General features: G+C 66.6%; 856 protein-coding genes, 8 tRNA genes, 11 pseudogenes and 1 riboswitch (1 of these 876 running past the window's edge). Of the genes and pseudogenes, 515 read left to right on the forward strand and 360 right to left on the reverse strand.

Translation table 11 applies throughout. The features are described 5' to 3' along the window. The 6 genes in view from GFK26_RS14610 to GFK26_RS14635 are tightly spaced (at most 53 nt apart) and all read left to right on the forward strand, a layout consistent with a single transcriptional unit that may run on beyond the window. Positions 1–333: the final stretch of an ABC transporter ATP-binding protein gene (locus GFK26_RS14610; RefSeq protein WP_101489351.1), read on the forward strand. 399 nt of this gene lie to the left of the window's left edge; 333 of the gene's 732 nt are visible here — the last part of the coding sequence; its start codon lies off the left edge, out of view; its stop codon occupies positions 331–333. Continuing rightward, positions 323–1918: an ATP-dependent acyl-CoA ligase gene (locus GFK26_RS14615; protein ID WP_153282573.1), complete on the forward strand. Its 1596-nt coding sequence runs from the start codon at positions 323–325 to the stop codon at positions 1916–1918. The genes GFK26_RS14610 and GFK26_RS14615 overlap by 11 nt, the downstream gene beginning before the upstream one ends. Before the next feature lie 5 nt (positions 1919–1923). Then, positions 1924–2673 (forward strand): SDR family NAD(P)-dependent oxidoreductase, encoded by a 750-nt coding sequence (locus GFK26_RS14620; RefSeq protein WP_153282574.1) that lies wholly within the window; start codon positions 1924–1926, stop codon positions 2671–2673. 53 nt (positions 2674–2726) lie between these two features. After that, positions 2727–3503, forward strand: a complete 777-nt coding sequence (locus GFK26_RS14625) for an SDR family NAD(P)-dependent oxidoreductase (protein ID WP_153282575.1) — start codon at positions 2727–2729, stop codon at positions 3501–3503. Further along, positions 3500–4036 (forward strand): MarR family winged helix-turn-helix transcriptional regulator, encoded by a 537-nt coding sequence (locus GFK26_RS14630; RefSeq protein ID WP_153282576.1) that lies wholly within the window; start codon positions 3500–3502, stop codon positions 4034–4036. The genes GFK26_RS14625 and GFK26_RS14630 overlap by 4 nt, the downstream gene beginning before the upstream one ends. After that, positions 4033–4500 (forward strand): acyl-CoA thioesterase, encoded by a 468-nt coding sequence (locus tag GFK26_RS14635; RefSeq protein ID WP_153282577.1) that lies wholly within the window; start codon positions 4033–4035, stop codon positions 4498–4500. The genes GFK26_RS14630 and GFK26_RS14635 overlap by 4 nt, the downstream gene beginning before the upstream one ends. Before the next feature lie 6 nt (positions 4501–4506). Here GFK26_RS14635 and GFK26_RS14640 read toward each other — a convergent pair whose 3' ends face one another. Continuing rightward, positions 4507–4923 (reverse strand): hypothetical protein, encoded by a 417-nt coding sequence (locus GFK26_RS14640; protein ID WP_153282578.1) that lies wholly within the window; start codon positions 4921–4923, stop codon positions 4507–4509. Positions 4924–4926: 3 nt separating this feature from the next. Beyond that, positions 4927–5256 (reverse strand): hypothetical protein, encoded by a 330-nt coding sequence (locus GFK26_RS14645; RefSeq protein ID WP_153282579.1) that lies wholly within the window; start codon positions 5254–5256, stop codon positions 4927–4929. Positions 5257–5540: 284 nt separating this feature from the next. Between GFK26_RS14645 and GFK26_RS14650 the strand changes: the two genes are divergently transcribed. From GFK26_RS14650 to GFK26_RS14665, 4 genes are all read left to right on the forward strand, one after another. Then, positions 5541–5617: transfer RNA gene (locus GFK26_RS14650), tRNA-Pro, on the forward strand. A gap of 148 nt (positions 5618–5765) precedes the next feature. Then, positions 5766–5978, forward strand: a complete 213-nt coding sequence (locus GFK26_RS14655) for a short-chain dehydrogenase (RefSeq protein WP_101489357.1) — start codon at positions 5766–5768, stop codon at positions 5976–5978. A 39-nt stretch (positions 5979–6017) separates the two neighbouring features. Beyond that, positions 6018–6091 (forward strand) — tRNA-His (locus tag GFK26_RS14660). Positions 6092–6134: 43 nt separating this feature from the next. Beyond that, a complete protein-coding gene (locus GFK26_RS14665) occupies positions 6135–6698 on the forward strand; it encodes an HNH endonuclease (protein ID WP_153282580.1) in 564 nt (187 codons plus the stop codon). 144 nt (positions 6699–6842) lie between these two features. On the opposite strand, the gene GFK26_RS14670 is transcribed toward GFK26_RS14665, so the two are convergent. Further along, positions 6843–7019 carry a hypothetical protein gene (locus tag GFK26_RS14670; RefSeq protein WP_153282581.1) on the reverse strand — a complete coding sequence of 59 codons (177 nt, stop codon included), beginning with the start codon at positions 7017–7019 and terminating at the stop codon, positions 6843–6845. 109 nt (positions 7020–7128) lie between these two features. On the opposite strand from GFK26_RS14670, the gene GFK26_RS14675 reads away from it, so the two are divergent. The 3 genes from GFK26_RS14675 to GFK26_RS14685 all read left to right on the forward strand — a co-directional run bounded on the left by GFK26_RS14675 (position 7129) and on the right by GFK26_RS14685 (position 8556). Then, a complete protein-coding gene (locus tag GFK26_RS14675) occupies positions 7129–7542 on the forward strand; it encodes a hypothetical protein (RefSeq protein WP_153282582.1) in 414 nt (137 codons plus the stop codon). 256 nt (positions 7543–7798) lie between these two features. After that, positions 7799–7993: a hypothetical protein gene (locus GFK26_RS14680; protein WP_194274080.1), complete on the forward strand. Its 195-nt coding sequence runs from the start codon at positions 7799–7801 to the stop codon at positions 7991–7993. 290 nt (positions 7994–8283) lie between these two features. Then, entirely contained in the window at positions 8284–8556 is a 273-nt protein-coding gene (locus GFK26_RS14685; protein WP_153282584.1) for a hypothetical protein, read from the forward strand. A 53-nt stretch (positions 8557–8609) separates the two neighbouring features. Here GFK26_RS14685 and GFK26_RS14690 read toward each other — a convergent pair whose 3' ends face one another. From GFK26_RS14690 to GFK26_RS14730, 9 genes are all read right to left on the reverse strand, one after another. After that, positions 8610–9863, reverse strand: a complete 1254-nt coding sequence (locus GFK26_RS14690) for a hypothetical protein (RefSeq protein ID WP_153282585.1) — start codon at positions 9861–9863, stop codon at positions 8610–8612. A 191-nt stretch (positions 9864–10054) separates the two neighbouring features. Continuing rightward, positions 10055–10130, reverse strand: a tRNA-Thr gene (locus GFK26_RS14695). A 25-nt stretch (positions 10131–10155) separates the two neighbouring features. Then, positions 10156–11169, reverse strand: coding sequence for a class 1 fructose-bisphosphatase (locus tag GFK26_RS14700; protein WP_153282586.1), 1014 nt, complete (start codon positions 11167–11169; stop codon positions 10156–10158). A gap of 77 nt (positions 11170–11246) precedes the next feature. Beyond that, positions 11247–12134, reverse strand: a complete 888-nt coding sequence (locus GFK26_RS14705) for a hypothetical protein (protein WP_153282587.1) — start codon at positions 12132–12134, stop codon at positions 11247–11249. Continuing rightward, on the reverse strand, positions 12100–14811 hold the full coding sequence (gene pepN / locus GFK26_RS14710; protein WP_153282588.1) for an aminopeptidase N: 2712 nt from the start codon (positions 14809–14811) through the stop codon (positions 12100–12102). Before pepN ends, GFK26_RS14705 begins: the two co-directional genes overlap by 35 nt. Beyond that, on the reverse strand, positions 14795–15484 hold the full coding sequence (locus GFK26_RS14715; RefSeq protein ID WP_153282589.1) for an HAD family hydrolase: 690 nt from the start codon (positions 15482–15484) through the stop codon (positions 14795–14797). The genes pepN and GFK26_RS14715 overlap by 17 nt, the downstream gene beginning before the upstream one ends. 3 nt (positions 15485–15487) lie before the next feature. Continuing rightward, a protein-coding gene (prfB, locus tag GFK26_RS14720) for a peptide chain release factor 2 (RefSeq protein ID WP_099791691.1) occupies positions 15488–16592 on the reverse strand; the annotation gives its coding sequence in 2 pieces (ribosomal slippage) (positions 15488–16510 and positions 16512–16592; 1104 coding nt in all). Between the two features lie 139 nt (positions 16593–16731). Next, positions 16732–17988 carry a Fic family protein gene (locus tag GFK26_RS14725; protein ID WP_228122015.1) on the reverse strand — a complete coding sequence of 419 codons (1257 nt, stop codon included), beginning with the start codon at positions 17986–17988 and terminating at the stop codon, positions 16732–16734. 156 nt (positions 17989–18144) lie between these two features. Further along, positions 18145–18960: a MetQ/NlpA family ABC transporter substrate-binding protein gene (locus tag GFK26_RS14730; protein WP_153282590.1), complete on the reverse strand. Its 816-nt coding sequence runs from the start codon at positions 18958–18960 to the stop codon at positions 18145–18147. 236 nt (positions 18961–19196) lie between these two features. On the opposite strand from GFK26_RS14730, the gene GFK26_RS14735 reads away from it, so the two are divergent. From GFK26_RS14735 to GFK26_RS14750, 4 genes are read left to right on the forward strand one after another with little or no spacing between them, the layout of a single operon-like run. Then, positions 19197–20066 (forward strand): methionine ABC transporter ATP-binding protein, encoded by an 870-nt coding sequence (locus tag GFK26_RS14735; RefSeq protein WP_153282591.1) that lies wholly within the window; start codon positions 19197–19199, stop codon positions 20064–20066. Further along, positions 20059–20721, forward strand: a complete 663-nt coding sequence (locus GFK26_RS14740; protein WP_119556563.1) for a methionine ABC transporter permease — start codon at positions 20059–20061, stop codon at positions 20719–20721. The genes GFK26_RS14735 and GFK26_RS14740 overlap by 8 nt, the downstream gene beginning before the upstream one ends. A 40-nt stretch (positions 20722–20761) precedes the next feature. Then, positions 20762–21586: a MetQ/NlpA family ABC transporter substrate-binding protein gene (locus GFK26_RS14745; RefSeq protein ID WP_101489370.1), complete on the forward strand. Its 825-nt coding sequence runs from the start codon at positions 20762–20764 to the stop codon at positions 21584–21586. Positions 21587–21618: 32 nt separating this feature from the next. Further along, positions 21619–21969 carry a hypothetical protein gene (locus GFK26_RS14750; protein WP_153282592.1) on the forward strand — a complete coding sequence of 117 codons (351 nt, stop codon included), beginning with the start codon at positions 21619–21621 and terminating at the stop codon, positions 21967–21969. A 326-nt stretch (positions 21970–22295) separates the two neighbouring features. On the opposite strand, the gene GFK26_RS14755 is transcribed toward GFK26_RS14750, so the two are convergent. Both GFK26_RS14755 and GFK26_RS14760 read right to left on the reverse strand, forming a co-directional pair. Further along, entirely contained in the window at positions 22296–23654 is a 1359-nt protein-coding gene (locus tag GFK26_RS14755; protein WP_153282593.1) for an LLM class flavin-dependent oxidoreductase, read from the reverse strand. Further along, a complete protein-coding gene (locus GFK26_RS14760) occupies positions 23651–24484 on the reverse strand; it encodes a MetQ/NlpA family ABC transporter substrate-binding protein (protein WP_153282594.1) in 834 nt (277 codons plus the stop codon). Before GFK26_RS14760 ends, GFK26_RS14755 begins: the two co-directional genes overlap by 4 nt. A gap of 132 nt (positions 24485–24616) precedes the next feature. Between GFK26_RS14760 and GFK26_RS14765 the strand changes: the two genes are divergently transcribed. Next, positions 24617–25318, forward strand: coding sequence for an aspartate/glutamate racemase family protein (locus GFK26_RS14765; RefSeq protein ID WP_153282595.1), 702 nt, complete (start codon positions 24617–24619; stop codon positions 25316–25318). On the opposite strand, the gene GFK26_RS14770 is transcribed toward GFK26_RS14765, so the two are convergent. Continuing rightward, positions 25315–26241 (reverse strand): alpha/beta fold hydrolase, encoded by a 927-nt coding sequence (locus tag GFK26_RS14770; protein WP_153282596.1) that lies wholly within the window; start codon positions 26239–26241, stop codon positions 25315–25317. The two genes, GFK26_RS14765 and GFK26_RS14770, sit on opposite strands and share 4 nt — an antisense overlap. Positions 26242–26359: 118 nt before the next feature. Between GFK26_RS14770 and GFK26_RS14775 the strand changes: the two genes are divergently transcribed. From GFK26_RS14775 to GFK26_RS14790, 4 genes are all read left to right on the forward strand, one after another. Beyond that, entirely contained in the window at positions 26360–27421 is a 1062-nt protein-coding gene (locus GFK26_RS14775) for an aldo/keto reductase (protein WP_153282597.1), read from the forward strand. A 17-nt stretch (positions 27422–27438) separates the two neighbouring features. Continuing rightward, positions 27439–27930 carry an aminoacyl-tRNA deacylase gene (locus GFK26_RS14780; RefSeq protein WP_153282598.1) on the forward strand — a complete coding sequence of 164 codons (492 nt, stop codon included), beginning with the start codon at positions 27439–27441 and terminating at the stop codon, positions 27928–27930. A gap of 70 nt (positions 27931–28000) precedes the next feature. After that, entirely contained in the window at positions 28001–28636 is a 636-nt protein-coding gene (plsY, locus tag GFK26_RS14785) for a glycerol-3-phosphate 1-O-acyltransferase PlsY (RefSeq protein ID WP_153282599.1), read from the forward strand. Positions 28637–28644: 8 nt separating this feature from the next. Beyond that, on the forward strand, positions 28645–28998 hold the full coding sequence (locus tag GFK26_RS14790; protein ID WP_070062404.1) for a RidA family protein: 354 nt from the start codon (positions 28645–28647) through the stop codon (positions 28996–28998). Positions 28999–29008: 10 nt separating this feature from the next. Here the strand turns inward: GFK26_RS14790 and GFK26_RS14795 are convergent, their stop codons facing one another. Both GFK26_RS14795 and GFK26_RS14800 read right to left on the reverse strand, forming a co-directional pair. Beyond that, the gene (locus tag GFK26_RS14795; RefSeq protein ID WP_153282600.1) at positions 29009–29650 is read right to left on the reverse strand and encodes a retropepsin-like aspartic protease family protein; all 642 of its coding nucleotides are present in this window, start codon (positions 29648–29650) and stop codon (positions 29009–29011) included. Positions 29651–29657: 7 nt separating this feature from the next. Then, positions 29658–30143 (reverse strand): YajQ family cyclic di-GMP-binding protein, encoded by a 486-nt coding sequence (locus GFK26_RS14800; protein WP_099791661.1) that lies wholly within the window; start codon positions 30141–30143, stop codon positions 29658–29660. A 43-nt stretch (positions 30144–30186) separates the two neighbouring features. On the opposite strand from GFK26_RS14800, the gene murB reads away from it, so the two are divergent. Both murB and GFK26_RS14810 read left to right on the forward strand, forming a co-directional pair. Next, positions 30187–31239 carry a UDP-N-acetylmuramate dehydrogenase gene (gene murB, locus GFK26_RS14805; RefSeq protein ID WP_153282601.1) on the forward strand — a complete coding sequence of 351 codons (1053 nt, stop codon included), beginning with the start codon at positions 30187–30189 and terminating at the stop codon, positions 31237–31239. A gap of 4 nt (positions 31240–31243) precedes the next feature. Then, a complete protein-coding gene (locus GFK26_RS14810) occupies positions 31244–32077 on the forward strand; it encodes a glycine-rich domain-containing protein (RefSeq protein WP_153282602.1) in 834 nt (277 codons plus the stop codon). 90 nt (positions 32078–32167) lie between these two features. Here GFK26_RS14810 and argG read toward each other — a convergent pair whose 3' ends face one another. The 4 genes from argG to GFK26_RS14830 all read right to left on the reverse strand — a co-directional run bounded on the left by argG (position 32168) and on the right by GFK26_RS14830 (position 35018). After that, on the reverse strand, positions 32168–33508 hold the full coding sequence (gene argG / locus GFK26_RS14815; RefSeq protein WP_099791655.1) for an argininosuccinate synthase: 1341 nt from the start codon (positions 33506–33508) through the stop codon (positions 32168–32170). Positions 33509–33523: 15 nt separating this feature from the next. Then, positions 33524–33850, reverse strand: a complete 327-nt coding sequence (locus GFK26_RS14820; RefSeq protein WP_119553910.1) for a pyrimidine/purine nucleoside phosphorylase — start codon at positions 33848–33850, stop codon at positions 33524–33526. 126 nt (positions 33851–33976) lie between these two features. Beyond that, a complete protein-coding gene (locus tag GFK26_RS14825) occupies positions 33977–34606 on the reverse strand; it encodes a hypothetical protein (protein ID WP_153282603.1) in 630 nt (209 codons plus the stop codon). Between the two features lie 58 nt (positions 34607–34664). Then, positions 34665–35018: an ArsC family reductase gene (locus tag GFK26_RS14830; protein WP_153282604.1), complete on the reverse strand. Its 354-nt coding sequence runs from the start codon at positions 35016–35018 to the stop codon at positions 34665–34667. A 36-nt stretch (positions 35019–35054) separates the two neighbouring features. Between GFK26_RS14830 and folC the strand changes: the two genes are divergently transcribed. The 18 genes and pseudogenes from folC (at position 35055) to GFK26_RS14915 (ending at position 50688) form a co-directional block, all read left to right on the forward strand. Next, positions 35055–36362 (forward strand): bifunctional tetrahydrofolate synthase/dihydrofolate synthase, encoded by a 1308-nt coding sequence (gene folC / locus GFK26_RS14835; RefSeq protein ID WP_153282605.1) that lies wholly within the window; start codon positions 35055–35057, stop codon positions 36360–36362. A gap of 72 nt (positions 36363–36434) precedes the next feature. Further along, positions 36435–37308 (forward strand): annotated as a pseudogene (locus tag GFK26_RS14840) (SPOR domain-containing protein). Between the two features lie 35 nt (positions 37309–37343). After that, positions 37344–37829: a CvpA family protein gene (locus GFK26_RS14845; RefSeq protein ID WP_056571675.1), complete on the forward strand. Its 486-nt coding sequence runs from the start codon at positions 37344–37346 to the stop codon at positions 37827–37829. A 12-nt stretch (positions 37830–37841) separates the two neighbouring features. Next, a complete protein-coding gene (purF, locus tag GFK26_RS14850) occupies positions 37842–39344 on the forward strand; it encodes an amidophosphoribosyltransferase (protein ID WP_153282606.1) in 1503 nt (500 codons plus the stop codon). A 24-nt stretch (positions 39345–39368) separates the two neighbouring features. Continuing rightward, complete coding sequence (locus GFK26_RS14855; RefSeq protein ID WP_153282607.1) at positions 39369–40592, forward strand: O-succinylhomoserine sulfhydrylase; 1224 nt, start codon at positions 39369–39371, stop codon at positions 40590–40592. A gap of 11 nt (positions 40593–40603) precedes the next feature. Further along, positions 40604–41992, forward strand: a complete 1389-nt coding sequence (gene gltX / locus GFK26_RS14860) for a glutamate--tRNA ligase (RefSeq protein ID WP_153282608.1) — start codon at positions 40604–40606, stop codon at positions 41990–41992. Between the two features lie 36 nt (positions 41993–42028). Next, positions 42029–42104: transfer RNA gene (locus GFK26_RS14865), tRNA-Ala, on the forward strand. A 51-nt stretch (positions 42105–42155) separates the two neighbouring features. Further along, positions 42156–42231, forward strand: a tRNA-Glu gene (locus tag GFK26_RS14870). 70 nt (positions 42232–42301) lie between these two features. After that, a tRNA-Asp gene (locus GFK26_RS14875) sits at positions 42302–42378 on the forward strand. A 329-nt stretch (positions 42379–42707) separates the two neighbouring features. Beyond that, entirely contained in the window at positions 42708–43022 is a 315-nt protein-coding gene (locus GFK26_RS14880) for a hypothetical protein (RefSeq protein WP_153282609.1), read from the forward strand. A gap of 120 nt (positions 43023–43142) precedes the next feature. Beyond that, entirely contained in the window at positions 43143–43649 is a 507-nt protein-coding gene (locus tag GFK26_RS34475) for a JAB domain-containing protein (RefSeq protein WP_265590141.1), read from the forward strand. A gap of 5 nt (positions 43650–43654) precedes the next feature. Continuing rightward, complete coding sequence (locus GFK26_RS34480) at positions 43655–43726, forward strand: hypothetical protein (protein WP_265590142.1); 72 nt, start codon at positions 43655–43657, stop codon at positions 43724–43726. Between the two features lie 543 nt (positions 43727–44269). Further along, positions 44270–44422: a hypothetical protein gene (locus GFK26_RS34685; protein WP_416222569.1), complete on the forward strand. Its 153-nt coding sequence runs from the start codon at positions 44270–44272 to the stop codon at positions 44420–44422. A 124-nt stretch (positions 44423–44546) separates the two neighbouring features. Then, positions 44547–45605, forward strand: a complete 1059-nt coding sequence (locus GFK26_RS14895; RefSeq protein WP_153282611.1) for a phage/plasmid replication protein, II/X family — start codon at positions 44547–44549, stop codon at positions 45603–45605. A 264-nt stretch (positions 45606–45869) separates the two neighbouring features. Then, a complete protein-coding gene (locus GFK26_RS14900) occupies positions 45870–46637 on the forward strand; it encodes a hypothetical protein (RefSeq protein WP_153282612.1) in 768 nt (255 codons plus the stop codon). A gap of 198 nt (positions 46638–46835) precedes the next feature. After that, a complete protein-coding gene (locus GFK26_RS14905; protein ID WP_153282613.1) occupies positions 46836–47504 on the forward strand; it encodes a hypothetical protein in 669 nt (222 codons plus the stop codon). Between the two features lie 524 nt (positions 47505–48028). Continuing rightward, entirely contained in the window at positions 48029–49606 is a 1578-nt protein-coding gene (locus tag GFK26_RS14910) for a hypothetical protein (protein WP_153282614.1), read from the forward strand. After that, complete coding sequence (locus GFK26_RS14915; RefSeq protein WP_153282615.1) at positions 49603–50688, forward strand: hypothetical protein; 1086 nt, start codon at positions 49603–49605, stop codon at positions 50686–50688. Before GFK26_RS14910 ends, GFK26_RS14915 begins: the two co-directional genes overlap by 4 nt. Before the next feature lie 330 nt (positions 50689–51018). Here the strand turns inward: GFK26_RS14915 and GFK26_RS14920 are convergent, their stop codons facing one another. The 8 genes from GFK26_RS14920 to GFK26_RS14955 all read right to left on the reverse strand — a co-directional run bounded on the left by GFK26_RS14920 (position 51019) and on the right by GFK26_RS14955 (position 58324). Continuing rightward, the gene (locus GFK26_RS14920; protein ID WP_228122016.1) at positions 51019–51528 is read right to left on the reverse strand and encodes a MarR family winged helix-turn-helix transcriptional regulator; all 510 of its coding nucleotides are present in this window, start codon (positions 51526–51528) and stop codon (positions 51019–51021) included. Between the two features lie 149 nt (positions 51529–51677). Then, a complete protein-coding gene (locus GFK26_RS14925) occupies positions 51678–52793 on the reverse strand; it encodes an aromatic ring-hydroxylating dioxygenase subunit alpha (RefSeq protein WP_153282617.1) in 1116 nt (371 codons plus the stop codon). 29 nt (positions 52794–52822) lie between these two features. Continuing rightward, positions 52823–53779: a PDR/VanB family oxidoreductase gene (locus GFK26_RS14930; protein ID WP_416222556.1), complete on the reverse strand. Its 957-nt coding sequence runs from the start codon at positions 53777–53779 to the stop codon at positions 52823–52825. Between the two features lie 25 nt (positions 53780–53804). Continuing rightward, positions 53805–54518 carry an ABC transporter ATP-binding protein gene (locus tag GFK26_RS14935; protein ID WP_153282619.1) on the reverse strand — a complete coding sequence of 238 codons (714 nt, stop codon included), beginning with the start codon at positions 54516–54518 and terminating at the stop codon, positions 53805–53807. A gap of 1 nt (position 54519) precedes the next feature. Then, on the reverse strand, positions 54520–55260 hold the full coding sequence (locus tag GFK26_RS14940) for an ABC transporter ATP-binding protein (protein WP_153282620.1): 741 nt from the start codon (positions 55258–55260) through the stop codon (positions 54520–54522). Continuing rightward, the gene (locus tag GFK26_RS14945) at positions 55257–56249 is read right to left on the reverse strand and encodes a branched-chain amino acid ABC transporter permease (RefSeq protein WP_194274082.1); all 993 of its coding nucleotides are present in this window, start codon (positions 56247–56249) and stop codon (positions 55257–55259) included. Before GFK26_RS14945 ends, GFK26_RS14940 begins: the two co-directional genes overlap by 4 nt. 5 nt (positions 56250–56254) lie before the next feature. After that, positions 56255–57112, reverse strand: coding sequence for a branched-chain amino acid ABC transporter permease (locus GFK26_RS14950; protein WP_095946463.1), 858 nt, complete (start codon positions 57110–57112; stop codon positions 56255–56257). A 33-nt stretch (positions 57113–57145) separates the two neighbouring features. After that, the gene (locus tag GFK26_RS14955; protein ID WP_153282622.1) at positions 57146–58324 is read right to left on the reverse strand and encodes an ABC transporter substrate-binding protein; all 1179 of its coding nucleotides are present in this window, start codon (positions 58322–58324) and stop codon (positions 57146–57148) included. Positions 58325–58506: 182 nt separating this feature from the next. On the opposite strand from GFK26_RS14955, the gene GFK26_RS14960 reads away from it, so the two are divergent. The 3 genes from GFK26_RS14960 (at position 58507) to GFK26_RS14970 (ending at position 61455) form a co-directional block, all read left to right on the forward strand. Beyond that, positions 58507–59313 carry a helix-turn-helix transcriptional regulator gene (locus GFK26_RS14960; protein ID WP_153282623.1) on the forward strand — a complete coding sequence of 269 codons (807 nt, stop codon included), beginning with the start codon at positions 58507–58509 and terminating at the stop codon, positions 59311–59313. A 92-nt stretch (positions 59314–59405) separates the two neighbouring features. Continuing rightward, on the forward strand, positions 59406–60443 hold the full coding sequence (locus GFK26_RS14965; RefSeq protein ID WP_153282624.1) for an aromatic ring-hydroxylating dioxygenase subunit alpha: 1038 nt from the start codon (positions 59406–59408) through the stop codon (positions 60441–60443). Between the two features lie 31 nt (positions 60444–60474). Next, positions 60475–61455, forward strand: a complete 981-nt coding sequence (locus GFK26_RS14970; RefSeq protein ID WP_153282625.1) for a Bug family tripartite tricarboxylate transporter substrate binding protein — start codon at positions 60475–60477, stop codon at positions 61453–61455. Between the two features lie 457 nt (positions 61456–61912). Here the strand turns inward: GFK26_RS14970 and GFK26_RS14975 are convergent, their stop codons facing one another. Beyond that, positions 61913–62845 carry a LysR substrate-binding domain-containing protein gene (locus GFK26_RS14975; RefSeq protein ID WP_153282626.1) on the reverse strand — a complete coding sequence of 311 codons (933 nt, stop codon included), beginning with the start codon at positions 62843–62845 and terminating at the stop codon, positions 61913–61915. Positions 62846–63009: 164 nt separating this feature from the next. Between GFK26_RS14975 and GFK26_RS14980 the strand changes: the two genes are divergently transcribed. Both GFK26_RS14980 and GFK26_RS14985 read left to right on the forward strand, forming a co-directional pair. Continuing rightward, positions 63010–63999 (forward strand): tripartite tricarboxylate transporter substrate binding protein, encoded by a 990-nt coding sequence (locus tag GFK26_RS14980; protein ID WP_153282627.1) that lies wholly within the window; start codon positions 63010–63012, stop codon positions 63997–63999. Positions 64000–64003: 4 nt separating this feature from the next. After that, positions 64004–65299 (forward strand): hypothetical protein, encoded by a 1296-nt coding sequence (locus tag GFK26_RS14985; protein ID WP_153282628.1) that lies wholly within the window; start codon positions 64004–64006, stop codon positions 65297–65299. A 55-nt stretch (positions 65300–65354) separates the two neighbouring features. Here the strand turns inward: GFK26_RS14985 and GFK26_RS34255 are convergent, their stop codons facing one another. Next, entirely contained in the window at positions 65355–65867 is a 513-nt protein-coding gene (locus tag GFK26_RS34255; RefSeq protein ID WP_228122017.1) for a tripartite tricarboxylate transporter substrate-binding protein, read from the reverse strand. Here GFK26_RS34255 and GFK26_RS34260 point away from each other — a divergent pair. After that, the gene (locus tag GFK26_RS34260; RefSeq protein WP_228122018.1) at positions 65778–66257 is read left to right on the forward strand and encodes a hypothetical protein; all 480 of its coding nucleotides are present in this window, start codon (positions 65778–65780) and stop codon (positions 66255–66257) included. The two genes, GFK26_RS34255 and GFK26_RS34260, sit on opposite strands and share 90 nt — an antisense overlap. A 34-nt stretch (positions 66258–66291) precedes the next feature. Further along, positions 66292–67281 (forward strand): Bug family tripartite tricarboxylate transporter substrate binding protein, encoded by a 990-nt coding sequence (locus tag GFK26_RS14995; RefSeq protein ID WP_153282630.1) that lies wholly within the window; start codon positions 66292–66294, stop codon positions 67279–67281. 341 nt (positions 67282–67622) lie between these two features. On the opposite strand, the gene GFK26_RS15000 is transcribed toward GFK26_RS14995, so the two are convergent. Continuing rightward, positions 67623–68096 (reverse strand): MarR family winged helix-turn-helix transcriptional regulator, encoded by a 474-nt coding sequence (locus GFK26_RS15000; RefSeq protein WP_153282631.1) that lies wholly within the window; start codon positions 68094–68096, stop codon positions 67623–67625. A 272-nt stretch (positions 68097–68368) separates the two neighbouring features. Here GFK26_RS15000 and GFK26_RS15005 point away from each other — a divergent pair, with 272 nt between their 5' ends. Together GFK26_RS15005 and GFK26_RS15010 are read left to right on the forward strand one after the other, a co-directional pair. Continuing rightward, positions 68369–70147: a tannase/feruloyl esterase family alpha/beta hydrolase gene (locus GFK26_RS15005; RefSeq protein WP_228122067.1), complete on the forward strand. Its 1779-nt coding sequence runs from the start codon at positions 68369–68371 to the stop codon at positions 70145–70147. A gap of 92 nt (positions 70148–70239) precedes the next feature. Beyond that, positions 70240–71577, forward strand: a complete 1338-nt coding sequence (locus tag GFK26_RS15010) for an amidohydrolase (RefSeq protein WP_153285973.1) — start codon at positions 70240–70242, stop codon at positions 71575–71577. 366 nt (positions 71578–71943) lie between these two features. Here the strand turns inward: GFK26_RS15010 and GFK26_RS15015 are convergent, their stop codons facing one another. The 3 genes from GFK26_RS15015 to phnA all read right to left on the reverse strand — a co-directional run bounded on the left by GFK26_RS15015 (position 71944) and on the right by phnA (position 75889). Beyond that, a complete protein-coding gene (locus tag GFK26_RS15015; protein ID WP_153282632.1) occupies positions 71944–73581 on the reverse strand; it encodes a Na/Pi cotransporter family protein in 1638 nt (545 codons plus the stop codon). A gap of 15 nt (positions 73582–73596) precedes the next feature. Beyond that, positions 73597–74580, reverse strand: a complete 984-nt coding sequence (locus GFK26_RS15020; protein ID WP_153282633.1) for a Bug family tripartite tricarboxylate transporter substrate binding protein — start codon at positions 74578–74580, stop codon at positions 73597–73599. Between the two features lie 82 nt (positions 74581–74662). Then, positions 74663–75889, reverse strand: a complete 1227-nt coding sequence (phnA, locus tag GFK26_RS15025; RefSeq protein WP_153282634.1) for a phosphonoacetate hydrolase — start codon at positions 75887–75889, stop codon at positions 74663–74665. 76 nt (positions 75890–75965) lie between these two features. On the opposite strand from phnA, the gene GFK26_RS15030 reads away from it, so the two are divergent. Then, a complete protein-coding gene (locus GFK26_RS15030; RefSeq protein WP_153282635.1) occupies positions 75966–76856 on the forward strand; it encodes a LysR substrate-binding domain-containing protein in 891 nt (296 codons plus the stop codon). 4 nt (positions 76857–76860) lie between these two features. Here GFK26_RS15030 and GFK26_RS34485 read toward each other — a convergent pair whose 3' ends face one another. From GFK26_RS34485 to GFK26_RS15050, 4 genes are all read right to left on the reverse strand, one after another. Further along, complete coding sequence (locus GFK26_RS34485) at positions 76861–76989, reverse strand: hypothetical protein (RefSeq protein WP_265590135.1); 129 nt, start codon at positions 76987–76989, stop codon at positions 76861–76863. A 385-nt stretch (positions 76990–77374) separates the two neighbouring features. Next, the gene (locus GFK26_RS15040; protein ID WP_153282637.1) at positions 77375–78109 is read right to left on the reverse strand and encodes an amino acid ABC transporter ATP-binding protein; all 735 of its coding nucleotides are present in this window, start codon (positions 78107–78109) and stop codon (positions 77375–77377) included. Further along, entirely contained in the window at positions 78106–79368 is a 1263-nt protein-coding gene (locus tag GFK26_RS15045) for a M20/M25/M40 family metallo-hydrolase (protein ID WP_153282638.1), read from the reverse strand. The genes GFK26_RS15040 and GFK26_RS15045 overlap by 4 nt, the downstream gene beginning before the upstream one ends. A 9-nt stretch (positions 79369–79377) precedes the next feature. Next, on the reverse strand, positions 79378–82332 hold the full coding sequence (locus GFK26_RS15050) for an FAD-dependent oxidoreductase (protein ID WP_153282639.1): 2955 nt from the start codon (positions 82330–82332) through the stop codon (positions 79378–79380). A gap of 103 nt (positions 82333–82435) precedes the next feature. On the opposite strand from GFK26_RS15050, the gene GFK26_RS15055 reads away from it, so the two are divergent. From GFK26_RS15055 to GFK26_RS15075, 5 genes are read left to right on the forward strand one after another with little or no spacing between them, the layout of a single operon-like run. After that, positions 82436–83332: a dihydrodipicolinate synthase family protein gene (locus tag GFK26_RS15055; protein ID WP_153282640.1), complete on the forward strand. Its 897-nt coding sequence runs from the start codon at positions 82436–82438 to the stop codon at positions 83330–83332. Positions 83333–83386: 54 nt separating this feature from the next. Next, complete coding sequence (locus tag GFK26_RS15060; protein WP_153282641.1) at positions 83387–84217, forward strand: ABC transporter substrate-binding protein; 831 nt, start codon at positions 83387–83389, stop codon at positions 84215–84217. A 48-nt stretch (positions 84218–84265) separates the two neighbouring features. After that, entirely contained in the window at positions 84266–84991 is a 726-nt protein-coding gene (locus tag GFK26_RS15065) for an amino acid ABC transporter permease (protein ID WP_153282642.1), read from the forward strand. Positions 84992–85004: 13 nt separating this feature from the next. Beyond that, positions 85005–86459, forward strand: a complete 1455-nt coding sequence (hydA, locus tag GFK26_RS15070; protein ID WP_153282643.1) for a dihydropyrimidinase — start codon at positions 85005–85007, stop codon at positions 86457–86459. Next, positions 86428–87216: a GntR family transcriptional regulator gene (locus tag GFK26_RS15075; protein ID WP_228122019.1), complete on the forward strand. Its 789-nt coding sequence runs from the start codon at positions 86428–86430 to the stop codon at positions 87214–87216. The genes hydA and GFK26_RS15075 overlap by 32 nt, the downstream gene beginning before the upstream one ends. Here GFK26_RS15075 and GFK26_RS15080 read toward each other — a convergent pair. Then, entirely contained in the window at positions 87183–87437 is a 255-nt protein-coding gene (locus tag GFK26_RS15080; RefSeq protein WP_153282644.1) for a lytic polysaccharide monooxygenase, read from the reverse strand. The genes GFK26_RS15075 and GFK26_RS15080 overlap by 34 nt on opposite strands. Before the next feature lie 277 nt (positions 87438–87714). Further along, entirely contained in the window at positions 87715–88458 is a 744-nt protein-coding gene (locus GFK26_RS15085) for an AraC family transcriptional regulator (protein WP_416222557.1), read from the reverse strand. A gap of 321 nt (positions 88459–88779) precedes the next feature. Between GFK26_RS15085 and GFK26_RS15090 the strand changes: the two genes are divergently transcribed. After that, entirely contained in the window at positions 88780–89172 is a 393-nt protein-coding gene (locus tag GFK26_RS15090; protein WP_228122020.1) for an ester cyclase, read from the forward strand. 44 nt (positions 89173–89216) lie between these two features. Here the strand turns inward: GFK26_RS15090 and GFK26_RS15095 are convergent, their stop codons facing one another. The 5 genes from GFK26_RS15095 to GFK26_RS15120 all read right to left on the reverse strand — a co-directional run bounded on the left by GFK26_RS15095 (position 89217) and on the right by GFK26_RS15120 (position 94956). Further along, positions 89217–89798 carry a DUF1877 family protein gene (locus GFK26_RS15095; RefSeq protein ID WP_153282647.1) on the reverse strand — a complete coding sequence of 194 codons (582 nt, stop codon included), beginning with the start codon at positions 89796–89798 and terminating at the stop codon, positions 89217–89219. Between the two features lie 250 nt (positions 89799–90048). Beyond that, complete coding sequence (locus GFK26_RS34585) at positions 90049–91854, reverse strand: cyclic nucleotide-binding domain-containing protein (RefSeq protein ID WP_322745843.1); 1806 nt, start codon at positions 91852–91854, stop codon at positions 90049–90051. A 216-nt stretch (positions 91855–92070) separates the two neighbouring features. Then, complete coding sequence (locus GFK26_RS15110; RefSeq protein ID WP_153282649.1) at positions 92071–93003, reverse strand: electron transfer flavoprotein subunit alpha/FixB family protein; 933 nt, start codon at positions 93001–93003, stop codon at positions 92071–92073. 13 nt (positions 93004–93016) lie between these two features. Beyond that, positions 93017–93766, reverse strand: a complete 750-nt coding sequence (locus GFK26_RS15115; protein ID WP_153282650.1) for an electron transfer flavoprotein subunit beta/FixA family protein — start codon at positions 93764–93766, stop codon at positions 93017–93019. 26 nt (positions 93767–93792) lie between these two features. Then, the gene (locus GFK26_RS15120) at positions 93793–94956 is read right to left on the reverse strand and encodes a CaiB/BaiF CoA transferase family protein (protein WP_153282651.1); all 1164 of its coding nucleotides are present in this window, start codon (positions 94954–94956) and stop codon (positions 93793–93795) included. Between the two features lie 225 nt (positions 94957–95181). Between GFK26_RS15120 and GFK26_RS15125 the strand changes: the two genes are divergently transcribed. Continuing rightward, positions 95182–95919 (forward strand): IclR family transcriptional regulator, encoded by a 738-nt coding sequence (locus tag GFK26_RS15125; RefSeq protein ID WP_228122021.1) that lies wholly within the window; start codon positions 95182–95184, stop codon positions 95917–95919. Positions 95920–95932: 13 nt separating this feature from the next. On the opposite strand, the gene GFK26_RS15130 is transcribed toward GFK26_RS15125, so the two are convergent. Then, the gene (locus GFK26_RS15130; protein ID WP_153282652.1) at positions 95933–96838 is read right to left on the reverse strand and encodes an HpcH/HpaI aldolase/citrate lyase family protein; all 906 of its coding nucleotides are present in this window, start codon (positions 96836–96838) and stop codon (positions 95933–95935) included. A 192-nt stretch (positions 96839–97030) separates the two neighbouring features. On the opposite strand from GFK26_RS15130, the gene GFK26_RS15135 reads away from it, so the two are divergent. The 8 genes from GFK26_RS15135 (at position 97031) to GFK26_RS15170 (ending at position 106105) form a co-directional block, all read left to right on the forward strand. Then, entirely contained in the window at positions 97031–98398 is a 1368-nt protein-coding gene (locus GFK26_RS15135) for an MmgE/PrpD family protein (RefSeq protein ID WP_228122022.1), read from the forward strand. After that, entirely contained in the window at positions 98395–98895 is a 501-nt protein-coding gene (locus GFK26_RS15140; protein WP_153282654.1) for a MaoC family dehydratase, read from the forward strand. The genes GFK26_RS15135 and GFK26_RS15140 overlap by 4 nt, the downstream gene beginning before the upstream one ends. Before the next feature lie 44 nt (positions 98896–98939). Further along, positions 98940–100136, forward strand: coding sequence for an acyl-CoA dehydrogenase family protein (locus GFK26_RS15145; RefSeq protein ID WP_416222558.1), 1197 nt, complete (start codon positions 98940–98942; stop codon positions 100134–100136). Then, positions 100133–100624 (forward strand): MaoC family dehydratase, encoded by a 492-nt coding sequence (locus tag GFK26_RS15150; RefSeq protein WP_153282656.1) that lies wholly within the window; start codon positions 100133–100135, stop codon positions 100622–100624. Before GFK26_RS15145 ends, GFK26_RS15150 begins: the two co-directional genes overlap by 4 nt. A 59-nt stretch (positions 100625–100683) precedes the next feature. Continuing rightward, positions 100684–101862, forward strand: a complete 1179-nt coding sequence (locus tag GFK26_RS15155; RefSeq protein WP_153285976.1) for a CaiB/BaiF CoA transferase family protein — start codon at positions 100684–100686, stop codon at positions 101860–101862. Positions 101863–101901: 39 nt separating this feature from the next. Beyond that, on the forward strand, positions 101902–102813 hold the full coding sequence (locus tag GFK26_RS15160) for an HpcH/HpaI aldolase/citrate lyase family protein (RefSeq protein WP_153282657.1): 912 nt from the start codon (positions 101902–101904) through the stop codon (positions 102811–102813). Positions 102814–102919: 106 nt separating this feature from the next. Continuing rightward, entirely contained in the window at positions 102920–103924 is a 1005-nt protein-coding gene (locus tag GFK26_RS15165) for a Bug family tripartite tricarboxylate transporter substrate binding protein (protein WP_194274085.1), read from the forward strand. A gap of 45 nt (positions 103925–103969) precedes the next feature. Continuing rightward, positions 103970–106105: an acetate--CoA ligase family protein gene (locus tag GFK26_RS15170; protein WP_153282659.1), complete on the forward strand. Its 2136-nt coding sequence runs from the start codon at positions 103970–103972 to the stop codon at positions 106103–106105. On the opposite strand, the gene GFK26_RS15175 is transcribed toward GFK26_RS15170, so the two are convergent. From GFK26_RS15175 to GFK26_RS15195, 5 genes are all read right to left on the reverse strand, one after another. Then, the gene (locus GFK26_RS15175) at positions 106092–106493 is read right to left on the reverse strand and encodes a Zn-ribbon domain-containing OB-fold protein (RefSeq protein ID WP_153282660.1); all 402 of its coding nucleotides are present in this window, start codon (positions 106491–106493) and stop codon (positions 106092–106094) included. The genes GFK26_RS15170 and GFK26_RS15175 overlap by 14 nt on opposite strands. A 3-nt stretch (positions 106494–106496) precedes the next feature. Beyond that, positions 106497–107666 carry a thiolase domain-containing protein gene (locus GFK26_RS15180; RefSeq protein ID WP_153282661.1) on the reverse strand — a complete coding sequence of 390 codons (1170 nt, stop codon included), beginning with the start codon at positions 107664–107666 and terminating at the stop codon, positions 106497–106499. A 61-nt stretch (positions 107667–107727) separates the two neighbouring features. After that, the gene (locus GFK26_RS15185) at positions 107728–108552 is read right to left on the reverse strand and encodes an SDR family NAD(P)-dependent oxidoreductase (protein ID WP_153282662.1); all 825 of its coding nucleotides are present in this window, start codon (positions 108550–108552) and stop codon (positions 107728–107730) included. A 30-nt stretch (positions 108553–108582) separates the two neighbouring features. After that, positions 108583–109767 (reverse strand): lipid-transfer protein, encoded by a 1185-nt coding sequence (locus GFK26_RS15190; RefSeq protein WP_153282663.1) that lies wholly within the window; start codon positions 109765–109767, stop codon positions 108583–108585. A 39-nt stretch (positions 109768–109806) separates the two neighbouring features. Beyond that, positions 109807–110946, reverse strand: coding sequence for an acyl-CoA dehydrogenase family protein (locus GFK26_RS15195; RefSeq protein WP_153282664.1), 1140 nt, complete (start codon positions 110944–110946; stop codon positions 109807–109809). A 246-nt stretch (positions 110947–111192) separates the two neighbouring features. Here GFK26_RS15195 and GFK26_RS15200 point away from each other — a divergent pair, with 246 nt between their 5' ends. From GFK26_RS15200 to GFK26_RS15215, 4 genes are all read left to right on the forward strand, one after another. Continuing rightward, positions 111193–112908 carry a long-chain fatty acid--CoA ligase gene (locus GFK26_RS15200; protein WP_153282665.1) on the forward strand — a complete coding sequence of 572 codons (1716 nt, stop codon included), beginning with the start codon at positions 111193–111195 and terminating at the stop codon, positions 112906–112908. A 162-nt stretch (positions 112909–113070) separates the two neighbouring features. Further along, positions 113071–113985, forward strand: a complete 915-nt coding sequence (locus GFK26_RS15205; protein ID WP_153282666.1) for an SDR family oxidoreductase — start codon at positions 113071–113073, stop codon at positions 113983–113985. Positions 113986–114019: 34 nt separating this feature from the next. Next, positions 114020–115252 carry an acyl-CoA dehydrogenase family protein gene (locus tag GFK26_RS15210; RefSeq protein ID WP_153282667.1) on the forward strand — a complete coding sequence of 411 codons (1233 nt, stop codon included), beginning with the start codon at positions 114020–114022 and terminating at the stop codon, positions 115250–115252. Positions 115253–115276: 24 nt separating this feature from the next. Beyond that, a complete protein-coding gene (locus tag GFK26_RS15215; RefSeq protein ID WP_153282668.1) occupies positions 115277–115744 on the forward strand; it encodes a MaoC family dehydratase in 468 nt (155 codons plus the stop codon). Here the strand turns inward: GFK26_RS15215 and GFK26_RS15220 are convergent. Then, positions 115735–118566: a LuxR C-terminal-related transcriptional regulator gene (locus GFK26_RS15220; RefSeq protein WP_153282669.1), complete on the reverse strand. Its 2832-nt coding sequence runs from the start codon at positions 118564–118566 to the stop codon at positions 115735–115737. The genes GFK26_RS15215 and GFK26_RS15220 overlap by 10 nt on opposite strands. A gap of 252 nt (positions 118567–118818) precedes the next feature. On the opposite strand from GFK26_RS15220, the gene GFK26_RS15225 reads away from it, so the two are divergent. The 4 genes from GFK26_RS15225 (at position 118819) to GFK26_RS15240 (ending at position 121823) form a co-directional block, all read left to right on the forward strand. Then, positions 118819–119259, forward strand: coding sequence for a MaoC family dehydratase N-terminal domain-containing protein (locus GFK26_RS15225; RefSeq protein WP_153282670.1), 441 nt, complete (start codon positions 118819–118821; stop codon positions 119257–119259). A 25-nt stretch (positions 119260–119284) separates the two neighbouring features. Next, on the forward strand, positions 119285–119716 hold the full coding sequence (locus tag GFK26_RS15230; RefSeq protein ID WP_153282671.1) for a MaoC family dehydratase: 432 nt from the start codon (positions 119285–119287) through the stop codon (positions 119714–119716). Between the two features lie 10 nt (positions 119717–119726). Next, positions 119727–120695, forward strand: coding sequence for a Bug family tripartite tricarboxylate transporter substrate binding protein (locus GFK26_RS15235; RefSeq protein WP_194274086.1), 969 nt, complete (start codon positions 119727–119729; stop codon positions 120693–120695). An 87-nt stretch (positions 120696–120782) separates the two neighbouring features. Further along, a complete protein-coding gene (locus GFK26_RS15240) occupies positions 120783–121823 on the forward strand; it encodes a Bug family tripartite tricarboxylate transporter substrate binding protein (RefSeq protein ID WP_153282673.1) in 1041 nt (346 codons plus the stop codon). 13 nt (positions 121824–121836) lie between these two features. On the opposite strand, the gene GFK26_RS15245 is transcribed toward GFK26_RS15240, so the two are convergent. The 4 genes from GFK26_RS15245 to GFK26_RS15260 form a co-directional block, all read right to left on the reverse strand. Further along, positions 121837–122523: an alpha/beta hydrolase gene (locus GFK26_RS15245; protein WP_153282674.1), complete on the reverse strand. Its 687-nt coding sequence runs from the start codon at positions 122521–122523 to the stop codon at positions 121837–121839. A 175-nt stretch (positions 122524–122698) separates the two neighbouring features. After that, positions 122699–123676: an AraC family transcriptional regulator gene (locus GFK26_RS15250; protein ID WP_194274087.1), complete on the reverse strand. Its 978-nt coding sequence runs from the start codon at positions 123674–123676 to the stop codon at positions 122699–122701. Between the two features lie 78 nt (positions 123677–123754). Beyond that, positions 123755–124258 (reverse strand): YybH family protein, encoded by a 504-nt coding sequence (locus GFK26_RS15255; RefSeq protein WP_153282676.1) that lies wholly within the window; start codon positions 124256–124258, stop codon positions 123755–123757. Positions 124259–124295: 37 nt separating this feature from the next. After that, positions 124296–125282, reverse strand: coding sequence for a zinc-binding dehydrogenase (locus GFK26_RS15260; protein ID WP_153282677.1), 987 nt, complete (start codon positions 125280–125282; stop codon positions 124296–124298). A 129-nt stretch (positions 125283–125411) separates the two neighbouring features. On the opposite strand from GFK26_RS15260, the gene GFK26_RS15265 reads away from it, so the two are divergent. Then, positions 125412–126293, forward strand: a complete 882-nt coding sequence (locus GFK26_RS15265; RefSeq protein WP_153282678.1) for a LysR family transcriptional regulator — start codon at positions 125412–125414, stop codon at positions 126291–126293. 15 nt (positions 126294–126308) lie between these two features. Here the strand turns inward: GFK26_RS15265 and GFK26_RS15270 are convergent, their stop codons facing one another. Further along, complete coding sequence (locus GFK26_RS15270; RefSeq protein WP_153282679.1) at positions 126309–126920, reverse strand: DUF2889 domain-containing protein; 612 nt, start codon at positions 126918–126920, stop codon at positions 126309–126311. A gap of 171 nt (positions 126921–127091) precedes the next feature. Between GFK26_RS15270 and GFK26_RS15275 the strand changes: the two genes are divergently transcribed. The 4 genes from GFK26_RS15275 to GFK26_RS15290 all read left to right on the forward strand — a co-directional run bounded on the left by GFK26_RS15275 (position 127092) and on the right by GFK26_RS15290 (position 133259). Next, a complete protein-coding gene (locus GFK26_RS15275; RefSeq protein WP_153282680.1) occupies positions 127092–128876 on the forward strand; it encodes a long-chain-fatty-acid--CoA ligase in 1785 nt (594 codons plus the stop codon). Positions 128877–128893: 17 nt separating this feature from the next. After that, positions 128894–130447: a class I adenylate-forming enzyme family protein gene (locus GFK26_RS15280; protein WP_153282681.1), complete on the forward strand. Its 1554-nt coding sequence runs from the start codon at positions 128894–128896 to the stop codon at positions 130445–130447. Positions 130448–130450: 3 nt separating this feature from the next. Continuing rightward, positions 130451–132241 (forward strand): acyl-CoA dehydrogenase, encoded by a 1791-nt coding sequence (locus tag GFK26_RS15285; RefSeq protein WP_153282682.1) that lies wholly within the window; start codon positions 130451–130453, stop codon positions 132239–132241. A 70-nt stretch (positions 132242–132311) separates the two neighbouring features. After that, the gene (locus GFK26_RS15290) at positions 132312–133259 is read left to right on the forward strand and encodes an NAD(P)H-dependent flavin oxidoreductase (RefSeq protein WP_416222570.1); all 948 of its coding nucleotides are present in this window, start codon (positions 132312–132314) and stop codon (positions 133257–133259) included. 13 nt (positions 133260–133272) lie between these two features. Here the strand turns inward: GFK26_RS15290 and GFK26_RS15295 are convergent, their stop codons facing one another. From GFK26_RS15295 to GFK26_RS15335, 9 genes are read right to left on the reverse strand one after another with little or no spacing between them, the layout of a single operon-like run. Then, complete coding sequence (locus GFK26_RS15295) at positions 133273–134061, reverse strand: crotonase/enoyl-CoA hydratase family protein (RefSeq protein ID WP_153282684.1); 789 nt, start codon at positions 134059–134061, stop codon at positions 133273–133275. Then, positions 134061–135044 carry an acyl-CoA dehydrogenase family protein gene (locus GFK26_RS15300; protein WP_153282685.1) on the reverse strand — a complete coding sequence of 328 codons (984 nt, stop codon included), beginning with the start codon at positions 135042–135044 and terminating at the stop codon, positions 134061–134063. Before GFK26_RS15300 ends, GFK26_RS15295 begins: the two co-directional genes overlap by 1 nt. A gap of 25 nt (positions 135045–135069) precedes the next feature. After that, positions 135070–136233, reverse strand: coding sequence for an acyl-CoA dehydrogenase family protein (locus GFK26_RS15305; RefSeq protein ID WP_153282686.1), 1164 nt, complete (start codon positions 136231–136233; stop codon positions 135070–135072). Between the two features lies 1 nt (position 136234). After that, positions 136235–137173 carry an SDR family oxidoreductase gene (locus tag GFK26_RS15310; RefSeq protein WP_153282687.1) on the reverse strand — a complete coding sequence of 313 codons (939 nt, stop codon included), beginning with the start codon at positions 137171–137173 and terminating at the stop codon, positions 136235–136237. 13 nt (positions 137174–137186) lie between these two features. Next, positions 137187–138173 (reverse strand): Bug family tripartite tricarboxylate transporter substrate binding protein, encoded by a 987-nt coding sequence (locus GFK26_RS15315; protein WP_153282688.1) that lies wholly within the window; start codon positions 138171–138173, stop codon positions 137187–137189. Positions 138174–138199: 26 nt separating this feature from the next. Next, a complete protein-coding gene (locus GFK26_RS15320) occupies positions 138200–139333 on the reverse strand; it encodes an acyl-CoA dehydrogenase family protein (RefSeq protein WP_153282689.1) in 1134 nt (377 codons plus the stop codon). 4 nt (positions 139334–139337) lie between these two features. Then, positions 139338–140513, reverse strand: a complete 1176-nt coding sequence (locus GFK26_RS15325) for an acyl-CoA dehydrogenase family protein (protein ID WP_153282690.1) — start codon at positions 140511–140513, stop codon at positions 139338–139340. A 1-nt stretch (position 140514) separates the two neighbouring features. Beyond that, the gene (locus GFK26_RS15330; RefSeq protein ID WP_153282691.1) at positions 140515–141702 is read right to left on the reverse strand and encodes a lipid-transfer protein; all 1188 of its coding nucleotides are present in this window, start codon (positions 141700–141702) and stop codon (positions 140515–140517) included. A 25-nt stretch (positions 141703–141727) separates the two neighbouring features. Beyond that, a complete protein-coding gene (locus GFK26_RS15335) occupies positions 141728–142867 on the reverse strand; it encodes an acyl-CoA dehydrogenase family protein (RefSeq protein ID WP_153282692.1) in 1140 nt (379 codons plus the stop codon). 96 nt (positions 142868–142963) lie between these two features. Here GFK26_RS15335 and GFK26_RS15340 point away from each other — a divergent pair, with 96 nt between their 5' ends. Next, positions 142964–145768, forward strand: coding sequence for a LuxR C-terminal-related transcriptional regulator (locus GFK26_RS15340; RefSeq protein WP_228122024.1), 2805 nt, complete (start codon positions 142964–142966; stop codon positions 145766–145768). A gap of 210 nt (positions 145769–145978) precedes the next feature. Further along, entirely contained in the window at positions 145979–146902 is a 924-nt protein-coding gene (locus GFK26_RS15345; RefSeq protein WP_153282693.1) for an AraC family transcriptional regulator, read from the forward strand. Between the two features lie 49 nt (positions 146903–146951). Here the strand turns inward: GFK26_RS15345 and GFK26_RS15350 are convergent, their stop codons facing one another. Beyond that, entirely contained in the window at positions 146952–147953 is a 1002-nt protein-coding gene (locus GFK26_RS15350) for a carbon-nitrogen hydrolase family protein (RefSeq protein ID WP_153282694.1), read from the reverse strand. Positions 147954–148208: 255 nt separating this feature from the next. Between GFK26_RS15350 and GFK26_RS15355 the strand changes: the two genes are divergently transcribed. Beyond that, entirely contained in the window at positions 148209–149789 is a 1581-nt protein-coding gene (locus tag GFK26_RS15355; protein ID WP_153282695.1) for an AMP-binding protein, read from the forward strand. 57 nt (positions 149790–149846) lie between these two features. Here the strand turns inward: GFK26_RS15355 and GFK26_RS15360 are convergent, their stop codons facing one another. The 8 genes from GFK26_RS15360 to GFK26_RS15395 form a co-directional block, all read right to left on the reverse strand. Then, positions 149847–150830: a Bug family tripartite tricarboxylate transporter substrate binding protein gene (locus GFK26_RS15360; RefSeq protein WP_153282696.1), complete on the reverse strand. Its 984-nt coding sequence runs from the start codon at positions 150828–150830 to the stop codon at positions 149847–149849. A gap of 41 nt (positions 150831–150871) precedes the next feature. After that, entirely contained in the window at positions 150872–152758 is a 1887-nt protein-coding gene (locus GFK26_RS15365) for a feruloyl-CoA synthase (RefSeq protein ID WP_153282697.1), read from the reverse strand. Positions 152759–152849: 91 nt separating this feature from the next. Next, positions 152850–153674 (reverse strand): SDR family NAD(P)-dependent oxidoreductase, encoded by an 825-nt coding sequence (locus GFK26_RS15370; protein WP_153282698.1) that lies wholly within the window; start codon positions 153672–153674, stop codon positions 152850–152852. A 40-nt stretch (positions 153675–153714) separates the two neighbouring features. Further along, positions 153715–154131 (reverse strand): MaoC family dehydratase, encoded by a 417-nt coding sequence (locus GFK26_RS15375; protein ID WP_153282699.1) that lies wholly within the window; start codon positions 154129–154131, stop codon positions 153715–153717. A gap of 17 nt (positions 154132–154148) precedes the next feature. After that, positions 154149–154589, reverse strand: coding sequence for a MaoC family dehydratase N-terminal domain-containing protein (locus GFK26_RS15380; RefSeq protein ID WP_153282700.1), 441 nt, complete (start codon positions 154587–154589; stop codon positions 154149–154151). Then, positions 154586–155776: a lipid-transfer protein gene (locus GFK26_RS15385; protein ID WP_153282701.1), complete on the reverse strand. Its 1191-nt coding sequence runs from the start codon at positions 155774–155776 to the stop codon at positions 154586–154588. Before GFK26_RS15385 ends, GFK26_RS15380 begins: the two co-directional genes overlap by 4 nt. Before the next feature lie 24 nt (positions 155777–155800). Next, positions 155801–156940 carry an acyl-CoA dehydrogenase family protein gene (locus tag GFK26_RS15390; protein WP_153282702.1) on the reverse strand — a complete coding sequence of 380 codons (1140 nt, stop codon included), beginning with the start codon at positions 156938–156940 and terminating at the stop codon, positions 155801–155803. A gap of 118 nt (positions 156941–157058) precedes the next feature. After that, a complete protein-coding gene (locus tag GFK26_RS15395) occupies positions 157059–159860 on the reverse strand; it encodes a LuxR C-terminal-related transcriptional regulator (protein WP_153282703.1) in 2802 nt (933 codons plus the stop codon). Between the two features lie 83 nt (positions 159861–159943). On the opposite strand from GFK26_RS15395, the gene GFK26_RS15400 reads away from it, so the two are divergent. The 5 genes from GFK26_RS15400 to GFK26_RS15420 all read left to right on the forward strand — a co-directional run bounded on the left by GFK26_RS15400 (position 159944) and on the right by GFK26_RS15420 (position 168309). Beyond that, complete coding sequence (locus tag GFK26_RS15400) at positions 159944–162724, forward strand: LuxR C-terminal-related transcriptional regulator (protein WP_153282704.1); 2781 nt, start codon at positions 159944–159946, stop codon at positions 162722–162724. A 127-nt stretch (positions 162725–162851) separates the two neighbouring features. Further along, the gene (locus tag GFK26_RS15405; protein ID WP_153282705.1) at positions 162852–163847 is read left to right on the forward strand and encodes a Bug family tripartite tricarboxylate transporter substrate binding protein; all 996 of its coding nucleotides are present in this window, start codon (positions 162852–162854) and stop codon (positions 163845–163847) included. 14 nt (positions 163848–163861) lie between these two features. After that, positions 163862–164716 carry an enoyl-CoA hydratase/isomerase family protein gene (locus tag GFK26_RS15410; protein ID WP_153282706.1) on the forward strand — a complete coding sequence of 285 codons (855 nt, stop codon included), beginning with the start codon at positions 163862–163864 and terminating at the stop codon, positions 164714–164716. 21 nt (positions 164717–164737) lie between these two features. Continuing rightward, a complete protein-coding gene (locus tag GFK26_RS15415; protein WP_153282707.1) occupies positions 164738–167089 on the forward strand; it encodes an acyl-CoA dehydrogenase family protein in 2352 nt (783 codons plus the stop codon). After that, entirely contained in the window at positions 167086–168309 is a 1224-nt protein-coding gene (locus GFK26_RS15420; RefSeq protein WP_153282708.1) for a CaiB/BaiF CoA transferase family protein, read from the forward strand. Before GFK26_RS15415 ends, GFK26_RS15420 begins: the two co-directional genes overlap by 4 nt. Positions 168310–168337: 28 nt before the next feature. On the opposite strand, the gene GFK26_RS15425 is transcribed toward GFK26_RS15420, so the two are convergent. Beyond that, entirely contained in the window at positions 168338–169309 is a 972-nt protein-coding gene (locus GFK26_RS15425; protein ID WP_153282709.1) for an NAD(P)H-dependent flavin oxidoreductase, read from the reverse strand. A gap of 124 nt (positions 169310–169433) precedes the next feature. Between GFK26_RS15425 and GFK26_RS15430 the strand changes: the two genes are divergently transcribed. From GFK26_RS15430 to GFK26_RS15440, 3 genes are all read left to right on the forward strand, one after another. Continuing rightward, positions 169434–170483 carry a CaiB/BaiF CoA transferase family protein gene (locus tag GFK26_RS15430; protein WP_153282710.1) on the forward strand — a complete coding sequence of 350 codons (1050 nt, stop codon included), beginning with the start codon at positions 169434–169436 and terminating at the stop codon, positions 170481–170483. Between the two features lie 386 nt (positions 170484–170869). Next, the gene (locus GFK26_RS15435) at positions 170870–171931 is read left to right on the forward strand and encodes a PIN domain-containing protein (RefSeq protein WP_153282711.1); all 1062 of its coding nucleotides are present in this window, start codon (positions 170870–170872) and stop codon (positions 171929–171931) included. A 4-nt stretch (positions 171932–171935) separates the two neighbouring features. Continuing rightward, a complete protein-coding gene (locus GFK26_RS15440; RefSeq protein ID WP_153282712.1) occupies positions 171936–174365 on the forward strand; it encodes a hypothetical protein in 2430 nt (809 codons plus the stop codon). A 280-nt stretch (positions 174366–174645) separates the two neighbouring features. Here the strand turns inward: GFK26_RS15440 and GFK26_RS15445 are convergent, their stop codons facing one another. The 8 genes and pseudogenes from GFK26_RS15445 to GFK26_RS15480 form a co-directional block, all read right to left on the reverse strand. Next, complete coding sequence (locus tag GFK26_RS15445) at positions 174646–176547, reverse strand: hypothetical protein (protein ID WP_228122025.1); 1902 nt, start codon at positions 176545–176547, stop codon at positions 174646–174648. 470 nt (positions 176548–177017) lie between these two features. Further along, positions 177018–177215 (reverse strand): annotated as a pseudogene (locus tag GFK26_RS15450) (IS66 family transposase); the annotation flags it as partial. Positions 177216–177361: 146 nt separating this feature from the next. Beyond that, complete coding sequence (locus tag GFK26_RS15455; RefSeq protein ID WP_153282714.1) at positions 177362–177955, reverse strand: hypothetical protein; 594 nt, start codon at positions 177953–177955, stop codon at positions 177362–177364. A gap of 287 nt (positions 177956–178242) precedes the next feature. Beyond that, entirely contained in the window at positions 178243–179316 is a 1074-nt protein-coding gene (locus GFK26_RS15460) for a DUF4238 domain-containing protein (protein ID WP_153282715.1), read from the reverse strand. A gap of 306 nt (positions 179317–179622) precedes the next feature. Then, positions 179623–180615 carry a hypothetical protein gene (locus GFK26_RS15465; RefSeq protein ID WP_153282716.1) on the reverse strand — a complete coding sequence of 331 codons (993 nt, stop codon included), beginning with the start codon at positions 180613–180615 and terminating at the stop codon, positions 179623–179625. A gap of 403 nt (positions 180616–181018) precedes the next feature. Continuing rightward, a complete protein-coding gene (locus GFK26_RS15470) occupies positions 181019–182347 on the reverse strand; it encodes a porin (RefSeq protein ID WP_153282717.1) in 1329 nt (442 codons plus the stop codon). 166 nt (positions 182348–182513) lie between these two features. Then, positions 182514–183746 carry a CaiB/BaiF CoA transferase family protein gene (locus tag GFK26_RS15475; RefSeq protein WP_153282718.1) on the reverse strand — a complete coding sequence of 411 codons (1233 nt, stop codon included), beginning with the start codon at positions 183744–183746 and terminating at the stop codon, positions 182514–182516. Positions 183747–183750: 4 nt separating this feature from the next. Further along, entirely contained in the window at positions 183751–184713 is a 963-nt protein-coding gene (locus GFK26_RS15480; protein WP_153282719.1) for a Bug family tripartite tricarboxylate transporter substrate binding protein, read from the reverse strand. A 95-nt stretch (positions 184714–184808) separates the two neighbouring features. On the opposite strand from GFK26_RS15480, the gene GFK26_RS15485 reads away from it, so the two are divergent. After that, positions 184809–185708 (forward strand): LysR family transcriptional regulator, encoded by a 900-nt coding sequence (locus tag GFK26_RS15485; protein WP_153282720.1) that lies wholly within the window; start codon positions 184809–184811, stop codon positions 185706–185708. Positions 185709–185834: 126 nt separating this feature from the next. Here GFK26_RS15485 and GFK26_RS15490 read toward each other — a convergent pair whose 3' ends face one another. The 16 genes from GFK26_RS15490 to GFK26_RS15570 form a co-directional block, all read right to left on the reverse strand. Further along, complete coding sequence (locus tag GFK26_RS15490) at positions 185835–185981, reverse strand: hypothetical protein (protein ID WP_153282721.1); 147 nt, start codon at positions 185979–185981, stop codon at positions 185835–185837. A 388-nt stretch (positions 185982–186369) separates the two neighbouring features. Continuing rightward, on the reverse strand, positions 186370–188046 hold the full coding sequence (locus GFK26_RS15495) for a tannase/feruloyl esterase family alpha/beta hydrolase (protein ID WP_153282722.1): 1677 nt from the start codon (positions 188044–188046) through the stop codon (positions 186370–186372). Positions 188047–188118: 72 nt separating this feature from the next. Beyond that, a complete protein-coding gene (locus tag GFK26_RS15500) occupies positions 188119–189075 on the reverse strand; it encodes a Bug family tripartite tricarboxylate transporter substrate binding protein (RefSeq protein ID WP_153282723.1) in 957 nt (318 codons plus the stop codon). A gap of 22 nt (positions 189076–189097) precedes the next feature. Next, complete coding sequence (locus GFK26_RS15505; protein WP_153282724.1) at positions 189098–189295, reverse strand: DUF2783 domain-containing protein; 198 nt, start codon at positions 189293–189295, stop codon at positions 189098–189100. A gap of 10 nt (positions 189296–189305) precedes the next feature. Next, positions 189306–191006: an FAD-dependent oxidoreductase gene (locus tag GFK26_RS15510; RefSeq protein WP_153282725.1), complete on the reverse strand. Its 1701-nt coding sequence runs from the start codon at positions 191004–191006 to the stop codon at positions 189306–189308. Between the two features lie 94 nt (positions 191007–191100). Then, a complete protein-coding gene (locus tag GFK26_RS15515; protein ID WP_153282726.1) occupies positions 191101–192060 on the reverse strand; it encodes an MBL fold metallo-hydrolase in 960 nt (319 codons plus the stop codon). 491 nt (positions 192061–192551) lie between these two features. Further along, positions 192552–193337, reverse strand: a complete 786-nt coding sequence (locus GFK26_RS15520; RefSeq protein ID WP_153282727.1) for an IclR family transcriptional regulator — start codon at positions 193335–193337, stop codon at positions 192552–192554. 4 nt (positions 193338–193341) lie between these two features. Then, positions 193342–194091: an IclR family transcriptional regulator domain-containing protein gene (locus GFK26_RS15525; protein WP_194274088.1), complete on the reverse strand. Its 750-nt coding sequence runs from the start codon at positions 194089–194091 to the stop codon at positions 193342–193344. A gap of 1150 nt (positions 194092–195241) precedes the next feature. Further along, entirely contained in the window at positions 195242–196441 is a 1200-nt protein-coding gene (locus GFK26_RS15530) for a tyrosine-type recombinase/integrase (RefSeq protein WP_153282729.1), read from the reverse strand. 1326 nt (positions 196442–197767) lie between these two features. Then, positions 197768–199078, reverse strand: coding sequence for an MSMEG_0569 family flavin-dependent oxidoreductase (locus GFK26_RS15540; protein ID WP_153282730.1), 1311 nt, complete (start codon positions 199076–199078; stop codon positions 197768–197770). A 35-nt stretch (positions 199079–199113) separates the two neighbouring features. Beyond that, positions 199114–199398: an MSMEG_0570 family nitrogen starvation response protein gene (locus tag GFK26_RS15545; protein WP_153282731.1), complete on the reverse strand. Its 285-nt coding sequence runs from the start codon at positions 199396–199398 to the stop codon at positions 199114–199116. After that, positions 199389–200387: a sll0787 family AIR synthase-like protein gene (locus GFK26_RS15550; protein WP_153282732.1), complete on the reverse strand. Its 999-nt coding sequence runs from the start codon at positions 200385–200387 to the stop codon at positions 199389–199391. Before GFK26_RS15550 ends, GFK26_RS15545 begins: the two co-directional genes overlap by 10 nt. Next, on the reverse strand, positions 200384–200944 hold the full coding sequence (locus GFK26_RS15555) for an MSMEG_0567/Sll0786 family nitrogen starvation N-acetyltransferase (RefSeq protein ID WP_153282733.1): 561 nt from the start codon (positions 200942–200944) through the stop codon (positions 200384–200386). Before GFK26_RS15555 ends, GFK26_RS15550 begins: the two co-directional genes overlap by 4 nt. Positions 200945–200946: 2 nt before the next feature. After that, positions 200947–202029 carry an MSMEG_0568 family radical SAM protein gene (locus tag GFK26_RS15560; protein ID WP_153285978.1) on the reverse strand — a complete coding sequence of 361 codons (1083 nt, stop codon included), beginning with the start codon at positions 202027–202029 and terminating at the stop codon, positions 200947–200949. Continuing rightward, positions 201992–203038: a Nit6803 family nitrilase gene (locus tag GFK26_RS15565; RefSeq protein WP_153282734.1), complete on the reverse strand. Its 1047-nt coding sequence runs from the start codon at positions 203036–203038 to the stop codon at positions 201992–201994. The genes GFK26_RS15560 and GFK26_RS15565 overlap by 38 nt, the downstream gene beginning before the upstream one ends. Before the next feature lie 15 nt (positions 203039–203053). Beyond that, a complete protein-coding gene (locus tag GFK26_RS15570; RefSeq protein WP_153282735.1) occupies positions 203054–203536 on the reverse strand; it encodes an MSMEG_0572/Sll0783 family nitrogen starvation response protein in 483 nt (160 codons plus the stop codon). 346 nt (positions 203537–203882) lie between these two features. Between GFK26_RS15570 and GFK26_RS15575 the strand changes: the two genes are divergently transcribed. After that, complete coding sequence (locus tag GFK26_RS15575; RefSeq protein ID WP_153282736.1) at positions 203883–205298, forward strand: PLP-dependent aminotransferase family protein; 1416 nt, start codon at positions 203883–203885, stop codon at positions 205296–205298. 254 nt (positions 205299–205552) lie between these two features. On the opposite strand, the pseudogene GFK26_RS15580 reads toward GFK26_RS15575, so the two are convergent. Next, positions 205553–205735: pseudogene (locus GFK26_RS15580) on the reverse strand (alpha/beta fold hydrolase); the annotation flags it as partial. A 228-nt stretch (positions 205736–205963) separates the two neighbouring features. On the opposite strand from GFK26_RS15580, the gene GFK26_RS34270 reads away from it, so the two are divergent. Together GFK26_RS34270 and GFK26_RS15585 are read left to right on the forward strand one after the other, a co-directional pair. Then, positions 205964–206266, forward strand: a complete 303-nt coding sequence (locus tag GFK26_RS34270) for a hypothetical protein (protein ID WP_228122026.1) — start codon at positions 205964–205966, stop codon at positions 206264–206266. Then, positions 206218–207753, forward strand: a complete 1536-nt coding sequence (locus GFK26_RS15585; RefSeq protein ID WP_228122027.1) for an alkaline phosphatase D family protein — start codon at positions 206218–206220, stop codon at positions 207751–207753. The genes GFK26_RS34270 and GFK26_RS15585 overlap by 49 nt, the downstream gene beginning before the upstream one ends. A 228-nt stretch (positions 207754–207981) precedes the next feature. On the opposite strand, the gene GFK26_RS15590 is transcribed toward GFK26_RS15585, so the two are convergent. The 3 genes from GFK26_RS15590 to GFK26_RS15600 all read right to left on the reverse strand — a co-directional run bounded on the left by GFK26_RS15590 (position 207982) and on the right by GFK26_RS15600 (position 210470). Continuing rightward, the gene (locus tag GFK26_RS15590) at positions 207982–208497 is read right to left on the reverse strand and encodes a hypothetical protein (protein ID WP_194274089.1); all 516 of its coding nucleotides are present in this window, start codon (positions 208495–208497) and stop codon (positions 207982–207984) included. Next, on the reverse strand, positions 208487–209437 hold the full coding sequence (locus tag GFK26_RS15595; protein ID WP_153282738.1) for a universal stress protein: 951 nt from the start codon (positions 209435–209437) through the stop codon (positions 208487–208489). The genes GFK26_RS15590 and GFK26_RS15595 overlap by 11 nt, the downstream gene beginning before the upstream one ends. Before the next feature lie 409 nt (positions 209438–209846). Continuing rightward, positions 209847–210470 (reverse strand): TetR/AcrR family transcriptional regulator, encoded by a 624-nt coding sequence (locus GFK26_RS15600; RefSeq protein WP_153282739.1) that lies wholly within the window; start codon positions 210468–210470, stop codon positions 209847–209849. 111 nt (positions 210471–210581) lie between these two features. Between GFK26_RS15600 and GFK26_RS15605 the strand changes: the two genes are divergently transcribed. Beyond that, the gene (locus GFK26_RS15605) at positions 210582–211391 is read left to right on the forward strand and encodes a siderophore-interacting protein (RefSeq protein ID WP_153282740.1); all 810 of its coding nucleotides are present in this window, start codon (positions 210582–210584) and stop codon (positions 211389–211391) included. 21 nt (positions 211392–211412) lie between these two features. Here GFK26_RS15605 and GFK26_RS15610 read toward each other — a convergent pair whose 3' ends face one another. Continuing rightward, positions 211413–212423, reverse strand: coding sequence for an AraC family transcriptional regulator (locus GFK26_RS15610; RefSeq protein ID WP_101489392.1), 1011 nt, complete (start codon positions 212421–212423; stop codon positions 211413–211415). Between the two features lie 185 nt (positions 212424–212608). Here GFK26_RS15610 and GFK26_RS15615 point away from each other — a divergent pair, with 185 nt between their 5' ends. The 5 genes and pseudogenes from GFK26_RS15615 to GFK26_RS15630 all read left to right on the forward strand — a co-directional run bounded on the left by GFK26_RS15615 (position 212609) and on the right by GFK26_RS15630 (position 217752). Then, a complete protein-coding gene (locus tag GFK26_RS15615; protein WP_153282741.1) occupies positions 212609–213403 on the forward strand; it encodes an SDR family oxidoreductase in 795 nt (264 codons plus the stop codon). A 55-nt stretch (positions 213404–213458) separates the two neighbouring features. Further along, positions 213459–214706 carry a styrene monooxygenase/indole monooxygenase family protein gene (locus tag GFK26_RS15620; RefSeq protein ID WP_153282742.1) on the forward strand — a complete coding sequence of 416 codons (1248 nt, stop codon included), beginning with the start codon at positions 213459–213461 and terminating at the stop codon, positions 214704–214706. A 13-nt stretch (positions 214707–214719) separates the two neighbouring features. Beyond that, a pseudogene (locus GFK26_RS34590) lies at positions 214720–215955 on the forward strand (styrene monooxygenase/indole monooxygenase family protein); the annotation flags it as partial. Continuing rightward, positions 215953–216453: a flavin reductase family protein gene (locus tag GFK26_RS34280; RefSeq protein ID WP_228122069.1), complete on the forward strand. Its 501-nt coding sequence runs from the start codon at positions 215953–215955 to the stop codon at positions 216451–216453. The pseudogene GFK26_RS34590 and the gene GFK26_RS34280, both read left to right, overlap by 3 nt. Before the next feature lie 51 nt (positions 216454–216504). Beyond that, positions 216505–217752: a dienelactone hydrolase family protein gene (locus tag GFK26_RS15630; protein WP_153282744.1), complete on the forward strand. Its 1248-nt coding sequence runs from the start codon at positions 216505–216507 to the stop codon at positions 217750–217752. 19 nt (positions 217753–217771) lie between these two features. Here the strand turns inward: GFK26_RS15630 and GFK26_RS15635 are convergent, their stop codons facing one another. Further along, positions 217772–218848 (reverse strand): helix-turn-helix transcriptional regulator, encoded by a 1077-nt coding sequence (locus GFK26_RS15635; RefSeq protein WP_153282745.1) that lies wholly within the window; start codon positions 218846–218848, stop codon positions 217772–217774. A 59-nt stretch (positions 218849–218907) separates the two neighbouring features. Between GFK26_RS15635 and GFK26_RS15640 the strand changes: the two genes are divergently transcribed. From GFK26_RS15640 to GFK26_RS15655, 4 genes are read left to right on the forward strand one after another with little or no spacing between them, the layout of a single operon-like run. Next, a complete protein-coding gene (locus GFK26_RS15640) occupies positions 218908–219894 on the forward strand; it encodes a Bug family tripartite tricarboxylate transporter substrate binding protein (RefSeq protein WP_153282746.1) in 987 nt (328 codons plus the stop codon). A gap of 14 nt (positions 219895–219908) precedes the next feature. Beyond that, positions 219909–220610: an aspartate/glutamate racemase family protein gene (locus GFK26_RS15645; protein WP_153282747.1), complete on the forward strand. Its 702-nt coding sequence runs from the start codon at positions 219909–219911 to the stop codon at positions 220608–220610. Between the two features lie 38 nt (positions 220611–220648). Beyond that, entirely contained in the window at positions 220649–221041 is a 393-nt protein-coding gene (locus GFK26_RS15650; RefSeq protein WP_153282748.1) for a Rid family hydrolase, read from the forward strand. Continuing rightward, positions 221038–223392, forward strand: a complete 2355-nt coding sequence (locus tag GFK26_RS15655) for a penicillin acylase family protein (protein WP_153282749.1) — start codon at positions 221038–221040, stop codon at positions 223390–223392. Before GFK26_RS15650 ends, GFK26_RS15655 begins: the two co-directional genes overlap by 4 nt. Positions 223393–223428: 36 nt before the next feature. Here the strand turns inward: GFK26_RS15655 and GFK26_RS15660 are convergent, their stop codons facing one another. The 6 genes from GFK26_RS15660 to GFK26_RS15685 all read right to left on the reverse strand — a co-directional run bounded on the left by GFK26_RS15660 (position 223429) and on the right by GFK26_RS15685 (position 227494). Then, the gene (locus tag GFK26_RS15660) at positions 223429–223788 is read right to left on the reverse strand and encodes a hypothetical protein (protein WP_153282750.1); all 360 of its coding nucleotides are present in this window, start codon (positions 223786–223788) and stop codon (positions 223429–223431) included. 111 nt (positions 223789–223899) lie between these two features. Beyond that, complete coding sequence (locus GFK26_RS15665) at positions 223900–224283, reverse strand: roadblock/LC7 domain-containing protein (RefSeq protein ID WP_101489403.1); 384 nt, start codon at positions 224281–224283, stop codon at positions 223900–223902. 48 nt (positions 224284–224331) lie between these two features. Further along, positions 224332–224856 carry a GTP-binding protein gene (locus GFK26_RS15670; RefSeq protein WP_153282751.1) on the reverse strand — a complete coding sequence of 175 codons (525 nt, stop codon included), beginning with the start codon at positions 224854–224856 and terminating at the stop codon, positions 224332–224334. Further along, the gene (locus GFK26_RS15675; RefSeq protein WP_153282752.1) at positions 224853–225569 is read right to left on the reverse strand and encodes a hypothetical protein; all 717 of its coding nucleotides are present in this window, start codon (positions 225567–225569) and stop codon (positions 224853–224855) included. Before GFK26_RS15675 ends, GFK26_RS15670 begins: the two co-directional genes overlap by 4 nt. Before the next feature lie 350 nt (positions 225570–225919). Then, positions 225920–226759, reverse strand: coding sequence for a plasmid replication/partition related protein (locus GFK26_RS15680; RefSeq protein ID WP_153282753.1), 840 nt, complete (start codon positions 226757–226759; stop codon positions 225920–225922). Between the two features lie 30 nt (positions 226760–226789). Then, entirely contained in the window at positions 226790–227494 is a 705-nt protein-coding gene (locus tag GFK26_RS15685; RefSeq protein ID WP_194274090.1) for a 4'-phosphopantetheinyl transferase family protein, read from the reverse strand. A gap of 447 nt (positions 227495–227941) precedes the next feature. On the opposite strand from GFK26_RS15685, the gene GFK26_RS15690 reads away from it, so the two are divergent. The 8 genes from GFK26_RS15690 (at position 227942) to GFK26_RS15725 (ending at position 251535) form a co-directional block, all read left to right on the forward strand. Beyond that, complete coding sequence (locus tag GFK26_RS15690; RefSeq protein ID WP_194274091.1) at positions 227942–228475, forward strand: sigma-70 family RNA polymerase sigma factor; 534 nt, start codon at positions 227942–227944, stop codon at positions 228473–228475. A 116-nt stretch (positions 228476–228591) separates the two neighbouring features. After that, entirely contained in the window at positions 228592–228828 is a 237-nt protein-coding gene (locus GFK26_RS15695; RefSeq protein ID WP_153282756.1) for a DUF4880 domain-containing protein, read from the forward strand. A 218-nt stretch (positions 228829–229046) separates the two neighbouring features. Next, the gene (locus tag GFK26_RS15700) at positions 229047–229307 is read left to right on the forward strand and encodes an MbtH family protein (protein ID WP_153282757.1); all 261 of its coding nucleotides are present in this window, start codon (positions 229047–229049) and stop codon (positions 229305–229307) included. Positions 229308–229312: 5 nt separating this feature from the next. After that, positions 229313–230056 carry a thioesterase II family protein gene (locus GFK26_RS15705; RefSeq protein WP_153282758.1) on the forward strand — a complete coding sequence of 248 codons (744 nt, stop codon included), beginning with the start codon at positions 229313–229315 and terminating at the stop codon, positions 230054–230056. Further along, a complete protein-coding gene (locus tag GFK26_RS15710) occupies positions 230053–235353 on the forward strand; it encodes a non-ribosomal peptide synthetase (protein ID WP_153282759.1) in 5301 nt (1766 codons plus the stop codon). Before GFK26_RS15705 ends, GFK26_RS15710 begins: the two co-directional genes overlap by 4 nt. Beyond that, entirely contained in the window at positions 235353–239912 is a 4560-nt protein-coding gene (locus GFK26_RS15715; protein ID WP_153282760.1) for a type I polyketide synthase, read from the forward strand. The genes GFK26_RS15710 and GFK26_RS15715 overlap by 1 nt, the downstream gene beginning before the upstream one ends. Positions 239913–239914: 2 nt before the next feature. After that, positions 239915–243280, forward strand: coding sequence for a non-ribosomal peptide synthetase (locus tag GFK26_RS15720; protein WP_153282761.1), 3366 nt, complete (start codon positions 239915–239917; stop codon positions 243278–243280). Then, positions 243280–251535: a non-ribosomal peptide synthetase gene (locus GFK26_RS15725; RefSeq protein ID WP_194274092.1), complete on the forward strand. Its 8256-nt coding sequence runs from the start codon at positions 243280–243282 to the stop codon at positions 251533–251535. The genes GFK26_RS15720 and GFK26_RS15725 overlap by 1 nt, the downstream gene beginning before the upstream one ends. Before the next feature lie 113 nt (positions 251536–251648). Here the strand turns inward: GFK26_RS15725 and GFK26_RS15730 are convergent, their stop codons facing one another. The 3 genes from GFK26_RS15730 to fhuF form a co-directional block, all read right to left on the reverse strand. Next, the gene (locus tag GFK26_RS15730) at positions 251649–253877 is read right to left on the reverse strand and encodes a TonB-dependent siderophore receptor (protein WP_153282762.1); all 2229 of its coding nucleotides are present in this window, start codon (positions 253875–253877) and stop codon (positions 251649–251651) included. A 93-nt stretch (positions 253878–253970) separates the two neighbouring features. Continuing rightward, positions 253971–254816 (reverse strand): formyltransferase family protein, encoded by an 846-nt coding sequence (locus GFK26_RS15735; RefSeq protein ID WP_153282763.1) that lies wholly within the window; start codon positions 254814–254816, stop codon positions 253971–253973. Between the two features lie 112 nt (positions 254817–254928). Beyond that, the gene (gene fhuF / locus GFK26_RS15740; RefSeq protein ID WP_228122028.1) at positions 254929–255672 is read right to left on the reverse strand and encodes a siderophore-iron reductase FhuF; all 744 of its coding nucleotides are present in this window, start codon (positions 255670–255672) and stop codon (positions 254929–254931) included. A gap of 218 nt (positions 255673–255890) precedes the next feature. Between fhuF and GFK26_RS15745 the strand changes: the two genes are divergently transcribed. From GFK26_RS15745 to GFK26_RS15755, 3 genes are read left to right on the forward strand one after another with little or no spacing between them, the layout of a single operon-like run. Beyond that, entirely contained in the window at positions 255891–257594 is a 1704-nt protein-coding gene (locus GFK26_RS15745) for a cyclic peptide export ABC transporter (RefSeq protein WP_153282764.1), read from the forward strand. A 50-nt stretch (positions 257595–257644) separates the two neighbouring features. After that, the gene (locus GFK26_RS15750) at positions 257645–258946 is read left to right on the forward strand and encodes a lysine N(6)-hydroxylase/L-ornithine N(5)-oxygenase family protein (protein WP_153282765.1); all 1302 of its coding nucleotides are present in this window, start codon (positions 257645–257647) and stop codon (positions 258944–258946) included. A 3-nt stretch (positions 258947–258949) separates the two neighbouring features. After that, a complete protein-coding gene (locus GFK26_RS15755) occupies positions 258950–259207 on the forward strand; it encodes a hypothetical protein (protein WP_228122029.1) in 258 nt (85 codons plus the stop codon). A 28-nt stretch (positions 259208–259235) separates the two neighbouring features. On the opposite strand, the gene GFK26_RS15760 is transcribed toward GFK26_RS15755, so the two are convergent. Together GFK26_RS15760 and GFK26_RS15765 are read right to left on the reverse strand one after the other, a co-directional pair. Beyond that, entirely contained in the window at positions 259236–259940 is a 705-nt protein-coding gene (locus tag GFK26_RS15760) for a glutathione S-transferase N-terminal domain-containing protein (RefSeq protein ID WP_153282766.1), read from the reverse strand. Further along, complete coding sequence (locus tag GFK26_RS15765; RefSeq protein ID WP_153282767.1) at positions 259937–260641, reverse strand: TetR/AcrR family transcriptional regulator; 705 nt, start codon at positions 260639–260641, stop codon at positions 259937–259939. Before GFK26_RS15765 ends, GFK26_RS15760 begins: the two co-directional genes overlap by 4 nt. 202 nt (positions 260642–260843) lie before the next feature. On the opposite strand from GFK26_RS15765, the gene GFK26_RS15770 reads away from it, so the two are divergent. From GFK26_RS15770 to GFK26_RS15780, 3 genes are read left to right on the forward strand one after another with little or no spacing between them, the layout of a single operon-like run. Continuing rightward, positions 260844–261647: an SDR family NAD(P)-dependent oxidoreductase gene (locus GFK26_RS15770; protein ID WP_153282768.1), complete on the forward strand. Its 804-nt coding sequence runs from the start codon at positions 260844–260846 to the stop codon at positions 261645–261647. 23 nt (positions 261648–261670) lie between these two features. Continuing rightward, positions 261671–262807 (forward strand): DUF5938 domain-containing protein, encoded by a 1137-nt coding sequence (locus GFK26_RS15775; protein WP_153282769.1) that lies wholly within the window; start codon positions 261671–261673, stop codon positions 262805–262807. Positions 262808–262812: 5 nt separating this feature from the next. Beyond that, positions 262813–264357, forward strand: a complete 1545-nt coding sequence (locus tag GFK26_RS15780) for an AMP-binding protein (protein ID WP_153282770.1) — start codon at positions 262813–262815, stop codon at positions 264355–264357. Between the two features lie 7 nt (positions 264358–264364). On the opposite strand, the gene GFK26_RS15785 is transcribed toward GFK26_RS15780, so the two are convergent. Together GFK26_RS15785 and GFK26_RS15790 are read right to left on the reverse strand one after the other, a co-directional pair. Continuing rightward, positions 264365–265903, reverse strand: coding sequence for a class I adenylate-forming enzyme family protein (locus GFK26_RS15785; protein ID WP_228122030.1), 1539 nt, complete (start codon positions 265901–265903; stop codon positions 264365–264367). Between the two features lie 183 nt (positions 265904–266086). After that, the gene (locus GFK26_RS15790) at positions 266087–266920 is read right to left on the reverse strand and encodes a hypothetical protein (RefSeq protein ID WP_153282772.1); all 834 of its coding nucleotides are present in this window, start codon (positions 266918–266920) and stop codon (positions 266087–266089) included. Between the two features lie 187 nt (positions 266921–267107). On the opposite strand from GFK26_RS15790, the gene GFK26_RS15795 reads away from it, so the two are divergent. Next, positions 267108–267761 (forward strand): DUF1345 domain-containing protein, encoded by a 654-nt coding sequence (locus tag GFK26_RS15795; protein WP_153282773.1) that lies wholly within the window; start codon positions 267108–267110, stop codon positions 267759–267761. Positions 267762–267768: 7 nt separating this feature from the next. On the opposite strand, the gene GFK26_RS15800 is transcribed toward GFK26_RS15795, so the two are convergent. The 3 genes from GFK26_RS15800 to GFK26_RS15810 form a co-directional block, all read right to left on the reverse strand. Next, entirely contained in the window at positions 267769–268731 is a 963-nt protein-coding gene (locus tag GFK26_RS15800) for a DMT family transporter (protein WP_153282774.1), read from the reverse strand. A 76-nt stretch (positions 268732–268807) separates the two neighbouring features. Then, positions 268808–269305: a methylated-DNA--[protein]-cysteine S-methyltransferase gene (locus tag GFK26_RS15805; RefSeq protein WP_153282775.1), complete on the reverse strand. Its 498-nt coding sequence runs from the start codon at positions 269303–269305 to the stop codon at positions 268808–268810. Continuing rightward, positions 269302–270909 (reverse strand): DNA-3-methyladenine glycosylase 2 family protein, encoded by a 1608-nt coding sequence (locus tag GFK26_RS15810; protein WP_153282776.1) that lies wholly within the window; start codon positions 270907–270909, stop codon positions 269302–269304. The genes GFK26_RS15805 and GFK26_RS15810 overlap by 4 nt, the downstream gene beginning before the upstream one ends. A 110-nt stretch (positions 270910–271019) precedes the next feature. On the opposite strand from GFK26_RS15810, the gene GFK26_RS15815 reads away from it, so the two are divergent. Further along, positions 271020–272402, forward strand: coding sequence for a phosphomannomutase/phosphoglucomutase (locus GFK26_RS15815; protein WP_153282777.1), 1383 nt, complete (start codon positions 271020–271022; stop codon positions 272400–272402). A 7-nt stretch (positions 272403–272409) separates the two neighbouring features. Next, positions 272410–273804 (forward strand): 3-deoxy-D-manno-octulosonic acid transferase, encoded by a 1395-nt coding sequence (locus tag GFK26_RS15820; RefSeq protein WP_153282778.1) that lies wholly within the window; start codon positions 272410–272412, stop codon positions 273802–273804. 291 nt (positions 273805–274095) lie between these two features. Here GFK26_RS15820 and GFK26_RS15825 read toward each other — a convergent pair whose 3' ends face one another. From GFK26_RS15825 to GFK26_RS15840, 4 genes are all read right to left on the reverse strand, one after another. Continuing rightward, a complete protein-coding gene (locus GFK26_RS15825; protein WP_153282779.1) occupies positions 274096–275625 on the reverse strand; it encodes a TolC family outer membrane protein in 1530 nt (509 codons plus the stop codon). 24 nt (positions 275626–275649) lie between these two features. Continuing rightward, positions 275650–276003: a rhodanese-like domain-containing protein gene (locus tag GFK26_RS15830; RefSeq protein WP_070062458.1), complete on the reverse strand. Its 354-nt coding sequence runs from the start codon at positions 276001–276003 to the stop codon at positions 275650–275652. Between the two features lie 16 nt (positions 276004–276019). Next, a complete protein-coding gene (locus tag GFK26_RS15835) occupies positions 276020–276697 on the reverse strand; it encodes a protein-L-isoaspartate O-methyltransferase family protein (RefSeq protein ID WP_153282780.1) in 678 nt (225 codons plus the stop codon). Positions 276698–276792: 95 nt separating this feature from the next. Next, the gene (locus GFK26_RS15840; RefSeq protein ID WP_153282781.1) at positions 276793–277473 is read right to left on the reverse strand and encodes a TetR/AcrR family transcriptional regulator; all 681 of its coding nucleotides are present in this window, start codon (positions 277471–277473) and stop codon (positions 276793–276795) included. Positions 277474–277578: 105 nt separating this feature from the next. Here GFK26_RS15840 and msrA point away from each other — a divergent pair, with 105 nt between their 5' ends. The 6 genes from msrA (at position 277579) to GFK26_RS15870 (ending at position 283562) form a co-directional block, all read left to right on the forward strand. Beyond that, positions 277579–278130, forward strand: coding sequence for a peptide-methionine (S)-S-oxide reductase MsrA (msrA, locus tag GFK26_RS15845; protein ID WP_153282782.1), 552 nt, complete (start codon positions 277579–277581; stop codon positions 278128–278130). 19 nt (positions 278131–278149) lie between these two features. Further along, positions 278150–278545, forward strand: a complete 396-nt coding sequence (locus GFK26_RS15850) for a hypothetical protein (protein ID WP_228122031.1) — start codon at positions 278150–278152, stop codon at positions 278543–278545. 84 nt (positions 278546–278629) lie between these two features. Continuing rightward, positions 278630–280729, forward strand: a complete 2100-nt coding sequence (locus GFK26_RS15855; RefSeq protein ID WP_153282783.1) for a TonB-dependent receptor — start codon at positions 278630–278632, stop codon at positions 280727–280729. 163 nt (positions 280730–280892) lie between these two features. Beyond that, complete coding sequence (locus tag GFK26_RS15860) at positions 280893–281840, forward strand: AEC family transporter (RefSeq protein ID WP_153282784.1); 948 nt, start codon at positions 280893–280895, stop codon at positions 281838–281840. Positions 281841–281973: 133 nt separating this feature from the next. Beyond that, entirely contained in the window at positions 281974–282351 is a 378-nt protein-coding gene (locus GFK26_RS15865) for a hypothetical protein (RefSeq protein WP_153282785.1), read from the forward strand. Continuing rightward, positions 282351–283562, forward strand: coding sequence for an OmpA family protein (locus GFK26_RS15870; RefSeq protein ID WP_153282786.1), 1212 nt, complete (start codon positions 282351–282353; stop codon positions 283560–283562). Before GFK26_RS15865 ends, GFK26_RS15870 begins: the two co-directional genes overlap by 1 nt. 7 nt (positions 283563–283569) lie before the next feature. On the opposite strand, the gene pdxH is transcribed toward GFK26_RS15870, so the two are convergent. Further along, positions 283570–284223 carry a pyridoxamine 5'-phosphate oxidase gene (pdxH, locus tag GFK26_RS15875; protein WP_153282787.1) on the reverse strand — a complete coding sequence of 218 codons (654 nt, stop codon included), beginning with the start codon at positions 284221–284223 and terminating at the stop codon, positions 283570–283572. A 29-nt stretch (positions 284224–284252) separates the two neighbouring features. On the opposite strand from pdxH, the gene GFK26_RS15880 reads away from it, so the two are divergent. Further along, a complete protein-coding gene (locus GFK26_RS15880) occupies positions 284253–284822 on the forward strand; it encodes a nucleotidyltransferase family protein (RefSeq protein ID WP_153282788.1) in 570 nt (189 codons plus the stop codon). Between the two features lie 45 nt (positions 284823–284867). On the opposite strand, the gene GFK26_RS15885 is transcribed toward GFK26_RS15880, so the two are convergent. The 3 genes from GFK26_RS15885 to GFK26_RS15895 form a co-directional block, all read right to left on the reverse strand. Continuing rightward, a complete protein-coding gene (locus GFK26_RS15885; protein ID WP_153282789.1) occupies positions 284868–286976 on the reverse strand; it encodes a hypothetical protein in 2109 nt (702 codons plus the stop codon). A 196-nt stretch (positions 286977–287172) separates the two neighbouring features. Next, entirely contained in the window at positions 287173–287712 is a 540-nt protein-coding gene (locus GFK26_RS15890; protein ID WP_153282790.1) for a superoxide dismutase family protein, read from the reverse strand. Beyond that, a complete protein-coding gene (locus tag GFK26_RS15895) occupies positions 287709–288416 on the reverse strand; it encodes a gamma-glutamylcyclotransferase (RefSeq protein ID WP_153282791.1) in 708 nt (235 codons plus the stop codon). The genes GFK26_RS15890 and GFK26_RS15895 overlap by 4 nt, the downstream gene beginning before the upstream one ends. A 135-nt stretch (positions 288417–288551) precedes the next feature. On the opposite strand from GFK26_RS15895, the gene GFK26_RS15900 reads away from it, so the two are divergent. Beyond that, positions 288552–289103, forward strand: coding sequence for an OmpA family protein (locus GFK26_RS15900; protein WP_153282792.1), 552 nt, complete (start codon positions 288552–288554; stop codon positions 289101–289103). A 52-nt stretch (positions 289104–289155) separates the two neighbouring features. Here the strand turns inward: GFK26_RS15900 and GFK26_RS15905 are convergent, their stop codons facing one another. Then, the gene (locus GFK26_RS15905) at positions 289156–290184 is read right to left on the reverse strand and encodes a LacI family DNA-binding transcriptional regulator (RefSeq protein ID WP_153282793.1); all 1029 of its coding nucleotides are present in this window, start codon (positions 290182–290184) and stop codon (positions 289156–289158) included. Positions 290185–290412: 228 nt separating this feature from the next. Here GFK26_RS15905 and GFK26_RS15910 point away from each other — a divergent pair, with 228 nt between their 5' ends. The 7 genes from GFK26_RS15910 to GFK26_RS15940 all read left to right on the forward strand — a co-directional run bounded on the left by GFK26_RS15910 (position 290413) and on the right by GFK26_RS15940 (position 297179). After that, positions 290413–290940, forward strand: coding sequence for a gluconokinase (locus GFK26_RS15910; protein WP_153282794.1), 528 nt, complete (start codon positions 290413–290415; stop codon positions 290938–290940). Next, positions 290937–291461: a TRAP transporter small permease gene (locus GFK26_RS15915; protein WP_153282795.1), complete on the forward strand. Its 525-nt coding sequence runs from the start codon at positions 290937–290939 to the stop codon at positions 291459–291461. Before GFK26_RS15910 ends, GFK26_RS15915 begins: the two co-directional genes overlap by 4 nt. 10 nt (positions 291462–291471) lie before the next feature. After that, the gene (locus GFK26_RS15920; protein WP_153282796.1) at positions 291472–292752 is read left to right on the forward strand and encodes a TRAP transporter large permease; all 1281 of its coding nucleotides are present in this window, start codon (positions 291472–291474) and stop codon (positions 292750–292752) included. A 62-nt stretch (positions 292753–292814) separates the two neighbouring features. Next, positions 292815–293822, forward strand: coding sequence for a TRAP transporter substrate-binding protein (locus GFK26_RS15925; protein ID WP_153282797.1), 1008 nt, complete (start codon positions 292815–292817; stop codon positions 293820–293822). A 116-nt stretch (positions 293823–293938) separates the two neighbouring features. Continuing rightward, a complete protein-coding gene (edd, locus tag GFK26_RS15930) occupies positions 293939–295765 on the forward strand; it encodes a phosphogluconate dehydratase (protein ID WP_153282798.1) in 1827 nt (608 codons plus the stop codon). A gap of 47 nt (positions 295766–295812) precedes the next feature. Next, the gene (eda, locus tag GFK26_RS15935; protein ID WP_101489458.1) at positions 295813–296448 is read left to right on the forward strand and encodes a bifunctional 4-hydroxy-2-oxoglutarate aldolase/2-dehydro-3-deoxy-phosphogluconate aldolase; all 636 of its coding nucleotides are present in this window, start codon (positions 295813–295815) and stop codon (positions 296446–296448) included. 2 nt (positions 296449–296450) lie between these two features. Continuing rightward, the gene (locus GFK26_RS15940) at positions 296451–297179 is read left to right on the forward strand and encodes a haloacid dehalogenase type II (RefSeq protein ID WP_153282799.1); all 729 of its coding nucleotides are present in this window, start codon (positions 296451–296453) and stop codon (positions 297177–297179) included. 9 nt (positions 297180–297188) lie between these two features. Here the strand turns inward: GFK26_RS15940 and GFK26_RS15945 are convergent, their stop codons facing one another. The 8 genes from GFK26_RS15945 to GFK26_RS15980 all read right to left on the reverse strand — a co-directional run bounded on the left by GFK26_RS15945 (position 297189) and on the right by GFK26_RS15980 (position 306028). Then, the gene (locus tag GFK26_RS15945; RefSeq protein WP_153282800.1) at positions 297189–297752 is read right to left on the reverse strand and encodes a DUF1697 domain-containing protein; all 564 of its coding nucleotides are present in this window, start codon (positions 297750–297752) and stop codon (positions 297189–297191) included. Between the two features lie 25 nt (positions 297753–297777). Then, positions 297778–298191 carry a lactoylglutathione lyase gene (gene gloA, locus GFK26_RS15950; protein WP_101489461.1) on the reverse strand — a complete coding sequence of 138 codons (414 nt, stop codon included), beginning with the start codon at positions 298189–298191 and terminating at the stop codon, positions 297778–297780. A 57-nt stretch (positions 298192–298248) separates the two neighbouring features. Then, positions 298249–298929 carry a glutathione S-transferase family protein gene (locus GFK26_RS15955; protein WP_153282801.1) on the reverse strand — a complete coding sequence of 227 codons (681 nt, stop codon included), beginning with the start codon at positions 298927–298929 and terminating at the stop codon, positions 298249–298251. A 116-nt stretch (positions 298930–299045) separates the two neighbouring features. Beyond that, entirely contained in the window at positions 299046–299741 is a 696-nt protein-coding gene (locus tag GFK26_RS15960; protein ID WP_153282802.1) for an ABC transporter ATP-binding protein, read from the reverse strand. Beyond that, positions 299738–301423, reverse strand: a complete 1686-nt coding sequence (locus tag GFK26_RS15965; protein ID WP_194274093.1) for an ABC transporter permease — start codon at positions 301421–301423, stop codon at positions 299738–299740. The genes GFK26_RS15960 and GFK26_RS15965 overlap by 4 nt, the downstream gene beginning before the upstream one ends. Positions 301424–301458: 35 nt before the next feature. Continuing rightward, positions 301459–302520: a Fe(3+) ABC transporter substrate-binding protein gene (locus GFK26_RS15970; RefSeq protein WP_153282803.1), complete on the reverse strand. Its 1062-nt coding sequence runs from the start codon at positions 302518–302520 to the stop codon at positions 301459–301461. 170 nt (positions 302521–302690) lie between these two features. Beyond that, on the reverse strand, positions 302691–305402 hold the full coding sequence (locus tag GFK26_RS15975) for a phage head spike fiber domain-containing protein (protein WP_153282804.1): 2712 nt from the start codon (positions 305400–305402) through the stop codon (positions 302691–302693). 59 nt (positions 305403–305461) lie between these two features. After that, entirely contained in the window at positions 305462–306028 is a 567-nt protein-coding gene (locus GFK26_RS15980) for a PaaI family thioesterase (protein WP_153282805.1), read from the reverse strand. A 75-nt stretch (positions 306029–306103) separates the two neighbouring features. Between GFK26_RS15980 and GFK26_RS15985 the strand changes: the two genes are divergently transcribed. The 4 genes from GFK26_RS15985 to GFK26_RS16000 all read left to right on the forward strand — a co-directional run bounded on the left by GFK26_RS15985 (position 306104) and on the right by GFK26_RS16000 (position 310186). After that, positions 306104–306559 carry a MarR family winged helix-turn-helix transcriptional regulator gene (locus GFK26_RS15985; protein WP_153282806.1) on the forward strand — a complete coding sequence of 152 codons (456 nt, stop codon included), beginning with the start codon at positions 306104–306106 and terminating at the stop codon, positions 306557–306559. Between the two features lie 130 nt (positions 306560–306689). Next, complete coding sequence (locus GFK26_RS15990) at positions 306690–308006, forward strand: MFS transporter (RefSeq protein WP_153282807.1); 1317 nt, start codon at positions 306690–306692, stop codon at positions 308004–308006. Between the two features lie 15 nt (positions 308007–308021). Continuing rightward, the gene (locus tag GFK26_RS15995; protein ID WP_153282808.1) at positions 308022–309443 is read left to right on the forward strand and encodes an MATE family efflux transporter; all 1422 of its coding nucleotides are present in this window, start codon (positions 308022–308024) and stop codon (positions 309441–309443) included. Positions 309444–309478: 35 nt separating this feature from the next. Next, the gene (locus GFK26_RS16000) at positions 309479–310186 is read left to right on the forward strand and encodes an SDR family oxidoreductase (protein ID WP_153282809.1); all 708 of its coding nucleotides are present in this window, start codon (positions 309479–309481) and stop codon (positions 310184–310186) included. Between the two features lie 6 nt (positions 310187–310192). Here GFK26_RS16000 and GFK26_RS16005 read toward each other — a convergent pair whose 3' ends face one another. From GFK26_RS16005 to GFK26_RS16025, 5 genes are all read right to left on the reverse strand, one after another. Then, positions 310193–310519, reverse strand: a complete 327-nt coding sequence (locus tag GFK26_RS16005; RefSeq protein WP_153282810.1) for a hypothetical protein — start codon at positions 310517–310519, stop codon at positions 310193–310195. Between the two features lie 113 nt (positions 310520–310632). Next, positions 310633–311370, reverse strand: a complete 738-nt coding sequence (locus GFK26_RS16010; RefSeq protein ID WP_095746253.1) for an aldolase — start codon at positions 311368–311370, stop codon at positions 310633–310635. A gap of 43 nt (positions 311371–311413) precedes the next feature. After that, the gene (locus tag GFK26_RS16015) at positions 311414–312055 is read right to left on the reverse strand and encodes a 2-dehydro-3-deoxy-6-phosphogalactonate aldolase (protein ID WP_153282811.1); all 642 of its coding nucleotides are present in this window, start codon (positions 312053–312055) and stop codon (positions 311414–311416) included. After that, positions 312052–312963: a 2-dehydro-3-deoxygalactonokinase gene (locus tag GFK26_RS16020; protein WP_153282812.1), complete on the reverse strand. Its 912-nt coding sequence runs from the start codon at positions 312961–312963 to the stop codon at positions 312052–312054. Before GFK26_RS16020 ends, GFK26_RS16015 begins: the two co-directional genes overlap by 4 nt. A gap of 283 nt (positions 312964–313246) precedes the next feature. Beyond that, entirely contained in the window at positions 313247–314986 is a 1740-nt protein-coding gene (locus GFK26_RS16025) for an IlvD/Edd family dehydratase (RefSeq protein ID WP_153282813.1), read from the reverse strand. A 214-nt stretch (positions 314987–315200) separates the two neighbouring features. Here GFK26_RS16025 and GFK26_RS16030 point away from each other — a divergent pair, with 214 nt between their 5' ends. From GFK26_RS16030 to GFK26_RS16050, 5 genes are all read left to right on the forward strand, one after another. Continuing rightward, a complete protein-coding gene (locus GFK26_RS16030) occupies positions 315201–315950 on the forward strand; it encodes a FadR/GntR family transcriptional regulator (protein ID WP_153282814.1) in 750 nt (249 codons plus the stop codon). 62 nt (positions 315951–316012) lie between these two features. Beyond that, positions 316013–316558: a TRAP transporter small permease gene (locus GFK26_RS16035; RefSeq protein ID WP_153282815.1), complete on the forward strand. Its 546-nt coding sequence runs from the start codon at positions 316013–316015 to the stop codon at positions 316556–316558. Then, positions 316555–317856: a TRAP transporter large permease gene (locus tag GFK26_RS16040; RefSeq protein ID WP_153282816.1), complete on the forward strand. Its 1302-nt coding sequence runs from the start codon at positions 316555–316557 to the stop codon at positions 317854–317856. The genes GFK26_RS16035 and GFK26_RS16040 overlap by 4 nt, the downstream gene beginning before the upstream one ends. Positions 317857–317911: 55 nt before the next feature. Then, on the forward strand, positions 317912–318922 hold the full coding sequence (locus GFK26_RS16045; protein WP_153282817.1) for a TRAP transporter substrate-binding protein: 1011 nt from the start codon (positions 317912–317914) through the stop codon (positions 318920–318922). 86 nt (positions 318923–319008) lie between these two features. Then, on the forward strand, positions 319009–320211 hold the full coding sequence (locus GFK26_RS16050) for a mandelate racemase/muconate lactonizing enzyme family protein (protein ID WP_153282818.1): 1203 nt from the start codon (positions 319009–319011) through the stop codon (positions 320209–320211). A gap of 12 nt (positions 320212–320223) precedes the next feature. Here GFK26_RS16050 and GFK26_RS16055 read toward each other — a convergent pair whose 3' ends face one another. From GFK26_RS16055 to GFK26_RS16065, 3 genes are all read right to left on the reverse strand, one after another. Then, positions 320224–321276 (reverse strand): endonuclease/exonuclease/phosphatase family protein, encoded by a 1053-nt coding sequence (locus tag GFK26_RS16055; protein WP_153282819.1) that lies wholly within the window; start codon positions 321274–321276, stop codon positions 320224–320226. Between the two features lie 90 nt (positions 321277–321366). Further along, positions 321367–322641: a hypothetical protein gene (locus GFK26_RS16060; protein ID WP_153282820.1), complete on the reverse strand. Its 1275-nt coding sequence runs from the start codon at positions 322639–322641 to the stop codon at positions 321367–321369. A 400-nt stretch (positions 322642–323041) separates the two neighbouring features. Then, positions 323042–324865 (reverse strand): DEAD/DEAH box helicase, encoded by a 1824-nt coding sequence (locus GFK26_RS16065; RefSeq protein ID WP_153282821.1) that lies wholly within the window; start codon positions 324863–324865, stop codon positions 323042–323044. A gap of 288 nt (positions 324866–325153) precedes the next feature. Between GFK26_RS16065 and ettA the strand changes: the two genes are divergently transcribed. Beyond that, positions 325154–326815, forward strand: coding sequence for an energy-dependent translational throttle protein EttA (gene ettA, locus GFK26_RS16070; protein WP_153282822.1), 1662 nt, complete (start codon positions 325154–325156; stop codon positions 326813–326815). A gap of 125 nt (positions 326816–326940) precedes the next feature. On the opposite strand, the pseudogene pabB reads toward ettA, so the two are convergent. The 3 genes and pseudogenes from pabB to GFK26_RS16085 form a co-directional block, all read right to left on the reverse strand. Further along, positions 326941–328697: pseudogene (gene pabB, locus GFK26_RS16075) on the reverse strand (aminodeoxychorismate synthase component I). Positions 328698–328710: 13 nt separating this feature from the next. After that, a complete protein-coding gene (locus GFK26_RS16080; protein ID WP_153282823.1) occupies positions 328711–330102 on the reverse strand; it encodes a TAXI family TRAP transporter solute-binding subunit in 1392 nt (463 codons plus the stop codon). A 27-nt stretch (positions 330103–330129) separates the two neighbouring features. Then, complete coding sequence (locus GFK26_RS16085) at positions 330130–331167, reverse strand: P1 family peptidase (protein ID WP_153282824.1); 1038 nt, start codon at positions 331165–331167, stop codon at positions 330130–330132. Between the two features lie 40 nt (positions 331168–331207). On the opposite strand from GFK26_RS16085, the gene GFK26_RS16090 reads away from it, so the two are divergent. Next, entirely contained in the window at positions 331208–332509 is a 1302-nt protein-coding gene (locus tag GFK26_RS16090; RefSeq protein WP_153282825.1) for an NAD(P)/FAD-dependent oxidoreductase, read from the forward strand. Positions 332510–332516: 7 nt separating this feature from the next. On the opposite strand, the gene GFK26_RS16095 is transcribed toward GFK26_RS16090, so the two are convergent. The 11 genes from GFK26_RS16095 to GFK26_RS16145 form a co-directional block, all read right to left on the reverse strand. Next, a complete protein-coding gene (locus GFK26_RS16095) occupies positions 332517–332813 on the reverse strand; it encodes a copper-binding protein (protein ID WP_416222559.1) in 297 nt (98 codons plus the stop codon). Between the two features lie 51 nt (positions 332814–332864). Further along, positions 332865–333314, reverse strand: coding sequence for a DUF411 domain-containing protein (locus GFK26_RS16100; protein ID WP_153282826.1), 450 nt, complete (start codon positions 333312–333314; stop codon positions 332865–332867). 40 nt (positions 333315–333354) lie between these two features. Continuing rightward, the gene (locus tag GFK26_RS16105) at positions 333355–333876 is read right to left on the reverse strand and encodes a cupredoxin domain-containing protein (protein ID WP_153282827.1); all 522 of its coding nucleotides are present in this window, start codon (positions 333874–333876) and stop codon (positions 333355–333357) included. A gap of 34 nt (positions 333877–333910) precedes the next feature. Next, a complete protein-coding gene (locus GFK26_RS16110; protein ID WP_153282828.1) occupies positions 333911–335299 on the reverse strand; it encodes a multicopper oxidase family protein in 1389 nt (462 codons plus the stop codon). A 1-nt stretch (position 335300) separates the two neighbouring features. Beyond that, positions 335301–336680: a TolC family protein gene (locus GFK26_RS16115; RefSeq protein ID WP_228122032.1), complete on the reverse strand. Its 1380-nt coding sequence runs from the start codon at positions 336678–336680 to the stop codon at positions 335301–335303. Between the two features lie 200 nt (positions 336681–336880). After that, positions 336881–337291, reverse strand: coding sequence for a hypothetical protein (locus tag GFK26_RS16120; RefSeq protein ID WP_153282829.1), 411 nt, complete (start codon positions 337289–337291; stop codon positions 336881–336883). Positions 337292–337330: 39 nt separating this feature from the next. Further along, positions 337331–337606, reverse strand: a complete 276-nt coding sequence (locus GFK26_RS16125; RefSeq protein ID WP_153282830.1) for a hypothetical protein — start codon at positions 337604–337606, stop codon at positions 337331–337333. Next, a complete protein-coding gene (locus GFK26_RS16130) occupies positions 337603–338610 on the reverse strand; it encodes a glycerophosphodiester phosphodiesterase (protein ID WP_153282831.1) in 1008 nt (335 codons plus the stop codon). Before GFK26_RS16130 ends, GFK26_RS16125 begins: the two co-directional genes overlap by 4 nt. Continuing rightward, complete coding sequence (locus GFK26_RS16135) at positions 338607–339188, reverse strand: DUF1439 domain-containing protein (RefSeq protein ID WP_153282832.1); 582 nt, start codon at positions 339186–339188, stop codon at positions 338607–338609. The genes GFK26_RS16130 and GFK26_RS16135 overlap by 4 nt, the downstream gene beginning before the upstream one ends. 72 nt (positions 339189–339260) lie before the next feature. Beyond that, positions 339261–339749, reverse strand: a complete 489-nt coding sequence (locus GFK26_RS16140; protein ID WP_153282833.1) for a GNAT family N-acetyltransferase — start codon at positions 339747–339749, stop codon at positions 339261–339263. A gap of 11 nt (positions 339750–339760) precedes the next feature. Then, entirely contained in the window at positions 339761–340273 is a 513-nt protein-coding gene (locus tag GFK26_RS16145) for an AAA family ATPase (RefSeq protein ID WP_153282834.1), read from the reverse strand. A 479-nt stretch (positions 340274–340752) separates the two neighbouring features. Between GFK26_RS16145 and idi the strand changes: the two genes are divergently transcribed. After that, positions 340753–341298, forward strand: a complete 546-nt coding sequence (idi, locus tag GFK26_RS16150) for an isopentenyl-diphosphate Delta-isomerase (RefSeq protein WP_153282835.1) — start codon at positions 340753–340755, stop codon at positions 341296–341298. A 366-nt stretch (positions 341299–341664) separates the two neighbouring features. Then, positions 341665–341985, forward strand: a complete 321-nt coding sequence (locus tag GFK26_RS16155) for a LysR family transcriptional regulator (RefSeq protein WP_228122034.1) — start codon at positions 341665–341667, stop codon at positions 341983–341985. Between the two features lie 23 nt (positions 341986–342008). Here GFK26_RS16155 and GFK26_RS16160 read toward each other — a convergent pair whose 3' ends face one another. The 8 genes from GFK26_RS16160 to GFK26_RS16195 all read right to left on the reverse strand — a co-directional run bounded on the left by GFK26_RS16160 (position 342009) and on the right by GFK26_RS16195 (position 349057). Then, positions 342009–342794: an amino acid ABC transporter ATP-binding protein gene (locus tag GFK26_RS16160; RefSeq protein ID WP_153282836.1), complete on the reverse strand. Its 786-nt coding sequence runs from the start codon at positions 342792–342794 to the stop codon at positions 342009–342011. After that, a complete protein-coding gene (locus GFK26_RS16165; RefSeq protein ID WP_153282837.1) occupies positions 342778–343431 on the reverse strand; it encodes an amino acid ABC transporter permease in 654 nt (217 codons plus the stop codon). Before GFK26_RS16165 ends, GFK26_RS16160 begins: the two co-directional genes overlap by 17 nt. Positions 343432–343449: 18 nt before the next feature. After that, positions 343450–344106: an amino acid ABC transporter permease gene (locus GFK26_RS16170; RefSeq protein WP_153282838.1), complete on the reverse strand. Its 657-nt coding sequence runs from the start codon at positions 344104–344106 to the stop codon at positions 343450–343452. Positions 344107–344137: 31 nt separating this feature from the next. Beyond that, on the reverse strand, positions 344138–344944 hold the full coding sequence (locus GFK26_RS16175; protein ID WP_153282839.1) for a transporter substrate-binding domain-containing protein: 807 nt from the start codon (positions 344942–344944) through the stop codon (positions 344138–344140). Continuing rightward, positions 344941–345693 carry a GntR family transcriptional regulator gene (locus GFK26_RS16180; RefSeq protein ID WP_153282840.1) on the reverse strand — a complete coding sequence of 251 codons (753 nt, stop codon included), beginning with the start codon at positions 345691–345693 and terminating at the stop codon, positions 344941–344943. The genes GFK26_RS16175 and GFK26_RS16180 overlap by 4 nt, the downstream gene beginning before the upstream one ends. A gap of 87 nt (positions 345694–345780) precedes the next feature. Beyond that, positions 345781–347115 carry an MFS transporter gene (locus GFK26_RS16185; protein ID WP_153282841.1) on the reverse strand — a complete coding sequence of 445 codons (1335 nt, stop codon included), beginning with the start codon at positions 347113–347115 and terminating at the stop codon, positions 345781–345783. Between the two features lie 43 nt (positions 347116–347158). Then, entirely contained in the window at positions 347159–348232 is a 1074-nt protein-coding gene (locus GFK26_RS16190) for a hypothetical protein (RefSeq protein WP_153282842.1), read from the reverse strand. A 324-nt stretch (positions 348233–348556) separates the two neighbouring features. Beyond that, positions 348557–349057 carry an ester cyclase gene (locus tag GFK26_RS16195; protein WP_153282843.1) on the reverse strand — a complete coding sequence of 167 codons (501 nt, stop codon included), beginning with the start codon at positions 349055–349057 and terminating at the stop codon, positions 348557–348559. A gap of 142 nt (positions 349058–349199) precedes the next feature. On the opposite strand from GFK26_RS16195, the gene GFK26_RS16200 reads away from it, so the two are divergent. Then, positions 349200–349922, forward strand: coding sequence for a Crp/Fnr family transcriptional regulator (locus tag GFK26_RS16200; RefSeq protein WP_153282844.1), 723 nt, complete (start codon positions 349200–349202; stop codon positions 349920–349922). Positions 349923–349944: 22 nt separating this feature from the next. Here the strand turns inward: GFK26_RS16200 and GFK26_RS16205 are convergent, their stop codons facing one another. From GFK26_RS16205 to GFK26_RS16215, 3 genes are all read right to left on the reverse strand, one after another. After that, the gene (locus GFK26_RS16205; protein ID WP_153282845.1) at positions 349945–350922 is read right to left on the reverse strand and encodes a Bug family tripartite tricarboxylate transporter substrate binding protein; all 978 of its coding nucleotides are present in this window, start codon (positions 350920–350922) and stop codon (positions 349945–349947) included. A gap of 41 nt (positions 350923–350963) precedes the next feature. Continuing rightward, complete coding sequence (locus GFK26_RS16210) at positions 350964–351404, reverse strand: OsmC family protein (RefSeq protein ID WP_153282846.1); 441 nt, start codon at positions 351402–351404, stop codon at positions 350964–350966. Between the two features lie 128 nt (positions 351405–351532). Continuing rightward, positions 351533–351943, reverse strand: a complete 411-nt coding sequence (locus GFK26_RS16215; RefSeq protein WP_194274094.1) for a CHRD domain-containing protein — start codon at positions 351941–351943, stop codon at positions 351533–351535. Positions 351944–352288: 345 nt separating this feature from the next. Here GFK26_RS16215 and GFK26_RS16220 point away from each other — a divergent pair, with 345 nt between their 5' ends. Then, complete coding sequence (locus GFK26_RS16220; RefSeq protein WP_153282848.1) at positions 352289–353986, forward strand: long-chain fatty acid--CoA ligase; 1698 nt, start codon at positions 352289–352291, stop codon at positions 353984–353986. A 25-nt stretch (positions 353987–354011) separates the two neighbouring features. Here the strand turns inward: GFK26_RS16220 and GFK26_RS16225 are convergent, their stop codons facing one another. Continuing rightward, complete coding sequence (locus tag GFK26_RS16225; protein ID WP_153282849.1) at positions 354012–354920, reverse strand: AraC family transcriptional regulator; 909 nt, start codon at positions 354918–354920, stop codon at positions 354012–354014. A gap of 102 nt (positions 354921–355022) precedes the next feature. Between GFK26_RS16225 and GFK26_RS16230 the strand changes: the two genes are divergently transcribed. The 7 genes from GFK26_RS16230 (at position 355023) to GFK26_RS16260 (ending at position 362359) form a co-directional block, all read left to right on the forward strand. Next, positions 355023–355766, forward strand: coding sequence for an SDR family oxidoreductase (locus tag GFK26_RS16230; protein ID WP_153282850.1), 744 nt, complete (start codon positions 355023–355025; stop codon positions 355764–355766). A gap of 105 nt (positions 355767–355871) precedes the next feature. Then, positions 355872–356375, forward strand: coding sequence for a sigma-70 family RNA polymerase sigma factor (locus tag GFK26_RS16235; RefSeq protein ID WP_153282851.1), 504 nt, complete (start codon positions 355872–355874; stop codon positions 356373–356375). Further along, positions 356372–357421, forward strand: a complete 1050-nt coding sequence (locus GFK26_RS16240; protein ID WP_228122035.1) for a FecR domain-containing protein — start codon at positions 356372–356374, stop codon at positions 357419–357421. Before GFK26_RS16235 ends, GFK26_RS16240 begins: the two co-directional genes overlap by 4 nt. Positions 357422–357494: 73 nt before the next feature. Beyond that, positions 357495–359981, forward strand: coding sequence for a ferric-rhodotorulic acid/ferric-coprogen receptor FhuE (gene fhuE, locus GFK26_RS16245; RefSeq protein ID WP_194274096.1), 2487 nt, complete (start codon positions 357495–357497; stop codon positions 359979–359981). Between the two features lie 91 nt (positions 359982–360072). Further along, positions 360073–360375 carry a DUF3649 domain-containing protein gene (locus GFK26_RS16250; RefSeq protein ID WP_153282853.1) on the forward strand — a complete coding sequence of 101 codons (303 nt, stop codon included), beginning with the start codon at positions 360073–360075 and terminating at the stop codon, positions 360373–360375. Beyond that, positions 360372–362000: a PepSY-associated TM helix domain-containing protein gene (locus GFK26_RS16255; protein WP_153282854.1), complete on the forward strand. Its 1629-nt coding sequence runs from the start codon at positions 360372–360374 to the stop codon at positions 361998–362000. Before GFK26_RS16250 ends, GFK26_RS16255 begins: the two co-directional genes overlap by 4 nt. Beyond that, positions 361997–362359: a DUF3325 domain-containing protein gene (locus GFK26_RS16260; protein WP_153282855.1), complete on the forward strand. Its 363-nt coding sequence runs from the start codon at positions 361997–361999 to the stop codon at positions 362357–362359. The genes GFK26_RS16255 and GFK26_RS16260 overlap by 4 nt, the downstream gene beginning before the upstream one ends. 18 nt (positions 362360–362377) lie before the next feature. Here GFK26_RS16260 and GFK26_RS16265 read toward each other — a convergent pair whose 3' ends face one another. The 6 genes from GFK26_RS16265 to GFK26_RS16290 form a co-directional block, all read right to left on the reverse strand. Then, positions 362378–363367 (reverse strand): Bug family tripartite tricarboxylate transporter substrate binding protein, encoded by a 990-nt coding sequence (locus tag GFK26_RS16265; RefSeq protein ID WP_153282856.1) that lies wholly within the window; start codon positions 363365–363367, stop codon positions 362378–362380. Between the two features lie 62 nt (positions 363368–363429). Continuing rightward, the gene (locus tag GFK26_RS16270; RefSeq protein WP_153282857.1) at positions 363430–363786 is read right to left on the reverse strand and encodes a cupin domain-containing protein; all 357 of its coding nucleotides are present in this window, start codon (positions 363784–363786) and stop codon (positions 363430–363432) included. Positions 363787–363807: 21 nt separating this feature from the next. After that, positions 363808–364803, reverse strand: coding sequence for a quinone oxidoreductase family protein (locus GFK26_RS16275; RefSeq protein WP_153282858.1), 996 nt, complete (start codon positions 364801–364803; stop codon positions 363808–363810). Further along, positions 364800–365708 carry a 3-keto-5-aminohexanoate cleavage protein gene (locus GFK26_RS16280; RefSeq protein WP_153282859.1) on the reverse strand — a complete coding sequence of 303 codons (909 nt, stop codon included), beginning with the start codon at positions 365706–365708 and terminating at the stop codon, positions 364800–364802. Before GFK26_RS16280 ends, GFK26_RS16275 begins: the two co-directional genes overlap by 4 nt. Continuing rightward, complete coding sequence (locus GFK26_RS16285) at positions 365705–366469, reverse strand: SDR family NAD(P)-dependent oxidoreductase (protein WP_153282860.1); 765 nt, start codon at positions 366467–366469, stop codon at positions 365705–365707. The genes GFK26_RS16280 and GFK26_RS16285 overlap by 4 nt, the downstream gene beginning before the upstream one ends. 31 nt (positions 366470–366500) lie before the next feature. Then, positions 366501–367367, reverse strand: coding sequence for a dioxygenase (locus GFK26_RS16290; protein WP_153282861.1), 867 nt, complete (start codon positions 367365–367367; stop codon positions 366501–366503). A gap of 130 nt (positions 367368–367497) precedes the next feature. Between GFK26_RS16290 and GFK26_RS16295 the strand changes: the two genes are divergently transcribed. After that, positions 367498–368529 (forward strand): LacI family DNA-binding transcriptional regulator, encoded by a 1032-nt coding sequence (locus GFK26_RS16295; RefSeq protein WP_153282862.1) that lies wholly within the window; start codon positions 367498–367500, stop codon positions 368527–368529. Between the two features lie 97 nt (positions 368530–368626). Then, positions 368627–369190, forward strand: a complete 564-nt coding sequence (locus GFK26_RS16300; RefSeq protein WP_153282863.1) for a thermonuclease family protein — start codon at positions 368627–368629, stop codon at positions 369188–369190. A gap of 30 nt (positions 369191–369220) precedes the next feature. Here GFK26_RS16300 and GFK26_RS16305 read toward each other — a convergent pair whose 3' ends face one another. Together GFK26_RS16305 and GFK26_RS16310 are read right to left on the reverse strand one after the other, a co-directional pair. Further along, positions 369221–369472 carry a hypothetical protein gene (locus tag GFK26_RS16305; protein ID WP_153282864.1) on the reverse strand — a complete coding sequence of 84 codons (252 nt, stop codon included), beginning with the start codon at positions 369470–369472 and terminating at the stop codon, positions 369221–369223. A 19-nt stretch (positions 369473–369491) separates the two neighbouring features. Continuing rightward, positions 369492–370838, reverse strand: a complete 1347-nt coding sequence (locus GFK26_RS16310) for an NAD(P)/FAD-dependent oxidoreductase (RefSeq protein ID WP_153282865.1) — start codon at positions 370836–370838, stop codon at positions 369492–369494. A gap of 138 nt (positions 370839–370976) precedes the next feature. Here GFK26_RS16310 and egtB point away from each other — a divergent pair, with 138 nt between their 5' ends. Together egtB and egtD are read left to right on the forward strand one after the other, a co-directional pair. Continuing rightward, positions 370977–372242, forward strand: a complete 1266-nt coding sequence (gene egtB / locus GFK26_RS16315) for an ergothioneine biosynthesis protein EgtB (protein ID WP_153282866.1) — start codon at positions 370977–370979, stop codon at positions 372240–372242. Between the two features lie 24 nt (positions 372243–372266). Continuing rightward, positions 372267–373268, forward strand: a complete 1002-nt coding sequence (egtD, locus tag GFK26_RS16320) for an L-histidine N(alpha)-methyltransferase (RefSeq protein ID WP_153282867.1) — start codon at positions 372267–372269, stop codon at positions 373266–373268. Positions 373269–373272: 4 nt separating this feature from the next. On the opposite strand, the gene GFK26_RS16325 is transcribed toward egtD, so the two are convergent. Genes GFK26_RS16325 through GFK26_RS16370 form a run of 10 tightly spaced genes read right to left on the reverse strand, consistent with a single transcriptional unit; the run spans position 373273 to position 384043 of the window. Next, entirely contained in the window at positions 373273–374736 is a 1464-nt protein-coding gene (locus GFK26_RS16325; protein WP_153282868.1) for an NAD-dependent succinate-semialdehyde dehydrogenase, read from the reverse strand. 12 nt (positions 374737–374748) lie between these two features. Further along, positions 374749–376020: a 4-aminobutyrate--2-oxoglutarate transaminase gene (gabT, locus tag GFK26_RS16330; protein ID WP_153282869.1), complete on the reverse strand. Its 1272-nt coding sequence runs from the start codon at positions 376018–376020 to the stop codon at positions 374749–374751. A 36-nt stretch (positions 376021–376056) separates the two neighbouring features. After that, positions 376057–377103 (reverse strand): ABC transporter permease, encoded by a 1047-nt coding sequence (locus GFK26_RS16335; RefSeq protein ID WP_153282870.1) that lies wholly within the window; start codon positions 377101–377103, stop codon positions 376057–376059. Then, complete coding sequence (locus GFK26_RS16340; RefSeq protein WP_228122036.1) at positions 377100–378608, reverse strand: sugar ABC transporter ATP-binding protein; 1509 nt, start codon at positions 378606–378608, stop codon at positions 377100–377102. The genes GFK26_RS16335 and GFK26_RS16340 overlap by 4 nt, the downstream gene beginning before the upstream one ends. Positions 378609–378615: 7 nt before the next feature. Next, positions 378616–379698 carry a TMAO reductase system periplasmic protein TorT gene (gene torT / locus GFK26_RS16345; protein ID WP_153282871.1) on the reverse strand — a complete coding sequence of 361 codons (1083 nt, stop codon included), beginning with the start codon at positions 379696–379698 and terminating at the stop codon, positions 378616–378618. A gap of 49 nt (positions 379699–379747) precedes the next feature. Then, positions 379748–380725: a biotin-dependent carboxyltransferase family protein gene (locus tag GFK26_RS16350; RefSeq protein ID WP_153282872.1), complete on the reverse strand. Its 978-nt coding sequence runs from the start codon at positions 380723–380725 to the stop codon at positions 379748–379750. Continuing rightward, positions 380715–381614: a 5-oxoprolinase subunit B family protein gene (locus GFK26_RS16355; protein ID WP_153282873.1), complete on the reverse strand. Its 900-nt coding sequence runs from the start codon at positions 381612–381614 to the stop codon at positions 380715–380717. Before GFK26_RS16355 ends, GFK26_RS16350 begins: the two co-directional genes overlap by 11 nt. Continuing rightward, positions 381611–383002: an acetyl-CoA carboxylase biotin carboxylase subunit gene (locus GFK26_RS16360; protein WP_153282874.1), complete on the reverse strand. Its 1392-nt coding sequence runs from the start codon at positions 383000–383002 to the stop codon at positions 381611–381613. The genes GFK26_RS16355 and GFK26_RS16360 overlap by 4 nt, the downstream gene beginning before the upstream one ends. 11 nt (positions 383003–383013) lie before the next feature. Beyond that, entirely contained in the window at positions 383014–383262 is a 249-nt protein-coding gene (locus tag GFK26_RS16365; RefSeq protein WP_070062539.1) for an acetyl-CoA carboxylase, read from the reverse strand. Positions 383263–383302: 40 nt separating this feature from the next. Further along, on the reverse strand, positions 383303–384043 hold the full coding sequence (locus tag GFK26_RS16370) for a 5-oxoprolinase subunit PxpA (RefSeq protein ID WP_416222571.1): 741 nt from the start codon (positions 384041–384043) through the stop codon (positions 383303–383305). A gap of 271 nt (positions 384044–384314) precedes the next feature. On the opposite strand from GFK26_RS16370, the gene GFK26_RS16375 reads away from it, so the two are divergent. The 4 genes from GFK26_RS16375 to GFK26_RS16390 all read left to right on the forward strand — a co-directional run bounded on the left by GFK26_RS16375 (position 384315) and on the right by GFK26_RS16390 (position 386983). Further along, positions 384315–385241: a LysR family transcriptional regulator gene (locus tag GFK26_RS16375; RefSeq protein WP_153282876.1), complete on the forward strand. Its 927-nt coding sequence runs from the start codon at positions 384315–384317 to the stop codon at positions 385239–385241. A 140-nt stretch (positions 385242–385381) separates the two neighbouring features. After that, a complete protein-coding gene (locus GFK26_RS16380; protein WP_056579293.1) occupies positions 385382–385666 on the forward strand; it encodes a DUF427 domain-containing protein in 285 nt (94 codons plus the stop codon). Then, positions 385663–386412, forward strand: coding sequence for a 2OG-Fe dioxygenase family protein (locus tag GFK26_RS16385; protein WP_153282877.1), 750 nt, complete (start codon positions 385663–385665; stop codon positions 386410–386412). The genes GFK26_RS16380 and GFK26_RS16385 overlap by 4 nt, the downstream gene beginning before the upstream one ends. A 130-nt stretch (positions 386413–386542) precedes the next feature. Next, entirely contained in the window at positions 386543–386983 is a 441-nt protein-coding gene (locus GFK26_RS16390) for a universal stress protein (protein WP_101489523.1), read from the forward strand. Here the strand turns inward: GFK26_RS16390 and GFK26_RS16395 are convergent. Next, a complete protein-coding gene (locus GFK26_RS16395; RefSeq protein WP_153282878.1) occupies positions 386970–387650 on the reverse strand; it encodes an RluA family pseudouridine synthase in 681 nt (226 codons plus the stop codon). The two genes, GFK26_RS16390 and GFK26_RS16395, sit on opposite strands and share 14 nt — an antisense overlap. Before the next feature lie 125 nt (positions 387651–387775). Here GFK26_RS16395 and GFK26_RS16400 point away from each other — a divergent pair, with 125 nt between their 5' ends. Beyond that, positions 387776–388972, forward strand: a complete 1197-nt coding sequence (locus GFK26_RS16400; protein WP_416222560.1) for an MFS transporter — start codon at positions 387776–387778, stop codon at positions 388970–388972. A gap of 3 nt (positions 388973–388975) precedes the next feature. On the opposite strand, the gene GFK26_RS16405 is transcribed toward GFK26_RS16400, so the two are convergent. The 3 genes from GFK26_RS16405 to GFK26_RS34030 are packed head-to-tail and all read right to left on the reverse strand — an operon-like array spanning position 388976 to position 389687. Continuing rightward, positions 388976–389260, reverse strand: a complete 285-nt coding sequence (locus GFK26_RS16405) for a 2Fe-2S iron-sulfur cluster-binding protein (RefSeq protein WP_153282880.1) — start codon at positions 389258–389260, stop codon at positions 388976–388978. Further along, positions 389257–389544 (reverse strand): VF530 family DNA-binding protein, encoded by a 288-nt coding sequence (locus GFK26_RS16410; protein ID WP_153282881.1) that lies wholly within the window; start codon positions 389542–389544, stop codon positions 389257–389259. Before GFK26_RS16410 ends, GFK26_RS16405 begins: the two co-directional genes overlap by 4 nt. Further along, the gene (locus GFK26_RS34030; RefSeq protein WP_180288555.1) at positions 389541–389687 is read right to left on the reverse strand and encodes a hypothetical protein; all 147 of its coding nucleotides are present in this window, start codon (positions 389685–389687) and stop codon (positions 389541–389543) included. Before GFK26_RS34030 ends, GFK26_RS16410 begins: the two co-directional genes overlap by 4 nt. Positions 389688–389774: 87 nt before the next feature. Between GFK26_RS34030 and GFK26_RS16415 the strand changes: the two genes are divergently transcribed. After that, complete coding sequence (locus GFK26_RS16415) at positions 389775–390293, forward strand: GNAT family N-acetyltransferase (protein WP_153282882.1); 519 nt, start codon at positions 389775–389777, stop codon at positions 390291–390293. An 89-nt stretch (positions 390294–390382) separates the two neighbouring features. Then, complete coding sequence (locus GFK26_RS16420) at positions 390383–391297, forward strand: DUF808 domain-containing protein (protein ID WP_153282883.1); 915 nt, start codon at positions 390383–390385, stop codon at positions 391295–391297. A 22-nt stretch (positions 391298–391319) separates the two neighbouring features. Here the strand turns inward: GFK26_RS16420 and GFK26_RS16425 are convergent, their stop codons facing one another. Continuing rightward, entirely contained in the window at positions 391320–391535 is a 216-nt protein-coding gene (locus GFK26_RS16425; protein WP_153282884.1) for a hypothetical protein, read from the reverse strand. 136 nt (positions 391536–391671) lie between these two features. Here GFK26_RS16425 and GFK26_RS16430 point away from each other — a divergent pair, with 136 nt between their 5' ends. Then, entirely contained in the window at positions 391672–392106 is a 435-nt protein-coding gene (locus GFK26_RS16430) for a cytochrome P450 (RefSeq protein WP_228122037.1), read from the forward strand. A gap of 78 nt (positions 392107–392184) precedes the next feature. Next, entirely contained in the window at positions 392185–392982 is a 798-nt protein-coding gene (locus GFK26_RS16435; protein WP_153282885.1) for an enoyl-CoA hydratase/isomerase family protein, read from the forward strand. Positions 392983–392998: 16 nt separating this feature from the next. Here GFK26_RS16435 and GFK26_RS16440 read toward each other — a convergent pair whose 3' ends face one another. After that, a complete protein-coding gene (locus GFK26_RS16440; protein ID WP_153282886.1) occupies positions 392999–394102 on the reverse strand; it encodes a M14 family metallopeptidase in 1104 nt (367 codons plus the stop codon). 46 nt (positions 394103–394148) lie between these two features. Then, positions 394149–395480, reverse strand: a complete 1332-nt coding sequence (locus GFK26_RS16445; protein WP_153282887.1) for an MFS transporter — start codon at positions 395478–395480, stop codon at positions 394149–394151. A gap of 131 nt (positions 395481–395611) precedes the next feature. Between GFK26_RS16445 and GFK26_RS16450 the strand changes: the two genes are divergently transcribed. Beyond that, positions 395612–396511 (forward strand): LysR substrate-binding domain-containing protein, encoded by a 900-nt coding sequence (locus GFK26_RS16450; protein ID WP_153282888.1) that lies wholly within the window; start codon positions 395612–395614, stop codon positions 396509–396511. A gap of 19 nt (positions 396512–396530) precedes the next feature. Here GFK26_RS16450 and GFK26_RS16455 read toward each other — a convergent pair whose 3' ends face one another. Continuing rightward, the gene (locus GFK26_RS16455; protein ID WP_153282889.1) at positions 396531–396848 is read right to left on the reverse strand and encodes a hypothetical protein; all 318 of its coding nucleotides are present in this window, start codon (positions 396846–396848) and stop codon (positions 396531–396533) included. Between the two features lie 256 nt (positions 396849–397104). Here GFK26_RS16455 and GFK26_RS16460 point away from each other — a divergent pair, with 256 nt between their 5' ends. Together GFK26_RS16460 and GFK26_RS16465 are read left to right on the forward strand one after the other, a co-directional pair. Beyond that, positions 397105–399216, forward strand: coding sequence for a TonB-dependent siderophore receptor (locus GFK26_RS16460; protein WP_153282890.1), 2112 nt, complete (start codon positions 397105–397107; stop codon positions 399214–399216). Between the two features lie 75 nt (positions 399217–399291). Further along, positions 399292–401688, forward strand: coding sequence for a PepSY domain-containing protein (locus GFK26_RS16465; protein WP_153282891.1), 2397 nt, complete (start codon positions 399292–399294; stop codon positions 401686–401688). Here the strand turns inward: GFK26_RS16465 and GFK26_RS16470 are convergent, their stop codons facing one another. After that, positions 401689–402348, reverse strand: a complete 660-nt coding sequence (locus tag GFK26_RS16470) for a glutathione S-transferase (protein WP_153282892.1) — start codon at positions 402346–402348, stop codon at positions 401689–401691. A gap of 91 nt (positions 402349–402439) precedes the next feature. Between GFK26_RS16470 and GFK26_RS16475 the strand changes: the two genes are divergently transcribed. Together GFK26_RS16475 and GFK26_RS16480 are read left to right on the forward strand one after the other, a co-directional pair. Then, the gene (locus GFK26_RS16475; RefSeq protein WP_153282893.1) at positions 402440–403312 is read left to right on the forward strand and encodes a helix-turn-helix transcriptional regulator; all 873 of its coding nucleotides are present in this window, start codon (positions 402440–402442) and stop codon (positions 403310–403312) included. A gap of 71 nt (positions 403313–403383) precedes the next feature. Further along, positions 403384–404295 carry an SDR family NAD(P)-dependent oxidoreductase gene (locus GFK26_RS16480; RefSeq protein WP_153282894.1) on the forward strand — a complete coding sequence of 304 codons (912 nt, stop codon included), beginning with the start codon at positions 403384–403386 and terminating at the stop codon, positions 404293–404295. Positions 404296–404301: 6 nt separating this feature from the next. Here the strand turns inward: GFK26_RS16480 and GFK26_RS16485 are convergent, their stop codons facing one another. Continuing rightward, positions 404302–404880 (reverse strand): GNAT family N-acetyltransferase, encoded by a 579-nt coding sequence (locus GFK26_RS16485; RefSeq protein WP_153282895.1) that lies wholly within the window; start codon positions 404878–404880, stop codon positions 404302–404304. A 34-nt stretch (positions 404881–404914) separates the two neighbouring features. Then, positions 404915–405331, reverse strand: a complete 417-nt coding sequence (locus GFK26_RS16490; protein WP_153282896.1) for a hypothetical protein — start codon at positions 405329–405331, stop codon at positions 404915–404917. Positions 405332–405444: 113 nt separating this feature from the next. Between GFK26_RS16490 and zigA the strand changes: the two genes are divergently transcribed. Continuing rightward, positions 405445–406638 (forward strand): zinc metallochaperone GTPase ZigA, encoded by a 1194-nt coding sequence (gene zigA, locus GFK26_RS16495; protein ID WP_153282897.1) that lies wholly within the window; start codon positions 405445–405447, stop codon positions 406636–406638. Between the two features lie 6 nt (positions 406639–406644). On the opposite strand, the gene GFK26_RS16500 is transcribed toward zigA, so the two are convergent. Both GFK26_RS16500 and GFK26_RS16505 read right to left on the reverse strand, forming a co-directional pair. Continuing rightward, positions 406645–407298, reverse strand: coding sequence for an FMN-binding negative transcriptional regulator (locus GFK26_RS16500; protein WP_153282898.1), 654 nt, complete (start codon positions 407296–407298; stop codon positions 406645–406647). 15 nt (positions 407299–407313) lie between these two features. Then, on the reverse strand, positions 407314–407703 hold the full coding sequence (locus GFK26_RS16505) for a Fur family transcriptional regulator (protein WP_228122039.1): 390 nt from the start codon (positions 407701–407703) through the stop codon (positions 407314–407316). A 262-nt stretch (positions 407704–407965) separates the two neighbouring features. Here GFK26_RS16505 and GFK26_RS16510 point away from each other — a divergent pair, with 262 nt between their 5' ends. The 5 genes from GFK26_RS16510 (at position 407966) to GFK26_RS16530 (ending at position 412297) form a co-directional block, all read left to right on the forward strand. After that, the gene (locus GFK26_RS16510; RefSeq protein ID WP_153282900.1) at positions 407966–408628 is read left to right on the forward strand and encodes an alpha/beta hydrolase; all 663 of its coding nucleotides are present in this window, start codon (positions 407966–407968) and stop codon (positions 408626–408628) included. 62 nt (positions 408629–408690) lie between these two features. After that, positions 408691–409008, forward strand: coding sequence for a putative quinol monooxygenase (locus tag GFK26_RS16515; protein WP_153282901.1), 318 nt, complete (start codon positions 408691–408693; stop codon positions 409006–409008). A 165-nt stretch (positions 409009–409173) separates the two neighbouring features. Then, positions 409174–410730, forward strand: a complete 1557-nt coding sequence (gshA, locus tag GFK26_RS16520) for a glutamate--cysteine ligase (RefSeq protein WP_153282902.1) — start codon at positions 409174–409176, stop codon at positions 410728–410730. Between the two features lie 141 nt (positions 410731–410871). Beyond that, complete coding sequence (locus GFK26_RS16525; protein ID WP_153282903.1) at positions 410872–411252, forward strand: response regulator transcription factor; 381 nt, start codon at positions 410872–410874, stop codon at positions 411250–411252. Between the two features lie 115 nt (positions 411253–411367). Then, a complete protein-coding gene (locus GFK26_RS16530) occupies positions 411368–412297 on the forward strand; it encodes an SDR family NAD(P)-dependent oxidoreductase (RefSeq protein ID WP_153282904.1) in 930 nt (309 codons plus the stop codon). A 60-nt stretch (positions 412298–412357) separates the two neighbouring features. On the opposite strand, the gene GFK26_RS16535 is transcribed toward GFK26_RS16530, so the two are convergent. The 3 genes from GFK26_RS16535 to GFK26_RS16545 form a co-directional block, all read right to left on the reverse strand. Beyond that, on the reverse strand, positions 412358–412720 hold the full coding sequence (locus GFK26_RS16535) for an HPF/RaiA family ribosome-associated protein (protein ID WP_153282905.1): 363 nt from the start codon (positions 412718–412720) through the stop codon (positions 412358–412360). Between the two features lie 105 nt (positions 412721–412825). Further along, positions 412826–413254: a CBS domain-containing protein gene (locus GFK26_RS16540; protein ID WP_153282906.1), complete on the reverse strand. Its 429-nt coding sequence runs from the start codon at positions 413252–413254 to the stop codon at positions 412826–412828. A 162-nt stretch (positions 413255–413416) separates the two neighbouring features. Beyond that, a complete protein-coding gene (locus GFK26_RS16545) occupies positions 413417–414019 on the reverse strand; it encodes a cell envelope protein SmpA (protein ID WP_153282907.1) in 603 nt (200 codons plus the stop codon). Positions 414020–414235: 216 nt separating this feature from the next. Here GFK26_RS16545 and ylqF point away from each other — a divergent pair, with 216 nt between their 5' ends. The 7 genes from ylqF (at position 414236) to GFK26_RS16580 (ending at position 421941) form a co-directional block, all read left to right on the forward strand. After that, positions 414236–415213, forward strand: a complete 978-nt coding sequence (gene ylqF / locus GFK26_RS16550) for a ribosome biogenesis GTPase YlqF (RefSeq protein ID WP_153282908.1) — start codon at positions 414236–414238, stop codon at positions 415211–415213. Between the two features lie 54 nt (positions 415214–415267). After that, on the forward strand, positions 415268–415738 hold the full coding sequence (locus tag GFK26_RS16555; protein ID WP_153282909.1) for a Fur family transcriptional regulator: 471 nt from the start codon (positions 415268–415270) through the stop codon (positions 415736–415738). Between the two features lie 104 nt (positions 415739–415842). After that, positions 415843–415992, forward strand: a complete 150-nt coding sequence (gene ykgO, locus GFK26_RS16560) for a type B 50S ribosomal protein L36 (protein ID WP_013542562.1) — start codon at positions 415843–415845, stop codon at positions 415990–415992. Positions 415993–416110: 118 nt separating this feature from the next. Further along, positions 416111–416815 (forward strand): ABC transporter ATP-binding protein, encoded by a 705-nt coding sequence (locus GFK26_RS16565; protein WP_153282910.1) that lies wholly within the window; start codon positions 416111–416113, stop codon positions 416813–416815. Between the two features lie 4 nt (positions 416816–416819). Beyond that, positions 416820–418220, forward strand: a complete 1401-nt coding sequence (locus GFK26_RS16570; RefSeq protein WP_194274097.1) for an ABC transporter permease subunit — start codon at positions 416820–416822, stop codon at positions 418218–418220. Positions 418221–418235: 15 nt separating this feature from the next. Then, on the forward strand, positions 418236–419714 hold the full coding sequence (locus GFK26_RS16575) for an ABC transporter permease subunit (protein WP_153282911.1): 1479 nt from the start codon (positions 418236–418238) through the stop codon (positions 419712–419714). A 37-nt stretch (positions 419715–419751) separates the two neighbouring features. Beyond that, on the forward strand, positions 419752–421941 hold the full coding sequence (locus GFK26_RS16580; RefSeq protein WP_153282912.1) for a TonB-dependent receptor: 2190 nt from the start codon (positions 419752–419754) through the stop codon (positions 421939–421941). 276 nt (positions 421942–422217) lie between these two features. On the opposite strand, the gene GFK26_RS16585 is transcribed toward GFK26_RS16580, so the two are convergent. Next, positions 422218–423846, reverse strand: coding sequence for a DUF4139 domain-containing protein (locus tag GFK26_RS16585; protein ID WP_153282913.1), 1629 nt, complete (start codon positions 423844–423846; stop codon positions 422218–422220). Positions 423847–424082: 236 nt separating this feature from the next. Here GFK26_RS16585 and GFK26_RS16590 point away from each other — a divergent pair, with 236 nt between their 5' ends. Beyond that, entirely contained in the window at positions 424083–424529 is a 447-nt protein-coding gene (locus tag GFK26_RS16590; RefSeq protein WP_153282914.1) for a PaaI family thioesterase, read from the forward strand. On the opposite strand, the gene GFK26_RS16595 is transcribed toward GFK26_RS16590, so the two are convergent. Then, a complete protein-coding gene (locus GFK26_RS16595) occupies positions 424447–425712 on the reverse strand; it encodes an acyltransferase family protein (RefSeq protein WP_228122040.1) in 1266 nt (421 codons plus the stop codon). The genes GFK26_RS16590 and GFK26_RS16595 overlap by 83 nt on opposite strands. Positions 425713–425858: 146 nt before the next feature. Here GFK26_RS16595 and GFK26_RS16600 point away from each other — a divergent pair, with 146 nt between their 5' ends. Continuing rightward, positions 425859–426800, forward strand: a complete 942-nt coding sequence (locus GFK26_RS16600) for a LytTR family DNA-binding domain-containing protein (protein WP_153282915.1) — start codon at positions 425859–425861, stop codon at positions 426798–426800. A 170-nt stretch (positions 426801–426970) separates the two neighbouring features. Further along, positions 426971–428173, forward strand: coding sequence for an ammonium transporter (locus GFK26_RS16605; RefSeq protein WP_153282916.1), 1203 nt, complete (start codon positions 426971–426973; stop codon positions 428171–428173). A gap of 29 nt (positions 428174–428202) precedes the next feature. Here GFK26_RS16605 and GFK26_RS16610 read toward each other — a convergent pair whose 3' ends face one another. Then, positions 428203–429360, reverse strand: coding sequence for a Fic family protein (locus GFK26_RS16610; protein ID WP_228122041.1), 1158 nt, complete (start codon positions 429358–429360; stop codon positions 428203–428205). Between the two features lie 219 nt (positions 429361–429579). On the opposite strand from GFK26_RS16610, the gene GFK26_RS16615 reads away from it, so the two are divergent. Further along, positions 429580–430434 (forward strand): succinylglutamate desuccinylase/aspartoacylase domain-containing protein, encoded by an 855-nt coding sequence (locus GFK26_RS16615; protein WP_228122042.1) that lies wholly within the window; start codon positions 429580–429582, stop codon positions 430432–430434. A gap of 17 nt (positions 430435–430451) precedes the next feature. Here GFK26_RS16615 and GFK26_RS16620 read toward each other — a convergent pair whose 3' ends face one another. Genes GFK26_RS16620 through GFK26_RS16640 form a run of 5 tightly spaced genes read right to left on the reverse strand, consistent with a single transcriptional unit; the run spans position 430452 to position 434186 of the window. Further along, positions 430452–430778, reverse strand: coding sequence for a hypothetical protein (locus GFK26_RS16620; RefSeq protein WP_153282919.1), 327 nt, complete (start codon positions 430776–430778; stop codon positions 430452–430454). A gap of 14 nt (positions 430779–430792) precedes the next feature. Beyond that, positions 430793–431701, reverse strand: a complete 909-nt coding sequence (locus GFK26_RS16625; protein ID WP_153282920.1) for a restriction endonuclease — start codon at positions 431699–431701, stop codon at positions 430793–430795. A 60-nt stretch (positions 431702–431761) separates the two neighbouring features. Further along, positions 431762–432637 (reverse strand): hypothetical protein, encoded by an 876-nt coding sequence (locus tag GFK26_RS16630; protein ID WP_153282921.1) that lies wholly within the window; start codon positions 432635–432637, stop codon positions 431762–431764. A 48-nt stretch (positions 432638–432685) separates the two neighbouring features. Beyond that, positions 432686–433582, reverse strand: a complete 897-nt coding sequence (locus tag GFK26_RS16635) for a peptidoglycan DD-metalloendopeptidase family protein (protein WP_416222561.1) — start codon at positions 433580–433582, stop codon at positions 432686–432688. Between the two features lie 43 nt (positions 433583–433625). Further along, complete coding sequence (locus tag GFK26_RS16640; protein ID WP_194274098.1) at positions 433626–434186, reverse strand: pseudouridine synthase; 561 nt, start codon at positions 434184–434186, stop codon at positions 433626–433628. A 303-nt stretch (positions 434187–434489) separates the two neighbouring features. Here GFK26_RS16640 and GFK26_RS16645 point away from each other — a divergent pair, with 303 nt between their 5' ends. Next, on the forward strand, positions 434490–434792 hold the full coding sequence (locus GFK26_RS16645) for a hypothetical protein (RefSeq protein ID WP_194274099.1): 303 nt from the start codon (positions 434490–434492) through the stop codon (positions 434790–434792). Between the two features lie 70 nt (positions 434793–434862). On the opposite strand, the gene GFK26_RS16650 is transcribed toward GFK26_RS16645, so the two are convergent. Beyond that, complete coding sequence (locus tag GFK26_RS16650; protein ID WP_153282923.1) at positions 434863–436677, reverse strand: glutamine--tRNA ligase/YqeY domain fusion protein; 1815 nt, start codon at positions 436675–436677, stop codon at positions 434863–434865. A 137-nt stretch (positions 436678–436814) separates the two neighbouring features. Here GFK26_RS16650 and GFK26_RS16655 point away from each other — a divergent pair, with 137 nt between their 5' ends. Next, positions 436815–437171 carry a hypothetical protein gene (locus tag GFK26_RS16655; protein WP_153282924.1) on the forward strand — a complete coding sequence of 119 codons (357 nt, stop codon included), beginning with the start codon at positions 436815–436817 and terminating at the stop codon, positions 437169–437171. An 80-nt stretch (positions 437172–437251) separates the two neighbouring features. Here GFK26_RS16655 and GFK26_RS16660 read toward each other — a convergent pair whose 3' ends face one another. From GFK26_RS16660 to GFK26_RS16675, 4 genes are all read right to left on the reverse strand, one after another. Beyond that, entirely contained in the window at positions 437252–438094 is an 843-nt protein-coding gene (locus tag GFK26_RS16660) for a LytR/AlgR family response regulator transcription factor (RefSeq protein WP_153282925.1), read from the reverse strand. A gap of 25 nt (positions 438095–438119) precedes the next feature. Beyond that, positions 438120–439205 (reverse strand): sensor histidine kinase, encoded by a 1086-nt coding sequence (locus GFK26_RS16665; protein ID WP_153282926.1) that lies wholly within the window; start codon positions 439203–439205, stop codon positions 438120–438122. Beyond that, positions 439205–439501: a 2TM domain-containing protein gene (locus tag GFK26_RS16670; protein WP_153282927.1), complete on the reverse strand. Its 297-nt coding sequence runs from the start codon at positions 439499–439501 to the stop codon at positions 439205–439207. Before GFK26_RS16670 ends, GFK26_RS16665 begins: the two co-directional genes overlap by 1 nt. Positions 439502–439605: 104 nt before the next feature. Beyond that, on the reverse strand, positions 439606–440127 hold the full coding sequence (locus tag GFK26_RS16675; RefSeq protein WP_153282928.1) for a DUF6622 family protein: 522 nt from the start codon (positions 440125–440127) through the stop codon (positions 439606–439608). Positions 440128–440411: 284 nt separating this feature from the next. Between GFK26_RS16675 and GFK26_RS16680 the strand changes: the two genes are divergently transcribed. From GFK26_RS16680 to GFK26_RS16695, 4 genes are all read left to right on the forward strand, one after another. Beyond that, the gene (locus tag GFK26_RS16680) at positions 440412–442061 is read left to right on the forward strand and encodes an efflux RND transporter periplasmic adaptor subunit (protein ID WP_153282929.1); all 1650 of its coding nucleotides are present in this window, start codon (positions 440412–440414) and stop codon (positions 442059–442061) included. 61 nt (positions 442062–442122) lie between these two features. Then, on the forward strand, positions 442123–445248 hold the full coding sequence (locus tag GFK26_RS16685; protein WP_153282930.1) for an efflux RND transporter permease subunit: 3126 nt from the start codon (positions 442123–442125) through the stop codon (positions 445246–445248). 757 nt (positions 445249–446005) lie between these two features. Then, positions 446006–449269, forward strand: a complete 3264-nt coding sequence (locus GFK26_RS16690) for an efflux RND transporter permease subunit (RefSeq protein ID WP_153282931.1) — start codon at positions 446006–446008, stop codon at positions 449267–449269. An 11-nt stretch (positions 449270–449280) separates the two neighbouring features. Next, on the forward strand, positions 449281–450780 hold the full coding sequence (locus GFK26_RS16695) for an efflux transporter outer membrane subunit (protein WP_153282932.1): 1500 nt from the start codon (positions 449281–449283) through the stop codon (positions 450778–450780). A 147-nt stretch (positions 450781–450927) separates the two neighbouring features. On the opposite strand, the gene GFK26_RS16700 is transcribed toward GFK26_RS16695, so the two are convergent. Continuing rightward, positions 450928–451290 carry an SPW repeat protein gene (locus GFK26_RS16700; protein ID WP_153282933.1) on the reverse strand — a complete coding sequence of 121 codons (363 nt, stop codon included), beginning with the start codon at positions 451288–451290 and terminating at the stop codon, positions 450928–450930. Between the two features lie 145 nt (positions 451291–451435). Here GFK26_RS16700 and GFK26_RS16705 point away from each other — a divergent pair, with 145 nt between their 5' ends. The 4 genes from GFK26_RS16705 to GFK26_RS16720 all read left to right on the forward strand — a co-directional run bounded on the left by GFK26_RS16705 (position 451436) and on the right by GFK26_RS16720 (position 455758). Continuing rightward, positions 451436–452020 carry a TetR/AcrR family transcriptional regulator gene (locus GFK26_RS16705; protein WP_153282934.1) on the forward strand — a complete coding sequence of 195 codons (585 nt, stop codon included), beginning with the start codon at positions 451436–451438 and terminating at the stop codon, positions 452018–452020. A gap of 65 nt (positions 452021–452085) precedes the next feature. Next, entirely contained in the window at positions 452086–454365 is a 2280-nt protein-coding gene (locus GFK26_RS16710) for a xanthine dehydrogenase family protein molybdopterin-binding subunit (RefSeq protein WP_153282935.1), read from the forward strand. Between the two features lie 26 nt (positions 454366–454391). After that, positions 454392–454862 carry a (2Fe-2S)-binding protein gene (locus tag GFK26_RS16715; protein WP_153282936.1) on the forward strand — a complete coding sequence of 157 codons (471 nt, stop codon included), beginning with the start codon at positions 454392–454394 and terminating at the stop codon, positions 454860–454862. Between the two features lie 164 nt (positions 454863–455026). Further along, on the forward strand, positions 455027–455758 hold the full coding sequence (locus GFK26_RS16720) for a GntR family transcriptional regulator (protein ID WP_153282937.1): 732 nt from the start codon (positions 455027–455029) through the stop codon (positions 455756–455758). 9 nt (positions 455759–455767) lie between these two features. Here GFK26_RS16720 and GFK26_RS16725 read toward each other — a convergent pair whose 3' ends face one another. Continuing rightward, the gene (locus GFK26_RS16725) at positions 455768–456634 is read right to left on the reverse strand and encodes a MurR/RpiR family transcriptional regulator (protein ID WP_153282938.1); all 867 of its coding nucleotides are present in this window, start codon (positions 456632–456634) and stop codon (positions 455768–455770) included. Between the two features lie 136 nt (positions 456635–456770). On the opposite strand from GFK26_RS16725, the gene GFK26_RS16730 reads away from it, so the two are divergent. The 3 genes from GFK26_RS16730 to GFK26_RS16740 are packed head-to-tail and all read left to right on the forward strand — an operon-like array spanning position 456771 to position 459747. After that, positions 456771–458105, forward strand: a complete 1335-nt coding sequence (locus GFK26_RS16730) for an aspartate aminotransferase family protein (RefSeq protein ID WP_153282939.1) — start codon at positions 456771–456773, stop codon at positions 458103–458105. Between the two features lie 50 nt (positions 458106–458155). Further along, a complete protein-coding gene (locus GFK26_RS16735) occupies positions 458156–459073 on the forward strand; it encodes a transporter substrate-binding domain-containing protein (RefSeq protein ID WP_153282940.1) in 918 nt (305 codons plus the stop codon). Between the two features lie 20 nt (positions 459074–459093). Continuing rightward, on the forward strand, positions 459094–459747 hold the full coding sequence (locus GFK26_RS16740) for an aspartate/glutamate racemase family protein (protein ID WP_153282941.1): 654 nt from the start codon (positions 459094–459096) through the stop codon (positions 459745–459747). Here GFK26_RS16740 and GFK26_RS16745 read toward each other — a convergent pair. Beyond that, positions 459739–460596 carry a hypothetical protein gene (locus tag GFK26_RS16745; RefSeq protein WP_153282942.1) on the reverse strand — a complete coding sequence of 286 codons (858 nt, stop codon included), beginning with the start codon at positions 460594–460596 and terminating at the stop codon, positions 459739–459741. The two genes, GFK26_RS16740 and GFK26_RS16745, sit on opposite strands and share 9 nt — an antisense overlap. Positions 460597–460752: 156 nt before the next feature. On the opposite strand from GFK26_RS16745, the gene GFK26_RS16750 reads away from it, so the two are divergent. After that, a complete protein-coding gene (locus GFK26_RS16750; RefSeq protein ID WP_153282943.1) occupies positions 460753–461577 on the forward strand; it encodes an undecaprenyl-diphosphate phosphatase in 825 nt (274 codons plus the stop codon). Between the two features lie 10 nt (positions 461578–461587). On the opposite strand, the gene GFK26_RS16755 is transcribed toward GFK26_RS16750, so the two are convergent. Then, a complete protein-coding gene (locus tag GFK26_RS16755) occupies positions 461588–462397 on the reverse strand; it encodes an IclR family transcriptional regulator (RefSeq protein WP_153282944.1) in 810 nt (269 codons plus the stop codon). A gap of 112 nt (positions 462398–462509) precedes the next feature. Between GFK26_RS16755 and GFK26_RS16760 the strand changes: the two genes are divergently transcribed. The 3 genes from GFK26_RS16760 (at position 462510) to azu (ending at position 466396) form a co-directional block, all read left to right on the forward strand. Next, on the forward strand, positions 462510–463484 hold the full coding sequence (locus GFK26_RS16760; protein WP_153282945.1) for a Bug family tripartite tricarboxylate transporter substrate binding protein: 975 nt from the start codon (positions 462510–462512) through the stop codon (positions 463482–463484). 10 nt (positions 463485–463494) lie between these two features. After that, positions 463495–465843: a cytochrome P450/oxidoreductase gene (locus GFK26_RS16765; protein ID WP_153282946.1), complete on the forward strand. Its 2349-nt coding sequence runs from the start codon at positions 463495–463497 to the stop codon at positions 465841–465843. 100 nt (positions 465844–465943) lie between these two features. Beyond that, positions 465944–466396 (forward strand): azurin, encoded by a 453-nt coding sequence (gene azu / locus GFK26_RS16770; RefSeq protein WP_153282947.1) that lies wholly within the window; start codon positions 465944–465946, stop codon positions 466394–466396. Here the strand turns inward: azu and GFK26_RS16775 are convergent. From GFK26_RS16775 to GFK26_RS16795, 5 genes are all read right to left on the reverse strand, one after another. Next, entirely contained in the window at positions 466389–468191 is a 1803-nt protein-coding gene (locus GFK26_RS16775; RefSeq protein ID WP_228121664.1) for a sensor histidine kinase, read from the reverse strand. The two genes, azu and GFK26_RS16775, sit on opposite strands and share 8 nt — an antisense overlap. A 38-nt stretch (positions 468192–468229) precedes the next feature. Continuing rightward, entirely contained in the window at positions 468230–468931 is a 702-nt protein-coding gene (locus GFK26_RS16780; RefSeq protein ID WP_153282949.1) for a response regulator transcription factor, read from the reverse strand. Positions 468932–469044: 113 nt separating this feature from the next. Beyond that, positions 469045–469857, reverse strand: coding sequence for an SDR family NAD(P)-dependent oxidoreductase (locus GFK26_RS16785; protein WP_153282950.1), 813 nt, complete (start codon positions 469855–469857; stop codon positions 469045–469047). Positions 469858–469959: 102 nt separating this feature from the next. Further along, positions 469960–470340, reverse strand: coding sequence for a YciI family protein (locus GFK26_RS16790; protein ID WP_153282951.1), 381 nt, complete (start codon positions 470338–470340; stop codon positions 469960–469962). Then, complete coding sequence (locus GFK26_RS16795) at positions 470322–471629, reverse strand: RNA polymerase sigma factor (protein ID WP_153282952.1); 1308 nt, start codon at positions 471627–471629, stop codon at positions 470322–470324. Before GFK26_RS16795 ends, GFK26_RS16790 begins: the two co-directional genes overlap by 19 nt. A gap of 110 nt (positions 471630–471739) precedes the next feature. Between GFK26_RS16795 and GFK26_RS16800 the strand changes: the two genes are divergently transcribed. Continuing rightward, on the forward strand, positions 471740–472264 hold the full coding sequence (locus GFK26_RS16800; RefSeq protein ID WP_153282953.1) for an MOSC domain-containing protein: 525 nt from the start codon (positions 471740–471742) through the stop codon (positions 472262–472264). Between the two features lie 8 nt (positions 472265–472272). Here the strand turns inward: GFK26_RS16800 and GFK26_RS16805 are convergent, their stop codons facing one another. From GFK26_RS16805 to mutS, 3 genes are read right to left on the reverse strand one after another with little or no spacing between them, the layout of a single operon-like run. After that, positions 472273–473079 carry an alpha/beta fold hydrolase gene (locus GFK26_RS16805; protein WP_194274127.1) on the reverse strand — a complete coding sequence of 269 codons (807 nt, stop codon included), beginning with the start codon at positions 473077–473079 and terminating at the stop codon, positions 472273–472275. Positions 473080–473081: 2 nt separating this feature from the next. Next, positions 473082–473921 carry a proteasome-type protease gene (locus GFK26_RS16810; RefSeq protein WP_153282955.1) on the reverse strand — a complete coding sequence of 280 codons (840 nt, stop codon included), beginning with the start codon at positions 473919–473921 and terminating at the stop codon, positions 473082–473084. Between the two features lie 28 nt (positions 473922–473949). Further along, positions 473950–476547, reverse strand: coding sequence for a DNA mismatch repair protein MutS (mutS, locus tag GFK26_RS16815; protein WP_194273891.1), 2598 nt, complete (start codon positions 476545–476547; stop codon positions 473950–473952). 335 nt (positions 476548–476882) lie between these two features. Here mutS and GFK26_RS16820 point away from each other — a divergent pair, with 335 nt between their 5' ends. From GFK26_RS16820 to corA, 3 genes are all read left to right on the forward strand, one after another. Further along, complete coding sequence (locus tag GFK26_RS16820) at positions 476883–477080, forward strand: polysaccharide deacetylase (RefSeq protein ID WP_153282957.1); 198 nt, start codon at positions 476883–476885, stop codon at positions 477078–477080. 132 nt (positions 477081–477212) lie between these two features. Then, positions 477213–477782: a hypothetical protein gene (locus tag GFK26_RS16825; RefSeq protein WP_228121665.1), complete on the forward strand. Its 570-nt coding sequence runs from the start codon at positions 477213–477215 to the stop codon at positions 477780–477782. Positions 477783–477815: 33 nt separating this feature from the next. Next, positions 477816–478799 carry a magnesium/cobalt transporter CorA gene (corA, locus tag GFK26_RS16830; RefSeq protein WP_153282959.1) on the forward strand — a complete coding sequence of 328 codons (984 nt, stop codon included), beginning with the start codon at positions 477816–477818 and terminating at the stop codon, positions 478797–478799. Between the two features lie 131 nt (positions 478800–478930). Here the strand turns inward: corA and GFK26_RS16835 are convergent, their stop codons facing one another. From GFK26_RS16835 to GFK26_RS16850, 4 genes are all read right to left on the reverse strand, one after another. Beyond that, positions 478931–479776 carry a siderophore-interacting protein gene (locus GFK26_RS16835; protein ID WP_153282960.1) on the reverse strand — a complete coding sequence of 282 codons (846 nt, stop codon included), beginning with the start codon at positions 479774–479776 and terminating at the stop codon, positions 478931–478933. A gap of 11 nt (positions 479777–479787) precedes the next feature. After that, complete coding sequence (locus GFK26_RS16840; RefSeq protein ID WP_153282961.1) at positions 479788–480375, reverse strand: PadR family transcriptional regulator; 588 nt, start codon at positions 480373–480375, stop codon at positions 479788–479790. Between the two features lie 119 nt (positions 480376–480494). Continuing rightward, the gene (locus GFK26_RS16845) at positions 480495–482828 is read right to left on the reverse strand and encodes a sensor histidine kinase (protein WP_153282962.1); all 2334 of its coding nucleotides are present in this window, start codon (positions 482826–482828) and stop codon (positions 480495–480497) included. Positions 482829–482834: 6 nt separating this feature from the next. Beyond that, a complete protein-coding gene (locus tag GFK26_RS16850; RefSeq protein ID WP_153282963.1) occupies positions 482835–483662 on the reverse strand; it encodes a helix-turn-helix domain-containing protein in 828 nt (275 codons plus the stop codon). A gap of 643 nt (positions 483663–484305) precedes the next feature. Here GFK26_RS16850 and GFK26_RS16855 point away from each other — a divergent pair. From GFK26_RS16855 to qatD, 12 genes are all read left to right on the forward strand, one after another. Beyond that, the gene (locus GFK26_RS16855; protein WP_153282964.1) at positions 484306–490530 is read left to right on the forward strand and encodes a tandem-95 repeat protein; all 6225 of its coding nucleotides are present in this window, start codon (positions 484306–484308) and stop codon (positions 490528–490530) included. Positions 490531–490598: 68 nt separating this feature from the next. Further along, positions 490599–491933, forward strand: coding sequence for a TolC family outer membrane protein (locus tag GFK26_RS16860; RefSeq protein WP_153282965.1), 1335 nt, complete (start codon positions 490599–490601; stop codon positions 491931–491933). After that, positions 491930–494122 carry a type I secretion system permease/ATPase gene (locus GFK26_RS16865; protein ID WP_153282966.1) on the forward strand — a complete coding sequence of 731 codons (2193 nt, stop codon included), beginning with the start codon at positions 491930–491932 and terminating at the stop codon, positions 494120–494122. The genes GFK26_RS16860 and GFK26_RS16865 overlap by 4 nt, the downstream gene beginning before the upstream one ends. Next, positions 494119–495366, forward strand: a complete 1248-nt coding sequence (locus GFK26_RS16870) for an HlyD family efflux transporter periplasmic adaptor subunit (RefSeq protein ID WP_153282967.1) — start codon at positions 494119–494121, stop codon at positions 495364–495366. The genes GFK26_RS16865 and GFK26_RS16870 overlap by 4 nt, the downstream gene beginning before the upstream one ends. Positions 495367–495430: 64 nt before the next feature. Beyond that, positions 495431–495874: an outer membrane protein assembly factor BamE domain-containing protein gene (gene bamE / locus GFK26_RS16875; protein WP_153282968.1), complete on the forward strand. Its 444-nt coding sequence runs from the start codon at positions 495431–495433 to the stop codon at positions 495872–495874. Positions 495875–495920: 46 nt separating this feature from the next. Continuing rightward, positions 495921–496310, forward strand: coding sequence for a hypothetical protein (locus GFK26_RS16880; RefSeq protein WP_153282969.1), 390 nt, complete (start codon positions 495921–495923; stop codon positions 496308–496310). Between the two features lie 292 nt (positions 496311–496602). After that, positions 496603–498264 (forward strand): sensor histidine kinase, encoded by a 1662-nt coding sequence (locus GFK26_RS16885; protein WP_153282970.1) that lies wholly within the window; start codon positions 496603–496605, stop codon positions 498262–498264. Positions 498265–498750: 486 nt separating this feature from the next. After that, positions 498751–499017, forward strand: coding sequence for a hypothetical protein (locus GFK26_RS16890; protein ID WP_153282971.1), 267 nt, complete (start codon positions 498751–498753; stop codon positions 499015–499017). Positions 499018–499357: 340 nt separating this feature from the next. Next, complete coding sequence (locus GFK26_RS16895; protein WP_153282972.1) at positions 499358–501244, forward strand: KAP family P-loop NTPase fold protein; 1887 nt, start codon at positions 499358–499360, stop codon at positions 501242–501244. A 320-nt stretch (positions 501245–501564) separates the two neighbouring features. Continuing rightward, positions 501565–502071: a Qat anti-phage system associated protein QatB gene (gene qatB, locus GFK26_RS34690; protein WP_228121666.1), complete on the forward strand. Its 507-nt coding sequence runs from the start codon at positions 501565–501567 to the stop codon at positions 502069–502071. Then, positions 502068–503354, forward strand: coding sequence for a Qat anti-phage system QueC-like protein QatC (gene qatC, locus GFK26_RS16905; RefSeq protein ID WP_153282974.1), 1287 nt, complete (start codon positions 502068–502070; stop codon positions 503352–503354). Before qatB ends, qatC begins: the two co-directional genes overlap by 4 nt. Positions 503355–503392: 38 nt before the next feature. Continuing rightward, complete coding sequence (qatD, locus tag GFK26_RS16910; protein WP_416222496.1) at positions 503393–504085, forward strand: Qat anti-phage system TatD family nuclease QatD; 693 nt, start codon at positions 503393–503395, stop codon at positions 504083–504085. 296 nt (positions 504086–504381) lie between these two features. Here qatD and GFK26_RS16915 read toward each other — a convergent pair whose 3' ends face one another. From GFK26_RS16915 to GFK26_RS16925, 3 genes are read right to left on the reverse strand one after another with little or no spacing between them, the layout of a single operon-like run. Continuing rightward, entirely contained in the window at positions 504382–505716 is a 1335-nt protein-coding gene (locus tag GFK26_RS16915) for a sulfatase (protein WP_153282976.1), read from the reverse strand. Between the two features lie 22 nt (positions 505717–505738). Then, positions 505739–506767, reverse strand: a complete 1029-nt coding sequence (locus GFK26_RS16920; protein WP_416222497.1) for a Bug family tripartite tricarboxylate transporter substrate binding protein — start codon at positions 506765–506767, stop codon at positions 505739–505741. A 29-nt stretch (positions 506768–506796) separates the two neighbouring features. Beyond that, on the reverse strand, positions 506797–507801 hold the full coding sequence (locus GFK26_RS16925) for a Bug family tripartite tricarboxylate transporter substrate binding protein (protein WP_153282977.1): 1005 nt from the start codon (positions 507799–507801) through the stop codon (positions 506797–506799). A gap of 153 nt (positions 507802–507954) precedes the next feature. On the opposite strand from GFK26_RS16925, the gene GFK26_RS16930 reads away from it, so the two are divergent. Beyond that, complete coding sequence (locus GFK26_RS16930; RefSeq protein ID WP_153282978.1) at positions 507955–508557, forward strand: MarR family winged helix-turn-helix transcriptional regulator; 603 nt, start codon at positions 507955–507957, stop codon at positions 508555–508557. Here GFK26_RS16930 and GFK26_RS16935 read toward each other — a convergent pair. After that, the gene (locus GFK26_RS16935; RefSeq protein WP_153282979.1) at positions 508529–509545 is read right to left on the reverse strand and encodes a tripartite tricarboxylate transporter substrate binding protein; all 1017 of its coding nucleotides are present in this window, start codon (positions 509543–509545) and stop codon (positions 508529–508531) included. The two genes, GFK26_RS16930 and GFK26_RS16935, sit on opposite strands and share 29 nt — an antisense overlap. A gap of 136 nt (positions 509546–509681) precedes the next feature. Between GFK26_RS16935 and pcaQ the strand changes: the two genes are divergently transcribed. The 5 genes from pcaQ to GFK26_RS16960 all read left to right on the forward strand — a co-directional run bounded on the left by pcaQ (position 509682) and on the right by GFK26_RS16960 (position 513607). Continuing rightward, positions 509682–510611: a pca operon transcription factor PcaQ gene (pcaQ, locus tag GFK26_RS16940; protein WP_153282980.1), complete on the forward strand. Its 930-nt coding sequence runs from the start codon at positions 509682–509684 to the stop codon at positions 510609–510611. 81 nt (positions 510612–510692) lie between these two features. Continuing rightward, positions 510693–511304, forward strand: a complete 612-nt coding sequence (locus tag GFK26_RS16945) for a TetR/AcrR family transcriptional regulator (protein ID WP_153282981.1) — start codon at positions 510693–510695, stop codon at positions 511302–511304. Then, positions 511301–512500 carry a DUF418 domain-containing protein gene (locus GFK26_RS16950; protein WP_153282982.1) on the forward strand — a complete coding sequence of 400 codons (1200 nt, stop codon included), beginning with the start codon at positions 511301–511303 and terminating at the stop codon, positions 512498–512500. Before GFK26_RS16945 ends, GFK26_RS16950 begins: the two co-directional genes overlap by 4 nt. A 40-nt stretch (positions 512501–512540) precedes the next feature. After that, positions 512541–513203, forward strand: a complete 663-nt coding sequence (locus GFK26_RS16955; RefSeq protein WP_194273892.1) for a suppressor of fused domain protein — start codon at positions 512541–512543, stop codon at positions 513201–513203. Between the two features lie 5 nt (positions 513204–513208). After that, positions 513209–513607, forward strand: coding sequence for a TfoX/Sxy family protein (locus GFK26_RS16960; protein ID WP_228122071.1), 399 nt, complete (start codon positions 513209–513211; stop codon positions 513605–513607). Between the two features lie 8 nt (positions 513608–513615). On the opposite strand, the gene GFK26_RS16965 is transcribed toward GFK26_RS16960, so the two are convergent. Next, positions 513616–514239, reverse strand: a complete 624-nt coding sequence (locus GFK26_RS16965) for a LysE family translocator (RefSeq protein ID WP_099791153.1) — start codon at positions 514237–514239, stop codon at positions 513616–513618. Positions 514240–514346: 107 nt separating this feature from the next. Here GFK26_RS16965 and GFK26_RS16970 point away from each other — a divergent pair, with 107 nt between their 5' ends. The 3 genes from GFK26_RS16970 to GFK26_RS16980 all read left to right on the forward strand — a co-directional run bounded on the left by GFK26_RS16970 (position 514347) and on the right by GFK26_RS16980 (position 516788). After that, entirely contained in the window at positions 514347–514805 is a 459-nt protein-coding gene (locus GFK26_RS16970) for an Lrp/AsnC family transcriptional regulator (RefSeq protein ID WP_153282984.1), read from the forward strand. A 143-nt stretch (positions 514806–514948) separates the two neighbouring features. Further along, the gene (locus GFK26_RS16975) at positions 514949–515335 is read left to right on the forward strand and encodes a DUF4148 domain-containing protein (RefSeq protein WP_153282985.1); all 387 of its coding nucleotides are present in this window, start codon (positions 514949–514951) and stop codon (positions 515333–515335) included. A gap of 289 nt (positions 515336–515624) precedes the next feature. Next, the gene (locus tag GFK26_RS16980; protein ID WP_194273893.1) at positions 515625–516788 is read left to right on the forward strand and encodes a serine hydrolase domain-containing protein; all 1164 of its coding nucleotides are present in this window, start codon (positions 515625–515627) and stop codon (positions 516786–516788) included. A gap of 103 nt (positions 516789–516891) precedes the next feature. On the opposite strand, the gene GFK26_RS16985 is transcribed toward GFK26_RS16980, so the two are convergent. From GFK26_RS16985 to GFK26_RS16995, 3 genes are read right to left on the reverse strand one after another with little or no spacing between them, the layout of a single operon-like run. Further along, on the reverse strand, positions 516892–517977 hold the full coding sequence (locus tag GFK26_RS16985; protein ID WP_153282987.1) for a mechanosensitive ion channel family protein: 1086 nt from the start codon (positions 517975–517977) through the stop codon (positions 516892–516894). Continuing rightward, positions 517977–520217 (reverse strand): FUSC family protein, encoded by a 2241-nt coding sequence (locus tag GFK26_RS16990; protein WP_153282988.1) that lies wholly within the window; start codon positions 520215–520217, stop codon positions 517977–517979. The genes GFK26_RS16985 and GFK26_RS16990 overlap by 1 nt, the downstream gene beginning before the upstream one ends. Continuing rightward, a complete protein-coding gene (locus GFK26_RS16995; protein WP_153282989.1) occupies positions 520217–521269 on the reverse strand; it encodes an inositol monophosphatase family protein in 1053 nt (350 codons plus the stop codon). The genes GFK26_RS16990 and GFK26_RS16995 overlap by 1 nt, the downstream gene beginning before the upstream one ends. A 132-nt stretch (positions 521270–521401) precedes the next feature. Between GFK26_RS16995 and GFK26_RS17000 the strand changes: the two genes are divergently transcribed. The 7 genes from GFK26_RS17000 (at position 521402) to GFK26_RS17030 (ending at position 529249) form a co-directional block, all read left to right on the forward strand. After that, on the forward strand, positions 521402–522133 hold the full coding sequence (locus tag GFK26_RS17000; RefSeq protein ID WP_101489639.1) for an RNA methyltransferase: 732 nt from the start codon (positions 521402–521404) through the stop codon (positions 522131–522133). Positions 522134–522221: 88 nt separating this feature from the next. Further along, entirely contained in the window at positions 522222–522992 is a 771-nt protein-coding gene (gene cysE, locus GFK26_RS17005) for a serine O-acetyltransferase (RefSeq protein WP_153282990.1), read from the forward strand. 91 nt (positions 522993–523083) lie between these two features. After that, complete coding sequence (locus tag GFK26_RS17010) at positions 523084–524208, forward strand: 3-deoxy-7-phosphoheptulonate synthase (protein ID WP_153282991.1); 1125 nt, start codon at positions 523084–523086, stop codon at positions 524206–524208. 473 nt (positions 524209–524681) lie between these two features. Continuing rightward, positions 524682–525143 carry a spore coat U domain-containing protein gene (locus GFK26_RS17015; RefSeq protein ID WP_228121667.1) on the forward strand — a complete coding sequence of 154 codons (462 nt, stop codon included), beginning with the start codon at positions 524682–524684 and terminating at the stop codon, positions 525141–525143. Between the two features lie 14 nt (positions 525144–525157). Beyond that, a complete protein-coding gene (locus GFK26_RS17020) occupies positions 525158–525907 on the forward strand; it encodes a molecular chaperone (RefSeq protein ID WP_228121668.1) in 750 nt (249 codons plus the stop codon). Then, positions 525864–528281, forward strand: a complete 2418-nt coding sequence (locus GFK26_RS17025; protein ID WP_153282993.1) for a fimbria/pilus outer membrane usher protein — start codon at positions 525864–525866, stop codon at positions 528279–528281. Before GFK26_RS17020 ends, GFK26_RS17025 begins: the two co-directional genes overlap by 44 nt. Then, positions 528269–529249 carry a spore coat U domain-containing protein gene (locus GFK26_RS17030; RefSeq protein ID WP_153282994.1) on the forward strand — a complete coding sequence of 327 codons (981 nt, stop codon included), beginning with the start codon at positions 528269–528271 and terminating at the stop codon, positions 529247–529249. The genes GFK26_RS17025 and GFK26_RS17030 overlap by 13 nt, the downstream gene beginning before the upstream one ends. A 49-nt stretch (positions 529250–529298) precedes the next feature. On the opposite strand, the gene cadR is transcribed toward GFK26_RS17030, so the two are convergent. Both cadR and GFK26_RS34290 read right to left on the reverse strand, forming a co-directional pair. Next, complete coding sequence (gene cadR, locus GFK26_RS17035) at positions 529299–529769, reverse strand: Cd(II)/Pb(II)-responsive transcriptional regulator (RefSeq protein ID WP_153282995.1); 471 nt, start codon at positions 529767–529769, stop codon at positions 529299–529301. Beyond that, the gene (locus GFK26_RS34290) at positions 529756–529950 is read right to left on the reverse strand and encodes a hypothetical protein (protein ID WP_228121669.1); all 195 of its coding nucleotides are present in this window, start codon (positions 529948–529950) and stop codon (positions 529756–529758) included. Before GFK26_RS34290 ends, cadR begins: the two co-directional genes overlap by 14 nt. 45 nt (positions 529951–529995) lie before the next feature. On the opposite strand from GFK26_RS34290, the gene GFK26_RS17040 reads away from it, so the two are divergent. Then, positions 529996–532167 carry a heavy metal translocating P-type ATPase gene (locus GFK26_RS17040; protein WP_228121670.1) on the forward strand — a complete coding sequence of 724 codons (2172 nt, stop codon included), beginning with the start codon at positions 529996–529998 and terminating at the stop codon, positions 532165–532167. Positions 532168–532200: 33 nt separating this feature from the next. Here GFK26_RS17040 and GFK26_RS17045 read toward each other — a convergent pair whose 3' ends face one another. After that, complete coding sequence (locus GFK26_RS17045) at positions 532201–532584, reverse strand: hypothetical protein (RefSeq protein ID WP_153282997.1); 384 nt, start codon at positions 532582–532584, stop codon at positions 532201–532203. Between the two features lie 69 nt (positions 532585–532653). Beyond that, positions 532654–533229, reverse strand: coding sequence for a carboxymuconolactone decarboxylase family protein (locus GFK26_RS17050; protein ID WP_228121671.1), 576 nt, complete (start codon positions 533227–533229; stop codon positions 532654–532656). 110 nt (positions 533230–533339) lie between these two features. Here GFK26_RS17050 and GFK26_RS17055 point away from each other — a divergent pair, with 110 nt between their 5' ends. Then, positions 533340–533663, forward strand: a complete 324-nt coding sequence (locus tag GFK26_RS17055; RefSeq protein ID WP_153282999.1) for a winged helix-turn-helix transcriptional regulator — start codon at positions 533340–533342, stop codon at positions 533661–533663. A gap of 39 nt (positions 533664–533702) precedes the next feature. Continuing rightward, entirely contained in the window at positions 533703–534953 is a 1251-nt protein-coding gene (locus GFK26_RS17060; protein WP_153283000.1) for a cation:proton antiporter, read from the forward strand. Between the two features lie 18 nt (positions 534954–534971). Here the strand turns inward: GFK26_RS17060 and GFK26_RS17065 are convergent, their stop codons facing one another. Further along, positions 534972–536297, reverse strand: a complete 1326-nt coding sequence (locus tag GFK26_RS17065) for a heavy metal sensor histidine kinase (RefSeq protein ID WP_153283001.1) — start codon at positions 536295–536297, stop codon at positions 534972–534974. After that, entirely contained in the window at positions 536294–536971 is a 678-nt protein-coding gene (locus tag GFK26_RS17070) for a heavy metal response regulator transcription factor (protein ID WP_099791124.1), read from the reverse strand. The genes GFK26_RS17065 and GFK26_RS17070 overlap by 4 nt, the downstream gene beginning before the upstream one ends. 162 nt (positions 536972–537133) lie before the next feature. Between GFK26_RS17070 and GFK26_RS17075 the strand changes: the two genes are divergently transcribed. From GFK26_RS17075 to GFK26_RS17095, 5 genes are all read left to right on the forward strand, one after another. Next, a complete protein-coding gene (locus GFK26_RS17075) occupies positions 537134–537508 on the forward strand; it encodes a hypothetical protein (RefSeq protein WP_153283002.1) in 375 nt (124 codons plus the stop codon). A 104-nt stretch (positions 537509–537612) separates the two neighbouring features. Further along, on the forward strand, positions 537613–538941 hold the full coding sequence (locus GFK26_RS17080; RefSeq protein ID WP_153283003.1) for a TolC family protein: 1329 nt from the start codon (positions 537613–537615) through the stop codon (positions 538939–538941). A gap of 27 nt (positions 538942–538968) precedes the next feature. Further along, the gene (locus tag GFK26_RS17085) at positions 538969–540351 is read left to right on the forward strand and encodes an efflux RND transporter periplasmic adaptor subunit (RefSeq protein WP_153283004.1); all 1383 of its coding nucleotides are present in this window, start codon (positions 538969–538971) and stop codon (positions 540349–540351) included. A gap of 10 nt (positions 540352–540361) precedes the next feature. Beyond that, the gene (locus GFK26_RS17090; RefSeq protein ID WP_153283005.1) at positions 540362–543580 is read left to right on the forward strand and encodes a CusA/CzcA family heavy metal efflux RND transporter; all 3219 of its coding nucleotides are present in this window, start codon (positions 540362–540364) and stop codon (positions 543578–543580) included. After that, positions 543570–544490: a cation diffusion facilitator family transporter gene (locus GFK26_RS17095; protein WP_153283006.1), complete on the forward strand. Its 921-nt coding sequence runs from the start codon at positions 543570–543572 to the stop codon at positions 544488–544490. The genes GFK26_RS17090 and GFK26_RS17095 overlap by 11 nt, the downstream gene beginning before the upstream one ends. 98 nt (positions 544491–544588) lie before the next feature. Here the strand turns inward: GFK26_RS17095 and GFK26_RS17100 are convergent, their stop codons facing one another. From GFK26_RS17100 to yjgA, 6 genes are all read right to left on the reverse strand, one after another. Beyond that, on the reverse strand, positions 544589–548143 hold the full coding sequence (locus GFK26_RS17100; protein ID WP_153283007.1) for an Ig-like domain-containing protein: 3555 nt from the start codon (positions 548141–548143) through the stop codon (positions 544589–544591). A 326-nt stretch (positions 548144–548469) separates the two neighbouring features. Then, positions 548470–553434: an Ig-like domain-containing protein gene (locus tag GFK26_RS17105; RefSeq protein WP_153283008.1), complete on the reverse strand. Its 4965-nt coding sequence runs from the start codon at positions 553432–553434 to the stop codon at positions 548470–548472. Positions 553435–553765: 331 nt separating this feature from the next. Then, positions 553766–558319: an Ig-like domain-containing protein gene (locus tag GFK26_RS17110; protein ID WP_153283009.1), complete on the reverse strand. Its 4554-nt coding sequence runs from the start codon at positions 558317–558319 to the stop codon at positions 553766–553768. 136 nt (positions 558320–558455) lie between these two features. After that, a complete protein-coding gene (locus GFK26_RS17115; RefSeq protein WP_153283010.1) occupies positions 558456–558950 on the reverse strand; it encodes a hypothetical protein in 495 nt (164 codons plus the stop codon). 84 nt (positions 558951–559034) lie between these two features. Next, the gene (gene mog, locus GFK26_RS17120; protein WP_101489663.1) at positions 559035–559625 is read right to left on the reverse strand and encodes a molybdopterin adenylyltransferase; all 591 of its coding nucleotides are present in this window, start codon (positions 559623–559625) and stop codon (positions 559035–559037) included. 158 nt (positions 559626–559783) lie between these two features. Then, positions 559784–560443 carry a ribosome biogenesis factor YjgA gene (gene yjgA, locus GFK26_RS17125; protein ID WP_101489664.1) on the reverse strand — a complete coding sequence of 220 codons (660 nt, stop codon included), beginning with the start codon at positions 560441–560443 and terminating at the stop codon, positions 559784–559786. A 98-nt stretch (positions 560444–560541) separates the two neighbouring features. Here yjgA and pmbA point away from each other — a divergent pair, with 98 nt between their 5' ends. The 11 genes from pmbA (at position 560542) to GFK26_RS17180 (ending at position 572502) form a co-directional block, all read left to right on the forward strand. Beyond that, entirely contained in the window at positions 560542–561912 is a 1371-nt protein-coding gene (pmbA, locus tag GFK26_RS17130) for a metalloprotease PmbA (protein ID WP_153283011.1), read from the forward strand. 65 nt (positions 561913–561977) lie between these two features. Beyond that, entirely contained in the window at positions 561978–562922 is a 945-nt protein-coding gene (locus GFK26_RS17135) for a helix-turn-helix domain-containing protein (RefSeq protein ID WP_153283012.1), read from the forward strand. Positions 562923–563097: 175 nt separating this feature from the next. After that, positions 563098–564369 carry an ABC transporter substrate-binding protein gene (locus GFK26_RS17140; protein ID WP_153283013.1) on the forward strand — a complete coding sequence of 424 codons (1272 nt, stop codon included), beginning with the start codon at positions 563098–563100 and terminating at the stop codon, positions 564367–564369. Between the two features lie 2 nt (positions 564370–564371). After that, entirely contained in the window at positions 564372–565241 is an 870-nt protein-coding gene (locus GFK26_RS17145; protein ID WP_153283014.1) for a carbohydrate ABC transporter permease, read from the forward strand. 11 nt (positions 565242–565252) lie between these two features. Next, complete coding sequence (locus tag GFK26_RS17150; RefSeq protein WP_228122073.1) at positions 565253–566065, forward strand: carbohydrate ABC transporter permease; 813 nt, start codon at positions 565253–565255, stop codon at positions 566063–566065. 35 nt (positions 566066–566100) lie between these two features. Further along, on the forward strand, positions 566101–567207 hold the full coding sequence (locus tag GFK26_RS17155) for an ABC transporter ATP-binding protein (protein WP_153283016.1): 1107 nt from the start codon (positions 566101–566103) through the stop codon (positions 567205–567207). 43 nt (positions 567208–567250) lie between these two features. Further along, complete coding sequence (locus GFK26_RS17160; RefSeq protein ID WP_153283017.1) at positions 567251–568300, forward strand: NAD(P)-dependent alcohol dehydrogenase; 1050 nt, start codon at positions 567251–567253, stop codon at positions 568298–568300. Between the two features lie 108 nt (positions 568301–568408). Beyond that, the gene (locus tag GFK26_RS17165; protein WP_153283018.1) at positions 568409–569236 is read left to right on the forward strand and encodes an SDR family oxidoreductase; all 828 of its coding nucleotides are present in this window, start codon (positions 568409–568411) and stop codon (positions 569234–569236) included. Further along, the gene (locus tag GFK26_RS17170) at positions 569233–570570 is read left to right on the forward strand and encodes a flavin-containing monooxygenase (protein WP_153283019.1); all 1338 of its coding nucleotides are present in this window, start codon (positions 569233–569235) and stop codon (positions 570568–570570) included. Before GFK26_RS17165 ends, GFK26_RS17170 begins: the two co-directional genes overlap by 4 nt. Before the next feature lie 34 nt (positions 570571–570604). Beyond that, positions 570605–571507, forward strand: a complete 903-nt coding sequence (locus GFK26_RS17175; RefSeq protein ID WP_153283020.1) for a bile acid:sodium symporter family protein — start codon at positions 570605–570607, stop codon at positions 571505–571507. Further along, positions 571504–572502, forward strand: a complete 999-nt coding sequence (locus GFK26_RS17180) for an SDR family oxidoreductase (protein ID WP_153283021.1) — start codon at positions 571504–571506, stop codon at positions 572500–572502. Before GFK26_RS17175 ends, GFK26_RS17180 begins: the two co-directional genes overlap by 4 nt. Here GFK26_RS17180 and GFK26_RS17185 read toward each other — a convergent pair. Then, complete coding sequence (locus GFK26_RS17185; RefSeq protein ID WP_101490286.1) at positions 572489–573400, reverse strand: LysR family transcriptional regulator; 912 nt, start codon at positions 573398–573400, stop codon at positions 572489–572491. The genes GFK26_RS17180 and GFK26_RS17185 overlap by 14 nt on opposite strands. 101 nt (positions 573401–573501) lie before the next feature. Here GFK26_RS17185 and GFK26_RS17190 point away from each other — a divergent pair, with 101 nt between their 5' ends. Continuing rightward, positions 573502–574257 carry a sulfite exporter TauE/SafE family protein gene (locus tag GFK26_RS17190; protein WP_194273894.1) on the forward strand — a complete coding sequence of 252 codons (756 nt, stop codon included), beginning with the start codon at positions 573502–573504 and terminating at the stop codon, positions 574255–574257. A 4-nt stretch (positions 574258–574261) separates the two neighbouring features. On the opposite strand, the gene GFK26_RS17195 is transcribed toward GFK26_RS17190, so the two are convergent. The 6 genes from GFK26_RS17195 to GFK26_RS17220 all read right to left on the reverse strand — a co-directional run bounded on the left by GFK26_RS17195 (position 574262) and on the right by GFK26_RS17220 (position 578905). After that, complete coding sequence (locus GFK26_RS17195; RefSeq protein ID WP_153283023.1) at positions 574262–574753, reverse strand: NUDIX domain-containing protein; 492 nt, start codon at positions 574751–574753, stop codon at positions 574262–574264. 13 nt (positions 574754–574766) lie between these two features. Next, a complete protein-coding gene (locus tag GFK26_RS17200; protein ID WP_153283024.1) occupies positions 574767–575216 on the reverse strand; it encodes a GatB/YqeY domain-containing protein in 450 nt (149 codons plus the stop codon). 110 nt (positions 575217–575326) lie between these two features. Next, a complete protein-coding gene (gene rpsU / locus GFK26_RS17205) occupies positions 575327–575539 on the reverse strand; it encodes a 30S ribosomal protein S21 (RefSeq protein ID WP_007833691.1) in 213 nt (70 codons plus the stop codon). A gap of 233 nt (positions 575540–575772) precedes the next feature. Next, a complete protein-coding gene (locus GFK26_RS17210) occupies positions 575773–576996 on the reverse strand; it encodes an NAD(P)/FAD-dependent oxidoreductase (RefSeq protein WP_153283025.1) in 1224 nt (407 codons plus the stop codon). Continuing rightward, the gene (locus tag GFK26_RS17215; RefSeq protein ID WP_153283026.1) at positions 576993–577778 is read right to left on the reverse strand and encodes a YaeF family permuted papain-like enzyme; all 786 of its coding nucleotides are present in this window, start codon (positions 577776–577778) and stop codon (positions 576993–576995) included. The genes GFK26_RS17210 and GFK26_RS17215 overlap by 4 nt, the downstream gene beginning before the upstream one ends. A 2-nt stretch (positions 577779–577780) precedes the next feature. Beyond that, positions 577781–578905 carry a sterol desaturase family protein gene (locus GFK26_RS17220; RefSeq protein WP_153283027.1) on the reverse strand — a complete coding sequence of 375 codons (1125 nt, stop codon included), beginning with the start codon at positions 578903–578905 and terminating at the stop codon, positions 577781–577783. Between the two features lie 298 nt (positions 578906–579203). Here GFK26_RS17220 and GFK26_RS17225 point away from each other — a divergent pair, with 298 nt between their 5' ends. The 8 genes from GFK26_RS17225 to GFK26_RS17260 all read left to right on the forward strand — a co-directional run bounded on the left by GFK26_RS17225 (position 579204) and on the right by GFK26_RS17260 (position 588058). Continuing rightward, on the forward strand, positions 579204–579491 hold the full coding sequence (locus GFK26_RS17225) for a DUF2282 domain-containing protein (RefSeq protein WP_153283028.1): 288 nt from the start codon (positions 579204–579206) through the stop codon (positions 579489–579491). An 18-nt stretch (positions 579492–579509) separates the two neighbouring features. Beyond that, the gene (locus GFK26_RS17230; protein WP_153283029.1) at positions 579510–580352 is read left to right on the forward strand and encodes a DUF692 domain-containing protein; all 843 of its coding nucleotides are present in this window, start codon (positions 579510–579512) and stop codon (positions 580350–580352) included. Further along, complete coding sequence (locus GFK26_RS17235) at positions 580349–581161, forward strand: putative DNA-binding domain-containing protein (protein WP_153283030.1); 813 nt, start codon at positions 580349–580351, stop codon at positions 581159–581161. The genes GFK26_RS17230 and GFK26_RS17235 overlap by 4 nt, the downstream gene beginning before the upstream one ends. Further along, the gene (locus tag GFK26_RS17240; RefSeq protein WP_153283031.1) at positions 581158–581643 is read left to right on the forward strand and encodes a DoxX family protein; all 486 of its coding nucleotides are present in this window, start codon (positions 581158–581160) and stop codon (positions 581641–581643) included. Before GFK26_RS17235 ends, GFK26_RS17240 begins: the two co-directional genes overlap by 4 nt. A 180-nt stretch (positions 581644–581823) precedes the next feature. Then, positions 581824–582090 carry a hypothetical protein gene (locus tag GFK26_RS17245; protein ID WP_228121672.1) on the forward strand — a complete coding sequence of 89 codons (267 nt, stop codon included), beginning with the start codon at positions 581824–581826 and terminating at the stop codon, positions 582088–582090. A gap of 75 nt (positions 582091–582165) precedes the next feature. Then, entirely contained in the window at positions 582166–583398 is a 1233-nt protein-coding gene (locus GFK26_RS17250) for a TolC family protein (RefSeq protein WP_153283033.1), read from the forward strand. Beyond that, positions 583395–584894: an efflux RND transporter periplasmic adaptor subunit gene (locus tag GFK26_RS17255; RefSeq protein WP_153283034.1), complete on the forward strand. Its 1500-nt coding sequence runs from the start codon at positions 583395–583397 to the stop codon at positions 584892–584894. Before GFK26_RS17250 ends, GFK26_RS17255 begins: the two co-directional genes overlap by 4 nt. Continuing rightward, on the forward strand, positions 584891–588058 hold the full coding sequence (locus GFK26_RS17260; protein WP_153283035.1) for an efflux RND transporter permease subunit: 3168 nt from the start codon (positions 584891–584893) through the stop codon (positions 588056–588058). The genes GFK26_RS17255 and GFK26_RS17260 overlap by 4 nt, the downstream gene beginning before the upstream one ends. On the opposite strand, the gene cobA is transcribed toward GFK26_RS17260, so the two are convergent. The 5 genes from cobA to nirB form a co-directional block, all read right to left on the reverse strand. Next, the gene (cobA, locus tag GFK26_RS17265; protein WP_153283036.1) at positions 588055–588861 is read right to left on the reverse strand and encodes a uroporphyrinogen-III C-methyltransferase; all 807 of its coding nucleotides are present in this window, start codon (positions 588859–588861) and stop codon (positions 588055–588057) included. The genes GFK26_RS17260 and cobA overlap by 4 nt on opposite strands. Next, positions 588858–589763 (reverse strand): DNA-binding protein YbiB, encoded by a 906-nt coding sequence (ybiB, locus tag GFK26_RS17270; protein ID WP_153283037.1) that lies wholly within the window; start codon positions 589761–589763, stop codon positions 588858–588860. Before ybiB ends, cobA begins: the two co-directional genes overlap by 4 nt. Before the next feature lie 196 nt (positions 589764–589959). Then, positions 589960–592767 (reverse strand): nitrate reductase, encoded by a 2808-nt coding sequence (locus tag GFK26_RS17275; RefSeq protein ID WP_153285996.1) that lies wholly within the window; start codon positions 592765–592767, stop codon positions 589960–589962. A gap of 81 nt (positions 592768–592848) precedes the next feature. Next, positions 592849–593244: a nitrite reductase small subunit NirD gene (nirD, locus tag GFK26_RS17280; RefSeq protein WP_153283038.1), complete on the reverse strand. Its 396-nt coding sequence runs from the start codon at positions 593242–593244 to the stop codon at positions 592849–592851. A gap of 32 nt (positions 593245–593276) precedes the next feature. Next, positions 593277–595709 carry a nitrite reductase large subunit NirB gene (nirB, locus tag GFK26_RS17285; protein WP_153283039.1) on the reverse strand — a complete coding sequence of 811 codons (2433 nt, stop codon included), beginning with the start codon at positions 595707–595709 and terminating at the stop codon, positions 593277–593279. 64 nt (positions 595710–595773) lie between these two features. Here nirB and GFK26_RS17290 point away from each other — a divergent pair, with 64 nt between their 5' ends. Further along, on the forward strand, positions 595774–597492 hold the full coding sequence (locus tag GFK26_RS17290; RefSeq protein WP_153283040.1) for a bifunctional protein-serine/threonine kinase/phosphatase: 1719 nt from the start codon (positions 595774–595776) through the stop codon (positions 597490–597492). Between the two features lie 20 nt (positions 597493–597512). On the opposite strand, the gene GFK26_RS17295 is transcribed toward GFK26_RS17290, so the two are convergent. Next, positions 597513–598781 (reverse strand): MFS transporter, encoded by a 1269-nt coding sequence (locus GFK26_RS17295; RefSeq protein ID WP_153283041.1) that lies wholly within the window; start codon positions 598779–598781, stop codon positions 597513–597515. A gap of 259 nt (positions 598782–599040) precedes the next feature. Here GFK26_RS17295 and GFK26_RS17300 point away from each other — a divergent pair, with 259 nt between their 5' ends. Further along, positions 599041–600333, forward strand: a complete 1293-nt coding sequence (locus GFK26_RS17300; protein WP_153283042.1) for a type IV pili methyl-accepting chemotaxis transducer N-terminal domain-containing protein — start codon at positions 599041–599043, stop codon at positions 600331–600333. A gap of 25 nt (positions 600334–600358) precedes the next feature. Here GFK26_RS17300 and GFK26_RS17305 read toward each other — a convergent pair whose 3' ends face one another. The 4 genes from GFK26_RS17305 to GFK26_RS17320 all read right to left on the reverse strand — a co-directional run bounded on the left by GFK26_RS17305 (position 600359) and on the right by GFK26_RS17320 (position 604940). Next, positions 600359–601168: an ABC transporter ATP-binding protein gene (locus tag GFK26_RS17305; RefSeq protein WP_153283043.1), complete on the reverse strand. Its 810-nt coding sequence runs from the start codon at positions 601166–601168 to the stop codon at positions 600359–600361. Continuing rightward, complete coding sequence (gene ntrB, locus GFK26_RS17310; protein WP_153283044.1) at positions 601165–602091, reverse strand: nitrate ABC transporter permease; 927 nt, start codon at positions 602089–602091, stop codon at positions 601165–601167. Before ntrB ends, GFK26_RS17305 begins: the two co-directional genes overlap by 4 nt. A 20-nt stretch (positions 602092–602111) precedes the next feature. After that, entirely contained in the window at positions 602112–603359 is a 1248-nt protein-coding gene (locus tag GFK26_RS17315) for a CmpA/NrtA family ABC transporter substrate-binding protein (RefSeq protein WP_153283045.1), read from the reverse strand. A 318-nt stretch (positions 603360–603677) separates the two neighbouring features. After that, on the reverse strand, positions 603678–604940 hold the full coding sequence (locus GFK26_RS17320; RefSeq protein ID WP_153283046.1) for a nitrate regulatory protein: 1263 nt from the start codon (positions 604938–604940) through the stop codon (positions 603678–603680). A gap of 100 nt (positions 604941–605040) precedes the next feature. On the opposite strand from GFK26_RS17320, the gene tsaD reads away from it, so the two are divergent. Next, positions 605041–606102: a tRNA (adenosine(37)-N6)-threonylcarbamoyltransferase complex transferase subunit TsaD gene (gene tsaD, locus GFK26_RS17325; RefSeq protein WP_153283047.1), complete on the forward strand. Its 1062-nt coding sequence runs from the start codon at positions 605041–605043 to the stop codon at positions 606100–606102. Here the strand turns inward: tsaD and GFK26_RS17330 are convergent. Together GFK26_RS17330 and GFK26_RS17335 are read right to left on the reverse strand one after the other, a co-directional pair. Then, positions 606038–606796, reverse strand: coding sequence for an alpha/beta hydrolase (locus tag GFK26_RS17330; protein WP_153283048.1), 759 nt, complete (start codon positions 606794–606796; stop codon positions 606038–606040). The genes tsaD and GFK26_RS17330 overlap by 65 nt on opposite strands. Positions 606797–606987: 191 nt before the next feature. Then, positions 606988–607359: an Hsp20/alpha crystallin family protein gene (locus GFK26_RS17335; RefSeq protein WP_153283049.1), complete on the reverse strand. Its 372-nt coding sequence runs from the start codon at positions 607357–607359 to the stop codon at positions 606988–606990. 127 nt (positions 607360–607486) lie between these two features. Here GFK26_RS17335 and GFK26_RS17340 point away from each other — a divergent pair, with 127 nt between their 5' ends. The 27 genes from GFK26_RS17340 to GFK26_RS17470 all read left to right on the forward strand — a co-directional run bounded on the left by GFK26_RS17340 (position 607487) and on the right by GFK26_RS17470 (position 633241). Beyond that, the gene (locus GFK26_RS17340) at positions 607487–608770 is read left to right on the forward strand and encodes a branched-chain amino acid ABC transporter substrate-binding protein (protein ID WP_153283050.1); all 1284 of its coding nucleotides are present in this window, start codon (positions 607487–607489) and stop codon (positions 608768–608770) included. Between the two features lie 46 nt (positions 608771–608816). Further along, a complete protein-coding gene (locus GFK26_RS17345) occupies positions 608817–609980 on the forward strand; it encodes a pyridoxal phosphate-dependent aminotransferase (protein ID WP_153283051.1) in 1164 nt (387 codons plus the stop codon). Between the two features lie 11 nt (positions 609981–609991). Then, positions 609992–610792 carry an AraC family transcriptional regulator gene (locus tag GFK26_RS17350; RefSeq protein WP_153283052.1) on the forward strand — a complete coding sequence of 267 codons (801 nt, stop codon included), beginning with the start codon at positions 609992–609994 and terminating at the stop codon, positions 610790–610792. Positions 610793–610890: 98 nt separating this feature from the next. Next, a complete protein-coding gene (locus tag GFK26_RS17355; protein ID WP_153283053.1) occupies positions 610891–611901 on the forward strand; it encodes a DMT family transporter in 1011 nt (336 codons plus the stop codon). Then, entirely contained in the window at positions 611898–612164 is a 267-nt protein-coding gene (gene rpsO, locus GFK26_RS17360) for a 30S ribosomal protein S15 (RefSeq protein ID WP_056579564.1), read from the forward strand. Before GFK26_RS17355 ends, rpsO begins: the two co-directional genes overlap by 4 nt. 204 nt (positions 612165–612368) lie before the next feature. Next, positions 612369–614696 (forward strand): polyribonucleotide nucleotidyltransferase, encoded by a 2328-nt coding sequence (gene pnp, locus GFK26_RS17365; RefSeq protein WP_153283054.1) that lies wholly within the window; start codon positions 612369–612371, stop codon positions 614694–614696. A gap of 90 nt (positions 614697–614786) precedes the next feature. Continuing rightward, positions 614787–615785 carry an NAD(P)H-quinone oxidoreductase gene (locus tag GFK26_RS17370; protein WP_153283055.1) on the forward strand — a complete coding sequence of 333 codons (999 nt, stop codon included), beginning with the start codon at positions 614787–614789 and terminating at the stop codon, positions 615783–615785. A 13-nt stretch (positions 615786–615798) separates the two neighbouring features. Further along, positions 615799–616563, forward strand: a complete 765-nt coding sequence (tpiA, locus tag GFK26_RS17375) for a triose-phosphate isomerase (RefSeq protein WP_153283056.1) — start codon at positions 615799–615801, stop codon at positions 616561–616563. Positions 616564–616601: 38 nt separating this feature from the next. Beyond that, positions 616602–617012 carry a preprotein translocase subunit SecG gene (gene secG, locus GFK26_RS17380; protein ID WP_153283057.1) on the forward strand — a complete coding sequence of 137 codons (411 nt, stop codon included), beginning with the start codon at positions 616602–616604 and terminating at the stop codon, positions 617010–617012. A 119-nt stretch (positions 617013–617131) separates the two neighbouring features. Further along, positions 617132–617216: transfer RNA gene (locus tag GFK26_RS17385), tRNA-Leu, on the forward strand. Between the two features lie 67 nt (positions 617217–617283). Then, entirely contained in the window at positions 617284–617643 is a 360-nt protein-coding gene (locus GFK26_RS17390; RefSeq protein WP_099791025.1) for an NADH-quinone oxidoreductase subunit A, read from the forward strand. Positions 617644–617658: 15 nt separating this feature from the next. Further along, a complete protein-coding gene (locus tag GFK26_RS17395) occupies positions 617659–618138 on the forward strand; it encodes a NuoB/complex I 20 kDa subunit family protein (protein WP_007837763.1) in 480 nt (159 codons plus the stop codon). 13 nt (positions 618139–618151) lie between these two features. Further along, complete coding sequence (locus GFK26_RS17400) at positions 618152–618763, forward strand: NADH-quinone oxidoreductase subunit C (RefSeq protein WP_153283058.1); 612 nt, start codon at positions 618152–618154, stop codon at positions 618761–618763. A gap of 5 nt (positions 618764–618768) precedes the next feature. Then, positions 618769–620022 (forward strand): NADH-quinone oxidoreductase subunit D, encoded by a 1254-nt coding sequence (locus tag GFK26_RS17405; protein WP_153283059.1) that lies wholly within the window; start codon positions 618769–618771, stop codon positions 620020–620022. Between the two features lie 10 nt (positions 620023–620032). Continuing rightward, positions 620033–620575, forward strand: coding sequence for an NADH-quinone oxidoreductase subunit NuoE (gene nuoE / locus GFK26_RS17410; RefSeq protein ID WP_099791019.1), 543 nt, complete (start codon positions 620033–620035; stop codon positions 620573–620575). Next, positions 620575–621915, forward strand: coding sequence for an NADH-quinone oxidoreductase subunit NuoF (nuoF, locus tag GFK26_RS17415; RefSeq protein ID WP_070063112.1), 1341 nt, complete (start codon positions 620575–620577; stop codon positions 621913–621915). Before nuoE ends, nuoF begins: the two co-directional genes overlap by 1 nt. Before the next feature lie 20 nt (positions 621916–621935). Beyond that, a complete protein-coding gene (nuoG, locus tag GFK26_RS17420) occupies positions 621936–624107 on the forward strand; it encodes an NADH-quinone oxidoreductase subunit NuoG (RefSeq protein WP_153283060.1) in 2172 nt (723 codons plus the stop codon). Further along, the gene (gene nuoH, locus GFK26_RS17425) at positions 624104–625180 is read left to right on the forward strand and encodes an NADH-quinone oxidoreductase subunit NuoH (protein WP_153283061.1); all 1077 of its coding nucleotides are present in this window, start codon (positions 624104–624106) and stop codon (positions 625178–625180) included. The genes nuoG and nuoH overlap by 4 nt, the downstream gene beginning before the upstream one ends. 18 nt (positions 625181–625198) lie before the next feature. Next, complete coding sequence (gene nuoI, locus GFK26_RS17430; protein WP_013542405.1) at positions 625199–625744, forward strand: NADH-quinone oxidoreductase subunit NuoI; 546 nt, start codon at positions 625199–625201, stop codon at positions 625742–625744. A 37-nt stretch (positions 625745–625781) separates the two neighbouring features. Continuing rightward, positions 625782–626438 carry an NADH-quinone oxidoreductase subunit J gene (locus GFK26_RS17435; RefSeq protein ID WP_099791011.1) on the forward strand — a complete coding sequence of 219 codons (657 nt, stop codon included), beginning with the start codon at positions 625782–625784 and terminating at the stop codon, positions 626436–626438. Beyond that, complete coding sequence (nuoK, locus tag GFK26_RS17440) at positions 626435–626743, forward strand: NADH-quinone oxidoreductase subunit NuoK (protein ID WP_099791009.1); 309 nt, start codon at positions 626435–626437, stop codon at positions 626741–626743. The genes GFK26_RS17435 and nuoK overlap by 4 nt, the downstream gene beginning before the upstream one ends. A 7-nt stretch (positions 626744–626750) precedes the next feature. After that, complete coding sequence (nuoL, locus tag GFK26_RS17445) at positions 626751–628805, forward strand: NADH-quinone oxidoreductase subunit L (RefSeq protein WP_153283062.1); 2055 nt, start codon at positions 626751–626753, stop codon at positions 628803–628805. Between the two features lie 25 nt (positions 628806–628830). Further along, the gene (locus GFK26_RS17450) at positions 628831–630309 is read left to right on the forward strand and encodes an NADH-quinone oxidoreductase subunit M (protein ID WP_099791005.1); all 1479 of its coding nucleotides are present in this window, start codon (positions 628831–628833) and stop codon (positions 630307–630309) included. Between the two features lie 24 nt (positions 630310–630333). Next, the gene (nuoN, locus tag GFK26_RS17455; protein ID WP_153283063.1) at positions 630334–631821 is read left to right on the forward strand and encodes an NADH-quinone oxidoreductase subunit NuoN; all 1488 of its coding nucleotides are present in this window, start codon (positions 630334–630336) and stop codon (positions 631819–631821) included. 16 nt (positions 631822–631837) lie between these two features. Next, the gene (locus GFK26_RS17460) at positions 631838–632143 is read left to right on the forward strand and encodes a DUF2818 family protein (RefSeq protein WP_101489711.1); all 306 of its coding nucleotides are present in this window, start codon (positions 631838–631840) and stop codon (positions 632141–632143) included. A 5-nt stretch (positions 632144–632148) separates the two neighbouring features. Then, positions 632149–632748, forward strand: a complete 600-nt coding sequence (locus GFK26_RS17465; RefSeq protein WP_194273896.1) for an NUDIX domain-containing protein — start codon at positions 632149–632151, stop codon at positions 632746–632748. Between the two features lie 7 nt (positions 632749–632755). After that, on the forward strand, positions 632756–633241 hold the full coding sequence (locus GFK26_RS17470) for a DUF1178 family protein (RefSeq protein ID WP_153283065.1): 486 nt from the start codon (positions 632756–632758) through the stop codon (positions 633239–633241). A gap of 18 nt (positions 633242–633259) precedes the next feature. Here GFK26_RS17470 and GFK26_RS17475 read toward each other — a convergent pair whose 3' ends face one another. Continuing rightward, positions 633260–635047 carry an ABC transporter transmembrane domain-containing protein gene (locus tag GFK26_RS17475; protein ID WP_153283066.1) on the reverse strand — a complete coding sequence of 596 codons (1788 nt, stop codon included), beginning with the start codon at positions 635045–635047 and terminating at the stop codon, positions 633260–633262. A 78-nt stretch (positions 635048–635125) separates the two neighbouring features. Between GFK26_RS17475 and GFK26_RS17480 the strand changes: the two genes are divergently transcribed. From GFK26_RS17480 to GFK26_RS17500, 5 genes are read left to right on the forward strand one after another with little or no spacing between them, the layout of a single operon-like run. Next, positions 635126–635662, forward strand: coding sequence for a MarR family winged helix-turn-helix transcriptional regulator (locus tag GFK26_RS17480; RefSeq protein WP_153283067.1), 537 nt, complete (start codon positions 635126–635128; stop codon positions 635660–635662). Further along, on the forward strand, positions 635655–637133 hold the full coding sequence (locus GFK26_RS17485) for an efflux transporter outer membrane subunit (protein WP_153283068.1): 1479 nt from the start codon (positions 635655–635657) through the stop codon (positions 637131–637133). Before GFK26_RS17480 ends, GFK26_RS17485 begins: the two co-directional genes overlap by 8 nt. A gap of 35 nt (positions 637134–637168) precedes the next feature. Continuing rightward, positions 637169–638506, forward strand: a complete 1338-nt coding sequence (locus GFK26_RS17490) for an efflux RND transporter periplasmic adaptor subunit (RefSeq protein ID WP_153283069.1) — start codon at positions 637169–637171, stop codon at positions 638504–638506. A gap of 38 nt (positions 638507–638544) precedes the next feature. After that, complete coding sequence (locus GFK26_RS17495; RefSeq protein WP_153283070.1) at positions 638545–640107, forward strand: DHA2 family efflux MFS transporter permease subunit; 1563 nt, start codon at positions 638545–638547, stop codon at positions 640105–640107. 19 nt (positions 640108–640126) lie between these two features. Beyond that, positions 640127–641038: a LysR family transcriptional regulator gene (locus GFK26_RS17500; protein WP_153283071.1), complete on the forward strand. Its 912-nt coding sequence runs from the start codon at positions 640127–640129 to the stop codon at positions 641036–641038. A gap of 6 nt (positions 641039–641044) precedes the next feature. On the opposite strand, the gene GFK26_RS17505 is transcribed toward GFK26_RS17500, so the two are convergent. The 7 genes from GFK26_RS17505 to GFK26_RS17535 all read right to left on the reverse strand — a co-directional run bounded on the left by GFK26_RS17505 (position 641045) and on the right by GFK26_RS17535 (position 649941). Continuing rightward, the gene (locus GFK26_RS17505) at positions 641045–641662 is read right to left on the reverse strand and encodes a cysteine hydrolase family protein (protein ID WP_153283072.1); all 618 of its coding nucleotides are present in this window, start codon (positions 641660–641662) and stop codon (positions 641045–641047) included. Between the two features lie 190 nt (positions 641663–641852). Next, on the reverse strand, positions 641853–643841 hold the full coding sequence (locus GFK26_RS17510; RefSeq protein WP_194273897.1) for a T6SS phospholipase effector Tle1-like catalytic domain-containing protein: 1989 nt from the start codon (positions 643839–643841) through the stop codon (positions 641853–641855). 28 nt (positions 643842–643869) lie between these two features. Further along, complete coding sequence (locus tag GFK26_RS17515) at positions 643870–644295, reverse strand: DUF3304 domain-containing protein (RefSeq protein ID WP_228121674.1); 426 nt, start codon at positions 644293–644295, stop codon at positions 643870–643872. Between the two features lie 131 nt (positions 644296–644426). Next, positions 644427–644972, reverse strand: a complete 546-nt coding sequence (locus GFK26_RS17520) for a DUF3304 domain-containing protein (RefSeq protein ID WP_153283075.1) — start codon at positions 644970–644972, stop codon at positions 644427–644429. A 25-nt stretch (positions 644973–644997) separates the two neighbouring features. After that, complete coding sequence (locus GFK26_RS17525) at positions 644998–645969, reverse strand: DUF4123 domain-containing protein (protein WP_153283076.1); 972 nt, start codon at positions 645967–645969, stop codon at positions 644998–645000. Next, positions 645969–648524, reverse strand: a complete 2556-nt coding sequence (locus tag GFK26_RS17530) for a type VI secretion system Vgr family protein (RefSeq protein ID WP_194273898.1) — start codon at positions 648522–648524, stop codon at positions 645969–645971. The genes GFK26_RS17525 and GFK26_RS17530 overlap by 1 nt, the downstream gene beginning before the upstream one ends. Positions 648525–648723: 199 nt before the next feature. Continuing rightward, complete coding sequence (locus tag GFK26_RS17535; RefSeq protein ID WP_153283078.1) at positions 648724–649941, reverse strand: AGE family epimerase/isomerase; 1218 nt, start codon at positions 649939–649941, stop codon at positions 648724–648726. A 340-nt stretch (positions 649942–650281) separates the two neighbouring features. Here GFK26_RS17535 and GFK26_RS17540 point away from each other — a divergent pair, with 340 nt between their 5' ends. From GFK26_RS17540 to GFK26_RS17575, 8 genes are all read left to right on the forward strand, one after another. Further along, complete coding sequence (locus tag GFK26_RS17540; RefSeq protein WP_099790985.1) at positions 650282–651052, forward strand: ABC transporter ATP-binding protein; 771 nt, start codon at positions 650282–650284, stop codon at positions 651050–651052. Then, a complete protein-coding gene (locus tag GFK26_RS17545; RefSeq protein ID WP_153283079.1) occupies positions 651052–651759 on the forward strand; it encodes an ABC transporter ATP-binding protein in 708 nt (235 codons plus the stop codon). Before GFK26_RS17540 ends, GFK26_RS17545 begins: the two co-directional genes overlap by 1 nt. A 37-nt stretch (positions 651760–651796) precedes the next feature. Continuing rightward, positions 651797–652996 carry an ABC transporter substrate-binding protein gene (locus GFK26_RS17550; protein ID WP_153283080.1) on the forward strand — a complete coding sequence of 400 codons (1200 nt, stop codon included), beginning with the start codon at positions 651797–651799 and terminating at the stop codon, positions 652994–652996. 31 nt (positions 652997–653027) lie between these two features. Continuing rightward, on the forward strand, positions 653028–654224 hold the full coding sequence (locus GFK26_RS17555; RefSeq protein ID WP_153283081.1) for an ABC transporter substrate-binding protein: 1197 nt from the start codon (positions 653028–653030) through the stop codon (positions 654222–654224). A 45-nt stretch (positions 654225–654269) separates the two neighbouring features. After that, positions 654270–655145, forward strand: a complete 876-nt coding sequence (locus GFK26_RS17560; RefSeq protein WP_101489724.1) for a branched-chain amino acid ABC transporter permease — start codon at positions 654270–654272, stop codon at positions 655143–655145. A 10-nt stretch (positions 655146–655155) separates the two neighbouring features. Further along, complete coding sequence (locus GFK26_RS17565) at positions 655156–656142, forward strand: branched-chain amino acid ABC transporter permease (RefSeq protein WP_194273899.1); 987 nt, start codon at positions 655156–655158, stop codon at positions 656140–656142. Positions 656143–656297: 155 nt separating this feature from the next. Continuing rightward, positions 656298–656744 carry a cupin domain-containing protein gene (locus tag GFK26_RS17570; RefSeq protein WP_153283082.1) on the forward strand — a complete coding sequence of 149 codons (447 nt, stop codon included), beginning with the start codon at positions 656298–656300 and terminating at the stop codon, positions 656742–656744. Between the two features lie 3 nt (positions 656745–656747). Beyond that, positions 656748–657641 carry a hypothetical protein gene (locus GFK26_RS17575; protein WP_228121675.1) on the forward strand — a complete coding sequence of 298 codons (894 nt, stop codon included), beginning with the start codon at positions 656748–656750 and terminating at the stop codon, positions 657639–657641. A gap of 21 nt (positions 657642–657662) precedes the next feature. Here GFK26_RS17575 and GFK26_RS17580 read toward each other — a convergent pair whose 3' ends face one another. After that, the gene (locus GFK26_RS17580) at positions 657663–658760 is read right to left on the reverse strand and encodes a lipocalin-like domain-containing protein (RefSeq protein ID WP_153283083.1); all 1098 of its coding nucleotides are present in this window, start codon (positions 658758–658760) and stop codon (positions 657663–657665) included. A 2-nt stretch (positions 658761–658762) separates the two neighbouring features. Next, positions 658763–659839 carry a PLP-dependent cysteine synthase family protein gene (locus tag GFK26_RS17585; RefSeq protein WP_153283084.1) on the reverse strand — a complete coding sequence of 359 codons (1077 nt, stop codon included), beginning with the start codon at positions 659837–659839 and terminating at the stop codon, positions 658763–658765. Positions 659840–659947: 108 nt separating this feature from the next. On the opposite strand from GFK26_RS17585, the gene GFK26_RS17590 reads away from it, so the two are divergent. Next, the gene (locus GFK26_RS17590) at positions 659948–662467 is read left to right on the forward strand and encodes a penicillin acylase family protein (RefSeq protein ID WP_153283085.1); all 2520 of its coding nucleotides are present in this window, start codon (positions 659948–659950) and stop codon (positions 662465–662467) included. Positions 662468–662491: 24 nt separating this feature from the next. On the opposite strand, the gene GFK26_RS17595 is transcribed toward GFK26_RS17590, so the two are convergent. Further along, positions 662492–665077 carry an FtsX-like permease family protein gene (locus GFK26_RS17595; RefSeq protein WP_153283086.1) on the reverse strand — a complete coding sequence of 862 codons (2586 nt, stop codon included), beginning with the start codon at positions 665075–665077 and terminating at the stop codon, positions 662492–662494. A gap of 65 nt (positions 665078–665142) precedes the next feature. Between GFK26_RS17595 and GFK26_RS17600 the strand changes: the two genes are divergently transcribed. After that, complete coding sequence (locus GFK26_RS17600) at positions 665143–666576, forward strand: serine hydrolase domain-containing protein (RefSeq protein ID WP_153283087.1); 1434 nt, start codon at positions 665143–665145, stop codon at positions 666574–666576. 5 nt (positions 666577–666581) lie between these two features. On the opposite strand, the gene GFK26_RS17605 is transcribed toward GFK26_RS17600, so the two are convergent. The 5 genes from GFK26_RS17605 to GFK26_RS17625 all read right to left on the reverse strand — a co-directional run bounded on the left by GFK26_RS17605 (position 666582) and on the right by GFK26_RS17625 (position 671309). Next, positions 666582–667814, reverse strand: coding sequence for an RNA polymerase sigma factor (locus tag GFK26_RS17605; protein WP_153283088.1), 1233 nt, complete (start codon positions 667812–667814; stop codon positions 666582–666584). Then, positions 667811–668185, reverse strand: a complete 375-nt coding sequence (locus tag GFK26_RS17610) for a YciI family protein (RefSeq protein ID WP_153283089.1) — start codon at positions 668183–668185, stop codon at positions 667811–667813. The genes GFK26_RS17605 and GFK26_RS17610 overlap by 4 nt, the downstream gene beginning before the upstream one ends. A gap of 168 nt (positions 668186–668353) precedes the next feature. After that, positions 668354–669715 carry an NAD(P)H-dependent oxidoreductase gene (locus GFK26_RS17615; RefSeq protein WP_153283090.1) on the reverse strand — a complete coding sequence of 454 codons (1362 nt, stop codon included), beginning with the start codon at positions 669713–669715 and terminating at the stop codon, positions 668354–668356. Positions 669716–669720: 5 nt separating this feature from the next. Next, the gene (locus tag GFK26_RS17620) at positions 669721–670596 is read right to left on the reverse strand and encodes a phytanoyl-CoA dioxygenase family protein (RefSeq protein WP_099790947.1); all 876 of its coding nucleotides are present in this window, start codon (positions 670594–670596) and stop codon (positions 669721–669723) included. Continuing rightward, positions 670593–671309 (reverse strand): GntR family transcriptional regulator, encoded by a 717-nt coding sequence (locus GFK26_RS17625; protein WP_153283091.1) that lies wholly within the window; start codon positions 671307–671309, stop codon positions 670593–670595. Before GFK26_RS17625 ends, GFK26_RS17620 begins: the two co-directional genes overlap by 4 nt. Before the next feature lie 115 nt (positions 671310–671424). Here GFK26_RS17625 and GFK26_RS17630 point away from each other — a divergent pair, with 115 nt between their 5' ends. Continuing rightward, a complete protein-coding gene (locus GFK26_RS17630) occupies positions 671425–672381 on the forward strand; it encodes a threo-3-hydroxy-L-aspartate ammonia-lyase (protein ID WP_153283092.1) in 957 nt (318 codons plus the stop codon). A 7-nt stretch (positions 672382–672388) separates the two neighbouring features. On the opposite strand, the gene GFK26_RS17635 is transcribed toward GFK26_RS17630, so the two are convergent. From GFK26_RS17635 to GFK26_RS17645, 3 genes are read right to left on the reverse strand one after another with little or no spacing between them, the layout of a single operon-like run. After that, on the reverse strand, positions 672389–673039 hold the full coding sequence (locus GFK26_RS17635; protein ID WP_153283093.1) for an ABC transporter ATP-binding protein: 651 nt from the start codon (positions 673037–673039) through the stop codon (positions 672389–672391). Further along, on the reverse strand, positions 673036–674037 hold the full coding sequence (gene miaA / locus GFK26_RS17640) for a tRNA (adenosine(37)-N6)-dimethylallyltransferase MiaA (protein ID WP_153283094.1): 1002 nt from the start codon (positions 674035–674037) through the stop codon (positions 673036–673038). Before miaA ends, GFK26_RS17635 begins: the two co-directional genes overlap by 4 nt. Before the next feature lie 54 nt (positions 674038–674091). Continuing rightward, positions 674092–675024, reverse strand: a complete 933-nt coding sequence (locus GFK26_RS17645) for an AraC family transcriptional regulator (RefSeq protein ID WP_153283095.1) — start codon at positions 675022–675024, stop codon at positions 674092–674094. A gap of 207 nt (positions 675025–675231) precedes the next feature. On the opposite strand from GFK26_RS17645, the gene GFK26_RS17650 reads away from it, so the two are divergent. From GFK26_RS17650 to GFK26_RS17660, 3 genes are read left to right on the forward strand one after another with little or no spacing between them, the layout of a single operon-like run. Further along, a complete protein-coding gene (locus GFK26_RS17650) occupies positions 675232–675594 on the forward strand; it encodes a c-type cytochrome (protein ID WP_153283096.1) in 363 nt (120 codons plus the stop codon). 37 nt (positions 675595–675631) lie between these two features. After that, the gene (locus tag GFK26_RS17655; RefSeq protein ID WP_153283097.1) at positions 675632–676105 is read left to right on the forward strand and encodes a (2Fe-2S)-binding protein; all 474 of its coding nucleotides are present in this window, start codon (positions 675632–675634) and stop codon (positions 676103–676105) included. Positions 676106–676114: 9 nt separating this feature from the next. Beyond that, complete coding sequence (locus GFK26_RS17660; protein WP_153283098.1) at positions 676115–678379, forward strand: xanthine dehydrogenase family protein molybdopterin-binding subunit; 2265 nt, start codon at positions 676115–676117, stop codon at positions 678377–678379. 41 nt (positions 678380–678420) lie between these two features. Here GFK26_RS17660 and GFK26_RS17665 read toward each other — a convergent pair whose 3' ends face one another. After that, positions 678421–679419 (reverse strand): alpha/beta hydrolase, encoded by a 999-nt coding sequence (locus GFK26_RS17665; protein ID WP_194273900.1) that lies wholly within the window; start codon positions 679417–679419, stop codon positions 678421–678423. 215 nt (positions 679420–679634) lie between these two features. Beyond that, complete coding sequence (locus GFK26_RS17670; RefSeq protein ID WP_153283099.1) at positions 679635–680438, reverse strand: helix-turn-helix transcriptional regulator; 804 nt, start codon at positions 680436–680438, stop codon at positions 679635–679637. A gap of 103 nt (positions 680439–680541) precedes the next feature. On the opposite strand from GFK26_RS17670, the gene GFK26_RS17675 reads away from it, so the two are divergent. Beyond that, positions 680542–682116, forward strand: coding sequence for an MFS transporter (locus GFK26_RS17675; RefSeq protein ID WP_153283100.1), 1575 nt, complete (start codon positions 680542–680544; stop codon positions 682114–682116). Here the strand turns inward: GFK26_RS17675 and mutL are convergent. Next, positions 682100–684000 (reverse strand): annotated as a pseudogene (gene mutL, locus GFK26_RS17680) (DNA mismatch repair endonuclease MutL). The gene GFK26_RS17675 and the pseudogene mutL sit on opposite strands and share 17 nt — an antisense overlap. Positions 684001–684241: 241 nt before the next feature. Here mutL and GFK26_RS17685 point away from each other — a divergent pair. The 3 genes from GFK26_RS17685 (at position 684242) to GFK26_RS17695 (ending at position 688570) form a co-directional block, all read left to right on the forward strand. Then, complete coding sequence (locus GFK26_RS17685) at positions 684242–686032, forward strand: IlvD/Edd family dehydratase (RefSeq protein ID WP_153283101.1); 1791 nt, start codon at positions 684242–684244, stop codon at positions 686030–686032. Between the two features lie 317 nt (positions 686033–686349). After that, on the forward strand, positions 686350–687171 hold the full coding sequence (locus GFK26_RS17690) for a fumarylacetoacetate hydrolase family protein (protein ID WP_153283102.1): 822 nt from the start codon (positions 686350–686352) through the stop codon (positions 687169–687171). Positions 687172–687217: 46 nt separating this feature from the next. Beyond that, the gene (locus GFK26_RS17695) at positions 687218–688570 is read left to right on the forward strand and encodes an MFS transporter (RefSeq protein WP_153283103.1); all 1353 of its coding nucleotides are present in this window, start codon (positions 687218–687220) and stop codon (positions 688568–688570) included. 6 nt (positions 688571–688576) lie between these two features. Here GFK26_RS17695 and GFK26_RS17700 read toward each other — a convergent pair whose 3' ends face one another. Together GFK26_RS17700 and GFK26_RS17705 are read right to left on the reverse strand one after the other, a co-directional pair. Further along, positions 688577–689518 carry a LysR family transcriptional regulator gene (locus tag GFK26_RS17700; RefSeq protein WP_101489750.1) on the reverse strand — a complete coding sequence of 314 codons (942 nt, stop codon included), beginning with the start codon at positions 689516–689518 and terminating at the stop codon, positions 688577–688579. Further along, positions 689515–690024, reverse strand: a complete 510-nt coding sequence (locus GFK26_RS17705) for a GNAT family N-acetyltransferase (protein ID WP_153283104.1) — start codon at positions 690022–690024, stop codon at positions 689515–689517. The genes GFK26_RS17700 and GFK26_RS17705 overlap by 4 nt, the downstream gene beginning before the upstream one ends. A 49-nt stretch (positions 690025–690073) precedes the next feature. Between GFK26_RS17705 and GFK26_RS17710 the strand changes: the two genes are divergently transcribed. Continuing rightward, on the forward strand, positions 690074–690739 hold the full coding sequence (locus tag GFK26_RS17710) for a DedA family protein (protein ID WP_101489752.1): 666 nt from the start codon (positions 690074–690076) through the stop codon (positions 690737–690739). A 72-nt stretch (positions 690740–690811) separates the two neighbouring features. Here the strand turns inward: GFK26_RS17710 and GFK26_RS17715 are convergent, their stop codons facing one another. Both GFK26_RS17715 and GFK26_RS17720 read right to left on the reverse strand, forming a co-directional pair. After that, positions 690812–691111: a glycine zipper domain-containing protein gene (locus GFK26_RS17715; RefSeq protein WP_228121676.1), complete on the reverse strand. Its 300-nt coding sequence runs from the start codon at positions 691109–691111 to the stop codon at positions 690812–690814. 158 nt (positions 691112–691269) lie between these two features. After that, positions 691270–691707, reverse strand: coding sequence for a helix-turn-helix domain-containing protein (locus GFK26_RS17720; RefSeq protein WP_153283105.1), 438 nt, complete (start codon positions 691705–691707; stop codon positions 691270–691272). An 84-nt stretch (positions 691708–691791) separates the two neighbouring features. Here GFK26_RS17720 and GFK26_RS17725 point away from each other — a divergent pair, with 84 nt between their 5' ends. Beyond that, positions 691792–692664, forward strand: coding sequence for a class I SAM-dependent methyltransferase (locus GFK26_RS17725; protein ID WP_153283106.1), 873 nt, complete (start codon positions 691792–691794; stop codon positions 692662–692664). Next, complete coding sequence (locus GFK26_RS17730) at positions 692657–693157, forward strand: DUF2938 domain-containing protein (protein WP_153283107.1); 501 nt, start codon at positions 692657–692659, stop codon at positions 693155–693157. Before GFK26_RS17725 ends, GFK26_RS17730 begins: the two co-directional genes overlap by 8 nt. 1 nt (position 693158) lies before the next feature. Here GFK26_RS17730 and GFK26_RS17735 read toward each other — a convergent pair whose 3' ends face one another. Further along, on the reverse strand, positions 693159–694652 hold the full coding sequence (locus tag GFK26_RS17735; protein WP_153283108.1) for an N-acetylmuramoyl-L-alanine amidase: 1494 nt from the start codon (positions 694650–694652) through the stop codon (positions 693159–693161). Then, complete coding sequence (gene tsaE, locus GFK26_RS17740; protein WP_153283109.1) at positions 694649–695143, reverse strand: tRNA (adenosine(37)-N6)-threonylcarbamoyltransferase complex ATPase subunit type 1 TsaE; 495 nt, start codon at positions 695141–695143, stop codon at positions 694649–694651. Before tsaE ends, GFK26_RS17735 begins: the two co-directional genes overlap by 4 nt. Here tsaE and queG point away from each other — a divergent pair. Further along, positions 695129–696190 carry a tRNA epoxyqueuosine(34) reductase QueG gene (queG, locus tag GFK26_RS17745; RefSeq protein WP_194273901.1) on the forward strand — a complete coding sequence of 354 codons (1062 nt, stop codon included), beginning with the start codon at positions 695129–695131 and terminating at the stop codon, positions 696188–696190. The genes tsaE and queG overlap by 15 nt on opposite strands. A 4-nt stretch (positions 696191–696194) precedes the next feature. Here the strand turns inward: queG and arsC are convergent, their stop codons facing one another. From arsC to GFK26_RS17815, 14 genes are all read right to left on the reverse strand, one after another. Then, a complete protein-coding gene (gene arsC, locus GFK26_RS17750) occupies positions 696195–696575 on the reverse strand; it encodes an arsenate reductase (glutaredoxin) (RefSeq protein ID WP_153283110.1) in 381 nt (126 codons plus the stop codon). A gap of 24 nt (positions 696576–696599) precedes the next feature. Then, entirely contained in the window at positions 696600–697298 is a 699-nt protein-coding gene (locus GFK26_RS17755) for a glutathione S-transferase family protein (protein WP_153283111.1), read from the reverse strand. A gap of 44 nt (positions 697299–697342) precedes the next feature. Continuing rightward, positions 697343–697855, reverse strand: a complete 513-nt coding sequence (locus tag GFK26_RS17760; RefSeq protein ID WP_070061276.1) for a 6,7-dimethyl-8-ribityllumazine synthase — start codon at positions 697853–697855, stop codon at positions 697343–697345. A gap of 115 nt (positions 697856–697970) precedes the next feature. Further along, a riboswitch (FMN riboswitch) is annotated at positions 697971–698129 on the reverse strand. A gap of 98 nt (positions 698130–698227) precedes the next feature. Beyond that, on the reverse strand, positions 698228–700408 hold the full coding sequence (locus GFK26_RS17765; RefSeq protein ID WP_153283112.1) for a TonB-dependent siderophore receptor: 2181 nt from the start codon (positions 700406–700408) through the stop codon (positions 698228–698230). 318 nt (positions 700409–700726) lie between these two features. After that, positions 700727–701821 carry a DNA glycosylase AlkZ-like family protein gene (locus GFK26_RS17770; RefSeq protein WP_153283113.1) on the reverse strand — a complete coding sequence of 365 codons (1095 nt, stop codon included), beginning with the start codon at positions 701819–701821 and terminating at the stop codon, positions 700727–700729. A gap of 232 nt (positions 701822–702053) precedes the next feature. Next, the gene (locus GFK26_RS17775) at positions 702054–702932 is read right to left on the reverse strand and encodes a sugar phosphate isomerase/epimerase family protein (protein ID WP_153283114.1); all 879 of its coding nucleotides are present in this window, start codon (positions 702930–702932) and stop codon (positions 702054–702056) included. An 8-nt stretch (positions 702933–702940) separates the two neighbouring features. Further along, the gene (locus GFK26_RS17780; protein ID WP_153283115.1) at positions 702941–704128 is read right to left on the reverse strand and encodes a dihydrodipicolinate synthase family protein; all 1188 of its coding nucleotides are present in this window, start codon (positions 704126–704128) and stop codon (positions 702941–702943) included. Positions 704129–704141: 13 nt separating this feature from the next. Then, positions 704142–705305: a Gfo/Idh/MocA family protein gene (locus GFK26_RS17785; protein WP_153283116.1), complete on the reverse strand. Its 1164-nt coding sequence runs from the start codon at positions 705303–705305 to the stop codon at positions 704142–704144. Positions 705306–705337: 32 nt separating this feature from the next. Beyond that, entirely contained in the window at positions 705338–706771 is a 1434-nt protein-coding gene (locus GFK26_RS17790; RefSeq protein ID WP_153283117.1) for an enolase C-terminal domain-like protein, read from the reverse strand. 7 nt (positions 706772–706778) lie between these two features. Next, complete coding sequence (locus tag GFK26_RS17795; protein ID WP_153283118.1) at positions 706779–707558, reverse strand: ABC transporter ATP-binding protein; 780 nt, start codon at positions 707556–707558, stop codon at positions 706779–706781. Between the two features lie 23 nt (positions 707559–707581). Next, positions 707582–708589 carry an ABC transporter substrate-binding protein gene (locus GFK26_RS17800; protein ID WP_153283119.1) on the reverse strand — a complete coding sequence of 336 codons (1008 nt, stop codon included), beginning with the start codon at positions 708587–708589 and terminating at the stop codon, positions 707582–707584. 40 nt (positions 708590–708629) lie between these two features. Further along, positions 708630–709403: an ABC transporter permease gene (locus GFK26_RS17805; RefSeq protein ID WP_153283120.1), complete on the reverse strand. Its 774-nt coding sequence runs from the start codon at positions 709401–709403 to the stop codon at positions 708630–708632. Between the two features lie 31 nt (positions 709404–709434). Continuing rightward, positions 709435–710427 carry a tripartite tricarboxylate transporter substrate binding protein gene (locus GFK26_RS17810; protein WP_153283121.1) on the reverse strand — a complete coding sequence of 331 codons (993 nt, stop codon included), beginning with the start codon at positions 710425–710427 and terminating at the stop codon, positions 709435–709437. Positions 710428–710603: 176 nt separating this feature from the next. Further along, positions 710604–711260: a TetR/AcrR family transcriptional regulator gene (locus GFK26_RS17815; RefSeq protein ID WP_153283122.1), complete on the reverse strand. Its 657-nt coding sequence runs from the start codon at positions 711258–711260 to the stop codon at positions 710604–710606. Positions 711261–711355: 95 nt separating this feature from the next. On the opposite strand from GFK26_RS17815, the gene GFK26_RS17820 reads away from it, so the two are divergent. Then, entirely contained in the window at positions 711356–713080 is a 1725-nt protein-coding gene (locus GFK26_RS17820; protein WP_153283123.1) for a thiamine pyrophosphate-binding protein, read from the forward strand. On the opposite strand, the gene GFK26_RS17825 is transcribed toward GFK26_RS17820, so the two are convergent. Further along, a complete protein-coding gene (locus GFK26_RS17825) occupies positions 713046–713339 on the reverse strand; it encodes a hypothetical protein (RefSeq protein ID WP_153283124.1) in 294 nt (97 codons plus the stop codon). The two genes, GFK26_RS17820 and GFK26_RS17825, sit on opposite strands and share 35 nt — an antisense overlap. Positions 713340–713439: 100 nt before the next feature. Between GFK26_RS17825 and GFK26_RS17830 the strand changes: the two genes are divergently transcribed. Further along, positions 713440–714201 carry an AraC family transcriptional regulator gene (locus tag GFK26_RS17830; RefSeq protein WP_153283125.1) on the forward strand — a complete coding sequence of 254 codons (762 nt, stop codon included), beginning with the start codon at positions 713440–713442 and terminating at the stop codon, positions 714199–714201. Between the two features lie 23 nt (positions 714202–714224). Here the strand turns inward: GFK26_RS17830 and GFK26_RS17835 are convergent. From GFK26_RS17835 to GFK26_RS17845, 3 genes are all read right to left on the reverse strand, one after another. After that, positions 714225–715495 (reverse strand): IS3 family transposase gene (locus GFK26_RS17835; protein ID WP_228121677.1). Its coding sequence is split into 2 segments (ribosomal slippage): positions 714225–715133 and positions 715136–715495, totalling 1269 coding nucleotides; the frame shifts between segments, so codons are not numbered across the junction. Between the two features lie 116 nt (positions 715496–715611). Beyond that, positions 715612–716061 (reverse strand): SWIB/MDM2 domain-containing protein, encoded by a 450-nt coding sequence (locus tag GFK26_RS17840; RefSeq protein WP_153283126.1) that lies wholly within the window; start codon positions 716059–716061, stop codon positions 715612–715614. Between the two features lie 155 nt (positions 716062–716216). Continuing rightward, the gene (locus GFK26_RS17845) at positions 716217–717146 is read right to left on the reverse strand and encodes a DMT family transporter (protein WP_153283127.1); all 930 of its coding nucleotides are present in this window, start codon (positions 717144–717146) and stop codon (positions 716217–716219) included. Between the two features lie 35 nt (positions 717147–717181). Between GFK26_RS17845 and GFK26_RS17850 the strand changes: the two genes are divergently transcribed. The 11 genes from GFK26_RS17850 to GFK26_RS17900 all read left to right on the forward strand — a co-directional run bounded on the left by GFK26_RS17850 (position 717182) and on the right by GFK26_RS17900 (position 727532). Then, positions 717182–717604 carry a gamma-glutamylcyclotransferase family protein gene (locus tag GFK26_RS17850; protein WP_153283128.1) on the forward strand — a complete coding sequence of 141 codons (423 nt, stop codon included), beginning with the start codon at positions 717182–717184 and terminating at the stop codon, positions 717602–717604. 205 nt (positions 717605–717809) lie between these two features. Further along, positions 717810–719141, forward strand: coding sequence for an isocitrate lyase (gene aceA, locus GFK26_RS17855; RefSeq protein WP_153283129.1), 1332 nt, complete (start codon positions 717810–717812; stop codon positions 719139–719141). A 329-nt stretch (positions 719142–719470) separates the two neighbouring features. Beyond that, positions 719471–721378, forward strand: coding sequence for a threonine--tRNA ligase (gene thrS, locus GFK26_RS17860; protein ID WP_153283130.1), 1908 nt, complete (start codon positions 719471–719473; stop codon positions 721376–721378). Positions 721379–721479: 101 nt separating this feature from the next. Further along, positions 721480–722103 carry a translation initiation factor IF-3 gene (gene infC / locus GFK26_RS17865; protein ID WP_101489776.1) on the forward strand — a complete coding sequence of 208 codons (624 nt, stop codon included), beginning with the start codon at positions 721480–721482 and terminating at the stop codon, positions 722101–722103. Between the two features lie 153 nt (positions 722104–722256). Next, a complete protein-coding gene (gene rpmI, locus GFK26_RS17870) occupies positions 722257–722460 on the forward strand; it encodes a 50S ribosomal protein L35 (protein WP_007832497.1) in 204 nt (67 codons plus the stop codon). A gap of 24 nt (positions 722461–722484) precedes the next feature. Beyond that, positions 722485–722844 (forward strand): 50S ribosomal protein L20, encoded by a 360-nt coding sequence (rplT, locus tag GFK26_RS17875; protein ID WP_007832499.1) that lies wholly within the window; start codon positions 722485–722487, stop codon positions 722842–722844. 112 nt (positions 722845–722956) lie between these two features. Beyond that, entirely contained in the window at positions 722957–724033 is a 1077-nt protein-coding gene (gene pheS, locus GFK26_RS17880) for a phenylalanine--tRNA ligase subunit alpha (RefSeq protein ID WP_153283131.1), read from the forward strand. 45 nt (positions 724034–724078) lie between these two features. Continuing rightward, entirely contained in the window at positions 724079–726520 is a 2442-nt protein-coding gene (gene pheT, locus GFK26_RS17885) for a phenylalanine--tRNA ligase subunit beta (RefSeq protein WP_153283132.1), read from the forward strand. 2 nt (positions 726521–726522) lie between these two features. Continuing rightward, complete coding sequence (locus tag GFK26_RS17890) at positions 726523–726897, forward strand: integration host factor subunit alpha (protein WP_101490294.1); 375 nt, start codon at positions 726523–726525, stop codon at positions 726895–726897. Positions 726898–726970: 73 nt separating this feature from the next. Next, positions 726971–727429 (forward strand): MerR family transcriptional regulator, encoded by a 459-nt coding sequence (locus GFK26_RS17895; protein ID WP_153286002.1) that lies wholly within the window; start codon positions 726971–726973, stop codon positions 727427–727429. A 26-nt stretch (positions 727430–727455) separates the two neighbouring features. Next, a tRNA-Pro gene (locus GFK26_RS17900) sits at positions 727456–727532 on the forward strand. A 188-nt stretch (positions 727533–727720) separates the two neighbouring features. Here the strand turns inward: GFK26_RS17900 and GFK26_RS17905 are convergent. After that, positions 727721–728242 (reverse strand): hypothetical protein, encoded by a 522-nt coding sequence (locus GFK26_RS17905; protein ID WP_153283133.1) that lies wholly within the window; start codon positions 728240–728242, stop codon positions 727721–727723. Positions 728243–728536: 294 nt separating this feature from the next. Here GFK26_RS17905 and GFK26_RS17910 point away from each other — a divergent pair, with 294 nt between their 5' ends. The 24 genes from GFK26_RS17910 to GFK26_RS18025 all read left to right on the forward strand — a co-directional run bounded on the left by GFK26_RS17910 (position 728537) and on the right by GFK26_RS18025 (position 751423). After that, the gene (locus tag GFK26_RS17910; protein ID WP_153283134.1) at positions 728537–728722 is read left to right on the forward strand and encodes a hypothetical protein; all 186 of its coding nucleotides are present in this window, start codon (positions 728537–728539) and stop codon (positions 728720–728722) included. A gap of 99 nt (positions 728723–728821) precedes the next feature. Continuing rightward, positions 728822–730150, forward strand: coding sequence for a hypothetical protein (locus GFK26_RS34600; protein WP_194273902.1), 1329 nt, complete (start codon positions 728822–728824; stop codon positions 730148–730150). Further along, positions 730036–731085, forward strand: a complete 1050-nt coding sequence (locus GFK26_RS17920) for a cobaltochelatase CobT-related protein (RefSeq protein ID WP_153283136.1) — start codon at positions 730036–730038, stop codon at positions 731083–731085. Before GFK26_RS34600 ends, GFK26_RS17920 begins: the two co-directional genes overlap by 115 nt. A gap of 101 nt (positions 731086–731186) precedes the next feature. Further along, positions 731187–732365, forward strand: a complete 1179-nt coding sequence (locus tag GFK26_RS17925; RefSeq protein ID WP_153283137.1) for an AAA family ATPase — start codon at positions 731187–731189, stop codon at positions 732363–732365. Between the two features lie 32 nt (positions 732366–732397). Continuing rightward, complete coding sequence (locus tag GFK26_RS17930) at positions 732398–733069, forward strand: hypothetical protein (RefSeq protein WP_153283138.1); 672 nt, start codon at positions 732398–732400, stop codon at positions 733067–733069. A gap of 191 nt (positions 733070–733260) precedes the next feature. Continuing rightward, complete coding sequence (locus GFK26_RS17935; RefSeq protein ID WP_153283139.1) at positions 733261–733674, forward strand: hypothetical protein; 414 nt, start codon at positions 733261–733263, stop codon at positions 733672–733674. A gap of 22 nt (positions 733675–733696) precedes the next feature. Then, on the forward strand, positions 733697–737080 hold the full coding sequence (dnaE, locus tag GFK26_RS17940) for a DNA polymerase III subunit alpha (RefSeq protein ID WP_153283140.1): 3384 nt from the start codon (positions 733697–733699) through the stop codon (positions 737078–737080). After that, positions 737077–737229: an NUMOD4 domain-containing protein gene (locus GFK26_RS34695; protein ID WP_153283141.1), complete on the forward strand. Its 153-nt coding sequence runs from the start codon at positions 737077–737079 to the stop codon at positions 737227–737229. The genes dnaE and GFK26_RS34695 overlap by 4 nt, the downstream gene beginning before the upstream one ends. Before the next feature lie 582 nt (positions 737230–737811). Next, positions 737812–738420 (forward strand): hypothetical protein, encoded by a 609-nt coding sequence (locus GFK26_RS17950; RefSeq protein ID WP_153283142.1) that lies wholly within the window; start codon positions 737812–737814, stop codon positions 738418–738420. Between the two features lie 109 nt (positions 738421–738529). Next, positions 738530–739480, forward strand: a complete 951-nt coding sequence (locus GFK26_RS17955; RefSeq protein WP_153283143.1) for a hypothetical protein — start codon at positions 738530–738532, stop codon at positions 739478–739480. Between the two features lie 63 nt (positions 739481–739543). Next, on the forward strand, positions 739544–740509 hold the full coding sequence (locus GFK26_RS17960) for a 5'-3' exonuclease H3TH domain-containing protein (RefSeq protein ID WP_153283144.1): 966 nt from the start codon (positions 739544–739546) through the stop codon (positions 740507–740509). Between the two features lie 17 nt (positions 740510–740526). Continuing rightward, positions 740527–741552, forward strand: coding sequence for an ATPase domain-containing protein (locus GFK26_RS17965; RefSeq protein ID WP_153283145.1), 1026 nt, complete (start codon positions 740527–740529; stop codon positions 741550–741552). A gap of 11 nt (positions 741553–741563) precedes the next feature. Further along, the gene (locus tag GFK26_RS17970) at positions 741564–741797 is read left to right on the forward strand and encodes a hypothetical protein (RefSeq protein ID WP_153283146.1); all 234 of its coding nucleotides are present in this window, start codon (positions 741564–741566) and stop codon (positions 741795–741797) included. A 36-nt stretch (positions 741798–741833) separates the two neighbouring features. Next, the gene (locus GFK26_RS17975; protein WP_153283147.1) at positions 741834–742202 is read left to right on the forward strand and encodes a hypothetical protein; all 369 of its coding nucleotides are present in this window, start codon (positions 741834–741836) and stop codon (positions 742200–742202) included. Next, a complete protein-coding gene (locus GFK26_RS17980; protein ID WP_153283148.1) occupies positions 742189–742455 on the forward strand; it encodes a hypothetical protein in 267 nt (88 codons plus the stop codon). Before GFK26_RS17975 ends, GFK26_RS17980 begins: the two co-directional genes overlap by 14 nt. Beyond that, positions 742448–742930: a hypothetical protein gene (locus tag GFK26_RS17985; RefSeq protein WP_153283149.1), complete on the forward strand. Its 483-nt coding sequence runs from the start codon at positions 742448–742450 to the stop codon at positions 742928–742930. Before GFK26_RS17980 ends, GFK26_RS17985 begins: the two co-directional genes overlap by 8 nt. A gap of 38 nt (positions 742931–742968) precedes the next feature. Then, positions 742969–743379 carry a cell wall hydrolase gene (locus tag GFK26_RS17990; RefSeq protein WP_153283150.1) on the forward strand — a complete coding sequence of 137 codons (411 nt, stop codon included), beginning with the start codon at positions 742969–742971 and terminating at the stop codon, positions 743377–743379. An 80-nt stretch (positions 743380–743459) separates the two neighbouring features. After that, positions 743460–744575: a metallophosphoesterase gene (locus GFK26_RS17995; protein WP_153283151.1), complete on the forward strand. Its 1116-nt coding sequence runs from the start codon at positions 743460–743462 to the stop codon at positions 744573–744575. 3 nt (positions 744576–744578) lie between these two features. Further along, a complete protein-coding gene (locus GFK26_RS18000) occupies positions 744579–746522 on the forward strand; it encodes an AAA family ATPase (protein ID WP_153283152.1) in 1944 nt (647 codons plus the stop codon). Next, positions 746513–747004, forward strand: a complete 492-nt coding sequence (locus GFK26_RS18005) for a hypothetical protein (protein ID WP_153283153.1) — start codon at positions 746513–746515, stop codon at positions 747002–747004. The genes GFK26_RS18000 and GFK26_RS18005 overlap by 10 nt, the downstream gene beginning before the upstream one ends. Beyond that, complete coding sequence (locus GFK26_RS18010) at positions 747004–747396, forward strand: hypothetical protein (RefSeq protein WP_153283154.1); 393 nt, start codon at positions 747004–747006, stop codon at positions 747394–747396. Before GFK26_RS18005 ends, GFK26_RS18010 begins: the two co-directional genes overlap by 1 nt. 19 nt (positions 747397–747415) lie before the next feature. Continuing rightward, positions 747416–748048 (forward strand): hypothetical protein, encoded by a 633-nt coding sequence (locus GFK26_RS18015; protein ID WP_153283155.1) that lies wholly within the window; start codon positions 747416–747418, stop codon positions 748046–748048. Between the two features lie 88 nt (positions 748049–748136). Continuing rightward, positions 748137–750425, forward strand: coding sequence for a ribonucleoside-diphosphate reductase subunit alpha (locus GFK26_RS18020; RefSeq protein ID WP_153283156.1), 2289 nt, complete (start codon positions 748137–748139; stop codon positions 750423–750425). A 56-nt stretch (positions 750426–750481) separates the two neighbouring features. Further along, positions 750482–751423 carry a ribonucleotide-diphosphate reductase subunit beta gene (locus GFK26_RS18025; RefSeq protein ID WP_153283157.1) on the forward strand — a complete coding sequence of 314 codons (942 nt, stop codon included), beginning with the start codon at positions 750482–750484 and terminating at the stop codon, positions 751421–751423. Positions 751424–751438: 15 nt separating this feature from the next. Here the strand turns inward: GFK26_RS18025 and GFK26_RS18030 are convergent, their stop codons facing one another. Continuing rightward, the gene (locus GFK26_RS18030; protein WP_228121678.1) at positions 751439–751906 is read right to left on the reverse strand and encodes a DUF4145 domain-containing protein; all 468 of its coding nucleotides are present in this window, start codon (positions 751904–751906) and stop codon (positions 751439–751441) included. Positions 751907–752338: 432 nt separating this feature from the next. Here GFK26_RS18030 and GFK26_RS18035 point away from each other — a divergent pair, with 432 nt between their 5' ends. Genes GFK26_RS18035 through GFK26_RS18045 form a run of 3 tightly spaced genes read left to right on the forward strand, consistent with a single transcriptional unit; the run spans position 752339 to position 753894 of the window. Beyond that, positions 752339–752719, forward strand: coding sequence for a hypothetical protein (locus tag GFK26_RS18035; RefSeq protein ID WP_153283159.1), 381 nt, complete (start codon positions 752339–752341; stop codon positions 752717–752719). Between the two features lie 15 nt (positions 752720–752734). Continuing rightward, complete coding sequence (locus GFK26_RS18040) at positions 752735–753616, forward strand: FAD-dependent thymidylate synthase (RefSeq protein ID WP_228121679.1); 882 nt, start codon at positions 752735–752737, stop codon at positions 753614–753616. Between the two features lie 11 nt (positions 753617–753627). Further along, positions 753628–753894: a hypothetical protein gene (locus tag GFK26_RS18045; RefSeq protein WP_153283160.1), complete on the forward strand. Its 267-nt coding sequence runs from the start codon at positions 753628–753630 to the stop codon at positions 753892–753894. 16 nt (positions 753895–753910) lie between these two features. Here the strand turns inward: GFK26_RS18045 and GFK26_RS18050 are convergent, their stop codons facing one another. Together GFK26_RS18050 and GFK26_RS18055 are read right to left on the reverse strand one after the other, a co-directional pair. Next, entirely contained in the window at positions 753911–754252 is a 342-nt protein-coding gene (locus tag GFK26_RS18050; protein ID WP_153283161.1) for a hypothetical protein, read from the reverse strand. A 134-nt stretch (positions 754253–754386) separates the two neighbouring features. After that, positions 754387–754923, reverse strand: a complete 537-nt coding sequence (locus tag GFK26_RS18055; protein ID WP_153283162.1) for a hypothetical protein — start codon at positions 754921–754923, stop codon at positions 754387–754389. A 212-nt stretch (positions 754924–755135) separates the two neighbouring features. On the opposite strand from GFK26_RS18055, the gene GFK26_RS18060 reads away from it, so the two are divergent. The 18 genes from GFK26_RS18060 to GFK26_RS18145 all read left to right on the forward strand — a co-directional run bounded on the left by GFK26_RS18060 (position 755136) and on the right by GFK26_RS18145 (position 763039). Then, complete coding sequence (locus GFK26_RS18060) at positions 755136–755651, forward strand: hypothetical protein (RefSeq protein WP_153283163.1); 516 nt, start codon at positions 755136–755138, stop codon at positions 755649–755651. Between the two features lie 2 nt (positions 755652–755653). Beyond that, positions 755654–756301, forward strand: a complete 648-nt coding sequence (locus tag GFK26_RS18065; RefSeq protein ID WP_153283164.1) for an AAA family ATPase — start codon at positions 755654–755656, stop codon at positions 756299–756301. Positions 756302–756401: 100 nt separating this feature from the next. Continuing rightward, positions 756402–756818, forward strand: a complete 417-nt coding sequence (locus GFK26_RS18070; protein ID WP_153283165.1) for a hypothetical protein — start codon at positions 756402–756404, stop codon at positions 756816–756818. A gap of 29 nt (positions 756819–756847) precedes the next feature. Next, the gene (locus tag GFK26_RS18075) at positions 756848–757330 is read left to right on the forward strand and encodes a hypothetical protein (RefSeq protein WP_153283166.1); all 483 of its coding nucleotides are present in this window, start codon (positions 756848–756850) and stop codon (positions 757328–757330) included. Beyond that, positions 757327–757509, forward strand: coding sequence for a hypothetical protein (locus GFK26_RS18080; protein ID WP_153283167.1), 183 nt, complete (start codon positions 757327–757329; stop codon positions 757507–757509). Before GFK26_RS18075 ends, GFK26_RS18080 begins: the two co-directional genes overlap by 4 nt. 24 nt (positions 757510–757533) lie before the next feature. After that, complete coding sequence (locus GFK26_RS18085) at positions 757534–758367, forward strand: SPFH domain-containing protein (protein WP_153283168.1); 834 nt, start codon at positions 757534–757536, stop codon at positions 758365–758367. 3 nt (positions 758368–758370) lie between these two features. After that, positions 758371–758877 carry a hypothetical protein gene (locus GFK26_RS18090; protein WP_153283169.1) on the forward strand — a complete coding sequence of 169 codons (507 nt, stop codon included), beginning with the start codon at positions 758371–758373 and terminating at the stop codon, positions 758875–758877. A 113-nt stretch (positions 758878–758990) separates the two neighbouring features. Beyond that, positions 758991–759584 carry a 3'-5' exonuclease gene (locus GFK26_RS18095; protein ID WP_153283170.1) on the forward strand — a complete coding sequence of 198 codons (594 nt, stop codon included), beginning with the start codon at positions 758991–758993 and terminating at the stop codon, positions 759582–759584. Further along, positions 759581–759880 carry a hypothetical protein gene (locus GFK26_RS18100; RefSeq protein WP_153283171.1) on the forward strand — a complete coding sequence of 100 codons (300 nt, stop codon included), beginning with the start codon at positions 759581–759583 and terminating at the stop codon, positions 759878–759880. The genes GFK26_RS18095 and GFK26_RS18100 overlap by 4 nt, the downstream gene beginning before the upstream one ends. Further along, a complete protein-coding gene (locus tag GFK26_RS18105; RefSeq protein WP_153283172.1) occupies positions 759877–760128 on the forward strand; it encodes a hypothetical protein in 252 nt (83 codons plus the stop codon). Before GFK26_RS18100 ends, GFK26_RS18105 begins: the two co-directional genes overlap by 4 nt. Continuing rightward, on the forward strand, positions 760125–760550 hold the full coding sequence (locus GFK26_RS18110; protein WP_153283173.1) for a hypothetical protein: 426 nt from the start codon (positions 760125–760127) through the stop codon (positions 760548–760550). Before GFK26_RS18105 ends, GFK26_RS18110 begins: the two co-directional genes overlap by 4 nt. Beyond that, positions 760547–760843 (forward strand): hypothetical protein, encoded by a 297-nt coding sequence (locus GFK26_RS18115; protein ID WP_153283174.1) that lies wholly within the window; start codon positions 760547–760549, stop codon positions 760841–760843. Before GFK26_RS18110 ends, GFK26_RS18115 begins: the two co-directional genes overlap by 4 nt. Next, positions 760840–761115: a hypothetical protein gene (locus GFK26_RS18120; protein ID WP_153283175.1), complete on the forward strand. Its 276-nt coding sequence runs from the start codon at positions 760840–760842 to the stop codon at positions 761113–761115. Before GFK26_RS18115 ends, GFK26_RS18120 begins: the two co-directional genes overlap by 4 nt. A 3-nt stretch (positions 761116–761118) precedes the next feature. Next, complete coding sequence (locus tag GFK26_RS18125) at positions 761119–761532, forward strand: hypothetical protein (protein ID WP_153283176.1); 414 nt, start codon at positions 761119–761121, stop codon at positions 761530–761532. Beyond that, positions 761529–762062, forward strand: a complete 534-nt coding sequence (locus GFK26_RS18130; protein WP_153283177.1) for a hypothetical protein — start codon at positions 761529–761531, stop codon at positions 762060–762062. Before GFK26_RS18125 ends, GFK26_RS18130 begins: the two co-directional genes overlap by 4 nt. Continuing rightward, on the forward strand, positions 762059–762268 hold the full coding sequence (locus tag GFK26_RS18135) for a hypothetical protein (protein ID WP_153283178.1): 210 nt from the start codon (positions 762059–762061) through the stop codon (positions 762266–762268). The genes GFK26_RS18130 and GFK26_RS18135 overlap by 4 nt, the downstream gene beginning before the upstream one ends. Further along, complete coding sequence (locus tag GFK26_RS18140) at positions 762252–762671, forward strand: hypothetical protein (protein ID WP_153283179.1); 420 nt, start codon at positions 762252–762254, stop codon at positions 762669–762671. Before GFK26_RS18135 ends, GFK26_RS18140 begins: the two co-directional genes overlap by 17 nt. Continuing rightward, the gene (locus GFK26_RS18145) at positions 762668–763039 is read left to right on the forward strand and encodes a hypothetical protein (RefSeq protein WP_153283180.1); all 372 of its coding nucleotides are present in this window, start codon (positions 762668–762670) and stop codon (positions 763037–763039) included. Before GFK26_RS18140 ends, GFK26_RS18145 begins: the two co-directional genes overlap by 4 nt. Here the strand turns inward: GFK26_RS18145 and GFK26_RS18150 are convergent. Then, positions 763036–763866 (reverse strand): restriction endonuclease, encoded by an 831-nt coding sequence (locus tag GFK26_RS18150; protein WP_153283181.1) that lies wholly within the window; start codon positions 763864–763866, stop codon positions 763036–763038. The genes GFK26_RS18145 and GFK26_RS18150 overlap by 4 nt on opposite strands. 85 nt (positions 763867–763951) lie before the next feature. Here GFK26_RS18150 and GFK26_RS18155 point away from each other — a divergent pair, with 85 nt between their 5' ends. Next, positions 763952–764281 carry an H-NS family nucleoid-associated regulatory protein gene (locus tag GFK26_RS18155; RefSeq protein WP_153283182.1) on the forward strand — a complete coding sequence of 110 codons (330 nt, stop codon included), beginning with the start codon at positions 763952–763954 and terminating at the stop codon, positions 764279–764281. Between the two features lie 10 nt (positions 764282–764291). Here GFK26_RS18155 and GFK26_RS18160 read toward each other — a convergent pair whose 3' ends face one another. The 3 genes from GFK26_RS18160 to GFK26_RS18170 are packed head-to-tail and all read right to left on the reverse strand — an operon-like array spanning position 764292 to position 766273. Further along, complete coding sequence (locus GFK26_RS18160; protein WP_153283183.1) at positions 764292–764513, reverse strand: hypothetical protein; 222 nt, start codon at positions 764511–764513, stop codon at positions 764292–764294. Positions 764514–764532: 19 nt separating this feature from the next. Next, positions 764533–765831 (reverse strand): Y-family DNA polymerase, encoded by a 1299-nt coding sequence (locus tag GFK26_RS18165; protein WP_153283184.1) that lies wholly within the window; start codon positions 765829–765831, stop codon positions 764533–764535. 1 nt (position 765832) lies between these two features. Next, on the reverse strand, positions 765833–766273 hold the full coding sequence (locus GFK26_RS18170; protein ID WP_153283185.1) for a LexA family protein: 441 nt from the start codon (positions 766271–766273) through the stop codon (positions 765833–765835). 82 nt (positions 766274–766355) lie between these two features. Between GFK26_RS18170 and GFK26_RS18175 the strand changes: the two genes are divergently transcribed. Both GFK26_RS18175 and GFK26_RS18180 read left to right on the forward strand, forming a co-directional pair. Then, positions 766356–767333: an SOS response-associated peptidase family protein gene (locus GFK26_RS18175; protein ID WP_153283186.1), complete on the forward strand. Its 978-nt coding sequence runs from the start codon at positions 766356–766358 to the stop codon at positions 767331–767333. 7 nt (positions 767334–767340) lie between these two features. Beyond that, positions 767341–767640 carry a hypothetical protein gene (locus tag GFK26_RS18180; protein WP_153283187.1) on the forward strand — a complete coding sequence of 100 codons (300 nt, stop codon included), beginning with the start codon at positions 767341–767343 and terminating at the stop codon, positions 767638–767640. On the opposite strand, the gene GFK26_RS18185 is transcribed toward GFK26_RS18180, so the two are convergent. Next, the gene (locus GFK26_RS18185) at positions 767641–767889 is read right to left on the reverse strand and encodes a hypothetical protein (RefSeq protein WP_153283188.1); all 249 of its coding nucleotides are present in this window, start codon (positions 767887–767889) and stop codon (positions 767641–767643) included. Continuing rightward, on the reverse strand, positions 767886–768062 hold the full coding sequence (locus GFK26_RS18190) for a DUF3606 domain-containing protein (RefSeq protein WP_153283189.1): 177 nt from the start codon (positions 768060–768062) through the stop codon (positions 767886–767888). The genes GFK26_RS18185 and GFK26_RS18190 overlap by 4 nt, the downstream gene beginning before the upstream one ends. A 126-nt stretch (positions 768063–768188) precedes the next feature. Here GFK26_RS18190 and GFK26_RS18195 point away from each other — a divergent pair, with 126 nt between their 5' ends. The 23 genes from GFK26_RS18195 (at position 768189) to GFK26_RS18300 (ending at position 780162) form a co-directional block, all read left to right on the forward strand. Then, complete coding sequence (locus GFK26_RS18195) at positions 768189–768818, forward strand: RNA ligase family protein (protein WP_228121680.1); 630 nt, start codon at positions 768189–768191, stop codon at positions 768816–768818. 280 nt (positions 768819–769098) lie between these two features. Further along, complete coding sequence (locus GFK26_RS18200) at positions 769099–770001, forward strand: hypothetical protein (RefSeq protein WP_153283190.1); 903 nt, start codon at positions 769099–769101, stop codon at positions 769999–770001. Between the two features lie 508 nt (positions 770002–770509). Further along, entirely contained in the window at positions 770510–770878 is a 369-nt protein-coding gene (locus tag GFK26_RS18205) for a hypothetical protein (RefSeq protein WP_153283191.1), read from the forward strand. Further along, a complete protein-coding gene (locus tag GFK26_RS18210) occupies positions 770871–771242 on the forward strand; it encodes a hypothetical protein (protein ID WP_153283192.1) in 372 nt (123 codons plus the stop codon). Before GFK26_RS18205 ends, GFK26_RS18210 begins: the two co-directional genes overlap by 8 nt. Continuing rightward, on the forward strand, positions 771235–771540 hold the full coding sequence (locus tag GFK26_RS18215; RefSeq protein ID WP_153283193.1) for a hypothetical protein: 306 nt from the start codon (positions 771235–771237) through the stop codon (positions 771538–771540). Before GFK26_RS18210 ends, GFK26_RS18215 begins: the two co-directional genes overlap by 8 nt. Further along, positions 771537–771968 (forward strand): hypothetical protein, encoded by a 432-nt coding sequence (locus GFK26_RS18220; RefSeq protein ID WP_153283194.1) that lies wholly within the window; start codon positions 771537–771539, stop codon positions 771966–771968. Before GFK26_RS18215 ends, GFK26_RS18220 begins: the two co-directional genes overlap by 4 nt. Positions 771969–772029: 61 nt before the next feature. Continuing rightward, complete coding sequence (locus tag GFK26_RS18225) at positions 772030–772440, forward strand: hypothetical protein (protein ID WP_153283195.1); 411 nt, start codon at positions 772030–772032, stop codon at positions 772438–772440. After that, complete coding sequence (locus tag GFK26_RS18230) at positions 772440–772946, forward strand: hypothetical protein (RefSeq protein ID WP_153283196.1); 507 nt, start codon at positions 772440–772442, stop codon at positions 772944–772946. The genes GFK26_RS18225 and GFK26_RS18230 overlap by 1 nt, the downstream gene beginning before the upstream one ends. Then, positions 772943–773191, forward strand: coding sequence for a hypothetical protein (locus tag GFK26_RS18235; RefSeq protein ID WP_153283197.1), 249 nt, complete (start codon positions 772943–772945; stop codon positions 773189–773191). Before GFK26_RS18230 ends, GFK26_RS18235 begins: the two co-directional genes overlap by 4 nt. After that, entirely contained in the window at positions 773188–773619 is a 432-nt protein-coding gene (locus GFK26_RS18240) for a hypothetical protein (RefSeq protein WP_153283198.1), read from the forward strand. The genes GFK26_RS18235 and GFK26_RS18240 overlap by 4 nt, the downstream gene beginning before the upstream one ends. A 255-nt stretch (positions 773620–773874) precedes the next feature. Then, complete coding sequence (locus GFK26_RS18245; protein ID WP_153283199.1) at positions 773875–775098, forward strand: RtcB family protein; 1224 nt, start codon at positions 773875–773877, stop codon at positions 775096–775098. Between the two features lie 2 nt (positions 775099–775100). After that, positions 775101–775742: an alpha-ketoglutarate-dependent dioxygenase AlkB gene (locus tag GFK26_RS18250; RefSeq protein WP_153283200.1), complete on the forward strand. Its 642-nt coding sequence runs from the start codon at positions 775101–775103 to the stop codon at positions 775740–775742. Next, positions 775739–776326: a hypothetical protein gene (locus GFK26_RS18255; RefSeq protein WP_153283201.1), complete on the forward strand. Its 588-nt coding sequence runs from the start codon at positions 775739–775741 to the stop codon at positions 776324–776326. The genes GFK26_RS18250 and GFK26_RS18255 overlap by 4 nt, the downstream gene beginning before the upstream one ends. Before the next feature lie 74 nt (positions 776327–776400). Continuing rightward, complete coding sequence (locus tag GFK26_RS34490; protein WP_265590106.1) at positions 776401–776523, forward strand: hypothetical protein; 123 nt, start codon at positions 776401–776403, stop codon at positions 776521–776523. 36 nt (positions 776524–776559) lie between these two features. Then, a complete protein-coding gene (locus GFK26_RS18260) occupies positions 776560–776952 on the forward strand; it encodes a hypothetical protein (protein WP_153283202.1) in 393 nt (130 codons plus the stop codon). Continuing rightward, on the forward strand, positions 776949–777383 hold the full coding sequence (locus GFK26_RS18265; RefSeq protein WP_153283203.1) for a DUF6876 family protein: 435 nt from the start codon (positions 776949–776951) through the stop codon (positions 777381–777383). Before GFK26_RS18260 ends, GFK26_RS18265 begins: the two co-directional genes overlap by 4 nt. Before the next feature lies 1 nt (position 777384). After that, positions 777385–777717, forward strand: a complete 333-nt coding sequence (locus GFK26_RS18270; RefSeq protein ID WP_153283204.1) for a hypothetical protein — start codon at positions 777385–777387, stop codon at positions 777715–777717. Then, positions 777717–778055, forward strand: a complete 339-nt coding sequence (locus GFK26_RS18275) for a hypothetical protein (protein WP_153283205.1) — start codon at positions 777717–777719, stop codon at positions 778053–778055. The genes GFK26_RS18270 and GFK26_RS18275 overlap by 1 nt, the downstream gene beginning before the upstream one ends. 300 nt (positions 778056–778355) lie before the next feature. Next, positions 778356–778709 (forward strand): hypothetical protein, encoded by a 354-nt coding sequence (locus tag GFK26_RS18280; protein ID WP_153283206.1) that lies wholly within the window; start codon positions 778356–778358, stop codon positions 778707–778709. Continuing rightward, a complete protein-coding gene (locus GFK26_RS18285) occupies positions 778706–778930 on the forward strand; it encodes a hypothetical protein (RefSeq protein WP_153283207.1) in 225 nt (74 codons plus the stop codon). Before GFK26_RS18280 ends, GFK26_RS18285 begins: the two co-directional genes overlap by 4 nt. Next, positions 778927–779178 (forward strand): hypothetical protein, encoded by a 252-nt coding sequence (locus tag GFK26_RS18290; protein ID WP_153283208.1) that lies wholly within the window; start codon positions 778927–778929, stop codon positions 779176–779178. The genes GFK26_RS18285 and GFK26_RS18290 overlap by 4 nt, the downstream gene beginning before the upstream one ends. After that, a complete protein-coding gene (locus GFK26_RS18295) occupies positions 779175–779870 on the forward strand; it encodes a hypothetical protein (protein WP_153283209.1) in 696 nt (231 codons plus the stop codon). Before GFK26_RS18290 ends, GFK26_RS18295 begins: the two co-directional genes overlap by 4 nt. Continuing rightward, positions 779860–780162, forward strand: coding sequence for a hypothetical protein (locus tag GFK26_RS18300; protein ID WP_153283210.1), 303 nt, complete (start codon positions 779860–779862; stop codon positions 780160–780162). The genes GFK26_RS18295 and GFK26_RS18300 overlap by 11 nt, the downstream gene beginning before the upstream one ends. Positions 780163–780792: 630 nt before the next feature. On the opposite strand, the gene GFK26_RS18305 is transcribed toward GFK26_RS18300, so the two are convergent. Beyond that, positions 780793–781464 carry a hypothetical protein gene (locus GFK26_RS18305; protein ID WP_153283211.1) on the reverse strand — a complete coding sequence of 224 codons (672 nt, stop codon included), beginning with the start codon at positions 781462–781464 and terminating at the stop codon, positions 780793–780795. A gap of 924 nt (positions 781465–782388) precedes the next feature. Here GFK26_RS18305 and GFK26_RS18310 point away from each other — a divergent pair. The 7 genes from GFK26_RS18310 (at position 782389) to GFK26_RS18340 (ending at position 786249) form a co-directional block, all read left to right on the forward strand. Further along, positions 782389–782637, forward strand: coding sequence for a hypothetical protein (locus tag GFK26_RS18310; RefSeq protein WP_153283212.1), 249 nt, complete (start codon positions 782389–782391; stop codon positions 782635–782637). Positions 782638–782812: 175 nt separating this feature from the next. Continuing rightward, on the forward strand, positions 782813–782956 hold the full coding sequence (locus GFK26_RS18315) for a hypothetical protein (protein ID WP_153283213.1): 144 nt from the start codon (positions 782813–782815) through the stop codon (positions 782954–782956). Between the two features lie 4 nt (positions 782957–782960). Continuing rightward, positions 782961–783098 (forward strand): hypothetical protein, encoded by a 138-nt coding sequence (locus GFK26_RS18320; protein ID WP_153283214.1) that lies wholly within the window; start codon positions 782961–782963, stop codon positions 783096–783098. A gap of 235 nt (positions 783099–783333) precedes the next feature. Continuing rightward, positions 783334–783507 (forward strand): hypothetical protein, encoded by a 174-nt coding sequence (locus GFK26_RS18325; protein ID WP_153283215.1) that lies wholly within the window; start codon positions 783334–783336, stop codon positions 783505–783507. 3 nt (positions 783508–783510) lie between these two features. Beyond that, the gene (locus GFK26_RS18330; protein WP_153283216.1) at positions 783511–783693 is read left to right on the forward strand and encodes a hypothetical protein; all 183 of its coding nucleotides are present in this window, start codon (positions 783511–783513) and stop codon (positions 783691–783693) included. 528 nt (positions 783694–784221) lie between these two features. After that, the gene (locus tag GFK26_RS18335) at positions 784222–784857 is read left to right on the forward strand and encodes a hypothetical protein (RefSeq protein ID WP_153283217.1); all 636 of its coding nucleotides are present in this window, start codon (positions 784222–784224) and stop codon (positions 784855–784857) included. A gap of 1107 nt (positions 784858–785964) precedes the next feature. Beyond that, complete coding sequence (locus GFK26_RS18340; protein WP_153283218.1) at positions 785965–786249, forward strand: hypothetical protein; 285 nt, start codon at positions 785965–785967, stop codon at positions 786247–786249. Positions 786250–786399: 150 nt separating this feature from the next. Here GFK26_RS18340 and GFK26_RS18345 read toward each other — a convergent pair whose 3' ends face one another. The 5 genes from GFK26_RS18345 to GFK26_RS18365 are packed head-to-tail and all read right to left on the reverse strand — an operon-like array spanning position 786400 to position 790119. Next, positions 786400–787227, reverse strand: coding sequence for a hypothetical protein (locus GFK26_RS18345; RefSeq protein WP_153283219.1), 828 nt, complete (start codon positions 787225–787227; stop codon positions 786400–786402). Further along, positions 787227–787700 carry a hypothetical protein gene (locus GFK26_RS18350; RefSeq protein ID WP_153283220.1) on the reverse strand — a complete coding sequence of 158 codons (474 nt, stop codon included), beginning with the start codon at positions 787698–787700 and terminating at the stop codon, positions 787227–787229. Before GFK26_RS18350 ends, GFK26_RS18345 begins: the two co-directional genes overlap by 1 nt. A gap of 1 nt (position 787701) precedes the next feature. After that, entirely contained in the window at positions 787702–788082 is a 381-nt protein-coding gene (locus GFK26_RS18355; RefSeq protein WP_153283221.1) for a hypothetical protein, read from the reverse strand. 17 nt (positions 788083–788099) lie between these two features. After that, positions 788100–788333, reverse strand: a complete 234-nt coding sequence (locus tag GFK26_RS18360; RefSeq protein ID WP_153283222.1) for a hypothetical protein — start codon at positions 788331–788333, stop codon at positions 788100–788102. A 37-nt stretch (positions 788334–788370) separates the two neighbouring features. Beyond that, a complete protein-coding gene (locus GFK26_RS18365; RefSeq protein ID WP_153283223.1) occupies positions 788371–790119 on the reverse strand; it encodes a DEAD/DEAH box helicase in 1749 nt (582 codons plus the stop codon). Positions 790120–790191: 72 nt separating this feature from the next. Here GFK26_RS18365 and GFK26_RS18370 point away from each other — a divergent pair, with 72 nt between their 5' ends. The 57 genes from GFK26_RS18370 to GFK26_RS18650 all read left to right on the forward strand — a co-directional run bounded on the left by GFK26_RS18370 (position 790192) and on the right by GFK26_RS18650 (position 838809). Continuing rightward, the gene (locus GFK26_RS18370) at positions 790192–790881 is read left to right on the forward strand and encodes a ParB/RepB/Spo0J family partition protein (RefSeq protein ID WP_228121681.1); all 690 of its coding nucleotides are present in this window, start codon (positions 790192–790194) and stop codon (positions 790879–790881) included. Next, positions 790878–791024, forward strand: a complete 147-nt coding sequence (locus GFK26_RS18375) for a hypothetical protein (protein ID WP_153283224.1) — start codon at positions 790878–790880, stop codon at positions 791022–791024. The genes GFK26_RS18370 and GFK26_RS18375 overlap by 4 nt, the downstream gene beginning before the upstream one ends. Then, positions 791021–791200, forward strand: a complete 180-nt coding sequence (locus GFK26_RS18380; protein ID WP_153283225.1) for a hypothetical protein — start codon at positions 791021–791023, stop codon at positions 791198–791200. Before GFK26_RS18375 ends, GFK26_RS18380 begins: the two co-directional genes overlap by 4 nt. Beyond that, positions 791197–791433 carry a hypothetical protein gene (locus GFK26_RS18385; protein WP_153283226.1) on the forward strand — a complete coding sequence of 79 codons (237 nt, stop codon included), beginning with the start codon at positions 791197–791199 and terminating at the stop codon, positions 791431–791433. The genes GFK26_RS18380 and GFK26_RS18385 overlap by 4 nt, the downstream gene beginning before the upstream one ends. Further along, complete coding sequence (locus GFK26_RS18390; RefSeq protein ID WP_153283227.1) at positions 791430–792098, forward strand: ParB/Srx family N-terminal domain-containing protein; 669 nt, start codon at positions 791430–791432, stop codon at positions 792096–792098. The genes GFK26_RS18385 and GFK26_RS18390 overlap by 4 nt, the downstream gene beginning before the upstream one ends. Before the next feature lie 81 nt (positions 792099–792179). After that, positions 792180–792386 carry a hypothetical protein gene (locus tag GFK26_RS18395; protein WP_153283228.1) on the forward strand — a complete coding sequence of 69 codons (207 nt, stop codon included), beginning with the start codon at positions 792180–792182 and terminating at the stop codon, positions 792384–792386. After that, a complete protein-coding gene (locus GFK26_RS18400; protein ID WP_153283229.1) occupies positions 792383–792718 on the forward strand; it encodes a hypothetical protein in 336 nt (111 codons plus the stop codon). Before GFK26_RS18395 ends, GFK26_RS18400 begins: the two co-directional genes overlap by 4 nt. Then, positions 792715–793431: an ATP-binding cassette domain-containing protein gene (locus tag GFK26_RS18405; RefSeq protein WP_153283230.1), complete on the forward strand. Its 717-nt coding sequence runs from the start codon at positions 792715–792717 to the stop codon at positions 793429–793431. Before GFK26_RS18400 ends, GFK26_RS18405 begins: the two co-directional genes overlap by 4 nt. Before the next feature lie 5 nt (positions 793432–793436). Continuing rightward, the gene (locus GFK26_RS18410) at positions 793437–793700 is read left to right on the forward strand and encodes a thioredoxin domain-containing protein (RefSeq protein WP_153283231.1); all 264 of its coding nucleotides are present in this window, start codon (positions 793437–793439) and stop codon (positions 793698–793700) included. Then, positions 793700–794020 carry a hypothetical protein gene (locus tag GFK26_RS18415; RefSeq protein WP_153283232.1) on the forward strand — a complete coding sequence of 107 codons (321 nt, stop codon included), beginning with the start codon at positions 793700–793702 and terminating at the stop codon, positions 794018–794020. Before GFK26_RS18410 ends, GFK26_RS18415 begins: the two co-directional genes overlap by 1 nt. Positions 794021–794084: 64 nt before the next feature. Further along, positions 794085–794948 (forward strand): hypothetical protein, encoded by an 864-nt coding sequence (locus GFK26_RS18420; protein ID WP_153283233.1) that lies wholly within the window; start codon positions 794085–794087, stop codon positions 794946–794948. Further along, complete coding sequence (locus tag GFK26_RS18425) at positions 794945–795262, forward strand: hypothetical protein (RefSeq protein ID WP_153283234.1); 318 nt, start codon at positions 794945–794947, stop codon at positions 795260–795262. The genes GFK26_RS18420 and GFK26_RS18425 overlap by 4 nt, the downstream gene beginning before the upstream one ends. A gap of 390 nt (positions 795263–795652) precedes the next feature. Further along, the gene (locus GFK26_RS18430; RefSeq protein WP_153283235.1) at positions 795653–796339 is read left to right on the forward strand and encodes a hypothetical protein; all 687 of its coding nucleotides are present in this window, start codon (positions 795653–795655) and stop codon (positions 796337–796339) included. Positions 796340–796457: 118 nt separating this feature from the next. Further along, positions 796458–797678 carry a phage terminase large subunit gene (locus GFK26_RS18435; RefSeq protein ID WP_228121682.1) on the forward strand — a complete coding sequence of 407 codons (1221 nt, stop codon included), beginning with the start codon at positions 796458–796460 and terminating at the stop codon, positions 797676–797678. Between the two features lie 43 nt (positions 797679–797721). Then, positions 797722–799257, forward strand: a complete 1536-nt coding sequence (locus tag GFK26_RS18440; protein WP_153283236.1) for a hypothetical protein — start codon at positions 797722–797724, stop codon at positions 799255–799257. 67 nt (positions 799258–799324) lie between these two features. Further along, on the forward strand, positions 799325–800224 hold the full coding sequence (locus GFK26_RS18445) for a DUF6651 domain-containing protein (protein WP_153283237.1): 900 nt from the start codon (positions 799325–799327) through the stop codon (positions 800222–800224). A gap of 47 nt (positions 800225–800271) precedes the next feature. Then, the gene (locus GFK26_RS18450; RefSeq protein WP_153283238.1) at positions 800272–801174 is read left to right on the forward strand and encodes a major capsid protein; all 903 of its coding nucleotides are present in this window, start codon (positions 800272–800274) and stop codon (positions 801172–801174) included. Between the two features lie 81 nt (positions 801175–801255). Next, positions 801256–801654 (forward strand): hypothetical protein, encoded by a 399-nt coding sequence (locus tag GFK26_RS18455; RefSeq protein ID WP_153283239.1) that lies wholly within the window; start codon positions 801256–801258, stop codon positions 801652–801654. Between the two features lie 9 nt (positions 801655–801663). Then, positions 801664–802458, forward strand: coding sequence for a hypothetical protein (locus tag GFK26_RS18460; protein WP_153283240.1), 795 nt, complete (start codon positions 801664–801666; stop codon positions 802456–802458). Next, positions 802455–802796 carry a hypothetical protein gene (locus tag GFK26_RS18465; RefSeq protein WP_153283241.1) on the forward strand — a complete coding sequence of 114 codons (342 nt, stop codon included), beginning with the start codon at positions 802455–802457 and terminating at the stop codon, positions 802794–802796. The genes GFK26_RS18460 and GFK26_RS18465 overlap by 4 nt, the downstream gene beginning before the upstream one ends. A 3-nt stretch (positions 802797–802799) precedes the next feature. Beyond that, entirely contained in the window at positions 802800–803312 is a 513-nt protein-coding gene (locus GFK26_RS18470; RefSeq protein ID WP_153283242.1) for a hypothetical protein, read from the forward strand. Beyond that, the gene (locus GFK26_RS18475; protein ID WP_153283243.1) at positions 803309–803695 is read left to right on the forward strand and encodes a minor capsid protein; all 387 of its coding nucleotides are present in this window, start codon (positions 803309–803311) and stop codon (positions 803693–803695) included. Before GFK26_RS18470 ends, GFK26_RS18475 begins: the two co-directional genes overlap by 4 nt. Positions 803696–803778: 83 nt before the next feature. Further along, positions 803779–804633 carry a hypothetical protein gene (locus GFK26_RS18480; RefSeq protein WP_153283244.1) on the forward strand — a complete coding sequence of 285 codons (855 nt, stop codon included), beginning with the start codon at positions 803779–803781 and terminating at the stop codon, positions 804631–804633. An 87-nt stretch (positions 804634–804720) separates the two neighbouring features. After that, positions 804721–805092, forward strand: coding sequence for a hypothetical protein (locus GFK26_RS18485; protein ID WP_153283245.1), 372 nt, complete (start codon positions 804721–804723; stop codon positions 805090–805092). 71 nt (positions 805093–805163) lie between these two features. Continuing rightward, on the forward strand, positions 805164–805409 hold the full coding sequence (locus GFK26_RS18490) for a hypothetical protein (RefSeq protein ID WP_153283246.1): 246 nt from the start codon (positions 805164–805166) through the stop codon (positions 805407–805409). Between the two features lie 46 nt (positions 805410–805455). After that, positions 805456–809316, forward strand: coding sequence for a tape measure protein (locus tag GFK26_RS18495; protein ID WP_153283247.1), 3861 nt, complete (start codon positions 805456–805458; stop codon positions 809314–809316). Positions 809317–809331: 15 nt separating this feature from the next. Beyond that, a complete protein-coding gene (locus GFK26_RS18500; RefSeq protein WP_153283248.1) occupies positions 809332–809706 on the forward strand; it encodes a hypothetical protein in 375 nt (124 codons plus the stop codon). 23 nt (positions 809707–809729) lie between these two features. Beyond that, the gene (locus tag GFK26_RS18505; protein ID WP_153283249.1) at positions 809730–810386 is read left to right on the forward strand and encodes a hypothetical protein; all 657 of its coding nucleotides are present in this window, start codon (positions 809730–809732) and stop codon (positions 810384–810386) included. Continuing rightward, positions 810379–810801: a C40 family peptidase gene (locus GFK26_RS18510; protein WP_153283250.1), complete on the forward strand. Its 423-nt coding sequence runs from the start codon at positions 810379–810381 to the stop codon at positions 810799–810801. Before GFK26_RS18505 ends, GFK26_RS18510 begins: the two co-directional genes overlap by 8 nt. Continuing rightward, positions 810798–819458 carry a phage tail tip fiber protein gene (locus GFK26_RS18515; protein WP_153283251.1) on the forward strand — a complete coding sequence of 2887 codons (8661 nt, stop codon included), beginning with the start codon at positions 810798–810800 and terminating at the stop codon, positions 819456–819458. The genes GFK26_RS18510 and GFK26_RS18515 overlap by 4 nt, the downstream gene beginning before the upstream one ends. Continuing rightward, the gene (locus GFK26_RS18520; RefSeq protein ID WP_153283252.1) at positions 819458–819724 is read left to right on the forward strand and encodes a hypothetical protein; all 267 of its coding nucleotides are present in this window, start codon (positions 819458–819460) and stop codon (positions 819722–819724) included. Before GFK26_RS18515 ends, GFK26_RS18520 begins: the two co-directional genes overlap by 1 nt. Before the next feature lie 3 nt (positions 819725–819727). Continuing rightward, on the forward strand, positions 819728–820399 hold the full coding sequence (locus GFK26_RS18525) for a hypothetical protein (protein ID WP_153283253.1): 672 nt from the start codon (positions 819728–819730) through the stop codon (positions 820397–820399). 58 nt (positions 820400–820457) lie between these two features. Beyond that, positions 820458–821120, forward strand: a complete 663-nt coding sequence (locus GFK26_RS18530) for a DUF4376 domain-containing protein (protein WP_153283254.1) — start codon at positions 820458–820460, stop codon at positions 821118–821120. 12 nt (positions 821121–821132) lie between these two features. Continuing rightward, positions 821133–822326 carry a phage head spike fiber domain-containing protein gene (locus GFK26_RS18535; RefSeq protein ID WP_153283255.1) on the forward strand — a complete coding sequence of 398 codons (1194 nt, stop codon included), beginning with the start codon at positions 821133–821135 and terminating at the stop codon, positions 822324–822326. Positions 822327–822328: 2 nt separating this feature from the next. Then, entirely contained in the window at positions 822329–824893 is a 2565-nt protein-coding gene (locus tag GFK26_RS18540) for a phage head spike fiber domain-containing protein (protein WP_153283256.1), read from the forward strand. 102 nt (positions 824894–824995) lie between these two features. Next, complete coding sequence (locus GFK26_RS18545) at positions 824996–825211, forward strand: holin (RefSeq protein ID WP_153283257.1); 216 nt, start codon at positions 824996–824998, stop codon at positions 825209–825211. Between the two features lie 3 nt (positions 825212–825214). Next, complete coding sequence (locus GFK26_RS18550; protein WP_153283258.1) at positions 825215–825784, forward strand: glycoside hydrolase family protein; 570 nt, start codon at positions 825215–825217, stop codon at positions 825782–825784. After that, positions 825781–826095 carry a hypothetical protein gene (locus GFK26_RS18555; RefSeq protein WP_153283259.1) on the forward strand — a complete coding sequence of 105 codons (315 nt, stop codon included), beginning with the start codon at positions 825781–825783 and terminating at the stop codon, positions 826093–826095. Before GFK26_RS18550 ends, GFK26_RS18555 begins: the two co-directional genes overlap by 4 nt. Further along, entirely contained in the window at positions 826092–826691 is a 600-nt protein-coding gene (locus tag GFK26_RS18560; protein ID WP_153283260.1) for a hypothetical protein, read from the forward strand. The genes GFK26_RS18555 and GFK26_RS18560 overlap by 4 nt, the downstream gene beginning before the upstream one ends. A gap of 39 nt (positions 826692–826730) precedes the next feature. Beyond that, positions 826731–826934 carry a hypothetical protein gene (locus GFK26_RS18565; protein WP_153283261.1) on the forward strand — a complete coding sequence of 68 codons (204 nt, stop codon included), beginning with the start codon at positions 826731–826733 and terminating at the stop codon, positions 826932–826934. Positions 826935–827020: 86 nt separating this feature from the next. Next, the gene (locus GFK26_RS18570; protein ID WP_153283262.1) at positions 827021–828250 is read left to right on the forward strand and encodes a hypothetical protein; all 1230 of its coding nucleotides are present in this window, start codon (positions 827021–827023) and stop codon (positions 828248–828250) included. 74 nt (positions 828251–828324) lie between these two features. Beyond that, positions 828325–829074 (forward strand): PhoH family protein, encoded by a 750-nt coding sequence (locus GFK26_RS18575; protein ID WP_153283263.1) that lies wholly within the window; start codon positions 828325–828327, stop codon positions 829072–829074. Further along, positions 829071–829334 (forward strand): hypothetical protein, encoded by a 264-nt coding sequence (locus tag GFK26_RS18580; RefSeq protein WP_153283264.1) that lies wholly within the window; start codon positions 829071–829073, stop codon positions 829332–829334. The genes GFK26_RS18575 and GFK26_RS18580 overlap by 4 nt, the downstream gene beginning before the upstream one ends. Positions 829335–829547: 213 nt before the next feature. Then, on the forward strand, positions 829548–830219 hold the full coding sequence (locus GFK26_RS18585) for a hypothetical protein (protein WP_153283265.1): 672 nt from the start codon (positions 829548–829550) through the stop codon (positions 830217–830219). Positions 830220–830300: 81 nt separating this feature from the next. Next, positions 830301–830645, forward strand: coding sequence for an RNA chaperone Hfq (locus tag GFK26_RS18590; protein ID WP_153283266.1), 345 nt, complete (start codon positions 830301–830303; stop codon positions 830643–830645). A gap of 3 nt (positions 830646–830648) precedes the next feature. Then, the gene (locus GFK26_RS18595) at positions 830649–832025 is read left to right on the forward strand and encodes a DnaB-like helicase C-terminal domain-containing protein (protein ID WP_153283267.1); all 1377 of its coding nucleotides are present in this window, start codon (positions 830649–830651) and stop codon (positions 832023–832025) included. A gap of 56 nt (positions 832026–832081) precedes the next feature. Beyond that, the gene (locus tag GFK26_RS18600; protein WP_153283268.1) at positions 832082–832342 is read left to right on the forward strand and encodes a hypothetical protein; all 261 of its coding nucleotides are present in this window, start codon (positions 832082–832084) and stop codon (positions 832340–832342) included. Then, on the forward strand, positions 832339–832704 hold the full coding sequence (locus GFK26_RS18605) for a hypothetical protein (RefSeq protein ID WP_153283269.1): 366 nt from the start codon (positions 832339–832341) through the stop codon (positions 832702–832704). The genes GFK26_RS18600 and GFK26_RS18605 overlap by 4 nt, the downstream gene beginning before the upstream one ends. A 191-nt stretch (positions 832705–832895) precedes the next feature. After that, on the forward strand, positions 832896–833996 hold the full coding sequence (locus GFK26_RS18610) for a DNA primase (RefSeq protein ID WP_153283270.1): 1101 nt from the start codon (positions 832896–832898) through the stop codon (positions 833994–833996). Positions 833997–834058: 62 nt separating this feature from the next. Then, a complete protein-coding gene (locus GFK26_RS18615; RefSeq protein ID WP_153283271.1) occupies positions 834059–834529 on the forward strand; it encodes a hypothetical protein in 471 nt (156 codons plus the stop codon). Between the two features lie 24 nt (positions 834530–834553). After that, complete coding sequence (locus GFK26_RS18620; protein ID WP_153283272.1) at positions 834554–835075, forward strand: hypothetical protein; 522 nt, start codon at positions 834554–834556, stop codon at positions 835073–835075. Continuing rightward, complete coding sequence (locus GFK26_RS18625) at positions 835068–835226, forward strand: hypothetical protein (RefSeq protein WP_153283273.1); 159 nt, start codon at positions 835068–835070, stop codon at positions 835224–835226. Before GFK26_RS18620 ends, GFK26_RS18625 begins: the two co-directional genes overlap by 8 nt. Further along, positions 835226–836635 carry a hypothetical protein gene (locus GFK26_RS18630; protein ID WP_153283274.1) on the forward strand — a complete coding sequence of 470 codons (1410 nt, stop codon included), beginning with the start codon at positions 835226–835228 and terminating at the stop codon, positions 836633–836635. The genes GFK26_RS18625 and GFK26_RS18630 overlap by 1 nt, the downstream gene beginning before the upstream one ends. Before the next feature lie 135 nt (positions 836636–836770). Then, complete coding sequence (locus GFK26_RS18635; protein WP_153283275.1) at positions 836771–836986, forward strand: hypothetical protein; 216 nt, start codon at positions 836771–836773, stop codon at positions 836984–836986. Positions 836987–837042: 56 nt separating this feature from the next. Further along, positions 837043–837459 (forward strand): hypothetical protein, encoded by a 417-nt coding sequence (locus GFK26_RS18640; RefSeq protein WP_153283276.1) that lies wholly within the window; start codon positions 837043–837045, stop codon positions 837457–837459. Then, complete coding sequence (locus GFK26_RS18645) at positions 837456–838100, forward strand: AAA family ATPase (RefSeq protein ID WP_153283277.1); 645 nt, start codon at positions 837456–837458, stop codon at positions 838098–838100. The genes GFK26_RS18640 and GFK26_RS18645 overlap by 4 nt, the downstream gene beginning before the upstream one ends. A 52-nt stretch (positions 838101–838152) precedes the next feature. After that, entirely contained in the window at positions 838153–838809 is a 657-nt protein-coding gene (locus tag GFK26_RS18650; RefSeq protein WP_153283278.1) for a hypothetical protein, read from the forward strand. Between the two features lie 13 nt (positions 838810–838822). On the opposite strand, the gene GFK26_RS34700 is transcribed toward GFK26_RS18650, so the two are convergent. Together GFK26_RS34700 and GFK26_RS18660 are read right to left on the reverse strand one after the other, a co-directional pair. Then, positions 838823–838948: a helix-turn-helix transcriptional regulator gene (locus tag GFK26_RS34700; protein ID WP_416222498.1), complete on the reverse strand. Its 126-nt coding sequence runs from the start codon at positions 838946–838948 to the stop codon at positions 838823–838825. 138 nt (positions 838949–839086) lie between these two features. After that, complete coding sequence (locus GFK26_RS18660) at positions 839087–840319, reverse strand: tyrosine-type recombinase/integrase (RefSeq protein ID WP_153283280.1); 1233 nt, start codon at positions 840317–840319, stop codon at positions 839087–839089. A 418-nt stretch (positions 840320–840737) separates the two neighbouring features. Between GFK26_RS18660 and GFK26_RS18665 the strand changes: the two genes are divergently transcribed. Further along, on the forward strand, positions 840738–841988 hold the full coding sequence (locus GFK26_RS18665) for a tyrosine-type recombinase/integrase (protein ID WP_153283281.1): 1251 nt from the start codon (positions 840738–840740) through the stop codon (positions 841986–841988). Positions 841989–841994: 6 nt separating this feature from the next. Further along, positions 841995–842479, forward strand: a pseudogene (locus tag GFK26_RS18670) (DUF1501 domain-containing protein); the annotation flags it as partial. 125 nt (positions 842480–842604) lie between these two features. On the opposite strand, the gene GFK26_RS18675 reads toward GFK26_RS18670, so the two are convergent. Both GFK26_RS18675 and GFK26_RS18680 read right to left on the reverse strand, forming a co-directional pair. After that, positions 842605–843540, reverse strand: coding sequence for an NADP-dependent oxidoreductase (locus GFK26_RS18675; protein ID WP_153283282.1), 936 nt, complete (start codon positions 843538–843540; stop codon positions 842605–842607). Between the two features lie 77 nt (positions 843541–843617). Beyond that, entirely contained in the window at positions 843618–844688 is a 1071-nt protein-coding gene (locus GFK26_RS18680; protein WP_153283283.1) for an alkene reductase, read from the reverse strand. A gap of 148 nt (positions 844689–844836) precedes the next feature. On the opposite strand from GFK26_RS18680, the gene GFK26_RS18685 reads away from it, so the two are divergent. Continuing rightward, positions 844837–845736: a LysR family transcriptional regulator gene (locus GFK26_RS18685; protein WP_153283284.1), complete on the forward strand. Its 900-nt coding sequence runs from the start codon at positions 844837–844839 to the stop codon at positions 845734–845736. On the opposite strand, the gene GFK26_RS18690 is transcribed toward GFK26_RS18685, so the two are convergent. The 4 genes from GFK26_RS18690 to GFK26_RS18705 all read right to left on the reverse strand — a co-directional run bounded on the left by GFK26_RS18690 (position 845729) and on the right by GFK26_RS18705 (position 851327). Then, complete coding sequence (locus GFK26_RS18690; protein WP_228121683.1) at positions 845729–847447, reverse strand: tannase/feruloyl esterase family alpha/beta hydrolase; 1719 nt, start codon at positions 847445–847447, stop codon at positions 845729–845731. The two genes, GFK26_RS18685 and GFK26_RS18690, sit on opposite strands and share 8 nt — an antisense overlap. A 135-nt stretch (positions 847448–847582) precedes the next feature. After that, entirely contained in the window at positions 847583–848386 is an 804-nt protein-coding gene (locus GFK26_RS18695; protein WP_153283285.1) for an SDR family NAD(P)-dependent oxidoreductase, read from the reverse strand. Between the two features lie 2 nt (positions 848387–848388). After that, positions 848389–850254, reverse strand: coding sequence for a TRAP transporter large permease subunit (locus GFK26_RS18700; protein ID WP_153286008.1), 1866 nt, complete (start codon positions 850252–850254; stop codon positions 848389–848391). Positions 850255–850265: 11 nt separating this feature from the next. Continuing rightward, a complete protein-coding gene (locus tag GFK26_RS18705; RefSeq protein ID WP_228121684.1) occupies positions 850266–851327 on the reverse strand; it encodes a TRAP transporter substrate-binding protein in 1062 nt (353 codons plus the stop codon). Between the two features lie 154 nt (positions 851328–851481). Here GFK26_RS18705 and GFK26_RS18710 point away from each other — a divergent pair, with 154 nt between their 5' ends. The 5 genes from GFK26_RS18710 (at position 851482) to GFK26_RS18730 (ending at position 856819) form a co-directional block, all read left to right on the forward strand. After that, complete coding sequence (locus GFK26_RS18710; RefSeq protein WP_194273906.1) at positions 851482–852297, forward strand: IclR family transcriptional regulator; 816 nt, start codon at positions 851482–851484, stop codon at positions 852295–852297. 80 nt (positions 852298–852377) lie between these two features. Then, positions 852378–853547 carry an acetyl-CoA acetyltransferase gene (locus GFK26_RS18715; RefSeq protein WP_153283287.1) on the forward strand — a complete coding sequence of 390 codons (1170 nt, stop codon included), beginning with the start codon at positions 852378–852380 and terminating at the stop codon, positions 853545–853547. 41 nt (positions 853548–853588) lie between these two features. Then, positions 853589–855187 (forward strand): acyl-CoA synthetase, encoded by a 1599-nt coding sequence (locus GFK26_RS18720; protein ID WP_153283288.1) that lies wholly within the window; start codon positions 853589–853591, stop codon positions 855185–855187. Continuing rightward, positions 855174–856055, forward strand: coding sequence for a DUF296 domain-containing protein (locus tag GFK26_RS18725; RefSeq protein ID WP_153283289.1), 882 nt, complete (start codon positions 855174–855176; stop codon positions 856053–856055). Before GFK26_RS18720 ends, GFK26_RS18725 begins: the two co-directional genes overlap by 14 nt. Next, positions 856052–856819, forward strand: coding sequence for an SDR family NAD(P)-dependent oxidoreductase (locus GFK26_RS18730; RefSeq protein ID WP_153283290.1), 768 nt, complete (start codon positions 856052–856054; stop codon positions 856817–856819). Before GFK26_RS18725 ends, GFK26_RS18730 begins: the two co-directional genes overlap by 4 nt. Positions 856820–857160: 341 nt before the next feature. Here the strand turns inward: GFK26_RS18730 and GFK26_RS34300 are convergent, their stop codons facing one another. Continuing rightward, positions 857161–858096: a helix-turn-helix transcriptional regulator gene (locus GFK26_RS34300; protein WP_228121686.1), complete on the reverse strand. Its 936-nt coding sequence runs from the start codon at positions 858094–858096 to the stop codon at positions 857161–857163. 101 nt (positions 858097–858197) lie between these two features. Further along, a complete protein-coding gene (locus GFK26_RS18740) occupies positions 858198–859427 on the reverse strand; it encodes a hypothetical protein (protein WP_153283291.1) in 1230 nt (409 codons plus the stop codon). Between the two features lie 323 nt (positions 859428–859750). Between GFK26_RS18740 and radC the strand changes: the two genes are divergently transcribed. The 6 genes and pseudogenes from radC to GFK26_RS18770 all read left to right on the forward strand — a co-directional run bounded on the left by radC (position 859751) and on the right by GFK26_RS18770 (position 865590). Beyond that, a complete protein-coding gene (radC, locus tag GFK26_RS18745) occupies positions 859751–860281 on the forward strand; it encodes a RadC family protein (RefSeq protein ID WP_153283292.1) in 531 nt (176 codons plus the stop codon). Between the two features lie 190 nt (positions 860282–860471). Next, positions 860472–860607, forward strand: a pseudogene (locus GFK26_RS34305) (JAB domain-containing protein); the annotation flags it as partial. Between the two features lie 426 nt (positions 860608–861033). Continuing rightward, the gene (locus GFK26_RS18755) at positions 861034–863067 is read left to right on the forward strand and encodes a ParB/RepB/Spo0J family partition protein (RefSeq protein WP_153283293.1); all 2034 of its coding nucleotides are present in this window, start codon (positions 861034–861036) and stop codon (positions 863065–863067) included. 288 nt (positions 863068–863355) lie between these two features. Then, the gene (locus GFK26_RS18760) at positions 863356–863817 is read left to right on the forward strand and encodes a thioesterase family protein (protein WP_153283294.1); all 462 of its coding nucleotides are present in this window, start codon (positions 863356–863358) and stop codon (positions 863815–863817) included. A 496-nt stretch (positions 863818–864313) separates the two neighbouring features. After that, on the forward strand, positions 864314–864622 hold the full coding sequence (locus GFK26_RS18765) for a DUF736 domain-containing protein (protein WP_153283295.1): 309 nt from the start codon (positions 864314–864316) through the stop codon (positions 864620–864622). A gap of 626 nt (positions 864623–865248) precedes the next feature. Continuing rightward, positions 865249–865590, forward strand: a complete 342-nt coding sequence (locus GFK26_RS18770) for a DUF2958 domain-containing protein (RefSeq protein WP_153283296.1) — start codon at positions 865249–865251, stop codon at positions 865588–865590. Between the two features lie 11 nt (positions 865591–865601). Here GFK26_RS18770 and GFK26_RS18775 read toward each other — a convergent pair whose 3' ends face one another. Further along, positions 865602–865910, reverse strand: a complete 309-nt coding sequence (locus tag GFK26_RS18775) for a helix-turn-helix domain-containing protein (RefSeq protein WP_153283297.1) — start codon at positions 865908–865910, stop codon at positions 865602–865604. 140 nt (positions 865911–866050) lie between these two features. On the opposite strand from GFK26_RS18775, the gene GFK26_RS18780 reads away from it, so the two are divergent. The 10 genes and pseudogenes from GFK26_RS18780 to GFK26_RS18820 all read left to right on the forward strand — a co-directional run bounded on the left by GFK26_RS18780 (position 866051) and on the right by GFK26_RS18820 (position 873150). Next, positions 866051–866392, forward strand: a complete 342-nt coding sequence (locus tag GFK26_RS18780; RefSeq protein ID WP_153283298.1) for a DUF2958 domain-containing protein — start codon at positions 866051–866053, stop codon at positions 866390–866392. Between the two features lie 125 nt (positions 866393–866517). Then, positions 866518–866757: a transcriptional regulator domain-containing protein gene (locus tag GFK26_RS34310; protein ID WP_228121687.1), complete on the forward strand. Its 240-nt coding sequence runs from the start codon at positions 866518–866520 to the stop codon at positions 866755–866757. A 13-nt stretch (positions 866758–866770) separates the two neighbouring features. Next, positions 866771–867310 carry a DNA -binding domain-containing protein gene (locus GFK26_RS18785; RefSeq protein ID WP_228121688.1) on the forward strand — a complete coding sequence of 180 codons (540 nt, stop codon included), beginning with the start codon at positions 866771–866773 and terminating at the stop codon, positions 867308–867310. A gap of 92 nt (positions 867311–867402) precedes the next feature. Beyond that, the gene (locus GFK26_RS18790; protein WP_153283299.1) at positions 867403–867699 is read left to right on the forward strand and encodes a helix-turn-helix transcriptional regulator; all 297 of its coding nucleotides are present in this window, start codon (positions 867403–867405) and stop codon (positions 867697–867699) included. 28 nt (positions 867700–867727) lie between these two features. Further along, a pseudogene (locus GFK26_RS18795) lies at positions 867728–868552 on the forward strand (replication initiator protein A); the annotation flags it as partial. Between the two features lie 200 nt (positions 868553–868752). Continuing rightward, positions 868753–869511, forward strand: coding sequence for a ParA family partition ATPase (gene parA, locus GFK26_RS18800; RefSeq protein WP_228121689.1), 759 nt, complete (start codon positions 868753–868755; stop codon positions 869509–869511). Continuing rightward, positions 869508–869771, forward strand: coding sequence for a chromosome partitioning protein ParB (locus GFK26_RS18805; protein ID WP_153283301.1), 264 nt, complete (start codon positions 869508–869510; stop codon positions 869769–869771). Before parA ends, GFK26_RS18805 begins: the two co-directional genes overlap by 4 nt. After that, entirely contained in the window at positions 869771–870298 is a 528-nt protein-coding gene (locus tag GFK26_RS18810) for a DUF2840 domain-containing protein (RefSeq protein WP_153286012.1), read from the forward strand. The genes GFK26_RS18805 and GFK26_RS18810 overlap by 1 nt, the downstream gene beginning before the upstream one ends. Next, positions 870295–870828: a S26 family signal peptidase gene (locus tag GFK26_RS18815; RefSeq protein WP_153283302.1), complete on the forward strand. Its 534-nt coding sequence runs from the start codon at positions 870295–870297 to the stop codon at positions 870826–870828. The genes GFK26_RS18810 and GFK26_RS18815 overlap by 4 nt, the downstream gene beginning before the upstream one ends. 375 nt (positions 870829–871203) lie before the next feature. Next, a complete protein-coding gene (locus tag GFK26_RS18820; protein WP_153283303.1) occupies positions 871204–873150 on the forward strand; it encodes a DUF3363 domain-containing protein in 1947 nt (648 codons plus the stop codon). 511 nt (positions 873151–873661) lie between these two features. On the opposite strand, the gene GFK26_RS18825 is transcribed toward GFK26_RS18820, so the two are convergent. Continuing rightward, the gene (locus GFK26_RS18825) at positions 873662–874888 is read right to left on the reverse strand and encodes an IscS subfamily cysteine desulfurase (RefSeq protein WP_153283304.1); all 1227 of its coding nucleotides are present in this window, start codon (positions 874886–874888) and stop codon (positions 873662–873664) included. Positions 874889–875042: 154 nt separating this feature from the next. Between GFK26_RS18825 and GFK26_RS18830 the strand changes: the two genes are divergently transcribed. The 10 genes from GFK26_RS18830 to GFK26_RS18875 are packed head-to-tail and all read left to right on the forward strand — an operon-like array spanning position 875043 to position 884364. Then, positions 875043–876239 carry an ABC transporter substrate-binding protein gene (locus tag GFK26_RS18830; protein ID WP_153283305.1) on the forward strand — a complete coding sequence of 399 codons (1197 nt, stop codon included), beginning with the start codon at positions 875043–875045 and terminating at the stop codon, positions 876237–876239. 58 nt (positions 876240–876297) lie between these two features. Continuing rightward, positions 876298–877167, forward strand: a complete 870-nt coding sequence (locus GFK26_RS18835; protein WP_153283306.1) for a branched-chain amino acid ABC transporter permease — start codon at positions 876298–876300, stop codon at positions 877165–877167. After that, a complete protein-coding gene (locus GFK26_RS18840) occupies positions 877167–878129 on the forward strand; it encodes a branched-chain amino acid ABC transporter permease (RefSeq protein ID WP_153283307.1) in 963 nt (320 codons plus the stop codon). The genes GFK26_RS18835 and GFK26_RS18840 overlap by 1 nt, the downstream gene beginning before the upstream one ends. Further along, the gene (locus GFK26_RS18845) at positions 878116–878868 is read left to right on the forward strand and encodes an ABC transporter ATP-binding protein (protein WP_153283308.1); all 753 of its coding nucleotides are present in this window, start codon (positions 878116–878118) and stop codon (positions 878866–878868) included. The genes GFK26_RS18840 and GFK26_RS18845 overlap by 14 nt, the downstream gene beginning before the upstream one ends. After that, positions 878861–879556 carry an ABC transporter ATP-binding protein gene (locus GFK26_RS18850; RefSeq protein WP_153283309.1) on the forward strand — a complete coding sequence of 232 codons (696 nt, stop codon included), beginning with the start codon at positions 878861–878863 and terminating at the stop codon, positions 879554–879556. Before GFK26_RS18845 ends, GFK26_RS18850 begins: the two co-directional genes overlap by 8 nt. Positions 879557–879584: 28 nt before the next feature. Beyond that, positions 879585–880358 carry an SDR family NAD(P)-dependent oxidoreductase gene (locus GFK26_RS18855; protein ID WP_153283310.1) on the forward strand — a complete coding sequence of 258 codons (774 nt, stop codon included), beginning with the start codon at positions 879585–879587 and terminating at the stop codon, positions 880356–880358. Between the two features lie 26 nt (positions 880359–880384). Continuing rightward, positions 880385–881710 carry a Rieske 2Fe-2S domain-containing protein gene (locus GFK26_RS18860; RefSeq protein ID WP_153283311.1) on the forward strand — a complete coding sequence of 442 codons (1326 nt, stop codon included), beginning with the start codon at positions 880385–880387 and terminating at the stop codon, positions 881708–881710. Positions 881711–881722: 12 nt separating this feature from the next. Beyond that, entirely contained in the window at positions 881723–882028 is a 306-nt protein-coding gene (locus tag GFK26_RS18865) for a non-heme iron oxygenase ferredoxin subunit (protein WP_153283312.1), read from the forward strand. Positions 882029–882040: 12 nt separating this feature from the next. Further along, positions 882041–883267 carry an NAD(P)/FAD-dependent oxidoreductase gene (locus tag GFK26_RS18870; protein WP_153283313.1) on the forward strand — a complete coding sequence of 409 codons (1227 nt, stop codon included), beginning with the start codon at positions 882041–882043 and terminating at the stop codon, positions 883265–883267. Beyond that, complete coding sequence (locus tag GFK26_RS18875; protein WP_153283314.1) at positions 883264–884364, forward strand: zinc-dependent alcohol dehydrogenase; 1101 nt, start codon at positions 883264–883266, stop codon at positions 884362–884364. The genes GFK26_RS18870 and GFK26_RS18875 overlap by 4 nt, the downstream gene beginning before the upstream one ends. A 280-nt stretch (positions 884365–884644) precedes the next feature. On the opposite strand, the gene GFK26_RS18880 is transcribed toward GFK26_RS18875, so the two are convergent. Together GFK26_RS18880 and GFK26_RS18885 are read right to left on the reverse strand one after the other, a co-directional pair. Next, positions 884645–885511, reverse strand: a complete 867-nt coding sequence (locus tag GFK26_RS18880) for an SDR family NAD(P)-dependent oxidoreductase (RefSeq protein ID WP_228121691.1) — start codon at positions 885509–885511, stop codon at positions 884645–884647. Continuing rightward, entirely contained in the window at positions 885508–886254 is a 747-nt protein-coding gene (locus GFK26_RS18885) for a dienelactone hydrolase family protein (protein ID WP_153283316.1), read from the reverse strand. Before GFK26_RS18885 ends, GFK26_RS18880 begins: the two co-directional genes overlap by 4 nt. An 83-nt stretch (positions 886255–886337) precedes the next feature. Here GFK26_RS18885 and GFK26_RS18890 point away from each other — a divergent pair, with 83 nt between their 5' ends. Together GFK26_RS18890 and GFK26_RS18895 are read left to right on the forward strand one after the other, a co-directional pair. Beyond that, positions 886338–887519, forward strand: coding sequence for a CaiB/BaiF CoA transferase family protein (locus GFK26_RS18890; RefSeq protein ID WP_153283317.1), 1182 nt, complete (start codon positions 886338–886340; stop codon positions 887517–887519). A gap of 41 nt (positions 887520–887560) precedes the next feature. After that, positions 887561–888319, forward strand: a complete 759-nt coding sequence (locus tag GFK26_RS18895; protein WP_153283318.1) for a citryl-CoA lyase — start codon at positions 887561–887563, stop codon at positions 888317–888319. A gap of 428 nt (positions 888320–888747) precedes the next feature. Here GFK26_RS18895 and GFK26_RS18905 read toward each other — a convergent pair. Further along, positions 888748–889680 (reverse strand): annotated as a pseudogene (locus tag GFK26_RS18905) (IS3 family transposase); the annotation flags it as partial. 66 nt (positions 889681–889746) lie between these two features. Between GFK26_RS18905 and GFK26_RS18910 the strand changes: the two are divergent. Both GFK26_RS18910 and GFK26_RS18915 read left to right on the forward strand, forming a co-directional pair. After that, positions 889747–890031, forward strand: coding sequence for a hypothetical protein (locus GFK26_RS18910; protein WP_153283320.1), 285 nt, complete (start codon positions 889747–889749; stop codon positions 890029–890031). Continuing rightward, positions 890028–891086: an IS110 family transposase gene (locus GFK26_RS18915; protein WP_153283321.1), complete on the forward strand. Its 1059-nt coding sequence runs from the start codon at positions 890028–890030 to the stop codon at positions 891084–891086. Before GFK26_RS18910 ends, GFK26_RS18915 begins: the two co-directional genes overlap by 4 nt. Positions 891087–891261: 175 nt before the next feature. Here the strand turns inward: GFK26_RS18915 and GFK26_RS18920 are convergent. The 4 genes and pseudogenes from GFK26_RS18920 to GFK26_RS18935 all read right to left on the reverse strand — a co-directional run. Then, positions 891262–891651: pseudogene (locus GFK26_RS18920) on the reverse strand (transposase); the annotation flags it as partial. Positions 891652–891867: 216 nt separating this feature from the next. Further along, a complete protein-coding gene (locus GFK26_RS18925; protein WP_228122074.1) occupies positions 891868–892773 on the reverse strand; it encodes an alpha/beta fold hydrolase in 906 nt (301 codons plus the stop codon). Between the two features lie 244 nt (positions 892774–893017). Beyond that, complete coding sequence (locus GFK26_RS18930; protein ID WP_153283323.1) at positions 893018–894649, reverse strand: flavin-containing monooxygenase; 1632 nt, start codon at positions 894647–894649, stop codon at positions 893018–893020. A gap of 89 nt (positions 894650–894738) precedes the next feature. Continuing rightward, complete coding sequence (locus GFK26_RS18935; RefSeq protein ID WP_194273907.1) at positions 894739–896115, reverse strand: MFS transporter; 1377 nt, start codon at positions 896113–896115, stop codon at positions 894739–894741. A gap of 106 nt (positions 896116–896221) precedes the next feature. On the opposite strand from GFK26_RS18935, the gene GFK26_RS18940 reads away from it, so the two are divergent. Beyond that, on the forward strand, positions 896222–896779 hold the full coding sequence (locus GFK26_RS18940; protein WP_153283325.1) for a MarR family winged helix-turn-helix transcriptional regulator: 558 nt from the start codon (positions 896222–896224) through the stop codon (positions 896777–896779). Between the two features lie 562 nt (positions 896780–897341). Here GFK26_RS18940 and GFK26_RS18945 read toward each other — a convergent pair. The 3 genes from GFK26_RS18945 to GFK26_RS18955 form a co-directional block, all read right to left on the reverse strand. Continuing rightward, entirely contained in the window at positions 897342–898307 is a 966-nt protein-coding gene (locus GFK26_RS18945; RefSeq protein WP_153283326.1) for a Bug family tripartite tricarboxylate transporter substrate binding protein, read from the reverse strand. A 444-nt stretch (positions 898308–898751) separates the two neighbouring features. Then, positions 898752–899318 (reverse strand): MarR family winged helix-turn-helix transcriptional regulator, encoded by a 567-nt coding sequence (locus tag GFK26_RS18950; RefSeq protein ID WP_153283327.1) that lies wholly within the window; start codon positions 899316–899318, stop codon positions 898752–898754. A gap of 188 nt (positions 899319–899506) precedes the next feature. Then, positions 899507–900994, reverse strand: a complete 1488-nt coding sequence (locus GFK26_RS18955) for a 4-hydroxyphenylacetate 3-hydroxylase family protein (protein ID WP_153283328.1) — start codon at positions 900992–900994, stop codon at positions 899507–899509. Between the last annotated feature and the right edge of the window lie 217 nt (positions 900995–901211).

Below are 901211 nucleotides of genomic sequence, written 5' to 3' on the forward strand. Positions count from 1 at the left end.
CGCGCCGACACGCTCTCGGGCGGCGAGCGGCAGATGCTGGCGGTGGGCCGCGCGCTCATGTCGGCACCGCGCCTCTTGATGCTCGACGAGCCCAGCCTGGGCCTGGCGCCGCTGATCGTGCGCGACATCCTCACCATCGTGCGCAAGCTGCGCGACGACGGCGTGTCGATCCTGCTGGTGGAGCAGAACGCACGCGCCGCGCTCGAAAGCTCCGACGAAGGTTATGTGCTGGAGACCGGCGAGATCGCGCTCTCCGGCGCGTCGGCCGAACTGGCCAGCGACCCGCGCGTGCAGGCCACCTACCTCGGCGGAGGCACGCACGATGACGAGTGACCCGCGCGCGGTGCCGCCGTCGCAACGCACGCTGCCCGCCATGCTGCAGCGGCAGGCCGCGCTGTTCGGCAGCCGCCCGCTGCTGCGCATCGCGGGCTGGCAATGGACGCATGCCGATGCGGCCGACGCGGCGGCCACGCGCGCCGGTGCGCTCGCACAGCACGGCGTCGCACGCGGCGACCGCATCGCCGTCATGTGCGGCAACCGCATCGAGTTTCTCGACACCTTCCTCGGCGCGGGCTGGCTCGGCGCGTCGGTCGTGCCGGTCAACACGGCGTCGATGGGGCCGCAGATCGAATACTTCCTCGCAAACAGCGAGGCGAAGCTGCTGGTGATCGAGGCCGGCTTTCTGAAGCGGCTGGCGACGGCCGACCTGGCCCGCACGGCGCTGCGCGAGGTGTGGGTGGTCGGCGCCATCGACAAGGCCGAAGCGCCATGGACACCGCCCGCCGGCGTGCGCGTGTCGGCCTACCCGCCGGGCGCGCAGGCGCTGCCGCCCGCCACGGTGCAGCCGGGCGATCCGCTCGCCATCCTCTACACCTCGGGCACCACGGGCCCGGCCAAGGGCGTCATCTGCCCGCAGGCGCAGTACTTCTGGTGGGGCGTGAACAGCGCCGAGGTGCTCGGCGTGGGCCGCGACGACGTGCTGTGCACCACGCTGCCGCTGTTCCATATCAACGCGCTCAACACCTTCGCGCAGGCCGCGCTCACCGGGGCCGAGGTGGTGTTCGAGTCGCGCTTCTCCGCTTCGGGTTTCTGGCCGGCGATGCGCGCCAACGGCGCGACCGTGGTCTACCTGCTCGGCGCGATGGTGCCGATTCTTCTGGCGCAGCCCGAAGGCGAGGGCGAGCGCCACCATCGCGTGCGTACCGGCCTCGGGCCCGGCGTGCCCGCGGCGGCGGGGCAGGCTTTCAAGGCGCGCACGGGCGTGGCATTGCTCGAAGGCTATGGCTCGACCGAGACCAACTTCGCGATCGCCACCGCGCCCGATTCGCCGCGCGGCGGTGTCATGGGCTGGCTGCGTCCCGGCTTCCAGGCCTGCGTGGCCGACGAAGACGACGTGCCGCTGCCGCCCGGCGAGGCCGGCGAGCTGCTGCTGCGTGCGGACGAGCCCTATGCCTTTGCCAGCGGCTACTTCCACATGCCCGAGAAGACCGTCGAGGCCTGGCGCAACCTGTGGTTCCACACGGGCGACCGCGTGGTGCGCGATGCCGATGGCGCGTTCCGCTTTGTCGACCGCATCAAGGACGCGATCCGCCGACGCGGCGAGAACATCTCGTCCTTCGAAGTCGAGCAGGTGCTGCTGAGCCACCCGGGCGTGGCCTCGTGCGCGGTGTATCCCGTGCGCTCCGAGCTGGCCGAAGACGAGGTGATGGCCGCACTGGTCGCGCGCGACGGCGTGGCCATCGACCCGGCCGAGCTGGCGCGTTTTTGCGAAGGCCGGCTGCCGTACTTTGCGGTGCCGCGCTACATCGACCTGCTGCCCGACCTGCCGCGCACCGAGAACGGCAAGGTGCAGAAGTTCAAGCTGCGCGAGCGCGGCGTGGGGCCGCAGACCTGGGACGGTCGGCCCGCGAAGGCCTGAGCGGCATGACGCAAGCCACGGCGCTTCCGCTGGCAGGCCGCGTGGCCTTCGTGACCGGCGCGGGGCAGGGGCTGGGCGCAGCCATCGCGCGCGGGCTGGCGCAGGCCGGCGCGCGCATCGCGTTGGCCGACATCGACGAGGCCAACGCCCAGGCCGTTGCCGCCGAGGTGAACGGCCTCGCGCTGCCGCTCGACGTGCGCGACGAGCAGGCCTTCAACAACCGCTTCGCGCAGGCCGTGGCGCACTTCGGCAGCGTCGACATCCTCGTCAACAACGCGGCGCGCACGCCGACCACGTCGCTGTGGGACATCACACCCGCCGAGTGGGACGACGTGCTTGCCATCAACCTGCGCGGCAGCTTCTTCGGCTGCCGCATCGCCGGACGCCACATGCGCGCACGCGGCGCGGGCCGCATCGTCAACCTGGCCTCGCTGGCGGGGCAGCAGGTCAGCAGCGCCACCGGCGTGCACTACGCGGCCAGCAAGGCCGGCCTGCTGGCGCTGACGCGTGCCTTTGCGCAGGAGCTGGCGCCGCACGGCGTGACCGTGAACGCGCTGGCACCCGCCGCCATCGACAGCCCCGCGCTCGCGGCGCTAGCACCCGAGCGGCAGCAGGTGCTGAAAGCCGGCATCCCGCTCGGCCGCTTCGGGCTGGCCGACGAGGTCGCCGCCGCCGTCGTCTACCTGGCCTCGCCGGCCGCGGCCTTCATGACCGGGGCGACGCTCGACCTCAACGGCGGCCGTTTCATGCGGTAGCACCACCTCGGGGCGCAAATGGCTAAAATGATTCAGAACTAAACCATTCAGGTATGCACACAAATTCGCTCACTGGCCGTCATGCCCTCGTCACCGGCGCCGCTCGCGGCATCGGCGCAGAGATCGCCCGCACCCTTGCCGCCCAGGGCGCCAAGCTGACCCTGTTGGGCCGCGATGCGCAGGCCCTGCAGCGCGTGGCCGAGACCCTGGCGGGCGGCGGCCACGGCGTGGTGGCGGCCGACGTGGCCGACCCGCAGGCCGTGCAGTCGGCCTTTGCGCAGGCGCGGGCCGAGCGCGGGGCGGTGACCGTGCTGGTCAACAACGCGGGCGCCGCCGAGAGCGCGCCGTTCCTGAAGACCTCGGTCGAGCTGTGGCAGCGCATGCTGTCGGTCAACCTCACTGGCAGCTTTTTGTGTGCGCAGGCCGCGCTGCCCGACATGCTCGACGCCGGCTGGGGCCGCATCGTCAACATCGCCAGCACGGCGGGGCAGAAGGGCTACGCCTATGTGTCGGCCTACACCGCCGCCAAGCACGGGGTGATCGGCCTCACGCGCGCGCTGGCGCTCGAAGTGGCGCGCAAGGGCATCACCGTGAACGCCGTGTGCCCCGGCTACACCGACACCGACATCCTGCGCAACAGCGTCGCCAACGTGGTCGGCAAGACCGGCCGCAGCGAAGCCGATGCGCTGGCCGAGTTCTCCAGCGTGAACCCGCAAAAGCGCATCGTGCAGCCCGCCGAAGTGGCCGACGCCGTGCGCTGGCTCTGCGGCGACGGCGCCGCGTCGGTCACCGGCCAGTCGATCTCCGTTTCCGGAGGAGAAGTCACATGAACCGCAACGATGCCTCGCATGCCGTGCTGAGCGACGCCGAAGAACTCGGCCATGAAGGCCGCGCCGGCCATGAAGACCACGCCATGCTCAAGCTGTGGCTGCGCATGCTCGCGAGCACCACGCAGATCGAAGCCGAGATCCGGCGCCGGCTGCGCGAGCGCTTCGGCATCTCGCTGGCGCGCTTCGACTACATGGCGCAGCTGTACCGTTACGAAGACGGCCTGAAGATGCGCGTGCTCTCGCGCTACCTGATGGTGACCGGCGGCAACGTCACCGGCCTGACCGACGAGCTCGAACGCGAAGGCGTGGTGGCGCGTGCGCCCAGCCCCGACGACCGCCGCGCCTGGATCGTGAGCCTTACGCCCACCGGCCGCACCGCCTTCGAAGCGATGGCCACCGAGCATGAGCAGTGGATTCTCGAGATGTTCTCGGGCCTGGACATGAAGACCGTCAAGCAGATGCACAGCCAGCTCGGGCTGCTGCGCGTGCACGTGATGCGCGGCGACGGCGCGGGCGAGGAAGCACGCGCATGAGCGGCGAGGGTGGTGGTGGTGTGGCGTTCCAGCGCCCGCGCCTGATCCGCTTTTCTGACTGCGACCCGGCGGGCATCGTCTTCTATCCGCAGTACTTCGTGATGCTCAACGGCCTGGTCGAAGACTGGGTGAGCGACGGGCTTGGCGTGGGCTACCACGCACTCATCGGCGAGCGCCGCGTCGGCCTGCCGACCGTGAAGCTCGACGCCGACTTTCGCGCCGTGAGCCGCATGGGCGACCACGTGATGCTCGGCCTTTCGGTGGCGCAACTGGGCTCGCGCTCGATCACGCTGTCGTTGCGTTGCTTCGAGCCCACCTCGGGCGAGGTGCGCATGCAGGTGCGTCAGGTGCTGGTGACGACCTCGCTCGACACCCACCGCGCCATCGCCGTGCCCGACGACATGCGCGCGGCCATCCTGCGCGATGCGCCGGCGTTGGCAGTCGACGCCGCAGACAAGGCCTGAGAAAGGCTAGGGCGCCAGCGCAGGGCCGTCGGCAGGCTCCAGCGCCTTCTTCTCTTGCGCGTGCTTCTTCAGCCAGCCGCTGAGTTCCCGCTTTCCCTTGGCATTGGCCTGTCGCCACGCGTCACGCGCGGCGGCCACGAAGCGCTCTTCCGCCGCATCGGGCGGTGCTTCTGAAGGCGGTGTGTTGTCTTCGTCGAGCCAACCGGCGGCCACGTCGCAGTGCCGTTCGATCTGCCGTGCGAGCTTGTCGCCGATGGGCCGCGCACTCTTGATCTGGCTCCACATGCTCGGAGAGATTTCGATCTTGCGTGCGAACGCCTGGTCGAGCCCCTTGGCGGGCAGGCCCGCCGCGACGGCGTCCTCGAGAAAGCGGCGATGCAGCACAAGCGCATTGCGGCGGCGCGCGACGGTGGTATGGGGCACTGTTCAAAAACAACAACAAGACAAGAAAAGATTGTCCCGGTTGTTGACGTCGCCGTAAACACTCTTTACAGTTGCCTCCAATTCACGGCACCAGCCGTCCCCTTTTTCCAACCCCTTACAGCCGACAGCGGCAATTTTTGACCAGGAACCATCGTGAACACCGCACTGACTCTCACCAGCATTCGACCCGCCTCGGGCCGACCGCTCGTGCGCGTCGGGTTCTGCCATGGTTTCGACATGCCGTCGCCCCTGTCGTTGTCTTCGCATCTGAACACCGCGTACGCCACCCAAGCCGCAGCCCGTCTGCGCGTGGGTGGTCAGTTCGAGGCTCATCAGGTGCCCCCGGGTGGAGGTCGCGCGTAGGCGCGCATCTCTCAAGCTCTCTCGCAAAGAGGCCCGGACACCGCAAGGTTCCGGGCCTTTTTGTTTTGCCGCTTTCCATTTCGGGTGTGCCTTCACCCCACCGCCAGAAATTGCCGCGTCGACGGTCTGGCGGGATGTGCATGAGTTGATCACTCCTGTGCAGCGACGTTTGACGGGGCCGCGCCCAGCGCGCGGCCCGTCGCGTGAGGACACAACCGAAATGGAAGCGCGGGCAGGCTCTTTTTGTTTTTCTTCCGTGTGTGGCGCAGCCTGGTAGCGCATCTGGTTTGGGACCAGAGGGTCGCAGGTTCAACTCCTGCCACACGGACCACGGACCACACCCGAGCGGGACCGGGCCATGCCAACGCATGGCCCGCCCGCGGAAACCGGCCGCAAAGATGGGGCGGCGCCGGAACCCGTCACCGGACATTTTTCAAGTCGTTGCTTTTATTTTTCTGTCACCCACCCAGGAGGCCCTCATGCGCAAGCGCAACACACCGATCCGGATGATCGCCGTGCACCCGTCACCGCTGCCGCGCAGGCACATGGTGTGGTCGCTGGCCCAGCGCTTTGGCGTGGGGCTCGGGCCGCGTGCCATCGCGTACCGCGCGTCGGCATTGCCAGACGGCACCGAGGCGCCACTCGACAGCCTCGACCTCGACCAGCGCGTGCGCGCGTCGGGCGAGTGGTAGCAGGCCGGCGTCTTTCGTTTCAGTTTTCTTTTTTCAATGGTGCGTGTAGCTCAATGGCAGAGCCGCGGGTTGTGGTCCCGCTGACAACGGTTCGATTCCGTTCGTGCACCCCATCCGTTCACCACCAACCATCGCCGCGAAGGGAGGCGATTCATCATGCACTCTCACGTCCTGCAACTCGATATTCAGGGCACGCCGCAAGCCTGGATCTCGCTGGAGCAGGCGGTGTTGCACTACGCCACCGGCAGTGTGGCCTGGGAAGACGGCGCGCTGCCACTGGCCACGCTGCGCGGCGGCTTCAACGTGGCGCGCGGTGTGCAGTCGCGCATCGATGTCGCGCCCATCATCGCGCTGCGCGGCGCGTCGAAGATCAACCTCTTCGACGTCGTGCCCGGCGTGACCAAGGCCAAGCTGCTGCGCCGCGACCGCCACACCTGCGCGTACTGCGCACAGGTGTTCGCCGATCGCGACCTGCAGTGCGAGCACGTCATGCCCGAGTCGCGCGGCGGCCCGTGGAGCTGGACCAACCTCGTGAGCGCCTGCGCCGTCTGCAACAACCGCAAGGCCGCACGCACGCCCGAAGAAGCGGACATGCCGCTGGTCTACCTGCCGTACGTGCCGAGCCGCTTCGAGAGCTTCCTGCTCGAAGGCCGCAACATCCGCGCGGACGTGCACGAGTGGCTGGCCAAGCGCCTGCCGCGCGGCTCGCGGCTGCAGTAGCGCCACGCGCACAAAGAGAAAAGCCCGCTGCCCGTTGAATCAACGGACGGCGGGCTTTGCCTTGTGCGGCTCGCGGTGCGCGAGCGATGCGTGTGTGGGTGAAGAACGAAGACGGGAGCGGCTTGCTTGCTTGTTTGCTTGTGTTCAGCGCCCCGCGCCGAAGAAGCTGTAGGCCACTGCGGTGGCTGCTGCGAGCCCGCCGATCAAGATGAAGAGCACCTTCGTCGTACGGCGAGGGCCGCGCCGTGAACGGGCCCAATGCTCCGGCCCGATCAGATCGATCGGAACCGTGGGTTTACCTATGTCGGATGCCTTTTCCATGCCAAGAAATATAGCGCAGGCGCCAAGGCAAGAAGTTACAACGGCCTTTTGGCCTATTCGCACCGTGGCTCCTTGCCGACACCCGGCAGAACCGGGTGAAATATTCCCCATGAACCAACAGATCATTCTCGAGAGCCTTGTCCGCGCCCTGGAGAGCTGGGTCCGCAACGCCTCTGCGGCCGAGCTGTGGCGCGTGCACCGCGAGGGCGGCCTGGGCGCATCGATCCGCACCGAAGGCGAGAGCGTCGTGCACGTGCGCATCGCGCTCGACGGCCCGCCCGATGCGCTGTCGAGCATCGGCAAGACCGACGGCCGCCTGCCCGTGACCGAAGCGTTCAGAGGCACCGCCGGCGAAGCAGGGTGGGGCAACCCGCCACCGCAAGGCAGCGCCGAGCGCGAGCAGTGGTTTCTGTCGAGCGACGTGGCGCAAGAGCAGGCGCGGCAGTACCTGTTGGCGGAGGTGGCGGCGCGACGGGATGCGTTGGTGCGGCGGGTGGAGGCGTGGGAGGCGGGTGCGGGTTGAGGCAGGTGCGCGGGCCGCAGGGCCGTTTGTTGATCGACTCGTAAAGCAATTCCGCTTGCAGCTGATGATCTCGTTCGGAACTTGAGCGGAGCGCGTAAGGTGCGCTGACCGCGCAGGAGCAATGACATGTGAGCGGTGTGCTTCAACCGCACCAAGCCCGGTGCAGTTGTCCTGTTGTTGATCCGTGCCAAGGCGAACCTTGATTCGATCTCTGGCGAAACCTTGAGGGAGTCGCGCAATGCCGCAGAAACAGCCAATGAGTGACGCCGAACTGGCTGCTTTCGAAGCAAGCCAGGACTTCGATGCGTTGCTTGCGCAGTCTGCGCGCGAGATGGGCGATGGAGCAACGTGCAAGGTCGACATGCCTGTTGTCGCTGTGCATGAGAAGGCAGGTCTTTCGCTTGAAGCACTCGCAGCGATGGACTTAGACCACAAGCCCGATGTGCTGTGAGTCGCGTGAGGTCAAGCAGCGCTTGGCTCAAACGCTGGCATCGTTGAATTCATCACGAGTACATCGCACGTTCCACAAAGTCGACGCGAGTCCTCATTTGTTCACCGTGTGAGGCTTCCGTTGATGCGCTTCTCTCCATACATTTGAAGGACCGCCGCGCCTCACGGCGGGACATCGATGCACACCGCAGCGATGTCGATGTGAGGCACAAAAGGCGACGGCCAGGGTGCGCTAACACCCTGACCGTCTGACCAAGTGACGTGCATTACTTTGGAAAGAGAGCACACCAAATGGCTGATCGAATTATCGCCGGGCGAAACGCGCCTGCATCCCACGACGTGGTCCGCCAGCCGGACGCGTCAGACATCCTAGAGAACAAGCTGACCCAGCTGCAGTCTTTGCTGAGTTGCTGTTATGGGGACGAGGGCGAGTGGTTCGAGGCGATTGGCGCAAGGCGCCGCGACAACATCATGTGGATTGCTGCGGACTTGGCTGGGGATGCGATGGAGCTTTCACAGCTACTGCTGAAAAAATCCGACGTGAACACAACGGACAAAACTTGAGCTCTGCAACCGGTGAACATGGATGTTCATCGGGTCACGGCTTGTTCTCGCTGCTAGGTGGGGAGTACGAAACGGGTCAAGTCAATTGGCTCTTCACCTTTTGATCGTCGCAGGATGTAGCTGTTCCCCTTGCGAAAAATCGTGATGTGCCAATACATGCGCGTGTCATTTGCTGTGGTTCCCATGCCATCGAGCCATGTTTCGAACTCGCTGAACGGGATGAGCAACAGGCGTTCGCTGCTTCCGCAGCCCAGAGCTACGTACGACTGAGAGTGCTCTTTCAGGAAGGCGCGCTGGTGGGGGTGAAATGCGAACCAGTAGTTTGGGCTGGTATCCGGGTTGTGCTCTTTCGAAGCGGAGCAACTGAGCGCGACGAGCTTATCGGCTGAGACATATCCAGTGCGGCTCTGGCGCACAAATGACGAGCCTAGATTCGACTGAACTCGCTGTACGCAGGCTTCCTGAAACGCGACCGGAATGAACTTACGTCCATCTTTGACAAGCGGGACGCTCTTCGTTTCTTCAATAGTTGAGCCTGCACCGTCTTCTTGTCGAATATCTTCTGCAGCCGAGAAAAGAATGTCCGCAATGGCATCAAGGCGAGTGAACTCGTGCGGAATCAGAATATTGTGTATCCGCTGAACGATCGAAGGATCCTCGACTTCTTCCTTGATAGATGCCAGTCGAGCGAGCGCGTCTACCGAGATGATTCGAATATCCCACGCATGCCTTGAACCTCTTATTTGTGCCTCAAGGTCACCCGTATCTTGTCGACCAACCACGAGCAGCATCGAAGATTTTGCTTCCGCGACAACTTCCTTATTGATCAGCGCTCTTCGATAGTTTGCGATCGTATTGAGATCGATGCGGTATGTGTCCGTCGTCTTTACTTCGGCAACGATCGCATGCCCACTCGGAAAGACCCAAAGGCCATCGAAGCCGGTGTGCTTAACCGTTCCGCGATAGCGACCATTCGTGATGTGAGCTCCCAAGCGAGCCCCAATCTCATTCACGATATCTTGTAGTGCTAGACCGGAGTCCTGAAAAGATTGCTCCAGGCATTGGTCGGCGTAGGTCAACAAGCTTGCCGACGAAACGCTGCCTAAGAAGGACCGAAATTCTGTAGAGCACGGACTGTCGTCGAGCAGGCGCCCACCACCTGCAAACGCGATCAATTGTTGAACCTGCTTATCTTTGAGCTGGTCGGGAGACGATTTCCAGAGATCAGGAAGCGGCATGAAGCAGCGGGCCCAACTGTTAGTGCGACAACATTTTTTGTTGGGGAACGTTAACAGATTCTTTCGCATGGACGCTGCCGCGGCGTAGAGCTGGGAGCGTTGATCCAGCCCGGCCTATCGCGGACCGGCGTGAGGCAGGAACTCTGGATCTTTCGCGAGTGCTTGCGCCTCCTGTTCTTGTCGAAAGTACAAAGCTCTTCGGATCGCGCATATGAGAAAAGCCCCGTTGCTATCGAGTTGATAGCAACGGGGCTTTTAATTGGTGCCGGAGAGATGAATCGAACACCCGACCTTCTCATTACGAATGAGCTGCTCTACCGACTGAGCTACACCGGCGAAGCCTCAGATTATAGCCAAGAAATCAAGGCTTCTCGGCGTGGTACTGCGTCAAACGCTCCACTTCGTGACGCGAACCCAACATCACGCTCACGCGCTCGTGCAGTTTGGTGGGCTTCAGGTCGAGGATGCGCTGCTTGCCGTTGGTGGCGGCGCCGCCGGCCTGCTCGACGAGCCAGCTCATGGGGTTGGCCTCGTACATCAGGCGCAGCTTGCCGGCCTTTTCGGGCTCGCGCTTGTCCCACGGGTACATGAAGACGCCGCCGCGCATCAGGATGCGGTGCACGTCGGCCACCATGCTGGCAATCCAGCGCATGTTGAAGTCCTTGCCGCGCGGGCCTTCCTTGCCGGCCAGGCATTCGTCGATGTAGCGCTTCATGGGCTCGTCCCAGTGGCGCATGTTGCTCATGTTGATGGCAAATTCTTTCGTATCGGCCGGAATCTGGATGTCTTCCTGCGTGAGCACGAAGCTGCCTTGCTCGCGGTCGAGCGTGAACATGGCCACGCCGTTGCCCACGGTGAGCACCAGGGTGGTCTGCGGGCCGTAGATGCAGTAGCCGGCGGCCACTTGCTGGGTGCCGGGCTGCAGAAAGTCTGCTTCCTGCACGCCGGGGGTGTCGTCGGGCTTCTTCAGCACGCTGAAGATGGTGCCGATGCTCACGTTGACGTCGATGTTGCTGCTGCCGTCGAGCGGGTCGAACATCAAGAGGTATTCGCCCTGCGGGTAGCGGTTGGGCACCACGTGGATGGTTTCCATCTCTTCGCTGGCCATGGCCGCGAGGTGGCCGCCCCATTCGTTGGCTTCAATGAGCACTTCGTTGGCGATGATGTCCAGCTTCTTCTGGATCTCGCCCTGCACGTTCTCGCTCTCGGCGGTGCCGAGCACGCCACCCAGCGCGCCCTTGTTGACGGCCTGGCTGATGCTCTTGCAGGCGCGGGCGACCACTTCGAGCAACAGGCGCAGCTGGCCGGGAATGAGGCCGTCGGCGCGTTGCTGCTCGACGAGGTAGCGGGTGAAGGAGATTTTTTGTTGAGCCATAGGTTTCTGCTTCCTGGATGGGATTCGGTTTGTCGGGTTCGACGTGACGTGTGTCGTGCGGGTGTGCGTGAGGCGCGTCAGTCGGCGTTGTTTTCGTCTTCGGGCCAGGGGGCGCCGAGGTCGTAGGCAATGCGCATCGCGATGTCGGCGGTCGCCTTGGTCAGCCCTGCCTGCAGCAGCTTGCCCTGGTCTGCCAGCCAGAGTGCGCGGCGGGTGCTGCGCTGGGTATTGGCGTCCTTGCCGCGCAGTTCCTGCTTGAGCGAAGGGCCGACGAGGTCCGCAAGGTTGACGGTCGAGCGATACGAATACTCGTGCCACAGCGTTCGCTTGTCGGGGGAGGCGATGCGCACGTTGGCGCGCACCACGGCTTCGTCCTCGTCATCGGACACGTTGGCCCAGCCTTCGACCACGGTCTGCGCGCTGTCGGGGTTGAGCGGGCTGCCCCTGAACATGCTGGAGGCAGGCTCGCGGTAGGTGGCGCCCTGGTAGTTGGGGCTGGTGCGCAATGCCTTTTCGAGGCGCGGGCTGAGCAGGGGCGCCAGCTCGTAGTTGCCCATCACCGCGAGGTAGAGGGTCGAGCGCGACTGGATCTCCTGCTGCAGCGAGTCCTGGTAGCTCTTGTTGGCCGCACCGGTCGCGCCGCCGAGGGCCATGGCGCCTAGGATGCCCACGCCGGGAATTGCCGCCATGCCGGCGCCGATGACGCGCATGCGCTTGAAGCTGGCGTCGGGGTCGCTTTCCACCTCGACGCCGATGCTCGGCACGACCACCTGCACGGTCGAGCCGGGCAGGGTGGTCAGTTGCGATTTCTTGATCCACGGCTGGCTCGTCGACCTGCCGCCGGGGCCCGCACAGCCGGCGAGCGCCGCGCAGAGCAGCAGCACCGTCGCCGTCAGTGCAAACGCCGGCCGCCGCTTGGGGCGGCGCAGCTCAATTGCCGGCGAGTGCACGCGTGACCACCTCATGCGTGTCCTTGCTCAGGTCGGGCTTGGCAGCCACGCGGGCAATCGCTTCGCGTGCGGCGCTGCGGTACGGCTCGGCCAGCTTGCTCCAGCGGTCGAGCGCGCGCGCGAGGCGGGCGGCGACCTGGGGGTTGATGGCGTCGAGCTCGATCACGCGGTCGCTCCAGAACACGTAGCCGGCTGCGTCGGCGCGGTGGAAGGCGCCGGGGTTGCCGCTGCAGTAGCTGAAGATCACGCTGCGCGCGCGGTTGGGGTTCTTCAGCGAGAAGTCGGGGTGCTTCATGAGCTGCTTCACCAGCGGCAGGATGTCGCCGCCGCGGTCGCTGGCGCCGGCCTGCAGCGAGAACCACTTGTCGATGACCAGCGCCTCGTCCTTGAACATGGCGTGGAAGCGCGCGAGCGCCTGCGCCGCCAGGGTGTGGCCCGACGACACGAGGGCGTTGAGCGCGTTGAAGCGGTCGGTCATGTTGCCCGCGTCCTTGAAGCGCTGCAGGGTCTTGCCCGGCCACACGGTGTCGCCCGAGGCGCGCGCCGCCAGGCACAGGAAGTTGAGCGCCATGCCGGCCAGCGCGCGGCGGCCCGACGAGGTCGGGTCGGGCGTGTAGGCGCCGGTGTCGTGGTTGGCTTCGTACACCTGCTCCCAGTCGGCAAAGAGGGCCGTGGCGAGCTGGGCGCGCATGGCTTCGCGCACGAGGTGCACGCGCTGCGGATCGACCACGTCGAGCTGCTCGGCGATGTAGGTTTCCGACGGCAGCGTGAGCACCAGTTCCTTGAAGGCGGCGTCGAGCTGCGGGTGGCGCAGCACGCTGCGCATGGCGTCGAGGTAGGCGTCGTTCAGCACCGGCGTGGTGTCGGTGGCGTTGGCGGCAATGGCTTGCAGCGCGGCGCGCAGACCCAGGCGCTGGCCGGCTTCCCAGCGGTTGAACGGGTCGGGGTCGTTGGCCAGCAGGGTGAGCAGCTGGGCGTCGGTGTACGCAAAGTCGAGAATCACCGGCGCGCTGAAGCCGCGCAAGATCGACGGCACGGGCTCGGCGTCCAGGCCCACGAAGGTGATCTGCTCGCCGGCGCGTGACAGCACGATGGTGCGGGTGCCGCGTGCGACATCGCTCTCGCCGTCGAGCTGCATGGGCAGTTCGCGGCCGGTGGCGGCGTCGAGCAGGCCGATGTTCATCGGAATGACGAAGGGTTCTTTTGTCTGCTGGCCCGGCGTGGGCGGGCAGCTTTGCACCACGCTCAGGGTGTAGCTGCGGTTCTGCGCGTCATACACGCCGTGCGCGGCCAGGCGGGGCGTGCCGGCCTGGCTGTACCAGCGCTTGAACTGGGGCAGCAGGCGGGCCAGTTCGGAGTCGGGGTTGGCGTCGGCAATGGCCTGGGCGAAGTCGTCGCAGGTCACGGCCTGGCCGTCGTGGCGCTCGAAGTACAGGGTGATGCCCTTTTCGAAGCCCTGGCGGCCGACCAGCGTCTGCATCATGCGAACGACCTCGGCACCCTTTTCGTAGATGGTGACGGTGTAGAAGTTGCTGATCTCGATGTAGCTGTCGGGCCGCACCGGGTGGGCCATGGGGCCGGCGTCTTCGGGGAATTGGGCGGTGCGCAGCACGCGCACGTCTTCGATGCGCTTCACTGCGCGGGCCGAGGCGTCGGCGCACAGGTCCTGGCTGAACTCCTGGTCGCGGAAGACGGTGAGGCCTTCTTTCAGCGACAGCTGGAACCAGTCGCGGCAGGTCACGCGGTCGCCGCTCCAGTTGTGGAAGTACTCGTGGCCGACCACGCTTTCGATGTTGCTGTAGTCGGCGTCGGTGGCGGTGGCCTGGTTGGCCAGAACGTACTTCGTGTTGAAGATGTTCAGGCCCTTGTTCTCCATGGCGCCCATGTTGAAGTCGCTGGTGGCCACGATCATGAAGCGGTCGAGGTCCAGCGGCAGGCCGAAGCGGGCTTCGTCCCACAGCACGGAGTTGACGAGCGAGTTCATGGCGTGCTCGGTCTTGTCGAGGTCGCCGGCGCGCACGTACACCTGCAGCAGATGCTCCTTGCCGTTGCGCGCCTTGATGCGCTGCTCGCGCGCCACGAGCTTGCCCGCCACCAGGGCGAACAGGTAGCTGGGTTTCTTGAAGGGGTCGACCCACTTGGCGAAGTGGCGGCCCTCGGGCAGCTCGCCCTGGTCGACGAGGTTGCCGTTCGACAGCAGCACCGGGTACGCGGCCTTGCTGGCGCGCAGCGTCACGGTGTACATCGCCATCACGTCGGGACGGTCGAGGAAGTAGGTGATGCGGCGGAAGCCCTCGGCCTCGCACTGCGTGAAGAAGGTGTCTTCGCTCACGAACAGGCCCATCAGCTTGGTGTTCTTGATGGGGCAGCAGGTGGTGAAGAGTTCGAGCTCGAAGGCCCCTTCTTCCGCGGACGGCAGGCCGTCCAGGACGAGTTGGTCGCCTTCCATGCGGAACGAGGCGCCCTGGCCGTTCACGAGCACGCGCGCCAGGTTGAGTTCGTCGCCGTCCAGGCGCAGCGGCTGGGCCGGCACCTCGGGGTTGCGGCGCAGCTGCATGCGGTTGAGCACGCGGGTCTTGGCGGGGTCGAGGTCGAAGGTCAGGTCGACGGTGTCGATCCAGAACGCCGGCGCGGCATAGTCTTCGCGTCGGATGGCAATGGGTTGCCCTTGGGCGTCACGCTGAAGCAGCATCGAGGGTCTCCAGAAAATTCGAATGGGCCAGTTCGTTGTAGTCGCGAACGGCGGCGATCACGTGGGGGCCGGCCAGCTCGGCGGCCGTATGGGTGCTGCACACGGCCACGGCGCGCATGCCGCCGCGGCGGGCCGCTTCGATGCCGAAGGGCGCGTCTTCAAAGACGATGCAGCGTTCGGGCGCCACGCCGATGCGGCGCGCGGCTTCCAGAAAGATCGCGGGCGTGGGCTTGCCCGAAAAGCCTTCGTCGCCACCGACGATGGCCAGCGGCAGCGGGTCCATCTTCAGGCGCGACATGGCGAACGCGATGTTGTGCCTGTCGCCGGCCGTGCCCACCGCCACCTTCAGGCCGCGTGCCACCGCGGCCTTGGCGAAGGCGGTGAAGCCCGCCACCTCGGTGAAGTTGTCGTGGAAGAGCTCGCGGTAGATCTCTTCCTTCTCGTGCACCATGGCCTGGCACTCGGCATCGGAGAGGTCGCGCTCGAACAGCTCACGCATGCTCTCGGTGCCGGTGCGGCCCGTGGTGCGCGCAAGAATTTCGCTCACGTCGAGCTTCACGCCGTGGCGCTCCGCGAACGTTACCCACGACCGCGCATGCCAGGGCATGGAGTCGATCATGGTGCCGTCCATGTCGAAGATCAGGGCTTCGACCCTGCCGGTGTTCAGGCTCATCGATCAGACGCCTTGCTTGAGCGACGCTTCAATGAACACGTCGAGGTCGCCGTCGAGCACCTTCTGCGTGGCCGAGACTTCGACGTTGGTGCGCAGGTCCTTGATGCGGCTGTTGTCCAGCACGTAGCTGCGGATCTGGTGGCCCCAGCCCACGTCGGTCTTGCTGTCCTCGAGCTTTTGCTGCTCTTCCTGGCGCTTGCGCATCTCGTGGTCGTACAGGCGCGAGCGCAGGCGCTTCCACGCCACGTCGCGGTTGCTGTGCTGGCTGCGGCCGTCCTGGCACTGCACCACGATGCCGGTCGGGATGTGCGTCAGGCGCACGGCCGAGTCGGTCTTGTTGATGTGCTGGCCGCCGGCGCCCGAGGCGCGGAAGGTGTCGGTGCGCACGTCCGAAGGGTTGATGTCGATCTCGATCGAGTCATCGATTTCGGGGTACACGAAGATCGAGGCGAAGCTGGTGTGGCGACCGCCCGACGAGTCGAACGGCGACTTGCGCACCAGGCGGTGCACGCCGGTCTCGGTGCGCAGCAGGCCGAAGGCGTAGTCGCCCTCGACCTTGATGGTCGCGCCCTTGATGCCAGCGGTGTCGCCGGGGGTTTCGTCTTCGATCTGCGTCTTGAAGCCCTTGCGCTCGGCGTACTTCAGGTACTGGCGCAGCAGCATGCTGGCCCAGTCGCAGGCCTCGGTGCCACCGGCGCCGGCCTGGATGTCGACAAAGGCGTTCAGCGGGTCGGCCGGGTTGTTGAACATCCGGCGGAATTCGAGCTGCTTGATGTCGGCTTCGAGCGTGGCGGCGTCATCGGCAATGGCCTGCAGGCCGTCCATGTCGCCGTCAGCCTTCGACATTTCGAAGAGCTCGGTGTTGTCCGACAGCCCGTTGGTGAGCCGGTCGAGCGTGACGACCACGTCGTCGAGCGACTTCTTCTCTTTGCCCAGTTCCTGGGCCTTTTTCGGGTCGTTCCAGACGTTCGGGTCTTCGAGCGATGCGTTGACTGTCCTCAGTCGTTCAGCTTTGGCATCGTAGTCAAAGATACCTCCGTAAATCGACCGTACGGACGCTCAGGTCCGCGAGCATTGCGTCGATTTGGTTGATCTGTTCTGCGTCCATGGGGTGTCCTGACTGTGTGAGGTTGGTGTTCGGGGGAACCCGTCATTTTCTCACGGGCGGAAAACGGTCCCGAACACGGTGTTATTGATTGAGCGGAAAGTCGGCGGGACCCCGGTGGGAGGTCCTCCCGGCGAGAGCCTTACTCCAGGACCGCAGCGGCCGCTTCGGGGTACAGGTTCGGGAACAGGATGCTCAGCGAGGCGAGCGGGAAACCGATGCTCAGTTCTGCGCGATGACCGTCGCTCTTCAAGAGCCCATCCTTGAGGAATCGCGAGATCACCTTTCGGCCTGTTCGCTCTTCCAGCCCGGTCATCCGGATGAATTCCCCGCGCGACACGGACCCGACGGCTGCGACCGTGTGCAGCGGAAGCAGGGCCTCCTCCCGGTATTCCGTGATGCCATCGGTGGCGCCGCGCACCAGCAAGTAGGCGCGCATGCGGTCCTTGAGCTTGGAGAGGTCGAGCATCGATGCCATGAAGTCGACCTGGTCCTCGCACAGATCCAGGAAGTAGTGGCACCACGCCCAAAGCATTTTTTCGCTCAGGTTTCCGCGGCCGTCCAGGTCTCCTTGCCTGGCGCTGTCGGCGTTGTCCAGCGTCTCGTAGTAGCGCTCACGATCGCGCGCCAGCCCGCGATTGGCAGACCACAGCCCGCCGCTGATCAGATGCAAGGCGCAGTGCGTCTGGAGCCTGACAGCGCGCCCATTGCCGTCTTCGAAGGGATGCGTCCAGGCCATTCTGTGGTGCGCCGCAGCGACCGTGTAGATCACGGCGTCGACCCCCTTGAGGCGGCCGTAGACATCGTCCATCCGCTTCAGGAATTGCGGAATCGACGCCGATGTCGGCGGTTGGTGCCGTCCCACCGCAACGTCGTGCGTGCGCAGGGCGCCCGGAATGATGATCCGGCCGTCGTCGGTCAGGCGATCTGATTCTGGGAGGCGGCTGTACAGGCTCTCGTGCGCGTGTTTGAGGAAACCGCTGCTCAGCGCACCGGCTTCGGTGGCGACGATTCCTTCCAGTTCTCGCTCGGCTTCGATATGCGCCAGTGCGACACGCTGGCGCTTGGCCACATCGGGCTTGTCCGAGAAGTCTTCCTTCAGCGCGCGCTCGATGTTCACGGGGTGGGTGCTTTGCCCCTCGATGCGGTTCGAGTAATACGAGTTCATCGACCGCACGATCTCGCGCAAGGCAGCGCGCGCTTGTGGACTCGCGGCGCTTTTCAGCGCAGACGATTTCTCGAATATCCGGCGCGTGGTCTCACCCAGTTCTCCGAGGTCTTGCGTGGGTAGCAGGGGCTCGAACTGATGGGGTTGGTCATAGACCTGCAAGGACTTCGATTTTTCGGACATGGATTCCGGTTGAAATTTATCGAAGTCTAGGTTGAAAGTGTTTTCCAATCAAATAGTTATGAGCTCTTAATGCTGGATGAATTTCCGGTTCAGATTCTGGTTTGCTTGCCGCTAGTCGAATGTCCCCGTGGTCGATAGACGCAAAAAAGCCCCCGGTGCGCGACGCGTGCGCACCGGGGGCCAGAGGGGAAATCTACCTGCCGATCAGAACGCCGGAATCAACGCCCCCTTGAACTGCGTCTCGATGAAGCTGCGCACCTCCGGCGACTGGTAGGCCGCCACGAGGCGCTTGGCCCAGGGCTTGTCCTTGTCGGCGCGGCGCACGGCGATCAGGTTGGCGTAGGGGCTCTGGGCCGATTCCTTGATGACGGCGTCTTTGCCGAACGACAGGCCGGCCTTCTCGGCGTAGTCGTTGTTGATGGCCGAAATGGTCAGGTCGTCGAGCGAGCGCGGCAGCTGGGCGGCGTCCAGCGACACCAGCTTGAGCTTCTTGGGGTTGGTCACCACGTCCAGCGGCGTGGCGTTGTTGTTCTTCACGGCCTCGGGCTTGAGGGTGATGAGCTTGGCCTGTTGCAGCAGCAGCAGGGCGCGGTTGCCGTTCGACGGGTCGTTCTGGATGCCGACCGAAGCGCCGTCGGCCAGCTGGTCGATCGACTTGAGCTTGCGCGAGTAGAAGCCCAGCGGCGCGGTGATGGTCAGGCCCACGGGCACGAGGTCGAAGCCGCGCGCCTTGATCTGGTTGTCCAGGAAGGGCTGGTGCTGGAAGGCGTTGGCGTCGAGGTCGCCGGCGGCCAGCGCCGCGTTGGGCAGCTGGTAGTCGTTGAACACCACGACCTGGACGGTCAGGCCGTCCTTGGCGGCGACCTTCTTGACCACCTCGAACACCTGCTCGGCGCTGCCGACGGAAATGCCGACCTTGACGGTGTTCTTGTTGCCCTGTGCGAAGGCGGCGCTGCCGGTGAAAAGGGCCGTGGCCAGGGTGGCGAGCACGAGGCTGCGGCGGCGGAAAGTGGAATGCATGGTGGCGCGAAATCGAAAGAAATGAAGGCGCCGAATGTGGCATTGCCGCCGCAGATCGAGAACGAACCAATCCTCATATCGATATGGCATCCACTCGACTTATGTGGTCTTTCTTATCTGATTTTTCATATAAGCACGAGCCGATTTGTTCGTTCCCTTTCGGTCTCTTTCTTTACATACTCGGCACCTTTTTGCGAACCTGCGCGATCGCGCCCTTGCGGCCCGCGCCTTCTTTCATGACCTTCCCTTCGCCTGATGCGGCACGCGGCAACGCGGCGCCGGTCATCCGTCTTCAATCGGTGCAGAAGTCGTTTGCCTTGCCCAGCGGCGAGGTGTTCGATGCCGTGCAATCGCTGTCGCTCGACATCCAGCAGGGCGACGTGTTCGGCCTGATCGGCAAGAGCGGCGCCGGCAAGTCGACGCTGCTGCGCCTCATCAACCTGCTCGAGCGGCCCGATGCGGGCCAGGTGTTCGTCGGTGGGCGCGACCTCACGACGCTCTCGCGCCGCGAGTTGCGCGACACGCGCCAGAACATCGGCATGATCTTTCAGCAGTTCAACCTGCTGCAGAACGCCACGGTGTTCGACAACGTGGCCTTCCCGCTGAAGATCCACGGCCGTCACTCCAAGGCCGAGATCAACGAGCGGGTGCGCGAATGCCTCGACCTCGTCGGCCTGGCTGAAAAGATCGACACCTACCCGGCCCAGCTCTCGGGCGGCCAGAAGCAGCGCGTGGCGATTGCGCGCGCGCTGGCGTCGCGTCCGCAGGTGCTGCTGTGCGACGAGCCCACCTCGGCGCTCGACACCGAAACCACCCGCGCGCTGCTCGAAACGCTGCGCGACATCAACCAGAAGATCGGCGTGACCATCGTGATCGTCACGCACGAGCTCTCGGTGGTCGAGGTGCTGTGCCGCAACGTGGCCATTCTCGAAAAGGGCCGCCTTATCGAGCAGTTCGCCGTCGATGCACCGAGCGAAGAGCGCAAGACCGCGCTGGGCCGCGAAATCGACGAACTGGTGCGCCGCCGCGAACGCGAAGCGCGCGAACCCGTGGCGCCGCGCGTGGCGACCGCACAGCGCAACGCGCAGGAGCTGGCCTATGTTTGAGAACATCACCCCCATCCTTCCCGAGCTGTGGACGGCCACGGGCCAGACCTTTTTGATGTTGGCCATCGGCCTGTCGGCGGCCGTGCTCATCGGCGGGCCGCTGGGCATCCTGCTGTTCCTGCTGGGGCCGGGGCAGTCGCTCGAAAACAAGCCGGCGTTCCTCGTCCTCAACTGGATCGTGAACACGGTGCGTTCCTTCCCGTTCATCATCCTGCTGGTGGCGCTGGTGCCGTTCACGCGGGTGATCGCCGGCACGTCCATCGGACCGTTGGCGGCTGCGGTGCCGCTGTCGTTCGCGGCCATTCCGTACTTTGCGCGGCTGGTCGACCAGTGCCTGCGCGAGGTGCCGCGCGGCGTGATCGAGGCGGCGCACGCCATGGGCGCCTCGGAGCTGCAGATCGTCTGGCGCGTGCTGGTGGTCGAGGCGCGCTCGGGCCTGGTGCTCGCGCTCACCGTGCTGGCCGTGAGCTTCCTGTCGTACTCGGCGATTGCCGGTGTGGTGGGCGGCGGCGGCATCGGCGACCTGGCGATCCGCTACGGCTACTACCGCTTCCAGACCGACGTGATGGTGCTCACCGTGGCGCTGCTCGTGGTGCTGGTGCAGATCCTGCAGTTCGTGGGCAACACCACGGCGCGCCGGCTCGACAAGCGTTGATGTCTCTTTCTTCTTTCCTTTCTCTTTCTCTGCTCATTCCATGAAAACCGCACTGCTGCGCCGTTCCGTCCTCGCCGTTTCCCTCGTCGCGCTGTCGCTCGGCGGCCTCTCGCTGTCGGCGCAGGCGCAAGACGCCAAGAAGAACCTCGTGATCGGCGGCACCGCCGGCTCGAACGCCGACCAGCTCAAGGCCGGCATCATTCCGATCCTCGAGAAGAAGGGCTACAAGGTGAAGCTGGTCGAGTTCAACGACTACGTGCAGCCCAACCTTGCGCTGGCCCAGGGCTCGCTCGACGCCAACTTCTTCCAGCATCGGGTCTACCTGCAGAAGTTCTCGGCCGACCAGAAGCTCGACCTCGCCGAGCTGGTGCAGGGCCCGATCGCGCCGATGGGCGTGTACTCGACCAAGCGCAAGACGCTGGCCGACGTGAAGGAAGGCGACCGCGTGACCTTGCCGAACGACCCGAGCAACCTGGCGCGCGCGCTGGTGCTGCTGGAGCAGAACAAGCTGGTCACGATCAAGGCGGGCATCGATCCGCTGCGCGCGTCCGAGAAGGACGTGGCCGAGAACCCGAAGAAGCTCAAGTTCATTCCGCTCGAGGCCGCGCAGCTGCCGCGCTCGCTGGGCGACACCGAGTACGCCATCGTCAACGGCAACTTCGCGATCTCGTCGGGCCTGAAGCTCACCGAGGCCGTGGTGCTCGAGAAGACGCCCGACTACTACCTGAATGTGGTCGCCGTGAAGAGCGCCGACAAGAACGCATCGTGGGCCAAGGACATCGCCGACGCCTACCGCTCGAAGGAATTCAAGACGGTGGTCGACAGCAAGTTCCAGGGCTACGCGAAGCCGAGCTTCCTGCAGTAATCGATCCATCACGCTTCAGCGAAGGACGCCCCATGCCCGTGCTGGCCGTATTCGATGCGCAAGCAAACTGGCGCGACACGCATGTGTGCGACGGCTGGATCACCGAGCATCTGGGGCGCCACGGCGTGCGCTGGGGGCGTGGCGATGCCGAAGGACAGCGCGTGCTTGACAGTGCGGGGCTGTTCTATCTGCCGACGGCGGATGGGTATCTTGGGTTGTTGGTCGAAGGGGGCGAGTGGGTTTCCATTCCCTCTGAAAAGCCGCATTTTTTCGATGCTGGCGAGGCAGAGTCGATTGATGGATTGCCTGATGCATTGCCGCTGTTCGAGGCCTTTGTCGAAGAAGTGCTGTCCTTGACGGGCAACGACGCGGACGACGCGTAAAGCGGGACCAGCTGCCTGCACGTTCGGCGCGGCGCGGCAAGCGCCGTGTTGCTCCTTCCCCCTTTGGGGGAAGGCGGGGATGGGGGCAGCCAGAGCGCCCGATGGATACGCCGCTTGCCCCCACCCCGCCCCTCCCCCGGAAGGGGAGGGAGAAAGTCAAAACTCAAACGCGGGCGGTGCTTCGTGCCCCGGTCTTTCTCCTTCCCCTCCCGGGGGAAGGCTGGGATGGGGGCTCGCGGCGCTTGCAAAAGCTGCGCATGTGCGAAAACCGCTTGCCCCCACCCCGACCCTCCCCCGGAAGGGGAGGGGGAAATACAGCAACGCCCTCAAGCCGCAAGCCGCTGCGCCGCGCGCACTGCAGGCCGCGCCAGCCCCAGGTGATCGCGCAACGTGCGCCCCTCGTACTCCGTGCGAAAGATCCCCCGCTTCTGCAGGATCGGCACCACGCCATCCACAAAATCCTGCAGCCCATGCGGCAGCGCATCCGGCATCAGATTGAACCCATCTGCCGCGCCACCCTTGAACCAGCGCTCGATGTCATCGGCGATCTGCTCGGGCGTGCCCACGATCACGCGGTGCCCACCGCCGCCCGCGAGCTCGCGGATCAGCTGGCGCACCGTGTAGCCGTGCGTGCGCCCGGCCGCGACCACGGCGTTGAAAAAAGTGTGGTTGCCGTTCCCATTGCCGGGCAGCGGCAGGTCGTCGGGCAGGCGCTCGTCGAGCTTGAGGCGGTCGGGCGTGATGCCCAGCGTGCCGGCCAGGCGCGTGAGGCTGTAGTCCCACGGGATCAGGTCGACCAGCGCATCGCGGCGGCGGCGCGCTTGTGCTTCCGTGGCGCCGACGATGGTGGTGAGGCCGGCAAGCACCTTCACCGCATCGGGGGCGCGACCCAGTTCGGCGGCGCGTGTCTTCAGCGCACGTGCGTAGGCCTGCGATTCTTCAAAGGACTGCGAGGCGGAGAACACGGCCTCGGCGTGGCGCGATGCGAGCTCGCGCCCGTCCGCCGAGGCGCCGGCCTGCACCAGCACCGGGTGGCCCTGCGGCGGGCGCGGCAGGTTCAACGGGCCCTGCACCGCGAAGTGCTCGCCGCGGTGCGCGAGCGCGTGCACCTTGGCCGGGTCGATGAAGCGGCCGGCGGCCTTGTCGCCGACGAAGGCGTCGTCTTCCCAGCTGTCCCACAGCGCCTTGACGATGTCGGCGAACTCCGAGGCGCGCGCGTAGCGCTTGGCATGGTCGGGCGTGGTGTCGAGGCCGAAGTTGCGGGCGGAAGGCAGGTCGGCCGTGGTCACCATGTTCCAGCCGGCGCGGCCGGCGCTCACATGGTCGAGCGTGGCGAAGCGGCGCGCGAGGTTGTAGGGCTCGTTGTAGCTGGTCGAGGCGGTCGCGATGAGGCCGATGTGCGTGGTCGCGGCGGCCACGCAGGCCAGCAGGATGGTGGGCTCCAGCGCGGTGATCGGACGGAAATGGATCTGGTCGACGATGGCCGCGTTGTCGGCCAGGAACACGGCGTCGAGCTTGGCGGCCTCGGCGATTTGCGCGGTGCGGATGTAGTGCTGGATATCGGCGAACGCCCACGGGTCGCTCTCCGGCAGGCGCCAGGCCGAGGGCACGAAGCCCGAATGCAGGATGTTGACGTTGAGGTGCAGCTGCCTGCGCGGTGCGGTGGAGTTGTTGCTGTTGCTCATTGGCTGAAATAGTCCGGCAGCCGGTAGCCCGCCCACACGGGGTTGGCCTTGAAGAACTTCTGGAACTCGGGCGACTGGTAGGCGGTGGCGATGTCCTTCGCGAACTTCGCGTGTTCGTTGCCGCGCTTCACGGCCACCACGTTGACGTAGGGCAGCGTCATGTCTTCGAGCTTCAGCGCCTCGGTGAGCTTGAGCCCCGAGGCCACGGCGAAGTTGCCCTGCACGGCCGCGAGGTCGGCGTCGGCCAGCGAGCGCGGCGCCTGCGCGGCGTCCAGCTGCACGATCTTCAGGCGCTTGGGGTTGTTCACGATGTCGCGCTCCGACACGCTCAACGGACTCACGCCCGGCTTGAGCGTGACCCAGCCGATGGCCGCGAGGATGTTGAGTGCGCGCGCCGCATTCACCGGGTCGGCGGGCAGCGTGACAGTGGCGCCGTCGGGCACGGTGTCGAGCGCCTTGTGGCGGCGCGAGTACAGGCCCATGGGCGGCGTCGGCACATGCACCACGGGCACGAGGTCGAAGCCCTGCTGCTTGTTGGTGGCGTTGAGGTACAGCGAGTGCTGGAAGATGTTGGTGTCGATTTGCCCGCGCTCCACCGCGTCGTTGGGCTGCACGCCCTGGCTGAACTCGACGTACTTGATGCTGTAGCCCAGCTTCTTCAGCTGGGGCTCGATGCCGTGGGTGAAGGCGTCGCGGTACGGGCCCGGCATGAAGCCGACGCGCAGGTCGTCCGCGTGGGCGGACACATGGAGCAACAGGCTCAGTGCGAGCCCGCCGGACAGCGGGGCAAGGCGGCGCAGCCACGAGGGCGCGCGCGAAAGGGAAGGCATGGCGACAACTCCGGGAGACGGCAAGAGGAGTCGGGCACTCTAGGACGCACGCCGCGCCGCGCGAACGAAGATTTGTGCGCTTGCATATCCGCACGCCGGATAACCCGCGCGAGCTTTTGTAGGATGCGGCGCATGACCCTGCACATCGGAATCGTCGGCTGCTCCGCCGAAGGCGCGGCCCTTTGCTACAAGACCATCTGCATCGAGGGCGCCGCGCTGCTCGGCCCGCATGCGCACCCCGAGGTGTCGATGCACACGCCCTCGCTCGCGGAGTACACGCGCTGCCTGGATGCGGGCGACCTGGCGGGCGTGGGCGAGCTGATGCTCGGCTCCGCGCACAAGCTCGCCGCGGCGGGCGCGGACTTTCTGATCTGCCCCGACAACACGATCCACCAGGCCTTCGATCACGTGGCGCCGCGTTCGCCGCGGCCCTGGCTGCACATCGCCGAGGTGGTGGCCGATGAGGCCGTGCGGCGGGGCTTTCGCCGCATCGGCATCACGGGCACGTGCTGGCTGACCGACAGCGAGGTGTATCCCGAGAAGCTCTCGGCGCGCGGCCTTGAATACGTTCGCCCCACCATCGACGAGCGCGCCGAGATCGGCCGGATCATCATGGACGAGCTGGTCTGCGGCATCTTCAAGCCCGAGGCCGTGGCGACCTTCCAGCGCGTGATGCAGCGCCTGAAGGACGAGGAGGGCTGCGACGCGGTCGTGCTCGGCTGCACCGAGATCCCGCTGATCATGAGCGACGCGAATTCGCCGCTGCCGACACTCGATTCGACGCGGCTGCTGGCGCGCGCGGCCTTGCGCCGCGCCACGCAGAAATCAAACTAGGCCAGGAAGTCTTCGATCAGCTGCGCCACGCGCTGCGGCTGGTCGTGGTGCAGCATGTGGCCCGCGTCGGCCAGCTGCTCGATGCGCACCGAGGGCACGGACTTCAGCCGCTCGTGGAACTCGGCGAGCGTGTAGCGGGCCTTCCACCAGCCGTGCAGGCTGTCGTCCGAGGCTTCGACCATCAGCGTCGGCGCGGTGATGCGCGCATAGAGCGCCAGCGTCTCGTCGACGCGGAAGATGTTGGCGTTGACGATCTTGTGCGCGGCCTCGCCGAGGATCTGCCAGCGCGTGCTGCCGTCGGCTTGGGGCTGCTGCGCCGACCAGTGGCTGGCCAGCCAGTCGGCCTTGTCTTGCGTGAGGCGCGGGTTGGTCTTCATGAGGCGGCGCGCCACGCCGTCCAACGCCGAGTAGCCCGCGAGCGCCTTCTCGCCGCGGTGCAGGCCCTTGAGCTCGTCGATCCACTGGCCGTAGCGCGCGGGCGCCTCGTCGGGCTGGCGCGCGGGCATGCCGAAGCCCTCGAGGTTGACGAGGCGGCGGATGCGCGCAGGGCGCACGCCCGCGTAGTGCATGGCGACGTTGCCGCCCATGCTGTGGCCCACGAGATCGACCGGGCGCGCATCGTCGCCTTCGCCGGCGTAGTGGTCGAGCAGCCATTCGAGGTCGGCCAGGTAGTCGGGCAGCCAGTAGTTGTCGACGCCGCCGCCGTCGGTGAGGCCGAAGCCGCGCCAGTCGGGGGCGATGATGAAACGGTCGTCCTTCAGCGCGTCGACCACGAACTGCCAGGAGGCCGCGACGTCCATCCAGCCATGCACCAGCACCAGCGGCGGGCGCTCGCTCGACGGCCGGCCCCAGAGGCGGACGTGGTAGTTCAGGTTGCGCACGGGCACGAATTCGCTGCGCGAGGGGCGGAGGGCTTGGTACATATGGCGGTCGATGATACGGAGAGGCCGCGCCGCGCGCAGTCCGCCACAGGACAGGGCGACGCTCGGTTTCTCGGCGGCAGGCCAGCGCGTGCCGTGCGGGCGCGCTAGCATTCCGCGCATGAAAAAGATTCCACTCGGTCAGAGCGACCTCCACGTCACCCCGATCTGTCTCGGCACCATGACTTTCGGCGAGCAGGTCGATGAGCCCACGGCCCACGCCGTCTTGCACCGTTCGCTCGAACGCGGCGTCGACTTCATCGACACGGCCGAGATGTACGCGGTGCCGGCAAGCAAGGAAACCTGCGGCGCGACCGAAGCCATCATCGGCAACTGGTTTGCCGCCAACCCCGGCACGCGCCAGAAGATCACGCTGGCGACCAAGGTGGCCGGCCCTTCGCGCGGCATGCCCTGGGTGCGCGAAGGCACGGGCATGACGCCGGCCGACATCGAGGCCTCGTGCCACGGCAGCCTGCGCCGCCTGCAGACCGACGTGATCGACCTGTACCAGATCCACTGGCCCGAGCGCCACGTGCCGGTGTTCGGCAACATCCACTACAACCCCGAGAAGGAAACCTCGCAGACGCCGATTCATGACCAGCTCGAAGCGCTGGGCAAGCTGGTGAAGGCGGGCAAGGTGCGCACCATCGGCCTGTCGAACGAGACGCCCTACGGCGTGCACGAGTTCGTGCGGCTGGCCGAGCAGCACGGGCTGCCGCGCGTGGTGTCGGTGCAGAACGTCTACAACCTCGTGAGCCGCGCGCACGAGAACGCGCTCGACGAGACCATGCACCGGCTGGGCGTGTCGCTGCTGGCGTATTCGCCACTGGCCTTCGGCCTGCTCACGGGCAAGTACGACCAGAGCGGCATCGAGGGTCCCGACGCGCCGAAGGGCGCGCGCATCTCGAGCTACGAGTCGGTGCGCAAGCAGCGCTGGGGCAAGCCCGACGCGTTGCGCGCAGCCAAGCGCTACAACCAGCTCGCGCGCGACCACGGCCTGAGCCCCACGCAGCTCGCGCTGGCCTTCTGCTACACCAAGTGGCAGGTGGCGAGCACGATCATCGGCGTGACCTCGGTGGCGCAGCTCGACGAAGACCTGGACGCCTACGGCACCACGCTGTCGGCCGAAGTGCTGGCCGAGATCGACAAGATCCGGCTGGACATCCGCGACCCCGCTGCCTGACCGGGGCAATTGAGCAAGTGAGCAAGAAGGCCCACGTCTCCGAAACGCCCGCGACCCAGTGGCTGCGGGCGAACCAGGTCGCCTTCACCGAGCACCCGTACGAGTACCTGGCGCACGGCGGCGCGCAGCACAGCGCGCAGGTGCTGGGCTTCGACCCGTTCACCGTGGTCAAGACGCTGGTGATGCAGGACCAGGACGCCAAGCCGCTGATCGTGCTGATGCACGGCAACCGCACGGTGTCGACCAAGAACCTCGCGCGGCAGATCGGCGCCAAGTCGGTCGAGCCCTGCAAGCCCGAAGTGGCGCAGCGCCACAGCGGCTACATGGTGGGCGGCACCTCGCCCTTTGGCACGCGGCGCGAGATGCCGGTCTACATCGAAGAGGCCATCCTCGCACTGCCGAAGATCGCGATCAATGGCGGGCGGCGCGGCTACCTCGTCGGCATCGATCCGCAGGTGTGCGTGAGTCTGCTGGGCGCCCAGCCCGTGCAATGCGCGCTGGCAGAATAGCCGGCGTTTGCTTTTTCCCGCCGGGCACGCAGCCGGCGGCGCACAACAACAAGTTCCCCGGAGACCCGCCTTGAGTTTCGATCTGCCTTCAATCATTGCCATCGTGGCGTCGTACCTGATCGGTTCGCTGTCGTTTGCGGTCATCGTGAGCAAGTCGCTCGGCATGGCCGACCCGCGCAGCTACGGCAGCGGCAACCCCGGCGCCACCAACGTGCTGCGCTCGGGCAAGAAGGGTGCGGCGCTGGCCACCTTGCTGCTCGATGCGGCGAAGGGCTGGCTGCCGGTGTTCCTCATTCGCCAGTTTGGCGCGCAGTGGGGCTTGGGCGAGGGCGTGGCGGCGCTGGCGGGCCTGGCGGCCTTCCTGGGCCACCTGTACCCGGTGTTCTTCGGCTTCCAGGGCGGCAAGGGCGTGGCGACGGCGGCCGGCGTGCTGGTGGGCATTGCGCCCTGGCTGGGGCTCGCCACGGGCGCGACCTGGCTGATCATCGCGGTCTTCTTTCGTTACTCGTCGCTGTCCTCGCTGGTGGCGGCGTTCTTTGCGCCGGCCTACTATCTGATCGGCGGCAACATCGCGTGGCCGCTCGACCGCACGGTGCTCGTCGCGATCATCGTCATGAGTCTGCTGCTGATCTGGCGGCACCGCGAAAACATCCGCCGGCTCGCGGCCGGCACGGAGTCGAAACTCGGCTCGAAGAAAAAGGCTTGAACCTCACCATGGCATCCATTACCCGCTTCCACGTCGGCCCGCGTCTGTCCGAGACCGCGGTGCACAACGGCACCATCTACCTCGCGGGCCAGGTGCCCGACGACACCACGCAGGACATCCGCGGCCAGACGGCCCAGGTGCTCGGCATGGTCGACCGCCTGCTGGCCGAGGCCGGCAGCGACAAGTCGCGCATCCTCATGACGCAGATCTTTTTGGCCGATATCGGCGACATCGGCGCCATGAACGAGGTGTGGGACGCGTGGATTCCGGCCGGCAACACGCCGCCGCGCGCAACCGTGGAGGCCAAGATGGCCAACGCGGCTTACAAGATCGAGATCGTGGTGACGGCCGCTCAGGCCTGATCACAGGAGGTCAGTACCGCTTCTCGAGAATCATCTCGTCGGCATCGCGCCGCATCGAGAAGCGATTGAGAAAGCTGTTGCCCAGCAGCACATACGGCATGGGCTGTTGCGAGACGATGGCGTCGATGTCGTAGACCTCGACGTCGCCCACGCGCACGCTTTGCAGCCGCAGTCTGTAGCCCGGGGCGTTGCCGTTGGCGGTGCGCATCTGCACCAGCTGTCCCTTGCTGTAGTCGAGCCCGATGCGCTGGGCGTCGACTGCCGACAGCGCAATGGTGGTCGCGCCCGTGTCGAGCATGAAGGTGACGGCGCGGCCGTTGATCTGGCCCTGCGTCATGTAGTGGCCCCGGCTGTCGGCCGGCAGCACGATGCGGTTGCCGCTGCTGGCAACGCCGCCCCGGCCGATGCTCACGGGCGAATCCATGCGCAGCGAAAAACGCTTGCCCGCCGATTCGACCACCGCCTGGTCGGCCAGCAGCGACACCAGCTTGACGCCCTGAAAGGTTTCCCCGACCGCCACCGTCTTGGGCGGCGCGCCGTTCACGATGAGGATGGCGCGGCTGCCGATGGAGCCGGTCAGCGTGACCGAGTCGGCGGCGTGCGCCCCCAAGGCCGCGGCCGAGCACAGCGCCGCGACGAGGAGCGCCTTCATGCGCGAATCAGTCGCGGAAGTTGTTGAAGGACACCGGCATGTCGGGCACGTCCTTCTTGATGAGGGCCATGGCGGCCTGCAGGTCGTCGCGCTTGGCGCCGGTGATGCGCACGGCATCGCCCTGGATCGCGGCCTGCACCTTGAGCTTGCTGTCCTTGATGATGCGGGTGATCTTCTTGGCCTGCTCGGTCTCGATGCCGTTCTTGATCTTGATGACCTGCTTGACCTTGTCGCCGCCCATCTTCTGGACGTCGCCCTTGTCGAGAAAGCGCACATCGACGCTGCGCTTGGTGAGCTTGCTGCGAAGGATGTCTTCGACCTGCACGAGCTGGAACTCGGCGTCGCCGATCATCGTGATCTCTTTGTCCTTGAGCTCGACGGCAGCGGCGGTGCCCTTGAAATCGAAGCGTGTGCCGATTTCCTTGGCGGTGTTTTCCACCGCATTCTTCACTTCGGGCAGATTGGGCTCGCAGACGGTATCGAAAGACGGCATGGGCACTCCTGGAGGCACGGGGACTGAATGCGACAATTCTCCCATGATCGTGGAGTCCAATGTCCCGCTGCAGCCCTACAACAGCTTCGGCATCGTCGCGCGTGCGCAGCACCTGGCGCGCATCGCCGGCGAGGCCGACCTGGTCGCGCTGCACGCCGACCCCGCCTGGCGCAATGAACCCCGTTTCGTGCTCGGCGGCGGCAGCAACATCGTGCTCACGGGCGACGTCAAGCCGCTGGTGCTGAAGGTCGAGATCAAGGGGCGCCGGCTGGTCGAGGAGACGCCGCGCGCCTGGATCGTCGAGGCCGGCGCCGGCGAAACCTGGCACGACACCGTCGAATGGATGGTGCGCAGCGGCTACCCGGGGCTCGAAAACCTGGCGCTCATCCCCGGCACCGTGGGCGGCGCGCCGGTGCAGAACATCGGCGCCTACGGCGTCGAGCTGCAGGACCGCTTCGACTCGCTCGACGCTTTCGACCTCGAAACCGGCCGCGCCTTCACGCTCGACGCCGCGCAGTGCGCCTTCGGCTACCGCGACTCGGTCTTCAAGCACGTGCGCAGCGGCCCGAACGACTTCGGCCTGGCGGGCCGCGCGGTCATCACGCGGGTGCGCTTCCGGCTGCCGAAGCCGTGGAAGCCGGTGGTCGGTTACCTCGACCTCGAACGCAAGATGGAAGAAACCGCCAACTTCACGCCCACCGCGGTCGACATCTTCGAATGGATCTGCGCCATCCGACGCGCCAAGCTGCCCGACTGGCGCGTGCTGGGCAACGCCGGCAGCTTCTTCAAGAACCCGACGGTCACGCCCGAGCAGTGCGCCGACATCATCGCGCGCGACCCCAAGATCGTGCATTACCCGATGGACGACGGCAGCATCAAGCTCGCGGCCGGCTGGCTCATCGACGCCTGCGGCTGGAAGGGCAAGTCGGTCGGCAACGCCGGCGTCTACGAAAAGCAGGCGCTGGTGCTGGTCAACCGCGGCGGCTCGGCCAACCCGGTGACCGGCGGCGAGGTGATGACGCTGGCCAAGGCGATCCAGACCAGCGTGTACGAGCGCTTCGGCATCCGGCTGGAGCCGGAGCCCGTGGTGGTCTGACGCGGTGGATCTCGACTTCCTGCACCTGAACTATCGCCGGCGCGTCGCCGCGCTGGGCTGGGCGCAGCTTGTCGTCATCGTGGCGGGCATCGCCTCGGTGTTTCTGGTGCGGGCGGGCTGGTGGGGATCGGTGCTGCTGATCCTCGCGGCCCTCTGCTTCGCGGTGCTCCTGAGCCAGATCGAACTCAGTCTGCGCCGCCAGTTCATCCGCGAGGCCCGGCTGCCGCCGTTCCTCATCGGCAAGTTGCAGCAGGCGCATCCGCAACTGAGCCGGCGCGACGCCGAGCTGGTGCTGCGCGGGTTGCGGCAGTTCTTCATGGCGCACCTGCGCAGCAACCGCAAGTTCGTCGCCATGCCTTCGCGGGTGGTCGACACGGCCTGGCACGAGTTCATCCTGCACACGCAGGGCTACCAGAACTGGTGCAAGGCGGCTTTCGGCGGCATGCTGCACCACAGCCCGGCCGAGGTGCTGGGCCAGGATGCGCGGCGCAACGACGGCCTGCGCCGCACCTGGTACTGGGCCTGCAAGGAAGAGAGCATCGACCCGCGCAATCCGGCGCGGCTGCCGCTGCTGTTTGCGCTGGACATCAAGTTCGCGATTGCGGGCGGCTTTCACTACATCGCCGATTGCCGGGCGATCGAACGTGCGACCGGCACCGACGCGCACTGCGGCACGAGCTTCGGCGATGCGTCGTCCGACGGCGGCAGCTCGGGCGATGCCGGAGGCTTCGGCGGCAGCGAGTCGGGCGGGGGCGGCGATGGCGGCTCCAGCGACGGTGGTGGCGCCTCCGATGGGGGCGGTGGATGTGGTGGCGGTTGCGGAGGCGGCGGCGACTGACGCCAGCGCACCTCCCAAAGAAAAACGGGCCGCGAGGGCCCGTTCGTCATGGCAGCCCTTGCGCGTGGCAAGGGCAGGCGGATCGCTCGATCAGCTCGCGTCGCCGTCGTTCGCCAGCTTCGGCAGCGAGGCGCCTTCGCCCGACGACAGCAGACCCACGCGGGTGTAGATCGCCAGCTTCTCGCGCGTGTCGACGATGTCCAGGTTGCGCATCGTGAGCTGGCCGATGCGGTCCAGCGGCGTGAAGGCGCCTTCGACCTTTTCCATGCTCAGGCGCTCGGGCTTGTACGTGAGGTTGGCCGACTCGGTGTTCAGGATCGAATAGTCGTTGCCGCGGCGCAGCTCGACCGTCACTTCGCCGGTGATGGCGCGCGCCACCCAGCGCTGCGCCGTCTCGCGCAGCATGATGGCTTGCGGGTCGAACCAGCGGCCCTGGTACAGCAGGCGGCCCAGGCGGCGGCCGTTGTCGCGGTACTGCTCGATGGTGTCTTCGTTGTGGATGCCGGTGACGAGGCGCTCGTAGGCGATGAACAGCAGCGCAAGGCCGGGGGCCTCGTAGATGCCGCGGCTCTTGGCCTCGATGATGCGGTTTTCGATCTGGTCGCTCATGCCCAGGCCGTGGCGCCCGCCGATGCGGTTGGCTTCGAGGATCAGGTCGACCAGGTTGGCGTAGCGCACGCCGTTCAGCGCAACGGGCACGCCTTCTTCGAAGCGCACCGAGACGGTTTCGCGCTTGACTTCGACTTCGTCCTTCCAGAAGGCCACGCCCATGATGGGCTGAACGATCTGCATGCCGCTGTTCAGGTGCTCGAGGTCCTTGGCTTCGTGGGTGGCGCCCAGCATGTTCGAGTCGGTCGAGTAGGCCTTCTCGGACGACATCTTGTAGGCGAAGCCGGCCTTCTGCATGAACGCCGACATTTCGGCGCGGCCGCCCAGCTCGTCGATGAAGACCTGGTCGAGCCAGGGCTTGTAGATCTTCAGCGCGGGGTTGGTGAGCAGGCCGTAGCGGTAGAAGCGCTCGATGTCGTTGCCCTTGTAGGTGCTGCCGTCGCCCCAGATGTGGACGTCGTCTTCCTTCATGGCCGACACCAGCATGGTGCCCGTCACGGCGCGGCCCAGCGGCGTGGTGTTGAAGTAGGTGACACCGGCGGTGGTCACGTGGAAGGCGCCGGCTTGCAGGGCGGCGATGCCTTCGTTGGCCAGCTGCACGCGGCAGTCGATCAGGCGGGCGTTCTCGGCGCCGTAGAGCATCGCCTTGCGCGGGATCTCGTCGTAATCGGGCTCGTCGGGCTGGCCGAGGTTGGCGGTGTAGGCGTAGGGGACGGCGCCCTTCAGCTTCATCCAGTGCAGCGCCGCGCTGGTGTCCAGGCCGCCCGAGAAGGCGATGCCGACCTTCTGGCCGGCGGGAACGTTTTGGAGAATGGTCGACATGTCAGGGGTTCCGTTTCAACCGAAGTGGCAGATATAGCTGTAGGGCTCGCCAGTCACGCGGATCTGGAAGCTGGAGTTGCCCGGGATGCTGAACTTCTGGCCGGGGCCCGAGGCGATCCATTCGCTGGTGCCTGCGAGCTGGTATTCGCAGCTGCCGCCGGCGCCTTCCATGATTTCAGGCGCGCCGGTGTTGAAGGTGAGGGTGGACGGCAGGATCACGCCGACCGATTTCTTAGTGCCGTCCGCCAGCGTGAGGTTGTGGCTCACGCACTTGCCGTCGAAATACACATTGGCCTTGGTGGCCACTGCGGCGCTGTTGATGGTGTCGGTAGTCGTCGTCATTGGATGGATGGCGCCGGCGCCTGCGCGTTCGGCGGATCGAGGGACGCGCCGCGGCAGCAGCACCCCCGGGGTTGGAGAAGCCCTCGATTTTAGGGGCTCGGGAGAGCCGGCCCGCCGCGGGGGAACTCAGTAGCGCCAACCGTGGCGGTGGCCGCCCCATCCGCGATGGCCACGGTAGTAGCCGCCACCGCCCCAGCCGCGCGAATAGCCCAGGTTCAGCGAGATGCCGACGGGCGGGTAGGCATAGGGCTGCGCGTACGGATACGTGTAGGCGGGCTGCACGTAGACGGGCGGGGCATACACCGGGGCCGGCTGCGTGTAGACCGGCGCCGGCGCGTTGGACACCACCACGCCGGGCTCCGGCACGACGCTGTCCCACGGGGAATTGGCACCCTGTTGATACTGCCCCTGTGGGTACTGCTGGTACGGCTCCTGGTACTGCTGGCCGTTGTTGGCCTCGACCGGATAGGGCTGCAATTGCGACTGGGGCTGGACCGGCGCGGTGGTCACGCCATAGGCGCTGGCCTGGATCGGAATGGTGGCGCCCGGCCGGCTGTTGGTGCGCGTCGTGTACTGCCGGCCCTGGTATTCGTAGGTGACGTTGTAGCTGACGTCGCTGCCGGTCGTTTCGCGGATCGGCGTGGCGGAAATCACGCGGGCCTGGACCACTTGCTGGGCCTGCGCGACGCTGGCGCCTGTGGCCAGCAGGCCGGCCGCCGACAGCCCCGTGAGGATGCGAAAAACGTGTCTGTTCATGGTGTTCTCTCCTGCAGATCGGGGTTGGAGGCCCGCCGGCGGGACGGGGTTCCGGGGTTTACACGGCGTTCACAGCCCAGCTTGGCGCGTCGAAACCGGTCGTTACGCCGGTTTTCGGGCCCCAGTCGACCACCGGCCGCTTGATCAGGCTGGGGTTGGCCAGCAGCACGGGGCGGGCCGAGGCGGCGTCGACCACGGCGTCGCGGGTGGCCTCGTCGAGCTTGCGCCAGGTGGTGCCCTTGCGGTTGACCAGCGCCTCCCAGCCGGGGGTCTTGAGCCAGCGGTCGAGTTCGGCTTCGGGCACGCCCTGTTTCTTGAAATCGTGGAAGGCGTAGGCCACGCCATGGTCGTCGAGCCAGGCGCGGGCGCGCTTGACGGTGTCGCAGTTCGGGATGCCGTATAGGGTTGTCATGGCCGCCATGATGCCGCGAGTGACGGGTCGGCGACAATGCCGGCCTCCATGGAAACCCTGAACGACTGGCTCGCGCGCGCCGAGCACCTTCATCCCGACAAGATCGAGCTCGGGCTCGATCGCGCCAAAGAAATGGCGCAGCGTCTGGGCCTGCGTTTCGACTGCCCCGTCATCACGGTGGCGGGCACCAATGGCAAGGGCTCGACCTGCGCCATGCTCGAGTCGATCCTCACGCACGCGGGTTACCGCACCGCCGTGTTCACCTCGCCGCACCTGGTGCGCTTCGAGGAGCGGTTGCGGCTCAAGGGCGAAGCGGTCGATGCTTCCAAACTGATAGCAAGCTTCGACGTGGTGGAGAAGGCGCGCGGCGACATGGCCCTGACCTACTTCGAGTTCACCACGCTCGGCATCCTGCATTGCATGATCCAGGAGAAGCCCGACGTGGCGATCCTCGAGGTCGGCCTGGGCGGCCGGCTCGACGCGGTGAACATCATCGACGCCGACTGCGCGGTCATCACCAGCATCGACCTCGACCACATCGAATACCTCGGCCCCGACCGCGAAAGCATCGGCTTCGAGAAGGCCGGCATCCTGCGCGCCGGCAAGCCGGCCATCGTGAGTGACCCGGTGCCGCCGCAAAGCGTCATCGACCACGCGAACGCCATCGGCGCCGACCTGTGGCGCTTCGGGCACGACTTCAACGTCTCGGGCGACAAGCAGCAGTGGGGCTGGTCGGGCCGCGGACGGCGCTACAGCGGGCTGGCCTATCCGGCGCTGCGCGGCGCCAACCAGTTGCTCAATGCGGCGGGCGTGCTCGCGGCGCTCGAGGCGCTGCGCCCGCAGCTGCCGATCACGGCGCAGGCCGTGCGCAACGGGCTCGCGATGGTCGAGCTGCCGGGCCGCTTCCAGATCGTGCCGGGTGAGCCCACGCTGGTGCTCGACGTGGCGCACAACGCCCACGCCGTCGCGGCGCTGGCCGAGAACCTCGACGCCATGGGTTTTTCGCCCACCACGCACGGCGTGTTCGGCGTGATGGCCGACAAGGACCTCGCGCCCATCCTCGCGCGCATCGGGCCGCTGATCGACCGCTGGTACTTCACCGACCTGCCCACGCCGCGCGCCGCCAAGGCGGCCGATCTGCTGGCCGCGTGGCAGGCGCAGAACGCGCGCGCCGACGCCTCGGGCAGCGTGCATGCGAGCCCGATGGACGCCCTGCGCGCGGCCATCGAGCAGGCAGGTGCCACTGATAGAATCGTGGTCTTCGGATCGTTCTTCACCGTGGGTGGCGTCCTCGAAAACGGCACCCCCCGGCTGCAAGCCAAACACCTGCTGCCAGGCGGCTGATCGTCGGGCTGTCCACACCCATCCGGCACCATCGGGCACCACCTCGCTGCACTCCTCCAGGGATCGAACTTCATGGCGTTTTTCAAGTTCCGCGCGCGCGGCCCACAAGGCAACGAAGGACGCAGCGCCCCCGCGGCGGTGCCGGCGGAAAGTGTCGAAACCATGCGCCGGCGTGCGCGCCATCGGCTGCTTGGCGCGGCGGTGCTGGTGCTGGTCGGCGTGATCGGCTTCCCGCTGCTGTTCGACACCCAGCCGCGCCCCGTGCCGGTCGACATCCCGATCGAGATTCCCGACCGCAACAAGGCCAAACCGCTGCCCGTGCCCGCCACGCCGGCACCCGCGACCAGCAGCGCGCCTTCTTCCTCGTCCGATGGCAGCGCCCGCGTGGCCGCGGCCTCGTCGGCCGGCGGCGTGATCACCGAGACCGCCGACGGCACCGTGATCGAGCCCGGCGCGACCGTGCCCGCCACCCCGGCAGCCCCCAAGCCCGCCGTCGAGCCGAAGAAGCCCGAACAAGCCGGAGCCGAAACCCGAGCCGAAGCCTGAGCCCAAACCGGAACCCAAGCCAGAGCCGAAAAAGCCTGAACCGAAGCCCGAGGCCAAGCCGAAGCCGGAACCCGCCAAGCCCGCCGCCAATGCCGACGACGGCGCCCGCGCCCGCGCGCTGCTCGACGGCAAGCCGCCCGCCGCCGCGCCCAAGCCGGCCGCCGACGACAACGGCCGCTTCGTCGTGCAGGTCGGCGCTTTTGCCGATGCCGACAAGGCGCGCGAAGTGCGCCAGAAGCTCGAGCGCGCCGGCCTCAAGACCTATGTGCACGTGGCCAAGACGACCGACGGCGAGCGCACGCGTGTGCGTGTCGGACCGTTCGCCTCGCGTGCCGAGGCCGAGAAGGCTGCGGACCGGGTCAAGGGCTTGTCTTTGGCCGCGGCCATCCTCACGTTGTAAGCACCGTCATCGCCCGCTGCCTGTAGCTCATTGCCGTGGCCCTGCTCGACTGGATCGCCATCGCGCTCATCGTGCTGTCGATGCTGTTCGGGCTGGTGCGCGGCCTCGTGTTCGAAGTGATTTCGCTGATCGGCTGGGTGGCCGCCTTCCTCGTGGCCCAGTGGGTGGCCTCCGACGTGGCAGCCTGGCTGCCGTTCGGCGACCCGCAGGCCACCTGGCGCTATCCGCTGGCCTTTGTGCTGGTGTTCGTGGCGGTGGCATTCGGCGTGGGGCTGGCGGCAGCCCTCACGCGCAAGTTGATCGCCGCGGTCGGCCTGCGGCCGGTGGACCGGATTTTGGGAGCAGCGTTCGGCGCGGCACGGGGGGCAGTGGCCCTGCTCGTGCTGGCGGTCGTTGTTCATTTGCTGGCGTTGAGCGACAGTGCCTGGTGGCACGAATCGCGCAGCGCCATTGTTCTCGATGCGGCATTGCAGGGCCTTAAACCCTCGCTGCCTGAAAAGTTGGCAAGCTACCTGCCCTGAGAGGAATCGTTCATGTGTGGAATCGTCGGCGTTGTCAGCAACGCACCCGTCAACCAGCTGCTCTATGACGCGCTGCTGCTGCTGCAGCACCGTGGCCAGGACGCGGCCGGCATCGTGACCTTGCTGGAACGCAAGTTCTTCATGCACAAGGCCAAGGGCATGGTGCGCGACGTGTTCCGCACCCGCAACATGCGTGCGCTGCCGGGCAACGTGGGCCTGGGCCAGGTGCGCTACCCGACCGCGGGCAACGCCTACAGCGAAGAAGAGGCGCAGCCCTTCTACGTGAATGCGCCTTTCGGCATCGTGCTCGTGCACAACGGCAACCTGACCAACGCGCATGCCCTGCGTGCGGAGCTGTTCTCCACCGACCACCGCCACACCAACACCGAGAGCGACTCCGAAGTGCTGCTCAACGTGCTGGCCCACGAAATCGAGCGTTCATCGCGCGGCGTGCCGCTGCACCCGGCCGAGGTCTTCGCCGCCGTCAAGAACGTCTACAAGCGCCTGCGCGGCTCGTACGCCGTGGTCTCGCTGATCGCCGGCCACGGCCTGCTGGCCTTCCGCGACCCCTACGGCATCCGCCCGCTGTGCATGGGCCGCAGCGCCGACGGTACCGTCATGGTGGCCAGCGAATCGGTCGCGCTCGAAGGCTCGGGCCACGTGTTCGAACGCAACATCGAGCCGGGCGAAGCCGTGTTCATCGACCTCGAAGGCAACGTGCACTCGATGCAGTGCGCCGAGGGCGCATCGCTCAACCCGTGCATCTTCGAGTTCGTGTACCTCGCGCGTCCCGACTCGGTGCTCGACGGCATCTCGGTCTACCAGGCACGCCTGAACCTCGGCGAAACGCTGGCCAAGCGCGTGGTCTCGACCGTGCCGCCAAACCAGATCGACGTGATCATTCCGATTCCCGAATCGAGCCGCCCGAGCGCCACGCAGCTCGCGCACCTGTTGGGCATTCCGTACCGCGAAGGCTTCGTGAAGAACCGCTACGTGGGTCGCACGTTCATCATGCCGGGGCAGGGCGTTCGCAAGAAGTCGGTACGCCAGAAGCTCAACGTGATCGCCAGCGAGTTCAAGGGCCGCAACGTGCTGCTGGTCGACGACTCGATCGTGCGCGGCACCACCAGCCGCGAGATCGTGCAGATGGCGCGCGACGCCGGTGCCCGCAAGGTCTACCTGGCCAGCGCCGCACCGCCGGTGCGCTACCCCAACGTCTACGGCATCGACATGCCAACCAAGGACGAACTCGTGGCGCACGACCGCACCGTCGAGGAAATCCGCGAACTCATCGGCTGCGACGCGCTGATCTACCAGGACGTCGACGCCATGAAGCGCGCCATCGGTTCGCTCAACCCGAAGCTTGCCGGTTTCGATGCCTCGTGCTTCGACGGCGTGTACGTGACGGGTGACATCGACACCGAAGCCATCTCGCGCATGAACGGCAACCGTCCGCGCATCGAGGAAAACGAAGAAGACGCTTCGCGCCTCGCCCTGCCGAACCCCAGCGAGTAAAAAAAGAAAGAAGAGAGGGCCGACGTGAGCGACAACGAACGCACCCTGCCGCCCGGCCTGCACCGCGACACCCTCGCGCTGCGCACCGGCCTGGCACCCAGCCAGCACGGCGAGCACTCGGAGGCTCTGTTCCTCACGAGCGGCTTCGTGCAGCCCGACGCCGAAACCTCGGCCCGCCGCTTCGCCGGCACCGAGGCCGGTTTCACCTACTCGCGCACGTCGAACCCCACGGTCGCCAGCTTCGAGCAGCGCCTGGCCGCGCTCGAAGGCACCGAGGCCGCCATCGGCGCCTCGACCGGCATGGGCGCGATCCTCATGATGTGCATGGGCCTGCTCAAGGCCGGCGATCACGTGATCTGCTCGCGCTCGGTGTTCGGCTCCACGCTGAACCTGTTCGGCAAGGAGTTCGCCAAGTTCGGCGTCGAGACCACCTTTGTCTCGCAGACCGACGTGACCGAATGGCGCGCGGCGCTCAAGCCCAACACCAAGCTGCTGTTCGCCGAGACCCCGACCAACCCGCTCACGGAAGTCTGCGACATCCAGGCGCTGGCCGACCTGGCCCACGGCGCGGGCGCCTTGCTCGCGGTCGACAACTGCTTCTGCACGCCGATCCTGCAGCGCCCCGCCGAACTGGGCGCGGATCTCATCATCCATTCGGGCACCAAGTACCTCGACGGCCAGGGCCGCGTGATGGCGGGCGCGATCTGTGGTCCGTCGAAGCTCATCGTCGACGTCTTCGGCCCCGTGGTGCGCACCGCCGGCATGGCGCTGTCGCCATTCAATGCATGGGTCGTGCTCAAGGGCATGGAAACGCTCGGCATCCGCATGAAGGCGCAATGCGCAAATGCAATGGCCGTGGCGCAGTGGCTCGAGCAGCAGCCCGCGGTTGCACGCGTGTACTACCCCGGTCTTGCCTCGCATGAACAGCACGAACTCGCGATGCGCCAGCAGTCGGGGCAGGGCGGGGCGGTGGTGTCGTTCGACGTGGTCGGCGACACGCCCGAAGCCGCGCGCGCCAACGCCTTCCACGTGATCAACAGCACGCGCGTGGTGAGCATCGCCACCAACCTCGGCGACACCAAGACCATCATCACGCATCCCGGCACGACCTCGCATGGCCGTCTCACCGAGGTGCAGCGCCAGGCCGCCGGCATCAGCCAGGGGCTGATTCGCCTCGCGGTCGGCCTCGAATACATCGACGACATCACGGCCGACATTTCGCGCGGCCTGAGCACCCTGACATCCTGATTCTTCATTTCATGACCGGCAAAGTTCGCACCCGCATCGCACCGTCTCCCACCGGCTTTCTTCACCTGGGCACGGCGCGCACCGCACTCTATTCGTGGGCCTATGCGCGCCACCACGGCGGCGAGTTCGTGCTGCGCATCGAGGACACCGACGTGGCCCGTTCCACGCAGGACTCGACCGACCAGATCCTTGCGTCGATGCACTGGCTGGGCCTCGACTACGACGAAGGTCCGATCTACCAGATGCAGCGCCTCGAGCGCTACCGCGAAGTCATCGCGCAGATGCTCGCGGCCGGCACGGCCTACCACTGCTACTGCACGCCGGCCGAGCTCGATGAGATGCGCGAAGCGCAACGCGCGCGCAACGAGAAGACGCTGTACGACCGCCGCTGGCGTCCGGCGCCGGGCAAGGTGCTGCCGCCCGTGCCCGAAGGCGTGCCGCCCGTGGTGCGCTTCTGCAATCCGCCCGAAGGCGACGTGACGTGGAACGACCTCGTCAAGGGCGAGATCACCATCAACAACCGCGAGATCGACGACCTCATCATCCTGCGTCCTGATGGTGTGCCGACCTACAACTTTGCGGTGGTGGTCGACGACTGGGACATGAACATCACGCACGTGTTCCGCGGCGACGAGCACATCAACAACACGCCGTGGCAGATCAACATCTTCCGCGCGCTCGGCGCACCGCTGCCTCAGTTCGGCCACGTGCCCGTGATCCTCGGCGACGACGGACAGAAGCTCTCCAAGCGCCGCGGCGCCGTGAGCGTTACCGCCTACGAAGACAACGGTTACCTGCCCGAAGCCATGCTCAATTACCTCGCGCGCCTCGGCTGGAGCCACGGCGACGACGAGCTGTTCACGCGCGAGCAGATGGTGAGCTGGTTCGACGGCACGCACCTCTCGAAGAGCCCCGCGCAGTGGGATGCAGCCAAGCTCGCGTGGGTGAACGCGCAGTACATCAAGGCCAAGAGCGGCGACGAACTCGCACCGCTTGTTGCAGCGCAGTTGCAAAAGCGAGGCATCGTCGCCGACGCGCGTTTGCCTGCGATCTGCGCACTGTTCAAAGACCGCTGCGATACGACTGTGGCGCTCGCTGGTTGGGCTGCGGCCTTTTATGCAGACATCGAAGTGAGCGATGCAGACCGCGCGCAGCACATCACCGATGCAGTGAAGCCTGCGATCGCAACGCTCGTTGAAAAATTGATGACGGTCGCCTGGGAGAGGGCCGCAATCGCAGTTATGATCAAGGAAGTCCTCGCGACACACGCGCTGAAAATGCCCGTGTTAGCGATGCCAGTACGAGTGCTTGTGATGGGAACATCGCAGACACCGTCCCTCGATTCAGTGCTCGAAATTTTTTCCCGCGAAAAAGTTATCGAGCGATTGAAAAAGGCCTGAAAAATCGGGCTATAATTCGAGGCTCGACACCCACACGGGGGTATAGCTCAGCTGGGAGAGCGCTTGCATGGCATGCAAGAGGTCATCGGTTCGATCCCGTTTACCTCCACCATCAAAGTGTCGAGAAGGTTAGAGATGCTGATCGCAGCACGTCCAAGGTTTTGACCCTATCGTCTAGAGGCCTAGGACACCACCCTTTCACGGTGGCTACCGGGGTTCGAATCCCCGTAGGGTCGCCAGTTTCACTTCGGTGAAGCAGGCACGAGTTGTCAACACTCGGTTCCGCAAGGAGCGAACGTTGATCTACCAGGAGTGGTAGTTCAGTTGGTTAGAATACCGGCCTGTCACGCCGGGGGTCGCGGGTTCGAGTCCCGTCCACTCCGCCACAAACATAAGCGCCATGCGGTTTACAGCTGCATGGCGCTTTTTTACTCCCTTTCCTACCCCCTTTTTGAGCTGGACTGGCTTGGATGGGGTTGGACGACAAGGTAGTAAAAAAGTTAGGTTGCGGGGCGGGTTGGGCGCGGTAGGAATTGCGCGCAGCAGGCTGTACTGTCTGGGAATGCCCCAGGAAAACACCACCGAGATGCAAACCCCGACAGCAGAAGGAACGGGAACACGCCGACAGCGCAAGGCTCGCAGGCGCCGAGAGGAGCCGGATGTGTTGCCGGTCGGTCGCGGAACGCGACATCTCATGCCGGAGTCGCTACGGCACATGCAAGAGCTCTTCGAGCTACTCCCCCGCTTGAAGCTGGACGCCAACGGAGATCCCGACCCGCGAGCTACCGATGGCGCAGTTCTGAATGGGCTTATTCTGCACGCGCAAGCTGCGGCTGCCGCCATGAACTTGGGCATGTCGGCGGTAGGTTCCATGATGGCCTATGCCGCGCCAGAGTGCGAGGACAAGACGATCAGCTCCGACGCGATCGAGGCGCTTGGCTGGTTGCTCGCGGAACTCGGCGCCATCACGGCGCTCATGATTCGCCTGGCCGCGCTCTGCAAGCCAGTTTCGGGGCAGGCTGCGCACTGACCGCGCGGAGCAAGGCGCCGCGTGGGTTGATCGACATTTGCGCCTCCGAATTCCCGCCCCTGATACCAATTGCTGGACAGCAGTGCGAGTGCGCTCTCCGACTGCGACCTCTTGGCCATCGTGCTCCTCACGGGCGCACCCGGAAAAAACGTTCGAGCGTTGGCGCGCGGATTGTTGGATGAGTTCGGTGACCGCGCGGGCCTCCTGTATGTGTCACCCGATCAACTCGCGCAGGTCGAGGGCTTGCGTCCTTCTTCCCGACGCGCAGAGTTGGTGACCGTGCTGGAGTTGGCGCGACGCGCGCTGTCCCAGAAGCTGCGCGAGAAGCCGATGCTGAGCACATCGAATACGGTGAAGAAGTTCCTGCAATTGCATCCGCGGCGCATCGACCACGAAGTGTTCGCCGTGACACTTCTGCGCTCGCAACAACAGTTCATCGAAATGAAGGTGCTGTTTCGCGGCACCTTGATCCAGACGGCGGTCCATCCGCGCGAGGCCGTGAAGAGGGCGATGGGAGCAACGCGGCAACCGTGGTGCTCACTCACAACTATCCCCGCGGAAACGTGCAGCTCTTCCAGAGCCGATGAGACGATCACACACGCAAGATCGATGAGCCGCTGCGCTTGATCAACGTGAGCGTTCTCGACCATGTCGTCGTTGCACGAGGCGCGGCGTACTCGATGGCGGAGATGGGAATCTTGTAGCGAAGGTGTTGAGCACGCACCGTTGCGTCTCCCCGCGTTCGAGGCGCGCCCACCATCGGATCGCGTCGACGCGAAAACAACTTCAAAAAAACCGCACAACCAGGCATGCGTGCATCGGCACGAAATGCGCTGACGTGGTTGCGCGCGCGTTCGATGCGCGCCGAAATCACCATCCGTTTTCAACGCGAATCGCACACGCTGGTCGCATCCCACGAGCGCAAGGCACGCTGCGAACACCGATGTGATCGCAGCGCGTGCGCACAGCGTTGTGCCCGATCTCGCACGCGAAATTCGAGAGCGTCGAAGGCGCTGCGAGTGGGTCAAAAAATAAATCTGCGTTTCGGAACCTCAAACTGTAAATGGGGCGTGCTCCGAATTTCGGTGCGCACAAGAAGGTTTGAAATGAACGCAAATGAAATCGCAATTCCATCTGGCCCAACCGCTCCTGGCGGAACATCGCAGCACGAAGGGCTCCCGCCGTACCTGACCATTCGGCAGGTGAGCTCCGTGACGACGCTCGCGCGCAGCTCGATCTACAACCGCATGAGCGACGCGAAAGATCCGCTTCCTCGCCCCTTGCGCGCTGGGCGTCGCGTGATGTGGAGCAGGGACGAGGTACTCCGGTACATGAAAGAGCGCTCGCGCGAGCGAGATCGTGCGGTGGCACGTCGGCAGGCCGGACCCGACCTCTCGTAATACAGCGCATCCGTGCGTATGCGTACATGCGTACATGCGTGTATGCCAGTACCAATACACGCATACGCAACGAGTACACGCATGCAATCAGTACAGATCAATCCAGAGATACGAATAGATCATCATGAAGAAGAATGCAGACATTGATAGTGCGAAGGCAAAGAGATTCCAGTCTTCGTTGTTCGATACGGTGAAGGTCAAAGTGCGGGTGAAGCACGAGAACCTCTACCTGCTGCGGCAGCAGCATCCAAAGCGCATCTTTCACAACGATGGGCACTACAAGGTGCGCGGAAAACACAAGGGCACGTTCGCCACCATCGACAACGCCGACGGAGGCGAGGCACTGTACATCGAGGCCTCAATGCCGCGGTTCCTCACGGGCCAGAACCTCGTCGGACACGAAGACCTGATGGCAGGTGCAATCGAGATGATCGGCGCGGTGCTGCGCCGTGCTCGGATCAGCCCGACGACCGAGGAGCAGCAAGCCTACCGTGCCGGTGACTTCGAGTTGCTGCGCGTCGACTACGCCAACCACCTTTGGTGTGGGTCGGCGAGGCGAGCCCAATACTTCATGGCCGCGCTGCGGCGCCACACTGTCGCCAGGTCCCAGGACTACACGGCGTACAAGAAGGAAACGCTGTATTGGCGGCAGCACTCGTCGCGCCAGACCCTGAAGGCGTACGACAAGGGCAGGCAGATCGCGAAGAAGCCGATGGGACCCCGTGTGTACGCGGCCGCTGCGCTGACAAAGAGGGCCGCTGGGTTGATCCGGTTTGAACTCACGCTGCGCGCCGACGAACTGAAGCGGCTGGGGCTGCGTGATCCCTCCGCGTGGACGGCCGACGTAGCCCGTCGCATGCTCGACGAGAAGGTGAGGGAGGTGTTGCCCACCGAAGGCCGTGTGCCGAATGAGGTGCTGTTTGGCAAGCTCTCCCGGAGCTTGCGCCAGCGGCTGGAGCTGTGGCTGCGCGGTGGGACCAACGCCTTTACCGACTACCCGGGCTCGTTCGCCAAGAGCAAGAAGGAGGTGATGGAGAAGACCGGCATCGACATCATGTCCGTAGCGACGCCGGCGCAGCAGGCGCGCGCGTTCTGCACGTTGCGCGAGATGTTCGACGAAGGGTGGGGCTACCAGTGCTGGAAGGAGAAGTGGGAGAAGATGAAGAGGGGGAAGAAGGAGTAGGGGAGTCTGTGGCGGTGAGGAGGGCGACGACGAGGACAACGGCGGGAGGTGGGGCTTCGCCGCCTCCTGTCCGCGCTGCTCCCGTTCGTCGTTGCCTTCCCACTTCATGCCTTGTCCGGTGCTGGCGCGCGCAACTGAGAAACGGCGCGGGGCGCGGAGTTGTGCGCGCTGTTCCGCTTCTGCGCGGGCTTGCCCGTGCGTTTGCCTACCAATTTGTGCCAAGCTCGCGCGATTTGCACAACAGGAGGACAAGTGAGCGCGGGAATGATGTACATCGCCAACTCGTTCAAGACGGTTGCTAGGACGCAAAGAGAACGGGGACGCTGGCCAGTAGACAACGATCCGCACTTCTGGTCGTCGCCGCCGACTTGGGGGATCTGCCGCCCGGACCTGAGGAAGAAGGCGGCGCGCGGACAAACCATCTTCTTCGTGCTTTCCAAACACGCGCAGCACCCGCAGATGATCTTCGGCTACATGAAGATCGAAGAGGTTGTGAGTCACTTGGCCGCATACCGCAAGCTGCCAGAGAAGCGTATGCGAGGGCTATGGCCTGACGGGAACATCATCGTGAATGCGGCCGGGGGCTACAACAGTCGGGATGGGGGCGTGCACGAGCACAACTTCCGAAAGATTCGCAGCAGGTACGCGGTTGGTGATCCGGCGGTATCACGATTCCTGACGCCGCAGCAGATCGCGGCGAAGGCACCGCAGTTCTTGGCCATCCTCAAGCAGATGTTCGGTGGAACGGGCGACCGCGCCATCGACTACATCTCGCGCGCGGGCAGGCAGGCGCTGACAGCGGAGCAGGTACAGGCGCTGAAGCGTTGGATCGACAGCGGGCTGCCGGACCACGACAGAGGCTTCGGCGGCGAAGAGGAGGCGCAGCCACACCGGGTGGTACGGCGCCGTTGCCAGCCTTCCATCTGCGTGCCAATGGGAGGTTGCGCGCCAACTACGTGTAGTCCAGGAAGCTGCGGTCTGCAGCTCGTCGGGCCAACGCCCCGCTGCTCACCGTGCGTGTGCCGCGCCTAGCCCCACGCCGGGGCCGCTTCAGAGGCTAGCGACTTTCATGCGCGTGCGCGTTGGCATGGCACGTCGATGCCTGCGCGGATCAAGGATCGGGAACGGGGCTCGCACCAGTGTTTAGTTTCATGCGCGCCCAACGGCAGCGAGTTTGATCGCGTGCCGCACCAGAGTCCGCGATACCTCGATCCGATTGGAGCCCTCTTCATGTCAATGTTTATCCGAGTTGCTAGCGTCTGCGATGCGCTGGAAGCGCTGTTGCCCCGGCTCTCCGTTCAGGCGGGGGAGGCCGCGCGAGCGCTACTCGCTGCAACCAGCTGCGAGGCGCGGTGCTTGTGCTTGGTGCCCATCCGGGAGGGATGCCTGACGGAGCTGTGGGCGCACTACATCTACGCGGCGGACACCTGTGAGCCGTCGAGCGTCGCAGGCGCCGATCACGATCACGGCGAAGTGGGCGCGGCGCCGGCCGCAGGCTGGATAGTGTTTCCTGGCCCCGAGGCCAAGGCGGCACAAGTACGCAGGCTTGCTCAGATTGTGGATGCCTTTCACTTCTTCGCGCCTCTGGGTGACGTGGCGGCGGAGTTGGTTGACACCGACAGGCAACTCGCCCGCACGCTCGCGGCGATTCGCCGCATTCGATCCACTCCGACAGATGAGCTGCATGGGGAAGTACTCGCACTAATCCCGCCCGCCAGCTTCAAGGCGCCTGCGCCGGGCTTCATCCGCATCGACGACCCCATGCCACCCCGGCCGCAGGGGTACCCACGGTATCGAGTCAACACGGCGCTACTGCCGAACTCCCTGTTTATGGTTCTTCATCCCCCAGGCGCAAAGGTTGAGGTTGATGCGATGTTCGGGATCATCGGCCACCTCTAGACGGCAGCGGCTTGCCCGCGCTAACCCGCTATAAGCAGGCATTTACGTGGGTTAAGGTTTGCTGAAAAGTTGGCAATAGCGCCGCCGGGTGGCTGGCGGCCTGTGGGGCGGTACGTGCTACATACCCGGACGTGAACGAAGCTTGGGGCAGAGTGAGAAAAGATCTGCGTCATGCAACGACAAACTCCGAGTGCCTGCTTCTGACTGTCAGCGGCAGTTCAAGGTTGCCGTGCGACCGACTGCTCGGTGCGCACAGCAGTCGTTCATCGTGCCGATCCGACTGCCCGAAACCTGACATTCTGGGCTGGCTGCATAGGCCTCCTCCAAGATCGCATCAGCGCAGCACCAGACAGAGCCTGCCCAGCACTACTGACTGAGTGTCCTCGACGCGCCGAGACGTCGGCCAGCCAGTTCCTGAGTGGAGGGACATCCGCAACGTCAAGTCGATCTCCGCTGCCGACTATTGCAAGAATGCCACATGCGACATAAAATGTAACAGAAAGCATCTAACAATGGAGGAGGTCATGGCAGAAAGCATCCGTACCCAGGGTGATACCGTGTGGATTAATGACGAGACCGAGCGGCTCATTCGCATCATCGAATCAAGCTCGCCGTCACATGACAACGCCAAAGTCCTAGATGACCTCCAGGCGTCGCTGCTGAACACACTGATCGGCCCGTTCGGGCTTTCGGCGGACCTGCTCGCAGATGTCGATGGCGGCAACGTGACCACGCTCAGCAATTTCGAGAAGGGAGTCACCGCCAACGCAGACGACGCTGCGCGTCGCCAGGCCTACCAGAACGCACAGACCGAAAAGTTTGACCGCAAGGACTACGACGCAGCGCGCAAGAAGGCCGAGAAACGGAAAGAGTTCTTTCAGGAAGAAGCGCCGCCAGTTGATGCGTACACCGGCAAAGAACTTCCTCGCAACGGCCAGGCGCACCGCGACCACGTCGTCTCAGCATCCGAAATCGAGCGCTCCTCGAAAGGAAATTTCGCTCAGACGCGCGATGAGCGGGTCAACACGGCCACCCATGAAAACAATCTCGTGTGGGCGGACGGGCGGATGAACCAGTCAAAAAGTGACCACAAGCTGGAGGACTGGGCAGACAAGCCGAGCTCCAAGGATCGTTCGGTTAAGAACGCCGAAGCCTTTGAGGTGGACCGCGAAAAGATGGACGAGGTGGACGCCAAGGCTCGCGAGGCCGTCGATCGAATTCAAGACCGCGCCGTTCTCAAGAAGAACGCTCAGGACCTTGCATTGCAGGGCGGGATCGAGGCCGGCAAGGTCGCACTTCGCCAGATTGTCGGATTGGCGCTTCGCAGCTTGCTCAAGGGCGTAGTCTCAGACATTCGTCAGCTTGCGCGAGACGGGCTTCGCGACATTCAAAAGATCAAGTCCGTCCTCACAGCCCGCGCAAAGGCCGTGATCGAAGAGATGAAGACCAAGTGGGCGGAATTCCTCAAAGAGGGCTTGGCCTCGGCCGTCTCCGGACTGCTCTCCAGCTTGGCAACCTTTCTCATCAACTCGTTTATCACGACCGTCAGCAATGTGGTCACGATCATTCGTGAAACGGTCGTTGCGCTTGTTCGTGCACTCAAGGTCGTCGTAGCGCCTGAGCCCGGTATGACGAAGTCTGAAATCGCGCGTGACGTACTAGCCATCATCGGTGGCGCCGCAGCCACCGTGATTGGCATCGGTGCTCAAGAAGCCATTGCCAAGATGCTTCAGACGCTCCCCCTACTCGCTCCCTTTGCTAACGAACTGGCTACGGTGATCTCCGGCGCGCTGGTAAGCGTGGGCGGCATCATTCTGCTCCTTGCCTTCGACCATCTGAAATCGAGTCTGGCATTTCGGAACAAGAAATTTGCCGACGTGCAACGCAGCAATCAAGTCACGCTCTTGAGCATGCGGCGCACGTGCTTCATGCTGGACGCATCCGAAGAGCTGATGACAAGAGCGAACGCCGAGCTTCGTCTCAGCGTCCAAACTCACACGGCGGAGCGGCAAGTCCGCGGGGCAGCCCTCGATACGTCCATCGCGGCCTACGGCAACGAAGTCGATGGTCTCGAGCAACTGCTGAAGTCGATCAAGAAATGACAGCCCTGATCCAATTAAAGCCGCCGAAAACGATAGCGCCCGCAGGCCAAGCTTCACGTCTCTTGGGCCTCGTCAAAGAGATAGAGAAAGCCGCCAAGGAAGCCAATTTCAAGGTCGCTGAAATTGAAAGCCGCGGCTTCTTCAAGAACTTGGTCACCAGCAGCCGCGATGACCTAGTCTCCACCGCCAAGTCGCAGAGCCGTATCAACGACTTGCTAGTTCGCCTAAACCAAGAGGTCCTTGCGCTCAACACGTTGGGATACGTGTACCTCGCCAGCGTTTTTGCCGAGTTCGAACGTCAGATCAACGAAGGCGTGAGAGACAGCGATGGCAAGATTCACGTGCTCTCGGAAAGTGGAAAGCGAGTTGCGAGCGCGGCCAAGGAGATGTTCAGCGCAATTCTCGATTCATCGCGTTCGACACAAGAAAAAATCGACGCGACTGCGGAAGCGGCGGATGCTCTTCGAGCGGACGTTGACCGCCTGACTGAGGGCGCACTTGCTCACTCGGAACTCATCGACGGTCTTCAAGTCGACAGCTCAACACTGCTGGAGCGCTCAGAGCGCCTGGGTGCGCTTGCCGTGCAGCAACACGGGTCGATTGAGCAACTTGCCTCCCGCGTAGAAGAAGACAGGCTGCGGGCCTCGGAAAGTGACAGCCGCATCGCGCAGACGCTCCGAAGGCTGGAGAGCGAATTTGAGCATGTCGCCGCGAGCACTGTTGCACTCCAAGATCGGACGCACTCACTTCTGGAGGCTACGTCCCGGGCGCAGGCAAGCTCAGAGGAGCATCGAGCGCTTGCCGCAGAACATTCAGAGGCGATCGTGAGGGCCGCGGAGTCTGTTCGCAAGCTCATCGCATTCGAGGGTGAGACCACGACCCAACTAGAGTTCCTGTTGAAGAGCTACAGGGGCGTCGAGCACGACGTTCCGACGCTGGCTGCACAGATGGTGAAGATGACGGCAAGCCAAGCTAACGAGAAGTCGCAGCTTCTACGGGCGATCTGGGCGCTAGGAGCTATCGTTGCTGCGCTGACAGCTTTCTGTAGCGTTCTCGCCCTCAAAACCTGGCAAATTTTGTAGAAATCAAGCGCAGGTCTGCGGTCTAGGGGAAGGCGTCCGAGAGCTGCCGTTCACCGGGGGCCGCTCCCGGCCGATAGACGCCGATCGCGCGCATCGTGCAAACGTCGGCAACCGCTGCATTGCGGTCGTACGGTCCGACTGCCGCATGTTCTAGTCGCCCCTCTTACAGCAGCACAGCATTCTTGCGAAACACGGTGCTGATCGTATTTGGTGACATGAACACGATGGCTGTCATGGAAGCGCTACGCTTGATATCCAGGAACGTGGTCATGAACTCCTAACCGGCGTTTCCTCTTGCAAAAACACCCAAATGGGGGGCGAAGAGAGTGTTCAGGACTCGGAATCCTTGGGTCCTCGCCGCTGCAATGCGTGAGGGTGGTGCCGGCTGAAATGATCGCGGGTGGCGGCCTCGACCGCCGGCAGGTTTTCGTGCAGGCGTCGCAGCAGGTCCAGCAGCACCTTGCGCTCGGCCGCCGACAGGACCGACAGGAAGGCCCGCTCGCGTTCCATGGCGATGTCCCGGATCTGGTCGTGCACGGCGCGGCCGGCCGGCGTCAGCGTCGCGATGCGGGCGCGTCCGTCCTGAGGATCGAGACTGAGTTCGATGAAGCCGCGCGCCTGCATGGTCTTGAAGCAGCGGCTCATCGAGGCCTTGTCCATGCCGATGATGCCGCAGGCCTTCTGTGCCGAGATCGAGCCTTCGATGGCCAGCAACACCAGCACCCGCCAGCTCTCGATACCGACGTCGAAGGCTGCAAGGTACGCCTGCGAAGCGCCGCTCGACAGCTTGTTGGCGATCCAGGTGAGATAGGCGGGGGCGTAGTTGTCGAGATTGATCACATCACCTGCCGCGGGCTTGGAGGCGTTCTTTCGCGCGGAGGGGGTCTTGGTACGAGGCATCGGAAGAGAACCAGAGTTGCTGCCGCCACTGTAGCTTCCCTCGGTGGTCCGCGATGGTGCCGGCATTCACCATGGAAGGTGCTGTGGACTCACGGGCTGGCCGTGTTCTGGGCATCGGTGGGCTCGGCGGCCGCCTGCTTCCTGAGCAGTTCCGCCACGATGCGCCTGGCGCGGTTGGCTCCGGCATCGACGTGAATGTCGATCCAGTTCGCCTTGTCGCCGAACGCCCGCATGTTCCGGTACTGCGCCTCGATGACAGTGCGGTCTTCATCGAAGGTGAAGGCGGTTTGCTGGACCACGGCGTCGATGTTGTCGGGCATGTCGGGATGCTTGGTGCTGGCCATGCTCCAGAAGTAGTGGCAGGTCTCGTCGGTCTCGGGCGTGATGCCGTGAAAGCCGCGCATGTGGAAGCCGCCGCGATCGGGGTCGTCGATGGCATCCGTGCCCGGCTCGACTGCGCCGGTCCAGATCCGCAGGTGCGTCACGTCGAATTCGATCTCCTGCCAGCGCTCGCACTTGTCGCCGAAGGGCCAGGCCGCACGGTAGGTGGGCGGCGGCGCCGAGTCGGGCATCAGGCGCACGACCTTGACCTGCTCGCCTTCGGAGGTCACCTTCATCGGCGCGTTCATGTGCAGCTTGGCGTCGCCGCCGATGGTCTGCAGATGGACATAGCCCAGGTGGCTCAGGTCGAGCAGGTTGTCGTGGATCAGTTGCCACGGCGATTGGTAGTGGTAGTTGCCGCTGCCGAACTTGTATCGCGGATCGTCATGGAGCGGATAGTCCGGCGCCGTGCGCGTGGGCGGGGCCGCTTCGTCGCGGGGCATCCAGATCCAGATGATCTTGTTCTTCTCGACGACGTGATAGGCCTTCACCCTGGCCTTGGACGGAACCCGCTCCTGGCCGGGAATCTCGATGCACTGCCCGCTCGGCGCGTAGAGCAGGCCGTGGTAGCCGCACCGCACGCCGGCGCTTTCGACTGTTCCGCACGACAGCGGCAGCGAGCGATGGCAGCAACGGTCTTCCAATGCCGCGACCTGTCCTTCGCCGGTGCGAAACAGCACGACCTTCTGATTCAGGAAGGTGCGCGCGACGGGCTTGTCGGTGAGCTCGGACGAGAAGCCGGCCACGTACCACTGGTCGAGCGGAAAGCGGCGGATGTCTGCGTTGTCGGCGGCGTTCTTAATGGGGATGCAGGTCGTGGTCATCGGGGGTTCTCCTTGAAGGGGCGGGCGGATCAGAGGTCGAGCACCAGCAGCGGGGACAGGGCCCGGGAGCAGCAGGGCGTGAACTGGTCGTTGGCGGCGCGCTCGGCGTCGGTGAGAAAACTGTCGCGGTGGTCGGGCGTGCCTTCCAGCACGCGCGTCAGGCACGTCCCGCACACGCCGGCTTCGCAGGAGGTCGGCACTTCAACGCCATGCGCTGCCAGCACCTCGATGACTGTCTTGCCGGCGGGCACCTGGCAGCTCAGGCCCGTGCTCGCCACGCGAATCTCGAAGCTGCCGTCCGTCGCCAGGGCCGTGGCCACGCCGGCGAAATACTCGCGGTGCAGTTGCGCCTCGGGCCAGCCGAGCGCCCTGGCGGTTTCGAGGACGTGGTCCATGAAGCCATTCGGCCCGCACACGTACAGGTGCGTGTCGCCTGCGGGCTGCGACAGCACGTGCCGGGCGTCGAACTTCTGATCCGGCACGTCGTCGGCATGGAGGACGACGCGGCGCGCGAAAGGTGCGGACGCGAGCTCGTCGAGAAACGCCATCCGGCTTGCGCTGCGGCCGCAGTAGTGCATCTCGAAATCCCGGTCTTGCGCATGCAATGCGCGCGCCATGGCCAGGATGGGCGTCACGCCGATCCCGCCGGCCAGCAGCAGGCTGCGAGGCGCGTCGACCAGGGGAAAGTGATTGCGAGGAGCGCTCACGCGCAGCACGTCACCGGTCCGAACGCTGTCGTGCATGCCGGCCGATCCTCCACGGGAGGCCGGCTCCCGCAGCACCGCGATCCGATAGCGGCCGCGTTCGGCGGGATCGTTGCTCAGCGAGTACTGGCGGATCAAGCCGGGCGCCACATGCACATCGATGTGCGCCCCCGCCGAGAAGGCGGGCAAGACGAGGTCGTCCTGCGGCACGAGTTCGAAGCTGCACACGTCGTCGGCTTCTTCGACACGCCGGGCGACGCGCAGCATCAGTTCATTCGTCATGGTGTTCATCGCGGGGTTTGCGTCTTCAGTGCACGGCCATGCCGACCCAGCGCTCCAGCGTCTGGGAGTCGTCGAGCAGCGCCGAGGCGCTGCCGCTGTGGACGACGGCACCGTGGTCCAGGATGAGCGCGCGTTCGGCGTAGCCGAGTGCCTCGTCGACCTGTTGCTCGACGATCACGACAGCGATGCCGGTGCGCTCGCTCAGGTTGTGGAAGGCCTGGAGCAGCTCCAGGCGGATCAGCGGCGCGAGGCCTTCGAGCGGTTCGTCCAACAGCAGCAGAGAAGGCTGGCCCAGCAGTGCACGGGCGACCGAAAGCATCTGTTGCTCGCCGCCCGAAAGCTGGGCGCCGCCATTGCGGCGTCGCTCGGCGAGCCGGGGAAACAGCGTGTAGGCCTCGTCCAGTGCGCTGCGCGGGCGCCGCTTGAGCCCGGCCAGCAGGTTCTCCTCGACGGTCAGCGAAGGGAAGATGTCGCGGGTCTGCGGCACGTAGCCCAGGCCGAGGTCTGCACGCTGATGCGGTGCGAGCGCGCAGATGTCCTGGCCCCTGAACCTCATGCGGCCACTGCGCAGCGGCACCAATCCCATGATGGCGCGCAGCGCAGTGGTCTTGCCGACGCCGTTGCGTCCGACCATGGCCAGGCGCTCGCGCGCCGCCATCTCGAATGAAAGGCCATTGAGCACGGTCGTGGGGCCGTAGCCGGCCACCACGTCCTCGAGTTCGAGCAGGGATTTGGGCATTTCAGTTTCCCAGGTAGGCGGCCCGCACCTTGGGGTCGCGGCGGATGTCGTCGGGAGAGCCATCGGCCAGCACGGCCCCTTCGGCCAGCACCACGATCCGGTTGGCAAAGCGGAACACGAGGTCCATGTCGTGCTCGATGATCAGCACGGCCAGGTCGCCCGGCAGCGAATCCAGCGCGGCCAGCAGACGCTCGCCGTCGCCTTTGGGCACGCCGGCCATGGGTTCGTCGAGCAGGACGACCTGCGGTCGCAGCGCCAGCGCCAGTGCCATTTCGATCAGACGCTGCTCGCCATAGGCCAGGTCCTGCGTGGCCGTGGCCGCATGGGCGCGCAGGCCGAAGCGCGTCAGGATGCCTTGCGCCTCCGCCTGCAGGGCAGGGTAGGCATCGATGCTGCGCCACATGCGGCCGGTCATTCCTTCGCGTTCGAAAAGCGCGAGTTCGATCTGCCGCTGGACAGCGATGTGCGGCGCCAGCGTCGTTATCTGGAAGGTGCGAGCCAGGCCGGCGCGCACGCGCTTGGCCTGGCTCAGCTGCGTGACGTTCTGTCCGCGCAGCCAGATCTCGCCACTGTCGGACGCGAGGACACCGCTGATCTGGTTGACGAGCGTGGTCTTGCCCGCGCCGTTGGGGCCGATCAATGCCAGCCGGTCGCCGGCCTGCAGCGCGAACGACACATGGCGCGTCACGTGAAGCCCGCCGAAGCGGTTGTTCAGTGACTTGAGTTCGAGCAGTGCACTCATCGCGCACCTCCGCTGCGGCGGCGCAACCAGGCCCAGGCCTTGGCCGGCGACACCAGGACCACCAGCATGAGCAAGGCGCCCACCACGAACAGCCAGTGGTACGGGTTGATGGAGGCCGCCGTGTGATGCAGCACCGTGAAGACCGTGGCGCCGATCAGCGCGCCGGTGAGCCGCCCGGCGCCACCCAGGATGAGCATGACCAGCGCTTCGGCGGACAGCGCGAAGGAGAGGCTGTCCATGCCGACCACGGCATTGGTCTGCGCCGACAGGGCGCCGGCGGCGCCGGCCATCGCGCCGGCCACGGTGTACAGCACCCACAGCCGCGCGAACACCGGCGTGCCCAGTGCCGCCATGCGGGCGCGGTTCTCGTGGATGCCGCGCACGGCCAGGCCGAAAGGCGAGTCGACGATTCGCCGCGCGACGTAGAAAAGCACGGCCAGCACCACCAGTGCATAAAGCGCCGCGGCGCGGCCCTCGAGATCGAATTCGAAGCGCCCCAGCAGCGGCCCCATCACGAAGCCCGACAAGCCGTCGTCGCCGCCGGTCCAGTGCCGGGCCTTCTGCGCCAGGCTCAGCAGGATCTGCGAGATCGCGACAGTCAGCATCAGGAACGTGAAGCCCTGAAAGCGCAGCAGGAACGCGCCCGACAACACGGCCAAGCCCGCGCCGGCGGCGATGCCGACCGCCAGGCCGACCAGCGGGTCTGGATGGACCTGCAGCGCGAAGATGCCCGCTGCGTAGGCGCCCATGCCGAACAGTGCGGCGTGGCCCAGTGTGGCCAGGCCTGCGACGCCCACGACCAGGTCCAGCGACAGCACGAACAGCGCGGTGATGAAGATCCGCGTCATCAGGCCCAGCTGGTCCGGCAACAAGGTGCAGGCGACCATGCCGACCAGCAACACGCCGAGAGGCGCACGCCAGGCCGGCGCGCAGCGCGGTGCCGCGGCCTGGCCAGGTGCTGCGGCGAGCACCGGAGTGAGGGTTGTCATGGTGTTCATCGTTTCAGCAGACCGTTGGGACGCCAGGCCAGGAGCAGGGCCATCGCGACAAAGAAGAACAGGCTTCCCCATTCCGACGCGAGGTACTTGCTGGCGGTCTCGATGACGCCCAGCAGCACAGCCGCCAGCAGCGACCCGGTGATGGAGCCCATGCCGCCCACGGAGACGACCACCAGGACCAGCACGAGGTACTTGAGCGCGTAGTAGGGCTCCAGCGGCATCAGTTCGGCGCCGAGAATGCCGCCCAAGCCGGCCAGCGCGGCACCCGCGGCAAAGCTCGCGCATTGCACCGTGCGGATCGGGATGCCGAGCGACGACGCGGTGCCGCTGTGGTCGACCGCCGCGCGCAGCCAGATGCCGAAGCGGGTGCACGACACCGTCCACGCGGCCAGCGCCGCCACGGCACAGCCGGCACCGATCACCAGCAGGCGTTGCGCGGGCAGGGTGCGAAAGCCCAGGTCGACTGAGCCGGAAAGAAGCGGCGGCAGCGGAATCATCTGCACCTGCGGACCGACCAGGGCATTGGTCGTGGCAATCAGCACGAAGCTCAGGCCGATCGTGAACAGCACCTGCTCGAGTTCCTTTCGACGGTACAGGTGGCGCAGCACGAGCGCTTCGAGCAAACCACCCAGCAGCGCCGTCGCCAGGACCGCGGCGGGCACCGCCAGCCAGAAGCTCCACTGCGCCTCGCGTGTGAGCAGGGCCGCGCAGTAGCCACCGACCATGGCGAAGGCACCGTGGCTGAGGTTCACGAAGCGCATCAGGCCCAGCGTGACCGACAGGCCGACCGCAATGACGAACAGCACCATGCCGTAGGCCAGCCCGTCGATGAGGATGTTGAGTAAGGTGTTCACGGGAATGTCAGAAGAGACGCGTCGCGCGCGAACTCACTTCTCCAGCCCGAAGTCGGTCTGCGCACCGAAGCTTTGCAGCTCCTTGTTGACCAGCGCGTCGCCCGCCTTCTCGACCTTGCGCAGGTACACGTTCTGCGTGATGTGCCGCGTCTTGGGGTCGATGCTCACCGGCCCGCGCGGGCTTTCCCAGGCGAGCGCGCGCGCTGCAGCCATAGCCTTGGCGCCGTCCTTCTTGCCGCCGGTGGCCTCGATCATCTTGTGGATCACGTACATGCCATCCCAGGCGCCGACCGATGCGTAATTGGCGACCGCATTCGGGTCCTGCTTCTTGAGCGCGGCGACGAACTTCCTGTTTTCGGACGAGTCGTGCGCGCCCGCGTAGTGGAAGACCGTCGTCAAACCCAGCGCAGCATCGCCGAACTTCTGCAGGTCGTACTCGTCGGTCTCGGCCGAGCCGAGGAACTGCACGCCGGCCTTGGCCAGGCCGTTCTCGTTGTAGGCCTTGACGAACCCGAGGTTCGGCGGGCCGCCCGGCAAGAAGGTGTAGACGGCCTGTGCGCCACTGGCCTTGATGCGCTGCACGAAGGGGCCGAAGTCCGTGGTGGCGATCGGCATACGGATGCTCTCGACCACGGTGCCGCCTTGCTTGGTGAACTCGCTCTTGAAGGCTGTCTCGGCGTCGATGCCGGGCCCGTAGTCGGTGACGGCGGTCACGACCTTCTTCATGTTCTGCTTGGCCGCCCACTGCGCCGCAGGAACCGTGACCTGCCACAGCGTGTAGCTCGTGCGAACGAAGTACTCGGACTTCTCGGTGATGGCGGAGGTCGCAGCGTTGAAGATGACCGTCGGCGTGCGCGACTGCTGGATCAGCGGTGCCACGGCCATGGCATTGGGCGTGAACACGAAGCCGCCGAGGTAGTCGACCTTGTCCTTGACCAGCAGCTCCTGGACCAAAGTCTTGGTCAGGGCCGGGTTGGGGCCGCCCGTGTCGCGGTAGATGAACTCGACGTTCTGGCCGGCCAGCTTGCCGCCCTGGCTTGCGACATAGGCTTGCGCCGCTGCCTTGAACAGCGAGCCGTAGTGGGCGAACGGTCCCGAGAAGGGCCCGATGATGCCGACCTTCACGTTTTGCGCCATGGCCTGGGGGGCGGCGAGCGACAGCGCAGCCGAAGCGAAGAGCGCGCACGCAAGGGCGCGACGGTGGAATTTCATCGTGTGTCTCCAGTAGTGGTTCGTGCCCGAAATGCCGCCGCGCTGGACTGTTTCGGTGGCGCTATTTTGGTTGGAATGCCAACTAGTTGCAATATCAACTATCTGGTGTTTACCCGGAGCAAAACTTCGCTGAGGGCATTCACCCTGTTGATTCGTCAGCGGCTTGCCTATATTCCGCCGTGATGGCTTCAACCTGGCTGCTCGACAATCCGCCGGCAGGGCACATGCTCGATGCCGCTGCGGTCGCGCGTTTGCTGGACGCCGGCGACGGACGCGCGCCGGCGCTCGAGATGCTCGACTTCGTGAACCACGTGGTGCCTGTCGAATACATCTCGCTTGTCGAATACGTGGACGGCGTGCCGTCCCAGGTGGAAGGCCATTCGACGGGGCGCCACCAGAACATCACGGCAGAGTGCTTCTCGCTCTACAAGAGCCGATTCCGGCAGGCCGACGAGCTCACGCGCCTGGCGACGCGCAGGGTGGGAGAAGCTTCGGTGCACGCGCCCGTGACCGCGCTGCTGTACGACGTGGCGGACATTCCCGACGCGGGGTGGCGTGACCAGATCTTCGTGGGGCGGCAACTTACCGGCCGTTTGAGCTTTCTCTATGCGCCACTGCCGCGAACGCTGTTCGCGATCAACCTCTATCGCGACCAGCACGACGGCAAGTTCGAGGAAGCCGATGTGCAACGGCTGCTGGGGCTGGCGCCGATCCTCAAGAGCGCGCACCGCAACGCGCTCTTCGCGCATCTGGCATCGCCCGACACAAGTCTGCGTGGGCGCGAAATCGAACGCGCGCTCCAGCGCACGGCGCCGCTGCTCTCGCCCCGGGAGCGCGCAGTGTGTGCGCGGATCGCTTGCGGCATCGGCATCGATGGCATCGCGGCCGAGCTGTGCATCGCGGCGTCCACCGTCGCGACGCTGCGCAAGCGCGCCTACGCCAAGCTGGCGATCCACGGGCGCCAGCAGCTCCTGCGCTTCATTCACTAGCCGTCCGACCGCGCGGCGCGTTTGTCCCCTTCTGCGGGGACAGACGGCATGGCCCGCATTTCCTACAGTGCCTGGACTTTGTGGAGACAGGCATGTGGATACGAAATTGCTGGTACGTCATTGCGTGGGAACACGAAGTTCCCGCCGAGGGCATGTTCACGCGGCGCGTGCTCAACGATCCGATCCTCGTCTATCGAACCAGCGAGGGCGGGCTGGTCGCGATGCAGGACCGCTGTTGCCATCGACAGGCGCCTCTGTCGCGCGGACGCCGTGAAGGCGACTGCGTGCGCTGCGGCTACCACGGCCTCAAGTTCGATGCCGGCGGCGTCTGCGTGGAAGCGCCGGGCCTGGCGCGCATTCCCGTCAAGGCGCGCGTGCGGACCTATCCCGTGGTCTCGCACAACAAGTGGATCTTCGTCTGGATGGGGGACCCGGCCTTGGCCGATCGAGCCTTGCTGCCCGACAACTTTTCGTGTGACCATCCCGACTGGTTGTACAAGCCCGGCTACGTGCACTACGACACGCCTTATCTGCTGGTCTGCGACAACCTGCTCGATTTCTCGCACCTGAGCTATGTGCACGAAAGCACGCTCGGCGGCTCGACGGCGATCGCGCAGGCCATTCCCACCATCGAGCCGATACCCCGCGGCATCCGCGTCACGCGCCACGTTCCGGATGTGCCGCCGTCGCCATTCTGGCAATCGTTCCAGCGCTTCGATCGGAATGTCGATCGCTACTTCATCTACGACTTCGTGCTGCCCGGCACCTTGCTGATGCGATCGGGCGGCGCGCCCGTGGGCCAGGCGGAAGGCGGCCTGCGCGGCGGCGTGCAGCTTCACAGCTGCCAGACGCTGACGCCGGAAACCGAGACCACCACGCACTACTTCTTCCAGCAGTCCCATCGCAGCAGCATCGACGACCCGGCCGTGACCGACACGATCTATCGCGGGCTCGTGAGCGCCTTCGAAGAAGACCGCGAGACGATCACGGCCCAGCATCTCAACATCGACCCCGAGGTCCCGATGCTGTTGCTCGGAATGGACCAGGCGTTGGTCCGCTATCGCCGGCTGCTGCAGCAGGAGTTCGAGCGGGAGCGCAGCGCGCCTTCGCCGGTTCGCGAAGCCGCGTAGCCCTCGGCAACACACAAAAAAGGAGATCCCGATGCGCCGCACCTTCCTGGCATTGAGCCTGACGACCGTCCTCGCCACGTTGCCCCTTGCAGGCTTAGCCCAAGGCACGTTCCCGACCAAGCCCATCCGCATCGTCGTCACCGCGCAGGCCGGTGGCGCGAATGATTTCGTGGCGAGGCTCATCGGCGAGCGCGTGGCCAAGTCCCTGGGCCAGCCGGTCGTGGTCGACAACCGGGCGGGGGCCAACGGCGCCGTCGGCTTGGGGGAGGTCGCCCGTGCCGCGCCCGACGGCTACACGATCGCCGTCACCCTCGGCGACTCGCTGATCAACAACGTCGCGCTCTACAAGAGCCTTCCCTACGATCCGCAACGCGATTTCGTCTTTCTCACCCAGGTGGTCCGCAGTCCCGCCATCCTTTCCGCCAACCTGGAACTGGGTGTGAAGCACATGGACGACTTCCGGAGGCTGGCGGCAAAGCCGGGCCAGCAGCTGAGCTACGGCACGTGGGGGCCCGGCGGCCTGGGCCACCTGGCAGGAGAGGCGCTCAATCGCAAGCTCGATGCGCGCATGGTCCATGTGCCGCAGCGCGGCGAGGCGCCCGTGATGGCCGACCTGTTGAGCAACACCGTGAGCGTCGGCCTCACCTCGGCCGGTCTCGCCCGCCAGCATGTGCAGGCAGGCAAGGTCGTGCCGCTGGCGATCATGGGGCGCGAGCGCTCTGCCGTCCTGCCGCAGGTGCCAACGATGCGCGAACTCGGTTTCGACGATCCCTTGTTCGAAGCGGCGGTCTGGATCGCTTTTGTCGCGCCGGCGAAGACGCCGCCCGCGGTGGTCGAGCGATTGACCACGGCCTTGCGCGCCGCGGCCGCGATGCCCGACGTTCAGTCGAAGATGACCGAGCGCGGCCTCGAGATGCTCAACACGACGCCCGAGCAGTTCGCTCAAAACTACAAGCGGGACTTCGACGTGATCGTCAAGCGGATGGTGGAGTTCGGCATCGAGGCGCAGTAGGTTCTTTGTCGAGAAGTAGGCAGGTGTGTTGAGGCTGCTAAGGCCACTTCAGACTGGTTGCCGACGCCCAACGCGTTGGACCAGATGGGGACTGTGGGCGATAGCACCCATTCGCGCGAGGCCAAGGAATGTCGGCACTCGCTGCAGAGCGGCCGTCGGTTGCGGCGAGCATCTACTCGTTGCGACACCACGGTCACTGACAGCTGGGTGTCTACTTGCCTGTGGTGATCGTCGGCTATACAGCAAGGCGCATCGTTGGCGGGACGGGGGGGCAGCAATGCTTCGGTGGGGCATCCGTTGCCGCTGTGTTGCATCCCGGGGGCATCAAAACCGAACCCGACCGTCACCTTGGACAGGACATGATCACTGCGATGATTGCAGATCTCCAAAGCAAGGCTGCAGCCGCCAGTGAGCCGCATTTCGCGTTCAGGTCTCGGCAAGTGGCCCGACGTGCGCGTTAGGCGCCTTCCTTGGATACCTTGCGTGCGGTGGGCATCACGAACGCCTGGAAGTAGTTCCGCAACAGCGCGGTGAACTCCTCGGCGATGGTGGACGGCGCCGACTGTGGCGAGAACGCCATCGACACCTCCACGGGGCAACGCGGCGACAGCGGAAGAATCTTCAGGTCGCGTGCGAACACGGAAGCCACGTAGGGGTTGACGATGCCCACGCCGGTGCCCTGCGCAGCCATCATGCAGATGGTGACCGAATAGGTCGTCTCGACCGTGGTGGCGCATTCGATGCGGTGCTGCTGCAGCGTGCGCAGGAACTGCTGGTGGATCTCGTCGTCGGCATTGAGCGTGAGCAGCACCTGGTGCTTCAGGTCGCGCACATGGATGCCGTCGCGGTGCGCCAGCGCATGCCCGGGATGCACGACGCACACCGCGCTGGCCTTGTGCAGCGAGACCGCTTCGAGCTGCGGGTCGTGAAAAGCGGCGGTGCTGAGCGCGACGTCGTACAGGCCGTAGAGCAGGCCTTCGCGCAAGGCATGCGTGCCGACGGTCTGCAGGTTGACGTGTACCTCGGGGTGCAGCCGAGAGAACGCATGGATCACGCCGGGCATGACGCTGAGACCGAGCGCCGGCGTGCAGCCCACGCGCAGCGACCCTGCGCCCGACTTGCGCAGCACCGCCACGCTTTGCTCGATGCGGTCCAGGCCGAGGAAGTGGCGCTGCACCGTGTCGAACAGCTGGCGCGCCTCGTGCGTGGGGCGCAGCCGCCCCTTGTGGATGTCGAACAGCTTGAGCCCGGTGGCATGCTGGATCTGCGAGAGCAGGCGGCTGACGGACGGCTGCGTGGTGTGGAGCAGGGCCGCCGCGGCGGTGGTGGTGCCGGTCTGCATCACGGCGCGAAAGGCCTCGATCTGGCGGAAGTTCAATGGTCGCGACATTCGGGGGGCTCCTGGGGCTGCACGGCGCAAGGCAGAAAGCATGGCATATCTTTTCTGCATAGCCTGTGAATGAAAATGAATTTTTCAGAATGATGCTGCGTTCCTAGACTGCGCCCTATCCACCCTCTCCATCGCGCCGTCGCGGCGCACAGCAAGGAAGACGCATGACACAGCAATGGCCCCGCAGGGCCGCCGGCCTCGGCCTTCTCGCACTGGCCCTGGGCGTCGCTTCGATGTCGCAGGCATCGCCGCCGCAGGCCTACCCCGACCGGATGATCCGGCTCGTGGTGCCCTTCACCGCCGGCGGCAGTTCCGACGTGCAGGCCCGCATGCTGGCCGACCGGCTGGGCAAGCTGTACAAGCAGTCGGTGGTGGTCGACAACAAGCCCGGCGCAGGCGGGCACATCGGCGGCAAGTTCGTGGCCGACGCACCGGCCGACGGCTACACGCTGCTGCTCGGCTCGATCGGTCTGCATGCGACCTACGGCGTGTTCAAGAAGCTGAGCTACGACCCCGCGACCGACCTGAAGGTGGTCACGGTGCTGGCCGAGATGCCGCACGTCGTGGTGGCGAACCCCGCGCTGCCCGCCAACGACCTGAAGCAGCTGGTGGCGCTGGCGCGCAAACAGCCGGACACCCTCAACTTCGGTTCGGCCGGCGTGGGCTCGTCCGTGCACATGATCGGCGAGCTGTTCAAGCTCAGCGCCAACGCACCGATCGTGCACGTGCCCTACAAGGGCAGCACCGCCGCGCTGAACGACCTGCTGGCCGGGCAGATCCAGCTGATGTTCGAGAACCCGCCGACCACGCTGGCCCACATCCGCGGCGGCAAGCTCAAGGCGCTGGCCGTGACGGGCAAGGCCCGCCTGCCGGCGCTGCCCGAGGTGCCGACCGCGATCGAGTCCGGCTTCCCGGCCTTCGAGGCCACCTCATGGACCACCGTGGCGGTGAGCGCCAAGGTGCCCGACGCCATCGCGGACAAGCTCAATGCCGACATCCGCAAGATCGTCGCCGCGCCGGAGTTCCGCAAGGGGCTGTCGGAGCAGGGCATGACGCCGGTGGCGAACACGCGAGATGTCGCAACGAAGTTCATCGCCGCCGAGAAGCAGCGCTGGGACCAGGTGATCCAGCAAGGCCGCATTGCCGCGGAGTGAGCCCATGTCGTCGAACCAACTTCTCGAGCAACCCCGGCTGGCCTCCGCATCGGCACCCTGCCGCCGCGTGGGCGATGGCGCGCAGCACCATTTCTTCGGCTACTACAACAAGAGCGCCTGGGACCGCAGCGGGCGCTACCTGCTGGCGCAGCAGGTGCCCTGGATGGACGCCGAACTCACACCGACGGCCGCCGCCCGCATCGGCTACTTCGACCTGCAGGACAACGACCGCTTCCATGCGGTCGGCGACACCACGGCGTGGAACTGGCAGATGGGCAGCCAGCTGCAGTGGCTCGACGGCGCGCCGGGGCGACAGCTGATCTACAACAGCCGCACCGGCGATGCGCAGGCGTTCTACCCCGGCTTCGGTGCCACCGTGCTCGACGTCGACACCGGCGCCAGGCGCGTGCTGCCCTTGCCGATCTACGTGGTGGCGCCCGACAGCCGCTATGCACTGAGCGTGGATTACCGGCGCCTGTACATCACGCACCCGACCATCGGCTACAGCGAAGCCGGCGGGCCGTTCGACCTGCCGCTGGCACCAGCCGACGACGGCATCCATGCGACCGACCTGGCCACGGGCGCGGCGCGGCTGCTGTTGAGCTACCAGGACCTGCGCCAGTTTCATCCGCGCGCGTCGATGGACAAGGCGATCCACTGGGTGAGCCACATCGAGATCAACCCGTCGTCCTCGCGCGTGCTGTTCCTGCACCGCTGGACCGAACGCGTCGAGGACGAGACCTGCTTTCTGCACCGACTCCTCACGATGAACCCGGACGGCTCCGACCTGCGCCTGCTGGAGTGCTCCGACCACCCGCTGCCGCAGCTCGCCGACGGCTTCGACCCCACGGCCGTGGGCACCTTCGACTACGAGAAGTCCGAATACCAGATCTCGCACCCGCTGTGGCAGGACGACGACCACATCATCGTGTGGGGCCCGCACGCCGGAAAGATCCACTACCACCTGTACCGCGACCGCGTGGGCGGGGAGGTCCGCGTGATCGGCGACGGCGTGCTGGTGGAGAACGGCCACATGACCTTCTCGCCGGTGAACAAGCGCTGGTTGCTGAGCGACACCTACCCCGACGCACAGACGCACGAGCGCGTGCTGTTCCTGTTCGACATGGAAACCGGCCGTCGCCACGACCTGGGCAGCTTCTACGCCTCGCCTGAGCTGAGCAAGGAGAACCGGTGCGACCTGCATCCGCGCTGGCGCCGCGACGGCCAGCAGGTCTGCATCGACTCCGTGCACGCGTCGCAGCGGCAGATGTACATCGTGGACGTGTCCGCGATCGTGTGAGCCCGCGGCCCCATGCATGCCGATGGCTTCGCGCATGCACTGGCCTTGGCCTTCCCTAGATCTTGATGCCCGTCGTCCGGATGAGTTTGCCGAAGTACTCGTGGTCGCGCTGCATCGCCTGCGCGAACTCCGGGGCATCCAGGTAGGCGAAGCCGAGGTTGAGTTTGTCCAGGCCCTGGCGCAACGCCGGGTCGTCGGCCGTCTTGCGTGCCACCTGGCGCAACACTTCCACCACGGCAGGCGGTGTGGCCTTGTGCACCGCCAGGCCGCGCCAGGTTCCCAATGCCAGGTCGATCTTGCGTTCCTTGAACGTCGGCACGTTGCCGAAAGCCGGGATGCGCTGGTCGGCCATGATGCCGAGCATCTTGAGTTTGCCGCCCAGCACGTGCGGGCCGACTTCGGCCGGGCTCACGTCCAGCGCATCGATGTGTCCACCGAGCAATGCCACGACGGCGGGTGCCGCTCCCGAGTACGGGACATGGTTGAACTTGATGCCCGTCTTGTCTTCGACCAGCGCCTTGGCAGCTTCGAAGGCAAGGTTGACCGGTGGTTCCGCTACGACTTCCACGTTCCCGGTGTGCTGCTGCTCGATGCGGGCGTCAAGTCGGCCTCGACCCCCGACGACGACATGGCAGGCGCCCTGCAGTTCCACAGCTGCCAGGCCATCACGCCGGAGACTGCGAAGTCGACGCACTACTTCTTCATGCAGGCCCACAACTTCCGGCTTCACGATGCCGTGGTCACCGAGTCGATCGACCAGAGCCAGAAACGGGCCTTCATTGAGGACAAGCAGATCCTCGAGGCACAGCAGCGAATGATCGACAGCTCGCCCGAGTCGCCGATGGTCGCCATGGCGGCGGACGCCGGGCTCATGCAATACCGCCGGCTGCTTGGTGAGCTGATCGACCAGGAGAACAAGACGCACGCGGTCATTCCCCTGGTGCCGCTCGCGACCTGATGTTTCGCCGACCTGCAACAACCGGAGACCCTCTATGAATTTTCCCCGCTTCAGGCACGCAGCAGCCGCGGCGTTGCTCGCGACCACCAGTGCCATGGCCTGTGCCCAGAGTGCCCAGGGTGCCCACTTTCCTGCCAAGCCGATCACGATCGTTGTGCCCTTTCCCGCCGGTGGTGTGACCGATCAACTCGCACGCGGCATCGGCCAGAAAATGTCTGAGAGCCTCAAGGTCCCGGTCGTCGTGGACAACCGGCCCGGCGCCGGCGCGCAGATTGCCGCCAATGTCGTCAAGCAAGCGCCCGCCGATGGCTATACGCTCTTCATTGGTGACATCGGCTCCTTTGCACTCAACGGGAATCTGTATGCCAGGCTGAGCTACGACCCGCTGAAAGATTTCACGCCCCTCGCTCGCCTGGCCCTCGCGCCAGCGCTTCTGGTCGTCAATGCCGACAGCCCGTACAAGGCCGCCGCTGACCTGGTCTCAGCCGTGAAGACAAAGCCGGGTGGCGTGAGCATCGCGTCGCAGAGTACGGGCTCGGGCGGGCATCTGTTCGCGGAAATGCTGCGCGACAAGACCAAGGGCTCGGTCAACCATGTGCCGTACCGAGGCTCATCGCCCGCGTTGATCGATCTGGTCGGCAACCAGGTCGAGGTCTTCTTCGATCCCATGATCACGAGCGGCCCGTTCGTCAAGGACGGCAAGCTCAGGGCACTGGCGATTGGCGCTGACAAGCGCTCGTCCCAGTTCCCGAACGTGCCCACGCTGGCCGAAGTCGGCCTGGGTGACATCAATCTGGTGGCTTGGTTCGGAATGGCCGTCAAGACCGGAACCCCGCCGGCCGTGGTCTCGGTGCTCAGCAACGAGATCGTCAAGGCCATGCACTCGCCGGAGCTCAGCAGGAAGTTCACCGACCAGGGACTGGAGGTCGCACCGATGACGCATGCGCAGTTCGGCCCGTTCGTGAAGGACGAGATCGCGCGCTGGGGTCTGGTGATTAAGAACGCCAGCATCAAGCTCGAGTAGAACGATGCTGCAGCTGCGAGTCAGTCCGAAATCGATCGGGCGCCCGGCGGATGAAAACCTGGCGTCTGGATGATGATGCAAGAGATCGTTTTCCCAATCCCGAAATGAGGACGAGAGCGAGGGGCAGTCTATGGCCGGGCCTGCCTCACGTTTCAGCCAACTGCGCTTCAGCATCGGGCACTGCGCCGCCCGTCTCATTGCAACTCAGGGCGTCCGCGGCAGTTCGAGGTGTCGGCAACTTGACGTGCGTCGGTGCCGAAGCGCCTTGTCTTGAGCGGTGCAGCGAACCTCTGTGTGCGCTACGAAGCACCTGTGTCGCTCGAGGGCGTACAGCGGCAGCACTACCCCTTGCGCTGCGCCGCGACCTTGCGCAACAGTTCCATGAGCACGGCTTGTTCCACCTTCGTGAGGTGGCGCAGAAGGTCGCTCTCCATCGTGACTGCCACGTGCAAGGTCTTTCGTACCAGCGCATCACCTTCGGGTCTGAGTTGCAGATGCTGTAGCCGCTTGTCCTGGCCACTCTGCGTTTTGACGATCCAGCCGCGTTCAGCCAGACGATCCAACAGGAGCGACATTCGCGCCGCAGTGGTGCCGAGGCTGGCGCACAACTGTTTCCCTGTCGCGCCCGGATTGGAACTCAGCAGGACGAGGATCGTGAATTCGACTTGAGAGATGTTGAAGGGCCGTCCGATCGCGCGTTGGAAGACCTTCGAACTGGGGATGCTCGCTTGAGCGATGTTGTAGCCCAGCAGGGTTTGCATCCGCGAATGGTCGAGGCCTCCCGGAAGTTCCAAGTTGTCGGTTTCGGCGGTCATCTTGGAAGTCTAAAGGCCGCCTCCTCGGGGTGCTGCCGGTGCCAGTTCCTCCGCGGGTTTTTACCCGTGCGACGGCTTGAGCAGGTCGATACATTGGTTAGTGTTGATAACTAATTTTCCGATGAAAAAATGCATATAGCCTTTCATGTTTAGGCGATATGTCGGGATTAATTGTTATTAAAAGAAAGTATCAACGAAGCACTTCGAAGATTGGTGCTCATGACCTCAAACGGAGACAAACGAAAATGACGACGACTTTTCACCCGCCCAGGATGGCGGGCGCCGTAGTGCTCGCCGCAATGACGATGACCTTGGTCGCCTGTGGAGGCGGGGGGGACACTTCTTCCCCTGGCTTCGCCTTTTTGCCACCTCTGGCAACAACACCGCCGTCATCCCCGCCCACCACGGCTGGCCCGCCTGTGGCTCCAACGGGCTTGCCGCAACTGACCGCGGCCATCGGCGCCGAGTTCAAGGGCGCATGCGGCGATCTGACCGCGTTCACCTATGACAAGGTCACCCTCACGTCTGCCACGGTGGCCGCCGCCGGTGCGCAAAAGGTCGCTGGTCGAGACATCGCGGCGCATTGCGTGGTGACGGGCAAGATGAACGAGCGCGTCAGCGCGGTGGACGGTCAGACCTACGCCATCGGCTTCCAGATGCGGTTGCCTCTGAGCTGGAATGGCCGCTACCTCTATCAAGGCAATGGCGGCACAGACGGCAGCGTCAGTGCTGCCGTGGGCAGCGTGGGAAGCGGCGGGCCGCTGACAAACGCACTGGATCGCGGCTTCGCGGTGATCTCGTCGGACGCAGGCCACAGCGCTGCGCAAAACCCGCTGTTTGGGCTGGACCCGCAGGCGCGCATTGACTACGGCTACGGCGCAGTGAAGAGCCTGACGCCGATGGCGAAGGCTTTGATCAAAGCCGCCTATGGCAAGGGACCGGACCGGTCCTATATTGGCGGCACCTCGAACGGCGGTCGGCATGCCATGGTCGCGGCGGCGCGTTTTGCGAACGACTACGACGGCGTGCTTGCGAATTCGCCAGGCTTCAATCTGCCCCGGGCGGCCGCCGCACAGTTGTACACGGCCCAGCAATTCCACAAGGTCGCCACCGACCCGCTGGACCTGGAGACGGGCTTCACGCAACAAGAGCGCAACCTCGTGGCGCAAAAAATCCTGGACAAATGCGATGCCCTCGACGGCTCGGCCGATGGCCTTGTACAGGACATCGAGGCTTGTCGTCCAGCATTCAACCTTTTCGCGGATGTGCCCACTTGCGCTGGCGCCCGGGACGGCTCATGTCTGACGGGCGCTCAGAAAAGCGCCATCGACGCGATGTACTTCGGTCCGGTCAACAGCCGTGGCGAGCGTCTGTACGCCACACAACCGTATGACCCTGGGCTGGTCGGCTCTGGGTGGGCGAGCTGGAAGTTCTCGAGTTCAGTAGGGGCGGCCCGCGACCCTGTGGCGGTGGGCATCATCTTTCAGACACCGCCGGATTCCACGATTCTGGCCGATACCCGCAGCTTCGCTTTCAACTACAACTTCGACCTCGACTTCCCCAAGCTGTTCGCTACCAATGCGACTTACACCGAGGACTCGATCTCGTTCATGACTCCGCCCAGCGCCAGCAAGCTGGGCACCTTGCGCGATCGCGGCGGCAAGATGATCGTGGTCCAGGGCGCATCGGACGGGGTGTTCTCGATCGACGATACCAAGCGTTGGTACGACGAACTCAACGCGGAGAACGAAGGCAAAGCTGCGGGGTTCGCGCGGTTCTATCGCGTGCCGGGCATGAATCACAGCAGCGGCGGCGTCTCGACCGACCAATACGATGCCCTGGCGGTGCTGGTGGACTGGGTCGAAAAAGGAATCGCACCTGACCGGATCATTGCCACCGCGCGTGGACCGGGCAATCCGGGCGGCGCGAACAGCGCAGTGCCTGCGAGTTGGACGCCTGACCGCACGCGCCCGCTCTGTCCGTATCCGCAGGTCGCGCGCTACAACGGCTCCGGCGATTCGGAACGCGCGGAGAGCTTCTCCTGCAAATGAGACGAGCGTGCGTGGCACGTGCAGGAAATGGTTGCATGCTCATCATGAACTACCGAAGAGCATCGCGGCGACACAAACCCCTTGGAGACGATATGCACCTACTCAAAAAATACCAGAGCCACGCTTTTGCCATCGCCATGGTGGCCAGCGCCACCATGGCGAGCGTTGCCGCAAGCACGGCGTTTGCACAATCCGCCAACCCGCATATCGGAGCGTTGGTCGACGGGATGTACCCCGCACTGGAGACGATCTACCGGGACATTCACGCGAACCCGGAACTCGCATTCAAGGAAACGCGCACGGCCGCAAGGCTCGCAACGGAGATGCGCAGCATCGGCTTTACCGTGACCGAGAAGGTTGGCGGCACTGGCGTCGTCGCGATCTACAAGAACGGCCCGGGCCCCACAGTACTTGTGCGCACGGAACTCGATGCACTGCCGATGGAGGAAAAGACAGGTCTGCCCTACGCCAGCAAGGTCAAGGCTGATTGGAATGGTCGCGAGACTTTCGTCGCACACAGTTGCGGACATGACATCCACATGGCGAGTTGGATCGGAACAGCACGCACACTTGTCGCACTCAAGGACCAGTGGAAGGGCACACTGATGTTTATCGGCCAACCGGCCGAGGAAGCCGGTGGTGGTGCCAAGGCCATGCTGGCCGACGGCCTGTTCACGCGTTTTCCAAAGCCCGATTTCGCATTCGCCTTGCACTCGGACCCCATGCCCCACGGCGTCCTGGGATACCGTGCCGGTGCTACGACCTCCTCTGCGGATAGCCTCGACATCACGTTCAAAGGGCGCGGCGGGCATGGCTCGGCCCCGCACAAGTCGATTGACCCGATCGTGATGGCGGCGCACTTCGTAACCGACGTGCAGAGCGTTGTCAGTCGCGAAAAGGATCCGGCCGAATTTGGCGTGGTGACGGTTGGCGCAATCCAAAGCGGCTCCGCGGGCAACATCATTCCTGATTCTGCGGAGCTCCGCGGCACGATTCGCAGCTACAAGCCCGAGGTGCGCGAAAAGATGCTGGATGGCATTCGGCGCACTGCGAAGGCCGCAGCTGCGATGGCTGGAGCGCCTGAGCCCGTGGTTGCCTTCGGAGATAGTGGATCGGCGATCGTGAATGACGAGGCCGTCGTCCAACGTACGGCCGCTGCGCTCAAGGCGCAACTGGTCACGGCAAAGGTGGTCGAGGTCCCTCCGATCACTGCGAGCGAAGATTTTTCGGAATATGTCAAAGCGGGTGTGCCGTCGATGTTCTTCTTCGTCGGAGTGAATGACCCCAGGGCCGTCGCTGAATCGTTGAAACCTGGCGGCAAGCCGGTGCCGTTCAATCACTCGCCATTTTTTGCTCCAGTGCCAGAGCCCAGCATAAAAATGGGTGTTCAGGCGATGACAACAGCTGTGTTGAGCGCGATGACCAAATGAGGATACTCACCTGAAACCTCAGGAAATCCTTCCCCCCTGTATTGCTGCAGTCGAACGCTCTCCAGGGGTTTGACTGCACCTAATGACGGGCCCTGTCGGCAGGGGGCGTATTGCCGCCCCTCCACGCGAGGCTCAGCGTGCGCCCGCAGCGGCGCTGTGGAGCGCAACGCCTAGTTCGGCGATGCCGCCCTTCGACGCGCGATGCGTTGCTGTTCGGCCAAAGTCCAGCCGAGGTCGGTCATTCGCTCCCAACAATGCTCACCCGGCCAGCTCTGGGTTCCTTCTCGTAGCGAAATCTCTACGCTTCAGCCTGCTCGAGCCCAGCGGCACCGCCGGGAAGATCTGACCGACGCAGCGTCTCTCAATCTACGGCGTTTGCGAGCCCCAGGCCGGGCTGAACGGCGCGGCCCGCTCTTCCAGCACCGCATAGCCGATCGCGCACAGGTGCGAGTGCACGCGCTGCAGCTCGCTGATCAGGTCCAGGTGCAGCCCGCTGGTGTCCACGCTTTCACGCGTGTTGCCCGCGTAGCGCACCAGGTGCGTGTTCGCAAAGGCGCGCTCGAGTTCGCGAAAGCGCTGCTCTTCATCGACCAGCTCGCGCGCATCGCGTTGCTGCCGGCCGAGGAACACGCCCAGGCTCAGGCTCAGGGTGGTCATCAAGCGCGCATGCAGTTCGTTCACCTCGGTGAGGCCGGCGACGGACATGCGCCGTCCCGGCCGGATCTTGCGCTCCTCGACATCCAGCAGCACGCGTTCCGCGATGTCGGCCACCTGTTCCATGTTGATCGCGAACGCCAAAATTTCTCCGCGTCGGCGCTGCTCGTCGAGGCTGAGGGCTTCCGGCGCCAGGCGGGCCAGATAAGCCTTGATCGCCGAGCAGAGGGTGTCGACCGTGTCGTCCAGTGCCCGCAGGCGCTCTGGCAGCCCGAGGTCGTTGTCCTGCAGCGCGGCCGGAATGCCGCGCAACATGGTCTCCACCACATCGGCCTGGTACACCGCCTCGCGCACCGCGCACGACAACGCCAGGTGCGGCGTCGGCAGCGCGCTCGCGGCAAGGTGCGGGGTGCGCGCGCCTTCCTTCGGCGCGGTGGGAGAAGGCAGGCATCGCTGAACGAATGCCGACACCTGCGTGGTGAGGCCGATGAACACCAGCGCCACCACGACGTTGAACGCGAGGTGAAAGCCCAGGATGTGCGCCGCGGCATCGGACCCCGCGGCCTCGGCCCACGCCAGCAGCGCGGGCACGAACGGCATGACCAGCGCCACGCCGCCCAGCTTGAACACCAGGTTGCCCAGCGGCACGCGGCGCGCTTCGAGCTTGGCCGTGGCCGTGGTCAGCACGCCCAGCAGCCCGCTGCCCACGTTGGCACCGAGCACCAGGCCCAGCGCGGCGCTCGCCGGCAGCAAGTCGGCGGTCGCAAGCACGGCGGTGAGCAGCACGATGGCCAGGCTGGAATAGGCCACCAGTGTCAACGCGGCGCCGACTGTGATGGCCAGTGCCACGTCACCGCCCAGGCCGGCGAGCATGCCTTGCAGCGCGCTCATGTGGGTGAGTTCCATCGTCGAGGCGCGCACCAGCTTGAGCGCCAGCATCACGAGCCCCAGGCCCACGAAGATGCGCCCCATCTCGCTCTGGCGCCGGGCCACCGTCATCACCACGCCCACCAGGATGCACAGCGGCGACAGCCACGACAGGTCGAGCGACAGCGCGAGCGCGACCAGGCTGGTGCCGATGTCGGCGCCCAGCATCATCGCCAACGCCAGCGGCAACGCTAGCACGCGCTCGGCCACGAAGGACGCGGCCATCAGCGAGGTCGCCGTGCTCGACTGCACGACCGCCGTCACGCCCAGGCCCGCTGTCAGCGCGGCAAAGCGGTTGCCGACGGCGCGTGCGAGCAGGTAGCGCAGGTTCGCGCCAAAGGCCTGCAGCACGCCGGCGCGCACGAGCTGGGTGCCCCACACCAGCAACGCGATGGCTGCAACGAGCTCAAGCAGTCGGGTCATCGTGCCGTGCGCCCCTCAATCGACCTTGACACCGGCGTTCTTGACGACCGCGCCCCAGGCCTTGAGCTCATCGCTCATGAAGCTGGCGAACTCGGCCGGTGTGCCGCCACCGGGTTCGGCACCGTCGGCAGCGAGCGTGGCGCGCAGCGCGGGACTGGCGAGTGCGGACTTCGTGGCCTCCGAGAGCTTGGCCAGCACGTCCTTCGGCGTGCCTGCAGGCGCGAGCAACCCGGCCCATGAGGTCACCGGAAAGCCCTTGATGCCGGCGTCCTGCATGGTGGGGAGTTCGGGCGATGCCGACGAGCGTGCGCCCGATGTCACCGCCAGCCCCTTGAGCTTGCCGCTGCGCGCATGGCCGATGGCGCTGGGAATGGTCTCGAAGCCGAACTGCACTTCGTTGGACATGAGCGCCAGCATGGCGGGCCCGCCGCCCTTGTAGGGCACGTGGCTGGCGTCGATCGATGCGCCGGCGCGAAAGATCTCGCCGGCCAGGTGCGCCGGCGAACCGCTGCCCGACGACGCGAAATAGGTCTTGCCCGGATTGGCCTTGGCATAGGCCACCAGCTCCTGCACGGTCGACACCTGCAGCTGCGGCGCCACGACCAGCAGCAAGGGGTACTTGGCGACCAGCGCGACCGGCTCGAAGCTCTTGACCGGATCGAACCTCAGCTTGGGATACAGGTGCGGGTTGATCGCCTGGCTGCTCACTGTGCCGAGAAACAGCGTGTAGCCGTCCGGCGCCGCGGCGGCGACGGTCTCCGCCGCGATGTTGCCTGCCGCGCCGGGCCGGTTGTCGATGACGACCGACTGCCCCAGCAGCTCGGTCATGCGCTGCGCCAGCACGCGTGCCAGCTTGTCGGTCGATCCGCCCGGCGCGAACCCCACCACCAGCCGCACGGGCTTGGTCGGATAGGACTGGGCCGCCGCGGGCAACGCGGCCCCCGCCAACAACGCGACCGGCAGGAGCGCGAGGGTGCGCCGACGAATGAAATTGAGCATGCGTGTCTCCTTGTATTTATGTGAGCGATCCGGCTCTCGGTGCTGTCGTGGGTCAGCACCGCGGAGGGGGGCGGCGCGCCGGCTAGCGCACGTGGTTCAGCGCGAGCGAGAACACGTCGAAATTGCGCAGGCGGCCCGGGGGCACGTCGTGCAACACGCGGTTGAACAACAGCGGCACGCGCTGCTCGGACAACCCGCCGTGCGAACGCAGCGGCACGGTGAGACCCGACAAGTCGTGCTTGGCGGCGGACGTGCCGAGCACCGAGAGCCGGTGCCCGAGCACCACGAGGTCGCCGATGCGGTCGGACGGCAGCTCGAAGCGCTCGCACGCGGCCTGGCGGTCGAGCACCTCCTCGACGCCGTTCAGCGCCGCAATGAGGCGCGCCACCTGCGCGGGGTCGGCACCGTCGCCCAGGTAGACCGTGGCGAACGAGCCCAGCGCACCGTGATGCACGACGTAGGGGTCGGTGATGGGCAACAGCACCCGCGCCGCGCCGGCGCCCAGCTCGCGGTCGAGTTCGTCCTGCAGGAACACGATGTTCGGCACGCCGAGCGAATCGGTCTTGGCGTTCATGCCGTGGTCGGCCGTGATGCCGATCACCGCGCCGCCCTCGTCCAAGCGAGACAGGTAGCGGTCCATCATGGCGTAGAAGCTGTTGGCGCCCTCGGTGCCGGGGGCGAACTTGTGCTGGATGTAGTCGGTGGTCGACAGGTACATCAGGTCGGGACGCACCGATTCCATGAGCGCGACGCCGGCGGCGAACACGAACTCCGACAGCTCGGCGCTGTACACCGACGGCAGCGGCATGCCCACCTTGCGCAGCAGGTCGTCGATGCCGTTGTCGGCCAGGGTCGCGGTGTCGGCCTTCTCGGCCGAGAAGCAGATGCCCTGCAGACGATGGCCGAGCAGGGAACGCAGCTTGTCCTTCGCGGTGATCACGGCCACCTTGGCGCCCGCGATGGCGGCTTCGGCCAGCAGGGTCGGGGCGCGCAGGTAGCGCGCGTCGTTCATCAGCACTTCGGCGTTCTGCTGGGCATCGAAGAAGTAGTTGCCGCAGATGCCGTGCACGCTGGGCGGCGCGCCGGTCACGATCGACAGGTTGTTCGGGTTGGTGAAGGACGGCATCACGCAGTCGCCCGACAGCACGGTGCCCTTGCGGGCCAGCGACGCAAAGAACGGCGCCACGCCGGCCTGCACGGCCTGGTTGAGGTAGTCCTGCTCGCACCCGTCGATGCAGACGATGACGGTGGGCGTGCGGGGCAGCGTGTAGCTGCGTTGGTTGACGGTGATGATGGGTTGGCGGGTCATGGATTGCAGCGTATCGTGTGAAAACTGCTGACACAATCGATAAAAAGTCGCGGATATGTGACGAAAGCTCACACCCATGCCCCATCACCTGCCCCCGCTCAACGCCCTGCGCGTCTTCGAAGTCACGGCCCGCGCGGGCAGCTTCACGGAGGCGGCCAAGGAACTCAACCTGACACACGGCGCCGTGAGCCGCCAGATCCAGCGCCTCGAAGCGGCGCTCGGCCAGACGCTGTTCCGCAAGGAGGGCCAGCGCATGGTGGCCACGGTGCATGCCAAGGCCTTCGCGCGCGAGATCAGCGCGGCCTTCGACCACATCGGCGATGCGGCGCGCCGCTACGGCCGGGCCGCGACGAGCAAGGTGATCCGCATCAACGCGCCGGCCACCTTCGCCATGCGGTGGCTGATCCCGCGCCTCGCGGCGTTTCGCGAGCGCCAGCCCGGCACCGAGGTGCGGGTGTCCACGGCGCTGAGCAGCGACCCGATGTTCCAGGGCGGCTTCGACCTGTCGATCCGGCGCGCCCCGGGCGACCAGACCCAGTTCGAGGTGATGCCGCTGTTCGCGGAAACGAGCACCGTCATCGCCAGCCCGACGCTGCTCGCGAAGCACAGGCCGCGCCGGCCGGCCGATCTGCTGAAGACCGTGTTGCTGTCCACCGAGACGCGGCCGGGCGACTGGGAAGCGTGGCTGGCGGCGGCCGGGTGCGGCGACCTGCGGCCCCTGCAGCAGCTGCGCTTCGACCACTTCTTCGTCACGCTGCAAGCGGTGGTCGATGGCATGGGCATGGGCATCGGCACCTTTCCGACGCTGTCATCGGACGAGCGGCTGGGCCGCATCGCGCGCGTCTTTCCCGAGCTGGAGATTCCGGGCGGCACCTACTTCGCGCTGTTGCCGCTGGACTCGGACAAGCCGAAGCACCTGCTCGAGTTCCTGAAATGGCTGCTCGAGTGCGCGGCGCAGGACCCGTGAGTCCTCAGCGCGGAGGTGCCCCTTGCTGCGCTGCATCGAGCACGCTGTCGAGAAACCGCTTCGCGCGGCGGACGCGCATCTTGATGAGCTGACTCACGGCGGTGCGGCCGCCCTGAATGCTGATGCCGGCCACGGTGCCGATGTCGCGCTTTCAGGGGCGTGGCCCCTGCTCGGTGCAGCCATTCTTGCGTCAATGAAAAAGGCAGCACAAAGGGTGAGCGCGAGGCGTGCTTCCAACCAGTGAGTGGCTTAGTTTGATCAGTGAAGGCTACCGCGGCGCATGGCTCTCGCGCTAGCCGCATGCGCAGCCTCCCCGAACTCTTGCGGATCGAACATCAAGATGGGGTAGGCTATCCGACCAAGAATGCCCTGAAAAGCTGGCGCCGCGAATTCGAGCAGCGGCTCTACTTCCTGTGGGCTACGGGGCCGAGTCCCCAAGTACTCGCGGGCGCAGAGGGGGGCGGCTGTCGATCCGGGGGGGCAGGTCTCGGATTTTCCGGGACCCGCCCTGCCAGCGCTCAGTGCTGGAGGATCTTCGAGAGGAACTGCTGGGCGCGGTCGGAGCGCGCGGCGGGATTGCCAAAGAACTCTTCCTTCGGGCAGTCCTCGACGATGCTGCCGCGGTCCATGAAGATCACGCGGTTGGCCACCTTGCGCGCAAAGCCCATCTCGTGCGTCACGCACATCATGGTCATTCCTTCGCAGGCCAACTGAACCATCACGTCGAGCACCTCGTTGACCATCTCCGGGTCGAGCGCAGAGGTGGGCTCGTCGAACAGCATGGCGATGGGGTCCATCGCCAGCGCGCGTGCAATGGCCACGCGCTGTTGCTGGCCGCCCGAGAGCTGCGACGGAAACTTGTGCGAATGGGCCTTCATGCCCACCCGCTCAAGCAGCGCCATGGAGCGCGCACGCGCCTCGCTTGACGAACGCTTGAGCACCTTGATTTGCGCGATCGACAGGTTCTGCTCGATCGACAGGTGAGGAAACAGTTCGAAGTGCTGGAACACCATTCCCACGCGCGAGCGCAACCGGTTGAGATCGATCTTCGGGTCGCCCACCGAGGTTCCGTCGACCGTGATGTCGCCTTTCTGGAAGGGCTCCAGCGCGTTCACGCACTTGATCAACGTGGACTTGCCCGAACCCGACGGCCCGCAGACTACGACGACTTCGCCTTTGCGGATGCTCGTCGTGCAATCGGTCAGCACTTGAAAAGCGCCGTACCACTTGCTCACTTGATTGATTTCGATCATCGGGTTTCCTTTGGCAGGGCCATGAGATGCAAAAGCGTGTGGGCGACGACGAGGGTCGCCTTGCGCAGTTCGTCGAGGGGAACGCGTTCGTCGGCGCGGTGGCCGTTGGCTTCGAGCAGCGATTCGGGGCCGGCGCCGTACATCACGGTCGGGATGCCGGCTTCGCTGTACAGGCGCGCGTCGGTGTACAGAGGTACGCCGATGGGTGTCACCGGCTTGCCCATGACCTCTGTGGCCTCGCGGCACATCAAGGCGGCGAACTCCGCCGCGCCGAGGGCGGGCGCGAACGGGCGGGCCAGCAGGATCTGCCGGATCTCGACGGTGATACCCGGCAGAGTGGCGCAGGCGTCTTCGATGACCTGTCGCAGTTCGGCCTCGACCGCTTCGGGTGCTTCCTCCGGCACGATGCGGCGGTCGATGCGCAGGCTCAGCGTGTCGGCCACCACGTTGGTGTTGATGCCGCCCTGGAGCAGGCCGACCACCATCGTTGGGTGCGTGATGCCGGGCGTCTGCGAGGGCCTGTCCACCAGCTGGTCGCGGTAGCGGTACAGCGCGGGCAGCAAGGTGGCCGCAGCCTCAATGGCATCAGCGCCCGTGTCGGGCCGAGCGGCGTGCGCCGACTTGCCCCGCAACGTCACCTCCAGGTGCAGGCAGCCGTTGTGCGCCACGACGACGTGGTGAGAAAAGGCCGCCGAGATCACGTAGTCGGGACGGCTCAGGCCCTGCGAAAGAATCCAGCCGGGTCCGGTCATGCCGCCGGTTTCTTCGTCGTAGGTCAGGTGCAGCTCGACCGTGCCGGCGAGCGGCGTGCCGCTTGCGCGCAATTGCTTCAGCGCGCGCAGTGCGAAGGTGTAGGTGGTGAAGTCCGACTTGGAAACCGCTGCACCGCGCCCGTACAGCCATCCGTCGCGCACCTCGCCGCTGTAGGGCGAGCCGGTCCAGCCGGCACCGGGCGGCACCACGTCGCCGTGCGCGTTGAGGGCGATGACCGGGCCGTCGCCGAAACGCTCGCGCACGATCAGGTTGGTCACGCTGCGCATGCCGTGCTGCTGCGCGAATTCGGTTGGCACCGCGTGGCGTTCGACCACAAAGTCCATTCCCTCGAGCAGGCGCGCCGCGACTTCGGCATGCGGCGCGCAATCGCCGGGCGGATTGTCGGAGGGGCATTGCACCAGTTGCGCCAAGGTTTGGACCTGGCTGTCGAAGTGGGTGTCGATGAATTGGCGCAGCACGTCGCGCGCCCGGGCTTGATCAGTCATGAAACTCCATCAAAGAAATCGGTCGATTCGAAAAGGCGTGATGTCGATGTCCGTGCGCCCGTGCACGATCAGGTCGGTGACCAGGCGCGCGGCGATGGGCGCCAGCGTGTAGCCGTTGGATGTGACAGCGTTGTAGAAGCCCGGTACCCCGGGCACATCTCCCAGGATGGGGGCGCCGTCGATGTTGACGTTCATGCCGGCCCAGCAGCGCACCATGTGCAGACCGCTCACGGCCGGCAGCACCTGCCGCGCGACCCACAGACCGCCCTCGATGCTGTCGCGCTCGGCGCGGTTCAGCCGCATGCCTTCATGGAACGCGGCGGTCCAGCCACCGCCGATGATCAGACCTCCGGTGGCCGCCTGCTTGAGGCTCAGGTGCCGGTCGGCATGCGCGACCAGGTGATTGACCAGCGGCGCGGCGGGCTCGGTCACGATCATCTGCAGCGGTGCGCCCTTGACGGGAATCCGCACGCCGAGCATGTCGCCCACCTTGCTGGACCATGCGCCACTGGCGTTCACCACCCGGCCGGCGTGGATGATGCCGCGCGAGGTATGGACCACGAAGCCGGCGCCGTCGCCCACCTGGCGATCGATGCGTTGCACGTCGCAGCCGCGCAGAAAGCGCGCGCCTTGCTGCTGTGCGAGGCAAGCCACGGCGTAGGTCGCGCGCAGCGGATTGATCTTGCCTTCCATGGGGCAGAGTTCGGCGCCCAGGAGCTGGGGCGACAGGGCCGGGGACAGGCGACGCAGTGTGGCTGCGTCGATCACTTGCGCGTCGATGCCGTGGCTGCGTTCCAGTGCGGCCTTGGCCTCGATGAAACGTATGCCGGCGTCGGTGTCGGCCACCATCAGTCCGCCGGTGATCTTGATCTCCAGGTCTTCGCCGCTGTCGGCCTCGATCTGCTGCCACAGCCGCACCGACATGGGGCCCAGCGGCAGCGTGGCCGCGGCCGGGCCGCCGCCTTCCTGCGCCTTGGCGCCGAAATCGAAAGACAGCAACTGCACGTGCAGGCTGCCCGCATTGGCCCCCGAGGCTTGGAGGTTGATGTCGTCGCGGTCGACCACCGTCACGTCCTGGCCGGCTTTCGACAGGTAGTGGCCCAGGCAGGAACCCAGCACGCCGGCGCCGATGACCAGCACGTCGGTGCGCACCGGGGCGTCGAAGGGGGCGTGTTCGACCGGGCGCGCAAGGTTGGGCGTGATGGCCGGCTTGTGGCCGCCCCATTCGGGCTTCTCGAAGCCCAGCGCGCCGGCCGGCACGGGCTTGGCCGGCGGGCGCGGCGCAAAGTACTGCTCGACCTCCAGCGCTCGCCCCGTCATTTCGCTCACGAGCTTGGCGGCCGTGACCGCGCAGTAGCGGCCCTGGCATCGGCCCATGCCCAGCCGTGCGTTGCGCTTGAGCGCTGCCAGTGTGTCGCGGCCCGCACGGATCTGTTCGCGCACCGAGCCGAAGCTGATTTCTTCGCAGCGGCACAGCAATGTGTCGTCGCTGATGGCCGCCAGCGCCACGGGCGGTGCCTCGTACAGCGACCAGAGCGCCTGCTGGAAGCACTCGGCCCGCTGGAGCTGAGCCGCTGTCCGGTCGGATGAGGGCGTTGGTTTTGTCAGCAGTCCAAGCTTGCGTGCCGCGGACCGCCCGGCCAGCGTGCCGCGCGCCAGTGCGACGCGCGAGCCGCCCATGTCGGCCCCGTCACCGACCACGAAGACACCGTCCAGGCTGGTGGCGCCGTCTTCGGCAGTCACTGTCGCAAGATAGCCCAGATGCCGATCGACCACGCGATGTTCGCAGCCCAGCATGCGGGCGAGTTCGGTCGATGGGATGAAGCCATAGCCCAGGCACAATGTGTCGGCCTCGAAGCGCTGTAGAGATGACGTCGGCTGGCCTTGCGCGTCCAGTTGCACGGCTTGCACGGCCGTCAGCTCGCCGTCGCCTTCGGCCCCCACCACCGCGTGGCGCCACAGCACCGGAACTTTGTGCGCGCGCAGCTGGCGCAGGTAGCCCCAGCCCTGGCGCACCAGGTCGGGGGCGGTGCGGGCGGTGGTCAGCAGGTGGCGCCAGTGGCGGGCCGACGGGCTCGCAGCCGATTCCAGCACCGCGACCACGTGCGCACCGCCGACCAGCAGTTCCGCGGCCAGTTGCAGGTTGAGCGGGCCGTTGCCTGCGATCACCACGCGCCGGCCCGGCGCCACGCGGTAGGCCCGCGCCAGCGTTTGCGCCGCGCCGGTGGTCATCACGCCGGGCAGCGTCCAGCCCGGAATGGGGACGGGCCGCTCGTAGGCACCCGGTGCGATCACGAGTTGGCGGCAACGGATATGGGTGGCCCGTCCGTCGATCAGCGCGCTGACTTCATGGGCCGAGAAGGCGGCCCAGACTTGCGCGCCCTGCGCGATGGTGACGCCGGCCGCGCGCACGTCACGCTCCAGCGCCAGGCCATTGGCGAACTGGCGATCGGCAGGGCGCGGTGCGTGGTGCGAGGGCGCCAGCGGTTTGTAGAACTGGCCACCGGCCTGCAGCCGTTCGTCGAGCACCAGCACGCTGGCGCCGGCCTGCCGCGCGGCCAGTGCCGCCGACAGGCCGGCCGGTCCGGCGCCCACCACCAGCACGTCGACGTCTTGCGCGGCCGGCTTTGCGTCGGCAGGCGGCGTCAGCGGCTGCAGCGGGTCGGCCGGCGTGCCCGCCGGCATGGCCGAGCGGATCTGCTGGCCGTCGGCCACCTTGGTCAGGCAGGCGCGCTGGCTGGCCACGCCATCGACCGTCACCAGGCAGTCGAAGCAGGCGCCCATGCCGCAATAAAGACCGCGGCGCTGGCCGTCACGCGTGTGGCGCATCTGACGAATGTGGCTAGCCGCCAGGGCGGCCGCCACGGTCTCGCCCTCGAGGCCGTCAACGGGCTGGCCGTCGTACCAGAAGCGGATCGGCCGGCCGCCGGCAGCAATGGAGCAGTGGGTCAGTCTGGCGCTCATGGGCAAGGTGCGAAGCAAAAAACTGCTTGGATATACGCAATGTATACGTATACTAATCGCACACAATCATTTCGTCATCCGATTTTTTTACAAGGACCGACCCATGACAGCGTTCCGAGGCACCTACACGGTGCTGATCACTCCCATGACTGCCGACGGAAAGCACGTGGACGTGCCTGCGCTCAAGAAGCTGGTCAATTGGCAGATCGAAGAGGGCATCCACGGGCTGATTCCGCTGGGCAGCACGGGGGAGTTCCTGTCATTGACGCCCGAGGAGCGCCAACTGGTGATCGAGACCTGCGTGCAGACGACCGCAAAACGCGTGCCTGTTTTGATCGGTACCGGCGCCGAGTGGACGGATGAGTGCGTGCGGCTCAGCCGTGAAGCCGAGAGCATGGGTGCCGACGGCGTGATGATCATTCCGCCGTTCTATAGCTCGCCCACCGACGACGAGCTGTTCGAGCACTACCGCAAGGTGGGCGAGGCGATCAACGTGCCGATCATGGTCTACAACAACCCGGCCACGGCCAATGTGGATCTCAAGCCCGAACTGGTGGCGCGCCTGTCGCGCATTGACAACTGCAAGTACATCAAGGAGTCCACGCTCGAGGTCACGCGGGTGCGCGACATCATCGAGCTGTGCGGCGACCGCATGACGGTCTTCGCGGGCATCCTCGGCTACGAGTCCTTCTGGCTGGGCGCCCAGGGCTGGGTCGCGGTGTGCTCCAACCTGATCCCGAAGATGTCGGCGCGCTTGTTCGAGCTGGTGGCCGACGAGCGCGACATGCCCGCGGCGCTCGCGCTCTACAAGCAGATGCTACCGATCGTGCGCTGGGTCGGCGGCCACCGCTATGTGGCGGCCTCCAAGGACGGCCTCTCGATGATGGGCCTGCCCGTGGGCAAGCCGCGCGCGCCGCGTCTGCCCCTGCCCGAAGCCGATGCGCTCGACCTGCGTCGCGCCCTCGACCGGCTCGGGCTGCTCGACTCCATCGCGCGTTGAGCGCCCTGCGTCTCCCGTCCCCTCTCCTCGTTCCACCTTCACCAGGAAATCACCATGAAACTGCTCCCCGCTTTCGCTTCGGTCGCTGCTCTTTTCATTCTCGGGATGGGGGGCGCAAGCGCCCAGGCCTGCAAGTCGCCGGTGCCCGACACCGCGCTGGTGAAGAAGGGCACGCTGATCATGTCGGTCAACCCGACCTTGCCGCCGATGCAGTTCGTCGACCAGACCGGTGCGCTCAAGGGCATGCGGGTTGAGTTGGGCAATGCCATCGCCAAGCGCCTGTGCCTCACGCCCGAGTACGTGCGCATCGAGTTCTCAGCCATGATCCCCGGCCTGCAGGCTGGCCGCTGGGACGTCATCAACACCGGCATCTTCTACACCGAGGAGCGCGCCAAGCTCATGCAGATGCTGCCCTACGAAGACCAGGCCATCAGCATCAGCACCGCCAAGGGCAACCCGTTGAAGATCAGCAAGCCCGAGGACCTGTCGGGCAAGAGCATCGGCGTCGAGATCGGCGGTTTCGAGGAGCGCAAGGCACGCGAACTCGACAAGCAGCTGACCGACAAGGGCCTCAAGGGCATGACCATCCGCACCTTCGAGAACTTCGCAATGGCCTACCAGTCGCTGCGCGCCGGCCAGGTCGAGGTGGCTCTGTCTATCGACTCCACCGGTGCTGAATACCAGAAGCGCGGCGACTTCGACCGTGTGCTGCACGGACTGTTCCCCACGCCGGTGGCGCTGGCCGCAAAGAACAAGGAACTGTCGATCGCGGTGGCCAAGGTACTCAACGACATGAAGGCCGATGGTTCCTTCAACAAGCTGCTCGACCAGTACGGCGTCAAGGCGACCGACGGGGCCGTGGTCGTCAAGGGCCCGGCGAGCTGAGCGCGCGGCGCTTTCCTCGTCACTGACTTCGTCAACTAAGGAACTTCCATGGGACAAGGCTGGAACTGGTCGGGCTTCTTCGACTACCTGATCAACCCGTACATCCTGAGCGGCGCGCTCACCACCTTGTGGCTGACGCTGGCGGCCATCGCAGGCGGACTGGTGGTGGGTTGCGCGCTGGCTCTGGCCCGGCTGTCGCGCCACCGCTGGCTTGCCGCGCCGGCGCATTTCTACATCTGGGTGTTCCGCGGCACGCCGCTTCTGGTGCAGCTGATCATCATCTACACCGGGCTGCCCCAGCTGGGCGTGAAGCTGTCGGTGGTGGAGTCGGCGCTGCTGGGGCTGATCCTCAACGAGGCGGCTTACCTTGCCGAAGTGGTTCGCGGCGGCATCCAGTCAGTGTCGGCCGGCCAGACCAACGCGGCGCGCGCCGTGGGCTTCAGCAGCGCTCAGAGCATGCGCTACATCGTGATGCCGCAGGCTATGCGGCTGATCATCCCGACGCTGGGCAACAGCATCAACGGGCTGCTCAAGACCACGTCGATCACCTCGGTGATCTCGATGGAGGAGCTGCTGCGCCGGACCCAGGTGCTGATCCAGGAGAAGTTCATGGTGCTGGAGCTGTTCATCGTAGCCGCCATCTACTACCTGCTCATGACCACTGTATGGGACTTCATACAGCGGCGCATCGAGCGCCACTACGGCCGTGCCTACGGCAACGCGAGCGAGCCCGCCGCAACGGTCACGACCGACGCCGTGCTCGAGCAACGCTAGCCGAAAGCCCGCCATGCAGCACTACGACCTGATCCTTCGCAACGCCGACATCGCCACCGTGGGCGATCGTTATGTGGCCGACATCGGCGTTCGCGATGGGCGCATCAGCGCGATCGCGCAGCAGCTGGATGGCAGCGCCGACCGCGAGCTCGATGCCGTCGGCCGGCTCGTCACGCCCGGCGGCGTGGACGGTCATTGCCATTTCGACCAGCCCACCAGCGACGGCTCGCGCTTCTCGGACGACTTCTTCACCGGGACGCGGTCGGCCGCCTGCGGCGGTACGACCACCGTGTTGCCGTTTGCCGCACAGCAAAAGGGCGGCAGCATCCAGGACGCCGTCGACGACTACCACCGCCGGGCCGACGACAAGGCAGTGATCGACTATGCCTTCCACCTCATCGTTGCCGATGCCACCAAGGATGTGACGCAGCGCGAGCTGCCGGCGTTGATCGAGAAGGGCTACACCTCGTTCAAGATCTACATGACCTACGAGGACCTGAAGCTGGACGATCGCCAGATCATCGAGGTGCTCGCGGTGGCGCGCCGGCAGGGCGCGATGACGATGATCCACGCCGAGAACAGCGACTGCATCGCTTGGCTCACCGAGCAGCTGCTGGACGCGGGCCTCACCGCGCCGCGCTATCACGCGAGTTCACGACCGATGGCCGTTGAGCGCGAAGCCACGCACCGGGCAATTGCGCTGGCAGAACTCATCGACACGCCGATCCTCATCGTGCATGTGTCGGGCCGCGAGGCCGTCGAGCAGATCCATTGGGCACGCGGGCGCGGGCTGCCGATCTTTGCCGAAACCTGCCCGCAGTATCTGTTCCTGAGTGCAGAAGACCTGGGCATTGATCCCGACGATCCCATGCGCGGTGCGCGCTGCATCTGCAGTCCGCCGCCGCGCGACAAAGCAAACCAACAGTTCATCTGGAACGCGCTGGCGAGCGGCCTCTTCACGGTCTTCTCGTCGGATCATGCGCCGTTCAACATCCACGGCCCCGACGGCAAGCGCGTGGCCGGCGACGACGCCTCCTTCGACCGCATCCCGAACGGCATCCCCGGCGTCGAGACGCGCATGCCGCTGCTGATGAGCGAGGGCGTGCTGGCCGGGCGCATCGACGTGCACCGCTTCGTGGAATTGACGGCGACCAACCCGGCGCGCATGTACGGCCTGTATCCGAAGAAGGGAACCATTGCCGTCGGCGGCGATGCCGACTTCGTTGTCTGGGACGTGTTCGAGCCGGGGCACGAGAAAGTCATTGCGAACGACATGCTTCATCACGCAGCCGACTACACGCCCTACGAAGGCATGCGTCTGCGCGCCTGGCCAGGAATCACGGTGTCGCGCGGGCGGGTTGTTTGGCAGGACGGCGTGTTCTCGGCCGAACCGGGCTCGGGGCAGTTCCAGTCGTGCCTGCGCCCGCGCACGCCGAATGCTGGCAGTCCGCTGGACAAGTGGCTGTGAGACCATCCAACCCACAGCGGCCAGCCTGCTAAGCTTTTCGCCACCGTCTGTGGAAACCCTTTTTTGTCGCATGCCAAGTCTTCCCAGCCCGGCCCAACCCGCCACCATCACCATCGCACCGCTCGAGGTGCGCTCTGCCAGCCTGGCCGAGCAGGCCTACGCGAGCCTGCGCACCCTGATCCTGGATCGCAAAATCTCGGCTGGCAGCCCCTTGCAGGAAGGTCGGCTGGCGGAAGAGTTGCGGATCTCGCGCACGCCGATGCGTGAGGCGCTCGTACGACTCGCCGGCGAAGGGCTGCTGGTGCGCCGTGATGCGCGCTCGTATGCCGTGCGTGCGCTGGGCACCAAGGAATACTTCGACTGCATGCGCGCGCGCGAGATCATCGAGGGCGAAGCCATCGTGCTGGCCGTCGACAAGATCAGCGACGCACAGATCGATGCCCTGGAGGCCGACCTGAAGTCCTTCGACGTCGGCGAGCACGACGAGACCGAGCACTGGCATTTCGACGACCGGTTCCACCTTATCATCTCGACGGCCAGCGGCAATGTCGTGCTGCCGCGGCTGGTCGAGGAGTTGCGTGTGAACGCACGCCTGTTCCGCCTGCACAGCCCGCTCCATCGCCAGCGAGAAAACCACGATGAGCACGGCGAGATCATTCGTGCGCTGCGCGCGCGCGACCCCGTGCTGGCGCGCGACGCCATGCGCGCACACTTGCGCAGCCTTCAAGAAGACGTCAAACGCGCGATCGTCGACTGACACCCGTCTTGCACGGCGTTGGCTTGTCCGATCTGTCGCATGGCGCTCGGTGTCGCGGGCGGCGAGGTGGTCGTTTCACCGCTGAAGCTCATCACATCGGAGCAGTTGTAGAACGCCTCCTGGCTGTCTGCGCGCTGCAACGCGGCGAACAGGGCATGGCGGCCGGTGCGGTGCATCAGGTTCAACTGATTCACGCAGCGCTTGTCGGTCAGTGTGACCACCTGGTCGCCCGCTACCGGTGCTCGCCACTTCGATGTCCGACCATTGCGGCGGACGCTCCGCGCAACCACTGTAGATGTCTTACGTCGACGCCCGGTCTAGATTGCGCGCTGTCCTTCAGTCACGACGTCTGATCGTCGCCTTCGGGCCCGTTGCTGCCACTCGCCACGCCAAAAAGCAGACATCTAGACAGCGCAGCTCGGGCTCGAACGCCAAGAGTCCGGTAGCCCGTGCGCGAGACCGAATGCAACGTCCGATCCGCGTCGTCGGGTATCGCCACTACAACGAGATATCGAACCGACGGCGGAATTCGCCTGGCGTGCATCCTTCAATGCTACGAAAGAACTTGGTGAAGTTGGTCGCCTCGTCAAAGCCAAGCTGCCGCGCGATGGCGGAAATCGGCATCTCCGTATGTACGAGCAGGCGCTTGGCTTCCAGCGCAAGGCGCGAGGCAATGAAGGCCTTTGCGCCGACGCCAGCCACCGCACTGCAGATGCGAGTGAGAGTCTTCTCAGAACATCCTATGGCATGTGCATAGCGCGAAACGTGATGCCACTGATGCACCTTCGCGTCCAAAAGCCGTTTGAAAAGGCGAAAGCGCTCCGGCGCGCCGGCCGATGTTCCAGCGGGCGGCTGTTGCTCGGTGTGAAAGATGTGCAGCCGCATCACGAGCGTTGCCAGTTCGCTCTGGAGCAGCCAGTTCAGCAGCGGTTGCCGGGCTTCAAGCGCGCACTCCTCCTCGAGCCGCGCGAGCGTGTCGGCCAAGAACCGACCCGTCGACCGATCGAGGCGCAGATGGCCAGGAAGCGCATCGATCAATTCAGGCATCTGAAGGCGTTCCTCGCCTTGCGAAGCCTGCAGCAGTTCGGGTCTGAACAGCAGAAGATTTGCGTCCCAACGGCTTCCCGGGCCGAAGCGGTGAACCTGTCCGGGCCGGATGGTCAGTAGCGATCCCGCGCCACACTCGATGTGCCTGAAGTCCACCACGGCGCGGCATTTTCCGCGTCTGACGTGCACGAACATGTGAAAGTCGTAGCGGTGGTGACGCTGAAGGTGGGCTTGAGGCACCCTTCGTCTTAAGTCCGACATGGAGAAGACCTCGAGATCCAGTGTGCTCTCGGCCGAGGGCCGATATCGGACCTGCTCGATATCGATGGGTCTCGTTCCGCGCGGCATCGACCCATTCTGTCCGATATTCACCATTCAGCAACCGACTTCGATCGTGTCGAACACGCCGGCAGCTCGAACAATATGGGTACGCGGGCACCGGGCGGCCACCAAGCCCGCGTCCCATCCTGGTAGACATTTCCGAGGCGACAGATGCAAACAACAAATCGACAGTTCATGACTCGCTTCGTGGAGTTCATCAACACAGCGGACCCGCGGCTCGCCACAGAGTTGGTTTCTCCGGACGCCGTGTTTCAAGTTCCTGGGCGCGCCGAGCCCGTGCACGGGCCACAAGGCTACCTGGAGATCATCGGGATGATGCGCGGCGGCTTCCCCGACATTCAATGGACCCTCGAGGAAACCGTCATCGAAGGTGATGTCATCGCTGCGCGATTCACGATGCGTGGGACGCATCACGGAGCTTTTTTCGGCGTGCCTCCCACCGGCAAGACGATTGCCGTGCAAGCGCTGAACATTTATCGATTATTGACCGGGAAGATCGTCTCCGAAGTGGGGCAACCGGACCTGCTCGGACTGATGCAGCAGATCGGCGCGTTGCCGCGTTCCTGAGCCCCAAGGCTGGACCAAAGGACCGCTTCTGGCCGTGAGCCGCTCTAGCCCCAGAACCACATCATCCCGAGGTTTGCGGCGCAAGCTCGGTCGAGGAAGTCGCGCAGAGACTTGATGTCAGCCTGTGCTTCCTGCGCAAGTTCGTCCTCATCACTCCCCGTCTCCAAAGCATAGGCCCGTGCCCGTTCTTCCACTGTGGGCAGGTCCAGCTCGCGCAGTGCCGCCCGGAGCTCAACTACCTCCGCCGCTCGAAAGGCGTGGGCATGCCCAACCCCCACCTCGCCAAGTTCGACCGCCAGCCCCAACATCTCTCCCCGGTAGCGGCCGCCCACATCCGGAAAGTTGGTGACGCCGTCGAGCTTGGAGGTAGTTCCGTTAAGGATGAAATAGAGCCCGCCCCTCGAGTACAGCATCGTGCACGCGGCCTCCGATTCTGGCCAGGCGCATCCGACTTCGATGTCGACCTCCGTCACGACCTCGCGGTTCGAGAACCAGGACCCGACCTTTTCAGTCGTGGTGGTCTTCGGGCGCCGACCTTCGACGAAATCGCGCGTGTGCCCGGGATTTGCTCGAAGGTGCTCCAACTGCTCATCGCTCACCGTGCACAAGCTCAGGTCGTATCCCATCGTTTTCCTTCAAATTGGGCGGCTGGTCTCAATGTCTGGTGTTGGCCGATAGTACCCATTCGCGCGAGGCCGAGGGGTGTCGGCAATCGCTGCGAAGGAGACGTTCGATCAGGTTGAGGCTTTCGCCGTACTCAAATCGATCTTCATTCGGTTCGGCCATGCTCAAGGGTAGGGGGCTCTCATGGCCTCCTCGCTGCATCGTTGTTACCGGTGCAAGCCTGGCGCAAGAGCTTTCGCCATTCGTGTTCTTCTATTCGACGTTGCGCTTCAACATCTCGAGATCGAGGATGACCATCCCGCGCGCATCGAGGCGAAGAAGGCTCTCCTTCTCCAACGTCCTGAGTGCCTTGTTGACCCGCTGACGGGATGCGCCGATCAGGCGTCCCAATTCCTCCTGCGCAAGGCCCAAATCCAAGCGGACGCCTGCTTCGTGATCTGCGACGCCACGGCGTCGCGCATGACGCATCAAGAATTTGGCGAGACGGTCGCGGACCGTCATTGTCTTCAGGTCGTCGACCGTACCGGTGAGCCCCTTGATGTATTGCGACTGTAGACGCATCAAGGCGCCATACAGTTCGACATGGGTGGCCAGGAGCGCACGGAAGTTGTCCTGGGGCATGAAGAGGACTGTGGTGTCCTCACACGCAAAATAATCATGGGCCCATTGCCCGCCGTCGAAGATCGCGATGTTGCCGAACCAGCTGCCCGGTTCCATGTAGGCGAACGTGCTGTGCCTGCCTGCACTGGTGGTGGAGCACACGCGCACGGAGCCCTTCGCGCATCCCATCCAATGGCCGTGCGGGTCGCCGCGTGCGGCAATCCGATCGCCCTCCACGAAGCGGCGTACGAAGACATTGCGAAGAATGTCGTGGCGAAGCGTTCGGGAGAGTGATGAAAACCAGCGTCCGGCGTTGATGCGCTGGCGCTCGTCGGCATGGATGGGGGACGTACTCATCTGTGAAAAGCCCTGAAGTTTTGCGTCGATGCGCGTGATCGGGTCATGCCGGCGAAGAGAACCAGGCGATACCATCGGCGTCTTCCGCCAGGCGCGCTTCTCCCTGCTGTTGCAAGTGATTGAGATAGGCCATGGCCTCGCCGGTCGCCAGTGCGTCACGAAGATCTGTGATAACTGAGCACGGGCGAACAGAGTCTGGAAGCAGTCAACCGCCCGGTGTGGCGCTTTCAGGAGCGCTCGACGCAGGCGTTCCAGTGCCTGCTTACGCTTCTGCGACAGTCGATCTAGTCTTGTGTGGAGCCCGCGAAATGGATCGTCATGCGCGGGAAGGACCAGGGCATTCGTGGGCACGTGCGTTCGCAGCTTTTCCTGCGAGGACAGCCAGCTTTCCAGCGGATCGGCCTGGGGCTCCATCGGCGACACGGAGGCGTTCGAGGAAATGAGCGGCAACACTTGGTCGCCCGAAATGAAGACGCCGAGCTCGGCACAGGGAAAGCATGCGTGCTCGGGCGAATGGCCGCTGCCGACGATCACCTGCCACGTAGTGGCACCGATACGGATCGACTCGCCGTCGCGCAGCCGGCGGTAGCTCGGCGGCAGGGGTGTCATGAGCTTCTGGGGGCGGCGCTTGAATGCACTGTACGTTTCCAGCATGGCGTCGTTCCAGCCGGCGCGCCGATAGAAGTCCAGAGCGGTGCGCAGCATCTCTTCCGTGTCCTCGTGGCCGACCACGCGCGCCTGCAGGTATTCAGCACGGGTCATCCACAAGGGGCAACCGAACTCGCGCGACGGCCAGCCGGCCATCTCGACGTGGTCCGGGTGCAGGTGCGTGCCGAAGACGCGGGTCAACGGGCGTCCTGCCAGCGGCCCCTCTGGCGCGACCAAGGTGCGCCAGAGGGCCTGGGTCTGCTCCGTGTACATGCCCGTATCGAACAACGCCCAGCCCCCACCATCGCGCACCGTCCAGACGTTGACGTGCGCCAGGGCCGTCGGCAGGGGAAGGCGAATCCACAGGACGCCGGGCGCGACCCCGTGCGCCTGTCCGGGAGCTGGGGCGCTTCCACATGGAAGCTCGAGCGTCGCGATGCGCGCGCGAGACACGGGCGCCTCAGTTGAAGGCGTTCGAGCCATGTGCTTACCTTGCAGCCTGCGTGCCTTCTGTTCGGCGCGGAGGGGGCATCGGAGCCTCGGCGTTCGCCAGCGGCGCAAGCTCTGGCGATAGCGAGCGCTGTGGGCAGAAGGTGGGAGACACTGTGGACTGCTTCTGACGAAGCTCCAGCAGGCATCTTCGCAGCAAGGCCATGCGAGCCTCGCTCCTCAAACCGCCTTCGCGAGTTCCGGCACAGCCGTGAACAGGTCGGCCACGAGGCCGTAGTCGGCCACCGAGAAGATCGGGGCTTCTTCGTCCTTGTTGATCGCGACGATGACCTTCGAGTCCTTCATGCCGGCCAAGTGCTGGATCGCGCCCGAGATGCCGGCCGCGATGTACAGCTGCGGCGCGACGATCTTGCCGGTCTGGCCCACTTGCCAGTCGTTCGGGGCGTAGCCTGCGTCGACGGCTGCGCGGCTGGCGCCGAGGCCTGCGTTCAGCTTGTCGGCCAGCGGGGCCATCACTTCGGTGAACTTCTCGGCGCTGCCCAGGGCACGGCCGCCCGAGACGATGATCTTCGCGGCGGTCAGCTCAGGACGCTCGCTCTTCGTGACTTCGCGGCCGACGAAGCTGCTCTTGCCGCTGTCAGCCACGCCTTCAGCCGTTTCGATGGCTGCGCTGCCACCCGTGGCGGCAGCTGCGTCGAAGCCGGTCGTGCGCACGGTGATCACCTTGGTGGCGTCGGTGCTCTGCACGGTGGCAATCGCGTTGCCGGCGTAGATCGGGCGCTCGAACGTGTCCGGGCTGTCGACCTTCGTGATGTCGCTGATCTGCGCCACGTCCAGCTTGGCGGCCACGCGGGGAGCCACGTTCTTGCCGTTGGCGGTCGAGGGGAACAGGATGTGGCTGTAGTTGCCGGCGATCGCCAGCACTTGGGCAGCGACGTTTTCGGCGAGGTTCTCAGCCAGCGATGCGCTGTCGGCAGCGATCACTTTGGACACGCCGGCGATCTGCGCGGCGGCCTTGGCAGCCTCTGCTGCGTTGGCCCCGGCCACGAGGATGTGGACGTCGCCACCGCAAGCCAGGGCGGCAGTCACGGTGTTGAGGGTGGCCGGCTTGATGCTGGCGTGGTCGTGTTCGGCAATGACGAGTGCGGTCATGTTCGTTTCTTCCTCAGATCACTTTGGCTTCGTTCTTGAGCTTGTCCACCAGGGTGGCAACGTCGGGCACCTTGATGCCTGCGCCACGCTTCGGCGGCTCGCTGACCTTGAGGGTCTTCAGGCGGGGCTTCACGTCCACGCCCAGGTCTTCGGGCTTGAAGACATCGAGCTGCTTCTTCTTGGCCTTCATGATGTTGGGCAGCGTGACATAGCGCGGCTCGTTCAGGCGCAGGTCGGTCGTGATGACCCCGGGCAGCGTGAGCGTCAGCGTTTCCATGCCGCCGTCGACTTCGCGTGCGACGGTGACCTTGTCGGCTGCCAGATCGACCTTCGAGGCGAAGGTGGCTTGCGGCAGATCGGCGAGTGCAGCCAGCATCTGGCCCGTTTGATTCGCGTCGTCGTCGATGGCTTGCTTGCCCAGGATGATCAGCTGGGGCTGTTCCTTGTCGACCAGCGCCTTGAGCAGCTTGGCCACAGCCAGGGGTTGCAGCTCTTCGGTGGTCTCGACCAGGATGCCGCGATCGGCGCCGATGGCCATGGCGGTGCGCAGGGTTTCCTGGCACTTGGCATCGCCGCACGAGACAGCGATGACTTCGGTCACGATGCCTTTTTCCTTCAGCCGCACCGCTTCTTCGACTGCGATCTCGTCGAAGGGGTTCATGCTCATCTTGACGTTGGACAGGTCGATGCCTGAACCGTCAGCGCGGACCTGCGCTTTGACGTTCGCGTCCAAGACGCGCTTGATTGCCACCAGTGCTTTCAAATCATTTCTCCATCAGATTGTGTTGTTCATGCATTGGGCTGAAAGCCCAGGCCGAGCTGCTGCAGGCGCTCGATCTCCTGCGCGCCGAAGCCCCAGTCGTGCAAGGCCTTCGCGCCGTGCTCGCCGCGCGCGGGTGCCGGTGCGGGTTGGGCGGAGGGCGTGGCCGAGAAGCGCGGCGCGGGGCCGGGTTGCACGACGCCGTCCACCGCGATGAAGCTGCCGCGCGCGCGGTGCTGCGGGTGGTTGGGCGCCTCTGCGAAGCCGAGCACTGGCGCCACGCAGGCATCGCTGCCTTCGAAGACGCTGCACCACGCGTCGCGGGTGCGGCTTGCGAAGGCCTGTTCGAAGGCTTCGCGCAGCCGGGGCCAACCGGCGCGGTCGTGCTGCTTGGGCAGACCTGCATCGGCGAGGTCCAGCTTGTCGAGCAGCTCGGCATAGAAGCGGGCCTCGAGGGCGCCGACGGACATGTAGTGGCCGTCGCTGGTGCGGTAGCTGTCGTACCACGGGCAGCCGCCGTCGAGCAGGTTGGTGCCTCGCTCCTCGCGCCACTTGCCGGTGGACAGCAGGCCCCAGAACACCGAACCCAGCTGTGCCGCGCCTTCGATCATGGCGGCATCGACGACCTGGCCGACGCCCCCGCGTTGCACATTCAGCAGCGCGGCCACCACGCCGAGTGCGAGCAGCATGCCGCCACCGCCATAGTCGCCCACCAGGTTCAGCGGCGGCACGGGCTTGCCGCCCTGGTTTCCGATGCCCGAGAGCACGCCCGACAGCGCGATGTAGTTGAGGTCGTGGCCGGCGCGGTCGGCCATCGGCCCGGTCTGGCCCCAGCCGGTCATGCGGCCGTAGACGAGCTTCGGGTTGCGTGCCAGCGCCACCTCGGGGCCCAGCCCCAGCCGCTCCATGGTGCCGGGGCGAAAGCCCTCGATGACCACGTCGGCGCGTGCGATCAGGTCCAGCGCCGCGGCCACGGCGTCGGGCTGCTTGAGGTCGAGCGTGACCGAACGCCGGCCGCGACCGGTGATGTCGATGCGCGGGCCTTCTGTTCGGGGAAGCCCCAGGTCTGCCGGCGGCACGGGACGATCGATGCGCAGCACGTCGGCCCCCATGTCCGCCAGGAGCATGGTGCCGAAGGGGCCGGGACCGATGGCCTCGAACTCCACCACGCGAATACCGGAAAGAACGCTCATCGAGAATCTCCAAGCCAGGTTGAACGGACCGGCGCGTCCGGCCAGAAAGGCCACGTCGGTCGATGAACAAAGTAGACCAGCGCAGGGGCGCGCAGGGGCCACCCGCATCGGGTAGGCGGCTTGGAAAGGGTCTGCGGGCTGCCGCACAATCGTTCCAGCGATCTTCGACATGAACCACCCCATCATTCCGTTCATCCAGCCCGCAGGCGGCAAGAGGGCAGTCCCATGCAAGACGGCATGGTGAAGTCCGCGGTTCGTGTCTTCGAGCTGCTCGAACTGTTCGAGGCCGAGCGCCGGCCGCTGCGGGTCGCCGACATCGTCGACAAGCTCGGCGTGCCGCAGTCCAGCGTGTCCATGCTCCTCAAGACGCTGGTGGCGCGCGGCTACATGGAGTTCGACAGCGCCCGGCGCGAGTACTGTCCGTCCGTGCGGATCGCGTTCCTCGGCGACTGGGCAACCCGCCTGCCGGCGCGGCAGGAAGCCATCCAGGACGCGATGCGGCGGCTGGCCAGCGAGACGGGCGAAACCGTGCTGCTGGGGCGCCAGAGCGGGGTGCTGATGCAGTACCTGTCCGTCCGCGAATCGCAGCATGCGCTGCGCTTTTCGCTGTCGCCCGGAACGATGCGGCCGATGCACCGGACCGCGATCGGCATCATGCTCCTGAGCCAGCGCGATGATGACCAGATCGGCCTGCTGCTGCGGCGCTACAACGCGGAGGCCGGCCGCACGGGCCCGCCCGCGCGGATTGCCGAAACGCTGCGTGCGGTCGCGTTTGCCCGCGAGCACGGGTACTACGAATCCGCCAACCTCGCGACGCCCGGCGCGGGCGTGATCGCTTCGTTGCTGCCGACGCCGATCCGCGGTCAACGGCTCGGCATCGGCGTCGGCGGGCCGCTCGAGCGCTTGCACAAGCGGCGCAGGCAACTGCTCGCCAGCCTGCTCGCGGTCGCAGGGAAGGGCTGAGCCGCCCGTCCCGTCAACGCGCCGTGGTGGCCCGTGCATCGATGGCAGACCGCACGGCCAGCAGCCGTTGTGCCTGCGCCAGGTGCAGCCGCTCCACCATCTTTCCGTTCAGGTTGATGACACCCGTCCCGGCGTGTTCCTCGCGGGCAAAGGCGGCGACGATGTCGCGGGCTTCGCTCACTGCGGATTCCGACGGCGAGAAGGCCGCGTTCGCGGGCCCGATCTGGGTGGGGTGGATCAGGGTCTTGCCATCGAAAGCCATCTTCACCGACTGTCGGGCCTCGACCTCGAAGCCGGCCGCGTCCGAGAAGTCGTTCCAGACCCCGTCGAGCGCGCGCACACCACTGCGCTTGGCCGTCAACACGACGCCCATCAACCAGGGCATCAGGTAGCGCCGGCCGTCGCCGGCAAAGACGCCGGTCTCCTTCGCGATGTCGTTGGTGCCGACGACGAGGCAATCGAGCCGAGGCGTGGCCGCCAGCCCGGCCTGGACGATGTCGTCCAGCGCGCTCAGTGCGGCAGCGGTCTCGACCATGAGCCAGAGCCGCAGGTCCTGGGCGGCGCCGTGTCGTGCGGCGGCGTCGGACAGCAACTGGACGTCGCGTGCCGAGCCGATCTTCGGCACCAGGACTGCGTCGGGCCGGCAGTACGCCACTGTGGCCATGTCCTGCTCGAACGCCGCGCTGTCGATGGCGTTGACCCGGATGACGGCCTGCTGCGGGCTCGGGCGCGCGCTGGCGAACACCTGGACGAGATGCTGGCGTGCCGTGTCCTTCATGTCCGGCGCGACCGCATCTTCCAGGTCGTAGATGACCGCATCGCAGTCGAGCGTCGTGGCCTTGGCGAGTGCGCGTGGGTTGGTGGCCGGCACATACATCGCGGAGCGAAGCGGCCTGAGGGGGAGGGCGTGGGTCGGCATGGGGGTCCGGATAAATGAGGGTTTGAACGGGGAAGAGTGTGGGCCGGATGGGCTCCTGCGCTCATCACGGATGTGATGGCGTTCGGCACCTTTCATTCATCACATATGTGATGCCTTTGCGCGAAGGACCGCTCAATACTCATCGCAACGAACCCGCGATGCGATGCACGCCGACACAGCACAAGGACGCCCGTGAAGACAGCGAAAACCGAACCCGATGACCAGATCGCCGTCACGCGACTGCTTGCGGAATGGAGCAGCGATACCCGCGACGGCGCAGTCAGCGCCACGGCCTTCGAATGGGCCCGCCATGTGATGCTCGACTGGCTCGCGGTCACCATCGCCGCAGCCAACGAGCCGCTGGTCCGGATGCTCGTGCAAACCTACGGCGGCTCCTCCGATCTGTCCTGCACCTTGCTGGCGCACGGTGCGCGTGCCAGGCCGCACGATGCGGCGCTGATCAACGGCGCGGCAGGCCATGCGCTGGACTTCGACGACGTCGCCTCGCGCATGTTCGGACATCCCAGCGTGCCAGTCGTTCCGGCCGCGCTGGCGCTGGCCCAGTCCGAAGGTGCATCCGGACGCGATCTGCTGCGCGCGCTGGTGGTAGGGCACGAGATCGAAAGCCGGCTGGGCGAGATGGTCGGGCCGAGCCACTACCTGCATGGGTTCCATGCCACTGGGACCGTCGGCACCTTCGGCGCCGCCGCCGCCTGCGCCAACCTGCTTCGACTGAACGCCGGCCAGACTGCGCACGCCCTCGGCCTGGCGGCAACGCAGGCGGCCGGACTCAAGAGCATGTTCGGGACCATGGCCAAGCCGCTGCATGCCGGCAAAGCGGCGATGAACGGGTTGATGGCGGCGCAGCTGGCCGCTCGCGGCTTCACGGCCAACGACAGTGCAATCGAATGCCTCCAGGGCTTCGCGCAGACCATGGCCCCTGAGCGCGCGCCCTTTCCGAAGCGCATCGACACCGGGGGCGGGTTTGCCATCGAGAGCACGCTGTTCAAGTACCACGCCTCCTGCTACCTCACGCACTCGGCGATCGAAGCCATCCGGCAGGCGCGGCAGCGCCACGGCATCGACCTCGATGCGATGGCGTCGATGACGATCAACGTTTCCGGCAACCACCGCGGTGTCTGCGATATCGAGGTGCCACAGACCGGGCTGAGCGTGAAGTTCTCGATCCAGCACCTCGCCGCGCTCGCGCTCGACGGCGCGAACACGGCGGCGCTCGATCTCTACATCGACGAAACGGCACGCGATGCACGCTACGTGGCGGCGCGCGACCGCATCGCCCTGGTCATGAACGAGTCTGCCGAAGACCGCAACTTCGCGAGCGTGACCTTGCGCACGCGCAGCGGGCAGACCTTCACCGAAGAAGCGAATGTCGCCGTGCCCGCCACCGACCTGCCGGCGCAATGGCAGCGGCTGCAGGTCAAGGCGCGCGCGATCGCCGAGCCGGTGATCGGCGCCGCGCGCTTCGAGCGCCTGGTCGATGCCGTCGGGGCGCTCGACCGCTCTCCTTCTCTCAACCCACTGCTGGAAGCCATTCAATGACGCCCAACGAACTCACGGTCGCGCGACTGAAGGCCGACGCGACGCGACGCGCGCGCGGCCATCGCTACGAGGACTTCGATGTCGGACGCACCTTCACCCATCACTGGGGCCGGACGGTGACCGCCGCCGACAACACCCTGTTCTCGACGCTGACCCTTCACTACAACCCGCACTACACCAGCGAGGCCTTCGCGGCGGCTCATGGGCACCCGACCACGCCGGTCAACCCGCTGCTGGTGTTCAACACGGTCTTCGGCCTGTCCGTCGAAGACCTCTCGGAAGGGGGCGGTCCGTTCCTGGGGGTCGACGAGCTGTCCTACCTGCAGCCGGTGTATCCGGGCGACACGCTCCACGCGCGTTCGGAAGTGGTCGCCGCACGGCTGGCGGGCAACCGGCCCGGCTACGGCATCGTGACGTGGCACACGCGCGGCACGAATCAACGGGGCGAGGAGGTCATTGCCTTCAAGCGTTCGAATCTGGTCAGAACGAGGAAATAAACATGTCGCAAGATGGATGGGGTTACATGACGGAGGAGCGTCGCATGATCCGCGACGCCGCGCGCGAGTTCACGATGAAGGAGGTGCTGCCGGTCGCCAACAAGCTGGATGGCCCCGACGGCGAGATCCCGATGGAACTGCGCCAGAAGATGGCGGACATGGGCTACTTCGGGATCATGATTCCCGAGGAGTACGGCGGCCTCGGCCTCGGGTACTTCGAGTACTGCCTTATCTGCGAGCAGCTGGCGCGCGGGTGGATGTCGGTCGCATCGATCGTGGCGCGGGCGCAGGGCGGCTGGATCCGGTCGACGCTATCGAAGGAGAAGCGCGCGAAGTACCTGCCGCGCGCCGTGCGTGGCGAGTTCCTCAACGCCAGTGCCTTGTCCGAGCCCGACACCGGCTCCGACCTCGCCTCGATCTCCTGCCGTGCCGTGCGTGATGGCGACGAGTGGGTGCTGAGCGGCAACAAGTACTGGTGCACGTTCGCCGACGGCGCCGACTACATCACCCTGTTCGCACGCACGAGCGCGCCGCCCAGCGCGGACAAGCGCTGGCAGGGCATCTCCTGCTTCCTGATCGAGAAGGAGCGCGGCAGCTTTCCCAAGGGCATGACCGGGTCGATGATTCCGAAGATCGGCTACTTCGGATGGAAGACCTTCGAGCTCGCGTTCGACGGCCTGCGCGTGCCGGCCGATTGCCTGGTCGGCGAGGAGGGCATGGCATTCCCCTTGATGACCAAGGGCCTGGAAGGCGCGCGCGCCCACACCGCGGCACGCGCCATCGGGCTGGCGCAAGGCGCACTCGAGGACGCGATCGCGTATGCGGGCCAGCGCAGGCAGTTCGGCATGCCCATTGCCGAGTACCAGGCCATCCGCTTCAAGATCGCCACCATGGCCACCGAGGTGGAAGCCGCCCGGCAGCTCATGTACTACGTGTGCGGCGAGATCGACAGCGGCCGCCGTTGCGACAAGGAAGCGTCCATGGCCAAGTACTTCGCGTCGGAAATGGCGGAGCGCGTGACCTCGGAGGCGCTGCAGATCTTCGGCGGGGCCGGCTACACCAAGCTCTTCCCCATCGAACGCTACTGGCGCGACGCGCGGCTCACGAAGATCTTCGAAGGCACCTCGGAGATCCAGCAGCGCATCATCGCGACCCACCTGCTGGGCAAGTCCGAGGTCGAGGCCATGATCGCGGAGCGCGCGTTCGGGCCGCAGGCCGCGCGTGGTGGAGCTGCAGCATGAAGACGGCAGAGCTCACCAGTGCCGACAACTACTTCGAAGACTTCGAAGTCGGGCTGCTGCTGCGACATGCGCGCGGCAAGACCGTGACGGAGATGGACAACGTGCTCATCACCAACATGGTGATGAACACGGCAGAAGGCCATTTCAACGAGCACGCGATGAAGCAGCAGGATGCGCGGGGCATCTTTGCGCAGCGTGTCGTGTTCGGCGGCATCAACCTGTCGATGGTGCTCGGCCTGGCGGCGCAGGACACGGCCGAGCAATGCCTGTGCGAGCTGACGCTGGACAAGATCCGCCTGTCGAATCCCGTGTTCCACGGCGACACGCTCTGTGCCTACAGCGAGGTGCTGGCGCGCAGCGACGCGGACCGCCCCGATGCCGGCATCGTCCGCTTCAGGCACTACGGCATGAACCAGGACGACAAGCTGTGCGTGGAGGCGGAGCGCACGGTCCTGCTCAAGCGCAAGAGCCACTGGGCGCACAAGTGACGGACGCGAACGCTCCCGCCGGCGCGCTCGAAGGCCTGGTCGTGCTCGACCTGACGCAGATGCTCGCCGGACCCTATGCCGCCATGATGCTGGCCGACCAGGGGGCCCACGTCATCAAGATCGAACCGCCGGGGGGCGACATGACGCGGCGCAACGGCCCGCACCTGGAGGGCGCGCTCCCCATGGCGCAGCGCGGCTTCGGCGGCTACTTCGCGTCGATCAACCGCAACAAGAGTTCGATCACGCTCGACCTGAAACAGCCGGCCGGCAAGGCCGCGCTGTTGCGGCTGGTGGAGAAGGCCGACGTGCTGGTCGAGAACTACCGCACCGGCGTGATGGAGCGCCTGGGCGTCGGCTACGACACGCTCGCGGCCGTCAACCCCCGCCTGGTGTACGCCGCGTTGCGCGGCTTCGGCGATCCGCGCAGCGGCGAAAGCCCTTACGCGACATGGCCCGCCTACGACCCCGTGGCGCAGGCGATGGGCGGCATCATGGGCATCACCGGCCCGGTGCCGGGCGGGCCTCCCACCAAGGTGGGGCCGGGTGTCGGCGACCTCATCCCCGCCACCTTCCTCGCCTTCGGCATCGCGGCGGCCTGCTGGCGCGCGCAGCGCAGCGGCAAGGGGCAGTTCGTCGACGTGGCCATGGTCGATGCGGTGCTGGCCATCTGCGAACGGCTGGTGTTCCAGTACAGCGCGGCAGCGACACCGCCCCGTCCCGAGGGCAACGGCCATCCGATGCTGTGCCCGTTCGGGCTGTTCCCCGCCAAGGATGGTTTCGTGAGCCTGGGGGTGCCGAACGACCGCTTCTGGGTGCCGTTGACGCGCCACATGGGGCAACCGGAACTGGCCACCGACCCGCGCTATGCGACCAACGAATGCCGGATGCAGCACCGGGGCGAGGTCGAGGAAATCGTCGGCGCCTGGACGGCACGCCACACCAAGGCACAGCTGTCGCAGATGCTGGGCGGCGAGATTCCCTACGGCCCGGTGTTCGACGCGGCCGACATCTTCGAGGACGCGCACTTCCGCATTCGCGAGATGCTGGTCGACACCGAGCAGCCCGGCGCATCGCGCCCGCTGACCGTGGCCGGCACGCCGATACGGATGAGCGCGACGCCCGGCGGTGTCCGGCGCCGCGCCCCGATGACCGGCGAGCACACCGACCGCATCCTGAGCGAGTTCGGCTTCGCCCCCGGCGAGATCGCGGCCCTGCGCGCCGGGCACGCGATCGATTGACCCTTGCGCATGTTGCGCATTCACCAAGGAAACACCCTCATGCAAGACCGACCCCGAAGACTCCGTCGCTGCCAGCTGTCCGTGCCCGGTTCCAGCGAAAAGATGATGCGCAAGGCCAGCGAGATGGACCTGGATTTCGTTTTCCTCGACCTGGAGGACGCGGTCGCCCCGTCGGAGAAAAGACCGGCCCGCGCCAAGATCGTGCAGGCCCTGAACACGCTGGACTGGGGCCGCACCACGCGCTGCGTGCGCATCAACGACCTCACCACCGAGTACGCGTACGAGGACATCATCGAGGTGGTCGAAGGCGCACGCGAGAACCTCGACGTGATCATGCTGCCCAAGGCCATGAGCGCGGCCGACGTGCAGTTCGTCGACAAGCTCCTCACGATGATGGAGAAGAAGCTCGGCCTCACGAAGCGCATCGGCATCGACGTGCTGATCGAGGAGGTCGAAGCCATGATGCAGGTCGAGGCCATCGCCGCGTCCACGCCCCGGCTCGAATGCCTGATCTTCGGCATGGGCGACTACTCGGCGAGCCAGGGCATCTCGATCCGCGACATCGGCGGGCCCAGCGGCTACCCGGGCGACATCTGGAACTACCAGCGCCACAAGCTCACGATCGCGGCACGCGCCCACCGGATCGACGCCGTCGACGGGCCGTACGCCGACTTCAAGAACCCCGACGCGTACCGCGAGGAATGCCGGCGCGCGATGATTCTGGGCATGGTCGGCAAGTGGGCGATCCACCCGGCGCAGGTGGCGGTGGCACAGGAAGCCTTCTCGCCTTCGGAGGTCGACGTGGCGAGGGCCCGCGACATGATCAAGGCCTACGACGAGGCCCTGGCGCAAGGCCTCGGCGCCGTGCAGTACGGGGGAAAGATGATCGACATCGCCTCGGTGCGCGTCGTGCGCAACCTCGTGGACAGGGCCGACCGGATCGGCATGTAGTCCACCCGGCGGCCCCGCGCGGCTGCCGCACACCCGGCCCTGCATGCCGCGACGCACGACGGCGTGCGGGGCCGGGTTTCCATTCGCAAACCACAGAGACACACCCATGCGCAACAGATCATCCATGCGGTCCGGCTTTCGAGCGATGGCGGCGATGCTGGCCGTGTTCGCCATCACCATCGGCACCACCAGCGCGGCACTGGCGCAGAAGCCGCCATGGCCCGCCAGGCCCATCGAGCTGATCAATCCGTTTCCCGCCGGCGGGGCGAGCGACGAGATGAGCCGCTACATCGCGCAGAAGTTGGGCGCGGAACTTGGTCAGCCCGTGCTTGTGATCAACGTCCCGGGGGCCGGCGGTTCCATCGGCATGCAGCGCCTGGCCCGGGCCCCCAAGGACGGCTACACCATCGGCCTGGCTCATTCGGGCACCCATGTCATCACGCCCCTGGTCTACGCCAAGGTCGGCTACGACCCCGTCAAGGACTTCACGCCTGTTGCCCAGCTCGTTGACTACGCCAACGTGCTCGTGGTGAATGCCAGCGGCCCCTACAAGACGCTGCAGGACCTGCTGGGCGCCGCGAAGCGGAACCCGGGTGCGATCAACTACGCCTCCGCGGGCAACGGCACGTCGAACCATCTGTCGGCCGAGATGCTGGCGGCGATGTCGGGCGTGAAGTTCACGCACATTCCTTACAAGGGCAGCGCGCCGGCCATGGTCGATGTGCTGTCGGGCACCGTGCCCTTCATGTTCGATGCGATGTCGACCTCGCTGCCGCAGATCCGGTCCGGCCGGCTGCGCGCACTGGCCACCACCGGCCGGACCCGCGAGCGCCAGCTCCCCGACGTTCCCACCGTCGGCGAGATCGTTCCAGGGTACCTCGTGGCGGGGTGGGCCGGGATCATGGCGCCGGCCGGCGTGCCGGTGGAGGTGGTCGCCCGGCTGAGCAAAGCGCTGGAGAAAGTGGTCAACACGCCGGACGCCCTGGCGTACTTCGCGTCGCGCGGCAATGTGGCCGCGTACGGCCCGCCCGCGCACCTCGCTGAACTGGTGACGCGCGACCTGCAGTTCTGGGCCCCGGTCGTCAAGGCGTCCGGCGCGAAGGTCGATTGAGCGGGCCTGCGCGCCCACCCGCATCCGTTTGAAACCCCATTCGCCATGTCAGACATCACCGCACTCCTGGAACCCCAATCCATCGTCGTCATCGGCGCCTCGGAAGATCCGACGCGCATCGGCGGACGTCCCCTGAAATACCTGCGCAGCTCGGGCTTTGCCGGTGCGGTGTACGTCGTCAATCCGAACCGCGAATCCGTCCAGGGTTTCGATTCCTACAAGAGCGTCGACAGCCTGCCCCAGGTCGTCGACCTGGCGATCATTGCGCTGCCAGCCCACCTGGCCGGCGCCGCGCTCGACGATTGCGGCCGCAAGGGCATCCGGACGGCGATCATCTTTTCTGCCGGCTTTTCCGAAACCGACGAGGCCGGCCAGCGCATGCAGACGGACATCGCCGCCCTCTCGCAGCGCCACGGAATTCGCGTGCTGGGGCCCAACTGCCTGGGGGTGTTCAATTCCCACATCGGGTTCTACGGGACCTTCACGCAGGCGCTGTCCGGCGGCTTCCTCGAACCGGGGCCCGTGGCCATCGTCAGCCAGAGCGGTGCCTGTGGCGGCCACCTGGCCTACCTGTGCCGCCAGCGGAACATCGGCATCGGCTACTGGATCACCACGGGCAACGAGGTCGACCTGGGCATCTCGGAGTGCCTCCACTGGCTGGCTTGCTCGCCGAAGGTGCGGGTGATCGTCGCCTACGCGGAAGCCGTGCGCAACGGGCCGATGTTCGTGCAGGCGCTGGAGGCTGCGCGCGCCAGGGGCAAGCCCGTCATCATCCTGAAGGTCGGGCGCTCCGTCAGCGGCGCGCGCGCCGCGGCCTCGCACACCGGGGCCCTGGCCGGCGAAGACGCCGTGTACGACGCGGTGCTCCAGCAGTACGGCGTGCACCGCGCGGGAAGCATCGAGGAGATGCTGGACATTGCCTACGCCTGCCTGGCGACGCCCACCTTCGCGAACAACCAGCTGGGGGTGTTCACCGTCTCCGGGGGCATCGGCGTGCAGATCGCGGATGCGGCGGACGAGTACGGCGTCGACGTGCCGCTGCTGGCCCCGTCGGCCCAGGACGAGATCCGCGCGCTCATTCCCTTTGCGGGCACGGCCAACCCGATCGACGTGACCGCGCAACTCACGAACGAACGCAGCCTGCTGGGCAAGTGCCTGGACATCGCACTGGCGCAAGGGCAGTTCGGTGCGCTGGTGTGCTTTCTGACGAGCTCGCCCGCATCCAGGGCCTCGGCCGACTGGCTGCTCGAAACCTTCAGCGCCATGCGCGAACGCCACCCGGACGTGCTGTGCGTGCTGTCCTTCGTCGCACCCGTGGAAACGGTCCGCGAGTTCGAGCGCCTGGGGTTCCTGGTGTTCGAAGACCCCAATCGGGCGGTGAGGGCGCTCGGTGCGCTGTCGCGCTTCGAGCGCTCGTTCGCGTCGGCACGCCTGGCGCAAGAGGACGCGGCGCTGCCGCAAGGTGGGGGGTCGCCCGGCCTGCGTGTCGATGTCTCGGACGAGCAGGCGGCCAAGCGCGTCCTCGCCGCCGCCGGCATTCCGTCGCTGCCCGAAGTGCTGGCCCCCACCGCGGCCGATGTGCGCGCGGCCGTCGAACACCTGAACCGGCCGGTCGTGCTCAAGATCGTTTCACCGGACATCCCGCACAAGACCGAAGTCCAGGGGGTGGTGCTGAACATCGACTCGCCGGACCGCGCCCACGAGGCGGCCGTGGCAATGTTCGAGCGCGTCGGTGCGTCGTGCCCCGCGGCCGAGATTCGCGGCATCCTCGTGGCGCCGATGTGCGAGCGCGGCATCGAAACCATCTGCGGCGCCTACCAGGACCCCGTGTTCGGCCCCATGGTGCTGTTCGGTCTGGGCGGCGTCCATGTCGAAGTGCTGAAGGACGTCGTGCTGCGGCGGGCACCCTTCGGTGTGCCGGAGGCCCGCGCGATGATCCGCGAGATTCGCGGCGCCGCGCTGCTCGCGGGTGTTCGCGGACAGGCCCCCTCGGACACCGAGGCGCTGGCCCGCGTGCTGGTCGCGCTGTCGGTCTTCGCTTTCGAGAACCGCGATTGGGTGGCCGAGATCGACATCAACCCCTTCGTCGTCCTGGCGGCCGGCCAAGGGGGCTTTGCGCTCGATGCATTGATCCAGACCCGAGGTCCGGACCCCTGCACCGCACCGGTCACGCGGGCGTGAACATCGGGATCGCGTGACCGCCCTCGGCGGCCTTGAAGCACACCTTCACCCGGTCGCCGATGCGCAGGGTGTCGAGGTCGCAGTCGACGATGTTGCTCAGCATCGTGACCCCTTCGTCCAGCCGGACATAGGCGATGGCATAGGGCGCAGGGTTGGCTGCGCGCGTGACGCTCACGCTGTAGATCGTGCCGAGCCCGCAGGCGGGTTGCCACTCGAGCGCATCGCTCATGCAGTAGGGGCACAGCGAGCGGGGATACCAGTGGGTCTGGCCGCAGGCAGGGCAGTGCTTGATCAGCAGGCTGCCTTCGGCGGCCGCGCGCCAGAAGGGGGCGGTGGCTGCGTCGATGATGGGCGCCGCGAGCGGGCGGTCCTGGTAGAGGGTTGTCATGGGTCAGGCCTCGCGTTCAAGAATCAATGTCGCGCTGCCGTGGCGCGACCCCAGGAGTCCACCGGTGCCCTGCGCCAGGGCCAGCGCGCAGTTCGGCACCTGCACCTTCGGGTGCGCCTCGCCGCGCAGCTGCCGCACGGCTTCGATGACCTTCGTGATGCCGCCCCGGTTGGCTGGGTGGTTGTTGCACAGGCCGCCACCATCGGTGTTGAAGGGCAGCTTGCCGATGCCGGAGATCAGGTTGCCGTCCGCGACGAAGCGTCCGCCTTCTCCCTTCTTGCAAAAGCCCAGGTCCTCGAGCTGGATCAGCACGGTGATCGTGAAGCTGTCGTAGATCGACGCGTACTGGATGTCGGCCGGCGTCAGGCCTGCTTCCGCGAAGGCGATGGGGCCCGAGATCGCAGCACCCGAATAGCTCAGGTCGACCTGTCCGTTGAGCTGGCCCTTCACCGTCTCGCCGGCGCCCAGCAGGTTGACGACCGGGCGCTTCAGCGCACGCGCGATCTCCGGCCTGACGACCAGCAGCGCGCCGCCGCCGTCGCTGACCACGCAGCAGTCGAGCTTGTGCAGCGGGTCGGACAGCAAAGGGGAGTCGAGCACGTCGCGCACAGTGACCGGCTCGCGCAGCATCGCGTGCGGGTTGTGCTGCGCATGCGCGGCCGCCGCCACCTTGATCCAGGCGAGCTGCTCGCTGGTGGTGCCGAACTCGTGCATGTGGCGGGCCGCGGCCAGCGCATACATGTTCAGGGTGAGCGGGCGGTACGGTGCCTCGAAGGCGACGTCGGGCGTCGCCGTGCTGGCCGTGCGCGGGGTCAGCCCGCTGGAGCCTTCGCTGCGGGGGCGGCCGGCTAGCGTGATCAGCGCGACATTGCACTTGCCGGCCGCAATGGCCTGCGCTGCGTGCGAGACGTGCACGAGGTAGGACGATCCGCCGGTCTCGCTCGAATCGATGTGGCGCACTTTCAGGCCGAGGTAGTCGACCATGCTGAGCACGCCGAGCCCGGGTGCGTCGCCTGCGCAGAAGTAGCCGTCCACGTCCTGCAGCGTCAGGCCGGCGTCTTCCAGTGCGCCCTTGGCGCATTCCGCATGCAGTTGCGCCACCGTCTTGTCGGGGGCTTTGCGGGTGGGGTGTTCGTAGGCGCCTGCGATGCAGGCCTGTCTCTTGATGCTCATCGGGTTCCTTCTGTGCAAAGGGTGGGCCAGGGCGTCCGCGATGGCGGGCCCTGCGCACACTTTATTGCAGGGAGCCGGCCACGGCGACGGTCTGGCCGGTGATGTAGTTCGAATCGGGCGAGCAGAACAGGTACACGCCGGCGGCGGCTTCCTCGGGCGTGCCGGCCCGTCCGAGCGGGTTGCGCTGCGCGTGGGCCTTCACGTGCCCCGGATTCAGTCCGACGCGGATGTCGCGGCCCTCGATGTGGATGGTGGCTCCGGCATCGACGTCGGCCGACGTCATGCGGGTGCGGATCAGGCCGAAGGCCACGCAGTTGACGTTCACGTTGAAGCGGCCCCACTCGCGGCTGAGCGCACGCGTCATGCCGATCACGCCGGCCTTGGCCGACGAATAGTTCATCTGGCCCGCGTTGCCGTTCAGTGCCGAGGTCGAAGAGATGTTCACGACCTTGCGGTACACCTCGCGCCCGGCCTCCAGGTCTGCCTGGTGCTGCGCCTTGATGTGCGGATAGGCGGCACGCAGGATGCGAAAGGGCGCCGTCATGTGGCAGTCGACGATGGCATACCACTGCTCGTCGGTCATGCGCTGCACCACGTCGTCCCAGATGTAGCCCGCGTTGTTGACGATGATGTCGATCCCCTTGTAGCTCTGCATCGCGGTGCCGATGAAGCGCTCGGCGAAGTCCGGCGCGGTCACGTTGCCGACGCAGGCCACGGCCTCGGTGCCATTCTTCTTCAGCAGCTCGACCGTCTCGTGCGCCGGGTCCGCATCGAGGTCGTTGACGACCAGCCGCGCGCCTTCGCTGGCGAGTTTCAGTGCAATGGCCTGGCCGATGCCGCGACCCGATCCGGTGACCAGCGCCACCTTGCCGTCAAGTTTTCCCATGTCTTGCTCCTCGTGAAAAGTGGGTGCAGCTCAGGCTGCGGTGAACAGGGTGACGACGCATGCGCCGCCGAGGCCGACGTTGTGCGCCAGCGCCACCCGGGCGTTCTCGACCTGCCGCGCCTCGGCCGTGCCGCGCAGCTGGTGCGTGAGTTCGTAGCACTGGGCCAAGCCGGTGGCGCCCAGCGGGTGGCCCTTGGACAGCAGGCCGCCCGAGGGGTTGACCACCCAGCGGCCGCCGTAGGTGTTGTCGCCGTCGTCGACCAGCTTCTCGCCTTCGCCTTCGGGGCACAGGCCGAGTCCTTCGTAGCTCAGCAGTTCGTTTTGCGCGAAGCAGTCGTGCAGCTCGACCACGTCCACATCGGCGGGGCCGATGCCTGCCTGTTCGTAGGCCTGCGTTGCGGCCGCACGCGTCATGTCGAAGCCCACCACGCGGATCATGTCGCGCGCGTCGTAGGTGCTCGGGGTGTCGGTGGTCAGGGCCTGGCCGGCGATCCGCACGTCGGTGCGCAGGTTGTGCCTGCGCGCGAACGCTTCCGACACCACGACGGCCGCCGCGGCGCCGCAGGTCGGTGGACAAGCCATCGGCCGGGTCATCACGCCGTCCCACAGGGCCGGGGCGGCTAGCACGTCCTCAGGCGTCATGACGTTGCGGAACACGGCCAGCGGGTTGTGGGCCGCATGGCGGCTGGCCTTGGCACGAATCCGGGCGAAGGTCTCGAGCCGGGTGCCGTACTTCTGCATGTGCGCACGGCCCGCGCCGCTGAACTGGCGGATCGCGCCGGGTAAGTCGGGGCGATCGACCAGTTCGTTGGTCAGGTGGGCGGCGCGCTCCAGCGAGCGCGCGCGATCGGTCCAGACGGATTTCAGTGCGCCCGGCTGCATGTACTCGAAGCCCACCGCCAGCGCGCACTCCACGGCGCCGCTTTGCACCGCCTGGCGCGCCAGGAACAGCGCCGACGAACCGGTGGCGCAGTTGTTGTTGACGTTGAGCACCGGGATACCGCTCATGCCCACGTGGTAGAGCGCCTTCTGGCCGCAGGTGGAATCGCCGTACACGTAGCCGGCGTAGGCCTGCTGCACGTCGCGGTAGTCGACGCCGGCATCGGCCAGCGCCTGGCGAACGGCGTTGGCGCCCATCACGTCGTAGGTGTCGCTGGTGCCCGGCTTCTTGAACGGGATCATGCCGACGCCGGCGACGAAAACCTTGTGTGTCATGTCATCTCTTCCTGTGTGTGGGGGAGGGGGAGGTTGGAATCAGAGCTTCCTGGCGATCAGGTCGCGCATCACTTCGCTGGTGCCGCCGTAGATGCGGTTCACGCGCGAATCGGCAAAGGCGCGGGCGACCGGGTACTCCAGCATGTAGCCGTAGCCGCCGTGCAGCTGCACCATCTCGTCGAGCGCCTTGCCCAGCGTCTCGGTGGCGAAGAGCTTGGCGATGGCCGCTTCTTCGAGCGTGAGGCGCCGGCGCATGTGCTCGCCCAGGTAGTGGTCGACCATCAGGCGCACGGCGATCGCCTGGGTCTTGATGTCGGCGAGCTTGAACTTGGTGTTCTGGAAGTCCCACACGGTCTGGTTGAAGGCCTTGCGATCCTTCACGTAGTCCAGCGTGTGTTCCAGACAGACCTCGAGCTTGGCGGCCGCGGTGATCGCGATGGCGAAGCGCTCCTGCGGCAGCTCGCCCATCAGATAGGCGAAGCCCTTGCCTTCCTCGCCCAGGCGGTTGGCCACCGGCACGCGCACGTTGTCGAAGAAGAGCTCGGAGGTATCCTGCGCCGGGCAGCCGACCTTTTCGAGATTGCGCCCGCGACGGAACCCTGCGCGGTCGGCCTCCACCACGACCAGGCTCACGCCCTTGGCGCCGGCGGCCGGATCGGTCTTGCACACCAGGATCACCAGATCGGCGTTCAGTCCGTTGCTGATGAAGGTCTTGCTGCCGTTGATGACGTACTCGTCGCCCTCGCGAACGGCGGTGGTGCGCACCGCCTTCAGGTCGCTGCCGGTGCCGGGCTCCGTCATGGCGATCGCCAGGATGTATTCGCCCGCGCAGACCTTGGGCAGCCACCTTTGCTTCTGTTCCTCGTTGCCCAGTCGCTGGAGGTACGGCGCAATGATGTCGGAGTGGACCCGGAAGCCCGGGCCGCTCACGCCCACGCGGGCGAACTCCTCGGCGAACACGGCCGCGTGGCCGAAGTCGCCGCCGCCGCCGCCGTACTCGGTGGGCAGGGTGACGCAGAGCAGGCCTTCGCGGCCGGCCTTGCGCCAGGTCTCGCGGTCGACGCGGCCGGCCTTGTCCCACTCGGCCTGTCTGGGCAGGCATTCGCGTTCCAGGAACCGGCGCACCGTGGTGCGGAATATCTCGTGATCGTCGCGGAAGATGCTGCGGGTGATTTGCATGGTGGGTTCCGGTGGTCAAAGTAAGACGCATGCGGCCAACGAAGGCCTCGATGGCAAAGATATCGAGGCGACGCGCCGCAAGGACCCCCCGTGTGGGGTGGCGCAGCGTCGAGGCCGACGCGCGGGTGGCATCGGGGCTGATACAGCCCCCACCCGACGCGGGGGGCGAAAGCCCGGGGCCACGGTGATTAACTACGTTCCAGGCTGCGCAAGCATTCCTGCAAGCAGCCGATCAGGAGACAGACGATGGACCCAGTTTTTCCGACGCACCCCGGCGTCATCGAGCGGCCCGAGAGCCCGTTGCACCTCGACCGGCAATACGCCCGCGACGGCGTGCCGGAGCAAGTGCACGTGCCGGAAACCAGTCTGTTCGCCAATCTCGAGATGTCGGCCCGGCGCTTCCCCGCGAAGCCGGCCATTCATTTCTACGGTGCCACGCTCACCTATGGCGCCCTGCTGCAAGAGGTCGAGCACATGGCGGGCTACCTGCAGCGCGTTTGCGGCGTAGAGCGCGGAGACCGCGTGCTGCTGTTCAGCCAGAACTGCCCGCAGTTCATCAGCGCCTATTTCGCCATCCTGCGCGCCGATGCCGTCGTGGTGCCCGTGAACGCCATGCTGCTGGAAGACGAGCTGCGGCACATCGTGGCGGACAGTGGCGCCGTGGCGGGCTTCTGCGCGCAGGAGCTGGCCGGCCATCTGGCGCCGCTGGTGGGCACGACATCGCTGCGGCATGTGGTCGTGCATGCCTACGGCGACGCGCTGCCCGCCGACGACGCGGGCTTCACCGTGCCTGACTGGCTGCGCGAGCGCGCCCATGCCGAGGCCGGGTTTGCGGGCGGCGTGCGATGGCAGGACGCCGTGGCGGCGCAGGCCCGGCCCGGTCCGGCCATGGCCGGGCCCGACGACCTGTGCATGCTGCCGTACACCTCGGGCACGACGGGCGCGCCGAAGGCATGCATGCACACCCACCGCACGGCCATGTCCTCGGTGGCTGGCGCCCGGCTGTGGCGGCACACGAACGCCGAAGCGATCTTCCTGGCCTCGGCGCCGTTCTTTCATCTGCTCGGGCTGCAGAACTGCGTCAACGGCGTGGTCTACAGCGGCGCCACCGTCGTGCTGCTGCCGCGCTGGGACCGGGAGACGGCCGCCGAGTTGATCGAGCGCTACCGGGTCACGTGCTGGGGCGCGCCGCCGCCGATGCTGGTCGACTTCTTTGCACAGCCGGGCATCGAGGCGCGCGACCTGCGCTGCCTGGTGCAGGTCGGCGGCGGCGGTGCGGCCATGCCCGAGGGCACCGCGCGGCTGATGCGCGAACGCTATGGCCTGACGTACAGCGAAGGCTACGGGCTGACCGAAACCGCCTCCTTCCTGCTGGCCAATCCGCTGCATCGCCCCAAGCCCGGCTGCCTCGGCGTGCAGACCTTCGGCGTGGACGCGCGGATCATCGACCCCGAGACCCTGAAAGCGCTGCCGCAGGGCGAGACCGGGGAGATCGTGGTTCACGGTGCGCAGGTCATGCGGGGCTACTGGAACCAGCTGGAGGCCAACGCAGAGAGCTTTCTCGTCATCGACGGCAAGCGCTTCTTCCGCACCGGCGACCTCGGCTGCATGGACGAAGACGGCTACTTCGCCATGCGCGACCGCCTGAAGCGAATGATCAATGCCTCGGGCTACAAGGTCTGGCCGGCGGAGGTGGAGGCCATGTTGCACGGCCACCCCGCCATCCAGGAATCGTGCGTGATCGCCAGTCGCGATGAGCGGCGCGGCGAAACCGTCAAGGCCGTGGTGGTGTTGCGCGCAGATGCACGCGACACCAACGAGGCGGACATCCTGGCGTGGTGCCGCGAGACCATGGCCAGCTACAAGGCCCCGCGCCTGGTGGCGATCGTCGACCGATTGCCGCGCTCGGCGACCGGGAAGGTCGCATGGCGCGAGCTGCAGGACGCCGAGATGCGGGCGTAGCACCTCGCCCGCCACCGGGGCGGGCCCCGAAGAGAAACAGACAGGCACCGTGATGCGCCAGGCCCCTGCGTGCGCAGGGGTGAGCGCGCCGCATGGGCGAACACGATCGTTGAAACAGGTCCGGGCCGAGGTCGGTCAGGCCAACCCAAAGGAGAAATCGAGATGAACGCAAGCACGATGCAAGGGAAAGTCGTTGTGGTCACGGGAGCCGGCCGTGGCATCGGCCGCGCGATCGCGCTGATGATGGCGGCGCACGGCGCCAGGGTGGTGGTGAACGATGCCGGCGTGTCCGTGGACGGCGCGCTCGGCGCGGAAAAACCTGCGGACGAGGTCGTCGGCCTGATCCGCGAGAACGGCGGCGAGGCCGTTGCGAACGGCGACAGCGTGGCGCAGTGGGACGGCGCGCGACGCATCGTCGAGACGGCCGTCGACACCTTCGGGCGGATCGACGCCGTCATCAACAACGCAGGGATCCTGCGCGACAAGATCTTTCACCAGATGACCGAGGACGACTGGGAGTCCGTGCTCAAGGTGCACCTGTTCGGCAGCTTCAATGTCAGCCGGGCCGCGGCCGATCACTTCAAGGCGCAGCAAAGCGGCAGCTTCGTGCACATGACGTCGACCTCCGGGCTGGTCGGCAACTTCGGGCAGGCCAACTACGCGGCCGCGAAGATGGGCATCCTGGGGCTGTCGAAGTCGATCGCGCTCGACATGGGCCGCTACAACGTGCGCTCGAACTGCATCTCGCCCTTTGCCTGGAGCCGCATGGTCGGCAGCATTCCGAACACGGCGGACCAGGAGAAACGGATCGCCAAGGCCAAGACGCTGACGCCGGAGACCATCGCACCCGTTGCCGTGTTCCTGGCCAGCGATGCCGCGCGCGATGTCACGGGGCAGATCTTCGCCGTGCGCCGCAACGAAGTGTTCCTGATCAATCACCCCCGGCCCATCCGGTCCATGCACCGCAGCGAGGGCTGGACACCGCAGACCCTGGCCGAGCACATGCTTCCCGCGGTGAAGGCGTCGTTCGCACCGCTCGATCGTTCGTCCGACGTCTTTTCCTGGGACCCGGTCTGAGACGCAACGCCACGGCAACAAGGAGGAAGATGCCATGAACAGTTCCATGCATGAAGAGGCGAGCGTCCTCGCGGATTCGCTGATCCGTTTCATCGAGCGGGAGATCGTTCCGCTCGAGCGCGAGCACCACGACCTGCTGGCCAGCGAGCGCACGATCTACGGCGCGGACGGGCGCTTTACCGAACCGATGATCGCGCTGCGCCGCCGGGTCCGGATGCGTTCCGCGGAGCTCGGCTTCTACAACCTGTTCGCCCCGGAGGAACTCGGGGGCGGCGGGCTCGGCGCGGAAGCCGCGCTGGTGATCCAGGAACGGTTGAATGCCGCGTGCGGGCCGGCGCGAGCGCTGGTCCAGGGCGTGGTCATGCCGTCCGCGTTCACCAACGGGTTGTCGCCCGTGCTGCGGCATCTCGACCCCCAGGTCCTGACGCGGTACCGCGAAGACCTGGCCAGCGGCGACAAGACCATGTGCTTCGGCCTGAGCGAGCCCGATGCCGGCTCGGACGTCTTCGCCATGAAGACGCGCGCCACGAAAGAAGGCGACGACTGGGTCCTCACGGGCACGAAGCAATGGATCACCAACGCGCCCTATGCCGACCTGGCGATGGTCTTCGCGGTCACCGACGAGGCGAAGGCACGCGAGCGCAAGGGCGGCATCACGGGCTTCCTGGTGGACACGAAGGCCGCGGGGTTCAGCGTGCCGAGCGTGATCCCGACGATGGGTCACCTCGGCGCCGAGATCGGGATCGTCACGCTGGACGCCGTGCGCGTGCCCGACAGCCACCGATTGGGCGCCGTGGGCGGCGGGCTGTCGGTGGCGCTCGGCGGCGTGAGCGTGGGCCGGCTGTCGATGGCCGGCACCTGCGTGGGGCTTGCGCGCTGGGCGCTGGAACAGGCGATCGACTACGCCAAGGTGCGCAAGACCTTCGGCCGCCCGATTGCCGAGCATCAGGCGATCCAGTTCATGCTGGCCGAGTCCGCCATGGACATCTACGCGGCCAAGTGCATGGCCCGCAACTGCGCGCAGCGGATCGATGCCGGCGAGCCGGCGACCAAGGAGGTCTCGATGACCAAGGCCTTTGCCACCGAGATGCTGAACCGCGTGATGGACCGCTGCATCCAGATCCACGGGGCCATGGGGTTGACCAACGAGTTGCGGCTCGAAGCGGGCTTCCGGCTGGCGCGCACCATGCGCATCCCCGACGGCACGGCGGAGATCCAGCGACGCACCATCGCCGCGCGCCTGCTCGCCGGCGACACGGTGTTCTGACGGCAGCATTCAAAGGAACCGCACATGCGACATTTCAGCAGCCTCGAAGCACTGCAATCTTGCGTCGGCCAGGACATCGGCGAGAGCGACTGGGTCCTGATCGACCAGAAGCGCATCGACCTTTTTGCCGAAGCCACCGGCGACCATCAGTGGATCCATGTCGACCCGGCGCGAGCGCAGAGCGGCCCGTACGGCGGCACGATTGCGCATGGCTTCCTGACGCTCTCGCTGCTGCCGATGCTGTCTGCCCAGGCGATGAAGATCGAAGGCACCAAGCTCGGCGTGAACTACGGCCTGAACAAGGTCCGCTTTCCGTCGCCGGTGCGCGTGAACAGCCGGGTTCGCGCCCGCATCCGCCTGCTGGCCATGGAGGCCTTGCCGCCGCTGGGCGCGCTGTCGGGTTTCCAGATCACGATGGAGGTCACCATCGAGTGCGAGGGGGCCGACAAGCCGGCCGCCGTGGTGGAGAGCGTGGCGCGGCGCTACGCCTGATCCGGGCCGCCCCACTCGAGGTCGCGCAGCCGCGCGGCCGCCTCATCCCGGCTGGCCACGCCCAGCTTGCCGTAGATCTTGCGCAGGTGCCACTTCACGGTCTCGGGTGACAGGCCCAGCATGCGGGCGATCTTCTTGTTGGGCAGGGCCTGTGCCAGCAGGCGCAGCACTTCCGCTTCGCGTTCGCTCAGGTCCAGCCCCTGCAGGCCCGGTGCCGTTTGCGGCGCGCGCTGGGTGCCGGCGGGGGGCGTCGATGCGTCTCGGGCCGGCGTGCGTTGCGCGGCGGCCAGGCGGGCCACGTAGAAACTCAGCACCGGGTCCAGGGGCTCGCCCTGTTCGATCTCGCCGATCAGCTGCAGTGCGTCGGGGTCCGTGTCGAGCAGGCTGCGCACCAGGCCCAGCCGGTGCCCTTGCCGCAAGGCCACGGTCATGTGGCGACGTGCGGCGTCCACGCGCTGGCGGCGAAAGTCGACGAAGGCGTTCTGCAGCCGCAGCAGCGCCACGCGGCGCTGCCAGCCGCGCGCGTCGCACAGGGCGATCAGCGGCTCTAGCCGGGCCGCGGCACCGTGGAGGTCTTCGTTCGCAATGCACCAGCGCACGTGGGCGTGCGCCGTCACCGCGTGGATCTCGTCCCGTGCACTCGGGCCGGCCGGCCGGTGCCGTGCATCGACCGTGTCGAGCCGGGCCAGGCAGGCGTCGGCCGCATCGAGTTCGCCGCACTGCAGATGCCGATGCACGCGCTCGGCGAGCGCGTGCGCCAGCAGCCGGTCCAGGCCGAGCTGCACGGCGTACTCCTCGAGGCGATCGAGGCAGGCGAAGGTGTCCAGCGGATGGCCGGCGACCCAGTGCGCAGCCGACAGGACGGTCAGCACCTTCAGGACCGAGTCCGGGATCGACACCCGCTCCAGGATGTCGAGCCGGTCTTCCAGGAGTTTGATCGCGCCCTCGGCGTCGTTGTGCTCGTACAGGACGTCGCCGAGCAACGCCGTGGCGAAGCACGCGGGGTCGGTGTGGGCGTCGTCGCGTTGCTCGGCCTTGTGCAGCACATCACGGCAGATCCGTTCGACCTGGATCATCTGGCCTTCGAGTGCGTAGCTGAAGCCCACCATGCAGCGGCCACCGAGGCTGCCGATGGTGGTGCCCGTCAGCGGCGAGCCTTCGAACAGCAGGGGCGTCGCATCGAGCTGAACGCTGCGCGCGCGTTCGTACTCGCCCCGGTGCATGTAGAGCCACGACAGCAGCATCCGGTGCGCACCGAGCGCCATGCCGTCGGCCTCCGCGGGAGGTTGCAGCAGCTGCGGAAGGATCGCCATGGCCGCGTCGGTGTCGTCGCTCTGCAGGGCCAGCACGCCGCGCAGCAGGAACAGCGCGTTGCGCGAGACGATGTCGTCGGGCGCGATGTCGGCCTGCAGGCGCTCGATGCCGGCGGCGGCGGCCTCGAACTCGCGCGCGTAGAGCTGCATGCGCAAGGTCCAGATGCGCAACGCGGGGCGTGCCTGCACCTGTTCGGCCGGCAGCAGGCGAACCAGCCGGACCACCTGGCGCAGGTCGCCCTGGCTGAACAGGAGCTTCGCCGATTGCTGGACCATGTCGGCCGCTGCCGCCGGTTCTCCCGCCGCCACCGCGTGGCGCACGGCGTCCTCGATGTGGCCGTGCGCGTGAAACCACTGCCAGGCGGCAGTGTGCACGCGGTGTCGTTGCATCTCGCTGAGCGCGCGGAAGCGTTCGAGCAGCGTTTCTCGCAGCAGCGGATGCAGGCGGTACCAGGGCTCGCGCTCGGCGCCCTCGAGCGGGACGATGAACAGGTTGTCGCTTTCGAGGCGCGCCAGCAGGGTGACCACGTCGGTCTGCTGCAGCGGTGGTTCCGTCAGCACCGTGCACAGCGGTGCGCAGAAGCGGCTGCACACCGCCGCGCGCACCAGGAGTTCGATCTCGGCCGCCGACAGGTGCGACAGCACTTCGCGTTCGAAGTACTGTGCGAACGCGCCTGCGTTGTGCACATGCTCCCGCACCGGGGCTTCGGCCGGCGGGTCGCCGCGCGCCTGCTGCTTCTTTCGCTTTCGCAGGTTGGAGAACAGAAGCAGGCCGGCCACCCAGCCATCGGTCAGCTCGTGCAGATGCCGCGCGTCGCGCGCCGCGATCTCGCCGAGCTGCGCCTTCAGGAACTGCCCGGACTCGGCCAGCGTGAAGCGCAGGTCGCCCTGGTGCAACTCGAGCACGAGCTCCTGGTCTCGCAGCCGGGCCAGCGACAGCGGCACCGCGGTGCGCGACAGCAGCACCAGGTGCAGGTTGGGCGGCGCGTAGTCCAGCAGGCATTGCAGCGCCTCGTGAATGCGCTCGCAGCCGATGTGGTGCAGGTCGTCGACCACCAGGGTCAGCTCGCGCGGATGTGCGGCGATGCCGTGCAGCAGGCAGATGATCGTGCGCTCGACGGCCTCGGTGTCGGTCCCCCGGCCGCCCAGCATGGCGGCCTCGCGCGCGATGGCCGGGTCCACCTGCTTCAGGCTGGCGACCAGGCTGTCGAGCCAGCGTGTCAGTTCGTCGTCGTCCGCGCCGAGGCTGAGCCATGCCACGTCGAAGCCCAGCAGCAACAGGGCCTGGCGCCAGGCCACCAGGGTGGCGCTCTTGCCGCAGCCCGCGGGGCCTTGCAGCACGACGCAGCGCCGGTGCCGCGCCTCGGTCAGCCGGGCCAGCAGCCGTTCGCGCGCGACGACGCGCGTGGCGCCGCGGGGCGCAAGGTGGCTGTCGCCGGCGATCGTGTGGGTGTCGGGCGCCACGCCTTGCGCGGCGTGCGATGGACTGGAGGGAAGAGGGGGCTGCATCTGGAATCTCGCGTTCGCATCCGGAACCGATTCATGGGGCGACCCGCGCAGGCGTGTGGCCAGAATCGCTCTGGATGGTACCCGCCGGTGACCTCTTTCGCGTCGTGCGCAGAGGCCGCTTCGACGAGGGGATTCCCGCCCCCACCCGCGCCGGGGGGTCTCGCCGAACAGCCCCGCCCGTAACCTGAATCCCATGCGAAAACTTAGCTCATCGCGAACCGGGCCGAGGGCCTGGCACCCAGGAGTGCGGACATGATCGACAAGCAATTCATCGGCAAAGTCCTTCCGGGCTTTCAGGTTGCGGCCGAAGCGGCGCAGCTGCGCTTCTTCGCCAAGGCCACGGGCGAGACCAACCCCGTCTACTTGGACGAGTCCGCTGCGCGCGATGCGGGGTACCCCGGTTTGCCGCTGCCGCCGACCTTTCTCTTTTCGCTCGAGATCCAGCAGCCCGCGAGCGGCTGGCGGCAGGAGATGGGCATCCAGCCCGCGCGCATCCTGCACGGCGAACAATCGTTCACCTACCACCGCATGGCGCATGCGGGCGACGTGCTGCGCTTCGAAAGCCGGATTGCCGACATCTACGACAAGAAGGGCGGCGCACTCGATTTCGTGGTGCGCGAAACCCGGGTGACCAACCAGCGCGGCGAGCACGTCGCCGACCTGCGCAGCGTGCTGGTGCAACGCAACGCCTGACTGAAATGCGAAACGGAGAGCCGCAATGAGCACACTGAATCTTGCGCAGGTCCGCGTCGGCGACACGCTGCCGCCGCTGACCGTGGCACCGATCAACCGGACCACGCTGGCCTTGTTCGCGGGGGCGTCCAACGACCACAACGCGATCCACATCGACCTGGACTTCGCGCGCCGCGCCGGCATGCCCGATGTGTTCGCGCATGGCATGCTGTCGATGGCCTACCTGGCCCGCCTGCTGACCCTGTGGGTCGACCAGCGGCAGCTTCGCCAGCTGGGTGCCCGCTTCGTCGGTATCACCCACCTGGGCCACCAGATCACCTGCGCGGGCAAGGTGGTCGAAAAGTTCGAAAGCGACGGCGAGCAGCGCCTGCGGCTCGAGATCCAGACCACCAACCAGTACGGCGACACCAAGGTCCTTGGTGACGCAGTCGTCGCAGTCGTTGCACTTTCCCTCTGAGGCCATGTCCATGCGCAACCGAATCCTGCTTGCCCTCGTCGCGTTCCTGTGGGCGACGGCCTGTGCCGCCCAGACCTACCCGGCGCGGCCCCTCACGATGATCGTGCCGGCGCCACCGGGCGGTGCCACCGATTCGCTGGCCCGGGTGCTCGCGGACGAGATGGGCAAGAGCCTGGGCCAGCCGGTCATCGTGGACAACAAGCCCGGTGCGGCGGGCCTGCTCGCGGTGCAGGCCGTGACCCGCGCCGCGCCGGACGGCTACACGCTCTTGCTGACCCACGCGGCACCGCTCGTCAACACGCCGCACCTGTTGTCGAAGGTGCCCTACAACGTGCGCCGCGACCTGGCCTTCGTGTCGCTGGTGGCCAGCGGGTCGGTCGTGCTGGCCGTCAACCGGGACGTGCCGGCGAAGGACATGAAGGAGTTCCTCGCCTGGGCGGCGGGCAACAAGGGCGCGATCAGCTACGGCTCCTACGGCATCGGCACCTTCCCGCACCTGGTGGGCGCCCACCTGAACCGTTCCCGGGGGCTCGATATGGTCCACGTGGCCTACAAGGGCGAGGCGCAGGTGGCGCAGGACGTGAGCGCGGGCAACGTCGCGTGGGGCATCTTCTCGCTCGGCACCCTGATGCCCCTGGTCGAGAGCGGGCGGCTGCGGCCGCTGGCGGTGTTCGGCGACCACCGGACCAAGGTGCTGCCGAACGTTCCCACCATGGCCGAGTCCGGCCTGGGCGATGCGGAGTTCACGCCTGCCGGCTGGGTCGGTGTGCTGACGCGCGCGGGCACGCCGCCCGACGTGCTGGCCCGGTTGGAAAAAGAAGCGCGTGCTGCCGCGCACACCCCGGCCATGAAGCTGCGTCTGCAGACCAGTTCGACGGAAGCGATCGGCAGCACGTCCGAGCAGTTCCGGCAGGAGTTCGAGAAGACCGAACCCGTGGTCAAGCGCCTGATCGCGATCTCGGGGGCGAGGGCGGACTGACCGTTTGTCCGCTGCCCGCGCGAGCGTGAGGGCGGCAGCAATTTTCTTGTTGGCAGCGCGTGGCCACGCCACGGTGAAAGGGACCGCATGAACACGAGGCTTGCATCGGCAGGGCCATCCATCGACGGGCAACTGCAGCGGCGTCGCCTGCTGGCGGCCGGTCTCGGCGCCATGGGCAGCGGCTTGCTGGCGCCCGCTGCGGCGCGCGCACAGTCATCGGCATGGCCGTCGAAGCCGATCCGGATCATTGCCGCCCAGGCCCCGGGATCGTCCAACGACGCGACGGCCCGCGCGCTGGCGGAGTACCTGACGGGGCGCCTCGGGTCGCCGGTCATCGTCGAGAACCGGCCCGGTGGCATCGGCATGATCGCGGCCGATGCGGTGGCACGCGCCGCACCGGACGGCCACACGCTGCTGCTCACCCTGCACAGCCAGCTGGCGCAGGCGCCGGTGCTACTCAAGAAGGTGCCGCTCGACACCAGCAAGGATCTCGTGCCCATCGCGGCCTTCAGCACGGGCGTCGGCGTGATGGTCGTCAAGAAAGACCTGCCGGTGAAGAACCTGAAGGAGCTGATCGCGCTGGCGCGCCAGCGGCCGGTCAGCGTGGGGAACTTCGGCATCGGCTCCGGCTGGCAGCTCATGCTGAGCCAGCTCGCGAAGCAGACCAGCGGCAAGTTCGATCTCGTCAACTACAAGGGGACGGGGCCGATGGTCTTCGACCTCATGGCGGGCAACATCGACATGGGCGCGGGCTCGATGGCGGGCATGGCCAGCGGCATCCAGCGCGGGGTGCTCAAGCCGATCGTCGTGGTGTCGGGCGGGCGCTCCGACAAGCTGCTGCCGGGCGTTCCGACCTGGGCCGACGAAGGCTTCACCGGCCCGGCCTTCGAGGACATCCGCGACTGCAACATGCTGCTCGGCCCCGCGGGCCTGCCGAGCGAGGTGCTGCAGCGGCTTGCCGAACTCGCGCGCGAATCGGCCACCCGATCGGAGAGCGTCAAGTCCGTGCTCGCGCAACTCGGCGTGGAGACGGCGCCCCTGACGGGCGCCGACCTGCAGAAGTTCATCCAGCGCACGTGGCCTACCTTCCAGGCCCTGACGCGCGAACTGGGGCTGGCGGCCCAGTAGCCGCGCACGCGCTCTAGGCGCTCGCCGCCTCGTCGATCAGCGCCGCCACGGCCTGCGGCTGCGAGGCCAGCGAGGCATGGCTGGCTGCCAGCGTGATGACCTTCTTCGCGCCCAGCCGCGCCGACATGCGCTCCTGGTTGACGGGCGAGATCATGCGGTCCTCGCTCGAGATCTGGTACCACGACGGCTTCTTCTTCCAGGCCGGCGCCGTGATGGTGTCGCCGAAGGTGCTGGCCAGCGGCGCCTTCTGCGTCAGGCCCATCACCAGGCCTTCTTCGGCGCTCAGGTCCTGGCAGAAGCTCTCGTGGTATTTCTCGGGGATCACCCACAGGTAGCCGTCGCTGTCGGGCGCGAGGTTGGGCACGGCCACCGGTGGGTGTTCCTGCGTGATGCCACCGGGGCTTTCGCCCGCGTCGGGTGCAAAGGCAGCGATGTAGACTAGCCCGACCACGTTGGGCATGTCGCCGGCCTGCGTGATCACCGCGCCGCCGTACGAGTGCCCGACCAGCAGCACGGGCCCCTGCACCTGCGCCACCATCTTGCGTGTGCGCTCGGCGTCGTCGGCCAGCGAGGTCAGCGGCAGCTCGACCGCGCGGATGGCCGTGTGGCCCTTGCGCAAGAGTTCGACGATGACGTTGTGCCAGTGCGCGGCGCCGCCCCAGAACCCATGGACCAGGACAATGGTGGGTTTGTTGCTCATGATGTCGCTCCTATCCGATCAAGGTTGATACCGGCTGCGTCGATGCAACTCGGTCCGCCGGCGCGTGAGACCAAGTCGATGGGTGGCGGCCATTATTGGTGGCGCGGCCCGCGCCTGGAATGACCCAGGCTCCAAAAAGCTTTGCGTGAACGCCAGACGATGCAACGCCTGGTCTTCAGTGGTTCGCGGCCTGTGCCTGCTTTCGCCACTGCGACGGCGACACGCCGAAGCGCTCGCGGAAGGCGCGGCTGAAGGCGGCGTCCGATTCGTAGCCCACGTCTTCGGCGATCCAGCGGATCGACCGGGCGCTGTTGCGCAGGCGCTCGGTGGCCTTGTCGAGCCGCCATGCGGTCAGGTAGGCCCCGGGCGGCTGTGTGAGCAGCGACTCGAAGCGTGCCGCGAATGACGACCTCGACATGCCTGCGATCTCCGCGAGGTCCGCCACCTGCCATGGGCGCGCAGGGGCGGCGTGGATCGCGGAGAGCACGTTCGCGATCCGCGGATCGAGCGATGCCGTCAGCCAGTGCGGTGCGGCGGCATCCTGCTCGGCCCAACGGCGGATGACTTTCACGAACACGATGTCGAGCAGCCGCGACACCATCACGCTGCCGCCGGGCAGGCGCCGCCGCGTCTCGTCGATCATGATCTCCCAGCACAGCTGGAACCATTCGAGCGGCCGTTCGTTCAGCTCGCGCAGCGTGATGGCGAGGGGCAAGGTGTCGAGCAGGCGCCGCGAGATCGCGCTGTCGAACCTGAAGCTGCCCCAGAACCAGACCGGCGAGGTGCCCTGGCCGAGCGCGCTGCGCGTGCGGTCGAAGCCCGACTTCAGGGCGTCCCAGATGTCGACGAGGGTGCGCGCATCGCCGGCCTCGATCACGTGCGCCGTGCCGTGCGGCAACAGAATCAGTTCACCGGGGCCGAGCCGGACCGCATCGGCCAGGCCCTCGACGCGCACGCTCACCGTGCCGTGCGTCACGGCGTGCATGCTGGATGCGCCGGCGGGAAACGACAGGGCGAAGGGCGTCGCGGGCGTGCAGGTGAGCGCCATCTCGCCGCGGATGTGAACGAGGTCCAGCAGGTCCGAGAGCGGGTCGCGCTCCGGCTGGCCGGGAGGCACGAGTGCCGTCGCGTTCGAAGGTGTGGGCATGGACATGGCGGGGCTCGTAAAAAGGGCGAGACGACGATCTGCAGCGGCGCACATCTTCTCGCAAAGGGATGTCCGTGCAGTTCTTCAGCGACCGGCCGGCGGGTTGGTGGTCGCGAAGATGTACCGCGCGAAACGCCATTGGCCATCGGCTTCGCGATGAAACACAAACAGCTCCTGGTTCGCCTCGGCCCCGGGCGGCTGGTCGCTCGAGAGCAGCTTCACCGTGCCGTTCGAGCGGGTGCGTGCATAGGCCCAGTCCTTCGAGAGCTGGCGGACCTCATCGATTTGGAAGCGCACGTCGAGCTTGATCGCAGAGAACACCTGCCGGTAGGCGGTGCGGACCGCATCGCGTCCCACGGCCGGTGGGCTGTTCTGCGGCATGAACACGGCGTCGTCGGCGTACAGCGCCATGACGCTGTCGACGTCGGACGTGTTGAGTGCCTGCTCGTAGCGGCGCAGCTGCTGATGGATGGCGGTCGTGGCCGCCGTGGCCGTTTGGGCGGTGGCGGGCGATGCCGCGAGTGAGGTCACCGGGACGGCGGCGACCAGCGCGGTGGTCGCCAGGACGGCGCGAAGAAATGTGCGCATGGGAAGCTCCTTGAAGATGCCGGGAAGGGGATGGATCTCAGAGGCGCACGACGAGCTTGCCGAGCGCGCGGTCGCTTTCCATCAGGCTGTGGGCGTGGCGCACGTCGTCGAAGTCGAAGGTCCGCGAACGCAGCGAGGGAATGCGGCCCGCGGCGGCCTGTTCGGCGATCCAGCGCAGCGGCGCATTCGCCAACGGCAGGGCCGGCGTGCCGAGCAAACCGCTCTGGAAGAAGCTCAGTTGCTTTGCATCGGGGAGGTCCTGCATCAGGTGGAACTGCGACAGCACCGGGGGCCCGCCTAGCAGCCCCACGACCGACACCGCGCCGAAGGGCTTCAAGGCCTGGATGGTGTCGCGCAGCGTCGCGGCGCCCACGACTTCGAGCGCAACGTCCACGCCGGCGGGGACCCGCTGGCGAACCGTTGATGCGATCTCGCCGGTGTCGACGATGACGTCGTCCGCGCCCACCGCGCGCAGCCGCGCCGTGTTCTGTTCCGAGCGCGTGGTCGCGATCACCTTCAGGTCGCGTGCCTTGGCGTAGGCGACAGCGGCCAGGCCCAGCGAGGCGGTGGCACCGCGCACCAGCAGGGTCTGGCCCGGCTGGACGGCCAGCGTTTGGTCGAGAGCGCCCCAGACGGTGAGGTACGACTGCGGCAGCGCGGCCAGTTCTTCCCACGACAGGGGGATGTCGTCCAGCGCGATCACGTTGTCGCGCAGCACGGTCACCTGCTCGGCGTAGCTGCCGTTGCGGCTGAACTGCATGCCGCCCATCGCGGTGGCCACGCGCTGGCCGGTGCGGAAGATGCCGGCGGGGTCGAGGATGACTTCGCCGACCGCTTCGATGCCGGGCACGCGTGGGGCGGTGATGGCGCCCATCTTGCCGGCGCGCAAATAGGTTTCCGCGCGGTTCAGGCCGAAGGCGCGCACGCGGATCTGTACTTCGTGGGCCCCGGGTTCGGGGGAGGCAATGTCGCGCAGCTGGAGCATTTCCGGGCCGCCGGCTTGTTCGATCACATAGGCTTTCATGGCGAGGTTCTTTCAGGGTGAGAGGGGGTGCAGCCGGCTTTCCGGCTGCTGGAACTCACTGTAGGTCGCTCATGATTGGCAAGGAAGATGCATATCTGGTAGCTTTCCTTCCATATCTGGAAGGATCGAATGGACCTCAACGCAGCGCAGATGTTCGTGGCCGTGGTGCAGGCCGGCAGCCTGTCGGCGGCGGCACAGCGCATGGAGATTCCGCTGCCCACCCTGAGCCGGCGCATCCGCGAGCTCGAGCGCGAGCTGAAGGTGCAATTGCTGGAGCGCTCGGCGCGCGGCACCAGCCTGACCGAGGCCGGCATGCGGCTGTACGAACACGCGAGCCGCGGCATCGAGGCGCTGGCCGAGGGCGAGCAGGCCGTGATGAGCGACCAGGCCCGGCTCAAGGGTCGCCTGCGGCTGTCGCTGCCGCCGGGCTTCGAACCCTGGTGGGCCTTGCTGCGCGCCTTCCAGCAGCAGTACCCCGACATCGAGCTGTCGGTCTACACCACCGAGCGCCGGGTTGACCTGGTGCAGGACGGCATCGACGTCGCCTTGCGGGTCGGCACCATCGTCCACGAGTCGATGGTCGCGCGGCACATGACCACCTACCGCCACGTGCTGGTCGCCAGCCCCCAGCTCGTGCAGAAGTTGGACAAGCCCACGTCGCCCGACGACCTGCATCGCTTTCCGTGCGCGGTCTGGTGCCGGGACGTGAGCGCACGCGGCACCTGGCAGTTGGGCGACCAGACGCTGGAGCCGCGGCCGGTGCTGTCGACCAACAGCTACCTGCATCTGCGCAGCCTGGCGTTGGCCGGTGAGGCCGTCACGGAGCTGCCGCCGTTCCTGGCGGCGGCAGGCCTGCAGGCCGGCCAGTTGTGCGCGTTGTTGCCGGGGCATCTGTTGCCCGAGCAGCAGGTGCATCTGCTCTATCCGTCGCACCGGCATCCGTCGAGCATCGTGCGCGCCTACCTGGACTACTGCCAGAGCCATCTGGCGCATCACCTCGGTGTGTCCTGAGGCCGGTAAGAACGACTAAGCCTGCGGCGCACGCCGCGCCAGCGGCCAGATGGCTTCGAGCGCGGGGCTGCCGTCGCGGTACGCCTGGCAGGTGTTGACGAGCCCAGGCCGGGGCAGGGCGCCGGGCCGGGCATGGGCGGCGCGCATGCCGCCTCTCTCGCGGCCCAGCGCGAACAGCGCCTGCATGGCGGTGGTGGCCGCGGGGCCCATCAGTTCCGTGAGGTGGGTGCAGCCCTTGGCACCGCCCACGAGTGCGCGCACCTTCTTCGTGAAGCCGGGGCCGATCTGCAGGCCGACCAGCGCGTCGTACACGGCGTTGCTCTCGCTGCACCAGGGCGTCGGGGCGGCTTCGGAGTGCACCTGCAGTGCGCGGATCACCAATTCGGCATCGACCGTCAGGACGACGCGCATGCGATGCAGGTCTTCGCCCGCGCCCAGCCGCTTGAAGAACAGGTCGGAGCCTTGGGGTGAGATGTCACGCATCGTGCTTTCCACGTCGACCAGGCCGTCGTCGCGCAGGTAGCCGTGGCAGACGATCTCGCGGGTGTGGAGTGGGCGGCGCGTGGGCGCGGGGGCGGGGAGCAATCCGTCATGGTGCGTGGGGTCCTGTGCAATGGGCAGCTCCATGGTCCGCAAGCAGTGCCGTGCCGGCACTACCCCCGGTGGGTGGTCGGGGCACCGAGGCTGGCCCTGCACTGCCACCCGATCGGGGTGGCCGCGTCGGTGCAGGCGCGCGTTCTACTCACCTTCATCCCAAAGACCCCAAGACCCAGACACGAGGCCGACCCGGACCCCACCATGCAGGCAGAACCCCGCGCCACACACCCTTGCCCCACGCCCGCGGGCGTGGCCGAGCGCCCCGTCGGCGCCTTGTGCATCGACCCCGTGCACGCCCGCGGCGGCTTGCCGCGCGAGGCTCACATTCCCGAGATCAGCCTGTTCTGCAACCTCGAGACCTCGGCTCGCCGCTACCCGGCCAAGACTGCGGTGCAGTTCTTCGGCAAGGCCGTGCGTTACGACGAGCTGCTGGCCGAGGCCGAAGCCATGGCCGGTTACCTGCAGCACGCGTGCGATGTGGCGCCGGGCGACCGCGTGCTCGTGTTCAGCCAGAACTGCCCGCAGTTCATCGCGGCCTACTTCGCCATCCTGCGGGCCGACGCGGTGTTCGTGCCGGTCAACGCCATGTTGCTGCGCGACGAACTCGAACACATCGTGCAGGACAGCGGCGCGGTGGCGGCCTTCGTGGCCAGTGAACTGCTCGAACGCATCGCGCCGCTCGTGGGCACCGGCGCGCTGCGCCAGCTCGTGGTGCATGCCTACGGCGACGCGCTCGGCAATGCAGACGATGATGCCGGCCTCGTGCCGCCCGACTGGGTGCGCGCGCGCATCGCCGACGTGGTGCTGCCGCCTGCTGCCGTGTCCTGGCAGGCCGCGCTGGCGCAGCAGCAGGTGCCGCGGCTCCACCGCGCCGGCCCAGACGACCTGTGCATGCTGCCCTACACCTCGGGCACCACCGGCAAGCCCAAGGCCTGCGTGCACACGCACCGCACGGTGATGACCTCCTGCGTCGGCTCTTCGCTGTGGCGCCGCACGCATCCGTCGTCGGTGTACCTTGCCGTGGCACCGCTGTTCCACCTGCTGGGCCTGCAGAACAACGTCAACTCGGCGATCTTCTGGGGCGGCACCATCGTGCTGATGCCGCGCTGGGACCGCGAGGCCGCAGCGCTGCTCATCGAGCGCCACCGCGTGAGCTTCTGGGCCGCGCTGCCGGCCATGCTGGTCGACTTCTTCGCGCAGCCCGGCATCGAGCAGCGCGACCTGTCGAGCCTGGCCGTGGTCACCGGCGGCGGGGCCGCCACGCCGCAGCATGTGAACGACATCCTCAAGAATCGCTACGGCCTGGACTACATCGAGGGCTACGGGCTGACCGAAAGCGCCAACTTCCTGTGCGCCAACCCGATGCACCAGCCGAAGAAAGGCTGCCTTGGCGTGCCCACCTTCGGTGTCGACCTGCGCATCGTCGATCCGGAGACGCTGGTGCCGCTGCCGCGAGGCAAGGCCGGTGAGATCGTGGTGCACGCCGCGCAGATCATGCTGGGCTACTGGAATCATGCGCAGGCCAATGCCGAGAGCTTCTTCGTGCGTGACGGCAAGCGCTTCTTCCGTACCGGCGACCTCGCCAGCATGGACGAAGAGGGCTACGTCTTCATGCGCGACCGCCTGAAGCGAATGATCAATGCCTCGGGCTTCAAGGTCTGGCCGGCCGAGGTCGAGGCCTCCCTGCACACGCACCCGTCGATCCTCGAAGCCTGCGTGATCGCCGCGCCCGATGCGCGGCGCGGTGAAACGGTCAAGGCCGTGGTCACGCTGCGTGACGGCTGCAGCGACGACAGCGCCAGCCTGCTGGCCTGGTGCCGGGAACACATGGCGGCCTACAAGGCGCCGCGGATCGTGCAGATCGTCGACGCGCTGCCCAAGTCGGCCACCGGGAAGATCGCCTGGCGTGAACTGCAGGAGCGGGAAGCGCGCGCTGTGCAGGCTGCAGAAAACAAAGAAGCCGAAGCAGAAGCACCGACCCACTGATCGAAAGCACCGCCACCATGTCCATGACCCTCGCACTGCGGCGCTCGATCCAGGCCACGCCCGAGCGCATCGCCACCGTCTTCTACCAGCGGCGCCAGAGCTTTCGCACGTTCGGCGACCGCGTGGCGCGCCTGGCTGGCGTCCTGCAATCCCTCGGCATGGGCCGGGGCGACCGGGTCGGCATGCTGGGCGTGAACTCCGATCGCTGGCTCGAAGTGCTGATGGGCGTTTGGTGGGGCGGCGGCGTGCTCAACCCCGTCAACACGCGCTGGAGCGTGCCCGAGATCGTCTACTCGCTGGACGACTGCGACACCGGCATCCTCGTGGTCGACGACCACTTTCTCGACCGCGTCGAGGGCATCCGCGCCAGCGCCAAACGGCCACCGGTCTTCATCTATGCAGGAGAAGGCCGTGCGCCCGAGGGCATGCCGTCGCTGGCTGCACTCATCGACGCTGCGACGCCGGTCGAGGACGCTGACCGCGCCGGCGAAGATTTGGCCTGCATCCTCTACACCGGCGGCACCACCGGCTTTCCCAAGGGCGTGATGCACAGCCACTGGACGCTGTGGGCCATCGGCATCCAGCGCTTCGCGCAGACACCCATGCCCGAGGGCAGCATTGCGCTGCACGTGGCGCCGCTGTTCCACATGGGCGGCATCGGCCGCGCGCTGGTGCAGTTCATCGCCGGCGAAACGCATGTGTTGGCCACCGCATTCGACGCGCGCGAGGTGCTGCAGACCATCGAGCGCGAGCGGGTGACCGACGTGCTGCTGGTGCCCACGATGTTGCAGGCGCTCATCACGCACCCGGAGTTCGACTGCTTCGACCTGGGCAGCCTGCAGCGCATGGTCTACGGCGCCTCACCGATCGCCGAGCCGGTACTCGAACGCGCGATGGCCCTGCTGCCAGGCGTGGCTTTCACCCATTCCTACGGCATGACCGAACTCGGCAGCGCCACGTCGAACCCACCGACGAATCACGGCGCCGAAGGCCGCGCATCGGGCCTGTCGCGCTCGGCTGGCCGCGCCAACGTCGGCGTCATCGTGAAGGTGGTCGATGCCAACGGCACCGAGCTGCCGCGCGGCGAGGTCGGCGAGCTCATCGTGCGCGGGCCCAACCTCATGCGCGGCTACTGGAACAAGCCCGAGGAAACGGCGCGCGTGCTGCGCGACGGCTGGCTCTACACCGGCGACGGCGCCCGCATGGACGAGGGCGGCCACATCTTCATCGTCGACCGCCTCAAGGACATGATCGTCAGCGGCGGCGAGAACGTGTACTCGGCCGAGGTCGAGAACGTGATCGCGCGGCATCCGGCCGTGCAGGCCTGCGCGGTCATCGCCGTGCCGCATGCCCAGTGGGGCGAGGCGGTGCATGCGGTGGTGGTGCGCAAGCCCGGCGCACAGCTCGACGATGCGGCGCTGCACGCTCACTGCCGCGGCGCCATCGCGGGCTACAAGTGCCCCAAGAGCATCGAGTTCCGCGAATCGCTGCCGTTGTCCGCCGCAGGCAAGGTGCTCAAGCGCGAGTTGCGTGAGCGTCATTGGGCGGGGCAGTCTCGCCAAGTGAGCTGAGACATGAGCTACACCGCCCCCCTCAAGGACATGCTGTTCGACATCGAGCACCTGGCCAACATCGGCGAGATCGCCAAGCTGCCCGGCTTTGAAGACGCCGGCCTCGAAACCGCACAGGCCGTGCTCGAAGAGTGCGCGCGCTTCAACCAGGACGTGGTCGCGCCGCTGAATGTCGAAGGCGACCGCAACCCCTCGTCGTTCAAGGACGGCGAAGTCACCACCAGCAAGGGCTTCAAGGACGCCTTCGCGCAGTACGTGTCGGGCGGTTGGCAGGGCTTGCAGCATCCGGCGGATTTCGGCGGCCAGGGCCTCCCGAAGACCATCGGCGCGGCCTGTGGCGAGATGCTCAACTCGGCCAACATGAGCTTCGCGCTGTGCCCGCTCTTGAGCGACGGCGCCATCGAAGCGTTGCTGACGGCCGGCTCCGACGAGCTCAAGGCCGTGTACCTCGAGAAGCTCGTGAGCGGCCAGTGGACCGGCACGATGAACCTCACCGAGCCGCAGGCCGGCAGCGACCTGGCCATGGTGCGCAGCCGCGCCGAGCCGCAGCCCGACGGCACCTACAAGGTGTTCGGCACCAAGATCTTCATCACCTACGGTGAGCACGACATGGCCGAGAACATCGTGCACCTCGTGCTGGCCCGCGTGACCGGCGCGCCTGAAGGCGTGAAGGGCATCAGCCTGTTCGTGGTGCCGAAGTTCATGGTCGACGCCGACGGTTCGCTCGGAGCACGCAACGACGTGCACTGCGTGAGCATCGAGCACAAGATGGGCATCAAGGCTTCGCCGACCGCCGTGCTGCAGTACGGCGACCACGGCGGCGCCGTCGGCTATCTCGTGGGCCAGGAGAACCGCGGCCTCGAGTACATGTTCATCATGATGAACTCGGCCCGCTACGCCGTCGGCATGCAGGGCATCGCGATTGCCGAGCGTGCCTACCAGCACGCCGTGGCCTACGCCAAGGACCGCGTGCAGAGCCGCCCGGTCGATGGTTCGATCAACGCCAGCGCACCCATCATTCATCACCCGGATGTGAAGCGCATGCTGATGACGATGCGCGCCTACACCGAAGGCTGCCGCGCGATGGCCTCGGTGGCCGCCGCCGCCTACGACGCCGCGCACCACCATCCCGATGCCGATGCGCGCAAGCAGAACCAGGCCTTCTACGAATTCATGGTGCCGCTCGTGAAGGGCTACAGCACCGAGATGAGCCTCGAAGTGACCTCGCTGGGCGTGCAGGTGCATGGCGGCATGGGCTTCATCGAAGAGACGGGCGCGGCGCAGTACTACCGCGACGCGAAGATCCTCACGATCTACGAAGGCACCACCGCGATCCAGGCCAACGACCTCGTGGGCCGCAAGACCGCGCGCGACGGCGGCCAGACGGCCAAGGCGATTGCCGCGCAGATCGAGAAGACCGAAGCCGAGCTCGCCAAGAGCGACAGCGCTGCAGCTGCTGCCGTCCTCAAGCGCCTGACCGCCGCGCGCCTGGCCTTCATCTACGTGGTCGATTTCGTTGCCGGCCAGACCAAGGCTTCGCCGAATGCCGTGTTCTCGGGCAGCGTGCCGTACCTGATGCTCGCGGGCAATCTCGTGGCCGGCTGGCAGCTCGCGCGTTCGCTCATCGTGGCGCAGGACCAGGCCTCGCACAACGCCGATGTCGCCTTCATGCAGGCCAAGATCGTCACTGCGCGCTTCTACGCCGAGCACATCCTGAACAAGGTGCCGGGCGTTCGCGACAGCATCGTCGAAGGCGCCGACAGCGTCACGGCGCTGGCGCTCGAAGCGTTCTGACGCCATGGGGATCTTTCGCACCCGAATCACCGAATTGTTCGGTATCCATCATCCGATCCTGCTCGGCGGCATGCACCACCTGGGCCAGTCGGACATCGTCGCGGCGGTGGTCAACGCCGGCGCGATGGGCTTCATCACCGCCCGTTCCTTCGACACGCTCGATGACTTCCGCGCCGACCTGCGCCGGTGCCGCATGCTCACGGGCGGCCGGGCCTTCGGCGTCAACTTGACGCTGTCGCGCCGTGCGGGCGCGAACGCGCAGGTGCCGGGCTGGATCGAGGTGGCGCTGGCAGAAGGTGTGCGGCATTTCGAGAGCGCCGGCGATTCGCCCGAAGCGCTCGTCGAGCCCATCCATCGTGGCGGCGGCTTGCTGATGCACAAGTGCCCCAGCGTGCGCCACGCCCAGAGCGCGGCGCGCCTGGGCGTCGATGCCGTCGCGCTGGTCGGCTGCGAGGAGGGCGGGCATCCCGGCGCCAATCCGCTGTCCGCTTTCGTCAACGGCGCTTTCGCGCTGGAACAGATCCGCCTGCCGCTCGTGCTTGGCGGCGGCATCGGCAGCGGGCGGCAGATTGCAGCGGCCCTGGCGCTGGGCGCCGACGGCGTGGTGATGGGGAGCCGCTTCCTGGTGGCGCGCGAAGTTCGTTCCCACGAGGCGCTGAAGCGGCGCATCGTCGAAGTTGGCCCCGAAGGTTCGACGGCCATCCTCGGCTCGATCGGCGACACCTGGCGCGTGCTGCACAACGACGCTGCGCGCGAAGTGCAACGCCTGGAATCACAAGGCGCGCGCAGCCATGCCGAGTTCGGCGACCTGATCCTGTCCTCGCGCACGCGCCAGCGCGTGTATGCCGACGGCGACGTGGACGGCGGCATCGTCTCCTTCGGGCCGGGCGGTGCATTCGCCGACGAGATCGTGCCGGCGGCGCAGATCGTGGCGCGGCTGATGCACGACGCCGCGCGGGCCGCAGAGGCCTTCGCGCGACAACAGATCACGGCACCGGAATCCGAGGTCGCGCCGTAGACCGGCGCAGTCCTCAGCCCTTGAACACCGGCGCTCGCTTCTCGATGAAGGCCGCCACGGCCTCGTGATGGTCCGCGGTCTGGTGCGACATCACCTGGAAGGCCGCCGACATTTCCAGCAGCGTGTCCAGGCGCGAATGCAGTGCCTCGCGCAGCAGGCGCTTGGCCAGGCGCACGGCGTGCGGCGGGTTGGCAGCAATCTGTTCGGCGATAGCGCGGGCCGTCGGCATCAGCTGCTCGCGCGGCACGACGCGCGACACCAGGTTCCACTCCGCAGCCTGGCGCGCGTCGATGGTCTGGCCGGTCAGGGTCAGCTCGGTCGCGCGCGACAGGCCGATGATGCGCGGCAGCAGCCACGCGCCGCCGTCGCCGGGAATGATGCCCAGCTTGACGAAGCTCTCTGCGAACTTGGCCTCTTCGGCCGCCACGCGGATGTCGCACATGCAGGCCAGGTCGAGGCCCGCGCCGATGGCGTGGCCGTTCACCGCGGCGATCACCGGCACCTCGAGGTTGAACAGCGCCAGCGGCAGCTTCTGGATGCCCAGGCGGTATTCGCGGCGCAGTTCCATCGCCGGCAGTTCGCTGTAGCGGCCCATGTCGCGCACGTTGCCTCCCGACGAGAAGGCCGAGCCCGCGCCCGTGAGGATCACCGCGCGCACCGAATGGTCGACGTGGATGCGGTCGATGGCGGCCAGGAACTCGGGCACGGCCGTGTTGCCGGTGAGCGGGTTGCGGCGCTCGGGGTCGTTCATCGTCAGGGTGACGATGTGGCCGTCTTGTTCGTAGTTCAGAAAGTCGGTCATCAGAGAATTTCCTCCATCGTGAATTGCAGGACCGACGGCGTTGCGCTGCCGAGCAGTGCTTCGCCGACGATACGGTTCCAGTACGTTTCCGAGCCGTCGGCCATGCGCCATTCATGCAGGCGCCGGCTGTAGAGCTGGAGGTCGAACTCTTCAGTCACGCCGATGGCGCCGTGCAGCGCATGCGCTGTCGATGCCACCAGCGGCACCGACGCGCTGGTGCGCGCCTTGGCGGTGGCGGTGGCGAGCAGGGGCGGGATCTTTTCGCCGGCCTTGAAGGCCAGCTCCGCCGCCACGCCCGCGCACGCGACGTGCTCGGCCATCACGCTCAGCTGGTGCTGGATCGACTGGAACTTGCCAATCGCCTTGCCGAACTGCACGCGGTCGTTGCAGTAGCCCAGCGTCATCGCGAACAGGCGCTCCATCGCGCCTGCGAGGGCGGCGGCGTGCAGTGCCGCACTGAACACGGCGACCTGCGCGCCGTTGTCGCCGACCGGCGCGCCGACAGCGTCGGCAGTCCAGCGCAGCGACGCGCCGAGGCTGCCGCGAATGCCGGTCGTCGTGCGCTGCGCGCGTGCTGCGTCGAGCAGCACGAGCTGTCCGTCGAGGTTGGCGAGCACGTGGTCGGCGATGGCGCCGAACGCGACGTGGGCCGCGCCGATCGACCCGTCGGCCGCGCGCTGCGCATGGCCTGCGAGCGTGAGCAGGCCTTGCGGTGGTGCCACGTCGCCCAGCAGCGCCCGCGCCGCGATGCGCTGTGCCGCTGGCACCGGCACCGCGTGCCGGCCCATGGCCACGAAGATCGGAAAGACCGCGTCCAGGTCGAGCCCGGCGCCGCCGGCCTCTTCGCTCGCCATCAGTTCGAGGAATCCGCTTTCGGCCAGCGCGCCCCACAGTGCTGCAGCCGATCCGCCGTTCTCGATCGCGCGAATGGCGGCCGGCGTGCAGTGGTCGACGAGGATCGCCTCAATGGCTTCGGTGAACATGTTCATGTCTCCTTGGGTGACTTGCTCAGCGCAGGCCCAGGCCGCGCGCGATCATGCCGCGCAGGATCTCGCGCGTGCCGCCGCGCAGCGAGAAAGTCGGCGAGATCTGGCTCAGGTAGGCGATCGTGCGGTGCAGGTCGGCATCGACCTCGACGCCGCGCGCCGGGTCGGCTGCCACGGCCGCTTCGATGGCAGCGGGAATCGCCTGTTCGAATTCGGTGCCGATGTCCTTGACCAGCGCCGCCTCGACCACGGGGCTCTCGCCGCGCGCCAGCTTGGTGGTCACGGCGATCGACAGGCTGCGCAAGGTGGCAAGCTGCGTCGTGAAGCCGCCGAGCAGCACGGCATCGGCCGGCGTGAAGCCGGACTTGCGCAGGCTCTGCAGCCAGGTGTCGAGCAGCACCACGCTCGAATACAGCCGCTCGGGGCCGCTGCGCTCGAAGGCCAGTTCGGCGTTCACCTGCATCCAGCCGCTGCCTTCGTCGCCGATCAATGCGTCGTCCTGGAGGAAGACATCGTCGAAAGTGACTTCCGAGAAATGCGCGTCGCCCGTCAGGTCGACGATGGGCCGCACCTGGATGCCGGGCAGCGAGAGATCGACGATCAGCTGCGACAACCCGCCGTGCCGGTCTTCCGGCGCGCCCGAGGTGCGCACCAGCGCGATCATGTAGTGCGAGCGCTGTGCGTTGGTCGTCCAGATCTTGCGACCTGTCAGACGCCATCCGCCGTCCACACGGGCAGCGCGCGTGCGCACGCTGGCCAAGTCGGAGCCCGCGTTGGGCTCGCTCATGCCGATGCAGAAGAAGGCTTCGCCGCGGCAGATGCGTGGCAGGTAGAAGTCCTTCTGTACCTCGGTACCGAACTTGTTGATCAACGGGCCGCTTTGCCGGTCGGCGATCCAGTGGGCCGCGACGGGGGCGCCGGCCGCAAGCATTTCCTCGACCAGCACGAAGCGGCGAAAGGCGTCGAGCCCGGCGCCGCCGTAAGCGGCGGGCAGGGTGATACCGACCCAGCCGCGCTGCGCGAGCCGCCGGCTGAAGGCCGCGTCGAAACCCATCCAGGTGCGCGCGCGCACGGCGGGCGCGGCGGGCGCCAGGTTCGTCGCCAGGAAGTCGCGCACTTCCGCGCGAAAGGCCTCGGCCGCGTCGGGAAGCTGGGCGAGGCGGAAGGCCTCGAGCAATTGGCTCATGCTAGTGCTCCGTGGGAATCTCGCCGGTGGTGAGCGCGTTGGGCGCCGCCTGCTTCACCAGCCCGGGGATCAGGTCACCCAATTCCTCGACCGTCCAGCGTCCTTGCTTCTCGATGCGCGGGCCGGCGTGCCAGCCCTCGGCCACCGTGATGCGCCCACCGCGCGCGCCGAACACGCGCCCCGTGATGCCGCGCGATGCGCTGCTGCCCAGCCATGCCACAAGCGGCGCGACGTTCGACGGGTCCAGCGGATCGAAGTCGGGCGTTTCGTTGCGGATCGCCTGCCACTTGGGACTCGCGAAGATGTCTTCGGTGAGCCGGCTCATGGCCGTGGGGTAGATGGCGTTCACCGTCACGCCGTAGCGGTCGAGCTCGCGCGAGGCGATCACCGACAGGGCGGCGATGCCGGCCTTGGCCGCACCGTAGTTCGACTGGCCGGCGTTGCAGTACAGGCCCGACGACGAGCTGGTGTTGATGATGCGCGCGTCGCGCTGGCGGCCCGCCTTCGACTCGTTGCGCCAGTAGGCGGCGGCGTGGCGCGAGGGCGCGAAGGTGCCGCGCATGTGCACGCGGATCACCGCGTCCCAGTCTTCCTCGTCCATGTTGACCAGCGTGCGGTCGCGCAGGATGCCGGCGTTGTTGACCAGCACGTCGAGGCCGCCGAAGGTGTTCACGGCCACATCGATCATGCGCTGGGCGCCGGCCCAGTCGGCCACGTCGTCGCCGTTGGCAATCGCCTGTCCGCCCATCGCTTCGATCTCGGCCACGACCTCCAGCGCCGGGCCACTGGCCGCGCCGGGGCTGCCGTCCCCGCGCCCGCCCAGGTCGTTCACCACGACCTTGGCGCCCTGGCGTGCGAATTCGAGGGCGTACTCGCGGCCGATGCCGCGGCCCGCGCCGGTGATCACGACCACGCGGTCCTTGCAGAGTTGTTGCTTCATGTCGATGGGCTCCTTATTTCTGCGTGAGGTCGACCTGCTTCGACAGCGCGCGGTAGCGTGCTCGTTCCGAAGCGAGCATCTCGCCCATCTCCTTGCTGCCGACGGTGAACACTTCCGCGCCCGCCGTCTCCGTCACGTAAGTGGTGAACTCCGGCTGCTTCATGGCCTTGAGCAGCGCCGCCTCCAGCGTCTTCACGGCAGGCTCGGGGGTCTTGGCGGCCACGCCCAGGCCGATCCACACGTACAGGTCGTAGTTCGGCTGGCCGCTCTCGCGCACCGTGGGCACGGTGGCGAGCTTGGGGTGGCGTTCCTTGCCGGTCACGGCCAGCGGCCGCACCTTGCCCGAGGCGATCAGCGGCAGTGCACCACCGACGTCGAGCAGCGCCAGGTCGACCTGGCCGCCCATCAGGTCGGTCTGCACCTGTCCGGGCGACTTGTAGGGGATGTAGTTGAACTCGACCCCCGCGCCCTGCTGCAGCATCAGCGCGCCAATGCGGTAGTGGTTGCTGTAGCTGGCCATGCTCACAGTCTTCGGGCTCCTCTTCGCGGCGGCCATCGCTTCGGCGTAGGTCTTGTAGGGCGACGCGGCGCCGGTCACCAGCACCGCCGCGCTGCGCAGCATGGTGGCGAGCGGACGCAGGTCCTTCTGCGCGTCGTAGGGCAGGTTGTCGTTGATCAACGGGTTGATCACCATCGACGACGGCGAGAGCATGAGCACGCTGTAGCCGTCCGCCGGCGAGGCCAGCACGCTCTGCACTGCCAGCACGGCGTCGCCGCCCGGCTTGTTCTCGATGAAGGTCGACTGGCCGCCCAGCTCCGGCGTGACGAGCCGGGCCACCAGCCGCGTGATCGTGTCCGAGCCGCTGCCCGGGCCCAGCGGCACGATGAAGCGCACGGGGCGCGACGGGAAGGCGTCGGCGGCTTGCGCGGGCGGCATGGCGACGGTGCATAGCGAGGTCAGTGCAGCGCCCAGCAGGCGAAGGGTGTGGCGGCGTTTCATGTCGTGTCTCCGTTGGGTTTCTTGAGTCAAAGGCGTGTCAGGTGCACCAGGCGCGCGGCCTGCGCGTCCACGTCGCCGAACAGCTGGTCGAGCACGTGGATGCGGCGCAGGCAGTGGCCCACGGCGTATTCCTCGGTCATGCCGATGCCGCCGTGCGACTGGATGGCCTGCTGGCACAGCGCCCGCGCGTGGCGGCCGATGGCCAGCTTGGCGCGCGGCAGGTCAGTGGCGGCGCTGTCAGAGGTCGGGGCGTCGACCGCCACTGCGGCGGCCATCGCCATGCTGCGCGCCATCTCGAGCGCGACGGCCATCTCGGCCACGCGATGGCGCAGCGCCTGGTACTCGCCGATGAGGCGGCCGAACTGCTTGCGCGTGTTGACGTAGGCGGTGGTGAGCGCAAAGGCCGCCTCCATGGTGCCGACCATGTCGGCGCAGACGGCGGCGGTGCCGGCGGCCACCGTGGCGCGGATGGCTGCCGCGGCGCGTGCGTGGTGGGACGCGTCGCCCAGCGGCTCGGCGACCGTGCCGTCGAGCAGCAGTTCGCCAGAGGGTGTGTCGTCGATCAGTCGGAAGGGGCGCAGCTTCGCATCGGAGGCATCGACGAGGAAGAGTGCGAGGCCGTCTTCGTCTGCGGGCTGGCCGCTCACGCGTGCGCTCACCACGAAGCTGTTGGCCGCGCCTGCATGCAGCACGAGCGACTTGGCGCCGTCGAGGCGCCATCGATCGCCGTCGCGTCGCGCGCGGGTCTCGACCCACAGCGGCGCATGACGCGCTTGCGCTTCATCGTGCGCCCAGGCCATGCGCAAGCTGCCATCGGCCAGCGCCGGCAACAGGCGGTCCTTCTGCGCTTCGCTGCCCGCCGACAGCACGGCCGTCGCGGCAAGCACGCTGGAGGCCAGGTACGGTTCGAGCAGTAGTGCGCGGCCGAAAGCCTGCATCACCGGCAGCCGGTCGCCCGCGCTGCCGCCCAGGCCGCCGAAGGCTTCGGGGATGCCCAGGGCCGTGACGCCCAGCGCGGCCAGCTGGCCCCAGGCCGCTTCGCTCCAGCCGGCCGGCGAGTGGGCGATGGCGCGGCGCTGCTCGAAGCCGTAGTGGTCGTCCAGCAGCCGTGACAGGCTTTGCGCCAGCGCCTGCTGGTCTTCGTTCAGATCGAATTGCATGGCTTTATCCCAGGAGCGTCTTGGCCAGGATGTCCTTCTGGACCTCGCTGGAACCGCCGTAGATGGTGGTTGCGCGGTAGAAGAAATAGCGCGGGGCGGTGGCCGCCAGCGGATGCTGCTGCGCGGCATCGCCTTCGGCGTCGTGGCGCTCCAGGCCGGCCGGGCCGGCGAGGCGCGCGATCAGCGTGGTCAGCGCCTGCATCAGCTCCGAGCCCTTGAGCTTGAGCACCGAGGCGAAGCCGGGGTTCTTGCGGCCGATTTCGGGGTCGAGCAGGAAGCGCCAGTTGGTCAGTTCCAGCGCGCGGATCTCCGCGCCCAGCTCGGCCAGTTCGGCGCCCAACTTCGGGTCGTCGAGCAGCCGCGTGTCGCCCTGGCGGATGTCCGCGGCGAGTTCGCGGGCCGCGTCCAGGCGCTCCCAGCACAGGCCCACGTTGGCGATGTTGGTGCGCTCGCTGGCCAGCAGGTATTTGGCGCAGTCCCAGCCGCGGCCCTCTTCGCCGACGAGGTTGGCGACCGGCACGCGCGCGCTGTCGAAGAAGACCTCGTTGAGGTGGTGCTGCCCGTCGATGGAGACGATGGGGCGCACCGACACGCCCGGCGTCTTCATGTCGATCAGCAGGAAGGAGATGCCGTCCTGCTTGCGCGCCGTTTGCTCGGTGCGCACCAGCGCGAAGATCCAGTCGGCGTGGTGGGCCGAGGTGGTCCAGATCTTCTGGCCGTCGACGACATAGTGGTCGCCGTCGCGCACCGCGCGCGTGCGCAGCGAGGCCAGGTCGGAACCCGCATCCGGCTCCGAGAATCCCTGGCAGAACCACAGGTCGAGCCGCGCGAGCTGGGGCAGGAAGAAGCGCTTCTGTGCTTCGGTGCCGAAGCGCAGCAGCACCGGGCCGAGCATCGCGATGTTGAAGGGCAGGGGCAGCGGTGCACCGGCGCGCTGCAGCTCTTCGAACAGCACCAGCCGCTCGGTCGTGCCCAGCCCAGCGCCGCCGTATTCGGCAGGCCAGTGCGGCGCAGCCCAGCCGCGCTCGTGAAGGATGCGCTGCCAGGCCACGGTGTCCTGCTTGCGCGCCGCATGGCCGCGGCGCAGGCGCGCGCGGATGTCGGCGGGCAGGCGCTCGGCGATGAACGCGCGCACCTCATCGCGGAAGGCGAGCGCGTCGGGGCTGAGCTGCAGGTCCATGTCAGTTCCTGCCGTAGAGCGTCACGACGCAGGCGCCGCCCAGGCCCACGTTGTGCTGCAGGCCCAGGCGCGCGCCTTCGACCTGTCGCTTGTCGGCGCTGCCGCGCAGCTGGTGCGTGAGCTCGTAGCACTGCGCCAGGCCGGTGGCCCCCAGCGGATGGCCCTTGGACAGCAGGCCGCCCGAGGGGTTGATGACGACCTTGCCGCCGTAGGTGTTGTCACCGTCGTTGACGAACTTCTCGGCGCCGCCTTCAGGGCAGAAGCCCAGGCTCTCGTAGCTGATGACTTCGTTCTGCGCGAAGCAGTCGTGCAGCTCGCACACGTCGATGTCCTCGGGGCCGACGCCGGCCGCCTCGTACACGCGGGTGACCGCAGCCTGCGTCATGTGCGTGCCGACCCAGCTGAGCATCGACGGCGGCTCGAAGGACTGCACCGGGTCGGTGGCCATGGCCTGCGCCAGGATCTGCACGTCGGTGCGCAGCCCGTGCTTCTTCGCGAAGCGCTCCGACACCAGCAGCGCCGCCGCGCCGCCGCAGGTGGGCGGGCAGGCCATTAAGCGGGTCATCACGCCGGGCAGCAGCACGGTGTCGTTCATGACTTCTTCGGTCGTCACGATCTTGCGGAACAGCGCCAGCGGGTTGTTAGCCGCATGGCGGCTGGCCTTGGCGCGCACCGCGGCGAAGGTTTCCATGCGGCAGCCGTAGCGCTCCATGTATTCGCGGCCGGCGCCGCCGAAGGTGCGCAGCGCCTGCGGCATGCCGTCCATGTCGGCCGTGAGGCCGCGCAGCACCGGCAGGAAGCGCTCGCGTGTCGGCGGGCGGTCGTCCCAGTGCGACTTGAGGGCGCCGGCCTGCATCTGCTCGAAGCCCAGGGCCAGCACGCAATCGGCGTCGCCCGAGGCGATGGCCTTGCGCGCCAGGTACAGCGCTGTGGAGCCGGTCGAGCAGTTGTTGTTGACGTTGACGACCGGGATACCCGTCATGCCGACCTCGTACAGCGCTGTCTGGCCGCAGGTGGAGTCGCCATAAACGTAGCCCACGTAGGCCTCCTGCACCACGTCGTAGCCGATGCCCGCATCGGTCAGCGCGCGGCGCACGGCCTCGGCGCCCATCTCGGTGTAGCTCAGGCTCTGGCCCGGCTTGGCGAAGGGGATCATGCCGACGCCGGCGACGATTACTTTTTCGGTCATGTGCTTGTCCTGAGAGGGAAGTGGTTCAGAGTTTTCTGGAGATGAGGTCGCGCTGCGTTTCGTTGCTTCCGCCGAACACGCGCGTGATGCGGTAGTCGGTGAAGGCGCGGGCAATCGGGTACTCCAGCATGTAGCCGTAGCCACCATGCAGCTGCACCATGTCGTCGATGCACTTCCACAGCGTTTCGGTCGCGAAGAGCTTGGCGATGGCCGCCTCCTGCACGCTGATGCGCCGGCGCATGTGCTCGCCGATGTAGTAGTCGACCAGCGTGCGGGCTGCCACCGCCTGTGCCTTGATGTCGGCCAGCTTGAACTTGGTGTTCTGGAAGTCCCACACCGTGCCGTCGAAGGCCTTGCGCTCCTTCACGTACTCCAGCGTCTGCTCCAGCAGGCGCTCGAGCTTGGCGGCGCTGTACACGGCGATGATCAGGCGCTCCTGCGCCAGCTCCTGCATCAGGCAGACGAAGCCCTTGTTCTCTTCGCCCAGCAGGTTGTCGACCGGCACGCGCACGTTGTCGAAGAACAGCTCGGTGGTGTCGGCGGCCGGCTGGCCCACCTTGTCGAGCTTGCGCCCGCGCCGAAACCCCGCGCGGTCGGCTTCGACCATGATCAGGCTCACGCCCTTGCTGCCGGCGCTCGGGTCGGTCTTGCAGGCCACCAGCACCATGTCGCAGTTCAGGCCGTTGCTGATGAAGGTCTTGCTGCCGTTGATGACGTACTCGTCGCCGTCGCGCACCGCGCTCGTGCGGATCGACTTCAGGTCGGAGCCCGTGCCCGGCTCGGTCATGGCGATGGCCATGATGGTCTCGCCGCGGCAGATCTTGGGCAGCCAGCGCTGCTTCTGTTCCTCGGTGCCGAAGCGCACGATGTACGGCGCGGTGATGTCCGAATGCACCGACAGGCTGAAGCCCGAGACACCCGAGCGGTGCAGCTCTTCGGCCAGCACGCAGGAGTGGCCGAAATCGCCGCCGCCGCCGCCGTATTCGGTCGGCACGGTGACGCACAGCAGCCCTTCGCGGCCGGCCTTGAGCCAGGTCTCGCGGTCGGTGCGGCCGGCGGCGTCCCACGCGGCCTGGCGCGGCAGGCATTCGCGCTCGAAAAATCGCCGTGCGGTGTCGCGCAGCATCTCGTGGTCTTCGCGGTACACGGTGCGGTGGATGTTCACGGGGTCTCCTTGTCTTGCAGCGATTCTGGGCGCCGCACCCCCTTAACCCCACTACCCAGATCGGGTGGCGGGCGGGCCACAATGCCGGCCAGAGACATGCAGAACAAGCCACTTTCCCCCTCGCGTTCGCCCGACGCCTCCGGGCTCAAGGCCCTGGTCGCCACCAAGATGGTCCCCCCCCGCAGCGCCGGGCGCGCCGTGGCCCGCGAGGCGTTGCTGGCCCGGCTGATGGAGGGGCGCCGCCGCCGTTGCGTCGTGCTGCAGGGCCCGGCCGGTTGCGGCAAGACCACCACCCTGGTCGCGTGGCGACAGGCGCTGCTGCCGCTGGGCTTCGACGTCGCCTGGCTCAGCCTCACGCCCGAGGACAACGAGCCCACCCGCCTGCTGGACTACCTGCTGGCCAGCGTGGCGCAGGTGGCACCGGTCGCCACCCAGGAAGCCGCCGACTACGCCGGCCGCGGCGTCGACAGCGAGGCCGTCGAGCGCGCGCTGATCGCGCTGGTGCGCGGCATTGCCGCCCATCCGCGCGAGCTGGTGCTGGTGCTCGACGACCTGCAGCACCTCATGGACGCGCGCCTGCACGAGGCGCTGCAATGGCTGCTGGACTACGCGCCGGGCAACCTGCACCTGGCCATGGCTTCGCGCGGCGCGCTGCCGCTGTCGCTCGACCGCCTGCGCGCCGAAGGCCAGGTGCTCGAGATCGACGTGCGCGAGCTGCGCTTTTCGCCGGCCGAGTCCGAGCGCTTCCTGCAGTCGCAACTGGGGAGCATCGCGCCGCGCGATGCGCTGGCGCTGCACGAGCTGTGCGACGGCTGGGCCGCCGGCCTGCAGCTGCTGGCCATCAACTGGAAGAAGCGTCGCCAGGAACTGGGTGTGGGCCAGGGCCAGGTGCCAGGCGACTTCGTGCGCGCCCACGTGCAAGACCCGCAGGCCTTCGCCGCCTATTTCGAGAAGGAAGTGCTGTCGCACCTGGCGCCGGCCGATCTCGATCTGCTGATCAGCGTGTCGGCCTGCAGCCGCTTCTGCGCGCCGCTGTGCGCGGCCTTGCTCGGCCGGCCCGTGGACGACCCCGCCACGGCGCCGCTGCTGGCGCGGCTGGAGGGCGAGAACCTGTTCATCGTGCCGATCGAGACCAGCGCCGAGCGCGAGACCTGGTACCGCCTGCACCCGCTGCTGCGCGAAACCCTGCGCGGGCGCCTGCGCCAGCGCAGCGAGGCCGGGCAACGCGCGGTGCACCGCATCGCGTGGCAGTGGTTTCGCGACCACGGCCTCATCGACGAGGCCGTGCGCCAGGCCGTGGCCGCGGGCGAGGGCGCGGCGGCCGCGGCGCTGGTCGAGAAGTCGGCCCATGGCCTGGCCGTGCGCGGCGAGCTGCGCAAGCTGATCGGCCTTGTGCGCCAGCTGCCGCCGGCCGAAGTGCAGGCGCGCATCGGGCTGCGGCTGTGGATGATCCGCATAGAACTGTTCGCGCGGGAGCTGGATGCTTTCTCTGCTCACATCGCGCGCCTGCGGCCCGACATTCCGCCGGACGACGCCATCAGCCACTACTGGCTCACGCTGCTCGAAGCCTCGCTGGCCTTGCAGCGCGACGACACCGACGCCGCCATGGCGCTGCTGCCGCGCCTGCAGGCTGCGCCCGAAGGCGCGGACGCGCTGGCCACGGGGGCGCGCGACAACATCCTGTCCTGGCTGTACATGCACCGCGGCGACTACGAGCGCGCGCGGCGCGTGCAGCAGGACAACCCGATCCGCCTGATCGACGGCGAGCCCTTGCGCGGCAGCTCGTCGGGCACGCTGCAAGGCCGCAGCCTGGCCGGCCTGAGCTACGCCATGGAGGGCCGCATGACCCAGGCCGAGCGTGTCTACCGCGACGTGCTGCGCGAAGCCAACGAGGGCGGCAGTGCCTGCGTCGATGCCACCTACCTGTCGACCGCGCTGCTGGGCGAGGTGCTCTACGAGCACGGCGAGACCGAGGCCGCGGTGGCGCTGCTCGAAGACCGTGTGGACGCGCTGGAGCGCGTGTCCATTCCCGACTCGGTGCTGCGCGTGCACCGCTCGCTCGCTGCCGCGCACTGGGCGGCCGGGCGACGGATGGAAGCCATGGCCTGGCTGGAGCGGCTGGAAGACTACAGCGCCGCGTTGGGCCTGGACCGGCTGCTGGTGCACAGCCTCACGATGCAGGTGCACTACCGCCTGCAGATGGGCGACCCGGCCGCCGCCGAAGTGGCGCTGTCGCGCGCCAACGAGATCGACGCGCGCCATGCCGATGCCGCGCACAGCGCACTCGGCGAGATTGCCGTGGTGGCCGAGCGCGCGCGCATCCGCTGGGCGCTTGCCCGCGGCGACACGGACGATGCGGCGCGCAGGATCGAAGCGCTGATAGCGAACATCGCGCTGCGCGGACGGCAACGGTTGATCGCGCAGATGAAGCTGCTGCAGGCCCTGATCGAGCAACGCAGGGGCAGGGCGCAGGCCTCGCGGGAATGCACGCTGGCGGCCTTGCGCAGCGGCCACCGGCTGGGTCTGGTGCGCAGCCTGCTCGACGCGGACCCGGCGGTGATGACGCTGGTGGCGGAAGTGGCGAAGGACGCATCGCTGGACCCGGTGCTCGGTTTCTATGCAGAGCGCCTGGGACGCGCGGGACTCGTGCCTGTCGCTGCCGATGCGACGGTCTCGGTGGGTGTGGCCCCCGAGGCGGGCAGGCGCCCGGTCGAGCCGTTGAGCGACCGCGAGCGCGACGTGCTGGGCTTGCTCGCGCAGGCGATGCCCAACAAGAAGATCGCGCTGGCACTGGGGCTGTCCATCGACACCGTGAAATGGCATCTGAAGAACATCTACGGGAAGCTTGGGGTGGCGGGGCGGGACGAGGCAGTGGCGTGGATGCTGGGGAGGCAGGGGTAGGGCGCTTCTCGTTTCGGCACTGGAACGTCTGGACCAGACGGGTTGCCGGTCAAGAATTCCAGCAGCCGTGCTGCGCGGGCAGCGTTGGAGGCTCTCCGGCAGTCACGGATTCTTGTGCAAAGGCGCTCATCGATCGCACAATTCGGGCGCGGGCGCGTCCTTTCAAGGCGGGGCGTGCGACCTGCTCCAAAACGCCTGTGCCAGCAACGCATGAAAACCGCAGCATCTTCGAGCGTGCGTGAGACGCTCACCGCGGACATCACCCACGGTATCGCTCAACGCTCAGAGATCACGCTCCTGGACGACAGCATTCCGTTGCGCTGGCGGTCGCTCTACGCTTGGCTGGTCCGTGAGACGCCGTGGAGTGCGGAGCTTCCGACCGCGTCGGCGCCTGGCATTGCCTTCTGCCTGGGACACTCCTGCCGTGTGACACGCACCATCGAAGCACGGCGTCAACAGGAGACCCTGCGACCGCGCCAGTTCAGTGTGTTGCCTGCTCACCTCCATTCGCAATGGACGATTGCCGGCAGCCCGGAAATCCTTCACCTCTATGTGCATTCGGCCGCGTTCGATGCCGTAGCCAATGACTTGTTCGATCGGGCCGGTGGGGACGTAGAACTCTTGCCGCGCCTGTGCGAGCATGACCCTGTCATCGAGCACATCGCCAGCACGGTCTTGATCCTTCTGCGGGAGAAGGATCCGCAAAGCCGGCTGCAGGCCGACCACTTGGCGTACCTGCTGGCAGGCCGCCTTGTCAGTCGTCACTCGAACCTCAGCACCCGAGCGGCATCGGCGCCGCTCACCATTGCTGCGCATCAATGGAGGCGAATGCTCGACTTCGTTGAGGCCCATCTTGCCGAGGATCTTTCACTCGAAGCGCTCGCGAGTTGCGCGGGCATCCATCCTTCGCATGTCTGGCGCGCATTCCGTGCCAATCTGGGCACCAGTCCGCACCGCTATGTGGTGTCGCAACGCCTCGAGCGCGCGCGCCACCTGCTCGAGCACACGGCAGACCCCCTGGCCGAGGTGGCATTGCGCGTGGGCTTCTCGAGCCAGAGCCACCTCGCCGCCGCCTTCAAGAAGGACTGTGGCATGACCCCTGTGCAGTACAGAAGAGAGTTTTTCAGGGCCTGACCCGGTGACCCAGGGCAGCGCTTCCGATGCCCATTGAACCCTTGCGCCTCTAGAGTTCACCGGGGTGCGCTGTGGCGGGGACCACGGCGTCTGCCACCGTTTGGGCGGGCAATGTCGTTTGCGGCGTCCTGATGATGTCGAACATGAAGACATCAGGCCGTCCATAGTGACCTGCGCCATCCGCGAAGAACTTGGCAAAGGGGATGAGGGAGAGGTCAAGGTCCGCGTAGAGCACCTTCTCCGTGTCGCGATGCGGCTCGGCCAGCCACTTTCCATTGGGTCCCATGAAGCCCGTGAAGCCACCGCCAAGTGTGGGCGCGTCGGGGCCGGGCTTGACACCAAGACGCTCGATGATCTCCTCGGAGATGCGCCCTTGGACCAGGATCACATAGGTTTGCGCACAGATGGCATGGGCTGCTGCGAGGGTCGTCGCGTAGTGGTCGAAGTCGCCCGCGTTGGGGTCGCCATGCGTTGCATTGATGGCAGGCCAGGAAGCCACATGGATCTGCTCTCCCATGGCCGCGAGCGCGTGCCTGTTGAGATCCATGCTGTGCTCGAAGCAGATCAATCCGCCGACCTTGGCGAAACCCGTGTCGATCACGAAGACGTCACGCCTGTCGCCGCGGCCCCAGACCGTGCGCTCGGCGTTGGTCGGGTGCAGTTTGCGGTGCTTTGCGGCGAGGCGTCCCTCCGGGGAGAACCAGGCCATGGTGTTGTAGAGCGTTCCGCCCTCGCGTTCGTTGACGCCCAGGCAGACCCAGACGCCCGCCTCTTGTGCGGCGGCAGCGATGGCATTCGCCTGGGGGCTAGGGAATTCGATCGCATGGCGGTAAAGCTCCGCGAAGAGCGGGGCCGCGTATTTGGACGTGTGAGACCAGATCCAGTGCGGGTACCCGGGCAGGAAGGTCTCGGGGAATGCGACAAGCCTCGCGCCGCCAGCCCCCGCTTGATGAATGAACTCGACAGTTCGGCGGACGCCGGCCTCGAGGTCGAGGAAGGGGGCGGCAGCGTGAACGGCTGCGACGCGAATGGTTTCGAAGGAAGTCGTCATGGCATGAAGGAAGTGAATGGCGAGCGAAGGTGCGGGCGCATATTCCGCCTGCGAGCGCACTGCGGGCTATCAGAATCCGCTCGCCGCCATCGAAATCTTCTCTTCCTGTTAATGCGGCACTGAATGTCGGCGTTCGCCACCGAACAGGCACGCCCCCCCCGATGCGGGTGGCCGCCTTCAGCATGTTCCGGTTGCCTACTCAAGCCCACGGGTCGAAATCCGCCCGCAGCCCTGAGAAACGAAAGCCCGGCCGCCATGCACCCACCTCCCAGTCCGACCTTGCACCAAGGCTCCACCTTCGCCGAGCTCTACCGCTCTGCCTTCAAAGCCTTCTCCACCCGCGAGGCACTCGTGGGCGATGGCGTGCGCATGAGTTATCGTGAACTCGAACAAGGCTGCCATCGCATGGTGCGTTGTTTTCAAGGGATGGGCCTTCGGCGACAAGACGGCATCGCCGTCCTGGCCGCCAACCGGCCCGAGTCGGTGATGGTCATCATCGCGGCGCACCTGATGGGGCTGGTCTACACGCCGCTGCATCCGCTGGGATCGGAAGAGGACCAGGCCTTCATCCTGAGCGACGTGAAGGCCAAGGCGCTGGTGGTCGACGTGTCGCACCATGCCGGGCGCGGGGCGGCACTGGCGCAGCGCCACCTGGTGCCGCATGTGCTGACGTTGGGGCCGGCTGCCTACGGCATCGACCTGCTCGCTGAATCGAGCGGCCTGGACGGCAGCGACATCGCGCTCGACGCGCAGCCGGACGACATCCTCAAGATCGCCTACAGCGGCGGCACCACGGGCCGCTCGAAGGGCATCGTGCATCACCAGCGCACGGTGGTGACGTCGGCGCTGCAGCAGCTCGCGTGTTGGGAATGGCCGTCGGAGGTGCGCTTTCTGGCCGCCACGCCGGTGTCGCATGCAGCGGGCGCGATGCTCCTCACGACCTTCCTGCAGGGCGGCACGGTGCATCTTCTCGAGCGCTTCAGCGTCGATGGTTTTCTGCAGACGGTCGCGGCCGAGCGCATCACCACGACCTTCCTCGTGCCCACGCAGATCTACGGCTTGCTCGATGCCTCCGAGGCGCTGGCTACGCACGACGTGTCGAGCCTGCAACTCGTGCTGTACGGCGCCGCGCCGATGGCGCCGGCGCGCTTGCGACAGGCGCTGGGCCGGTTCGGTCCGGTGTTCGCGCAGGTCTACGGCCAGGCCGAGGCGCCGATGACCATCAGCTACCTGCGTCGCGACGCGCACGATCTCGATCGCCCCGAGCGGCTGAGCAGTTGCGGCCGCAGCCTGCCGGGCAACCAGGTGCGCCTGCTCGACGCCCACCATGCCGAGGTGCCGGTGGGCGAGATCGGCGAGCTGTGCGTGCGCGGCCCGCTGGTGATGTCCGGTTATCTGGATCGGCCCGAGGAAACGGCCAAGGCTTTCGCCGGCGACTGGCTGCACACCGGCGACATGGCGCGCCGCGATGCCGACGGCTACCTCTACCTGGTCGACCGCGCGAAGGACATGATCATCAGCGGCGGCTTCAACGTGTACTCCAGCGAGGTCGAGAGTTGCCTGGCGCAGCACCCGGGCGTGGCGCTGTCAGCGGTCATCGGCGTGCCGCACGAGAAGTGGGGCGAGGCGGTGATGGCGGTGGTGGTGCGCAAGAAAGAGGGCGCTCCGGTGGACGCCGCCGAGCTGATCGCCTTCGTCACCGAGCGCAAGGGCGTGGTGCAGGCGCCCAAGCTGGTGACCTTCGTCGACACGCTGCCGCTGACCGCGCTCGACAAGGTGGACAAGAAGGCGCTGCGTGCCAGGTACTGGACCGGGCAGGACAGGCAGGTCGGATAGAAGACAGAAAAACGGCCGCACGCGGCGGCCGTTCGCATGTGTGTCGGCGCTTGCTCGTCAATCCACCTTCGCGCCCGACACCTGCACCAGCTTCTGGATCACCGGCCCACTGGCCTCGAAGTTCTTCCTGAACTCGGCCGAGCTGTTGCCCATGCCCACCAGGCCGAAGGCCTGGAAGCGCGCCTTCATGGCGGCGGTCTGCACGACGGCGCGGGCTTCCTTCTCCAGCCGGGCGAGGATGGGTGCGGGGGTCTTGGCGGGGGCGGTCAGCATCACGCCGCCGAGGGGCTTGAACTCGTCGTCGGGGAAGCCGGCCTCGACCATGGTGGGCACGTTGGCCAGCTCGGGCAGGCGCTTGTCGCCGACGATGGCCAGGGCCTTCAGGCGGCCGCTGGCGAGGTGCGGGGCCATGGTGCCCAGGGTGCCGATGCCCATCGGGATCTGGCCGCCGAGGATGTCCTGGATCATCGGTGCCTCGCCCTTGTAGGCGGCATGCGCCATGTCGAGGTGACGTGATTCGCTCAGGTGCGCCATCAGCAGGTGGCTCGAAGAACCGACGCCGAACGAGCCGTAGTTGACCTTGCCCTTGTTGGCGGTGGCCCAGCTCACCAGCTCCTTCATGTTCTGCACGGGCACGTCCTTGCCGACCGCGAACACGAGGCTGGCCGAGCAGATCTCGGTGATGAAGGCGAAGTCGCGCCGCACGTCGTAGGGCACCTTCGAGAACATGTAGGGCGCGTAGTAGATCGGCGTGGCATGCGAGAAGAACAGCGTGTAGCCGTCGGGCGCCGCACGTGCCACCGCCGAGGCGCCGAGCAGGCCGGAGGCGCCGGGCTTGTTGTCCACGATGACGGTCTGGCCCAGGCGCTTGCCGAGTTCGTCGGCCATCACGCGCGCGAGCACGTCGGTGGCGCCGCCGGGTGGTGCCGGCAGCACGAGCGTGATGGTCCGCGTCGGGTAGTCCTGCGCGAAGGCGAGGGTGCTGCAGGCGAGGGCGGCGATGCCGATCAGCCGTCTGGCGAAATGAGATGTGCTGTGCATGGTGTCTCCGTTTTTTCTGTGAAGGCGAGGCGGACGCGCGTTCAGGCGCGCGCCACCTGCGGGCCGGGCTGCGGCTCGAACAGTTGCGCCACCCGGTCGGCCCGGCGCGCGCGCGTGGCCGACTGGTTGACGTAGCCCTTGTCGGCGATTTCGTTGGCGTCCATCGAGGGCGGCTCGGCCATCAGCAGCAGACGCTCGACGCGCAGGCTGGCGCTGCCGGTGTCCTTGCGCAGGCGCTCGCCGAGGGCCGCGACCAGGGCCGGATGCACGACGAGTTCGGCGGCGTCCAGGCCCGCGAGTTCGGGCAGCAGGCGCTGGCAGGCTGCCACGTTGGGCCAGGCCAGCGCGGCGACGTAGGTCTGGTCGTGGCCGCAGATGACCGCATCAGTGATCAGCGGCGCGCAGCGCTCGACCAGCCCGAGGCGGATGGCGCCGGTGCGCACCCAGGTGCCGTTGACCAGCTTGAAGTCTTCCGCCACGCGGCCGTCGAAGCGCATGCCCCGGGTGGGGTCGTTCGCATCGACCAGCCGCACCGCGTCGCCGAGCTTGAAAAAACCTTCCTCGTCGAATGCCGCGGCCGTGAGCTCGGGCTGCGCGACATAGCCGCTGAAGTTGTGGGCGCCGCGCACCCGGATCTCGTAGCGCTCGCCCTCCAGTGGCACCAGCTTGATCTCGGTGCCGGGCGCGGGCGCGCCGATGTTGGCCAGGTCGTCGCAGGCCCAGTTGCGGTAGGTGCCCACGCCGGTGGTTTCCGTCGAAGCCAGCCCGGTGCCGAACACGATGCGTTCGCCCACGGTGCGTTCGGCCACGCGCTGGATGCGCTCGTTGACGTCCTGGGGCAGGCTGGCGCCGCCGTAGCCGAAGTTGACGACGCGGGCGAACAGGCTGCGCGCCAGCTGCGGGTCGCGCTCGAGTTCGGTCGCGAGCATGGTCCACGCCGAGGGCACGCTGGTCAGCAGCGTGGGCGACACCTCGCGCAGGTTGCGCACCGTGCGTTCGAACAGGCCCGGCAGCGGCTTGCCGTCGTCGATGTAGTGCGTAGCGCCGAGCAGCACCGCGCGCCCGAGGTTGAGCACGCCGCCCAGGGCGTGGTGCCAAGGCAGCCAGTCGAGGAACACGGGGGGCTCGTCCTGCTCGGCGAAGCTGGCGAACATGTCCGACTGGCTCGCCGCCGTCGCCTGCAGGTTGCGGTAGCTGAGGGGCACGCCCTTGGGCACGCCGGTGGAGCCGGAGGTGAAGAGAATCCGGGCGATGTCGTCCGGGCGGATGGCCGCGTGCGCGGCGGCCACGCGGTCGCGGCGTGCGGCCGTGAGCTCGAGCGCCGAGAGCGCGTGCCACGACAGGGCGCCCGGTGCGGCACCGTGCACCGCGATCACCGGCACGTCGGGGCCGCCGACGGCAGCCACAGCGCGTTCGAAGGTGGCGCCGTCCTGCACGAACAGCGCCGCCGGCGGCACGAGTTCGCACACGCCCTTCAGGCGCGCGAAGTCGCGGCTCAGCAGCGAATAGGCGGGCGACACCGGCGCGACCGGCACGCCGACGTATTCGGCCGCCAGCAGCAGCACCAGCTGCTCCAGCGAGTTGGGCGAGAGCACGACCAGCGGGCGGCCCTGGCCCAGGCCGAGTTCGAGCAAAGCTGCGCCCACGGCCTGCACCTGCTGCCACAGGGCGCGCCAGGTGATGCGGTTCCATTCGCCGCTGTGCGCGTCGCGTTCGCAGAAGGCCGGCAGGTCGCCGCGGCGTTCGGCCCAGTGGGGGATGTAGCCCGCGAAGCCTGTGCGGCCCGTGGCCTTGGGCGTGAGCGGGGAGCGCAGGATCAGCGTGCCGTCGGCGCGCCGTTCGCACAGGGTCTGGCGAATCGCGTACGGCACGGCCCGGTAGCGCACCGCAGTGGGTGCCCGGGTGGGTTCGTCGGCGAGGGTTGTCATGTGTGTCGTGTCTCCGGAATTTTTCTGGCCCAACGCGAGGCCGCGGGCGTGTCAGGCCACCCGCGGCCGTCCCCACTTTGCGCGTGTTTACTTACTGCGGCGAGCCGGCCACCGCCACGATCTGGCCGGTGATGTAATTCGACTCGGGCAGGCAGAACAGGTACACCGCGCCGGCCGCTTCTTCCGGCGTGCCGCCGCGGCCCAGCGGGTTGCGCTGCGCATGCGACTTCAGCAACTCGGGGTTCAGCCCCACGCGGATGTCGCGGCCTTCGATGTTCACGGTGGCGCCGGCCTTGGCATCGGCATTGGTCATGCGGGTGTGGATCAGGCCGAAGGCCACCGCGTTGACGTTGACCTTGAAGCGGCCCCACTCGCGGCTGAGCGCGCGCGTCATGCCGATCACGCCGGCCTTGGCCGACGAGTAGTTCATCTGTCCGGCATTGCCGTTCAGCGCCGAGGTCGACGAGACGTTGACCACTTTGCGGTACACCTCGATGCCCTTTTCCTGGTCGGCCTGCGCCTGCGCCTTGATGACCGGGTAGGCCGCGCGCAGGATGCGGAAGGGCGCCGTCATGTGGCAGTCGACGATGGCGTGCCACTGCTCGTCGGTCATGCGCTGGATCACGTCGTCCCAGGTGAAGCCGGCGTTGTTGACGATGATGTCGATGCCCTTGAAGTGGTCCATCGCCGTCTTGATGTAGCGCTCGGCGAAGTCGGGCGCGCTGACGTTGCCCGCGCAGGCCACCGCCTCGGCGCCGCTCTTCTTCAGCAGCTCGACCGTCTCCTGCGCCGGGTCGGCGTCCAGGTCGTTGACCACGATGCGTGCGCCCTGGCTGGCCAGCTTCATGGCGATGGCCTGGCCGATGCCGCGACCCGAACCGGTGACCAGTGCCACCTTGCCGTCAAGAGTTCCCATGTGTCTATCTCCAGAAATGAATGAGTGAATGGATGGGGGTTCAGAGCGCGACCACGGCATCGCCCACGATGCGGGTCTCGCCGTACTGGTTGCGCGTTTCGATTGCGAGCTTCACGCGCTGCTCGCCGTTCACCTCGAACTTCTCGACCACCCGGCCCGTGCAGGTGATCTGGTGGCCCAGGTGCGTGATGCCGGTGAAGCGCACGCCGAAGCTGCGCAACTTGCGCTGGTCGACCCACTGCGTGAGCAGGCGTCCCAGGTAGGCCATCGACAACATGCCGTGCGCGAACACGTCGGGCATGCCGGCCTTGCGCGCGTAGTCGAGGTCAATGTGAATCTGGTTGTGGTCGCCCGAGGCGCCGGCGAACAGGGCCAGCGTGGTGCGGGTGATGGGCGGCAGGGCCAGCGGGGGCAGGGCGTCGCCGACAGTCGCGGTGGTGGGGGAAGGGGTGCTCATGGTCGTTGCCTTCTTCTTCATGCGTTCTTGTGAACGAGGATCGAGCGCAGGTCGGCCACGTGCTCGCCGCGCTGGTTGGTGACGCGCGACTTGCGCTCCACGAAGCTCAGTGCGCCGTCCTTCTTGTCGTAGATGTCGGCGATGTGCGTCTCGAACTGCAGCGTGTCGCCGGCGTAGGCCATGCGGTGGTAGTCGAAACTTTCTTCGCCGTGCAGGATGCGCGAGGTCACGATGCCCAGCGTTTCGCGCCAGGCGTTCGACGGAATCTGGAACTCCAGCGAGAACAGGAAGGTCGGCGGCAGCGGCAGGCCCGGATGCCCGGCATCGCGCGCGGCCGATTCGTCCAGATAGACGGGGTTGGTCTCGCCGATGGACTTGGCGAAGAAGCGCAGCTGCCCCGCCTCGGCCGTGGCCTTGTAGACCGGCAGCTTCATGCCGATGTGCTTCTTGTCGATCATGCGCTGGCCCTCTTGTAGATCGTCACGACACCGGCGCCGCCCAGGCCCAGGTTGTGCTGCAGCGCCACCTTGGCGCCTTCGACCTGGCGTTGGTCTGCCGTGCCGCGCAGTTGGTGCGTGAGTTCGTAGCACTGGGCCAGGCCGGTGGCGCCCAGCGGGTGGCCCTTGGACAGCAGGCCGCCCGAGGGGTTGGTGACCCAGCGACCGCCGTAGGTGTTGTCGCCGTCGTTCACGAGCTTCTCGCCTTCGCCTTCGCCGCACAGCCCCAGGCCTTCGTAGGTGAGCAGCTCGTTCTGCGCGAAGCAGTCGTGCAGCTCGATGACGTCGATGTCCTTGGGGCCGACGCCGGCCTGCTCGTAGGCCTGCTTCGCGGCCAGGGCCGTCATGTCGAAGCCGACCACGCGGATCATGTCCTTGGCGTCATAGGTGCTGGGCAGGTCGGTGGCGAGCGCCTGGCCGGCAATCAGCACGTCGGTGCGCAGGCCGCGCTTGCGGGCGAAGGCTTCCGACACCACGATGGCCGCGGCGCCGCCGCAGGTGGGTGGGCAAGCCATCAGGCGGGTGATGACGCCGTCCCACAGCATCGGCGCGTTCATCACGTCCTCGGTCGACACGACGTTGCGGAACACGGCCAGCGGGTTGTTGGCGGCATGGCGGCTGGCCTTGGCGCGGATGGCGGCGAAGGTCTCCAGCTTGGTGCCGTACTTCTGCATGTGCGCGCGGCCGGCGCCGGCAAACTGGCGGATGGCCGACGGAATTTCGGGATGGCCGACCAGCTCGTCCACCACTTGGGCGGCGCGCTCCAGCGCGGGTGCGCGATCGTCCCAGCGCGACTTGAGCGCACCCGGGTTCATCTGCTCGAAGCCGAAGGCCAGCGCGCAGTCGACCGCGCCGCTTTGCACCGCCTGGCGCGCCAGGTACAGGGCCGACGAACCGGTGGCGCAGTTGTTGTTCACATTGAGCACCGGAATGCCGGTCATGCCCACGCGGTACACGGCCTTCTGGCCGCAGGTGGAGTCGCCGTAGACGTAGCCGGCATAGGCCTGCTGCACGTCGCTGAATTCGAGCCCGGCATCGGCCAGCGCCATGCGGATGGCCTGTTCGCCCATCACGTCGTAGGGCTCGCTGGTGCCGGGTTTCTTGAAGGGGATCATGCCGACGCCGGCGACGAATACCTTGTTTGCCATGTGTGGTTCCTCGGTTGGTTTGAATCAGAGTTTTCTGGCGATCAGCTCGCGCATCACTTCGCTGGTGCCGCCGTAGATGCGCGTGACGCGCATGTCGACGAAGTCGCGTGCGATGGGGTACTCCAGCATGTAGCCGTAGCCGCCGTGCAGCTGCACCATCTCGTCGAGCGCCTTGCCCAGCGTCTCGGTGGCGAAGAGCTTGGCGATGGCTGCTTCTTCGAGCGTGAGGCGCCGGCGCATGTGCTCGCCGATGTAGTGGTCGATCAGGGTGCGCACGGCCACGGCCTGTGCCTTCACGTCGGCGAGCTTGAACTTGGTGTTCTGGAAGTCCCACACGGTCTGGTCGAAGGCGCGGCGCTCCTTGACATAAGCCAGCGTGTTCTCCAGCGCGCGCTCCAGTCGTGCGGCGGCGCCGACGGCGATGGTGAAGCGCTCCTGCGGCAGCTCGCCCATCAGGTAGGCGAAGCCCTTGCCTTCCTCGCCCAGGCGGTTGACCACCGGCACGCGCACGTTGTCGAAGAAGAGTTCGGCCGTGTCCTGCGCGTACTGGCCCACCTTCTCGAGCTTGCGCCCGCGCCGGAAGCCCGCGCGCGTGGCTTCCACCGCGATCAGGCTGATGCCCTTGGCGCCGGCGGCCGGGTCGGTCTTGCAGACCACGAGGATCAGGTCGGCCGTGAGCCCGTTGCTGATGAAGGTCTTGCTGCCGTTGATGACGTACTCGTCACCCTCGCGAACGGCGGTGGTGCGCACCGCCTTCAGGTCGCTGCCGGTGCCCGGCTCGGTCATGGCGATGGCCAGGATGGTCTCGCCCGAGGCCGTGCCGGGCAGCCACTTGCGCTTCTGTTCCTCGGTGCCGGCGCGCAGGATGTAGGGCGCGATGATGTCCGAGTGCATGCCGAAGGCCGGGCCGCTCACGCCGGAGCGCGCCATCTCTTCGCTGAACACGGCCGCGTGGCCGAAGTCGCCGCCGCCACCGCCGTAGTCCTCGGGGAGCGAGGCGCACAGCAGGCCTTCGCGGCCGGCCTTCAGCCAGGTCTCGCGGTCGACCTGGCCGGCACGGTCCCAGTCGGCTTGGCGCGGCTTGCATTCGCGTTCCAGGAAGCGGCGCACCGTCTCGCGGTACATCTCATGGTCGTCTCGAAAGACGTTGCGGGTCACGTTCACGGATTTGTCTCCTGAGGGGCTCGTGGCAAGACCCAAAGGTAAATCCGGGGCGGGGACCACCACTCCCGATGGGGGCGGGTTGACCCGAAGGGGGCCGCGCGCCGCCGGCGCGAAGGCGTCAGTCCGGCGCGGTGGCGGCGGCGCCGGCGTCCCATCCGAGGTCGCGCACGCGCGCCACGGCTTCGTCGCGGCCGGACACGCGCAGCTTGCCGTAGATGCGGCTCAGGTACCACTTGACCGTCTCGGGCGACAGGCCGAGGGCGCGCGCGATCTTCTTGTTGGGCATGGCCTGGGCCAGCAGGCGCAACATCTCGACCTCGCGCTCGCTGAAGGCTTCGAGGCCGGCCGGCGTTGCGCCCGATGTACCGGGTGCGCCGGTTGCGGCGGCACCGTCCACGGGCGCCTCCGGGCGCGTGCGCACGGCCAGCAGGCGCTCGACGTAGAAGGCCAGCACCGGGTCGAGCGATTCGGTGCGCGCGAGCTCGTCGAGCATCCGGCGCGCCATCGTGTCGGCATCGACCAGGCTGCGCAGCAGGCCGAGCCGGTGCCCGCGCTGCAGCGCGTCGCGCAGCTTGCGCCGGGCGGATTCGCCGCAGCCGCGCTGGGCCTCGACCGCCGCGCTGCGCACCAGCAGCTGCACCACGCTGCGCTGCCGGCCGCGCGCCTCGCACAGGGCGAGCAGGTCGTCCAGCTGCACGGCGGCGCGTTCAAAGTCGCCCAGCGTCACGGCCAGCCGGATGCGTGCGCGCTGTGCCACCTCGCGGATCTCGCCGAGCGACCCCGCGGCCGGGGCCGCATGGCGCGCGTCGATCGCCTCCAGCCGGGCCAGCGCCGCCTGGGCGGCCGTCAGTTCGCCGCACAGTAGGCGGCAATGCACCTCGTCGCCCAGTCGGTGGGCGAGCAGGCGATCGAGCCGGTGGCGCGTGGCGTAGGCCTCCAGCCGTTCGAGGTGGGCGAAGGCACCGGCCGTGTCACCGGCCTGCCAGGCGGCCGCGGCCAGCACCCGGTGCACGCGGAGCACGGCATCGGGCATGGCGATGCGTTCCAGCGTGCCGACCTTGTCCTCGAGCAGCGCGCGCGCCTGGCGGGCGTCGTCGAGTTCGTAGAGCACCTCGGCGAGCAGGCTGAGCGCGAGAAAGCGCGCATCGGCGCCCGCCTTGCCGGCCTGTTCGGCTTCGGCCGCCACGGCGCGGAGCACGCGTTCGGCCTGCGTCATCTGGCCTTCCATCGCATAGCTCAGCCCGACCAGGCAGCGGCCCTGCAGGCTGCCGGCGGCGGTCGCCACGAGCGGCGCGCCATCGACCATCAGCGGCGGCGCCTCGCGCTGCACGCGGCGCGCCTGCTCGTAGGCGCCTTGCTGGATATGAAGCCACGACAGGATGTTGTGGCGCACGCCGACCGCGAGCGGATCGGCATCGGGCGGCACCTGCAGCAAGTGCGGAAGCATCGCCAGCGCGGCGTCGGTGTCATCGCGCTGCAGCGCCAGCGCGGCCTGCAGCGCGGCGACATGAAAGCGGTGCGCGACCGCGTCGGCCGGCAGGTCGCGTGTCAGGTCATCGAGCGTGCGTGCGCAGGCATCGAGGTCGCGTTCGAAGAACTGCGTGCGCACCAGCCACAGCCGCATGCTGAAGCTGCGCTGCAGCTGCTCCGGTGGGAGCTGGCGCAGCAACGCCGCCAGTTCGCGACGCTCGCCGCGCACGATGAGCGACTGCGCGCACTGGTCGACCAGCGCCGCGGCCTGCGCCGGATCGCCCGACTGCACGGCATGGCGCACCGCGTCCTGCAGCAGGCCGCGGTCGCGAAACCACGTGAAGGCGCGTGCGTGCACGGTCTGCCGTGCAGGCTCGGCGAGGACGGCGAAGCGGGTCAGCAGCGCGTCGCGCAGCAGCGGGTGCAGGCGGAACCAGGTCTCGCCCGGTGGGTGCTCGACGCGGTCGACAAAGTGGTCTTCGCTTTCCAGCCGCAGGAGCAGCGTGGCCACGTCGGCGACCGTGCCCGGCGCGTCGGCGAGCGCGGCGCACAGCGGTGCACAGAGGCGCAGGCAGGGCGCCGCGCGCACGAGCAGGTCGAGTTCGCCGGGCGACAGGTGCGTGCACACCTCGTGCTCGAAGTAGTGGGTCAGGGCGGTCGCATCGCGGGCAGGCAGGCCGGCGAAGGGCTGGCCCGTGGCGGTGAGCGCGGAGGGTTCCCGTCGCTTCTTCTTCCAGTCGAGCGCAAAGAGGCGCAGACCGGCGACCCAGCCTTCGCTGAGTTCGTGCAGGGTGCGCACGGTGCGGGCATCGATTTCGCCCAGTTGTGATTTCAGAAACTGGGCACTCTCCGCCGCCGTGAAGCGCAGGTCGTGCCGGTCGAGCTCCAGGGTCTGGGCCTGGCTGCGCAGCCGTTCGAGCGACAGCCGCAGACGGCCGCGCGAGACCAGCACCAGGTGCAGGTTGGGCGGGGCGTAGTCCAGCAACCACTGCAGCGCATCGAGGATCGCGGGGTGGCGCAGCCGCTGCAGGTCGTCGAGCACCAGCGCCACATCGCGCGGGTGCGCCGCGATGCCGCGCACCAGTGTGATGACCTGCCGCTCGATGGCATCGGGGTCGGTGCCGATGCCTGTGGTGGTCTCGTGCGCCAGCGCCGCGTCGACCTGCGCCAGGCTGGCGAGCAGGCCTTCGAAGAAGCGTGCGGGGTTGTCGTCGTCCGCGCCCGGCGTGAACCAGGCAACCTCGAAACCCATCGGCACCAGGGTCCGTCGCCAGGCCGCGATGAGCGCAGACTTGCCAGCGCCCGCCGCCCCGGTGACGGCGATGCAACGCAGCTGCCGGGCTTCGGTCAGGCGCGCCAGCAGGCGCTCGCGTCCGACCGTGCCGACAACCGGGCGCCGCGCTGCCTCGGGCTTGGCCGTTGGCGAGGCGGAGGAGGGTGGAACCGGCATCGCGGTCGATTGTGCAGCAGCACTGCGGGGCGACACCACCCGCTGCGGGTAGGGTCGGGCGCTGTGCGCGAGAATGCACGCCGATGCCGACCCTGCCCGCCGAGCGCACGAAACACAACGATGCGCAGCCTGTGTCCGGATCGCTTCCGCGGTCCGCCGGGCTTCTGTTGTCGCGCGAGACCTTGCTCGCGCGCCTGTCCTTGTCCGCCTCGGCGCCGCACCGGCTCGTCGTCGTTCAGGCGCCCGCGGGCTGCGGCAAGACCTCGCTGCTCCAGCTGTGGCGGCGCGAGCTGGTGTCGGTGGGTTCGGAGGTCGCCTGGGTCGGGCTGGGCAGCGACGACAACGACATCCTGCGGCTCGTCGACGACCTGTTCGCGGCCTTGGAGCCCATCGATGCGGCCATCACGCGCGAGGCCCGCCTGCTGGCCGGGCGCGGCAGCGATCCCGAGGCGGTCGAGCGCATGGTCATCGGCCTGGTGCAGGGCATCGCGGCGAGCGGGCGCGAGATCGTGCTGGTGCTCGACGATGCGCACCATCTGCACAGCGCCGGGGCGGTGCATGCGGTCCAGCTGCTGATCGAGTACGCGCCCGCCAACCTTCGCTGCGCCCTGGCCACGCGCACCGCGTTGCCGCTTTTTCTCGCACGCGCACGCGCGGCGGACCAGATGCTGCAGCTCGGCCCCGACGACCTGCGTTTTTCGCGCGACGAATCGGTCGAGTTTCTTCGCGAGCGCCTGTCGGGCGCCGACGACCGCATCGCCGATCGCCTGCATGCGCTGACCGACGGGTGGCCGGCCGGCCTGCAGCTGCTGAGCGTGGCCTTGCGCCGCCGGCCGGGCGCGCTGCCGGAGCAGGTCGAGCGTGTCTGCGATCCCAAGACCTTCTCTGCCTACCTCGAGCAGGAGGTGCTGCTGCGCCTGGCGCCGGACGAGTTGCGCCTGATGGTGTGCTGCGCGGTGCCGTCGCGGTTCAATGCGCCGCTGGGCGCCGCGCTGCTCGGCGAGCCACTGGGTACCGCGCACTGCGCCGCACTGCTGGGCCGGCTCGCGGGCGAAGGGCTGTTCATGACCCGCACCGCCGGCGCGGACGATCCGGCCGCGTGGTGGCGCATCCATCCGCTGCTGCGCGACGTGCTGCGCGCCCGCTTCGAGACCTGGCCGGCGCCCGAGCGCCGCCGTGTCCACGTCGCGGCATGGCACTGGTTCGCGGCCGAGGCCCAGCACCACGATGCCGTGCGCCACGCCATGCAGGCCGGCGAAGCCGACGCTGCCGTCGAACTGGTGGAAGGCTGCGCGAGCGAGTTGTTCGTGCGCGGCGAGCTGCGCCAGCTGGTGAGCCTGGTGCGGCTGCTGCCGCCCGCGCTGCTGAGCGAGCGGGCGGGCCTGCGCCTGTGGATGGCCTGGGTCGAGGTGTACGAGCGCCGGCTGGCCGAGTGCGCGCGCACCGTCGCCCAGTTGCGCATCGACCTGGCCGACGCCCCGCCCGCCATGCGCTACCGGCTCACGCTGTTGCGCGGCCTGCTGGCGGTGCAGAGCGACGACACGCTCGGCGCGATGGCGATCCTGCCGGAGCTGCAGCACGCGCCCGATGGCGCGGATGGCATCGCGCGGGCCGGGCGGCGCAACATCCTGAGTTGGCTCTACGTGTACCGCGGCGAGTACGAGCGCGCGCGCCGCATCCAGCTCGACGAGGAGCCGCCGCTGGTCGAAGGGCAAGTGCTGCACGGTACGCCTTTCGGTGCGCTGGTCGGTCGTTGCCTGGTCGGGTTGGCGCATGCGGTCGAAGGCCAGATGATCCAGGCCGAGCGCATCTACCGCGACGTGCTGTTCGAGGCCGATCAGCGCGGCAGCAGCTGCGTCGATGCCGCCTGCATGGCGGCCGGCCTGCTGGCCGAAGTGCTCTACGAATTGAACGACCCGGCCGCCGCGGCGCGCCTGGTCGAAGAGCGGCTCGACGTGCTGGAGCGCGTGTCGATTCCCGACACCGTGGTGCGCGTGATGCTGGTGTTGACGCGCGCCCGCCGCATGGCCGGCCGCCCGCTCGATGCCCTGGCCCACCTGGAACAGGTCGAAGACTACGCGCAGCGGCTCGGCCTGGACCGCGTGATGGCCTACTGCCTGCTGGAGCAGTTCAAGCTGCACGCGGAGCGCGGCGAATCCGAGGCGGTGCGCGACTGCATGGCGCAGCTGGATGCGCTCGACGCGCGCCACGCGGGTGTCGAATCCGAAACCCTCAGCGAGATCATGGTGGTCGCGGAGCGCGCGCGCATTCGCCTGGCGATCTGGGACGGTGACCTGCAGGGCGCGTTGCGGCGCATCGACGCGCTGTGGGTCCTGTGCGAGCGGCGCGGGCGCATCCGCCGCCTGGCCTACCTGCACCTGCAGGCGGCCGTGCTCGAGCGCCGGCTGGGGCGGGACGATGTGGCGCGCGAGCGCACGCGCGAAGCCCTGCGCATTGGCCACCGGCTCGGCCTGGTGCGCTCGCTGCTCGATGCCGACCCCGACGCGCTGGCGCTGATCGAGATGGTGGGCGCCGAGCCCGGCATGGACCCGCTGCTGGCCTTCTACGCCCAGCGCATCCAGGCCTCGGCCCGCCAGTCGCAGGCGAACGCGGGGAGCGGGCAGGGCGCAGGCAGTGACTCGGCCCGCACCGCCTCGCTCGAGCTGCTGAGCCCGCGAGAGACCGAGATCGTGCAGCTGCTGCAGCAGTCGATGCCGAACAAGAAGATCGCCCGCGCGCTCGGGGTGTCGCTCGACACCGTGAAGTGGCACCTGAAGAACGTCTACGGCAAGCTCGGCGCGACCGGGCGCGACGACGTGGTGCAGCGCCTGCGCGCCGCTGGGACGAAGACCGGGGCTCCGTAGCTCACCTCCACCGGGTTTTCCCGAGCCGCCCCAGAGGGGTGGGGTGTTCGCCGCACCGAACCGGATGATGGCCTCCAGCGCGTCGCGTCGCTCCTGACCGCGACAGCGACTTCCAGGAGACGCATCCATGTCCGTTCGATTTTTCCCCTTTGCCGGTGCGGTCCGCGCGCTGCTTGTCGGCGCCGCACTCGCGGTGTCGGCACAGGCGCAGGCCGCTGGGTACCCCGAGCGCCCTGTGCGCATCCTCGTGGGCGTGCAGGCCGGCGCCAGCACCGACACGCTCGCGCGGCTGGTCGCGCAGAAGCTTGGCGACCGGCTGGGCCAGCCCTTCATCGTCGAGAACCGGACCGGCGCAGCCACCCGCATCGGCATGGAGACCATGGCACGCGCGCCGGCGGACGGCTACACGCTGGGGCTCGCGAACGCGGTCAGCACCAGCTTTCCGCTGATGTTCGACAACTTCCCCTTCGTGCCGGGCAAGGACTTCGTGCCGGTCTCGATGGTCGGCCGCGCGCCGTCGTTCCTGGCGGTGCGCAGCACGCTGCCCGTGCGCAACGTCGCCGAGTTCATCGCCTATGCCAAGGCCAACAGCGGCAAGCTGAGCTTCGGCTACGGCGGCGCGGGCAGCAACCCGCACGTGGCCGCGCTCACGCTGGTGCGCTCGCTTGGCGTGAAGGCCATCGGCGCGCCCTACAAGGGCAATGCGCCCACGGCCCTGGCCGTGGGCGCGGGCGAGGTCGACTTCGCGATGCTCGAGTACGCCGCGGTGCGCCCGATGGTGGAGCGCGGCAACGTCCGCCTGCTCGCCGTGACCGAGCCCAAGCGCTTCGCGCTCCTGCCCGACGTGCCGACCAGCACCGAGCAGGGCCTCACACGCGAGATCGAAGGCATGACGCCCTGGTTCATGTGGATGGCGCCCGCGGGCACGCCCAAGCCGGTGGTCGAGCTGCTCAACCGCCACGTCAACGAGATCCTCAAGCTCCCCGAGGTGCAGCAGCCGCTGCGCGCCGCCGGCATCGAGCCCGAAGGCAGCACGACCGCGGCCGCCACCGAGTACTTCCTGGGCGAACGCGCGCGCATCACGCGGCTGTCGCAGGAACTCGGCGTGTCCTTCAAGGAATGAAACGAAAGAACCCCATGGCCTCCGATACCGAAACCATTGCCTTGCGCGAGTCGCAGCTCGTCATCGACGGCCCCGTCGCCGAGTTTTCGCACCAGCGGCCTGGCGCGCGCAACGCGCTGTCGATGGAACTGCGCGCCGACTACGCCGAGATGCTGGCGCGCGTGCGCGAGAACCGCGCGCTGCGCGTGCTCGTGCTCACCGGCTCGGGCGGCAGCTTCTGCGCGGGCGGCGACGTCAAGGGCATGAACGAGCGGCTGCAAGACCCCGACCCCGAGCGCAACTCGCCCGACGCCACGCGCCGCCGCCTCATGGACTCGCAGCTGTGGCTGACCCAGCTGCGCGAGCTCGACCTGCCGGTGATCGCCGCCGTGGACGGCGCGGCCTACGGCGCCGGCTTCGGCCTGGCGCTGCAGGCCGACTTCATCCTCGCGTCGACGCGTGCCGCCTTCTGCATGTCGTTCGCGCGCATGGGCGCGGTGCCCGACTACGGCGCGCTGTACACGCTGCCGCGCATCGTGGGCTTGGCGCGCGCCAAGGAAGTGATGCTCACCGCGCGCCGCATCGGCGCGCAAGAAGCGATGGCGATGGGCTTCGTCCATGCGGTGCATGAACCCGCTGCACTGCCGCAGGCCGCGCGCGCCTTCGCGCACCGGCTCTCGGCCGGCCCGCGCGAGGCGGCCGCCATGACGCGCAGCCTGCTCAACAAGAGCTTCGAGACCGACTACGCCACGCTGGCCACGCTGGAGGCCTGCGCGCAGGGCGTGGCGATGGCCTCGGCCTACCACGCCGAGGCCGCGGCGCGATTCACGCGTGGCGAACCCAGCCTGTTCGATTGGGACCGCGACAGCGCGGCGCCGCAGCAGAAATAGAACGACAAAGAGCATCTCACCATGTCCCCGCACGCATCCACCCCCGACCTCGAGACTTTCCGCGCCGAGGTCCGCCACTTCCTCGACGAGGCCATTCCCTCCGACATCCGCGCCTCGGTGCGCGCGCACTGCCTGGTCACGCGCGAGCAGGCCAGCCGCTGGCAGCGCATCCTGCATGCGCGCGGTTGGGGCGCCCCCGGATGGCCGCGCGAACACGGCGGTCCCGGCTGGTCGCTGGTGCAGCAGGCCGTGTTCCGCGAAGAGCTCGCCGCCAGCGACGCGCCGCGCTACGAAAACCTGGGCATCGACACCATCGGCCCCACGCTGATGCGCCACGGCACGCCCGCGCAGCAGGCCCGCTTCCTGCCGCGCATGCTGTCCTTCGACGACTACTGGGCGCAGGGCTATTCCGAGCCCGACGCCGGCTCCGACCTGGCCTCGCTGCGCACCACGGCGCGGCGCGAGGGCGACCACTACGTCGTCAGCGGCACCAAGATCTGGCAGAGCTACGGCCACTGGGCCAACTGGGCGCTGGTGCTCGTGCGCAGCGACAGCAGCGCGGCGCGCAAGCAGGACGGCATCTCGGTGCTGTTGATCGACCTCGAATCGCCCGGCGTCACGGTGCGCCCGATCCGCTTCATGAACGGCGCGCAGTTCCACGTCCAGCTCTTCTTCGACGAGGTGCGCGTGCCGGTCGAGAACCTCGTCGGTGTCGAGCATGCCGGCTGGAGCGTGGCCAAGGGGCTGCTCGTGATCGAGCGCCTGTTCGTCGCACGCGTCGCCGAGTGCAAGGCCGACGTGCTGGAAACCGCGCGCATGGCGGAAGGGCGCGGACCCGGCGGTGCCTCGCTGCTTGCCCAAGACGTGTACGCGCGCCGCTTCGCCGAACTCGACGTGCGCGCCCGCGCGCTCGATGCCGCCTGGTGGCCTGCTGTTCGCACGGTGGAGGCGGGCGGCGACGCCGGCCTGGACGCTTCGTTGCTCAAGCTGCAGGGCAACACGCTGCTGCAAGACCTGCAGCAGCTGCAGCTCGAGTTCGCGGGCCTCGAGGCCTTGCCCTGCGACGCCGGTGCCATCGACGGCGTGCCCAACCCCGAGCCGCTGTCGCCCACCTACGCCGAAAACCTGGCGCTGCATGTCTGGCGCTACCGCGGCATCACGCTGGGCGGCGGCACGTCGGAGGTGCAGCGCGGCATCGTCGCCAAGGCCATCTTCGGCGGACAGAGCGCGCTCGACGGCGATGCGGGCGAGCCGCTGAACGACGAGCAGGCGATGCTCGACGCGGCCCTGCGCCGTCTGCTGGCAGATCGCTACGCCTTCGAGCACCGCCAGCGAGTGCTCGCGGACCACGGCGGCTTCGACGCGTCGTTCTGGCAGTCGTTGCACGACCTGGGCATCGGCAGCCTGTGCGTGCCCGAGCGCGACGGCGGCTTCGGCGGCGGCGCGGTCGAACTCAGTGCTGTGATGGAGGCGACCGGCGAAGCGCTGCTGCTCGAACCTTTGCTCTGGAGCACGGTGCTCGGCGTGCAGCTGGTGAGCGACACGCCGCCTTCGGAGGTGCGCAGCCGGCTGCTCGACGGCCTGGCGGACGGCTCGCTGCGCGTGGCATTCGCGCACGGCGAAGGCAACGGCGTGGCCGATGTCGCGCGCATCGACACCCTCGCGCGGCGCGACCGCGACGGCTGGCGCCTGAGCGGACGCAAGCGTTTCGTGCTCGGCGGCGACGGCGCGCAGACGCTGCTCGTGAGCGCGCGGCTTGAAGACGGCGGCCTCGGCCTGTTCGCCTGCGACGCGGCGGCAGCGGGTGTTGCACGACGCAGCTATCGCCTGCACGACGGGCGCGGCGCCTGCGACGCCGTGTTCGACAACGTGGCGCTGCCCATCGATGCGCTCATCGCCGGGCCCGAGCGCGCCGGCGAAATCATCGAGGAGGCCGTGGCTTTCGCGACCCTCGCGCTGGCCGCCGAGAGCGTCGGTGCGATGCGCCGCGCGCTCGCGATCACGGTCGACTACATGCGCACGCGCAAGCAGTTCGACCGCGCGCTGGCCGACTACCAGGCGCTGCAGCACCGCGTGGTCGAGCACTACCGGCTGTGGGGGCAGGCGCGCACGCTGGTGCGCGAGGCCGCGCAGGGCTGGCCTGCTGTTTCGCCGCAGGAGCGTGTGCGCCGCGTGAGCGCGGCCAAGTACGCCGCCGGCCTGGCGGGCCGCGCCATCGCGCTCGACGGTCTGCAGCTGCACGGCGCCGTCGGCCTGCAGGACGAGACCGCCATCAGCCACTACGCCAAGCGGCTCATGGCCAACGACGTGCTGCTCGGCGATGCCACTTTCCATCTCGGCCGCTTTGCCGGCGCAGGAGCCGCGATCCCATGACCGCCAAGGACAACGCCTTCAAAGGCCAGGGCCCGCTGGCCGGCCTGCGCGTGCTCGACATCGCCACTGTGGTGGCTGCGCCCTCGGCCGCCGCGTTGCTGGCCGACTACGGCGCCGAGGTGCTCAAGATCGAGCTGCCCGGCGTGGGCGACGGCTGCCGCGCCTTCCCGCCCTTCAAGGACGGCAAGGCGCTGTGGTGGAAGGTGACCAACCGCAACAAGAAGCTCATCTCGCTCGACCTGCGCAAGCCGCGCGGCCTGGCGCTGTTCAAGCGGCTGCTGCCGCGCTTCGACGTGCTGATCGAGAACTTCCGCCCCGGCACGCTCGATCGCTGGGGCCTGGACCGCGACACGCTCTGGGCGCTCAAGCCCGGCCTCGTCATCCTGCGCGCCACGGCCTTCGGCCAGACCGGCCCGTACCGCGACCGGCCGGGCTTCGCGCGCATCTTCGAGGCCATGGGCGGGCTGACCTACATCTCGGGCGAGGCCGACGGGCAGCCCATGCATGCGGGCTACCCCATCGGCGATTCGATCGGCGGGCTGTTCGGCGCGCTCGGCGTGATGACCGCGCTGTGGAAGCGCGCGGCCCACCCCGACGCGCCGGGCGAGGAGATCGACCTGTCGCTCACCGAGGCCATGCTCAAGCTGATCGAGTTCCTGCCGATCAAGTACGACCTGCTTGGCGAAAGCCACGAGCGCTCGGGCAACACCAGCCAGTACGCGGCGCCGACCGGCGTGTACCGCACGCGCGACGGCCAGTGGGTGTCGCTGTCGGGCAGCACCAACGCGCTGTTCGCGGCCAACTGCCGCGCCATCGGGCGCGAAGATTTGCTGAGCGATCCGCGCTTTGGCGGCAACCCCGCGCGCTGCGCACACACAGCCGAACTCAACGCGCTCTTCGCCGACTGGTTCCTGGCGAACGACCTGGCCGACGTGCTCGCATCTTTCGAGCGCCACAAGGGCACGCTGGCGCCGATCTATTCGGCACGCCAGATCGTCGAAGACCCGCAGGTGAAGGCGCGCGAGTTCCTGTGCACCGTGCCCGACCGCGATTTCGGCGAAGTGCGCATCCAGGGTGTGGTGCCGCGCTTCCTGCGCGACCCCGGTGCCATTCACACGCCCGGCGGCGCGATCGGCGAAGACAACGACGAGGTCTTCGGTGACTGGCTCGCGCTCGATGCCGACGAGCAGGCCCGGTTGCGCGAGGAGGGCGTGATCTGAGGGACCGCGGCGCGGCGGCTCGCGGGCCTCAGACGGCCGCGAAGCCGAGCCGCACCCGCGCTTCGCCGTACTCCCGCTGCAGCCGCGCAGCGATCGCGGCGGTGCCTTCGGCCTCGCCGATGCTGCCCACGCCTTGCCCGGCCGACCAGATGTCGCGCCACACCTTGGCCTTGGCCATGCTTTCCGAGCCGAAGTCTTCTTCCGCCGCCCCGCGGTCCGGCAGGGCGTCCGGGTCGTAGCCGGCCGTCGCCACGCTGCTGCGCAGGTAGTTGGCATGCACGCCGGAGAACAGGTCGGTGTAGACGATGCCTTCGGCGGGCGCATCGAGCACGGCCTGCCGGTAGGCGGGCGTGATGTTCGCCTCGGTCGCCGCCAGGAAGCGCGTGCCCATGTAGGCAAGGTCGGCGCCCATCGCCTGCGCGGCCAGGATGTCGTCGCCCCGTGTGATCGCGCCGCCGAGCAGCACGAGCCCGCTGAACCATTGCTTCACTTCGCCCACCAGCGCGAAGGGCGACAGGCGCCCCGCATGTCCGCCTGCCCCCGCGCACACGAGGATCAACCCGTCCACGCCGGCCTGCGCCGCCTTGCGTGCGTGCCGCTGGTTGACGACGTCGTGGAACACCAGCCCGCCGTACCTATGCACGGCCTCGACCACGGCTGCCGGGTTGCCCACCGAGGTGATGACGATCGGCACGCGGCGGCGCACGCAGGTCGCAAGGTCGGCGGCGAGGCGGTCGTTGGTCTTGTGCAGGATCAGGTTCACCGCGTAGGGCGCGGCGGGCGCGTGCGGGTGCGTTGCGTCGTGCGCCGCGAGCTGCTGTTCGATGGCGTCGATCCACGCATCGAGCGCGGCGGCGGGGCGCGCGTTCAGCGCGGGAAACGAACCGACGATGCCGGCCTTGCACTGCGCGACAACAAGCTCGACGCTGCTGGCGATGAACATGGGGGAGGCGACGGCCGGCAGGCGCAGCCGCTGGAGCAGAGGGTGGGTTGTGGTCATGGCGCCAGTAGATGCCGGCGCGGGCGCGAAGGCCCCACTCTTCAGGAGTGGGGGCGCAGGGTGCGGTGGCGTGGACCATCGAGCGCAGCAGGCACTACAGGTCGTGCGAGAAAGGCAATTTCAGATGAACGAACAGTCTCCCGCCGCCACGGCGCTTCAGAGGCCTTTGCAAGGCACTCGCATCGTCGAGTTCGAAGGCATCGGCCCGGGCCCGGTGGCCGGGCGCATCCTGGCTGCGCTGGGGGCCGAGGTCACCGTGATCGCACGTCCGCAGGCCGGCGCAGTGCAGCGCCTGGGAAGCACCACCGACAACCCGCTGCGCGCGCGCAAGCAGGTCGTCACGCTCGACCTGAAGACGCCCGAGGGCGTGGCGCAGGCGCTGGACCTCGTGGCCACGGCCGATGCGCTCATCGAAGGCAATCGCCCGGGCGTCATGGAGCGCCTCGGACTCGGCCCGTCGGTGTGCGCGGCGCGCAACCCGCGCCTGGTCTACGGCCGCATGACCGGCTGGGGCCAGGACGGCCCGCTGGCGCAGGCGGCCGGGCACGACCTCAACTACGTGGCGCTGACCGGCCTGCTGTCGCTGTCGGCGCAACCCGGCGCGACCCCGATGGTGCCGCCGACCATGGGCGACGCCAGCGGCGCGCTCGGCCTGGCCTTCGGCATGGTCTGCGCGCTGCTGGGTGCGCGCAGCACCGGGCAGGGTCGCGTGGTCGACGCGGCGATCCTCGACGTGGTCGCCATGCTGGGCACGCTGGTGCACTGGCTGCATGCCAACAACAGCATCGGCGGCACGCAGCCCAGCGTGTTCCACGACTCGCCGTTCTACGACGTGTATGCCTGCAAGGACGGTGGCTTCGTCACCGTCGGCGCCATCGAGCCGCAGTTCTACGCCTTGCTGCTGGAGAAGCTCGGCATGGCCGACGTGGACCCACGTGAGCAGATGCAGCGCGAGAAATGGCCGGTGATGAAGCAGCGCTTTGCCGAGTGCTTTCGCGGCAAGACGCGCGACGAGTGGTGCGCATTGCTCGAGGGCACCGACGTGTGCTTCGCGCCGGTGCTGACGATTGCGGAGGCGGCGGTGCATCCGCATAACGTGGCGCGTCATCTGTTTCCGAAGACGGCCTCGGGGGCGATCGATACGCAGGTGGTGCCGCGCTTCGCGGCGTTGTAAAAGGAGGGGGCGCCTGCGCGCGCCTCAGGCTTCTGTGTGACGGCTTTAGACTGGTCAGAGTCATTCGCTACCGACAGGCTAAGCGACCGCTGCAATCATCAGCGGCCGTTCGTTAGCGACCGCCTGGCCACTGCAGCATCTCGGCCACACCGTGCGCCTGATGGCACCAAGGTTCGTCATTCCTTACCTCGCATTGAGGTGTTGGTCACCGCTGCGCCCCTGCCCGAACTAAGGCTTGGCCTGACCGGATGTCACAGTATGGGCGCTCCAGCCGGCCCACTGCCTAGCACTTTGCAGCCGGCCGCCGGTGCCGACCTTGGCAATCGCAGGAAGTCGACGCAGGTGGCCGCCACCTACAATCTAGGACAGTTTCCAGCAGGATGGCTATGGCAGACGACGGGCAACTTTTTGTCTTGTGCGACACCAATGTGGGCGCGCGCGATGCCCACCTTTTTCGCAAGAAGGGTGGGCCGCTTCTCATCGACATGCTCCGCGCCAAGAAGGCAAAGCTCTTGGTGCCCGATATCCTGCGCATCGAGTACATCAAGCAGTTCACCATCGCTGGCGACGAAGCTTTGCAGAAGATGGGGAAAGAGGTCGATAGGTTGAAAACGCTTTGCGGATTCGACCTATTCGGGTTGCTGCCAAAGTCGCAGTTTGGAGATGCTCAGGCCCGTGAGATATTGGATCAGCTTGAGGACGTCATCCATGTCGTGTCCATGACGGATGCACTCAAGCTCGCCGCGTCCGACCGCTCCATGGAGGGTAGGCGGCCGACGTCGAAGTCCGACCATGGTTACAAGGATTGCCTCATCTGGGAGAGCATGCTGACGCTGCCCCCGGGTTCCGAAGTGATGTTTGTGACTCGCGATGAGGTTGGCTTCTTCGAAAATGGTGTGCTCGCCCCCAGCCTTGCCAAGGAGGCCGTGGCCAAGGGGCTGAAGCTGACTGCGTTCAGAACTACCGAGGCGAATGGCGTGTCGCCAGTCGTCGATGCACTGAAGGCTCGATTTGCGGACCTGGCTTCCATGCGCACTGCTGACGTGCTGATGGGAGACCATCCCATAGTCCAGGCGTACATGAGAAATGAGCGCGCCGCACCAGTTCTGCCGGTGCCGGCTGCCGTGGTGATGCCGCAGCCGGAGGTCCAGCCCGGCGAACTGGAGGCTTTGCTGACAGCTCATACGAGGCACCTGACCCTTCTGGACATCAAGGCCCTTGGGTTCGTCGGATTTTTGGACCGGGCAGGTAAGCAGCAAGCCATCGACCTGCTCGTGCAGTCTGGCGCCACCGTAGACGCGGCGCGCAACGCGCTGGAACGCTTGGCGTTGGCCGACCTGATACGGGACACCGGGCACAACTACTTGGCCGTCAAGGGTGAGCTGCTGGAGAAGGCTGTGCAGCAGGCTGAGGCTGAAATGATTGAGCTCACGGGCTTCGGAGGCTGAAGTGGTGGAGTCCTCTACCCGCATCAAAGTCCTTGAGCGCCTGGCTCGATCGACTACCCCTGCTGCCGATGAGGCGATCAAGCGCGCATGCGAGCAGGCAATTGCCAGCCTCGTAAACGGCGTCGACTACGAAGCCCTTGAGTTCAGCCTTGATGTGCTGCTCACGGTGGGATTTCGGCACAGCAAGGAAGTCGTAGTTGCCGCGGACGGTTTCCTGCGCACGGTTGAGAGCCGGGCGTTGGTGCATTCAGATGAGCATGGGGAAAAGTTGGAGGCGCTATCCCAGTATCGCAGCGCCCACAGGTTGATGACCAAAGCCATCGACTTGCTCAACGCCTTGCGATACCTGGAGACACCAACTGTTGTGGACAGCCTGCTGTGGGCATCGAGGCATGATGAAGAATCGGTGCGCAAGGCTGCGTTCTCAGACCTGACGGGCCTGGCCAAGTACAACATCTCTGTGTACTTCGGCGACGGGGCAGCCAAAGGTATCGGCTCAGGGCCTCAATTTCTAGTCATTGAGGCCCTGGAGAACAAGGGTGACGACTACCTGAGACAACACTTGCGTGGCGTGCTGACGCTCTTAGAGGGCCTTCTGTCGACATCCATGGAATCGACGAAGTGGTCGTCTACCGGCGTGACGTTGTCTCAAGCAGTAGCTCCTGCTCACAAGGGTGTGGTCGAGATCCGCACACGAAGCATTGCTCTGGTGAAGAAACTCTACCGGCTCGTTGAAAGCAAGTCGCAGAAGCTATCTGTCATCAGAGCGATGAATACAGCAGCTCGAGGTGATGGCAGGGGGGCTGTCGACAAAGATTTTGCGGAGATGATTTCCGTGAACGCTCAGGAGGTCCTGTGGTTCTTTGGCGATGTCGCCAAAGAGGAAGACGATCTGCAGATCATCCAGAAGGTCGAGTATGACAGCTACTGGATTCACTTCCACACTGCATCGGTGGAGGTGAAGGCGACTGCGCTTGAGGTTAAGGCAATCATCGACGCTAACGCAGAGTACAGCGTCTACAAGACGCTCGTTGGCTTCGAAGGGATATTCGGCGATTGGACGAAGGAGCGTAGAGACGAGTCCTTCACGCTTGGTTCTCAGGAATCTAGAGCTAAACAGTCCAAGGTCCTGGCCGCACAGGTTCCAGCCGATGGCTTTGATGTGTGGCGCGCTCGAATCTTGAGGTTCTCTCAGACCGAGTCCAACGACCTGGCCACTTTTCCCGTCTTCTATGAGTTCCTGGCCGAGGTTGCGGCGTCGTACCCCGACTTCGGCCTTGAACTGCTCACCGAGCACGCCGAAGCACTGTCTCGGTTCCTCATACCTTTGCTTCGGGGTGTCTGGGACGGAGACAAGAAGGCGCAGCTCCTCCCTCTGATGACAAGGTGGATAGACGAGGCTTCGGAGAAGGAGACTTCGTTCCTGAGCGCCTGCGCAAAGGTCTTCCTGTCGACCAAGGATGTCGACTTCGACATCCTCGAGAGGATTCTCGAAAAGGCGACTCGCCTTCGTGACGTTTTCGTTATCCGCCAAGTTGCAACGGTGGCCGTCGGTAGGTCCGATTCGGGAGCCTGGAAGGCGGACCTGAAGAAGCTCTTCCTGCGTGCCTTGCCGCGCTTGACCGAGCTTGGGGATGCGGGCTGGGTTCGAGAGATTTGGTACAGGAAAGAGGCGACGGAGATGGTCGGCGAATTCTCTCCTGATGAGCGCCGTGAGGTGCTGAAGAACCTGCGCCTCTTGCCACAGATCGACTACCAGGCCGAGGACGTGCTGGCAGCTATTGCCGAGCGAGAGCCCAGTTTGGTTGTTGAGTACCTGTGCGACCGACTCTATGAACCCAATGCAGCTGTCGCGGCAGTTGCTGAAAAGGCGGGCTACGACTACGAAGAGCTGCCGTACCAGTTCCACACACTACAGGACAGCCTTTCCAGGGACCCGAAGGCGGTTGTCGCCGAGGTCCTGGGCCGCTACTCAGCCGACGATTCGCTCTTTGAGTTCAGGGGTGCAAAGCTGCTGCAGGCCATCTTTCCTCAGTTCTCTGAGGGCTTCCAGGTAGAACTTGTTCGCCTCATTCGAGATGGCGGCGAAAAGGGCCTTGAATTTGTTGCTGGTGTGCTGCGATCCTACGGCGGAGAGGCTTTCATCCAGCCTGTTGCCAAGGAACTCATCAAGCGGTTGCCCCGGAGCAGCCCGCTCATCAACGAGGTAAAGATTGCGCTGATGAGCACAGGTGTGGTGTCAGGCGAGTACGGGATGGCGGAGGCCTACGACAGGAAGCGTAGCGAGGTCCTTGACTGGCTTCAGGACCCCGATGAACGCGTCCGTACTTTTGCTGCCAAGTACGCTAACGAGCTCCAGGCTATGAGTGAGAGTGAGCGTCGTCGCGCGGACGAGTCCATTGCCGTTCGGAAGTTTGAGTACGGCGAAGAGTAGGAGTGGCGAGCGGCCACCAAGCCACTTGGCCGGCTGCTTCACTCTCGACACCGGTCATCGCTGCCAGCACAGAGACAGGCATGCCAATGACGGCTTCATGCCCCGGAGCGTGGATCCGGCAACCTGCAGCGGAATACCGCAACCGCTGCAAACCTGCCCCTTGGCAAATTCTGCCCGAGACTGGTTGCGGTCTCTCGAGTTTGGTTCGCGAACGACCGCTGGTGCTGGAAGCGGCCAGTCACCCCTTCAACGATGAATGACTGCTGCGAGGATGCCCCGGCTACACCGTCGGTGATACCGGATAAGTCGGCATCGTACTTAGCTGCTGCTCTGCGGTGGCCTGGGCACGGATCCTGCGCAGTTGCTCAAATTCGAACCCCGGATTGCGAGTCGAGAAGCTGATGCGGCTGACGGATCGCAGATTCTCGACCAACTCCTCGCCCGTGGCGGAATGCTGTAGCAGCTCTTCGATGAAGCCAAGGTTGTGAAAGAAGATATTGTCGTAGGGGTGTTCGCGGTACGGATTGTGGGCAACCGCGACCAGTTTTGACAGAACCGACCGTAGGCCAACGAGGTCCCGATTGCCTGCTCCAACACGACGCGTTTGACTGGAGCTTGATGCATTCGTCAGGGCAATCTCCACACCCGCTAGTGCCTCAAGTCCGCGCCGCATCGTCGTCGTGTCGTGGAGACCACCGAAATCCGCGATGGTAAGGACCACTTTGAGCACTTCGCGCCCGCGCAGCTCAAGGACACCGTTGGGAAGCGCTATCGAGTCTTCCTGAAGGAGGCGTAGTTCACATTTCGAGAGCTGCGTCGCACCATGCACCAGTGTCTCAGCGATGTCGATGAAAAAGGTAGCTGTGTCATTCGCCCTTGACTCGGTGCGCAAGGCTTTGGCCTTCATCTCGAACAGCACGATGTGGCGGTCTGTCTCGATAGCAAGGTCTACGTCGCCGGTGACTTGGCGGCCGCGCTTCATAACACCCCGCAGGCACAGAATGCCTCGCTGCGCGAGGCGCTCCGCCATGTGCAGTTCGAACTTCCTGCCGACTTCGGTGTTGAAGTTGGACCTGCCGTTGGCCAGTAGGCGAAAGGCCCGCTGGTAGAACGCGGCCCCCAGGAAAGCCGCCGGAGGAATCCACAGTCTGCTGCCGTCGAGCTGGACTAGCGCCGCTTCCAAGGCCTCGGCGTCGCTGCCATGGCCGGGCGAGTAGTAGTTCCGACAAGGTCGGTCCAGGGAAAAGGTATGTACCAGCATCTCCGCCGCGTGTCGGTCGAACAGCCGCGCGGCGAGTCGTGCTTCGACCTCACTGCGTTGCACAACGGTGCCTTTGCAGGGGTGTTCTGCCATGTCTTGCAGCACCATTAACAAGGCCAGGATATGGTCCGGTCTCCAAACTGGCCCGCCAGGGAGCTGGTCTGCTACCGGCACGACCACGTCGCGAAGCAATGCCTCGACCACTGGCTGGTGTATCTGAGGCAACGCGAAAACTTGGTCATAGAGTACGACCCGTCCAAGCGAACGGATGACGTCGGCGGGATAGTGGTCGCCCAGAGGTTCGAAAGGTGACCACGGCTCCGCGTCGACCAGGGCGCCCAAGTGGCAAGACGCGGTGAGCGCGTTATCGAGCAGCTGGTTTCGCCCCGTGCGCGCAGGCACCACGTGAAGGTGTTGGAGCGCTATGCGATACAGATAGCCAAGCGGGATCGACGGCTCGATCTTCATGCTCGTCATTGAGAGCTCGGGGTGGAGGTTGACATGCTTCCGCACAGGATCGTAGCGGCGCTCGAAGGTTTGCTGCAGAAACTCCATCGCCAGGGAGCCGAGGCGACCAAAGGGCACACGCACGGTCTGGGCGATGCTTCGGCTCCCCTGGGCGCCCTGCGTCCCTATCTCCGCTCCGCGAACTTGGATTGGGATGCCCTTTTTCGCGAAAAACCTAGCGGCGTTCGCTCTGCTGACGTGCCGTGGGGACCAGTGCGGTGACGTCTGCGTTTCATAGGCCCGGATATACCGAATCGCCTCGATCCAAGGCGCCTGCCCCTCTTCCATCGGGACCAACGCATCTACGAAGTGGTGGGTGTCTCGCAGCGCATCGAAGAGCAGCGGTGCAGCCAAGCGCAGCGGAGCCGTATCCTCAGTGCGCAGTACTTCCGCGAAGACTAGCTGCGTCAGCAAGTCACGCCACAACACTGACGCTCTCGGCCAGCCCAGGAGGCTGTCGTCGTCTGGCCCAGTTGGCATCATGTGCGGCACCAAGATCGATCGAACTATCCCAAAAAGCCATTGGTAGCGGTGGTGGGGCACTGCCGCTAGCGGGTACTGCCCGGCCTCTCGATAGAGCTCGGCGAAACGATCTGCCAATGGCAGTTCAACAGTTAGATTTCTCGGCAGGGTCACAGCATTGCCCAGGTCGGCTAAGTACACAGGGATGCTACCTGCGCTGGTAGCACCGCCTGCCTGTTTTGTTACCAAGGATTAGCAAAGGAGCTCTCCACGCGCTGCTTGGCCAACCAACCACAGGCTGGCTAAAGCGAACACCTCCGTAAGCGCGCAGTGAACTCGTCTTGACGACGGCGTTGGCTATGTAGCCGTGGTCGGCAGCCAGCGATGCGGCAGCAACTCTGCAATGCGGCTGGCCGGGTGGCTACGGGCGTCTCGTCCGCACGCAACACTCGGCTGCGAAGCATCTCGCTCCTGAGCGCGTCCACCAGCAGCTGCAGGTGCACGCCGCACTGGCCCACCCAGGCGGCCAGCGTCGAGCGCGGGATCGCAAGGCCGGCCCGGCCGAAGATGGCTTTCTGCCGGTACAGCGGCAGGTGATTCAGGTACTTGGCCACGAGCATCCTTTGCTCCTAACGTCGATTCAAGATGGGTTCACGGGACGCTTACACACCTCCGGGGTCCAGGCCACTTTGATGCAACGAGTTAGGGTGCACCTGCACTCAGGCACTGGGCACAGGCCGGCGCTTCCGTCTGCCTCTTTGGGCAACTAGGGCCGCGCGAGTTGGGCACCGACTAGAGGCTCGGCAGCCGTGATCCGAATGCCAGACCACAGTGACAAGGCGGCCATGGGCCAGCAGAAGAGTGCAGTCGTGAAGAATAGGGACGGCGATGGCGTGATCCCTAACAGGCTCAGCGGAAAGCTGAAGAGTGGCGCCGCGCCGAGCGCATAGAACAGCCCATATGCAGCCAAGTATGCGACCTTGCGTGTGACCCTCACCCCGTGGCTTGCGTATTTGCGTTTGAACGATACCTGTGAGCCCACCGCCGTCGCGGTATGCTGAAGGTACGGCAGCCCCATCACGTAAAATCTCAGCGCGCGTGCGGACTCTGGAAGCGTCAGCAGGTATTCGACCGTTTGGGCGCTCAGACGGTTGTCGCCTGCCAACGCCTGATAGCCCTTCTGTAGAAGGAATGGATGCATCTGGGGCGTTTTTCGGATGTCATCCAAGAATTCGCGAGCGAACTTGTATTCGTCCCTGAACCTGCTGCGGCGTCCGGCGCCCACCTCTACAACGATTTTCCACAGTGCGAACGCTCCCGCGATCAGCGAGAAGAGCTTCAGAAACGTTTCTAGGGTCATTCCGCCATTGTGCGGTCCATCGATTCGTCGAAGCGTGCCACGAAAGTTTGCACGCTCGCGGCGGCATTGATTCACCCCGTCGAGTCCTGCAGGGCCCTCGCGTTCGCTGCATAACCAGCCCAAGATTAACACTGCGTCCCCGCCGGGTCAGGATTCCATGGAAATCAACAGCTTGCTCAATTTCTTCATGGTGTGGTTTCCCGGCGAGCACGAATAGATTCGAGCTGTGCACTCGACTCGAAGTCTCGGCAAGGTTTTTCTGTAACGCTGAGCCGCGTCGCCCTTGTTTAAACCAGACCGAGGTCCCCAAGAATCTCCTCAACGTCGGCGGCGTCTAGTAAGTAAGAGTCTTTCGCTACGTTTGACACCAATGCCCGATTCTCTGGGGTGTCGACGCTCGCAACAAAGAACTCAAGAGAGCAGCCAGCGATTGCCTGCCGCACACTCTCGGCAGTCTCGAATACTTCACAGCGGCCATTCAATTCACCGATGAGGCAGGTCTCGGTATCCAATGGAAGCAGCACGCCAACCATGGGCACGGTGGCATCATTGAGTGGGGCCACTCGGCGTTCACCCGCCACTGCATGCACTGCTGCTGAATCGCCCAAGATGATGTTGCCCCCCGGGTACTTGCGAATACGGAACGTGAGCTTTGCAAACGCCTCCTCTCTCTCCGAGGAGGTAGCTACGCGCTTCAGTGCCTTCAGATGCCCCGACTTCATCGCACCCTTGAGTAGGCCTTGTGTGAGTTTCCCTTCCGTTTGCAGCGCCCTTGCTTGCTCGTCCGCGTTTGCTTTGAAGTACGCAGGTAGTTCTGCCCTGGCCCGTTGAAGCATTGCTGGCGTTAACGCTTGATCCAGGTGACGACTGAGTTCCTTGAGAGGAAATTGATCACCAGCCGCCACTGTCAAAATTTGTTTGAGGATGCGGGTCAGATTGGCGTCATCTTGAATGTGCGCGGTGAGTACGGCGGCTAACTTGGTTGGGTCTGACATTGCGTTGTATACGCCGTTCACCAAGTCGCCAGTCATCCTTTCGAAGTTTTCGCGAACATGCCGCGTGCGAACTAGCATGTGGGCGACGAGCTTGGCCGCCTGCTGGGAATCCACATTCGTCCCGTTAGCAGCTGCACGCAGGTCCGTCACGAATGCCGCCAACGCGCCTTCGTCGTCAGTGATCGCGTCGTCGACGGACCTGTCGCCATCATGCGTGTAGAACTGCCCTTCGAGCGCAATGTTCTGGATGCTGGTGTTGAATGCCGGCCTGTCTTTGCGGAAGACCCACGCGTTACTTGCGTTCTCGGGGCTACCAAATCCGCGTTGAAGGAACTGGGGAATGAAGTGATGTCGCTTACCCGCCATATCACGTGCTCCTGCTTGGCGTAGGTCTTCTTGTTCTTGACTAACTCCACCGTTTTAGGCTTGCTTCGCAAGCTTGACACGCGACGCTCGATCATGCACAGCGGCGCTTCTGCTTTCGCTGCCGGGCGGCCCGTGCCCATGAGTGCCCGCCGCGTTCTACTCTATGAAGTCAGGCGATACCTCAGCGAGTAGTTGCGATGTGCTCGGCTCAAAGAAAGGAGGCTCGCGCCTTTGATCTTAAAGCACTGCATCATGGAAACGCGTACATGCGAAATGGCGCGCTGCACGCCAGTCCGCGTGTACGAATCAGGGCCTCGGCCGGCGGCGGGGATCGGGAAGGAGTCCGGGCAACACTTCGCCCCGTCGCGTCAATTGCAGGTATGGAATCAGCGCATGCACCTGGCTTACCGGTCTACCAACGTTCCCGATCCGCGCATTCACCGACATGATGTGGTCCGGAGCCTCACCGGGCCGTATGCGAGGAAGCTGCGGATAGCGGATCGAAATGCGCCCTTCCGTCGCTGAGATTCGAGCTGTGGCTTGGTCATACTCGTCGGGGAAGAACTCTACCCGGATCTCGGATGCCCTTCTGAGAACCCGTTCTAGCGGGGGCAACGGGACCCGGGCGGGAGAGCGCTGCTTGAATAGAGCGCGGTCCAGTTTGTCTAGGAAGAGGTAGAGCATGCCCGCGATGCGAAGCAAGAAGTGGTTGTACGAGAACGCGGTATAGACAGTCCCCCGATAGCGCGCGTGCACTTGGGGGTCTGGCCCTCGCTGATCCTCTGGGCCTGTCATAGTTCGGACGTAGAAGCCAGTCACCAACACGCCGTTGTGGTTGGTAATAGAAATCGGTGCCAGCCGCGCCGCCCGATGCTTGAGCGCGTTGGCAGGGATACGAACCTGCTCGTGGTGGGCTTTTGTCGACGACAAGAATGCTTGGTGAACGTGCGGATTTCTGGTCTTCAGAAAGTCATGCAGGGTCATCTTTTCGCTGTCGGCGTCGGGTGCTGAAAAGCACTTGATGATGACGTGCAGTTGTTCGTACAGCTCGTTGACGGTCCGGATCAGTTGCTCCGTTTCGGCGAGCACAGGAGCCTCGAACCCGTCGGCGGGTCCAGTTGTAACAGCATCGGCGACCTGAACAAACAAGTTTGCAATGTCGTCGAGTTCTTGATGGAGAAGATCCGCCGGGTGTTCGATGAATGGTCGATGAGCTTCGTGGAACAGCAACATTGGTGGCGCGTTGACCAAGTTTGCGTACAGCGCATTACCGCGCTGGGGAGAATAAATTTGTTCCATCGGTTGTGGGGGGGCCGAAGCGAGCCAAGTGAAGTTGCGGAGGCCTGTTGGAGTTGGCGATTGTCCTCCGAGCAGGAGCCCCGCAGCCACCGCTGCCTCGTTCACCGTTTCTCTAGAGGTCGAAGAGGATTGGGAAGACACTCAGGCCATCTGTTTAACGTCCTGCTCTGACGACAGACTAGGGGGCGACAGTCCGCAAAGCGCCAGGATGCAGCCCTCCGTATGGACTTCCAGGAAGACTGCTACCGCTGCGTAGCGGACGATCGATTACGTTGCTCAGCCGTTGGATGTATCGCGGCGCGCCTTTTCCCCCAAGACGCCTCGGGGGCGGTCGATACGCAGATGGTGCCGAGTTGCGGAGCGCTGCGAGCGGCAAGGCGAGGCATCGAAGCGCGGGTCGTCTTCAGAACGCGTGGCGGATGCCGAAGTCGTAGCCCATCGACGAGCGCGGCGCCCAGCCCGCGGCCTGCGCCGTGCCACCCGCGAGGTAGCTCACCGAGCCGCCGGTGATGGCGCCCATCACGCCGGGGTTGTTCCAGCCGTTCTTGATGCGGATGCGGGACACCGAGGCATACAGCGCAGTGCGTTTCGACAGGTTGTGCACGTAGCCCAGTGCGATCTGGTTGGCCGTGGTGTCGCGGTGGCCGTTCAGGCCCCACAGCAGGCTGTTCAGGTCGGTCGCAGCCGGCGCGCCGTTCTTGTATTTCACCGAAGCGTACGACGCGCGGATGAGGCCGGCGCCCACGGGCACGCTCACGCCGAGCAGGTAGCCGTCGTACCGGTCCTTGCGCGTCGTGGTGGTCATGAGCGGAGCGGCCAGGCCCGGCAGGTTCTGCAGCGCACCGGTCTCGTTCTTGTCCTGCACGCGCGACAGTTCGCCGAACAGCTTGGCGGGACCGAAGTCGTACGACGCACCCAGGTTCAGCGAGTTGATCTTGCGCTCTTGCTTGGCGGTCACGAGGCCCAGTGCGTTGAGCGTCGTGCTGTCGGCGGCCGTGCTCTGGCTGTAGGCAATGGCCATGTCGAGGGGGCCCTTGGCATAGCCGAAGCGCCCGCCCACGAAGCGACCCTTGGCCGACGGCGTGCCGGCCTGGTCGCTGCGCTTCGTGTTCTCGTGCAGCGCGTACTGCAGCTGGCCGTAGACGCCGCCCAGGTTCGGCGGCAGGAAGTAGCCGATCGAATTGCCGGTGCGCACGTAGTTGTCGGTCGCGCCCACCACCGAGCCGGGCCCGGCGGCGGCAGCCAGCCGGCTGTTGATGTTGGCCATGAGGTTGGTGCCCACGCCCTGCGTGCCGAAGGGGCTGAACACCGTGTCGTTCCAGAAGGTCGCGGTGTAGTCACGGCCCAGTCGCACTTCACCGAAGGGGCCCGACAGGCTCAGGGTCGAGCGGCGGTTGAAGTTGTCGATGCCCTTGGCACCGTCGTCGTTGCTGATACCCGACTCCAGCCAGAAGCTGGCCGCCAGGCCGCCGCCCAGGTCTTCCGTGCCGCGAAAGCCGATGCGGCTGCCCGCATAGCCCGAGTTCGACATCGCGGTCTGGCTTTTCTTCGCGCCGCCCGCTGCGGTGGCTGGTGGCACTGCGAAGGGGTTGGGGCTGTGGTGCGTGCTCTTCGACGTGTAGCGGCTGATGCCGACGTCGACGATGCCGAACACCGTGACGGACGATTGGGCCGGTGCGGCACCAGCGACGGTGAGCAGGGCGAGGGCGGACAGGGCGTGATGTTGCTTCATGGCAGGTCTTGCGTTGCGTGCTTCTTCAGGGATGAACGAGGCCGCTGGTGCGCATCGCTGCGTTCCAGGGCTCGGGTGTGCCGAAGGGCGTGCGCTCTTCAGTGACTTCGGTGCGGTGGGTGGGGGAGGCGCGTGGCCTCGGGGCGCGTCAGGGCGCCCCTGGCGCTCAGGCCGCGGGTTCGCTCGCTGCGCCGTCGGCGAACATGGCCGCGATGGTCGACGCCTCCAGCCCGGCTTCGGCCAGGATGCGGCGTGTGTCCGCGCCGCGACGCACCGGTGCGCGCAGCGAAGGCGTCAGCGGCTCGCTGGACGTGAAGCCGATGCCGGGCACCGGTACCCGCCGCGAGGTGTGGGACAGCGACAGTTCCACGTGCGGCCAGTCGCGCGCCATCTGTGCCGCCGCCTGTGCGGGGCGCATCACCGGCGTGGCGGGCACCTCATGGCGGGTCAGCAGCGCATCCCATTCGGCCACGGTCCGTCCGCCCAGCGCCTGGCCCAGCAACGCCTGCGCGCGCGTCACATCGCGCTGCTCGGCGGCCTCGTGCAGTTGCGACAGCAGCGCTGCGTCCGTGCCGGCTTCGCGCAGCGCGTTCAGCAGTCCCACCGCCTGGTTGGCCGCATTGCAGACGATGGCCAGCTGGCCGTCGGTTGCCTCGAAGGTGCCCGACAACGGGCTGCCGGAAAACGCGGTCGACGCACTGCGCGGCATCTCCATGCCACTGACCAGCGGCCCCGCGTAGGTGGGCGCCATCAGCGTGAGCGCCGCGCCCATCATCGACACCTGAAGCCATTCGCCGCGTGTGCGCGCCTCGCCGTTCGTGCTGCGGTCGCGCCGGTAGAGCGCGCTCATCACCGCCAGCGCGGCCTGTTGGCCCACCGCGTAGTCGACCAGGGGGAAGCCCACCCGTTGCGGCTTGCCGTCGCTGCCGGCGTTGGCGGCCATCAGGCCGCTGGCAGCCTGGATGACGTGGTCGTAGGCGCGCCGGTCCGAGGCAGGGCCGAAGCCGGTGATCGAGCAGATGACCAGCTGCGGATGGCGTTCGATCAGTTGCTGCGGATCGAAGCCGAGCGCCGCCAGCTTGCCGGGCCGGAAGTTCTCCAGCAGCACGTCCGCGCTGCCGATCAGCGCTGCCAGCGCCTCCCTGGCTCGCGGGTCGCGCGCATCGAGGGCCAGGGAGCGCTTGCCCGCGCCCTGCGTCACGAAGGTCTCGCCCAGCCCGAGGGCGGTCAGTTCGGCATCCAGACCTTTGGCGCGGATCATGTCGTCGCCGTCGGCGCGCTCGATGCGGATCACTTCGGCGCCGAGCAGGCTGAGCTGGTAACCGGCGAAGGGCCCGGCCAGCACGTGGGTCCAGTCGATGACGCGCAGGCCTGCCAGGGGTGTGGTGTTCGATGTCATCGCGTCACTCCGGCTTGACGCCGCTGTTCTTCACGTAGCGCGCCCAGCGCGCGATCTCTTCCTTGGCGAAGCGGCGGCTTTCTTCCAGCGTGAAGGCCAGCGGCTGCGTCCCGTTGCTCGCGCGCAGCTGCACCGACTCCGGCGACGCCAGCGATTTGCGGACCGCGGCATTCAGCATCTCGGCGACAGGCGCCGGCGTGCCGGTTGGCACGAACACGGCGGTCCATCCGGCGAGCTCGAAATCGGCCATGCCTTGTTCGCGGAACGTGGCCACGTCCGGCGTGGCCGGATAGCGCTGAGCGGCGGCCACGGCCAGCGGCTTCAGCTTGTTGCCATCGATGAAGACCTTGGCCACCGACGCGTCGGAAAACGCGAAGTCGATGTGCCCGCCTGCGAGGTCCGTCAGCGATTGCGGGTTCGACTTGTAGGGGACGGTGACGGCATCGATGCCCGTCGTCTTGCGGAAGATTTCGCAGGCCACCTGCGTCACGGCGTTGCCGCTTCCGCACCGCAGCTCATTCGGATGGGCCTTGGCGTAGGCCCGCAGGTCGGCCAGGTTGCGCCACTTGGCGTTGCCCGCGACGTACAGCGAGATCGGGCTGGTGCCCAGGCCCGCCACCATGTCGAACGACCCGGGCTCATAGCCCAGCTTGGACGGGAAGAACGAAAAGTTGACGGCGTTGGTCGTAGCCGAGCCGATCAGCAGCGTGTAGCCATCGGGTTTGGCGCGTGCGACCGCTGCCGCGCCCAGCGCGCCGTTGGCCCCCTGCTTGTTGTCGATGACGACGGGCGTTTTCAGCAGCTCCGTCAGGTCCTTGGCCAGCACGCGCGCCCCGATGTCGGTGCCGCTGCCCGCGGCGAACGGCACCACCAGCGTGAGGGGGCGCGAGGGGTAGGGCGCCTGCGCCCAGGCGGAAGCGGTCCCCAAGGCGCACAGCGCGCCGAGGAGGAAGGAACTGCGAAGCATGGTGTTGTCTCCTGGTCTTGTGGGCTGAACGATAGGTTGCCGCCCGGCGCGCGGCAACCTACATTTCATGGGGACCTTTTCCATTTTGGAAAACCATGAACTTGAACGACCTCCATCTGGCTGTGGTGATCGCGCGCGAAGGCGGGCTGAGCAGCGCCTCCGCGTGCCTCGGCATTTCGCCGGGCACGCTGAGCAAGGCCGTGACCCGGCTCGAGCGCGCCACCAAGGTCAAGCTGTTCGAACGGCTGGCCCGGGGCATGCGTCCCACCGAGCTGGGCCAGGCCTTCCTGAAGCGCGCGCAGCGCATCGACCTGGACGCCGCCGATCTCTATGCAGAGCTGCGCGACCTGCGGCAGGTGCGCACCGGCGTGCTGCGCTGTGGGGTCGGCAACGGCATCCCCGATCGCTGGGTGCTGCCGGTCGTGACCGCGCTCATCGAGCGCGGCATCAGCGTGGACCTGTCGGGCGGCAACTCCGACTCGCTCACGCGCGGCGTGGCCATGGGCGAGCTGGAGTTCGCCTTGACTGGCCTGCACAAGAAGCCCGCGGCGCCCCTGGCATGGGAAGGCCTGCGAGACGACCCCCTGGTGCCGATGGCGCCGATCGGCCATCCGCTGGCGCGCACGAAACGCGAGGTCGGATGGGAGCAACTGGCGCAGGCGCGATGGATTGTCATGGCGCCGGGCACATCGACACACACCGAGTTCGAAGCGAACTTTCGCGCGCACAAGCTCGACCCGCCCGAGCCGGTGGGCACCTCGCGTTCGGCCCAGCGCGAGCTGGCGCTGCTGCGCTCACTGGGCGCCTTGATGCCTGTGCCGCGTTCGGTCCTGAAAGAGCCCCATGTCGCGGCGCAGTTCGTGGCGGTCAGCCCCGTCGGCGGGTGGCGGTCGACGCGCCGGGTGGGCATCGTGCGGCGCGCCGGCGGCTACCTCAGCCCCTCTGCTTTGCAAGCCATGGAGGCACTGGAAGGCATCCTGCGCAAGGAGCGCTGAGGGTGGGCTGCCTCGGGCCGGTCCTGCGGGCGCAATGTCCGCGCAACAACTGCTGGCAGCCTTGCCGGATTGTCCAGGCGTGCCTCGACCTGCGAGGTCGCGTGATCCGGGCGATTCAGAAAGGACTCAGCGCGTGGTTGTGACAGGGAGAAGATGGGGCGCATGCGCCGCGTTGATGGCGGCATTGCTGATGGGCGCATGCTCCACCACGCCGAGCACGCCGAGCACGCCGAGCACGCCGAGCACGCCGAGCACGCACATAGCACGGGGCATGCTTCAGACTTGGTGCGACCGATTGGGGTATTCGATCAGGCTCGGCAACGGCATGCGTATCTGGACCACCTTATCTAGGTAGCTGCCGGCGTAGGGCACGCCCAGTTTGTCCAGCGCGCTGCTGACATACGCATGAATCCCATGCCAAGACGTAGCCGACATGGGGAAGCGCGCCCACCGCGTTGATATCGCTTGGCCGCGTGGGCCGCTGCGATTGCCGGAGCTCCGCTGTCGGGGCATTTCCCCAATGTGGTGGCCCCCCGCATCACCGCAGAGGACGCCGAGCGTTGTTGCTCGCGTGCAGTCGCCACCGAAGACCTGGTTAATGTCGGACCACAAGGCGCCTCAGACTAGGCGCTCGTTTGGTCCGCCCACTCAGGAACGCGCGCTACGGAGCAGTGCAGGTATAGCTAGCATCGCTGTTGACATCGCCACCAGGGACGTAGCGCGGGTACTGCGGATACTGGCAAACGGGGATGGATTTCGCCGCGCCGGTGCTGGTCTTGCTGTTGAAGGTGAGCTGCGTCGGTGCCGCGCCGGCCTCCACCCACTTCACAATCGCATCATCCCATCGAACTTGAGTCAGAGCTTGCGACCCTCCATGACCGGTGCCAGGAACGACGAAGTACCGGCTGGAGGTCGACGGGTCCGCAAGCCCCATGCTTTTGGCGATGGAGTACACGTTGTTGATGATTCGAGTGTGCTCGTTGACCGACAAGAGCCCATCGGCGCCATCGTGGTAAGTGAGGAACTTCTTTCCGCTCGCAATGAATTTTGCGAGGGCAATCTTGTCGACGTCCGAGCCCACGAGTTGAAGGCCGGCGGTTACTGGGCCGTAGTCGACATTGACATCAAAGGTCGCCTGTTTTGCCGCGGTCAGCCACGATGCGTCGTTCGTTGCCATAGCGACGTACCCACCCCCGAGACCACCGAACGATGCGGGATTTGCATTTGCCCAGCCATAGGGAGAGTAAATCGTGTTGCCAGTTGCATCCGCCCAGCCTCCCGCGAAGAGCTTTTGAACTGTCGGAAGCTGCGCCGGGGTCAAGCAGACCGCTGGGTCAGTACTTGCCAAAGGCTGTCCGCAGACCTGAGTGGATGGGTCAAAGGTGCACCTCGAAGGATTCGAGATCACCCCATCGGCCAAGTTATCTGCCGCGTCACAGGAGGCCACTGCTGCTTTGTATACGGCGCTCCACTGAGCGCCGCTTGGCATTACAGGGGTTCCAGCAAGACCTGCCATGCTCGTCCATGCGACCGTCTGCCCAGGCATGCTGAAACCGTAGCAACCAGATACGGCCCCATCGAATTCTTCAGGCCAACGTTGAACTGCGATCGCGGCATTGCGACCTCCGTTCGAGCATCCAACGAAGTACCGGTACTTCGCATCCTGCTTGAAAAACTCCCGAATCACCGCTTTGGCGAAGTACAACGTACTGCCGAGTGAGGCATACGAGTAATCAGCCATGGACTGCTTTCCAGCTTCTGTGCCGTCAAAAAAGACCGCCGGCGCAGCCTGTCCAGCAACGCCAGCGCGATTGCCACCGTTGGACGACGCGTAAACAGCAGCCTGCTTCGTGATAGCGTACGTGACTTCAGTGATTGCTCCCGAATTGTCCTTGGTGAAGGCTGAGCGAATTCGACCGTCAAACCCTCCGCCTCCTTGCTGATAGTAACGTCCGCTCCAGTTATCTGGGACCACGACCTCTATATCAAGATAGGGGGCGCGGGTCGCCAGTACCTGGCACATGCCGGTGGTGCCGAGGGAGGCATCACCCTCGATGCGGTTGGCCGCAGTCACGGTTGCCGAAGCGAATGTCTTTCCGACTATCGAAGTGCAGGTCGCCTTGAGAGCATCAACGCTCGGCAGGGCATTCGGATCTGTGCCGGTGTCCCCACCGCTGCCATTGCTGCCACTGACGCCGCTATCACCTACGGGAAATACGAAGGGCAGGCTGGCACCACCGTTGTTTCCGCCGCCACAGGCCGCCAGTACGAGAGTGAAAGACAGTGCGACAGCCGTGCACATCCTTTTTGAAAGAAGGTTGGGACGCGAATCAATCATTTTTTGTCTCCTGAAGTTAACGAAAGTGACGACCTTCCTCGTCGTCGGGTTGCAGACCTTGTGACCGGTCTCTTAATCGACCCTGATGTTGTTGGCCTTGATGAGTCGACCCCAGCGCTCGCGCTCATCCTTCACATACTTCGCCATGTCGGTGGGCGTACCTGGCAGTCCCTCGACGCCAAGCCCAAGAAAGCGCTCTTTCACAGGTTTAGAGTTCAAGGCTTCGACCAGTGCCTTGTTGAGCTTTGCCACGGTTTCCTGCGGGGTTCCGCTGGGCACGGAAAGTCCTTGCCATGCGTAGGCTTCGAAGTCGGAAAGTCCCTGCTCGGCCAGTGTCGGAACGTCCGGCAGCGTGGCGATGCGCTTCGAGCTCGCGACACCGATGGCCTTGACCTTGCCGGCCAGCACGAACTGATTGCCGCTCGCCGTGTCGACCATCATGAAGGGGACCTGACCGCCCAGGATGTCCTGCATCGCCGGCGCCGCGCCGCGGTAGGCAACGTGCGTCATTGCAACGCCGGTTTTCTCGCGCAGCAATTCGGCCGCCAGGTGATGAGGACTGCCGGCGCCGGCCGATGCGTAGTTGATGCCGCCGGGTTGGGCCTTGGCCCATGCGACGAACTCCTTGAAGTTCTTCGCGGGTACTTGGGGCCCCACCACCAGCACGAGCGGAAAGCGCGCCAGCATGCCGACCGGCGTGAGGTCCTGCTCCGCGTTGTAGCTGAGTTTGGAAAAGAGGAACGGATTGGCGGCGAGGGTGGCGAAGTCAGCCGTCAGCAAGATGTTGCCGTAGTCCTTGGACCGGGCCGCATAGTCGGCAGCAATATTGGTCGCTGCGCCCGGCTTGTTGTTGATCACGATCGGCCGCGCGAGGATTTTTCCCATCGTCTCGGCTGTGGCTCGCGCCACGGAGTCCGAGCCTCCGCCAGCCGCATAGCCAACCACCCACTCGATGGGCTTGCTGTCTTGTGCGAGAGCCAGGGGCGCGGCTGCCGCGAGCGCTAGGCTTGTCAGGATCGATCGAATCATGGAATTTCTCCGTTGGTTGTATTTAAGAAGATCCGGCGGGACGGGCTGCTGCGAATGCTTGACGCAGAACGCTGAGTGACCCGATGTGATTGGCGAGAAGCAGCAGCAGGCGCGCATTGAATGCATGGCTTTCCTGCGTCGAAAGGCCTTGATGCGCCTCGATCAACGCTTCGTAGCAATCATCTGGTGCATCAAGGTGCGGTGAAGTGATCAGTTCCATGGTCTCGTCTTCAATGGATGGCAAGAGCGCTCATCAAAGCCCGATGAATCTGAGCTGCACTCGGTTGGCGCCAGCGTGCGCAGACATGCTGGTCGGGGCGCAGCAGGTACGTGGTGTTGGGCTGCATGTCGTAGCGCTGGCCCAGCAGTCCCTGCGTGTCGATGAGGTCGGCCTCACCGAGGTCCGATGCGGGCCCGATTCGCAGCACTCTTAGCGAGACGCCCTTGAGGTCGAGATCCTGGATGCCGCGTTTCAACGAGTGGGCCGCTGAACCTTCGGCGACTAGCACCGTGAATCCCTGCGCGAGTTCGCGCAGCAACCAGCCATCGCTACCGTCTGGCCGATTGATCGGCGCATCCGCTGCCGGCGCTCCGGGGACCATGCAGCCCGAGAAGTTCTCGGCGTCTGGCGTATTGAGGATCGAAGCATGCAAGGTCGCAGGCACCGACAGTCGACCGCTGTTGACGAGCGTGCGCGCAAACGAGTGCGACTTGGATAACTCGAGTACTGCGTCGCGAAAAAGTCGGCTGATCTCGCTCTTGGGCGTGATGAAGTCCGTGGCGCGCGTTGAGTTGCGGATGTTCTCGTCGGCAGCGTATTCGCGCTCATCGGCATAGGTGTCCAGGAGCGCAACGGGCGCTGCCTTTTCGAGCACGGCTGCCAGTTTCCACGCGAGGTTCTCGGCGTCCTGCACGCCCGAGTTCGCGCCGCGCGCTCCGAAGGGTGATACGCCATGCGCGGAGTCACCTGCAAAGATGACGCGGCCATGGCGAAAGCCCTCCATCCGCAGGCACGAGAAGGTGTAGACGCTGGCCCATTCGAGCTCGAACTCGGCGTCCCTCATCGTCGAGTGCTCTAGCAGCGCTTTCACGCGTGGGATGATGTTCTCGGGCTTTTTTTCCTCCTCCGGATCGGCGTCCCAACCAAGTTGGAAGTCGATGCGCCAGACATCGTCGGGTTGCCGGTGCAGCAGCACGCTCTGGTTTGGATGAAACACCGGGTCGAACCAGAACCAGCGCTCGGTCGGCGCCTCGTGCTTCATCTTGACGTCTGCAATCAGGAAGCGGTCGCGAAACGTGCGTCCCTTGCTTTCCTGGCCGATGAGCTTGCGAACCGCGGAGCGGCCGCCATCGCAGGCGGCGACGTAGTCGGCCTCCAAGTCATAAGAGCCATCGGGAGTTTCGACTGTGAGCACGACGTGGTCGTCGTGTTGCGCGACACCGGAGACGGTGTTCTTCCAGCGCAGGTCGATCAGAGGCAACTGCGCCGCGCGCTGCGCAAGGTAGCCCTCGACGTAGTACTGCTGCAGATTGATGAATGCAGGCCGGCCAAAGCCCGCTTCGGGCAGCAGGTCGAAGCTGTAGACCTCTTCTTCCTTGAAGAAGACCTTGCCGACGTTCCACGATACCCCTTTGTCGACCATTCGATCGCCGCAGCCCAATCGGTCGAATATTTCAAGCGTTCGCTTGGCGAAGCAGATGGCACGCGAGCCGGTGGACAGCGTGTTGTCGTTGTCCAGAAGCACGACCGGAATTTCGCGCTGTGCGAGGTCGATGGCAAGCGCAAGGCCCACAGGGCCTGCACCCACCACAACGACCGGTCGCCGTACGGGGTGCAAGACGTCCTGGTCCGGATGCCTTGTGTAGTCGAATGCGAGCTTCTGATAGTCGAGCTCGTCCCGCCCGCCCGCGGCGAGTTCTTTGAATTTCATCTGTGGCTCCTGGTGAAGCGACCCTGAGAGTCGCCGGTGCTCGGTCAGCGCTGCGATCTGTGAAGGCGTGAACCGATGCGATCGAGTGGGGCGTTCAGCCTTCGAGTGCTTCCCACATTTCGATATCGCGCTCGGCCGTCCAAATGCGTGGATCCGGATGCCGCGTGACTTCGTCGTAGCAGCGCGTCACGTCGAAGGGCATGCAATGGTCGAAGATGACCCAGTGGCCGTACTTGGGCTTCAGCGTCGCGAAGGTTTCCTTGTAGACCGTCTGGAGGTCTTTGCCGGCGGCGACGCCCGCTTCAACGCTTGCGCGCACGTCCGCTATGAACCCACCGGTGGCCTCGAGGCCAGCGGCGACCTGCTCTTCACCCACAAGGGCAGCGCCTCGCCCGGGCACTAGAGCGGCAGGCTTCAGGGCGGCGAGGTTTCCGAGGGTCTGCGGCCAATCTTTGAAGTAGGCGTCGCCAGCGTATGGCGTCGCGTTGAATTCGACCAAGTCGCCACCCAGCAGCACGCGGTCCTGTGGCAGCCAGACCACTGTGTCGCCCTTGGTGTGGCCGCGACCCAGCTGCAGCAGCTGGACCTCCACCTTCCCGAGCCACAACGTCATCTTCTTGTTGAAAGTCATGGTCGGCCAGGTGACGCCGCGCGGAATGCTTTCCGCATTACGGAAGAGTCGTGGAAAACGGCCGATCTCGCTTGCCTTGTCCTGTTCGCCGCGTTCGACGATCAGGTCATAGGTGTCCTGACTCGAAATGATCTCTTGTGAATTGAAACCGCTGGCGCCGAGCACGCGGACCGCGTGGTAATGAGTCAGCACGACGTACCTGATCGGTTTGTCTGTGACCTCGCGAATGCGGCGTACCACGTCTTGGGCCATTGCCGGCGTGGCTTGCGTGTCGGCAACCAGCACGGCGTCATCGCCCACGACAACGCCTGTGTTCGGGTCTCCCTCGGCGGTGTAGGCGTAAGTGTGTTCCGAAAGCTGGGTGAATGTGATCTGTTTCTCCTCGAGGTCGGCATGGGAGGCAAATTTCTTGGGTGCGGCCATGTATCGGGTCTCCAGATCGGGCATTCGTGTAGGTCAAACGTGTCTGCATTATCGAAGGCAAATTCCCCTATGGCAAATGCATTTGATATCGGTGAAGCTGGTGTTTTCCCTAGCCGCAGGCGTGCCCCGCGCTCGACCTGTGCCGCGGTAGCTGCCAGTGAAGAAGGTAGAGATTTGCAAGGCGACGGTCAGGGCCAGGCAGGAGGAGGCCCGGCCAAGGCCGTTCGGCCGCAAGCTGGCCTGTTCGCCAGCGGCTTGCGTGGGGCCTTCGACGCAGGAAGAGCCGATGGATCCGCTATGGGGACGCGGCGAGCATCTGACGTACGTTGCTCAGCAGCGTGTTTGGAGGTTGCCGCGCATGGATGGACCGGGTGCGACTTCGCAGCCGGGCGCCATTTCGCCCGGACAAAGCCCCATGCATCGGCTGGCGGCAGAACTCCGATGGCGGCGCCCCGCGCGGGCGAGCACGTCGGGCCCGATGGCGCCGGCGTTCAGTCTTGGGAAACCGTTGAGCAGTAATCCGCGAGCGCCGTCGCAATCGAGCCGTCCCAGCGCGCATCGAAGTTCTCTTCGCGTCCGAAGACAAGAACTACCAAGTCGAGGTGCCCGTTCGCACCGAGGATGGGGGCGGCAAGTGCGTTGACCCCGGGAATGGGATTTCCCACGGCGCGCGCCATTCCCCGCGTGCGAGTTTCGGCGATCTCTTCCACGAAACGCGCCTTTGCCAGCGCTTGGTCTGCGCTCGCCTGTGCAAGGCGTTGAAGTTCGATGTCGACGAGGCGTTGCGTCGCCGTCGTTTGCATGTAGGCGGTGAAGACACGGCCGGCTGCGGTGGAGACGAGAGACATCACACTTCCGACGCGCAGATTGGTTTCCAGCGGAAAGTCAACCGCGCTCAACTGAACGATCGTCGGTCCCAACTGCCCCCAAACAACGAGTGCGACTGTGTGTTGCACTTTTTGCTTGAATGGTCCAAGTGATTCTTCTGCGCGACGAAGCGCGGGTGACTGGGCAAGTCCGGCCAAGCCCAGGCGCAAAGCCAGCGCGCCAAGTTGATACCGCCCCGTAGGGGGATCCTGCTCGACAAGCCGAATCTTGCAAAAACTGACAAGGTAAGGATGCGCTTTGGCCGGGGGCATGCCTGCTTCTCGGGCAATGTCGCGCAACAGCATGGGAGCGGCATGTCGACTGAGAACCCGCAGAAGCTGTCCACCAACTTCAATGGATTGGATGCCCTTGCGATCGTCGCTTGCTTCGGAAACGTTGCTGTCTGGCATCCTGCTAACCTAGACCGGGCGCGAGCGGCCCGCGGGTCATCGATGAATCACTCGGCAAGCCCAGCCGGTCCGAGAGATTCCGCGTCGCGCGTCGTAGCGCTGTGGGAACAGGCCCGTCCCAGTCGACGTCGATGCTGCCCACCCTTCCCGTGACGGTGATTGCGCAAACCATCGTCGATGCGTGATTGAAGACTGGTGCACTGAAGGAAACAAGGCCAGGCACTGGTTGGCCGGAGATGCGAGCCAACCCCTGCAGCTTGGCATCAGCTATTGCGCTGACGAAGGTGTCGTCCTGGAGCACGTGTCGCTTCGCTTGCTCGATCTCGAGCGCTTTCTGAACGACCTGTTGAGGCCAAAACGCGCAGAAGGCCCGACCCGTCGCCGAAGTCGTCAGAGCAAGCGTCGCGCCTTCGTACAGGGTTGCGTGCAAAGGGGCGTCCGCGCGCAAGACCCGGATCACGGTGGGGCCGGCGCTTCCCCAAACCGACAACGCAACTGTCTGATCCAATTCCAAGCGCAACTGCGCGATCGAACCGAGCGCCAGTTCGATCGGATCGAGGCTGCGCAGTTCGCTCAATCCCAAATCGATCGCAAACTGGCCCAGGCTGTAGTGCTTGGTGGATGGATTCTGCTTCACAAGGCCCATCCGCGTGAAGCTTGTCAGGTAGGCGTGCGCAAGGCTGGCCGACATCCCTGCGGCCGATGACAGGGTTCGCAACTCCACCGAGTCACGAAGCCGGCTCAGAACTTCCAAGAGTCGTCCAGCCGTTTCCACCGACTTGATCCCCCGACTTTCCTGCCCACCCACCTGGTCTCGCATGGCTGAAAGTGTAAGGGACGTCCCATACCAGGCTCATCAAGTAATGACTGGCACGTTTCACGTGTGCATTGTTGTTTGCACGCCCGGTGGCGGTATTCCTAAGTCGTCAATAAACCACGCCCCTTGCGCGTGATGTCGGAACCGACGTGCGCGGGTTAGGGTTGGTCTACGGCGAGCCGAGCTCGATGTTCCAAGGGAGCCGCGCCTCGTAGTCGTCAACGGTCTGTGCCTTCGGCAGCTTCTTGAGCAGCGCGACGAGGCATCGGGCTCGACGTTGTCGGCATCAGGTGCCCTGAATCTCGCGCGTGCCCCGGCATCCCGCAGAAAAGTCCGAGCATCCTCAGAATGCCTGCCGGCCGCGATGCCCCGCTTGGCTACCCGTCGCACCGTCGGTCTGTCAGACCGTGGGCAGAGGGGGGCGGACACGGTCGCTCGATTGTCTGTACAACGCCAGCCGGTCCAGCAAGCCGTGCGGACGATGCCGTTGCATGCGGCACAGCAGCCTTGGCAAGCGATGAATTTGCTTCAGCCTTGCCGCGCGCTTCGCACAGGAGCTGCATGAGTGCCGCTCCATCGATGAGCCGGATGTTGCGGCCGTTGACGAATGCGGTTGCTTCCTGCGTGAAGCCCAGAGGTCACGACGAAGGCCAAGTTTTCATCCGCACCCCCTCTAGGGTCGGGGATCGATGAATCCAGCATTTAGGGCGCACGAAGCTGGAAACCACCGTCCGGTATTTGGAAGTCGAGGTAGAGGATGCGCTGGAAATTTCGGAACCGACCGAGCTTTAGCGAAAGCCCGGCAGGCGAGGCATTGACTCGGGTGTCGGGTTTCGCCCTGATTCTGTTGAAAAACTCGAGTGGCGCTCTCTTGGGCACATTTGCAGGGGTGGTCAAACCATTCCCTGGGCCGTGATCGTCAATCCTGGGTCGATCTGAGAGGTCGATTTTCGCCACGGTGCAGCGGTGAACGCTGCGACCGAGTTCTTCAACAGAATCGCCCTCAAAGCAGACATCGGTGGCTCCGAGGGCGACGACGGCAATCGCTGCATTGCGGTCACAGGCCTATGTCAAGCTAAGCGAGCGACTAGCTCTTGCGGCCTTCAATGAATGCGGCCCACGCGTCCATCATCTCTCGACGACGCTCTATGGCGTCACTGCGTCGATAGGCTTCCTCGGTCTTGTTCGCGATGACATGGGCTAGTGCCAATTCGGCCAGATCTCTCGGGAAGGTGGTGCGATCTCCTGCCCAATCCCGAAATGTGGAGCGGAACCCGTGCGGAACTGCCCCGACATCCATGCGCCGCAGGACAGCCGTTAGGCTCATATCCGACAGTGATTTCTTGTCCTTGGAGCCGGGGAAAACCAGGTCCGATTGGGCGCCTTGGGGCAGGGTCTCGAGCAATTTCACCGCCGCTTTGCTCAGCGGTACTCGGTGCTCCCGACCTGCTTTCATCCGCTCGGCGGGAACTGTCCATATGCCGGCTGTCACGTCCAACTCGGACCAGGTCGCGCCTCGCACCTCCCCTGAGCGCGCCGCGGTCAGGATGGCGAACTCCAATGCCCGGGCGGCCATACCTTCGCGTTGAGACAGGTCCCCAGTGAATGCAGGCATGTCATCGATCGGCACGGCCCGATGGTGCTGAACCTTTTGAATCTTCATTGGGGCGGCGAGCACCTTGTCCAGGTGGCCTTTCCAACGGGCCGGATTGTCACCCGTGCGGTACTTTCGCACCGTACCCCAGTCCAACACTGACTCGATGCGACCGCGCAGACGGGATGCTGTCTCGTTCTTCGTCTTCCAGATCGGCTCTAGGCACAGCAGTACGTGTTGCAAGTCGATGTCCTGCATCAGCATGTGACCGAGATATGGCGAAGCGTAGGTCTTGAGAGTGTTCTCCCACTGCTGACGATGCTTTGGGTTCTTCCACTCGTCTGCCTTGGACTTGATGAATTCCGCCACGCACCAGTTGAAGTCTTTTTCGGCAGCGCGACGGGCGAGCATGGCGCTACGTTGAGCGCGCTTGGAGGTGAGGGGATCGAAGCCTTGGCGCACGAGCTTGTGCATCTCCCTGGCTTTTTCGCGGGCCTCGGCCAAGCCGATCTCTGGAAAGGGGCCTAGCCCGAGGTCGCGACGCTGCTCGCCAACCATGATGCGCAGGATCCAGCCACGATGCCCTGAGGTGACACGCAGATGCAGGCCGGGAGCGCCACCAACGGCATGACGACCTTCGGCCTTGATGGCGGCTACGGCACGGGCTGAGAGTTCAGGGGCGATCTTGGGCAAAGGAGTTGTTCCGTCGAACTTTTCTTGTCCCACATTGTGCCCACATAAAACATTGGCCGTTGTGAGATCAAATCAGATTGTGTTGGACCGACTTGAAAAAAAGCCTTTTAAAATCAATGAGTTATGGACTTCATCGGATTCGCTCGGACGGTGGTTCTAGGGACGTCCACTCCGCCAGTTCCGACAAGGGTTAGCAGATTAGCGTCTGCTAACCCTTTTGTCTTTTTGGAATCTGATTCTTCGACTTTGGAATATGGCCACGCTGCGGGCGTCGCCTTCTTCGTCTGTCGACGGTCGTAGACGCGCGAGATCATCGCGCCATCCGTGTGCAGCGTGGCGTCTTGAGTGTCGGTGTGCAGCTACTGGGCCAGGACCAGTGCACCATGGCCTCGATGCTGGCCATCGGCGTGCTCTGCGACCGCCAGGACATCTACGACGAGGCGATCAGCTACTACAAGGCAGGCCAGGGCAACGGCGCGGGCCTGCAGGCGGTCTACTACGTGCATCCCGGCTACCTGGGGCAATGGCAGGAAAGCGGACGCGACCAGGGCCACTGCACGCTCGGCATCGGCCTTGCGGGCGCCTTGTGCGAGATGGCGTGGAACCAGGGCGACGACATCTACGCCTACGAGAACAGCCGCTTCCTGGCGGGCGCCGAGTACGTGGCGAAGACCAATCTTCGCGATGGCGCCGACGCCTTCTACACGATGCCCTACTTCACCAACGTCGACAAGCAAGGCAAGCAGTCCGAGCTGTCGATGGGAGCCCAGGGCCATCGGCGAGGCATCTGGGAAAGCGTGCACAACCACTATGCCAATCGCCTGGGCATCGCGACCCCCTACACCGCCTTGCAAGCCATCCAGATGCGTCCCGAAGGAGTCGGCGGCAAAGGCGACGAACTGGGCTTCGGCACGCTGACCTTCACGCGCGATCCGCTGCCGACCGCTGGACGGCCCAGCGGGTTGACCGCGCGCTTGCGCGGCACGCAGGTGGTGCTGTCATGGTGGGGCTGCACCGGTGCGCAGAGCTACTCGGTGCGCCGTGCGGACCAGCCCGGCGGCCCGTACCGCGAGATCGCATCGGGCATCACCGATGTGCTCACGTTCAACGACACCGCGCCCGGCGCGACCGGTGCGAACGGCGTGTACCACTACGTGATCGTCGCGGCTACCGCCTCGGGCGACAGCGCACCGTCCAGCGAAGCGCGCGTGTCCGTGACGCCCGAGCTGCTGCTGCAGTGGAAGCCCGATGGCGGCGCGCGCACGCCCGTCAGCCTTCCGACGGGCCTTGCGAAGAACGCAGCCGCTGCGCCACCTTCGCTCGCTGCTAAGCCGCGCGCAATTCGGCGACCGCAGCGGAGGCGCCGCCCGCGCGCTGTTCGTCCCGTCTTTGCACAATGGCCTGCGTCAGAAACTCCGCATCTCGTGCCACGCCCGAGAAGCGGCCCGACCCCCAGGTGTGCAGCCACGGCAGGCCCAGGAAGTACAGCCCCGGCACCCCTGTCACGCCGCGCTGATGGATCGGCGCGCCACGGCCGTTGAACACCGGCGCATCCACCCACTCGAAGTCGGGCGAAAAGCCGATGCACCAGACCACGCTCGTGATGCCCGCCGCCGCGAGGTCGAGCCGGGTGCGTTCCTCGGCCGGCTCCCACACGGGCGTGTAGACCGAGGGCGGCGGCGCCTCGATGCCTTGCGTCGCGATGAACTTGTCGATCGATGCGTTGATGCGGTTGTAGGTGGCGTCGGCGCTGTCGAGGTTCTCGCGCAGGTTGGGCTGCAACTCGAAGCTGCCGCCGTCGAAGCCGTTGAGCAAGCCGTAGAGTTCCATGCCTTCGAGCGCGAAGCGGCGCAGGTCGATGTCGCGCCCGCCGTCGCGTCCGGTCACGTAGTGGTTGGTGTTGTCGCGCACGCCTTCGCGCAGCGGGTGCTCGGTGACAGGCATGTCGTAGTACTTCATGTCGGCAAGCCAGTCGACCACTTCACGGCCGCGGTAGAAGCGCGCGCAGCGTGGCGCGTTGCCGGTGGCCAGGTGAACCTTGCGCCCGGCCAGGTGCAGGTCTTCGGCGATCTGCGCACCCGACTGGCCGCAGCCCACCACGAGCACCGCGCCATCGGGCAGCTGCGCTGCATTGCGGTACTGCGCCGAGTGGTACTGGGCGACGGTGGACGGCAGCTTCTCGGCCAGGCGCGGCACGATGGGGCGGTGGTAGCCGCCGGAAGCCACCACCACCTGGTCGGCGGTGTAGGTGCCCGCGTCGGTCTGCACGCTGAAGCGCTCACGCTCGCCGGCGCCGGGAACGCGCGAAACCCGTTCGACCGTCACGCCTTCGATGGCCGGCGCCTTCACATGCGCGACGAAACCCGCGAGCCATTCGTTGATCTGCTCCTTGACCATGAAGCCATGCGGATCGTCGCCGAGGTACCCCCAGCCCGGCAGCTGGCACTGCCAGTTGGGCGTGACCAGGCAGAACGAATCCCAGCGCTGGGTGCGCCAGCTGTGCACGAGGCTGCGCTTCTCGATCACGAGGTGGTCGACGCCGCGCTGCTGCAGGCAGTGGCTCAGGGAGAGGCCGGTCTGGCCGCCGCCGACGATGATGACGCTGTAGTGGCTGCGTCCGCCAAATGGATAGGACATGGGTCTTCTTTCTTTCTCTCTGGATGTAGGGCGCGTCAATCGACGGCGACGACGGTGACTTCGGCACCGGCGGTGGCGGTGAAGCGCGACGCGATGCGTTCGATCTCCGCCAGCTGGTCCATCGCCTGCGAACATGCGAAGCCATACTTGGCGCGCACGCGTTCGGAGGCGATGCCCAATGCCTCGCGCGAGCGCTGCAGGAAGTCTTCAAGCGCATAGCGTTCGCCGGGCACGAAGAACTCCTGCACCACGGAAGAGGGCGAGTAGCAGCGCGTTTCGCTGGCGTCGGGCCAGCGCACCTGGACGTGCATCACGGGCATGCGAGCGCCTCCTGCGGCGGCTGGATGAAGGCATCGCGGCCGAAGTCCCACAACAGCGCCTCGTTGCCGCCGGCCTGCAGCCGCACCTGCCGCGTGGCATCGACCTCGCCGACCACCGCGCAGGCGATGTCGCGCGCGGCGAAGCGGCCGAGCACCGGCGCCACCTGCGAAGGCGTCACGCTGAGCACGAAGCCGTAGCTCGGAAACGAAGAAAGCCAGCGCAGCAGCGGCACGCCTTCGGGCGTGGGCAATGCTTCGAGGTCGATGCGCGCGCCGACGCCCGAGCACTCCAGCAGCATCATCGCGGTGCCCACTGCGCCGGCCATGCTGATGTCCTTCGCGGCGCGACACAGGCCGTCTTCCGCGATGGAGGGCAGCAGTTCGAGGTCCGCACGCAGCCGCGCGGCCGGCGCCGTGGTCGATGCGTTCCAGTAGGGAAAGGGCTCTTCGTAAGCGCCGCGCAGGTCGGCCGCCATCACCAGCAGGTCGCCGGGCCTGGCATCGAAGCTGGTGAGCAGCTTGCGCGCATGGCCGAGGATCGCGACCGCCAGCTGCGGCCGTTCACTGCGGTTGTTGCTGTGGCCACCGACCACCGGCACGCCGTAGCGCACCGAGGCCTCGGCCATGCCGCGCAGCACCTCGTCGGCGGGGCTCATGCCGGTGCTCCACAGCGCGTCGACCACCGCCGTCGGGCGTCCGCCCATCGCATAGATGTCGCTCACGTTGACCATCACGCCGCAGTAGCCGGCGAACCACGGCATGCGCACGATGAAGTCTTCCACCATGCCTTCGATCGCGAACAGCAGGTAGCCACCATGGCCGTCGGGGATGGCCGCGCAGTCGTCGCCGATCGGCACGGCCTGCGCGAGCGCGGCATGGCCGCCCGGCAGCGAGCGGCCGAGGGCCGACACCACGTCGCTGATGTCGCGCTTGTGGGCGAAGCCGCGCGTGGCGCGCAAGGCTTCGGCGATGGCGTGGACATCCGTCATGACAGCACCTTCGCGCGCGTGACGAAGCCGCTCACCGGGTCGTGGCAGGGCGGGTAGAAAGCGAGGCCCGCCTGCATGCGTGCGTGCGGGCGGCCGTGGATCGATGTCTCTTCCAGCGTCTTCCAGCCCAGCTTCTGGAACAGCGGCACGTTCTGCATCTGCACCTGCGCGAAGAATGCATCGCAGCCCAGCGCATGGGCGCGCGACACCGCCAGGCGTATCAGGGTCGCGCCCAGGTGGCCCTGGCTGCGGAACGCGGGATGCACCGCGAGGCGGGAGCCCCACCATTCGCCCGGCGCCTCGCCGCGGTGGGTGCGCACCGTGCCCACCACCTGCTCGGGCATGCCGGCGTTGCACGACATGGCAACCAGAAGCTGCGCATGGTCGTCGATGGCGTCGCGGTCGTCGCGCGCGAAGATGCCCTGCTCGATGCAGAACACCGCCCGACGCAGCGCCATGGCTTCGTCGCGTTCCCATTGCTGGGCCGCTTCGCGTACCAGGTATTCGACCGGCGCGTAGTGCGGGTCGAGCCCGCAGAGGTCGTCGATGCACAGCATGCTCAGCCTTCGCTTTCTTTTTCGTAGACCGACAGCGACGAGCACGCGCCGCACTTGCCGCAGCCGGCCTTGATGTCGGCGGAGCGCAGGCCCGCGGCCACCACGCGTTCGCCGAGCGGCGCGAGCAGCGACTTCATGAACTCCGGAGAAGGCGCGGGATGGTCTTCGAGCGGCGTGCCGCTGATCGGCACGAAGGGCACGACGAAGGGGTACACCCCGCGCGCCAGCAGCTGGTCGCAGGTCTCGAGGATGGCTTCGCGCGTGTCGCCCAGCCCGGCCAGGATGTAGGTGCTGACCTGTCCGCGCCCGAACACGCCCACGGCCGCCTCGAAGGCGCTCATGTAGCGCGAAATGGGCACGCTGGCCTTGCCCGGCATGACGCGTTCGCGCACCTCGGGCGTGACCACTTCGAGGTGCATGCCCAGCGTGTCGATGCCTGCGGCCTTCATGCGGTGGAACCACTGGTCGTCGTCGGGCGGCTCGCACTGGCCCTGGATCGGAAGGTCGATCGCGGCCCGGATCGCGAACGCGCTCTCGCAGAGGATGGCCGCGCCGCGGTCGGTGGTGTTGGGCGTGCCGGTGGTCATCACCATGTGCTTCACGCCGTCGAGCAGCACGGCCGCGCGTGCGACTTCGGCGAGTTGTTCGGGCGTCTTGCGCGCGATGGTGCGGCCGGCCGCGAGCGACTGGCCGATCGCGCAGAACTTGCAGCTCTTCTTGCGGCTCTCGTAGCGGATGCAGGTCTGCAGCACGGTGGTGGCGAGCACGTCGCTGCCGTGCAGCGTGGCGATGTGCGAGTAAGGCACGCCGTCGAAGGTCTGCATCGCATAGAAGCGCGGCTGCTTCGGAAAGCTGATGCGCGCAATGGGAATGCTGCCGCGCATCACGCGGCTCATGCCTGCCGCATCGGGCGCCTCGGCCGTGAACGGCGAATGCCAAGCGCTCGAGGTGTGGACCGGCACCATGATCGTGTGGCCGTCCACCGTCACGGCCTTGTGGTCCGACGGGCCTGCGCCGCCGCGGCGGCTCGAGACACCGGCCGAGGGATCAACCAGCCGCAACCCGAAGGACTGGAGCTCGGTCATCAGCTGCCGGCTGTCCGGCTGTGTCGTCGTTGCGGTCATGGTCGGGGCTCCGTTGATCTAGAAGTTGCGTGAGATGCATCGGCACAGTGGTCTGCGCCGGCCGGTCGTTGATGGCGAGCGACAGCAGCTCGGGCCGCGCGTAGTGGCCGACCGAATCCATCATTCGCTTGCGCTTGGCGATCAGCGCCATGTCCAGGTCGGCGATCACCATGCCTTCGCCCTCGGTGAGCGGCGGCGCAAGGTGCTTGCCCTCGGGCGAGACGATGGCGGTGTGGCAGCCGCCGCGCAGCGCCTTCTGCAGATTGGCATCGGGCGTGACCGAGCGGATCTGTTCGTCGGTGAGCCAGCCGGTGGCGTTGACCACGAAGCAGCCCGACTCGAGCGCATGGTGGCGGATGGTCACTTCCATCTGCTCCGCGAAGATCGGGCCGACCAGCGAGCCGGGAAACTGCGCGCAGTGGATCTCTTCGTGCTGCGCCATCAGGGCGTAGCGCGCGAGCGGGTTGTAGTGCTCCCAGCAGGCCAGCGCGCCGACGCGGCCGACGGCGGTGTCGACCACCTTCAGGCCCGCGCCGTCGCCCATGCCCCAGACCATGCGCTCGTGATAAGTCGGCGTGATCTTGCGGCGCTTGAGCGCCAGCGTGCCGTCGGCGTCGAACACCAGCTGTGTGTTGTAGAGGCTGCCGTGGTCGCGCTCGTTCACACCGAGCACCACCACCATGCCGTGATGCCGCGCACGCTCGGCCACGGCCTGCGTGACCGGGCCGGGCACGACCACCGCACGCTCGGCCAGCCGCAGGTGCGGCGCGCCCTGCAGCACCGGCGGCAGCACGAAGCTGAAGTAGGGGTAGTAGGGCACGAAGGTCTCGGGGAATACTGCCAGCTGCACGCCCTTGGCGGCAGCCTCGTCGATGGCGCCGCACACCCGCTCGAGGGTGCCGTCGGGCCGTTCGAAGTCGGGCGCGATCTGGATCGCCGCGGCACGCACGATGCGGGGTGGGGAAGCCATCGCTCGGGTCCTGCCTTACAAGGTCCAGGTGTCGAGGATGACAGCGCCGGCCTTCTTGTGCAGCAGCACGAGGTCGAGCACGTCGAGCGGGTTGATCGGCGTGATGCCCTCGATGAGCGCGCCCTCGCCATGGCCGTACAGCGCCTGCAGTGCGAAGCGGCAGGCGTAGACCTTGCCGCCTTCTTCCATGAACTTGACGATCTGCTTGTTGAAGTTCTGGTGGCCGGGGAAGGCCTCGTCGCCCAGCGTCGGAAAGCCGCGCTGCACGCCCAGCGTCACGCCGGGGCCGTACAGCAGCACCGAAGTCTCGTAGCCCTTGCGGCGCAGCCGCGTGGCCTGCAGCAGGTTGACGAACCCGATCGAGCCTTCGAAGGCTACGGTGTGGAAGGTGACGAGTGCCTTCTCGCCGGGCTCGGCCTTGACGTCTTCGAACACCTTCTCCTCGTAGTCGACGAGGAACTCGCCTTTCTCGTTGCGGGGGCGGGTGACTTTGGGCATGGGGTACTCCGGTTGAAAAGGGAATGAACGCAGGTCTTGCGTGCCTTTCTCTTTGCAGGCGATGTGCCAGCGCCCGGCGCGGCGCATGCGATCAACGCGCGATCAAATCGCCCCGGTGCGGCCTGCGCGCCGGAAAACTTTTTTCGACCGCACGAAAAGACCCGCGCGAAGGGGGCCGCCGGGGCCTCGCCTGCACCGGGAAGACGCATCTGCCATGCGATCAATGCACCCGATCAACGGGGTTGATCGCACCTGATCGAGGCATCCGGCCCCTCTGGCGCGGGCGCGATTCCTGCGTGCCTGATCGGTGGCCCGATGCGATCAATGGATGCAATCAACTTTGCCGATGACCACGATCACCACCCACTGGCGCAAGCAGCTGCGCAACACCACCAAGCCGGCCTACCTGCTGCTGGCCGACCTGATCGCCGACGACATCAAGACCGGTCGCCTCGTCGTGCGCGACCGGCTGCCCACCTTGCGCGAGCTGGCGGCAGACCTGGCGCTCAACTACACGACCGTGGCGCGCGGCTATGCCGAAGCGCGCAAGCGCGGCCTGATCGATTCGCGCGCCGGCACCGGCACCTTCATCCGTTCGGGCAGTCCGAGCCTGCGGCTGCGCGGCGGCAGCGGCGCCGAGATGACGATGAACATGCCGCCCGAGCCCGACGACGCCCACCTGATGGCGCGCATGCACGACAGCGCGAGCCGGGCCTTCGCGCAGGCCGACCTGCACGACCTGATGCGCTACCAGGACTTCGGCGGCACCGCGCACGACCGCGAGGCGGCAAGGCACTGGCTGCGCCCCTTCGTGCCCGATGCGGGCATCGACCGCATCCTCGTGTGCCCCGGCATCCACAGCGTGCTCACCGCGCTGTTCTCCCAGCTGGCGAGGCCTGGCGAGCTGATCTGCGTGGAGTCGCTCACCTATCCGGGCGTGAAGGCCGTCGCGGCGCAACTGGGCGTGCAGCTGCACGCGCTGCAGCTCGACGACGACGGCCCCATTGCGGATGCCTTCGAGCACGCCTGCAAGACGCTCAAGCCCAAGGCGCTGTACTGCAACCCGACGCTGCTGAACCCGACCGCGGGCACCGTGTCGCGCGCGCGGCGCGAGGCGCTGGCAGACGTGGCGTTGCGCTATGCCATTCCGATCATCGAGGACGATGCCTACGGCATGCTGCCGCGCCAGACGCCCGCCGCCATCGCCACGCTGGCGCCCGCGCTCACCTACTACGTGAGCGGGTTCTCCAAGTGCTTCGGCGCGGGGCTGCGCAGCGCGTACGTGTGTTCACCGACGGTGGTGCAGTCGCAGCGCCTGGCCGGCGCGATGCGGGCCACCACCGTCATGGCCTCGCCGATCACCAACGCACTGACCACGCTGTGGGTCGAGGACGGCACCGCCGAGGCCATGCTGCAGGCGGTGCGCGGCGAATCGATGGCGCGGCAGGCGCTGGCCGCGCGCCATCTCGGCGACAGCGGGCTGCAGGCGCATCCCGAGGGCTTCCATGCCTGGCTGCCGTTGCCGTCGGGCTGGAGCCCGGTGGAGTTTGCGTCCTACCTGCGCACGCAGAACGTCGGCGTGGTAGCGAGCGCGGCCTTTTCCACCGACGGCGATCCGCCCGAGGCCGTGCGCATCTGCCTGGGCGGCCCGATGACGCGGGAGCAATGCGACCAGGCCCTGCGGCTCATCGCCGACACGCTGGCGCATCCGCGGCACCCTCACGCAACGGTGCACTCGTTTGCAGGGGCTGAGCGCCTGTAGGGCTTGCGCCGTCCGCGGTACCTCCTGCCTCAGTTCACCAGTCCTTGCAATCCATCAGCGCGATCCAGGTGCCAGATGTGTCCGAGCAGCGTCTGCGCACGGAGGCACCGATCAGCGGTCCCGACAGCAGATCCATCTTGGTTCTCCTGGGTTGGTTCGACGTTCATGCTCGTCGAGTTCTGCTGTTCGTGCCCCGCAGGGCGCGCAAGGTCCCTCTCGCGACCCTGCTGTTCCCATGTCGCGTCGGCTTCGCGCTAGCCCAGGAAGTTGACCAATGCCGGAATCACCTGCTCGGGCGCCTCTTCCATCAACCAGTGTCCGGAGCCTTTGACGATGACGCCCTGCACGTTGGTCGCGACCATCTTTCCCTGCTCGATCAGGAAGGCTCCGCCGGCCTTTTCACCAGAGAGCACCAGCATCGGCATGGGAGCGGGAGTCATGGAGCTTTGCCCGCGTGAGGAAAGTGCGCAGGCTGTAGCCGACAAGTTCGGCGTGTGCCGTCCAACGCTGTACAACTGGCAGCGCGCGGCGTGCGCTGCTGTCTGACGCGTGCATCGGTGGACGCCTACGATAGAAACCAAAGCATTCACATTCAATGGCGCCCGACGTCGAAATGGAAATGAGGCGTGCCGTACGTCTCGCCTTCGGCGGATCAGGAGACTGCCATGCGCACTCAGGATGACAAGAAGAACGACGAGGCAAGCCGTCTCGCTCATGACGGCGGCATCGATCCCCAGCAAGCGCTGACCGGCACCACCCGACGCTCGCTCCTGCGCAGCGCGGTGCTGTTCGCGATGTTCTCGGGCAGCGGCATCAGCTTGACCGGCTGTGGCGGCGGTGGTGGCGGAGGAGGAGGGGCTTCGGCATCGGTGGTGGTGGTGGTGGTGGTGGTGGCAGTCCGCCCGATGGCTCCGGCTCGGTGTTCAAGCACGGCATCGCGAGCGGCGATCCGTTGTCCGACCGCGTGATCCTCTGGACCCGCGTGACGGCGCCCGCACCGGGCACCTTCAACGTCGAGTGGGAGGTGGCCAGCGACGAGCGCTTCGGCATCATCGTTGCGCGCGGCACCGCGAGCACCGGCCCCGAGCGCGACTACACGGTCAAGGTGGATGCCGTCGGCCTCCAGCCCGCCAGCACCTATTTCTATCGCTTCGTGATGGGCAACGAGAACTCGCCCATCGGCCGCACCAAGACGCTGCCGGTGGGCGGTGTATCGCAGGCCAAACTGGCGGTGGTGTCCTGCTCCAACTTCCCCAGCGGCTATTTCAATGTCTATGCCGACATTGCCCGGCGCACCGACATCGACGTGGTGCTGCATCTGGGGGACTACATCTACGAGCACGGCCGGGTGGGTTATGCGTCTCAGCTTGCGATCGCCATCGACCGAGAGTCGGTACCCGGCCACGAGATCCTGACGCTCGCGGACTACCGCCTGCGCCATGCGCAGTACCGTACCGACAGCGATCTGCGCGCCCTGCATGCGCGGCTGCCCATGATCGCGGTGTGGGACGACCACGACCTGGCCGACAACGCGTGGTCAGGCGGGGCAGAAAACCACGACGAAGCAACCGAGGGCAGCTTTGCCGCACGGCGCGCGGCTGCCGTTCAGGCCTACCACGAGTGGCTGCCGACGCGGCTGCCCGATCCAGCCAACCCGCTGCAGGTCTATCGCTCGTTCGACATCGGCACCCTGGCGTCGATGCACATGCTCGACACCCGGCTGATCGGCCGCGACAAGCAGGTCACGCTCCAACAGTATTTGGACGGCGAGGCTGCCGCCCCGACGCGGCAGCTGCTGGGCCAGCCGCAGGTGGACTGGCTGTCCGCGCGCATGGCCGCATCGGCCGGCACATGGCAGGTGCTCGGCCAGCAGGTGCTCATGATGCGCATGGCCATCCCCTTGAGCATCGCGACCGACTTCAACCTCGAGACGCTGACCGCCTACCTGACGGCGCTGGCGCTTCCGGATGCCGCGCGCAGCGACAGCCAGCGGGCCCTGATCGCGCAGCAGAAGGTGCCCTACAACCTGGACGCCTGGGACGGCTACCCCGCCGCCCGCGACACCGTGCTTGCGATGGCGCGCAGCCAGGGCAAGAACCTTATCTCGTTGGCCGGCGACACGCACAACGCCTGGGCCGGGAACCTCACCGACCCCTCGGGGCAGCGGGTCGGGGTGGAATTCGGAACCTCCTCGGTGTCGTCCCCCGGCTTCGAGCGGGCGCTGCCGCTGATTGCCAACAACCTGCTGTCCGATGGCTTCCTGCGCATGATCGACGACCTGCGCTACGCCGAAACCAGCAAGCGCGGCTATGCCGTGCTGACGCTGACGCCAGCCGAAGCACGTTGCGACTACATCGAGATCAGCACGGTGTTCAGCCGCGACTATGCAGTGCGGACGGCCGCCACGCTGCGCACGTTGCCGGGTGTCGGTAACCTGCAGGTGCTCGCGGCCTGAGCGTCCACAGCGCCGCTTGCCAGCGCGGCTGCATCCGCAGCGCCTTGTATGGTTGAGGCGCTGGCGCGAATTTTCCCGGGTACGCACCGGTCGCGCGCAAGGGGTCCGAGAACTTCTCGGTCATTTCGAAGTCGAGGATCAAGGTCTTGTCGGTCATGCCGCGAATCTAGCGGCGTCACCGACAAACCGGCGACGGGGTTGGTGGGAAGAGACGGGCCGAGAAGCCCTTCACGCCATCCCGTACCGCAGCAACCAGTTCCAGATCACCGCCGACCCGTTCGACATCTCGAGTGCAGCCTTCGCATAGCCCATGAGATCGGCGAGCCGCACCTCGGCGCGGATCACGACGTCGTGACGCTGAAGGTCTTCTTCGCGCACATCGGCCTGGCGGCGATCGAGTTCGTCGCGCAGCACCGTGGCGTAGGCCCGCGGGCTCTTCAATCGCAGGAACATGATCGGCTCGACCACCGCGTCGAGCTCGGGATCGACGAAGGTGTGGATCTCGGGATCGCGCGACACGACCTGGTCGCCGTGCGCGTCCCTGATGAGCTGCTGGGCCTGTTCGAGCGCAGCTTCGTTCGCCGCGTAGATCCGGCCGCCGCGTCCTTCGCAGATGAAGATGTACTGGTCGGGCCGCGAGAGCCAGTCGACCGGTCCGCGCTCGGCGAAGACAGCCAGGCCTTCGGCACCGGGCAGCAGCGACTGGCGCAGCGGGTACTTGATGAGTGGGTCTTCAGCGAACATCTTGCAGCTTCCTCGAAATGACGGCCGGTTGGGTGTCGGCGCGTCGATCACCAGGCGCCACCAGCACGTCGCCCGTGGCCCAGCACAGCACGCGCTGCGCGACGCTACCGAACAGGAAATCGGTGAACGGATTCGCGCGGCGCTTGCCGACCACGAGCAGCTCGGCGCGCGCATGCTGTTGCTGCACCGTGGCCTGCCGCGCCGGGTCGCCGCGGCCGATGGCCGAGAGCACGCGGTTGCGCCGCGCGCTCGACGAGTCGGTCAGCGAGAAGAGTCGCTCGCGCGCCTGCCGCATGCTGTCGTGGCGGTAGGTCTTGATGGCGTGGTCCGACACCTCGGCATAGCGCAGCTTGCTTTCGTGCAAGGTGTTGAGCGCATGGAACAGCTCCAATGCGGCATTCGGATCGAGCCCATGGGCCAGGCTCACGAGTTCGCGCGATGCGGGTGTGAAGTCGACGGCCACCAGGATGCGGCCGTAGCGCAGGCGCGTGTCGAGCCGCGTCACGAGCACCGGGCAGCGCACCTGCCGCAGCAGGCGCTCCACGGGCTGGCCGCTGAAGAAGGCGCCGGGCGAACGATCACGCTCGTGGCTCAGCACCACGAGGTCGACATACCGGGCCTCGTCCACGATCTGCGCGAGGCCGCCGCTCGGCCCTGCGACCTGCTTGACCAGCACATCGAAGCGCGAAGCCATCGACCGGGTCAGCCCTGCGAGCGCGGTTGCCGCTTCGGCGTGCGCGAACGGCGCGAAATCCGCGGGCGCGTACATGAGCTTCAGCAGCGCGCCGTGTTCGGCGGCGAGCAGGGCGGCGCGCTCGACCGCGCGGTTGCCGCGTGCCGAGAGATCGGTGACGGCAAGGATGGATTGAAAAGAAGGCGTGTTGGACGAGACGCCGCCGCCGGGAAGCACGTGCTCCCGCTGAACCTGATGGTGATGCATGACGCACTCCAGTCGAACGCGACCCCGGATGAGGGGGGCGCAGCCGCGCGGGGCAGGTGCCCGGCGGTCGATGGTTTGCGCTGAAAGAGAAAGGAAAGAGGTGGACCGCCGGGCTCAGGAATGTGCGGGCGTCTGCTGAGCCGCCGCTGTCATCCACGCGAACACCGGCGTGTAGCCGCCGGAGCGGGACGTCAAGGTGTGGAGGGAGGGCTGGGCGTTCATGCCAAGGAGTCTAGGCCAGATGCGTGCAGATCCGATCAGTACCCGCACGATCCTTGCCAGATTGGAAGGGCGCCGCGCACCGCGTGCGCGGGCCGGCTTCCCCTTTTTTGTTCTCATTTGTCATGTGCAAGGGGAGACGTGTTTCCGTGTCCCCGGTCTTCCTGGAGGTTCACGCATGAGATTCAACCTAGCGCCCCGTCGGGCCGCAGAGATAGCCCATGAGCGCATCGACGATCGAGGCCTCGAGGGCAGCGGGCTCGAACTGCGCGGGCGGCTCGATGACGGCCGCATGCACCAGCGTTTCCATGATCTGCAGCACCACCCAGGTGGCGAGGTCGAGGTTGCGCGGCGCGAGCTCGGCGCGGTGCTCGTCCAGCAGCTGGCGCACGCGCCGGAAGATGTCGTGGTCGGCTGCGCTCTCTTCGCGCGGCGCATCGAAGAAGGGGAACTCCTTTTCGAGCACGCGATGCAGCTCGGGATACACCGCATGCGCCGCGAGCAGCGCACGCACCACGGCCTGCACACGCCCGCGAAGGCTGCGCGCGCGCGACGTGGCCAACACTTCCTCGATGGCCGCGTACATCTGTGCGGCGTGCCGCTCGTGCAGCGCCGTGATCAGCGAGTCCTTGTTCGGAAAGTACTGGTAGAGCGAGCCCACGCTCACGCCGGCGCGTTCGGCGACCACGTTGGTGTTGGTGCCGGCATAGCCCCGCTCTCCCAGAACGCGAGCCGTGGCTTCCAGAATGACCTCGACCATCTGCTGGGAGCGCGCCTGGCGCGGCGCCTTTCTTGGCTGGGGAAGGGATTTCATCGGGCGTTCCGAATGCGAGTTTTCAATGCGAGTGAAGGCTCGTATTCTAAGAAGAGCCGAGCAAATGCTCGCATTCAAGAGTTTCCCCCCATTCGAATCGACATACAGACAATGAACGCCAATGCCTCCGAGGCCCACGCGCCGCATGCGTTGCCTTCTTCCTTTCCGCTCCTGCAGCCGATCGCTGCGGTCCCACCCGAACGGGGCACGCGGCTGAAAGCCCATGTCCTCCGGTGCAGCCTCGTGACGCCGCACATGCGCCGCATCACACTCGGCGGCCCGGACGTCGCGGCCTTCCTGCGCCACGCGGCAGCCGACCAACCCGGCGCCTGGGTGAAGGTGTTCGTGCCCGGCGGCGAAGGGCGGGCCTACACCCTTCGCCGCATCGACCGCGTCGCCGCCACGCTCGAGCTGGACTTCGTGCTGCACGGCGACAGCGGCCATGAAGGCCCGGCCTCGGCCTGGGCGGCGCGGGCGCAACCCGGCGAATGTATCGGCTTTGCCGGGCCGCGCGACGGCGGCTTTGCGCTCCCGGACGATGCGCGCTGGGTGATGCTGGCCGGCGACGCGACCGCGCTGCCCGCGATCCAGTCGATTGCCGCGAGCCTCGGGCCGGAGATCCGCCTCAAGACCTATGTCGAAGTGCCCACGGCCGCCGATGTGCAGGAGATCCGCAGCCAGGCCGTGCTGCGCACCTGCTGGCTCACCGGCGATCCGGCCGAGCCGGGGCTGGCGCTGCAGCAGCAGCTGATGCACCGCCCGCAGCCGGCGGGGCCGGGCTACATCTGGCTGGCGGGTGAGTCCGGCGTGGTGCGCACCTTGCGCGCCCATTTCCTGAACGACCAGGGCCTGGCGCGCACGCGGCTGACCGCCAAGGGCTACTGGAAGCACGGCGAAGCCGATCACCGCGACCGGGCCTGAGCCCGACGCGCACCGGCTGGGTCAGTGCTCGGCCGGTGCGTGGCGCGTGCGCGTGTCCGACGGCCGCTCGCCGAAGCGCGCGCGGTACTGGGCCGCGAAATGGCCCAGATGCAGGAATCCGTACTTCTGCGCCACGTCGCGCACGCCCGTCTGCGTGGACGCGGCCTGCAGTTCGGTGCGCACGCGGTCCAGCCGCAGCTCGCGCAGGAACTCCATCGGTCCCTGGCCCGCATGCTGGCGGAACGCGAGCTGCAGGGCGCGTGCGCTGCAGCCGGCCTCGCGGCACACGTCGGCCAGCGACAGCGGCTGCTCGGCGTGCGCGGCCATGAACTCCTGCGCCTTGCGCACCGCGCGCGGCAGCAGGTGGCGCTGCGCGTCACCGGCGAGCGCGCGCGAGTGGTTGTGGCCCGCTGACATCAGCAGGCTCGACATCAGGTACTCCTCGGCATGCTCGGCCAGGCGCCCGCCGCCTTGCAGCGCATTGCCGGCATCGAGCGTGAGCCGCAGGTAGTCGATGAAGTGCACCAGCGGCGCGAGCGCGGGGTTGTCCAGCGGCACGCCGAGGTCGAACACCAGGTGCTGGCGCACGGGCGCCTGCAGCAGCGCTTCGAGCCGCGACAGCAGCGCCGCGCGCGCGATGCGCACGATCAGGTGCGGGCTGTCGTCGGCCCAGCGCATCGACAGCAGTTCGGTGGGCGAGGGCAGCGAGGCGATGCGCGGCGTGGCTTCGACCTGCTGGCCGCCGCAGCGGATGTCGGCGCCGCCGCGCAACGGAATCTGCAACAGGAAGAAGTCTTGCAGGTAGCCCGGGTCGATCTGCACGCCGGGGCCGTACTGCACGTAATTGAGGCTCACGTCGCGGTGCAGGCGCGCGCTGTGGTGGCAGGCGTCCAGTTCGGTGCGCGGGCGCAGCATCGTGAGGCCATGCGGGCAGAACACGCGGGCCACGCTCTCGCGTGCCTCGTCCATGTCGTGGCTCTCGAACAGGCGGTAACGCTGCAGCGGCAGCCGTGGGGCGGTGGCGGTTTCCATAGGGAAGCGGAGTGACCCTAGCAAAAAGCCTTCCAGCCCACAATTCGGGCCGTCCCTTGGCACCTGTGTAAAAAACCTGCGCGGCAGGGACAGCCCCTGCGTTTTCGGGATCGGCCGGCGAGGCCTTCCGCTCTACCTTTGGCCCATTCGCCGAACCGGCGATTCAACCGAGGAGAGCAAGCGTCATGTTCAAGGGTCTCGAAGGCAAGAGCGCCATCGTCACGGGTGGCTCGACATTGATAGGCGCCGGCGTGGTGCGCGCCTTCCACGCGGCGGGCGTGAAGGTGGTCATCGCCGACATCGACGCCGACAAGGGCCAGCCGCTGGCCGACGCGCTCGGCGCAGGCGTGCGCTTCGTGCGCACCGACATCACCGACGACGCGCAGGTAAAAGCCTGCGTCGACGAGGCCGCCACCCGCCACGGCGGCGTGGACTTTCTCGTCAACCTGGCCTGCTCGTACGTGGACGACGGCTTCAAGTCGCCGCGCGCCGACTGGCTCACTTCGTTCAACGTGAACGTGGCCAGCGCCGTCGCGATGCTGCAGGCGGTGCACCCGCACATGGTCGCGGCCGGCGGCGGGGCGGTGGTCAACTTCACCAGCATCTCGTCGCGCGTGGCCCAGACCGGGCGCTGGCTCTACCCCGTGAGCAAGGCCGCGATGGCGCAGCTCACGCGCAACATGGCGATGGACCTCGCACCCGACCGCATCCGCGTGAACAGCGTCTCGCCGGGCTGGACCTGGTCGGCCGTGATGGACCAGCTGACGGGCGGCGACCGCGCGCGCACCGACCGCGTGGCCGCGCCCTACCACCTGCTCGGGCGCGTGGGCGACCCCGACGAAGTGGCACAGGTGGTGCTGTTCCTGTGCTCCGGGCACGCGAGCTTCGTCACCGGTGCCGACTACGCGGTGGACGGCGGCTACGCCGCCATGGGCCCTGAGCAGGCCGTGCCGGCCATTCCCCGCTTGATGGAACCCTGAGGCCCATCGGCAACAGAACACCACCCCCACGAGACAACCAAAGAAGGAGCAAGCCATGAAGCGAATCGCCATCGTCGGCGCAGGCCAGTCGGGCCTGCAACTGGGACTCGGTCTGCTGGACGCAGGCTACGAGGTCACCATGTACAGCAACCGTTCGGCGGACGACATCCGCCACGGCAAGGTCATGTCGAGCCAGTGCATGTTCCACACCGCGCTGCAGGTCGAACGCGACCTGGGGCTCGATCAGTGGGCCAACGACTGCCCCACGGTCGATGGCATCGGCTTTGCCGTGCCGAACCCCGAGCAGAAAGGCGCCAAGGCCATCGAATGGGCGGCGCGGCTGAACTCGAGCGCGCAGTCGGTCGACCAGCGCGTGAAGGTGCCGGCGTGGATGGCGCAGTTTCAGCAGAAGGGCGGCGAGCTGGTCTTCAAGGACGCCGGCATCGACGACCTCGAAGCCTGCACCCGCAGCCACGACCTCACGCTGGTGGCCAGCGGCAAGGGCGAGATCTCGAAGCTCTTCGAGCGCGATGCCGCCAAGTCGACCTACGACCAGCCGCAGCGCGCGCTCGCGCTCACCTACGTGAAGGGCATGCGCCCGCGCACGCCGTTCTCGGCCGTGTGCTTCAACCTGATTCCGGGCGTGGGCGAGTACTTCGTGTTCCCGGCGCTCACCACCACGGGCCCGTGCGAGATCATGGTGTTCGAAGGCGTGCCGGGCGGCCCGATGGACTGCTGGGCCGACGTGAAGACGCCGCAGGAGCACCTGGCGCGCAGCAAGTGGATCCTCGACACCTTCACGCCCTGGGAGGCCGAGCGCTGCGCCGACATCGAACTCACCGACGACAATGGCATCCTCGCTGGCCGCTTCGCGCCCACCGTGCGCAAACCGATTGCCACGCTGCCTTCGGGCCGAAAGGTGCTCGGCCTGGCCGACGTGGTGGTGCTCAACGATCCGATCACGGGGCAGGGCTCGAACAACGCGGCCAAGTGCGCCGACACCTACCTGAAGAGCATCCTGGCGCGCGGCGACGGCGCGGCCGATGCGCCGTGGATGCAGCAGACCTTCGACCGCTACTGGTTCGGCTACGCGCAGTGGGTCACGCGCTGGACCAACATGCTGCTCGCACCGCCGCCGCCGCATGTGCTCAAGCTGCTCGGCAGCGCCGGCGCCGTGCCGCCGATGGCCAGCGCCATCGCCAACGGCTTCGACGACCCGCGCACCTTCTTCCCGTGGTTCGCCGATCCGCAAGAGGCCGACCGCTACCTCGACACCTGCACTGCCGCTGCGGCAGCGGCGTAGGCGGAGCCAGCGCATGACACGACGCGTGGCCATCGTCGGCGCCGGCCAGTCCGGCATGCAGCTCGCCCTGGGCCTGTTGGCCAAGGGATACGCGGTGACGGTGTACGCGAACCGCACGGCGCAGGAAATCTTCGACGGGCCGGTGATGTCGAGCCAGTGCATGTTCGAGACCGCGCTGCAGACCGAGCGCGAACTGGGGCTCGACAGCTGGGCCGACACTTGCCCGCTCGTCGAAGGCATCGGCATGTCGGTGCGCAGCCCCGAGGGCCACCGCGCCATCGCGTGGGAAGCAAAGCTCGACGGCCCCGCGCAGTCGGTCGACCAGCGCCTGAAGATCGCTGCGTGGATGCAGCTGTTCGAAGCGCGCGGCGGCCGTCTCGTGCACCAGGACGCCGACCTCGACACGCTGGAAGACTGTGGGCGCACGCACGACCTCGTGGTCGTCGCGAGCGGCAAGGGCGAGATCTCGGCGCTGTTCCCGCGCGACGCCGCGCGTTCGCCGTTCGACCAGCCGCAGCGCGCGCTCGCGCTCACCTACGTGAAGGGCATGCGCCCGCGCGATTCCTTTTCGGCCGTGAGCTTCAACCTCATTCCGGGTGTCGGCGAGTACTTCGTGTTCCCCGCGCTCACCACCAGCGGCCCGTGCGAGATCATGGTGTTCGAAGGCGTGCCCGGTGGTCCCATGGACTGCTGGGACGACGTGAAGACGCCGCAGGAGCACCTGGCGCGCAGCAAGCAGATCCTCGCCACCTTCCTGCCCTGGGAGGCCGAACGCTGCACGCACATCGAGCTGACCGACGACCACGGCGTGCTGCGCGGCCGCGTCACGCCCGTGGTGCGCCACCCGGTCGCCACGCTGCCTTCGGGCCGTCAGGTGCTGGGGCTCGCCGATGCGGTGGTGCTCAACGACCCGATCACGGGGCAGGGTTCGAACAACGCGGCCAAGGCGGCCGACATCTACCTCAAGCGCATCCTCGAGCACGGAGACGCGCCCTTCGATGCCGCATGGATGCAGCAGACCTTCGACCGCTACTGGGAAGGCTATGCCCGCTGGGCCACCGACTGGACGCACAGCCTGCTCGCGCCGCCCACGCCGCACCTGCAGAAGCTGCTGCAGAGCGCCACGCACATGCCCGCGGTAGCGAGCGCGGTGGTCAACGGCTTCGACGATCCGCGCAACTTCGCGCCCTGGTGGTTTGACGCGGCCGAGGCCGACCGCTTTCTTGAAACGAAGGCGCGCGAAGCGGTGGTCGACCGCTTCGACCGGCGCGACTTCCGCAAGGCGCTCGGCCAGTTCAGCACCGGCGTCACGGTCATCACCACGCGCGCGCTCGACGGACGCCGCGTCGGCATGACGGCCAACTCGTTCTCGTCGGTGTCGCTCGATCCGCCGCTGGTGCTGTGGAGCCTCGCGCGGCAGGCGCCCAGCGTGGCCGACTTCACCGGCGCGAGCCACTTCGCGATCAACGTGCTGGCCGCGCCGCAGCACCACCTGTCGCGCCAGTTCTCGACGCCACAGGCCGACAAGTTCGGCGGCGTCGATTGCTGCGAAGGCACGGCCGGCGTGCCGCTGCTCAACGGCGTGCTCGCGCGCTTCGTGTGCCGCAACGTGCGGCAGTACGACGGCGGCGACCACCTGATCTTCATCGGCGAGGTCGAAGGCTACGAACGCTTCGACGGCGAGCCGCTGGTTTTTCACTCGGGCTACTACCAGGTCACGACGCGCCATCCGGAATGCGTACAGTGAGCACCTGGTTCCCCACGTCCACCTTTCAGCATTGAACGGAGTCACACACCCATGCAGAACAAGGCATCCCCATCCTCGTCGCAAGACATCCGCATCCAGGCCGCCGACGGCAGCGGCAGCTTCGGCGCCTACCTCGCCCTGCCGCGCGGCGGCACCGGCCCGGGCCTGGTGCTTGCGCAGGAAATCTTCGGCGTCAACAAGACCATGCGCGACGTGGCCGACTACTACGCCGAGGAAGGCTACGTGGTGCTCGTGCCCGACCTGTTCTGGCGCCAGGAGCCCGACGTGCAACTGGGCTATTCGCCCGACGACTGGCAGCGCGCCTTCGCGCTCTACCAGGGCTTTGACGAAGCGCTCGGCATGCAGGACATGCAGGCCGCGATCACCGCGCTGCGCCAGCGCCCCGAGGTGCCCGGCGGCAAGGTCGGCGTGCTCGGCTTCTGCCTGGGCGGCAAGCTCGCCTACCTCGCGGCCTGCCGCACCGACGCGGATGTGGCGGTGGGCTACTACGGCGTGGGCATCGACGCCGCGCTCGACGAGGCCGACCGCATCCGCTGCAAGCTGGCGCTGCACGTGGCCGAGCTCGACGGCTTCTGCCCGCCCGAAGCGCGCGACCGCATCGTGCAGACCCTGCGCGGGCGGCCGAACGTCGAGGTGCACGTGTACCCCGGTGTCGACCATGCCTTCGCGCGCGTCGGCGGCGAACACTTCCATCGTGCCTCCGCCCTCATGGCGCACGAGCGCAGCGTGGCCGCGCTGAAGTCGGCCATCGGCCCGAACTACGACCTGGCGGCGCTGTGGGACAAGCACTGCGAGTACGAGTTCGGCACCCGCAACGTCGACGACACCATGGGCACCATGGTGGCCGAGCCCTACGTGAACCACATCCCGACCATGACGGGTGGCGTGGGCTACAAGAACCTGCACGCGTTCTATACGAACCACTTCGTCAACAGCAACCCGCCCGACACCTCGCTGGTGCCGATCTCGCGCACCGTGGGCGCGACGCAGGTGGTCGACGAGATGCTGTTCTGCTTCACCCACACCACCGAGATCCCGTGGATGCTGCCCGGCGTGGCGCCCACCGGCAAGCGCGTGGAGATTCCGCTGCTCGCGGTCATCAAGTTCCGCGGCGACAAGCTCTACCACGAGCACATCTATTGGGACCAAGCGAGCGTGCTGGTGCAGGTGGGCCTGCTCGACGCGGCGCTGCTGCCGGTGGCGGGCGTGGAAACGGCACGCAAGCTGCTCGACGAGACGCTCCCGTCGAACATGCTGCTGACACGCTCGCGCGGCTGAGTCGCTTTGCGGTGATTCTTCAGGCGCCGCTGTTGGCCGGCGGCGCCTGCTGCAAGCGGTAGTCGCGCGGCGCCACGCCGTGCTGCTTGCGGAACGCCGCCGTGAAGCGGCCGTGGCATTCCCATCCCGCCTCGGCCGCGATGGCCTGCACGCTGAGTTGCGTGTCGCGCAGCAGCCGTGCGGCCAGTGCCAACCGCTCGGCCACGAGCAGGCCGTAGACCGTCGTGCCCTCGGCTTCCTTCACATGGGCCTGCAGCCGCGTGGCGCGCAGGTCGAGCCGCTGCGCAAGCGCATCGACCGTCCAGGCCTGCCCCGGCGCTTCACCGAGCAGTGCGCGCAGCCTGCGCACTGTCTGCGCGGCCGCACCGCCGTGGGTGTCTTCTGAGCGCGCAGGACGCAGCAGTTGTTCCAGGTCGAGCAGCACGCAGGTCAGCAGCTCGGTCGCACGCGCATGGAACAGCGGCACGAAGGCCGGCCGATCGGAAGGCTCGTCGCCGATGCGCGCCAGGCAGTCGCGCACGCGCGGCGTGAGCGCCGCATTGCACAGCACCCGGCCGTCGTCGCGTTCGACCAACTCGCTCATCTGCCGCGCGGGCAGCCGCACGCCCAGCGCATGCAGCCAGCGCGGCAGCAGGTCGCGTCGCAGGCGGAACTGCACGAAGTTGTTGCGACAGGCGCCCGGAATGTGGATCAGGTAGCCGCCGTCGCGGTTCGGCGTGCGCAGCAGCGCGCGGTCGACGCGGAAGTCGAGCGGTCGGCCTTGCGCGCTGCCGATCTCGCCCGTGACGTGGCCCGCGAGAAAGAAGGTCAGCAGCAGCTCGTTGCCGGGCGCCAGCTGCACGTGCAGGTCGTCGTTCAACCTGAAATCGAAGTACAGCGCGCTCGCGCCCTCCCAGGGCATGGTGCGCAGCCGCAGGATGCGGCCGCCGTCGTCGGGCCAGCGCACCTCGCGGCTCGCGCCATCGTGCAGGGCCGGCAGCGCGAGCGGGCGGTCGGTGGGCAGGCGGATCAGCGCGGCGTTGAAATCGTCCTCGCGCAGCGCGGCGGCCGTGAAGGGCGAGGGCTGGATCGGCACAGTCTGCGATGGGATCGGCATAGAAAACCCTGACAGGCGGCGTTAGCGTTGCAACACTTTGGTTTGAACGGAGTTTATGGATGAATGCTCGACGTGTCTGCCGGTTTCTGGGGCTCCTGGCGGCCCTCGCCGCGGGGTGGGTGCCGGCGCTTGCCGGTGCGCAGAGTGCCTGGCCTTCGCGGCCGATTCGCCTCGTCGTGCCCTTTGTGGCGGGCGGCGGTGCCGACGTGGCCGCGCGGCTCATCGCGGCCAAGCTGCAGGTGCAGCTGGGTCAGCAGGTGGTGGTCGACAACAAGCCGGGCGGCAACACGCTGATCGGCGCGCAAGAGATCATGAAGGCCCAGCCCGACGGCTACACGCTGCTGTGGTCCATCGACCAGACCTTCGTGCTCAACCCCTCCCTCTATAACCGGCTGCCCTACGACCCGAGGAAAGACTTCACGCCGGTGGCGCTGGCCATCACCTCGCCCACGGCCGTCATTGCGCGCACCCAACCAGGCAGCGTGGGCGACGTGCATGAGCTGGTGAAGCGTGCCAAGGCCGACCCCGGAAAGATCAACATCGGCGCGGCCGCGATCCTGTCGCAGATGGCGCTCGAAGAGTTCAACCGCAGTGCTGGCATCGAGACCACGCGCGTGCCCTACAAGGGCAGCGCCGAAGTGGCGCAGGCCACCATCGCGGGCGACATCGACGCCGCCTTCGACGGCATGGCGCCCTATGTGCAGTTCGTGAAGGCGGGGCGCGCGAAGATCCTGGCCGTCACGTCGGCCAAGCGCTTCTCGGGCCTGCCCGACGTGCCCACGCTCGACGAGCTGGGCTACAAGGGCGTCGACTTCTCCGTGTGGTTCGGCGTGGTCGGCCCGGCCGGCCTGCCGCCCGAGATCGCCCAGCGCGTGAGCGACGGCGTCGACTGGGCGATCCGCCAACCCGACGTGGTCGAGAAGCTGCTGGTGTTCGGCTTCGAGCCGGCCGCGCAGACCAGCGCAGCAGCACTCAAGGGCCGCATCGACAGCGACCTGGTGCGCTACAGCCCGGTGATCCGCAGGCTCGGCTTCAAGCTCGACTGAGAAGGGTGCGCGTCATGAAAACCGCGGGCCTGATCGGAGGCGTCGCGTGGCCTTCCACGCTCAGCTACTACCGCTTGTTGAACGAGCACATCCAGCGCGAACTCGGCGGCCTGCACTCGGCCCGCTGCGTGATCGTGAGCCTGGACTTCGCCGGCGTCATCGCCGCCATGACCGAAGGGCGCCGCGACGATGCGCGCGCCCAGATGGAAACCGCTGCGCGCCAGGCCCGCGCGGCCGGCGCGGAACTCATCGCCATCCTTGCGAACACCGGGCACTTCGCAGCCGACGCGGTGCAGGCGGCGGCGGGCGTGCCGCTGGTGCACGTGGCGCGTGAAACCGGCGACGAGATCGCGTCGCGCTTCCCGTCGATGCGCCGCCTTGGCCTGCTGGCCACGAGCTTCGCGCTCGACGCGCCGTTCTTCGGCCAGATGCTGGGGGAGGGCGCGGGCTTCGAGCTGGTGCTGCCCGACGCCGCGCAGCGGCGCACGCTCGACGCGGCCATCTTCGGACCGCTTGCGCGCGGCGAGGCCAGCCCCGCCGACGCCGCTGTCATCTCGATGCTGTGCAACGCGCTCGTGGCGCGTGGCGCGCAAGGCATCGTGCTGGGCTGCACCGAGCTGAGCGCCGTGAAGCCCTGGATCGCCTGCGCCGCACCGCTGTTCGATTCCACCGACATCCACGCCCGCGCCATCGCGCGCGAGATGACCCGGGCCTGATTTCAATTCCACACAGAGAACGAAAGAGAGACCACCGCATGCAGACCGCCGACTTCCCCTTGCCCTTTGTCAATGCGCCCTACAGCCGCGCGATGTTCGACGACGAGTGGATCTTCGTCTCCGGCACCATCGGCATGGACTACGACACGCAGACGCTCGCCGTCAGCGCCGAAGACCAGACCCGGCTGATGGTGCGCAACATCGAGAAGTACCTCGCGGCCTGCGGCGGGCGGCTCGAGCAGGTCATCAACTACACGCTGATCGTGGCTGGCGCCGAGCACCTGGGCGCGGTGGTGCAGACGCTGTCGGAAGTGCTGCCCTGCAAGCCGACCGGCACCGCCATGCTGGCCGGCATCGCCGTGCCGAAGGCCTGGGTGGAGATGCAGGTGATTGCGCGCAAGAGCCAGCCGGTGGGCGAGGCCAAGCCATGACACCGCGTGCCAGCGGGTGGGTGCGCATCGGTTTTTGCGCGCTCGCCTGTGTCGTGGCCGGCTGCGGCGGCGACAGCGGCGGTGGTGGAGGATTCTTTGGTGGACCCGTCGTCACGACGCCACCCCCCGCACCGCCCGCGTCGAACGACAAGTACAGCGCCGAGGTGCGCTGGACGCAATACGGCCTGCCGCACATCAAGGCCAAGGACTACGCAGGCCTGGGCTATGGCCATGGCTATGCCGTCGCACGCGATCACTTGTGCCTGCTGGCCGACCGCATGCTCACGCTGCGCGGCGAGCGCTCGGAACGCTTCGGCCCCGACGGCCTGGCGACTGTGGCGTTTCTGCAGCTTCCCAACCTCGACAGCGACCTGTTCTACCGCGTGCAGCTGTCGGACGATGAGGTCGAGACCGCCTGGAAGGGCCTGTCCACCGACGCGCGCCAGCTCGCCGAAGGCTACGCCGCCGGTTTCAATCGCTGGGTGCGCGACATGGCGCCCGAAGCGCGTCCCGCCGCGTGCAAGGACCTCGCGCTGCCGCAGATGACCGTCAGCGATGTGGTGCGCGCCACGATGCAGGTGGGCTCGCTGTGGAAGGCGATGAGCGTCGCAGCGTATGCCTCGGCATCGGCCTGGAATCAGCTGGACGCGCCACCCGTGGCGAAAGCCAAGGGCGACCGCCCACCGACGCAGCGCATGGCCAGCAACGCCTGGGCCTACGGCGCCGAAGCCACGGGCACGAACACCTCGATCATGGTCGCCAACCCGCACACGCTGTGGCAGGACCACTGGCTGCTGATGCACCAGATGCACCTCACCATTCCCGGCGAGATCGATGTGATGGGCGCCGACTTCCTGGGCCTGCCGCTGCCGCTGTCGGGCTTCACGAAGCATCTGGCCTGGAGCATCGAGGCGCCCTCGACCGTGACCTACCCGCTGCTGGTGGCGCTGGACGTCAAACCCGGCGCGACGCCTTCGTACACGGTCGATGGCGCCCCGCGCGAGCTGACGATGAAGACCGTCGCATTGCGCGTGAGGCAGCCCGACGGCAGCGTGCGCACGCAAAGCCACGATCTGCCGTACTCGCACCTCGGGCCGCTGTACCGGTTGCCGGCGGCAGCGGGCCGCCCGGCCGGCTGGCATGCCGTGACCGATCCCAACGTGGCGAATGCGCGCGCGCTCGACCAGATCCTCGCGGTGGCGAAGGCGCGCGACATCGGCGGTTTCGAGCAGGCGGTGGCGCGCAACCGCGGCATCACCGCCCACCTGATCGCGGGCGACAGCCAGGGGCAGGCGATGTACATCGAGTCGGGCCCGCTGCTCGATATTGGCGATGCCGCATTGCGCGACTGCGCCGTCGTGCCGCCGCCCGACGACGCCACCGTGCCGGGCGCACTCGACGGCCGCCGCAGCGCCTGCGCCGTGCGCGAGGCCGACGGCCAGCCCCGCCTTGCACCGGCCAGCCGCATGCCAGCGCTCGCCACACGCGGCATCGTGCAGAACGCCAACGACAGCTACAGCCTCTCGCTGGTGGGCCGCCAGCTCGACGGCTATTCATTGCTGCTCGGCAGTCCGAAGGCGGCACCCGGTGCGCGCACGCTGATGTCGCAGCGGCAGATCGAAGACAGCCTGGCCGACGGTCGAATCGACGTGGCCGAGGCCACCGACCTGGTGTTCGGCAACCGCAACTACCTGGCCGAGACCACGCTCGATGCCGTGCTGGCCGCCTGCACCAGCGCCAAGGGCGATGCCACGGTGCAGCGCGCCTGCGGCATCCTGGCCGCGTGGGACCGGCGCCACCACGTCGACAGCCGCGGCACCTTGCTTTTCACCGAACTGGGTCCTCGGCTCGAGGGCGTGCCGGGTCTGTATGCGCAACCCTACGACCCGGCGCACCCGTTCCGCGTGCGGCCGGTGTCGTCAGCGCCGGGCGTGACGGCGGGCATCGTCGCGGCCGTGCGCGACACGGCGGATGCGCTGGCGGCGTTGGGGTTGCGTGGCGACGAGCGATGGGGCGACATGCTGGCGCGGCCCACGCCGCGTGGCCGCGTGCCGCTGCATGGCGGTCCGGGCGGGCAGGGCGTGCTCAACGCACTCGAGGGTGCGCCGCTCACGAAAGAGGGCTACGGCGACATCATCGCGGGCACGTCGTACGTGCATGTGGTCACGTGGGCGCAGGGCCAGCCGGTGGCGCGCGTGATGATGGCGGGCGGGCAGTCGCGCGATCCGGCGTCGCCGCACCACGACGACCAGCTCGAACTTTTCTCGCGCAAGCAGCTGGTGAAGCCGCCTTTCACCGAGGAAGAGATTGCGGCCGATCCGAAGCTGGAGCGGCGCACGTTGCGCGAGTGACGATGTCGCCAGGCCGGGGCCTGGCGATGCCGTCGCTCAGACCGTCATGCCTTGCTCGACGTCGAGCGTCTTGCGGCGCGCCATCGCCAGGTTCGACTTGGTCTTGTCCAGCACCAGGTAGACGAACAGGCCTTCCTTCTTCTGCATCGGGCGGATGATGTGGTACTGCTTGCCGAGCGTGATCAGCATGTCTTCGATGGTGTCGTTCAGGCCGAGGTCGCGCATGGTGCGCAGCTTGGCGCGGACCACTTCGGTGTTGCCCGCGGCGGCCACTTCAAGGTCGACGCCCGCGCCGATCTGGCCCAGGATCATGCCGCTGCTCGAGTCGACCAGCGCTGCGCACAGGGCGCCGTCGCAGGTCATCAGTTCGTCCATGGATTGCTTGATATTTGCCATCGAAATCTTTCCTAGTCCTCGCCCCTGAAAGTCGGCGGCCACCCGGGCGAAGGGGATGGGCGGCCACCGGTGTCGAATGGTGTTGCGGTGCGCCGGCGTCCGGCGCCCGCGTCAGGCGTGCTGCAGCAGCTGCGTCGCCTGTTTCGCGAAGTAGAGGACCTGGCCGATGATGGCGTCGCGGCTGGTGACCACGCTCACGATCAGCGTCATCTCGGGATGGCGCGCCTGCAGCATCAGGATGTGGCCGTGCGTGGCCTCGATGGCCACGTTGTCGCAATGGCCCAGCTGGCTTTCCTCGCCGGCCACGGCGCCCAGGGCGGCGAGCGAACTGGCAATGGCCGACAGGCGCGCGACCTGCGCGGTGTTCTCGACACGCGCGGCCAGCTCGAGGCCGTCTTCGGTCGAGATCACCACGGCCTTCACGCCCTTGATTTCCCGCATCAGGGTGTCGATGGCCGATTCCGCTGCAAGCCTGATTCTTGGAGTGATGTTCATTGCTGCCTGAATGGAAGAAAAGAAGAAGAAGGGGAGTGCGCCGCGGCGTCAGACCTCGAGCTGGAGCAGGAGCAGCTCCAGCAGCTGCACGACCTGCTGCGGATCGGTGACGTTGGCCGGCAGCACCGGGCACACGACGCCCTTGGCCTCCATGCGCCGGGCGTAGGCGTCGAGGCCGGGGTTCGGGTGTTGTTCCATGCGGCCCACCGCGACCACGCAGGCGGTCTGCGCAATCAGCTCTGCAAAGCCGTCGAGGTAGATGTCGAGGTCGGCCAGCGGATCGGGGCGGCTGTTGTCCACGAGGATCACCACGCCGAGCGCGCCGCGCCCCAGGATGCGCCACATGAAGTCGAAGCGCATCTGGCCGGGCGTGCCGTACAGGCGCAGTTTTTCGCCGTTGTCGAGCGTGAGTTCGCCGTAGTCCAGCCCGACCGTGGTGGTGGCCTTGGCCACCGAGGTGTCGCTGTTGCGCACGTCGGTGCTCACGGGCGGAATCTCGCTCACGCCGGCGATGGCCGTGGTTTTGCCGGCGCCCATGGTGCCGGTGAAGAGGATCTTGTGTTCTACGGTCATTGAGGGCCTGGCGGCTGCAAGCCGAGTCGGTTCCTGATGCGTGCCAGCAGACCGGGCTGCACGGCGTCGCGCGTCGGCGCGGGAAAGCGGCTGTCGGGGAAGACGCTGTCGGGCGCCGATGCAGCCACCAGGGCGCCGGCGCTCGCGGGGCGCTCGAGCAAGCCCGCGCGCCGCAGGTCGGCCAGGAAATCCGCGCACTCCTGGCGCGTGGCGGGCGAGCGCTGCTGGAGCGACAGCACCGAGGCGGGCCGGTTGGACATCAGCGTGGCCAGCCGAAGGCGGATCGGCGCTTCGAGCACCGCGGCCGGCGGCCAGCGCAGCATGCGGAATTCTTCGTGCTCGCCGATCGGCGCCTCGGTTGCGGCCAGTCCCAGTCCGCGGGCATGGACCACCATCGCGCCGAGGCGGTTGAGCGCCACTTCCAGCGCGTCGGTGTGCAATGGCAGGGCCAGGAAGGGGCCGCGTTGCGGGTCGGCATGGGCGACGGTCAGCGTGGGCACCGCCGTCTGGGGCGAGGCCGCCGCGATGGCGACTTGTTCGCCCACGACCCGCAGGTCGGCCTGGTCGGCTTTCCACGACCAGTTCTGGTGGGTCCGGTGGTCGAGCAGCCGGATCAGCGACTTGAGCAGCACTTCTTCGCGGTGCGGCAGACCCTCGACGCTGTAGCTCAGCAAGGCGCGTTGACTCTTGGGAACGGTGTTAACGACCGTCATGGTCCCTCCGGACGCTGCAGTTCGACGCCCGATCGTCCGAACGATGTGTGCTCAACCGTATCGAAAGCGCCGATTCGTGGCGGCATCGCCGTTCTATTTGCAACTTGAGAACTCACTGGAGGAAGTTGGGCGGGGGCGCCGATCTCAATGTCGAGTCAGAGAACTAAAGTTTTCTGTTTGAATTGTTATGTGAAAATATAACAGTTGTTGCAAATAAAAACACAAGATTACGAACAACTGTTTTCGGTGGGTCGCGGACGCGACAAAGCCTCGCGTGCCGCTGGGCGGCGCGCGAGGCGTCAGAGGGGGCGTGAAAAAGGCGGGCGCGCAGAACGGCGCCCGCCGGGGCGTCAGTTCGCCAGTTGCGCCTGCAGCTCGGCCACTTGCCGGCGCAGGTCCGCGTTCTCGGCCGTGAGTTCGGCCACGCGCTGTTCCAGTTGCTGGACAGCGTCAAGCGACGCCGGTTCGGCGCCTTCTTCGGTCTCGGGTGCCGCCTCGCGCGGCTTGCGCTTGGCTTCGCGCACGCGCTTGGCGGCCTGCTTGAGCTCGTCCTTGCCGGCGTTGGCGGCCGTCACCTGCTCTTCGGCGGGCAGGGACGCGACGGCCGCGGCCGTATTGATCGAGATCACGCCCGATTTCACGGCCGCCACCAGCTCGGGCGCGGCCTGCTTCTGGATCTTCTCGATCATCGTGACCTGGCTGCTGCTCAGGCGCGCGGCACGGGCGATGGCCTCGCGGCTGTTCAGCGGCACGGGCGGCGGCAGGGCTTCGTCGGAAGCCGAAGAGGAGGTCGAAGCGGACGCGTCGTCGACATCGAAAGGCGGGTCGTCCGCCGTGGTCGGGGTGGTGACGGTGCTGCGGGCGCGGCGCTCGTCCACGATGTCCTTCTTGCGCAGGGCGAGCACGCCGCGCAGGTAGTCCGAGATGCTGCGGCGGCCCAGGTGCTGGTCGATCATCCACAGGTGCACGTCCTGCAGTGTCTTGAAGCGCGTGTTCTGCACGGTCTGGAAGGGCAGGCCGTGCTTCTGGCAGATGCCGTAGCGGTTGTGGCCGTCCACCAGCACGTCGCCCCACAGCACCAGCGCGTCGCGGCAGCCTTCGGTGAGGATGCTGCGTTCGAGGGCTTCGTACTCCTCCGGCGTCAAGGGATCGATATAGGCTTTGAGTTCTTCGTTGACGACGATGTTCATGGGTACGGGAGCGGGGAAAGGGCCGGAATTTTAGATGCCCGCACTCGTGCGCGTCGTGGGGGCCGCCAGCGGCCTGTCCCATTCGAGCGGCGCGATCTCGCGGCAGACGATGCGCGTGGTGGCTGCGGTCGAAGGATCCGTTGCTGCGCACAGCGCCACGAGATGCTTTGGCGTGGGCCGCAGTTGCCAGTAATGCCAGCGCTGCACAGCGTCGTCGCCCGTGCGTGAATCCGCGAGCGCGAAGCCAATGGTGCCCGGGTCGTCCAGCGCAAACCCGAAGCTGTCGAGCGGTATCTGCAGGCCGAGGCCGCGCGCCTTGATGTAGCTTTCCTTCAGTGTCCACAGCTCGAAGAAGCGCTCGGCCTGGTCCGTCGACGGCAATGCGTCCAGGGCCTGCGCTTCGGCTGGCGAGAAGTAGTGGTTGGCCACATCGAGCGCCGCCTTGCGTTCGACGTTCTCGACATCGACGCCCAGTTCGATGTGGCGCGCAACGGCCAGCACGATGAGCCCGTCGGTGTGGCTGAGGTTGAAGTTCAGCCCGACTGCTTCACGGGCATCGCATGTGCCGATGCGAGGCCGCCCGAAAGCGTTGGTTGCGAACTGCCAGGTCTGCGGCGCGACCGGGGCGTAGCGCGACAGCACCGATCGCACCAGCGTGCGTGTCAGCAGGTGGCGATGCCGGTCGCGCGCGAAGTGAAAGCGCGCCTGTTTCGACAGCTCTTCTGCGCTGAGCAACGCACGGGAAGCTGCCGTCAGCTCGGGATTGCCGGCGTCACCGTGAAAGCAGAACCAGAGGTGAATATCGCCCGGGGGCAGTGAAATAAGTGAAGCGGCGCTTGGCATGAAGGGCCACAGCTTAGAGGCGACGAAGAGCGATCCAAGGCCGCGCTGGCATCTTGCTCATGAAAAATGATGCGTTCTGAAGTGGACTATCATCGCGATCCCCCGCAGGGGCGATGCCGGGCTCCGCGTTGGTGCAGAGCTTCCGGACCCTGCGATTCTCTGCCCCGAATTCTCGCGGGGACCCACATCACTCGATTCGAACGGTGGCCCGGAAGGTCATCACGGTGACTTGAAGCTTGCATATAAATAGGAATGATTCTTATTTGTATCTATGCATAAAAAGTAGTAATCGGCTTGCGGACCGTTGCGGCTCGCTCACAGGAGGAAGAGGTGTTGAACATGCCAGTGAATTCGTCCGAGCCTTCGCTCGGAGAAGTTTTCATCGCCCATCGCTCGCAGCTTTGGCGCGTCGCCCGCAAGATCGTCAACACGGCGGATCTGGCCGACGACGTGGTGCAGGACGCCTACCTGAAGATCGTCGACGGCCCTTGCGTGCGGCACGCCGACCGGCCCATCGGCTACTGCTGCCAGGTGGTGCGCAACATGGCGCTGGACTACTGCCGCCGCCACCGTGTCGAGGCCAGCTATCGCACCTTCGACGTCGACGTCGAGCTGCTGGACGTGCCGGACGTCGGCACGCCGGACCGCATGATGTGCGAGCGCCAGGTCATCACCGCCATCGATCAGGTGCTGTCCGGGCTCGCGCCGAAAACGCGACTGGTGTTCGAGCTCTATCGCCTGGAAGGCCTGACGCAGCGAGAGATCGCGGCGCGCCTGGGTTGCGCGCTCGGGCTTGTGAACGGCCTCATCGCCGAAGCTGCGACGGCCATCAAGTCGTGTGGCCATCTGCTGCTTGAACGCGGCTCGCGCTAGAGGTCGTTGCCCGCCGGTGGGAAGGGGCATGCCCGTTTCCCGCGAGAATGCGCGCTGTACGCAGTGACCGGCGCTCAAGACCCGGTCTGCACGGACCACGCGAACGGCTTTCAAGAATGACACAGGAAAAAGACGATCCCCTCTGGGACACCGCATGGGATTGGGTTCAGCGCGAACACGACCGCGAGAACTTCGATGACGCGGCGCGCACGAAAATGACCGCCTGGCTCCTGGCAGAGCCCGCGCATCGCCGTGCCTACGACAAGGCCGCGCAACTCTGGCTGCTCGCCGGTTTCGTGCCGCCTGCCAACGATTTCGGTGACGGCGACGAAGCGCCCGACGCCGGCAAGTAAGCAAGCCAGCCAGATCTTCCCGCCAACGCGCGCCGCGCGTTGTGGCCATGGCCCCGCCAGCCCACCTCGGCGGACGCAGCCATCTCTTCGCAAGTGCGCCCTCGTGAAATGAACAGATTCGCTCCCGAAGCGTCCTGTTGGCAGGGGCGCTGCAATTCGATCCGGTCCGCAATCGGTGATCGGGCGCTCCTTCTGTTCAATCACACAAGGATGCACCGATGTCGACGAGCTGTTTTGACCGTGAAGACGAAGCCTTCATCGTTCTGGTCAATCACGAAGACCAGTACTCCATCTGGCCCCACTGGAAAGCCGTTCCCGGCGGATGGACCGCCGTCGAAGGCGTTCGCGGCGACAAGAAAACCGCACTGGCCTACGTCGAGAGCCACTGGACCGACATGCGGCCGCGCTCGCTGCGCGATTGGATGCAGCAGCAACAGGACAAAGAGAGCGCACAGGCCACGGAACGCGCGGCCGGTTGATGGGCATGCAGGCGCCTCTTTCGCTTCTGTGCCTGCCCTGCGCGGGCGCCAGCGCCGCCATGTACCTGCGCTGGCGTCGTTTCCTGCCACCGTGGGTGCGCATCGTGCCGGTCGAACTGCCGGGGCGCGGCGCGCGGATGGGCGAGGCCTTCGTGGAAGATTTCGATGCCATGGTCGCGCGGATCTGCGCCGAGCAGGCCGATGCCATGCGCGGCGACTTCGCGCTCTTCGGCCACAGCATGGGCGCGTTGCTGGCCCAGGGCGTGGCCCGCAGGCTCCAGGCCTCGCGCCGGCCGATGCCGCGCGCGCTGCTGGTGTCCGGCTGCGCGGCCCCCTCGCGACGCGACCCCGAGCGCTTCGACGGTGGTGAAGATGACGCCTCGCTGATCACCGAACTGCGCAAGCAGGGCGGTACGCCCGAGGAGGTGTTCGCCAGCGACGAACTCATGCGCATCACGCTCGACACGCTGCGAGCCGACCGCCGCGTCTGCCGCAGCCACGACGCGCGTGCCGCGGTCGGTGCGCTGCCGCTGACGCTGTCACTGCACGCCTTCGCAGGGCGGCAGGACGACATCGAGGTGCCGGCCATGGCCGCCTGGGCCAAGGAAACCGCAGGCGCCTTCACGCTGGACTGGTTCGACGGCGGCCACTTCTTCCTGCGACAGCGCGAGACCGAATTTCTCGCGGCGCTCACACGGCATTTGCCGACACAGACACATCTTCACGCGCACCAAAGGGTCGAGTCATGAATGAACTGCTCGCGATGACCTCCGTCGGCCGGCAACCGCGCAACTTCGTGGCGCACCTGCGCGCATTGGCCGAACAGCGCGCGAACGACGTCTGGCTCACCGTGGTCGATGAGGTCGATGGCGTCTACGCCGAGCTGCCCTTCACCTATGCCGTCTTCGAACAGCGCGTTCGCGCGCTCGCGGCACGCCTGCAGCAGCAGTTCGCCAAGGGCGACCGCGCGCTCGTCATGCTCGACAACGGCGACCACTATGCAGTGAGCATGCTGGCTTGTTTCTACTGCGGCGTGATCGCGGTGCCCGTGTTTCCACCCGAATCGACGCGGCCGCAGCACCTGGCGCGGCTCACCGGCGTGGCGGCTGATTCAGAGGCGCGCTGCGTGCTCACGTCTTCGGCCTTGAGCGCCGCGATGTCGGCGGCCGGCAACCAGTTCGGCGATGTGCAGATCGTTGCCGTCGACGCGATCGATGTCGCACTCGCCGACGCCTGGCAGCCCTTCGAGCCGGCCGACGACGACGTCGCCTTCCTGCAATACACCTCGGGCTCGACCTCGGCGCCCAAGGGCGTCATCGTCACGCACGGCAACCTGATGGCCAACGAGCATGCGATCCAGGTCGGCATGGGCATCGGGCCCGATGACAAGTTCGTCTCGTGGGCGCCGCTGTATCACGACATGGGCCTCATCGGCGGCCTGATGCAGCCGCTGTACAGCGGCATCCCGCTGGTGCTGACCTCGCCGCGCTATTTTCTCGAGCGCCCGGTGCGCTGGCTGGAGCTGATCTCCCGTCACCGCGCCACGCTCAGCGGCGGTCCGGACTTCTCGTTCCGCCTCTGCCTGGAGCGCGTGAAGGACGCGCAGATCGCACAGCTCGATCTTTCGAGTTGGCGCGTGGCCTACACCGGCGCCGAGCCGGTGCGCGCCGACACCGAGTTCGACTTCATCGAACGCTTCGCCCCCGCGGGCTTCGATGCGGGCGCGGTCTACGCCTGTTACGGCCTCGCCGAGGCGACCCTATTCGTGACCGGCGGCCGGCGCGGCTCCGGCATGGTCGCGCGTGGCTTCAGCGCCGACGGTCTGGCATCCGGCAAGGGAACGCCGAGCGAAGACGGCACGTTGCTCGTCGGCTGTGGCGCAGTGGCGGTCGAACACATGGTCGAGATCGTCGATCCCGCCACGCTGTCGGTGGTGGCCGAGCCCGGACGCATCGGCGAAATCTGGGTGAGCGGCGCGAGCGTCGGCGCGGGCTACTGGGGCAAGCCGCGCGAATCCGCCGAGACCTTCGTCGAGCGCGCGGGCAAGCGGTGGCTGCGCACCGGCGACCTGGGCTTCGTCTGCGATGGCGAGCTCTACGTGACCGGCCGCATCAAGGACCTGATCATCGTGCGCGGCCACAACATCTATCCGCAGGACATCGAGCGCGTCATCGAGGCCGAGGTCGATGCGGTGCGCAAGGGCCGCGTGGCGGTCTTCGCGGCCAACGGACCCGACGGCGAAGGCATCGGCGCCGCGGCCGAGGTGTCGCGCAGCATGCAGAAGCTGGTGCCGCCGCAGGTGCTGGTCGAGGCGCTGAGCGCGGCGGTCAGCGAGGTGTTCGGCGAGGCGCTGTCGGCTGTGTTGCTGCTCAACCCGGGCGGCATGCCCAAGACCACCAGCGGCAAGCTGCAGCGCAACGCGTGCCGCGCGGGCTGGCTCGATCGCAGCGCGGATGCGTATGCGATCTATGAACGCGGTGCGTTCGTCAAGGGCAGTCCCGTCGAGTCGCAGGCCGAAGCGCCGGTGCTCGATGAGACCGAGCGCGCCGTCGATGCGATCTGGCGCGAAGTGCTCCGGCCCTCCGACGCGAAGCCTTTCGCGCGCGACGCCCATTTCTTCACCCGCGGTGGCAGTTCGCTCACCGCCACGCAGGTCGCGGCCCGCGTGTCGGGTCACTGGGACATCGACTTTCCGGTGCGCCTGATGTTCGAGCACCCCCGGCTCTGCGAATGCGCCGCCGCCGTACGCCAGCGCCTGGCCGAAGGCGCGCGTGCGCGGCCCGCGCCCATCGCGGTGCTGCCGGCCGAACGTCGGCTGCATGCGCTGCCGCTGTCCCACGCGCAGGAGCGCCAGTGGTTCCTCTGGCAGCTCGACCCGTCGAGCGCGGCGTACCACATGAGCGGCGCGCTGCGCCTCACCGGCGTCTTGCAGGTCGACGCGCTGCGCGCGGCGCTGAGCGATCTGGTCGTGCGCCACGAGTCGCTGCGCACCGTGTTCCGCGCGGGCGGCGACGGCGTTGCTGCGCAGTGGGTCCAGCCGACCGGCACGCTGCCGCTCGAGGTGGTCGACCTGCGCAACGTGCCCGCCGGCGAGCGCGAAGAACGCCTGGAGAGCGAATCCCGCCGCATCAAGAGCGCGCCCTTCGACCTCACCCAGGGCGGCCTGCTGCGCGCGGCACTGCTGCGCCTGGCGGACGACACGCAGGTGCTCGCCGTGGTGATGCATCACATCGTGTCCGACGGCGCCTCGATGCAGGTGCTGATCGACGAGTTGGCCGCGGGCTACGCGGCGCGCCTGCAGGGCCGTGCCGCGGCGCTGCCCTTGCCGCGTGTGCAGTACGCCGACTACGCGGTGTGGCAGCGCGAATGGCTGGCTGCCGGCGAGGCCGAGCGGCAGTTCGCCTGGTGGCGGAAGGAACTCGGCGACGAGCATCCGGTGCTCGAGTTGCGCACCGACCGCTCGCGCAAGCCGCAAGCCAGCTACCGCGCCGTACGCCACGCCTTCGAGCTGCCCGCGCCCCTGCTGGGCCAATTGCGCGGCGTGGCGCAGGCCGACGGCGCCACGCTGTTCATGGTGCTGCTCGCCGGCCTGCAGGTGCTGCTGCACCGCTACACCGGGCAGGAAGAAATCCGCGTCGGCGCCGCGATCGCCAACCGCAACCGGGTCGAGTTCGAGAACGTCATCGGCCTGTTCGTCAACACGCTGGTGCTGCGCAACCCGATCAACGGCCGCACGCCGTTGTCGCGCGTGCTTGCGCAAGCCCGCGAGGCCGTGCTGGGCGCGCAGGCGCACCAGGACCTGCCCTTCGAGCAACTGGTACAGCGCCTGCAGCCCGAGCGCAGCATGAGCCACAGCCCGCTGTTCCAGGTGATGTTCAACCACTTGTTCGAGGACCATCGCCCGCTGCAGCGCCTGGACGGCATCCAGGTGCAGGACCACGCGCTCCCCGACCTGCAGACCCAATTCGACTGGGTGCTGGAAGCCCGCGAGCGGCCCGACGGCCGGCTGATGCTCGACGTGATCTATGCCGACGACCTGTTCGAGCGCGAGACCATCGCACGCATGGCGAAGCACTACGTGGCGGTGCTCGACGCGCTTTGTGGCGATGCCAGTCGCGCGGTGGGCGACATCGCCTTGCTCGACGCCTCGGAAAACGCACAACTCGCAGGCTGGAGCATCAATGCACGCCGCGAGCCGCTGCCCCAACCCGTGCACCACACCATCGCGCAGCATGCGAAGCAGCAGCCCGACGCCATCGCGCTGCTGTTCGACGAACAGGCGCTGAGCTTCGTCGAACTCAACCGCCGCGCCAACCGCCTCGCGCACCGCCTCGTCGCGCTCGGCGTGAAGCCCGACATGCGCGTGGGCATCGTGATGGACCGCTCGGTCGAGATGGTGGTGGGGCTGCTCGCCATCCTCAAGGCCGGTGGCGCTTACCTGCCGCTGGACCCCGACTACCCGCTGCAGCGCCTGGCCTACATGGTGGAAGACAGCGGCATTGCGCTGCTGCTGACGCACCGCGCCACCCGCGGGCACATCGCCGAGCGCGCGGGCCTCGCGCGGCTGGAGGTCGACAGCACCGATCTCTCGAGCGAGCCCGACACCGACCCCGGCGTTGCGCTGCATGGCGAGAACCTCGCCTATGTCATCTACACCTCCGGCTCCACCGGCAAGCCCAAGGGCGCGGCCGTGCGCCACGCCGCGCTGCACAGCTGCATGGCCTGGATGCAGGACACCTACCGCCTCGGCCCGGAGAACACCGTGCTGCACAAGGCGCCGTTCGGCTTCGACGTGTCGGTGTGGGAGATGTTCTGGCCCCTGACCGCGGGCGCGCGGCTGGTGGTGGCCAACCCTGGCGATCACCGCGACCCGGCGCGCCTGGTTGAGCTGATCCGGCGCCACCAGATCACGACGCTGAATTTCGTGCCCTCGATGCTGCAGGCTTTCCTGGCGCACAAGGACATCGAGTCGAGCACGCGGCTCAAGCACATCATCTGCGGCGGCGAGGCCATGCCCGCCGAGACACAGAAAGAGACGCTGCAGCGCCTTCACGGCGCCACGCTGCAGAACCTCTACGGCCCGACGGAAACGACGATCCACGTCACGCGCTGGACCTGCCGCGACGATGGGCAACGCCTGGTGCCGATCGGCCAGCCGATCAGCGACACCCAGTGCCACATCCTCGATGCCGAGCTCAACCCCGTGCCGCGCGGCGTGGCTGGCGAGCTGTACCTCGGCGGCGTGAGCCTGGCGCGCGGCTACCTCAACAAGCCCGGCCTCAGCGCCGAACGCTTCGTCGCCAACCCCTTCGGCGCGGGCGACCGGCTCTATCGCACCGGCGACCTCGTGCGCTGGAACACCGAGGGCCAGATCGAGTACCTGGGCCGCATCGACCACCAGGTGAAGATCCGCGGCTTCCGCATCGAACTCGGCGAGATCGAGGCGCAGATCCTCGCGCAGCCCGCCGTGCGCGAGGCCGTGGTGGTGGCGCGCGAAGGCGCGGCCGGCGCCTCGCTCGTGGCCTACATCGCCGCGCATGCGCAGCAAGCGGTCGACACTGCCGCGCTGCGTGAGCAACTGGGCCAGGTGCTGCCCGACCACATGGTGCCGCGCGCCGTGGTGGTGCTCGAAGCCCTGCCGCTGAATGCCAACGGCAAGGTTGACCGCAAGGCGCTGCCCGAGCCTGAAGGCCTCGGCCGCGCGCGCACCTACGAGGCGCCAGAGGGCCATGTGGCGCGCACGCTCGCGGCCATCTGGTCGGAGGTGCTGCAGGTCGAGCAGGTCGGGCTGCACGACAACTTCTTCGACCTCGGTGGGCACTCGCTGCTGCTCATCCGCGCGCACCGCCTGATGGAAGACCGGCTGCAGGGCGGCTTCCCGCTGGTCAACCTCTTCAAGTACCCCACCGTCGAATCGCTCGCGCGCTGGATCGAGCAGGGCGGCGCGCAAGCCGCGGCCGTTTCCGCCGCGGGCGCCGACGACCGTGCGCTGCGCCAGCGCGCGGCCATGCTTCAACGCCGCAAAGTGGCAGAGAGAGTCAACTGATGACCACCGCCTTCAACGAATCCGTCGAACCCACCGGCCTGGAAATCGCCATCGTCGGCCTGTCGGGCCGCTTCCCCGGCGCCGACGACGTGGACGCCTTCTGGCGCAACATCCAGGGCGGCGTGGAGTCGGTGTCGCGCTTCACCGACGAGCAACTGCGCGAACGCGGCGTGCCGCAGAGCCTGCTGGACGACCCCGACTATGTGAAGGCCGGCGTGATGTTCGAAGGCTTCGACCAGTTCGATGCCGGCTTCTTCGGCTACACGCCGCGCGAAGCCGAGAACCTCGATCCGCAGCAGCGCGTCTTTCTCGAATGCGCCTCGGCGGCACTCGAGCACGCCGGCTGCGATCCCGAGCGCTGGCCCGGCAAGGTCGGCGTGTATGCGGGCGAGGGCGCCAACGTCTACCTGATCCGCAACCTGCTGCCGTCCTTCGGCCTCGGCGCGCACACGGGCATTGCCGACCTGCTCGGCCTCATGAGTGGCAACTCCGGCGGCTCGCTGTGCACGCGCGTTGCCTACAAGCTCAACCTGCGCGGCCCCGCCGTGAGCGTGCAGACGGCCTGTTCCACGTCGCTCACCGCAGTGCACACCGCCTGCCAGGCGCTCCTGAGCCACGACTGCGACATGGCCCTGGCCGGCGGCGTGTGGCTCAACCTGCTGCAAGAGGGCGGCTACCGCTACCAGGCCGGCGCGATCCTTTCGCCCGACGGCCATTGCCGTGCGTTCGATGCCGATGCGGCCGGCACGGTGATCGGCAGCGGCGCCGGCGTCGTCGCGCTCAAGCGCCTGGACGAAGCGCTGCGCGACGGCGACACCATCCACGCCGTCATCAAGGGCACCGCGGCCAACAACGACGGCTCGGCCAAGGTCGGCTTCACCGCCCCCAGCATCGACGGGCAGGCCGAGGTCATTCGCGCGGCGCAACTGATCGCAGGTGTCTCGGCCGACACCATCGGCTACATCGAGGCGCACGGCACCGGCACCACGCTGGGTGACCCGATCGAGATCGCGGCGCTCACGCAGGCCTTTCGCGCCGACACCGAGCGGCGCGGCTTCTGCGCGGTCGGTTCGGTCAAGACCAACATCGGCCACCTCGATGCGGCGGCCGGTGTGGCGGGGCTCATCAAGGCCACGATGGCGCTCAAGCACGGCGTGCTGCCGCCGAGCCTGCATTTCACGAAGCCCAACCCGCAGATAGCTTTCGCCGACAGTCCGTTCTACGTGAACGCGCAGCGCCAGCGGTGGCCCGAAGGCCGCACGCCGCGCCGCGCGGGCGTGAGCTCGTTCGGCATCGGCGGGACCAATGTGCATGTGGTGCTCGAAGAAGCACCCGCGGTGCGGCCCACGCCACAGAAGGCTGCGCAGTGGCAGGTGCTGCCGCTGTCGGCGAAGGAAGAGGCTGCGCTCACCCAAGGTCGCGAACAACTCGCGACGCATCTGCGGGCGAATGACGGGCTGGCGCTCGAAGACGTGGCGCACACGCTGCAGAGCGGACGTCGCGCCTTCACCTGGCGCAGCGCCGTGGTGGCGAATCAACCCGGGCTGGCTGCGGACATGCTCTCGCCGCCCGCCGTGGCGGCAACCCGTGTCGCCGTCTCTCCGCCCGAGGTGGCCTTCCTCTTCCCCGGCGGCGGCACCCAGCATGCACGCATGGGCGAAGACCTCTACCGCGACGGCGCCGTCTATCGCGAGGTGCTCGACCGCTGCGCCGTGGTGCTCAAGGCCGACAGCGGCATTGATCTGCTCGCGCTGCTGTTCCCCGCGGCAGGCGATGAGCAGGCCGCCAACGAGCGCCTGTTCCGCATCGAGTTCGCACAGCCCGCGCTGTTCGCGACCGCGTACGCCATGGCGCGCTGGTGGATGAGCTGCGGCGTGCAGCCTGCGGTGCTGCTGGGCCACAGCCTGGGCGAATACGTCGCAGCCTGCCTGGCCGGCGTGTTCACGCTGGAAGACGCGCTGCGCATCGTCGCCGCGCGCGGCCGCCTGATGCAGACACTGGCGCCCGGCGCCATGACCGCCGTGCCGCTGCCCGAAGCGGAACTCCCGCCGTTCCTCGCCACGGGATGCGACCTGGCCGTGATCAACGGCGAGCAGCTCTGCGTGCTCGCCGGTCCGGCCGATGCCATCGCGCGCGCCGAGGAAGAACTGCTCGCGCATCAGCACCAGCCGCGCCGTCTGCATGTGTCCATCGCCTCGCACTCCCGCCTGGTCGAACCCATGATGGCCGAGCTGGAGCGCCTGATCGCCGCGGTGCCGAAGCAGGCGCCGCGCATTCCCTTCATCTCCAACGTGACGGGCAAGCCGATCACCGACGAAGACGCGACCAGCCCTGCCTACTGGGGCCGGCACCTGCGCGGCACGGTGCGCTTTGCCGACGGCCTGTGCGAAATCTTCGCCGTGCCCGGCCGCGTGGTGCTCGAAGTCGGCCCCGGCGAAACGCTGGCCGGGCTGGCGCGCCAGCACCCCGGAGGCCGGTCGGCCGCGGGCATCTGGGCCAGCCAGGCCCATCCGCAGCAGGCGGCGAGGAATGCGCAGCAACTGGCGAACGCCATCGCGGGCCTCTGGACCGTGGGCGTCGATATCGATTGGGCGGCGTGCCGGACCGGTCCCGCGCCGCGCCGGGTGCCGTTGCCTACCTACGCGTTCCAGCGCCGCCGTTTCTGGGTCGAGCCCGAGCCCGAGCCCGGTGGCGCCGCGCAACCGGCACATGCTGCCGCGCCCGGTCTCTTCTATGCGCCGGCCTGGAAGCGCACCGCGCTGTCGCCAGTGCCGGCAACGGCTGGGCCGTCGGGCTGCACGCTGGTGCTCGGCGGTGCGAACAGCTTCACCGACCGCCTAGCGCGCACGCTGCGCGAACAGGGCGGACGCGTGATCCTCGCGCTGCACGGCAAGAAGTTCGCGCGCACCACCGAAGGGCAGTACGCCATGCGGCCGGCCGAACGCGCCGACCACGAAGCGCTGCTGCGCGAGGTCGAGTCCGAGGCCGGACCGGTCACGCGACTCTTCCACCTGTGGAGCCTCGACGCCGATGCACCGGCGCCTTCGCATGCCGCGGCCTTCGAGGCCGGCTACTTCAGCCTGCTCGCGCTGGCGCAGGCGCTCGACAACGTGGGCGGCACGGTCCGCCCACCGCTTGCGCTCACCGTCGTCACCGACCGCGTCGAGGATGTGGCCGGTACCGAGACGCTGGCGCCGGAAAAGGCGACCGTGCTGGGCATCGCCAAGGTGCTCGGCCAGGAGTCGCCCACCATCGCCTGCCGCGTCGTCGACGTGGTCCTGCCCGCGCCAGAAAGCACCGCCGAAGCCGACCTTGCACGCCGCGTCGTCGAAGAGGCGGCGGCCACGCGCGAGGACTTCGTCGTCGCCTACCGCGGCCCGCATCGCTGGACGAAGTCGTACGACACCTTGCCGGCGCAGACGCCGGGCGTGCAACGGCTGCGCCAGGGCGGCGTGTACCTGATCACCGGCGGGCTGGGCGGCGTGGGCCTGGCGCTCGCGCGCTACCTCAGCAAGACCTGGCAGGCCAGGCTGGTGCTGATGAACCGCACGCCGTTGCCCGAACGCGCCGAATGGTCGCGCATCGCCGCATCGGCCGACCAGCCCGCGTCGCTGCGCCGCAGGCTGCAGCAATTGATCGAGCTCGAAGCGAACGGCGCGCAGGTGCTGGCCGTGGCGGCCGACGTCACCGATCCGGCACAACTGCGCAGCGCACTGGCGACGGTGCACGCGCGCTTCGGTCCGGTCAACGGCGTGGTCCACGCCGTCGTCCAGCCCGACCGCGGCATGATCGCCCAGCGCACCCGGGCCTTGGTCGAGGCCGCGTTCGCGCCCAAGATCGCGGGCACGCTCGCGCTGCTCGATGCGCTGCGCGCCGAACCGCTCGACTTCGTGCTCTTCTGCTCCTCGGTGGCGAGCCTGATCGGCGGCCTTGGCCGCAGCGACTACGCGGCTGCGAATGCGTACCTGGACGCGCTGGCCCACGCGCATCGGCGCAGTTCCGCGCTGCCGGTCTTCTCGGCGAACTGGGACGCCTGGCGCGACGTGGGCGTGGCGGTCGACATGGACATGCCCGAAGGTGTCGGCCTGGACGAGCGCACCGGCGTGTCGGCTTTCGAGCGCATCGCGAACGGGCCCGACCTGCCGCAGACGGTGGTGTCCATCTCGCCCTTCGCGCCCCGCCTGCGCCCGCTGGACGGCCTGTTCGAGTCGCTGGACGACGAGCCCGCGCCCGAGGCCCGCGCAGGGCATCCGCGCCCGGTGCTGCAGACCGCGTTCGTCGCGCCCGAAGGCGACCTGGAAGAAGGACTCGCCGAGCTCTGGACCGAAGCGCTGGGCATTGCGCCCGTGGGGGCCAACGACAACCTGTTCGAGCTCGGCGGCGATTCGCTGCTGGCGATCCGGCTGCTGTCGCGGGTGCGCAAGGCCTATGGCGTCGAGCTGCATCCCGCCGCCTTCTTCAAGGCGCCCACCATCGCCGAACTGGCCGCCCTGGTCGAGTTGCGGTTGATCGAGCAGATCGAAGACGCCCCCACCGTCGCAACCACCCCGGGTCTTTGATCATGAGAGAGCGCAACGATCTTTCCGAACGCCGGGCGAAGCTGTCGCCCGCCCAACTGGCGCTGTTGCAGCGCAGGCTGCGGCGCGACAGCGACGCGCCCATGGCTCCCGCCCCGTCCTCGCGCGATGCCATCGCGCGCAGCGTGGACGACGGCGCTTTCGTGCCGGTCTCCTTCACGCAACAGGGGCAGTGGTTCCTGTGGCAACTCGATGCCGGCAACACGGCCTACCACGTCGGCGGCGGGCTGGGCTTTGCGGGGCCGTTGGACGTCGCGGCGCTGCAGCAGGCGGTGCAGGCGCTTGCGATGCGCCACGACACGCTGCGCACCGTGTTCCGCCCCGGCCCCCACGGCCTGCCCGAGCAGCGCGTCGAGCCCGAGAGCCGCATCGAGATTCCCTTCGTCGATCTCAGCGGGCTCGATGCCTCGTCCCGCGCGTTGCGCTACCGCGAGACGGTGCACGCAGTCTGTCGCACGCCGTTCGACCTGACGACCGGGCCGATGCTGCGCGGCACGCTGCTGAAGATGGCCGAGGGCGATCACCAGCTGCTGCTGACGATGCATCACATCGGTTCCGATGCGTGGTCCGTCGAGCTCATCCTCGATGAACTGGCGCGCTTCTACGCGCAGCGCGCGGGTGAGGCGCCAGCCGGTACGGACCCCGAGCCCGAGATTCGCTACGCGGACTTCGCTCGATGGCAGCGCAAGTGGCTGGAAAGCGCCGAGGGCGAACGGCAACAGGCCCATTGGAAGCAGCGGCTCGGCGGCAGCCAGCCGGTGCTCGAACTCACCACCGACCGGCCGCGCGCCGCCAACGCGACGTACAGCGCTGCGCAGTACACGCTCGACGTGCCGGCGCCTCTGGCGCGCGAACTGAAGCAGCACGCGCGCGCGCAGGGCAACACCCTGTTCGCGGTGCTGCTTGCGGCCTTCCATGCCTTGCTTTTCCGCTACACCGGCCAGGACGAAATCCGCATCGGCGTTCCCGTCGCCGGCCGCAACCGGCCCGAGACCGCCGGCGTGGTGGGCGCCTTCATCAACACGGTGGTGATGGACGCGCGGCTGCATCCGCGCATGAGCCTGGCCGATCTGCTGGCGCAGGTGCGCGACACCTCGCTCGATGCGCAGGCGCACCAGGAGCTGCCCTTCGAGCGCCTGGTGCAGGCGTTGCGTCCCGACCGCGCGCATGCGGGATCGCCGCTGTTCCAGGTCATGTTCAACCATCTCGGTGAAGGCAACCGGCCGTTGCGCGGATGGCCCGGCCTGCAGGTGCGGCGCATCGACCTCGGGGAGCGCGCGGCGCCGTTCGAGCTGATCCTGGAGACCATCGAGTCCGAAGACGGCGGCCTCCGCGCCGCGTTCCGCTACGCGGGCGAGCTGTTCGAGCCGGCGACCATCGCGCGGCTGGCGGGCCATTACCGCCGCGTGCTGGAAGCCTTCGTGGCCGAACCGGCGCGCGTGCTGGGCGAACTGGCGCTGCTGGATGAAGCGGAACTTGCCGAGCTCGCGCAGCGCGCTGGATGGGGCGGCCGCACGCGCGAGACCCACGCAGCGCAGACCGTGCATGGCCTGATCGAGCGACAGGCGGCGGTGCAGCCCGAAGCCATTGCCGTGGTCTTCGAGCAGGAGGCGCTCAGCTACCGCGAACTCAACCAGCGGGCCAACCGGCTCGCGCACCGGCTGATCGCGCAAGGCGTGCGGCCTGAAACCCGCGTCGGCGTCGCGCTGGAGCGCGGCACCGATCTCGTGGTCGCGCTGCTGGCAGTCATGAAGGCCGGCGGCGCCTATGTGCCGCTGGACCCGGACTACCCCGCCGACCGCATCGCCTGCATGGTGGAAGACAGCGGCCTTGCGCTGGTGCTCACGCACGACCACCTGCGCGGGCGCATGGTCTTGCCCGCAGACATCGATGCGCTCGCCATCGACACCGCGGACCTGGCCGGTTGCCTGGCCACCGACCCCGCGGTGGCGGTGGACGGCGACAACCTCGCCTACGTGATCTACACCTCGGGCTCCACGGGCCGTCCCAAGGGCGCGCAGCTGTGCCACCGCAACGTGACCCGGCTGCTCGCGTCCACCGAACCGTGGTTCCGCTTCGGGCCGACGGACGTGTGGACGCTGTTCCATTCCTGCGCCTTCGACTTCTCGGTCTGGGAAATCTTCGGTGCGCTGTGCACCGGCGGCAAGCTGGTCGTCGTGCCGTTCTGGGTGAGCCGCTCGCCGGCGGACTTCCTGCAGTTGCTGCGGGTGCAGCAGGTGACGGTGCTCAACCAGACGCCCTCGGCCTTCGGCCAGTTGATCGCGTTGCCGCAGGCGCTGGACAAGGGCCTGTCGCTTCGCACGGTGATCTTCGGCGGCGAGGCGCTGGAGCCGCAGCGGCTGCGCGCGTGGATCGAGCACCACGGTGACCAGCATCCACAGCTGGTCAACATGTACGGCATCACCGAGACGACGGTCCACGTGACCTGGCGCCGCATCACCGCGGCGGACCTCGGGCAACAGCGCAGCCCGGTCGGCATCGCCATTCCGGACCTTGGCCTGCGGGTGCTCGATGCGGACCTGAACCTCGTGCCGCCGGGCGTGGCTGGCGAACTGCACGTGTCGGGCGCCGGCCTGGCGCGCGGCTACCTGAACCGCGCGGGCCTCACGGCCGAGCGCTTCATCGCAGCGGAAAACGGCGATCGCCTCTACCGCACGGGCGACCTCGTGCGCTGGAACGCGCAGGGCCAGCTGGAGTACCTCGGGCGCATCGACCACCAGGTGAAGGTGCGCGGCTTTCGCATCGAGCTCGGCGAGATCGAGGCGCAACTGCTCGCGCAGCCCGAGGTGCGCGAGGCCATCGTCATGGCCAGGGAACACGCCGGCGCGACGATGCTCGTGGCGTACCTGTTGGCGCAGGCCGGACAGGCGATCGACGCGGCACAGGTGCGTGCACGGCTGGGCCGCGCGCTGCCCGAGTACATGGTGCCCGGCGCCCTCGTGGTGCTGCCGACGCTGCCGTTGAATGCGAACGGCAAGGTCGATCGCAAGGCGCTGCCCGAGCCCGGCTTCGGCAGCGAGCGCGCCTATGCCGCGCCCGAGGGCAATGCCGAAGAAGCGCTGGCGCGCATCTGGTGCGAAGTGCTGGGCGTGGCGCGTGTCGGCCGCAACGACCACTTCTTCGAACTCGGCGGCCACTCGCTGATGTCCATGCAGGTGATGGCGCGCGTGCAGGGCGTCCTGCACGTCGACCTTGCAGTCAGAGACATCTTTCAGAACCCCGTCCTGATGGACATGGCCCGGCTGATCGCCGAGGCGGGCGCGCGCAAGCCGCATGCCGATGCACTGTCCGACATCGACTCCTTCATTGACAGCCTCGAGACCACTTGATGGACACCACGGCCACCCACGACCACATCGGCCGGCGCTTCCTGCGCCTGACCCCGGCCCAGCGCCGCGCGGTGTACCAGAAGATCCGCGCCGAGGGCCTCACGATCGGGCAGTTTCCGATCGTGGCGCGCGACGAGGCGGCGCGCGCGGCGTGTCCGCCCTCGCATGCGCAGATGCGGCAGTGGTTTCTCTGGCAGCTGGAGCCGGCAAGTTCGGCCTATCACATCGCAGGCGGGCTGCGGCTCGATGGGCAGCTCGACGCCGACGCACTGAAGGCCGCCTTCGATGCGCTGGTGGCGCGCCACGAGTCGCTGCGCACGGTGTTCAGCGTGAATGCCGAGGGCGAGGTGGAGCAGCGCGTGCAGGCGCAGGGGGCGCTCGACATTCCGCTCGTTGACCTGGCGCATCTGCCGCAGGCCGAGCGCGAGGCGCAAGCGCGCGAAGCGGCGCGGCGCATCGCCGATGCTCCCTTCGACCTGACCACCGGCCCGCTGCTGCGGGTGGTGCTGATCCGCCTGGGTGCACAGGCGCACATGCTGGCGGTCGTGATGCATCACATCGTGTCCGACGGATGGTCGATGCGCATCGTGGTGGACGAGTTTGTCGCCGGGTACCGCGCGCGCGTGCAGGGCCGCGCGCCGCTGCACGATGCGCTGCCGGTCCAGTACGCCGACTACGCACTCTGGCAGCGACACTGGCTCGAAGCGGGCGAGAAGGAGCGGCAGCTGGACCACTGGAAGGCGCAGCTCGGCGCCGAGCACCCGGTGCTGCAGCTGCCGGTGGACCGCATGCGGCGCGCCGACGCCAAGTACCGCGCCGCGCGCCACGCCACGGCGCTGCCGCCCTCGCTGGTCGACGCGCTGCGCCGGCGTGCGCAGTCGCGTGGGGCCACGTTGTTCATGATGCTGCTCACCGGTTTCCAGGTGCTGCTGAACCGCTACACGGCGCAGCCGGACGTGCGGGTCGGCGTGCCGATTGCCAACCGCCACCGCGTCGAGTCGGAGCGGGTGGTCGGCTTCTTCGTCAACACGCAGGTGATGCGCAATGTGCTCGAAAGCCGCACCCGCCTGCACGAGGCGCTGGCCGCGACGCGCGAAGCGGCGCTGGGCGCGCAGGCGCACCAGGACCTGCCGTTCGAACAGCTGGTGGAGGCGCTGCAGCCCGAGCGCAGCCTGAGCACGGCGCCGCTGTTCCAGGTGATGTTCAACCACCTGCAGCAGGATCACAGCGCGCTGGAAAATCTTCCGGGGCTCGTGCTGCGGACCTGGGAATTCGGCGAGCAGACAGCCCAGTTCGAGCTGACGCTGGACGTGGTCGAGGACAGCCGCGGACAGGTGCAGCTGGTCTTCAACCATGCCCGCGAGCTGTTCGAGCCGGAGACCATCGAACGGATGGCCGGGCATTACGTGGTGATCCTCGATGCGCTGGCGGGGGATGACACGCGTGCGATCGGGGATATCGATCTGTTGGGGGCTCCCGAGAAATCGCAGCTCACGCAATGGAGCGTGAACGCGCAGCAGGAGCCAGGTGCAGAGCTGGTGCATGACAGCATCGCGCGGCACGCGTTGCAACAGCCCGATGCGACGGCACTGCTGTTCGACGAGACCTCGCTGAGCTTCGGCGAGCTGAACGCGCGTGCCAATCGGCTGGCCCATCGGCTGATCGCGCTGGGCGTGCAGCCGGACATGCGCGTGGGCATCGTGATGGAGCGTTCCCTCGAGATGGTGGTGGGCATCCTGGGCATCCTGAAGGCGGGCGGTGCGTACCTGCCGCTGGACCCCGAGTACCCGGCGCAGCGCCTGGCCTACATGGTGGAGGACAGCAGCATCGAACTGCTGCTGAGCCACAAGGCGACTCGCGATCTCATCACCGGGCAGGATGGCCTCGTGAGATTGGAAGTCGACAGCCTCGACGTCTCCAATGAACCCGACACCAATCCCCAGGTCGCGCTGCATGGCGAGCACCTGGCCTATGTCATCTACACCTCCGGCTCCACCGGCAAGCCCAAGGGCGCTGCGGTGCGCCACGAGGCGCTGCGCAGCTGCATGGCCTGGATGCAAAGCACCTACGGCCTGAGCGGCGACGACACCGTGCTGCACAAGGCCCCGTTCGGCTTCGACGTCTCGTGCTGGGAGATGTTCTGGCCGATGACCTCGGGCGTGCGCCTTGTGATCGCCAACCCCGGCGACCACCGCGACCCCGAGCGGCTGGTGCAGCTGATCCAGCGCCACCAGATCACCACGCTGAACTTCGTGCCCTCGATGCTGCAGGCCTTCCTGGCGCATCCGGGCATCGAGGCGAGCACGCGCCTGAAGCACATCATCTGCGGCGGTGAAGCCATGCCGGCAGAGACACAGAGAGAAGCACTGAGGCGCCTGAGCGGCGCGACGCTGCAGAACCTGTACGGCCCGACCGAGACGACCATCCACGTCACGCGCTGGACCTGCCGGGACGACGGCCAGAGCCTGGTGCCCATCGGGCGGCCGATCAGCGACACGCAGACGTGGGTGCTGGATGCCGAGTTGAACCCTGTGCCGCGCGGTGTGGCGGGCGAGCTCTATGTGGGCGGTGTGAGCCTGGCGCGGGGGTACCTGAACAAGCCGGGCCTGAGCGCCGAGCGCTTCGTGGCAAATCCGTTCGGCCAAGGCGACAGGCTCTACCGCACGGGCGACCTCGTGCGCTGGAATGCCGAGGGCCAGATCGAGTACCTGGGGCGCATCGACCATCAGGTGAAGATCCGCGGCCTTCGCATCGAACTCGGAGAGATCGAAGCCCAGCTGCTCGCCCAGCCTGAGGTCAAGGAAGCCGTGGTGGTGGCCCGGGAGGGCGCCGCCGGCCCCTCGCTGGTGGGCTACGTCGCCGCGCACGCGGGGCAAGCCATCGATGCCGATGTGCTGCGCGAGCGCCTGGTCAAGGTGCTACCTGATTACATGGTGCCAAAGGCCGTCGTCGTGCTGGACGCCTTGCCGCTGAACGCCAACGGCAAGGTCGAGCGCAAGGCGCTGCCCGAGCCCGAGTTCGCCGAAGGCAAGGGCTATGAAGCGCCACAGGGCGAGATGGAAGAAGCCCTGGCGGCGATCTGGGCCGAGGTGCTCGGGTTACCGAGGGTTGGCCGCAACGACAACTTCTTCGAGCTGGGCGGCCACTCGCTGCTGGCGCTGCGCCTGCTCGAGCGCATGCGGGCACGGGGCTGGCAGGCGCAGGTGCGCACGCTGTTCCAGCACCCCGGATTCGCTGCATTCGCCAAGGCGCTGGCGCAGGACGCGGGCCGGCCCGAGGTGCAGGTGCCGGACAACGGGATTCCGGCAGCAGGGTGCGAGGCGATCCGCCCGGAGATGGTGACGCTGGTGGCGCTGAGCGAAGCGGAGCTGCGCCGCATCGAGGCGGCGGTGCCGCGCGGGGCGGCCAACATCCAGGACATCTATCCGCTGGCGCCACTGCAGGAGGGCATCCTCTTCCATCACCTCATGCAGGCCGATGGCGATGTCTACATCACGCCGCAGTTGCTTTCCTTCGCATCGAAGCAGCGGCTGGAGGATTTCGTCCGCAGCCTGAACCAGGTGATCGCACGCCACGACATCCTGCGCACCGCCGTGCTGTGGGAGGCGCTGTCCGCGCCCGTGCAGGTCGTGTGGCGGGAGGCGCAACTGGATCTCGAATGGCTGGACGTTTCGGCCGGTGACGACGTGACTGCACGCCTGACCGCGGATGCGGGCCGGCGGCGCATCGACGTGCGCCGCGCACCGATGATCCGCGCCATTGCCGCTGAAGATGCCGGCAACGGGCGCTGGCTGCTGCAGCTCCCGAGCCACCACCTGGTGCTCGACCATGCCACGCTGGAACTGATCGTCGAGGAAATCGGACTGTTGGCGACGCAGGGCCCCGATGCGCTGCCCGCACCCGTGCCATTCCGACGTTTCGTGGCGCAGACCCGGCTGGGCGTGAGCCAGGCCGAACACGAAGCCTTCTTCACCCGGATGCTCGGCGATGTGGACGAACCCACGACACCTTTCGATCTGCTGGACGTGCGAAGCGACGGCGCCCGCGCCGAGAAGGCCGAGCGGGTGCTGGAGGCCGGACTGGCCGCATCGCTGCGGCACGAGGCGCGGCGCCACGGCGTGAGCGCAGCGTCGCTCTTTCACCTGGCCTGGGCGCTGGTGCTGGCCAAGGCGACCGGCAGGAACGACGTGGTGTTCGGCACGGTGCTCTTCGGCCGCATGCAGTCGGGCGCGGGCGCGGACCGCGCGCTGGGACTGTTCATCAACACGCTGCCGCTGCGCATCAGGCTGGGTGCGCTTGGCGTGGCGCAGTGCGTGCAGGAGACGCATGCAGCACTCACGCAACTGCTGCACCACGAACACGCCAGCCTGTCGCTCGCGCAGCGCTGCAGCGCATTGCCAGGGAGCACGCCGCTGTTCTCGGCATTGCTGAACTATCGCTACAGCGCCGCAGTCGAGAAGAAGGATGCCGCGGCCTGGCAGGGCATCGAGTTCCTCGGCGGGCAGGAGCACAGCAACTATCCCTTCGACATGTCGGTGGACGACCAGGGCGAGGGCTTCTCGCTGACCGCGCAGGTGCATGAATCGGTCGATGCACGGCGCGTGTGCGGGTTCATGCACGCGGCCGTTCGCTCGATCGTGGATGCGTTGGTTGCAGAGTCGCAGCAGCGCGTGTGCGAGCTCGATCTGTTGTCGGGAGAGGAGATGCGCTGGCTCGCGCAATGGAGCGTGAACGCGCAGCAGGAGCCGGGTGCAGAGCTGGTGCATGACAGCATCGCGCGGCACGCGTTGCAACAGCCCGATGCGACAGCACTGCTGTTCGATGAGACATCGCTGAGCTTCGGCGAGCTGAACGCGCGCGCGAACCGCCTGGCCCACCGGCTGATCGCGCTGGGCGTGCGGCCCGACATGCGCGTGGGCATCGTGATGGAGCGTTCCCTCGAGATGGTGGTGGGCATCCTGGGCATCCTGAAGGCGGGCGGCGCCTACCTGCCGCTGGATCCTGAGTACCCGGTGCAGCGGCTGGCGTACATGGTGGAGGACAGCGGCATCGAGTTGGTGCTGAGCCACCGGGCCACCCGCGAGCTCATCGCGCCGCGTGCCGGCCTCACCGTGCTGGAAGTCGACAGCCTCGACATCTGCGGCGAGCCCGACACCGATCCGCAGGTCGCGCTGCATGGCGAGCACCTGGCCTATGTCATCTACACCTCCGGCTCCACCGGCAAGCCCAAGGGCGCTGCGGTGCGCCACGAGGCGCTGCGCAGCTGCATGGCCTGGATGCAGAGCACCTACGGCCTGAGCGGCGACGACACCGTGCTGCACAAGGCCCCGTTCGGCTTCGACGTCTCGTGCTGGGAGATGTTCTGGCCGATGACCTCGGGCGTGCGCCTCGTGATCGCCAACCCCGGCGACCACCGCGACCCCGAGCGGCTGGTGCAGCTGATCCAGCGCCACCAGATCACCACGCTGAACTTCGTGCCCTCGATGCTGCAGGCCTTCCTGGCGCACCCGGGCATCGAGGCGAGCACGCGCCTGAAGCACATCATCGTCGGCGGCGAGGCGATGCCGGCCGAGACGCAGAGGGAAGCCTTGCGGCGCCTGAGCGGCGCCACGCTGCAGAACCTGTACGGCCCGACCGAGACGACGATCCACGTCACGCGCTGGACCTGCCGGGACGACGGCCAGAGCCTGGTGCCGATCGGGCGGCCGATCAGCGACACGCAGACGTGGGTGCTGGATGCCGAGTTGAAGCCGGTGCCGCGCGGCGTGGCGGGCGAGCTTTATCTGGGCGGCGTGAGCCTGGCGCGGGGTTACCTGAACAAGCCGGGCCTGAGCGCCGAGCGCTTCGTGGCAAATCCGTTCGGCCAAGGCGACAGGCTCTACCGCACGGGCGACCTTGTGCGCTGGAACGCCGAGGGCCAGATCGAGTACCTGGGTCGCATCGACCATCAGGTGAAGATCCGCGGCCTTCGCATCGAACTCGGAGAGATCGAAGCCCAGCTGCTCGCCCAGCCTGAGGTCAAGGAAGCCGTGGTCGTGGCCCGCGAGGGCGATGCGGGCCCGTCATTGGTCGGCTACGTCGCTGCGCACGCAGGGCAAGCCATCGATGCCGATGTGCTGCGCGAGCGCCTGGGCCAGGTGCTGCCCGACTACATGGTGCCGCGCGCCGTCGTCGTGCTGGATGCCTTGCCGCTGAACGCCAACGGCAAGGTCGAGCGCAAGGCGCTGCCCGCGCCGCAGTTCGCCGAAGGCCGGGGCTATGAAGCGCCACAGGGCGAGATGGAAGAAGCGCTGGCGGCGATCTGGGCCGAGGTGCTCGGGCTCCAGAGAGTGGGCCGCAACGACAACTTCTTCGAGCTGGGCGGCCATTCGCTGCTGGCGTTGCGTCTGCTCGAGCGCATGCGTGCGCGCGGCTGGCAGGCGCAGGTGCGCATGCTGTTCCAGCACCCCGGGTTTGCCGCCTTCGCCAGAGCGCTGGCGCAGGACACGGGCCGGCCCGAGGTGCAGGTGCCGGACAACGGCATTCCGGCCCAGGGGTGCGAGGCGATCCGCCCGGAGATGGTGACGCTGGTGGACCTGAGCGAAGCGGAGCTGCGCCGCATCGAGGCGGCGGTGCCGCGCGGGGCGGCCAACATCCAGGACATCTATCCGCTGGCGCCGCTGCAGGAGGGCATCCTCTTTCATCACCTCATGCAGGCGCAAGGCGATGTGTATGTCTATCCCTTGCTGATGAGCTTCGACAGCCGGGACCGGCTCGAGCGCTTCATCGAGAGCTTCAACCAGGTGATCGCGCGCCACGACATCCTGCGCACCGCGATCGTGTGGGAGGGGCTGCGCGAGCCTGTGCAGGTCGTGTGCCGGGAGGCCCGGCTGACGCTGCAATGGCTGGAAGGCGATGCCGCATCGGCGGGCGCCAGCGCGGCCGAGCGATTGAATGCCCATGTCGACCCCGTCGGCTACCGCATCGACGTGCGGCGCGCGCCGATGATCGATGCGGTGGCGGCGCACGACGCGGCGCAACAGCGCTGGCTTCTGCAGTTGCCCAGCCATCACCTCATTTCTGACCACACGACGCTGGAACTGCTGATGGACGAGATCACCTCCGTCCAGCAAGACCCGGCGATCGCCCTGCCGCCGCCCGTGCCGTTCCGCCGCTTCGTGGCCCATGCCCGGCTTGGCGTGGCGCAGGCGGAGCACGAAGCGTTCTTCACCCGCATGCTGGGCGATGTGACGCAGCCCACCACACCGTTCGGCCTGACCGATGTGCAATGCGACGGCTCCGGTGTGGACGACGCGCAGCTTCCGATCGATGCCGCACTGGCGTCGCAGTTGCGGCTGCAGGCGCAGCGCCATGGCGTGAGCCCGGCGACGCTCTTTCATCTCGCATGGGCGCTGGTGCTGGCCAGGGCCACGGGACAGGACGACGTGGTGTTCGGCACGGTGCTGTTCGGCCGCATGCAGGCGGGCGAGGACGCAGGGCGGGCCCTGGGCCTGTGCATGAACATGCTGCCGCTGCGCATCCAACTCGGCGCACTCGGCGTGGCGCAGTGCGTTCAAGAGACGCATGCGGCACTGGCGCAGCTGATGCACCACGAGCACGCCAGCCTGTCGCTCGCGCAGCGCTGCAGCGGGCTGCCCAAGGGCGCGCCGCTGTTCTCGTCGCTGCTGAACTACCGCCACAGCCCGCGCCGCGCGCCCGAGGCGGACGCCGCATGGAACGGCATCGAGTTCGTCTCGGGCCAGGAGCGCAGCAACTACCCGCTCGGCGTGTCGGTGAGCGATTTCGGCGACGGCTTTGCGCTCACGGCGCAGGTCAGCCGTGCGGTGGGCGCTGCACGCGTCTGCGAGTTGATGCGATCGGCCGTCGCCGAGGTGGTCAACGCCTTGGCGCTGCAGCTGCAACGGCCCGCACGCGAACTCGCCGCCCAGCTTGCGTTGCAGCCGGAACCGGCTGCCGTGGTGCCGCCGTTGGTGGCGTCCGGCCGCGCGGCCCATGAAGCGCCTCAGGGCGCGTCGGAGCACGCGCTGGCCGCGCTGTGGACCGAGCTGCTGGGCGTGAGGCGCGTGGGCCGCCACGACAATTTCTTCCAACTGGGCGGAGACTCGCTGCTGAGCCTGAAGCTCTTGCTCGGCCTGCGGGCGCAGGTGCCGGGGGGCCGCAGGCTGGTGCTGGCGGACGTGATGAAGGCCGAGAGCCTCGCGGACCTCGCGGACCTCGCGGCGCTTGCGGCGCGTGCGGCACGCGCTGTCGACTGAACCGCGCGTCGTCCCTCCGACCAGAAGAAAAGGCCCGGCGCATTCACTGCGCCGGGCCTTTTCCTTGAAAGATCACACAAGGCGCTCGCCGCGCCCCGGGGTGTCGTTCTTGCTTACCAGCGGTACGCCGCCGTTGCCACGATCGAGCGCGGCGCGCCGTAGTAGCACTTGCCGTACTGGTCGCAGTTCGCGAGGAAATCCTTGTTGGTCAGGTTGCGCAGGTTGAGCGCCAGGCTCCAGCGGTCGAAGTCGTAGCCGATCATGGCGTCGAACACCGTGGAGGCAGGCACCTTGTAGGGTGCGACCTTCTCGCCGTCGCCATGGTTCGAGCCGGTGTAGCGCGCGCCCAGGCCCACCTTCACGCCGCTGGCAAAGCGGTAGTCGGCCCAGATCGCGAGCCGGTGACGCGGCACGGCGTTGGCCTGCTTGCCGACCTCGGCCGGGTTGGCGCTGGCCGTGACGATGGCGCGCGGCGTGTAGCCGTAGGACGCCGTGACGTTCACGCGCGACGTGAGTTCGGCGGTGGCTTCGAGCTCCAGGCCGCGGACCTGGATCTCGCCGGTCTGCCTGGGCACGAAGTTGGCGTCGTTCGAGATGTAGTTCTGGCGGCGCAGGTCGAAGATGGCCGCGCTGTAGCTCTGCTTGGTGCCTGGCGGCTGGTAGCGGATGCCTGCTTCGTACTGTTTGCCGGTTTCGGGTTTGAACGGCTGGCGGCTGACCGGATCGACCTGGCCCGTGGGCGCGAACGACTCGGTGTAGCTGAGGTAGGGCGCCACGCCGTTCGGCGCCACGTAGACGAGGCCCGCGCGCTTGGTGAACTTGTTCTGCGAGATGCTCGTGGACTGGGCCGACAGGCGGTCGAACACGTCGCTGTCGCCGCTGTCGTAGCGGCCGCCCAGCGTGAGCGACCAGCGGTCGCCCCACTTGATCTGGTCCTGGATGTACAGGCCGGTCTGCGCCAGCCGGATGTCGGAGTTCATCCAGGGCGCGCCTTCCTTGACCGGACCGCCGTAGACCGGTGCGAAGACATTGATCGTCGGCGCGCTGCCGGTCGAGAAGCTGTACTGGTCGATGCGGTTGCGCTGGTAGTCCAGCCCCACCAGCACCTTGTGCTGCCAGTCGCCCGAACGGAGATCGGCCTGCACCTGGTTGTCGATGCTGAAGGACGAGACGCTTTCCCGGCTTCCGGTGGGATAGCGCCCCAGGAACATGAAGTTCGCTGGATTGAGCGGATTGCGTGCGTCCACGGTCGCGAGGCGGCGCAGCGGCCAGATGCCGGCGTAGTCGACCTTCAGCTCGCCGTAGCGCGCGTTCTGGCGCACGGTGACGGTGTCGTTGACGCGGTGCTCGAACTCGTAGCCCACCAGCCACTGGTCGGTGTTGAAGCGGTCGTAGCTGGGATCGCCGGTCGCCAGCGACGGCGACAGGCGGGTGCCGATCGCAGTCGGGATCAGCGAACCGACCTGCGGCTGGATGCGGTTGTAGACGCCGGCGCGCGTGCGGTCGATTTCGGCGTGCACCGTCAGCTTGGTGTCGCCCGAGGGGCGCCAGGTGATGGAAGGCGCAAAGTACGAGCGGCGGTCCGGCATCTTGCCGGTGGGCAGGTCGCCGTCGCGGATCAGGCCCACCACGCGGTAGAGCACTTTGCCTTCGGCGTCGATCGGGCCGGAGAAGTCGCCGGCGATCTGCTTGCGGTTGTGGTCGCCGATCTGCATCTGGAGTTCACGCAACGGCTCGGCCGTGGGGCGCTTGCTGACCACGTTGACCACACCGCCCGGGCCGCTGGCGCCATACAGGACCGAGGCCGGCCCGCGCAGCAGTTCGATGCGCTCGGCGCCGTAGTTCTGGGTGCGCCACACGCCCCAGTTGCCGTTGTTGCGCAGCGGCAGGCCGTCCAGGTAGAAGCCCGGCGCATAGGCGTCGAAGCCGCGCAACGTGAGCCAGTCGTAGCGCGAATCGGCCCCGAAGGTCGTGATGGCCACGCCGGGCGAGTAGCTCAATGCGTCTTTCAGCGTCGTGGCGCCGGTGGCCTGCATGCGGTCGGACGTGACCACCGAGATCGACTGCGGCGTTTCGATGATGGGCGTGTCGGTCTTGGTGCCCGTGCTGCTGCGCTTGGCCACATAGCCGTTCACCGGGCCGGTGGCGCTTTCCTCCGAATTGGCATTCACCGTGACCGCAGGCAGCGTGGTGCCGGCCGCAGGCTTGCCCTCGGCCGCCGACGTGGCGGGAGCGGGCATCTGGGCATGGCTGCCGACGCTCCAGAACGCGGCGGTGGTGCCGAATGCCGCCGCCAGCGAGGCATGCAGCAGGCGTTGGCGGGGGAGGAAAGGGAGTTGCATGAAGGAACTTTGAAAGTAATAAAGTGCAAGAGCGGCCAAATTTTAATGAGAAGTGTTCTCATTAAGTTTGACTCTTCGCTGCGAATGCGTGACTTATCTGGCTTGCGGGCTCAGGACGTGGGGCGCCAACAACATCAAGCCTTGGTGCATGGCCGGGAAGAGGCTGCGGTTGAAGTTGTTCCAGCGCAGTTCGAGGATGGTGTCTTCAGGCGCGATGGGCGTGTCGAGCACGTCGAAGATCACTTCGCCCGAATCGATGCCGTTGTCCACGTAGTGCAGCGAGGCGCCGGTCCTGTCGATCACGGGCACCGTCACCTTCGTCATGGCGGCCCAGTCGACCACCTTGTGGCCCTGCGCGCCGTGCAGCGCGTCGAGCGTGGCGCAGGCGCCGCGGCGCTGGAAGGGTGACTCGAGCCGCGTGATGCCCGGATGGATGTTGACGATCTTCCGGTGGTAGGGGCTGCCGGGCCGCACCAACTCGTCGAGGATGACCAGCAGCCCGTCGAGCAGCACGACGTCGGCGCCGAGCGTGAGCAGCTTGTCGAGCAGCGTGCGCTCGAAGGCGCTCTTGCCCGCCGCGCGCCCGGGCGCATTCAGCGGCAGCCGGCGGTAGGCCGAGGGCACGGGATGCAGCATGTCCCGAAGCAGCCGGCCCTGCGCGCGCAGCTCGGCCGGAAAGATCCATTGGCGCTGCGGATGCCAGGCGAACCCGTAGTCCGCAAGGGCCGCCTGGTCGCGCGGCGACTGCGCGTCGTCGTCGTAGACGATGCCTTCGAGCGAATACGCATCGCCCAGCGGCGTGGTGTCCAGCGCCTGCGCCAGGTACTCGAGCGGCGACTTCATGTAGCGCGGCGTGCCCTGGTAGTCGACGTTCTGGCCCGCCTTGTCGGCGGCGGCGTTTCGCAAGGACATGATGTAGACGAGCTTGGCCTTGGGCATGGTGGAGTCCGTGTAGGTGGGTGATGTGGTGAAACGCAATGGCGCAACGGCACGCGCAGGCGCGCGCCATTCCGTTTCGTCTCCTGAGGAGACGAAACGCGGCGGGATCTGTTCATCGGTGCTGCGGCGCCAGCGGGCAGATGCTGCAGTAGCCCTCGTCGGGCAGCAGGTGGTTCAGGCAGCACTGGCGGTGCAGCTTCACCCGAACGGCGCGGCCGTCCTGCGGGCGGACGACTTCGCGCTGGCGGCCGTGCAGCGGATTCGCCGCCCCTTGCGTCCAGGTGGCGGCGTGCAGCAGATGCGCGCGGTCCTGCACCAGCGAGGCCGCGCCGCCGGTGAGCGCCACGCCCCGGTCGAGGATCGGCTCGAGGATCCGCGCGGCATTGCCCCAGAGAATCTTCGGCGCGATGCGCGTGAGCCCGGCGATGGCCGAGAACAGGGGCGACAGGTGCTGCCACAGCAAGGGCGCGTAGCGCTGCGCGGTGTCGGCGCCGTGCTGCGGCACGCCCAGTTCGCGGACATGAAAGTCCACGGGCTCGCCGCGCCCGTCGAACCGCACCCACATCTGCGACGCCGCGGCCGGAAACCCGTGGTGGAACACGCTGGCACCCGCCACCAGCGGCGGGAGCAGCACGGAAAGATATTCAAGGCTCCAGGCCGAGGCGACGGCGCGCAGGTCGCCGTCCGTCACGCGGTGGACGGCCGCATGCCGGCCGAGCACGTCGGCCAGCAGCGCAACAGAACTCACCAGGTCCGACACGCGAAGCGCTTCGCACGGAACCTCCGGCGCGCACACCAGCCGTTCGCCGATCGGCGCGAGCTCGCCGCGGAAGAGGGGCTCCAGCAGGGCGATCACGGAAGGGCGAGGCAGGGCGCGGGGTGCATGCCTGCCAGACGTTTTCGCGCCGTGCATGTTCATCGCGGCGGGCGCCGATGAACATCGGCCGCGCCCGACCGTCTATGCAGAAGGTGGTCTCGTGCCGCCGCATCCTGCCCGCCGGGCCGGGTGGCTCCTGCAGTTTTCGGGCTCTGTCACGGGGCCGTCGTCGCCCTCCGTGGGCGGAAAGAGTTTGCATGACATCGATCCCTGGCAGTGAAAGCAGCGAAGGCCGCGAAGGCGGTGCGGAAATCGCGCGGCTGCTCAAGCCCTTCGTTCCGTGGATCGCGCTGTCGCTGGTCACCGGCGTGTGTGCGGGTGCGGCCACGGTCGCGCTGCTGCGCACCATCAACCTGGTGCTGAACCAGGAAGGCGGCATGGCCGGTGGACTGCTCCTGACCTTCATCGGCCTGTGCCTCGTGGCGCTGTTCGGACGCATGGCGTCGGACGTCTCCACCAACTTCGTGGGCCAGCGCCTGGTGGCCCAGGTGCGCAAGAGCCTGGCGCAGAAGATTCTCTCGGCGCCCATCGACGCGCTCGAGCGCTACCGCACCCACCGTCTGATGCCCGTGCTCTCGCAGGACGTGGACATGATCAGCGACGTCGCCTTCGTGCTGTCGTCCACCTTGATCGCCGTGGCGGTCGCGCTCGGTTGCCTCGGCTATCTGGCTTGGCTGTCGCTGCCGCTCTTCGGCCTGCTGGTGGTCGCGCTCGCGATCGGCGCGACGATCCAGACGGTCGCCCAGACGCGCGGCAGCGCCGGCTTCTGGAAGGCGCGCGCGCACGAAGACCAGCTGCACAAGGCCTACCGTGCGATCAGCGAAGGCGCGAAAGAACTGCGCATGCACCGCGATCGCCGCACGCGCATGTTCGGCGACCAGGTCGAGCGCATCGTCGACGACATCCGCACCGTCAACAGCCGCGCAATCAACACCTACGTGATGGCCACGGCCTTCGGCTCGGCCCTGTTCTTCCTGCTGATCGCGATGATCCTCGGCTGGGCGGCCTTCCGCGCCACCGAGCCCGTGGTGCTCAGCGGCTTCGTGCTGGTGCTGCTGTTCCTGAAGGGCCCGATCGACATGATTGCCGGCGCGCTGCCCAACGTCGGCCGCGCCAAGATCGCGTTCCAGCGCATCGCGGACCTGTCGGCGCGCTTTGCGACGCCCGAACCGCACTTGCATCTGGCGCGCCCGGCGGGCAGCGCCAGGATGCAGGAAGGCATCGGCATGCGCGGCGTGCGCTATGCCTTCGATGTGCCCGAAGGCAGCGAGCCCTTCGTGCTCGGCCCCATCGACCTGCAGCTGCGCCGCGGCGAAATGGTGTTCGTGGTGGGCGACAACGGCTCCGGCAAGACCACCCTGATCAAGCTGCTGCTCGGTCTTTATGCGCCGCAGAGCGGCGAGGTACTGCTCGACGGCCAGGCCGTGACGCCGCAGACCCGTGACGACTACCGGCAGCTCTTCACGACGGTGTTCTCCGACTTCTACCTGTTCGAGGATCTCGTCGCCACGCAGAAGGGCGAAGCCGGCGCGCACGCGTTGCCGCAAGCCGCGCTGCCCTACCTGCAGCGCCTGGAGATTGCTCACAAGGTGAGCATCAAGGACGGCTCTTTCAGCACCGTGGACCTGTCGACCGGCCAGCGCAAGCGACTGGCGCTGGTGCACGCCTACCTGGAAGGCCGGCCGGTGCTGGTGTTCGACGAGTGGGCCGCCGACCAGGACCCGAGCTTTCGCCATCTGTTCTACACCGAGCTGCTTCCCGAGCTGCGCGCCAAGGGGCATCTGCTGGTCGTGATCTCGCACGACGACCGCTACTTCCACCTGGCCGATCGCGTGATCACCATGAAGGCCGGCCGCATCGCGCAAGACCGGGTCCGCGCTTCGGCGAATCTTGCCGCGTGAAAGCACGCGCCCTTTCGATCGCACCCAACACACAGAGGAGTTGACATCCCATGCAGCACATCCATGACCTGATCGGCGTCGGATTCGGCCCGTCGAACGTCGCCCTGGCCATCGCACTCGAGGAGAAGCGCCACGGCAGCAAACCGCTGGACGCGCTCTTCATCGAGCGCCAGCCCTGCTTCGCCTGGCACCCGAACATGCTGCTGGACCAGGCGCACATGCAGATATCTTTTCTGAAGGACCTGGCGACGCTGCGCAACCCGAGCAGCCGCTTCACTTTCGTGAACTACCTGCACGAGAAGGGCCGGCTGACGGACTTCATCAACCTCAAGAGCTTCTTCCCGAGCCGCCACGAGTTCAACGACTACCTGGGCTGGGCCGCGGGCCAGTTCGAGGATGCCTGCCGCTACGGCGAGGAGGTGTTCGACGTGCAGCCCGAGAAGCAGGGCGGCGAAGTGCAACTGCTGCGCGTGCACTCACGCACCGCCGACGGCCGCGTGCAGGAGCGGCTGGCGCGCAACCTGGTGGTGAGCATCGGCGGCGTGCCCCACATTCCGGAGGGATTTCGCGGACTGCGCGACGATCCGCGCGTGTTCCATTCGAGCAGCTACCTCAAGGACATGGCGCAGCACCCCCATGCGCGGCGCGTGGCCATCGTCGGCGCCGGCCAGAGCGCGGCCGAGATCTTCATGGACCTGCAGGGGCGCCCCGGCGCGCCGCAGGTCGACCTCGTCATGCGCGCGCGATCGATCCGGCCCTCGGACGACAGCCCCTTCGTCAACGAAGTCTTCAACGCCGATTTCACCGACTACATGTTCAGCCAGGGTCGCGACGTGCGCGCCGCGCTGCTCGACGAGTTCTCGCAGACCAACTACGCGGTGGCCGACCTCGACCTGATCCAGCAGATCTACAAGGTCTTCTACGACCAGAAGGTGGCGTGCGGCACCCGCCTGCGCATGCTGCGCCAGCACGACGTGCGCTCGGTGCGCGCCGCGAACGACGGCATCCACCTCACGCTGTTCGACCGCGACGTGCAGCGGGAAAGCACCGTGCGCTACGACGCCGTGGTGCTCGCCACCGGCTATGCGCGCGACCAGCACAAGGACCTGCTGGCGCCGCTCGCGCCCTATATCGGTTCTTACGACGTCGACCGCTGCTACCGCCTGAAGGCCACGCCCGACTTCCATCCGGGCATCTACCTGCAGGGTGCTTGCGAAGACAGCCATGGCCTGAGCGACACGCTGCTGTCGGTGACGTCGGTGCGCACGGGCGAGATCGGCAACGCGTTGCTTGCTGCGCAGTCGCGCGCACGAAGCGCGGTGCGCGACGCGCCGCAGGCCGTCCAGATCTAGCCGATGCCTCGGCGCACTGCGATGGCCCGCAGCGCCTCGGTGCCCGCGCAGGCGGCTGTCGACACCGCGTGGGTGCTGTTCTGCCGGTTGCACGATGCGCCCTCGCGCGACCACGCCGACCAGCTCGTGCAGTGGCTTGGCGAGGATCCACGGCACGTGCGTGCGTTCGACGAGGCGCTCACGCTGTGGGCGCTGGCGGGCGCCGCGCTGGTGAAGCCCGTGCTCGACGAGACGCGGCGTTGCGGCCCCGACCTGCAATAGCCGCGCGCCTCGGGCGCGTTGCCGGGCCTCAGCCCCGCGCCGGAATCCCCAGGCCCTTCACCACCGCAGGCCGCGCCACGAAGGCTTCGAGCACGCGCGCGACGTTCTTGAAATCGCTGAAGCCCACGAGGTCGGCGGCCTCGTAGAAGCCGATCAGGTTGCGCACCCACGGGAAGGTGGCGATGTCGGCGATGGTGTAGCTGTCGCCCATGATCCATGCGCGGTCGGCCAGGTGCTTGTCGAGCACGCCGAGCAGGCGCTTCGATTCGGCCACGTAGCGGTCGCGCGGGCGCTTGTCTTCGTAGGCCTTGCCGGCGAACTTGTGGAAGAAGCCGAGCTGGCCGAACATCGGGCCGATGCCGCCCATCTGGAACATCACCCACTGGAGGGTTTCGTAGCGCGCAGCCGCATCCTTCGGGATGCACTGGCCGGTCTTCTCGGCGAGGTACAGCAGGATCGCGCCCGATTCGAACAGTGCCAGCGGCTGGCCGCCCGGGCCGTTCGGGTCGAGGATGGCGGGGATCTTGTTGTTCGGGTTGAGCGACAAAAACTCCGGCGACATCTGGTCGTTGGTCTCGAAGCTCACGAGGTGCGGCTCGTAGGGCAGGCCGGTTTCCTCCAGCAGGATCGACACCTTCACGCCGTTGGGCGTGGGCAGCGAATACAGCTGCAGCCGCTCAGGGTGCTGCGCGGGCCATTTCTTCGTGATGGGGAAGTGCGAGAGATCGGTCATTTCTTTTCTTTGGTGAGGGCAGCCGGTGCTGCGCGACGGGTGTTCTTTTTCGGGGCAGCAGGAGGCACCGCAAACAGCCGTTCGATCGACTGCCGCACATCGGCCTGCATGTCGGCAATGGCCTTCGTGTCGCCCGAGAGGTGCTTGAGCAGCGCCTGCAGGAACAGCCCGTCGAAGAGCGCGTAGCAGGCCGAGGGCGGCAGGCCGGGGCCTTGCCCCGAGAGTTCGGCGAAGCGGCTCATGATGCGCCAGATCATGTCTTCGAGGCTCTTGTCGATCTCCACCACGTCGTCGTGGAAGGCCGCTTCAAACAGCGCCTGCGAACGCAGGTCGTACCAGAGCCGGTGCACGTGGCCTTCGCCCTGCAGCGTGTCGCCCAGGCTCTGCAGGAAGCCTTCCATGAGTTCGTCATACGTGGTGGCGGTGTCGACCGCGTGGTCGTAGCGCGTGACGCAGCGCGCCTTGTACTGCTTGACGCTGCAGACGATGAGGTCGACCTTGTCGCTGAAGTAGTAGTGCAGCACGCCATGCGAGAACTCGGAGTTCTGCGCAATTTCGCGCAGGCTGGTGCGCGCGTAGCCGAGCGTGGCCAGCGTGGTGAGGGCGGCTTCGCCGAGCTCGGCGCGGCGCTCCGCGAACTTGTCGGCCGGTGCCTTCTGCACCCGCCCGGTGTGCTTCTTTACCCGTGAATGAGTGGTCATTTCTAGCCAGGCCGCAGAGTGCCGGCCGCTGTGTTTCCTGGTGATTGCAAACCATAGCACGCGCCGTGGGAAATCCCTCGTGCGTGCGGTCCGGAGGCATTTTACGGAATTTGGGCAGTCGTCAAGAAAAGTCTTGACACTCGTCAAGTCGATTCCTAGCATGACCGCTCCATCTCATAAACATATTCACAGGAGACAAGTGATGGCCAAGTTCGACTTGACGGGGCGCAAGGCCCTGGTGACGGGTGGTGCGCGCGGCATCGGCGCGGGCATCGCACAGGCACTGGCGCAAGCAGGTGCGTCGGTGATGATCGGCGACGTGCTCGCCGATCTTGGGAAGGAGACCGCGCAGCGGCTCTCGGCCGAAGGGGCGAAGGTGGGCTTCGTTGCGCTCGACGTCACGAAGGACGGCGACTGGGCGGCTGCCACCGAAGCGACGGTGGAAGCACTCGGCGGCTTCGACATCCTCGTCAACAACGCGGGCATCGAGATCACCTCGCTGGTGATCGACGTCGACGGCGACGACCTGCGCCGCATGCTCGACGTGAACGTGGCCGGCACGCTGCTGGGCATGAAGCACGCCTTTCGCGCCATGCGCCCCGGCGGCAGCGCGGGCGGCGGCGGTGCGGTGGTCAACATCGCGTCGGTCGCGGCCACCATTGCCTTTCCTGCCATCGCGGGCTACTCGGCGACCAAGTCGGCGGTCGACCGCGCCACGCGCGTGGCGGCCATGGAGTCCGGCAAGCTGGGCTACGGCGTGCGCGTCAACTGCATCTATCCCGGGCTGGTGCCCACCGACATGGGCATGAGGCTCGCCAACGACATCGTGGCCGCCGGGCTCGCGCCCAGCGTCGAAGCCGCCGTGGGCGACGTCATCGGCCAGACGCCGTTGGGCCGTCTCGGCGAGATCGGCGACATGGCCGACGTGGTGGTCTTCCTCTGCTCCGACGCCGCCCGGTTCATCACCGGTGCGGGCCTCGCGGTGGACGGCGGCATGGGCATGTGAGCGATCAACAAGGAGCAAAGAACATGAGCAGCAGCAAGAAGAAACCCGTCGTCGTCTACGGCGCCTCCGGCTACACCGGGCGCCTGGTCTGCGAGTACCTGCGCGAGTACCACATCCCCTTCATTGCCGCGGGCCGCAGCGCAGAGAAGCTCGAAGCGGCGATGAAGTCGAACGTGCCCGGCATCGAGACCGCAGACTACGAAGTGGTCGAGGTCGCGCACACGGTCGAAGCGCTCACCGAGCTCTTCACCGGCGCCTCGGTGGTGCTCAACACGGTGGGGCCGTTCGCCAAGTTCGGCCCCGAGGTGGTCGATGCCTGCCTGGCCGCGGGTTGCCACTACACCGACACCACCGGCGAGCAAGACTGGCTCATCACGCTTGACCAACAGTACGGCGCCAAGTTCGCCGCCGCGGGCCTGCTGCTCTCGCCCGGCTTGGCGCAGATGTACACCACCGGCGAAATCGCGGCGCAGCTGTGCCTGGAAACGCCGGGCCTGGACACACTCGACATCGCCGTGTTCTGGGGCGGCAGCCCGACCATCGCATCGACGCAGACCATCCTGGTGAACGCGGCCACGTCGAAGGCCTTCTTCCTGGAGCAGAACCAGTACGTCGAATGGCAACCCGACGCGGGCCTGTACCACCTGTCGATTCCGGGCCAGCACGAAGCCGCATTGGCGTTGCCCTGGGGCGGCACCTCGCACCCCGTGTGGTTCAAGCGCGATCCGCGCGTGGCCAACGTGAAGGTGCTCGGCGGCGTCTTCAACAAGCCGCTGATGCTGGGCGTGCCGCAGATCGTGGCCGCCGCGCTCAAGGCCACCGAAGGCATGAACGACGAAGACCGCTATGCCGCGCTGGCCCAGACGGCGGCGGGCGTGATGAACACCATGCCGCCGCGCGAGAACCCGCGCATCAACAAGTCGGTCGATTCGGTGCACGCCTCCGGTCCGCTGGGCCGCGCGCACTGCGTGATCTTCGGCAACTGCAACTACAAGCAGACCGGCCTGCTGCAGGCCTATGCCGCGGCCTCGCTGCTGCAGCAGGCACCGCGCCGCGCGGGCTTTGCCTCGGGCTGCCAGGCCTTCGGGCACCGCGAGTTGCTGGGGGCGTTGCGCAGCTTCGGGCTGGTGCAGGAACCCGTGCTCACGCGGATGGGCTGACCCCCATGCGCCTCGTCGACTACCTCGACAAAGGCGCCCAGCAGGGCGCCGATTCGCCGTGCCTCACCATGGGCGACGTCGACCTGAGCTATGCGCAGGTGCAGCGCGTGAGCTGGCGCGTGGCGCGCGGCCTGCAGCGCGCCGGCATCGCGCCGGGGAGCAAGGTGGCGGTGCTCTCGAGCAACGACGCCATGGCCTTCGCCACGGTGTTCGGCATCTCGCGCGCGGGCTGCGTGTGGTGCCCGATCAACCCGCGCAACGAAGCCAGCGAGAACGCCTTCGTGCTCGATGCCTTCGATTGCATGTGTCTCGTGTTCCACAGCCACTACGCGCCCATGGTCGAGCAGATGCGCGCGCAGCTGCCGCAACTGAAGGCGCTGGTGTGCCTCGACCAGCCGCAGGCCTTTGCGCCTGCCATGGATGAATGGCTCGACGGTCTGGACGATGCGCCGATCGACATCGCACCGCCCGACGACGTGGCCATGATCGCCGGCACCGGCGGCACCACCGGCCAGCCCAAGGGCGTGATGCTCTCGGGCGGCAACCTCGAGGCCATGTCGGCGCTGACGCTCATGGGCTACCCGTTCGAGGGCCGGCCCGTGTACCTGGCGCTCGCGCCGCTCACGCATGCGGCGGGCGTGCTGTGCCTGCCGGTGATGGCGCTGGGCGGGCGCGTGGTCATCATGCCCAAGCCCGACCTGGGCGAGTTCCTCGCGCTCATCGAGCGCCGGCGCGTCACCCACACCTTCCTGCCGCCGACGCTGATCTACATGCTGCTGCAGCACCCGGAGCTGGCGCAGACGAAGCGCGATTCGCTGCAATGCTTCTGGTACGGCGCCGCGCCCATGTCGGCCGCGCGGCTCGAAGAAGCACTCGACAAGATCGGCCCCGTCATGGCCCAGCTCTTCGGCCAGACCGAGGCGCCGATGATGGTCTCGATGATGCCGCCGCGCGACCACTTCAACCCCGACGGTTCGGTGGCCCGCCAGCGCCTGGCCTCGGCGGGGCGGCCCGGGCCGCTGGTGCAGGTCGGCATCATGAACGGCGAGGGCGCCTTGCTGCCGACAGGCGAAAGCGGCGAAATCGTGGTGCGCGGCTCGCTCGTGATGCGCGGCTACTACAAGGACCCGAAGGCCACGCAGGAGGCCTCGCGCCACGGCTGGCACCACACGGGCGACATCGGCTACCTCGATGCCAACGGCTTTTTGTTCATCGTCGATCGCGCCAAGGACATGATCATCTCGGGCGGCTTCAACGTCTACTCCGCCGAGGTGGAGCAGGTGCTGATGCAGCACCCCGACGTGCAGGACAGCGCGGTCGTCGGCCTGCCCGACGAGAAGTGGGGCGAGCGCGTGGTGGCCGTGCTGCAGCTGCATGCGGGCCGCAGCGTCGATGCCGAGGCGATCAAGACCTTCGTCAAGACGCGCATCGGCAGCGTGAAGGCGCCCAAGCAGGTCGAGGTGTGGGCCGACCTGCCGCGCTCCAAGGTCGGCAAGGTGCTCAAGAAGGAAGTACGCGCGTCGCTGTTGCAGAAGCTGCAGTCGCCCTGATGCTGATTCAGTCGCGCTGGTAGTGCCCCTGGTGGGCCTGGCGCAGCTCGAACTTCTGGATCTTGCCCGTCGAGGTCATCGGCAGCGCGGGCAGGAAGACGATGTCCTTCGGCACCTCGAAGCCGCCGAGGTGTTCCTTGCAGTGTGCCGTGAGCGTGGCCTCCGAAAGCTCTTCGGGTGCATCGGGCCGGCGCGTGACGAAGGCCGTGATGGCCTCGCCCCAGCGCTCGTGCGGCAGGCCGACCACTGCCGCGTTGAGCACGGCCGGGTGGCGCAGCAGCACCTCCTCGACCTTGAGCGAAGGCACGTTCTCGCCGCCCGACTTGACCATGTCCTTGAGCCGGTCGAGAAAGATCAGCTGCCCGTCGCCGTCGAGCTTTCCCAGGTCGCCCGAGTGGTGCCAGCCGAAGCGCTGCGCATTCGCGGTGGCCTGCGGGTCCTTGTAGTAGCCGAGCATCACGTTCGGTCCGCGAAAGACGATCTCGCCGACCTGGTTCGGTGCGAGCAGCTCGCCCTCGTCGCCCATCACCGCGACCTCGTTCACCATGGTGCCCACACCCCAATACGAGCCGAAGCGCTCGCGCTGCCGGTGGGTCTCGAAGATGGTGGCGCCGGGGTACATCTCGGTCTGTCCCGAGGCCAGTGCAAAGTTGGGGCAGAAGGTGTCGAGCAGGCGCAGCAGCAGCGTGCGCGACATCGGCGCCATCGCATACACGCACAGTCGCAGGCTCGACAGGTCGCGCGATGCGCGCTGCGGGTGGGCCAGCAGCGCGCCGTACATCATTGGCAGGCCGACCGTCACCGTGATCCTGTGGCGCTCGATGGCGGCGAGCATCGCGCCCGGGTCGAAGCCGCGCAGGATGACGTTCGTGCCGCCCACCGCCAGCGCCGACATCAGCACCGTGTGCTGCCCGCAGTGAAAGAGCGGCAGCACGGCGCTCCACACATCGTGGTGCGTGGGGCCGCCGCCCCATTCGAGCATGTTGCTCATGAGCACCGAATGCACCGAGGCGTGCGAATGCATCACGCCCTTCTGCCGGCCGGTGGTGCCGCTCGTGTACATGATGAGCGCGAGCTGGTTGCTGTCGATGGCCACGTCGGGCAGCGTGGCCGGACCCTGCGCAATGGCCTGCGCCACGGTGGGCATGCCGGGCGGTGGCGTGTCGCCGTCGAGCACGCACAGCAGCGGCGAGACCTTCGCCGTGTCGAGCAGCTGGCGCAGTTCGGGTTTGGCGTGCAGCGCGGTGTCGATCACGAGGTGCCGCACCTCGGCATGTTCGAGGATGTAGCCGATGGCATCGACCGCGAGCGCCGTGTTGATCGGCACCCACACCAGCCCGGCCTTCTGAATGCCGAGCAGCGCGACCACCATCTCGATCGAGTTGTTGCACAGCATGCCCACGCGCTCGCCGCTGGCCAGGCCGAGGCCCAGCAGGTGGTGCGCGAAGCGGTTCGATGCGGCGTCGAGCTCGGTGTAGCTCATGCGGTGCTCGCCCTCGATCAACGCAGTGCGCGCGCCGAAGCGCCGCGCGCTGCGGTGGATCACGTCGCCCAACGCAATGCGGGCGATGCGCTGGAAGGAGGAGGGGCGGTCTCTGGGCGGGCGGCGGGCATGGCGTCGTGTCTCCGGTCGTTGTGGTGTCGATCGGAGCGCAGACTAAGACCGGCAGCGCCTGCCGGTCTTGCGAAGAGTGGCTATGCGGCGCTCACCCGGCCGCATCGGACCCTGTCAGAAGCGGGCCTTGAGGAAGGCCGAGGGCCCCTGCAGCCGCACCTTGAGGCGCGAATCGGCAAAGCCGCCTTCGCGCGTGAGGTCGATGTTGGTCACGCCATACGACAGCACCAGGCCGACGTTCTTCACCGGGAACCACTCCACGCCGGCTGCGGCGTTGTAGATGTTGCCGTGGAAGCGGCCGCTGCTCTTCCACACGCCCGAGGCATCGGCGAACAGCCGCAGGTCGGGTGTGATCGCGTGGCGCACGCCGACCTCGAGCAAGGGCGCGATGGCGTTGTCGCTCGAGCGCTCGCTGACCGAACGCACCTGTCCGTTCACGCCGACCAGCGCACTGGCACCGAGCGTCGCGCGGTAGTACGCCGCGCCGGCGCCCAGCCCGAAGACGGTGTTGCCCGAGCCGAGCCACCACTTGTAGGCGAGCTTGGCGAAGTCGAGTTGCGCCGACAGGTTGGCGCTGCCGATCGCGTTCAGCGCGCCGAAGCCGCCGATCGTGGTGCTGCCCCCGATCTGCCCGTCGTAGTCGCGCTTGTAGCGGTAGTAGTCGAAGGAGATGCCCTGGCTGTCGCCGATCAGCACATCGGCCGTGATGCGCGGCATGGTCACGCGGCCCGGCTTGAGGTCGTTGGAGCGCAGTGCGCCGTAGGGCGTTTCGACCGAAGCGCTGAACTTGGGGTCGGCGCTGAAGGCGCCCACCGAGAAGCTGAAACGGTCCAGCGCCGGAGAAGGTTCGGCCGTCGCGACGACGGGCGCGGCGATGCAGGTGAAGAGAACGCCGGCCGCAGCCAGCGTGCCAGGGACGCCGCGCGAGCGCGAACGAGGCAACAGCATGAAAGAAATCCTTCGGATGAAAGACGCCTCGGGCCTGCGCGTGGGTCGCGACGCCTGCGGGCTGAGCTCCCTGGAACCGCACCACCTTAGTGAGACGGCGCCGGGCTGTGCATGCGCCGATGGCCGATGTGGCTGTAGGAAATTGCCGATCGCGCGCCGATGCACACCACGGCGCTACAGTCCGCCCATGCGCGCACACCTTTCCACCACCACCGGTCCACAACGCCTGCTCTACGGAGCCGCGGCAGCCGTCGCGGTGGCGCTGCTGCCCTGGCCGATGGGCTTCACGGCGCGCGCACTGGCCGGCTGGTGCGCGGGCGTGACGGTGTACCAGGTGCTCAGCTGGTGGCTGGCCGAGACCTTCGACGCCCAGCGCACGCGCGAGCGCGCGCAACAGCTGGACCAGCCCAACGTCGTGATCCTGGTGTCGATGCTGGTGGCCGTGGGCGTGAGCGTGGTCGCCATCGCGATGCTGCTGCAGCAGGTGCGCCAGCTCGGCGGCTGGGCGCGCGGCGCGCACGTGGCGCTCGGGCTGGTGGCGCTGGCGGGCTCGTGGCTCATGATGCACACGATCTACGCCTTTCACTACGCGCACCGCTACTACATCGATCGCAAGGACCACGCCTCCGACGGCGGGCTCGACTTTCCGGGCAAGGAAGCACCCGACTACTTCGACTTCATGTACTACGCCTACGTGATCGGCATGACCTCGCAGGTGTCGGACGTGCAGGCCACTTCGCACGAGATGCGGCGCATCACGCTGGTCCACAGCGTGCTCGCCTTCGCGTTCAACATGCTGGTGTTGGCCCTGTCGGTGAACGTGGTCGCAGGCGTGGTCTGAAGAAAGCTCAGCCCGCGGCCTTGCGCAGCGACGGCAGCTTGACGATGCCGGTCGACAGCGCCACGCCGCACACGATCACGAAGGCGCAGATCAGCATCCACTGCGTGATCTGCTCGCCGAGGAACACGGCGCCGTAGAACAGCGCGAACACCGGCACGAGGAAGGTCACGGTGAGCGCGCGGGCCGGGCCGGCGCGCTCGATGAGCCGGAAGAACAGGATGTAGGCCACGCCCGTGCAGGCGATGCCCAGCGCCAGCAGCGCTGCCCACGCGCGCAGGCTGGGCATCTGCGCGGGCCAGAGCCAGATCGCGGGCAGCACGAGGAACAGCGTGGCGCCGATCTGGCTGCCCGTGGCCGTGGTCAGCGCAGGCACGCCGGCCAGGTGGCGCCGCGTGGCGCTGGCCGAGATGCCGTAGCAGAGGCAGGCCGCGAGACACGCGAGCACGGCCCACAGCGCGGCGTGGTTGCTGGCACCGGCATGCAGGCCGGCGCTGCGGCTGGCGAGCATCGCGACGCCCGCGAAGCCGATCACCAGCCCGACGAGGCGCGAGCCGTTCGGCCGTTCGCGGAACCAGGCCCAGGCCACCAGCGCGCCGAACATCGGCGTGGTCGCGTTGAGCACCGCCGCCAGGCCGGTGTTGATGGTCAGCAGCGCAAAGCAGAACAGCGCGAAGGGCATGCCCGAGTTGAAGATGCCGACCGTGAGGCTGGCCTTCCAGTGCTTCGCGATCGACGGCCCCTGGCCGCGCAGCAGCGCGATCGGCAGCAGGAACAGCGCCGCGATGGCCACGCGCACGGCCGCGGTCGGCAGCGCGCCGAACTCCGCCGCGCCGATGCGCATGAAGAGGAAGGAGGCGCCCCACAACGCGCCCAGCAGCACGAGGTCGATGAGCCACGCCCTGGGCGCAAGCGCGGCGGGACCGGGCGAAGGCGAGGAGGCGACGGTGGTGTTGTTGTTCGTTGTGGTCATGCGTCTCTTGGTGGAATGGCGCAGTGCGCCATCGAAGAGATGTCGCGCTGCGCCACGGGCGGTGTTTTCTTCTGTCTTACTTGCCGGTTTCGAGTTCGAGCAAGGCGGTCTTGCGATCGAGCCCGCCAGCGTAACCGGTCAGCGAACCGTCTGCACCGAGCACGCGGTGGCAGGGCACGATCACGCTGATCGGGTTGCGCCCGACCGCCGCGCCGACCGCGCGCACCGCGGCCGGGTTGCCCACGCGCTGGCTCAGCGCGCCGTAGGTCGTGGTTTCGCCGGCCGGAATGGCGAGCAGCGCCTGCCACACGCCTTGCTGGAAGACCGTGCCGTGCGACAGGTCGAGCTGCATGTCGAAGTGGCTGCGGCGGCCCGCGAAGTAGTCAAGCAGTTGCGCAGCGGCTTCCACCAATGCGGGATGGTCGTCCTTCGTCTGCCAGCCCGCGGTGTCGGGCCAGTGGCGCTGCTGGTCGAACCAGACACCGGCCAGGCCCTGGTCGGTGGCGGCCATCGTGACGCCGCCCAGCGGCGTGTCGATGTGCGAGGTGTAAATGACTGTGCGTTTGAATTTCATGGTCCTTCAGGCACGAGGCCTGCCGTTGCGAGGTCGGAAGAAGAAGCGATCGGTGTTGCGGCAGCCGATGCCGGTTCGGGTGGTGCGGGCGGTGTGTGCCACGCGCGCAACACCGCATAGCTGCGCCAGGGCCGCCAGGCCTGCGAGGCCTCGGCCGCGGCACGCGCGGTGGTCACGCCCAGCGCCTTCTGCAGGGCCACGTCGCCGGCGGGAAAGGCGTCGGGCCAGCGCAGGGCGCGCATCGCGATGTACTGCGCGGTCCAGGCGCCGATGCCGGGCAGTTCCTGCAGCGCCGCGAGGGTCGAGGGCACGTCGGCGCCCGCATGCAGCGCCAGCCGGCCCGAGGCCACTTCGCGCGCAATGGCCTGCAGCGCGGCCTGCCGCTGGCGCACGATGCCCAGCTGCCCGAGCGCATCGCCACTGGCCGCTGCCAGCGCGGCTGGCGTGGGGAACAGGCGGGTCAGGCCGTCGATGGGGGTGTCGATCGCGTCGCCGAAGGCCTCGACCAGCCGCGAGCCCAGCGTGCGCGCCGCGGCCACAGTGATCTGCTGGCCCAGCACCGCGCGCACCGCGAGCTCGAAGCCGTCGACCGTGCCCGGCACGCGCAGCCCGTCGCCGTGCGGAAAGGCGGCGTGCAGTGCGGCGTTGATCGCCATCGGCTCCGCGTCGAGGTCGAACAGCGCGCGTGCGCGGCTGATGACGATCGGCAGCACCGCGGCCAGCGAATCGCTCACGGCCAGCAGCACCTGTTCGCGTTCGAGGTCGAAGCGCAGCTGCAGCCAGCCGGCGTGTGTCTGCCCGCCTTGCTGCACGCGCAGCGTGCGCGCCAGCCGCACATAGGTCGGCGTGCTGCCCTTGGCGGGTTCCTTGCCGTCGGCGGTGTGCACGGTCTCGACGCCGCGCAGCGCGCGCCGCGCGAAGAAGCCGAGCATGGCGTTCGCGTCGTAGGGTGGGCGAAAGCCCAGTCGCACTTCGATGGCCTTGCCTTCGCCGCCTTCGGTGCCGCCCGCGCGGCGCAGCGCGCTCGGGTTGAGCCCGTAGTGCGCCACGAAGGCCGCGTTGAAGCGCCGCACGCTCGCGAAGCCACTGGCCAGTGCCACCTGCGTCATCGGCAGGCGCGTGTCGGCAATGAGCTGCTTGGCGGCCAGCAGGCGGCGCGTCTGCAGGTACTGCAGCGGTGACACGCCGAACTGCGCCTCGAAGATGCGCCGCAGGTGGCGGTCGCTCACGCCCAGGCGGGCCGCGATCTGCGCCGCGCCGGGGCCTTCTTCGGACCAAGCGTCGGGCTCGTCGATGAGGCGTGCCGCCTGCAGCGCGAGGATGCGCGAGGCATCTTCGGTCGACCAGCTGGCCGCACGCGGCGCCAGCTCGGGCCGGCAGCGCAGGCAGGGACGAAAACCCGCCGCCTCGGCCTGGGCCGCATGGCGAAAGAAGCGGCAGTTCTCGCGCCGCGGCAGCTTGACGCGGCAGACCGGCCGGCAGTAAATGCCGGTGGAGGTCACGGCCGTGAAGAACGAGCCGTCGAAGCGCGCGTCGTGCGTCTTCATCGCCAGGTAGCAGGCGTCGCTCTCGAGCACTTCAGTGGGGGCGTGGGCGGTAGGCATGGGGAAATGATACGGTTTCGACTCGTTTCAACTGGCCGTTTTCGGACATCGATGTCTACAACGCGTTGCCTACAATGCCCGACTCCGAACCAACAGTGACCCCGCCCTTCATGCAGCTCAGCGCATCGATCTTCAAGGCCTATGACATCCGCGGCGTCGTGCCCCTCAGTCTCGATGTCGAAGTGGCCGAGGCGTTGGGCCGTGCCTTCGGCAGCGCGGCGCGCGCGGCCGGCGAGACCTCGGTGGCCGTGGGCCGCGACGGCCGCCTGTCGGGCCCGGCGCTGGTGGACGCACTGATCGACGGCCTGGTCGCCACCGGCGTCGAGGTGATCGACGTGGGCGCGGTCACCACCCCGATGCTGTACTTCGCGGCGCACACGCTGTGCACCAGCGGCATCCAGGTCACGGGCAGCCACAACCCGAAGGACTACAACGGCTTCAAGATGGTGCTGGCCGGTCGCGCGATCTACGGCGACGAGATCCAGGGCCTGCGCAAGACCATGGAAGACGGCAGCGCCACGCTGGCGCCCGGCGGCAGCGTGCGCAAGGTCGACGTGACCAAGGCCTACACGCAGCGCATCGTCGGCGACATCCAGCTTGCACGCCCCATGAAGATCGTGGTCGATTCGGGCAACGGCATCGCGGGTGCGACCGCACCGGCCATCTTTCGCGCCATCGGCTGCGAAGTGGTCGAGCTGTTCAGCGAAGTCGACGGCAACTTCCCCAACCACCACCCCGACCCGAGCAAGCTCGAGAACCTGAACGACCTGATGGCCGAACTGGCCAAGGGCGGGGCCGAACTGGGCCTGGCTTTCGACGGCGACGGCGACCGCCTGGGCATCGTCACCAAAGACGGCCAGAACATTTTTCCCGATCGCCAGATGCAGCTCTTTGCGCAGGACGTGCTCTCGCGCGTGCCGGGCGGCACCATCGTCTACGACGTGAAGTGCTCGCAGCGCCTGGCGCCGGCCATCGTGGCCGCGGGCGGCACGCCGATGATCTACAAGACCGGCCACTCGCTCATCAAGGCGAAGATGAAGGAAATCGATTCGCCGCTGGGCGGCGAGATGAGCGGCCACATCTTCTTCAAGGAGCGCTGGTACGGCTTCGACGACGGCACCTACGCCGGCTGCCGCCTGCTCGAAATCTTGAGCAAGCATCCGGACGCGAACGCCGTGCTGAATGCGCTGCCCACCAGTTTCTCGACACCTGAACTGAACGTCGCCTGCGCCGAAGGCGAGCCGCACGTGCTGGTCGCCCAGCTCGTGCAGAACGCGCGCTTCGACGCTCCCGCCCAGGTCTCGACCATCGACGGCCTGCGCGTGGACTGGCCCGATGGATTCGGGCTGATCCGCGCTTCCAATACCACCCCCGTGCTGGTGCTGCGCTTCGAAGGCCAGACCGAGGCGGCGCTCCAACGCATCGAGACCGAGATGCTTGCGGTGCTGCGAACGGTCAAGCCCGACGCCACGCTGGCCGCTGCTGCTCACTGAAGAACCTGTGCGTTCCCTGCTGCTTCGCCTCTACGGCATTTTCACCACCGCCGTCCAACCGCTGGTCCGCCGCAAGCTGCGGCGCCGCGCCATCGCCGAGCCCGGCTATGCCGTGGCCGTCGAGGAGCGCTTCGGCCACTACGACGACGCCACCACCGGTTTTGCCCAGTGCTGGGTGCACGCCGTCTCGCTCGGCGAAACGCGCGCCGCCGCCATCCTGATCGCCGAGCTGCGGCGCCAGTACCCGGGTATTCCGATCCTGCTCACGCACGGCACCGCCACGGGCCGCGAAGAGGGCGCCAAGCTGCTCGAGCCCGGCGACACGCAGGTCTGGCAGCCGTGGGACACGCCGGGCGCCGTCGCGCGCTTTCTCGACCGCTTCCAGCCGCGCATCGGCGTGCTGATGGAAACCGAGGTCTGGCCCGAGATGGCCGCCGCCTGCGCCGAGCGCCGCATTCCGCTGGTGCTGGCCAATGCGCGGCTCAACGAGAAATCGCGCGCCGCGGCCGAACGGCTCAGCGGATTGGCGCGGCCGGCCTACTCGGCGCTCACCGCCGTCTGGGCGCAGACCGAGGCCGACGCGCACCGGCTGGTGTCGCTCGGCGCCAAGGTGGCCGGGATCTACGGCAACCTCAAGTTCGACGCCACGCCCGACGCACGGCAACTGGCCACGGCCGTCTCGCTGCGCGAGCACCTGCCGCGCCCGATGGTCGTGCTGGCCAGCTCGCGCGACGGCGAAGAACGCCTGCTGCTCGAGGTGCTCAAGCGCTTCGGCGCCACCTCGCCGGTGCCGCCCGAGCAGGGTGCGATCCGTTCGATTGCCAAGCGCGTGCACGACGTGCAATGGATGATCGTGCCGCGCCATCCGCAGCGTTTTGACGAAGTGGCGGCGCTCATCGAGGCCGAAGGCTTTGCCGTGGCGCGCCGCAGCGCGGCCGGTCAGCCGGCCGAGGCCGAAATCTGGCTCGGCGATTCGCTCGGCGAAATGGCGCTGTACTACGGCCTGGCCGACGTGGCCTTGCTCGGCGGCAGCTTCGAACCGCTGGGCGGACAGAACCTCATCGAGCCGGCGGCCTGCGGCTGCCCGGTGGTCATGGGCCCGTCGACCTTCAACTTCGCCGAGGCGGCGCAGCTGTCGCTCGCGGCGGGCGCGTCGCTGCGCGTCGAAGGCATGGAGCAGGCCGTGACGGCCGCGCTCAAGCTGGTCGAGAACCCGGAGCGTCGTGCGGCGATGGCGCAGGCGGCGCTGGCCTTCTCGTCGTCGAACCGCGGCGCGGCCGAGCGCACGGCGGCCGCGGTGCTGGCGATTGCGCAGGCGGCAGAGCCGGTGACGACGCCGGTGGCCGATGACGAGGGCGCGCCACCGCCCGAAGCGGCGCGGGCCGAGCCCACGCTCGACTGACTTGGTGTTGGCTCCTTCCCTCTGGGGAAGGCTGGGATGGGGGCAAGCGCCCAACGAGCGTTGTTGGGCCGAGGCCGTCGTGCCCCACCCCGCCCCTCCCCGGAAGGAGGGAGAAAGACAAACTCCCTCAGCGCATCGACGGATTCAGGGATTGAGCCCGTATCCGCTCCTTCCCCTTTCGGGGAAGGCTGGGATGGGGGCAAGCGCCCAACGAGCGTTGTGGTGGGGCGGAGGCCGTCGTGCCCCACCCCGACCCTCCCCAGCGGGGAGGGAGAAAGACCAAAAAACCTCTCAGCGCACCGGCGGATTCAGGATCACCGGCGGCGGCGGCGCCGACGGCATCGTGGGCGCGGGCGGGTTGAACGGCTGCACCGGCACCGGCGGCACCACCGGAATGGCCGGCGGCGTCACGGGCACCACGGGTGCGCCGGTCGTCGCGGCAGGCACCGCAGGCGTGCTGCCATTGCGCGCCAGCGTCGCGTTGATCGCGTTCATGTCGTCGGTCGTCAGCGTGCCGTTGGCCTGGCGCAGCTTCAGGTTGCCCAGCAGCACGTTGTAGCGCGCCTGCGCGAGGTCGCGCTTGGTCTGGAACAGCTGGCTCTGCGAATTGAGCACGTCGATGTTGATGCGCACGCCCACCTGGTAGCCCAGCTTGTTCGCGTCGAGCGCGCTCTGGCTGGAGGCTTCGGCGGCTTCGAGCGCCTTCACCTGGCCCGCACCCGACACCAGCCCGAGGTAGGCCGCGCGCGTGGCCTGCGCCACGCTGCGGCGCGTGCCGTCGAGCACGCTGCGCGACTGGTCTTCGAGCGCCAGCGTTTCCTTGATGCGGTTCTCGGTGGCAAAGCCCGCGAACAGCGGCAGGTTGAAGGTGACACCGACCGTGGCGGCGTTGACGCGCGTGCCCACGGTGCTGGTGCTCGTGCCGGTCGGGTTGCGCGTGACGTTGTAGCCCAGGTTGGCATCGAGCGTGGGCTTGTGGCCGGCCTGCGCCTTCTGCACCTCGAGCCCGGCCACGTCCAGGCCCAGGCGCGCCTGGCGGATCGCCGGATGCACCTCGTCGGCCTGCGCGACCCAGGCGTTGATGTCGGCGGGCTGCGCGGTCGGCAGCACGACCGGCGCGGCCAGCGGCACGGGCACGCTGCCCGGCCGGCCGACCAACTGGTCGAGCACCACCTTCTTGACCTGCAGGTCGTTCTCGGCCGCGATTTCCTGGGCAATCACGAGGTCGTAGCGGGCCTGGGCTTCGCGCGAGTCGGTGATGGTGGAGGTGCCGACCTCGAAGTTGCGCTTGGCCGACGCCAGCTGCTCGGCCACGGCGACCTTCTGCGCGCGCACCAACGCCAGGCTGTCCTGGCTCGCGAGCACGTCGAAGTACGCCTGGCTCACGCGCACGATCAGGTCCTGCTCGGCGGTGGTGAGCACCGCCAGCGCAATCTCCGTCTGGCGCTTGCCCTGCTCGTAGGTGGCCCAGTTGGCAGGGCGGTACAGCGGCTGCGTGGCGTTGATGCCGACGTTCTGCGTGGTGAAGTCACGCGGGGTGCTGGTGCCGCGGCCGGCGCCGGTCAGGGTGTCGATGTCCAGGTTGCTGCGGTTCACGCCGGCCGTGAGCCCGACGGCCGGCAGGATGCCGGCCTTGGCCTGCGCGGCGCGTGCCAGGTTGGCTTCGTACTGGGCCCGTGCGCCCTGGTAGGTGGCGTCGAAGCCGCGTGCGGAATCGTAGAGTTCGTTCAGTGTCTGGCCCTGGGCCGGCAGGGCGAGCAGGCCTGCAATGACGCTTGCGAGGGCTGCGGAAAGTGGCAGAAGCCGGGGCCTGGGAGGCATTGAACGTCCTTGGGAGCGAAAGAATCAGTAGCGCGGCACGCTCGGGTCGTGCTGCGCGGACCAGGCGTCGATGCCCCCCGCCACGTTGGCGAGCGAGTCAAAGCCGTTCTGGTGCAGAAATGCGGCCACGCGCTGGCTGCGGGCGCCGTGGTGGCACAGGCAGGCGATGCGGGGCGCCGGCTGTCCGTCGCCGGCGGCGAGTTCGGCCAGCCGGCCGGGGATCTCGTTCATCGGGATCGCGACCAGCGTGAAGCCCTGCGGCGCAACGCTCGCGGTCTGCAGCTCCCAGGGCTCGCGCACGTCGAGCAGCACGGGGGCGGCGTCGGCGTCCTGGGCGAACCAGGCGGCCAGGTCGGCGGGGCGGACTTGATCGATCATGGGCTGGGCCGCTCGATCAGAACGCGAAGCGCGAAGGCTCGGGGAAGTTCAGCAGGCGCGGCGCCACGGTGTCCCAGGGCTGGATCGTGTCCCACTTGCTTTCGCTGGTGCGGGTCACGAAGTGGGCGCGCATCATGGGCTCTTCGCCAACGATCGCCGACAGGCGACCGCCGACCTTGAGCGAACCGAGCAGGTTCTGCGGAATGCGTGCGACCGAGCCGCTGAGCACGATCACGTCGAAGCTCGGGCCGCTGGCCAGCGGCACGGCGCCGTCGGCGTGGCGCACTTCGACGTTGGTCACGCCGTTCTGGCGCAGCGTCTCGGCGGCACGGGCGGCCAGCACGGGGTTGATTTCGAGCGACAGCACCTGGGCGGCGCGGGCGCCGAGCAGGGCGGCCATGAAGCCGGAGCCGGTGCCGATCTCGAGCACCGATTCGTGCTTCTGGATGTGCAGGTCCTGCAGGGTGCGGGCTTCGACCTTGGGCGACAGCATGAATTCGCCGGGCACCGAGCCGTCGAGCAGCGGCAGTTCCATGTCGAAGAAGGACAGCGTGCGGTGTTCGTCGGGCACGTAGTCTTCGCGGTGAATCTCGGCCAGCAGCTCGAGGATGTCCGACTCCAGCACGTCCCAGGGACGGATCTGCTGTTCGATCATGTTGAAGCGCAAGCGCTCGAGGGTGGGCGTGGGGTTCATGGCGTGGCTTTCCTTGAAGGCTCTGGACGGGGACAAACCTTCAATTTTAGGTCGCACCGATGACGCCACCGCGCCAGTCGGCCATCCGGCGGCCGTCATGCGGGGCTCCCGGGGCGCACGCAGAGGCCGTTCAGCACGGTGTCGCACTGGGTGGCGATGAATTTTTCGGGGTCCAGCGGGCTCACGCCGTCGACGCAGACCATGGCCGAATGCTTCCAGAGCATGAGGAACACCATGGGCGCGACCACCGAGTAGATGGCGTGGTCGATGTCCATCTGCACGAACTCGCCGCGGTCGATGCCGCGCTGCAGGATGCGGCGCAGCAGGTCATGGCCGGGGCGCACCACCTGCTGGCGGTAGAACTCCGCCAGCTCGGGAAAATTGCCGCCTTCGCTCATCATCAGCTTGGTCAGGCCCGAGGCCTTGGTCAGGCCGACGCGCTCCCACCAGACGTTCATGCAGTAGCGCAGCATGTCGGCGGTGGTGCCCTCGAAGGCCTCGAATTCGGCGTTCCACTCCGTGAAACGGCCGCCGAGGTTTTCGACCACCACGGCCTTGAACAGCTCTTCCTTGCTCGGAAAGTACAGAAAGAGGGTGCCCTTGGACACGCCGGCCCGCACTGCCACTTCTTCCGAGCGGGTGGCGGCAAAGCCTTTTTCGACGAACAGGTCGAGCGCCGCCGCCAGCAGTTCGCCCGGGCGCGCCTCTTTGCGCCGCGCGCGCTTGGAAGAAGGCAGCGGACAGAACTTGTCGACGAGGGAACGGGGGGACGGCATGGTGTTAATGACTGACGGGTTAGTAATGTAGTGACCGGCATCCGGCCCGTCAAGCCGCGACAATACCGGTCCCCCGCTTTTTCCAACCCCACCCGGAGCCGCGCCATGTCTTCTTCACCGTCGCCCACCGAAACCATCGTGCTCGGCGGAGGCTGTTTCTGGTGCACCGAGGCGGTGTTCGACCGGGTTCAAGGCGTGCTCGACGTCGAGTCGGGCTACTGCAACGGCCAGACGGTGAACCCGACCTACGAGCAGATCTGCACCGGCCGCACCGGCCATGCCGAGGTCGTGAAGCTCGAATTCGACCCGGCGCAGATCAGCCTGCGCGAGCTGCTCGAGATCTTCTTCGTGGTGCACGACCCCACCACGCTCAACCGCCAGGGCAACGACGTCGGCACGCAGTACCGCAGCGGCATCTACACCTCGAGCGACGCGCAGAAAGAAGTGGCCGAGGCGGTGATCCGCGAGATCGAGGCCAGCAAGACCTACGGCGCACCCGTGGTGACCGAAGTGGCGCCGCTGGCCAACTACTCGACGGCCGAGGCTTACCACCAGGACTACTTCCTGAACCACCCGAACCAGGGCTATTGCGCGTTCGTGGTCGGCCCGAAGGTCGAGAAGTTCCAGAAGACCTTCGCATCGCGCGTCAAGGCCTGAGTCTCTTTCTTCACGCCCCGTGTCCGCCGTCCTCCGCCAGACCCCGACCCGCATGACGCGCACCACGCGCGCGCTCGTCGTCGCGCTGGCGTTCGCGCTCTGGTTCGCGGGCACGATGGGGCTGATGCACCGGTCGCTGCACGTGCCGGGCCTTCCGGCTGCCGCAGCGGCGGCGACGGCACAGGCCGAGCACCGGCACGGCACCGGCCACACGCTGGCCAGCCTGTTCGGCGTGCACGACGACGCCGACTGCCGCCTGTACGACCAGCTCGCGCATGGCGCGGGCGCGCCCGGCGTGCCGCTGGTGGTGCTGCCGATGCTGCTGCCGGCGGCCACGTTTGCTTATCTGCAGGGCGAAGCCATCGCCCGCTGGGTCGCGCTCTTCGACGCGCGCGGCCCGCCTTCCACTCGCTGAATCCCCTGTGTTCCGGTTGCTGCACCTGCCTTCGGCGGGTGAGGGCGGCCGGTCGTTCCCCGATTCAACGAGTGTTCTTTTTTCATGACCCCCCACTTCCGTCGCAACGCCATCGGCGCTGCCGTTCTTTCGCTCGCCTCGGTGGCGAGCCTGGCCCAGACCGCCGACACCACTGCCGCCCCTGCTGCCGCTGACCCCTCCAGCCTGCGCGAGGTCACCGTCACCGGCAACCCGCTGGGCGCGAGCGACCTGATTGCGCCGACCACCTCGCTGTCGGGCGACCGGCTGCTGCTGCGCTCCGAATCGACACTCGGCGAAACGCTGAACAACCTGCCCGGCGTGAGCAGCAGCTACTTCGGCCCCAACGCCAGCCGCCCCAGCATCCGCGGGCAGGACGGCGACCGCATCCGCATCCTGCAGAACGGCGGCGGCGCGCCCGACGCTTCGGCGCTGAGCTACGACCACGCCGTGCCCGTCGATGCGCTGGTGACCGAGCGCATCGAGGTGCTGCGCGGCCCGTCGGCGCTGCAGTACGGCGGCAGCGCCGTGGGCGGCGTGGTCAACGTGATCGACAACCGCATCCCGACCGAGCCCATCAACGGCTTCGGCGGCCGTGCCGAGCTGGGCTTTGCCAGCGGCAACAAGGAAAAGAGCGGCGGTGTGCTGCTCGAAGGCGGCAACGACCGCTTCGCCCTGCACGTCGACACCTTCAACCGCGATTCGAAAGACGTGTCGGTGCCGATCGACCTCGAATGCAGCAAGCCCGGGCGCCTGTCGCTCGCGCGCCGCATCTGCAACTCGCAGAACCAGGCAAACGGCGGCGCGGTCGGCGGCACGCTGTTCTTCAGCCAGGGCTGGATCGGCGCCTCGGCCAGCACCTACCGCAGCAACTACGGCACCGTGGCCGAGGACGAGGTGACCATCGGCATGAAGTCCGACCGCTACGCGCTGGAAGGCGAATGGCGCCCGGGCGGCTTCATCCGCAGCATCCACGCCAAGGTGAGCCGCACCGACTACCGCCACACCGAGTTCGAAGGCGCCGAAGCTGGCACCACCTTCTCGAACCTGAGCAACGACCTGCGCATCGAGGCGCGGCACGAAAAGATCGGCAACCTCGAAGGCCTGGTCGGCTTCAGCCGCGAGACCAACCGCTTCGCCGCCGACGGCGCGGAGGCCTTTGCGCCGCACAGCCGCACGCGCTCCAACGCGCTGTTCCTGCACGAAGAGCTCGGCACCTCGTGGGGCCGCCTGAGCTTCGGCGCGCGCACCGAGAAGGTCACGGTGCGCTCGTTGGGCTACCCCGATGACCTGTCGGTGACGCGCTTCGCCGTCGGCGAGCGCACCTTCAACCCGCACAGCGCGGCGTTCGGTGCGCTGGTCAACCTCACGCCGCAGTGGCAGCTGACCTCGAACCTGGCCTACACCGAGCGCGCACCGAAGGACTACGAACTGCTCGCCAACGGCCCGCACGTGGCGACCGCAGCCTGGGAGGTCGGCGACCCGAACCTGGGCAAGGAAAAGTCCACCGGCTTCGACCTGGGCGCGCAGTGGAAGTCGGGCCCGAACACGGCCCGCGTGAACGCGTATGTCACGCGCTTTCGCAACTACATCGGCCTGACCGCATCGGGCCGCACGCTCGATGAAGAAGGCCAGGTCGTCACCGACCCCGAGGCCGTCGACACGCTGGCCGAGTACCGCTACGGCGGCATGCGCGCACGCTTCACCGGCATCGAGGCCAACGGCAACCTGCGGCTGCTGGGCGCCGACGGCTTCGCGCGCATGGCCGACGCGGGCACGCTCGACCTCGAATGGCGCGGCGACATCGTGCGCGCCAAGAACCTCGACACCGGCGAGCCGCTGCCGCGCATCGCACCGCTGCGCCTGGGCGCCACGCTGGCCTACGGCAACGGGCCGTGGACCGGGCGCGTCGGCTTCGACTACAACGCCGCGCAGCGCCGGGTGCCCGACGTGGGCGCGCGCGAGACGGACGCGTACACGCTGTGGAACGCGTCCATCAGCTACCGCATGAAGGTGCAGCGCGCCAACCTCACCTGGTACGCGCGCATGGACAACATCGGGAACAAGCTGGCGTACACGCCGACGTCGATCCTGACGACGACGGTGTTCCCGAAGGCGCCGCTGCCGGGGCGCTCGCTGAAGGTGGGGTTGCGCGTCACGTTCTGATCGCGGTGTTTCTCCCTCCCCCGCTGGGGGAGGGCAGGGGTGGGGGCAGGCGGCCTGTGATGAGGCAATGGCTTTCGCAAGCGCCGCGTGCCCCCATCCCAACCTTCCCCCAGAGGGGGAAGGAGCAAGGCAATCGCAGAAATCGCTCGGCTATCCTCGCCGGGTGAATTCCTTCGTCATCTCCTCGCTCTTTCCCGTCGTCCTTCTCATCGCTGCCGGCTACCTCGCCGGACGGCGCCGATGGATCGGTGGCAATGCGGTGAAAGACCTGTCGAACCTCATCTTTTTGCTGCTCGCGCCCGCGCTGCTGTTCCGTGCCATGAGCACGGTGCACGTGCAGGAGTTGAGCCTCAAGCCCGTGGCTGCGTATTTCATCGCCTCGGGCCTGCTGTTCGCGGGCACGCTCGCGTGGCGCGGCTTCAACCGCACGGGCGCGGTGCTCGCGCTGGCCAACACCTACAGCAACACCGTGATGATCGGCATCGCGCTGATCGGCCTGGCCTACGGCGAGGCCGGCATGGTGGTGCTGCTCACGCTGATCTCGCTGCATTCGCTCGTGCTCATGACCAGCGCCACCGTGGTGCTCGAGCTGGCCGTCGCGCGCGAACATGCGGTGAGCGGGGCGGAGCGCCGCTCCATGGCGCGCACCGTGCTGCGTGCGCTGCGCAACGCCATCATTCATCCGGTGCCGTTGCCGATCATTGCGGGCCTGCTGTTCGCGCAGACGGGGCTCGTGATGCCCGAGGTGATCGACAAGCCGATCCAGCTGCTCGGCCAGGCCTTCGGGCCGGTCGCGCTGGTGATGGTGGGCATCACGCTCGCGCTCACGCCCATCGGGCGCCACTGGCGCGGCGCGCTGGTGCAGGCGCTGGTGAAGAACCTCGTGCACCCGCTGCTGGTGGCCCTCATCGGCTGGCTGCTGGGCGTGCGCGGCATTCCGCTCACCGTGATGGTGGTGGCCGCAGCCTTGCCGATCGGCGCCAACGTGTTCCTGTTCTCGCAGCGCTACCGCAGCGCCGAAGACCTGGTCACGGCCAGCGTCGCTGTGTCGACTGTGTTGGCACTTGGCACGCTCACGCTCGTGATGGTCTGGGTGCAGTGGTTGCCCTGACGGCCCCCATTTCCCAAGCGCTTTTCGCGAACTTTTGCCCGACTGGGCGACAGCGGTAGCCCTATGCCGTTTGGCAGGGCTGGCCGTTTGGTGGGCTGGCGGGCGGCGTTCGCGCCCCTACATTTGCCGGCTGATGACGATCTACCCGGCGCGCGTTTCGCCCCTTGCCCTTGCAGTGACGGCGGTGGTCGCGACGGTGATCGCGCTGCACGGCGCGCGCGCCCATGCGGCGGGCGAGGCCAAGCCGTGTCGCACGCCGTGTCTGGCGGTTCCCAAACCGGCTGAGGCACCGCAGGCCAAGGAAGCGGAGCCCAAGCCAGCCGTCGTGCGGCCCGCGCCGAAGCCGCGACCGCAGATCACCGCCACCGCTGCCCCGGCGCCCGAGGCGCATCGCGAGCCCGCCGAGCGACGCCCCGTGCCATCGAAACGCTGCAGCGAAATCAACATGCGCGCCGCCGTCGGCGAGCCGCTGTCGGACCAGGACATGACCATTTTGAGGAGCCAGTGCTGATGACCACGAAGACGAACACCACCGTCCCCCGAATCTTGTGGCGCGTGCTGGTGCTGTGTACCGCCGCGCTGCTGGCCACTGCCTGCGCGCACCGCCTCGCGCCCAGCAGCGCCATGCCCTTCGACCAGGCCGTCACGCAGGCGGTCGACGACCTCATGGTGCAGACCCAGAAACTGCCGGCCTTCCTGGCCAAGGTGGAGTCGACGCTGTCGCAGCGCCGCATCGTGATCGACCCGCTGCTCGAAGGCGCCAGCGGCCAGCAGACCGAGGTGACGCGCGTGGCCGAGCAGCGCATCGTGCAGCGCATGCAGGCGCAGTTCAAGCAGTTCACCGTGACGCCGTTCAACGCCAACGAGATCGGCAACGCGCAGTACGTGCTCAACGGCACGCTGGTGCGCGACAAGGACGCCTCGGGCGCGCCTTACCGGCTGAACCTCGCGATGACCGAGATCAAGAGCGGCATGGTGATCGCGCAGTCGGTGACGCGCATCAGCGATGCGTCGCTCGACACGCGGCCCACCGCCTTCTTCCGCGACAGCCCAGTCAATGGCAAGGACCGCGGCGTGGAGGGCTACATCCGCACTGCCGAGACGCCGGCCGGGCAGGCCGCCGATGCGCTCTACCTGGAGCGCCTGCCGACCGCCACCGTGCTGCAGGAAGCCACCGTCGCCTACGAGGCCGGCCGCATGAGCGAGGCCCTGAGCCGCTACGAGGCCGCGTCGAAACGCGCCGACGGACAGCAGCTGCGCATCTACAGCGGCCTGTACCTCACGCAGTCGCAGCTGGGCCGCACGGCCGATGCCGAGCGCACCTTCGGCACGCTGGCGCGGCTGGGGCTCGAGAGCAACAACCTGAGCGTCAAGTTCCTGTTCAAGCCGGGCTCGACCGACTTCCTGGCCGACCCGAAGATCAGCGCGGCCTACCCGATGTGGCTGCGCCAGATCGCGCGGCAGGCGGCGCAGATCGACTCGTGCGTGGTGGTCACGGGCCACACGAGCCGCACGGGCTCGGAGGCGGTCAACGAGCGGCTGTCGCTGCAGCGCGCGACCAGCGTCAAGGCGCGGCTGGTGGGCGAGGCGCCGCCGCTGTCGAAGAAGCTGCGCGAAGCCGGCATGGGCTTTCGCGAGAACATCGTCGGCACGGGCGCCGACGATGCGAGCGACGCGCTGGACCGGCGCGTCGAGTTCAAGGTCGCGACTTGCGAGGCTTGAGGCGCGCTCAGGGAGCCAGGCGTTCGCGCATCCAGTCCGCACCTTCGAGCCGGTAGCGCAGCCGGTCGTGCAGCCGGCTCTTGCGGCCCTGCCAGAACTCCCAGCGGTCGGGCACCAGCCGGAAGCCGCCCCAGTGCGGCGGACGCGGCGGCGAGAGCAGGTGCCTGGCGGCGTACACGGCGGCGTTCTTCACCAGCACGTCGCGCCCGCTGATCACTTCGCTCTGCGGGCTGGCCCAGGCGCCGATGCGTGAATCGAGCGGGCGGCTGGCGTAGTAGGTGTCGCTCTCCTCGGCGCTGACCCTTTCGACGCGACCCTCGATTCGCACCACGCGCTCCAGCTCGACCCAGTGGAACTGCAGCGAGGCATACGGGTTGCCCGACAGCTCGCGGCCCTTGCGGCTGTCGTAATTGGTGTACCAGACGATGCCGCGCGCGTCGTAGCCCTTGATGAGCACGATGCGGCTGGACGGCCGCAGGTCGCTGCCCACGGTGCACAGCGTCATCGCGTTGGGCTCGGGAATCTGCGCGCCGATGGCCTCGGTGAGCCAGCGCTCGAACTGCTGGAGCGGGTCGGCGGCGCTGCGGGTCTCGTCGAGCTCGGCGCGCTCGTAGCTCTTGCGCAGCGCGGCCAGCGCGTCTTTGGAAAGCGGAGAAGTCATGCCGGGATTGTTGCGCACATACTCGGCCCATGACGACGACAGAGGCGAACTCCCCGACCGTGATCGTGCTGGCCTCGGGCCGCGGCGAGCGCTTCATCGCAGCCGGCGGCACGGGCTCGAAGCTGAAGGCACTGCTCGCGGGCAAGCCGGTGCTCGAGCGCACGCTCGATGCGGTGCGCGCCAGCGGCCTGCCGTGGCGGTTGGAAGACGCGGGTCACCCCGGCATGGGCGACTCGATTGCCGCCGCCGTGCGCGCCACGCCCCATGCGGCGGGCTGGCTGATCCTGCCGGGCGACTTGCCGCTGGTGCAGCCCGCCACGCTGCGCGCAGTGGCCGCCGCGCTCGGTGGGCGCGTGAATGCCGTGCAGCCGCAGTACCGGGGCGAGCGCGGGCACCCGGTGGGTTTTGCGGCAGGCTGCTGGGCGCAGCTGGCGGCGCTGGAGGGGAATCTTGGCGCATCGCCCGTGCTGCGGGCGATGCGCGCGATCGATTCGGTCGTCGATCTGGCGGTGGACGATGCCGGCGTCGTGACCGACATCGACACGCCCGAGGCGCTGGCGCGGGCCGAGGTGCTCTGGCAGGCGCGCGCGGGCGCCTGATCGTCATGTCTTCCTGGAACGCTCAGGTCCCGCCGTGACAGGACGCTAGATCACCAATTGCAGCTCGGCCTGCCCCACCAGTTTCTTGAACCGGCTCCGGTCCTTGGTGCGAACCGCGCCGACCGCGTAGTAGTCGCCCAGGCTCTGTAACTCATACAGGGCGTAACCGTGCGGGGCGAGATGCTTGCGCGCTGCGTCCAGGCCCTCGGTGATGTCATCGCCGTTGTCCAGCGGTTCCCATTGGAAGCCGTCCCAGGCATTGCCTGGGACGGGGAGGTCCAGCGACCTGACCGCGTCGCCGTCTTTCCAGTCGAAGGTTGTGAAGAGGGGCGAACCGCTGGTTACCGCGTAAACGAACCCCTCCTTGGGGTTGTCCACGCCCCACAGCAAGATGTTGAGGGCGTCGGGAGCGGCTTCGGGCGCCATCGCCGCGCGCAGCTGGTCGAGCAGCGTCTGCAGCGCCGCCTGGCTCGCTGCCCTGTCCCCAAGCCAGACGCATCCGATCAGGTCCACCAGCCAGCCCCGGCCTGTGGCTGCTTCGTCGCAGATCGCCTGCAGGGAGGTATCTGCGACTGACTTTTTGCGCCGCGCATTGTGGCTGCGGCCTTCCCGGCGTGCTTCGTGGAACTCGGCCCGGGTCATGCCGGTGCGTTCGAGAACCTGCCCGTCGAAATCGACCCACTGAACCTGCGCATCCGGGCCGTCCTCGTTCAGGGTCAGCAGGCGATCGCCTTCGACGATCGGGTTGCCTGTGTCCGTCCAGAAGTGCATGGCGGTGCTCACCGGTCGGCCGTCGGTGTCGTAGAGCATGAGCTGCATGGGCGCAAAGTCGAGGCCGATGAAACGGTTGCGCCCGTAGACCTTGGGCGGCGCGTCGCGGTTGCCGCGCGCGATGTGCCCGTGCTTGCACGGGATCAGTTCCCGGCCATCGAGGGCGACCACGCCTTCGCGTCCCTTCGAATCCGCCACCACGGCCCAGCGTTTGCGCGTGTCGAAGTTTCTGACGGCCTCGTAGCGGTGAGGCACGAGGATGCGCGCGTCGTCGGCGCTCGCAACGGCCGAGCGCTCTTGTGCATCGTTCAGACGTAGCAAGCCGTCGTCGCCCTGGTAAGCCGAGGTCACGCCGGTGTGCAGGATTTCCCCGGTGCTGATGCGCACCAACTGTCCGCCCGGCGCCGGTTCGCCGGGAAATTCGGCCCACAGCAAGTCTTCAGCGACGACGTCTGCGTAGCCCAGGCTGCCGACGGGATAGCGCCAGACGCCGTTGCGGTCCATCAGTCCGCTGGCGACGGAAGGAAGCGCACTTTTCTTTTTCGTCTCGGCCGTGTCGTCGCGCAGGGCAATCACCCATGGGCCGCTCGCGCGCCCCCGATAGACGGAGGTCGCTCCCGCTTCGAAAGGGAGCAGCCAGCGGCCGTAGGGCGTGACCAAACCAACCGGTGGACGGCGCTTCGCTTCGGCGCGCTTGTTCTTGCTGCCGTTCGCGTCACTGGGTGGGTGCACCACATAGGCGGCCAGGTCCGGTCGCCAGTCGTCCACCGTCAGGGCCTGAAGAAAGGGCGCGCGTTCGTCTTCCGTCTCGTACGCGACCGCCCACAGCCGGGCAATCACCTGGTCGGACCACCAGCCCCACTGTCGGCGCCAATCCGACACCAGTGGGCGAAGCACCTCGGGCAACTCGGCTTCAGCGGTGCAGGGCGCGGGTGCTCCCTCGGGCTGCAAGGCAGCCACCAGCGCGGCACTGTCGGCCTGCAGTTGGTCCAGGTGCGTGCCGAATGCCTCTGCGTTGCTGCTGTCCCAGGCGAGGTCGATCGTGTCGAGCACGAGCCACGGATGGGGACTGCCGTCCAGCGCGGCCTGGATGCGGTCCATCTCGGTGTGCGCTTCCATGGGCAACAGGGCCGCCGTGAAGGCACGAAACCGTTGCCAACGGGCTCGCGCGTCCTTCATGGGCGCGGCCAGCAGCACCTGTGCATCGTCGCAGTTGCCGATGGCGGAGGAGGCCCGTTGGCCCTCGCCCACCAGCAGCAAGAAAAGGGCCGGGACCGCATCGAACCATTCGGCGAGCCCGGCCACATCACCGGCTTCTTCGTCGAGGGGGCGCGCGTGATCGGGGAATTCGTGGAGAGAAAAGAGGACGCTGGCGTTTGGCATCGCGATGACTGTAGACGGTACCGGCGGGGCCATGCCGGTGGTCGGCCTGCCCCCTCAGGCCAGCTTCATGTCCTTGCGAACGCCCGGGCCTGGAGAGCTGGGCGGACGACCCGCAAGCAATGCGGACCCGATGCTTGCGGGCGGTCCCCGACTGTCTCCGAGCTTTTCATTTGCACAGGAGACGTTGAACAGGTTCTCAGCCCTTGGGGATCACGGCGCAGAGCACGCGCGGGCCCGAGTTGCCGGCGGGTTGCGTCGTGAAGTCGTCGCGGTCGCGGTGCACCACCAGGGCGCGGCCGCGCACGTTGTTGGCGGCGCCGTCGGTCAGCGAGATCGCGTGGTTGTCGACGCTGAAACGCGCCACGCCGCGGGCATCGGCCACGAGGCTGGGCAGCTCGCCGGCATGGCTGCCGGGAGCGGAGAACTTGCCGTGCGTGCCGCCGGCCGGGTTGAAGTGGCCGCCCGAGGCGTTGCCGTTGTCGCCGCAGTCGCCCTTTTCGTGGATGTGGAAGCCGTGCTCGCTGCCCGGCGCCAGGCCGCGCACTTCGCCGGACACGCGCACGCCGTGGTCGAGGGCGGCGAGCGTCACCGAGCCGCGCGCGGGGTTGGGCGTGACGGCGGCGGTCGGCGTCAGCTCGACCGTGGTGCTCGGCTTGCCGCCCATGCTGCCGCAGGCGGCGAGCACGGCGGTGGCGAGGAGGGCGGTGCCGGTGGCGAGAAGACGGCGATGGGTCATGGTTTTTCCTTGTCGAACGAAACGGAAGATGAGGAGGATGAATTGTCGGAAGACCCCGGAACGTATACCGGAGCCGGCGGCGCGCCGCAATCAGCCGGTGCCTCGAAAGGGGCATCTTGCGGCGTTTCGGCCATGGCCAGCGCCACCAGCCGGGCCAGTGCCGCGTCGTGGATCGCGTGGCGTTGCAACTCGAGCAAGGTCTGGCGCGCGTAGTCGAGCGAGCTGCCGTAGCGGCCCACGGCATTCGCGAAGATGTGGCGGTAGCGCTCGTCGCTGAGCTCGCCCGTGAAGTTGGGGCTGCGCCGCGAGAGCGTGAAGGCCAGCGCGCGCACCGGCCCTTCGGCCGTGCCGCATTGCAGCCACTTGGGGTCGTACACGCCGGTCGGCATCTCGCGCAGCCAGAGGCGCTTGAGCGTCTCCAGGCCTTCGGCCTTCGGCACGCGGAACACCACGCCCCGGCAGCTGCCGCCCGAGAGCAGGCCGAACACCAGCCCCGGCGTCTGCACGCTGCCGCGGTTGACCCGGCTCCACATCTTGAGCGCGCGGTGCCAGCCGTGCACCGAGGCCGCGCGACGTTCCGCAAAACCGAACTCGGGCCGCCAGATCAGCGAGCCGTAGCCGAACAGCCAGAGATCGTCGCGGCCGCCCCAGTCGGCGATCGCGCGTTCCAGCATCGGCTGCGGGTCGCGCAGCGGACGGGGCATCGGGTCGAGCCCCGGCGGACCGGGGTCCGGCGCGCCGGCTGACACGGGGGTGTCGGGGGCGGCGCCTACAATTTCGTGATCATGGTTCACCGCACCATTATTTACCGACCCCTTTCCTACGGAGATCGCGCTTCCATGAACAACGACGACAGCCAGCAGAATTTCGCCCTCGGCTTTTTGGTGGCATTGATCGCGCTCGTGATCATGTTCGTGATCGGCGTCGCCTTCTGGCACAAGGGCCTGGGTGCCGCGACCGTGCAGGCGAAGCCTGCCGTGGCGGCCTCTGCGGCGGCCGCGCCGGGCGGCGCGGTGCAGGTGACCGAAGTCACCGAGACCGTCACCGTGGTGATCCCCGACGGCGCCAGCATCCGCGTGGCGGGCGACGTGGTGAACTTCTACTTCGCGACCGGCAGCGCCGACCTCGCACCGGGTGCCGCCGAGGCGCTGGCCGTGGTCATCAAGGGCGTCGAGGGCGGCCGCAAGGCGGTGGTCTCGGGCTTCCACGATGCCACCGGTGACGCCGCCATCAACGAGGAGCTCGCCAAGAAGCGTGCCCAGATGGTGCGCGAGGTGCTCGCGGGCCTGGGCGTGCCGGCGGAGAAGATCGACCTGCAGAAGCCCGCCGTCACCGCCGGCTCGGGCAACAACGCCGAGGCGCGCCGCGTCGAAGTGAAGCTGGTGGACTGAGCGCCCCTGCGCATCCAGCAAAGCCCGGCTTGCCCGGGCTTTTTCATGCGCCTCAGGTGCTGCCGCGCACGATCAGTTCGTAGTCCAACTCGATGCAGCCGGGCTGCGCGAGCGTGCCGCGCATCAGGCCCAGCAGCATCTCGGCGCCGGCCCGGCCGACCTCGCTGCGCGGTGTGCGCATGGTGGTCAGCGGCGGCACCATCTGGTCGCTGCCGGCCAGGTCGTTGAAGCCGGCGATGGCGATGCGTCCGGGCACCGGCACCTGCAGCCGGTTGGCCGCCAGCAGCCCGCCCTGCGCGATGTCGTCGTTGCAGAAGAAGATGGCATCGACGTCCGGCATGCGCTGCAGCATCTCCTCGAAGAGGCGCGCGCCCAGCGCGATCGACGAGCGCTCGGGGCTGAGCATTTCCAGCCGCGCGTCGTACAGGCCCGCCTCGCGCAGGCAGCGGCGGTAGCCCTCGGCGCGCTGCAGCACGCGCGGATCGAGCTGCGCGCCGCAGAAGGCGATGCTGCGGTGCCCGCGTTCCAGCAGATGGCGCGTGACGGCGGCGCCCGCGTCCACCTGCGAAAAGCCCACGCAGGCCACGCCCGGCGCGGTGCTGGTTTCCATCAGGTGCACGCAGGGCACGCCGCTGTGCGCGATGAGCTGGCGTGCCGCCTCGCTGCGGTCGAAACCGGTCACCAGCAGGCCCGCGGGGCGGTGGGGGAGGTAGGTGCGCAGCAGCAGTTCCTCTTCGGCGCTGTCGTAGTGCGTCACGCCGATGAAGGGCTGGTAGCCGACGGGAAAGAGTGTGCGGTGCACGGCTTCCAGCAGGTCGACGAACAAGGTGTTGGACAGCATCGGCACCAGCACCAGCACCTGGCTGCTGCGCTGCGACGCCAGGGCGCGGGCGGCGGGGTCGGGCACGTAGCCCAGGCGCTCGGCCGCCTCACGCACGCGCAGGGTCAGCACCGGGTCGACGCCGCGCTCGCCGCGCAGGGCGCGTGAGACGGTGATCGGGCTGACGGACGCGGCGCGCGCCACGTCGTCGAGGGTGATGCGGCCACTGGAGCGGCGGGTGCGGCGGGGCGCGTCGGTCAAGGGTAAATCCGGAGAAAGGTGAATCTCATTGTTCTATAGGATAGCGCTATCCATCAAAGGGTTAACAAGTAGTTTGCGACTGCAAATGAGGTGCAGGGCAGCCGTTTCCCCTCTGAGCGACAATGGAAGAGAACCCCGATTGCCCTGGCCCGAGCCTCCGCCCGGGCCTTTTTTTGATTTCCAATGGACAGCGCTATCTCAAAATTTCAACCGCAGGCCCTCGTGGTCATGGGCGTGTCCGGATGCGGCAAGTCGAGCGTCGGGGCGGCCTGTGCCGAGGCGCTGGGCTGGACGCTGCACGAGGGCGATGCGTACCACGCGCCCGAAAGCGTCGCCAAGATGCGCGCGGGCACGCCGCTCACCGACGACGACCGCGCCGGCTGGCTCGACCGGCTGGCCGACCTGCTGGCGTCCCCGCCTGAAGGCGCTGGCCGGGTGCTGACCTGCTCCGCGCTGCGCAAGCGCTACCGCGACCGGCTGCGCCAGGCGGTGCCGCGCCTGGGCTTCGTGTTCCTGTCGCTGGACTACAAAGAGGCGCTGGCGCGCGTGCAGTCGCGCGCGGGCCATTTCTTCTCGCCGGCGCTGGTCGCGAACCAGTTCGCCACGCTCGAATCGCCGGTGGGCGAGCCGGGTGTGCTGGTGCTCGACGCCACGCAGCCCATGGCCGACCTGGTGGCCGCCGTCGTCGCCTGGGCCGCCGCACCTGCTTCCGCTTCAACCACAGGGCGCGACACGCCGCCCGGAGACATCGCATGAGCCACTCTCCCCAATCTCCCTCGACACCGCCGGTGCGGCGCAAGCCGGCGCTCCAGCGCCTGGCCGAACTCTTCATGGTCGTGGCGCTGGCCGGCATGGTCGTCGCGGTCTTCGTGAACGTCGTGCTGCGCTACGTGTTCGCCACCAGCATCGTGTCGTACGAGGAAATCTCGCGCCTGCTGTTCGTCTGGCTGGTGGCCGTGGGCACCATCGTCGCGGCCTTCGAGGGCAAGCACCTGGGCTTCGACATGCTGACCTCGCGCCTGAAGGGCGGCCCGCGCAAGGGCCTGTTCTGGGTGAGCCAGTTGCTGGTGGCCGGGTGCATGGTGCTGCTGCTGAAGGGCGCGTGGGCGCAGGTGGTGGCCGGCATGGAAAGCTTCAGCACGGTGCTGGGCTATCCGCTGGCGCTTGGCGCCGCGGCCACGCTGGTGCTGGCCGTGGGCCTGCTGGTGGCGCTGGTGTTCGACCTCGTGCGCGGCGAGCCGCCGGCGAACGCGGGCGCCGCGGGCGACATCGAGTGAGGACGGCCCCATGATCGTCACCGCTCTCTTCCTGATCGTGCTCATCGGCGGCATGGTGATCGGCATGCCGATCGCCCATGCGCTGGTGCTGACCGGTGTCGCGCTCATGTGGCACCTGGACTTCTTCGATGCGCAGCTGCTCGCGCAGAACCTGCAGGCCGGCTTCGACAACTTCCCGCTGCTGGCCGTGCCCTTCTTCATCCTGGCCGGCGAGCTGATGAACGCGGGCGGCCTGTCGCGCCGCATCATCGACCTGGCCCGCGCATTCGTCGGGCACATTCCCGGCGGCCTGGGCTTCGTGGCCATCGGCGCCGCCGTGCTGCTGGCGTCGATGAGCGGCTCGGCCATTGCCGACACCGCCGCGCTCGCCACCATCCTGCTGCCCATGATGCGCGAGCAGAAGTACCCGCCGGGCTACAGCGCGGGCCTGCTCGCGTCGGGCGGCATCATCGCGCCGATCATTCCGCCGTCGATGCCCTTCGTGATCTACGGCGTGACCACCAACACGTCGATCAGCAAGCTGTTCCTGGCCGGCGTGTTCCCCGGCCTGATGATGGGCGCGTTCCTGATCGGCGCCTGGTGGTGGATCGCCCGCAAGCACAAGCTGCCCGCCATGGCGCGCGTGGCATGGGGTGCGCGCATGAAGGCGCTGCTGCACAGCTTCTGGGCCATGATGATGCCGGTCATCATCCTGGGCGGCCTCAAGGGCGGCATCTTCACGCCCACCGAAGCCGCCGTGGTGGCCGCGGTGTATGCGCTGATCGTCTCGATGTTCGTGTACCGCGAGCTGACCTGGGCCGGCCTGTACGAGGTCTTCCTCGCCGCGGGCAAGACCACCGCCGTGGTGATGTTCCTGTGCGGCGCCGCCACCGTGACCGCCTACATGATCACGCTGGCCGACCTGCCCAACCTGCTGGCCGACAGCTTCGCCGGCGTGATGGGCGACCCGATCGTCTTCATGGCGCTGATGATGGTGTTCCTGCTGGTGGTCGGCACGGCCATGGACCTGACGCCCACCATCCTGATCTTCGGCCCCGTGTGCGCGCCGCTGGCCATGAAGGCTGGCATCGACCCGGTGTACTTCGGCTTCATGTTCATCTACGTGGGCTGCATCGGCCTGATCACGCCGCCCGTGGGCACCGTGCAGAACGTGGTGGCCGGCGTCGGCAGGCTGCGCATGGAAACCGTGATCAAGGGCACCACGCCGTTCCTGCTCATGTACGTGCTGCTGGCCGTGCTGTTCGTGCTGTTTCCTTCGCTCATCACGGCACCGCTGGCCTGGATGCACTGACCGCATTCCTTTTTCGTTTTTCTTTTTCTTCCCGTTCCTCTTTCGATACTCAGGAGACTTCCATGCGCATCCGTTTCGCTCTCGCCGGCCTCGTGGCCGCTCTCGCCACCGCCGGCGCCGTCCAGGCGCAGGACTTCAAGCCGCGCATCGTGCGCTTCGGCTACGGCCTGGTCGACAACTCCAACCAGGGCCGTGCCGTGCGCCTGTTCGCGCAGGAGGTCGAGAAGGCTTCCGGCGGCAAGATGAAGGTCCGCGGCATCGGCAACGCCTCGCTCGGTTCCGACACGCAGATGCAGCAGGCGCTGATCGGCGGCGCGCAGGAAATGATGGTCGGCTCCACCGCCACGCTCGTGGGCATCGTTCCCGAAATGGCCGTGTGGGACACGCCCTTCCTCTTCAGCAACGTGAAGGAAGCCGACGCCGTGCTCGACGGTCCCGTGGGCGAGAAGGTCAAGGCCAAGCTGGAGCCCAAGGGCATGGTCGGCCTGGTTTACTGGGAGAACGGCTTTCGCAACCTCACCAACAGCAAGCGCCCCGTCAACAAGCTCGAAGACATGGGCGACATCAAGCTGCGCGTGATGCAGAACAACGTGTTCCTCGACAGCTTCAAGGCGCTGGGTGCCAACGCCGTGCCGCTGCCGTTCTCGGAGCTGTTCACGGCCCTCGAAACGCGCGCCGTGGACGGCCAGGAGAACCCGTTCAACACCGTGGTGTCGAGCAAGTTCTACGAAGTGCAGAAATACCTGACGGTGACCAACCACGTCTACAGCCCCTGGATCGTCACGGTCAGCAAGAAGTGGTGGGACACGCTGAGCCCGGCCGAGAAGAAGGTGCTGCAGGACGCCGCCGTGAAGAGCCGCGAGTTCGAGCGCAAGGACACCCGCGAGGAAGCCACCAAGGCGCTGGCCGAACTGCGCACCAAGGGCATGCAGGTGAACGAACTGCCCGCCACCGAGGCCAACCGCATGCGCGAGAAGCTCACCAGCGTCAACAGCGGCATCGCCAAGTCCGTGGGCCAGGAGACCTGGGACGCGGTCAACGGCGCCGTGGCGCAAGTGCGCGGCAAGTAAGCAGGCCTTTTCCCTCGAACGAAGGCGGTTTCGCACCGCCTTCGTCACTTTCGTGCCGGGTGTGGGGTTTACCATGAAGGCCCCAGCCAGCCGGCGCATTCACAGCCCCAGCAAGCATGCCACTCCACGACACCGTCCAAGCCGTCACCCGACGCATCCGCGAACGCAGTGCCCCCACCCGCACCGCGTACCTCGAGCAGATCGACGCCTACAGGCACCGTGACCGCGGCGCCGACCGCATGGGCTGTGCCAACGTGGCGCATGCCGTGGCCGGCATTCCGGCCAACGACAAGTTCAAGGTGGTGGCCGAGCGCGCGCCCAACATCGGCATCGTCACCGCCTACAACGACATGCTCTCGGCCCACGCGCCGTACCAGGGCTACCCGGACATCATCAAGCATGAGGCCCGCCGCCACGGCGCCACCGCACAGGTGGCCGGCGGCGTGCCCGCCATGTGCGACGGCGTCACGCAGGGCACGCCCGGCATGGAGCTGAGCCTGTTCAGCCGCGACCTCATCGCCATGAGCACCGCGGTGGCGCTCACGCACGACATGTTCGACGGCGCCCTGATGCTCGGCGTGTGCGACAAGATCGTGCCAGGCCTGCTCATCGGCGCACTGCACTTCGGCCACCTGCCCACCGTCTTCGTGCCCGCCGGGCCGATGCCCTCGGGCCTGTCGAACACCGCGAAGTCGAAGGTGCGCGAGCAGGCGGCGCAGGGCCTCGTGGGCCGCCAGGGCCTGCTCGATGCCGAAATGGCCGCGTACCACACGGTCGGCACCTGCACCTTCTATGGCACCGCCAACAGCAACCAGATGCTGCTCGAAGCGATGGGCCTGCATGTGCCCGGCACGGCCTTCATCCAGCCCGGCGACGCCATGCGCGAAACGCTCACGCGCGAAGCCGTGCGCTCGGTGCTCGGCAAGGCGAGCGACACCCCTTTCAACTGCCCACCGATCGGCGAGATGGTCGACGAGCGCTGCATCGTCAACGCCATGGTCGCGCTGCTTGCCACGGGCGGCTCCACCAACCACCTGATCCACTGGGTGGCCGTGGCGCGCGCCGCGGGCATCCTCATCGACTGGGACGACTTCTCCCAGCTGTCCGACGTGGTGCCGCTGCTCACGCGGGTGTACCCCAACGGCAGCGCCGACGTGAACGAGTTCCAAGCCTGCGGCGGCCCGGGCTTCGTGATCGGCGAACTGGTCGAGGCCGGCCTCATGCACGCCGACGTGCTCACGGTGCGTGCCGGCGGCATCCGCGAATTCGCGAACATCCCGTCGCTGGCCGGCGAGAACACGCTGCAGTGGACGCCGGCCGCGCCACTGCAGAAAGAAGCCGTCACGCGCCCGGTATCGAGTCCCTTCAGCGCCACCGGCGGCCTCAAGCTGCTCGGCGGCAACCTGGGGCGCAGCGTGATCAAGGTGTCCTCGGTGCCCGACGACCGCCATGTCATCGAAGCGCCGGCGCGCGTGTTCGATTCGCAGGCTGCATTGCACAAAGCCTTCACGGCCGGCGAGCTGGAGCGCGACGTGGTCTGCGTGGTCCGCTGGCAGGGCCCGCAGGCCAACGGCATGCCCGAGCTGCACAAGCTCACGCCGCCGCTGTCGGTGCTGCAGGGCAAGGGCTTCCGCGTGGCGTTGGTCACCGACGGCCGCATGAGCGGCGCCTCGGGCAAGATTCCGGCGGCCATCCACGTGTCGCCCGAAGCCGCTGCCGGTGGGCCGCTCGCCAAGGTGCGCGACGGCGACGTGATCCGGCTCGACGCGGTAGCGGGTACGCTAGCCGTGTTGCTGCCCGACGATGAATGGGCCGCACGCGAGATCGCCGTGCAACCCGAAGCGCAGCGCTTCGCCGACGGACGCGGCCTGGGCCGCGAACTGTTCGCCGGCATGCGCCGCAATGCCTTGGCTGCCGAAGAGGGCGCCTGCACCTGGCTGTGAACACCAGCATCGCCTGCAGGCGATGCGCAACGCAATGGAGCTATGACATGACAGACAGACTCACTTCCCTCGACGTGATGCGCGACGCGCCGGTCATTCCGGTCATCGTGCTCACCGACGTGAAGCACGCCGTGCCGCTGGCACGCGCGCTGGTGGCCGGCGGCATCCGCATGCTCGAAGTCACGCTGCGCACGCCGCAGGCGCTGCAATGCATCGAGGCCATCGCCAAGGAAGTGCCCGAAGCCGTCGCCGGCGCCGGCACCATCCGCAGCGCGGCCGATGCGCAGGCTTCGGCGCTGGCCGGCGCGAAGTTCGGCGTGAGCCCGGGCTACACACGTTCGGTCGGCAAGGCCTGCCACGACCTCGGCCTGCCGCTGCTGCCCGGCGTGGCCACCGGCAGCGAGATCATGACGGCGCAGGAAGACGGCTACACCCAGCTCAAGTTCTTCCCCGCGCTGCAGGCCGGCGGCCTGCCGATGCTCAAGGCCTGGCAGGGCCCGTTCGGCGACGTCACCTTCTGCCCCACGGGCGGCATCCATGCGGGCAACGCGGCCGAGTTCCTCGCGCTGTCGAACGTGGCCTGCGTGGGCGGTTCGTGGATCGTGCCGACCGACGCCATCCGCGACGGCGACTGGGCCCGCATCGAGCAACTGGCACGCGCCGCGAGCCAGCTGCCGCGCTGAGCATGCAGCCCGATTTCGACGCGAGCGACCTCAAGGTCATCGCGTTCGACGTGTTCGGCACGGTGGTCGACTGGCACAGCGGCATTGCGGCCGAAGTCGAGCGCGTGCTGCCCGGCGTGGACGGCGCGGCCTTTGCGCTCGCCTGGCGCGCCGGCTACCAGCCCGCCATGAAGGCCGTGATGGAACGCATCGCGGCCGGCGAGGGCGGCTTCACGCTGCTCGACGAACTGCACCTGAGCATGCTCGAACAAGTGCTGCACGACTTCAGCCTGGCCGACCAGCTCGACACCGCCGCCAAGCGCGACCTGAGCCGTGCGTGGCACCGCCTGCCGGCCTGGCCCGATGCGGTCGAGGGCCTCACGCGGCTGAAGAAGAAGTTCACCATCTGCACGCTTTCCAACGGCAACATCGGCCTGCTCACCGAGATGGCCAAGCGCGCCGGCCTGCCCTGGGACTGCGTGCTGTCGGCCGAAGTGTTCAAGGCCTACAAGCCCGACCCGCGCACCTACCTCGGCGTGGCGGGCGTGTTCGACGCGACGCCCGGGCAGGTGATGCTCGCCGCGGCGCACCACGACGACCTGGCGGCGGCGCGCGTGTGCGGCCTGAAGACGGCGTACATCGAGCGGCCCCACGAGTTCGGCCTCAACCAGCCGAAGGATGTGTCGCCGCAGCCGGACAACAGCCTGCATGTGCGCGACATCGTCGCACTGGCCGATCGGCTGGGCTGCTGATCGATCAGGTCAGTCGGTGATGAGTTTTTCCACCGTGCGCAGGTTGCGCGTGGTGGTGCTCGACTTGTAGCGGGTCTTCGCCAGCAGCTTGGCCACCGGCGTTTCCAGGCTTTCGCCGCGCGGGCACTGCCAGTACAGCACGCCATCGCCGCGCACCAGCTGCTCGACTTCGGCATCGACCAGGCCGGCCTTCTTCGTGATCTCGTCGAGCATCGCGGCATCGGAGCCGAACACGATGTACGGATGGTGCGTGTCGTCGATGCGTTCGAAGGGATAGCTCGCGGCCATGTCGGCCACCTGCTGCTGCGTGCGCAGCACGATCCACGCCTCGTAGCCGAAGCACTGGCACAGCGCGGTCTCGATGCGCGTGCGCAGCGCGGCGGCATCGGGAGCGTCGGTGTCGAACAACACGTTGCCGCTGGCGAGCACGGTGCGCACCGCGTCGAAGCCGAGTTCGTCGGCGAACAGCGCCTTCAGGTCGGCGCTCTTGATCGTGACGCCGTTGACGTTCACGCCGCGCAGCAGCGCGACGTAGCGCGTCAGCGGCGCCTGCTTCTTCTTCGGGCTTGCCATGACGGTACGTGTCGCCCGAAAAGACTCAGCGCAGGCCGCCGCCCGACGCGTTCTCGTTGCGCTGGATCAATTCAATCTTGTAGCCGTCGGGGTCCGTCACGAAGGCGATCACCGTCGTGCCGCCCTTGACCGGACCGGCCTCGCGCGTCACGTTGCCGCCCGAGGCCTTGATCTTGTCGCAGGCCGCGTACGCATCGGGCACGCCGAGCGCGATGTGGCCGTAGGCGGTGCCGAGTTCGTAGCTCTCGGTGCCCCAGTTGTAGGTGAGTTCGATCTCGGCCTGGTCGGGGTTGCCGTTGCCGTAGCCGACGAAAGCGAGGCTGTACTTGTACTCGGGGTTTTCCGACGTGCGCAGCAGCGTCATGCCGAGCACCTGCGTGTAGAAGTCGATGGAGCGCTGGAGATTGCCAACGCGCAGCATGGTGTGGAGAAGTCGCATCTCGTGGGTCGTGTCGTTAGGGGGGAGGGCGCTATTGTCGCCCTCTGATCCTGGCGATCAAGCCGCCAACGTCAGCAGGTGCGCCTGGTGCTTCTTCAGAAAATCCATCAGGTGCTGCGGGTACTCCGGCACCACCGCCGCGCGCACGCTGGGGCGTGCCGCCAGCGCATGGCGCCAGGCGTTCACCTTGGGCAGCGCGTCGAAAAGGTGCGAATCGCTGATCGCATCGAACACCTCGAAGTAGCGGAACACCGGCGCGAACACCGCGTCGACGAGGCTGAACGCCTCGCCCGCGAAGTACGGACCTTGCCCGAGCGCGGCTTCGACGCGCGCGAACTTGGCGGCCAGCGCCTCGCGCTTCTGCGTGAACACGGCGGCGTCCTGCGTGGTCTCGTAGCCCCACAGGTCGGCGAGCACGGCCGAGCCGAATTCCATCCATGCGCGATGCTGCGCACGTGCGAGCGGGTCTTCGGGGTGCAGGCGCGCGCCGGGTTGCGTCTCCTCGAGGTATTCGCAGATCACGTTGCTCTCGAACAGCACGGCCTCGGTACCACCGGGCTGCTGCACCTTCAACAGCGGCACCTTGCCGAGCGGCGAGATGTCGAGGAACCATTGGGGCTTGTTCGCGAGATCGATCACGACGCGCTCGAAGGGCACGCCTTTTTCATGCAACGCGATGGCGGCGCGTTGCACGTACGGGCACAGCAGGTGGCTGACGAGGGTGAGGGCCTGGGTCATGGGGCTTTCCGTTCTTCGAAAAAGTGAGGTGTCTGGATCGCCGCGATTCTTGCGGGCCTGAACAACCTTTTCCCGAAAAGCCCATTCGACAAACGGGCCCCTTGTGCTAAAGCGCTCTACGGCGCTGGCGAGGGCGCCGTCTCCAGCCAGTGCGTGATCCGCCCGTTGTGCATCACCCCGATGCGGTCGGCCATCGCATGTGCCTCGGCCTCGTTGTGCGTGACGAGGATCGCGGTCTGGCCGGCCTTCTTCAGGATGCCGCGCACCTCGGCGGTCAGGCGTTCGCGCGTGCCGCCGTCGAGGTTGGAAAACGGTTCGTCCAGCAGCAGCACGGCGGGCGAGGGCGCCAGCGCGCGGGCCAGCGCGATGCGCTGCTGCTGGCCGCCCGACAGCTCGTGTGGGTAGCGCTCGCCGGCTTCGGCCAGGCCGACCAGCGCGAGCATCTCGGCCACGCGTGTCTGCTGCGCCGCGCGGTCCAGCCGGCGCAGGCCGAAGGCCACGTTCTTCGAGGCCGACAGGTGCGGGAACAGCGCGTACTCCTGGAACATCATGCCCACGCGCCGCTGCTCGGGCGGCAGGTGCTTCTGCGGCGACGACAGCAGCGTGTCGCCCAGGCGGATGGTGCCGTCGCGCACGGGTTCGAAACCGGCGATGGCGCGCAGCACGGTGGTCTTGCCGCAGCCCGAGGGGCCGAACAGGCAGGCGATCTCGCCCGCGGCCAGGTCCAGCGAGAAGCCGTCGACCACCGTGTGCGGGCCGCGCGGCGTGTCGTACGCGAGTTGGAGCGAGTCGAGATGAAGCGGTGAACTCATGAAGGGTCCGTGTCGGGTGGTGTCGCCGCCGGTGTCGCACCGAGCTGGTTGCGCGCCAGCAGCACCACCGGCAGCAGGCCGGCGACCACGATGGCCAGCGCGGCGATCGCGCCTTCCTCGTAGGTGCCGCGCGCGGCCTCGGCGTAGAGCCAGGTGGCGAGGGTGTCGAAATTGGCCGGGCGCAGCAGCAGCGTGGCCGGCAGTTCCTTCATGGCGTCGACGAAGACCAGCAGCGCGCCCGCCGCGATGGCGGGCTGCAGCAGCGGAAGGTGCACGCGGCGCAGCGTGCCGCCGGTGGTTTCGCCGAGCAGGCGCGAGGCCTGCTCGATGGCGGGCGGAATGCGCGCCAGCCCGGCCTCGATGCCGCCCACGGGCATCGCAAGAAAACGGATCGCACAGGCCACGACCAGCACGATGCCCGCGCCCATCAGCGGCAGGCCTTGCCAGCCCATCGCGCCGGCCAGCGCCGCGTCGAAGGCCAGGGCCGGCGTCAGCAGGCCGATGGCGAGCACCGTGCCCGGCACCGCATACCCCAACGTCGCCGCGCGCGCCTGCCAGCGTGCGCGGTTGGGGCTCGTGCCCTGGCTGCGCGAGGCCCAGGCCACGACCAGCCCGGCCGCCACGGCCACCACGGTCACGCCGGCGGCGAGCGCCAGCGTGTTGCCGAGGCTGGCCACGAGGCCTTGCGAAATGCCGCCGCCCTGGTGCAGCCGCTTGGCGCTTTCCCAGACCAGGTACAGCGCGGGCGCGACGAAACCGATCAGCACCGGTAGCGCCGCTGTGGCGGTCGCCGCCCACGCCGCGCCGCCGTGCAGGCGCCGGGGCTGCACCGCGCGCATGCGCTGCGTGGAGCCGAAGCGCTGGTGCTGGCGTCCGTTGCGTTCGAGCCAGACCAATGCCACCACCACGAACAGCATCGCGCAGGCGATCTGCGCGGCGCCGGCCAGGTCGGAGCGCGTGATCCAGGTGGTGTAGACCGCCACCGTGAGCGTGTTCACGCCGAGGAATTCGGAGGCGCCGATGTCGTTGAGCGTCTCGAGCAGCGCCAGGCTCAGGCCGACGGCCAGTGCGGGCCGTGCGAGCGGCAGCGCCACACGAAAGAACGCGCCGCGCCGGTTCTCGCCCAGCGTGCGCGCCGCTTCCATCAGGTGCGCTGGCTGAGTCATGAACATCGCGCGCGCCGTCATGTAGACGTACGGGTAGAGCACGAAGCCCAGCACGAAGATCGCGCCCGGCATCGAGCGCAGGTCGGGCAGGCGGAACTGGCGCGGGCTGTCGAAGCCCAGCATCCAGCGGATCGCGCCCTGCACGGGGCCGATGGGATGCAGCAGGTCGAGGTAGGCAAAAGCGACGATGTAGGTCGGCATCGCCAACGGCAGCAGCAGTGCCCAGTTGAGCACCCCGCGGCCGGGGAAATCATGCGCCGTGACCAGCCAGGCGCAGCCGGTGCCGATCACGAGGACGAGGGTGCCGACGCCCGCGAGCAGCAGCGCCGTGTTGAGCGCTGCCTGCGGCAGCACGTGCGCGAACAGCGGCCCCCAGTGGCCGACGCCCGAGCCGAACGCGAGCCAGGCCAGCGTGAGCACCGGCGCGAGCACGCCGAGCGCAATGAGCAACGACGCGCAGCGCCACGCCGGGCCCGCGGCGCGCAGGCCCGGCGGCTGGCGCCGCGACATCAGCATTCAGTCGCCGGCACGGCGTGCCCGGCCATGCAAGGTCACTGGTCGAAGCCGACCTTGTCCACCAGGGCGCTGGCCTGCTTGCGGTGCTTGGCAATCTCGGTCAGCGGCAGCGGGTCGACCTTCAGCGCGCCGATGGTCTGGCCGATGATCGGGTCGAGGGCCACGCCCTTGCGCACCGGGTACTCGTAGTTGGTCTGGGCGTAGAGCGCCTGCGCCGGCTCCGACACCAGGAACTCGAGCAGCTTGACCGCGTTGGCGCGCTGCGGCGCGTTCTTGGCCACGGCCGCGCCGCTGATGTTCACGTGCGTGCCGCCGCTCTTGGCGTTGGCGAAGGTCGGACGGATCACCTTGATGGCGTCGCCCCACTTGCGCGCGTCGGTGCCTTCCTTGGCGCTCTTCATCTGGCCGACGTAGTACGAGTTGGCCACGCCGATGTCGCAGATGCCGCCGAGGATGTCGCGCGCCACGTCGCGGTCGCCGCCGGTGGCCTTGCGCGCCAGGTTGCCCTTGACGCCGCGCAGCCACTGCTCGGTCTTGGCTTCGCCGTCGTGCGCGATCATCGCGGCCACCAGGGCCGTGTTGTAGGGATGCTGGCCGGCGCGGATGCAGACCTTGCCCTTGTACTTCGGGTTGGCCAGGTCTTCGTAGCGGAAGCTGGTCAGCGGCTGGTTCTTGTCGGCGTACAGCACGCGGGCGCGCAGCGAGAGCGCGAACCACTGGCCGTCGGCGCCGCGCAGGTTGGCCGGAATGGCCGACTCGAGCGCGGCCGATTTCACCGGCTGCGTCACGCCGCCTTCGACGAGGTCGACGAGGTTGCCGATGTCCACCGTCATCAGCACGTCGGCCGGCGAGCGGGCGCCTTCGGCCTTCACGCGTTCCAGCAGGCCGTCCTTCACGAACACCGTGTTCACCTTGATGTTGCTCTGCGCGCTGAACGCCGAGATGAGCGGCTGGATCAGCGCAGCCTCGCGCGTCGTGTAGAGCGTGAGCTCGTCGGTGGCGGCGTGCGCGGGCAGGGCGGCAAGGGCGAGCCAGGCAGCGGAAACGCCGAGGAGGGCGTGTGCCACGCGGCCCTGGGAGCCGGAACGGTCGGTCATGAAGGATCCTCCAGGTGCGGTGAGGTGTTCTATGGGGAAAGACATCGGCGACGACGGAGCGTGTCGCTGATGCGAACAATTATCACTGACAGGGAGGAGCGGGTTTTCCTTTGGCTTACAGCTTGAGGGCCTACTGCGGCGCGTTGGCGTTGCTTCGGGCCTGGGTGTCGCTAGGCGGTCAAGGCCACGACTTCCGCGTCGGTCAGCTTCTGCGGCCGGTATTGCACCGATCGGACATGAAGGAACGGCTGGTTGCCGCCGGTGGCCAGGTTCCCGATGCCCAGGAAGTTCATGGGCGGGACCGTCGTCATGCCCGCTTTCAACAACTGGCCGTTGCATCCGTAGCGAAGGCCGTCCGCGCCATAGCTGACCGTGGTCTTGACCGGGTTTCCAACGGGGGTGCCGAGGAGTCCGATCGCCACCGTGCTCGGGCCTGATACGCCATTGGCGTTGGAGTAGGCATAGGCGGACCCCGTCGTGTTGAATCCGATGCCGACGCGATTGGCAATGGCAGAGCCGATTTCGATCAGGTTTCGGGTTGCCGCGTCTCCTTCTCTCGGTCGTCCGAACTCCATGTAGAGGGTGCCTTCGGCGGCATTGCACCAGCCCTTGGTCGTGTCGACGCGAACGAGGTCGCCGGTACGCGTGGTGGCGGCCGAGGTTGCGGTGTCTGCTTGGCGGGTGGTGGCTGCTGATGTCGATGCGTCTGCTGCCCGCGTCATCGTCGCGGCCGTTGTCGGGATGTAGCTGGTCACCACAGGCCCCTCTTCGACCTGGCCCTTGCAGAACCACACCGTGAGATTGCTGGTGAGAACCCCGTTGTTGTGAACGACTGGGTAAATTCCGCCGGATGCAGCCGGCGTGATGTTCTGAGTAGCCGTCCGAGAGAACCGGTCCACGAACTGGGCAGAGTTCGCAGTGCTGATGATGAAGCCCCCCATCCCCGACGAGCCGGTGTAGTACAGGTTGATTGCTTCGCTTCCGGTCAACGGTCTGCTCAGCTTGACATAGGCACTCGTCGAATAGGCGGTCCCGGTGGTGACGGCCGCGCCGACGCCGGCACCACTTTGCACACGGCTGCCCGAGTAGCCTGAGGCGCTAGCCGGTGTGAACGTGACAGCGACGCAGGCTTCTCCGTCGATCGTCGTACTGGCCACTGCAGGTGGAGTAGTCCCTCCTGCAACGCCGAGCGTGATTTGGCTGCCCAGGAGCAGATTCGTGCTCTGCCCCTCCAGCATCAGCCATGGTGCAACGGTCAGGTCGGCCGGGTTGTAGGTCATTCGCGCAACGCCCGCCGTCGCAGTCTTCATCGCCCCCGTGGAGTCGAAATAGGTTCCGACGGACGCGCGGCCAGTGAAGGTCTCGGTGCTCGGGATGTAGCTGGTGGCGAACGCGCCGGCTTCGAGCTGGGCGCCCCAGGCGAGGCAGGTGCCATTGTCTGGCCGAGCGCCCGAGGCCACTGCGTAGCAAGTCAGCGTATCGCCGACCGTGATTGGCATGTTCGATGTGTAGGTGCAGCGAAACCAGCCCCCACCGGCGTCTCGCATTTCCCAACCAGTACCTGAGATTGAAGGTGTGGGGCTGTGGAGGTTCACGCTCCCAGGCGCCCCATTGAACGTCGTTGTGCTGTTTCGCAGCATCAAGTCGATAACGGCTGTCCTCGAAACATTCTTGAGATAGATCGAGTACGTCATCACTGTTGCCGTAGCGGCAGCCGACAGGAAGTTGGGCGAATTGGCCGCCCCCGAGAATTCAACAGCTCGGAGCGTGCCGTCCGGTGCTGTCTTGCCAGTGTTGCGCACCATTCCTCCGCCCGACCATAGGTGCACGTCGCTGCTCTTGGCCAAGATGTTCGTGCGCTGCTCTTCCACCATCAGCACAGGCGGCAGCGTTAGGTTGGACGGCTCGTAGCTGTTGCGCGCAACGCCCGCCGCCGCATAGCGCAGGAGGCCCTTGGCGTCGCAGTAGCTGCCAATGGACGCACGCGCCGTGACGCCGTCCCAACTGGGGATGTAGGAGCTGGCGAACGCGCCAACTTCAAGCTGGGCACCCCAGACGTAGATGCCGGCGACGCCGTCGCCGGGGCCGGTGCCGGCAACCGCCGCACCGGGGTAGACAGCCGCGGTCAGTGTCGCGGATGCATCCGTCGTGAAGACGACCTCGACCCTGCGCCATCCACCGCCAATATCGACGATCCGTTTCGTCACCTCCACGAAGGCCGAGATGGTGAAGAGGGAGATGGTCAAGGCCGACAGGTCGAAGGCGAAGCTGATTCTTTCGCCCGTCGTCGCACCGGAAGCAAAGGTCCATCCATTGGAGGAGCCTGCGGCCTTCGCATAGAACGAAAAGGTGTAGGTCATTGCGGCCGCCACCTTGGCAGTCGTCTGTGAAGCGCGGCCCACGGACGCGATCCCGCCGCTGAGCAAGGTCAGCTTGCAGGCATCCCAACGTCCGTTGGGCGCCTGGGCGGCGCCAGGCACGGCGGTGACGCTCGTCTTTGTCCAGGCCGCGTTTTCAAACCGCGACGAAAACGCCAATTGGTTGATTCGCGCGTTTTCGATGAGCAGCCCCTTTGCCACCTTCGTGACCGGATCAAAGTCAAAGCGCGGTGTAGCACTGGGTTGAATGAACCCCTGCGAGTTCACGCAGGTGCCGTTCGTCCCGCCCGCGTAGGTGAACAGTTCGGCGAAGGTCTTTTCGGTGAGTGTCGTTGTCATCTGGTTGATTCCTCTGCGGGCGGCCTCGCGCGGGCGCAGGCTGGGCCTTCGGATTCGGCGACGGAGGGTTCCGTCGCCGGCCAGCCCATGGCGGCCATGGCAGTCTTTTCCTTGGTTGGCGATGACGACTTTCTCGCCGAACGCGCCAACGAAAAAGGCCGACATATGTCGGCCTTCAGAGGAAAGAGAGGCGTTCGCGATTCAGCGAGCGCGGGGTCTGTGCCTCACCGCCCCGCCGGCACCTCGAACACCAGGCACGTTGTCGTCGCATGCGCATACAGCGTGCCGTCCGCCCCGACCAGCCGGGCCTCGGCGGTGGCGAGCTGCTTGCCGCAGTGGATCACCTTGCCCTCGGCGCGCACGCGCTGCACCTTCGGCGTGAGGCCCTTGACGTAGTTCACGCTGAGCTCGGCGGTGGTGTAGCCGCGACCGGGCGGCATCATGGTGTGGACCGAGCAGCCCAGGGCGGAGTCGAGCATCGTGGCGACCCAGCCGCCGTGGATGGTGCCCAGCGGGTTCAGGTGCTGCGGCAACGGCGTGCCCTGGAAGATGGCGATGCCCCGGCTGACCGAGACGATCGTGAAGTCCAGCGTCTTGGCGATGGCGGCGTACGGAATCTCGCCGTTGAGCATCGCGTGCATGACCTCCAGACCGGTCTTGCCCGCGACCTGCTCGGAGCGCGCGAGCCCGGGGCCGGGGCCGTTGTCGAGGCGCTCGACGATCTGCCGTTCTTCGGCGATCCATGCGTCGAGCAGGTTGAGGGGGATGTCGGTGGAAGCTTGCTGCGTCATGCCTGTGTTCCTGCTGGGGGCTTTGGTGAGAGGGGTCAATTGCATATGCAATAGTTGCACATACAATAATACCCCATGGACACACCGACCCAACCCCGCGGCTGCACCAGCTTCAAGGTGCGACAGCTTTCGCGCCGCCTGTCGCAGCACTACGACGCCGAGGTATCGCACAGCGGCCTGAAGACCACGCAGTACTCGCTGCTGTCGCACCTGGCGCGGCTCGGTCCCTCGCGCCCGGTCGACCTGGCGGGCGAACTCAAGATGACCGCGTCGACCCTGAGCCGCAACCTGCAGCCGCTGATCGCCGCGGGCTTCATCGCGCAGGGTGCCGGCGCCGACGCGCGCAGCCTGCTGGTGCAGCTCACCGAAACGGGCGAGGCCAAGCGCCGCGAAGCGCAGCAGCACTGGAAGGCGGCGCAGCAGAAGATCAATGCGCTGCTGGGCGTGGAGCGCGTGCTCGCGTTGCACCAGCTGATCGACGAGGCGATGGACCTGCTGGGGGCCGACGACGAGCCCGCCCTCGAAGACTGAGCGTCCTTCCACCCCGAGCGATACCGAGACCCCCGACATTTTTCTCACCGCGCGCAGAGGCTGAGCGCGCGAGTGCGTTGCCTGCGTTGCCGTTTTTCCTCCTCCATTCAATTCCAACAGCAGAGGTTCCATGTTCGCCACCCACGTCTCCGCATGGCTGCAACGCCGCGGCATCCACTACGGCTGGATCGTCGCGGCCGTCACCTTCCTGACCATGCTCACCATGTCGGCCGCGCTCGGCCTGCCGGGCGCGATGATGAAGCCGCTCGGCGACGAGTTCGGCTGGAGCACCGAGCAGATCTCGTCCGCGCTCGCGCTGCGCTTTGCGCTGTTCGGCCTCATGGGCCCGTTCGCCGCGGTGCTGATGGAGCGCTACGGCCTGCGCGCGGTGATGTGCGCCGGCCTCACGCTGGTCGGACTGGGCATGGCGCTGGTCACCACGGCCTCGCAGCTGTGGCAGCTCTTCGTGCTGTGGAGCCTGATGCTCGGCCTGGGCACCGGCATGACGGCGCTGGTGCTCGGCGCCGTGGTGGCCAACCGCTGGTTCGTCGCGCGGCGCGGCCTGGTCGTGGGCATGCTCACGGCCAGCGCGGCCACCGGCCAGCTGGCCTTCTTGCCGCTGGCTGCCTGGATGATCGAGCACTGGGGCTGGCGCTCGGCCATCGTGCCGATCGTGGTCGGCAGCGTGGTGATTGCACTGCTCGCGCTGTGCCTGGTGCGCAACCGGCCGTCGGACATCGGCCTGCAGCCCTACGGTGAAGCGCCCGGCACGCAGCCGGCGCCGGCACCCGCCTTCACGATGAACTTCGCCACGCCGTTCCGTGTGCTGCGCGAAGTGGCGACCAACCGCACCTTCCTGATCCTGGCCGGCACTTTCTTCATCTGCGGCCTGAGCACCAACGGCCTGGTGCAGACGCATTTCATCTCGCTGTGCGGCGACTACGGCATGAGCGCCGTGCCCGCCGCCTCGGTGCTCGCGATGATGGGCGCCTTCGACTTCGTCGGCACCATCCTGTCGGGCTGGCTCTCCGACCGCTATGACAACCGCAAGCTGCTCTTCTGGTACTACGGCCTGCGCGGGCTGTCGCTGTTCTGGCTGCCGCATTCGGAGTTCACGATCTACGGCCTGGGCCTGTTCGCGATGTTCTACGGCCTCGACTGGATCGCCACCGTGCCGCCGACCGTCAAGCTCGCGGGCGCCGCGTTCGGCCCCGCGAAGGTCGGGCTGGTGTTCGGCTGGATCTTCGCGGCCCACCAGCTGGGCGCGGCCACCGCGGCCTGGGGCGCGGGCTTCGCGCGCACGCTGCTGCTGACCTACACGCCCGCGCTGTACACGGCGGGCGCGGCCTGCCTGTTCGCGGCGGTGATCGTCATGGCCATCCGCCGCCCCGCCAAGACCGCTGCCGCACCGGGTGCGGCCACCACCAGCGCCGCCGCGCGCGCCTGAACGCCGGAGACCCGCATGACCACCCCGCAAAACAACAGCGACCTCGACCCGCGCACGCGCCGGCTGCTCGAAGCACCCATCATTCCCACCCTGCTGCGGCTCGCCGCGCCCAATGTGCTCGTGATGCTGGCGCAGGCCTCCGTCGGCCTCATCGAGACCTACTTCGTCGGCAAGCTCGGCACCGACGCGCTGGCCGGCATGGCGCTGGTGTTCCCGATCGTCATGCTGATGCAGATGACCTCCAGCGGCGCGATGGGCGGCGGCATCGCCTCGTCGATCGCGCGTGCGCTGGGCGCGCGCCGCCGCGGCGATGCCGATGCGCTGGTGTGGCACGCGGTGGTCATCGCGCTCGGCTTCGGCCTGTGCTTCACGCTCGCGCTGCTGCTGGGCGGGCGCTGGCTCTATGGCGTGATGGGCGGCTCGGGCGCCGCGCTGGAAGCCGCGCTCACGTACTCGAACTGGGTGTTCGCGGGCGCGGTGCTGGTGTGGCTCTTCAACTCGCTGTCCGCGATCATCCGCGGCACCGGCAACATGGCGGTGCCGGCCAACGTGACGGTGGTGGGCGTGGTGTTCCTCATTCCGGCGTCGCCGCTGCTGATCTTCGGCATCGGGCCGTGGGGCGGCATGGGCATCGCGGGCGGGGCGCTGGCGCTGTTGCTGTACTACCTGCTGGGCTCGCTCGCGCTCATCGCCTACCTGCGCTCGCCGCGCAGCCTGCTGCGGCCCACGCTGGCGGCGTTTCAGATGCGCTGGCCGCTGTTCCGCGACATCCTGCGCATCGGCCTGATCGGCACGGTGTCGACGGTGGCGACCAACCTGTCGATCGGCATCGCCACCGCGCTCACCGGCCACTTCGGCGCGGGCGCACTGGCGGGCTACGGCACCGCGTCGCGGCTCGAGTATCTGCTGGTGCCGCTGGTGTTCGGCCTGGGCGCGCCACTGGTGGCGATGGTCGGCACCTGCATGGGCGCGGGGCTGCGCGAGCGCGCGCTGCGTGCCACCTGGGCCGGCGCGGCGCTGGCCTTCGCCATGGCCGAGGTCATCGGGCTGGCGGCCGCGCTGTTCCCGCGCCCGTGGCTGATGCTGTTCGGCCATGACCCCGTGATGCTCGAGACCGGCGCACACTACCTGCGCGTGGTGGGGCCGCTCTATGGTTTCTTCGGCGTGGGGCTGGTGCTGTACTTCGCCTCGCAGGGCGCGGGCCGGCTGCTGTGGCCGGTGATCGGCAACATCGCGCGGCTCGCCGTGGCGGGCACCGGCGGCTGGCTGGCGCTGCGCTGGGGCGGCGGGCTCACCGGCGTGTTCGCGGCACAGGGCGTGGCGCTGGTGGTGTACGGCATCGTCATCGCCTCGGCCATCGCAGGCGGCGCGTGGTTCGGCCGTGTCGGATGGCCGCGCACGACGCAGGGTTTGCTGCGCCGCGTGGCGCAGGCCTGAAGCGCTCCGGTTTTCTTTTCAACGAAAGGCTCGTCATGCAGATCAAGGATTCCGTCGTCTTCATCACCGGTGCCAACCGGGGGCTCGGCCTGGCGTTCGCCAAGGCGGCACTCGCAGCCGGTGCGCGCAAGGTCTACGGGGCCGCGCGCGACCCCAAGAGCATCACGCTCGCGGGCGTCGTGCCCGTGGCGCTCGACGTCACGCAGCCCGCGCAGATCGAGGCCGCCGTGCGCGCCTGCGGCGACGTGACGCTGCTGGTCAACAACGCGGGCATCTCGCGCGGATCGAGCTTCCTGGGTTCGCCCGACGCGGTGGCCGCGGCGCGCGCCGAGTTCGAGACCAACTTCTTCGGCCCCTGGGCGCTCACGCAGGCCTTTGCGCCGGTGCTCGCGTCGAATGGTGGCGGCGCGGTCCTCAACGTGCTGTCGGCGCTGGCCTGGACCACGTTCCCCGGCGTGGCGACCTACAGCGCCACCAAGTCGGCGGCCTGGTCGCTGAGCAACGGCTTGCGCAACGAACTGGCGGGGCAGGGGACGCAGGTCACGAGCCTGCATGTGGCGCTCATGGACACCGACATGGCGGCCCGCATGCCCGACCCCAAGACCTCCCCCGACGACGCAGCGCGCCAGGCGCTGGCGGGCGTGGAAGCGGGCCTGCCCGAGGTGCTGGCCGACGAGGTCACGCGCCAGCTCAAGCAGAGCCTGTCGACCGACCGGCCCGCGTATGCGAGCCCGCCGGTCTGACGTGCGTCAGTAGCGATACGGGTTGTTCGGGCGGCGGTCGTAACGGTTGGGCACGCCGTCGCCGTCGTAGTCCCGGCGGCCATGGCGGCGGTCGTCCCAGCCGCGACGGCCGTGGTCGTAGTAACCGTGGCGACGCGGGCCGTCGTAGTGGCCCGGGTAATAGTGGCGCGGGGGCGGCGGCGGTGCGTAGTAACGGTGGCGCGGCGGCGGCTCGGGCGTCACATACACCTGGGCCTGGATGAACGGGCCGCCGGCCTGGGCATGGGCGGGTGCGGTGAGGGCGGCCAGCGAGAGCAGGGCGGCGGCACCGAAGGCGAATGTCAGCTTTTTCATGGCGACTCCTGAGGAGTGGTTGCGATGCCTCATCGTCGCGCCATTGTGTGAAGTTCTTGTAAGCCGGAAGCGAAATCGCATGAAGAGCTGTAAGCCGCTGCGCCCCTGCTTTTTCAGCGTTGCGGTGCCGGCAGCATGCGCCGCAGCGCTTCGAAGAACAGGTCGGACTGCTCCCGCTCACCCTGGATCTGCGCCGCCACGTGCGCGGCCAGCTTGGCGTTGACGGGCACCAGCGGGCGGCCGGTCGATTGCGCGATCACCTGGTGCAGGCAGGCGCGCTCCAGGTAGTACAGGTCGTCGTAGGCGTGCGCGATGGTGCCGCCCGCCACGATCACGCCGTGGTTCGCGAGAAAGGCCACGTCCTTGCCCGCCATGGCACGCGCGATGCGCTCGCCCTCGGCATCGTCGAGCGCCAGGCCGTTGTATTCGGCGTCGATGGCGATGCGGTTCATGTAGCGCATGGCGTTCTGGCTGGCGGTCGGGTCGAGCGCGCGGTCGACCGTGAGCGTCAACGCCGTCGCGTAGGGCATGTGGCAGTGCAGCACCACGGCGTGGCCCGTGAGCCGGTGCACCGCGCCGTGGATGAACAGGGCCGTGGGCTCCACGCGGTGGCGGCCCGCGAGCACTTCGCCGTGCACGTCGATCAGCACGATGTCGTCGGGGCCGATCTCGCTCCAGTGCAGCCCGCGTGGGTTGATGAGGTAGCGGTCCTGCGCGCCCGGCAGCAACACGCTGAAATGGTTGCACACACCTTCGGACAGGCCGTGGTGGGCCGCGGCACGCAAGGCGAGCGCGAGGTCTTCGCGCAACTGGCGCACAGCGGGGCTGGCGTATTCGGAATCGGCGGACATCGCGGGGTCTCCTTCTTTCTTGTGGTCGATGAGTCGTGTCGAATCAGGCGCGGACGAGGCCGGCCCAGGCGGCCACGAAGCGCTGCGCGTCTTCGCGCACGGCGGCGGCGCTCTTGCCGGGCTTGTAGAGCGACGAGCCGATGCCGAAGCCGGCCGCACCGGCTGCGCGCCACGTGTCCATGTTGTCCGGCGAAATGCCGCCCACGGGCATCACGGGCGTGCCGGCCGGCAGCACCGCGAGCAGGGCCTTCACGACAGCGGGCGAGGCCAGCTCGGCCGGGAACAGCTTGAGGCCCGTGGCACCTGCCGCGAGCGCGCCGAAGGCCTCGGTCGGCGTCATCACGCCGGGCAGGCAGACCATGCCCAGGCGCGCGGCCTCGCGGATCACGTCAGCGTTGAAGTTGGGCGAAACGATCAGCTCGCCGCCGGCCGCATGCACCTCGCGCACCTGCTTCGCGTCGAGCACCGTGCCCGCGCCGACCAGTGCAGTCGGAAAGCGCTGGCGCATCAGCGCGATGCTCTCCAGCGGCTGCGGCGAATTGAGCGGCACTTCGAGCAGCCGGAAGCCGGGCTCGACGATGGCATCGCCCACATCGGCGGCTTCGGCGGGCGAGAGGCCGCGCAGGATGGCCACGAGCGGCAGGGCCTGCATCGCGGCGTTGAATTTGTCGAGAGGTGTGGTCATGCGGCGGGTGTCCGGTCGGTGTCGAGAAAGCCGGACAGCGTGTGCAGTCCGGCCCAGGTGGCTTCGGCGCCGAGCGTGCGCGTGGCAACGCCGGTGGCGCGCAGGGCCAGGGTGTAGCGCTGGGTGAGGGCGGAGGAGCCGATCAGCACGACCTCGCCGACGGCCTGAACGGATTGCGTGCGCAGTTCTTCGCCGATGAGCAGGCCCGACAGGTAGCTCGACAGCTCTTCTTTCGGCATGCGCTCGAACAGCGCGAGCGTGCGTGCGCCGAAGGCGTTGTGCAGCAGGCCGTGGCCGTTCTCGGAGCGCGTCACGCCTTCGAGGAACGCGGCTTCGTCCAGCGGTGCGGCCGCATCGAGCGTGCGCGCGAGGATCGAGTGCTGGCTCAGCAGCGCGTAGAACTCGCCGGTCATGTAGGTGCGAAAGCCGGCGACGCGGCCCTTCTTGACCGTCGCCCACTTGTTGTGGGTGCCGGGCAGCACGAAGACACCGTCGTCCAGGCCGGTGATCGTCATGGCGCCGAGGATCTGCACCTCTTCGCCGCGCATCACGTCGGGCACGCCGGCGTGTTCGTCGCTGAGGCCCGGAACGATCGCGATGCGTGCGCCGGGGATGGCATTGATGTCGATGATCTTGCGGCCCACTTCGACGCGGCCTGCGGGGCAGGGGCAGTAGGGCGCTTCGACCCAGCCTTGCTTGCTGCCGGCCATGCCGGAGATGAGGCAGCGCGTGTCTTCCAGACGCATCCAGTCGCCGAACAGCGACGCGAACACGGCAGGGAAGCCGCCTTCGGGCACGGTGAGGATGCCGCGGGCATCGCTGCGTTCTTCGATGACGTGTCCACTCGGGTCGAGCAATGCACCGCGTAGCGAGCTTGTGCCCCAGTCGATGGCGATGAGTCTTGTCATGTCTGCGTCTTTGAGCGTTGGTTCGGGGCGCGTGCCCAGGCCACCGGGTACTTCCCTCCGCGAATGTCCCCCGCTTCGCTCCTCCTTGATTTCGCTGCGGGAAGCACCCAGTGTCCTGGGCACACCGAGCGCTGTCGTGGTGCTGGCCGATCAACGACCGCGCTGATGACGCTCACGGCGATGGGGTGCCTTGCGCAGCGAAATCAAGGAGGAGGGCGAAGCCCGGGGGACATTCGCGGAGCAAGGTTCCCCGTCGGCGGGAGCGTCGCCCCGAACATCCAGATCAGTGATTGTCTCGCGGCACAAAAGCCCCGCGACGCCCGCGCAGAAAGTCCAGGTCCGCGCCCTGGTCGGCCTGCAGCACCGTGTCGACATAGAGCTTCCAGTACCCCGAGTCGAGCGGTGCCTTGGGCGCCACCCACTTCGCGCGGCGCTTCGCCAGCTCTTCGTCGCTCACATGCAGGTGCAGCTTGCGGTTCGGCACGTCGAGCTCGACGATGTCGCCGTCCTGCACCAGCGCCAGCGGGCCGCCCGCAGCCGCTTCGGGCGCGGTGTGCAGAACGACGGTGCCGTAGGCTGTGCCGCTCATGCGTGCGTCGCTGATGCGGACCATGTCGGTGATGCCCTTGCGCAGCACCTTCGGCGGCAGCGGCATGTTGCCCGCCTCGGCCATGCCGGGGTAGCCCTTGGGGCCGCAGTTCTTGAGCACCATGATGCAGTGCTCGTCGATGTCCAGGTTCTCGTCGTCGATGCGCTTGTGCAGGTCGTCTGCGCTTTCGAACACCACCGCGCGGCCCTTGTGCACGAGCAACTCGGGCGTGGCCGCACTGGGCTTGATGATGGCGCCGTTGGGCGCGAGGTTGCCGCGCAGCACGCAGATGCCGGCCTTGTCCTTGAAGGGCTCGGCCTGGGTGCGGATGACCTGCGGGTTGTAGTTCTCTGCGTCCTTCACGTTCTCCCACACGCTCTGGCCGGTGACGGTGAGGATGTCCTTGTGCAGGTGGTCGGCGATTTCCTTGATGACCACCGGCAGGCCGCCCGCGTAGCAGAAGTCTTCCATCAGGAACTGGCCCGAGGGCTGCAGGTTCACGAGGCAGGGCAGGTCGGCGGCGAGGCGGTCGAAGTCGTCGAGCGTGAGCTCGACACCCATGCGGCCCGCAATGGCCAGCAGGTGGATCACGAAGTTGGTCGAGCCGCCGATGGCCGCGTTGACCTTAATCGCGTTCTCGATCGCCTGGCGCGTGAGGATCTTCGACATGTTCATGTCTTCATGCACCATGTCGACGATGCGCCGGCCGGCCTGGCGTGCCAGCACGTTGCGGCGGCCGTCGACGGCAGGGTAGGCCGCATTGCCCGGCAGGCCGATGCCCAGCGACTCGACCATGCTGGCCATGGTGCTGGCGGTACCCATCGTCATGCAATGGCCGTGGCTGCGGTGCATGCAGCTCTCGGCCTCGAAAAAATCTTGCAGCTTGAGCGTGCCGGCGCGCACCTGCTCGCTCATCTGCCATACGCCGGTGCCCGAGCCCAGCTCTTGTCCGCGCCACTTGCCCGAAAGCATCGGGCCGCCCGACACGCCGATGGTCGGCAGGTCGACGCTGGCCGCGCCCATCATCAGCGCGGGCGTGGTCTTGTCGCAACCCATGAGCAGCACCACGCCGTCGAGCGGGTTGCCGCGAATGCTCTCTTCGACGTCCATGCTCGCGAGGTTGCGGTACAGCATGGCGGTGGGGCGCAGGAGCGTCTCGCCGAGCGACATCACGGGGAACTCGAGCGGGAAGCCACCCGCTTCGTACACGCCGATCTTCACCTGCTCGGCGAGCGTGCGGAAGTGCGAGTTGCAGGGCGTGAGTTCGCTGAAGGTGTTGCAGATGCCGATGACCGGGCGACCGTCGAACTGGTCGTGCGGCACGCCCTTGCCTTTCATCCAGCTGCGGTAGATGAAACCGTCGCGGTCATGGCGACCGAACCACTGCTGGCTGCGCAGTTCGCTGGCGGGCTTTTTCTTCGGGGCGTTGCTCATGGGATGTGTCTCTTCGTCGTTGATCTGGAGCCGAAATCCTCAGGGTTTTTCCTGCCGGACGACCCTTTCAATCATCATATGATAAGCGTGACGAGCTGTCGCGCATTCAGGGTTTTCGAGTGGCCGGCACAGGCAAGGCAACCTGAAACCGGCCTCGACACGTGCAGGAAAACGAAGCACCGGACACCACCAGAAACCACCCACACAGGCCCGCATGATCAAGAACGTCCACGGCAACACGGTCGATCGCATCGGCAGCGACATCGTCGCGGGCCGCTATGCGCCCGGCGCGTCGATTCCGCCGGAGCCGCTCTTGTGCGAAGAGCTCGGCGTGAGCCGGACCGTGGTGCGCGAATCGATCAAGTCGCTGATCGCCAAGGGTCTCGTGACCAGCGGCCCGAAGGTGGGCACGCGCGTGCAGCCGCCCGACCAGTGGAACTGGTTCGATGCCGACGTCATCGTGTGGCAGACGGAGGCGGGCCTGTCGGCCGAGTTCCTGCGCGACCTGCAGGACCTGCGCCGCGTGGTCGAGCCCGCGGCGGTGGCGCTGGCCGCCCAGCGCGCTACCACCGAAGACATCGCCGGCATGGAAGACGCCTATGCGGGCATGAAGCGCGCCATCGAGTTCGGCGGCGACTACATCACGCCCGACCTGCGCTTTCACCAGGGCCTCATCCGCTCCAGCCACAACCGCATGCTGGTGCAGATGAGCCGTGCGCTGGGCGCGCTGCTGCGCACCAGCTTCGAGATATCGACCTCCCGCAAGAACGGGCCCGCGAGTTCGCTGCCGTTGCACCGCGCGGTGCTCGACGCCGTGATCGCGCGCGATCCGCCGGCTGCCGAGAAGGCGGTGCGGGTGCTCATCGACGGCGCGCGCCTCGACATCGAGACCGTGCTGGCCTCGCGCAAGAAGCTGCCGCGCATCAGCCGGCCGGCGACGCAGCTGAAGGCCTTCCCGCTCTAGGCGCGGCGCGGTCGCGCAGACATCCCATAACAACACTGGAAAGTCAGGAGACGCAGATGCTGATGCAAAGGGCAATCGACGGATTTTTTCGACTGCTGGAGTTCCTTGTCGTCGTGTGCATGGTGGCGATGGTCGTCATGGTGTTCGGCAACGTGGTGCTGCGCTACGGTTTCAATTCGGGCATTTCGGTGTCCGACGAGATGTCGCGCTACTGCTTCATCTGGCTCACCTACATCGGCGCCATGGTGGCGATGCGCGACGGCGCGCACCTGGGCGTCGACACGCTCATCAAGCACCTGCCGCTCATGGGCAAGAAGGTCTGCTTCTTCCTGAGCCAGTCGCTCATGCTGTTCTGCAACGTGCTCTTCTTCATGGGCACCTACGAGATGCACGAGCTGCAGGTGACCAACATCTCGCCCGTGGTCGGCATCTCGATGATCTGGATCTACGGCATCGGCTATGTGGTGTCGGTGGTGATGGCCGTCTTCAACATCGACAAGCTCTGGCGATTGTTCCGGGGCAGGGTGCCCGACCAGGAACTGATCCAGGTCATGGAATCCGAAGAGCAGGTGCTCGACGCCGCCGCACACGGGAAGGTGGCGCAATGACCGTCACGATCTTCATCGTCTCGCTGCTCGGCGCCATGGCACTGGGCATTCCGATCTCGTACTCGCTGCTGGTGTGCGGCGTCTCGCTGATGGGCTGGCTGGCCTACACCGGTGGCCTGCCGGCCTTCGACAGCCAGATCATTGCGCAGCGCTTTGTCGACGGCGCCGACAACTTCCCGCTGCTCGCGGTGCCGTTCTTCCTGCTGGCCGGCGAGTTCATGAATGCGGGCGGGCTCAGCCGGCGCATCGTGAACCTGGCGATGGCCTGGGTCGGCCACTACCGCGGCGGCATGGGCTACGTGGCGGTGCTGGCCGCGATCATCATGGCTTCGCTGTCGGGCTCGGCCGTGGCCGATACGGCTGCGCTGGCCGCGCTCCTCATCCCGATGATGAAGGCCGCCGGCTACCGCATGAACCGGTCGGCCGGCCTCATCGCCGCGGGCGGCATCATCGCGCCGGTGATCCCGCCGTCGATCGGGCTCATCGTGTTCGGCGTGGCGGGCAACGTGTCGATCACCAAGCTGTTCCTCGCAGGCATCGTGCCCGGCATCCTCATGGGGCTGGCGGTGGGCGTGGCCTGGTGGATCGTGGCCCGGAAGGACAAAGTGAAGTCCTCGCCGCGCGTGCCCTGGGGCGAGCGACTGAAGGTCACGGCGCAGGGCAGCCTGGCGCTGGCGCTGCCGGTCATCATCATCGGCGGCATGAAGTTCGGCGTCTTCACGCCGACCGAAGCCGCCGTGGTCGCGGCCGTCTATTCGCTCGTGGTGGGCCTCTTCATCTACGGCGAGCTCAAGGTCAAAGATCTGTACCGCCTCACGCTCGCGGCGGGCAAGACCACCGCGGTGGTGATGTTCCTCGTGGCGGCCGCGATGGTGAGTGCGTGGCTGATCACGGTGGCCAATATCCCGACCGAAGTGGTGGCGCTGCTCGAGCCCTTCCTGGACAACAAGATCCTGCTGATGTTCATGATGATGGTGCTGATCGTCATCGTGGGCACCGCGCTCGACTTCACGCCCACCGTGCTCATCCTCACGCCGGTGCTGATGCCCGTGGTGCTCAAGGCCGGCATCGACCCGGTGTACTTCGGCGTGCTGTTCATCATGAACAACGCCATCGGCCTGATCACGCCGCCCGTGGGCACGGTGCTCAACGTGGTGAGCGGCGTGGCGCGCATCTCGATGGACGATGCCTTCAAGGGCGTGATGCCCTTCTTCATCGCCCACCTCGTCGTGCTGTTCGCGCTGGTGTTCTTCCCGCAGCTCGTGACCGTTCCGCTCCAGTGGTGGATGGGGCGCTAGTTTTTTCCTGTCAGTCAGTTCGTTCAACCAACCCCTCGAATCGAAGGAGACAAGCATGTTGTTTCGCAGAACCCTGATGACCGCCGCCCTCGTGGCCGGCGGCCTGCTGGCATCGACCGGCGCCCTCGCGCAATTTGCCGAACGCACGATCAAGTTCACCAACGGCGTGAACGAAGACCACCCCGTGGGCGTGGGCGTGAAGAAGATGCAGGAAGTGCTCGCTGCCAAGACCGGCGGCAAGATGAAGATCACGGCCTTCTGGGGCGGCGCCGCGGGCGGCGACCTGCCGGCCACGCAGGCGCTGCGCGCCGGCACGCAGGAGATGGTGTGCACCTCGAGCTCGCCGCTGGTGGGCATCGTGAAGGAGCTCGGCGCGTTCGACCTGCCGTTCCTGTTCGCCAACGAGAAGGAGGCCGACGCGGTGCTCGACGGTCCCGCGGGCGAGTACTTCAACAAGAAGCTCGAGGCCGCCGGCCTCGTGAACCTGGCCTACTGGGAGAACGGCTTCCGCAACCTCACCAACAGCAAGAAGCCCGTCACCAAGGCCGAAGACTTCGAAGGCGTGAAGCTGCGCGTGATGCAGAACAACATCTTCCTGGACTCGTTCAAGACCCTGGGCGCCAACGCCGTGCCCATGGCGTTCGGCGAGGTGTTCACCGCGCTCGAGACCCGCACCATCGACGGCCAGGAGAACCCCTTCGTGACCATCGAGACCTCCAAGTTCAGCGAGGTCCAGAAGTACCTGAGCGTGACGCGCCACGCCTACACGCCGTTCCTCATCCTCTACAGCAAGAAGCTGTGGGACCAACTCAACCCGCAGGAGCAAGCCGTGCTGCGCGAGGCCGCGAAGGAAGGCCAGAAGGTCCAGCGCGAGGCCAACCGCGCGCTCAACGAGAAGTCGCTGGCCAGCCTGCGCAAGACGATGACGGTGAACGAGGTTTCGGCGGCCGAGCAGAAGCGCATGCTGGAGAAGGTGAAGCCCGTGTACGACAAGAACGTGCCAACCATCGGCTCGGAAGCCGTGGGCGTGGTGACCGACGCGCTGAAGAAGGCGCGCGGGGGCTGATCGAGGCTTTCAGCCATGCGCTGAATGTGTGCAAGAGCCGCGCGGCATCCGCCGCTGCGGCTTTTTCTTTTTGCGGAACCCTTTTCATGAAAATCACGCAGCTCGAAACCATCCGCCTCGGCGAGTTTCCCAACATCCTGTGGGTGCGCCTGCACACCGACGAGGGCCTGGTCGGCCTCGGCGAAACCTTTATGGGCGCCGAAGCGGTCGAGGCCTACCTGCACGAGTGGGCGGCGCTCAAGCTGCTCGGCACCGACCCACTGCAGATCGAGGCGCGCAACCGCGACATCACGGGCTACCTCGGGTGGCGCGGGTCGGGTGTGGAAACGCGCGGCAATTCGGCCGTCGACATCGCGCTGTGGGACCTCTTCGGCAAGGCGGCCAACATGCCGGTGCACACGGCGCTGGGCGGCAAGAGCCGCGATGCGATCCGGATCTACAACACCTGCGCGGGCTACCAGTACATCCGCAGCGCCACCAACCAGACGAGCGCGAACTGGGGCCTGGCGGCGAACAACAACGGTCCGTACGAAGACCTGCAGGGCTTCCTGCACCATGCCGACGAACTGGCCGAGTCGCTGCTGTCCGAAGGCATCACGGCCATGAAGATCTGGCCCTTCGATCCGGCGGCGGAAAAAAGCCACGGGCAGTACATCAGCAACGCCGACCTCGACACCGCGCTCGAGCCCTTTCGCAAGATCCGCAAGGCGGTGGGCGGCAAGATGGACATCATGGTCGAGTTCCACAGCCTGTGGCGGCTGCCGATGGCACAGAAGATCGCGCGCGCGCTGCAGGAGTTCGACACCTTCTGGCACGAAGACGCCATCCGCATGGACAGCCTCGATCTGCTCAAGCAGTACGCCAAGGACTGCCAGGCGCTCGTCTGCGCCAGCGAAACGCTGAGCTACAAGTGGGGCTTCAAGGACTACCTGCAGACCGGCGTGGCCGGGGTCGCGATGCTCGACCTGAGCTGGTGCGGCGGCCTCACCGAGGCGCGCAAGATCGCCGCCATGGCCGATGCCTGGCAACTGCCCGTGGCACCGCACGACTGCACCGGGCCGGTGGTCTGGGCCGCGTCCACGCACCTGAGCCTGCATGCGCCCAATGCGCTCATCCAGGAGAGCGTGCGTGCCTTCTTCACCGGCTGGTACAAGGAACTCGTTACCGAGCTGCCGAAGGTCGAGAACGGGATGATCAGCCTCAACGACAAGCCCGGCCTCGGTCTGGAGCTGCTGCCCGACCTGCACAAGCGCGCCGACGCGATCGTGCGGGTGTCGAAAGCGGCGTAGCGACTTCGTTCGTCAGCGGTTGTCGTCGGTGCGCAGCCGCAGCAGGGCGCGCACGAAGCCGTGGTCCGAGCGCGAGCGGTCGCGCCCTTCGTGCAGGTGGTCGTTGAAGTAGTCGACGCGGCGCACGTCGCCCAGGCTGTGACGGCTGGTGGCAACGAACTCCTCGCTCACGAGGATCTGGTCGAGCACATCCGGGAAGCCCTGGTGGATGTGCGAATAGGCCACGTCCTTCTTGAGCGCCGACTCGCCCTGCATCTCGTAGGCGTTGAACAGCGCCACGTCGCGCGCGGCCTTGTCGTAGGCCACCTCGGAGGTCGCGGCCACCAGCTGCGTGGTCACGCTGTGCGGGTTGTCGTTGAAGTCGCCCATCACCACCAGCGGCACGTTGGTGCCCTGCAGCAGGTCGATCACGATGCAGCGCAGGGCTGCGGCCTCGGCGCCGCGCATCAGCAAGGAGCGCAGCGAGGCCATCGCGCCGATCTTGCGGTCGTCGCGATCTTCGAGGGAGTTGCCTTGCGCGTCCTGCAGGAACTTGGGGCGCTTGGACTTCAGGTGCACCGTCAGCACATGCACCTGCTGGCCGTGCTTCATGCGCACGGTGACCAGCAGGGGCGGGCGCTCGAAGCGCGTGTGCGGGCCGAGGCCCGGCACGTCGACGCCGAAGCCCGGTGGAAAGTCGACGAAGGACTGCGTGCTTTCCACCTGCAGCCGCGTGACGATGCCGACGCGCGGCGTGCCTTGTGCGCCTGGCCGACCGGGCGTGTCCGGTGGGCTCGCGGGCGGCGGCGTGTTCTCGGCGCCCGGCACCGAGACGAAGTCGTAGCGCAGTCCGCTGCGCCCGATGGCGGCTTTCAGCGCCGCTTCGTCCCACACCTCCTGCACCGCGAGCACGTCGGCGTTGAGCGCATGGATGCGCTCGCCGATCCAGTCGATCTTGCGTTCGTATTCGCGCTCGTTGTAGGCGTCCTGGTTCTCGTAGTACACGCGGTTCGGGTTCGCGAGGTTGAGCAGGTTGCAGGTCGCGACGAAGAGCGTGGCGTAGTTGGGCAGGATGTAGGAGGGCATGGCCAACACATTGTGTCCTGAGAAGGTGTTGGCCATCTCACGGCAACTGCCGATAGCTAAGTCGCCCCAGAGTGCTTTGCTTGGGACCCTCTATTCGTGTTCGGGCCCACTCTTCGTAGACGGCAGATCATTGCAGTGCTCATCTAGCCAGAGTTGCTCCATTTGGTTGCTCTTATTCAGGGATGTGAGAATGGTTGAAGGTCGCGTCAATGCGCCGCCAGCAAGCACCTTTTGTGACTGATCCGCTCCGATCCGCGGCCATGAAAGCACCTCTTTCCTAGGAATTGGGATCGTCTGGCGGCCATCGACTGCGGGCCAGTGGCCCTCCGCATCCATTGGAGCAAGCTCAATCAAATAGGGTGAGCCGAGCCGAGACTTAAGTATTGCTGGGCAGACGACTGCGATCTTCTGATCGGGCAACGAGGTACACACAGGACCGCCCCGGACCGCGGCATTGAGTAGCTCGCATCCATGGGCTGTCAGTACTAGGCGAGCCGGAATGTTTGCAAGACCAAGGGCTTTAAAAGCTGTCAGTGCAAGTCCTGTGAGGTTGCCTTGCATCACAAGGGCGATCAGCATGGTGAGCATCCCCGCAAAGGCACCTCGCACCGCGGCGTGCAGCGTATTGGATCGGAGTACCAAGGCATTGACGAGTGCAAGTACTCCCAACCAAACGACGAGTGCTTGGAAGAAGCGTGTGTCGTTGTCGGGCTCGCTGCCTTGCCGCATCAAGGCGAGTGTGACCACGATTGTCATGAGCATCATTGCCCAAATCACCTGAACGAAGAAATAGCTGAACGAGAGGTCAGCTCGACGCATCCATACTGATGCTCTGGAAGTGGCGGGCTTCCGGCTCTTCCCTTCGACAGAGCAGCCGATCGCAAAAGCTAGCAAGGCCATTGAGAGAAGAGTGGCACTGAGAATCCAACTCTGATCGATCGTAGGAAGCTGGGATGACAGCGGGACAAGAGGGTGGACAAAAAACAAAATCAATAAGAACACCGCAGGGATACCGCACAGCAGCATATTGCGAATCGCCATGCCCGATACAGCGCCCTTGTTCTCAATACTCATCGAGATGATGGCTGGAGCGACGCCTCCACCACCAATGAAGAGGACGATAGCGATGCCGATCACAGCTACTGCCGCCAATAGCGTACTCGAGCTTGCCCAGTCCAGTTCTGGCAAATGCTTGATAGAAACCAGAAATAGAAGCGTCATGAACCCCCCGGTCAATAAAACTGCCGTCGTGAGCGTTTTGAACGGATGTGCTTTTGCTGCAACTAACCACCAAGGCTCAGGTTTGACAGAAGATCTGAGCGAGGGGCGTTGCAGTGTTCTCTTAACGATTGAATCCTTGCGCACGAAAAATCCCTATGTTGATAGCCGCCAGAAAAATCTCTCGCAGCCTCACTCAAGATACAGGGAGCGTGTCGAGCCAGTCAATGTTGCATGGAAGGGCGCCGATCTTATGGCCTGAGCCATTCACTTGATTGCCACGGAAATCAGGATGTGATCGCACTGAATAACTTTCTCCTGGGAGGCAAATGTATGGAGCCTCTCTATTTCTTCTGGGCGAACGAAGAGTCTGTGAAGTCACCGAACTCCAAAGCGATTGTTCGCGCGTGCGGACGCTCAGCAACCAGAGTTGGAAGTTGCACGGGTTCGCTTCAGCAATAAAAAAAGCCCCGCATCAGCGAGGCATTTCATTCGAGATTCCAAGTAGACCTTTTGCACGGTCTACTCGGAGAGTTTGAAGGAGGCTTCAGCGACCGAACGAACGACCGCCGCCGCCACCGCCGGAGCGGTTGCCGCCACCGCCGCTGCCGCCGTAGCCACCGCCCGAGCGGCCACCGCCACCCGAACGGTTGCCGCCGTAGCCGCCACCACCGCCGCCGCCACCCGGGCGACCGCCGCGACCGCGACCACCCATGTGGTCGACGCTCGTGCGCAACGGATCCGGCTGGCCGGCTGCACCGCCGCCTGCGACGGCTTCAGCGCGCAGGTGCGCGACCTGGTTGGCTTGCGTCGGGCTGTGGCTGTTGCCGTGATGGCGCGGTTGGCGCTCTTCATGCGGCGTGTGGTGATGCGGCTGCTGCGGTGCGCGCGGCTGGCCTTGTTGCGGGCCGCGACCTTGTGCGGGACGGGCTGCGCCCGGGCCGCGCGGGCCCTGGCCTTGGCCTTGGCCGCCACCGTTGGCATTGCGGCCTTGACCGCCGCCGCCCTGGCCGCCACCGCGGCGTTGACCGCCGCCGTTGCCGCCACCACCACCGCCGCCAGCGCGTTCGCCGCCACCCTGGCCGGCCTTGTTCTCGCGGATGCGCGACATCATTTCGGTGCGGGCGGCCTTGGCGGCTGCCTGCATGACTTCGCGGCTCGGCGGACGGCCGGCGCCGCCCCAGATCGTCTGGCGACCCATGGCGATCGGTTCGGCGCGTTCGCCTTCTTCAGGACCGAAGCCCTCGACCTTCTGCACCGGAATCGTCTGCTTCGTGAAGCGTTCGATTTCCTGCATGAAGCCTTCTTCGTCCAGGCACACGAAGCTCACGGCCTCGCCGCTCGAACCGGCGCGGCCGGTGCGGCCGATGCGGTGCACGTAGTCTTCGCTGACGTTCGGGATTTCGTAGTTCACGACGTGCGGCAGCTCGTCGATGTCGATGCCGCGGGCCGCGATGTCGGTGGCCACCAGCGCGCGGATGTCGCCGCTCTTGAAGCCGGCCAGCGCCTGCGTGCGGGCGCTCTGGCTCTTGTTGCCGTGCAGCGCCATCGCCTCGATGCCGTTCTTGGTGAGGAACTCGGCCACGCTGTTGGCGCCGAACTTGGTGCGCGTGAAGACGAGCACCTGGCTCCACTTGTGCTCGTTGATGATGTGCGCGAGCAGCGCCTTCTTCTTGCCGCGGCCCACGGGGTGGATCACCTGCGTGATGCGCTGCACCGTGGTGTTGCGCGGCGTGACCTGGATGCTCTGCGGGTTCTTGAGCAGCGAGCCGGCGAGGTCGCGAATTTCGTCGCTGAAGGTGGCCGAGAACAGCAGGCTCTGCTTTTCCTTGGGCACCAGGGCCAGGATCTTCTTCACGTCGTGGATGAAGCCCATGTCCAGCATGCGGTCGGCTTCGTCCAGGATCAGCATCTGGACCTGGCTCAGGTCGAGCATGCCCTGCTGTTGCAGGTCGAGCAGGCGGCCGGGGGTGGCCACGAGGATGTCGACACCCTTCTTGAGCTTGCTGATCTGCGGGTTCATGCCGACGCCGCCGAAGATCACGGTCGAGTCGAGCTGCAGGTACTTGCCGTAGGTGCGCACCGACTCTTCGACCTGGGCCGCGAGTTCACGCGTGGGGGTCAGCACGAGGGCACGGATGCCGATGCCGCCGAACTTGTTGGTGGCGCTGCGGCTCATGGTGAGCTTGTGCAGCATCGGCAGGGTGAAGGCCGCGGTCTTGCCGGTGCCGGTCTGGGCGCCGCCCAGCAGGTCGTGGCCGTCGAGGACCACGGGGATGGCTTGCGCCTGGATGGGGGTGGGGGTGTCGTAGCCGTGCTCGTGCACAGCCTTCAAGATGGCGGGAGCCAGCTTCAGTTCGTCAAAATTCATTGTGGAAACAACAAGCGCCATACACGGCGCAGTGGCATCGGCCCGCTTGGCGTCTTGGTGACACCGAGCCAGTCAAGGCAGATGAAGGTCAGGGGTGGGAGCCGGAAAACCCGCTGTGATGAGGGGTTTCTTCGTCCCCGGCAGAGAGCCGGTTTGCGGGCAACTGGACCCGGCAACGAGGACTATTGTCGCATGAGTCGATAATCATGGGTTCGCCGCGCCCGGATCACTGTCCGGACGACCGTGCTTTTACGCAAATCCCAAGCTACCCGAGGTAATCATTCACAGATGGCTCAATACGTCTATTCGATGAACCGCGTCAGCAAGACCGTGCCGCCCAAGCGGCAGCTCTTGAAGGACATTTCGCTCTCTTTCTTCCCCGGCGCCAAGATTGGCGTGCTCGGCCTGAACGGCTCGGGCAAGTCCACGCTGCTCAAGATCATGGCGGGTGTGGACAAGGAATTCGAGGGCGAGGCCCTGCCCATGCCGGGGATGACGATCGGTTATCTGGAGCAGGAACCCAAGCTCAACAACGAGCACACGGTACGCGAATCGGTTGAAGAATCGATGGGTGCGGTGTTCGCGGCCAAGGCGCGCCTCGAAGAGGTGTACATCGCCTACGGTGCCGAAGACGCCGACTTCGATGCGCTGGCGGCCGAGCAGGCCCAGCTCGAAGCCATCATCGCCACCGCCGGCACCGACTCCGAGCACCAGCTGGAAATCGCCGCCGACGCGCTGCGCCTGCCGCCATGGGACGCCAAGATCGGCGTGCTGTCGGGCGGTGAAAAGCGTCGCGTGGCGCTGTGCCGCCTGCTGCTGTCCAAGCCCGACATGCTGCTGCTCGACGAACCGACCAACCACCTGGACGCCGAATCGGTCGAGTGGCTCGAAGTGTTCCTGCAGCGCTTCACGGGCACCGTGGTGGCCATCACCCACGATCGCTACTTCCTGGACAACGCCGCCGAGTGGATCCTGGAAATGGACCGCGGCCGCGGCATTCCCTGGAAGGGCAACTACAGCACCTGGCTCGAGCAGAAGGGCGAACGCCTGGCGCAGGAGCAGAAGAGCGAAGAAGCCCACGCCAAGGCCCTGAAGAAGGAACTGGAATGGTCGCGCCAGAACCCGAAGGCACGCCAGGCCAAGAGCAAATCACGCCTCGCCCGCTTCGAAGAGCTGAGCGACATGGAATACCAGAAGCGCAACGAAACGCAGGAAATCTTCATTCCTGTGGCCGAGCGGCTGGGCCAGCAGGTGTTCGAGTTCCACGGCGTCAGCAAGTCCTTCGGCGACCGCATGCTGATCGACAACCTGAGCTTCACTGTGCCGCCAGGCGCGATCGTCGGCATCATCGGCCCGAACGGCGCCGGCAAGTCGACGCTGTTCAAGCTGCTCGCGGGCAAGGAACTGCCGGACAGCGGCGAAGTCGTCATCGGTTCGACCGTGCGTGCAGCCTTCGTCGACCAGCACCGTGACGAACTCGCCAACCAGAAGACCGTGTGGGAAGACATCTCGAACGGCCTGGACATCATCAACGTCGGCAAGTTCCAGATGGCCAGCCGCGCGTATGCAGGCCGCTTCAACTTCAACGGCGCCGACCAGCAGAAGAAGGTCGGCACGCTGTCGGGCGGTGAACGCGGCCGCCTGCACCTGGCCAAGACGCTGATCGCGGGCGGCAACGTGCTGATGCTGGACGAACCGTCGAACGACCTGGACGTGGAAACCCTGCGCGCGCTGGAAGACGCACTGCTCGAGTTCGCCGGCACCGTGATGGTCATCAGCCACGATCGCTGGTTCCTCGACCGCATCGCCACGCACATCCTCGCGGCCGAAGGCGACAGCCAGTGGACCTTCTTCGACGGCAACTACCAGGAGTACGAAGCCGACAAGAAGAAGCGCCTCGGCGAAGAAGGTGCCAAGCCGAAACGCATGCGCTACAAGGCCCTCAAGTAAGGCTTCGGTTTTTCTCCCTCCCCTTCCGGGGGAGGGTTGGGGTGGGGGCACGACGGCCTTCGATCAAGCCCCAAGTCGCTTCGACCAGAGCGCGCGGTTCCGCAAGGGGCCGCGCGCTTTGTCGTTCAGGGGGCGTCGTTGTCGACGAGGTCGGCGTCGAGCCAGCCGCGCAGGCTGTTGACGAAGGCCAGCGCCTCGACGCGCGGCAGGTCGTCCACGCGCACGACCGCTTCGGTCAATTGCCCTTCGCGCAGCCGGCGGGCACGCCCGATGCCGTCGAGCAGGCCGCAGTGCAGCGGCGGCGTGACCCAGCGGCCATCGAGCTGCAGCGCGATGTTGCCGCGCGTGCATTCGGTGATCTCGCCCTCGCGGTTCCACAGCAGCGTGTCGAACACGCCGGGCGCGGTGGGCGTGAAGGCTTCGTAGTGCGCGCGGTGCGTCGTCTTGAAGCGCGAGAACTCGCTGGAGGCTTCGTCGAAGGCGCGTGGGGCCAGCTGCAGGCGAACGCGCGGCGGTGGGGCGTCCATGGCGAAGGCCTCGGCGCGCGGCTGGCCTTGCGCATCGAGCAGCAAACGCACGCGCCATGTGCCTGTGGCATGCGCGGCGCGCAGTTGGTCCAGGCAGGCCGTCACATTTGCTTCGTGCCACGGATAGCCGAAGTGCGCCGCCGCGTGGCGCATGCGGGCCAGGTGCGCGGGCGCATCGCGCAGCGTGCCATCGGCCAGCGCCAGGGTTTCGAGCAGCTCGAAGGAGGTCATGGTTGCGAAGATACAGCCGCGCTCAGAAACGCGCGCTTGTGCCGCCACTCGTCCCACTCCGCATCCGCCTGCGCATCGGCCGTGATGCCGCTGCCGATGCCGCAGCGTGCGGCGTTGCCGTGCAGCGTGACGGTGCGGATCGGCACGTTGAAGGTCGCGTGCCCGCCGGGCCGCACCACGCCCACGGCGCCGCAGTACACGCCGCGTGCCTCGGGCTCCAGCGCGCGGATCATGCGCATGGCGCTCACCTTCGGCGCGCCGGTGATGGAGCCGCAGGGGAACAGCGCCGCGAACAGGTCGGCCAGCGTGGTGCCCTCGCGCAGCCGGGCCTCCACGTCGGAGGTCATCTGCCACACGGTGGGCAGCGCCTCGGTGTGGAAGAGGCGCGGCACGCGCACCGAGAAGCGCTGGGCCACGCGGGAGAGGTCGTTGCGGATCAGGTCCACGATCATCACGTTCTCGGCGCGCTCCTTGGGCACGGTGCGCAGCCGCAGCGCGTGGGCGGCGTCTTCGGCGGGCGTGGCGCCGCGCGGCGCGGTGCCCTTCATGGGGCGCACGAGGATGCGGTCGCCGTCGCGGTCGAAGAACAGCTCGGGCGACACCGAGAGCACCTGCTCGTCGCCGGTGTCGATGAAGGCGCCGTAGCCGTTGGGTTGCGCCTGGCGCAGCGCGTGGAACCAGGCCTGCGCGTCGCCGTCGAAGGCCGCGCGCAGCGGCGCCGTGTAGTTGAGCTGGTACAGCACGCCGTCGGCGATGGCGCGGTGGATCGCCTGCATGTTGAGGTCGAAGGCCTCGCGCGACAGGTCGGCCGTCCATGCGACGGGCGCCACGGCGGGCACCGGCACATCGGGCCATGGCCACATCTCGTCGTGCACGCCGAACCAGGCCAGCGGCCCGTCGGGGGCATGCACGTCGAACGCCGGATCGAAGGCCGCGGCGGCCTCGTAGCGCAGGTGGCCGACGCACCAGCGGCCTTCGCGGGCCAGCGCCTCGACGGCTTCCAGCACGGGCCTCACTTCGTGCGGCGCGTGGGCCACCAGCACGCGCACGGGCGCACCGAAGGCCGCGCGCAGCCGGCTCGCGCCGTCGGTGCGCGGGTCGGCGAAGTCGATCAGCGTGGACAGCAAGCGCGCGCTGTCACTCGGCGGCACGGGCCGGTGGCGCGACGGGCGGCGCCTTCACCGGGCTCGCAGATCCCGCGAGCGCGCGCTTGCGCACCGCATAGATGTTGTTGCGCAGCGCGTAGAGCTCGTCGGCATACGACAGCGGCACCGCCACCTTGTTGACCACGCGGTCGAGGTCGTCGAGTTCTTCCACCAGCTTGTCGCGTTCGGCCTGGCTCTGGCGCACGTCCACCTTGGCTTCGATGTCGCGCAGCCGCGCGTACCAGCGGAACACGCGGCGGCGCACGCGGAACTGGTAAAGCGGCGGGATCACGCGGCTCAGCGGCAGCATCAGCACGAGCACACCGCCCAGCACCAGCCACATGCGCTCGACCAGGTTGCTGGCCCAGAACGGCAGGTAGCGCTGCCAGAACGGCGGCGTGCCGTTGATCGCGCGGTCGCCCTCGGGGCTCACGGGCAGTTCGCTGGTGCGGGTGTTGGGGAAGTCGCGTGCGCGGTTGAACCAGCCGGCGTCGCTGTGCACGGTCTGCGCGGCCTGCGCGAACAACTGGCGCAGGGCCGGATGGGTTTCGTCGCGCGACAGCAGCGAGGTGGTGGCGGCGAGCAGCGACACGTCGTGCAGCGGCAGGTCTTTCGACAGGTCGACCACGCCGCGCGGCAGCGACACGGCCGACAGGAACGGAAAGCGCCGCGTGTAGGCCTCGGCCTGGCCGAAGTCCATGAGCTGGATGTCGCCGGCGCGCAGCAGGCGCTGCACCTGCGGCGACTGCGGCGCCGAGAACAGCACGATGGCGTCGAGCAGCCCGGCCTGCAGCGCTTCGGCGGCGGCGGCCTGCTCGAGGTTCGACAGCAGCAGGTCGTCGGGCCCGAGCCGGTTGGCCTTGAGCAGCCGCTCCATGATCTCGGGCAGGCCGCTGCCGGGCAGGTCGACGTTCACGCGCAGGCCGCGCAACTGCGTGAGCGAGGTCAGCGTGCCGGTCTTGCGGTCGAGCTTCTGCGCGACGTCGGTGCGATAGAAGAGCCAGATCGGCTCGTAGAACAGCGCGCCCAGCGAGCGCAGGCCGGCCTCTTCGTCGGCCACCGGGTCGGCGCTGCCGCCGCGCACGAAGGCCACGTCGGCACCGCCGCTGCGCAGCAGCTGCAGGTTCTCGGTCGAGCCCGAGGTGGGTTTGAGCTCGACGGTGATGCCGCTGTGCTTCAAGGCATCGGCGTAGCGCTTGCCGAACTGCGCATAGGCGCTGCCCGTGGGGCCGGTGGCCAGCGTCACGTGCTTGGGCGGCTGCGGCTGCAGCCACCAGTAGGCCGCAATCAGCAGGCCGATGACGATGAACACGATCGGGCCGGCCGAGGCGATCAGGTCGCGGATCGACAGCAGGATCAGCTTCAGGGTGCGGGGAAACGCCATGGAATGCCTCGTCGTGCGGTGCGCGCGTCAGCCGCGCGGCGCGGCCACGTTGGCCAGGTCGGCGGCGCAGGGAATGTGCAGCTCGCCCACGGTCACCGCGCGTGCGGCGCGCACCGCGCGCACGGTGGCGATGGCGGTGGCTTCGGCGGCCATGGTGCTCAGCACGGTCATGCCGGGTGCATCGCCTTCGAGCGGCACGCGGCCGGTGGCCAGCGCGAACAGCGTGTCGCCGTCGCTCATGGTGTGCACCGGGTTGATGGCGCGCGCCAGGCCGTCGTGCGCGACCATGGCGAGCCGGTTGGCCTGCACCTTGGTCAGCACCGCGTCGGTGGCGATCACGCCGATGGTGGTGTTGGTGCCCGCCAAGAGCGGCTTGGGCAGCTCGCCGCGCAGCAGGGCGCGGCGCGTGTCGAGCAGGGCGCTGCCGTCTTCGGTGCGCGCGCCGGCCACGGGCAGCGCGGTGTCGGGGTCGATCACGTCGCCAAGCGAATTGACCGCGATGAGTGCGCCCACGGTCACGCCGCCGACGGTGACCGAGGCGGTGCCGACGCCGCCCTTCATCGCGCGGTGCACGCCGAACAGCTTGCCCACCAATGCACCGGTGCCCGCGCCCACGTTGCCTTCGGCGGGCGCGTCGGTCGAGGCGGCTTCGCAGGCGGCGTAGCCCGCAGCGGCGTCGGGGCGGATGCGCGCGTCGCCCATCGGCAGGTCGAACAGCACGGCGGCCGGCACGATGGGCAGCGTGCCGAAGCGCACGTCCATGCCGACGCCGCGCTCCTCGAGCCAGCGCATCGCGCCTTCCGCGGCGGCCAGGCCCCAGGCGCTGCCGCCCGCGAGCATCACGGCATGCACTTCCTGCACGAGGTTGCCGGGCGAGAGCAGGTCGGTCTCGCGCGTGCCGGGCGCGGCGCCGCGCACATCGACACCGGCCACGGCGCCCTCGCGCGCGAGGATCACGGTGCAGCCGGTGGGGCGGCGCGTGTCGGAGAAATGGCCGACTTCGATGCCGGCGACGTCGGTGATGGCACCGGCGCGAGAAGAGGGGGAAGAAGACGCAGCGGACATGGCGGCCGATTATGGGACCGCGCCCTTTACGATCTCCACAATGACAGTTGCAAGAAGTTTCTCCCTCGAGGGCCGCAGCCGCCACGTGGTGGTGATCGGCGCGGGCGCGGTGGGCAGCGCCGCCGCCATCGAGGCCCTGCGCGCGGGCCTGCGCGTGACGGTGGTGGAACCCGGCGAGCCGGGCGGCCCGCAGGCCACGAGCTATGGCAACGCCGGCTGGCTGTCGTCGCATTCCGTGGTGCCGCCGGCACTGCCGGGCGCCTGGCGAAAGGTGCCGGGCTGGCTGGCCGACCCGCTCGGGCCGCTGGCGTTGCGCTGGTGCTACCTGCCGCGTGCCCTGCCGTGGCTGCTGCGCTACCTGGCCTCTGGCTGGACCGAGGCGCGCGTGCAACGCACCGCTGACGCATTGCGCACGTTGCTGGCCGATGCGCCCGCGCTGCATGCGCAACTGGCCGCCGAGGCCGGTGTGCCGCAACTCATCGAGCAGCGCGGGTTGCTGCATGCCTACCGTTCGCGCGCCGAGTTCGACAGCGATGCACTGGGCTGGCGCGTGCGCCGGCGCGTCGGTGTCCACTGGGAAGAATGGCCGGCGGACGAACTGCGCCGCCGGGAGCCCGATCTGGCCGCGCGCTACACGCTGGGCATCTTCGTGCCCGAAGCCGGCCACTGCCGCAATCCCGGCGCTTACGTGGCGGCCCTGGCGCGGCATGCGCGCGATGCGGGCGCCGAACACGTCGCCGCCCGGGCCACCGGTTTTCGCATCGAGGACGGCCGGCTGCGCGCCGTGCTTACGGAGGCCGGCGAGATCGCCTGCGACGGCGCCGCCATCTGCGCCGGCGCGCGCTCGGGGCCACTGGCCGCGGCGGCAGGCTCGGCGGTGCCGCTGGAGTCGGAGCGCGGCTACCACGTGGTCGTCGAAGACGCCACGGCCGGCCCGCGCACGCCGACCATGGTGTCCGACGGCAAGCTCATCGCGCACTGGATGGACGGCGGCCTGCGCGCGGCGGGGCAGGTGGAGATCGCGGGCCTCGAAGCGGCACCCGACTGGCGCCGCGCCGAGATCCTGCACGCGCATCTGCATTCGATGTTTCCGTCGCTTGCACGGTCCGCGCCCGGTGTGCCTTCGGTGAAGCACTGGCTCGGACACCGCCCGAGCCTGCCCGACGGACTGCCATGCATCGGCCCGGCGGCTGCCAGCGCCGACATCGTGCTGGCCTTCGGGCATGGCCACGTCGGGCTGTGCGGCTCGGCGCGCACGGGGCGGCTGGCGGCGCAGCTGCTCGCGGGCGTTGCGGCGGAGATACCGCTGGCGCCCTTCGATCCGGGGCGCTTCAGCTCCTGAGGCTCAGTTAGTTCGCCACCGTTTCGAGCGACATCACGGTGATGGCACCGTCGACCTTGTCGGCCGTGAAGCGCACCTTGTCGCCGGCCTTCACCTTGGCGAGCAGCGCCGGGTCGCTCACGCGGAACACCATGGTCATGCCGGTCATCTCGAGGTTCGGGATGTCGCCGTGGCGCAGGGTGATCTTCTTGGCGTCGGTGTCGACCTTGCGGACTTCGCCGTCGACTTGGGGCAGCGTGGCCTGCGCGAACGCCGCGGCGGCGAGCACGAGGGTGGAGAGGGCGGTGATGATCTTCTTCATCATGGTCGGTGTTCCTTCCGGATTTGCGAGGGGTTGTACAGAGGGAGCCAAGGCTCAGCGGTAGCTCTGGAAGACGCGCGTGCTGCCGTCGGCCAGCACCAGCAGCACGTCGTAGGCGTCGCGCTGGTCGCCGTAGGCGGGGCCGTCCATGCCGGGCGAGCCGATGGGCATGCCGGGCACGGCGAGGCCCACGGCCTTGGGCTTTTCCTTCAGCAGGCGCTGCATCTCGCGCGCGGGCACGTGGCCCTCGATGGCGTAGCCGCCGACGCGGCCGGTGTGGCACGAGCCCAGCTTGGCCGGAATGCCGAGCCGTTCGCGCGCGGGGCCGTTGCCCTCGTCGTGCACGCGCGTGGCAAAGCCGTTCTTGTTGAGGTGCTTGACCCAGTCCTGGCAGCAGCCGCAGTTCGGGTCTTTCCAGATCTCGACCATCGGTGCGGCGGCCTGCGCGGCGAGCGGCAGGGAGGCGGTGGCGGCGGCGAGTTTGAGGAGGGTGCGTCGTTGCATGGTCAGGTTCCTTTCATGCGATTCATCGGAGTCATCGGATTCATTTGGAAGAGGCGGCGGCGGCCCGCACGCGCACGCGGCCGGCCATGCCGAGTTCGTAGTGGTCCTTCACGAGGCAGGCGAAGTCGAAGTCGCCGGCGCGGTTGAAGGTCCAGATCAGTTCGCCGGTCTTGCCCGGCAGCACGTGCGCCATCCAGGGCTCGTCGTGCTCCATGCCGGGGTGCTTCTTCATCATCGCGGCGTGGTCCTCGATGACGGCGGTGGTGCCGAGCACCAGCTCGTGCAGGTCCTTGCCGCGGTTCTTCAGCCGCAGGCGGATGGTGTCGCCTTCACGCACTTCGAGGACCGAGGGCGTGAAGGTCATGTCGTCGGCCATCGCGATGTCGATGGTGCGCTTCACGGCGCTGGCCTTGCCGGCGATGCCCCAGGCTTTCTGTTCGGGCGCGAGCGGGGATGCGGCAGCGGTGCCGGCCTTGGGCGAGTGGCTTTCATGGGCCGTGGCGAAGGTGGTGACGGCTGCCAGTGCGAGGCCGGCGACGAGGGTGGGGAAACGGGTGTTCATGGTTTGAATCTCTGAAAAATGGGGATGAGTGCGATCAGTGGTTGTGGGCGCCATGGCCCGAGGGCTTGCGCACGGTGGCGCTGCCGCTGTCGGGGCTGGCCGGTGTCGTGCCTGTCTTGCGCGGCGCTGCCGGCGCACCGGTGGCCGACACCTCGCGCGCGACCGTGCCGGCCGGGTGCTTGAACCATCCCGGGTCGCGGTAGTCGCCCGGCTTCTGGTCGCGCCGCACCTTGAGCAGCGTGAACATGCCGCCCATCTCGGCCGAACCGAAGGGGCCGGTGCCGGTCATCATGGGCAGGGTGTTGTCGGGAATGGGCATTTCCATCTCGCCCATGTCGGCCATGCCCTTGTCGCCCATCACCATGTAGTCGGGCACGAGCTTCTTGATTTTTTCGGCCACGCCCTTGTGGTCCACGCCGATCATGGTCGGCACGTCGTGGCCCATCGGGCCCATCGTGTGGTGCGCCTTGTGGCAGTGCAGCGACCAGTCGCCTTCCTCGTCGGCAATGAACTCCATCTGCCGCATCTGGCCCACCGCCACGTCGACCGAAACCTCGGGCCAGCGCGCGGTGCGCGGCACGGGTCCGCCATCGGTGCCCGTGACCTCGAACTCGTGGCCGTGGATGTGGATCGGGTGGTTGGTCATCGTGAGGTTGCCCACGCGGATGCGCACGCGGTCGCCCTTGCGCACGTTGAGCGTGTCGATGGCCGGGAACACGCGGCTGTTGAAGCTCCAGATGTTGAAGTCGGTCATGGTGTTGACCTTGGGCGTGGCGCTGCCGGGTTCCACGTCGAAGCTGCCGAGCAGGAAGCAGAAGTCGCGGTCGACCTTCTCGATCAGCGGATGCTCCGCCTTCGGGTGCGTGACCCAGAAGCCCATCATTCCCATCGCCATCTGCACCATCTCGTCGGCGTGTGGGTGGTACATGAAGGTGCCGGGGCGGCGCGCCGTGAACTCGTAGACGAAGGTCTTGCCCGGCGGAATGTGCGGCTGCGTGATGCCGCCCACGCCGTCCATGCCGTTGGGCAGGCGCTGTCCGTGCCAGTGCACGGTCGTGTGCTCGGGCAGCTTGTTGGTCACGAAGATGCGCACGCGGTCGCCCTCGACCACCTCGATGGTCGGGCCGGGCGACTGGCCGTTGTAGCCCCACATGTTGACCTTGAAGCCCGGCGCCATCTCGCGCACCACGGGTTCGGCGACGAGGTGGAACTCCTTGACGCCGGCGTTCATGCGCCAGGGCAGCGTCCAGCCGTTGAGCGTGACGACGGGGTTGTAGGGGCGGCCGTTCGGCGGCACCAGTGGTGGCGCGGTGGCGGTCGAGGCTTGTGTCACTGGCTCGGGCAGCGCGGCCATGCTCACGCGGCTGACGGTGGTGGCGGCGACGGCCGTGGCTGCGCCTGCGAAGAAGTTGCGACGGTTCATTTCAATGGCCTCCCGTGGCGGGGGCATCACCGGCCGACGCGGTCTGCGCGGCCGTCATTCCACCGGGCGAGCTGCCCGTGAGCACCAGCTGCAGATCGGTGTCCGCCAGCCAGAAGTCGCGCTGGGCCTCCATGCCGGCGTTCACGGCGAGCATGCTCGCGCGCGTTTCGCCGAGCAGCTCCCACACGCTGGCGAGCATGCCGTTGTAGCGCAGCACCATCTCCTCGTTCACCTGCTTGCGCAGCGGCAGCACCTCGTCGCGGTAGCGGCGCGCCAGGGCGTAGGCGGTGTTCCAGCCCTGCCAGGCTTCGCGCGCTTCGCTGGCCGCGAGCACGCCCACGTCGCGCACGCGCGCCGCCGATTGCAGGTACTGCGCCTCGGCGCGGCCGCTGCGGGCCTGGCCCCAGTCGAAGATCGGAATCGGCAGCTCGAGCTCGAAGCCGCGCGTGGTCGATTTCGAGCGATCGGCATCGTTCTCGAAGGTGGTGTTGCGCACCACGCCCAGTTCCATGGCGTTGATCACGCGGGTGGCGTGCGTCAGGCCGAGCGAGCCGGCCACGGCCGTGTTCTGCGCTTGCGCCGAGCGCACGTCGAGCCGGTCGCGCAGCGCCAGCGCCTGCACGTCACCCAGTTCGGGCGCAGCCTTCGGCAGCGGCGGCAGGCGATCGGGCAGGGTGTAGGCGGTGCGCGTGCCGCTCAGGCCCAGCAGGCGCGTGAGCTGTTCGCGGCTTGCGACTGCTGCCTGCTCGGCGCGTGCGAGCTGCGCGGACGCGTCGGCCAGCAGCAGCTGTTCACGCGTGCGCTGCAGCGCACTCCAGTTGCCGACCTTGGCCATGCGGTGCGCCAGTTCGGCACCGGCCTCGGTGGCTTCCTTCGCATCGCGCAGGTAGCTCACGCTCTGTTGCGCCGCCACCGCGCGCACCCAGGCGCGGCGCGTGTCGGCGGCCAGCAGCAGCACGCTTTGCGCGGCCTGCAGCTTGGCGGCCTCGTGCCGCTGGCCGGCCCAGCGCGCCTGCCACGGCAGCGTGAGCAGGCCCACCACGTTGAACGTCAGCATGCGCTCGAACTCGCGCTCGCTGCCTTGTGCCAGGCGGCTGAAAGACAGCACCGGGTTCGGCAGGCTCGCGGCCTGCACGCGGTCGGCGTCGCTCAGTTGCAGCGTGGCAAAGGCGTCCTGCACGCGCGGGCTGTTGACGAGCGCGATGCGCACGGCGGCTTCGGCGTCCAGCGGTTGGGCCAGCAGCGCGTCGACGCTTTGCTGCGAGGCGTCGTCCGGCTTGCGCTGGGCCGCAGCGCCCGCCATCAGCGGGTTGCCGTCGACCAGCGCCTGCACGTCGGCAGTGCCGCCGTCGGGCGACAGGCTGGCGCAGCCGGCAAGCACCAGCGCAACGCCCAGCGCGGCGGCGGTTCTGAGGAATGAAAGGTGACTTTTTCGCCCGAGGGGCGGGCTACCGTTTCGATAGCGAGAAGTGCCGGCATACGGCCGGCGAGCAAGGGAATTCACGAGCGATCTCCATGGGCAATACAGCGAACGCTGCGAGCCGGCAAAGGCTCACTGCGGACGGACTACGGGCAGGAAGATCAGGAAATGGGCGGCTTGAAGCCCAGGACGGGCTCGGCGCTCGCAAAGCGGGCCGCATGTGCGGCCGGCGGCGCCTGGGGCGCCGCATGCGGGGTGTCGACCAGCGGCATGCCGCCGAGCGCCACCGTGTGGCAGACCTGGCAGGCGACACAGGTGCCGCAGTCCGCGTGGTCGGTGCCATGGGGTTGCTGCGCGTCGCCGCTGTTGTCATGCATGGCCGCCATGTCGTGGCCGGTGTCGGCCTCCATGGTGGCTTCGTGGCAATGCGACTCGGCGATGCCAGCTGCTGCGGACACCACCGCCTCGGCGGCAGGCAGCGAATGCCGCACCATTTCGACCGCCATGGCATCGCCGAGCCAGCCGCGGATGGGCAGCAGGGCGATCATGAGGGCGAGCAGCAGGGTGCGCATGGTGGTCGCGATGATAAACCGGGGCGGGGCCTCAGCGCCTCAAGACACCAGCTGGCCGCGGGCCTTGTCGACCCACACCTGCAGGTTGTCGAGCAGGTCTTTCTGGCTGAACGAGCAGCTTTCCTCGCTGAACAGCGCGCTCGATTCAAGGCGGTCCAGCAGGTTCAGCAGCACCTCGCCGTAGCGCGGCGGCAGGGCGCCGAGCAGCTCGGCGCTGTCGCGCGCGGCCGTGGAGAGCGTGGTGATGGAGCCGTTGCCGCCTTGCAGCGCGGCGACGCCCGAGGCGATGGCGTCGAGTTGCGTCGCTGCGCTCATGACGCCGCCTTCGCCGGTGCCGGCAGTGCCAGGCCCCGTTCGCGCATCAGGTCGCGCAACACATCGGGGTAGTCGGTGATCAGTCCGTCGACGCCCGCGTCCATGAGACGGACCATGTCGGCGCGCTGGTTCACGGTCCAGGGCACGACCTTCATGCCGAGCTTCTGCGCTTCGCGGATCGCGGGGGCGCCCAGGTCGGCATGCGCCGGCGACCAGATCACCGGTCCGGCGGACGTGCCCGCCGCGGCCTTCACGAGCTGCGGCACCGAGGCGAAGCTCGCGGCATCCAGGCCGGCGGTCCAGCGGCTGTCCTTCAGCGTGCGGGCGGTGGTGAGGTAGGCGCGCGGCAACTGCGGCGCGAGCTGGCCGACCAGCGCGAGGGTGCGCCAGTCGAAGCTCTGGAGGGTCACGCGGTCGGCCATCTTCGCCTTGTCGATCTCGGCCAGCAGCGCACGCACCATGGGCTCGGGCGCGGCGGTCTCGTCGGGCTTGGTTGGGTCGATCTTGGTTTCGATGTTGAAGTGCACCCGCGCGGCATCGGCGCCGCGCGCCTGCACCTGCGCGAACAGCGCGGCCAGCGTGGGAATGCGCTCGCCGTCGCGCGGCTGCTGCAGCGCGAACTGCTTGCCGTAGTTGCTCGCGGGGTTGAGGCGGCCCACGTCGTACGCCTGCAGTTGGGCCAGCGTGAGCGAGCGCACCGACGGGCCGGGTTTGGCCGTGAGCCAGGCGCCGCGCGCGTCGCGCGTGTGGTCGGCGTTGAGCGCCGTGTCGTGCGACACCACCACCACGCCGTCGGCCGTGAGCCCGATGTCGAGTTCGAGCGTGGTCACGCCCAGGTCCATTGCATTCGAGAACGCGGCCAGCGTGTTCTCGGGCGCCAGGCCGCGTCCGCCGCGGTGGGCCTGCAGGTCGAAGTGCTGCTTCACCTTGGGGGCGATGGCGGCACAGCCGGCGCCGACGAGCGCAGCGGCGGTCAAGAGGAGAAGGACGGCGCGATGTTTCATTTGAGTTGCACTTTGATGCCGTTGTCTTGCACCGTGATGTCGCCCACCTCGTAGGTCTTGCGACCGACCGTGAGTTCGTCGGCCGTGAAGCTGCGCAGGATCTGGCCCTGCAGCAGTTCCTGCGCGACCACCGCGCCGACCTTCTGCAGGCGCTCTGCGTCGCGGCCTTCCACGCCCTGCAGTTCGAGCCGCTCGGCCTTCGGCTGGTCGAGCCGCAGCGCGCGCGCCGCCACGTCGTAGCGCAGCGCACTGCTCACCGACACCAGGCCCTGCACCGGCGAGGCCGCCAGCAGCGGGCTGGCGATGGTCAGCGTGGCCGTGATGGCGGCGCGGTTGGTGCGCGCGTCCAGGCCCAGCTGCGGGTCGCGCAGCCCGACCATGAAGATCTCGGCATAGCGCTCGGCCACCGGAAAGCGCTTGGCGATCTGCGTCTGCAGCTCCTCGCGCGTGGCGGTGTATTCGCTGGTGAAGAAGTTGAAGCCGGCCAGCGCCGCGAACGGCGCGGGCAGGGCGGCGGCGCCCAGCAGCGCGCGCAGCACTCGGCGGCGGAAATGGGAAGGCGGGATTCGGTCGGTCATGGAGCGTGCGAGCTTGCCACAGGCAACGAGGTTCCCGCCAGCGCCGAAGCGGCCCGCTAGCGTGTGGGACGGTCAGCCGTCGACGCGCAATTCGTAGCGCGCAAACGACCCATTGCGCAGATCGATGCAGCTGTGCAGCGTGAAGCCGAAGCCTTCGTACAGCGTGCGCAGCGCGGTGCGGTCGGCCACGCAGTCCAGCCGCAGCCAGGGCCGTCCGAGCGCGCGGGCGTGGTCACGCGCGTGGCCCAGCAACGCACGCGACACGCCCCGGCCCGCCCACGTGCGGCGCACGGCCAGCTTGTGGACGAACAGCGCGCTGCCGGGCGCGATCTCGGGCCAGAACGATGGGTCTTCCAGGTCGAGCCGCATCACGCCGGCCCACTCGCCGTTGTCTTTCGCAACGACGTAGCGGCCGTCATCGGTGTCGCGCTGGATGCGTTCGAGGCCGGTGTCGGCGGCGTTCCAGAGCGGACGGCCGCCCTCGGCGAGCCATTGCGCGGCTTCGGTCAACACGGCCGCGACAGCGGGCGCTTCGGTGGGGAGGGCGGGTTCGATGTGCATCGGCGGGCAGCTTACAGACCCTGGCCATGCCGGATCACATGGAACCCTTCCGCGGCCGTCGGCGGCGCGAAGTGGCGGGTGATCAGGTCGAACTCGGCGTCGGAGGTCTCGAACGGGTGCTCGCCCGCCGCGTTGCGCGCACGCAGCCGCGCCTTGCAGATGTCGTCCGGCACGTCGAGAAAGTGCAGCTGGTGTGCGGCGCCGGCTTGCTCGAAGAGGCTGCGCGCCCAGGCGCGGTGGGTCACGGTGTTGGCCGGAAAGTCGAGCACCACCGACACGCCGGCGCCGAGCAGCGCGCAGACGTGGTCGCCCATCGCCTGCTTCAGCCGGCCCGATGCGCGCACGTAGTCGGGCAGCGTGTGGATTTCATCGGGGTAGAGCGCTGCGAGCCAGGTGTCTTCGCTGATGCACACGGTGCCGGGCGCTTGCGCCAGGCGCCGGGTCAGCGTGGACTTTCCGGCGCCGATCTTGCCGCAGACCATGTGCAGCACGGGCGAGGGAAGTGGGGGCGGTGTCGGTGTCATTCGGTCTCCTGCAGGTGGGGAAGGAACCCCCGGGAGACGGGCAAGAAAAACCCGCCTCCTGGGGCGGGTTGGATGGCGTGGCTTCGAACCGTGCGCTAACCCACCCGCTCTCGCGAGAGCGGGCGAATGATCGATGCGGTGCGAACGCGGGCCATGAGGTCGAGGGTAACCGAGGTCGCGCTTTCGGGGGCGGCGGCATGGATGAACCAGGAACTGCGGTCGAAATGCGCCGGGATTTTTTACAAGTGAAATCAGGCGCACTGATTTGCCGATTCGATATTCTTGTTATCTGTGTAATTGGTTGTATGTATTCGACTTGGAGGCATTCCTGTCGATGTAGTGGTTTTGGATTAATTTGAATTTCCTATGGATGTTCGAAAGCCGATCCATGCTAAAGAAGCGGCTCGATTTTTCGGGCCGCCCGGACACTGAAACGTGGGGGCCGCGGCGCTTTGCAAACCTTCAGTTCTGGAGCCCTCATGGACGAATTTCTGATCGCAGTGGACGCCGAAGACCGCCCTCTGCACGCGGTCGAGAAGATGAGCGCCCACCGCGAAGGCGTGCTGCATCGGGCGTTCTCGGTCTTCATCTTCGACACGCAAGGCCAGGTGCTGATGCAGCAGCGCGCGCTGGGCAAGTACCACTCGCCCGGTCTGTGGAGCAACAGCTGTTGCGGGCACCCACGCCCCCACGAAGAGACCGGCGCCGCCGCTGAGCGCCGACTCTACGAAGAGCTGGGCCTGCGCTGCGTGCTCAAGCCGGTGGCGGCCTTTCTCTACCGCGAGGCCGTGTCGGCCGAACTGATCGAGCACGAGTACGACCATGTGTTCGTCGGCATCGCGCGCGACCTGCCGCGGCCCGACCCGGGCGAGGTGCGCGAGTGGCGCTGGCTGGCGTTGCCCGAGCTGCACCGCGAGCTGGCGCGGGCGCCGACGCACTTCACCATCTGGCTGCACCGGATTGCCGAGCGCTTCGGGCCGGAGGGCTTGAGGTCCTGGAGGGCGCAGGCCATGGCGGCGCTGTGACGCAGATGCCACGGATTGCCGTGGTTCATCCAATGAGTCAAATGTAATGAAAAAGTTGAATATCAAAAATTCTGACTTTAACTACAATTGCGAATGCACTAAATTTGAAACTCAGGCGCAATGCCTCCTCGTATTTGGGGATGAACGCCGGTTCGAGAATTGAATGTGAAAAAATCTCAATCTTGAATTGACCGGGTTTTCGAAATTATTGGGAATTCAGGCAATTGAAATTCCCCGTTGCATGGCCCTTCGCCATTCGATGCGATTGAATTGCTTTGAAAGAGGGCAGACATGAAGCACAAGCGCGAACAGGCCCCGATGTGCACCGCCACATCCACCGCGCCTCTCGGCTGAGAGGCAGTAGCGGTGCTGCGCATCACCTTCCGACAACTGGAAGCCTTTCACTGGGCCGCGACACTGGGCTCCGTCAACGCGGCGGCCCGTCATCTGTTCGTGAGCCAACCGGCCATCACGGCGCGCGTGCGGGAGCTCGAGGGCATCCTCGGACACGCCCTGTTCGCGCGCAGCCAGCAGGGCGTGCAACTCACCGCCGCTGGCGGCGAGCTGTTTCAGCGGGTGCAGGTCCTGCTGCAAGCAGGCGAAGATTTCGAGCGGCGCGGCGGGCGGCCTCTGCCGCCGTTGACTGCGGGGTTGCGGGACTGCGTCGACGAGCCGCAGCACCTGTAGCGGCCCCGCCCGCAAGGGCCCGCTCAGTCGTGCAGCGACGACAAAAACTGCCTCAGCTCCGGCGTCTGCGGTGCACCGAACAGATCCGCCGGCGGCCCCATCTCGTGCACGCGGCCCTGGTGCATGAAGATCACGCGGTCGCTGACCTTGCGCGCGAAGCTCATCTCGTGCGTGACCATCAACAGCGTCATGCCTTCGTCGGCCAGCGACTCCACCACGCGCAGCACCTCGCCCACCAGTTCGGGGTCGAGCGCCGACGTGATCTCGTCGCACAGCAGCACGGCCGGCTCCATCGCCAGCGCACGGGCGATCGCCACGCGCTGCTGCTGGCCGCCCGACAGCTGATCGGGCATCGCATCGAACTTCTCGGCCAGGCCCACGCGTTCGAGCAGCTTGCGCGCCTGCGAAGCGGCTTCCATCGACGATCGCTTTTTCACCAGCGTGGGCGCGAGCATCACGTTCTTGCCGACCGTGAGGTGCGGGAACAGGTTGAAGCCCTGGAAGATCATGCCCACGCGCTGGCGCAGCGTGCGCATGGCCATCGCGCTCTCGTGCAGCAGCGGCTTGCCGTCGACGGTGAGCGCGCCTTCCTGGAACACCTCGAGCCCGTTGATGCAACGCAGCAGCGTGCTCTTGCCCGAGCCGCTCTTGCCGATGATGGCGATCACCTCGCCGCGCTTCACGTCGAGGTCGATGCCCTTGAGCACCTCGTTCGTGCCGTAGGACTTGCGCAGCGCCGTGATGCGCACGATGGGCGCGGCGAAAGATGCGGCTTCGGGTTGCGGTTGGGGTTCAAGCACGGCGGCCATGGGTCTTCCTCTCGAGGGTTTTGGCGTACAGGCTCACGGGGAAGCACAGCACGAAGTAAAGCAGGGCCACGCAGCTGAACACCACGAAGGGCTGGAAGGTGGCGTTTGAAATCATGCTGCCGGCCTTGGTGAGTTCGACAAAGCCGATCACCGACGCCAGCGCCGTGCCCTTGATCACCTGCACCAGGAAACCGACGGTGGGCGCAATGGCGATCTTCACGGCCTGCGGCAGGATCACGTGGCGCATCTGTTCGGCGAAGCTCAGCGCCAGGCTGCCCGAGGCTTCCCACTGGCCCTTCGGAATCGAGGCCACGCAGCCGCGCCAGATCTCGGTAAGAAAGGCGCTGGTGTACAGCGTGAGCGCCACGCTCGCGGCCGTCCACGCCGACACGTCGATGCCGAACAGCGCGATGCCGAAGTAGGCGAGAAACAGCTGCATCAGCAGCGGCGTGCCCTGGAACAGCTGCACGTACAGGCCCACGGCCCGCGCGGCCGCCTTGCCGCCGCGCAGCCGCGCGAACAGCAGCAGCCCGCCCACGAGCCCGCCGCCGACGAAGGCGATGAGCGAGAGCACGACGGTCCAGCGCAGCGCCATCAGCAGGTTGCGCAGGATGTCCCACAAGGAAAAATCGACCATGGTGAAAGTGCCTCGCGGTCAGCGGCCGAAGAAGAAACGCGGCCCGGCCCAGTTGAGCAACCGGCGCAGCGCCACGGCCAGCGCGAGGTACAGCAGCGTGGCGACGATGAAGGATTCAAAAGCGCGGAAGTTGCGGCTCTGGATCAGGTTGGCCGCGTAGCTCAGCTCCTCGGTCGAGATCTGTCCGCACACCGCCGAGCCCAGCATCACGATGACGATCTGGCTCACCATCGCGGGCCACACCTTCTTGAGCGCCGGCGGCAGTACCACGCGCAAAAACACCTGCGCCTTGCTGAGCGCCAGGCTCACGGCGGCCTCGATCTGCCCCTTGGGCGTGGCCTCGATGCCGGCGCGGATGATCTCGGTCGAGTACGCGCCGAGGTTCATCACCATCGCGATGATCGACGCCACCTCGGGCGAGAGCTTCACGCCCGCGGCCGGCAGGCCGAAGAAGATGAAGAACAGCTGCACGATGAAGGGCGTGTTGCGGATCAGCTCCACATACGTGCCGGCGATCCAGCGAAGCCACACCGGCCCGTGGGCGCGCGCCCAGGCGCAGGCCACGCCCAGGGCCAGGCCGATGACCGTGGCGATGGCCGTCAGGCCGATCGTCCAGGCGATGCCCTTGGCGAGCAGCCGCCAGTCGACGAGAACTGCACCGAAATCGAATTCCATGGCGGTGCCTTGGTTCGTGCGTCTGCTGTGCTCAGACCGGCAGGTCGCCGGCCGCCTTGCCGAGCCACTTCTTGGACATCGCGTCGAGCGTGCCGTCCTTCTTGGCGGCGGCAATGATCTCGTTGACCCGCGTCTTCAATGCGGTTTCGCCCTTCGCGATGCCGATGAAGCAGGGGCTGTCCTTCAGCAGCAGCTTGAACTCGGCGCTCACCTTCGGGTTCTTGGCGAGCATGTCGCCGGCCACCGCCGCGCTGGTGGCGATGGTTTGCGTCTGGCCGGCCACGAAGGCGGCGATGGTCGCGTTGTTGTCCTCGAAGCGGCGGTAGTCGACGTTCGACGGCGCCACCTTGTTCAGCTCCTGGTCTTCCATGGCGCCGCGCGTCACGGCGACGGTCTTGCCGGCCATGTCGGCAAAGCTGGTGAGCTTCATGCTCTTGCCCGCATACACGGCCTGGAAGAAGGGCGCGTAGGCCGCGCTGAAGTCGATCACCTTCTCGCGCTCGACGTTCTTGCCGAGCGTGGAGATCACGAGGTCGGCCTTGCGCGTCTGCAGGTAGGGAATGCGGTTCGCGCTCGTCACCGGAACCAGCTCGACCTTCACGCCGAGCTTGGTGGCGATGAGCTGCGCCATCTCGACGTCGAGGCCCTGCGGCTGCATGTTGCGGTCGACCGAGCCGTACGGCGGGTAGTCGGTGGGCACGGCGATCTTGATGGTCTTGGCCTTGAGCACGTTGTCGAGTGCGTTCTGCGCCTGGGCGGCGCCGGTGGCGGCGAGCAGGGCGGCGGAGGCCAATGCGAGGGCGAGGCGACGGGATGCGGAAGTGGTGAACGTGGTCATAGCAGGGCTCCTAGGTAGGTCGATGAATCGGTGGCGTCGTCGGCAGGCGCTGTCTTGCGACGGCGCTTCGGCGTGGTGGTGTTCAGGGGGGCCAGCGCATCGCGCAGCTGCGCGAGCGGGTCGGTGGGCGCCTGCACGCGCAGCGCCGACTGCACCGTGCCGATGTGTTCGGCCATCAGCGCCTCGGCGGCGGCGTGGTCGCCGCGCTCCAGCGCCGCGACGATCTGCACGTGGTCTTCGCACGACTGCACCGCATCGTGCGTGCTCTGGTAGAGCATGGCGATCAGCGTGGTGCGCGCGGTGAAGTCGCGCAGCGTGTCGGCCAGCAGCGTGTTGCCCAGGCACTCGGCCAGGCACACATGGAAGTCGCCCAGCAGGAAGCTGCGGTGGCCGACGTCGCTCTCTTTCAGTGCGGCCTTTTCACGCTGAAGGTGCGCCTTCAGTTGGCGCAGGGCACTCTTGTCGATCCTGCCCGTACTGCGGATGAGGCCGAGCTCGATCACGCGCCGCGCCTCGAAGGCCTCGCGCGCCTCGTCCTGCGAGGGCTCGATGACGAACCAGCCGCGCCGCGCGCTCACCGTGACGATGCCGCGCGCGGCCAGCCGCGTGAGCGCCTCGCGCACGATGGTGCGGCTGCAGTCGAACAGCATCGCGAGCGGCTGCTCGCCCAGGCGCGCGCCGGGCGCGAGCTTCTGCGCCATCACCGCTTCGACGATGCGTGCACTGATTTCGGATGCGGAGATGGCCATATGCCTGCATATCAGCAGCTTCTGTGCCAACTGGTATGCAAGCTGTGTGCACCGAAATGGGCCGGCCGGGTCGCGCCGGCAGTGCGCCTACCGCTTGCCGAGCGCGCGGCGGGGCAGGGCCAGCAGCATGAGCAGCGCCGACAGCACCAGCGCACCGCTCAGCACATACAGGCTGGCCGTGAAGCCGCCCGTGAGCGTCTTGAGCGCGCCCACCATCATCGGCGCCACCAGCCCCGCGCTGCCGCCGATGGTGCTGATGAGCGCAATGCCCGCCGCCGCGGCGCTCTTCGACATGAAGCTGCCCGGAATCGCCCACAGCACGGTGAAGGCACTCGAGATGCCCATCGACGCGAGCGCCAGGCACAGCACGGCGGCGATGGGGCTTTGCATGAAGAGCGTGGTCAGCGCCAGCCCGGCCGCGCCCGCGAGCGCGCCCAGCGCGAAGTGCCAGCGGCGCTCCTGGTGCCGGTCGGAGTGCCGCCCCACGAGGATGTTGGCCGCAATGCCCGCGATGGCGGGAATCACCGAATAGAAGCCGATCTGCAGCACGCTGAGGCCCATCGACTTGAGGATCGTCGGCTGCCAGAACGACAGCGCATAGATGCCCAGGATGATGAGGAACGACATGAAGCCGATCAGCCACACGCGCCCGTCGCGCATCGCTGCGCCGAAGGTGTGGCGACCGGCGGCGCCGTGCGCGGCCTGGTCTTCGGCCAGCAGGCGCGCCACGCGTTGCTTCTCGGCCGTCGAAAGCCACGGCGCCTGCGCCGGGCTGTTCGACAGAAAGCGAAAGGCCATGACGCCCAGCAGCACGCTCGGCAGGCCTTCGAGCAGGAACAGCCACTGCCAGCCGCGCAGCGCCAGCACGCCGTCGAGGTAGGTCATCGTGAGCCCGGCGATCGGCCCCGCGACGATGGGCGCCGCGCCAAAGGCCATGAAGAACAGCGCGGTGGCCTGCGCGCGGCGGCGCGAGGGAAACCACAGCGTCAGGTAGAACAGCACGCCCGGCGCAAAGCCGGCCTCGAACACGCCGATGAGAAAGCGCAGCACGTAGAACTGCGTGGGCGTGGTGGCGAACATCATGGCCGCCGAGGCCAGGCCCCACAGGCCCATGATGCGCAGCAGCGTGGCGCGCACGCCGATCTTCGCGAGCATCAGGTTGCTCGGAATCTCGAACACCGCATAGCCGAGAAAGAAGATGCCGGCGCCCAGGCCGAACACCGCGTCGCTGAAGCCCAGCTGGTCCTTCATCTGCAGCTGCGCGTAGCCGACGTTGGTGCGGTCCAGGTAGTTCAGCACGTAGCAGGCGCACAGCAGCGGCATCAGCCGCCAGGTGATCTTGCGAAAGAGCGCGGCGTCTTCGCGCGCATCGGCCGAGGCCGGTGTGCGCGCGTCGGCGGCAGCGAGGGTGGCGGTGTTCATCGGTGTGTCTCCTTCTTGTTTGGCCGTCGCGTGTGCGAGCGGGTCAGGTCCGCACGAGCGCACCGAAGCTGGTTTCGCCCCACAGGTGGCTGGTCGGCGCACCCGGAAACAGCCAGTGCGGCGAGCACTCGGCCGATGGCACCACGTTGCTGAACCCGTGCAGCGCCGAGGTGCCCGCCAGCGTCTTCTCGAGCACCATCGACAGGTACTGGTCGTTGCTGCTTTCTTGCGTGTTGCCGTTGAGGATCACCTCCGCGCCCGTGGCCTGCGCATAGCGGCGGATGCCGTTGTGGCGCGACTGCAGCGGCGCCCAACTGTCGGCCGCCACGCCGTTCTCGCTGCTCACGCGCAGGCCGTCGGCGCAGCGGTAGACCAGCGAATGGTTGCCTTCGGTGTGCCCTGGCGTGTGGACCAGCGCGACGCCCCGGCCAAGCTGCAGGCTGCCGTCGAAGGCGACGATGCGTTCGGCCGGCACCGCGTCCAGGCCGTGCGGGCAGTACCACTCCGCCTGCACGGGCAAGAGGCCCTGCACATTCGCGAGTTCCTGGCGATGCACCAGCAGCTTCGCGTTCGGCAGCAGGCCCGGCGCGTCCGCACTGCCGAGCCAGCGGCGCACGTCCTGCGTGTGCAGGTGGTCGTAGGTGATGTAGTCGATCTGTTCGGGCGCCACGCCGCAGCTGGCGAGCGCCTGCAGCACGGTCTGGTAGACCGGCGCGATGGCCTTGTGCAGGAACTTCGGCGTCTGCTCGCTCAGGCGCTTGAAGTAGGGCGTTTCGTTGCCGGCCTCGAAGTCGGCCGGCGTGAAGAGCAGCGTGCGCAGCCGGCCTTCGAAGTCGTCGTACTGGATGAGCACGGTGCGCGCCAGCAGATGCACCATGTGCGGCTTGAGCAGCTGCTGCGAGTACACGCCGGTGAAGGCGAACCACGCGGGGTACGGAATGCGCAACAGGTTGAAGCTGCGCGCGAAGTGAACGGGCGGTGCGTCGAGCAGGCGCTCGCGCAGGGCTTGCGCGCCGCGGCGGATGGCGCGCAGGCGGTCTTGCGGCAGGGCGGCGTGGCGCGTGCCGTCGAGTTCGGTGATCTGCGCGAAGCCGGTGGGGTCGGGGTCTCGGGTCATGGTCGTCTCCTGTATTCGGCCGTGTTGGTTTTTCGACGTGCGGTGTCGTTCAGGGCGACGCTCCCGCCGACGGGGAGCCTTGCTCCGCGAATGTCCCCCGCCTTCGGCTCCTCCTTGATTTCGCTGCGCAAGGCACCCCATCGACGTGAGCGTTGGGCAGTGCAGCTGTTGATCGGTCGCACACCACCGCCGCGTCCCGTGCGCAGGACACTGGGTGCTTCCCGCAGCGAAATCAAGGAGGAGGGCGAAGCCCGGGGGACATTCGCGGAGGGAAGTACCCGGTGGCCTGTGCACTCGCCCTGAACGCAACGCGCGCACCACCGGTCACGCCGTGGCGGCCTCAGGTTGCGGGGCCGTCTGGCCGAGCAGTCCGGCAACCAAGCCGCCCACCATCTCCGCAGGCACACCCACCAGCAGCTGGCGCAGCATCGTCAGCGTGTCGAAGTACACGCGCTCGCAGACCAGCCGGTCGCCCTCGAAGATGAAGAAGGCGTTCATGCGGCAGCGAAAGCTGTTGCCCGTCGGCGGCAGGCCCTTGAGCGGGCCGCGGTGCGTGCCGAGCAGCCAGAACTCGACGATCACCGAGTCGTGGGCGTGGCGCAGCTGGATGATCTCGTGGCGCTGATCAGGGAAGGCGCGGCGCGTGTCGATGTAGTACTGGCGCACGTCGGGGATGCCGTCGTGCACCTCGCCGCTGGGAATCAGCTCGTAGTGCGGATGCGGAAAGGTGCCGAGCACCGCGTCGAAATCCTGCCGGGTCTCGTCGGCGAAATGGTCGAGCACGAGGCGCTCGCGGCGGGCTTGCAGGTCGGTCAGGGTGTTCATCGGGGTGTGCTCCATGTGACAGGGATGACAGGGGACATCGGGTTGCCGCGAATGCGTCGACCCGGGTGGCCTGCGTACTATCGACAGCCCCTCGAACCCAGACTGTCCGGTGTTGGCAATCGGTGCCCCGGACAAACCCGCGATGCCACGGTCCTCCCTTTTCGCCAGCCCCGCCGAGCCGGATGCGCAGCACTCGCCCGTGCACAACAGCGACATGCGGCTGGCCGACGACGTGCAGCAGCGGCTGCTCGCGGTGGCGCACCGGCGCACGCTGGTGCGCGGCGAATCGCTGTTCCACAAGGGCTCGTCGCCCGACGCGCTGTTCGGCGTGGTCAGCGGCTCATTGCGCGTGAGCGTGGTCGCGCCGGGCGGTCGCGAAGCGGTGATCGCGATGCTGGAGCCGGGCCACTGGTTCGGCGAGGTGTCGCTGCTCGTGGGGCGCGAGCGCGTCTACGACACCTGCGCAGTCGACACCACCGAGATGGCCGTGGTCGCGGCGGCCGACTTCCATCGGCTGATCGCCGACCACCCCGATGTGCACATGGCCTTCACGCGGCTCGTGTGCCTGCGGCTGCGCCAGGCGCTGGCCTGGATCGACGACGTGATCCTGATGCCGCTGCCCGTGCGGCTCGCGCACCGGTTGCTGACGCTCGATGCGCGCGCGGCCACGCCGGCGGAGGACGGCGGCGGCACGCTGCTGGGCGTGTCGCAGGAAGACCTGTCGTTCATGCTCGGCGTGTCGCGCCAGAGCGTGAACCGGCTGCTGAAGCTGTGGGAAGAAGATGGCACGCTGCGCGTGCGCTACCGCAGCATCGAGCTGCTCGACCGCGCACAGCTGGAGCGGCACGCGGCCACGCCGCCCTGAACGTGAGGGACGCTGGCGGGGTTCAATCCATCCGCGCGCCCGACGCCTTCACCGCCTTGTCCCAGCGCGGCGTTTCTGTTGCCAGGAAGCGCGCGAAGTCTTCGCTGCCCAGGTAGGCCGGGTCCGCACCCTGGCTCACCATGCGCTCGCGCACCTCGGGGCTGGTCAGCACCTGTTTGAACGCATCGCTGAGTTTGGCGACCACGTCTTTCGGCGTGTCCTTCGGCGCGAGGAAGCCGTAGAAGCCCACCACCTCGAAGCCCTTCACGCCCGACTCGATGACGGTCGGCACATCGGGCAGCGCGGGGTTGCGTTCGCGGCTGGTCACGGCCAGCGCGCGCACCTTGCCCTGCTTGTGATAGTTGGCGGCCTGCGGAATCGATTCGGCCATGAACTGCACCTGCCCGCCCATCAGGTCGGTGAAGGCCGGGGCGCTGCCGCGGTAGGGGATGTGCACCATGAAGATGCCGGTCGCGGTCTTGAACATCTCGGGCACGAGGTGGCTGATGCCGCCGTTGCCGGCCGAGCCGTAGTTGATCTGGCCGGGCCGCGCCTTGGCGTAGTCGATGAACTGCTTCAGGTTCTGTACCGGCAGCTTGGGCGTGACCAGCAGCGCCAGCGGCTGCATGGCCGTGCGCGCGATCGGCACGAAGTCGCGCTGCGTGTTGTAGGGCAGCTTGCTGTAGAGCGCGCCGTTGATCACCGCCACGCCGGTGTTGGCCAGCATCAGCGTGTAGCCATCGGCCGGGCTCTTGGCGACCGCGTCGGCGCCCACCGAACCGCCCGCGCCGGGCTTGTAGTCGACGATCAGCGGCTGGCCGAGCACGGCCTGCAGCTTGTCGGTGAGCAGGCGCGCATGCTGGTCGAGCGGGCCGCCGGCCGGGAAGCCGATGACGACCTTGATCGGCTTGTCGGGGTAGGCGGCGATCACTGCCGTGGTGCCGAGCGTGCCGAGGGCGAAAGAAAGGACCGCCAGTGCGGTCCGGGTGGGCTTGTTCATGATCCGTCTCCTTGTTGTGGAGACGATCATAAGCAGCGCGGTCAGCCGGCCAGCGTCGCCTTCAGCGTGATCTCGGGCACGCTCGCCAGCGCCTTCGACAGCGGGCAGCCGGCCTTGGCGGCGGCGGCGATCTGCTGGAACTTCGCCTCGTCCAGGTTCGGCACGCTGGCGTCGAGTTCCAGCGCGATGCGGTCGATCTTGAAGCCTTCGCCGTCCTTGGCCAGCCGCACGGCGGCGCGGGTGTCGATCTTCGTGGCGGCCAGGCCTTCCTTTTCGAGCGCGAAGGCAAAGGCCATCGTGAAGCAGGCCGCGTGCGCGGCGCCCACGATCTCTTCGGGGTTGGTGCCGCGCCGGTCGTCTTCGAAGCGGCTGGCGAAGCCGTAGGGATAGTCTTTCAGGGCGCCGGTCTCGGTGCTGACCTGGCCCTTGCCGGTCTTGCCGGCGCCTTCCCAGTGAACGCTTGCGTGCTTTTCTGCTGCCATGGCGATTCCTTCAGTCGGGGTGGTGGTGGGTTGCTCGGAGTGAGAACCGCAGGTATCGCTCCGAAAGCCGCCGCTGTCTGTAGTCGCAGGGCGCATCGCGCGTGGCGATGATCGCGCCCGGGCCGATCTCAGACGCCGTGCACGCCGGACGTGCTGCGCTTCAGCTGACCCCGGACTTCGCCCGCCGGCCAGGCCTGGGTCGACACGCTGACGTACCAGAGACCGGCCATGAGGTCGGCCATTTGTGCCGGCGTCAACGTGCTCGTGCCGGTCAGCTCGTAGCCGTCGCCGTCCGGGTCGCGCAGCTCGGCCCGGCTGTGCGGCGGCAGCTGGATCACCAGCGGGCCGTTGCTGCCCTTGGCGGCAGGGCCATGGAAGCCCGCGAGCGTCGCCGGCCCGCTCAGGCGCGCGTAGTTCACGCGCCACTGGAAGCTGCCGGTGGCGAGCGTCAGGGTTCCGAACATCGAGCCGCCGCCCTTGCTGCTTTTTCTGGGGAGGGGCGGAACCACCTCCTCGGTGCCGAGCCAGCAGTCGGCCATGAACCACGTCGGCGGCTCCTTGGGCTGCGAGGATGTCGCCGGCTCCTGCGGTCCGAACCTGGAGAGCAGCGCGCAGCCTGTCGCGGCCAGCGTGGCACCGAAGAGGACGATCCGTCGGCGGAGGGTGGGGCGGGCGGAATCAGGCATGGCAGACAGGCGCAGGTGAAGCGGAGCCCGCACGATAGCCGATGCGTTCACACGGCCAACGTACGACTAATGGGCGTCGCCAAGGTGACGCCCCGAGGGCTTCCCCGATGGGAGCGGCGGCCGCTGCGTCTTAGGCTGGCGCGCTGCGCCTTTTTCGCACCGCTTCTTTTTCTCTTTCCTTCCGCCTGTTCACAGACCATGCAACCACGCCCGCATTACAAGTTCTGGCCCAAGCGCCTCCCGCATTCGATCACCGTGCCCGCCACCTCGCTGTGGCACAACCTCGCGACCTCGGCGGCGCGCTATCCCGACAAGGCCGCGCTGGTCTTCTTCGGCCGCGTGCTGAGCTACCGCGAGGTGGCCGACCAGGTCGAGCGGCTGGCCGGCACGCTGCATGCGCTGGGCGTGCAGCGCGGCGACCGCGTGGTGCTGAACATGCAGAACTGCCCGCAGCTGGTGATCGCGCATTTCGCGATCTTGCGCGCCAATGCCGTCGTGGTGCCGGTCAACCCGATGAACCGGGCCGAAGAGCTCAAGCACTACATCACCGACCCCGACGCCAAGGTCGCGATCACCACCGGCGACCTCGCGGCCGAACTGGCCAAGGCCAGCGATGCGTTGCCGGCCGAGCAGCGCCTGTCGCATGTCATCGTGACCCAGTTCACCGACGCCTTCGATGCGAACGTGACCGGTGACGACGCCCCCGCGCCGGCCTGGGCCGACTGGCTTGGCACGCGCCATCCGCTGCCCGCGCTGGCGGGCGGCCAGGCGATGGCCTGGACCGACGCGCTCGCGGCCGGCCACCCGGCGCCCGCGCATGTCGTGGGTGCGAACGACATGGCGCTGCTGCCCTACACCAGCGGCACCACCGGCCTGCCCAAGGGCTGCGTGCACCACCATTCGAGCCTCATGCACAACGCGATGGCCGGCCAGCTCTGGGGCCAGGCGACGTCGGAGGCGGTGGTGCTGGCCGTGGTGCCGATGTTCCACATCACCGGCGTGGTGAGCATGATGCACACCTCGATCCTCGCGGCGGCCACGCTGGTCATCATGCCGCGCTGGGACCGCGACGTGGCGGGCCGGCTCATCTCGCGCTGGAAGGTCACGAGCTGGACCAACATCCCGACCATGGTCATCGACCTCATGGCCAGCCCCAACTTCGCGAGCTACGACCTCACGAGCATGACCCACATCGGCGGTGGCGGCGCCGCCATGCCGCAGGCCGTGGCGCAGCGCTTGTTCGAGCAGTACGGCCTGAAGTACCAGGAAGGCTACGGCCTCACCGAGACCGCCGCGCCCTCGCACACCAACCCCTCGGACCACCCCAAGCAGCAGTGCCTGGGCATTCCGTTCATGAGCACCGACGCGCGCGTGGTCGACCCCGACACGCTGCAGGAGATGCCCATCGGCGAATCGGGCGAGATCATCATCCACGGCCCCGAGGTGTTCCAGGGCTACTGGAAGCGCCCCGACGCCACGAGGGCCGCCTTTGTCGAGTTCGAGGGCAAGCGCTTCTTCCGCTCGGGCGACATGGGCCGCATGGACGAGGAGGGCTACTTCTTCATCACCGACCGCCTCAAACGCATGATCAACGCGAGCGGCTTCAAGGTGTGGCCGGCCGAGGTCGAGCTGCTGATGTTCCGCCACCCCGCGATCCAGGAAGCCTGCGTCATCTCGACCAAGGACGACTACCGCGGCGAATCGGTCAAGGCCGTGGTGGTGCTGCGCGCCACGCACAAGGACACGACCGAGCAGCAGATCATCGACTGGTGCCGCGAGAACATGGCGGTCTACAAGATTCCGCGCAAGGTGGCGTTTGTGGATGCGCTGCCGAAGAGCGGCAGCGGCAAGGTGATGTGGCGGTTGCTGCAAGAAGCTGAGCAACCGGCGGCCTGAGCCGCCGCCGCATCTTCTGCATCTGCTACGACGGCTGGCGCGCGTAGCGCCCCGGCGCCTGGCCCACATGGCGGCTGAACGCCGTGCTGAAGGTGCTGGCCGAGGCATAGCCGACGCGCGCGGCCACGTCTGCCGGTGCGCAGCCGCCGCGGCGCAGCAGGTCCTTGGCGATCGCCATGCGCCACGCGAGCAGGTATTCCATCGGCGGCAGTCCCACGGCGCGCGAGAAGCGCTCGAAGAACGCCGAGCGCGACAGCGCGGCCTTGCCGGCGAGCTCTTCCACCGTCCATGAACGCGCGGGGTCCGCGTGCATGTGCCGCACGGCGGCGGCCAGCCGGCTGTCGGCCAGCGCGCGCAGCAGCCCCGGCGGCGCGCCGTCGCCGGGCGCCGAGCGCAGCGCCTCGATCAGCAGCACCTCGACCAGCCGCCCGAGCACGAGGTCGCGCCCCGGTCGCTGCGCCATGGACTCTTCGCGCACGAGCTGCACCAGCAGCGACAGCCGCGCGACGCCGCGCATGTGCAGCACCGAGGGCAGCAGCGACACCATCAAGGCAGCGTCCGGGGAGTCGAAGGCGAAGTAGCCGCCGAGCATGCGCACGTCGGGCGGGCCTTCGCGATCGCCGTGGCGGACCTCGCCGTGGGCGTCCTCGCGCGCCGCTTGTTCATGCGGGTCGAGAAACACCGGTGGCGCCGGCGTGAGCCCCGACAGCGTGAAGCCGGGCGTGGCCGGCATCAGCAGGAAGTCACCGGCGGCCAGCGCCAGCGGCGGTTGCCCATCGACCGCCAGGACGCACTCGCCCTCGAGCATCGTGCAGAAGCTGGGTTGGCCGAAGGCCGTGTAGCGCACGGCCCAGGCACCGGCGCCCGCGATCACCTTGGAATACACGGCGCGCGGCCGAAGCAGCGCGATGACCTCGGCGAGTGGATCGGCCATGGCTGGACTCCTGCAAAAGAAATGGCGACGCTGGATGGTAGCGAGTCCGGCTGATGGCTCCTATCGTTGGGGCTCTTCATCACCCACCTCCAAGGAACGCCATTGAAAACCGCACTGATCACCGGCTGCTCGTCCGGCTACGGCCTGGCCACCGCACGCCACTTTTACGCGCAGGGCTGGCGCGTCATCGCCACCATGCGCACGCCGCGCGACGACCTCTTTCCCGACGCGCCGAACCTGCGCGTGCTGCCGCTGGACGTGACGCAACCCGACAGCATCGCCGCCGCCATCGCGAACGCGGGCCCGATCGACGTGCTCGTGAACAACGCCGGCGTCGGGCTCTTCGGCGCCTTCGAGGCCACGCCCATGGCCACCGTGCGCGAGGTGTTCGAGACCAACACCTTCGGCATGATGGCCATGGCGCAGGCCGTGCTGCCGCAGTTCCGGACGCGGCGCTCGGGACTGCTGATCAACGTCACCTCGACCGTCACGCTCGCGCCGATGCCGCTCGTGGCTGCGTACACCGCGAGCAAGACGGCCATCGAGGGCTTCACCGCCTCGCTCGCGTTCGAGCTGGCGGCGTTCAATGTGCGCGTGAAGCTCGTCGAGCCGGGCTACGGGCCCGGCACGCGCTTCACCGAGAACGGAGCGCAGCGCATGCAAGGCCTGATCCCGCCGGACTACGCACCGCTCGCGCAGGCCGTCTTCGCGGCACTGGGCAACCCGACGGACCTGACCACGGCGGCCGATGTGGCCGAGGCCGTCTGGCGCGCCGCGAACGACACGGAGGCGACGCTGCGCTATCCGGCCGGTGCGGACGCGCTCGCACTTGCGCAGCCGGCCTGAGCCGGGGTGCCTGGAAGCACGGGGAGGGCGGTCCTGCGGTCTTTTTGCTTAAAATGAGAATAATTCTTATTTGTAGACGGAGCTCCCGCCCCCGTGCCGCCCGCCATGTCCGCTGCCGAAGCCGCCTTCCAGCAAGTCCACACCCTCTACAGCGACCACCACGGCTGGCTCCAGTCGTGGCTGCGCAAGAAGCTCGGCAACTCGTGTGACGCGGCCGACCTGGCGCAGGACACCTTCGCGCGGCTGCTGACGGCGCGCAACCCCGAGGTCATTGCGCAGCCGCGCGCCTACCTCACGAGCGTGGCCAAGAACATCCTCGTGAACTGGTACCAGCGCCAGGCGCTGGAGCGCGCCTACCTCGAGGCGCTGGCCGTCATGCCCGAGCCCGAGGCGCCGTCGCCGGAGCAGCGGCTGGTGATTTTGCAGACGCTGCACGAGATCGACGCCATGCTCGACGCCCTCAAGCCGCTCGCACGACGCGCTTTCCTGCTGTCGCAGCTCGACGGCATGAAATACGAAGACATCGCGCGCGAGTTGGGCGTGTCGCTCGTCACCGTCAAGCGCTACATGCAGCAGGGCTTCCGCGGCTGCCTGGCGGTGATGGCATGAGCGCCATGAATTTCGAAACATCGGCACTTGCCCCGCGCGTGCTCGACGAGGCCGCCGAATGGCTGATGCGGTTGCACGACAGCGCCGTCACCGACGAAGACCGCCGCGCCTGCGAGCGCTGGCGCCAGAGCCATCCTGACCACGCCCGCGCCTGGGCACGCGCCGAGCTGCTGATGAACAAGCTCGGCGGCCTGCCGCCGGCGCTGGCGATGTCTTCGCTCGCGCGACCCGCACGCGGGAATGGCAACAACCGCCGCGCCACGCTCGGCCGGCTCGCCGCGCTGCTTGCGGCCGTGCCCGCCGGCTGGCTCGGCTGGCAGGCGGTCGAGATGGCGGATGAGCGCGGCTGGATGGCCGGGCATCGCACCGGCACCGGCGAGCGCCGCGAACTGCGGCTGGCCGACGGCAGCCGCCTCACGCTCAACACCGCCAGCGCGGTCGATGTGCACTTCGACGGCGTGCAGCGCCTCATCGTGCTGCACGCGGGCGAGATCTTCATCGCCACCGCGCCCGACCCCGCCGGCGTGCATCGCCCGTTCCGCGTGGCCAGCGCCGGCGGCACGCTGGAAGCCTTGGGCACGCGCTTCAGCGTGCGCAAGGAAGCGGACGGCGCCACCCACGTCGCCGTGCTCGAAGGCGCGGTGCGCATCACGCCCGACCGCGCCGCCGCGCGCGTGTTGCCGGCCGGGCAGCAGGCCCGCTTCACGGCCGACGGCATCGACAGCGTCAGCCCGGCGGATGCCTCGGTGCTGGCCTGGACGCAGGGCATGCTGCTCGCCGACGGCATGCGGCTGGCCGACTTCGCCGCCGAGCTGTCGCGCTACCGCCCCGGCCTGCTGCAGTGCGATGCGGCCGTGGCCGACCTGCGCATCTCGGGCGCATTTCCGCTGGCCGACACCGATGGCGTGCTGCGCATGCTGGTGTCGACCTACCCGGTGGACGCGGCCACGCGCCTGCGCGGCTACTGGGTCACGCTCGTGCCGCGCGCGGCGCAAGAAGATGCAGAAGCGGCGGGCGCCTCGAAAAATATTTCGATCCGGGGGTGAGACTTTTTTTCGTTTCGGCTGGCAAGGAGGGTGAAGAACTCACCGTCGTTGCCCAACCGAAAGGCCCGTCTCCATGTCCGCATCCCGCCCGTCCGCCTTGCGCCCGTTCGCAGAGCGCCGCCTGAACACCGTCCTTCGCCATGCCTTGATGGCGCTCGCCCTCGGCGGCCTGGCCGGCGCGGGAGGGCCGGCCTTCGCGCAGGCATCGTCGTCGCTCGACGCGGCGGCGTCCCGCGCCTACGACATTCCCGCCGGCCCGCTCGGCCGTACGCTCGCCACCTTCGCGGCCGGCAACGGCATCGCGCTGTCGTTCGATCCTGCGCTGACGCAGGGGCGAAGCAGCCCCGCAATTTCAGGCCGCTACACCGCGCGTGAAGCCATCGAGCGCCTGCTTGCGGGCAGCGGCCTTCAAGTGGTGGCGCGCACCGACGGCAGCTACACGCTGAACCGCCGCGAGGCCGGCGCGCCCGTCGCAGGGAACGCAGGGCAGGGCGGTATCGACACGCTCTCGCCCGTCACCGTCACGGCCGACGCCGACCGCAGCGGCACGACCGAAGGCACCGGCAGCTACACCACGCGCGCCACGGCGGCGGCCACGGGGCTGTCGTTGTCGCCGCGCGAGACGCCGCAGTCGGTCACCGTCATCACGCGCCAGCAGATCGACGACCAGAACCTGCTGTCGCTCGGCCAGGCCATGCAGAACGTGCCCGGCGTGTTCGCCGTGAGCTCCGACAGCGACCGTACCGACCTGTACGCGCGCGGCTTCTACATCGACAACTACCAGTACGACGGCGTGCCGACCACGGTCACGACCGACTTCTTCGGCGCCTCCACCAACGACCCGGTGCTGTACGACCGCATCGAGGTCGTGCGCGGCTCGACCGGGCTGCTCACCGGCGCGGGCAATCCGTCGGCCTCGGTCAACTTGGTGCGCAAGCACGCCGACAGCAAGGTGTTCGCCGGCAGCGCGTCGCTCGCGCTGGGCTCGTGGAATTTGCGCCGCGGCACGGTCGACCTGCAGACCCCGGTCACGAAAGACGGCCGCGTGCGCGCCCGCATCATCGGCATGACGGAAGACCGCGACTCCTTCATCGACATGTACCACGGCCGCAAGCACGTGCTGTACGGCGTGGTCGATGCCGACCTGTCGCCGAGCACCACGCTGAGCGTGGGCATCGAGTCGCAGGCCACGCGGCCCACGTCGTCGACCTGGGGCGGGCTGCCGCTGACCTTCAGCGACGGCACGGCCACGCGCTGGGACCGCTCCAAGACCATCGGCACGCCGTGGACCCACTGGGACACGACCACCACCACGGCGTTCGCGAACCTCACGCACCAGTTCGACAACGGCTGGAAGCTCAAGGCCAATGCCTCGCACCGCGACAGTCAGCAGAACGCCAAGCTGCTGTACCTCTTCGGCGGGCTGGACCGCTTCACCGGCCGCGGCCTGGGCTCGCTGCCCGGCTACTTCGAACACGAGTTCCGCCAGAACAGCCTCGACGTGCAGGCCACCGGCCCGTTCACGTTGCTGGGCCGCACGCATGAGCTGGTGGTGGGTGTCACCAACAGCCAGTCGCGCTACGTGGAGGCGAGCCATCCGCGCACCAGCGCGTTGCCCGACACCGGCAACTTCTACCAGTGGAATGCTGCGTCGTACCCCGAGCCGGCCTGGGACCCGCTGAAGGTCTCCGGCATCACCAAGACGCGCCAGACCGGCTATTACGGCGCCGCGCGCCTGTCGCTGGCCGATTCGCTCAAGCTCATCGTGGGCGGCCGCCAGAACAGCTGGCGCTCCACGCGCCTGACCGCCGACGCCCCGGCCACGCGTGAGCACGAGGTGTTCACGCCCTACGCGGGCCTGGTGTACGACCTGAGCCCGAACTACTCGGTGTACGCGAGCTACACCGACATCTTCCAGCCGCAGAACTACCGCGACGCCGGCGGTTCGTACCTCGACCCGGTGACCGGCAAGAGCTACGAGATCGGCCTCAAGGGCGAGCACCTGAACGGCAAGCTCAACACCTCGATCGCCGTCTTCCGCGCCGAGCAGGAAAACGTGGCGCAGCGCGACGGCACCAAGCTCGTGCCCAACTCGACCGAAGGGGCCTACTACGGCGCGCGCGGCGTGACCAGCAAGGGCATCGAGCTGCAGGTGTCGGGCGAACTGGCCCCGGGCTGGCAGCTGAGCGCGGGCATCGCGCGCACGCTGGGCCGCCAGGGCAACGGCGACCGCATCAACACCACCATGCCGACCACGCAGGCCACGCTGTTCACCACCTACCGCCTGCCCGGCGAATGGCACCGGCTCACGCTGGGCGGTGGCGTCAACTGGCAGAACCGCACCTACTACGCGTACAGCGTGGGCGACGTCGACCTGCGCTACCAGCAGGGCTCGCGCGCGGTCGTGAGCCTGATGGCGCGCTACGCCTTCACGCCCAAGCTGGCGCTGCAGCTGAACATCGAGAACCTCTTCGACAAGAAGTACTACAGCAACATCGACGGGCAGGCCTACTTCGGCACGCCGCGCAACGCGGTGGCGACGCTCAGTTACGCGTTCTGACGGCCGAAACAGCCGGGGCGTGACCCTTTTTCCGTTCTCGTTGGTCATGTAGGGGAGGGGCGCATTTCCGCGCCCTGTTTTCCCGTCCCCGATGTACACCCGCTCTTCCTCTTTTTCTCCCGCCCTGCGGCTGCTGTCCCGCGTCGCGGCGGCCGTGTTCGGCGGCTACGCGCTGGCCTCGGCCGCCGCCGTCTTCCTGGCCGCCGTGCTGCCGTCCGGCCGTGCCGAGGCCGCGCTCGGGGGCATGCAGTTCAGCTTCGCGGTCTACACCGTCGCCGTGATCTGGGCGTTCGCGCCCGTGTCGCTGCCGCGCGCCTGGGCCGGCCTGGTGTTGCCGGCCGTGGTGCTGGCCGGGCTCGGCCTGGCCCTGCGCGGCGCGGGAGGCGGGGCATGAGCACGCCGGCAACCAAGGCGCCGTCGCAGGGCGGCTTCCGCCAGGCCCAGGCCTGGCTGCACACCTGGTGCGGTCTGTGGTTCTCCTGGCTGCTGTTCGCGGTGTTCCTCACCGGCACGCTGGCTGTGTTCGACGAGCCCATCACCCACTGGATGACCCCGGAGCACCACGCCGAGGAAGCCGCAGCCGCCGCGAAGAAGGAGAAGGGCGAGCCCACGGCCGATCGCGCGCAGCGCCTGGCCTGGGGCATGGCCTACATGGCCAGGCACCACCCGGGCGCGCCGATGTGGGAGCTGTGGCCTTCGGACGCGCAAGGCGGCGGCGAGCTGCGCGTGTTCTGGTTCGATGCCAACCGGGAGTACGTGGGCGTGACGCTCGACCCCGTCACCGGCAAGCCGCTGAACGACGGGGCCGGCCACGCGGCGCGCGCCACGCAGGGCGGCCACCACTTCGTCGACTTTCACTACGAGCTGCATGCCGGCACAGTCGGCCTGTGGATCATCGGCATCGCCACGATGGCGATGCTGGTGGCGCTGGTGTCGGGCGTCATCACGCACAAGCGCATCTTCAAGGACTTCTTCACCTTCCGGCCGAAGAAGGGCCAGCGCAGCTGGCTCGACGCGCACAACGCCGTGGCGGTGCTGACGTTGCCCTTCCAGTTCATGATCGCCTACACCGGCCTCGTGATCTCGGGCACCAGCTTCATGCCGGCCCCCAAGGTGCTGCACTACGGCACGGGCCCGGCGGCGCAGATGCGCTTCGTGTCCGAGCTGAGCGGCAGCGAAAACCCCGTCGCCACCGGCCGCGCCATGCCCGTGCCCGTGCTCGAACCGTTCGCCGCGCGCGGCCAGGAGCGCATGGGCCAACCGGTGCGCGCAGTCGTCATCGACCACCCGGGCGACGCGGGCGCGCGCATCGGCGTGTACGGATGGAACGGCGACGACGACGCGCTGCGCCGGCTCAGCGCTGCCACCTCCGGTATGGTGCAGTTCTCGGCCGCCACCGGCGAGGTGCAGCGCGTGCGCCTGCCGGGCGCCGCCGACGGCGGTGCGGCCATGACCGCGCAGTCGGCCATGGGCGGGCTGCACATGGTCACCTTCGGCGGCTGGCCGATGAAGTGGCTCTACTTTCTGTGCGGCCTCGCGGGCACCGCGATGATGGGTTCGGGCGCCGTGCTGTTCATCGTCAAGCGCCGCCAGAAGCACCTCGGCGAGTTCGGCGGCGCGACGGCGCGGGTCTATCGACTGGTCGAAGCGCTGAACGTCGCGGCCATCGCCGGCCTGGCCATTGCCTGCGTGGGCTACCTGTGGGCCAACCGGCTGGTGCCGGTGGGCATCGGGCATCGTGCCGACCGCGAACTGCAGGTCTTCTTCGCGTTGTGGGCGCTCGCGCTCGTGCATGCCTTCGTGCGCCAACCGGCGCGCGCGTGGCGCGAGCAACTCGGTGCGCTGGCCGCGTTGTGCCTGCTGCTGCCGGTGGTCAATTTCCTCACCACGGGCGATCACCTGCTGGCGCAGTTGTTGCGCAGCGATTGGGAAAGCCTCGGTGTCGAGTTGGGCGTCATGGCCTTCGGCCTTGCGGCGCTCGGCGCGCTGCGTCATCTGCTGCGGAAGGGGGCGCGATGACGACGGTGTGGGCTTCGTTGCTTGGCCTCGCGCTGGCGTATGCGGGCATGTCGTGCCTGAGCTTTGCCATGGACCGGCACCACGAGCAGCTGACGCGTGGGCGTGAAGTGCCTGCGCGTCGGCGCACGGGCTTGCGCGTGATCGGCGTGGTGCTGCTGGCCGCGGCCGTCGTGCCTTGCGTGATGGCGTGGGGCGCCACGGTCGGGTCGGTCGCGTGGCTGGGCTTCCTGTCGGCGGGGGCGTTGCCGGTGGCGCTGCTGTTGCCGTACCGCCCGCGCGCCGTCGCGTGGGGCGCCGGTGCTGCTGCCGTGGCTGGTGGTGCGGGGCTCGTGCCGGTGCTGGCGGGGCTGCTGCGCTGAGTCGCGCGGCACCCCCTGTCAGTCCACCTTGATGCCTGCGGCCTTGACCACTTGTTGGGCCTTCGCGGTCTCGTCGGCGATGAACTTGTTGAACTGCGCCGTGGGCATGGTGAAGGGTTCGGCGCCGAGCTTCTCCAGCCGGTCCTTCAACTCGGGCGACACCATGATCTTCGCGACCTCGGACTGCAGGCGCTCCACCACGGGCTGCGGCGTCCTGGCGGGCGCGAACAGGCCGACCCAGAACAGGTAGGCCGAGCCCGGCACGCCGGCCTCGACGGTGGTGGGTGCGTCGGGCAGGGCGGACGAGCGGCCGGCGGTGCCCACGGCCAGCGCCTTCAGCTTGCCGCTCTTGATCAGCGGCAGCGCCGACACCATCGGGGCGAAGAACCAGTCGACGCGTCCGGCCATCACCTCGGTCATGGCCTCGGGCGTGCCGCGAAACGGCACATGCTGCGCATCGACGCCCGCCGCGAGGCGGAACACCTCGGCATTCATGTGCGTGGCCGAGCCGTTGCCCGCGGAGCCGTAGTTCAGCCCGCCGGGCTTGGCCTTTGCCTTGGCCACGAGGTCTTTCACGTCGGTGAAGTGCGAAGGCGCGGTGACCAGCACATTGGGCAGGCTGGCCATCGGCGTCACGCCCGTGAAGTCTTTCAGCGTGTCGTACGACAGGCCCTTGTAGATCCACGGGTTCACGAGGTGGCCGGCCGAATGCACCAGCAGCGTGTAGCCGTCGGCCGGCGCCTTCGCGGCGATGGCCGCGCCCAGCGTGCCGCCCGCGCCGGGGCGGTTGTCGACGATCACGCTGGTGCCCAGTGCGGGCCCCAGCTTCTCGGCCACGAGGCGCGCGACGATGTCGGTGCCGCTGCCTGCGGTGAAGGGCACGACCAGCTTGATCGGTTGCGTGCCCGGCCAAGTGCCTTGTCCATGCGCGCCTCCGAGCGTGCAGGCCGCGAGTGCCGCCGCGATCGCGAGTGCCTGTCGGCGGCTCCAGGGGAATGTCTGCTTCATGCGTCTTGTCTCCGTTGATTTGTTGGTGCGAGCGATGAATGACTGACTGAGAAAGGAGAGCGCTAGGCGGGCGGTGCGGTCGGCATCACCAGCGCCACCAGCACCGGGCGGTTGCTTCGGTTCTCCAGCTGGCGCTTCTCGCCGGGCGCGAAGCGGCAGCTGTCGTAGGGCAGGAGCACGTCTTCCTGGTGCGCGCCCTCGAGTTCGCCGACGATGTGCAGCTCACCCTCGAGCACGAGGTACAGCTTTTCCATCGGCGAGCCGTCCAGGCCGGTGCGCCCGCCGGGCAGGATCTGGCTCATGCCCATCCACATCTGCGTGGAGGGGCCGGCTTCCTTGCCCTGCAGGCGCAGGCAGCGCATGTCGAAGTGGTTGGGCGCCTCGTAGTGCGGCGCCTCGCTGAAACGGGTCACATGCATGGCGACGTTCCTTCTCTCGGTTCAGGGGCGCAGCACGACGCGGTCGGTGCTGCCCGACAGCACCAGCCGGTAGGCATCGATCGCTTCGTCGAGTGCGAAGTGGCGTGCGACGGGAAAGGGTTTCAGCGTGCCGCGCTCGAAGCCCTCGCGCATCGCGTCGAGCTGCGCGGTGGAGGCGACGCAGTCCATCGCCAGCGAGTCGATGCCCACGTAGGTGTGCATGCCGCGGTAGAACGCGAAGATGTCGAAGGGCACCGCGCGGTCGTGCGTGGCGATGAAGATCTGCGTGGCCCCCTTGGCCATCGCCTTGTTGGCGGCCTCGAAGTAGGCGCTGCCCACGGTGTTGTAGACGATGTGCGCGCCGCGCCCGTCGGTGAGTTCGCGCACCTGCGCGCCCACGTCGGCATGCTGGCGCGCATCGACCACATCGACCGGCGCGCTTGCAAACCCCGCGAAGGGCCCCGGGCCGCGCTGCACCGCGATCACGCGCGCACCGGCCTGCGCGGCGAGCTGCACCGCCGCCTGCCCGACCTTGCCGTTGGCACCCAGCACCAGCACCGTCTGGCCCGCCTGCGGCATGCCGCTGCGGCGAAAGCCCTCGTAGGCGGTGACGAAGGGCACGCCCACCGCACCGGCCTCGTCCATCGAGATGCCCTTCGGTTTGGCGCGCAGGGCCGCTTCGGGCAGCACGAGGTAGCGTGCATGCGAGCCGTCGCGTGTGATGCCGACGTCGCCGCCCGAGCCGTAGACCTCGCGGCCGATCCATTCCGTGGGGCCGCTCACGACGGTGCCTGCGAAGTCGCGGCCCGGCGTGCGCGGCCAGACGGCCTGCGGCATGAGGCCCAGCGCGGCCTTCACGTCGCTCGGGTTCACGGCAGCGGCGGCCACGCGCACCACGGCATGGCCGGGCGGCGCGGCGGGCTCGGGCTGCGGCGCGGCGTCCAGGTGCAGCGCCTCGAGGTTGGCGGCCTTGCCGTTCACGCGCAGTGCGCGGGGCTCGTGAAGGATGGCGCTCATCGTGCGGCTCCTTGAACGGTGCGGGTGTCGGCCAGTCCCAGCATCGCGCGGGCCTCGCGCGGGTTGGCGACGTCGCCGCCCAGGCTGCGCAGGATGTCGTGCGCCTTCGCCACGAGCTGCGCGTTGCTCTCGGCCAGCACGCCTTTCTCGAGGTAGATGTTGTCTTCCATGCCCACGCGCACGTGGCCGCCCAGCAGCCACGACTGCGCGACGATCGGGAACTCCGTGCGGCCGATGCCGAAGGCGCTCCAGAAGGCGCCGCGCGGCAGCAGGTTGCGTGCGTAGAGCAGCGTCTCGGGCGTGGGCGCAAAGCCGTACTTCACGCCGAGCACGAAGGTCCACATGGCGGGGCCGTCGAGCGTGCCGTCGGCGATGAGGTCGAGCGCCAGGTGGATGTCGCCCGAGTCGAAGATCTCCAACTCGGGCTTCACGCCGGCCTCGCGCATCACCTTGGCCATGCGGCGCACGTTCTTCGGCGTGTTGATCACCACGTCGGGGCCGGAGTTCATGGTGTTGAGGTCGAGCGAACACACGTCGGGCTTGATCAGGGCGATGTGTTCCACGCGCTTCTCGGGCGGCAGCAGCGTGGTGCCGGGTGCGGCGATCTTCGGATCGTCCTCGCTCGGAATGAAGCGCCCGCCCGGCCCGGTCGTGAGGTTCACGATGAGCTCGCGGTTCTCGCGGCGGATGCGGTCGACCACCTCGCGGTACAGCTCGATCTCCATCGAAGGCTTGCCGGTCTCGGGGTGGCGCACGTGGATGTGCACCTGGCCCGCGCCGGCTTCGGCGGCGGCCAGGCATTCGTCGGCAATCTGCACCGGCGTGATCGGCAGGTGCGGCGTCTGCTCGGGCTTCACGAGGTTGCCCGTGACCGCGCAGGTGATGAGCGTCTTTGGGTTGTTCACAGGTGGCGCCCTCCGTCGACCACGATGCGCGTGCCGGTGACGAAGCGCAGCGTGGTGGCGAGCGCTTCGACGGTGGCGGCCACGTCGTCGGGTTTGCCGATGCGCCCCAGCGGCGTGGTGTTGGCCATCTTGTTCGCGAACTCGGCGCCGCGGCCGGGCACGAAGCCCGACTCGACCGCGCCCGGCGACACCGACACCACGCGCACCGCGGGCGCCAGCGCCTTGGCCAGCGCGTCGCCCACCACGTCGAGCCCGGCCTTGGCCGCGACATACGCGAGGTTGCTGCCCACGCCCGTGAAGCCGGCGATGGACGAGATGTTGACCACCAGCCCATCGCCGGTCGCCTTGAGCATCGGCGCGAAGGCGCGGATGGTGGCGAACACGCCGCGGAAGTTGGCGCGCAGCAAGTCGTCGATGAGTTCGTCGGTCAGCGCGTCGAGGTCGCCGGCCGCAATGGGCTGCGTGTGGCCCGCGCTGTTGACCAGGATGTCGCAGCGCCCGTGCATGGCCTTCACCTCGGCGGCGGCGGCCTGCAGGCTCGGTGTGTCGACGATGTCGGCGCGGGTCGCGCCGTGGTGCTGGCCGCTGTCCGAGGGCAGCGCGGCGGCGCGCGCGGCACCGTCGTTGCCGCTGCGGTGCAGCAGCACGCAGGTGGCGCCCAGCGCGGCCAGCCGCGTGGCCGTGGCGTAGCCGATGGCGCCGAGGCCGCCGGTGATGACGGCGACCTTGCCGTGGAGTTGGGATTGAGGGTCGAAGCTCATGGGATGAAGAGGCGTTGTGGAATGGGGGAGGTCAGGGGATGGGCGGACGGGGGAACTTCATCTCGCCGGGCTCGAGCTGAAAGTCGTACTGCAGCGTGGCGCTCTGGCCATCGGGCGCGAGCGCGAAGCGGCCGATCAGTTGCCGCGTCACGCCGAAGGTCGGGTCGCTTTCCAGGTTCTCGTCGTCGTCGGCGAACACCTGCGTGATCAGCACCTTGTGGCCCGGCTTGCTCAGCATGAAGTGCAGGTGCGCGGGACGGTTCGGGTGGCGCTGCTGCGCGCGCAGCAGCACGCCGCAGGGTCCGTCGGTGGGCACCGGGTAGCCGGCGGGGCGCACGCTGCGGAAATGAAAGCGGCCTTGCGCGTCGGTGGTGAAACGTCCGCGCAGGTTCATGTCGTCCTGTTCCGGGTCCTGGTTCTCGTAGAGCCCGACCGGCGAGGCCTGCCACACGTCGACCGTGACGCCGGCCATCGGCTGCCCGCTCACATTGCGCACCGTGCCGGTCACCTCGAGCGGCGTGCCGGGCGTGCCCGAGCGCGCGATGCTCTCGCCCGCCGCGCAGGCCGGCGAGTTGGCGCGCCAGAAGGGGCCGAGCAGGGCGGCCGGCGATTCGCCGTGCGGGTCCTGGTTGTTCTGCAGCGCAACCACGGTCGACACGCCGAGGATGTCGGCCGCCAGCACCACCTCGTTCTTGGTCTCGCCGGTGGCGTGGCCAATGGCGACGATGAATTCGAGCGCCTGCTCGAACTCTTCCTCGGTGAGCTTCACCTCCTGGACGAAGGCATGCAGGTGGCGCGTGAGCGCGTCCATCACGGTGCGCAGCCGCGGGTCGGGTGTGTGTTGCATGGCGTCGAGCGCGAAGCCGAGCACTGAATCGGGGGAGGTGGCGATGTTCATGGCGGGTCTTTGCAATCGTTTGCACGATACTAAGTCAAATTCCGGAAAAGTAAAATGGTGGGTATCCGAGATGCCAGAATGGGAATTTGCCCGCCATGGCCCTCCGGATGTCTAACAATCGTTTGCATCAATGAGCGCCCCATCGTCTTCCAGCCCTGTCACCATCCGCGACGTCGCCCGCGCCGCCGGCGTGCACGTGTCGACCGTGTCGCGCGCGCTGAGCCCCGAGAAGCGCTCGCTGATCAGCGACGAGGTGCTGCGCGTGGTCGAAGAGGCCGCGCAGCGCCTGGGCTACCGGCCCAACCGTGCGGCCTCGGCGCTGCGCACGGGCCGCACCCACACCATCGGCGTGCTGGTGCCCGACATCACCAACGCGGTGTTCCCGCCGATCCTGCAAGGCATCGAGGCCAGCGCGGCCGCGCGCGGCTACTTCGTGTTCGTCACCAACGTGGTCGATCCGGCGCTCGCGCGGCCGGTGCTCGAACGCATGCTGGCGCAGCGCGTGGACGGCGTGATCCTGGCCACCGCCACGCGCGACGATCCGCTGGTCGACTTCGTCGCCAAGGCCGGCATGAAGTCCGTGCTGGTCAACCGCGCCGACGAAACCGGCCGCCTGCCCGCCGTGGTGAGCGACGACCGGCTGGCCATGAAGCTCGCGGTCGATCACCTCGTGGGCCTGGGCCACAAGCGCATCGCGCACCTTGCGGGGCCGCAGACCATCCCGACCGGCGTGGGTCGCCTGCTGGGCGTGGAGCAGGCCTTGCGCGACCATCGCATGAAGCCGGCCCGCATCGTCGAGTGCGCGAGCTACAGCCGCGAGGCGGGGGCGGTCGCGATGAAGCAGATGCTTGCGGCCGGTGCCGCGCCGCAGGCCGTGGTCTGTTGCAACGACCTCGTGGCACTGGGCGCCTACGACGCGCTGCGCGAGGCCGGCCTGCGCGTGCCGAAAGACATCTCCGTCACCGGCCACAACGACATGCCGCTGGTCGACATGGTCGATCCGCCGCTCACCACCATCCGCCTGCCGCACCGAGAACTCGGCTGGCGCGCGGCCGAGATGCTGTTCGACGAGATCGACGGGCAGGCGCTGTCAGCCTCCACCGTGGTGCTGCGGCCGGAGCTGGTGGTGCGCAAGTCGACCGGCGCGCCCGCCACGCGCTGACGCGAAGACGAAAACAAATGCATCCGAAGGGCGGAGCGCGCACTTCGCGCCGAGAATCGTCGGCCATTCCCGGCCCCGTGTTCCGTTCCCTTTCCGCATGCGCTTTCGCCCCGTCTTCCTGCTTCTGTCCCTCGGTCTTTCCCTCCCGCTGCTGACCCACGCGGCGTCGCCGCGCACCTGCCTCGTCGTCGGCGTGAGCGATGGCGACACGCTCACCGCGCGCTGCGGCCGCAGTGGCGCGTACGAGCAGGTCAAGGTGCGCATCGCCGCCATCGACGCGCCCGAGAAAGCGCAACCCTACGGCCAGCGCAGCCGCCAGGCGCTGAGCCGCCTGTGCTACGCCGAGAAGGCCGTCATCACCGAGCGCGACACCGACCGTTACGGCCGTACGGTGGCCGATGTGCGCTGCAACGGCGAAGACGCCGGCCGCCGCATGGTGGCCGAGGGCTGGGCCTGGGTGTACGACTACCACGGCATCGCGAAGAAGCGCGGCGGCGACCTGTTTCGCCTCGAGGCCGCGGCGCGCGCGCAGCACCTGGGCCTGTGGGCCGACACGGCGCCGACGCCGCCGTGGGACTGGCGGCGCGAACGGCGGGAGCAGCCGCGCAACGGTGGCGGTTCGCAGCCGTGGGGCGACGTGCGCTTCGAACCCTTGTCCTGAGCGCCTGACGGCACCTCGCGATTCAAAAGGTCAGCAGTGGCCCGAGTACCAGCAGCGCACTTCGGGCATGAGCAGGCCCCAGACGAAGCTGATGGCGCACACGACCAGCATCAGCAGCGCGAACATGCGCAGGCCCTCGGCGCCCCAGCGTGGCGCGAAGATGTTGACGAGAAAACCCGAGAGAAACCTGCCTTCGAGCCAGGCGGCGCCGCCCCAGCGCAGGATCCAGAGCCAGAACAGCGCATCGAGCGCATGAAACACGACCCACCAGAGCAACGTCATCGCGCGGCGTTGCTGTGACTCAGGACTCGCTGCGGCCCTGCACGTCGGCCACCACGCGCGCGTTGCGCTGGAAGCTCCAGTAGGCGCTGGCCCAGTCCCACATCACGACGACGCGGTTGCGAAAGCCGATCAGGAAGTACGCGTGCGCGAACAGCCAGAACAGCCACGCGAAGCGGCCGCTGAAGCGCAGCGGCCCGAAGGGCGTGCCCAGGTCGACCACGGCCGAGTTGCGCCCGATGGTGGCCAGGTTGCCGTAGTCGGCGTAGCGGAACGGCACGGTGGGCTGGCCCGCCAGTCGGCGCAGGATGTTTGCCGCCGCTGCGCGGCCCGCCTGCTTGGCGCCGGGCGACACGCCGGGCACCGGCTTGGGCGGCTTGCCGGGCGCGTGGCTCATGGCGGCAGCCAGGTCGCCCACCACGCTGATCTCGGGATGGCCCGCCAAGCTCAGGTCGGGCTCGACCTTGATGCGCCCCGCGCGGTCGCACTCGACGCCCGTGGCGTTGCCGAGCAGCCGGCCCAGCGGCGAGGCCGCGACACCGGCCGCCCACACCACGCAGCTGCTGGGAATGCGGTAGCTCTGCAGCGGCGCGCCGTCGGGGCCGCCGCCGGTCTGCACTTCGAGGCCGGCGTTGTCGATGGCGGTGACGCGCGCGTTCAGCCGCACTTCGACGCCGAGCCGTTCCAGTTGTTCGAGCGCCTTCTGGCTCAGGCTTTCGGGCATGGCCTGCAGCACGCGCGGGCCGCCCTCGACCAGCAGCACCTGCGCGCTGCCGGGGTCGATGCGGCGGAACTCGCCCGAAAGCGTGTGCTTGGCGATCTCGGCCAGCGTGCCGGCCATCTCGACGCCGGTCGGGCCGGCGCCGATCACCACGAAGGTGAGCAGGGCGCGGCGGCGCTCGGGGTCGGTGGTGGTCTCGGCCGTCTCGAAGGACATCAGCACGCGGCGGCGGATCTCGAAGGCGTCGGCCAGCGTCTTCAGGCCCGGCGCGGCGGGCGCCCACTCGTCGTGCCCGAAATAGCTGTGCGTGGCGCCGGCCGCAACGATCAGGTGGTCGTAGGCCACGTGGCTGCCGTCGGCCAGCTGGATGCTGCGCGCGGCCGGGTCGATGCCCGTCACCTCGGCCAGCAGCGTGGTCACGTTGGCCTGCTTGCGGAACAGGGCGCGCACCGGCGCCGCGATCGACGGCGCCGCGAGCCCGGCGGTTGCCACCTGGTAGAGCAGGGGCTGGAACAGGTGGTGGTTGGTCTTGTCGATCACCGTCACATCGACGTCGGCCCGCTGCAGCTTGCGCGCGGCTTCGAGCCCGCCGAAACCGCAGCCGATGATGACAACGTGGGGCCTGGCCGAAGGAGAGGGGGTTTGCATCGTCCGAATCATACGCAGCGGTCCGGGGCGCCAGCCCGAAGGACAGGCTCTTGCGGCGGCGAGGCGGCGGCGTCTTGTCCTACGTGGCCCTGTCACCGGTATGGGCTACAACTTCCCGTTGACCCGACTGGAGACTTCATGACGTTTTCCCGGCCGATCGCCCCCGTGGCGAACGCCTTGCGCGAGCGATTCCGCACGGTGCGTGCCGCCAGCCTGGCGCTCGCCGCACCGCTGTCCGCCGAGGACCAGTGCATCCAGTCGATGCCCGACGCCAGCCCGACCAAGTGGCATCTGGCGCACACGACGTGGTTCTTCGAGACCGTGCTGCTGCAGCCGCATGCGCCGGACTATCGGCCCTTCGATGCGCGCTTTCATTACCTCTTCAATTCGTACTACGAGGCGCTCGGGCCGCGCCACCCGAGGCCGCAGCGCGGGCTGCTCACGCGGCCGTCGCTCGACGAGGTGCATGCCTACCGCCGCCACGTCGACGAGGCGGTGCTCGCGCTGCTCGCGGCGCCCGGGAAGCTCGACTGGGCGGCCATCGAGCCGATCGTCGCGCTCGGCCTGAACCACGAGGAGCAGCACCAGGAGCTGCTGCTCACCGACATCCTGCATGCGCTGTCGTGCAACCCGCTGCTGCCGGCCTACAAGCCCGCGAGTGGCCCCGCGCTGCGGCTGGCCGCCGTGCCGGCCGAGGTGCGCTGGCTGGCGCAGCCGGGTGGCACGGTCGAGGTCGGCCATGCGGGCGATGGCTTCTGCTTCGACAACGAGACGCCGCGCCACGCCGCCTTGCTGCGCCCCTACGCCATCGCCGACCGGCTGGTGAACTGCGGCGACTACGCCCAGTTCATTGCCGACGGCGGCTACCGGCGGCCCGAGCTGTGGCTGTCCGACGGCTGGGCCACGGTGCAGGCGCAGGGTTGGCGCCATCCGGCCTACTGGCTCGAAGCCGACGACCCGCGCATCGCCACCTTGGGTGCGGGCAGCGGCCATGCCGCGCCCAGTGGCTGGCAGGTGTTCGGCCTGCACGGTGTGCGCCCGATGGAGGCCGATGCGCCCGTGGCGCAACTGAGCTTCTACGAGGCCGCCGCGTACGCCGAATGGGCCGGCGCGCGGCTGCCCACCGAATTCGAATGGGAGGCCGCCTTCGACGCGCCCGGCATCACGCAGATGAACGGCCACGTCTGGCAGTGGACGCGTTCGTCGTACGACCCGTACCCCGGTTTTCGTCCGCTGCCCGGCATCGCGGCCGAATACAACGGCAAGTTCATGGTGGGGCAGCTGGTGCTGCGCGGCGGCAGCGTGGCCACGCCGGCCGGCCATGCGCGGCCGAGCTACCGCAATTTCTTTCCGCCAGCGGCACGCTGGCAGTTCTCGGGGCTGCGGCTCGCGAAAGACCTTTGACCGACCTCGATGGAGCCGAGCACCATGCGCAATCCCACGACCTCTTCGTTCGCCCTCGCCAGCCACCTGCAACGCGAGGAAGAAACCCCCGCGCCCGACACCGCCCCGTGGTCCGAGTTCGGCCGCGCCATGCAGGCGGGCCTGGCGCGCACGCCGCGCCACATCTCGCCCAAGTTCTTCTATGACGTGGCCGGTTCGCAGCTGTTCGACCGCATCTGCGAGCTGCCCGAGTACTACCCCACGCGCACCGAGCTGGGCATCCTCGGCGCCTGCGCCGGCGAGATCGCCGCGCAGATCGGGCCGAACGCCGAGATCGTCGAGTTCGGCGCGGGCTCGCTCACCAAGGTGCGGCTGCTGCTCGACGCGCTCGAATCACCGAAGCGCTATCTGCCGATCGACATTTCGGGCGAACACCTCGAGGCCGCGGCGGCGCGCCTGAAAGCCGACTACCCGGCGCTCGCGGTGCAGCCCATCGCGGCCGACTACACCATGCCGCTCGTGTTGCCCGCGCCCATGGCCGGGGCGGGCCGGCGCGTGGGCTTCTTTCCGGGCTCGACCATCGGCAACTTCGAGCCCGATGAGGCGCTCGCGTTCCTGCAGCTCGCGGCGCGCATGCTGCGCGGCGGCGGCCTGCTGATCGGTGTCGACCTGGTGAAAGACCCCGACCGGCTGCACGCGGCCTACAACGATGCGCAGGGCGTGACGGCGGCGTTCAACCTCAACCTGCTGCGGCGTGCGAACGCGGAGCTGTCGGCCGACTTCGACCTCGACGGGTTCTCGCACGCGGCCTTCTACAACGCGCCGATGCGCCGCATCGAGATGCACCTCGTGAGCCGGCGCGCGCAGAGCGTGCAGATGCGCGGCGAGCGCTTCTCGTTCGAGGAAGGCGAGACGATCCACACCGAGTACTCGCACAAGTTCACCGTCGAGGGCCTGCAGGGGCTCGCGGTGCGCGCGGGCTTCCGCGTCGGGGCGGTGTGGACCGACCCCGAGCGGCTGTTCAGCGTGCACTGGCTGGTGAGCTGACCGGCTACGTATCCAGCCCCGCAAGGCACACGTACTTCACTTCGAGGAAGTCGTCGAGCCCGTACTTCGAGCCTTCGCGCCCCAGCCCCGATTGCTTGACGCCGCCGAACGGCGCTTCGGCCGTGGACACCAGCCCGGTGTTCACGCCGACGATGCCCGATTCGAGCGCTTCGGCGACGCGCATGATGCGGCCGATGTCGCGGCTGTAGAAGTACGCGGCCAAGCCGAACTCGGTGTCGTTGGCCGCGGCGATGGCCTCGGCCTCGGTGTCGAACGCGAAGATCGGCGCCAGCGGGCCGAAGGTTTCTTCGCGTGCGAACAGCATGTCGGGCGTGGCGCCGCCGATCACGGTCGGCTCGTAGAACAGGCCGCCCAGCGCATGGCGCTTGCCGCCTGCGAGCACCGTGCCGCCCTTGGCGACGGCGTCGGCCACGTGCTCCTCGATCTTCTCGACGGCCTTGGCGTCGATCAGCGGGCCCTGGTTCACGCCGGCTTCGGTGCCGTTGCCGACCTTCAGTGCGTTGACCTTGGCCACGAGTTTCTGCGTGAAGGCCTCGAGCACGCCGCGCTGCACGTACAAGCGGTTCGCGCACACGCAGGTCTGGCCGGTGTTGCGGTACTTGGAGACCATCGCGCCTTCGACGGCCGCATCGACATCGGCATCGTCGAACACGATGAAGGGCGCGTTGCCGCCGAGTTCGAGCGACAGCTTCTTGATGGTGTCGGCCGACTGCTTCATGAGCGTGCGGCCCACCTCGGTCGAGCCGGTGAAGGTGAGCTTGCGCACGATGGGGCTGCGCGTCATCTCGCCGCCGATCTGGCTGGCCGAGCCGGTGAGCACCGACAGCAGCCCCTTCGGCACGCCCGCGCGCTCGGCGAGCACGGCAAAGGCCAGCGCCGAGAACGGCGTCTGCGTGGCCGGCTTCACCACCATCGCGCAGCCGGCCGCGAGCGCGGGCCCGGCCTTGCGGGTGAGCATGGCGGTGGGGAAGTTCCAGGGCGTGATGGCCGCGGTGACGCCCACGGGCTGCTTGAGCGCGAGGATGCGGCGGTCGGCCTGCGGCGCGGGAATGGTGTCGCCATACACGCGCCGCGCTTCTTCGGCGAACCACTCGATGAACGAGGCGGCGTAGGCGATCTCGCCGCGGCTCTCGGCCAGGGGCTTGCCCTGCTCGGTGGTCATGATCAGCGCGAGGTCGTCCACGTTCGCGAGCATCAGGTCGTTGAGCTTGCGCAGGATGGCCGAGCGTTCCTTGGCGGGCACCTTGGCCCAGGCCTTCTGCGCCTTTTCGGCGGCGGCGATGGCGCGCACGGTTTCTTCGGTGCCGCACATCGGCACGGTGCCGATCTGTTCACCGGTGGCGGGGTTGGTGACGGCGACGGTGGTGCCGTTGTCGGCATTCACCCAGGCGCCGGCAATGCAGGCCTGCTCGCGCAGCAGGGTCGGGTCTTGGAGCTTCAATGGCATGGCGGGTGTGTCTCAGGCTTGCAGCACGGCGGCGAGGATGTCGAGGCCTTCGCCGAGCACCGCGTCTTCGATGGTCAGGGGGAACAGGAAGCGGACCACATTGGCGTGCACGCCGCAAGTCAGCAGCAGCAAACCCGCGTCGCGCGCCCGGGTTTGCACCTGCTTCGTGAACGCGGCATCGGGCGAGCCGTCGGCCCCCGCGAACTCGACCGCCACCATCGCGCCCAGGCCGCGCACATCCGAAATCTGCGGCACCTTCGCGCGCAGCCCTTCGAGGCGCGCCTTGAGCCGGTCGCCCAGCAGTTGCGCGCGCTCGCACAGCCGCTCGGCTTCGATCACGTCGAGCACCGCATGCGCTGCCGCAATGGCCAGTGCGTTGGCGGCGTAGGTGCCGCCGAGCCCGCCGGGCGCGGGCGCGTCCATGATCTCAGCGCGCCCGCACACAGCCGACAGCGGCGTGCCGCCGGCCAGGCTCTTGGCCATGGTCATGAGGTCGGGCACCACGTCGTAGTGGTCCATGGCGAACCACTTGCCGGTGCGCGCGAAGCCGGTCTGGATCTCGTCGGCGATCAGCAGGATGCCGTGGCGGTCGCAGATCTCGCGCAGCGCGCGCATGAACTCGGGCGGCGCGGCATAGAAGCCGCCTTCGCCCTGCACGGGCTCCAGGATGATGGCGGCCACCTGCTCGGGCTCGATGTCGGCCTTGAACAGCTGCTCGATGGCGCGCAGCGAATCGTCCACCGACACGCCGTGCAGTGCGATCGGCGCGGGCACATGGAAGATGCTGCCGGGGAAGGGGCCGAAGCCGGTCTTGTACGGCACCACCTTGCCCGTGAGCGCCATGCCCATGAAGGTGCGGCCGTGAAAGCCGCCGCCCAGCGCGATCACGCCGGGCCGGCGCGTGGCGGCGCGCGCGATCTTGATGGCGTTCTCGACCGCTTCGGCGCCGGTCGTGAAGAAGGCGGTCTTCTTGGCGTGGGTGCCGGGCGTCAGGCGGTTCAGGCGCTCGGCCAGCGACACCACGCTTTCGTACGGCACCACCTGGTAGGCCGTGTGGGTGAAGCGATCGAGCTGCGCGCGAATGGCCTCGACCACGCGCGGATGCCGGTGGCCGGTGTTGAGCACCGCGATGCCCGAGCCGAAGTCGATGTAGCGCCGGCCTTCGACGTCCCACAGCTCGGCGTTGAGCGCGCGCTCCGCGTAGATGGGAAAGCCGATGCCGATGCCACGCGGCGTGGCGGCGATGCGGCGCGCGTCGATGGCGGCGTTGGTCTTGGATGTCATGCGAGGTTCCTTCGTTTGCTTGTGTTTGAGGGGCGCTCAGTGGCTGCCCGGTGCCACCATGCGATGGCGGATCTGGTCGGCGACCACGGCCACGATCAGCAGGGCGCCCAGCACCACCATCTGCAGGTACGAGCCGACGCTGGCCAGGTTCATGCCGTTCTGCACCAGGCCGATGAAGATCGCGCCCATCACCACGTTGGGCACGCGACCGATGCCGCCGCGCAGGCTCACGCCCGCGATCACGCAGGCGGCAATCGATTCGAGCGCCACGGTGCCGCCGAGGTTGGCCTCGCCGGTTTCCACGCGCGCGGTCAGCAGCAGGCCGCTCACCGCTGCGAGGCCCGCGCACAGCAGGTAGGCCATGAGCAGCACACGGCGGGTGTCGATGCCCGACAGCGCCGCGGCCTTGGCATTGCCGCCCACGGCGAGCAGGTGCGTACCGGTCGGCAGGCGGCCCATGAGCACGCCCATGCCGACCACGCACACGGCCGTGACGAGGATCGGCACCGGCACGCCGAGCACGGTGCCGAAACCGAACAGCTCGCTGAACTCCGCCGGCATGCCCGACACCGGCACGCCGCCCGTGAGGAACAGCGCAAAGCCGAAGCCGATCGACTGCACGCCCAGCGTCACGATGAAGGGCGACACGCCGATCACCGCCACGCCGAAACCGTTGACGAGGCCCACCACCAGTCCGGCGAGCATGCCGCAGGCGCAGCCCACGAGCACCACCATCCAGGCCGCATCGGGAAAGGCCACGCCCAGCGCCTGCATGGCGAGCGCGGAGACCACCGAGGTGATCGCCATCACGGTGCCCACCGAGAGGTCGAAGCCGCCCGTGACCAGCGCCAGCATCTGGCCCATCGACACGAGGATGAGGTAGACCGACTGGCGCAGCAGGTTCACGAGGTTCTGCGCCGTGAGGAACTGGTCGGACAGCGTGGCGAACACCACGCAGGCGATCACCAGCATGAAGGGCAGCACGCCCAGGCGCAGGAAGAGGCTGCGCAGCAGGCCGAGGGCACGCCCGGCCAGGCTGGGCGTGGGGGCCGTCGGGGCGGCGATGAGGGAAGGCGAAGTCATGGGGAGGGGGTCTCGCTGGGGCCGAAAAACAGGTTGAGCACGGCGGTTTCCTGGATGGCGTCGCCGTGCAGCTCGCCGGCGATTTCGCCGCGGCACATCACGTACACGCGGTGACTCAGGTGCAGCACCTCGGGCAGGTCGGACGAGATCACGACCACCGCGGCGCCGCCTTCGCAGAGCTTGCGGATCACCTCGTACAGCGCGCTGCGGGTGCCGACGTCCACGCCGACCGTGGGCTCGTCGAACACGTAGAGCGCGGCGTCGCGCGTCATGCCCTTGCCGAACAGCACCTTCTGCTGGTTGCCGCCCGAGAGCAGGCCCACGGGCCGTTCGAGGTTGCGCGGCGCGAGTTCGACGCGCTCGGCGGCCGTCGTCGAAAGCCGCCGCCCGAGGCGCTTGCGCAGCCAGCCGCCGCGACCGCGCAGCGGCCCGTGCACCAGCGGCAGGGTGATGTTGGCGCGCGACGTGAAGCCGAGCACCAGCCCTTCGCCCTTGCGGTCGGGCGGCAGGTAGAACAGGCCGTCGTCGAGCAGCTGGCGCACCGTCGCGCCGGTGCGCGGCTGGCCCTTGAACAGCACGCGGCCTTCGCTCACGGGGTCGAGCCCGTAGATCGCGCGGAACAGCTCCGACTTGCCGCAGCCCACGAGGCCCGCGAGCCCGACCACTTCGCCGCGCCGCACCGTGAGGCTGGCGTGGCGCACGCCGTTCGGCGAGGCCAGTCCTTCGACCTGCAGCACCACCTCGCCGGGGTTCGCCGTGATGCGCGGGTAGATGTTGTCGATGGCCCGCCCGCTCATGAGCTCGATGAGCCGGTCGGCGCTGGTCGCATGGGCCTCGACGGTCGTGACCTTGCGCCCGTCGCGCAGCACGGTGATGCGATCGGCGATCTGCGCGATCTCCTGCATGCGGTGCGAGATGTAGACGATGCCCACGCCGCGCGCCTTCAGCCGCGCCACCAGTTCGAACAGGCGCTGCGTCTCGGTGTCGGTCAGCGAGGCCGTGGGCTCGTCGAGGATCAGCACCGACACCTCGCCGCGCAGGCCCTTGGCGATTTCCACCATCTGCTGCTGCGCGCGCGTGAGGCCCGCCACGGGCGCGTCGACGTCGATCTCGAAGCCCAGGTCGGCCAGCATCGTGCGGGCGCGCTCGCGCACCGCCGCACGGTCGAGCAGGCCGCCCTTGCACGGCTCTTCGCCCAGGCTCAGGTTCTGCGCCACCGACAGCGTGGGAATCAGCGAGAACTCCTGGAACACCGCGCTGATGCCGTGGCGCCGCGCGTCGTGCACGTTGGCGAACTTCACCGGCGCGCCGTGCATGCGGATCTCGCCCGCCGTCGGCACGTTGGCACCGGCCAGCAGCGAGATCAGCGTCGACTTGCCGGCGCCGTTCTCGCCGAACAGCACGTGCACCTCGCCGGCGCGCAGCTCGAAGTCCATGGCATCGAGCGCCAGCACGCCGGGGTAGCGTTTGCCCAGGCCAAGGGTCTGCATCAGCACAGGTGCCATGGCGGGCTTACTTGACCTCGAACACCGGCTTGAAGCCGGTCGGCGGCAGGATGTCGGCCTGCTTCACGCTCTTGATGTTGCTGCTGTCGACCACGAAGATCTTCGGGCCGACGTGCTTCACCACGTCCTTGTTCTCCAGCAGGCGCACGGCCTGGTCGACCGCGATCCGGCCCTGGATCACCATCGAGTCGGCCGGCGAGGCCACGATGCGGCCCTTCTGGATGCCCTCGTAGACGCCCGGCGTCATGTAGAACGAGAGCACCTGCACCTTCTTGTCGAGGTTGCGCGCGCGCAGGATGCCGGTGGCGGCCTCGGCCGTCACGGCGGTGCCGGCCACATAGGCCAAATCGGGGTTGCCCTGCAGCACGTCTTCGACCAGCTTGGCCTGCGCCTCCTTGCCGGTGTCGCCGTACTTCGGGTCGAGCACCGTCACGGCGCTGCCCTTGATCGCTTCCATGAAGCCCTTGTGCGCGGCCTCGACCCAGCCTGCGCCGGCCGGGCCGGGGAACCAGCCGACCTTCACCGGCGGCGAACCCGCGGGGTGCTTCTTGGCGAGGTACTCGCCGGTCGACTGGCCCATCGTGTAGAACGACACCAGCGACTTGGCCGACAGGTCGGGCGAGCTGATGCCGTTGACCAGGTCGATCACCGGCACCTTCTTGGCGGCCGTGGCCTTGATGACGTTGTTCAGCCCGTCGCCCGAGATCGCGCCGATGATCACCGCGTTGGCGCCGCGCGCCACGCAGTCCTCGATCTGCGAGACCTGCTTGCCCAGGTTGGTGTAGCCGCCCGCGTCGACCACCTGCAGCTTCACGCCCAGGCGGCGCGCCTCTTCGATCACGCCGTAGTCCACGCCGAGCCAGTAGGCGTCCTTCATGTGCGGGAACGACACGCAGATGTCCCACTTCTTCGACGCCTTGGCCAGCGGCGTGTAGTCGATGGGTTTCTTCGTGCCCTCGGCCGAGAAGGCGGGCTCGGTGGCCTCGGCCTTGTAGGGAAACCAGTCGGCGGCCGAGGCCGGGGCATGCCACGCCAGGGCGGTGGCCAGCGAAGCGGCGATCAATGAAACGCGCAGGGGCGAGCTGTTCATGAAGAACTCCTTGGGTGACAGCGGTGAAGAAAAGGGGGAGGGGAACGCGTCAGGCCGCGAGTGCGGCCCGCAGGCGGTCGAGCCGTCGTCGGCGTTCGGCGCGGGCTTCGAGCGCCTGCGCCATGTCGACCTCGACGAAGCGCGCCTTGTGGTTGGGCTGCATCTGGGCGATGAGGTCCATGTCGGCGCTGATGACGGTGCCGACCATCGCGTAGCCGCCGCCCGAGACCGCATCGCGGTGCAGGATGATCGGCTCGCGCCCGCCCGGCACCTGGATGGAGCCGTACGGATAGCCCGCATCGACGATGTTCGACGGGTCGTCGCCCGCGCCGAAGGGCGGCGTGCGGTCCTGGAACTTCAGCGGCGTGCCGTGCTTGTAGCGGTAGCCGATGCGGTCGGCCTCGGAGCCGACGGTCCAGGTGTCGGCGAAGAAGCTCTGCACCGACACCTCCTGCAGGCGGTGGAAGTAGATGCCCGGCAGCACGCGCAGGGCCACTTCTTTTTCGAGCACCGGCAGCAGCGCTGCATCGACCGTGCGGCCCGCGCGGGCGCCGGCAGCGGGCGTGCCCACGGGCAGTGTGTCGCCGGCCAGCAGCTTGCGGCCGTTGAAGCCGCCGAATGCGCCCAGGCCGTAGGTCGAGCGGCTGCCCAGCACCACCGGCACGTCGATGCCGCCGGCCACGGCGATGCACATGCGCGCGCCGAGCTTCATGAAGTCGAAGGCGAGCTTGTCGCCGGCCTGCACCGCGAAGGATGTGTTGCGCGGCACTTCGTTGCCGTTGAGCTTGATCTTCGCGTCGGCGCCGGTCACGGCCACCAGCGTGGGCGCGTCGAACTGCAGCTCGGGCCCGAGCAGCGTGCTTTCGATGACGGCCGCGCCTTCGTCGTTGCCGACCAGCAGGTTCGCGAGCACCAGGCTTTGCTGGTCGAGCGCGCCCGACAGCGGAATGCCCAGGTGGTAGTAGCCGGGGCGGCCGGCGTCCTGCACGCTGGTCGCGAGGCCGGGCTTGAGCACTTCAATCGCCATGGAGCACCTTCAGGAGCTGTTGGTTGTAGCCGTCGGGGTCGGCCAAAAATTCGTTGAGCGAGAACGACACGGGCGCGATGCGCAGCGCGTAGGTGCCGGCCTCGACCTGCGCGATCTGGCGGTCGTACTCGGCGCGGTCGATGGGCTTCCACTTGACGATGTCGCCGGGCTGGAAGAACACCATCAGCTCCTTGAGGTACGACAGCCGCTGCGCCGGGTCGAAGATCGGCGCGGGCGTGACGCCGAACATCTGGTAGCCGCCCGCGCCGCGCACCGAGTAGATGCAGCTGAAGCAGCCGCCGTGGCCCAGCGTGAGCTTGGGCGTGTCGGTGCGCGGGCTCAGGTACTTGGGCACCTGGATCTGGCGCTGCCGCTCGACCATCTGGAACAGGAAGGGCAGGCCGGCCACGAAGCCGACCATCGAAACGAACCATGGTGCCGACGAATGCGCCTCGATGAAGGCCTCGACCGAGGCGTGGCCGTTGATGCGTGCGGCGTATTCGATGTCGGTGCTCGACGGGTCCTGGTGGCGCTCGCGAAAACGCATCAGCGTCTCGTGCGTCCACGGGTCGTTGTAGAGCACCGGAATCTCGACGATGCGCGTCTGCATCTGCAGGTCGGCATCGCCCAGGCCCGCCTCGATTTCCTTCAGCGTGGCGAGCAGCACGTCGGGCGCGATCACATCGGGGTCGAAGCGCACGAGGTAGGCCGCGTTGGCCGGGCAGATCTCGGTCACGCCGGGCAGGGCGCGGCGGCGCAGCTCGTTGCAGATCGCCATGCCCTTGAAGAAGGCCGGCAGCGACATCTCTTCGCTGATCTCGACGAACAGGTGCTCGTCGCCGCCGAAGCTGTAGCGGGCCTGGGCGGGGAGGGTGTTGGCAGCGGTCATGCGGTCACCTTCAAGGCAGGAGCTTCGGGCAATGGATTTGCCGCGAGCCAGGTTTCGAGAAAACCGGTGTGGAACGCGGCCTTCGCCACGTCGGCGTCCTCGCACAGCGCGCGATGCAGCGGAATCGTCGTGTGGATGCCTTCCACCTGCAACTCGTCGAGCGCACGCCGCATGCGGGCCAGCGCGCTGGCGCGGTCGGTGTCGTGCACGATGAGCTTGCCGAGCAGCGAGTCGTAGTACGCGGGCACGGTGTACCCGGAGAACAGCATCGTGTCGAAGCGCACGCCCGGGCCACCGGGCACCACGAGCTGCGACACGAGGCCGGGGCTCGGCATGAAGTTCTTCGCTGCGTTCTCGGCGTTGATGCGCACCTCGATGGCCGCGCCGGTGAGGCGAATGTCTTCCTGCCGCAGGCGCAGCGGCTGGCCAAGCGCGATGCGCAGCATCTCCTTCACGAGGTCGACGCCGGTGATCATCTCGGTGATCGGGTGCTCGACCTGGATGCGCGTGTTCATCTCGATGAAGAAGAACTCGCGCGTGTCGTCGTCGTACAGGTATTCGAGCGTGCCCGCGCCGCGGTAGGCCACGGCGTTCGCGAGCCGCAGCGCCGATTCGCACAGCGCGGCGCGTGTGGCTTCGCTGATGGCTGCCGAGGGTGCTTCTTCCCAGACCTTCTGGCGGCGCCGCTGCAGCGAGCATTCGCGCTCGAAGCAGTGCACCACGCGCTGGCCGTCGCCCAAAATTTGCACTTCGATGTGGCGCGCCTGGCGGATGAAGCGTTCGAGGTAGACCTCGCCGTTGCCGAACGCGGCCTGCGCTTCGGCGGTGGCTGTGGCGAACTGCTGGCGCAGCTCGGCCTCGTCGTGCGCCACGCGGATGCCGCGCCCGCCGCCGCCGGCCGAGGCCTTGATCATGATCGGGTAGCCGATGTCCTTCGCGACTTCGACGGCGGTGTCGGGGTCGGTCACCACGCCCGCGCTGCCGGGCACGGTGGGCACGCCGGCGCGCATGGCGGCGGCGCGCGCCGCGGCCTTGTCGCCCATGGTGCGGATCGCATGCGGCGTCGGGCCCACGAACACCAGGCCCGCAGCCTCGATGCGCTCGGCGAACTCGGCGTTCTCCGAAAGAAAACCGTAGCCCGGGTGCACCGCGCCGGCGCCGCTGTCAGCGGCGGCCTGCAGGATCGCATCGATGCTCAGGTAGCTCTTGGTGGCGTGCGCCGGGCCGATGCGCACGGCTTCGTCGGCCATCTGCACGGCGAGGCTCTGCGCGTCGGCGTCGCTGTAGACCGCAACGGTCTTGAGCCCCAGCTCTTTGGCAGCGCGGATGATGCGCACCGCGATCTCGCCCCGGTTGGCGATCAGCAGTGTGTCGAATGCGGCGGTCATGGGCAGGTGTCTCACGCCGTTTCGATGACAGCCAGCAGCTGGCCCGGATCGACCGGCTCGCCGTTCTCGACGGCGAAGCTGGCCAGGCGCCCGGCCGCGTCGGCCGTGACTTCGCTGAACTGCTTCATCACCTCGACCAGGCCGAGCACGTCGCCCACGGCCACGGTGTCGCCTTCGGCCTTGAACGGCGGCGCGTCGGGCGCCGAGCGGCGGTAGAAGGTGCCCGGCAGCGGGCTCAGGACTTCATGGGTAGCGGGCATCGGGGCACTCCTGGAACAAGATCGGGAAAGGTGAAAAAACTCAGGCTGGCCTGGCGAGGCCTGCAACTTCGATGCCGTGCGCGGCAAGGGCGCGCCGCGTGGCCTGCACGAGCGCGAGCGCGCCGGGCGTGTCGCTGTGGATGCAGACCGAGTCGAAGCCGATCGCCACGTCTTCTCCTTCGACCGTGCGCACCACACCCTCGGTACACGCACGCAGCACCTTGGCGGCCACGGCCTCGGGGTCGAGCGCGCCGACGCGCCGCGTGAAGACGATGGAGCCGCTCAGGTCGTAGTCGCGGTCGGCATAGAACTCGCGCACCACCGGCTGGCCGAGTTCGCGCGCCACCTGGAAGGTGACGGACGACTCCATGCAGAACAGGCGCAGCGTCGGTTCGATCTGCTGCAGGGCAGTGACGAGTGCGCGCGACAGCGCCTCGTCGCGTGCCGCATGCATGTAGAGCGCGCCGTGCGGCTTGATGTGCTGCAGCGTCATGCCGGCCAGGCGCGCGAACTCGCGCAGCGCACCGAGCTGGTAGACCATGTCGTTCACCAGCTCGTCGGCGGGCGCGTTGATGTGGCGGCGCCCGAAGCCCACGAGGTCGCGAAAGCCCGGGTGCGCGCCGATGCCCACGCCGTGCGTGCGGGCCAGCAGCACCATCTTGCGCATGATGTTCGGGTCGCCGGCATGGAAGCCGGTCGCGATGTTGGCCGAACTGATCAGCGGCATGAGCTGCGCGTCGACGCCATCGCCGATGGTCCAGGGGCCGAAGCCTTCGCCCATGTCGGAATTCAGATCGATCCGCGTTGTCTTCGTCACGTCGTCCCGCCTTTGTGTGTGGTGTGCATCGCCGGGGGGCGGTGCAGGTTGGCGCGAAGGTTAGCCAGCGGTCGACAGGCCGAAAAGCATTGTTTTCAGGCGGGTCGATATCTGAAAAACAGATGCTGCAAGCCGCCGGAATGGGCGCTACGCTGGAGGGAAGCGATCGCGCGGTATCGGGTTTTCGCCCGAGGCAGGCAGCGCGTATCAGTAAATACCCTAGGAAGACGGCGCCATGTCCCTGACCCTTCGCCAGCTCAAGTACTTCACTGCGGTGGCCGAGGTGGGGCGCATCTCGCACGCGGCGCTGCAGCTGAACATCTCGCAGTCGGCCGTGACCACCGCGATCCGCGAACTCGAAGAGATGATGGGCCAACAGCTCTTCGAGCGGCACCCGCACGGCGTGGAACTCACCAAGGCCGGGCGCCGTTTCCTGAGCCACGCCTACGCGGTGCTGTCGGCGGCCGACGAAGCGGTGCGCATGCCGCACGAGGGCGAGAACGTCGAGGGCTCGCTCACCATTGCCGCCAGCTACACGGTGCTGGGCTACTTTCTGCCGCACCACCTGCAGCGCTTCGAGCAGCTGCATCCGCAGGTGACGGTGAAGGTGCACGAGGTGGCGCGCGAGGCCATCGAAGAGGGCCTGATCACGCAGCGCTACGACATCGGCGTGGTGCTCACGTCGAACGTGGTTCTGCGCGAGCTGTCGCTCGAAACTTTCTTCGGCTCGCAGCGCCGGCTGTGGGTGCCGGCCAAGCACCCGCTGCTCGACAAGGCCGAGGTGACGCTGGCCGACGTGGCGGCCGAGCCCTACATCATGCTCACGGTCGACGAGGCCGCGGCCACCGCGCTCAAGTACTGGAGCAAGACGCCGCACCAGCCGCAGATACGGCTGCGCACGAGTTCGGTGGAGGCGGTGCGCAGCACGGTCGCCAACGGGCTGGGCGTGACGGTGCTGTCGGACATGGTCTACCGCCCGTGGTCGCTGGAAGGCAAGCGCATCGAGACCATCAACCTGCGCGACGCGGTGCCGACCATGAACATCGGGCTGGGGTGGAAACAGGGCGTCGAGTTCTCGCCGGCGATGACGGCGTTCCGCAATTATTTTCGGCAGCTGTTTCTCGAGCCGGCCTCGGGGCGCACCGGGCGTGGTCGGGGCTGACACGGCAAGGGAAACCCTGCCCGCATCGGGCCGGGATGACCCGGCGCAAGGAAAGCACCGCGCGCCAGCGTCACAATAGCCGCTGTCCCGAGCGCGCAACGCGGCATCGGCACCTTGCACCTCCCCCGGAGATCGATCCCATGAAAGCAACCTGGAACGGCGTCACCATCGCCGAAAGCGACGACACCGTGCTCGTCGAAGGCAACCACTACTTCCCGATGAGTTCGCTCAATCGCGACGTCGTCACCTTCAGCAACCACAAGACCACCTGCCCGTGGAAGGGCTCGGCGAACTACTACTCGCTGCTGGTCAACGGCGAGCTTCATGCCGACGCCGCCTGGTACTACCCGGACCCGAAGCCCGAAGCCGAGGAAATCCGTGACCGCGTCGCGTTCTGGAAGGACGTGAAGGTCAGCGCCCAGTGAGCACCGCCGCCTTCGCTCCCCCGTTCACGCCGCCGACCGAACTGGCCGGCGCGCTGCGCGCGCACGGCTATGCGGTGCTGAGCCCGCAGGGCGTGTGCGAGTGGCTCGGCGTGCCGCTGGCGCAGCTCGAAGCGCTGCACGCCGACTGGAACGACCTGCCGCCCGACGAGTACCTGAAGGACGGCGGCCGCTACCGCACGCGGCGCCATGCCTGCTTCACGGTCGATGCCGACGCCACGCTGGCGCCGGTGCCGCACCGCGCGCACTGGCAGCCGGTCGAATACAACGCGCTGCACGGCGGCATGCAGCGCTGGTTTGCGCCGATGCTCGATGCCACGGTGGCGCAGCCCGTGTGGCAGCGGCTGATGCAGCAGCTCGGCCAGGTCAGCAGCGACATGCGCGGCGCACCACAGCGCTGGTTCGTGGAAGCGCACCAGTTCCGCATCGACACCGCAGGCGGCATCGGCCGCCCGACGCCCGAAGGCGCGCACCGCGACGGTGTCGACCTGGTGGCGGTGGCGCTCATCGGGCGCCAGGGCATCAAGGGCGGCGAGACGCGCGTGTTCGAGGCCAACGGCCGGCGCGGCGAACGCTTCACGATGACCGAGCCGTGGACGCTGCTGTTGCTCGACGATGCCCGCGTGATCCACGAATCGACGCCGATCCAGCCGCTGGAAGAGGGCGGCGACGGGTGGCGCGACACGCTCGTCGTCACCTGCCGGTCCGAGGGTTTCCAGGGGGATTGAGGCGCCTGCGGGCTTCGCTGGCCGGAGTCCTACAGGGCGGGTTCTGCAGAGCGGTTAAATTCGGGGCCCGACCCGGTGCGAACCGGGTCCGTCCGTCTGTCTGTCTGCGAACGCTAAGCGAGGTCCCGCCATGTTCAATCACATCCTGGTCCCCATCGACGGCTCCGAAACTTCCATGCTCGCAGTCAGCAAGGCCAGCGGTCTCGCCCTGGCTTTCGGCAGCCGCATTACGTTGATCCACGTGATCGACAACTACCCCTTCATCGGCGTGGGCGCGGACTACGCGCTCGGCCAGAACGAATACCTCGCGGCGGCCACCGCCAGCGCCAATGCGGCGCTCGCACGCGGCGTGGCCGCCCTGGCGGCCGAAGGCCTGCACAGCGACCAGCGCGTGATCGACGGCCACGTCGTGCACGAAGGCATCGTCGACACCGCCATCGCCATCGCGGCCGACCTGATCGTGATGGGCTCGCACGGCCGCAGCGGCATCGAGAAACTGTTGCTGGGCAGCGTGACGCAGCGCGTGCTGCAGGACGCCACCATGCCGGTGCTCGTCGTCAAGGGCCACTGAGCCACTCAGCCACGAACCCCGCCGCACATTCGAAGTGCAACGGCTCCCGCGTCGCGGGATGCACGAAACCCAATTCCCTGGCATGCAGCAGCAGGCGCGGTGCGCGTGCCTGCAGTGCGGCGTCGCCGTACAGCGCGTCGCCCAGAATCGGGTGCCCGATCGACAGCAGGTGAACGCGCAGCTGATGTGAGCGGCCCGTGAGCGGCTCCAGCAGCACGTGCGTGGCGGCAGGGCCGCCGGGCTGCGACACGCTGCTCAAAGCGCGCCAGCGCGTGAGGCTGGGCTTGCCCGCAGGGTCGATCTTCTGCAGCGGCCGGCGCGGCCAGTCGGCCATCAATGGGGCGTCGATGAGCGACCAATCATCGTGCTGCGGCATCACGCCGTCGACCACGGCTTCGTAGCGCTTGTGCACCTCGCGGTCGGCAAAGGCTGCGCTCAGGGCGCGCTGCATCGCCAGGCCGCGCGCCATCACCACGAGGCCGCTGGTGCCCATGTCGAGCCGGTGCACGATGAGCGCGTCGGGCCACTGGCGCTGGGCGCGTGCGCTCAGGCAGTCCTGCTTGTCGTCGCCGCGGCCGGGCACGCACAGCAGGCCGGCGGGCTTGTCGAGCACCAGCAGGTGGGCATCTTCGTGAACGGGGCGCAGGTCGGGCGGCGAAGCGGTCATGGGGACAACGAGTGTAGAGAGGCTCGGAAAGGCCGAAGAAGCCTCGGCTATCCTCGACCGATATGCCCGGCGCCGCTCCTTCCTCGTCTCCTTCTTTCTCCGACCTGAGGCGCGAGCGCCCCTTCATGCAGTTGTGGGTGGCGCGCCTCTTCGGCACCGCCGCCTCGCAGATGATGCTCGTGGCCATCGGCTGGCACATGTACGAGCTGACCGGCAGCGCGTGGGACCTGGGGCTGGTCGGCCTGTACCAGTTCGTGCCCGCGCTGCTGCTGGCACTGCTCGCCGGCCACGTGGTGGACCGGCACCACCGCGCCCGCATCGTGGCGGTGTGCTTCGCGGTGCAGGGCACCGTGGCGCTGGCGCTGCTGTTCGCGGTGCTGCACAAGAACGACACGCGCGGGCTGCTGCTCGGGCTGTCGCTGGTGCTCGGCGCGGTGCGCGCCTTCCAGATGCCGGCGCAGCAGGCGCTCACGCCGTTGCTGGTGCCGCCGTTGCTGCTGTCGCGCGCGATGGCGTTCAGCTCGGCCGGCATGCAGGGCGCGATCATCGGCGGACCCGCCCTCGGCGGGCTGCTGTTCGTGGCGGGCATGGCGGTGGTCTACGGCGCCAGCGTGCTGTGCTTCGTGATCGCCTGCGTGCTGGTGCTGCGGCTGCGCTACGACCACGCACCGGCCGCCCGCGAGCCGGTCACGCTGGCCACGGTGTTCGCGGGCGTCAATTTCATCTGGCTGCGCAAGCCGGTGCTCGGCGCGGTGTCGCTCGACCTGTTCGCGGTGCTGCTGGGCGGCGCCGTGGCGCTGCTGCCGATCTATGCCAAGGACATCCTGCACACCGGCCCCTGGGGCCTGGGCCTGCTGCGCAGCGCACCGGCGGTGGGCGCGCTGGTGATGTCGATCGCGCTCACGCGCCGGCCGGTCGAGCGCAACGTGGGGCGCACGCTGTTGCTGGCGGTGGGGGCGTTCGGGCTGTGCATGGTGGTGTTCGGGCTGTCGAAGAGCTTTCTCGTCTCGCTCATTGCGCTCGCGGTGTCGGGCGGGGCCGACATGGTCAACGTCGTGATCCGCCAGACGCTGGTGCAACTCGAAACGCCCGACGCCATGCGCGGTCGGGTGAGCGCGGTCAACTCGATCTTCATCGGCGCGAGCAACCAGCTCGGCGAGTTCGAATCGGGCGCCACGGCGGCACTGCTGGGGCCGGTCGGCTCGGTGGTGCTCGGCGGCGTAGGGACGATGCTGGTGGCGCTGACGTGGTTCCGCCTGTTCCCGTCGCTGGCGCAGCGCGACCGGATGGTGGTGGCGGCACCGGCTTCTGCGCGGTCCTGATCTTCAGTCGAAGAGGGCGCGGGCCTGCGGCGTCTCGAGCGTGAGGTCGCTCATCGCCACGGCCACGCACGGAAGAATCCAGCCGTCGATCTTCTCGTCGAAGCTCAGGCCCGGCCATTCGATGAGGTGGCGGCTCTCGCCCGACAGGCGCTGGCAGATGCAGGTGCGGCAGGTGCCGTTGCGGCACGAGCTCGGCAGCTCGATGCCGGCCGCCTCCGCCGCATGCAGCAGCGTGACGCCCGCCTCGGCCTCGAATTCGAGGCCCGACGGTTCGAGGCGGACCTTCATTGGGTCGGAGGTTCTTGCTGCTGCTGCTGTTCGCGGCGTTGCTCGCGCAGCATGAAGAGATACAGGCTCTCGACCTTGTCGCGTGCCCATGGCGTCTTGCGCAAAAACTTGAGGCTGGAACCCACGCTGGGCTCGCTGATGAAGCAGCGGATCGGCACCAGGTGCCCCAGCTGCTCCCAGCCGTAGTAGTCGGCCAGTGCGGTCACGATGGCCTCCAGCGTGAGGCCGTGCAACGGGTTGCGTGGCTGCGCCGGCTTGGGGGCGGGCGCGGGGACGTCGGTCACTTGTTCTTGAGCTTGCCGCGCGGAATCACCGCCGTGGTGACGGTGCGCACGGGCTCGATGCCGCCGGTGGGGGCCTTTGGCGGCGAAGTGTCCTTTCTCGGTTTCTTGGCTTCCTTGTTGGTGCGTTGCTGACCCTTGGCCATATGCTTTCTCCAGTTGATACGTGCGGATGCAGCCGGCAGTTTAGCGGTGCGGCGACAATAGCCGGTTCCACACGTTTTTCCGCTTTCATGTCCGATTACGAAGTTCGCCCCGCCACGATGCGCGACGCCAAGGCCGTCGCCGAAGTCCATGCCCTGTCTGCCAAGGCTGCCTACGAAGGCATCCTGTCCGAAGACGACCTGCGCGTGCTGGCCCCCGCCTCGCGCGAGGCCAAGTGGCGCGAGGCCATCGAATTCAGCGAACCCCAGGTCCATGTGGTGACGCACGACGGCGAGATCGTCGGCTTCGTCGGCTTCGACCGCTCGCGCGACCCCAAGACGCCGCCCACCACGGGCGAAATCTGGGCCATCTACGTCAAGCCCGAGCACTGGGGCAAGGGCGCCGGCGTGGCCCTGTGGGACGCCGCCCGCGAAGGCCTGGCCGAAGAAGGCTGCACCACGGTCACCATCTGGGTGCCGCTGCGCAACGACCGCGCCATGCGCTTCCACGAACTCGCCGGCTTCAAGCGCGAGATGAAGACGGCCAAGACCACGGCGCTCGGCACGGTCCGCGTCGAAGAAATCCGCCTCAAGCGCGTGGTGGACTGATCCACCCCGGATGCCGCGTACGGTCTTCACCGGCGCGGCGTTCGGCTGCGGATAAGCTCGCCGCTTCTTCCACAGCCTGACTTTCGCCCATGGCCACCAGCCTGCTCCTGCTGCTCGACGACATCGCCTCCGTGCTCGATGACGTCTCCGTCCTCACCAAAGTTGCTGCCAAGAAAACCGCCGGGGTGCTCGGCGACGACCTCGCGCTGAACGCGCAGCAGGTCACCGGCGTGCGCACCGAGCGCGAGTTGCCGGTGGTGTGGGCCGTGTGCAAGGGTTCCCTCGTCAACAAGGCGATCCTGGTGCCGGCCGCATTGGCCATCGGCACCTGGCTGCCCTGGCTGGTGACGCCGCTGCTCATGGTGGGCGGCGCGTTCCTGTGCTTCGAGGGCGCCGAGAAGCTGGTCCACAAGTTCCTGCACAAGAAGGAGCACGAGGCCGACACCGCGCGCCACCAGCAGGCCGTGGCCGACACCACGGTCGACGTGGTCGCGGTCGAGAAGGACAAGATCAAGGGCGCCGTGCGCACCGACTTCATCCTCTCGGCCGAAATCATCGCCATCACGCTTGGCACCGTGCAGGGCCAGCCGTTCACCACGCAGCTCAGCGTGCTGGTCGGCATCGCGCTGATCATGACCGTGGGCGTGTACGGCCTCGTGGCCGGCATCGTGAAGCTGGACGACGCGGGCCTGTACCTGAGCCAGCGCAGCAGCGCGGCGGCGCGCGGCCTGGGCCGCGGCATCCTGGCGGCGGCGCCGTGGCTCATGAAGGGCCTGTCGGTGGCCGGCACGGCCGCCATGTTCCTCGTGGGCGGCGGCATCCTGGTGCACGGCGTGCCGGCGTTCGGCCACGCGGTCGAAGACTGGGCCAAGGCCACGGGCGGCGTGTTCGGCACGCTCGGCTCGATGGGCGTCAACGCCGTCGTCGGCATCGTGGCCGGTGCGATCGTGCTGGCCGTGGTGGAACTGGTCGGCAAGCTGCGCGGCAAGAAGGCCGCGCACTGAGAGCTTGAGTGAAGGCCGGACCTCAGCGGTCCGGCTTGCCGCGCTGGAACAGGCCGACGCCCACCAGCGCCACCCCCAGCGCGAGCGCGAACCAGCCGACGAGGTACGCGCCGGCCACCATGTCGAACCAGCGCGTGCCCTGCAGGAAGCGCGGGCCCAGCAGCACGGCGGCGCCGATCAGGAGGCAGAGGATGCCGCGCTCGATGGTGCGCAGCTGTCGGTGGGGGCGTCGGGCCATGGGGGTCTTTGCGAGGGAAAACGGAGACGGCCATTGTCCCGCGCCGCGCGGTGAGGCTGCTGACCCTCGCAAAACGTCGCGTGCACGCATCGGTCGGCGCGCAAAAATGCTTCCAAACGTTGCAGAATCGCAGGCCATGCCACACCGCTTCCTGCCCACCGGTTCCGCCTTCTTCCTCCCGTTCCGACGCGCCTGCGTGGGCGCCTCGCTGGCCCTGGTGGCCACCACGGCCCTTGCGCAGCCGCAGCCCGACCCCGCCGGCTTTCCGCAGGACTCGGTCGGCTACCTCAACGAGGAGCTGCCGCGCATGGAAGCGGCCGTCGCCGCGAAGGATCGCAGCTTCTTCTTCGGCGCGATGACGCGCACGGTGCAGTTCTCCGAGCGTTGGGGTTTCAAGGCCAAGGCCAACCCCGACCTGGCCGCCTACCCGATGTGCACGGCGGCCGTCATGGACTACGCGGTGGTCGGCATGTGCAAGCTCACCCCCGCCGACGACGCCTGCGAGCCGGGCCTGGCGCCGCGTTTCGACGCGAACCTGAAGCGCTGCCGCGAGCTGGCCGCGCAAAAATAGGCCCCCGGCCTTTCTTCTTTTCCTTCATCGAACGAAGTCCCCGCGCCATGGCCGTGCGTGCGGGGCGGAGACACACGCATGGACTACACCCGCTACCAGACCCTCGCCATCACGCGCCGCGGCGCGAACGGCGCGGTGCTCGATATCCAGATGCGCGCCGCCAACGGCAAGCTGCCCACGGCCGGCCATGACGGCCACCGCGAACTGGCCGAAATCTGGCGCGACGTGGCGGCCGACGACACGGTGCGCTGCGCCGTGCTGCGCGGCGAGGGCATGGGTTTCTCGGGCGGCGGCGACCTGGGCATGGTGCAGGACATGACCACAGACGACACCGTGCGCCAGCGCGTGTGGAAAGAGGCGCGCGACCTCGTCTACAACCTCATCAACTGCGACAAACCCATCGTGAGCGCCATGCACGGCCCGGCCGTGGGCGCGGGGCTGGTGGCGGGCCTGCTGGCCGACATTTCCATCGCCACGAAGACCGCGAAGATCGTCGACGGCCACACGCGCCTGGGCGTGGCGGCGGGCGACCATGCGGCCATCGTGTGGCCGCTGTTGTGCGGCATGGCCAAGGCCAAGTACCACCTGCTGCTGTGCGAACCGGTGAGCGGCGAGGAGGCCGAGCGCATCGGCCTGGTGTCGCTGGCCGTGGACGAGGCCGACCTGCTGCCGCGCGCCTACGAGATCGCCGACCGCCTCGCGGCCGGCAGCCAGAGCGCGATCCGCTTCACCAAGTACGCGCTGAACAACTGGCTGCGCCAGGCCGGGCCGACCTTCGATGCCTCGCTGGCGCTCGAGTTCATGGGCTTCGCGGGCGCCGACGTGCGCGAAGGCGTGGCCTCGCTGCGCGAGAAGCGCGCGCCGAACTTCGGCTGAGCCGAAGCCCGTCGCGTCAGGCGTTCTTGAGGCCCTGCAGGGTCTGCAGCAGCACCACGCGCGTCTGCCCCAGCACCATGCCCTTCCACTCGTCGTTGTCGCAGTAGAACGCGTCGCGCAGGCGGCGGCGGATCTCGCGCTTCTGCGATTCGGGCGCCTCGGGATGGCGGCGCAGCCAGGTGTCGGCGCGCAGGCGCTCGAGCACTTCCAGGTCGGGCAGCGTGCCGAACTCCAGGCCCATGGGTGCGACGCGCGCGTTCGGGCATTCGTCGTACGCGGTCGAGATCACCGGGCCCGACACATCGGCCGAGGCCGAGTCGCCCGCGAAGGGCGCGAACACGTCGGCGCCCCACCAGGCGTGGGCCAGTGCCAAGTCTTCGGGCGTGTTGCGGCCCGGGTAGATCTTTTCGCCGTGGCCGTAGGGGCCCAGGCCGGTGTGCACGTCGATCCAGCCCAGGTGCGTGGCCGAGGCCGTGTAGCTGCGCAAGATCGCGCGGATGGTGCGGTTGCTCCATGACGGCGCGGTGCCGCCGTAGAACAGGCCATCGGGCGAGGTGTACTGGCCGCGCGTGACGGCCGCGCGAAAGGCGGTCATGCCGTGCGTGGCGATGTAGCTCGCCACGGCCGCGTCGTCGGCGGGCGTCGGCGGCCAGCTGGCGGGCAGCACCAGCGGCTCCACGTCGGCGTACGCGGCGTTCACCGGCAGCGGCGCGCTGAAGTCGATGTGGTTGCGGTTCAGGTCGATGTTGTCTTCGTTGGTGCGGTGCAGGTGCGAAAAACCGTGCGGGTTCACCGCATGCACCAGCAGCAGCGCGACGCCCGCGCGGTCCAGGCGCGCGAGCAGGTCGGCGTCGTTCAGCGTGGCGACCTGTGCGCCCGAGCCGCAGAAGCCCTCGGGGCCGTGCGTGCCCGAGGTGACGAGCAGCACCTTCTTGGCGTCGGCCGCGCCGATCAGCGCGACGTCGATGGCGAGTTCTTCGCCGAGCGCGCCACGGTGCGTCGGGTGCACGAACGATTCGATGGCGGCACCGCGCGCCGCGGCGGCCTCGAGGAACTTGGCGCGGGCTTCGACGTACGTGCCCGAGAAATGGCGGGTAGCGGCGGTGGCAGGCTGGGACATGGCGGGAAGATTCCTGTGCATGAAGGCGGGAAGGAGGAAGACGGTATCAGGCGGGCGCGTGGGCGTTGGCCGCGTCGATGTCGCGGCCCGTGTGGTCGCGCAGCCAGAGCAAGCCGAGCAGCGACACCAGCGTCATCGCCACGAGATACCAGGCCGGCGCGAGCTTGCTGCCGGTGGCGTTGACCAGCCAGGTGCTGATGAAGGGCGCGAAGCCGCCGAAGAGCGCCACGCCGACGCTGTACACCAGCGACATGCCGCTCGCGCGCACGCGCTTGGGAAACATCTCCGGCAGCATCGTGATGCCCGGCACCGTCTGCACGACCAGGCCGATGCTCAGCACGCCGAGCACGGTGAACAGCACCACGGGCGTGGGCGAGGCGTTGAGCCACAGGAAGCCCGGGTAGATCAGGATCGCCATCACGATGCGGCTCCAGAGGATGAGCGGCTTGCGGCCCACAACGTCCGAGAGCTTGCCCACGAACGGCGCGAGCGCGAACGACAGCAGGCCCGTGAGCGCCGCGCCGAACAGCGCCACCGAGGGCGTGAGGCCGAGCTCGCGCACCGCGTAGGTCGGCATGTAGAAGGTGACCACGTACGCTGCCGTGGTGCCGCCCACCAGCGCGAGGATGGCGGCCAGCACCGTCTTGCCGTGCTGCGTGCAGACGATCTTCAAGCTGCTCTCGCGCGGCGCCTTGGCGTCTTCGGGCGAGATGTGCAGCGACTCCTCGAGGTGGCGGCGGATGTACATGCCCACCGGCGCGATCAGCATGCCGAGGATGAACGGCACGCGCCAGCCCCAGCTCTGCATGGCTTCGGGCGTCAGCGAGAAGGTGAGCGCGCCCACCACCACGGCGCCGAGCATCACGCCCAGGCCCTGGCTCGCGAACTGCCAGCTCGCCATGTAGCCGCGGTTGGCCGGCGTGGCGTGCTCCACCAGCAGCGTGGTCGATGCGCCCACCTCGCCGCCGGCCGAGAAGCCCTGGATCAGCCGCGCCAGCACGATCACGATCGGCGCCGCGACGCCGATGCTCGCGTAGGTCGGCGTGAAGGCGATCAGCGCGCAGCCCAGCGCCATCAAAAAGATCGTGAGCGTCATGGCCTTCTTGCGGCCCGCGCGGTCGGCGTACGCGCCGATCACGATGCCGCCCAGCGGCCGCATGATGAAGCCGACACCGAAGCTCGCCACCGTCAGCAGCAGCTGGCCGTAGGAGCTGAAGGTCGGGAAGAACAGCTTGCCGATCACCAGCGCAAGAAAGCCGTAGACCGTGAAGTCGAAGAACTCCAGTCCGTTGCCGATGGTCGTGGCCACGATGGTCTGGCGCCGGCGTGCGGGCGACGACGGGGAGGTGGGCAAGGGCTGGGAAGCGCGGGTGTTCATGTGTCTCCTGGGTGTGGCTCGATAGCGCAGGCCGCGTTGGGCCTTGGCCGCGGCGGATGCTAGAGACTCGCTGCTGTCATGAAAAGACAATAATTGGGCGTCAACGATAACTTTTGGTTGTCACTCCAAAGATGAAGCCCAATCAGTTGCATGCCTTCGTGGCCGTGGTCGAGCAGATGAGCATCCGCGCCGCCGCGCGCGTGCTCGGCATCTCGCAACCGGCAGTGACCAAGATCGTGCGCGAGCTGGAGCGCGAGGTCGGTGCGCCGCTGGTGGAGCGCAGCGTGAAAGGCGTGCGGCTCACGCAGTTCGGCCTGGCCTTCGCGCCGCGCGCGCGGCTGCTGCTGGCGGACATGGAGCGCGCCCGCGACGAGATTGCGCAGATCCGCGACGGCGCCACCGGCTCGGTCTCGCTGGCCGTGAGCGCCTCGTTCGCGCTCACCGTGCTGCCCGCCGCCTTCAAGGACTTCCACACGCGCCTGCCCGCCGTCGACGTGCAGTTCAGCGAGGCCGTGCTGCCGTGGATGCTCGCGCGGCTGCGCGACGGCTACCTCGACTTCGCGGTGGCGCACGTCGTGCCCGGCACGCTCGATCCGCAGTTCGAGGCGCTGGAGCTGTTTCCGGTGCAACTGGTGGTCGGCCTGCGCGAGCGCCATCCGCTGCGCAATGCGCGGTCATTGCACGATCTCTATGCCGCCGAATGGGTCCTGCCGGGCGACGACCATGGCGGAACCAACGCCGTGGCGCCGCTGTTCACCCCGCTCGGCTTGTCGCCGCCCGCGCGCGTGCTGCAAGGCCACTCGGTCACCGTGGCGCTCGCGTTGGTGGGCCACATGGATTTGATCGGCCTCTTCGTCGAGCCGCTCGCAGGGCTCAGCTTCAAGCGCCACGGCATCCGGCGCGTCGAGGTGCGCGAGACGATGCCGATACTGAACGTGTGCGTGGTGCGCCGCCGCGGGCAGCCGTCGACGCCGGCGGCGCAGCATTTCATTGAGTGCATTCAGCGGGCGTCGGCGATGAGGGCGGCGTAGCGGCCCGCCAGGCCTCTGTTCAACGCCAGAACATCAACAGCATCGCGACCAGCAGTTGGACGCCGAAGACCACGACGGCGCTGGCGACCATCAGCAGCGCCACGAAGCCGACGAAGTAGGCCGCGCGTCGGCCCCAGTGCGGCATGCTGGGTACGCAATACCAATAGAGCAGCGCGGCCATGCCGATGTGGCATGCCCCGATCACGTACAGGATGACGCGTGAGGCTTCGGGGGAAGCAAAGACCGAGGTGCCCAGCCACAGGAAGAAAAGCTCCACCAGCGGGACCACGGTGACCCAGGCGAGCACGCCGAGCGCAAGGCGTTTCGCCGTCTTCATTGCAGGGCCTCGCTCTCGACGCAGTGGACGATGGGATGCGCCGGTTCCCGTCCGGTCGATTTCTGAGGGGCAGTCATGAATTTCCTCCGTGATGGCGTTTCGAATGGAACGCTCTGACGCTTGATCCTATCGGCGAGGGCTCGCGATGGCCATCAAATGAGAATTTCTCTCATCCATAATCCCCTCCCGCTTCCGCACACCGGAAGTGCCATCAGGCCACCGGGAGGTGCGCCGCCAGAACATCCAAGGGTTTTGAATGAAGAGAGTTTGTGTGAGCCTCGCGCTCGCCGCCGTGCAGGCAGCGCAGGCGCAATCCGTGCCTGCGTCCGCTGCCGAAGCGAGTGAGTTGAGCACCGTCAACGTCGAAGCCTCGCGTGCGAACGGCTTCCTGGCCGAGACGGTCGAGGCGGGCACGTTCCGGGGCGCGTCGGTCATGGACGTGCCGGCCACGGTCAACACGGTGACGCGCGAGGTGATCGAGCTGCAGGGCGCCACCGGCGTGTACGACGTGCTGCGCAACACGGCCGGCGTGACGCGCCAGCAGAACGGCGGCGACACCTTCGACCAGCTCGTGATCCGCGGCATCGCGGTGGAGAACCGCACCAACTACCGCCTCAATGGCGCGCTCGCGATTCCCAACGTGTCCGAGATCCCGATGGAGAACAAGGAGCGCGTCGAAGTGCTCAAGGGCGCATCGGCGCTGTACTACGGCTTCACCACGCCGGCGGGGGTCATCAACTTCGTCACCAAGCGCGCGGGGCGCACGCCCGTGACCTCGCTCGGGATGAGCGTCGACAACCAGGGCGGGCTGCAGGGGCAGGTCGACATCGGCCGGCAGTTCGGCGAGAACAACCAGTTCGGCGTGCGGCTGAACGCGGCCGGCGGCCAACTGGGCTCGACGATCGATGGTGTCGACGGCGACCGAAAATTCGTCTCGGCCGCGCTCGACTGGCGCGTGAACCGGCGGCTCACGCTCAAGGCCGACATCGAGCACTACCGCAAGCGCATCACCGAGCAGGCCGGCATCGCGCGGCTCGCGGCCGTGAACGGCGTCATCGCGCTGCCGGCGCTGCCCGATCCGCACAAGCTGCTGGCGCCGCCCTGGGCCGTGTTCGAGGCCGAGGTCACCAACACGCAACTGCGCGCCGACTACGCCTTGAGCGACAACTGGGCGATCAGCGTGGAAGCCGGCCATTCCGAGGCCGAGCGCGACCGGCGCCTGGCGCAGTTCAGCAACTACAACGTGCGCACCGGCATCGGCCGCCTCACGGGCAACGTGCAGCATCTTGAGCAACGCTCCGACTTGCTGCGCACCGAGCTGTTCGGCACCTTCGCCACCGGCCCGCTGCAGCACGAGCTGACGCTCGGTGCGGCGCGCAGCGACAAGACGCAGGCGCCCGTCTTCCAGCGCAACTTCGGCGGCGCGACCACGCTGCAGAACCTCTACAACCCCGTGCCCATCGGCGCGCTGGCGCTGAGCGCGATGCCGTCGCGACCCAGCTCCGGCGCACAGGACAGCGAGGAGCTGGGCCTGTACGCGCTCGACCGCATCACCTTCTCGCCGCAGTGGCAGCTGGTGGCCGGCCTGCGCCACACGCGCTACCAGAGCTGGCAGGGCGCGAGCGCCACGCTGCCGGCTCTGGACTACAGCGTGCGCAAGACCACGCCGCTGGCCGCGTTGAGCTACAAGTTCACGCCCGACCTCATGGCCTACGTGTCGTACTCGCAGGGCGTGGAAGAGGGCGAGGTCGCGCCGGCCGGCACCGCCAACCAGAACACACGCATGCCGCCGGGCGTGAGCCGGCAGAAGGAAGTCGGCCTGCGCTGGCTGACCGGCAGCGGCACGCTGCTGTCGGGCGCGCTGTTCGACATCGAACGGCCCGGCGCCTACACCGACAGCGCCAACACCTTCGTGGCCAGCGGGCGCCAGCGCTACCGCGGCTTCGAGGTGTCTGCGCAGGGCCGGTTGACGGCCGCGCTGGCGTGGCAGCTCTCGGGTCAGTGGCTCGACGCCGAGTTCCGCCGCATCAACGCGCAGTACGACGGCAAGCGACCCGAGAACACGGCGCGCACCACGGCGAGCGCCTTTCTCTCGTACGACATCGCGGCGGTGCCGGGGCTGTCCGTCAACGGCGGTGCGTACTTCACCGGGCGCCGCCCCATCGACGACCTGAACCAGGGCTTCATCGGCGGCGCGACAGTCTTCGGCCTGGGCGCGCGCTATGTGGCGCAGTTCATGGGCAAGCGCACCACCTTCCAGCTGAACATCGACAACGTGGGCGACAAGCGCTACTGGTCGGCGGCCGGCACGCGGCTGGCGGTGGGCACGCCGCGTACGATCAAGGCCCTGGTCAAGATCGATCTTTGACTCGTTGAGTGAAGTCCCCCGCCGCGGCGGGGCTTTCTGTTTTTCGCTTCCCCTTCTTTCTGCTGTCTGTTTTTCATGGCCTTGCTGCGTCGCGTCTGGTTCCAGATCCATTGGTTCATCGGCATCACGGCGGGCAGCGTGCTGGTCGTCATCGGCTTGAGCGGCGCGACGCTGTCGTTCCGCGCCGAGATCACCGACCTGCTGAACCCGACCCCGGCGGCCTCGGCCGCACCCGCATTGGCACCGCCTGCGCTCGTCGCGCGCGTGCAGGCCGAGATGCCCGGGCGGCGCATTGCGACCGTGGCCGTGTCGACCGAGCCCGGGCGCGCCGCGCGCATCGGCTTTGCGCCGCCGCCCGGCGAGCGGCGCGGCGAGACGCGCTTCGTCGATGCCGCCACCGGCGCGCTGCTGCCCGATCCCGTGGGCGAGCACTTCTTCGAGTTCGTCGAAGAGCTGCACCGCTGGCTCCTGCTACCGCGCGACGACGGCAAGCCCATCACCGGTTCTCTGGCCGGCCTGTTGCTGCTGCTCGCGCTGTCGGGCCTGTACCTGCGCTGGCCGCGCCGCCCCTTCGCGTGGCGCCAGTGGCTGCGCATCGACTTCGCGCTGCGCGGCCGCGCCTTCCTGTGGAACCTGCATGCGGTGGTCGGCACCGTCGCGCTGCTGGCCTACGTGGTGTCGACCAGCACGGGCATGTACTGGGCCTTCGACGGGCTGCGCAAGGTGGTCGACGGCGCCGTCGGCGAAGCCCGCGTGATGCGCGCCGAACGCGCACCGGCCGATGCGCCAGTGACGCTCGACCTGGCGCGCGTCTGGCAGGCGTTTGTCGACACCACCGGCGGCGACTGGACCCAGGTGACGCTGCGGCTGCCCGCGCGCAACGGCACGCAGGTGGAGGCCGTCTACCTGCGCACGAACCCCGAGCACGAGCGCGCGCGCAACCGGCTGTACCTGCAGGCCGCGACTGGCGAGACGCTGCGCCACGAACGCTATGCCGACAAGCCGCCCATGGGCCGCTTCGTGAACAGCATCTATCCGCTGCACATGGGCACCTACTGGGGCCTGCCGGGGCGCATCGTGATGATGCTCACCAGCCTGGGGCTCGCGCTCTTCGCGATCAGCGGCTGGATGATGTACCTCGGCCGGCGCCGCACCGCGAAGGCCGTGCGCGCCGAGCGTGCGTTACTCGATGCGGCCACGGTGCCCGCGACGGCGAGCGATGCGGGGCAGGTGCTCGTCGCCTTCGCGAGTCAGACCGGCCATGCCGAGCGCCTCGCGCTGCAGACGGCCAGCGCGCTGCAGGCCGCAGGTGTCGCGGCGGTGGTGCGCCCCGCGTCCGCGTTGAACGCCGATGCGCTGCTGCATTTCCGGCAGGTGCTGTGGGTCGCGAGCAGCTTCGGCGAAGGCGATCCGCCCGACAGCGCGCGCGCCTTTGCGCGTGCGTTCGCGCGGCAGGGCGGCCCGGGCTTGCGCCACCTGCGCTACGGCCTGCTCGCCCTCGGCGACAGCCACTACGCCACCTTCTGCGGCTTCGGCCGCAAGCTCGACCACGACCTGCGCAACCAGGGCGCGCAGCCGATGTTCCCGATGATCGAAGTGGACGGCGAAGACCCGCTGGCGCTCGCACGTTGGCACGATGCGCTGCGCGAGAGCTTCGGGGTGCGCGACGCCACGTGGCCTGTGTCGACCGCACCGGCTTTCGATGCCTGGCGGCTCGACGGCCGGCGTTTGCTCAATGCGGGCAGCCAGGGCGATCCGCTGTTCGAGATCGAACTGCGGCGCGTCGATGGCAATGACGCAGCGAACTGGGCGCCCGGCGCACTGGTCGAGATCGTGCCGCGCCAGATGCACGACGACGGCGCCCCGGCGCCCGCGCCGCGCAGTTACTCGGTCGCGTCGATTCCGTCCGATGGCGCCGTCCAACTGCTCGTGCGGCAGGCGCGGCACGACAACGGCCTGGGCGTGGCCTCGGGCTGGCTCACGGTCGGTGCGCCGATGGGCGCAGAACTCGCGCTGCGCCTCGTCGCCAACCCAGGGTTCGCACTGCCTGACGACGCGCGGCCTTGCGTCTTCATCGGCAACGGCTCGGGCTTCGCGGGCCTGCGCGCGCTGCTGCGCGAGCGTGCACGCCGCGGGCACGGCCGCAACTGGCTGGTGTTCGGCGAACGGCACGCCGCGCACGACGGCTTCGGCGCGGAGGAAGTCGCGGCATGGCAGGCCGGCGGTCTCGTGGCGCGTGCCGACTTCGTCTACTCGCGCGACCAGGCGCAGCGCGTGTACGTGCAGGACCGCCTGCGTGAGTCCGCCGAAGCGCTGAAGCAGTGGGTGGACGAAGAGGGCGCGATCGTCTTCGTGTGCGGCAGCCTGGAAGGCATGGCGCCGGGCGTGGATGCGGCGCTCACCGAGGTGCTGGGCGAGAGCGGCATGGACGCGCTCATCGCTGAGGGCCGCTACCGCCGCGACGTGTACTGATCAGGCGGGCGGAAAGCTCACACCCGGTTCTCCCGCCTGCCAGGGCGCGTACTTGGCCATGGCGCGCGTGAAGAGGTCCGACGCAGTCCAGCCCGCCAGCCAGGCCTGCAGGCGCGGCCAGGGCTGCGCGTCGAACCAGATTGGGTCGACCATCGCGAACTGGCGCACGAAGGGCATGAGCGCCGCGTCGGCCAGCGTGGCATGCGCGCCGGCCAGCTGTGCCGACATCGCGAGCCTGTCTTCGAGCCCTTCCGGGAAGCGCGCGCCCTCGTCGCGTGCCGAGCCTTCCGATGCGGGGTAACGCGCCGGGTATTTGTAGCGGTCGAGCAGCGGCTTGAAGTCGTTGTCGCACGTCGCCACCAGCGCGAGCAGCTCATCGAGCGTGCCGCGCTCCGGCGTCAGCCAGCGCAGCGGATCGTGGCGGCGCAGCGCCCACAGCATCACGTCCAGGCTTTGCTCCAGCACCGCCGCGCCACCGTCGAGCACCAGCACGGGGACAGTGCCCTTGGGCGAGGCCGCGAGCATTTCGGCGGGCTTGCGTTTCAGCTCGATCTCGCGCAGTTCGCAACGCTGCCCGCTCGCCACCAGCGCGAGCCGGGCCCGCATCGCATAGGGACAGCGGCGGAACGAATAGAGCACGGGGAGGGCGGAGTCGGGCATGCGAACGAAAGATGAGCAGCGGGAGCCGGCCGATTGTCGAACCATCGGGCCGGGTCGCGCGGCAGCGGGTTTTTCCTCACAATCGACCGCCATGGGCGAACGTCTTTTTCTCCGGCTCCACGACGACCCGCTGCACGGGCCGGAGTCGGGCGTGCCCGACGGCACGCTGCATGTGCTGCCGATCGCGCCGGCCCTGCAGTCGCATGTGTCGCACCTGCTGATGTACCGCGAGACCTTCGCGCCCGGCCACGAGATGCGCGAGCGCGTGCTGCCCGATGGCGCGATCCGGCTGGTTTTCAACTTCGGCGATGCGCCCTCGGCCGACAACGCGCCGGGGCAGGCGGTCGAAGCCATCGGCGCCTTCGCCGCGCCGGCCGTGGTGCGGATGCGCGACACGGTGGAAGGCCTGTCGGTGGCGCTGCGCCCCGGCGCGGCGGCGGCGTTGCTCGGCGTGCCCGCCGGCGAGATCGCGGGCCGAGCGGTGCACCTCGACGAACTCTGGGGTGGCGAGGGCTCGACGCTGCTCGCGCGCATGGCCGAAGCACGCGGCGATGTTGCACGCGCCGATCTGCTGCAGCAGGCCCTGGTGAAGCGGTTGCAGGAAGCCGGCGACAGCACGCCACCGGCCGCCGCCATGCACGCCGCGCGGCTCATCGCCGCCGCCGACGGGCGTCAGCCATTGCGCGAGGTGGCGCAGGCGGTCGGCGTGGGCGAGCGCCGGCTGCAGCAGATCTTTCATGCGCACGTCGGGCTGTCGCCGCGCGCCTGGGGCCGGCTCGCGCGGCTGCACGCGTGCCTGCGCGCGCTGCGTCTGCACAGCGCGCCGGCCTGGGCCGACATGGCGCTGGACCACGGGTTCTACGACCAGTCGCACCTCGTCAACGAGTTCCGCGCCCTGTGCGGCGTGACGCCCACCGAGTTCCTCGGGCGCAGGGGTTCGGTTTCTTCCAAGACGGCGCGCTGAGGCCGGCCTATCGTGGCGGCTTGTCCTCGCTCTGGAAGGAGGACCCTCACCGAACGAAGGAGCAATGACACATGACAGCAGCACCCTCCACCCCTGACGCCGCGCACCGCCCGCTGGCGGGCCGCGTGGCCGTGGTGACCGGCGCCAGCCGCGGCGCGGGCCGCGGCATCGCGCAAGAACTGGGCGCGGCCGGCGCCACCGTGTACGTGACCGGGCGCAGCACCCGCGCGCGGCCGGCCGACACCTACGGACAGTTGCTCGCGCTGTCCGAGCTGGCCGCCTTGCCCGGCACCATCGACGACACCGCCGACGAGGTCACGCGGCTCGGCGGGCGTGGCATCGCCGTGGCCTGCGACCACACGAAGGAAGACGAAGTGGAGGCGCTGTTCGCGCGCGTCGAACGCGAGCAGGGCCGGCTCGACCTGCTCGTGAACAACGCCTGGGGCGGGCACGAAACCTTCACGGGTGTCTTCGAGGCGCCGTTCTGGGAGCACCCGTTGTCCAACTGGGACTCGATGTTCGACCGCGGCGTGCGCAACCACCTCGTGGCCAGCCGCTGCGCCGCGCCGGGCATGGTGGCGCGCAGGCAGGGCCTGATCGTCACCACCACCTTCTGGGATCGCGGCCACTACCTGCGCGGCAACCTGTTCTACGACCTCGCCAAGGCGTCGATGACGCGGTTGGCCTTTGGCATCGCGCAGGAACTGCAGCCGCACGGCGTGGCCTCGGTGGCCGTGTCGCCGGGCTGGATGCGCACCGAGTTCGTGCTCGCGGGCCACAAGACCGACGAGGTGCACTGGCAGGAGCGCCCCGCGCTGGCACGCACCGAATCGCCGCGCTACCTGGGCCGCGCGGTGGCCGCGCTGGCGGGCGATGCGCAGGTGCTCGACAAGACCGGCCAGGTGCTGCGCGTGGGCGACCTCGCGCGTGCCTACGGCTTCACCGACATCGACGGGCGGCAGGTCGAGCCGTTCGAGCTGTAGGGCGCGCTACGACAGCGTGCGCACGTCGATGCGAAAGCGCAGCTCGGGCGCGCCGCCGAGCCCGGGCTCGGTGATGAACTCTTCGACCAGCACGCCGCCGTTGGCGCGGATCACGCGCTGCGAGGCGAGGTTGTCGGGGCTGGTCGTGATCTCGACATGGTCCAGGCCGATGGCGCGTGCATCGGGCAGCAGCGCGCGCAGCGCGGCGGTGGCGTAGCCCCGGCCGCTTTTCCACGGCACTACGCCGTAGCCGATGTGGCCGAGGCAGTAGGGCGGCAGGGCGTTGGTGCCCGGCTGCCAGCGCAGCTGGATGCTGCCGCAGAACTCACCGTCCCACATCCAGCGCCGGTAGCCCGGCAACCGGGGCACGGTGCCGCCGTCGGGCAGCGCGATGGGCGGGCCCTTGGCCTCGCGGTCGACGAGGCCCGCGAGAAAGCCTTCGGGGTCGGTGCGGATCAGCGCCAGCTCTTCGCGGCCGGCTTCGGCCCGCAGGTTGTTGGGCGACCAGCCGCGCTCGAGCGCAGCGATGTAGCCGGGAAGATGCTCGGGCGAGGGCCAGACGAGTTGCAGTGCGGAAAGGGACATGGGAAACGGTCCTTGTGGTCCTTGTCTTTGAAGATCAGTACGAGCGCAGAGCGATGCCCCAGCGCCCCTCGGCCTGCACGACGATCCAGAGGTTGGCGTGCGTGCTGAGCACCGCGCCGGCCGCATCGCGCCGCGTGTAGTGCACGACGAAGTGCACCTTGTCGTGGCTCACGAGCACGGGCTCCTTCTTCTCGTACTGCGTGCGCGCCCAGCCGCCGGCCTTGAGCGTGTCGAAGAAGTCGACCGGGTGCTGGCCGGGCAGGGGCCAGTCGAGCCGTTGTGCCCCCGAGAGCATCGTGTGCGGAAAGTGCAGCTCGGCGTCCATGCCGCGCGTGTCCGCGGCGTTGAAGGCCGCCGTGAAGCGGTCGAGGCAGGCCGACGCGGCCTCGACGACGGCGGCGTGCGGCGCGTCGGAGGGCGGCGGGGCGACGAAGGCGGAAAAGTCGGTCATGCGTCGGATGGTAAGGCGAGCGTGGGGTCGACATGTGCGTGGCGATATAAATGCAACCCAGTTGCGACAGTTCATATAATGCAACTCCATTGCATTTGAAGAACGAGTCCCTCATGGCCGATCGCCTTCCCGTCACCGTGCTGTCCGGCTTCCTGGGCGCCGGCAAGACCACGCTGCTCAACCACATCCTGCACAACCGCGAGGGCCGCCGCGTGGCGGTGATCGTCAACGACATGAGCGAGGTGAACATCGATGCGGCGTTGGTGCGCGAAGGCGGTGCCGCGCTGTCGCGCACCGACGAGAAGCTGGTCGAGATGAGCAACGGCTGCATCTGCTGCACGCTGCGCGAAGACCTGCTGATCGAGGTGAAGCGGCTCGCCAAGGAAGGGCGCTTCGACCAGCTCGTGATCGAGTCGACCGGCATCTCCGAGCCGCTGCCTGTGGCCGAGACCTTCACCTTCGCGGGCGAAGACGGCCAGAGCCTGGCCGACGTGGCGCGGCTGGACACCATGGTCACGGTGGTCGATGCCTTCAACTTCCTGCGCGACTACGGCTCGTCCGACAGCCTGGGCCAGCGCGGCCAGTCGCTGGGCGACGAAGACACGCGCACGGTGGTCGACCTGCTGATCGAGCAGGTCGAGTTCTGCGACGTGCTCGTGGTCAACAAGACCGACCTCGTGACGGCGGAAGAACGCGAGCGGCTGATGGCGATCTTGCGCAGCCTCAACCCGCGTGCGCGCATCGAGGAATCGGAGTTCGGCCGCGTCGCACTCGATCGCGTGCTCGACACCGGCCTGTTCGATTTCGAGCAGGCCGAGCAGGCGCCCGGCTGGCTGGCCGAACTGCGCGGCGAGCATGTGCCCGAGAGCGAGGCCTACGGCATCCGCAGCTTCGTGTACCGGTCGCGCCTGCCGTTCCATCCGAAGCGCTTCTGGGACCTGGTGCAGAGCGAGTGGGAGGGCGTGGTGCGCTCCAAGGGCTTCTTCTGGCTCGCGAGCCGCCCGACCCGCGCCGGTACGTGGTCGCAGGCCGGCGGCGCCTGCCGCTACGGCGTGGCGGGCCTGTGGTGGGCAGCCGTGCCGCGCGAACACTGGCCGACCGACCCCGACGGGCTCGAACTCATCCGCAAGAACTGGGACGACGCCACCGGCGACGCGCGCCAGGAGCTGGTGCTGATCGGCATCGGCATGGACGAAGCGGGCCTGCGCGCACGGCTCGATGCCTGCCTGCTCACGCCCAACGAGATGCGCTTCGGCCCGTCGTGGTGGCAGAACCTGCCCGATCCGTTTCCGTCGTGGAACGCGTAGGGAAGTTCAGTCGGCGGCGCTGCCGGACTGCAGGGCCTGCTGCACCAGCCGCGCCATGGCCGATGCGTTCTCGCTGCCGACGGCGGCCAGCCCCTGCACGGTGCCCTGGCGGTCCGGCAGGGCTTCGTCCTGGCTGGCCTTGAGCTTGCCTTCGAGGCGGTCGATGGGGATCTCGATGCCCACCACGGCGCGCGCCAGCTTGCGGATGAAGGCTTCGGGCGCGTCCGTGGTCTGCCAGGGCACGGGCTGGCCGGCCTCGTTCGCTGCAGTGAGGCGCGCGAGCAGGTCGAGCAGCCAGGCTTCGTCGTCGATGGCGCGCGCGATGCCGTGCGCGTGGGCGACGGCGTAGTTCCAGGTCGGCACCACCTGGCCGTGTTCGGCCTTGCCGGGGTACCAGCCGGGCGTGATGTAGGCCTGCGGCCCCTGGAACATCACGACCGATGGGGCCGACGCCTCGAGCTGGCGCCACACCGGGTTCGCGCGCGACACATGGCCGAGCAACGTGCCGAACGGGCCGCGCGAGCGGTCGAGCAGAAAGGGCAGGTGGTTGGCGACCAGCCCGTCGGCGCCCGACACGACCCAGGCGCCCAGCGGATGCGCGTCGATCAGCGCGTGGCTCGCGCCGATCTCGGGCTGGCGGTGATGACGGGAGACGTACACGCGCGGCTCGCCGGGCTAGCGCGCGCAGTCGCCGCACATGCCGTGCAGCGTGAGCGCCGTGTGCCGCGTGTCGATGCCCTGCTTGCGCAGCGCCCTGCCGAGCCGGCCCATCACCTTGGGCAGTTCGGGGTCGGATGGCAGCGCCAGCACCTTGTGGCACTGGTCGCATTCGAAGGTGTTGCCCGAGGCGGTGTCGACGTGCCGTGCGAAGCGGTTGACCCGGTCGGCGGCCACGCGGCGGTCGCACAGGCCGGCTTCGACCAGCCGGTCGAGCACGCGGTAGAGCGTGACGCGGTCGGGCGGTTCGCCCGTGGCGGCGGTGTAGGCGGCGGCCACTTCCTCGTGGGTCAGCGGCTGCGAGCCGTGCTCGAGCAGCTCGAGCACGGTCTGGGCGGCGCGCGTCACGCGCAGCCCGCTGCCGCGCAGCAGCGCCTCGCTGTCGAAGGCGGGGCAGGCGACGATGTCTTCGGGGCGGGGTGGGAGTCTTCATGCGAAACGCCATTGTGTTGCATCCGGCGCGTCCTTGCGACGGCAAGGGCGCGCAGAGAAACCCGCACGCCCGGATGTTGCGAGGTGCAAGTCAGCCAACCGGCCGTTTCGCGGCGGCCCGGGGTGCCCGAATGCGCTAAGGTCCGGGCATTCGCATTCCTGAATACCTTCGTTGACCATGTCCCGTCCTCCCATCGAAATCGAAACCGCCCCGAACCCCACCGCCACGGTGGTCCTGATGCACGGCCTGGGCGCCGACGGCAACGACTTCGTGCCGATTGCCGGCGAACTCGACCTGTCGGCCGTGGGCCCCGTGCGCTTCGTGTTCCCCAACGCGCCGGTGATTCCGGTCACGCTGAACAACGGCTACCAGATGCCGGCATGGTTCGACATTGCCGGTGCCGATTTCAACGTGCAGGAAGACGCCGCGGGCCTGCGCCGCTCGCAAGCCACCATCGAGGCCGTGATCGCGAATGAAAAGACCCGTGGCATTGCCGCCAGCCGCATCGTGTTGGCCGGCTTTTCGCAGGGCTGCGCCATGGCGCTGCTGACCGGCCTGCGCCACACCGAGCGCCTGGGCGGCATCGTCGGCCTGTCGGGCTGGCTGCCGCTGGCGGCGAGCACCGCGGCCGAGCGCCATGCGGCCAACCACGACACGCCCGTGTTCCTCGGCCATGGCCGGCAGGACCCGATGGTGCCGCTGGCACGCGCCACGCAATCGCGCGACGCGCTCACCGCCCTGGGCTACACCGTCGAATGGCACGAGTACGCGATGGCGCATTCGGTCTGCATGGAAGAAGTGGCCGACCTGAACGCCTTTTTGCTGCGCGTGCTGCGCTGACGCGCCAGCGGGCCGCTGCGGCAATCCACGAGACAGACAGAGAGACACAGAAGGAGACCGCCATGATCCTCGTCATCGGACACGCCCTCGCCAAGGCCGACACCCTGCAGGCGATGCTGGCCATCAGCGTGGAGCACGTGCTGCGCTCGCGCGCGGAGCCCGGCTGCATCTCGCACGACGTCACGACCGACGTGCAGGACCCGCTGCGGTTGACCTTCGTGGAGCGCTGGAACGACATGGCGGCGCTGCAGGCGCACTTTCGCGTCGACGCATCGCGCGCTTTCGCCAAGGCGCTCGCGGCCATGGCCGACGGCACGCCGTCGATCCATGTCTACCAGTCGGAAGAGATCGACCTGTCGGCGGGCCGCGCCAAGGCCTGAATTTCGCTGGGCGTTCCGCACTGGAATGCGCGTGGCATTTGAGAGGGTAGCTATGAAAAAGGTAGCAAAAAACAGCATAGCCGGATGCGGGATTCCCTGCTTCAGCAGTGCCTGTCCGCCCGTGCTACCTTCCAGCCCCACAGAAGATTGATGGGTCATAAGAACATGAGCAACAGATTGCAGGAGAGGCTGGGCGCACTCCCGGCCGCGCGATTGAAGGGAATGCGCCGCGGCATCGAGAAGGAAAGCCTGCGCGCGTTGCCCGACGGCAAGCTGGCCCTCACGCCGCATCCGCTGGCGCTGGGCTCGGCGCTCACGCATCCGCACATCACGACCGACTTCAGCGAGTCGCAGCTCGAACTCATCACGGGCGTGCACGCGGGCGTGGAGTCGGCCATTGAAGAGCTCACGCGGGTGCACCAGTTCACCTACCGCGTGCTCGACCAGCTCGGCGACGAGCGCCTGTGGGTGTCGAGCATGCCCTGCGGCCTGCCGACCGACGAGACCATTCCGATCGGCCGTTATGGCTCGTCGAACGTGGGCCGTGCCAAGAGCGTGTACCGCATGGGCCTGAGCCACCGCTATGGCCGCCGCATGCAGACCATTTCGGGCATCCACTACAACTGGTCGCTGCCCGATGTGTCGAGCGAAGAGTACTTCGCGCTCATCCGCAACTTCCGCCGCCACGCCTTCCTGCTGCTGTACCTGTTCGGCGCCTCGCCGGCCCTGTGTTCGAGCTTTGTCGCGGGCCGCCCGCACGCGCTGCAGCCACTGGGCGACGGCAGCATGTACATGCCGCACGGCACCTCGCTGCGCATGGGCCCCCTGGGCTACCAGAGCGAGGCCCAGGCTTCGCTGGCCGTGAGCTACAACAGCCTGGAGGGCTACGGCGCCTCGCTGCAGGACGCGCTCACGCGCCCCTGGCCGGCCTACGAGGCCATCGGCATCCGCAACCTCGGCGGCGACTACAACCAGCTGGGCACCAGCCTGCTGCAGATCGAGAACGAGTTCTACGGCACCATCCGCCCCAAGCGCGTCATTCACTCCGGCGAGCGCCCGCTGCATGCGCTGCGCGAGCGCGGCGTGGAGTACGTCGAGGTGCGCCTGATGGACCTCGACCCCTTCGAGACCGTCGGCATCAACGCGCAGACCATGCGCTTCATCGACGTGTTCCTGCTGCATTGCCTTTTGAGCGACAGCCCCGACGACACGCCGCAGGAAATCGCCGACCTGGCGCAGAACCAGCACCTCACGGCCGCGCGCGGCCGCGAGCCGGGCCTGAAGCTGCGCCGCGACGGGCGCGAACTTGGCCTGGCCGATTGGGGCTTGGAACTCGTCGAACAATGCATGCCCATTGCCGTCGCGCTCGACGCGGCGCAAGGCGGCACGCAGCACGTCGACGCGGTGCGTGCCGCCCGGGCCGGCCTCGAGAACCCCGACAGCCTGCCGTCGGCGCGCGTGCTCGCGGCCATCGAGCAGCAGCACGGCAACTCGTTCGTCGGCTTCGTGCGCGCCCAATCGGAGCAGACCCGCGCCGCGCTGCTCGCGCTGCCGTTCTCGGCCGAGCAGCAGGCGGAGTTCGAGCGCATGACGGCCGAGTCGATCCAGGCGCAGAAACGCATCGAGGCGGCCGACACCATGCCTTTCGAGATCTACCGCGAGCAGTACGTCTCGCCGGCGCGCCTGGGCATGGCCCCCGGCCGCCTGCCGGTCGCCGCCTGAAGCGACGGCCGGGCGGCGCGCACCGACAGCGCCGCTGGCCGATGGCCTACAGCCATTGGCCTGTCCGGCTCACCGCAGCGCAGTGGGTAACCCGGAAGATGGCGTCATGCGCAGCCAAGCTTCGGATCCGGGACACTCACCATGACGCTCCATGCCTACCTGGTCGAGGACAGCCCCGTGATCCGCGAGAACCTCGTCGGCTTTCTCGAGGATGTGGCCGATGCGCATGTGGTCGCGTCGGCCAGCACGGCCGACGAAGCGCTCGACTGGCTGAGCCACCACCAGCGCGACTGGGACCTGGCCATCATCGACCTGTTCCTGCAGCGCGGCAACGGGCTGGCCGTGATCCACGCCTGCCGCCACCGCGCCCCGCACCAGAAGGTGGTGGTGCTCAGCAACTACGCCACCGCCGACATGCGCGAGCGTTCGCAGCAGCTCGGCGCCGATGCCTTCTTCGACAAATCGGCCGAACTCGACCAGCTGGTCGCGTACTGCGCCACGGTCCAGCCGTCGCATGGGTGACTCGCCGCGGGGCTGCGCGGGCGCGAACGGGGCGGGGAACTGAGGTAAAACGCCGGGTTGCCGCCCCGCGGCGCCCGTCTTTTCCAACCCCCTACAGACAGCGAGCAGAGACCTCATGAGCAGCAACAGCACCTCCATCGACTTCCAGGGCCGCGTGGCCATCGTGACCGGCGCGGGCGGCGGCCTGGGCCGCCAGCACGCGCTGGCGCTGGCGGCGCGCGGCGCCAAGGTGGTGGTCAACGACCTGGGCGGCGCGCGCGACGGCTCCGGCGGCTCGGTCGGCGCCGCGCAGGCGGTGGTCGACGAGATCAAGGCGGCCGGCGGCGAGGCCATCGCCAACGGCGCCTCGGTGACCGATTTCGAGGCCGTGCAGGCCATGGTTCAGCAGGCGGTCGACGCCTGGGGCCGCGTCGACATCCTGATCAACAACGCCGGCATCCTGCGCGACAAGAGTTTCGCCAAGATGGAGCTGGACGACTTCAAGCTCGTGGTCGACGTGCACCTGATGGGCGCCGTGAACTGCACCAAGGCCGTCTGGGCGCTCATGAACGAGCAGAAGTACGGCCGCATCGTGATGACCACGTCGTCGTCGGGCCTGTACGGCAACTTCGGCCAGAGCAACTACGGCGCCGCCAAGCTGGCGCTGGTGGGCCTCATGCAGACGCTGAGCATCGAAGGCGCCAAGAACGACATCCGCGTGAACTGCCTGGCGCCCACCGCTGCCACGCGCATGACGGAAGACCTGTTCCCCAAGGAAATGCTCGAGGCCTTCCGCCCCGAAGCCGTGGTGCCCGCCATGCTGGTGCTGGCCGCGCAGGACGCGCCCAACCGCACCATCCTCTGTGCCGGTGCCGGCACCTTCGAGGCCGCGCACATCACGCTCACGCAGGGCGCCTGGCTGGGCATTGCCGCCGACACGCCCGAGCAGCTCGCCGCGCGCCTGTCGGAAGTGACTGCGCGCGAGGGCGAGGCCGTGCCGCAGAGCGGTGCCGCCCAGGGCGCGAACGAAGTGGCCAAGGGCATGGCGAACGCCGGCCGGGGCTGAGCCGCGCTGCGGGCCTGAGAGGGCCCGCGCTGCCTGGCGGGCCCTGGTGGAAGCGCCGGGCTATTCGGCGACGAAGCCTTCGCCGTCCCGGCGGATCGAACCGCGGTCGCGGTGGTTGTTGAGGCGGCCCAGCGTGTTGTCGAGCAGGCGCTTGAGCTTGTCGGCCGCGCCGCGGAAGGCCTCATCGAGGCTGGCGGCATGCTGTGTCACGGCGAGCGGCTGGTGGTGCGCCAGGCGCGCTTCCATTACGCAGCACTTGTCGCCGGCGCCGGCCTTGTCGTGGTTCTCGTCGCTCAGGTGCACCTCGACGCGCGTCACGTCCTCGACGAAACGGCTCAGGTGCTGCTTGATTTCGGTGTCGGCCCAGCGCTCCAGCGTGTCCTTGTTGGTGATGCCATTGCTCGTGTTGACCTGAATCTGCATTGCGGATGTTCCTGCTGGATGGTGAACGAGCCTTCACTGTGCACCTGAAGAGTACCCCTGTGCGTAGGTGCGATGCCCTTATCAGCCTGGGCTCAGGCCGGCGCGTCAACTTTGGATGTACGAGGTCAGCTGCGTGATGGTCTGCTCGTGCTCGGAAATGATGTCGTCCATCAGGTCTTGGATGGAGATCATGCCGACCACCTTGTCGCCGTCGACCACGGGCAGATGGCGGAACTTGCGCTGGCTCATGAGCGCCATGCAGGCGTGGGTCTGGGTCTGCGGGGTGACGGTCATCACGTCGGGCGTCATGATCTCGGCGACCTTCACCTCCTTGGAGTTCTTGCCCTGCAGCGCCACCTTGCGGGTGTAATCGCGCTCGGACAGAAAGCCCACGAGCTTCTCGCCGTCCATCACCATGAGCGCGCCCACTTCGAAATGCGCCAGTGTGGCCAGCGCGTCGAACACGCTGGTGTCGGGCGCGGTGCGCCAGGCGGCGGAATCGTGGCGCTTGAGCAGTTCGGAGACAGGTTTCATCGCGGGCACTCCATTCAGGGGTTTCGATCCGGCCGACGCATGTGGCGGTGCCGTGCTTCGGACAAATCATAGGGGCGGAACCGCCCCGCGCGATGCAAAAACCTGCGGGGTGTTGCGCGTGTCACGCCGCGCACACGAACCCCGGCGACTTTCAGAAGGGACTCAGGGCGTGGTGGCGAGCACGCGGCTCAGCGCCACGGCGTCGCCCACGACGTTCTTCACGAGGCCCTTTTCGTCGAAGGCCACCTGGAACTCCGACCAGCTGTCGCGCCAGTAGCGCCACACCGGCGCGTCCAGGCTCGGGTTCTCGCCGGCCACCGGGTAGCCGATGGCCATGAGCACCTGTTCGCGCGTCATGCCGGGCATCACCTTGCCCGCGACGATGGCCGCGCCCACGGCGGGCGGGAAGCTCGCGATCTTGCGTTTCGGGTCCTCGGTGACGACGTAGCGTTGGGCGAAGTCGATCAGCGTGATGTTGCGGCTGTAGTCGTTCTTGATGCGCTGCGGCTTGCCTGCGAGATCGACGTTGAAGAAGCGGAAATCGTAGGCCGTGATGCGCGCCGGCGTGCCCACCGCCACGATGCGGGTGCCCTGCTCGTCGTAGTTGATGTCGCTGATCGAGTCGCCGTACGTCCGCATGTTGCAGCACAGGAAACCGTCGGTCAGCGGGCCGGGCGGCGGCGACGGGCGCTGGGCATGCGCCACGGTGGCGGACAGGATGGTGGTGGCCGCGAGCAGGGCGGCGGCGGCAAGGCGCTGGACCATGAAAGGATCTCCCTCGTTGTGACTTTTTGAAACGGCTGCGGGCGCAGCCGCGCGGATTCTAGGGGTGATCGTGCCGCCAGAAAGCCAGTAAATACGCCAGTTGCTGCTATCAAAAGCGCAGCATCGAGAAAACGGCCCGGTTCCCGGTTCACAATGCGCACCCGGCCTGCGAGGCCGGTCCCCTTCCAGACAGCGCGAAAGAAAGAGCATCCATCGATGGCGATCCAGTGGTTCCCCGGTCACATGTATTCGACCCAGAAGGCCATCACCGAGCGGGTGAAGGACATCGACGTGGTGATCGAGCTGCTCGACGCGCGCCTGCCCGGCTCCAGCGCCAACCCGATGCTGGCCGAACTCACGGCCGGGCGGCCCACGCTGAAGGTGCTCAACAAGCAGGACCTGGCCGACCCCGAGCGCACGAAGCTTTGGCTCGCGCACTACAACGCGCTGCCCGCCACGCGCGCCATCGGGCTCGATGCGAGCCAGACCACGCCCGCGCAGCAGATCGTCAAGGCCTGCCACGAGCTGTCGCCCAACCGCGGCGGCATGGCCAAGCCGATGCGCGTGCTGATCTGCGGCATTCCCAACGTGGGCAAGTCGACCCTCATCAACACGCTGACCGGCGGACGCAAGGCCAAGACCGGCGACGAGGCCGGCATCACCAAGCTCGAGCAGCGCATCACGCTGGCCGACGACTTCTACCTGTGGGACACGCCCGGCATGCTGTGGCCGCGCATCATCGTGCCCAAGAGCGGCTACAACCTCGCCGCCAGCGGCGCGGTGGGGCGCAATGCTTTCGATGAGGAAGAGGTGGCGCTGGAACTGCTCGACTACCTCAAGTCGAACTACGCCGAGGGCCTCGTCGCGCGCTTCAAGCTCACGGAGCTCGACGCGGCCACGCTGGCTTCCATGAAGGACGAGGACGTGCTCGACACCATCGGCCGCAAGCGCGGCGCGCTGCTGGGCAAGGGCAAGGTCAATCTGCAGAAGGCCGCCGAGATCGTGATGCACGAGTTCCGCGCCGGCAACCTGGGGCGCGTCACGCTCGAGACGCCCGAAGAGTTTGCGCAATGGCTGGCCGCCGGCCAGCGCGCCGACGCCGAGCGTGCCGCGAAGAAGGCGGCGCGTGGCAAGAAGGGCAAGCAGAAGCCCGAAGCCGCGCCCGCGGACGGCAGTCGCACGGCGGACGAGTGAAGGTCTTGCGCGCAGCGCGCTGAACGCTGCGCAGGCCACCTCTATCATCGAGAGATGCAACGTCTCACGCGCCAGCGCAACGCCGTTTTCTCCGCCTTCAGCGACGCCGGTCGCGTGCTGACCGCCCCCGAAATCCTTGAACACGCACGGGCCATCGTGCCCGAGATCAGCCTGTCGACGGTGTACCGCCAGGTTGCGCTGCTGCTGGCCGACGGCGAGATCGCCAAGGTCGAGCTGCCGGGCGAACCGGCGCGCTACGAAGTGGCCTGCAAGGCCGACCCGCACGACCACCATTCGCACGGCGCAGGCGAGGGCGAGGCCGGTGCTGCGGGGCATCACCACCATCACTACTTCCATTGCTCGCACTGCGGGCAGGTGTTCCTGCTGCACGCGTGCCCGGGGCCGATGCACGACCTGGCGCCCAAGGGCTTCCAGGTGACGCACCACGAGGTCACGCTGCACGGCCTGTGCGCGGTGTGCGTCGAGGCCGGTGCGAAAGCACCCAAGGCGCACCCGCCGCACTGACGGCAGTGCGGCCCCGGAGTGCCGGGGAAGGTCGATAAAGTTATTGAGAATGAATTCGCAATAACGTATATTCGCGTGTCCGAACGAACTCCCCGGTCACGTCCATGCAAGTCCTGTCCTCGCTCAAAGAAGCCAAGAAGCGCCACCGCGATTGCCAGGTGGTGACGCGGCGCGGCCGCACCTACGTCATCTGCAAGTCCAACCCGCGCTTCAAGGCGCGGCAGGGCGGCGCGAAAAACAAGAACAAGCGCTGACCGCCTGGCGGCGTCGCCGCCAGCCTTCATTTCCCCTCGATGACCGCATCGGCGTGCGAACGCCGCGGCGTGCCTGCGCGCGTTTTTCCTTTCTTCCTTCCATCGGAATCCCTCCGCCATGCTCCGAGCCTCCGGCCTCACCAAACGCTACGGCGCGCACACCGCGCTCGACCGTCTCGACCTCGACATCCGCGGCGGCGACATCTACTGCCTGCTGGGCGCCAACGGCGCGGGCAAGACGACGACCATCAACCTGTTCCTGAACTTCATCGCGCCGACCGACGGCACGGTGGAGATCAACGGCACCGACGTCACGCGCCATCCGGTGGCGACCAAGCAGGACGTGGCGTACATCCCCGAGCAGGTCACGCTGTACGGCACGCTCTCGGGCCTGGAGAACCTGCGCTTCTTCGCGGGCCTGGCGCTCGGCCACGAACTGCCGCGCGAGCGCCTGCTCGCGCTGATGACCGAGGTGGGGCTCGACCACTCGGCCGCCGACAAGCGCGTCAGCATGTACTCCAAGGGCATGCGGCAGAAGGTGTGGATCGCGGTGGCGCTGGCCAAGCAGGCCAAGGCGCTGCTGCTCGACGAGCCCACCTCGGGGCTCGACCCGCACGCCGCCGCCGAGTTCTCCGACCTGCTGCGTCGCGCGGCCGACCGCGGCGTGGCCGTGCTCACCACCACGCACGACCTGTTCCATGCGCAGCAGACCGCCACGCGCGTCGGGATCATGAAGCGCGGCCGCTTGGTTGAAAGCCTCGAAGGCGCGCAGATCGGGCAGACCGACCTGCAGTCGCTCTACCTTCAACACATGAGGGCCTGATCAGATGCTGATGCACTGGATCGCCCGACGCGAATTCACCGAACGCCTGCGCGACGGCCGCCTGTACTGGGCCGGCGGTCTCGTGGCCGTGCTGCTCTTCACCGCGCTCGCCGTCGGCTGGGCACACCAGCGCGGCGCGCATGCCGAGCAGGTCGCCGCGCAGGCCATGGACTACCGCGACTGGCTGCACCAGGACCAGCGCCACCCGCACGATGCCGCGCACCAGGGCATGCATGCCTTCAAGCCCGAACCGCCGCTGTCGATGGTCGATGCGGGCATCAACCCCTACATCGGCAGCACCGTGTGGCTGCAGGCGCACCGCCAGAGCGAGGTCAAGTTCAACGCCGCGCAGGACGCGACCGGCCTGCAGCGCTTCGGCAACCTGTCGGTCGGCTGGATATTGCAGGTGCTCGGCCCGCTGCTGGTGATCGTGCTGGGCTTCAACGCCTTCGCGGGCGAGCGCGAGCAGGGCATCCTGCGCCAGACGCTGAGTCTGGGCGTGGCGCCGCTGCGCCTGCTGGCCGGCAAGGCGCTTGCGCTGTCGGCGCTGCTCGCGGTGCTGCTGGTGCCGGCGGCGCTGGTTGCGGCCGTCGCCGTGGCGGTGGGCGCGGAGGCGGGAGGGCGCATCGATGCGCTGCTGCGGCTGGGCGCGTGGTCGCTGGGCTACGCGGTATACCTCGGCATCTTCGTGTTCCTGGTGCTGGGCGTGTCGGCGCTGTCGTCGACGTCGCGCATGGCGATCACCGTGCTGCTCGCGCTGTGGATCGGGCAGGCCGTGATGGCGCCGCGCGTGCTCTCCGAACTCTCGCGCACGTGGTTCCCGAGCCCGACGCGGCTCGAGTTCAACCAGGCGCTCGGCGCGGAACTCAAGGCCGTGTCGAACCAGGTCTGGCAGCAGAACTTCGGCACCACCGAGCGCTGGGGCCGCGACGTGCCGCTGAGCAAGTGGGGCATCGCGCTGCGCCTGGACGACCGGGCTTCGTACCCCGTGTACGACCGCCACTACGGCCGCCTGTGGGACACCTGGGAACAGCAGCAGAAAGTGCAGGAGTGGAGCGGCCTGCTGCTGCCGCTGCTCGCGGTGCGCAGCTTCTCGATGGGCATGGCGGGCACCGACTTCTCGCACCACCGCCGATTCACCACGGCCGCCGAACTGCACCGCCGCAACATCCAGGACCTGATGAGCAAGGACCTCGTCGCGCATGCCGATCCGCTCGGCGATCGCCACTTCTCCTACCAGGCCCCGGCCGACCTCTGGGCCACCGTGCCGCCCTTCGATTACCACCCGCCGGGGGCGGGATGGGCGCTGCGGCACCAGGCGCGCAGCTTTCTCGTGTTGTGCGTCGGCTTGCTGCTCGCGGCGGCGTTCGCGGCCTTCGCCACCTTGCGCCAGCGCGCGCTCTGAGAGGGGATGCCACCCATGTCCATCCATCCTCCTCCCCAAGGCCGCCGCCTGCTGGCCGTGATGCGCCAGGAAGTCCGTTTGATGCTCGCCGAGCGCGGCCTGTGGGTCGTCGGCGCGCTGTTCCTTTTGCTCGTGGCCTATGCGCTCGGCAACGGCCTCCTGCAGACCGCCAAGCGCGACCGCGCTCAGGCGGCGGTGGCGCAGGCCGACCGCGACACCCGCACCGCACAGCGCGCGCTGCTCGAAGCCATCTTCGCCGGCACCGCGCAGCCCACGCCCTTCGAGAATCCGGCCGACCCCTCGCGCATGGCGAGCAGCTACGGCGGCCAGCACGTGCTGTTGCCGACCGCGCCGCTGGGCCCGGTCGCGCTGGGGCAGAGCGACCTGTTCCCGAGCCAGTACGAGGTCACGAACCAGAGCCGCGTCGTGTTCATGAACCCGAGCGACATCGAGAACCCGTGGCACCTGCTGAGCGGGCATTTCGACCTGGCCTTCGTCATCGTCTATTTGCTGCCGCTGTTGATCTTTGCGCTCAGCTACAACCTGCTGTCGGCGGAGCGCGAGAACGGCACCTTGCGCCTGCTGCTGTCGCAGCCGCTGCGGCTGCGCACGCTGCTTGCGGGCAAGCTCACGGTGCGCGCCGCGGTGCTGCTGGGGCCGGCCGTGCTGCTGCCGGTGGCGGTGTTGTGGATCGCGCGCCATGCGGGGTTCACGGCGGGCGGCGCGGGCAGCGCCACGCTGTGGTGGGCCTTGCTGGTGGGCGCCTATGCGCTGTTCTGGTTCGCGCTGGTGGTGGCGGTGAACGCCTTCGGCGCCTCGTCGGCGACGAATGCGATGGTGCTGGTCATCGCCTGGGTGCTGCTGGTGCTGGTGGCGCCGGTGCTGCTCAACCTGGCCGTCACGCAGGCCAGCCCCGCGCCCTCGCGCACCGAACTCGCCACGCGCCAGCGCGTGGTCACGGCCGAGGCGATGAAGCGCCACCAGGACCTGCTGGGCACCGAGTACCAGCACGTGGGGCAGGGCGCCATCCTCGTGCCGCGCGACGGGAAGATCGAGATCGCCGGCCGCTCGCTCGCCAACTACCGCATCCAGCGCGAGGTCGACGAAGCGATCCGCCCCGCACTCGCGCGCTTCGATGCGCAGCAGGCGCAACAGCAGGCACTGCTGGGCCGCTTCGGCGCCGTGTCGCCGGCGGCTGTGGTCTACGAAGGCATGACCGCGCTGGCCGGCAACGGCGCACGGCGCCATGCGCGCTTCGACGCCCAGACCGTGGCGCACCACGAGGCGTGGAAGGCCTTCTTCTTCCCGCGCATCGATGCGCGCGATGCGCTCATGCCGGCCGACTTCGAGCGCATGCCCACCTTCGCATGGCACGAGGAGCCCGCCGACCTCGTGCGCGGACAGGCCGCGCTGGCCGTGCTGCAACTGCTGGTGCCGAGCCTGCTGCTGTTCGGCCTCGCAGCCTGGCGGCTGCGGCGCTTCTCGGTCGCCTGATGCATCGCCTTTTCCATTTCCTTCACTGCACCGTTCCATGACCCCGTTCACCCGCACCGCCGTCGCGCTGGCCGCCTTCACCGCCTTCCAGGTTGCTTCCGCGCAAGGCAGCAGCAGCAATGCCGAACTCGGCACCGTCACCATCGAAGGCAGCCGCGACGCGAACAGCCTGCACCTCGATGATTCGAGCAGTACCGCCTCGCGCCTGGGCCTGTCGGTGCGCGAGACGCCGGCCTCGGTCGAGATCCTGTCGCAGGACGCGATCCAGCAGCGCGGCGCGCGCACCTTCAGCGAAGCATTGCGCGGCATGGCGGGCCTGTCGGGCGGTGGCCCGCCGTCGTCGCCGACCACGCTGTCGCTGCGCGGCTTCAACAGCCTCATGTACCTCTACGACGGCGTGCGCAGCTCGGGCGCGGGCGTCACCAACCGCGTGCAGGACACCTGGAACTACGAACGCATCGAAGTGCTCAAGGGCCCGGCCTCGGTGCTCGACGGCGAGGGCGCCATCGGCGGCATCGTCAACTTCGTGACCAAGCGGCCCGACCGCAGCAACCCGCACAAGGAGGCGCTGCTCTCGTATGGCAGCTATGGCTCCACGCGCGCGGCCTTCGGCTTCGGCGGCGCACTCGGCGAGGCCAGCGCCTACCGGCTCGACTACAGCCGCAACGACACCCAGGTGGGCACCATCGACCGCAACGGCGAGCGCATCGACCACTTCACGAGCGGCCTGCTGGTGGACCTGGGCGGCTCGGTCAAGCTCGACCTGTCGTTCGACTATCTGCGCGACGACAACGACGCCTACTGGGGCACGCCGCTCGTGCCGCGCAGCTTCGCCACGCAGCCCACCAACGTCGTCAGCACGCCCGACGGCCGCGTGATCGACCGGCGCATGGCGCGCACCAACTACAACGTGCGCGACGACGAGAACGCGTCCGAAACCTACTGGCTGCGCGCGCGCCTCACGGGGCAGGCGGGCGGCGGCTGGTCGTGGCGCAACGAGTTCTCGGCCAACCAGTCGAAGCGCATGTTCCGCAATTCCGAGAGCGCCACCTTCGTGCCGCCGGCCAGCATCACGCGCGACCAGACGCTCATCACGCACGACCAGGATTTCTGGCTCGACCGCTTCGACGCCACGCACAAGGGAAAGATCGCCGGCCTGGACAACCGCTTCGTCGTCGGTGGCGAGTACAGCGAAACGCGCTTCGGCAGCCAGCGCCGCTTCTCGAACAGCAGCCCCACCACCGCTGCGCAACTGCGCGTGCCGGTGTTCGACCCGTACACCGGCTACTTCGACGACAACCCTGCGCTGACCACCGGCGCGGGCAACCGCGCCGACACCTTCTCGCGCGTGAAGGTCGCCTCGGTCTTCGTGGAAGACGCGCTCAAGCCGATGCGCGACCTCACGCTGGTCGGCGGCCTGCGCCACGACCGCACCGAGGTCGACCGCCGCATCTGGGACCTGAACGCGGGCAGCGTCACGCGCTTCGGTGCGAGCTACCGCGCCACCTCGGGGCGCATCGGCGCGGTGTACGACCTGTCGCCGCAGTCGAGCCTGTACGCGCAGTACACCAACGCCACGCTGCCGGTGGGTTCGCTCTTCCTGCTGTCGGCGTCGAACGCCGCGTTCCCGATGTCGCGCGGCAAGCAGGCCGAGGTGGGTTTCAAGCAGAGCCTGCCCTCGGCCAACCTGGAGTGGACCGCGGCGCTGTACAAGATCGAACTCGACAACGTGCTTTCGCGCGATCCGAACAACGCAGCGACCACCGTGAACAACGGCCGCCAGTCGTCGCGCGGCCTCGAGCTGTCGGCCGTGTGGAAGCCCACACGCGAATGGACGCTGGCGGGCAACCTCGCGGCGCTCGATGCGCGCTTCGACACACTGGTCGAAGCCGGCAACGTCTCGCGCGTGGGCAAGACCCCGCCGAACGTGCCCGAGCGCATGGCCAACATCTTCGCCACCTACCGGCCCGATGGCTCGAAGTTCGAGTACTTCGCGTCGTTGAACCACACGGGGCCGATGTACACCGACAACGCCAACCAGATCCGCATCAACGGCTTCACGACGGTCGATGCGGCCGTGAGCTATCGCTTGAAGAATGCGCTGCTGAGTTTCCGCGTGCGCAACCTGACGGACCGGCTCTATGCAACGTGGACCGGCCGCGCCGCGAGCCAGGTGTTGCTGGCGCCGCGGCGGACCTTCGAGGTGTCGGCGAAGTTTGATTTTTGAAGGGCTGAGTGTTCAGGGCGGCGCTCCCGCCGACGGGGAGCCTTGCTCCGCGAATGTCCCCCGCCTTCGGCTCCTCCTTGATTTCGCTGCGCAAGGCACCCCATCGACGTGAGCGTTGGGCAGTGCAGTCGTCGATCGGCCGAACACCAGCGCAGTGCCCCGTGCGCAGGACACTGGGTGCTTCCCGCAGCGAAATCAAGGAGGAGGCCGAAGGCCGGGGGACATTCGCGGAGGGAAGTACCCGGTGGCCTGAGCACACGCCCTGAACACCCTCAATCAGCGCATCTGCAACCGCGCATCCTTCGGATACCCGATCGTGTAGTCCGCCGACACGCGTGCCGTCTGCCCCGCGTCGAGATCGAAGCGCCACATCGCCAGCCCCGGCTGCTTGTTCCACGCCTGGTCCACGGGTTGCGGCGAGAACCGCGTCGTCACCCGCACCTGCTCGTCGACCGACACCGGCGCGGCCTCGAACACCTGCACGGCGATCGGCGTGCGGTGGCGGTTCTCGACCACGTAGGCGCGCTGCACCTGGCGCTCGGCGCGCGAGCCCGCGAAGCCGCCCGAGCCCTGGTTGTCGCGCTCGGGCTCGACCTGCACGCGCACCAGTTCGTCACGACCGAACGAGAGCGTGAGCTTCGCGTCGCTCGGCGCGTTCCAGCGGCCCTGGCCGACGAAGTTGCCGTCGCGGTACAGCTGCATCGGGCCGGCCGGCCACACGCCCGTGGGCTGTGCCATTTCGGCGATCAGGAAGGCGCTCGGGTCTACGCGCGGGCTGGTGCGTGCGGCGAGCTGTGCCGTGTCTTCGTGCTGGCCCAGCGCCAGGGTCACACGCTGGCCGTTGGAAGGAATGTCAATGCTTTGCGGCACGGCAAATTCGGTGGCGAAGCTGTTGTCGAACACGCTCACGTCGAACAGCGGCTCGCGCACGCGCTCCATGGCCATCTTGCGATCGGCGGCGATGGGCGCCGGGGCGGCGGCCATCGGCGCGGCCATGTACGCCGCGTCGGCATTCGTGCGCGGCGGCGGCTCGATGCCGATGCGCCATGCGTTCGGCGTGCGCCCCGTGGTCTCGCGGCGCGGCTGACCGGTGGACAGCACCAGCTTCACGCCGCGCCAGTCTTCGCCCGTGGCCTGCGCCACCAGCGCCTGGCGCTCGATGCGCACCTTGCGCGTCGTGGTGTCGAGCAGCGCGCGGTAGCTCGGCGTCCAGCCCGGGCCGTTGACCTGGTAGCTGAGCTTCACGTCGGCGTCGGCACTCGCGGCCAGCGTGACGGTCACCGCCGTCACCTGCGCACCCTGGCCCTGCGTGCGGCCGCGCTCGGCCAGCAACGGCTTGAGCTGGCGGTCGAGGTCGGTCTGGCGGCGCTGGATCTGGTGCTGCTTGAGCAGCGCGTCCTGGCCCGAGCGGCGCATCGCATCGGTCACCGCTGTGAGGTTGCGCGCATCGATCGGTGCACGCGCGCCGGGGCCCGACTCGCTGCCCGACAGTCCTTTGAGATACCCCGTGACCATGCCCAGCGCATCGGTCTCGGCCTGCAGCGCGGCCTTCTGGCCTTCGAGTTCGCGGATGCGGCCGTCGAGCGCGCTGGTCGCGCAGTTCGCCGAGAGCTCGCGCGCCTCGCTGAGCACCGAGGTCTCGCCCACGCGCACCGCCGCGCCGGCCGATACCTGCAGGCTCTGCACGTCGAGCCCGGCTGGCAGGCAGGCAAAAGTGACTGAGCGGCTGCCCGCCGCGACGCGCGCCACGCGCTCCACCGTGGCACTGCCGGGGTACACCTTGACCTGGGTGATGCGCGAGGCATCGGCCTGCAGCTGCGCGTGGGCAGCGACGCCCGCGGCCAGCCAGAGGGCCGCGATCGCGGTGGCACGCAGGAGGGGACGGGCGGAGAACGGTGTGTGCATGGAAAGCCTTCCGGAAGAAAGTCAGTGACGAATCTCTGCTTCTACGGACGAGGCGGGCGAACGGGGTTAAGGCGTTGCCAAGTTTTTTTGATGACGCCGATGTGACGCGGGCGCGCTGCTGTCGCGCAGGCATCTGCCGGCGGCGAATCGGTCACCCAAGAGACGGCGCGCGGCGGTCCGGCTTTCTAGAGTGGGTCTCACTTTCCATCCACGTTCATCTTGAAAGGACACGCACCATGCTCGACACGATCCAGGCCATCAACCGTTCCGCCGCCTTCAACCGCTGGGCCGGCTTCGACGTCACGCAGGCCGCCGACGGGCAAGCCGAACTGCGCATGAAATGGCGCGAGGAAGACATGGGCCAGTACACCGGCTTCCTGCACGCGGGCATGATCGCCGCGCTGCTCGACACCGTGAGCGGCTTCGCGGCCGCCACCGTGGCAGGCCGCGTGCTGGCCTCGCACTTCTCGATCAACTGCATCTCGCCCGCGATCGGCGAAGCCTTCGTGGCGCGCGGGCGCGTGGTGAAGGCGGGGCGCAAGCAGGTGTTCGTCGGCGCCGAGCTTTATGCGCAGCCTGAGGGCCAGGGCGAAGACAAGCTCAAGCTCGTGGCGACGGCGAACGCCATCCTGGTGCCGGTGGACGAGGCGTCGACGACGCCGAAGCCGAAGCAGGCGACGTAGTCACCGCAGGCTCGGGCTTGCGCCTGAGCCCGAACAGCGGGCGCAACCAGCCGATGCGGCGGATCAGTCCGTCGGTCAGCAGCCAGCAGCCGGCGATCGTCACGGCGACCAGCGCCACGGGCTCCCACACCGGCCCCAGTGCGAGCGGGGCCAGCAGTGCAATCCCGGCGACGATCAACGTCTGGTGCAGCATGTACCAGGGGTAGACCGATTCGTTGGCCCAGCGCAGCCATGGCCACGGGCGGTTCAGGTAGCGATGGCCGTGGCCCAGGATCGTGGCGACCGCGAGCCACAGGTAGGCATTGCGCAGCACGTCCATCAGCAGCCCCTTGGACGGAACCAGGGCGCCGATGCGCAGCGCGATGAATGCGCCGATCGCCGCCACCGCCAGCAGCAGCGACACGCGGCGCAGCCGTTCGAGCTCGCGCCAGATGCCCGTGTCCATGCCCATCCAGTAGCCGTAGAGGAACACGGTGAAGTAGATGCTGTGCAGGTGGAAGTCCCACACCAGGTTGTGCGTGGCCGGGAAGTGCCGGGCCAACAGCACCGTCCACACCACGAGCGGCAGCGCGGGCAACACGAGCAGCTGCCAGCCCCGCAGCCCGTTGAAGCGCCGCCGCACCCACTGCCCGGCGGCCGAGCGCCACAGCGGCAGCGTCAGCGCGACCAGCGCCGTGTAGAGAAACAGGTAGGGCAGGTACCAGAGGTGGTTCCAGGTGATGCCGAACTCCGCCCCCGCGAACGCGCCCTTGGGCCACGGCGCGCCCATCGACAGGTAGCGCAGCAGGAAGGCGCCGAAGCCCGGCGCCACCAGCCCGCGCGCCACGCCTTCGGCATAGGCCTGGTAGGGCACGACCACCGCCATGCCGAACGCCAGCGGCAGCATCAACCGCAGGCCCCGGCTGCGCAGCAGGCCCCCCGTGCCCTGGCCTCGGCTCAGGAAGCCCAGCGACACGCCCGAGATCAGGAAGACCAGGTCCATGCGCCACAGGTTCAGCACTCGCATCGGCCACGGAAGCCACTCGGCCGCGTGCGGGCTCTTCAGGTGCCAGGGCCAGTCGGCCACGTAGTACATGCCCACGTGATAGAGGATGACGAGCAGGAAGGCGAGGGCGCGCAGGGCGTCGATGTCGTGGCGGCGCTGGGGCGTCGACATGGAAACGGAATCGGAATCGGAGGGCATGGCGGGCTCCCGGAATGAAGAAACGGCGCTCATCGTGGTCCCCCCACCCGCCCCATGGCCCCTCGCCGGGACGGATCGCCCCGGATTTGTGACGAGCGGTGGCCTTCCAGGGACGAAATCCGGCCCCGGTTCGCGAGAATCCCCGCATGAGCGAGCCGCGCAAGAACCTCTACGAGCGCTACGAACCGATCCGGCGGTATGTCGAAGTCGGCTTCTGGATCGTGCTGATGACGGTGCAGGCCGTGATCAGCACCGTGGTCGCGCTCATCGACGCCCGCAGCCGCGCCGTGCCGCGCGCGAACTGGGAGGTCGTGACCTGGGAGGTGTCGAGCCACGTCGCGCTGCTGGCGCTGGTGCCGGTGCTCGTGGCTGTGGAGCGCCGGCTGTCGCCGCTGGCGCGCGACCACTGGATGCGCTTTCTCGCCGGGCATCTGGTGGCGAGCGTGCTGCTGAGCCTGGCGCATGTGACCGCGATGTTCGGCCTGCGCGCCGCGGTGTATGCGGCCGCCGGCGAGCCCTACGACTTCGTCGGGGCCATGGGGCGCTGGGGCTACGAGTATCTGAAGGACGTGCGCGTCTACACCTCGATGGTCTTCGGCGTCTGGGCTTACCGGCTGTTCATGCTGCGGCTGCAGGGTGAGGCGCGCGTGCTCGATCCGCCGGAGGAGGGTGCGGGGCAGGTGCCCGAGACTTCGACGGAACCGGAGGGAGTCCAACCCTCGATGCAGGAGTTGCCCCCACTCACCGTGTCGCCGCCGACCCGCCCGGAACGCTTCCTCGTGCGCAAGCTGCGCCGCGAATTCCTCATCGCCGCCACCGACATCGACTGGCTGCAGGCCGAGGGCAACTATGTCGGCCTGCACGTCAACGGCCACGACTACCTGCTGCGTGCCACGCTCACCGACTTTTTGACCCAGCTCGACCCCGCCACCTTCGTGCGCGTGCACCGCAGCCACGCGGTGAACCTGGGCCGCATCAAGGAGATCGAGCCGCTCGACGGCGGCGACGCCCGGCTGCACATGCACGACGGCACGACCGTGCCCTGCAGCCGGCGGTACCGCGACGCGCTGCGCGGCGGCGCGGGCTGAGCGTTTCGGCGCGTTCCGATCCGGTGCGCGCTCCGCGGAATCAGCCCGTTCTTGGGTCGTTTCGCACCATCCAAGAGCCTGCAGGCACCATTTTTGCTTTCTTGCGCCAGCGCCCGGAGCCGTTCGGGTGCGACGCACCAAATCAAACCAAAAACCTGCAAGAAGCTCTCATGGACGCACTCAAACAGGGCGCTGATGCGCTGTTCATCCTTCTCGGCGCGATCATGGTCCTGGCCATGCATGCCGGCTTTGCCTTTCTGGAACTGGGCACCGTGCGCAAGAAGAACCAGGTCAATGCGCTGGTCAAGATCCTGGTCGACTTCTCGGTGTCGACCATCGTTTACTTCCTGGTGGGCTACGGCGTGGCCTACGGCACGCATTTCTTCGTCAGCGCTACCGAACTGTCGGCAAGAAGCGGCTACGAACTGGTGAAGTTCTTCTTCCTGCTGACCTTCGCGGCGGCCATTCCGGCCATCATCTCGGGCGGCATCGCCGAGCGCGCCAAGTTCTGGCCCCAACTGATCGCTACTGCGGTGATCGTCGGCTTCGTTTATCCGCTGTACGAAGGCATCGCCTGGAACAAGGCCTTCGGCATCCAGGGCTGGATCGCCTCGGTCACGGGTCATGAGTTCCATGACTTCGCCGGGTCGGTCGTCGTGCACGCCGTGGGTGGCTGGCTGGCGCTGCCGGCTGTGCTGCTGCTGGGCGCGCGCCGCAACCGCTACCGCGGCGACGGCTCGCTGAGCGCGCACCCGCCGTCGAACATCCCGTTCCTGGCGCTGGGCGCGTGGGTGCTGTGCGTGGGCTGGTTCGGCTTCAACGTGATGAGCGCACAGAGCATCGACAAGATCTCGGGCCTCGTCGCCGTCAACTCGCTGATGGCGATGGTCGGCGGCACGCTGGTGGCGCTGGCCATGGGCAAGAACGACCCCGGCTTTGTCTACAACGGCCCGCTCGCCGGCCTCGTGGCCGTGTGCGCCGGCTCCGACCTTATGCACCCGCTGGGCGCGCTCGTGGCAGGCGGTGTGGCCGGCGCCATCTTCGTCTTCATGTTCACGCGCACCCAGAACAAATGGAAGATCGACGACGTGCTCGGCGTGTGGCCGCTGCACGGCCTGTGCGGCACCTGGGGCGGCATAGCCGCCGGCATCTTCGGCACGCAGGCGCTGGGCGGCATCGGCGGCGTGAACCTGTGGGCGCAGCTCATCGGCACTTTGCTTGGCGTGGTCTGGGCCCTGATCGGCGGCGCGTTGGTGTACGGCGTGCTCAAGGCGACGATGGGGCTGCGACTGTCGCAGGAAGAGGAATATGACGGGGCGGATCTGTCGATTCACCACATTTCGGCGACGCCGGAGCGGGAGGTGAATTGGTGAATTGATGAGTTGACGTGGGCGCAGCGGATTCATCTGGCTTCAGCCGCGACACCGTGCGTCCACCCGGGCATGGCAAGGTAGTAGCGCACCGCCTTGCCCTGGCCCACGGTGTACAGCATGCCGTTCTGCACGAGCTCCGAGAGATCGCGCGTGGCTGTCGCCTTCGACACCCGCACCATCTTCAGATACTTCTCCACATTGAGGCCGCCGAGAAAGCCACCGTCGCCGGCCTCGAGCAGTCGGCGCAGCAAGGCCCGCTGCCGCTCGTTGAGCGGGTGCTGCGCATGCCGTGCCCAGAAGCGGGAGCGCTCCAGCGACGACAGGATCACCTGGCTCGACGCAACGCAGGCCTCGCCGAACGCATGCGCGAACCACTGCACAAAAGGGGTGACGTCTGCGTCGCCCGACTGGCCCACGGCCAACGCGTCGTAGTAGCCCTTGCGGTCTTTGAGCAGTTGCCTCGACAGGCTGAAGAGTCGCGTGGAAGCGCCCGTGTCCTGCGCCAGTGCCATGTCGGCCACCGCGCGGCCGACGCGGCCGTTGCCATCTTCGAACGGGTGGATGGTTTCGAACCACAGGTGCGCGATGGCGGCGCGCGCAATGCCGTCCATGCCCGCGTGCCGTGTCTGTGCAAACCATGCGAGGAAGGCGTCCATTTCGCGCGGGACGGCGGAAGAAGGAGGCGCCGTGTAGTGCACCACCTCCTTGCCAGGCAGGCCGCTCACGATCTGCATGGCATCGGCGTGATCCCGGTAGCGGCCGACCGCGATGCGCCGGATGCCGGTCGTGCCACCCGGAAAGAGCGCTGATTGCCAGCGGCACAGCCGGTCTGTGTCGAGCGGTGCATCGAAGTTCGTCGTGGCGTCATGGATGACTTCGACCAACCCGTCGATGTGCCGGTCGGTCGGGCCTGCATCGTCGGTGCCGAGGCGCCGCATGACCGAGGAACGCACCGCGGCGAGGTCCAGCCGCTCGCCTTCGATGGCGGCGGTGGCCACGGCTTCCTGCGTCCACAGTTCCTGCTCGACGCCGACCAGCCCTTCCAGGCCGATGGCTCGCGCCATGCCGTTCACTTCCCCTCGGAGTTCACGCGCGCGGAGCAGGGCCGGGCTGGCTTCGGACAGGTCGAATCGAAGCTGCGGCCAGTCGGGCTGCTGCCAGATGTAGAGCGGGGCAAAGGTGGCCATGAGCCGCATTTTAGATAAATCGGCTCAAAAAATGATTCGTAAATGTGAATTTGCGGCTCAAGGCGCTGTTTTTGGGAAGAAAGGCACAAATCTGTGACCTGTAGCAAACTCGTCCGGCCGCTTCATTCGACACCATCCCCATGACCCAATTGCCCCCGCCCTCGAAGTCCTCCCCGCGACCTTTCCGCCTACCGCGAGGGCAACGTTGGCATCGACTACGTGCACCGCTTCGAGTCCGGCAAGCCCGGCCCGCACGTGCTCATCAACGCGCTGACGCACGGCAACGAGATCTGCGGCATGACCGCCGCCACGCACCTGCTCGACACCGGTGTGCGCCCGAAGATCGGCACGCTCACCATCAGCTTTGCCAACGTGGCGGCCTACGAGTCTTTCAACGAGGCGCGGCCTTTCGACAGCCGCCAGCTGGTGCACAACCTCAACCGCGTGTGGTCGCCCGAATGGCTCGACGGCAGCGAAGACAGCCCCGAGCTGAGCCGCGCCCGCGTGCTGCGCCCGGTGGTGAGCGCGGCCGACCACATCCTCGACATCCATTCCACGAGCCAGCCCGTGATCCCGTTCTGGGTGTACCCGGCCTTCGACCGCAACGCCGAGGCTGCCATGGCCATCGGCCGCCCGTCGGTGCACCTCGTGATGCCCGACGGCCTGGGCTCGGGCACGCCGCTGATCCAGCACGGCCAGCATGGCAAGGCCGACGGCAAGGGCGTGGCGCTGGTGGCCGAGTGCGGCCAGCATTTCCTGCGCTCGGCCTCCGAGCTGGCCACCGCCATCTCGCTCGACTTCCTGGCGCACTTCGGCCTCATCGACAAGGACCCGGGCGTGCCCGCTCCTGGCGAGCAGCGCCGCTTCGAGCTGCTGCAGACGCACGTCATCAAGTCGGAAGACTTCGCCTTCGTGCGTCCGCTGATCGGCTTCGAGACCTTCGCCAAGGGCGAGCTGATCGCGACCAACGGCCCGGACGAAATCCGCGCGCCGTGCGACGACTGCACGATCTTCATGCCCGCGCAGCGCACGATCGTCGGGCGCGAGGCGGTGTATCTGACGAAGCCGCTCTGAAGGCGGCGTTCTTCAGTTCAGCAGATCAGCAGGTGCCGCGGTTTTTCCGCGGTGCTGTAGTCGGCGTGCCAGTAGTGCGGGTCGTTGCAGAGGCTGAACGCGGCTTCCTTGCCGGCGTGCCGGCCGGTGAAGCGCGTGTGCAGCGTGACATGGACCGAGCCCACGTCGGGCCAGTCGATGCCGACGTCGACGACGCGGTTACCCGCGGCGACTTCGGCGGCGACGATTCGCTGCAGGGCAGGGTGCAGGCGGGTGTTGAGGAGGGCGAGGGCTTCGCGGCGTTCGGTGGTGCGCGCGAAGGAGGTGTCGAGGCAGGCTTCGGTGAACATCGGTGGATGGGCCATGGCTTGCCTTCCGGTTAGACCGTCGCGAATGCCTTCGACTTCGGGATCGTCCGGCCCCGGCACTTCGGATAGTTGGCGCAGCCCCAGAAGCTGCCGTCGTTTTTGGACGAAGGCTTTTCGACCATCTTGGTGCCGCAGCTCGCGCAGGTGGGCCGCCAGTATTCGCCTTCGTAGGCCACGGCGAGCAGGGCCGCTTGTTGCTCGGGCGTGCGCTGGCCGATCAGCCTGAGCAGGGCCGCGCCGTCTTGGGCGTGGATGCCGTTCGCCTTCGCAAACGCAGCTGCTTCCGCCGAGAAGGTCGAGCTCGTCACGTAGGTGCCGCTCTTCAATTGATGCGAAGCCATCACGCCGAAGAACTCGCGCATTTCCTTCACGCCCACGGCTTTGCCTTGCCAGTGCTTGCACTGGACGATGCGCGGGACGTCACTGTGCTTGGACTGGAGCCAGATATCGACGCCGCCGTCCGCGCCGTGCGATTGGCTGCGCGTCGTGAACCCGGCTTGTGCGTACAGCGCTTCGCACAAGGCTTCGAAGCGACGCCATTCGATGGCGTGGAGCACGGCGGGGCCCCACTGTGATTCCTGGCTCACTTGGGGCACTGTCGATAGCGCAGGCTCGCGACGCTCGGTGGTCACAGCGGGCGCGGGTCGTGCCGCAGTTCGAGCTGCAGCGGGCTCGATCTCCACGCGGGCGGCCTGACGACGGACGATGTAGTGCAGGCCCAGCAGCACGGCGCCGACCGCCAGAGCGACCCACCCGGCGGGCCGGAGCGCCGGTCCCAGCCCGCCCACGATCGGCCCTGTCAGGAAGGCGGGGGCGATCACCAGCAGCACGATGCCGAAGAAGATCGCGGTCCAGCCCTTGCCAGCCAGTTCCTGTCGCGCACGCTCGCGTCGGCGCTCGGTTCTTGTTTGTTTTGCCATCGGTCGCTCGCCTCGCTCCTCGAAAGGTCTCTTTATAAGCGGGGGCGGGCGCCCGGGCCTTCACCGCGCGACAGCGTTGTGCTGCGCGTCTCGACGTGCCTGGTCTGCGGCTTGCCGTGCTTGCGAGCTTCCCGACTCGTGGGCACGCGCTTCTTCCGGTGTTTCGGGTGGCTTGTTGATTTCCTTGACCAGATCGGCGAGGTGCGTGTCGTCGTCTCCTCCGCACTGCTCGGATGGTCGCCTCAAGCGGGCACCGTCGAAGTGCCAGCCGGCGGTGCCGCCCGTGGCGGCTTTTGTGCGCAGCCAGAGCTGTTCCCAGCGCGGAAATGCCGCGGGGTCGCCGCGCCGGTGCAAGTCCCGCAGCATGTCGTAAAGGGCCACCTGCGTTTCGCGCTGATCAGGTTGCGTCGAAACGAGGATCTCGGCCACCTCGAAAAGTCGCGGCGTCGAGATGAAGTAGCGATTTCCTTGGCGAGTGCGCTGCGTGTCCGGTCCTTCGGGCATCAGATATCCCGAGCCACCGGTCCCGCTCTCGGAACCGAGGATGCAGAGCGCTTCGGCCGGCGTGAAGCGCCGGAGATCGTCGAGAGCCAACGCCGTGGCCTTTCGATCGCCGCGTGCCACGACCTGGCTGAACTGCCGGAATTCGTCGTACGAAGCGTTCCAATCCGCTCGATCGGCGGTTTTGACGATGTCGTAGGCAATGAACACCAGCACGACGCCGGCAGCAAGGCCCCCGAAGCTCGCGCCGAGGGTCTTGGTCGCGCCGCCTGCCGCAACGATCGCCACGAGGATCACCAGCAAGGCCACCCCGATCGCATAGGGCAGGAGGTACACGAACCAGAGCGGCAACAGGTTCAAGCCGATGACGCACAGGGCCGAGAGCACCGGAACGACGGCGAGCCAGATGAGGAAGGACTTGGTCCGGATCGTCATGCGCTGCGATCTCAGAGGCTCATGAGAGCTCGCTCCCACGCGCGCCACTCAACCCGCAACGAACAACGCCGGATCCACCATCGTCCGGTTCAGCATCACCCCCCAATGCAGGTGCGGCCCTGTCACCCGCCCCGTCGCGCCCACGGCGGCCAGCGGCTCGCCAACCTTGAGCACGTCGCCCACCTTCACGTCCCATCGGCTCAGGTGGCAGTACATCGTCAGCAGGCCGCCGCCGTGGTCGAGCCAGACGGTGCCGCCGGGCAAGAGGTAGTCGCCGGTGTCGATCACCTTGCCGGCCAGCGGCGCAAGCACGGGCGTGCCGGTGCCGGCTGCGATGTCCATGCCGCTGTGCGGATTGCGCGACTGGCCGTTGAACACGCGGCGCAGACCGAACGAGCTGGAACGGCGGCCCGGCACGGGCACGCGCATCTGCAGGGCGGCGTCGGGGCGCAGGTCGGTGAGGGTGGCCATCACGCCGGCCAGGTGGTCGCGCTCCTTGTTGTAGCGGGCCTGGTCCTCGGGCGACAGGTCGACCCTGCGCGGCGCCACCGTCAGGCGTTGTTCGCGGTACTGCTTCGGGGCGACGGTGTAAGCGATCTGGCGCTCGGGCTTGCCCTCGGCGCGCACGCTGATGTGGGCTTCGCCCGGCGGAGTGGCGAGTGGAATGCCGACGAGCGCGGTCCATTCGATCGGATCGCCGAGCACCAGCACCGGCACATCACCGGTGAAGGCTTTGGGCCGCGTGGCCGCGGGGCCGAGCGACAGGCGGGCAATGCCGCCGGGCACCAGCAAGGCATGCGGCCAGACGTCGGGCGCCTGCGGCTTGTTTTTCTTGTTCGGGGCCGCGGCACCGGCCGGCAGCGCCAGCAAGCCGAGGGCGCCGAGCACGGCGCTGCGGCGGTTCAATGCGGCAGAGGAGGGGAGGTCGGAGAAAGGGAGGTTCATGTGCATGGACAGGATTCGAATGAAGTGTTGGTAATGCAACGGCTCAGTCGCCGTTCTGTTCCAGCCAGGTTCCGGGCGCCAGTCCGTCGAGCGTGTAAGGCCCGATGGCGGCGCGGATGAGGCGCAGCGTCGGCAGCCCGACGGCCGCGGTCATGCGCCGCACCTGGCGGTTGCGGCCTTCGCTGATCGCCAGCTCCAGCCACGCGGTGGGAATGAGCTTGCGCTCGCGGATCGGGGGCTCGCGGTTCCACACGGCGGGCGGTGGGTCGAGCAGGCGCGCCCGTGCGGGACGCGTAAGGCCGTCGTTGAGCTGCACGCCGTTGCGCAGCGCCGCCAGCGCCTCGTCGGTCGGCACGCCCTCGACCTGCACCCAGTAGGTCTTCTCCATCTTGAAGCGCGGATCGGCAATGCGCGCTTGCAGCTTGCCGTCGTCGGTGAGCAGCAGCAGGCCTTCGCTGTCGGCATCGAGGCGTCCGGCGACGTAGACACCGGGGAGGTCGATGAAGTCCTTCAGCCCGCGCCAGCGGCCCTCGGGCGTGAACTGGCTGAGGACACCGTAGGGTTTGTTGAAGCGGATGAGGCGGGAGTCGGTTGGCAGATTCATGGGCGGGTGGCGTCGCGTGGCGCATCGGCCAATTGCGGCAGATAGTCTCGCACCAGTTGTGCCACGATGTCTGTCTGCGCCGGTCAACGAGGAGTCAAGCTTTCCGTGAGATTCCCATGAATCAAGTTTCATACGGAAAATCTCATCAGATCAATGACATACCGAAACTCGACGTATGGAAAAGCGGAGTCGGGGTCGAAAAGTCAGCGTAGGGCCACATGCAGGAAAGGGCCTGTCCTGCACCGTGCAGCGGTCGGGCACCAGTTAATTCGATCCGATCCTGACAACATCAGAGAACTCGGAATGACCATGCGAACCTTCATCTACATCGCATGCTTGGCAAGCGCCAGCGTTTTGCTGACCGCCTGCGACAGCACCTCCGTTCGCGTCGGCGGCGCGCCCGAGGCGAGCGTCAAGAACTGCGTGGCTGCAACCGCGCGTGAATTGAAGGTGCCTGCGGCCAGCATCGTTGTCGACAGCGGCACCACGCCGCGCGACGGGATCTACACGATCAACCTGAAGGTCGGCCCGCAAGGTCGCTCCGTCGTCTGCACCACCGACGAGAACAGCGCGGTGCTGGGCGTGGTCTACAAGCAGCCGAAATAGCGCTCTGCTGAAAAAGAAAAAGCCGAAGCCATGACAGCCCCGGCTTTGCGGGAGAGCGCGGCAACCGGCCTTACTTGGCCCAGCTGTCCCGCATCCCCGCCGCGCGGTTGAACACGGGCTTGTCTTCTGCGCCGGCCTTCGCGTCGCGCACGAAGTACCCATGCCGCTCGAACTGGATGCCCACGCCCGCTTCCGCCTTCGCCAGCGACGGCTCGACGAATGCCGTGCACACCTCGAGGCTGTGCTTGTTCAGCTCGTCCAGCAGCTCGCCGCTGCCCGGGTTGGCTTCGGCGAACAGGCGTTCGTACAGCCGCACCTCGGCCTGCACGGCATCGGCCGCGGCGACCCAGGTGATGTTGCCCTTGACCTTGATCGCGTCCGCGCCGGGCGTGCCGCTCTTGGTGTCGGGCACCAACGTGGCCTGCACTTCGAGGAGCTTGCCGTCGGCGTCGCGCGTGGCGCCGGTGCATTCGATGACGTGGCCGTACTTCAGGCGCACCTTGTTGCCGGGGAACAGGCGGAAGAAGCCCTTGGGCTGCACGTCTTCGTAGTCGGTGCGCTCGATCCAGACGTCGCGGCCGAGCTTGAACTCGCGCTTGCCCATCTCGGGGTGGTGCGGGTGCACGGGGGCCGAGCAGTCGTCGAGCACATCGTCGCCGCCCATCAGCTCGCCCCAGTTGGTGATGACCAGCTTCACCGGATCGAGCACGGCCATGGAGCGCGGCGCGATGGGGTCGAGGGTGTCGCGCAGCGCGGCCTCGAGGCTGGCGTACTCGATCCAGCCGCCCGACTTGGTGGTGCCGCTGCGTTCGCAGAACAGCTGCAGCGCAGCGGGCGTGTAGCCGCGGCGGCGCAGGCCGGCGATGGTGGGCATGCGGGGGTCGTCCCAGCCGTCGACGTGCTTTTCTTCGACCAGCTGGCGCAGCTTGCGCTTGCTGGTCATCACGTGGGTGACGTTCAGGCGGGCGAACTCGTACTGGCGCGGGTGCGGGCTGGCGACAAGGCCGCCTTCGGCGAGGCGGTCGAGCAGCCAGTCGTAGAAGGGGCGCTGGTCTTCGAATTCGAGCGTGCAGATGGAGTGGGTGATCTGCTCCAGCGCGTCTTCGATCGGGTGCGCGTAGGTGTACATCGGGTAGATGCACCACTTGTCGCCCGTGTTGTGGTGGGTGGCCCGGCGGATGCGGTACAGCGCGGGGTCGCGCATGTTGATGTTGGGGCTCGCCATGTCGATCTTCGCGCGCAGGATGGCGGCGCCGTCATCGAGCTTGCCGTCGCGCATCTCGCGAAAGCGCGCGAGGTTTTCTTGCGAGCTGCGGGAGCGGAAGCGGCTGTCGGTGCCGGGCGTGTTGAAGTCGCCGCGGTTGGCGCGCATCTCGTCGGGCGTCTGCTCGTCGACGTAGGCCAGGCCGGCGCCGATCAGGTACTCGGCGGCTTCGTACATGAAGTCGAAGTAGTTGCTGGCGAAGTACTCGTGCTCTTGCAGCGTGCCGGGCGCGCTGGGGCGGTCGGCCAGGTAGGTTTCGTAGCCGAGCCACTTCACGGCGTCGCGGATGGAATCGACGTACTCCTGCTCTTCCTTCTCGGGGTTGGTGTCGTCGAAGCGCAGGTGGCACACGCCGCCGTATTCCTTGGCCAGCTGGAAATTCAGCCAGATGCTCTTGGCGTGGCCGATGTGCAGGTAGCCGTTGGGCTCGGGCGGAAAGCGCATGCGCACCTTGGCGGGGTCGGGCATGCCCTGGGCGTGGTGGGCGGCGTCGCCCGGGGAACCGCCCCAGGTGCGGCCTGCGTAGGCACCCTGTGCGAGGTCGTTCTCGATCACATGGCGCAGGAAATTGCTCGGTGCAGCGGTCGTTTTGGTGCCGCTTTTGTCGGTCGGGGAGGTCATCGCATCATTCTAGAGGGGGGTCCGTCGGGGTTACTTTTGGCAACGCTCTTCACATTGCAGCGTCCACCTGCTTTGCAATTGGGGCGTTCAATACACACATGGGCGCACAACGCCCCCTCAACAAGGAGATCCACATCATGAGCGTCACACGTTCTACCTTCTTCAAATGGGCCGCTGCCGGTGCGGTGGCCTTCGGTGCCCTCTTTGCGGCCACCTCGGCCAGCGCCCGCGGCGACGTGAGCTGGTCGATCGGCGTCGGCGTGCCCGGCGTGGCGGTCGGCGTGGGCGGTCCCGCCTACTACCCGGCCCCGGTCTATGCACCGCCGGCTCCTGTGTATTACGCACCGCCGCCCCCGGTCTACTACCGTCCGCCGCCGCCGGTGTACTACCGCCCGGCACCGGTGTACTACGCACCGCCGGCCTATTACGGCCCGCGCTACTACGGTCGCGGCTATCACCGCGGTCATGGCCACGGACACGGCCACTGGCGCTGATTTACAACGCCGTTTGTGACGGAATGAAAAAAGCCGGCCCCGAAAGGCCGGCTTTTTGCTGCGCGCTCGCCGCGCAAATTTCACATGGCGCGGAACAGGTGCGCGTAGAGCCGGCTGACCGGGATCTTCTCGGCCCGCCCGCGCAGCGCCAGGTGCAGCTTGCCGGCCTCGTCGCGGTGCACCGCCTCGATGGCGGCGCTGCGCACCACCACCGCGCGGTGCACCTGCCAGAAGGTGTCGGGGTCGAGTTGGGGCAGCAGCTGCTTGAGGGGCGTGCGGATCAGGTATTCCTGCGTGGCGGTGAGCACGCGCAGGTATTTGTCGGCGGCCTCGAAATACAGCACCTCGTCGATCGGCACCATGCGCACGGTGGCGCCGCCGGCATCGCTGGCGGCGATCATGCGCAGCGGCACGGATGACGACGATGCCGATGCCGATGGGGCACCGCCGGCGGCGCCCAGCACCTGGCGCCACTGGGCGAGGGTGCGCTCCAGCACCTCCTCGGCCGGGACGGGCGGCGTCATCGACGGCGCCGTCGCCGCCAATGCCTGCCGCAGCCGCGCCACGGTCTTGCGCAGGCGCTCGGGCTGCACGGGCTTGAGCACGTAGTCGATGGCCTCGGCCTCGAAGGCGCGCGCGGCGTACTCGTCGTAGGCGGTCACGAACACCAGCTGCGGCATCGGCGCCTCGTCGGTGGGCCAGCTGTCGGCCAGCTCGGCGGCGGCGCCCAGGCCGTCGAGGCCGGGCATGCGGATGTCGAAGAACAGCACCTGCGGCAGCAGCCTCAGCGCTTCGCGCACGGCGCTGCGGCCGTCGCGGGCGGTGGCGACCACGCGCAACTCGGGCCAGGCGGCGGCCAGTTCGGCCTGCAGGGCCTGGGCCAGCAGGGGTTCGTCTTCGGCGATGAGGGCGGTGAGGGGCATCGTCTTCCTGTCGTCGTGGGCATGTTCAGGCGGGCAGGGGAAGGTTCAGGGTGACGCACGTACCGCCGCCCGAGGTCGCGGGACTCAGGCTCAGGCGGCTTTGCTCGCCGTACACGGTGGCCAGCCGCTCGCGCACCTGTTCGAGCCCGAAGCCGCTGCCTTCTTCCGAGGGCTGTTGAGGTGCGGCATCGAGCCCGACCCCGGTGTCGCTCACTTCGATGACCAGTTCGCCCGCCTCGCGGCGCGCGCGCACGGCGATTTCGCCGCCTTCGACCTGGGGCTCGAGCCCGTGGCGGATGCTGTTCTCGACCAGCGGCTGCAGCAGCAGCGGCGGCACCGGCGTATCGCGCAGGTCGTCGGGCAGGTCGAGCGTGTAGCGCAGGCGCTCGCCCATGCGCACCGACATCAGTTCGAGGTAATCGCCCAGCCGGTCGAACTCGGCCGACAGCGGATGCGACAGCGCGCGTGAGCCGTTGAGGGTCATGCGCAGATAGCTGTTGAGCCGGTCGAGCATGGCCACGGCGCGCGGTGGATCGACGGTGATGAGCGCGCGCAGGTTGGCCAGCGTGTTGAAGAGCATGTGCGGCTCGAGTTGCGTTTCGAGCAGCTTGAGGCGGGCTTCGGTGGCATTGCGCTGGGCCAGGTCGATCTGGCGTTGCATGTGCTTGCTGCGCCCCAGGCTGTAGAAGAGGTAGCACATGCCGATGGTGGCCGCCAGCGTGATGACGATGGTGGAGGCCATCCGGTGCCGGGCGAAGCCGCTGAAGTCGAACAGCGGCCGCCCGACCCAGGCGTCCCCGATGGCCCCGCCGCCGAGGAAGCCCAGCACGACGCCGAAGGCCACCAGCACGAAGCCCCAGGGGCCGTGCGGCCAGAGCACGTCGTTCCTGCCGCTGATGAACAGGCGGCCGGTGTCGATGACCAGCCAGCTGATGGTTCCGATCGACAGCGAATACACCATCTGCGAATCCCAGCTGCCCATGCCCGAGACCGTCAATGCCGCGGCGATGACGCAGCAGAAGGCGACCGTGATCAGGCCATGCCGCAGGATGTCCCGGAGGTTCTCGGCGCGAAAGCGCGAGGGGCGGGCGGTGTCCGCCGCTGCCGTCATCAACGGTCCTCGGCGCCCAGGGTGCGGCGCTCGCGCGCCACCAGCCGGTCGTAGAAGCCGCCGCCGGGCGCGAGGAACCAGACCACCGCGCCGTGGATCAGCAGCCCCAGGCCCCAGCCCATGAGCGGGTAGACGGCCCAGGTGTGGCCGCGCGAGGCGGCCAGCCCGCCCAGGCCCAGGTTGACGACGACGTAGACGAAGGCGTGGATGTACCAGCCCATCTTGGCGCCGGCGCGGCGGCGGGCGCGCTTTTCAAGGTCGGCGTCGGCACGGTTCGAAGGGGTGGATGTGTTCATGAGAGTTCTCCTTGGACAGACAGATCAGGATGGGATGGTTTTTGGATGCGTTCGAACTCGGTCCTGACTGTTCTGGCCGCAAGGGTCGGAACGGGACCGGAATCTTAGGCCGCGCGCGCCCCGCTGACCATCGCACCCGACGCAGCCGCCAGCCGCCAAAGCCGCGCGGCACGGGCCGCGAAGATGCCGCTGAAGGCGCCGTACAGCGCGGGCACGCCCAGGGCGAAGGCCGCGTGGGGGCGCAGCTCGGGGTGCATCGCCAGCGACACGCCGACCACGTACTTGGTGAAGAAGATGCCCATCATCAGCATCAGCGGCACGGCGGTGCCGGCCACCTCGAACTGGCGCACCGCGGCGTCGTAGCGCGTGGTCGCGGGCAGCGGGCGGCGCAGCACCAGCGCCACGAGCAGCAGCGCCGCCACGGCCCAGCCGAGCAGCGCGCCGGCCGAGTCGCCGAACACCGACACCACGCCGTAGAACGACAGGCCGGCCATCGCGACCGGCATCACCAGCACGCGATTCAGGCCGAGGCGGTTGGCCACGAGCTGGCGGCCGCCGAGCCAGGCCAGCAGGACGAACACGGCAAACACCCACTTGGGTGTGTGAAGAAGGATCTGCATCAGCATGGAAGGCTCCGTTCGGTGGGAAGAAGACAAAGAGGGCAGCGAATCGATGGAGCGGACTGTGCCGATGCCGCCCGGCTGCCGCCACGGCCCTGCGACGAAATGCCGATGAGCGGCGTGAAGTGCCGGTCGCCGGCGTGAATGGCGGGCGGAAGGGCGCAGCAGATGTCCCTCGGAAGCTTTACCGTCGCTTTACGGCACGGAAAACTTGGGGAGTGATATTTCGCGCTGTACTCTAGGCCGCCTCCCTTCAGGCCGCCTTTCGCACCCCTTCGCACGCACCGCCCATGGATTCCCACACGCCCCCCGAGCCTCTGCCACCCATCGTGTCGCCGACCCATCCTCCGGCGCGCCGGCGCCGCTGGTTCGGAAGCCTGATGGCCCTGCTTCTGCTAGTGGCCCTCGGGGGCGGTGCCTGGTACCTGATCCAGCGTTCCAAATCACCGGCGCCCGGCGCGGGTGGACCCGGCGCCGGGGCGGGCCGGCCGGGCGGTGGGCCCGGCGGTCCGGGCGGGCGGGCGGGTGGCGGCGGCCCGGCCTCCAGCACCGTCGGCACCGCCGTCGCGCGGCAGGCCGACATTCCGGTGCAGCTCGAAGCGCTGGGCACGGTCACGCCGCTGGCCAATGTGACGGTGCAGCCCCAAGTGTCGGGCGTGCTCACGGCCGTGCTGTTCAAGGAAGGCCAGATGGTCAAGAAAGGCGACGTGCTCGCCACCATCGACCCGCAGCCCTTCGAGAACGCGCTGGCGCAGGCCGCCGGTGCACGCCAGCGCGACGAGGCGCAACTGGCCGCGGCGCGCGTCACGCTGCAGCGCTACCAGACGCTGCTCGGGCAGGACTCCATCGCCCGCCAGGAGGTCGACACCCAGGCCGCGCTGGTCAAGCAGCTCGAAGGCACGGTGGCCATCGACCGCGCCAACGAGAACACGGCCAAGCTCAACCTGGCCTGGAGCCGCATCACGGCGCCGGTGAGCGGGCGCATCGGCCTGCGGCCGGTGGACGCGGGCAACTACATCTCGACCGGCAGCACGGGCGGCGTGGCCACCATCACGCAGATCGCGCCCATCGACGTCGAGTTCTCCATTCCGCAAGACCGCGTGCCCGAGGTGCAGGAACGGCTGGGGCAGGGCGCCACGCTCGCCACCACCGCCTTCGACCGCACGCGCACGCGCCGACTGGCCGAGGGCACTTTTTCCACGCTCGACAACATGGTCGACACGCAGACCGGCACCGTGAAGGCCAAGGCGCGTTTCACCAACGCCGACGGCGCGCTGTTCCCGAACCAGTTCGTCAACCTGCGGCTGCTGCTGCGCACCGTGAGCAGCGCGGTGGTGGTGCCGGTCACGGCGCTGCGCCACGGTCCGAACGGCGATTACGTGTATGTGGTGACGGCCGAGAACACGGCCTCGCAGCGCCCGGTGACACGCGGTGAATCGAGTGTCGATTTCGCCTCGATCACCAAGGGCCTGCAGCCCGGCGAAACCGTGGTGACCGAAGGCGGCGATCGACTGAAGGACGGCGCGCGCGTGCAGACCACGGTCGACCGGCCCGCCGGTGCGGCCTCTGGTGCAGCAGCGCCGGGCGGACGGCGCGGCGGACGTCGGCAGGAAGGCGCCGGCGGTGCGCGTCCGTCCGAAGCGGCTGCGCCTGCCGCGCCATTGCAGGCACCCACTGCGCCGGCCGCAGCACCTGCGGCAACAACGCCCGCACCTGCTGCAGCCCCTGCAGCCACCACACCCGCCAAGCTCCCCACCCCCGAACAGCGCCAGCGCATGCTCGACGCGGCCAAGGACGACCCCGAACAGCTCGAACGCCGCAAGCGTTTTCTCGAAGCGCTCGACCGCGGCGACCCGGCCGCGCTGGAGCGTTGGCAACGTCAGTCCGAGCGCGGCGGCGCCGGCGGCGAACGCGGCGGTGAGGGACGGCGCAGCCCATGAGCGCCGTGCCGGGCCGCCCCAAACAAGCTCGCACCGCAGTGCGAAGCACGAAGGTATATCTATGAGCCCGTCGCGCCCGTTCATCCTGCGGCCGGTCGCCACCTCGCTGCTGATGTTGGCCATCGTGCTGGCCGGCCTGGTGGCGTTTCGCTTCCTGCCGCTGGCGGCGCTGCCGCAGGTCGACTACCCGACCATCCAGGTCCAGACGCTCTACCCCGGGGCCAGCCCCGAGGTCATGAGCAACACCGTCACCGCGCCGCTCGAACGCCAGTTCGGCCAGATGTCGGGGCTCGACCGCATGAGTTCGACCAGCGCCGCGGGCGTGTCGATCATCACGCTGCAGTTCTCGCTGGGCCAGACGCTCGACGTCGCCGAGCAGGAAGTGCAGGCCGCTATCAACGCCGGCGGCTCGCTGCTGCCGGCCGACCTGCCCGCGCCGCCGGTGTACGCCAAGGTCAACCCGGCCGACGCGCCCGTGCTCACGCTGGCCATCACCTCCGACACGCTGCCGCTCACCGAGGTGCAGAACCTCGTGAACACCCGGCTCGCGCAGAAGATCAGCCAGGTCTCGGGCGTGGGCCTCGTGTCGCTCAGCGGCGGGCAGCGCCCGGCCGTGCGCATCCAGGCCAACACGCAGGCGCTCGCGGCCAACGGCATCGGCCTCGATACGCTGCGCACCGCCATCAGCGCGGCCAACTCCAACGGCGCCAAAGGCAGCTTCGACGGCCCCAAGCGCGCCTACACCATCAACTCGAACGACCAGCTGCTCACGGTCGACGACTACAAGAACCTCATCGTCAGCTACAAGAACGGCGCGCCGATCCGCATGGTCGACGTGGCGCGCGTGGTCAACAGCGCCGAGAACGCACAGCTGGGCGCCTGGTCCGGGCGCAAGGTCGATGGCGAGGTGCAGCTCACGCCGGCCATCATCCTGAACGTGCAGCGCCAGCCCGGCGCCAACGTGATCGCCACCGTCAACGCCATCAAGACGCAGCTGCCCGAGCTGCAGGCCGGCCTGCCCGCGGGCCTGCAGATCGAGGTGCTGAGCGACCGCACCGCCGGCATCCGTTCGTCGGTGCAGCACGTCGAGATGGAGCTGGTGCTGGCCGTGGTGCTCGTGGTGCTGGTGATCTTCGCGTTCCTGGGCAGCCTGCGCGCCACCGTCATCGCCAGCATCGCCGTGCCGATCTCGCTGATCGGCAGCTTCGGCCTGATGTACCTGCTGGGCTACAGCCTGAACAACCTGAGCCTGATGGCGCTGACCATCGCGACCGGCTTCGTGGTCGACGACGCGATCGTCATGATCGAGAACATCGCGCGCTACATCGAGGAAGGCGAAAAGCCGCTGCAGGCCGCGTTCAAGGGCGCCGCGCAGATCGGCTTCACCATCATCTCGCTGACCGTGTCGCTTATCGCGGTGCTGATCCCGCTGCTGTTCATGGGCGACGTGGTGGGCCGGCTGTTCCGCGAGTTCGCCGTGACGCTCGCCATCACCATCCTGATCTCGGGCGTGGTCTCGCTCACCTTGGTGCCGATGATGTCGGCGCGCTGGCTCAAGCACGAACCGAAGAAAGACGCGACGGGCACCGGCTTCGGCGCGCGCGCCCAGCGCTTCTTCGACGGCGTGATGGTGCGTTACGACCGCTCGCTGCACTGGGTGATCGCGCACCAGCCGCTCACGCTGCTGGTGGCGCTGCTCACCATGGTGCTGACCGTGCTGCTGTACCTCACGATCCCGAAGGGCCTGTTCCCCACGCAGGACACCGGCCAGCTGCAGGCCCGCGTGCAGGCCGCGCAAGACGTGTCTTTCGAACGCATGGCGCAACTGCAGCAGCAGGCCGCGCGCGCGATTCTTGAAGACCCCGATGTCGAGAACCTGAGTTCCTTCGTCGGCGTCGACGCGGCCAACAACACGATGCTGCACACCGGCAGCATGCTCATCAACCTGACGAAGAGCCACGACGACCAGCAGGAGGTGATGGACCGCCTGCGCGAGCGCGTGCAGAAGGTGGCGGGCCTCACGCTGTACCTGCAGCCCACGCAAGACCTGACCATCGATGCCGAGACCGGCCCGACCGAGTACCGCGTGTCGCTGGAAGGCGTGAACAGCGCGCTCGTCACCGAGTGGATGCAGAAGCTCGTGGCGAAGCTGCAGGACTCGGACAAGGTGCGCAACGTGAGCAGCGATGCTGGCGCGCAAGGCCTGGCCGCGTATGTGAACGTGAACCGCGACACGGCATCGCGGCTGTCGATCACTGCGAGTTCGGTGGACGATGCGCTGTACAGCGCCTTCGGCCAGCGCATCGTGTCGACCATTTTCACGGAGACGAACCAGTACCGCGTGATTCTGGAAGCGCAGCCCGGCATGGTGAACACGCCGCAGACGCTGGGGCAGTTGAACCTCATTGCGGGGTCGGGCACGGCGACGCCGCTGTCGGCTTTTGCGGAGATCAGCGAGCGGCAGGCGCCGTTGCAGATCACGCACGTGGCGCAGTATCCGGCGAGTACGTTGAACTTCGATACGGCGCCGGGGGTGTCACTCGGTGGTTCTGTTGCGGCGATTCGCGCGGCTGCGAAAGAGATCGGGTTGCCTGGGAGTGTGACGATGACTTTTCTGGGGGCTTCGGGGGCCTATGAGAAGTCTTTGTCGAATCAGCTGTGGTTGATTTTGGCGGCGGTGGTTTGTGTGTACATCGTGTTGGGGGTGCTGTACGAGAGCTATGTGCATCCGTTGACGATTTTGTCTACGTTGCCTTCTGCGGGGGTTGGGGCTTTGTTGGCTTTGATGATTACTGGCAATGACCTGGGGGTGATTGGGATCATCGGGATCATTCTGCTGATCGGCATCGTGAAGAAGAACGCGATCATGATGATCGACTTTGCTATTGATGCGGAGCGGACTCAAGGGAAGTCTGCGCGTGAAGCTATTCATCAGGCTGCTTTGCTGCGGTTTCGGCCGATCTTGATGACTACGCTGGCGGCTTTGTTTGCTGCTGTGCCGTTGATGTTGAGTTTTGGGGATGGGGCTGAGTTGAGGCGTCCTCTGGGGTTGGCGATTTTTGGTGGGTTGATTGTTAGTCAGTTGCTGACTTTGTTTACTACGCCGGTTATTTATTTGGCGTTTGATCGGTTGGGGGGAGGGAGTGCTCGTCGTTCTTCTTCGGAGCTTGAGGAGGAGACGGCTTGACCTTGTCCATCTCCTGCTGCTTGTTTTCTTTCCGAGGCCGGGAGTTCCGCCCGGCGGCGGACTCACTTTCTTTTGCTTCGCCAAAAGAAAGTAAGCAAAGAAAAGGCGACCCCACTGTCTGCGACCCCTGCGCTTCGCTACGGGGCAACCTGCGGTGCTCGCGTTTCGCGGGGTCTCGCAGAACTCGCTTCGCTCAAACAGCTGCGAGCCCTGATCCGCGAAACGCTGCGCTCCTCGGCGCAGCCAGAGGGGCTTCGATACCGGACGGGCCGTCGCTTCGCTCGGCCTGCGATCGGGCCTTTGCTTCGCTCGGCGACCGGACTTGCTCCCTCTCCCCCCGGGGAGAGGGCGGGGGTGAGGGCATCGGCCTTCATGCGCGCGAGGCGGTGTTTCTGTGCCACGGACCCTCACCCCAACCCTCTCCCCAAGGGGAGAGGGAGCAATTCAGGCCGAGCGCAGCGAAGGCTCGTGAGGTGTTCAGGCGCCGAGCGAAGCGATGGCCCGCTGGTATCCCAACCCCTTCTGTATGCGCCGAGGAGCGCAGCGTTTCGCGGATCAGGGCTCGCCCTTGTTTGAGCGAAGCGAGTTTGGGCGAGACCCCGCGAAACGCGAGCACCGCAGGTTGCCCGCAGCGAAGCGGAGGGACGCAGACAGCAGGGTCGCCTTTCTTTTGCCTACGTTTCTTTGGCGAAGCAAAGAAAAGTAGGTCGCCCGCCGGGGCGAGACCCGGCCTCGGAACCCAAAAGAAGGCACAGCGATGAACCTGTCGCGCCCCTTCGTCCGCCGCCCCATAGGCACAGTCCTGTTAACCATAGGCATCGCATTAGCAGGCATAGCCGCGTTCTTCGTCCTCCCGGTCTCCCCGCTCCCCCAAGTCGACTACCCAGTCATCTCGGTAAGAGCCTCGATCCCCGGAGCAAGCCCCGAGACGATGGCCACAAGCGTAGCGACGCCATTGGAAAGACACCTGGGAACAATCGCAGGCGTCAACGAAATGACGTCCACCAGCTCGGTAGGCTCCTCCCGCGTCACCCTGCAATTCGACCTCAGCCGCAACATCGACGGCGCAGCCAGAGAAGTCCAGGCCGCCATCAACGCCAGCCGCGTAGACCTGCCCGCCACGCTGAGAAGCAACCCCACCTACCGCAAAGCCAACCCAGCAGCTTCGCCAGTCATCATCCTGGCCCTCACGTCAAAGACGAAAACCCCAGGCCAGATCTACGACGCAGTCTCGAACATCGTCAGCCAGCGACTGTCGCAAGTCGACGGCGTAGGCGACGTAGAAATCGGAGGCGGCTCGCTCCCCGCCGTCCGCATCGAACTGCTCCCCTTCGCACTCAACCGCTACGGCATCAGCACCGACGACGTGCGCGCCGCGATCCAGGCATCGAACGCAAACCGCCCCAAGGGCATGGTGCAAGGCGAAGGCCGCAAGCTGCAGATCTACACGCAGACCCCGGCGCTGCGTGCAAGCGACTACGCCTCGATGGTCGTGGCCTGGCGCAACGGCGCGGCGGTGCGGCTGCGCGAGGTGGCCGACGTGATCGACGGCGTGGAAGACACGCGCACGCTGGGCCTGTTCAACGGCGAGCCGGCGATCATCGTGCTGATCACGCGGCAGCCTTCGGCCAACATCATCGAGACGGTCGACAACGTGCGCGCGCTGCTGCCCGAGCTGCAGGCGCAACTGCCGCCGGACGTGACGCTGCAGGTGGCGTCGGACAGCACCAATTCCATTCGCAGCTCGCTGCGCGAAGTGGAGATGACGCTGGTCATCGCAGTGCTGCTGGTGGTGCTGGTGGTCAGCCTGTTCTTGCGCAGCGTGCGCGCGACCGTGGTGCCGGCGGTGGCGACGGTGGTGGCGCTGCTGGGCACCTTCGGGGTGATGCACCTGCTGGGCTTCAGCCTCAACAACCTGAGCCTGATGGCGCTCACGGTGGCCACGGGCTTCGTGGTGGACGACGCGATCGTGGTGCTCGAGAACACCAGCCGGCACATCGAGGCCGGCATGTCGCGCATGAAGGCGGCGCTGCTCGGCGCGCAAGAGGTCGGCTTCACGGTGCTGTCGATCAGCGTGTCGCTGGTGGCGGTGTTCATTCCGCTGCTGTTCATGGGCGGGCAGGTGGGGCGGCTGTTCCGTGAGTTCGCGGTGACGCTGTCGGCGGCGGTGCTGATCTCGCTGGTCATCTCGCTCACCACCACGCCGATGATGTGCGCGTGGATGCTCAAGCCTGGCGGCAACAACGGCCACGGCAACGGCAAGCCGCCGGGCCGGTTCGGCCGCGCGGCGGAGCGCAGCTACGACTGGATGCTCAAGCGCTACGAGAGCGCGCTCGACTGGGCGCTCGACAGCAAGGCGATCGTCATGTTCGTGCTGCTGGCGGTGGTGGGGCTCAATGTCTACCTGTTCAGCGCGGCGCCGAAGGGCTTCTTCCCGCAGCAGGACAGCGGCCAGCTCAACGGCGGCCTGCGCGCCGACCAGAGCATTTCGTCGCAGGCCATGGCGGCCAAGTTGCGGGAGGTGGTCGACATCATCCGCAAGGACGAGGCGGTCGATACGGTGGTGGGCTTCACGGGCGGCGGGCGCGCGGGCGGCGGCTTCATGTTCGTCAACCTGAAGCCGGCCAGCCAGCGCAAGGACAGCGGCCTGGCGGTGATCGCGCGGCTGCGTCCGCAGCTGGCGCAGGTGACGGGGCTGCGCGTGTTCCTCGGCCCGGTGCAGGACGTGCGCTCGGGCGGGCGCTCCAGCAACTCCACCTACCAGTACACGCTCAAGAGCGACAGCCTGTCCGACCTGCGCACCTGGGCCGTGAAGCTGGCCGACGAGATGAAGCAGCAACCCACGCTGACCGACATCGACACCGACCAGGACCAGAACGGCGTGGAGACGGTGGCGAAGGTCGACCCCGACAGCGCGCGGCGCCTGGGGCTGACCTCCACCGCCATCGACAACGCGCTGTACAACGCCTTCGGCCAGCGGCAGGTGGCCACGATCTACACCGAGCTCAACCAGTACCACGTGGTGATGGAGTGGGCACCGGCCTACACGCGCAGCCCGAACGCGCTGCGCGACGTGTACGTGCCCGCCACGCGGACCTCGGTGGTGGGCGGGCAGGCCGTGACCACGCAGGTCGCCGCAACCACATCGACAAGCACCTCGGCCGCCTCCACCTCGGCCGCCGCGACGGTGCCGGTTTCGGCCAATGCCGGCCTGCGCAACGCCTCGACCGGCAACGTGCTGAGCAACACGGCCACCACGCTGGTGCCGCTGTCGGCGGTGGCGAAGTTCGAGGAGCAGTCGGTCGCGACCTCGGTGAGCCATGAAGACGGCGAGCTCGCCACCACCATCTCGTTCAACCTGGCCGAGGGCGCCAACCTGGGCGATGCGCGCGAGGCCATCGCCAAGGCCGAGGCCAACATCGCGATGCCGACGAATGTGCGCGGGGCCTTTGCCGGCACCGCACTGAGCGCGCAGCAGTCGCAGGGGCAGCAGGTGATGCTGATTTTGGCGGCGCTGGTGGTGATCTACATCGTGCTGGGCATCCTGTACGAGAGCCTGGTGCATCCGGTGACGGTGCTCTCGACCTTGCCCTCGGCCGGCGTGGGCGCGGTGCTGGCGCTCTTGATGTTCCGCATGGAGTTTTCCATCATTGCGCTGATCGGCGTGTTCCTGCTGATCGGCATCGTGAAGAAGAACGCCATTTTGATCATCGACTTCGCGCTGGAGGCCGAGCGCTCGCGCGGCCTGAGCCCGCTCGAGGCGGTGCGCGAGGCCTGCCTGCTGCGCTTCCGTCCCATCCTGATGACCACGCTGGCCGCCGCGCTCGGCGCACTGCCGCTGGCCATCGGCTTCGGCGAGGGCGCCGAACTGCGCCGGCCGCTGGGCGTGGCGATCATCGGCGGGCTCATCGCGAGCCAGCTGCTGACGCTGCTCACCACGCCGGTGGTGTACCTGCTGCTCGACAAGCTGCGCCGCCGCGGCAAGAACGAACACGCGCTGAGCCGCGCTCCGGCCGCCTGAGATCCACGACCATGAATGCCTCTATCTCCTCCCTTGGTTCTTCGCGCCGCTTCTTCGCGCTGAGCACGCTCGCGCTGGCCGCCGTGCTCGCCGGTTGCGCCGTCGGCCCGGCCTACCAGTTGCCTGCTTCCGCCGCGCCCGCCGGCTGGAAGGAACAGCCCGCCGCCGACGGCTGGCTGCCCGCCGCGCCGGCCGACGCACTCGACCGCGGCGAATGGTGGAGGCTCTTCGGCGACGCCACGCTCGATGAACTCGCGGGGCGCGTGCAGGTGTCGAACCAGAACATCGCCGCCGCCGTCGCCAACTACACGCAGGCCCAGGCGCTGGTGCGCGAGCAGCGCGCGGGGCTGTTCCCGTCGGTGTCGCTCGACGGCAGCGGCAGGCGCTCGGGCACGGTGGGCGGCAACGCCTCGGCCAGCCCGTCGAATGCCTTCGGCGCCACGCTGGGCGCGAGCTGGACGCCCGATGTGTGGGGCCGGCTGCGCGAAACCGTCAACAGCGCGCAGGCCAATGCGCAGGCCAGCGAGGCCGACCTGGCCTCGGCGCGGCTGTCGGCCATCGGCGACCTGGCGACCAACTACTTCTCGCTGCGCGAGGCCGACGCCGAGATCGTGCTGCTCGACGAAACCATCCTCGGCTACCAGCGCGCCTTCGAGATCACAAGCAACCGCTACGCCGCCGGCATCGCCGCGCAGACCGACGTGCTGCAGGCGCAGACCCAGCTGGTGAACGCCAAGGCCGACCGCGTGGGCCTGCAGCGCACGCGCGCCACGCTGGAGCACGCCATCGCGATGTTGGTGGGCGTGGCGCCGGCCGACTTCAGCCTGCCGCCCGCGCGCTGGACGCCCACGGTGCCCGGCATTCCGACCGGCGTGCCCTCGACGCTGCTGCAGCGCCGGCCCGACATCGCGGCGGCGGAGCGTGCGGTGGCCGCGGCCAATGCGCAGATCGGCATCGCGCGCTCGGCCTACTACCCGAACATCTCGCTCACGGCCTCGGTCGGCAGCAACGCAAGCCGCGTGAAAGACCTCTTCGGCTCGGCCAACACGCTGTGGGGGCTGGGCCTGTCGGTGGCGCAGGTGGTGTTCGATGCGGGCGCGATCAGCGCCAGCGTCGATGCCGCCAAAGCCGGCCACGAGGCCAGCGTGGCGCGCTACCGGCAGACCGTGCTGGCCGCGTTCCAGACCGTCGAAGACCAGCTGACGACTGGCGCCACGCTGGCGCAGCAGGAAGGCCTGCGCCGCGAGGCCACGGCAGCGGCCGACAAGACCGAGCAGCAACTGCTCAACCGGTATCGCGCGGGGCAGGTGAGCTACACCGACGTGGTGCAGGCGCAGGCCGCCGCACTGAGCGCGCGGCGCGCGCTCGTGCAGCTTCAGGTCAATCGCCAGGCCGCGGCAATCGCGCTGATCCAGGCCATGGGCGGCGGCTGGCAGGCCGACTGGATGGGCGACGCCCGCCCGGCCGGCAACAGCACTTCAAACAACAACGCCGCTTCCCGCACGCCGTAAGGGGCGGGTGTCGCGGGCGGGCAGGGGAACCTGCCTGGCCCGTCGGCCCGACCAGTGCTCGCTGCGTGCAGGAACACCGGACCGGGCGTCGTCGCTTCGCGGCGGTGGTCGCCGCTCGGCTCACATCACACGATCGCTCTCTCCCCATCACGCCGGACGGTCGATGGCACCGCCCAGATAGTCCTTGTCGGTCACGAGGACCCAGAGGGCGAGCACCATGATCACCGCGGCCACAAGCACCGCGTTGACCAGCGCCGGCTCGACCATGCGGAAGTCGAGCAACCAGGGCGACACCGCCAGCCACGCTGCCAGCGCCACTTCGGTCCACTCTTCCCACTGGTGCGGCACGAAGGTCGCGCCCAAGGCCACAGCGCCCAGCACGATGCCGGTCGCCACCATGGTCCACATGGCGAGCGTGTTTCCCTGAAAGCCCAGTACCCACGGCGAGACGATCAGCCACACGCCGGCGACGGCGTTGACGGGGTCCTGCCAATGCTTGACATGCTTCATGGTCATTACCTCCTGTCGCAGCACGACGCCACGACCTTCGTTGGACTGCATCGTTACACCGTGGTTCCACGGGCTTGCGGATCGGCACTGCGTTCCTATACTTGAGTGCGCACTCATTTAAACGAACGATGGAGACCATCGACGCATGGCCCGACCCCGCAGCGCAGACAAGCACAACGCGATCCTCGAGGCGGCGCTGGTCGAGTTCGGCCGGCGCGGCGTGTGGGCCACGCCGACTTCGGCCATCTCGCGCACCGCGGGCGTGGCCGAGGGCACGCTGTTCACCTACTTCGCGAGCAAGGCGCTGCTGACCGATGCGCTGTACCGCGCATTGAAGACCGAGCTGGCCGGTGTGATGCTGGCCGATTGGCCCGAAGCGGCCGATCCGCGCACCCAGTTCCGCCACATCTGGGACCGCTACGTGCAATGGGGCGTGGCGCATCCCGGCAAGCTGCGCGTGCTCGCGCAGCTCAAGGTGTCCGACGAACTGAGCAACGAGAGCCGCGTCGCCGGCATGGTGCCGTTCGCGCGGCTGGAGGCGGCAGCGCAGGAGTGCATGCGGCGCGGCGAAGTCGTCGAGCGCCCGATGGAATTCCTGGGCGCGATGCTCACGGCGATGGCCGAGACCACTGTCGGCTACATCGCGCAGGCCGGTGATGAACAACCCGTCTTCGACTACGCCGAAGCCGGCTTCGAGATGTTCTGGCAAGGCATCGCCGTGCCGCCCTGATCACATCGATCACGGCGACGCGCTCCGCACCAACGACAAGACCCTCACCGAAGAAAGACCTCCCCATGCCCCAACTCAAACGCCGTCACTTCGTGCTCGGCACCCTCGGGGCCGCCGGCGCCCTGGTCGTCGGCTGGGCCGCTACGCCGGCGGCGTCGCGCCTCGTGCCCGGCGCCCCGCTGCCGGCGGGCAACGGGCAGGTGGCGCTCAACGGCTGGGTCAAGGTGGGCAGCGACGACACGGTCACGCTGGTGATGACGCAATCCGAGATGGGGCAGGGCACCCACACCGGCCTGGCGATGCTGCTGGCCGAGGAGATGGACGCTTCGATGTCGCAGGTGCGGCTGGAGCAGGCCGGCTTCGACGCCATCTACAACAACCAGGCCGTGATCCTCGACGCGCTGCCCTTCAAGCCCGGCGACGAGGGCTTCGGCAAGCGCGCCGCGCACCAGGTCGTGGGCAAGCTGCTGCGCACGATCCCGGGGCTCTCGGGCACGGGCGGCTCGTCGAGCGTCACCGACCAGTGGGGCCCGGTGCGCGAGGCCGGTGCCTCGGCGCGGCTCATGCTGGTGGGCGCTGCCGCCGCGCAGTGGCAGGTACCCGCCAGCGAGTGCCGCACCGAGGCCGGCCGCGTGCTGCATGCGGCCTCCAATCGCAGCGCGCGCTTCGGCGAACTGGCCGCGAAGGCCGCGCAGCAGCCGCTGCCCACGGCGGTGAAGCTCAAGGCACCCGCCGACTTTCGCGTCATCGGCCAGCCGCAGCGGCGCATCGACAACGCCGGCAAGCTCAACGGCACCGCCATCTACGGCATCGACGTGCTGCCGCCGGGCCTGCTGTACGCCAGCATCGCCATGTGCCCGACGCTGGCCGGCCGCGTCGCGCACTTCGATGCGAAAGCCGCCGAGGCGCTGCCCGGCGTGCGCAAGGTGGTGGCGCTCGAACCCGTGGCCGCGAGCCTCGTCGGCACGGGCAGCACGGCGGGCGGCGTGGCGGTGATCGCCGACACGCCGTACCACGCGATGCGCGCGCTGAAGAAGGTCGACATCACCTGGGACCACGGCCCGGCCGCGAGCCTGTCGAGCGCCGAGATAATCGACCGCCTCGCGCGCACGCTCGACGCGGATGCGGGCAACGCGCGCCTCGACACCGGCGATGTGGCCGCAGCGTTGAAGTCGGCCGCGCGCACGATCGAGGTCGAGTACCGCGTGCCCTTCCTGGCGCACGCCACCATGGAGCCGATGAACTGCACCGTGCAGTTCAAGGACGGCGCCGCAACCGTCTGGGCGCCCACGCAGGCGCCGGGCTTCGCGCGCGCCGCGGTCGCCAAGACGCTCGGCATCGACGCCGAGAAGGTCACGCTGCACGTGACCTACCTGGGCGGCGGCTTCGGGCGGCGCTACTTCATCGACTTCCTGGTGCAGGCCGCGCAGCTCGCGCGCGAGGCCGGCGGCGCGCCGGTGCAGCTGATCTGGTCGCGCGAGGAAGACATGACGCATGACTTCTACCGCCCCGCCTACGTGGCGCGGTGCAGGGCCGGCTTCGACGCGGCCGGTGCGCTGGTCGCGTGGCAGACCACGAGCGCCGGCTCCAGCCTCGGTGCGCCGTCGTTCATGGACAACTCGACCGACGGTGCCTGGAACACCGCCTACGACTTCCCGCAGGCCCGCGTGGCGCACGTGCCGGTCGAGTCGGCCGTCACCACCGGCATCTGGCGCTCGGTGGCGCATTCGCAGAACGGCTTCTTCGTCGAGAGCTTCATCGACGAATGCGCCGTCGCCGCCGGCAAGGACCCGGTGGCCTTCCGCGCCGGCCTGCTCGCGAAGGACGCGCGCCATCTGGCGGTGCTCAAGCGCGTGGCCGAGCTCTCGAAATGGGGTGAGCCGCTGGCCGACGGGCCCGACGGCGCCAAGCGCGCGCGCGGCGTGGCCATTCACCGGGCTTTCGGCAGCATCGTGGCGCAGGTGGCCGAGGTGTCGGTGACGCCCGAGCGGCAGATCCGCGTGCACCGCGTGGTGTGCGTGATCGATTGCGGCCTGCCGGTGAACCCGAACCTCATCCGCCAGCAGATGGAAGGCGGCATCGTGTTCGGCCTGTCGGCCGCGCTGCGTGGAGAGATCACCGTGGCGCGCGGCCAGGTGCAGCAGAGTAATTTCCACGACTACACGCCACTGCGCATCGACGAGTGCCCGGTCATCGAGGTCGACATCCTCGCCGGCACCGGCGCCGAGGTGCCGCCCGGCGGCGTCGGCGAGCCGGGCACGCCGCCCATCGCGCCCGCCGTGGCCAACGCCGTGTTCGCGCTGACCGGCCAGCGCCTGCGCAGCCTGCCTTTGCGGCTGGCCTGACCCTCCCGGAACAAGAAGGACACCCCATGACCACGACCACCACCACGCTGAAGATCAACGGCCAGACCGCCACCGTGAGCGCCGAGCCCGAGACCCCGCTGCTGTGGGTGCTGCGCGGCGAGATGAAGCTCGTCGGCACCAAGTTCGGCTGCGGCAAGGCGCTGTGCGGCGCCTGCACCGTGCACCTGGACGGCGAGGCCGTGCGCTCCTGCGTCACCCCGCTCGAAGCCGTGGGCGCGCGCGAGGTCACCACCATCGAGGGCCTGAAGGGCCGGGAGGCCGACGCCCTGCGCCAGGCCTGGACCGAGATCGACGTGGTGCAGTGCGGCTACTGCCAGAGCGGCCAGCTCATGTCGGCCTGCGCACTGCTCAAAGCCACGCCCAAACCCAGCGACGACCAGGTCTCGGACGCCATGCGCGGCAACATTTGCCGCTGCGGCACCTACCCCCGGATTCGCGCCGCGATCCACTTGGCGGCCGAAACAGCGGGGCGATAACGCAGAAACCGGGGTGTTTGTTTACAGAAGTTAATAATTTCGCCGTAATTCTCGAAAAAGTCGCCAGAACCGAATTTTTACGGAAATTGGGGATATGAAGCTTCGATACGCCGCCGTACCATCCGCGCGGCCCGCTTCGGGCCGGCCCCTGTTTCCGACTTTCGATGACCCCCCCAGACCCCTCGCGGACGCGCGCCCTGTCCGTGGCCGACACGCTGCGCACCCGCATCTTCGATGGTGCGATCGCCCCCGGCGCCCACCTGATGGAGATTTCGCTCGCCAATGAGCTTGGCGTGTCGCGCACCCCTGTGCGCGGCGCCATGGCGCGGCTGGCCGACGAGGGGTTGCTGGTCTATCACCCGCAGCGGGGTTTCCAGGTGCGCCGTTTCGACGCCAAGGACGTGTTCGACGCCTTCAGCGTGCGCGCCACGCTCGAAGGCATGGCCTGCCGCCTGCTCAGCGAGCGCGGGCTGGGCGGCGAGGCACTGGCCGAACTGACGGCCATGGTCGACGAGCAGCACGCGCTGCTGCACGACAGCGGCGAATGGACCGACGAGCGCGCCGACCAGTGGCAGGACCTGAACCGGGCCTTCCACCACAAGCTGCTGTCGCTGGCCGACAACCGCTGGCTCAGCGAGGCCGTGCAGCGCGCGTGCCAGCTGCCCGTGATCTTCGACAGCCGCTCGCGCCCCCACAAACGCGACGCCGCGATGCTGATGTACCGCCACGGCCAGGCCCTGCAGGCGCTGGAAGAGCACCGCTGCATCGTCGACGCGCTCGGCCGGCAGGAGTCGGCCGGCGCCGAAGCCGCGATGCGCGAGCACATCAACGCCAACCGCGACCTGTTGGTGCTCTACCTGCGCCAGAGCGCCGGCCGCACCCGCGCGATCGCCTGATTCCGTCTCTCAGCCGCCGCGCGCCACCGGCGCCATGAGGTAGGCCCCCGACTCGAACAGCTGCGCCTCGGCCTGGTCGATGCGCCGGATCACCGGCTTGCCCGCGCGGCTCGCGAGCAGTTCGACCAGCGCTTCCGTCACGGCCACGCCGGCCGCCACCGAGGGGAAGAAAGAGGGGCTGTGGATGGTGAAAAGCAGCGTCTCGTCCGCCAGCAGCGACAGCGGCGAGGTCACGCTGTCGGTGATCGCCACGATGCGGCAGCCGGCCGCCTTCGCGGCTTCGGCCACCTGCAAAGCTTCGCGCGAGTAGGGCGCAAAGCTCGCCACCACCAGCGCGTCGCCCTTGGCGAAGGCGCGCTGCTGCATCTCGAGCGAGCCGCCCTGGCCGTCGACCAGGTGCACGCTGGTGCGAAAGAGCCGGTACACGTACACGAACGAGAACGCGATCGGAAAGCACGCGCGAAAGCCTGCCGCGTGCACGGCCGGCGCCTTCTCGAGCAGCACGCAGGCCTTGAGCAGCGCCGGCCCGCTCTGCTGGTGCGTGAGCTCCAGGTTGCGCCGCTGCACCTCGAACATCTCGCCGGTCAGGCCCTGGTCGGCGGCGCGGCCGACCAGCTGCTTGGCGCGCACGCCATACGTTTCGGTGCCCAGGCCCATGTCAGCGGCGAAGGCCTCCTTGAGCTGCGGCCAGCCGTCGAAGCCCAGGTGCTGGGCGAAGCGCACCAGCGTGGCCGGCGTGCTCTGCGCGCGCGTGCCGACGTTGCGCATCGAGCCGGTGACCACTTCGTTGGGGTGGTCGAGCACGTAGCGCGCCACTTGCTGCAGTGCAGGGCTCAGTTCGTTGAAGCGTTGGCGGATCAGTTCCTTGGCGCCCATGTGGGTGTCTCTTTTCTTGGGGTGTCTGGAACGAATGTACCGGAGCAGGGAAACCAAGGGAGTTGACGGAACAAATGTTCCAAATAATAATTCAGCCGAAACGTTAGTTCCAACCACAGTCCAGTTGCCAGCCGCCATGACGCACGTCTTCCACCGCCACCTTCGCCACACCCCGCCCGTTGCCGCCAGCGCGCAGGGCATGTTCATCCGCGACGCCGACGGGCGCGACTACCTCGATGCGTCGGGCGGCGCGGCCGTGTCCTCGCTCGGCCACGGCCACCCCGAGGTGATGGCGGCCATGCACGCGCAGATCGACACACTGGCCTACGCCCACACCAGCTTCTTCACGAGCGAGGTGGCCGAGCAGCTGGCCGACGAACTCATCGGTTCCGCTCCCGAAGGCATGAGCCACGTGTACCTCGTGAGCGGCGGCTCGGAGGCGGTGGAGTCGGCACTGAAGATGGCGCGCCAGTACTTCGTGGAAATCGGCCAGCCGCAGCGCACGCACTTCATCGCGCGCCGCCAGAGCTACCACGGCAACACGCTGGGCGCGCTCGCGGTGGGCGGCAACGCCTGGCGGCGCGAGCCCTTCGCGCCGATCCTCGTGCCGGCCACGCACGTCGCGCCGTGCTACCCGTACCGCGAGCAGCGCGCCGATGAAAGCGCCGAGCAGTACGGCCTGCGTCTGGCAGATGAGTTGGAGGCGGCCATCGTCGCGCAGGGCGCCGACCGCGTGATCGCCTTCGTGGCCGAGACCGTGGGCGGCGCCACCGCCGGCGTGCTCACGCCCGTGCCGGGTTACTTCAAGGCGGTGCGCGCGGTCTGCGACAGGTACGGCGTGCTGCTGATCCTCGACGAGGTGATGTGCGGCATGGGCCGCACCGGTTCGCTGCATGCCTGCGAGCAGGAGGGCGTGGCGCCCGACCTCATGACCATCGCCAAGGGCCTGGGCGGCGGCTACCAGCCGATCGGCGCGGTGCTGGCGCAGCGCAAGGTCGTCGAGGCCATGTCGAAGGGCAGCGGCTTCTTCCAGCACGGCCACACCTACCTGGGCCACCCGATGGCCTGCGCGGCGGCACTCGCGGTGCAGCAGGTGATCCGCCGCGACGGCCTCGTCGCCAAGGTGCGCGACGACGGCATCGCCTTCGGCTCGATGCTGGCCGAGGCGCTGGGCGACCACCCGCATGTGGGCGACATCCGCGGACGCGGCTTCTTCTGGGGCGTCGAGCTGGTGGCCGATCGCGCGAGCAAGCAGCCCTTCGACCCGTCGCTGAAGCTCCACACGCGCCTCAAGCAAGACGCGATGGCGCGCGGCCTGCTGTGCTACCCCTTCGGCGGCACGGTCGACGGCCGCCAGGGCGACCACGTGCTGCTGGCACCGCCGTACATCGCCACGCGCGACCACCTGCACGACATCGTCGCGCGGCTCGCGGCGTCGGTCGATGCGGTCACGCGCGGCGCGACGCGCTGAGCGTTCGACCCGTTCCCCATTTCTTCAACCGCCGTTCCGAGGAGCGTTTCATGCCCCAGCTTCGTCCGTCGCTTTCCATCGCCGCCGCCGTGTTTGCGCTGGCCTGTGCCGCGCTGCTGCCGACCAGCGCCGCGCAGGCGCAGGCCGCCAACGACACGCTCGCCAAGATCAAGGCCGGCGGCGCCATCACCTTCGGCTACCGCGAGGCCTCGTTCGGCTTCTCGTACCTGGACGGCAACCTGAAGCCGGTGGGCTACAGCATCGAGATCTGCAACCGCATCGTCGACGCGGTGAAGGCCGAGCTGAAGCTGCCGACCGTGGAGGTGAGGTACCAGGCCGTGACCTCGGCCAACCGCATCGCGCTGGTACAGAACGGCACGGTGGACATCGAGTGCGGCTCCACCACCAACCTGGTCGAGCGCCAGTCGCAGGTGGCGTTTTCGCCGGACATCTTCCGCTACAACGTGCGCACGCTGGTGAAGGCCGATTCGGGCATCAGGAGCATCGCCGACCTGCAGGGCAAGACCGTGGTCACCACGGCCGGCACCACGTCGTTCCGCCTGCTGCGCGCCGCCGACAAGGGCCGCAGCCTCGAGGTGAACCAGCTCTCGGGCAAGGACCACACCGACTCGTTCCTGCTGGTCGAGAGCGGCCGCGCGCAGGCCTTCGTGCTCGACGACATCCTGCTCGCGGGCCAGGTCGCCAACGCGCGCAACCCGAAGGACTTCGTCATCACTGGCGAAAGCCTGCGCACCGAGAACCAGTCGCTGATGTTCCGCAAAGACGACCCGGCCTTCAAGGCACTGGTAGACCGCGTGGTGTCGGGCATGATGAAGTCCGGCGAGATGGAAAAGCTCTACAGCAAGTGGTTCATGTCGCCGATTCCGCCCAAGGGCATCAACATCAACTACCCGCTCAATGCCGAGACGAAGGACGCGTTTGCCAACCCGTCGTCCAAAGGAATCTGAGCGCTTCGATTTCTGACTTCATGACACGCATCGCCCTCATCCACGCGCTCTCGCATTCCGTCGCCCCCATCAACGAAGCCTTCGCGCGCGACTGGCCCGAGGCCGTGCGCATGAACCTGCTGGACGACAGCCTCTCGGCCGACCTCGCACGCGACGGCAAGGGGCTCGACGCGGCGATGCACGAGCGCTTCCAGCGGCTGGCGCAGTACGCGGTGGACACGGGCGCGCGCGGCATCCTGTTCACCTGCTCGGCCTTCGGGCCGTGCATCGAGGCGGTGGCGCAGCGGCATGCGGGCATTCCGGTGCTCAAGCCCAACGAGGCCATGATCGAAGAGGCCGTGCAGGGCGAAGGCCGCCTGGGCCTGATCGCGACCTTTGCGCGCACGCTGGAATCGATGCCGCCGGAGTTTCCTTCGGGCATGGCGCTCGAGCTGGCGCTGGCTGAGGGCGCGCTGGCCGCGCTCGATGCGGGTGATGCACTGCGCCACGATGCACTCATCGCCGAACAGGCCGCCGCGCTGCGTGCGCGCGGCTGCATGCGCATTGCCCTGGCTCAGTTCAGCATGGCGCGGGCGCGTGGCGCCTGCGAGGCGGCGAGTGGCTTGCCGGTGCTGACGACGGTCGACAGCGCGGTGCGTGCGCTGCGCCGTCGCGCGTCGACAGGCTCAGTGTGAGCCGCCGTTGCCGACGACCGTGAACAGCGTCGTCATCGCGACCTGCGCCGCTTCGCCGCGCCCGAGCGGACGGCCCGGGCCGGCATTGCCGCTGTCGGTTTCCAGGCCCTGCGCCAGGCGCCGGTAGATGTCCGACGAGGGCATGGTCGCCGCGGTGCCGAGCGCGTCGCAGTAGGTGTCGGTGAGCACGGCGGCCAGCCGTTCGCGCTGGGCATCGGACAGCGGGGGCGCATCGGCGGCGAAGACCGACGCCACGCAGTGCATCAGGTAGGCCTGCGTTTCGAGCGAGAAGGCCTGCTGGCGCACATAGTCTTCCACCGCGTGCCAGAAGAGGGTGTCGGAGGTGCGGCGCCAGCTTTCGAGCACCTTGCGCGACTTGGCGACCAGGTCGGCATGCGCGTCGTGCGGCTCGCTCGGGCGAAGCGCCAGGCCCTGCAGCGTGAGCGCGGCCACCGGGCCGGCCGCGCCGAGCAGGAAGCTCCAGAACTTCCAGCGCGCAAACCATTTCTTGTCGTGGGCCGGGCCCAGCGGCTCCAGCAGCCGGAAGTCGATGCACAGGGCCGCGTCGGCCTGCAGGCCGGAGGCCATGCGGTCGGCCTCCACGTGGCCCTGCGCCACGATGCAGGCGCCGGCGCCGCAGCGGTCGATGTCGGACAGGCGCTGCGTCAGCTGGCGCAGCTCGTAGGCCGAGGCGCCGGTGGCTTCGGCCACGCGCAGCATGCCGTGGCACTGCTCCCGCTCCCGCTGGCAGGGGCTCTTGAGTCGGTCTTCGACATGGTCGTCGAGCGTCGAGGGGCGTTCTTCAGCGACGCAGTCCTCGAGTTCACTCCCGGTGGTGAACGTTGACATGGATGCTCCTTCGGCCGCAGGTGAATAACTGTTACCAATATGTATTAATGCGCCGACGTCGAACATCACCTGAACTGGGTATTTCCTGCGGCCGAGGGCCTGAACAGGACCTGACCGAAGGCCTCGCGATAATCGCCGCTCTTACAAGGAGTACGCGTGGATATCGTTTTGCTGGTCAAGGCCGCTGTCATGGGCATCGTGGAGGGTCTGACCGAATTCCTGCCGATCTCGTCGACCGGCCACCTCATTCTTGCGGGCTCGCTGCTGGGCTTCGACGACGCCAAGGCCAAGGTGTTCGACATCGCCATCCAGACCGGCGCGATCTTCGCGGTGATCCTGGTCTACTGGCAGAAGATCCATTCGACCGTGGTGGCGCTGCCGCGCCAGCCCAAGGCGCGTCGGCTGGTGCTGAACGTCGTCATCGGTTTCCTGCCCGCGGTGGTGCTGGGCCTGCTGTTCGGCAAGATGATCAAGGCGCACCTGTTCATTCCGACCGTGGTGGCGAGCACCTTCATCATCGGCGGCTTCATCATCCTGTGGGCCGAGAAGCGCCCGCCGGGCTCGGTGCGTGTCGAGCACGTGGACGACATGACGCCCTGGGACGCGCTCAAGGTCGGCCTGGTGCAGTGCTTCGCGATGATCCCCGGCACCAGCCGCAGCGGCGCGACCATCATCGGCGGCATGCTGCTGGGCCTGTCGCGCCAGGCAGCGACCGATTTCTCGTTCTTCCTGGCGATTCCGACGCTGATCGGCGCGGGTGCCTACAGCCTCTACAAGGAGCGCGCGCTGCTGTCGGTGGCCGACATTCCGCTGTTCACGGTGGGCCTGGCCTTCTCGTTCATCAGCGCGTGGCTGTGCGTGCGCTGGCTGCTGAAGTACATCAGCACGCACAACTTCATTCCGTTCGCGTGGTATCGCATCGCCTTCGGCATCGTGGTGCTGGCCACGGCCTGGACCGGCGCAGTCGTCTGGGCCGAGTAAAGCAACAGCTTCAGGCCGCCGCGCCAAGCAGCGCGCCGGCGGCCTTCGCCTCCCGCCGCACGGCGATGGCGATCGGCCCGTCGATGGCCGGGTCGAACCCGCCCGTGGCACCCAGCGCGGTGATCACGGCGCACACCCTTCCCGCGTAGTCGTACACCGGTGCCGCCACGGCGCTGATGCCGCGCAGGTAGGTGTCCTTCACGATGGCGCAGTGCGCCTGCTGCACCTCGCGGCGCAGGGTGCCGATGGGGTCGGCGGCATCGAGCAGCGCGCGCATGTCCTCGGTGGCTTCGCCCAGCTCCTGCTCGGCCAGCGCCACCACGCGCGACTCGTCGAGCAGGCCCAGGAAGGCGCGGCCGGTGGCCGACCACAGCATCGACATCACCGAGCCGGCGCGCACGTTCACCGTCACCGGCAGGCCCGGCTCCTCGAAACGCACGATGGTCGGGCCCTTGTTGCCCATCACCGCGACGAAGCAGGTCACCTCCAGCGATTCGCGCAGCCGGATCAGGCAGGGCTCGGCCGCGCGGATCGGGTCGGCCTGGCGCATGGCGGCCAGCCCGATCTGGATCGCCTCGGGCCCCAGGTAGTAGTGCTGCGAGGCGGTGTCCTGGCGCACCAGGCTTTCTTCCATCAGGCTCGCAAGGTAGCGGTGCACCTTCGCCGGGCTCTCGCCCACGTGGGTGGCCAGCGCCGTGAGGCTGCTGCGCCCGCCCAGATGCGCCAGGCCCTTGAGCACGGCCATGCCGGTCTCGGCGGACTGCACGCGCTGGCGGCGCTCGCGGGGAGGGGAAGAAGGTGCTTCAGCGGGGGAGGTCATGTCGTCGGCATCTTAGGTGGCGGCCCAGGCGGCCGGGTAAACCCGTGGATCAATGATTACGCAATGCGTATGATAATTACGCAATACACAACATCCACTCCGGAGACACCCGATGAAGATGCACTTCGCCCGCGGCCTTGCGGTCCTGTCCCTCGCCGCCCTGGCCACCGCCGCCAGCGCCCAGACTGCCTTTCCGAACAAGCCGATCCGCTGGCTCGTGCCGTACGCGGCCGGCGGCGGCTCAGACTTCCTTGCGCGCACCGTCGCCCAGACGCTGTCGACCCAGGTCGGCCAGCCGGTGCTGGTGGACAACAAGCCGGGCGGCAACACCGCGCTGGCCGCCGCCGAAACCGCGCGCGCCCCGGCCGACGGCTACACCGTGCTCTCGGCTGACAACGGCACGCTGGTGTTCAACCCGGCGCTGTACAAGTCGCTGAGCTACAGCCCCACCAAAGACCTGGCACCCGTCACGCTCATGGGCAAGTTCCCCATGATCCTGGTGGTCGGCGCCAACTCGGGCTTTGCCACCGCCAAGGACTTCATCGCGCAGGCCAAGGCCAAGCCGGGCGGCATCAACTACGCCTCGGCCGGCGCGGGCAGCCCGCACCACCTGGCGATGGAACTGCTGAAGGTCGAGGCCAAGCTCTTCATGGTCCACGTGCCGTACCGCGGTGCGGCGCCCGCGCTGGCCGACGTGGTCGGCGGGCAGCTGCCGGCCATGATGGTCGACATGGCCGCCGGCGCCGGCTTCATCAAGGGCGGCAAGGTGCGCGCGCTGGCCGTGGCCAACCCCACGCGCCTGCCGCAGCTGCCCGACGTGCCCACCTTCGCCGAGCTCGGCTACAAGAACGTCGAAGCCGCCGCGCTGGTCGGCGTGGTGGTGCCCGCGGCCACGCCGGCCGACGTGGTGAACACGCTCAACCGTCAGCTGGTGGCCGCCATCCACGAGCCCTCGGTGAACAAGCGCATGGTCGACTTCGGCGTCGAGCCCGTGGGCAACACGCCCGCGCAGTACACCGAGCTGCTCAAGGCCGAGACCGCGCGCTGGCACAAGCTGATCCGCGACCTGAAGATCACGCTCGACTGAGTCTGCTGCCATGTCCGATACCGCCATGCCTTCTCGCACCTCCGGCTGCCCCGTCGCGCACGGGGCGCTCTCTGCCGAGCGCACGCCCACCGGCTGCCCCGTGAGCCAGCGCGCCGCCGAGTTCGACCCCTTCGAAGACGGCTACCAGCAAGACCCGCCCGAGTACGTGCGCTGGGCGCGCGAGCAGGAGCCGATCTTCTACAGCCCCAAGCTGGGCTACTGGGTGATCACGCGCTACGACGACATCAAGGCGGTGTTCCGCGACAACCTCACCTTCAGCCCGTCGAACGCGCTGGAGAAGATCACGCCCACGGGCGACGAAGCCAATGCCGTGCTCGCAAGCTACGGCTTTGCGCTCAACCGCACGCTGGTGAACGAGGACGAGCCGGCCCACATGCCGCGTCGCCGCGCGCTCATGGACCCGTTCACGCCCGAGGCGCTGAAGCACCACGAGCCGCTCGTGCGCGAACTCGCGCGCAGCTATGTCGACCGCTTCATCGACGACGGCCGCGCCGACCTCGTCGACCAGATGCTGTGGGAGATTCCGCTCACCGTGGCGCTGCACTTTCTCGGCGTGCCCGAGGAAGACATGGACACGCTGCGCAAATATTCCATTGCGCACACCGTCAACACCTGGGGCCGTCCCAAGCCCGAGGAGCAGGTGGCCGTGGCGCACGCCGTCGGCAACTTCTGGCAGTACGCCGGCAAGGTGCTCGACAAGATGCGGCAAGACCCCGACGCACCGGGCTGGATGCAGTACGGCATCCGCAAGCAGATGCAGCACCCCGAGGTCGTCACCGACTCGTACCTGCACTCGATGATGATGGCCGGCATCGTCGCCGCCCACGAGACCACCGCCAACGCCACCGCCAACGCCGTGAAGTTGCTGCTGCAGCACCCGCAGGTGTGGCAGGAGCTGTGCGACGACCCGGGCCTCATTCCCAACGCGGTCGAAGAGTGCCTGCGCCACAACGGCTCGGTGGCCGCCTGGCGCCGGCTCGTCACCAAAGACACGCAGGTCGGCGGCGTCGACCTGCCGGCGGGCTCGCGGCTGTTGATCGTCACCTCGTCGGCCAACCACGACGAAGGCCACTTCGCCGATGCCGACCTGTTCGACATCCGCCGCGACAACGCCAGCGACCACCTGACCTTCGGCTACGGCTCGCACCAGTGCATGGGCAAGAACCTGGCGCGCATGGAGATGCAGATCTTCCTGGAGGAGTTCACGCGCCGCCTGCCGCACATGCGCCTGTCGGAGCAACGCTTCAGCTACGTGCCCAACACCTCGTTCCGCGGCCCCGAGCACCTGTGGGTCGAGTGGGACCCGCGCGCGAATCCCGAGCGCGCCGATGCCGGCCTGCGCGACGTGCAGGTGCCCGTGCGCATCGGCGAGCCGTCGGCGCACGCCATCGCGCGGCCCGTGGTGGTCGAGCGCGTGACGCCGGTGGCCGAGGGCATCGTGCGGCTGCGCCTGGTGTCGCCCGACGGCAAGCCGTTGCCGCGCTGGACGCCGGGCTCGCACATCGACGTCGAATGCGGCACGCCCGAGCTGTCGCGCCAGTACTCGCTGTGCGGCGACCCCGACGAAGCCCACGCCTTTGAGATCGCCGTGCTGCACGAGCCCGAAGGCCGCGGCGGTTCGGCCTGGGTGCATGCGAACGTGAAGGTGGGCGACCGCCTGCGCATCCGCGGCCCGCGCAACCACTTCCGGCTCGACGAGTCGTTGCCGAAGGCGATCTTCATTGCCGGCGGCATCGGCATCACGCCCGTGAGTGCGATGGCGCGGCGTGCGAAGGCGCTGGGCATGGACTACGAACTCCACTACAGCGGCCGCAGCCGCGCCACCATGGCTTTCGTCGACGAGCTGGCTGCGCTGCACGGCGAGCGCCTGCACGTGCATGCGGCCGACGAAGGCCGGCGCAACGACCTGCGTGCGTTGCTGGCCACGCCTGTGCCCGGCGCACAGGTGTATGCCTGCGGCCCGCTGCGCATGCTCGAAGCGCTCGAAGACTGCTGCGCCGCGTGGCCCGAAGGCGCGTTGCGCGTGGAGCATTTCGAATCGACGCTGGCCACGCTCGACCCGTCGAAGGAGCATGCCTTCGAGGTGGAGCTGAAAGACTCCGGCCTCGTCATCACCGTGCCGCCCGACCAGACCTTGCTGACGGCGCTGCGTGCCGCCAATGTCGATGTGCAGAGCGACTGCGAAGAAGGGCTGTGCGGTTCGTGCGAAGTGCGCGTGCTGGCCGGCAAGGTCGATCACCGCGACGTGGTGCTCACGCGCAGCGAGCGGGATGCGAACACGAAGATGATGGCTTGCTGCTCGCGTGCCTGCGAGGGGCGACTGGTGCTCGAACTCTGAGCCTCCTCGCAGGCTGCATTGATCCATCGCAAGTGTTCCGCGACACGCCCATCGCATAGTGGGTCGTGCCGAGTCGGCACCTCACCGAAGGAACCATGTGATGAAGACGAGAACCACCGCGGCCCTGCTTTTCACGGCGCTGCTTGCCGGCCCCGTGCTGGCCGCCACCTGCGACATCGAGATCGAAGGCAACGACGCGATGCAGTTCAACAAGACCGCCATCGCGGTGCCGGCGAGCTGCAAGCAGTTCACCGTGAAGCTCAAGCATGTCGGCAAGATGCCCAAGGCTTCGATGGGCCACAACTGGGTGCTGAGCAAGGCCGCTGACGCGCCAGGCGTGGCGGCGGATGGCATTGGCGCAGGGCTGGACAAGGCCTATGTGAAGTCGGGCGATGCCCGTGTCATTGCCCATTCGAAGGTCATCGGCGGCGGCGAGACCGATGCCGTGAGCTTCGACGTGGCCAAGCTCAAGGCCGGCGACAGCTATGCCTGGTTCTGCTCGTTCCCCGGCCATGCGTCGCTCATGAAGGGCACGCTGACGCTGGTCAAGTAGCCGCACCGCCCAAAGGCATCAGCAGCACCACCTGCGTGTCGCCGGGCTGCGACTGCAACTGAAGCTCCGCGCCCAGGCGGCGTGCCCGCGCCTGCAAATTACGCAGCCCCGCGCCGCCGCTCACGCTGTGAACCGCGAAACCGCGGCCGTCATCACGCACGCTGAGTTGCAGTTCGGCGCCCGCGCGCGCCACCGTCACGTCCACGCGCCGGCCTGCGCTGTGCTTGAGCACATTGGTCAGCGCCTCCTGCAGGAAGCGCATCAGGTCCAGGCTCTGCGAGGGCGCGAGTTCGAGCGTGTCGATGCCCGAGACCTTCCATCGGCAGTCGATGCCGTTCGCGTCCAGCAGCTGCGCGCTGCGGTAGCGCAGCGGCGCCAGCAGCTCGCCGAGTGCGCGCGCACCGTCGTCGCGGCCCGTGGCGTCGATGATCAACCGCAGGTCGTCGCGCAGGCTTTTGAGCATGGCCAGCAGCTGCGGCGCGCTGAGGTTGCCGGGCGTGCGTTCCAGTGTCGCGATGCTGCCCACCAGCATGCCACCGAGGCCGTCGTGCAGGTCGCTCACGAGGTTGACGCGCTCGCCGATGCGTGCGTGCGCAAGTTCGAGTGCGTGCTGTTGCGCGAGCGTGGCCGCCAGCTCGGCCTTGGCGGCGTTCACTTCCTCGATCAGCTCGGTGTTGAAGTTCTCGATGCGCTTCAGGCTCTGCACGAAGCGCCCGGCCTGCGTGAGCGCCATGCCCAGCAGCAGCACGTACGAGGACATGGTCGTGTAGTAGATGTTGCTGTCGATCACCTGCGTGAACACCAGCAGGTCGTGCGCGCCCGTGAGCGCCGACACCGCCATGAACGGCGCGAGCGAACGCATCGGGCTGCCGCGGTGGCGCAGCGCGTGGAAGATGCCGGCGCTGTTCACGGCGATGATCGTGAGGCCGCCGACCAGGGTCCAGATCGCGCGGTGCGTGGGCAGGTTCGCGGTGCCTGCAAACCACAGGTCGAGCACACCGATGATTGCTATCGCGAACGCCACGATTTCGAGGCGCGGCAGGCGCCGCCCGGCAAAGCGCAGCACGAACACGCCATACGACACGCTGAAGAACAGCAGCAGCGAGGTGTTCAGCGCCTGCCAGCTGTGGTTGCTGGCAAAGGGCCAGGGGCTGGTGGCGACCTGGTTGTAGCCGAACAGCAGCCACAGCACCGACATCGCGGCGAACCAGCCATAGGCCGTTTCGCGCCGGCGCAGCAGCCACCACGCCGCGAAGAAGGCCGACACCGCCGCGCTGGTCGCCAGGCCGAACACCTGCAGGTCGCGCCGCATGAGCTGCTCGCGGCCGAACTCGGCCTGCAGGGCGGCGGGCGTGCCCAGGCTCACCGGCCCCAGCCCGGCCTGGTAGGCCGACAGGCCCGACACGCGCACCAGCAGCGTGTTGGTGCCGGCGCGCAGTTGCGGCGCGGCCAACAGCCAGTAGCGCGGCGAGTTCCACGCGCGCGTGAGCGGCTCGACCAGGCTGCGGTCGCGCCAGATCGCCGTGCCGTTGAGCGAGACCTCGCCGGCCATGTTCAGGTAGTGCAGCAGCAGTCCGGACTCGGTCACCGGCGCAGGCTGCTCCCAGGTCAGCCGGTACCAGACCACGCCGTCGAAACCGGGCCAGCGCGTGGCCCAGCTGTCGGGCAGGGCGACGGGCGTCCAGCCGTCGGTGGGCGGGGTCGTGTCGTCCCAGCCGGTGCCGCGTGCGGCTTCGGCGCGCAGTTCAGGAACAGCAGGTGTTTGTGCGTGTGCGCTGCCCGTCGAGAGCAGCAACCACAGGGCCCACAGCGCAAGGCCCGCGAAGAAGAACCTCAGCGCAGCAGGCCGTGCCGTCGTCCCTGGTAGATCGCCTCGGTGCGCGAGTTGACGGCCAGCTTGCGGTAGATGTTCTTGGTGTGGCATTCCACGGTCAGTCTGGAGATCGACAGCGCCTCCGCCATGTCGCGGTTGCTCATCCCTTGCGACACGAGCTCGAGGATTTTGCGCTCGCGCGGCGTGAGTGCGACGGGGGCCAGCGTCGGCGCGTCGAAGGGCGGCGGCGGGGCGGGCAACTGCGCCGCCACCCAACCGAGGATGCGGCGTGCGATGGCCGGGTCGATCGGCGCGCCGCCTTGCTCGATGCTGCGCAGCGCGATGCTGAGCTCCAGGTCGTCGCGTTCCTTCAGCAGGTAGCCGATGGCGCCGGCGCGCAGCGCCGCGAAGATCACGGCCTCGGTGCGCCAGGCCGAGATCACCACCGCGGGCACCAGCCGGTGGTGCACGTTCATCCACTCGATCAGGTCGACGCCGCTGCCGTCGGGCAGGCCGATGTCGACCAGCGCCACGCCGAAATGCTGCTGCTCCAGCAGCGAGCGCGCGGCGGCCACGCTGTCGGCCCAGGCGATCTGGGGCTCGTCGCAGCCGAGCGTGGACAGCACGTACGCCAAGCGCTCCCGCATCGCCGGATCGTCTTCGACCACCAGCGCAGGGCTCAGCGAGACCACTTCAACGTCTTCCAGGAGAGGGGCAGACATAGGACGACATTTTTGAGCCGTGATGTACGTGGTGCAACGTTTTTTCTTAAAAGAAACGACTGTTTCTAAAGTTCCTATTTGTATCTTGATGTTAATTCAACGCCGAGGCAAACCTAGTCGAGGATGACCCCACCACTCAGGTTGACTATTGCCCCGGTCATGGCGCCGGCCAGCGGCGACGCCAGGAACACCGCGGTGCCCGCCAACTGGTCCAGCGAGGGCAGGCGCGCCACGAGCAAGCCCTCGGGCCGCTCGGCCAGCATCTGTTCGACCGTGAGGCCGAGGCGCTCGGCCGCCGGGCGAAACACCTCGCCGCTGTGCGAGCCTGCGGCCACCGCTTCGGGAATCGCGTGCGAACGGATGCAGGCGGTGCGGATGCGAAAGGCTGCCAGCTCGCCCGCCATGTGGCGCGTGAGCCCCTCCACGCCGGCGCACGCCACGGCATGCCCGAGGTACCCCGGACCGGGTAGGCGCGAGGCGGGCGTCGACACCGACAGGATCACGGCGCCGCCGCGCGCCGCCATGTGCGGCGCCACGGCCTTGGCGGTGAGGAAGTTGCTGCGCGTGTAGGCGTGGACGGGGACGAAGTAGTCCTCCAGCGACAGCTCGGCCAGCGGCCGGCCCTGCACGTGGAAGATGCCGACGGCGTTGAACGCGAGGTCGATGCCGCCGGCCTGCTCGGCGACCTCGGCCGCGTGGCGCAGCATCGCGGCTTCGTCGAGCGCATCGACCACCGCGGCTTGCGCGCGGCCGCCGGCGGCGGTGATGTCTCGCACCACCGCATCGAGCTTGTCGCGGCTGCGGCCGGTGATGAACACATGGGCGCCTTCGCGTGCAAAGGCACGGGCGACGGCACCGCCGAGGGCTCCGCTGCCGCCGTGGATCACGGCGCAGCGGTCTTTCAAAGACTGAATGGTCGAGGGCATGAGCACTTCTCCTTGGAGTCTGGAAGGGCGACCTGCGACATGCAGGCGCTCGTTCCAAGGACGGCGCAGGCCCCGGCGATCCGACAGCCGTGTGTGTTTTTTTCAGACCTGCGGGATGCGCGGCGCGATCACGCCCGGGTCGTACCAGGTCACCGGGCGGATCTCGAACACGCCGCCCTCGAAGTCCAGCCGCCGCGCCGCATGCCGCGCCTCTTCGAGCGACTCGCACTCGACGATGTAGAGGCCCATGAGCTGCTCCTTCGTCTCGGCGAAGGGCCCGTCGGTCACCAGCGGATGGGCTGCGCCGGCGTGCCGCACCGTGGTGGCGGTGTCGGGCTTCAGGCGCAGCACGGTGCCGAGCCGGCCCGCGGCCTGCAGCTCGTCTCGCAGGTCGGTGTGGCGCTCGAGCATCTCGTCTTCGACCTCGGGCGCCCAGCCGGCCGCCGCAGCTTCGGAACCGTAGATCAGGATGGAATAGAGCATCGTTCGTCCTTTGCGTGGAGGGTGTCGGAGGAGGCGCCATTGCCGTGGGCTTCGAGGCGGTCGAGCAGCAGGCGGATGTGCGCGGCCTCGGCGGCGGTGCGGGCCAGCGCAAGCGCGTCGGCAAAGGCGCGGCGCGCATCGTCGGCGCGGCCCAGCTGCATGAGCAGGCCGCCGCGCAGGCCGTGAAAATGAAAGTACGCCGACAGAGGAACCGCCAGCGCATCGACCATCGCCAGCGCCGCCTCGGGCCCGCGCACCTTCGCCACGGCCACCGCGCGGTTGAGCGTCACCACGGGCGAGGGCTGCAGCCGTTCGAGTCCGGCGTAGAGCCGGTCGATCTCGGCCCAGTCGGTGTCGGCTGCGCGTGCAGCCCGTGCGTGCGTGGCCGCGATGGCTGCTTGCAGCTGGTACGGCCCGATGCGGCGCTGGCGCAGCGCGGCATCGAGCAGGGCCAGGCCTTCGTCGATCGCCGCGCGGTGCCAGCGCGTGCGGTCCTGGTCTTCGAGCAGCACGACCATGCCGTCGGCGTCGAGCCGCGCCTCGGCGCGCGCATGCTGCAACAGCAGCAGGGCGTACAGGCCGGCGGTCTCGGGTTCGTCGGGAAACAGTTCGCACAGCAGGCGCGCGAGGCGGATCGCCTCTTCGCACAGCGCGACGCGCACATGCGCCGTGCCGCCGCTGGCCGCATAGCCTTCGTTGAACAGCAGGTAGACCACCGCGCCCACGGCCGCGAGCCGCTCACCGCGATCGCGCACACCGGGCGCATCGAAGGGCAGGCTAGCCGCGGCCACGCGCTGCTTGGCGCGCGTGATGCGCTGCTCCATCGCGCGCTCGCCGACGAGAAAGGCGCGCGCGATCTCCGCCACCGACAACCCCGAGACGATGCGCAGCGCCAGCGCGATCTGCTGCGCGAGCGGCAACGCGGGGTGGCAGCAGACAAAAAGCAGGCGCAGCACGTCGTCGCGGTAGTGCGACTGGTCGAGCTGTTCGGCGAGGTCGGGGTCGAGGGCCGCGTCCGCATCGCCGTCATCGCCTTCAGGCAGCGGATCGTGCCGGTCGCGCCGCCGCAGCTCGTCGAGCGCTGCGTTGCGCCCCACGAGGATCAGCCACGCCAGCGGATCGTCGGGCGGCCCTTGCTCGGGCCAGTGCCGCAGCGCGCGCAGGCTGGCTTCCTGGAACCCTTCCTCGGCCGTGTCCAGGTCGCGGAAGTAGCGCAGCAGCGCGGCCACCGCGCGCGGTCGTGCGGCGGTCAGCGTGGTGGCGATCCAGCTCAGCTCGGTGGTGGTCATCGTCGGCGCCGTGCGTGTCGCTTCGAAGGAAGGTTCAACCCCAAGGACGCGCCAGTATGCGGCGGGCCGACAGCAGCGCGCAAAAAAAGTCCGCGTGGACAATGCGGCGCATGTCCGATCTCCACGCCCTGACCCGACAGTTCCCGCATCCCGGTCGGCTCGACGCCATCCTGCTGCGCCCCGCGCGGCGCACGCCGGTTCAATCGGTGGAGGAGGTGCTGGCGATCGAAGCGCTCGGCCTGGCAGGCGATCGCGCCAGCGCCGGGCGCGGCGGTGGCAAGCGACAAGTCACGCTGATCCAGGCGGAGCACCTGCCGGTTGTCGCGGCGCTCGCGCAGCGCATGGAAGGTGTCGACGCCGGCCTGTTGCGCCGCAACCTCGTCGTGTCGGGCCTGAACCTGCTGGCGGCACGTTCGTTGTTTCGCGACCAGCCGCTGGTGCTGGCGCTCGGGCCCGAGGTGCTGCTCGAGATCACCGGGCCTTGCGAGCCCTGCTCGCGCATGGAAGAACTGCTGGGCGCCGGTGGCTACAACGCCATGCGCGGGCACGGCGGCGTGACGGCACGGGTGCTGCGTGGCGGTGTGCTGCGCGTCGGCGATGCGGTCGCCTGCCGCGTGGGCAGCAGCACTACCTGAGCGCCAACCTACATCAGGTTGCGCAGCGAAGCCTCGATCGCTGCCGCCGTGGCCAGCGGCTTTTCCATCGGGAACAGGTGGCTGCCGTCGAGCATCGTGATGCGACCCTTGGTGACCTGCTCGGTCATCGCCATGCCCACCTGCTTCATCTCGACCGACTGGCGTCCGCCGATGAACGCCACCTTGCACTTCAGTGGATGGCGGCGCAGCAGCCCGCCCAGCGTGTGGGGAAGGGTGTTGTAGATGGCGGTTTCCACGTCGCGGTCGAAGCTCAGGGCGCGCGTGTCTTCGCTGTCGAAGGTGCCGTGGTCGATGTAGTCGTGCAGCACCTGCTCGTCCCACTTCGCGAACGCCTTCTTGCTGCGGAAGTGCTCGAACACCGCCTCGCGGTGCTCCCAGCTGTTGCGGCGCTTGCGGCTGGTGGCGCCGGGCGACATGCTCTTCATGAACGGCGTGCGCTTGACCACGTTGAGCGTGTTCGCGCGCCAGCCGCCGAGGATCGGCGAATCGATCAGCAGCACGCCGCGCGCCAGCTCGGGGTGGCGTGCCGCGCACATGAGGCTCAGGAAGCCGCCCAGCGAATGGCCGATGAGGAACACCGGGCCGCCCGCGCGGTCGGCGCGCAGCCTGGCGAAGTCGGCCAGCTGCTGCACCAGGTGCGGCCAGTTGTCGGTGACGGGGTACTTCGGGTCGTGCCCGAATTTCTCGATGGCGTCGACGTCGAAGCCCCGGTTGCGAAGGCTGTCGAGAACGACGCGGTAGGTGCTCGCCGGGAAGCTGTTGCCGTGCGAAAAGATGACAGGAGGCACGGACAGATTCAGATGAGCTTTTCGTCGGGCGTGGAGATCTTGCGCAGCGGGCTGTGGCGCGTGGCCGGCATGCGCAGTGGGTGGTCGGTGACGCCGTCGTCCCACACCGGGTCTTCGATGCTGTCGAACACTTCGCGCAGCTTCTGGCCCCAGCTGTTGTGCATCATGCGGTAGTAGGGGTTGTCGGCGTCGATGCAGATCACGCGATCGGTCTCGAGCTTGTTGGCCTCGTACACCACCAAGTCGAGCGGCAGGCCGACCGACAGGTTCGACTTCATGGTCGAGTCCATCGACACCAGCGCGCACTTGGCGGCTTCGTCCAGCGGTGTCTCGGGCGTGAGCACGCGGTCGAGCACGGGCTTGCCGTACTTCGATTCGCCCACCTGGAAGTAAGGCGTTTCAGTGGTGGCTTCGATGAAGTTGCCTGCGGCGTAGACGAGGAACAGGCGCATGCCTTCGCCCTTGACCTGTCCGCCGAAGATGAACGACACGTTGAAGTCGAGGCCCGCATGCTTGAGCGCCTCGGCATCGCGGTCATACACATGGCGCACGGCCGAGCCCAGCACGCGCGCGGCGTCGAACATGCTCTTGGCGTTCCAGATCGTGATGGGGTCGCCCTGCGAGCCGTCTTCGCGCGTTTCGCGCAGCTCTTCGATCTGCAGGATTTCGCGCACCGACTGCGAGATGCTCAGGTTGCCCGACGACAGCAGCACCATGACGCGGTCGCCCGGCTGTTCGTAGACGATCATCTTGCGGAAGGTGCTGATGTGGTCCACGCCCGCGTTCGTGCGCGAGTCGGAGAGAAACACCAGGCCGGCGTTGAGTTTGATGCCTACGCAATAAGTCATGGGTTCGCCTTGCAGGAACTGGGCCCGCTCATGCGGTACTGCGTTCACGTGCGTTCAGTTTCTGGAGGGCATAGAGCGCGTCGAGGGCTTCGCGCGGGCTCATGGTGTCCGGGTCGAGGGCAGCCAGCGCGGATTCTACGGCGCTGACCATGGGGGTTTCGGCGGCGGGCGGGGGCGCGAACAGGTCGACCTGCGCACGCGTTTGCGCATGCTGCGATTCGAGCGCGTCGAGTGCCTGTCGCGCATGGTTGACCACCGCCGCAGGCATGCCCGCGAGGCGCGCCACCTGGATGCCGTAGCTCTTGCTGGCCGGGCCCGGCTGCATCTCGTGCAGGAACACGATGTCGCGGCCTGATTCAGTCGCGCTCACGTGCATGTTCACGGCGCCATGGTGCGTGGCCGGGAACTCGGTCAGCTCGAAGTAGTGGGTTGCGAACAGCGTGAAGGCCTTGCTGCGGTCGTGCAGCTGCGCCGCGATGCCGGCCGCCAGCGCCAGGCCGTCGAAGGTGCTGGTGCCGCGGCCGATTTCGTCCATGAGCACCAGCGACTGCGCCGTGGCGCTGTGCAAGATCTGCGCGGCCTCGGTCATCTCGAGCATGAAGGTCGACTGCGCGTTGGCCAGGTCGTCGGCCGCGCCGATGCGCGTGTGAATGGCATCGATCGGCCCGAGCCGGCAGGCCGTGGCCGGCACGTGCGAGCCGATGGACGCCAGCAGCACGACGATCGCCACCTGCCGCATGTAGGTCGACTTACCACCCATGTTCGGCCCGGTGATGATCTGCATGCGCTGCTGCGGCCCCATCTGCGTGTCGTTGGCAATGAAGCTGCCCGACGACTTCTCGGCCAGCCGCGCCTCCACCACCGGATGGCGGCCTTGCTGGATCTCGATGCACGGGTGCGACACGAAGGTCGGCGCGCGCCAGTTCAGCGTGTGCGAGCGCTCGGCCAGCGCGCACAGCGCGTCGAGCGCGGCGATGCCGCCGGCCAGCTGCGTGAGCGCGGGCACCGACGGCTGCAGCGCGTCGAGCAGCTGTTCGTACAGCCACTTCTCGCGCGCCAGTGCGCGGTCTTGCGCGCTCAGTGCCTTGTCTTCGAAGGTCTTCAGCTCGGGCGTGATGAAGCGCTCGGCATTCTTCAGCGTCTGGCGGCGGCGGTAGTTGTCGGGCACCTTCGAGAGCGCGCTTTGCGTCACCTCGATGTAGAAGCCGTGCACCCGGTTGAACTGCACGCGCAGGTTGCTGATGCCGGTGCGCTCGCGCTCGCTGATCTCGAGCTTGAGCAGGAAGTCGTCGCAGTTCTCACTGATCTCGCGCAGCTCGTCGAGCTCGGCGTCGTGGCCGGTGGCGATCACGCCGCCGTCGCGCACCAGCGCCGACGGGTCGGGCTTGACCGCGCGCACCAGCAGGTCGGCGCAGCCCGGCGGCGGTGCGAGGCGTTCGGTGATCTGTGCCAGCAGCGCCGCGGCGCCCGGCAGCAGCGGCGCCAGTTGCTCGGCCTTCGACAGCGCGAGCTGCAACGCCACGAGTTCGCGCGGGCGCACCTGGCGAAGCGCAATGCGCGCCGCGATGCGTTCCACGTCGCTGGTGTTCTTGAGCTGCTCGCGCAGCGTGCGCCAGGGCGCAGCGGTGGCGCCGGGCCCGGGGGACTGCAGCGCGCCGATGGCGTCGAGCCGGCCCTGGGCTTCGCTGCGATCGCGGCGCGGCGAGAGCAGCCAGCGCTTCAGCAGTCGGCTGCCCATGCCCGTCATGCAGGTGTCGAGCAACGAGAACATCGTGGGCGAGTCTTCGCCGCGCAGCGTCTGCACCAGCTCGAGGTTGCGGCGCGTGGTGGGCGGCAGCTCGATCAGGTCGCCGTCGCGTTCCACCGACAGCCGCTGCACGTGCGACAGCGCGCGGCCCTGCGTGTGCTCGGCATAGCCCAGCAGCGCGGCGGCCGCGGCGTGCGCGTTGCCCAGCGATTCGGCGTTCCACGCCGCGAGGCTGTGGCTGCCCATCTGCTCGCTGAGCTTGCGCTCGCCCAGGCCGGGATCGAACTGCCACGCCGGACGCAGCGACAGCGTGAACGGCACGGCCGCACGCGCGGCCTTCAGGCGCTGCTCGAAAGCGGGCGTGACCTCGGCGCTGTACAGCAGCTCGCTCGGCGCGATGCGCGCGATCCAAGTTTCGAGTGCATCGGCCGGGCACTCGGCCAGCCGCAGCTCGGCACCCGTCACGCTGAGCCAGGCCAGGCCGCAGAAATTGCGTGTGCCTGCATGCACGGCGAGCAGCAGCGAATCGCTCTTGTCGTTGAGGAGTTCCGAATCGGTCAGCGTGCCGGGCGTGACCACCCGCACCACCTTGCGCTCGACCGGCCCTTTGCTGGCGCCGACCTCGCCCACCTGCTCGCAGATGGCCACGGATTCGCCGAGCTTGATGAGCCGCGCGAGGTAGGTGTCGACCGAGTGGAAGGGCACGCCGCACATCAGCACCGGCTGCCCGGCCGACTGGCCGCGCTGGGTGAGCGTGATGTCGAGCAGGCGCGACGCCTTTTCGGCGTCGGCCCAGAACAGTTCGTAGAAATCGCCCATCCGGTAGAACAGCAGCGTGTCCGGATGGTCGGCTTTGAGGCCCAGATATTGCGCCATCATGGGCGTGTGCCCGGAGAAGTCGCTGAGGGAAGGGGCGGGGTGGGCAGTCGTCGTTTTCACTCGGGCGATTATCGGGGACGGGCGAGCAGGGATCAGCCGACGGTCAGCGTGACCGGCTTGCCGATGCGGCTGAGCGCCGCAAGACACCTTTCCGGTTCCGAGGATGTGAACTTTGTCTGGAACTGACGCGGATCCATGGCGCGTCGTGGGTGCAGCCCAGAACTTTGAATCCGGAAGTTGCATCCGAACGTAGTCACGCGCATGACCGCGCGGACGCATAAGAACTTTGGAGGGAGACCCCAGTGAGCTTCGAGAACATCCGGAACCGATTTCAGGTGCCTGCCCGCAAGGGCGCCAGGGTGGTGGTGCGCGGGCAGACCGGCACCGTGACCACCGTGCGAGGGCTCACGCTGCGCGTGCGGCTGGACGGCATGCGGTGGTCGCAGCCGTACATGCCGGACGAGCTGCAATGGCTGCCGGCCGACGCGCCCGAGGCGCCCGAACCGGACGGGGAGGCCGAAGGCGACCACTGACGCGGCCGGCGGCCCGCACCGCCCCTCCTAAAATCCATCGGCGCAAACCCCGCGTGAAGAACAAAGGCGCCCATGGCCCCGTCGGATGAAATCAAAGGCCCTGCAGCGGACGCGCTCCCGGACACCGCCACCTTGCCCGCTGAACTCGCGGCGCTGTATCTGTGCATGTCGCCGGCCCAGCTGGCGGACCTGCGCAAGTCGAAACGGCCCGAAGGGCGCCCGGGCACGGGCAACAGCGGCCCGTCCGTCATCCGGCCCGTCGAAGGCACAGGCTGCGCCAAGGACCCGGCGCTTTACCAGCTCGGCACCTTGCGCGAATTTGCCAAGGCGAACGCCGCCCCTTCCGCCTTCGACACCGCGCTGAACACCGGCCTGCTGGGCTGGGTCAGCGCCAAGCTGCCTTTCTTTGCCGAGCGCGAGCCCCGCATCAAGCGCGGCAAGCGCGTGCTCATCGGCGGCGCCTGGGACCGCACCGATCCGTTGCGCGAGCAGCGCTTCGTCGCACTGGCCAAGGGCCGCATTCGCTTCACGTCGCTGACGTGTGCCGAAGCCGCGGCGAGCCTGTGGGCCGACGTGGCCAGCCACCGCGCACTCGCCGACCAAGGGCTGGCGTTGCTCAGCCGCGAGACGCAGGCCATCGAGGCCTCGCTCGCAGAGACGGCCGCCCTGGCCGCGACCGCATCGACCGATGCGGCCGCCTGAGTTCATTCCAAGTTCGAAGAGGGAAGCGCCCCGATGCTGATCAATTGCGTGGCCTATGAAAACGGCGCCAAGCTCGCCGACATTCCCGTCGAGGACATCAGCGAGTACATCTCCCGGCGCGGCTGTTTCGTGTGGGTGGCATTGAGCGACGCCACGCCCGAAGAGCTGGCCCAGATGCAGGAAGAATTCGACCTGCACCCGCTGGCCGTCGAAGACGCCCAGCATGGCCACCAGCGGCCCAAGGTCGAGGAGTACGGCGACTCGCTGTTCGTCGTGATGCACCTGGTCGAACCTTCGGGCGAAGGCGAGGGCGGGCACAGCGTGAATGTGGGCGAGGTCAACGTGTTCGTCGGAAAGAACTACGTGCTGTCGGTGCGCAACCGCAGCCAGCAGGGCTTCCTGGGCGTGCGCGAGCGTTGCGAGCGCGAGCCCGACCTGCTGCGCAACGGCGCGGGCTTTGTGCTGTATGCGCTGATGGACGCGGTGGTCGACCGCTACTTTCCGGTGATCGACGCGCTCGAGGTGGAACTCGAATCCATCGAGCAGCAGATTTTTGCGCAGGGCGGCGCGGCGCGCGACAAGATCAAGCAGCTGTACGACCTGAAGCGCCGCAGCCTCATTCTCAAGCGCGCGGTGGCGCCACTGGTGGAGGCGGCGGGCAAGCTGCACGGCGGGCGCGTGCCGCAGATCTGCGTGGGCACACAGGAGTACTTCCGCGACGTGGGCGACCACCTGGTGCGCATCAACGGCTCGATCGACGCGGTGCGCGACACCATTGCCACGGCCGTGCAGGTGAACCTCTCGATGGTCACCATCGAAGAGAGCGAAGTGACGAAGCGGCTCGCTGCGTGGGCCAGCATCTTCGCGGTGTGCACTGCGTTTGCGGGCATCTGGGGGATGAACTTCGAGCACATGCCGGAGCTGAAGTTTCGCTATGGGTATGCGATGGCGCTGGGGTTGATCGTCAGTACCTGCGGGTATCTGTATTACCGGTTCAGGCGCGTCGGCTGGCTTTAGGGGGATTTCTCCCTTCCGGGGAGGGTGGGGTGGGGCTCGCGGCGCCTAAATCCTCAGCGGCTTTTCAAAGGCCGCTTGCCCCCATCCCAGCCTTCCCCCGGGAGGGGAAGGAGCAGTACCAAAACGAACACTTACTCGTCGTGGGTGTCGTGCGTCGCAACCGCACCGCGACGCCAGTAACCCGACGCCCGAACCCACTTCGGGTTCGCACCGCGCTCGCCCACGAGGTGTGCACGCAGCGTCTTCGCAATCGCTGATTCGCAACCGACCCACGCATGGAAATCGCCAGCTGGCAGTTCCATCGTTTTCAGCGTATCGACCAGCACCGGGCTCAGCCCCGGCGCCGCGCCTTGGCGGTGTACCCAGCGCAGCGTGAGGTCGGCCTGCGTCTCGAAGGGAATCTCGTCGGCTGCGCTGTCGACTTCCGCCAGCACCACCACGCGTGCACCAGCCGGCAGTTCGGCCAGGCGGCGTGAGATCGCGGGCAGGGCGGTGTCGTCGCCGATCAGCAGGTGCCAGTCGAATTCGGTCGGCACGATGAACGAGCCGCGCGGGCCGCCCACGCCCACGATGTCGCTAGGCTTGGCCTGCTCGGCCCACTGCGTGGCGGGGCCGGCGTCGTGCAGCGCGAAGTCGATCTCCAGCGTGTTGGCTTGCGCGTCGTGGCGGCGCGGCGTGTAGTCGCGCATGGCCGGGCGTCCGCCTTCGGGCCACACCGGGCCGTCGGGGCCGACGGTCGGCAGCGTGAGCTGGCCGGTGGTGGCATCGGGAAAGAACAGCTTCGCGTGGTCGTCGAAGCCGGGGCTCGTGAAGCCTTCGAGCGCGTCGCCGGTCAGCGTGATGCGGATCAGGTGCGGCGTCACGCGCTGCACGGTCTTTACCGTGAGTTGGCGAAAGCGCAGTTCGTGGCGCACGCGGCGCGGCGTGCGGTCGGGCGTGTCGGAAGAAGAGGAAGTGGTGGTGGTGAAGTCGGTCATTTCAGGTGGATTCAGATGCGTTCGAGCTGTTGTGCGGCGCTGTCGAGCACCGCGGCGAATTCGTGGGCTTGTTGTTCGGTGAGGGGGGCGCCGCCGAGGCGCAGGCGCATCGCGAGCTTGAGGTTCTCGATGGCGCGGGTGACTTGCGGCGGCCGTCCGGCACGCGGGCCGGCGCCGTCCACGCCGCCCGCCATGCGGGCCATCATGGCGTCGGCCGTCTCGCGGTTGGCGGCCAGAAACTCCTGGCCGCTCGGCGTGATGCTGTAGCGCTTGCGACCGCCGACGTCGGCGGTTTCCACGCTCAGGTAGCCGAGTTCTTCCAGCAGCGTGAGCGTCGGGTAGACCACGCCGGGGCTCGGCGCGTAGGTGCCGCCCAGGCGGTCTTCGATGGCCTTGATGAGTTCGTAGCCGTGCGAGGGCTTGTCGGCAATGAGCTGCAGCAGCACGAAGCGCAGCCCGCCATGGCCGAACACCCGGCCCGCGCCGCCGCCGCGTCCGCCGCGCAGCCCGCGGCCGCCCCCCGAGAGGCCGTCGTCGTGTTCGCCGCGCGGGGCGTGGCAATGGTGAGGGTGGTGCGGGGCGTGGTGGGAGTGGCGCATGGGGTTGTCTTTCTTGATCGTGTCTGAAACTATTCTAGATATATCGAAATAGAAATGAAAAGTCGCCCCCTGAGACGACCCTGTCCGTCGCAGGGGCTCTGCGGCGTGGCCCCGGCGGGCTACAGCGGGCGCACGGGCGCCGCGCGCGCAATCAGGCGGATCTGCTCGAAATCCAACCGGTCCAGCGCCTGGCGAAGCGTCAGCACCATCGGCTGGCTGTGCGCCTCGGCGGCCAGCCGGTTCACCCATTCGTGCAGGTCGCTCCAGCGCCCGTCGCGGGCCAGCGCTTCGAGCTCGTCCTTCTGCGCCGGCGACAGCGGCGTCAGCACCGGCAACTGCCGGCGGCGCGCCCTGGGCTTCAGGCGCGGAATGGGTGCGGCGATGGGTTCCGGCAACGGCGGCGCAGGCACATCCGACGCTGACGAAGGCGCCGGCTCCGTCGACAGCGAGAAGACCACGCGCGTACCGGTCCCCATGCCGCTGTGGATCGCCAGCTGCCCGCCCATCCGCTGCACGATGCGCTGTGCAATCACCAGCCCGAGGCCGCCGCCCGCCATGCTCGGCGCGTTGTCGGCCAGCAGGCGGGTCATGCGGTCGAGCGTGTCGGTGTCGATGCCCGTGCCGCTGTCGGTCACCTCGAAATGCAGCTGCCACGCATCGCCGACGGCGGCGGGCAGGGCGTGCACGCGCAGCGCGATCGTTCCGTTGCGCGTGAACTTGGCCGCGTTCGAAAGCAGGTTCAGCACCACCTGCTGCAGGCGCTTGCCGTCCAGGCGGACCATGGCCGGAAGCGCGCCGTCGATCGTCAGTTCGAAGCTGTTGTGCTGCCGTTGCGCGAGCGCGTCCGCGTACTGCGCGACGTTGTCGACCAGCGTGCGCAGCTGCACCGGCTGCGGCTCGACGGCCAGCGGCGCGAGTTCGCCCTTGGCGTAGTCGACCAGGTCATCGATGAGCTCCAGCTGGTAGCCCGCGCTGCGCTCGATGGCGGCCAGCCGCTCGGGCGCGGGCATGTCGCCGGCGTCCTGCATCAGCCTCAGGTTGCCCAGGATGGTGGCCACCGGCGCGCGCAGGTCGTGGCTGATGTAGGCCAGCAGCTCCTTCTGCTCGCGCGTGCGCTGTTCGGCCTGGCCCAGCGCCTCGCTCAGGGCGCGGGTCTTGCGCACCACTTCTTCTTCGAGCCGCTGCTGTTCCTGGGCCTGCCACGCCAGCAGCGTCTGCTGCGCCGCGTTGCGTTGGCGCGTCTCCTGGAACGAACACGCCGTGATCGCGAACGCGCCGACCAGCATGCCCGGGAACGCCAGCGCATCGTGGTCGAAGTCGGACATCGAGCGCTCCGCGAACATCAGCGCCGACATGCGCATGAGCGCGCCCACGCAGATCACGAGCATCACCAGCAGCGACAGCCGCCCGCCCGGGCCGGCGCGCCGCTGGTAGATGAAGGTGCAGACCGTCAGCGCGAGCACGATCAGCGGCGCGTTCACCATGCCGATGGACGCGAAGGTCGCGTAGGGGCCGAACAAGGTGCCCAGCATCACGACGATTTCGACAGCGGCCAGCACGAACAGCAGCGGGCGCCCCGGCACGCGCATGGGGCTCTGGCGGCTGCGCTCGTGAAAGTACAGCAGCAGGCACAGCGCCGTGGCCGCCACCATCACGCTGTGCCCGCGGTAGCTCCAGTCGGTGCTGTTCGGCCACAGCGCGATGCGCGCATAGCCCCGGTAGGTGGCCTCGTACAGCGCCAGCAGCGCAAAGCTGCCGGCCTGGAACGCGAGCATCGGCGCGCGCGAAATCCACCACAGCGCGGCCGAATAAACCGCAAAGGCCAGCAGCCCGCCCATCAGCAGGCCGCTCAGCAGCGCATGGTTGCGTTCGATGTGATGCCACGCCTCGTCGGTGTGCAGCTCCAGCACCAGCTTGATCTGGCCCGTGCTCATCACGCGCACCAGCACCTGCACCGATTCGCCCGGCTGCAGGTCGATCTGCAGCTGCGGAATGCGGTCGTAGCGGTGCGTGGCGTCCATCGGGTCGGACACGCCGGCCTGCGCGTGCGTCCATGCGGGCTGCCCATTGCGCGTGCGCAGCAGGTGAAAGTCGACGTGCCGCAGCCACGTCACGTTGAGTCCGAGGCGCGCCGTGCGGACCTCCGGCGCATCGTTGACGAGCGACAGGCGCAGCCAGACCGCCGATGTCGAGAACCCGCGCATCAACTGGTCGGGCGTGGCGGGCGCGAACCCGTTCGCGCCACCGCTCGGCAAGGCGAGCACCTCGCTGGCCGACAGGCGGGCCGAGGGGTCTTCCAGCACCTCGACCGTCTGTTCGACGGCGAGGTTGCCCCGGGTCAACGCGCTGAACGCGATTGCTTCCGCTGCACCGGCTGCACAGGCCCACAGCCACAAGGCGAGGCCCAGCAGCGAGCAGCTGGCCCACCGGGGGCCTGTGCGCAGCGGACGCATCGCGCGTCAGGTGCCCGAGCGCTCGACACCGGCCTGGCGGCAGGCGGAGGGCGTGCAGTCGAAGTACTCGCGAAACGCCGTCGCGAAATTCGCGGCGCTCGAGAACCCCACCGCAGCGGCGATCTCTTCGATGCGCATCGCCGATTCGAGCAGCAGGCGCTGCGCCTCGTGCAGCCGTGCCTCGCGCACGAACTCGAACACCGTGCGGTTCGCCAGCTCCTTGAACACGCGCGACAGGCGCTTCTCGTGCGTGCCCACGCGCGCCGCCAACTCGCGCAGCGGCAACACGCGGCTCAGGTCGGCCAGGATGAGTCGTTCGGCTGCCTGCATGAGCGCGCGGTCCATGCCCGAGCCCGGCGCGCCGCCGTCGTTCGCAGCGGGCTGGTCGGGCGGTGGCAGTGGTTCCGCTTCAGGCGCGCTGCGCGCCCTGCGGGATTCCGCCAGCGCCAGGTGAATTTCGACGCGGGCCATCACCTCGGCCGGGTCGAAGGGCTTCACGATGTAGTCGACCGCACCGGCCCGCAGGCCCGTCAGGCGTTCTTCCACGCTGGCCGACGAGGTCACGAAGATCACCGGAATGTCCGCCGTGGCCGGGTCGGCCTTCAGCAGGCGGCATGCAGCAAAGCCGTCGGTGCCGCCCAGGCGCACATCCAGCAGCACCAGGTCCATCTGCAGTGTCGTCGCGCGCCGGTAGCCCTCCATCGCATCGAAAGCGAGCGTGATGCGGTAGCCGGTGCCCCGCAGCGTTTCCAGCAGGAGCTTGAGTTCGTCAACGTTGTCGTCGACCACCAGAAGATGAGCGCTCCGGGGCTCCGGAGGGGACCAATAAGACATGAAAAAGAAGGGCGACGGCACAGCGGCGGCACGCCCGTGGCTTCGCACAATGTAACCAAGGAATTAATTTGGTAATCATTGTCACAAAATTTGCAAACTCATCCAATGACTGCCATTCATTCCTGATCGCTCTGCTTGCCAGGCGTGCAAGTGGCGCCAAACGGGTGGCATGCGGCGGCTTCTGAAACGGCCGTTTTCAGAGGGGAAGCAGGGTGCTGAATGCGGAAAATCCGGCATTTTCGGTATTGCAGGAAATAACCGCGCCGATTCCGCCCATCAAAAGAAATGGACGGCCTGGCAAAAGCCAATAAGCCAAAAGACCGCGCGCCCCACTTTCCTTGACCCGCGAATTAACGAATTTCTCTCGTCAATCGTGTGAAGTATTCGACGTTCGCACACGTTTGTGAACATTTGTCCGCCGCGGCAAAAGCCGCAGCCTCTCCGGCAAAAGTCTGGGCCACCCCTCGCACCAAGAATCCCGCCCCATGCAAGCGCAAGCCTGTGTGGGACCCGCACCGGGTCTCGCCGGCAAGTCCTCGAGAGACGCAAGCGGCGCTCGAGATTTCCCAATGTGTGCGGCCCGGGCTGTTCGTCGAAAGCGACGGCGCCCCCGGGGTCTGGAATCAAGAAGCAAGGACAAATCATGGAAGCTGTTTACAAGTCTGGTGGCGCGTCGGTCCGCAAAGCGGCGGCAGAAACCCCTCTGGTTCTGGATCGCCCGTCGATCGTCTCGCTGAAGATCGCGCCCGAGAGCGTGCTCAAGTTCGAGCGCCGCGGCGACGACCTCGTGCTCGTGCTGCGCGACGGGCAGGAAGTCGCCGTGCGCGGCTTTTTCGCCGAGTACCCCGACGGCGGCCGCAACGACCTCGTGCTCGAAGACGGCGCCGGCGTGCAGTGGTGGGGCCAGTACACCGCGCCCTGGAAAGACTTCCACTTCACCGAGATCGAGTGGGACGACGCCGGGGGGGCGCTGCTGCCCGACGGTGTGCCCGGCTGGCTGCTGGGCGCGCTCGGCGTGCTGGGCGTCGGTGCCGCCGCGAGCGGTGGTGGGGGCGGCGGCGGTGGCGGCCCGGCCTTCATCCCGCCGCTGCTTCCTCCGCAGAACCGCGGCCCCGAAGGCAAGGCCGAGCCCGTCGTCACCGAGCAGGACAAGCCCGTGACCGGGCAAGTGCAGGCGACCGACCCCGACCGTGACGCGCTGAACTACACCGTCGTCAAGGGCCCCGAGCACGGCACCGTCACCGTCGACCCGTCCACCGGCCAGTTCGTCTACACGCCCAAGCCCGGCTACGAAGGCCCCGACAGCTTTGAAGTGACCGTCAGCGACGGCAAGGGCGGCACCAGCACCGTGAAGGTGCCCGTGACCGTCTCGCCCGTCAACGACGCGCCCACCGCGCCCGACTACGCCGAAACCACGAACGAAGACACACCCGTGAGCGGCCGTGTGACCGGCAGCGACATCGATAGCGGCGACACGCTGACCTACACGAAGGGCAGCGATCCGGCGCATGGCACGGTGACGGTGAACCCGGATGGCACGTACACGTACACGCCGAACCCGGACTTCCATGGCACGGACAGCTTCACCGTGACGGTGAGCGATGGCAATGGCGGGACGACGACGAGCACGGTGACGGTGACGGTTGATCCGGTGAACGATGCGCCGAAGGCGCCCAACTACACAGAGTCCACCGACGAAGACACGCCTGTCAGCGGAAGCGTGATCGGCACTGACGTCGATGGCGATGCGCTGACGTATGTGAAGGGCAGCGATCCAACCAACGGCACGGTCACGGTCAATCCCGATGGCACCTATGTTTACACGCCGAATCCGAATTTCAACGGCACTGACACGTTCACCGTGACGGTGAGCGATGGCAACGGCGGAACGGTCACCAGCACCGTGACGGTCACGGTCGACCCGGTGAACGATGAGCCGACGGCACCGAACTACACCGAGACCACGAACGAAGACACGCCGGTCAGCGGCAAGGTGACGGGCGCTGACCTGGATGGCGATGCGTTGACCTACGTCAAGGGCAGCGATCCTTCCAACGGCACCGTGGCCGTCAACCCCGATGGCACCTACACGTACACGCCGAACCCGAACTTCAACGGCACCGACACGTTCACCGTGACGGTGAGCGACGGCCACGGTGGCACGACGACGAGCACCATCACGGTCACTGTCGATCCGGTCAATGACGCGCCGACGGTGCCCGACTACACCAAGACGACGAACGAAGACACGCCAGTCAGTGGCCAAGTCGTCGGCAGCGACGTCGACGGCGACACGCTCACGTACGCGAAGGACAGCGACCCAGCGCACGGCACGGTCACGGTCAACGCCGATGGCACATACACCTACGTCCCTGGCGCGAACTTCAACGGCACCGACAGCTTCACCGTGACGGTGAGCGACGGCCACGGCGGCACGACCACCAGCACGGTGAACGTGACCGTGAACCCGGTGAACGATGCACCGACGGCGCCGAACTACACCGAGACCACGAACGAGGACACGCCGGTTAGCGGGAAGGTGATCGGCAGCGACGCTGATGGCGACACGCTCACCTACGTGAAGGGCAGCGACCCAGCGCACGGCACTGTCACGGTCAACCCCGACGGCACGTACACCTACGTTCCCGGCGCCAACTTCAACGACACCGACAGCTTCACCGTGACGGTGAGCGACGGCCACGGCGGCACGACCACCAGCACGGTGAACGTGACCATCAACCCGGTCAATGACGCACCCACGGTGCCCAACTACACCAAGACCACGAACGAAGACACGCCAGTCAGTGGCCAAGTCGTCGGTAGCGACGTCGACGGCGACACGCTCACGTACGTGAAGGGCAGCGACCCAGCGCACGGCACGGTCACGGTCAATGCCGATGGCACCTACACCTACACCCCCGGTGCGAACTTCAACGGCACCGATAGCTTCACGATCACTGTCAGCGACGGCCATGGCGGCACCACCACAAGTACGGTGAACGTGACCATCAACCCGGTCAACGACGCACCGACCGCGCCCAACTACAACCTGTCCACGGACGAAGACACGGTCGTCGGTGGCAAGGTGATCGGCAGCGATATCGATGGCGACACGCTGACGTACACCAAGGGCAGTGATCCCGCGCACGGCACGGTCACGGTCAACGCCGATGGCACGTACACCTACGTCCCCGGTGCGAACTTCAACGGAACCGACAGCTTCACCGTGACGGTGAGCGACGGCCACGGCGGCACGACCACCAGCACGGTGAACGTGACCGTCAACCCGGTGAACGATGCACCGACGGCCCCTGACTACACCAAGACGACGAACGAAGACACGCCGGTCAGCGGCCAAATCGTCGGAAGCGATGCTGATGGCGACACGCTGACCTACACGAAGGGCAGCGATCCCGCGCACGGCACGGTCACAGTCAACGCCGATGGCACGTACACGTACACGCCGGGCGCCAACTTCAACGGCACCGACAGCTTCACGGTGACGGTGAGTGATGGCAAAGGTGGGACGACGACCAGCACAGTGACGGTCACGATCGATCCGGTCAACGACGCCCCCACGGCCCCCGACTACACCAAGACGACGAACGAAGACACGCCGGTCAGCGGCCAAGTGACTGGCAGCGACGTCGATGGCGACACGCTCACCTACGCGAAGGGCAGCGACCCGGCGCATGGCACGGTGACTGTCAATGCCGACGGCACGTACACCTACACCCCCGGCGCGAACTTCAACGGCACCGACAGCTTCACCGTGACGGTGAGCGATGGCCACGGCGGAACGACCACCAGCACCGTGACGGTCACGATCGATCCGGTCAACGATGCGCCGACGGTGCCGAACTACGCCGAGACGACAGACGAAAACACGCCCGTCAGCGGCCAGGTCGTCGGCAGCGATATCGACGGCGATACGCTGACGTACACCAAGGGCAGCGATCCGACGAACGGCACCGTCACGGTCAACGCCGACGGCACCTACACATACACGCCTGACGCCAGCTTCAACGGCACCGACAGCTTCACTGTCACGGTGAGCGATGGCCATGGCGGCACAACGACCAGCACCGTGACGGTGACCATCGACCCGGTCAACGACGCACCGACGGCGCCCGACTACACCAAGACCACGAACGAAGACACGCCCGTCAGCGGCCAAGTCGTCGGCAGCGACGCCGATGGCGACACGCTGACCTACACCAAGGGCAGCGATCCAGCGCACGGCACGGTGACGGTCAACCCCGATGGCACCTACACGTACACGCCCACCGCCAACTTCAACGGCACCGACAGCTTCACCGTCACGGTGAGCGACGGCCAGGGGGGCACGACGACGAGCACCGTCAACGTGACCATCAACCCTGTCAACGACGCTCCCGTGTTCGTCGACGGTGGCGGCACGCCGGTGAACACGACAGACGGCTACGTCTTCGGCTACGACGAAAACCGCCCCGCAGGCACCGTGCTCGGCACGGTTCGCGCCACCGACGTCGACAGCGCGACCATCACCTACAGCATCCTCTCGGGCAACGACGACGGCTACTTCGCCATCGATCCGACCACGGGCGAGATCAGCCTCACACCGGCAGGCGCCGCGGCGTTCGTCAACGACTACGAAGCAGGCGCGAACGCGCACGCGCTCGTGGTCGGCGCGAACGACGGCACGGTCACCACGAACATCCCCGTCACGCTCAACGAGCAGAACGTCAACGAGGCACCGACGGCGCCCGGCGACAACAAGACCACGGACGAAGACACGCCGGTCAGCGGCACCATCGTCGGCAGCGATGTCGATGGCGACACGCTCACCTACGCCAAGGGCACCAACCCGTCGCACGGCACGGTGACGGTGAATGCCGACGGCACCTACACCTACGTTCCGGGCGCCAACTTCCACGGCACCGACAGCTTCACCGTCACGGTGAGCGACGGCCACGGCGGCACGACCACCAGCACGGTGAACGTCACCGTCAATCCGGTGAACGACGCGCCGTCGGCCACGGTGACCAACGCAGAAGTCGTCTCCGAAGGCAGCCTGCCCGGCGGCATTCCGGCTGCGGGAGAACCACCGGTGCAATCGACCGGCACCATTTCCATCGCGGACCCGGACAGCGCAGCCAGCGATCTGGCGGTGTCGCTCAGCGGCCCGAACGGCGTCACCTCCGGCGGCCAGCCGGTGACGTGGACCTGGGACGCGGGCACGCACACCCTCACGGGCAGCGTCACTGTCGGCGGCGTCACCACCGAGGTGATGACCGTGGCCGTGGGCAACGTCACCGCCACGGGCGCGGGGCTGTTCGAGGCGGGCTACACGGTCACGCTGAAGGCGCCGATCGACCACCTGCCGGGCAACGGCGAGGGCGTGTCGAACCTGCACTTCGAAGCCGTGGTGAGCGATGGCCAGGCCAGCGGCGCGCCGGTGGGCTTCGAGGTGCCCGTCAAGGACGATGCGCCGGTGCTCGTGAACGGCGAACAGGCCGTCGACGTGGCGCCGATCAACACGAACCTGATGGTGGTCCTCGACCTCTCCGGGAGCATGGGGCTGGAAACCCCGACACGCCTCAGCCGTGCGAAAGAGGCCGTTCAGAACCTGATCGACGGTTACGACCAGTACGGCGACGTGCGGGTGCAGCTCGTCACCTTCAGCACGACCGGGCAGGCGCAGCAGGCCTGGATGACGGCGGCCGAGGCCAAGACGCTGGTGCAGAACCTGCAGGCCAGTGGCAGCACCAACTACGACGCTGCCTTGGCTGCAGCGATGAACGGCTTCTCGGCCACCGGCAAGCTGGACGGCGCCCAGAACGTGTCCTACTTCCTCACGGACGGCGAGCCGACCCTGGGCGACGGCAACCCCGACCAGCTCGGGAACAGCAGCAACAACAACGCGGCTGACAAGGGCATCCAGGCGGCGGAAGAAGCGATCTGGAAGAACTTCCTCACCACCAACCACATCAACTCGTTCGCGCTGGGCCTGGGTTCCAGCCTGGGCCCGACGGAGCAGGCCTTCATCGACCCCATCGCCTACAACGGCAACACCGGCACGAACACCAACGGCAAGATCGTCACCGACACCAGCCAGCTGAACGACATGCTGCAAGGCACGATCAGCGTGCCGCCCACCGTCAGCAACCTGCTGACCGGCGGCCTCGGTGGCTCGTCGGGCTTCGGTGCCGACGGCGGCCATGTGTCCACGCTGAGCATCGACGGCACCAGCTACGCCTTCGACAGCAACACGGGCCTGATGACGAAGACGGGCCCCGCCGCCGGCAGCGACTACAGCTACAACGCGGCGACGCACCAGGTCACCATTGCCACGGCGCAGGGCGGCAAGCTGGTCGTGGACTTCGACTCGGGCGAATTCAGCTACCAGGTGGCACCGCGCACCAGCAGCTCGCAAAACTACGACGAGACCCTCAGCTACCAGGTGGTCGACCGCGACGGTGATGCGAGCAATACGGCCACGCAGACGCTGCATGTCAACTACACGCCCGGCGCGGGTACAACGACAGCGGCCGCGCTCTTCAGCTCGGCCGACTCGCTGGGGCTGGCCGGCGTCGACGAAGTGACGGTGTCGATCGAGCAGCAGCAACAGCAGGATGCGCCGCATTTCCCCTTCGGCGACAGCCCATGGGGAGGCATGCAGCTGTCCGACATGCTGCAAGGCTTCGGCGGTGCCGAGTCACTGCATGCGCTGCTGCAGGCCGCGTTCCCGCCGGCCTTCGGTGGCACGCAGGCATCGCCCTCGGCGCTGGCCCTGGCGTCGTCGGCCGATTCGCTCGCGGCCTACGCACCGCCCGTAGCCCCTTCGCTCGATGACGAGCTTCACATGGGCCTCGCGCTTCACCACTGACCGACCGGCGTGCCGGCGCCGCCTGCGGCGTCGGCACCTTGTTCGCACGGTGTCGCCCGTTCTTACGCATGCATTTTTCTCGTCTCCTTCCGTCCGCCGCCGCGGGCGCATTTCTTCTGCTCGCCGGCACGGCGGCGCTTGCGCAAGCGGGCACCGCCACCCCGCTGGGCATGACCGAGGCCGTGCGCCTGGCCGCCACCTCGCACCCGACCGTGCGCAATGCCGTCGGGCAGGCGCTGCAGGCGGGTGAGGGCATTGCGGCCGCGCGCTCGGGCTACTACCCGCAGGTTAGCGCAGGCCTGAGCGCACGCACGGGCAACCGCCAGCTCCAGACCGACGGTCGCCGCCAGGTGCACCAGGCCTCGCTGTCGGTGACCCAGCTGCTGTACGACTTCGGCAAGGTGTCGAGCGCCGTGAACGAGGCCGAGGCGTCGGCCACGGCCGCGCGCGCCAAGCTGCTCGTGGCGGTCGACGACGTGGTGCGCGATACCGCGCAGGCATGGATCGAAGTGCATCGCCAGCAGGCGCTCGGCGAAATCGCGCAGGCCCAGGTGAAGGGTGTGCAGTCGCTGGCCGGCCTCGTGGGCGAGCGCCAGGCCAAGGGCGCCACCAGCCAGTCCGACGTGGCACAGGCGCAGTCGCGCCTGGAGGCCGCGCGTGCGCAGCAACTCAACACCGCGTCGCAAGCCGAGCGCTGGCGCCTCAACCTCATGCATTTGACCCAGGGCCGCATGCCGGTCGACATCGCCGGCGAAGCGTCGGCGCCGCTCGCGAGCGCCTGCGCCGCGCACCCGCAGACGGCCTTGCCCGCACCGACCGTGCAGATGGCGCAGGCCGAGCGCGACATGGCGCAGGCCGCACTGCGCGGTGCCGATGCCCAACTGCTGCCCACGCTGTCGCTCAACGCCGGCGTCAACCGGGGGCTCGAATCGGGCGCGCGGCTCGCCGGCCAGTCCGCCACCGAAAGCACGCTCACCGTCAACTTCAGCGCGCCGCTGTACGAAGGCGGGCGCAGCCAGGCCCGCCAGCGCGCCGCCGTGCACGCCGTCGAAGCGGCCGAGGCCGCGCTGGGCTACGCACAGCTCAGCGTGCGGCAGCGGCTTGAAGACGCGCGCGTGCAATCGCAAGGCCACGCGCAGCGCCTGCCCGTGCTCGCCGCGCGCGTGCACAGCACGCAGCGCACGCGCGACCTGTACCGCGAGCAGTACCTGCAGCTGGGCACGCGCTCGCTGCTCGACCTGCTCAATGCCGAGCAGGAGTTCCACGGCGCGCGCTTCGAGCAGGCCGAGAGCGCGCACGAAGTGCAGCGGCTCGCGGTCGAGTGCCTGTACCAGTCGGGCCGCCTGCGCGAGGCCTTCGGGCTGGTCGATGCGGGCGACCTCGTCGCCGGAGGCCAGCCATGACCGCCACCACCATGCCCGAGCTTGCTGCCGCGCGCGGCCCCGAACTGCTCTCCGGCTGGGTCGATGCCGTGCTCGCCGTGGCCGCCCACTACCACCTCGACACCTCGCGCGAGCGCATCCGCGGCGCTGTCGCATGGAGCGACCACGAAGACATCGGCGAGCGCGTGCGCCAGATGGCCCGCCAAGCCGGACTCACCGTGCGCCAGGTCGCACCGCGTCTGGACACCCTGAGCCCCTGGCGCCTGCCCGTGGTGCTGCAACTGCGCGACGGGCAGGTGGCCGTGGTCACCGCCATCTCGGCGCAGGGCCTGCGCGTGATGCTCGGTGGCGACCAGGGCGCAGAAACCGTCTGCACGATCGACGAGCTGCAACCCACGCTCGAAGCCATGGCCGTGCTGCGGCCCGCGCAATCGGCGCCCGACTCGCGCGTCGACGCTTACATCCGCCCCGTCGAGCCGCACTGGCTGCGCCAGATCGTGCTGGCCGACTGGCGGCCCTACGCGCACATCCTCGTCGCGTCGCTCGCCTACAACCTGATGGCGCTGGCCGGCACCTTGTTCTCGATGCAGGTGTACGACCGCGTCGTGCCCGCGCAGTCGCTGCCCACGCTGCATGTGCTGTTCGGCGGCGTGCTGCTGTCGATCGTGTTCAGCTGGGTCATGCGCGGCGCGCGCATGCGCATCACCGACGTGGTGGGCAAGCGCGCCGACCTGCGCATTTCGGACCGCGTGTTCGGCCACGCGCTGCGCGTGCGCGGCTCGGCACGCCCGCGCGCCACCGGCACCTTCATCTCGCAGCTGCGCGAGCTGGAGCCCGTGCGCGAAATGCTCACGTCGACGACCGTGGCGGCCGTGGCCGACCTGCCGTTCTTCTTCGTGTTCTGCGTGCTCTTCTGGTTCATTGCCGGCTGGCTCGTGCTGGTGCCGCTGGCCGCGTGCGTGCTGCTGCTCGTGCCCAGCCTGCTGGCGCAGCCGCGCCTGCGCGCGCTGGCCCAGGCAGGCATGCGCGAATCGTCGCTGCGCAACGCCATGCTGGTCGAGGCCGTGCAAGGCATCGACGACATCAAGGTGCTGCAGGCCGAGCCGCGCTTCCAGAACCAGTGGAACCACTACAACGCAGTCAACGCCGACTCGGGCCTGCAACTGCGCGCGCTGCTCAACACCCTGAGCAACTGGACACAGACCGTGCAGGGCGGCGCCTTTGCCTTCGTCGTGTTCTTCGGCGCGCCGCTGGTCATGGACGGCCACATGAGCACCGGCGTGCTCGTGGCCGCATCGATTTTGTCGACCCGCATGCTCGCGCCGCTGGCCGGCGTGACGCAGGTGCTCAACCGCTGGCAGCAGGCCAAGGTGGCCGGCGAGTCGCTCGACCAGCTCATGAAGCTGCCGGTCGACCATCCGCCGAACGAGACGCGCGTGCACCGGCCCGCCGTGCAGGGCGACTACACGCTGCGCGACACTGTCTTCAGCCACGACGGCCAGACCACCGCGCTGCATGTGAAGGCGCTGCACATCGGTGCCGGCGAACGCATTGCCGTGCTCGGGCGCAACGGCGCGGGCAAGTCGACACTGCTGCAAGCGCTGTCGGGCCTCATCGAACCGCGTGCGGGCAGCGTGGTGCTCGACGGCGTGTCGATGGCCCACATCGACCCCGCCGACGTGCGCCGCGACGTCGGCCTGCTCGCGCAAGACGCGCGCCTGTTCCACGGCACCCTGCGCGAGAACCTGCAGATGGGCACGCCCCACGCCACCGACGCCGAATTGATTGCGGCCCTGCAAGCCACCGGCGCCTGGGCCTTCGTGCGCCGCCTGCCCACCGGGCTGGACCATCCGCTGCTCGAAGGCGGGCGCGGCCTCTCGGGCGGACAGCGCCAGAGCCTGCTGCTCGCGCGGCTCATGCTGCGCCGCCCCAGCGTGCTGCTGCTCGACGAGCCCACCGCCTCGCTCGACGAAGTGGCCGAGCGCGAAGTGATCGAACAATTGCGCGCGCTGTCCGCAGGCCGCACGCTGGTGCTGGCCACGCACCGCCCGGCCGTGCTCGAGGCGGTCGACCGCATCCTCGTGGTGGACGGCGGCGCCGTCGTGCTCGACGGGCCGCGCGACCAGGTGATGGCGCGGCTGCGCCAGGGCGCGGCGGCATCGCGCGAGACCGCGGCCCCCGCAGGCCATGGCAAGGAGACGCAGGCATGAACGCCGTGACATTGACCAAGGCACAAATGCAGGCACAGACGCAGTCACCCGCCGTCTCCACTGCCACCGTGTGGGGCCCCGGCGGCGCCGACGACTTCGACGAGGCCCGCGCCAGCGGCTCCGCACGCGTCGTGTGGTTCGTCGCGCTCTTTCTGCTCGCGTTCTTCGTGTGGGCCTGGTGCTTCGAGATCGACGAGGTGTCCAGCGGCATGGGCAAGGTGATTCCCAGCTCGCGTGAGCAGCGCATCCAGTCGCTCGAAGGCGGCATCCTCGCCGAGCTGCGCGTGCACGAAGGCCAGATCGTCGAGAAGGGCGAGGTGCTTGCGCAGCTCGACCCGACGCGCGGCGAATCGAGCGTGGAAGAAACCGCCGCGCGCTACCGCGCCGCACTGGCCAGCAGCGTGCGCCTGCGCGCCGAGGTGGAAGGGCGCAGCACCCTGCAGTTCCCCGCCGAGCTGAAGGCGCACGCGCAACTGGTCGATTCCGAAAGCGCGCTCTTCCGCTCGCGCCAGGGCAGCTTGCGCGACACCACGGCCGGCCTGGGCCAGGCGCTTGCGCTCGTGCGCAAAGAGCTCGACATCACGCGCTCACTGCAGGTGAGCGGCGCGGCCAGCAACGTCGAACTCATCCGCCTGCAACGCCAGGCTGCCGACCTGGAGCTGAAGATTTCCGAGGCGCGATCGAACTACATGGTGCGCAGCCGCGAAGAACTGGCCAAGGCCGATGCCGAGGTGAAGTCTTTGTCGTCCGTGGTGCGCGGGCGTGCCGACTCGCTCGAGCGGCTCACCTTGAACTCGCCCGTGCGCGGCATCGTCAAGAGCTTGCAGGTCACCACCATCGGCGGCGTCGTGCCGCCCAACGGCTCGCTGCTGACCCTCGTGCCGCTGGACGACCAGCTGCTGGTCGAGGCGCGCATCTCGCCGCGCGACATCGCCTTCATGCGGCCCGGGCAGGAGGCGCAGATCAAGATCACCGCCTACGACTACGCCGTGTACGGCGGCCTCAAGGGCCGCGTGGTGACCATCGCGCCCGACACCCAGCGCGACGAGGTCAAGCCCGAGATCGTGTACTACCCCGTGCTCGTGCGCACCGACTCCGACGCGCTCACCGACAAGGCCGGCCGCCGCATGCCCATCGTGCCCGGCATGGTGACCACCGCCGACATCCGCACCGGCCGCAAGACCGTGTGGGACTACCTGACCAAGCCGCTGAACAAGGCGCGCGAAGCCATGCGCGAGCGCTGACCCGCGCGCGCTCATTTCTCCACAAGCCCATCTGAAACCCATCTGACCCAAGAGGACGCTAGCCATGAAAAAGACCCCGCACGCATCACCCGCCGTTGCCACCTTCGTGCTCGCCGCCGCACTGCTCGGCGCCGCGACAACTGCCGTGGCCCGCGACAACCCCGTGGACCCCGTGAGCAACCCCGACAAGCTGGACTACCGCGACGTCGAGGCGCGCCGCCCCGACTTCAAGGAACCCTTTCTGCGCGACGGCGTGGTGTCGCGGCCCGAGCGCTTTCGCGAGATCAAGCCCGGCCTCAACCAGGCCCAGGTGCTCGCCGTGCTCGGCCAGGCGCTGAAGCAAGAGCGCGGCGCGCGCGGCACCGAGTGGGACTACCACTTCAAGTTCCAGATGCCGCAGTCGGCCAACTACCTCGTGTGCCAGTACAAGGTCGTGTTCGACGACAGCCAGGCCGTGCGCAGCGCCGTGTGGCGCCGTCGGCAATGCCTGGATCTGGTACCGCGCTGAGCCCGTCGCCAGCAGCAGCAACAACAGCAACATCGGTCAGCAGCCCATGCCTCGCGACGCCACGCGCGCGCCCCGTCCCTACGAGGCCTTCGTGTACGGCAACTCCGCCGACGAGCCGACGCGGCTGGCCGAGCGTTGCCTGGAGGTGATCGAGGGCACGCTGAAAAGCGTCGACCGCGTCGTGGCCTGCCTGCGCGCCGCCGAGCTGGAACACGGCATCGGCATCCCGGCCATGACGCGCGCGCAGATCACCGACGCCGCCGAATGGCACCGCGCCAAGCTGCAGGGCCTGCTGGCCGTGAAGCTGCAGCTCACGAACCGAGGCGGCGACCTTCATCTGGTGGACGACCTGCACCTGGTCGTGCGGCTCAAGTCGCGCCTCACCGCGCCCGGCGGCTTTCTGCCGGGGCTGTACCACCGCATGCCCCATGCCTGATGTGGGTGGCCCGGCCGTCGCGGTGGATGCGGCCCGCTGCAGGGGGCTGTGTCTTCTTCTTGCGTTCAACGACGACGCCTGCACGGCCGCCCCGGGAGGCGCGCCGTGATCCGCCGCACCAAGCGCTTTCGCAGAAACCTCTACCGGTTGAGCAATGTGGCGCTGTGGTTGTTACTCGGTCTCGTCGCTGTCCTGGCGATTGGCGTGCTGATGGGCTGAAGTACCGATCAGGCCGACAATCTGGCCGTGCTGAGTCCCCCATATGAACGACTAGCCGATCGGAAAAGAAAAAATGAACTTGAGTCTGGGAACCGCGGCCTTCTTCACTGCGCTGTTGGAAGCTGTCCTTGCCGCCGGCATGTGGGCGTTGTGGGCGAGGGGACGAGCCCGCTATCTCATTCATTGGGGCTTTGGATTCTTCGTCTTCGGAGTCGGTGCTTTGCTCCTCACTTTGCGGGGGCGAATCCCGGATTTTCTATCCATCCTCGTCGGGAATCTCTGCTTAACACTGAGCTCAATCCTGCTGTACGTAGGTATCTGCGTGTTCTTCGACCGACGCCGGTCGTGGTTGCCGTGGATGGTGGGAGTGTTGAGCTCGGAGGTCGCACTGCTGGCGTACTACTCCTACGGTTCATATGACACCTCGGCACGCGTGTACGTGTATAGCGTGGCCCAAACGCTGATCGCCCTGATGATGCTTCAGACACTGTTCGCAGTGAATCGTGGACGAGGAGAGCGCTTCAAGCCGGAAGTCGCCGCTGTGGCTTTGGTGGCATTGGCGGCACTGGTGGCTCACAGCGCACGCTTGGTCGGCACGCCTTTTTTCCCTGTGCCGCAAGATTTTCTGGCTTCAGGGGATTTCCAGGTCTTGTTTGCCTTCGGTCTTCAGTTGATTCACGTCGGGTATGCCATTGCGTTCGGCAACATGCACGCGTCCGCGTTGCATGAAGAACTGCGAACGGCACTCGCGGACGCCGAAGCAAAGGACCGACAGAAAGTTGAAATCCTGGGCTACGTCAGCCACGACTTGCGCGCACCGCTTGCGACGATCAGCGGATACTCCTCGCTCTTGCTCGCCAACGCGAACCAAGGGCAACGCAAGCATCTGCTAGCCATCCAGCGCGGCGTCAAATATCAACTCAACCTGATCGACGAACTGCTGGAATATGCCAAGGCCGAACTGCAACCTTTGGCTATTCAACCGCTCACTACCGACCTGCCGCTTCTGCTGGACAACATCTCCGAATACGGAGTCGCCCTGTGTTCGCAACAGAACAACGGCTTTCGCTATCAGCCCTCAACTCGAATTCCCCAACGGATCAACATCGACGGAAAACGCTTGCAGCAGGTGCTGTTGAATCTGTTGTCCAACGCCGCCAAGTTCACGCGCGATGGTCTGGTGACTCTCTCTGTCACGGCCCGGAAAGAGGGGGCAACCTGTACCTTGAATTTCGCTGTCAGTGACACAGGCATTGGCGTCGACCTGAACCAGAATGCCGACATTTTTTCCGCGTTCCAGCAGGTACAAGCCGCAAGTGGCAGCAGCGGGCTGGGCCTGTTCATCGTGCGGCGCATTGTCGAGGCCATGGGTGGGTCCCTGAGCGTGACCAGTGTCTACGGCCAAGGTGCCACGTTTTCTTTCGTACTCTCTGCGCCGACCGATGAAGCTGACGCAGATTGGGTCGTCGTCGAGCAGCGGGAGATGGAACCCGCTGGGTCTTCATCGATGCCCGCGATGCCCCGAAATCTCATGCCGGAGGATCGAGCTCTGGACGAGCTCGCAGGCCTGGCGCTCCAGGGACGCTTCACCGATATTGAGCATTGGGTTGCGCACCATGCCGATCAAGTCGCCCATGCTGCGTTCATTGCCCGGCTTCTTGACTTGCTGGAGCAGTTGGACTTCCGCGGGATTCACGGGTTGGCGCTGAGTGGCAGAAGTGATCCGAATACATGAATCAGGCATGCGCCTGCATGACTCGCCGGAGCATGTGCTGAAGGTGCTCTGTCTGAGGCACAAGCCGAGACCTGGGGCGGCGCCCATATAAGGCCTTCCTTCGCGGTCGGCCCCGAGCCGAACCTCGCTTCGCCTCGTCTCCGGTGAAGCCCAAAAACCGGGGCACCTCAGATATCTCGTCGATTCGAGGAATCCTCGACGAATTCTTTTCTCTTGCGCGGCTTCGCTTCCCTACAGTGAATGCCCCCGCGACAAGACGGCCCGCTGTAGCGGCCGACGAACCCCGTGAAAGGAACGCCTTCTCCCCATGCATCCATTGATCGATTGACGAGCGAATGAATGAACCGCCTTGCCTCACGGCGGGTGTCGATGCCTCTTTGTGAGCAGCGACACGAATGTGAGGCACAAAAGGCGACGGCCAGGGTGCGTGAACACCCTGACCGTCTAACCAAAAGACGTGCACAACTTGTACAAGGAGCACACCAAATGGCTGAGCAAATTATCGCTGGGCGTTCAACGCCCAAATCTTCCCGCCGCACACGCGGCGCGGCATCCGGCACCCCCACAGGCGAAGACGCCCGAGACCTCCTCGAAATCAAACTGGCCCAGCTGAACTCCCTGCTGTGGTGCTGCTATGGCGACGGCAACGGCTGGTTCGAGGAAGCCGGAGAGAAACACCGGGATCACATGCTGTGGATCGCGGCGGATCTGGCGCGGGAGGCGGAGAGGTTGTTGGGGAGAGTGGGGGGGTAGGGGCGCTGTTGCTCGCCGCTGTGTCTTTGTGGCCGGCGGCGGCTCACTTTCCCATCTCCTTCAGCGTAGCAAGGGCCGGGTGTCGCCCGCTCCTCGATCGAGGTTTGATCGTTTTGCAGCGATAGCTGCCAATCGTCTCGGCTAATCCAATAGGAGCTATCAGCCCCAAAGAGACATTCGCCGGATAGTGCAATGTAATCAATGTAAGCGTCTGATACAGTGGCGCGCATGGGCTAGGCCTAGATCGGGAAGCGCTGTTGTTCATGGCAGCTTGCCGGCCGAAAAAACTAAATCGTAGTCCCATTGAATTCCAAGAAATACGAACGAGGAGGACAAGAAAATGTGGCATGACATCGAGGCAAAGGTTGATCTACTCAACTTCGGATTGGTCGCGAATGCAGCGACAAATCTGATCAAGGATGCCGGCGATATGCCGGTCACCATTGGAATATCCGGTGGATGGGGCGCCGGCAAATCGACTCTTGTGAAGCTTGTTCAGGCCCAATTGGAACAAAGCACAAAAAAGGACGACGAAAACTCCCCATACATCCTCATGGAGTTCAACGCGTGGTTGTATCAGGGCTACGAAGATGCTCGCCAAGCGCTACTCCAAGCAGTCTCAGACCGACTTGTCGAAGAAGCAACGAAGCGGAAAACGTTCGTCGACAAGGCGATGGACTTTGCCAAGCGCGTCAAGCTACTCAAGGTAGGTCGAATCGCCGCACCGGTGGTTGCGCATGTTGCTGTCGGCACGCTCGGAGCGGGCCCCCTTGGAGCCCTGTTCGGCGCAGTCAGTGGCCTTGTACAGGGATTCGCCGATGAAAACAGGCGCGCGGAAAGCCTAAAGGCAGTCCAAGAGGCCTACGCAGAGCTCTCGCCCGAACTCAAAGAAGTGATTGGAGAAAAGAAGGACGCGTCTTTGCCCAAGGAAATTGAGGGGCTGCGCCAGGCATTTGCCGACCTCTTGGAAAAGCTCAATGTCCGCTTGGTCGTCTTTGTCGACGATCTCGATCGATGCCTCCCTACAACGGCTATCGGCACGCTGGAGGCCATGCGGCTGTTGCTGCATGTCCCACGGACCGCCTTTCTGATTGCCGCCGACGAAAGCATGATTCGTGGCGCGGTTCGGGCTCACTTCAAAGGCGTGGAGATCGAAGAAGGGCTTGTCACTAGCTACTTCGATAAGCTCATCCAGATTCCGTTGCGCGTCCCGCGCCTTGGTATTAGTGAGGTCAAGGCATATCTCGCGCTCCTGCTGACTGACCTCGCTGTGCGCAAAGGGAAGCTTTCAAGGGAGGCTCAGTCAGCTGGACAGGCAGAGGTTCTTAAGCTGCTAAAGAAGTCGTGGTCAAAGGGCATTTCACGCGAGCTTCTTGATCAGGCGTTCAAACCTGAAGAGGCAGCGGTAGCCAAGGAATTGGATATCGCCGATCAGCTAGCGCCTCTGCTCGTGACATCCGCCGAAATTGCCGGCAATCCACGTCTCATCAAGCGATTTTTGAACAACATCATGATTCGGCTGACCATCGCCGAAGAAATGGAGATGCCGCTTGCCCTGGAGGCGCTGGTCAAGGTTCAGCTGTTCGAACGTTGCGCATCGAGTGCTGCATTCGAATTTCTGACCAAATCGGTGGCCGAAAATCCAGACGGCAACGCAGAGTTTCTAAACGCAGTGGAGGACGCCGCGCAAAAAGCCGAGAAGTACGAGCCGCCACACCCATCGTGGACCGGCCCCTTCTACGAGCAGTGGCTCAAGCTCGCTCCGCGTCTGGCAGGCAAAAATCTACAGCCAATCTTGCATCTCAGCCGCGACCGCAGCTTGGGTTTGGCTGCCTACGACGAACTATCTGCTCAAGCCAAGAAGGTGTTGGAAGCAATCATGGAGGCGACTGAACGGTCCGCATTGCTTGTCAATCAGCTCAAAGCCCTCGGTGAAGGAGATGTTTCTCGAATACTCAATCGTGCGATTCGAAAAGGTCGCGAGAACCAGTGGGAGTTTGAGGACATCGTGCGATGCCTTCATTGCACCGAATCTCATCCGGCGATGGGACTTCAGCTAGCACCGGCGCTCTACGAGGTCCCAGGCAACAAGCGCAGTGTGGCGCTCATTCCCCTGCTCAAATCGCTTCCGTGGGCAGCTGCTCTGTTGCGAGACTGGGAAGACGATCCAGAGACGGACGAGAAGGCGCGCAAGTACCTGCAAAAACAAAAGAAAGAGGTCAAATAATGGGGACCTCCACATCCAGTTTGGGGCCGGGCAGTGGCGTGAGCTTGGACCCGCCCTGGTTAGACGACGTTGTCGGCGGAATTGGTGGGAGCGGCACTGTCGCGCCAATTGACGTGAACCCTCCGGTCCCTCCTGCCGCTCCAACAGGCAGTGCCCCTCCAAATCGATACGGCGATGCCCGCCGTGAGTTCGGGAAGTTCGCCAAGACCGGGAACACGCAACACCTTCGAAGTGCAGTCGGTCACTATTCCCGTCGAGGTAGTGGAGGTGCAGGCGCCGCGGCCAGCCGCATGCGCGCTTCCACTAGTGCCGGTTCCGCATTGTTCTCGTTCCTCAACGCCGTCAGCCAAGGAACAACAGCCGAAGCCCGCAAATGGGTCGAAGACCTGCGCGAAACCAACCCGTCGGCAGAAGACGTAGTGGACGCCATCGTTCGAGAGCTGGCGCCCCCTGGCGGAAGCGCGGACGAAGATTCGCTCCGCGACGCGATGGATCACGCCTTGTCCGAACTCATCAAGGACGACCCCGCCATCGACCCCTTGAGCATGGAGGTCAACGACATCTGGGAACTGATGAAGGGCTACCTAGCAATCGAGGCAGGCAACCGGCTTTGCTTCGACCTCGGCCCAATCTTCGAAAGCTCGCAGCTTGACCCGCGAACAGCTGTTCTCCGGGAAAAGGAGATGCGACGCTTCCTCAGAAACGAAATTGGGGCACATGTAGAACTGCTGCGGGGCACCATTGCCAATCCATCGCGCACCCAGCTAGACGGCATCCTGCAAGAGGCACTGAAGATGACCTTTGAGCTGTTTGAGGCAGAGCTATGACAAAGATTTTCTGTGCGCCCAAGGACCAGATTCCGGAAGCCCGTCACGCTGATACCACATACTTTTCGATGTATGCGCACGACGGACTGCCCGACGTGAGCACTGTAGGAACATCGCTCATTGATGAGGTCAAGAAGGCCGGGCTGGTGCCTAGCGCAGCAAGTTGGGACTTCTTAACCCTAGCATTAGCGGTCAACGCTGCCGATCATGCAGTGGAGCGCAGTCTTTCGGCCGACGGCTGGACGAGAACCATCGAGCTGGAAGTGGCTCTCTATGAGCCCGCCCCCTTCGGGAGGTTGACTATTGAGATCGAACAGGCGCTGCGGTTCTTGACGGGCGACTTCTGGCGCTTGCGTTTCGTCGAAGGCGGATATCCGCCGCCGATTTCGAAACACCCCGTGGCTTATGACGCGGACTGCGTATCGCTCCTGTCGGGCGGGCTTGATAGCCTGATTGGAGCACTGGACCTGACCGCTCAACGTCGGCGCCCCATTTTCGTCTCGCACATCGCCAAGGGTGACTCGGAGACGCAAGTCTTGTACGCAAAAACATTCGGTGGCGGTGAACGCCACCTGCAATGGAATCAAAATATTTGGTTGAAACCACAGCGCGAAGGCGAGGGCTCGACACGTGGTCGGTCTATTGTCTTCTTCGCTTTCGCAGCGCTTGCTGCCGACAGTCACGCACGCGCGTCCGAGGCCAGCTCCGTTGAGGTCTTCGTTCCAGAGAACGGGCTCATCAGCCTCAATGTGCCCTTGACCGTTGGCCGAGTTGGGAGCTTGAGTACCAAGACCACACACCCAGTTTTCATGCAGCGGCTTCAAACCCTGTGGGCTAGCCTAGGGATTCCCGCGACCTTGCGACTCCCATACGCTGCAAAGACCAAGGGAGAGATGATGGCTGACTGTCTCGACCCAGACAGACTGAAAGGCTTGGCCGGGATGTCAACAAGCTGTGGCCGCTTTAGCGTATACGGATTGCGGCACTGTGGTCGGTGTGTGCCCTGCATGGTTCGCCGATCAGCCTTTCTGCGGTCCCGAATCTCAGATACCACTGCGGTGTATGTCTATCCCGATTTGAAGGCTGCACAGCCCGACAAGGGGGCGAACGACGTTGCAGCAGTGGCCACTGCTGTGGTGAAAGTCGAGGACGAAGGCGTTCGCGCCTTCACCGCAGGGCAGTTCGTCTTCGCGGAGTCGTCTCACCGCGCAGTCTTCGAAGGGGTCGTTGAGCGAGGACTGCAAGAATTAGGGGTCTTGCTGCGTTCTCACCATGTCCTGTGATTGACTTCCATTCCCATCTTGACCTGTATCCCGAAGGCTTGGCACTCGCACGCGAGGTCAATCGCAGAAACGACTTCACCCTCGTCGTGACAACCAGTCCACGGGCGTACTACGCCACCTCGCGGGTGTTCCGGGGGCTGGAGAATATCCACGTCGGACTCGGTCTTCATCCCGAGGTCGCCGAGGCCAAGGCTGCGGAGTTGGATGCGCTAGTCGCTGGGATCAAAGGGGCTCGGTTCGTTGGTGAGGTCGGCCTCGATGGATCGCCCAGATTTCGCAAGTCCCTCGAACTCCAGGAGCGCATCTTTCGTGCGGTGCTCGGGGAATGCCGCCAGCAAGGCGGGAGAATCATCAGCATTCACTCGCGCGGTGCAGCACAGCGGACCATCGAAGCCCTGGCTACCGCCAGGGATGTAGGCGTTCCGGTGCTGCACTGGTTCTCTGGAGGGGTCACCGAACTTCGGACGGCATCCCGACTGGGCTGTTGGTTCAGCGTCGGGCCGGCCATGCTCGTAGGTGAAAAGGGCCGCAGCCTGTTGAGTCACATGCCGGTTGACCATGTTCTACCCGAGACTGATGGCCCTTTCACCACTGAACGAGGTGTTGCTCTGAAGCCGTGGGACGCTTGGGAGGTTTGCTCGACGCTGTCAGAGATCTGGGCTATGCCTCGCGAAGCCGTCGAGAAGCAGCTACAAAACAATCTCCGGCGGCTACTCTCTAGCCAGCCTTAACTGGCTGCCGTAAGACGCTCCGTTCACAATTTTTTCCGCTGCGGCCTGTCCATGTCGAATGGCGGCTCAACGACCTGACGCTCCAATTCAAGGACGGCCTCCACATCATGATCGGCCCGAACAATGGAGGAAAGACTGCGGATGACTGGCTTGGGAAGCCGCGGTCGTTCGGGCATCAAACTCAAGCGACCAGTGCCCGTCTGACGCGGCCACATACGCGCTGCCGGTAGCAGCACTTGAGGGACGAGGGCTCCGAAATCAACGTTTTCCAGCGATGGATTCCCGGCACTCGCGCTTCACCTCTGCGGCATATCCCTAACCGAATACCCAAGACTCACAGTCGCATCCGCCGGAATCGCAGGCATCGTCGAATTCCACTCCTGCCACTGCGCCCGCATCGCCTCCAGCCGCTGCGGCTCCTTCTTCCCCAGGTTCGCGCGTTCGCGCTCATCGGCCGGAATGTTGAACAGGTACTCGTTGCCGTCGACCTTCAGGTACTTCCAGTCGCCGTCGCGCATCGCTTCCTGGCCGCGGTGGTTCATGCGCCAGTGCAGGGGGCGGCGGAAGGTTTGGGTGGCGTCTTTCAGCACGGGCATGAGCGACACGCCATCGAGCGGGTACGCCGCGTCGCCCTTCACGCCGGCGGCGTCGAGCATGGTGGCCGACCAGTCCATGGTCATGCACAGCTGGGTGCTCTCGCTGCCCTTGGCGATCACCTTCGGCCAGTGCGCAATCCATGGCACGCGGATGCCGCCTTCGGTCAAATCCATCTTGCCGCCGACCAGCGGCCAGTTGTCGGAGAAGCGTTCGCCGCCGTTGTCGCTGGTGAACACGACGAGGGTGTTGTCGGCCATGCCGTGCTTTTCGAGCGCGGCCATGATCCAGCCGATGCCCTCGTCCATGTGATGGATCATGCGGCGGTACACATGAATGTTGCCGCCCGACAGGTCGAACAGGTTGTCCTTCACGAGCGGCGCCTTGTCGGCGTCGTCGCGGGTTTCCCACGGCCAGTGGGGGGCGGTGTAGTGCAGGCTCAGGAAGAAGGGCGCCTCTTGCGTGGCCATGCGCTCGACGTAGTCGACGGCGCGCTTGGACAGCACGTCGGTCAGGTAGCCCTCGTCGTCCTTGTGCTCTTCTTCGCCGTACCAGAGGTCGTGGCGGCCGGCTGAATCGCAGTGGGTGAAGTAGTCGACACCGCCCGACATGGGGCCGAAGAACTCTTCATACCCCGAACGCAACGGGCCGAAGCTGGGCGGGTAGCCCAGGTGCCACTTGCCGATGAGCGCGGTCTTGTAGCCGCTGTCTTTCAGCAGCGACGGCAGGGTGGGGTGCTCGGTGGGCAGGCCCAGCGTGGTGCTGCCGCGGCTCTTGCTGTTGATGGGCTCTTCGGCCGCGCCGCGCAGGCGGTACTGGTACCGCGCGGTGATCATCGCGAAGCGCGTGGGCGAGCACACGGGCGAGTTGGAGTACCCCTGCGTGAGCTTCAAACCGTTGGCGGCCAGGCCGTCGAGCACGGGCGACACGCGGCCGAAGGGCGCCTCGCGGCCGCCGTAGCAGCCGAGGTCGGCATAGCCGAGGTCGTCGGCCACGATGAAGATGATGTTGGGGCGGGTGCTGCTGCGTGTCGTCATAGGTCGCTGAGAGGTTTTTCGATCAGGGCTGGTAACCGGACTTCTGGACCACAGGTGCCCACTGCGCCTTGTAGGCCTTGAGCATCGCGGCGGTCTGCGCCTGGGTGCTCACCACCGGCGTCATGCCGGCGTCCTTGAACTTGCGTTGGGTGTCGGGGTCTTGCATCACGGCGTGGATGGTGGTGGCCAGGCGCTCGACCTTCTCCTTGGGCATGGTGGCCGGCGCGAAGAAGGTGTTCCAGCCGGCGGCGGCGAGGTCGAGGCCGGCTTCCTTGAAGGTCGGAATGGTGGGTGCGAAGGGCGAGCGCTTTTCGCCCGACAGCGCCAGGATGCGCAGCTTGCCGGCGTTGTGCTGCGGCAGCACGACGTCTTCGGTGTCGACGGCAATGGGCACCTGGCCGCCGATCAAATCATTCAGCAGCGGGGCCGAGCCGCGGTAGCCCACCACCTGGGTCTGCACCTTGGCCTTCTCGCCCACCATGAGACCGAAGAAGTGCGGCAGGCTGCCGGTGGCGGGCACGCCCACGTTGGCCTGCTGCGGGTTGGCGCGCATCCATGCGAGCAAGTGGTTCAGCTCGCGCACGGGCAGCGTGGGCGACACGGACAGCGCAAAGTCGTAGGCATTGACGTGCGACACGGGCACGAAGTCGCGCTCGGGCTCGTAGCCGTTGTCCTTGAAGACGAGCGGCGCCACGATCATCACGGCGGGGTTGGCGAGCATCAGCACGTTCTGGCCTGCGGGCGTGGCCTTGACCTGCTGCGCGGCCAAACGGCCGCCCGCGCCGGGCTTGTTCTCGACGATGACGGGCACGCCGAGCTTGGCGGTGAGCTTGTCGCCCACGATGCGCGCCACGCGGTCGGTGGCGCCGCCGGGCGCGTAGCCGACGACGATGCGCAGCGGGCTGTCGAGTGCGGCTTGGGCAGCCTGCGCGCGTGCGAGCGTGGGAGCGGCGATGGCCGCCACGATGCCGGCCATGGCCAGCAAGGCGGCGAGGCGGCGACGCGCCGGGTTGAAGGAGGCGGAAGAAGCGGAGAGGGTGCGCGAGATCATGAAGGGTGTCCTTGGGGTCTGTCGGTCGGTCAGTCGTTGGCCTGGAAGTTCACGGCCTTCATGATGCCGGCCCAGCGGGCGATGTCTTCGCGCATGGTCTTCACGAGCGCCTCGGGGCCGTCGGCCACGGGGTACATGCCGTTCTGCAGCAGCTGCTGGCGCACGTCGCGCGAGTTCACGGCGCGGATGATTTCGGCGCGCAGTTTCTCGGCGGTGGCGGGCGGCGTTTTCAGCGGCGCGTAGTAGGCGAACCATGCGGTGGCCACCACGTCCTTGTAGCCGCTCTCGACGAAGCTGGGCAGCTGCGGCATGAGCGGCGAGCGCTTGTCGCCGCTGGTGGCCAGCACTTTCACGCGGCCGGTGGGCAGCATCTGCTGCGCGCCGCCGATGGTGTCGAAGTACACGGGCACGGTGCCGCCCATCACGTCCTGGCGCGCGGGCGTGGAGCCGCGGTAGGGCACGTGCACCATCTTCAGGCCGGCCGCGCGGTTGAGCATTTCGCCCAGAAAGTGCGAGGGCGTGCCGGCGCCGTACGAACCGAAGCTCACCTTGTCGCCCTGCGCCTTGGCCCAGGTGATGAACTCGGCCAGCGTGTTGGCGGGCACGTCCTTGTGCACGGTGAGCGCCAGCTCGAAGCGCGCGGCGTTCACCAGCGGCACGAAGTCCTTGATGGGGTCGTACGACAGGTTGCGGTAGGCGCTGGGGAACATGGTCATCATGCTCGCGGTGCCCAGCAGCAGGGTGTGGCCGTCGGGCGCCGCGCTCTTCACGGCCTCCACGGCAATGCGGCCGGCCGCGCCCGAGCGGTTGTCGATGATGAGCGGGCCGAGCGAATCGCGCACCTGGTGGGCAATGGCGCGGGTCAGCACGTCCTGCGTGCCGCCGGCGGGCACGCCGATGAGCACCTTGATGGGCTGGCCGGGGGTGAAGGCGGGCGGCTGCTGCGCGAACGCAAGCGGAGCAAGCGGTGCAAGGGCCAGCCCGCCAAGGGTGGCCAGGGTGCGGCGGCGGGTCGGGTCGGGAAGCTGGGGCATCGTCAATGTCTCCGTGTCTCGTTCGGCGTACTGCAGTGGTCGGTGCGTGGCCGGGGCGGGTGGCCGCGGCTGCGGACGATTCTGGAGACGCTACAGTCGATTGATCAAATCAACCATCGCCCGGATTTACCCGGCCTTTCGAGACCCCGCCCCATGACCGAAGACGCCGCCACCCCGCCGCGCCGCCCGCTGGACGACCTGCTGCTGTACCGGCTGTCGCGCCTGCTCGCGGTGGCGGGCAGCATGGTGATCCGGCTGTGCGAGGGCCGCTTCGGCATCACGCGGCGCGAGTGGCGGCTGATCGCGGTGCTGGCCAGCCGGGGCGAGCTGGGTTCGTCGCAGCTGGCCGAGCATGCCCAGCTCGACCGGGCGCGCACCTCGAAGGCGGTGGGCTCGCTGGTGGCCAAGCGGCTGGTGACGCGCACGGCGCTGGCGGGCGACCGGCGGCAGGTGCGGCTGGGCCTCACGGCGACGGGGCAGGCGCTGTACGACGAGCTGTTTCCGCTGGTGACGCGCATCAACGCCGAGCTGATGGGCACGCTCGACGCAGACGATGCCGCGCGCTTCGACGACGCGCTGCTCCGGCTGCAGGCGCACGCCGAAACCATGGTCGCGCAGGCCGTGCTGCCCAAGGCCGACCGGGGGCGCCACGCGGCGGCTGCGGCGGCAGCAGCAGCAGGCAACGGCAAGACGAACAGCACGACGCGCACCGGCAAGGCCAAGGCCGTCAGTCCACCTTCATCCCGGTCGCCTTGACGATGCGGCCGTAGCGCGCCTGCGCCGTGGCCAGGCGCGTGGTGGCGGCGGCATCGGTTTCGGCCAGCGGCACCATGTCGAGCGAGGCCAGGCGGGCCTTGAGTTCGGGCAGGGCCAGCGCCTTGTGCAGCGACTGGCGCAGCGTCTGCATCACGGGCTCGGGCGTGGCGGCCGGCACCATGGCGAGGTAGAGCACTTCGAACTCGAGGTCTTTCAGGCCCAGCTCGCCCACGGTGGGCACCTCGGGCAGCAGCGGTGCGCGCTGGCGGCCCGTCACGGCCAGGGCGCGCAGCTTGCCGGCCTGGATGTGCGGCAGCACGCCGGGCGTGGCGACGATGCCGGCCTGCACCTCGTTGCCCAGCATGGCCATCACGGCCGGGGCGTTGCCCTTGTAGGGCACGTGCACGATCTTCGCGCCGGTCGCGCTCGCAAAGATCTCGGCGGCAATGTGGCCCGGGCTGCCGTTGCCGGCCGAGCTGAAGGTGGCGGGCTCGGCCTTGGCCTGCGTGATGAAGTCGGGCAGCGTCTTCGCCTTCACCGAGGCGGCGGTGGTGAAGCTCAGGCCCGACGAGCTGAAGATCATCAGCGGCTTGAGGTCCTTCGCCGCGAAGGGCATCGACGCGTACAGGTGCGGGTTGATGGTGAAGGTGCTGTCGATGCCCAGCAGCACGGTGTAGCCGTCGGCCGGGCTCTTGGCCGCGGCGTCGGCGCCGATGTTGCCGCCCGCGCCGGGGCGGTTGTCGACCACGAAGGGCTGCTTCAGGTCTTTCTGCAGCGCATCGGCCAGCGCGCGCCCGAGGATGTCGATGGGGCCGCCGGCCGGGAAGTTGACGAGGAACTTCACGGGCTTCGCGGGGTACGTCGCCTGGGCTTGCGCGGCCGGGGCGGCGAAGCCGAGGGCCAGCGCGGCGCAGGCGGCGGCGAGCGTGAGGCGGCGGCGCGCGCCGAAGGAAGAAGTGGTGGGCTTCGAGGAAAAAATCGTGGTCATGGCTGCTTTGTCTGTCTCCGTATCCACAGCACTCTAGAAGGCTGCGCGGCGCGGCACAACTGAACTCTCTTCTGCCAGCTATTCCCTCTGGTTATATTTGAAAGCACGTCGCCCCACTGGCTTCGAGGAGAACCGCATGTCAGCCATGAACTTTGAGCGCCTGAAGATGCGCCACCTGCAATGCCTCGTCATGGTGGCGCAAGAGCGCAACCTCGTGCGCGCGGCCGAGGCGCTGTCGCTCACGCAGCCGGCGGTGTCGAAGACGGTGGCCGAGCTCGAAGAGATCGTCGGGCGCCAGCTGCTGCTGCGCCGTCGCCGCGGCGTGGAGCTCACGCCGGCCGCCGAGGTGCTGGTGCGACACGCCGTGTCGGCGCTGCGCGGCCTGCGCGAAGGCCTGGGCCTGGCGATGGACCAGCCCGAGGCCGACCAGCTGCGCGTGGTGGTCGGTGCTTTGCCCAACATGGCGGCGCACCTGCTGCCCGAGGCGGTCGCGCGGCTGCATGCGGCGCACCCGGCGATGCGCGTGCGCGTGGTGAGCGGCACCAACGCGCAGCTCATGACGCAACTGCGCCAGGGCGAAATCGACCTCGTGCTCGGCCGGCTCGCCCAGGCCTCGGCCATGGCCGACCTGGCCTTCGAGCAGCTGTACAGCGAGGTGCTGCTGCTGGTGGTGCGGCCCGGCCATCCGCTGGCCTCGCGTCGCAAGCCCACGCTCGACGCGCTGGCCGCCTACCCGCTGGTGCTGCCGGTGTCGGGCACGCTGATCCGGCACACGGCCGACGCCTTCCTCATCGCCCAAGGCGTCGCGCTGCCGGCCCGGCTGGTGGAGGCGACCGACACCAGCTTTGCCGTGGGCCTGCTGCAACGCTCCGACGCGGTGTGGTTTGCGCCGCAGGGCGCGGTGGAAGGCTTCGTGGCGCGTGGCGAGTTGAAGCGCGTGGCCATCGACACGGCGAGCACCGAAGGCCCCGTGGGCGTGACCGTACGGCGCGGCGGCGAGACGGGCGAGGGCGCGCGGCTGCTGCTGGACACCATCCGGGGCATCGCGGCCACGCGCGCTTCCTGAAGGGTTTCTTCAGGGTTCCTTCAGAATAGATCGAGCGCTCGGTCTAATAATGGCGGATGACTGCCATCCGCGAGAACCCCCGTGCGCAAAGTTGACCCCGAACGCCAGCAGGCCAAGCGCCGCCAGATCATGGAGGCCGCCGCCGACTGCTTTGCCCGCAGCGGCTTCCACGCCACCACCACCGCGCAGATCTGCGCCGCCGCGGGCATGAGCCCCGGCAACCTCTTTCACTACTTCGCGAGCAAGAACGCCATCATCGAAGCCATTGCCGAAGAAGAGCGGCGCGACACGGCCGCGTACTTCGCCGCGATCGACGACGACCCGTCCGACCCGCTGGAGGTGGTGCTGTCTTTTCTCGACGTGGTGATGGTCTTTGCCTCCGACCGCAGCTACTCGCGCCTGGCGCTGGAGGTGGCCGCCGAGACCCTGCGCAACCCGGTGGTCCGTGCCAGCGTGGCCGCGGGCGACGCCGACATGCGCGACGGCCTCGCCGCCCTGCTGCGCAAGGCCGCGGCGCGCGGGCAGATCGACCCCGAGCTCGACCCCGTGCAATCAGCCAACTGGATCGCCGCGCTCATCGACGGCGTGTTCTCGCGCCTGGCGCTCGACACGGGCTTCGACCCTGCGCGCGAGGCGCCGATGCTGCGGCGCGTGGTGGGCCGCTTTCTCGCGAAGCCGGGGAGGCGCGCATGAACGCCACGCCCGCTCCCGTCGAGCGCCAGTCGCTTGTCGATGCATTGCGCGGCTTTGCGCTCTTGGGCATCCTGGTCGTGAACATCGGCGCGTTCGCCTCGCCTTTCTACGGCCTGCCGCTGCCCGACCCGATGATGCGCACGGGCCTGGACCGCGCCGCGGCCTTTGCCATCGCCTTTCTCTTCGAGACCAAGTTCTACCTGCTGTTCTCGTTCCTGTTCGGCTACAGCTTCACGCTGCAGATGCAGTCGGCCGAACGCAGCGGCCAGCCTTTCGTGCCGCGCCTGTCGCGCCGGCTTGCCGCGCTGTGGCTCATCGGCGCGCTGCATGCGGTGCTGCTGTTCCACGGCGACATCCTCACGACCTATGCGGTGCTCGGCGTCGTGCTGCTGGCGGTGCGCGCGCGCAGCGATGCCTTGCTGGCGCGTTGGGCGCGGCGGCTGGTGCTCGCGACGGCGCTGGTGTGGGGCGTCGTGGGCGTGCTGGTGGCGCTGCTCGGCGACGCGCCCGACACCCACGCCGCGTGGGCGCAGGCCATGTCGGCGCTCGCGGCCTACCGCGGCACGCCCGTCACGGTGATCGGCCAGCGCCTGTACGAACTGACGCAGGTGTGGATCGTGCTCGGGCTGATCCAGGCGCCGATGGCGCTGGCGATGTTCTTCGCGGGCGTCATCGAGGGCCGGCGCCGGCTGTTCGCGCGGGCGCGGCGAAGCCGGCCGCTGTTCAAGCGGCTGCTGGTGCCGGGGCTGCTCGTGGGCGTGCCGGGCGCGGCGCTCTATGCGTGGGCCAGCGTCTTCGCACCGGGTTCGCGCTGGGACGTGCTGGCCCTGGCCGCCGGGCTCTTTACCGCGCCGCTGCTCACGGCCGCCTATGTCGGCGCCTTGATGCTGCTGTTCGATTCGCCGCGCGGCGCATGGGTGGCCCGGGTGCTCGCACCGGCGGGGCGCATGGCGCTGTCGAACTACCTGTTGCAGTCGGCGGTGTGCGCGTGGCTCTTCCTGGCGTACGGGCTGCGGCTCATCGGCGAGTTCGGTCCGTTCGTGAGCCTGATGGTCGCCTTCGGTATCTTCGGCGCGCAGTTGGTGCTCAGCCGCTGGTGGCTGGCACGCTTTGCGTATGGCCCGGTGGAGTGGGTGTTGCGCGCTTTTACCAACCTCGAATGGCCGGCGCTGTATCGTTCGCGCAGTTCACGCTGAACGACGAGAATCCCCTCGTTCCAACGAGGAGGATGCGCCGATGAGTTCCATGGAAGACGTGTGGGCCTACCGCGAAGAGACGCTCTACCCGCGCCTGTTCGGCCCCGAGCGCACCGGCATCTACGTGCTGGACTTCGACGAGTTCAAGGCGCTGGGCGCCGAAGACGTCGATCCGTGCTGGCTGCACCTGGGCGTGTTCGAGTTCGCACCCACGCCCGTGCGCAACACTTGGCTGTACGTGACCTCGGGCGCCTCCACACCCTGGGAAACCGAGCCGGCCGACTACGACCCCGACGGCTATTCGTGGATCGGCTCCGAGCTGGTCATCGAAGTGCCGTCGCAGCCGCAGGACCAGTGGGCGATCAAGCTGCTGCGCCGCCTGCTCGCCTACAACGTGCTGCTCGCGCACTCGCACTTCGGTGAAGACAAGCAGCCCTTCGACTACGGCGACCGCATTCCCGTCGGCGAAGCGATCCGCGAAAAAGGCACCGTGGCCCTGCGCCATGTGGTGCTGATGGAGCCGAAGCACTACCCCGCGATGGCGCAGCTCGATTCGGGCCGCTTCGACTTCCTGCACCTCGTCGGCATCGGCGATTCCGAACGCGACTGGGCCAAGGCCCACAGCTCCGAGGCGCTGCTGCGCTTGCTCGAAGTGCACGGCGGCGCGCCTGTGACCGACGCGCGACGCAAGGCGGTCGCTTGAGCCGCGTGAAGGGTGCGGCCGCCGTCGGCGGTGCCGAGCGTTCGCATGGGCGAGCGCTCGAGCTGGCCGAGTCGCTGGGCGCGATGGGCCCCATCGACGTCAAGCGCTTCTTCGGTGGCTTCGGCCTCGTGCAGGCCGGCGTGCAGTTCGCCTTCGTGATGAAGGGCACGCTGTACCTGCGCGTGGACGACGCCACCCGGCCGGACTTCGAGCGCCTGGGCGCGGTGCCGTTCTCGTACGCGACCAGCGCCTCGACCGTGAAAGTCGCGAGCTACTACGAGGCGCCGGTCGATGCACTCGAAGACCCGCACGCCTTGCGCGACTGGGCGACGAAGGCGCTGGCCAGCGCGCTGGGTGCGCGCAAGCCCGCCGCGCGCCGCAAGCCGGCGGCCAAAGCCGGGTAGCTGATTCGTCAGCGCGACAGCAACGTCGACAGCTGAAACACCGCAAAGCCCAGCAGCAGCGCGCCCGACAGCCTGTTGATGCTCTGCAGCACGCGCGCGCCGAGCTTGTGCCGCACCATCGACACGATGCTCGACAGCCCCAGCCACCACAGCGCCGAGCCGAGGAACACGCCCAGCACCATCGTGAGCGCCGCACCGCTGCCGCTGCCCACATGCCCGCTGCCCAGCGAGGCGAACACCGCGACGAACGACAAAATCGTCATCGGGTTGGCGAGCGTGAGCACGAATACCGACAGCAGCGCCTTCACCGGCGTGGCCGCGTCTTCCGCGGCCCGGGCCTGCGTGGCGGCGGGCGCGCGCAGCAGCTGCACGCCCATCCACGCGAGAAACGCCGCGCCGCCGAGCGCCAGCGGCACGCGCGCCGCGACCATCGTCGACACCACGGCCGACACACCGAACGCACCGATCGCGCCGTAGCAGGCATCGGCCAGTGCGGCGCCGAGGCCGCTGAGAAAGCCGATGGTCCGGCCGTGCGCGAGCGTGCGCTGGATGCACAGCAGGCCGATGGGGCCGACCGGCGCGGCAATCGAGAGCCCGATGACCAGGGCCTTGAGAAAGAGAGGGAAGTCCATGCCGACGATTGTTCGATGCGGCTCCCGTGACGAGAATGGCGAAATTCAGGCGCGCGGCATGCGTTGCCTGAAATCGGAAGCGAAATTCTCAATCGGGCCTTAGATCCATGGAAATCGACGCCAAGAACTGGCAGATCCTCGACGCGCTCCAGCAGGACGCGCGCACCTCGCTCACGGCGCTCGCGCGACAGGTGGCGCTGTCGGTGCCTTCCACCTCGGAGCGCGTGAAGCGCCTCGAAGAAGCCGGCGTCATCGAGGGCTACCGCGCCGTGGTGCCGCCGCGCAAGGCGGGCTACACCGTGACGGCACTCGTCGGCATCACCACCGCGCAACCCGAAAAGGCCCGGCTGCTGAAGCTGCTCGACGGCCGGCGCGAAGTGCTCGAGTGCTTCCACGTCACGGGGCAGGACTCGTACGTGCTGAAGGTGGTCGCGCGCGACATCGAGCACCTCGAGTCGTTCGTGAGCAGCATCAACCACCTGGGCGAGACCCGTACGTCAATCGTGATGTCGGTGCCCATCGCGGCGCGCGCGGTGGCGGCGCCGGCGGGCTCGCTGCCCGACTGAGTTGCAGGCGATTGCCTCGTTGTAATGGCGCCGTCCGCATCGCGACGGCGTTGCATTTCTAGTGTGTCGGCATGGCGGTCATCAAGACACCGCCATCGCCGATGAGGGTGTTCTTCTTCGGCGCCATTCGAAGGAGATGACACATGAAGAACAGCAAGATGGCTTTCATGCTGGCGGCCGTGGCCGCAGCGACGGTTCCGCTCGTGGCCGGTGCGCAACCGGCTGCGTCGCGCAGCCCGCAGCACGTCGAGGCCGGCGCGCATTTCGCGGCGAACGAAGCGGGCATCAAGGAACACCCTGAAAACGCCGGACCGGGCAAGACGGATGCCGAAGTGGTGGCCGAACTGCGCGCCGCGCAACAAAGCCCCGAGTGGGCCGGCGTGCTGCGCTGGGGCGCACCGATTCCCGTGAAGGCCTCGCAGCCGCGCACGCGGGCGGAGGTGGCGGCGGAGCTGGAGCGCGCGCAGTCGCAACCGGGCTGGGAGCGCGCCTCGCGGTTGGGGGCGCCGGTGGTGGTGCCTGCACGGTAAGGGCGCTGGGACTTGCGAGATATTTCAGGCCCCTCTGTTGCTCTTCTTAGGTGCGACCAAAGAATCTGGCGCTTTGCACGTTGGGCAATGATCGAAGAGCGCCGGATTCAAAGGGGACTTCGCTATTAGCTCCGGAATCGCGGCTCAAGCGATTGCAAAAGAGTTGGGAAGCGCCCTTCCTTCTACGAAGGCGCATGCACTCATACTCGGGCTGAATCCAGTGGTCACCTCAAATATCAGAACCAACATGCGCCGCCGAGTACTTCTCTTTTCAGGTGGGGCCGCGATCATGCATCCCATGATTTCGCTGGCGGAGGACGAAGATCCGTGGGGGCGTGCGTCTGGCTATCCGACAGGCTGGGGGACGCCTCGCGGCCTCTCCCGCGATAAGCGGATGCGCGTAGGAAATTTTTCCGGCGGTTTTGAGGCGATGCTGCCAAGTCGCACGATTCAGTGCGGGCAGGAAGACCCGCTGCAAGATAGACCCCGAAGCGACCTGCGCTATCACTTCAATGGCGTTTCGAAGACGCCTGACGACTATATGGCGACGTCACCGGTGACGGGCTTGCTGATCGCGCGACGCGGAGAAGTCTGGTGGGAAAAGTACCAGTTTGGTCGTACGCCCGAAATGCGCATGATGGGTTGGTCCATGTCGAAGAGTGTTACGTCTCTTCTTTTAGGCATCGCAATTGATCAGAAACTGATTGCCTCACTGGAGGACAAAGCGTCTCTCTACGTGCCGTGGCTGGCGGGAACGCTTCACGGCGAGGTCAGCCTCCGCAACCTGATGAACATGTCGAGCGGCGCTGAGATTGTTCACGATCAAGCCAACAACACGATTTATCCAGCCGCGCTTACCGGTCCGCGTGCAGATATCAAACCGACAGTGCGCGATTGGAATGTGCGACGGGAGGTCGAAGGCAGTCGATTCAACTACAACGAGCTATGCCCACTGACTATTGGGATGGTTCTGAGAGCTGCCACTCGCATGAGCTTGTCAGAGTACGCCGAGCAGTTCCTCTGGAGACCGATGGGTGCTGAGGCCAATGCGACATGGCTGACGGATCGTCATCGCAATGAGTTCAACTGTATTGGGTTTGCCGCGACCCTCCGTGACTGGAGTCGCCTAGGTCGGTTAGTCGCACAGGGCGGCCAAATGAACGGTAAGCAAATCGTCAGCCGAGAATGGATGGAGAGCTATGGCCGCTGGGAGTCAAACGAAGCACAGGTTCGCTACGGCGCCCTGGGCACACCGTTTCCTGCTGCTTACAAGGCATTCATCTGGCACACAAAGTCTGATGGAACCAGGCCACTCTTCAGTGGCGCAGAAGGGCAACGCGTGCTCATCGATGTTCCTACTCAGACAGTGCTGGCCCAGACGGGCATCGATGGCACTGGCGATTGGCAGCGAGAGATCTATGCACTTTTCCAAGCCGCCGTCACCGCGAGATAGCCACTTGATTGCCATGCACGGCCAACGAGGCTCCGTGTTTTTCGCTAGCCTCTGCAGAGGCTTGGAGATGAATCGTGCAGCCCGCTCGGCTACCTGCAATTTCTCAGCCCGCCGCCGCGTGCCGCAACACGTCCGGCTGCGCCATCGCCGGATCCGTCCCCTCGAAGCGCATCTTCGGCAGGAACTGCGGGTACTCGCGCTGCATGAAGTCGATGACGCCTTCGCGCACGTTGCAGCGCAGGTCGAAGGCCAGGCCGGAGGTCGCCGCGGTGCAGAGCACGCGGACCTGCATGGTGCGTTCGGTGGCGTCGGTCACGCGCAGGTTGAAGAAGCGGCCGTCCCACTCGGGCGCGGCCTTCACGATGCGCTCGACCTCGGCGCGCAGCGGTGCCAGGGGCATGCCGTAGTCCAGGTAGAAGAAGACGGAGCCGAGCAGTTCGGCCGAGTGGCGGGTCCAGTTCTGGAAGGGCTTCTCGATGAAGTAGGTGAGCGGCAGGATGAGGCGGCGGTCGTCCCAGATGCGCACGACCACGAAGGTGCCGGTGATTTCTTCGACCCGGCCCCATTCGCCTTCGACCACGAGCACGTCGTCGATGCGGATCGGCTGCGACAGCGCGATCTGCAGGCCCGCGATGAGGTTGCTGAAGACGGGCTTGGCCGCAAGGCCGGCCACGATGCCGATCACGCCGGCCGAGGCCAGCAGGCTGGCGCCGACCTGGCGCGCGCCCGGGAAGGTCATGAGCATCATGGCGCCGCCGGCCACCACGACGATCGACATGGCGGTGCGCGCGAGCACGCGGGTCTGCGTGAGCACGCGGCGCGCCTGCAGGTTGTCGGAGATGTCGGACGGGTGCTGCGCGAGCACGCCGTCGGCAAAGCCGCTGATGGCCTTGAGCACGAACCAGGTGCTGGCCGCGATGAGCAGCAGCCCCGTGAAATGCCGCACGCTGCCCAGATAGCGCAGGTCTTCGGGCGCCGCCTGCCACACCATCATGAGTGCCGTCAGCGGCAGCACCAGCCGCGCGGGGGCGGTGCAGTTGACCACCATCGCATGCACGGCGGGGGCGGGGCGGGTGATCCGCCGCAGGACCATGCCACCGATGCGGTGGGCGAGAAGGGCGAGGGGAACGGCGATCAGGGCGGCAATCCAGGTGCCGAACCAGGGGTGTGCAAGGAACTCTTGGGTCATCAGGCGGTGGTGGTCTTTGCTTCTGGGGTGTTGTCGTTCAGTGGTTGAAGAATGCGCGCTGCGTCGTCGCGCAGCTGCGTGGCGAGCGCCGTGGCCAGGTCGAGCCGGCGCACCAGCCAGGGGCTGATGTCGTTGTCGAACGGGTCAGGCAAGGGAATGGGGCCGCCGACAGTGGTGGCACCCGTGCTCTCGGGGTGAGAGGGCCCTGCGATCGGAATGGTTCCCAGGGCGGCCTCGATGCGTTGCGCGGTGCGCACGAGCGGGCCTTCGATGTCGCCCGGCGTGAGGCGGTCGCGGCGCAGCACGAGCATCGACTTGACGGCGCTGAGCTGCGCGAGCAGCTGGTAGCTGTGGGCCTGCAGATGCTCGAGCGGTTCGAGCGGCGGCTGCACGGCGCGCGGTTCGGAGAGCGAACGCTGCGTGGCCTGCACCAGCGCCGAAAGGCTGTCGTAGGCCTCGCGGCGCGCAAGCCGCCATTCGAGCTCGGGGCTGCTCTGGATGGCCTGCAGTTGGCCCAGGCCGAGCGCGAGCCGCGCGTGGCGTGCCTGCGCGGTGAGCACGCGCGCCACGAGCGCCGGGATCTGCGTGCGCTCCCACGAAGGCAGCACGTAGCAGAAGCCCCAGGCCAGTGCGGCGCCGATGAGCGTGTCGGCGATGCGTTCGAACAGCGCAAAGATGGGCGCCGTGCCGGTGTTCAGCATGTGGGCCTGCAGCAGGCCCAGCACGGTGGCGGCCACGGCGGTGACGAGGTAGCGCCGCACCGCGAAGCTGTGGGCAATGGCCTGCGCGATGGTCACGCTCACCAGCAGCATCAGCGCCGAGGGGTGCGCCGACAGCAGGCCCACCGCGAGCACGCAGCCCAGCAGCGTGCCGGCGACGCGACTGTTGCGCCGTTCCAGGGTCTGCGAGAGGCTGCCGCGCAGCACCACCACGATGGTCAGCAAAATCCAGTAGTCGTGCGAACCCCAGGGCATCGACACGGCGATGCCGTAGCCGGCCGCGATGGCCAGCGCCGCACGAATGGCGTGGCGCAGCGGCGGCGCGTCCCAGCGCCACAGCGCGAGAAAAGGGCGCAGCGACCAGTCGGTCGGGCTCACGAAGAGCTGCCAGTTGGCGCGCACCACGGCCAGGTTGGGCTCGACGTCGCCGCGCGCCATGGCCGCGAGGCGCAGCACCTCGTCGTTGATGTGGCCAATGCGGCTGGCCAGGCCGCGCGCGAGCATGGCGGCCGACGGGCCCATCTGGCCGTGCGTGTCTTCGTCGTCGGCCGTCACGTGGATGGCGGCCAGGCGCGGCCGGCGGTCGGCCACGGCGGCGGGGTGGCGGCGCATGAGCAGCGCATCGGCCAGGCCGGTGGTTTCGTCGGCCAGCTCTTCGAGGATGCGGCGCATCTCGACCAGCGCCTGGGCGTGCGACGGATGGGCGCGCAGGGCATCGAGGTCGAGTTCGCTGGCGAGCAGCTGGTCGCGCATCTCGAGCACGATGACGAGCATGCCGGCCATCCGCTGGCGGCGCGGCGTGCGCGGCGACTCGAGCACGATGTCGCGCGTGGCCTGGAGCTGGTCGGCCAGCGCGGCCTGCTCACGCAGCAACTGGCCCAGCAAAGAGGCGGGGGTGTCACGGATGTCGCGGGTTTCGTCCTGCGGCGTGAACTGGCTGGCCTCGGTGCGCATGAGCGCGGCCAGCGAAAACAGCACGTCGGCGATCGACTGCGTGCGATAGCGCCCGTTGAGCAGCAGGTTGGCCAGCGTGGCCCACACCACGTACAGGCCGGCGCCCAGGCCGAACTCGGTGGTGCGTGCGATGGCGTCGGACAGCCCGGCGGGGGCCGGCGTGGCCATGGAGAAGATCATCGAGAACATCACCGCGATGGCGATGGGAATGCCGCGCTTGCCCCAGGCCATGGCCACGAAGGCCATGAAGGTGGCGGGCACCAGCAGCAGCCCGAGGCGGATCGGTGCGCCGTGCAGCATCTGCACCGCGAAGAACAGCGGCAGGCCGATGAGCGGCGCCGGCAGCATCTGCAAAAACTTGCCGCGGCGCGGGCCGGGCAGGTCGGGCGGTGCCGTGACGATCACGCCAGTGGCGGCGGCCGAGGCGGCCAGGGTGCCCAGCCACAGGTGCACCCCGCCCGAGATCACGAGCAGGCCGAGCGCGACGGTGAGCCCGCTCGCGACGTAGTGGCTCAGCGCAATGCGCAACGCCGCGCGAACCCGCGCGGCGGCGCCCGGCCCCGTCATCACTTGGCGGAGGCGTCGCCCTCGGCGGGCGCCTCGCGCTTGATGCGGGTGAGCTTGCGCGGGGCGGCCGGCGCGGCGGGTGCAGCCGCGGGGGCTTCCACGCTGCCGTCGAGCGAGGCGGCGGTCTGGTCGGTCACGGTGCTGCGGGCGTACAGGTCGGTCGAGGCGTCGTCGGGCGTCGAGCGGGTCGAGGCCGACACGGCGCGCACGCGGTCGCTGGCGCGCAGCTTGTCGTCCACGTTGGCGAACTTGGAGTACTTGGCGAGCAGCGGCACCAGCTGGCCGTACACGCGCGGGGCGCCGGCCAGGCATTCACGCTGGTCGAGGAAGTCGGGCTCGCCCGTGAAGTTGCCGATGAGACCACCGGCCTCGGTCACCAGCAGCGAGCCGGCGGCCACGTCCCAGGGGTTCAGGCCGGTTTCGAAGAAGCCGTCGGTGAAGCCGGCGGCCACGTAGGCCAGGTCGAGCGCAGCGGCGCCGGGGCGGCGCAGGCCGGCCATGCGGGGCATCATGTCCGCCATGATGGCCAGGTACTGCTTGAAGTTGTCACCGGTGCGGAACGGGAAGCCGGTGGAAATGAGGCACTCGCTGAGCTTCACGCGCTTGGACACGCGGATGCGGCGCTCGTTCATGTAGGCGCCGCGGCCCTTGGTGGCTGTGAACAGGTCGTTGCGCGACGGGTCGAAAACGACCGCCTGCTCGATCTTGCCGCGCACCGACAGCGCGATCGACACGCAGTAGACCGGGAAGCCGTGGATGAAATTGGTGGTGCCGTCGAGCGGATCGATGATCCAGACGAATTCGGAGTCTTTGGCACCGTATTCGGTGCCCGATTCTTCGGCCAGGATGCCGTGCCCCGGGTACGCGCCCAGTAAGGTCTCGATGATGACCTTCTCGCTGGCGTGATCGACTTCGGTGACGAAGTCGTTGACCTGCTTCTGGGAGATGCGCACGGCCTCGACGTCGAGGGCAGCGCGATTGATGATGGCGCCGGCGGCGCGTGCGGCCTTGACGGCCACATTGAGCATAGGATGCAGGTTGGGGGACGACATTCTGGATTGTGAGAAGAACGGGTGGGAGAGGTCCCCAAGAGTGCAATCTGGGCGACCCTGCGGCCCGGCGATGCGGGCGGCGAGAATCGGGCATTTTACCGGCTCAGGCCGTTTGTGTCTTCCCCACCCGTCATGCGCACCCGTTTCATCCTCATCCAGACCAGCCACGCCGGCAATGTGGGCGCCGCCGCCCGCGCCATGAAGACCATGGGTTTCGACGACCTGGTGCTGGTGACGCCCCGCTGGGCCAACGTGCTGCGGCGCGAGGAAACCATCCAGCGCGCCAGCGGCGCCCTGGACGTGCTGAACAACGCGCGCATCGTCGAGACGCTCGATGAAGCGCTCGACGGCGTGACCCACCTGTGCGCCACCGCCATGATCCCGCGCGACTTCGGCCCGCCCACGCGCACGCCGCGCGAGCACCTGGAGCCGCTGGGCAAGCAGGGCGACCAGCACGTGGCGTTCCTGTTCGGTTCCGAGCGCTTCGGCATGCGCAACGAGGACGTCTACCGCTGCAACGTGGCGCTGACCATTCCCACCGACCCGAAGTTCGGCTCGCTCAACCTGGGCGCGGCCATCCAGGTGGTGGCCTACGAATGGCGCCTGGCGCTGGGCGGCTACGGCGTGCGCGAGGCCATCGCGCCGGTGCAGGCGGCCGACGCGCAGGCCGTGGCCGGCATGCTCGACCACTGGGAGCGCTCGCTGGTCGACATCGGCTTTCTCGACCCGGCGGCGCCCAAGAAGCTCATGCCGCGGCTGCAGCAACTGTTCAATCGCGCGCAGCCCACGCCTGAGGAAATCCACATCCTGCGCGGCATTGCCAAGGCCATGAGCGACGCGACCCGGCCGCCGCGCGGCAGCTGAGCCGCCGCAAAACCCCATCGCGCGTACGCGAAGACGCCCGGCTTTAGACTGCCCGGCCCCTATCGATATAACGACAACAAAGGCAGCGATGTTCTCTCGCCTGCGCGCCGACATCCGGTGCATCCTCGAACGCGACCCCGCCGCCCGCAGCGCCTGGGAAGTGATCACGGTCTATCCCGGCTTCCACGCCGTGGTGCTGCACCGTTGGGCGCACGCCTGTTGGACCCACGGTTTCAAGTGGCCGGCCCGCTTCATCGCGCATTGCGCACGCTGGCTCACGGGCATCGAGATCCACCCGGCCGCCAAGCTCGGTGAGCGCGTGTTCTTCGACCATGCCATGGGCGTGGTGGTCGGCGAAACCGCCGAGATCGGCGACGGCTGCACCATCTACCAGGGCGTGACCTTGGGCGGCACCTCGCTCTACAAGGGCACCAAGCGCCATCCGACGCTGGGCAAGAACGTGGTCGTGAGCGCGGGCGCCAAGGTGCTGGGCGGCTTCGTCGTCGGCGACGGCGCCAAGATCGGCAGCAACGCCGTGGTCATCAAGCCGGTGCCGGCCGGGGCGACCGCGGTGGGCATTCCCGCGCGCATCATCCCGTCGAAAGAGGGCGAGAGCGCCGACGTGTCCGCGCCGCAGAAGTTCACGGCCTACGGCATCACGCAGGACGACGACCCGCTGAGCCAGGCCATGCGCGGGCTGATCGACAACGCGTCGAGCCAGGAGCACCAGATCGCGCTCTTGTGGCAGGCCATCGAGAAGCTGTCGGCGCAGCCGGGCACGAAGGACTGCGTGCCTGGCGATGCGGCGCGCGGCGAGAGCTTCGAGGCCGACAAGCTCACGCAGCTCATCGGCAAGTAGAAGAGGGAGAGGGGGGGGCGGGGTCGCGCCGGCGGTGGCCGGCTTCGAGGGGACAATCGAGGAAACCCTCCTCGACACAAGACCCACGACCATGCCCCGCCTCGACGACCCCCTCCATGACGCCGAAGTCGGCTCCCGCGACAGCACGCTCGACACCACCCGCATCGACGACGTGCGCATCGGCGCCGTGCGTCCCCTCATGACCCCCGCGCTGCTGCAGGAGCGCGTGCCCGTGCGCGACAACACGCTCGCGCTGGTCGAAGGCAGCCGCGCGGCCATTGCCGACGTGCTGCACGGCCGCGACGACCGGCTGGTGGTGGTGGTCGGCCCGTGCTCCATCCACGACCACGACCAGGCCATCGAATATGCACAGCGCCTGAAGAAGGTGGCCGATTCGCTGCAGGACGACCTGGTCATCGTGATGCGCGCCTACTTCGAGAAGCCGCGCACCACCGTCGGCTGGAAGGGCTACATCAACGACCCGCACCTGGACGGCAGCTTTGCCATCAACGAAGGCCTGGAGCGCGCGCGGCGCCTGCTGCTGGAGCTGACCACGCTGGGCCTGCCGACCGGCACCGAGTTTCTCGACCTGCTGAGCCCGCAGTTCATTGCCGACCTGATCGCCTGGGGCGCCATCGGCGCGCGCACCACCGAGAGCCAGAGCCACCGGCAGCTGGCGTCGGGCCTGAGCTGCCCGGTCGGTTTCAAGAACGGCACCGACGGCAGCGTGAAGGTGGCGGCCGACGCCATTCTTGCGGCCCGCGCGCCGCATGCCTTCATGGGCATGACCAAGATGGGCATGGCCGCGATCTTCGAGACACGCGGCAATGACGACTGCCACGTGATCCTGCGCGGCGGCAAGGCGCCCAACTATTCGGCGGCCGATGTCGCGTCGAGCTGCGAGGCGCTGCTGGCGAACGGCCTGCGCCCGCAAGTGATGGTCGACGTGTCGCACGGCAACAGCAGCAAGCAGCACCAGCGGCAGATCGTGGTCGCCGAAGACGTGGCCGCCCAGATCGCGGCCGGCGAGCGGCGCATCACGGGGATCATGATCGAGAGCCATCTCGAAGAAGGCCGGCAGGACCTGAAGCCCGGCGTCGCGCTGAAGCACGGCGTGTCGATCACCGACGCCTGCATCGGCTTTGCGCAGACGGTGCCGGTGCTCGAAGGGCTGGCGTCGGCGGTGAAGGCGCGGCGGCGGCTGGCAACGGCCTGAGACCGGCGAGGCGCAGGGGCACTCGCGGCCGCTTCGGGCTGGGCTGCGGCCTGGCGCGCCCGTGAAGGCTGCGCGCTTCGCATAGCCGGATCAAGGAGACGAGGGCGCCCCGGCAGCCGCCGAGCCCCGCCGGGGTTGAAATTCACTTCGGCAACGGGCGTTCGGCCACGTCATGCACCCATTCCGTGCACGCATGCGACCCTTGAACTGTTGGCAAAATGTAAACAAAGCAAACAGTTTTCCAATTGTTACGAGAACTACATCACGAAACTTGAGCCCGGCCTCCATGGATCTGAGGGCCAACGGACCGGTTGTGGGGCATCCTTGCGCCACTTTGTAATCAAATAGTTTAAAAAATGATTACACAAACCCGGTTCACAGGTCTTATTCATTACATTTGGAGCGCCCTCATGTTCAAGCACGCAGTCGCCGCGGCGGTTACCGCCACCCTCGCTTTCGCATCCGGTTCAGCCTTGGCTGAGACGGCCGGTGCCAGCTTTCAGGTCAAGATGACCATCGTCAAGAGTTGTTCGGTGACGGCCGGCAGCGGCTCCGACATCAGCCTGGGCACGTCCGTGCTGCCCACGGCCATCGACCAGACGGGCAACAACACCATCTCGGTCACCTGCTCCAAGACCACGCCGTACACCGTCGGTTTGCTGCCTTCGTCGGGCAACGGCGGAACGGCCAACGGCACGGGCGCCATGTCGTCCGTCGCCAATTCGGCCACCAACACCGACAAGGTGCCCTACGCGCTGTACGCCAACTCGGGCAACAGCACCGTGTGGGGCAACACCACCGGCACCGGCGCCAATGTCGTCGGCGGCTCGGGCACCGGTGCGGCGATCACCCACACGGTCTACGCCAAGAACACCAACGCCAACTTCACGCCGGACAGCTACGCCGACACCGTGACCGTGACGGTCACGTACTGAGCCCGCGCTGAATCGTGAGACGTGCACTTGCCATCGGGGGACTGTGGAGCGCATGCCTGCTCGGCGGCGGTGCGGTCCAGGCGGCCGGCCTGCAGGTCTCGCCTGTCACCCTGACGCTCGCGCCGACACGGCAGGGCGACGGGCTCTGGCTGAGCAACACGGGGACGGCGCCGCTCGATGCGCAGATCCGCGTCTTCCGATGGACGCAGGTCGATGGACAGGACCGCACGGAGCCGGCGGACGGACTGGTCGTCAGTCCGCCCCTGCTGCAACTGCCCGTCAACGGACGTCAACTGGTGCGCGTGATCCGCAACGGCCCGCCGCCCGCGGGTGCGGCGGAAGAGGCCTACCGCGTGCTGGTGGACGAACTGCCCGTGCCCCAGGCGGCGGGCGCGGCGGCCGATGGCAAGAAGAGCAACCTGAACTTCGTGATGCGGCACTCGCTGCCCATCTTCGTCGCGCCGGCAGGCGCAGAGCCGGTCCCCGCGCAGTTGCGCTGGAGCCTGCGCCGCGAGGACGGCAAGGCCGTGCTGGAAGTCAGCAACAGCGGCGGCGTGCATGCCCAGCTGGCTGACCTTGTATTCACCGGCGCGGACGGCCGTGCCGTCAGCGCCTACAACGGTTTGCTGGGCTATGTGCTGCCCGGCGCCACCATGCGCTGGCCGCTGAAGACACTGCCTGCCGCGGTGTCGGGCGCGGGTCGCTGGCAGGTCATGATCGATGGCAGAAACACAGCCGCCGATCTCGCGCCGCTGGCCAACTGAGCAGGCCGTGCACGTCGCGAGGGCCTGGCTGGCCCCGTTCGCGCTGGCGCCTTTTGCGCTGGCCCTGACCGCCCTGGCCGCGCTGCCCGCGCTGGCAGCGCCCGCCGCCCAGGCCGTGCCGGGCGCCATGACGCTGTACCTGGAGGTCAGTCTCAATGGCATGGCGCGCGGGCTGCACCCGTTTCGTCTGGAAGCCGGCGCCTTGTGGGCTTCGCGCGCGGTGCTGCGCGAACTGAGCTTCTCCTTGCCCGACAACGGTGCCGAATGGCTGCCGCTGCGCGATCTGCCCGGACTGGCCGCGGACTACGATGCCGCGCGCCAGCAACTGACGCTCACCGCGCCGCTGGCGATGCTGCAGCTGCCCACGGCCACGGTGGGGCAGGCGGCCGTCACCGCGCAGCCGCTGAGCACCTCCACCGGCCTGCTGCTGAACTACGACCTCTATGGCACGCGGGGCGCGGGCGACAGCGCCAGCCTGAGCGCCTTCGGCGAGCTGCGCGCGTTCCGCGGCGCCAGCGTGCTCAGCACCACCTGGCTGATGCAGCGCACGCACGACACTCAGGGCTGGAAGGACCAGTCGGTGCGCATGGACAGCACCTGGAGCATGGCCTTCCCCGACAGGATGCTCACCCTGCGCGTGGGCGACACGCTCACCGGCGCCGTGCCCTGGTCGCGCGCCACGCGCATCGGCGGCATCCAGCTGTCGCGCGACTTCGGCCTGCAGCCTTACCGGCAGACCGCACCGCTGCCCAGCTTCATCGGCTCGGCCACGATGCCTTCGGACGTGGAGCTGTTCATCGACGGCATCCGCCAGTACAGCGGCCAGGTGCCGGCGGGGCCCTTCCAGCTCAACGCGCTGCCGCGCATCAACAGCACCGGCACGGCGCAGGTGGTGGTGACCGACGCGCTGGGTCGCGCCGCCACGCTGAGCTTTTCGCTCTTCGACAGCAACCGCCTGCTGGCGCCCGGCCTCACCGATTGGACGGTCGACCTGGGCGTGGTGCGCCGCAACTACGGCCTGCGCTCCTTCGACTACGGCAAGCAGCCGGTGCTGACCGGCACCTGGCGCAGGGGCCTCAGCGACAGCTTCACGATGGAGGCCCATGGCGAAGTGACACGCGGCCTGGCGCTGGCCGGCGCCGGCGGCGTGTGGCAACTGGGCGCCGCGGGCACGCTGTCGGGGGCGCTGGCGGGCAGCCGGCACGACGCCGACACCCCGGGTGGCAGCCGCAGCGGCACGCAGACCAGCCTGGGCTACCTCTGGCGCCAGGAGCGCCTGTCGGTCGGCCTGAACGGCACGCGCACGCAGGGCGACTACCGCGACGTGGCAACGGCCTACGGCTCGGCCCCGGCCAAGGGCAGCGCCAGCGCGAGCGTGGGCTACGACATGGGCGGCCTGGGCAACGTCAGCGTGAGCTACCTCTACCTGCGCCCGTTGGGGCAGAGCGCGTCGCGCTACGCCAGCGTCAACTGGTTCCGCTCGATCGGGCGCGCGTCCTCGGTCTCGGTGGGCATGAACCAGAACCTGGACAAGCGCAGCGACCGCGGCATCTTCGTCGGCCTGAGTTGGTCGTGGGACGCGCAGACCAGCGTGAGCGCCGGCGTGCAGCGCAGCGGCGACCAAGGCACGGTCGGCACCGTCAGCGCGCAGCAGTCCCCCCTCGGCGACGGTGGCTGGGGCTGGCGTGCCACCGCGCGCACGGGCGGCGGTACGACCGGCGGGCAGGCCGAAGTCAATTACCTGGGCCCCTATGGCCGCGTGCAGGCCGGCGTGAGCGAGATGGGCGCAGGCCGCGCGAGCCGCTACGCCTATGCGGGCGCCAGCGGTGCGCTGGTGCTGATGGGCGGCGGGGTGCTGGCCGCGCGGCGCATCGACGACGCCTTTGCGGTGGTGGACACCGACGGCGTGGCCGGCGTGCCCGTGAAGCTCGAGAATCGACCGGTGGGGCAGACGAATGCGAGCGGGTTGCTGCTGGTCGTGCCGGTGAACGCCTACCAGAACAACAAGCTGGCGATCGACCCGATGGACCTGCCCGCCGACGTGCGCATCGCGCGCGCCGAGGCCCTCATCACGCCGGCCGGCCGGTCGGGGGCGCGGGCGCATTTCAGCATCACGCCCGTGCGGGCCGCCCACGTGGCCCTGATGGACGCACAAGGCCAGCCCTTGCCGCTGGGCAGCCGCGTGCAGGTGAACGCGCAGGGCGGCAGCGGGGCGGTGGTGGGCTATGACGGCTGGGTGTACCTGGACACGCTGGACGCGCGCAACACGCTGGCCGTTCGCACGCCCGACGGCGCGGTGTGCCAGGCAGGGTTCGACTGGCGGCGCCCCGAGGGCAGTGGTTTGCAGAAAGAGCGGTTGACATGCGTACGTTGAGATTTGTGCTGGCGCTGGTGTCCGCGTGGCTGCTGTCCATGGGCGCGGCGCATGCCGACCCGAGCTGCTGGGTCGCCACCCAGCCGAGCTTCGCCTTCGGCACCGTCACGGCGTCGGCCGCGGCGGACACCACCGCCACGGTCGGCTTCGCCTGCCAGAACGACACCGGCCAGACGATGTACATGAACTACTGCGTGTACGTCTCCCAGGGCAACGAGATCGCCGGCTACGCGCCGCGCTACATGACCAACTGGAACGGCGCGCAGATGGCCTACAACATCTATGCCGACGCGACCCGCAGCGGCATCGTCGGCCCACCGCCGGGCGGCGGCACCTATGCCAGCGCGGGGGGCTCGTTCGTGCTGCCGGCCGGCGGCGGCAACGTCGCGTTGAACATCCCGCTCTATGGCCGCGTGCCGTCGGGGCAATCGCTGCCGGCGGGCGGCTACCAGGCCAACATCTACAACTCCGAGGTCGTCTGGGGCATGAAGAGCGGCAATGCGCCCGACAGCTGCACCGCGAGTTCGGCCAAGTACCTGGGCAGGACGACCTTCTACACGCAGGTCACGGCCGCCTATTCCAATGCCTGCACGGTCAGCGTGGCGGCCACCGACCTGGACTTCGGCAGCGCCAACTCGCTGGCGTCCGCGGTCAACGGCGCGGCGGCCATCACGATGCTCTGCCCGCCCAGCACGGCCTGGAAGGTGGGGCTGAGCAATGGCGCGAACGCGACGGGGACACAGCGGCGCATGGCGGACGCTGCAGGTGCTGGGGGCGACTACGTCCAGTACGAGCTGTACCGCGATGCCGCGCGCTCGCTGCGCTGGGGCAACACCGTCGGCACCGACACGGTGGACGGCAGCGGCAACCCCGGCAGCAGCATCCCCGTCTATGGGCGGGTCCCGGCCCAGCCCAATGTGACGCCGGGCAGCTACAGCGACACGGTCACGGTCACGGTGACCTACTGAATCGACCGCTGCCGGCGGCCATCGCCCGGGGCCAGGCTGAGCATCGATTTCAGGCGCGCTTGGCGGAGGCGCCGTGCAGCGTGCCGTGCACATGGCCCGCGTGCTGGCCGAAGGGCTCGGGCGTGAGCGCGGCGGTGTCCAGCTCCTGCAGGATGCCGCAGGCGCTCGCCGATTCGGGGCCGCCGCACTGCAGGCGCAGCGCCTTCAGCTGCTTTTCGAGCGTCTTCAGCTCGGCGATGCGCGAGGCCACGTGGCCGATGTGGTCGTCCAGCAGCTGGTTCACCTCGCCGCAGTCGTCCTGCGGTGCATCGCGGAATTTCAGCAGGCTGCGGATCTCGTCGAGCGTCATGTCCAGCGAGCGGCAGCGGCGGATGAAGCCCAGCCGCTGGGTGTGCTCGTCGTCGTAGATGCGGTAGTTGCCGTCGGTGCGCCCGGGCACGGGCAGCAGCTGTTCGCGCTCGTAGTACCGGATGGTTTCGACCGGCGTGTTCGTGGCCTTGGCCAGTTCACCGATTTTCATGATGCGGCATCTCAAGGAAGTGGCAATCAACGGTTGACTCTACACCTGCTTCAGGGTTTCCAATGAATGCATGACGAATCAGACCACCCTGAAACCGCCGGTGCCGCGTGCTGCGCCGCATGACCACGGTCATGACCACGGGCACAGCCATGGGCACGACCATGCACACGATCACGCGCATGCCCACGCTCCCGCAGCGCCGGAAACGGCCTGCTGCGGCAGCCCCGTGTGCGGCAGCACTCCGGCGTCGACCGAGCCCGCCGACCTGCCGAAGGGCGCCGTGCTGTTTCGCATTCCCACCATGGACTGCGCGGTGGAAGAGTCCGAGATCCGCCGCGCCCTCGAGCCCGTCGCGGGCGTGAAGGGCCTGCGCTTCCGTCTGGGCGAACGCACGCTGGCCCTCACGACCGAAAACGGCGCACTGCCCGCCGCGCTTGAAGCCATCCGCCAGGCCGGCTTCAAGCCCGAGCCCGTGGCCGCAACGGGTGCGCAGAAGGCGGAGCCCGCGCGCTTCGCCGGCATGTCGACCGGCCTCGCACGCCTCGTCGCCGCACTGGTGCTGGCCATCGCGGCCGAGACCGTGTCGTTTCTCGCGCTCGACGGCGTGGGCTTCATGGCCGCCGAGATGGGGCTCGCGCTCGCGGCCATCGCGCTGGCCGGCCTCGACACCTACAAGAAGGGTTTTGCCGCGCTGGTGCGCGGGCGCCTCAACATCAACGCGCTGATGGCCGTCGCCGTCACTGGCGCTTTCATCATCGGCCAGTGGCCCGAGGCCGCGATGGTGATGGCGCTGTACGCCATCGCCGAGCTCATCGAAGCCCGCGCCGTCGACCGCGCGCGCAACGCCATCCAGAGCCTGCTCGCGCTCGCGCCCGAACAGGCCGAGGTGCGGCAGCCCGACGGCAGCTGGCAGACCGTGCGCGCCGACGCGGTGGCGCTCGATGCGGTCGCGCGCATCCGCCCCGGCGAGCGCGTGCCGCTGGACGGCGTGGTGCTCGAAGGCACCAGCGCCATCGACCAGGCGCCGGTCACGGGCGAGAGCATTCCGGTCGACAAGGCCGCGGGCGATGCGGTGTTTGCCGGCACCATCAACCAGACCGGCGCGCTCGTGTTCCGTGTGACGGCCGTGGCGGCTAACACCACGCTCGCACGCATCATTCACGCGGTGGAAGAGGCGCAGGGTTCGCGCGCGCCCACGCAGCGCTTCGTCGACAAGTTCGCCGCCATCTACACGCCCACCGTCTTCGTGCTGGCGCTGGCCGTCGCCGTGCTCACGCCGTGGCTCATGGACTGGACCTGGGTCGAAGCGATTTACAAGGCGCTGGTGCTGCTGGTCATCGCCTGCCCGTGCGCGCTGGTCATCTCCACGCCCGTCACGGTCGTGAGCGCGCTGGCCTCGGCCGCGCGCCGCGGCATCCTCATCAAGGGCGGCACCTACCTCGAAGAGGCACGCAAGCTCAAGGCCGTGGCGCTCGACAAGACCGGCACCATCACGGAAGGCAAGCCCAAGCTGGTCGAGTCGGTGCTGATCGACAAGGCCGGTGGCGATGAAGGCGCGGTGTACGCACTGGCCGCCAACATTGCGGGCCGCTCCGACCACCCGGTGTCGAAGGCCATCGCCCAAGGCTTGGGTGGGTCGGTCGAAGAAGTCGGCGACTTCACCGCGCTGCCCGGACGCGGCGTGCAGGCCACGCACGCGGGCCAGAGCTACGTGCTGGGCAACCACCGGCTGATCGAGGAGCGCGGCCTGTGCTCGCCGGAACTCGAAGCCGAACTCAAGCGGCACGAAGAAGCCGGTCGCACCGTGACGCTGCTCGCATCGGAGAAGTCGGTGCTCGCGCTGTTCGCGGTGGCCGACACCATCAAGCCTTCGTCGCAGGCCGCCGTGGCCGAACTGCGCGCGCTGGGCGTGACGCCCGTCATGCTCACCGGCGACAACAGCGCCACCGCGAAGACCATCGGCGCGCATGCTGGCATCGACGACGTGCGCGGCAACCTGCTGCCCGAAGAAAAGCTCGACGCCATCCAGGCGATGCAGCAACGCTACGGCGCCGTCGCGATGACCGGCGACGGCATCAACGACGCCCCCGCACTCGCCAAGGCCGACATCGGCTTCGCGATGGGCGGCGCCGGCACCGACACCGCGATGGAGGCGGCCGACGTGGTCATCATGAACGACGACCTGCGCCGCATTCCCGAGACCATCCGCCTGTCGCGCCGCTCGCATGTGGTGCTGTGGCAGAACATCACGCTCGCGCTCGGCATCAAGGGCGTGTTCTTCTTGCTCGCGGTGTTCGGCAGCGCGACCATGTGGATGGCGGTGTTTGCGGACATGGGAGCGAGCTTGTTGGTGGTGGCGAACGGGTTGCGGTTGATGCGGACTGGAAAGCAGGAATAGCGCAGCGGGCGCGAGCGCTTGCCGATCAACGTCTCAGTCGGCACGCCAGACGAGGTGCAGGTCGCCATCCACGAATCCCAGGGACACAGCGCGAGCAGCCTTCAGGCGCGCAGCGCCCGCAGACGGGGCGTCCAGGTAGCGAAGAATCATCTGTGAGATGGCCTGCAGGCCTGCCTCCCAGTCCGGTCCCACCACTTCGCTCGCGATCTCGAAACGTGGCGATGAGGACATGAAGATGTCGTCGCAGGCCCAGTCGGAATCTTCGGGGTCGTAGGTCGGCGCCCCCACGAGTTCGAGGTCGTAAGTCGTCGAACTGTCGTAGAGGTTGAAGTGAAAAGCGGCGATGCCTTCAGGCAGCGGCGCAGAGATGGCGGCATCGATCCAGGTGGCCAGATCGGCGAAGAGAGAGTCGTTCATGAGGCTGAAGTGGCTGGGTTTCCGATCATGCGCATTCGGATTTCTAGCACGGCCACAAGGCGTCTGAACTCACCAGCGCGCCGCCCACGTCTCCAGCGGCACCCGCGCCGCATTGCATACATAGCTCACCGCGTGGTACCACCCCGCGAGCATCATCAGCTCGATGAGTTGCGCGTGGCTCCAGTGCGCGTTCAGGGCTTCCCACAGCGCATCGTCGATGGTGCCGGTGTCGTGCAACTGATCGACCATTGCAATCAGCAATGCGTCTTTCGGCGCCAGCTGTGCAAGGTCCCCATCCATCGACGCCGTCGCGCGCCGCTCGGCTTCACCCAGGCCGGCCGCGTCGGCGAAGCCGGTCCAGTGCACGCCCCATTCGTATTCGGCGCCGCAGCGCGCACAGGCCCGCAGGATGACCAGTTCGCGGTCGCGCAGCTCGATGGCGGCGTGGCGGCCCAGCAGGTAGCGGCCAAGGTCGAGCGTGCGCTCGGCCAGCGCGGGGTTCACGGCCAGCACCTTGAAGAGCGACAGCACCTCGGGCGCCTGCGGCGGTGTCATGCGTTTGAGCAGCGTGCCGATGGCGTCGGGGTAGGGCGGCTCGAGCGGCGCGATCCTCGGGGCCGGGATGGGCAGGGCAGTGGAAGGCACGGTGATTCCTTTCATAGAATGCGGTGGAATCGCTACGGAATGCGTAGCGACCAATGCAGTCTATGGCTACGAAATTCGTAGCGCAAGGCCTGCGTCAACGAGGAAGACACATGGATGACACTGAGGCCTCCGCACCCGCCCCGCGCCGACCCATCATGCGGCTGCTGGAACAACTGGGCCGCAAGGGCACGCTGCGCCTTTTGTGGGAGCTGCGCGACGGCCAGCCGCAGAGTTTTCGGGTGCTGCGCGAGCACGCCGACCAGATGTCGCCCTCGGTGCTGAACGACCGGCTCAAGGAGCTGCGCACAGCCGGCATCGTCACGCTGTCCGATGCGGGCTACGTGCTCACCGAGGCGGGCGGCGAGCTCGTCAAGCGGTTGACGCCGCTCAACCAGTGGGCCGACCGGTGGATCGAGCCCGGAGCGTCGAACTAACATCGAGCGAGTTCTTTCGCCCTCACGGTTTTCCCGCCCATGTCCGTCACCACCCTCCTGCTGCAACTCGTCGTCATCCTCACCACCGCGCGCCTGTGCGGCTGGGTGCTGCGCCATGTGGGGCAGCCGAGCGTGGTGGGAGAAATGGCCGCGGGGCTGATGCTCGGGCCGGCGGTGATGGGCACGCTCTTTCCGTCGCTGCATGTGCAGCTGTTCGCCAAGGAGTCGCTGCAGGGGCTGTCGTCGCTGGCGACGGTGGGGCTGGTGCTGTTCATGTTCGTCGTCGGCCTGGAGCTGCGGGCCACGCGCAACATGCGCGCGCAGCTCAAGGCGGCGGGGGCGGTGGGCGTGCTGAGCGTGGCGGTGCCGGTGGTGCTGGGCATCGCGATCTCGCCGATGCTGCATCCCACCCTCGCACCGGCCGGCGTGGGCTTCTGGCCCTTTGCGCTGTTCATGGCGGCGGCGCTGTCGATCACGGCGTTTCCGGTAATGGCGCGCATCCTGAAAGACCGCGGCATGACGCGCACGCCCTTCGGCCAGCTCTCGCTGAGCGCGGCGGCGGTGGTCGATGTGTTCGCGTGGATCCTGCTGGCCTTCGTGGTCGCGACCATCGGTGCGGGCGAGGGCTATGCCGGGCTGCTCAAGACCTCGGTCGGCGTGGTGGTGCTGCTGGCTTTCCTGTTCTTCGGGCTGAAGCCGGCCTTTGCGTGGCTGCTGCGCGTGAAGGCCCCCGACGGCGAGCCGTCGACCACGCTGATGGCCTCGCTCATGATCGGCCTCCTGCTGTGCGCGCTGCTCACCGAATGGCTGCACCTGCATGCGGTGTTCGGTGCCTTCCTGTTCGGCGCCTGCCTGCCGCGCGACGACCGTCTGCTGCGCTCGCTGAGCGAGCGCATCGAACCCATCTCCATCGTCGTGCTGATGCCGCTGTTCTTCGCGCTCGCGGGGCTGGGCACCACGGCCAACGCGTTCTCGGGCGCGAGCCTGGGCGCGATGCTGCTGATCGTGGGCGTGGCCACCGTGGGCAAGATCGCGGGCGGCGCGGCGGGCGCGCGCATCGCGGGCTACAGCTGGCGCGACAGCCTGGCCACGGGCTCGCTCATGAACGCGCGCGGGCTCATGGAGCTTATCGTCATGAAGATCGGCCTCGACGTCGGCCTGATTGGCCCCGAGCTGTTCACCATGCTGCTGGTGATGGCGCTCGCCACCACCGCGATGACCGGGCCGCTGATGACGCTGTGCATCGGCCGCAAGGCCCGGGTGGCCGGGACGGCGCACGCCGAGTCCTGAGCCCGCACGTCGGCGTTCTCAGCCGTTGCGCCGCACGCTGAAGCCGATGCGCGTCTGCCCGTCCTGGCTCGATGCGAACACCTCGCCGCCGTGCATGCGCGCAATCGCTTCGACGATCGACAGGCCCAGCCCGTGGTGGCGCGTGGAACCGTCGCGTGCCTGTGCCGCGCGGTAGAAGCGCTCGAACAGGCGCGGCAGCGCTTCGGGGGCGATGGGCGCGCCGCGGTTGATCACGGTGACCGTGCTGTGTTCTGCGTCGACGGCCGCGATCTCGATGCGCACCGTCGAGGCCGGTTCGGCAAAGCGGATCGCATTGCCCAGCAGGTTGAACAGGGCGCGACGGATCAGCCCCGCGTCCGCCTCGACCGCACCTTCGCCATGCACCTCGGCGCGCAGGCCGGCCTCGTCGAGCATGGCGTCGTAGAAGTCGATCACGTCGCGCGCCTGGTCTGCCAGGTTCACCTGCGCCTTCGAGCGCGCCGAAGTGCCGCGGTCGGCGTTGGAAAGAAACAGCATGTCGGTCACGATGCCCGACAGCCGCCCCATCTCTTCGAGGTTGGAGGCCAGCACGCCCTGCAGTTCTTCGTTGCTGCGCGGACGCGTCAACGCCACTTCGGTGGAGCCCAGCAGGTTGGCCAGCGGCGTGCGCAGCTCGTGCGCCACGTCGGCGTTGAACGACTCCAGCTGCACGTAGGCGCGCTGCACGCGCATCAGCAGCGCATTGAACTGCGTGATCCAGGGGCGAAGTTCTTCCGCGAAGGCGTCGGCGTCGATGGGCTGGTGAATGCGATCGGGCGTGATGGCCGCGGTGCGCTCGGCCAGCGCCTTCAGCGGCCGCAGCCCGCGCCGCACCAGCCACATGCCGGTGAGCGACACCAGCGCCGTGCCGAGCACCACCGCGCCCAGCAGCGTCCAGGCCAGCCGCTCGAGCAGCCGCGTGTCTTGCGCGATGTTCACGCCCACCTGCACCGAGAGGTTGGTGTGAAAGTCGGCGTGCTGCCAGGGCACGACGATGGCGCGCCGCAGCCAGTGGCCCTGCGGCGGCGGCGTGGACTGGAAGAGCGGCTTGCCGGCGTTCGCGATCGACAAGGTCACGTCGTCCTGCATCGAGAAGAAGTCGTCGAGCTTGTGGCGCAGAAAGACGAGGTCGCCGCCTTTCTCCGCCTCTTTGAGCAGGTGCTGCACGAGCACCGTCTTCTGGTCGAGCGCGTCGCGCTGCTTGGCACCGAAGCTCCAGGCCGTGACGAAGTAGATTGCCAGGCAGATGATGCTCAGGCCGAACAGCGTCTGCGCGGCGAACCAGAACGAGAGCCGGCTTTGGATGGAATGCGGTTTCGGGCTCATGCCCAGGAGCGGTCTTCCAGGACGTAGCCCATGCCGCGCACCGTGTGCAGCAGCTTCACGTCGAAGGGATCGTCGATCTTGCTGCGCAGGCGGCGAATGGCCACCTCGACCACGTTGGTGTCGCTGTCGAAGTTCATGTCCCACACCTGCTCGGCGAGCGTGGAGCGCGACAAGATCTGTCCGCGCCGGCGCAGCAGCACCACGAGCAGCGTGAACTCCTTGGCCGTGAGGTCCAGCCGCGTGCGGTTGCGCACGCACTTGCGGCTCACAAGATCAAGCTCCAGGTCGGCCAGCCGCAGCACCGTCGGCTCCTGCGTCTTGCCGCGCCGCAGCAGCGCCTGCACGCGCGCCAGCAGCTCCGAGAAAGAGAAGGGCTTCACCAGGTAGTCGTCGGCGCCTTGCTGCAGGCCCTGCACGCGGTCTTCGACCTTGTCGCGCGCGGTGAGCACCAGGACGGGCACGTTCTTCGTGCGGCGAATGGCCTGCAGCACGGCAAAGCCGTCGATGCCGGGCAGCATCACGTCGAGCAGCACCAGCGCGTATTCGCCCTCGGTGGCGAGGTAGCGGCCTTCGATGCCATCGCGGGCAATGTCGACGACGTAGCCGTTTTCCTCCAGCCCTTTTTTGAGGTAGTCGCCCAGTTTGGGTTCGTCTTCGATGACAAGAATTCGCATGGTACGGATCGTACCCAATGCCTCTCGGGACGCTGGTTACGATTTAGTAATCCTATTGAAAGACAAAGCGCCGACATGGCGTCGTACAGTGCGCCGGGCCCTCGGTTCGCAGGGCTTTTGTCGCTCGGCGCATCACGCGCCGTCGATATACTTTTGTCAACCATGCGCCGCTGGCTTTTGATTTTCCTGCTGTTCCTCTTGCCTTTCCAGTACAGCTGGGCGGCATCGGCAGCCTATTGCCTGCACGAAGGCGATACCGGAAAAGGCCACTGGGGCCACCACGAAAGCGAGCCGCATGGCACCGACCGCACCCACGCGGGCGACGGCGCCAAGAAAGACAGCACCCGCCAGCCCAACGCAGCGGTCGGCCATTGCATCGTGGCCCACTTCGGGCAGGCCCAGCATGCGGACACCGCCGCCGCGCTGCCGGCCGACGCGCCTGTGGCCTCGCAGGTGCTGCGCGCCGTTTCCACCGAACGCTTCACCTCGCACATCGCCGAAGTGCCGGTGCGCCCCGACGGGTCTCTCGCCGCCTGATTCGGCGAGAGCACCGCACCTTTTCTCTTTTCTGATTTCAACCATCAGCTGAGCGCTTCTCGCCGAATTCGTCCGTCCGTTGTTTTGCAACCCAGGAGAATTCGATGCGCACGCTTTTCGTGCCGCTGGCCGTGTTGGCCTTGGCGGTACCCCCGGCCTTTTCACAGCAGAGCCCGCAGACAGCCGGTCCCTCGTCGTCCCTTTCGGCCGTCGCCCGCACGCTGGAGCCCGAAGGCCCGCTGACGCTGCGCGCCGCCGTTGCGCTGGCGCTGCAGGCCAACCCGGGCCTGTCGGCCGCGCGGCATGAGCAGGCGGCCGCCGACGGTGCCGTCGTGCAGGCCGGCGCCTGGCCCAACCCCACGCTCGACACGCAGCTGGAGGACGTGCGCCGCAACAACCGCACGACCACGCTGCAGCTGAGCCAGCCCATCGAGCTGGGCGGCAAGCGCGCCGCGCGCGTCACGGCGGCCGAGCGTGCGCGCGACCAGGCGGCGTCGGCGCTGTCGGCGCGGCGCGCCGAACTGCGTGCGTCGGCCGTCACCGCCTTCTTCGATGTGCTGACCGCGCAGGAGCGCCTGCGGCTGGCGCAAGACTCGGTGGGGCTCGCGCAGATCGCCACCCGCGCCGCGGCCAACCGCGTGGCGGCCGGCAAGGTGTCGCCGCTCGAGGAAACCAAGGCGCGCGTGGCCGAGGCCGGCATCCGCGTCGAACTGCTGCAGGCCGAAGGCACGCTGCGCGCGTCGCGCCAGCTGCTGGCCGCGCTGTGGGGCAACCCGGCGCCGCGCTTCACGCAGGTGGAAGGCGCGGTCGACCAGCTGCCCGCGCAGGCCGCTGCGCCCGAGGTGGCGCGCCGCCTGCCGGATGCGCCCGTGCTGCGCCAGGCGCGGCTCGAGGTCGAGCGCCGCCGCGCGCTCAGCGACCTGGAACAGGCCCGGCGCATTCCCGACGTGACCGTGTCGCTCGGCGTCAAGCGCGTGCCCGCGTCCGAAGGCGAGGGCGATGCCGTGAGCAGCAGCCGGCGCAACCAGGTGGTGGTGGGCCTGTCGGTGCCGCTGCCGATCTTCGACACCAACCGCGGCAACATCACCGAGGCATTGAGCCGCGAAGACAAGGCGCGCGACGAGCTCGCCGCCGCCGAGCTGCAACTGGGCGCCGACGTGGCGCAGGCCAGCGAGCGCCTGCGCTCCGCGCGCGCCACCGCGCAGACGCTGCAGCGCGACGCACTGCCCGGCGCCGAGACCGCCTACCGCGCCGCCACCAAGGGCTTCGAGTTGGGCAAGTTCAGCTTTCTCGAAGCGCTCGACGCGCAGCGCACGCTGTTCCAGGTGCGCAACCAGTACCTCGTTGCGCTGGCCGACGCGCACCGCGCGGCCGGCGAACTCGACCGCCTGCTGGGCACCGAGGGCGACGACCCCTCCGCGAACGTGCGCTGACGCCACCCCCTGAACCGGATTCCGACCATGACCACACCACACAACCGCACCACGTCCTCCGGCCGCAAGCAGTGGATCGCCATTGCCGCCGTGCTGCTCGCCGGCCTCATCGCCGGCGCGCTCATCTTGCGCACCGCGCCGTCCAAGTCCGCAGCGGGCGGCCACTCGGAGTCCGCCGGCCATGCCGACGGCGAGCATCACGAGGAAGACAAGGGCCACGCCAAGGGCAAGGAAGACGACCACGGCCATTCGCACGACGAAGGCCATGGCGACAAGGAACACCACGCGGAAGAGGGCAAAGAGGCCGGCAAGAACGCAGGCAAGGAAACGCCTGCACCGGCAGAGCCGCAGAAGGCCGCCGCCAACGCCCACAAGGAAGACGAAGAAAAGATTCCCTTCACCGACGAGCAGGTCAAGGCCGCCGGCATCGCGATCGACAGCGTCGGCCCGGCGCGCATCAAGACGTCGCTGCAGCTGCCCGGCGAGATCAAGTTCAACGAAGACCGCACGGCGCACGTGGTGCCGCGCGTGGCGGGCGTGGTCGACAGCGTGTCGGCCAACCTGGGCCAGGAAGTGAAGCGCGGCCAGGTGCTGGCCGTGATCTCCAGCCCCGCGCTCTCGGAGCAGCGCAGCGAGCTGCAGACGGCGCAGCGCCGGCTGGCGCTGGCGCGCACCACGCACGACCGCGAAAAGAAATTGTGGGAAGAAAAGATCTCCCCGCAACAGGACTACCTGCAGGCCGAGCAGGCCATGCAGGAAGCGCAGATCGCCGTCGCCAACGCCAACCAGAAGCTGCTGGCACTGGGCGCCACGCCCGGCTCGTCGGCACTGGGCCGCTACGAGCTGCGCGCACCCTTCGACGGCATGGTGGTCGAGAAGCACATCTCGCTCGGTGAATCGGTGGGCGAGGCGGTCAACGTGTTCACCATTTCCGACCTGTCGACCGTGTGGGCCGAGATCAGCGTGCCCGCGAGCAGCCTGAACCTCGTGCGCGTCGGCGAGGCCGTGACCATCCGCGCCGGTTCCTTCGAGCAGGCCGCGCGCGGCACGGTGTCGTACGTGGGCTCGCTGCTGGGCGCGCAGACGCGCACCGCCACCGCGCGTGTCACGCTCACCAACCCGCAGCGCACCTGGCGCCCGGGCCTGTTCGTGAACGTGGAGCTGGTGGCGTCGGAAACCGATGCGCCCGTCACCGTGTCGGCCGAAGCGGTGCAGACCGTGGACGACCAGCCCACCGTGTTCCTGCGCGTGCCCGGCGGCTTCCTGCCGCAGCATGTGAAGACCGGCCGCAGCGACGGCCAGCGCATCGAGATCGTGGGCGGCCTGAAGCCGGGCGTGGCCTATGCGGCCAGCGGCAGCTTCGTCGTGAAGTCGCAGCAGGGCAAGAGCTCGGCCACGCACACGCATTGAGGACCGACGCATGTTCGAACGCATCATCGGTTTCTCCATCGCGCAGCGCTGGCTCGTGCTGCTCGCCGTGCTCGGCATGGCGGCGCTGGGCGTCTTCAGCTACCAGAAGCTGCCCATCGACGCCGTCCCCGACATCACCAACGTGCAGGTGCAGATCAACACGTCCGCGCCCGGCTACTCGCCGCTCGAAGCCGAGCAGCGCGTGACCTACCCCATCGAGACCGTCATGGCCGGCCTGCCGGGCCTGCAGCAGACGCGCTCGCTGTCGCGCTACGGCCTGTCGCAGGTCACGGTGATCTTCAAGGACGGCACCGACATCTACTTTGCGCGACAGCTCGTCAACGAGCGCATCCAGTCGGCGCGCGAGAGCATGCCGCCCGGCGTGTCGCCGGTGATCGGGCCCATCTCCACCGGCCTGGGCGAGATCTACCTGTGGACCGTCGAGACCGAAGAGGGCGCGAAGAAGGCCGACGGCAAGCCCTACACGCCGACCGACCTGCGCGAGATTCAGGACTGGATCATCAAGCCGCAGCTGCGCAACGTGCCGGGCGTGACCGAGATCAACTCCATCGGCGGCTACGCCAAGGAGTTCCAGATCGCACCCGACCCCGCGAAGCTGCTGGCGCACGGCCTCACGATGACCGACCTGGTCACCGCGCTGGAGCGCAACAACGCCAACGTGGGCGCGGGCTACATCGAGAAGCGCGGCGAGCAGTACCTCATTCGCGCACCGGGGCAGGTGAAGTCGGTGGAAGACATCGGCAACGTGATCCTGGGCAACGCCGGCGGCATTCCGCTGCGCGTGTCCGACGTGGCGGAGGTCGGCATCGGCCAGGAGCTTCGCACCGGCGCCGCCACCGACAACGGCCGCGAGGTGGTGCTGGGCACGGTGTTCATGCTCATCGGCGAGAACAGCCGCACCGTCTCGCAGGCGGTCGACAAGAAGATGCAGGAGATCAACCGCACGCTGCCCGCAGGCGTGAAGGCCGTGACGGTGTACGACCGCACGGTGCTGGTCGACAAGGCCATCGCCACCGTGAAGAAGAACCTCTTCGAGGGCGCGGTGCTGGTGGTGGCCATCCTGTTCCTGTTTTTGGGCAACATCCGCGCGGCCCTCATCACCGCGACGGTGATTCCGCTGTCGATGCTCTTCACCTTCACGGGCATGGTGAACCAGAAGGTCAGCGCCAACCTCATGAGCCTGGGCGCGCTCGACTTCGGCATCATCATCGACGGCGCCGTGGTGATCGTGGAGAACTGCGTGCGGCGCCTCGCGCATGCGCAGGAGAAACACGGCAGGCCGCTCACGCGCGGCGAGCGCTTTCACGAAGTGTTCGCGGCCTCGCAGGAGGCGCGCCGGCCGCTGCTGTTCGGCCAGCTGATCATCATGATCGTGTACCTGCCGATCTTTGCGCTCACGGGTGTCGAGGGCAAGCTGTTCCACCCGATGGCGTTCACCGTGGTGATTGCGTTGCTGGGCGCGATGATCCTGTCCATCACCTTCATCCCGGCCGCCGTGGCGCTGTTCATCGGCAACAAGGTTTCTGAGAAGGAAAACCGCCTCATGGTGTGGGCCAAGCGCGGCTACGCGCCGCTGCTGGCGCGCGTGATGAATGCCAAGCCGCTGGTCATCACCGCCGCCGCCGTGGCCGTGGTGCTGTCGGGCCTGCTGGCCACGCGCCTGGGCACCGAGTTCGTGCCCAGCCTCAGCGAGGGCGACTTCGCGATCCAGGCGCTGCGCATTCCGGGCACCAGCCTCACGCAGTCGGTCGAGATGCAGAAGCAGCTCGAGCGCACGCTGAAAGACAAATTCCCCGAAATCGAGCGCGTGTTCGCGCGCACCGGCACGGCCGAGATCGCGTCCGACCCGATGCCGCCGAACATCTCCGACGGCTACATCATGCTCAAGCCCGAGAGCGAGTGGCCCAAGCCCAAACGCACGCGCGACGAACTGCTGGCCGCCGTGCAGGAAGAGGTCGAGAAGCTGCCGGGCAACAACTATGAGTTCTCGCAGCCCATCCAGCTGCGCTTCAACGAGCTGATCTCCGGCGTGCGCAGCGACGTGGCCGTGAAGATCTTCGGCGACGACATGGACGTGCTCAACCAGACGGCCGCCCAGGTGTCGGCCGCGCTGGGCAAGGTGCCCGGCGCCGCCGAGGTGAAGGTGGAGCAGACCACCGGCCTGCCGATGCTCACCGTGAACATCGACCGCCAGAAGACCGCACGCTATGGCCTCAACGTGGGCGATGTGCAGGACACCATTTCCACCGCCGTGGGCGGGCGCGAGGCCGGCACGCTGTTCGACGGCGACCGCCGCTTCGACATCCTCGTGCGGCTGCCCGAGACGTTGCGCACCGACCTGGACGCCATTCGCCGCTTGCCGATCGCGCTGCCGAAGGGCGCGGGGGGCGCGGGCGGCGAGGGCGTGCGCACCAGCTTCATCCCGCTGGGCGAAGTGGCCACGCTAGCCCTCGCGCCCGGACCCAACCAGGTGAGCCGTGAAGACGGCAAGCGCCGCATCGTCGTCAGCGCCAACGTGCGCGGTCGCGACCTCGGCTCCTTCGTGGCCGAGGCCGAGGAGGCCATGCGCGCCGTGCGCATTCCGCCGGGCTACTGGACCGTGTGGGGCGGCCAGTACGAGAACCTGGCCTCGGCCACGCAGCGCCTGCAGGTGGTGGTGCCCGTGTCGCTGCTGCTGGTGTTCACGCTGCTGTTCGCGATGTTCGGCAACCTGAAGGACGGCCTGCTCGTGTTCACCGGCATTCCGTTTGCGCTCACGGGCGGCATCGTCGCGCTGTGGATGCGCGGCATTCCGCTGTCGATCTCGGCGGCCGTGGGCTTCATTGCGCTGTCGGGCGTGGCCGTGCTCAACGGGCTGGTGATGATCTCTTTCATCCGCAACCTGCGCGAGGGCGGCCTGCCGCTGGACGAGGCCATTCGCGAAGGCGCGCTCACGCGGCTGCGTCCGGTGCTCATGACCGCGCTGGTCGCGTCGCTGGGCTTCGTGCCCATGGCCATCGCCACCGGCACGGGTGCCGAGGTGCAGCGCCCGCTGGCCACCGTGGTCATCGGCGGTATCCTGTCGTCGACCGCGCTGACGCTGCTGGTGTTGCCGCTGCTGTACCGCATCGCGCACCGGCGCGATGAAGACGAGGTGCAGGAAGCCGACGCCGAGCAGCAACACGGCGCACCGCTCGATCCCGCCCTGCGAGGTTCCCATGGCCCATGAGCATTCACATGCCGTAAGTGGCAATGAAAAGGCGCTGCGCTGGGCGCTGGCGCTGACCTCGGCCTACCTCGTCGCCGAGGTGATCGGCGGGCTGGTGTCGGGCAGCCTCGCGCTGCTGTCCGACGCGGCCCACATGGCCACCGACACCGTGGCGCTCGCCATCTCGCTGGCCGCCATCTGGCTGGGCAAGCGGCCGGCCGACAAGCGACGCACCTTCGGCTACTACCGCTTCGAGATCCTGGCGGCCGTGGTCAATGCGGTGCTGCTGTTCTTCGTCGCGATCTACGTGCTCTACGAGGCGTACCGGCGCATCGCGCAGCCGGCCGAGATCCAGTCGATGACGATGCTGTGGGTTGCAGTGGGCGGCCTCGTCGTCAACCTCATCGGCATGCGCCTGCTGGCCAGCGGCAAGGACAAGAGCCTCAACGTGAAAGGCGCGTACCTCGAAGTGTGGGCCGACATGCTCGGCTCCATCGGCGTGATCGTCGGCGCGCTCGTCATCCGTTTCACCGGCTGGGCCTGGGTCGATTCGCTCATCGCCGTCGCCATCGGCCTGTGGGTGCTACCGCGCACCTGGCGCCTGCTGCGCGAGAGCCTCAACGTGCTGCTCGAAGGCGTGCCCGACGAGGTCGACCTGCCCGAGGTCGAGCGCGCGCTGCAGGCCGAGGCGGGCGTCGCCGGCCTGCACGACCTGCATGTGTGGGCACTGTCCAGCGGCAAGGTGAGCCTGAGCGTGCACGTGGTGTGCACGCCGGAGGTGGGCGACCTTGTGCCGCTGATGCTGCGGCTGCGTGCGCTGCTGGCCGAGCGTTTCGACATCCACCATTCGACGGTGCAGGTGGAGCGCGTGCCTTGCGAGCAGGCGGGGGAGCGCCATGGGTTCGGGCCTGCGGTGACTGCTGTGGGTTGACGAGCGCGCAGGCAAGCCACCAAAGAAAAACGCGACAGTCGCACGGGGCGGCTGTCGCGTTCTTGGGGGCGGCGCGGTGTTTGCGCCGTGCTGCGGGCTTACATGATGGTCACGTGGACCTTGTCCTCGATCAGCAGCTCGGCGGTGCCGGCGAGGTTGGTGTAGACGCTGTAGGTCACGCCGCCCACCGTGGCATTGCTGCCCTGCGCCCATCCGTCGTTGCCGCCGCGCAGGTCGACATCGCCGTTGGCGCCGTTGACGAGCATCTGCACCTTGCCGTCGGCGGTGACCATGTCGCGCACGCCACCGGCGAGCACGTCGCTCGCGCTCAGCGCCAGCGTGTTGCCGCCTGCACCGAGGTCGAACTTCTCGAAGCCTTGCACCTTCATGCCCAGGGCCGACAGGTCGATGTGCATCGACTTGCCGTCCATCACCAGCGTGTCGATGCCCAGGCCGCCGTCGAGGCGTTCGAAGTCGCCGCTGTTGATGCGGATGGTGTCATTGCCCGCGCCGCCATGCACCACGTCGGCAGTGCCGACGGTGGTGAAGGTGTCATTGCCGGCGCCGCCTTCGAGTCGGTCAGCGAAGCCGAGCCTGGCGATGAGGGTGTCGTCGCTGTCGGTGTACGTCTGCGTCGCGTGGTCGAGCACGTAGGCTTCTGCTTCGGGGTTGACGTGGAACGTGCCAGCCCCTGTGTTCTGCAGCGTGACGGTCACGCCCTGCTGCACGAGCAGGTCGGCGCCGAAGCCCGAATGCGCATACACCTCGTACACCACACCGTTGATCGTCACGTTGGCGCCCTTGACCCAGTTGCCCGGGTCGGTGCCGTTGGGCAGCAGGTCGCTCAGCGTGACCTTGTCGCCGGCATTGCCCTTGACAAGCATCTGCACGCGGCCGTCGTCGACGAACAAGTTCTTCCCGCCGTTTTCCAGAACGTCGGCCAGAGACAGCTTGAGCGTGTTGTTGCCCGTGCCGGTGAGGTCGATGATTTCGACGGAGCTGACCTTGCCCCCGAGCGCGGTCAGGTCCAGCGTCTGGTTGGTGCCGGTCAGCTTCAGGGTGTCGAGGCCGCCGTTGCCGGAGATGGCCGAATCGGCCAGGTGCGCGACGTTGGTGACGACGAATTCGTTGTTGTCCGAGCCGCCGTGCAAGGTGCCTGCTGATGCCTCCGTCAGGGTTTGCTCCAGCGGCGGTTCCTGGGGGATGCCGGCGCCATTCCAGCTCAGGTCGCCGATCAGGATGGCCTCGTTGACTCCCGGAGCCGTTCCACTGTCCAGGGCGAAGACCTTGACATAGGCAATGGGCGTCTCGGAGGAGAACTCGATTTTCCCCAGCGGGGTCGGCGAGCCCGTGTTCAGGAGCATGTTCTTCGTGCCCAGCAAAACGCCTTCTGCCGAATAGAACTCGACCTTGCCGAAGGGCGCGCTGTGCGTGTTCGCGTATTCGATTTGAACCCATTTGGAAGCGGTAGGGATTTCGAATTTCACGATGCCGTTGGGCGAGAGAAAAAGCCGCGACCCTTCAAAGGGTTCGACGAAGCCTTCCATTACTTCAATTGCGACCCCGGCGGAGGTCGTGTGCAAGCCCCCCGTGTTGATCTTGGGCAGATTGTCCAGCGAATCCTTTGCGGGGAAAGATTGCGACGTGTAGGGCGATGAATTGCCTGCGGGATCGACGATGGCCACCGAGACAGGGGACTGGTTCAGTGGCACTTCCCCCGCTTGCAAGTTGTCGAGAGCATAGCCGCCGTCATAGTCAAAGGTGATGTGTGTTGCGAAATGATCGATTTTTGTTCCAACGGGGGCTATGAAGGATATTTTTCGAAAATCTGACGGTTCGATCATTTCGATATTAATTCGTCCAATTTCTGCTCCGGACGCATCATAAAACCGGACATCCCCCTTGAGAAGATAGGCTGCTATGGTGAAGGAAACATACTCTTTTCCATTTGAAAATTGATATTTAATCGGAGCAAGTGTCGGACCTGCAGCTGCAAGATAGGATCCTTCCATTCCTTTGTAGGATGGCTCAATTGTGTCTCGAATTGCAAGAAGGCTGTATGGGTAGTTCTGTGAAACTGTCAGATCACCCACGGTGATGGAACTCACATATCCATTGAGCGGAAGCCCGTCGAAGGTGGTTTTCGACAGCGATCCGGAATCCGCAACAAACACCTTTCCGGCAGCAATATCCGCAGCCGTCAGTGCGTAATCGAAATGATCGCCACGCAGCACAAGGCTGAGCTTGTGGCCCACAGTCACATTGGCCGGATCGAATCGAATTTCTACGCCGCCAGTGACCACAGTCACCGAAGTCGGCGCGCCAGGCGCCACGGTGTCCATCGCCATCGCCTGTGATTCCACCGGGCCCGCATTGCCCGCCTCGTCCACGACGCGCGTCTGCACCGCCCAGTCGCCGGTATGGCTGTTGTCGTCCTGCGCGCTCCACTTGTTGCCGTCCACGAAGGCCGTCGTCCAGGTGGTGCCGCCGTCGGTCGACACCTGCAGGGTGTCGCCTGCTGCCAGCGATGCACTCAGGGTGCCCATCATCAGGCGGCCTGCGCCGCCGTTGTTGGTCAGGTAGTCGTCCACGCTGAAGCCGCTGTCCTTGCCGATGTCGACGAGCTCGGCGGTTTGCGTCGGTGCCACGGTGTCCACCACGAAGTTCCAGGCAGCGCTGGCGTCGCTGGTCTGGCCCACGGGGCTGGTGGAGGTGGCGGTGATGTGGTGCGCGCCATCGATGAGGTTGGCCTTGGGCGTGAAGCTCCACTTGCCGTTGGCGTCGGCCACGGTCTGGCCCAGGAAGGTGGCGCCGTCGTAGAGCTCGACGGTGTGGTTGGCCTGCGCGGTGCCCGCCAGCGTCGGCTTGGTGTCGTTGGTTTCTTCGCCCGGCTGCAGCATGTGCGGCGTGCCCACGTCGTCGAACACGCTGTCGATGACGGGAGCGCTCGGCTTGTCGGTGTTCACGTTGACCGTGTAGCGGCCGGTGGGCACGGTCTCGTTGCCCGCTCTGTCTGTCTCGACGAGCATGAAGGTGTTCAGGCCCGCGGCCAGCGGCGAATCGACCTGGAAGGTCCAGTGGCCGTTCTCGCCAATGGCGGCCTGGCCCAGTGCACGCTCCCCCGAGGCGTCCTTGACGATCACGGTGACGGTGTGGCCGGGCGTGCCGGTGCTGATGCCGCTGAGCAGCGGACGCGTGTCGTCGGTGGTGGCGTCGGGCATGACGTTGCCGGTGATGCCGCCCACGGCGTCCAGCACGCCGGTGACGGCCAACAGGCTGGCGTTCGGCGGGGTGACGTCGATCTCGAAGTTGAACGGGGCCGAAGCGGCGCTCTCATTGCCCGAAGGGTCGCGCGCGACGAGGGTGATGGCGTGCAGGCCCTCCGTCAGGTCGGTCGAGGGCGTGAAGCTCCAGCTGCCATCGGCTTCCACGGTGGCGGTGCCGATCTCGGTGCCGTTGTCCTTGATGAGGATCGTGTCGCCGGGCGTGCCCAGGCCGTGGAAGCCGGGCTGGCGGTCGTCGGTGACGCTGCCTGGCGCCATGGTGTTCTGGATGTCGCCCGCATCGTCGAAGGCACCGCTCAGGGTGGGGGGCTGCGAGGCAAAAGTCTGTGCGCTTGCGCTTCTTGCGTCGTCAATGTTCTCGGATGCCATGAAATTCCTGTGCTCTGAATGAGGAAACAAGACCGGATCGGCGTGCGAATGCGCACGGCGCGATCAAACAGTCGGGGGGATGGAGCACTCTAGGAAGAACACCTGTGCAAAGCCATCGGCCAAGTCCCAAACGTAAGTGCAAGGAAATAAGCCGGTACTGAAAGCACAAACAAAAACGTCGGCGACGTCACAAAGGAGAACGAAGCCTGTGTTCGACGCGCGCACAGGTGTGGCGGAGGGAAGGGGGATCAAAAAAAACGCGACAGCTGCACGGGGCGGCTGTCGCGTTCTTGGGGGCGACGCGGTGTTCGCGCCGTGCTGCGGGCTTACATGATGGTCACGTGAACCTTGTCCTCGACCAGCAGTTCGGCGGTGCCGGCGAGGTTGGTGTAGACGGTGTATGTCACATCCCCCACCGTGGTGTTGCTGCCCTGGCTCCAACCATCGCTGCCGCCGAGCAGATCGACGTCACCGTTGGCGCCGTTGACCAGCATCTGCACCTTGCCGTCGGCAGTGACCATGTCGCGCGCACCGCCAGCCAGCACGTCAGCCGCGCTCAGCGCCAGCGTGTTGCCGCCCGCACCGAGGTCGAACCTCTCGAAGCCCTGCACCTTCATGCCCAGGGCCGACAGGTCGATGTGCATCGACTTGCCGTCCATCACTAGGGTGTCGATGCCCAGGCCGCCTTCGATGCGGGTGAAGTCGCCGCTGTTGACGCGGATGACGTCGTCGCCTGCACCACCATGCACCACGTCGCTCGTGCCCACCTGGGTGAAGGTGTCATTGCCAGCGCCGCCTTCGAGTCGGTCAGCGAAGCCGAGCCTGGCGATGAATGCGTCATCGCTGTCGGTGTACGTCTGCGTCGTGTGATCGAGCACGTAGGCCTCAGCTTCAGGGTTGATGTGGAACGTGCCAGCCCCTGTGTTCTGCAGCGTGACGGTGACGCCCTGCTGCACGAGCAGGTCGGCGCCGAAGCCCGAATGCGCATACACCTCGTACACCACACCGTTGATCGTCACGTTGGCGCCCTTGACCCAGTTGCCCGGGTCGGTGCCGTTGGGCAGCAGGTCGCTCAGCGTGACCTTGTCCCCGGCATTGCCCTTGACCAGCATCTGCACGCGACCGGTGGCTACGAACTGGTCGACGGCACCGTTTTCCATCACGTCACCTAGCGACAGGTTGAGCATGTTGTTGCCCGTGCCGGTGAGGTCGATGATTTCGATGCCGCTGACCTTGCGGCCGAGGTCCGTCAGGTCGAGGATCTGGTTGGCGCCGGTCAGTTGGAGCGTGTCGAGGCCGCCGTTGCCTGCAATGGCCGAATCGGCCAGGTGCTTGACGTCGGTGACGGTGAACACGTTGTTGTCCGAGCCGCCGTACAGGGTGCCAGCCGATGCCTCGGTCAGGGTCTGCGATGCAGCCGGATTCTTCAGGCCTTCGCTGTCCCGGTATTGCGAGGCATTGCCAGCGGGGTCTACGATTGCAGCTGAAATTTCGGTAGACGCCAAAGGCCTTCCGATTTGGAAATCATCAATTGCCGAGCTATTCGAATCGCGTTCCGATGTAAATACAAACCCGCCAATCTCCGAGCCAATTGGGGCCGAGAATTGAATAATCTGAAATAGTTCGGGGAATTTGGAGTGATCCAGAACACGAATGCTTCCAATATTATTTCCTGCAACGTCATAAAAAACAATTTCACCCAGTCCATCGTGTCCACCCAAGTTGAATGACACATAGTCTTTTCCCTTTGAGAATTCGAATGTCGTTTTATAATGAGTCGAGCTTGTGCTACGGCCAAGAAGAAGCGAATTTCCCGTAGTTCCAAAGGAAGGTGTTCCGTCAGGGGTTTTATAACCAGAGAGGCCATCTTGACTGGTGATTTTCAAATCGCCCAAAGTTACTGACCCTACTGGTTGACTGGAGATGCTGTTGAAATTCAAAAAAGTCGGACTGTTCGGATTCGAAACAATCACCTTGCCCGCTGCAATATTCGATTCCGTCAAGATCTGATCGATATATTTATCGCCAAACTTCACGCTGATCTTGTGCCCTGCAACAACATTCGTCGAATTGAATTGAACCTCCACTCCACCACTGCTCACAACAACCTTGGTCGGAGCGTCAGGCGCCACGGTATCCATCGCCATCGCCTGTGATTTCACCGGGCCCGCATTGCCCGCCACGTCCACGACGCGCGTCTGCACCGTCCAGTCGCCGGTATGGCTGTTGTCGTCTTGCGCGCTCCACTTGGCGCCGTCCACGAAGGCGGCCTTCCAGGTGGTGCCGCCGTCGATCGACACCTGCAGGGTTTCGCCCGCGGCCAGCGATGCGCTCAGTTGGCCCATCATCAGGCGTCCTGCGCCCCCGTCGTTGGTCAGGTAGTCATCGGCGCTGAAGCCGCTGTCCTTGCCGATGTCGGTGACAGTGGCGGTCGGCCTGTTCAGGTCCACCGTCAGGTCGAACACCCCCGTCCTGGCGCTCTCACTGCCGCCCGCCGGGGTCACCGTGGCGCTCAGGTTGTGCAGCCCTTCGCTGAGTGCGGTGCCCGGCGTGAAGCTCCACTTGCCGCTGGCGTCGGCCACGGCCGAGCCCAGCAGCGTGGCGCCGTCGTACACCTTCACGGTGCCGCCCGCAGCCGCCTTGCCCTGCAGCGTGGGGGTCGTGTCGTCGGTGAAGCCACCCTTGTCGATGGCGCCGGTGATGGCGCCCACGTCGTCCAGCACGCGGTCGATGGTGATCTGCAGTGTCACGGTCACGCCCTGCTGCACCAGCAGGTCGGCCTTGAAGCCCGAGTGCGCGTACACCTCGTACACCACGCCGTCGATGGTCACGTTGGCGCCCTTGACCCAGTCGCCCGGGTCGGTGCCGTTGGGCAGCACATCCAGCAGAGACACCGCATCGCCCGCATTGCCCTTGACCATCATCTGCACGCGACCGTTGGCGACAAACTGATCGACCGCGCCGTTCTCCAGCACCTCGGCCAGCGACAGCGTGAGTGCGTTGTTGCCCGTGCCGGTGATGTCGATGATTTCGATGGCGCTGACCTTGTGGCCGAGCGAGGTCAGGTCGAGCACCTGGTTGGCGGCGCTCAGCTTGAACGTGTCGAGGCCGGCGTTGCCCGACAGGGCCGAATCGGCCAGGTGCTTGACGTCGGTCACGGTGAACACGTTGTTCTCCGAGCCGCCGTGCAAGGTGCCCGCCGATGCATCGGTGAGGGTCTGGTATTGCGCCGAAGTGGAAGATTGGCCGCCTCCGCTCCACGTCAGGTCGCCGAGAAGGATCGCGTCGCTCACGCCGGGGGAGGTTCCGGCATCCAGGCTGTAAACCTTGATGTAGGCGATGGGGGTCTGCGAGGAGAGCCCCAGTTTCAGCATCGGATCGGGCGAACCCGGGCTGTAGAGCATGTTCTTCGTGCCCAGCAAGACGCCTTCTGCCGAGTAGAACTCGACCTTTCCGAAAGGGGCCGCGTGCGTGTTGCCGTACTCGATCTCGACGAATTTCGCGGGGTCGGGGAGCTTGAAGTTGACGATGCCCTTGGCCGAGAGATACAGGTGGGTTGCATCAAAGGGTTCTATATAGCCATAGACCATTTCAATTGCGACGCCGGTGCTGGTCGTGTGCTGCGGCGTTTCCACGCTGATCTTCGGAAGGTTGTCGAGCGTCTCCCTGCCCTGGAAAGGCGGCGAGATATAGGGCGATACGTTGCCCGCGGCATCCGAAATCGCCACGGAAAGACCACCCGCATCCTGCGGCGTGAAGCCGGGGATCAACACCTTGCCGGCCGCAATGTCGGCCGCGGTCAGCGCGTGGTCGAAATGATCCTCTCGCACGATCAGGCTGACCTTGTGACCCACGGCCACGTTCGCAGGGTTGAACCGAACCTCCACGCCTGCACTGCTCACCGTGACCTGGGTCGCCGCGACGGGTGCGGCGGTGTCCATCGCCATCGCCTGCGATTGCACCGCGCCCAGGTTGCCGGCCGCGTCGATGACGCGCGTCTGCACGCTCCAGTCGCCGGTGTGGCTGTTGTCGTCCTGCGCGCTCCATGTGTCGCCGGCCACGAAGGCCGCCTTCCAGGTCTGGCCGCCGTCGGTCGAGACTTGCAGCGTCTCGCCGGCGGCCAGCGCTGCCGACAACTTGCCCTGCAGCAAACGCCCGGCGCTGCCGTCGTTGGTCAGGTGGTCGTCGGCGTCGAAGCCGCTGTCCTTGCCGATGTCGGTGACGGTGGCGGTCTGCGTCGGTGCCGTCGTGTCCACCACGAAGTTCCAGGCGCTGCTGGCATCGCTGGTCTGCCCCAGCGGGTTGGTGGACTCGGCGGTGATGTTGTAGGCACCGTCGGTCAGCGCGGTCAGGGGCGTGAACTCCCACTTGCCGTTGGCGTCGGCCACGGCTTGGCCCAGGAAGGTGGCGCCGTCATAGAACTTGACGATGTGGTTGGCCTGCGCCGTGCCCGCCAGCGTCGGCTTCGCGTCGTTGGTTGCTTCGCCAGGCTGCAGCATGTGCGGCGCGCCCACGTCGTCGAACACGCTGTCGATGACGGGAGCGCTCGGCTTGTCGGTGTTCACGTTGACCGTGTAGCGGCCGGTGGGCCAGGTCTCGTTGCCGGCTCTGTCCGTCTCGACGAGCATGAAGGTGTTCTGGCCCGCGGCCAGGGGTGAATCGACCTGGAAGGTCCAGTGGCCGTTCTCGCCGATGGTGGCTTGACCCAATTCGTGCGTGCCGGTGCTGTCCTTCACGATCACGGTGACGGTATGGCCGGGCGTGCCGGTGCTGATGCCGCTGAGCAGCGGACGCGCGTCGTCAGTGGCTGCGCCCGAGAGCACGTTGCCGGTGATACCGCCCACGGCGTCCGTGACGCCGGTGACGGCCAGCTTGCTGGCGTCCGGTGGGGTGACGTCGATCTCGAAGTTGAACGGGGCCGAAGCGGCGCTCTCATTGCCCGAAGGGTCGCGCGCGACGAGGGTGATGGCGTGGAGGCCCTCGGCCAGGTCGATAGACGGTGTGAAGCTCCACAGGCCGTTGTCGCCCACCAGAGCCCGGCCGATCTCGGTGCCGTTGTCCTTGATGAGGACCGTGTCACCGGGCGTGCCCAGGCCGTGAAAGCCGGGCTGGCGGTCGTCGGTGACACCGCCTGGCGCCATGGCGTTCTGGATGTCGCCCGCGTCGTCGAAGGCACCGCTCAGGGTGGGGGTCTGCGAGGCAAAAGTCTGCGCGCTTGCGCTTCGTGCCTCGTCAATGTGCTTGTTGTTCTTGTTGTCGTCGACGACGACATTCGTGTTCTCGGATGCCATGAAATTCCTGTGCTCTGAATAAGGAAACAAGACCGGATCGGCGTGCGAATGCGCACGGCGCGATCAAACAGTCGGGGGGATAGAGCACTCTAGGAAGAACAGCCGAGCGAGGCCATCGGACGAGTCTGAAAGCCAAGCTTGGAGGAATAAGGCGGCGCTGAAAGTGAGAGAAAAGTCTCATTCGAGACAGTGGATGGATGCCGGGAAGCGCAGGAAAAGGCGAGGCATCCGCGGGACGCCGCGCCCGCAAGCACCAAAGAAAAACGCGACAGCTGCACGGGGCGGCTGTCGCGTTTTTTTCATCCGACGCGCGTTGCGCCGGTGAGCCGGTTTACAGGATCGTCACGTGAACCTTGTCCTCGACCAGCAGCTCGGCAGTGCCGGCGAGGTTGGTGTAGACGCTGTAGGTCACGCCGCCGACATTGGCATTGCCGCCTTGGGTCCAGCCGTCGTTTCCAGCACTGCCGCCGAGCAGATCGACGTCGCCATTGGCGCCGTTGACCAGCATCTGCACCTTGCCGTCGGCCGTGACCATGTCGCGCATGCCACCGGCGAGCACGTCGCTCGCGTGCAGGGACAGCGTGTTGCCGCCCGCACCGAGGTCGAACTTTTCGAAGCCTTGCAGCTTCAGGCCGAAGGCCGTCAGGTCGATGTGCATGGCCTTGCCGTCCATCAACAGGGTGTCGATGCCCAGGCCGCCTTCGACGCGGTCGAAGTCGCCGCTGAGGACGTGGATGACGTCGTCGCCCGAACCGCCGTGCGCCACGTCGCCCGTGCCGACGTTGGTGAAGGTGTCGTTGCCTGCACCGCCGCTCAGACGATCGGCGAAGCCGAGCCTGGCGATGAGTGCGTCGTCGCCCGCGGTGTAGCTGTGCGTCGAATGGTCGAGCACGTCATCCGATGCGACATCGTCGACGCTGAATGCCTTGAGCGCCACGTTGCTGAGCTTGACGTTCACGCCTTTCTGCACCAGCAGCTCGGCCGCGAGCGTGGAGAACTGGTACACGTCGTACACCACGCCCTGCACGGTGACGCTGGCCTTCTTGAGCCAGTCGCCCTGGTCGTTCTTGTTGGGCAGCAGGTCGCTCAGGTTCACGATGTCGCCGGCATTGCCCTTGACCATCATCTGCACACGGCTCTTGTCGCCCGTGTGGAACAGGTCGAGGCCGCCGTTGTTCAGCACTTCGGCCAGCGACAGGGTCAGGGTGTTGTTGCCGGTGCCGGTGATGTCGATGACTTCCATGGAACTCAGCTTGCCCGCGGCCTTGGTCAGGTTGAGCGCATGCGCGGCGCCCACGAGCTTCAGCGTGTCGATGCCGCTGCCGCCATGGACGGCCGCCGTGGCCTGGTTGAAGTAGGTCGTCGCACTGATCTGCAGCGACACCACGTCGTCGCCCGCGCTGCCGTAGAAGGTCTCGGGTGCGTACTCGATGAGGTTCGGGTCGCGCGCCTCCGCCACGTGGTTCACCACGCGGTGGTTGAACGCGTCCAGGGTCACGCTCGGGCTCTGGGCGACGACCTTGAACGAGCCGATGTCCACCAGCGCGGCCGAGGTGTAGGTGAAGGTCTTGGTGTGGCGCGCGTCGGTGCCGCCGATGAAGTCCGCGGTGTGGATCAGGTTGCCCTTGACGTCGAACACCTGGATCCGGGCACCCGTGGCGTTGTCGATGCCGGTCAGGCGCAGCGAGACGTAGTTCGCGGGCTTGTCCAGGGTGAACAGGGCGTTGGCTTGTGCGCCATCGCTCAGGGTCAGCCCGGCCAGCGTGGTCGTGGTCACGGCCGTCTTGGCCAGCGTGCCGAAGGTCGTGACCTTGAAGCCGGTGCCGGTGTACACGTCGCCCACGGGGGTCTTCTGCAGGGTGTCGCCCACCATCGTGGTGGTGAAGGTGCCCACCACGTTGTACGGCTGGGACACCGCGCCGAGCGCGCCGTCCTTGCCGATGATCTGCGCGGTGACCGCGAAGTCCTTGGCCGCGCCCTGGTACGAGTAGGTCACGCTCGAAGGAACCTTGAGCGTGGCCGTGCCGTTGGTGATGTCCGCCTGCGTCAGCACCTGGTCGTAGGTGCTCGCGCCCCACTGGACGTGCACCTTGTCGCCGACCTTCGCGCCCGTGCCGGCGAGCGACAGCAGCACCTGCGAGCCGTCTTGCGCCTTGGTGGTGGTGTAGACGCCTTCGGCCTCCGCGATGCGCGTGATGGTCGGTGCTTCCGCGGCGGAGACCCAGGCCACGTCCTGGGTGGTCAGAACGCCGCTGTTGTTGCCCTTGTCGTCGACGACACGGGTCTGGATCTTCCAGTCGCCGGGGTGTGCCTGCGTGTCGACGAAGGCCCAGTTCCCGCCGTTCAGCGCCGCGTTGTGCCAGCTGGCGCCGCCGTCGGTCGACACCTGCAGCGACAGGCCGTCGGCCAGCGCAGCCTTGAGGGTGCCGGCAATGAGGCGGCCGCCGCTGTTGTCTGCGGTGACGTAGTTTCCGGCTACGCCCTCGTCCTTGCCCATCTGGGTGACGGTCACCGAGTCTGTGCCGACCTGCGGCAGCTTGTCGGTGATGTACAGCTTGGAGGTCTGGCTTTCGCCCTTGCTGTTGACGGCCGTGTAGCCGAACACGTACTCGATGCTGCCGCCCAGGGTCAGCTCGTCGTTCTCACTGGCATACGCGCGGAAGATGTAGTCGCCGGCGCTGTGGCCGATCGTGCTCTTCATGAACACGGTGAGCTGTCCCGCGTCGGTCTTCAGCGTGAGCACGCCCGACGCCTTGTCGTAGGTTGCGCCGACCTTGCCGCTGGCGTTGTCCACCGCCAGCTGGTCCGCGGCGGTGATGCGGAACACCTCGTTGCCCACGGTGAACTGGCTGATCTTCGCTTTGGCGTCCATGACCACCTGGGTGTCGTTCTTCAGCAGGCTGCCGTAGGCCCAGGACACGAACATCTGGTCGATCACCGCGTCCTTCAGATCGGCCGGATTGGCGACGGCCACCGTCGTTCCGCTGGTCGAGACCTGGTTCAGGGCGGACAGGCCGGCACTCGCGCCGATGGCCACGGTGGTGACCTCGATGGGGTTCGACGTCACCGACTTGCCGTCCGGGTCGTCCATCAGGGCCTGCCACTGCTTCAGCGTTGCGGCGCTGGTGGCGTAGGGGTAGGGGTAGCCATCCGACAGGAAGAACACCTGCTTCATCTTGAAGGGGTTGTTGCCCGCGGCGGCGTACTCGGCCTTGATGAGCTGGCTTGCCAGGGTCAGCGCGTTGTCGAAGTTCGTGTTCTGGTAGGCGGAGACCGTCGAGTTGATCGCCGCGATCAGCTTGGCGTAGTTCGGGTCCTTGTCGCCCGTGAACGTGAAGGTGCCCTTGTGGGTGGCGCTGCTGCCGAAGGCGATCAGGCTGAACGTGGCCGGCACGTTCATCTTGGCGTACGCCTCGGCGAGCGCCTTCATCGACTGGACCTGGTTGGCGCTCTTGGCCCCCGCCATGCTGTTGGAGATGTCGGCAATGAAGGTCACGCTGATCGACTTCTTGCTTTCAGCCAGGCTGGCGTGGTCATCGCCGCTGTCGTTCATGCTGAAGTCGATCACCTTGGAGGGCGCGCTGCTGTTGCCGGCGACGTCGATGACGGTGTGGCTGAAGCTGTGCAGGCCGATGGTCAGCGGCACGGTGGGCGTGAATGTCCAGTCGCCCGCACCGTTGGTTTGCGTGCGGCCGATTTCCTTGCCGTGGTCGTAGATGACGACGGTCGTGTTCGGCTCGGCGTTGCCTGCATAGGTCGGCGTGCTGTCATCGGTGACGGAGCCGTGGGCAATGGGCCCTTGAATCGGACCGACGTTGTCGCTCAGTACCGCGTCCGACGCGGCGGGCGCCGTGTAGTCGGTGGTCAGCGGGAACGCGCCCGAGGGCTCGCTCACGTTGCCGATCTTGTCGGTGGCCGTGGCGGTGATGTTGTGCGGGCCTTCGGGCAGCGCGACGCTGGGGGTGAAGCTCCAGTTGCCTCGGGCGTCGGCGACGGTCTCGCCCAGGTAGGTGGCGCCGTCGTAGAGCTGGACGGTGTGCTTCGCCGGTGCGGTGCCCGAGAGGGTGGGCCTGGCGTCGTCGGTCACTTCGCCCGGCAGCAGCATGTGCGGCGTGCCCACGTCGTCGAACACGCTCTCAATGATGGGAGCGGCCGGCTTTTCGGTGTTCACGGTCACGCGGTACGGCGCGGTCAGTGCGGTCTCGTTGCCGGCGACGTCCACTTCGTAGACCCGCAGCATGTTCTGGCCGGAGGCCAGCGGGGCGTCGACCTGCAGCGTCCAGTGGCCGTGCTCGCCGATGACGGCGCGGCCCAGTTCGCGTTCACCCGACGCGTCCCTGACCCTCACGATGACGGTGTGGCCGGGCACGCCGGAGCTGGTGCCGCTGATCAGCGGGCGCGCGTCGTCGGTGGCTGCACCGGACGTGATGTTGCCGGTGATGCCGCCCACGGTGTCCAGCACGCCGGTGATGGCCAGTTGGCTGGCGTCGGGTGGGGTGACGTCGATCTCGAAGTTGAACGGGGCGGAAGGGGCGCTCTCGTTGCCGGAGGCATCGCGCGCGATGAGGGTGATGGCGTGAAGCCCTTCGCCCATGTCGGTCGACGGGGTGAAGCTCCACAGGCCGCTTGCACCGACCCTGGCCTTGCCGATCTCGGTGCCGTTGTCCTGGATGACGATGGTGTCGCCGGGCGTGCCCTGGCCGTGGAATTCGGGCTGGCGGTCGTCGGTGATGCTGCCGGGTGCAAGGTTGCCCTGGATGTCACCGGCGTTGTCGAAGGCCCCGTCCAAGACGGGCGGCTGCACCGTGAACGTCGACATGCCCGCACTCGCTGCGCGACCGATGTTCGTGTCGTCGACGGCGATGGTGGTTTTCTCTGATGCCATGGATGTAATTTCTCTGCTCTGGACGGGGACAGGAAGCCGGACCGACACATGAACGCACGCGGTTCGATCAAGCGGTCTGGGGGATCGGGCACTCTAGGAAGAGCCGCCAGGCGAAACCATGGGACGAGTCTGAAAGTCAGGCATGAAGGAACAGAGGGGCGTTGAAAGTGCAAACAAAGCCATTGGCTACGGCACATAGAACACCGAAGCCGGCGTTCGTCGTGCGCGAGGGCGCGCCGCCGACATTGGTGTTGCTGCCCTGGGTCCAACCGTCGCTGCCGCCGAGCAGGTCGACATCGCCGTTGGCGCCGTTCACCAGCATCTGCACCTTGCCGTCGGCCATGACCATGTCGCGCACACCGCCGGCCAGCACGTCGCTCGCGCTCAGCGCCAGCGTGTTGCCGCCCGCACCGAGGTCGAACTTCTCGAAGCCTTGCACCTTCATGCCGAGGGCCGACAGGTCGATGTGCATGGCCTTGCCGTCCATGACGAGGGTGTCGATGCCCAGGCCGCCGTCGAGGCTTGCGAAATCGCCGCTGTGGATGCGGACCGTGTCATCGCCGGAACCGCCATGCACCACGTCGGCCGTGCCGACGGTGGTGAAGGTGTCGTTGCCTGCGAGTGAGGACAAAGTCGTACGCGATGGCACAACGCAGGTCACGCAAGGCGCTCCAGGCGCCGTGCTGCTCGTTTTTGCGAGGCGGGCGGTGCCGCCTCAGCGCGCGGCGCGAATGGCCGACTTCGGCCGGAAGGCCTTGCAGACCGTGTCGTCGGTCTCGAGGTACGGCCCTCCGATGAGGTCGATGCAGTAGGGCACGGCGGCGAAGATGCCGGGGACGATCTGCGTGCCGTCGGCGTCCTTCAGCCCTTCGAGCGTCTCGGCGATCGACTTGGGCTGGCCCGGCAGGTTGATGATGAGGCTCTGGTCGCGAATGACGGCCACCTGGCGCGAGAGGATGGCGGTGGGCACGAAGCGCAGGCTGATCTGGCGCATCTGTTCGCCGAAGCCTGGCATTTCCTTGTGGGCCACGGCCAGCGTGGCCTCGGGCGTCACGTCGCGCAGCGCGGGCCCGGTGCCGCCGGTGGTGAGCACGAGCGAGCAGCCGGCGTCGACCAGTTCGATGAGCGTGGCGCTGATGCGCGCGGTTTCGTCGGGGATGAGGCGGGCTTCGAATTCGAGCGGGTTCTTCAGCGCCCGGCCCAGCCACTCTTTCAGTGCAGGCAGGCCCTTGTCTTCGTAGGTGCCGCTGGAGGCGCGGTCGCTGATGGAGACGATGCCGATGCGGACGGAGTCAGGTGCGCTCATGGTGTTCTTGCTCCTCTTGCTCCCTCTCCCGCTTGCGGGAGAGGGCGGGGGTGAGGGTTGCTGGCGATGGACAGGGCGTGCGGGCGTACAGGCTCTCGGCCCTCACCCCGACCCTCTCCCGCGAGCAGGAGAGGGAGAAAGTCAAAAAGGCCGGACGCTCATGCGTCTTCTTCGCGGTCCTGCGCCGCAGCCGCTTCGGCGTGGTCGGCGCCGCCATGCACCGCCAGCTGCGCACGCACAAGCTGAAAGATCTCGCGATACGCCTTGCCCTGGCGCGGCGCTTCGCCGGCGGGGCCGGACTTCAGGTCTTTGCGGGCCTGGCGCACGAGAGCGCGCAGCTGCTGCGAGTCGGTGGCGGGGTGGGTTTCGATCCAGCCGCCGAGGGCGTCGTCGTCGGCGATGAGGCGTTCGCGCCAGCGCTCGGCCTCGTGCAGCGCGGCGGCTTCGGCGGCCGGCACGGTGTTCTGCTCGACCAGCGCGAGCTTGACGGCCTCGAGCGTGGGCTCGTCGAGCTTGCGCATCAGCTTGCCGATGAACTGCATCTGGCGGCGTTTGCCCTCGAAATTGGTGATGCGCTTGGCCTCGGTGATGGCATCGACGAGCTTTTCGCCCAGCGGCAGTGCATCGAACAGGGCCGCGCGCAGGCCGAGCAGCTCCTCGCCGAGCTTTTGTAGTTCGTCGCTCTCGCGCTTGAGTTCGGTACGGCTGGCTTCGTCGGTGCCGCCCTTGAGCTCGCGCTTGAGCTCAAGGTCGAGTTCGCTGCCTTCGGCAACGAAGTGGCCACGGACGAAATAGCCTTTTTTGGGTTTGCGGGACATGGGGTGGATTCTGGGCTGCGCCGTGCGGCGCTGCAACGCGCACAGGGGGCGCGGAAGGGAAAACGTGAAACAGGGGGCGCAAGTATCATAGCCACCACATGACGACATCCTCCTCGCGCGCCGATTCCGGCTTCGCCTACAGCCGTTCCTTCTTCGAAAACCTGGTCGATTCGGCCCTGGCCCACGCCAAAAAGCTCGGGGCCACCGACGCCGGCGCCGAGGCCTCCGAGGGCTGCGGCCTGAGCGTCTCGGTGCGCAAGGGCGAACTCGAGAACGTCGAGCGCAACCGCGACAAGTCGCTGGGCATCACGGTCTACGTGGGCCACCGCCGCGGCAACGCCAGCACCTCCGACTTCTCAGAGGCGGCCATCGCCCGCACCGTGCAGGCGGCCTACGACATCGCCCGCTTCACGGCCGAAGACCCGGTGAGCGGCCTGCCCGACGAAGACGACATCGCCAAGGTGCACCCCGAGCTCGACCTGTTCCACCCCTGGGCCGTGACCAGCGAGCAGGCCGCGGCCATGGCGCTGGAGTGCGAGGCAGCGGCGCTGTCGACCGACAAGCGCATCACCAACAGCGAAGGCGCCGGCGTCTCGGCGCAGCAGAGCCATTTCTTCAGCGCCCACACGCACGGTTTTCGCGGCGGCTACGCCAGCTCGCGGCACTCGATTTCGGTGGCGCCCATCGCCGGCAAGGGCGACGGCATGCAGCGCGACGCCTGGTACAGCTCGATGCGCTCGGCCGACGAACTCGCCAGCCCGCAGGCCGTGGGCCGCTACGCCGCCGAACGGGCGCTGAGCCGTCTCAAGTCGCGCAAGATCAAGACCACCGAATGCCCGGTGCTGTTCGAGTCGCCGCTGGCCGTGGGCCTCTTGGGCGGGCTGGTGCAGGCCGTGAGCGGCGGGGCGCTGTACCGCAAGAGCACCTTCCTGCTCGATTCGCTGGGCAAGCCCGTGCTGCCCAAGCACGTCGACATTGCCGAAGACCCGCACGTGATGCGCGGCAAGGGCAGCTCGCCCTTCGACGACGAAGGCGTGGTCACCCGCGCACGCAAGGTGGTCGATGCCGGCCGCCTCGAAGGCTACTTTCTCTCGACCTACTCGGCACGCAAGCTGGGCATGAAGACCACCGGCAACGCCGGCGGCTCGCACAACCTGACGCTGAGCTCGCGCCTCACGAAGCACGGCGACGACCTCGACGCCATGCTGGCCAAGCTGGGCACGGGCCTGTTCGTCATCGAGCTGATGGGGCAGGGCGTGAACTACGTGACCGGCGACTACTCGCGCGGCGCGAGCGGTTTCTGGGTCGAAAAAGGCCGCATCGCCTTTCCAGTGGAAGAAATCACAATTGCCGGCAATTTGCGCGACATGCTCATGGGAATCGAGGCGATTGGCGCAGATGCTTACACTTTCGGCGCAAAAACCACGGGGTCGATCCTGGTCAACCGCATGAAGGTGGCCGGCGCCTGACAGGCGCCGCCCCGGCACGGCGCTGGCTCGACGACCTCCGATTTCAAAGACAGGGGGGACAGGAAATGAGCAAAACCAGCGCCGTGCGCAAGCCGGCCCTCGAACACGAACTCTTGCGCGACCCGCGCCTGGGCTTCGAGCCGGCGAGCCAGAGCTCGGTGCGCTGCCTGCAGCACGGCGTGCCCTGGCCCTTCGACTGCTGGCACTACCACGACGAGTTCGAGTTGCAGTGCATCAACCGCACCAGCGGCGACGCATTCGTGGGCAACCACATCGGCCATTTCGAGCCCGGCTATGTGGCCCTGGTGGGCGGGCGTCTGCCCCACACCTGGATCTCGCACGACGTGCCGCCCGAAGGCGTGCCCCACCGCAGCATGGTGATCCACTTTCGCGACGAACCGCTGCGCAAGGGTGTCGACCTGTTCCCCGAACTCGAAGCGGTGCTGCCGATGCTTGATCGCGCCAGGCTGGGCATCGAGTTCTTCGGCATCGGCGACCTCGTGCGCGAGCGCTTCGTGCGCGTGCAGAAGCAGGAGGGCATGGCGCGGCTGTCGGAGTTCATCGGCCTGCTGCACGAGCTGGCGAACTGGAGCGACTGGCGCCAGATTTCCAGCAACGCCGAGCCCACCGACGAAGACCCCACGGCCAACACCCGCATGCGCCGCGTGCTCGACCATTTGCACGCGCACCTGGCCGAAGAGCTGTCGCTGCCCGCCGTGTCGGCCATCGCCAACATGGCCGAAAGCAGCTTCTCGCGCTACTTTCACAAGCACATGGGCAGCACCTTCACCGACTTCGTCACGCGGCTGCGCATCACGAAGGCCTGCGAGATGCTGCAGGTGTCCGACCGGCTGGTCAGCGAGATCTGCTACGAGGTGGGGTTTGCGAACCTGGCCAACTTCAACCGCCGCTTCCTGCAGCTCAAGGGCATGACGCCCTCGGCTTACCGGCAGCAGGCGCAGGGCCGCTTCGGCCTGCGCAGCGCGCACAACACCCCGCTCGCCGCCTGATCCTGCCCTGATACGGGTTTGCCTCTCGGGCGAAACCCCGAGAGGGCTTGGCATCAAAGTATCAGGCGCCCGGTGGGCGTGTACGCAGCCCCCCGGAGCGGCCGCCTAACCTTCGTTTCGCTGCATTTGTCGACATTTCGTTGGCAATTTGCACCGACAACGAAGGAGACACGACATGCCGCTTCCCCCCACGTACCGTCTGGCCGGCCTCGCGCTGGCGCTCGCCACGCTGGCGCCCGCCGCGTTGGCCCAGGTCTGCAAGGAGGACGTGCGCGTCCTGTCGCAGCCGCGCGAAGGCCTGACGCTGCTCGAGAAATCGAAGGACGAGTTCAAGCGCCTGAGCGGAGCCTCGTTCAGCGTGGACAACCTCAACGAGAACGACCGCCGCGCCAAGTCGCGCGCCGATGCGTCCACGGTCGGCAAGTACCACGTGTACTACGTCGACGAGGCCAACGTGGCGCAGTTCGTCCAGTCGAAGTGGATCGTGCCGCTCACGCCGTACTACCCGGCCAGCTACGACTACGCCGATTTCGACGCCGGCCGCCAGAAGGTCGCAACCTTCGCCGGCCAGACCTGGTTCGCGCCGCTCACCGGCGGCGGCGACCTCATGGTCTATCGCAAGGATTTGCTCGAGAAGGCGGGCATCAAGCCGCCGGCCACGCTCGACGAGTTCGTGGCGGCCGTGAAGAAGCTCAACGACCCGGCCAACGGCATCTATGGCGTGGCCCTGCGCGGCCAGCGCGGCTCGGGTGCCAACGTGTGGCGCTGGATGCCGTTCTTCCGCGGCTACGGCGGCCAGTGGTTCGACGGCGACAAGCCGGTCTTCAACTCGCCCGCCGCCGTGAAGGCGACGCAGACCTACCTCGATCTCTTCAAGTACTCCGCGCCCGGCACCAAGACCGGCGGATGGGACGAATCGACCGGCGCCTTCCTGGCCGGCAAGGTCGCGATCCTGGTCGAATCCACGCCGCTCGCGGGCAACGCGCTCGACCCCAAGATGTCCACGGTGGTCGGCAAGATCGCCTACGCCGTGCCGCCCGCGCCGCTCACCGGTGGCGGCTACGGCCACGGCCTGGCCATCGGCGCACGCGCCAACAAGACCGAAGACGCCAAGAAGTGCGCGGGCCTGTTCATTGCCTGGGCCACGTCCAAGGAGAACGAGCGGCGCCGCCTGGCGGAAGGCCAGTTCGGCGAACTCAACCGCACCAGCGTGCTCGGCAGCCCCGAGTTCGCCCAGCGCTACGGCGCCGACCTGGGCAAGGCGCTGGCCGACACCGGCAAGGTCACGGCCGTGAACTTCTGGCAAGACCCGGCCTGGCCCGATCTGGGCGACCGCTGGGGGATCATTCTTGAAGAGCTGATCACTGGCTCGCGCACCGACATCCAGGGCGGGCTCGACGAACTCGACGCCTACGCCAAGCAGCTGATCGCGCGTCGCAAGAAGTGAGCATGCGTTCCCACACCACACGGCTGCCGGCCGTGTTCATCGGGCCGGGGCTGCTCGTGCTGGCCGTGCTGGCGCTGGTGCCGACGGTGTTCGCCATCGCCATCTCGCTGCAGGACCGCGAGCTGGGCCAAGCCGACACCGGCTGGGTCTGGTTCAGCAACTACGTGCAGCTGTTCTCGGACCGGCGCTTTCTGAACTCGGTGCGCGTGTCGCTGGTGTGGGAGGTGCTGACCGTCAGCGCCACCATGGCGCTGGCCGTGCTCATGGGCACGCTGATGCACCGCTGCACCACGCCGCGCTGGCGCCAGGTGCTGTCGATGCTGTTCATCGTGCCGGTGCTGCTGCCGCGCGTGTCGGCCGCCTTCGTCTGGAAGTTCGCCTTCCATCCGCTGTTCGGCCTCGTGACCTGGCCGTACAAGGCGATCACCGGCGAGCCGCTCGACCTGTTCGCCGACCCGGTGCTGGCGCTGCTGACGGTGGCCTTCGTCGACGTGTGGCAGTGGGGGCTGTTTTTCGCCGTCATCGTGCTGAAGCTGCTCGAAACTTTGCCGCCGCAGCCCTTCGAGGCCGCGCGCCTGGACCACGCGACAACGTGGGAGGTGTATGCCTACGTGGCGCTGCCGATGCTGAAGGCGCCGCTCATCAGCCTGACCTTCGTGAAGATGGTGGAGTCGCTGCGCGCCTTCGACCTCATCTACGTGATGACGCGCGGCGGCCCCGGCATTTCGACCGAGACGCTCGACATGTACGCCTTCTCGCAGGGCTTCATCGAGTCGGGCCGCATCTCGTACGCGTCGAGCATGGCGGTGCTGATGATGGTCGCCTCGACGGTCGCGTTCACCTACATCTGGAAATGGACCAAGCCGTCATGAAGAACCTTGCCATCGGAACCTTGCTGGCGCGGCTGGCGCTCATCGCTGCGGGACTTTCGGCGCTCGTGCCTGTGCTCTGGACCTTTCTCAATTCGTTCAAGAACCGGGTCGACATCGTCTCGTCGGTGCCGAAGTTCTTCTTCACGCCCACGCTGGACAACTACCTCTACGTGCTGAACCGCGAGGCCGTGGGCGCGGGGCTGCTCAACTCGATCGTGGTGGTCGGCGCGGCGGTGATCATCGGCGCGCTGCTGGGCCTGCCTGCGGCCTACGCGCTGGCGCGCTACCCGCTGCGCTGGGGCAACGACATCCAGTTCTTCGTGCTGTCGATGCGCTTTTTGCCGCCGGTGGCCGTGGCGATTCCGCTCATGGTGATCTGGCTGCAGCTGGAGCTGTACGACACGCGCGTCGCGCTCATTGCCACGTACACGCTGCTCACGCTCTCGACGGTGATCTGGCTCGCCATTCCGGCCTTCAAGGCGGTGCCCAAGGAAGTGGAAGAGGCGGGCCGCGTCGACGGCTACGGGCCCTACGCGATCTTCTTTCGCATCGCGCTGCCGATTGCCGCGCGCTCGCTCGTGGGCGCCATCGCCTTCGGCTTCGTGCTGGTGTGGAACGAGTTCCTCATCGCACTGATGCTCACCACCTCGGAGGCCAAGACGCTGCCCATCGTGGCGTCGGAACTCAGCCAGCTCGGGCGCGATGTGCCGTGGGGCATCTTGAATGCCTCGGTCATCTTGCTGTCGCTGCCGCCGCTGCTCATGGTGGGCGTGCTGAGCGGCTTTCTCAATGCCGCGTTCAAGCGCAAGCGGGAGGCTGCATGAGCGCCGCCGCCACTCCTTTCTCTCCAGAACAAAAAATGTCTGCCATACGCTGTCACCACCTCATCAAGCGCTACGGGGACACACAGGTCGTCCACGCATTCGACCTGGAGGTCGCGCAGAACGAGTTCGTCGTGTTCCTCGGCCCGTCGGGCTGCGGCAAGTCGACCATCCTGCGCATGCTCGCGGGTCTGGAAGACATCAGCGACGGCGACCTGCACATCGGCGGCCAGCGCGTGAACGACCTGCCGCCGCAGGAGCGCGGCATCGCGATGGTGTTCCAGAACTACGCGCTGTACCCGCACATGACGGTGCGCGACAACATCGCGTTCGGGCTCAAGCGGCTGAAGGTGCCCAAGGCCGAGATCGACAGCCGCATCAAGGAGGTGTCGGACACGCTGGGCCTGGCGCGCTACCTCGAGCGCAAGCCCACCGAACTGTCGGGCGGCCAGCAGCAGCGCGTGGCGATTGCGCGCGCCATGATCAAGACGCCGAAGGTGTTTTTGTTCGACGAGCCCTTGTCGAACCTGGACGCCAAGCTGCGCAACCACATGCGCATCGAGATCGCGAAGCTGCACCAGACGCTGAAGACCACCACCGTGTACGTCACGCACGACCAGCACGAGGCCATGACGCTGGCCGACCGCATCGTGCTGCTGCGCGACGGGCGCATCGAGCAGGTCGGCTCGCCGCAGGAAATCTTCGAGCGCCCGCGCTCGGCCTTCGTGGCCGGTTTCATCGGCACGCCGCCGATGAACCTGATGGAGATGGAGGTGCAGCGCATGGCCGATGGCCACTGCGAGCTGCGCGGCGGCGGCGGCTCGGTGCGCGTGGACGCGCGCCGCTTCGCGCTCAACGGCCGCATGCGCGTGACGCTGGGCGTGCGCCCGGCGCACCTGCGCCTCGACACGGTGGATGGCCGCGACGGCGGCTTCGCGGGCGAGGTGCTGCTCGCCGAGTACCTCGGCAACGAAGTGCTCGTGAGCATCGGGCAGGGCGCCGACGAGATCGCCGTGCTGCTGCCGTCTGCAGGCAGCCCGCGCCTGGGCGAGCGGCTGCGCGTGGTCGCCGATGCGCAGCAGGTGCATCTGTTCGACGTGGAGTCGGGCGCGTCGCTGCTGCGCCCCGACGGCGCGCTGCACTGAGCCGCCGTTCCCTTCGTTTCACACTCCCTCACCGAAAGATTCAATGAAAGCACTGGTTCTGGAAAAGGCGCACGAGATCACGCTGCGCGACATCGACGTGGCGCTGCACCTCGGCCCGCGCGACGTGAAGATCCGCATGCACACCGTGGGCGTGTGCGGCAGCGACGTTCACTACTACCAGCACGGCGGCATCGGCCCCTACGTTGTCGATGCGCCCATGATCCTCGGCCACGAGGCCTCGGGCGTGGTGGCCGAGGTGGGCACTGAAGTCACGCACCTGAAGCCCGGCGACCGCGTCTGCATGGAGCCCGGCATTCCCGACATGGACTCGCGCGCCGTGCGCGAAGGCTTCTACAACCTCGACCCTGCGGTGCGCTTCTGGGCCACGCCGCCGATCCACGGCTGCCTCACGCCGTTCGTGGTGCACCCGGCGGCCTTCACCTTCCGCCTGCCCGACAACGTGAGCTTCGGCGAAGGCGCCATCGTCGAGCCGCTGGCCATCGGCCTGCAGGCCGCGAAGAAGGCGGCGCTGAAGCCGGGCGACGTGGCGGTGGTCATCGGCGCCGGCACCATCGGCGCGATGACCGCGCTGGCCGCGCTCGCGGGCGGCGCGGCGCGCGTGATCCTGGCCGACCTCGTGCCCGAGAAGCTGGCGCTGTTCGCGAACAACCCGGCGGTGACGACGGTCGACGTGCGCAGCGCCAGCCTCGCCGACACCGTGCAGGCGCTCACCGACGGCTGGGGCGCGAACGTGGTCTTCGAAGCCAGCGGCAGCACGCGCGCCTTCGACCACGTGTTCGACCTGCTGTGCCCCGGCGGCTGCCTCGTGCTGGTGGGCATACCCGCCGCGAAGGTGGCTTTCGACATCGTCGCGATCCAGGCGAAGGAGGCGCGCATCGAGTCGGTGTTCCGCTACGCCAACATCTTCCCGCGCGCGCTGGCACTCATCGCGTCGGGGCAGGTCGACGTGAAGCCCTTCATCTCGCGCACCTTCGCGTTCGAGGACGGCATCGCCGCGTTCGAGGAGGCCGCGGCCGGGCGCGTCACCGATGTGAAGATCCAGATCGAATTTCCCGCCGCCGAAGCGGCCTGAACGCCCCGCAAGGGCGCGGGGCAAGGGGAAACGCTGGGGATTGCAGCGGCAGGGCGCGGCTACAGTGGCTGCGCTTTGCCACTCGCCGCCTTGCGCGCTTCTTTGCCCATGCTCTTGCCGTTTCGCAATGTCGTTCTCACCGGTGCCTGCGGCGGCCTCGGGCAGGCGCTGGCGCGTGAGCTGATCGGCAACGGTGCGCGCGTCGCGCTGGTCGGGCTCGACACCGAACGCCTCGCGGCACTCGCTGCCCAAGGTGAAGGGCGCTGCAAGGCCTACACGCCCGACGTGTCCGACAGCCCCGCCATGCAGGCCATGGCTGCCGACTGGATGCAGCGCTTCGGCCCACCCGACCTCGTGATCGCCAACGCGGGCGTGGCCGGCGGCTACGACACCGCCGAGGCCGACGACCTCGCCGTGTTCCGCCGCATGCTCGAGATCAACCTGCTCGGCGCGGCCACCACCTTCCAGCCCTTCGTGCAGCCGATGCGCGCAGCGGGCCGCGGCGCGCTCGTCGGCGTGGCCAGCATCGCGGGCTGGCATGGCATGCCGGGCAACGGCGCTTACTGCGCGAGCAAGGGCGGCCTGATCCGCTACCTCGAAAGCCTGCGCGCCGAACTGCGCGGCACGGGGCTCACGGTGCACACGGTGAGCCCGGGCTACATCCGCACCGCGCTCACGGCCGGCAACCGCTTCGCGATGCCGGGGTTGCTCGAAGCCGACGCGGCCGCGCGCCAGCTGCTGGCGGGCTTGGCCGCACGGCGCGAAAAGATCGTGCTGCCGCGGCGCATCGGCTGGCTGTCGAAAGCGCTCGACCTGTTGCCCGCGCCGCTGCACGACCGCCTCTTGCGTGGCCAGCCGCGCAAGCCGCGCGTGGGCGAGGCCGGTGCCACGGCCATTCCCGGCCTGAACTCCCAGAAAGAACCTCCCCGCCGATGACGCCTTCTGCTGCCGCCGCCGCCGTTCCCACGCACGAACAGATCGCCCTCATCGGCGCCGGACCCTCGGGCCTGGCGGGCGCCCGCAATCTGCAGAAGCTCGGCGTTCCGTTCCAGGGCTTCGAGGCGCACAGCGACGTAGGCGGCCTCTGGGACATCGACAACCCGCGCTCCACGGTCTACCACTCGGCCCACCTGATCTCGAGCAAGCGCACCACCGAGTTCGTCGAGTTCCCGATGGCCGACACCGTGGCCGACTACCCGAGCCACCGCGAGCTGCGCCGCTACTTCAGCGACTTTGCCGACCGCTTCGGCCTGCGCGCGCACTTTCGCTTCGGTACGCGCGTGCTGCGCGTGGAGCCGGTGAGCGATGCCCCCGACACGCGCTGGCGCGTGAGCGTCGAGGCGCCCGACGGCACGGTCGAGACCGAGGAGTACAAGGGCGTGGTGATTGCCAACGGCACGCTCTCGGAGCCCAAGCACCCGCAGTTCGAAGGCCACTTCGACGGCGAGCTGCTGCACACCAGCAGCTACAAGCACGCCGAGCTCTTCAAGGACAAGCGCGTGCTGATCGTCGGCGCGGGCAACTCGGGCTGCGACATCGCGGTCGATGCGGTGCACTACGCGCAGAGCGTCGACCTCTCGGTGCGGCGCGGCTACTACTTCGTGCCCAAGTACGTGTTCGGCAAGCCGGCCGACACGCTGGGCGGCAAGCGCCCGCTGCCGCCGTGGCTCAAGCAGAAGGTCGATGCCACCGTGCTGCAGTGGTTCACCGGCGACCCGGTGCGCTTCGGTTTTCCCAAGCCCAACTACAAGATGTACGAGTCGCACCCGGTGGTGAATTCGCTGGTGCTGCACCACGTGGGCCACGGCGACATCGGCGTGCGCGCCGACATCGCGCGGCTCGCGGGCCGCACCGTGCATTTCAAGGACGGCAGCGCGCGCGACTACGACCTGATCCTCACGGCCACGGGCTATGCGCTGCACTACCCGTTCATCGACCGCGAGTTGCTCAACTGGCAGGGCATGGCACCGCGCCTGTACCTCAACATCTTTTCGCCGCGCTTCGAGACGCTGGGTGTGCTCGGCATGATCGAGGCGAGCGGCATCGGCTGGCAGGGGCGCTACGAGCAGGCCGAACTGCTGGCGCGCTACTTCCGCGCGCACGCGGCGGGCTCGCCCAAAGCGCCCGCACTGCGTGCTGCGGTGCAGGGGCCGCCGCCCGATCTGTCGGGCGGCTTCAAGTACCTGCAGCTGGAGCGCATGGCGTACTACGTCCACAAGGACACCTACCGCGCGGCCGTGCGCCAGGCCGCTGCGTCACTGGCTGACTGACTGACCGATCGTCTTTCTTCACGAGGTTCTCCGCATGCTGCCTGTCGACGAGATCCGCCTGCACTTCAACCCGGCCTCGCTGGTGCTGCTCAACGTGGTGCTGGGCTTTTTGATGTTCGGCATTGCGCTGGACACGCGCATCGACGACTTCAAGCGCGTCGCGCGCATGCCCGGCGCGATGGCGGTGGGCATCGGCGCGCAGTTCGTGGTGCTGCCGGCCGTGACCTTCGTGCTCACGCTGATCCTGCAGCCGGGGCCGAGCATCGCGCTGGGCATGATCCTCGTGGCCTGCTGTCCGCCGGGCAACATCTCGCAGATCCTCACGCACCGCGCGGGTGGCAACGTGGCGCTGTCGGTGTCGATGACGGCCATTTCGAATGCGCTCTCCATCGTGGTGATGCCGCTGAATTTCGCGTTCTGGGGCGGCCTGCATCCCACGGCCTCGCTGCTGCTGAAGACCATCGCACTCGACCCACTCGACATGCTGGGCCACATCGTGATGATCATCGGCATTCCCTTCGTGCTGGGCGTGGCCTGCGCGCACCAGCTGCCCAGGTTCACGGCGCGCATCAAGAAGCCGGCGCGCATCCTGAGCTTCCTGGCGCTGATCGCTTTCATCGTCGGCGCCATCGCGGGCAACTGGCGCTACTTTCTCGACTACGTGGGGCTGGTGCTGCTGGCGGTCGTCATTCACGACGCGCTGGCCTTCGGCACGGGCTACCTGTGCGCGCGGCTCTCGGGGCTGGGCGACTACGACCGGCGCGCGGTGTCCATCGAAGTGGGCATCCGCAACGCGGGGCTCGGGCTGGTGCTGATCTTCAGCTTCTTCGGCGGGCTCGGCGGCATGGCCGTGGTGGCCGGCGTGTGGGGCTTCTGGGACATCATCGCGGGCCTGGCGCTGGCGAGCTGGTGGGGGCGCAAGCCTGCGACGCCATGAGCGAAACCTGGAAGGCGTCCGCGCGACGTGTGTTGATCACCGGCGGCGACGGGTTCCTCGGGCGCAGCGTGCTTGCCGCATTGGCCGCGCAAGGCACGTTCGAGACCCTGGTGGCGCTCGATGTGCGCGGGGTGCCCGCCGCGCGGCGGCTGCCCGGCGTGGTCTACCTGCAGCAGGACGTGCGCGACGACGGCATCGCCGACGTGCTCGCCGCGCACGCGATCGACACGGTGGTGCACCTCGCGTCGATCGTCACGCCCGGCAAGGACTCGAACCGCGCCTTCGAGCATTCGGTCGACGTGGGCGGCACGCGCAACGTGCTCGACGCCTGCGTGGCGCGCGGCGTGGGCCACATCGTGGTGTCATCGAGCGGCGCGGCCTACGGCTACCACGCGGACAACCCGGCCTGGATCGCCGAGTCGCAGCCGCTGCGCGGCAACCCGGTGTTCGCCTATGCCGACCACAAGCGGCAGGTGGAAGAGATGCTGGCCGACTGCCGCACGCGGCATCCCGCGCTGGCGCAGACGGTGCTGCGCATCGGCACCATCCTCGGCGAGCGCGTCGACAACCAGATCACCGCGCTGTTCGAGAAGAAGAAGCTGATCGCCATCCGCGGCAGCGACAGCCCCTTCGTGTTCGTGTGGGACGAGGACGTGACCGGCGCCATCGCCCATGCGCTCGGCGGCGCGCCGCCCGGTTGCTACAACCTCGCGGGCGACGGCGCGCTCACGATCCACGAGATCGCCGCGCGGCTTGGCAAGCGCGCCATCGCCTGGCCGGCCGGCGTGCTGCAGGCGGCGCTGGCCGCGGGCTCGGCATTGGGCGTGAGCCGCTACGGGCCCGAGCAGCTCGACTTTCTGCGCTACCGGCCGGTGCTGCTGAACACCGCGTTGAAAAGCCAGTTCGGCTACGTGCCGCGCAAGACCAGTGGCGAGGCCTTCGAGGCCTTCATCGTGGCGCGTGCGCAGCAGGGGCGGCCGGTCACTTCCGCGTAGCGTCCGCTGCCGGCGGTGGCGCAATCAGGTAGTCGAGCATGCGCCGCGCATTGAGCGGCAGGTCTTCCGACGAGCGCACGCAGGCCATCAGCGTGCGCTCGGCCCACGGGTCGGCGAGCGAGGCGCGCGCGATCTTCATCGAACGGGCGCAGCGCTCGGCCGCGGTCTGCGGCACGATGCCCACGCCGATGCCGTACTCGACCATGCGGCACACGGCCTCGAAGTTGCGCACCCGCACGCGGTAGGCCAGATGCTTGGCCAGCGCACGCGCATGCCCGGTGATCAGCTGTTGCAGTGCGCTGTCGGCGGGCAGGCCGACGAACTCGCTGTCGACCACCTCGGCCAGGTGCACGCGGCGCCGGCTGGCCAGCGCGTGGCCGCGTGGCATCACGAGCACGAGGTCGTCGCGGCGAAAGGGGTGGCATTCGAGGCCGTCGCTCTCGATGGCGTCGGAGACGATGCCGATGTCGCACAGGCCGCTGCGCAGGGCTTCCACGGTGTCGGGGCTGGCGCGCTCCTCGAGGTCGACCGAGATGCGCGGATGCTCGGCCAGGAAGCGGCTCAGCACCTCGGGCAGGTGCTCGGTGAGCGCCGAGGTGCCGCACATGAAGCGCACGTGGCCCTTGAGGCCCTGGCCGTACTCGCCGAGTTCGCCGCGCAGCCGCTCCATCTGCTGCAGCACGACGCGCGCATGGTGCAGCAGCGTGCGGCCGGCCTCGGTGGGGCGCACGCCCTGCGCGTGGCGCGTGAGCAGCGGCGTGCCGAGCGCGTCTTCCATGCCGCGCACGCGCTGGCTGGCCGAGGCCAGCGTCATGTGCGAGCGGCCGGCGCCGGCCGTGAGGCTGCCGGCTTCGACGACGTGGAGAAAGAGCCGCAGGTCGGTCAGGTCGAATCGCATGGTGGGCCGCAAGGTAGCACGCCAGCCTCAGCCTGTGCCTGAGGCTGGGTGCGCGAAAGCCGCATTTCCAGCCGATGAACCCGTCGGCAGACTTCGCGGCGATGACGATGTTCAATGATGCGATGGGCCTGTGGGCGGCGGCTGCGGCGGTGTTCCTGCTGGCCGGCCTGATCAAGGGCGTGATCGGCCTCGGGCTGCCGACCGTGGCGATGGCGCTGCTCGCGCTGTGGATGTCGCCCGCACAGGCGGCGGCGCTGCTGATCGTGCCGTCGCTGGTCACCAACCTCTGGCAGACAGGGCCGCGTGCGAGCTTCGGCGCCGTGTTCCGCCGCATCGGTCGCATGCAGGCCGGCGTCGTGGTGGGCACGCTCGCCGGGGCGTGGTGGCTGGGCGTACCGGCCGGGGCTTGGGCCTCACTGGCCCTCGGTGTGGCGCTGGTGGCTTATGCGCTGTGGGGGCTGACGGGGCGGCAGCTGCACGTGAGCGAGGCGCAGGCGCGCTGGCTCGGTCCCGTGGTGGGCGCCGCGACGGGGCTGGTGACCGCCGTGACCGGCGTGTTCGCGGTGCCGGCCGTGCCGTACCTGCAGGCGCTGGGTTTCCAGCGCGATGGGCTGATCCAGGCGATGGGGATCTCGTTCACGACCTCGACCGTGGTGCTGGCCCTGGGGCTGGCGGCCAACGGGAGCTACCCGGCGGCGGTGCTGGGCGGGTCGGTCGCGATGCTGGTACCGGCCGTCGGCGGCATGGTGCTGGGCACCTGGCTGCGGCAGCGTTTGCCGGTGGCCGTGTTCCGGCGCTGCTTTCTGATCGGGCTGGCGCTGCTGGGGGCGTACATGGCGCTGCGCGCCGCCATGTGATCGGTCAGCCTGCGGCCAGCAGGGCCTCGCGCACGCGCTCGATGGTCTGGCGGTAGGGCAGGGCGAAGTCTTCGATGTCCGCGTCGGCCTCGAGCCAGTAGAACGAGAACACCAGGCCTTCTTCTTCGGGGCTGCCCGTGGCCATGTGCTCGAAGGTCTCGGGCAGGTCGCGCTCGTCGCGCATCAGGAAGATGTGCCAGCGCTGCGGATGGCGGTGCGTGTTGCCTTCGACGCCGGCTTCGCATTCGCGCTCCAGCGTGCCCAGCGACTCGAGTTGGCCGGCGAACAACAGGCCCGATTCCTCGAGCAGCTCACGCCGCACGGCCGCCTCGGGCGACTCGCCGGGCTCGATCGTGCCCTTGGGCAGCTGCATGTTGCCGTCTTCGGGGTGACGGAACACCAGCAGCCGGCCCCGCGCATCGACCAGGCAGGCGCAGGCCTTCGGGATCGTTGCGACGGGCGCGGCGCCGATCGCGCTGCTGCTGCCGTTCTTCATGGCGGTGGCCGCCTCAGGCGCCCGTGAGGGCGGCCTTGACCGCGGCGCTGACCTGGCCCATGTCGGCCTTGCCGGCCAGGCGCGTCTTGACCACGCCCATCACCTTGCCCATGTCGCCAGGGCCGGCCGCGCCGAGCTCGGTCACGATGGCTTTCACGGCGGTGGCGACTTCGTCGGCGCTCATGCGCTGGGGCTGGTAGACCTCGAGCACCTTGATCTCGGCGGCTTCCTTGTCGGCCAGGTCGCTGCGACCGCCGGTGGTGAACGCGGCGATCGAGTCCTTGCGCTGCTTGACCATCTTGTCGACGATGGCGATAACCATGGCGTCGTCGAGCTCCACGCGCTCGTCGACTTCCTTCTGCTTCAGGGCCGCGAGCAGCAGGCGGATGGTGCCCAGGCGTTCCGAATCCTTGGCGCGCATCGCCGTCTTCATGTCTTCGGTGATTTGTTCTTTGAGAGTCATTCTTCGCAACCTTTCGGAAAAAACAAAAGCCGCGGCAGGTTTCCCTGGCGCGGCTGGTGCAACGGGGCGCTGGCGGAGACTTTCGTCGGGCCAGCTGCCCTGGGCGTTGCTTAGTACAGCTTCTTGGGGAGCTGCATGCTGCGCACGCGCTTGTAGTGGCGCTTGACCGCAGCTGCCTTCTTGCGCTTGCGCTCGGCCGTCGGCTTCTCGTAGAACTCGCGGGCGCGCAGGTCGGTCAGCAGGCCGAGCTTTTCGATGGTGCGCTTGAAGCGGCGCAGGGCGACGTCGAAGGGCTCGTTTTCTTTAACGCGGATGGTGGTCATTGATGAATCGTTGAAATGGATTTGGCCGGGGGAGATCGAGGCCCCAAGCCGGGGTTCCTCAACTGAACAATTTTGTGGCCGTTGAGGGAAGGCCAAAAGTTAGCCCGCGAGTATAGCACTCCCCCAGGCTGCGCGCACTTCGTGTCGCTTCTCCAACCCCCTCGCCGGGGGCGACACCTGAGGCCCGGCAAAGCCGGTTCCTCGGTGTCCTGGAAAAAACCTCAGGGGCGCCTTCAGAGTGCCTGTGCGCACGCATGTGCGCTCGCCCAGGCCCACTGGAAGTTGTATCCGCCCAACCAGCCCGTCACATCGACCACTTCACCGATGAAATACAGGCCCGGCTGCTTGGATTCCATGGTTTGTGACGACAGGTCGCGGGTGTCGACGCCGCCCGCCGTCACCTCGGCCTTCTTGTAGCCCTCGGTGCCGCTGGGCGTGATCTGCCAGCGGGCGATGCGCTCCGACAGCACCATCAGCGCCTTGTCGGTGGCTTCGTTGACCGGTCGCTGAAGGGCCGGGTCTTCGCCGACCCAGGCGTCGGCCAGCCGCGAGGGCACCAGCGCGGCCAGTTCGTTGGCGATGCGCTTCTTGGAGCGCAGCTTGGCATCGGCCAGCGATTCGGCCACGTTCACGCCGGGCGCGAAGTCCAGCGTCAGCGGGGCGCCGGGCTTCCAGTAGCTCGAAATCTGCAGCACCGCCGGCCCCGACAGGCCGCGGTGGGTGAACAGCAGGTCTTCCAGGAAGGTCATCTTGTCCTTCTTGCCGCCGGTCTCGATGCGCACCGGCAGCGCCAGCCCGGCCAGGCTGGCGTAGGGCGCCCAGGCGTCGCCGCCGAAGGTCAGCGGCACCAGCGCCGGGCGCGGCGTGACCAGGCGCAGGCCGAACTGCTCGGCGAGCCGGTAGCCGAAGTCGCTCGCACCAATTTGGGGAATCGACAGGCCGCCGGTCGCCACCACGAGCTTGGGCGTGTCGATCGGGCCGCGCGTGCTACTGATTTGATAGCGACCGTCGATGAAAGAGATGTCGCCCAGCTTGCACGGCTGCCAGCGTTCGACGTTGCCGGTGGCGCATTCGGCCAGGAGCATGTCGACGATCTGCTGCGAAGAGCCGTCGCAGAACAGCTGGCCCTTGTGCTTCTCGTGGTACGCGATGCCGTGGCGCTGCACCATGTCGATGAACTGCTGCGGCGAATAGCGCGAGAGCGCCGAGCGGCAGAAATTCGGGTTGTCGCCGACGAAATGGCGCTGCGGGGCGCGCACGTCGAGGTCGCGATTGGTGAAGTTGGCGCGGCCACCGCCCGAGATGCGGATCTTTTCGCCGACCTTCTCGCTGTGGTCGACCAGCAGCACGCGCAGCCCGCGTTGGCCCGCCAGCGCGGCGCAGAAGAGACCGGCTGCGCCGGCACCGACGACTACGACGTCAAAGGAAGAAGAAGGGGAAGGAGGAGAAGAGCTCAAGCGGGTCCGTCCGCCGCCAGCACGGGCGGCGGGTTGTATTTGAGGTGGCCCACGTAGCGCAGCGGCTGCGTGGCGGCAATCGAGGGCACGTCGCCCTCGCGCATGTGGAGCAGGTCGGCCGGGCTCACCCAGCGCGGGTCGGCGTCGGTGATCGGCGCGCCGGCCTGGCGGTAGGCCTCCAGCACGAACTGCGAGCAGAAGAACTGGTCGTTGCGGCTGGCGCCCAGTTGCACCATCGCCATGCCGCTGATGCAGTACGCGCTGACGGCCGAAGGAATCAGCGGCAGCTCGCACAGCCGGCGGTTCAGCACGAAAGGCGCGTTCAGCAGCACGCCGGCCGTGTTGTAGCGCGTGCCGACCTTGGAATTTGCCCAGTCGCGCATCTTCTCGATGTGGTTCGACTCAAGGCCCGGCACGCGAAAGGCCACGACCATCTGTTCTTCGTCGACCACGTCGGCCAGCCGGCGCGCGCGCACGCCGGTGCCCACGGCTTCGGCGATGAGCCCGTCGCCCAGGTAGAGGACGGCATGGCTCACCGGCGAGAAGGTGCCCAGGCGGATGCCGAACGAGTTCACCGTGGCAATCGAGGTCAGCAGGATGTCGCCGGGCTCCAGCACCTCGGCGCCGATGAGTTCGCCGCCGTTGCCGGGGGCAATCACCGAGCTCTGCACGCGCAGGCGCAGGCCCGAGGTTTCGGACGGCATCTCGATGCGCGTGGCGCAGGCCGAGAGCAGCAGTGGCAGCGCGACCGCGAGCGCGGCAGCGCGAAGAAGGGAGGCCATGGTCATCCCTTCCAGATGAAAGGGAACTTCAGCTGCTTGAAGAAGCCGTTGGGCACGTAGTCGCCCAGCACGCCGTACTTCTCGGGCCAGAGCTTGGTGCTCTTCACCGCGGTGCCGAACAAATAGTCGAGGAAGGCGTAGTGCGCCGCATAGTTCTTGTCGAGCGCCTCGATGTCCTGGCTGTGGTGCCAGTGGTGGAAGTTGGGCGTCACGATGAGGTAGCGCAGCGGCCCCAGCCGCACGCTCACGTTGCAGTGGTTGAACACCGCCTGGAAGCCGACCACCACGATGTAGGCGTCGATCACGTCCTTGCTGAAGCCCAGCACGTAGATCGGCGCCAGCACCAGCGTGCGCGTGATCAGCAGCTCCAGGATGTGCTGGCGCGAGCCCGCCATCCAGTCCATGCTCTTCACGCTGTGGTGCACGGCGTGCAGGCGCCACAGCACCGGCACCTCGTGGTACGCGCGGTGCGTCCAGTACTGCACGAGGTCGGCCACCAGAATGATCAGCAGGATGCCGGCCCAGAACGGCAGGTTGCCCACCCAGCCGCGGATGCCGTCGTTGGCGGCCCAGCCGAAGAGCTTGTGCACCATGAGGTTGGTGGCCAGCAGCACGAAGCCCACGATCATGTGGTTCACCACGAAGTGATGAAAGTCGGTCTGCCACTCTTCGCGGAACACGGGTTGGTCCTTGCGCAAGGCAAACAGCTTCTCGATGAAGATGAAGATCAGCGACGAGCCCAGCAGGTCGAGGATGAACCAATCGAGCCCGATGTACGGCGTGTGATCGGCAAAGTCGTGCACCGGCACCTTGTGCCCGCCGAGCAGCGCCGACACCACCACCAGCAGGAACGCGGCCGACGAGAGCCAGCGCGAGCGGTTGAAGATGATGTTGACCAGCGAGAGCCCGCCGGCAATGACCAGCGCCGTCAGCAGAATGACGCGCATCACGTCGACGTTGTAGCTCTTGCGCAGCTCGGGCGTGGTCAGGTACTGCGGGAAGTGGAAGGCCAGCACGCCCAGAAAGCACAGGGCCGCGAGGCTGAAGGCGATGGTGCCCGTGACCAGCCCGCGCCCGCGGCGCAGCTCGCCGTGGCTTTCGGTGAATTCGTTGAGTTTGTCGAGCATCCCTGCCTCTTCCTTCTTGTTCGTTGGATCGGGCGGGATTTTAGGCGTCGCTCAGGCGAGCGCCTCGGTGGCTCGGCCTTCCCGGGCCGTTGCTGTCCGCAGCGGTCCCCGGCCTTGGGGCGCAGTACCGCCTTGCACGACAGGACGACTGGCCGAAGAGTCCGGTGTGAACGTGGAGACGATCCGCTGCGACCAGCCGATTTTCTCGCCTGCTGTAACCAAGGCATCACGGGCCCCGAACTACCAAATGACCTCGCGTTCCAGCGTGGCAACCACTTCAACCAACCGGAGTTCACTCATGATCCATCGTCCTCTCGTCACCGCCGCCCTCGCGTTGGGTGCCCTTGCCGCCGGCTCCGCCATGGCCCAGGACAAACCGATGGCCGACAAGGCGGTCAAGATGGAAAAATGCTACGGCGTTTCGATGGCCGGCAAGAACGATTGCGCCGCCGGCCCCGGCACCACCTGCGCCGGCACGTCGAAGGTCGACTACCAGGGCAACGCCTGGAAGAACGTCCCGGCCGGCACCTGCGCCGCCATCAAGACGCCCAAGGGCATGGGCTCGCTGACACCCATCAAGTCCTGATCGCCGCCGACCGCCGCCATGCAAGGTCCGCTCACCGCCGGGCTCGGCCTCAAGCCCGAACACTACGCCGATGCACTGTCGGCCCGGACCGAAGGCTTGTGGTTCGAGGTGCATCCCGAGAACTACATGGTGGACGGCGGTCCGCGGCTCGGGTGGCTGGAAGCCATTCGGGCTCACCATCCGGTGTCGCTGCACGGGGTCTCGCTGTCGCTCGCGGGCGATGCGCCGCCGGACCCCGCACACCTGCGGCGACTGGCCGCGCTCGCGCAACGCATCCAGCCCGCGCTGATCTCCGAACACCTCGCCTGGTCGAGGTGGGATGGCCGGTATTTCCCCGACCTGCTGCCCTTCGTGCGCAGCACCGAGGCGCTGCACCGCATCGCCGACAACATCGCGCGCACGCAGGATGCACTGCGCACCACCATCGCCATCGAGAACCCGTCCCACTACCTGCGCATCGAGGGCCACACATGGGACGAGGTCGATTTCCTCTCGGCGCTGGCGCGGCGCACCGGTTGCACGCTGCTGCTGGACATCAACAACGTGCATGTCTCGGCGTCCAACCTGGCGTACCCGGCGCAAGACTGGATCGACCGCGTTTCGCAGGCGATGGTGAGCGAAATCCATCTCGCGGGCCATTCGAGTGATCCGGCGATGGGCGAGACCTTGCTGATCGACTCGCACGATGCCCCCATAGCACCGGTGGTCTGGCAGCTTTATCGCCGCTTCATCGAGCGCGCGGGGCCTCGCCCCACGCTGATCGAGCGCGACGGCAACCTGCCGGCCTTCAGCGAACTGATGGACGAGCGCCATCGGGCCGCCGCCGAACTGCAACGCGCGGCCTGGGAGGCCGTGGCATGAACACGTCGCACGCACAGTTCCAGGCGGCCTTCGCCGATGCGCTTTTCGCGCCGCGAGAGCGGGTGGACCCGAGCCTGCGGCATCTGGCTGAGCAGCCGGCCTTCGCGGTCTATCGCAACACCGTGATGAAAGGCTGCGTCGATACGCTCGAAGCAAATTTTCCGGCGGTGGTGCGGCTGGTCGGCAGCCCGTGGTTCCGGGCCGCCGCCGCCGTGTACGTGGCCGCCGAGGCGCCGCGCGACGGCCGCATGCTGACCTACGGCAGCCGGTTTGCCGAGTTCCTGCGCAACTTCGGCCCAGCGGCGGAGCTCCCCTACCTGCCCGGCGTGGCGCAGCTCGACGCCCTGTGGCGCGAATCCCATGCTGCGCAGGATGCGCCGGTGCTCGACGCGGCCGGGCTGGCGCCTGTCGCACCCGAGGCCATTGCCCGCCTGAAGGCGAGTCCCCATCCGGCGGCACGGTGGGCGTGGTTCGATGCGCAGCCTGTCTTCAGCATCTGGTCGCGCAACCGCCAGGGTGCGGACCACACCTTCGACGCAGATGCCACCGAGTCCCTCGAACTGCTCTGGAAGGGCGAGGGCGCGGTGCTGACGCGGCCCGCAGACGTGGTGCACTGGTGCGCCATCCCGCAAGCCGGTTGCACCTTCCTCGATGCCTGTGCGGTCGGACTGCCGCTGGCCGAGGCGGCCGAACAGGCGCTCGCCATCGATCCCGCCGCTGACCTTGCCGCGCTCTTCGGCACCTTGCTGCGCGCCGGCGCATTCACCGGCGGCACACTCCCGCTCGATCCCCCTGGAGGCGCCTCATGAACTCGCGTGCCGACACACCCAAGCCTGCCGCGGTCGCCCGCGGGAAAGATCTTCGCGCGCGCTGGAACGCGCTGGCCGACCGGCTCACGTGCATCGTTCCGCACGACTTGCTCGCCGTGGTCACGCGGATCGGCATTGCGGCGATTTTTCTCCTGTCGGGACGCACCAAGGTCGAGGGCTTCCTGACGCTGACCGACAGCGCCTACGAACTCTTTCGCACCGAATACAAGCTGCCGCTCGTGCCCCCCGAGATCGCGGCACACCTCGCAGCCTATGCGGAGCACCTGTTTCCGGTGCTGCTGGTGCTAGGCCTGTTCACGCGGCTCTCGGCGCTCGCACTGCTGGGCATGACGCTGGTGATCCAGGTCTTCGTGTATCCCGATGCCTGGCCGACGCACCTGTCATGGGCGGCGCTGCTGCTGTACCTGGTCGGTCGCGGGCCGGGACGTCTGTCGCTGGACCGGCTGCTGGGCCTGCGCTGATCCGGCCGGCGTCGCGTGACGAAGCATCGCCCCCCGGCGCAGGACTAAACTCCACCGGCCATGGTCCGCTGCCGTCATCTCCATCGCTGCCTGGTTGCGTTTTTCGCAGCCCTGTCGCTGCTGTTTTCGCAGCTGGCTCTGGCGGGCTATGTCTGTCCCGGTGCGCCGGATGCGGGTGCCATGCCCGAAATGATGGCTTCCGGCGAGCCCTGCGACAGCATGGACACGGTGCAGCCCGTGCTGTGCTTCCAGCACGCCGCCGACCTGTCGCTGTCCTTCGAACCGGTGAAGCTGACCACGCCCTCGCTGCCCGCCATCGTGCAGCTCGTGGTGATGCCCCTGGTGCTGGTGCCGGAAGGCCACGTGCTTCCGCCGCAGGCCGTGCCGGAGCGGCAGCATCCACCGCCCGATCCTGTTTTTCTTGCCACGCGCAGACTGCGCGTCTGACACCTCCCTCGACTGACTGGTGCTGGTGCGGCGCGTCCGCTTGCCAGCGATACCTCGTTCGTTTGCGGAGTTCTCATGTCCCTTCCTTTGTCGCGCGCGGCCGTCTGGGCCGTCGCGTTGCTGCCGTCCCTTGTGGCGGCGGCCCCCCTGTCCCTTGACGCGGCGCTTGAGCTTGCCGCCCGGCGTTCCGAAGCCACCCGCGCCGCCCGTGCCGGCGTCGCCAGCGCCACGGCGGCGGCATCCGCGGCCCCGGAGCTTCCCGACCCCACACTGCGCATCGGTGTCGACAACCTGCCCGCGACGGGCGCGGATCGCTTCCACACCACGCGTGACTCGATGACGATGAAGCGCATCGGCATCAGCCAGGAATGGCTGTCCGCCGACAAGCGCGCCGCGCGGCAGGCCGCCGCCGATGCCTCGGTCGGCCGGGAAACGGTGCAGGTGCAGGCCGCAGCCGCCGACACCCGCCAGCAGACCGCGCTCGCGTACGTGGACGCGTTCTACCTCGGGGAGAGCCTGAAGCTCGCGCGGCTCATGGAGCTCCATGCGCATGAAGAGTGGGAGGCGTCGCGTGCGCGCCTGTCTTCGGCCGCGGGGAGCAGCCAGGACGTGCTGGCATTGGCTGGCGCCAGAGGCGTCTCGGAAGACGAGACGGCAGACTTCCTGCAGCAGCAGGAGGCCGCAAGCGTCGCTTTCCAGCGCTGGGTCGGGATACCGCCTGACGACCTGCTGCCTCCGGCTGCCATCGCCCTGCCATCCGAAGAAGCCTATGTGGCCGCACACCCCACGGTCGCGGCCATGCAGCGCGATGTCGATGTGGCCAGGCAGACGGCCGCCGTCACCGCGTCCAACCGCAAGCCCAACTGGACCTGGGAGCTCGCCTACGGCCAGCGCAGCGGCTATGCCGACATGGTGTCGGTCGGCCTGAGCATTCCGCTGCCCGTTGCCCCCGCGCAAAGGCAGGACCGGGACACCGCGGCCAAGCTGGCGCTGGTCGAGAAGGCCGAGGCCGACCTGGCCGAAGCCACCCGGGCCGCGACCGCCGAATACCGGGCGCTCCGCAGCGATGCGCAACGCCTGCTACAGCGCATCGACCGCTACCGCGCCGGCGTCGTCGTTCCGGCCGGCCACAGAACGGCTGCCGCGACCGCGGCCTACCGCTCCAACCAGGGCAGCCTCGTCACGCTGTTCGAGGCACGGCATGCCGAAGTCGAAGCCCAGCGCAAGCTGTTGACGCTGCAGCGCGACCTGGCCAGGACCCACGTTCAACTGGCCTTCCGGCCGCTTGCTGCCGAGGTGGCCCCATGAACCGGACCCGAACGATCGGCGCAGCGCTGCTGGCCGCCTTGGTGCTCGCAGCGAGCGCTTTCTACCTGGGCCGCAGGACGGCACAACCCACGGACGCGTCGATGGCCGTGCCGACCCACGCACCCACGGCCGACGGTCGCAAGGTTCTCTACTGGCACGACCCCATGGTTCCGGGCCCGCGCTTCGACAAGCCCGGCAAGTCGCCCTTCATGGACATGCAACTTGTGCCCATGTACGCAGACAGCGCCACAGGCACGGCCAACCAGGGCAGCGTGCAGGTGAGCCCCACGGTCCAGCAGAACCTCGGCATCCGGCTTGCGAGCGTGCGGCGCACACAAAGCGCCGCGTCCTTCGATGCGGTCGGCACCGTGCAGTTCGACGAGCGGCGCAACGTCGCCGTGCAGACGCGCGTCGCCGGCTACGTCGAGCGCCTGTCGGTCCGCGCGCCCATGGAGCGCGTGCGCAAGGGACAGGCGCTGGCGACGGTCTTCGCGCCGGAGTGGCTCGGGCCGCAGAACGAGCTGCTGGCCCTCAAGCGATCGGGCGTCGCCCCCGATCTCATTGCAGCTGCGCGTGACCGGATGCGGGCCCTGTCGATCCCCGCCGAGCTCATTCGCCGCAGCGAGGAGACCGGCACGGCGCAGGCGCGCTACGTGCTCACTGCGCCGTCCGACGGCGTGGTGGCCGAGCTGGGCGTGCGCGAAGGCGTCGCCGTCACGCCCGGCATGACGCTGTTCCGCATCGCGGGCCTGGAGAAGGTCTGGGCGGTGGCCGAGATTCCGGAAGCGCGGGCCGTGCGTCTCGCGCGCGGCCAGAAGGTCAAGGCGATCCTTCAGGCCGATGCGGCCCAGTCTTTCGAGGGGGCGCTCGACGAGATCCTTCCCGAGATCAACACGTCGACCCGCACCCTGAAGGCCCGTTTCGAGGTCGACAACAGGAACGGCAAGCTCACACCCGGCATGCTGCTGCGCCTGCAGGTGACGGGCCCCGCCAGCACCCGGTTGGTCGTGCCGTCCGAAGCCGTCATCCGCACCGGCAAGCGCGCGGTCGTCATCGTGCGCAAGGCAGACGGCGCGTTCGAGCCGCGCGACGTGTCGCCGGGCGCGGACCTGGGCGACGACACCGAAGTCGTCTCGGGCCTGAATGAAGGCGACCAGGTCGTCGCCAGCGGCCAGTTCCTCATCGACTCGGAAGCCCGGCTGCGTTCGGTGCTGGGCACCATGGCACCTTCGCCGGCAACGACCCCTCCGGCCGCCGTGCTGCACAAGGCCGAAGGGAGGGTCGAAAGCGTGGAGCCAGACGGCCTCACGATCTCGCACGGCCCTGTCGCCACGCTCAAGTGGCCATCCATGACGATGGGCTTCGCCAAGACGTCGCCAGACGCCTTCGCCCAGATCAAGCCCGGTGACCAGATCCGCTTCGAGTTCAAGGAAGGCGGCCCCACGGGCTACGAACTGGTCTCCGTGCAGCGCATGCCACAGGGTGCGAAGCAATGATCGCCGCCCTCATCCGCTGGTCGGTCGGCAACCGCTTCCTGGTGCTGATCGCGACCCTGTTCCTGGTGGCTGCCGGCTGGTGGTCGGCCGCCCGCACGCCGCTCGATGCGCTGCCCGACCTGTCGGACACGCAGGTCATCATCCGCACGCCTTTCCCTGGCAAGGCACCCCAGGTGGTCGAAGACCTCGTCACCTACCCGCTGACCACCACGATGCTCAGCGTGCCCGGCGCCAAGACCGTGCGCGGCTACTCCTTCTTCGGCGACTCGTTCGTCTACGTGCTGTTCGACGACAAGACCGATCCGTATTGGGCGCGCTCGCGCGTCGTCGAGTACCTGAACCAGGTGCAGAGCAGGTTGCCGGCCGGTGCCAATGCATCACTGGGCCCCGATGCCACGGGCGTGGGCTGGGTCTACGAGTACGCACTGGTCGACCGCACGGGCACGCGCGACATCGGGCAGCTGCGCGCGCTGAACGACTGGTTCCTCAAGTTCGAACTCAAGACGGTGCCCGACGTGGCCGAGGTCGCCAGCATCGGCGGCATGGTGCGCCAGTACCAGGTGGTGCTCGACCCCGACCGCATGCGCGCACTCGGCATCACGCAGTCGATGGTCGTGGCGGCGCTGCAGAAGGCCAACCAGGCCTCGGGCGGCTCGGTCGTGGAACTCGCCGAGGCCGAATACATGGTGCGTTCGCGCGGCTACCTGCGTTCGCTGGACGACTTCCGCACCATCCCGCTGGCCCTGACGGGCGCGACGCCGGTGCTGCTGCGTGACGTGGCGACGGTGCAGATCGGCCCCGAGATGCGCCGCGGCATCGCCGAGCTCGACGGCGAAGGCGAGGTGGCCGGCGGCGTGATCGTCATGCGCTCGGGCAAGAACGCGCGCTCGACCATCGAGGCCGTCAAGGCCAAGCTGGAGACGCTCAGGCCCGGCCTGCCGCCGGGCGTCGAGATCGTGCCCACCTACGACCGCGCGCTGCTGATCGACCGCGCCGTGGACAACCTGCGCGGCAAGCTGATCGAGGAGTTCATCGTCGTCGCGCTCGTCTGCGCGGTCTTCCTGTTCCACCTGCGCTCCGCGCTCGTGGCGGTGGTGGCGTTGCCGATCGGCGTGCTGGCGGCGTTCGTCGTCATGCACTGGCAGGGTGTCAACGCCAACATCATGTCGCTGGGCGGCATCGCGATCGCCATCGGCGCGATGGTGGACGGCGCCATCGTGATGGTCGAGAACGTGCACAAGCACATCGAGGTGTTCGAGACGGCGCAGGGCCGGCAGCCGACAGTGGGGGAACGGTGGCAGCTTGTTGCCGATGCGTCCGTGGAGGTCGGGCCTGCGCTGTTCTTTTCGCTGCTGGTGATCACGCTGTCCTTCGTGCCCGTGTTCTCGCTCGAGGCGCAGGAGGGGCGGCTGTTCTCGCCGCTGGCTTTCACCAAAACCTACGCCATGGCCGCTGCGGCGGGCCTGTCGGTCACGTTGATCCCGGTGCTCATGGGCTACCTGGTGCGCGGACGCATTCCGCACGAGGCGTCCAACCCCGTGAACCGCTTCCTGATGGCGGTGTACCGGCCCGCGCTGGAGCTGGTGCTGCGCTTTCCCAAGGGAACGCTCGCCGTGGCTGCCGTGGTGCTCGCGCTCACGGCCGTTCCGCTGATGCGGCTGGGCGGTGAGTTCATGCCGCCGCTGGACGAAGGCGACCTGCTCTACATGCCCTCGGCACTGCCGGGGCTGTCGGTGTCGAAGGCCGCCGAGCTGTTGCAGCAGACCGACCGCCTGATCAAGACCGTGCCCGAGGTCGCGCGCGTGTTCGGCAAGGCCGGCCGCGCGGACACCGCGACCGACCCGGCGCCGCTCGAGATGTTCGAGACCACCATCCAGTTCAAACCGAAGGATCAATGGCGCGCCGACATGACGCCCGACAGGCTGGTCGAGGAACTGGACCGCGCCGTCAAGGTGCCGGGCCTGACCAACGTGTGGGTGCCGCCCATTCGCAACCGCATCGACATGCTGGCCACGGGCATCAAGAGCCCGGTCGGCATCAAGGTGGCGGGGGCGGACCTGGGCACCATCGATTCGCTCACCACGCAGATCGAGGTGGCGGTCAAGAACGTTCCCGGCGTGTCGTCGGCGCTGGCGGAGCGGCTCACCGGCGGGCGCTACATCGACGTCGATGTCGACCGGCTCGCAGCGGCGCGCTACGGGCTCTCGGTGGCGGATGTGCAGGCCGTGGTGTCCACGGCCATCGGCGGCGAGAACGTGGGTGAGGTCATCCTGGGCCGCGAGCGCTACCCCATCAACGTGCGCTACCCACGCGAGATCCGCGATTCGCTGGAGCGGCTGCGGCAGTTGCCCTTCGTGACCGACAAGGGCGCGCAGTTGCTGCTCGGCGACGTCGCGCGCATCGCGATCGAAGACGGCCCGCCGATGCTGCGCAGCGAGAACGCGCGGCTCTCGGGCTGGGTCTACGTGGATGTGCGCGGGCGCGACCTGCGCTCCGCCGTCAACGACATGCAGGCGGCGGTCGAGAAGGTGGTGAAGATGCCCGCCGGCTATGCGGTGTCGTGGTCCGGCCAGTTCGAATACCTGGAGCGTGCGACCGAGCGGCTGAAGCTGGTGGTCCCGGCCACGCTGGCGGTCATCTTCGTGCTGCTGTACCTGCTGTTCCGCTCATTCGCCGATGCGGCCCTGGTGATGGCGGCGGTGCCGTTCTCGCTCGTCGGCGGTTTCTGGCTCATCTGGGCGCTGGGCCACTCGATCTCGGTCGCGACGGCGGTGGGCTTCATCGCGCTGGCGGGCGTGGCGGCCGAGTTCGGCGTGGTGATGCTGATCTACCTGAAGAATGCGCTGGCACGGCGCCTGGACGCCGGGGAGCCGATGAACGACGACACCTTGTTGGCAGCGATCCGCGAAGGCGCGGTGCTGCGCGTGCGGCCCAAGGCCATGACCGTGGCCGTTGTGATGGCGGGGCTGCTGCCCATCCTGTGGGGCAGCGGCACCGGCTCGGAGGTGATGACCCGCATTGCCGCGCCCATGGTGGGCGGCATGGTCACCGCGCCGCTGCTCAGCATGCTCGTCGTGCCCGCGGCCTGGTATCTGCTGCGCCGTCGCGGCCACGCGGAGCGCGCCTCGGCTTTGACGGGAACAAGGTGTGGAGAAACTGGCTAGGTACCGAACCGGCCGGCGTCGCCCGGCTGCAGCGCGGCTGCGGCCAGCCCCTGCAGCACATCGCCCACCACGATCACCGCCGGACTGACCAGCCCGGCATCGGCGATGCGGGCCTGCAGACCCTGCAGCGTGGCCACGAGGTGGCGCTGGTGCGGCAGGCTTGCGTGCTGCACCACGGCCACGGGCGTGTCGCCCGGCAGGCCGTGCAGCAGTTCGCGCTCGATATGGCCGGCGCCCGAGACGCCCATGTAGATCACCAGCGTGAGGCGGGCGTTGTGCGCCGTGGCGGCCAGCGCGCGCCAGTCGGTCGGGTCTTCGGCCGCGCCGGCGCCTGTCTTGGCGTGGCCGGTGACGAACACCACGCCCTGCGCGTGGTCGCGGTGGGTGAGCGGCACGCCCAGCGAGGTCACGGCGGCCAGGCCGGCGGTGATGCCGTTGACCACGGTGCATTCGATGCCGGCTTCGCGCAGGTGCTCCACCTCTTCGCCGCCGCGCCCGAAGATGAACGGGTCGCCGCCCTTGAGGCGCACCACGGTCTCGCCCTCGCGCACGGCCGTGATCATGAGGCGCTCGATGAACGCCTGCGGCGTGCTCTTGCAGCCGCCGCGCTTGCCCACATGCACGATGCGCGCGCCGGGCCGGGCATAGGCCTGGAGCACGGCGTCGTTCACGAGGTCGTCGACCAGCAGCACCGTGGCGGCCTGGATCGCCTTGACGGCCTTGACCGTCAGCAGCTCGGGGTCGCCGGGGCCGGCGCCCACCAGCGTGCAGCGGCCGGTGATGAGGGGAAGTGCGTGGTTCATGCGTGGGAGGCCAGTTCGGTGATGTGCCTGACTTGCGTCGCGATGGCTTCGGGCACGGGAAGCTCGCCGGCCAGCACGCGTCGCGTGTACTCGGCCGTGGTGGCGACGTCGATTTCTTTCGGCAACCCGGGCACGTCGGCGGTGGTGCCGGCAGCCTGGGCCTGGAGTTCGCTGCGCACGCCGCGCACGAAGCCGTCGATCTGCGCGGTGCGGCGCGGGTCGGACACCACTTCGCCTTCGAGGCCGCGCGAGAGCAGGGCGGTCATGCCCGTGAGCTCGAAGGTCTCGCCCATCGTGCGGGCGTATTCGGGGTGCGTGTAGCTGGCCACCACCACGCAGGGGCCGGTGGTCGGGCGCATCAGCTTGACCACGCTGTGGCCGGGGTTGCGCAGGCCCACCACGCGGCGCACGTCGAGCAGGCGCTTGAGCGCGGGGTTCAGCAGCTCGGTCGGGGCAAAGCCCACCTGGCCGGCGGCGAGCGGGGTGAGCGTGGTCATGGGGGGCATGTCCAGGGCTGAAAGCACGTTCGATGCCAGTACGCGCGAGGTTTCGCTCGCGCTGCCATGCACCAGCACCGCCAGGCCTTCGCGCGCCAGCAGCAGCGCCAGGAGCGGCGTGAGCACCGGCAGCTTGCGCGCGCCGTTGTAGCTGGGCAGTGCGATCAGCGGGCCGCCGCGGGTCGTCACGGGGTTCAGCCGCGCGTGCGTGGCGTCGAGAAAGCCGGCCATCTCCTCGGGCGTCTCGCCCTTGATGCGCATCGCGAGGCAGAAGCCGCCGATTTCCAGGTCGGTGACCGTGCCGTCCAGCACCTGACCGAACAGGTCGCAGGCCTGCTCGCGCGTGAGCGGACGGGCGCCTCGCGCGCCGCGGCCGATTTCCTTGATGTAGTGGCTGATTCCCATGGGTAGGCGGATTGTCCTGCAACGCTTATGCCGGAATGTGAGTCGGCTTATGCATCGGGTGTCTTGTCCCCTCTCCCGCCTGCGGGAGAGGGTTAGGGTGAGGGCAGCGGCCTTGCAATATTGCGCGGACGTCATCGCCGCCCACCCTCACCCCAGCCCTCTCCCCAAGGGGAGAGGGGGCAATGCAGACGACGTATCACAACGTCGCCTCCGTTTCCACCGGCGCTGCCCGCACCATGCGCTTGAGCTCAGGAATGCACGACCCGCAGTTCGTCCCGCATTTCAGCGCCCCCTGCAGCGCCGCCAGCCGCTCGTCGGGGCTGCCGATGCAGCGCCCCAGCTCGGCCTCGATGGCGCGGTCGGTCACGTTGAAGCAGGCGCACACCGGCTTGCCGCGCGACTGCACGGCCACCGGCGCGCGGGCGCCCGGCGACAGCAGCAGGCGGCCGTAGCTCTGCGCGGGCAGTTCCTCGCGCAGCAGGGTGGCGATCCAGGCTTCGGCGCTGGTGTCGCCGCCCAGCAAAAAGGCTTCGAGCCCGGCGCTGCCGTCGGCGCGGCGCACCAGCCGCGCGGCGCGGCGCTGGCCGCGCCGGTGGTCGGCGTAGCGCAGGGTGTCGGCGGTCTGCAGGCCCAGCAGGGCTTCGATTTTGTCGACCAGCGCGGCGTCGGGCGCGTCGTGCGCGGCGGCGCGAAAAAGCACGCCGCTGCGCTCTTCTTCGCCCGGTGCGTTGCTCGCGAACGGCACGCAGGTGGCAAAGGGAAACAGCGCCATCAGCGGCTGCAGCGCGCGCTGGGCCGTGAGCGCGTCGCCGGCGGGCAGCCAGGCCATGGCCAGCAGCGACCACGGCAGCTCGGCCTTGAGGATCTTCACGGGCGTGTGCTTGAGCTCGGGCTGCTTCGAGGTCGGGCAGTAGGCCGGTGTGGTCAGCGCGTTGATGCCGGCGAGCCGCGTGCCGGTCGACGAACAGCCGCTCAGGTATTCCTCGCCCCAATGCATGGCGACGAAGGCCTGGCTCAGGCCGATCTCGGCGCTGGCGCGCGCGGGCAGCAGGATCGAGCCGCGCTTCGACGTGAGGTGCACCAGGTCGCCCTCGGCGATCTGGCGGCGCGCCATGTCCTGCGCGTTCATCTGCACCATGGGTTCGGCCACGTGGCCGAACAGCTTGCCGACCGTGCCGGTGCGGCTCATGCCGTGCCACTGGTCGCGCAGCCGGCCGGTGTTGAGCGAGAAGGGAAAGCGTGCCTCGCGCGCCTCGGCCACGGGCTTGTAGGGCGTGTCGACAAAGCGCGCGCGGCCGTCGGGCGTGGGGAACACGCCGTCTTCGTACAGGCGCACGCGGCCGGTGCGGTCGCCTTCCTTCAGCGGCCATTGCTGCGGGCCGGCGCGCTCGAGCATCGCGTAGCTCAGGCCGGTGATGTCGAGGTCGCGCCCGCGCGTGGATTCGCGGTGCTCGTTCCAGACCGATTCGGCGTTGTCGTAAGGGAACAGCGTGAAGCTGCGGCCCAACTGCCGTTCGAGCCGCTGCGCGAAGGCCACGGCGATCGACCAGTCGTTGCGCGCCTCGCCCGGTGCGGCCACGGCGGGGCGCACGCGCGAGATGCGGCGCTCGCTGTTGGTCACGGTGCCTTCCTTCTCGCCCCAGGTGGTGGCGGGCAGCAGCAGGTCGGCGAAGGCGCAGGTGGCGGTGGTGGCGAAGGCTTCCTGCACCACGACGAACTCGGCGCGTTCGAGTGCGCGGCGCACCGTGGCCTGGTCGGGCATCGACTGGGCGGGGTTGGTGCAGGCGATCCACAGTGCGCGGATCTCGCCGTCGGCCGCGGCCTGGAACATTTCCACGGCCGTCTTGCCGGGCTTCTCGGGCACCGAGCGTCCTTCACGATCCAGGCCCCACAGCGCGGCCACTTCGGCGCGGTGGTCCGGGTTCGCCAGGTCGCGGTGCGCGCTCAGCAGGTTGGCCAGGCCGCCCACCTCGCGTCCGCCCATTGCATTGGGCTGGCCCGTGAGAGAGAACGGGCCCGCGCCGGGCTTGCCGATCTGGCCCGTGGCCAGGTGCAGGTTGATGAGCGCGGCGTTTTTCGCCGTGCCGCTGGACGACTGGTTCAGGCCCTGGCAATACAGGCTCAGCGTGGCGGGCGAGGTGGCGAACATCCGCGCCGCCGCGAGCAGGTCGTCCTTCGGAATGCCGCAGATCTGCGCGACCGTGTCGGGCGTGCAGTCGCGCACGGTGGCCTTCAGTGCGTCGAAGCCGTTGGTGCGGGCCGCGATGTAGGCGGTGTCGGTCCAGCCTTCCCACAGCATCAGGTGCAGCATGCCGTGGAACAGCATCACGTCGGTGCCGGGCTGGATCGGCAGGAACAGGTCGGCGATCTCGACCGTGTCGGTGCGGCGCGGGTCGGCCACGACGATCTTCAGCGCCGGGTTCGCGGCCTTCGCGTCCTCGATGCGCCGGAACAGGATGGGGTGTGCCCACGCCGTGTTGCTGCCCACGATGAACAGGCACTCGGCGTGCTTCAGGTCGTCGTAGCAGGCCGGCGGCGCGTCGGCGCCCAGCGTCTGCTTGTAGCCCGCGACCGCGCTGCTCATGCACAGGCGCGAGTTGGTGTCGATGTTGTTGGTGCCGACCAGGCCCTTGGCCAGCTTGTTGAAGACGTAGTAGTCCTCGGTGAGCAGCTGACCCGACACGTAGAAGCCGACCGCGTCGGGGCCGTGGTCGCGCACCACTTGCGCGAACTTTCCGGCGGCGTGGTCGAGCGCGGTGTCCCAGCCGACGACTGCAGGCGCTTCGCCGCGCACCGCGCGCTGCATCGGCTGCAGCAAGCGCGTCTGGCGCGTGACGGTCGCGCTGGCCGTGAGGTGCAGGGTCGAGCCCTTGCTGCACAGGCGGCCGAAGTTGGCGGGATGGTCGGGATCGCCGCGCACGCCGGTGATCTGGTCGCCGGCGGATTCGATGACGACGCCGCAGCCGACGCCGCAGTACGGGCAGGTGGATTTCGTTTCCCGCAGCACGTCTTCTCCCGGGAGGCGAGGACTGGCGGCCTTGGCGATGGTGACGACGTTGTTCATGCGCACGCTGCTGCCCTCACCCTAGCCCTCTCCCAGAGGGAGAGGGGACAACACCTTCGGGCCGGCGACCGGGCGCTCCAGGTCGAGTGCGTGCGTGGCCAGCTCGCCGGTGTCGAGGTGCACCACGCCGTTTTCCAGCTTCACCGCGAACTTCGGCGTGCAGCCTTCGTCGGGCGAGCGGGCGCAGCCGTCGTCCAGGCCGATGGCCCAGTTGTGCAGCGGACAGGCCACGCTGGTGCCGAACACGATGCCCTGGCTCAGCGGGCCGCCCTTGTGCGGGCAGCGGTCGAGCAGTGCAAAGACCTGGTCCTCGGCATTGCGGAACACGGCCACATCCAGGCCGGCGGGCCGCATCACGCGGCGCGCGCCGAGCACGGGGATGTCGTCGAGGCGGCAGATGGCTTTCCAATCGCTCATGGTGGGCGCTCCTTGTTGTTCTGATGCGTGGCTCACACCGACAGCGGCGCAAACTGCCGCACATCCACCGAGGCCTGGGCCGACTCGAACCACGGATCGGGCTCGCCGTCGAGCGCGAACTGCAGCCGTTCCCACAGGGCCTGTCGGCCTTCGACGTCTTCGAGGATCTTCTTCTTCACGTAGTCCAGGCCCACGCGGCCGATGTAGTGCACGGTGCGCTCCAAGTACCAGCCTTCCTCGCGGTACAGCTGCAGGAAGGCGCCGGCGTGCTCCATCACTTCCTCGGCGGTCTTCACCTTCACGAGGAACTGCGCCACCTCGGTCTTGATGCCGCCGTTGCCGCCCACGTAGAGCTCCCAGCCGGAGTCGACGCCGATCACGCCCACGTCCTTGATGCCGGCCTCGGCGCAGTTGCGCGGGCAGCCCGACACGGCCAGCTTCACCTTGTGCGGCGAGTACATGGCCCACAGCGCGCGCTCCAGGTCCTTGCCCATTTGCGTGGAATCTTGCGTGCCGAAGCGGCACCACTCGCTGCCCACGCAGGTCTTCACCGTGCGCAGCGACTTGGCATAGGCAAAGCCCGAGGGCATGCCGATGTCCTTCCACACGCCTTCGAGGTCTTCCTTCTTCACGCCCAAGAGGTCGATGCGCTGGCCGCCCGTGACCTTGACGGTCGGGATCTTGTATTTGTCGGCCGCGTCGGCAATGCGGCGCAGTTCGTCGGGCGTGGTGTGGCCGCCCCACATGCGTGGAATGACGGAGTAGGTGCCGTCCTTCTGGATGTTGGCGTGGCTGCGTTCGTTGATGAAGCGGCTCTGCGGATCGTCCTTCGCCTCTTTGGGCCAGGTGCTGATGAGGTAGTAGTTGACGGCTGGGCGGCAGGTGGCGCAGCCGTTGGGCGTGCGCCAGCCCATGGCGCGGTACACGTCGTCGTGTGTGAGCCAGTGTTCCTTGCGGATCGCGTCGCGCACGTCCTGGTGGCTGGCTTCGGTGCAGCCGCAGATCGCCTTCTTCTTCGGTGTGGCCGAGTAGTCGCCACCGGCCGTGAACATCAGGATCTGCTCGACCAGCCCGGTGCACGAGCCGCAGCTGGCGCTGGCCTTGGTGTGCTTCTTCACCTCGTCGAGCGTGAACAGGCCCTTCTCCTTGATGGCCTTGCAGATGGTGCCCTTGTTCACGCCGTTGCAGCCGCACACCTCGGCGTCGTCGGGCATGCTCGCGGCCTTGCTGTGGCCCTCGTGGCCGGTGTCGCCGATGTTCGATTCGCCGAACATCAGCTTGTCGCGGATGTCGTGCACGCTGCGGCCGTCGCGCAGCAGCTTGAAGTACCAGCTGCCGTCCACCGTGTCGCCGTACAGGCAGGCGCCGATCAGCTTGTCGTCTTTCAGCACCAGCTTCTTGTAGACGCCGCCGAAGGGGTCGCTCATCACGATTTCTTCGGTGCCTTCGCCGCCCATGAACTCACCGGCGCTGAACAGGTCGATGCCCGTCACCTTGAGCTTGGTCGAGGTGAGCGAACCCAGGTAGCGGCCGATGCCGAACAGCGCCAGGTGGTTGGCCGCGACCTTGGCCTGCTCGAACAGCGGCGCCACCAGGCCGTAGGCGATGCCGCGGTGCGCCGCGCATTCGCCCACCGAGTAGATGCGCGCGTCGGTCACGGTCTGCATGGTGTCGGTCACGACGATGCCGCGGTTGCAGTGCAGGCGCATCTTCTCGGCCAGCTCGACGTTGGGGCGGATGCCCACGGCCATCACCACGAGGTCGGCCGCGACTTCGGTGCCGTCCTTGAAACGGATGGCCTTCACGCGGCCATCGTCGCCACCGACGAGGTCCTGCGTCTGCGCGCCCATGAGGAACTTCAGGCCACGGTCTTCGAGCGACTTCTGCAGCAGCTTGCCCGCCACGTCGTCGAGTTGGCGCTCCATGAGCCAGGGCATGACGTGCACGACGGTGACGGTCATGCCGCGCAGCATCAGGCCGTTGGCCGCTTCGAGGCCGAGCAGGCCGCCGCCGATGACCACCGCGTTCTTGTGCGTGCGCGCGGTCTCGATCATGTAGTCGGTGTCGGCGATGTCGCGGTAGGCGATCACGCCCTTCAGGTCCTTGCCCGGCACGGGCAGCATGAAGGGGTTGGAGCCGGTGCACATCAGCAGGCGGTCGTAGGGCGCCTCGGTGCCATCGTCCGCACGCACGATGCGGTTCACGCGGTCGACCTCGACCACCTTCTTGCCGGCGTGCAGCGTGATGTGGTTGTCTGAGTACCACTCCCAGCTGTTGAGCACGATCTCGTCGACCGTCTGTTCGCCCGCGAGCACGGGCGACAGCAGGATGCGGTTGTAGTTCGGGTGCGGCTCGGCGCCGAAGACGGTGATGTCGTACAGGTCGGGTGCGATCTTCAGCAGCTCTTCGAGCGTGCGCACGCCGGCCATGCCGTTGCCGACCATCACGAGTTTCATTTTCTTCATGGGGCGGGGCCTTTCAGGGAAATCAACCGAACGACGGCCCGCGGCGCGCGGTCAGAATCGCGCCATGAGCTTTGAAGTGGACATCGGCTACAGCAGCCAGCGCGGGCCGCGCGACGCGAACGAAGATTTCGCCGGCGCGGTGCATGCACCCGCTGGCGACGAAGCGCGCGGGCTCATCGCGGCCATTGCCGACGGGGTGTCGAGTGGCGGACGCGGCCGCGAAGCGGCGCAGACCACGGTGATGGGTTTGCTGGCCGACTACTTCGCCACGCCCGCGACCTGGGAACCGACCGCCGCGCTCGACCGTTTGATCGGCGCGCAGAACGGCTGGCTGGCCGACCACAACCGCCGGCGCCAGGGCAAGCAGGAGGGCGCCGGCACGGCGCTCACCACGCTCACCGCGCTGGTGCTGCACGGCCAGAGCTACACGCTCGCCCACGTGGGCGACACGCGCGCCTGGCGCGTGCGCGCCGACGGCGAGCCCGCGCAGCTGCTCACGCAAGACCATGCCTTCGATCACCCCGACATGCGCAGCCGGCTCACGCGCGCCATCGGCCTGGACGACCAGGTGCGCGTCGACTACGTGCAGGGCGACGTGCGCGTGGGCGACTGCTTCGTGCTCAGCACCGACGGCGTGCACGGCGTGCTCAGGCCGCAGCAGGTGGCCGCGCTCGCGCTGCAGGGCGATGCCGAAGCGGCGAGCGAGGCGCTCGTGCATGCGGCGCTCGACGCCGGCACGCGCGACAACGCGACCGCGCTGGTGATCCGCGTGGTGGGGCTCGACGCGCGCCAGCTCGACGACGAACTCGGCGACGGCCGACGCCTCGCACCGCCGCCCGTGCTCAAGGTGGGCGACGTGCTCGACGGCTACGTCGTCACCGCGCCCGTGGCTGACACCGGCGTGCACCTGCTGTACCAGGCGCGCCATCCGGTCACGCGCGAACTCGTTGCGCTCAAGACGCTGCATCCCTCGCGCGCCAGCGACCCGCAGGAGCGCGCGATGCTGGCGCACGAAGCGTGGCTGGGGCAGCGCGTGGGCGAGGGCGGCGGTTTCGTGCGCGTGCACGAGCGCGCGCCGGACGCCAGCGCGCTGTACATCGTGTTCGACTGGCACGGCGGGCGCACGCTCGAGCAGATGCGCAAGGACGGCGCGCGCGGCACCGTGGCCGAGGTGGTCGCCGCGGCCATCGAGGTGAGCCGCGCGCTCGGGCGGCTGCACCGCCACGGCGTGATCCACCGCGACATCAAGCCGGGCAACCTGCACCGGGGCGACGACGGCCGCTGGCGCATCCTCGACCTGGGCGTGGCGATCTCGGGCCGCGAGGGCGCGGCGCAGCGCGAGCTGCATGCGGGCACGCCGAGCTACATCAACCCCGAGCAGTGGGAAGAGGGTGGCGTGGCCGACGCGGGCAGCGACCTGTTCGCGCTCGGCGCCACGCTGTACCAGTGGCTGGGTGGGCACCTGCCCTACGGCGAGATCGAGCCCTACCAAGTGGCGCGCTACCGGCGCGATCCGGTCGCGCTCTCGCGCCTGCGGCCCGACGTGCCCGTGTGGCTCGACCATTTGGTGCGCAAGGCCGTGGCTCGGGATCCGCGCGAACGCTTCGAGACCGCCGAGGAGATGCTGCTCGCGCTGGAGCGCGGCGCCTCGCGCCCCGTGAACGCGCCCGCCGCCACGCCGCTGATCCGCCGCGACCCGCTCGCGCTGTACCAGCTCGCGCTCGGCGTGTCGGTGCTGTTCAACGTGCTGCTCATCGTGTGGCTTCTCTTCCTGCCACGTTGAGCGGGGGCGGGCGGCAAGGGTCATGAGCGGGCGGCCTTGCGAACGGGCGCGGGCTTTGCGGCAGCAGCAAGGGCGGGCGTGACGCGTGCGCGCCCACCTTTTTCGGCCCAGGTGCGCGTCCAGCGGATCTGCATCACGCGCATCACGCCGAGCATCACGAGCGACAGCAGCGCGAAGAAAACGAAGCCCCAGACATAGCTGCCCAGGTACTGCTTCGACAGGCCCATGGCGTTGGGCACGAGGCCGCCGCCGAGGGCGCCGATCTCGCCGATCATCGAGCCGGCCACTGCGGTGCTCGCGGGCCAGCGCAGGGGCACCAGCTGGAACAGCGCGCCGTTGCCCGCGCCCAGCGCGGCGAAGCACACGATGAGCAGCAGCGTGGTGAGCGCCAGCGAGCCTGACGAAAAGCCCACGAGCACGAGGCCCACGGCCACCACCAGCAGCACCACCGTGAGCGTGTTCACGCCGCCCCAGCGGTCGGACAGCCACCCGCCTACGATGCGCACCGCCGCACCCATGAAGGCCGCGAGCATCGTCAGCTGGCCGGCCTGCACCTTGCTCACGCCGAACTGGTCGTAGTAGTACGAGGGCAAAAAGGTCGTGAGGCCGATGAAACCGCCGAAGGTCACGCCGTAGATCAGGCTGAAGACCCAGCCGTCCTTCTCGAACAGGCAGGCGATGTGTGCGCGGAAGCTGCCGTGGGGGTCCACATCGGGCGGTTCCTTCGCGAACAGCACCATCACCACCATCGGGATCAGGATCGCGACTGCGGCGACGCCGTACACCGCCTGCCAGCCGAGCCACAGGGCGAGCGGCGGCGCCACCAGCACCGACACGGCCGTGCCCACGTTGCCCGCGCCCACCAGGCCCATGGCGAGGCCCTTGTGCTGCGGCGGAAACCAGCCCGAGCCCAGCGACAGCGCCACGCCGAAGCTCGCGCCGGCGATGCCCAGCAGCACGCCCATCGCGAGCAGGTCGTTGAAGCTCTTCACGAAGAAGAAGCCGAACAGCATCGCCACGGCGATGAGGCCCATCTCGACCAGCGTGGCCTTCTTGCGGCCGATGTACTGCGAGAGCAGGCCCAGCGGAAAGCGCATGAGCGCGCCCGCGATGATCGGCACCGACAGCATCAGGCCCTTCTGCGCGGGCGAGAGATCGAAGGTCTCGCCGATGAAGGGCGCCATGGCGCCGTTGAGCACCCAGATGCAGCAGGAGAACGAGAAGTACAGGAAGGCCGCGAACAGGGTCGGACTGTGGCCTGACTGCAAGAAATTCCTGAAACCTGACATGGTGTTCAAACGTGCAAAAAGCCGCGGCGCGACCGGGAGGCGGCCGTGTCGACGGACAGGGGTGGAGTCGGGGTACCGTCGGCGAACGCCGTCGGCATGGGGGGGGCCCGGCCTGAGAGTGGCCGGGTTGGATGCAGGAACCTGCAGCCTCACCAAAGCGGTGCTTCGTTACACCGTGCCCTGTTCGATGCAAGAGGCGTGCCCGCGAATTCAGGCTGGCGTGACCTATGCTTCCGGGGCCTTGCCACTCCTTGCCGCCATGTCCCTTCTCGTCGTCCTTTCCCCCGAACCCGCTGAGGGCGAGTCCTTGCCGGCGTCGCTGCAGCAGTCGATCGATGCCGCGGGCGTCGCGAGTGTCACGGTGCTGGGGCGTGCGGGCTGCCATACGCTGGTGCAGCGCACGCAGGCGCTTGCACCGTCGATGGTCCTGGTGCATCTGGATGAAACACCGCCGCAACTGGATGCGCTGCTCGAAGCGCTGGCCGCATGGCGCGGCGCACCGCCCTGCGCATTGGGTGTGATGAGCGCGCCGCTGGACGGCACGCAGCATGCCGCGCTCGTGGCCGCGGGCGTGCACGCGTGGGTACCCCACGAAGGCGTCGATTCGCTCGCCGCACTGATTGCGCAGGCGCAGGCCCGCTGGACGCGCGAGGCCGCGCTGCGCACCGAGCTCGACGGCCTGCGCACGCGCATGGACGAGCGCAAGTGGGTCGACCGCGCCAAGGGCCTGCTGATGTCCGCGCGCGGCATCGGCGAGGACGAAGCCTTCGGCCTGCTGCGCGGTGCCGCAATGCACGCCAACCTGCGGCTGGGCGAGGTGTCGCGCTCGGTCATCGAAGCTGCGCAGTGGGCCGAGGCGATCAACCGCGCGGGCCAGCTGCGCATGCTCTCGCAGCGGCTGGTGCGGGTGGCGGCGCAGCTCGCGGCCGGTATCGATGCGCAGCGTGCGCGCGTGCTGCGCACGCAATCGACCGAGCGGGTGCAGCAGACGCTGGATCATCTGGCGGCCCTCGAGCTGGGCCCGGCCGGCGTGCAGGCGCTCGGCGAGGTGCAGGCCGCGTGGACTGGGCTGGCTGCGCTGCTGGGCGCCAAGCCCGCGTCGACGGGGCTTGCTGCGATCGATGCGCGCGGTGAGGCCTTGCTGTCGGCGGCCGAATCCCTGACGGATGCGCTGGAGGCTTCGGGCGCGCGGCGCGCGCTGCGCATCGTCAACATCTGCGGACGGCAGCGCATGCGCGCGCAGCGGCTGGCGAAGGATGCATTGCTGGCCTCGACGCTCGCGGCCGGCGCCTCGCGCGACCGGCTGCTGCCGACCATGAACGAGTTCGAAGCCGCGCTGCTGGAGCTGGAGCGCGCACCGCTCAGCTCCCCCGAGATCCGCGCCGGGTTGGTGAGCGCGCGCGACGAGTGGCTGCGCCTCGTCGGCGGCGTGCAGGCGCTCGACAGCCCCGAAGGGCGCGCCACGCTGGTGCGTTCCAGCGAGGCGCTCGTGGACACCTTCGAGCGCCTGACCGGGTGGTACGAGCACAGCCTGCAGGTCATCATGTCTTGACGCCCGTGGTGCTGCGCCTGCGGGGTCAGGCCGCGGCCTTCTCCACATGCGCCTGGCGCGTGTAGAGAAAATCGATCACCGCCTTGCGTGCGTGCACATAGGCCGGGTCTTCGGCCAGCGCGACGCGGTTGCGCGGGCGCGCGATGTCCACCGCCAGCACCTCGCCGATGGTGGCGGCCGGGCCGTTGGTGAGCATCACGATGCGGTCGGACAGCAGCACGGCCTCGTCGACGTCGTGCGTGACCATGACGACCGTGCTGCGCGTCTTCTGCACGATGGCGAGCAGTTCGTCCTGCAGCTTGGCGCGGGTGAGGGCGTCGAGGGCGCCGAAGGGCTCGTCCATCAGCAGCACCTTGGGCTCCATCGACAGCGCACGGGCGAGGCCCACGCGCTGCTTCATGCCGCCCGAGATTTCGCCGGGCCGCTTCTGCGCCGCGGGCGTGAGGCCCACCAGCGCGAGCGCCGCATCGGTGCGTTCGCGCAGCTGCGCCTTGCTCTCGGTGGCCGCGAACACGCGCTCGACCGCGAGGTACACGTTCTCGAAGCAGGTGAGCCAGGGCAGCAGCGAGTGGTTCTGGAACACCACGGCGCGCTCGGGGCCCGGGCCCTTGATCTCCTTGTTGGCGCACAGCAGCACGCCCTGCGTGGGCGTGGTCAGGCCGGCGATGAGGTTCAGCAGCGTCGACTTGCCGCAGCCCGAGTGCCCGATGAGCGTGACGAACTCGCCCTTGGCCACGTTCAGGTTCACGTCGCGCAGCGCGACGAAGCGACCCTTGGGTGTCTTGAACGCCTGCTCGACGCCGTGGATCTCGATGTACTTCGAATCGTCGTTCATGATTTCACCTCTTCGAACGTGAATGCGGTAGCGAGCTTGATGAGCGCGAACTCCAGCACCAGACCGACGATGCCGATCACGAAGATCGCGATGATGATGTTGGCGACGTTGAGGTTGTTCCACTCGTCCCACACCCAGAAGCCGATGCCGACGCCGCCCGTGAGCATTTCGGCCGCGACGATCACCAGCCACGCGGTGCCGACGGCGAGCCGCACGCCCGTGAGCATGTAGGGCAGCACGGCCGGAAAGAGGATCTTGGTGAGGATCTTCCATTCGCTGAGGTTGAGCACCTTGGCCACGTTCATGTAGTCGCTCGGCACGCGCTGCACGCCGACCGCAGTGTTGATGACCATCGGCCAGATCGAGCAGATGAAGATGGTCCAGATCGCGGCCGGGTTGGCACCCTTGAACACCAGCAGGCCGATGGGCAGCCAGGCCAGCGGCGACACGGGGCGCAGCAGGCTGATCAGCGGGTTGAACATGCGCGAGAGGAACTCGAAGCGCCCGATGGCAAAGCCGGCCGGAATGCCGACCGCCGCCGCGAGGCCGAAGCCCAGTGCCACGCGCTGCAGCGACGAGAGCACGTTCCAGCCCACGCCCTGGTCGTTCGGACCCTTGCTGTAGAACGGATCGCTGAACACCGTGAGCGCCTGCTGCCAGGTGGCGAGCGGCGTGGGGAAACCGGTGGTGCTCTTCATGGCCACGATCTCCCAGACCAGCACCAGCAGGCCGAAACCCAGGAGCGGCGGGAGCACGCGCATCCAGAAGGCGCGCAGGTCGAGAGGCGTGCGTGGCTTCTTCTCTTTCTCCGCGCGGGGGAGCGGGGCGGCCTTGGCGTGGGCCGCACCCTCACCCCGGCTCTCTCCCGCATGCGGGAGAGGGAGGGATGCGTTCAGGGGCGAGTGAAAGACGGCGCTGACCATGGTGTGTTTCTCCTCGAACATCAAACGTGCAACTTGAACGAGTCCGCGTACTTCTTCGGGTCCTTGCCGTCCCAGACGGTGCCGTCGAAGAGCTTGCTGCTGCGCATCGTGTCCTTGGGCACGGGCGTCTGCGTGGCGGCAGCGGCCTGCTTGTAGATGTCGATGCGGTTGATCTCGGTGGCCACCTTCAGGTAGTCGGGGTGCTCCTTCAGCAGGCCCCAGCGCTTGTGCTGCGTGAGGAACCACATGCCGTCCGACAGGTACGGGAAGTTCACGGCGCCGCCGTTGTAGAACTTCATGTGGTTGGGGTCGTCCCAGCTCTTGCCCAGGCCGTTGACGTAGCGGCCCAGGATGCGCTGGTTGATGGCGTCCACGCTGGTGTTGACGTAGCTCTTGTCGGCGATGGTCTCGGCCATCTTGTTCTTGTTCTGCAGGCCGGCGTCGATCCACTTGCTGGCCTCGAGGATGGCGGCGGTGACGGCGCGCGCGGTGTTCGGGTACTTCTTCGTGAACTCCGCGGTGCAGCCGAGCACTTTCTCGGGGTGGTCCTTCCAGATGTCCTGCGTGGTGATCGCCGTGATGCCGATGCCGTCCATGATCGCGCGCTGGCCCCAGGGCTCGCCCACGCAGTAGCCGTCCATGTTGCCCACGCGCATGTTCGCGACCATCTGCGGGGGCGGCACGGTGATGTTCTTCACGTCCTTGAATGGGTCGATGCCGGCGGAGGCGAGCCAGTAGTACAGCCACATGGCGTGCGTGCCGGTGGGGAAGGTCTGGGCGAAGGTGTATTCGCGCTTCTCCGTCGCAATCAGCTTGGCGAGCGAGGCCGCATCGACCGCGCCCTTGTCGGCCAGCTTCTTCGAGAGCGTGATCGCCTGGCCGTTGTTGTTGAGGGTCATGAGCACGGCCATGTCCTTCTTGGGGCCGCTCAGGCCCAGGTGCATGCCGTAGACGAGGCCGTAGAGCACGTGCGCCATGTCCAGGTCGCCGTTGGAGAGCTTGTCGCGCACGCCGGCCCAGCTGGCTTCCTTGCTGGGCACGATCTTCACGCCGTACTTCTTGTCGATGCCCAGCACCGAGGCCATCACCACGCTGGCGCAGTCGGTCAGCGGGATGAAGCCGATCTTCACTTCTTCCTTCTCCGGCTTGTCCGAGCCCTGGGCCCAGACGGCGGCGCGCAGCGCGGGGTCGATGCCCACGGCGCCGAGGGCGGCGGCCTGCAGCACGCGGCGCCGGCTCAGTTTGGTTGTCAGCAGCAGATCGGACATGGGCGGGGCTCCAGAAGTGAAAGACAAAAACGAAAAGGCGTCCGCACCGCGCAGGGGCCGCTCGTGAACGAGCCCTTGCGGGATGGGGACGCCTTTGTCCGGATCGGTGGGCCGCACCCGCCGTTGGGTGCAACCTGCCTCAAGACCTTGCGGTCTGTGACAAGCTCCATGCAAGCGGTGTGCCAGCCCGGAATCGCCGTTGGAAGCTATGGAAAAGATAGCTGGCAAGGCGCGCCGGTGCAGGGGAAAGTTCCTGCCGGCCTGCGAAACCGGGCGACGCACAACTGTTGTGCGCTGCACCAATCCAAGCGGCCCGGGTCAGCGCCGCGGTGCAGGTTCGAGCGGCAGATAGTCGGCCATGGCCAGCATCGACTCGGCCACGTCGACAAGGCGGCGCTTCTGGTTCATGGCGGTCTGGCGCAGCATCTTGTGCGCCTCGGCCTCGCTCAGGCGGCGGTGCGCCATCAGCAGGCCCTTGGCGCGCTCGACGATCTTGCGTTCGTTGAGCGAGGCGCGCACGGTGTCGAGTTCGTCGCTCATGGCCTGCAGGCGCTGCGACTGCTCCTGGACCATGTCGAGCACCGAGCGCTCGAGGTGGTGCCCGAGCTGCGCGGGCGTGGCATCTTGCGCTTGGGCATCGTCGAAGAACAGCGCGCCGCCGGCCTGCGGGGCCAGCGTGCCGAGCAGTTGCCGGTACGCGGCCAGCTCGCTGCGTGCCTGGGCGGTCTTGTGGTCGCACAGCGCGCGCAGGTCGGCGGAGAGGCGGTTCTCGACCGTCTGCATGGCGTCGATGCGCCGCGTGCAGCAATCGAACCAGGCCTGGCTCAGCAGCGCATCGGCCGGCACCGAGGTGGCGCCCTTGCGGCGCAGGCGTTCGAGCTCGGCCAGCACGGTGTCGGACTGGCTGTCGTGCCAGAGCGCGCGCACGGCGTCGCCCGAGAAATCGATGAACACCTGGAAACAGCGTTCCTGCGACTCGATGAGGTGCCGCCATTGCTGGCGCTGCGCCTCGTCGCCGCGGCCCAGTGCGAGCGCGGCGGCGCCGAAGGCGCGCTCCTGGCCCGCGAACTCCTTGCCCTGCATGAAGTTGAACATCGCCACCAGCAGGCGCGAGATTTCGGGGTCGGTGGCGCCGTCGGCCGCCTCGAAGACCACGGCCAGCAGGCCGGCGACCAGCTTGGCGAAGGCGGCCACGGCCTGCGCCGGCTGGAGGCCGAGCGCGTCGATGCGCTGGCGCAGCGCGGGCAGGGCGTCCAGGCCGGGCAGCACCCAGGCGATGCGGCTGAACAGGCGCGCGCCGTGGCCGGCGCCCACCACGCGGTGGTGCTCGGCCTCGAGCCGGTCGAATCCGGCACGCACCTGCTGTTCGAGCGCGAGGCATTCGGCGATCTGCGGGCCGCGCTGGTCGGCGAAGCGCCCGCCGTGCGAGGCGAGAAACACGTTCGACATGCCGCGCTCGCGCTGCAGCGCATGCACGAGCCGCCCGATCGCGCCGACCAGCTCGCTGGTGCGCGCGAGCTGGTCCAGCGCGTCGATCTCGCATCGGCGCGCGGCGATCAGGAAGTTCAGGCCGGAAGTCATTCGTGGGGGAGTGGGGAGGGCGCACCCCACTCGTGCAACTTCCGTGCCTCGCTTGCCCCTTCGCGGGCGCCGCCGACGGGCGACCCCTACACTCGGCGCCATGCTCTTGTTGGGAATCGAATCATCCTGCGACGAGACCGGCGTGGCGCTGGTCGAGTCGCACGGCGACGCGCTGCCGCTGCTGCGTTCGCACGCGCTGCACAGCCAGATCGCCATGCACCAGGCCTACGGCGGCGTGGTGCCCGAGCTGGCCAGCCGCGACCACATCCGCCGCGTGCTGCCGCTCACCGAAGCCGTCATGGCCGAGGCCGGGCGCTCGCTCGCCGAGATCGACGTGGTGGCCTACACGCGCGGCCCGGGCCTGGCCGGCGCGCTGCTCGTGGGCGCGGGCGTGGCCTGTGCGCTCGGCGTGGCGCTGGGCAAGCCGGTGCTGGGCGTGCATCACCTCGAAGGGCATCTGCTGTCGCCGTTCCTGAGCGCCGATCCGCCCGAATTTCCGTTCGTGGCGCTGCTGGTGTCGGGCGGCCACACGCAGCTGATGCGGGTCGACGGCGTGGGCCGCTACGAACTGCTCGGCGAAACCATCGACGACGCGGCCGGCGAGGCCTTCGACAAGAGCGCCAAGCTCATGGGCCTGCCGTATCCCGGCGGCCCCTGGCTCGCGAAGCTGGCCGAAGACGGCGACGCCGCGGCCTTCAAGCTGCCGCGACCGCTGCTGCACAGTGGCGACCTCGACTTTTCGTTCGCCGGCCTGAAGACGGCCGTGCTCACGCAGGCCAAGAAGCTCGGCGACCAGCTCGACGTGCGCAAGGCCGACCTGGCGGCGTCCACGCAGGCGGCGATCGTCGAGGTGCTGCTGAAGAAATCGCTCGCGGCGCTCGACCAGACCGGCCTGAAGCGGCTGGTGGTGGCGGGCGGCGTGGGGGCCAACAGGAACCTGCGCGAGCAGCTGAACGCGGCGTGCGCCAAGCGCAAGGTGCGTGTGCATTACCCCGAGCTGCACCTGTGCACCGACAACGGCGCCATGATCGCCATGGCCGCCGCGATGCGGTTGCAGTCGGGCCTGTCGCAGGCCTCGGAGCGCTACGCCTTCGATGTCAAGCCGCGATGGCCGATGGCATCGCTGATGACGCCAGAGACGCCACTGCCGGAAACCGCCTAGCCGGCGCGCGTGCGCCGCGCCCCAGCGCGGGCAGCGGCAGCACGTCGAGCACATTGCGCCAGAGCTGGCGCCACTCGGGCCAGTCGTGGCCGCCTTCGGTGGTGAACACGCGTCCCGGCGGCAAGGCGTCGGCCAGCAGCTTGTGATTGCTGGCAAAGCGGTCGGCCAGGCCGAAACCCAGGTACAGCGGCGGCAGGTCTTTGTCAGGCTTGGGCGCCAGGTACTGCTGGAAGAAGGGCCAGAGCTTGCGGTCGGGTTCTTCGTCGGGCTGCGGCCCGGTGGGCGCCTGCCAGGCGCGCAGGCCGCCGGCCTTCTTGATCTCCGCGCCGAGCACGCGGCGTCCGAGGTAGGGCGCCAGCGCCACGATGCCGTCCACCGAGCCCGGCCGCGCCAGTTCGTGGATCAACGCGCCGAACCCACCGATGGAAATGCCGACCAGCCAGATCGAGGTGTAGCCCTTGGCCCGCTGGGGCTCGATGACGTCGGCGTGCAGCCTCTCGCTCAAAGTCTGGTCGTAGTAGTAGGAGACGTCTGCATCCACCAGCAGCGCGTCGGCGGCCAGGTGCCGCTCGCGCACCGCACTGATGAAACCCTCGCGCTCGAACTCTTCGGGCTTGAGGTAAGCCCCTGGCAGGAAGATCAGGAGCGTGTCCGATTGTTCGGTGTCATTGGCTGACTGCAGGTGCGTTTTCATGGTGCCTTGAGGCACACCCGCTGTCCGCACCGCCCCGGGAACTCGATGCGTTTACGAGATGCCCACGAAGAAGAAAGTACTAATAAATCGTCACATCATGTGACGTTATACGGCACTATTGTGAATACGACGCTTGTTTAAAGTCAAAACAAGCTGTCACTAACATTTTCTTCGTGGGGGCATCGCTCGGACTAGTTGATCTGCAAGTTCGAAACCTGGCTTGCCGGCACCAGCTTGCCGAGCTTCAGGGTCAGCACGCCGTTCTCCAGCTTGGCGTCGCTGGTGGCCAGGTCGATGGCTTGCGGCAGCTCGTAGGCGAGCTTGATCTGGCGCTTGGCTTCGGCCTTGCTCTCGATGCGGACCACGGCGCCTTCGATGGCCACCGACAGGTCTTCACGCGACAGGCCGGGCACGTCGAGCGACAGGGTCCAGCTCTTGTCGTCCTGCTCGACCAGGGGAGAGCGGCGGGCGCCGGCAAAAGCCTCGTTCACGAAGCGCTCGAAAGCGCGGTCGTGGGCACGGGGAGCGAAATGCGCGGTGCGCAGGGTGGGGGCGAAAAACATGGCTGAAACTCCTGGATGAATGAACACAACGGGGACATGGAATGTGTGTCCCTTACACTGCGCGGCCTTTCCATCGTGAGTGCCGCTTGACACCTCATCTAGGCGCATCGGCACGCGTTTCAAGACAATGAAATCCCCCTTTATTTGGCGCCGCCAGGCCTTGAAATTCGCAGCGGCGGCGCTATGCGCGACCCCGTTCGCCGGCTTCGCGCAGGCCCCGCAACCCGCGCCCATCCGGCTGGCGCTCATCGAGAGCATGAGCGGCCCGTTTGCCAACACCGGCGAGGCCGTGTTTCGCAACCTGCTGTGGGCCGTGGAGCGCGTGAACGCACGCGGCGGCGTGAAGCTGCCCGGCGGCGCACGGCCGCTGCAGCTCGACCGCTACGACAGCAAGGGCCAGAACGAAGAAGCACTGTCGGCACTGCGCGCGGCCATGGACGACGGCACCCGCATCGTGCTGCAGGGCAACTCGTCGGTGACGGCGGCGGCGCTGATCGATGCCATCGACAAGAACAACGAGCGCGACCCCGCGCGGCGCGTGATCTTCCTGAACTACTCGGCGGTCGATCCGGTGCTGACCAACGAGCGCTGCAGCTTCTGGCACTTCCGTTTCGACGCCCATGCCGACATGCGCGTGGCCGCGCTGATGGACGTGGTGAAAGACGACGCGGCGCTCAAGCGCGTCTACCTGATCGGCCAGGACTACAGCTTCGGCCAGGCCGTGCTGCGCGAATCGCGCCGCCAGCTCGGCGCGCAGCGCCCCGAGGTGGAGATCGTCGGCGACGAGTTGCACCCGATGGGCAAGGTGAAGGACTTCGCGCCCTACGCCACCAAGATCCTCGCCAGCGGCGCGCAGGCCGTGGTCACCGGCAACTGGGGCAACGACCTCACGCTGCTCGTGAAGGCCGCGCGCGAAGCCGGATTCAATGGCACCTTCTACACCTTCTACGGCAACGCACTGGGCGCGCCCGCCGCCATCGGCGATGCAGGCATCGGCCGCGTGGTTGCGGTGGCCGACTGGCTGCCGAACGTGCAGACGCCGCAGTCCGAAGCCTTCTACCGCGCGTTCCGCACGCGCTTTCCGCGGCCGGCCGACGACTACGTGCACATGCGCATGCAGTTGCTGGTCGAGTCGCTCGCGCAGGCGCTGGAACGCGCGGGCAGCACCGAGGCCGTGCCGCTGGCGCGTGCGCTGGAGCAGGCCGACGTGAGCCTGTACGGCCAGCGCGGCCGCATGCGCGCGGCCGACCATCAGTTCCAGCAACAGCTCGTCGTCGGCGTGATGGACAAGCAGGGCAAGCCCGGCGTGCAGTTCGACGTCGAGGGCTCGGGCTACGGGTTCCGCGTGATCAAGACGATCGCGCCCGAGCGCGCCGAGCAGCCGACCTCTTGCAAGATGAAGCGCCCTTGAATGGCCTTTGAGCGAACGACACCCGACAGCACAGGAACTCCCAGACATGCGTGAAGCCATCCACCACCTCGAAGCCTCGAAGATCCGCGAAGTCGCCAATGCCGGCATGGGCCGCGACGACGTGCTCGCCTTCTGGTTCGGCGAGAGCGACGAGGTCACTCCCGAGGTGATCCGCCAGGCGGCCATCGAGTCGCTGCAGCGCGGCGAAACCTTCTACGCGCACAACCTCGGCCTGCCCGAACTGCGCGAAGCCATTGCGCGCTACACGAGCCGCCTGCATCCGGCGGTCGAGGCCTCGCGCATCGCCGTCACTTCGGGCGGCGTGAGCGCGCTCATGCTCGCGGTGCAGGCGCTGGTCGATGCGGGCGACGACGTGGTCGCCGTCACGCCGGTGTGGCCCAACCTCACGGCGCAGCCGGCGATCATGGGCGCGCACGTGCGCACCGTGTCGCTGGTGCCGGTGAACGGCGAGTGGACGCTCGACCTGCCCGCACTGCGCGCCGCGGTCACGCCGAAGACGAAGCTGCTGATCGTCAACGCACCGAACAACCCCACGGGCTGGACGATGACGCGCGACGAGCAGCAGGCCGTGCTCGACCACTGCCGCGAGACCGGCACCTGGATCCTGGCCGACGAGGTGTACGAGCGGCTGTACTTCGAGCCCACACCGAATGGCTGTGCGCCGAGCTTTCTCGACATCTCGACGCCGGACGACCGCCTGGTTGTGACGCACAGCTTCTCGAAGAGCTTCCTCATGACCGGCTGGCGCCTCGGCTGGCTGGTGCTGCCGCCGGCGATGGTCGACGGCATCGGCAAGCTGATCGAGTTCAACACCTCGTGCGCGAGCGTGTTCACGCAGCGCGCCGCCATCGCGGCGCTTGAGCACACGGCCGACATTACGCCGCGTGTGGTCGCACACCTGAAGCAGTGCCGCGACACGCTGGTGCCGCTGCTGGCGGCCCTGCCGGGCGTGCAGGTGGCGCCGGCCAAGGGCGGCATGTATGCCTTCTTCCGGCTCGAAGGTTTTGGCGATTCGCTCGAGCTCGCCAAGCGCCTCGTCGCCGAAGCGGGCCTGGGGCTCGCACCGGGCAACGCCTTCGCGCCCGAGGCGCAGGGCTGGCTGCGCTGGTGCTTCGCGTCGAAAGACCCGCAGCGGCTGGTGCAGGGCGTCGAGCGGCTGCGCGGCTGGCTGGCGAAGCAGCAGGGCTGAGGTTTTTGGGCATGGCGTCGAGCTCCACGCCCGTCGATGCCGTGCGCATCCGCGGATCGGCGCTGCCGGGCCTGCAGGCGATCGCGGCCGAATCGAACCGCAGCTTTCCGCGCCACATGCACGACGTGTTCGGCATCGGCGTGATGGACTGCGGCGGACAACGCTCGGCCAGCGGGCGTGGCGCGGTCGAGGCGGTGCGCGGCGATGTCATCACGGTGAATCCGGGCGAGGTGCACGACGGCGTCGCGATGCGCGGCGAGGCGCGGGCTTGGCGCATGCTGCATCTGGCGCCTGCACTGCTGTCGGAGGGGGTGCCGTCGGGGTTCGAGCTGACGCGGCCTGTGTTGAGCGATCCGGCGCTGCGGCAGGGCTTTGATCGACTGTTCACGGCCGTCGTCGAAGGGGATGACGCGCTGGCGCTGGAGCAGGGCGTGCTGCAGCTGCTGCGCGATGCGCCTGGCGCGCGGGCTCCTGAGTCATCGCAGCGTGTGGCGCCGGCAGCGATGGAGCGCGCACGGGCTCGTATCGCCGACGACTGCATCCATGCGCCCACGCTCGCCGAACTCGCGCGCGAGGCGGACCTGAGTCGCTACCAGCTGCTGCGCGGCTTCGCGGCGGCGTTTGGACTCCCGCCGCATGCCTGGCTGCAGCAGTGCCGGGTGTCGCGCGCCCGTCGGCTGATCACGCAGGGCAGGGCGCTGGCCGATGCGGCAGCCGACGCGGGCTTCGCCGACCAGAGCCACATGACGCGGGCCTTCGTGCGCTTCCTGGGCTTCACGCCCGGTGCGTATGCGGCCGCGCGCTGCGGCTGACTTCTTTCCTCCCTGCAATTTCGTTCAAGACCGCCGATGCCCTGGCGGGAGACGCTCGCGCCTTTGTGGTTGCCAACGCAATCGGAAGGCGAAGAAACATGTCGGAACGAAGCAAGGGGATGTGGCTGTGCGCGCTCGCGATGGTCACGGTCGGCAGCACGGTGGTCGCGAGCAAGCTCATCGCGAGTGGCCTGCCGCCGTTCACGGCGACCGCGCTGCGCTTTGGGCTGGCGCTGCCCGTGTTCGCGGCGCTCATGGGGTTCATGCGCGTGCGGTGGCCGCGGCCCGATCGCCACGACGCCGTGCTGCTGCTGTGCCAGGCGGCGGCGGGCAGCGTCGGCTACACGGTGCTGCTGATTCTGGGCGTGCGCTGGGCGCCCGCCGCCGACGCGGGCGTGGTGACCGGCACGCTGCCGGCCATGGCCGCGCTGGTCGCTGTGCTGGCGCTGCGCGAGCGACCGGGGCGCTATCTGATCGGCGGGATCGTGCTCGCGAGCCTGGGTGTGCTGGCGATCACGCTGCGTCCGGGTGGGGAGGGCGGCGAGCGCACGCCGACCGCGTTGCTCGGCAACCTGCTGGTGCTGGGGGCGGTGGCGCTCGAGTCGCTCTTCATCCTGCTCAACAAGCGGCTGCGCGTGCCGCTGGCGCCGCTCGTGCAGTCGACGGCGATGGTCGCGCTGGGGCTGCTGCTGTCCGTGGTTCCGGCGCTGCTGGAGCGCGCGTGGCTCCAGCCGGTGCCGGCCGAGGCGCTGGCCGGGGTGGCCTACTACGCGCTGGTGCCGACGGTGGCCGGCTTCCTGCTCTGGTACGCCGGCGCCGCCCGGCTGCGGGGCGCTGAGGCGGCGCTGTTCACGGCGCTGATGCCGGTCTCGGCGCTGGTCCTGGCCGCGTGGTGGCTGGGGGAGGCGGTGGGGTGGGCCCAGATCGCCGGCGCCGCCTGCGTGCTGGGCGCCGTGGGGCTGGTGTCGCTCGACGGAAGGCGGCGGGAAGGAGCGGTCAAGCCGGCCGATGTATACTCCCAAAGCTTTGCATGCCGCAAGGCGCACGGTGAGGGCAGTTCCAGTGCTCACCGCAAGTCAAACATCCCGGAACAAGGAAATTCAACATGATCGCAGCCTCCATCAAGGCCGAAGTTGTCAAAGACAACGCCCGTGCAGCCAACGACACCGGCAGCCCTGAAGTGCAAGTCGCACTGCTGACCGCCCGTATCAACGAGCTGACCCCCCACTTCAAGACGCACGCCAAGGACCACCACGGTCGTCGCGGCCTGCTGCGCATGGTCAGCCGCCGTCGCAAGCTCCTCGACTACCTCAAGTCCAAGGACGCCGAGCGTTACACCGCGCTGATCGCCAAGCTGGGTCTGCGCAAGTAATTCGAATCGCATGAAAAAACGCCTGGGTTAGTCCGCTAGCTCAGGCGTTTTTTACTTCGCGATCCACTTTCGGAGTGCCCAACAGAGCGAAGCTGTGTCATTCCAATGAAGTTCACCCCGAGCTTCGCTGGAATGGCATCGTGTTCTGAGCAGCCTCCGACCCTTGCGAATCCTGTGTGATTCGCTATCAAAATAGGAGCAACAATGAGCCTCTTCAACAAAATCACCAAGTCCTTCCAATGGGGCGACAAGACCGTCGTCATGGAAACGGGTGAAGTCGCCCGTCAGGCCAATGGCGCCGTGCTGGTCGACATCGACGGCACCGTGATCCTGGCGACCGTGGTCGCCTCCAAGTCGGCCAAGCCCGGTCAAGATTTCTTCCCGCTGACCGTCGACTACATCGAGAAGACCTACGCCGCGGGCAAGATCCCCGGCAGCTTCTTCAAGCGCGAAGCCAAGCCCAGCGAACACGAAACCCTGACCAGCCGCCTGATCGACCGTCCGATCCGCCCGCTGTTCCCCGAAGGTTTCCTGAACGAAGTGCACGTGGTGATCCACACCGTGTCGCTCAACCCTGAAGTCGACGCCGACATCGCCGCCATGATCGGCGTGAGCGCCGCGCTGTCGATCTCCGGCATCCCGTTCAGCGGCCCGATCGGTGCCGCCCGCGTGGGCTACATCAACGGCCAGTACGTGCTGAATCCGGGCCAGACGGCCCGCAAGGATTCGCAGATGGACCTCGTCGTCGCCGGCACGCAAGCTGCCGTGCTGATGGTCGAGTCCGAAGCCCAGCAATTGAGCGAAGAAATCATGCTCGGTGGCGTGGTGTTCGGCCACGAACAAGCCAACATCGCGATCAACGCGATCCATGACCTCGTGCGCGACGCCGGCAAGCCGGTGTGGGACTGGCAGGCACCTGCCGAAGACGAGGCCTTCGTCGCCAAGGTCAAGGGCCTGGCCGAAGAAAAGCTGCGCGCTGTCTATCAAATCCGCAGCAAGCAAGCCCGCACGCAAGCCCTGCGCGAAGCCAATGCCAGCGTGATGGCCTCGTTGAAGGAGAGCGGCGAGCCTTTCGACGCCGGCAAGGTCAACGACCTGCTGTTCTCGATCGAATCGAAGATCGTTCGCAGCCAGATCCTGTCGGGTGAACCCCGCATCGACGGCCGCGATACGCGCACTGTGCGTCCCATCGAAATCCGCAACTCGGTGCTGCCCCGCACCCACGGCTCGGCCCTGTTCACGCGCGGTGAAACGCAGGCGCTGGTCATCACCACGCTCGGCACCGAACGCGACGCACAGCGCATCGACGCGCTGGCCGGCGAGTACGAAGACCGCTTCCTGTTCCACTACAACATGCCTCCCTTTGCCACCGGCGAAGTGGGCCGCATGGGCTCGACCAAGCGCCGCGAAATCGGCCACGGCCGCCTGGCCAAGCGCGCGCTCGTCGCCGTGCTGCCGACCAAGGAAGAATTCCCGTACACCATCCGCGTGGTGTCGGAAATCACCGAGTCGAACGGCTCCTCGTCGATGGCTTCGGTCTGCGGCGGCTGCCTGTCGATGATGGACGCCGGCGTGCCGATGAAGGCCCACGTGGCCGGTATCGCCATGGGCCTGATCAAGGAAGACAACCGCTTCGCGGTGCTGACCGACATCCTGGGCGATGAAGATCATCTGGGCGACATGGACTTCAAGGTGGCCGGCACGACCAACGGCATCACTGCGCTGCAGATGGACATCAAGATCCAGGGCATCACCAAGGAAATCATGCAGGTCGCACTGGCTCAGGCCAAGGAAGCGCGCATGCACATCCTGGGCAAGATGCAAGAAGCCATGGGCGAGGCCAAGGCCGAAGTCTCCAGCTTCGCACCGCGCCTGACCACGCTGAAGATCAACCCCGAGAAGATCCGCGACGTGATCGGCAAGGGCGGTTCGGTCATCCGTGGCCTGCAGGAAGAAACCGGCACGACGATCAACATCGACGAAGACGGCACCATCACCATTGCCTCGACCGACCCGGAAAAGGCAGAGTTCGCCAAGCGCCGCATCGAGCAGATCACCGCTGAAGTCGAAATCGGCAAGGTCTACGAAGGCCCGGTCACCAAGATCCTGGACTTCGGCGCGCTCATCAACCTGCTGCCCGGCAAGGACGGCCTGCTGCACATCAGCCAGATCGCGCACGAGCGCGTCGAGAAGGTGACCGACTACCTGAGCGAAGGCCAGATCGTGAAGGTCAAGGTTCTCGAGACGGACGAAAAGGGCCGCGTCAAGCTGTCCATGAAGGCCCTGACCGAGCGTCCGGCCGGCATGGAATACAGCGAGCGCCCGCCGCGTGAAGACCGTGGCGATCGCGGTGACCGTGGTGGCGACCGCCGTGAGCGTTCGGACCGTGGCGATCGCGGCGGCGACCGTGGTGGTGATCGTGGCGAGCGCGCACCGCGCTTCAACGACCAGCAGCAACAGCCCCGCGGCGAGCAGCAACAGCAGCCCGCTGGCGAGTCGCAGCAGCAAGCCCCGCGCGAACCGCAGGAGTAAGCAGTGAGGCGCGACGGCCTGGTGCCGTCGCCTCTCGTGGACAGCCATTGATGCCCGCCCCCGTGCGGGCATCCGAGTCTCGGAGACCCCATGAAAGCCATTGAGATCACTTCGTACGGCGCCCCCGAGGTGCTGCGCGTCGCTGTGCGTCCCGACCCGGTCGCCGGCGAGGGCGAGCTCCTGATCCGCGTGGCGGCCAGCGGCGTCAATCGTCCGGACGTGCTGCAGCGGATGGGGCATTACCCCGTGCCGCCCGGCGCTTCCGACCTGCCGGGCCTCGAAGTGGCCGGCGAGATCGTGTCGGGCGACGCCAAGGCGCTGGCTGATGCGGGCTTCAAGGTCGGCGACCGCGTGTGCGCGCTGGTGGCTGGTGGCGGCTATGCCGAGCTGTGCGTGGCGCCTGTGGCGCAATGCCTGCCGGTGCCCAAGGGCTGGAGCGACATCGAGGCGGCCTCGCTGCCCGAGACCTTCTTCACTGTCTGGAGCAATGTGTTCGAGCGCGGCCGGCTGCAGAAGGGTGAGACCCTGCTGATCCAGGGCGGCTCGAGCGGCATCGGCGTCACGGCGATCCAGATCGCCAAGGCGCTCGGCGCGACCGTGATCGTCACGGCTGGCAGCGACGACAAGTGCGAAGCCTGCCTGAAGCTCGGCGCCGACCACGCGATCAACTACCGCACGAGCGATTTCGTCGAAGTGGCGAAGCAGCTCACCGGCGGCAAGGGCGTGGACGTGGTGCTCGACATGGTGGCGGGCGACTACGTCGCGCGCGAGATCGAATGCCTGGCCGAAGACGGCCGGCTCGTGATCATTGCGGTGCAGGGCGGTGTGAAGAGCGAGATCAACGCGGGCCTCGTGCTGCGTCGGCGGCTCACGATCACCGGCTCGACGCTGCGTCCGCGGGCGGTGGCGTTCAAGGGCGCCATCGCCAAGGCATTGCGCGAGAAGGTCTGGCCGCTGCTCGAAAGCGGCGCGGTCAAGCCCGTGATCCACAGCACCTATGCGGCAGCAGGTGAGCCCAGCGGTGCGGCCCAGGCTCACACCCTGATGGAATCGAACCAGCACATCGGCAAGATCGTGCTGACTTGGTGAGACGAACAACGCGATGACAACTTTCAAGAAACTGATTGCCGGCAACTGGAAGATGAATGGCGGCCTGGCCGCCAACGAGGCGCTGGTGAAGGCCCTGCAGCAAGGGCTGGCTGTCAGCCCGGCGGCTTGCGGTGTCGCACTGTGTGCGCCTGCGCCGTACTTTGCCCAGCTGCAATCGCTGCTGGCGGACACGCCGTCGCTGGCGCTCGGTGCGCAGGACATCTCGGCCCACCCGCAAGGTGCGTTCACCGGTGAGCAATCGGCGGCGATGCTGAAGGACTTCGGCGTGCGCTATGCCATCGTCGGCCATTCGGAGCGTCGCCAGTACCACGGCGAAACCGACGACGTGGTGGCGGCCAAGACGGCGGCAGCCTTGGCGAACGGCATCACGCCGATCGTCTGTGTCGGCGAGACGCTGGCACAGCGCGAAGCAGGGCAGACGGAAGAGGTCGTCAAGCGTCAGCTGGCCGCGGTGATTCATCTGAACGGCCACTGCATCAGCGAGATCGTCGTGGCCTATGAGCCGGTCTGGGCCATCGGCACGGGCAAGACGGCTTCGCCGGCGCAGGCGCAGGCGGTGCACGCCGTGCTGCGTGCGCAACTGCACCATGCGGCGAGCGAGCATGCCGCGGGCATCAAGATTCTGTACGGCGGCAGCATGAACGCGGCGAACGCCGCCGAACTGCTGGCGCAGGCCGACATCGACGGCGGCCTCATCGGTGGCGCCTCGCTGAAGGCGCCCGACTTTTTGCAGATCATTTCTGCCGCTGCACGCTGATCGCGGCAACGGCAGCCATCACTTAGGAGTAAGAACGAATGAACGTGGTCCTCAATCTTCTGGTCGGCGTGCAAATGCTGTCGGCGCTGGCAATGATCGGCCTGATCCTGATCCAGCACGGCAAGGGCGCCGACATGGGTGCGGCCTTCGGCAGCGGCAGTGCGGGCAGCCTGTTCGGTGCCAGCGGCAGTGCCAACTTCCTTTCGCGCACGACGGCCGTGCTGGCTGCGGTGTTCTTTGCTTGCACGCTGTTGCTGGCTTACTTCAGTCACGCACGTCCTGCGGGCGGTGGCAGCCTGCTGGAGCGCGCCGCCGTGGGCACGCCTGCTGCACCGGCTGCTCCTGCGACGGGCGCTGCGGGTGAAATCCCCTCTGCAGCAGCACCTGCCAAGGCTGCTTCGGCGCCTGCGGCTCCTGTTTCGGGCACCGGCCAGATTCCGGCCAAGTAATCAGGTTGTTTTCATGCAGCCGTCTGTGAGAAACGGCTTCATTTCAGGGTAAACTCTAAATCTGTTCAGAAAGCCAAATGCCTCAACGGCACCTCATGCCATCTGGACAGTTTAAAACCGCGGTCGTGGTGAAATTGGTAGACACGCTATCTTGAGGGGGTAGTGGCGAAAGCTGTGCGAGTTCGAGTCTCGCCGACCGCACCAAATCTCACCGGCAGAAGATCTCTATCCAGAGGCTCTTCTGTCGGTGGCAAGCGGTGAAAATTTCTCGATGAATCTCGATTCCTACCTTCCCGTCCTTTTGTTCATTTTGGTCGGGGTCGGCGTAGGCGTCGCCCCGCAAGTCATCGGATACATCCTTGGGCCCAATCGGCCCAACGCTGCGAAGAACGCGCCTTACGAGTGCGGCTTCGAGGCCTTCGAGGATGCGCGCATGAAGTTCGACGTGCGCTATTACCTCGTCGCGATTCTCTTCATCCTCTTCGATCTCGAAATTGCCTTTCTCTTTCCGTGGGCCATTGCGCTCAAGGAAATCGGCGCTGTTGGCTTCTGGGCCATGATGATCTTTCTCGCCATCCTCGTCGTGGGCTTTGTCTACGAGTGGAAAAAAGGCGCGCTCGACTGGGAATGACAAGGAAGCAACACGATGGCCATTGAAGGCGTTCTCAAAGAAGGCTTCGTCACCACGACCTACGACTCGGTCGTGAACTGGGCGAAGACCGGATCTCTCTGGCCGATGACGTTCGGCCTCGCATGCTGTGCGGTCGAAATGATGCACGCGGGCGCTGCCCGCTATGACATCGACCGTTTCGGCATGTTGTTTCGCCCCAGCCCGCGGCAGTCCGATCTGATGATCGTGGCCGGCACGCTGTGCAACAAGATGGCGCCGGCGCTGCGCAAGGTCTATGACCAGATGCCCGAGCCGCGCTGGGTGCTCTCGATGGGCTCCTGCGCAAATGGCGGCGGTTACTACCACTACAGCTATTCCGTGGTGCGTGGCTGCGACCGCATCGTGCCGGTCGACGTCTATGTGCCGGGTTGCCCGCCCACCGCTGAAGCACTGCTGTACGGCGTGATTCAGCTGCAGCAGAAAATTCGCCGCACCAATACCATTGCCCGCGCTTGAGAGATTGCCGACGATGACTGACTTTGCAATTTCGCCGGAGGTGCTGCGCGCCACGATCGCCGAGACGCTCGGCGCCAAGGCCAAGAGCGTGACGCTCGCGCTCGAAGAAGTGACCGTCGTGGTCAGTGCCGCCGACTACATCGATGCAGCAACGCTGCTGCGCGATGCGCCCGGCTGCCGCTTCGAGCAGCTGATCGACCTCTGTGGCATGGACTACTCCGACTACCGCGAAAGCGAGTGGCAGGGCGAGCGCTACTGCGTCGTCTCGCACCTGCTCTCCGTGAGCCTCAACCAGCGCGTGCGCCTCAAGGTGTTCGCACCGAATGAAGACCTGCCCGTCGTCGACTCGCTTCAGCCCGTCTGGAGTGCCGCCACGTGGTTCGAACGCGAAGCCTTCGATCTGTACGGCATCGTGTTCGACGGCCACGACGACCTGCGTCGCATCCTGACCGACTACGGCTTCATCGGCCACCCGTTCCGCAAGGACTTTCCGGTGTCGGGTCACGTCGAAATGCGCTACGACGAAGAGCAGAAGCGCGTGGTCTACCAGCCGGTCTCGATCGAGCCGCGCGAAATCACGCCGCGCGTGATCCGCGAAGACAACTACGGCGGCGGTTTGCACTGACAGATATGGCCGAAATCAAGAACTACACACTCAACTTCGGTCCCCAGCACCCCGCAGCACACGGCGTGCTGCGCCTGGTGCTTGAGCTGGACGGCGAAGTGATCCAGCGTGCCGACCCCCACATCGGCTTGCTGCACCGCGCGACCGAGAAGCTCGCCGAATCGCGCACCTTCATCCAGTCGCTGCCCTACATGGACCGCCTCGACTACGTGTCGATGATGTCCAACGAGCACGCCTACTGCCTCGCCATCGAGCGGATGATGGGCCTCGATGTGCCGATCCGTGCGCAGTACATCCGCGTGATGTTCGCCGAGATCACCCGCCTGCTGAACCACCTGCTGTGGCTCGGTGCGCACGGTCTGGACTGCGGTGCGATGAACATGCTCATCTACTGCTTCCGCGAGCGTGAAGACCTGTTCGACATGTACGAAGCCGTGTCCGGCGCGCGCATGCACGCAGCGTACTTCCGTCCGGGCGGCGTCTACCGCGACCTGCCGGATTCGATGCCGCAGTACAAGGTCAGCAAGGTCAAGAACGCGAAGGCGATCGAACGTCTGAACGAGAACCGCCAGGGTTCGCTGCTCGATTTCATCGACGACTTCTGCAAGCGCTTCCCGAAGATGGTCGACGAGTACGAAACGCTCCTCACCGACAACCGCATCTGGAAGCAGCGTACCGTGGGCATCGGCGTGGTCACGCCGGAGCGCGCGCTGAACCTCGGCTTCACCGGCCCGATGCTGCGTGGCTCGGGCGTCGAATGGGATCTGCGCAAGAAGCAGCCCTACGACGTCTACGACCAGATGCTGTTCGACGTGCCCGTCGGCAAGACCGGCGACTGCTACGACCGCTACCTTGTGCGCGTGGAAGAAATGCGCCAGGCCAACAAGATCATCCAGCAGTGCTCGGCATGGCTGCGCGTGAATCCCGGCCCGGTCATCACCGACAACCACAAGGTCGCTGCGCCCGCGCGCGAATCGATGAAGGCGAACATGGAGGAGCTGATCCACCATTTCAAGCTCTTCACCGAAGGCTTCCATGTGCCCGAAGGCGAAGCGTATGCCGCCGTCGAGCATCCCAAGGGCGAGTTCGGCATCTATCTCGTGAGCGACGGCGCCAACAAGCCGTACCGCTTGAAGATCCGCGCCCCGGGCTTCCCGCACCTCGCTGCCCTCGACGAAATGTCGCGCGGCCACATGATCGCCGACGCTGTCGCGGTGATCGGCACGATGGACATCGTGTTCGGCGAAATCGACAGGTGAGAAAGAGCGAATGACGACTTCCTCAACCCATCACCATGACGCGGTGCCTTCGGCGCCGTTGAAGGCCGCCATCCTCGAGCGCTTTGCGCGCGAGGTCGCGAAGTACCCCGAAGCCGGAAAGCAGTCGGCCGTGATGGCCTGCCTCGCCATCGTCCAGCAGGACGAAGGCTTCGTGAGCGTGCAGCGCGAGCGCGAGATCGCCGCCTACCTCGGCATGGCGCCCATCGCCGTGCACGAAGTGACGACCTTCTACAACATGTACAACCAGCATCCGGTGGGCAAGTTCAAGCTCAACGTGTGCACCAACCTGCCGTGCCAGCTGCGCGACGGCGTGACCGCGCTGGTTCATCTCGAGAAGAAGCTCGGCATCAAGATGGGCGAGACCACGGCCGACGGCCTGTTCACGCTGCAGCAGAGCGAATGCCTCGGCGCCTGCGCCGATTCGCCCGTGATGCTGGTCAACGACCGCACCATGTGCAGCTTCATGAGCAATGACAAGCTCGACCAGCTCATCGACGGTTTGCGCAGTGCCAAGCCAGGGGAGGCTTCGTGATGACGCCCGAACAGGTTCTCTCGCAATTCCAGGCCACCGGTGTCCAGACCTGCTTCCATGACCGCCACATCGGCGCTCAAATTTATGCAGGCCTCGACGGCACCAACTGGCATCTGGCCGACTACGAAGCGCGCGGCGGCTACCAGGCGCTGCGCAAGATCCTCACCGAGGGCCTCACGCCCGACCAGGTGATCGCCGAAGTGAAGGCCTCGGGCCTGCGCGGCCGCGGCGGCGCCGGTTTCCCGACCGGCCTGAAGTGGAGCTTCATGCCCCGCCAGTTCCCGGGCCAGAAGTACCTCGTCTGCAATTCGGACGAAGGCGAGCCCGGCACGTGCAAGGACCGCGACATCCTGCAGTTCAACCCGCACATCGTGATCGAAGGCATGGCCATCGCCGCGTATGCGATGGGCATCAGCGTGGGCTACAACTACATCCACGGCGAGATCTTCCAGAGCTACGACCGCTTCGAGGCCGCCCTCGAAGAGGCGCGCGCCGCCGGTTATCTCGGCGACAAGATCATGGGCAGCACGTACAACTTCCAGTTGCACGCGGCCCACGGCTTCGGTGCCTACATCTGCGGCGAAGAAACCGCGCTGCTCGAATCGCTCGAAGGCAAGAAGGGCCAGCCGCGCTTCAAGCCGCCGTTCCCGGCGAGCTTCGGCCTGTACGGCAAGCCGACCACCATCAACAACACCGAGACCTTCGCAGCGGTGCCCTGGATCATCCGCAACGGCGGCCAGGCCTACCTCGAGTGCGGCAAGCCGAACAACGGCGGCACCAAGATCTACTCGGTGAGTGGTGACGTCGAGTTGCCCGGCAACTACGAAGTGCCCATGGGCACACCGTTCTCCAAGCTGCTCGAACTGGCCGGCGGCGTGCGCAAGGGTCGCACGCTCAAGGCGGTGATTCCCGGCGGCTCGTCGTCGCCGGTGCTGCCGGCCGACATCATGATGGCCTGCACCATGGACTACGACTCCATCGCCAAGGCCGGCTCCATGCTGGGTTCGGGCGCTGTGATCGTCATGGACGACACGCGGTCGATGGTCGAGTCGCTCAAGCGCCTCTCGTACTTCTACATGCACGAGTCCTGCGGCCAGTGCACTCCCTGCCGCGAAGGCACGGGCTGGCTCTACCGCGTGGTCGACCGCATCCACAACGGCCAGGGCAAGCCCAGCGACATGCAGCTGCTGGACTCCGTGGCCGGCGACATCATGGGCCGCACGATCTGTGCGCTCGGCGATGCGGCGGCCATGCCGGTGCGCGCCATGATCAAGCACTTCCGCCATGAGTTCGAGGCCCTGATTCCGGGTCACGTCCCGACGGCGCCCGTCAAGGCCTGAGTGCGAGAAGAAACACAGACATGATCGAAATCGAACTCGACGGCAAGAAGGTCGAAGTGACCGAAGGCAGCATGGTGATGCATGCGGCCGAAAAGGCGGGCACCTACATTCCGCACTTCTGCTATCACAAGAAACTCAGCATCGCGGCCAACTGCCGCATGTGCCTGGTCGACGTGGAAAAAGCGCCCAAGCCGATGCCGGCCTGCGCCACGCCCGTCACGCAGGGCATGATCGTTCGCACCAAGAGCGACAAGGCCATCAAGGCCCAGCAGTCCGTCATGGAGTTCCTGCTGATCAACCACCCGCTGGATTGCCCCATCTGCGACCAGGGCGGCGAATGCCAGCTGCAGGATCTGGCCGTGGGCTACGGCGGTTCTTCTTCGCGTTACGAAGAAGAAAAGCGCGTCGTGTTCCACAAGGACGTCGGCCCGTTGATCAGCATGGAAGAAATGAGCCGCTGCATCCATTGCACGCGCTGCGTCCGTTTCGGCCAGGAAGTGGCCGGCGTGATGGAGCTTGGCATGTCGCACCGCGGCGAGCACTCCGAAATCGAAACCTTCCTCGGCGACTCGGTCGACTCCGAACTGTCGGGCAACATGATCGACATCTGCCCGGTCGGCGCGCTCACGAGCAAGCCCTTCCGCTACAGCGCCCGCACCTGGGAACTGTCGCGCCGCAAGTCGGTGAGCCCGCACGACTCCACCGGTGCCAACCTGATCGTCCAGGTCAAGAACAACCGCGTGATGCGCGTGGTGCCGCTCGAGAACGAAGACGTCAACGAATGCTGGATTGCCGACCGCGACCGCTTCTCGTACGAAGCGCTCAACGGCACGGAACGCCTGACCCAGCCCATGCTGAAGCAGGGCGGCCAGTGGCAACAGGTCGACTGGCAGACGGCGCTTGAATACGTTGCCAACGGCCTCAAGCAGATCAAGACCGACCATGGTGCGCAAAGCATCGGCACGCTGGTCAGCCCGCACAGCACGCTCGAAGAGCTGCAACTCGCCGCCATGCTCACGCGTGAACTCGGCAGCGACAACATCGACTACCGCCTGCGCAACGCCGAATTCACGGCTTTCGAAGGCGTGCGCTGGCTCGGCACGTCGATCGCCTCGCTCACGCAAGTGCAGCGCGCGTTGGTCGTCGGTTCGAACCTGCGCAAGGAACACCCGCTGTTTGCACAGCGCATCCGCCAAGCCGTGCGCAAGGGCGCCGCGCTGTCGGTAATCACCTCGTCCAGCCTCATGGCCGACCGCGGTGCCTGGGCCATCGACGTGGCGCAAGCATCCATCGTCGAAGCCGACCAGTGGGTCGAGGCACTGGCCGCCGTGGCTGCTGCCATCGGCCGGACCAACGGCGCTGCCGCGCCGCTGGCACCGAAGAACGAACCCGACGCTGCCGCACAAGCCATCGCAGCCTCGCTGCTGAGCGGCGAGCGCAAGGCGATCCTGCTCGGCAACGCTGCCGCGCACCACGCGCAAGCCAGCAGCCTGCTGGCCCTCGCGAACTGGATCGGCGCACAGACCGGCGCCACCGTCGGCTACCTGACCGAAGCGGGCAATACCGTGGGCGCACAGCTCGTCGGCGCCTTCCCGCAGAACGGCGGCCTCGATGCCGGCCGCATGCTCGCCGCCGGCTCCGGCCTCAAGGCCGTGCTGCTGCTGAACACCGAGCCGGTGTTCGACTCGGCCGCCGGTGCTGCCGCCGCCGATGTCATCGGCAATGCGCAGATGGTCGTCACGCTGAGCCCCTTCAAGGCCAACCTCGAGTTCAGCGACGTGCTGCTGCCCATCGCGCCGTTCACCGAAACGCCCGGCACCTTCGTCAATGCCGAAGGCCGCCTGCAGGGTTTCCATGCCGTCGTGAAGCCGCAAGGCGAAACGCGTCCGGCCTGGAAGGTGCTGCGCGTGCTGGCGAACCTGCTCGGCCTGCCGGGCTTCGCCTTCGAATCGACCGCCGAGGTGCTGGCCACCGTCGGTGACAAGGGCACCGTGCCGGCGAATGCGCTGAGCAACGCCACGTCCGCCAAGGCTGTGGCTGCCAGCGGCCCCGTGGCTGCGCCCGTGGTCGCGAGCATCTACCAGCTCGACTCGATCGTGCGCCGCGCACCGTCGCTGCAACTGACGGCTGACGCGCGCAACGCATCAGCCGCACCAGTCGCACCGGCTCAGGCCGAGGAGGCACTGGCATGATCGACTCCATTCATGGCTTCGGCCTGGGGCTGGTCGCCGCAGGCTGGTGGACTGCCGTCGTCTGGCCCGTGGTCTGGACGCTGATCAAGATCATCGTCGTCGTGATCCCGCTGATGGGCGCCGTGGCGTACCTCACGCTGTGGGAACGCAAGGCCATCGGCTTCACGCAGATTCGCGTGGGCCCGAACCGCATCGGGCCGCTGGGCCTGCTGCAGCCGATCGCCGACGCGCTCAAGCTGATGACCAAGGAAATCATTCTTCCGACGGTCGCCAACAAGGGCCTGTTCCTGCTCGGCCCCATCATGACCATCATGCCGGCGCTGGCCGCATGGGCCGTGATTCCCTTCGGTCCCGATGTGGCGCTGGCCAACATCAACGCCGGCCTGCTGTTCGTGATGGCCATCACCTCGCTCGAGGTCTACGGCGTGATCATCGCCGGCTGGGCTTCGAACTCGAAGTACGCCTTCCTGGGCGCGCTGCGCGCCTCGGCACAGATGGTGAGCTACGAAATCGCGATGGGCTTCTGCTTCGTCGTGGTGCTGATGGTCACCGGCAGCCTGAACATGTCCGACATCGTGACGGTGCAGGGCAAGGGCATGTTCCAGGACCTGGGCATCGGCTTCCTGTCGTGGAACTGGCTGCCGTTGCTGCCGATCTTCGTCGTCTACTTCATCTCGGGCCTGGCCGAAACCAACCGTCACCCGTTCGACGTGGTGGAAGGCGAGTCCGAAATCGTGGCCGGCCACATGATCGAGTACTCGGGCATGAGCTTCGCGATGTTCTTCCTGGCCGAGTACGCCAACATGTGGCTCGTCTCGATCCTGACCGTCATCCTGTTCCTCGGCGGATGGCTGCCGCCGTTCGAGTTCCTGAGCTTCATTCCGGGCTGGATCTGGCTGGGCCTCAAGACCTTCTGCGTGGTCACCATGTTCCTGTGGGTGCGTTCGACGTTCCCGCGCTTCCGTTACGACCAGATCATGCGTCTGGGCTGGAAGATCTTCATTCCCGTCACCCTGGTGTGGCTGGTCGTGGTCGGTGGCTGGATGCAGACGCCGTTCAACATCTGGAAATAAGCAGGAAGCGACGACATCATGACTGCTTCACATACCGCCGGAGGGCTCTCACGCCCCTCCAAGCTGGCCTCCGCACCGTTCTCGCTCAAGGACTTCCTGGGCAGCTTCATGCTGTTCGAATTGTTCAAGGGCCTGGCCATCACGGGCAAGTACGCCTTCGCGCGCAAGATCACCGTGCAGTTCCCCGAAGAGAAGACGCCGCTGTCGCCGCGTTTTCGCGGCCTGCACGCGCTGCGCCGCTACGAGAACGGCGAAGAGCGCTGCATCGCCTGCAAGCTGTGCGAGGCCGTGTGCCCCGCGCTGGCCATCACCATCGAATCCGACGTGCGTGACGACGGCTCGCGCCGCACCACGCGCTACGACATCGACCTGACCAAGTGCATCTTCTGCGGCTTCTGCGAAGAGAGCTGCCCGGTCGATTCGATCGTCGAGACGCACATCTTCGAATACCACGGCGAAAAACGCGGCGACCTGTACTTCACCAAGGACATGCTGCTGGCCGTGGGCGACCGCTACGAAAAAGAAATCGCGGCGAACAAGGCGGCCGACGCCAAGTACCGCTGAGCCGGCTCCGCTCGAAACCCGTACCAATCGAATTCCAATGGACGTCAAGACCGGTCTGTTCTATCTCTTTGCCGCGGTGCTGCTGTTTGCAGCCTTCCGCGTCATCACCTCCCGCAACCCCGTGTACGCCGCGCTGTACCTGGTGCTGGCTTTCTTCCAGGCCTCGGCCATCTGGCTGCTGCTGCGTGCCGAGTTTCTCGCGATCGCACTGGTGCTCGTGTACGTCGGCGCCGTGATGGTGCTGTTCCTGTTCGTCGTGATGATGCTGGACATCGACGTCGATGGCCTGCGAGAGGGCTTCTGGAAGCACTTCCCGCTGGCCGCAGGCGTCGGCGCGCTCATTGCGCTCGAAATGGCCGCCGTGCTCATGGGCGGCTTCCGCCTGGGCGAAGGCCCGCGCGCCATGGCGACGACCTCGCCCAACAGCTCGAACACGCTCGAGCTGGGCAAGCTGCTGTATTCCGAATACCTGTATCCGCTGGAAATCGCCGCGGTCATCCTGCTGGTGGCCATCATTGCCGCCATTGCACTGACGCTGCGCACCCGCAAGGACAGCAAGTACGTCAACCCGTCCGACCAGGTGCGCGTGAAGGCGCGCGACCGCGTGCGCATCGTGCAGATGCCCGTCACGCGTGCGGCCGAGCCGGTGGTTGAGGCCCCGGCAGCGGATGCTGCAAAGGAAAACAAGGCATGACGATCACGCTCGGACACTTTCTCTCGCTCGGCGCGATGCTCTTCGCGCTGTCGGTGATCGGCATCTTCCTGAACCGCAAGAACCTGATCGTGCTGCTCATGGCCATCGAGCTGATGCTGCTCGCGGTCAACATGAACTTCGTGGCCTTCTCGCACTACCTGGGCGACATGCACGGCCAGATCTTCGTGTTCTTCATCCTGACGGTGGCGGCGGCCGAATCGGCCATCGGCCTCGCGTTGCTGGTCCTGTTGTTCCGCAACAAGTCGAGCATCAACGTCGACGAACTCAACTCGCTCAAGGGTTGACAGCAGTATGAGCGCAACCCTTTCCGCATCCACCTTGTTGGCCGTGCCGCTGGCACCCCTGGTCGGCGCCGCACTTGCCGGTCTGTTCGGCACGAAGTTCGGCGGCAACCACATCGGCCGCAAGGTCACGCATTCGCTGACCATCCTGGGCGTGTTCGTCGCCTTCGTGATCTCGGCGCTGACGCTGAAGTCGGTCATCGTCGACGGTGCCCGCTTCAACCAGACGCTCTACGAGTGGATGATCGTCGGCGGCCTGAAGATGGAAGTCGGCTTCCTGGTCGACGGCCTCACGGCCATGATGATGTGCGTCGTGACCTTCGTGTCGCTGATGGTCCACATCTACACCATCGGCTACATGGAAGAAGACGACGGCTACAACCGTTTCTTCTCGTACATCTCGCTCTTTACCTTCTCGATGCTGATGCTCGTCATGAGCAACAACATGCTCCAGCTGTTCTTCGGCTGGGAAGCGGTGGGCCTGGTGTCGTACCTGCTGATCGGCTTCTGGTTCAACAAGCCCACGGCCATCTTCGCGAACATGAAGGCCTTCCTGGTCAACCGCGTGGGCGACTTCGGCTTCATCCTGGGCATCGGCCTGATCGCCGCCTATGCAGGCACGCTGAACTACACCGAAGCCTTCGCCAAGGCCAACATGCTGGCCGGCATCACCTTCCCGGGCACCGAGTGGATGCTCATCACGGTGATCTGCATCTGCCTGTTCATCGGCGCGATGGGCAAGAGCGCCCAGTTCCCGCTGCACGTGTGGCTGCCCGACTCGATGGAAGGCCCGACCCCCATCTCGGCGCTGATCCACGCGGCGACCATGGTGACGGCCGGCATCTTCATGGTGGCGCGCATGTCGCCGCTGTTCGAGCTGAGCGACACGGCCCTGAGCTTCATCCTCGTGATCGGTGCCATCACCGCGCTGTTCATGGGCTTCCTGGGCATCATCCAGAACGACATCAAGCGCGTGGTCGCGTACTCGACGCTCTCGCAGCTCGGCTACATGACCGTGGCGCTCGGTGCCTCGGCCTACTCGGTCGCGGTGTTCCACCTGATGACGCACGCGTTCTTCAAGGCGCTGCTGTTCCTCGGCGCGGGCTCGGTGATCATCGGCATGCACCACAACCAGGACATCCGCTGGATGGGCGGCGTGCGCAAGTACATGCCCATCACCTGGATCACCTCGCTGCTGGGTTCGCTCGCACTCATCGGCACGCCGCTGTTCTCGGGCTTCTACTCGAAGGACAGCATCATCGAGGCCGTGCACGAAAGTCACCTGTGGGGCGCGCAGTTCGCCTACTACGCGGTGCTGGCCGGCGTGTTCGTGACGGCGTTCTACTCGTTCCGCATGTACTTCCTGGTCTTCCACGGCAAGGAACGCTACGACCAGAACCCCGATGCACACCACGACGACCACGCGCACGATGCGCATGGCGATCACGGCCACGACGATCACGGCCATGGCCATGACGCCCACAAGCCGCACGAATCGCCGATGGTGGTCTGGCTGCCGCTGGTGCTGCTGGCGATCCCCTCGGTGGTGATCGGCTTCATGACCATCGATCCGATGCTGTTCGGCAGCTTCTTCAAGGACGCGATCTTTGTCGATGGTGCCAAGCACCACGCGATGGGCGAACTGAAGGAAGCCTTCCACGGCCCGGTCGCCATGGCGATCCACGGCCTGCAGACCGCACCGTTCTGGCTGGCGCTGGCCGGCGTGGCGCTCTCGTACTACATGTACATGATGAACCCGGCGCTGCCGGCCGCCATCAAGCGGACGTTCGGCCCGGTCTATCGTCTGCTCGAGAACAAGTACTACATGGACTGGTTCAACGAGAACGTCATTGCCCGCGGTACCCGCATGCTCGGTACCGGCCTGTGGAAGGGCGGTGACCAGGGCCTGATCGACGGCACGATCGTCAACGGGTCCTGGAAGGTGGTGGGGCGCGTCGCAGGTGTCATTCGCTGGCTGCAGACGGGCTTCATCTACCACTACGCCTTTGCGATGCTGCTCGGCATCTTCATCCTGATGACGTACTTCGTCTGGTTCAAACGTTGAGCCCGAACGCTGGAGAAAAAGAAAAATGGGTTTGTTGAGCCTTGCCATCTGGGTGCCGATCGCATTCGGCGCCGCGCTGCTGGCGTTTGGCCGCGACGAGCACGCCAAGGGCGTGCGCTGGGTCGCGCTCGTCGGTGCCATCGTGAGCTTCCTGGTCACGGTGCCGCTGTTCATGCGCTTCCAGAACGGAACCGCCGCGATGCAGTTCGTCGAGAAGACGAGCTGGATCTCGCGCTTCAACGTCAACTACCACCTGGGCATCGACGGCATGTCGCTGTGGCTGGTGCTGCTGACCTCGTTCATCACGGTCGTGGTCGTGATCTCGGCCTGGGAAGTGATCACCGAGCGCGTGAACCAGTACATGGGCGCGTTCCTGATCCTGTCGGGTTTCATGATCGGCGTGTTCTCGGCGCTCGACGGCATCCTGTTCTACGTGTTCTTCGAAGCCACGCTGATCCCGATGTACCTGATCATCGGCATCTGGGGCGGCCCGAACAAGATCTACGCGGCGTTCAAGTTCTTCCTGTACACGCTGCTCGGCTCGCTGCTGATGCTGGTCGCGCTGATCTTCCTGTACAACAAGTCGGGCGGCAGCTTCGACATCCTGAGCTGGCACAAGCTGCCGCTGGGCTCGACCGCGCAGACCTTCCTGTTCTTCGCCTTCTTCGCGGCCTTCGCCGTCAAGGTGCCGATGTGGCCGGTCCACACCTGGCTGCCCGACGTGCACGTCGAGGCCCCCACGGGCGGTTCGGCCGTGCTGGCCGCGGTCATGCTGAAGCTCGGTGCCTACGGTTTCCTGCGCTTCTCGATGCCCATCGCGCCTGACGCTTCGCACGAATGGGCGTGGCTGATGATCGCGCTGTCGCTCATCGCCGTGATCTACGTGGGCCTCGTGGCGCTGGTGCAGCAGGACATGAAGAAGCTGGTGGCGTACTCGTCGGTCGCCCACATGGGCTTCGTGACGCTGGGCTTCTTCATCTTCAACGAGCTCGGCGTGTCCGGCGGCATCGTGCAGATGATTGCCCATGGCTTCGTGTCGGGTGCCATGTTCCTGGGCATCGGCGTGCTGTACGACCGCGTGCACTCGCGCCAGATCGCCGACTACGGCGGCGTGGTCAACACCATGCCCAAGTTCGCCGCGTTCGCGCTGCTGTTCGCCATGGCCAACTGCGGCCTGCCGGGCACCGCCGGTTTCGTGGGCGAATGGATGGTGATCCTGGGTGCCGTGAAGGCCAACTTCTGGATCGGCCTGGGCGCTGCCACCGCACTGATCTTCGGCGCCGCCTACACCCTGTGGATGTACAAGCGCGTGTACCTGGGCCCGGTCGCCAACGACCACGTCAAGGAACTGAAGGACATCAACGCCCGCGAGTTCCTGATGCTGTCGCTGCTGGCGATCGCGGTGCTCTGGATGGGCCTGTACCCGAAGCCTTTCACCGACGCGATGGATGCCTCCGTCGTCGAGCTTCTGCGCCATGTGGCGATTTCGAAGCTGCCCGTCTGATGCCACGCTGAAGAAGAGAACGAGATGATTGACAAACTCAGCTGGGTGACGATCTACCCCGAAATCGTGTTGCTGGTCATGGCCTGCATCATTGCGCTGGTCGACCTGTCGGACACGAGCCCGCGCCGCACCCGCACCTACATCCTGACGCTGCTCACGCTGGCGGCCGTGGCCGTGCTCACGGGCCTGGCCGCTGTCGGCGGCAAGACCTCCTACGGCTTCGGCGGCATGGTGGTGAGCGACTCCATGGGCAACTGGCTCAAGTGCTTCGCCTCGCTCGCCCTGATGGTGACGCTGGTCTACGGCCGTCCCTACGCGGCCGATCGCGAGATGCTGCGCGGCGGCGAGTTGTTCACGATCAGCATGCTGGCGCTGCTGGGCATGTTCGTGATGATCGGCGGCAGCAACTTCCTGCTGATCTACCTCGGCCTCGAGCTGCTCACGCTGTCGAGCTACGCGCTCGTGGCCCTGCGCCGCGACAACGCGGTGGCCAGCGAAGCCGCCATGAAGTACTTCGTGCTCGGCGCCATGGCCAGCGGCTTCCTGCTGTACGGCCTGTCGATGATGTACGGCGCGACCGGCTCGCTCGACCTGAACGAAGTCTTCAAGGCGATCTCGACCGGCAAGGTGAACCACCAGGTGCTGGTGTTCGGCCTGGTCTTCATCGTGGCGGGCCTGGCCTTCAAGGTCGGCGCTGCACCGTTCCACATGTGGGTGCCCGACGTCTACCAGGGCGCCCCGACGGCCGTCACGCTGCTGATCGGTGCCGCGCCCGAGCTGGCTGCCTTCGGCATCATCATCCGCCTCTTGGTCGACGGCCTGCAGCCGCTGGCCATCGACTGGCAGCAGATGCTGGCCGTGCTGGCGATCGCCTCGCTGGTGGTCGGCAACCTGGCCGCCATTGCGCAGAGCAACCTCAAGCGCATGCTGGCCTACTCGACCATTGCGCAGATGGGCTTCATGCTGCTGGGCCTGGTGGCGGGTTCCGACCAGCAGGGCACGCAGAACGCGCAGGCCGCCTACAGCGCCTCGATGTTCTACGTCATCACCTACGTGCTGACCACGCTGGCGAGCTTCGGCATCATCCTGCTGCTGGCGCGCGAAGGCTTCGAAAGCGAAGAGATCACCGACCTGGCCGGCCTGAACCAGCGCAGCCCGCTGTACGCCGGCGTGATGGCCATCGCGATGTTCTCGCTGGCCGGTCTGCCGCCGCTGGTCGGCTTCTACGCGAAGCTGGCCGTGCTGCAGGCGCTGATCGCCTCGGGTGCCGCCATCTACATCGGCCTTGCGGTGTTCGCCGTGATCATGTCGCTGATCGGCGCCTTCTACTACCTGCGCGTGGTCAAGGTCATGTACTTCGACGCGCCTGTCACGGCGACCACCGTGTCGGCCTCGTTCGACGTGCGCACCGTGCTCACGATCAACGGCGCGCTGATCCTGATTCTTGGCGTGCTGCCCGGCGGTCTGATGACGCTGTGCTACGACGCCATCGCGGCCACGCTGGCCCACTGACGCGGCCCGCAACACGGTGTCGCAAACCGCATCGGTCTGGGTGGTGCTGCTGGTGGCCCTGGCGGCCGCCAACCTGCCGTTCTTGAATGAGCGCCTGTTCGGGGCGGTGCCGCTGTCGGCCAAGCACAAGTCACTCGCCATCCGCTTCGGCGAACTGGTGGTGCTGTACTTCATTGCCGGTGGCATCGGCCTCCTGTTCGAGCGCAGGGCAGGGCAGATCGCGCCCCAGGGCTGGGAGTTCTACGCGGTGACGGCTTCGCTGTTCGTCGTGCTGGCCTTCCCGGGGTTCACCTGGCGCTACCTGATGAAGCACAGGCACTGACCGATATGACCATCGCCGATTCGCATTTGAAAGAAGCGCTCGTCAGCAGCGAAGAGCTCTTCAAGGGCAAGTTCCTGCACGCCAAGCGCGACACCATCCGCCTGCCCGACGGCCACAACGCCACGCGCGAGTACGTGGTGCATCCGGGTGCGGTGGTGGTGATTCCGCTGCTTGACGACGGCCGCGTGGTGCTGGAGCGCCAGTTCCGTTACCCGGTAGACCGGGTGATCGTCGAGTTTCCCGCAGGCAAGCTCGATGCTGGCGAAGATCCGCTGCTGTGCGGCCAGCGCGAACTGCTCGAAGAGACCGGCTACACCGCGCGCGAATGGGCGCATGCCGGCGCCACGCACCTGGCAGTGGCGTACTCGACCGAGATCATCCACATCTACTTTGCACGCGGCCTCTCGTTGGGCGAGCGCAAGCTCGACCATGGCGAGTTTCTCGACGTGTTCACTGCCACGCCGCAGGAGCTCATCGGCTGGTGCCGAGACGGCACCGTGACCGACGCAAAGACGCTCACTTGCGCCCTGTGGCTGCAGAACGTCCTCTCGGGCGCATGGGCACTGGATTGGCAGGCCGCAGCCTCGCAAGGCGGCGCGGGATAATCCGCGCATGAAGGTTCTCGATCTCCGCTGCACGCACGGCCACGGCTTCGAGGGCTGGTTCGCGTCCAACGAGGCGTTCGACAGCCAGCTCGCCAGCGGCTTGGTCGAGTGCCCGGTCTGCGGCGACACCGCCATCGTCAAGCTGCTGAGCGCACCGCGCCTGAACCTGAGCAACGCCAAGGCGCCGAAGGAAGAAGGGCGCGATGCGGCCCACACGCCGTCGGCGCCCGCATCGCCTTCTGCCCAAGTGCCTGCAACTTCGACTTCATCACCTGAAGCCCGCTGGATGCGCGCCGTGCGCGAAGTGCTGGCCAAGACCGAAGACGTCGGCGACCGCTTCGCCGACGAGGCACGCAAGATGCACTACGGCGAAACCGCCGAACGCGGCATCCGCGGCCAGGCCACGCCGGAGCAGACCGAGGCGCTGCTCGACGAAGGCATTCCGGTGATGGCGCTGCCGATACCGGCGGCGCTCAAAGAAACCCTGCAGTAACCGACCGTCCCGATCGGGTCAGGCCGTGAACTGCAGTGCGGCCAGCCGCGCGTACACGCCGCCTTGCGCCACCAGCGCCGCGTGCGTTCCCTGTTCGACGATGCCGCCGTGGTCCAGCACGATGATGCGGTCGGCCTTCTGCACGGTCGCCAGGCGGTGGGCGATCACGAGCGTGGTGCGGTTTTCCATCGCTGACTCCAGCGCGGCCTGCACCATGCGTTCGCTCTCGGCATCGAGCGCGCTGGTGGCTTCGTCGAGCAGCAGCAGCGGCGGGTTCTTCAGGATGGCCCGCGCGATGGCGATGCGCTGGCGCTGGCCGCCCGACAGCCGCACGCCGCGTTCACCCAGGAAGGTGTCGTAGCCCTCGGGCAGCGCCTGCAGGAAGTCGTGCGCGAAGGCAGCGCGCGCCGCCGCGTGCACTTCATCGGCGCTGGCCTCGGGCCGGCCGTAGCGGATGTTCTCGAAGGCGCTGGCCGAGAAGATCACCGCGTCCTGTGGCACGAGGCCGATGCGGGTGCGCAGGTCGTGCAGCGCGAGCGCATCGAGCGATGCGCCGTCGAGCACGATGCGGCCCGACTGCGGGTCGTAGTAGCGCAGCAGCAGCTGGAACACCGTGCTCTTGCCTGCGCCGCTCGAGCCCACCAGCGCCACGGTTTCGCCGGGCGCGATGTCCAGGCTGAAATCGCGCAACGCCGGCGTGCCCGGCCGCGAGGGGTAATGAAAGGTGATCGCGTCGAAGCGGATGGCGCTGCCTGCGGCGGGAACCGGCGCGACCGCCGGCCGTGCGGGTGAGGCGATGGCCGTGGGCGCATGCAGCAGTTCCATCAGGCGCTCGGTGGCGCCGGCGGCGCGCAGCAGGTCGCCGTACACCTCGCCGAGCACTGCTGTCGCACTTGCGAGGATCGCCACGTAGACCACGGTCTGGCCCAGGTGGCCGGCCGTGATGTCGCCGCGCAGCACGGCCTGCGTGCCTTCGTACAGGCCCCAGAGCAGGGCGGCCGAGGTGGCGATGATGATGAAGGCCACGAGCACCGAGCGCGCGCGCGTGCGGCGCACGGCGGTCTGGAAGGCGTTCTCGGTCGAGCCGTTGAAGCGGTCGGCCTCGCGGCCTTCGGCCGTGTAGCTTTGCACCACCGGAATCGCGTTCAGCACCTCGGCCGCGATGGCGCTCGAGTCGGCCACGCGGTCCTGGCTGGCGCGCGACAGCTTGCGCACACGGCGGCCGAACCACATGCTCGGCAGCACCACCAGCACGAGGATGCCCAGCACCTGCACCATCACATAAGGGTTGGTCCAGACCAGCACCGCCAGCGCGCCCACGCCCATGACGGCGTTGCGCAAGCCCATGCTCAGCGACGAGCCGACGACCGTCTGCACGAGCGTGGTGTCGGCCGTGAGGCGCGACAGCACCTCGCCGGTCTGCGTGGTCTCGAAGAAGGCCGGGCTCTGCTGCAGCACATGGCCGTAGACCGCGTTGCGCAGGTCGGCCGTGACGCGCTCGCCGAGCCAGCTCACCGTATAGAAGCGCGCGGCCGAAAACAGACCCAGCGCCACGGCCACCGCGAAGAGGGCGCCGAAGTGCTCGCGCAGCGCCATGGTCTGCGCGCCCTTGTCGGCGCTGACCAAGCCGCCGTCAATCAGACTGCGCAAGGCGATAGGGAACGCCAGCGTCGTGACGGCCGCCATCACCAGGAAGACCCCCGCCAGGACGATCTGCACGCGGTAGGGGCGAAGGAAGGGGCGCAACCCCGACAGCGAGCGGGGCGAACCCTTGGCTGCGGAGGACGACGGAGGGGAAGAAGCCATGGGCGCGGATTCTACCGAGCCCTTGCCTTCACAAAGGTCGCCTTGACAGTAATTGCCATGGCAGCTAATATTTTCCGCATGAGCGATGCCCCCATTTCCCCGGTTCCTCCGACCACCGACGAGGCCGTGCGCGCGCCCGTCGATTTCTATCGCGCCGAGGACTACCGCGCCGAAGAGAGCATCGGCTACCTCATGCGCCGCATCGTCACGTCCGTGGGCCAGACGGTCGGCACGCGCATGTGCGAACCCGGCAGCCCCACCTACCCGCAGTGGGTGCCGCTGTACAAGCTGCACGTTGGCGCCGCCACCACCGTGGCCGAACTCGCCCGCGCCTGCGAGCTCGACACCGGCGCCATGACGCGCCTGCTCGACCGCCTCGAAGCCAAGGGCCTGTGCCGCCGCGTGCGCTCGCTCGAAGACCGCCGCGTGGTCAACATCGAACTCACCGACGAAGGCCGCGCGGCCGCGAAGGAAGTGCCCTATGTGCTGAGCCGGGTGCAGAACGAGTACCTGGCCGGCTTCACCACCGAAGAATGGGAGCAGCTCAAGGACTACTTGCGCCGCATCCTCGACAACGCACAGGGCCTCGCGGCCCGTGGAGAGAAGAATGACTGAGTCTTTCGCCGTGCGCGCGCTGCGCCGCACGCCTGTCGTGGCCGCCGCATTGGCGGTGGTCGCGCTCGCCGGTTGCGCCGACATGGCCGGCATCGGCTCGCACGCCACGCTGCGCGATGCGTCCACGCTCGGCATCGCGGCCGACCCCGCGCGCGCCAATGTGCCCAGCCTCGACAGCCAGTGGTGGCAGGCCTTCGGCGACAGCCAGCTCAACGCGCTGGTCGACCAGGCCGTGGCCGGCAACCCGAACCTGCAGGTCGCGCGTGCGCGCCTTGTGCGCGCCCAGGCCTCGGCGGACATCGCTGGCGCGGCGCTGCTGCCCAAGGTCGGCGCCGACCTCAACCTGAACCGCCAGAAGTTCAACAGCAACTACATCTACCCGGCACCGCTCGGCGGCTCGACGCAGAACATCGGCCTGCTGCAGCTCGGCGCAAGCTGGGAGCTCGACTTCTTCGGCAAGAACCGCAGCGCACTCGACACCGCCCTCGGTGCGGCCAATGCCGCCGCAGCCGATGCCGATGCCGCGCGCGTGCTGCTTGCGAGCAACGTGGCGCGCAGCTACTTCCAATGGGCGCGCCTGAACGAACAGGTCGAGGTGGCCAGGCGCACGCTGGCCCAGCGCGACGAAACCTTCAAGCTGGTGCGCGACCGCGTCTCGGCCGGCCTCGACACCCGCCTCGAACTGCGCCAGAGCGAAGGCGGCCTGCCTGAAGCGCGCCAGCAGATCGAAGCGCTCAACGAGCAGATCGCGCTGCAGCAGCATGCGCTCGATGCGCTCGTGGGCCAGCCCAATGTGTCGGCCTCGCTCAAGCCGCCGGTGCTCGCCGGCGTGAAGCCGATGGCGCTGCAGGCGAACATTCCGGCCGACCTGCTGGGCCGCCGCGCCGACATCGCCGCCGCGCGCTGGCGCGTCGAAGCGGCGACCAGCGACGTGGCCAATGCCAAGACCCAGTTCTATCCCAACGTGAACCTCACGGCCTTTGCCGGCTTCCAGAGCTTGGGGCTAGGCAAGCTGCTCAAGTCGGGCAGTGAGCAGTGGGGCGTGGGCCCGGCCATCCACCTGCCGATTTTTGAAGGCGGGCGCCTGCGCGCCAACCTGCGCGGCAAGTCGGCCGACCTCGACGTGGCCATCGAAAGCTACAACGCCACGGTGCTCGACGCCGTGCGCGACGCGGCCGACCAGGTGTCGAGCGCGCAGTCGATCACGCGCCAGCAGACCGAGCAGCGCGCCGCGCAGACGGCCGCCGAAGGCGCCTACGACATTGCCGTGCAGCGCTACCGCGCGGGCCTGGGCAACTACCTCAACGTGCTGACCGCCGAAACCGCCGTGCTGGCCCAGCGCCGGCTCGCGGTCGACCTGGCGGCCCGCGCCCTCGACACGCAGGTGGGCCTGGCGCGCGCCCTGGGCGGCGGTTGGCAGCCACCCGCCACCGCCACGGCGTCGGCGCCGACGGCCGCCACCCAGAACTGATTTGCTGATCCGCCTTCTTCGGAAAGAACTCCATCATGAGCGATAACAACACTCCGACATCCGCTTCCATCCCGTCTTCCAACGCACCCACCACCGCAGCGCCCGAGGCGCCTGCAAGCAACGGCAAGCGCCGCCGCGCACTCACCGCCCTCACCGCCGTGGTGCTGGTCGCCGGTGGCGGCTGGGGCCTGTACGAATGGCTGGTCGCCAGCCACTACGAGAACACCGACAACGCCTACGTGCAGGGCAACGTCATCCAGATCACGCCGCAGATCGGCGGCACCGTCATGGCCATCGGCGCCGACGACACCGACTTCGTGAAGGCCGGTCAGCCGCTGGTGCAGCTCGACCCGGCCGACGCCAAGGTCGCGCTCGAGCAGGCCGAGGCCGCGCTCGCGCAGGCCGTGCGCCAGGTGCGCACGCTGTACGCCAACAACGGCTCGCTGGCCGCGCAGGTCACGCTGCGCCAGTCGGACATCGCCAAGGCCCAGAGCGACATCGCCAAGGCGCAGGACGACCTGCAGCGCCGCCGCGCGCTGTCGGGCAACGGCGCCGTGTCGAAGGAAGAACTCAACCACGCCGAGACGCAGCTGGCCAATGCCAAGAGCGCACTCGCCGCCGCACAGGCCGGCGTGGTCGCCGCGCGCGAGGCGCTGGCCAGCAACCAGTCGCTGACCGAAGGCACCAGCGTGCCCCAGCACCCCAGCGTGCTGGCCGCCGCGGCCAAGGTGCGCGAGGCCTACCTCGCCACGCAGCGCGTGGCCATGCCCGCACCGGTCGACGGCTATGTCGCCAAGCGCACCGTGCAGCTGGGCCAGCGCGTGGCCGCCGGCACGCCGATGATGTCGATCGTGCCGCTGCACCAGCTGTGGGTCGACGCCAACTTCAAGGAAGTGCAGCTGCGCAACATCCGCATCGACCAGCCCGTGAAGCTCACCGCCGACGTCTACGGCAAGAAGGTCGAGTACACCGGCAAGGTCGCCGGCCTGGGCGTGGGCACCGGCGCCGCCTTTGCGCTGCTGCCGGCGCAGAACGCCACCGGCAACTGGATCAAGGTGGTGCAGCGCGTGCCCGTGCGCATCGCGCTCGACCCCGAGCAGCTCAAGGCCAACCCGCTGCGCATCGGCCTGTCGATGGACGCCGAGATCGACATCACGCAGAAGACCGGCAAGATGCTGGCCGATGCGCCGCGCAGCACCGCCTTCGCGCAGACGCAGGTCTACAGCCAGCTCGACCGCGGCGCCGACGCCGAAGTGGAACGCATCGTGGCCGCCAACCTCGGCCGCGGCGCACCGACGGCGGCCGTGAGCCGCCCGGCCGCGGCCACCGCGGCACCGGCCGCGCACGTCGCCACGCAGGGCCAGCCGGGCTGATCGCAGCGCTGATTCGCTGAACCCTCACAGCCCGCGCCATGGCCACCGCTGCTCCCGCTTACATCGCGCACCCCCCGCTCGAGGGCTCCGCCCGCGTGTGGGGCACGGTCGCGCTGTCCGCCGCCACCTTCATGAACGTGCTCGACTCGTCGATCGCGAACGTGTCGCTGCCGGCCATCTCGGGCGACCTTGGCGTGAGCACCACGCAAGGCACCTGGGTCATCACCAGCTTCGCGGTGGCCAACGCCATCGCGGTGCCGCTCACGGGTTTCATGACCCAGCGCTTCGGTCAGGTGCGCCTGTTCATGGCCAGCGTGATCCTGTTCATGATCGCCTCGCTGCTGTGCGGCCTGGCGCCGAACATGACCACGCTGATCGCCTTCCGCGCGCTGCAGGGCTTCGTCGCGGGCCCGATGATTCCGCTGTCGCAGACGCTGCTGCTGTCGAGCTACCCGCGCGCCAAGGCCGGCCTGGCGATGGCGATGTGGTCGATGACCACGCTGGTCGCGCCGGTGATGGGGCCGCTGCTCGGCGGCTGGATCACCGACAACATCTCGTGGCCGTGGATCTTCTACATCAACATCCCGGTCGGCATCGTGGCCGCGGCCATCACCTGGACGCTGTATCACAAGCGCGAGAGCAAGACGCACAAGGTGCCGATCGACGCCATCGGGCTGGCGCTCCTGGTGCTGTGGGTGGGTTCGATGCAGCTCATGCTCGACAAGGGCAAGGAGCTCGACTGGTTCCACTCGGCCGAGATCGTCACGATGGCCGTGGTGGCCGTGGTCGGCTTCGCCTTCTTCCTGGTCTGGGAGCTGACCGACAAGCACCCGGTGGTCGACCTGTCGCTGTTCAAGCGCCGCAACTTCTGGTCGGGCGCGGTGGCCACCGCCATTGCCTACGGCCTGTTCTTCGGCAACGTGGTGCTGCTGCCGCTGTGGCTGCAGCAGTGGATGGGCTACACCGCCACGCAGGCGGGGATGATCATGGCGCCCGTGGGGATGCTGGCGATCTTCTTCTCGCCGGTGGTGGGCCTCACCGTGGCCAAGATCGACCCGCGCCGCTACGCGACCTTCTCGTTCCTGGTGTTCGCACTGGTGCTGTGGATGCGCTCGAACTTCAACACGCAGGCCGACTTCGTGACGATCATCATCCCGACGATCATCCAGGGCATCGCGATGGCGTTCTTCTTCATTCCGCTCGTGACTATCACGCTGTCGGGCCTCACGCCCGACCGCATCCCGGCCGCGTCGGGGCTGTCGAACTTCCTGCGGATCACGGCGGGCGCCATGGGCACCTCGATCGCCACCACGCTGTGGGACAGCCGCGCGGCGCTGCACCATGCGCAGCTCGTGGAGTCGGTGAACCCGGGCAACAGCGCGGCCACCAGCGCCATTGCGGGGCTGACGGGCAGCGGCTTCAGCACCGAGCAGGTGCTCGGGCAGATCAACCGCCTTGTCGATCAACAGGCGTTCATGCTCGCAACGAACGACATCTTCTATGCCTCGGCCGTGCTGTTCCTGCTGCTGATCCCGCTGGTGTGGCTGGCGCGGCCGCAAAAGGGCGGCGCGGGCGGCGACGCGGCCGCCGGCGCGCACTGACCTCGCACGGCCCGCGCGCATGGACCAGTTCACGGCCATGAAGGCGTTCCGCGCCGTCGTGGAGGCCGGCGGCTTCACCGCCGCGGCCGACGCGATGGACGTGTCGCACACGGTGGTCTCGCGCCACGTCAAGCAGCTGGAAACCGCGCTGGGCGTGCAGCTGCTCAACCGCACCACGCGCCGCTTCGCGCTCACGCAGGCCGGTCAGACCTACTACGAACACACACGGCAGATCCTCGACCAGGTCGAGACGGCCGCGCTGATCGTGGCGCAGCACCAGGTCGAGCCCACCGGCCTGCTGCGCATCAACGCGCCGATGTCCTTCGGACTGGAAGAGCTGGCGCAGTGGCTGCCGGCGTTTCTCGACACGCACCCGCAGGTCAAGGCCGACCTGGTCTGCAACGACCGTTTTGTCGATCTGATCGAAGAGGGCTTCGACGTCGGATTGCGACTGGCGTATGCACTCTCGGATTCGACGCTGATCGTCAAGCGCCTCGCCAGCTTCGAGGAGTGGTGGGTGGCATCGCCCGCCTACCTGCAGCGGCGCGGCACCCCGCAGACGCCCGCCGACCTGGCGGCGCACGACTGCCTGAACTACTCATTGGCCGCGAAGGCCGCACAGCCCAGCTTCACCGCGCCGGACGGCAGCGTCCACACGGTGGATGTCGGCGGGCGGTTGCAGGCCAACAGCGGGATCGCGCTGCGCAGCGCCGCGCTGGCGGGCACGGGGCTGGCGGCGTCGCCGGCGTTCCTCGTGCGTGCCCATGTCGCGCGCGGCGAGCTGGTGCGCGTGCTGCCCGGGTTCCGCCAGCAGCCGCTGAACCTGTACGCGCTCTATCCGCAGAACCGGCACCTGTCGCCGAAGGTGCGCGCCTTCGTCGATTTCGCTGCTGCGCGCTACCTGCCCGCGGACGGGCAGGGCGGCGACTGAGGCCGTTCAGGCACCCGCCTCCAGCAGCCGCAACACCTCGTCGGTCGAACGCACCTCGGCCACCACATCCGACACGCCACGCAGCGCCGCGCGATGCAGTTCGCGGTGGCTCAGCACGCCGCCTTCCTCCAGGTCGAGGTCGCGCGTCGCGCAGGCATCGCCCACGATGAGGCTCTGGTAGCCGCGCGGTGCGGCATCGAACGCGGTGGCCGACACGCACATGTGCGTCATGAGGCCCGTGAGGATCAGCGTCGTGATGCCGCGCGCCTGCAGCTCGGCCTCGAGCGCGGTGCCCGCGAAGGCGCTCGGCGTCGCCTTGCGCAGCACCGTGTGCTGCGGCGCCGGGTGCAGCGCGTCGTGGATGCCGAAGGCGTGGCTGCCGTCCGCGAAGATCGGGCTGTCGGCGGGCGCCACGTGCTGCACATGGAACACCGACATCGCATGCCGGTCGGCGGCATCGATCAGGCGCCGCGCCTGGCGCAGGGCGGCCCCTCCGTCGGGGATGGGCATGCGCCCGTCGAAATACTCGTTCTGGAAATCGATCGCGATCAGCGCCGTGCTGGCGGGGTCAAGGCGACTCGTGGGCACGGCGCCGGTGAGGCTGCGGATGCTGGGGTGCTTCATGCGTTCTCTGCGTGAGTGAAAGAAGGCCTGAAGCGTAGGCAGCCCGCGCGCTGCGGGGTAGAGGCGCCGCCGCACAAGATTTGTGCGGATCGTGACGCGGCGGCCGACGCGTACTGGTCGATTGGACCTGCGAGCGATTGGTCGCTCGGCAACCCCCGTGCGCCCTAGGCGTTCGACGGGCTCGGGCCGTTCAGCTCTTGTCGAACACGCGCCGATAGCGCACGTGGCCGCCCAGTTCTCGCCGCGTCTTGTTGGTCACGAGACGCACAGCGCCGCTGGTCACGATGTCCTCCATCGCCAGCAACTGTTCGCGGTCGGCGTCGGTGAGTTCGGGGAATTCGCCAGGGTGCGTTTTCTGGTACTCCCACACACGCCGCTCCAGGTCAGAGAGTGATCGTGCTTCGTCCATTGGCGGCGGAGGCTGATGCTCTGGGTTGAGGGGCAGGGTGAGCGTCGCGCTCGTGTGCTTGAGCCAGGCGATGTGTCCCCGCGTGACCTCCATCTTCTGCTTGATCTGCTTGATCTTCTCTTCGCGATCAAAGGCCGTCACCGGCCCCACCATGTAGAAAGACGCATGAGAGTCGTGCACCATCTCGTCGAAAAAGCGATCAACGGCTGCGGGCAGCTTGGTGGTGGACGCGTTTGTCAAGAACTCGGCGTAGATGCGCAGGAAGTCCTTCTGTGCGGCAGAGAGGCCCGACTTCCCCGCAGACAACGGCGCGAGATCGGACTCCCTTTTTTCTCGCAAAAGTGCGGCAGCGGCGTCCGATGCAAAGTCGGAGTCGCTTTCGCGGATGTCGATGCGGTCCTGTGCATTGGCACGCTGGTAACTTGGAAGCTTGACCACTTGGCCCATGTGAAGCAGCCGCCAGCGCCAGTACAGTTGCATATGCCCGTGCTGTGCGGCTTCAATGCCGCCGCCCACTCGGCTGCGGGCTGTCCACACTCGGTAAGCGTTGAACAGGTCAATGCTTTCGGTGTCAATCTCCAGATCTGCGACGGTGTTTTTCCCGCCCTCGACCTTGAGAAGCTCTGCTGTGCTCAACAACGGAACCGCACTGAGGCGCGCCTCGTTGTACATGTCCAGCAACGGCATCTGAGAAAGCAGTTTGGCACGTGAGCCCACGGCCTTTCCTTGGCAACCGGGGTCATACCCGCCGCCCACATTCGAGTGGGCGCCCGGGTATACCTTCTCGATGCAGTTGGGCGGATATCTGTTGTCGCTCGTTCGCCCGGTCGAGAGTGGGAAATTGATACGTATCTCGTGCGCTGCGCACAAGTGCACCGTACGCTCCACGCTGGGCACGATGTCCAGTGTGCCGTTGGCCCACCCGCCAAGACCCCGCCAGAAAGGCGAGCTGTCAGCCAAGCCGACGGACGCGACCGAATCGAAAAGTCCCAGAAACTGAAGGCGAAACGGAACCTCCGCCAGCGTGTAGCTGCCGTTCTTCTCTTTCAGGAGCAGGTGGTGCAAGAAGTGGCAGAACGCTCGCGCCTGCGCTGCGCCGCGCGAGAAACCGAATACCGAGAGATTGACCTGCAGCAGCTTCTTCGGAGGCTTGCTTTGCAGGGCTTTTTGCAGTTCCCCGAGCTTGCCACCGGGAACCGCATTTAAACCGGTTGCGCGGCCGACGAAGTAGACCCGTTTGCCGGGCATGTTGGGGCTGGTGCTTCCATCGACGTGCAGCGGTTGGTGCGTGGCCAAATGCCCTGCGTCTTTATCGCTCACAAGCAGTTCGCCCACCACGGATTGATGCATCGCATTGAGCAATTGAATCAGTGCCCAATTGATGCGGGCATCGCCGCCTGTAGCCTTGGCCTTGCCGTCCGGCGTTTCTGTTTTTTCCCCGATCTCTTCGAAGGGCGTGCCCACGCCTGGGACGTAGATCCGGTGGTAGCCGTTTTTCCGGTCTTCCCGGAAAGCGTCGTGCAGCACGACCACATTGCTGTGGCTGCACTTGTTGTGGGCGTTGGGATCCTTGGCCAGTACATCCAATTGGTCGCGTTTCTTGTTGTTGTTGGTGCCGTCAAAAAAAATGCCGACGTGGATCATGGATCCGCAGAGCGAAGCCTTGTCATTGCGGTCGACGCAGCCAGCGGCTGCTGCACGCTGCACCTGCTCTTTAAGGCTCAGACGGCGTTCACCGGGCAACGGGGCTGGAATGGGTTGGACTGACATATTGGGATCTCCCTGTTTTTCTTTCCGCTTATTCGGTGCTTTGCGGCTTTTCCGGGTAGGCCATGCCCGAAGGGTGTTTCTCGTGGTCCAGGTCATAGTTGGTGACGTACACCTTGATGGCATCGTTCGGCAAGAAGAACACTTGAGCTCGGCCACCTTCCTTGCCGTAACGCTCAAGAGGCACCGTCTTGTGCAGCGTGCGTTCTTTCCAGCAGCACTGGGTTTCCTCTTGAAGCGTCATGCTCTTTCGCTTCTCCCACGGTTCGGTGTAGTGGCCGATCGCCCAGCCAACATTGACCGTCAATCCGGGACGCCACTCAGCTGGCAGCGATACGCAGCACGAAACGGAACCACCGCCACCGTATGGTGGGAGGTTGGAGCCGGGGTGGTCGTTCACGCTGTAGCCCTGTACCCCTTCGCTGGTGAAGTTGTAGCCCGTGATGCCCACGATCATGGGCTCTGGCGGCTTTGGCTGTTGGGGCTCGCAACCGCCCGCTCCTGCAAGCAGCAAGCAGATCGCGGCTGTGCGTAGCAGCCATCTCGCAAACAGTCGAACAGGCATGGTTCTATTACCCCCTGGCTTCGTCATTTTTCGACCTCCGGTTTTTCCGGGTAGGCCATGCCCGAGGGGTGTTTCTCGTGCCCCAGGTCGTAGTCGGTGACGTACACCTTGATGGCGTCGTTCGGTAAGAAGAACACTTGAACTCGGCCCCCTTTCTTGCCGTAGCGCTCAAGAGGAACGGTCTTGTGTAGCGTGCGTTCCGTGGAGCAACACTCGATCTGCTGTCGGATAGTCAAATGCTTGCGGGTCTCGTAGGGTGTCGTCCATCGCCCCATCGTCCAGTGAACGGTAACCACGAGATCTGGGCTCCACTCCGCAGGCAACGACACGCAGCACGAAACGGAGCCACCGCCGCCGTATGGCGGGAGGTTGGAGCCGTAGTGGTCGTTCACGCTGTACCCCTGTACCCCTTCACTGGTGAAGTTGTAGCCCGTGATGCCCACGATCATGGGCTCCGGTGGCTTTGGCTGTTGGGGCTCGCAGCCGCTTGCGCCAAGTAGCAGCAGACAAGCCGCGACCAGACGCAGCCACCCAGCGACATGCGGTAGCTCGGAAAGAAAATTCGTCATGTGGATCTCGTTGAGAGGGAGCGCATCAGCCTCTTCGGGTGCCCATAACGGGAGGCTTGGCCTGACGTGCTGCAATGGTCTGCCGGAAATTCTCGATCGCATACCACTCGCCGTCGCCCCAGCGTTCGATGCGCTGGCCCAGGCTGGGGGCGCCGGAGCGCATGTCGAGCCATGTTTGCCCGAGTTCGTTCAGCATTTCAAAACCGTCGGGAACATCCAGGGCGAGCGCTGCGAAAACCACTTGATCGGGCAAACGCTGGAGTCCCAGTGCTTCGGCACGCGCAATGATTTTTTCCAGCCACGAATGGAGTTCGCTCGAACGCCGAGGGGTGTGAGATTCCGGGAGTGCGCGGCGCAGTTCCGCATGCAGGAGATCGGCTTCGGCATCTTCCAGCAACGCTGCATATTGCGCATCATCTATACGGCAACTCTCAGCAGGAACGGGAGAGGCGGGCCCGCCGTCCGAGCGCACCACGCGAAGCGCACACGCCCGGTCGAACCAGACCCATTCCTTGACTGCCCCCTGCAAGATGGCATGCTGCTCGGGACGCAGATGCTGGATCACGCTGGGCAACACGCGGGTATCGCCGACGCGCAGATAGAGTGGCAAATCGTCCTCTGCGACCACGGCGGTCAACCAAGTCAGCGTGCATGTCAAAAGCGCGAGTGAATCTTCTGTGCGCGCGAAGCTCAGTCCAGGTTTTCCCGACAGGGCAAGGCGCAAGGACTCTGCGGAGTCCTTCTCGACCAGATGGGACAGCGGCCACAGCAAGAGGCCCAGTTCTTCATAGTCGGCCAATGCCGTGTTATCGAACGCGCGAACGGGATCGCCGTAGATGGCTTGCAAACGCGTCAAGCCCTCCGCACCAAGAATGGCGCCGTCTACGACCGCCCATATCGTGTCCCTGGGCGCCTTGGACGCGACTCGCTGATGCCATTCCACGAGGGATTGAATTTTTTCGACCGGCAGCGGGTCTTGCAGGTACACGCGTTCCATCAGCGGCGCCCCATCGGCGAAGCCGCGGCCAAGGCCTTGAGCAGGCACTCCTTGCAAACCGCCTCGGCGAACTTGAACTCTGGCAAGGGTAGGCTCCGAGGGCCGAGCAGCGAATGCGTGGTGGCATGCTCGACCCATGCACCTTTGGTCCCGTGCGTGATGCCTTCCGCCTTCCAGTGGCTGAAACTACCGCCGCCGTTGACAATGACTTCTTCCTTGGCGGTGATTTCGATGCGGTTGGCGGTGAGGGTGATATCCAGCTTGGCGAGCAGCTTGAGATTCTTCTCCAGTGCCTGGATGTCGATGTCAGCCTGGGCCGCGACCAAGCGCATGCCGGCCTTGTAGGCAAACAAACGAATCGCACCCTTCACGCTTGCGAACAAGCTGGCACCTGCACTCAGGCTGGTATGCCGGGCGCTGGTCAGCGCGATATGTTCTCCGCTGGCCACATGCGTGCTGCCCGGTGTGCTGGTTTCGATGCCAGCTGGGCTTGCCAGTACCAGATGCGGTGCGCCCAGTTCGGGGAAGCCGGCCTCGTTGCCAGCCCGTGACCCGAGTCCGGCAATGTCTTCGTTCTGCGATTTCAGGACAGCGGTGACATCGCTCTGGTCGCTGCCCGTGTCTTGCGCTCTGGCTTGTTGCGCGGCATCCGCAAGGCTCTCATGCTGCTCGCGGGCCTGCGTGAGACGGGTGATCGTCTCGCCGAGATCCTTGACATGCCTCATGGCATTGTTTCGCGCCTCGGTGGTAATGAGCAGGCCGTCCTTGGCGCGAATCGCCCCATGTCCATCGGTGCGGAGTTCAAAGCCTTCGCCCCTGGCGTCTTTGCGGCCGGCGTTGTCTTCGACGCGGGTGATGTGACCCAGGCTCAACGAACTGTGCTGGTGATCACTCTTGAGTTGCGCCTGGATCTTTCCATGGGTGTCGTCCAGCACCATGTGGTTGCTGCGCCCGGCTGCGCTGTTGCCGCCGCCTTCGGTGAGTTCTCGGCTTCTGAAGCCCGACAATGCGCTTTGCTCCGGCAACCGCCAGGGCGGCGTGTTCATCTGGTTGGGCACGCGTCCGGTGCAGATCGGGAGATCGGGGTCTCCACCGTAGAACTCGACAATCACTTCCTGCCCGATGCGTGGCAAGTGGATGCCACCCAACTGATTACCAGCCCAAGGCGAACTGACACGCAGCCAGCAACTGCTGTGCTGGTTCTTTTGGCCGAATCGATCCCAGGGGAATTGAACCTTGATGCGGCCGAGATCATCGGTCCACAGGTTCTCGCCTTCGGGGCCAACCACCAGTGCGGGTTGCGGGCCACCAGTCTTTGGCTTGGCGCGTACCGGGATCGGCCGCAAGGGCTGACTCGTCGGATGGGCCGTGAAGTCGACGTGCACCTGCCATTGCTGTTGTCGCTCTCGTGTGGCATCCCGGTTCTGGCTGTCTTGCCCAACGTTTTCGATGACGAAATGGGTGTCGAGGACGAGGTGCTCGGTGTTGGCTCTCTCGCGTGGGTGCCTGCGCAACCGGAACGTGCGGCCTGGCACGATGCTGCGCAGATTGCCGCTGGCCTGTGCGCGCTCGCCGTGCGTGCGCAGGGTCTGCATCCGCAGCAGGGCGATCAGCCGGCCTTCGTCTTGAGGATCGTTGGATTCGGCAATGCCGGCGCGAGGTTGGGCATAGTGACTCCCGGCGTGGTCGGCGTGCCACTCGTAGACCTCGCCTTCGGCCTGACCAGTCGGTCGGGGGGCCTTGCGCCCTGCGCTCAAGTCGGCCCGTGGTCGGGTGTAGTCATAGTCGCGGGTGGCGTATTGACCGCTTGTGAGATGGCTGTGGGGAACGAAGCTGCTGATGTACTCGGCATCGGTCTTCCAGCCGGGCGCGTGGTACTCGATCTCGTGGTAAGCCTCGCTGTCGGCCGGCCTGTAGGCGCCCATGGCGTCGCTCAGGATCAGCCGATGCTTGTCTGCGGAATGCTCGAAGTGATAGCTCAGACCCCATTCCTCGCACAGGCGGCTGAAGAAATCGAAGTCCGTCTCGTTGAATTGAGTTTGAAAATCACGAGGTGGATAGGTCTCGAACAGGCGCTTGTCGACAGGGAATGGATAGTCGGCCAGTAGTTCGTCGAGGATCTGGACAACGGTCATGTCCTGGAAGATCTTGCAGTTGGTCGTCAGGGTGGCCAAATGCAGCCAGGGACGAAGCGTCAGCTTGTACTGGACGTGTCGGCCTTCCTCGCCCCAAACGGAAGCATCGGTGATCAGGGCATTGATCTGCCGCACGCCGGATCCGATGTGATCGGTGTCCGAGCCCGTGGCGCCGAAAGAGCGGGTTCCGGAGCCGTCGAGTTCGATCATGCAGTTGATCTCGCGACCGATCAACGCATCGAGGTCGAAGTTGGCCGCCTCGCTCGCGCCGAGATTCAGGGCATCGGGTGTCTTGAGAAGCAACTCATAGGCGAACAGGCTGTTCATGCCTTCCTGGCCCGCGAGCCGTATGGGGGCCAGCGTCGGAACGCCGTCAAACAATGGAATGGCGGTGCTGGAAATGGAGAGGGTGTGAGGCACGTGCGGCAGACCGGGGTGAGGAGTCTGCGGAGTCTGCTGCCCCCGCCGTTCCGGTTCTGCAAACAATGGTGAAACACCCGGCATGTCAGGAGCTTGGCTCAGCGGATTGCGAAAAATTCACGCGACTCGGCATCGCGGGGCGCACAAGAGGCCCAAACGCGAGGTCGGCTAGCAGAAGCTACGGCGACTGGAGAGCGGTCTACTGCATGCCGTGGCCCAGCGCCCTCAACACGTCATGGCACGCGCCCATCGTGTGGTAATCGGTCTTTCCGGCCGGGCTCTTCTCGTCGCTGATCTTCGCGTTCTGCGGCGTGAGGACCCGGTACCACGCACCGTGCGTGTGGTCGACGAAATGGTCCCAGCTGTAGGCCCAGATCCGGTCGTACCAGTCCCAGTAGCCCGCGTCGCCCGTGCGCGCCGCGAGCAGGGCGGCGGCGGCGAAGCTTTCGGCCTGCACCCAGAAGTACTTGTCGCCGTCGCACACCGCGCCGTCGGGCCCGAAGCCGTAGACCAGTCCGCCATGCGTGGTGTCCCAGCCGCGCTGCATCGCGGTGTCGAAGAAGTGGCGCGCGCGCGGCACGATCCATTCGGTGCCGGGCGCGTCGGGGCCCAGGTGGCTGTCGAGCTGAAGCAGCAGCTTGGCCCACTCGGTGAGGTGACCGGTCTGGAAACCCCAGGGCCGGAAGATGTTGGTCTTGTCGCCGCGGTTGTAGTCCCAGTCGACCGACCAGTCCTCGCGGTAGTGCTCCCACACCAGCCCGTCGGCGAGCGCGGCCTGCCGGCCCGTGATGCTTTCGGCCAGCGTGCGTGCACGCTCGAGGTAGAAGGGCTCGCGCGTGGCGTCGTAGGCCGCGAGCATCGCCTCGCAGGCGTGCATGTTGGCGTTCTGGCCGCGGTAAGGGCCGACCTGCCAGCTTGGCGTGGCCTCGTCGGCGTACAGCTGGTGCGCGGGCTCCCAGAAATGCTGTTCCATCAGGTCGCGCGTGCGCGCGAGGCCGGCGCGCGCTTCCTCGACGCCGGCCATCAGCGCATGCGCGTGCGCGAGCAGCACGAAGGCCAGGCCGTAGCAGTGCTGCGTGCCGTCCTGCACGGTGGCTTGATGGCCATCCCAGTCGATCTGCCATGCATAGCCACCATTCGGCTGCGCATGCGCGGTCTGCAAAAACGTGAGGCCGTGCCGCACCGCCGCGAGGTCGTCGGGCTGGCCGAAGCGGCGCCACGCCATCGCGTGGTTGAACACGAAGCGCGTGCTGCTCACGAGGTGGCGCGTGCGGCGGTCGTACACCGTGCCGTCGTCCTTGAAGAAATGGAAGAAGCCGCCCGAGGCATCGCGGCTGCGCGGCGCATAGAACGCCAGCGTGTGTGCGATGTGGCCTGTGAGGAATTCGGGCGAGCGGAAGTTCGGCTGGTTCGGCATGGCGGTGATGGATTCAATCCGGGTGAAAGAGCATCGTTGCAGTGCAGCGAGCGCGCAAGTTTTTCGCGAAGGGCGCATGCATGGTCGAGCGCCTCATGCCTGTGCGCGTGCAGGCATCGCGCGTTCGCAGGTGTGCGTGTTGCAGTGCGCAATGTCGTCGGGACGACAGTCGCTCGCGCAGAGGCCGCGCACTCTGTGAATGGTTGCAGTGCAGCATAGGCATTTGCCCCAGTATGCAATTGCATAGCGGCCCCCAACAATCGGTCCGCGCTCGATGGTGGCGCGTTGAGATGGACCGCATGACCGATTTCTTTTTTCCGCACACGGACGACGCCGCGAGATGAGCGACGTCATTCTTGAAACACGCCAGCTCACCAAGGAATTCAAGGGATTCACCGCGGTCAGCAAGGTTGACCTCTCGGTGAAGCGCGGCTCGATCCACGCGCTCATCGGCCCCAACGGTGCCGGCAAGACGACCTGCTTCAACCTGCTCACGAAGTTCCTCGAGCCGACCGCCGGCACGATCCTGTTCAACGGGCACGACATCACGGGCGAACGCCCGGCGCAGATCGCGCGACGCGGCGTGATCCGCTCGTTCCAGATCTCCGCGGTGTTCCCGCACCTCACGCTGCTCGAGAACGTGCGCCTGGGCCTGCAGCGCAAGCTCGGCACCTCGTACCACTTCTGGAAGAGCGAGAAGTCGCTCAAGCCGCTCGATGCGCGCGCCCGCGAACTGCTCGCCGAGGTGGGCCTCGAAGACCTGGCCGACGAACAGACCGTGAACCTGCCCTACGGCCGTAAGCGCGCGCTCGAGATCGCCACCACGCTGGCCATGGAACCCGAACTGATGCTGCTCGACGAACCCACGCAGGGCATGGGCCACGAAGACGTGCACCGGGTGGCCGAGCTCATCAAGCGCGTGTCGGCCGGACGCACCATCCTGATGGTCGAACACAACATGAGCGTGGTCTCGACCATTGCCGACACCATCACGGTGCTGCAGCGCGGCGCCGTGCTGGCCGAAGGCCCGTACGCCGAAGTCTCGAAGAACCCGCAGGTGATGGAGGCCTACATGGGCACCACCGACGGCCAGATGCAGGGGGCGCACTGATGACCGCTGCATTGGAGATCAAGGGCCTGCAGGCCTGGTACGGCGAATCGCATGTGCTGCACGGCGTCGACATGGTCGTGCAGCCGGGCGAAGTCGTCACGCTGCTGGGCCGCAACGGCGCGGGCCGCACGACGACGATGCGCGCCGTGATGGGACTCACCGGCGCCCGCAAGGGCAGCATCAAGGTCAACGGCGTCGAGACCATCTCGATGGCGACGCACCGCATCGCGCACCTGGGCATCGGCTACTGCCCCGAAGAGCGCGGCATCTTCGCCAGCCTCTCGTGCGAAGAAAACCTGATGCTGCCGCCCGAGCTGAAAGGCGCGGGGCCGGGCATGTCGGTCGACGAGATCTACGCCATGTTCCCCAACCTCGCGGAGCGCCGCCACAGCCAGGGCACGCGCCTGTCGGGCGGCGAGCAGCAGATGCTGGCCGTGGCGCGCATCCTGCGCACCGGCGCCAAGCTGTTGCTGCTCGACGAGATTTCCGAAGGCCTGGCGCCGGTCATCGTGCAGGCGCTGGCCCGCATGATCACCACGCTGCGCGCCAAGGGCTACACCATCGTCATGGTCGAGCAGAACTTCCGCTTCGCCGCGCCGCTGGCCGACCGTTTCTACGTGATGGAGCACGGCCGCATCGTCGAGAAATTCGGTGCGTCCGAACTCGAAGCCAAGATGCCCGTGCTGACCGAGCTGCTCGGCGTCTGAGTTCTTTCACCCCTTCTTGCTACTGCCGGAGACATCCATGAAAAATCAGCTCACCGCTTTCGCCCTGGCTTTCACTGCACTGGCGCTCGCAGCGTCCGCGCAGGCGCAAGGCCAGGACAAGATCAAGATCGGCTTCATCACCGACATGTCGAGCCTGTACGCCGACCTCGAAGGCAAGAACGGCGCGCTGGCGATCCAGATGGCCATCGACGACTTCGGCGGCAAGGCGGCCGGCAAGCCGGTCGAGCTGCTCACGGTCGACCACCAGAACAAGCCCGACATCGCCGCCTCGAAGGCGCGCGAGTGGATCGACACGCAAGGCCTGAGCATGGTCTTCGGCGGCACCAACTCGGGCGTCGGCCTGGCGCTGGCCAAGGTCGCGGCCGAGAAGAAGCGCGTGTACTTCAACAACGGCGCGGCCTCGTCGGTGCTCACCAATGAACAGTGCTCGCCCTACACCGTGCACTACGCCTACGACACCGTCGCGCTCGCCAAGGGCACCGGCGCCGCGGTGGTCGACGGCGGCGGCAAGACCTGGTTCTTCCTGACGGCCGACTACGCCTTCGGCCATGCGCTCGAAGCCGACACCTCCACCGTCGTGAAGGCCAAGGGCGGCACGATCGTCGGCGCGGTGCGCCACCCGCTCAACGCGTCCGACTTCTCGTCGTTCCTGCTGCAGGCGCAGAACTCCAAGGCGCAGATCCTCGGCCTGGCCAATGCGGGCGGCGACACCGTCAACAGCATCAAGGCGGCGAAAGAATTCGGCATCGGCAAGACCATGAAGCTGGCCGGCCTGCTGATCTTCCTGAGCGACGTGCACAGCCTGGGCCTGAAGAACACCGAAGGCCTGCAGTTCACCACCAGCTGGTACTGGGACCTGAACGACGAGACCCGCAAGTTCTCCAAGCGCTTCTTCGACAAGACCAAGCGCATGCCCACCGAAATCCAGGCCGCCGACTACTCGGCCACCATGACCTACCTCAAGGCCGTGGACGCGGCCAAGACCGACGATGCCGACAAGGTCATGGCCGAGCTCAAGAAGATGAAGATCAACGACTTCTTCGGCTCCGGCCAGATCCGTCCCGACGGCCGCTACGTGCACGACATGTACCTGATGCAGGTCAAGTCGCCCGCCGAATCGAAGACGCCGTGGGACTACTACAAGCTCGTGAAGAAGCTGCCCGGCGACACCGTGTTCACGACCAAGGCCGAGTCCAAGTGCACGCTCTGGAAGTGACACCACCGAACACCCCACAGGAACACCATTCATGAAGACCACCACATTCGCTCTCTCCGCCGTTTTCGCCGCCGCCGTGCTGGCCGCCGGTGCCGCCCAGGCGCAGGACAAGGTCAAGATCGGCTTCATCACCGACATGTCGAGCCTGTACGCCGACGTCGAAGGCAAGAACGGCGCGCTGGCGATCCAGATGGCCATCGACGACTTCGGCGGCAAGGTCAACGGCATGCCCATCGAGCTGCTCACGGCCGACCACCAGAACAAGGCCGACATCGCCGCCTCGAAGGCGCGCGAGTGGATCGACACGCAGGGCCTGACCATGCTGTTCGGCGGCACCAGCTCGGGCACCGGCCTGGCCATGGCCAAGGTGGCGCACGAGAAGAAGCGCGTCTTCATCGTCAACGGCGCGGGCAGCTCGGCGCTCACCAACGAACAGTGCACGCCCTACACCGTGCACTACGCCTACGACACCGTGGCACTCGCCAAGGGCACCGGCTCGGCCGTGATCGGCCGCGGCGACAAGAGCTGGTACTTCCTGACGGCCGACTACGCCTTCGGCCAGGCGCTCGAAGCCGACGCGACCAAGGTCGTGAAGGAAAAGGGCGGCACCGTCCTGGGCAGCGTGAAGCACCCGCTGAACACGTCCGACTTCTCGTCGTTCCTGCTGCAGGCGCAGAACTCCAAGGCGCAGGTGCTGGCGCTGGCCAATGCCGGCGGCGACACCATCAACAGCATCAAGGCCGCGAAAGAGTTCGGCATCACCAAGAACATGAAGATGGTGGGCCTGCTGGTGTTCGTGACCGACGTGCACAGCCTGGGCCTGAAGAACACCGAAGGCCTGCTGCTCACCACCAGCTGGGACTGGAACCTCGATGACAAGACGCGCGCCTTCGGCAAGCGCTTCTTCGAGAAGACCAAGCGCATGCCCACCGACATCCAGGCCGCCGACTACTCGGCCACCATGACCTACCTGAAGGCCGTGCAGGCCTCCAAGACGGTCGATGCCGACAAGGTCATGGCCACGCTCAAGTCCACGCCCATCGACGACTTCTATGCCAAGGGCAACATCCGCGCCGACGGCCGCTTCGTGCACGACATGTACCTGGTGCAGGTCAAGTCGCCGGCCGAATCCAAGCAGCCGTGGGATTACTACAAGGTGATCCAGAAGCTCAAGGGCGAAGAAGTCTTCACGACCAAGGCCGAAAGCCGCTGCGCCCTCTGGAAGTGACCTCCCGCGGGCGTCCTTGCGGCGCCCGGGTTCGTTGAAACGCTTATGAACATTTCCCTTCCCGCCTTGTTGAGCCAGCTCCTTCTGGGGCTGGTCAACGGCTCGTTCTACGCCATCCTGAGCCTCGGGCTGGCGGTGATCTTCGGTTTGCTCAACGTCATCAACTTCGCGCACGGCGCGCTGTTCATGCTCGGGGCCGTCCTCACCTGGATGGCCATGGAGTACCTGGGCGTCAACTACTGGGTGATGCTGATCGCCGCGCCGATCCTCATCGGCCTGTTCGGCGTGGTCATCGAGCGGTTGCTGCTGCGCTGGATCTACAAGCTCGATCACCTCTACGGCCTGCTGCTCACGCTGGGCCTCACGCTGCTGATCGAAGGCGTGTTCCGCTCGGTCTACGGCGTGTCGGGGTTGCCCTACGACGCGCCCGACGCGCTGTCGAGCGCCACCGACCTGGGCTTCATGGTGCTGCCCAACTACCGCGCCTGGGTGGTCGTGGCGTCGCTGGTGATCTGCTTCGCGACCTGGTACGTGATCGAGAAGACCCGCCTGGGCGCCTACCTGCGCGCCGGCACCGAGAACCCGCGGCTCGTGGAAGCCTTCGGCGTCAACGTGCCGCTGATGATCACGCTGACCTACGCCTTCGGCTGTGCGCTCGCCGCCTTCGCCGGCGTGCTGGCCGCACCGGTGATGCAGGTGTCGCCGCTGATGGGGCAGAACCTCATCATCGTGGTCTTCGCAGTGGTCGTGATCGGCGGCATGGGCTCCATCATGGGCGCCATCCTCACGGGCCTGGGCCTGGGCGTCATCGAAGGGCTCACCAAGGTTTTCTATCCCGAGGCTTCCTCGACGGTTGTGTTCGTGATCATGGTCATCGTGCTGTTGATTCGCCCCGCCGGCCTGTTCGGCAAAGAGAAGTAAGGCGAACGGCATGAACATGAAAAAAATCTCCACTGTCGTCTACGCCTTGCTGCTGGTGGCCCTGGTGCTGGCGCCGTTCTTCGGTGCCTACCCGGTGTTCGTGATGAAGCTCATGTGCTTCGCGCTGTTCGCCGCGGCCTTCAACCTGCTGCTGGGCTACACGGGCCTGCTGTCCTTCGGCCATGCGGCCTTCCTGGGTGGCTCCGCGTACGTGGCGGGCCACGCCATCAAGGTCTGGGGCCTCACGCCCGAGCTGGGCCTCATTGCGGGCACGCTCACCGGCGCCTTGCTGGGCTGGCTGTTCGGCGTGCTGGCCATCCGGCGCCAGGGCATCTACTTCGCGATGATCACGCTGGCGCTCGCGCAGATGATGTTTTTCGTCGCGCTGCAGGCCAAGTTCACGGGCGGCGAAGACGGCCTGCAGGGCGTGCCGCGCGGCAAGCTCTTCGGCGTCATCGACCTGTCGAACGACCTCACCATGTACTACGTGGCGCTGGTCGTCGTCGTGCTGGCCTTCCTGCTGATCGTGCGCACCATCCACTCGCCCTTCGGGCAGGTGCTCAAGGGCATCAAGGAAAACGAGCCGCGCGCGCTCTCGCTGGGCTACGACGTGGGCCGCTTCAAGCTGCTGGCTTTCGTGATCTCGGCCGCGCTGTCGGGTCTGGCCGGTTCGCTCAAGACGCTGGTGCTGGGCTTTGCCACGCTGTCCGACGTGCACTGGACCGCTTCGGGCCAGGTCATCCTGATGACCTTGGTCGGCGGCCTGGGCACGCTGTCGGGTCCCATCGTGGGTTCGGCGGTGGTGGTGTTGCTGGAAAACAAGATCGGCGAACTCGGCAGCTTCCTGGCGCGCGTCACGACCATCGACTGGTTCAACACGCTGGGCGAGTCGGTCACCATGGTCACGGGCCTGATCTTCGTGATCTGCGTGCTGGCCTTCCGCAAGGGCATCATGGGCGAGATCATCGCCTTCATCGATCGGCGTCGCGCGAAGTAGCGACGCAGGCGCCATGACGGCGGCAGACGGTGCCCGCGAGCATCGTCTGCGCCGTCAGGGCGTCAAAGCGAGGTGGTTACCCTCCCTGCGGTGCCACCGCTTGTGCCCCCTGTGCGCGGGGCGCAGAATTTGGCTCCCACTTCGAGGAGCCGGCCATGGCCCTTCCGTACTTTGTCCTCACACCCGATCGGCGCGAAACGCCGCTCAACGTGCTCGGCACGCAGGTGACGGTGCTGGCGTCGAACGCCTCGACGCAGAGCTACGGCGTCACCTTCCAGCGCGGTGACGAAGGCACGGGCCCACCGCCGCACAGCCACGACTGGGACGAGTCGTTCTACGTGCTCGGCGGCGAGGTCGAGTTCCACTGCGACGGCCAGGCTCACCGGTGCGAGCCCGGCACGCTGGTGCATGTGCCGCGCGGCACGGTGCATGGCTTTCACTACGGCAAGGGCGGCGGCCAGATGCTCGAGATCACCGGGAAGGACGCGATGGCCGCGCAGATGTTCACCGCGATCGACCGCGAGATCCCGGTGGGGCCGGCGCCGGACATTCCGAAGCTGCTGGCCGTGCTGGAGCGCAATGGCGTGACGGTCTCCGCATGAGTCGTGCCCCTCATCGGCACTGACAAGCCGACCCTGTCCAAAACCACCGGTTCCCGTGGCGACGCCGCATGCAGCGCTCGGCACAATCATCCGCACCCGGCCGCACAGGCCCACACCGACAAGAAGATGGAGGAGACCCCCATGCGCAGACGACTGCTCGCACTTTTCATGGCGCTCGCGCTGACGGGGTGCATGACCCCGCCGACGCTGCCGCCGGATGCCGGCAAGCTCGCGAAGGGCGCCAAGGTCGGCCTGCTCGTCCGGATGCCCGCATCCGCGGAACACATGCATGTGGGCACGACCGTCTTCAACAACTTCTCGACCCCGTACCCGTTCCCCTGGAACCCCACGGCCAAGGTCTACGAGGCCTTCACGTCGGAGCTCGAGAAGGCGGGCTTCCAGGTGGTTCGGTTGACGAGCTTTGCCACGACCTCCGTCAACGCGCTGGCCATCTTCAAGGACGGTCGCTGGATCGCGAATCCTGCGCAGGCGTGGGCTGCACGCAAGCTGAAGGAGGATCAGATCTCCGCGGTGGTCCTCGTCGAGGCGACGCGAACGCAGGCGCGCATGGAGTGCATCGGGGGCCCCTGCGACGAGAGCTTCATGCAGAACTCGGGCCTCTTCACGCGCGGCATGCTCGCGTCGACGCGGTACTTCGCGGTGCCCGCGATCGAAGCCAAGGTCTTCGTCATGGACCCGCCGCTGAACCTCGCGGCCTACGAGCCGATGCTCTCCCAGCAGCGGCAACGGGTGCGGCAACTGAAGGATTTCCAGGAACCGCGCGACCTCAAGCGGCTGAGCAGCACCGAGCTTGCGCCGGTTGCTTCGGCGATCGACGGCTACGTCCGCGCGCTGTCGCGCAACACGGCGCAAGCGTTGAGCCAGGGCGTGAAGTAGCCCATCGCGCTGTGCTTCGGCTCACAACCGCAGCGGCGCCGCATACCCCGTCATCTCGAGGTACCCGCGCCCCACGCGCTTGCCTTGCTGCGCATCGCGCAGCTCGCTCAAGCCTTCCCAGTACACGCCGCCCGTGGAGCCGCGGCTGTCCAGTTCCTGGTCGTCGAGCAGCGCCTGCACCTCGAAGCGGCCCGCGGGCGTGTCGATGCGCCAGTGCGTGGGGTAGCTCGCGCGGGTGCGCGGGCTGCTCCAGCTGCGCAGGGCGTCGAAGCGCACGTCGCCGGGCTGGAAGATGCGCGCCGCGCCGCCGCGCGGGCGGAACGAGCCACCGGACCACAACGCGCTGCCGTCGCGGCGGCGCAGGTGGAAGGCGGTGAGCGCGCTGCCGTCGTCGAGGTTCATGCCGATCCAGTCCCAGCCCACGGCCTCGGGATGCATCAGCGCTTCGCTCCATTCATGGTCGAGCCACGCGGTGCCGGCGATCTCGAACGGGGCCTGGCCCTGCAAGGTGAGGCGGCCTTGCGCCTGCAGCTGCGGTTCGCTGTAGTAGTAGCTCGCCTGCTCGGGGTCGGGGCCTTTGCGCGACAGGCCTTCGCGGCCCTGCAGCAGCACCGGCTGCGACGGCGCAAAGCGCAGGTCGAGCGTGAACTCGCCGGCCGGGATGCGCGCGGTGTAGGCGCCGCTGCCGGCATCGCGCACCAGCGACCAGTCGCGCAACCGCACGTCGGTGTCGGTTTCGCTGGCCGAGGCCACGTCGAAGCCCGCGCGGGCGATGCGCTGGTCGTGCCGCAGCACGCGGCCTTCGAGGTCGGTGACGGCGGCGTGCGCGAACACCAGCTGCTTGGCGGCGAAAGCCGAGCGCATGGCCTGCGTGGCGTCGACGCGCGAGCGGAAGAAGGTCACCTGGAAGCCGAACGCGCGGCCCGCGGCGGTTTGCCCGTGGCCGGTGATGTACCACCACTCGGTGCGCAGCTCGGGGTGGCTGCCGAAGTCGCGCGGAAACTGCAGCGCCTTCGCGGGCAGGGCCCATCCGGCGTGCGGCGCGCCCGAGGCGGCCAGCGCGGCCAGCAGCAACAGCTGCCGCCGCGCGATGAGGCCGCCGGGTGCGCGCGTGGACATCGTCAACCTGCCACCAGCGCGTCGATGCGTTGCTGCGCCGGCGCGATGTCGCCGAAGGCGTTGCGCACCCAGTCGGCGTCGTGGTAGCTCGGCAGGTAGCGTTCGCCCGCGTCGCACAGCAGCGAAAGAATCGAGCCCTGCTGGCCGGCCGCGCGCATCTCGTGCGCGACGGCCAGCATGCCGACGAAGTTGGTGCCGGTCGACGGGCCGACCTTGCGGCCCAGCAGCGCCGACAGCGCATGCATGGCGGCCACCGAGTCGAGGTTGGGCACTTCGAGCATGCGGTCGACCAGCGTGCGCACGAAGCTGGGCTCCACGCGCGGGCGGCCGATGCCTTCGATGCGCGAACCGGGCGCGGTCAGCGTCGTGTCGCCGCTGCGGTGGTAGGCCGAGAACACCGAGCCTTCGGGGTCGGCCACACAGACCTGCGTGTCGTGGCAGCGAAACCGCACGTAGCGCCCGATGGTGGCGCTGGTGCCGCCGGTGCCGGCGCCCACCACGATCCACGCGGGCACCGGGTGCCGCTCGCGCGCCATCTGCTGGAACATGCTCTCGGCGATGTTGTTGTTGCCGCGCCAGTCGGTCGCACGCTCGGCGTACGTGAACTGGTCCATGTAGTGGCCGCCGCTGCGCTCGGCCAGCGCGCGAGCCTCGTCGTACACCTGCGCCGCGTGGTCGACGAAGTGGCAGCTCGCGCCGTAGAAGGCGATCTGCGCGACCTTCTCGGGCGAGGTGCTGCGCGGCATCACGGCGATGAAGGGCAGGCCCAGCAGCCGCGCGAAGTAGGCCTCGCTCACGGCGGTGGAACCGCTCGACGCCTCGACGATGGTCGTGCCTTCGCGCACCCAGCCGTTGCACAGCGCGTAGAGAAACAGCGAACGCGCGAGCCGGTGCTTGAGGCTGCCGGTGGGGTGCGTCGATTCGTCCTTCAGGTACAGGTCGATGCCGTGCGCGGCGAGCGCGGGCAGCGGCAGCGGAATGAGGTGCGTGTCGGCGCTGCGCTGGTAGTCGGCTTCGATGCGGCGGATCGCGCCGGAGAGCCAGTCGCCGCAGGAGGAGGATGAAGGGGTGGGCTGCATAGCGCGCCAGTCTACAAGTCATGCCCTGTCACCCGGCGGGTGACGGAAAGCGGCGGAAATCGGGATACTGTGCGCTGCCAATCCACAACAAGACAGGAGACGAGAGACATGAAGAGAACGAGCCATCGGCTTTCCCTGGGCGCCGTGTCGCTTGCGGTCCTTGCACTCGCAGGCTGTGCGTCCACTTCGCCGGGCAGTAACACACCCACGCGCCCCGCCTCATCCTTCCCCGTGCCCGGCCTCGAGAAGCCCGCCGAGGTGCTGGTCGACCGCTGGGGCGTGCCGCACCTGTACGCCGGCACGCTCTACGACGCCTTCGTGGCGCAGGGCTTCATCGCCGCACGCGACCGGCTCTGGCAGATGGACCTGTGGCGCAAGCGCGGCCTCGGCGAAATGGCCAAGGACTTCGGCCCCGCCTGGGTCGAGAGCGACCGCGCCGCGCGCGCCGTGCTCTACCGCGGCGACATGTACCGCGAATGGCTCGCCTACGGCTCCGACGCCAAGCGCGTGGCCGAGGCCTTCACGGCCGGCGTCAATGCCTACGTGGCGCAGGTGCGCGCACAGCCCGCGCTGCTGCCGACCGAGTTCGCGCTGCTGGGCTACCAGCCGGCCGCCTGGTCGCCCGAGGACGTGGTGCGCATCCGGCACCACGGGCTCACGCTCAACTTCACGTCCGAGGTCGACCGCGCACGCGCCTTCTGCGCCGGCGCGCCGGGTGCCAAGGCCGACTGGCTGCGCCGCGAACTCGATCCGCCGGTCACGCCGAAGGTGCCTGACGGTTTCGATCCCTGCACCATTCCCGCGGCAGAACTGCGCGCGGCCTACCTGCGGGCCACCGATTCGCCGCGCTTCACCAAGGAGAACACGCGCGTGGGCATGAACGCGGGCGCGTCTTCCACGCCGGTCGCGCTGCTGCCCGGCAGCGCCGAGTCGATGGCCGCAAAGGCCGAGCAGGACGAAGCGGATCAACGCGCATCGCAAGGCGATCCCACGGCCGCCTACGGCAGCAACAACTGGGTCATCGCACCCAAGCTCACGTCCACGGGCCGGCCGATTCTGGCGAACGACCCGCACCGTTCGCACGGCGCGCCGAGCCTGCGCTACATGACGCACCTGAGCGCGCCCGGCATGGACGCCATCGGCGCGGGCGAGCCCTTCCTGCCGGGCCTGTCGATCGGCCACAACGGCACCATCGCCTTCGGCCTCACGCGCTTCTACATGGACCAGGAAGACCTGTACGTGTACGAGCTGAACCCGGGCAACCCCGAGGAGTACCGCTACCAGGGCCGCTGGGAGCCGATGACGCGCGTCACCGAGCGCATCGCGGTCAAGGGCGAGAGCGCGCCGCGCGAGGTGGTCAACACCTTCACGCGCCATGGCCCCGTGCTGGTGGCAGAGCCCGGCAAGCGCCGCGCGTTTGCCCTGCGCGCCGCGTGGCTGGAGCCCGGCATGGCGCCGTACTTCGGTTCGATGGACTACATGCGCGCACGCAACTGGGACCAGTTCCGCGCCGCCATGAACCGCTGGGGCGCACCGGGCGAAAACCAGGTGTATGCCGACAGCAGCGGCAACGTCGGCTGGATTCCGGGCGGGCTCACGCCCATCCGTCCGAATTGGGACGGCCTCATGCCCGTGCCGGGCGACGGCCGCTATGAATGGTCGGGCTTTCGCAACGGCGACGAGCTGCCGTCGGAGTTCAACCCCGCGCGCGGCTATGTGGTCACGGCCAACGAGAACAATATCCCGCCCGACCATCCCGCCGCCAAGAAGGGCGTGGGCTACGAATGGAGCGATGCGGCCCGCGCGCGCCGGCTCAAGGAGCTGTTCGCGGCCAAGGTGGCGGCAGGTTCACGCTTCACCATCGAGGACTCGGAGCGCATGCAGAACGACATCGTCGCGACGCCGGCGCAACGGCTGCTGAAGCTGCTGGCCGGCCAGCGCAGCGACGACGCACAGACCGCCGCAGCGCTGCGCCTGCTGCAGGGCTGGAATGGCGCCATGGACCGCGACAGCGCGGCCGCTGCGCTGTACGAGGTGTGGAGCAGCAAGTTCCTGCGCCAGGCCGTGCTCAAGGCCGGGGCGGGCGATGCCGCCGCCGCGCTTGCCGCGCCGGGCGACAACACGCGCATGGTGCTGTTGCTCGAGAACCCGTCCGGCTGGGTCAGCAACGCGCAACGCGACGCCTTGCTGCTGACGACCTTGCCTGCCGCGATGCAGGAGCTGTCCGCCAAGCTCGGGCCCGACCCGGCGGCATGGAAGTGGGGCGCCTTGCACCGCGCCGAGTTCCGGCATCCGCTGGGCGGCGTGGTCGATGCGGCCACGCGCAAGAAGCTCGAGGTGGGCGACTGGCCGATGTCCGGCTCGTCGTTCACGCCGATGGCCGCCACCTACCGCGCGAACGACTACAAGCTGACCTCGGGCGCGTCGTTCCGCATGGTGCTCGACGTGGGCAACTGGGACGCGTCGCGGGTCATCAACACGCCGGGCCAGTCGGGCAACCCCGACAGCCCGAACTACCGCGACCTGGCGCCGCTGTGGCTCGAAGGCAAGTACGTGCCGCTGGTCTACAGCCGCGGGGCCGTCGAGAAAGAGACGGTGGAACGAATCCAGCTGACGCCGGGGCGCTAGGGGGAGCGGAAATGGAAGAGGGCGCTACCAGTCCTCTTTCACCGCCAGCACCACGTCGCGCCCCGCCGCGGCGCGCCCGGCCATCCACGCGGTGAGCGTGCCCGCCGCCACCACGGCGGCGCACAGCGCCAGCAGCCGCATCCACGGCACCAGCAGGTCCATGCTCCAGTGGAAGCTCTGCGGGTTCACCACCTTCACCAGCACCACCGACACAGCCAGCCCGAGCAGCAGCCCGGCCACCGCGCCGATGGCCGTCCAGGCCGCGCCTTCGCCGGCCACCACGGCCAGCACCTGCCGCCGCGTGAAGCCCAGGTGCGCGAGCAGGCCGAACTCCTTGCGCCGCGCCAGCACCTGCGCGCTGAAGCTGGCGGCAATGCCGAACAGGCCGATGGCGATGGCCACGGCCTGCAGCCAGTAGGTGACGGCGAAGCTGCGGTCGAAGATGCGCAGCGAGGTCGCGCGGATCTGGCCGACCGAGGCGAGCTCGACGGCGCCGTCGCGTGAGGCCTGCGATGCGAGTTCGCGCACGGCCGCTTGCACTTCGGCCTCGGAGGCACCGGGCGCGAGCCACAGCGCCACGTCGCTCACGTCGCGCTCGCCGGTGATGCGCTCGAAGTCGCGCGCGTCCATCGCGATGGCACCGAACTGCCGCGCGTAGTCGCGCCACACGCCGGCCACGAAGAACACCTGCGGCGTGGCCGTGCGCATCGCATCGGCCAACGGCGCGAACGCGGTGCCCGGCTTCGCGCCGTACAGCTCGACCATCGGTTCGCTCACGTAGATGCCGGTCTGACCGGGCGGCACGGGCAGCGCCTCGCCGACCAGCGGCAGCCCGCGCACCACGCCACCTTCGAGGCTGCGCGCAATGAGCGTCACGGCCGGCTGCGCGGGGTCGAGCTGCAGCGACTGCGTGCGCAGCGTGCCGGTGCGCGCCACGCCGGGCAACTGCGCCAGCGCCTGCACGAAGGCCGGCGCGAAGGTCGCGGTGTCGGTGCTGCTGGTGCCGCCGCTGTTGCCGCTGCCGCGCCCGCCCGAGGTGGCGCGCACGTACAGGTCGGCCGGCAGCACCACGTCGAGCCAGTGCGTGACCGATTCGCGGAAGCTCGCGACCATCACCGTGAGCGCGACCGCGAGGCTCAGGCTCGCGACCACGCCGCTCACCGCCACGGCCGCCGTGCCGCGCATGCGGCGCGCGCGCTCGATGGCGAGCATCGGCAGCACGCGCCGCGCGAACGCCGGCGCCACGCGGTCGTACAGCAGCGCGATGAGCCAGGGCAGGGCGGTGATGCCGCCCACCAGCAGGCAGGCCACCGACAGATAGGCCGCCACCGGAATGCCGCCGATCGCCGGCAGGTTGGCCAGCGCCGCGCCCGCGCCGATGAGCCCGAGCGCCAGCCAGTGGTGGCGGCCCTGCGTGGGCGCGGCGCCGAGGCCCTTGAGCGTCTGCGCCTCGGGCAATGCCTGCGCGGCGCGCGCGGGCCACCAGCCGCCCACGAGCGCGGCGACCACGCCGAGCCCGCCGTACAGCAGCGCGGCGGCGCCGCTCCAATGCAGCCGCGGTGCCACGCCTTCGAAGTAGCCACCGCCGAGGTCACCGCCCAGCACACGCAGCGCGAAGGCCGCGAGTGCGGTGCCGAGTGCCAGCCCGGCCGCGCTGCCGATCAGCCCGAGCACCAGCGATTCCGCCAGCACCAGCCGCAGCCGTTCGCGCGGCGTGAGGCCCAGCACGCCGAGCAGCGCGAACTGCTGCGCGCGCTTGGCCACGCTGAGCGCGAGCACCGAGAACACCAGGAACGCGCCCGTGAACAGCGCCACCAGCGCCAGCACCGTGAGGTTGACGCGGTAGGCGCGCGACAGGTTGCTCACGCGTTCGGCCGCATCGCCCGGCTCGGCGAACTTCAGGCCCGCGGGCCAGTCGGTCGACTTTTCGAGTGCGGCCACGAAGGCCGCGCGGTCGGTGCCCGGCGTGAGCCGCAGGTCGATGCGGCTCAACTGGCCGAGCTGGCCGAACAACTCCTGCGCAGCCGCGATGTCCATCACCGCCAACGCCGTGCCGCCGGCCGTCACGTGGCCCGAGACTGCGAGGCGCTGCCACGCGGCACCGCTGCGCAGTTGCAGGCTTTCACCGGACGCGGGCTGCAGCGGCAACTGCAGCGCCTGGCGCGCCGCCGCGTTGAGGAACACATGGCCGGGCGCGAACAGCGCGAAGCGGTCGGCACCGTCGGCCGGCTGCGGCATCAGCGCGGGCGCGATGGTGGGCAGCGCGAGCGCATCGACGCCGATCACGCGCAGCGGTACCTGGTGCCCGTCGCCACCCAGCGCGAGGCCCTGAAACTCGAGCACCGGGCTCGCCAGCGCCACCTCGGGCCGGCGTGCGAGCCGGCCGAACACGGCCTCGTCGAAGCTGCCTTGCGCCGCGCGCACCTCGAGGTCGGGCTGGCCGTTCACCGAGCGCACCGCGCTGGAGAACTCGTCGAGCGCCGAGGCGTTGATGAGCTGCACCGAAAACGCCAGCGCCACGCCCAGCATCACGGCCAGCACGGCCGCCGCGTTGCGCCAGGGATGGTGGCGCAGTTCCTGCCAGGAGAAAGTCGAAAGCAATGCACGCATGGGGTCATTGTGGCCGCCGTGGCAGGATGGCGGCTGTTCCCACTTCACGTCCGAGGATTCCGACGATGCGGCTTCTGCCCTCCGCCTGGTGCCGCCGTTGGCTGGCACCCTGGCTTCTCGCGCCCTGGCTGGCGGGCGCGGCGAGCGCGCAGCTCGTACCGCCGTCCGCACCCGCCGCACCGCTCTCGCTCGCCAGCGACCCCGCCGTGCTGGCCCGCACCGCGCTCGGCACCGAGCGCGGCACGCTGGTGGTCGGCGTGCTGCGCGGCGACAAGGCCGGCTACGGCATCGCCCACAACCCCGAGCCGCTGGTGGCACGCGCCATTGCGCCCGCCAGCGCGGAGCAGCCGATGTTCGAGATCGGCTCGGTCACCAAGGTCTTCACCGGCCTGCTGCTGGCGCAGGCCGTGGAGCGCGGCGACGTGGCGCTCGACGACAGCGTCGGCAAGCTGCTCGCCGGCCAGGCCGAAGGCGTGCCGCCCGCCGTGGCCGCGATCACGCTCAAGCAGCTCGTCACGCACACCGGCTGCCTGCCCGTGATGGCCGACGGCGTCACCGGCGGCGCCCCGCTGGCCGAGCAGTTCCGCAGCTTCGACCTGCCGATGTTCTGGGCCGCGCTCGCGCGCATCCGCCTCACGGCCGTCGCGGCGCCGTGCGAGGCGCGCTACAGCAACTTCGGCATGGCGCTGCTCGGGCAGCTGCTGGCGTTGCGCTACGGCACCTCGTGGGGCGAGCTGGTGCGCGCGCGCATCACCGAACCGCTGGGCATGAACGACACCGTGATCCCGCTCGGCGACAAGGCCTCGCGCATGGCGCCGCCGTTCGCGGGCGACCAGCGCCAGCAGCGCTTCGACATGCATGCCTACGCTCCCGCCAGCGCACTGCGCTCGACCGCCGCCGACATGCTGGCCTTCAGCCGCGCCATCCTCGCGGGCGCCCAGGGTCCGCTGGGCCCGGCCGGCGCACGCCTGCTCACGCCGCTCGCGCGCTACGAGGGCGCCGAGATCGGCTATGCCGTGATGGTGCGCGGCCCCGAGACCGGCCGGCGCACCTACTACCACGCGGGCGTCACCGAGGGCTATCGCACGCTCTGGCTGCTCGCGCCCGACACCGGCGAAGCGCTCATCGTGCTCGCCAGCAACCAGCGCGCACCGCTGCAACCCGTGATGCTCGCCATCGGCAAGAGCCGCTACCCGGTGCCGACCGCGGAAGTGCCGATCGATCCGAAGCGCCTGGCCGACTACGCGGGCGAGTTTCGCGTCGGCAAGTCGCAGGTGCTGGGCTTCACCGTGCGCGACGGGCGTTTGCTGGCGCGCGAATCGGGCAAGGCTTACAACGGGCTCACGCCCACCGGGCCTGATCGTTTTGCGGTGACGGCGATTGGTGCGCAGTTCGTGTTCCGGCGTGGTGAGGGCGGTGAAGTGAATGGGGTCACGCTGACGCAGGGTGGCAGCCGGCTTGAGGGGCGGCGGGTCGCGGCTGCTGTGCCGCAGGACTGATCCCCTCAGGCCCGTTCCGACATCGCGTGCAGGTACGCCCGCACCGCGCCATTGCTGCTCAACCCGATCGCCCGGTCATACGCCTGCCGCGCCGCCATGCGCGCGCCACCGGCCGCGAGCAGATGCGCACGCGCCGCCCAGAACGGCTGGTAGCTCGCCACCTCGTCCGACGGAATCGCATCGAGCGCGCGCAGCCCGGTTTCTGGCCCGCGCGCATTCGCCAGCGCACACGCCAGGCTGACCTGCGCGCCGATGCTCGGACGCAGCGCGAGCAGGCCTTCGTACAGTGACACCAGCACTTCCGGCGGCACCGGTGCGCCCGCGCGGCGTTCGCAGTGGGCCGACTGGATCGCGGCTTCGAGCTGGTACGGCCCGAGCGACTGCATGGCCGACGCTGTGCGCAGATGGTGCTCGGCCTCGGCCAGCAGCGCGTGGTCCCAGCGCGTGATCTCCTGCTGGTCGAGCGGCACGTAGGCGCCGGCCTCGGTGCGGCGCGCGGCGGTGCGCGCCTCGCAGAACAGCATCAGCGCGAGCAGGCCGAGCGGTTCGGGTTCGGCGGGCATCAGGCGGCAGAGGATGCGGCCGAGGTCGATGGCCTCGGTCGTCAGGCCGCGGGGCAGGGCGTCGGCACCGTCGACGTCGTCCCAGCCGGTGCCGTAGGCGGCGTAGATGCCGTCGAGCACGTCGCGCAGCCGGTGCGGCAGGTCGCGCGCCTGCGGATATTCGAACGAGATGCCGGCCGCGCGGATGCGGGCCTTGGCGCGCACCAGCCGCTGGCCCAGCGCGGAGGGCGAGGTGAGGAACGCGCCGGCCATGCGCGCGGCGTCGAGGCCGAGCACAGTCTGCAGCATGAGCGGTGCGCGCGCGGCGGCGTCGATGGCCGGGTGCGCGCAGACAAAAAACAGGCGCAGCCGCTCGTCGGGCACGGTGGCGGCATCGGGGTCGGCCTCGTCCATCTCGCCCGCGAGCAGCAGCAGCGTCTGCGTGGCGTCGTCCTGCACGCGGCTGTGGCGCCAGGCGTCGAGCTTGCGGTGCCGCGCGACGCTCAGCAGCCAGGCGTCGGGCTGCACCGGCACGCCGTCGGCGGGCCAGCGTTCGAGCGCACGCGCGAAGGCGTCGGCCAGGGCGTCTTCGGAGGCCGCGATGTCGTGCGTGCGTGCGGACAGGATGGCGAGCAGCCGCCCGTACGACTCGCGTGCCGCGCGTTCGGCGGCGTCATGTGCCGCCGGAGTGGTCACGTCTGGCTCGTGGCCGCCGCTGCGGTGGCGGTGAAGACCGGCCGCACTTCGACACCGCCGCTGGCGGCGCAGGGGGCGCGCGCGGCCCATTCGAGCGCGGCGTCGAGGTCGGGCACGTCGACCACGAAGTAGCCGCCGAGCTGCTCTTTGGTGTCGGCGAAGGGGCCGTCCTGCACCTGGCGCTTGTCGCCGCGCACGCGCAGCGTGGTGCCGGTCATGGGCGGCAACAGGCCGTGGCCGCCGAGCGCGACGCCCGACTGGCGCACCGCATCGGCATACGCGACCCAGCTGGCGCGGTAGGCCTGCGACGAGGCGTCGTTGCGTTGTTCGAATTCGGCGGCGGGTTGGTAGAACATCAACATGTACTGCATGGTGTTTCTCCGTGAAGGAAAAGCTTGCCGAGCAAGAGCGCTCACCACAATGACGGCCCGCAACCGGTCATTTCGACACCGGAACGGTGCCGAGCAGAAGATTCTTGTCCTGTTCGTCCTTTGGTGCAACGAGAGGCCCCGCGGCTGCGGGGCCCGTTCAGCCGGTGCTCAGGCGGCGCGGGCGTGCACCGCGGGCGTGAACAGCGTTTCCATTTCCTGGCGCAGCCGGTAGGCGGCGGTGGTGGTGTCCATCGCCACGTCGGCCCAGCTCAGGCTCTGGCCCTTCTTCACGGGGCGCACGAGCTTGACGTTGTGCGCCAGCCCGAGCGGCAGGCCGCCCAGTCGCAGCGAGCGCTCGGCCGGCAGCAGCTTGCCCCAGACGGTGTAGCCGCCTTCGCCGTCGAGCATCTCGCCCGCCGCGAGGTCGCGCTTGGCGGTGGCGACCACGTCGGCGTTCCAGCCGGTGGCCACGCCGGTGGGCTCGCCGCGCAGCGCCACGCTGGCGACCGACATGCCGACTTCGAGCCCGATCAGGTGCCAGCGCTTGTAGAGCGTGAAGTAGCGCCCGCTCGGGTCGGTGTGGGCGTTGTATTCCTCGAAGCAGTTCTTGATGTAGTCGGTCTCGGCCTCGACCGTGACCCACACGCCCATGCGGATGTCATACGGAATCTTGCGGCCGTCGGCTTCGAGCGACGAGATCACCTCGACCATGCCCTTGCGCTCCAGCACGCCGCCTTCGCTCTTCGGGCGCGTGACGAAGGGAATGTCTTCCACGCTCGCGGGCGGGTAGAGCAGGCCGTCGGAGGGCACGCCCAGGCCGGTGGCGTTGGCCACGGCCGAGCTTTCGATCGACGGTTTCGAGCCGTCGAGGAAGCTGTTGAACATCTTCGGGTTGAGCCCGCCGCGCTTCGCCTGCTCGGGCGTGAGGCCGTAGTTGCCCCACACCGTCTCGGGCGTCGATTCGGTGAAGTGCGGCAGCCACTTGTGGCCGCGCCCGGCCGCCACCACCGGAAAGCCGCAGGTGCGCGCCCAGTCGACCAGGTCGCAGATCAGCGCGGGCTGGTCGCCGAAGGCCAGCGAATACACCACGCCGGCCTGCTGCGCCTTGTGCGCGAGCAGCGGGCCGCAGAAGGCGTCGGCCTCGACCGTCACGTTGACCACGTGCTTGCCGTGTGCAAACGCATCCAGGCAATGGTCGACCGCGGCAATCGGGTTGCCGGTGCACTCGACCACGATGTCGATGCCGGGCTCGCGCGTCACGGCCTGCCAGTCGTCGGTGATCCAGGTGGCGCCGGTCTTCAGCGCCTCTTGTACCGAGGCGGCATTGCTGCGCTCGGCCTGCCAGCCCACGCGCTCCAGGTTGACGCGCGCGGCGGCGGGCGAAAGGTCGGCAATGGCGACCAGCTGCACGCCGGGCGTGCGCGGAATCTGCGCCAGGTACATGGCGCCGAACTTGCCGGCGCCGATCAGGCCGATGCGGATGGGGCGGCCTTCGGCGGCGCGTTGTTGCAGGCGGGTGTGCAGGCTCATGGTGTTCAGGCTTCCACGGAGTCGATGACGTCGAGCGAGGTGCGCAGCGCGCTCTCGGGCAGGCCGTCTTTCCACGGCACGTCGACGGGGTAGGGCTGGCGCAGGCAGTCGTCGGGCAGCATCTCGATCGGCGTGAAGTCGCGATGCGCGATGTACTCGGGCCGCTTGTGGCGGCGGATGTGGTTGCTGACCGCGCACAGGCTCAGGTACACCGCCACCCGGTTGAAGGGCGAGAGGTTGCTGCCCGAGGCATGCACCAGGCAGCTGTGGAACAGGATCATCGAACCGGCCGGCCCCTTGGGCGAAACGATGCCGCCTTGCGTGCCGCCGGCGCGATCGACCAGCTGGCGGATCAGGTCGTTGTCGACCGTCCACAGCGGGTAGCTCGTGGTCGTGAGGTCATGCTTCGCATCGACCACGCCCTTGCGGTGGCTGCCCGGAATGAACATCAGCGGGCCGTTGTGCTCGGTCACTTCGTCGAGAAAGATCGCCACGTTCATTGCGCGCTCGGTGGGCATCAGGTCGTCGTTGAGCCAGGTGCCGTAGTCCTGGTGCCACTGCCACACGTCGCCTTCGAAGGCCATCTTGCCGTTGATCTTGAACTGATGCATGTAGACCGCTTCGTCGAACAGGTCCATCACCGGCCCGACCATGCGCGGGTGCCGCGCCAGCCGCGCGAAGGGCTCGCTGATGAGGTGCGCGGCGAAGTTCGTGCGCACGGCGTCGGAGCCCTTTTCGCGCACGTTGAAGGCCGCGCGCTTGCTGTACAGGTCGGGCACCGCCTCGGTCAGCACCTTCGTCTCTTCGGGTGAGAAGTGGCCGGGGAAGAACAGGTAGCCCTCGCGCTCGAACTGCGCGCGTTGCTCGGGGGTCAGCTTCATGCTTTGTCTCCTTTTTTAGCGGGGGTTGCAGATGCGGATGCGGATGCCATGCGCGCCAGCTGCTGCGCGAGCCGCTCGGCCAGCGCATCGCTGGCGCACGAGACGTGCTCGTCGCTCAGGCGCGCGGCGCGTTCGACGTCGCCGGCGGCAATCGCGTCGGCAATGGCTTCGTGCTCGTCCCACAGCGATTCGCGCTGCGGCTCGGCCTGCAGCACCGCGCCCATCGCGCGGCGCAGGTGGCGCCAGTGCGGGTCGGCGCTCTGGCCGATCAGCGGGTTGCCCGAGGCGGCGTAGATGGCCTGGTGAAAGGCCACGTCGGCATCGATCATGGCTTCGACGTTGCGCCCGCGCGCCGCGCGCCGGCCGCGCTCCATGAGCTTCGGGTCGATGCGAAAGCGCTGCTGCGCCGCCAGCCGCGCGGCCAGCACGTCGAGTGCGCCGCGCACCTGGTAGACCTTGCGCATCGCCTCGGCCTCGAGTGGCGCCACCAGCACGCCGCGGCCGGGCGCGTCCTGCACGAAGCCGTCTTTCTTGAGCAGCCGCAGCGCCTGCAGCACCGGCTGGCGCGACACCGAAAGCCGCGCCGCGATGTCCTCCTGCGTGAGCCGCTCGCCCGGCGCGAGCGCGCCGCTGCTGATGGCGCCGAGCAGGGCGCGGTAGACCTGATCGACGAGGTCGGGAGCGACTTCGATGCTGAGCAACTGGGCGGGCATGAGGGGCCTTTTCTGAACTCTGTATACAGAGTACGGAGTTCCGGCGCCGGACGCATCCCCGGGTTTTTACCCATCGGGACTGCAAAAAAGGGGGCGCCGCCGCTAAGCTCGATGCATGCAACTCCCTACCTACGACGACGTCATTGCCGCGGCCGCGCGGCTCGAAGGCCATGCCCATCGCACGCCGGTGCTGCAATCGACCACCGCCAATGAACGCTGGGGCGCGCAGTTCTTCTTCAAGTGCGAGAACTTCCAGCGCATGGGTGCGTTCAAGTTCCGCGGTGCGTTCAACGCGCTGTCGAAGTTCGATGCGGCGCAGCGCCAGGGTGGCGTGATCGCGTTCTCGTCAGGCAACCACGCGCAGGCCATCGCGCTGTCGGCGCGGCTCTTGTCGATGCCGGCCGTGATCGTCATGCCCAAGGACGCGCCCGCCGCCAAGGTCGCGGCCACCAAGGGCTACGGCGCCGAAGTGGTCATGTACGACCGCTTCACCGAAGACCGCGAGGCGCTGACGAGGCGGCTCGCGCAGGAACGCGGCATGACGATGATTCCGCCCTACGACCACCCCGATGTGCTGACGGGCCAGGGCACGGCGGTGAAGGAACTCATCGAAGAGACGGGTCCGCTCGACCACCTGTTTGTGTGCCTCGGCGGCGGCGGGCTGCTGTCGGGCTCGGCCCTGTCGGCGCGCGCACTGTCGCCCGAGTGCAAGGTCTACGGCGTGGAGCCCGAGGCCGGCAACGACGGCCAGCAGTCGCTGCGCACCGGGAAGATCGTGCACATCGAAACGCCCAAGACCATCGCCGACGGCGCGCAGACGCAGCATCTGGGCGCGTACACCTTCGGCATCATCCAGCGCGATGTCGACGACATCTTCACCGTCACCGACGAGCAGCTCGTCGAGGCGATGCGCTTCTTCGCCGAGCGCATGAAGATGGTGGTGGAACCGACGGGGTGCCTCGCGTTCGCGGGTGCCATTGCAGCTGCGAAGGCCATCGAAGGCCAGCGCGTGGGCATCGTGATCAGCGGTGGGAACGTCGACCTGTCGCGCTACGCGTCACTGATCAGCTGATTCTTTTTCAGGCCCGGATACCGCTCACTGTCAGGTGCAGCAAGCGGTCCGCACGCGCCGCCGCACTCTCCGAGTGCGTGACCAGCACCAGCGACGCGCCATGCTCGCGTGTCTGGCCGATCAGCAGGTCCATCACCTTCGCGGCGGTGGACGGGTCGAGGTTGCCGGTGGGCTCGTCCGCGAGCAGCAGCGCGGGCCGGTGCACGAGCGCACGCGCGATCGCGACGCGCTGCAGCTGACCGCCTGACAGTGTCTGCGGCAGCCGCGCGCCCATGCCGGGCAGGCCGACGGCTTCGAGCATGTGGGCCACGCGTGCGTCTTCGCGCGGACGGCCGAGCAACATCAGCGGCAGCGACACGTTCTGCGCCACGTCGAGGTGCGGCAGCACATGGAAGGCCTGGAACACGAAGCCGACGTGCTGGCGGCGCCAGAGCGCGCGCGCCTCGCCGTCGAGCGCGCCGATGTCGGTGCCGTCGTGCGACACGCTGCCTTCGTCCCAGCTGTCGAGGCCGGCCATGCAGTTGAGCAAGGTCGACTTGCCCACGCCCGATTCGCCGACGATGGCGACGAACTCGCCGGGCGCGACCTGCAAGCTCACGTGTTCGAAGACGGGCGCGTCGCCGTAGTGCTTGCCGAGGTTGGAGAGGAGCAGGGTCATGCGGGCGTCGCCTCGCGTGCGATGTGGGCGATGTGCTGCACGGCGGTCTGCACCGCGTCGGGCGCATCGCAGGCGATGACGGTGCGCTGCGGCATGCTGCGCAGCCAGGTGATCTGCCGCTTGGCGAGCTGGCGCGTGGCGGCGATGCCGCGTTCGCGCAGTTCGTTCAGGGCCTTGGCATCGGGCGGTGCGTCGCCGCAGGCGTCGAACATGTCCCAGGCCTGGCGGTAGCCGACGCAGCGCATCGAGGGCAGGTCGGGGGACAGGTCGCCGCGCGCGCGCAGCGCCTTCACCTCGTCGAGAAAACCGGCGGCGAGCATGGCGTCGAAGCGCTCGGCGATGCGGCCGTGCAGCCAGGCGCGGTCCTCGGGTTCGAGCGACACGAGCACGCCGCCGTCGACGGCCTTGGCCGCCTTGGTGTCGCTCGCATGGAAGCTCGACAGCGGCTGGCCGCTGCTTTCCCACACCTCGAGCGCGCGCTGGATGCGCTGGCTGTCTTGCGGTGCAAGCCGCGCGGCGGTGACGGGATCGACCTGCGCGAGCCGCGCATGCATGGCGGGCCAGCCGAGTGTGGCGGCTTCGGCGTCGAGGCGCGCGCGCACGGAGGGGTCGGCAGCGGGCATGGCGTCGATGCCGTCGAACAGCGCCTTGAAGTACAGCATGGTGCCGCCCACGAGCAGCGGCAGCGCGCCGCGCGCGCGGATGGCGTCGATGAGCCGTGTGGCGTCGGCCACGAAGGCGGCGGCGCTGTAGCTGTCGCGCGCATCGAGGATGTCGATCAGGTGGTGCGGCACGGCGGCTTGCTCGGCGGCGGTGGGCTTGGCGGTGCCGATGTCCATGTCGCGGTAGACCAGCGCCGAATCGACGCTGACGATCTCGACCGGCTGCAATTGCGCAACGGCCAGGGCCACGGCGGTCTTGCCGGACGCGGTGGGGCCGGCGAGCGCGATGTAGCGCGGGGGAACAGGGAAGCGGGGGGCATGCGTCGAGGGTAGCAAATGGCGCGCGCCGGGCGGCAGCGCGGGGCTTGCTTGCGACGCAGACCCGGTGCTTCAGGCGGCGACGACGGTCGCGTCCCGCATCCGGCGGATGTCGCGCAGCGGTGGCGCACCGAACAGGCGCGCGTACTCGCGGCTGAACTGCGAGGCGCTTTCGTAGCCCACGCGCACGCCGGCCGTGCCCGCGTCGATGTTCTGGTTCAGCATCAGTTGCCGCGCTTCCTGCAGGCGCAACTGCTTCAGGTACTGCATCGGGCTCATGCCGGTCACGGCGCGGAAGTGCTGGCGGTAGGTCGACGGGCTCATGTGCGCGGACGCGGCCAGCTCATCGGCCAGCACGGGCTTGGTGAAGTTCATCTTGAGCCACGCCAGGCTCTGCGCCACCTGCTGGCTCGGCGAGCCGACGGTCACGAGGCGCTGCAGCTGCGGCCCGTGGCGGCCGGCAAGCAGGCGCACGATGATTTCCTTCTGCAGCAGCGGCGCCAGCTGGGGAACGAGCTGGGGCTCGGCCAGCAGCTCCACGAGCCGCGTCACCGTGCCCAGCAGCGTCGGGTCGAGCGCGCCGAGCGACAGCGCGCGCTGGTTGTGGAGCTCCCTGGACGGCGGCGGCAGCGCCATCTCGGTCGCCACCTGCACGATGGCGCGCGCATCGAGCTTGAGCATGAGGCCCAGGAAGGGCTGCGCCGCGCTGGCACGGGTGACGTGCGCGACCACGGGAAGGTCGGCCGTGATCAGCAGCGACTGCCCCGCGGCGTATTCATAGATCTCGTCGCCGAGCGCCGCGCGCTTCTGTCCGCCGACCGTGATGCCCAGGCCGAGGCCGTAGATGCAATGCACGGGGTCGGTCGCGGCGCTGCGGCGGTACAGCGACAGTGCGGGAATGGCGGTGGCGTGGTCGCCGTCGTTTCGGGCAATGCGCCCGACGGCCGTGGCCAGGGCGCCGAGGACGGCCGAATCGTTGGGCTGCGTCGGCTGTAGCACTTCCATCTGAATCCTTTCGGCTGCTTGCGCAAAGTCTATCGGGCGCTTCTCATGCGACTGGCGTTTCCGGCGCAGTCTCGTTGTTTCAGGCAAGAACGCGCGCGGATTGGGCAAGTGGCCGTGGGCGCTTCATCGGACACTGGCCGCCGTGAAGTCCTCTTGCGGCGCGCGGCGCGGGGACCGTGCTTCCCCTCCACGATGATGAAAAAAGAAATGACCCACGACGAACGAAACCCGCACCGCGGCATCGACCGCCGCATCACCGCCTCGCTCGTGGCCGCACTGGCCGTCGGCGTAAGCATCGCGTGGCCCACGCACGCTGTCGCCAGCACCGCGCTGGCGCAGAAGTACGCGTGCATGGCCTGCCACCAGGCCGCCGTGAAGGTGGTCGGCCCTTCCTGGAAAGAGATCGGCGCGCGCTATGGCGACGGCAAGGGCACGGCCGCGCAGCTGGCGGCCAGCATCAAGGGCGGCAGCTCGGGCAAGTGGGGCGCGATGCCGATGCCCGCGCAACCCCAGGTGCCCGAGGCCGACCTGCAGGCGCTCGCGCAATGGGTGCTAGACGGCGCCAAGTGAATCGAATCCTTCAACTCAACCCACGGAGAACAACAACATGAGCGCGCTCCACGTCAACGGCCGTGACCACACGGTCGACGCCGACCCCGGCACCCCCATCCTCTGGGCCCTGCGCGACACGCTGGGCATGACCGGCACCAAGTTCGGCTGCGGCGCCGCGCTGTGCGGCGCCTGCACCGTGCACATGGACGGCCAGGCCATCCGCTCGTGCATCACGCCGATCTCGGCGGCCGAGGGCAAGAAGATCACCACCATCGAAGCCGTGACCGGCGGCAACGACCGCGTGGGCGCTGCGGTGCACGCCGCGTGGGTCAAGCACGACGTCGCGCAGTGCGGCTACTGCCAGAGCGGCCAGATCATGAGTGCGACGGCCTTCCTGCAGTCACTGCCCAAGGGCAAGCAGCCCAGCACGGACGAGATCGACTCGGCCATGGCCGGCAACATCTGCCGCTGCGGCACCTACGCCCGCATCCGCGCCGCTGTGGCCGATGCGGCCAAGACCCTCGCCTAAGGAGCCGACATGCTGCCAAACATCGACTACAACGAACTTCCGCGCGCGCTGCAGCGCCTGATGGCCCGGCCTGAGACCGATGAAGCCGACGAGGTCGCCACGCTGCCCCGTCGCAGCTTCCTGAAGATGGCCGGCGCCGGTGGCTTCGTGCTCGGCGCCTTCCCGCACATGGCCATGGCGCAGGCCGACGGTCCGGCCAAGGCCGGCGGCGCGCTCAAGCCGACGCAACAGCCGTCGGCCTTCGTGCAGATCGCGCCGAATGGCGAGGTCACGGTCACCATCAACCGCCTCGAGTTCGGCCAGGGCGTGCAGACCGGCCTGCCGATGATCCTGGCCGAAGAGCTCGATGCCGACTGGGCCCTGGTGCGCAGCCGCAACGGCACCAACGATGCGGCCTATGCCGACCCGTTGTTCGGCATGCACCTGACCGGCGGTTCCAACTCGATCAAGAACAGCTACACGCAGTACCGCGAACTCGGCGCGCGTGCGCGGGCCATGCTGCTGTCGGCAGCCGCACAGCGCTGGAAGGTCGATGTGGCCACGCTGCGCACGCAGGCCGGCACCGTGATCGGCCCGGGCGGCCGCAAGGCGACTTACGGCGAACTGGCCGAAGCGGCCATGGCGCTGCCCGTGCCCGAGAAGGTCACGCTGAAGAACCCGAAGGACTTCCGCATCATCGGCCGCCCGACCACGCGCCTGGACGCGCGCGCCAAGAGCAGCGGACGGCAAGACTTCGGCATCGACGTGAAGCAGCCCGGCCAGCTGACGGCCGTGGTCGCGCATCCGCCCGTGTTCGGCGCGCGCCTGGCCTCTGTGGACGACAGCGCCGCGCGCGCCGTCAAGGGCGTGAAGGCCGTGCTGCGCATTCCGCTGGACCGCGGTGCCGAGGGCGTGGCCGTGGTGGCCGACGGTTACTGGCCGGCCAAGCTGGGCCGCGATGCGCTCAAGCTGCAGTGGGACACCGCCGCCGTCGAGAAGGTCGACAGCGAGAAGCAGCTGGCGCAGTACCGCGAACTGGCCGGCCGCCCCGGCAATCGCAAGTTCGACGCCGACATGGCGCCGCTGGCCAATGCACCGCACAAGCTCGACGCCGAGTTCGTGTTTCCCTACCTGGCGCACGCGCCCATGGAGCCGCTGAACTGCACCGTGAAGCTGACGGACGGCCGCGCCGAGTTGTGGGTCGGCACGCAGTCCGCCGACCTCGACGGCCAGGCCGCGGCGCGCACGCTGAAGCTCAAGCCCGAGCAGGTGAAGGTGAACGTGCAGATGGCGGGCGGCGGCTTCGGCCGGCGCTTCGTGGGCTCGAGCGACTTCGTGGTCGAGGCCTGCGAAATCGCCAAGGCCGCGCGCACCGCGGGCCTCAAAGACGCCCCCGTGCGCCTGCTGTGGAGCCGCGAGGACGACATCAAGGGCGGTTACTACCGTCCCATGCACCTGCATCGCGCACGCATCGGCTTCGACGCGCGCGGCAAGATCCTCGCGTGGGACCACGTGATCGTGGGCCAGTCGATCACCGGCGGCACGGTGTTCGCCGGCTCCATGGTGAAGGACGGCATCGACGCCACGGCCGTCGAAGGCATGCGCGATCCGTACCCCGTGCCGATGCGCCTCACGGTGCACCATCCGCAGGTCAACGTGCCGGTGCTGTGGTGGCGCAGCGTGGGCTCCACGCACACGGCCTTCGTGATGGAAACGCTCATCGACGAGATCGCCCGCACCACCAAGCAGGACCCGGTGGCCTATCGCATGAACCTCTTCGGCGACAAGCAACCGCGCCACCGTGCCGCGCTGCAGCTGGCGGTCGACAAGAGCGGCTACGGCAAGAAGAAGCTGGCCGAAGGCCGCGCCTGGGGCGTGGCGGTGCACGAGTCCTTTGAGTCGGTGGTGGCCTATGTGGTCGAAGCGTCGGTGAAGGACGGCCAGCCCGTGCTGCACCGCGTGACCTCCGGCGTGCACTGCAATCTGGCAGTGAACCCGCGCAGCGTGGAAGCGCAGGTGCAGGGCGCAGCGGTGATGGGGCTGTCGACCTGTCTGCAGGGCAGCGCCATCACATTGAAGGACGGCGTCGTGCAGCAGGGCAACTTCGGCGACTTCACCGTGGCGCGCATCACGCAGATGCCCGAGTTCGACGTGCACATCGTGCCGAGTGCCGATGCGCCCAAGGGCATGGGCGAACCGGGCCTGCCGCCGCTGGCGCCTGCGTTCGCGAATGCCGTGGCGCGGTTGACGGGCAAGCCGTTGCGCCAGCTGCCGTTCGATCTGGCCTCGGCCTGACGCGGGAACGGAACCGGCTGAAAAGCCGGTTTGGTTTTTAGTTAGATGGCAGCGGGGGCGGGCGGCGTGTGCGCCTGGCCCCGCACCTCTTGCGGCGACAACGCGGCAGAAGGCAATGAAGAAGGCAGCGACGGCTGCGGCGACACCAGCCGCGGCTGCGGCCGGCTGTCTGCCACCGTGCTGCTGCCTTCGGGCTTCATGCGGAACAGCTGCGACAGCGCCGCGCGGTACTGCGCCGCGCCCACCGAGTTGGTGTTGTGGTGCGAGCCGCCTTCAACCAGCACGAACATCTTCGGCACCGTGGCCGCCTCGTACAGCTTGCGCCCGAGCGTCGGGTTGATCAGGCTGTCGGCGGTGCCATGCACCACGAGCAGCGGCGCGCCGATGTCCTTGACCGTGCGAATCGCCTCGAAGCGCTGCGTGATGAACGGGCCGAAGGGCAGCCAACCCCACTTGAAGCTGCTGGCCACGTCGGCGATGGAGGTGAAGGTGCTCTCGACGATGGTGCCGCTCTCGTCGCCCACCGTGGCCGCCAGGTCGATGCCGATGGCGCCGCCCAGCGAGTGGCCGAAGATGTAACGGTGCTGGCGCGGATGGCGCGCGGCGAGCCAGGTCCAGGCGGCGCGGGCGTCTTCGCGCGCCGAGGCTTCCGAGGGCAGGCCCTTGGAGCTCTTGCCGAAGCCGCGGTAGTCGATGGCCAGCACCGAGAAGCCCAGCTCGTGCATGCGCTGGATGCGCGGCGCCGAGCCGGCCACGTTGTAGCGCGCACCATGCAGGTACAGCAGCACGGGGGTCTCGGTGGTTTCGGGCGCGCCGCCGAGCCACAGGCCGTGCAGGCGCGCGGGCTCACCGGTGATGGACGATTGAAAGTCGATCCAGACGTCCTGCATGCCTTCGGTCATCTGGGCCGAGTTGCCCCAGCTGCGGTCGCTGGGTTGAAAGATCCACTCGCGCTGCCGTTCGTCGAGGGTCGAACAGCCGGCGGCCAGAAGGGCACAGAGCGAAAAGATGGACGCGAGGAGGGGCCAGCGTTTGATCATTGCGTGGAGGGACAGCGAAAGTCGGCCGAAAGTTCATCTGCTTGCTTTCTGAAACGCGTCGGCATCGCGTGTCAGCCCTCCCTGTGCGGCGCTCGCCGGCGCTTCGCACGAGACCATGCAACGTGCGTGCCCGCGCTGCGGATGACGCGCAAAAACCCTCGAAAACCCTGAAAACGGGTGCTGACGGCGCTTATCTGGCGCGCGAGCCGCTGTGCTCAGGCCGGTGCCGGCTGCGCGAAATACACCACCATCCGCAGGTGCCGGTGCTCGTCGACCACCAGCGTTTCGTGGTGAAAGTCCAACGGTCCGGTGTCGGTCATCCGTACGCATCCGAGGCCGCGCCGGGCGGTCGCGCTGTCGGGGGTGTCCCACCAGCGGCGGAAGTCGGGCGAGAGTTCTTTCAGGTCCGCGACCAGGCCCGACATGGCCGGATCGTCGGGCGCGATGGCGAAGTCGTAACGGAATTGCGCCAGCAGCCGGGGCGCATCGTCGCGCCAGGCGGGCAGGCGGCGCCGCAGTTCGGGGTCGGCGAACACCATGCGCAGCAGGTTGCGCACCTCGCGTTCGCGCGTGCTGAAGCCGAACAGCCCCTCGGCCGCGGCGTTCCAGGCCACGACGTCCCAGCGCAGGTTGCACACGTAGGCCGGGCGGATCGGCAGGTCGTCCATCAGTTGCTGGATGTGCGGCGTGACCGACACCTGCTGATGGGCCTCGGGCGGCGGAGGGCGCTTGTGGGCCAGCAGAAACAGGTGGCTGCACTCGGCGTCGTCGAGCTTCAAGGCGTGCGCCACGCCGAGCAGGAATTTCTGCGACACCTGGATCTCGCGCCCCTGCTCGAACCACGTGTACCAGGTGAGCCCCACGCCGGCCATCACCGCGACTTCCTCGCGCCGCAGGCCCGGCGTGCGGCGCCGCCCCTGCGAGGGCAGGCCGACATCGGCGGGCGTCAGCTTCCGGCGGTGCCGGGTCAGGAACTCCGACAGCTCGTTCTTGGTGCGGCTGAGGCTGCGTTCGATCACGGCTGTTGTCTTCAGTAATAGGATAAACACTTAAATTGTAATGTGATGATCTTGTCCTGAAGATGGGGCTTCCGTAACCCGACCACGCACCCGGAGGCCCTTTTTGACAGCACCTTGCGACTCACTTTCCCTTGCCGAAAGGCCTCCCGCTGCGAGGCGCGAAGGCCGCGCAGGCGCCCGCGAATGGACCGGGCTCGCGCTGCTGGCGCTGCCGACCCTTTTGCTCGGCCTCGACCTCACGCTGCTGCACCTCGCGCTGCCCGCGCTGGCCCTCGACCTGCGCCCCACGAGCGCGCAGGCGCTGTGGATCGTCGATGCCTACGGCTTCATGATTGCCGGCTTCCTCGTCACGATGGGCACGCTGGGCGACCGCATCGGGCGGCGCAAGCTGCTCATGGTGGGGGCGGCGGCGTTCGGCGTGGCGTCGGTGATTGCGGCCTCTTCGACCAGCGCCAACCAGCTGATCGCCGCGCGCGCCGTGCTCGGCGTGGCGGGCGCGACGCTGATGCCGTCGACGCTGGCGCTGATCAGCAACATGTTTTTGCACCCGCACCAGCGCGCGCTGGCCATCGGGCTGTGGGCGACCATGTTCGCGCTGGGCATGGCGGCCGGGCCCGTGGTGGGCGGCGTGCTGCTGGCGCACCACGGCTGGGGCGCGGCCTTTCTCGTGGCGTTGCCGGTCGTCGGGCTGCTGCTGGTGGCGGCGCCGTTCCTGCTGCCGGAGTACCGCGCGCCGCAGCAAGGCCGGCTCGATCTGCCCAGCGTCGCGCTGTCGCTGCTCGCCTTGCTGCCGGTGGTCTACGGCGTCAAGCAGGTGGCCAAGGACGGGATCGGTGTCGGCGCCGTGCTGGCGCTCTTCGGTGGGCTGGCCTTCGCGCTGCTGTTCGTCCGGCGGCAACGGCGGCTGCGCCATCCGCTGATCGACCTCGACCTGTTCGCCAGCCGGGCTTTCAGCGTCGCGCTGGTGGTGCTGCTGGTCGGGCTCGTCGGTGTCGGCGGGACGATGCTGCTGGTGACCCAGTACCTGCAACTCGTGGCGGGGCTGTCACCGCTCGCGGCCGGGCTGTGGATGGGCCCGCCGGCGCTCGCCATGCTGGTGGCCGGCATCGCGGCGCCACTGCTCGCGCGGCGCATCCGACCGGGCCATGTGATGGCGGGCGCGCTGGGGTTGTCGGTCGTGGGGTATCTGATGCTGAGCCAGCTCGATCGCACGCCGCACGGCATTGCGCTGGTGACCGCCGCGTTCTCGCTGGTGTACCTCGGGCTGGGCACCATCGCCGCGTTGGGCACCGACCTGGTGGTGGGCGCGGCGCCGCCCGAGAAGGCCGGGTCGGCCTCGGCCTTGTCCGAAACGGTGCAGGAGCTGGGCCTGGTCGTGGGCATCGCCACGCTGGGCAGCCTGACGACGGCGGTGTATCGCACGCGGATGGGCGAGCCGATTGACGGCATAACCGTGGCGCTTCAACGCGCGGTGTCGGACAGCCTGGCCGGCGCGACTTCGGTGGCGCGCGAACTGCCTGCCGGCGTGCTGGAGCAGGCGCAAGCCGCCTTCCTCGCGGGACTGAATGCAGCCGCAGCCACCAGCGCCGTCAGCATCGCGGTTCTTGCGGTGCTGGCTGCCGTCACGCTGCGGCATGTCGGCGCAGCGACCGATGAAGGGCTTACCGCCCGCGCATGAACAGCGAATCGAGCTCGCGGATCGACAGCTGGCGCCAGGTCGGCCGGCCGTGGTTGCACTGGTCGGAGCGCTCGGTGGCTTCCATCTGGCGCAGCAGGCCGTTCATCTCGTCGATCGTGAGCTTGCGGTTGGCGCGCACCGCGCCGTGGCAGGCCATGGTCGACAGCAGCTCGTTCTGCGCGCGCTGCACCACGGTGCTCGCGTCGTGCTGGCCCAACTCGGCGAGCACGCTGCGCGCCAGCTCCACCGGGTCGCCGTCGGCCAGCGTGCCGGGCACGGCGCGCACCGCCAGCGTGCGGGCCGAGAAGGGCGTGATCTCCAACCCCAGCGTGGGCAGCACCTCGGCGCAGGCCTCGGCCGTCGCCACTTCCTGCGGCGTGGCCGCGAAGGTGGCCGGAATCAGCAGCGGCTGGCTCGTGATGGCCGCGCCGTCGAGCTGGGTCTTGAGCCGCTCGTAGACGATGCGCTCGTGCGCCGCGTGCATGTCGACGATCACGAGGCCCTGGCTGTTCTCGGCCAGGATGTAGATGCCTTGCAGCTGCGCCAGTGCGCGGCCCAGCGGCCAGGCGTCCTGGTTCATGACGGGGGCCGCAGTGGGTGTCGGGGCTTCGCTCTCCGGCAACCCGACCGGCGCGCGGAACGACATCGCCGGCGCTTCCGTCTGCCACTGCGACGCGCCCGTGACCAACGCATGGCCTTGTTCCTCGGAGCGCCGCGGCCACATGGCCTCGAAGTCGCCGGTGCCGCGCTCGCGCGCCTGGAACGCAATCGCGGGTTGCGACCAGCTCGCGCTCGGTGGCAGCGGCGTCTGCTTGAAGAAAGGCTGCGGCGGCGCATCGGCCGGTGCCAGCGCATCGCCGGCGCGCGGTGCGGCCAGCGCGTCCTCGATGGCGTGGCGCACCGCCTGGTGCACCTCGCGCCCGTCGCGGAAGCGCACCTCGATCTTGGTCGGGTGCACGTTGACATCGACGCGCGCGGGGTCGATCTCCAGGTACAGCACGTACACCGGCTGGCGCTGGCCGTGCAGCACGTCTTCGTAGGCGCTGCGCACGGCGTGCGACAGCACCTTGTCGCGCACGAAGCGGCCGTTGACGTAGAAGAACTGCTGGTCGTTGCGCGAGCGCGCCGCGTCGGGAATGCCGGCACGGCCGACCACGCGCACCGGGCCGCCTTCGCGCAGCACAGAGACGCTCTGCGACACGAAGTCGTCGCTCAGCGCATCGGCCAGCCGCTGCTCGGGCGTGGCGGCGGCGCGCCATTGTTCGATCAGCTTGCCGTCGTGCCAGACCGAGAAGCCCACCTCGGGCCGCGCCAGCGCATGGCGGCGCACGGCCTCGATGCAATGGGCCAGCTCGGTGGCGTCGGTCTTCAGGAACTTGCGCCGCGCGGGCGTGGCAAAGAACAGCTCGCGCACCTCGACCGTGGTGCCCACGGAGCGCGCCACGGGCCGCAGTTCGCCCGTGCCGCCGTCGAGCACGAAGGCGCTGTCGGCGCCGGTGAAGCGCGAGAGGATGCTGAGTTCGGCAATCGCGTTGATGGCTGCGAGCGCCTCGCCGCGAAAGCCCATGGTGCCGACCGTTTCGAGGTCGCTCAGGCTCGCGATCTTGCTGGTGGCGTGGCGGCGCAGCGCCACCGTGAGTTCTTCGCGCGGAATGCCCAGGCCGTCGTCTTCGACCGAGATCAGCCGCACGCCGCCCGAGGCCAGCCGCACGGTGATCTGGCGCGCGCCGGCGTCCAGCGCGTTGTCGAGCAGTTCGCGCACCACCGAGGCGGGGCGCTCGACCATTTCGCCGGCGGCGATCTGGCTGATCAGCTCGTCGGGAGTTCACGGATCGGGCGGCGTTCGGCGGGGGAGGGAGGAGGGAGGGCACTCACCGGAAACATTCTAGAAGCGGGGCGCCGACCGGGCGGCTGGCGGGGTATCGGGGTGTATTTGGTGCGCTTATACCGATCCTCAACCGATCTCATTGGCTTTGGCGAAGGCGAAAACCTAAGCTTCCTCTCGCCAACGTATTCGCACCACAACAAGAACGCACCGGAGACACCCACGACACCGTCATGGCACGCCGCCATGCCGCGCAGGGGGCCGCCGCGCGCGTTCGCCGACCCCCTGAAAGCCGACGCCATGACGACACCCCGCCCCCTGCGCTCCGCCGCCTGGTTCAACAACCCCGAACACAGCGAACTCTCGGTTTTGCACCTGGCCTGGTTCCTGAACTACGGCCTCACCCGCGAAGAGTTGCAATCGGGCAAGCCGATCATCGGCATCGCGCAAAGCGGCTCCGACCTCACGCCCTGCAACCGCCACCACCGCGAGCTGTCGCTGCGGGTGCGCGAAGGCATCCGCGAGATGGGCGGCATCGCGATGGAATTTCCGATGCACCCGATCCAGGAGAACGGCCGCCGCCCCACGGCCGCGCTCGACCGCAACCTGGCCTACCTGGGCCTCGTCGAAATCCTCACCGGCTACCCGATCGACGGCGTGGTGCTGACCACCGGCTGCGACAAGACCACGCCCGCCGCACTGATGGCCGCGGCCACCGCCAACATCCCCGCCATCGTGCTGTCGGGCGGCCCGATGCTCAACGGCTGGCACGAAGGCCAGCGCACCGGCACCGGCACCACGCTGTTCAAGGCGCGCGAGCTGTTCGCCAAGGGCAGCATCGACTTCCCGGGCTACATCGACCTCGTGGGCTCCACCGTGCCCTCGGCCGGCCATTGCAACGTGATGGGCACGGCCTCGACGATGAACGCCCTGGCCGAAGCCCTGGGCATGAGCCTGCCCGGCTGCGCGGCCATTCCCGCGCCGTACCGCGAGCGCGGCCAGATGGCCTACGAAACGGGCCGCCGCATCGTCGACATGGTGCGCGAAGACCTCAAGCCCTCGGACATCCTCACGCGCTCGGCCTTCGAGAACGCGATCGTCGTCAACTCGGCCATCGGCGGTTCGACCAACGCGCCGATCCACCTCATCGCCATCGCCAAGCATGCGGGCGTCGAGCTCAACATCCAGGACTGGGAAACGGTCGGCCTCGACGTGCCGCTGCTGCTCGACATGCAGCCCGCCGGCAAGTACCTCGGCGAAGAGTTCTACCGCGCAGGCGGCGTGCCCGCCGTGGTCGCCGAGCTGCATCGCCACGGCCTGATCCGCACCGACGCGCGCACCGTCAACGGCCACACGCTCGCCGTCAACTGCGCCGACGCGCCCGTGAAAGACGCCGACGTCATCCGCCCCTTCGACCAACCGCTGCGCGAAAACGCCGGCTTCCTCGTGATGTCGGGCAACCTGTTCGACAGCGCGATCATGAAGACCAGCGTCATCTCCGACGAGTTCCGCGCGCGCTACCTGAGCAAGGCCGGTGACCTCGACGCCTTCGTGGGCCGCGCCATCGTGTTCGACGGCCCGGAAGATTTCGAGGCCCGCATCGAAGACCCGTCGCTGGACATCGACGCGAGCTGCATCCTGTTCATGCGCGGCGTCGGCCCCATCGGCCACCCGGGCTCGTCGGAAGTGGTCAACATGCGCGCGCCCTCGCACCTGCTCAAGAGCGGCGTGTCGGCCTTGCCCTGCATCGGTGACGGCCGCCAGTCGGGCACCTCGGGCTCGCCGTCGATCCTCAACGCCTCGCCCGAAGCCGCCGCAGGCGCGGGCCTCGCGCTGCTGCAGACCGGCGACAAGGTGCGCGTGGACCTGAAGGAACGCACCGTCAACATGCTCGTCGATGACGCCGTGCTGCAGGCGCGCGCCCGCGACCTCGAGGCGAAGGGCGGCTACCCGATTCCCGCGAGCCAGACGCCATGGCAGGAGATCCAGCGCGCGATGGTGGACACGCTGTCCGAAGGCATGGTGCTGAAGCCGGCGACCAAGTACCAGCGCGTGGCGCAGACCGCCGGGATTCCGCGTCGGAATCACTGACGTTGTTGTTCAGTTCAGGGCGACGCTCCCGCCGACGGGGAGCCTTGCTCCGCGAATGTCCCCCGGGGCTGCGCCCCTCCTCCTTGATTTCGCTGCGCAAGGCACCCCATCGACGTGAGCGTCATCAGCGCGGTCGTTGATCGGGCCAGCACAACGACAGCGCCCAGTGTGCTCAGGGCACTGGGTGCTTCCCGCAGCGAAATCAAGGAGGAGGGCGAAGCCCGGGGGACATTCGCGGAGGGAAGTACCCGGTGGCCTGAGCACACGCCCTGAACGACCGCACAAGAATTTTTTCAATTCAAAAGAAGGAGTCAGACATGAAGTGGATGAGCGTTCAAACGCCCCAAGGCCCCCGCGTGGGCTACATCAAGGACGGCACACTGCAGCCCGTCGATGCGGCCCGCATGCAGGACATCGTCGAAGGGAAAACCTGGAACGACGCAGGCCAGCCGATCCCGCTCGCCGACGTCAAGCCCACCTTGCCGTTCGCACCGAGGAACATCATCTGCATCGGCGCCAACTACCGCGACCATTGCATCGAGACCGGCCTGGCCATCCCCGAGAAGCCCGTCGTCTTCGCCAAGTTCACCAACACGCTGGCGGCCGACGGCGACGCGATCACCTGGCCCGAAGGCTTCACCGAGAAAGTCGACTGGGAAGCTGAACTCGGCGTCGTCATCGGCAAACGCGCACAGGGCGTGAGCGAAGCGGATGCGCTCTCGCATGTGTTCGGCTACGTCGCCGCCAACGACGTGAGCGCGCGCGACGTGCAGCTGGGCGAGGCGCAATGGGTGCGCGGCAAGTCGCTCGACGGCTTCTGCCCGCTCGCGCCCACCGTCGTCACGCGCGACGAAGTGGCCGACGTGCAATCGCTGGGCATCCGCTGCCTCGTCAACGGCGAGGCCGTGCAGTCGTCCAACACGAGCGAGATGATTTTCTCGGTCGCGTTCCTCGTCGCGTACCTCTCGCGCGCCATCACGCTCGAACCCGGTGACCTGATCCTCACCGGCACACCCGCCGGCGTTGGCCTGGGCCTCAAGCCGCCACGCTTCCTGAAGCGCGGCGACGTGGTCTCGGTCGAGATCGATGGGCTCGGTGCGGTGACCAATCCGGTCCACGGCGCGGTCGCACGCGGCTAGCCTTCACGGCTTTCAGACAGACATACCTATTCAGGAGACAACAACAATGACAACCACGAGTCCCTACGGCGAACTGGTCACAGGCGCCATCCACAAGGCGCGCTGGCGCCTGCTGCCGATGCTGATCGTCATGTACATCATGTCGATTCTCGACCGCGTGAACGTCGGCTTCGCCAAGCAGGCGCTGCAGATCGACACCGGCCTGAGCAACAGCGCCTTCGCGCTCGGCGCCGGCATCTTCTTCGTGAGCTACGCGATCTTCGAAGTGCCGAGCAACGTGATCTTGTCGCGCGTCGGCCCGCGCATCTGGCTGTGCCGGATCATGGTCACCTGGGGGCTCGTGGCGTCGGCCATGATGTTCGCGACCACCGAGACCTCCTTCTACGTGCTGCGCTTCCTGCTCGGCATTGCGGAGGCAGGCTTCTACCCCGGCGTGCTGCTCACGCTGACCTACTGGTTCCCGGCCAAGGTGCGTGCGCAGGCCAACGGCATCCTGCTGTTCGGCTTTGCGGGCGCGCTCGTCATCGGCGGGCCGATCTCCGGTGCGCTGCTCGACATGAACGGCATCGGCGGCCTAAAGGGCTGGGAGTGGATGTTCCTCATCGAGGGCTTGATGGCCGTGGTGGTGGGCATCGTGGCCTTCTTCGTCATCGTCGACCGGCCGCACAACGCGCCCTGGCTCACGACCGCGCAGCAGAACGCGCTGCAGGCCGTGCTCGACCAGGAAGCGGCAGAAAAGTCGGCCGATAGCCCGCAGACCGTGTGGCAGACGCTGTGCAATCCGCGGGTCATGTTCTTCGCGCTGAACTTCTTCATCGTGCAGATCGCGGCCTACGGCCTCATCTTCTATCTCCCGACCCAGGTGGCGCAGATCCTGGGCCAGAAGATCGGCCTGCTGGTCGGCTTCGTCACCAGCATCCCGTGGCTGTTGGCGCTGTTCGTCGTGTACTTCGTTACGCGCTGGTCCGACCGTCACCACGACCGCCGCCGCGTCACCGTGGCCACGCTGTACACGATCTTCGGCGTGTGCGTGTGCCTGTCGGCGCACGGCTCGCCGGTCTTCGCGATCGCGGCGCTGTCGATCGGTGCGTCGACCTACCTGTCGGGCACGCCGATCTTCTATGCCTTCCTGTCGGAGCGGCTGTCGGGCCTGGGCATTGCCACGGGCATTGCGCTGGTCAACTCGATCGGCAACCTCGGCGGCTTCGTCGCGCCCAACCTGCGGACCTACGTGGAACAGAACCACGGCGGCTCGGCTGCGGGGTTGTACACGCTGGGCAGCGCGGCGCTGCTGGCCGCGTTGATGCTGGCGCTCATGCCGAAGGGCTGGCGCGTGGCGAAGAAGAGTGGGGCTGCGGCGGCGCCGGCTGCCGTGCGCGACGGCCGGGCGCGCGCCTAGTCGGTTTCAGAAGGCCTGTCGCCAGACGCGCGACAGCGCCTGCCACGCGCAGTCCACTTCCGGCCGCTTGAGCGCGCCGGCCAGGCAGACAAAGCGCAGGTCGCAGCCGATGCTCACGCGGTCGGCAATGACCAGGCCGTCGCGCTGGCTGGCCTGCAGCGCCAGCGCATCGCGCGCCAGCGAAATGCCCACGCCGGCGCGCACCAGCGCCAGCATCGACATCTCCTGGTCGGCCTGCGCAGCCTTCTTCAGCACCAGCTTGTGGGCCTGCAGCACCGGCGCCAGCAGCCGCGAATGCGACGAGGTCGGCGGTGCCAGCACCCACGGCAAATACGCCAGCTCGGGCCACTCGCGGCCCAGCACCTGGGGCGCCCAGCCGCTCGGGCCGATCACCTGGTAGTTGAAGCGCGTCAGCACCTGCGAATGGAACAGCAAGCCGCCTTCCTGGCGGCGCGCGGCCGCGCTGGCCTGCGGCAGGTCGGTCGCTTCGGGGTCGCCGAGATAGAAGCCGATGTCCAGTTCCTTGTTGAGCAGTTGGGCGAGCACGTCGCCGCTCGTGCCCTGGTGCAGCTCGGTCTCGAGCTCGGGCGCCAGCGCCACCAGCTCGGTGAGGAAGGGGCTGAGCCGCGTGAAGTCGGGGTCGAGGATGGTGCCGATGCGCAGCGAGCCGCGCACGCCGCCCTTGAGCCGTTCGGCAGCCACCGCGAAATCGTTCAGCCCTTCGAGCGCATGCTCCGCATGGTTGAGCAGCGCCGCGCCGTCGCGCGTGAGCAGCAGGCCGGTGGGCGTGCGCTGGAACAGCTCCAGCTCGACCAGCGCGCCCAGCTCCTTGAGCTGCAGGCTCACGGCTGGCTGCGTGAGAAACAGGCGCTGCGCGCCGCGCGACACCGAGCCCTCGCGGGCCACGGCCACGAAGGCCTGCAGGAGTCGGGGCTCGATCTTCTTCATGCCGCGCCGGGCAGAGGCTGCAACTGCTTGAACATGACGAAGGCATCCACGAAGCCACGCTGCGGATGCCGGAACGCGCCCGGCAGCGTGCCGACGATGGCGAAGCCCATGCGCTGCCACAGCTGCACTGCGCGCGCGTTGGTCGACACGACGAAGTTGAACTGCATCGCCAGGAAGCCCATGCGCAGGGCCTGCTGCTGCGAGTGTTCGCACAGCGCCGAGGCCACGCCCAGGCCGCGCGCCGCCTCGGACACCACATACGCGCAGTTGCTCACATGTGCGCCCTGGCCCGGCTGGTTGGGGCGGATCACATAGGTGCCGAGCACGGCACCTTCGTCGTTGCAGGCCACGAAGGTCAGCGTGGGCACTTTCATCCACGAGTGACGAACATCTTCTTCCGTGACATCGGGCGGGTAGGTGTAGGTGTCGCCGCGGCGGAACGTCGGTTCGAGGACGGCCCAGAGGGCGGGCCAGTCGGCATCGAGGGCTTCGCGGATCTGGATCATGGGGTGATTCGGAAAGGGGGCAGCATGCCAACAAGGATAATCCGCGCCCATGGAAATCATCAGCTTTCTCGTCGACTTCATTCTTCACGTCGACAAACACCTCGAGGCCTTCGTGGTCGCCTACGGCCCCTGGGTCTATGCGCTGCTGTTCCTGATCGTGTTCGTCGAGACCGGTGCGGTGGTCATGCCGTTCTTGCCGGGCGACTCTCTGCTGTTCATCGTCGGCGCGCTGTGCGGCGTGGGGCTCATGAGCTTTCCGCTGGCCTGCGGCATCCTGATCGTGGCGGCCATCCTGGGCGACCAGTGCAACTACTCGATCGGACGCTACTTCGGGCCCAAGGTGTTCCAGTGGGAGAACTCGCGATTCTTCAACCGCAAGGCCTTCGACCAGGCCCACAGCTTCTACGAACGCTACGGCGGCATCACCATCGTGCTCGCGCGCTTCATGCCCTTCATTCGCACCTTTGCGCCCTTCGTGGCCGGCGTGGCCGAGATGAACCGCGCGAAGTTCACGGCCTACAACGTGGGCGGCGCGCTGCTCTGGGTGCTGGGCATTGCCACCGCGGGCTACTTCTTCGGCAACCTGCCGTTCGTGCGGCTGCACCTGGACAAGATCATCTGGGCGCTGATCTTCGTGCCCGGCCTGCTGGCCATCTTCGGCGCGTGGCGCGCCTCGAAGGCCGAGAAGGCGCGGGCGGCGGCATCGCAGGCCTGAGTCGCTGCAAACTCACCCATGAAAAAAACGCGCCGGATGGCGCGTTTTTTCGTTGAGGGTGTGAATGAATGATCAGTAGCGGGGCCCGTTGTACGGGTAGTAGCCGCTGCCGCGCGGGTAGCGCTGCTGCTGCTGTTGCTCGTAGTAGTTGCGTTCGTCGACGTTGCGGCCCACCTGGTTGCCGATGACGCCGCCGATGGCTGCGCCGCCGAGCGTGGAGCCGGTGTTGCCACCGATTGCATGGCCCACCGCCGCGCCGCCGAGTGCGCCGATACCGGTGCCGAGGTTCTGGTTGGGACCGCTCGCACAACCCGCCAGCGTCATGACCGAAGTGGCAGCTGCAGCGGCGATCCAGAGACGTGTCTTCAACATGGTGTCCACCTTTCGAGGAGTGATGGCTCATCATGGTCAAAAGTACGCATTTCGCGGTGTAGGAGCCTGCCGCACGTGCCTGTGCGCAGGGTCGGGCCGCGCAGCGTGGGACAGGGCGCGTGTTGCCGGACGCAACGCCTGCAAGCAAACGCGTGGGGTCAGGCGGTGCGGGGCTTGGGCGGCTTCGGCGCTTTTTTCTTCGGTGCTTCCAGCGCACCCGACGACGCCGCCCGCAGGATGCGGCGGAAAGTCGGGCATTCCATGTGGCTGGGCGCGGGGCAGACCGCGGCATGCCGCAGGCCGTCGCGCATCGCCGTGAGCTGGCGGATCGTGCGGTCCAGGTCCTGCGCCTTGTCGGCAAGCAGCTGCCGGTCGATGTGCGGCTTGCCTTCGGGCGAGAACATGCGGCCGATCTCCTCCAGCGAGAAACCGGCGGCGCGCCCCAGCGCGATGAGCGCCAGCCGCTCCAGCACGTCAGGTGCGAACACGCGGCGCAGGCCATGCCGGCCGGTCGACGCGATCAGCCCTTTTTCTTCATAGAAACGCAGCGTCGAGGCGGGAACGCCGGCGCGTTGCGCGACTTCCGAAATGTCCATGTGCTGCTCCCTCTTGACTTCAAGTCGACTTGAATTGGCACAGTCTAGCCTTCGCCGCTCGACGGCACCTGAAGGAAAACGATCATGGACGACGACACATCTCCCGCCAATGCAGAACAGGCCGCCCTGTGGAACGGCCGCGCCGGCAGCGCCTGGGTCCAGACGCAGGCCGTGCTCGACGCGATGTTCCAGCCGCTCGAAGCACGGCTGACCGACGCGGTGCGCGCCGTGGGCGCCCGCCGCGTGCTCGATGTGGGCTGCGGCACCGGCCGCACGACGCTCGCCGTGGCGCGGCAGCTCGGCGCGACGGGCCAGTGCCTCGGCGTCGATATCTCGGCGCCGATGATCGAGGCGGCGAAGGCCCGCGCCGCGCGCGAGGCGCTGCCGTCGGCCCGCTTCGTCTGCGCCGACGTGCAGGGCCATGCCTTCGAGCCGGGCGCGTTCGATATGGTCATCTCGCGCCTGGGCGTGATGTTCTTCGACGATCCGGTGCAGGCCTTCGCGAACCTGCGGCGCGCTGCGACGGACGGTGCGGCCCTGCGCTGCATCGCCTGGCGCGGCGGGGCCGAGAACCCGTTCATGACGACCGCCGAGCGCGCCGCCGCACCGCTGTTGCCCGGCTTGCCGCCGCGCCGGCCGAACGCACCGGGCCAGTTCGCGTTTGCCGACCGCGCACGGGTCGCGGGCATCCTCGAGGCGAGCGGGTGGGGCGAGGTCGACATCCAGCCGTTCGAGGTCGAGTGCGCGTTCCCTGCGACGGCGCTGGTCGACTACTTCACGCGGCTCGGGCCGGTCGGGCTCTTCCTGCAGGAGGTGGATGCAAAGACGCGCGCGCAGGTTGTCCAGACCTTGCACGCCGCCTTCGCGCCCTATGTGCAGGGCGACGAAGTGCGCTTCATCGCGGCCTGCTGGATGATCGCCGCGCGTGCGTCGGTGCAGGAGCGCGACGGTGTCTGAGGCGGTCGAGTTCGCGCTGCGCACGCTGTGGATCGGTGCTGGTGCGACGGTGGTGATGGACCTTTGGGCGGTGCTTCGTCGGCGCCTGTTCGGGATTCCTTCGCTCGACTACGCGCTCGTCGGCCGCTGGCTCATGCACCTGACGCGCGGGCGCTTCTTTCACGACCCCATCGGCAAGTCGCCGCGCGTGGCGGGCGAGGGTGTGATCGGCTGGACTGCGCACTACCTGCTCGGCATCGCGTTCGCGGCCGTGCTGCTCGCGGGCTGGGGGCTCGGCTGGGCGCACCAGCCGACGCTCGGCCCCGCGTTGATCGTCGGCATCGGCACCGTGATCCTGCCGTTCTGCGTGATGCAGCCCGCGATGGGCGCGGGCTTTGCGGCCCGCCGCACGCCGCGCCCTGCGATGGCGCGATTCCAGAGCCTGGTCACGCACGCGGTCTTCGGCGTCGGCCTCTATGCGGCCGCGTGGGTCGCCCGCGTGGCGGGCTTCTGAATCAGAGCTGCCGGCTGCGCGCCAGCGGCGGGTTCTGCGCGAAGTAGCGCTGGATGCCGCGCATCAGCGCGTCGGCCAGGTTCTCCTGGTAGTCGGCGCGGCGCAGGTTGGCTTCTTCCTCGGGGTTGCTGATGAAGGCCGTCTCGACCAGCACGCTCGGGATGTCGGGCGCCTTCAGCACCGCGAAGCCGGCCTGCTCGACCTGCGCCTTGTGCAGCCGCGCGCCGATGCCCTTGATCTCGCCGAGCATCGCGCCGCCAAGCTTCAGGCTGTCGTTGATCTGCGCGGTGGTGCTCATGTCGAGCAGCGCACGCTGCACCTGCGCCTCGTGGTTGCCCACGTTCACGCCGCCGACCTTGTCGGCGTCGTTTTCCTTGTTGGCGAGCCAGCGCGCGGCGCTGCTCGAGGCGCCGCTCTGGCTCAGCGCGAACACGCTGGCGCCGCGCGCGGCGGGCGTGGTGAAGGCGTCGGCGTGGATGCTCACGAACAGGTCGGCCTGCACGCGCCGCGCCTTCTGCACGCGCACGCCCAGCGGCACGAAGAAGTCGGCGTCGCGCGTGAGAAAGGCGCGCATCGGGCTGCCGTTGACGCTGGCCGCGTTGATGCGGTCGCGCAGGCGGTGCGCCACCTGCAGCACGATGTCTTTTTCGCGCGTGCCGTTCGGGCCGATGGCGCCGGGGTCTTCACCGCCATGGCCGGGGTCGAGCGCGACGATGATGATGCGGTCGGTGCGGCTGGCCGTGGCGCGCGGCGGCGGGCCGGGCGGTGTCACGGGGCGCGCCGGCGGCGCTGCAGCCACGGCGGGCGGTGGTGCCGGTGGCATCGGCAGTGGCATGCCGCCGGGGGGCAGCGCCGGCGCGGGCGCCGACGGACCGGGGCGCATGGCCTGCTGCGCCATCAGGTCACCGAGCGGATCGCCGGGCGGCATCGCGGGTCGCACGGGCGCCGGCGAGGGCGCGGCGGGCGGCGCGGTTGCGACAGCGGGGCCGTTGCTCGGCGCGCTGGTGCTGCCGTTCTTGGGCGCATCGCGCAGCCGCTCGGCGATCAGCGCTTCCATCGGGTCGATGGCCTGCTCGGGGTACAGGTCGAGCACCAGCCGGTGCTTGTAGGCGGCCACGGGCGCCAGCGAAAACACCTGCGGGCGCACGGTCTGCTTCAGGTCGAACACGATGCGCACCACCTTCGGTGCGTTCTGCCCGATGCGCAGGCCGTTGATGAACGGGTCGCCGGGCTTGATCTTGCCGACGAGGTCGCGCAGCTCGGTGTTGAGGTCGATGCCCTCGATGTCCACGGCCAGCCGGGGCGGGCTGCCGACCACGAGCTGCTGCGAGTTGAGGCGGGCGTCGGACTCGATGGTCACGCGGGTGTAGTCGGCGGCGGGCCACACGCGCACGGCGAGGATGCTGGCGCCGCGCGCGATCTGGTGCACGCCCAGCATCAGCGCGATGCTGCCGCCTTGCAGCAGCACGCGCCGTTTCAGGCCGGTCGCCTTCATGCGGCGAGGCACGCCAGCAGATCGCTGCCGCGAGGGGTGTTCGCAAGAAGGGTCACGCTGCGGGTGTCGTCAGTCATTGCTTCTATTTTAATAGCTAGGTCGGCAGGTGGGGTGCGCCCCGCGGCGTTTTCCGGCCACTCGGCCAGCTTGAGGCCCGGGCCCGCGAAGATGTCGCGAAAGCCCGCGTCGTCCCATTCGCGCGGATCGGCGAAGCGGTAGAAGTCGAAGTGGAAGATGGCCAGCCCGTCGGGCGCCTCGTGCGGCTCGACCACCGCGTAGGTGGGGCTCTTGATGCGCCCGGTGATGCCGAGCGCGCGCAGCAGGTGGCGCACGAAGGTGGTCTTGCCGGCGCCCAGGTCGCCCTGCAGCGCGATGAACGCGTCGCGCAACGCGGGCGATGCGGCGAGCGCGCGCGCCAGTGCGTCGGTGTCGTCTTCGCCCTGCCAGCGCAGGGTGCGCGTTTCTACAATCGGCAAGTGATCGTCAGCCATCCACTCATTGCTCGTATTCAGGCCTTGGCCCGGGAACTCGGATTCTCCCAAATCGGAATCGCGGGCGTCGATCTGTCGAGCGCCGAAGACGGTCTGATGCAATGGCTGGCCCATGGGTTCCATGGCGAGATGCAATACATGGCAACACACGGCACCCGCCGCGCGCGACCCGCCGAGCTGGTGCCGGGCACGGTGAGCGTGATCACCGCGCGCATGGACTACCTGCCGCGCGGCACGCCGGGCGACTGGCAGGCCGTGGAGTTCGACCGGCTCACGCGGCCCGGCGAGGCCATCGTGTCGGTCTATGCGCGGGGCCGCGACTATCACAAGGTGCTGCGCAACCGCCTCGCCAAACTGGCCGAGCAGATCGCCGAAGAGGTCGGCCCCTTTGGTCACCGCGCCTTCACCGATTCGGCGCCGGTGCTCGAGGCCGAACTGGCCTCGCGCAGCGGCCAGGGCTGGCGCGGCAAGCACACGCTGGTGCTCGACCGCGACGCGGGCTCGATGTTCTTCCTGGGCGAAATCTACGTCGACATGGCGCTGCCGCCGAGCGAGCCCGTCAGCGCGCACTGCGGCAGCTGCAGCGCCTGCATCGATGTGTGCCCGACGCGCGCCATCGTCGCGCCGCAGCGGCTCGATGCGCGCCGCTGCATCTCGTACCTGACGATCGAGCACGCCGGCGCCATCCCGACGGAGCTGCGCCCGCTCATGGCCAACCGCATCTACGGCTGCGACGACTGCCAGCTGATCTGCCCCTGGAACAAGTTCGCGAAGAAGAGCACGCTGCCCGACTTCGATGCGCGCGAGGGGCTCACGGGCCGCACGCTGGCCGAGCTGTTCGCGTGGAGCGAAGAAGACTTTCTGCGCCGCACCGAAGGCAGCCCGATCCGCCGCATCGGCCACGAGCGCTGGCTGCGCAACATCGCGGTGGCGCTGGGCAACGCGGTGCGGTCAGGCGAGGGCGGCGCGAAGGAAGCGTTGGCCACGCGTGCCGAGCATCCGAGTGCGCTGGTGCGCGAGCATGTCGCGTGGGCGCTCGCGCAGTAGCGCGTCAGACCGGCAGGATTTCGCGCACGCGCTCCCACGGACGGCACATGAGCGTGCCGCGCGGCGACACGACGATGGGGCGCTGCAACAGGATTGGGTGCGCCACGATCGCATCGAACAGCTGGTCGTCGGTCAGCTTCTCATCCGCCAGCTTCAGTTCTTCATAAGGCGCTTCCTTCGTGCGCAACAGGTCGCGCGCCGTCAGGCCCATGGCCTTCGCCAGTTCGCGCAGCTTCTTTTTCGAGGGTGGTGTTTCCAGGTACAGCACGATCTCGGGCTCCACGCCGCTTTCGCGGATCAAGCCCAGCACGTTGCGTGACGTGCTGCAGTTGGGCTTGTGATAGATCGTCATCGGGTAGGCGGTGGTCGGTGTGCGTGCGGTCATGGGGTCGATGATAGGAAACCGGGTTCAGCCGCCCGGCGCGCTCGTGTCCAGCGAGAAGGGAAAGCGCGCCGCCCAGAATTCCGCCAGCCGCGGCTCGGCGTCCACGCGCCGCACCACGCGCGCCATGCGCGGCGCCACGCGGTAGAAGCGCCGGCGGGTCGGCGTCCAGCGCGACACCACGGTCACGTACAGGTCGAGCATGCTGATCTTTTCGCCGAGCAGGTAGGGCGCGGGCTCGTCGATCTGCGTGTCCATCAGGTGCCAGCAGTGCGCAATGCGCTCGGCTGTGCGCTCGAGCATCGTGGCCTGTGCCGCGGGGTCGGGCACGAGGCGCGTCGGTTCGTCGCGCACCCAGAACATCGAATAGATCGACGCCGGCAGGTAGACCATCCAGCGCAGGTACTGCGCGCGGCGCGGGTCGTCGGGCGCGGGGCAGAGCCCGGCCTCGGGGTAGCGATCGCCGAGCCAGATGAGGATCGCCGCGCTCTCGGTCATGACCTCGCCCGACGGCAGCACGAGCGCGGGCACCTGCTGCATCGGGTTGACGTCGGTCAGCCGCTCGCGCTCGGACTCGCCCTCCCAGGGGGCGATGTCGACCGTGTCGACCTGCGCGCCGATCAGCGTCAGCGCGGCGTGGATGGGCGTGGCGCCCGAACCGGGTGCGCCATAGAGGGTGTAGCGGTCGGCAGCTGCTGCGGCCGCTGGAGCGGATGGAGAGGCCATCCGCGCAGGTTACTGCAGGCTTGCGCCGCTTGCCAACTGCGGGGTCAGGCGGCGAGCAGCGCGTCGACCTTGTCCAGCGCCTCGAGGGTCTTGAAGCAGGCCTCGGCCACTTCCGTGCCCTTGATCGCGAAGTGGCGGTGGAAGTACTTGCGGTGCTCCACGTGCTCGTGGAAGTGGTGCGGCGTGAGCACGGCCGAGAAGATTGGCACGTCGGTCTCCAGCTGCAGCGACATCAGCGTGCTGACGACGGTGTTGGCGACGAACTCGTGGCGGTAGATGCCACCGTCCACCACCAGCGCGCAGCCGATGATGGCCGCGTACTTGCCCGAGTTGGCGAGGCGCTTGGCGTGCAGCGGAATCTCGAAGGCGCCGGGCACATCGAAGATGTCGATGAGCTCGCGCGCCACGCCGAGCCGCGCCATCTCTTCGAGAAAGGCGTCGCGTGCCTGGTGAACGATGTCGGAATGCCACTGCGCCTCGACGAATGCGATGCGCTGGCCGCGCGGCGAACCCGATGCGGTGACGGCAGAAAGGGGAAGGTCGTTGATCTGACTCATGGTGTGCCTCTAGAAAGCAGGTTTCCTGAATCAGGGCGCACGAAACCACAGGCCCGCTCGCGCGCCGGTATGCCTCAAAAAAAAGCAAAGCAAGGCGCGCGGGCATGCCCGCATTTCGCGCTCTCTTTCATCCGGACTGTGACCGTCGGCTTCGGAATCGCACCGAAATCTGCTGACCCTCGAACCTGTGGCAGGTCCAAGGCGCTCGCGGGCTTGTGCGACTTTCGTCGCCATCACCGCCGGTGGGGAATTGCACCCCGCCCTGAGAACGCTTGCCGTCCGGCGAACCGGACGACGGCGCGATTCTAGAAGCCCCTTGCGGCGCGGGGTTGTCACCCGCGCGCCAGACCTTCGCCCGCGCGGGGATTTTCTTCAGAAGCGGTACGTGGCGCTGGCGGTCAGGGTACGGCGCTGGCCGTAGAAGCAGTCGCCGCGCGCCAGGCAGGTGGTGATTTGCACCTTGTCGGTCAGGTTGGCCACGTTGAGCGCCAGGCGCAGCGGGCCGTTGTCCCACGCGAACATCGCGTCGAACAGCGTGACCGCGGGCACGGGGTTGTTGTCCATGCCGTCGTACGACTTGCCCATGTAGCGCACGCCGCCGCCGGCCGAGAAGCCGTGCAGGCCGCCGATCGAGAAGCGCTTGGTCACCCAGGCCGAGGCCGTGTGCCTGGGCACGCCCGAGATGCGCTTGCCCAGGTCGGAGCCGTTGCTCTTCGACACGCGCGCGTCGGTGTACGCGTATGACGTGGTCCAGTCCCAGTCGCGCGCGATGCTGCCCTTGTACTCGAGCTCCAGGCCCTTCACGTGCACTTCGCCGAGCTGCACGCTGTTGAGCGGGTTGGTCGGGTCGGTGGTCTTGCGGTTGGTGTCGCGCAGGTCGTACACGGCCGCCATGAACGAGGTGCGCTGGCCCGCGGGCTCCCACTTCACGCCGGCTTCCCACTGCTTGCCGCGCTGCGGCTTGAAAGGGTTGTTCGACGTGTCGACACCGCCCAGCGGCAGGAACGATTCGGCGTAACTCAGGTACGGCGCCCAGCCGCCGTCGGCCAGGTAGACCAGGCCGGCGCGCTTGGTGGTGGCCTTGTCGTCGGCCGCCGCGGCGGGGCGGCCTTCGGTGTCGGTGGTGGCCTTGTCGTGGCGCAGGCCCAGCAGGCCGATCCAGCGGCCGTACTTGACCTGGTCCTGCACGTACAGGCCCGCCTGCTTCTGCACCACCTCGGGTGCGCGCGTGTAGCTGGTGGGTGCCGTGTAGTTGCCGTACACCGGCGCGTACACGTCGAGCGCGCCTGCACGGCCGCGGCCCGAGAGCTTGGAGGTGGTGTTGCGCTGGAAGTCGGCGCCCAGCAGCAACGTGTGCTCGACCTCGCCGGTCTTGAAGTGCGCTTCGGCCTGGTTGTCGAGCAGCAGCATCTTGCCGCCGTTGATGTCGCTGCTCAGGTCGCGCTCGATGGTGCGCTGGTCGGCGTTGAACACCGGGCGCGCCGGACGGCCCGTGAGGCGGTTGGCCGCGAAGCTGGTGTACGAGGTGTTGTACCAAACCTTGCTCTCGGTCGAGCGCAGATTCTGGCGCACCGTCCAGGTGTCGTTGATGCGGTGGCTGAACAGGTAGCCGAGTGAGGTGCTGCGCGTGTCGAAGCGGTCGAAGCCCGGTTCGCCGGTGAAGGTCGAGGTCGGGATGCGGCCATACAGCGAGGGCAGCAGCGTGCCCTGCCACGGGAAGAAGCCGATCAGCGAGCCGCTCTTGTCCTTCTGGTACGACGCCTGCAGCGTGAGCGAGGTGTCGGCGTTCGGGCGCCAGGTGAGCGAGGGCGCGATCGCGATGCGGTCGTCCGACACGTGATCGACCTGCGTGCCGCTGTCGCGGTTCACGGCCACGAGGCGGTACATCCACTTGCTTTCGGGATCGAGCGAGCCGGTGAAATCGGCGGCGATCTGCTTGCGCGAGTGGCTGCCCAGCTGCAGCTGCACTTCGCGCTGCGTCTCGGCCTGCGGGCGCTTCGAGACGAGGTTCAGCACGCCGCCGACGCCGCCCTGGCCATAGAGCACCGACGAGGGGCCGCGCAGCAGCTCCACGCGTTCGAGCATGTACGGGTCGGGCTTGCTGCTGTTGTAGACGCCGTAGGTGCGTTGCATGCCGTCCAGGTACTGGACGGCGTCACCGCCGCGCACCTTGAACGAGTCGCCGCGGCTGTCGAAGTAGCTCGACACCACGCCGGCCGTGTAGTTGGTGGTCTCGCGCAGCGTGAGTGCGCCCTGCGCTTCCATCTGGTCGCGCGTGACGACCGAGATGGCCTGCGGCGTTTCGATGAGCGGCGTGTCGGTCTTGGTGGCGGTGCTGCCGCGCCGCGCGACGAAGCCCGTCACGGGGCCGGTGGCGGTCTCGCCCGCGTCGCCCGAGACGGTGACGGTGGGCAGGGCTTGCCGTGTTTCGGTCGCGGCGGCTTCTTGCGCGTGGGCGTGGGCGCTGGCGGCGAGTGCCACGGCGGTGGCCGCGAACGCGGCATAGCCGCGCCGTGTGCGCGGCGTTCCGGGGCGATGGTTCTTGAATGTCATGTGCAGCTTCTCCTGTGTCCTGCGTCGGATGTGTCTAGGGCGGGCGAGTGGCTGCGGCGGGCGATCGGGCGCGCCATGGCTTCTCCGGTGCGATCAGAAAAACGAAACGAACGAACGCGTGCGTGCCGTGGCACTTTCCGAAAGGAAAGCGCACCGGCTGGTGTTGTGTGTCTACGGCGTCGTGGGGGCAGTGGCCGGGTGCGACGACACGGTGGTGTCGTCGCTCGGGCTGCTGCGTCTTCGTTCCTTCGAAGACGGCTGGCGGGCTCGCGGCGGGCGCGGGCGGCTGGCTGAGGCGGGCGATTATAAAAGGCCGCGTCAGCGGCCGGCGAGGAACTGCGTCATGCGGTGCAGTTCTTCGTCGAGGCCGGAGCGAAAAGCCGCGCCGTGCGGCTTCTTCGCGTCGGCGTAGCCGAAGGCCGGCTGCAACCGGCCTTCCGGCGCGCTCACGTTGGCCCAGCCGATCACGCGGTCGTGCCACAGCATCGGCAGCGCGTAGTAGCCGAACTGCCGTTTCGGCGCCGGCGTGTAGGCCTCGAACTTGTACGTCCAGCCCCACAGCAACTCGAAGCGGCGGCGGTCCCACACCACCGGGTCGAAGGGCGCGAGCAGACGCACCGCGTCGTCGGGTGCATGGCGGCGCGAGGCGGGGTTCTCGTCGGCGGGCCAGTACCAGGTGGTGCCGTCGATGCGACAGCTCGCGAGTTCTTCGCGTGCCAGGCGCAGCGCCGCCTGCGTCTGCGCAGAAAGATGCGGCGCGCCGTAGCCGAGCAGGCGCACGAGGTAGGTGAGGCTGGCCGCGGGCAGCGGCGCGTACTTGCGCACCACCAGTTCGATGAGCGCCGCCGCACGCTGCGCGCGCCCGGCGGGGCTGTCGTCGGTGGGCACGTGCGTCACGGCTTCGTAGACGCGCGTGCCGCTGTCGCGTCGCACCACGCGCAGCATGCCGCGGTAATGCATGCCGTCGAGCAGGTGCGTGGTCGCATTGCTGGAGCCGCCCCAGTAGTTCTGGATGCGGCCGTGCGCAAAGTGCTGCTCGACCTGGCGCGGATGCACCGGCCCGTGCTCGCGCACATAGGCCAGCACGTCGGCGGCCTTGCGGCGCGTGGCGGCGTCCCAGGCCTGCTTGGCTTCGCGCGGATGCATCAGCGCGAGGTGCTCGCGCGGCAGGAAGCCGTAGTTGACGAGGCAGTCTTCCTCGATCGCAAGCCGCGCGTAGCGGCTTTCGAGATCGCCTGCGCGGTAGTCCTTCACGCGGTGGCGCAGCGTGAGGTCTTGCGCACGCGCGGGCGCACGGATCGGGTCGGCCTGCACGAAGCCGAGCTTGCGGATCGCGGCGGGGAGCGTCGTGGGCGTGAAGAGGGTGCGCGCGACGGCGTAGCGGCGCAGGTCGTCGAGGGTCGGGTCAGCCATGGGCGGATTGCAGCACAGGTCGCCGGTTTTCGCTTCGTGGCGAGTTGCAGTTCAGGGCGTCGCTCCCGCCGACGAGGTACCTTGCTCCGCGAATGTCCCCCGGCCTGCGGCCTCCTCCTTGATTTCGCTGCGCAAGGCACCTCATCGACGTGAGCGGGTTCAGCGCGGTGGTTGTTCGGCTGGCACAACGACAGCGCCCAGTGGCCTGGGCACGCGCCCTGAACAGCCGCGCTCAGACCGCCGTCTTGTGCCGCTCGATGCAAACGTCGAGCGTCTCCGCCCCAGGCCGTTGCCACCAGTCCAGATTCGAAAAAATCTCGACCTCGCTGAACCCGGCAAAGCCCGCGTCCTCGACCCAGCCGCGGATCTTCTTGAGCTCGACCACGCCGTCGCCCATCATTCCGCGATCGGAAAGCAGGTCGCGCGTCGGCGTGAGCCAGTCGCAGACGTGGTACGCCAGCAGCCGCTCGCGGCCGGCGCGGGCGATCTGTTGCTGCAGCTTCGGGTCCCACCAGACGTGATAGATGTCGAGCGCCACGCCGAGCATGCCGGTCTTGCCCGCGTCGAGTTCGTCGCACAGGTCGAGCGCGTGTTCGAGCGTGTTGATGCAGGCGCGGTCGGCGGCCTGCATCGGGTGCAGGGGCTCGATGGCCAGCGGCATGCCGACTTCGCGGGCGTATTCGAGCGATGCGGCGATGCCGTCGCGCACCTCGCTGCGTGCGCGGGCGATGTCGGTGTACGCGGCCTTGCCGTCGAGCGCGCCGGGCAGGGCGCCGACGACGAGCACGAGGCAGGGCGCGTCGAGCGTCTTGGCTTCGTCGATGGCGCGGCGGTTGTCGTCGAGCGCGGCCTTCAGGCCCGCCGCATTGGGCGCCGGGAAGAACCCGCCGCGGCAGTAGCCCGAGAGGCCGATGCCATGCGCCTTCAGCTGCTTCGCCACCTTGTCGAGCCCGACGGCCGCGACCTGGTCGCGCCACGGGCTGATGGCGCGGATGCCGCGCTCGGCGCACTGGTCGATGAGGCGGTCGAGCGACACCTCGGCGCCCGACTGTTTGCGAATGGTGGCCGTGTTGATCGACAGCCAGTCGTGGTTCTGCGAGAAATCGCGCATGAGGTCGCTCAGCCTTCCACGCCGTGCAAAGCCAGCAAGGTCTTCATGCGTCGCACCGCAAGCTCGGGCTGCTCCAGCAGGTTGGCCGCATCCGCGAGACGGAACAGCTCGGCGAAGTGCTGCAGCGAACGCGTGCTCTGCTGGCCACCCACCATCGTGAAGTGCGTCTGGTGGCCGTTGAGCCAGGCCATGAATACCACGCCCGTCTTGTAGAAGCGCGTGGGCGCCGCGAAGATGTGGCGCGACAGCGGCACCGTGGGGCCGAGGATCGCGTGGAACTTCTCGGTGTTGCCTTGTGCCAGTGCGCCGAGCGCGGCACTCGCGGCGGGCGCGATGGCGTCGAAGATGCCGAGCAGCGCATCGCTCTTGCCGTGCATCGGCTCGTCGCCGAAACCATCACCGGCAATCAGCTCGGCGTAGTTGAAGTCGTCGCCCGTGTACATGCGCACGCCCTTCGGCAGGCGGCGGCGCATGGCGATTTCCTTGTCCTTGTCGAGCAGCGAGATCTTGATGCCGTCGACCTTCTCCGGGTGCGCTGCGATGATGCCGACGGCGGTGTCCATCGCCGCATCGACATCCTTCGTGCCCCAATAGCCGGCGAGCGCCGGGTCGAACATGTCGCCAAGCCAGTGCAGCACGACGGGTTGCTTGGCCTGGCTGAGGATGCGGTCGTAAACGCGCTCGTAATCGGCAGGGCTCTTCGCGACGCGGGCCAGCGCGCGGCTGGCCATCACGATCAGCTTGCCGCCGAGCGCTTCGATGGCGGCCATCTGTTCTTCATAGCCACGGATCACGTCGTCGACGCTCTTCACGTCGTCGATGTTCAGGTGGTCGGTGCCGCAGCCCGAAGCGACGAGTGCACCGGGCACATCTTTCGCGGCGTCGAGCGAGCGGCGGATCAGTTCGAGCGAGGTGGGCCAATCGAGGCCCATGCCGCGCTGCGCGGTGTCCATCGCCTCGGCCACGCCCAGGCCCAGCGAGAACAAATGGCGGCGGTAGGCGATGGTGGTGTCCCAGTCGACCGCGGCCTGCAGCCACGGATCGACGGCCGCGAGCGGATCGGCCACGACGTGCGCGGCCGAGTAGGCGATGCGGTTGAACTTGACGCCCGCTTCGGGCTTCACCGGCGCGGTGCCGCGCAGGGCGTAGGGCGCGAGCGATCCGCTCGCGGTGGGGAGGGTCAGCGACAGTGCCATGGCAGCTTCTTCTTCAGACCTTCAGCGCGGGCACGTCGACCCAGCGGCGGTCTTGCCACGACTCGAGTGCGGCCTCGACCAGCTGCACGCCCTTGGCGCCTTCGGGCAGCGTCCACTTGTAGGGCTCGTTCTCGACCACGTGGCGAATGAAGTGTTCCCACTGGATCTTGAAGCCGTTGTCGTAGACCTGCGAATCCGGAATCTCCTGCCACTGGTCGAAGAAATTCATCATCTGCTTCTCGTCGGGGTTCCACACCGGACGCGGCGTGGCGACGCGCGACTGGGCGCGGCAGCTCGACAGACCGGCCACGGCCGAGCCGTCGGTGCCGTCGACGTGGAAGGTCACGAGGTCGTCGCGGCGCACGCGCGTGGCCCAGCTCATGTTGATCTGCGCGATCACCGGCTCGCCGTTGTGGCCCGTGAGTTCGCAGGTGGCGTAGGCCGCGTCGTCGGCAGTGGCTTCGTACGGCTGGCCGGCTTCGTCCCAGCGCTTGGGGATGTGCGTCGCACCGATGCACGAGACCGACTTCACCTCGCCGAACAGGTTGTCCAGCACGTAGCGCCAGTGGCACATCATGTCCAGGATCATGCCGCCGCCGTCTTCCTTGCGGTAGTTCCAGCTCGGGCGCTGAATGGGCTGCAGGTCGCCCTCGAACACCCAGTAGCCGAACTCCAGGCGCACGCTGAGCATGCGGCCGAAGAAGCCGGCGCGGCGCAGCATGTCGAGTTTGCGCAGACCCGGCAGGAACAGCTTGTCCTGCACCGCGCCGTGTTTCAGGCCCGAGCCTTCGGCGAGGCGCGCGATCTCGACGGCTTCGTTCAGGTTGGTCGCGATCGGCTTCTCGCAGTAGACGTGCTTGCCGGCGCGGATGGCCTTGGCCAGCAGCGTGGGGCGCATCTGCGTGGTGCCGGCGTCGAAGAAGATGGTGTCGTCCTTGTTCTCCAGCGCCTTGTCGAGGTCGGTGCCCCAGCGTGCGATGTTGTGGGTCTTGGCGAGCGCTTCCATCTTCTCGGCGTTGCGGCCGATGAGGATCGGGTCGGGCATGACCTTGTCGCCGTTCGACAGCGTGACGCCGCCTTGCGCGCGGATCGCGCAGATGGAACGGATCAGATGCTGGTTCATGCCCATGCGGCCGGTGACGCCGTGCATGATGATTCCGAGACGTTGGGTGGCCATCGTTTTCTTCCTTGGGATGCGAGAGGGGTGCTTCAGTAGACGGAACGCATGGCGTCCCACGAGATGCCGGCGCCGGGTTTGCCGGTGGCAAAGCCGGGCGCGGTGGCGAGCGAGGACAGGGACAACTGTCCGTCGCGGAGGGCGAGGCGCGTGGCGCCGTCGCTGGTTTCGTAGAGGCCGGGGTGCAGCTGCAGCAGCGCCTGCTGCTCGGCCTCGGGCACGGCGGCGAGGCCGTTGACGTAGTGGTGGCCGTTGCGCTCGACGTGCGACAGGCCGAGCCAGCCGACGAGCGCGAGGTCTTGCTGCACGCCGATGCCGGCCTGCATGGTCAGGTCTTCGCCGGAGAGAAAGTAGCGCGGCTTGTCTTCTGCCGCGTTCCAGTACGCGCAGCGCGCCGCGTTGACCACCGACTTGTAGAAGCCCTTGCAGCTCTTGCTCGACACGCCGGTGTAGCCGAGCGCACGGGCTTGCACGAAGGCATCGAGCGTGCCATCGGATTCATCGACGAGCAGCGGAATGCGCTTGCCGAGCGCCGACACGCTGCGCTCCAAGGCGGCATCGCGGCGGATCGGCTGCTCGACGAAGACGGTCTTCTGCGCGAGCTTCCACAGCACGGGCGTCGAGAGCATGCGGTCGAGGAAGACGGCGAAGTCGTCGGCATCGGCGTACTGCTCGTTGCCATCGAGCGTCACGAGCTGCGCGTGGCCGTCGATCACGCGGGCGATGCGCTGGAGCCGGTCGATGTCCTGCGCGGTGTTGCCGCAGAGCTTGAGCTTGAAGTGCGTGAGGCCGTAGCGCTTCACCGCCGCGGCGAGCGTGGTGGGCAGGCCGTCTGTCGGTGCGTCGGGCAGCGCGTCGCTGTCGTCGATCGCATCGGCCAGGCCGACGGTGTGGCGTGCCGCGATGCTGGTGCGCGGCGATTGGCGGGCGAGGAAGGCGGGCATGTCGAAGCCCGCGAGATCGTCGGCGAGGCCGCTGCCAGCGATGTCGATGCCGCAGAGGTTGGCGCTCATGGCCGTTGCAAAGCTGGTGCCGGTGTGCAGGCACAGCGCGTCCATCACGGCGCGGTCGATCAGCGCGGGGCCGTAGCTGGCGACCAGCGCCTGCAGTCCCTTGGCCTTCGCGCGGGCTTGCAGCGCAGCGTAGTTCGAGGCGAAGTGCGTCCACGCGGTCTGCGCATCGTCTTCGCCGACGTACGCGTCCCGCGCATCGCGCAGCGCAAAGCGCAGCTGCTCGAAGTTCTGTTCGTTGGTGAGTGCGGGGTTCTTGTCGAACCACTTGGGCACCATCATCTCGGCCGCGCAGCCCTCGGCCGTGCCGCCGTTCTCGAAGCGGATACGAGCCCGCACGTAGACCTGCGGGCAGGCGGTGACGGTGGCCGCGCCGAAACGGAACGGCAGGCGCAGGGCCACGTCGCGCTCGGCGAAGCGGATCTCTTCGATGTGGAAACGGGGCGCGTCGGTCATGGCCGCTTCAGTGGTCCAGGATGCCCTGCGAGAAGAAATGCGCGCGCACCAGCTTCGTGTACTGGCCGAACTCGGGCGACGCCATCATGTCGAGCGTGCGCGGGCGCGGCAGGTCGATGTCATACACGGCGGCGATCGAGCCGGGGCGTTCGCTCATCACGATCACGCGGTCGGACAGAAAGATCGCCTCGGGAATGCTGTGGGTGATGAGCATCACGGTCTTCTTCGAGGCCATCCAGATGCGTTGCAGCTCCAGGTTCATCTTCTCGCGCGTCATCGCATCAAGCGCTCCGAAGGGCTCGTCCATCAGCAGCACCGACGGGTCGTGCAACAGCGCGCGGCAGATCGATGCGCGTTGCTGCATGCCGCCCGAGAGCTGCCACGGGTACTTGCCCTCGAAGCCCTTGAGGCCGGCCATTTCCATCAGCTCGCGCGCCCGGGCCTGCGAGGCGGCCTTGGGCAGGTGGCGCATCTCGGCCTGCAGCAGGATGTTGTCTTCCACGCTGCGCCAGGGCAGCAGCACGGCGCTCTGGAACACGATGCCGACGTCCTTCTGCGGCCCCTTGATGGGCTTGCCGGCCAGCGTGAGCTCGCCGCCGCTGATCGGCAGCAGGCCCGCGACCATCTTGAGCAGCGTGCTCTTGCCGCAGCCCGACGGGCCGACGACGGAGACGAATTCGCCTTCCTCGATGGCGAAGTCCAGCGGCTTGAGCGACTCGACCGGGCCGTCCTTGCTCTGGTAGGTCTTCGAGACGCCGCGCGCTTCGATCAGGTTGACTTGGGACATGGAATGCGTGAGAGGGCAGGAAATCAGTTCGGCAGGAAGTCGAGCGTCACGTAGTCCTCGGGCTTGCCGCGTGTGGACGCATCCATGCCGCCGTACTGCACCAGCAGGTCGAGCGAGTCGTTCACGTTCTTCATCGCCACGCGGAACGGCCGCTGGTTGGCCGTGTCCTTCGTGTGATACAGCGCCACGCTCTGCTTCATGCCGACGATGAGCGTGTCGCGCACGCCGGCCTTCGGGTTGGCCTTGAGCATCGCGTCCACGGCCGCCTCGGGGCTCTTCTCGGCGGCTTCAGCGGCCTTGGTGGAGGCGCGCATGAAGCGCTTCACGAGGTCGGGGTTTTCGGTCAGCAGGTTCTTGTGGGTGATGATCCCGGAGCTGATCTGGTTCACGCCCGAGTCGGCAAAGCGGATCGGCGTCACGGGCTTGCCGGTGGCGTCCTGCAGCTTGATGGCCTGGTCCATCACGTAGCCCAGCAGCAGATCGGCCTGGCCGTTGGTCACGGCATTGAGCTTGGTCTGGCCGTCGCCCGAGACGATCTTCACCTGGTCGGCCTTGATGTTGTTGACCTTGAGGAACAGCGGCCACATCTGCGACATCGAATCGCCAGGCGTCACGGCCACGGTCTTGCCGATGATGTCCTTGGGCGTCTTGATGTTCTTCTCGGTGAAGCCCATGACCGACATCGGGCTCACCTGGAACAGCACGCCGGTCGACTTCAGCGGCGCGCCCTTGGCAGCAGCCTTGATCATCGTGGTGACGTCGATGTAGCCGAAGGTCGCCGACTTGGCGGCCACCGCCTGCGCGGTGACGGCGGAGCCGCGGCCTTCCTGGATGTCGAGCTCGATGCCTTCCTCGGCGTAGAAACCTTTCTCCTTGCCCAGGAAGAAGGGCGCGTGCTCGCTGTACAGGTACCAGTTGAGCATCAGCGTGACCTTGTTCTTCGGCTTGTCGGCCTGCGCGTGGGCGGGGGCGATGGCGAAGGTGGCGAGCGCGGCTGCGGCGAGCAGCGAGGGAAGCAGCAGTTTCTTCATGGCGTTGTCTCCGGGAGTTTTCTGGGTATGGCGAAGGAACTCATTGCACGTGGCGCTGCGAGGCATGCCACGGAATCATCACGCGCTCGACCAGGTCGACGGCGACGAAAAGAATGACGCCGATGCTCGACAGCACGACGAGCGCGGCGAACATCAAGGGCAGGTCGAAGTTGCCGTTGGCCACCTGCAGCACGTAGCCGATGCCCGAGTTGGAGCCGACGAATTCACCGACCACCGCGCCCACCACGGCCAGCGTGACCGACACCTTCAGGCCGCTGAAGATCGCGGGCAACGCTTGCGGCAGGCTGATCTTGAAGAAGGTCTGCAGGCGGCTCGCGCCCATCGAACGGGCCAGGTCGAGCATGTCGGGCTCGACCGACTTGAAGCCCATCACCGTCGACACCACCACCGGGAAGAAGCCCAGCAGAAAAGCGCTGATCACCTTGGGCAGGATGCCGAAGCCGAACCACACCACGAACAGCGGCGCAATCGCGACCTTCGGAATGCTCTGCGAGAACACCAGCAGCGGGTACACGTACGACTCGACCAGCCGCGAGTAGGCGATGACCATCGCGATCGGAATGCCGATGACGATCGTCAGGCCGAAGCCGCCCAGCGTGGCGAGCGTGGTCTTCCAGGCTTCTGCGAGCAGGCGCGGCCATTCGGCCACGAGCTGCTTCACGACCTCCCACGGCGGGGGAATGAGGTAGGCCGGAATCTTGAAGAGGCGGATCGTCAGGTCCCACAGCACCAGCAGCAACAGGATCAGGAAGAACGGGCGCAGGGCCGGGGAGAGCAGGAGCTTGCGGAACATGGCGATGACGACGGCAGCCTCTTGTGTCGGACTACGGCTGGACCGACAGGCCGGCGGCCTTCACGAGCTGCGCGTTGCTCGCGATCTCGTCCTTGATGTAGGCGTCGAACTGCTCGGGCTTGAGCGTCCAGGCGTCGGCGCCCAGCTTGAGGAAGCGCTCCTTCACCTCGGGCGTGGCCAGCGCCTTGACCACCTCGTCGTGCAGGCGGTTGACGACGTCGCGCGGCGTCTTGGCGGGCGCCATCATGCCGATCCAGAAGTTGAACTCGGAGCCGGGCACGCCGGCTTCGGTGGTGGTGGGCACGTCGGGCAGGGCCGCGGCGCGCTTGGGCGAGCCCACGGCCAGTGCGAGCAGCTGGCCGTCCTTGATCTGGCCGATGACGGGCGCGATGGGCGAGAAGTAGTAGTCGACGCGGCCCGACAGCACTTCGGTGACGGCCTCGCCCGATCCCTTGAAGGGGATGTTGGTCGCATCGATCTTCGCGGCCATCTTGAACTTCTCGGCGTTCAGGTGCGTGGCGCTGCCCTGGCCGGCCGAGGCGAAGTTCATGCTGCCGGGCTTGGCGCGCGCGGCGGCCAGCAGCTGCGGCAGGGTCTTGATGTTCTTGCTGGGCGAGATGACCAGCGCGTTGGGCAGCGACGAGATGGGCGTGACGCCCGCGAAGTCGTGCAGCGTGTCGAAGGGCAGCTTGGCGAAGGTAGACGGGCTCACCGTGTGCGACGACGAATGGATCATGACCGTGTAGCCGTCGGGCGCGGCCGTGGCCACCGCCTGCTGGCCGATGGTGCCGCTGGCGCCGCCGCGGTTGTCGATGACCAGCGTCTGGCCCATGCTGGTGCTCATCTTGTCGGCGATGGCGCGGGCAATGATGTCCGTCGTGCTGCCGGCGGCGAAGGGAACGATCACGCGGATCGGCTTGGTGGGGTAGCCGTTCTGCGCTGCGGCCAGGCCCGGCAACAGGGCGGCGATGCAGGTCAGCGAGGCAAGGACGGTGGTGCGTGCAGTGCTGGCAAGGGGCTTCAAGGTGTGTCTCCGCGCGGTCGGGCCGCATTCTTGGATCGATCAATTCACCAACGAGTGAATTGCCGATTTTAGGAACGGCTGCGCCGCAGCGTCAACGGCGGCTGCCTAGTGATTACCCGGAGAGCGAAGGAGAGGGGTGGGCGCGCCCGCGGCGGGGCGCGCGCCGGTCCGTCAGGTCAGTGCAGGACGTAGCCCAGCACGAGGTCGGTCATGTGCGAGAGGCGTTGCGCCATCGCCTTGGGGGCACGCAGGTCACGCCCGAAGATGGCCGACAGCGTGTGGTTGTTCGAGAGGTAGAAGTAGCACAGCGACGCGATGGAGATGTAAAGCTGCACCGGGTCGACGCCGGCGCGAAAGAGGTTGTCTTTCTTGCCGCGCTCCAGCACGGTGGCGAGCAGCTGCACCAGCGGCGAGTTCATCTCCTGGATGCGGTCGGAGCGCTTCAGGTGCGAGGCGCCGTGCAGGTTCTCGCTGTTGAGCAGCGTGATGAACTCGGGGTGCTCCAGGTAGTAGTGCCAGGTGAACGACACCAGCTGGCGAATGGCTTCGACGGGCTCGATCTCGTCCAGGTGCAGGCGCTGTTCGGCGGCGCGGATGTCGGCGTACACGCGCTCCAGCACGGCCAGGAACAGGTCGTCCTTGCTGCCGAAGTAGTAGTAGATGAGGCGCTTGTTCAGGCCTGCGCGCTCGGCGATGCTGTCCATGCGCGCACCGGCGAGCCCGCGCGCGGCGAACTCGTCGCGCGCCGACGCGAGGATGGCCAGCTGCGAGCGGTCGGCGTCGCGCGAGCGCGGCTCGAGCGTTTCGGGCAAAGAGTCCTTGGGGGCCTTCATGACGCGAATTTAACCAATTGGGGAATTAAGACAAGGCGTGGAAGGCGGGCGCACATAATTGCCGGAGACATTTGCAACTGAGGTTCGAATTTTTCATGAGTACATCACAACCCGCCGGCCACCTGATCGTCGAGTGCCTGGTCGAACAAGGCATGCAGGTCGCCTTCGGTGTGCCGGGCGAGAGTTTCCTGGCGGTGCTCGACGGCTTTCATGCGTACGGTGAGCGCGCACGCTTCGTGGTGAACCGGCAGGAGGGCGGCGCGGCCTTCATGGCCGAGGCGCACGGCAAGCTCACCGGAAGGCCGGGCGTGTGCTTCGTGACCCGCGGACCGGGCGCGACCAATGCCTCGATCGGCGTGCACAACGCGTTCCAGGATTCGACGCCGATGGTGCTGTTCGTGGGTGACGTCGGCAGCGACTTCCGCGACCGCGAAGCCTTCCAGGAAGTGGACTACGCCAGCTTCTTCGGTCCGAGCACCAAAGGCTTCGCCAAGCGCGTGGAGCGCATCGACGACGCCGACCGCATTCCCGAGTACATCGCGCGTGCCTTCTCCACCGCCATGAACGGCCGGCCGGGCCCGGTTGTGCTGGTGCTGCCCGAAGACATGTTGCGCACCGAGACGGCCGCACGGCCGCTGGCGCGCGTGGAGGCGGTCCAGCCGTGGAGCGACCCCGGCGCGTTGCGCACGCTGCGCGAGTTGCTGCTGAAGTCGCAGCGCCCGCTGGTGATTGCTGGCGGCGGTGGCTGGACGACGCAGGCCGCCCAGGCGCTGCAGCGCTTTGCTGAGAACTGGCGCCTGCCGGTGGCGAACGCCTTCCGCTTCCAGGACACCTTCGACAACCACCACCCGCTGTACGCGGGTGACGTGGGCATCGCCATCAACCCGAAGCTCGCGCAGCATGTGAAGGACGCCGACCTGATCCTGGCCATCGGTCCGCGCCTGGGCGAGATGACGACCGGCGGCTACACGCTGCTCGAAGCGCCGAAGGCCAGGCAGAGGCTGGTGCACATCCATGCGAGCGCCGAGGAGCTGAACCGTGTCTACCAGGCCGACCTGGCGATCAACGCCGGCATGAGCGCCGCCGCGCGCAGCCTCGAGGTGCTGAGTGCGCCGCCTTCGCTGCCGTGGGAAGACTGGGCGCAGCAGCTGCATGCCGACTACGAAGCCTGGCTCGAGCCGCAGGCGCTCACCGGCATGCCGGCCGAAACACCGCGCGGCGCGGTCGACATGGCGGCCGTGGTGGCGCTGTTGCAGAAGCACCTGCCCGCGGATGCGGCCATCACCAATGGCGCTGGCAACTTCGCGAGCTGGGTGCACCGCTACTTCCGCTACCACGGGCTCGCCAAGGGTGCGAAGACGCAGCTGGCGCCGACCAGCGGCGCGATGGGCTACGGCGTGCCGGCCGGCATCGCGGCCAGCATTGCGACCGGGCGCGTGGCCTTCACCATCGCGGGTGACGGCGACTTTCTGATGAACGGGCAGGAGCTGGCAACGGCCTCGCAGCACGGCGGCAAGAGCATCGTCGTGCTGCTCAACAACGGCATGTTCGGCACGATCCGCATGCACCAGGAGCGCGAGTACCCCGAGCGCACCAGTGGCACCGCGCTGCGCAACCCGGACTTCTGCGGGCTGGCGCGCGCGTATGGCTACGCGGCCGAGCGGGTCACCGAGACGGCGCAGTTCGAAGCCGCGCTGCTGCGCGCGCTGGCGGCCGACACGGGCACGCTGATCGAGATCCCGCTCGACCCCGAGGTGATCACCACGCGCGGCACGCTCGCGTCGATCACGCGCGCGGCGAAGCAGCAGGCGCAGGGCTGAGCGTGGCGCGATGACGGGCCACCTCGTCGCGCAACGCGGGCGAGCGCAGTTCGAAGACGTCGAACAGGCCCAGCGCATCGAGCGTGGGGACGAGCGACAGCAGGTCGTCGCGGGCGATGCGGCGTGCGTCGGCTGGCGCATTGGCGTCTTCGAGCACGCGCGCATTCGCCAGGAAAGCGCCGACCGAGCCCTTGCGGACGGTGTGGCCGTCGATGACGGCGAAGTCCTGCCCGTCGGGAATGATGTCTTGCGCTTTCATGGCGGTTCCTTGGTGAGCTGGCTGATGCATCCGATGCTAGGCAGTGGGGCGGTGCCGGGCTTGCGGCGCGAGGCCAATCGATACCGCCAGCGGGCCAGTCATGGCGGTTGAGTCGCCCACGACGCTCTGGCGCTACGCGCATGAAGCGCCGCGCGTCACCGGCTACCACGCGCACGCGACCGGCCAGTTGTTCGCGCTGCGCGAAGGCCTCCAGGTCATCGAGACGCCCGCAGGCCGCTGGGTGCAGCCGCCGGGATGGATCGGCTGGATCGCGCCGCGCTGTGCCCATGCCGCACAGAGCTTCGGTGCCACGTCGGGATGGAGCCTGCACATCGACGCATCGGCTGCGGCGGCGCTGCCGGACGGGCCTCACGTCTTTGCCGCCACGCCGTTGGTGCGGGAGCTGCTGGCGCGGTTGATGTCGTTGGAGGCGTCCGATGCACTGCTGGAGCCCCGCCGCGCGCGCTTGGTGGGTGTGCTGATCGACGAACTGGCCGCCGGTGGGCGCGAGTCGCTCCACTTGCCGATGCCGCAGGACCCGCGGTTGGTGGCGATGGCGAGCGCACTGGCGAACGATCCGGCGCTGGCCGATGGCCTCGACGAGTGGGCCGATCGCATCGGCATGGCCCGCCGCACGCTCACGCGACGCTTCGCTGCAGAGACGGGATGGAGCTTCGCGCAGTGGCGCCAGCAGGCGCGTTTGCTCAAGGCGGTGGAGCTGCTGAGCCTGGGCGAGTCGGTGACGGCCGTGGCGCTGACGGTGGGCTACAGCTCGGTGAGCGCCTTCATCGAGGCTTTCCGCAAGCACTTCGGCTGCACGCCCGCGCGCTTCTTCGAGGCGGGTGGCGGCTTGCCGCAGTGACCCGTCCTGCGATAGGTTGACACCTACGAGTGACACATAGCCGGCGTGCTGAATCCGGCAATAGACGCCCGATGAACCTCATCGGGCGTTTTCAATTTTAGGGACAGGTGCGGTCTTTCCTGGTTGTAGATCTGCACGGCCTGACGGACCATCCGGGCGGCCTGCGCCAGATCTGCGGGCCGATGCAGCAGGAACTCCATCTTCAGGATCCCGTTGACGCGCTCGGCCAACGCGTTCTGGTAGCAGTCGTAGCCGTCGGTCATCGAGCAGGTGATGCCATGGCGCCTGTGAATCTCCTGATAGTCGTTCGAGCAGTACTGGATGCCTCTGTCGGAGTGATGCACCAGCATTTGCGGGGTCTGGCGCCCCTTGAGCGCCTCTTTCAGCGCCTGGCTGACTTGCTCGGTGTGCAGGCTGTCATGGACGTGATGGCCGACGATCTTGCGTGACCACGCATCCGTCACCAGGCTGAGATAGACGAACCCCTCGTCAGTGGGCAGGTACGTGATGTCGGCCACCCACACCTGCTCGCTGGCGGTGGCTCGCACCTGCTGCGGCCCCTGCTTGAGTAAGTTGGGATGGCGTCGGAATCGATGATGGCTGTCGGTGGTCTTGTGATACGCCCGCCGGGGCGCCACCAGCATGCGGGCCTCGCGCAGCACGTCCAGCAGCGCATCGCGCCCCAGGCACGCACCGGCTTGCTGCAGCGGCTGCTTGAGCAGATGGTGCAGCTTGCGCGCGCCCAGCCGGGGCTGGCGCAGGCGCACCTCCCGAACGAGCTCGATCACGGTGTCGGCGCGCGCACAGCGCTGCTGCTGATGCTGCAGCTGCTGGTAGTAGGCCTGGCGGCTGACGCCCCAATGGCGGCAAGCCCTCGCCACGCTCAGCCCCGGGAGGAGCTTTTGCGAGAGGACTTGCCCGAAGGCTTTTTTACGATGCGCACCCCGTAGTCCTTCTTCAGGACATCGATCACCGCCTCGAACAGTTGGGCCTTCTCGTTGGCTTCGCGAAGCTGGACTTCCAGGGCCTTGATCTTCTGTTCGGGAGTCAGTGGTGCCGTGGGGGCAGATGAGGGTTTCTTGATCGGTATTGGCATGGGCAGCCCCGATGATGCCCAACCCCAGTTCTGGCGACCATGCTTGCGCAGCCACACCAGCACCGTCGAGCGGCCCTGGATACCGTAGCGCGCCTGAGCCTGCTTGTACGTGAGCTCGCCTTTTTCTACCTGATCGACCACCGACAGCTTAAAAGCCAGCGTGTAGTCCCGCTGCGTGCGTTTGACGCCTGATTCCATTGACTTGCCTTTTCTTGACGGAAAAGGTGTCAACCCATTTCAGGACGGGTCACAGGCGAAAAAAAAGCCCGCATGACGCGGGCTTTTTGACTCAGGAGCACGAGGCCCCCGAACGCTTACTTGACGTGCTTGCCAATCAGCGCTGCCAGTTCGAACATCGAAACCTGAGCCTTGCCGAAGATTTCCTTCAGCTTGGCGTCGGCGTTGATGTTGCGCTTGTTGGCCTTGTCTTGCAGGTTGTTCTTCTTGATGTAGTCCCACAGCTTGCTCACCACAGCGGTGCGCGGCAGAGGCGTCGAACCGACCACAGCGGCCAGTGCCGGGCTGGGGGTCAGGGCCTTCATGAACGCAGCGTTGGGAGTGCGCTTCTTGGCGGGAGCAGCCTTCTTTGCAGGAGCAGCCTTCTTCGCCGGTGCAGCCTTCTTTGCAGGAGCTGCTGCCTTCTTGGCGGGTGCCGCTGCCTTCTTGGCCGGAGCGGCCTTCTTTGCAGGAGCCGCAGCCTTCTTTGCGGGAGCGGCCTTCTTTGCCGGAGCTTTCTTGGCCGGAGCCTTCTTTGCAGTTGCCATGGTTGATTTCCTTTTTTGGTTGAACGTTCACCAATGAAAAACTTGCGTCTCCAGTGGCAGTGCGGATGCTAAATGAGAAAAAACGCGTTTCCAAGGGAAAAAGCGCTTTTTTCATTGGGAGCTGTTGTTTTTTCAGAGGGGAGAAGGGGCGTTGTTCACGTTCGTCGCCCAGGCCACGTCGCCAGCACCACGCCCACGAGCGCGATCGCGAACGCAATCAGCTGCGGCGAAGTGAGGTTTTCCCCGAGCACGAGCACGCCCACGAGCGCCGCGCTGACGGGCAGCAAAACAGTGAAGACGCCCGCTTGTGCCGCTGGTACGTGGCGAAGTCCGGTCATCCACAGCCACACGGTCCAGATGCTGGCGGCCAGTGCGTAGGCCACGAGCAGCGCCCACGTGCCGAAGCGCACGGCGGTGAAGTCGAACTGCAGCGCGAACCAGATGCCGAAGGGCATCGACAGCACGAAGCCCCACAGGTTGATGAGCGAGGCGATGCGCTTGGGGCCCAGCTTGCCGGTGAGCGACTTGCCGATCACTGCGTAGGCGGCTTCGCAGAGCACCGCGCAGAACACGAGCAGGTTGCCCAGCCACGGCATCGACGGCGCTGCGACCCCACTGCCGGTGGCGGCCGGCGCATGCGCAGGCGTGAACGCGAGCAGGCCGATGCCGAGCGCGGCGCAGCCGATGGCCAGGCCAATGCGCACGGTGATGCGCTCGCGCAGGAAGAGCCAGCTCGCCACCGCGACTGCCGCGGGGATCGACGCCATGATCACGCCCGCCGACACGGCACTCGTAAGGCTCACGCCGAACAGCATGCAGATCGAGAACAGGAAGTTGCCGAGGAACGACTCCAGGAAGACGAGCCCGCGCGTGCGTGCGCTCATGGGCGGTTCGTCGGGCGTGCGCTGGAGCCAGTGCGGCATCGCGAGCGCCGCGATGCCGAAGCGCAGCCAGGCCAGCAGCAACACCGGGAAGGCGGCCACCAGCGGCTTGGAGAGGGCGACATAGATGCCGACGAGCGACATGCTCAAGGCCAGGCAGCCGTAGGCCACGAGGCGGCCGGAGGTGGAAGCGGCGGGGTTCAATAGACTGGGTGCTGGTTGATGATCGGATGGATTCGATGATGCCCCACGTTCTTGTCTACGGCACGCTGCGGCGCGGCGGGCGCAACGACATCGCGCGCTACCGGCCGGCGCCGGTCTTCGTCGGCGAGGCCTTCATTGCCGGCACGCTGTACGACCTGGGCGCGTACCCGGGCGTGGTGCTCGGCGGGGCAGGGCGCGTGAAGGGCGAGGTCTACCGCATCGCGCCGGAGGTGGAGCGCGAACTCGACCGGCTCGAAGAAGTGGCCGACGACGATTCGGGCGAGTACATCCGGCGCAGCGTGCGCGTGGCGGTGGGCACGCAATCGGTCGAGTGCCTGGTCTACGAGATCCATCCGACGCGCATTGCAGGTCGTTGCGTGATCGACAGCGGCGACTGGATCGCGCATGCGGCGGAAATCGAAGGCGAAGCGCGCACGTTTTCACAACCGAAAGAGTGATTCCGTATCGCGAAAAATCGTGCTGCTGCGCCGCAATATTTTTTCTCGATATGAGAAAAATAATTTCTCATTGAGAAATATCTCTGTAAGTTGTTGATTTTGTTGATTCAAAAATATGTCTTCTATAAGACATAAGAGTCCGCAATCGGATTACAGTAACTCCACGGCCGCAACGCCAACCTTCAATCAACCTCACGGAGTGACCATGCCCCAGACCCTGAACGAACAACTGAGCCGCGAACAGCAAATTGCCGCCCTCGAAAAGGACTGGGCCACCAACCCGCGCTGGAAGGGCGTGAAGCGCGGCTACAGCGCCGCCGACGTGGTTCGCCTGCGCGGTTCGCTCCCCATCGAGCACACGCTGGCCAAGCGCGGTGCTGAAAAGCTCTGGGCCAAGATCAACGGCGGCGCCAAGAAGGGCTACGTGAACGCCTTCGGCGCGATCTCCGCCGGCCAGGCCATGCAGCAAGCCAAGGCTGGCCTGGAAGCCGTGTACCTGTCGGGCTGGCAAGTCGCCGCCGACGGCAACACCTCGGAAACGATGTACCCCGACCAGTCGCTGTACGCCTACGACTCGGTGCCGACGATGGTCCGTCGCATCAACAACACCTTCAAGCGCGCCGACGAAATCCAGTGGGGCCGCGGCATCAACCCGGGCGACAAGGAATTCATCGACTACTTCCTGCCGATCGTGGCCGACGCTGAAGCCGGCTTCGGCGGCGTGCTGAACGCTTTCGAGCTGATGAAGAACATGATCGCGTCGGGCGCTGCCGGCGTTCACTTCGAAGACCAGCTGGCCGCCGTGAAGAAGTGCGGCCACATGGGTGGCAAGGTGCTCGTGCCGACGCAGGAAGCCTGCGAGAAGCTGATCTCGGCCCGCTTCGCTGCCGACGTCATGGGCGTGTCGACCATCGTTCTGGCCCGCACCGACGCGGAAGCCGCGAACCTGATCACGTCCGACCACGACGCCAACGACAAGGCGTTCCTGACGGGCGAGCGCACTCAAGAAGGCTTCTACCGCGTCAAGAACGGCTTGGAGCAAGCCATCAGCCGCGGCGTCGCCTACGCACCGTACGCCGACCTGGTGTGGTGCGAAACCGGCGTGCCTGACATCGGCTTCGCCCGTGAATTCGCGCAAGCCGTGCATGCCGCCTGCCCGGGCAAGCTGCTGTCGTACAACTGCTCGCCGTCGTTCAACTGGAAGAAGAACCTGGACGACAAGCAGATCGCCTCGTTCCAGGAAGACCTGTCGGAGCTGGGCTACAAGTACCAGTTCATCACGCTGGCCGGCATCCACATCAACTGGTTCAACACCTTCCAGTTCGCCCACGCGTATGCCAACGGCGAAGGCATGAAGCACTACGTGAACATGGTGCAGGAACCCGAGTTCGCCGCACGCGACAAGGGCTACACCTTCGTGTCGCACCAGCAGGAAGTCGGCGCCGGCTACTTCGACGACGTGACCACCGTGATCCAGGGCGGCTCGTCCAGCGTGAAGGCGCTGACCGGTTCGACCGAAGAAGAGCAGTTCCACTGAGCTGCCTTCGCTGATCGCTGAGTGACGGCGCGTTGCGCTGTCGCCCCCAAGCCCGGCCCCGTGCCGGGCTTTTCCGTGGGCATTTCGACGAATGGGCGCGGCCTCACGGCCCCAGCAGGCAGCGGCTAGAATCGCCGACTCTGCACTCAACAAGAGCGAGAAAGGCACCTTGGTTATGACACCGCGAACTACCCCGCAAGGATTCAGCGGCTTTTTCTTCTTCGAAGGAAAGGGCCGGTAGCCCCGCGCTCGCTGGTTTTTCCAGCGCACCAACCAAGCAAAGCGCGGCATCCACCGCGCTTTTTTGTTTTTCTCCCCGAGGTTTTCACATGATCCAGATCACGCTCCCCGACAACTCGCGCCGCGAGTTCCCCGGCCCGGTTTCGGTGGCCGAAGTGGCCCAGTCCATCGGCCCCGGCCTCGCCAAGATGACGGTGGCCGGCAAGATCGACGGCAAGCTCGTCGATGCCAGCGACGTCATCGACCGTGACGCCAAGCTCCAGATCATCACGCCCAAGGACGACGAGGGCCTGGAGATCATCCGCCACTCGACGGCCCACCTGGTCGGCCATGCGGTCAAGCAGCTCTACCCGGCGGCCAAGATGGTGATCGGGCCCGTGATCGACGAAGGCTTCTACTACGACATCTCTTTCGAGCGCCCGTTCACGCCAGAGGACATGGCCGCCATCGAGGCGCGCATGCGCGAGCTGATTGCGCAGGACTACGACGTCGTCAAGAAGATGACGCCGCGCGCGGAAGTCATCGAGGTCTTCAAGTCGCGCGGCGAGGACTACAAGCTGCGCCTGGTCGAAGACATGCCCGACGAGCAGGCCATGGGCCTGTACTACCACCAGGAATACGTCGACATGTGCCGCGGCCCGCACGTGCCGAACACGCGCTTCCTGAAGGTCTTCAAGCTCACGAAGCTGGCCGGCGCCTACTGGCGCGGCGACGCCAAGAACGAGCAACTGCAGCGCATCTACGGCACGGCCTGGGCCGACAAGAAGCAGCTCGACCACTACATCCAGCGCATCGAGGAGGCCGAGAAGCGCGACCACCGCAAGCTGGGCAAGGAACTCGACCTGTTCCACATCGACGAAGTGGCGCCGGGCGTGGTGTTCTGGCACCCGAAGGGCTGGGCGCTCTGGCAGCAGGTCGAGCAGTACATGCGCGGCATCTACCGCGACACGGGCTACTGGGAAGTGAAGGGTCCGCAGATTCTCGACAAGAGCCTGTGGGAGAAGACGGGCCATTGGCAGAACTACCGCGACAACATGTTCACGACGGAATCGGAGAAGCGCGAGTACGCGCTGAAGCCGATGAACTGCCCGGGCCACGTGCTGATCTTCAAGAGCGATCTGCGCAGCTACCGCGACCTGCCGCTGCGCTACGGCGAGTTCGGCCAGTGCCACCGCAACGAGCCTAGCGGCGCGCTGCACGGCATCATGCGCGTGCGCGGCTTCACGCAGGACGACGGCCACATCTTCTGCACGGAAGACCAGATCCTCGACGAATGCATCGCCTACACGGCGCAGCTGCAGAAGGTGTATGCCGACTTCGGCTTCACGGACATCCTCTACAAGGTCGCGACGCGGCCCGAGAACCGCGTCGGCTCCGACGAGCTGTGGGACAAGGCCGAGCATGCGGTGATGGAGTCGCTGCGCCGCTCGGGCGTGGACTTCATCATCTCGCCCGGCGATGGCGCCTTCTACGGCCCGAAGATCGAATACACGCTGCGCGACGCCATCGGCCGCCAGTGGCAGTGCGGCACGATGCAGGTCGACTTCAACACGGCAGAGCGCCTGGGCGGCGAGTACGTCACGGAATCGAGTGGCCGCGCCCACCCCGTGATGCTGCATCGCGCCATCGTCGGCAGCCTCGAGCGCTTCATCGGCATGCTCATCGAACACCACTCCGGCGCGATGCCCGCATGGCTCGCTCCGGTGCAGGTGGCGGTGCTCAATATCAGCGAAGGACAGGCCGATTACGCTGCGCAAGTTGCGAAAACGCTGCAAAATCAAGGGCTTAGAGTTCAGCTTGATCTGCACAACGAAAAGATTACGTATAAAATACGGAAGCATTCGTTGCAAAAGCTCCCTTACATCCTCGTCGTGGGTGACAAGGAAAAGGAAGCAGGTGCCGTCGCAGTGCGCGCCCGGGGCAATCAAGACCTCGGTGCAATGTCCCTCGAATCGTTCACGCAACGGCTCGTCCAGGACGTTGCTGACAAGCGTTGATTTGTCTCTGAAACACCCCATATGTTTCTCTGCCAAGTCGTGCCGCCTGTCCGCGAAGACTGAGCGGCGATCGCTACAGATTTTGTAGCAAACTTTGAAGGATTCTGACCATCGCTACTGCATTTCGCGACCGCCGCCACCGCGAGGAACGCCAACACCGCCTGAACCGGGAAATCATGGCCCCGGAAGTCCGCCTGGTCGGCCCGGAAAACGAGCCATTGGGTGTCATGAGCCTTTCCGAAGCCTTGCGCCTTGCGGGTGAGGCCGACGTGGATCTGGTGGAGGTCGTTGCTGCGGCCAATCCGCCCGTGTGCCGCCTGATCGAGTACGGAAAGTTCAAGTACCACGAGCAGAAGAAGGCAGCCGAGGCGAAGTCGAAGCAGAAGGTCATCGAGGTCAAGGAAATCAAGTTCCGGCCCGGTACCGACGATGGCGACTACAACATCAAGATGCGCAACATCAAGCGCTTTCTTGAAGAGGGCGACAAATGCAAGATCACGCTGCGCTTCCGCGGCCGCGAGATCACGCACCAGGAGCTCGGTCTGGCACTCTTGCAGCGCATTCGCGACGAACTGGGCGACACGATCATGGTCGAGCAGTTCCCGAAGCTGGAAGGCCGTCAGATGATCATGATGATCGCGCCGGGCCGCAAGAAGGTTGGCAGCGCGGCGCCGAAGCCGGCTGCAGACGCTGCGCCGGCAGCGGCGCCTACGGCAACCGCCTGAGGCGTTTGCAGTAGACGGGTTTTGAAGGGATTTCGCCCTGGCCCGCATTTCGAAAGAAGTGCAGGCGGGGGCGAGATAAAGAAGTGTCTCGGGGCCAACAAGTCCGTGGAGTATCCGCGGCGCCTCACGAGCACAAACTAAAGGAGCATTCATATGCCCAAAATGAAGACCAAGAGCAGCGCGAAAAAACGTTTCCGCGTTCGTCCCGGTGGCACCGTCAAGCGCGGTCAAGCCTTCAAGCGTCACATCTTGACGAAGAAGACCACCAAGAACAAGCGTCACCTGCGTGGTGCAGTCGCAGTGCATGAGACCAACATGGTTTCTGTCGCCGCCATGCTGCCCGGCCGTGGCATTTAATTCAGACGAACAAGGAGTAAACACATGCCTCGCGTCAAACGTGGTGTAACGGCTCGCGCCCGCCACAAAAAAGTTCTCGCACTCGCCAAGGGTTTTCGCGGTCGCCGCGGTAATGTCTTCCGCGTCGCCAAACAGGCGGTGATGAAGGCTGGGCAATACGCCTACCGTGACCGTCGTACCAAGAAGCGCGTGTTCCGTCAGCTGTGGATTGCGCGTATCAACGCCGCCTCGCGTGAACTGGGCCTGACCTACAGCCAGTTCGCCAACGGCATCCGCAAGGCGGGTATCGAGATCGACCGCAAGATGCTTGCGGACATCGCCGTGCACGACAAGGCCGCTTTTGCCGGCATCGTGGAGCAGGTCAAGGCCAAGCTGGCTGCTTGATTTTGCACAGCAGGTTGCCGTCTCCGGACGGCTTCTTGCGCCCACGGCTCAAGGGCTGGCGCTTGAAAAGGCTCCAGCTCTTTTTTATTTCCCCTCGAAGATTTTTGTTGCTATGAACGAGTTGGACTCCCTGGTCGACACCGCACGCGCCGCCTTCGCTGAAGCGAAAACGCCCGCAGAGCTCGAAAACGCCAAGGCCCAGTTCCTTGGCAAGTCGGGCCGCATCACCGAGCTGATGAAGGGCATGGCCGCGCTGAGTGTCGAAGAGAAGAAGTCCCGCGGCGCCGCGATCAACGTCGGCAAGCAGGCCATCGAGGCCGCACTGACCGACCGCCGCCAGCAACTCGCCGACGAAGAACTCTCGCTGCAATTGCGCGCCGAAGCGCTCGACGTGAGCCTGCCCGGCCGCCACCGCGCCGGCGGCGGACTGCACCCCGTGAGCCGCACGCTGGAGCGCATCGAAGAAATCTTCTCGAGCATGGGCTTCGACGTTGCCGACGGCCCCGAGATCGAGAGCGACTGGCACAGCTTCACCTCGCTGAACAACCCGCCGAACCACCCGGCGCGTTCGATGCAGGACACCTTCTACGTCGACCTCAAGGGCGACGACGGCATTCCTTACAACCTGCGTCCGCACACCAGCCCGATGCAGGTGCGCTATGCCCATCAGCACACCAAGAAGTACGCGGCCGAATTTGCCGCTGCTGCCGCCGACACCACCGGCACCTTGAAGGCGCCCGAGATCCGCGTGATCGCGCCGGGACGCACCTACCGCGTCGACAGTGACGCCACGCACTCGCCCATGTTCCACCAGTGCGAAGGCCTGTGGCTCGGCGAGAACGTGAGCTTCAAGGACCTGAAGGTCGTCTTCACCGACTTCTGCCGCACCTTCTTCGAGCGCGACGACCTCGTGCTGCGCTTCCGTCCGAGCTTCTTCCCGTTCACCGAGCCGAGCGCCGAGATCGACATCCAGTTCGCGAGCGGCCCGCTGGCCGGCCGCTGGCTTGAAGTCGCCGGTTCGGGCCAGGTGCACCCGAACGTCGTGCGCAACATGGGCCTGGACCCCGAGCGCTACATCGGCTTCGCCTTCGGCATGGGCCCCGACCGGCTCACCATGCTGCGCTACGGCGTGAACGACCTGCGCCTCTTCTTCGACGGCGACCTGCGTTTTCTCTCGCAGTTCCAGTAAGCACGCCCCCTCCACAGATAGAAAAACCAGATCGAGATCGAAGAGATGCAATTCCCGGAATCCTGGCTGCGCGAGTTCTGCAACCCGCCCCTCGACAGCGCCGCACTGGCCGAAACGCTCACCATGGGCGGCTTCGAGGTTGAAGAGCGCCGTCCGGTGGCGCCGCCTTTCACGCGCATCGTGGTCGGCGAAATCAAGGAAGCCGAGCAGCACCCGAATGCCGACCGCTTGCGCGTGTGTCAGGTCGACGTGGGGCAGGGCGCCTTGCTGAACATCGTGTGCGGCGCGCCGAATGCGCGCGTCGGCATCAAGGTGCCGTGCGCCCTCGTCGGCGCCGAACTGCCGCCGGGTGAAGACGGCAAGCCTTTCCTCATCAAGCTGGGCAAGCTGCGCGGTGTCGAGAGCGAGGGCATGTTGTGCTCGGCGCGTGAACTCGGCCTGAGCGAAGACCACGGCGGCCTGCTCGAACTCGACGCCGATGCACCCCTCGGCGCCGACGTGCGCGACGTGCTCAAGCTCGACGACGCACTGCTCACCCTCAAGCTCACGCCCAACCTGGCGCACGGCCTCAGTGTGTACGGCGTGGCGCGCGAACTCGCAGCGCTCACCGGCGCACCGCTGAAGACGCCGGCCATGGTGCCCGTGGCCACGTCGTTCGCCGACGTGCTGCCGGTCAAGGTCGAAGCGCCTGACCTGTGCGGTCGTTTCTCCGGTCGCATCGTGCGCGGCGTGAACACCAAGGTCGCCACGCCGCCCTGGATGGTCGAGCGCCTCGCGCGTTGCGGCCAGCGCAGCGTGACGCCGCTGGTCGACATCTCGAACTACATGATGTTCGAGTACGGCCAGCCCAGTCACATCTTCGACCTCGACAAGATCCATGGCGGCCTCACGGTGCGCTGGGGCAAGGCGGGCGAACAGCTCAAGCTGCTCAACGGCACGACGATCACCGTCGACGAGAAGGTCGGCGTCATCGCGGACGACCGCGAAGTCGAATCGCTCGCCGGCATCATGGGCGGCGACGCCACCTCGGTGTCCGACGACACGCGCAACATCTACGTCGAGGCCGCGTTCTGGTGGCCCGAGGCCGTGCAAGGCCGTTCGCGCCGCTTCAACTTCTCGACCGACGCCGGTCACCGCTACGAACGCGGTGTCGACCCGAGCCGCACGGTGCAGATCATCGAGCGGATCACGCAACTGATCGTCGAGATCTGCGGCGGCGAAGCCGGCCAGATGGACGACCAGACCTTGCGCCTGCCCGAAGCCGCGCCCGTCACGCTGCGCGTGGCCCGCGCTGCACGCGTCATCGGCATGCCGCTGACGCAGGCGCAATGCGCCGACGCGCTCAACCGCCTCGGCTTCGCCCTCACCGAAGGCGAAGGCACGTTGACCGTCACGCCGCCGCCGCACCGCTTCGACCTGCTGATCGAAGAAGACCTGATCGAAGAAGTGGCGCGCCTGATCGGCTTCAACAACCTGCCGACCACCGCACCGCTCGCGCCCATCACGGCCCGCGTGCGTCCCGAAGCACAGCGCAGCCGTTTCGCAGTGCGTCGCAGCATTGCAGCGCTGGGCTACCAGGAAACCATCAACTTCAGCTTCGTCGAAGCGCACTGGGAGCAGGACCTCGCGGGCAATGCCAACCCGGTCAAGCTGCTGAACCCCATCGCCAGCCAGATGAGCGTGATGCGCTCCTCGCTGCTCGGCTCGCTGCTGCAGGTGCTCAAGTTCAACCTCGACCGCAAGGCACCGCGCGTGCGCGTGTTCGAACTGGGCCGCGTGTTCCTGCGCGACGACACCGTCGTCACCACCGACAGCACCGTGCGCGGTGTGAACCAGCCCATGCGCGTGGCCGGCCTCGCCTGGGGCGATGCCGAGGCGTCGCGCTGGGACGGCAAGCCGCAACGCGCCGACTTCTACGACGTCAAGGGCGACGTCGAAGCGCTGCTCGCACCGCGCGTGCCGACCTTCGAGGCGGCCGAGCACCCGGCCCTGCACCCCGGCCGTTCGGCCCGTGTGCTGCTGGACGGCCAGGCCGTCGGCTTCATCGGCGAGCTGCACCCGCGCTGGCGCCAGAAGTGGGACTTCACCCAGGCGCCCGTGCTGTTTGAGCTGGACCTCGACGCCGTCACGGCGCGGGCCGTGCCCGTGGCGCAGCCGGTGCCCAAGCTCCAGGCTGTCGAGCGCGACATCGCGGTCGTCGTGGCCGAAGCGGTGTCGCACGATGCGCTGATGCAGGCCATCCGTGCGGGCGCATCCGCCTCGGGTCTGCTGCGCGATGCGACGCTGTTCGACATCTACCGTCCGCAGCCGTTGCGCGAAGGCGCCGTGGCGGCGCCGGGTGCGTTGGCACCGGGCGAGAAGAGCATGGCCGTGCGCCTGACCTTCCAGAGCGATGTCGCCACGCTGACGGACGAGCAGGTCGAACCTGCTGTCCGTGCAATCGTCGAACAACTGGGCGCCACCCTGGGCGGCCGCTTGAGGGGATGAAGATGAACGCCGCCGAATTCACGCTCGAAGCCCTCGAAACGCCGGCGCTCACCAAGGCGCACCTGGCCGACCTCCTGTTCGAGCAGATCGGCCTGAACAAGCGTGAGTCGAAGGACATGGTGGAGGCGTTCTTCGAGCTCGTTGCCGGCAGCCTCATCGAAGGCACGGACGTGAAGATCTCGGGCTTCGGCAACTTCCAGATCCGCGTCAAGGCGCCGCGCCCGGGGCGCAACCCGCGCACCGGTGAAGCCATTCCGATCGGCGAGCGCCGCGTGGCGACCTTCCATGCGAGCGCGAAGCTCAAGGAGCAGATCCAGGGCAGCATCGAGCCGCAGGACGGCACTTCCGAAGTCGAGTGGAGCCTGGGCGCGGAATAGTGCTTGGTGCTGTGCTGCCGCGTAGAGTAATCTATGAGGTTTCCCGCGCACAGTCTTGATTTCAATGGAAATAATGGAGAAAGCGCTCCCGCCGATTCCAGTCAAACGCTACTTCACCATCGGTGAGGTCGGCGAGCTTTGCGGTGTGAAGCCGCACGTGCTGCGCTATTGGGAGCAGGAGTTCACGCAGCTCCGCCCGATGAAGCGGCGCGGCAATCGTCGCTACTACCAGCACCATGAAGTGCTGATGATCCGCCGCATCCGCGACCTGCTCTACGACCAAGGCTTCACCATCAGCGGTGCGCGCAACAAGCTGCAGGAGCTCACGCAGGGCGAGCGCGATCGCCGCAAGGCAGGCGAAGTGCCGCTCGAAGGCCTGGAGGCCATCGAGATCGGCCAAGAGGAATTCGACGCTGCCGTGCAGGACGAGCCCGGGGCTGCAGCGACCACGCAGACCGTCGACCTGTCGCAGTTGTTGCACCTTCGCCGCGAGCTTTTTGAAATTCGTGAGCTGCTGACTGTCGGACACTGAATTTAGCCCGCTATAATCGAGAGCTTCGGTGTGTGGCGCAGCCTGGTAGCGCACTTGCATGGGGTGCAAGGGGTCGAAGGTTCGAATCCTTTCACACCGACCAATAATAAGTAATGAAATCAACGGCTTAGGGCTTACCACCCTAGGCCGTTTTTCTTTGTGTTTTCGATCTGGAACCACTACTGGAACCACTTGCAGTGCGCTCGGTTGGAATAACCTGACACTGACGCACCCAAACGGCCAAAAGAAAAGCCACCCGAAGGTGGCTTGGTGGGGTTAGGGGCAAGGTGCTCACCCTGCCTTTTTCGCTGGGCCCGGCTTGTAGTTGCGCTTGATCGCGTCCATCGAGGCGCCATGCAGCGCCTTTTCACGCTTGGCGATCTCCTTGAGGCCTGCTCCGAACTCTTTCTTGAAGTCCGGGTACCGATCAATGTCGAACTCGACGCCGTCGGTTTCCTTGCGAACCCAGCCCAGCATCTTTGCTTCCAGATCAGTGACCAGCTGGTTGCCCAAGATCTCTTGGAGCACTTCGAGCAGCTCGGGGTTGCGAGCTTCAAGCACGCGGGTCAGCAGGAAGGCCGGATCGATGCCGAGTGCCTTTGCGGTGACGCCCACCTTGTTCACGGGGAACGCCATGTTCCCGCTGCGCAGCATGGCCACCACGTTCGCAGAGCCGTATCCCATCTTCTCGGCGAGCTCGTAGTTGCGCATGCCAGCTTCGTCCTGGCGGCGAGCCAGAAACTCGTTGAGCGGGATGCCGGCGGCCGCGGTTTTCTTCGGGGCAGCTGCCTTCTTGGTTGCGGTGGCGTTCATTAACTTCTCCTCTTGGGAACTTTAAAAAGTGATGCTCGCGTTCATCGAAAAAGAGACTAAGCGAACACATTATATTGCTATGTACTTACATACACTGTGTGCAGATGTCAATGCTCAGCAGTGAGTGACTTTATAGCAAATGGCTTTCGCACCGCCGTGTAAGACAACTGCTCACCGCGGAAGCCACCAACAGCGGTCCAAGTGCGTCGAGCCCTATAATGTGTGCACGCTGACTCTCTTTGCTTGAGTCATATTTAAGTAAGTCATCAATTACAAACTATCGGAAATCTCAACATGGAATCGGTCGACTGCCAGTTGGTAAGCATTGAGCAAATGGCGGACATCCTCGCCACGTCCACAGAAACGAAGTCGGTCAGCGCAGGGGAGCTGAAAGCGCGGTGGCTCGACACCGGTGCCGAGACGATCATCGTGATCGAAAGCCTGGTCGGGCCGGGCCTGAAGTTCACGGGCCCTCACTAAAAGTCGGCTGCGTGAGAGCCCGGTGCAATGCCGGGCGCGCCCTCCAAGGGCTCATTTTTAAAGTTGATGCAACGAATCAACGACACGAGGTTTTTCACAATGAAGCAAGACATTCAGGTCATCCGCGACTCGATCGGGAAGATCGTCTCCATGCTCACTTCGCGCGCCATCAAGGTCACCCAGCGCGGAGTGAAGGCGTATGTGGCCTACGACCCGAAGACCGGCAAGATCAAGGTGGTCAACGTGCCGTACTTGCCCGACGACGCGACGCCCGAGTTCATCGCCGCGGTCCAGGGCTTCCTGGACCACGAGGTCGGCCACGTGCTGTTCACGGACCAGAAGGTCGTCATCGCGGCCAGCAAGCTGGGCGCCAAGGTCGCGAACCTCGCCAACATCGTTGAAGACGTGTTCATCGAGCGCAAGATGACCGAGGCGTTTCAGGGTTCGTCGCACAACCTGGAGCAGGTCCGCAAGTTCTATCTTGAGCGAATCTGTGGGAAGGGGATCACCGACGCTCTCGCCGCCGGCGACCAGAAAAAAGCGGAGGGGTATGCATTCGTCGCAGCCTTCCGGGCGTGGGCCGGCCAGACGTCCGCACAGGACTTCATCAAGCAGCCGCACGTCGCACCGTTGGTCGAACCGCTGAAGGCGAAGCTGGGCGACGACATCCTGCGCAAGCTCACCCGCGTGAGCAGCAGCCAGGAGTGCCTGGACCTGGCGCTCGAGGTCAAGAAGGCGCTCACCCTCCGCCGCCACCTCCTCCCGCGCCCCCGCCGCCCCCTGCGCCGTCAGTCCCACCCACGGCACCTCCGCCGCCGCAAGACGACGATCAGGACGAGGAGCAAGACGAAGACGACGATCAGCCGGGCAGCCCGTCGCCGGGCGACCCAAGCGACGACGACACGGGCGATGAGGGCACCCCGGAGCCGGAAAGCAATGACCTGGATGACGCGGGCAACACGTCCGACCCCGGGGCACCTTCCGCTGGTGGCGGTGGTGATGACCAGGACGAAGAGCCCGAGCCCGAAAGCGACGAAGAGCAGGGCGACGACACCGCGCAGGGCGCCCCTGCCGACCCCTCAGACGAGGGCCAAGACGACGACGCGGGTGAAGATGCTGCACCGGGCAACGCCCCCGCCGACAGCGATGCGGAGGACGACGGCAGCGACGGGTTGCAGGGCGACGGTGACGAACAGACGTCGGCGGCCGAGGGCGACAGCGAAGATGGCGCAGAGGGTGATGCAGAGTCGGGCGAAAGCCAGGCACAGGAAGAAGCTCGCACCCAAGGCGACACCAGCACGGCCAGCAAGGAGGTGCCGGGTGGCTCGAACGAAGATGCTGAAGCCACCACGAAAGACCCCGAGCGCGACCTCAGCGAGATCTTCGAGGAGAAGCGTGACTTCGACGACGCCATCAGCGAAGGTCTGACCAAGGAAGCGGAGCACCAGTTCAACTCGGCCAGCTACCAGATCTACTCCACCGAGTGGGACCGGATCGAACCAGCTCGCGAGTCCAAGATCAAGGAGAACATTGAGGCGCTCGACAAGGGCACTGAAGGAACCTTGGGCGTGATGCAGAAGCAGCTGGAGCGTGCCATCGCAGCGAAGGCGCGCAAGAGCTGGAACCCCGCCCAGCGTCGCGGCCGGATCGCACCGGGTGCGCTGTTCAAGTCTGCCGTGGGCGATGACCGACTGTTCCGCCAGCGCTTCGAGACGCAGGCGAAGAACACCGCGTTCACGCTCCTGGTCGACAACTCCGGCTCGATGGTCTATTCGGACAACCTCGTCGTCGCTGCTCGAGCCTCGTATGCGCTGTCGCAAGTGCTTGAACGCATCAAGGTCACCCACGAAGTGCTCGGCTTCACGACGTTCGAGAGCAAGGAGATGGAGCGCGCGATGGCCGATGACCTGACGGGCACCGTCACGCCCGACGACTATGCCCGCGACGAGGCTATCTACATGCCCATCTTCAAGGGCTTCGGCGAGCGCCTGGGCACGCAGGTCAAGGCCCGCTTCGCGAGCATGATCGGCTACCCGGACTTCTGCCGCTGCAACATCGACGGGGAGAGCATCCAGATCGCTGCGCACCGCCTGAAGAGCCAGCGCGCTGAGCGCCACATCATGTGCGTGCTGAGCGACGGCGACCCGAACTGCTCGCCGGGCGGCAGCTCGAACGTCAACCAGCTGCGGAACCACACCCGCGAGGCCGTGAAAAAGGTGCAGGCCGCAGGCATCGAGGTCGTGGGCATCGGCATTCGCACCACCGCCGTCAAGAGCTACTACGACAAGCACATCGTCCTGAACAACCTGGCAGAACTGCCGACCGTTGTGATGGGTCAGCTGACCAAGATGTTGCTCTCCTGACTCTAAAATAGTAAGTCAGTACTGATATACTCCAAGCGTCGGGCGCGATCATTCATTCATCGCGCTGACGCGACACCAAATTTTTAAGACTGGAGAGTTTTATGACCACCAACGCAGCGGCCCCTGCCGACGAAACCATCAAGTGCGCGATCTGCGGTGCGAAGATCCATGCGGTGCACATGCACCTGAAGTCCGACCACCCCACCGTGACGGCTGAAGAGTACCAGGCGCAGTACCCGGGCCAGCCCATGCTGAGCCAGAAGGCAATCGACGCGATCAAGAAGCGCGAAGCGGAAAAGGCTGCCCAAGCTGGGACTATTGCAACAGTAAGCAAACACACACCTTCAGCTGCCAAGAAGGTTGTGTTTCATGACCTCTTCGGCCTGGGCAAGAACGCCGCCACGCTGAGCGCCAGCGGCAAGGAAATCATGGTCACGCAGTGCGCGCCGCTGCCAGAGCACGAGTCGATGATTCCTGAAATCGACCCGAACTACGTGTTCAATCTGGACGTGCTCAAGACCATGATGATGGGCTTGGAGATGCGCATTCCCACGTACCTCTGGGGCCACGCCGGCACCGGCAAGACCACCATCTTCGAGCAGATCGCCGCGTACACGAGGCGGCCACTGTTCCGTGTGCAGCACACCGCGAACATGGAAGAAGAGCACATCGTCGGCGGCTGGCGTCTTCGCGATGGGAAAACCCACTTCGAGCTTGGCCCGCTGGGGATGGCGATGAAGTACGGGTGGCTGTACATGGCCGACGAGTACGACTTCGGCCGCCCGGAAGTGACTTCGGTCTACCAGGCAGTGCTCGAGGGCAAGCCGCTGGTCATCAAGGAAGCCGACCCCGAGAACCGCGTCATCAAGCCGCACCCCGACTTCCGCATCGTCGCCACCGGCAACACGAACGGGCAGGGCGATGAAACCGGCCTGTACACGGGCACGAACCTGCAGAACAGCGCCAACTATGAGCGCTTCGGCGTGGTCCAGCGCATGGACTACATGTCCAAAGAACTCGAGGAGCGCCTCGTCTCGCAGCAGGGCCGCATCCCGATGGCCGACGCGAAGAAGCTGGTCGACTTCGCCAAGCGCATTCGCGAAGAGTTCGACGGCGGCCGCCTGGGCAACCCCATCTCGCCACGCTCGCTGATCTACGCCGCAAAGATCGGCGTGGGCAAGCGCGACTTCAAGGCAGGCCTCGACCTGGCCTTCATCAACCGTCTCTCCAGCACCGACCGTGAAGCAGCCCGTCAAGTGGCGCAGCGCGTCTTCGCCTGATCCCCGTCCACCAGCACACCAGCCAGACACTTATGACCACCGCTGAAGCCACTCTCGCCGTCGACCTGCCCGTCAAACGCATGGGCGAAGTCCGCCACAACATGGGCGGGCGAAAGGGGCAGAAATTCGCCAACGACGGCAGCTACGAATCGGTCGAAGCCATGCTGACCCGCCTGGCGATCAAGTCGTACGCCCGCGTCCAGGCGCTCAAGCTGCCCATGAACTACGAGGATGTCCGCCAGGAGATGGATGTCTATTACCTCCAGGCATTCAAGGCTTGGCGCCCCGACGGCGGCGCCAAGTTTTCAAGCTACTGCACGACAGCGTGCATGCACAACTTCCGCAACCGCATCGAGAAGATGTGCGAGGAAAAGCGCGAGCTGGGCATGTACTCCATCGACGACCGCGCGCCCTCCATGCAGGACGAGGACGGGGACCCGATGGAGCGCCTCGGTGCCGATCTCGACGACTCCCGCCCCGAGGACCGCCTGATCGCGCGCCAGGAGATGAAGCAGCGCCTGGCAGGCTTGACGCCGGCCGCGCAGCGCTTCGTGACGGCCTTGCTGCTGAACGAGCGCGACGACAAGTTCAAAACCGGCACGGCCCGCTTCAGCAACATCGCTGTGGCCGCCGGCCTCAACGCTGCAGAGGCGCGCCGCGTTCGCGCCGAGATCACTGAGAAGTTCGGCTTCACGGAATGGTGATTGAGGCCCCGGCCTGCCATGGGATGGCTTCGGCCGTCTCTGCGCAGTCCCCGACATGCCAAGCCTGCCCGCATGCACGCAGTTGCGTGCGGGATGCTGCGCTCTTCCTGGTCGGGCTGCCCGACAGCGAGGTCGTACGCCGAGAGCGGCAACTGATCGTGGTCACAGGAAAAGCCCTTCTTCACCTGCCATTGACCCGCGTCAAGGGCGAGGGTGCCCCGCTCGTCGTGGCGAGCACCCGGGGCGTGCAGCGCGTGTCGCTGACCCCCAAGGAAGAAGCGCTGGTGCAGGGGCTACCCAAGCGCGTGGCCAGCCAGGTCCGCAGCCTGATGACCACGGGGTGGTTCGAGTTCGCCCGCGCCGAGCTGCTTGCCGGCCGCAATCCAGCCGACAAGGGCTGGAAGGACACCTACTGCCGCCAGCTGCTGGGCGGGCAAGCCACGCGCGAGTCGCTGCGCCTTGCCTTCATGCAGGAGCTGAACCTGACGGCGGCGAGCGCAAAGGTTCAGCTGTCCAACGCGCTGTCGATCTTCGCAGCGGGGAACCTGGCCGTCGAGACGGGCGGGAAGCTCCAACTGGTCGCCAACCCAGTCGACAGACCATAGATATCAACCAACGGGGAACCGAATGAATCCACTTGCCGTCGCGCTCTCGGTGCGCAGCGACTTCAGCCTGGGCGAAAGCTCGTTCCAGATCTCCAAGATCATTGAGCGGGCGAAAGAGTGCGGCTACAGCCACATCGCTTTGACCGACACCATGAGCGTGTCGTCCATGCCCACCTTCAGCGAGAAGGCGAAGAAGGCCGGCATCGAGGTCATCACGGGCTGCACGGTGATCGTGGTGGATGACCCCACCGCGAAGCTCAAGGACCGCCCGAACAACGCCTTCCGCCTGAAGGTCTACGTGAAGAGCGAGAAGGGCCTGAAGTCCCTCTTCGCCGCGCTCACGAAGTCGATGGACGCGGACCACTACTACTACCACGCGCGCCTGGGTTTTCAGGACGTGCTCGACCTGGAAGACGTGGTGGTCACCAGCGGCGACATCCAGTCGTTGTGGCACCACCCACGCGCGAGCGAGCTGCATGGCGAGCTGGCCCAGCGCTTCAAGGGCGACTACTACGTGGAGCACGTGGCCATCAACACGCCGCTTTTCGACCGCCTGAACAAGCAGGCAGAGCTGGCATCGTTGTTCACCGGCACGCAGTGGTTCGTCAGTCGGCCCGCCTTCTATGCGACGCCCGAAGACGCCAACGCGACCGACGTGCTGAAGTCCATCGCGACGAACACGCCGGTCTCCAGCCCATGGGTGCCCCGTCCGTACACGCGCAACCTGTGCATGCTGACGCCCGCGGAGTTCGCCGCCGAGCTCAAGGCGATGACCGACCGTGGCGCCGGCGCGAACGGGCGCAACTTGGCGACGACGGTCGAGATCGCCGGGAAGTGCACCTACCGCTTCGCCAAGATGGCCCCGTGCCTCCCGAAGATGGCCGACGACGAGTTCGTCGCGCTGGTCAACGGGTGCAAGGCGGGCTGGCGCGAGCGCTTCAAAGAAGAGGTCTGGGGCCACAAGCCCACCGACGAAGAGCTGGCGACGGTCTACAAGGAGCGCCTGGCGTTCGAGCTCGGCGTGCTCCGGAAGATGAACTTCAGCGGCTACTTCCTGTTGGTACAGGAGATCGTGAGCTGGGCCAAAGACAACGGGGTGCGCGTCGGGCCAGGACGGGGTTCGGTAGGTGGCTCGCTGGTCGCGTACCTCATGGGCATCACGGACGTCGACCCGATCCGCTTCGGTCTCCTGTTCGAGCGCTTCATCAACCCCGACCGTACCGACTTGCCTGACGCTGACTTGGACTTCGAGTCGGGCAAGCGCCACATGGTCGTGGACTACATCATCAACCGCTGGGGGCGCGAGAACGTCGCTGGCATCGTGAACTTCTCCACCCTCGGTCCGGCATCGGCGCTGCGTGACACAGCCCGCATGCACGAGCTGGACCCGTGGGAGTACGCCTGCTCGAAACAGATGGAGAAGGAGCACGGGGTCAGCCTGAGTCTGGCTGAATCGGCCGAGCGCGTGCCTGACATCGGCAAGTTCATGGTCGAGCGCCCGGTCGTCTGGGACCACGCGCTTCGCCTCGAAGGCGCCAACCGCACGCTGTCGCAGCACGCTGCAGGCGTGATCGTCGCGGGTGAACCCGTGACCAACCGCGCCGTCGTGCGCATGCACAAGGAAGAGGACTCGCTGCCCGTGGTGCAGTGGGACAAGACAAAGGTCGAAGACTTCGGCCTCATCAAGCTGGACATTCTGGGCTTGAACACCCTGGACCTGATCGGGACCGCGCTCGACTACATCCTCGAGCGGCATGGCAAGAAGATCAACCTGCTCAGCCTCCCGCTGGACGACAACCGCGTGCTCGAAGCCTTCGGGCGCGGGGAAACCAAGGGCGTGTTCCAGTTCGAGGGCGGGGGCATGACCAAGCTGCTCAAGGACATGGCCATGGGCGGCACGCTCACCTTCAACGACTTGTGCGCCGCGACCGCGCTGTTCCGGCCGGGCCCGCTCGACGCCGGCCTGTGTGACCGCTACGTGCAGGTGCGCCAGGGCGCGTCGCACGCCCACTACGACCACCCGCTGCTTGAGGAGTGCCTGAGCGAGACGTTCGGGGTCATCACCTACCAGGAGCAGGTGATGAAACTGTGCCGCGTGCTGTGTGGCTTCACCCCGGGCGAAGCAGACGGCGTGCGAAAAGCCATCGGCAAGAAGGACGCCGAGAAGATGGCCGAGTACGCGGTTCGCTTCGTCGCCGGCGCGGAAGCATCGGGCATGGAGAAGTACAAGGCCGAAACCCTGTGGGAAACCATTCTGGGCTTCGCGGGCTACGCCTTCAACAAGTCGCACTCAGCCGAGTACTCGCTGATCTCCTGGGTCACGATGTGGCTGAAGGTGTATTACCCTGCCGAGTTCTTCGCCGCCGCCATGACGGTGATCGACAAGGAAGAAAAGCTGGCGGGCCTGGTGCTGGACGCCCGCTCGAAGGGCCTGCAGATCCTGCCGCCTGACCTGAACATTAGCTCCAACCGCATCGAAATCGAGGGTGACGACAAGCTCTATGCGCCGTTCCAGGCGATCAAGGGCATCAGCGGCAACGTCGCTGCGTCGATCCTCAAGCTGCGTGAATACGAGGACACGTCGCTGGGCGTCTATGCCGGCGGCTTCTCGTTGAACTCCGATGGTGGTGTCATGGAGTTCGACCCGACCATCCAGAAGAAGGTGCTGGGCCGCACGCAGGTCAACTCGGCACACCGGGAGAAGCTCAGCCGCGTGGGCGCACTGTGGAACCTCGACAAGCAGGGCCACCCCGCATCCCATCCCGACCGCCTGAAGGACCGACTGGAGCTCATGCCAGGCTTCACCGTCGAACTGGTCAAAGCAGACCGCACCCTGAATGCCGAGAAGCTCGCCAAGCTGCAGATCACTCGGCTGATCGATGAAATGCGCAGCAGCGATGCCCCGAGCTTGAAGGGCAAGCCGATCCCTGTGCCCCGCATGGGCGACGCGCCGCGCTTCATGCTGGTGTTCGACGCCCCGTCGTGGGAGGAGGAGCGCGCGGGAAAGATGCTCGAAGGCAAGACCGCCGACATCGTCAAGGAGGCGCTCAAGGACGTGCAGCTCCGGGCCGCTGACGGCTACTACACCGCGCTGTGCAAGGTGGCGAAGGAGAAGGGCGCGAAGGCCATCACCAACCAGCAGATCCTGGACGGCGGCGAGTTCCTGCGCCAAGAGATCGAGATACTGAAGCCGCCCGTCATCATTGCCATGGGCTCCAACGCCGTGCGTTGGTTCTCGCCCGGGCTGAAGGGCTCGCCCGCGGACCTCGCGGGCAAGGTCGTCTACGACGCCAAGCTCGACGCATCGATCATCTTCGGGCTCAACCCCGGGATGCTCTATCACGACCCCAGTAAGATCACCCTCGTCCAAAGCGTGTTTGATCAGCTCTACACGCTCCTGTCATGAGCGAAGAAATCTGGACAGCCGTCATCGGCTACGAAGGCCGTTACGAGATCTCGGACCTCGGCCGCCGACCTGGCACGCAGGTACGGGGTGGGGCAGTACAGCATTCGCAATGCGGTCACGGCCGAACGTGGGCTCACCTGCCACTCTGACCTTCCAAGATTACGCTGGTGCAATCGGTGTTCGACCAGCTCGCCAACTTGTTGTGTGCTAACGGGACTTAGGCTCCGGAACGATCCGCCAGTTTGTGCGACAGGTCCAAGACTCCTGTTTCTCACTGTGGAATTTCTGAACAGTGCAGCGGTCGCATCCTTCGTCAACGGAGATGAAGTGACCTCTACGGTTACCCAAATGAGTTGTAGCGATGCGGCTGGCCTTTTCAAAAGCGGCCCGGCATGTTTTCTCCCTTGACCCCCCAGTCTCAGTGGCGTGGCCAGCGTTGAGTTGTCCAAAAGCCGAGGTGACGCTGATCGCCGCAATGGCGCCAACAAATAGGACACGTAAATCCATAGCTGGGACCTCACAGTTAAGTCTTGGTATGACCATTTTCTTCAGTTGACACATGAAAGGACCCCATGACAACCCGAATTCAACTCGACCTGGAAGCCCTGAACGCCTTGTCCCCCGGGGGCAGTGAAGCGCGTCTGGACCAGCTCCGAGACGTGCTGAAGGGCGTCTAAGGAAGACCCGCTTCCCTATAATGAATCAGTAACTACTGACACATTTAACGCGCCATGACTGCACCCACCACCGCACCCGTTGCATCCTCTGATGACGCTGCGCTCGACATCCTGATCGATGCGGCGCAGCTGAAGAAGGACCTGGACATCGATCCGACCTACCTGCGAGAAGAATGCGCCCGCCAGCCGGGCCTGTTCCTCATGTACGCGAATATCGCTGTGCGCGCCAAGCGTCAGCAGGATCGCTACAAGACTGTGGTGGAGATGGTGGAAGCCAAGCTCGACGCCCAGTACCGCTCCACACTGCAGGAGGAGTACGAAGGCGCGATCGCCGCCGACCCGAAGTCCCGGGTGAAGGCCCCGACCGAAGCGCAGGTCCGCTCCTCGATCGTGAACGACGTACGCTGGAAGGCAGCACAGGGCCGGCTGCACGACGCGAGTTACATCGCTCGTCTGGCCGACAACGCCGTCTCCGCGATGGAGCAGCGCAAGAAGAGCCTGGACAACATGACCTCGCTTGAAGTGAAGGGCGGTGGCGACGGCACCCGCGTGGAGCGCAACCGCTCCCAGCAGGCGAGCCGCCAAGATCTCCTCGACACGATGGCCCGCCGTCGCGATGGCGCTCCGGTTTCGGCTGCCTCGATCGGCATGGAGAACACTTGAGTCGAAATAGATGGCTCAGTACTGACACACTATAATGTAGGGGCGGGTACATAGAAGCCCGCACCTGCAAACCGACAACCAAACCCGCAAACCGAAAAGGAAAAACAGCATGTCTCTCATGGATCTCTTGAAGGAAAAGAAGCAAGCCCTCGCCGCTGGCAAGCGCGGCCGCACGGTGAAGCCGCCGCCGAACCGCAGCATGTGGCGCATCCTGCCCTCGTGGAAGGGCGCGGACCAGCAGTTCTGGCAAGACTTCGGCCAGCACTTCATCAAGGACGCTGGTGGCAACATCCTCGCGATCTATGTCGACACGGAAAAGACCTTCGGTCGCCCGTCCGAGCTGAACGCCCTGATCGGCCAGGCCATCAAGTCGTGCACCGACGACGCCACGATGCAGCTGCTCAAGGACGCGAAGAGCTCCGGCAGTGTCCTGCTGAACGCCCTGCAGACCGACAGCCCGAACCCCACCAAGGTCGAGATCCTCGAGATCCGCCCCTCGGTGTTCGAGCAGATCATCACGCTGGCCCAGGAATACGAAGAAGCGGGCGAGTCCATCTTCGACGTGGCCAAGGGCCGCGAGATCATCATCCTGCGTGAAGGCACGGGCCTGAACACCAAGTACACGGTGCAGGCCGCGGTCAAGAATCGCGTCGCCTCGGTGCCGCCCGAAGTGATGAAGCAGCTGAACGACCTGGAAGCCTACGTGGCCCAGGAATCGGCAGAAGGTTCGTTCCGCGCGCTGAACGCCGTGAAGTCGATCGCTGGTCTGCTGCCCGCTGCGGGCTCCGGCCCTGCCGGTCTGGGCGCTTCGGGCATCCCCACGGCCCGCCTGCCGTCGTCCGCCGTCGCAGCCGCGACCATCGAAGACGACTACGCCGCTGCTCCCCCTCCGGGCAAGGGCGCGACGCCCTCAGTGGAATTCGACGACGTGCCCGAGCTGGTCGCCGCACCGGCGCCGGCCGCTGCTCCCGCCGTCGCACCTGCTGCAGCGCCCGTGGCCGCAGCTGCCGTCGAATCGACGGGCGACCCCGAGCTGGACAAGCTGCTCGCCGGCCTCTAAGCCAGGCACTCAAAAGACAAAAGGGCGGGCTCTCGGGTCCGCCCTTTTTCACTGAGGACACGAATGGCAAAACACATTCAACTGATCGACGGAAACTCCATCGCGCACGCCAACCACAACGGCAGCGTGCTCACGATGGGCGGCCCTTCCGGCATGCAGGTGCAGGCGATCTTCGGGTTCCTGCGCTCGCTCAAGGCAATGCTCGAGAAGGACCCGGGCGAGCCCGTGGTGCTCTGGGACGGCAAAGCCCAGTGGCGCCTGGATATCTTCCCCGAGTACAAGGGGAACCGAACCCAGCGCGACCCCAAGCAGGAGGCGCACCACAAGGCGTTCAAGAAGCAGACGCCGATCATCGAGAAGGCGGTGGCGCTGCTCGGTGTGAAGCAGATGCGCAGCCCGCTGCTGGAGGCTGATGACCTGGCCAGGCACCTCGTGACCGCCATCGTTGCCGCAAACAAGCTGAAGGCCCCGGCCGACCGCACGCGCATCACGCTCGTGTCCGGCGACAAGGACTGGCTCCAACTGGTGCAGGAAGACGTCGAGTGGTTCGACCCGATCCGCGACCGTCGTGTCACGAGCGCCAACTTCTTCGAGTTCACGGGCTACATGACGCCCGCCGAGTTCGTCGAAGGCAAGTGCCTGCAGGGCGACTCGTCCGACAACATCCCCGGCATCTACAAGCTCGGCGAAACCACTGCGCAGCAACTGCTTGCGCGCTGGAAGTCGATCGAACGCTTCTTCGCCGAGGTCGACGCGGGCACGTACACGCCCGCCACTCGAAAGAGCAAGACCGCGACCAGCAAGCACCCCGAGGAGCTTCTGGCCAGTCCTGAGGGCAGGGTGCTTTTCAGGCGCAACGTCCAGCTCATGGACATGAAGCACTGTCGAAAGCCCGAGCAAGGCGAAATGATCATCCAGGCCGCACCGGGCAGCCGCGAAGGCTTTCTCGAACTGTGCGGGCGCCTGAGCTTCGCTTCGATGCTGCGCGAACAGGGCATGTTCCTGCGGCACTTCCCCAACTGCAAGTAAGTAAAGGATTACACACCATGACCAGCAAACTCGATTCGATGGCCGCAGAGATGGCGAAGCTCTTCGCGGAAGACAAGGAGCCCACGCCCGATCGCTTCCTGAGCACGGGCTATCCGCCCCTGGACTTGATCCTGAGCGGCAGCTACGTCGGTGGCTTCCCCGAAGGGCGCATCGCCGAGGTCTACGGGCCGCCCGCGTCGGGCAAGACGCTGCTCGCCACGCTCATGATGATCCAGGCGCAGCGCGCCGGCGGCATGGCGATCTTTGTCGACCACGAACACGCCTTCAATCAGACGTTCGCCGCCTCGTTCGGCCTGGACCTGACGTTCCCCCGCTTCATGTACATCGACCCGGACACGTGGGAGCAGGGCCAGCAGAAGGCGTTCACGGTGGCCGAGTACGTGCGCGTCAACAAGGCCATCGACGCCACCGCGCCGATCGTGATCGTGACCGACTGCATCGCCGCGGCCACACCGAAGTCGGTCAAGTACGACTCGAAGACCGGCAAGCTCAAGTCGATGGAAGACCGCAACATGAACGACACCACCGCGCTGGCTCGCGCGACGGCCGCCGTGCTGCCCCAGATTGCCGACGTGGCGCGCCAGCACAACGTGGTGGCCATCTACCTGAACCAGCTTCGCACGAAGCCTGGCGTGACGCATGGTGATCCGAGCTACACCCCGGGCGGTGGCTCGCCGGAGTATTACTCGGTCACCCGTCTGGCCGTCTCGACGGCCAAGATCATGAAGGAGGTCAACGGCAAGAAGGAGTTCGCGGGCCGCGAGATCACGCTCAAGTGCACGAAGAGCAAGACCACCCGGCCGTTCCAGGAAACCAAGCTGCGCCTGACCTACGACGCCGACGGCAAGGCGCATCTGGACTTCACCAGCGGCCTGGTCGACACGCTCGTCGAGATGGGCAAGATTGAGAAGGACGGCAAGATGGTCGTGTGGGAAGGCAAGAAGTACTGGGCCAGCGTGCTGTCGAAGAAGATCGACGATGAAGGCCGCCAGGCTGAACTCACCGCCATGCTGCACGCCTGATGGCTGCGCACATGCAGGAGGTGCTCTGCACCGTCCACGACCTGAAGTTCGCCTTCGACATTGATCGCGTGCGGGACTTGAAGGACGCGGCGGGCAAGAGTATCCACCCGGCGCTGATGCGTTGCCCGGTCTGCTCGCTGCAGGAAGTCTCGCGTCTGCGCGAGAGCCTGGAGAAGACGACCAACCAGCGTGACCTTCTGGTCCGGGCGATCGACCTGGCGAAGACGCTGCAGCCACTGTCGTAGGGCCGAGGGCGATGGTCCGCTCCCTACTATGTAGTGATGACAAAGACCATCGCTTTCTCCCACCCGCGACGTGGCCTCGAGGGCACGTTCGCCACCTTCCGCCTGGGGTCGAAGTGGGCCGAGAAGCTCACGCAGGGCGACACCGTCGAGCTGATCGATGCGCGCACCAAGCGCCCGCTGAAGACCGCCAAGGTCGTGAGCGTCACCACGGGTGAGCTTGCAGCGATGGCGAGCACCTTCGGGCGTTGGGCGCACAACTGGCAGGAGCACCCGGTCGCCGACCGACCCCAGCTGCTCCTTGAATCAATCCGCCGCAGGTTCAAGCACTGGGGTCCGAACCGAACCGCTGACAGTGCTCCCTGCTCTGTAATTTTTCTGAAAGAGGTGACAGATGAAAGCTTATGAAATCGTCAACGACGAACGTGTCGACTATGCCGAGACTCTCGCACTGGCGAAGGCCAAAGCAGTCGACTTGACGGAGATCGTCTACCTGCCGGGCGTGCGCGTCTACGAGGTCGAGATCAAGACCGACAAGGCCGCCGTCATCGGCCTGCTCAACCAGGAGCACAAGCTGCCCGCCACTGGGCTGATCGTCCGCACCGGACGCGAGTGGCGCGTCACCAACCGCGGGGGCCTCAAAGAACACATCAGTGGCTGACAGCCACCGCATCAGCGAGCCCAAGCCCGCGAAGGACGGCAACGGGACCGTCCGCCAGGTGCGTCAGAACCGTCGCAAGATCGGCGAGCTGCGCACCTACAAGCTGGCCACGGGCAAGCGCCTGAACATCTTCCATGCGCCGCGGCGCACCGACCAGCGCCTGCATGACCGCCAGGCCTGGACCGTGGACGTCGACACAGTGTCCGCCCTGCGCAACTACGGGCTCACTCACGTCCTCCTCATGGTCGAGGACGGCACCAAGTTGCTGGCGCCGGCCACGCTCTTCGGCCCCGAGGGCCTGGCGCGGGGTGTCGAGAAGCGCGTGCAGACCACGCCTGGGCGCCCGCTGCCGACGCAGTACGTGGTGCCCGATGCACTCTGGCACATCAGCCTCCCACCGCCCGAGCAGCGCAGCGAGGAGATGCTCAAGCAAGTGCGCATCAAGCGCGGTCGCCTGCCCAAAGCCAAGACCTGACCGGGACACTGTCCCTATCGAAACACGAAGGGAATCCCATGCTCATCTCCACCGCCGCCCTGTGCCTCGCCCTGAACGTCTTTCACGAGGCCCGTGGCGAGTTCATCCCGGGCCAGTACGCCGTCGCAATGGTCACGCTCAACCGTGCCGAGCAGGACCCGGCCAAGGTCTGCGACGTGGTGTTCAAGCGTCATCAGTTCAGCTGGACCAAGGACGTGAAGCTCACGAAGAAGGGCTGGGCCATCCCGGCACACCTCATCAATGCCACGAACAAGGAGCCCGAAGCCTGGGCGCTGGCATGGCGCATCGCACAGTGGTCGCTGGCCGGCAACATGCCCGACCTCACCAAGGGCGCCAAGTTCTATCACGCGAAGCGCGTCGCCCCGAGCTGGCGCCTCGCGATGACGCGGGTGAAGACCCTCGGCGCGCACGTCTTCTATCGCGCCTGACAAACAGTAAATACTGACTGTCTATCTATAATGAACCAAGCCCGCGCACGACGCGGGATTTTTATCAAAGGACTCCGCCGATGTACGCCTTGATGGCCGACCTGCACATGCACCAGTGGTCTGCATTTGCATCCATGAACCCCGACGGGGTAAACAACCGACTGCGCGGCCTGCTGGACGAGATCGAGCGCGCTTGCAAGGAGCTCTCGCAAGCCAACGACACGGACACCAACCCGACGGTCATCATGGCCGGGGACGTCTTCCATGTGCGCGGCTCAGTGAACCCGGTGGTGCTCAACAGCCTGATCGACTGCCTGGCCGCGTGCCACAAGCAGTACGGGACGCGGTTCGTCATCATCCCGGGCAATCACGACCTGGCCGGGCGCGACAGTGAGCGGTTGGGCAGTGCCGTCACGGCGCTTGAATGTGACTATGTGACCGTCACTGCGGACACGCTGACGCTGTCCGAGCACAAGGTCGCCATGATCCCCTGGCACGAGAGCACCGAAAGCCTCAAGGCCGAGATCCTCCGCGTGCGTGACGAGCTGGTCGGATCGACCACCGAAGGCAGCGTCGTGGACTGGGACCTGGTCCTGCATGCGCCCATCGACGGCGTGATCGATGGCCTGCCGTCGCACGGGCTCGACCCGGCCTGGCTGAGCGAGACGGGTTTCCGCCGCGTTTACTCGGGGCACTATCACAACCACAAGGTGTTCCCCGCAGGCCTTGCCGTGACCGAGGTGGTCAGCATCGGCGCACTGGCGCACCACACCTGGTCCGACGTGGGCACGAAGGCCGGCTTCCTGCTGGTCGACGAGGACACGATGACCTGGCGCAAGAGCCACCTTCCGCAGTTCGTCGACCTGTCGCAGCTGGTGGCCTTCGATCCCAACGACGTGCCGCTGCTGGTCGATGGCAACTATGTCCGAGTGCGCGTCGAGGCCGACAAGAGCAAGGAGGTCGAGACCGCCCGCAAGGAACTCATGGACATGGGCGCGATGGCCGTGCTCGTGCAGGCAATGCCCAAGGCCGCCGCGGTGCGCGCAGGGGCCACCGTAGCCACCGTCAACGCAGGCGCGTCGCTCGAAGCGTCGGTGTCTGAATTCATCAAGGGCATGACCGGGCTGGCGGACAGCACCCGAGTCGCGACCGCCGCTATGGACGTGCTTGCGTCCGTCGAAACCTCGGGGGACTGACACATGAAATTTCTCAGCGCACACATCGAAAACTTCCTGACGGTCGCCGCCGGCACCGTCAAGCTGGCCGACCGCGGGCTCAACCTGATCCAGGGCGTCAACGCAGACGACGATTCGGCCTCGAGCAACGGGGCAGGGAAGTCCTCCATCGTCGACGCGATCTGCTGGTGCCTGTACGGCGTCACCGCGCGCGGCGTGAAGGGGGACTCTGTCGTCAACCTCAAGGCAAAGAAGAACACCGCCGTCATCGTGATGCTGGAGAACGGTGCGACCACCTACAAGGTCGAGCGCTATCGCAAGCACGCCACGGGCAAGAACAGCTTGCGCCTGTACGCCATCACCGACCCTACCGCCCCGGGCGTGGACATGACGCGCGGGACCGACGCCGAAACCCAGAAGGAGGTCGAGAAGATCCTGGGTTGCAGCCTCGAGGTGTTCATCGCCGCGGTCTACAGCGGCCAGGAAGCCATGCCCGACCTGCCCAAGATGGGCGACCGTGACCTGAAGCGGCTGATCGAGGAGGGCGCAGGCATGCAGCGCATCGAGCGCGCTTACGCCCTCTCGCGCACCCGACTGACCAGCGCGAAGTACGTGCTGGACGGGTATGTCGCGCGGCTCGAGACCGCCAAGACCGGCCTGCTGCGCACCGAGAGCGCGCTGGAGATCCGCCGCGAGAAGGCGAAGCAGTGGAACGACGGCCGCGCCGGTGTGATCGCCGGCCTGGAAGCCCGCGTGAATGCCGCGAAGGCAGATGCCACCACAAAGGCGCTGCACGCTCAGTCCCTGAAGCCAAAGGCGGATGCCGCGACCACCCGGCTGGCCGAGATCGGCGTTTCGCTGGCCGCCCACGCAACAGCGCAGCGCGCCGCCGCCGATGCGCAGAAGGCCCTGAGCCGCGCCGAGCTGGCCGTCGAGAAGCACCAGCTGCAGCAGGCGACCGAAGCGGTCGTGCAGGCCCAGGCAGACGTGGACAACGCCGAGCAGGACCTGAGCAAACCATGCCGCTCGTGCGGGCAGCCCGGGTCGCTGCACAAGCTGGACGATTACCGTGACCACAAGCGGGCGCTCCTGGTGGCGGCGAAGGGCACACTCGAAGACCTGAAGGTCCGGGTGCGCAGCCAAGTGCTCGCCGTGCAGGCCGCAAAGACCACCCATGAAGAAGCGCTCGCCGCGGTGCCGGACGTCACCGCTCTGAACGCCGAGCGCGCTGGGTTGGAAGCCGACAAGACCGCTCTGCAGAACGCCATCCGCGTCGCCCAGACTGCCAAGCAGACCTACGACCAGGAGAAGCTGTCGCTCGACAACGCAAAGGCGGCCGTCAACCCCGAGCAGTCGGTGGTGGAGGAGCTTGAAGAGCGGCTGACCTACGACAACACGCAGATCTCCGGCTGGACGGCCGAGATTGCGAAGGCCACAGCCGAGGTGGCGGTAGCCGAGGGCGTGGTCAAGGTGTTCGGCCCCGCGGGCGTCCGGGCGCAGATCTTGGACACCGTCACGCCGTTCCTGAACGCGCGCACCGCCGACTACCTTTCGGTGCTCAGCGACGGCGCCATGCAGGCCATTTGGACCACCCTGACCAAGTCGGCCACCGGTGACCTGAAGGAGAAGTTCAGCATCGAGGTCACGCACAGCAAGGGCGCCGATTCGTTCGCGGGCCTGTCGGGCGGGGAGAAGCGCAAGGTTCGTCTGGCAACCGCGCTAGCGCTGCAGGACCTGGTGGCCAGCCGCGCGACCCAGCCGATCGATATCTGGTTCGGGGACGAGGTGGACGATGCACTCGACCCTTCGGGCCTCGAGCGGCTCATGACCATCCTGGAGCGCAAGGCGCGCGAGCGGGGAACCGTGATCGTCATCAGCCACAACTCGCTGGGTGACTGGATCGACAACGTCACTACGGTCACCAAAGCCGACGGCGTGTCGACGGTGGAGGGCGCGCTGTGCGACTGACCGGACTTGAGATCGCCAATCAAGGCGGGCCTGAGGTCATCAAGGCCTGGGTCATGTGGATGAACATGAAGCTCAAGGAAGAGCCGCTCCACCTGAAGGTAGCTGCACCGTGCTCGCTGCCTGCCCGGTTTCGCACGGGAGCCGCCAAGGTCTCCAGCTCCACGCAGTGGAGCTTCGGGGCGGGCGAGGACCTGGTCCTTCAGTCGGTCTACCAAGAGCCAAATATCCACCGCGATGCGACCACGTTGAAGGCCACGTTCGTGGCCGCGCCGACGAACCTCAAGTTGCTCAAGGACGGCTTCGCCAACATGACGCTGGAAATGGCCACTGCCTTCCAGTACTTCGACGGGCTCGAAGCCTGGGTGGGAGCCCAGATGACCGAGGCGCCTGCGCTGCACATGAAGAAGCAGGGGCCGCAGGTGTTCGCGCCGGCGATCAAGCCCGAGGAGCTGCAGGGCAGCGAAGAGTGGGGCGCCTGGTAATGGCAAGCAAGCACAACCTCAAGGCGGGCGACACCCTGTTTCTCGTGTGGAACAAGCAGTATTCCGGACCGGCAAAAACGAAGACCGTCACCATCACGCGGGTCGGGCGCGCCTACGCCTACTGGGGACTCGGCCGCAGCACCGATGAGATCGTGAGTTTGGAAGACCTGCGCTTCGGCGTGGGAGGCAACGGATATGGCTACAGCGGCCAGGCCTACCTGAGCGAGGAGCACTACGCCCGCTACGTCGAGCGAAACCAGGCATGGCGAAAGTTCGTCGCCGAGATCGAAGCCCGGGACTTCACGCGAGCCCTGGAGGCGCTGACGGTCGAGAACATCGTTGCAGCCGCCGCACAACTCGGCATTCCAGCCGAAAAAATCCTCAACTCCTGACCTAACTATAAGGAAGCAAATGACCGTCCTGAGAATCATGGGCATCGACCCGTCCCTGCGCAACACGGGCATGTGCCTGGGGCACGTGGACATCACGACTGGCGAGATCGACTGGCGCGGCATCGCCATGGTGCAGACCAAGCCGGCAGACAAAGCCAAGGTGCAGCGACAGAACTCGGCCGACCTCGTGAGCGCCCGTGAGCTCCACCGCGGCGTGCACAAGCAGTTCGCCGAATGGCGCCCGAACATCATCACCGGCGAAGTTCCCAGCGGGGCGCAAGACGCGCGCGCAGCACTCAGCTTCGGCATGAGCATCATGCTGCTTGCAAGCGTGCCAGTGCCCATCATCGAAGTCACGCCCCGGGAGGTGAAGATTGCGACCGGGAAGAAGAACGCCACCAAGGCCGAGATCATCGAGTGGGCTCACCAGCTGGCGCCGCATCTGCCGTGGTTACGCGCAACAGGCAAGTTCCGCAAGCCTGACAAGTTCGACGCGGCGGGCAACCTCATCAGCAAGGGGTACGAACTCCCTGCTGGCCGGCTGATGGATGACAACGAGCACATGGCCGACTCGATGGCATCGGTCGCCGCGTGCGTGCAGACCACGCAGTTCATGCAGATGATGGCGATCTACAGCGCAAAGGCAGCTTGACGGCCTCTCTTGCCTTATATGGTAAGTGTCTGCTGACTGACCTAAAATAGACGCTTACCCCTCTCCCTTTCTCCCCCTCTAGGAATACATGACCGTCATCAAACGGGATGGCTCGCGTGAGCCATTCGACCAATCCAAAATCGACCGCCTGGATATCTTCGCCACCAAGGGCCTGAACGTCGACCTGGCGCTGCTCAAGGAGCAGGTGCAGTTCCTGATCTTCGATGGCATGTCCACGCAGGACATCTTCCGCGCCCAGATCAAGGCAGCCTCCGGCCTGATCGGCCGCGAGAACCCCGACATGACCTTCGTCGCCGCCCGCTACTTGCTGGCCGAGACGTACAAGCGCGCCACCGGGGGCAACACCTACCCGTCGATGCGTTCGGTGATCGACCGTGGCTTGGCCGCCGGCCGCTACAGCCGGCACATGCTGGGCTTCGATTTCAAGGAACTGGACGACGCGCTCGTACCCGACCGCGACTTCCAGTTCGACTACATCGGCCTGCAGAACGTGGTGGACCGCTATCTGGTCCGCGACACCAGCGACAACATCATCGAGCTGCCGCAGCACTTCTTCATGCGAGTGGCCATGGGCCTGGCGATCAATGAAGACAACCCCACCGCCCGCGCCATCGAGTTCTACAACCTGCTGTCGAACTTCGACGGCATGGCCAGCACGCCGACCCTCTTCAACGCGGGCAGCATTCGCAGCCAGCTGTCGAGCTGCTACCTGAACACCGTCAACGACCAGATCAGCGTGGACGACGAAGAGATCGCCCGCGGCGTGAACCGCTTCGCGTCTATCTACGGCACCATCGAAGAGTCGGCCCGGCTGAGCAAGTTCGCCGGCGGCATCGGCACCGACTGGACCCGAGTGCGCGGCGCCGGCAGTCGCATCGTCAGCACCAACGGCAAGTCCTCGGGCGTCATCCCCTACCTGAAGCCGTACGAGAGCACGGCAGTCGCGGTGAACCAAGGCGGCAAGCGCAAGGGCAGCTTCGCGCCGTACCTGGAGGTCTGGCACCCTGACTTCTGGGACTTCTGCGAGCTGAAGAAGGAGTTCGGCGACGACCGCATGCGCACGCATGACATCTTTCCGGCCGCGTGGGTCGCCGACCTGTTCATGGAGCGAGTGGAGGAGGGCGGCCTGTGGTCGACGTTCCAGCCCAACCTGTACCCGGAGCTGCATGAGCTCTACGGCGATGCCTTCAAGCTGCGTTACGAGCAATTGGAGCGCGCGGGCAAGTTCGTGAGCCAGCGCCCAGCCATCGAGGTGTGGAAGCACATCCTGACCAACCTGTTCGAGACCGGCCACCCCTGGATCACCTTCAAGGACGAGTGCAACCGCCGCTCGCCGCAGGACCACGTGGGCGTGGTGCACAGCTCCAATCTCTGCACTGAAATCACGCTCAACACCAGCGACGACGAAACCGCTGTGTGCAACCTCGGCTCGATCAACCTGGCCCGCCACATGGTCGAATCCATGGGCACCATGGTGATCGACACGAAGAAGGTGCGCGCGACCGTCCGCACACTGATGCGCATGCTCGACAACGTGATCGACCTGAACTACTACCCCTCGGCACGTGCGAAGGCGTCGAACCTCAAGCACCGCCCGGTGGGCATGGGCATCATGGGCGAAACCGAAGCCAAGGTCATCGTGGGCATCGCGTTCGACAGCGAAGCCGGGGTGCAGTTCTCCGACGAAGCGCTGGAAATCGTGAGCTACTACGCCATCGAGGCTTCGAGCGACCTGGCCTACGAGCGCGGTGCCTACGAAACCTTCCCAGGCTCGAAGTGGAGCCGCGGCATGCTGCCGATCTACACCGCCCGGGACCAGACCTCCAACATCTTCGGCCTGGCCACATGGGACATCCTGGCCGAGAAGGTCATGCGCCAGGGCATGCGCAACAGCAACACGATGGCCATCGCCCCGACCGCGACCATCAGCGTGATCTGCGGCACCACGCCCTGCAACGAGCCGATCTTTGAGCTGGAGCGCCTCGAGGGCAACATGAGCGGCAAGTTCCTGGTGCTCGACCCGTGCCTGCGCCACACGAGTGACCCGCGCCTGCTCAAGACCGCCTTCGAGATCGAGCCGGTCTGGGTGATCCGTTCGGGCGCCCGCCGCCAGAAGTGGATCGACCAGGCGCAGAGCCTGAACGTGTTCATCCGCCAGGGCACCAAGGGCCGCGACCTGGACTCGATTTACAAGACCGCCTGGAAGGAAGGTCTGAAGACCACCTACTACCTGCGCAGCCAGTCGAAGCAGAAGGCCAAGGGCGAGCCCGCCATGCCGGCCGCGTCGGCCCTGCCGCAGCCCGAGAGCGCGAACTTCTGCAGCATCGACAACCCCGATTGCGAGGCTTGCCAATGAGTTCGACGGCGACAACCAACGCGCGTCGCCTGGCCTTCGGGCCAGAGGACAAGCTCATGAACATGAGCCGCGTGAAGTACCAGTGGGCCGTCGACATCCACGAGGAGATGGTGGCCAACTTCTGGACCGAGAAGAAGGTGCCGATGGGCGGCGACAAGCAGTGCTACCTCACGCAGTTGTCGCCGCAGGAGCGACGTGCCTATGACCTGGCGTTGGCGTTCGTGTCGAACTTGGACGGCATTCAGTTCAACAACCTGATCCAGAACATCGGGCAGCACGTGACGGCGCCGGAGGTGAGCGGGGCGCTCGCACGCCAGGCCGCCGAAGAGTACATGCACGTCCGGGTCTACCAGACCATGATCGAGGCCGTGTCCCTCAACCCCGAGGAGATCTACCTCGCGTTCGAGAAGGACGGCCTGCTGGCCCAGAAGAACGCCTACATCATGGGCCAGTCGGACATCCTCAAGGGTGACCCTACGCCGGCCAGCTTCGCGCGGGCCATCGTGGGCAACTTGATCCTGGAGGGCATCTACTTCTACAACGCCTTTCTGGTGTTCGGGTCGCTCGCGCAGAACGGGAAGATGCTGGGCAGCGCCGACAACATCAAGTACATCGCGCGGGACGAGGGTGGCACCCACCTTGAGCTGTTCTCGCACATGCACGGGACGTTCCGCGAAGAGAACCCGCACCTGTACGACGCCCAGTTCTACGCGGACGCGGAAGCCCTGTTCCGTGGCGCGGTGGAGCTCGAGTGCACGTGGGGCAAACACATGGTCGGCAGTGGCATCGCGGGCCTGACGCCTTCGATGATGGACGCCTTCCCAAAGCACTTGGCCAACCTGCGCTGGCAGATCGTGAAGCCTGGCGCACCCGACCTGTACCCGGGCGTGGTGAGTCCGGCGCCGTGGTTCTTTCAGTTCTTCAAGGTCAACGGCTCGCGCCAGAACTTCTTCGAGACCACCGTCGTGGACTACGACCAGAGCGGCCTCGAGTGGTGATGGACGGAGGCCAGCCTATTTGGGCAGGCCTTTGTCCTTATTGATTCTTTCCACCAAGAGCTTTAGACGACCTTCAGACTGATCGAATATTTTGTTAAGCGCGTACTCCAATACGTCATACACGTCATTCACGTCCTCGCGCTTTGGTTTATCTCCGTGGTGGCTGCCCGCGTTCCCGAGATACTTTACTGCGAGTAAATGGTCCATGACGTTCACGTGCTCTTTGGGAATCCGCTTTATTCGGAAGTGAAGGTCCATTCGCTTTCCGTCTGGCCATGTGTCGACTACCTTCAAATGGTCCATCAGTGCCTCGACGGCCATGCGGGCCGAATTCAAGGAAGCGCCGGGATTGCAAAAGTACATTGAAAATGATGTGCGAAGGTGGCCTGCTACATCTTCAGGGCATTCTTTCGGTACATCCATCAACACCAATGGTGGGTCAAAGTAGGTTGGAAAGAACTGATCGACATAAGCCACGTCCATCTCTTGATCCCTTTCGTTAAAGAACTGGACCTGTTCCACTTCTCCCCAACCTAGACAGCTAATCCTTTCTCCGCACGTGGCCCGGCTGCACGTGAGGAAGCACACGAATTGATATCTCACCCAATCGTAGCCAGCGTCTGGGATCGATTGGTCTCGCCGACTTTCAGCTGTGTGATCGAACTGAAAGGCCTTCGGGTCGAGTGTTAGGTTGCCCGATTTGCAGACAGGACAGCGCCAATCAGGGACTTCCTCGATACGAAGGTGCTTGTTGAAAACTCGCCGGTCCATTGATACGTCCTTAACGTTGATCTGCCGCTCAATTGTGTCATGGAGGGTGAGTTGAAGGGCTTGTGAACACTATAATGTGTGTAAGCACTGAGTAATAGTTCTGCTTATTTCAATTTCAATCAGCTACAGGAGTAATCCACACCCATGTCCGACATCAAGAAATTCACCGGCTTCCTGTCGAGCGACGGCAAGACCCACAACACTCAGAAGGCAGCTGTGACTCACGAGCTGGAGCTCAAGACGAAGAAGGCTCTGGCAGACAGCTTCGGCGACAAGTGGGTCTACAACGGCGAGGACCGCCTGGAAGATCAATCAGGCACCCCGCTCGACGCGTTCCTGTACGAGAACCGCGATGCGGTGCTGGCAGCGCTGAGCCAAGAAGTCCTGCTGCGCAAGAAGCGCACGCCGAAGGTGAAAGCCACCACGCCCGCTTCGGCTCAAGCTCCAGCCAGCGCGCCGTCGGCACCGCCCGCGGATTCGACACCTGTCCGTCTGCAAGACGGCATCTTCGACGCTGACTCCTGATCGGGCGCTCCTGACATGAGCATCGAAGCCAAAGTCATCGCCAAGTCGGTAAGCGTCAAGGGCAAGGTCATTACGACCTTCCAGCTGCGCTACCCGCGCTTCATCCACGCGGAGTTCATGACTCACCGCATGTTCAGCCGCAACGCCAGCTCGAGCCGCGCCATCCCTGTGGCCAAGATCATCGAGCAGATCCGAAACGAGCCGGCCATGCCGATTCACTGGGGTGCGAACCAGCCGGGCATGCAGGCGGATGCAGAGCTCGAGGGCTTTCTGCGGAACGATTGCGTTCAGGCATGGCGCGATGCAGCTCACCAAGCGGCCGACATCGCCGAATACATGGTCGAGCGCGGCCTGCACAAGCAAGTCGCCAACCGCATCCTCGAGCCCTTCGCGCACATCAGCGTGATCGTCACCGCCACCGAGTGGGCCAACTTCTTCGAGCTGCGTGACCACCCGGACGCTCAGCCGGAGATTCGCGCGCTGGCTGCGGCCATGTTGAATGCAGACAAGGACTTCGGAGGCCCCGAGCGTGTTTTGCATTCGCCGGGCAGCGATTACCTGGATGCCCGCTGCTGGCACCTGCCGTACACCACCGAAGCTGAACGCTATTTGCTGGCCGACCATGCCGACATGCTCTGCGCGATGTCAGCGGCTCGTTGTGCGCGTGTCAGCTACCTCACCCACGACGGGCAGGAGCCTGACCAGGACAAGGACCTGGCTCTGTTTCAGCGCCTGGTCGGCTCCGCGCCGCTGCATGCATCGCCCATCGAGCACCAGGCCTGCGGCTCGAACAACCCGTATCGCCAGTCCCGCAACTTCCGGGGCGTAGTGCAGTTCCGCGAGCTGTACGAGCTGAAGCTCCTTTCGTCGTTCGATTTCTCCACCGCCACTACCTGAAAGGCAACACCATGACCTCCACCGTTCTTAAGTTCCTGCGCCCGGCCCTGCAAGTCGCCGGTGTCGTTAAGAAGCCGGCCCCCACGACCGTCGACGGCGTGTTGGGCGCCCTGCAGCGCACCATCGTCGACCTGGACGCCGTGCGTGAAGCCAAGTGCGCTGAAGCCGACAAGCACGGCTCTGACGCGGCCGAGAGCCTGTCGAAGTCCAACGCCGCAACCCGTGAAGCAGCCCGCGCCGCGGCAGTGCACGAGAAGCTGAGCGCGCTGGTCGCCTGAGAAAGCAACGTGGCGACTACTTATCCTGGGCGGTAGGGTCGTAGCCGGCACCGATCTTGGCCTTGTCAGCAGCGGAGTAGGTAGCGCCACGTGCCTCTCTCGCCTCCATCGACGCTTTGGCGGCCTCGGGGCTATTCACATGCTCCGTTGCCATGCCTCCTCCTGAAACGGTCCAGCCATAGGGATTGCCGGGGCTTCCCTGCGAGATTGATCCCGAAGATTTAGCGCTTGTAGACGACCCCCCGCCGCTTTGTGCGGCCTTATTTTGCGCGTTCCTCTTCGCGACACTGCCGTCGGCGTGTGTGCTGAACGGCGTCAGTAGGGCCGCAATGCTGATGAAGCAAGTCGCCAGTTTCATGTCTCTCTCTCCTCGCTCCAAATCGGAGCGATCCATCATGTTCGATGGCTGGGTCGAGAGTAACTACCCCAATCAGGGGTTGACATTTTTCGGTCCTAGTGCTCGGAGCCGCGCGGCCAAACTCCGCGTGGTCATCACAAATCTGAAGGATCGGGGTCAGAGAGTCCCGGGTAGTTGAGCTTTTCCAATCGTTTGATGGTCTCTGCCAGAGCTTCTTGCGCTGCATTTTCCTTCCACCGCAAATGCTCAAAGCGCATCTGGACGGCGGCGGACCCCTCTGGAAGGACCGACGCGAACTCTTGCCTCTCACGGGTTGCGTGAGTCGCCAGGGTTTCGAGCGATTTGACCTTGGCAGTTAGTAAATCAAATGCCCGCTGATGGCGGAGTGCTTCAGCTTGTGCCTCGTATTGTCTGTAGGCGTAGTAGACAGTCGCGACGGCGCCAATGAACGTCAAAAATGCCAGCACTGGGTTCATCAAACCCCCGACGAAATCCCCGAGCTGCCCCAACGTTGCCGCTGTAGGTTCAGGGGCGGCCGCTGGGTCGTAGACCTTGGCCATGAAGCTCGAAATCAAGATGATGTAAGCCATGATGAGAGCAACGATAGTCACGCCGATCCCCACGCCCAACGGTGTCCATTCATCCGACTTTGCTTTTGTTTCTTTTGCCATTCGTTTCTCCTCACCGCATGGCGCGGCGGCAGCGACTATATGACGAGAGGATGGTCGCCGATCCCTACAATGCTTTAGACAGTCAGTAATTACTGTTCCACGTGGAACAGGAGCTGGACTGCCAGGCAAAAAAAGTCCTGCGGTTCAGCGCTTGTATAAGCACTTTTCACCACAGCAAGGAAACCATGAGCAATTTTGAACGAGTGTCCGACATGAACGTCGCTTTCGGGAACCCCAAGGGTGACCCGGCGCGCATTGACTTCGACCGCGTGCGCAAGCAGTGCCTGAACATCCCCGACGAGGTAGGCGAGCTGTTCATCGCGTTGGGCGCCAACCCCGAAGAAGTGAAGGCAGCAGTCGCCGCATTGAAGACTGCGGGCGCGTCTGTGGTCTCGAAGGTCGCCCCGGATGAAGTTCGCGACGCGCTCTGCGACATCCACGTCTTCGGCTACGGCGCCCACCACATGATGGGCGTGAACGCCGACATGGATATGGCAGCGGTAGTCAGCGGCGTGATGACGCGCTTCATCAAGAACGCCGACGACTTGGCCGCCACGGTGAAGCTGCATGCCGACAAGGGCGTCACCGAGGTGTACTTCGAGGGCGACTATCCGACCATGGTGATGAAGAGCGCAGTCGACCAGCCGGACGCCCCGAAGGGCAAGTTCCTGAAGTCCGCCAGCTACCAGAACACCGTGTTCCGGGCGCTTCCCGAACAGGCGGCCTGACCATGAACCTGGCCCTTGTGGGCGCACATCGCACGGGCAAGTCCACGCTCGCCCGTGCGTTCGCGCAGAAACACGACATTCCGTTCGTGCAGACCGGCGCGACCGAGGTGTTCAAGGCGCTCGGGCTCGACCCGAAGGCCGAGTACCCCATCGCCGAGCGCATCGCGATCCAGGCGGCGATCCTGAGCGCCTTCGAGGCTCAGTGGCTCGACGCCATGGCCCGCAGCACCTTCTTCATCAGCGACCGCTCGCCGATCGATCTCGCCAGCTACCTGCTGGCGGACGTGACGCGCCAGACGCTGACCGGACAGCCGGAGGTTGCCAAGGCTGTGAACTACTACGTGAAGCGCTGCATCGAGTCGGCCAACCGCTTCTTCGCGACGATCGTCCTGGTTCAGCCTGGCATCGCGCTGGTGGAAGAGGAGGGCAAGGCTCCGGCGTGCCCCGCGTACATGGAACACCTGAACGCGCTGCAGCTGGGCCTGCTGACCGACTCCCGGCTCGAGTCGCGCAACTACAGCATCCGTCGCGGCTACCTTGACCTGGACGTGCGCATCCAGTGCCTGGAAAACTGTCTGCGCGCCGCTCAGGACAAACACTACCAAGTGATCGGCAAGCGAATCGAAGAAGGGTCCATTGCCTTGCACTGATAGTGTGTCACTGCTGACTATAATGAAAGGGCGCTGCACAGATGATTTCCGTGCAACGCCCTTTTTAATCGAGTAAGTCACTACTTACAGTTATTCAAATATGACCACAGCGACACCGATCCCTGACATCCGCGAAGAGCTTGAGCGCAAGACGCTCGATGAGCTGGTGCGGATCTCGAGCTTCGCGCAAGAGCAGCGCATCGAGGAGGGGGAGTTCTCGCTGATCGCCAAGTCGATCTGGGCCATCACCAGCGGGCTCATCGCGACGGACAGCGCCGAGCTGGTCGCCCGCGCCGCTGACCAGTTCACCGGCCCGACCCGCAAGGCGCATTTCCTGAAGGCCGGGGACGTCTGCACGTTCGCCTGGAACCCCGAGAAGGACGACTACGTGCTGGTCAAGCGTCCGCTGGGCAAGGCACCCGTCCCCACCCTCGTGAAGGCCGAGCGCGACGCGCGCACCGCCATCTTTCAGCCGGCCTTCGATGCGCTGGCGAAGGCCGGCTGGACCCGTCTCTGATTTCGCAACCACCAAGGAAACCACAACCAATGTCCATCTTTGAATCCGTTCGCGACCTCGTTGTCGTGAACTCCGATCACCACGCGCTCAAGCTGAGCATCGCGCTGCGCGACGGACCCGTAGGCGACGTGAACAAGGCCTACGCAGGCAACGCCGAAGCCGGCCACTTCTACCTGTACCGCAACGAGTCGGTGCCGGGCATGGTGATGGAGACGGTGTTCTCGCCGAAGCACAAGGACGGCATCACCAGCGTCTACCAGGAGCACCGCATCTTCGAGTCGGGCAGCGAGCTGCTGCGCAAGCGCGCCGCACTGGTTGCCGCCCTGGCCGCCGAGTACGGGCTCCCGCACGAATCGATCGGCATCGACGACGCAGCCCGGGGCCGCCAGATGGCACTCACCGAGCTGTCCACCGGCCAGCTGATCGACCTGCTGCAGGACCGCGCACGCGGGGGCATCGTGACCATGAAAACCGACAACTACGCCACCGGCGTGGACAAGGCGCTGGCATGAAGTTCCTCGCTCTGTTCCTGCTCGTCGCGATCGTCGTCACCGGGCTGGGCAACCGCTCGGTCCGCAACGAGGTGTTCGGAATCGTCCGGTTCTATTGGCCCGCCATCGTGATCGGTGTCATCTGCGTCTTCGTCGCTTTCGTCCTCGCTTACAGCGGCGAAGCCATCCGCCTTTTCTAAACCGTTTCACATCAAGGAGAACCCATGAAACGAATCTTCGCCTCCCTCGCCACCATGGCACTGGTCCTCATCGCCGGCTGCTCGCAGATCGACAGCGGCAACGTGGGCGTGTCCACCACCCGCGGCAAGATCGACCTGGCTGAACGCTCGCAAGGCAACTACTTCACGCCGATCGAGACGCTCAGCGAGTTCACGACCAAGGAAGTCTCGTTCCAGGTCAACGACCAGAAGCCCAAGTCCAGCGACAACCTGACCATGGCCGACATGGACGTGGACATCTACTTCAAGGCCAACCCGGCCATGGTGGCCGACACGGTCCTGAAGTACCAAGGCGACGTGGTCAAGCACAAGGACATCGTCGCGGGCAGCAAGTCGGACAACCTTGTCGCGGGCTACTCGCGTCTGAGCCGAGAAGCGCGCGAAGCGATCTACAGCGCGGTGGCCTCGTTCCCTGCGACCACCATGCACACCAAGCGTGCCGAGCTGGCCACCGAGATTCAGAAGCGCCTTCAATCCGAGCTGGACAAGACCGACAAGGACGTGTGGCAGGTGACGGGCGTCAACGTGCGCAACCTCGTGACCGACCCGGCCATCGAGACATCCATTCGCCAGACGGCTGAGCGTGACCAGCAGATTGCCCGTGCGAACAAGGACAAGGAGCTCGCTCAAGTCGTGGCCGCCAAGAACCTGATCGAAGCGCAGGGCCAGGCTGCAGTGAACGAGACCATCAGCCGCTCGCTGAGCCCGCAGCTGATCCGCCTGAAGGAGATCGAAGCACAGCAGGCGTTCGCTGGTGCCGGCACGCACACCGTCGTCATGGGCAATACGGCCGGCTCGCTGGTCAGCATCGGGAAGTAAGGCATGAAGAAGACCACCCTCGCGCTGGTCTTCGCCGCCCTGGCTCTGGCCGGGTGCGGCAAGGACGACACGATCCAGCCGATGAACATGGGGCAGGGCAGTGAAGCACCGCATGCACCTGTCGCACCCGTCCAAGCCGCTGCACCGCAGGGCGACAACGGCTGGCTCTGGGGTGTGGGCGGCTACCTGCTCGGCCGAATGACCGCGCCCAAGGCCACGCCGCAGCACGTCCCAGCACCTGCACCGGGGTTCGCCCCGCAAGCTGCAGCACCGCAGCAGCCGAAGCGCTCGTGGTTCGCGCCAACCCCGCGCCCGAACGTGCCCAACGTGGTCCCGAAGGCTCCCATGGTGAGCACGACGCCGAAGTCGTCACCGATCCCCGTGCCCTCTGCAGCACCGAAGCCGAGCTATTCGGGCCCGAGCTCCTACAAGGCGCCCAGCTACAGCTTCAAGCCATCTGCGCCGCGCTCCTCGCCCTCGCGCAGTTCCTCCAGCTCGTCGCGTCGCTGACGGGCCGAACCGGGGCCAACGCCCCGATTCGATCATTGATTTATCGCAACTTTTAGGGGTTCTCGCATGCTTCTCAACACCAAGGGCCGCACCGCGTTCGAGGCGCTGACCGCATGAGCCGCAGTCTCGCCGCCTTTTACGACAGCGAGTCGACCGGCCTCAAGCAGGAAGACGGCCACCGTCTCATCGAAGTCGCTGCCCACATCTACGACCTGGACAGCAAAGCCCGCGTTGGCCGCTTCGTGCAACGCATCAACCCGCAGCGCGGCATCGACCCCGACGCGCAAGCGATTCACGACATCGCCTTCGACGAGCTCATCAACGAGCCGACGTGGGAGGAGGTCGGCCCGAAGCTGTCGAAGATCCTGAGCGCCTGCACCTACGTGGTCGCGCACAACGGCGAAGGCTTCGACCTCCCGTTCACCTTCCGGGAGTTCATCCGCATCGGGGCGCCTGTGCCCAAGGTCCGAAGCATCGACTCGATGCTGCAAGCGCGCTGGGCGACGGGCGATGGCTCGCTGCCCAACCTGAAAGCCCTGTGCTTCGCCTGCGGCGTCGACTACGACCCAACCCAGGCTCACGCAGCCGACTACGACGTGGACGTCATGGCGAAGTGCTTCTTCAGCCAGGTCGACCGCGGCTTCTTCACCCTGCCCACCGAGTACTACGAGTTGCCACCCCTGACGGTGAAGAAAGGAAAGAAATGAACCAGATCCTGCAGGACAAGTTCCTCCAGCTGCCCGAGATCCAGCAAGCCGCCGTGCAGGCGGCGACGATGGTCGAGGTCAAGATTCTCGAGCTGCGTCGCGGTCCGATGCCTGAACACCAGATCGAGCGCGCGTTGGCCGATCACCGCAAGAAAGCCCACGCGATCCTGTCCCCTGAGGCTCGGCTGGTCGTGGAGGGCGCGTTGCGCGACTACGGCATCCTGAAGCTGGGCCACGTGCCGGCGCCCGCCGGCATGACGGACTGGTCGAAGAACGGCGGGGGTGCTCCAGCATGAAGCGCACCCTTTTCTGGCTCAAGGCCGTGCTGATCGCTGGCTCGTGGCTGTCGATGCTGAGCGCAATATTCCTGGCGCTCACCCAGTCTCACCTGGCCGTGCGCCAAGAGCCGCTCGGCATGTGGATCGTCTTCGGCATCTGGATGGGCCACGTGCTGGCCATCAAGCCGTTGTGGCGCTCGCTGTATGCGGAGCACCGCGCGCTCCGCGAAGCGAAGCAGGTCCATGTGATCGGACAGCTCGCATGAAGGGCACGATCATTCCCCAGATCGAAGCGTCCCGCTTCCGCGTGAACATGGACATGGCACCTCGGACGTGGGACTGTCGGCCGTATCAGCTGATCCTGCATCGCAACCCCAGCCTGCTGAACAGCGTGTGGCTCGGCACGGTGACCAATTTCCTGAACACGCCCTCGCGACTCTTTCACGAGGTCGTGCTCGCGTTCCTTATGGGCGGCAACCTGGGCTTTGCCCTGCTGTCGCTGTTCGTGCTGGTGCCCGTGAGCGCGATCGCCTTCTTCTTGGCGGGTCTGTGCGGGCGGGTGCACTGTCTGCCCCTCCCGTCTGAGGTGATCGCGGTTGCGCGACACAGCACCAAAGAGGAGCTCTTCGCCGACGGCGTCGCGGGCGACCTGGCGCTGGTGAAGTCTGACTGGACGCCCGCGCCATGAGCCTCGATATACGGCCCGGTGTCAGTACACAGCTTGGACGCCCGCTGAAGGTCACCATGGTGGGCCGCCGGTGCGGCAAGTCCATCGCAGCCCTGATTGGCCAGCCGCTGCTGGCATTCCATCAGTGGAAGGCGGCCTTTCGCCAGCTCGATGCACCGCGCGTGCGCCCCACAGCCGAGTACCACTCGCTGTACGGCCAGTACTGCAACCGACACCGCCTCGCGAACCCTCCGGGAGCGGTCCACAGCTTGCCCTCGACAGTAGACCCATCGAAACACGAGGGCACCGAATGAACAACGCAATGACCACCATCCGCTTCAACTTCAACGACCGCGTGCGCATTCGCCTGACGCCCCACGGCCGCGCCTTCCACGCCATGCAGCACGTGATGTTCAACATGCAGCACGGCACGGACCTCAAGTACATCCCGCCTGTCGAAGACGCCGAGGGCTGGTCCGAGTGGCACATGCACGAAATCGCCAACCAGTTCGGCGAGCAGCTCTTCAACGGCAACAGCGAGCTGCCGTTCGAGACGACTGCCGAACTCATCATCGACAAGGAGTAGTCCATGCTGACAGAGAAGATCAAGGTCACGCCCCAGCAACGCGCCAATGCCCTCGAGGCGCTCAACGTGATGTGGCCCAGCGTTCCGCCAGAGAACGTGTTCCCGGCCCTGCGGGATTGGCGCGGGGCGGGCGAGGAGTTCGCAGTCCCGCCCAGTTGCGGAACGCTCGCCTGCTTCGGCGGGTGGGCTGAATGGTGGCCCGAATTCCGCCGCCAGGCAGGCCTCGCTCCGGACACCGGCACGATGACTTGGGGCGACGTGGTGGAGCTTTTTGGGCCACCCAGACACTCGCAGATGGACATCTTGCCTGCTATGCGCGGCGGTCACCCTGCCGACGAAGGCTTCACCGGGACCGACCACGAGCTTGTGTCGAATCGCTTGCGCTGGATCATCCAGAACAGCGAGGTGGCTGGATGATCCCCATCCCGCTTGAATTCATCCGTTCGATGGCCCGGCAGCCGGTGAGGAACTACATCGCGCCGGGCCTGAGCAGCTACATCATCGGCGCGCCGCACGAGGGTGGTTGCGTGCGCCTTTTCGAGAGCGAGCGGGAGCAGCAGTTCGCCATCACGCCGCACTCGCATCGGTTCGACTTCCACTGCCTGGTGCTCCAAGGTCGCGTGACCAACCGGCTGTGGCGGAAGTCAACGGCCGGCGATGACTTCGTCGAAACCAAACTGATCTTCGACTCGCTCGGCAAGTACAAGCGAGGCGCGACCGAGGCGGTGCGGCGTGTTTCACACGACACCGTGTATTCGGCCGGGCAAGGCTACGCAATGAAGGCTGAGGAGGTGCACAGCATCTACTTCGGCCGCGATACCTCGGTCCTGTTCTTCGAGGGGCCGAACGTGCTCAACACCTCGGTGATCCTCGAGCCGTGGGTTGATGAAAAAGCAATTGAAACCTTCCGGGTCGAGCCCTGGATGTTCCAGAAGGAGACTGCGTGACGAACCCCAAGATCAAGGCGCTGCTCGATGCGGCCGCTGCCCAGCAACTCGTCGTTGTGGCACTGCTCCAGGCGGCCGAGGCGAGGATCGAATACACCGACGACGGCGAAAGCGAAATCTCCTCGTGGGCGCTCCGGAGCGTGCGCGAAGAGGCGGAAGCAACACTGTCGTCTATCGAGGGCCTGCTGCGTGACCTACCAGCGTAACGGAACCCCTGACAGCCTCATGGCACCCCTTCTATTGCAGGACCCCATCCAGCTCCTGATGCAGGAGCAGAAATCTGGCGGTTACGCCTCGAGCGCACGGGCAGAAGAGCCAGCGTCGAGCGCGGGAGTGGCGGATGCACTGAAGGCCTTCGTCGCGATTCAGCCGCTCCAGTACGGTGCGCATGGCACGCGCGACGTGGACATCACCCGCTGGCATGAAGCGCACAGGGCGGCGGTGTCCGTCCTTGCCCAGCCCGCGCCCGCGCAGCGGCTCAAGGATCACCAGATTGCCAAGCTGGTGAATGACCTGCGCGACGTGGCGAAGGAGTATGGCCAGTCGCAGCAGTTGCGTGAGCGCATTGCCGAGGTGGTGCGCGCCGCCCTTGGAGACCACACGTCATGACCGAAACGATCCCCAATGACCTGAATGCCATTCGTGCTCGCGCTGCAGCGTTCGCCGCCGAGCACGTGGTGGCGCTCGCTCGCGAGGTGAGCGCGTGGCAAGACACCGGTTTGCTCGTTGATGGGCGAATGCGAGAGCTGGCTGCGATCGTCGCGCCCATCGCTGGGGACCACAAGATGCAGATGGCGGAATCATTTGCCGACCGTGCGGCTCGCAGCGCCGTCCTCGCAGCGAGCAGTCTGCCGGACTTGCCCAAGCCCTTCCGGGTGGAGCAGCCGCAGAACCACGAACCCTTCGGGCTCTTCACAGGCAAGCAGATGATCGAATACCGCCTGTCGAAACCAAAGTCAGGACGAGAAGGTCACTAGCGGTTGAAGGTGTTCGCGATCCAGCGCCGCAGCTCCGCAAATTCGACGAGCCTCATCTGGATCTCTGTTGTGTTCTCGCCTTGGACAAAATCTCGCGCGCCTCGTGTGAATCTCGACGTGGTCACGAGCATTGACTTATTGGCCCCTTCCTTTTGATGCACGCCATACAAGGCTCGGACCATCTCAACAGAGACCGGTCGATCTTTGGCATAGCGCTTGCACTCCACCAGGTATTTCAACGGTGTCCCAAGGTCATCGTTTCGACACGCAATGATGTCCCGGCCGCCGTCTTTTGATTTCTTCGTAAGCTCAACCTCGAAACCATGCTTCTTGAATATGTAGGCGACCATCTCCTCAAAAGCTCGAGGGTCGGCGCTATAGAGAACATCCGGGTTGTGATGTGCTTCAAGAATTAGGGTGTTGGAGCAGTTCCCTAGTCGAGTGATGATCTCTTGTTGCTTGGGGACGTAGAGGCCCGCCTGATCGCTGAACTCATAGAGGCGCTCGTCCCATTGGACATCGATGTCGCCAAAGCCTGTGATGAGCTCTCCGCCGTCGACCCTCGTCTCGCTGTCGGCAGGGCTGCCGACGGGGTATTCGGTTGCCGTGTAGTCAACCGTCATGGTATGCCGGCATTGCGGGCAACTGACATCCACGAAGCCGAAGTAGGTGAGTTCTGGCCCCATTTCCCGCTCATCGCCGTCGCCAATCTCTTGAACATCGAGATCCGAAAAGTCAATGGGGATCTTGTTCCTACACTTACCGCACTTGATCTCAGCAAAGTTTGAAGCCACCCGGTTCTCCTCGTATTTGTCGCGGTCGATCATACGGTCGCGATAGCCTGAATCGAGGGCGGGCTTCGGTCCTTGATGCGGGGATAAGATCGCGCCTTTCACTCAAGGAGACCTCGTCTTGGCTCAAACCTACGCTCAGGTTCAAAAGGAAATCGCCCGCCTGCAAGCTCAGGCCGAAAAACTGCGCGAGCAGGAGATTGGCGAAGTCGTCGGGAAGATCAAGGTGGCGATCGCCGAATACGGCATCACCGCTGAGCAGCTCGGCTTCAAGAAGACTGGTGCCGCGAAGGCTTCAGTGAAGGTCGCAGCGAAGAAGGGCAAGAAGAAGGCCGCCGTCGTCATGTACGCCGACGGCCAGGGCAACGAGTGGGTCGGCCGCGGCCCGCGCCCCAAGTGGCTCAAGGACCTCACCGGCAAGGACGGCGATATCAGCGCCTATCGCGTCTAGGTTCTGCGGGTCAGGTCTGGGTCCGCAGTACCTGGACCGGTCCGATGCCGTTGTAGACCACCTCCTGGGTTTTCAGGCATGTGACGGTCCAGCGCTCGTTGCCAACACCTGGCGTGACCTTGTAGTCCCCGGGCATGTTCGGGAGGCTGCGGTCTTCGCGCACGTCGTTGTCGTACCACACGGGCGCACGCAAAATCGTGGTGGGGAAGGGGAGGAATTCGGTCTGGCTCATGACAGCATTCTCGGTGCTCCTACGCCCGCGCAACGGGCACCTGGCGCAGGTCGGTCGTGTAGTGCGGTGTGCGGCGCCCCTGGCGCATCGTCCATTCGCGCTTGTCCCCGCCGTTGCCGGTGCTGGCGACTCGCAACGTCCCTTTGCCGTATCGATCGTTGACGACGTCCAGCGCCTGCATCAGCTTGCTACGTTCGCGGCCTGCTTCGTCTTCAAGGTCCAGTTCTCCCTGGAGCACGCTGCCGCTGCTGAGTTCAAGCAGCATCACACCCGCTTTCGCCAGGTCGAAGCCTGGCTCGAAGAGGCACTTGAGGCCCAGCACCGCAGCTTGCGTGATGGCCGCTGTGTCGCACGTCGGACGGCGCAACGGGACGGTCAAGGACTTCGCGAAGCGCGGGCCCGGCCGGAAGGGCGAGGTGTGGGCAAACACCAGAACCAAGCCGGCCAGGCTGCCCTGACGGCGTAGCTTCTCTGCAGCGCGCCCCGCGAACTCGCTGACAGCCTCGATCAGCTGAGGCAGTTCCCGAACGGGATGGCCGAACGACCGGGTGCAGGCGATCTCTTTCTTCGGTGCCGGCGCGTCATCCAGATCGATGCAGGGAAGGCCTTGCAGCTCGCGCACGGTGCGTTCGAGCACCACCGACCACCGGCGGCGGGCGGTCGCGGGGTCCAGCCGCGCCAAGTCCAGGGCAGTGGTGATACCGCCCTCGCGCAGCTGTTCGCCGATGCGCCGCCCGACACCCCATATCTCGCCGACATCGGTGCTCGCCAGCAGGGCCTCCATTTCCTCCGGCCCCAACGTGGAGAAGTCGCAGATCTGTGCCTGCAGCTCCGGGTAGGTGCCGGGCTTTCGTTCAGCCACCTTGGCGATGTGATTGGCGAGCTTCGCGAGTGTTTTGGTTGGGCCGATGCCCACGCAGCAGGGGATGCCAATCCACCGCAGGATTCTTTCGCGCACAGCGCGCGCCCGCCCCCGCAGGTCGCCTGGAATTCCAGACAGGTCGATGAAGGACTCATCGATCGAATAGATCTCCTGCTCGGCGCCCATGCCCGCGGCCAGGGTCATCATCCGGTCGCTCATGTCGCCGTAGAGCGTGAAGTTGGCCGACAACGACACGAGGCCGGCCTGGTCCTCGAGGTGGCGGAACTCGAAGTGCGGCTGGGCCATCTTGATGCCCAGAGCCTTCGCTTCGTCGCTGCGGCTGATCGCACAGCCGTCGTTGTTGCTCAGGACGACAACAGGGCGACCCTGCAGGCTCGGCCGAAAGACCCGCTCGCAGGAGACGTAGAAGTTGTTGCCGTCGACCAGCGCGAACATGTCACGTCGAAAATTGTTTGATGCAGCTGGTGACCACGCCCCAGATCTCGATCGTCTGGCCCTCGGAGGGCGTGATCTCGGGGTACGTGGGGTTGCCAGCTTTGAGCTTGAGGCGGCCGGCGCGCAGGTACAGCTGCTTGACCGCGAAGTCGCCATCCACAACGGCCACCACGATCTGGCCATGCCGCGGCTTCAGCGCACGATTCACCACCAGCAGGTCGCCGTTGTCGATGCCCGTGTCACGCATGCTGTCGCCAGCCACCCGAAGCATGAAGGTCGCCTGTGGGTGCGTCACCAGCACGGTGTTCAGGTCGATACGCTTGACGAGGAAATCCTCGGCAGGCGAGGGGAAGCCGGCATGGACGGTCGCGTCGGCGATAGGCAGCATCAGGCATTCGGTGCTCAGAGGCTCCGGCGCCGGTTGTGCCAAAATACTGTTCATACATACAGTATAGGTCGGTCTGGCGCTACGATGTCACACCAATTGGTTACTGCCCTGTCGGGCTCCTTGGAAAGGATTTGCGATGTGTTATTCCGCTGAAGTCCGGGCCGACTACGCAGCGTTCCAACGCCTCTTTCCGGGCACGAGGCTGTCCATCAAGGACTTCTTCGCGGCGTACTGGAAGCGCAAGCAGCAGCCGATGTTGCGGTTCCCAAGGGCGATGGACGCCTTGTTCGCGAACCCCACGAGCGAGGAAGAGCGACAGGTGAAAGCCCTGATCGATGAATTCAATGTCGCTCAGGCGATGGTGCACGAGCAGACGCTATTCACCCAGCGCGCCCGCCTGGTGGATGCCGAAAGAAAATTGCTGGTGAAAGAGACGAAAAAGGCGCTAAACGACAAGCGAGTCGCCACCGACAAGATCGCCACTTCGCTGGCGAAGATCGAAGATTTGAAGCGCACTGACCTGAAGCCGCGCGACGCTCGCATCTTCCCGGGCTGGTACGCGCCGGTGCTGGTGATGGAGGAGGGCGAGCTGGTCCTCAAACCCATGCGATATCTCTGCCGGCCGGCGGGCAAGCCGGCCTTCTACGACACGAAGTACCCGGGCATCTACAACGCGCGCCGCGACAACCTCCGGAATTTCTGGAAGGGGCAGTTCGGCCATACCCATGGGTTGATGATCGTGAACGGCTTCTATGAGAACGTGAAGCTGCACAACATGGAGCACCGCGAGCTGCGTCCGGGTGAGGAGCCTGAGAACGTGGTGCTCGAGTTCCGACCGCGGCCGGCGCAGGACATGCTGATCGCATGCGTCTACTCACACTGGACACCGCCGGAAGGTTCAGACGAGGAGGATCTGTGGTCTTTCGCAGCTGTGACCGACGAACCGCCACCTGAAGTCGCGGACGCAGGCCACGACCGCTGCATCATTCAGCTCCGCCCCGAGAACGTCGAAACGTGGCTGTCGCCGGAAGGGCGCACGCTTGATCAGCTGGACGCCGTGCTGGAAGACAGCATCAAAGAGCGGCCCTACTACGAGCACAGGATGGCTGCCTGATGGTGCGATGAAGGTTGCGGAACTGAGCGGCGACACCCTCGACTACTGGGTGGCGAAGTGCCTTGGCGAACCGCCAGGCATTGCGTACACAAAGGAGTGGCCAGATTTCGAGCGAACGCTTGAGCGCGATGCCATCCATGTGGCGCCACTGCCCGGAAAACACTACCAGTGGTGTGCCGTCGTTGTTGGGCGGCCCGGCGGCCGCCTCCCTGAGGGGCGGGGTCGGTGGCTCGAAGGCCCGACGCCGCGGGTTGCCGTTGGCCGCGCGATCGTGTCGGCGCGCTATGGGGTGGAAGTCGATGACTGATCAGCCGACAGGGTCGGCGTCCTCGTCCTCGTTCACTTCGCGTGGGCCAATACGCTCGTCTGGCGCATAGCGGACAAGCGCACGTACACCTGCATCGAGCGCATCGAGCCACAGGTCATAGGACTCTTCAGCTGATTCAAGTTCGGTCCACTCGCTGGCGTCGTCACCTTCTTCCATCAGGACCCAGAAAAAGTGACCGGGGTCAGGCTCGTCGACGTGCACCGAGATGCGGCGAATATGCGCAGTCACTTTTTGTCCAGGTAGACACGCACTGCCTCTGCTGAGTTACCCACGGCTTTGACGGCTTCGCGAAGCTGCGCTTCACTGCAGCCAAGAGACTTTGTCCACGAGAGCACCTCGTGTGGCTCTTCTAGGGAAATGAGCTTTCGGTCGAGTCCTGTCTTTTTCGTGTCGTCTGTCATGGTGTTCCTCTGATCGTCGGCACGACGCCGACGTGCGAACAATGCTGGCTGGGTGCGGTCTTGGCTATCGCCAAAATGCGATTCCGGCTGACAGCGGCTCTCCTACGCGAGCCGGAAGTTACGGCCATGCCGCATCTCGCCGACTTCCCACCCATGCTGCTCGATGAGCGGCCAGTGGACTTTGATGAGCCTGGCTGGCTCTACGAGATAAAGTTTGACGGATACCGTGTCGCAGCTGAGTTCGACGGCGAGGTTCGACTCAGAACTCGCAACGGAACGGACTGCACGAAATGGTTCCCAGAGATCACCCAGGCCCTGGCCAAAGTGAAGGGCGGCCAGTACATAGTCGATGGCGAAATGTGTGTGCTTGACGAACTTGGCCGTAGTGACTTCGACAAGCTGCACGACCGGGCGCGACGCCGACGCTGGTACGAGGGAGCCTCACCGGTTGTCTATTGCGTCTTTGATCTACTGGTCTACCGAGGCGTAGACATCTCGCAGCAGCCGCTGGTGCAGCGCAAAGCTGCTCTTGCCAAGCTCTTCAAGCCCGCGAAGCCAGGCATCCTGGTGGTTCGTCACTTTGACGACCAGCCCCAACGCATTTTCGAGGAGGCAGTGATTCCGCTGAAGCTCGAAGGCTTGGTGGCCAAGCGCGCGGCGAGCACCTACCAGCCTGGCGTGAGATCGACGGACTGGGTGAAGGTGAAACGAAAAGGTGCTGTTCCACCCGAGCGGTTCAATCGCGGAAAGAGGTAGCTGGTCAGCACATCCAAGAGGTGTCGCATACCCGCGCACGTGCGTGCGCGCATTCTTCATGGTCAGCGCACGCAGCCGACGCACCGGGCGGGCTTCCAACACACGGGCGAGATATTTGGGTCATCGGGTCAGCGCGCACATCGCGAAGCCCGAGTGAAGTGCGAAGTGAACAGGGCCAAGCGGGACACGTTTCCAGCCAACACCCCCACGAGAAACTTCATTCATCGGGAAAGCACAGTGCTCCCGACCTTTATGAACCACCCATTGTTTGGAGGCCCGCATGGCTAAAACCGCTGCAAAGAACACCCCCGTTTCCACCGCGCCCCGCGCACCACGCAAGGGCAAGAAGAGCGCCGATGCCGTGGTCATGAACCACGCCGAGATGCTCGAAGCCGACAACATCGACAACCTGCTGGCCGAACTCACGGGCATGGGCGGCGAGCCTGAAATCGTTCTCGAAGCAGGTGCAGCCAATGACACCGACGCAACCCCGATCGTGATCGCCGACGCCGCGCCCGCAGTCGCCCTGTCCGACGACGAACTCGAAGCCACGCTGGGCCGCGTCGAAGCAGTGCAGGCTTCCATCGACGCTGCAAGCCCGGCCGTCACCGACCCGGCAGCAATGCCCACCGGCGATGCCAGCGACGCCGTTCCCCTGACGCCGGCCGACGCGCTCGCTGACGCCCCCGCGGCCCCGAAGATCCCGCGCAAGCACTACGCCAACAAGGTCGACCGCATCAAGGACCGACTGGGCGCGGGCGCCGCCGACTACACGGTGCTGACCTTGGCCGACGCCGGTGTGTCCGACGAGGACCTGAAGAACGTGATGGACAGCACCTTCGCGATCATCCAGGGCATGAACAAGAAAGAGCAGAACCGCGCGAGCCTGCTGTTCGACTTCCTGTCGGGCAAGAAGGCGACGTTGAACACGGTGCTCGAGAAGACCCTGCGCGTGCTGCACCGCGACGGCCACATCACCACCGGCAAGGACAGCAACCTGATCACCGAGCTCCTGGGCAAGCCCTACAGCATCGGCTCGGCCCGCGCGATGAGCGGCAACACGGTGGGCATGTACGCCGACCTCAAGCTGCTCAAGGCAGACGGGAAGGGGCGCTTCGTTGCCAACGCCGAGAGCACGCTGCTCGCCGCTGCGAACGCCAAGCTGGGCTTGGTCACCGCCTGATTTCTGGTGTGTTGAGACGTTCGGGGAGGGGCGCGAGCCTCTCCCTGCTTTTTTGACTCTACTTGCGTGGGCCTCGGCGTGCTCGGTCCGCAATCTTTTGAGCCGGCGTGCGATCGTCGCCTCTGTTATCGCGGTGGTCGTGCCCACCCGTGTCCTTGGTCCTGCCGTAGTCCATCAAACCGTGGGTGCCGGGCTCCCTCTGCGAACGTTCAGAAATCACGGAGGAAGCCGCTTTCAGGATGATGTCAAACAGGCCCATGAAAGTCTCCAAATTAGGTGGATAGCAGTATAGACACATCCCGTCACATGTCGGCGGTGCACTTCTTCTCAACAGCCCTGCACGCCCTTCAGCCCCAGATGGACGAGCGAGGCTGGTGCTCGGCACGACGTAGCGAAAACTGGCTCGCCCAAGTAAGTGTGTCAGCGAACACTGATTTATTGCCTATAATCACTCAGCACTTCCTTACTACGACGTGCATTATTCACCTATCGCAACAAGCGGGGTTTTATGAACACCAAACCTAAATGCACCTCGGGGATTCCGATCGCCCCGCAAGCCACCTACAAGGTCGGCGGCCGCCTTCTTTCGGGCACCCAGCTGGCGCAGGCCGTTGAGGTCTGCATCGGCATTTCCCAGTCGTATGCCGTCGCGGACGTCAAGAACGGCGGTAGCGAGCGGATCCACTGGGAGGGGCTGGACCAGGTCGCGGAGAAGGCCGACAAGGCTCTGGGCGAGCACCTGCAGGAAGTCAACGACTGGGCCAAGCGCGAGAACGGCTTCCGCAGCGAAGCCATCGCAGAGGCTGCCAACGACGAGCACGTGGGCGCGGCCGAGCGCAAGAAGTCCGACGACACCGAAGGGGGCAGCCTTGACTGACGTGACGCTGAGCGATGAGCTCCGTGAGATCGCAGAGTCCTACTGGGACATCGTCGAGAAGCACGGCCCCGATCTGTATACGCGCCAAACCGCGGTCATGCCGAGTGGAACGGTCTTCTGGGCTGGTATCTGCAACGTGCTCTCGACTGTCCGACTCGAAAAGGGAAGAGTCCACCGCGTGAAATTCCCGTGGGCGTACGGGCAAGTCGGCTCTCTTCTGGACCAGACGCTGGGCAAGGCCTGGCGCGGCGACAACAACACGCTCGAGCCGACTCGTCCGAGAACCTTGGGCGAATGGGAATCGCGCGCTTGGCTGTGCCTGTTCTTGGCCAACGCGCTGGAAGAGGGCGACATTCATGGCTGAACCCACCCGGCCCGGGCAGGAGTGCCGAATCATCGGCTCGACCTCTGGCACCGAGGGCCATTGCGTTGGCAAGAAAGTCGTGACCGTCTTCCTGCACGACCAGCCCCTGCGCAAAGAGAGCGGCGGCGTGATCGTGGACATGGGCGCGGTGTGGCGCGTGCGCGGTCAGGGCCTGCTGTCTGAGTTTGGCGGCGCCGGGGAAGAGGTCGACTGCCTGGCCATCTGGCTGGAAGTCACCGACGACCCGCAGGAAGGCAAAACCACCACCACAACCAAAGATCTGGAGCTGACCAAATGAAGACCATCGCCAAAACCCTCGGGGAAATGCGCAAGACGCTCGCAACCCCAGAAAGCTGGAATGGCGGCTACATGGCCGCCGACGAGAACAACTCCAAGGTGAGCGTGCTGAACCCTGACGCCTGCAAGTTTTGCCTGATGGGCGCTGCAGCGAAGGCCCTCGCAGTGCCGGGCGTCACCAAGTCCTACGAGGCGAACCGGTTCACATTCGTCGAGGAGTCGGAAGTCGGCAAGTTGCTGGTCGCCGTCATTCAAGGGCGGGGTCTGGGCTACGAGACCCATCGTTCCAGCGACCTCATTTGGATGTTCAACGATCAGCTGAACAATCGCGCGACCATACACCTAGCGTGTTCGCTCGAAGAAGCACACGCCGAGGTCCTCGACGTCCTCGACGAGGCGTACCAACACGCAGTTGCAGCCGGGGTTTGAGTGGGCAGGGCCAACAGTCACCACTGACACTCTAAATATCGAAAACAAGAGGGCTCAACGTATGAACACCATTACCCGCACGCCGCTGCCGCTCCCGACCGAGCGCGACAAGGCCTTCCTCCTGCAGGGCAAGATCCACGGTTCGCTGCACACGCGGATCACGATCGAGCGCGAGATTTTCCGCCGCACCTGCGCGGCGCTCCTGGCCGCCGGCTACGAGCTGCGCGTCTACGAGGGCGGGGACTGGGCCTGCGAGCGCACCACCGATCCGGTCCTGCTCGAGAACAGCATGATGTCCACCGACGAGGACTGGCTGAAGGTCTACAAGCCTGGCCAGCACATCTCGATCGGCTGGGTCTACTTCGTCTACGGCAACACGGGCTGGGACGTCATCAACGACCAGACGACCAACTTGGAAGAGGCGCTCAAGCCGGTCGCCGAGTACATCGACCAGATCGCGGAGTGGTTCTGATGGCTCGCCCGAGCAAGATGCAGCTGCGCCTGGCGGCCACGCCATCCCGCGGCGTGAGCGGCACTCGCCCTTCGCTCATCGTCTTCGATGAATTGGCCGCACGCCCGCTGACTGACCCGCTCAACAGGCCATCTCCGGGCGGCAAGGATGAGCGTGACATGCGCATGCGCAGGCGGATCGACCGCGCGATGGGATATCGCTCGTCCATCGACGACAACGACGACCGTGTCGCCAAGCTGGACCCGGCCGACAAGGGAAAGCAGGGCCGCAACTGCAACGTTACGGCCTGCCAGCGACCGAACGCCTGGTTCCTCAACAGTGGCACCGACGCCTACTACTGCTTCGACTGCGCGTGGGACATCCGCAAGTTCAACCTGCGGCGCAACTCCGATGACGGCTTCGTCCTGTTCGAGCAATGGGAGGAGGACCTGGCCCGCTTCGAGACGGCAATGAAACTGAACAGCGCCGCGCGGGAGCAGTACGTGGCTGAGAGGCTTAAGTCGTGAAGGGCGTGGTCTACAACAACGTGCGCCTGATGCCCGGCTCGACCGCACTGGAACTGTACGAGGCGGGCAAGAAGAAGGAGCTCGACCAGCACATGGCGCGCCTGGACCACGAGGACCGCCAGCGCTCCGGGGTGGTCAAGACCGCTGCACAGGAGCACTTCGACGCTCTGTTGCACCCGTGCTGCCTCAACGAAAAGCGGGGCATGAACGGCGGCTGCACCAACTGCGGGGACCCCTGCCTGTGAGCTTCTGCGGCCCTGGCTTCGACCCGACCCTCGATGAGGAACGCCTCAACGAGCAGATCCTGCGCGTGTACCGCTGCATGAACGACAGCACCTGGCGCACGCTGGGCGAGCTGTCCGAAGCCACGGGCGATCCAGAAGCGTCGGTGTCGGCACAGCTGAGGAACCTGCGCAAGGTCGAGTACGGGAGCTTTGTGGTCGAGCGTCGCCGCCGAGGGCTTGCCACGACGGGCCTCTGGGAATACCAGCTGCTGCCCCCAGGCTCGAGTGCGACCACCACGCTGGGAAAGAAGTCGCGGCGCAATCCGTTCCTCGAGGGCATGAAGCACGCCGCGAAGGTGCTGGTGTCGGCCGCTGACCTGGCCGCCGCCAAAGCCGCAATGAAGTCCGAGCTGCTGCAGGCGCACAAGCGCGCCACAGGTAAGCCCTGACAGTAGATCGATACCAAGAAAGGGAGCGCCACATGGGTTACGGACCGATCAAGAACGGCAAGCTACTGCCGATCACGCCCGTCAAAGGCTCGTGGGCTGAGCAAGAACGCGCACGCCGAGAAGGGCGCCCGGCACCAGCGCAGCCGAAGCCCGCGGGCTGGCCTCTGGGCTACACGGCGAAGGGCGAAGTTCGATGATTTTCGCCACCTGCCTCGTCATCTATCTCATCGTCAAATCGATCAAGTAAGGAGCAACATGAACGTCATTCAGGAAGAGGGCGCACGCCCCATCAAGGCATGGGTCGAGCGTCGCGAAGACGGCACCCTCAACATCGAGGACAGTGCGCTGCAGCAAACCAAGAACCTGGCGCGCCTGCCCTTCATCGCATCCAACGGCGTCGCCCTGATGCCGGACGTGCACGCGGGCATCGGCTCGACGGTGGGCAGCGTTATCGCGACCGACAAGGCAGTCATCCCGGCTGCGGTGGGCGTCGACATCGGCTGCGGCATGAACGCGGTGCGACTCACCCTCAGAGCCGACCAGCTGCCGGACAGCCTGGCCAAGATCCGCGACGCCATTGAAGCCGCAGTGCCGCTGGGTGCCGGTGGCGGGCACACGAAAAGCCGCGTGCCACATGGGCACGGCGGCGATGACATCCACCCGGTGTGGAAGGAGTTCCACAACACCCGCATCAAGGAGCGCCTGGGCGATGGCATCTTCGAGAAGGCATGGAACCAGCTGGGCACGCTCGGCTCTGGCAACCACTTCATCGAGCTGTGCCTCGACGAGTCTGATCAGGTGTGGCTGATGCTGCACAGCGGCTCGCGCGGTGTCGGCAACAAGATCGGGACGCACTTCATCGAGCGCGCCAAGCGCAACATGGAGAAGTTCTTCATCAACCTGCCGCACCAGGACCTGGCTTACTTCCCCGAGGAGACGGACGACTTCAACGAGTACGTCGAGGCGGTATCATGGGCGCAAAACTACGCGCTCGAAAACCGCCGTCAGATGATGATGGCTTGCGTGGATGCGCTGCGCGACAACATTCCCACGGCGTTCCTGCCCACCACCGAAGCGGTCAACTGCCACCACAACTACGTGGAGAAGGAGAACCACTTCGGCCGCAACATCTGGGTGACGCGCAAGGGCGCCGTCCGGGCCCGCGAAGGTGATCTCGGCATCATCCCGGGCAGCATGGGGCAGCGCAGCTACATCGTGCGGGGTAAAGGCAACCCGCAGTCGTACTGCTCGTGCTCACATGGGGCAGGGCGGGTAATGTCCCGCACCGAAGCGCGTCGCCGCTTCTCGCTCGCGGACCTGATCGCGCAGACCGAGGGTGTCGAGTGCCGCAAGGACGACGCCGTGCTGGATGAGATCCCCGGCTCGTACAAGCCAATTGATCAGGTGATGGCCAACCAGGCTGATCTGGTCGAGGTGGTGCACGAGTTGCGTGCCGTTCTGTGCGTCAAGGGGGCCTGACCATGGGTGTGCCGATCACCTACCAGCCGCATCTGCTCTCACCGGTGGACGCAAGCATGGCGATGGAACAGCTGTGGGCCGAACTGGCTTGGGTCCGTCACGACCAGACACCGCGACGCGAGTACTACGTCGCCGACAACGGGCTGCCTTACACCTACGGGCGTGACCGCGGCCGGCGCACCTACCTGGCTCAGCCTACCCACGCGTGGATTGACGGCGTGTGGGGCCTGGCTGAACAGGCCGCAGGTTGCACGTTCGACGTGTGCTTCCTCAACGGCTACGTGGACGGCAAAGATCACCTCGGCTGGCACGCCGACGACAGCCCAGAGATGGACGACGACCGTCCCATCGCCATCGTGAGCCTGGGTGCAGAGCGCGAAATCTGGTTCCGACCGAATGAGACCACCGTGCAGCGACTCACCGATGCTGAACTGGCGGCGCACATCGACCCGGAGACGGCTCAGCACAACCTCGAAGCACTGCGCGAGAAACATCGCACGTTGGACAAGCTCCTGCTGGGACACGGGTCGCTGTGCCTCATGCAGCCGGGCATGCAGGACACGCACCAGCACCGCATCCCCAAGAGCCCGCGACACGACTGCGGCGCGCGCATCTCCTTCACCTTCAGGGGGTTCAAGGCATGAAGGGCAACTTTGCGGCCGCCGTGCGCGGCTATCCCGAGTACCGGGCCATCGCCGAGTTCTACGGTGTGGCGATCGCCGAGCGCTCCCGGGTGCCGCTCATCAACCACATTCATGAAGGGCTGGTGGTGATGGACAAGATAAACGCAAGCCTGCACTCGATGCGCGCGTGGTGCTTGCACCCACTTTTCCAGGCTGACAAAGACTTGGCGCAGACCGCGCAGCGGCTCGGCCCCTTCTGGGAGTTCGACCCGCACTGCATCCTGCTGGCGATGGAGTATCGCTACCGGGCCAACGCTTGGCTCAGCGACAAGGTCACGAAGTCGATATGGCAGGGCCAGAGCGCGGTCGAGCGCGTGCACCCCAACGTCCAGGTGAGCGGCTTGCCAACACCAGGCGACCTTGAGGAGGTGTGGCACATGCTGATCGCCGACAAGGTGCAGAACTGCAAGGACTTCTTGACTCACCACAAGGGCAAGCACGCGCGCAGCTACGAGCTGGAGATCTACTTCGGCCACTGGCTCAAGGCGCTGGATGTCGACGAAGACGAATTCAATGCGCTGTGCACTGCTATCGACGCAGCCTAGCCGGCGCCTAAGCGAGGGCGTGACAGTAGACACATCGCAACTACTGCACCACGCATCGCTGAAAGGGCCGCGCCATGTACCTCCCACTCGCCATCTTCACCTGTCTCGCCGCCGTTGGCAGCTACGCCATGGGGAGGCTGGTCCTGTGGATCGAAGGAATGAGCGATGTTCGGAAGTTCAGGGCCAACAGTCAGTGATGACACTCATAACTCAGTAAACAGAGGGCTCACACCATGCAGATGAAAACCCACAAACTTGTGACCGTGCGGACGGTCCGAGAGACGGTGACCCACGAGGTCGACCTGCCCGAAAACCTGGAGGGCGAAGACCTGTTGGCTGTCCTCTGGCAGATGCAGCATGACGGCCTCCTTGAAGACATAAAGGTCGAACAGACCGACGTGACATCCAGTTCCACCTACTTCGACAAAGACGGGGTCGAAGCAAGCGAGCCTCTCGACTCGCCCGATGATCGAGAGGTCACCTTCAACGAGGACGGCAGCATTGCGGTGGCCTGCACCAACGAAGACGACCCCGAGTTCGGCACCACGACCTACGCAGTTCCCGACCCCGGCCCGCTGCATCTCGACACGGCCACCGGCATCATCACTTCGGGGGCGAAGGCATGAACGACGGACACGAGCTGCTTCGCAACATGCAGCAATTCTCGGGCGCCGAGCAGTTGTTCCGGCACGGGTTGGTCCGAGACTTCAACTACACCGAAGGCGTGCGCTTCTTCGCTCAGAACGCCGGTGGCGGCGCTTACTGGCTGCTCGACATCCTGGCCACCGAGCCGGCGATCCGCAGCCTAGTGCTGGACGAGCGCGAGGGCTGCGGCTTTGCCAGCGTGCGCCTCAAGGTCACGGGCAGCAAGGCGCACCTGATCGTGGATGACGGAAACGGGAACACGAAGTTCCGGCGCTTTGTCGACCCGACGGACTGCCCTGAGCGGCCGAAGACCAAGCTCGACCCCGAGGGCGTGTGGCTGTTCTTCATCGAGTCCAGCCAGCTCGGCGACGGCAAGCTGTGCATGACCATGATGTGGCCGTCGGAGCGGTGACATGGCCCGGTTGAGCCCATACCTGGCGAAGTTCAAGGCGTCGGAGCCGACGCCCAACTACCTCGAGCAGGTTGGCCCGCCCACACCCTGGAAGCTCTATGAGGCCGTTGTGTTCGCGGACACGGGCACCAAGCCTCCGATGGACAGCTTCCGCTTCGCCCGCATGAAGCACGAGGACCGCATTGAGGCGATCGAGTTCTACCGCGGCCGCGTCGTCCAGCAGGAGATGGTCCACACCCGGGCCCTCGCGGCAATCGAGGCTGAGGCTCGCCGGGAGCGAGACCGCGAACGTCGGCTGATGCCCGACCTGGAAGAACGACTGGGAGCGTGGTGATGGAAGTGAGCTTCAAGCGAAAGTGTGACCTGGACAACGTGCTGGGCAACTACAAGCGCATCGACCCCGACAAGTGGAACGAGATGTCCTTCGTCGACCAGTCCGCCCACATCACGCAACTGGAAATGCGCCTCGAGCACGCGCGCCGCACGCATGGCTACTACCAGGACTGCCGAAAGGAACTGGGCTATGACATTCACAACGATGGCATGTCATTCGAGGTGTGGTCCAAGACCACGGGCGAGGCCATGGACGACCACGTCAGGCAGATGCAGAAGGCTGTTCACGAGCACCGCGCGTACCTGGCCTCGCTGCCTGAAGGGTGGGGTGCGTGGTGATGACCCTCGCTGAAATCGAAAGAGCCCATCGTGAGGCGAAGCTCGGCGTGCGCATGCTCGCGGGGGCATTGAGGGGCGTGGGCGTTCAGAAGCTCTCTCAGCCTAAGCCTGCCGCCCTGAGGCTCCTGGCGGATGCGTTGCGCGCAGTGCATCAGCGCAAGATCTTCGAGGATGACAGGCCAGGTTGGGGCGACTGGTAGTGCGCATTCCGACCTGAAAGAGCAGAGCGCTACGCAGCCGAGACACGTCCGAAACAAACAGTCAATACTTACAAATATCAAAACACCGAAAGGTTCTCACATGCAAACCAATTCGCCATTCACCACGCACCGGGACGGTCCGATCGATATCAACTTCACCCAGCTGCAGGGCACCATCCAGGCGTCTCAGGTGCAGCTCGAAGCTGCCTTTGGCGCGCCGCAGAAGCCCGAGAACGCCGACAACGTCACCACCACGTGGGCGCTCCTTTTCACGGACGGGCAGGTGGTCGCCACGATCTACGACTGGCACAAGCGCAACAGCGACCCGGCCGAGGTCATCACCTGGAACATCGGCGGCAAGTTCCCCAACGGCCGCCAGGCTGTGGAGATGGTGCACGCGGGCTTCCGCGCGGCCAACGGCTTGAACGCAGCGCCCGCCCGGAGCGCCGCATGAAGATCAACCAGGCACAGCACAGCGCGCTCCTGGCAGGGCTGCGCCTTCTGCAGCAGGCCCTGGAAAGCGGCACCGTCACGCCCGACGACGGCGACCTCGGCGACATCCTCACCTGTGGGGGTGAGCACGCCCCGATGACGGTCGAGGAGATCGAAGCCTTCATCGAAACGACGTTCAACGTCGCGGGGCTCACGAGTGACGTCGCGGGGGCTCACGAGTGACGTCGCCTGTCTTTGCTTGGACCAAGCCCTTCTACGGTGTCACGCACTGCGGCAAGGTCGGCCACGGCCAATGGTGGGTGAGCGTCACCGACTACGGCTCGTTCGCCGACCTCGAGTGCTGGTTCCCCGGCTGCGGCTTCAGCCCGCTCGAAACCCAGCACGGCAGCGCGGAGGCGGCCAAAGCGGCCGGCGAAACCTGGCTCCGGCAGAACGACCGCAACCTTGCGAAGAGCGCGGACAGCCAATGATCGAAGTCGTCTTCAACTACGACCACGACGAGGAGCACGGCGTCGACGGTTGGATTCCCGAGGCTCAGCCGGACTTCAACGCGAACATCAACGCCTTCGGTGTGGCCCACGACGTTCTCGATCACCACGATTTGCGCGATGGCTCCCATGAGGGCGAGATGCGCGCCTTCGGCGCCATGCTTTGCAGCAGGGGAGAGACGGGCCACATGGCCAACCAGGACATGCTGAACCGGCAGCCAGGATGGCTCATGGGCTCAGCATTGGCATCGATACTGAGCGAGAAGTGGGATTCGGGCCAGCTGGACGTGGTGATCCCGAACGCTGGCCAGCGCCTGCTCGGTGAAGAGGCTGAGGCGATCCTGGACGAGACCGTCCGCACGGCGATCAAGTCGCTCCGGCAGGAGAGCCAGTGCGAGGAAGACGAGGAAGACGACTTCGAGTCGTTCGTCGTCGCCTGCCAGGAGGCGCTGCCGCGCTACATGCGCATCGGCTATCGCCAGGTGCAGCGACGCTTCCGTGCAGATGGGTTCGGGGTCGCCGCGCTGTTCGACGAAATCGTCAACGACAAGCGCATCGCCGCACACTACGAGCCCGAGGAAAGAGCGAGGCTGGTCATTAAAATCGAACCGCGCTCGCTGCGTCTCGACATTGACGTCCAACTCTACGAAGACCCCTACGCTCATGGCACTTGAATACGTCCTCGCCGCCACCTTGTTCTTCACACCGGCGACGCCGAGCAGCGTGGGAACCAAAATCCCAGTGCACACCGGCGAACGCGCATTCCCGACGCTCGACCAGTGCAACAACGCATGGCAGCGCGAGATCATCAACCGTGGCCCCAAGTACAGCACCACCCCCTGGACCTTCGACCGCATCGAGGGCAAGGTGTGCGAAGCCCGGGAGGCTCAAGCGGCTGTGAAAGATCCTAGGCTCGTGGCTCAGGAGGCAGCAATCGCCGACGTGCTCGCCAACCAGAAGCGCTGACACTGAAGACCTTGAAGCACTGAAAGCGTCTAGATGATCCGAATCGATACCGGCCCACACATGAGAGCTCTCAAGCTATGTGCCGCGGCACTGACTCTCACTCTGGCTGGTGCGGTACATGCGGCTGAGGAGGGGAACATCGGAACTGGCATTGGTGTCACCTCCGATTCATGCCCCTTGTGGCTTGGGGCACGCAAGGGACCTCCCGGAGCGGAGGAGCGCACGCGCCGACTTGCGGTCTTGAGTTGGTCTAACGGCTACCTCTCTGGGAAGAACAGCGAGTCGGGCACCGCAGGGAAGCATCCGGTGGTGAAGGGGTTCAAGATGCCATCGTCCGCCATGTTGGAGGCGGTGTTGGATGCCGAGTGCGCGAAGGAGCCCCTGGCTCCCCTTTTTATTCATCTCGACCGACTCGCCGATCGGCTGCGTTTGCTGCAGCCCTTTTAACCGCACGACTGACGTGCTGAAGCCTGTCGCGGGCCAGACAAGTCAGTAGATACTTACAACATCGAAACACGCACAGCACAGTGCGGTAAGCAGGGGAGCCAGCAAGGGCCTGCTTACCTCACTGCGAAGTGAGAACCTCTGCCCGATCCTGAGAACGCCGGGCCTTCATAAACCTGGCCAGGCTCATGTCTGGTCGGGTTTCTTTTCGGCTGGCATGTCAGGCTGCACCTCACCGTGGGCCTCGCGCATCACCCTGATGCTCGCTTTTTCCGCTTCGGCACTGCGTCGTCTGAATTCAATCATCTCTTTCATCCAGGATTCACGCTGCTGGGTACGACGCTCGAAAGCAAGTTCCAGTGCCCGTGTCAGGCGGCGCCGGTCGGGTGAGTAGTGAGCCAAGCCACCGACTCCCGCCAGACGACCGATGAGGTCGTTCGCTGCGATACCCAGCCGGGCAAAGTGAAACTGTCGGGCCGAGAAGTCGACGCTCGGCACATTGGACGGGTCGAAGTTCGCATTGATTGAGCGCACAGCTTCAGCTACTTCGTTCGGGAGTGCCAAGACCGCATATGTGAGGTGCGGCTTGATTGACTTCCAATCGACGTCAAGGCTGTCGAACTCAAGTGTTGGCAGCGTCGCCACTGGTTCAAGATCGTAGCTGCCCGGCAGGACTCTCCCTTCGTCCTCTGTGACCGGGACGCAGCCTGCAATGAAGCGGTCCAGCACGGTGACCAGCCGGACAGCCAGGTACTGCGCGGCACGCCGCCGGTGGACATAGTGCTCGATCACCTTCGCGCCGTTTGCGGCAAAGACACCCACTCCCACGCCGATCAGGCTCGCAATTCCCGAGTCCATACGCTTCTCCTCGATTTGTTGTCGCGCCAAGTATATGTAAGCCATTGATACATAAGGACTTTTTGCTACTTATATTGGTGTTAGTGCCCGCTAACACAGGTAATTCAAGCTCGGGCGAGATATTTACGCGAACAGGGCAGATAACGAGCAGAGCCGAGGGATAAGCGGGTGCAGGAAAGCGACAAGCCGTGCCCCGCCGCGCAGCAAGACAAGTGCTGAGCGCTCGACCAGAACTGGCACGCGCACAGCCCCGCCCTGATGCACCCTACCCGCACCCAGAAGAGGGAAAGAAGGTCACCCAAGCCAGCAAGCGCGACACCCAGGCACCAGGGCAATCCGCATACGGCTGCGGGCCTCGATACAGAGAGGACACCCAAACCGCACCCCGGAAGCAGGAGAAGCAGATCACCACCGCCAGCACCCGCTCGGCAGAGGGCCAGAACCGTACCGGGATCAGGAGAGAAAGCACCCAACCCGCCGACCAGGTAGACAGGCACACCCGGGGCGAGACACCAGGCTCAGGGGAGGGCAGAACCACCCAGACAGGGGAGCAGAAGAGGGCGAGCCGAGCAGGGGTGGAGCCAGGCAGGGAAGAACAGGGGAGGTACAGGCACCTACAGGCTCAGGGGAGAGACATACACCCAAGAGTAAGGACAAGTGGGGAGGGTGGCGGCCTAGGAGCTTTCAATCAAAACCTGGTCCTAGCCGATCCGTGTCCGACCCTCCTCGGCTGGGCCTTGGCTCGCCTCGGCATACGGCTGAATTCCTCGACCGTTTCGGATGCACCAAAGTGGGCATACGCTCGCCTCGGCTTCTCCTCGGCTCGCCAAAACACTGTATAGAATCACAGTGTTCCTGACCTGATCCTGAAGCCGCCCAACATTGTTTGCGACCCAGGAGCCCGGGAAGGCGATCGAACAACGAATGCTCAACGCCGACACGTATCTGACCTCTGACACTGCTGCCATCCCCTACAGCCTTGCGGCCGACAACCGCATCCAAGGCGTGCACCCACTACGCCTGTACTACCTCAACCACCTCGGCATCGAGCACCAGGCGCTGTTCATGTCCTCGGATGGTCTGCACGCCAATGCCCGGGCCGCTTGCGATGCCTACATTCGTGCGCTGGGAGGGGAGCTCCTCGATGTGCATGCTGAGGTGTGCGTAGCCTAGGCCCTGAGCGGGAGGTACCTTCGGGTGTCTCTTTGCGCAATAGATTGCGTCCTAGGCAGGATAAAGCGCAGTTTATTGATCCGAGGCTGCGCGCACCCCGGCCCGAGACCGCCAACACCCCGATTCGACAGTAGACCTATCGCAAAGACGCGATGCAACAAAGAGGTCTCAAACCATGCCAGTTCTCGTCGAATCGCCCTCGGTCAACGCCTTCAGCTACCTGTCCCTGTGCCTGCTGGGCCGAGTGCCCGCCCCGCCCGCGTTCCCCACGGTCGGCATGGCCGTGAGCCGCTACACCCCCTGGTCGGACGGGGAGTGATCACATGGACGCCCTGATCCAACGCATGCACTCCATTCGCAAGTCGCTGGGCCTGCGCGCCGCCGCGGGCTACCTGCGCAACCGCCAGGTCGACTTCGCTGAGGCTCACTACCTGCTCCTGGGCTCGGCGCCCCGCAAGTAAGGCTCAGCCCAGCTCAGGCTGGGCTTTCAGGCTCAAGGCTCGCGTCCTAGGCTCAGCGTAGCCAGCGCCAATAGCACCCGTAGGTGGTAAATCGGATTTACCACTCCTGGGCAGTATTCCGAAGGCCAGGTGGTGGGCAGGGGAGGGAGCAGCAGGGCCTCGGACGGGTGGGTGCAGCCAGGGCAGGGCCGAGACCCCGGTTCGACAGTAGAGACTCAACAACACGAGGTCTCCCGTGAACCGCAACAACCGCATTTTGTCGTCGTCCAACCTCTTCGGTCTGAGCACCACCACCCTCGACGCGCTTCAGCTCGCTGCCGACCGCAAACGGGACCGGGAAGAGGTCCAACGTGCCCGTGATCGCAAGGTGCCCGTGCCGTACGCACAGCGCGCCGTGAAGAGGGGCTGAGCCATGGGTGCCAAGCAGAAGAGCTGGTCGCTCGTGCCGGCCGTCGTTGCCAAGTTCCGGGGCTACCACGCGCTCCCTGTGACGCCTGGTGAAACCGCCCGATTCATGATCCAAGACGACCATGGGAACGCGGTCGATCTGCCTTGCGAGCAGTGGGCTGTCAGCCAGATGAACGCCAACCACTGAGATCCGAGCAGCCCCGTGTAGGGGCTACCTCTGGGCCAGGGCTGATCCTAGGCGTACGGCGAGGGACGAGTACCACCCCTCGGACGGGATTTTGTACACGGCGAGGGACTAGTAAGGGTCCTAGGATTCGCGCCCGCCCCGGGAGCGAGGTCCTCGTCCGAGATGCGAAGCGTCCGCATCCTTGGTCCGAACGCGACCTTTCCGCATCCAGAGCTATATGTCGAAAAGCGCATATAGCTTATACCTAGGGCAAACCCGCAGAAAACGCACCATAGCCCGAGCCTTGCCCGAATCCCGCAGGGTCAAGGGGTAGGGCGCCCATGGGGTACATAACGCAAGCCTTCACACACTGAGTCTTATATAAGACTTGCGTCCGCAGGTGCGCCCTCTGTGCATAAGTACAATGCGTAAAGACCCCAAAGTACAACGGGGTATTGCACAATTAGTGTATTTACCCCATAATTCAGTCACCGCAGCAAATTCGCTGGGGCACATAGGGCAAAGCCCAAACACTTAAGAGGTTCTCAAATGTCGCAAGCTCAAACCAAGGTTTCTAAGTCTTTCACCGCACGTATGACCATGCTGCAGTCGCACCGTCTCGCTGCTACCAGCGCTGATATCGCATCGGTCATCGGTGCAAAGAACTCGGTCTTTCAATTCACCGAAGCGGTCAATGCAGCAATTGACAAAATGAAGATCGACACCACGCAGATTTTCGCGATTGACCGCAACCCCAAGGTTATCAAGCGCTTCATTCAATTCATTCATGGTGTCAACGCTAAGTCTTACGCGAATATCGACAACACCACTGCGACCATTATCTACGCTCTGCAACTCGCAGGGGACAACCCCCTTACGGTCGATGCCCTGCATTACATCGGTGCGGGTTTGAAGTCGGGCAAGATCGCCCCTGAGTCGCGCGGGGTGTCGCGTACCGCAGTGAATAAACTGTTTGGTCGCGTCGGTTTGAGCACCATCCCGACTCAATGCAGTCGCACCGTGGGAAAGAATGGTTTTCTGCAACTCGCAGGGGCTACCGTGGGCGAACCGGGCAAGCAGAATCAAGCAGTGAAACTCAACACCGAACACCCCCTTATTGTTGCGTTCAATGCATGCATGAATGCAGCGACCGAATCGCAGATTGACGAAATGGTGAAAGCGTAAATCTTTTGAGTGTGTCATTACTGACACATTCAATGGCCCTTGCATTAAATGGTGAATGCAAGGGGTTAAAGGGGAGGGGCTAAAACTCCCTCCCTTTTGCAGCGCGATCTGACGCAGGGCAATGCGTCGGGCATTGCCCCACTCGCACCCTATTGGTGCACCCTGAGGACCTTACCACCCCTGCGGTGGACGCGCTTTTGCTGTGGCCCTTGGTGCCGTTTTTCCATGGCCCCGGAGCGACTCCTTATAGAGCCGACTGCCAGACCCTCAGGCACCCGGCAGGGACGACAAGCCGCGCAAGGCACAGGGCACGGTTCGACGACATGGGCGACGACTTCCCGCGCAAGGACGGCAAGGCAGCGAGGAGGTTGCGGTCATTGCTCGATCGCCAGGATTCCTGGCGGCCTGGCCAGACGGTCATCCTTATAGAGGCCCCTGCCCACCCTCGGCGCGGCCGGCCGCGCCTCGAAGGGCCGAGCCATCGCTCCGTGGGAGTTGCTTGCAAGCTATATCCACACAATTTAGTCGGGTACTTGGAGGCTTTTTTCGCGCGTCGCTGCTGCGTCGAAGCCTTGCATTCGCTAGAGAACGGGGCAGATCGGGTGCCCCAAACGACCCGGTCAGCGAGCACTGTTTAGCGTCAATAAACGGGGTCATGACCACTTTTGCAGGGGTGAGAGGAAAAGGCTGTTATTTCAAGCGAATAACGCTAAATCGGCCGGAAAAAGATCGTGTGTGATGGCTGAGTTTTTTGCATATCATGCATCAACATTGTTGCGACAAAATAGTAACACCCATGGGGGCTACAGTTGTTGACGACCCCGTCAGTAGCGACTTACGGATTGGTGATTTACACGCGTCTCGTGCGGCTCATCCGCCGATGCTAGCGCCGGTGTGCATAATGATCGTTCCTGCGGTTCAGAACCCCTGAAACGCAAAACGCCACACCTGTAGGAGGGTGTGGCGTTCTGGCCCTCTGGCGAGGGGATGGACCACTGAAGTGATCGCGACTAACGCTTTAACTATAGCGGTTCAGAACGGGAAGCCAATCTTGACGTCGGTAAATCCGTCGTTTCTTTTGTCGCAACCAACTGGAGCTTTCCAACCATGGAAACTTTGCCGCTGCTGTGCATTACGCACGCCCATTCCGAGAACGGCGAAATCGTCGAACTCGGCCACGTTGACTCCCACGGACACCTCGTCTGGCGCACCAGCGTCGGCTCGGTCATAGCCCTCTATCGTGCTGGTGCGCGTTTCGTCACCACCTGGCGCGACAAGGGCTATGAGGTCTACGTGCAGGGGCGCACCCTCTCCGAGGAAGCCCGTCTGCGCACCCGCGCTGACGGTGAGGCGCCCAACCTGCTGAAGCAGCTGCCCGACTTCGAGTACTAACGCGACCGGGTGTAATACCCTCGCGCCAGCCGCCTTGTGGACCCGTTTTCGGGCACAGGCGGCTTTTTTCTGTCCGCTACCAGTCGGCGCCGGCCGTCTCGGCGATCAGATCCTCTTCGACCGCTTCCAGATTTGCCTAGCTGATTCGACTCACCACTCGCCGCCTGCCTGCTCGGCCAGCAGCTCGTCGACCACGGCGTCGACGTCGGTTTGGCGCTGCTCGGCTTGTCGCACGGCAAACTCCCGCGCCGCGCGCTCTTTGCGTGCCAGCTCGTGCTCTTCCTTCTGCCGGAGCTCGGCTGCAAGACGGGCCTTTTCCAGGCGAGCGGCCTCCTGTCGGCCTCGCTCGATCTTCTCGCTCTCTTCTCGAGCCGCATGGCGGCGCCGAGCGGTCGCCTCAGGCGTGAGGGTCTCTGCGTGCTTGCCTTCGGCGCACAACTTGAGGTCTTCCGCGCAGTTTTCGTCCCAGTTGCGCACCGCGCCTTCGACCATGTTCACGTACGCCGAGTGATTGCCAGGGCCTTCTGGGTCTCGGCGAAAGTTCGCCAGGTGGCAGCACTCGATCAGCTCGACATCCAGCTGAAACGCACCTCGATACTGCGGCAAGCGACCTGCCTTGAGGTCGAGGATGTTCGCCTTCGCGTGACGGCCCAGTTTGTCCGGGTGGTTTTGGGCCATCCAGACGAGGGAAGCCGTCTTGCGCTCGTACAGGGCCGTCACAGCGCTCTTGGTCGCCCGGGCACGTTCGTCGCGCGCCTTTTTCAATGCCTCTTCCATCTCCCCCATGGAGACGGGCTTGGCTGCGGCCGACCGTGTCGACGTGACCGACGCGGTGGCGTTGGGCTTGCACAGGTACTGGTCAGCCCACGGGTCCTTGCCGAACCCAGCAGCGGACCGCAGGTCTGCGATCTTCGCGCCGTACGGGTCAAAGAGACCCAAGTCGCCCATCAGGCGGCGCATTTCGCTGAGATTTGCCATCACCAAGCTCCGTAGCGGTCATCCCGCCGCATTTCCTCTTCGGCCACGGCCTCTTCGAGGGTTTGGGTGTGCTGCGCCGGCGGCGTCAGCTTGCCGAGCATCTCGTCGTCTGAGTCTTCGAGCTGGATGAGCTCCGGACCGTAAGGCGTTTCGATGACAACGGGCGGCACCTTGCCCGGCTTCGCGGACGGCGTGGGGATGTGCGCGGGCGCTACGTAGCCGCCGGCCTCGACCCACGCCCGAAAACTGTTGTGCCTGGCGAGATCCCAGATGCCGATCTCGGAAGCGATGATCGCGTCGTGGAGCTTGCGGTCGTGGCCTGCCTCCGCGAGCAGGTAGCTCGCCTTGCGAAACGCAGAGGCCAGTTTCTGTGCCGGCGAGCCGCGGCCGCCGAGGTACTGAGGGCAGTTCTCTTTGATCCACTGCAGCGTGCTCTCCTGCCAGGAGGGCGCTGCGCTCACCGGTCCGGTCATCTCAGCTGGCCTTTTCTGCTTGGATGTGCGCCAGCGCTGCTTCCAGGTCGCTCGGCGACAGGTCCTTCAGCTTGGCGATGGTCTCTTTCTGCTTGGCCTTGACGGCCGCGATCTGCGCGCGGTGCGCATTCATCTTTTCTGCGAGCGGAGCCAGCGCGGCGATCGTGGCATTGGGCTCGAGGGCGATCAGGCTGATGAGTTCGCTGACCGAGCGCAGCTTCAGCGCTTCGGCGACCACGGTGAGGTTCGGCTTGAGCTCTCGTTGCAGCGAATAGCTGACGACGATCGCGCCAGACGTGATTTCCGAGTTGCTCTTGCGTGCCATGATTGTTAATTCCCAAAAAAATGCCCTATGTACCCCATTATAGGGAACATAGGGCATTCAGAAAGGGTGAAAAGTCAGCGCTTGCTGAGGTCGGCGCTGAAGCCAGCACCCCCGCCCTCATACTCGCGCACAACCTCGTCGATTTCGCCCTCCTCGCGATCTTGCTCGAAGCGCTGCATCGCGTGATTGCTCAGGAGAATAGCCACAATGAAGACCAGGGGCTGGCTGAATGCGAAAGCGAGACCGACTGCGCCAGCCAGGGTCAGGATGTTCAGGATCAGGCAGTAGTGGATGGGATGAAGGCGCATTTTTCGAGATGGAAAGTAAGTGTATGCTTACTGTGCCTTACGCCGCTTTTCGAGTCAAGCCGAGCCCGGCATAGTCGAAGTTCTGGACGACGTTCTCGGCAAACCCTGGCGTGCCCTTCACGATCGCTTGCCGCTCTGCGCAGTGCGACTTCAGGTGGTTGTTCAGCTCGTCGTAGACGTCCAGGATGAACGCCACGTTCGGCATCCGGGCGCCGCACCAGGTCAGCCCCTTCTTTTCGCGCAGGCCGCGCCCGATGCGCTGGCGCAGGGCAACTTCGGCCTTGCCGCCGCCGGCCAGCGCGATGATGCCGATCGAGGGCACGTCCACGCCCACGTCCATGATGGTGGTGCCGATCAGGAAGTCGATGTCGCCGTTGGCCAGGGCCGCCAGCGCGGTCTTGCGCTCCTTCTGGTTGTCCTCGCCCTGGATGAAGAGCACTCGCGCGCCGGCGCCGCTCAGGATGCGCACGAACTCGTCGCCGTGGTCTTTGCGCTGCACCAGGATCATCCCGTTGAGCCCAAACTGGCGCGCCCGCAGCAGCTCGGCGCAGATCAGCTTGTTGCGGTACTCGAAGTTCACGATGCCGCGTTCCACCGCCTGCGCGTAGGGCGTGCTGCGGGCCAAGCCCTTGGGGCGGTGCTCCTCGCCGATCTTGAGGTACTTGAAGTACGGGCGCGCCAGGATGCCGCGGTCGATCAGCATCTTCTCGGTGATGCGGATCGCTACCGGGCCGCACGCGGCCAGCAGCTTCATGTTGGCCTCTTCGTCGTCCTTCATAAAGGGCGTCGCGGTCAGGGCCATGCGGTAGTGCGCGTTCGAGCACGCGCACATAACGTCGTAGAAGGAGTTGCCCGACACCTCGTGCGCCTCTTCAGCGATCACGAGCTCGAAGCGCTTGAGGATCTCGATGGTGGCAAGGCGCAGGCGCTCATGCTTGTCGACCTTGCGCTGCAGCTCCGCGCGGTCGACCTTCTCGTCAAACTGGGCCTCGTACTTCTCGATGAAGGCGTTGATGCGCTCGCCCCGGATGGCCATCGCGACCTTGTCGGCCGCCAGTTCCTTCTTGATCTTCTCGAGCTTCTTGGCCAGGTCCTTCGCGCGGCGCAGCTGCAGCGCGTGATAGTCAGCGTCCACTGAGCGGATTTCGAGGCGCTGCGCGAGCGTCTTCACCATGCCCACGCAGAACTTCGTGATGCGCCGACCCTCGCCGCCGTCGGCCTTTGTGTAAGGGATGCCCCACTCTCCATCGCCGAAGACTGCGACCTCTTCGCCCATCTTCTCGACCGCTTCCTTCATCTGGTACATGAGGATGCCGCGGGTGGTCAGGAAGAGGGTGGGGCGGTTGATCCGCTTGTAGGCCATGCGCGCGATGCGCGACTTGCCGCCACCGGTGGCCACCTGCACCGTGATGTTGCCGTGCCGCACCAGGCGGTCGACTGCATCGGGCTGGTAGTCGTAGCGGTCGATGTACCCGAAGTTGTCCACCATCGGGCGCTCCGGGCCCAGCGGTTCGGGCAGCGGCTTGCGCTTGACGATGCATTCGTACCCCTTGGCGCGCAGCGAATCGACCACCAGACGCACGAAGCCAGTGGGGAAGACACCCTCCGGCGCGTTTGTCGACCACTGGAAAAAGCTCGAGCGTCCCGACCAGCTGCCGGAGTTGAACGCAGCCATGTGCTCGGCGCCCTCGACGCGGTAGCTGAGCACGCGGTGGACCTCCAGCATCGCCTCTTTCGGGGCGTTGACGATCTTCGCGTGGACCGCGTTGTGGGCGATGACGATCATGGTTTTCTTGCCAAAAAAGGCGTTTCCTTATACAGTAAGCACTTACACACATTTTCCCTTATAGAAGCCCGCGTGACAACCCAAATTCAGATCCAGTACCTGCCGCCTGGAGCGCTGCAGGCCAATCCCTGGAACACCAACAAGCTGGACCCCGCGGCCGAGGGAAAGCTGGAGAACTCCATCCTTGAGTTCGAGGACCTGGGCGGCCTGTACAAGCCGATCATCTGTCGCGAGCTTCCCGATGGGTCTCTTCAGATCTTAGGGGGCGAGCATCGGACGCGCGCTGCGGAACGCTTGGGCATCGCGAAGGTTCCGGTCATCAACCTCGGGCCGGTGAGCGACCTGCGTGCGAAGGCCCTGGGCCTGGCCGACAACGGCCAGTACGGGCAAGACGACGCCGCGGGCTTGGCGACGCTGCTCGAAGAGTTGCGCCTCGACGAGAACCTGCTGGCCATCCTGCCGTACAGCGACTCCGACCTGGCCGGCATCTTCGCCAGCGTGGCAATCGACCTCGACGCGATCGGCATGGGCGAGAGCGACGAACCCGACCACGGCCTGCCTGACCCCGACACGCTGCCGCCGCGGCCAACGATCACGCACGAGCTGATGCGCTTCAAGGTGCCCGTGGAAGACCGCGACCGCGTCGAGAAGCTGATCCAGAGCGTCATCAAGGACAAGGGCCTGAAGACCGAGCAGGACAGCCTGATCGCGGCCGGCATGGCCCTGGTCGAGATCTGCAACGCCGCGAAAGGCCAGCTGTGACCGTCGCTCTGATCCTGCGCTGCCCCGACTGTGAAGCCGACATGGAAATCGACGCCGACGAGCTCGAGGAACAGCTCGAAGGCGGCGGCATCGCCTGCTGCCCCGAATGCGGCAGCGACCGCCTGGTCGTGGAGGGCGAATGAGGCTGCTCATCGCCATCCGTGACGCCCGGGACGGCAAGCACCTGGTGCCGGTCGAGACCGACGCCAGCGACATCGAAGGCGTGCGCCGCGTTGCTGCCGCCTCTTTCGCCCCTCTTTCTCACAACGGCGCGCCGCCGCGCGCGGTCCTCATCGGCATCCCCGGAGGCAAGCAATGACCGACACCCTGAACATCCCCACCAACCGCGACGAAGCGGACCAGGTTGCCTACGGCGACTCGGTCATCAAGCAGCTTCTGGGCGCGACCATCTGCGCTTTCGGCGCCACCCACACCGGCGAGATCTTCCTGGTCACGCGCAAGGGTGACGAGCGCCAGGAATTCATCATCGGCAAGGACGCCGACACCGGCGAGATCGCGATCTTCGAGGTGGAAGAGGGCGCGCCAGCATGAGCGACGTGAAGATCACCCTCTGGCCGCTCGAGAACCTGATTCCGTACGAGCTCAACGCCAAGAAGCACGATGCCGAGCAGGTGGCCAAGATCGCCGAGTCGATCAAGCGCTACAAGTGGACTCAACCCATCGTGGTCGACAAGTTCGGAGTCATCATCAATGGCCACGGTCGCCGGCTCGCCGCGATGCTCCTGGGGCCCGACTCGCCCACGCCAGGCTTCGCGCCTGTCTGGCAGCGCTCGGATCTGACCCCCGAGCAGGTCCGCGCCGCGCGCCTGGCAGACAACCGCGCTGCGATCAGCGACATGGACAGCGAGAAGCTCATGCTGGACATGGCCGGCATCGACCACGAGCTGCTGACCGGCATCTTCGACGACAAAGAGCTGAACTTCCTGTCGGTCGACCACGGCGAGATGAACGTCGGCGCCTTCGTGTCCGACATGGGCGCCGTCGTCGAAGGCCAGAAGGAAGACGTCGCGCGTCGCATGGACAACGTGAAGGCGCAGCGCATCCCCCTGGCCAAGGCCTTTGGGTTCAAAGACCTGTCGGCCGCCGACCAGATCATCGTCAGCAACCTCATGGCCAAGGCGGAATCGCTCACCGGCCTGCAGGGCGACGCTGCCTTCATCAAGTGGGCTGACACCCAGCTGCAGCTGAGCGCCTGACCATGATCTTCCACACCCTCCTGATCGTCCTGGCCGTCGCGTTCGCCGTCGGCATGGAGATCCTCTGCCTAGAGCCTGGCCGTGATTGAACTCCAGTACCTCCACGCCCTGGTCGCGCTCGCGATCAAGGACCTCAAGTCGCGCGTGAGCGTATGGCTCCTCTGGAAGCTGCTGCCGGCCGACGTCGTCTCGGTGCAGCTGTTCCGCATGGGCCCCGCGCTCATGACCGGCGACGAACTGCGCCTGAGCACGACACCCGAAACCATCTACCGAGGCACCATCTCGTGAACCCCTACACCTTCACCAAGAAGCCCGCCACGGTCGAAGCCTGGCAGTGGAACTTCTCGACCGACCAGCTCGAGCCGCCCACCTGGATGACCGACGCGCTGAACAAGTGGCCCGAAGTGGGCGGCGCGGCATTCTGGCCCAACGGCAAGCTTGGCGTGAACCAGAGCACGCCCGAGCGCGTGTGGTGGAACCGTCCGCACATCGAGATCCAGACGCTGGAGGGCGTGATGCGCGCCGTGCCGGGCGATTGGATCATCCGCGGCGTCGCCCACGAGATCTACCCGTGCAAGCCGGCGATCTTCGCCACCACGTACGAAAAGGCGGCGTCATGAGCGAGACCTACCTGATCGACACGCGCTTCCAGACGCGTGTGGCGCGCTCGCCCCGCGTGCTCGAGATCGCCGAGGCCTTTGGCATCGGACTCGAGGACAAGGAATTCGTGGTCTTCGACAAGCTGGAGCTCGAGATCAAGCGCGGCTCCATCGTCTACATCACAGGCCAGTCCGGCGGCGGTAAGTCCGTGCTGTTGCGCGAGCTTGCTCAGCAGATGGGCGATCGCGGCCAAACCGTGGTGAACCTGGATCGCGTGACCGTCGACCCCGACAAGCCACTGATCGACCAGATCGGCAAAGACACCAATCACGCGATCCAGCTGCTGGGCTCTGCGGGCATTTCCGACGCCTACCTGTACGTGCGCCGCCCAGGCGAGCTGTCCGACGGCCAGCGCTACCGCTTCCGCCTGGCCAAGGCCATTGAGAGTGGCGCGGACGTGTGGGTGGCGGACGAGTTCCTGGCCATCCTGGACCGCACCACGGCCAAGGTGATCGCGTTCTCGCTGCAGAAGGTTGCGCGCCGCGCCGGCGCCACCGTGATGGTGGCCACGACGCACACCGACATGGTGGCCGACCTGGCGCCCGACCTGGTGGTCGAGAAGCGCTTCCGCGAGAAGTTGCGTACCGAGGTGTTCGCCGACGCGGCTAACGACGCAGCCATGCGCACCGTCACACGCGACGAGATCAACGACCTGCTGCTCAAGGCAGCCTGACACCAATGACCGACCTCACCATTTTCACCAGCCCTACATGCGGCCCGTGCCGCATTCTCAAACCGGAACTGCGCGAGCTTTGCAACGACCTGGACATCACCCTCGAGGAGCGCGACATCTCCAGGGCTGATGACAAGGCAGCTGCCTTGGCCGCCGGCGTCCGGGGCGTGCCGGCCGTCATCCACAACTCGACCGGGACTGTCCTGTTCACCGGCAACATCAGCCGCGCGGCGATCGTGGATGTCCTGCAGGCGCGAGGGATCATCTGATGCCCAGAATCATCACCAAGGGCCAGCTGCCTGGCGAGCGCTTGTACCGCCTCAACTGCAGCAACTGCGGCACCGTGTTCGAGTGCCTTCAAAAGGAGCTGACCCGCTATGACAGCCAGGACCAGCGCGATGCAGGTCTCATGCAAGCCACCTGCCCGCTTGAAGGCTGCGGCAACAAGATCTTCGCCGGCCGCAGTCACCTCGTCCAACCTGCGCCGACATTGATTCCAGGCCCGTTTGTGTCGGGCTTGCACTATCCGCCGGGCGTGCGTACAGCGGAGCTGCGCCCCGGCGATCGGGTGACTTATGGCGAGCGCTGATCTCCAACTCTCAGACGTCAGCGTCGCCCGGCCGCCGCGCGCGGGCGCGCACCAACTGAGCCTGTTGCAGCACATCTTCGTGGAGTGGGGCAGCAAAGCCGACTGGGATGCGCTGTGCGAGCTGCACTACAAGGGCCACACGCTCGCCGCGGGCTCGCGCTACATGCGCTGCGTGCTGCGCGAGCCTGGACGCGCTGAGCAGCTGATCGGCGTCATGGTGTTCGCGAACCCGCGTCCCCTCGACGGTGGGCGAAACGAGGTGTTCCCGCACCTGAAGCCCAATGTGAATGGCCGGGACAACCGCCTGATCAACCAGACGCGCCTGCGCTGGGTGAACAGCAGCATGACCTGGAACAACCGCACGGTGCTGGACACGATGTATCGCTCCGCGGGCATCGCCTACCGATTCAAAAATCTTGCCTATCGCATGTACTGCGACCACTACGGGCTGAAGTTCGTCGAAAGCCGCAGCTCCATGGGGCGCTTCAACCCGTTCAGCATCAAGACGGGCATGAAGTTCGTGAAGCCGAAGCCCGCGGCCGCGCTCGAACCGGGGTTGAAGTTCTTCGCCGGGCACTTCAAGAGCTCGCCGCAGGACATCGTCGCCATTGCCGAGGAGCTCGCGGGCAAGCCAGAGGGCGAGCGCTTGTTCCTGGAGCGCAAGCTGCGCGAGTTCTACTACAAGTGGTCCAGCGTCGAGAAGTCGGGCGACAAGCGCGACCTCGGCATGACCCGCGTGAACGAGCTGCCGATCGATTACGTCCTCAAGCAGGTGATGCAGCTGGTCTTCAGCGCCACCGTCTACTGGATCTGGCAGGCCGTGGACAAAGGCCCGCTGCCGCGCAGCATGCCCCTCGCCGCGTTCGACGAGCAGGGGCCCAATGAGCCGCTGGCGCGCACCTGGCCGGTCGCGGAGGGCGCCGCATGAAGGGCGTGACCAAGTACCAGATCGAGATCCTCGAGGCGGTGAAGAAGCACAAGGACGCCGGCCGGCACATCGACCTGGACGAGCTTCTGGACAGTCTGTCGTGGGCCCCGACAAAGCAGTCGCTCCAGTTCTCCATCCGGGCCCTCATCGCCAAGCGAATGATCTGCAAGGTCGGTACAGAGGTTCGCCGCGGCCGCAAGCGCGTTTGCTTCGACCTGGACCTGGAAGGGGTGAGGGTGTTCGATCCGCGTGCTGGTGATCCCGTTCCGGGACTCAGCGACGACTTACTTTCAAGCGTTCTGGAAGGGGTTTAATATGCCTGAAATGGCATAAAAGATGGTGTCTTCAATTCTTCTGTGTCTGATGCTAACGCCTCCCCATGAAGTGCTAACGCTTTCCCGTCCCGGGACGCTTGAGTGGTTCTTTTCTTCAATGAAATCAACAGCTTACTCCCGGGTCTGACTACGGTTAGCACAAAGTGCTGCTCCCCTATATATAGAGACCTTGAATACAGAGAAGAAGAACAAGTAACAAAGAACTGACATTTTTTGTTACATACCTATCCCATAATGCGCAATGAATGGTAAGTCAGTGAACATTGACTATTTTGACCCCGAAGGAGACAATCGAGGCCAAGTTGAGAGCCATCTCCCAACCGGCGGGGCCGAGTGCCCCGCCCCTTTTTTCTCCCAGGTTTGGAAGCCATGACAAAAACCGAAGAGACGAAAGCCGAGACCGCCGCCGCGCCCGCAGCTAAATCGCCCGCGAAGAAGCGCCCGGCCCGTCCAAAGATCAATCGCAAGCTGACTCCCGAGCAACGTGCTGAAGCGGCGGCCTTGTGGCGCGCCGGCTCGGTCACGCTCGATGACCTGTCCAAGAAGTTCGGCAAGCGTCCCGAGAACTTCAGTCGGATGTTCAGGAACATGGGCATCGTCAAGGGCAGCGCAGTTGCCGAGACCGAGAAGAAGATGGCCGAGGAGGTGGCCGCCCGGGCCGCATCCAACGTGAGCCGTGAACTTGAGCGGATCGCGACGATGAAGGACCAGCACTTCCAGATGTCCTCGTCGCTGGCCAAGATCGCCTTCGCCGAGATCACACGCGCGCGCCAGGCAGGCCTGAAGCTGGAGTCGCTCAAGGACACGATGCTCACCCTCAAGCTGGCGGGCGAGATCATCGGTAACTCCCGGAAGGAGCAGTACGCGCTGCTGCGCGTCGAGGAGCACGACAAGGACACTGAACTTGAGGATCTGCCGGAGCTGCAGGTGCGCGAACTCAGCCAGGAACAGATCCTGGAAATGCAGTCGCGCCAGCCGATCGACGAACTCGACGACGCTGGTTTCGACGACGGGGCAGGGGATGTAGTTCTCGGAGAGCCCGAGGAGGGCCCGTAACGTGTCGCTGAGCGTCGCCGCGCACGCTGACCCATCCCTGTCCCCCGAAGAGCTTGCGGCAGCCCTCGTAGGGGCCGCGCCAGAGATCCGGGAAGCCTTCACCGCACCGAAGAACACGATGTTCCTCCATGCGAAGCAGATGGAGGTCTTCAAGTCCGCCCATCGCTTCAAGGTGGTTGTCGCCGGACGCCGGTGGGGCAAGTCGCAGCTGGCGAAGATTTCGCTCATCAAGTTCGCGCGCAAGCCCAAGCGGCTGATCTGGTACGTGGCGCCCAGCTACCGCATGGCCAAGCAGATCATGTGGCCCGAGCTGGTCGAAGCGATCCCGCGGCAGTGGGTCAAGAAGTACAACGAGACGGTCCTGACCATCACCCTGGTCAACGGCTCGAAGATCGAGCTCAAGGGAGCGGACAACCCCGACTCGCTGCGCGGCGTGGGCATCCACTACCTGGTCATGGACGAGGTCCAGGACATCGACCCCGAAGCCTGGAAGAAGGTGCTGCGTCCGACGTTGGCGTCGACCCAGGGCCACGCGCTCTTCATCGGCACGCCCAAGGCGTACAACTTCCTGCACGAGCTGTGGATGCTCGGCCAGAAGTCGAAGACCCGCCTCGTCTGGGCCAGCTGGCAGTTTCCGACGATCACCTCGCCGTTCATCCCGGCCGAGGAAATCGAAGCCGCGCGCAATGACATGGACGAGAAGTCGTTCAAGCAGGAGTTCGAGGCCAGCTTCGAGACCATGAGCGGGCGCGTGTACTACCCCTTCGACCGGAAGGTGCACTGCAAGCCGCTGGCCTTCAACGCGCAGCTGCCCATCTGGATCGGGCAAGACTTCAACATCGACCCCATGTCCTCGGTGATCTTCCAGCGCCAGAAGAACGGCGACTTGTGGGCGGTCGATGAGATCTGCCTCCCGTCATCGAACACCCAGGAGCTGTGCGACGAGATCGAGCGCCTGTACTGGCGCTACAAGGACAACATCACGATCTACCCCGACCCGGCCGGCGCATACCGCGGCCACCAGCGCGGGGAATCCGACCTGGACATCTTCAGGGAGCGTGGCTTCAAGAAGCAGCGCTACCGGAAGAAGCACCCGCCCGTGGCTGACCGCGTGAACGCGGTCAACCGGATGCTGCGCGCGGCCGACGGCACCGTGCGGCTCTACGTGGACCCGCGGTGCGTGAAGTTCATCGAGGCGCTCGAGCAGACGCTGTATGTGCCTGGCAGCCGCGAGGTCGACAAGAAGGCCGGCGTGGAGCACGCGGCCGATGCCGCCGGCTACTGCATCGAGTTTGAATTCCCGAACAAGAAGATTCAGGTGTTGGGCGTGTCCATTTAATTTGACAGTAAGTCAGCACTGACTTACTATTGCGGCCTTACACATGAGCAAAGATCCACTCCTCGAACTGATCAAGCGTCGGCACCCTCGTTACGACGAGAAGCTGGCGCATTGGAACTTCCTCGACACGACGTACGAGGGTGGGCGGTCGTGGTTCGCGGAGAACATCTTTCGCTTCATCAAGGAAGGCGACCTCGAGTACGCCGGCCGCGTGGAGCGGGCGTACCGCTTCAATCACACGAAGCAGGTCGTCGACCTGGTGGACAAGTACCTGTTCAAGATGGACATCGCGCGCAAGACCGCCGATGCCCCGCCGTCCGTGCAGAAGTTCTGGAGCGACGCCACTCTGGCTGGCCTCGACATGGACGAGCTGAGCAAGCGCATCAGCACCGCCACCAGCAAGTTCGGGCGGATCTACATCGTCATCGACTCGAACGCGACGGCAGAGACCGCGCCGCGCACAAAGGCTGATGAGAAGAAGTCGGCCTCACGCATCTACGCCTACATCGTCACGCCACAAGACATGCTGGACATGAGCTACGACGAGCTCGGCGTGCTGAACTGGTGCCTCATCAAAGAGAACCACCGCGACGACGCCGACCCGCTGAATTCGACCGGCAAGTTCCTCAACCGTTATCGCCTGTGGGGGCGCAACAGCTGGGTGCTCTACGAAGAGCGCAAGGAAAAGGGAAAGACCAAGGTCGTCGAGATCGACCGGGGCGAAGTCGCCATCGGCTGCGTTCCGGTGATTGAAGCCGACCACAATTTCTGCGAGGACCAGTTCGCCGCGCCAGGCCTGATCGACGATGTCGCCTACCTGGATCGCGCGAACGCCAACTACCTCTCCAACCTGGACGCCATCATCCAGGACCAGACCTTCAGCCAGCTGACCATCCCCGCGCAAGCGCTGGTGGCCGGTGACGGCGAGGACGCCGCCGGCAAGCTGGCCGAGCTCGGCACCAAACGCATCTTCACCTACAACGGGGAGGGCGGAAAGAGCCCGGAGTTCATCAGTCCGGACCCGACGCAGGCCGGAATGATTCTGGACGCGATCTCGAAGATCGTCGGCGAGATCTACCACTCCGTGGGCCTGCAGGCCGAGCGCACCGGTAGCAACTCCGGCGGAGGCCAGGGCGAAGCGTCTGGCGTGTCCAAGGCCTACGACTTCGAGAAGATCAATTCGCTGTTGGCCAGCAAGGCCGCAGCCCTGGAGTTGACCGAGCGAAAGATCCTCAAGCTCGTCGCGCTGTATGCGGGCGAGGAGGGTGCGCTCAAGGACGACCTGGTGACCTACCCCATCGACTTCGACGTCCGTGGCATCTACGACGAGTTCGAGATCGCCGCGCGTCTGAGCCTGCTGGCCGCGCCCGACGAGGTGCGTCGCGAGCAGATGCGCGCCGTCATCAAGAAGCTGTTCCCCGGTGGCGGAAAGAAGCTCATGGAAAAGCTCGAAGCCTCCCTCAAGGCATGGCCTCCAAAGATCGAACCTGGCCTGGGTGCGCCCGCGACCCCGGGCGGGAAGAAGGACCCGGTGAAAGCCGCGGCCACACAGAAAACCGCCAAAGAACTGGCGGCCTAACCGCGGCTCAAGAGACCGAACCGCACACATCAACAACGGCCGAGTGACTGGCCACAAGGAAAGATAGATGACCCGAATTCAACGACTGATGCGCCTGCACCGACTTATGGACGCCGCTGGCGAACATGGCAGTGACGGCGGCGGTGCAGGCACCGGTGGCGACGGCCAAGGTGAAGGCAGCGGCGAAGGCGCAGAAGGTCAAGGCGAAGGCGATGGCCAGGGCGACCCCAAGGGCGGCGAAGGCGAAGGCAACAAGGGCGCGACCAAGCCCAGCGATGCCGAAGCAAAGCTCCTGAAGGAAGTCATGGACAAGAAGCGTGCGCTCGAAACCGCGAACACCCAGCTGGCTCAAGTGAACGAGCGCCTGGCCCAGTTCGAGGGTATCGACGCCGCGAAAGTGCGCGAGCTGTTGAAGGAAAAGGAAGAGCAGGAACGCACGCAGGCGGAAGCCCGCGGCGACTACGAGAAGCTGAAGAAGCAGATGGCGGATAGCCACGCTGCCGAGAAGACCACGCTGCAGAGCACCATCGAAGCCGCCCAGGCCTCGATCTCGGGCCTGCAGAAGCAGATCGCAGACCTCACCGTCGGCGGCGCGTTCTCGGCGTCCACCTTCATCGCAGAAGACCTGACCCTTCCCGTCTCGAAGGCTCGCGCGCTGTACGGCTCGCATTTCGAGTTCAAGGACGGCGTGGTTGTCGCTTACGACAAGCCCGCATCGTCGGCCGACCGCGCCCCGCTGGTCGATGCCGCCGGCACGCCCCTGAGCTTCGATGACGCGTTCCGAAAGATCGTCGACGCCGACCCGGACAAGGACCAGCTCTATCGCTCCAAGGTGAAGCCGGGGGCCGGCAGCACCACCACGAAGACCACCAAGGCCCAGCGCGTCGAGCGTGACGACAACGTCACCGGCACAGACCGCATCGCGCTGGGCCTGAAAAACCTTGCCAAACAAACCGGCGGCAAATAAAATAAGTAAACGCTTACTAACTTGCTGTCACACAAGAGAGAACTGAAATGCCTTTGCTCAAAGCCACTGCCGAGATGCTGTCGCAAAACGACGTCGTTGTCGGCATCATCGAAGAAATCATCACGGTCAACGAGCTGTTCGGCCTCCTGCCTTTCGTGAAGACGGAAGGTAAGGCCTACGTCTACCACCGCGAGAACACGCTGCCTTCGGTCAGCTACCTCGATCCGAACGATGTCGTGCCGGAATCGACCGGCGACTTCACCGAAGTCGTGACGAAGCTGCGCATCCTCGCGGGTGACGTGGACGTCGACAAGTTCCTGGCCGAGACCATGAGCGACACCGAGAACCAGCTGGCCACCCAGATCGGCCTGAAGGCCAAGGCCCTGGCGCGCACGTTCCAGGACTCTGTGGTGAACGGCGACAACGTGGCCCGCCCGAAGGAATTCGACGGCCTGAAGGCTCTCACGACCGCTGCGCAGACCATCACGGCCGGTGCGAATGGCGCTGCCATGACCCTGGGCATGCTGGACCAGCTGATCGACGCCGTGCCCAACGGTGCCGACTTCCTGATGATGCGTTCGGGCACCCGACGCGCTTACACCGCTCTGGTGCGCGCTGCTGGCGGCAACACGGCCTCGATGATCCAGCACAAGAACTTCGACAACCCGGTGCTCGCGCACAACGGCACGCCGATCATCGTGAACGACTTCCTGCCGGCGACCGAAGCCAAGGGCACGGGCACGAACCTGGCCTCGGTGTACGCCGTGCGCGCGAACGAGCTGGACGGTTTCCACGGCCTGTACGGCGGCGACGCTGCCGGCGTGCGTGTCGAAGCCATCGGCACCGTGCAGAACAAGGATGCGACCCGCACGCGTCTGAAGTGGTACGTGGGCGCTGCCCTGAAGAGCACCAAGTCGGTGGCACGCCTGGAAGCCGTCACCAACGTCTAAGCCGACAGTAAGTCAGCATTGACACATTAAAATAGGGGCCTCGCGCCCCTATTTTTCCATTCACGCAAGGAAACCTCACTCATGAAACTCAAGATCACCGAGCCCGGCTGGGCAAACTTCACCGGCGACTTCGGCATGGTCGCATTCGTCGACGGCGTATCCGTGGACGACGTGCCCAAGGTGCAAGCCGCATCGCTTGCCGGCCTCATCGCCATCGAGACACTCGAAGGTGGTGTGAACCCGTCCGCGTCCCAGATCCTCCTGGATGCGCACCACGCCGGCGTCAAGGTGGAAGCCCCGCCTGTGCACATCCCGGAGACGCCGGCCGCCGACAAGATCTGGACCGCTGAGGAGCTGGCTGCCATCGCCGACGCCAAGGGCATGAAGGGCATTCGCGAGGTCGCCGATCCGATGGGCCTGAAGGACAACTCGGTCAACGTGCTGATGACCAAGATCATCGCCCACCAGGCGAAGAAGTAAGGGGCCGCCGTGGACACCTTCAAGACGGGCAGCGCCGTGGTGTCGCTCTTCAGCCTGAAGGCTGGGGAGGGTGTCCTGGCGCCCATCTCCATGCGTTGGCGCGTCCTGGACGAGGAGGGCAACCTCATCGCGCCCTGGGCCATCACCGCGGTCGTGCCTGGCGCGGAGTCCGTCGATATCCGCACCGACGCATCCATGAACACGCTGGTGCCGCCTCAGCTGCGCGGCATTCGCATCGTCGAGCTCGAAGTGACGACCGCCGACGGCGTCACGCTCCTGGAGCTGGCGCACCAGCTGGAGACCAGCAAGCTGCTGGTGCCCGGCATCAACAGCTTCCAGACCTACTACCAGGCGGTCCTCGAGGCGCAGCTCTACACCGACGAAACCATGGCTGGCTGGGTGAGCCAGGCTGAGCCCTCTGTGCGCGTGCGTGCGCTCTCGGAGGCCTTCGACCGCATCCGCATGATGCCGGTAGTGATCGAGTGGGAGAACGACCAGTCCATCATCCGTGACGTTTTCAACGACCCACCGCGGCTGCGCGACCTGAACAGCGAGCAGATCCTGCGACTGGACACGCGTCTGATGAAGGCGCTGAAAAAGGCCCAGCTGGTCGAAGCCAACTCGATCCTCGACGGCGACCCGGCACGTCAACTGCGCGTCGCCGGCATCCAGTCCATGACGGTCGGCGAGTCGAGCCAGAACTTCAGCGCCGGGCGCCCGGTCGACACCAATGGCGTGTGCGAGTCCACGGCCAAGATCCTCGCGCGCTGGGTGCGCGGGCGCGTGCGGATCGGTCGAGCATGATCTACCCAACCCTCTGGGTCGAGTTGCTCGATAGTACGGCCCACGACCGCTTCGGACAGCCCATGCTGGTCTCCAAGGGGCGGTTCAAGGTCTGTCCCGTCAAGTTGATCTTCGGCGAAGACCGCACCACCGTGCGCACCGATTCGTCGGGCTCGCACGGTAGCGCGCAGGAGACCGTCTCTGACGTTGTGGTGCTGGCGCGGCCTGCGCAGAAGCTCGACACTGGCGACGTGCTGCAGATCCTGGGCAACAGGGTCGTCATTCGAGAGATCCACCCGCGATACACGGTGCTGGGCAAGCACGACCACAACGAAGTGCGCTGCGAAGGCTGGGTTTAAGCCGTGGCGCTGCGCATCGACTTCAACCCCTCTCAGCTCGAAGCGAACATTCGCCAGATCACTGAGCGGGCCGTCAAGGGCATGCACCTGAAGGCCAAGCGGCGCGCGCTCAAGGTGCGTGACCTCGCGCGAGAGTACGCACCCGAGAAGTCGGGCCTGCTCGAACGAAACATCGAGATGGGCACGTACAAGGAAGGCGGGCGCAACACCTACACGGTCTACGTCGACCTGGACGCCGCGCGCTACAGCGCCCCGGGCGTGCTGGGCGACTACGTCTGGCTGATGGAAGAGGAGCTGCGCCCCTACGGCTCTGGCAAATACAACCTCGGCGTGGGCTCGCTCCTGAAGCGCGCCTCCACTGGCAAGCGCGTGGGCGGGCGCTTCTTGCGCCGGGCGGTCCAGGAGGGCGGCAAGGCCTTCATGGACGAAATGATCGCCGAGGTGCGCAAGGTCACCGGCGAGTCCCGCCTGGCCACCATGAACTACCAACGCGAAACACCGGAGAGCGACGAATGATGCTCAGCGCGATCGCCGACTTCCTGCAGCTGAAGGGCTGCGGAACCGTCAGTCAGACCATTTTCGAGTACGAGATGCCGAGCGTCTGCAAGGACGGCGTCCTGCTGCTGGACAACTACTACGGCACGCCGAAGAACCACGAGCTGCCGGGCTATCGCGCCAGCGAGTTCCGAGTGGTAGTGCGAGGGACCGAAATGCTCAAGGGGAAGGCCTTGGCCATGAAGGTCTCTGATGCGCTGGAGTTCCAGGGCGAGACGCCTTTCGGCGCCCAGTACCTGGTGAAGCAGTCGCTTCCTGAGAACGAGCCGCGCGTCTACAAGCGGTCGGCCGGCGGGTACTGGGAGTTCGAGATTGACGTCCTGATGTGGTGGGTGGATGCATAACCTTGCATCGGCGGTTCCTGGCGCTTAAAATAAGTGACTACTGACTTACTTTTCGTAATTCAAACCACAGGGAATCGAACAACATGCCTTCCAGTACCAAGAACGTCAAGCTCGGCGTTTGCAAGCTCATCTACGGTGGCCGCGACATGGGCCTCACGCAAGGCGGCGTCGAGGTCACGGTGTCCACCGAGACTCACAAGGTCGAAGTCGACCAATTCGGCAAGTCCGCGATCAACGAACTCATCATGGGCCGAACGGTCGCGGTGAAAGCGCCGCTGGCCGAAACGACCATCCGCAACATGGCTGACACCATGCCCGGCTCGACCCTCGTGACGGACGGCGTCACCGCGAAGGGCACTGTCACGTTCGCCGCCGCGCCCGCGGCCGGCAACACTGTGACCATCGGCGGCGTCGCCTTCGCGTTCCAGGTGGCCAAGCCCACCTCCGTCAATCAAGTGAAGATCGGCGCCAGCACGGCCGAGTCGCTGGCCAACCTGGTCGACGCGATCGGCCTGGCGCAGCTTCGTCAGGACCTGGGCGGCATTCGCGCCTCGGTGTCGGGTGCGACCAGCAACATCCTGAACATCGAAGTGGTGGACCCCGGCACCGCCGGCAATGCCGTGACCCTGGTAGCCACCGGTGGCGTTGCGTCCGCCGCGACCCTCACCGGCGGCGTCAACGAAACCAAGGCCCGTGTGGAAGTCACCAGCGGCGTGGGTGTGGACCTGCTGTCGATCGCCAAGTCGCTGCGCCTGCACCCGGTGGGCAAGGCCGACAACGACTTCAGCGACGACTTCCTGATCTACCAGGCCAGCACGCCGGGCGCGCTCACGTACGCCTACAAGCTGGACAGCGAGCGGATCTTCAACGTCGAGTTCACCGGCTACCCCGATCCGGTCAGCGGCAAGCTGTTCGCTGCCGGCGATCTTCTGGCCTAAACAGTAAGTCACTGCTGACACACAATCGGCGGTGACTTCTCAAATCAACCAACCGGCCTCGGCCACCACTTATCCCAAGGGAACCCCATGAAGATTTTGAACCTCGACCAGTACGCCGAAGTGAAGCGCCGTGTGACGCTCAAGGGCGTCAAGCACGACGTGGAAGAAGTGTCCGTGCAGGACTTCGTGAACAACTTCGCCGCAGCCGAGAAGCTGGAGGCTGATCACGCCAACGGCGTGCCGATGGGCGAGGGCGTGAACCTCTCCGTGCGCGCCATCATGGCTTCGGTCCCTACGCTCGACGAGGCCACCATTCGCGCGCTGAAGATGCCTCAAATGGCTGCCCTGCTGCAGTTCATCCGCGGCGAGCTGGACCCGGAAATCGCGAAGGATGCGCCCGGCGCTGCGCCGGCCGAGGGCGAGGAAGCACCGGAGGGCGCCGACGCAAAAAAAGCCTGATCGAGGAGATCGACCTCGGCTTCCTGATCGCGCGCGTCTCGCGCGTCTATGGGCAGAGCTACCAGCAGACCATGGCGATGCCCATGCGTGCCTTCTGGCAGTTCAGCGGCTACTGCGATCGGGTACTGACGGCCGAGAACATCGATCACCTCCAGTTGATCGTCACGGGGCAAGCAGGCGGCGAGGCCGCGGTTGAAGCCATGGAGCGCATGGCCAAGGTAGCGCCCAACCCCGTGAGGTACAGCCAACACGCCGTCATCGCTGCGAGCGCGGTGCGGGACGAGGAAGGATTCAACGCTTTGCGCGGCATGTCCTGATAGAGCAAAACAAAAAGTCATCACTGACACACAGCAGGGATCAATTATGAGCGCGAATGGCGGGCAGATCGTCGTCGAGTTTGTCGTCGACAACAGCAACGGCCTGATTTCGATCAAGCAGTCGGGCACTGCGTTGAAGGAGCTGAAGAGCACCCTCGACCTCACCGCCAATTCCGTTCAAAAGCTTGAGCAGCAGAACGACAGTCTGGGGCGCAAGTTCCGCGACATCGTGCTCACGATGGGCAACCTCCGGTTCGTCGCGATGGACGTCAACGACGTCTTCCTGCGGCTTCCGACGGCCATCCTGCGATCCGCTGGTGAGCTAGAAAAGATGCAGGTCCTCATGCAGGGCCTGTCGAAAGAGATCACCAAGGCGGGCAAGATCGCCGAGGGCCAGAAGGGCTTCAACTTCGTCACGACGATGGCGAAGAACGCTCCCTTCGAGCTCAAGGCACTCGCCGACACCTTCGTCAAATTCAAGACCGCCGGCATCGACCCCACCAACGGGTCCATGCAGGCGCTCGTCGACTCGGTCGCCAAGTTTGGCGGCACGGGTGAAAGCCTCAAGCGCGCCTCGGTCGCCATCCAGCAGATGGCCGGCAAGGGCGTCGTCTCGATGGAAGAACTGCGCCAGCAGCTCGGTGAGGCCGTGCCCACTGCGATGCAGGACATGGCCGACCAGATGGGCATGTCCATGGGCGAGTTGGCCAACGCCGTGTCCAAGGGCACGCTGGCCGCAGGCCCGGCGCTGGACAAGATGCTGCTGCGCATGAAGGTGAACAACACCGGCGCAGCCAAAGAGATGATGGAGACCTGGGTCGGCCTTGGCGAACGCCTGAAGACCGAGTTCTCCCTGATGGCCAAGACCATCGCTGAATCCGACTTCGGCAAAGCCGCCAGCGAGTCCGTCAAGGAGCTGATCACCGCGCTGGGCACCGATGAGGCGAAGCGATTCGCGGACACGATCGGTACAGAGCTGGGTGAAGCTGTGCGCCTCATCGTCAGCTTCATCAAGACCCTGATCGAGTACCGCGGCGAGATCAAGCTGGCCGCCGAGGCGTGGATCGCCTACAAGGTCGCCACCAGCTTCTTCGCGCCCATGGTCCGCTCGATGGCGGAGGGCACGGGCAAGATCTCCGAAGGCTTCCGCAACCAGATCGCCGCGGCCAACCAGGCCGCCGCTTCGCGGCAGGCCGCATCGCTGCGCGAGATCACTGCTTCCCGTGAAAGCGCCTTGGCCGCCGAGCGCGCGTCCCTGGCCACGATTGCCGCGAAAGAACGCGAGGTCATCGCCCAGAGCCGCGCGATCGACGCGATGCTCGCCAAGCAGGCGGTCCTAGATGCCGCCATGCGCGCGAAGAAGGGCGCGGAAGTCATCGTGCCCGCAATGGCCGGCTTGCCGGGCCTGGCCGGCGCCCAGAGCGCCGCCACCGTCACCAAGGCGCAGAAGGACCTCACCGACCAGATCGCGCGTCAGAACCTCGCTTCGACAGCTGCGCGGGCAGAGCTGAACGCGCTCGCGTATGCCCACAACGGGCTTGCCAACAACGTCATCACCACCACGACCCAGATGCGGGCGCTGGAGAGCACCACGGTCGCGGCTACGGGTGCGCAGCGTGCGATGGCCATGGGCGCCAGTGCCCTGCGCGCCGGCCTGGCGCTGATCGGGGGCGGGGTGGGCCTCGTGACCATCGCGCTGATCGCCGGCATCGCCATGTGGTCCAAGTGGGCCCGCGCAGCGGAGGAAGCGCAGGCCCGCAAGCGTCGCGCTGAGAAGAAGCTCTCCACGCAAGAGGACATCGACGCCACCACGGGCGACCTGAAGTCCGCCCAGGCCGAACTGGCCAAGCGGGAGATGTTCAACAACAGCACTGGCATCTTCCTGCCGAAGAACGCCAGTGCTGCGGACAACGCCCGGGCCGCCAAGGAGCTCGAGAACCGCCAGCGCGCGGTGGACGAGCAACGCCGCAAGGTCGAAGACCTCATCAAGACCCAATCTATGCAGCGCCAGTCGCTGCGTGAGTCGGAAGCCCGGGACGAAGCCGAGGGCATGCGTAAGCAGTCCGAGACGATCATCGACGCGAGCAAGGCCGCGACGGAAGCACAACTCAATGAGAGCCGCGCCCGCCAGTCGAAGCTGACCGCGAACGACAAGAAGACGATCGCGGCCCGCGCGGCCGAGACGAAGATCCAGACGGATCTGGTGATCGGCCAGAAGAAGATCGAGAACGCCCAGCTGCAGAAATTGCTGGACGACAGCAAGGCGATCATCAACGGCGCCGGCCCTGAAACGACCAAGGACGCCGCGCGCCTGCGCGTCGCCGAGCTGTCCAGCCAGATGAAGGCCAACACGGACGAGATCGTCCAGATGGTCAAGGCGCAGGACGAAAAGATCGAGTACGTCACCAAGGAAAAGAAGGGTGGCAAGGGCAAGGCTGCGCCGATCGGCTACGACAAGGTCGACGCGCTGATCGGCGGCCTGGCCGGTCAGAAGGCCGAGCTGCAAGCCGAGATCGACTCGTTCAACGCCACCGCCGGCATGGTCGACAAGGGCCTGGCCGCGGCGGCGAAGATCGACGCGCAGGCCAAGTCCGGCAGGTTCAAGCACCGGGGCGAGGACGGGAAGTCCGTCTCCGATATCTCGCCGGAACAGCTGAACAACGCCAAGAAGCTCGCTCAGGACGTGGCGGAGATGCAGGAGGCCATGTCCATCGCCCAGCGCATCGCGGCCACCGGCCGCGACATCGGGGAGGATTACGCCCAGGCCATCAAGATCATCGCCAATCCGCTTGGCGAAATCTCCGTGGCCGACCGGGGCAAGACTGGTGCATTCGAGGACATGCTCAACAAGGCCGGCGTCGACCTGGACCGGGTTGCAGAGCGCATGGGCAAGACGCGGGCCCAGTTCGAGCAGGACATCAACAAGATCAAGGGTGACCTCGCCACCGTGGACCTGGCAAAGCCGGTTCAGGAGATGGTCACTGAGACCCAGCGGATGAACCTGGACCTGATCCTCAACGATCGGGACCGCACGCGCGCCCAGCTCGAACTCGAGCGGAACATGTACGTCGCGAAGATGAGCATGCGCATCCAGTACCTGAAGGATCACAAAGCGGGCACCGCGGAGATCCTCGCCGCCGAGCAGGCGCTGGCGAACTGGCAGATCGCAAACGCCCAGACCATCGGCGAGAAGCTGAAGACGCCGATGCAGAAGATGGCCGACCAATGGCGCGACAGCACCAAGGCCATGGAGGACGCGACAGCGCAGTGGGCCCAGCAGGGCATGGACGCGTTCATCAACTTCACGAAGACCGGCAAGCTCGAGTGGCAGTCGCTGGTGACGGACATCCTGGCCGGCTACCTGAAGATCCAGATGCAAAAAGAGCTGACCGGGCTCCTCAACATCGGCAGCAGCGGGTCGAGCGGAGCCGCGGGTGCAGCAGCCAGCGTGGCCAGCAGCGCGGCAAGCTCCGGCGGAGGCGGATTCTGGTCTTCGCTCGGCACCTGGGTCAGCGGTCTCTTCTCGTTCGCCGACGGCGGCGTCATGTCCCAGCTCGGCTCCGTGCCGCTGCGCAAGTACGCCAAGGGCGGCGTCGCGACCAGCCCGCAGCTCGCCCTGTACGGCGAAGGCTCGATGAACGAGGCGTTCGTCCCGCTGCCCGACGGCCGCTCCATCCCCGTGACCATGAAGTCGGATGGCCAGGCGGGCGAGGACCGCGGCCAGCCCGCCACCGGCGAAGCGCCGAACGTGACGGTGAACGTCATCAACCAGACCGGCCAGAACGTGACGGCGCAGCAGGGCGCCACGCGCTTCGACGGCCGGCAAATGATCCTCGACGTGGTGCTGAGCTCGATGCGGCAGCCCGGCTCGTTCCGCGACGGCATGCTCGGCGCCGTCGGGGGCTAAACCCAGAAAGAAACGATGGCAACCGCTCCTCTCGTCTTCCCAGCCTTGCCTTCGGGCAAGAGCTTCGACTCGTCCAAGTTCAGCATCACGCCCAACGACCCCGGCATGCGCCATGAGATGGAGGGTGGGTATGCAGTCACCCGCGCGCGCTTCACTCGCAAGCCCACCCGGGTGTTCAACTGCTCGCTGACCAACATCACGCAGGCCGACAAGAACGCCCTTGAGACGTTCTGGGACACCACCCGCGGCACGTCCCGGGCGTTCTCCTGGACCAGTCTCCAGGATGCGAAGACCTACAACGTGCGCTTCAAAAGTGCGCCGACCTACACCTACCGCGGCGTGCGCCAGAGCCACTTCTGGGATTGTGACATCCAGTTCGAGACCGTATAATAGTAAGTCATCACTGACTGACTATGTCCAAGTCCCTTTCCGTCGCCACCATCCTCGAGAAGAACCGCATCGAGTCGGGGGTTCCGTTTCTCCCCCTGCTGGACATCGAGGTGGTCGACCCGGCCACCGGCTCCGTGGTGGAGACGCTGCACCTGGTGCGCAATGACGAGTTGATCGTTTTCAACGGCATCGAGTATGTCCCGTGTGCCTTCGACATTTCGATGAAGGAAGAGGTCAACACCCAGACCTCCCTCGAACTGTCGATCAACGACTACAGCCAGGCGCTGCAGGCGCAGATGCAGGCATACCAGGGTGGGGTCGGCTTCAACGTGGTCTTCACGATCGTGGACAGCAGCGCGCTGGATCTCCCGCCTGAACTGGTCGAGTACTTCGAGGTGATGTCCGCCTCTGCCTCGGAGTACACCGCGAGCTTCGGACTGGGCGCCAACAACAACCTGTTCACCTACTTCCCGCGCCGGCGCCAGACCCGCGACTACTGCCAGTGGCGTTTCAAGGACCCCGACACCTGCGGCTACGCCGGCAGCGCGACCAGCTGCGACTTCACGCTGCAGGGCCCCAACGGCTGCGCCGCGAAGGGCAAGCGCCCGGACGGTCGCCCTCAGACCATTCAATTCGGCGCCTACCCAGGCATCAACTCCAACGGCATCCGCTATGCGTGATGTCGCCGGTGAGCTGTATGCCGATCTGATCGGCAAGCCATTCCTGTGGCGAGGCCGCGGTGAGGGCGGGTTCGACTGCTTCGGCCTGGTGCTGGAGATGTTCAAGCGAGCTGGCCAAGACATGCCCGAGTGGGACACGCCTGCAGAGATCGCCGCGGTATCGGGCCTGGTCTCCGTTGAGTTCTCGCAAAGCCGCTGGGTGCGGTGCGAGCGCCGGCCCGGCGCCATGGTGCTCTTCAACATGCCCCTGCGCATCGAAAACCGCCGCGTCCTGGCCACGACCCACTGCGGCTTCATGGTCACCGCCCAGGACTTCCTTCACAGCTGGGAAAAGACCGGCGGCATCACCACGGAGCGCCTTTACGAATGGGAGCGGCGCGTCGAGGGCTTCTACGAATTCCGAGGACAAGAATGACCGATAACAAAAACAAAATTCAGGTCATCGAGATCCTGAACCCGTTCGAGCCCAACGCTGCTCGGAAGCACGACACGCTCGACTACCGCCCGGGCAAGACCCTCGCAGACCTGTTCCCGGGCGTGATCATGCGCCGCGAATTCGTCTTCAGCCTGAACGGCAAGATCATCGAGGACGACGCCAAGGCTCTGACGTACCCGCAGGCCGGCGACGTGATCGTCATGTGCCCCGTGGTGGCCGGCGGCGGGGACGAGGGCGGCGGCAAGAGCATTCTTCGCATCGTCGCAATCGTTGCATTGGCATTCTTCACCGGCGGCGCAGGCGGCTTCGCGGCTGGTCTTTCGGGCGCAGCAGTCGGTTCGGTCGGCTACTCGCTTGCGTACGCCGGCATCATGATGGCCGGCAGCATGGTCATCAACGCCTTGCTGCCTCCGCCCAAGACCAAGGCCACCCCGGGCGGCCCAACCGCGTCGGACACGCTCACCTACGGCATCGACGGGCCGAAGAACGTTTCGGCCGAAGGCATCGTTGTTCCGGTGACCTACGGGACGCACCGCTATGGGGGCAACCTCATCAATGCGTACGTCACCAACGACAACAACAGCCAGCTCCTGCACCTGCTCTACAACTGCGGGGAAGGTCCGATCGCGAGCATCACCGACATCCAGCTCAACGACACGCCGATCGCGAACTACGGCGACTACCAGATCGAAACTCGGCTGGGCCTACCCGACGACACGCCGATCCCATGGTTCGCGCAGCAGGTCGTGCCGCGCGCGGTGGGGCAGGAGCTGACCACTGCGTTCATCACCAAGGTGACCGAGACCGAGGTGGACCAGATCCGTCTCGATTTCACTTGCCCTGCGGGCATGTACGGCGGCTGGGAGACCAAGCCGTCGAACTACACGATCTACAGCCCCGTCCTTGCGGAGATTCGCAAGGTCGGCACCACGGAGTGGCAGCCGTTCAGTCCTGACCTGATGGTGATCGGCGGCAATCAGAAGACCGCGCTGCGCCGCTCGTTCTTCTCGCCTCCGCTGCCTGAAGCGAAGTACGAGATCCGCGTCCGTCGTGATCGCCCAGCGTCGGGCGCTGGTGGCTCGGCGCCAGGCGGAATGATCTGGGTGGACAACATCTACTGGACGGACTACAACGAGATCCAGTTCGAGGAGGTCGCGTACCGCCACACCGCTCTGCTCGGCATCCGCATTCGGATGACCGACCAGCTGAACGGCCTTCCCACCGTCACCCACCTCAATGGTGGCCGGGTCATTCGGTGCTGGGACGCTACGACAGGCCAGTGGGTGAACCAGGCATCGGACAACCCTGCCTGGATCTCGCTCGATGCCCTGACGAACAAACGCTACGGCGGTGCGCAGCCCATGTCCCGCTTCGATATGGAGCGCTGGAAGGAGTGGGCGGCGCATTGCACCGCCAACGGCCTCAAGTTCAACGGGATCTTTGACACCCAGTCGAATGTCTGGGACGCGACGCAGCCGGTGTTCCGAGCAGGCCATGCCGGGCGCACCAACGTTGGCACGCGTTTCAGCATCGCCATCGAGAGGCAAGAGACGCCGCGGATGATGTTCTCGGTTGCGAACATGATCCAGGGCACTTTCAAGCAGAGCTGGTTGAGCTCGGCCGACCGCGCCAACGAGCTCGAGATCACATGGGTCGATAAGGACGACGGCTACCGCCAGAAGATCATGCGGGTGGTCGACACCTTGGCGGTGGGCAAGGGGCCCAAGTCCTCGCAGGTGGCCTTCACGGGCCTCACCTCGGCCGAAGAAGTCTGGCGAGACGCAAACATTCTGCTGAACCAGAACCGCCTGCTGCTGCAAACGGTAGAGTTCAGCGCACCGCTCGAGGCCATCGCATGTTCTGTGGGCGACGTCGTGCTTGTCCAGCACGACATGCCGAAGTGGTCGCTTGCAGGCCGACTGGAGGCGGGCTCGACGGTAGGGAAGGTGATGCTGGACCGCCCGGTGCAGATGAGCCCGAACGACGTGTATTCGGTGCTGGTACACATGAGCGCTGTGAAGCGCTTCAGCGGCACGGTCTCGTTCATTCAGGGCACCGGTGTCTTTGTGTCGGGCTTCCCGGGCGGCGTGAACGTGCGCCGGGTGAAGGTCGCGGGTAAGGACCTGGAGGTGAACTCCGCGATCCAGCAGGGCAACTCGCACGGTGTCATTCTTTCGACCATCGAGGGCATCGCCGTCGGCATGCCGATCGAACTGTGGGACACCGACGCGATCGAAACGCGCCTGGTGGTCAACACCGCCAGCGAGGCTGACCAGTCGTTCACTGAGCTGACCCTTGCGTCCCCATTGCCGGCCGCTCCAGAGATCTACACGCAGTGGATGTTCGGCAAGACGAACCGTACGGGCAAGCCCTTCCGAATTCGCTCGATCCGGGGAACCCACGACTACCAGCGGGACATCACCGCGCTGGAATACAACCCGGACTCGTATCTCACGACGCCAGCGCCGCCGGCGCCGAACTACAGCGACCTGGAGCGGTACGTCAAGCACGCCAGCATCGACGGCGTCTCCGAAGAGGTGTTCATCATCGGTCCGTTGACTCGGTCCCGGGTGACCGTCCACTTCAGTGGCCAGGACGAGACCTACTTCATGTCGAACGTCTACCTTCGCCGCAACGAAGGGGATGAAGAGAAGGTGGGCGAGAACACCGGACAGGTGACTGTCGAGGCCGCCCTCGGCGACGAACTTGTCTTCCGGGTTGTCGCGCGTGACGTGTTCATGCGCAGCGCCCCGCGTTCGACCGCGCCGACCATCTACCACCGTGCTGCCGGGCGCACGCTCGCCCCCAACGACGCGACCGGGCTCAACGCGGTCATGGACTCTACCGGTTGGCAGGCGACCTGGGACCCGTCCCTTGACCCTGACGTCACGTCGTCCGAGCTGCGCATCGGCCCGACGTGGGAGACCGCCCGCCTGCTGTGGCGGGGGAGCGCCACCAGCTGCCGCTTTGCGTTCCAGGCGGCCGGCGAGCATCAGTTGCGCCTACGCCACTGCATCGGCCAGACAGACGGTCTCTACTCCGGCAGCGACGCCGTCAAGACGATCGTCGTCCTGCCGCCGACACAGCCGATCGTCAGTGCGGAGGTCGACGGGCGCAGCGTTTCGCTCACGTGGCAGGACTGCGTGTCGACGCAGCCGCTGTTCGGCTACAAGATCCAGAAGGGCCCCAACGCGCAGGAGCTGCAGGACATCGGCAGCTCCTCTTCGCCGAACTTCCAGCGGATCGAGGCAACCGCCGGCATGCATCGGTACTGGGTTACCGCCCTCGACGTTGTGGGCAACCAGAGCGCGCCTGGACAGATCGAGGTGCAGTCCCTGCCGTCCATCGACGAGGCGATTGGGGAGCTCACGGACGGTCTGGCCGAGGTCATCGCCGACCTCGGCCAGACCAACCAGAACGTCACGAAGGAGATCCAGGACCGGATCAACGCGGACGCCGCCGAAGCGACAGCGCGCGCCAATGCCATCGCGGTCGAAACTGCGAATCGGGCGGCAGCTCTGCAGGCGGAGACAACCGCTCGCACCAACGCGATCACGACACAGGCGAACCGGATCACCCAAGAGATCACGGACCGCGCCGCCGCCATCACGGCCGAGCAAACGGCCCGCGGCAACGCGATTGCTGCGGAGCAGACTGCGCGAGTGAACGCCATCGCCGGTGAGGTCACCGCGCGCAACGCAGCGATCGCCGTCGAAACGACAAACCGCACGAACGCGCTGACCGCAGAGGCGGCCGCCCGTGCGACTGCGATCACCAACGCAGTGAGCGCCGAGACCGCGGCCCGCAACCAGGCCATTGCAGCAGAGGCGACGCTTCGCTCCAACGCCGACCAGGCGGAAGTGACCGCGCGTACGAATGCCATCCTGGCGGAGGCGCAAAACCGCCAGGCCGCGATCGCTTCCGAAGCAACCGCACGCTCTAATGGTGACGAGGCCGAGGCCACCGCGCGCCAGAACCTGGCCACTCAGCTGCAGACCGCCGACCAAGTGCTCACCTCGGCGATCCAGAACGAGGCGACCATCCGGTCGACAGCCGACGCTTCGGAGGTCTCCCAGCGCGAATCCTTGGGCATCACGCTCATTGGCCGCGCCGACCTGGCAGCAACGCTCTCGCGCGTGGTGGGGCCGTCGCTGCGCGCTGGCTTCGCCGCCGCAGCTGTCGCCGTAGGCGTGTGGGAACTCCCCACGCCCCCAACCAGCGGCTGGCTCTACGACGAGCAGCAGGCCCGCCTGACAGCGGACAGCGCAGAGGTGACTGCTCGGGAGTCCTTGGCGACCCAGATGCGCGGAACCTACGCAGGGACGGACCTCGCGCAGGTCACCAGCGGCCTGATCTTCTCCGAACGCCAAGCCCGCGTCACGGCCGACACGGCCGAGGTGACCGCACGCCAGGCGCTTGAGACCACCGTCACCAACAACAAGACCTCGACCGACGCCGCGATCGTGTCGGAGCAGAACGCGCGCACGACCGCAGACAGCGCACTCGGCACCCGGGTCGATACGCTGACCACGACCGTCAACACCGACCGCACGAATGCCAATACCGCGATCACCAGCGAACAGACTGCGCGCGTAAACGCAGACACCGCTCTCGGGACCCGGATCGACACGCTGACCACCACGGTCAACAACAACCAGACCACTGGCAACGCCGCAGTGATCGGCGAAGCGACCGCTCGTGCTGCGGCCGACGCAGCCGAAGCAGCAGCGCGGGAGACGCTCGCAACCTCGATCACGGGCATGCCCAACCCCGCCGATCAACTCGGCGCGGTTACCGGAGATTCCCTGGATCTTGATTTCGGCGAGGCCGACTTCGAGGTCTGGCAAAAGCCGGCTGTCGACACGCTCTCCTCTGGCCTGATCTTCGACGAACGCCAAGCGCGCGTGACTGCAGATGCAGCCGAAGTCTCCGCCCGCCAGGCGCTGGAGGCCGTGGTGAACACCAACAAGGGCTCGGCCGAGGCGGCGATGACCGCGGAGCAGACTGCCCGGGCCAACGCCGATGCGGCGGAAGTCACCGCTCGGGAAGCGCTCCAGACCCAGATGCGCGGCAACTACGCCGGCACCGACCTGGCTCAGGTGAGCACGGGCCTGATCGCGAGCGAGAAGAACGCCCGCACCACCGCGGACACTGCCATCGTCGGCACCGTTACGTCGCTTCAGACCACCGTCACCAACAACAAGACGACGACCGACGCGGCAATCCTCGCCGAACAGACGGCCCGGGCGAACGCAGACACGGCGGAGGCGACGGCACGCCAGGCTCTGCAGACGACAGTCACGTCGAACAAGACCAACACCGACGCCGCGATCGTCGCTGAGCAGAATGCTCGCTCGACCGCTGACGGCGCGCTGGGAACCCGCATCGACGGGGTGATCGCAACCGTTAACACCGACCGCACGAACGCGAACAGCGCAATGACAGCGGAGCAGACGGTTCGCGCCAGCGCGGACACAGCTCTGGGCACCCGTATCGACACGCTGACGACGACGGTGAACACCGATCGCGGCACCGCCAGCACGGCGATCACGAACGAGCAAACCGCCCGCGCAAACGCCGACACGGCCCTGGGCGGTCGGATCGACACCCTGACGTCCACGGTCTCGGATAACAAGACCACGGCGCAGGCCGCCGTAAACGAGGAGGCGGCTACCCGAGCCACGGCAGACACCGCCGAAGCGGCACAGCGTGCCTCCCTGGGAGTTGCGCTGACCGGAGCTCCGGCCCCTTCCAACACGCTCGCAGGCGTGGTGGGCCCGTCGCTGAAGTTGAGCATGACCACCGGCCCGCTCGGCGTCTGGGAGCCACTGGCTCTGGACGTGCTGTCCTCTGGCCTGATCTTCGACGAACGCCAGGCCCGAATCACGGCTGACACAGCCGAAGTCACCGCCCGGCAGGCGCTGGCAACGACCGTCACCAACAACAAGACCACGACGGACGCAGCCCTGACGGCCGAGCAGACGGCTCGCTCCACAGCGGACGCTGCCGAAGTGACCGCGCGCGAGTCCCTGGCTACGCAGCTGCGCGGCACCGCCACCGGCACCGACGTCGGTGCCGTGACCAGCGGTCTGCTGTTCTCCGAGAAGTCGGCCCGAACGACGGCTGACACGGCGATCGCCAACTCGGTGACCGCCCTGACGACCACCGTCACGAACAACAAGACGACGACGGACGCTGCGATCCTGGCAGAGCAGACCACGCGTGCCACTGCGGACACGGCCAACGCGAACGAGATCAACTCGCTGCGTGCGACAGTCAACGACAACAAGACCACCGGGACTGCGGCCATCAATGGGGAGGCGGACGCGCGCGCAACCGCGGACGCTGCGGAAGTGGCGAAGCGGGAGTCCCTGTCGGTTGCCGTTCTGGGCATGCCTCAGGTGTCGAACAAGCTCGCAGAGGTTGAAGGGCCGTCCCTGGACCTTGACTTCGCGGGTGACAACCTGGAAGCCTGGCTGACGCCGGCGCTGGACATCCTGTCCTCGGGCTTGCTCTTCGACGAACGCAAGTCTCGGATTTCCGCAGATGAAGCGGAGGTCACCGCGCGTCAGGTTCTTGAGGCGAAGGTCAACACGAACAAGGCTGACGCAGAGGCGGCCATCGTTACTGAGCAGACGGCACGGGCAGCCGCCGACTCGGCTAACGCGGACTCAATCACAGCCCTGACGGCGACTGTCAACAACGTGACGAACGGTCTGCCGAGCAAGGCGACCAACACGGCGGTCAACGCGTTGACGACGCGTGTGACCAACGCAGAAGGGCAGCTCACATCGCAGGGCGATGCAATCACCAGCCTCAACAGCAGCCTAGAACTGGGCCGTTCGGACTCCCAGGCAAGCCTGACGTCGGACGAGAACATGGCCAATGCTGCTGCCTGGCGCAGCCACTACGGGATCAATCTGGCTCCGTACTTCGCCACAGTCGCGGACGGGCAAGTCGCGACCACGGCCTGCCGGTCTCCCGTGGGTGGCGCGAGCTTCTGGAACTACTCGAAGAGCAAGGTGGTGATCGACCCCACCAGGACCTATCGCATCACTGCGTGGATTCGTCGGGTTGGCGCCAACGGGACGCACTACTTCAACTTCTGGCGCAACAACCTGGGAACCTACGGCAACTCCAGCATTGCCCTTGGCTCCCTGCCCGACAACGTCTGGAGCAAGGTCACGTGGCAAGCTCTGGGAAGCATTTTCGGGGACACCTCGATCAGCCCCGGCTTTGCCCTCAACCATTCTGGCGGGACCGCGGGTTACTCCGAAATTCAGGGCTACCGCTTCGAGGACGTCACCGACGCTCTGCGAATCACCGCAGCAGAAACGAGCAAGGCAGACGCTACTGCGGTGAACGCCCTGACGACCCGAGTTACGAATGCCGAGGGGACGATCACGAGTCAGGCGTCTTCGCTCACCTCGCTGACAGCGACGGTGAACGGGCATACGTCCTCGATCTCGACCAACGCAACGGCAATCGCCGATCTCGCTGGCAACGTGAAGGCAACGTGGCGCCTGAACGTCGACGCCAACGGCAAGACTGCCGGAATGATCATCGACAACAACGGCACGGTCTCCACGATCGCGATGCTTGTCGACAAGTTCGCTATTGCGACTGCGGGCCCTGGAGGCGCGATCAAGTACCCGTTCATGGTCGGGACTGTTGCAGGCGTGTCCACCGTCGGCATCGACGGCAACTTGGTGGTGGATGGCACGATCATCACGCGCGCGCTCGCTGCCGAGGCTGTGACTGCGGAAAAGGTCAAAGCGAAAAGCCTGACAGCGGACCAAATCGCTGCGGGCGCGATCTCGGCCGACCTGATCAACGTGGGCGTCGGCTCCAATCTGGTTCCCGATTCCGCGTTCCACGCAGGAGACGGCGGAAATCGAATCCTCAACGATGGCTCTGTCCCGTCAGGCTGGGGCACGTACGACAACTTCTCATCCGCGTCGCAGTCGGTCTTCGGGATTAACGCCCCTTCCCATGACTGGCATCCGATCGGAGGAAGTACCGCTACGGTTTTTCAGCCGAATGAGTGGTTCAACAACATTCAGGACAAGTCGAAGTGGACGCAAATTCACTCGGGGCAGATTCCTGTCACTGTTGGTCAGCGCTACGAGTTCAGCGGCTACGTCGCAGCGCATCGCTGCCAGGTCTGGTGCGCGGTGGAGTTCTATGACCAGGCCGGCGCAGTCCTGCTCAATGTCGACTCCACCACCACGAACGATGCTGACATGGCCAACTTCGGCGGTGGAAAGCTCCTCTCCAAGTACAAGCGCCTTACGGGTTTTGCCGTCGCGCCGGCGAACGCGGTGACTTCGAGAATCATCTTCCGCAAGGGGCCAACCAAGGCTGGAACCACTGACAAGAACAGCTGGATGTTTGTTACTCAGCCGATGATGGCGGTGGCACACCCGTCTCAGACCGTGTTTTCGACGTACTCGCCGTCCGGGTTGGGAACGGCGATCACGCCGGCGGGCATCAGCACGCCAAGTCTTAGCGCGATCACCGCCAACGTCGGCCTGCTGCGCACTTCGACCTGGGGGGCGCGCACTGAGATCGAGGCCAATCAAGTGCGGGTCTATGACCCGAACAACGTGCTGCGTGTCGTGATGGGGCAGTTCTGATGGCAAACGGACTTCGCTGCTACGACCAGTACGGCAGGGTGACGCTCGACACGGGCGACCGCATCACGCGGTACGTCACTCGCTATGGCTTCTCGCTCAGCCATACCCAACAGGCAACGGTGACGGTCGACGGCTGGGCCGATGACGGCACCTGGGGCTACTACTGCACCAATCTCACCTATCAGATCGAAAGATCAGGCGGATGGTTCCGGTTGACGGGCATGCAAAACGGCTCGTACGGCGAGTTAGTCATCTTTAGGTACTAAGCAATGCCATTTGGAATTCGCATCATCAATGACAGCGGCATCATTCAGATCGATGATTCGCGGCCGAACTTTGTGCTGATCGCGCAGGGGAGCGTTTACGTCCCTCCGAAGTCTGGAGTAACCGCTGGCATGGCCTCGGTTAACTTCGCGGGTCAGACGACCCCAGCCATGGTCTTCATCAAGCCGCCATACGGCGTGCGGATCTCAGGCTCAAACGCACCTTTCACCAACGAGGCGTTCAAGAACACCTTCCAACTCTTCAACGTTGAGACGTGGGGTGTCGACGTTGAATACGCGATCTTTGGAAACCGAGCAGAGCAGGGTGACTGGGGCGGGTATGGGATGAAGATCCGCGATGCCAATGGCCAGGTCTGCTTCAGTACCGATGATGTGGCACCGCGGATCGTGGGCGCGGTGGAGTTCCCCGCTGGGGCCGGCGGTACCTACTACATCAATCCGAGCGGCGGCCCGGGCCGCCTGTTCTTCTCCCTTTCGGGTACCGGGTGGCGCAGCACTTCAAATTCAGGGGCCAGCTCTCCATGGATCGCTGAAATGTGGTGTGGCCGCATTAACGGCGAGTACCAAGTGGACTTGACCATCGGGCTGTCAGCGTCTGGCCCAGGCACTAAGTCGATGGGGGGCAACCGCATGGTGATGGCCGCTCGGGTCTATTAAAGTAAGTAAGTAGTGACTTATAATTGCGGAATTCAAATCCCTCTTTCTGGAAGCAAAAATGGCATTTCTTTCGACCAAGCAGCATCCCAACGGCTCGGTATCCCAGGCTCACAAAGTGGCCAGCCTCGAGATCAAGGACGGCGCAGCCATCGCGACTGTCAACAGCTTCGCCACCGAGGCCGCGATGAATGCAGCGCCCGCGCTGATCGTCTGGCAAGACCGCTATCCGGTGCCGATCACCGCCGCCCTCGACGTTGAAACCTTCCTGATTGGCCAGGAAGGCCCCTTCGCCGGTGGATTCGCCGTCACCGAAGGCACGTCTCTGGAAGCGGCGCGTGAGCGTCGCTGGGCCGAGATCAAGCAGGAGCGCGACAAGAAGGAGGCCTCTGGCTTCCCGTATCTCGGCGCCGTCTTCGACAGCGATCCGCGCAGCGTTCAGCGAATCGTCGGTGCTGTGCTCGCCGCCCAGGCGGCGGTGGCTGCGGGCGAGACGTTCGAGATCGAGTGGACCGTCGCCGACAACAGTGTGCTGCCCCTCGACGCAAGCGACGTCATGGGCATGCCTGTGGCCCTGGCCATGTATGCCGACCAACTGCACACCATCTCCCGTGGGCTGCGCGCTGACATCGAAGCGGCCGCAACGGTGGAGGAAGTGGAGGCCGTGACCTGGCCAGTGCCCACCCCTGCACCTGTGCCGGAAGCAGGCGGCGAGGGCGCTTAAGCGAAAGCAACCATGCCGACCACGCTGACCGAAAAGACGTTCCCGCAAATCTTCACTTCGAGCGGAGGCGTTGGTGGAACGGTCGTAAACGACCAAGGAAAGGTCGTGCCGGCCGCGGCGCCGGCCTTCGATTACGACCCGGTCACGAAGGCGCCGAGGGGGCTGCGGTTCCGAGGTCCGGCTCGTACGAACCTTCTGATAGGAAGTCAGATCCTGGCCGGGCTGGCGGAGGGGACGACTCCACCTGCAGTGGCGAGTACCACGGTTGACGGTGAATCTTGCGTTGCTGCGACGTTCACGTCGGCAAGCGCCGTAGGCTATGCGGGCAGCCGTGTGCGAAGCACAACGGCGGTCGGTGCGAACGTCGTGGCCGGGACGGTCTATTCGACAAGCGCCTATGTGAAGCTGAGCAGGCCATTGACTGGGGGCGAATCCATCAATGTGTATTACACCGGCGCGTCAGGGATGGGCGGCTTCCTCATCAGTGCTGCGAACTCGGGCCAATTTGTGGACCGATTCGCCCGGGTGATCACGCAGAGCGCCACGCCAGTGGGGACAGGAGGGGTGTACCCAGTTGTCCACACGGCCGGGCCTCTTACCAGCAACCTCACCGTGTGGTTCTGCAAAGGCCAAATTGAAGCCGCGAGCGAGGCCTCAAGCTACATCCCGACGACCACGGCGGCGGTAGCTCGCAGTGTTGATCAAGTCTGGATTCCCAACTTGCAGCAGGCGCCATGGTTCAACCAGGCGGAGGGGACGATGCTTATGAAGTTCGTTCAGCGCGCGATGCCTGCAACGGCAATGCTATTTGGGATTACCAGCGCGGCCAGTGCCAACGATCGGATGTTGGTGTACCTAGGAGGCGCAGGGGGTGCGTCGTCAGTCGCTGCAAATGTCTTTCGCGCCGGGGTGCAGCAGGCATCTCTCTCGGTTCCCAACTCTGCTGCGCCACTCGGCACTCTGAGAAAGGTTGCCGCTTCATGGAAGCTCGGACGGCTCGTTGTCCAAGTGGACGAACTTCCACCAACGGTGAGCGGGGTGCCAGCTTTGCCGGCGTACGTTGCGCCGACTTTTTGGCTTGGTCAGCGAAACGGAGGAGGCGACCCGATGGATGGCGAGATCCTCGACTTCGCCTACTGGCCCAAGGCAGCCAACGCCGCAGAGATCGCGGCAATCACACCTGACACCGAACTGATCGCCGGTTAAACATGGCAACTACCCTCACAAAGAAAACCTTCGACGAACTGTTCGTCTTTTTGGGCTCCGAAAAGGGCAGCTTCGTCAATGCGCAGGGCTTTGTTCAGCCGAAGCCGACAGCTGCCACTCCGCGGTTTGACTTTGATCCCGTCAGCAAAACGCCACGAGGACTGTTGATCGAGTCTCCCAGGACCAACCTGCTGCGTTTCTCGTCGCGATTCGATTCTGGGGTCTGGTCCAAAGTGGGGGTCACCGTTGTGCCCGGTGCCGCCCTAGCGCCGAATGGCCGCTGGGACGCATGCAAGCTGGCGTTGCTCAGCGGCTCAAACGCCGGCGCCTCATACACGATCCAAGCGCTCACAAAAAGCGAGGTGGTTACCACCTATGCACTTTCGTTGTACGTGAAGGCTGCGGGCTCATCCAACGGCTACCTGTATGCGCGGGGGGCGACTTCGGCCAACAGCCTCACCGTCGGATTCAACGTGGCCACGATGACTGCTTCGTCCTCTTTCACGGGCAGTTTCGCCGAGGTGTCACGGAAGATCAGCGATGCAGGCGGTGGCTGGCGCCGGATCGAGATGGTCTTCACGACCGATGCGTCTGCAGTCGTGGCAACTTCTATCTACCCGGGTTCGGCCTCGGGAGGAGCCGGCCCTGGTGACGGCAATGTAGGCATTTATATCTGGGGCGCGCAGCTCGAAGAAGGAAAGTTCGCCAGCTCCTATATTTACAACGTTGAGGGGGTCACTGCTCGTGCTTCCATTGGCAGTTACTACGACGTCAACGGCGTCATGCGTTATGCAGCGGCGGGCGTGTCGCGCGAAAGCTACGAGCCGTCAAACCTGACGCTGCCGCCGATGCTGCTGATGGAAGAACAGCGCACGAACCTCCTGCAGCGCACCGCCGATATGCACCTCTCGCCTTGGACGGGTGGAGCCATGACGCGCACTCCAGGCAAGCTGGCACCTGATGGGACTTTTCGGGCAGTCGAGTTTTCGGGGACATCCACCTCACCCAATACCCAGAATGCCGTTGCGACTGCAACGGTGATGACCTACTCGATCTACCTCAAGAACGTGTCGCGGACTGGCAACGTCGAGCTATTGCTGCGCAACACCGCCACCGCCACTAACGGGGTCTACGGTATCGTGACACTTCATGGGTCGACTCCGTCGATTTCGGGGGCGGGCTGGGAGATGCGCGATGTGGGCGGTGGCTGGTACCGATGCATCCATACGTCGGCTATCCCCATCACCATTGGCGATACGCTCACCTGTTACGCCGTCGTCGCTGGGGCCCGCTCGGATAACGGTGCGTGCCTGGCATGGGGCGCCCAGCTCGAAGCCGGGGCCTTCGCTACCAGCTACATCCCAAGCACCGAGACGTTCACCGGCCGCGCCTCCATCGGCACCTACTTCGACTCCATGGGCGCGATGAAGACGGCGGCTGCGGGTGTCGCGCGAATGACCTACAACCCGGCCGACCTAACCGTCGCGCCCTGGTTGCTGCTGGAAGGGGCGAGTGCGAACATGTTGACGGAGAGTGAGTTCCGCAACGGTCTCGCAGATGCCCCTGTAAGGCTGGGATGCGCGGTCGCGCCTTGGAACAATTCTGGATTCACAACCGGCCTGGCGTTTCCTGCAGCGCCGCCCGTGGGCACGTTTGCCTTCTATGCAGCTCAGTACCCTGTGCTCACGCCGACGACTACATATGTGTTTTCCTGCTTCGTGAAGATGGACGATGGGAATGCGCCCAACATGCCCACGCCGGGCGGAGCGGGAGACTTCGCACTCGTCATTGGGAACGCGCCTGTTGTGGCTGCCGCCTGCACGATGACCCATGTTGGCGGCGGCGTGTATCGCGTGACAGGTACGCAGGCAACGGGAGCGACAGTGCCTAGCACTGCGACGGGCATCTGGAAGTACGGCACCAACACGGGGCGGACATTCAAGTTCACGGGCTTTCAGTTGGAGCAGGCTTCTTCCGCCTCGAGCTATATCCCCACAACGACCGCGACGGTCACGCGCGCCGCAGACTCCGCCACGACCGTGGTGGGCACGCGCCAAGCAGACACTGGAACTTCGATTGCCACGACGCGCTCGGGGGACGGCATTCGCATCGACACGTCGAAAGGGTGGTTCAACCCCGCCGAAGGTACTTTGTTCATGGAGCTGGAAGTTCCCAAAACGAGTGACTCTGGGACCAGAACCGTATTGGAGTTCGGCTCTGTCGGAGGTGGGCGCATGGGTGTTTCATTCGGCGCGGCGAGCACTGCAAATGCTGGTGCCTACGGGTATTCAGTGCTGAACGCAGTGACCCTTGCTACGCCCGGGCGGACGTTGCCGGCGCCCGAAACGCCGGCCAAGATCGCCGTGAGCTATGGCTCGGACGGCATTCGATTCGCCTTTGGCAACATGGCGGTGACCAAAGTCGCAAGCGCGGTTGCAACTGGCGTGACCCACTTGGGGATTGGAAATACTGCCGGCATCGGCAACCAACCATTCTTCCGAGTCCGCGCGCTGCGCTACCGGCCTCAGAAGCTGACCGACGCCGAAGTGGTGGCGCTTACGACGTAGCCGCCGCTTATACGGCGGCGGAACAATGTCGGCTACAATATGTGTCAGCACTGACTTACTATCAGTATTCGCTTCGCCCGAGTGACTGGGCAGGAAAAACCTATGACCCAAACAACCGAGCAAAGCATTGTGGAAACCGTAACGAAAACGTCTCCGCCTGTCGTGGTCTCCGGCCTCGCCATGGGCGGGATCTCCATCAACGAGTGGGTGCTGATCCTCACCGCCATCTACACCGCGCTGCAGGTGTTCTTCCTTCTGCGGGACAAGGTTTACCGGCCCTGGAAAGAGAAGAAGGACGCAGCAGCGAAGAATGCCTGACCCATGAGCCCGCAGGCCCGCTTCATCGCCCTTGTCGGCCTGCCGGCCGCTCTCGCACTGGGCATCCTCATCCCCAAGGACGAGGGCGTTGTGCTCAAGACCTACCGTGACCCGGTGGGCATCCTCACCAGCTGCATGGGCCATACCGGCCCCGAGCTCAAGCTGGGACAGACCTTCACGCGCTCCGAGTGCGAGGCCACCATGTACGCCGACCTGCTCAAGCACACCGAGCCGGTCATCAAGTGCATGGGGCAGGGGGCCTGGGACCGCATGCCTGCCTACAAGCGCGTGGCGATCATCGACTTCACATTCAACAAGGGCGTGGCCGCGTTCTGCGGCTCCACCTACAAGGCCCAGCTCGTGGCCGGCAACCCGAAGGCCTGCGAGCAGCCCAAGCGCTGGGTGATGGCCAACGGCGGCCGCGTCGACTGCCGCATCCGCGCCAACAACTGCTTCGGCGTGGTGCTGCGCGGCGAGCGCAACGCTCGCATGTGCACCGGCGACATGAGCAACCTCGGCCTGGACGGCATCGACTTCGCGCCCGACGGCGCTACCCCGGAAGGCACCCAATGAAGGTCAAGCGCAAGGCGTCGAATGGCCGCATCGCGGTCTCGAAGCACTACTTCCTGGACGAGTTCTGTCATGGCGAAAAGCCAAACCCGTTCCAGGTGATGAACATTTTTGCCCTGGCTGCCAAGCTGGAGGCGATTGGCAAGGAGAAGGGGCACATGCCAGTCGTCAGCAACTGCCTGGTCACGCCGCTGCGCCAGAGCCTCCTTCACATGGGCTACGACGCGCAGCTGGCCAACGCCGAAGCAGTCGAGTTCTGGTTTGACGTCGAAGGCGTGGACCCGCGTCACACGTCCGACAGGATCACGTTGTGAGCGCGCGCACCGCCATCGAGATCATCCTGGCGGCTGCGCTGGCACTCGGGGCATGGTGGCTGCGTCACGCGGGCTACCAAGACGGCTACGCCGCCCGTGACGCCATCGTGCTGCGCGACCAAGTCCGTGCGGCCGATCAGGCCATCGCCAAGACCCAAGAGAACGTGCAGGCCGCCCTGGCCACCGACGAGAAACTCCGGACCGAAGCGGTCGTGGAGAAAAAGGCCTACGACACCCGAGCCCAGCGTCTCGACCGAGTTCAAACCACCCAGGAGAAACCTCATGCGCCGCAACCTCCCACCGCGCCGGCGAAGCCTGTGCTGCTTGGCAGTTCTGTGCTCGATCTTTTCACTCTCTGCCTGCTCAACGCTGAGCGCGACGGCGCCGGCTCCCCAGCCGCTGCTTGTGCCCCCGAGCGAACTGATGCGGAAGTCGACGCCGCTGCCGCAACTCCGACCGAAGTCGGGGGCGGCGATCTGGCCCGCAACGACCTCGAAGTAACGCGCATCTACAACGACCTCGCCAAGCGCCACGACGGACTCGTGGACTGGGTCAAGAACAACGTCGTAGCGCCAAGCAGGTTCACGAAAGATTGATGCACGGGAAATCTCTCCCGCGCATCAAAGGAACCCCTCATGAAGATCGCCGCTGTACTCATCACCCTCTCGTTCGCCATCGCCGGCTGCACCGTCAGTCCGCAGACACCCAAGCCGATCTGGGAGGTCATGAAGGACGAGGAAGCCGCTCGCGCACGCACGCTGGGCTCCGACAGCTTCCGTCCGCAGGACAACCTGTTTCCGCCGCCCCAGCCCGTGTGGCGTGGCTCCCGACCTAACTAACCCCGTGCCGGGTAGACCCGGCCACAACACTGATGAGCAAGAAACCTGCTACCCCGAAGCCAGCCGCCAAGGAAGCTCGCTTCCGCATGGCCCAAACTCCAGTCGCCGCAAAGGCCCGGGCTGCAGCAGAGGAGAAGCTGAAGATTCCCATGCACGGCATCGTTGCCGGACGTGGTGAGCCGTTGTCCGAGACGCTCATTCCCAAGGTCAAAGAAGCGACCAAGGCTCAGGTCGTGGCCGACCTGCGCAAGCTCGCCGAAGCGAACCCCACCGTCGCCATCTCGCGCAACTTCTACCGTGTGCACGGGAAGTACGCGGAGAGCGCCTGGAACCAGTACTTCGGCACCTTCGAGGAGTTCAAGCGCCAGGCCGGCCTGAAGCTCACGCGCCAGCAGCACGCCGTCGAGCGCGCAGTGGCCAAGCACGCCAGCGTCGACCACTACCGTACCCTGAACGCAGAGCGCCGCGGCTACGCCGAGAAGTACGTGCGCCCAGGCAAGGGGCGCTTCCGCACCTACGTGATCGCCAGCGACCTGCACGACGAAGAGATGGATCCGTTCTTCCGCCGTGTGCTGATCGACACCATCGACCGCGTGAACCCGGACGCCTTCTGTATCGGCGGCGACGGCCTGGACCTGCCCGAGTTCGGCAAGTACAGCGTGGATCCGCGAGAGTGGGGACCCGTGCGCCGCATCAAGGTCATGCACAAGTTCCTCGAGGACATCCGACAGGCCAAGCCCGACATGCAGATCGATTGGCTCGAGGGCAACCACGAGTACCGCCTGCTGCGCCACCTGGGCGACGAAACGCCCGCCCTGAAGGCGGTGCTGAGCGAGCTGCACGGCTGGACGGTGCCTAGGCTGCTGGGTCTGGACCGCTACCAGGTCAACTACGTTGCCAAGGCCGACCTGGCCGCCTACAACCAGCGCGACATCCAGAAGGAGATCGGGCGCAACTACCTGATCTACAACGACTGCCTGGTCGTGCACCACTTCCCGGACGGCCGCAACCTGAAGATGCCTGGCGTGAACGGGCACCACCACAAGCACATCAGCTGGCCTGAGTTCAGCCCCGTGTACGGCGCCTACGAGTGGCACCAGCTGGGCTGCGGCCACCGCCGGGATGCGAGCTACTGCAACGGCGAGAAGTGGCACATGGGCTTCATGATCGCCAACGTCGACACCCACACGCGCCAGGTCAACTTCGACTACGTGCCAGTCACAGACTTCGCCGTCTCGGGCGGCAAGTGGTACACGCGAACAGCAGTGGAACGGGTCTCGCCCGAGGTGCGCATCGCGCTGCCGGCAGGCGTCTGAAAAATCTTTCGCGGCTTATATGGTAAGTAAGCACTGACACATGGCACAATAGAGGCAGACGACTTGGACCCCCAATGGCAAAGACCCTGAAATACCGCAAAAACCAACGCAACAACAGCCGGTCCTCTGGCCAGCAAGACCGAGTCGTCAACCAATTCGTGGACCCGCGTGACTTCGACAAGCCGCGGACCAACCCGGTGCCCAAGAAGCTCGAAGCCCGCACCGAAGCGCAGGGCCAATACCTGTCGGCCATGATGAGCGCCGACCTGATCTTCGGCGTCGGCCCAGCCGGCACGGGCAAGACCTACGTCGCCGGCGCATGGGCTGCCGACCAGCTCGCAGACCGCCTCTACGACCGCATCATCATCACCCGTCCTGCAGTCGAGACGGGCTCGCCCATGGGCTTTCTCCCTGGCGAGCTCGAAGAGAAGTACGCACCGTTCCTCGAGCCCTTCAAGCAGGTGATGATCGAACGCATGGGCCGTGGTGCTTACGAGTGCGCGCTGAAGAACGAGCGCATCTCGCCCCAGCCTCTGGCGTACATGCGCGGCGCGACGTTCAAGAACGCGATCGTGATCCTCGACGAGGCGCAGAACACCACGCCCGAGGAAATGAAGATGTTCCTCACCCGCATCGGCGAGGACTGCATCGTCATCGTCAACGGCGACATCCAGCAAATCGACATCAAGGGCGCGAGTGGCCTGGTGGACGCGCTCAACCGCGTGTCGCATCTGGACCAGGTGCGCGTGGTCGAGTTCACCGAGGACGACATCGTTCGCTCCGGCCTCGTGAAGGCCATCCTCAAGGCATACCGCAACCCATGACCGACACCTTCATCCAGCCCAAGATCACCGGCTACCGCCAGCTCAGCGAGGAGGAGGCCGCCCTCATGAACGAGGCGAAGGCTCTCGGCCAGCAGATGGGCGGCTTCATCGCGAAGCTGCGCGCCTATGTGCCCGAGAACACCGCCGGCGTCGCCCCGGGCTCCACCCTCGACCAGCGGTGGATCTCGATCGGCGCCACCGACCTGCAAACGGGGCTGATGGCCGTCACCCGCGGCATCGCGCGACCCACCACGTTCTAAGTCGGCCGGGACCCCTCAAGGTTCTAAGCCCCACCCGCTGCAGCCTCCTTGATTGGTCAGGCTTCATGGTGGGGCTTTTCTCGTTCCGGGATGCCCTGTGGCTCTGGTTAGCAGAAAGCGCGTCTCCCCTTATGTAAGCAATTTCTAAGATAAAGAACAACTGACATAGAAGGGAAAATGGAATACTTCGGTTCAAACCTTCCGCGACACGAGATGGAAGCCATTGCGCTCACCATCGACCCCGCGCACCGCGCGGACACCCCGGAGCTGATGGTCAGCCGCTGGCATGACTACCGGCACATGCATCCGGTCCAAGCCACCTACCTATTCGCCGAGCTCTACAAGGTCCAGACCCGCCTGTTCGCCGAGAGCTTCGTGGACATCGAGAGCGCAGACGACGCGCGAGCCTTTACCCCGGACGACATTTTCAAGAGCCGCGACCTGACGTCGATGTGGCTCGCCCGAGGCGTTGCTGATCGCATCGGCTGCCCGTACACGGTGATGCTCGCATTCGTCCAGCAGCGCGCCCTTGAGCGCACGTTTCAACGCTACCCGCGCCCCAACCAAATGTATGGAGACGACGTTGAGCTGGATCTCGCCGAGCTCTGGAAGTCCCGGGTGCGCACCAGCCTGCAGTACAGCAAGGACAATCGCTTCGCAGCCTCGCGGCATCCCGACCCGGCCGCCTGGCCCGCGGACATGCGTGGGCACGTCAAGTTCCTGGTCGACCAGATCCGCGCGCGGCCAGGCCCCCACGACAAGCTGATTGGACGCATGTACCGCGAGGACCGCCTGAGCCCGACCTGGACCCTGTTGCCCTTCGACGGGGAGGTGCTGGCCCGCGCAGAGGTGCATGCACGGGAGCTAACTGTAAGTCAGTGCTGAGTCACTATAATAGACGTCACAGCGGGGCACAGCGCCCCGCCTTTTTCTTCCCCATCGCACCCCGCACCACCAGGAGCACTTATGAACACGAACGTCCGTCCCCTTCACGCCAACCGTGATGTGAGCCGCGAGTTCCCCCGCACCCAGGACAGCCGCGACTCGAAGCCCAAGTTCGAGGCGAAGGGTCACGACAAGCAGCTGCAGACCGCCCAGTACGACCGCAGCCTGGTCGAGATCGAGACCATGTCCGGCCAGATGCACACTGGCACGCTGACCCGCCGTGACCGCTATACCGTCACGTTGCGCGACCGCGGCGTCGAGCGCATGTACTTCAAGCACGCCATCGAGAGCATCTGCATCGTGCCGGCCGCCGGCGGGCTGCCCCTCATCGACGACGGGAAGGACGCGAGCGAGACGGGGGTTTAAACGATGAGCGGCAGCACCTACGCCGCGGCGATCAGCATTCCCGAAGAAGACGACACCGCCGCGGCCGCAACGCCGCGCTACGAGTTCGACCTCGATTTCCAGGAAAAGATCGCCGCGCTCACCCTGCGCGACACCAAGTTCGCCCAGCTCACCGACGGCCTGATCCGTCCCGAGTACTTCGAGAACGCCGCGCACGCCGCGCTCGTGTCGGTGGCATCGCGCTACTACGAGAAGTACAAGAAGGCCCCAGGCGACAAGACCACCCTCGCGTCCCTGATGAAGGACGCGATCCGCAACAAGCTGTTGGCGAGCGAGATTGCCAAGATGGCCATCGCGGTCGTGCCGGCCATCTTCGAGACTGACGTCTCTGACCGCGACTATGTGGCCGATACCTGCGCCACCTTCGCGCGGCACCAGGCGGTGGCGAAGGCTGTGCTCGACTCGGTGGACCTGATCGAGAAACGCGATTTCGAGACGATCGGCCAGATGATCCGCCGCGCGGTCGATACAGGCGTCTCCCGCTCCGGCGGGAGCTACGACTACGGCGAGATGGCCAAGGTGCGCACCCAGGAGCGCATCGACCGCGCCGCCGGTCTGCTGCCGCCCACGGGCATCACCACCGGCTTCAAGGTCCTCGACGACTACCTCTATCACAAGGGGTGGGGCCGCAAGGAAATGTCGGTGCTCATGGGTGGGCCGAAGGCGGGCAAGTCGATGGCGATGATCTCCTTCGGCGTGAACGCGATCGCCAACGGCTTCAGCGTGCTGTACGTGACCCTCGAAGTCGCCAGCAGCATCATTGCCGAGCGTCTCGACGCCAACATCGCCGAGCGAGCGATCAACGAGCTGGGGGCACACCCGCACGACGTGGACGCCAAGGTGGCCGCCTTCATGGCGAAGGCCGCGCCTTTCATCATCGAAGAGCAGCCCAGCGGGACCATGCGCCCGAGCGACCTGCGCCGCCTGATCGAGCAGTACAAGGCACAGGGCAAGATTTTCGACCTCGTCATCGTCGACTACGCCGACCTGATGGCCCCGGAGCGCACCACCGACAACGTGCAGGAGAACAGCAAGTCGGTCTACGTGAACCTGCGCGGCCTGGCAATGATGGAAGGCTTCGCGCTGCTCACCGCCACGCAGACCAACCGCGAGGGCGCCAAGAAGGCCGTGGCCACCATGACGGACATCGCAGAGGACATCAACAAGGTTCGCATCGCCGACGTGCTGATCTCCATCAACGTGACCGACGAGGAGCGTGCCCTGAAGCAGGCACGCCTCTTCTTTGCAGCCTCGCGCAACCAGCGCTCGGGGTTCGCGGTGCGCATCGAGCAGGAGGTATCGATGGGCAAGTTCATCAAACAGGTGCTCGGCGAAGACTAGCGCCAAGGTACGGGGGAGAAAGTCTCCCCTGTTCCCACTCTCCCGAAGGGATTTTTATGAAAGAGCTTCTGCTCTTCGGCAGCGCCTTCGGCGCCGTCTTTCTTCTGGGCTTCCAGAGCCTCGCCGTGAACAGCGGCTACCGCGCACTGGCGCTGGTCAACTCAGCGCTGATCGGCGTGATGAACATCGGCCTCTTCAAGCTGGTGCCGCACGTCGAGACGATGACCCAGGCGGTGATCTACGTCGGCGCCGGCCCGCTCGCGATTCTGTGCGCAATGGAGGTGCACGCCTGGATGCGCAGGAGGAAGGCTGTATGAGCAATTTTGCCGATGCCTTCCTCGAGCCCGAGGCCGCGTTCAAAGCGGCGGTGATGCACCAGACATGGGGCCACCTGAAGGTGGATCGCCGCAAGCGGCACCCAGGCTACATCCTGTTCACTGCAGGCGAGTTCCGGGATGTCGTGGTCATCAAGTCCGATTTCGACGACGTGCCCGACAGCCCTTGGTTCTACACCCACATCCACGACTTCATCAGCAAGAAAGCCGGAAAGCGCGAGCAGTGCGGCAAGGTCTTCCGCTTCGATGGCTATTACCGCGTATGCCTGAACGGAGTTGGCCAGTTCATCGGGAAGGTGCGCGTCGTTCGCATGCCCAGCAGGAGGTCGCGTGGAGCGAGCTGAATTCCAACGCGGCGATATCGTCCTGTTCGACTGGCACGGGGAGCAGATGCTGGCAACGGTCCTCGAGGCACCTCCAGGCCGCTGCATGCTTAGTGCGCCGGGCTTCGCCGACTACTTCCAAATCCCGAATGCTGAACTGCGCCGGCTGAGTGCCTGGGGTGTGCTGTGGTTCACTGCGAAGAGGTGGTTCAATGGAGCGCGCTGAGCTCGACAAGGCCCTGGCCCTCATCGAAATCGAGACGTACCTCGACCGCGAAGGCGTCACCTACACCCACAGCTACGGCACACGCGGTGAGCAGCTGAACCTGCACGAGTGCCCCGCATGCGGCGAGGGCGGCCGCAAGACCTACATCAACGCCGAGACCGGCCTGGGCAACTGCTTCCACGGCAGCTGTGGAATCAAGTTCAACAAGTTCAAGCTCATCAAGGCAGTGAGCGGACTTTCCGGCAACGAGCTGGACACGCACATCACCACCATCGCCGGCGAGCAGGGCTGGATGCCGAAGAAGGAGCGCGTGCGCATCGAGCAGGGCGTGCTCAAGCTGCCGTCCAAACTGCACCCCATCCCTATTGGGGGCACCGACAACCTGCAGTACCTGCAGGACCGTGGGGTGAGCATCGAGTCGTGCCGGGCGTTCGACCTGAGCTACTGCCACGGCGGCTGGTGGGCCTACACGCTGAGCGACGGCACCGAAAAGTTCATGAAGTTCGACAAGCGGGTCATCATCCCGATCGCCGACCTTGAGGGCAACCTCGTGTCGTTCCAGGGCCGTGACGTGACCGAAACGCTGCTGCCCAAGTACCAGTTCCCCACCGGCTTCGCGGTCGCGGGCAGTCACCTCTATAACGGCCAGAACTTCGTCGACGGCGAGACCACCCACGCCGTGGTGGGGGAGGGCGCCTTCGACGCGATCGCCATCTACCAGGCGGTGACGGGGTCGGCCAGCTGCAAGGGCATGTTGCCGCTGGCCACGTTCGGCATGCACCTGAGCGACGGGCCTGGCGGCCAGATCGAGAAGTTCATCCGCCTCAAGGAGCGCGGCCTGAAGACCGTCACCTTCATGTGGGACGCGGAGGCAAAGGCAACTTCGCTGGCGATCAAGATGGGCCTGAAGCTGATGAGCCTGGGCTTGGTGGTGCGCATCGCCCGGCTGCCGGCCGGGTTCGACCCCGCGCAGGGCCCTGACAAGAAGCCCACGCCGCCGGCTGTGGTGCGCCAGGCCATCTTTTCAGCTGTGAAGCTCACACGCCTGTCTGCCATCTCGATGCTGCACAAAACGGTTAGCACTTGACGTGTGTAAGTCCTGAGTGACTTATCTACAATGAAGCATCGAACCCATTGAGGGGCACATTTATGAGCATTACTTTCCGCATCACGACGGCTTGGCTTGAGCACTCGACCAAGTTCTATCAGCTGTTCCGTATCGAGCGCTTTGACGACGACCGCTTCAACGGGCGCGCGGCCGCGGTGGGTCACTACGGCAGCAAGAACCTGCTGCAACGCGGCGGGCTCCGCCCCATTCAGGGAGGTCAATGCGCGGTCTACCTGGGCGTGGCCTACGAGACAAAACTGTCCGAAAAGAAGCGTAAAGGTTACGTGATGGAAAACGCGCCGCTGGTCGAGATGATCGCCAGCGACGAGGACTTTCGCACCTGGCTTCGCACGCAAATGCCGACGAAGCACCGAGAGGAGATTCTCCAGACGCTGGGTCTATCTCTCGACCCAAACGCGCAGCCGATCGATCCCGACGACGAGCCGACACCCGAACCTGAAACTGTGACCCGTGCCCCAGAAGAGACCCCCGAGGGCTGGGGCGACTGGTAACTAAATCCAATCAAGGAATAAGTCATGACTGACACACCATCGTTCGTGCCGCTCTCCGAGTCCGCCAACGGCAAGACCAACAGCTTCTGCCTGCAGTGCAAGAAGGCCGAGCAGACCATGAGCTACGCGGCCTGCCTGAATCGCATCGAGGTGCTCCGTGCCAACGCGGCGGCTCCCAAAGACTGGAACGTCTGCGAGCAGGCGCTGCGCTTCGGCCAGTGCATTGCCCGAGACATGCGCCAGGAGGAGGAGCTCGCGGGAACGTCGATCTACTTCCGGGCCCGAGAAGCCATCCAGTCCGCCGCGGCGGCCGCTGCACGCTGGTTCATGCCGGGCGACAAGAAGGTAAAGCCGGCCGCGCGCTCGGGCTCGGTGCTCGACGTGCTGGGTGACACCGGCTCCCTCGCAGACGCGATCAGCGGGTCGGCAGCAAGCGTCCCGCATACGCACACAGCCCGAGTCATCCCGATCTCCGCAGTCGTCGGCGAGACGCCCCTGCAGATCGCCCGCCGACTGCGGGCAGAGCAGGAGGCCGCCAATGCCTGACGGCTATCGCTTCCGCACGAACTGGCGCGGGAAGTTGATCTTGCAGCGCCGCACGCGGCACCCGTGGTGCGACGGCCCGCTCGTCCACACCGCCTGGCGCGACGCCACCGCCGAAGACCTTGTCCACTTTTTCACCAACCAGGAGTCCTGATGTACCTCAACAAAGCCGCCTCGATTTTTCAAGCGATCGAAGCCATCGCTGCCACTGCCTCGAAGAACGAAAAGGAGGCGCTGGTCAAACAGGCTGGCAGCCTGCCGCTGTTCATGCGCATCGTGCGCGCCGCCTACGACCCCTTCGTCAACTACGGTCTGGCGCTGGCCCCCATGAAGCGCGACGGTTTGGCCCCGGGCAGCAACACGCTGGACGAGGAGCAGTTCTGGAACATCCTGGACAAGCTGGCCACCCGCGAGCTCTCCGGCACGGCCGCGCGTGACGCGGTGCAGAACGCCGTCGACCTGCTGGACGAGCCGAGCAGCGCGCTCTTCCGCCGGATCATCGCGAAGGACCTGCGCGCGGGCTTCACCGACGGCACGGTCAACCGCGTGTTCCCGGGAACCTTCCAGGAATTCCCCTACATGCGCTGCAGTCTGCAGGCCAAGTCGAACATGGTGAAGCCGGGCTGGTGGGACAAGGGCGCCATCAGCCAAGAGAAGGCCGACGGCATGTTCGCCAACGTGAACCGCGCCGGCGACACCGTCTCGATCCACAGCCGCCAGGGCAGCCCGTTCCCGGCGGGATGTATGCCCGAGCTCGAAGCGGCCATGGTGGCCAGCCTGGCCGCTGAAACGCAGACCCACGGCGAGCTGGTGGTCTACGAGGAAATGGAGGACATGGGTGTCCAGAACTGGTCGCTGCTGCCACGCGAGAAGGGCAACGGCGTGCTGAACAGCCTGTTGTCGGGTGGCGCGCTTGAGCCGGGCCAGCATGTAGCCTACATGGCCTGGGACCAGATCCCGCTGTCGGCCGTGAAGCCCAAGGGCAAGTACGAGACGGGCTACAAGGCTCGCTTGATCGCGCTGCTGGGTCAGCTCAAGGGTGCGGGCTCAGCGGGCTCCGCGGTGCTGCGCGTCATCCCCACCAAGCAGGTGGCGAACCAGGCCGAAGCCTTCGTGCACTACCGCGAGCTGCTGGCCAAGGGCAAGGAAGGCACCGTGGTCAAGCACCCCGACGCCATCTGGAAGGACGGCACCAGCAAGGACCAGGTCAAGCTCAAGCTCGAGGTGGACGTGGAGTTGCGCATCACGGGCTTCATCCCCGGCACGCCGGGCACCAAGACCGAAGCCACCTTCGGCTCCCTCATGTGCTCCAGCGAATGCGGGGCGCTCGAAGTGGGCGTGAGCGGGTTCACCGATGCCCTGCGCCAGACCATTCACAACGACCGCGAGCGCTTCCTCCAGAAGGTCGTGACCGTGCGTGCGAACAGCGTGATGGCACCGTCGGGCGAGCAGGGCATCTACTCCCTGTTCCTGCCCCGCCTGGTCGAGGTGCGCGAAGACAAGACCGTGGCCGACGACCTGCAGCGCATCAAGGACCAGTTCGCCGCTGCGATCGCAGCATGAAGAAGCCACTGCGGGCGCCCACCACCCGCAGTGGCTGGGCTGCCTACTACGACCTGAGGGCTCAGGGCGGCAACGCCCAAGCCTGCACCCTTTCGACTTGGTATTTGCTGCTCAAGGCAGCGTTCGGAGAATGACATGAGCACTGGCGAGCAGCCACCTGAAGGGGGCGTGACCCCCGCACAGGTCCTGAAGACCAACCCCGCGCCCTGGAACACGGTCACCTACACCGACGGCACCATCCGCGTGTACGACGCGACCGGCCGCGAGGTGGGCCTGCTGTCGATCCTGGCGTTCGCCGTCGGCCTGGCAAATGCGACGACCGTGCGCCGTCCGGAAGGCACTGCCGCTTGACCTTGCGCTCCCTATAATCAGTCAGCAAACACTTACTGTATTCACCGGAGCAACACATGGGCCTGAAGGCATTGATCGCAAACTTCCTCGAGCGCGTCTACCCGGCGCGCGTCGCGCCATTCGTGCAGATGGTGGCCACGGCCATCACCGATTCGCCCGAGGCGTTCAGTGTCGAGCTGCAGGAAGGCGCCAACATCCTGCGCGTGCGTCTGGCCGAGGGATGCAAGTCCTTCGAGGCAGACAGCGATCTCGTGGTCCAAGGTGTGGGCGTGGACGTCGACTTCTTCGACAACTCGATGTCCATCGTGACCTATTACTTCGACAGCATCCCCCTGAACTGGCGCGAGCGCCGCGTGATGATGGATGCCCTCGACAAGCTGATTGACGCCCACGAAGACGCCTACAAGCTCGCGACCGCGTTTGCTGTCGTGGTGGGCGGCGTCATCCTCGACGAAGTCATCTCCGCATCATGATCGTCACCCTGACCGGCCCCTCGTGCGGGGGCAAGAGCACATTGGAGCGCGCCCTGCAGGAACGCGGGTATGGCAGGGCGATCAGCCACACGACTCGCGAAGCCCGCTCGGGCGAAGTCTGCGGCGAGCACTATCACTTCATCAACAACTGCACGTTCGACGCCATGCTCGCGCGCGGTGACTTCATCGAGATCATCGACCTCGGCACCCGCCGGTACGCGATGAGCTCGGCGTCGCTCGAGCTGGCGGCCCAGCAGGGGAATGTGGTCATCGTCGTTGAGCCGCATGGCTGTGCGCAGATCCACGACTACTGCAAGGCCCACAACTTGCCCGTCATGGGCGTCTGGATCGACTGCGGCCCTGAAGAGCAGGCCAAGCGCTGGCTGTCACGCACCGTGGGCGAGCTGGCCTTGCCGCCGGCGTTCTCCAAGGGCAAGCTCGATGCCTCGACAGAGCGTCTGGGCCTGATGCTTGGGTTGGAGTCGGCCTGGCGCGACGAAGCCCTCTGGTTCAGTGGATCGAAGACCCACCCGCATCTGTACAGCTACTGGATCACCAGCAAGGACATTCCGGCCGAGAGCCTGGCCGAAGAACTGGACCGGGTTGTGAGCGCACGCAACCGGCACGCCGCCACCGCATAGCTCGCGCTGCCCCTGCCGTCCCTACAATGTTGGGACGATTTAGGAGAGAGCGATGCGGCTGAGAGACGTGGTGGGCATGGAGGCGGTGCTGTCAGGGGATGACCTTGTCAGCGGCGATCCGATCTGGGACCGAGACGGCGGTCAGCTCACCAACACGGACATCCAGCTCTTCTATGCGCGCAGCGGCCTCAAGCGTCTGCGACAGAACGCGATTGATGCTGTCGACAAGGCCCAGGCCGTTGTCATCCGGGCACTATTCTGCGGAGAGCTGCCCCGCGGCGCCTTCGCCGCACTAGTGCTGCACGAAGCACCCCCGACCCCATACCTTGCGGACGAGTTCGTAGACGGCCTGGTCAAGCTGGCCCCGGCACGCCGTGGGGCCTGCATCTACATGCTGGAGAACCGAATGGCCGCCAGCGAGGTGACAGATCTGCTGTGGTCCAGCCTCGATCCGCGTGGGTTCTCGCAGACCAGCATGGAGGTGCTCAAAGCCGCAACCCTGACCCGGCACATCAAGCTGCCGTACGTTTTCTGGGAGTGGGCTACGCCGAACATTGCCAGCCCGCTGCTCGACTTGCAGGCCAGTATCGAGTCCGCATTCGAGTGCGGCGTGGCTGCGCTGCAGGAACGATACGATCGCATGGTGATGGTCGATCGCCGGTCGGATGAGACCAGCTTCCTGAGCTTGGTCAAGCAGCTCGGCGGCTGAGCGGGGGCGCTCTTTAGGACTGGGCTTCGAGCCTGGACTCGGCGCGTGCTGCGCGCCAGGCGTCGATCTCTGACCTGAGCCAGCCGACGGCCTGCGTCGACAGCTGCACCGGTGCCGGAAACTCCTTGCGGGCAATCATCCGGTACACGGTGGAAGGGGAGAGCCCCGTGGCGTCCTTGAGGTGCTTGCGGCGGAGAACTTCCGGGAGTGGGCTTACGGCTTCTGTGCTCATGATCTGGTCTAAAAAAGGGGAGTGGCTGCCGCCACGATGCCTCAATTATAGACCGGAAAGTAAGTCAGTGCTGAGTCTCTCTACTTGGTCGCCCCATGTCTGCAGCGCCTTCTTTCGCTCGGGGAAGTAGTCGTACTGGTTGTAAACAGCCATGACACCTTCCATCTGGTGGTTCAGGATTTTCTCGATCACATGCGGCTCTTGCTTTAGCTCGGCCATCCGGCTGGAGAAGGTGCGACGCAGATCGTGCGGGGTGAACGCGAACTCGATGAGACCGGCCTTCTGTAAGGCACGCAGCGTCTCACTGAGGCTGTGCCGGCGCAGACTTCTTTCGCGCTCGCGCGCCTCTTTGTCAGGAGAGGGGAATACACGCCGATTGCAGGCATCGGGGCGCTCCTTGATCGACTTGAGCAAGTCGATCGCTTGAGAGGACAGATGAACAGTGTGGTCTCCGTTCGAGGGCACTTTCGTGAATTCGGCTGGAATCACCCAAATGCCTGCGGCTAGATCGATCTCGCCCCACTCGATCCGTACGACTTCACCAGGCCGCTGACCCGTCAGGATCATCAGCTGTAGCGCCTTGCTCGTTTGCCAGGACATTTGCCGGGAGACGTTCAGGGGAGGGGAATGCAGCATTCGATAGAAGGTGGCGAGCTGCTCAAAACGCAGATTCGTCTTCTTCGCCACCTCACGGCCGCCCGCGGCCGCCTTCGTCATAGTGACCGGATTGTCGGGCCGCATATGCTGGTCGACTGCGTACTGAAAGAGCTTGCGCGTGGCCTGAAGGAAGCGGTTGGCCATGACCTTCTTGCCGCGTTCCAGAATCTTGTTCACACATGTGGTGATCTGCACGGGCTTCACGTCAGGCACCAGGATGTGGAAGATCGGCTTCAGATCCTTCTCAAGAATTGCCGCGCGTTCGCGAGGGCGCTTGAAGTGGAGCTTCAGCCACTTCTGCTCGTACTCATCAATCAGCTGCTCGACGTCCAGGGCGTCAATCTTGGCCTGGCGCTTGTCTTGGTGAACGGTTGCTGGGTTGTCACCCCGCTCCAGAATCGCCCGACATTCCCGGGCGCGCTCGCGGGCGTCCGCCAAAGATAGGTCAGGGAATGTGCCCAAGGTCATAGTCTGCCGCTTCGCCGCGTAGGTGAAGCGAAACTGGAACGACTTGGTGCCGAGCGGGACGATGCGCAGGTAAAGACCCTGGCCGTCAACGAGGCGGCGCTCAACAGCGCCAGCCTTCTCAGTCTCAATCTTGCGGGTGGTGAGGAGGGGCATCGGGTGTCTTAAAAATCTGGAACCATTTCTGGAACCACTTGCGTCGCGCTTGATTGCATTTGGCTGCGACAGGTAGGTAAGTTGTCACACACCACTATAAGGCATAATCTGGAAATGCAGAGTGAGGAGCGAGTCAGTAGGCACTTAGATGGTAAGGGTTGACACACTGATCCACTTTGCATGGGGTGCAAGGGGTCGAAGGTTCGAATCCTTTCACACCGACCAATAAAACGTCCAAGGGCGTCCGGAATCATCCTCCGGACGCCCTTTTTCATTGGGGAAATTGGCGAATCGTGTCCGGAGGCATACACTGAAATCCGGTGACTGCCAGCGCCAAGTGGGGGTACAAAAGGGGGTACAAACCGCCTGAACCCCCTGGGACGGCGGTTTTGTACCCCCACCCCCATGGATGTACCCCATGCCGTTGACCGATGCCGCATGCCGCAACGCCTCCTGTCCGCCTGACCGAAAGCAGGCCCGCTACGCCGACGCGGGTGGCCTTTATCTGGAAGTCTCGGCCTCGGGTTCTCGCCGATGGTTCTGGAAGTTCAGGATCGAGGGAGTCGAGAAGAAATTCGCCCTGGGCTCCTATCCCGACGTGAGCCTTGCGGCGGCGCGAAAGGCGCGTGACGCCGCCAAAGCCCAGAAGGCTTCCGGAATCAATCCCATACAGGCGCGACAGGTCGTCAAGCTCAAGGCGGCCGTGAACACCGGCGATACCTTTCGAGAGACGGCGCTCGAGTGGTTCGACAAGCACCATGAGCGCTGGAGCGGCCACTACGCCACGCGCGAGAAACGCAACTTGGAAAAGGACCTGTTTCCGTATTTCGCTGATCGTCGCGTCAGCGAAATCGAGGCCATCGAGTTGTTGGCGGCCCTGCGCCGTGTCGAGGAGCGTGGCGCTCTCGACGTGGCCGGCCGCGTGCTGATGACGGCACGCGCGGTGTGGCGCTACGCGGTGGCGACTGCGCGGGCGCCGCGAGACATCACGGCGGATCTGAAAGGGGCACTCACGCCCCACAAGAAACGTCACTTCGCGGCGATCACCGATCCGGCCCAACTGGGGACTCTGATACGCGTCATCCGGGGTTACCAAGGCGGAGTCATCGTGCGTACGGCTCTTCAACTGGCGCCCATGCTTTTTCAACGCCAGAACGAACTTCGAGCGGCGGCCTGGGCCGAGATCGATCTCGACGAGGCGCTCTGGACTGTGCCCGCTGCGCGGATGAAGCGGCGCATCGATGGCAAGCAACATGGTGATCCGCACTTGGTGCCTCTGCCCAGGCAGGCTGTGGAGTTGCTGCGCAAGCTGCATCCCATTACGGGCCACAGCACGCTGGTCTTCCCGGGCGAGCGTAGTCATGAGCGGCCGATCTCGGACAACACTCTGCGTGCAGCGCTTTTGACCCTGGGGTACGGCCCGACCGTGCAGACGGTTCATGGCTTCCGGGCGACAGCCCGAACCCTGCTGGCCGAAACGCTGGAGATCGACCCACTGGTGATCGAAGCCCAGTTGGCGCACGCCGTCAAGGATGCCAATGGGCGCGCCTACAACCGTACGCAGTACCTCAAGCAGCGCACCCTGATGCTCCAGCGGTGGGCGGATTATCTGGACGTGCTGGCGACCAAGGCGGGTTCCCCAGCGGTTGCGTTGAAAGCGGTCGCATGAGGGCGGTCCCCGTCGGGTGTCGATCTCGAGCCTGGTCGCATGGCGGCCGGCTTTCCCGCGCGGGTGGATGGTCCGCGCATCGCGATGATCGAAATCAGTGACTGGGACACGCACAGCGGACAGCATGCACGATTCGCCGCGCAACTGCGCGGACTCGACAGCCTCATCGGCGCGCTGCGCGATGGCATTGGGGGCAACGTGGACGCAAAGGTGGTGCTGGTCGCGACCGAGTTCGGCCGCGGTCGCGGCGAATGGCACCGGTGGCACCCGATCACGGAACGGGCTCTGCCGCGATGCTGGTCGGCGGATAGGTAGGGGGGCGCATCCTCAGCGATTGGCCCGGTCTCGCCCCAGCGGACCTCTACGAGGGGCGGGATCTCAAGCCGACCTTGGCGCTCGACACGCTCATCGCTTCGCTTTGCGCGGACGCGTTCAAATTGGATGCGCAGCGCACGGCGCGGGTGCTATTCCCGGGTGCGGGAAGCGCGAGGGCGAGCTGCCCAAACTGCTTCGCTCGTGAGCTTGGTAGGCAGTGGGCCCGATCGCAGTTGGCGCGCTACGACAATGTCTGCTTTGGCCCGAGGCAGAAGGTTGCTCCGTTGCGAGAGGGAATTGCTCAGCGTGAAAAGTCCGCCACGACCTTGCCGATGCGAGGGCCGATGCGATTGCCCTCGATGGCTGCGGGGATATCGTTGAAACCCACGATTTCGCTGAACTTCGGGACGAGCGAACCCTCGGCGATTTCCGCCACAAGTCGTGCGAGAAGGACCGCATCAGCCTTGTTCACGAACCACAGTCCGCGATGGCCGACGGGTGTGCGTGCAAGGATGTCAGGCGCTGCCGCACTGACGATGGCGCCGTCCGGGGCCAGCACACCCCACGAGCGGTCCAGCCCCTCGCCGCCGACATAGTCGAGCACCAGGTCGATGTCCTGCGCGACCGACTCGAAGTGTTCACGCCGGTAGTCGATGACGTGGTCCGCGCCCAAGCTGCGCACGTAGTCCAGGTGTGCGGCCGATGCGGTGGCGAAGACTTCGGCACCCGCTTGCTTGGCATACTGCACCGCATAGCCGCCCAGCCCCCCCGCAGCACCGTGAATCAGGATGCGCTGACCTGCAGCAATCGGCCCTGCCTGGTGCAGGCTCTGCCAGGCGGCCACAGCTGCCACCGGGATGCCAGCCGCCTGCACATCGTCCAGGTCCTCCGGCGTATGCACCAGGTTCCCCTCTGCAACCGGAACGAATTCTGCATAAGCACCGAGCCGGCCTAGTGGACCCATGACGCGATCGCCGATCTTGAAGCGCGAAGCCCCTGGTCCGACTGCCTCGACGGTGCCTGCCAGTTCAATGCCCAACACGGCGGGCAATTGCATGGGAAAAGCCTTCTGGACGAGGCCTTCGCGGAACTTCCAGTCGATGCCGTTCACGCCGGCCGCGCCAACGCGGACCAGCACTTGGCCATCACCGGCGGCGGGTTTCGCGATCTCGGCGACCTCGGCGGCTGAAGCACCGCCATAAGCCCGGACCAGAACGGCGCGTTGAGTGGTTGTCATGTGAGGTTTCTCCTATTCAGGTTGCTATAACCCGGGACACCCAGGGGGACGATGGTGGGTTGGCCCCGGCGCGCGCTTCAGGCCGCTGCGCCGCCCAGGCTGGCGTAGTCGGTGTAGCCCTTCGCGTCACCGCCGTAGTAGGTCGCGTGGTCCGGTGAGTTCATCGGTGCGTGGGTCTGGAGGCGTTCGACGAAGTCGGGGTTGGCCAGCACCATCTGTCCGTAGGCTTCCAGTTCGGCGAAGCCCGACGCCAGGTCGGTGCCGATCTGTTCGCGTGCGCGCGACGGGCGGTTCACGATGAGCGTGCCATTCCAGAGCTTGCGGATGTCTGTCACCAGGGCTTCGTCGCCTGCGTGCATCACATGCACGTAGGCCAGGCCCAGCTTCGCGAGTTCGGTGATCAGATGGCGGTACAGGGCCGGCGCTTCGGAGCCCTCGTCGATGCCCCCGAGCTTGGCGCCGGGAGACAAACGAATGGCGGTCCGGTCCGCACCGATTTCTTCTGCGATCGCCGTGGCCACCTCGATCGCGAAGCGGGCGCGGTTCTCGACGGAGCCTCCGTACAGATCGGTGCGGGTGTTGGCGCTCGGGGCGAAGAACTGCTGGATGAGATAGCCATTCGCGCCGTGGATCTCGACCCCGTCGGCACCGGCTTCGATGGCCCGGCGCGCGGCCAGGCGAAAGTCCGCCACCGTCTGGCGAATCTCGTCGGTGGTCAGCGCACGGGGCTCGGGAATGGGCTGCATCCCGGTCATGGTGAACATCGGCGCGCCGGGGGCGATGGCCGAGGGGGCGACCGGCTGCCGGTGATGCGGCGTGTTGTCGGGATGGGACATGCGCCCGGCATGCATGAGCTGGATGAAGAGGCGCGAACCCTTGTCGTGCACGGCCTGCGTGATGGCCTTCCAGCCAGCGACCTGGGCATCGGTGTAGATGCCGGGGGTGCAGAGATAGCCCTGGCCGTCGTCGGAAGGTTGCGTGCCCTCGGAGACGATCAGGCCGACGGTGGCGCGCTGCGCGTAGTAGGTGACGGCCAGCGCCTTGGGCGTGCCATCGAATTCGGCGCGCGAGCGGGTCATCGGTGCCATCACGAGGCGGTTCGAGAGGGTGTAGCGGCCGACTTTGACGGGGTTGAAGAGTTGTTTCATGGCGATTTCGGATGAGGTTGAGAAAGTGCTCAGACCGTCTGAGCTGGCTTGAACGCGTGCGTCGCGCTGAAGAAGAGGCTCATCTTCAATTAATCCATCCATGAGATAAAGATGGTTTCATGAGATTAATTGGTCCAAAATTGGCGCAATGAGCACGGAATACCTGAACGACATGGCCCTCTTCGTGGAGGTCGTGAAAGCCAAGAGCTTTCGAGGGGCGGCCGACGTGACGGGGGTGCCCAACTCGACCTTGTCGCGCCGCATCGGGGCGCTGGAAAAGGTGATCGGCTTGCGCCTGCTGCATCGCACGACGCGCAGGATCGAGCTGACCGAGGCGGGGCAGGTCTACTACGAGCGGTGCCGACGCATCGTCGAGGAGGCGCGCATCGCGCATGAGCAGCTGGGCGAGATGCTGGCGCAACCCACCGGCGTGCTGCGTGCGTCGTTGCCGGTGGACTTCGCCACCATCTACCTGGCACCGCTGATTGCGGAGTTCGCGCGCCGCTATCCGGGCATCGCATTCGACCTGGACCTCAGCCCACGCAATGTGGACCTCGTGGCCGAGCCCTTCGACGTCGCCATCCGCATGGGCGAGCAACCCAGTTCGACGCTGATCGCGCGTCTGCTGGCGCGGCTGACGCCCCACCTCTATGCGTCGCCGCGCTACCTGAAGATGGCAGGCGAACCGCGCGATCCCGCCGAGCTGCAGCAGCACGAATGCCTTGGCTTTCCGAAGTCCGGCCCCTGGGTGCTGCACAACGACGAGGCAACGGCCGAGGTGCGTATCGGCCAGCGCTTCACCGTCACCAGCGTCGGCATGTATCGCAGTCTCGCGGTGCACGACCAGGGGATCGCGTTGCTGGCTGAAGGCGTGGCCGCCGACGACCTGGCCCACGGGCGTCTGCGTCGCATCCTGCCGGACTGGCATGGAGAGCCGGTGCCGGTGTACGCGCTGACTGAAACCCGGCTGCTGCCGGCCAAGACGCTGCGGTTCATCGAGCTCCTGCAGGAGCGGTTGGCGCAGCCACGCGCCGATGCGATCAGTTGAGGTATCTGTCGGATGGCGCCGGTGCATTGCCGCGTGGCGCGTCCTTGCACGCGAAGCTGCTGGCCTTGGTTGCATCTCCGCCCTGGTACGTGGGCAGTTTGGGGTACACGCAGATGGGTCTTTGCGTCGCGATCTGCCCGCTGGGCGTGTACGACGTGCCAATGATCTCTTCCGGCGCCTTCTGCTTCTCCACCCACTCGGTCATCTGGATCAGGATGTCTCCTTTCGCGCTCGAAGGGACGACGGCGGAATAGGGTTGACCGAACTCGGTGCCCCCGTTGCCACCGTCCAGGCCGCTGCAGTGGCCCATGCCGGGCACGAGGTAGTAGCGGAAGTGTTCCTGCGTTGCAGCGAGATTGCCGCCTTGTGCCTTGACGACGCGTTCGTAGTAGTTGAGCGCATCGTGGTAGGGCGCGCCGGGGTCTTGAAGGCCGGAGTACATGAGCAACTTTCCGCCTCTGGCCTTGAACGCACTCAGATCGGGACTGTTCGCATTGACGAGGGGCGCGAGCCGATCGTCGACCGTGTCGACGTCGTGATCGAAGTCGAAGGCCTTGTAGTCGAAGCCTTTGCCGAAGACCCAGTAGAACTGATAGAACTGCGCCGCTGGCCACCACGACGCGGCCTGCTCGACGGGACCGTAAAGGAGCCCCTCGGCCCCGAACGGAAGACCGCCGTAGATTTGTTCCCCTGTTCTCGGATTGGTGGGGCCCGCATAGGCTTTCTTCAACGCAGTGAGCTGAGGGTCCGTGAGGCAGTCATCGCCGTTGCCGGTGGTGCAGCGAGGCAAGGTGTCGGGATCGAAGTTGCACTGTCGCGGGTCGGTCAGGAACGTGTCGGTGGGCGCGCCGCCGTCCTTGCCAACGCATGCCGCGATTGATTTGCTCATCACCATCTTCGCCTTCCCCGGCGTCAGCGTCGCACCGGGCTCGTTGAACGCTTTGTGGTGCCAGATGAACGACATGTGCAGGTGGGTGCGGTTGTTGCCCGGTGCCCCCACGATCAGGCCGTCATAGTCGTTGGGATAGCGCTGCGCGTTGGTCAGGGCTTGCTGTCCACCGGTCGAGCAGCCTTGAAAGTACGAGTACTTCGGCGGCGCGTTGTAGTACGCGTTGACGATGGCCTTGCCCGCCACGGTCATCTCGCGGGTGGCGCGGTTTCCGAAGTCGACCCACTGCTCCGGATGCCCCTCCCTGGTGGTGATGTCGCGGGCCGTGCCCAGGTCGGTGTTGGCCACCGCGAAGCCGCGGATCAGTCCTTCCCTCAACCCCGTGTAGTAGGTAATGGCTCCGGCCGGGCCGCCATTTCCGGTGCCCAGAAAGCGACCGTTCCAGTTGGTTTTCGGCAGCCACACTTCCACACCGACGTTCGAGTCAGGGCTCGGTTTCATGGTCACGGTGACTCGGCAGAAATCGGGCAGACCGGTCAGGGGCGAAGGTTCGCCTGGCGCGATGTTGGGGGGCGTGTAGTCGCCAGCCACCACCGATTGGGCGCCGGTGACCGTGCCGCCGCTGAGTGCCGTTCCCGTCAATGATTCACAGGGATCTTCTGATGGGGCGGGTGGTTGTGGTTGTGCAGCAGCGACTGGGGGCAGGGCGCTGTAGGAACCGCCGTTGCCTCCGCCGCAGGCTGCGAGGGTGGCTGCCACAGCCATCCCGGCAATGCCTCGCCCCACCGTGAGGGTGAGGCTGCTTTTTTCGATGTGTTTCATCACTGCGTCTCCTGGTAAATGCCGCCAACGGCGACCAATTTTTTTGGGCGTGCGCATGCCCTGGGCCCCATGAGGGGGCCGAGCAGCGTGGGTGTTGGGTGGTGGAAGCGAAGGGCTTGTCCGCAGCCCTCTGTCTCAGATCAAGCCGGGCAGCCCACACGAATGGCCGCCGTCCACGGGCAGGCAGACGCCGGTGATGAAGCGCGCTTCGTCCGATGCGAGAAAGACGGCGGCGTTGGCGATGTCCCAAGGCGAGCCGCATCGCTTCATCGGCACGGCGTTGCTCCTGGCGAGCTTCATTTCTTCCAAGGTCTTGTACTGGCCGGCGATCTGCTTGTAGACGAGCGGCGTGTCGATGACGCCGGGCATGATCACGTTCGCGCGAATGCCCTTGTCGGCGTACTGCAAGGCGATCGCAACGGTCGCGTGGTTCACCGCCGCCTTGGAGGCGTAGTAGCCGAAGTACGAGTACCCGCTCCACCGGATGGCCGACAAGGACGAGATGTTCACGATCGAACCGCTGCCCTGTGCGAGGAAGTGCGGAAGCACGGCGCGAACCGTTCGATGCAGTGAGCCGACATTCAGATCCATGCTCCGCTGGAACATGGCATCGTCGGTTTCCAAAGGCCCGCCCGGGATGACGACCCCCACGTTGTTGTGGAGGATGTCGATCCGGCCGAACGCCTCGATGGTCGTCTGGATGGCGAGATCGACCGACGCGGTGTCGGTGACGTCCGCGGTCAGCGCCAGCGCCTTGCCGCCTTCGCTTCGAATGACCTGTGCCGCATCTTCGGCGGCTTCCGGGATGCGGTCGATGGCCACCACCGTCGCACCTTCGCGGGCGTAGGCCACGGCTGCAGCCTTTCCGTTGCTCCATTCCCCCGCAGGGCCGCCGGCCCCGAAAACGACGGCAACCTTGCCGTTCAGACGATCAGTCATGTTCAATCCTTCAGAAAGCCAATGGAAAGCCAGGGGAAAACGGCGACCAGAACCAGGCCGAGGAACAGGGCAAGCATGTAGCCCCAGATCGGCCGGATGCCCTCGTCGGGGTCCACATTCCCGATCGCGCATGCGGAGTAGTAGCCCACGCCGAACGGTGGCGCAAAGAGCCCGAGGCCCATGCTCAACACGACCACCATGGCGTAGTGAACTTCGTGGATGCCCAGTGCGCGCGCAATGGGAAACAGCAGCGGTCCGAACAGCACGATCGCAGGAATGCCCTCGAGCACGCTGCCCAGGACGATGAAGGCGAGGATGGAAACCACCATGAAGGTGTTCTTCCCGCCCGGGAGTCCCTTCATGAACTCGGCCAGCTCTCTGGAGAAGCCTGACTGGGTCAATGCCCATGCCATCGCAGACGCGGCGCCGATGATGAGAAGAATCGCACCCGAAAGAATGACTGTCTCCACCAGCATCGGGCCGAGCCGCCGCCAGTCGAACTGGCGATACAACGCCAGGCCCACGAAGATCGAATAGAGGATGCCGATGGTCGAAACCTCGGTGGCCGTCGCCACGCCTTCGACCACCGCGGCGCGAATCACGAAGGGAAGGGCGATGGCGGGTGCGGCGACAAGCGATAGCTTCAGGACGTCCTTCTTCGATGCGCGCGCCACGCCCGAAAGATCTTCCTTGCGATAGCGGTAGCCCACGACGACGCACAGAAAAATCCCGAGAACCAGCGCCGGCACCAGGCCCCCGGTGAAGAGCGCCGCGATCGATACGCTCGCGACCGAGCCGACAGTGATGAGCACGATCGACGGCGGCACGGTCTCGGTCTGTGCTCCGGTCGCGGAAAGCAGTGCGACCAACTCGCCCGGTTTGGCGCCGCGCTTGATCATTTCAGGGAACAAGGCCGGCGCGATGGCGGCCATGTCCGCCGCCTTCGAACCCGAGATGCCGGAGACCAGATACATCGCGCCGACCAGCACGTACGACAGGCCGCCGCGAATGTGCCCGAGCAGGCTGGCGAGGCACTGGATCATGGCCCGCGCCATGCCCGTCATCTCCAGAAGCTGCCCCAGGAAAATGAAGGTGGGCACGGCGAGCAGCATGAGGTGCGACATGCCCTCGTCCATTCGCCCGACCAGCGTCAGCATCGGAACGCGCGTCGTCAGCGCGAGATAGCCGAAGGTCGCCAGTGCGAAGGCAAAGGCGATCGGAACCCCCGCGAACACGGCAACCGACACCACGCCGACGAAGAAGATCACCAGGTTGATGTAGCCCGCGCCTTTCAGGTTCGAGCCGAACAGCCAGAACACGAGCACCGCGAGGCCGACCAGGGCGATCGCCGCCACGGCCTGCTTGTCCTTGACGATCTCGATCAGCCGGAAGAGGCTGAAGCAGATCATCAGCGCAACGCCCAGCGGGATCGCGGACGCGCGCCAGGCATTGGAGATTTCGAGCGCGGACGAGGTGACGAACGCTTCTTCGCTCGCATAGTGATACGCCGGACCCAGAACCAGAAGAAGGAAGGCCAGGCCTGTCGCCAGCGAAAGCGATGCGAAGAAGCTGCTCCATCGCTCGCCCAGCATCGACACCAACGCCGTCATGCGCATGTGCGAGGCCTGCTGCGTCGCAAGCGACGCACCCAGCATGGCGAGCCACAGGAACAGGATGGAACACAGCTCGTCCGACCAGGTGATCGGCACGTGAAAGACGTAGCGCGACACCACGCCGGTAAACAGCAGCGCAATGATGGCCGTGAGCAGCAGCGCGCTGACCGTGGCAACCAGGCGGAACAGGGCGCGCTCGGCCAGCTGCAAGGGCCCCTCCACCACGGCCGTGGGCACAGTCGTAATCGCCTTCATGACGTTCACGCTCAGAGCGCCCCGACGGCGGCTTCAAGTTGCGCCCAGCCGGCCGCGGGGAACTTGCCTTGCCACTCCTTGTAGAAGCCCGCAGCCCGGAGCTTGTCCTGGAACTCGGAGGGCTTGGGCGTCGTGAACTGCAGGCCCTTTTTCGTCAGGTCTTCGCGCAGGCTTGTGTTGAGCTTCACCAGGTCTTCGCGCTCGGCCATGGCGCCTGCGTTCAGGTGCTTGGTCAGCACGGCCTGAACATCCTTGGGCAGGGCATCGAAGGCTGCGCGATTGCCGAGCAGCCAGAAGCCATCCCACATGTGGTTGGTCAACGCGCAGAACTTCTGCACCTCATAGAGCTTGAACGTCGACAGAACGGCCAGCGGGTTTTCCTGCGCGTCCACGATCCGGGTCTGCAACGACGAGTACAGCTCGTTGGCGTTGATGGTGGTCGGCGCCGCACCCAGGGCCTTGAACAGAGACGTCCACATGGCGGAGGGCGGCACGCGGATCTTGACGCCCTGCAGATCCGCCGGGCCGTTCACGGGCCGCGTGGCGGTGGTGATCTGCCTGAAGCCGTTGTCCCAGATCTTTTCGAAGGCAAAGATGGATCTGCTCTTTGCGATCTCGCCGCGGATGAATGCGCCGAGGCCGCCGTCCATGGCCTTCCAGACCGTGTCGTAGTCCTTGAATGCGAATCCCAATCCGCTGATGGCCGAGTTCGGCACGAAGGTCGAAAGGATGACGCCAGACAGCATGAAGAAATCGACCGCGCCCGATCGCACCTGGCCCAGCACATCCGATTGGGAGCCGAGCTGGTCGGCGGGGAATACCTGCAGGTCGAAGCGCCCCTTGGTGTCGGCCTTGATGCGCTCCGCCGCCTCCGTCAGGCGCAGGTGCAACGGGTGCGTGGCCGGCGTTGTGTGCGCGATGCGGTAGGTGAATTCAGCAGCGTTCGCCTGGCGCATCAGCGCCAGCCCTGAAGACGCGACGCATGCCGCAGAAATGCCCTTTACGAAATTCCGACGATCGATCATGGATGTCTCCAATTTGTAGGTCCAATATATGGACCATTGATAAAACAATTGCGATCCAAATTAGAGCCTCGTACACTTCGACGGTCAATGCGATAGATTGAATCTAATCGATGCATGCAGGGTAAATACGGTCCGACATTTGGACCATCAATGAAAATCAAAGGTCCAATATATGGACCTTTACTTGGAGACAAGCCAAGCCATGACTGACAACAAAGACCGGGGCGATGCCGAACGCGGTGCGGCCTCCGCAAGCCAGACGCTCGACCGGGCGATCCATCTGGTGCGGCTGATTTCGGCGGCGCGCGGCACGGGGCTGGCGCTGTCAGACCTCGTGCGTCTGGCGGGCCTGACGAAGCCCACCACGCGACGTTTGCTCGTCTCGTTGATCGACAACGGCATGGTCGAGCAGGACCTAGAAAGCCGTCGCTACCACCTGGGTCCCGAGACCTATGCCTTCGGCGTCATCGCGGCAGAGCGCTTCGGCATTCACCGGCTCGCGGCGGACAGCCTGATCCGGCTGGCGGCCCTCTCGGGCGATGCCGCCTTGCTGAGCGTCCAGCACGGCACGGAGTGGGTGTGCCTCTCGCGCGAGGAGGGCTCCTTTCCTCTGCGTTCGCACGTTCTTCAGCCCGGCGACCGCCACCCGGTCGGCGCAGGTGCCGCAGGGCTCGCATTGATCGCGGGGCTGAGCGACGAAGACATCGCCGGGATGCTCGCCGTGAATGCGGACCGCCTGGTTGCGGACTATCCCGGCCATCCGCTGGACGCGCTGCGCCGCCAGATTGCCGAGACCCAGGCCAACGGCTACGCGCTCAATTCAGGCTATGTCATCAAGGGCTCGTGGGGGATCGCGGTGGCGTTTCGCGACCCGCGAAGCCATACCCATGCGGCACTCACCATCGCCGGCGTCGAAAGCCGATTCACCGGCGGTCGCGTCGAAGAGCTGGCGGCCCTGCTGATCAACGAAAAGACCTTGCTTGAGCAGCGCCTCGGCGGCGCCGCCCACCCATCCTGAGTCCGGGCGACCACCCGGACCGGTTCATCACCCGCGGTCTTCAGGCCGCAGCCATCCCGTTATTGAAGGAGTCAATTTTCATGACCAAGCGCGCAGTGATCGTGGGTTGGGCCCACACCCCTTTCGGCAAACTCGATGATCCCGATGTCGAGTCCCTGATTGCCCGTGTGTCGGGTGCGGCCCTGGCGCATGCCCAGGTCGACCCGGAAGATGTCGACGCCGTCACCGTCGGCGTCTTCAACAACGGACTCACGCCGCAAGGCTTCGAAGGCGGGCTCGTGTCCCTTGGCGTTCCCGGCTTGCGCTTCACGCCTTCGACCCATCTCGAGAATGCATGCGCGACCGGTTCCGCCGCGATCTACAGCGCACTGGACTTCATCGAGAGCGGACGCGGCCGCATCGCGCTCGCCATCGGCGCCGAAAAAATGACGGCCGTGCCGTCGCGGATGATCCCCGACATTCTCTTGAGCGGTTGCTATCGGCGCGAAGAAGAAAGCCCGGAAGGTTTCGCCGGCATCTTCGGCCAGATCGCCTCTGCCTACTTCGAACGCTACGGCAATCACAGCGAAGAGATGGCCATGATCGCGGCGAAGAACCACGCGAACGGCGTCAGCAATCCGTTCGCGCATTTCCGCAAGGACGTGGGCTTCGACTTCTGCAACAACGTGTCGGAGAAGAACCCGCTGGTCGCCGGCCCGCTGCGGCGAACGGATTGCTCGCTGGTGTCGGACGGCGCTGCGGCAGTGGTGCTTGCCGACGAGGACACCGCTGCGGCCATGGTGCGCGCGATCCGCTTTCGCGCGCGGACGCAAGTGAACGACATGATGCCGCTGTCAAGGCGCGACCCGATTGCCTTTGAAGGCGCGCGGCGTGCGTGGACCCAGGCACGCGAAATTGCCGGCGTCTCGCTCGACGACCTCAGCCTGGTGGAAACGCACGATTGCTTCACGATCGCCGAGATGCTCGAGTACGAGGCCATGGGCCTGGCCGCACCGGGTGAAGGGTGGAAGGTTGTGCGCGAAGGCATCACGCGCAAGGACGGGCGCCTGCCGGTCAATGCCTCCGGCGGCCTGAAGGCCAAGGGGCATCCGCTCGGCGCCACAGGCGTGTCGATGCATGTGATGGCGGCCATGCAACTGATGGGCGAAGCCGGCGACATGCAGATCCCCGGTGCGAAGCTCGCCGGCATCTTCAACATGGGCGGCGCCGCGGTCACCAACTACGTATCGATCCTGGAGCGCACGAAGTGACTGCCACGGCGCCAACGATTCCAGCGACCTCCCGCAGGGCGATGAACCTGGCCCATTGGGCGACGCAGAATGCCAGGCGACTGCCCGAGCGCATCGCGCTCGTCTGGGGCGATGCATCGTGGACGTGGGAACAGTTCGATGCACGCGTCTCGGCATTCGCTGCGGCCCTCGCCGAGCGCGGCGTTCGCCCCGGCGACAAGGTGCTGGTTCACTCGAAGAACAGCAACGAGATGTTCGAGTCGATGTTTGCGACCTTCCGGCTCGGTGCCGTCTGGGTCCCGACGAACTTCCGTATCACGCCCGAAGAGGTCGTGTACATGGCGAGGGTCTCGCAAAGCCGCACCTTCCTGTGCCAGACCGATTTCCCCGAGTACGCCGCCGCCGTCTGCGAGGCATTCCCGGACACGGACGTGGTCTGGCTCGAGGGCGCGAAGACCTGGCGCGACGCCGAACAACCGCGTGTGGGCGATCTCATTGCGGCGTGCCTGGGGAAGACGACGCCCAATGCGCCGGTCGAGCACGACAGTCCTTGCTGGTTCCTCTTCACCTCCGGCACGACGGGCAAGCCCAAGGCGGCCGTTCTCACGCATGGTCAGCTGGCGTTCGTGGTCAACAACCATCTGGCGGACCTGCTGCCTGGCACCACGTGCGAAGACGGATCGCTCGTTGTGGCCCCGCTCTCGCATGGCGCGGGCGTGCACCAGCTGAACATGGTCGCGCGCGGCGCCAAGACCGTGCTTCTGCCTTCGGACCGGTTCGACATCGGCCAAGCCTATGAGCTCATCGAGAAGCATCACCTGACCAATCTGTTCACCGTGCCCACCATCCTCAAGATGATGGTCGAGCATCCCAGCGTGGACGAGTGGGACCACTTCAGCTTGCGCTACGTGGTCTATGCAGGCGCACCGATGTACGAAGCGGACAAGCAACTCGCACTGAAGAAGCTGGGCCCGGTGCTGGTCCAGTACTACGGACTCGGGGAGGTCACCGGCAACATCACCGTCCTGCCCTCGGGGGAGCACGAAGGCGAGGCTGCGGGCGCACGCGGTGCCACATGCGGCTACGAGCGCACGGGCATGGAAGTGTCGATCCAGGACGACGACGGCAACGCGCTGCCCTTCGGCCAGACCGGCGAGGTGTGCGTGATCGGTCCTGCCGTGTTCGTCGGCTACTACAACAACCCCGAGGCGAACGCCAAGGCGTTCCGTGATGGCTGGTTTCGCACGGGCGACATGGGACACATGAGCAAGGACGGCTTCGTGTTTCTCACGGGCCGGTCCTCGGACATGTACATCTCCGGCGGCTCGAACATCTATCCCCGGGAGCTCGAGGAAAAGATCCTCATGCATGACGACATCACCGAAGTCGCCGTGGTGGGCATACCGGACGCACAGTGGGGCGAGATCGGGGTGGTGGTGTGCGTGCGCAAGACGGGCTCCTTGCTGAGCGAGCAGGAACTTGTCGACTGGATGTCCACGCGCATCGCGCGCTACAAGCTGCCGAAGCACGTGTACTTCTGGGACGCGCTTCCGAAGTCCGGCTACGGAAAGGTTCCGAAGCGGCTGGTGAAGGACGAGCTGGCGCGTCGCGGCGTGGCCGTGGAACTCGACGCGATGGCAGGCAGCCATGCGGCACATTGAACATCCAGGGCCGGAGCATGCCCAGCGGCGGCTCGCCGTCGACTGCGGGTTGGTGCACGCCCGCGTCGCACTGGCGTCGGGTGCGACGCTGATCGATGCTTTGGCCGCCATGCTGGATCGATTCGGCGTGTCCAGTGCCGTGGCCACGCTGCACGGCGGCGGCTTCGACCCCTTCGTCTACTACATGCCGGCGCTGTCGCCGACGCCTGCGCATGCCGTGTACTTCAGCGGTCGGCACGAGCCGAAGGGGCTCGTCCGGCTGGAATCGGCCGGCGTCACCATCGGGCGGCGCGGCCACCAGCCCTGGTTGCACTGCCATGGCATCTGGCGCGACGCGGCAGGCCTTCGCCTGGGCGGGCATGTGGTTCCCAACGAGGCGTTGATTGCAGAGCCTGTCGAGGCATCGATGTGGTTCCTGAAAGGCGCCGCGTTCGAGGTCACACCGAGCCCGGAAACCGCCTTCTCGCTGTTCGAGCCGAAGGCCACGGGCGAGGGTGCCACCGACGGCAAGGGCGCATTCGCACTCGCCATTCGCGCCAATGAAGACCTGTGCACGGCGCTGGAGCAGGAGTGCCGCGCGCGTGGGATCGCCAGCGCGCAGGTCCGCGGCGGCGTGGGAAGCCTGATCGGGGCGCGCTTCGACGATGGCCGGATGGTCGAGCCCTTCGTGACCGAGGTCTTCATTCGCGAAGGAAAGGTCGGCACGAACGCTGCGAACGCGCTCGAAGCGCAGATCGACGTCGCCTTGGTCGATCACCTGGGCGGCCTGAGCGAAGGCCGCCTTCAGCGGGGCGACAACCCCGTGCTCGTCACCTTCGAGCTCGTTGTCGAACCGACATCCTTCACCCCCACCTGGAACACAAAATGACGAACCACGCTGCAGTCACCATCGTCACTGGCGGCGCCTCCGGCATCGGCCTGGCCACCGCCGCCTGGCTGCTGGCCCGCGGCCGCTCGGTGCTCGTGCTGGACCATTCCGAAGCCAACCTCGAAAGCGCGAGAGCCGCACTGAAGGCGTACACGGACACCGCAGCCTTTGCGGTGCTCGACGTCACCGATGAAGAGGCCATGCTGCACCTGATCTCGTCGCGCATCCCCGCGAGCACCGCGATTTCGGGCCTGGTCAACAGTGCCGGCTTTGGTGCCGACATTCCCTTCTTCGAGACGACGTCCCAAACCCTTCGCGATATGCTCGAAGTGAACTTGGTCGGCACATTCGCGATCAGCCGGGAAGTTGCCACGCGAATGAGTGGCACGGGCGGCGGCAGCATCGTCCACATTTCCTCGGTGTCGGGCTTGATCGGCAACAAGGGGCGGTCGGCTTACGGCGCCACCAAGGCGGCGTTGGTGAACCTCACGCAGGTGATGTCGAACGAACTGGCGCGTTACCGCATCCGAGTGAATTGCGTGTGCCCCGGGCCGATCGAGACGCCCCTCGCTGCTGCAGCCCACGGCGACGCGGGCAAGGTGCTGTGGGAGCAGCAGGTTCCCATGAAGCGCTACGGCACGCCCAAGGAAATCGCCAACACCGTGGGGTTCTTGCTCGACGAAGAATCGTCGTCCTATGTGACCGGCCAGATCGTCAGTGTGGATGGCGGATTTATCGCCTCAGGCCTCTTATCGCCTGCTTAGCGTCAGCTTATCCTGATCGCGGCTGCAGATGGTTCTGGCGCCGAGTCCGTAGCTGGGCCTGCGAATGCAGCTGTCGGGAGTCGGCCTTGGTGCGGACATCGGTGGCTCCAAGTCCAACGACAGCAATCGCTGGCGGACTCAACCGGTCGACGCAACACATTCGCTGAACATCTCAGCGGCCGAGATGAAGGCTTGCTTGGGGTCGGCAGCACCAGTTCCCTGCGAGAAGGAGCGGTCGCCGAGAGGAGCCTGTTCGCTGGTGTGAAGGATGCGCTGCCCTGACCGCTTGCCAAGGGCAGTTTCGCGCCGTCCGGGCGGCTCCGTTCGGTTCGGTTTATGAATCAAGTCGTGCGCTCGTTCATGCGCTCCGCGATCCAAGATTGCACGGCGCTCTCCGGCCATGCCGTGGTGCGTTGACCGGCCTTCACCGATCGCGGAAAGATACCCTTGCGCATTTGTTCGTAAATGGCTGACCTGCGCAGGCCGGTGAGGCGCTCGACTTCAGGTAGCCTCAGAAGCCTGTCGGGGGCGCGTCTGATCGTCTGCGCCAGTGGTAGCGTTGAGTCGGAGCAAAGGAGCGTGAGCGCCTCCTGCAGCAGACGAGCCGCCTGCATGGCTCGACTCGCGGGAGGGTCTGCTGCGACGAACGCGCTCGATTCACGGTTGGTTTGGGCTCGCATGGCATTGCCTTTCGGTTCTTCAGCCGCGTCCAACGCTGTTGCGGGACGTCCATAGATTGCCGGGCATGTCTGCTGAGACCAACTCGTTGTAGCAATCCGAGGCGTACCGGAGTGGGCAAGTGGGAGTTGGGGAAGGGCGTTCAGCGCATGGCGAACGTTCATGGTCGCCGGCCAATGCGGACGTATTGGCTGGTACCCCTCAACTATCTCCTTTCTTCCTTGCAGCAGAAACGCCTTGCGCTCGGCTCGTGCTTCGGCGGCTTGCTTCAGTTCGGTGTAGGACTTTGCGTCGATAACCGCTCCGCTGGGATTCTTCGCATTCGGATTCAGGACCACGGCGAAGTAGCCGGGCGGCGATCTTTGCCCAGCCTCGCGGTAAATCTGCACCTGCATGCCGCTGTGCATGTACCCTTCGACGACCTGATCATGGTCCGAGGGTTCCGAGAGCGGAATCTGTGCCTTCACACGACGCGCTCCATCTTCCGCGGCGATGGGGTAGACGTTCAGCTCCAGAACCTGGGCATTCAACCCCACCTGGATCGCCGATCGCAGTGCGGCCTTGGTGGCCTCCGCGCCCTGGCCCGCGAGCGGGTTCATCTCGATGAGAACGTGCGCAAGGATTCAGCGGTTTTCGGTCATGTCGGGTTCCGATCGTTTTTACGAAGACGGGGTGATGTGGTCTGGGGGGGGGCCGCGCCTCATTCCGGCCACCAAGGCGTCCGTGCCGGCTGCGCCGCTTCGGCACGCAGCGCGTCGGCGAGTTCATGCACGGGGTCCTTGAGGCTGCTTCGCACGAGCGCGATCCATGCACGCAATGCGTCATCCTCGGGTTGATCGCCGGCGATCCGCTCCAGGTGCGACAGCACATCCAGAGCACTGTGATAGGTCGCCAAGGACTGGCCGACCGCGGGCAGTTGATTCTCCCGCGCTTCCCGGCGCTGCGCGCGCGCCTGCTCTGCGGCCACTGCGATGTTGTGAGCCTGGGCTGCTTCCCGCTCCTGCTTTCGTCGGATGGCGGCTTCTTCGGCCACCAGCTTGGACCTGAGTGCTTCGGCTTCCGGGAATGCGATCAGGGCGCGTGTGATCTCCGGAAGCTGTTGCTCCAGTTGCTCACGACTTCCTGTCCATTGGCGGGCGATGACGTGCCAGTCGCTCTCCAGCTTCAGCTTGTAGCCATCGACGGCCCTGTATTCATCTCGATGAAAGGGGAAATCCTGGCGCTTGGGTTGGGCAATCTTCTCGACCTGTTCGGAGAAGTTCAGCCTGATGGCGCCGCCCGCGCGCCGGATTTCAACCGTGTTCGATGCGTCTCCCCGGCCAGCGACGACCTGGCAGCCTCCGGCGATCAGTCCCCGGATGAGCGCTTCGTGGAAACGCAGAATCCAGTCGATGTGGGTCAGGGTCGCGGTGATGCGCAAGCAGCCGCTGCCGGAGGTGTACCGGCCCAAGGTCATTCGGTGGCTCGACATGGCGCCGAAGAAGGGCCTGCGCAGTCGCCTGGCTTCTTCAGCCTCCACCGCCAACTTCGCCTCTTCGCGCTCGATGGCCTGGAAGAAGCGAGCGGTCTTCGCCACCAGCGGGTGACAGTGATCGAGTGAGGGAGGGACATCGATGGGCTGTAGCACTACGGCGTCTTTGGCTCGGGAAAACGCTTGCTGGACCTGCTGGATCCTCGTGGCGTCGGAGGAGCGGGCCGCCGTGGTGTCTTTCTCCGGCAATTGGACTTCGTGATCGACGTCGGAAGGCGGCAGTGGGGTCTGCACGCAGATCTTGCCGACCGCGAGACGGGTCCAATAGCCGACGGGGGGAACAGGGATGTTGTATCGGCGGCAGAGCTTGGAGAGTCCGACATCGGACAGGCCGAGATTCGGCCCCAGATGGCGAAGCGGCGTCTGCCAGACCAACGCATACAGTTCGGATCGTCTCACGCACATCTCCATCGTCAGTCAAAGGGAAGACTCCGGCCAGGCCGTTTGGTTATGCCGAATCCGAGCCTCTGACCTTCTTTTTTTTCAGCGTCCTGTGCGCCTTCCTTCCTCATGAAGAGTCAACCGCGCTGCGCTTGCCAGCGCGGGTGGCTTGCGTGGTGGGGCTTGTTGGTTCCCTTCATCCTTGCACACCGTTCTCGCCGTCAAGGTCTGCGCGTGCTGCGCACGCTGGCGTCCTTCGGCCGTCTGTCGAACCCTGACGGCTGCGCTGCAGCGTGCCGGTTCCGGTCTCGGGCAATCCCGCCTGATCACTGGAGTTCGCCATGTCGCACGATCTGTTCTCTTCCCTCGATTCCTTCGTTTCGGTTTCTTCGTCTTCGCTGCTGGTTCGCGATGTCGCGGGCGCGTACCGGCCGGCCGAGGCCGATGAAGTGCTCGCTGCGGCGCAGCGGGTGCTGGTGAGCCGGGTGCGTGGCGCCAACGTGCTGACGTCGCCGACGATGGTCAAGGACTTCCTACGGACGCGGCTGGGGGCCTTGCCCCATGAGGTGTTCGCGGTGGTTCACCTGGATGCTCAGCATGCGGTCTTGGACTACGTCGAGATGTTCCGGGGCACGGTGACGCAGACCTCTGTCTATCCGCGCGAGGTGGTCAAGGATGCGCTGGCGCTGAACAGTTCCGCGCTCCTGCTGGTGCATTGCCACCCGAGCGGTTGTGCCCAGCCTTCGTTGGCCGACGAGCATCTGACGCGGACGCTCAAGCAGGCGGCCGCACTGGTGGACGTGCGGGTGCTGGATCACCTGATCGTCGCGGGCAGCACGGTCCTGTCGATGGCCGAACGAGGCCTTCTGTGACCCAAGGGCCCTCGGGCCCTTGCGCCGATGATCTAGGCGTGCGACGCGTCGGCTTCCGCGAGGCCCTCGGCCTTGGGCAACAGGCCCACCGACCAGTGGCCGCCTTGCTCCTGCTGAGGCGCCAGCAGGTCGTGGTCTTGACCATGTTCAACAGTCCCGAGTGGCCGTAGGTCTGAGGCGAGAAGGCGCGGAACCGTCGCGGGCCGATGAAGCGCTCACGCAGACCCTCAAGTCCGCGCTGTCGCTGGTGGACGTGCGGGGTGCTGGACCACCTGATCGCTGACGACCACGTCATCTACTCGATGGCCGAGCATGAGCTGATGTAGGCAAGAGGACTTCGGCCTTCTTTTGTTTTCCCAATCGCATGCGCGCTGCGCGTGTGCCTCTGGCTGGCGACCGACGCCAGCCGTCCCTCGGAGTCAACTCTCCGGTGGCGGTGCCCGCCACCTGCGCGCCGCTGCGTGCGGCTTGCCTGGCCTCTGCGGGCGCTCCTTCCGTCAAGGGCCGCTGCGGCGCCCGTGTCCTCGGCTTCGCCTGCGGGCCGCGCCAGCGCCTTCGCTGTTCTCCCTTGACGGCGCACCCGCGCCGGCCCCAGCTGGCCTCTATGGCCGCGAAAGGGCTTCGCGGCCCCTGCGGAGCCCAACACCCAAGGAGAGCGCCTATGCACAGACCCCCACCCTGAATCCAGTTCCGGTTTTCGTTTCTTTCCAGTTTTGTTTTCCAACGTCCCGACATGGGACAGGAGTTCGATCATGAATATTGTTGATACGCCAGACGATTCCACCCTTGAAGCGGCCGTGCCTGCGCAGAGCATGGTGCTGGTGCCGCTTTCGCGGCTGCGCGCGCGGCCGTCCAAGCGCAACGTGCGCCGTAAGGCGCGCACGTCGATTGCTGCCTTGGCGGCAAGCATCCGGCGTCTGGGCCTCCTGCAGAACCTCACCGTGATTCCTTTCGGCGACGACGGGGACTTCGAGGTCGTCGCCGGCGGGCGACGCCTCGCGGCCCTGAAGCTGCTCGCGATGAAGCGGCGCATTCCGGAGGATTGGCCGGTGCCTTGCCTGCGGGTGGCCGACACGCTGGCGCGCACGGCGAGCCTCACCGAGAACGTGCAGAGGGAGGCGATGGGGCCTGTCGAAGAACTGCTCGCATGGAAAGCCCTCGTGGCCGAAGGCCGTTCGGTGGAGGCCATCGCGGCGGACTTCGGCGTGACGCCGCTGGTGGTCAAGCGCCGGCTCAAGCTCGCCAACGTCTCGCCGCGCCTGCTGGCGGACTATCGGGCCGGCACCGCGACCCTCGAACAATTGATGGCGCTGGCCATCACCGACGACCACGCGGCGCAGGAGGCTGCGTTCTACGACAGCCCGGCGTGGCAGCGCAGCCCCGAGGCGCTGCGCGAGCACCTGACCCATGACGAGATCGATGCGAGCCGCGATGCGCTGGCGCGCTTCGTCGGGCTGGAGGCGTACGAGGCCGCAGGGGGCGGCGTGCGGCGCGACCTGTTTTCGGACGAACGGCAAGGCGGCTATCTCACCGATGCCGGACTGCTGGACACGCTCGCGCGCCACAAGCTCGCCGCTGTCGCCGAACAGGTCCAGCTGGAAGGCTGGGGGTGGGTGGAGGTCGCGCCGCGCGCCACGGCGGCCGAACTCCATGTGTTCCAGCGGGTGCGGCGCACGCGCCGCGATCCGAACAGGACCGAGGCCAAGCGCATCGCCAGGCTCGAAGGGAAGCAGAGCGCGTTGCAGGACCGGCTCGACGACGAGGATGCGGACCTGAGCGAGGATGGCGAGCGTGCGCTGCAGGAAGAACTGGATCGGCTCGGCGACGAGCTGAAAGCCATCGAGCAGACCCTGACGGTCTATCCACCCGGCGCGATGGCAATGGCCGGTGCCGTGGTGTCGGTGGATCACATGGGCGGCGTGGTGGTGCACCGTGGGCTGCTGCGCGAAGAACAGGCCAAGGCGCTGCGGGCGCAAGAGCGGCAGGAGGCCGGTGGGGCAGGCGAGGAGCGCAATGCGCACGAAGGCGATGCCGATGAACCGGCCAAGCCCGGCATCTCGGAGAAGCTGGCAAAGCGGTTGAGCGCCCACCGCACGGCCGCCTTGCAGGCCGAGGTCGCCCGGCATCCGCAGGTGGCGCTGGTGGCGGTGGTGCATCGGCTCGCGCTGCGCGTGGTCTTGGACAGCTACGGTTCCGGCGGGTCGCCCATCGACATCATCGCCACCCCGCCGGATGGGCTCGCGCTGCATGCACCCGATATCGGGGATTCGCCTGCGGCGATGGGCATGGGCAAGGTCCGCGAGGCATGGGCGGCGCGCCTGCCGAAAGAGCCCAAGGCGCTCTTTGCCGAACTGCTGGCGCTGCCACAGAGCGAGTTGCTGTCGCTGCTGGCGGTGTGCGTGGCCTCCACGGTCAGCGTGCTGGCTTCCCGCGAGGATGAGGCGCCCGCTGCCGAACTGGCCAAGGCCGTGCGGCTCGACATGCACGACTGGTGGACGCCGACCGCCGAAGGCTATTTCTCGCATGTGTCCAAGGCGAAGGCGCTGGAGGCGGTGTTGGCCTTTGCACCCGATCACGTGACCCGGCTGTCCAAGCTCAAGAAGCCCGAGGTGGCGAGAGAGGCCGAAAGGCTCGCAGCCGGGACGGGGTGGCTGCCGGTGATGTTCAGGGGCGAGGCAGAACCGGATCCTGAGACGCCGACATCGTCGGGAATCGAAGCGATGCCGGCAGCAAATGAAGCCGCTGCCGAAGCCGAAGACCGCGAGGAACTGGCGGCCGTCGCCTAGGCTTGAGGCCCCGGTCGGAAGGCCGGGGCCTTGGATGTGCGAGAAAAACGCGCGCGGCAAGTGTGCCGCGCGCGTTTTCGATTGCGATGAGGATGGGGACGATGGACGCGCTGTGGCGGCGTTGAGTGTCCCAAGCCATCGGCATTCCTTGCGCCGTGGTGCGCCCCGGCATGCCCCGTTAGGTTTGCCGCGCCAGCACGTCGCGTGAGCATCGTGAGGGTTCCGATCCAGAAGCGTACGCATCGCTCGCGGATTCCGAGAGCTCGACGATTCCATCCCTCACATCCCATGAATCAACAAGGCGTCAGCGAAATCTGCTTTGAAGAAACCTATGCGGTGTCGCATGACCAGACGGCACGGTCTTTGTTCGCGAGGCTGCCGCATGGCCGCGAACACGCGCAGCAGTTGATCGAATGTCTGGCGACCGGGTACCTGGTCGCGGTTGTCGAGTCCGTCTGCATTCGCGAAATGCAGAGGCATGTCGACTCGACGGTCGAGGTGGTCGTGGGCCGCACCGTGCGCATCGAACATCGCGGTCCTGTTCCACCGTCGACACGCCTGCGCTTGCGGGGATGGGTCGAGGGGCTGGGCGAGCGCAGTGCGACGTTCCGCGTCCAAGCACATGACGACCACGAACTCGTGTTCGAAGGGACGGTCACGCTGGTGGCGGCCCATCGGGCAAGCATCGAGTCGCGCATTGCCGCGAAGGTCGATGCGCTCGAGACGGCCCGTGGCGGGCAGCGGATCTGAAAGCCGGGAACGACGGGTCGTCCAGCGTCACGATAGGCCGTCGCCGTGAATTCATGACTTCCTTCCATGCAGCCGATACCGATCATGTCTTCTGCTTCGATGCTGAGGAGCGTTCCGGTGGCGCTTTCTTGGCCAGCCGGCGTGGACCTGGACCGCGTCCGGGCCCATGCCGGAAGCCATTGCTGCGGGCCAGTGCCTGGGCCATGCGTCCTTTCGGGATCAGGTTCACGCCCACGGCCTTGGATGTGTCGTGAATCCTGGCGCGGGCACGGCGACGCTTCTCTTCGTTGCGCTTCGCCTCGGGCTTCCTCGCCGCAACCGTCCGACCCGACAAATTTCCCCGACCTGCGGTCTTCCTCGCGAGGCAAATTTCTCGGGCCTTCCGGTCCTCCACTCGCGTTGCGGCCTTCGGTGCGACGCGCCCGGACCCGCGCCGTCCGGATCACGCCAAGGCCGCGATGGGCGCGGACCTGGGCAACTTCGAAAGGACTTCATCATGGCCAACATCGGCTCCTTCACCGCACAGAACAACGGCTTCACCGGCACGGTTCGCACCCTGACGCTCAACGTCAAGGTCAAGATCGCGCCCAGCGACAAGGAAAGCGAGAACGCCCCGGACTACCGCATCGTGGCAGGCACCGGCTACGAGATCGGCGCGGCTTGGAAGAAGGTCAGCAAGGCGGACCGGCCTTATCTGTCGGTGACGCTGGATGACCCGTCGTTCCCGGCGACCATCTATGCCCGCCTGGTCGAAGGCGACGACGGCGCGCACAACCTGATCTGGTCGCGCAGCAAGGGCGACTGATCGTCGCCCGGTGCCCCACCGGCAGGCGGGGCGCTTCACTTCTGAGCTCCATCAACGGCCCGCGATCCGTCGCGGGTCGTTTCACTGCTGCGAGCCCGCACTGAATTCAGTGAGTACGGAATGGCGCCAATCCATGTTTCCTGATTCCCTCATCTGCGGATCGTCGTCATACCGACTTTGCGGTTCTACGGATGTGCGGGGAGCAGTGGATGTGCGCTGGCGGTTCTGCGGACTCGTGGCATTGTGCAAAGACGCATCACAGGTTTTACGAGTCGGCGTGCATACGGTTCGGCGGCGAAGGCATTCGTGCGTCTCCCGGCGGTGCCGGGCCGGGCTGTCGTGCTGCGCATCGAGCCGCCGGCGGCGTCTCGCCCCTTCGGGCTTCCATCCCTGACGCCTGCGGCCTTCACTGCGCTCCCGGCCTGCGCGCTTCGCTTGCCACGAGGCAGGGGAGGGCTGGCTTTGCTGTTCCCTTCATCGTTGCACGGCGTTCTCCCCGTCAAGGTCTGCGCGCACGTCGTGCGCTTGCGGCCGGCGGCCGTCTCTCGAACCCTGACGGCTGCGCTGCGCCGTCCGGCTTCCGGTCTCGGGCAATTCCGCCCGGAATCCTTCCAAGGAGAAAGACCATGACGAAGCTCATCACCGACGAACAACGCGCGCTGCTGCTGGCCAACGGCCGGGAATCGATCGAGAACTCTCACTTCGATCCGCTGCCTGTCGTCAAGCTGTTCACGCCCAACGCGGGCGCGACGTGGCTGTTGACCGAACTCGATGCCGAAGACGTCGCGTTTGGACTCTGCGACCTCGGGCAAGGCTTTCCGGAACTGGGCTATGTGAGCCTGACGGAACTGGAGAGCTTGCGCGGACGATGGGGTCTGCCGATCGAGCGCGATCTGCACTTCGTTGCTGACAAGCGGCTGAGCGGCTATGCGCGTGAAGCGCGGCTGGCAGGGCGCATCGTGGCGTAGCGTCGAAGGCATCAGCCGCCGATGGCCGGCTGATGCCATTCCTTCGGCAACCTTGCTTCTGTTTCGAGCATCAATTCGCCGGCGCTGCGGCCCAGTGCCCGGGCGATCCTGAGCACCAGAACCAGCGTGGGCATGTGCTCGCCGCGCTCGATCTTGCCCATGTGAGAGCGCTCGATGCCGGCGAGGTGCGCCAGCATTTCCTGGGCGATGCCGTCCTCGGTTCTCAGTGCGCGCACCACCGCACCGAACGCCAGCGCCGGCGCGACCTCAAAGGTCGTCGCGCCGGTAGGGCGTCCTCGCTGAATGGCTCGCTTCTGCATGGACAGAAGCGTCTCGTTTCAGCACAATTTAAACCACGTTATCTTTAACTCATGTCGTTGTTTTCAGAATCTGGCCGCGCGTAGAAATCCTTCTGCACCTGTCTTTGTGGCATTAGCATTCCGTCATCTTTCGAGGGCCCATGACCTTTCTTACCGAGCAGCAGCGCGCCGAGATGCTGGCCAACGGCGTAGCGAGCGCGCTTGGCCAAGCCGTCGACCCCTATCCCGTTGTCAAGCTGTATACGCTGGACGCTCCCGCCTGCTGGTTGCTCACCGAGCTCGATGCCGATGGCGATCGCGCCTACGGGCTAGCCGATGCCGGCACCGGCTTCCCCGAACTTGGGCACGTGAGCCTGTCGGCGCTCGAGCGTGTGCGCGGTCCCCAGGGATTGCGCATCGTCGCCGATCCGCATTTCAGGGCACGCCAGCCGTTGTCCGGCTATGTGGCCGACGCGCAGCGCGACGGGTCGATCAACGATTGAACTTCCTTGGCGGGTGGGGCGCACGGAATCGTCGCTGCTCGCGCGACAGCGCATCGCCGCAAAAGCCAGCCGCGCCGGTCGTGCCTGTGGCAGCCTTCGCGCAAGCAAGAAAAGTGAGTTCTGCCATGACCGACCGCAAGGCCGAAGGCCTGCCGACCGCGCCTTGGCGCGCGTCGGCGGCCTACCTCTACACGCTCGATCTCGACAGCCCCGCGCTCGCGTGGGAGTACCTGCGCCGCCATCCGCAGTACCAGGCGGACTGGGCACGGCGCGCCGCATCGCTCGACCGATGGGGGTTGCGACAGCGCCGAAGACCCCCGTCTCGATGCGCGCGAAGCGCAGCCGTTCTGGATCACGGCGGCTGACGAGCTGCTGCACGTGCGTGCTTCGCGCGCGCACGGCGCTTCGACCCGGCCGACCTTCGACCTCTGGCGCGTGCCTGGCCGCAAGCGCCTGGCGCTCGGCGGCGCAGGCTTGACGCTGCTGACCGACGTATCCGCGCAGCGCGTTCGTATGTCATTTGCCGACGATCTCTCCGACGGCGCGGCCTACGCCTGCACCGTCCCGCTCGGTCCTGGCCTGCGCGGCCAATTGGATGCCTTCAATGCGCAGGCACAGCTTCTTCAGGGGCGTGCGCTCGCGGAGGAATCCACGCGGTCTGTCACCCGGGCCGCGCTGCTGCATCTTCGCGCCTTGCAGGCGCTCGATGGCGCGCAGGCCGGTGCGTCGCACCGCGAGATTGCCCAGATCCTGTTCGGGTTCGAAGCCGCGGCTCGCTGGCACGCCGATGGCGAACTGCGCGCCGCAGCCCGGCACCTGCTGCGGCGCGCCGAGGCGTACATGAGCGGTGGCTATCTGAGCCTCGCGGGCATACAGCGCAGTGCAGCCGATGTCCCCGGAGACGAACCGATGCGCTGAATATCTCCCTGCGCAAAAAGGTCCCTGCTCCCGAGACTGCCTCCACTGGGCTGCGAATGGTTCGCGGCCCCGCGACAACGATGGAGGCCCTCATGGCAAGTGCCAGTTCCCCGTTTTCCGCCCGCGCTGCGACGGCTGCGCTGCGGCCCCTTGCGGTGCCCGCCGCGCCGGCCAACCCCGAGTTCCTAACCACCGAGGAGGCCGGCGCCTTCTTGCGCCTGTCGCCGCGCACGCTGGAGAAGCACCGCGTGCTGGGCGGTGGGCCTCGCTTTCGGAAGTTCGGTGCGCGCGTGGTCTACGCGGTCGAGGATCTGCGGGCCTGGGCGAACAGCCGGGCCTACGAGATGACGTCCGACCCCGGCTACGTGCAGCGTGGCTCCGTCCGCTGACCGGCACGCAGGGCAGGGGGCATCACCCATGTCGAAGCGTCCGAGCGAACGCGAACAGCTGTCGCTGTTCCGCGCGCTGCCGCGCGCTGACATGGCGCTGCGCGATGCGCTGGACCTGATGGCCTACCCGTTCTTCTCGCTGGCCAAGTCGCCGCGCGCGGTGCCGATCCGCTTCGAGGCCGGCGGTGTCTCGCTCACGGTCGAGGGCGTGCCGGAGCACGGGATCGCCACGATCTGGGATGCCGACGTGCTGATCTGGGCCGCGAGCCAGATCGTCCAGGCCAGGAAGGAAGGGATTGCGCCCTCGCGCTTGATGGTGGCGACGCCCTACGAGATCCTGCGCTTCGCGCAGCGCGGCACCGGTCGCAGCGACTACCTGGCGCTGCGGGCCGCGCTCGACCGCCTGCAGTCCACCACCGTCGCTACCACATTGCGCCAGCGCGAACGAGCGAACGGCGCCATGCGCGTGCACCGCTTCTCCTGGATCAACGAGTGGAAGGAATACATCCGGTCCGACGGACGCGCCGACGGCATCGAGCTGATCCTGGCCGACTGGTTCTTCTCGGGCGTGATGGACGAGGCCCTGGTGCTCACGCTCGATCCCACGTACTTCCGGCTTTCCGGCGGCATTGAGCGCTGGCTGTACCGGCTGGTGCGCAAGCACGGCGGACGCCAGCCCGGCGGCTGGCGCTTCGCAATGCGCCACCTGCACCTGAAGTCGGGAAGCCTGCAGCGCCATTCCGACTTCGCGCTGCAGGTGCGCCATCTGGTCCGGCGCCAGGCGCTGCCGGGCTACCGGCTGTCGATCGAGCGCAGTGGCGGCATGGAGTGGTTGGCTTTCCGACCGATGCCGGGCGAACCGTTTCAAAGCGACTTATCCACAGTTTCTGTTGAAGAACCTGTGGATGACGTGGGGACGGACTCGGTGGATCGCCCGCACGACCCTCGGTGGATCACCCGCAGAAACATCGGTGGATCGCCCGCACCGATCGGGCCGGAGGCCGCGCCCGGCAACGGTTTCGGGCCTCCCTAAACATCTAAAGGGATACATAAATGGAAGTCACGCGCGCGCGAGCCGAAGCTGCTCAAACAACGGGCAGTGCTTCGACCGAGGCAACCCAAGCGGACCAAACAGCCGAGAACCGCTCGCTGGGACGTGGGCCTCGGCCGGGCAAGGTCATCGCGCTGTTGAACCAGAAGGGCGGCGCAGGCAAGACAACGCTCGCTACGCATCTGGCCGGCGAGCTGGCGATGCAGGGAAGCCGCGTCACGCTGCTCGATGCCGATCCGCAAGGGTCGGCCTTGGACTGGGCGCAGCGGCGGCTCCAGAACGGTCAGCAGCGGCTGTACGGTGTCTTCGGGCTCGCGAGGGACTCGCTGCACCAGGAGGCGCCGCAGATCGCCTCGCAAGCCGACTACGTGGTCATCGATGGCCCGCCGCGGGTCGCGGCCCTCGCGCGCTCCGCATTGCTGGCCGCCGACCTGGTGCTGATCCCTGTGCAGCCCAGCGCCTACGACGTGTGGGCCAGCCACGAGATGGTGCAGCTCGTCATCGAAGCGAGGGTGTTTCGGCCGCAACTGCGCGCCGCTTTCGTGATCAACCGGCGTGTGGTCGGCACGGTGATCGGCCGCGAGGCGCGCGCGGCGCTGGCCGATCAGCCGTTCGCCGCGCTGCGGACTGAAATCTCGCAGCGCATCGTGTTCGCCGACAGCGTTGCTGCAGGGCGGCTCGCCTGCGAAGCAGCGCCCACATGCGCCGCGGCGCGCGAGATCGCTGCGCTGGCGCAGGCCGTGCGGGAGATGCTGCGATGACGTCGCGAGCGACATCCGCATCGCCGAAGCGCGCGCCGATCGGCCGCAGGCCCGCTGCCGATCCGGCGTCTGCCTGGGTGCGGCGGGCCGACGAACCGGCGGCCGCGGACAAGGCGTCGATTTACACTGCGCGCCTGACCATCGACGTGACGCCGGCGCTGCGTGGACACATCAAGGTGGTCGCGTTCAAACGCGGCGTGACCGCGGCCGAGATGCTGCGCGAGCTGCTGGAGCGAGAGTACGGCGGAGGTGAACCGTGATGCAGCTGCAGCCGCTTTCTACGCGGCCGTCGCCCGCAGCCGTCGCATCTCCGGGGACCTTGAGCGGGCCCACCTCCATGCGGGTGTCACTGGCCTTCGTCGAGCATCGCGTGAACGTCTGGCTGCGCTTCGGTCGGCCGGCGCGCGAGACCATCCTCGATCGCTGGCGGCGCGTTGCGATCTTCGAGCCGGACGCGGTCTGCTGCCGTGTCAAGTGGATCGGCAACGACTATGGCACGGCACTGTGGCAGCTGATGGTGCTGCAGGCGCCCACGCCGTTCGACGGCGCGCAGCGCGTTGCCGGTGTACAGCCGGGCGCGCGCATTCTGCTGCGCGCTGACGGCGAGATCCAGGTCAAGGCCGTGCTCGCGGCGATGGACGCCATCGAGGGCTTGGGCATCGACCCGTGCGCGGTAGCCGTCACATACTGGCGCACAGTCGGCAATCGGCTGGCTGCGCGCCAGCCGCTGCCGGCCTACACCGCTGAGCGGCATGCGGCGCATCTGGCGCGCCGGGCGCTGCGATGACACCGCGCCTGCTCTTCGTCTGTATGGGCGTCGGCTTGGCTGCGCTGTGCGCGCCGGCCGTCATGCCGGTGGCGACACGCGATCGCGTGCTCGTGGTCTACAACCCGAGCGACAGCTTGCCGCGCGGCTGGTACCGCATCGGCGGCCTGGGTAGCGCAGCCCCGCTGCACGTCGGAAGCATCGTGCTGGCACGGCTTCCGGCTGACGTGGCCGCCTTTGCGGCACGGCGCGGCTACCTGCCGAGCGGCGTGCCGATCCTCAAGCGCATCGGCGCGCTTGCGCCGCAATCGGTGTGTGTTCGCGAGCAGTTCGTGCGCATCGACGGCTCCGTGGTGGCGATCGCGAGAACGCATGACGGCGCGCATCGCTTGCTGCAAGCCTGGTCGCAATGCCGCCCCCTTGCGGTGGGCGAACTGTTCCTGCTCGGCGACACGAACCCGGCGTCGTTCGACAGCCGGTATTTCGGGCCCGTCTCTGCGTCAGCCGTGGTTGGGGTCGCGCGGCCCTTATGGACATGGAGTGCGCCATGAACTTCACCGTGTCCAGCGAACGAGCATGCCGTCGAACTGCAGCCGGACGTGTGTCCGCGCTGCTTTCCGTCGTGCAAAGGGCCCGCCGCCAGCGTGCAGCGCGAGCTGCACCGCCGCTGCCCCTCGGGCAGTGTTGCGCACCTCGTGCGCGGCTGGCGGCAGTTCGGAGCCGGGAGCGGATGCGGGAGGCGAAGACGGAGGGCCAGATAAAAGGGGTGGCACGCCGCCACCCGCAAGGTCAGTCTGCACGTGGGTTGGGCGCGGCACGGCACCTGTCGGTGCCGGTGCCGTGCCAGTGCGCAATGCCGCATCGTTGTGACATTGCGCGCGTGCCGCTTCCGATCCATTGCTCCCCATTGCGCCGGAGTGCTCACCATGGCGACTCGTAAGGAAATGGAGGGCGACCGCTTCCGCGTTCGGCCCGCGGCCCCGAAGTCCCGCGCAGGGCCGCGTCCGGAGCGCTTTGTGTCCCAGGTTCTCAAGGAAGTCTCAAAGGCCTGCGCCAAAGCGTCGGGCAAGCTGGCAGGACGCCCTGCATCGACCTTTGGCCGGGGCCGCGTCGCGGCCGGCATGGCCGGCGGTCGCCTCGGCGCGCATGCTCGGCGCGTGGTCATCAAGGCCCGCTTCGTGGTGCTCCGGAAAGCCGGCGCGAACTCGGTCTCCACGCACCTGCGCTACATCGAGCGCGATGGGGTGACACGCGACGGGCAGCGCGGGCAGGCTTATGGTCCCGAGACCGATGCCGCCGACCTCAAGGCCTTCGAGGAGCGGGGCAGGGGAGATCGCCACCAGTTCCGCTTCATCGTCTCGGCCGAGGACGCGGTCGACCTGGACGATCTGCGCGGCTTCACGCGGCAACTCATGCAGCGCATGGCGGTGGATCTGGAAACGCCGCTGGACTGGGTGGCCGTCGATCACTGGGACACCGACAACCCGCACACCCACGTCGTCTTGAACGGCCGGACCGCGGGCAAGGAAGACCTCATCATCGCGCCGGACTACATCGCCCGGGGCATGCGCATGCGCGCCAGCGAGATTGCTACCGAATGGTTGGGGCCGCGCACCGAGATCGAGATCCGGCAAAGCCTCCAGCGCGAAGTCGAGCAGCAGCGACTCACCGGCCTGGACCGGGCCTTGATGCGCCAAGCCGTAGCCGATACCGTTGACCTGACTGGTCGGCCTGAGAACCGGCACCGCCAGAACCTGCTGCGGGCGCGTCTGCAGCGGCTCGAAGCCATGGCGATGGCCGAGCGAGTCGATGTCAACCGGTGGCGGCTGGCGCCGGACATGGTGCGGACCTTGACCGCGATGGGCGAGCGCGAGGAGGCGCTGGACACCATGCGCCGGGCACTCAAGGGCCAGCAGCGTGAATGCGTGCTGGAGGACGCGTCGACCACCCCCGTCATCGGCCGCATCGCGGGTAAGGGACTGACCGACGAACTGCACGACCGAGGCTATCTGGTGGTCGATGGCATTGATGGCCGGGCGCACTATCTGAAACTACCGCCCGGTGCCGATCTCTTGGCGTTTCCGGTGGACGGCATTGTGGAGGCGAAGACGCCGGGAGGGGAGCGGGCGGTCGACCGCACTATCGCGGCAATCTCCCAGGACGGCATCTACAAGACCGCCAATCACCTAGATCGACTGCGGCAGGCGGCATACCGCGATCCGCTGGCCACTATCGATGTTCATGTGCGACGGCTCGAAGCGTTGCGTCGCTCTGGCATTGTGGTGCGCGTGGCCGATGGTGTCTGGCGAGTACCGTCTGACTTAGCGCAGAAGGGCCAGCAGCACGATACGCAGAAAGTCACGGCTCCGGTCATTGAACTGCGCTCGCACTTGCCGATCAACCAACAGGTGCGAGCCATCGGCGCGACCTGGCTGGACCGGCAATTGATTGGAAATGGCGATGGACTAGCGGCGCACGGTTTTGGCGCCCGGGTGCGCGATGCAATGCGCGGCCGACAGGAATTCCTAGTCGAACAGAGGTTAGCTGAGCGACGCGGCCCGCATGTAGTTCTTTCGCGCAATCTGCTGCACACCTTGAGGGAACGCGAGTTGGTGGCCGTCGGAAAGGCTCTGCAAGATCGGACAGGCCAGACCTATCGGCCTCTTGGGGAGAATGGAAGAGCGAGTGGCATCTACCGTTGTTCTATTCAACTCGTGAGCGGGCGCTTTGCGGTGCTTGACGATGGCATGGGGTTCACCTTAGTGGCGTGGCGACCTGCAGTGGAAGTTCGGCTGGGGCAACACGTCTCTGCTGTGGCCCAGGGAAAGTCAGTCACATGGCATTTCGATCGTCGGCGAGACATGGCAATTTGACACCCACGTAGGTGAATCACAAGTACGGCGACGAGCGCGGCGTCCGGCTGGAAGACACGCATCGAAAAATGCTCCATCTTTCGATAGAGCCGACGGCTGTAAACATGCTCAATGCGGTGGTCGGCCCATAGCACCTGCAGGCGCAGTGGGCCATGCCCAGAAATGCTCGACTGCCCTTCGTAGCCGAGTGCACGCCTCGCCCTTCTTCAATACGAATCTCTTCCGCACGCGCCACCAGCTCCCAGCGGCGACGTTCGGACAGCGCCAGATTGCGGAACGCCTCCGGCGTCCCGCCTACCGGTTCGGTGCTCGGCGCCCATCTCCAGCATGCGCCGTCGGACCTGTGCACTGCGAAAGATGCTGGCCGATCACGATCCTAGCCGCCACCGGCGCTTGCGGCCATAACGAACAGGCTGCCTTTGACCAGCGTTCGGAGCCGCGAGACCCGTCACCGGCATCGTCAAGCGGATCTGGGTCTTGAACCGCACCGCGATTGCGACCTATGCCCGTGTCAATGCGCAGCCCATTTAATCGATGAGATGTCGACCCCTTCCTTGTACATATCCCACAGCGGACTCAGCAGGCGAAGCCTCGCCACAGTTTCCGTGACTTGCCGGACCACCGCATCGATCTCCGCCTCTGTCGTGAACCGCCCAAGCGTGAACCGAATGGAACTGTGGGCAAGCTCGTCGCTGCGACCCAGAGCGCGAAGCACGAAGGACGGCTCCAGGGACGCTGAGGTGCAGGCGGAACCCGATGACACCGCAATGTCCTTCATTCCCATAATGAGCGACTCCCCCTCGACGTAGTTGAAGCTCATGTTGAGGTTGTGCGGTACCCGGTGCTCGAGACTGCCGTTGACATACACCTCCTCCATCTGGGCCAAGCCTGCACTGAGCCGGTCTCGCAACTGTCCCACACGCGCGGACTCTGCCTCCATTTCGATCTTCGCCAGGCGAAACGCCTCGCCCATACCGACGATCTGGTGAGTCGGCAGGGTGCCGGAGCGCATCCCGCGCTCATGACCTCCACCATGGATCTGCGCCTCTATGCGAGTCCGCGGCTTGCGACGCACGTACAGCGCCCCGATGCCCTTAGGACCGTAGACCTTGTGCGCGGTCACGGTCAACAGGTCGGCGTTGAATGTGCTGAGGTTGATCGGAATCTTGCCCGCCCCTTGTACCGCGTCGCAGTGGTAGACGATGCCGCGATCGCGGCATAACTGGGCGATCTCCTCAACCGGATTGATCACGCCGATCTCGTTATTGACCATCATGATCGACACGAGAATCGTGTCGCCGCGCAGGGCCTCTCGCACCGAATCTATGCAAACGCGTCCGTCGCTCTCAACGTCGAGGTACGTGACCGTGAACCCTTCACGCTCCAATTCTCTGCACGTGTCCAGAACAGCCTTGTGCTCCGTCTTTTGCGTGACGATGTGCTTGCCCTTGCCGCTGTAAAAGTGGGCAGCACCCTTGATGGCGAGGTTGTTGCCCTCGGTAGCGCCAGAGGTCCAAACAATCTCCCGCGGATCCGCTCCTAAGAGACTCGCAACGTGGCCGCGCGCCGCCTCCACAGCACTTTCTGCCTCCCACCCGTAGGCATGACTGCGCGAGGCAGGATTCCCGAAATGCTCACCAAGGTAAGGAAGGAGCGCGGCGACCACTCGCGGGTCGGTTGGGGTCGTCGCCATGTAGTCCATGTAGATCGGTCGAGAGAGGGGAGAAAGCAAAGTCATATGAGTGAGTCCAGGTTGCGAGTGTGTCTGAATGTGAGTGCACCAGAAAGGCAAGCTCTGCGCCAATAAAGTGCCTCTTGTATTCCTTAACTACCCTAGTTGACAGATGTATATGGCGAATATAGCATTGCCTCGCAATCACAAGGAGCACACCATGGTTATCGATCGCAGAGGGTTCTTGGCCGGCGCTGCAGGCGCAGGTTTGGCGGCTACTTTTCAGCCTGCGTGGGCGCAAACAAAGGAGGCGGTGCGAATCGGTGTGCCGACAGGCATCACGGGCAATTGGTCGGCTCTTGGATCGCAGATCCAGCGCACGTGCCGACTGTTCGCGAAGACGGTGAACGCCAAGGGCGGCATCGATGGTCGTCAGGTCGAGTTTTTTTTCGAAGATACGCAGGGCGACCCCGCTGCATGCGTACGCAAGACCTCTGAGCTGATCGAAGGCCGCGGTGTCAAGTTGATCACAGGCGTCATCTCCAGCGGCGAGTCCCTGGCCATCATGCCGCGCCTTGCAGATTGGAACGCCCTGTACTTGGCAGGCATCAGTGGTGTTGGATCGCTGACGGCGCAACACTTCGTCCCCAACGCGTTCCGCACCTGCACATCCGGTCCCATGCGTGCCCGCGCGATCGCACAGTGGTTTGCTAAGTCGCCCAAAACCAAGTTTTTCACCATTGCCCAAGATTACGCCTGGGGTAAGAACAGTCTTTCGACGTTCGAGCAGCTCATCGGCGGCATGGGAAAGCAAACGGTAGGAAACGTCCTGACACCTCTGGGAACCAAGGACTACTCCAGCTACATCGCGCGTATTCGCCAGGCCAAGCCGGAAGTGCTTTATGTCGCCATGAGTGGTGACGACGCCACCGCCTTCCTCAAGCAGGCTGGCCAGTACCGACTGGGCGAGCAGATGCAAATGGTCACCGAGGTTTTGGATCTTCTGAATACGCGCCCGCTGGGCGATGCCGCCATCGGGTTGCATGGTGTCAGCCAGTACAACTACGCGTACGATGCCCCAGCCAACAAGGAGTTCGTGCGCATCTTCCGAGCCGAGTACAGCGAGGTTCCAGACACGTGGGACGGCGAGGCTTGGCAGGGCCTGAGCCTCTTGGCAGAAGGGGTGCGGCGCGCCAAGTCTGTCGACGCGATGGCAGTCAGGAAGGCGCTGGTCGACCTCGAGATCGAGTCGGTCAAAGGAAAGGTGAAGTTGCGCGGCTGCGACCAGCAAGGCGAGCAGAGCGTCTTCATTGCGCGTCTGGAGAAGAGCGCCGATGCGAGCTACCCGCTCCCCAAGATCATCGAAACGTTCGGCTCGGATGCGGTCATTCCAGCATGCCGCAAGGACACGTTCTGAGGCGAGCGTTTGCCGCCAAGCCGGTCGCTAGAACCTCAAACCTTACGAAAGACGCACTATGAGTGTCTTGCAACTTTGGCTCAACCTCGGGCTGAACACGCTATCCCTCGCATCGCTCCTCGCGATGCTCACGGTGGGATTGACTCTGATCTTCGGCATCATGCGCATCATGAACTTTGCCCATGGGGCGATGTACATGTTTGGCGCTTACGTCGGTATTTCGGCGGCCCAATGGGCCGGCAACTTCTGGGCCGGACTTCTGTTCGCGGCGCTGAGCGCTGCGGCCGTTGGGGCCATTTTTGAATCGGGGCTTCTGCGCCACCTTTATAAGCGCGACGCAAGCAGCTTCCTTCTGATCACGTTCGGGCTGAGCCTGGTGCTCACCGAATCCACGCGCCTTGGGTGGGGATCAAACAGCCGCGACGTCCAACTTCCCGAAGCGCTCGCTGGGGTGGTGTTGGTCATGGATGAGCCGTTCCCCCTCTACCGCGTTTTCCTGATTGGTTTCGGATTGACCGCTTTGGGCATCCTCACCATCGTCATCCTGAAGTCTCGCCTGGGTCTGCTCATCCGATCGATCTCGCAGAACGCAGAAATGACTCAGGCACTAGGTGTCAATGTCGGGACCATCCGCACATTGACCTTCGCCGTGGGTTGCGGTTTTGCTGGATTGGGTGGTTTCCTTGCCGTCCCGCTCATCACGGGTTACATCGGAATGGGCAGCTCGGCCATCATCGAATCGTTCGTCATCGTGATGATCGGGGGCATGGGCAGCTTTCTTGGATCCGCTGTCGGCAGTCTGCTGGTGGCTACAACGCAGTCGTTTGGCAATTTCTACTTTCCCGACCTCTCGCTAGTGGTGACCTACCTCCTAATGATTGGCGTTCTGCTTTATCGCCCGGGTGGCTTGTTTGGAGAAGAAGAGTGATGAAGTACGCCGTTCCTATCGTCGCCATGCTGGCGGCGGCCCCGTTCGCTCTCCAGAGCTACCAAGTCACGCTATTGACGGAAATACTGATCTTCGCGTTGTTCGCGATGAGCCTGGACGTACAAATGGGCTACGCACGCCTGTTCTCCTTCGGCCACGTTCTGCCGTACGGTGTCGGTGCGTACGCATGCGCGTTTGCGCTGCTGGCCGGCTGGCCGTTGCCCATCGCGATTGCCGCCGCCGTGCTTGTTGCAACGCTCCTTTCCATCCCGATCGGATGGTTAAGCACACGGGCTAGTGGCGTTGCTTTCGCGATGCTGACGTTGGCCTTTGCGCAACTCGGCTATGCGATCGTTTTCAAGTGGAACACGCTTACCGGCGGTTCGGATGGCCTGACCGGCTTTGCGCGCAATGCGGGCCCGTTCGGGTTCGACGGATTCGTGTCCCGCGATGGCTTCTTCTGGCTTGTTCTGATCGTCGTGTTCGCGATGTACTGGCTGGCCCGAGGCTTCATGAACTCCGCGATGGGTAGAGCCATCGTCGGCGTTCGTGAAAACGAGCGACGTGCCAGCGCCATTGGATATGTACCGCGGACCTTGCGCATCGTCGCATTCGTCCTGTCCGGGGCGCTCGCGGGCATGGCGGGGGCGCTTCATGCGGGGTTCCTGCTGTTCGTCTCTCCAGAGATCTTGCATTGGACGCTGTCGGGACACGTCATCATCGCAGTCGTCCTTGGCGGAACGGGCACCTTGATCGGCCCGATGATCGGCGCCGCCCTGATTGTTCTTGCTCACCACCAGCTGAGCGCAGTCACCGACAGTTGGCCATTGGTAATGGGGTTGCTGTTCATCATCGTTGTCATTGCCGCGCCCAAGGGCCTGTGGGGCATCAAGGCTTCGCTTGCCGCCAAGATTTCCCAACGCCGCGCGCCCCCCGCTGGAGAGAAACATGCCGCTTCTTGAATGTTCTGGTCTTACCAAGCGCTGGGGAGCGGTCACGACGGTCGATGATGTGAGCCTCACCGTAGATGCAGGCGAGGTGGTCGCGCTCATTGGTCCGAACGGGGCAGGTAAGAGCACCGTGTTCAACCTGATTGCAGGTGCGATAAAGAAGACCGCTGGCGCCGTGCGCTTCGCTGATGAAAGCGTCGAACACCTTTCCGCGTATGACCTGGCCCAGAAAGGCCTGAGTCGCACGTACCAAATTACCTGCTTGTTTCCGCAACTGACGGTTCTGGAAAACGTCCGACTGGCTGTTCAAGCCAGATCCCCCGGGCGGCTCAGGCCGACGGCGTCGAAGGCTTTTGTCGACAAGACCGAGGCAGCGGCGATGGAGTGGCTCGCTCGAGTTCGTCTGACTGATTGTGCAGACCGCACGGCCGGCGAGCTATCTCATGGCGATCAACGGCTGCTGGAGATCGCGACGGCCCTGGCGCTTCAGCCGAAGCTGGTTCTTCTGGATGAGCCCACGCAAGGCATGTCGGTCGAAGAGACCCGCGCGACGGTGAGATTGCTCAAGTCGCTACTGGAGGACGCACCCATCGCGGTGCTGCTGGTGGAACACGATCTGGAAGTCGTGTTCGGCGTTGCGGACCGCATTGTTGTACTGGATCAGGGGAGAAAAATCGCGGATGGTAAACCGGAGGCGGTGCGAAACGATCCGGCGGTGCAGCGTGCATACCTGGGGGTGGCACATGCTTAAAGTTGATCGGCTGGAAGCCGGCTATGGATCCGGTAAGGTTCTCTTCGGCGTCGACTTTCAGGTGCCCAAGGGTGAAGTGACCGCAATCATCGGGCGAAACGGCGTGGGTAAGACCACGACGCTCAAGACCATCATGGGCATCGTGCAGGCGTCTTCCGGCACGGTGTCGATTGATGGCCTCGATCTGAGTCGCAAGCCAGCGCACGAAATGGTGAGAGCGGGCATTGGATACGTGCCCGAAGGCAGGCAGATCTTCCCGGCGCTGACGGTCCTCGAGAACCTGCGCGTGGGCCAGCGCAGCAAGCCAAAAACATGGACTGAAGAGCGGGTGCTCGACCTGTTTCCCAACCTTCAACGCCGCATCAAGAACGCCGGTCACGCCCTTTCTGGCGGTGAGCAGCAGATGCTCGCGATCGCTCGAGCTCTAGTGACGGACGTCAAAGTCCTGATGCTCGACGAGCCGACGCAGGGCCTGGCACCTATGGTGGTCCAACAGATCGGTGACGTGGTCAAGTTGCTGAAGTCCGAAGGGGTCGCAGTCCTGCTTGTAGAGCAGAACCTCAACCTCACCGAGCGCATCTCGGACCGCATCCTGGTGATGTCCAAAGGAAAAGTTGTGGAGACGCTCTCCATCGCCGATTTCAAGGCCGACGCGGAGCGCGTCCATCGTCAGTGGCTGACGATCTGAACATCTTTCGATTGACAGGAGTTATTAGATGATCGAACTCAACGGCAGTCCGCTGCTGGACGGCCAAGTGGCTGTGGTGACCGGGGCGGGTCAAGGGATGGGGCGAGAAATTGCCATCGGCCTTGCCGCAGCGGGCGCGAAGGTGGTGGTCGCCGACGTCAATATGCAGACCACCGAAGAGACCGCCGCGCTGATCAAGCAGCAGGGAGGCACCGCCTGGTCAGTGCTTTGGGACGTCTCCGATCCCGACCAAGCGACGCAGGTTGCGGCCCGTGTCCACGAGTTGGCCGGCGACGCTTCCATTCTCGTGAACAACGCGGGCATTCATCGCCGCGGTCAGTTCGGCGAGGAGGGCCACGTTGGCACTTGGCGCGAGGTCATGGCGGTGAATCTGGACGGGATCATGTACGGCATCACGGCTTTTCTGGATCAACTCAAGCGCACCAAAGGGAACATCATCAATTTGGCGTCGATCCAATCCTTCACTGCAGCCCCGAACTTCACTACGGCCTATGCCGCGAGCAAGGGCGGGGTGGCGATGCTGACCAAATCGCTGGCGGTAGACCTGGCGCAGCATGGCGTGCGCGTCAACGCTATCGCCCCCGGCTTTATCGAAACCCCGCAAACCGCTGTCTCCCGGGCCAACCCCGACCGCGTCGCGTTCGTCATGTCGCACACGCCGATGAAGCGCGCTGGCCGCGCAGACGAGATGGCAGGCCCTGCCGTCTTTCTGGCCTCGCACCTGGCTTCCTTTGTGACCGGCGTCATCCTCCCGGTTGACGGCGGCTTTCTCACCCTTTGATTCGAGTCTCGATAAGGAAATACACCATGGCACACGTCAACAAACTCGATGTACTGTCCCACGTGAGCAAGGGAACACCGGTCGGTGAACTGTTCCGATCTGTTTGGCTGCCCGCTTTGCTTTCATCTCAACTGCCCGAACCCGGCTGTGCGCCCGTGCGCTTGAAGCTGCTCGGCGAAGAGCTCGTTGCTTTCCGTAACGGCAAGGGTGAGGTCGGCATTGTTCAGGCCAACTGCGCTCACCGACTCGCACCGCTGTTTTACGGACGGGTCGAGCAGGAAGGCATCCGCTGCAACTACCACGGATGGCTCTACAACGCCTCTGGCGACTGCCTGGAGATGCAGAACTCGGCCGACCAATCGATCTGCAAGAAGGTCAAGCTGACTGCTTACAAGGCACAGGAGAAGGCCGACATCGTCTGGGTGTTCATGGGAAGCGGCGAACCCCCGTCGCTTCCCCAATTTCCATGGATTGATCTGCCGAGGTCGCAGCGCAACGCGACGGTGTGGATCCAGGAGTCAAACTGGCTGCAGGGTATGGAAGGCGAACTGGACAGTTCGCACGTCTCGATCCTCCACACGAACCCGGCCACGATGGCAACCTCTCCGGTGCACCGTCCGTACTCGGCGGTCGACATCACGCCCAAGCTGTTCGCCAGGGATACGTCCATCGGGGTCATCGGCATCGCGCGCCGCAACGCCGACGAGAATTTCTATTGGCGCGTTTCCCAGTTCATGGCGCCGTGCTTCAGTTCCATCCCCAGTGCAGACTTCCCAGTGGGCGGCCGTGCATTCATTCCGATCGACGACCACAACGCCTACACATGGGACTTCAACTACTACCTCAAAGGCGATCTTCCCGAAGCTTTCCTGGACTACATCGGCAAGGGACTGGCCTTCCCTCCGGACAGTGTTTATGAACCGTATCACCTGAACACGGGCGCCATCATTGACACGTTCGTCCCCGTTCGGAACCAGCGCAACAACTACATGATCGACCGCAAGGGGGCCAGCCTGTCGAGCCCGTCCGGCATTCATGGCCTCAATGACCAAGACCGCGCCATGCAAGAGGGCATGCTGGCCCTCCCGGGAACCGAAGGTCGCATCGTCGACCGCGAGAAAGAGTTCCTGCTCCCGACCGACATCGCGATCGTCCGCAGCCGCCGCCGCCTGCTCGAGTACGTCAAGTCTGAAGAGAGCCTTGCGAAGTTCCGCGAGATCGTCAAGGACGGCAGTGCCTACGCGGTCGTACCACTAGACGTCGTTTCCGAGCTTGGGGAGATGGACGAATTCCTGGAACGTCATCATGGCGAACTGATGCGCGGCGATACCGCCGAGCCCGCCGCCGCCTAGTCGTTTGCCGTCATGACACTTCAGCTTATCGCCGCATGCGACAAGGTCACGCAGGACGCTCCATACGCCTATGAAGGCCAGGGAAAGAAAATTGCGATCTACCGGGTCGATGACGAGTTCTTCGCAACCGACAACGTCTGTCCGCACGCCTACGCCCTGATGTCCGACGGCTTCGTGGAAGGTGAAACCATCGAGTGTCCCTTGCATGGCGCCGTGTTCAACATCCGCACTGGCAAATGCATGGGCCCGCCCGCAGAGTCTGATCTGGAGACGTACCCCGTCACGGTGGTCGACAACAAGATCTTCCTTAACCTTTAGTCGGCCGCGAACATGTCCAACGTCAACGACATCGTCATCATCGGAGCCGGGCAGTCCGGCGGCTGGGCAGCCAAGACGTTGCGCGACTCAGGCTTCACGGGCTCAGTGCTGATGATTGGCAATGAACGCCATCTTCCCTACGAACGTCCGCCCCTGTCGAAGCAAGTCTTGCTCGGCGAGCTGGGACCTGGTGCATGTCAACTGTGGTCGCAAGAGCGCCTTGTGGAGCTGGGAATCAAAGTGGAGCTTGGGAATCACGTCGAGCGAGTCGACCGGGCCGGCAGCCAGGTTGTTTGTCGGGATGGAAAATCCTTCCACTTCGACCAGCTGCTTCTGGCGACAGGATCTCGACCCCGGCAATTGATCTGCGAGGGTGCAGAGCTGCAGGGCGTGCATTACCTGCGGACGATCGACGACTGCCTGGCCATCCGCGCCAACCTCGGAACCGCTATCCAGCTGGTCGTCGTCGGTGGCGGCTGGATCGGGCTGGAAGTTGCCTCAGGACTGCGGGCGCGCGGCGCCCATGTCACGGTGCTCGAGGCTTCCAATCAGCTCTGCGGACGCTCGCTTCCCCCGTCGCTCAGCAAGTATTTCCTGGAGCAGCACGTTAGTCGCGGCGTAGACGTTCGGCTCGGCGCTCGCCTCAAGCGCTTCGTGGGAAATGGAAAGATTCAAGGGGTCGAGCTCGACGACGGTTCGATCGTGCCTGCTACGGTAGTGCTCGTAGGCATCGGTGCGGTGCCGAACGACGAACTTGCACGGTCCTGCGGGCTGGACGTTGGCAACGGAATCGTGGTCGACGAGCACTGCCGGACTTTGGACCCGAGAATATTTGCCTGCGGTGATGTGACTGACCAGCCGTTGGTACAGGGCAGGGGGCGCCTCGAATCGTGGAAGAACGCACAGGATCAAGGGGTAGCAGCTGCGAAGGCGATGTTGGGCGCCGGGCCCGTCACCAGAGAGCTGCCGTGGTTTTGGTCCGACCAGTTCGACATCAACTTTCAGTTGTTGGGCATCGTGCCCCCAGGCGCGCAGCAGTACCGAAAGGCCAATGACAACGGCTTCATCGACTTCTTTGTACAAGAAGGCCACCTGGTCGCAGCGGCGGCCATCAACAGCCCTCGCGAGTTGCGGGAAGCCAAGAGAGAGATCCAGAAAGCGCTTCCGTTCTCGGAAGAAGGCTTGGTGTTGATTCAAGATCGATGTGATGCCCTTGAGAGGCAGGAGAAAGCACTATGAGCGGCGCAAGAGCGTTGGTGCTGGAGTCACCCAAGAACCTCCAGTTGCGAGAATTCCCCATACCCGAGATCGGCGACGACGACGCCGTGTTGCGGGTCGAAGCCTGTGGTCTGTGCGGCACCGACTATGAGCAGTGGCTCGGTCACCTCGGTGATTGGGGAGGAGGCATGCCGATCGTTCCCGGCCACGAAATCATGGGATTCATCGAGCGCATCGGGCCCACGGCGGCCAAGCGTTGGCGTGTGAGGGAAGGTGATCGCGTCGCGATCGAGCCAATCATCCCTTGCGGTCACTGTGCAGACTGCATAGCGGGCGAGTACACACGGTGTCAGTCCGACTTAGGGTATGGCCTGTACCAGAATATTCATTCCGCGCCGTCGCTGTGGGGAGGCTACGCGAGTCATGTGTACCTGCATCCGAAGACGATGGTGCACAAGCTCCCCACGAACGTCGCCACCGACCTGATGACCTTGGTGAATCCGTTGTCCAACGCAATCCGTTGGGTGTACGAGGTGGGCGGCGCGGCGCTCGGGAAGACGGTCGTGATCGCTGGTCCAGGACAGCGGGGGCTGCTGGCCGCTGTGGCTGCGCGCAGGGCAGGCGCCTCCCAGATCATTGTGACCGGGACATCGTCTGATCGCGGTCGTTTGGATCTGGCCCTCCGGCTTGGCGCTACGGCGGTCATCGATGTCGACAAGGAAGATCCAGTGGAGCGCGTGGTCGAGATCACTGGTGGACGATTGGCCGACGTGGTCCTTGACGTGTCGGCAGGATCGATGGCTCCGATCATCCAGGGCGTGGACATGGTCAAGCGCGGCGGGCGAATCGTGCTGGCTGGTCTCAAAGCGAACAAACCACTCGATGGGTTTCCGATCGACAAGGCGGTGCTGCGGGAGATCCAGCTTGTCGGGGTGCTGAGCGCGGGGTGGGAATCGACTGAATTGGCGATCGACATCGTCAAGCATGCCGGAGAGGCGCTAAGGCCTCTCTGCACGCATTCTTTTGGAATGGATAAAGGCACCGAAGCGGTGCGCACGCTCGGGCGAGAGGTGACTGACGGGCGGGACGCTATCCACATCACTCTCACACCCGACTAAGCATGTGTGCAGCCTGCTATCGCGCTGCCTCGTTTCGTTCCCTTCTTGCAAACGAGGGGCGCGCAGCGACGGACGAAAAGAAAAATCAAAAGCCCCCGCCGGTCAATTTTTCTGACGGATCTCCCCCAGCTTCAATCAGTCCGCTTGAAGGCGAGCGGCCTCAGCAGAGGCTGTCGCTCTACGCGCCCTCGGCCCGGCGCACAGTCACACGGTGACGAGTGCAGATTGAGCCTGTGTTGCTCGCAGCACCAGGCAACCAGGCTGCACGGTTCCCGCTGAATCAGGCCTTGGCCGCCGGGATGTGCGATTGCGCCCCCAGCTGTGGCCAGGCAATTGGCGCGGTTGCCGCGGTGAGGCGTTCCTGGACCGAGAGCGCCAAGTCCCAGTGCCTCGCCACCAACCGCAAGCCAGTGACGTCATTTGCTTCGTTTGTACACAGCCAGAGCACTGGTTCAGCGAGCTTCTCGGGTTGGATCAGGTCTTCGGGTTCTATCCCGCAGTCCGCCGGCACCATGCGGGAGTTCACTGGTCCACCGGGGAGCAGCACGTTGACGGTGACGCCAGTTCCATCCAAATCCTGGAACATGATGCGCGATGACGCCTCCAATGCGGCTTTGCAAGGCCCATAGGGGCCAATGCCCTGACGATACATCGTATCCAGACTGGTCGAGACATTGATGATGCGTCCCCAGCCCCGTTGCACCATGTCCGGGGCGAACAGTGTGCTGAGCAGTTGAGCCCCAAATACATTGACCCGCAGCATCTCAAGCCATAGCGCGTCAGGGGTCGACCAGAATTTAGGCTTCGCCACGAGATAGGCCGGATCATTGCGCTCAGGACCTATCGCTGCGTTATTGATCAGGATGTCGACCCTGGAGGATGCCTCGGCCAGCTTGACGCGCAGCGCCTGTGCGCTTGCTCGATCAGCAATGTCCATGACCTGGGCGAGAACGCTTGCGCCGTGACTCCGGAGCTGTGTTGCGGCCCGATGCAGTTCTTGCTCCGCCACGTCGACCAGAATGAGATTAGCCCCGGCGGTAGCGAGCCGCTGTGCGATTGCCAGACCAATTCCTTGCGCCGCGCCTGTTACCAGCGCGGTTCGGCCCGTCAGGCGTTCGGCCGGAAGATGTGCAGAGGGAGTCGTCACGTCGGGGCTCCCACAGCCGGCTGGCTGAGATCGCCGAAGCATTTGGCGGCGAAGCGCAGCGCCCGGGCCTTGGCGAGTTCGTGAGCAGCAGGACTGAATCGATCGGCGCGAGACCGGTTGTAGAACGCGTGCTCAGCCCCTTCATAGGTGTAGAACTCGTCGCCTTCGTGGCCACGCTTGATGACCGCGTCGGACACCGCCTCGATCACCTCGATCGGGTTGTGGTTGTCGTTCGTCCCGAAATGGAACTGCAAGGGACACTGAATCCCTTGGATAAGGTCCCCGAGCTTGTTCAAGCCCACTCCGTACATGGAGATCATGCCGGACAGCGGCGTGGCAGCCGCCATGCGAACCGCCATTCGACCGCCCAGGCAAAAGCCGAACACGATTGGCCGTTGGTCTGCCGACTGTTCTGCCTGTAGCCAGTCGGCGCAAACGGCCAGATCCAATACGCCCGTGACCTCGTCGTATCGCAAGGAGTAGTCCACGGCCGCTTGGCGCTCGTTGGCGTCCTCGCCGTTGCCCAAACTCAAATTGCGTGCCAGCCGCCAGTAGATGTCCGGCACAACAACTGCATAGCCAGTCCCGGCAAGGTCGTCCGCGATGGAACGCATCGCGGGCGTGACGCCGAAGATCTCCTGGATCAAAACGATGGAGCCACTGGCTTGGGCAGGTCGGGTGAAGTACGCGTCCATGTGGTCGGTACCGATGGGAATCGAGACATTTGTCGAAAGGAGATCCATGGCAATTAGGTCTGTTGACAAAGGTAGTTGAATGATGCATCCTAGCATGCAGCATTTGGTGTTGCAACGACGTGGAAGGAAAAATGGACAAGAACCCAACCTCGCCCCTGACCGGCGTGCGAATCGTCGAACTCACGGCGATGATCACGGGGCCGCTGGCCGGCACACTGTTGGCGGATCTCGGCGCCGAGGTGATCAAGGTAGAAAACCCGAAAGATGGCGACCCCTTCCGATCTTTTCGCGGCGGCACTTACAGCCCCTACTTCGCCACCTACAACCGTAACAAAAAAGGGGTCACGCTCAACCTGAAAGGTGCGCTCGGTAAAGAGGCGTTTCTGAAGTTGATAGAAAGCGCTGACGTGCTGATAGTGAACTTCCGCTCTGGTGTGATGGAGCGGCTCGGGCTCGGCGTGGATCAGCTGCGGGAGGTCAACCCTCGCCTGATCGTTTGCTCCATCACAGGTTTTGGCGAGTCAGGTCCGTACGCTGATCGGCCTGCCTATGACGCGGTGGGGCAAGCGCTGAGCGGCATCTCCAGCCTCTTGCTTGGTGCCGATGCGCAAATAACTGGGCCCTCGATTGCGGACAACCTGACGGGCATGTACGCCAGCTACGGGATCCTCGGCGCGCTGTTCGAACGGGAGCGCACAGGCAAGGTCCGTACCCTCCAGTTGAACATGCTGGAGTCGACAATGGCGTTCATCAGCGATCCCTTCGCCAATTTCACGATGGCGGGCGTTAAGCCGGATCCTTTGATGCGAGTGCGCGCGTCGCAGTCCTACGCGTTACGCTGCCAAGACGGATCGCTGGTGGCCGTCCATATGTCTTCGCCTCAAAAGTTCTGGTTGGGATTGCTCAAGGCCCTGGAGCGCGAAGACCTGGCCACGGATCCGCGATTCGCTGAACGAGCACAGCGGCTGGACAACTACGAAGAACTTGCTATCGAACTGAACCGCACGTCGAAGACGAGGCCGCGTGACCATTGGATCGCCCGCTTTGTCGAAAACGATGTACCGCATGCACCTGTGTTGACGCTTCCAGAAGTTATGGAGGATGCACAAGTAAAGCATCTGAACTCTTTCGCCGACGCCGAGCATCCCGTGCACGGTCCGCAGAAGATGATTCGCCGGCCGGTGCTGTATGACGGTCAGAGAACGGATCAACCGTTGCAGCCCGCGCCCGACCTCGGCGAACACTCCTTGAACGTGTTTCGTGCACTCGGCTATGCCGACGAGGTCATCGCCAAGATTCAGTCCGGCGGCTGAAAAAGTTGGCGGACGATACAAAGGACATCAGGAATTCAATCATGACGAAGACACGAATTGGAACTCACCTTAATGACACCGCGCGGCTACGGGTTCGCGGCAAAGACACCCTGAGTGAGGTCGTTGGCGAACTGAGCTTTACCGAAGGCTTCTACCTGGTCGTTACTGGCCGAGTGCCGACTGCGACGCAACGCAAGGTTCTGGACGCGGCACTACTTGTCCTGATGGACCATGGTCTGACGCCCAGCGCACTAGTGGCTCGCATCGTTGCGGACTCTAATCCCGATGACATTCAGATCCCGCTGGCAGCAGGTGCATTGATGGTCGGAAATCGATACGCGGGCACGATGGTGGGCGCAGGCCGGGTGTTGAGCGAGGGTATGTCCTTTGGGGGGGACAAACGCGAATGGGCGAAGGATCTCGTCGCCAAGTTCCGCCAATCGAAGCGGCGTATCCCCGGCTTCGGTCACGCCAACTACAAGGGGGTGGATCCTCGCGCGGCGAGGCTGTTCGAAGTGGCTGAGGCGGCCGGCGTGAAGGGCGACTACATCGCCTTGCTGCAGACGCTGAGTGAAGAGATCGATGCCGACGCGGGCAAACGGATTGTCCTGAATGCGACCGGCGCACTCGGCGCGATCTTGCACGAGATCGACTTCCCTGTGGAAGCGATGCGCGCGGTCGCTGTGGTGAGTCGCTGTGCAGGGCTGGTCGGTCATGTGCTTGAGGAGCGGAGCTCGCCCATTTCCCCAGACATATATGCTCTCAGCGAGACTATCGACTACGAGGAGGGGGTGGATTGAAGCCGTCGCTGAGCCAGTCAAGGGGAGGGCAGGCGTTCAGAATCGACGATTGACAGTGCCTCCGCTCACATCTGTGGGCCAAGTTTCCCGAGTACTCGGCTCAGGCAAAAAGACGTGGCAAGTGGTAAGCGCTGTTCATGTGACCCTGCCTCGTTTCCACGCACATCAAGTCATGCAGCCGAGAGGCTTTGCTCCCTTGTGACTGGGGCGAGGTATCCGTTTGCTGAGTCAATGCGCACTCGGTTGTAGGAGCCTTAGATCCAGTCCCCACGGGCAGCGTGGTCACGGTTCTCCTGAGCGCATTGGCCATGGCGATGGCTCGGTAACCCGCCAGCGCAGGACCGTTCTTCGTCCGGGGAGTCAGTCCATACAGCCAGCGTTCGCCCGTGGCAACATAGTGATCTTGCCCCCGTATTTCAGGACACGGGCTATTCGCAATGTAGCGTCTGCTCGATCTGAGCAAGACGCTGTTGGGCAGCGCGATGCTGCCTGAACTCCCTGGGTGATTTCATCTTCAATGCCGAGTGCGGATGCACCTCATTGAAGTGCTCGAAGGCTGCGGCCATCTGCGCCATTACAGTTCTCGCATCGGCAAGGTCCATGCGGCTGACGTAATCGCGCTTGAACGTGTTCACGAAGCTCTCGGCCATGCCGTTGCTCTGGGGACTGCACACGGGCGTGTTGACCGGGCTCAGGCCCAGTTGTCGAGCGATCTGTCGAGTCTCGGCCGCGATGTAGGCGCCCCCGTTGTCCGAGAGGAACTCCAAGGCGTGGGTACTGGGAACACCCTCGACGCCGCCGAAGCGCTTCTCCACGGCCTCGATGAGCATTTCGCGCACCGGCTCGCCCGGCAGCCCTTTGCCCTCCCATGCCCGATAGGCCAGAATCTCCCGGTCGCAGCAGTCCTTGGTGAAGGTCGCGGTCACGGTTTGCCCCGAATCACACTTGATCTCGAAGCCGTCCGAGCACCAGCGCATGTCGCTGTGCGCGACGGCCACCTTGCCCTCATGGGGCCGGCTGGACTGGCGCCGTCTCGGCGCCTTCGGTAACAGCAATGCATGAGCCGCCATCACGCGGTGGATGCGCTTGGCGTTCACTCGCGGCGCACCGATGGTGGCTCGATGCCGGTTCACCAACGCACAGGCACGCCGGTAGCCATAGGTCGGCAACTCGGTGATCTGGGCCTTGATCTCGTCGAGCAAGGCCACGTCGCTTGCAGGCGCCGTGCGTCGTGTCCGGGCGTCGATCCAGGACTCGGGGCGAGCTTGCAAGCGATGAATGTTCGAGCGCGCCAACCCAAGGGCCTGGCAGACGGCCTTCACTGGCCGTCCCCGTCCAGCAAGGGCGAGCGCGCAATCCACTAATGAGATGGTCCGCCTCGCCCCTCCAAGTTGTACAACACGTTCCTCATCCACCAGGAGACCGTCATGAGCAACCAGCAAATCGCGGCAGTCACTTACGGCATCGATCTAGGCAAGACGTGGTTTCACGTCGTCGGCATGGACGCCAGCGGCAATCCCGTCAAGAAGGCCAAACTTAGTCGCAGCAACATTCAGGGATTCTTCGTCAATGTCCCGGGTGCACTGATCGGTATGGAGGCTTGCCCGGGATCGCAATGGTTGGCGCGCAAGCTGCAGGCGCTGGGTGAGATGGTCCGCCTCGCCCCTCCAAGTTGTACAACACGTTCCTCATCCACCAGGAGACCGTCATGAGCAACCAGAAAATCGCGGCAGTCACTTACGGCATCGATCTAGGCAAGACGTGGTTTCACGTCGTCGGCATGGACGCCAGCGGCAATCCCGTCAAGAAGGCCAAACTTAGTCGCAGCAACATTCAGGGATTCTTCGTCAATGTCCCGGGTGCACTGATCGGTATGGAGGCTTGCCCGGGATCGCAATGGTTGGCGCGCAAGCTGCAGGCGCTGGGTCACCAGGTTCGCATTCTTCCAGCTCAGTTTGTGAAGCCCTATGTGAAGTCCAACAAGAACGACATCATCGACGCCGCTGCGATCGCCGAAGCAGTCACGCGGCCGACGATGCGCTTTGTGCAGGTCAAACACACTGAACAGGTCGATCTGCAGGCGCTTCACCGTAGCCGCCAACTGCTTGTCTCGACGCGCACCCGATTGATCAATCAGATGCGTGCATTTTGCTTGGAATACGGGGTTGCCATGCGCAATGGAGTGGGAGGGTTCAAATCTGGATTGCCAGCCGCTTTGGCCGATGAGGCGAACGACCTCACGCCCTCCATGCGCGAACTCCTTGTCGATCTGGCCGGCGATCTAGCTGCTCTCGAGGGACGAATTGCCGTCCTCAGTCGCAAGATCAACGCGGTAGCGGACGCATCAGACATGGCACGCCGACTTACATCGATTCCTGGGGTCGGTCCGCTTATCGCAACAGCGCTCGTATCGGCGGTAGGCGACGCCCATCAATTCAAGAGGGCCCGTGATCTCAGTGCATGGCTGGGACTGACACCAGGGCAATATTCCACCGGAGGCAAAACGAACCTGACCGGGATCAGCAAGCGTGGCAACACCTACGTGCGCACGCTGCTCATTCATGGCGCGCGAGCGTCCTGCATGCATTTGGACAGATCGAAGGATCGACTCGGGGTCTGGCTCGATCAGGCAGAAGCAAGACTGCATCACAACAAGCTGGTGGTCGCCCTTGCCAACAAAATGGTGCGGATCGCGTGGGTGATCTTGACCAGAGCAGGTGCTCTCTATGAACGGCGTGACCCTCGCTTCTCCACCGAATTGAACTGAGTTTTTATCGCAACGCTTTTTGGGTTTCCGAAGTTTGCTTGGCTCCGGATTGATGACGAAACAGACGATCGACCTGACGTAAGCCCGAGAAAAAAAGCGGGTGTTCCAACCCGGTCCACTTATTGGGAACGTTGCGTGCGAATCTCATCATGGCCTGGCTGCAACAGCAGCCCACCCGCGAGAGGCCGGATACATTTGTGCAAACTGCTTTCGTCTGAGTGAAGGAGCCTTGCGAATGCGAGGCGGACCATACATTTTTTTCTGCGGCGTACTCCACAGCTTCCTTGAGGATCTCGTTCTCCAGCGTCTTCTTGCCAAGCACGCGCTGTAGCTTGGCGATCTCGGCACGAGCGGCGGCGAGCTCAGAAGCCGGCACCACCGCCTCGCCGGCGGAGACCGCAGTCAGCGCCCCTTGGCGTTCAAGCTTGCGCCACTGAAACAGCAAGCTCGCAGCAACGCCTTCCTGGCGCGCAACGAGCGACACGCTCATGCCAGGTTCGTAGCTTCGACGAACCAGTGCGGCCTTCTCTGCAAGGGACCAGCGCCTGCGGCGCTGGTCCCTCATGATCACTTCGACGGTATCCGTATTCCTAGTCGTACTCACAGTCCTACTCCTATCTTTAAAGATAAGCGATAGACCGTGTTCTGTCATTCAAGGGGCCAGCTCAATAGGTTATGTCTGTCACCACGCCCGATTCGGCCGCCAGCCATCGAAGCGTCAATCCGGAATGTTGGCAGCCACCGGCAACTGATGCACGGAATCGGTGATCCCCTGCGGCACCTATTCGGTGCGTGTATGCGATCGCCCTTGATTGCGCATGATGTCTCTCAATAACGCTGCTAGTTCCTGCGGATGAGTGATGTTCGGGGAGTGTGGGCCATCCATCTGATAGAAAGCCACATTCGGCGCAACCGGCCGGACGTGCTTCGGCCAATCCGGCTCCACCAGTCGATCCTGGGCGGTGGTGATCACTGAGACCGGAACGGCCGCATCAGCTAGGCTGGCGGGATACCTGTCCTCGACGACGACAGGCGCCGCAGCAGGGTGTTTAAGTCTCAGTGACACCATGGCCGCGTAATGTCCGGGGGCCGTGGAATTTTTGTAACGCCGGTCGATATGCTCATCCATTCCTGAGGTCTTATTCGTCAACACCTCCACGACCCGTGAGATGTACTCTCGTCCGGGCTCTAGGTCGGCGAGGAGTTGTTTTGCGAGTTCGACCCGCCACGGTCCGCCGGTGCCTGCAACACTTGTCGCGCTCGCCATGGGAAAAGAAGAGGCCGCAGCGGCGCGAAGTGCCAACGTTCCGCCGAACGAGGTTCCCACTACGTGCGGCGGGCCACTTAGCTGCAGCAGCTTGAGAAAACCCGCGATGTGACGCAACCGATGCTCAAAGGGCGACGTGCCGAACATCACAACCTTGTCGGTTTGGCCGAAGCCGGGAAGATCGGGTGCGACCACGCGGTGATCGGCTGCCAAATCTACCAGGACGTCCCTCCAAGATAACATCGCGTCGGCGCCCCAGGCGCCGTCGTGTAGCAAGAGGACCGGTGTCGAACTTGGGTCGCCGGCAGTGTAGTAGCTGGTATGCACACCTCCGACATCTAGAAAGGCATGCTCGATGTCTACCCTTGCCGATTCATCCGCACGCCCGATCGAGCGTCGGCCACCTTTGTCTTGATCCACGAGATTCAAGTCTTTCTCCTGAAGGATGTCATCTTGGAGATGACCGGTTAGAAGCAACGCGCCTCACTGGCCGCGTTGCAGGCCGAGCGCTCACCCGGAAAAAGTAAAGAAGCGGTCTGGACAACGCCCGCAAAACGGCGACTTATTTCTCTGCCATCACGCATCGAGCTACGCCGCTTCCGGCTGAACACCCGGAACCGCTTGAGTAAAGGCTGGAAGGGGCGAGAAAACGGTGACGACTTCGTTAGTCAACGGCCAGTGAGCGGGTCAGATGGAACCCCTCGTAACCCGCTTCGGCCACGTCGTCGCACTTCTTTCTGTAATTGCCATGCCCCCCGAGATAGGGCAGGAAGACTTGCGCTTTTCCGGGGACGTTGGCGCCGAGGTACCACGAGTTCGCCTTCAGATAAAGCGTGCGTGACACAAGATCCTGCACATGCTGCATCCACTCGTGCTCTGCGCTCGCGTTGGCATCGATGCATTCGAAGTTGTGCTGTCGCATGTACTTCATCACGCGCGTTACCCAATCGACGTGCTGTTCGATGCCCATCGACATGTTGGCCAACGGCCCGGGACTGCCTGGTCCGGTCACCGTGAACATATTTGGGAATTCGCTGGTCATGAGACCCAGATAGGTCTTTGCGCCTCCCGCCCACTTGCCGCTGAGCGCGCGCCCTCCGACCCCGCGCACATCGATTTGGTTGAGTGCGCCAGTGAGCGCGTCATAGCCTGTAGCGTAGATCAGGACGTCGAGTTCGTGCACACCGTCCTTAGTGCGCACGCCTTTCTGTACGATTTCCTCGATCGGCGTGGACTGTAGGTCCACCAGCGTGACGTTCTCGCGGTTGTAGACGTCGTAGTATGTATCCCCGAGGCATGGTCGCTTGGTGGCAAAGGGAAATCCATAAGGAAGCAGCTTCTTCGCTACTTCCGGATTCTTGACGATCGCGCGAATCTTTTCGCGCACGAACTCGGCGACAGTTTCGTTCGCCTCATCGTTTGAGAGGATGTCGCCGTAACAAGCGCGAAATGCAAGAAGGTGGCTGTTTTCCCACGCGTTATCGTACTTCTTCTGGCGCTCCAGAGGGCTCGCCTCCAGCGCGGATTCGTAGGCGGCTGGGACTGAATTGCCGAAGCGAGTTAGTCGGCTAATCGCTCGGCGTTCGCTGTAGCCTGAGCGGACCCGCGCTCGCATCGCCGGCGTGAGAGAGTAGTTTTTCGCGGGCAGCACAAACACCGCCGTACGCTGAAAAACCGTAAGGTGCTTGCATTTCCCGGCTATCGCTTGGATGACCTGCACACCTGATGAACCGGTGCCGATAATGCCCACCCGCTTGTCGGAGAAGTCGATGTCATGCTGCGGCCAGCGACCCGTGTGAAAGCTCTCTCCTTGAAAGCTCTCTGCGCCAGGGATGTCCGGCGGCTTGGGCACGGACAACACGCCGGTCGCCGGGACGAAGAAGCGGGCGGTGGTGGTTTTGCCGTCCGAAGTTGCAATCGTCCAAAGGTTGCGCTTCTGGTCGAAAAAGGCCGACTCCACCCGCGTATTGAAGCGGAAGGACTCACGAAGGCTGAAGCGGTCAGCCACATGATTGAGGTAGCGCATCAGCTCTCCAGCTGTGGGATAGCGCTCGGTCCAGTCCCATTCATCCTGCAGCTCCGAGGAGAACGAATACGAGTAATCCCAGCACTCGAGATCGACACGTGCACCTGGATAACGATTCCAGTACCACGTACCCCCGAGACCGTCACCAGCCTCAAACGCCTGGACCTTGAAGCCCGCGTCGCGCAGCGATTTGACAGCGTAAAGGCCGCCGAACCCGGCGCCAACGACAACCGCGTCAACCACGGTTCCAATAGAAGTATCTTCCTTCATGAAAATCCTTAGATAACAAGCTTGAAAAATTTGCACCAAGTCAAGGGGACGGGTGCCATGTGGAATGAGCGGCTTCGGTCAGGACTCCATCACTCTCGATTGCCTTGTCGCGTCGTCGCCTCGACCCGCGTGCCGTCCTGAAATCCGCTGCCGCTCAACCGAGTGATAACGACACTTGCTGCGGTTCCAACGCCGAGCGGGATCAGCAGCAGCAGAAAAACATGGTGGAGCGGTAAGTTCATCGCCAGGAGGACTCCGCCGAGAATCGGCCCGCTCACCGCTCCAACGCGACCGATAGCGAAGGCCCAACCGGAACCGTTTGCTCTGAAAGCAGTCGGGTAAATGAGCGCCGATGCAGCGTTGAGTCCTAGTTGCAGACCGAGGAGGCAGAAACCTGCAAAAAATACTCCCGCCATCAGCAAAGGCTCCTTGCCGGTAAGGAACCCCAGCGAACCAACAATCGGAAGAGACAGCGCGAACAAAACAGCCACCGGCTTGAATCCGTGCTTATCAAGGGGGCGCGCAAGCGCCAGGCCACCGATGGTGCCCCCGATCTGGAATATTGACGTGGCGATCGCCGCGTGCGAGGCCGTCACTTGTGCAGTGGCGAGGACAGTGGGTAGCCAACTGTTGGTGAAATAGAAAGCCATCTGACAACAGATGAACATGACCCAAAGGAGGGGAGTCAGGTATGCCAGTCGGCCAGTAAACAGTAGCTTTGGCCGAAATCCCGAGTAGCCCGATTCCCCCTGGACGACGAATCTCGTGTTCAGACCAATCGCAAGCGTCGGGCTGAGAGCGCGCACGATGTCGACGATTGATTTCCGGCTACGTTTGTTTAGTACAAGAAACTTCAGCGACTCAGGCAGTAGAAAGATCGCCAAGATGGCAAATGCAATGGGTGCAACACCGCCGATGAGGAACAGGACCTGCCATCCGTAGGTGGGCACGAGAGTCGCGGAGATCAGCCCCGGCAGCGCCCCTCCAAAGGTGAGGCCCGTAAACATGATGATGATCAGCGTCGCGCGGATCCGGCGCGGAGCGAACTCTCCATTCAATGCCGTGATGTTTGGGAGCAGTCCCCCGATGCCGATCCCGGCGAGGAAGCGCAGATAGAGCAGCTCTGTGGACGAGCTGGCCTTGATGCAGGCCAGTGTGAACGCGCCGAACAGCAAACACGAACCGATGATCGCGACCTTGCGCCCGAATCGATCGCCCACGTAGCCAAACAACGGGGCACCGAAAGCAACGCCGACCAGGCTCGCACTAAAGACTGGTCCGAGTGCAGCCAAACTGGTGATCTCCCATTCCCTCACGAGGTATGGCGCGGCGAACGCTGCAGCAGTGAGCTCGTAGCCGTCCAGCAGCACGAACAGAAAGGAGATCACCAAAAGCTTAACGTTGAAGCGATTGATGCGGCGATCGTCAATCAAGCGCGAAACATCGATGGTGGGAGCTTCTGCCATGGCTTTGAATGATAGTAAGTGTGCTGTTAATAAGTAGGCTGACGATAAGTGTAGGCGTATAATTTTTGGACTACGTCCGTGTAAACCCTTGGCTCCTTTCAAAACAATGACTGCTGAATTCGAGCAACTTCCCGGATACCACGTCAGGCGCCTACACCAGATCGCGGTCGCTTTGTTTCTCGAAGAGACAAAGTTGCATGGCATCACCCCGGTCCAGTACGGAGCGTTAGCGGCAGTTGCTGGTCAGCCCGGAATCGACCAGCGAGGTCTAGCTCGTGCAATCGGCATTGACACCTCAACCATCGGCAGCGTGGTCGACCGCCTTGAGGCGCGTGGGTTGATGACCCGAAATGCAAGTCCTGATGACCGACGGGTGCGTTTACTTACCATCACGCCCGAAGGCGAGAGCCTTCTCTCGGCGGTGGAGCCTGGTCTACTTCGCACGCAAGATCGACTCCTTGCGCCTTTACCGGCCGATCAACAAGCGGACTTCATGAGGATGCTGACGACCTTGGTCCAAGGTAACAGCTCGGTCAGTCGCGCTCCCAGCAACTCGGACGGGCCAGCCCCCGAAGCTTTTGGCACGCGACAGGCAAACTCAGTAGTGCCGTCGGAAGTTGCGACACCGCCTCTTTCACCGCGCCGGCGACAACGGGCCGCTTGAGCGTTCAATTCGAGTCCCTCGGGAGGCTTTGTCGTGCCATGTCAGCCACTGGGCCGATTTCCCTTCCAGACAGTGCCGCCGGGACATCGTCCCGCTAGCACACGACCTGCTGCAAGTGCGAACTGACGCCGAGAAGTTCTTGCTGCTGGCCGCCCTCAACCTCCTGGAGTGCGTTTCCTACGTCGGAGCTCAACTGCAGTCCACGTGACCCGAGTGCGGCCGGTCACGATGGGGATGACTGGACGCTCACGGAGAAGGCCGCGTTGACGTTGTAGGCGTCAAGATTTGACCGGGAAATGGTCGAGTGACTCAGAATGGAGCGGGGAATCTTCCGGCTTGCCATATGAACCAAGGAGCGCGTCTCTCAGTGCTGTTGGACACGACGGCGCCAAAGAAGCTGGTGTTGGAATTAATCGCCGATAGCTTCGAGCTCATATCGGTCACTTGAGCTTTTGGAAAAGCCGACTGGGCGTCGGTCGACGGACATCAAGCGGCCGCACCCTAGCAGCACAGGAGCGTCGCCCGAAGACCAGGGGACGCCTGTGCCGCCGCCTGGTATGGCTCAATCGATGTGGGCTCCGGATAGCTTCACGATCTCGGACCACTTTTCAATCTCGGATTTGCTGAACTGCACGAGCTGTCCCTCGTCCATTGGGGGAACCTCAAGGCCCAACGCGACAAGCTTGGCTCTGGTCCCTTCGGTCATGACGGCTTTCGAGGTTGCCGCGCGCAACTTTGCAAGTACAGCAGGAGGGGTCTTGGCTGGAGCGTAGAGCATCATCCACGCCATCAGGTCGAAATTTTCCATGCCTTGCTCCTGGAGTGTTGGGACGTCCGGAGCAATCGAAGTTCGCCGCGCGGTTGAAGCGCCGAGTGCTCGCAGCTTGTTCGCACGGATGTGGGGAAGTGCCGCCACGGGGTGGTAGAACATGAAGTCCACTTGGCCCGCGATCACGTCGTTTAACGCGGTCGCTCCCTCCTTGTAGGGCACATGCACCATGTCGCCGCCAAGGCGAACCTTGAGCAGCTCGCCAGCCAGGTGCCCTGAAGTGCCGTTGCCCGCAGAGGCGAAGCTGAGTCTCTTTCCGGCTGACGCAGCGTTGCGCAGGTCCTTCAGCGTCTTGTAGGGCGAGTTGGCCGAGACGATAAGCAGCGTAGGGGTGGAGCCGGCAAAGCCGATGGGCGCAAAGTCCTTGAGCGCGTTGGTGGTGAGCTTGCGGTAGAGCGTAGGGTTGATCGCATGTGTTCCGACAGTGCCGAGCAGGATGGTGTATCCGTCTGCGGAATCCCTGGCAACCATATCCACGCCAATGTTGCCGCCTGCGCCGGCCCTGTTTTCAACGACGACCGGCTGGCCCATCTGTCGAGCGATGCCCTCCCCGAAGACACGTGCCACGATATCCGCGGTCGTGCCCGCGCCGAATGGCACCACGAGCTTGATGGGGCGGGTGGGGTAATCCTGCGCGACGGCTGGATGCGCGAGGCCCAAGGCGGCCACGGCGGTCAGAAGTGTTCGACGAGAGAGCATGACAAATCCTTTGGGTTTAACTACCTCAAAGCCGGGTACTGGCCCGTGCAGACCTATCCGACAGGCTATGTTAAGTAGCCTTGTTGTCTCATGCAATATTGGGGCCAACCCGATGCGCGTGGCCCATTCATTAAGCAGGAGCGACCAGAAGCGTCGAGGTGCACCGTCCTCGGGCAGATCTGGTATCCCTTGACGCTGTCGCCCTCCAATCCCATTCAGCAAGAGATGCAGATGGGCGCCCGCGGAAAGGCGGGCCACCATGGGCCGAATACGTCGGGCCAACGCCCGAGCCGCAGAGAGGCGCCAGCATTGATGAACGCGGAACGCTTAAAGATGGGATGGTGAACAGCTTCCGCAGCCCTCATCGCAGCGGCCAGGTCGGCGGCCATCTGCTGGCGGTGCCGCCGGCCGCGGCAAGGGAAACCAGCCCGACTCGTCAGGCTGTCAGAGCTTCGCGCCCACATAGAACATCAAAATTGACAAAGCGCTTTCGCGCTCTTCGATGCTCAGCTGACTGACGAAATAGTCCACGTGAAATTTCACGCTCTCGTCGATTTTGTGCAGCGTATCTCGGCCCAGATCCGTCATGGCGACATAGGTCGTCCGCTGATCCTGATCGCCACGCCGACGCACTACCAACTCTTTTTCCACCAGCAGTTTGACAAGGCTGGAAGAAAAGGCCGGCGTTATATCAAGGCGGCTCGCAACCTGATTGACCTGAAGCTCCATGTCGGGGCAACCATAGATTTGAATCAGTGCCTGGTGAGCCAACGGATCGATGCCAAACTTTTTGGCCTGCTCTTCGACGATGCGGAACACTTTGCGCAGCACGTAGCGCGCTTCGGCCACACCTATGAAGTAGAGGTGCTTGTTGCTGTCTCGCGCTTTGCGGCTCGCATCGCTTTTTCGACGAATACGGTCAACCGACAGTGGCTGCGAAGCCACTGGTACTTCGAGTTTGGGTTCCCGCGATTTGATAAGAGCACGCGAAGTCTTTGTTGCGGAGGTCATTTAATCTGCTTGCTCCCGAATACGCGTCGCGCCGCTGCACTGGGTTTTTTAAAATACTTTAATCCAGCGAAATATATATTCCTCAGCTAGCCTTGTCAACATAGCCATATGGAAAACCCCAGGGGTTTGCCATATTCGCAACAAAAGGGCCGGCATCAAATCCGGCCCTTTAGTCGCGCAATTCGCTACTAGTCGTTCGGTCCGAATGCGCCCTCGAAGCCTGGAAGGGCCAACGCGCGATCAACCAAGCCGGTTGCTCGTGCGTAATCGAAATTGCGGTTGACATTTTGCTTGACCAGGAAGGATGCACCACCGTAGAACTTCTCGTACTGCTGGTGGCGATTGCCAAACTCCGAGCCAATGAAGTCCCAGGCCATCCGCATCAGCGCAACGCGTTCGTCAGCGCTGGTGGTCGCCGAGCGGTAGTACCGCTGCACGTCGGCGGCAGTTTCGGAGTTCTGGAAGTCCTTGAACGATGAGGGGAGGGTGATCATCCCTGCGCCGGAGAGCTCACGGATGATTTCCACCATACGAGCGTTCAACTCCGATTGGAGCGCCATGATCGAGTAGAGCGCGGTGCGCGACGGCCACAGTACGCCATTGCTGTCCGTCTCGGCCGCCACTTCCTGAGCCAGCAGCATGTTTTCTACGATGGACACGAGCGAGGTCAGCTCACCCATCTGGGTTTGCACCGCGGGGTTGGCATCGTTGCCCGTCAGCTCGTTCATGCGTTTGGCCAAGCCGGTCATGAAACGCAGCTTGGTGGCGTAGCGAGCCTGCGCCTGCAAGTTGCCGTAGAGATGTGCAGGCGTTTTCCACCATTGGTCGCGGGCGACTTGGAGGTTGCGATATATGAACACGTGCTCCCAGGGGATGAACACGTCTTCGAGCACCACGAAGCAGTCCGATTCGTCGAAGCGGCTGGACAGCGGGTAGTCGAAGGAGTTCAGTGCTTGGCCGCCGAAGGGGCGGCGCGGGTACAGCTTGACGCCTGGGGCTCCCACAGGCACAGCCACACCGAATGCGTAGTTCTCGTCGCCAGGCTGCAGCGGATGGATGGTGCTGATGTAGATGTAGTCGCAGTAGACGCCGGCCGTTGCCAGTTGCTGGGCGCCCTTGATGACGATGCCATCGTCTCGCTCCTTGACGACCCCTGCGTACAAGGTGGGGTCGCTTTGCTGATGCGCCGGCTTGCTGCGGTCGATCTGCGGAGGCACGATGGCGTACGTCACGTACTTGTGGGTCTCGCGCAAGTGCTCGTAGAACTTGACCACGTTGTCCGCAAACTGCTGTCCGCCAGCAGCGAACACGCTCGGTACGGCTGCATAGCCGCAGAAGAATCCAGCGACATGGTCCGGCGAGCGGCCCATGAGGCCGAAGGTCGCTTCCGACCACATCTCGCTCGCCAGGCGTTTCGCCTTCAGATCTGCGTGCGCCTTCGGGATCTGGAAGCCGCGAAGGACTGGATTTCCGGTCGTCGGTGACGTGTACGTCATCACCTCTCGATTTTCGGGCGCCGCCGCAATGTCGTAGAGGTTGCTCAGCGAGCGCGCTCCCCTCGCGAATGCGCGATGGGTCGTCACATCCGAGACCCGTTCGCCATCCACATAAATTTGTCGACCATCGCGCAGCGCGCGTAGGTACTCATCACCTGTACGCAAGTTAGCTGTGACCACTGTAGCTCCTTGTTGAAACGACTTGATACCGCCTTTGACGGACGGCGACTTGGCTCGGTCGGCTTCGCCGAATCCGACGGTTGACGTCAGATCGCAAACGCTGCATACTCAGCCACATGGGTATGTTAACTCATCTATCTGGCGCATGCAATTGGTTGGGTTCGCGATGCAGCGCCGGGGTCCACGAACCCGTGAAATGTTGATCAAGAGGAACGAG

The sequence above is a fragment of the Variovorax paradoxus genome (assembly GCF_009498455.1).
Classification (GTDB): Bacteria; Pseudomonadota; Gammaproteobacteria; order Burkholderiales; family Burkholderiaceae_C; genus Variovorax; species Variovorax paradoxus_H.

Bases quoted from the DNA above. Each gene is read 5' to 3' on its own strand.
- GFK26_RS14615 (WP_153282573.1), top strand. From the start codon at position 323: ATGACGAGTGACCCGCGCGCGGTGCCGCCGTCGCAACGCACGCTGCCC.
- GFK26_RS14620 (WP_153282574.1), top strand. From the start codon at position 1,924: ATGACGCAAGCCACGGCGCTTCCGCTGGCAGGCCGCGTGGCCTTCGTG.
- GFK26_RS14625 (WP_153282575.1), top strand. From the start codon at position 2,727: ATGCACACAAATTCGCTCACTGGCCGTCATGCCCTCGTCACCGGCGCC.
- GFK26_RS14630 (WP_153282576.1), top strand. From the start codon at position 3,500: ATGAACCGCAACGATGCCTCGCATGCCGTGCTGAGCGACGCCGAAGAA.
- GFK26_RS14635 (WP_153282577.1), top strand. From the start codon at position 4,033: ATGAGCGGCGAGGGTGGTGGTGGTGTGGCGTTCCAGCGCCCGCGCCTG.
- GFK26_RS14645 (WP_153282579.1), bottom strand. From the start codon at position 5,256: ATGAGCCTCGAACTGACCACCCACGCGCAGACGGGCTGCGGCTTGGGT.
- GFK26_RS14655 (WP_101489357.1), top strand. From the start codon at position 5,766: ATGCGCAAGCGCAACACACCGATCCGGATGATCGCCGTGCACCCGTCA.
- GFK26_RS14665 (WP_153282580.1), top strand. From the start codon at position 6,135: ATGCACTCTCACGTCCTGCAACTCGATATTCAGGGCACGCCGCAAGCC.
- GFK26_RS14670 (WP_153282581.1), bottom strand. From the start codon at position 7,019: ATGGAAAAGGCATCCGACATAGGTAAACCCACGGTTCCGATCGATCTG.
- GFK26_RS14675 (WP_153282582.1), top strand. From the start codon at position 7,129: ATGAACCAACAGATCATTCTCGAGAGCCTTGTCCGCGCCCTGGAGAGC.
- GFK26_RS14680 (WP_194274080.1), top strand. From the start codon at position 7,799: ATGAGTGACGCCGAACTGGCTGCTTTCGAAGCAAGCCAGGACTTCGAT.
- GFK26_RS14685 (WP_153282584.1), top strand. From the start codon at position 8,284: ATGGCTGATCGAATTATCGCCGGGCGAAACGCGCCTGCATCCCACGAC.
- GFK26_RS14690 (WP_153282585.1), bottom strand. From the start codon at position 9,863: ATGCGAAAGAATCTGTTAACGTTCCCCAACAAAAAATGTTGTCGCACT.
- GFK26_RS14700 (WP_153282586.1), bottom strand. From the start codon at position 11,169: ATGGCTCAACAAAAAATCTCCTTCACCCGCTACCTCGTCGAGCAGCAA.
- GFK26_RS14705 (WP_153282587.1), bottom strand. From the start codon at position 12,134: ATGAGGTGGTCACGCGTGCACTCGCCGGCAATTGAGCTGCGCCGCCCC.
- pepN (WP_153282588.1), bottom strand. From the start codon at position 14,811: ATGCTGCTTCAGCGTGACGCCCAAGGGCAACCCATTGCCATCCGACGC.
- GFK26_RS14715 (WP_153282589.1), bottom strand. From the start codon at position 15,484: ATGAGCCTGAACACCGGCAGGGTCGAAGCCCTGATCTTCGACATGGAC.
- GFK26_RS14730 (WP_153282590.1), bottom strand. From the start codon at position 18,960: ATGCATTCCACTTTCCGCCGCCGCAGCCTCGTGCTCGCCACCCTGGCC.
- GFK26_RS14735 (WP_153282591.1), top strand. From the start codon at position 19,197: ATGACCTTCCCTTCGCCTGATGCGGCACGCGGCAACGCGGCGCCGGTC.
- GFK26_RS14740 (WP_119556563.1), top strand. From the start codon at position 20,059: ATGTTTGAGAACATCACCCCCATCCTTCCCGAGCTGTGGACGGCCACG.
- GFK26_RS14745 (WP_101489370.1), top strand. From the start codon at position 20,762: ATGAAAACCGCACTGCTGCGCCGTTCCGTCCTCGCCGTTTCCCTCGTC.
- GFK26_RS14750 (WP_153282592.1), top strand. From the start codon at position 21,619: ATGCCCGTGCTGGCCGTATTCGATGCGCAAGCAAACTGGCGCGACACG.
- GFK26_RS14755 (WP_153282593.1), bottom strand. From the start codon at position 23,654: ATGAGCAACAGCAACAACTCCACCGCACCGCGCAGGCAGCTGCACCTC.
- GFK26_RS14760 (WP_153282594.1), bottom strand. From the start codon at position 24,484: ATGCCTTCCCTTTCGCGCGCGCCCTCGTGGCTGCGCCGCCTTGCCCCG.
- GFK26_RS14765 (WP_153282595.1), top strand. From the start codon at position 24,617: ATGACCCTGCACATCGGAATCGTCGGCTGCTCCGCCGAAGGCGCGGCC.
- GFK26_RS14770 (WP_153282596.1), bottom strand. From the start codon at position 26,241: ATGTACCAAGCCCTCCGCCCCTCGCGCAGCGAATTCGTGCCCGTGCGC.
- GFK26_RS14775 (WP_153282597.1), top strand. From the start codon at position 26,360: ATGAAAAAGATTCCACTCGGTCAGAGCGACCTCCACGTCACCCCGATC.
- GFK26_RS14790 (WP_070062404.1), top strand. From the start codon at position 28,645: ATGGCATCCATTACCCGCTTCCACGTCGGCCCGCGTCTGTCCGAGACC.
- GFK26_RS14795 (WP_153282600.1), bottom strand. From the start codon at position 29,650: ATGAAGGCGCTCCTCGTCGCGGCGCTGTGCTCGGCCGCGGCCTTGGGG.
- GFK26_RS14800 (WP_099791661.1), bottom strand. From the start codon at position 30,143: ATGCCGTCTTTCGATACCGTCTGCGAGCCCAATCTGCCCGAAGTGAAG.
- murB (WP_153282601.1), top strand. From the start codon at position 30,187: ATGATCGTGGAGTCCAATGTCCCGCTGCAGCCCTACAACAGCTTCGGC.
- argG (WP_099791655.1), bottom strand. From the start codon at position 33,508: ATGTCGACCATTCTCCAAAACGTTCCCGCCGGCCAGAAGGTCGGCATC.
- GFK26_RS14820 (WP_119553910.1), bottom strand. From the start codon at position 33,850: ATGACGACGACTACCGACACCATCAACAGCGCCGCAGTGGCCACCAAG.
- GFK26_RS14825 (WP_153282603.1), bottom strand. From the start codon at position 34,606: ATGAACAGACACGTTTTTCGCATCCTCACGGGGCTGTCGGCGGCCGGC.
- GFK26_RS14830 (WP_153282604.1), bottom strand. From the start codon at position 35,018: ATGACAACCCTATACGGCATCCCGAACTGCGACACCGTCAAGCGCGCC.
- folC (WP_153282605.1), top strand. From the start codon at position 35,055: ATGCCGGCCTCCATGGAAACCCTGAACGACTGGCTCGCGCGCGCCGAG.
- purF (WP_153282606.1), top strand. From the start codon at position 37,842: ATGTGTGGAATCGTCGGCGTTGTCAGCAACGCACCCGTCAACCAGCTG.
- gltX (WP_153282608.1), top strand. From the start codon at position 40,604: ATGACCGGCAAAGTTCGCACCCGCATCGCACCGTCTCCCACCGGCTTT.
- GFK26_RS14880 (WP_153282609.1), top strand. From the start codon at position 42,708: ATGCAAGAGCTCTTCGAGCTACTCCCCCGCTTGAAGCTGGACGCCAAC.
- GFK26_RS34685 (WP_416222569.1), top strand. From the start codon at position 44,270: ATGAGCGACGCGAAAGATCCGCTTCCTCGCCCCTTGCGCGCTGGGCGT.
- GFK26_RS14895 (WP_153282611.1), top strand. From the start codon at position 44,547: ATGAAGAAGAATGCAGACATTGATAGTGCGAAGGCAAAGAGATTCCAG.
- GFK26_RS14900 (WP_153282612.1), top strand. From the start codon at position 45,870: ATGATGTACATCGCCAACTCGTTCAAGACGGTTGCTAGGACGCAAAGA.
- GFK26_RS14905 (WP_153282613.1), top strand. From the start codon at position 46,836: ATGTCAATGTTTATCCGAGTTGCTAGCGTCTGCGATGCGCTGGAAGCG.
- GFK26_RS14910 (WP_153282614.1), top strand. From the start codon at position 48,029: ATGGCAGAAAGCATCCGTACCCAGGGTGATACCGTGTGGATTAATGAC.
- GFK26_RS14915 (WP_153282615.1), top strand. From the start codon at position 49,603: ATGACAGCCCTGATCCAATTAAAGCCGCCGAAAACGATAGCGCCCGCA.
- GFK26_RS14925 (WP_153282617.1), bottom strand. From the start codon at position 52,793: ATGACCACGACCTGCATCCCCATTAAGAACGCCGCCGACAACGCAGAC.
- GFK26_RS14930 (WP_416222556.1), bottom strand. From the start codon at position 53,779: ATGACGAATGAACTGATGCTGCGCGTCGCCCGGCGTGTCGAAGAAGCC.
- GFK26_RS14935 (WP_153282619.1), bottom strand. From the start codon at position 54,518: ATGCCCAAATCCCTGCTCGAACTCGAGGACGTGGTGGCCGGCTACGGC.
- GFK26_RS14940 (WP_153282620.1), bottom strand. From the start codon at position 55,260: ATGAGTGCACTGCTCGAACTCAAGTCACTGAACAACCGCTTCGGCGGG.
- GFK26_RS14945 (WP_194274082.1), bottom strand. From the start codon at position 56,249: ATGACAACCCTCACTCCGGTGCTCGCCGCAGCACCTGGCCAGGCCGCG.
- GFK26_RS14955 (WP_153282622.1), bottom strand. From the start codon at position 58,324: ATGAAATTCCACCGTCGCGCCCTTGCGTGCGCGCTCTTCGCTTCGGCT.
- GFK26_RS14960 (WP_153282623.1), top strand. From the start codon at position 58,507: ATGGCTTCAACCTGGCTGCTCGACAATCCGCCGGCAGGGCACATGCTC.
- GFK26_RS14965 (WP_153282624.1), top strand. From the start codon at position 59,406: ATGTGGATACGAAATTGCTGGTACGTCATTGCGTGGGAACACGAAGTT.
- GFK26_RS14970 (WP_153282625.1), top strand. From the start codon at position 60,475: ATGCGCCGCACCTTCCTGGCATTGAGCCTGACGACCGTCCTCGCCACG.
- GFK26_RS14975 (WP_153282626.1), bottom strand. From the start codon at position 62,845: ATGTCGCGACCATTGAACTTCCGCCAGATCGAGGCCTTTCGCGCCGTG.
- GFK26_RS14980 (WP_153282627.1), top strand. From the start codon at position 63,010: ATGACACAGCAATGGCCCCGCAGGGCCGCCGGCCTCGGCCTTCTCGCA.
- GFK26_RS14985 (WP_153282628.1), top strand. From the start codon at position 64,004: ATGTCGTCGAACCAACTTCTCGAGCAACCCCGGCTGGCCTCCGCATCG.
- GFK26_RS34260 (WP_228122018.1), top strand. From the start codon at position 65,778: ATGGTTGAACTTGATGCCCGTCTTGTCTTCGACCAGCGCCTTGGCAGC.
- GFK26_RS14995 (WP_153282630.1), top strand. From the start codon at position 66,292: ATGAATTTTCCCCGCTTCAGGCACGCAGCAGCCGCGGCGTTGCTCGCG.
- GFK26_RS15000 (WP_153282631.1), bottom strand. From the start codon at position 68,096: ATGACCGCCGAAACCGACAACTTGGAACTTCCGGGAGGCCTCGACCAT.
- GFK26_RS15005 (WP_228122067.1), top strand. From the start codon at position 68,369: ATGGCGGGCGCCGTAGTGCTCGCCGCAATGACGATGACCTTGGTCGCC.
- GFK26_RS15010 (WP_153285973.1), top strand. From the start codon at position 70,240: ATGCACCTACTCAAAAAATACCAGAGCCACGCTTTTGCCATCGCCATG.
- GFK26_RS15015 (WP_153282632.1), bottom strand. From the start codon at position 73,581: ATGACCCGACTGCTTGAGCTCGTTGCAGCCATCGCGTTGCTGGTGTGG.
- GFK26_RS15020 (WP_153282633.1), bottom strand. From the start codon at position 74,580: ATGCTCAATTTCATTCGTCGGCGCACCCTCGCGCTCCTGCCGGTCGCG.
- phnA (WP_153282634.1), bottom strand. From the start codon at position 75,889: ATGACCCGCCAACCCATCATCACCGTCAACCAACGCAGCTACACGCTG.
- GFK26_RS15030 (WP_153282635.1), top strand. From the start codon at position 75,966: ATGCCCCATCACCTGCCCCCGCTCAACGCCCTGCGCGTCTTCGAAGTC.
- GFK26_RS15040 (WP_153282637.1), bottom strand. From the start codon at position 78,109: ATGATCGAAATCAATCAAGTGAGCAAGTGGTACGGCGCTTTTCAAGTG.
- GFK26_RS15045 (WP_153282638.1), bottom strand. From the start codon at position 79,368: ATGACTGATCAAGCCCGGGCGCGCGACGTGCTGCGCCAATTCATCGAC.
- GFK26_RS15050 (WP_153282639.1), bottom strand. From the start codon at position 82,332: ATGAGCGCCAGACTGACCCACTGCTCCATTGCTGCCGGCGGCCGGCCG.
- GFK26_RS15055 (WP_153282640.1), top strand. From the start codon at position 82,436: ATGACAGCGTTCCGAGGCACCTACACGGTGCTGATCACTCCCATGACT.
- GFK26_RS15060 (WP_153282641.1), top strand. From the start codon at position 83,387: ATGAAACTGCTCCCCGCTTTCGCTTCGGTCGCTGCTCTTTTCATTCTC.
- GFK26_RS15065 (WP_153282642.1), top strand. From the start codon at position 84,266: ATGGGACAAGGCTGGAACTGGTCGGGCTTCTTCGACTACCTGATCAAC.
- hydA (WP_153282643.1), top strand. From the start codon at position 85,005: ATGCAGCACTACGACCTGATCCTTCGCAACGCCGACATCGCCACCGTG.
- GFK26_RS15075 (WP_228122019.1), top strand. From the start codon at position 86,428: ATGCTGGCAGTCCGCTGGACAAGTGGCTGTGAGACCATCCAACCCACA.
- GFK26_RS15085 (WP_416222557.1), bottom strand. From the start codon at position 88,458: ATGTTCGTGCACGTCAGACGCGGAAAATGCCGCGCCGTGGTGGACTTC.
- GFK26_RS15090 (WP_228122020.1), top strand. From the start codon at position 88,780: ATGACTCGCTTCGTGGAGTTCATCAACACAGCGGACCCGCGGCTCGCC.
- GFK26_RS15095 (WP_153282647.1), bottom strand. From the start codon at position 89,798: ATGGGATACGACCTGAGCTTGTGCACGGTGAGCGATGAGCAGTTGGAG.
- GFK26_RS15110 (WP_153282649.1), bottom strand. From the start codon at position 93,003: ATGACCGCACTCGTCATTGCCGAACACGACCACGCCAGCATCAAGCCG.
- GFK26_RS15120 (WP_153282651.1), bottom strand. From the start codon at position 94,956: ATGAGCGTTCTTTCCGGTATTCGCGTGGTGGAGTTCGAGGCCATCGGT.
- GFK26_RS15125 (WP_228122021.1), top strand. From the start codon at position 95,182: ATGCAAGACGGCATGGTGAAGTCCGCGGTTCGTGTCTTCGAGCTGCTC.
- GFK26_RS15130 (WP_153282652.1), bottom strand. From the start codon at position 96,838: ATGCCGACCCACGCCCTCCCCCTCAGGCCGCTTCGCTCCGCGATGTAT.
- GFK26_RS15140 (WP_153282654.1), top strand. From the start codon at position 98,395: ATGACGCCCAACGAACTCACGGTCGCGCGACTGAAGGCCGACGCGACG.
- GFK26_RS15145 (WP_416222558.1), top strand. From the start codon at position 98,940: ATGATCCGCGACGCCGCGCGCGAGTTCACGATGAAGGAGGTGCTGCCG.
- GFK26_RS15150 (WP_153282656.1), top strand. From the start codon at position 100,133: ATGAAGACGGCAGAGCTCACCAGTGCCGACAACTACTTCGAAGACTTC.
- GFK26_RS15155 (WP_153285976.1), top strand. From the start codon at position 100,684: ATGCTCGCCGGACCCTATGCCGCCATGATGCTGGCCGACCAGGGGGCC.
- GFK26_RS15160 (WP_153282657.1), top strand. From the start codon at position 101,902: ATGCAAGACCGACCCCGAAGACTCCGTCGCTGCCAGCTGTCCGTGCCC.
- GFK26_RS15165 (WP_194274085.1), top strand. From the start codon at position 102,920: ATGCGCAACAGATCATCCATGCGGTCCGGCTTTCGAGCGATGGCGGCG.
- GFK26_RS15170 (WP_153282659.1), top strand. From the start codon at position 103,970: ATGTCAGACATCACCGCACTCCTGGAACCCCAATCCATCGTCGTCATC.
- GFK26_RS15175 (WP_153282660.1), bottom strand. From the start codon at position 106,493: ATGACAACCCTCTACCAGGACCGCCCGCTCGCGGCGCCCATCATCGAC.
- GFK26_RS15180 (WP_153282661.1), bottom strand. From the start codon at position 107,666: ATGAGCATCAAGAGACAGGCCTGCATCGCAGGCGCCTACGAACACCCC.
- GFK26_RS15185 (WP_153282662.1), bottom strand. From the start codon at position 108,552: ATGGGAAAACTTGACGGCAAGGTGGCGCTGGTCACCGGATCGGGTCGC.
- GFK26_RS15190 (WP_153282663.1), bottom strand. From the start codon at position 109,767: ATGACACACAAGGTTTTCGTCGCCGGCGTCGGCATGATCCCGTTCAAG.
- GFK26_RS15195 (WP_153282664.1), bottom strand. From the start codon at position 110,946: ATGCAAATCACCCGCAGCATCTTCCGCGACGATCACGAGATATTCCGC.
- GFK26_RS15200 (WP_153282665.1), top strand. From the start codon at position 111,193: ATGGACCCAGTTTTTCCGACGCACCCCGGCGTCATCGAGCGGCCCGAG.
- GFK26_RS15205 (WP_153282666.1), top strand. From the start codon at position 113,071: ATGAACGCAAGCACGATGCAAGGGAAAGTCGTTGTGGTCACGGGAGCC.
- GFK26_RS15210 (WP_153282667.1), top strand. From the start codon at position 114,020: ATGAACAGTTCCATGCATGAAGAGGCGAGCGTCCTCGCGGATTCGCTG.
- GFK26_RS15215 (WP_153282668.1), top strand. From the start codon at position 115,277: ATGCGACATTTCAGCAGCCTCGAAGCACTGCAATCTTGCGTCGGCCAG.
- GFK26_RS15220 (WP_153282669.1), bottom strand. From the start codon at position 118,566: ATGCAGCCCCCTCTTCCCTCCAGTCCATCGCACGCCGCGCAAGGCGTG.
- GFK26_RS15225 (WP_153282670.1), top strand. From the start codon at position 118,819: ATGATCGACAAGCAATTCATCGGCAAAGTCCTTCCGGGCTTTCAGGTT.
- GFK26_RS15230 (WP_153282671.1), top strand. From the start codon at position 119,285: ATGAGCACACTGAATCTTGCGCAGGTCCGCGTCGGCGACACGCTGCCG.
- GFK26_RS15235 (WP_194274086.1), top strand. From the start codon at position 119,727: ATGCGCAACCGAATCCTGCTTGCCCTCGTCGCGTTCCTGTGGGCGACG.
- GFK26_RS15240 (WP_153282673.1), top strand. From the start codon at position 120,783: ATGAACACGAGGCTTGCATCGGCAGGGCCATCCATCGACGGGCAACTG.
- GFK26_RS15245 (WP_153282674.1), bottom strand. From the start codon at position 122,523: ATGAGCAACAAACCCACCATTGTCCTGGTCCATGGGTTCTGGGGCGGC.
- GFK26_RS15250 (WP_194274087.1), bottom strand. From the start codon at position 123,676: ATGTCCATGCCCACACCTTCGAACGCGACGGCACTCGTGCCTCCCGGC.
- GFK26_RS15255 (WP_153282676.1), bottom strand. From the start codon at position 124,258: ATGCGCACATTTCTTCGCGCCGTCCTGGCGACCACCGCGCTGGTCGCC.
- GFK26_RS15260 (WP_153282677.1), bottom strand. From the start codon at position 125,282: ATGAAAGCCTATGTGATCGAACAAGCCGGCGGCCCGGAAATGCTCCAG.
- GFK26_RS15265 (WP_153282678.1), top strand. From the start codon at position 125,412: ATGGACCTCAACGCAGCGCAGATGTTCGTGGCCGTGGTGCAGGCCGGC.
- GFK26_RS15270 (WP_153282679.1), bottom strand. From the start codon at position 126,920: ATGGAGCTGCCCATTGCACAGGACCCCACGCACCATGACGGATTGCTC.
- GFK26_RS15275 (WP_153282680.1), top strand. From the start codon at position 127,092: ATGCAGGCAGAACCCCGCGCCACACACCCTTGCCCCACGCCCGCGGGC.
- GFK26_RS15280 (WP_153282681.1), top strand. From the start codon at position 128,894: ATGTCCATGACCCTCGCACTGCGGCGCTCGATCCAGGCCACGCCCGAG.
- GFK26_RS15285 (WP_153282682.1), top strand. From the start codon at position 130,451: ATGAGCTACACCGCCCCCCTCAAGGACATGCTGTTCGACATCGAGCAC.
- GFK26_RS15290 (WP_416222570.1), top strand. From the start codon at position 132,312: ATGCACCACCTGGGCCAGTCGGACATCGTCGCGGCGGTGGTCAACGCC.
- GFK26_RS15295 (WP_153282684.1), bottom strand. From the start codon at position 134,061: ATGACCGACTTTCTGAACTACGAACAAGACGGCCACATCGTCACCCTG.
- GFK26_RS15300 (WP_153282685.1), bottom strand. From the start codon at position 135,044: ATGTTCACCGAAGCCATTGAGGCGATCCTCGTCGACCACTGCACGCCG.
- GFK26_RS15305 (WP_153282686.1), bottom strand. From the start codon at position 136,233: ATGAGCCAATTGCTCGAGGCCTTCCGCCTCGCCCAGCTTCCCGACGCG.
- GFK26_RS15310 (WP_153282687.1), bottom strand. From the start codon at position 137,173: ATGAAGCAACAACTCTGCAAGGACCGCGTGGTCGTGATCACCGGCGCG.
- GFK26_RS15315 (WP_153282688.1), bottom strand. From the start codon at position 138,173: ATGAAACGCCGCCACACCCTTCGCCTGCTGGGCGCTGCACTGACCTCG.
- GFK26_RS15320 (WP_153282689.1), bottom strand. From the start codon at position 139,333: ATGCAATTCGATCTGAACGAAGACCAGCAGGCGCTGGCGCAAAGCCTG.
- GFK26_RS15325 (WP_153282690.1), bottom strand. From the start codon at position 140,513: ATGGACCTGCAGCTCAGCCCCGACGCGCTCGCCTTCCGCGATGAGGTG.
- GFK26_RS15330 (WP_153282691.1), bottom strand. From the start codon at position 141,702: ATGACCGAAAAAGTAATCGTCGCCGGCGTCGGCATGATCCCCTTCGCC.
- GFK26_RS15340 (WP_228122024.1), top strand. From the start codon at position 142,964: ATGCAGAACAAGCCACTTTCCCCCTCGCGTTCGCCCGACGCCTCCGGG.
- GFK26_RS15345 (WP_153282693.1), top strand. From the start codon at position 145,979: ATGAAAACCGCAGCATCTTCGAGCGTGCGTGAGACGCTCACCGCGGAC.
- GFK26_RS15350 (WP_153282694.1), bottom strand. From the start codon at position 147,953: ATGACGACTTCCTTCGAAACCATTCGCGTCGCAGCCGTTCACGCTGCC.
- GFK26_RS15355 (WP_153282695.1), top strand. From the start codon at position 148,209: ATGCACCCACCTCCCAGTCCGACCTTGCACCAAGGCTCCACCTTCGCC.
- GFK26_RS15360 (WP_153282696.1), bottom strand. From the start codon at position 150,830: ATGCACAGCACATCTCATTTCGCCAGACGGCTGATCGGCATCGCCGCC.
- GFK26_RS15365 (WP_153282697.1), bottom strand. From the start codon at position 152,758: ATGACAACCCTCGCCGACGAACCCACCCGGGCACCCACTGCGGTGCGC.
- GFK26_RS15370 (WP_153282698.1), bottom strand. From the start codon at position 153,674: ATGGGAACTCTTGACGGCAAGGTGGCACTGGTCACCGGTTCGGGTCGC.
- GFK26_RS15375 (WP_153282699.1), bottom strand. From the start codon at position 154,131: ATGAGCACCCCTTCCCCCACCACCGCGACTGTCGGCGACGCCCTGCCC.
- GFK26_RS15380 (WP_153282700.1), bottom strand. From the start codon at position 154,589: ATGATCGACAAGAAGCACATCGGCATGAAGCTGCCGGTCTACAAGGCC.
- GFK26_RS15385 (WP_153282701.1), bottom strand. From the start codon at position 155,776: ATGGCAAACAAGGTATTCGTCGCCGGCGTCGGCATGATCCCCTTCAAG.
- GFK26_RS15395 (WP_153282703.1), bottom strand. From the start codon at position 159,860: ATGCCGGTTCCACCCTCCTCCGCCTCGCCAACGGCCAAGCCCGAGGCA.
- GFK26_RS15400 (WP_153282704.1), top strand. From the start codon at position 159,944: ATGCCGACCCTGCCCGCCGAGCGCACGAAACACAACGATGCGCAGCCT.
- GFK26_RS15405 (WP_153282705.1), top strand. From the start codon at position 162,852: ATGTCCGTTCGATTTTTCCCCTTTGCCGGTGCGGTCCGCGCGCTGCTT.
- GFK26_RS15410 (WP_153282706.1), top strand. From the start codon at position 163,862: ATGGCCTCCGATACCGAAACCATTGCCTTGCGCGAGTCGCAGCTCGTC.
- GFK26_RS15415 (WP_153282707.1), top strand. From the start codon at position 164,738: ATGTCCCCGCACGCATCCACCCCCGACCTCGAGACTTTCCGCGCCGAG.
- GFK26_RS15420 (WP_153282708.1), top strand. From the start codon at position 167,086: ATGACCGCCAAGGACAACGCCTTCAAAGGCCAGGGCCCGCTGGCCGGC.
- GFK26_RS15425 (WP_153282709.1), bottom strand. From the start codon at position 169,309: ATGACCACAACCCACCCTCTGCTCCAGCGGCTGCGCCTGCCGGCCGTC.
- GFK26_RS15430 (WP_153282710.1), top strand. From the start codon at position 169,434: ATGAACGAACAGTCTCCCGCCGCCACGGCGCTTCAGAGGCCTTTGCAA.
- GFK26_RS15435 (WP_153282711.1), top strand. From the start codon at position 170,870: ATGGCAGACGACGGGCAACTTTTTGTCTTGTGCGACACCAATGTGGGC.
- GFK26_RS15455 (WP_153282714.1), bottom strand. From the start codon at position 177,955: ATGACCCTAGAAACGTTTCTGAAGCTCTTCTCGCTGATCGCGGGAGCG.
- GFK26_RS15460 (WP_153282715.1), bottom strand. From the start codon at position 179,316: ATGGCGGGTAAGCGACATCACTTCATTCCCCAGTTCCTTCAACGCGGA.
- GFK26_RS15465 (WP_153282716.1), bottom strand. From the start codon at position 180,615: ATGGAACAAATTTATTCTCCCCAGCGCGGTAATGCGCTGTACGCAAAC.
- GFK26_RS15470 (WP_153282717.1), bottom strand. From the start codon at position 182,347: ATGAAGCAACATCACGCCCTGTCCGCCCTCGCCCTGCTCACCGTCGCT.
- GFK26_RS15475 (WP_153282718.1), bottom strand. From the start codon at position 183,746: ATGACATCGAACACCACACCCCTGGCAGGCCTGCGCGTCATCGACTGG.
- GFK26_RS15480 (WP_153282719.1), bottom strand. From the start codon at position 184,713: ATGCTTCGCAGTTCCTTCCTCCTCGGCGCGCTGTGCGCCTTGGGGACC.
- GFK26_RS15485 (WP_153282720.1), top strand. From the start codon at position 184,809: ATGAACTTGAACGACCTCCATCTGGCTGTGGTGATCGCGCGCGAAGGC.
- GFK26_RS15490 (WP_153282721.1), bottom strand. From the start codon at position 185,981: ATGCCCCGTGCTATGTGCGTGCTCGGCGTGCTCGGCGTGCTCGGCGTG.
- GFK26_RS15495 (WP_153282722.1), bottom strand. From the start codon at position 188,046: ATGATTGATTCGCGTCCCAACCTTCTTTCAAAAAGGATGTGCACGGCT.
- GFK26_RS15500 (WP_153282723.1), bottom strand. From the start codon at position 189,075: ATGATTCGATCGATCCTGACAAGCCTAGCGCTCGCGGCAGCCGCGCCC.
- GFK26_RS15505 (WP_153282724.1), bottom strand. From the start codon at position 189,295: ATGGAACTGATCACTTCACCGCACCTTGATGCACCAGATGATTGCTAC.
- GFK26_RS15510 (WP_153282725.1), bottom strand. From the start codon at position 191,006: ATGAAATTCAAAGAACTCGCCGCGGGCGGGCGGGACGAGCTCGACTAT.
- GFK26_RS15515 (WP_153282726.1), bottom strand. From the start codon at position 192,060: ATGGCCGCACCCAAGAAATTTGCCTCCCATGCCGACCTCGAGGAGAAA.
- GFK26_RS15520 (WP_153282727.1), bottom strand. From the start codon at position 193,337: ATGCCAGACAGCAACGTTTCCGAAGCAAGCGACGATCGCAAGGGCATC.
- GFK26_RS15540 (WP_153282730.1), bottom strand. From the start codon at position 199,078: ATGTCCTATCCATTTGGCGGACGCAGCCACTACAGCGTCATCATCGTC.
- GFK26_RS15545 (WP_153282731.1), bottom strand. From the start codon at position 199,398: ATGCCCGTGATGCACGTCCAGGTGCGCTGGCCCGACGCCAGCGAAACG.
- GFK26_RS15550 (WP_153282732.1), bottom strand. From the start codon at position 200,387: ATGACGGATGTCCACGCCATCGCCGAAGCCTTGCGCGCCACGCGCGGC.
- GFK26_RS15555 (WP_153282733.1), bottom strand. From the start codon at position 200,944: ATGCTGTGCATCGACGACCTCTGCGGGCTCGACCCGCACTACGCGCCG.
- GFK26_RS15560 (WP_153285978.1), bottom strand. From the start codon at position 202,029: ATGACCGAGCTCCAGTCCTTCGGGTTGCGGCTGGTTGATCCCTCGGCC.
- GFK26_RS15565 (WP_153282734.1), bottom strand. From the start codon at position 203,038: ATGGCTTCCCCACCCCGCATCGTGCGTGCCGCGGCGATCCAGATCGCG.
- GFK26_RS15570 (WP_153282735.1), bottom strand. From the start codon at position 203,536: ATGCCCAAAGTCACCCGCCCCCGCAACGAGAAAGGCGAGTTCCTCGTC.
- GFK26_RS15575 (WP_153282736.1), top strand. From the start codon at position 203,883: ATGACCACGATCACCACCCACTGGCGCAAGCAGCTGCGCAACACCACC.
- GFK26_RS34270 (WP_228122026.1), top strand. From the start codon at position 205,964: ATGCGCACTCAGGATGACAAGAAGAACGACGAGGCAAGCCGTCTCGCT.
- GFK26_RS15590 (WP_194274089.1), bottom strand. From the start codon at position 208,497: ATGTTCGCTGAAGACCCACTCATCAAGTACCCGCTGCGCCAGTCGCTG.
- GFK26_RS15595 (WP_153282738.1), bottom strand. From the start codon at position 209,437: ATGCATCACCATCAGGTTCAGCGGGAGCACGTGCTTCCCGGCGGCGGC.
- GFK26_RS15600 (WP_153282739.1), bottom strand. From the start codon at position 210,470: ATGAAATCCCTTCCCCAGCCAAGAAAGGCGCCGCGCCAGGCGCGCTCC.
- GFK26_RS15605 (WP_153282740.1), top strand. From the start codon at position 210,582: ATGAACGCCAATGCCTCCGAGGCCCACGCGCCGCATGCGTTGCCTTCT.
- GFK26_RS15610 (WP_101489392.1), bottom strand. From the start codon at position 212,423: ATGGAAACCGCCACCGCCCCACGGCTGCCGCTGCAGCGTTACCGCCTG.
- GFK26_RS15615 (WP_153282741.1), top strand. From the start codon at position 212,609: ATGTTCAAGGGTCTCGAAGGCAAGAGCGCCATCGTCACGGGTGGCTCG.
- GFK26_RS15620 (WP_153282742.1), top strand. From the start codon at position 213,459: ATGAAGCGAATCGCCATCGTCGGCGCAGGCCAGTCGGGCCTGCAACTG.
- GFK26_RS15630 (WP_153282744.1), top strand. From the start codon at position 216,505: ATGCAGAACAAGGCATCCCCATCCTCGTCGCAAGACATCCGCATCCAG.
- GFK26_RS15635 (WP_153282745.1), bottom strand. From the start codon at position 218,848: ATGCCGATCCCATCGCAGACTGTGCCGATCCAGCCCTCGCCCTTCACG.
- GFK26_RS15640 (WP_153282746.1), top strand. From the start codon at position 218,908: ATGAATGCTCGACGTGTCTGCCGGTTTCTGGGGCTCCTGGCGGCCCTC.
- GFK26_RS15645 (WP_153282747.1), top strand. From the start codon at position 219,909: ATGAAAACCGCGGGCCTGATCGGAGGCGTCGCGTGGCCTTCCACGCTC.
- GFK26_RS15650 (WP_153282748.1), top strand. From the start codon at position 220,649: ATGCAGACCGCCGACTTCCCCTTGCCCTTTGTCAATGCGCCCTACAGC.
- GFK26_RS15655 (WP_153282749.1), top strand. From the start codon at position 221,038: ATGACACCGCGTGCCAGCGGGTGGGTGCGCATCGGTTTTTGCGCGCTC.
- GFK26_RS15660 (WP_153282750.1), bottom strand. From the start codon at position 223,788: ATGGCAAATATCAAGCAATCCATGGACGAACTGATGACCTGCGACGGC.
- GFK26_RS15665 (WP_101489403.1), bottom strand. From the start codon at position 224,283: ATGAACATCACTCCAAGAATCAGGCTTGCAGCGGAATCGGCCATCGAC.
- GFK26_RS15670 (WP_153282751.1), bottom strand. From the start codon at position 224,856: ATGACCGTAGAACACAAGATCCTCTTCACCGGCACCATGGGCGCCGGC.
- GFK26_RS15675 (WP_153282752.1), bottom strand. From the start codon at position 225,569: ATGACGGTCGTTAACACCGTTCCCAAGAGTCAACGCGCCTTGCTGAGC.
- GFK26_RS15680 (WP_153282753.1), bottom strand. From the start codon at position 226,759: ATGAACATCGTCGTCAACGAAGAACTCAAAGCCTATATCGATCCCTTG.
- GFK26_RS15690 (WP_194274091.1), top strand. From the start codon at position 227,942: ATGCCAGTGAATTCGTCCGAGCCTTCGCTCGGAGAAGTTTTCATCGCC.
- GFK26_RS15695 (WP_153282756.1), top strand. From the start codon at position 228,592: ATGACACAGGAAAAAGACGATCCCCTCTGGGACACCGCATGGGATTGG.
- GFK26_RS15700 (WP_153282757.1), top strand. From the start codon at position 229,047: ATGTCGACGAGCTGTTTTGACCGTGAAGACGAAGCCTTCATCGTTCTG.
- GFK26_RS15705 (WP_153282758.1), top strand. From the start codon at position 229,313: ATGCAGGCGCCTCTTTCGCTTCTGTGCCTGCCCTGCGCGGGCGCCAGC.
- GFK26_RS15710 (WP_153282759.1), top strand. From the start codon at position 230,053: ATGAATGAACTGCTCGCGATGACCTCCGTCGGCCGGCAACCGCGCAAC.
- GFK26_RS15715 (WP_153282760.1), top strand. From the start codon at position 235,353: ATGACCACCGCCTTCAACGAATCCGTCGAACCCACCGGCCTGGAAATC.
- GFK26_RS15720 (WP_153282761.1), top strand. From the start codon at position 239,915: ATGAGAGAGCGCAACGATCTTTCCGAACGCCGGGCGAAGCTGTCGCCC.
- GFK26_RS15725 (WP_194274092.1), top strand. From the start codon at position 243,280: ATGGACACCACGGCCACCCACGACCACATCGGCCGGCGCTTCCTGCGC.
- GFK26_RS15730 (WP_153282762.1), bottom strand. From the start codon at position 253,877: ATGCAACTCCCTTTCCTCCCCCGCCAACGCCTGCTGCATGCCTCGCTG.
- GFK26_RS15735 (WP_153282763.1), bottom strand. From the start codon at position 254,816: ATGCCCAAGGCCAAGCTCGTCTACATCATGTCCTTGCGAAACGCCGCC.
- GFK26_RS15745 (WP_153282764.1), top strand. From the start codon at position 255,891: ATGACATCGATCCCTGGCAGTGAAAGCAGCGAAGGCCGCGAAGGCGGT.
- GFK26_RS15750 (WP_153282765.1), top strand. From the start codon at position 257,645: ATGCAGCACATCCATGACCTGATCGGCGTCGGATTCGGCCCGTCGAAC.
- GFK26_RS15755 (WP_228122029.1), top strand. From the start codon at position 258,950: ATGCCTCGGCGCACTGCGATGGCCCGCAGCGCCTCGGTGCCCGCGCAG.
- GFK26_RS15760 (WP_153282766.1), bottom strand. From the start codon at position 259,940: ATGACCGATCTCTCGCACTTCCCCATCACGAAGAAATGGCCCGCGCAG.
- GFK26_RS15765 (WP_153282767.1), bottom strand. From the start codon at position 260,641: ATGACCACTCATTCACGGGTAAAGAAGCACACCGGGCGGGTGCAGAAG.
- GFK26_RS15770 (WP_153282768.1), top strand. From the start codon at position 260,844: ATGGCCAAGTTCGACTTGACGGGGCGCAAGGCCCTGGTGACGGGTGGT.
- GFK26_RS15775 (WP_153282769.1), top strand. From the start codon at position 261,671: ATGAGCAGCAGCAAGAAGAAACCCGTCGTCGTCTACGGCGCCTCCGGC.
- GFK26_RS15780 (WP_153282770.1), top strand. From the start codon at position 262,813: ATGCGCCTCGTCGACTACCTCGACAAAGGCGCCCAGCAGGGCGCCGAT.
- GFK26_RS15790 (WP_153282772.1), bottom strand. From the start codon at position 266,920: ATGCTGTTGCCTCGTTCGCGCTCGCGCGGCGTCCCTGGCACGCTGGCT.
- GFK26_RS15795 (WP_153282773.1), top strand. From the start codon at position 267,108: ATGCGCGCACACCTTTCCACCACCACCGGTCCACAACGCCTGCTCTAC.
- GFK26_RS15800 (WP_153282774.1), bottom strand. From the start codon at position 268,731: ATGACCACAACGAACAACAACACCACCGTCGCCTCCTCGCCTTCGCCC.
- GFK26_RS15805 (WP_153282775.1), bottom strand. From the start codon at position 269,305: ATGAAATTCAAACGCACAGTCATTTACACCTCGCACATCGACACGCCG.
- GFK26_RS15810 (WP_153282776.1), bottom strand. From the start codon at position 270,909: ATGCCTACCGCCCACGCCCCCACTGAAGTGCTCGAGAGCGACGCCTGC.
- GFK26_RS15815 (WP_153282777.1), top strand. From the start codon at position 271,020: ATGCAGCTCAGCGCATCGATCTTCAAGGCCTATGACATCCGCGGCGTC.
- GFK26_RS15825 (WP_153282779.1), bottom strand. From the start codon at position 275,625: ATGCCTCCCAGGCCCCGGCTTCTGCCACTTTCCGCAGCCCTCGCAAGC.
- GFK26_RS15830 (WP_070062458.1), bottom strand. From the start codon at position 276,003: ATGATCGATCAAGTCCGCCCCGCCGACCTGGCCGCCTGGTTCGCCCAG.
- GFK26_RS15835 (WP_153282780.1), bottom strand. From the start codon at position 276,697: ATGAACCCCACGCCCACCCTCGAGCGCTTGCGCTTCAACATGATCGAA.
- GFK26_RS15840 (WP_153282781.1), bottom strand. From the start codon at position 277,473: ATGCCGTCCCCCCGTTCCCTCGTCGACAAGTTCTGTCCGCTGCCTTCT.
- msrA (WP_153282782.1), top strand. From the start codon at position 277,579: ATGTCTTCTTCACCGTCGCCCACCGAAACCATCGTGCTCGGCGGAGGC.
- GFK26_RS15855 (WP_153282783.1), top strand. From the start codon at position 278,630: ATGACCCCCCACTTCCGTCGCAACGCCATCGGCGCTGCCGTTCTTTCG.
- GFK26_RS15865 (WP_153282785.1), top strand. From the start codon at position 281,974: ATGACGATCTACCCGGCGCGCGTTTCGCCCCTTGCCCTTGCAGTGACG.
- GFK26_RS15870 (WP_153282786.1), top strand. From the start codon at position 282,351: ATGACCACGAAGACGAACACCACCGTCCCCCGAATCTTGTGGCGCGTG.
- pdxH (WP_153282787.1), bottom strand. From the start codon at position 284,223: ATGACTTCTCCGCTTTCCAAAGACGCGCTGGCCGCGCTGCGCAAGAGC.
- GFK26_RS15880 (WP_153282788.1), top strand. From the start codon at position 284,253: ATGACGACGACAGAGGCGAACTCCCCGACCGTGATCGTGCTGGCCTCG.
- GFK26_RS15885 (WP_153282789.1), bottom strand. From the start codon at position 286,976: ATGCCAAACGCCAGCGTCCTCTTTTCTCTCCACGAATTCCCCGATCAC.
- GFK26_RS15890 (WP_153282790.1), bottom strand. From the start codon at position 287,712: ATGACCCATCGCCGTCTTCTCGCCACCGGCACCGCCCTCCTCGCCACC.
- GFK26_RS15895 (WP_153282791.1), bottom strand. From the start codon at position 288,416: ATGCCCCGTCCGCTGCGCGACCCGCAGCCGATGCTGGAACGCGCGATC.
- GFK26_RS15900 (WP_153282792.1), top strand. From the start codon at position 288,552: ATGAACAACGACGACAGCCAGCAGAATTTCGCCCTCGGCTTTTTGGTG.
- GFK26_RS15910 (WP_153282794.1), top strand. From the start codon at position 290,413: ATGGGCGTGTCCGGATGCGGCAAGTCGAGCGTCGGGGCGGCCTGTGCC.
- GFK26_RS15915 (WP_153282795.1), top strand. From the start codon at position 290,937: ATGAGCCACTCTCCCCAATCTCCCTCGACACCGCCGGTGCGGCGCAAG.
- GFK26_RS15920 (WP_153282796.1), top strand. From the start codon at position 291,472: ATGATCGTCACCGCTCTCTTCCTGATCGTGCTCATCGGCGGCATGGTG.
- GFK26_RS15925 (WP_153282797.1), top strand. From the start codon at position 292,815: ATGCGCATCCGTTTCGCTCTCGCCGGCCTCGTGGCCGCTCTCGCCACC.
- edd (WP_153282798.1), top strand. From the start codon at position 293,939: ATGCCACTCCACGACACCGTCCAAGCCGTCACCCGACGCATCCGCGAA.
- eda (WP_101489458.1), top strand. From the start codon at position 295,813: ATGACAGACAGACTCACTTCCCTCGACGTGATGCGCGACGCGCCGGTC.
- GFK26_RS15940 (WP_153282799.1), top strand. From the start codon at position 296,451: ATGCAGCCCGATTTCGACGCGAGCGACCTCAAGGTCATCGCGTTCGAC.
- GFK26_RS15945 (WP_153282800.1), bottom strand. From the start codon at position 297,752: ATGGCAAGCCCGAAGAAGAAGCAGGCGCCGCTGACGCGCTACGTCGCG.
- gloA (WP_101489461.1), bottom strand. From the start codon at position 298,191: ATGCGACTTCTCCACACCATGCTGCGCGTTGGCAATCTCCAGCGCTCC.
- GFK26_RS15955 (WP_153282801.1), bottom strand. From the start codon at position 298,929: ATGACCCAGGCCCTCACCCTCGTCAGCCACCTGCTGTGCCCGTACGTG.
- GFK26_RS15960 (WP_153282802.1), bottom strand. From the start codon at position 299,741: ATGAGTTCACCGCTTCATCTCGACTCGCTCCAACTCGCGTACGACACG.
- GFK26_RS15965 (WP_194274093.1), bottom strand. From the start codon at position 301,423: ATGCTGATGTCGCGGCGCCAGCCGCCGGGCCTGCGCGCCGCGGGCCCG.
- GFK26_RS15970 (WP_153282803.1), bottom strand. From the start codon at position 302,520: ATGACCGACCGTTCCGGCTCCCAGGGCCGCGTGGCACACGCCCTCCTC.
- GFK26_RS15975 (WP_153282804.1), bottom strand. From the start codon at position 305,402: ATGTCGGCCTTTTTCGTTGGCGCGTTCGGCGAGAAAGTCGTCATCGCC.
- GFK26_RS15980 (WP_153282805.1), bottom strand. From the start codon at position 306,028: ATGACGCAGCAAGCTTCCACCGACATCCCCCTCAACCTGCTCGACGCA.
- GFK26_RS15985 (WP_153282806.1), top strand. From the start codon at position 306,104: ATGGACACACCGACCCAACCCCGCGGCTGCACCAGCTTCAAGGTGCGA.
- GFK26_RS15990 (WP_153282807.1), top strand. From the start codon at position 306,690: ATGTTCGCCACCCACGTCTCCGCATGGCTGCAACGCCGCGGCATCCAC.
- GFK26_RS15995 (WP_153282808.1), top strand. From the start codon at position 308,022: ATGACCACCCCGCAAAACAACAGCGACCTCGACCCGCGCACGCGCCGG.
- GFK26_RS16000 (WP_153282809.1), top strand. From the start codon at position 309,479: ATGCAGATCAAGGATTCCGTCGTCTTCATCACCGGTGCCAACCGGGGG.
- GFK26_RS16005 (WP_153282810.1), bottom strand. From the start codon at position 310,519: ATGAAAAAGCTGACATTCGCCTTCGGTGCCGCCGCCCTGCTCTCGCTG.
- GFK26_RS16010 (WP_095746253.1), bottom strand. From the start codon at position 311,370: ATGTCCGCCGATTCCGAATACGCCAGCCCCGCTGTGCGCCAGTTGCGC.
- GFK26_RS16015 (WP_153282811.1), bottom strand. From the start codon at position 312,055: ATGACCACACCTCTCGACAAATTCAACGCCGCGATGCAGGCCCTGCCG.
- GFK26_RS16020 (WP_153282812.1), bottom strand. From the start codon at position 312,963: ATGACAAGACTCATCGCCATCGACTGGGGCACAAGCTCGCTACGCGGT.
- GFK26_RS16025 (WP_153282813.1), bottom strand. From the start codon at position 314,986: ATGAGCAACGCCCCGAAGAAAAAGCCCGCCAGCGAACTGCGCAGCCAG.
- GFK26_RS16030 (WP_153282814.1), top strand. From the start codon at position 315,201: ATGATCAAGAACGTCCACGGCAACACGGTCGATCGCATCGGCAGCGAC.
- GFK26_RS16035 (WP_153282815.1), top strand. From the start codon at position 316,013: ATGCAAAGGGCAATCGACGGATTTTTTCGACTGCTGGAGTTCCTTGTC.
- GFK26_RS16040 (WP_153282816.1), top strand. From the start codon at position 316,555: ATGACCGTCACGATCTTCATCGTCTCGCTGCTCGGCGCCATGGCACTG.
- GFK26_RS16045 (WP_153282817.1), top strand. From the start codon at position 317,912: ATGTTGTTTCGCAGAACCCTGATGACCGCCGCCCTCGTGGCCGGCGGC.
- GFK26_RS16050 (WP_153282818.1), top strand. From the start codon at position 319,009: ATGAAAATCACGCAGCTCGAAACCATCCGCCTCGGCGAGTTTCCCAAC.
- GFK26_RS16055 (WP_153282819.1), bottom strand. From the start codon at position 321,276: ATGCCCTCCTACATCCTGCCCAACTACGCCACGCTCTTCGTCGCGACC.
- GFK26_RS16065 (WP_153282821.1), bottom strand. From the start codon at position 324,865: ATGAATTTTGACGAACTGAAGCTGGCTCCCGCCATCTTGAAGGCTGTG.
- ettA (WP_153282822.1), top strand. From the start codon at position 325,154: ATGGCTCAATACGTCTATTCGATGAACCGCGTCAGCAAGACCGTGCCG.
- GFK26_RS16080 (WP_153282823.1), bottom strand. From the start codon at position 330,102: ATGGCGTTTCCCCGCACCCTGAAGCTGATCCTGCTGTCGATCCGCGAC.
- GFK26_RS16085 (WP_153282824.1), bottom strand. From the start codon at position 331,167: ATGTCCGCTGCGTCTTCTTCCCCCTCTTCTCGCGCCGGTGCCATCACC.
- GFK26_RS16090 (WP_153282825.1), top strand. From the start codon at position 331,208: ATGACAGTTGCAAGAAGTTTCTCCCTCGAGGGCCGCAGCCGCCACGTG.
- GFK26_RS16095 (WP_416222559.1), bottom strand. From the start codon at position 332,813: ATGATGAAGAAGATCATCACCGCCCTCTCCACCCTCGTGCTCGCCGCC.
- GFK26_RS16100 (WP_153282826.1), bottom strand. From the start codon at position 333,314: ATGCAACGACGCACCCTCCTCAAACTCGCCGCCGCCACCGCCTCCCTG.
- GFK26_RS16105 (WP_153282827.1), bottom strand. From the start codon at position 333,876: ATGAACACCCGTTTCCCCACCCTCGTCGCCGGCCTCGCACTGGCAGCC.
- GFK26_RS16110 (WP_153282828.1), bottom strand. From the start codon at position 335,299: ATGAACCGTCGCAACTTCTTCGCAGGCGCAGCCACGGCCGTCGCCGCC.
- GFK26_RS16120 (WP_153282829.1), bottom strand. From the start codon at position 337,291: ATGCGCACCCTGCTGCTCGCCCTCATGATCGCCCTGCTGCCCATCCGC.
- GFK26_RS16125 (WP_153282830.1), bottom strand. From the start codon at position 337,606: ATGAGCGCAGCGACGCAACTCGACGCCATCGCCTCGGGCGTCGCCGCG.
- GFK26_RS16130 (WP_153282831.1), bottom strand. From the start codon at position 338,610: ATGAAACATCGCGCCGTCCTTCTCCTCTTGACCGCCGCTGCGCTCGTC.
- GFK26_RS16135 (WP_153282832.1), bottom strand. From the start codon at position 339,188: ATGACCGACCGAATCCCGCCTTCCCATTTCCGCCGCCGAGTGCTGCGC.
- GFK26_RS16140 (WP_153282833.1), bottom strand. From the start codon at position 339,749: ATGCACATCGAACCCGCCCTCCCCACCGAAGCGCCCGCTGTCGCGGCC.
- GFK26_RS16145 (WP_153282834.1), bottom strand. From the start codon at position 340,273: ATGACACCGACACCGCCCCCACTTCCCTCGCCCGTGCTGCACATGGTC.
- idi (WP_153282835.1), top strand. From the start codon at position 340,753: ATGGACGAATTTCTGATCGCAGTGGACGCCGAAGACCGCCCTCTGCAC.
- GFK26_RS16160 (WP_153282836.1), bottom strand. From the start codon at position 342,794: ATGGCCGCCGTGCTTGAACCCCAACCGCAACCCGAAGCCGCATCTTTC.
- GFK26_RS16165 (WP_153282837.1), bottom strand. From the start codon at position 343,431: ATGGTCGATTTTTCCTTGTGGGACATCCTGCGCAACCTGCTGATGGCG.
- GFK26_RS16170 (WP_153282838.1), bottom strand. From the start codon at position 344,106: ATGGAATTCGATTTCGGTGCAGTTCTCGTCGACTGGCGGCTGCTCGCC.
- GFK26_RS16175 (WP_153282839.1), bottom strand. From the start codon at position 344,944: ATGACCACGTTCACCACTTCCGCATCCCGTCGCCTCGCCCTCGCATTG.
- GFK26_RS16180 (WP_153282840.1), bottom strand. From the start codon at position 345,693: ATGGCCATCTCCGCATCCGAAATCAGTGCACGCATCGTCGAAGCGGTG.
- GFK26_RS16185 (WP_153282841.1), bottom strand. From the start codon at position 347,115: ATGAACACCGCCACCCTCGCTGCCGCCGACGCGCGCACACCGGCCTCG.
- GFK26_RS16190 (WP_153282842.1), bottom strand. From the start codon at position 348,232: ATGACCCGAGACCCCGACCCCACCGGCTTCGCGCAGATCACCGAACTC.
- GFK26_RS16195 (WP_153282843.1), bottom strand. From the start codon at position 349,057: ATGAACACCCTGACCGACCTGCAAGCCCGCCGCGAGCGCCTCGTGCTC.
- GFK26_RS16200 (WP_153282844.1), top strand. From the start codon at position 349,200: ATGCCACGGTCCTCCCTTTTCGCCAGCCCCGCCGAGCCGGATGCGCAG.
- GFK26_RS16205 (WP_153282845.1), bottom strand. From the start codon at position 350,922: ATGAACAAGCCCACCCGGACCGCACTGGCGGTCCTTTCTTTCGCCCTC.
- GFK26_RS16210 (WP_153282846.1), bottom strand. From the start codon at position 351,404: ATGGCAGCAGAAAAGCACGCAAGCGTTCACTGGGAAGGCGCCGGCAAG.
- GFK26_RS16215 (WP_194274094.1), bottom strand. From the start codon at position 351,943: ATGGCCGACTGCTGGCTCGGCACCGAGGAGGTGGTTCCGCCCCTCCCC.
- GFK26_RS16220 (WP_153282848.1), top strand. From the start codon at position 352,289: ATGCAACCACGCCCGCATTACAAGTTCTGGCCCAAGCGCCTCCCGCAT.
- GFK26_RS16225 (WP_153282849.1), bottom strand. From the start codon at position 354,920: ATGGCCGATCCACTCGCCGAGGTCATCGCGCTGCTTCGGCCGCGCGCC.
- GFK26_RS16235 (WP_153282851.1), top strand. From the start codon at position 355,872: ATGTCCGCTGCCGAAGCCGCCTTCCAGCAAGTCCACACCCTCTACAGC.
- GFK26_RS16240 (WP_228122035.1), top strand. From the start codon at position 356,372: ATGAGCGCCATGAATTTCGAAACATCGGCACTTGCCCCGCGCGTGCTC.
- fhuE (WP_194274096.1), top strand. From the start codon at position 357,495: ATGTCCGCATCCCGCCCGTCCGCCTTGCGCCCGTTCGCAGAGCGCCGC.
- GFK26_RS16250 (WP_153282853.1), top strand. From the start codon at position 360,073: ATGTACACCCGCTCTTCCTCTTTTTCTCCCGCCCTGCGGCTGCTGTCC.
- GFK26_RS16255 (WP_153282854.1), top strand. From the start codon at position 360,372: ATGAGCACGCCGGCAACCAAGGCGCCGTCGCAGGGCGGCTTCCGCCAG.
- GFK26_RS16260 (WP_153282855.1), top strand. From the start codon at position 361,997: ATGACGACGGTGTGGGCTTCGTTGCTTGGCCTCGCGCTGGCGTATGCG.
- GFK26_RS16265 (WP_153282856.1), bottom strand. From the start codon at position 363,367: ATGAAGCAGACATTCCCCTGGAGCCGCCGACAGGCACTCGCGATCGCG.
- GFK26_RS16270 (WP_153282857.1), bottom strand. From the start codon at position 363,786: ATGCATGTGACCCGTTTCAGCGAGGCGCCGCACTACGAGGCGCCCAAC.
- GFK26_RS16275 (WP_153282858.1), bottom strand. From the start codon at position 364,803: ATGAGCGCCATCCTTCACGAGCCCCGCGCACTGCGCGTGAACGGCAAG.
- GFK26_RS16285 (WP_153282860.1), bottom strand. From the start codon at position 366,469: ATGAGCTTCGACCCTCAATCCCAACTCCACGGCAAGGTCGCCGTCATC.
- GFK26_RS16290 (WP_153282861.1), bottom strand. From the start codon at position 367,367: ATGAACATCGCCACCTCCCCCGATTCAGTGCTCGGCTTCGCGCTCGAC.
- GFK26_RS16295 (WP_153282862.1), top strand. From the start codon at position 367,498: ATGAGCGCCCCATCGTCTTCCAGCCCTGTCACCATCCGCGACGTCGCC.
- GFK26_RS16300 (WP_153282863.1), top strand. From the start codon at position 368,627: ATGCGCTTTCGCCCCGTCTTCCTGCTTCTGTCCCTCGGTCTTTCCCTC.
- GFK26_RS16305 (WP_153282864.1), bottom strand. From the start codon at position 369,472: ATGACGTTGCTCTGGTGGGTCGTGTTTCATGCGCTCGATGCGCTGTTC.
- GFK26_RS16310 (WP_153282865.1), bottom strand. From the start codon at position 370,838: ATGCAAACCCCCTCTCCTTCGGCCAGGCCCCACGTTGTCATCATCGGC.
- egtB (WP_153282866.1), top strand. From the start codon at position 370,977: ATGACGTTTTCCCGGCCGATCGCCCCCGTGGCGAACGCCTTGCGCGAG.
- egtD (WP_153282867.1), top strand. From the start codon at position 372,267: ATGCGCAATCCCACGACCTCTTCGTTCGCCCTCGCCAGCCACCTGCAA.
- GFK26_RS16325 (WP_153282868.1), bottom strand. From the start codon at position 374,736: ATGCCATTGAAGCTCCAAGACCCGACCCTGCTGCGCGAGCAGGCCTGC.
- gabT (WP_153282869.1), bottom strand. From the start codon at position 376,020: ATGACATCCAAGACCAACGCCGCCATCGACGCGCGCCGCATCGCCGCC.
- GFK26_RS16335 (WP_153282870.1), bottom strand. From the start codon at position 377,103: ATGACTTCGCCTTCCCTCATCGCCGCCCCGACGGCCCCCACGCCCAGC.
- GFK26_RS16340 (WP_228122036.1), bottom strand. From the start codon at position 378,608: ATGGCACCTGTGCTGATGCAGACCCTTGGCCTGGGCAAACGCTACCCC.
- torT (WP_153282871.1), bottom strand. From the start codon at position 379,698: ATGAACAGCTCGCCCCTGCGCGTTTCATTGATCGCCGCTTCGCTGGCC.
- GFK26_RS16350 (WP_153282872.1), bottom strand. From the start codon at position 380,725: ATGGCGATTGAAGTGCTCAAGCCCGGCCTCGCGACCAGCGTGCAGGAC.
- GFK26_RS16355 (WP_153282873.1), bottom strand. From the start codon at position 381,614: ATGACCGCTGCCAACACCCTCCCCGCCCAGGCCCGCTACAGCTTCGGC.
- GFK26_RS16360 (WP_153282874.1), bottom strand. From the start codon at position 383,002: ATGACCGCCGCATTCGACACACTGCTGATCGCCAACCGGGGCGAGATC.
- GFK26_RS16365 (WP_070062539.1), bottom strand. From the start codon at position 383,262: ATGCCCGCTACCCATGAAGTCCTGAGCCCGCTGCCGGGCACCTTCTAC.
- GFK26_RS16370 (WP_416222571.1), bottom strand. From the start codon at position 384,043: ATGGGCGAAGGCTTCGGCCCCTGGACCATCGGCGATGGCGTCGACGCG.
- GFK26_RS16375 (WP_153282876.1), top strand. From the start codon at position 384,315: ATGTCCCTGACCCTTCGCCAGCTCAAGTACTTCACTGCGGTGGCCGAG.
- GFK26_RS16380 (WP_056579293.1), top strand. From the start codon at position 385,382: ATGAAAGCAACCTGGAACGGCGTCACCATCGCCGAAAGCGACGACACC.
- GFK26_RS16390 (WP_101489523.1), top strand. From the start codon at position 386,543: ATGTTCAATCACATCCTGGTCCCCATCGACGGCTCCGAAACTTCCATG.
- GFK26_RS16395 (WP_153282878.1), bottom strand. From the start codon at position 387,650: ATGACCGCTTCGCCGCCCGACCTGCGCCCCGTTCACGAAGATGCCCAC.
- GFK26_RS16400 (WP_416222560.1), top strand. From the start codon at position 387,776: ATGCAGTTGTGGGTGGCGCGCCTCTTCGGCACCGCCGCCTCGCAGATG.
- GFK26_RS16405 (WP_153282880.1), bottom strand. From the start codon at position 389,260: ATGAAGGTCCGCCTCGAACCGTCGGGCCTCGAATTCGAGGCCGAGGCG.
- GFK26_RS34030 (WP_180288555.1), bottom strand. From the start codon at position 389,687: ATGGCCAAGGGTCAGCAACGCACCAACAAGGAAGCCAAGAAACCGAGA.
- GFK26_RS16415 (WP_153282882.1), top strand. From the start codon at position 389,775: ATGTCCGATTACGAAGTTCGCCCCGCCACGATGCGCGACGCCAAGGCC.
- GFK26_RS16420 (WP_153282883.1), top strand. From the start codon at position 390,383: ATGGCCACCAGCCTGCTCCTGCTGCTCGACGACATCGCCTCCGTGCTC.
- GFK26_RS16425 (WP_153282884.1), bottom strand. From the start codon at position 391,535: ATGGCCCGACGCCCCCACCGACAGCTGCGCACCATCGAGCGCGGCATC.
- GFK26_RS16430 (WP_228122037.1), top strand. From the start codon at position 391,672: ATGCCACACCGCTTCCTGCCCACCGGTTCCGCCTTCTTCCTCCCGTTC.
- GFK26_RS16435 (WP_153282885.1), top strand. From the start codon at position 392,185: ATGGACTACACCCGCTACCAGACCCTCGCCATCACGCGCCGCGGCGCG.
- GFK26_RS16440 (WP_153282886.1), bottom strand. From the start codon at position 394,102: ATGTCCCAGCCTGCCACCGCCGCTACCCGCCATTTCTCGGGCACGTAC.
- GFK26_RS16445 (WP_153282887.1), bottom strand. From the start codon at position 395,480: ATGAACACCCGCGCTTCCCAGCCCTTGCCCACCTCCCCGTCGTCGCCC.
- GFK26_RS16450 (WP_153282888.1), top strand. From the start codon at position 395,612: ATGAAGCCCAATCAGTTGCATGCCTTCGTGGCCGTGGTCGAGCAGATG.
- GFK26_RS16455 (WP_153282889.1), bottom strand. From the start codon at position 396,848: ATGAAGACGGCGAAACGCCTTGCGCTCGGCGTGCTCGCCTGGGTCACC.
- GFK26_RS16460 (WP_153282890.1), top strand. From the start codon at position 397,105: ATGAAGAGAGTTTGTGTGAGCCTCGCGCTCGCCGCCGTGCAGGCAGCG.
- GFK26_RS16465 (WP_153282891.1), top strand. From the start codon at position 399,292: ATGGCCTTGCTGCGTCGCGTCTGGTTCCAGATCCATTGGTTCATCGGC.
- GFK26_RS16470 (WP_153282892.1), bottom strand. From the start codon at position 402,348: ATGCCCGACTCCGCCCTCCCCGTGCTCTATTCGTTCCGCCGCTGTCCC.
- GFK26_RS16475 (WP_153282893.1), top strand. From the start codon at position 402,440: ATGGGCGAACGTCTTTTTCTCCGGCTCCACGACGACCCGCTGCACGGG.
- GFK26_RS16480 (WP_153282894.1), top strand. From the start codon at position 403,384: ATGACAGCAGCACCCTCCACCCCTGACGCCGCGCACCGCCCGCTGGCG.
- GFK26_RS16485 (WP_153282895.1), bottom strand. From the start codon at position 404,880: ATGTCCCTTTCCGCACTGCAACTCGTCTGGCCCTCGCCCGAGCATCTT.
- GFK26_RS16490 (WP_153282896.1), bottom strand. From the start codon at position 405,331: ATGACCGACTTTTCCGCCTTCGTCGCCCCGCCGCCCTCCGACGCGCCG.
- zigA (WP_153282897.1), top strand. From the start codon at position 405,445: ATGGCCGATCGCCTTCCCGTCACCGTGCTGTCCGGCTTCCTGGGCGCC.
- GFK26_RS16510 (WP_153282900.1), top strand. From the start codon at position 407,966: ATGTCCCGTCCTCCCATCGAAATCGAAACCGCCCCGAACCCCACCGCC.
- GFK26_RS16515 (WP_153282901.1), top strand. From the start codon at position 408,691: ATGATCCTCGTCATCGGACACGCCCTCGCCAAGGCCGACACCCTGCAG.
- gshA (WP_153282902.1), top strand. From the start codon at position 409,174: ATGAGCAACAGATTGCAGGAGAGGCTGGGCGCACTCCCGGCCGCGCGA.
- GFK26_RS16525 (WP_153282903.1), top strand. From the start codon at position 410,872: ATGACGCTCCATGCCTACCTGGTCGAGGACAGCCCCGTGATCCGCGAG.
- GFK26_RS16530 (WP_153282904.1), top strand. From the start codon at position 411,368: ATGAGCAGCAACAGCACCTCCATCGACTTCCAGGGCCGCGTGGCCATC.
- GFK26_RS16535 (WP_153282905.1), bottom strand. From the start codon at position 412,720: ATGCAGATTCAGGTCAACACGAGCAATGGCATCACCAACAAGGACACG.
- GFK26_RS16540 (WP_153282906.1), bottom strand. From the start codon at position 413,254: ATGAAACCTGTCTCCGAACTGCTCAAGCGCCACGATTCCGCCGCCTGG.
- GFK26_RS16545 (WP_153282907.1), bottom strand. From the start codon at position 414,019: ATGGTCCAGCGCCTTGCCGCCGCCGCCCTGCTCGCGGCCACCACCATC.
- ylqF (WP_153282908.1), top strand. From the start codon at position 414,236: ATGGCGATCCAGTGGTTCCCCGGTCACATGTATTCGACCCAGAAGGCC.
- GFK26_RS16555 (WP_153282909.1), top strand. From the start codon at position 415,268: ATGCAACGTCTCACGCGCCAGCGCAACGCCGTTTTCTCCGCCTTCAGC.
- ykgO (WP_013542562.1), top strand. From the start codon at position 415,843: ATGCAAGTCCTGTCCTCGCTCAAAGAAGCCAAGAAGCGCCACCGCGAT.
- GFK26_RS16565 (WP_153282910.1), top strand. From the start codon at position 416,111: ATGCTCCGAGCCTCCGGCCTCACCAAACGCTACGGCGCGCACACCGCG.
- GFK26_RS16570 (WP_194274097.1), top strand. From the start codon at position 416,820: ATGCTGATGCACTGGATCGCCCGACGCGAATTCACCGAACGCCTGCGC.
- GFK26_RS16575 (WP_153282911.1), top strand. From the start codon at position 418,236: ATGTCCATCCATCCTCCTCCCCAAGGCCGCCGCCTGCTGGCCGTGATG.
- GFK26_RS16580 (WP_153282912.1), top strand. From the start codon at position 419,752: ATGACCCCGTTCACCCGCACCGCCGTCGCGCTGGCCGCCTTCACCGCC.
- GFK26_RS16585 (WP_153282913.1), bottom strand. From the start codon at position 423,846: ATGCACACACCGTTCTCCGCCCGTCCCCTCCTGCGTGCCACCGCGATC.
- GFK26_RS16590 (WP_153282914.1), top strand. From the start codon at position 424,083: ATGCTCGACACGATCCAGGCCATCAACCGTTCCGCCGCCTTCAACCGC.
- GFK26_RS16595 (WP_228122040.1), bottom strand. From the start codon at position 425,712: ATGCCCTCCGATTCCGATTCCGTTTCCATGTCGACGCCCCAGCGCCGC.
- GFK26_RS16600 (WP_153282915.1), top strand. From the start codon at position 425,859: ATGAGCGAGCCGCGCAAGAACCTCTACGAGCGCTACGAACCGATCCGG.
- GFK26_RS16605 (WP_153282916.1), top strand. From the start codon at position 426,971: ATGGACGCACTCAAACAGGGCGCTGATGCGCTGTTCATCCTTCTCGGC.
- GFK26_RS16610 (WP_228122041.1), bottom strand. From the start codon at position 429,360: ATGGCCACCTTTGCCCCGCTCTACATCTGGCAGCAGCCCGACTGGCCG.
- GFK26_RS16620 (WP_153282919.1), bottom strand. From the start codon at position 430,778: ATGGCCCATCCACCGATGTTCACCGAAGCCTGCCTCGACACCTCCTTC.
- GFK26_RS16625 (WP_153282920.1), bottom strand. From the start codon at position 431,701: ATGGCAAAACAAACAAGAACCGAGCGCCGACGCGAGCGTGCGCGACAG.
- GFK26_RS16630 (WP_153282921.1), bottom strand. From the start codon at position 432,637: ATGACGATCCGGACCAAGTCCTTCCTCATCTGGCTCGCCGTCGTTCCG.
- GFK26_RS16635 (WP_416222561.1), bottom strand. From the start codon at position 433,582: ATGAACCTCCCTTTCTCCGACCTCCCCTCCTCTGCCGCATTGAACCGC.
- GFK26_RS16640 (WP_194274098.1), bottom strand. From the start codon at position 434,186: ATGAATCTGCCAACCGACTCCCGCCTCATCCGCTTCAACAAACCCTAC.
- GFK26_RS16645 (WP_194274099.1), top strand. From the start codon at position 434,490: ATGACCATGCGAACCTTCATCTACATCGCATGCTTGGCAAGCGCCAGC.
- GFK26_RS16650 (WP_153282923.1), bottom strand. From the start codon at position 436,677: ATGACCTCCCCGACCGACAAAAGCGGCACCAAAACGACCGCTGCACCG.
- GFK26_RS16655 (WP_153282924.1), top strand. From the start codon at position 436,815: ATGAGCGTCACACGTTCTACCTTCTTCAAATGGGCCGCTGCCGGTGCG.
- GFK26_RS16660 (WP_153282925.1), bottom strand. From the start codon at position 438,094: ATGCCCCTCACCGCCCTCATCGCCGAAGACGAACCCCTGCTGGCCCAG.
- GFK26_RS16665 (WP_153282926.1), bottom strand. From the start codon at position 439,205: ATGACGGCAGCGGCGGACACCGCCCGCCCCTCGCGCTTTCGCGCCGAG.
- GFK26_RS16670 (WP_153282927.1), bottom strand. From the start codon at position 439,501: ATGAACACATCCACCCCTTCGAACCGTGCCGACGCCGACCTTGAAAAG.
- GFK26_RS16675 (WP_153282928.1), bottom strand. From the start codon at position 440,127: ATGCTGATGCAGATCCTTCTTCACACACCCAAGTGGGTGTTTGCCGTG.
- GFK26_RS16680 (WP_153282929.1), top strand. From the start codon at position 440,412: ATGGATTCCCACACGCCCCCCGAGCCTCTGCCACCCATCGTGTCGCCG.
- GFK26_RS16685 (WP_153282930.1), top strand. From the start codon at position 442,123: ATGAGCCCGTCGCGCCCGTTCATCCTGCGGCCGGTCGCCACCTCGCTG.
- GFK26_RS16690 (WP_153282931.1), top strand. From the start codon at position 446,006: ATGAACCTGTCGCGCCCCTTCGTCCGCCGCCCCATAGGCACAGTCCTG.
- GFK26_RS16695 (WP_153282932.1), top strand. From the start codon at position 449,281: ATGAATGCCTCTATCTCCTCCCTTGGTTCTTCGCGCCGCTTCTTCGCG.
- GFK26_RS16700 (WP_153282933.1), bottom strand. From the start codon at position 451,290: ATGAAGCATGTCAAGCATTGGCAGGACCCCGTCAACGCCGTCGCCGGC.
- GFK26_RS16705 (WP_153282934.1), top strand. From the start codon at position 451,436: ATGGCCCGACCCCGCAGCGCAGACAAGCACAACGCGATCCTCGAGGCG.
- GFK26_RS16710 (WP_153282935.1), top strand. From the start codon at position 452,086: ATGCCCCAACTCAAACGCCGTCACTTCGTGCTCGGCACCCTCGGGGCC.
- GFK26_RS16715 (WP_153282936.1), top strand. From the start codon at position 454,392: ATGACCACGACCACCACCACGCTGAAGATCAACGGCCAGACCGCCACC.
- GFK26_RS16720 (WP_153282937.1), top strand. From the start codon at position 455,027: ATGACCCCCCCAGACCCCTCGCGGACGCGCGCCCTGTCCGTGGCCGAC.
- GFK26_RS16725 (WP_153282938.1), bottom strand. From the start codon at position 456,634: ATGGGCGCCAAGGAACTGATCCGCCAACGCTTCAACGAACTGAGCCCT.
- GFK26_RS16730 (WP_153282939.1), top strand. From the start codon at position 456,771: ATGACGCACGTCTTCCACCGCCACCTTCGCCACACCCCGCCCGTTGCC.
- GFK26_RS16735 (WP_153282940.1), top strand. From the start codon at position 458,156: ATGCCCCAGCTTCGTCCGTCGCTTTCCATCGCCGCCGCCGTGTTTGCG.
- GFK26_RS16740 (WP_153282941.1), top strand. From the start codon at position 459,094: ATGACACGCATCGCCCTCATCCACGCGCTCTCGCATTCCGTCGCCCCC.
- GFK26_RS16745 (WP_153282942.1), bottom strand. From the start codon at position 460,596: ATGTCAACGTTCACCACCGGGAGTGAACTCGAGGACTGCGTCGCTGAA.
- GFK26_RS16755 (WP_153282944.1), bottom strand. From the start codon at position 462,397: ATGACCTCCCCCGCTGAAGCACCTTCTTCCCCTCCCCGCGAGCGCCGC.
- GFK26_RS16760 (WP_153282945.1), top strand. From the start codon at position 462,510: ATGAAGATGCACTTCGCCCGCGGCCTTGCGGTCCTGTCCCTCGCCGCC.
- GFK26_RS16765 (WP_153282946.1), top strand. From the start codon at position 463,495: ATGTCCGATACCGCCATGCCTTCTCGCACCTCCGGCTGCCCCGTCGCG.
- azu (WP_153282947.1), top strand. From the start codon at position 465,944: ATGAAGACGAGAACCACCGCGGCCCTGCTTTTCACGGCGCTGCTTGCC.
- GFK26_RS16780 (WP_153282949.1), bottom strand. From the start codon at position 468,931: ATGTCTGCCCCTCTCCTGGAAGACGTTGAAGTGGTCTCGCTGAGCCCT.
- GFK26_RS16785 (WP_153282950.1), bottom strand. From the start codon at position 469,857: ATGCCCTCGACCATTCAGTCTTTGAAAGACCGCTGCGCCGTGATCCAC.
- GFK26_RS16790 (WP_153282951.1), bottom strand. From the start codon at position 470,340: ATGCTCTATTCCATCCTGATCTACGGTTCCGAAGCTGCGGCGGCCGGC.
- GFK26_RS16795 (WP_153282952.1), bottom strand. From the start codon at position 471,629: ATGACCACCACCGAGCTGAGCTGGATCGCCACCACGCTGACCGCCGCA.
- GFK26_RS16800 (WP_153282953.1), top strand. From the start codon at position 471,740: ATGTCCGATCTCCACGCCCTGACCCGACAGTTCCCGCATCCCGGTCGG.
- GFK26_RS16810 (WP_153282955.1), bottom strand. From the start codon at position 473,921: ATGACTTATTGCGTAGGCATCAAACTCAACGCCGGCCTGGTGTTTCTC.
- mutS (WP_194273891.1), bottom strand. From the start codon at position 476,547: ATGATGGCGCAATATCTGGGCCTCAAAGCCGACCATCCGGACACGCTG.
- corA (WP_153282959.1), top strand. From the start codon at position 477,816: ATGCTGATCAATTGCGTGGCCTATGAAAACGGCGCCAAGCTCGCCGAC.
- GFK26_RS16835 (WP_153282960.1), bottom strand. From the start codon at position 479,776: ATGACCGACTTCACCACCACCACTTCCTCTTCTTCCGACACGCCCGAC.
- GFK26_RS16840 (WP_153282961.1), bottom strand. From the start codon at position 480,375: ATGCGCCACTCCCACCACGCCCCGCACCACCCTCACCATTGCCACGCC.
- GFK26_RS16845 (WP_153282962.1), bottom strand. From the start codon at position 482,828: ATGCGTCCGCTGCGCACAGGCCCCCGGTGGGCCAGCTGCTCGCTGCTG.
- GFK26_RS16850 (WP_153282963.1), bottom strand. From the start codon at position 483,662: ATGTCTTATTGGTCCCCTCCGGAGCCCCGGAGCGCTCATCTTCTGGTG.
- GFK26_RS16855 (WP_153282964.1), top strand. From the start codon at position 484,306: ATGGAAGCTGTTTACAAGTCTGGTGGCGCGTCGGTCCGCAAAGCGGCG.
- GFK26_RS16860 (WP_153282965.1), top strand. From the start codon at position 490,599: ATGCATTTTTCTCGTCTCCTTCCGTCCGCCGCCGCGGGCGCATTTCTT.
- GFK26_RS16865 (WP_153282966.1), top strand. From the start codon at position 491,930: ATGACCGCCACCACCATGCCCGAGCTTGCTGCCGCGCGCGGCCCCGAA.
- GFK26_RS16870 (WP_153282967.1), top strand. From the start codon at position 494,119: ATGAACGCCGTGACATTGACCAAGGCACAAATGCAGGCACAGACGCAG.
- bamE (WP_153282968.1), top strand. From the start codon at position 495,431: ATGAAAAAGACCCCGCACGCATCACCCGCCGTTGCCACCTTCGTGCTC.
- GFK26_RS16880 (WP_153282969.1), top strand. From the start codon at position 495,921: ATGCCTCGCGACGCCACGCGCGCGCCCCGTCCCTACGAGGCCTTCGTG.
- GFK26_RS16885 (WP_153282970.1), top strand. From the start codon at position 496,603: ATGAACTTGAGTCTGGGAACCGCGGCCTTCTTCACTGCGCTGTTGGAA.
- GFK26_RS16890 (WP_153282971.1), top strand. From the start codon at position 498,751: ATGGCTGAGCAAATTATCGCTGGGCGTTCAACGCCCAAATCTTCCCGC.
- GFK26_RS16895 (WP_153282972.1), top strand. From the start codon at position 499,358: ATGTGGCATGACATCGAGGCAAAGGTTGATCTACTCAACTTCGGATTG.
- qatC (WP_153282974.1), top strand. From the start codon at position 502,068: ATGACAAAGATTTTCTGTGCGCCCAAGGACCAGATTCCGGAAGCCCGT.
- GFK26_RS16915 (WP_153282976.1), bottom strand. From the start codon at position 505,716: ATGACGACACGCAGCAGCACCCGCCCCAACATCATCTTCATCGTGGCC.
- GFK26_RS16920 (WP_416222497.1), bottom strand. From the start codon at position 506,767: ATGATCTCGCGCACCCTCTCCGCTTCTTCCGCCTCCTTCAACCCGGCG.
- GFK26_RS16925 (WP_153282977.1), bottom strand. From the start codon at position 507,801: ATGCCCCAGCTTCCCGACCCGACCCGCCGCCGCACCCTGGCCACCCTT.
- GFK26_RS16930 (WP_153282978.1), top strand. From the start codon at position 507,955: ATGACCGAAGACGCCGCCACCCCGCCGCGCCGCCCGCTGGACGACCTG.
- GFK26_RS16935 (WP_153282979.1), bottom strand. From the start codon at position 509,545: ATGACCACGATTTTTTCCTCGAAGCCCACCACTTCTTCCTTCGGCGCG.
- pcaQ (WP_153282980.1), top strand. From the start codon at position 509,682: ATGTCAGCCATGAACTTTGAGCGCCTGAAGATGCGCCACCTGCAATGC.
- GFK26_RS16950 (WP_153282982.1), top strand. From the start codon at position 511,301: ATGAACGCCACGCCCGCTCCCGTCGAGCGCCAGTCGCTTGTCGATGCA.
- GFK26_RS16955 (WP_194273892.1), top strand. From the start codon at position 512,541: ATGAGTTCCATGGAAGACGTGTGGGCCTACCGCGAAGAGACGCTCTAC.
- GFK26_RS16965 (WP_099791153.1), bottom strand. From the start codon at position 514,239: ATGGACTTCCCTCTCTTTCTCAAGGCCCTGGTCATCGGGCTCTCGATT.
- GFK26_RS16970 (WP_153282984.1), top strand. From the start codon at position 514,347: ATGGAAATCGACGCCAAGAACTGGCAGATCCTCGACGCGCTCCAGCAG.
- GFK26_RS16975 (WP_153282985.1), top strand. From the start codon at position 514,949: ATGAAGAACAGCAAGATGGCTTTCATGCTGGCGGCCGTGGCCGCAGCG.
- GFK26_RS16980 (WP_194273893.1), top strand. From the start codon at position 515,625: ATGCATCCCATGATTTCGCTGGCGGAGGACGAAGATCCGTGGGGGCGT.
- GFK26_RS16985 (WP_153282987.1), bottom strand. From the start codon at position 517,977: ATGACCCAAGAGTTCCTTGCACACCCCTGGTTCGGCACCTGGATTGCC.
- GFK26_RS16990 (WP_153282988.1), bottom strand. From the start codon at position 520,217: ATGACGGGGCCGGGCGCCGCCGCGCGGGTTCGCGCGGCGTTGCGCATT.
- GFK26_RS16995 (WP_153282989.1), bottom strand. From the start codon at position 521,269: ATGTCGTCCCCCAACCTGCATCCTATGCTCAATGTGGCCGTCAAGGCC.
- GFK26_RS17000 (WP_101489639.1), top strand. From the start codon at position 521,402: ATGCGCACCCGTTTCATCCTCATCCAGACCAGCCACGCCGGCAATGTG.
- cysE (WP_153282990.1), top strand. From the start codon at position 522,222: ATGTTCTCTCGCCTGCGCGCCGACATCCGGTGCATCCTCGAACGCGAC.
- GFK26_RS17010 (WP_153282991.1), top strand. From the start codon at position 523,084: ATGCCCCGCCTCGACGACCCCCTCCATGACGCCGAAGTCGGCTCCCGC.
- GFK26_RS17025 (WP_153282993.1), top strand. From the start codon at position 525,864: ATGGCAGAAACACAGCCGCCGATCTCGCGCCGCTGGCCAACTGAGCAG.
- GFK26_RS17030 (WP_153282994.1), top strand. From the start codon at position 528,269: ATGCGTACGTTGAGATTTGTGCTGGCGCTGGTGTCCGCGTGGCTGCTG.
- cadR (WP_153282995.1), bottom strand. From the start codon at position 529,769: ATGAAAATCGGTGAACTGGCCAAGGCCACGAACACGCCGGTCGAAACC.
- GFK26_RS34290 (WP_228121669.1), bottom strand. From the start codon at position 529,950: ATGCGCGTGATCGTGTGCATGGTCGTGCCCATGGCTGTGCCCGTGGTC.
- GFK26_RS17045 (WP_153282997.1), bottom strand. From the start codon at position 532,584: ATGAACGACTCTCTCTTCGCCGATCTGGCCACCTGGATCGATGCCGCC.
- GFK26_RS17055 (WP_153282999.1), top strand. From the start codon at position 533,340: ATGGATGACACTGAGGCCTCCGCACCCGCCCCGCGCCGACCCATCATG.
- GFK26_RS17060 (WP_153283000.1), top strand. From the start codon at position 533,703: ATGTCCGTCACCACCCTCCTGCTGCAACTCGTCGTCATCCTCACCACC.
- GFK26_RS17065 (WP_153283001.1), bottom strand. From the start codon at position 536,297: ATGAGCCCGAAACCGCATTCCATCCAAAGCCGGCTCTCGTTCTGGTTC.
- GFK26_RS17070 (WP_099791124.1), bottom strand. From the start codon at position 536,971: ATGCGAATTCTTGTCATCGAAGACGAACCCAAACTGGGCGACTACCTC.
- GFK26_RS17075 (WP_153283002.1), top strand. From the start codon at position 537,134: ATGCGCCGCTGGCTTTTGATTTTCCTGCTGTTCCTCTTGCCTTTCCAG.
- GFK26_RS17080 (WP_153283003.1), top strand. From the start codon at position 537,613: ATGCGCACGCTTTTCGTGCCGCTGGCCGTGTTGGCCTTGGCGGTACCC.
- GFK26_RS17085 (WP_153283004.1), top strand. From the start codon at position 538,969: ATGACCACACCACACAACCGCACCACGTCCTCCGGCCGCAAGCAGTGG.
- GFK26_RS17090 (WP_153283005.1), top strand. From the start codon at position 540,362: ATGTTCGAACGCATCATCGGTTTCTCCATCGCGCAGCGCTGGCTCGTG.
- GFK26_RS17095 (WP_153283006.1), top strand. From the start codon at position 543,570: ATGGCCCATGAGCATTCACATGCCGTAAGTGGCAATGAAAAGGCGCTG.
- GFK26_RS17100 (WP_153283007.1), bottom strand. From the start codon at position 548,143: ATGGCATCCGAGAACATTGACGACGCAAGAAGCGCAAGCGCACAGACT.
- GFK26_RS17105 (WP_153283008.1), bottom strand. From the start codon at position 553,434: ATGGCATCCGAGAACACGAATGTCGTCGTCGACGACAACAAGAACAAC.
- GFK26_RS17110 (WP_153283009.1), bottom strand. From the start codon at position 558,319: ATGGCATCAGAGAAAACCACCATCGCCGTCGACGACACGAACATCGGT.
- mog (WP_101489663.1), bottom strand. From the start codon at position 559,625: ATGAGCGCACCTGACTCCGTCCGCATCGGCATCGTCTCCATCAGCGAC.
- yjgA (WP_101489664.1), bottom strand. From the start codon at position 560,443: ATGTCCCGCAAACCCAAAAAAGGCTATTTCGTCCGTGGCCACTTCGTT.
- pmbA (WP_153283011.1), top strand. From the start codon at position 560,542: ATGACGACATCCTCCTCGCGCGCCGATTCCGGCTTCGCCTACAGCCGT.
- GFK26_RS17135 (WP_153283012.1), top strand. From the start codon at position 561,978: ATGAGCAAAACCAGCGCCGTGCGCAAGCCGGCCCTCGAACACGAACTC.
- GFK26_RS17140 (WP_153283013.1), top strand. From the start codon at position 563,098: ATGCCGCTTCCCCCCACGTACCGTCTGGCCGGCCTCGCGCTGGCGCTC.
- GFK26_RS17145 (WP_153283014.1), top strand. From the start codon at position 564,372: ATGCGTTCCCACACCACACGGCTGCCGGCCGTGTTCATCGGGCCGGGG.
- GFK26_RS17155 (WP_153283016.1), top strand. From the start codon at position 566,101: ATGTCTGCCATACGCTGTCACCACCTCATCAAGCGCTACGGGGACACA.
- GFK26_RS17160 (WP_153283017.1), top strand. From the start codon at position 567,251: ATGAAAGCACTGGTTCTGGAAAAGGCGCACGAGATCACGCTGCGCGAC.
- GFK26_RS17165 (WP_153283018.1), top strand. From the start codon at position 568,409: ATGCTCTTGCCGTTTCGCAATGTCGTTCTCACCGGTGCCTGCGGCGGC.
- GFK26_RS17170 (WP_153283019.1), top strand. From the start codon at position 569,233: ATGACGCCTTCTGCTGCCGCCGCCGCCGTTCCCACGCACGAACAGATC.
- GFK26_RS17175 (WP_153283020.1), top strand. From the start codon at position 570,605: ATGCTGCCTGTCGACGAGATCCGCCTGCACTTCAACCCGGCCTCGCTG.
- GFK26_RS17180 (WP_153283021.1), top strand. From the start codon at position 571,504: ATGAGCGAAACCTGGAAGGCGTCCGCGCGACGTGTGTTGATCACCGGC.
- GFK26_RS17185 (WP_101490286.1), bottom strand. From the start codon at position 573,400: ATGCGATTCGACCTGACCGACCTGCGGCTCTTTCTCCACGTCGTCGAA.
- GFK26_RS17190 (WP_194273894.1), top strand. From the start codon at position 573,502: ATGACGATGTTCAATGATGCGATGGGCCTGTGGGCGGCGGCTGCGGCG.
- GFK26_RS17195 (WP_153283023.1), bottom strand. From the start codon at position 574,753: ATGAAGAACGGCAGCAGCAGCGCGATCGGCGCCGCGCCCGTCGCAACG.
- GFK26_RS17200 (WP_153283024.1), bottom strand. From the start codon at position 575,216: ATGACTCTCAAAGAACAAATCACCGAAGACATGAAGACGGCGATGCGC.
- rpsU (WP_007833691.1), bottom strand. From the start codon at position 575,539: ATGACCACCATCCGCGTTAAAGAAAACGAGCCCTTCGACGTCGCCCTG.
- GFK26_RS17215 (WP_153283026.1), bottom strand. From the start codon at position 577,778: ATGGCCTCCCTTCTTCGCGCTGCCGCGCTCGCGGTCGCGCTGCCACTG.
- GFK26_RS17220 (WP_153283027.1), bottom strand. From the start codon at position 578,905: ATGCTCGACAAACTCAACGAATTCACCGAAAGCCACGGCGAGCTGCGC.
- GFK26_RS17225 (WP_153283028.1), top strand. From the start codon at position 579,204: ATGATCCATCGTCCTCTCGTCACCGCCGCCCTCGCGTTGGGTGCCCTT.
- GFK26_RS17230 (WP_153283029.1), top strand. From the start codon at position 579,510: ATGCAAGGTCCGCTCACCGCCGGGCTCGGCCTCAAGCCCGAACACTAC.
- GFK26_RS17235 (WP_153283030.1), top strand. From the start codon at position 580,349: ATGAACACGTCGCACGCACAGTTCCAGGCGGCCTTCGCCGATGCGCTT.
- GFK26_RS17240 (WP_153283031.1), top strand. From the start codon at position 581,158: ATGAACTCGCGTGCCGACACACCCAAGCCTGCCGCGGTCGCCCGCGGG.
- GFK26_RS17245 (WP_228121672.1), top strand. From the start codon at position 581,824: ATGCCCGAAATGATGGCTTCCGGCGAGCCCTGCGACAGCATGGACACG.
- GFK26_RS17250 (WP_153283033.1), top strand. From the start codon at position 582,166: ATGTCCCTTCCTTTGTCGCGCGCGGCCGTCTGGGCCGTCGCGTTGCTG.
- GFK26_RS17255 (WP_153283034.1), top strand. From the start codon at position 583,395: ATGAACCGGACCCGAACGATCGGCGCAGCGCTGCTGGCCGCCTTGGTG.
- GFK26_RS17260 (WP_153283035.1), top strand. From the start codon at position 584,891: ATGATCGCCGCCCTCATCCGCTGGTCGGTCGGCAACCGCTTCCTGGTG.
- cobA (WP_153283036.1), bottom strand. From the start codon at position 588,861: ATGAACCACGCACTTCCCCTCATCACCGGCCGCTGCACGCTGGTGGGC.
- ybiB (WP_153283037.1), bottom strand. From the start codon at position 589,763: ATGGGAATCAGCCACTACATCAAGGAAATCGGCCGCGGCGCGCGAGGC.
- nirD (WP_153283038.1), bottom strand. From the start codon at position 593,244: ATGAGCGATTGGAAAGCCATCTGCCGCCTCGACGACATCCCCGTGCTC.
- nirB (WP_153283039.1), bottom strand. From the start codon at position 595,709: ATGAAGAAAATGAAACTCGTGATGGTCGGCAACGGCATGGCCGGCGTG.
- GFK26_RS17290 (WP_153283040.1), top strand. From the start codon at position 595,774: ATGAGCTTTGAAGTGGACATCGGCTACAGCAGCCAGCGCGGGCCGCGC.
- GFK26_RS17295 (WP_153283041.1), bottom strand. From the start codon at position 598,781: ATGTCAGGTTTCAGGAATTTCTTGCAGTCAGGCCACAGTCCGACCCTG.
- GFK26_RS17300 (WP_153283042.1), top strand. From the start codon at position 599,041: ATGTCCCTTCTCGTCGTCCTTTCCCCCGAACCCGCTGAGGGCGAGTCC.
- GFK26_RS17305 (WP_153283043.1), bottom strand. From the start codon at position 601,168: ATGAACGACGATTCGAAGTACATCGAGATCCACGGCGTCGAGCAGGCG.
- ntrB (WP_153283044.1), bottom strand. From the start codon at position 602,091: ATGGTCAGCGCCGTCTTTCACTCGCCCCTGAACGCATCCCTCCCTCTC.
- GFK26_RS17315 (WP_153283045.1), bottom strand. From the start codon at position 603,359: ATGTCCGATCTGCTGCTGACAACCAAACTGAGCCGGCGCCGCGTGCTG.
- GFK26_RS17320 (WP_153283046.1), bottom strand. From the start codon at position 604,940: ATGACTTCCGGCCTGAACTTCCTGATCGCCGCGCGCCGATGCGAGATC.
- tsaD (WP_153283047.1), top strand. From the start codon at position 605,041: ATGCTCTTGTTGGGAATCGAATCATCCTGCGACGAGACCGGCGTGGCG.
- GFK26_RS17330 (WP_153283048.1), bottom strand. From the start codon at position 606,796: ATGAAAACGCACCTGCAGTCAGCCAATGACACCGAACAATCGGACACG.
- GFK26_RS17335 (WP_153283049.1), bottom strand. From the start codon at position 607,359: ATGTTTTTCGCCCCCACCCTGCGCACCGCGCATTTCGCTCCCCGTGCC.
- GFK26_RS17340 (WP_153283050.1), top strand. From the start codon at position 607,487: ATGAAATCCCCCTTTATTTGGCGCCGCCAGGCCTTGAAATTCGCAGCG.
- GFK26_RS17345 (WP_153283051.1), top strand. From the start codon at position 608,817: ATGCGTGAAGCCATCCACCACCTCGAAGCCTCGAAGATCCGCGAAGTC.
- GFK26_RS17350 (WP_153283052.1), top strand. From the start codon at position 609,992: ATGGCGTCGAGCTCCACGCCCGTCGATGCCGTGCGCATCCGCGGATCG.
- GFK26_RS17355 (WP_153283053.1), top strand. From the start codon at position 610,891: ATGTCGGAACGAAGCAAGGGGATGTGGCTGTGCGCGCTCGCGATGGTC.
- rpsO (WP_056579564.1), top strand. From the start codon at position 611,898: ATGATCGCAGCCTCCATCAAGGCCGAAGTTGTCAAAGACAACGCCCGT.
- pnp (WP_153283054.1), top strand. From the start codon at position 612,369: ATGAGCCTCTTCAACAAAATCACCAAGTCCTTCCAATGGGGCGACAAG.
- GFK26_RS17370 (WP_153283055.1), top strand. From the start codon at position 614,787: ATGAAAGCCATTGAGATCACTTCGTACGGCGCCCCCGAGGTGCTGCGC.
- tpiA (WP_153283056.1), top strand. From the start codon at position 615,799: ATGACAACTTTCAAGAAACTGATTGCCGGCAACTGGAAGATGAATGGC.
- secG (WP_153283057.1), top strand. From the start codon at position 616,602: ATGAACGTGGTCCTCAATCTTCTGGTCGGCGTGCAAATGCTGTCGGCG.
- GFK26_RS17390 (WP_099791025.1), top strand. From the start codon at position 617,284: ATGAATCTCGATTCCTACCTTCCCGTCCTTTTGTTCATTTTGGTCGGG.
- GFK26_RS17395 (WP_007837763.1), top strand. From the start codon at position 617,659: ATGGCCATTGAAGGCGTTCTCAAAGAAGGCTTCGTCACCACGACCTAC.
- GFK26_RS17400 (WP_153283058.1), top strand. From the start codon at position 618,152: ATGACTGACTTTGCAATTTCGCCGGAGGTGCTGCGCGCCACGATCGCC.
- GFK26_RS17405 (WP_153283059.1), top strand. From the start codon at position 618,769: ATGGCCGAAATCAAGAACTACACACTCAACTTCGGTCCCCAGCACCCC.
- nuoE (WP_099791019.1), top strand. From the start codon at position 620,033: ATGACGACTTCCTCAACCCATCACCATGACGCGGTGCCTTCGGCGCCG.
- nuoF (WP_070063112.1), top strand. From the start codon at position 620,575: ATGACGCCCGAACAGGTTCTCTCGCAATTCCAGGCCACCGGTGTCCAG.
- nuoG (WP_153283060.1), top strand. From the start codon at position 621,936: ATGATCGAAATCGAACTCGACGGCAAGAAGGTCGAAGTGACCGAAGGC.
- nuoH (WP_153283061.1), top strand. From the start codon at position 624,104: ATGATCGACTCCATTCATGGCTTCGGCCTGGGGCTGGTCGCCGCAGGC.
- nuoI (WP_013542405.1), top strand. From the start codon at position 625,199: ATGACTGCTTCACATACCGCCGGAGGGCTCTCACGCCCCTCCAAGCTG.
- GFK26_RS17435 (WP_099791011.1), top strand. From the start codon at position 625,782: ATGGACGTCAAGACCGGTCTGTTCTATCTCTTTGCCGCGGTGCTGCTG.
- nuoK (WP_099791009.1), top strand. From the start codon at position 626,435: ATGACGATCACGCTCGGACACTTTCTCTCGCTCGGCGCGATGCTCTTC.
- nuoL (WP_153283062.1), top strand. From the start codon at position 626,751: ATGAGCGCAACCCTTTCCGCATCCACCTTGTTGGCCGTGCCGCTGGCA.
- GFK26_RS17450 (WP_099791005.1), top strand. From the start codon at position 628,831: ATGGGTTTGTTGAGCCTTGCCATCTGGGTGCCGATCGCATTCGGCGCC.
- nuoN (WP_153283063.1), top strand. From the start codon at position 630,334: ATGATTGACAAACTCAGCTGGGTGACGATCTACCCCGAAATCGTGTTG.
- GFK26_RS17465 (WP_194273896.1), top strand. From the start codon at position 632,149: ATGACCATCGCCGATTCGCATTTGAAAGAAGCGCTCGTCAGCAGCGAA.
- GFK26_RS17470 (WP_153283065.1), top strand. From the start codon at position 632,756: ATGAAGGTTCTCGATCTCCGCTGCACGCACGGCCACGGCTTCGAGGGC.
- GFK26_RS17475 (WP_153283066.1), bottom strand. From the start codon at position 635,047: ATGGCTTCTTCCCCTCCGTCGTCCTCCGCAGCCAAGGGTTCGCCCCGC.
- GFK26_RS17480 (WP_153283067.1), top strand. From the start codon at position 635,126: ATGAGCGATGCCCCCATTTCCCCGGTTCCTCCGACCACCGACGAGGCC.
- GFK26_RS17485 (WP_153283068.1), top strand. From the start codon at position 635,655: ATGACTGAGTCTTTCGCCGTGCGCGCGCTGCGCCGCACGCCTGTCGTG.
- GFK26_RS17490 (WP_153283069.1), top strand. From the start codon at position 637,169: ATGAGCGATAACAACACTCCGACATCCGCTTCCATCCCGTCTTCCAAC.
- GFK26_RS17495 (WP_153283070.1), top strand. From the start codon at position 638,545: ATGGCCACCGCTGCTCCCGCTTACATCGCGCACCCCCCGCTCGAGGGC.
- GFK26_RS17500 (WP_153283071.1), top strand. From the start codon at position 640,127: ATGGACCAGTTCACGGCCATGAAGGCGTTCCGCGCCGTCGTGGAGGCC.
- GFK26_RS17505 (WP_153283072.1), bottom strand. From the start codon at position 641,662: ATGAAGCACCCCAGCATCCGCAGCCTCACCGGCGCCGTGCCCACGAGT.
- GFK26_RS17510 (WP_194273897.1), bottom strand. From the start codon at position 643,841: ATGTCAGTCCAACCCATTCCAGCCCCGTTGCCCGGTGAACGCCGTCTG.
- GFK26_RS17515 (WP_228121674.1), bottom strand. From the start codon at position 644,295: ATGATCGTGGGCATCACGGGCTACAACTTCACCAGCGAAGGGGTACAG.
- GFK26_RS17520 (WP_153283075.1), bottom strand. From the start codon at position 644,972: ATGACGAATTTTCTTTCCGAGCTACCGCATGTCGCTGGGTGGCTGCGT.
- GFK26_RS17525 (WP_153283076.1), bottom strand. From the start codon at position 645,969: ATGGAACGCGTGTACCTGCAAGACCCGCTGCCGGTCGAAAAAATTCAA.
- GFK26_RS17535 (WP_153283078.1), bottom strand. From the start codon at position 649,941: ATGCCGAACCAGCCGAACTTCCGCTCGCCCGAATTCCTCACAGGCCAC.
- GFK26_RS17540 (WP_099790985.1), top strand. From the start codon at position 650,282: ATGAGCGACGTCATTCTTGAAACACGCCAGCTCACCAAGGAATTCAAG.
- GFK26_RS17545 (WP_153283079.1), top strand. From the start codon at position 651,052: ATGACCGCTGCATTGGAGATCAAGGGCCTGCAGGCCTGGTACGGCGAA.
- GFK26_RS17550 (WP_153283080.1), top strand. From the start codon at position 651,797: ATGAAAAATCAGCTCACCGCTTTCGCCCTGGCTTTCACTGCACTGGCG.
- GFK26_RS17555 (WP_153283081.1), top strand. From the start codon at position 653,028: ATGAAGACCACCACATTCGCTCTCTCCGCCGTTTTCGCCGCCGCCGTG.
- GFK26_RS17560 (WP_101489724.1), top strand. From the start codon at position 654,270: ATGAACATTTCCCTTCCCGCCTTGTTGAGCCAGCTCCTTCTGGGGCTG.
- GFK26_RS17565 (WP_194273899.1), top strand. From the start codon at position 655,156: ATGAACATGAAAAAAATCTCCACTGTCGTCTACGCCTTGCTGCTGGTG.
- GFK26_RS17570 (WP_153283082.1), top strand. From the start codon at position 656,298: ATGGCCCTTCCGTACTTTGTCCTCACACCCGATCGGCGCGAAACGCCG.
- GFK26_RS17580 (WP_153283083.1), bottom strand. From the start codon at position 658,760: ATGTCCACGCGCGCACCCGGCGGCCTCATCGCGCGGCGGCAGCTGTTG.
- GFK26_RS17585 (WP_153283084.1), bottom strand. From the start codon at position 659,839: ATGCAGCCCACCCCTTCATCCTCCTCCTGCGGCGACTGGCTCTCCGGC.
- GFK26_RS17590 (WP_153283085.1), top strand. From the start codon at position 659,948: ATGAAGAGAACGAGCCATCGGCTTTCCCTGGGCGCCGTGTCGCTTGCG.
- GFK26_RS17595 (WP_153283086.1), bottom strand. From the start codon at position 665,077: ATGCGTGCATTGCTTTCGACTTTCTCCTGGCAGGAACTGCGCCACCAT.
- GFK26_RS17600 (WP_153283087.1), top strand. From the start codon at position 665,143: ATGCGGCTTCTGCCCTCCGCCTGGTGCCGCCGTTGGCTGGCACCCTGG.
- GFK26_RS17610 (WP_153283089.1), bottom strand. From the start codon at position 668,185: ATGCAGTACATGTTGATGTTCTACCAACCCGCCGCCGAATTCGAACAA.
- GFK26_RS17615 (WP_153283090.1), bottom strand. From the start codon at position 669,715: ATGAGCCTGCACACCCGCCTGCAACAACGCGCCGCCGAAGGCCGCCCC.
- GFK26_RS17620 (WP_099790947.1), bottom strand. From the start codon at position 670,596: ATGAAGCTGACCCCCGAGCAACGCGCGCAGTTCGAGCGCGAGGGCTAC.
- GFK26_RS17625 (WP_153283091.1), bottom strand. From the start codon at position 671,309: ATGCCCGCCCAGTTGCTCAGCATCGAAGTCGCTCCCGACCTCGTCGAT.
- GFK26_RS17630 (WP_153283092.1), top strand. From the start codon at position 671,425: ATGCAACTCCCTACCTACGACGACGTCATTGCCGCGGCCGCGCGGCTC.
- GFK26_RS17635 (WP_153283093.1), bottom strand. From the start codon at position 673,039: ATGACCCTGCTCCTCTCCAACCTCGGCAAGCACTACGGCGACGCGCCC.
- GFK26_RS17645 (WP_153283095.1), bottom strand. From the start codon at position 675,024: ATGGAAGTGCTACAGCCGACGCAGCCCAACGATTCGGCCGTCCTCGGC.
- GFK26_RS17650 (WP_153283096.1), top strand. From the start codon at position 675,232: ATGACCCACGACGAACGAAACCCGCACCGCGGCATCGACCGCCGCATC.
- GFK26_RS17655 (WP_153283097.1), top strand. From the start codon at position 675,632: ATGAGCGCGCTCCACGTCAACGGCCGTGACCACACGGTCGACGCCGAC.
- GFK26_RS17660 (WP_153283098.1), top strand. From the start codon at position 676,115: ATGCTGCCAAACATCGACTACAACGAACTTCCGCGCGCGCTGCAGCGC.
- GFK26_RS17665 (WP_194273900.1), bottom strand. From the start codon at position 679,419: ATGATCAAACGCTGGCCCCTCCTCGCGTCCATCTTTTCGCTCTGTGCC.
- GFK26_RS17685 (WP_153283101.1), top strand. From the start codon at position 684,242: ATGACGACACCCCGCCCCCTGCGCTCCGCCGCCTGGTTCAACAACCCC.
- GFK26_RS17690 (WP_153283102.1), top strand. From the start codon at position 686,350: ATGAAGTGGATGAGCGTTCAAACGCCCCAAGGCCCCCGCGTGGGCTAC.
- GFK26_RS17695 (WP_153283103.1), top strand. From the start codon at position 687,218: ATGACAACCACGAGTCCCTACGGCGAACTGGTCACAGGCGCCATCCAC.
- GFK26_RS17700 (WP_101489750.1), bottom strand. From the start codon at position 689,518: ATGAAGAAGATCGAGCCCCGACTCCTGCAGGCCTTCGTGGCCGTGGCC.
- GFK26_RS17705 (WP_153283104.1), bottom strand. From the start codon at position 690,024: ATGATCCAGATCCGCGAAGCCCTCGATGCCGACTGGCCCGCCCTCTGG.
- GFK26_RS17710 (WP_101489752.1), top strand. From the start codon at position 690,074: ATGGAAATCATCAGCTTTCTCGTCGACTTCATTCTTCACGTCGACAAA.
- GFK26_RS17715 (WP_228121676.1), bottom strand. From the start codon at position 691,111: ATGTTGAAGACACGTCTCTGGATCGCCGCTGCAGCTGCCACTTCGGTC.
- GFK26_RS17720 (WP_153283105.1), bottom strand. From the start codon at position 691,707: ATGGACATTTCGGAAGTCGCGCAACGCGCCGGCGTTCCCGCCTCGACG.
- GFK26_RS17725 (WP_153283106.1), top strand. From the start codon at position 691,792: ATGGACGACGACACATCTCCCGCCAATGCAGAACAGGCCGCCCTGTGG.
- GFK26_RS17735 (WP_153283108.1), bottom strand. From the start codon at position 694,652: ATGAAGGCGACCGGCCTGAAACGGCGCGTGCTGCTGCAAGGCGGCAGC.
- tsaE (WP_153283109.1), bottom strand. From the start codon at position 695,143: ATGGCTGACGATCACTTGCCGATTGTAGAAACGCGCACCCTGCGCTGG.
- arsC (WP_153283110.1), bottom strand. From the start codon at position 696,575: ATGACCGCACGCACACCGACCACCGCCTACCCGATGACGATCTATCAC.
- GFK26_RS17755 (WP_153283111.1), bottom strand. From the start codon at position 697,298: ATGGCCTCTCCATCCGCTCCAGCGGCCGCAGCAGCTGCCGACCGCTAC.
- GFK26_RS17760 (WP_070061276.1), bottom strand. From the start codon at position 697,855: ATGAGTCAGATCAACGACCTTCCCCTTTCTGCCGTCACCGCATCGGGT.
- GFK26_RS17765 (WP_153283112.1), bottom strand. From the start codon at position 700,408: ATGACATTCAAGAACCATCGCCCCGGAACGCCGCGCACACGGCGCGGC.
- GFK26_RS17770 (WP_153283113.1), bottom strand. From the start codon at position 701,821: ATGGCTGACCCGACCCTCGACGACCTGCGCCGCTACGCCGTCGCGCGC.
- GFK26_RS17775 (WP_153283114.1), bottom strand. From the start codon at position 702,932: ATGCGCGATTTCTCGCAGAACCACGACTGGCTGTCGATCAACACGGCC.
- GFK26_RS17780 (WP_153283115.1), bottom strand. From the start codon at position 704,128: ATGGCACTGTCGCTGACCCTCCCCACCGCGAGCGGATCGCTCGCGCCC.
- GFK26_RS17785 (WP_153283116.1), bottom strand. From the start codon at position 705,305: ATGGCCACCCAACGTCTCGGAATCATCATGCACGGCGTCACCGGCCGC.
- GFK26_RS17790 (WP_153283117.1), bottom strand. From the start codon at position 706,771: ATGACCGACGCGCCCCGTTTCCACATCGAAGAGATCCGCTTCGCCGAG.
- GFK26_RS17795 (WP_153283118.1), bottom strand. From the start codon at position 707,558: ATGTCCCAAGTCAACCTGATCGAAGCGCGCGGCGTCTCGAAGACCTAC.
- GFK26_RS17800 (WP_153283119.1), bottom strand. From the start codon at position 708,589: ATGAAGAAACTGCTGCTTCCCTCGCTGCTCGCCGCAGCCGCGCTCGCC.
- GFK26_RS17805 (WP_153283120.1), bottom strand. From the start codon at position 709,403: ATGTTCCGCAAGCTCCTGCTCTCCCCGGCCCTGCGCCCGTTCTTCCTG.
- GFK26_RS17815 (WP_153283122.1), bottom strand. From the start codon at position 711,260: ATGAAGGCCCCCAAGGACTCTTTGCCCGAAACGCTCGAGCCGCGCTCG.
- GFK26_RS17820 (WP_153283123.1), top strand. From the start codon at position 711,356: ATGAGTACATCACAACCCGCCGGCCACCTGATCGTCGAGTGCCTGGTC.
- GFK26_RS17825 (WP_153283124.1), bottom strand. From the start codon at position 713,339: ATGAAAGCGCAAGACATCATTCCCGACGGGCAGGACTTCGCCGTCATC.
- GFK26_RS17830 (WP_153283125.1), top strand. From the start codon at position 713,440: ATGGCGGTTGAGTCGCCCACGACGCTCTGGCGCTACGCGCATGAAGCG.
- GFK26_RS17840 (WP_153283126.1), bottom strand. From the start codon at position 716,061: ATGGCAACTGCAAAGAAGGCTCCGGCCAAGAAAGCTCCGGCAAAGAAG.
- GFK26_RS17850 (WP_153283128.1), top strand. From the start codon at position 717,182: ATGATGCCCCACGTTCTTGTCTACGGCACGCTGCGGCGCGGCGGGCGC.
- aceA (WP_153283129.1), top strand. From the start codon at position 717,810: ATGCCCCAGACCCTGAACGAACAACTGAGCCGCGAACAGCAAATTGCC.
- thrS (WP_153283130.1), top strand. From the start codon at position 719,471: ATGATCCAGATCACGCTCCCCGACAACTCGCGCCGCGAGTTCCCCGGC.
- rpmI (WP_007832497.1), top strand. From the start codon at position 722,257: ATGCCCAAAATGAAGACCAAGAGCAGCGCGAAAAAACGTTTCCGCGTT.
- rplT (WP_007832499.1), top strand. From the start codon at position 722,485: ATGCCTCGCGTCAAACGTGGTGTAACGGCTCGCGCCCGCCACAAAAAA.
- pheS (WP_153283131.1), top strand. From the start codon at position 722,957: ATGAACGAGTTGGACTCCCTGGTCGACACCGCACGCGCCGCCTTCGCT.
- pheT (WP_153283132.1), top strand. From the start codon at position 724,079: ATGCAATTCCCGGAATCCTGGCTGCGCGAGTTCTGCAACCCGCCCCTC.
- GFK26_RS17890 (WP_101490294.1), top strand. From the start codon at position 726,523: ATGAACGCCGCCGAATTCACGCTCGAAGCCCTCGAAACGCCGGCGCTC.
- GFK26_RS17895 (WP_153286002.1), top strand. From the start codon at position 726,971: ATGGAGAAAGCGCTCCCGCCGATTCCAGTCAAACGCTACTTCACCATC.
- GFK26_RS17905 (WP_153283133.1), bottom strand. From the start codon at position 728,242: ATGAACGCCACCGCAACCAAGAAGGCAGCTGCCCCGAAGAAAACCGCG.
- GFK26_RS17910 (WP_153283134.1), top strand. From the start codon at position 728,537: ATGGAATCGGTCGACTGCCAGTTGGTAAGCATTGAGCAAATGGCGGAC.
- GFK26_RS34600 (WP_194273902.1), top strand. From the start codon at position 728,822: ATGAAGCAAGACATTCAGGTCATCCGCGACTCGATCGGGAAGATCGTC.
- GFK26_RS17925 (WP_153283137.1), top strand. From the start codon at position 731,187: ATGACCACCAACGCAGCGGCCCCTGCCGACGAAACCATCAAGTGCGCG.
- GFK26_RS17930 (WP_153283138.1), top strand. From the start codon at position 732,398: ATGACCACCGCTGAAGCCACTCTCGCCGTCGACCTGCCCGTCAAACGC.
- dnaE (WP_153283140.1), top strand. From the start codon at position 733,697: ATGAATCCACTTGCCGTCGCGCTCTCGGTGCGCAGCGACTTCAGCCTG.
- GFK26_RS34695 (WP_153283141.1), top strand. From the start codon at position 737,077: ATGAGCGAAGAAATCTGGACAGCCGTCATCGGCTACGAAGGCCGTTAC.
- GFK26_RS17950 (WP_153283142.1), top strand. From the start codon at position 737,812: ATGACTGCACCCACCACCGCACCCGTTGCATCCTCTGATGACGCTGCG.
- GFK26_RS17955 (WP_153283143.1), top strand. From the start codon at position 738,530: ATGTCTCTCATGGATCTCTTGAAGGAAAAGAAGCAAGCCCTCGCCGCT.
- GFK26_RS17960 (WP_153283144.1), top strand. From the start codon at position 739,544: ATGGCAAAACACATTCAACTGATCGACGGAAACTCCATCGCGCACGCC.
- GFK26_RS17965 (WP_153283145.1), top strand. From the start codon at position 740,527: ATGACCAGCAAACTCGATTCGATGGCCGCAGAGATGGCGAAGCTCTTC.
- GFK26_RS17970 (WP_153283146.1), top strand. From the start codon at position 741,564: ATGCAGGAGGTGCTCTGCACCGTCCACGACCTGAAGTTCGCCTTCGAC.
- GFK26_RS17975 (WP_153283147.1), top strand. From the start codon at position 741,834: ATGACAAAGACCATCGCTTTCTCCCACCCGCGACGTGGCCTCGAGGGC.
- GFK26_RS17980 (WP_153283148.1), top strand. From the start codon at position 742,189: ATGAAAGCTTATGAAATCGTCAACGACGAACGTGTCGACTATGCCGAG.
- GFK26_RS17990 (WP_153283150.1), top strand. From the start codon at position 742,969: ATGCTCATCTCCACCGCCGCCCTGTGCCTCGCCCTGAACGTCTTTCAC.
- GFK26_RS17995 (WP_153283151.1), top strand. From the start codon at position 743,460: ATGTACGCCTTGATGGCCGACCTGCACATGCACCAGTGGTCTGCATTT.
- GFK26_RS18000 (WP_153283152.1), top strand. From the start codon at position 744,579: ATGAAATTTCTCAGCGCACACATCGAAAACTTCCTGACGGTCGCCGCC.
- GFK26_RS18010 (WP_153283154.1), top strand. From the start codon at position 747,004: ATGGCAAGCAAGCACAACCTCAAGGCGGGCGACACCCTGTTTCTCGTG.
- GFK26_RS18015 (WP_153283155.1), top strand. From the start codon at position 747,416: ATGACCGTCCTGAGAATCATGGGCATCGACCCGTCCCTGCGCAACACG.
- GFK26_RS18020 (WP_153283156.1), top strand. From the start codon at position 748,137: ATGACCGTCATCAAACGGGATGGCTCGCGTGAGCCATTCGACCAATCC.
- GFK26_RS18025 (WP_153283157.1), top strand. From the start codon at position 750,482: ATGAACATGAGCCGCGTGAAGTACCAGTGGGCCGTCGACATCCACGAG.
- GFK26_RS18030 (WP_228121678.1), bottom strand. From the start codon at position 751,906: ATGGACGTGGCTTATGTCGATCAGTTCTTTCCAACCTACTTTGACCCA.
- GFK26_RS18035 (WP_153283159.1), top strand. From the start codon at position 752,339: ATGTCCGACATCAAGAAATTCACCGGCTTCCTGTCGAGCGACGGCAAG.
- GFK26_RS18040 (WP_228121679.1), top strand. From the start codon at position 752,735: ATGAGCATCGAAGCCAAAGTCATCGCCAAGTCGGTAAGCGTCAAGGGC.
- GFK26_RS18045 (WP_153283160.1), top strand. From the start codon at position 753,628: ATGACCTCCACCGTTCTTAAGTTCCTGCGCCCGGCCCTGCAAGTCGCC.
- GFK26_RS18050 (WP_153283161.1), bottom strand. From the start codon at position 754,252: ATGAAACTGGCGACTTGCTTCATCAGCATTGCGGCCCTACTGACGCCG.
- GFK26_RS18055 (WP_153283162.1), bottom strand. From the start codon at position 754,923: ATGGCAAAAGAAACAAAAGCAAAGTCGGATGAATGGACACCGTTGGGC.
- GFK26_RS18060 (WP_153283163.1), top strand. From the start codon at position 755,136: ATGAACGTCGCTTTCGGGAACCCCAAGGGTGACCCGGCGCGCATTGAC.
- GFK26_RS18065 (WP_153283164.1), top strand. From the start codon at position 755,654: ATGAACCTGGCCCTTGTGGGCGCACATCGCACGGGCAAGTCCACGCTC.
- GFK26_RS18070 (WP_153283165.1), top strand. From the start codon at position 756,402: ATGACCACAGCGACACCGATCCCTGACATCCGCGAAGAGCTTGAGCGC.
- GFK26_RS18075 (WP_153283166.1), top strand. From the start codon at position 756,848: ATGTCCATCTTTGAATCCGTTCGCGACCTCGTTGTCGTGAACTCCGAT.
- GFK26_RS18080 (WP_153283167.1), top strand. From the start codon at position 757,327: ATGAAGTTCCTCGCTCTGTTCCTGCTCGTCGCGATCGTCGTCACCGGG.
- GFK26_RS18085 (WP_153283168.1), top strand. From the start codon at position 757,534: ATGAAACGAATCTTCGCCTCCCTCGCCACCATGGCACTGGTCCTCATC.
- GFK26_RS18090 (WP_153283169.1), top strand. From the start codon at position 758,371: ATGAAGAAGACCACCCTCGCGCTGGTCTTCGCCGCCCTGGCTCTGGCC.
- GFK26_RS18095 (WP_153283170.1), top strand. From the start codon at position 758,991: ATGAGCCGCAGTCTCGCCGCCTTTTACGACAGCGAGTCGACCGGCCTC.
- GFK26_RS18100 (WP_153283171.1), top strand. From the start codon at position 759,581: ATGAACCAGATCCTGCAGGACAAGTTCCTCCAGCTGCCCGAGATCCAG.
- GFK26_RS18105 (WP_153283172.1), top strand. From the start codon at position 759,877: ATGAAGCGCACCCTTTTCTGGCTCAAGGCCGTGCTGATCGCTGGCTCG.
- GFK26_RS18110 (WP_153283173.1), top strand. From the start codon at position 760,125: ATGAAGGGCACGATCATTCCCCAGATCGAAGCGTCCCGCTTCCGCGTG.
- GFK26_RS18115 (WP_153283174.1), top strand. From the start codon at position 760,547: ATGAGCCTCGATATACGGCCCGGTGTCAGTACACAGCTTGGACGCCCG.
- GFK26_RS18120 (WP_153283175.1), top strand. From the start codon at position 760,840: ATGAACAACGCAATGACCACCATCCGCTTCAACTTCAACGACCGCGTG.
- GFK26_RS18125 (WP_153283176.1), top strand. From the start codon at position 761,119: ATGCTGACAGAGAAGATCAAGGTCACGCCCCAGCAACGCGCCAATGCC.
- GFK26_RS18130 (WP_153283177.1), top strand. From the start codon at position 761,529: ATGATCCCCATCCCGCTTGAATTCATCCGTTCGATGGCCCGGCAGCCG.
- GFK26_RS18145 (WP_153283180.1), top strand. From the start codon at position 762,668: ATGACCGAAACGATCCCCAATGACCTGAATGCCATTCGTGCTCGCGCT.
- GFK26_RS18150 (WP_153283181.1), bottom strand. From the start codon at position 763,866: ATGATCGACCGCGACAAATACGAGGAGAACCGGGTGGCTTCAAACTTT.
- GFK26_RS18160 (WP_153283183.1), bottom strand. From the start codon at position 764,513: ATGAGCCAGACCGAATTCCTCCCCTTCCCCACCACGATTTTGCGTGCG.
- GFK26_RS18165 (WP_153283184.1), bottom strand. From the start codon at position 765,831: ATGTTCGCGCTGGTCGACGGCAACAACTTCTACGTCTCCTGCGAGCGG.
- GFK26_RS18170 (WP_153283185.1), bottom strand. From the start codon at position 766,273: ATGAACAGTATTTTGGCACAACCGGCGCCGGAGCCTCTGAGCACCGAA.
- GFK26_RS18175 (WP_153283186.1), top strand. From the start codon at position 766,356: ATGTGTTATTCCGCTGAAGTCCGGGCCGACTACGCAGCGTTCCAACGC.
- GFK26_RS18180 (WP_153283187.1), top strand. From the start codon at position 767,341: ATGAAGGTTGCGGAACTGAGCGGCGACACCCTCGACTACTGGGTGGCG.
- GFK26_RS18190 (WP_153283189.1), bottom strand. From the start codon at position 768,062: ATGACAGACGACACGAAAAAGACAGGACTCGACCGAAAGCTCATTTCC.
- GFK26_RS18195 (WP_228121680.1), top strand. From the start codon at position 768,189: ATGCCGCATCTCGCCGACTTCCCACCCATGCTGCTCGATGAGCGGCCA.
- GFK26_RS18200 (WP_153283190.1), top strand. From the start codon at position 769,099: ATGGCTAAAACCGCTGCAAAGAACACCCCCGTTTCCACCGCGCCCCGC.
- GFK26_RS18205 (WP_153283191.1), top strand. From the start codon at position 770,510: ATGAACACCAAACCTAAATGCACCTCGGGGATTCCGATCGCCCCGCAA.
- GFK26_RS18215 (WP_153283193.1), top strand. From the start codon at position 771,235: ATGGCTGAACCCACCCGGCCCGGGCAGGAGTGCCGAATCATCGGCTCG.
- GFK26_RS18220 (WP_153283194.1), top strand. From the start codon at position 771,537: ATGAAGACCATCGCCAAAACCCTCGGGGAAATGCGCAAGACGCTCGCA.
- GFK26_RS18225 (WP_153283195.1), top strand. From the start codon at position 772,030: ATGAACACCATTACCCGCACGCCGCTGCCGCTCCCGACCGAGCGCGAC.
- GFK26_RS18230 (WP_153283196.1), top strand. From the start codon at position 772,440: ATGGCTCGCCCGAGCAAGATGCAGCTGCGCCTGGCGGCCACGCCATCC.
- GFK26_RS18245 (WP_153283199.1), top strand. From the start codon at position 773,875: ATGAACGTCATTCAGGAAGAGGGCGCACGCCCCATCAAGGCATGGGTC.
- GFK26_RS18250 (WP_153283200.1), top strand. From the start codon at position 775,101: ATGGGTGTGCCGATCACCTACCAGCCGCATCTGCTCTCACCGGTGGAC.
- GFK26_RS18255 (WP_153283201.1), top strand. From the start codon at position 775,739: ATGAAGGGCAACTTTGCGGCCGCCGTGCGCGGCTATCCCGAGTACCGG.
- GFK26_RS34490 (WP_265590106.1), top strand. From the start codon at position 776,401: ATGTACCTCCCACTCGCCATCTTCACCTGTCTCGCCGCCGTTGGCAGC.
- GFK26_RS18260 (WP_153283202.1), top strand. From the start codon at position 776,560: ATGCAGATGAAAACCCACAAACTTGTGACCGTGCGGACGGTCCGAGAG.
- GFK26_RS18265 (WP_153283203.1), top strand. From the start codon at position 776,949: ATGAACGACGGACACGAGCTGCTTCGCAACATGCAGCAATTCTCGGGC.
- GFK26_RS18270 (WP_153283204.1), top strand. From the start codon at position 777,385: ATGGCCCGGTTGAGCCCATACCTGGCGAAGTTCAAGGCGTCGGAGCCG.
- GFK26_RS18275 (WP_153283205.1), top strand. From the start codon at position 777,717: ATGGAAGTGAGCTTCAAGCGAAAGTGTGACCTGGACAACGTGCTGGGC.
- GFK26_RS18280 (WP_153283206.1), top strand. From the start codon at position 778,356: ATGCAAACCAATTCGCCATTCACCACGCACCGGGACGGTCCGATCGAT.
- GFK26_RS18285 (WP_153283207.1), top strand. From the start codon at position 778,706: ATGAAGATCAACCAGGCACAGCACAGCGCGCTCCTGGCAGGGCTGCGC.
- GFK26_RS18295 (WP_153283209.1), top strand. From the start codon at position 779,175: ATGATCGAAGTCGTCTTCAACTACGACCACGACGAGGAGCACGGCGTC.
- GFK26_RS18300 (WP_153283210.1), top strand. From the start codon at position 779,860: ATGGCACTTGAATACGTCCTCGCCGCCACCTTGTTCTTCACACCGGCG.
- GFK26_RS18305 (WP_153283211.1), bottom strand. From the start codon at position 781,464: ATGGACTCGGGAATTGCGAGCCTGATCGGCGTGGGAGTGGGTGTCTTT.
- GFK26_RS18310 (WP_153283212.1), top strand. From the start codon at position 782,389: ATGCTCAACGCCGACACGTATCTGACCTCTGACACTGCTGCCATCCCC.
- GFK26_RS18315 (WP_153283213.1), top strand. From the start codon at position 782,813: ATGCCAGTTCTCGTCGAATCGCCCTCGGTCAACGCCTTCAGCTACCTG.
- GFK26_RS18320 (WP_153283214.1), top strand. From the start codon at position 782,961: ATGGACGCCCTGATCCAACGCATGCACTCCATTCGCAAGTCGCTGGGC.
- GFK26_RS18330 (WP_153283216.1), top strand. From the start codon at position 783,511: ATGGGTGCCAAGCAGAAGAGCTGGTCGCTCGTGCCGGCCGTCGTTGCC.
- GFK26_RS18335 (WP_153283217.1), top strand. From the start codon at position 784,222: ATGTCGCAAGCTCAAACCAAGGTTTCTAAGTCTTTCACCGCACGTATG.
- GFK26_RS18340 (WP_153283218.1), top strand. From the start codon at position 785,965: ATGGAAACTTTGCCGCTGCTGTGCATTACGCACGCCCATTCCGAGAAC.
- GFK26_RS18345 (WP_153283219.1), bottom strand. From the start codon at position 787,227: ATGGCAAATCTCAGCGAAATGCGCCGCCTGATGGGCGACTTGGGTCTC.
- GFK26_RS18350 (WP_153283220.1), bottom strand. From the start codon at position 787,700: ATGACCGGACCGGTGAGCGCAGCGCCCTCCTGGCAGGAGAGCACGCTG.
- GFK26_RS18355 (WP_153283221.1), bottom strand. From the start codon at position 788,082: ATGCCCTATGTTCCCTATAATGGGGTACATAGGGCATTTTTTTGGGAA.
- GFK26_RS18360 (WP_153283222.1), bottom strand. From the start codon at position 788,333: ATGCGCCTTCATCCCATCCACTACTGCCTGATCCTGAACATCCTGACC.
- GFK26_RS18365 (WP_153283223.1), bottom strand. From the start codon at position 790,119: ATGATCGTCATCGCCCACAACGCGGTCCACGCGAAGATCGTCAACGCC.
- GFK26_RS18380 (WP_153283225.1), top strand. From the start codon at position 791,021: ATGAGGCTGCTCATCGCCATCCGTGACGCCCGGGACGGCAAGCACCTG.
- GFK26_RS18385 (WP_153283226.1), top strand. From the start codon at position 791,197: ATGACCGACACCCTGAACATCCCCACCAACCGCGACGAAGCGGACCAG.
- GFK26_RS18390 (WP_153283227.1), top strand. From the start codon at position 791,430: ATGAGCGACGTGAAGATCACCCTCTGGCCGCTCGAGAACCTGATTCCG.
- GFK26_RS18405 (WP_153283230.1), top strand. From the start codon at position 792,715: ATGAGCGAGACCTACCTGATCGACACGCGCTTCCAGACGCGTGTGGCG.
- GFK26_RS18410 (WP_153283231.1), top strand. From the start codon at position 793,437: ATGACCGACCTCACCATTTTCACCAGCCCTACATGCGGCCCGTGCCGC.
- GFK26_RS18415 (WP_153283232.1), top strand. From the start codon at position 793,700: ATGCCCAGAATCATCACCAAGGGCCAGCTGCCTGGCGAGCGCTTGTAC.
- GFK26_RS18425 (WP_153283234.1), top strand. From the start codon at position 794,945: ATGAAGGGCGTGACCAAGTACCAGATCGAGATCCTCGAGGCGGTGAAG.
- GFK26_RS18430 (WP_153283235.1), top strand. From the start codon at position 795,653: ATGACAAAAACCGAAGAGACGAAAGCCGAGACCGCCGCCGCGCCCGCA.
- GFK26_RS18435 (WP_228121682.1), top strand. From the start codon at position 796,458: ATGTTCCTCCATGCGAAGCAGATGGAGGTCTTCAAGTCCGCCCATCGC.
- GFK26_RS18440 (WP_153283236.1), top strand. From the start codon at position 797,722: ATGAGCAAAGATCCACTCCTCGAACTGATCAAGCGTCGGCACCCTCGT.
- GFK26_RS18445 (WP_153283237.1), top strand. From the start codon at position 799,325: ATGACCCGAATTCAACGACTGATGCGCCTGCACCGACTTATGGACGCC.
- GFK26_RS18450 (WP_153283238.1), top strand. From the start codon at position 800,272: ATGCCTTTGCTCAAAGCCACTGCCGAGATGCTGTCGCAAAACGACGTC.
- GFK26_RS18455 (WP_153283239.1), top strand. From the start codon at position 801,256: ATGAAACTCAAGATCACCGAGCCCGGCTGGGCAAACTTCACCGGCGAC.
- GFK26_RS18465 (WP_153283241.1), top strand. From the start codon at position 802,455: ATGATCTACCCAACCCTCTGGGTCGAGTTGCTCGATAGTACGGCCCAC.
- GFK26_RS18475 (WP_153283243.1), top strand. From the start codon at position 803,309: ATGATGCTCAGCGCGATCGCCGACTTCCTGCAGCTGAAGGGCTGCGGA.
- GFK26_RS18480 (WP_153283244.1), top strand. From the start codon at position 803,779: ATGCCTTCCAGTACCAAGAACGTCAAGCTCGGCGTTTGCAAGCTCATC.
- GFK26_RS18485 (WP_153283245.1), top strand. From the start codon at position 804,721: ATGAAGATTTTGAACCTCGACCAGTACGCCGAAGTGAAGCGCCGTGTG.
- GFK26_RS18490 (WP_153283246.1), top strand. From the start codon at position 805,164: ATGGCGATGCCCATGCGTGCCTTCTGGCAGTTCAGCGGCTACTGCGAT.
- GFK26_RS18495 (WP_153283247.1), top strand. From the start codon at position 805,456: ATGAGCGCGAATGGCGGGCAGATCGTCGTCGAGTTTGTCGTCGACAAC.
- GFK26_RS18500 (WP_153283248.1), top strand. From the start codon at position 809,332: ATGGCAACCGCTCCTCTCGTCTTCCCAGCCTTGCCTTCGGGCAAGAGC.
- GFK26_RS18505 (WP_153283249.1), top strand. From the start codon at position 809,730: ATGTCCAAGTCCCTTTCCGTCGCCACCATCCTCGAGAAGAACCGCATC.
- GFK26_RS18510 (WP_153283250.1), top strand. From the start codon at position 810,379: ATGCGTGATGTCGCCGGTGAGCTGTATGCCGATCTGATCGGCAAGCCA.
- GFK26_RS18515 (WP_153283251.1), top strand. From the start codon at position 810,798: ATGACCGATAACAAAAACAAAATTCAGGTCATCGAGATCCTGAACCCG.
- GFK26_RS18520 (WP_153283252.1), top strand. From the start codon at position 819,458: ATGGCAAACGGACTTCGCTGCTACGACCAGTACGGCAGGGTGACGCTC.
- GFK26_RS18525 (WP_153283253.1), top strand. From the start codon at position 819,728: ATGCCATTTGGAATTCGCATCATCAATGACAGCGGCATCATTCAGATC.
- GFK26_RS18530 (WP_153283254.1), top strand. From the start codon at position 820,458: ATGGCATTTCTTTCGACCAAGCAGCATCCCAACGGCTCGGTATCCCAG.
- GFK26_RS18535 (WP_153283255.1), top strand. From the start codon at position 821,133: ATGCCGACCACGCTGACCGAAAAGACGTTCCCGCAAATCTTCACTTCG.
- GFK26_RS18540 (WP_153283256.1), top strand. From the start codon at position 822,329: ATGGCAACTACCCTCACAAAGAAAACCTTCGACGAACTGTTCGTCTTT.
- GFK26_RS18545 (WP_153283257.1), top strand. From the start codon at position 824,996: ATGACCCAAACAACCGAGCAAAGCATTGTGGAAACCGTAACGAAAACG.
- GFK26_RS18550 (WP_153283258.1), top strand. From the start codon at position 825,215: ATGAGCCCGCAGGCCCGCTTCATCGCCCTTGTCGGCCTGCCGGCCGCT.
- GFK26_RS18555 (WP_153283259.1), top strand. From the start codon at position 825,781: ATGAAGGTCAAGCGCAAGGCGTCGAATGGCCGCATCGCGGTCTCGAAG.
- GFK26_RS18565 (WP_153283261.1), top strand. From the start codon at position 826,731: ATGAAGATCGCCGCTGTACTCATCACCCTCTCGTTCGCCATCGCCGGC.
- GFK26_RS18570 (WP_153283262.1), top strand. From the start codon at position 827,021: ATGGCCCAAACTCCAGTCGCCGCAAAGGCCCGGGCTGCAGCAGAGGAG.
- GFK26_RS18575 (WP_153283263.1), top strand. From the start codon at position 828,325: ATGGCAAAGACCCTGAAATACCGCAAAAACCAACGCAACAACAGCCGG.
- GFK26_RS18580 (WP_153283264.1), top strand. From the start codon at position 829,071: ATGACCGACACCTTCATCCAGCCCAAGATCACCGGCTACCGCCAGCTC.
- GFK26_RS18585 (WP_153283265.1), top strand. From the start codon at position 829,548: ATGGAAGCCATTGCGCTCACCATCGACCCCGCGCACCGCGCGGACACC.
- GFK26_RS18590 (WP_153283266.1), top strand. From the start codon at position 830,301: ATGAACACGAACGTCCGTCCCCTTCACGCCAACCGTGATGTGAGCCGC.
- GFK26_RS18595 (WP_153283267.1), top strand. From the start codon at position 830,649: ATGAGCGGCAGCACCTACGCCGCGGCGATCAGCATTCCCGAAGAAGAC.
- GFK26_RS18600 (WP_153283268.1), top strand. From the start codon at position 832,082: ATGAAAGAGCTTCTGCTCTTCGGCAGCGCCTTCGGCGCCGTCTTTCTT.
- GFK26_RS18605 (WP_153283269.1), top strand. From the start codon at position 832,339: ATGAGCAATTTTGCCGATGCCTTCCTCGAGCCCGAGGCCGCGTTCAAA.
- GFK26_RS18610 (WP_153283270.1), top strand. From the start codon at position 832,896: ATGGAGCGCGCTGAGCTCGACAAGGCCCTGGCCCTCATCGAAATCGAG.
- GFK26_RS18615 (WP_153283271.1), top strand. From the start codon at position 834,059: ATGAGCATTACTTTCCGCATCACGACGGCTTGGCTTGAGCACTCGACC.
- GFK26_RS18620 (WP_153283272.1), top strand. From the start codon at position 834,554: ATGACTGACACACCATCGTTCGTGCCGCTCTCCGAGTCCGCCAACGGC.
- GFK26_RS18625 (WP_153283273.1), top strand. From the start codon at position 835,068: ATGCCTGACGGCTATCGCTTCCGCACGAACTGGCGCGGGAAGTTGATC.
- GFK26_RS18630 (WP_153283274.1), top strand. From the start codon at position 835,226: ATGTACCTCAACAAAGCCGCCTCGATTTTTCAAGCGATCGAAGCCATC.
- GFK26_RS18635 (WP_153283275.1), top strand. From the start codon at position 836,771: ATGAGCACTGGCGAGCAGCCACCTGAAGGGGGCGTGACCCCCGCACAG.
- GFK26_RS18640 (WP_153283276.1), top strand. From the start codon at position 837,043: ATGGGCCTGAAGGCATTGATCGCAAACTTCCTCGAGCGCGTCTACCCG.
- GFK26_RS18645 (WP_153283277.1), top strand. From the start codon at position 837,456: ATGATCGTCACCCTGACCGGCCCCTCGTGCGGGGGCAAGAGCACATTG.
- GFK26_RS18650 (WP_153283278.1), top strand. From the start codon at position 838,153: ATGCGGCTGAGAGACGTGGTGGGCATGGAGGCGGTGCTGTCAGGGGAT.
- GFK26_RS34700 (WP_416222498.1), bottom strand. From the start codon at position 838,948: ATGATTGCCCGCAAGGAGTTTCCGGCACCGGTGCAGCTGTCGACGCAG.
- GFK26_RS18660 (WP_153283280.1), bottom strand. From the start codon at position 840,319: ATGCCCCTCCTCACCACCCGCAAGATTGAGACTGAGAAGGCTGGCGCT.
- GFK26_RS18665 (WP_153283281.1), top strand. From the start codon at position 840,738: ATGCCGTTGACCGATGCCGCATGCCGCAACGCCTCCTGTCCGCCTGAC.
- GFK26_RS18675 (WP_153283282.1), bottom strand. From the start codon at position 843,540: ATGACAACCACTCAACGCGCCGTTCTGGTCCGGGCTTATGGCGGTGCT.
- GFK26_RS18680 (WP_153283283.1), bottom strand. From the start codon at position 844,688: ATGAAACAACTCTTCAACCCCGTCAAAGTCGGCCGCTACACCCTCTCG.
- GFK26_RS18685 (WP_153283284.1), top strand. From the start codon at position 844,837: ATGAGCACGGAATACCTGAACGACATGGCCCTCTTCGTGGAGGTCGTG.
- GFK26_RS18690 (WP_228121683.1), bottom strand. From the start codon at position 847,447: ATGAAACACATCGAAAAAAGCAGCCTCACCCTCACGGTGGGGCGAGGC.
- GFK26_RS18695 (WP_153283285.1), bottom strand. From the start codon at position 848,386: ATGACTGATCGTCTGAACGGCAAGGTTGCCGTCGTTTTCGGGGCCGGC.
- GFK26_RS18700 (WP_153286008.1), bottom strand. From the start codon at position 850,254: ATGAAGGCGATTACGACTGTGCCCACGGCCGTGGTGGAGGGGCCCTTG.
- GFK26_RS18710 (WP_194273906.1), top strand. From the start codon at position 851,482: ATGACTGACAACAAAGACCGGGGCGATGCCGAACGCGGTGCGGCCTCC.
- GFK26_RS18715 (WP_153283287.1), top strand. From the start codon at position 852,378: ATGACCAAGCGCGCAGTGATCGTGGGTTGGGCCCACACCCCTTTCGGC.
- GFK26_RS18720 (WP_153283288.1), top strand. From the start codon at position 853,589: ATGAACCTGGCCCATTGGGCGACGCAGAATGCCAGGCGACTGCCCGAG.
- GFK26_RS18725 (WP_153283289.1), top strand. From the start codon at position 855,174: ATGCGGCACATTGAACATCCAGGGCCGGAGCATGCCCAGCGGCGGCTC.
- GFK26_RS18730 (WP_153283290.1), top strand. From the start codon at position 856,052: ATGACGAACCACGCTGCAGTCACCATCGTCACTGGCGGCGCCTCCGGC.
- GFK26_RS34300 (WP_228121686.1), bottom strand. From the start codon at position 858,096: ATGAACCCGCTCGCGGGCCAGGGCGCGGAGGCCACCAAGGCCGCACTG.
- radC (WP_153283292.1), top strand. From the start codon at position 859,751: ATGTCGCACGATCTGTTCTCTTCCCTCGATTCCTTCGTTTCGGTTTCT.
- GFK26_RS18755 (WP_153283293.1), top strand. From the start codon at position 861,034: ATGAATATTGTTGATACGCCAGACGATTCCACCCTTGAAGCGGCCGTG.
- GFK26_RS18760 (WP_153283294.1), top strand. From the start codon at position 863,356: ATGAATCAACAAGGCGTCAGCGAAATCTGCTTTGAAGAAACCTATGCG.
- GFK26_RS18765 (WP_153283295.1), top strand. From the start codon at position 864,314: ATGGCCAACATCGGCTCCTTCACCGCACAGAACAACGGCTTCACCGGC.
- GFK26_RS18770 (WP_153283296.1), top strand. From the start codon at position 865,249: ATGACGAAGCTCATCACCGACGAACAACGCGCGCTGCTGCTGGCCAAC.
- GFK26_RS18775 (WP_153283297.1), bottom strand. From the start codon at position 865,910: ATGCAGAAGCGAGCCATTCAGCGAGGACGCCCTACCGGCGCGACGACC.
- GFK26_RS18780 (WP_153283298.1), top strand. From the start codon at position 866,051: ATGACCTTTCTTACCGAGCAGCAGCGCGCCGAGATGCTGGCCAACGGC.
- GFK26_RS34310 (WP_228121687.1), top strand. From the start codon at position 866,518: ATGACCGACCGCAAGGCCGAAGGCCTGCCGACCGCGCCTTGGCGCGCG.
- GFK26_RS18790 (WP_153283299.1), top strand. From the start codon at position 867,403: ATGGCAAGTGCCAGTTCCCCGTTTTCCGCCCGCGCTGCGACGGCTGCG.
- parA (WP_228121689.1), top strand. From the start codon at position 868,753: ATGGAAGTCACGCGCGCGCGAGCCGAAGCTGCTCAAACAACGGGCAGT.
- GFK26_RS18805 (WP_153283301.1), top strand. From the start codon at position 869,508: ATGACGTCGCGAGCGACATCCGCATCGCCGAAGCGCGCGCCGATCGGC.
- GFK26_RS18810 (WP_153286012.1), top strand. From the start codon at position 869,771: ATGCAGCTGCAGCCGCTTTCTACGCGGCCGTCGCCCGCAGCCGTCGCA.
- GFK26_RS18815 (WP_153283302.1), top strand. From the start codon at position 870,295: ATGACACCGCGCCTGCTCTTCGTCTGTATGGGCGTCGGCTTGGCTGCG.
- GFK26_RS18820 (WP_153283303.1), top strand. From the start codon at position 871,204: ATGGCGACTCGTAAGGAAATGGAGGGCGACCGCTTCCGCGTTCGGCCC.
- GFK26_RS18825 (WP_153283304.1), bottom strand. From the start codon at position 874,888: ATGACTTTGCTTTCTCCCCTCTCTCGACCGATCTACATGGACTACATG.
- GFK26_RS18830 (WP_153283305.1), top strand. From the start codon at position 875,043: ATGGTTATCGATCGCAGAGGGTTCTTGGCCGGCGCTGCAGGCGCAGGT.
- GFK26_RS18835 (WP_153283306.1), top strand. From the start codon at position 876,298: ATGAGTGTCTTGCAACTTTGGCTCAACCTCGGGCTGAACACGCTATCC.
- GFK26_RS18840 (WP_153283307.1), top strand. From the start codon at position 877,167: ATGAAGTACGCCGTTCCTATCGTCGCCATGCTGGCGGCGGCCCCGTTC.
- GFK26_RS18845 (WP_153283308.1), top strand. From the start codon at position 878,116: ATGCCGCTTCTTGAATGTTCTGGTCTTACCAAGCGCTGGGGAGCGGTC.
- GFK26_RS18850 (WP_153283309.1), top strand. From the start codon at position 878,861: ATGCTTAAAGTTGATCGGCTGGAAGCCGGCTATGGATCCGGTAAGGTT.
- GFK26_RS18855 (WP_153283310.1), top strand. From the start codon at position 879,585: ATGATCGAACTCAACGGCAGTCCGCTGCTGGACGGCCAAGTGGCTGTG.
- GFK26_RS18860 (WP_153283311.1), top strand. From the start codon at position 880,385: ATGGCACACGTCAACAAACTCGATGTACTGTCCCACGTGAGCAAGGGA.
- GFK26_RS18865 (WP_153283312.1), top strand. From the start codon at position 881,723: ATGACACTTCAGCTTATCGCCGCATGCGACAAGGTCACGCAGGACGCT.
- GFK26_RS18870 (WP_153283313.1), top strand. From the start codon at position 882,041: ATGTCCAACGTCAACGACATCGTCATCATCGGAGCCGGGCAGTCCGGC.
- GFK26_RS18875 (WP_153283314.1), top strand. From the start codon at position 883,264: ATGAGCGGCGCAAGAGCGTTGGTGCTGGAGTCACCCAAGAACCTCCAG.
- GFK26_RS18885 (WP_153283316.1), bottom strand. From the start codon at position 886,254: ATGGATCTCCTTTCGACAAATGTCTCGATTCCCATCGGTACCGACCAC.
- GFK26_RS18890 (WP_153283317.1), top strand. From the start codon at position 886,338: ATGGACAAGAACCCAACCTCGCCCCTGACCGGCGTGCGAATCGTCGAA.
- GFK26_RS18895 (WP_153283318.1), top strand. From the start codon at position 887,561: ATGACGAAGACACGAATTGGAACTCACCTTAATGACACCGCGCGGCTA.
- GFK26_RS18910 (WP_153283320.1), top strand. From the start codon at position 889,747: ATGAGCAACCAGCAAATCGCGGCAGTCACTTACGGCATCGATCTAGGC.
- GFK26_RS18915 (WP_153283321.1), top strand. From the start codon at position 890,028: ATGAGCAACCAGAAAATCGCGGCAGTCACTTACGGCATCGATCTAGGC.
- GFK26_RS18930 (WP_153283323.1), bottom strand. From the start codon at position 894,649: ATGAAGGAAGATACTTCTATTGGAACCGTGGTTGACGCGGTTGTCGTT.
- GFK26_RS18935 (WP_194273907.1), bottom strand. From the start codon at position 896,115: ATGGCAGAAGCTCCCACCATCGATGTTTCGCGCTTGATTGACGATCGC.
- GFK26_RS18940 (WP_153283325.1), top strand. From the start codon at position 896,222: ATGACTGCTGAATTCGAGCAACTTCCCGGATACCACGTCAGGCGCCTA.
- GFK26_RS18945 (WP_153283326.1), bottom strand. From the start codon at position 898,307: ATGCTCTCTCGTCGAACACTTCTGACCGCCGTGGCCGCCTTGGGCCTC.
- GFK26_RS18950 (WP_153283327.1), bottom strand. From the start codon at position 899,318: ATGACCTCCGCAACAAAGACTTCGCGTGCTCTTATCAAATCGCGGGAA.